The following is an 893715-nucleotide window of genomic DNA, read 5'->3' on the forward strand; positions in this document are numbered from 1 at the left end:
TCAACCGGCATGGTGCCGGAGCCGGGAGCGGCATGAGCACATCAAGCGCGATTAAGGCGTTAGAATGACGCCTCAGCTTGCGTCTAGCGAGTTCTGCCACCGGTTTCCAGCCCGAACAGCCGCCGCAGCGTAAGTTTCTCCCGATGATTTGCGTCTCATCTTCGGCTTGGCCCGCATGCTATGGTCCGGCAGGGAATCAGGGCCGCTCATGTTCCGGAATATCGTCGCATCCGCGCGCCAGCGCAGCGTTTTCGGACTCGTCCTCGCGGGCGTGGCCTCGATCGCGCTGTTCTCGATGGTGCCGCGCGCCGCCGCGGCGGCAAGCGACCATGCCATCGCCATGCATGGCGAGCCCGCTTTGCCCAAGGGCTTTGCGCATCTGCCCTATGCCGACCCTGCGGCCCCCAAGGGCGGCCGAATCATCTTCGGCCAGCAGGGCACCTTCGACAGCCTGAATCCACTGGTGGTGCTCGGCGTCGCGCCGGATGCCGTGCCGCGCTATGTCCAGCAGAGCCTGCTCTTCCGCTCGGCCGATGAGCCCTTCACCGCCTATGGCCTGCTCGCCAGCCGGGTCGAGCTCAATCCCGAGCGCACGCGCCTGCTCTTCGAGATCGATCCCCGGGCACGTTTCTCGGATGGGCAGCCGGTGACGGCAGCGGATGTCCTGTTCACCTATGAGATGCTGAAGACCAAGGGCAAGCCGTTCCACCGCTCCAGCCTCGCCAAAGTGACGAAGGCCGAAGCGCCTTCGCCAGGCACGGTCGTCTTCGAGCTCGGCGACGGCTCCAACCGCGAACTGCCGCTCATCATCGGCACCATGCCGATCTTCGCCAAGCATGCGACCGATCCGGAGAAATTCGGCGAAACCAGCTTCAAGCCGGCGCTCGGCTCCGGTCCCTACCGGGTCGAGGAGGTCAAGCCCGGCGAGATGCTGGTGCTGAAGCGCCGCAAGGATTTCTGGGCCGAAGAGCATCCCCTCACCCGAGGGCTCTTCAACGCCGACGAGATCCGCTACGATTTCTATCGTGATTCAAACGCCTTGTTCGAGGCCTTCAAGGCAGGACTTTATGACGTTCGCCTGGAAGGCGACCCGACGCGCTGGATGACCGGCTATGATGTGCCGGCGGTGCGCGACGGCCGGATCGTTCGCGATACGCTGCGCTTCGAAACGCCGAAGGGCATGACCGGGCTGGTCTTCAACACCCGCCGGCTGGCCTTCGCCGATATCCGGGTCCGCGAGGCGCTGGCGATCCTGTTCGATTTCGAATGGGCCAACCGCAACCTGTTCTACGGGGTCTATCGGCGGGCCGGCAGCTTCTTCGCCGATTCCGAGCTCTCGGCGCTCGGCGTCCCCGCAGATGAACGGGAGAAGGCGCTGCTCGCCGCCTTTCCGGGCGCCGTGCGCCAGGACATCCTGGCCGGAACCTGGGTCCCCTCGGCGACCGACGGCTCGGGCCGGGATCGCGATCAGGCACGGCGCGCGCTCGACCTGCTCGAGGCCGCCGGCTACGAATTGCGCGACGGCGAATTGCGCAAACGCGGCGACAATACCCCCTTCGGCTTCGAGATCACGGTGACCAACCGGCCGCAGGAGCGCCTCGCACTGAACTATGCCTCGTCGCTCTCCCGGCTCGGCATCGCCGTATCCGTCCGGCTGATCGACGACGTTCAGTACTGGCGCCGCCTCTCCGCCTTCGATTTCGACATGATCCAGTGGACCTGGCCGGCTTCCGCCTCGCCCGGCAATGAGCAGGTCGGGCGCTGGCATTCGGCCAATGCCGGACGCAAGGGCGCGCTGAACTATGCCGGCGTGCGCTCGCCCGCCGTCGATGCGACCCTGCAACGGCTTCTTGCCGCGACCTCGCGCGAGGACTTCGTCGCCTCGGTGCGCACGCTCGACCGGCTGCTGCTGTCGGGGTTCTATGCGGTACCGCTGTACTACCTCCCGGAAACCTGGCTGGCGCGCTCGCGCGATATTCTGCTGCCGCAGCGGCGGCCGCGCTATTTCTTCTCCAACGAGACGCTCGCCCGGGTCCCCGCGGCGCCGGCGCCGGCGAATTGAGGCCGGCGCATGCGGCCTGAACAGGATGAGATTTCCATCGCTGCTTTGGTCGAGGGCCTCGATTTCGACGAGCTGCTGAAGGCCCTCGCCGCCAAGCGAGGCTATGAGCCGGCCTTTCGCGACCCGCCGGGCCGGCGTGACTGGAGCGGCGTCGCTCCTGGGGCCTTCGGCTTTGCCGAGCTCGATGCCCGGGTCGAGCGGCTGGCAGGGCTTCTGACCCTGGCACGCCCGCAGCCGGCGGCGCGTGTCGCGATTCTCGCGCCGCTCGGACCGGAGGCGCTGATCTCGATCCTGGCCTGCCTGCGCGCCGGCTTGTCGCCGATGCCGCTACCGCCCCATGCCGACGAGGCCGCGCTTCTCGGCATGATCGAGCGATCCGGCGCGGTGATGGCGCTCGGCGTCGGCCGGATCGGCACCTTGCGGCCGCTGCTCCTGCTGCGCGACGTGGCCGCAAGGGCCTTCGGGATGCGGTTCATCGGTGGCTTCGGCACCGATGTGCCCGACGGCGTCGCGGCGCTCGACCAGCTCCTCGGCCATGGCGCGGCCCAGCCGGCCGTCGCCGCCACGGCACGCGCGGCGATCAGCGTCGTCGACGACGGCGACTTCAGTGGCCCCTTTGCGGTTCAGGAGAAGGACGTCCTCGCCAAGGCGCTGGAAATCTCGCGCGTACTGAAGCCCCTCGCCTCGTCGCGCATCATCACAACCCTGGTCGGAGCCGACCTTGCGGCGCTGGCGACCGGTCCGGGCATAGCGCTCCTGACCGGCGTCGAATTGCTGCCGCTCGGCCTGTTCATGCTCGAGGACCTGCATGCCTGCCTCGAGGGGGGCCGGATGGTCCATCTCGTCGTTCCGGCGGCGATGGAACCGGCCTTGGCCCGCTCGCGCCTGGGTGGGCACAAGGCGCTCTCCAGCGTCGTCTTCGTGCGTCGCGGCAACGAGCCCCCGGCCGCGCTCGCAATCGAGCGGCCGGATATCGCGATCGTCGATGTCATCGCGCAGGCGCCCGGAACGGTCCGGGTCTTGCGCCGCAAGACAGCCTGACCAGCCGGCCGGGGAACCGACGGGCCGGTCGCCGCTCGCGAGCATCGGCCTCTTAGCGCGGCTTCTTCACGCGAACCGGTGCCTGCTGCTCGAAAATGCTCTCTATGCCGCCTTCTTGCGTTCGGCGATGCGCGCGAGATCGGTGAGCAGCCGGCGCGTGCCCTTCAGCCGCTGCTCCGCCGTCGCGAAATCGTCGATGAAGACGACGCGCATGTCCGGGCGCACCTTGGCGAGCGAACCCTGCTTCGCGACATAGGAGACGAGCCCTTCCGGATTGGCGAACTCATTGTCGCGGAAGGCGATGATGATGCCCTTCGGCCCGGCCTCGACCTTCTCGACATTGGCACGCTTGCACAGCGCCTTGATCGCCACGATCTCGAGCAGTTGCTGCACCTCTTCCGGCAGCGGGCCGAAGCGGTCGACCAGCTCGGCACCGAAGGACTGCAATTCGGCGTCGTCGTCCATTGTCGAGAGGCGCTTGTAGAGCGTCAGCCGCAGCGTCAGATCGCTGATATAGTGCTCGGGGATCATCACCGGTGCGCCGATCTGGATCGATGGCGACCAGTGCGCATCGCTTTCGATCTCGACGCCGGCCTTGAGCGCCGCAACCGCCTCTTCCAGCATCTGCTGGTAGAGCTCGTAGCCGACCTCCTTGATATGGCCGGACTGCTCGTCGCCGAGCAGGTTGCCGGCACCCCGGATGTCGAGGTCGTGGCTGGCGAGCTGGAAGCCGGCGCCCAGCGTGTCGAGCGACTGCAGCACCTTGAGGCGCTTGTCGGCCTGGTCGGTGAGCTTGCGGTTGGCCGGCACGGTGAACAGCGCATAGGCCCGGATCTTCGAGCGGCCGACGCGGCCGCGCAGCTGGTAGAGCTGGGCGAGGCCGAACATGTCGGCGCGGTGCACGATCAGGGTGTTGGCGGTCGGGATGTCGAGCCCGGATTCGACGATCGTGGTCGAGAGCAGGATGTCGTACTGGCCCTCGTAGAAGGCGGTCATCACGTCTTCCAGCGTGCCCGCCGCCATCTGGCCATGGGCGATGCCGACCTTGCACTCCGGCACCTGCTTGTCGAGGAAGTCCTTGACCTCGGCGATGTCCTCGATCCGGGGCACGACATAGAATGAGCGCCCGCCGCGATAGCGTTCGCGCAGCAGCGCCTCGCGCACGATCAGCGGGTCGAAGGGCGTGACGAAGGTGCGCACGGCCAGCCGGTCGACCGGCGGCGTCGCGATGATCGAGAGCTCGCGCACACCGGTCATGGCGAGCTGGAGCGTGCGCGGGATCGGCGTCGCCGACAAGGTCAGCATGTGCACCTCGGCCCGCAGCTCTTTCAGCTTCTCCTTGTGGGCGACGCCGAAATGCTGCTCCTCGTCGACGATGACGAGGCCGAGATCCTTGAAGTCGACGCCCTTGCCGAGCAGTGCATGGGTACCGACCGTGATGTCCATGGTGCCGTCGGTGATACCCTGCTTCACCGCCTTGAGTTCGGCCGCCGGCACGAAGCGCGAGGCCTGGCCGACCTTGACCGGGAGCCCGGCGAAGCGCTCGGCGAAGTTGCGATAATGCTGGCGCGCCAGCAGCGTCGTCGGCACCACCACCGCGACCTGCTTGCCGGCGAGCGCGGCCGTGAAGGCGGCGCGCAGCGCGACCTCGGTCTTGCCGAAGCCGACATCGCCGCAGACCAGCCGGTCCATCGGCCGGCCGGCGGCGAGATCGTCGAGCACGGCGTCGATGGTATTCTGCTGGTCCTCGGTCTCCTCATAGGGGAAACGGGCGCAGAACTCGTCATAGAGCCCGTCCTGCGGCACGAGACGCGGCGCCTCCTTGAGGGCGCGGGCCGCGGCGATCTGGATCAGCTTGCCCGCCATCTCGCGGATGCGCTGCTTCAGCTTGGCCTTGCGCGCCTGCCAACCGCCACCGCCGAGCCGGTCGAGCACGACCTCGGTGTCCTCCGAGCCGTAGCGCGAAAGCAGCTCGATATTCTCCGCCGGCAGAAACAGCTTGGCTTCGCCGGCATAGTGGATTTCGAGGCAGTCATGCGGCGCCCCGGCCGCCGTGATCGTCTGCAAGCCGACGAAACGGCCGATGCCGTGGTCGACATGGACGACGATGTCGCCGGGCGTCAGCGAGGAGAGCTCGTTGATGAAGTCCTGCGGACGGCGCGTCTTGCGGCGCGGGCGCACCAGCCGGTCGCCGAGAATGTCCTGCTCGCCGATGACCGCGAGCCGTCCGGCCTCGAAGCCGGTCTCGAAGCCCCAGACCGCCAGCGCCGTGGTGCCGGGCTTGAGGTCGAAGGCGGCGCGCAGCGAGCCGGTCATCTGCACGGACTTCAGGCCGTGATCGGCGAGGACATGGGCGAGGCGCTCGCGCGAGCCTTCCGACCAGCCGGCGAGGATGACGCGCCGCCCATCGGCTTCCAGCGCCTTCACATGCGCGACGGCTGCGTCGAAGACGCTGCCGGAATTGTCGGCGCGCTCGGCGGCGAAGCTGCGGCCCTGCTTGCCGCCGAGATCGACGACGAGCTTGCCCTCGCTCTCGGGCAGCTGGAATGGCGTCAGCGAGGCGACACCGGCCTCGCCGACGATGCCGCGCCAATCGGCCGGCGAGAGATAGAGCGCCTCCGGCAGCAGCGGCTTGTAGGGGATCGAGCCCGGCGAAGGCTGGTCGAGCGCGCTCTTGCGGGCGTCGTAATAGTCCTTGATCAGGCTGATGCGCTCGCCGACCGCATCATCGACATGATGATCGAGAACGATCGGCACGTCCGGCAGATAGGTGAAGAGCGTGTCGAGCTTCTCGGCCAGCAGCGGCAGCCAGTGCTCGAGGCCGGCCGGGCGCCTGCCCTCGCTCACCGCCTCGTACAGCGTGTCGTCGCGCCCCGGCGTGCCGAAGGTCGCGATATAGGACTGGCGGAAGCGACGGATCGAGTCGCTCGTCATCTGCGCCTCGGACATCGGCACGAGGTCCAGGCCCCGCAATTGCCCGGTGGTGCGCTGCGTCTCCGGATCGAAGGTGCGGATCGATTCCAGCGTGTCGCCGAAGAAATCGAGCCGGATGGGTGCCGGCATGCCCGGCGGGTAGAGATCGACGATGCCGCCGCGCACGGCGAACTCGCCGGTCTCGCGCACGGTCGAGGTCCGAAGATATCCGTTGACGTCGAGCCAGCGTGCCAGCTCCTCGGTGTCGACCATGTTGCCCGGCGCCGCCGAGAAGCTCTCGGAAGCAACCTTTGAGAAGGCCGGCACGCGCTGGAGCGCGGCGTTGACGGTGGTCAGCAAGAGGCGCGGCCGCTCGCCCGACTTGGTCTTGGCGAGCCGCGACAGCGTCGTCATCCGGTGCGCGACGATGGAGGGCGCCGGCGAGACCCGGTCATAGGGCTGGCAATCCCAGGCCGGGAAGCTCATCACCTCGAGATCGGGCGCGACGAATTGCAGCGCATTCTCGATCACCTGCAGGCGCTGGCCGTCGCGGGCGACGAAGACGAGCATCGCCGTCCCTTCCGCCTTCTTGGCGCGGGCGCGCGTCAGGTCGGCGAGCACGACGGAATCGAAACCGTCCGGCACGCCGGAGAGCATCGGCTTGTCGCCGCGGCGCAGCGCATCGAGGATGCGCTCGAGCTGCGGCTTGGCGATCTGGGCGGGAGGCGGAATGCTCATCGGGACGCTTCGATTCTGACTATGGCTTGTCATTCCGGGGTGCGCCGCAGGCGCGAACCCGGACCCCACGACTGAGTGGAACATCTGGTGCGTGGTTCCTGGCCGCTCACCCAGTCGTGGGTTCCGGGTTCTTCGCTGCGCGAAGCCCCGGAATGACAATGAAGGGAGCAGGCCAAGCCCTCACACATGAATCGGCTTGGTGTGGTTGTGGAACGCCTTCAGCCGGCGGAACAGCGCGCTGTCGTAGTTCTCCGGCACCTCCGCCTCGCCGGTGATCCAGCTCAGCAGGTCGCGGTCTAGCACCTCGATCAGCCGCTCGAACTCGTCGAGCTCTGCCTCGCTCAGCCCGCCGATCTCCGCATCGGCGAAGCGGCCCATGATCAAATCGGTCTCGCGCATGCCGCGATGCCAGGCGCGGAACAGGATCTTGCGCCGGCGCGGGTCGAGATCGGCGCTGCTGCGGGTCGAGCCACTCATCGTTGTCCTCACGCTGGCGAATGCGGAATGGACCGGCCCGTCGCCGAGCCAGCCTTCGCGGGCTATATAGCGAGGGAATCCGACGAAGTCAGCGGTGCCCGCGCCGCGATCCTCGCACTCCTGACATGCTGTGAGCGGCTCCTTTGCGTCCCTCGATCCTCGATCCGCTGTTTGCCCCCGCCACCGCGCTTTCCGGCGTCGGCCCGAAGCTCGGCAAGCTGCTCGACAAGTTCCTCGGCGACGAGAGCCATGATGCCCGCGTCATCGACCTGCTTTTCCATCTGCCGAGCGGCGCCGTCGACCGCCGCCCCAGCGAGAGCATCGCCGAGGCGCCGATCGGCGAGATCGCGACCTTCGCAGCGCGGGTGAGCGAGCACCGCCCGCCGCCACCGAGCAAGGCGAAGGCGCCCTATCGCATCCTCGTCGAGGACGAGAGCGGCGACGTGACCTTGGTCTTCTTCCATGCCGATGTCCGCCATCTGCTCCAGACCCTGCCCGTCGGCGCCTACAGGCTGATCTCGGGCAAGCTCGAACTCTGGGACGGTATGCGCCAAATGGTGCATCCCGACCGGGTGCTCGATCCCAAGCTCGCCGCAACCCTGCCCTCGATCGAGCCGGTCTACCGCCTGACCGAGGGCGTCGGCGGGCGGATCATGGCCAGGATCGTCGCCGGCGCGGCCGAGCGCTGTCCGGAGCTGCCGGAATGGCAGGATGAGGGCTTTCTGGCCAAGGCCGGCTTTCCCGCCTTCCGGCCGGCCATGCAGGCGCTGCATCATCCGCCGGACCTCAGGGCGGTCGAGGGCGACACGATCGCGCGCCGGCGCGTCGGCTATGACGAATTGCTGGCGAGCCAGATCGCGCTCGCCCTCGTCCGGCGCCAGCAGAAAAAGATGGCCGGCCGCGTCACGGCGGGCGACGGCGCCCTGCGCCGGGCGATCGAAACCGCCCTGCCCTTCAGGCTCACCGACGGCCAGCGCAAGGCCGTCGCCGATATCCATGACGACATGGAAAAGCCCGAGCGCATGCTGCGCCTGCTGCAGGGCGATGTCGGCTCCGGCAAAACCGTGGTCGCGCTGATGGCGATGGCCGCGGCAGCCGAGGCAAAACGGCAATCGGTGCTGATGGCGCCGACCGAAATCCTCGCCCGCCAGCATGCCGAGCGCCTGGCGCCGCTCGCCGAAAAGGCCGGGCTGAAGCTCGCTCTGCTGACCGGCCGCGAAAAGGGCGCGGGACGCCGCCAGGTCCTGGCCGGGCTTGCCAGCGGCGAAATCGACATCGTCGTCGGCACCCATGCGCTGTTCCAGGAGGGCGTCGACTTCCACGACCTCGCGCTTGCGGTCGTCGACGAACAGCATCGTTTCGGCGTGCACCAGCGCCTGCTGCTCGGCGCCAAGGGCGAGGCGGTCGACGTGCTGGTGATGACGGCGACGCCGATCCCGCGCACGCTCGCCTTGACCTGGTTCGGCGACATGGACGTCTCGATCCTCTCGGAGAAGCCGGCGGGCCGCAAACCGATCGCCACCAAGGCGATCTCCTCCGAGCGCTATGACGAGGTGGTCGGGGCCGTCGGCCGCGCCATCGAGGCCGGTGCGCAGGTCTATTGGGTTTGCCCGCTGGTCCAGGAATCCGACACGCTCGACGTCGCGGCGGCACAGCAGCGTTTCGAGGCGCTGCAGGACGCGTTCGGCGACAAGGTCGGCCTGCTGCACGGTCAGATGCCGGGGCGCGACAAGGATGCGGCGATGGCGGCCTTCGTCGCCGGGCAAACGCGCTTGCTGGTCTCGACCACGGTGATCGAGGTCGGCGTCGACGTGCCCAATGCCTCGGTCATGGTGATCGAGCATGCCGAGCGCTTCGGCCTCGCCCAGCTCCATCAGCTCCGCGGCCGGATCGGACGGGGCTCGGCCGCCTCGACCTGCCTCCTGCTCTACAAGGGCCCGCTCGGGCCGGTCGCAGAGGCGAGGCTGACGATCATGCGCGAGACCGAGGACGGTTTTCGCATCGCCGAGGAGGATCTTCGCCTGCGCGGCGAAGGCGAGGTGCTCGGCACCAAGCAGTCGGGCTCGCCCGACTGGCGCATCGCCCGGCCCGAGGTCGATGGCGATCTGCTCGCGGCAGCCCGAGACGATGCCCGGCTGCTGATCGAGCGCGATCCCAATCTGGAGACGCCGCGCGGCCAGGCGATCAGGACCCTGCTCTATCTGTTCGAGCGCGACGTCGCGATCAGGTTGCTCCGCGCGGGCTGAGGCCGCGCTCAGCCGTGTGCGACCGGCGCTCTTTCGGCAGCTTTGGGCGGCAGGCGGGCGATCACCTTGAGCTCGAAGTCGAAGCCGGCGAGCCAGGTCACGCCGACAGCCGTCCAGGCCGGATAAGGCGGCTCGCCGATCTCCTCGGCCCGGACGGCCAGAACCGTGTCGAACTGCGTCTGCGGATCGGTGTGAAAGGAGGTGACGTCGATCACGTCGTCGAAACTGGCATCCGCCGCCGCGAGCACGGCGCGCAGATTGGCGAAGGCCCGGCGGACCTGGTCCTCGAAGACCGGTTCGGGCGAGCCGTCCTCTCGGCTCCCGACCTGTCCGGAGACGAAGAGCAGGTCGCCATGCCGGATGGCGGCGGAATATTGATGGACGTCATAGAGGGCGTGGCGGCCGGCTGGGAAAATCGCGTCGCGTTTGGGCATGTCATTGCCTCATGATCTTCGAATGAGAAATTGAATTGAGATCCCGTTGCATTTCGCTTGGCGGGCCGACGGGACCAGCGTTCAGAGGCGCGCGAGTTCGGCCTCGGTGAAGTCCGCCGCGACCGAGATCTCCTTCTGGCTGTCGAGCTCGTCGATCCGGCCGCCGAGCGCCTTCCGGATGCGGGCATAGGCGTCGGCGCCGAGCACGAGCCGCCTGGGAAGCGGTCCCTTCCGGTCGGCGAGCCCGATCATCGCCTCGGTCACCCGCTCGGGGTCACCCTTGATCACCCAGGAGCCACGAACCGCTGCCCGGGTCTGGCCGACGGGCGTCTCCTCATAGGCATCGAGGGCTTCGGCGTGGGCGAGATTACCGCCGAACTCCGTTCGGGTCGGACCGGGCTCGACCAGGGTGAGTTCGATGCCGAAGGGCGCGACCTCCAGCGCCACGGTTTCGACGAAGCCCTCGATCCCCCATTTCGTCGCGTGATAGAGACCGAGGCCGGGATAGACGATCTGCCCGCCCTCGCTCGAGAGCTGCTGGATCCGGCCACCGCCCTGTTTGCGCAGATGCGGCAGCGCCGCCTGGATCAGCGTGATCGAACCCATGAGATTGGTCGCGACGATGTCGCGGACCTGCTGGTCGCTGACCTCCTCGGCTGCGCCGACGAGACCATAGCCGGCATTGCTGACGACGATGTCGATACGACCGCGCTCTTCGAAGGCACGGTCGACCGCGGCGCGCACGGCAGCCTGGTCCCTAAGCTCGAGGGCGACGATGCCAAGTCGCTGCGGATAGCGCTCGCGCAGATCGGGCAGCGCATCCGCCCTGCGGCTGGTTCCAACGACATGATCGCCGCGCGCCAGCACCTTCTGCGCCAAGAGCCGGCCGAGCCCGGACGACACGCCGGTTATGAGCCAGGTTTTCTGCATGTTCCACATCTCCCGGTTTGACACCGGCATGAGATAGAGGCGAAGCATTGTGCGGATTAGACGCTAAAATCCGTATGGGTTGATGCCGGATAGCCAGCAATGAACCGCCCTTCGCTCAACGACCTCACGGCCTTCGTGGCCGTCGCCACCCGGCGCAGCTTCCGTCATGCGGCCGATGAGCTCGGCATGGCGCCGTCCACCTTGAGTCATGCGATGCGTGCCCTCGAGGAGCGCATGGGGGTGCGTCTGCTGAACCGCACGACGCGCAGCGTCTCGCCGACCGAGGCGGGCTTCGAGCTGCTCGGCCGGCTTCAGCCGGCTCTCGCCACCCTGGACGATGCCCTCGACAGCATCGCAACCTTCCGCGGCAGCGTGGCCGGGAAGGTCCGGATCAACGTGCCGCGGCTGGTGGCGACGCTACTGGTACGCGAGGTGCTGCCCGTGATGGCCGAGCGCTTTCCGGGCGTCATCGTCGACATCGTCGTCGAAGGGCGGCTGGTCGACATTGTATCGGCGGGGTTCGATGCCGGCGTGCGCCTTGCCGGATCGATCCACAAGGACATGGTCGCCGTGCCGCTCGGCGCCGCGATCAGCTTCATCTGCATTGCCTCACCGGCCTACCTGGAACGCTTCGGCGAGCCGGGCAGTCCGGAGGAACTGGAGAGCCATCGCTGCATCGGCCACCGGATGCCGAGCGGCAAGCTCTATCGCTGGGAGTTCGAACGGGCCGGGCAGGAGCTGACGATCGAAGTCGGCGGACCGGTCATCCTCGACGACGAGGAGCTGATGGTGGAGGCCGCGATCAATGATCTCGGCATCGCCTATGTCGCCAGCCCGGCCGCCGAGACGGCCTTGGTCGAGGGACGCCTGCGCCAGATCCTCACCGCCTGGGCGCCGGCTCCGGAAGGGGTGGCGGTCTATTACCCCGGGCATCGCGCCGTACCGCCGGCGCTGCGGGCCTTTCTCGACGTCGTCAAGACGCTGCAAAAATAGCCGGCAGCAATCCCGATCAAGCGCCGGCGCCATGCCGGCGCCATCATGGCCGCGCTTCGTGAGACCCCAATGGATCCGATCAAGAAAGCGCTCTGGTGCATCGAAAGCCGCTTTGCCGCGCCGCTCTCGCTCGACGAGATCGCCGAGGTCAGCGGCGTCTCCCGGTTCCATCTCGTACGCGCCTTCGGCGTGGCGACCGGCCGTTCGGTGATGCGCTATGTGCGCGAGCGACGGCTGACGGAGGCGGCACGCCAGCTCGCCAATGGCGCGCCCGACATCCTCTCGGTCGCGCTGGATTGGGGCTACGGCTCGCACGAGGCCTTCACCCGCGCCTTCCGCGAGCAGTTCGGCCTGACGCCGGAAGAGCTGCGGGCCCGGCGCGATCTGTCCTCGCTCACCCTCGTGGAGCCGCTACCCATGAACGCCATCTCCTCCAGCCCGCTCGGCGAGCCGCGTCTCGTCACCGGCAAGCCGTTGCTGATCGCCGGTTTCGGCGGCCATTTCTCGGTCGAGAACACCGCCGGAATCCCCCTGCTCTGGCAGAAGATCGCCCCGCATTTCGGCCATATCCCCGGACAGGTAGGGCATGTCGCCTATGGCGCGAGCCATAATTGCGACGATCAGGGCGCCTTCGACTACATCGCCGGCGCCGAGGTCTCAAGCTTTTCCGAGCTGCCCGCGGAGTTCGAGCGGCTGCGTGTGCCGGAGCAGCTCTATGCGGTGTTCGAGCATCGCGGCCACATCACCGCAATCAAGCAGAGCTTCGAGGCAATCTGGCGCGACTGGCTGCCCAAGTCCGGCCGCGAGCCCGCAATGGGGCCGACCCTGGAACGCATGGACGAACGCTTCGACGCCGCGACCGGCAATGGCGTCGTCGAGATCTGGCTCGCCCTCAAGGGCTGATCCGCCCCCCATTGCCATTGGCGCCGTTGCGTCCCAGAGCGTCGCCGGGCTGGATCATGCCGGCGGACATGATCAGCTTGGCGCCCTCCTCGACCGAGATCGCGACCTCGACCACTTCTCGCCGTGGCAGATAGAAGAAAAAGCCGGTGGTCGGATTCGGCGTGCAGGGCAGGAAGACGCCGATCTGCTCGTCGCTATCGGGCAGCTTACCGGCGATTTCGGGGGCTGCTTCCTGGGCGATGAAGACGATCGACCACATTCCCGGCTGCGGAAACTGCACCATGCCGACCTTGCGGAAGGAGGTCCCGGACTGGGAGAAGATCGTCTCGAAGACCTGCTTCACGCCCTTGTAGAGCCCGCGCACCACGGGCATCCGGTTGAGAAGCGCCTCACTGGCGCCGATCAGCGTGCGTCCCACGAGATTGGCGGCGAAGAAGCCGAGCAGGGTCAGCCCGACAAGGGCTATGACGACGCCGAAGCCGGGCACCGGAAAGCGCAGATAGGTGTCCGGCCAGAACTGCGCCGGAACCAGTGGCTTGACCCAGCCATCGACCAGATTCACGAACCACCAGGTCACCGAGGCGGTGATGGCGAGCGGTGCCGCCAGCACCAGCCCGGTCAGGAAATAGCGGCGGAGCCTGGTACCGAAGCTCGGCCGCAGCATGTCGGGATGAACGACGAGATGCGGATCGGGCGGGCGGGCTGCGGCCATCGACTGTCCTGGGCTTCGGTCGGTTCCAAGGCTTGCGGGGCTTCGAGCTTGCACCGCAATATGCGACGATAGCCTAGCAGCCGCTGCTGGCTAGCCCCTGATTCTCCGATGGCGACAAGGCGCGCGTGTCCGAGCCTTCCAGAAAGCACGGCCCCTGGCGCCGCTCCCTCTATTTCGTCGCCGGCTGGGTGCTGACCGCCGTCGGCGTGATCGGGCTCGTGCTGCCTCTGATGCCGGGCACGATCTTCCTGATCGCAGCGGCCTGGTTGTTCTCGCGCTCTTCGCCGCGCTTCGAGGCCTGGCTGCTCGGCCATCCGAAACTTGGACCACAGGTCGTGGCCTGGCGGCGGACCGGCTCGATCGCGCGCAAGACCAAGTACATCGCCTGCGGCTCGATGGCCTTGAGCTTCGCCCTGGTGGCGGCGAGCGATGCGCCGCCGGTCGCGTTGTGGGTGACCGGTGCCTGCCTGATTGCGGCAGGCACCTATGTCGCCAGCCGGCCGGAGCCGGCCGGCGATTGAATCAGGCCCGGCCCGCGCTCACTCGACGGTGACGGACTTCGCCAGATTGCGCGGCTGGTCGACGTCCTTGCCCATGAAGACGGCCGTCTGATAGGCGATCATCTGGATCGGAACGGCGTAGACGATCGGCGCGAAGAGCGGGTCCATCTCCGGCATGATGATCGTCGTCTCGGGCTCGATGCCGCATTCGGCGGCGCCCTTGGCGTCGGTGATCAGGATGATCCGCCCGCCACGCGCCGCGACTTCCTGCATGTTGGACGCCGTCTTCTCGAACAACGCGTCATGCGGGGCGATGACGATGACCGGCATCTCCTCGTCGATCAGCGCGATCGGGCCGTGCTTGAGCTCGCCCGCCGGATAACCTTCGGCGTGGATGTAGCTGATTTCCTTGAGCTTCAGCGCGCCCTCAAGCGCCAGCGGGAAGGCCGTTCCGCGTCCGAGATAGAGCACGTCGCGTGCCCGCGACAGCTTGCGTGCGAGCTTCTCGATCTCCGGCTCCAGGGTCAGGGCCTGCGCCATCAGCCCGGGCAGCGCGATCAGCTCCTGGACGTAGCGTGCCTCCTGCTCGGCCGAGAGGGTGCCGCGCTCACGGGCGGCCGCCAGTGCGAGGCCGGCGAGCGCCGTCAGCTGGCAGGTGAAGGCCTTGGTCGAGGCGACGCCGATTTCCGGCCCGGCCAGGGTCGGCGCCACGACATCGCTCTCGCGGGCGATCGTCGAGGTCGGGACGTTGACCACCGACAGGACGTGCTGCCCCTCCTGCCTTGCATAGCGCAGGCAGGCGAGCGTGTCGGCGGTCTCGCCGGACTGCGAGACGAAGAGCGAGAGCCCATTCGCCGGCAGCGGCGCCTCGCGATAACGGAACTCGGAGGCGACATCGATTTCGACCGGCAGCCGCGCCAGCTTTTCGAACCAGTACTTGGCGGTCAGGCCAGCATAATAAGCCGTTCCACAGGCCGAAACCGAAAGCCGCGACAGGGCCTTCCAGTCGAAAGGCGCGTCGAAAGGCAGCCGGGCCCGGCCATTCGCCATGTCGACGAAATGCGTCAGCGTGTGGCCGACCACTTCCGGCTGCTCATAGATCTCCTTGGCCATGAAGTGATGGTGGTTGCCCTTCTCGACCAGGAAGGCCCCGGCGGCGACGCGCTGGGCGCGGCGCTCCACCTGCGCCCCAGAGGCGTCGTAGAAGGTTGCGCCACCACGATTCAGCACCACCCAGTCGCCCTCGTCGAGATAGGCGATCAGATTGGTGAAGGGCGCCAGCGCGAGCGCATCGGAGCCGAGATACATCTCGCCGTCGCCGATGCCCACGGCCAGCGGCGAGCCCTTGCGCGCGCCGATTAGCAGATCCTCCTGCCCCTCGAACAGGAAGGCGAGCGCGAAGGCGCCGCGCAGGCGTGGCAGGCAGGCGCCGACCGCCGCGACTGGGTCCTTGCCACGGTCGAGTTCGCGGGTGACGAGATGGGCGACGACCTCGGTATCGGTCTCGGTCTCGAAGACGTGCCCGTCAGCCTGGAGCTCCGCCTTGAGCTCGCGGAAGTTCTCGATGATGCCGTTATGGACGACCGCCAGCTTGGCGGTGGCATGCGGATGGGCGTTGGTCTCGTTCGGCCGACCATGCGTCGCCCAGCGGGTATGGCCAATGCCGATCAGCCCGTCGAGCGGCTCGCTCGACAGCCGGACCTCGAGGTTCTTGAGCTTGCCCTCGGCGCGCCGACGGCTGAGCCTGCCATGCTCGAGCGTGGCGACCCCGGCCGAGTCATAGCCGCGGTATTCGAGCCGCCGCAGCGCCTCGACCACCTGCCCAGCGACAGCTTCCTTGCCGAGAATGCCTACGATTCCGCACATGCCTATGCCTCACGGGAAGTTTTCGTTGCCGTCCGCAATAATGCGCCCGGCGCCGAATGCCCAATCACGATGAATGTCGAACTGTGAACGCGACGGCGCGGAGCCGGCTAGCGCGCCGCCTTGCGGGCCTTCGCCGCTGCCCGGAAGTCCGCCGCCCAGCCTTCGCGCTCGACCTGGCGGCCGCGCGCGACGGCCAGCGCGTCCGGCGCCACGTCGCGGGTGATCACCGACCCCGAGCCGACATAGGCCCCTGCACCGATCGTCACCGGCGCGACCAGCGCCGAATTCGAGCCGACAAAGGCGCCCTCGCCGATGATCGTCTTCGACTTGAAGAAGCCGTCATAATTGCAGGTGATGGTTCCCGCGCCGATATTGGCGGCCGCGCCGATCTCCGCATCGCCGATATAGGTGAGATGGTTGACCTTGGCTCCGGCGCCGATCGTCGCCGCCTTGATCTCGACGAAGTTGCCGACCTTGGCCCCCTCGGCGAGATCGGCGCCCGGCCGCAGCCGGGCATAGGGGCCGATCGTCGCGCCTGCTCCGACGCTCGCACCTTCCAGATGCGAGAAGGCGTGGATCACCGCCCCGTCGGCAACGCTGACGCCCGGTCCGAAGACGACATTCGGCTCGATCACGACATCGCGGCCGATTCTCGTGTCATGGCTGAAGAACACGGTGTCGGGAGCGATGAGGGTCGCTCCCGACGCCATGGCCTCGAGGCGCCGGCGCTTCTGGAAATCGGCTTCGGCCCCGGCGAGCTGGGCGCGGTCGTTGACGCCCTGCACCTCGGCTTCCGGCGCGATCAGCGCGATGGTCGTCAGCCCCTGCCGGCGAGCAACTTCGACCGCATCGGTCAGGTAGTATTCGTTCTGGGCGTTGGCGTTGCCGATCGCCTCGAGGATGGCGAGAGCGCGCTTCCCATCGAGAGCCATCAGCCCGGCATTGCAGAGCCGGATGGCCCGCGTCGCCGCATCCGCATCCTTATGCTCGACGATGGCTTCGAGCTGACCGTCCCGGGTGACGAAGCGGCCATAGCCGCTCGGATCGCGGGCCTCGAAACCGAGCGCCGCAACACCGGCGCCCTGGCGCAGCGCCTGCCGCAGGCCGGCATAGGTTTCGGGCCGCACCAGAGGCGTGTCGGCGAAGGCGACGAGGACGTCGTCATGATCCTCGGCCAGGCTGGCGCGCGCCGCGAGAACCGCATGGGCCGTACCCTTGCGCTCGGCCTGAACCGCGATCCTGGCATGCGGAGCGAGCCTGCTCACCTCCGCGGCGACATCCGGGCGGTCCGGGCCGATGACGACGACGAGCGAATCCGCTCCAGCGGCGGAAACGGCCGCAAGCGCATGGCCGAGCAGCGAGCGCCCTGCCATCTCATGCAGCACCTTCGGTCGGGCCGACTTCATCCGCGTGCCCTCGCCGGCCGCAAGGATGATGGCGAGGCAGGTTCGGGCGGGCTGCATTTCCGTCATGATCTTCGAGTCTCATGCTGTCGGGAGAATAGCGGTCGACGCGGATACGTCCGAAGCCGGCCATCGGTCCGGCGCAGGCGGGTGTTGCGCGGGGAGTGGATAGCCGATCCGAGGCGGATTTGGCAAAGTCGACGGCCGAAGCGAAAGCGGAATTTCCGCAAAGCCTTGGCTGGAAGGGGCGAGCGATCCGGGGCATGGCCTTGCGAAAGCCGCGAGGCTCTTTTTTTCACCTTACAAAGTGGCGTGCGCTTTCCAGCTCGCCGCAAAATGCTCTAGAAGCGCAAAGCGGCCGGCCCGCCGACGGCGCATGTTGGAACTGATGTCGAAATCCTTGAATCGTCGTCGATTTTTGAGCGCTGCCGCGACCGGTCTCGTCGCCCAGCGCCTGGTGGCCGGCACGCCGGCACATGCCCAGTCGAGCTGGGCGGGCCTGGTGCAATCGGTCATCGCCGAAGGCCAGCGCTTCGAAGCCTCGCTCGTCGTCGAAGCGGCGCGGATGCTGTCGCGCCGCCCGATGGTGCCGCTGACTGCCACCGACCTGCCCGAGGGCTACGCCACCCTGCCCTATGATCAGTATGTCGGCATAAGGGCCCAGCCCGGCGGACTGATCTGGGCCGGCGAAAATCGCGGCTTCACGATCGAGCCGATGCATCGCGGCTATGTCTTTTCGGCGCCGGTCAGCCTGTTCGCCGTCGAGGATGACGTGGTGCGCCGCGTGGCTTTCGACCGCGGCAAGTTCGATTATGGCCGGGTCACCCCGCCCCCGGCCGGGCTCGATCTGCAATTCTCGGGATTTCGGGTCGCGACGGGACTTGAGCGCCCGTTCGAGGTCGCGACCTTCCAGGGCGCGACCTTCTTCCGCTCGCTGGCTCGCGGCCAGAATTTCGGCGCCTTGGCCCGGGCACTGATTCTGCGCCCGGGCGAAACGCGCGGCGAGGAAATCCCTTTCTTCCGCGCCTTCTGGATCGAGCGGCCAAGCCCGGCCTCCGGCGTGCTGATCATCCACGGGCTGCTCGATTCCGAAAGCGTCGCGGGCGCCGTGCGCATGACCTTGCGGCCCGGCGACATGACCTTCATCGACGTCGAGATGACGCTGTTCGCCCGCGCCAATCTCGATCATGTCGGCTTCGGCTGCACGATGGGCACCTTCTTCGCCGGCCCGCAGAGCCGGCGCACCTTCGACGATGTGCGACCGGCCGTGCACGAACTCTCCGGTGTCCAGATGCAGTCCGGCAGCGGCGAGTGGATCTACCGGCCGCTCAGCAACCCCGCCAATCTGCAGGTCTCCTCCTTCCAGGATTCGAACCCGCGGGGCTTCGGGCTGGTGCAGCGCGAGCGCGACCCCAATGCCTTCCTCGACGACGACCAGCGACTCGAGCTGCGCCCGAGCGTCTGGATGGAGCCGCTCGGGGATTGGGGCCAGGGCTCGGTCCAGCTGATCGAGATCCCGACCGATTCCGAACTCAACGACAACATCATCGCCTATTGGCGGCCGCGACAGCCGATCGCCGCTGGCAGCGAGACGACCGTGGCCTATCGCCAGGCCTGGTGCTGGCAACCGCCGGATCGGCCGGCGCTGGCGCTCGCCACCCGAACCAGGCAGGGCCGCGGCACGCAGGGCCGCCGCCGGCGCTTCATCGTCGATTTCACCGGGGAGCGGCTCGCCGATGCCGGGCTGGTCGCCGCGACGAGGGCGATCGTGACCGCCACCCCCGGCGCGGTGCATAATCTACGCCTCTGGCCTTTCCCCGAGCGGCGGACCATGCGCGTCGGCTTCGAAGTCGACCCCGGCAACGAGAATCTCTCGGAGCTTCGCCTGGTTCTCGACGCTGGCGGCCAGGCGGTATCCGAGACCTGGTTGAATCGATGGACATGGTGAGCACGCAGCACGCGACAGTGGACGAGATCGTCCGCAAGCCGGAAGGCGAGATCGCGACCTGGCCGGCGCCTTTCGAGGCGACACCGCCGGAGAACAGGCTCGACATGCCGGTGCAGTCCTTCCGTCGCTGGAAGGGGGCGGAGCGGCGCGCTCCTGCTGCGCCGTCGGCCTGGCGCACGCCCTGGCTGGCGCGCCTCTTCGTCTTCGGCGGCGCCTGGGCGCTGACGGCCTATGGCGCCTGGGAGATGTACAATGTCGTGTCAGTCAGCCGCACGACCTTCCTGCAGTATGTGCTGCTCCTGCTGTTCACCGTGAACTTCTCCTGGATCGCGCTCGCCTTCACCAGCGCGATCCTCGGCTTCGTCACCCTGCTGTTCGGCCTGCTGAAAAGCCCGCGCGCCGAGACGCTGAGCCAGAAGACCGTGGTGGTGATGCCGATCTACAACGAGTCGACGGCACGCACCTTCGCGGCATTGGCCGCGATCCGCGAATCGGTCGAGGCGACGGGGCTCGGCGAGCATTTCGACTATTTCATCGTCTCCGACACGACCAACCCGGACATCTGGGTCGCGGAGGAGCGTGCCTTCCTGGCGCTGCGCCAGCGACTGGGACCGGAGGCGCGGATCTATTACCGCCATCGGCCGAAGAACCATCACCGCAAGGCCGGCAACATCGCCGATTTCGTCACCCGCTGGGGCGGGCACTACGCCCATATGGTCGTGCTCGACGCCGACAGCCTGATGACCGGCACCTGCATCGTGCGCCTGGCGGCGGCGATGGAGGCCGATCCCGACGCCGGCATCATCCAGTCGCTGCCGCTGATCATCAACCGCAACACCTTCTTCGCGCGCCTCCAGCAGTTCGCGGCGCGCGTCTACGGGCCGGTGATCGCGACCGGACTCGCGGTCTGGTCCGGGCGCGACGGCAATTACTGGGGCCATAACGCGATCATCCGGACGAAGGCCTTCGCCGACCATTGCGGCCTGCCCGACCTGAAGGGCAAGCCGCCCTTCGGCGGCCATGTGCTCAGCCATGATTTCGTCGAAGCGGCGCTGATCCGGCGTGCCGGCTGGTCGGTCTACATGCTGCCGGATCTGACCGGTTCCTATGAGGAAAGCCCGCCCTCGCTGATCGACATCGCGACGCGCGACCGGCGCTGGTGCCAGGGCAATCTGCAGCATTCGCGCGTCATCGGCGCCAAGGGGCTGACGCTGGCGACGCGGCAGCATTTCGCCACCGGCATGATGGCCTATCTCGCCTCGCCCTTCTGGCTGATGCAGCTGGTGGTCGGCATCCTGATCGTGCTGCAGGTCAACTACGCGCGGCCCGAATACTTCACCCATGAGTTCACGCTGTTCCCGATCTGGCCGCGCTTCGATCCCGAGCGCGCGCTGAACCTGTTCGCGCTGACCATGGCGATCCTGCTGGCGCCAAAACTGTTCGGGCTGCTGCTGACGCTGTTCGACGGCAAGCTGCGGCGCGCCTGCGGCGGCGGCGTCCGCCTGACCCTTTCGGCCCTGCTCGAAGTGCTGTTCTCGGCGATCTTCGCGCCGATCATGATGGTGATCCAGTCCGGCTCGGTCTTCCAGATCCTGCTCGGCCGCGACACAGGCTGGAATCCGCAGCGCCGCGACGACGGCTCGATCCCGTTCAAGGACATCGTGCGGCGGCATCGCACGCATACCATGCTCGGCCTGATCGCCGGCCTCTCGGCCTTCATGATCGCGACCTCGCTCTTCGCCTGGATGTCGCCGACCATCGTCGGCCTCGTGCTGGCGATCCCGCTGTCCTGGGCTTCGGGCCAGCTGGCGCTCGGCCTCTGGCTGAAGCGGCACAACCTGCTCGTCACGCCCGAGGAAGGCGCGCCGCCGGCGATCGCGACGCGCGCCAACGCGCTGCAGGCCGAATTCATGAAGGCCGGCTATGACGATGCCGACGGGCTCGTGGCGCTGCATGCCGACCAGGTGCTGCGCTCGGCGCATGAGAGCATGCTGCCGCAGGTCCAGCCGCGCCGGCGCGGCGAGATCGAGCCCGAGCGGGCGGTGGCGCAAGCGAAGCTGGTCGATGCCGAGACCGTCTCGGACGCGGCGATCTGGCTGAAGCCGAAGGAGCGCATGGTCGTGCTGCACGACCGGGCCCTGCTCGGCCTGCTCGCCAGTCTGCCGGAAGGGCCGGCCCGGTAGGTCAGACCCGCGTTCAGCCCTGCTCGAAGACGATGGCGCAGCCGAGCCCGGCGCTCGGCGGCACGGCGAGGCTGCGCTCGCTGCGGCGATATCCGACACCCTGGCGCCCGAGGCTGGATTCGACCTTCGCCAGATCGGGAACCGTCACGGCAAAGCCGGCGAAACGGGGCTCCGCCCGATTCGCTGCGTCATCAGCGAGCTGCGCGTCGGAAGCCCTGGGCGTGAGTACCTCGATGCGGCCCCGCGCCAGATCGAGACGCAGGCCGCCATCGGCGGTCTCGATCGCCGCCGCACCGGAAAAGGCAGAGAGGAAATCGCGCTGCGCCAGCGGCTCGGCGGCGACCATGAAGGTCGCGGCAAGCCCGCTCGCGCCATTCTCGTGCTGCTGGAAGGCCGGGTTCCAGAAATTCTGCGGCTCGTGCTGCTGGCAGACGAAGAAGCCGCATTCGCGCGCTGCGGGATTGGCGGCGAAGGCCAGGCTGAAGGCGACGCGAACCTGCGAGCCATCAGGCCGCTTTGCCTGCCGCTCGAAGAAGAACGGCTCGAAATCGCCGATTCCCGCCTGCCTGAAGCCCGCCGCATCGGCGCGCGAATCCTGGCTTTCGAGCACGAGCATCGACATGCCCTGGCCGCACGCCAATGCGTCGCGGACGAAGGCGCCGAAGGAGAAGAGATGCTGGCCATGCGGCGGAATCGCCGTGCCGTCGCCGACGGTGATCAGTTCGAGGAAGGCGCCGGGAAACTGGACGATCCGGTTTTCCGTACCCCAGGGATGGCGGTTGCGCGCGCCGACCCGGAAGCCGAGACGGGCATAGAAATCGCCTGCCGCATCGAGATCGGCGACGCCGATGACGAGATGGTCGAGGCCGCGCGAAGGCGAAGACTGGTTCATGGCTGGCTGGGCTCGCAGAAACAGGGCGGTCGATTCGCACCATGTTAGCCCATCCTGCGCCGGGTGCGCGGGCACCGCTGGTTCGCGCGGCTTTCTAGGCCTCGATGAAATGCGGCACGAAGCGCGAGCTGTTCTTGGTGATCGGCGTCGCATCCTCGCGGATGCCGAGGCCGCAGGGCTGCGAGGCGACGAGCCAGGAACCGAGGACCGGATAGTTCCCATCGAAATTCGGCAGCATCGCCACCGCCTGCAGCACGAAGCCCTCGGCGCCATAGGGACCGTCGTCGCTGTCGCGCACCGTCCCGCCTTCGATCAGCGTCACATTGGCGCCCTCGCGCGAGTAGAGCGGCTTGCGGACATGGCTGGCGCCGAGCTCGGCGCAGCGTGGATCGCCCTCGAAATAGGCCGGCAGCAGATTGGGATGTCCCGGCGCCATCTCCCAGAGATAGGGCAGCAGTCCCTTGCTGGAGACCAGCGCCTTCCAGGGCGGCTCGACGAAGCAGCAGCGCGAGGTCGCGAGCGCGCCGGCATAGCGCTCGCGAAACAGCCATTCCCAGGGATAGAGCTTGAACAGCATCTCGATCGGCAGGCTGGCGCCATCGCAGAAGCGCCCATCGGCGAGCAGGCCGATCTCCTCGATGAAGCTGAAGCGGGCGTCGATCCCGGCCTGCGTGGCGCAGTCCATCAGGTAGTCGACCGTGCCCTTGTCCTCGGCACTGCCCTCGACGCAGGTGAAATGCATGCGCTCCGGCGCCGGCTCTCGAAGCTGGCCGAAGGCCGCGACCAGCCGCTCGTGCAGCGAGTTGAACTGGTCGCAACCGCGTGAGAGCAGGCCCCGGGCCATCGCCTGTTCGAGCCAGTCCCATTGCACCACGGCCGCCTCGAACAGCGAGGTCGGCGTGTCGGCATTGTACTCGAGCAGCTTGGCCGGCCCCTTGCCGTCATAGGCGAGGTCGAGCCGGCCGTAGAGGTTCCGGTCGCCGCGCTGCCAGCTGTCGCGAATCAGTTGCCATTGCGCTTCCGGCACGGCGAGCCGGCGCATGATCTCCTCATCGGCGATGGCGCGCTCGACGAAGGCGAAGCAGAGCTGCTCGATCGCCCCGGTCGGCGCCTCGATGTCGTCCTCGATCTGCCGGAGCGAGAAGCCATAGGCCGCGCTCTCGTCCCAATAGGTCTCACCCTCGATCGTGTGGAAGGCGAAGCCCAGGCGCTCGACCTGAGCCTGCCAGTCCGGGCGTGGCGACAGGGAAAGCCGGCGCATGGTCAGGACGAGGAGGACGAGGAATAGGAGCGTGAACTCGAGCCGAAACCGCCGCGCGAGGCGACGCTCGGCGTGCTCGCCATGCCGGTCGAGGAGATGTTGCGGGCGACCATGGCCTGGCCCGAGGTTGTCGTGTAGGCGCGTGAGCGGCTGCTGCTGCCGCCATAGTAGCCGCTGCTGGATGATGACGCGCTGCGTGCCGGCTGCTCGCATTCCGGGCGCCCTGAACCCGGCTGGCGCGTGCCTGGCGGGCAGGCGGAGCTGGTCGGCGGCAGGAGCGGCTGGGCGGCGCCACCGCCCGCCATGAACTGGCGCGCCAGCATGATGCCGGCCAACGCGGGAATTGCGACCTGGGCCCCATTCCAGACCGCGCTCTGGCAGCCGCCGCTGCCATATTCCTGCTCGCAGGCCGCCGTGCTGCCGAATTTCCTGGCCTCGCGCAGATGGTTCGCGGCGGCCTCGTTGAAGCGCTGCTCGCATTGGCTGGCGCTGAGCTGGTTGCCGGCTCGGCATTCCGCGACATTGCTGTAGATCAGCGAATCGTCGGTCTCGCCGCCGGAGAGGGACCAGTAGCTCGCAACGAGCACCACACCCACTGCGGCAAGGCCGATCTGGGTCGAGCGCTTCATCGAGACCTCCTCACTCGGTCATGCTGGCGGCGGCCAGCGTGCCGCTGATGACGGCGATCACGGCCAGCATCGCGGCCGAGGGAAGCCGATCCTCCTCGATCTTGCGCGAGAGGTCCGGGATCACGATGCGGGCAAAGCCATAGGCACCGAACTGGATCAGCATGGCGATGACCGCCCAGATGACCAGATCGGGAATGCTGCTGGCCTGCTCGATCGCCTTTTCGAGCGGCACCGAAAAGCCGACGATGTTGCCGCCGAAGGCGATTGCCGCTGAGAGATTGCCGTTGCGGATCAGCGCTATCTCGTCATGGGCGGTCAAGCGCAGATAGGCAGCGGCGAACCCGGAGATCAGCGCGAAGCCGACACAGAAATAGAGGAGGAACGCCGGCAAGCCGGCCATCGAGATCGTCATGCCGCCCCCAGCGAATACCTGCGCCCGGAGAGCTCACTATACGGCAGCCGCGCAGATGCGCCAGACTGCCGCAGGATGAATGGCAACGGCATTGCGCGCCTCGCCTTCGGAAGGAAGATGCGAAGCGCGCCTTGTGACTGTCAGAGCAGCAATTGCGCGGCCGGGGATCCCCGAACGGCCCGTCAGACCAGACGGCTTTGCACCACCGCCGCCTCGATGAAGCTGGCGAAGAGCGGATGCGGCTCGAAAGGCCGCGACTTCAGCTCGGGATGGTACTGCACGCCGATGAACCAGGGATGGTCGGCATATTCCACCGTCTCCGGCAGCAATCCGTCGGGCGAGACGCCGCTGAAGCGCAGGCCGCGCGCCTCAAGCTGCTGGCGATAGCCCATATTGACCTCGTAGCGATGGCGGTGCCGCTCCGAAATCTCGGTCGAGCCGTAGATCTTCGCAATCTTGGTGTCGGCCGACAAACGGGAGGCGTAGGCGCCGAGCCGCATCGAACCGCCGAGATCGCCGCCGGCTGTGCGCTGCTCGATCTCGTTGCCGCGCATCCATTCGGTCATCAGGCCGACGACGGGCTCGTCGGCCGGTCCGAACTCGGTCGAGTTCGCGCCCTCGATGCCGGCCAGCGAGCGGGCCGCCTCGATCACCGCCATCTGCATGCCGAAGCAGATGCCGAAATAGGGCACCTTGCGCTGCCTCGCGAAGGTCGCCGCCTTGATCTTGCCCTCGGCGCCGCGATGGCCGAAGCCGCCGGGCACCAGGATGCCGTGGACATGCTCGAGGAAGGGGGTCGGGTCCTCCTTCTCGAAGACTTCGGACTCGATCCAGTCGAGATTGACCTTGACCCGGTTGGCGATGCCGCCATGGGTCAGCGCCTCGATCAGCGACTTATAGGCATCCTTCATCCCCGTATACTTGCCGACGATGGCGATGGTGACCTCGCCTTCGGGGCTCTTCACGCGCTCGGAGATGCGCCGCCAATTGCTGAGATCGGGCTCCGCCCCGGCATCGATGCCGAACGCCGCCAGGACCTCGTTGTCGAGCCCCTCGGCGTGATAGGAGAGCGGCACGTCGTAGATCGACGCCACGTCGCGGGCCTCGATCACCGCCGTCTCGCGGACATTGCAGAACAAGGCGAGCTTGCGACGCTCCTCGCGCGGGATCTCGCGATCAGTCCGGCAGAGCAGGATATCGGGCTGGATGCCGATCGAGCGCAGCTCGGCGACCGAATGCTGGGTCGGCTTGGTCTTCAGCTCGCCGGCGGTCGGGATATAGGGCAGCAGCGTCAGGTGCAGGAAGATGCACTGGCCGCGCGGCAATTGCTGATTGGTCTGGCGGATGGCCTCGAGGAAGGGCAGGCTCTCGATGTCACCGACCGTGCCGCCGATCTCGACCAGCACGAAGTCGAAGCCTTCATTGCCGGAGAGCACGAACTCCTTGATGGCGTTGGTGACGTGCGGGATGACCTGGATGGTCGCGCCGAGATAGTCGCCCCGGCGCTCGCGCGTCAGGATGTCCATGTAGATGCGGCCGGTGGTGATGTTGTCGCCCTTGTTGCAGGGCCGGCCGGTGAAGCGCTCGTAATGCCCGAGATCGAGATCGGTCTCGGCTCCGTCATCGGTGACGAAGACTTCGCCATGCTGATACGGGCTCATCGTGCCCGGATCGACATTGAGATAGGGGTCGAGCTTACGCAGGCGGACCGTATAGCCACGTGCCTGCAGAAGGGCTGCGAGAGCCGCCGACGCCAAGCCTTTGCCGAGCGAGGACACCACGCCGCCGGTGATGAAAACATACCGCGTCATGGGAGGTCACCTTTAACGCCAAGATTGCGATTCGCTAAGCGCGCCGATGAGGGTCGGATGTGCGCTGCGTGCTTATCCACAATAGAGCAGAGCCGGCTTCCGGTCGCCCTGCCCTCAAAAGAGAAGGGCCGGTTTCCCGGCCCCTGCCCCGCCCCGATCATTGACCCGGCGCCGCCGGGGTCGGCGGCTGCGAGCCGCCGGGATTCTGCATCTGCCGCAACTGGTCGAGGACGCCGCCGGCATTGGGAGCCGAAGGTGCGCTCGGCACGGCCGGAGCCGTGGCCCCCGGAGCGGGAGCACCGTCGATGATCGAACGCTGGGTCCGGCCATGGGTCGCGAGCACGGCCAGCGTGATCGAGGTAATGAAGAACAGGCCCGCCAGGATCGCCGTCGCGCGCGTCAGCGCATTGGCCTGGCCGCGGCCGGTCATGAAGCCGCCGACGCCGCCGCCACCGCCCGAGCCCATGCCGAGGCCGCCGCCCTCCGAGCGCTGAAGCAGGACGACGCCGACGAGCGCGATCACGATGAGCAGGTGGATGACGATGATAACGTTCTGCATGGCTCACGAAATGGGTATGGCGCGCGCGATCGCCAAGAGGAGCGTATCGGCGCCGGATCCGTGTTTCGGCGCTGCCCTTAGCATGGGCAGGCGCGCCGCACCACAAGCGATTTCAAACGATCGGCCTCAGCCGCAGGCACGGGCGATCGCCAGAAAATCCTCGGCCTTGAGGCTGGCGCCGCCGACGAGCGCACCGTCGACATCGGCAACCCCCATCAGTTCGGCGGCATTCGACGGCTTGACCGAGCCGCCATAGAGCAGCCGGACGCCTGCGGCCGCGGCCTTACCCAGAATGCGGCCGAGCTCGGCCCGGATCGCCGCATGCATTTCGGCGACATCCGCCACGGTCGGGGTCAAACCCGTGCCGATCGCCCAGACCGGCTCATAGGCGACGACCAGCGTCGCGCCGGTCGAGCCTTCAGGCACCGAGCCGCGCAGCTGCTTCTTGACCACGGCGAGCGCCTTGCCGGCCTCGCGCTCTTCCTTCGTCTCGCCGACGCAGACGATCGGAACCAGCAATGCCGCCTGCGCTGCCTCCGCCTTGGCTTTCACGGTGGCGTCGCGCTCGCCATGCAAGGTACGGCGCTCGGAATGGCCGACGATGGCGAATTGCGCGCCGGCATCGGCCAGCATCGCAGCCGAGACCTCGCCGGTGAAGGCACCGCTTTCACGCAGGCTGCAATCCTGACCGCCGGTGGCGATCCGCGAGCCGATCAGCGCGGCCGTCATCGGATAAAGCAGCGTCGCCGGCGGGCAGATGGCGAGATCGACCTGGCGCCGCAGGGCGCCGTCATGGCCGCGCGCGATCCCGGCGGCGATGCCGAGATCGGCCTTCAGACCGTTCATCTTCCAGTTGCCCGCCACCAGCGGCTTGATGCTTGCCGTCACGTCCACCTCCGAATTTTCCTGCAAGGGCACTAGCAACGCCGGGATCGGTTCGCAATCACGAGCAAGAGCCGGCGATTGCCGAGGCGAGCCTCTCTACCTATAAGCGGCGCGCAAATGCGACGCCGCCGACAGGACAGGAAGATAGCAAAATGATGATGCAGGGCATCCGCAAGGCGGGGCAAAGCCTGGTCGGCAAGCTCCTCGTCGCCTTGATGTTCGGGTTCCTGATCCTGTCCTTCGCGATCTGGGGTGTCGGCGACATCTTCCAGGGCTATGGCCGCAACGCCGTCGCCACCGTCGGGAAGAGAGAGATCAGCATCGAGCAGATGCGGACGGCCTATCAGAACGAGACCCAGATGCTGACGCGTCAGCAGCGGCGCTCGATCACGCCGGAAATTGCCCGCGCGCTCGGTGTCGACCAGCGTGTCCTGTCGCGCCTGATCACCGAGGCGACGCTCGATCAGGTCGCCATCAGGATGGGGCTCGCCGTCTCCGACGACACGGTGCGCGACGTGATCTTCAACGATCCGAATCTGAAGAACGCTTCCGGCGCCTTCGACCGCAACCGCTTCAACGAATTGCTGCGGGCCATCGGCCTGACCGAGCAGGCCTTCGTGCGCGAGCAGCGCGCGGCGACGATGCGCCAGGAGCTCGCCGAGATGGTGATCGGCGGCATCTCCGCCCCCGTCGCGCTGCAGGAGCTCGGGCACCGGCTGCGCAACGAGAAGCGCGACATCGCCTATGCGGTGATCCCCGAGACCGCTGCCGGCGAGATCGCAACGCCCGCCGAGGACGTGCTCAAGCGCTTCTTCGAAGAGCGCAAGGCCGCGTTCCGCGCGCCGGAATTCCGCAACGCCAATGTACTGGCTCTGACCCCGGCCAATCTCGCCGACGCCGCCAAGGTCTCCGATGCCGACGCCAGGGCGCATTACGAGTCGGTCAAGACGCAACGCTACGGCTCGCCCGAGCGCCGCACCGTGCAGCAGATCAGCTTCCCGAGCATCGAGGAGGCTCAGGCCGCCAAGGCGAAGATCGATGGCGGCGAGACCTTCGAAGCGATCGCCACGGCCCGCAACGTCTCGGAGCAGGATCTGACGCTCGGCACCTTCACCCGCGAGGGCCTGTTCGATCCGGCCGTCCGCGACGCGGCTTTCGCCCTTGCCCAGGGGGCCGTCAGTGCGCCCGTCCAGGGCGGCTTCGGCGCGGTGCTCCTGCGGGTCAGCGAGATCGAGCCGGAGCGTCTGAAGAGCTTCGAGGAAGTCGCCGACGAGGTCCGCAACGAGGTCGCGACCAGCAAGGCCGCCGCGCAGATTTCCGATCTGCACGACAAGATCGAGGACCAGCGCGCCTCGGCTCGCCCGCTCGGCGAGATCGCCAAGGAATTCGGCCTGACCCTTCGGCCGGTCGGGCCGGTCGATGCCGGCCTGCGCAAGCCCGACGGCGCGCAGGAAGCCCCGCTGCCGGGCGGCGACGCGACGCTGACGGCGATTTTCGGCTCGGATATCGGCGTCGACAACGAGGCGCTGCGCCTGCCCAATAATGGCGGCTATGTCTGGTACGAGGTCACCAAGATCGAGCCGCCGCGCGACCGCAGCTTCGACGAGGTCAAGGCCGAGGTCGAGCGCCAGTGGCGCGCCGACGAAGTCGCCGCGAAGCTCTCGGCCAAGGCGCGCGAGCTGATCCAGCGTCTCGATGCCGGCGAGGACTTCGCTACGGTCGTCACCGCCGCCGGGCTGAATCCCGAGGCGGCGAGCGACCTCGGCCGCCAGGACCAGAGCGATGCCCTGCCCCGCAATGTCGTCTCGCTGATCTTCGGCACCCCCGTCGGCAAGAGCGCGTCCGCTGCGGCCGACGGTCAGGGACGCATCCTGTTCCAGGTGAAGGCGGCGACGGTGCCGCCCTATATGCGCACGACCGAGGAAGCCGAGAACTTCGTACGTCTGTTCACCTCGAGCCTCAGCGACGATGTGCTGATGCAATATGTCGGCAAGCTGCAGAAGGATCTCGGCGTCTCGGTCAACCAGGCCGCCTTCCGCAACGCGACCGGCGGCACGCAGAACTGAGAGTTCCAAGCATGGCGTCGGCCTTCGACCTCGAACGTTTCACCGCCGCCTACGACGCCGGCCAGCCCCAGCTCGTGACGCTGAGCCTGGTCGGCGACTGCGAAACACCCGTCGCGGCCTTCATGAAGCTGCGCCATGCCGGCAAGGGCCCGGCCTTCCTGCTCGAATCGGTCGAAGGCGGCGCCGTGCGCGGGCGCTATTCGATGATCGGGCTCGAGCCCGATCTGATCTGGCGCTGCCATCACGGCCAGGCCGCGATGTGCCGGCCGGCCCTCGGCGACGCCCTCCTGCCGGACGCCCGACCCGCCTTCGAGAGCCTGCGCTCGCTGCTGGCGGAAAGCGCGATCCCCGACCAAGACGGGTTGCCACCGATGGCGGCAGGCGTGTTCGGCTATCTCGGCTACGACATGGTGCGCCTGATGGAGCGCCTGGCCGAGCCGAAGGAAACCGGCGTCGGCGTGCCCGACGCAATCCTGATGCGGCCGACGCTGATGGTGGTGTTCGACGCCGTGCGCGACGAGATCACCGTGGTCTCACCGGTGCGGCATCAGCCGGGCGTGTCCGCCGCCATCGCGCATGAACGAGCCCAGGAACGGCTCGAAGCCGTCGTGCATGCGCTTGAATCACCGCTCCCGGCCGAAGCCGCGATAGACATCGCCGGCCTGTCCCATCCCGAGCCGGTCTCGAATACCAGCGAAGCCGAATACGAAGCGATGGTGCTGAGCGCGCAGGAATACATCCGCGCCGGCGACATCTTCCAGGTCGTGCTGTCGCAGCGCTTCGAAGCTCCCTTCGAACTGCCGCCCTTCGCGCTCTATCGGGCGCTGCGCCGGATCAATCCAGCGCCTTTCCTCTGCTATCTCGACTTCGAGGACTTCCAGATCGTCTGCTCGAGCCCCGAGATCCTGGTCCGGATGCGCGAGGGCAATGTCACCATCCGCCCGATCGCCGGCACCCGTCCGCGCGGCGCGACGAGCGAGGCCGACAACGCGCTCGCCGAGGATCTGCTCGCCGACCCCAAGGAGCGCGCCGAGCATCTGATGCTGCTCGATCTCGGCCGCAACGATGTCGGCCGGGTCGCCGAGATCGGCAGCGTGCGCGTCACCGATTCCTTCTTCATCGAGCGTTACAGCCAGGTGATGCACATCGTCTCAAACGTCGAAGGCCGCCTCGCCGCGGAGCATGATGCGCTTTCGGCACTGATCGCCGGCTTCCCGGCCGGCACCGTCTCCGGCGCCCCCAAGGTCCGGGCGATGGAGATCATCGACGAACTCGAGAAGGATCGCCGCGGCGCCTATGGCGGCTGCATCGGCTATTTCGGTGCCAATGGCGAGATGGACACCTGTATCGTGCTGCGCACCGCCGTGGTCCAGGATGGGCGCATGCAGGTCCAGGCCGGCGCCGGCATCGTCTATGATTCCAACCCGGCTTCCGAGCAGACCGAATGCGTCAACAAGGCCAAGGCGCTGTTCAAGGCTGCGGAGGAAGCCGTCCGCTTCGCCGCACGCAGCCGACGCGGACAGTGAACCGCGGCGATCCCCACCTGCGCCCGCACCGGCTTGCCATGCGGCCGCCTCACTTGCACGCCGCGATTTTGGCCGCACATAGTGGCCCAAGTCGAGGCCACGGCCCCTGATATTGTTTTTTTTCTGACTGGCCCGCACGGCAATCACAACCGGCCCTGCCCCGCTGCCAAGGAATGAAGTCAGCACGGTGGGGGCCGGCAACCGATGGAGAGAACACCATGCGTCTCGGCGCAAGCTTGATTGGCAGCGGCATCGCCCTGGCACTCCTGGCCGGAACGGCCGCCTTCGCGCAACAGGCCCAACAGAAGGTGACCGTCGCCGTCACCGCGATCGTCGAGCACCCGGCGCTCGATGCCGCTCGCGACGGCGTCAAGAAGGCGCTCGAGGAGGCCGGATACAAGGACGGCGCCAATCTCAGCTTCCGCTACGAATCCGCGCAGGGCCAGCCGGCGACGGCAGCCCAGATCGCGCAGAAATTCGCCGGCGAGAATCCGAACGTGATCGTTGCGATCGCGACGCCCTCAGCCCAGGCGATGGTCACGGCGACGCAGACGATTCCGGTGGTCTTCACCGCCGTGACCGACCCGGTCGCGGCCCAGATCGTCAAGGACCGCAAGGCGCCGGGCGGAAACGTCACCGGCATTTCCGACTTCTCGCCGCTCGAAGCCCAGTTCGACCTGATCAAGGAACTGGTGCCCGCAGCCAAGAAGATCGGCGTCGTCTTCAATCCCGGCGAAGCCAACAGCGTCGCGCTGCTCAACGCCGTGAAGGCGCTGGCACCGGCCCGCAACCTCCAGATCGTCGAGGCTTCGGCGGGCCGGACCGCCGATGTCTCCGCCGCCGCGCAGAGTCTCGTCGGCAAGGTCGACGCGCTCTATCTGCCGACCGACAACACCATCATCTCGGCGCTCGGCACGGTGCTCGCCGTCGGCACCGACAACAAGCTGCCGGTCTTCACCGGCGACACCGAGTCGGTCCAGAAGGGCTCGGTCGCCTCGATCGGCTTCGACTATTTCCAGGTCGGGCTCGAGACCGGCGCGGTCGTCGTGCGGATTCTGAAGGGCGAGAAGCCCGGCGCCATTCCGGTCAGCAATGCCAGCGGCAGCAATCTCGTGATCAACGCCAAGGCCGCCGCCGCGATGGGCGTCACGGTTCCGCCGGCGGTGCTGGCGCGCGCCAAGCAGGTCATCAACTGAGGTGAAGCGGCGGCGCACAACGCCGCCGCCAACGGCCGCCTAACTCGCCGTTTTCGACCAGAACAAGCAGGGCGACCGATGAGCCTCATCGCCACTCTGGGCGCCATAGAGATCGGACTGGTGTTCGCTCTCGTGGCGCTCGGCGTCTACATCACCTTCCGCGTGCTCGACTTTCCCGACCTGACGGTCGACGGAACCCTGCCGCTCGGCGCCGCGGTCGCGGCGGCGATGATCGCCGGCGGCGTCAATCCCGTGTTCGCGACGCTGGCGGCGATCATCGCCGGTTGCCTCGCCGGCACCGTGACCGCCTGGCTCAACATCCGCTTTGCGATCCTGCATCTGCTCGCCGGCATCCTGACGATGACGGCGCTGTTCTCGATCAATCTGCGGGTGATGGGGGTGCCGAACATCCCGCTGATGAACCGGCCGACGGTGATCGAACTCTTCACCTGGCTGAATCCGCTGATCGCCGCCACCGGCCTGCCCGGCCGCCCGACCCTCCGCGTTCTGGCCTTGCTGATCATCGTCACCGTGATCGCCGCTTTGCTCGCCCGCTTCCTGAAGACCGAGTTCGGCCTCGCCATGCGCGCCACCGGCGCCAATCCGCGCATGGCGCGGGCGCAGGGCATCCGCACCGACATGCATGTCTATGTCGGCGTCGCCCTCTCCAACGGCCTCGTCGCCTTGGCCGGCGCCCTGTTCGCGCAGACAGCCGGCTTCGCCGATGTCAGCATCGGCACCGGCACCATCATCGCCGGCCTCGCCGCCGTGATCCTCGGCGAGACGATATTCCGTAGCCGGTCCATCGTCGTGGCGATCTTCTCCTGCCTGATCGGTGCCATCGCCTATCGCCTCGCCATCGCGCTCGCGCTGAACGCCGGCTGGCTCGGCCTGCGGGCTTCCGACCTCAATCTCGTCACCGCGGTGCTGGTCGGCATCGCGCTGATGCTGCCTGGTGTCGCCAACCCGCTGCGCGGCCTGTTCAAGCGGAGCGCGCCATGATCAGCGTGCGGGATGTCCACGTCACCTTCGGACGCGGTACGCCGCTGGAGAACCGGGCGCTGCGCGGTCTCGACCTGAAGGTGGCCGATGGCGAATTCGTCACCGTCATCGGCTCGAACGGCGCCGGCAAGTCGACCTTGCTCAATGTCCTCAGCGGCGATGCCCGGGCCGAGCGCGGCACGGTCGAGGTCGACGGCATCGACGTGACGCGCTGGCCGACGCCGAAGCGCGCCGGCCTGATCGCGCGCGTCTTCCAGGACCCGATGGCCGGTACCTGCGAGCGCCTGACCATCGAGGAGAACATGGCGCTGGCGCAGGCGCGCGGCCGGGCACGCGGTCTCGGCGCCGCACTCGACACATCGCGCCGGGCGCTGTTCCGCGACAGGCTGGCGATGCTCGGCCTCGGGCTGGAGAACCGCCTCGGCGATTCGATGGGACTGCTCTCGGGCGGTCAGCGCCAGGCGGTCAGCCTGCTGATGTCGACGCTGGCGGGTACGAAGACCCTGCTGCTCGACGAGCATACCGCAGCGCTCGACCCGCGCACCGCCGCCTTCGTGCTCGACCTGACCCGCCGCATCGTCGACGAGCAGAAATTGACCGCGCTGATGGTGACCCATTCGATGCGCGACGCGCTCGACCATGGCAACCGCACGGTGATGCTGCACGAGGGCAAGGTCGTCTTCGACATCGAAGGCGAGCGCCGCAAGGCGATGGACGTGCCGGACCTGCTGCGCCTGTTCAAGCAGGTCCGCGGCGAGGAACTATCGGACGACAGCCTGCTGCTGAGCTGAGCGCTTCCGCTGATCGCCTGCGCCTGCGCTTCAAACCGTCACCTGCCTTTCCCGACATCGCTCAGTCCTGGGCGGGACCGGCTTCCAGGCTGAGAGCGAGCTTGCGCAGCAGCGCGGCAAGTTGCTCCTTCTCGGCCACGCTCAGCCCGTCGAGCAGGCGTCTTTCGAGCGCCATGTCCTCGCGGAAGGCAGCTTCGGCCTTGGCGCAGCCGGCCTTTGTGAGCTCGACGAGCAGGCTGCGCCGATCCTCCGGCGCCTCGCAGCGCCTGATCAGCCCGGCAGCTTCGAGCCGGTTGAGTCTGGCGGTCAGGCCGCCCGAGGAGATCATCAGCGTGCGGTAGAGCTCGGTCGGCGTCAGCCGCCAGGGCTCGCCCGCGCGCAACAGGGTCGAGATCACGTCGAACTCGCCGGCATCGACGCCGTGGCGCGTGAACACGGCCTCGATGGCGGGACGCAGTCGCAAGGTGATCCGCCGCGCCCGGCCGATCACCCCCATGGGCTCGGTATCGAGATCGGGCAGTTCGCGCGCCCATTGCGCGCGCAACCGATCGACATGGTCCCCTTCCCCGCCAGCCGCAGCATCCATCCCGGTCTCCCACTCCTGCCCGATCCTGTCAGCAGAACGACGGATATATCTTGACGTCAAGACATGAAGGAATTTATCTTTACATCAAGATAAATGGAGGACGCGATGCCGGAGCAGATCCCGTTCAGCCTCGCCGGACTCGACCATGTCGTGTTCCGGACTGCCGATACGCCGCGCATGCTGGCCTTCTATCGGGAGGTGCTCGGCTGCCCGCTCGAGCGCCGCCAGGACGAGCTCGGCCTGGTGCAACTGCGCGCCGGCCGCTCGCTGATCGACCTCGTCGACGTCGCCGGCCCGCTCGGCCGCACCGGCGGGGCCGCGCCGGGCCCTGAGGGCCGCAATGTCGACCATATCTGCCTGGGGATCAGGCCGTTCGACGAGGCGAGCCTGCGCGCCCATCTTGAGCGCCACGGTGTCGCCATCGTCGCGGCAGGCTCGCGCTACGGCGCCGAGGGCGAAGGCCAGGCGATCTATGTCCGGGATCCCGACGGCAACGCGATCGAGCTCAAGGGAGCCGAATGAGGCCCTGATCCGCCCAGCCACGCCTCCCTGCCGGCTCGCCATCGTTCCGGCCTCGGAACGCGGCAGGATCGGCCGGGGAATTCGAACTCGACTTGCAATCCAAGTGAAGCTTGCAATCCAAGTGAAGGGAGTTTCGCCATGTCGCAGCCAGCAGAAGCCAAACAGCCCCAAGCCCAACCCGAGACCCGCGGCGGCGTCGTCCCCTATCTCAGCGTCGACGGCGCGGTGAAGGCCTCGGAATTCTACCAGAAGGCCTTCGGAGCCGAGGAGGTCGCCCGCCAGCCGCTCGACGAGAAGGGGCGGACCATGCACATCCACCTCTACGTCAATGGCGGCTCGCTGATGCTGAGCGACCCCTATCCGGAATATGGCTATCCCTGGGAGGCGCCGAAGGGTTGCACCCTCACCCTGCGCGTCGACGATATCGACTTCTGGTGGAAGCGCGGCGTCGAGGCCGGCATGGAGGTCGTCACCCCGGTCGAGGTGATGTTCTGGGGCGACCGCTACGGCCAGTACCGCGACCCGTTCGGCTTCCTCTGGGCGCTGGTCTCGGCGGTCAAATAGCGACGAGCGGCGAGAAGCCGACGCCGCATGCCAGTTCCACCAAGCTTTCGCCGGCCGCCTTTCGCGCGCCGGGCCGGCGAAGCCATGCCCCATCGCGCCACGCCGTTCCGGAGAGAACCATGCAGTCGGAAGCCGAAATCGCAGCCAACCCGCCGGCGGCGCTCTGGATCGGCCGTGCCATGAGCGGGCTCGTCGTCGCCTTCCTGATCTTCGATGGCGGCATCAAGCTCGCACCGCTTTCGGTGGTGACCGAGACCATGCAGCAGCTCGGCTATTCCGACTCGCCCGAGCTGGCGCGCGGGCTTGGCGTGATGACGCTGGCGATCGCCCTGCTCTACGCGCTGCCGCGAACCAGCATCCTCGGCGCCATCCTGCTGACCGGCCTGCTCGGCGGCGCCATGGCGACGCATCTGCGTGCCGGCAGCCCGCTCTTCAGCCATCTCTTCTTCGGCCTCTATCTTGGCCTGATCGCCTGGGGCGGGCTGTACCTCCGGGATGTCCGGCTCCGCCGCCTGTTCCCGCTGCGCCAAGACAGCTGACGATCCGCGGATTGCGCTCCATCCTGTCGCAGGCTGACGAACGGCCGGGGCAATCTCGCTGGCAGCGCTTTCGAAAGGGCACCAGCAAAGGAGGAATGCCGCCATGTCCAGCACAACCGACGCCGACAAGCCGCAGGATGCCGCAGGCTGCACACCGGCCGTGCCGCAGAAGGAGCATGAATGGCTGCACAAGCTCGTCGGCGACTGGACCTATGAGGCCGACTGCCTGATGGGCCCGGACCAGCCGCCGATGAAATCGAACGGGATGCACAGGACGACGTCTTTCGGCGGCCTCTGGATCGTCGGCGACGGCGAGGGCAAGATGCCGGACGGCTCGCTGGCGCAGACCCGGCTCACCCTCGGCTACGACGCACTGAAGAACGTGTTCATCGGCAGCTTCATCGGCTCGATGATGTCCAACCAATGGGTCTATTCCGGCAAGCTCGACGATTCAGGCAAGATCCTCACCCTCGACACCGAAGGGCCTGATTTCAGCAATCCGACCAAGACGGCGAGGTATCAGGACATCCTCGAGATCAAGAGCGACGACCATCATACGCTCTCCTCGCGCGCCCTCGGCCCGGACGGGCAGTGGCACGGCTTCATGACCGCGCATTACCGCCGCAAGAGATAGCGCGAAGGGAGCGCACGCAGCCGGGGCCGACATCCAACGAGGGCGAGAGCCGGCCGGCTTCGCGCCCTCATGCTTGACCCGCACGCGCGTTCGGGGCCATGTGCAATCGCAATGACAACGGGTGGGGACGGCCCCGGACGGCGATGCGCATCCTGCTGATCGACAATTACGACAGCTTCACCTGGAACCTGGTCCACCTGATCGGTGGGCTCGGGGCCGAGGTCGAGGTTCGCCGCAACGACTCGCTGACGGTCGCTGAAGCGCTCTCCGGCGGGCATGGCGCGATCGTGCTCTCGCCCGGCCCCTGCACGCCGAACGAGGCCGGCATCTGCCTCGACCTCGTGCGCGAAGGCGCCGGCAAGGTGCCGCTCTTCGGCGTCTGCCTCGGCTTGCAGACGATCGGCCAGGTCTTCGGCGGCGAAATCGTGCGTGCGCCGCTGCCGATGCACGGCAAGGTCTCAACCGTGACGCATCGCGCGCGCGGCCTGTTCCACGGCATCAACGGTCAGATCGAGGCGACGCGCTATCATTCGCTGGTGGTGAAGCGTGAAACCTGCCCCGAGATTCTCTCGATCGAGGCGGAATCCGGCGACGGCATGATCATGGCGCTCTCGCATCGCGAGCTGCCGGTGCATGGCGTGCAGTTCCATCCGGAGAGCATCGCTTCGGAGCATGGCGCGACGATCCTGCGCAATTTCCTCGATCTCGCCGAACGATGGTCGGCCGCGTCCGACACCGCCGCCCTTTCCGCGACAGCCTGATCGATCGAGTTCCCATGGAAGACTTCAAGCCCTTCATCGCCAAGGTCGCGACCGGCGCCTCGCTTTCCCGCGAGGAGGCCCGCGACGCCTTCGAGACCATGCTTTCGGGCGGTGTCACCAATGCTCAGGCCGCCGCCTTCCTGATGGCGCTGCGCGTGCGCGGCGAGAGCACCGAGGAGATCGCCGGCGCGGTCAGCGCCATGCGCGCCCGCATGCTCACGGTCTCCGCGCCCGCGGATGCGATCGACATCGTCGGCACCGGCGGCGATGCGTCGGGGTCCTACAACGTCTCGACCCTGGCCTCGATCATCACCGCGGCCTGCGGCGTGCCGGTCGCCAAGCATGGCAACCGCGCGGCGTCCTCGCGCTCCGGCGCGGCGGATGTGCTGACGGCGCTCGGCGTCAAGGTCGGGCTCGAGCCGGCCGGGATCGAGCGCAGCATCCGCGATGCCGGCGTCGGCTTCATGTTCGCGCCGGCCCATCACGCCTCGATGCGCCATGTCGCGCCGGTGCGTACCGAGCTCGGCACCCGCACCATCTTCAACCTGGTCGGACCGCTCTCCAACCCGGCCGGGGTGAAGAAACAGCTCGTCGGCGCCTTCTCCGAGACCTGGCTCCAGCCGATGGTCGAGGTGCTCGCCTCGCTCGGCTCGCAATCGATCTGGGCCGTGCACGGCTCGGACGGGCTCGACGAGATCACCACCACCGGCCCGACCCGCGTCGTTGCGCTGAAGGACGGCAAGATCGAGAGCTTCTCGATTTCCCCCGAGGATGTCGGCATCGCCCGGGCCAAGCCCGAGGATCTGCGCGGCGGCGAGCCGGAGCAGAATGCCAAGGCCCTGCAGGACGTGCTCGACGGCCAGAAGAGCGCCTTCCGCGACATCGCCGCCTTCAATGCCGCAGCGGCGCTGGTCGTCGCCGGCAAGGCCGCGACGCTCGGTGACGGACTGGCACAGGCCTATCAGGCGCTCGACAGCGGCAAGGCCAAGGGCGTACTCGCCACGCTCATCGCCAGCTCGAACGCCTGAGGCGGCCATGTCGGACATTCTGAAGCGGATCGAGGCCTATAAGCGCGAAGAGATCTCGGCGGCACGCAGCGCCGTGCCACAGGCCGAGATCGAGCGCCGCGCCGCCGCCATGCCGCCGGCACGCGACTTCCTCGGCGCGCTCGAAGCCAAGCGTAAGGCCGGGCTGCCGGCGCTGATCGCCGAGATCAAGAAGGCGAGCCCGTCCAAGGGCCTGATCCGGCCGGATTTCGACCCGCCGGCGCTGGCGAAGGCCTATGCCGAAGGCGGCGCCGCCTGCCTCTCGGTGCTGACCGACACCCCCTCCTTCCAGGGCCAGCCGGAGTATCTCGCGCAGGCGCGCGAGGCTTCGGGCCTACCGGGCCTGCGCAAGGACTTCATGTTCGAGCCCTATCAGGTCTTCGAGGCGCGTAGCTGGGGCGCCGACTGCATCCTGGTGATCATGGCCTCGGTCGACGATGCCGCGGCCCGCGAGCTGACTGAAACCGCCAAGGCGCTCGGCATGGCCGTGCTGGCGGAGGTCCATGACGAAGCCGAGCTGGAACGGGCACTCAAGCTCGACACCCGCCTCGTCGGCATCAACAATCGCGATCTGCGCAGCTTCGAGGTCAGCCTCAGCGTGACCGAACGCCTGGCGCCTTTGGTCCCGGCCAACCGGCATCTCGTCGGCGAGAGCGGCATCTTCAGCCATGCCGACATCACCCGGCTGCAGGGCTGCGACGTCAACACCTTCCTGGTCGGCGAAAGCCTGATGCGCCAGCAGGATGTCGCCGGCGCGACCCGGCAGCTGCTGACCGGAAAGGGCGCGGAGGCGGCGGCGTGAGCCGGCTTTCGCATCTCGACAGCCAGGGCCAGGCCCATATGGTCGATGTCGGCGACAAGGCGGAGACTGCCCGAACCGCGATCGCCGAGGGCAGCGTCGTGATGCAGGCGGAAACGCTCGCGATCGTGCGTGCCGGCGACGCCAAGAAGGGCGACGTGCTCGGCACCGCGCGCCTCGCCGGCATCATGGCGGCCAAGCGCGCCCATGAGCTGATCCCGCTCTGCCACCCGTTGCTGCTGACCAAGATCGCGGTCGATCTCTCCATCGACGAGGCCCTGCCCGGCGTGCGCGTACGGGCCGAGGTGCGCCTCACCGGCAAGACGGGCGTCGAGATGGAAGCCCTGACCGCGGTCAGCGTCGCCTGCCTGACGGTTTACGACATGGTCAAGGCGGTCGATCGCGGCATGCGTATCGAAGCGATCCAGCTCGTCCACAAATCCGGCGGCAAGTCCGGCGTCTACGAAGTTGCGGAAGGGCAGAGATGAGCCTGACACCGGTTGCCGTCGCGCTGCGCGCGCTGCTCGACAGCGTTCCCGGAACCACCGGCACGGAAATGCTGCCGCTGGCGCGTTGCGCAGGCCGGGTTCTGGCGGCCGATATCGCGGCGCTACGCACCCAGCCGCCCTTCGCCAATTCGGCGATGGACGGCTATGCCGCCCGCGCCGATGATCTCCAGCCCGGCAAGGAATTGCGGGTGATCGGCGAATCCGCCGCCGGCCGCGGCTTTGCCGGCTCGGTCGCTCCCGGCGAGGCGGTCCGTATCTTCACCGGCGCGCCGCTGCCGGAAGGCACCGACGCCATCCTGATCCAGGAAAACGCAGAGGGTGTCGACGGCCCGGTGATCCGGGTCACCAAGGCGGCGAGCAAGGGCCAGTTCGTGCGCGCCGCCGGGCTCGATTTCGGCAGTGGCGAGGTTCTGCTCGCGGCCGGCCGCCGGCTCGACAGCGCTGCGCTCGGCCTCGCCGCCGCGATGGGGCATCCGGAGCTTCCGGTGCGTCGTAAGCCCGTGGTCGCGATTCTCGCCACCGGCGACGAGCTCGTCCTGCCGGGCGAGCCGGTCGGCCCCGACCAGATCGTCGCCTCCAACAGCTATGCGCTGGCCGCCCTGGTCGAGCAGGCCGGCGGCACGGCGCTCGATCTCGGCATCGCCCGCGACAACCATCCCGATCTCGCGGCCCGCATCGAGGCGGCGAAGGCGGCGAATGCCGATGTGCTGGTCACGCTCGGCGGCGCTTCCGTCGGCGCACATGACCTGGTCCAGGCCGCGCTCAAGGCGCAAGGCATGGATCTCGGCTTCTGGAGGATCGCGATGCGGCCGGGCAAGCCGATGATGATGGGGAGGCTCGGCCCGATGGTCGCCCTCGGCCTGCCGGGCAACCCGGTCTCCTCGATCGTCTGCGGCCACCTCTTCGTCACGCCGCTGATCGAGGCCCTGCTCGGCATGGCCGAGCCGGAGCGCGACCGCGGCGAGCCGGCGATCCTCGCCGTCGACCTGCCGGCGAATGACGAGCGCCAGGACTATCTGCGCTCGGCCTTCGTCACGGAAGCCGGCGAACGCCGGGTGAAGCCCTTTCCCAAGCAGGATTCCTCGATGCTGGCGAACCTCGCCCGGGCCGAGGCGCTGGTCATCCGGCCGGTCTTCGCCGAGCCGGCCAAGGCCGGCGATCCCTGCCGGATCATCCGGCTGCGCTGACTGGCGGGTCAGCCGCAGCGCCGATAGCGCGTGTGTCGCCGTAGGCGACTTCGTCGATCGAGATGGCCTTGAGGGGCACAGCTGGCGCGACGTTTCGGCCCGTTCATGCTGAAGTAACCGGTACGCGCTGGCGGAGGCTCGCTCGACCCGGCCGAAATGGCAGCTCCCTCGCCGGTGCGGCCGCCACGGTCGAAGCCGACATGGGCGCTCTCGGCTCCTTCCCTCAGCCATTAGCGGCCCTGTCACTCGATCGGACGCTTCTCGTCGTCAGACATCTTCCCGCCGCGGCTTCACATCGACCCGGCAGGCTCTGCCACGTCGCTGGCTTGCGGTCAGGCCACGCCCGAACGGAAAAGGCCGTGACGGTTGCCCGTCGCGGCCCTGGTAATTGCGATGCGTGGCGATCAGCGCCGGCCGATCGGTGCGTAATCGCGCTTCGGCGCGCCGGTGTAGAGCTGGCGCGGACGGCCGATGCGCTGGGACGGATCCTCGATCATCTCCTTCCACTGCGCGATCCAGCCGACGGCACGCGCCAGCGCGAACAGAGCGGTGAACATCGAGGTCGGGAAGCCCATCGCCTTGAGCGTGATGCCCGAATAGAAGTCGATGTTCGGATAGAGCTTCTTCTCGATGAAGTAGCTGTCGGAGAGAGCGATCCGCTCCAGCTCCATCGCGACGTCGAGCAGTGGATCGTCCTTGATGCCGAGCTCGTTCAACACCTCATGCGTGGTCTTCTGCATGATCTTGGCGCGCGGATCGTAGTTCTTGTAGACGCGGTGCCCGAAGCCCATCAGGCGGAACGGATCGTTCTTGTCCTTGGCCTTGGCGATGTATTTCGGGATGTTCTCGACCGTGCCGATCTCCTCGAGCATCTTGAGAGCGGCCTCGTTGGCGCCGCCATGGGCGGGGCCCCAGAGGCAGGCGATGCCGGCGGCGATGCAGGCGAAGGGATTGGCGCCCGAGGAGCCGGCGAGGCGCACGGTCGAGGTCGAGGCGTTCTGCTCATGGTCGGCGTGCAGAATGAAGATCCGGTCGAGCGCGCGCGACAGCACCGGATTGACCTTGTAGTCCTCCGCCGGCACGGCGAAGCACATCCGCAGGAAGTTCGAGCTGTAGTCGAGCGAGTTCAGCGGATACACGAAGGGCTGGCCGATCGTGTACTTGTAGGCCATCGCCGCCAGCGTCGGCATCTTGGCGATCATTCGCATCGACGCGATCATGCGCTGCTGCGGGTCCGAGATGTCGGTGGAGTCGTGATAGAAGGCCGACATCGCACCGACCGAGGCGACCAGAACCGCCATCGGATGCGCATCGCGGCGGAAGCCCTGGAAGAAGCGGGCCATCTGCTCATGCACCATGGTGTGGCGCGTGACGCGATAGTCGAAATCGGCCTTCTGGGCCGCGGTCGGCAGATCGCCATAAAGCAGCAGATAGCAGGTCTCGAGGAAGTCGCCATGCTCGGCGAGCTGCTCGATCGGGTAGCCGCGATAGAGCAGAACGCCCTCGTCGCCGTCGATATAGGTGATCTGCGACTCGCAGCTCGCGGTCGAGGTGAAGCCGGGATCGTAGGTGAACATCCCGGTCTGAGCGTAGAGCTTGCTGATGTCGATGACCGAAGGCCCGATCGATCCAGATTTGACCGGCATGTCGACGGTCTTGCCGTCGACATTCAACTGACTCGTGGTTCCGCTCATGGATGCCGATCCTTTCAGGCTCGATCTCAAATCATCTCGGCGGCCGAATGTCGTTCCGACCGATCACTGGTCATCAGGCGCCGCCCGAAGCTCCACTATGCCGGCTCCAGGGCGGGATATGAGGATGCCGCTGCGGCGAAAAAGCGTTCATCAGACTGATTTTAAAGCGTTTTTGGCCGCGGCTGCTTCCATTGGGGAGCAGCCGCCACGCCGCGTTGCTAGACCATTTCCGAGAGGCGTTCAACAGCGAGAAACATGGCGGTGGCCGTGCGATCCCGCGCTGCGGTACTGCTGCCTCCGCCATGCCGGCTCAGGCGATGTCGGAGAGCCGCGCCAGGGCTTCCTCGCGCCCCAGCACCGCCATGACGTCGAAGAGGCCGGGAGAGGTGGTGCGCCCGGTCAGCGCGGCCCGCAGCGGCTGCGCGACCTGGCCGAGCTTGACGGCACTCGCCTCGGCGAATTCCCGCACGGCCGCTTCGAGCGCCGCGGGAGCCCAGTCCGGCAGCGCCGCGAGCTTCTCTGCCAGTTTCGGCATCCGCTCCCGCGCGGCATCGTCGAGCAGCGCCGCGGCCTTGGGCTCAAGGGCCAACGGGCGCTGGGCATAGAGATAAAACGCACTGTCCAGCAGTTCGACCAAAGTCTTGGCCCGCTCCTTGAGCCCAGGCATCGCCGCCAGGAAGCGGCGTTCGAGCGCCGGGTCGAGTTCGGCGGGCAGTCCACGGGCCGGACCGATCTCGGGCAGGATCGCCTTCAGCGCTTCAAGCAGCTCGCGATCCTCCGACTGGCGCATATAGAGCCCGTTCAGGCTCTCCAGCTTGGCATAGTCGAACCGCGCCGGGGAGCGGCCGATCGAGGACAGGTTGAACAGCGAGATCATCTCCTCGGGGGAGAAGATCTCCTGGTCGCCATGGCTCCAGCCGAGACGCAGCAGATAGTTGCGCAGCGCGATCGGCAGATAGCCCATGGCGCGATAGGCGTCGACGCCGAGCGCACCGTGGCGTTTCGACAGTTTTGCGCCGTCCGGCCCATGGATCAGCGGGATGTGCGACATGCTCGGCACCTTCCAGCCCATCGCCTGATAGATCTGCGTCTGCCGTGCCGCATTGGTCAGGTGGTCGTCGCCGCGGATGATATGGGTGACGCCCATGTCGTGATCGTCGACGACCACGGCGAGCATATAGGTCGGGTTGCCGTCCGAGCGCAGCAGGACGAGATCGTCGAGATTCTCGTTCTGCCAGACGACGCGGCCCTGGACCTCGTCCTCGACCACAGTCTCGCCGGTCTGCTCGGCCTTCAGGCGAATGACCGGCTTGGCGCCGGCCGGTGCGGTCGCCGGATCGCGGTCGCGCCAGCGCCCGTCATAGCGCATCGGCCGGCCCTCGGCCTTGGCCTTCTCGCGCATCTCGTCGAGTTCCTGCGGGGTCGCATAGCAATAATAGGCCTTGCCGGCTGCGAGCATCTGCTCAGCGACCTCGCGATGCCGGGCGGCACGCTGGAACTGGTAGACGGTCTGCCCGTCCCAATCGAGACCGAGCCAGGACAGGCCGTCGAGAATCGCGGCGATGGCGGCATCGGTCGAGCGTTCGCGATCGGTATCCTCGATGCGCAGCAGCATCTTGCCACCATGGCGGCGGGCATAGAGCCAGTTGAACAGGGCGGTGCGGGCGCCACCGATATGGAGGAATCCGGTAGGCGACGGCGCAAAGCGCGTGACGACCTCATCGCTCATGAAGAAGGACTCCGACGGAACGGGCGGATGAAGGGCGAGAGCCGGCTCATGGGCGGTCTCGGCCGGGGCTGACAACCGGCGCGGTCGCTGTAACATGGCTTTGCGGCCGCCGTTAAGCGTCTTCCTGTTCCGGTGGCGAAAGGGAGGCCGATGCTTTCCGCACCGCCCGGGCGTCGCCGAAAGGCCTCCGCGCGCGCCCTCGCCTGGCGGGGTGGGGCAAGGTGGGCGTATCGGCTGTCGCTGAGCCCGGTGTGGACCCCGTCGAACTGGTACGCCCCGCTCCGCGCCATGCTCGAAACCGAGATCGAGCGGCGGCGCCTCTTCAACTGGCTTCCGGTGCCGCTCGGGCTCGGCGTCGTCCTGTATTTCCTCGCCGATCGCGAGCCGAGCCCGGCGGCGCCGCTGGCCGGCCTCGCCCTGTCCGCGCTCGCCGCGCTGCTATTGCGCCACAGGCGCCGCGCCATGCTCGTCTGTGTCGCGCTAGGCGCACTCTTTGCCGGCTTCGGCGCCGGAGCCTGGCGGGCGGCGAGCATCGCGGCACCGGCGCTCTCCCGGCTCCATGTCGGCAAGATCACCGGTTTCGTCGAGACGCTGGAGCAGCGCGAGAAGGGCGTCCGTCTGGTCGTCCTGGTCACCGCCCTGCCGGGCGTCGAACCGCAGCAGCGCCCGAGGCGCGTCCGCGTCAGCACCATCGCGACGACCTTGAAGCCCGGCGATCACATCGTGGCGACCGCGCGGCTCCTGCCGCCGCCTGGACCGGCGCGTCCCGGCGGCTATGACTTCGCCCGCGACGCCTTCTTCCGCGGCATCGGCGCGGTCGGCAGCATTGCCGGAAAGGTCGCGCTGGCACCGGCGCCTTCTCGGCCGTCGCGGCAGCTCGCCTGGAGCATCGCCATCGACCAGGCGCGCAATGCGCTGACCGAGCGCATCGCCACGATCGGCGGCGGGCAGGCGGGCGCGATGGCGGCCGCCCTGGTGACCGGCAAGCGCGGCCTGATCACCGAACCGACCAATGACGATCTGCGCGCCGCCGGCATCTACCACATCGTCTCGATCTCCGGCCTGCACATGGTTCTGGCGGCCGGCACGATCTTCTGGCTGGCACGGGCGCTGCTGGCGCTGTCGCCCGGCCTCGCCCTCTTCTGGCCGATCAAGAAGCTCGCCGCACTCGCCGCCATGTTCGGCGCCACCGCCTATTGCGTTTTCTCGGGTGCCGAGGTCGCGACGGTCCGCTCCTTGATCATGACCCTGGTGATGCTCGGCGCCATCCTGGTCGACCGGCCGGCCCTCAGCATGCGCAATCTCGCTCTCGCCGCGATCATCGTGCTGCTGCGCGAGCCCGAGGCGCTGCTCGGGCCGAGCTTCCAGATGTCTTTCGGCGCGGTCGCCGCGCTGATCGCCTTCGCCGAGCGCTGGCAGGAGCGCTCACCCGACCCGGCCGCTGCGAGCTGGCCCTGGCCCTTGCGGCCGCTCTGGCTCTCCGCAGTCGGCATCGTCGTCACCACCTTGCTGGCGACGGCGGCGACGGCACCCTTCGGCGTCTATCATTTCCAGACCTTCAACCCGTTCGGCCTGCTCGGCAACGCGCTCGCTTTGCCTTTCGTCTCGTTGATCGTCATGCCGGCCGCGGTCTTCGGCGTGCTGGCCTATCCCTTCGGGCTCGACTGGCCCGCCTGGGCCCTGATGGGCTGGGCCTCCGGCCTCGTCCTGCGGCTCGCCCACTGGGTTGCCGGGATCGAGCGCTCGACAGTGGTGCTGCCGGCCTTCGACGCCCTGGCGCTCGCCCTGTTCGCCCTGGCGCTGCTCTGGCTGACCTTGTGGACGACGGCCTTGCGCTACCTGGCGGCACTGCCGCTCTGCGCCGGTCTGGCGCTCGCCACGGACCCGACGCGGCCGGACATCCTGATCGAGCGCGACGGTTCCGGCATTCTGGTACGCGGCCCCGAAGGGCGGCTCGTCCTCGCAGGCAAGCCGAGCCGTTTCGTCCTGGCGCAATGGCTCCATGCCGACGGGGATTCCCGCTCCCCGGACGATCCGGCCTTGCGAGAAGGCGCCGCCTGCGATGCGCGCGGCTGCGTGATCCGCCTCAGGGACGGCCGCAAAGTCGCCTACACTCGCGACCGCATCGCTATCGTCGAGGATTGCCTGCGCGCCGATCTCGTCGTGACGCCGCTCCATGCCAATGGCAGCTGCACCGCCCGGCTGATCGACCGGGCTGCGCTCACGCGTGACGGGGCGACGGCGCTGGGCTCCTCGCCTGGTGGAAACTGGCGCTCCTACACCGCCGAGGACGCGACGCGCCTGCGGCCCTGGACCCGGGCCCGGCCTGCTCCCGTCGCCGCGCCTTCGTCACCGGAGCCGGGACGCGCCCCTGCCACCTCGCTACCCGCCGCTGCAACGGCGGAGCAGGCGGAGGACAGCGGGTTGCTTCAGTAGCGCCGCATCAGATTGACGAGCCGACCCTGGATCTTGACGCGATCCGGGCCGAGCACGCGGGTCTCGTAGGCCGGGTTGGCGGCCTCCAGGGCAATCGAGGAGCCGCGCTTGCGCAGGCGCTTCAGCGTCGCCTCCTCGTCATCGATCAGGGCGACGATGATGTCGCCGGTGTTGGCGGTGTCCTGCTTGCGGATGACGACGGTGTCGCCGTCGAGAATGCCGGCCTCGATCATCGAGTCGCCGCGGACCTCCAGCGCGTAGTGCTCGCCGCCGCCGAGCATGTCGGCCGGCATGGAGACGCTGTGGCTGCGATCCTGGATCGCCGAGATCGGCGTGCCAGCGGCGATTCGACCCATCACCGGGATGGAAACGGTCGTGCGTCCGTTCTCCTCAGCGGTGGCGGGGCGCGGCTTGGCGAGGTTGGCGGCTGGGGCAGGCGGAGTCTGGCCGAGCCCCCCCTGCACGATGGACGGGCTGAAACGGGCGCGCTGCCCCGGCGCACCGCCGATTCCGTCCGGCATCTTGATGACTTCGAGTGCCCGGGCGCGGTTCGGTAGCCGGCGAATGAAGCCGCGCTCCTCCAGCGCCATGATCAACCGGTGAATGCCGGATTTGGAGCGCAGATCGAGCGCATCCTTCATCTCGTCGAAGGAGGGCGGGACGCCGGATTCGCGCAGGCGTTCATGGATGAAGCGAAGCAGTTCGAACTGTTTGCGTGTCAGCATGATCTCGCCGCCCAGCCTTTCGCATCGGAATCGAAACAAAGCACGAACAACATACCTGTTCGCCATGTGTTCCGCAAGAGAGGTTCAGCACGCTCTTGCAGGGCGTGAAAGCTGTCCTTCTCCTTGCACGCGAAGCTTTGCGGAGAACAAGGCAGCAAGAAGAGACGGAGCGGCGATAGAGCTCAGGCCGGCGATTCCGGGCACGATGATGGCCGTCGCGGCAGTGGGCTTGACCGCCGCGGACTGCCGATCCGCGGCGAATTCGGCGATCCCGCGCTACGATGCCGGCTGCTGCCGCAGCAGCGCCAGCGCCGCATCGACGGCATTGGCGGCCGGGCTCGGGCCGGCGCTGCGCATCCTGTGCTCGAGCGCGGCGAAACCGTCGAGCTGGCGGTCGCGCGCCGCACCGTCGCCGATCACCGCGGTGAGAGCCAGGGCCAGCGCGTCCGGCGTCACATCGTCCTGGATGAACTCGGGAACGACGTTCTCGCCGAGAATGAGGTTCGGCAGGATGACCGTCGGCAGCTTGATCAGGCGGCGGGCCAGCGCCGCCTCCCAGCCGGCACCACGATAGGCGGCGACGGTCGGCACCTGCGCCAGGGCGAGCTCGAGCGTCACCGTTCCGGAGGCGGCGAGTGCCGCGCGCGCCTGACGGAAGGCCGCGAGCTTGGCCGCCTCCCCCGTCACGATCTCGGGTTTCACGGGCCAGCTTGCGACGATCCCGGTAATGGCTTCGACCAGACGCGGCACGGCCGGCAAGACGAAGCGTGCCCGCGGCAATGCCCGGGCGATGCGCGCGATCGTCTCGCCGAAGGCGGGCATGAGGTGGCGGATCTCGGAGCCACGGCTGCCCGGCAGGACGAGGATAAGCGGCGCCTGCGCGTCGGCCCGAACCCTGGCCTCATCCGGCCCAGGGCGCAGTTCCGCGAGCCGCTCGATCAGCGGATGCCCGACATAGACGGTGTCTGGTCCGCCGAGACGCGCAAGCGCCTCCGGCTCGAAGGGCAGGAGCGCCAGGATCCTGTCGACATGCGGGCGCATGCGCCGCGCCCGGCCCTGGCGCCAGGCCCAGACGCTCGGGCAGACCCAGTGCGCGATCGGCACGGCAGGATTGAGCCGGCGCAGCTTCTTGTCGACGCGCAGGCTGAAGTCAGGCGCGTCGATCGTCAGCATCAGATCGGGCGCGAAGGCGGCAGCAGCCTGCGCCGCGTCAGAGATGCGACGCAGCAGCAATGGCAGGCGGGCAACGACCGGGCCGAAGCCCATCACCGCGATGTCCTCCTGGGGGAAGATGCTCGCCAAGCCTTCCGCCGCCAGAACCTCGCCTCCGACGCCGCGCAGCTCGAGCGGGCGCCCTGCAAGGCGGTGGCGAAGCTGCTGCACGAAACGCGCACCGAGCGCGTCGCCAGAGGCCTCGCCAGCGACGACGAAAAGCCGGAAGGGCGGCGTGCTCAAGGCACGCCCTCGATGAAGATGCCCACGGCATCGGCGCTCGCGGCCAGACGGGCACGATCGCCGACGAGCACACCTCCGGCCTTCACCGCAATTCCGGCGAGGCCGATCTCGGCGAGCCGCGCGACGGTCTCGGGGCCGATCGCGGGCATGTCGACGCGCAGATCCTGGCCGAGCTTCGGCGCCTTGACGAGGACACCATCGCCCTTTGCCAGCTTGAGGCGCCCTGCCCTCACCAGTCCGGCGACACGCTCGAGCATGGCATCGGTTCCCTCGGCCGCCTCGACCGCGATCACGCGATGATCGGCGAGGACCGCGCCCTGGCCGATATCGAAGGGCGACAATGCCGCCAGCAGGTCGAAGCCGCGTAGCAAGGCGCTGCGGGCAATTGGTGTCGGGACGATCCGCCCGAGAGCGCCGAGCGGCGCGACGATCTCCGGGGCCATCTCCGCCGGGCTCCCGACCCGGAACCCCTGCCCCTCGAAGAAACTCACGACCCCCCGAAGCAGATGGTCATCGCCGCCCTGGAAGGCGCGCGCGAAATGCGGCAGGTATTTCAGGGTCGAGAGCTCTGGCGCCAGCGCACCGAAACTCGGTCGCGGCAACGCCCCGACCATCACGATATCGGTGACGTTGCGGCGCTTGAGCGCACCGAGCAGGCGGCCGAGCTGGCCGAGCCGGTATTCCTGCGCTTCGCAGCCGGGAAAATCGGCGATGTTCGCCGCGCCCGAAAGCGCCGCGACATAGACCTCCGCCCCAGCCGCGAGCGCGTTGCGGGCGACATGGGGCGGGTATTCGCCGCTACCGGCCAGGATGGCCAGGCGCAGCCCGGCCCGTCTACCCGCCGTTTCGGCCGAGCCCGGGGTCACCGGTCCGGTGCGTTGACGTCGTGCGGCACGCAGATCGCCCGCTCGCCGCCGCTGCGGATGAAATCGAGGATCTCGTGGATCAACGGATGCGAGGCGAACTCGCCGGCGACGTCCTCAACCCGCTCCGACAAGGTGCCCTCATCGGCAAACAGCAGGCGATAGGCGCGGCGCAGCTCATGGATCTGCTCGCGCGAGAAACCGCGACGCTTCAGGCCGACCAGGTTGAGACCGGCCAGATGGGCCGGGTTGTCGCGCACCATGCCGAAGGGGATGACGTCATGCATCACCCCGGCGCCGCCGCCGATGAAGGCATGGTCGCCGACCCGGATGAACTGATGCAGGCCGGTGCCGCCGCTGACGATGACGAAATCGCCGACCGTGACGTGCCCGGCGCACATCACATTGTTCGAGAAGATGACGTTGCTGCCGATGATCGAGTCATGGCCGACATGCGAATTGGCCAGGAAGAGGCCGCGATCGCCTATCACGGTCTTCATGCCACCGCCCTCGGTGCCGGGGTTCATCGTGACACCCTCGCGGATCACGCAATCGGCGCCGATAGTTAAGGTCGATGGCTCACCCTTGTACTTCAGATCCTGCGGCGGATGGCCGATCGAGGCGAAGGGATAGACCTTGGTGCGGGCGCCGATGCTGGTGACGCCCGCAACCGCGACATGGCTGATCAGCTCGACCCCGTCTTCGAGCGTGACCTGCGGGCCGACGGTGCAGAACGGGCCGACGATGACGCCCTCGCCCAGCCGTGCAGCGGGGTCGACGACCGACATCGGGTGGATCGTGGCACTCATGTAAAGGGACCTGTGAACTTGGGTTCGGTCGAAAGCGGCGGCGCGGATCAGACTGCGTCGCGTCTCACATCACCATGGCGGAGAGTTCGGCCTCGGCGACGAGCACACCGTCGACCTTGGCCTCGCCGCGATAGAACCAGATATTGCGCTTGCGCGCGATCTTGGTGAGGTGGAAGCGCAGGCTGTCGCCGGGAACGACGGGCTTGCGGAACTTGACCTTGTCGATCGTGGTGAAAAGCACGGTCGAGACCGCAGCCTCGTCCTCGCCGCGCGAGCTGACCACCAGCACACCTGCGGTCTGGGCCATGGCCTCGATCATCAGCACGCCCGGAAAGACGGGACGGCCGGGAAAATGGCCAGTGAACTGAGGCTCGTTGACGGTGACGTTCTTGATGCCGATGCCGGAAGCATCGCCATCCATCTCGATGACACGGTCGACCAGCAGAAAAGGATAGCGATGCGGAATGCAGGCCATGATCTTCTGGATATCGGCCACGCCGAGCGATTTCGCCGCTTCCGTCATCGTGTTACTTCTCCCCAAGCGCCTACGGGCCGTGCCCCGGTCGCTCATTCTGTGCCATGAAAGCTGCACTGCCGGAAGCCGGCCGCAGATCAATCGCTTTCGCCGCTGCCCGTCGTCTTGCCACGTTTGGCGACGAGCTGCTTGAGCAGCGCCGATTCCCGCGCCCAGCTCAAAGCCGGCTGGGCCGGATAGCCGCCATAGCGCGCGCCGCGCGGAACATCGCCCGCGACGCCACTCTGAGCCGCCACCTGCGCGCCCATGCCGACGGTCAGATGGCCGGCAAGACCGACCTGCCCGCCCAGCACGACGAAATCCTCCAGCGTGCTCGAGCCGGCGATGCCGACCTGCGAGACGATGACGCAATGGCGGCCGATGACGCAGTTGTGGCCGATCTGGACGAGGTTATCGATCTTGGTGCCTTCGCCGATCACGGTGTCGCGGCTGGCGCCACGGTCGATGCAGCTGTTGGCGCCGATCTCGACATCATCCTGGATGATGACCCGGCCAACCTGCGGCACCTTCATGTGCCCCTTCGGACTCATGGCGAAGCCGAAACCGTCCTGGCCGATCCGTGCCCCGGGATGAATGATGACGCGGTTGCCGACGAGCGCGCATTGCAGGCTGCTACCGGCACCGATGCTGCAATCCCGGCCGATCCGGACCTGCGCCCCGATCACCGCGTGAGGGCCGATGATACTGCCGGCACCGATCTCGGCACCAGGCCCGATCACGGCGCCGGGATCGACGGTGACATTGGCCTCCAGCCGCGCCGTGGCATGCACGAATGCACCCGGCGCGACTCCGGCGGCGCCGAACATCGAGCCCGGCCGCAGCGCCTGCGGATGGAAGGTCGCGAGCAGCCTGGCGAAGGCGTGATAGGGCGCCGGCGTCACCAAGGCTACGGTGCCGGCCGGCACGCGATCGGCGAAGCGCGGCGAGACGAAGCAGATCCCGGCCGAGGTGCTGGCGAGCGCCGCGACATATTTCGGGTTGTCCATATAGGCGGCATCGCTGGCGCCGGCCGTCTCGAGCGGGGCCGCCCCCTCGATGCGTCGCGCCGGGTCGGCCCCTTCGGGCAGGTTGACGCCGCAAAGCGAAGCGACCTCGTTGAAGGACAACGAGGTCGCCACGGGAAAGAAACTGGGATCTGCCATGAGATGGTCCGTCGCAGGGCGCGCGAGGCGCCCTGCCGGGGGATGTCAGAAGCGGGCGCCGCCGGAGAAGCGGAAGGCCTGCAGACGGTCGCCACCATATTTGCCGGAGATGCCGGTGATGGGGTTGGTGCCCCACTGGCCGTCATCCTTCGACAAGGCGTAGGCGTAGTCGAAGCGGATCGGACCCAGCGGCGACTGCCAGAGCAAGCTGACGCCGACCGAGGAGCGGATCACGTTCTTGTCGCGCACGCAGGCCACGTTGTTCTGATAGGCCGAGTTGGTCACGACGTTGAACTGCCGCGCCTCGGATCCGTTCGGGCAACCGAGGAAGCCCGGGTTGGTGATCCCCTTCGAGCCGCCATCATAATCGAACAGCGTACCCGCATCGGCAAAGACCGCGCCCTTCAGGCCAAGATCACGCGGCAGGCCGAAGATCGGGAACTGCACCTCGAGCGAGCCACCGAAATAGGTGGTGCCGCCGAGCGCGTTGGCCGTCGGGTCGTTGAGCACGTCGCGCGGACCGATGCCCGACGGCGCAAAGCCGCGCACCAGCGACGGACCGAGGAAGTAGTGGTCCATCATGCGCAGATTGTCGCCGGTCGCCTGGACGTGACCGCCCTGGACACGCACGATACCGACGAAGTCCTCGAGGAACTCCTTGTAGTAGCGCGCATCGGCGCTGACGCGGAGGAACTTCGAGTCGCCGCCGACACCGGCGAATTCCGGCTTGATCTCGGCCACGAAGCCGTTGCGCGGGCTCTGATAGTTGTCGAGCGAGTTATAGTTGAAGTTGAGGCCGACCAGAGAGGTCAGGGTCGTGCCGGCGGCTTCCTTCACCGCGATCGACGCTTCGCCATTGGTCAAGCAGTTATAGATGTTGTTGGCCGTCGGGCCGCTCGGCGTACCGGGCGTGATCCCGTCGATCGGATAGGTACAGTCGTTGTAGGGACGGCTGGCCGTGTTCGGAATCTTGATCTCGGTCGTATAGATCGAGTAGCGCGGCGTGATCGAGAACTCCTCCGTGATCGGGAAGGAGAAGCGCACCTGCCCGCCCGTCACACGGCTCTCGAAACGGCCGATATTGTAGTTGTCGTTGAACTTCGAGAACAGATCGAAGCCCGCCGCGATGCGGCGGCCGAGGAAATAGGGCTCGGTGAACGAGAAATCGATGCCCTGCGTCCGCTGGCCCATGGTGCCGGCGATACGGACATACTGGCCACGGCCGAGGAAGTTCGATTCCGACAGCGAGACCTCGCCGATCATGCCGTCCGAGGTCGAATAGCCGCCGGCGATCGAGAACGAGCCGGTCGCCTTGTCCTCGACGTCGATGTTGACGACCACGCGATCGGGCGCGCTGCCCGGCTCGTTGGTGATACGGACCTTGTTGAAGAAGCCGAGATTGTTGAGACGACGCTCGGCGCGGTCGATGAAGACCTTGTTGTAGGCGTCGCCTTCGCCGAGATCGAGCTCGCGGCGCACGACATAGTCGCGGGTCCGGGTGTTGCCGCGCACGTTGATCCGCTCGACATAGACGCGCGGACCTTCTTCGACGACATAGGTGATGCCGATCAGCTGGCCGTTGGCATCCCGCTCGCCACGCGGACGAACCTGGGCAAAGGCGTAACCGCGGCGCGAAACCTCGGTCGTCAGGTTGACCAGCGAACGCTCGACCGCCTCGGCATTGTAGGTATCGCCGGACGAGGTGCTGACCAGCCGCTGCAGCGCAGCCGGATCGACGTCACGCAGATGGGAATCCACCGAGACGTTGCCGACGCGGTACTGCTGCCCCTCGTCGACGGTGATGTCGATCACCCAGCCGCCCTTGGCGTCGTCGAAGCGCGCATCGTTCGCCACGATCCTGAAATCGGCATAGCCGTTCTTCAGGTAGTAGCGGCGGATCAATTCGAGGTCGGCGGCGACCCGGTCCGGATCATAAACGTCCGAAGTCTTGATGAAGCTGAGGAAATTGGATTCCGTCGAGGTCATCAGATTGCGCAGGCGCGACGACGAATACACGCCGTTGCCGGAGAAATTGATCTCCTTGATGCCGGTCTTGCCGCTCTCGACGATGGTGAAAACGACGTCCGAACGGCCGTTCGGCAGCGGCTGGATGCGGCCGGAAATGGTCGCGGAGCCATAGCCGGCACGACGGTAGACTTCCTTGAGGCGCTCGACGTCGGCGTCGATCAGCGCCTGGCTCATCGGGCCATTGGCCTTGGACTGGACCTGGCCGAGCAGGACATCGCTCTTCAGGCGACGGTTACCCTCGAAGGCGACGCGGTTGATCGAGTCGTTTTCCTGGACGGAGACGACGGTCTGCGAGCCGCGGCGGCTGACCTGAACATTGGAGAAGAGTCCGGTGGAGAGGAGATTCTGACGAATCTCCGCCGGGTTCCCGGAACCCTGCGCGGTCACGTAGGAGCGGATCGTCTCCGCATCGACGCGCCTGTTTCCTTGGACAATCACGGCCTGCGCAAACACCACGCCACCGCTTACGGCCAGCATAAAGGCCGAAAGTCCGACTGATCGAGAGAGCCGCATTCTCAAGGACCGGCTCTGAAGCGTCGACGTCATCGGGTCGCCTATTCCATTCTTGGGTCACCCACCCCCGCAAGGGGACCCCCGCGAACAACGGGAGCGAGGCGACATTGAAGACCAAACGCTTCTACAAAGTTTCCCGCGGGACGCAAACCAGCATTGTCGTTAACAAAGTGTTTTTACGCCGTTCGTTGCCGTCAGGTCACGCGCAGCCCCCGGGAAAATCGGGCCCCACGACCGGAAACGGCTAGAAAATGCCATAATCCGGCGCGGCAGCGTGGCAGGGATATCACAACCGGAAAGGTCGGATTCGGCGCGTTCCGTTAACGGCCGCCGCTCAGAGCAGCGAGCGGACGTGGACGAGGTCGTTCCAGGTCACGAACAGCATCAGCATCAGCACCAGGCCGAGGCCGACCCGGAAGCCGATCTCCTGCGCCCTTTCGCTCAAAGGCCGGCCGCGTGCGGCCTCGACCGCGTAGAACATCAGATGGCCGCCATCCAACATCGGCACCGGAAACAGGTTCATCAATCCGATCGAGACCGAGAGAATCGCGGCCAGGTTGATCAGGGCGAGCAGGCCACCGCTCGATGCGACCATTCCGGAAACCTGGGCGATCCGGATCGGTCCGGAAAGCTGGTCGGTCGACTCCTTACCCTTGATGAGCTTGGCGATGTAGTCATAGGTCCGCTCGACCACGAACCAGGTTTCGCTCACCCCGAGCCTCAGCGATTCAAGCAGAGTGAAATGCTGCGTGGTCCAGTCGCCCGGCTTCGACGAAGCCTGCACGCCGATGATGCCGAGGCGCTGCTTGCCCAAGGCCGAGGCGGTCTCGACGAGATCAGGCGTCACGGTCAGGAGCATGGTCGCCCCGTCCCGCTCGAGGGTCAGAGGCAATGACTCGCCCGGGCGGATGGAAATCAGGCGCTGCAGGTCAGCGAAGCTTTTGATCTCGCGATCGTCCACCTTCCGGATGAGGTCGCCGGCCTTGATTCCGGCGCGCTCCGCCGCTCCGCCCGGCGTGATGACATCGACGCGCGGCGCCAGCACGGGCTTGCCGAAGCTGTAGGCGGTACCGGCGAAGATCGCGATCGCCAGCAGGAAATTCGCGATCGGTCCGGCGGCGACGATCGCCGTGCGCTCGCCGACCGACTGCGCCGGGAAGGAGCGCGCGCGCTCCTCGGGGCTCATGCTGGCCACCGCCTCGCCATCCGGCGCGCTCGAGGCATCGGCATCGCCCGAGAACTTGACGTAGCCGCCGAGCGGGATCAGCGCGAAGCGCCAGCGCGTGCCATGGCGGTCATTGAAGCCGAAGAGCTCCCTCCCGAAGCCGATCGAGAAGGTCTTGACGTCGACGCCACACCAGCGACCGACCAGGAAATGGCCGAGCTCATGGACGAACACGACGATGGTCAGGACGAACAGGAAGGGCACGAGGTAGCCGAGCAGAAAGCCCCCCGCGTGCCAGACCGATCCCAGAATATCCATAAAACTCTCCCGACTTGCCGTCATTAGGTGACAGCGAAGCGGCCCTCCGACAAGAGCGCCCGCGCCCGGATTCTGGCTTCTTGGTCAATATCGAGCGCGGCGGCGACGCTCTCCGGAGCCGCGCACCGCGCACCGCCGGCGTGCTCGCAGACGGCTTCGACCAAGGCCGGAATCGCCCAGAACGGAAGCTGCCGCGCCAGAAACGCCGCCACCGCGACCTCGTTCGCAGCGTTCAGAACCGCCGGCGCGGCGCCGCCTTGCGCCAAGGCTGCCATGGCGAGAGCAAGCGCGGGAAAGCGGGCGAGATCAGGGCGTTCGAAGGCAAGCGGTGCACAGTTCGCGAGATCGAGAAAGCGATCTGCGGGCGCATGGAGCCGGTCGTCGACACCGAGACAATGGGCCGCGGCGACGCGCATGTCGGGAATGGCCATGCCGGCGCTCACCGAGCCATCGCGGAAGTTCACCAGCCCGTGCACGATCTGCTGCGGGTGGACCAGGACATCGACCTGATCGGCGCCGAGCCCGAACAGGAAGCGGGCCTCGATCAGTTCGAGCCCCTTGTTCATCATGCTGGCGGAATCGATCGTGATCTTGGCGCCCATCGCATAATTCGGATGAGCGAGCGCCTGCTCCGGGGTCGCTGCCGCGATCCGCTCGGCCGACCAGGTCCGGAAAGGCCCACCCGACGCGGTCAGGGTCATCGAGCGGACAGCCGATATCGGTTCATCGCCGAGCACCTGAAACAGGGCGTTGTGCTCGGAATCGAGCGGCAGGATCCGCGCTCCGAGCCTGGACGCCTGCGCCATCACCGCCGCGCCCGCGCAGACCAGGCTCTCCTTGTTGGCCAGCGCCACCAGGCGTCCGGGCAGAAGCGAGGCGAAGGTCGCCTCGAGGCCGGCTGCTCCCGAGATCGCGCTGACGACGATATCGCTATCGAGCGCGACCGCATCGAGCACCGCCGAGCGCCCCGCGCCATGGCGGATGCCGCTGCCGGCGAGCGCATCGCGCAGTTCCCCGGCCCGGCTCTCATCGGCGATGGCGGCGAAGCTTGCGCCGCTTTCGCGCGCGACCCGGGCAAGACCGGCGACGTCGCGGCCGGAGACCACCCCGGCAACAGCAAGACGTTCCGGATTCTCGGCGATGACCTCGCGGGCCGAACGGCCGACGGAGCCGGTCGCTCCGAGAATGGTGACGTGACGGCGCATGGCGATCAGTGCCCCAGGCGGGCCAGATAAAGCAGCATGCCCGCGAAGACCAGCACCGCCCAATAGCCGTCGAGGCGGTCGAGGAACCCACCATGACCCGGGATCAGCCGGCTCGAATCCTTGGTACCGAAGCGCCGCTTGATCGCCGATTCGAACAGGTCGCCGGCCTGGCTGACGACAGAAGCGGCCAGCGAAATCGCCAGAACGACGCCGAAGCCCAGACCGGCCGTCGCCGGCATCAAAGCCCACACCGCCATGCCTCCGGCCGTGCCGGCTAGCGCGCCGCCGAGCGCACCCGACCAGGTCTTCTTCGGACTGACGCTGGGCATCAATTTCGGGCCGCCAAGGGCCCGGCCGGTGAAATAGGCGGCGATATCGGTGAACCAGACCACGGCGAAGGTCCAGCCGATCAGGAACAGCCCGATTTCCGGCACCTGGCGCAGCGCCGGCGTCACCAGGGCAAAGCACAGCGCATAGGCGACGCCGCAGGCCTCCAGCGCACGCCGATCCTCGACGCGCGTGGTCGTGACCGCCCCGGCAAACGCCAGCACCGCCGAGACGCCCGCCAGGGCCGGATCGCTCAGCGGCGCGAAGCCGAGCGCGAAACCGGCGAGCACCACGCCGACGCCGCCGGCGATCGGATTGCGCGCACCGACGATGGCAAGCCATTCATAGGCGATCACGCCGGCGACCAGCACCCAGACGAGGCGAAAGACCGGCCCGCCCAGCAGCGTCACCGACAAGACGATGGCGGCCAGCACCAGCGCGGACAGTACGCGCAGGCGCAGCTCGGACGCGACGCCCTTCACGGTGTCGCCGGAGCGCTCACTCACGCGACCCCCACATTGCAGGCGGTCGGCTCGGTGACGCCACCGAAGCGACGTTCACGGCGGTGGAACTCGGCCACGGCCTCCTCGAGGGCCTTGCGGTCGAAATCCGGCCAGAGCACCGGGGTGAAGACGAACTCGGCATAGGCCGCCTGCCAGAGCAGAAAATTCGAGATGCGCGTCTCGCCGGACGTCCTGATCACCAGATCCGGCTCGGGCAAGCCGGCGGTGTCGAGCCTGGCGGCCAGCATGTCCTCGTCGATCGCTTGCGGGTCCAGCCGGCCGGCGGCGGCATCGGCGGCGAGCGCGCGGGCGGCGCGGGCAAGCTCGTCGCGTGAGCCGTAGTTGAAGGCGACCACCAGGGTCAGCCCCTGATTGCCGGCGGTCATGCTCTCGGCACGCTCGATCAGCAGGCGCAGATCCGGCGCGAGATCGGCCCGGCTGCCGATGATGCGGACACGTACGCCGGCCTCATGCAGCTCGGCGAGATCGTTCTCGACGAAGCGGCGAAGCAGGCCGAGCAGGAAGGACACCTCCGCCTTCGGCCTGCGCCAATTCTCGGTCGAGAACGAATAGAGGGTGAGGACCCGGATCCCGAGATCGCCGGCATTGCGGACGGTGCGCCGCAAGGCCTCGAGCCCGCGGCGGTGGCCTTCCTGCCGCGGCAGGCCACGCATCTGCGCCCAGCGCCCATTGCCGTCCATGATGATCGCGACATGGGCCGGGGCTGATTCGATGCCGGGCGATAGCGGGCGCGGGCCGTCTGACATTCCTATGCCTCTTCGGGCCGTGCCCGTCCGTCGATGATTGCCGCCCTGCGCCGAAACTCAGACCTGCAGGATTTCCTTTTCCTTCGACGCCAGCGCCTGATCGATCTCGCCGATATGCTTGTCGGTCGCCTTCTGCACCTGGTCGGACTGGCGCGTCACGTCGTCCTTGGGCAGGTGACCGTCCTTTTCGAGCTTCTTGAGCAGATCGATTCCGTCGCGGCGGACATGGCGGACGGCGATCTTGGCCTCTTCGGCATATTTATGCGCGACCTTGACCATCTCCTTGCGGCGCTGCTCGTTCAATTCAGGGATGCGGATGCGCAACACCTGTCCTTCCGTCTGCGGGTTGAGCCCGAGATCGGATTCCCGGATCGCCTTCTCCACCGCCTGGACCATACTGCGATCCCAGACCTGCACGGAAAGCAGGCGCGCCTCCGGCACGCTGACGGTGGCGAGCTGGCTCAGCGGCGTACGCGCGCCGTAAGCCTCGACCGTGATCGGATCGAGCACATTGGCCGAAGCGCGACCGGTGCGCAGCGAAGCGAGATCGCTCTTGAAGGACTGGACGGCGCCGTCCATGCGGCGGTTCAGATCGGCGAGATCGAAAGTGGTTTGGGCCATCGTCTTCAAAAACCTTGTCGAAACCCGGCAAAGGACCGAACCGGAAATGCGCGCGACCATGGCGAGCGGCTCGCACAGGGTCAAGGATTTCGTGCCTCGGCGGCATCTTGCCGGAGCAAACTGGACAGGAGCCTCGCCAAGGCCGGTACTGCACCCGCCCGCGAAGCCTTGCGGCGGCAAGCAAGCCGCCCTTTGCTTCATAGCCGATCTGGACAGCAGCGCTAGTCCATCGGCCCTTTTGTCGCGAACCACCGAGGAGCGAGCCCGTGCCCCGCCTCAGCCGCATCATCGAAACCGCGCTCTATGTCGACGACCTCGGACGCGCCCGTGACTTCTATGAAGGCAAGCTCGGCCTGGCACCGATGCTCGAGACGGGCACCTTGTGCGCCTATGACGTCGGCGGCCAAAGCGTGCTGCTGCTGTTCCTGCGCGGCCAGTCGCTCAGAACGCAATCCTCCGCCGGGGGAAGCATCCCGCCGCATGACGGGCACGGCCCCCTGCATATCTGCTTCGCTGTAGAGGTCACCGAACTCGCCCTCTGGGACGAGCGACTGCAGCAGCAGGGGATTGCGATCGAAGGGCGGATGAGCTGGGAGCGCGGTGGCAAGAGCCTCTATTTCCGCGATCCCGACGGCCATATGCTCGAGCTGGCGACGCCCGGCCTGTGGCCGAACTACTGAGGCGCGCTCGCTATATCTGCGCGATCAGGGGGTGACGTAGGTCGCCCTGCCCTCACCGCGCAGCACCGCGGCCAGCATGCCGGGCTCGGCGATCGAGAAGACGACGATGGTCAGCCCGGCATCGCGGGCGAGCGCGAAGGCGGCGGTGTCCATCACCTTCAGGTCGCGCGTGATCGCCTCGACATGGGTCAGCCGATCGAAGCGCACGGCATTCGGATCCGTCTTCGGATCGGCGGTGTAGACGCCGTCGACCTGCGTCGCCTTCAGCAGATGGCTGCAATCGAGCTCGGCCGCGCGCAGCGCCGCGCCGGTATCGGTGGTGAAATAGGGATTTCCGGTACCGCCGCCGAGAATCACGACCTTGCCATTGCTGAGATGGTCGAGCGCCCGCTTGCGCGCATAGCTCTCGCAAAGCGAGGGCATCGGCACCGCCGACATGGCGCGGGCCGGCGCGCCGGCCGTCTCGATCGCATGTTCGAGCGCGAGCGCGTTCATCACCGTACCGAGCATGCCGATCGAGTCGGCGCTGGTGCGGTCGAGGCCCTTGTTCAGCCCCTGGACGCCGCGGAAGAAATTGCCGCCGCCGACGACGATGCCGATCTCGACACCTTCGCGCGCCGCAGCCGAGATATCCGCCGCCAGCGCGGTCAGCGTCGCGCCGTCGAGGCCATTTCCGGTCGCGCCGGCCAGGGCTTCGCCCGAGAGCTTCACAAGCACGCGTTTAGGTCTCATCGGGGCTCTCCGTTTCGTGCTGCCACTCTCGGATTCGGAGCGATCTCAGCTTCTTGCAAAAAAGGCCGCGCAAGGCGCGGCCTTTCTGTTCTCTATCAACCGGGTTTTCAGCCGGCGGTGCCGCCGGCGGCGGCGACCTCGGCCGCGAAGTCCTGCTCTTCCTTCTCGATGCCCTCGCCGAGCGCGAAACGCGCGAAGCCGGTGATCTTGATCGGACCGCCGACCTTGCCCTCGGCCTCCTTGAGCGCCTGGGCGACCGACTTGGAGCCGTCATGGATATAGGCCTGCTCGAGCAGGCAGTATTCCTTGGCGTAGCTCTTCATGCCGCTCTCGACGATCTTGGCGAGGACGTGCTCGGGCTTGCCGGCGTTCTTCTCGGCCAGGATGCCCTTCTCGCGCTCCAGCACGGCGGGGTCGACCGAGGCGAGGTCGAGCGCGACCGGGTTGCTGGCGGCGATGTGCATGGCGACCTGGCGGCCGAGCGCGGCAAGATCGTCGCCCTGGCCCGAAGTTTCCAGACCGACGATGACGCCGATCTTGCCGAGACCGTCGGTGACCGCGCCATGGACATAGGAACCGATGGTGCCGGCCGAAACCGAGACCTGAGCGACACGGCGCAGCGTCATGTTCTCGCCGATGGTGGCGATGGCGTTGGCGATCGCGTCGGCGACCGTGCCGCCGCCCGGATAGTGATGGCCGGCCAGTGCCTCGACATCGCCGCCGCGCTCGAGCGCGACATCGGCGATGGTGCGGGCCAGCGCCTGGAATTCGAGGTTGCGGGCGACGAAGTCGGTCTCCGAGTTGACCTCGACCACGACGCCGCTGGTGCCGCGCACGACGACGGCGACGAGACCCTCGGCGGCAACGCGGCCGGCCTTCTTGGCGGCCTTGGACAGGCCCTTGGCGCGCAGCCAGTCGATGGCGGCTTCCATATTGCCGTCGGTGGCCGAGAGCGCGGCCTTGCAGTCCATCATGCCCGCGCCCGTCTTGTCGCGGAGTTCCTTCACCATGCCGGCGGTGATCGCAGCCATTTGCGTCGTCCTTGCTGTCTTGGCGGCGTCGCCCGATGGCGTGCCGCAATTCTGGTTCTGGTTCCGATCGGCAAACGCCGACGCTCCGTTTCCGGCCGCCGGCGCTGCTTCGGCTCTAGTCAGTGTGGAAGTGCGACGCGCCGATGACGCGCCGCCATCCCGAAAAATCAGGCGTCCGCGAGATCGCGCGCCTGGGCAACCCAGCCCTGGCTCTCGATGCGGCCGGCGAGCTTCAGATCGTGATCGACCTTGCTGACATCGGCCGGGCTCATGGCAGCGAGCTGCCAGAAGTGGAAGATGCCGCCATCATTGAGCTTCTGCACGATCTCCGGGCCCATGCCCGAGAGCTTCATGAAATCGTCCGGAGCGCCGCGCGGCGCGGTCAGCAGCTCGAAAGCCGGGGCGGCGTCGACGGCCGAATCGGCGAGAGCGGTCTCGACGATCGGAGCCTCGGCGGCGCCGAGGTCGATGCCGTGGTCGCCCGAGGCGCGCGAGATGCCGTCGATGGCCGAACGGGCGATCAGGTCGCAATAGAGCTGGATGGCGCGGCCGGCGTCGTCATTGGCCGGAACCGGGAAGGTGATGCCGTCCGGATCGGAGTTCGAATCGACGATGGCGGCGACCGGGATGCCGAGGCGCTGAGCCTCCTTGATCGCCAGCTGCTCCTTGTTGGTGTCGATCACGAAGATCATGTCGGGCGTGCCGCCCATGTCCTTGATGCCGCCGAGCGCCTTCTCGAGCTTGTCACGCTCGCGAGCCAGCATCAGGCGCTCCTTCTTGGTCAGACCGGTGCCGCTGCCGTTCAGCAGCTCGTCGACCTTGCGCAGGCGCTGGATCGAGGCCGAAATGGTCTTCCAGTTGGTCAGCATGCCGCCGAGCCAGCGGGAGTTGACATAGTACTGGGCCGAACGCTTGGCGGCGTCGGCAATGGCGTCCTGGGCCTGGCGCTTGGTGCCGACGAAAAGCACGCGACCACCACGCGCGACAGTGTCGCTGACCGCCTGGAGGGCGCGCGAGAGCATCGGCACCGACTGCGACAGGTCGAGAATGTGGATGTTGTTGCGCGTCCCGTAGATATAGGGCGACATCTTCGGGTTCCAGCGGTGAGCCTGGTGGCCGAAGTGAGCGCCGGCCTCGAGCAGCTGGCGCATGGAGAAATCGGGCAGAGCCATGGTGTCTTGTCCTTCCGGTTGAGCCTCTGGGGAGCGAATGAGCCGGCCATGGGCTGGCCGGTCACCGGAACGCCTCGGATGCCGAGGTGATGCTCCCCATGTGGAATGGCCTGCGCCTTACAGCGGACTCCGCGCAATTGCAAGGCGCAGCCAAGCCGGAACGGCTCGGTCGACATCTAAAAAGAGACAGAAACAAGGGGCTCAGCCGACCGTTTACAGGAAGCCGGACGATAAACTGAACAATAAACGCGCTCTATCAATATATTGATATTATTGATTTTATTTATAAACGGATTAAAGCTCGACAATGATCGACCGCGCCATTGTCCGCAGGCGGGCTGCCGCGCGCTCATCGGGCGGCAGCGAGAGCACCACCGGACTGCCCCGGCGGATTGCTGTTCGCTGACGCCGCGTGAACCAAGGATTCACTCGGCTAGGCTAGGGAGTCCGCAGGCAGCAGAGATGGACCTGGACGCGTGGTTCTAGACCTGAGGACGATTTATCTGGCAGGCGCGATCACCTGCACTCTCCTTGGTTTCGTGCAACTGCTCGCCTTCGCCACCGGGCGCTTCGAGCGCTGGCCGCTCTGGTGGGGCTTGAGCAATCTGCTGGTCGGAATCGGCGTGGTCGGGATCGCGCTGCGCGGCTCGCTTCCAGATCCGGTCTCGATCCCACTCGCGAATCTCACCAGCTGGACCGGCTATCTGCTGACGCTCTACAGCATCAGGGATTTCGCGAGGCGCCCGCCCCGCCTGCCAGTCTATTTCGGCGCCGTCGCGGTCGCCGGGATCCTGCTGCTGCTTTGGAGCGGGCCGGAAGGCTTTGCCAATCGCGTCATCCTGATGTCGGTACTCGCGGCCTGCTGCGACGCGGCCGTGGTGCGAGAAGGCCTCAATCTGTTGCGGCGCGAGCGGCTGATCTCCGGTGCGATCCTCGTCGGCCTGTTTGCGCCGACGGTGCCGGTCTTTGCCCTCAATGGCTATCTTGCCGCTTCCGGCCAGCTCGGCCCCGAACTCTTCACGCCCAACGCCGCACAGCCTTGGCTGGCGGTCACCGGCACCGCCTTCCTGCTGCTGCGCGGCTGTGCCCTCCTGCTGCTGGTCACCGAGCGCCATCGCAACGCTCTCGTCTCGCTCGCGCAGCAGGACGCACTGACCGGCACCCTGAATCGAAACGGGCTGGAGCATTCGATCGAGGAACTGACGGCGGAGGCAGCCAAGCGGCCGCACAGATTCGCGGTCCTGCTCATCGATATCGACCATTTCAAGCGGCTCAACGACACCCATGGCCACGCCGCAGGCGACCAGATCCTGCTGATCTTCGCCGATGCAGCGCGCAGCGAACTGCGGGCGAGCGATATTCTGGCGCGGCATGGCGGCGATGAATTCGTCGTCGTGCTCCCGCATCTGACCGCGGCCGAGGCGATCGGCGTCGCCAATCGCATCCGCGACGCCTTCGACCGGGCCCTGAAGGCCTGGGGCAAGGCCAGGGTGAAGCCGACGCTCAGCATCGGCATCGCCGAAGGAAACGCAGCGGAGAATCGCCTGCAGGCTCTGCTGGAGCAGGCCGACGAAGCGCTCTATCGCTCCAAACGCCTCGGCCGCGACCGGGCCGAGCTCCACCCGGCGACGGCTTGGCGCTGAAGGCGGAACCGCAGCTAGATCGCCGCGCGTCCGTTCGGCCGCCGTTACGGTGATCTAGCTTTTTGTTATCGCATCGGAGTTTTCCGAAAAGTGGAGTCCACTTTTCGGTCCGATGCTATAGGCGGCGATCTCCGCCATGGACGCGCGCCGGATGCCGAGTGCTGTCATTGCCGCCCAGGCGCGCGCCAGCGAGCCTTCGAGGTCGATTGCGCGGCACGCCTCCTCGACGACGATCGCTTCGAAGCCGCCTCGGACCGCATCCTGCGCCGTCCAGTTGACGCAGAAATCCGTGGCGAGCCCGGCGATGACGACACGGCCGACGCCGCGCTCGCGGAGATAGCCGGCGAGGCCGGTCGGCGTGCGGCCATCGGCCTCGACGAAACCGGAATAGCTGTCCACCGCATGGTGAAAACCCTTGCGGATCACGGCCTGTGCGGCGCTCAGTTCAAGTGCCGGATGAAAGTCGGCGCCGTCCTGCCCCTGCACACAATGATCCGGCCAGAGCACCTGCGGACCATAGGGCATCTCGACCTCCTCGAAGGGCGCGCGCCCCGGATGGCTGGAGGCAAACGAGGCGTGGCCGGCCGGGTGCCAGTCCTGGGTGAGGACGACCGTCGAGAAACGGGCGGCGAGCGCATTGATGAGCGGCACGATCTCGTCGGCCCCGGGCACTGCGAGGCTGCCGCCAGCGCAGAAATCGTTCTGGACATCGACGACGACGAGCGCCGTCCCGGCATCGATCACTGAATTCTCCCTCCGGTCGCGCGCCGTCGCGCCCTGACGGGCGGCGGGGCGCCCGATCGGCCCGCCGTCACGGCGTCGCCGACCTCGTCATCCGCGTCATACCCTTGCGGGCCGCGAACATGCGACCATAGACGTCGCCGGCGAGGTCCTGTCGATAGCAGCGCTGTTCGAGCAGCGGGTCCCAGATATGCTCCACGGTGTCGACAAGGTCGAAATCCGCAGCGAGCCGGGCTTCGAGCTGCAGCCGGTTCTTGCGGTTCTGATATTCGAGCAGCACCAGCGACGTCTTCGACAGGTCGAGATGGTCGAGGACATCGCCCTCGCCGCCCTCGATGTCGATCTTGACGATATCGGCCGAGGGCAGGCTCGCCGGATCGACCACCGCGACCTCGTAGCGCTCGACCATGGCGCCATCGACGAAGGTGTCGCCGGCATAGGAGGCGAGGCCCGATTCGCCGTCGCCGGCGAAGCGGCTGACGAAGCTTGCCGTCTTCAGGCCGCCGGGAAACAGCGCCGCATTGACCGGCCGGATGTCGCGACGCCGATCGGTGTTGCGCTTCAGGAACTCGAAGGTGCCGGGATGAGGCTCATAGGAGGTGACGACGCTGCCCGGCCAACGGGCCGTCGCCCAGAGCGCGAAGGAGCCGACATTGGCGCCGATATCGAGAATGTCGAGGCCGACCCCGTCGAAGCCCGCCTCGTATTCGCCCTCGAGCACGTCCTTGATCGCCCAATGCATGGCGTCCGGCACGGCAAGGCTCATCGGAATGCGCGCGACATACTGCTTCATCAAGTCCCCCCGGACGTCATCGTCTTCTGCAAACACTCTGAGGCAGCAGCAGGTTACGGCGCAAGCTCAAGAAACCGCTTCCGGCCATCCTCCCCCTCATCCTGAAGCGTGCGCACCGGAAACGCGTCTCGAAGGATGACCCAGCTGGTTCCTGAGCCGCCGGCCGCTCCTCAAGATGAGAGCCAGGACCGCCCCTGCTTCGTCCTGCCGTCCGTCAGCGCAATTCGACGTTGATCACGCCCGGCGCGGCGCGGACGGCATTCGCGACCTGCTGGTTGATCGGATAGCGGCCGGGCAACTCGACTTCGACCTCCTGGGCACCGTCGTCGAGGATCATCACCAGCGAGACCTTTCCGACGGCGCGGGCGCCATCGCCGCGCGACTTGATCCGCTCGGCGATCGAGCCTAGCGCCTTGTCGTCACGCAGGAAGATGCAGAGATCCTGCTTCTGGCGCGAGGCGAGATCGTCGAGCCGCTCGACATCCTCGATGCGCGGGCGCACCTCCTCGCCGTCGAGCACGGCCGAGAGCCTGATCACCAGCGCTGCGCCGGGCTCGAGCAGGTCGCGGTAACGCTGCAAGCCTTCCGAGAACAGGATCGCCTCGAACTGGCCCGTGGGATCGGAGAGCTGGACGATGCCCATCTTGTTGCCGGATTTGGTCCGCCGCTCCGACTTGTCGATCACCGAGGCCGCGACCTTGGCGATCGAGGTGCCGCTGGCGCGCACGGCGCGGGCGAAATCGGCATAGCTCTGCACCCGCAGCCGCTTCAGCACATGCTCGTAATCGTCGAGCGGGTGGCCGGAGAGAAAGAAGCCGACGGCGTCGTGCTCGCGCTGCAGGCGCTCGGCGGGAGCCCAGGGCTCGAAGGGCGGAATGCGGAAGGCTTCGGCGCTCCCGCCGCTGCCGAGCATGTCGAGCTGTCCGGCCGCCGCCTCGTCGCGAACGCGGTTCGACAGCGCAAGCATGCCGTCGACCGCGACCATCGCCTTGGCGCGCTCCGGCTCGATCTCGTCGAGCGTGCCGGCGCAGATCAGCGCCTCGATGGTGCGGCGATTGACCAGGCGGGTATCGATCCGGCGGGCGAAATCGGCCAGGTCACGGAAAGGGCCCTGCTTGGCACGCGCCGTGACGATTGATTCCACCGCGGCGCGCCCGACGCCCTTGATCGCGCCGAGCGCGTAGCGGATCGCACCATCGGCCACGTCGAAATCGACACCGGAACGGTTGATCGAGGGCCGCTCGACCTTGATGCCGAGCCGCTCCGATTCGCGACGGAATTCGGAGAGCTTGTCGGTGTTGCCGATATCGAGCGTCATCGACGCGGCCATGAACTCGACCGGGAAATTCGCCTTGAGATAGGCGGTCTGGAAGGCGACGACCGCATAGGCCGCGGCATGGCTCTTGTTGAAGCCGTAATCGGCAAACTTCGCCAGCAGGTCGAAGATCTCCGAGGCGATCTCCTTCTTGATGCCGTTGTCGATGGCGCCCTTCACGAAACGGTCGCGCTGGGCGTCCATCTCCGCCTTGATCTTCTTGCCCATGGCGCGGCGCAGCAGATCCGCCTCGCCGAGCGAATAGCCCGAGAGCGCCTGCGCCACCTGCATCACCTGCTCCTGATAGACGATGATGCCATGCGTCTCGGAGAGGTAGGGCTCCATGCCGGGGTGGAGATAGGTCGGCTCCTCCAGCCCGAGCTTCCGGCGGCAATAGGTCGGGATATTGTCCATCGGGCCGGGGCGGTAGAGCGCCACCAGCGCGATCAGATCCTCGATCCGGTCGGCCTTCATCTCGACCAGCGCCTTGCGCATGCCGACCGATTCCACCTGGAACACGCCGACGGTCTCGCCGCGCGCCAGCATGGCGTAGGTGGGCGGGTCATCGAAGGGCAGCTGCGCCAGATCGACCGCGATATTGCGCTGGGCGATGAGCTGGACGGCGATGGTCAGCGTCGTCAGCGTCTTCAGGCCGAGGAAGTCGAACTTCACCAGCCCGGCCTGCTCGACCCATTTCATGTTGAACTGGGTGACGCGCATGCCGGTGCGCGGATCAACCGACAGCGCGACGAGCTGCTCCAGCGGCCGATCGCCGATGACGACGCCGGCGGCGTGGGTCGAGGCGTGGCGGTGCAGACCCTCGAGCTTCTGCGCGATCTCGAGCAGACGGCCGACGACCGGCTCCTCGGCCGCGGCCTCCTGCAGCTTCGGCTCGCCGGCGATGGCCTCTGGCAGCGTGATCGGCTTGGCCGGGTTCTGCGGCACGAGCTTGGTCAGCTTGTCGACCTGGCCATAGGGCATTTCCAGGACGCGGCCGACGTCGCGCAGCACGCCGCGCGCCTGCAAGGTGCCGAAGGTGATGATCTGGGCGACGCGCTCCTCGCCATAGCGGTGCTTGACGTATTCGATCACCTCTTCACGCCGATACTGGCAGAAGTCGATGTCGAAGTCCGGCATCGAGACGCGATCGGGGTTGAGGAAGCGCTCGAACAGCAGGCCGAAGCGCAGCGGGTCGACGTCGGTGATGGTCAGCGCATAGGCGACCAGCGAGCCGGCACCCGAGCCACGGCCGGGGCCGACCGGAATGCCATGGTCCTTGGCCCATTTGATGAAGTCGGACACGATCAGGAAATAGCCCGGAAACTTCATCCGGGTGATGATCGACAGCTCGAAATCGAGCCGCTTGTCGTAATCCTCGGCGGTGAAGTTCGCGGCCGGCCCGTGCTTGGCCAGGCGGGCGGCAAGGCCGGCGCGGGCCTGCGCTTCGAGCTCCTCGGCCTCGTCTCGGCCCTCCTCGCCGAAGCGCGGCAGGATCGGCTTGCGGGTGCCGACGCGCCAGGAGCAGCGCCGCGCGATCTCGACCGTCGCGGCCAGCGCCTCCGGCAGATCGGCGAAGCGGCGCTTCATCTCTGCACGCGTCGCGAAGTAATGCTCGGGCGTGACGCGGCGGCGCTCATGGTCGGAGAGCAGCCGTCCGGCCGCCACCGCCAGCAGGGCGTCGTGGGCCTCGAAATCGGCCGGCTTGCCGAAATAGGGCTCGTTGGTGGCGACGATCGGCAGGTCGGCATCATAGGCGAGCCTGAGCAGCGCGGCCTCGACCGAGGGGCCGTCTTCGCGTTCATGACGCTGCAGCTCGACATAGAGCCGGTCGCCGAAGATCGCCTGCAGGCTCTGCAATCGCGCCTGCGCCTGCGCCTGCTGGCCGGCGCGCAAGGCAAGGTCGAGCGGGCCGCCCGCACCGCCCGTCAAGGCGATCAGGTTCTCCCCGGATTCGGCGAGCTGCGCGATGGTCACCACCGGCTGCCCGGCGCCGGCGGCGAGACAGGCCTGGCTCACCAGCTTCATCAGATTGCCGTAACCGGCCTCGTTCATGGCGAGCAGGACGAGATGGCCGATCACCGGCTGGACCGGCTTGCGACCGCCAGTGTCGTCATCGCCGAAATCGACGCTGAGCTGCACCCCGGCGATGGGCTGCACGCCGACGCCGGCGAGCTTCTCGGAGAACTCCAGCGCGCCGAACAGATTATTGGTGTCCGTCAGGGCCATGGCCGGCTGACCGTCGCCGGCCGCGAGCTTGGCGAGCGCACCGACCTGGATCGCACCTTCGAGCAGGGAATAGCTCGAATGGACATGGAGGTGGACGAATCCGACCTCGTCCTCAACCTGCGAATCGTTCTTCCGGTCGCTCATGATGCCCTCTCGGGCGGGTTATCGCGCAGTGCCGCTCCAGGGTCGAGACATCACATGGCCCGGACTGTGGACGCCGGAGCGGCACGACCTGGACAGTGCCGCGGCACTGCCGGCAGGTCGGGCGACATCGACCTCAAACGCTCGGGCCAGCGGCCAGCGCAGCCCAGACCCAGATCATTCCGACGAAGAGCGCGAGAGCGAAGAATTCGGCGGCACCGGCCATCAGCTTGCGAGCGATCAGCATGTCGATCTCCTGTGTTCGATCTATGTTCAGGTTAGTTCGCTTTTTGTTCTAGTCAATGCCGATGGGTTAGTTCCATCTGCTCGGCAAGTGACCGCAGTTAACAAAAGCTTACCTGCCCAGAGCGCTTGCGTCTGGCTCGAGTCCGGGCCAAGCCCGGCGCGGCGCTCACCTTCATCGGAGCGAAGGCGGCGCTCGGGATCAGGTCATGGATGCGCATCAGAAGTCGGTCTCGCGCGCAGCCACCGCGGTGGCGGGCGAGGCCCCTCAGCCGAACGGCTCCGATCAGCGACGCAGCGCCGCACTGGGCATTGCGCTGATGGCGGGCTCGATGCTGATCATCCCAAGCTCCGACGCGATCGCCAAATATCTCAGCGGCGCGCATTCGGCACCCTTCCTGAGCTGGGCCCGCTATGTCGCCGCGCTCGGCTTCCTGCTTCCGGTCGTCGCCATCGCGCAATGGCGTTCGCCGGAGCCGCTGATCGCGCCCGGGCAGCTCCTGCCGCAGATCATCCGGACCGCCTTCCTCGTCAGCGCCATGACGCTTTATTACATGGCGATCACGCATGTCCCGCTCGCCGATGCGCTCGGTGCCTATTTCGTCGCCCCGATCGTCGCCACCCTGCTCGCGACCCTGATCCTGCGCGAGCGACTCGACTGGCGCCGGCTGGCGGCCGTCGGGCTCGGCTTTGGCGGCGCGCTCCTGGTCGTCCGCCCCGGCGCCGAGACGAGCAGCGGCACGCTGATTGCCCTGGCCTCGGGCGCGCTGATGGCCTGCTATCTCGTGATGACGCGCGCCACGGCGAAGGCCTCCTCGCCGCTCTCGACCCTGACGCTGCAGCTCGCGCTCGGCATCGCCATGCTGACGCCCTTCGTGATCTTCCAATGGAGCATGCCCGATCGCGAGGGCATCATGCTGATCCTGCTCATGGGCCTGATCTCGGCCGCCAGCAATCTGATGACGATCAGCGCCTTCCGCTTCGCCCAGGTCTCGACGCTGTCGCCGCTGGTCTATCTCGAACTGGTCGGAGCGACGGCGCTGGGCCTTGTCATCTTCGGCGACTTTCCGGCGCCGGCGACCTGGGCCGGCATCGCGGTGATCGTCATCGCCGGCCTGATCGTCGTGGCGCCGCGCCGGAAAGCGCGATCGCCCTGAGTCCGGGCAAAGAGCCCTGCCTCGTACCGGTCAGCGCGCCGCGATCTGAGTTGATCCTAGTCGAGCGGCACGACCAGCCCGTCGCGAATGGTGACGCGCCGGTCCATGCGATAGGCGAGGTCGAGATTATGGGTCGCGATCAGTGCCGCGAGGCCCGAAGCGCGCGCGAGCGCCACCAGCGTGCCGAACACGTGCAGCGAGGTGTGCGGGTCGAGATTGCCTGTCGGCTCGTCGGCCAGGAGCACGCGCGGCGCATTGGCGACGGCGCGGCCGATGGCGACGCGCTGCTGCTCGCCGCCCGACAATTCGCTCGGCAGATGGTCGAGCCGGTCCCCCAGGCCCAGGAAGGTCAGGAGCTCGGTCGCCCGCTCGGAAGCCTCCTGCTTGCCGAGGCCGCGAATGCGCTGCGGCAGCACGACGTTCTCCAGCGCCGAGAACTCGGGCAGGAGATGGTGGAACTGGTAGACGAAGCCGATCTCGGTGCGTCGCAGCCGGGTCAAGCCCTTGTCGTCGAGCTGCGAGGTCGCGACGCCGCCAATGAAGACCTCGCCGGCATCGGGGCTCTCCAGCAGGCCGGCGACATGCAGCAGCGTCGACTTGCCGGTACCGCTCGGCGCGACCAGCGCGACGAGCTCGCCGGGCCAGATCGCGAAATCGGCCTTGCGCAGGATTTCCAGCGGCCCGTCGCTCTGCGGATAGAAGCGCTCGATCTGGGACAGAAAGAGCGCGGGGGTCTCGGTTGCCATGGCCTGCCCCTAGCCCATGCGCAGGGCCTGGACGGGGTCGAGCCGCGCCGCCTTCCAGGCCGGATAAAGCGTCGCCAGAAGCGACAGGACGAGCGCCATCCCGACAACGCTGGCGACTTCGCGCCAATCGATCACCGAGGGGATGTCGCTGAGGAAGCGCACGGTCGGATCCCAGAGATTGGCCCCGGTGATCCAGTTGATGGCCCCCATGATCGACTTGATGTTGTTGGCGAAGGCGACGCCGAGCAGCAATCCGCCCAGGGTCCCGACCACGCCGATCGTCGCGCCGGTGATCAGGAAAACGCGGAGCACCGTGCCGCGCGAGGCCCCCATGGTGCGCATGATCGCGATGTCCTCGGTTTTGTCCTTCACCAGCATGATCAGGCCGGAGACGATGTTCAGCGCCGCGACCAGCACGATCAGGGTCAGGATGATGAACATCACATTGCGCTCGACCTCGAGCGCGTTGAAGAAGGTCCGGTTGCGCTGGCGCCAGTCGGACAGGACCAGAGGGCGCGGAGCGTCCGCCTCGATGGCATCGCGCACCGCCTGAGTCCGGTCGGGATCGTCGATGAAGATCTCGATGACGTTCACGTCGCCGTCACGGTTGAAATAGGCTTGGCTCTCGCCGAGCGGCATGAAGACGAAGGAGGCGTCGAACTCCGACATACCGATCTCGAACACCGCCGTGACCGGGTAGGCCTTGATCCGCGGCGCCGTGCCGAAGGGTGTCGAGGCTCCGCGCGGGGTGACGATGGTGATGGTGTCGCCGGCCTGCAGGCCGAGCGAGGCCGCAAGCCGCCGACCGATGGCGACGCCGCCAGCCGTTCCGAAGCCGTCGAGCGTGCCCTGCTTGATGTTGTTGGCGACGAAGGGGATCGACTTGATGTCCTCCTCCGAGATGCCGCGTACCAGCACGCCGCCATTGCCGACCTGCGAGGAGGCGAGCGCCTGCCCCTCGACCAGCGGGATTGCGAACTTGATGCCGTGCACCTTGCGCAGGCGCTGCGCCACCGCCTCGTAGTCATCGAGCGGGCGGTCGATCGGGGTGGCGAAGATGTGGCCGTTGACGCCGACGATCTTCTCCAGCAGCTCCTTGCGGAAGCCGTTCATCACCGACATCACGATGATCAGCGTGGCAACGCCGAGCAGGATGCCGAGGAACGAGAAGCCGGCGATGACCGAGACGAAGCCTTCGCGGCGGCGCGTGCGCAGATAACGGCCGGCGAGCAGCCATTCGAAGCCGGCGAAGGGCTTCGTGCCGGTGGGCACCGCTGCGACGGGCGCCGCCTCGCTGGCCGTGCTCATCGCCACGCTCCGTTCACGCGCTTTTGCCGGGGAAGCGGGCCAGCGCCGCCTCCAGCGAGACCAGCTCGCGCTCGCCGCCGGCGCGGCGCTTGAGCTCGACCTTGCCCTCGGCGAGGGATTTCGGCCCGACGATCACCTGCCAGGGCATGCCGATCAGGTCGGCGGTCGCGAACTTGCCGCCCGGCCGCTCGTCGCGGTCGTCATAGAGCATGTCGTAGCCCTTGGCGGCGAGGCCCTTGTAGAGCTGCTCGCAGGCGGCGTCGGTCGCGGCATCGCCGGTCTTCAGGTTGAGCACCGCAATGTCGAAGGGGGCGATCTCGTCGGGCCAGACGATGCCGGCCTCGTCATGGCCGGCCTCGATCAGCGCGGCGACGAGCCGGCTCGGGCCGATGCCATAGGAGCCCATATGGACCGGGGTCTCGCGCCCGTCCGGGCCGGCGACCGTCGCGCCCATCGGCTCGGAATACTTGGTGCCGAAATAGAAGATATGGCCGACCTCGATGCCACGGGCAGAAACCTGCCTGTCGGCCGGAATGGCGCCGAAAGCCGCCTCGTCGTGCATCTCCTCGGTGGCGGCGTAGAGGCTGGTCCACTTGTCGACGACGCCCTGCAGCCCGGCGACGCTGTCGAAATCGGTGTCGACGGCCGGCGTCTCGAAGTTCAGATAGTCCTGGTGGCAGAAGACCTGGCTCTCGCCGGTCGAGGCGAGCACGATGAACTCATGGCTGAGGTCGCCGCCGATCGGGCCGGTATCGGCGCGCATCGGGATCGCCTTCAGGCCGAGGCGCGCGAAGGTGCGCAGATAGGCAGTGAACATCCGGTTGTAGGCATGGCGCGCGCCGGCCTGGTCGAGATCGAAGGAATAGGCGTCCTTCATCAGGAACTCGCGGCCGCGCATCACGCCGAAGCGCGGGCGGACCTCGTCCCGGAACTTCCACTGGATGTGGTAGAGGTTGAGCGGCAAGTCCTTGTAGGACTTGACATAGGACCGGAAGATCTCGGTGACCATCTCCTCATTGGTCGGGCCATAGAGCATCTCGCGGTCGTGCCGATCCTTGATCCGCAGCATCTCCTTGCCATAGGCGTCGTAGCGCCCGCTCTCACGCCAGAGATCGGCCGACTGGATCGTCGGCATCAGAATCTCGACGGCGCCGGCGCGATTCTGTTCCTCGCGGACCACCGCGCTGATCTTGTTGAGCACGCGCAGGCCGAGCGGCAGCCAGGAATAGATGCCGGCCGATTGCTGGCGGATCATGCCCGCACGCAGCATCAGCCGGTGGGAGACGATCTCGGCCTCCTTGGGCGTGTCGCGCAGGATCGGCAGGAAATAGCGGGAGAGGCGCATCGCAGGGCTCTTCAGGAGGAGATTGCGCCGGCTGGCGCAGCGAGTCGGCAAGGTTCCAGAAACACCATCCCGGTCGCGAAATTGCAACCCGGCGAGTGCCTTAAACGCTGGACAGCGCCCTCACCCCTCGGTGGCGAAGGCAGCCTTCAGCGCGTGTTCGACCGGCGCCGGCACGAAGGCCGAGATATCGCCGCCCATCGCAGCGATCTGGCGCACCAGGGTGGCGGTGATATGGCGGGTCAGCGGGGTCGCCGGCAGAAACACGGTCTGCAGCTCCGGCGCCATCGCCGCGTTCATGCCGACCATCTGCATCTCATAGTCCAGATCGGTGCCGTCGCGCAGGCCGCGAATGATGATGCTGGCTCCGGCCTTGCGCGCGGCGTCGACCGCGAGATCGCCGAAGGTCACGACCTCGACGCGCGCGCCGGCCGCCCGGGCCAGCGGCTCGGCGACGACACGCAGCAGCTCGGCCCGCTGCTCGACGGACAGCACCGGCTTCTTGCCGGGATGGACCCCGATCGCGAGCACGAGCCGGTCGCACAGCTTCGCCGCTGCCGCGATGACGTCGGCATGGCCGTTGGTGACGGGATCGAAGGAGCCGGTGTAGAAGGCGGTACGCATGCGCCAGCGTTAGCCAAAGCGCCGGGCGTCGACAAGCGTTCAGGCGACGCGAAGCTCCGCGATCAGCCGGTCGACGCGCCCTTCCAGCGCCTGCGCCAGCCCGGTCAGCTCATCTGCCGCAGCCAGCACCGCATCGGCCGAGCCGGCGGTGTGGCGCGAGGCGAGCGAAAGCTGGCCGGTCGCCTGACCGATCTGGACGATCTCCCGTGTCGCGGCGACGACGTCGGCGGCGATCGCATGGGTCGCCTCATGTTGGCGCAGCATGGTCTGCGCGGTACGCCGCGTCGCCTCGCTCAGCTCCTGCACCATGGCATGGATGCCGGCCATGCCGTCGACGGTCGCCGCCGTCGCCTTGTTCATGGCGTCGATCTGCAGTGCGATATCCTCGGTCGCACCGGCCGTCTGGGCCGCAAGCGACTTCACCTCGGCGGCGACGACCGCGAAGCCGCGCCCAGCCTCGCCGGCACGCGCCGCTTCGATGGTCGCGTTGAGGGCGAGCAGATTGGTCTGGCCGGCGATCGCCGAGATCAGGCCGACCACCTCCGATACCCGGGCCGCGCCGCTCGCCAGCCCGTCGACGACCTCGCTGACGTCATCGGCGTGCCGCCTCGCCTGCCCGGCCGTGACATCGGAACGACTGACCTCGCCGGACAGGCTCTCGACCGCGCCGAGCAGATCCTGGGCCGCGCGCTCGATCGAATGGACACGGGCGATCGCATTCCCGGTCGACAGCTCGGCATCGGCAGCGCCGGTCCTCGCCGCGCCGGCGCTCTCGCTGAGCTGGTTGGCGGTCGCCGCGAGCGCACCGGCCGCGGTCGCCACCGAGGTGCTGACGGTGCGCACCGATTGCTCGAGCTCGCCCGCCAGCTCACCAAGCAGACTGCGGCGATGCCGCTCGGCCTCGGCGCGGCGCGTCTCCTGTTGCGCCTCGCGCCATTGCGTCTCGCGTTGCAGGGTCTCGCGTATCGTGCCGATCGAAGCGGCGATGCCACCGATCTCATCGCGGCGCTGCGCACCCGGAATCGCCTGGTCGGTGCGGCCGGCGGCAATGCCGGCAAGCGCATCGGAGAGGCCGCCGATCGGACGCGCCACGGACCAACCGAGCAGGATCGCAAAGCCGAGCAGCGGCGCCAGGACGAGCAAGCCGGCGGTGACGATCGCACCGCGGATCTTGCCGACGACGGCGAAGGCCGCCCGCTCCGGCTCGGTCAGCCAGAGCTGCCAACGCCAGTCGCCGGCCGCGATCGAGCGCCCGGTGGCGACGAGCGCGGTTCCGTCATGACTGGTCATGCGGAGCAGCCCATCATCGCCGCGGCTGGGGAGCCGGCGTTGGTCGAGCGAATCGCTCGGGGCGGATGCTTCGAGACGGGCTGCGGGGCTCGAGCGCGTGAAGCCGTCCTCGCCGACCACATAGACGCCGATCTCGCCGCGCCCGGCGGCGTTGGCGCTGAGAACATCGTCGATCAACCCTGAATTGACGGCGATGACGAGCGTGCCGACCTGCTCGGTGGCATCGAGCTCGATATCGTAGAAGGGGGCGGCCAGGAAGGCGCGCGGCTCGCCGCCGATCAGGTCATAGGGGGCATAATCCCGCAGGATCTGCGTGCCTGCCGGCTGGTGGCGCGCCTCCTCGACCACCTGTGCAAGACCACTTCCGGCGAACTCCGGATCGCTGAGAAGCCGGCCGAACTCCGGCCCCTTGGTGGCGCTGTAGACGACCCGTCCCTTCATCGAGACAAGGTAGATGTCGGCGTAGTTGAATTGCTTCAGCGCGGCGGCATAGGTCTCGTGGATCCGGACATGGCGCCAGGAGTAGCCGTGCTGGTGGCCGTGGCCGTTCAACGCCAGACGCTCCGGCAGCGGCCGCATGCCATCGCCCTGATAATGGCTGAGAACGGCATTCAGGTCATGCGGCCCCAGTTCCAGCCATTTGCCGAGCTCGTCGAGCGCCGCCACCGTAAAGGCGCTGCGCGCCTGGACGGCCAGCTCCGAGCGCAGCAACACCAGCCGCCGTTCGATGGCGCGCGAATGGCTTTCGGCCAGCGCATGGAGCCGGGCGCGCGACGCTTCCCGGGCCCAGCTGGTGACGGCGAGATAGGCTGAAACACCGACCGTTACAGCAGCGAGGCAGGCAAGCGCGAGCATAGCGGCGGGAAGCCGTACCCTAAGGCTGTACACCGCTGTTTTCCCCGCCCGATCTAACGCTAATTGGGAGAGATACAACCTGAAGTAGGTTAACTTTACCTAAAGTCAGCAACCGGCGCGGAGGACGGCGTCGCAATACCACGGAATGGATGCGGAGACGGGGCGAGCGCCGCGAGCGCGGCGGCACTGCCGACCACCAAGGCCAGGAGGATGACGAAGACAGCCATGAGCGAAACGCGACGCCGATACGGGACGAGGAAGCCGATCTGCATGGATTGTTCTTTGCGAATCAGGGCGTTACATCGATTTCCTGGGTGCGGTAGGCGGCGGGCCCCAGCGTGGCCGGAATATGTCGAATTCGTGACTGGGCCGCCCTGCCCCATTTCTGGTTTGCATCGCCCTGGCAAGTTTGCCTAAAGCCAGCCCATGCTCACCCTCAGTGACATCACCTACCGGCTCGGCGACAGGCTGCTGCTGGACAAGGCCGGCGCGGCACTGCCGGCAGGCGCGCGCGTCGGGCTGGTCGGCCGCAACGGCACCGGCAAGACCACCCTGTTCCGCATCATCACCGGCGACCTCTCTCCGGAAGGCGGCAGCGTCAGCCTGCCACGGGGCATGCGGATCGGCGGGGTGGCGCAGGAGGCGCCGGGCGGGCCCGAGAAGCTGATCGACGTCGTCCTCGCCGCCGACACCGAGCGCGCCGCCCTGATGAAGGAGGCGCAGAGCGCGACCGACCCAATGCGCATCGCCGAGATCGAGACCCGGCTCGCCGATATCGGCGCCCATTCTGCCCCGGCCCGCGCCGCGACCGTGCTGCACGGCCTCGGCTTCGACGAGGAAGCCCAGCAGCGCCCCTGCTCGGATTTCTCGGGCGGCTGGCGCATGCGCGTCGCACTCGCCGCGGTGCTGTTCTCCGAGCCCGACCTTCTGCTGCTCGACGAGCCGACCAACTATCTCGACCTGGAAGGCACGCTCTGGCTCTACGACTATCTCGAGCGCTACCCGCATACCGTGCTGGTCGTCAGCCATGACCGCGAACTGCTCGATACCTGCGTCGACCACATCCTGCATCTCGACCAGGGCAAGCTGACGATCTATCGCGGCGGCTACAGCGCCTTCGAGAAGCTGCGCGCCGAGAAGCAGGCTCATCTCGCCAAGGCGCGCGACAAGCAGGATGCCGAGCGCAAGCATCTCCAGGCCTTCGTCGACCGTTTCAAGGCCAAGGCGACCAAGGCGCGACAGGCGCAGTCGCGCGTCAAGCGCCTCGAGAAGATGCAGGAAATCGCGGTCATCCAGGATCGCGACGTCCAGCCATTTTCTTTTCCGGAGCCGGAACGGCCGCTCTCGCCGCCGATGGTGGTGCTGGACGGCGCCAGCGCCGGCTATGGCGAGCGCAAGGTGCTGCAGCGACTCAATCTGACGCTGGCGCCGGACGATCGCATCGCCCTGCTCGGCTCGAACGGCAACGGCAAGTCGACCTTCTGCAAGCTGATCGGCGGCCGCCTCGCCCCGCTCTCCGGCGAGATGAAGCGCTCGTCGAAGCTCCAGACCGCCTATTTCGCCCAGCACCAGCTCGACGAGCTACGCATGGAGGACACGCCGGTCGGCCATATCCGCCAGCTGATGCCGGACGAGCCGGAGGCCCGGGTGCGCGCCCGCACGGCGCAGATCGGCTTCCCCGCCAGCAAGGCCGACACCCCGGTCAAGAATCTCTCCGGCGGCGAGAAGGCCCGGCTGATGCTCGGCATCGCCACCTTCGGCGGCCCGCATCTGCTCATCCTCGACGAGCCGACCAACCATCTCGACATCGACAGCCGCACCGCGCTGGTCAAGGCGATCAACGACTATCCCGGCGCCGTGATCCTGGTCAGCCATGACCGATTCCTGATCGAGGCCTGCGCCGACCGGCTCTGGCTGGTCGCAGACGGCACGGTGAAGAGCTTCGACGGCGACATGGAGGATTATCGCAGCTTCGTGCTCGGCAAGGAGAAGCAGGCGAAACGGGAGAAACCCGCTCAGGAAGCTCCCGTCCCCGGCAAGGCCGACGAGCGCAAGGGCAACGCCCAGAAGCGCGCGGCGCAAGGACCGCTGCGCCAGAAGCTCAACCTCGCCGAGGCGCGCATCGCCAAGCTCACCGGGCTGATCGAGAAGGTCGACGAGGTGCTCGGCAATGGCGCGGCCTTTGCGCGCGATCCGGACAAGGCGCTGCAGCTCTCGCGCCAGCGCGCCGAGCTCGCCGAGGCGCTCGGCGCGGCCGAAGAGGAATGGCTGTCGCTCAGCGAGGAGCTGGAGAGCGCCTGAGGCAATGCTCCGGCTGCATGGTCACTCCGGGCCAGCCGCGCCGCGGCACTTTTCCGGAATCCATCGGTGAGCCCCGGAGACCTTTGATGGTTTCCGGCATTCCGCTTCGCTCCAGCCGGAATGACCTTACGAGCCGGCCGGAGCGTGCTAGCCCTGCTGCTCGGGCTGGCCCGGCTTGACGATGCGGCTCAGGCGGTTGTCGGTGAACATGTAGATCTCACGCCCGCCGGGCTCGTTATAGAGTACCTGGACCTCGCGCTGGCCCTTGCCGCTCTCGCCGATCAGCACGTCGGTCGGCCGCTTGGCCTTCAGCCTGACCAGCTCGCATTCGGTGATGCCGGGCGCGATCTCCTTCGGCAGCGGTCGCGTCGCGGGATCGAGCGAGACGTCGGCAGCGCATTCGCCATCCGGCGTCAGCATCGCCTCCTGCGTCGAGATGCGGGCCGTGGCGCTGCTGGTACGCGTGCCGCGCTCGTCCGAGACGAAGGAAAAGCCGCCCATGTCGACGGCGCAGCCGCCCAGGCCGATGGCCAGAGCGACGATCACGGAGATTTTCACGCTTTTTTCTCCCAGCGGCCGGTCTCGTCCTGCTGCCAATAGGTCGCAGCCAGGCCCCGCGCTCGCAATTTCTTCCAGTCCTCGCGGGCGGAGGCGAGTGCCTCCGGATCGTCACCGTCGAACATCAGGATGACGCGCTCATAATCGTCCAATGCGTCGGGAATGCGGACGCCATCAACGCAAAAACGGACCTGCGCCGCATTCGGATTGCCGGCATCGGTGGTGAGCACGATCGGGTTACCGGCGGCATCCGGTTCACCTGCGGTGCCGTGCGGCAGGAAGGAATCGTCCGCATAGGTCCAGAGCCGATCGTCGAGCGCGGCCAGACGCTCGCGGCTGGAGCACTCGACCACCACCTTCCAGCCGCGCGCCAGCGAGCGCTCGAGCAGCGTCGGCAAGACCTGCTCGAGCGGACGAGACTGCAGGTGGTAGAACCAGATCTCGGCCATGATGCCGGCTTTTCCAGCAGCTTATGCGCGCGGGCTGATAATGCGAATCAAGCCTCGTAGTGGTCCGCCACCAGCCGGTCGAGCAGGCGTACGCCCCAGCCAGAGCCCCAGGAGCGGTTGATCTCGGTCGAGAGCGAACCCATGCCGGTACCCGCGATGTCGAGATGAGCCCAGGGCGTGTCGTTGACATGGCGCTGCAGGAACTGCGCCGCGGTGATCGAGCCGCCATGACGGCCAGCCGAGTTCTTCATGTCGGCGAATTTGGAATCGATCATCTTGTCGTAGGCGGCACCGAGAGGCATGCGCCAGACCGTCTCGCCGGTCGCCTTGCCGGCGACGAAAAGCCGCTCGGCCAGTTCGTCATTGTTCGAGAACAGGCCGGCATTCTCCTGTGCCAGCGCGACCAGGATCGCTCCGGTCAGCGTCGCCAGATTGACCATGAAGAGCGGCTTGAAGCGGTCCTGCGTGTACCAGAGCACGTCGGCGAGAATGAGCCGCCCCTCGGCATCGGTGTTGATGATCTCGATGGTCTGGCCGGAGAGCGACGTCACGATGTCGCCCGGGCGCTGAGCATTGCCGTCCGGCATGTTCTCGACGAGACCGATGACGCCGACCGCGTTGACCTTCGCCTTGCGGGCGGCGAGCGCGTGCATCAGCCCGGTGACGCAGGCGGCGCCGGCCATGTCGCCCTTCATGTCCTCCATGCCGCCGGCCGGCTTGATCGAGATGCCGCCGGTGTCGAAGGTCACGCCCTTGCCGATGAAGGCGACCGGCTGCTCGCCCTTGCCAGCACCGTTCCAGCGCATCACCACGACGCGGCTCTCGCGCCGCGAGCCCTGGCCGACGCCGAGCAAGGCCCGCATGCCGATCTTCTTCAGCTGCTTCTCGTCGAGAATCTCGACCTCGACGCCGAGCTTCTCGAGCCTCGCCGCGCGCTCGGCGAACTCCTCGGGGTAGAGCACGTTCGGCGGCTCGTTCACGAGATCGCGAGCCAGCTCGACGCCACCGGCGATCGCCTCGCGCGCCTTCAGCGCCTTCTTGACCGCGGAGGAGTCGGCGACACGCAGGATCGCGGTCTTCGCCTCGCTCTGCTCGGCATCGCGGCTCTTGGTCTTGTACTGATTGAAGGCGTAGCAGCGCAGCCGCAGCCCGAGGCCGATCTCGGCGATCTCGGCGGCGGAGACATCGCCTCCCGGCAGGGCGGCGATGATGTCGGCGCTGCGGCCATGGCCAAGTCTGCCGGCGATGGCTCCGCCCAGAAGGGCGAAGTCGAGCTTGTCGCGCTCGCCCTCGGGCCCGACCCCCACAAGGATCAGCCGCTCATAGCCTGCCCCCTCCGGCGCCAGGATCGTCAGGCCGGACAGCGCCTTGCCCTTGAAGCGTTCGGCCGCCGCCGCTCGGGCGATCAGGCTGCGACCGCCCTCGCCCAGCCACTCCTCCGCCGCCGGCGCAGGGATCAGCTTGTCCGAGACAAGGACGACGAGGTCCTCCCCGGCAATGGCGTTCATGGCTTTGATCTCAAGCTTCAGGCGCTGCGACATCGACGGCTCACATTGGCGGAGGGCGGGCGGAAGGGGCGGGATGAACTGGCAATGGCGCGGGAAGGCCACAAACGATTCCCGTTTGCGCCACGATCGAAGCTATACCATAGGAGCTTCGAGGCGAGCCGTCCAAGGGCAGCGCCTTCGCCCTTGTGCCCGCCTGCCCAGGATCGAACCGCGTGCGTTTTGGACTGCTCGACCGCTACATCCTCAAGATTGCCGCGGCGGCGACGGTCATTCTGCTCGTCGGCCTGACCAGCGTGATCTGGGTGACGCAGGCCCTGCGCGAAGTCGATCTCATCACCGGCAAGGGCCAGACGGTGATGATCTTCTTCACCGTGACCCTGCTCTCGCTGCCGGCATTGATCGCCGGCATCGCGCCGGTCGCGCTGTTCATGGCGACGCTCTACACGCTGAACAAGCTCAACAGCGATTCCGAGCTGATCGTGATGAACGCGACCGGCGTCGCGCCCAAGCGCCTGACCCGGCCCTTCGTCGTGCTGACGCTGGTGACGGCGGCGCTGGTCGGCTGGATGTCGCTGTCGGTGATGCCGGCCGGCTTCCGCTCGCTGCGCGACCTGATCACCCTGATCCGGGCCGATTTCGTCGCCAATGTCGTCAAGGAAGGCCAGTTCGTCGCGCTCGATTCCGGCGTAACCTTCCACTACCGCGAGCGCTCCGGACAGGCCCTGCTCGGCATCTTCATGCAGGACCGGCGCGATCCGAACCAGCCCGCCGTCTACATCGCCGAGCGCGGCCAGACGGCGGAAGCCGACGGCAACAGCTTCCTGATGCTGGAGAAGGGCACGATCCAGCGCGAGAGCCGCGACCGGAACTCGAGCTCGATCATCTCGTTCGAGCGCTACGCGCTCAATCTTTCGGCGCTGTCGGGCGATTCCGACGGCGCCGGCGGCGGCGATGGCGACAAGGTGATCTACAAGCCGCGCGAGCGGACGACCTGGGCGTTGCTGACCCAGGACCCGAACGAGCCCTATTACAAGATCCAGGAAGGCCGCTTCCGCGCCGAACTGCACAACCGCCTGTCCGCGCCGCTCTATCCGATCGCCTTCATGCTCGTCGCCTTCGCCTTTCTCGGCGAGGCACGCACCACCCGCCAGGGCCGCGCCGTCGCGATTCAGCTCGCGATTTTGCTGGTCGGAGCGATCCGGATCGGAGCCTATGCCGCCTGGACCGCCAGCGTCCGCTCCGGTTTCGCCGTCGTCCTGCTCTACCTTCTGCCACTGGTCACGATCGCGATCTCTGCGAGCATGATCGCCTTCGGCGCCCGCGCTCGGGTAGTCATGGACCGGCTGACAGAGCCGCTCGCAGCACCTTTCCTCGCCCTCTCGGCGCGCTTTCGGCGAAGCTGATGCTGTTGTTCAAGACCTTCGGGCGCTATCTCACGCAGCGCTTCTTCCGCGCCATTCTGAGCGTGTTCGGAACGTTCTTCTTCCTGATCCTGACGCTCGATTTCGTCGAGCTGATGCGTCGCGCCGGCGATTCCCCGCTTGCAACCACGCCGAGCATCATCCAGCTCGCATTGTACCGCGCCCCCTCGGTCGCCGAGCAGATCTTTCCCTTCGCCGTGCTGTTCGGCGGGATGTTCGCCCTCCTGAATCTGAGCCGCAAGCTCGAGCTCGTCGTGGCACGCTCGGTCGGCATCTCCGCCTGGCAGTTCCTGCAGCCGGCGGCGCTGGTGGCGGGGCTGGTCGGCCTGATTTCGATCGGGATCTACAATCCCGTCGCGGCAGAGCTGAAGCAGCGCGCCACCAAGCTGGAAGCTTCGCTGTTCGCGCGAACCGGGCAACTGGCCAGCGGCAAGGAGATCTGGATCCGCCAGCGCAGCCTCGACGGTCAGGCGATCATCCGCGCCGCGGCCGCATTGGAGGACGGCGTCGGCCTGGCGCAGGTCGCCTTCTTCAACTACGCCCCCGATGGCGGCTTCAGCGAACGGATCGAGGCGCGGCAGGCGGTCCTGCATAACGGCTACTGGGAGCTGACGGATGCGAGGGTCACCTCGGTCATGGAAGAGCCACAGAGCTACTCGACATACCTCGTCGCAACGAATCTGGAGCCCGAGCAGGTGCGGCAAAGTTTCACTCCACCGGACTCGGTCGGCTTCTGGTCGATGCCGACGGTGATCGAGCGGACGCGCAAGGCCGGACTCGATACGACGCGCTATGAATTGCGCTATGAATCGCTGAAGGCGCGCCCGCTACTGCTCATCGCCATGATTCTCGTAGCAGCATCCGTTTCCTTAAGATTTTTCCGATTTGGTGGTGTCACCAAACTGGTGGTAGGTGGCGTGGCGGCCGGGTTCATGCTCTATGTGGCGACACAACTATCTGAGGAGTTGGGCTCATCGGGAATCGTCAACGCCCCGGTGGCCGCATGGCTGCCCGCAATCGTGGGCAGCTTGCTCGGCGCCCTCGCCCTCCTTCATCAGGAAGATGGCTAATAGTACGGTGCCTATGGTTAATTTTGGATTGAGTTCATGGTTCCCGGCGTGAGACGCATTGCGCGCCTTGCTGCAGCGACCGCGCTGGCGACGACGCTCGCGCCGGTTTTCGCTGGACCGGACCTCGTCTGGGCGCAGGAAGCCGCCAAGCCGCAGGAGCGGATGGTCGTCGACGCGCGCGAACTCGTCTATGACAAGGACAAGAATACCGTCTCGGCCGTCGGCGACGTCCAGATTCTCTACCAGGGCCGCACCATCGAAGCGGACCGCGTCGTCTACGACCGGATCAGCAAGCGCGTCGTCGCGAACGGCAATGCCCGCATCACCGAAGCGAACGGCACCGTCATCACCGGCGACCGCTTCAACCTGACCGACGATTTCCGCGACGGCTTCATCGATTCCCTGCGCGTCGTGAACACCGACAAGACGCGCTTCTCCGCACCGCGCGCCGAGCGCACGGATGGCGAGGTCTTCGTCTTCGACAAGGGAATCTACACCGCCTGCGAGCCCTGTGCCGAAAATCCGGAAAAGCCACCCTTCTGGCAGGTTCGCGCCGCTCGGATCATCCACAAGAAATCCGAGCAGATGATCTATTACGAGGACGCCCGGCTGGAGTTCGCCGGCGTCCCGATCGCCTATATCCCCTACATGTCGGGGCCGGACGCGACGGTTAAGCGCAAGACCGGTTTCCTGTCGCCGAAATTCGTCAACACCTCGGCCCTGGGCTACGGCGTCGGCCTGCCCTATTTCATCAATCTCGCGCCGAATTACGACGTCACCCTGACGCCGACCTATCTCACCCGCCAGGGCCTGCTCGGCGAGGCGGAATGGCGCCACCGTTTCTCCAACGGCTCGTACAACATCCGCGCCGCGGGCATTTTTCAGCAGGACAAGGCTGCGTTCCTCCCGAGCCCGTTCGGCGCCGGCAACGACAAGTTCCGCGGCTCGATCGAGACATCCGGCAAGGTCTTCCTGAATCCGCGCTGGACCTTCAGCTGGGATGTCGCCGGCTCGACCGACCGATATTTCTACAAGAACTACCGGATCCGCAGCGAGAGCATCACCAGCGGCAGCTTCCTGCAGGAATCGACCTCGACGGTCGCGCTGAACGGCCAGAGCGCCAATGCCTGGTTCGACATGCGCGGCTATTATTTCCAGCCGCTGACCTATCTCGACTGGCAGAAGCAGCAGCCCATCGTGGCGCCCGCGATCGACTACAACAAGCGGCTCCACAAGCCCTCGATGATCGGCGGCGAGCTCTCCTTCACCGTCAACATCACGCATCTGTCGCGTGAAGCGGCGGCGTTCAAGCAGATCCCGAACCAGAACACCTATCTCATCAACACGCCGAAATACTCGCTGTTCGATGGCTGCGCGGTCTACCAGAAGGACAGCTGCCTGATCCGCGGCCTCGCCGGGAACATTGCGCGTGCGACGGCGGAAGTGGCTTGGCGCCGCAACTTCACCGACTCGTTTGGTCAGGTGTGGATGCCCTACGCCTCGCTCCGGGCCGATGTGTTCTCGATCAATCCGAACACGACGAGCTATACGAACTACCACGTCACCACGATCGCCGACCCCTCGGACGAGGTGTTCGGGCGCGCGATGCCGGCCGTCGGCCTGCTCTATCGCTATCCCTTCGTCGCCACGACGTCCTGGGGCACCCATATCCTCGAGCCGGTCGCCCAGGTCGTGGCCCGGCCGAACGAGACCAACAGCCTGCGCATCGCCAACGAAGATGCGCAGAGCATGGTCTTCGACGACACGAACCTGTTCGAGTGGAACAAGTTCTCCGGCTATGACCGCGTCGAGGGCGGCAGCCGCGCCAATATCGGCCTGCGTTATTCGGGCACGTTCGGCAAGGATTCCTACGCCAACCTGTTGTTCGGCCAGTCCTACCATCTCGGTGGGCGCAACTCCTACGCCACCGGCGACATGCTCAATACCGGCCTGGAATCGGGTCTCGACACGCGCCGTTCGGACTATGTCGCCCGCGCGCAGTACCAGCCGTTCAAGGGCCTGCTGCTCCAGGGCGGCGCGCGCTTCGACGAGTCGAACTGGGAAGCGCAGCGCATCGACGCCTCGGCCTCGTACTCGCACAGCATCTTCTCGACGACGCTGGGCTACAGCCGCTATGAGCCGCAGCCCGAGCTCGGGATTCCGCGGCGCCGCGAGGGCCTCAGCCTGAGCCAGTCGTTCAGCTTCGCGCAGTACTGGAGCGTCCGCGGCAGCGTGCTGTTCGACCTCGACAAGTACAAATATGACCGTGAGCGCTATCGCGACGCCTATGGGCTGCACCAGCTCTACCCGGCGTCCTATGCCGCTCCGATCTACCCGAAGACCGGACCGCTGCAGACGGCCGCGCTGTCGGCTGGCCTGAGATACCAGGATGAGTGCACGATCTTCGACGTGACCTATTCGCAATCCTATGCCGACCGGCAGGCGGGCGCGAAGAACGACACCCGGACCGTGATGTTCCGGCTGGAGCTGCGCACGCTGGGTGAGGTCAGCTACTCGCAGAATCTCGGCACGAGCAGTGCGGGCGACGGCGTCGCCAGCAACTGACGAAGCCAGCCGCGGTCTCGCTATCGCTCCGGAGGGAGGCCGCGCTTGCGCAACCATCTGCTCGCCCTGACCCAGGGCGATCCTGCCGGGGTCGGCCCGGAGCTGAGCCTGATGGCCTGGCTGTTGCGCAGGCAGCAGAGCCTGCCGGCCTTCGCCTATCTCGGCAGCGCCACCGGGCTCCAGGCCGTCGCGGATCGGCTCGGCTTGCCAGTCCCGCTCCGCAACGCCGGCTGGGACGAAGCCGAGGCGATCTTCGACGAAGCCCTGCCGGTCATCGAGATCGCGGGTGCGGGCCCTGCGACACCGGGCAAACCCGACCCGGCCAATGCAGCGGGCGTGATCGCGGCGATCGAAGCCGGGGTCGCGACCGTGAATGACGGCTGGGCCGCGGCGCTCGTCACCAATCCGATCGCCAAGAGCGTGCTCTATGCCGCGGGCTTCAGCCACCCCGGCCACACCGAATTCCTCGCCGAGCTCGCCGGGCGCGGCGGCAAGACCGTGCCGCAACCGGTGATGATGATCTGGTCGGAGGGGCTCGCGGTCGTTCCCGTGACCATCCACGTCCCGCTCGCGGCGGTGCCAGCCCTTCTCACCACCGAACTGATCGTCGCGACCGGCAGGATCGTCGCCGCCGATCTGGCTCGACGCTTCGGCATCACCCGGCCGCGGCTAGCCCTGAGCGGTCTCAATCCGCATGCTGGCGAGGGCGGTGCGCTCGGGCGCGAGGACGACGCCGTGGTCGCCCCGGCGGTCGCGGAGCTGCGTGCGCTCGGCATCGAAGCGAGCGGGCCCTACCCGGCCGATACGATGTTCCATGCACGCGCACGCGCCGGCTATGACGTCGCGCTCGCCATGTATCACGACCAGGCCCTGATCCCGATCAAGACGATCGCCTTCGACGAGGGCGTCAACGTCACGCTCGGCCTGCCCTTCATCCGGACGTCGCCGGACCATGGCACCGCCTTCGACATCGCCGGCAAGGGCATTGCCCGGCCCGACAGTCTTTGCGCGGCCCTCAAGCTCGCCGGCAGGATGGCAGAGGCCGAGAGGAAACAGCGGAAATGAGCGCGCCCGAAAGCCTCGCCCAGGACGGGCTGCCGCCGCTGCGCGAGGTGGTCGAGCGCCACGGCCTGATGGCGCAGAAGGCGCTCGGGCAGAACTTCCTGTTCGATCTCAACCTGACCGGCCGCATCGCACGCTCCGCAGGGCCGCTCTCCGCGCAGACCGTCGTCGAGATCGGCCCCGGCCCAGGCGGACTGACACGGGCCTTGCTGGCGAACGGCGCCGAGCGCGTGATCGCGATCGAGCGCGACCGGCGCTGCCTGCCGGCGCTGGCCGAGATCGCGGCACATTATCCCGGGCGTCTCGAAGTCGTCGACGGCGATGCGCTCGCCGTCAACCTGTCGGCCTTGCTGCACGGCCAGGAGGCGCGCATCGTCGCCAACCTGCCCTATAATATCGGGACCCCGCTGCTCGTCGGCTGGCTCAGCGCCGAGCCCTGGCCGTCCTGGTGGAGCTCGCTGACCCTGATGTTCCAGCGCGAGGTCGCCGAGCGCATCGTCGCGACGCCCGAGCAGCGTGCCGCCTATGGCCGCCTGGCGGTGCTCACCGGCTGGCGCTGCGAAGCGAAGATCCTGTTCGACGTGCCCAAGAGCGCCTTCGTGCCGCCGCCGAAGATCACCTCCTCGATCGTTCAGCTCATCCCGCGGCAACGGCCCGAGCCCTGCGACCGGCGCCTGCTCGAGCGCATTACGCTCGCCGCCTTCGGACAGCGTCGCAAGATGCTCAGGCAGAGCCTGAAACCGGTGTTGGCCGAGCCGACGCCGATCATCGAGGCGGCCGGGCTGTCGCCGACGGCGCGGGCCGAGGAGGTCCCGGTTTCGGGCTTCGTGCGACTGGCGAACGCGCTGGCGGAAGCGCTGTAAGCGGCAGCGGCGCAATCAGCGCTGCCACCGGCTCCTCAAGCCGTCTGTTCGTCGAGCAGTTGCTCGACGAAGCTCGCCATGCCGGTGGCGCGCGCACGCTTCAGGCGCTCAGCGACGAGGATGGCCCGCACGGATTCATAGGCGGCGCCGAGATCGTCATTGATGATGACGTAGTCGTAGACGCTCCAGCGCGCGATCTCGTCGCGGGCATTGGCGAGGCGCTTGGCGATCACCTCGGGCGCGTCCTCGGCCCGGCGCACCAGGCGCGAGCGCAGCTCGGCCATGGAAGGCGGCAGGATGAATATCGCCACGACGTCCTCGCGGGCCTTTTCGAGGATCTGCTGCGTGCCCTGGTAATCGATGTCGAAGAGCACGTCGCGGCCGGCCTTCAGGGCCTCCTCGACCGGCTTGCGCGGTGTGCCGTAGCCATTGCCGTGAACCTCGGCGGATTCGAGCAGCTCATCGCGCTGGCGCAGGCCGTCGAAGACCTCGCGCTCGATGAAGTGATAATGCACCCCCTCGATCTCGGAGGGGCGCCGCGCCCGCGTCGTCACAGACACCGAGAGGTCGAGATTGGTTTCCTTCTGCGACAGCGTGCGCGTCAGGGTCGACTTGCCGGCGCCGGACGGCGACGACAGGATCAGCATCAGGCCGCGACGGGCCGGGCGGACGAGATCGACCATCGCCATCATTCCACGTTCTGGACCTGCTCGCGCAGCTGGTCGACCGTCGTGCGCAGATCGAGGCCGATGCGCGACAGGCCGGGATCGCCGGCCTTGGCGCAGAGCGTCGAGGATTCGCGACCGAACTCCTGCGCCAGGAAATCGAGCTTGCGGCCAATCGGCCCACCCTGGGCGAGCAGTTCGCGCAGGCCGGCGACATGAGCGTGCAGCCGGTCGATCTCCTCGCGGATATCGGCTCGGACGGCGAGCAATGCCGCCTCCTGATGCAGGCGCTGCGGGTCGAGCGTATGGCTGGCCTCGATCAGGGCCGCGACCTGGCCGGCGAGCCGAGCCTTCACCGCCTCGACGCTGCGGGCCGGGTGGCTTTCGGCCTCGCCGGTCAAGCGGGCGATGGTGCCGAGATGGCCCGCAAGGACGCTCTCGAGCGCCTGCCCCTCGCCGAGCCGCGCCTGCTTGAGCGAGCCGACCAACCGGTCCAGCGCCGCCAGGACCGGCTTCTCGAGCACCGAAGCGGTATCCTCCGCCTCCTCGGCCATCTCGACGACGCCGCGAATGGCGAGCAGGCCGTCCAGCGAGGCCGGCGCCATGCCGGCCGGCAGCGGCACCCGGGCGGCGGCATCGAGCAATCCGGCGAGCGCGTCCTGGTTGATGCGCGGCCGCGCCGGGGCCGCCGCGCTGGTGATGGCGAGATTGACGTGCAGCGTACCGCGCGAAAAAGCCGCCGACATCTGCTTGCGCGCCGCCTCCGAGAACTGCTCGAAGCCCGGTGGCACGCGAACGCGGACATCAAGGCCACGGCCGTTGACGCTGCGCACCTCCCAGGCGAAGGCGTGGGTGGCGACGGTCCCGGCCTCGCGGGCGAAACCCGTCATGCTTTCGATTGCCATGGTGCGTAATTCCTGCCGCGAATGCGGCCGGACCCTAGACAGGGCTTGTCACGACGACAAGCGCGAGAAATGGAAAGCCCCGGTCAGGGCCGCAGGGCGGGTACGACCTTGGGACTGTTCAGGTCGAAGCTACGATTGAGGAGCGGGTCGCGATCGGTCCCCTCGGACGCGTCGAAGGCGCGCGCCCGCGTGCCCTCGGCGCCGCCCTGCGCCGACTGGGAGCGCGCCCCGCCCGGCGCTTCGGTGCGCGAGTCCGGCGATGGCGGCGGCTCGGCCTTGTCGATGCTCGCTTCAGGCGCCGGCTTGCCGGCCTCGCGTCGGCCGGCCTCGACCTGGCGCCAGCGCGCGACATTGCGGTTGTGCTGCTCCAAGCTCTCGGCAAAGGCGTGGCCGCCGCTGCCGTCGGCGACGAAATAGAGATCCTTGGTCCGCGAATGGTTGACCACGGCCTCGAGCGCGGCGCGGCCGGGATTGGCGATCGGCCCCGGCGGCAGGCCGTCGATCACATAGGTGTTGTAGGGCGTCGCCTGGCTGATCTCGGTGCGCAGGATGCCGCGTCCGAGCGTGCCCTTGCCACCGACCAGACCATAGACGATCGTCGGGTCGGATTGCAGCTTCATCTTGCGGTTGAGCCGGTTGATGAAGACGCCTGCGACGCGGGTGCGCTCATCGGCTCGCCCGGTCTCCTTCTCGACGATCGAGGCCAGGATGACGAGTTCCTGAGGCGTCTTGATCGGCAGATCCGCAGGGCGGCGAGCCCAGATATCGTTGAGGATGCGGCGCTGGTCGCGCGTCATCCGATCGACCATGGCCTGCCGGGTCGAGCCGCGCTGGAACTTGTAGGTGTCCGGCAGCATCGCGCCCTCGCGCGGAACCTGGATGATCTCGCCGGTGAGCAGCTCGTTGTCCTTCAGGCGGGCGATGATCTGCTCGCTGGTCAGGCCCTCGGGAATGGTCACGGAATGCTCGACCGCCTTGCCCTCGGCAATGATGTCGATGATGTCGCGCTGGCTGACGCGGGCCTTGAACAGGAATTCGCCGGCCTTGAGCTTGGTCCAGTTACCCGACAGCAGCGCGGAGAGGCGGAAAGCCCAGGGATATTCGATCAGCCCCTCGCGCTGGAGCAGCTCGGCGATCTCGGTCAGCCCGCTCTCCTTCGGAATGATCAGCACCCGATCATTGGCGAGCGGGCCCGGCGCACGGCTGCGGCTCTCGACGAAGGCGATGCCGCCACCAACCAGGCCGGCGAGTACGAGCGCTGCGGTGAACAGCCCGCTGAGCATCGCGATGAAAGGCGAACGCCGGCGGCGACGCACCTTCGGCGGCGGCGAAGGAGGCGCTACCGGCTTCAACGCCTCGTTTGGGCTCCTCGGCGCAACGCGGGGCGGCTGATTCATAGTGCTTACGCCTGATCTTCCGACATCACGAGCCGTTTTGCCGGCATGGAATCGACCTCTCGGCCGCGCCCGATAGTCTGGCAGCGCGGTCGCGACAGGCTAGCGAAAATTATGGCGAAAGCGCGCTTTCCCCGACTTAGTCGACGAAACGCCGCATCACCAGGGATGCGTTGGTGCCGCCGAAGCCGAAGGAATTGGACAGCGCGACGTCGATCTTCCGCTGCTTGGCCTTGTGCGGCACGAGATCGATCTCGGTCTCGACCGAGGGATTGTCGAGATTGATCGTCGGCGGCGCAACCTGGTCACGAATGGCCAGGATGGAGAAGATCGCCTCGATCGCCCCGGCAGCGCCGAGCAGATGGCCGGTCGCCGACTTCGTCGAGGACATTGCCGGGCGTTGCGGCGCGTTCGCGAGCAGGCGCTCGACGGCGCGCAGCTCGATCTCGTCGCCGACCTGCGTCGAGGTACCATGGGCGTTGATGTAGTCGACATCGGAAGCGCGCAGCCCGGCACGGTTCAGCGCCGCCTGCATGCAACGATATGCCCCGTCCCCGTCCTCGGACGGCGAGGTGATGTGATAGGCATCGCCCGACATGCCATAGCCGACGATCTCGGCGTAGATCCGGGCTCCGCGGGCAAGCGCGTGCTCGAGCTCTTCCAGCACGACGACGCCGGCGCCCTCGCCCATGACGAAGCCGTCACGGTCCTTGTCATAGGGCCGGGAAGCCTTTTCGGGCGTGTCGTTGAAACTGGTCGAAAGCGCACGGCAGGCACAGAAGCCGGCAATGCCGAGGCGGTTGATCGCCGATTCGGTGCCGCCGGCGACCATCACCTCGGCGTCGCCGAGCGCCACCATGCGGGCCGCATCGCCGATGGCGTGCGCTCCGGTCGAGCAGGCGGTGACGACGGCGTGATTCGGGCCCTTCAGCCCGTGCTCGATCGAGACATAGCCGGCGGCAAGGTTGCTCAACCGGCCCGGGATGAAAAAGGGCGAGAGACGGCGCGGTCCACGCTCCTTCAGCAGCAGCGAACCGTCATAGATGCCGCCAAGGCCGCCGATGCCGGAGCCGATGGCGACACCGGTACGAATCTGATCTTCGTAGGATTCCGGCTTCCAGCCCGAATCGTCCAGCGCCTGGCTGGCGGCAGCCATGGCGAAGACGATGAAGTCGTCGACCTTGCGCTGCTCCTTCGACTCCATCCAATCATCGGGATTGAAGGTGCCGGCGGAGCCATCGCCACGCGGAATGTTGCAGGCGATGCGGGCGGGGAGATCCGAAGCATCGAAGCTCGTGATCGGGCCGGCGCCGCTCTCGCCCGCGATCAGGCGGGACCAGGTCGCATCGACCCCGCAGCCAAGCGGGGTCACCATGCCAAGTCCGGTGACGACGACACGTCGCATCGGTATTCCTCGCTCGGTCAAGACGCTGGTTCGCGCGCTGGACTCTGAGCCGCTCAGGCGGACTTCGACAGGAACTTGACGGCGTCGCCGACCGTCACGATCGTCTCGGCGGCATCGTCGGGAATCTCGACGCCGAACTCTTCCTCGAACGCCATCACCAGCTCGACGGTGTCGAGGCTGTCCGCACCGAGATCCTCGATGAAGTTGGCGCCTTCGACGACCTTGTCGGCGTCGACGCCGAGGTGCTCGATCACGATCTTCTTCACGCGCTCGGCGACATCGCTCATGGGTCTATCCTCAAACCTTGAAAACACACCGCTGACAGCGACGCGTCGTTGAAATCGGTTTCCCGGCCGGCCCTCGCGCCTCCGCGGGCGCCGGTCGGGTGTTCATGGCTGCACAAACGCAACAACCGGGTTGGCGTCAAGCCCCCCGGCTGGCGATCGTCGCGCCGCCGGCTGGGTAGTTAACACACTCGTAATAGGCTGGCGAGAGTTCTCCAGAAGCATCGAAACGTTCCGGAAAACCATCGCAACCCACTCAGATCATTGCCATTCCGCCGTTGACATGGATAGTCTGGCCGGTGACGTAGCCGGCTTCGGAGCTCGCCAGATAGGCCACCGCCGCGGCGACATCGTCACCCACACCCAAACGCCCCATCGGCACGTCGGCGAGGATGCTCTCGCGCTGCTTCTCGTTCAGCACCTCGGTCATCGGCGACTCGATGAAACCGGGCGCGACGACGTTGACGGTGATGTTCCGGCTGGCCACCTCGGAGGCCAGCGACTTCGACATGCCGATCAGCCCGGCCTTCGACGCCGCGTAATTGCCCTGGCCGGGATTGCCGGAGGTGCCGACCACCGAGCCGATCGAGACGATGCGGCCATAGCGCCGGCGCATCATGCTCTTCACCGCGGCACGCGAGAGCCGGAAGGCGGCGGTCAGGTTGACCGCGAGCACCAGATCCCAGTCCTCGTCCTTCAGGCGCATGAACAGATTGTCGCGCGTGACGCCGGCATTGTTGACGAGAATGTCGAGGCCGCCGAGCTTGGCTTCGGCCGCCGGCACGAGGGCTTCGACCGAATCGCGATCGGCGAGATTGCAGGGCGCGATCTCGACGCGCTCGCCCAGTTCCTTCGCCAGGGCCTCCAGCGCCTCGACCCGGGTCCCCGACAAGGCGACGGCCGCGCCCTGCGCGTGCAGCCGCCGGGCGATGGCACCGCCGAGCCCGCCGGTGGCGCCGGTCACCAGCGCCTTCTTCCCGGTCAGATCAAGCATTCTTCCTCCTTTTCGGCATTCTGCCGTCATGTCGGCCGGCCCATGCGAGGAGCCGGCCCTCATCGTCGCAACAGTCCTAGACGCCCCGCTGGGCCTTGTAGCTCGCGACATCGTCAGGCGAGCCGATCGAAGAGGCGGCAGCCCCCGCTGCGATGCGCTTGACCAACCCGGCGAGGACCTTGCCGGAGCCGACCTCGAAGAATTGCGTCACGCCGGCCGCGGCCATGGCCTCGACGCATTCGCGCCAGCGCACCGTGCCGGTGACCTGCGCCACCAGCGAAGCGCGAATCGCGGCGGGATCGGAAAGCGGCGCCGCCCCGACATTGGCCATCACGGGCACAACCGGCGCCGCCATCGCGACCTCCGCCAGGGCGGCCTGCATCGCCTCGGCTGCCGGCTGCATCAGCGCGCAATGGAAGGGCGCCGACACCGGAAGCAGCATGGCGCGGCGCACGCCTCGCTCGCCAGCGAGCGCGATGGCACGCTCGACGGCAGCCCTGGCTCCGGAGAGCACGACCTGGCCGCCGCCATTATCATTGGCTGCCTCGCAGACCTGCCCCTCGGCGGCATCGGCAGCGATGGAACGGGCCTGATCCAGATCGACGCCGAGCAGGGCGGCCATCGCCCCCTCACCCGCCGGGACGGCCTTCTGCATCGCGTCGCCGCGAATGCGCAGCAGGCGTGCCGCATCGGAGATCGAGAAAGTGCCGGCCGCCGCCAGCGCCGAATACTCGCCGAGCGAATGCCCGGCTACGAAGGTCGCGTCGCGCGCCAGCGAGAGGCCGGCCTCGGCCTCGAGCACCCGGATCGCGGCCAGACTCACCGCCATCAGCGCGGGCTGAGCGTTGGCGGTCAGGGTGAGTTCCTCGGACGGCCCTTCCCACATCAGCGCCGAAAGCTTCTGCGCCAAAGCTGCGTCGACCTCGTCGAAAACGGCGCGGGCCACCGGAAAGGCCTCGGCAAGGCTCTTGCCCATGCCGACCGCCTGTGAACCTTGCCCTGGAAAGATGAAAGCCGTCGCCATGTCCTGCTGGTCCTGAAGATCGCGCCTGGTTAACGTTGCGCGGCGCAGTCGCACCCGGTGGGCAGCCAAGTCAAGGCTCGGACGGGCCAAAACTCGACTTGCGCGGCTATTTTGCGGTGTTTTCGGCTTGCGTAAAGCGCCATCTGCCTGTAACGAGCCCCTTGCTTGTTCGGCCGGAGGCTGAACGGATGGCGGAGCGCTCCCTTCCGGAACCGCTCCGCTCGGCTGCTCTTCCGGGCAGCCACCATCCCGTGTCTCCGCCTTCGATGAAATCCTGTCGGGCCTTATCCAGGGCTCGAAGGGCTCCGCGCCGGACGAAGCAGGTGAAAGAAGGAAGGCCACTCATGGCATTGTACGAGCATGTTCTGCTCGCGCGACAAGATGTCAGCGCGCAGCAGGTCGAGGCCCTTGTCGAACAGTTCAAGGGGATCCTCGAGGCGAATGGCGGCTCGGTCGCCAAGGTCGAGTACTGGGGCGTCAAGTCCCTCGGCTACCGCATCAAGAAGAACCGCAAGGCGCATTATTCGCTGCTGAACATCGACGCCCCGCCGGCCGCCGTGGCCGAGATGGAGCGCCAGATGCGCATCAACGAAGACGTGCTGCGCTTCATGACCATCCGCGTCGAGGCGCTCGAGGACGGCCAGTCGGTCATGCTCCAGAAGCGTGACCGTGACGAGCGCGGCGACCGTTTCGACCGTGGCGGTCCGGGCGGCGACCGTTTCGACCGCGGCCCGCGCCGCGAACGTCCGCGCCGCGAAGACGAAGCCACCGAAACCCCCGCCGGGGAGGCCTGATCCATGTCGACCGCATCTGCCGGCGCCCGCCGCCCCTTCTTCCGCCGCCGCAAGTCCTGCCCGTTCTCGGGCGAAGGCGCTCCGAAGATCGACTACAAGGACGTGCGTCTGCTCTCGCGCTACATCTCCGAGCGCGGCAAGATCGTGCCGTCGCGCATCACGGCCGTCTCGGCCAAGAAGCAGCGCGAGCTCGCCCAGGCGATCAAGCGCGCCCGCTTCCTCGGCCTGCTGCCCTACGTCATCCGCTGAGCGGCTGAACATCTCCCGGTGGCGCCTCGGCGCCACCGGTCTGCCAAACTGATGAACTACTGGTCGCCCGGCGGTGAAACCCCTCCGGGTATGTTGAGGCGAAAAGCCCTCTCACCCTGCCGCGAGCCTGTTCCGATCTGACGGAAAGCGCGCGAGAGCAGCGGGACAGCAGGACGGACATGCTACCCATCGTCGGCATCGGCGCGGGGCTGGTTTCAGCCCTTTTGTTCACAGTGGTGATCACCGGATCGCCGCTGGCGCTGCTGTTGTCCTATGTCGCGCCGCTTCCGGTCTTCATCGCCGCGCTCGGCTGGAACCATCGGGCCGGGCTGGTCGCGACGGCTTGCGGCACCGCCGCAGTCGCGGTCGTGCTGAAAGTGCCGCTCGGCCTCGCCTTCGCCATCGGCGCCGCCTTGCCGGCCTGGTGGATCGCCTATCTCGCTTTGCTGGCGCGCACCGACGGCGAGGGGTCCAGCGAGTGGTATCCGCTCGGACGGCTGCTGGTCTGGATCGCCGCGGTCGCCACGCTGGTGACGGTTGGCGGCGCCCTCGCGATCGCACCCGACTACGAGACCTATCGCAGCATCATGACGCGCGGCTTGCAGCTCGTGCTCAGCGGCGGCGAGGGCGTCGGCCCTTCCGTGCGCCTGCCGAACGGCATCGACGCCGCCGACCTCGCCGCCCGCCTCGCGGCGCTCGTACCGGCCGCCGCCGGCGCCTCCTTCGTTCCGATGATCGTCGCCAATCTCTGGCTGGCGGCGAAGGCGGTGCAGCTTTCCGGGCGGCTGCCGCGGCCCTGGCCCTTAATTCCGGCGACCCGCCTGCCCGCCAAGGCGGTCGCGGCGCTCATCGCCGGCTTCGTGGTGAGCCTGATGGGCGGCTTCGTCGGCCTGGCCGGCGCGGCCGTCACCGGCGCGCTGATCGCGGCCTTCGGCCTGGCCGGCCTGGCGGCGGTGCACGATCTCAGCCGCGGCAAGGCCTGGCGGATGCCGACCCTGTTCGCGGTCTATCTGGCGCTGCTGGTCATGCTGATCACGGTGTTCCCCTTCCTCGCGCTGCTCGGCATCGCCGACGCGCTGATCGACTTGCGCCGGCGCGGATCGTCGACGCCGCCTACCGCCTGACATCGACCTCTCGACGAAACATCAAGGAGAAGAACCATGGAAGTCATCCTGCTCGAACGCGTCGCCAAGCTCGGCCAGATGGGCGAGACCGTGCGCGTGCGCGACGGCTACGGCCGCAACTACCTGCTCGCTCGCGGCAAGGCCCTGCGCGCCACCGAAGAGAACAAGAAGCGCTTCGAGAACCAGCGCGTCGAACTCGAGACCCGCAACCTCGAGCTCAAGCACGAAGCCGATACGGTCGCCGAGTCGCTCGACGGGCATTCGGTGGTGATGCTGCGCCAGTCGGGCGAGTCCGGCGTGCTCTACGGCTCGGTTTCGACCCGCGACATCGCCGAAGCGCTGAAGAGTGACGGCTTCTCGGTCGACCGCGGCCAGATCACCCTGAACACCCCGATCAAGACCCTCGGCCTGCACAGCGTCCCGGTCGTGCTGCATCCGGAAGTCTCGGTCACCGTCACCGTCAACATCGCCCGTTCGGCCGAAGAGGCGGAGCGCCAGGTGCGCGGCGAGGACGTCACCGCCCGCGAGGCCTTCGACCTCGACGATCTCGGCCTCGAGGTCGGCGCTGCGCTGGCCGAGGCCGGCGAAGACGACGATCGCTGATCGCCTTTCCGGCCCAGTCCGGAGTCAATGGGCGCCGTGGCAACACGGCGCCCTTTTCGTTGGCGCTGTGGACAGCGGGCACGGTTTTCGGTATTCGCAATGTTCCTATTTCGTTCAGGTTCATGACCCCGCGACTCTGACTTATCCAAGGCCATGTCCAGCGCCACCGCCCTCATCGCCCGCCTCGACAACAACGAGGCGCATTTCCGCGTCCAACCTCACAATATCGAGGCCGAGCAGGCGCTGCTGGGCGCGATCCTGGTCAATAACGATGCCTTCTACCGGGTCTCCGACTTCCTGCTGCCCGAGCACTTCTTCGAGGAATTGCACCGGCGCATCTATGAGCTGATGTCGGGGCTGATTCGCGCCGGCAAGATCGCGACTCCGATCACGCTGAAGACCTATGTCGGCGAGCTCGACCTCGGCGGGATCACCGCCTCGCAATATCTGGCGCGGCTGGCGGCCGAAGCCACCACCGTCATCAACGCCCAGGACTATGGCCGCACCATCTACGACCTCGCCATCCGGCGACAGCTGATCGGTGTCGGCGAGGAACTGGTCAACGTCGCCTATGACGCGCCCGTCGACATGGCGCCGCGCGAGCAGATCGAGGATGCCGAGCGCAAGCTCTACGAATTGGCGGAAAAGGGCCGCTATGAAGGCGGCTTCCAGAAATTCGACCAGGCGATGCGGCTCGCCATCGACATGGCGGCCAGCGCCTTTCAGCGCGCCGGCGGCCTCTCCGGCATTTCCTCGGGCCTGCGCGATCTCGACCAGCGCATGGGCGGCCTGCAGCGCTCCGACCTGATCGTGCTCGCCGGGCGCCCCGCCATGGGCAAGACCTCGCTCGCCACCAACATCGCCTTCAATATCGCCAAGGCCTGGCGGGCCGAGCGCCAGGAGAACGGCGAGCTCAAATCCGTCGATGGCGGCATTGTCGGCTTCTTCTCGCTCGAAATGTCGGCCGATCAGCTCGCGACCCGCATCGTCGCCGAGCAGGCCAGCATTTCCTCCTACAAGATCAGGCAGGGCCGCCTTACCGAGGCCGAGTTCGCCAGGCTCAGCGACGTCGCGGCGCAGATCGAGAAGCTGCCGCTCTATATCGACCAGACCGGCGGTATCTCGATCGCCCAGCTGATGGCCCGCGCCCGGCGGCTGAAGCGCCAGAAGGGGCTCGACGTCCTGTTCATCGACTATCTCCAGCTCCTCGCCGGCTCCTCGAAGAACAGCCAGAACCGCGTGCAGGAGCTGACCGAGATCACCACCAGCCTGAAGGCGCTGGCCAAGGAACTCGAGGTCCCGATCGTGGCGCTCTCCCAGCTCTCACGCCAGGTCGAGAGCCGCGACGACAAGCGCCCGCAGCTCTCCGACCTGCGCGAATCCGGTTCGATCGAGCAGGACGCCGACGTGGTGATGTTCGTCTATCGCGACGAGTACTATCTGAAGGGCAAGGAGCCGCGCCCCGGCACCGAAGAGCACAACAAATGGCAGATCGAGATGGAAGCGGCCCATGGCCTGGCCGAGCTCATCATCGGCAAGCAGCGCCACGGCCCGACCGGAACCATCGCCCTGCAGTTCGACGCCGACGTGACGCGCTTCTCCGACAGGGCCGACCAGAGCCATCTCCCGGAGCGCCTTGAATGAGCCCCTTCGACACGCCGAAGAACGCCGACCACGGCGCCGCTCTGACGATCGACCTCGGGGCGCTCGTCGCCAATTGGCGCGCCCTCGGTGCGCGCGCCGGTACCGAGGCCGCTGCCGTGGTCAAGGCCGATGCCTACGGGATCGGCATCGAGCCCGCCGTGACAGCGCTTGCCGCAGCCGGTTGCCGGAATTTCTTCGTCGCGCACCTTTCCGAAGGCATCCGCGCCCGTGCAGTCGCGCGCGACGCAACGATTTATGTGCTGAACGGCCTGCCGCCCGAGAGCTGCGCGACCTATGCCGAGCACGATCTCTCGCCGGTGCTGGGCTCGCATGAGGAGCTGCTGGAATGGGCCGGCTTCCGCCAGGGCGGGGCCAGGGTCAGGCCGGCAGCACTGCATGTCGACACCGCGATGAACCGACTCGGGCTCTGGGTCGGCGAAGGGCTCGATCTCGCCCGCGAACGCTCCGGCGTCATCGCCGCGGCCGAGATCGGACTGGTGATGAGCCATTTCGCCTCCTCGGAAGATGTCGCCGACCCGGCCAATGCCCGCCAGATCGCGGCCTTCGCCGAGATCGCGGCGGCGTTTCCGGGCGTGCCGGCCTCACTCAAGAATTCGTCGGCCCATTTCCTGCCGGACTGCCCGTCCTACCAGCTCACCCGGCCGGGCTATGCGCTCTATGGCGGCAACCCGACTCCCGGCCGGCCGAACCCGATGCAGCCTGTCGTCGGGCTGGAAGCCCGCATCCTGCAGGTCCGCGAGGTCGCAGCCGGCACCCAGGTCGGCTATAACGGCCGCTGGACCGCCCAAGGCCGGCGCAGGCTCGCGACGATCAGCCTCGGCTATGCCGACGGCTATCCGCGCAATGCGAGCTGGACCGATGCTTCGCCCGGCGGCTCTGCCCTGGTCGGCGGGCTGCGCTGCCCCTTCGTGGGCACCGTCTCGATGGATTTGATCATCGTCGACGTCACGCATGCCCCGGCCGGTGCAGCGGTACGCGGCGCGCCCGTCACGCTGATCGGTGGCGAGCTCGATCTCGAAGCGGTCGGCGCCGGCGCCAAGACCATCGGCTACGAAGTCCTGACCAGCCTCGGGCGGCGCCATGCCCGGCGCTATGTCGGGCTCTAGGCCGTAATGGCCAAGCGCGGTCCGACCTATGCGTGCCAAGCCTGCGGCGCGGTCTATCATCGCTGGCAGGGCAAATGCGATGCCTGCGGCACCTGGTCGTCGCTGTCCGAGGAGGCGCAGCCCGCCCCGGTGCCCGGCGGCGGCAGGACCAGCGGCGGCGGCAGGGCACGCGGCCGCGTCTTCGCATTGGAGAGCCTGAAGGGCGAGACGCAGGATGCGCCGCGCATCGTCTCCGGCATCGGCGAGCTCGACCGCGTCGCCGGCGGTGGCTTCGTTCCGGGCTCGGTCCTGCTGATCGGCGGCGATCCCGGCATCGGCAAGTCGACGCTGCTGATGCAGGCCTGCGCCGCCATGGCGCTGACCGGGCGCCGCGTCGTCTATGTCTCCGGCGAGGAATCGACCAGCCAAGTTCGGCTGCGCGCGCAGCGCATGGGCCTCGCCGAGGCGCCGGTCGATCTCGCGGCCGAGACCAATGTCGAGGACATCATCGCGACGCTCGGCCAGGGCGAGCGCCCTGCCCTGGTGGTGATCGACTCGATCCAGACCATGTGGTCGGGCGAGGTCGAGAGCGCGCCCGGCACGGTGACGCAGGTCCGGGGCTCGGCCCAGGCGCTGATCCGCTATGCCAAGACCTCGGGCGCCTGCCTGATCCTGGTCGGCCATGTCACCAAGGACGGACAGATCGCCGGCCCGCGCGTCGTCGAGCACATGGTCGACGCGGTGCTTTCCTTCGAGGGTGAAGGCGCGCATGCCTTCCGCATCCTGCGCGGCCAGAAGAACCGTTTCGGGGCTACCGACGAGATCGGCGTCTTCGAGATGACCGGTCAGGGACTTTCCGAGGTCGGCAATCCCTCGGCCCTGTTCCTGACCGGCCGCGACCAGGGCGCGCCGGGCGCCGCCGTGCTCGCCAGCGTCGAGGGCACGAGGCCAGTGCTGGTCGAGATCCAGGCCCTGGTGGCGCCAACCGCGCTAGGCACGCCGCGGCGTGCTGTCGTGGGCTGGGAGAACAGCCGCCTCGCCATGGTCCTGGCCGTGCTGGAAACGCATGGCGGGCTGAAGCTCGGCCAGCACGACATCTATCTCAACGTCGCCGGCGGGCTGCGGGTCGCCGAGCCGGCCGCCGATCTCGCGGTCGCGGCGGCACTGGTCTCGTCGCTGACCGGCGCGGTGCTGCCGGCAGGCTCGGTCTATTTCGGCGAGATCGCACTTTCGGGCGCCATCCGCCCGGTCTCGGTTTCGGCGGCCCGGCTGCGCGAAGCCGCCAAGCTCGGCTTCGGCAGCGCGGTCATGGCCGTCGGCGGGGCCGAATCGGGCGATGGCGGCGGGCTCGGGCTCAAACGGATCAGCCATGTCGGCGAGCTCGTCGCCGAGATTGCCGCGACCGCGCCGCGTGCTCGTTCCGGTCAGCGTGCCCGGCAAGCCGAGCAATAGAACGGCCTTGATCCGGAGGCGGAGAGACGGATTCAGCGATCAGGCCGGGCGGCCTGATCCGGGCCGGTTCTCGCAGTGCAAAATGAGCCGACTGCATGGGTGACGCGCGAGGCTTGAACTTGTATAGCAAAATCCGCCTGGCCTCCCCATCTCCAGCGGGCTGGACCCGAATTTTCAGCGAAGCGGCCCTGACATGCCTGTGACCCTTCTCGATCTCGTCGTCATCGGCGTGGTTCTCGTTTCTGCTTTGCTGGCGGCCGTTCGCGGCCTTACCCGCGAGGTGCTGGCGATCGCCTCCTGGGCGGCCGCTGCGATCATCGCCTGGGTGTTCCACCCGCAGCTTCTGCCGATCGCCCAGCAGCATATCCCGAACAAGACGGTGGCGCTGGTCGTGGTGATCGCCGGCCTGTTCCTGGCGACGCTGATCATCGTCTCGCTGATCACGGCGCGGATCTCGGATTTCGTGCTCGATTCGCGCATCGGCGCGCTCGACCGTACGCTCGGCTTCGTCTTCGGCGCCGGGCGCGGCCTGCTCCTGGCCGTCGTCGGCTACCTCTTCTTCACCGCCCTGGTGCCCGAGAAGATGCAGCCGGCCTGGGCGCGCGATTCCCGCTCGAAGCCGATTCTCGAGGAGACCGGGCGCAGCCTGCTGACCATGTTGCCGCAGGACATCGACTCCGAATTCATCAAGAAGCTGCTGCAGCCCAAGACCGGCGGTGAACCGACCGAGGCGCCGGCCGAGGAGCCGCGCACCCCGCCCGCGGGCACGCCTTCGACCGATCCGCAACGTCGTACGCAGGCCCCCGGCGCGCCGGACCGTCAGGCCCTGCAGCGCGTGATCGATTCCACCGGCGCAACAGGAAGCACCGGGGCCGCCGCAGCGCGCCCCTGAGTGGAGAGCCATCCCGATGGAGCCACAGATGAGCCAGATCCGCGATTGCGAGGCTGCGTTCGACCCGAATGCCGACCGCCTGCGCGAGGAGTGCGGCGTCTTCGGCATTTTCGGACATGCCGATGCGGCAGCGCTGACCGCGCTCGGGCTGCATGCGCTGCAGCACCGCGGGCAGGAGGCGGCCGGCATCGTCTCCTTCGACGGCAAGCGCTTCCATTCCGAGCGCCGGCTCGGCCTTGTCGGCGACGCCTTCTCGGATGCCGGCGTCATCGACAAGCTCAAGGGCACGCAGGCGATCGGCCATGTGCGCTATTCGACCACCGGCGAGACCATTCTGCGCAATGTTCAGCCGCTGTTTTCCGAGCTGCATGGCGGCGGCTTCGCGGTCGCCCATAACGGCAATCTCACCAATGCGCTGACGCTGCGGCGCAATCTCGTCCGCGACGGCGCGATCTACCAGTCGACCTCGGACACCGAGGTGCTGCTGCATCTGGTGGCGCGCAGCCGCAAGACGCGTTTCATCGACCGGCTGGTCGAGGCGATCCGCCAGATCGAGGGCGCCTATGCCTTCGTCGGCATCACCAACAAGAAGCTGATCGGCGTGCGCGATCCGCTCGGCATCCGGCCGCTGGTCCTCGGTGAGCTCGACGGCTGCCCGATCCTCGCCTCCGAGACCTGCGCGCTCGACATCATCGGCGCGAAGTTCGTGCGCGAGGTCGAGAATGGCGAGGTCGTCGTCATCTCCGAGCAGGGCATCGAGAGCCACAAGCCCTTCCCGCCGGCGGCGGAACGGCCCTGCATCTTCGAATACATCTACTTCGCCAGGCCGGATTCGGTCGTGAAGGGCCAGAGCATCTATGAGCGCCGCAAGGCGATGGGCGCCCAGCTCGCCGCCGAAGCGCCGGCCGATGCCGACGTGATCGTGCCGGTGCCGGATTCCGGCGTTCCTGCCGCGCTGGGCTTCGCCCAGGCGAGCGGCATCCCGTTCGAGCTCGGCATCATCCGCAACCATTATGTCGGGCGCACCTTCATCGAGCCGACCCAGAAGGTCCGCGAGCTCGGCGTGCGCCTGAAGCACTCGGCCAATCGCAGCGTCGTGGCCGGCAAGCGCATCGTGCTCGTCGACGACTCGATCGTGCGCGGCACGACCTCGTTCAAGATCGTCAAAATGATGCGCGAGGCCGGCGCGCGCGAGGTGCATTTCCGCATCTCCTCGCCACCGATCACCCATCCCGACTATTACGGCATCGACACGCCGGATCGCGAGAAACTGCTCGCGGCGACGCATACGCTTGAGCAGATGCGCCAGTTCGTCGGCGCCGATTCGCTCGCCTTCCTCTCGGTGGACGGGCTTTATCGCGCCATGGGCCATTCCGGCCGCGATCCGGCCCAGCCCGCCTTCACCGATCACTGCTTCACCGGCGACTATCCGACCTCGCTGACCGATGTTGTCGGCGAGAGCGCCAAGCAGAAATTGTCGCTGCTGGCCGAAGCCGGCTGAACCTTCGACGGATTGCCATGACCAAGCCTTTGCAGGGGCGCGTCGCGCTCGTCACCGGAGCCTCGCGCGGGATTGGCCGCGCCGCGGCGCTCGCCTATGCCGAAGCCGGCGCCCATGTCGTGGCGCTGGCGCGTACGACCGGTGCGCTCGAGGAACTCGACGACGAGATCCGGGCGGTCGGCGGCAGCGCCACGCTGGTTCCGGCCGATCTCGCAGATGCCGGCGCGATCGAGAAGCTCGGCCCGGCCCTGCTGCAGCGCTGGGGCAAGCTCGACATCATGCTGGCCAATGCCGGCATCCTCGGCCCGCTCGCACCGCTGACCCATGCCAGCTCCAAGGAATGGGCTCAGGTCTTCGACATCAACGTCAGCGCGAACTGGCGGCTGCTGAAATCGGTCGAGCCGGCACTGCAGGCCTCCGATGCCGGCCGGGTGATCCTGCTCTCCTCGGGCGCCGCGCATAAATGCATGGCCTATTGGGGGCCGTATTCGATCTCCAAGGCCGCGGTCGAAGCGATGGCGCGCACCTATGCCAACGAGACGTCGACGTCTCCCTTGCGCGTCATGCTGGTCAATCCCGGACCGCTGCGGACGCGGATGCGGGCCCAGGCGATGCCGGGCGAGGACCCGCAGACCCTGAGGACGCCGGAGGATCTGGCGCCGCATCTCGTCAAGCTGGCCTCGCCCGACTGGACGGAGACCGGCAAGATCTTCGATTTCCCGCAGGGCAAGGTGCTGACGCCGCAGATGCCGGCGTAAGCTGCAACCGATCCCCTCTCCCCTTGCGGGAGAGGGTTAGGGTGAGGGGTTTCGCAACGCTGCTCACGCGCTCGGAACGACATCTCCCGAACCTTTCCGGTACTGAGCGACCCCTCATCCGCCTGCCGGCACCTTCTCCCACAAGGGGAGAAGGAACTAACAGCCCCGAGCATGACGCGCCCTTACGGCGCCGCCCGATACTCCTGCACCACCGCGATCAGCTCGGCCACCGTCAGGTTCGGCAGGGCCGCCATCTCGTCGAGCGAGAACCAGCCGATCTCGCTGTGCTCGTCGGTGAGGTTCTCGGCCGTCCCGCCATCCCAGGCCGACACCACATAGATGTGATGCAGCGCCGCGCCGTTCCGCTCCGGAAAATATTCGGGAGCCGAGAGCATCAGGCGATAGACCGTCGGCACGAGCCCGACCTCCTCGCGGCATTCGCGCAACAGGGCTTCGTCGAGCCCCTCGCCGGCCTCGACGCGTCCGCCGATCGCATCCCAATGATCGGCCCAGGCGCGCTTCCAAGAGGCTCGCAGACCAAGCAGCACCTTGCCGTCGGTTCTGAGGAAGAGCGCGCTGACCGTTTCGGGCGCGCCTGAGCAGGATGCGAAAACGTGGGAACCGGCTTCTCGCATCGATCCCGCTCAGTCTCGAAGCATCAGCGCTTGGCCTTGTCGTAGGGGTTCGTGCCCCCGCGCGTATGCAGGCGGATCGGTGTGCCCGGCAGCTCGAAAGCGTCGCGCAGGTTATTGACCAGATAGCGCGTATACGACACCGGCAGATGCTCGAGCTGGTTGCCGAACAGCGCGAAGGTCGGCGGGCGCGCCTTGGCCTGCGTCATGTAGCGGATCTTGATGCGGCGGCCGGCGACGGCCGGCGGCGGATGGGCCGAGAGCACACCTTCCAGCCAGCGGTTGATTCGCGCGGTCGAGACCCGGCGGTTCCAGACGCCATAGGCGCGGAAGACTGCCTGCATCAGCCTGTCGATGCCCTCGCCGGCGAGGCCGGAGAGTGGCACGATCTCGACGCCGCGAACCTGCGCCAGCAGGTGGTGGGCCTTTTCCTTCAGCTCGGCGAGCAAGCCCTGCTTGTCGGCGACGAGGTCCCATTTATTGAGGCCGATGACGACGCAGCGGCCTTCGCGCTCCGTCAGATCGACCAGGGTCAGGTCCTGCTTCTCGAAGGGAATGGTCGAGTCGAGCAGCACGACCACGACCTCGGCATAGCGGATGGCGCGCAGCGCATCGGCGACCGAGAGCTTCTCGAGCTTCTCCTCGATGCGGGCGCGCTTACGCATGCCGGCGGTGTCGAACAGCCTGACCGGACGGCCGCGCCAGTCCCAGTCGACCGAGATGGTGTCGCGGGTGATGCCGGCCTCAGGGCCGGTCAGCAGACGGTCCTGCCCGATCATCCGGTTGACCAGGGTCGACTTGCCGGCATTGGGGCGACCGATGATGGTCACGCGCAGCGGCTTGTTGGGGTCGTCGCCCTCCTCCTCGTCCTCCGCGAGGGCGGCGGGCGCATCGGCCCAGAGTTCCTCCTCGTCCTCCTCCGGCTCTTCCGCGACATAGGGCATCAGGGCCTCGAGCAGGTCGGCGGTGCCCTCGCCATGCTCGGCGGAGAATGGCACGGGGTCGCCAAGGCCGAGCGAATAGGCCTCCATGACGCCGTCCTTGCCCTTGTTTCCTTCCGCCTTGTTGGCGAGCAGGATGACGGGCTTGCCGGAGCGACGCACCAGATCGGCGAAGGGCTGGTCCATCGGCGTCAGGCCGAGCCGGGCGTCGATCATGAACAGGATGACGTCGGCCTGCTCGATCGCCGTCTCTGTCTGCGCGCGCATACGACCCGCGAGCGAGTGCTGGTCGGCCTCCTCGAGGCCGGCAGTGTCGATCACCGTGAAGCGTAGATGGCCGAGGCTGGCCTCGCCCTCGCGCCGGTCGCGCGTGACGCCCGGACGGTCGTCGACCAGCGCCAGCTTCTTGCCGACGAGCCGGTTGAACAGGGTCGACTTGCCAACATTGGGCCGGCCGACAATGGCGATGGTCGCGGTCATGATCCGTCCAGTTGGGCCGGCACCGGCCGATACGGACCGGCGCGCGGCGTCAGTTCTTGGTTTCGACGGCGCCGCCGCGAACCAGCGTAAGATAGAGCTCGACCCGCTGGCGCAAGCTCGCCGGCGTCTCGGCATCGGTCACGATGGCGTCGAACCAGCGGCCGGCGTCCTCGTAGAGATTGCCCTTGAGCGCCGCGATGCCGAGCGCTTCCCGGGCGGAATGGCGCCAGTTCCCGGCAGGCGTCGCCAGCGGTTCGAGAGCCTTGCGCAGCTCGGCATAAGGCAGGAGGTCGACCCGCAGCAGGCCGGCGCGCAGGCGGGCGAGATCGCGATAGCTCGCCTCGAGCGCGCCGTCATTGGCGAGCGCGTCGAAGGCGGTGGCGCCAGCGGCGGGATCGCGCTTGCCGACCTCGCCGGCCAGGCGGAAACGGGCGAGCTGGCGATAGCCAGCCGGTGCATTGGCGGAAAGCTCGGTCAGGATCGACTCCGCCTCGCTGCCATTGCCGTCACGGGCGGCGCGCAGGGCGGTTTCGAACTTCGCTCCGACGGCCTCCGCCTTCTGCCGTTCCTGGTGCTGCCAGAACTGCCAGCCGGCGACGCCCACGACGGCGATCACGGCAATCGCGATGAAGACGTTGCTGTACTTGCTCCAGATGGCGGCCGCCTTCTCGCGGCGAACCTCCTCGTCGATCTCGCGGAAAATATCGGACATAACGCCTCGGAAATGCTTGCTGCCCTGCCGGGTAGCACTTTCGCCGGCAGATTGCGAGCCGGATCGATATCGCCACGGCCACGGATCTGCGCAGGCCGCATGTCCGGCTCCCAGCCAGGGGCTCAGAGGGCGCCGACTGCTTGACCTGCGAGGCGGACAGGCCCTAGAGCGCGGGACGCGTCGCAGGATGATGCCGCGCAGGTGGCAGAGCAGCCGGATCTCCCAGCCCGGCGCCTCGGCCCTCGGCACATCCGAAAGCAGGATCAAAAAGCCATGAGCGCCAACGCCATCGTCACCGCCGGCGCCGATCTCGCCCAGCCGGTCCGCTTCGGCAACGCCCTGCCGCTCGCCCTGATCGCCGGCCCCTGCCAGATGGAAAGCCGCGAGCACGCATTGGAAGTCGCGCTGGCGCTCAAGGACATGGCTGCCGAGCTCGGCATCGGCCTTGTCTTCAAGACCTCCTTCGACAAGGCGAACCGGACCAGCGTCAAGGGCCAGCGCGGAATGGGACTGCAGGCCGCCCTGCCCGTCTTTGCCGAGATTCGCGAGCGCACCGGCTTGCCGGTGCTGACCGACGTGCACGAAGCCGGCCAATGCGCCGCCGTCGCCGAGGTCGTCGACATCCTGCAGATCCCCGCCTTCCTCTGCCGCCAGACCGACCTGCTCGTCGCGGCCGCCGCGACCGGCAAGATCGTCAACGTCAAGAAGGGCCAGTTCCTCGCTCCCTGGGACATGGTCAATGTCGCCGCCAAGGTGACCGAGAGCGGCAACCCGAACGTGATGCTGACCGAGCGCGGCGCCTCCTTCGGCTACAACACGCTGGTGACCGACATGCGCAGCCTGCCGATCATGGCCGAGATCGGCGCGCCGGTGATCTTCGACGCCACCCATTCGGTGCAGCAGCCCGGCGGCAAGGGCGCCTCCTCCGGCGGGCAGCGCGAATTCGTACCGGTTCTGGCGCGGGCGGCGGTCGCGGTCGGCGTCGCCGGGGTCTTCATCGAGACCCATCCCGATCCCGACAAGGCGCCGTCCGACGGGCCCAACATGGTGCCGCTGCGCGAGTTCCCCACCCTGATCCGGCAGTTGCAGGAGTTCGACCGCGTCGCCAAGCGCATCCCGCAGGTTGCGCCGGCCCATGGCTGAGGCGGCGCAGCCGCAGCCCGCCCCCGGCTCTCTCAAGGCCCTGATCCTCGTCCTCGGGGCCTGCGGCTTCGCCTCCACCTTCACCATGCGGATCCTCGATCCGCTGGTCCCGACGCTGGCGAGCGAATTCACGCACAGCGTCCCTCAGGTCGCCGCGATCGCGACCGCCTTCTCCTTCGCCTATGCCGTCGGCCAGCCCTTTCTCGGGCCGGTGGCCGATTCCTTCGGCAAGCTGCGCACCATCTCGACCTGTCTGCTCCTGCTCGCCACGCTCTCGGCAGCGGCGGCGTTCGCCTGGTCCTTCGATGCGCTAACGGTCATGCGCACCGCGGCCGGCATCGTCGCCGGCGGCGTGATTCCGGCGGCGATGGCGGCGATCGGCGACCGAGCCCCGATGGCCGAGCGCCAGGTCCAGCTCGGGCGCTTCCTCGTTTTGATGATCGTCGGCCAGATGGCGGGGGCAGCCTGCTCAGGCCTGATCGCCACGCATATCGGCTGGCGCGGCGTCTTCCTGGTCGCCGGCGCGCTCGCCGCCATCGCCGGCATCCTGGTGATGGTCGTGCTGAAGCCGCGGCCGGACGCGCAGCGCCCGAAGCTGAGTTTTTCAGGCGCGCTCGCGCGCTACGCCACCGTCTTCGCCAACCCGCAGACCAAGGTGCTCTACGGCCTCGTCATCGTCGAGGGGGCGCTGGTCTTCGGCATGCCGCCCTATGTCGCGGCGATCCTGCAGGAACGGGCGGGCGTCGGCCCCTCGCAGGCCGGCATCGTCATCGCCGGCACCGGGCTCGGCGGCATCGTCTACGGCATCCTGACGCGGATCCTGGTCGAGCGGCTCGGCCCGGCGCGGATGACCACGGTCGGCGGCGCGCTGATGGCGCTGGCCTATTGCCTGTTCGCACTGCCGATGCTGCCCTGGTGGAGCGCGATCGCCATCTTCATGCTGAGCGGCTTCGGCTTCTTCCTGATGCACGGCACCTTCCAGGCGCTGGCGACAGAGCTTGCGCCGAGCGCACGCGGCTCGGCGGTGGCACTGTTCGCCTGCGCGCTGTTCTGCGGCCATGCGCTCGGACCGCTGCTGATGGGCACGGCCCTGCATCTGTTCGGCACCAGCGGCGCGATCCTGTCCTTCGCCGCGGCGGTCGGACTGCTCGGCCTCTTGGTGCCGCGGGTTCTCTCGCTGGGCGGCAGCCGGACGTAGGCGCCACCGTCGTCCGGGACGTCGCATGGCGCGGCGCCCCGGAATGACGACCTCTCAGCGCCCGCGATAGGGCGCCACGCCTTGGTCGGGCAGCCACAAGCCTTTGGGGGGCTCGCCGGTCTGGAAGAAAACATCGATCGGGATGCCGCCGCGCGGATACCAGTAGCCGCCGATGCGGAACCATTTCGGCTGCAGCAGCTCGACCAGCGTCTTGCCGATATTGACCGTGCAGTCCTCGTGGAAGGCGCCATGATTGCGGAAGGCGCCGAGATAGAGCTTCAGCGACTTCGATTCGACCAGCCAGTCGCCGGGCAGATAGTCGATCACCAGAATGCCGAAATCGGGCTGGCCGGTGACCGGGCAGATCGAGGTGAATTCCGGGCAGGTGAAGCGGGCGAGATAATCCGTGCCGGCATGCGGATTCGGCACGCGGTCGAGGCGGGCTTCCTCCGGCGATTGCGGCAGGGCGCTGGCCTGGCCGAGCTGCAGGGTCGAGGCATCGAGGGTCATCGTCGCTCCAATCGACATCCATCCCGCCTCCTGATGGGCACGCGAACGCGCGCGGCTCAAAGGATCAGAGATGCTTCAATGAGACCGCCGGTGGGCGGCATCCGGTTCTTTTCAAGCGCGGCTTGTATCGCCGACGCCCTGCAAACGCCACCACCCCTTCCCGTCGCCCCTGCTCTTGTCTAGAAGCGCGGCATCCATCCGTTCCCGCCTCTCTCCGGAGTCCGCCATGACCGCGATCATCGACATCATCGGCCGCCAGATCCTCGATTCCCGCGGCAACCCGACGGTCGAGGTCGACGTCATCCTCGAAGACGGCTCGATGGGCCGCGCCGCGGTTCCCTCGGGCGCCTCGACCGGCGCGCATGAGGCCGTCGAGCTGCGCGACGGCGACAAGAGCCGCTATCTCGGCAAGGGCGTTCAGAAGGCGGTCGAGGCGGTCAATATGACCATCGCCGAGGCCCTCGTCGCCATGGACGCCGAGGACCAGGTCGCCATCGACGAGACGATGATCGAGCTCGACGGCACGCCCAACAAGAGCAAGCTCGGCGCCAACGCCATTCTCGGCGTCTCGCTCGCCGTCGCCAAGGCCGCCGCCGACGCCTCCGGCCTGCCGCTCTACCGCTATGTCGGCGGCACCCAGGCCCGCGTCCTGCCCGTGCCGATGATGAACATCGTCAATGGCGGCGCCCATGCCGACAACCCGATCGACTTCCAGGAATTCATGGTGATGCCGATCGGCGCACCCTCCTTCGCCGAAGGCCTGCGCATGGGCGCGGAGATCTTCCACACGTTGAAGAAGGCGCTCCACGACGCCGGCCACAACACCAATGTCGGCGACGAGGGCGGCTTCGCTCCCAACATCAAGTCGGCGGAAGCGGCGCTCGACTTCGTCATGCAGGCGGTCGAGAAGGCCGGCTACAAGCCCGGCGAGGACATCGCCCTGGCGCTCGACTGCGCCGCGACCGAGTTCTTCAAGGACGGTGCCTATGTCTATGCGGGCGAACGCAAAACCCGCGATCCCAAGGCGCAGGCCAAGTACCTCGCCAAGCTCGTCGGCAGCTATCCGATCGTCTCGATCGAGGACGGTATGGCCGAGGATGACTGGGAGGGCTGGAAGGCGCTGACCGATCTCGTCGGCGACAAGTGCCAGCTCGTCGGCGACGATCTCTTCGTCACCAACGTCACGCGCCTGTCGCAGGGCATCAAGGCGAAGACCGCCAACTCGATCCTGGTCAAGGTCAACCAGATCGGTACGCTGACCGAGACCCTGGCGGCTGTCGAGATGGCCCAGCGCGCCGGCTACACCGCGGTGATGTCGCATCGCTCGGGCGAGACCGAGGATTCCACCATCGCCGACCTCTCGGTCGCGACCAATTGCGGACAGATCAAGACCGGCTCGCTCGCCCGCTCCGACCGGACCGCGAAGTACAACCAGCTCCTGCGCATTGAGGAGGAGCTCGGCGACCAGGCGATCTATGCCGGCCGCTCCGCCCTGAAGGCGCTCGCCTGACGACTTTTTGTGCACCGCAACGCGAGCGGCGCGCACGGCCCATGCGGCAAACCCACTAACGAACACCATGCTCCGGCGCTAAGCCGGAGCATGCATCAAACAGTGCCGCTTTCCGACGCGAAGATCCGCCTTCGGCGTCGGCTGGCATTCGGCGGCATGATGCTCGCCATGCTGATCTTCGGCGCGAATTTCGTCGTCAGCCGGCATGCGGTGCTCAACGGCCTGAGTTCGCACGACATATTGGCGCTGCGCTTCGCCACCGCCGGCCTGTTGCTGCTCCCGACCTTCATCTCAGCTGGCATCACCTCCTGCGCCGGGATCGGCTGGCCACGCGGGCTCGCGCTCGCCGTGATGAGCGGCTTCCCGATGAGCTATCTGATGATGACCGGCCTGACCCTGGCGCCCGCCGCGCACGGGGCGGTCATCGGTCCCGGCACCGTAACGGTGATCGGCATCGTCGGCAGCGTCGTGCTGTTCGGCAGCAGGCTGACACGCCCGCTCGTCATCGGCGTCCTGGCAGTGCTCGTCGGCCTCGCCTGTCTCGGTATCGCCGGGACGCGCCAGACCAGCGACACGATCCTCCTCGGCGATCTCTGCTTCCTGGGTGTCGGGCTGATCTGGGGCGGCTATCCGCTCGTCGTCCAGCTCTGGCGCGTCGACGCGCTGAAGGCGACCGCCGTCGTCTCGGTCCTGTCGATGCTCTATTTGCCCTTCTATTTCCTGTTCTTCTTCCGCGGCTTCGACGTCGCTCCCTGGTGGGTTCTGGCAGCGCATGCCATCAATCAGGGCGTCCTCAACGTCATCGTCGGCCTGTGGATCTGGAGCTGGTCGGCGCCGATTCTGGGTTCGGCGGTGATCGGCCGCTTCCCGCCGATGATTCCGGTGATCGGCACGCTGCTCGCCATTCCGGTGCTCGGCGAGATCCCGAGCGGCCTGCAGATCGGCGGCATCGCCATGATCATTGCCGGGCTGTTCGTCGCCTCATGGCGCCGCACGGCGGCGCGCTAGACCCATCAGCGCCAGGTTCCAGCCGATGCTGACGCAGAGGCCGAGCGCCAGGGCCGGCCATGACCCCAGCGCCGGCGCGGCAAGGTGCACCACCGCCAGCGCCCCGCCGAAGCCGAGAAAGCCGATGGCGGAGTTGGCGATCACCGCCGCCGAGGCCGGCCCGCCGATCCGCGGTTGGAGAATGACGACCAGGCTCGAGAGCACGATCGGCATCCCGGCCATCACGCCGGACCAGGTGGGGCCGACCTGCGCGCTGACCGTGCTGGCGACGCCCGCCAGGGTAGCGACGGCCGCCGCGCGCAGCGGGATCGCGAACCAGACGCGTTTGGGCGGCACGGCGGGACGGGCCTGCCGATAGGGACCCAGCAGGTGATTGAGCAGGAGGAAAACCGGCGGTGTGAGCGCCAGAAGAACCAGGAACGGTGGCTGGCTGGCGCGAAACAGCAGGATCGCCGCCGACCAGCTCAGCAGCGCGGCCCCAAGGCTGACGACGAGGCCAAAGCGCTGCGCCAGCGGCACATAGGCGAGCAGAAAGCCGCCATTGGCGAGATTGGTCGCCATGCCGGCGAGCGCGCTCGCCGCGATGAAGGCCGGATCATGCTCCAGAGCGAGGAAGACATAGACCGGCCCCGCCGAGATCGGCAGGGTCGCGATCATCGCAGCCAGGAAAGGGCCGCTACGCTCGGCGATGACCGAGCAGCCGACGACGATGCCGGCGGCGATCGCCATCTTCAGGGCGAGCAGCGCAAGCCAGGGCTCGATCACGCCGGCTCGCCCCGCTCCCAGCCCAGCTTAGTCTCGGCGATGAAATCGCCCAGCCGGCCGGCCGCGATGGCGCCCCGGAGCCCGGCCATCAGATCCTGGTAATAGGCGAGGTTGATCCAGGTCAGCAGCATCTTGCCGAGCATCTCCTCGGCCTTGACCAGATGGTGCAGATAGGCGCGCGAATAGCTGTTCGCAGCCGGGCAGCTCGATTGCGGATCGATCGGCCTGACATCCTCGGCATGCTTGGCGTTCTTCAGGTTCATCCTGCCGAAGCGCGTGAAGATCTGGCCGTGGCGCCCGGCCCGGGTCGGCATCACGCAGTCGAACATGTCGACGCCGCGGCGTACCGCCTCGACGATGTCATCGGGCGTGCCGACGCCCATCAGATAGCGCGGCTTTTCCTGCGGCATATGCGGCTCGACCGTCTCGATCATCGCCAGCATCACCTCCTGCGGCTCGCCGACCGCGAGCCCGCCGATGGCGTAGCCCTTGAGGTCCATGGCGGCGAGTTCGCGCGCGCTCTCGACCCTCAGGGCAGGCACGTCGCCACCCTGCACGATGCCGAACAGCGCCCTGCCCGGCTGTGTGCCGAAGGCCGCCTTACAGCGCTCGGCCCAGCGCAGCGACAGCCGCATCGCCTTCTCCGCGACCTTGTGCTCGCAAGGCAGGGCGACGCATTCGTCGAGCTGCATCACGATGTCGGAACCGAGCAGGTTCTGGATCTCGACCGAGCGCTCCGGCGTCAGCACATGCTTCGAGCCGTCGATATGCGAGCGGAAGGTCACGCCCTCTTCGGTCAGCTTGCGCAGATTGGCGAGCGACATCACCTGGAAGCCGCCTGAATCGGTCAGGATCGGGTGCGGCCAGTTCATGAATTTGTGCAGGCCGCCGAGCCTGGCAACGCGTTCGGCGCCGGGGCGCAGCATCAGATGATAGGTGTTGCCGAGCACGACATCGGCGCCGAGCGCCTTGACCTGCTCGGGATACATGCCCTTGACGGTCGCGGCCGTGCCGACCGGCATGAAGGCGGGGGTGCGGATCACGCCGCGCGGCATCCGGACCTCGCCGGTGCGCGCCGCGCCGTCGCGGCCGAGCAGATGGAAGCTGAAATCTGTTGTCATTTCGCCGGCCTAGCCCAGGCCGGCGCTCTACGGAAGAGCGATTACGCCGACCGTCATTGCGAGGAGCGCAGCGACGAAGCCATCCGGAGACGGCAAAGCTCTATGAGACTGGATTGCTTCGCTACGCTCGCAATGACGCCCCAGCTCTACCGCTTGGCGAAGGCGGCAGCGTAGGCGTCCGGCTTGAAACCGAGCAGGCGACGCTCGCCGATGTCGAGCACCGGGCGCTTGATCATGGTCGGCTGCGCCAGCATCAGAGCAACGGCCTTGTCGGCATCAAGCTCCTGCTTCTCCGCCTCCGGCAGCGCCCGGAAGGTCGTGCTGGCCTTGTTGAGCACCTTCTCCCAGCCGAGTTCGCGGCACCAGGCCTCGAGGCTCGTCTTGTCGATGCCGGAGACACGGTAATCATGGAAGGCGTAGGGAATCTCATGCGCCTCGAGCCAGCTCCAGGCCTTCTTCATCGTGTCGCAGTTCCTGATGCCGTAGAGCGTAACCATCGTCGCGACTACCCCTGATTGCTGTCGGCGCGGGCGTGGCATGGCGGCCGTCCGAGATCAAGCAGGCGAGCAACGAAGCATCGGCGTGGCAGGTGCCCATATCGGGCTTCGAGTGGCGCCGACGACCAGCCATCTCTCGCGTTCCGTCATCCGATCGGCAAGGATGGCATGTATCGGGCGGGCGGAGAAACGCATGGACGCGTCATGATCGATCAACTGCGACAGGCCGCGAAGCGCGACGAGGAGCTCGATATTCCGTTCCGCTCCTGGAAGAACCATCCGGCCGCCGGGGTGGATTTCCCCGACCTCTCCATCGCAACCAGCGAAGCGGCCCGGATGCGCCCCATCGTCGATGCGCTCGCGTCGCGAATACCGGCCCATGTCGAGGTGCTCGCGGGAATCGACATTGGCGGGCTGGGGCTCGCCGGAGCGCTGGCCGATCGTAGCGGCCTCGGCTTCATCGACATTCGCAAAGTCGATTCGCTGCGCAACGAAGTGATGCGCAGCATCATGGCGAACTACGAACTCGGCGAAGGCATGGTGATCTCGAAGGGCGCCCGGCTGGCGGGCCGCCATGTCGCGATCGTCGACGACTGCCTGATCTCGGGCGGTACGGCGCTGGCGACGGCGCGGCTGATCCGCCGGCTCGGCGGCCATTGCGACACGGCACTCTTCGTCTTCGCGATCGAGGGCATGGGCGGCCGCGAGCGTCTCGCCCAAAGCGGCATCATCGCAAAGGTGCTGCGCACTGTCCCGCAAACGGCGCCGGAGGCAGCGGAGAGTGCCTGAGGAGTGCGGGCGCGCTTACCCGCCACCCAGCGGCCAGCGGGCCAGATGGTGGTGCCGGGCTTCGCCATTGACGCTGTGCACCAGCACGAAGTCGTGCACCGTCCAGCGCAGCGGCGGGATGCCGGCCTCCAGCACGATCTGCTCGTCATAGAGCATGGTCAGATGCGGATTGAACTGGCGCCTGACCGGGAGTTCGCATGCGGCCATGGCGCGCCTGAGCCCGGCCTGCAGCCAGCCCAGCGCCGGCAACCCTTCGCTGCTGGCGAGGACCAGAGGCTGCTTGCGCGCGCCCAGGCTGAAGCTCACGGCATGATCGAAGCCGACATCGAATGGCTGGCAACGAACCTGGTCGCCGACAGCCAATAGCGAGGACAGCACCTCGTCCGGCGCCGGACCGGGCGCACCGACGCCGCAGAGCGAGATATGGTAGCGGTCCCGCCCGATGATCGGTCCGCGGAGGTCGTGGGCTCTCCGAATCCCGTCGGCGATGCAGGCGATTGCCCTGGTCGCCTCGGCGGTCGGCAGGATGGCGAAGAAGTAGCGATTAGCGGGCTGGCGAAGCCGATACCTGCCCGGTTCGGCCATGAACATGTGCCTCTCCTCGGTTGCGCCCTTGCGAGAAAAAGAACATAAAGAGAACATATGTGCAAGAGCCCGACGCGTCGGGCGAGCTCGCAGCAAGGCGAGCCCTCCTGCCTGTTGCCTGCCTCAGGCCGAAGCAGCGGCACTCAGACCGGCGGCCAGCCTGAGCCAAGGCGCCAGATGGAAGACGCTCATCAGCAGGTACATCGCAGCCATGCCGTAGATCGGGCCGGCGCCCGGCATGGCCGGGCACAGGACCGTCGGCGCGCTGCTCTCGAAGACCAGCGCGAGCAGGCCCATGGTGGCGAAGGTCGGCGCCGCGGCCAAGGCCAGCCAGCCGGCTGCACCGAGGGCGACGGCACCGAGGGCACCGGAGCGGCTTTCCATGACCGCCTCAGCTCCGTTCATACTCGTCGTGGCGCCGCCACCACGGACCGTTCGCCTCGTTGCGGCCCTTGGGAGCCCGGTCGAGCCAGGGATACATGCTCCAGATGCCGTCGACGCCGCGCGCATAGGTCGAATAGGTGTGGTAGACGACGCCATCCTCGATCACGAAGGCGCTCACTCCCGGCCGCTCGCGCGTATAGCTCGCCACATCGGTGCCAGTCGTGGCGGCGAAGCGCTCAGTCACCGAGGCGCTGTCGCCTTCCAGACGCGAACGCCATAGGAAGGCCGGCTCGCGCTGGAAATTGTACTCGATCGAGCCGTCGCGCTGCTGCTGCTCGGTGAAGGAGACGTTGAAGTCGAAACTGAAGGCACCGTCCGAGGACGAGGCCCAGGGGAAGCGCCAGCCCATGCGCTGCCTGTAAGCCATGAGCTTGGCCAGCGGCGCGCGGGAGACCGCCATCAGCGTCACGTCGTGATTGGCGAGGTGCACGGCGACGCCGTCGAAGCCATCGGCGATGGCCGAGCAGGATGGACAGCCCGCCTTGTAGTCGGGCCCGAACATGAAGTGGTAGACGAGGAGCTGCGAGCGCCCCCGGAACAGCTCTGCCAGCGCGGCCGGACCCTCCTCGGTCTCGAAGCGGAATGCCTTGTCGATACGGACCCAGGGCAGTTGCTGGCGCTGGCGGGCGAGTTCGTCGCTGAGCCGCGTCAGCTCCTTTTCCTTGCCGAGCAGTGCGATGCGCGCTGCGAGCCATTCGTCGCGGGAACCGGTCGGATGCGTCGTCATCGATCTTGTCTCCTGTCGTCGCCTGTCCTGCGCCGCGGGTTTCGTGGCGGAGCGGCGTCGCCTTGTTGGTAGTCGCCGGCCGTGAGACGCTGGGAGTGACAAGTTTGGCGGGATCTGAATGGACTCGATGATCACGGCCGCGGCGCGTGCGCTGGCGGCGGGCGATCTGCTCGGCGTGCTGAACCGCGTCGCGCTGCGCGAGGACCCGCCGGCACTGGCCTTGCGCGGCATCGCCATGGCCCGGCTCGGCGACTTTGCCCGCGCCAAGGCCTTGCTGCAGAAGGCGGCACGCGGCTTCGGGCAGAGGGAAGCGGTGGCCCGCGCGCGATGCGTCGTCGCCGAAGCCGAGATCGCCCTGGTCTCGCGCGATCTCGGCTGGCCGGCGAAGGTGCTCGAGGCGGCGCAAGCGGTGCTGGAGCAACATGGCGACCGGCTGAATGCCGCCCATGCTCGGCATCTTTCGGTTCGCCGTCTCCTCCTGATCGGCCAGCTCGACCAAGCAGAGCAGGCGCTGGCCGGGATCGACCCGAGCCCGTTCCCGGCTGCCCTGCAGGCTGCGCATGCACTCGTCATTGCCGGAATCGCGATCAGGCGGCTGCGGACGCAGATCGCCCACGACGCGTTGGCGCAGGCCGAACGCGCCGCCCGCCAGTCCGGTATCGACGCCCTTATAGCCGAGGTCGAGAGCGCGGCGGCCCTGCTGCGCGCTCCGGCGGCACGGTTGATCGCACGGGGCGAAGCCAGGTTGCTCCGGCTCGAAGAGGTCGAAGCCCTGTCTGCGACGGACGCGCTGATCATCGACGCCTGCCGGAACAGCGTGCGGAGCAGGAATGCGGCGGTCTCGCTCGCGACGCGGCCGGTGCTGTTCTCGCTGGCGCGTGCCCTCGCCGAAGCCTGGCCCGGCGACGTGCCGCGCAGCGTCCTCGTCACACGGGCCTTCCGGGCAAGGCAGGTCGATGAATCGCACCGCGCCCGGCTGCGGGTCGAGATCGGGCGGCTGCGCGCCGAGCTCAGGGACTTGGCCGCGATCGATGCGACAGCCGACGGTTTCGCCATGGTTCCTCGCCACGGCGCCGAGATCGCCGTTCTCGCCCCGCCCGTCGAGGAACGGCATGCGGCGCTGCTCGCCCTGCTTTCAGATGGCGAGGCGTGGTCGAGCTCGGGCCTCGCGCTGGCACTCGCGACCAGCCCGCGCAGCGTGCAGCGCGCGCTCGAGGTGCTCACCTCGGCAGGCCGGGTCCAGTCGTTCGGGCGCGGGCCGGCGCGGCGCTGGGTGACGCCGCCCGTGCCGGGGTTCCCGACAGTGTTGTTACTCCCGGCCTCTTCGCCCGGCAGCTAGAACGGCAGGCGACAGCAAGGTCGCAAGCACCCGTTCCGGAGACGCGCCATGAAACGATCAGCAGCCGAGATCATCCGCGAATACGGCCCCTTCCCCGACATCGACGGCGTTCACGGCGTCTCCTATGACGGCCGGCATGTCTGGTTCGCGACCGACGGCAGGCTGAACGCGCTCGATCCCGAAAGCGGAGCGACTGAACGCTCGCTCGATGTCGCCGCCGATGCCGGCACGGCATTCGATGGCCGCCACCTCTTCCAGATCGCCGAGGACCGCATCCAGAAGCTCGACCCGCGGACAGGCACCGTATTGGCGACAATCCCGGCGCCGGGGGGCGGCAGTTCCGGGCTCGCCTGGGCGGAAGGGACGCTCTGGGTCGGCCAGTATCGCAACCGCAAGATCCATCAGATCGACCCGGAAACCGGCGCCATCCTGCGCAGCATCGAGTCGAACCGCTTCGTCACCGGCGTGACCTGGAGCCATGGCGAGCTCTGGCACGGCACCTGGGAGAACGACGAGAGCGAGCTCAGGCGCGTCGATCCGCGGACCGGCGCGGTGCTCGAGCGCCTCGACATGCCGGCGGGCACCGGCATCTCAGGCCTCGAGGCCGATGGCGGCGACCGCTTCTATTGCGGCGGCGGCAAGAGCGGCGTGCTCAGGGCGGTACGGCGACCGCGCTAGATGGCGACCAGGCGCGGGCATGGTCGCCCCAGCCATTATTTCCCTGCGCCCTGCCCTGTGAGGATTTCGGCACGCGCACGCTGCGGCAGACGACCGTTCAGGATGAGATGCGCCGCGAGGCCGATCAGCAGGCCCCAGAATGCTCCGCCGATGCCGAGCAGCTGGATGTTCGCGGCCGAGGCCAGGAAGGTGATCAGAGCCGCCTCGCGGGACGCGGGATCGGCCATTGCGCCGGCCAGGCTGCCGCCGATCGTGCCGAGCAAGGCAAGGCCGGCAAGCGTCGTGATGAAGGTCGCAGGAAACGCCATGAACACCGCCGCCAGCGTCACCCCGAACACCCCGACGAGGATATAGGCCACGCCGGCCGCGATCCCCGCGATCCAGCGCTTCGACGGGTCCTCATGCGCCTCCTTGCCGGTGGCGATCGCCGCCGTGATCGCCGCAACATTGAAGGCATGGGAGCCGAAAGGCGCCATCAGCAGCGAGCCGAGCCCGGTCACGGTGACGAGCGGATCGGCGCTGGTCTTGAAGCCGTCGTTCCGCAGGACCAGCATTCCCGGCATGTACTGGCCGGTCAGGGTGATCAGGAACAGCGGCAGCGCGACGCTGAGCAGCGCGTTGAGCGAAAATTCCGGCATGGTGAAGACCGGCGCCGCGAACTGAAGCCGCAAGCCGGACAGGTCCACCCTGCCCTGCAGCAGCAGGAAGACGAGGCCGAGCACGAGTATGCCGACCACGGCATAGCGCGGCGAGCAGCGCTTCAAGGCGAGATAGGCGAGGACCAGAAGGCCGACCAGCAACGGATCGACGCTCGCGCCGCCGAAGGCGCCGATGCCGAATTGCAGCAGGATTCCGGCGAGCAGCCCCGAGGCGATTCCGGGCGGGATCAGGCGGATGACCCTTTCGAACCAGCCCGACAGGCCGAGCGCGACAAAGGCTGCCGCGGAGACGATGTAGGCGCCGACCGCCTCGGCATAGGGCGTGGTCGCGAGCGCGGTGACGAGGAAGGCGGCAGCGGGCGTCGACCATGCCGTGATGATCGGCTCGCGATAGCGCCAGCTGAGGACAAGCCCGGTCACGCCGACGCCGATCGAGACCGACCAGACCCAGGAAGCGGTCAGTTCTGGGCTGAGGCCGGCGACCTTCGCTGCCTGGAAGACCAGGATGAAGGTGCCGCCATAGTTGACGATCACCGAGATCAACCCCGCGACGACGGGATGCATGAGGTCGTTGAGGCGGCTGGAGGGCGCGGAACCGGACGGCATGATCGTGACAGGTCTTCCAAGAGATGGGGCGCAGGCGCTGCGGGGCACGTTGACAACTAGCCGATCAATGGTCTGACAATCCCAACCACTTCCGAAGAGAGGCCCAGACCATTTGTTCAAGCGTTCGCAACTGGAATCGGTGAAAGCCTGGCTGGCCCATCCCGCCCATGCGGGGCTGCCGCTGCATGCCAGGATCCAGCGTGCGATCCGCCAGCTCATCCTCGACGGCACCCTCGGGCGCGGAAAGCCGCTGCCGGCCTCGCGTGCTCTGGCGCGATCGCTCGACCTGTCACGCGACACGGTCGAAGCCGCCTATGCGCAACTGCATGCCGAAGGCTTCATCGACCGCCGGGTCGGCAGCGGCAGCTTTGTGGCGGAGACGTCGGAACTCGCGCCCGGCCGCCGGCAGTGGCGGCGCGCGGCGCCCCGGCTCAGCCAGGCGCCGAACCTTAGCCGGCGCGGCGAGGCGATATTCCGCAGCGGCGGCGTGCGCGAGCTCCTGGCACCACGGCCCTTCGCGCCGGGCATACCGGAGACGCGCAGCTTTCCCCTCCGGCTCTGGGAACGCCTGGAACGGCAGGTGCTGAAGGAGGCCGGCACGGCGGCGCTGCTGCATGCCGACCCGCAAGGCGTCGAGCCGCTGCGGCGGGCGATCGCCGACTATGTGAATCTCGAACGCGGCGCCCATGCCACGCCCGACCGGGTTCTGGTCCTGACCAGCTCGCAGCAGGCGCTGGCACTGTGCGCGAGCGTGCTGCTCGACGCGGGCGAGCGCATCTTCATCGAGGACCCCGCCTATTACGGCGCGCGCAAGGCCTTCGATGCCGCCGGGCTCGATTGCGTCCCGATCCGGCTCGACCATCAGGGCCTGCTGGTCGACGAGATCATTTCCGAGCCACGCCGGGCCCGGGCCGTGTTCCTCACCCCCTCGCACCAGTTCCCGAGCGGCGCGACATTGGCGCTCGATCGCCGCCTGGCGCTGATCGAATGGGCGAACCGCCATCAGGCCTGGATCATCGAGGACGATTACGACAGCGAGTTCCACTATGCCGGCAAGCCGACCGCCTGCGTGCAGGGGCTCGATCCGCATGAGCGGACCATCTATATCGGCACCTTCACCAAATCGCTCTTTCCGGGCCTGCGGATCGGCTATGTCGTGCTGCCGCGCGAGCTCGTCGAGCCGATGACCGTGGCGCGCACGCTGCTCGACGGCCATTCCGCCCCGCTCGCCCAAATGACGCTCGCCCGCTTCATGGAAGGCGGGCATTTCGGCGCGCATGTCCGCGCCATGCGCGGCATCTATGCCGAGCGCCTCGGCCTGCTGTCCGGCCTCGTCGGCAAGCATCTTGCGGGAATCGCCGAGGCGCAGGTGCCGGCCGGCGGGCTGCAGATGCCCTGCCTGCTGAAGTCCGGCCTGCCCGAGCGTGCCGCCATCGACGCTGCACGCCATGCCGGCATCGCGCTGCTGGGATTGTCGTCCCTCTACGCCGCCGGCGACGGCAAGCCCGGCTTCCTGATGGGCTTTGCCGCCTATACGCCGAGCGAGATCGAAGAGGCGGTCGGGAAGCTGGCGACGGCGCTACAGGCGGCGAAGCGCTGATGGCCGGGCGGCCAAGGCCGCCCGGTGCGGCTCACCGGACGGTTCGACGCGCCGTCCTCATTCCCACTCGATTGTTCGGAAAAGTGCCAAACAATTGAATTTGCTCATGAAAATATTTTCCCGTCCAAGTACTACCGGCTCGGGACCCGTCAAAATTCTACGGTCTTGATTTCGTTGACGAATTTCCGCCAACCCCTGGAAGCCATCTATCGACTACTATCGGCTCTCGAGACGTCTTTCCAAGCCTGACGTTCGAAGCACAAGGGTGTCCAAAAGTACCGTCAGGCCTCCATCCAACGATAGCTGCGCGACCAGGGAAAACCGAGTCTGCATCAAACCTCCTCCAACAACGGAGGAAAAAATGACCAAGAAGCCAAGCCGCGTTCGCATCCTGACGATGTCCTATCAGGATGACGACGATAGAGACCCGACGGGATACGCCGGCCCCGCCACCGTGCTGACCGGCCTGCCACGAACGATCAGACGCCACGAACTCCGGCTGATCGTACCGCTCGCGGACAGCACCATCTACGAAATGGAAAAGCGTGGGGAATTTCCTCGCCGCTTCAATCTCACGCCGCGGTGCGTGGTGTGGGACCTGGAAGAGGTCGAGGGGTGGCTGGAGCAGCGCCGCCAGATCTATCTCGAGGGCCGGGCGAAGATCGCGCCCGGGCCAGATGTCCGGCAGCGCAAAACTAGGCCAGTGAAGGGACGGACGGCTCGCCGAGCTGAAACAGGGACCACCGCATCACACCGATGCGGTGGTCTCAATCGCCTCTACCAGGAGGTCACCGCGACGTCATTGTATGTCAGAAGAAGATACCATATTTTCTGACGCATGGATCAGCCAAGTTCCTCGACACCCGACAAGATCATGGCACGCGCCTTGGCCAGCGGGCGAGGAAGCGTGTTCACGCCCAGCGACTTCCTGGACCTCGCCGAGCGCTCTGCTGTCGATCAGGCCCTCTCTCGCCTCGCAAGGAACGGCAAGCTGCGCCGTCTGGCACGAGGCCTCTATGATCTACCCAAGCTCCATCCCAGGCTCGGGCCTCTTTCCCCGAACCCGGATGACGTCGCACGTGCATTGGCGCGGGAGACAGGATCAAAAGTGCAGACCACCGGCGCCCGCGCGGCCAATCTGCTCGGACTGACAGTCCAAGTGCCGGCTCAGAGCAACTATCTGACCGACGGGCCGTCCCGGCGCGTTGTCCTCGGGAAGCGCGTGGTCGACCTGCGTTATGCCTCGCCCAAGCATCTGATCCTGCCGGGAAGCGCGGCGGGCACCGTTGTGCAGGCTCTTCGCTATCTCGGTCCGGCGGGAGCAGATGATGTCGTTCGGATCGCCGCGCAATCATTGTCTGCGGCCGCTAAGAAGAGACTAGCAGCGTCCATCTGTCAGGCGCCAGCCTGGATGCGGCCGACGCTGCTGAAGATCGCACCGATTGCTCCTGACTAAGGCCATTCTGTGCAACCCTGAGCGCAGAGTGGATTGGACGGTTCGTTCAACCCAGGCATGTCGTGATGAGAAATGTCGCACTCGGGATCCCGAGTGCGACACGACCAGCTCTGGAAGCTACACCAGCCCCGGGCTTTCAGCGCCCTTCACCTGGTTCAACCCTTCGAGAATGGCGGAGTGGACGGCAACCGCGCGAGAATCGCCGCCGCTAAGGCCGCGCACGATCTCGCCCAACGACTGCATATCGAAATGCCGTAGCGTGGGCACCACGTCATCGGGATCGAAGCTTTCCGGCGGATTTGCGAAGAGCTTGGTCAAGGCACCGAATATCGATGCACCGTAAGTAAGGGGACGGCCCTCATAGGCTTCAGCTATGCTGGTGAGGGCAGCGGATACGATCGCCGGGCCATGTCGTCGCAACGCGGTCGCGATTGAAGAGGTGAAGGCGACCTCTCCCGCCTTCCACGCGGTGGACGAGGTGTTGCGGGCCATTCTCAATCCGGCCTCAGTCACCAGCCTCTGGATCTCGACGGCGTCCTCGTCGGCCGCAGCCAAGGCGGCATGGAAATCGTCCAGGCGATTCATCGGCTTGCGGGCACGATTAGCGACGATGAACATTCGGGCTTCATCTTCAGGGCTGTTGTAAGTGAAAAGACAGCACGGCAAATGCGGCAGGTCACCTCTTCGCACAGCCGCCGCCCAGCGGTGCTGCCCGTCTATGATCAGCTTCGATCCATCCGGACGTCGCGAGACGACGAGTGGAGCACAGAGGCGCCAATCGAAATTGGCGGCGATGCTCGCGATAAGACGGAGAGAACCTTCATTATCGATCGACCGCTGATAGGACTCGTCCACGCTTAGCTCGGTGGTATGTAGCCATTCGATGCTCGCCGGTTTTCCGAAAGGCGCTCGAAAGCCGATCTTGCGCTCGCCTCCACGCCTTCTTTCCTTTCCGGCTTTGCTCTTCGTCCCGAACTGAGCATCCTTGCCTGGACCGATCGCTGTGATCGGCAGCGCAGCCTCTGCCCCAAATCCATCGATCAGTTGCGGGACCTCGTCCGGTGAGCGAGACCAAAACTGGCCCTGGTGCTCGATAACAACATCACCTGGATGGACCCGCGCCGTGCCAACCGGTGTGGTGATGAGAAAGGTGCCGTTGGGTGCGGGCTCGCCGGATATCTGCGTCCTGACCCAATCCGGGATGGACGACCCGTCGTTGGTCCAGTTGCGGACGTCTCCGAGTTCGCAGGCAGTTTGTTGGAGTATCATTCTACATCTCCTGAAAGGCCTACGAGCACCGTGCTGGCGAGCGATCAGGGCGTGCCTCCCGAACATGCAATCTGGATGGCTTGTGACCGTCTTCGACGAAGGACGACGGTGAGAGGACAATGCTGGAATTCTCAAGCCCGATACGCTATATGACTACCTACATGGTCAGGAGCGTGACATGGATGCGATCAATCTGGCGGACGCCAAAGCCCATCTGAGCGAGCTGGTCGACCGGGTCGAAGCAGGCGATTCGATCGACATCACCCGTCGCGGCAAGCCGGTCGCGCGGCTTACCGCCGTGGCCAGACCCCGCAAACCGATCGACGCCGCGCTGCTTCAAATGCTGACGGCAGCGATGCCGCCCCAATCCCAGAGCGCCGCTGATCTTGTCCGATCGATGCGGGACGGCGACCGCTACTGATGCTCTATCTCGACACGTCGCTGATCGTCGCGGCGCTCTCCAACGAAGCGATGACGCCACGCGTTCAGGCCTGGCTAGCCGAACAGGATGCGGCGCAGCTTCTGATCAGCGACTGGACCGTCACCGAGATGTCGTCCGCGATGGCGATCAAGCTGCGGACCGGGCAGATCAGCCTCGAGCAGCGCGCGGCGGCGCTTGCCATGTTCAACAAGCTTGTCGCGGAGAGCTTCACCGTGCTGCCTGTGGCGGGTGGGCAATTTCGAGCGGCGGCGCGGTTTGCCGATCAGCATAGCTTGGGCCTTCGCGCCGGCGATGCACTGCATCTCGCTGTCGCGTCGGAGCATGGCGCCACGGTGCATACGCTCGACCGGCGGCTCGCCGATGCCGGACCGGCGCTCGGTGTGCCGGCGCAGTTGCTGGCATGATCCGGGCCTCATCCAGCTTGGCCGGCTCGCTCGGGAGCTGCCATGGCCGGTGACTGGTCCGACGAGCAGAATGATGCGATCGTCGCGGATTATTTCGCGATGCTTGGCGATGACATCGCCGGGCGGCCCTACAGCAAGGCCGAACATAGCCGCCTCCTACAGGCGGTGATTAGGCGCCCTCGCGGTTCGATTGAATACAAACATCAGAACATCAGCGCCGTGCTCAAGGGGCTCGGTGAGGATTGGATCCCAGGCTACAAGCCGGCCTTCAATTTCCAGGCCTCACTCGTCGATGCGGTGGTGCGCTGGCTCCAGCGTCATCCGGATTGGCTCGCACCAGCCGCGCGGCCGGCAATGGGGGCGTCGCCGTCAGCCCTTCGGGAGGAAGCGATGCTGTGGATCGGCCCGCCACCGACGCACAGCAATGCGCCGCCGCCCGACGAGCTCGAGCAGATGACCGCCATCGCTCGAAAATACGATGTGGCGGAGCGCGATGCCCGCAATCGCGCCCTGGGCCGCGCTGGCGAGGAGCGCGTCCTCGCCCATGAGCGAGCCAGCCTGCTAGCCGCCGGCCGGACCGACCTCGCCGAGCGCATCCGCTGGGTGTCGCATGTCGACGGTGACGGTGCGGGCTATGACATCCTGAGCTTCGACACCGACGGCCGCGATCGGCTGATCGAGGTCAAGACGACCAATGGCTGGGAGCGCACGCCGTTTCACATCACGCGCAATGAGTTGGCCGTTGCCGAGGAGCGTCGAGCCGACTGGCGGCTGGTGCGGTTATGGAATTTTGCGCGGGAGCCAAAGGCGTTCGAGTTGCGGCCGCCGCTGGAGGCACATGTGTCGCTGATGGCGACCAGCTTTCAAGCGAGTTTCTTGTAATGGGCGGTCCAGGTCTGGCCATGACCGCTGCGCCATTTGCCGAGCTAGAGCATCGGACCTGAAATCGGAATCTGTGGGATTCCCCTGAGAGCGGCTTTGTGATTCACCGTTTTTGGAGGTGGATCATGGGTCGCAGCTATTCGGACGATCTTCGCGTGCGTGTTGCCGGCTTTGTCGAGGCTGGTCATTCGCGTCGTGGGGCGGCGCGGCACTTCGGGGTGAGCGAGAGCTTCGCGGTGAAGCTGCTTCAGCGCGCGAGCCGCCTGAAGACGCTGCGCCCTGCGCGTCAGGGACGCCCGCCCGGCAGCAGGCTGGACGCGCACGGCGCCTTCCTGGTGGCGCAGGTCGAGGCCAGGCCCGACATCACCATGCCGGAACTCGCGGCCCGGCTCATGGAAGCGGCAGGGGTGAGCGCGACGCCGGCGGTGCTGTCGCGCTTCCTGTGCCGGCTGGGCTTCACATATAAAAAAAGCGCTGATGGCGTCGGAATGCGCACGCGCTGACATCGCCGAGCAGCGCACGCTCTGGATCACGCGTCGCCAGCCGCTGATGCGGCTCGAGCCTCACCGGCTCGTCTTCATCGACGAGACCGCGATCAACACCAAGATGGTCCGGTTGCGCGGCCGCAGCCTCCGCGGCGAGAGGCTGACCGCCTCGGCGCCTTTCGGGCACTGGCGAACCCAAAGCTTCATCGCCGGCCTGCGTTGCCACGGGCTGACCGCACCATGGATCGTCGACAAAGCGATGGATCGCATCGCCTTCGACCTCTACGTCGAGACCCAGCTCGCCCCGACCCTGTCGAAGGGCGATATCGTCATCCTCGACAATCTCGCCGTCCACAAGAGCGCCCACGCGGCCCGATGCCTCGCAGACAGGGGCGCCTGGTTCCTGTTCCTGCCGCCCTACAGCCCCGACCTCAATCCTATCGAGATGGCCTTCGCAAAGCTCAAGGCCCATCTCAGGCGCTCTGCGGCTAGAACCTTCGACGCTCTCTGGCAGGCCGCCGGAGACATCTGCAACCTCGTCACCCCCGGCCGAATCCAGAAACCTCTTCAGACATGCCGGATATGCATCCGATTAAACGTCCGAGGCTCTAGTCAGGTGCTCACCAAACCTGAGCGCAAACGCGCGACAAGCCAGAATCCGCGCGTTGCCACTATCGAAGCGCTGCCTCCAGCGTTTCTTTCCGCTCCTCCCAATCGGGCATCACCGTCTCAAGCAATGCACGCCATCCATCGCCATGATCGGGGTAGAACGCATGCGCTAGCTCATGGCAGATCACGTAGTCGATCAACCGCAGGCTAGCTCTCACCAAGTCTATGTTCAGTACGACACGTCCACTTGGTGTATAACTGCCCCATCTTTTCGCCATCGGACGAATGACGAGTGAGGGCCGCCTCAGTCCTTTACGAATGAACGGTTCCAAAATGATCTCGAACCGTTGCCGGAGCACCTCACGCGCTCTCAGTCGATAAAACGTCTGAAGGAGACGCCTGCAATGTGGTCGGTCGTCGGGCGCTCTGGCCGCTATAACCATGCGACCGCCGTCGATACGCACATGAGGGTCTTCGGATTTTTCGACCGAAAGCCGATATTGTCGACCCAGCAGAAGGTGCGTCTCACCCGAAATGTACCTGCTGTTGATTTCCGCCGAGAAGTGACCCTGGGTTTCCACTGAGAAGTGACCCGCCCAGATGGTGTTTGTGGTTCAGGTTGCGGTCAAGGTTTTGGCTTTCTCCCTGGCTGGTTTGTCGGGCTTTGCCGAGCTGTTCCTGAAGCGGAAGCTGTCGTTTCCGGTTTCGATGATGTGGCAGTGATGCGTTAGCCGGTCGAGCAATGCGGTGGTCATCTTGGCATCGCCGAAGACGGTGGCCCATTCGGAGAAGCTGAGATTGGTGGTGATGACGACGCTGGTGCGCTCGTAGAGCTTGCTCAGCAAGTGGAAGAGCAAGGCACCGCCCGACGCGCTGAAGGGCAGGTATCCGAGCCCGTCGAGGATGACGAGGTCGGCGTAGGCCAGCCGGCAAGCCATCTGCCCCGCCTTGCCCTGGGCCTTTTCCTGCTCGAGGGCGTTGACGAGTTCGACCGTGGAGAAGAAGCGGACCCGCTTGTGGTGGTGCTCGATGGCCTGGACGCCGAGAGCTGTGGCGACATGGGTCTTACCGGTGCCGGGCCCTCCCACCAGGACGACGTTGTCGGCGTCCCGGAGGAACTCGCAACGATGCAGTTGGCGAACGAGCGCCTCGTTGATCTCACTGCTGGCGAAGTCGAAGCCGTTGAGGTCGCGATAGGCCGGGAAGCGTGCGGCCTTGAGTTGGTAGGCCGTTGATCGGACCTCTCTTTCAGCCATCTCCGCCTTCAGGAGCTGCGACAGGATTGGCACCGCGGCCTCGAAGGCCGGCGATCCCTGCTCCGTCAGTTCGCTGACGGCCTGAGCCATGCCGTGCATCTTGAGAGTGCGCAGCATGATGGTGATGGCGCCGCTCGCAGGGTTATGACGCATGGCGCACATCCTCGGCTTGGCGCAGGGCGTCATAACGTTCGACATTGGCGCGCGGTTCGGTGGTCAGCGTGAGAACGGAAGGGGTTTCGACCGTCGGCGTCGTCAACGGCATGCCGTCGATCAGTCGGTGAAGCAGGTTGATGATGTGGGTCTTGGTCGGCACGCCGGCCTTCAGCGCCAGTTCGACCGCTGTCAGCACAGTGTGTTCGTCATGCTGCAGGACGAGAGCCAGGATTTCGACGACCTCCCGGTCGCCACCCGGGCTTTTGAGCAGATGCTGCTGCAGGGATCGGAAGGCCTGCGGCATCTCGGCAAAGGGAGCTCCGTTACGCAGTGCCCCAGGTTTGCGCTGGACGACCGCCAGATAATGTCGCCAGTCGTAGACCGTCCGGCTGAGACGATCATGCGAGCGGGTGAAGACCCGGCGATGTTCGCCGATCATCTGTCCCTCGGCGACAATGAGGATGCGATCGGGATAGACGCGCAGGCTGACCGGACGGTTCGCAAAGGACGCCGGGACGCTGTAGCGGTTGCGCTCCAGATGGACCAGGCAGGTCGGGGAGACGCGTTTGGCGTGCTCGACGAAGCCATCGAAGGGGCGTGGCATCGCCATCAGGGGCCGGATCTCTTCAGCCCAGATATCGGCAACCGTTCCTGGTTGTGCGCCGTGCGCAGTCTGCGACCACAGTTCCCGGCACCGGATCTCCAGCCAGGTGTTCAGAGCCTCCAGCGACGGGAAGTTCGGCAAAGGTTACCAGAGCCGATGGCGGGCATCCTGCACGTTCTTCTCGATCTGCCCCTTCTCCCAGCCTGAAGCCGGATTGCAGAACTCGGCCTCGAACAGGAAGTGGCTGACCATGGCCGAGAAGCGGATATTGACCTGGCGGTCCTTGCCGCGGCCGACCTTGTCAACGGCCGTTTTCATATTGTCGTAGATGCCTCGCCGCGGCACGCCGCCCAACACCCGGAAGGCGTGGTTATGGGCGTCGAACAGCATCTCATGGGTCTGAAGCGGGTAGGCTCGCAGTGTGAAGGCGCGGCTGTAGGAGAGTTTCACATGAGCCACCTGCAGCTTGGTGCGCTCGCCCGCGATGATCGATCGCCCAGTCCTCCGACCAATCGAACTGGAACGCTTCACCCGGCACAAAGGCCAGGGGGACGAAGGTGCCACGGCCGCTGGTCTGCTGCTCGCGCAGGCGGGCGGCCTTCCAGTCCCGGGCAAAGGCCGCGACCCGATTGTAGGAACCCTCATAGCCGAGCAAAATCAGATCGGCATGCAACTGGCGGACCGTGCGCTTGTGCTTGTGCGACTTGCCGCCTTCGATCCGCAGCATCGCCGAGAGCTTGTCGGCATAGGGATCGAGTTTGCTCGGCCGGTCGGGAACATGAAACCGGGGCTCGACGCTATCCGCACGCAGATACTTGCGAACCGTATTCCGCGAGAGCCCGGTGCGCCGGGAAATCTCACGGATCGAAAGATGATTCCGCCCATGCCAACGGCGGATGACACTCAGTAACTCCATGTCGATCACTCCGAAGTCCCCCGCGTATCCCGCGTGAGACGTGGTCAAAACATGGGTCACTTCTCGATGGAAAAATCCCCGCCTAACGGGTCACTTCTCGGCGGAAATCAACAGATCGCCCCGTACCGTCAAATATACCGTCAGATTTTGCTGCTACCCCCTAAGGAGAGACCGCAAAAACCAAAGAAACCTTATTAAATCAATTTGTTATAGGTAGCCGGCGACCAATTGATGATCGAAGCCCCATGATCAACGGAAGCCCCTGATTTTCCCGCCTTTTTTACGATATTCTACGCTAGAGCCGCCGATTACCGCCGTTTCCCCTACTCCCACTCGATCGTGCCGGGCGGCTTGCTCGTCACGTCGTAGACCACCCGGTTGATGCCCTTGACCTCGTTGATGATGCGGGTCGCAGTGCGGCCGAGGAAGGCCATGTCGTAGGGGTAGAAATCCGCCGTCATGCCGTCGACCGAGGTGACGGCGCGCAGGGCGCAGACATGGTCGTAGGTGCGGTAGTCGCCCATCACGCCGACGGTGCGCACCGGCAACAGCACGGCGAAAGCCTGCCAGATCACGTCGTAGAGCCCGGCCTTGCGGATCTCCTCGAGATAGATCGCATCGGCCTTGCGCAGGATGTCGAGCTTCTCCTTGGTGATCTCGCCGGGGCAGCGGATGGCGAGGCCCGGTCCCGGGAAGGGGTGGCGGCCGACGAAGGCCTCGGGCAGGCCGAGCTCGCGGCCGAGCACGCGGACCTCGTCCTTGAAGAGCTCGCGCAGCGGCTCGACGAGCTTCATCTTCATGCGCTCGGGCAGGCCGCCGACATTGTGGTGGCTCTTGATCGTCACCGAGGGGCCGCCGGAGAACGAGACGCTCTCGATCACATCGGGATAGAGCGTGCCCTGGGCGAGGAAATCGGCGCCGCCGAGCTTGGCCGCCTCGGCGTCGAAGACGTCGATGAAGAGCCGGCCGATGGTCTTGCGCTTGGCCTCCGGATCGGCGCCGCACTTGGCGAGCTCGCTGAGGAAAAGCTCTTCGGCTTCAACATGGACGAGTGGGATGTTGTAGTGATCCCTGAAGAGGCGAACGACCTCCTCGGCCTCGTTCATCCGCATCAGGCCGTGATCGACGAAGACGCAGGTCAGCTGGTCGCCGATCGCCTCGTGGATCAGCACCGCGGCAACGGCCGAGTCGACGCCACCGGAGAGCCCGCAGATCACCCGGCCCGTGCCGACCTGGTCGCGGATCTTCTTCTGCATCTCGGCGCGATAGGCCGACATGCTCCAGTCGGGCTTGCAGCCGCAGATCTCGACGACAAAGTTGCGCAGCAGCTTGCCGCCATCCGGGGTGTGCACCACCTCGGGGTGGAACATGGTCGAGTAGAAGCGCCGTCCCTCATCGCTCGCCACCGCATAGGGGGCGTTCTCGGAGGTCGCCTTGACGCTGAAACCGGCCGGGAGCTGCGTCACCCGGTCGCCATGGCTCATCCAGACCGGATAGCGGCCGCCCTCCTCCCAGATGCCCTCGAACAGCGCCGAAGGCTGGACGATCTCGACATCGGCCCGGCCGAACTCCGCGGCGTGGCCGCCCTCGACCTTGCCGCCGAGCTGATGGGCCATGGTCTGCTGGCCGTAACAGATGCCGAGGACCGGAAGGCCGGAGGAGAAGACCTCTTGCGGCGCACGCGGCGAATTCGCGTCCGGCACCGAAGCGGGGCCGCCGGAGAAGATCACGCCCTTCGGCTTCATCCGGGCGAAGGCCTCGGACGCCGACTGGAAGGGGGCGATCTCGCAATAGACGCCGATCTCGCGCACCCGGCGCGCGATCAGCTGCGTCACCTGGCTGCCGAAATCGATGATGAGGATGGAGTCGTGGATGGGGTTCTGGGGCTGAGCACTCATCGCGCTCGGTTACGCCATCGCGAGCGAGCGCGCAACGCCCAGCTGAGGCTCAGCCCGGCGCCGCGAGGCAGCTCAGATAGAAGCCGTCCGTTCCGGTCCGTGCCGGCGACAATTGCAGCCCGCTCTGCGTCGCGAAACGGGCGAGCAGGCCATAATCGACCTCGCCAGCGCTCAACAGGTCGCGCATCGGGACCAGGGTGAAGCCGGGATGACGCGCCAGGAAGGCCTCGACCGCGACATCGTTCTCCTCGGGCAGGACCGAGCAGGTGATGTAGGCGATGCGCCCGCCCGGCTTGACGAGCCCTGCGGCGCGATCCAGCACCTCGGCCTGCTCCTTGATCCGCTCGGCGAGCGCGCCCGGACGCACGCGCCATTTGGCGTCGGGATTGCGCCGCCAGGTGCCTGAGCCGGTGCAGGGCGCGTCGACGACGACGAGATCGGCGGTGCCGGAAAGATCGGAGAGCGCGTCATGGCCGCGGCTGCGCGGCACGCGCACCTCGACATTGCTCGCCCCGGAGCGCGTCAGCCGGTCATGCAGCGGCGAGAGCCGGCGGCTGTCGAGATCGGTCGCGAAGATGCGGCCCTCATTGCCCATCAGCGCCGCCAGCGCCAGCGTCTTGCCGCCGGCACCCGCACAGAGATCGATCACGGTCTCGCCCGCTCGCGCTCCAGCCAGCGCAGCGACCAGCTGCGAGCCCTCGTCCTGGATCTCGAACTCGCCGGCGAAGAAGGCGGCCTCGCTCTGCAGCGTCGGCCCGCGGCCGTCGGGACCGGGCTGGAAGCGCAGCGCATCCGGCGACCAGGCTCCCATTTCGGGCTGGAGATGAGCCAGCGCGGAGCGCAGCGCGTCCCGCCCGGTCTTGAGGCGGTTCGCCCGGATGTCGACCGGCGCCCGCTCCGCGAGCGCCTCGCCCTCGGCGACGGCATGCTCGGCGAAGGCCTCGACGAAGGAAGGCCAGAGCCATTCCGGGACATCGGCGCGGACCCAGCCTGGGGCGGCCGAGAGATCGAAGGTGGCGAGCCCCGCCACCTCGAATTCCGTCAGCGGTGCCGGAGCATGGTTCTGGCCGGTGAACAGGGCGGCGATCTCGTCCGCCCGCATCCCGCGCTGGCTGACCAGCATGCCGAGCACGAGGGCCCGCGGCGTCTCCTCGCCGAGCGCATGGGCGGAGGACGCCCGGCGCCGCAGGGCGTCATAGACCAGCGAGGCGACGGCGGCACGGTCCTTCGAGCCGGCGAAGCGGCGGGCCAGCCCCCAATCCTTCAAGGCGTCCGCGGCGGGCCGGCGGCGCTGGATCAGATCGGTCAGGACCTCGATGGCGGCGCTGATGCGGGCGGCGGGCGTCATGTCCGGCTTCCTGGGATTGTGCTTGTCGGACCGCGCGCGGTCTCGACCGATTCTGAACAAGGCTTGGAGCTCTTGACGCCGTCGTTCCACAAGCAGAAAGACGATACAATAGCTTACGTAACGCCAATCCAGCCTCGGGGCCGTCGCCGATGACCAAGTTCGCCCGCCTTGCCTTCGCCGGCCTGTTCTGCCTTTCGCTCGCCGCCTGCGCTACCCCGCAGCAGGATCTGACCCCGCCTCCGGCCAAACCGGTCGACGCCAAGACCAAGCTGGAAAGCGGCCGGCGCTGAGACGACGCCGAGATGGGCGCCGGAAACCGGTGCCCCAACAAGAAGGGCGCCGCCTTCAAAGCGCTGTCATATCGACCGAGCACGCTTGCCGCCTGATTTCGCGTCCAAGGATCGGATCGTCATGAAACCCTTGCTGCAATCGGCCTCGCTGCTGGCCACATTCGCTCTTTCTCTGGCGGCGCCCGCCGCCCTCGCCCAGGCGCCGACGCTCGACGGCAAGCCGGCGCTGATCGTCGCCCATCGCGGCGCCAGCGGCACGCTGCCCGAGCACACGCTGGAAGCCTATAAGCTCGCGATCGAACAGGGCGCCGACTTCATCGAGCCAGACCTGGTCGCGACCAGGGACGGGGTTCTGGTGGCGCGGCACGAGCCGATGCTGTCGGGCACCACCGACGTCTCGACCCGGCCGGAATTCGCCGCGCGCAAGACCATGAAGAAGGTCGACGGAGTCGAGACCAATGACTGGTTCGCCGGCGATTTCACCCTGGCCGAACTCAAGACCCTGCGCGCCAAGCAGGCCTTCGCCGATCGCGACCAGTCGCATAACGGCAAGTTCGAGATTCCGACCCTGCAGCAGGTGATCGACCTCGCCAAGGCGGAGAGCGCCCGAACCGGCCGCACCATCGGCATCTATCCGGAGACCAAGCACCCGATCTTCCACGCCGCGATCGGCCTGCCGCTCGAGGACCGGCTGCTCGATCAGCTCAAGGCCGCCGGCTGGACCGAGAAGAGCTCGCCGGTGATCATCCAGAGCTTCGAGACCGCCAATCTCAAATATCTGCGCGGCAAGACCCAGCTGCGCCTCGTCCAGCTCGTCGATGCCGACGATGTCGACAAGGATGGCGGCATCGTGCTCGCCGCGCCCTTCGACAAGCCCTATGATTTCGCCGTCACCGGCGACAAGCGGACGTTCAAGGATCTCGTCACCGCCGAAGGGCTCAAGGAGATCAGGACCTATGCCGACGGCGTCGGCCCCTGGAAGCCCTACATCCTGGCCGGCAAGCAGGTCATCGGCGAGGACGGCAAGCCGAAGGACCTGAATGGCGACGGCAAGATCGACGAGCAGGATCGCGTGCTGATCACACCGACCAATGTCGTCAAGGACGCGCACGCCGCGGGGCTCTTCGTCCACACTTGGACCTTCCGCAGCGAACCTAAGCGCCTCGCCTCGGACTTCAAGGGCGATCCGGCGGCCGAGTACAAGGCCTTCCTCGCGCTCGGCATCGACGGGCTGTTCTCCGACTTCCCGGGCACCGCCGTTAAGGCGCGCGACGCGAAGTAATCCAGCGCCCGAGCCGCCAGAAATTCGAGGCCCGCCCCGCTGCCGCGGGACGGGCCCTTTGGTTTCCGACCTGCCCCGATCCTGCCTGCCCCGACCCTGAGCGATCAGTCGCAGACGCGGGTGGTGCGCCTGACCTCGCCGCGCGGCGTCTCGCGGGTTTCCGTGATGGTGCGGCAATCGCGACCACGCTCGGCCCGCCAGTCGCGGCGGCGCTCATAGCGCTCACGCTCGCGCCAGCGCTCCTCGCGACGAATCTCGCGGTCTATGGCGCGCTCACGCTGCGTACGCGGATCGACGGAGATGCCGCCGGGGCCGATACTCACGGACTGGGCGCTGACGCCGGCGCTGCCGAGCAGCAGCCCGATGGCGATCGTGGACAAAGCGAATTTCATCGCGTTTTCCCTCTGCTTCTGTGGCGAACAACCGGAAAATCACCAGAAAGTTCCGGATTGGCCTCGAGCAGGACGCGGAACAAAAAAAGCCGGCGCGATCCGCGCCGGCCCGATAGCGCCCAGAAGGGCCCGCTCAATCGCAGATGCGGGTCGTGCGCCGAACAGGCCCGCGGCGGGTCTCCTCGACAGTGGTGATGGTGCGGCAGCGCTCGCCGCGGCGGCCGTCGCGCCAGTCGCGGCGGCGTTCCCATTCACGACGACGCTCATAGGCGTCGCGCTCGCGAGCGCGCTCTTCGCGACGGATCTCGCGTTCCCTCTCCTCGCGGCGAATTTCGCGATCGATCGCGCGTTCGCGCGGCGTGCGCGGGTCGACCGTGATGCCGCCCGGCCCGATGTTCAGGCTCTGGGCGGAGGCGCCGGCCCCGGCGAGCAGGACCGCGACAAGGGCGGGGATGATACGCTTCATGGTCGTTCTCCAATACGGCGGCAGCGGGGACACTGCCGCGAACTTGGCGCGACCATGGGCAAGATTTTTTGAACCAATCGTGAACGCTGGCCGAGGCCGTGTCCGAGATCCCGCCATAACCAAAACGGCGCCCGCCTGAGCGGACGCCATTCCAGCATGCCGACCTAAGGTCGGAAATGGCCTGCCTCAGTGCAGAATCTGGCTGAGGAAGAGTTTTGTGCGCTCGTGCTGCGGGTTCTTGAAGAACTCGTTGGGCTCGTTCATCTCGACGATCTGGCCGGCGTCCATGAAGATCACCCGGTCGGCGACCTGGCGGGCGAAGCCCATTTCGTGGGTGACGCAGAGCATGGTCATGCCCTCGTCCGCCAGCGAGACCATGGTGTCGAGCACTTCCTTGACCATTTCCGGGTCGAGCGCCGAGGTCGGCTCGTCGAACAGCATGATCTTCGGGCTCATGCAGAGCGAGCGGGCGATGGCGACGCGCTGCTGCTGGCCACCGGAAAGCTGACCGGGGTATTTGGCCGCCTGCTCGGGGATCTTGACGCGGGTGAGATAGTGCATCGCGATCTCCTCGGCGTCCTTCTTCGGCATTTTGCGCACCCAGATCGGCGCCAGCGTCAGGTTCTCCAGGATCGTCAGATGCGGAAACAGGTTGAAGTGCTGGAAGACCATGCCGACATCGCGGCGGATCTCGTCGATCTTCTTGAGATCGTTGGTGAGCTCCGTGCCGTCGACGATGATCTGGCCCTTCTGGTGTTCTTCCAGCCGGTTGATGCAGCGGATCATCGTCGACTTGCCCGAGCCGGACGGGCCGCAGATCACCAGCTTCTCGCCGCGACCGACCTTGAGGTTGATGTCGCGCAGGACATGAAACTCGCCATACCACTTGTTGACGCCGATCATCTCGACCGCCGTCGCCGTGTTCAGCGAGGTCTGCTTCAGGGCGGCGGGGCGCGCGGCGCTCGTCTTGGTCTCTGCCATGGCCATGTTCCCAGTTCTCCTCAACGCTTCTGGCCGGCGGCGAGCCGCTTCTCGACCGAGATCGAATAGCGAGACATGCCCCAACAACACAGGAAATAAAAGACCGCGGCGAAGGCATAGCCGGTCGCGCGGGTGGTCGGCGTCGCCCAGGTCGGATCGACCAGGGTCGCCTCGATGGTCCGCAGGAAGTCGAAAATGCCGACGATGGTGACCAGCGTCGTATCCTTGAACAACCCGATGAAGGTGTTGACGATGCCGGGGATCACGATGCGCAGCGCCTGCGGCAGGATGATCAGCCGCATCATGCTCCAATAGCCGAGCCCGAGCGACATCGCCCCTTCATACTGGCCCTTGGGCATCGCCTGCAGGCCACCGCGGATAACCTCCGCCATATAGGCGGCGGCGAACATGGCGACGCCGATCAGCGGCCGCAGCAGGCGGTCCGGCGAATATTCCTGCGGCACGAACAGCGGCAGCATGGTGTTGGCCATGAACAGCACCGTGATCAGCGGCACGCCGCGCACGAACTCGATGAAGATCACCGAGATGAGCTGGATGATCGGCAGCTTCGAGCGCCGCCCGAGGGCGAGCAAGATGCCGAAGGGCAGCGAGAAGACGATGCCGACCGCCGCGATCAGGAAGGTCACGGTCATGCCACCCCAGAGCCCGGTGTCGACGCGCGGCAGGCCGATCGAGCTCGCCAGCACGCCGAGCAGGCCGAAGACGACGAGCGCGAACAGGATGAGCTGCTTGGGGCCGGAGAAGCGCTTCAGCGGCGAAGCCTCCTGGACCACGGCGAGATTGGCCGAGCCGAGATAGAAGCCGACCAGTTGCGGCACGAAGGAGAGCACGACATAGATCGCCGCCAGCGCGAGCGACAGGATCATGCCGTTGCGCACCAGGCGCTCCGCCCCGGCCCCGCCGAGCAGCAGCACATAGGCCGAGATCGGCATCAGCACGAAGAAGTAGAAGAAGCCGAGCTTCTTCTTCGGCGCCTGGGTCCAGAGCATCCAGACGACACCGAGCGCGAACATCGCGAAGACGATATTCACCCGCCAGCGCTCGCTGATCGGATAGGAACCATAGATGAAGTATTGCAGGCGGTCGGCGACATAAGCCCAGCAGGCGCCGACCGGCCGGCCGACCTTGTCGGCGAGGCAGGCATCGCGATTCGCACCGGTCCAGACGGCATCGATGAAATAGAAGCGGATGAGCTCGGGCAGGCTCGTCGCGACGATGTAGACGCAGAGCAGCGTCAGCAACGTGTTGAGCGGCCCCGAGAACAGGTTGTTGCGGACCCAGGCGAGCGGGCCGGCGACGGAAAGCGGCGCCGCCTGCTGCTCGAGGGTTTCCTTGCGGACGAAGGCGTAGGGCGCCATTTCGGTGGTTGCATCGGTCATCGCAGCGCCCTCACCGTTCGACCAGCGCCATGCGCCGGTTGTAGATGTTCATGAACAGCGACGTCACCAGCGAGATCGTCAGGTAGACCGCCATGGTGATGGCGACGACCTCGACCGCCTGTCCGGTCTGGTTGAGCACCGTGCCGGTGAAGACCTGGACGAGATCGGGATAGCCGATCGCCACGGCGAGCGAAGAGTTCTTGGTCAGGTTGAGATAGTTCGAGGTCAGCGGCGGGATGATCACCCGCATGGCCTGCGGGATCACCACCAGCTTGAGCGTCGGCCCGGCCCTCAGCCCCAGCGCATTGGCGGCTTCGGTCTGGCCCTTGGACACGGCGAGGATGCCGGCACGCACCACCTCGGCGATGAAGCCCGCGGTATAGGTGGTGAGGCCCAGCAGCAGCGCGACGAATTCGGGGAAAATCTGGATGCCGCCGCGCAGGTTGAAGCCGGCGAGCTCCGGATAGACGAAGGAAACCGGGCGTCCCGTGGCGAAATAGACCGCCAGCGGCAGGAGCACGATCAGCCCGATCGCGACGAGCCCGATCGGATACTGCTTCCCGGTCGCGGCCTGCTGCTTGCGGGCCCAGTGACGGAAGACCAGCGTCGCGGCGATGCCGAGCAGGAAGGCCCAGACAATCAGGCTGCCGCCGGGGCCGAGATGCGGGTCGGGAATGTAGAGCCCGCGATTGTTGAGCAGCGCCCCAGCCGGCAGCTGGATCGACTGGCGCGGATTGGGCAGCGGCTTCAGGACCGCATTGTACCAGAAGAACAATTGCAGCAGCAGCGGCAGATTGCGGATGATCTCGACATAGACCATCGCAATCTTCGCCACGACCCAGTTGCTCGAAAGCCGGGCGACGCCGACGAAGAAGCCGAGGAAGGTCGAGAGCACGATGCCGATCGCGGCGACGAGCAGCGTGTTGAGCAGGCCGACATAGAAGGCCCTGCCATAGGTGCCGGTCGAGGCGTCATAGGGGATCAGCTTCTGGTTGACGTCGAAGCCGGAGGCGTTGTGCCAGAAGCCGAAACCCGAGGCGATCTTCTGCGCGCGCAGGTTCTCGATGGCGTTGGACGCAGCCGAATAGATCAGGAAACCGACGATGGCGAGCAAGGCCAGCTGATAGACATAGCCTCTGATCCTGGGATCGTAGAGGAGCGATGCTCTGCCCGGTCGAACCGGTTCCGTTGAAGTCGTGGACACGTCTGACGCCCTTTTTTTGGTCTGGCGGCCGAGGTCCGGAAGCGATCCCTGAAGGAACCGATCGCGGCCATTTTTATCCGGCTCACCCGAATGGAGACAAGGTGGACGGCGCGCGACCCGAGGGCGGCGCGCCGCTGAATGTCAGCTCACCGGATCGGCGGCGCGTATTGCAGGCCTCCCTTGGTCCAGAGCGCGTTCTGGCCGCGCGCGATCTTCAGGAGCGAGCCCATGCCGACATTGCGCTCGAAGCTCTCGCCGTAATTGCCGATATGCTTGACGATCCGGTAGGCCCAGTCATTGGTCAGGCCGATCGCCTCGCCGAACTTGCCCTCGGTGCCGACCAGGCGCTTGATCTCGGGATTCTCCGATTTAAGCATCTCGTCGACATTGGCCTTGGTGATGCCGAGCTCCTCGGCATTCAGCATGGCATTGTGCGTCCATTTGACGACATCGAGCCAGAGATCGTCGCCATGGCGCACCACGGGGCCGAGCGGCTCCTTGGAGATGATCTCCGGCAGCACGATGTGATCGGTGGGGGTGCTGAGCTTCAGCCGCTCGGCATAGAGGCCGGAGGCATCGGTGGTGAAGGCGTCGCAGCGGCCGGACTCGTAGGCCTTGACGGTCTCGTCATTGCTGGCGAAGGCGACGACCTCGTACTTCATCTTGTTGGTGCGGAAGAAGTCGGCGAGGTTGAGCTCGGTCGTGGTGCCCTGCTGGGTGCAGACCGAGGCGCCCTCGAGCTTCATCGCCGAGTCGACGCCCAGCTTCTTGCGCACCATGAAGCCCTGGCCGTCATAATAGTTGACGCCCGCGAAGTTCAGGCCGAGCGAGGTGTCGCGCGACATCGTCCAGGTGGTGTTGCGCGAAAGCAGATCGACCTCGCCCGATTGCAGCGCCGTGAAGCGATCCTTCGACGAGAGCGGGATGAACTTGACCTTGGCGGGATCGTTGAAGATCGCCGCCGCGATGGCGCGGCAGAGATCGACATCGAGGCCGCTCCAATTGCCCTGTGCGTCTGGCATTCCGAAGCCGGCAAGCCCGGGGCCGACACCGCAGGTCAGCACGCCCTTGCTCTTGACCTGCGCGAGCAGGCCGCCGCCCTGCGCCTGTGCAGCAGAGACTCCGATCACGCCGGCGGCGGCGATCAACGCCGCGCCCATAAATTTTTTCATCTTGTTTTCCCCTGTTTGGCGGAACGGGTTCCTGCCCGTTCTCGGTTAGCTAGCAAGTCCCGGACCAGCCTCCGGTCCGCCTGTCTCCTTTCGTCATAGCAACAAGAATTTCGTCGTAGCCGTAAGAATAGACGTCGGGACGAGCGGCTCGCACCAGCCCCGGTTCACCGGATCGGCGGCGCGTATTGCAGACCGCCATTGGTCCAGAGCGCGTTCTGGCCGCGCATCATCTTCAGGACCGAGCGGTTGCCGACCGTGCGTTCGAAGCTCTCGCCGTAATTGCCGACCTGCTTGATGATCCGGTAGGCCCAATCCTTGGTCAAGCCGAGCCCCTCACCGAACGCCCCGTCGATCCCCAGGAGACGCCGGATCTCCGGATTCTCCGATTTCAGCATCTGGTCGACATTGGCTTTGGTCACGCCGAGTTCCTCGGCGTTCAGCATGGCGAAGTGGACCCAGCGCACCAGCTTGAACCATTGCGAGTCATTGTCGCGCGTCAAAGGACCGAGGGGCTCCTTCGAGATGATCTCGAGCAGCACCATGTGATCATCCGGCGCCGACAGCTTCAGGCGCTCGGCATAGAGCGACGATGCGTCCGTGGTGAAGGCGTCGCAGCGGCCGGCATCATAGGCCTTGATCGTCTCGGCGCCGGTATCGAAGGAAACGAGCTTGTACTTCAGCTTGTTGACGCGAAAGTAGTCGGCGAGATTGAGTTCGGTCGTGGTGCCGCGCTGCGCGCAGATCGACGCACCTGACAGCTGCATCACCGAGGTCGCACCGAGCTTGCGGCGCACCATGATCGCCTGGCCGTCATAGTAATTGACGCCGACAAAGAGCAGACCGGGGGGCGTGTCGTTCGAGATCGTCCAGGTCGAATTGCGGATCAGCACATCGACCTCGCCGGCCAGCAGTGCCTTGAAGCGATCATTGGCCGAGAGCGGAATGAACTTGACCTTGGAGGCGTCGCCGAAGATGGCCGCGGCGATGGCGCGGCAGTATTCGACATCGAGCCCAGCCCAGTTGCCCTGCGCGTCGGGCGCGCCGAAGCCGATCAGGCCGGGATTTGCACCGCAGTTCAGGGCGCCACGGCTCTTGACCTGATCGAGGGTCCGGGGCGCCTGCGCATTCGCGGAGCCGAATACGCTCGCGGCGACCAGCAACGCCGCGCTGATGAGTTTCAACATGCTTTTCCCCTGTCAGGCGGAACGGGTTCGGCCCGTTCTCTGCCGGCTGGCGAATCCGAGGCCCACCCGCCCCGTGCAAACCAGCCTCTTCAAGTCTTCCCGGAAACACGAAAGGGGCGGCCGCGCGAAGCGGCCGCCCCCGTCAACTCAGCGCACCGGCGGGGCGTATTGCAGGCCGCCCTTGGTCCAGAGCGCGTTCTGACCGCGGGCGATCTTCAGCAGCGAACCCTGACCGACGTTCTTCTCGAAGCTCTCGCCGTAATTGCCGACATGCTTGATGATCCGGTAGGCCCAGTCGGGCGTCAGGCCGATGGCCTCGCCGAATTTGCCTTCGGTCCCGAGCAGGCGCTTGATCTCCGGATTCGGCGACTTCAGCATCTCGTCGACATTGGCCTTGGTCACACCGAGTTCCTCGGCATTGACCATGGCGAAGTGCACCCACTTCACCAGGTTGAACCACTGCGCGTCGTTGTTGCGCGTCGCCGGTCCGAGGGGCTCCTTGGAGATGATCTCGGGCAGGACCATGTGATCGTCCGGCGCGGTCAGCTTCAGGCGCTCGGCATAGAGGCCGGATGCGTCGGTGGTGAAGGCGTCGCAGCGCCCGGAATCATAGGCCTTGACCGTCTCGTCGGAGGTGGCGAACGCGACGACCTCGTATTTCAGATTGTTGGCGCGGAAGAAGTCGGCGAGGTTGAGCTCGGTCGTGGTGCCCTGCTGGGTGCAGACCGAGGCGCCGGAGAGCTGCAGCGCCGAAGTCACGCCGAGCTTCTTGCGCACCATGAAGCCCTGGCCGTCATAATAGTTGACGCCGGTGAAGAGCAGGCCGAGCGCGGTGTCGCGCGACATCGTCCAGGTCGAGTTGCGGACGAGAACATCGACCTCGCCCGACTGGAGCGCAGTGAAGCGATCCTTGGCCGAGAGCGGGATGAACTTGATCTTGGTCGGATCGTTGAAGATCGTGGCCGAGATCGCCCGGCAGAGATCGACGTCGAGACCGACCCAATTGCCCTGCGCATCCGGCAGACCGAAACCGGCAAGGCCGGTATTGGAGCCGCAGTTCAGGACGTTGCGGTTCTTCACCTGCGCGAGCGTCTGGGGCGCCTGCGCCTGTGCCGTCGTCGCGGCCAGCGCCAGTCCCAGCCCGGCGACCGCGGCTGCCATGAACTTCTTCATCGTCATCTCTCCCATTGATTTCCCCGTCGGCTGCTGCCGCTGGGAGCATGCCGGTTCCCTGGCATCGTCGCGACTTGGATGTCCCGTTTGATGCACCATTCTAGGGAGCGTCCGGCCTCGGTCGATTGCCAGAGCAACCCATGAGCGTCAAGCAAAGGCTCCCCCGCGCACCCGCCTCTTTTCACCTCAAACATCACATGCGAGTTTCATAGGGTGGTCAAGTGCGACCGCCCCCGATTCCTGCTTCGCGGCCCGGCCTAGATCCCATGAAAAAGCTGTCGACACTCGAATTCTCGCGTCTTCGCGAGAAGACACGCCTCGTTCTCGCCGGTCGCGATCCGGCGGATTCCTACGGCTTCGTCAACCCGCCGATCGTGCGCGGCTCCACGGTCGTCTACCCGAACATGGAGGACTTTCTCCTCCGCAAGGCGCGCTACACCTATGGCACGCAGGGCAACCCGACGATCGATGCGCTGGTGGCGGCGCTCAACACAATGGAAGGCGGCGCCGGCTCGGTGGTCTGCCCATCCGGCCTGATGGCCTGCACCCTGCCCCTGCTCGCCGTGCTCTCCTCCGGCGACCACCTGCTGGTGACGGACAGCGTCTACCGGCCGACGCGAATGTTCTGCGACAAGATGCTGTCGCGGATGGGCGTCGAGGTGACCTATTACGATCCGGCCATCGGTGCCGGGATCGCCGATCTGTTCAAGCCGAACACCAAGGCGGTCTGGACCGAGGCCCCCGGTTCGCAGACCTTCGAGATGCAGGACATCCCGGCGATCGTCGAGGCGGCGCATGCCCGCGACGTGCTGGTGCTGATGGACAACACCTGGGCGACGCCGCTCTTCTTCGACTCGCATAAATTCGGCGTCGACCTCTCGGTCCAGGCCGGCACCAAATACTATGCCGGCCATTCGGACGTGCTGATCGGGACCGTCTCGGCCCGCACGCCCGCGCTCTACAAGCGCCTGCGCGAGGCCTGGGAGACGCTCGGCGTGATCATCGCGCCCGAGGACGCCTTCCTGACGCTGCGTGGTATCCGCACCATGCAGATCCGGCTGAAGGAGCAGATGCCGGCCGGAATCGAGATGGCGAACTGGCTCGCCGCCCGCCCGGAGGTCGCGCGCGTGCTGCACCCGGCCCTGCCGAGCGATCCCGGCCACGCGATCTGGAAGCGCGATTTCACCGGCGCCTCCTCGCTGTTCGCGATCGAACTCAAGCCGGTTGCGACCAAGGCCGTCGGCGCGATGCTGGACGGGCTCTCCCTGTTCGGCATGGGCGCGTCCTGGGGCGGCTATGAAAGCCTCGTCCTGCCCTTCGACTGCACGGCCTATCGCACGGCGACCAAGCCAGGCTTCGCCGGCCCGACGATCCGTCTGCATATCGGGCTGGAAGACCTCGAGGACCTCAAGGAAGACCTCGATGCCGGCTTTGCCCGGCTGAGGGCGGCGAGTTGAAGTCCGCTGGCCTCAGGTGAAACTCCGCCGTCATTCCGGGGCGGGCCGACAGGCCTGAGCCCCGGAATAACGCCGCATCGCCGTCTGGACGCAGCCGCTCAGCCCGGGCCGGAATTGGTATCCTCGCCGCGCGCCTTGGCGCGCAGGACGAATTGCAGATTACGCAGATAGACGAACAGGCCGAAGCCCTGGCCGAGAATGAAGACCGGGTCGCGCCGATAGAGCGCATAGACCAGCAGCAGCGCGCCGCCGCCGATCGAGAACCACCAGAAGGTCATCGGCACGACCGAGCGCTGCGCCTTCTCGCTGGCAAGCCACTGCACCACGAAGCGCATGGTGAAGAGACCCTGCGCGACCACGCCGAGCAGCACCCACCAGTCGACATTGTTGACGAAGACGTCGTGGAAATAGTCACCGATCATGTTCTGCAGGTCGACGAGCATCAGCGCGCCTCCCCTCGGAGCTGCGGCACCCGCCTGCGGCGCCTGATCAGCCACCATACGCCCATCAGGTCGAGCATGCCGACCCAGAGCCGATCGAAGAAGCCGTAATTCGAGACGCCGCTGATGCGCTGACGGTCGCGCACATCGTGATGGGCGACCGCATAACCCTCGCGCACGATCAGGGCCGGCATGAAGCGGTGCAGCGCGTCGAAATAGGGCAAGGCCAGATAGGCCTCGCGGCGGAAGCATTTCAGGCCGCAGCCGGTATCCCGCGTCGCGTCCTTCAGCACGGCGCCGCGGACCTTGTTGGCGACGCGCGACTGGAAACGCTTGAAGCCGGTATCCTTGCGCCCGACCCTCTGCCCCTGGATCAGGCCGACCCCCGGGCCGGCCGCCTCGAGTTGGGCCAGCATCGCCGGCAGGAAGGAAGGATCGTTCTGGCCGTCGCCGTCGAGCGTCGCCACGATCGCGGCCCGCGCGGCCCTGACGCCGCTGCGCACCGCTGCCGACTGCCCGCAGCTCTGCGCGTGGCCAACGACACGCAGCCAGGGCCGCGTCGCCGCCAGGCCGGCGAGCACGCCGGCCGTGCCGTCGCTCGAGCCGTCATCGACATAGATCACCTCGAACAGGCCGGTCTGCGCGCAAGCGGCCTCGATGTCGCGCAGGAGCGGGGCGATATTGCCCTCCTCATTGCGGACGGGGACGACGATGCTGAGGCGCGGCAAGCCGTCAGGAGGCACGGATTCGGTCACGTAATCAGGTCTTTCTGCAGTTGCGGGCGCAAACTGCGTCAACTGGCGCAGCGGGGCAAGCGTCGATCACTCACGCACATAGACGCTGATGGAAAGGCGCTTGCCGCCATTGAGGTTGAAGCCCCGGACGGTGGTGGCAAGGCGCGGCGGCGGGTTGACGTCGGCGATGGCAGCGACGAAATCAGCTGCCGCGCGCTGCTCGACGAGCGCGACGCGACAGCCCGGCTGGCGCAGGAAAGCGGCGGCCGCGGCGCCGTCATAGCCCATGGCGAGATCGGTCCCGACCAGGAACACCAGGCTCGGCTCGCGATAGCCGACGGTGATGACCTTCGGATCGGGACAGCCCACGGCCCGGACGGCCTCGGCGAGCCGCGGCGACATCTGCAGGGAACGCAGGCTAGGCGCGGCAAGGCCGAGCACGCCAGCGCTGAGCAGAAGGCTCGCGACGACGCCGCGCCAGAGCGCGCCCTCGATCTCGCCCCGCTGGAAGGCCCGGAAGACGAGCCAGGCGACGAACAGGGCGAGCGCAAGAACGGGCAATGCCAGGAACGGCAGAGTGCGGTCGAGCGTCCAGTTGCCGTAGAGCACGACGCCGACGAGCGCGGCCGGCACCAGCACCACCAGCGCCGCGGTGAGCGTCGCGCCGCGCCGGAAACGGTCGATGCCGCCATTGATCATCGCCAGCAGCAGCAGGGCCGTGATCGCCGGATAGAGCGGCAGCACGTAATGCGGCAGCTTGGTCGGTACCGCCTCGAAGACGAGCCAGGACGGCAGTATCCAGGCGACCAGGAACAGGATCTGCGGCTCGCGGCGTCTTGCCCAGGCGAAGGGAACCGCCATGGCGGCGAACGCCGCCGCCGGCCAGTAGGTGCCGAAGAACAGCAGGAGGTAGAGCCCAGGCGGGCCCCAATGCTTCTCCTGCCCCTCACCGACCTTGCCGAGCATATCCTTGCCGACGCTCTCGGCGAAGAATTCGCCGCCACTCTTCAGCGCGATGGCGATGAACCAGGGCAGGACGGCGACCAGGCAGAGCAGCAGACCCCGGCCGGGTCGCAGCGGGGCGAACCAGCGCAGCGAGCGCTCGCGAATGCTGAGCACCAGCGCGGCCAGGCCCCAGACCATCGGCACGATCGGCCCCTTGATCAGCAAAGCAAGCGCCGTCGCGCCCCAGAAGACCAGCCAGTTGTGGCGGCTGGGCACGAAGGCGAGCGAGCGGGTCCAGTCGAGCCAGGCCCGGGCGAGCGCGCCCATCGTCGCGACGGCGCAGGCGGCGAGAACCGCATCGGTCTTGGCGATCCGCGCCTCGACGCCGAGCAGCACGGCCGCAGCCATCAGCGCCCCGCCGAGCAGAGCGAGGCGCGCGCCGACGAAGGCGAGCAGCGCCCAATAGCTCAAGAGTACGGTCGCGATCGCCCCGATCAGCGACGGCAGGCGATAGAGCCAGATCTGCGTGCGGGCCTCGGAAACGCCGAGCGCCTCGCCGGCCGCGACACTGGCCGATTGCAGCCAATAGATGCCGACCGGCTTCTTGTGCCGGGCCTCGTCCTGGAAGCGGATATCGACGAAATCGCGCGTCTCCAGCATCTGCTTGCTGGCCTGGGCGAAGCGCGGCTCGTCGCGATCGAAGGGCGGCAGCGAGGCGAAGCCCGGCAGGAAGGCTCCGAGCGAAATCAGGAGCAGCAGCAGGCAGGCCCGCCAATGGCTCGCCGAGGCGAAGCCGGCGAGCCGGTCGAGGCCAGAGCCGAACGGGATCATCGACACTCCTTGCAGCTGCGGCCTGGCCGCCGCGCCTTGCGGGATCGCAACCTGTAGCCGCCCGAACGCCGGCGGGAGATCGCGGGCCGGTCCCACAGACGAGGCGCAGCGCCATGGCCCGCCTTTCGGGCATGATCATGGCGGCGCGGCTGCCGCGCGTTTACGGCCTCGCGGCGCCAGCGGCAAGATGCTGCCGGCGAATGCACCGGCACGCCACCCCAGGCGACGCCGGGACGGCGAGCCGCTATCATGCCTTGCGCGTCGTTCAGCCGCGCCGGGTTCGGGGACAATTCCGATGCTGTGGCGCGCGTTCAAGACAGGGCTCCTCGGTCTTCTGCTCGGCCCGTTGCTCGCCACGCTGCTGGCCCTCGTCTTCCTGCTGTTCGATCCCAAATGCGGTGCCGGCGATTCGGGCGGCTGCGCCATGGGGCTCGCCGCCGTGCCGTTCGCCACCGCGCTGCCCGGCTTCGCGCTCTGCTTCGGCGGCAGGCTCGCAGTCGACCTCTGGCGCGCCCGCCCGACGATCCGTCAGCTGCGCGACTGGGGCCGGGAGGAGTAATCTCCTACCGCATTTGCGGTACGGCGGAATCGCGCCCGCGCGCATCTGCGCCCTGCCGTCCACCACCTGAACCGTTGAGCCCGCTGCGGGTGCGCGCGCAACATCGCTCTCGCGGCAGCAGCGAGGAGCCTTGTCATGAAGACCGCGATCGCCGTCCACACCGACGAGGACTACGAACGCGCCCAGCGCCGGGTGGCAGAGCTGAGCGGCGCGCCCGACAGTCCGGAAAAGGCTCGCGAACTGGAAGCCCTCGCCGAGGCCATGCTGGCATTCGAGCTGCGGCGCGACGAAGCCGTCCATTGATCGGCACGAAACCAGGGCCGCCAAGGCGCTCAGGCCGCGATGGCTCGCGGGATCAGCGCTCGGCTCCCTTGGACGGCGGCCCTACGTGATGCTGCGTTGCGCTGGAGGCCTCCGCCTCCTGATCGCGATCGCCGCCGGCCCAGCGCTCGATGGAGTGATCGACCGCAAGCAGGAGCAGCGCGACGAAAACCGCCGTCGCGACGATAGGCCAGTCACCCAGCCCGGCCGCGCAGCCCAGCGCCGCCGTGACCCAGATCGCCGCAGCGGTGGTCAGGCCACGCGGATGCAGCTCGCGATCCCGCAGGACGATGGTGCCGGCCCCGAGGAAACCGATTCCGGTGACGATGCCTTGCACGACACGGCTCGCCGCATCGGTCTGGCCGGGCTCGCTGAAGATCGAGGCGGCCGCCGCGGTCCCCAGCCCGACGAGGCCAAAGGTGCGGATTCCCGCGCTCTTCTGCTTGCGCGTCCGCTCGAAGCCGACGGCCACGCCTGCGGCCGTGCCGATGAGCAGCCTGCCGATCAATTCCATCTCGCCGATCATCGCATCTCCACGCAGTCGATGGTGGCAGCCCATCGGCGGCAGAACCGTACGGCAGCCTCCGGCGACCGCGCGAACCGCCCTGCCCGCCATCGCCCGCCGCTTCCAAAGCGGCGCGGCGAAACGAGTTGCCTTTCCAGACACTGCAACGGGAGCGCGCCCGGGAGGTTCCGCCGCCCGACGAAACCTCCGGTTCAGGCCGATACGAGGATCGATTTTGATTGGGGTCGCGGCTGGTGGCGGGAGGCGAAGGCCCGGAGACCAGCTCCCGCTCACCCATGATCTAGAGATTCCAGCGGACCGTCGCCCACCAGGAAAAGCCGGCGACGGAAATCATCCCGCCACCGACCAGAACGGCATCCAACACGTTAGCTACGCCTCTTAGGCAGGGATCGGCAGCCACTCGGGCAGTGGCATCTGGCCCCTTGGTAGAGAACGCCGGGACGGAGGTGCTTAATCTAGATCAAACGCGCCGGCGTTTCGCGGTGCCTGGTCCGCCGTCAGGCCGGACTGCCACGCTCCGCCAATGCCTCGTCGAGCACCCTGACGACATGAAGCGCCTCGCGGCCCGCGCCATCGTGAATCTGATGCCGGCAGCTCGTGCCGTCGGCGACGACGAGGTCGTCCGCTTTGGCCTTGCGCACGGCCGGCAACAGCGAAAGCTCGCCCATGGCGAAGGAGACGTCGATCGTCGCCGCGCCATAGCCAAAAGCCCCCGACATGCCGCAGCAGCTCGACTCGATCGGCCTGACCTCGAGCCCCGGCACCGCCCGCAGCGTCTTTTCGACCGCTCCCATCGCGTCGAAGGCCTTCTGGTGGCAATGGCCGTGCAGATGCGCGACGCGCCCGCCCTGGTCGCGCAGCGGCAGGCTGGTCTTGCCGGCAGCCATGTCGGCGGCGAGCAGTTCCTCGACCAGCAGCGCCGCCCTGGCCAAAGGCTCGACCTCGGCCTTCGGCAGCAGCGCCGCGAACTCGTCGCGGAAGCTCATCAGGCAGGAGGGTTCGAGCCCGACGACCCGCGCTCCCTTGGCGACGAAGGGGCCGAGCGCATCGAGCGTGCGCCGCGCCTCGGCCCGGGCCTCGTCGACCAGCCCGGCCGAAAGGAAAGTGCGCCCGCAGCAGAGCGGCCTCCCGCCATCCTTCGCCGCGACGCGGTGCAGGCGATAGCCGCCGGCAGCAAGCACGCGCTCGGCCGCCTCAAGGTTCTCGCGCTCGAAATAGCGGTTGAAGGTGTCGCCGAAGAGCACGATGTCGCGGCCATCGCCTTTGACCTCTGCCACCGTCGCTTCCTTGCCGCCCTGAGCCCAGGGCTTGCGCCAGACCGGCAAGGAGCGCCGCGCCGAAAAGCCGAGCCAGCGTTCGCTGAGCTTCGCCAGGAGCGGGATGCGGTCGCGCAGGTTCATCAGCGGCGCGAGCTTCGCGGCGAACGGCGCGTAGCGCGGCAAGAAGGCGATCAGCCGCTCCTTCAGCGGCAGGCCGTGCTTCGCGTGATAATGATGCAGGAACTCGACCTTCATCCGGGCCATGTCGACGCCGGTCGGACAGTCGCGCTTGCAGCCCTTGCAGGAGACGCAGAGATCGAGCGTCTCCTTCATCTCCGGCGAGGTGAAGGCGCCCTCGCCGAGTTGGCCGGAAATGGCGAGCCTGAGCGTATTGGCCCGGCCACGGGTGAGATGCTGCTCCTCGCGCGTCGCGCGCCAGGACGGGCACATCGTGCCGCCCGCCATCTTCCGGCAGGTACCGTTGTTGTTGCACATCTCGACGGCACCGCCGAGCCCGCCCCAGTCGGACCAGTCGAGCGCGGTCTCGATCGGCACCGGCGTGGCATAGCCCGGCGGAAAGCGCATCAGGCTGCGATCGTCCATATGGTAGGGGCGGACGATCTTGCCGGGGTTGAGCCGGTTCTCCGGATCGAAGCCGTCCTTGACCGCCTCGAAGGCGCGGGTGAGTGGTCCGCCGAACATCGGCTCGACGAAATCCGAGCGCGAGATCCCGTCGCCATGCTCGCCCGAGAACGAGCCCTTGAAGCGCCGCACGAGATCGCAGGCCTCCTCGGCAATGCCGCGCATCGCCTTCACCCCGGCTTCCGTCTTCATGTTGAGGATCGGGCGGACATGCAGACAGCCGACCGAAGCATGCGCGTACCAGGTACCGCGCGTGCCATGCCGCTCGAACAGCGCGGTGACCGCATCGGTATAGTCGGCGAGGTGCTCGAGCGGGACGGCGCAGTCCTCGATGAAGGAGACCGGCTTCCCGTCGCCCTTCATCGACATCATGATGTTGAGGCAGGCCTCGCGCACCTCCCAGACCGGCTTCTGCCGGGCCGGCTCGACGACCTCGACCACCGCATCCGGAAAACCGTGATCGGCCATGCACTGGTCGAGACGCTTCAGATCGCGCTTCAGCGCTGCGAGGTCGTCGCCGGCGAACTCGACCAGCAGCAGGCAGTTCGGCTTGCCCTTGGTGATGTCGGCGAGGGTGCGCACGAAGAGCGGGATGTCGGCGCCGAGCACCAGCACATTGTTATCGACGAGCTCGACCGCGACCGGCCCGAGCGCGACGATGTGCTGCGTCGTCTCCATGGCGGAGCGGAAATTCGGGAAATGGCAGACGCCCATGACGCGATGCCCCGGCAGGGTCGAGAGCTGCAGCGTCGCCTGCGTGGTGATGGCGAGCGTGCCTTCCGAGCCGACCAGAAGATGCGACAGATTCGGCCGCGGCACGATCAGCTCGTCGAGATTATAGCCGCCGACGCGGCGCTGCACCTTGGGGAAGATCGCCTCGATCTCGGCGCGATGGCTGTCGGCCAGCGCTAGCATCCGCGTCATCAGCTCGCGCGTCCTGACCGAAGCATTGTCGCCCACCGGCGCTTCGCCGAGCGCGAAGGCCTCGCCGTCATGGAACTGCGCCCGCAGGCCGATGACGTTGTCGACCATCTTGCCATAGCGCAGCGAGCGCGCACCGGAGGAGTTGTTGCCGGCCATGCCGCCGATCGTGCAGCGGCTCGCGGTCGAGGGCTCGACCGGGAAGAACAGCCCATCCTTCTTCACATGCGTGTTGAGCGCCTCAAGCACGATGCCGGGCGCGACCGAGACGGTGCGGCTCGCCGGATCATAGTCCCGGATCGCATTGAAGTGCCGGCTCATATCGAGGATCAGCGCATCGCCGATCGGCTGGCCGTTCTGCGAGGTGCCACCGCCGCGCGCGATCACCGGGACGCCGTGCTCGGCCGCGATCTGGAGCGCCGCGGCGATGTCGGCCTCGCTCTTCGGGAAGGCGACGCCCTGCGGGATGATCTGGTAGATCGAGGCGTCGGTGGCATAGCGCCCGCGGGTGAAGGCGTCGAAGCGTACCTCCCCTTCCAGTGCCTGCGCGAGGCGCCGCTCCAGCCCGAGATTGCGAGAGCCCTGCTTGGGCAGGGGGGCTGCGTGTGTCATCGTTCTGCTAGCCAATTCTGATGTGAGCCGTCATCCCGGCCGTAGCGAAGCGGAGCGCCGGCATCCATCGAAAATCTGGGCGCTCTGCGATTGACCCCGGAGCGGTGCGGCTTTTGCGGCCTATCCGGGATGACGGTGGTTCTTTCCGAAGGCGGCATGACTACTCGGCGGCTTCCGCCGCTTTTCCGGCGTGGCGGCCGCGCGCCGTGGCGATCAGGTCCGAAACCGGCCCCCAGAGCAGCAGGATCATGGCGAGGATGACGAGGGTCGTTACCAGGCCATTGGCGATGAAGACATGCAGGCTGCCGCCGGAGCCGAGCAGCGCCTGACGGAAAGCATCCTCCGCCCGGTCGCCGAGCACCAGCGCCAGCACCAGAGGCGCCAGTGGATAGTCGAGCTTCTTGAAGACATAGCCGACGATACCGAAGATCAGCATCAGCCAGATGTCGAAGATCGAGTTCGAGATCGTATAGGCGCCGATGGCGCAGACGATCAGGATCACCGGCGCGACGAAGGAGAAGGGCACGCGCATGATCGCCGCGAAGAGCGGCACGGTCGCGAGCACGATGATCAGCCCGGCGAGATTGCCGAGATACATCGAGGCGATCAGCCCCCAGACAAAATCCTTCTGCTCGACGAACAGCATCGGCCCGGGCTGCAGGCCCCAGACCAGCAGGCCGCCGAGCAGCACGGCGGCCGTCGCGGAGCCCGGAATGCCGAGCGCCAGCATCGGCAGGAGGGCGCTGGTGCCGGCCGCATGCGCCGCGGTTTCCGGCGCCAGAACGCCCTCGATCTCGCCCTTGCCGAAATTCTTGCCGCGCTTCGAGAAGCGCTTGGCGAGCCCGTAGCCCATGAAGGATGCGGCGATAGCGCCGCCCGGCGTCACGCCCATCCACATGCCGACCAACGAAGAGCGGATCAGCGTCGCCCAGTAGCGCGGCAGCCCGGCCCAGGTGCGCAGCACGACCATCAGGTCGATCCGCGCCTGCTTGCCCTTGAAGACCAGCCCTTCCTCGACGGTCAGCAGGATCTCGGAGACGCCGAACAGGCCGATGACGACAATCAGAAAGTCGAAGCCGCGCATCAGCTCGGTCGAGCCGAAAGTCATGCGCAGGTCGCCGGAGATCGAGTCGAGGCCGACGGCCGCGAGCAGGAAGCCGATGCAGAGCGAGGCCAGGATCTTCGCCCGATTCTCGCGGCCCATGCCGATGAAGGAGCAGAAGGTCAAAAGGAAGACGGCGAAGAACTCGGCCGGCCCGAAGCGCAGCGCGAACTGGGCGACGAGCGGCGCGACGAAGGTGATCAGGATGACGCCCGAGAGCGCCCCGATGAAGGAGGCGGTGAAGGCGGCGGTCAGTGCTTCGGCCGCCTTGCCCTGCACTGCCATTGGATAGCCGTCGAAGGTGGTCGCCACCGACCAGGCCTCGCCCGGAATGTTGAACAGGATCGAGGTGATCGCCCCGCCGAACAGGGCCCCCCAGTAGATCGAGGAGAGCAGGATGATCGCCGAGGTCGGGTCCATGCCGAAGGTCAGCGGCAGGAGGATCGCGACGCCGTTCGGACCACCCAGCCCCGGCAGCACGCCAACGACGATGCCGAGAATGACCCCGATCGCCATGAAGCCGATATTCTGCCAGGACAGCGCGATCTGAAAGCCGGTGATCAGCGAGGAGAGGTCATCCATCGGCGAAACCTCAGTAGCCGAGCATGGCTTCGAGCGGGCCCTTGGGCAGGGGCACGCGGAACTGCAGCTCGAAGATCCAGAAACAGGCGAGCGGCACGAGCAGCGCTGTGAGCGCAATGCTCCACCAGCGCGACGTCGCGATCACACCCATGAAAATCAGGATGAAGACGGCAGAGGCCACGTAGAGCCCGAGCGGCTGGATCAGCGCGACGAAGACGATGAGCGGCCCCAGCACCCGCGCCACCTGTCCCAGCTGCGCGTAGGTGACGAAAATCTTGTTTTCCGAGCGGAACGACTGGAACAGGATGAACAGCGAAGCCGCAAGGAAGAGCCAGCCGACGCGAGCCGGGAAGAAACCGTTCTGCGGACCGTTGTCCCAGCCGGCACCGCGGCCATAGGAATCCCAGAGCACGATCAGGCCGAGGCCGATCAGGATCGCGGCCGTGGCAATCTCGACCGGGCGCCGCGAGATGCCGCGTTCCGGAGCTTCGGTTTCAGCTGAACCCGACATCGATCATCTCCCGCGCGGTCATCCCGGACCAGCCGCGTGCGGCGCCGATCCGGGATCCATCGCAGGGCGCTGCCCTACGACGGATTCCGAGCTTCCACTTCGCTCCGCCCGAAATGACAGCCGAGCCAGAGCTGACGAAGCGCTTCGGTGCTGAATTGGCCTCACTTGGCCATGAAGCCGGCGTCGCCCATCAGCTTGGCGTGCTTCGCCTCGTCGGCCTTGAGGAACTGCACGAAGGCCTCGCCGTCGCGGTAGTCGGGAACCAGCGCGCTGCGCGCCAGATACTCCTTCCATTCCGGCGTCTCGGAGACCTTCTTGAACAGGCTCACATAAAAGGCCTGCTGGTCCTTGGTGACCTTGCCCGGCATGAACATGCCACGCAGCATCTGGTAGGTGACGTTCAGGCCCTGGGAGGCGCAGGTCGGAATGTCCGCCCAGGATTTACCTTCGGCGACGGGGGTCGAATAGGTCATCTTCTGGTCGGAGAAGACGCAGAGCGGCCGGGTCGCGCCGCCGCGCCAGTTCGCGACGTCCTCGGCCGGGTTGTTGGTGCTGGCGTCGATATGATTGCCGGAGAGTTGCGTCGAAGTCTGGCCGCCGCTGGTGTGGGGAATGAAGGCGAATTTGACGCCGCCGGCCTTCTCCATGGCGAAGACGATCAGGTTGTCCTCACGCTTGGATGAGGTGCCCCCGACCTTGAGTGGCGGCGAGGCCGCCTTGGCCGCGGCCATGAAGTCGCCGGCGTTCTGGTACGGCGCCTTGGCGTTGACCCAGAGCACGAAGGAGTCCTGCGCCATCATCGCGACCGGCGTGTAGTCCTGCCAGTTCAGCGGCAGCTTGGTCGCCATCGGCGTCATGAAGATGCCGCTCGAGGTGGTGATCAGCTTGTGGGCGTCACCGACCGATTTCTGGATGTCGAGCATGCCTTCGGCGCCGCCGGCGGCCGGCTTGTTGACGACGATGACCGGCTGCGAGGTCAGATTGTGCTTCTGGATGATGCCCTGCATCGTCCGCGCCATCTGGTCGGACGCTCCGCCCGCCGAGAATGGCACCACGATCTCGATCGCCTTGGTCGGCTCCCAGGCGGCCGCGGGGCCGATGCCTGCTGCCAAGATTGCGGTCGCGGCAAGCCAGTGCTGCTTCATGATCGCTCCCTCCCGATGACTGCGCTCTGACGGCGCTGTGGAGAAAACTTAGATCAAAAATTTTTGCATTCAATCCAAAATTTGCCGATCAAAAAATTGGCGACGATTTCCTGCGACAATCGCGTTTCCCGCAGACAGCAGCGCATGCATGGCGTGAAAACACCGCAACCGCACTGACGATCCCGATCAGGACGAAGCCTGCGCCGCCTTCTGTTTGTTGCGCAGATGCAGGAACAGGATCTCGGACAACTCCGCGCCGGCGCGCCGGCGCAGCGCATCGAGAATGACCTCGTGCTCACGCATCGCCTCGCCCCAGCGGTCGCGATCCTTGGCGAGATTGGCGGAATAGCGCACCCGCCGGATCCGCCCGGCCAGGCCGGCATAGGTCGCGGCCAGCATGGCATTGCCGGCGGCCGCGACAATCATCTGGTGGATCGCCTGATTGCAGTGGAAATAGCCATGCATCTCGCGACGCAGATAGAACCGATACATTTCATGATGCATGCGCTCGATTTCGGCGATTTCGGCCTCCGAAATCCGCTCACAGGCCAGGCGCCCGGCCAGTGCCTCGAGCCCACCCATGACATCGAAGAGCTCGCGGACATCCTCGGGGCTGAGCTGGCGAATGCGCGCACCGCGATTGGGCAAGAGCTCGATCAGCCCCTCGGCCGCAAGCACCTTCAGCGCCTCGCGCAACGGCGTGCGCGAGATGTTGAAACGCTCGCACAGCGCCCGCTCCGGCACGCGCGCACCATCGGCCAGGCTGCCCTCGACGATGAAGTCCCGCAGCGCGACCAGAAGCCCTTCATGCAGGGAGGCAGCAGGTTTCGTCGCCTCGTCCACCGGGGCGGTTTCGTCGCAAGAATCCGGCAATGGCACGCTCATGCGTCACCGCTAAGTCGGCCCGCACCCGCTGTCGAGCCCGATCACATAATTATCGCATACCATATCGAGATTGATCTTCAAAAAAATGAATGCAAAATGATCCGGAATGGCGTGACAGCGCCTGACCCTCTGGGAGGATAAGAAGATCATGCAAGGGCGTCATTTCCTGCACATTCCCGGCCCGAGCCCGATTCCGGACCGGATTCTGCGCGCCATCGCCATGCCGATCATCGACCATCGCAGCGCCGAATTCGCCGCGCTCGGCAAGCATGTGCTCGAAGGCAGCAAGGCGGTGTTCAAGACCAGCCAGCCGGTGGTGATCTACCCCTCTTCCGGCACCGGCGCCTGGGAAGCGGCGATCGTCAACACGCTCTCGCCCGGCGACACCGTGCTGATGGCCGAGACCGGCCATTTCGCGACCTTGTGGAAGAACATCGCGACGCGCTTCGGCATCGAGGTCGAGTTCATCCCCGGCGATTGGCGCCGCGGTGCCGACCCGGCCGCGATCGAGGCGCGGCTGGCCGAGGACAAGGCCCGCAAGATCAAGGCCGTGATGGTCGTCCATAACGAGACCTCGACCGGCGCGACCAGCCGCGTCGCCGAGATCCGCAAGGCGATCGACGCCGCCGGCCACCCCGCCCTGTTCATGGTCGACACGATCTCCTCGCTCGCCTCGGTCGACTACCGGCATGACGAATGGCAGGTCGACGTCACGGTCTCCGGCTCGCAGAAGGGGCTGATGCTGCCGCCCGGCCTCGGCTTCAACGCCGTCTCGGAGAAGGCGCTCGCGGCGTCGAAGACCAACACGCTGCCGCGCTCCTTCTGGGATTGGCAGGAGATGATCAAGATCAACGCCGGCGGCTTCTTCCCCTATACGCCAGCCACGAACCTCCTCTACGGGCTGAAGGAGGCGCTCGCCATGCTGCAGGAGGAAGGGCTGGACAATGTCTTCGCCCGGCACGAGCGCCTGGCCGGCGCCTGCCGCGCCGCGGTCGAAGCCTGGGGCCTCGAAGTGCTCTGCGAGAATCCGGCCGAGCACTCGCCCGTGCTGACGGCCGTGCTGATGCCGCCGAGCCATGATGCCGACCGCTTCCGCAAGATCGCGCTGGAAAAATACAACATCTCGCTGGGCTCCGGCCTCGGCAAGGTCGCCGGCAAGGTCTTCCGCATCGGCCATCTCGGCGAATGCAACGAGCTTGCCCTGCTCGGGGCGCTCTCCGGCGTCGAGATGGGCTTTTCGGCAGCAGGGGTGCCCTATCGCGCCGGCGGCGTCGCGGCGGCGATCGCCAATCTCGAAGGCCACGAGCCGGGCAAGAACGCATCGGTTGCGGCGGTAGCCTGAGCCCACTGGCGGCGGCCTCGCATAGCTTGGCCGCCGCAGACCACACGGGACCCGCTCGGAGCAGGATGAGCGCTCCGGGTCGCCAAGCTGGCAAGATGCAACCATTTACTAATCTTACGCGACTTGGTTGGAGGCCGTACGCGAAGACACTTCCAATGAACCGGCGCTCATTTCTCACGGCCATATTCGGCAGCGTCGCTGTCACCGCGATCGGGGCCGCAGTCGCGAGCGAGACGGCAAGGGCGTCTGAACTGCCTCTCGACACAATCGCCAACTCGACGAAGCACCTGCAGAATTCGCCCAGTATTATCGCGGACGGCATTGCCGCAGGCCGCGCCGGCGTCGCCAAGTCTGCACCGTAAGGCGCGATCGGTTTGGATGCAGCCGGCGGGTCTGCCGCTGGGTGTGCCCGGCAGAACCCGCCGGCGAGCAAAAGCAAGATCGGCCATTTGGACTCATCAGGCGAACGGGCGCGCCATCGTCCATGTGCAATACAGGACAGGGCGAGGATCGAGATCAGTCAGGCCGAGACTCGGACGCCTTGAACATCCGCCGACCAGCGCCCATCTCAGACATGCAGACAGAGTCGGAACTGTACCTGACGCAATGCTGCCCACTGGAATCCGGGACTCTGTCAACGATGACATTGTCATCAGCTCCTCCCCGGAGGAGGTGGGGAGCGATGGAAAGCATATACGAGGTCGCCGCGTTTCTCGCGAACAGCCTTGTAATTGTGAGCGCAGCTCTCGGAGCACTGCGCAGATACATCAAGGTCAGGCGGCGCCGTTAGGCGCCGCTTTTTTTCATCTCAGAGGCTTCCGGGCAGATCCAGTTGGGCAAGGCCGCCGACTTGCCTCTCCCGACGATGGGATGGATGGCGCCAGGTGGGAGAATTCTGAGACTTGCCTGCCTGTGGAGGTCCTGCCGGCAGCCGACGCAACCGGCCAGTCCGCAACGCCCGGAACCTACAAGCCCGCGGGCAAATATCCCATTCATATTTCAAGAGAAATGGCGAGTCGCCTCTGAACTTGAAGGGCCTCGTTCCGGCGATCGAGCAGCTTTACGAGCGCTACCCGACTGCGGCGCAGCTGATCTCCACCTCGGCGCCACACGTCGACTACGGGATCGTCCGCGAGATCAGCCGTCGCGTGCCGACAGTGTTCGAGGCGACCGTCTCCGTCGTTTGCGAACGCAGCGAAGGGCTACCAGCGACTAACGATTATCAGCGCTCCCTCGTCACCAGCTTCACCAGCCAACTTGTCGAGCGCGAGTTCAACGTCCACGTGTTCGATCCCGCCGGCCAGGACACCATCGGAGGCGGTTGCGGCCAACTCTGGTTCGTCCAGCAGTGAATGAGCCATCATCCAGACCTCGCCAAGCCCTCTGTTGGTCGCGGTCTCCCCGAGCGCCACGCTCCCGCCTCTCCCTCGCATGAGCACCGGAACATCGACGCGAAGGTCCTCCATGACCTCTGACGTCTCCGCGAAGGCCGCAGAGATCCGGGCGGGGTTGGAGGGCGCTGACGAGTTTGACGCGCCTGAGACGATGTCGCCGCAGGATACGGCCGACTACCCATAGGCCGTAGACTCATAAGCCCGTAGCCATAGGCGCATTGAGGCCAACTGAACCATGGCGAGGAAGTTCTCGGCCAGCTTGTCGTAGCGGGTTGCGACCCTGCGGAAGTGCTTCAGCTTGGAGAAGAAGCGCTCCATCTGGTTGCGCTGGCGGTAGATGGCCGGATCGACCGATCATTGGACCTTGCGATCTCCCCGAGCTGAGATGTGCGCCTACCCGCCGCGCAATCGGATCAGGTCGATGACGGCCCGGGCGTCATAGGCGCGATCGGCGACGAGGGCGGTGGCTGGTGGCAAGCCGTCGGTCAGAGCACCGAGCACCGCCTTTTCCGAGAGTAGACCGTGGTCGGTGGCCCGTAGCGGCTCGGCAGGTCAGGCCAGGGCGAGCCGGGTCCGAAGCACATAGAAAATGCCAGTGATCACCCGCCAATCGTCGACATACGCAACTGCGCGCGGCTTATTCGGCAACAGCGGCCCGATCAGCCGCCACTCAGACTCGCTCAGATCATAACGTCCCATCCAAGGCTCCTCTATGAAGCGTTGAATCAGCGGGCTGCCAGCGCCGCAACCTTTATAGGTTCAGGACCTAAACCGCAGCGCAGTTCTTCGGATACTCCCGACAAAGAAAATCTGCTCAAAGACAGTTGGGAAATTTGCGATCAGTCAGCAAATGATGTTCGGTAGCCCGACTCTTGAACCAGGAACCGCTGCAATGACTAAGCCGGCCTGCCCGATTTGCCACTCAACCAAGTTTGGCGATTACCGGGGGCGCCGATTTGTTCGGTGCGCGGGCTGTGGCTCGAAAGAGCGAACACGTTTCATGTATTGTGTCTTGAGAGACTTGGCGCCGCCTCCGAGCGGTTTACCTGTGGTTCATTGCGCGCCTGAACACGTCATAACGGCATTTTTGACGCAGAAATACGGCGACGACTATCAGCCAGCGGACTACGATCCGTCATTCTACCCGTGGGTCGAGAGACCAGTGAGGCAAATCGACCTGACGCGCCCTCTCGACTATTTTGAGAAGGAATCAGTTCAGGGTTTCGTTCATTCACATGTGCTCGAACATGTACCTTCCGATCTGCACAGAACGATCAAGGACATGAATGCAGCGATCGCTCCCGGCGGATTCCATACCTTTTGTGTCCCGTTTTGTTCCAAATACTACCGCGAGGACATGGACCTTTCGATGCCCCACGCCGAGCGGGAGCGTCTTTTTGGCCAGCACGACCACGTCAGATCGTTCGGCACCCTCGATGCCAAGGAGCGGCTACTCTCCTTGTTTGACGGGTTCGACCGCATGGATATGGCGGAAACCTATACTCCGGATAAGCTAGCGGCGCACGCGATCCCGCCGAACGCCGCAACATCGATGACTGCGCACACCATCTTTCACTTCGTAAAAAGACATTAGCACTGCCTTGGCAGACTCTCAGGGCCGGGCTCGGCCGCTTGACCACGGCGATGTCGCTGCCTGGACCGCCCGCCTCCTCGACGGCGCTCACGATCGAGTAGCAGAAGGCTGAAGCGTCCCTCCGGCAGCACAGGCTGGTTGCCGCTCGACGATCGCCTCGGGCTGCAGCGCGTTTTGGTGACCATCGGCGCATTTCAGGTCGCCCAGGATCGGCAGAAGGAGCGCGCCGGTGCCGGGCGTATCGTGCATCCGAAGTTCGGTGACGATGCGTGGTGGCCACCGTTAGATTCCGAGCGATCGAAGCGCGTCCCACTGTCCCCCGAACTCTTCGCAAGGTCGGGCCAAATCAAGCGCAGCCGAATCGGCAGCCTCATGCTCGTCCGCCACTGGAAGGATGGCCGCTCCCTTGGCCGACCGGCAACAAGAGCGGCCTCACCTACATGCGCCACGAGGTGAAGCGAATCATCCTCTTGGCCGGCCTGCCGGAGAATCTATCCTTCACGTCGTTCCGACACTGCGGCCTGACCGAGATCGGCGACGCGGACATGACCGATCGCGAGATCCTCGCGCAGTCGGGTCAGACCACCGCGAAGGTGCTGCCGCGCTACGTCAAGAAGATCATGCGGCAGGTGGCCAACGGAGCCCGTAAGCGCCGCGCCGCGCGAACGGATGGCGGCCAAATGTCAGAATGACCAGCAGCCTGCTTGTCAGAGTGCATCACGGAACAAACGGAGATTCCGCAATGATATCAATGGCGAGCCCGGCAGGATTCGAACCTGCGACCAGCAGCTTAGAAGGCTTTGCACTTTTGCAGGCCTAACAAGCGCCTTTCCAACTGAACCGCCCGGCTGCCGGGCAGCCTTTCAGGGGCAAGTTGGAAACACTTACGCCATTTCTCTCACGTCGACCTCGGTACCGGCGAGGTCGTAATGGCATCTCTCAACGACCTATTTGGCGGGGCCGCGCCCCTCGCCGCCAAGCCGCTTCCATGCCTTCCGCAGATTGGCCGATATCCGGCTGCGCGCTTCAAGCGCACGCCTGCGCCGCCACCGAAGAACGGGCCGCGGCGCGTCCGGGTGGTCGACTCCTTCGCCGGCGGCGGAGGGGCAAGCAATGGCATTGAGCTTGCGCTCGAGCTGCTGAAGGCGGCCGGCCTGCTGCCTGACGGGCACAGCCTCTATCCCGACTTCGCCGTGAACCACGACGAGCCGGCGCTCGCCATGCACCTGGCGAACCATCCGAAGACGATTCACCTCCCGCACAACGTCTGGAAGGTGAATATGCGCGACCTGCTGCTCACGCCGCGGGAGCTCGCTCGAGCGCAGGGCTTTCCGGACAGCTACATCCTGGCGGCGCCCTACAAGGGCAAGGTGCTCACCGAGACCGAGCAGCGCCACAAGATCGGCAATTCGGTCTGCCGGCTGCCCGCTGCCGCCTTCCTCTTTGCGAATTACCGCCCGCCGCTGGACTGGAGCGCGCCTGAGTGCCCCAGCGACGAACCGTTTTTCCTCGAAGCTGCGGAGTGAGCCATGACAATCAAGAGCCCCGCAGTCTCGGCGAAGGAGAAGGCGCGCGAGATCGTCGAGCGCGCACTGAGATACTATGCCCAGCAAGTCGGTGATGGGGCGCTTGCGAAAGCAGCTCTCGCCGCCCTTTCGACCGAGGGCGAGGCTGAGCCGGTGGCTTGGCCGAAAGACCCCGAGACGGGCCTGAACGACCTGTCCTTGCCAACCCTACTCAGGATGACACGAGCCGACGCCTCCCCGCCTTCCGCGCCTGCGGGGGTGAAGGACGCGCTTTGCTGGGCGATGGATGAGATCGACACGCTGTCGAACAAGCTCTGCCAGTTCGCCTACACGATGACGATCGACAGCCCCGAAGAGCGCCAGGACCTCAAGGAGACGCAGCATGCAGATCGATGAGAAGGCGAGGAAGATCATCGCAGAAGCGTCGATGGTCTGCCATCAGGCTGGTTATCATGACCTTGGCAACGGCCTCGACGAGATCGTGGCGCCAGCGCTCGAATCCGCCAAGCAGGGCGAGGCCGAGGGGTGGCGCGATATCGAGAGCGCGCCGAAGGATGGGACCAATATCCTGTTGGCTCACGCGCGCGCGGTGTTCGACGGCTATTGGGACGTCTACGCGAACGGCTGGGTGGACGACGTAACCGACCTCTACGAGGACAAGATCACATACCAAGCCACCCACTGGCGCCCTCTCCCCGAGCCTCCGAGCGCCATGCTCTCTGCGGGAGGGGAAGGATGAGCGAGCGCGCTAAACGACGGTGCAACAACTGTGGCTGCTGGGTCTCTGGCATGTGGGGGGGCGGCTTCCCGGAGTTCGATTGCGCGCTCGGAGAAGACGCTGAACACCGCCTCCCGTGCAAACCTGTTCGGATCAATCTGCTCGAAATGGCGCTCCGGCTAGTCCTTGTTCCCGACGCCTTCGACGAGCGGCTACGGGTAAAGCCCGATCGCATCTTTGATGTTCTGGACGCCGAGAATGAAGCCCTGCGCCAGGTCGCCGCCCTCGCTGGCCCGGTGAGCGCCGATGTGCTTGGAGGCGCCGCACCATGACCGCTAGCCCCACCCCTCCCGAGCGGATCACAGGCGTTGCCATCGTCGACACGCAGGGCCGCATCTGGGCTCTGCCGGCGCCGCGTCGGCACTGCCACATCTTCGCGCTCGCGGCATTCCTTGGCGACAGCGCCGAAGGCAACATGCGCGGCCAAGGCTTCATGACGAGCCTTAACCGGTTCGTCGAGCGAGCCGACGCTTTGGAGATCGCCAAGGTAGCCGGCCAGACGCGCCCCGGCGCCAAGCTGGGCCATCAGCTCTATTCGGAGGACCTATGGTGAGCCCCACCCCTCCCGACTTCTTTGCAGAAAGCGCAAACAAGTCCGCCACCCCTCCAGATGCACAGGTTGGCCTCCCGAGCGAGGAGGAGATCAGGCGGGTGCTGATAGCGCACTTCGTCGAGAACACCGGTTTCCAGACAGTCAACGAAGACGACACGAAGACCAGCGTCGCGGCATACTACGGCGGCCATTGGGTGGGCTTGCGGATCTATCCCATAGCCCGCGCCATCCTCGACCTCATCCGCCCAGCGTTCGAGGCGAAGGAGCGAGAATACGCGCTTGCGTCGGAAGGCCGCGCAGCCTTCGCTGCGCGCGCCCTCTCCGCCGAAGCCAAGCTCGCGCAGGCGGTGGAGGACGAGCGGGAAGCGTGCGCTGCGACGGTTGAGGACATGGCAGCCGAGCACGCGGTGTCACCCGATATCGAGCGTCATGTGATAGCGGCTCACGATTTTTCGCGAGCGGCTACCGCCATCCGCGCCCGCTCCGCCGCAGCCAGGGGAGAGAAGACGTGACCCCGTCTCAGCTATCCGTGCTTCGCCTGGTCGACTGCGCTCCGGTCCCGGTAGGTTCATGCGAGCCAGAGATGAGCGAACTCGCTAGCCTCGGATATGTCGAGCAGTTCAAGGAGCGGGTTGGGCTGGTCGACAGACCGACATGGCGCATTACGAGCGCCGGGCGGGAAGCCGCCAGAGCGCTGACCGACAACGCAGAAAAGGCCGCCGCCACCCCGAAGGATGACGGTGGCTAGAGGGGATGATGGTGATTAAAGGCTGTACATTCCAAAACTGCTCGTTCGATGGGCGAGCCTCCGGCTTGAACAAGCCGGAAATTCTAGGCGACCCCGAGAATTGCAATGTTGCGTTCCCGGCGGACTGGACCAGAGCGCAGAGGCGCGAATGGCGCATTCTGATGGATATGCCAGGTCATGAGTGGGACGGAGAATATCAGCCAACCCGCTCGATCGCAAAAAGAGCCGCCAGCCCCGATAAAGGGACCGGCGGCTGACAGCCGAGCGTTGGGCTGGGGCTCGGCTTAGTTCATCGTGGCGGGATCGCCAGCCATGGGACAATCGCCCCGACCTTTGATGCGATGAACCCGCCCAGCGTCGCCATGATGATGATCAGCCACCGGACGCCTTTCGGTTGTTGGAGCAGGTTGTGCATGGCGAGACGGCGGATGCCTCCGGCATCAGAATATGCAGGATGACAGTGGAGCGGGCCGTGCAGTACGGACTGGGTGATCTCTGCGTCCGCGCCGCCGCGAAATGGGCGACGCCGATACTTCGAGAAGGACTATCAAAAATGAGCGCTAGCCCGCGCACTGAAATACTTACTAAAGAAGAAGTTCGTTCAGCGTTATTTGATGAACTGCTTAATCGTGGACACACAAGATATTCCAAAGATGTTATTGGAATCGACTTCGGATATGGATTTTTTTCATGGATTGGAGCTCCTTGTACCAGAGTAGGAAGCTCGACGTTCGAGCTTCTTGTCAATATCGGAATTCACTCGGTGAATATCGAAAAGATGTGGATCAAACTACGAAACTCACCAGTGATAAAGTACTCCAGAAGGGTAGCGACCTATGCACTTCCGATCGACTCACTGACAAACCCAATTAAGATAGATCATATTTTTAAAGAAGATAATTACAGATCTAAATCAAAGGAAATTGTTGATTTGATTGTGGATCATGGAATCAAATTTTCTCAATCAGTAGCAAATTATGATAGCTTGCTTCCATATTTGAAAGGCAGGCTACCTATGCTCGGCGCCTATCCTGAGAGATACGCCTGCTGTCTTTATTTTCTGGGAAAACTGGCAGAAGCAAAGGATCTCGTTGAGGCAATTGACAAAAAGCACCCGCGATATTTCGGTGATTTTGCAAAGAACTTTGCTGATTTGCGGTGACAATCCAATCATTCTGGCTTGGCGCTACTGACCGTCGCCGGGGGGGTACGGTTCGCGGGCATGGGCTTGGCGATGAGACAGGAAAGCCTGCCTCGCGTCTAGCGAAAGCAGGCTCCGTTGGAAGTGGATCCAGTTTCGACCGCCGGCACCAACGAAACTCCAGCAGTTCTATGAAGGAACCGCGTCTGGCCTTTGGGGTTCATCCCACCAACAAGGGTCGAACTCCATGTCTGGACGACTTACTATCTATCGTTCGGGAGAGGGTTGGGCCGCGCGGGACGCCACGGGCGCCAAGTATGGGCACTCGCCCGATCTCTTCCAAACGATCGAGGCCGCGGAGCGGTTGGCAAGGCGGGTCGGTGCCAAGGTCGTCCTGGGTCGCGAAGCGCAGAACCATCTGCTTTCGCAGCCCGGGAAGAAGCCAATTTGACGACCCAGGTGTTGTGCGTTGCTCGACCTGGCTGAACAGGAAATTGGAGCGGCCGGAACGGTGCTGCTCGAGACTCTCCGCCCGCGCCGTGATAAGGACGAATTCCCTATCGCTGCGCACTTTTTGCAGCCGTGCAGAACAGTAGGCCCACGTTGGACATCAAAATTACGCGTGCGCCGAAAGATGGGACATGGCTTCTCACCGACCTCCTAGGCCGGGCCATGGGACGGATCTCAGAAGAGCCCGTAGGCACTTTTCAAGTCTTCCCGCTTGGTAACGCCGTTGAAACGATGGGCGGCATGCGGCTCGGGCCCTTCCTGTCGTTGGACGACGCACTCGCCGCGATCGAACGCTTCACACGGGGCTCGTGTCATAGGGCGCCGGACCAGGACGGCTAAGGCGTAGGAACCAACGTCGTCGAGAGCCGTTGGATCGAAAGCCTCAGGCTGGAGCCCGATCCAAATGTTCAAGATGCTTTTTGAGATGTCGATGCTCGCTTTCGAAGCGCAGCAGGCCATGTGGTTGCGAGGCGCGAGGCTGGCGATCGGAGGCCCCGCAGCCGACCGCGAAGCAGAGCGAATGGTCACGGAGAAAGTCGCCGCGGCACAGCAGGCGGCAGCCAAGGTAATAACCGGCACCACTCCGATCGGCGTCGTCCGCGGCTACCGGCGCAAAGTGAGAGCCAATGTCCGCCGGCTCTCAAAGCCCTAGTATGGAACAGCGGTTCTAGGCCCAGCCCTGAACACCTGCTAGATCGTCCACCGCCAGCGCCTTGGGGTGGATCGCGCCGAATGATCTGGTTCGGGTGCACGTCAAACAGCCGCTCGAGCTCGGCGATCGTCTTCTCGCCCCTCACGGCTGCAAGGGCGACCTTCGCCTTGAAGGCTGGCGCGTGGTTCCGCCGCGGTCGTTTCGACCTGGTCTCTCCTGTCGCGGCCATCATGCCGCCTTCAGGCAGACACTCCACTTATCCCGACTGTCCCGCTTTCCCGAGCCAGCTCTGTCCGCCGAGCGTGGTCGATGCTGGGATGCTAGGTGCCACCTATTGCCTAATCACCGCTGGTCGTAAGCGGAGGCGCACGTCGGACACGATCTTGGTTGCAAGGTCTGTCTCCATATCGAAGCCGTGCCTCTCCCTCAGATCGGCCTCATAGATCCCCAACCAGATGATCGCGGTCGTTTCGCTGTCTAGAAGGCGGCTTGTTATTCTGAGCTTGCCATCGCTAGCGCGGATCGTGCCTTCGAGGAGATGCCGGCGAGATTGGCTAGGGACCGCCGCAGCGGAAGTGGAAAGTGCAAAGGCCGCGGGAGCCTCGCTCCGATAAATCATTATCTCATCTTTTGAGGCAAGCTGCGTGAGGATTTCGTCGTCAAGTTCCTCCGCGAAAATCTGCGCTTCGGCCTTGCCTGTCAGGTTGACGAAGGGCTTCACGAGAAGTGAGGGAAGCGCCGGTCCCGTCGGTAAGACAGGCGGCCAGAGGGCAACCATCGCTATGACAGCTACGAAAATGCCGACCATCAACGATCCAACAGTGCCGACAAGCCAATAGCTCTTTAGCCGTTCGTTCATGCTTCGTTGCAGAATGGAAGTTGAAAGCGGCTCCGGGTTACTTTGCCCGTTCTCTTGCCACCGGAAACTGGGGACATAACCGCCCTTTGCGACACCGATTACAAGAGCGGCCGTCCTGCCCTCGAGCAAATAGTACCGCTCCAATCCACGCCGGAGGCGTCCGGCCTCAATGCGAACGACGGGATCATTCATAACGTCGAAATCTGCCTCCCGACCAAAGACTTCGACAGCGATTGTGTAGGCTTTTATTCCGCCAGATCGCCCAGCAAGTGACTCTTCAACGACATAGGTTAGAAATCGGCGTACGCGCTCGGGGACATCGAAGTCGACGCTTGCCAAAATACAACGCAATCCGTCGCGAACAACCTCTTCCGAGATCCCGATAACGGCATCGGCATTCGTCTCACTGCCCGATTTCGGTGGCCGTACCATGGGAGAATTACTCCGACAGCAGCCAGCTGTGCGCCTAAATGCGCCTCAGCGCAACCTCGATCCCACCGGTGAAGATACCGCTTAGGAAACGCTTCGCATGTCCTCGGGGCCAATAGAGGATACAGGGTAACAGGCGCACAATTTATGAATGGTGATGAGGCGCGCACCGATCATAAGCGAGCGCCGTAAACTTGGGATATCCGAGCTATGACGCCGATCCAAGAGCGCGGGCGCGCACGTCTCAAACTTCGCTTCCCTGATTGGCGAGATTGTTTTGATCTATCGTCCAGCCTGTCCTTTCTCGAGGTCTGTGAGGCGTACGAATTGGCCTGCACCGGGCTTGAGCATTGGACCAAACTCGACAACTCGTCCAATACCGCGATGGTTGCAGAGCACCGAGGGTTGGTAACGTCTTTAGCCCTCGACGCGCAGCTCTTCGCAAGCCGGGACACCAAGTCCGTGTCTCGAGGTTCTCAGACCTGACAGGCTGAAGCTCCATATTACAAGATCACCTAGCGGGCTTCCGCCACCAAAGCTGAGCGTCATGCTCGACGGTGTAACGGGCTCGACCAATCGCAAGGGCTCGCGAGATCAAGGGCGTGCGCGGCGAGGCGTCGGTCGCGACGCTCCGAGCGGAGATCGCGCGTTACAGGCGGCTGAAAGCTTAATCAGGCGTCAGTGAACGCGCGCTTGCCAAGCCATAGGCCGAGAAATGAGAACAGGCCGAGAGCCGCTCCCACCTCAACGGTTCCCAATACGAAGCTGCTAAACGCAGCAACTGCGACGCTGAAAAGTGCGATTGCCATGCCCCGCCCCTTCCAGCATCACATCAAGAAGCGCTCGTTGGCTTCTTCGTCGGAAGTCCGGGTTCGGGATCGAGGCAATCTTTCGCCACTGCTTCAGCGTACAATCTTTCTTGTTCGGCGAGCAATTTTTCGAGGGCTTTACGGCGACCGAGGTCCACCTCCAGAACAAGAAGCTCCTGGAAACGCTCGACATTTAACCTATGAATGAAATCACGCATTCCCCTACCCCATCGGCTGAAGCGACTGAGCGGGAGCGCAATTATCTCTCTGTCGTCGGAAGCCCAAAAGGTCCTAAACGACGATACTTAAAGCGTAGTACAAGGCCCCACCTCGAACAAGACAATTGGCTACGGCTGCCTTAAATCGCATGGCCCAACAAAGAATCTCGCCCAGCGTAAGCGAGGCTGGGCTCGCTATTGTCCTCGCGTTGCTGATCGTGACCGGGGTCTACGGGCGTGGCGATGAAGGAGGCGGATAGTCATGCGGCGAAATTGTCCCCATAGCCTTTAAACCTACCCCAAATGGGGGGTGCGACCCTGCATTGAGCGGGTATTCTTTCGGGAGCGGCGCCAAACAATGAGGGTGTGCCTTGGCTACCGACTCCCTGCCTCCGGAGTTCGCCTGCGACGAATGCGGCGCATCGACGATCGAGATACCAGAATGGACGAATGATCAGACCGTCCTCTGCTGCCAAGAGTGCGGGAGACAGATCGCTACGATAGGGCGCATAGTTGAGGTGCTTCAAGCGGCCTCGGTGGACAATGAGAACGAGCCGCCAGACGATCTGGTGACCGCTGCTGCCTCGGGCCCACGGCATCAGCCGCATTGAGCTGTGCGGTCGCCGTCCGGTCAAGAAGCTGTGACAGTCGATATGAAGGTTCGCGTCCAAAGTTGACGGCGAGCATGATGACGCCCTGAACTATCGAGAACAGGAGCGATCAAATGTGCGACCAATCACCTGATGACCTACTACCCGTTGGAGACCAAGATCTCACTCAAATGGGGGTTGAGTTGGTTAAGATTTTCCGCTCTCTTGAACCGCTCGACCGGCTGACACTTCTCAACGCCGCGCGCGCGCTTCGGGATGGTAACGATGGCCCAGACGCTGTCGAAAACGAAGGTTATTCCTTCAAGCCGACGTGAAGAAGAGCAATTCCTTCACGAGATCACCGATCAGCTTGTCTTGGCCCTACGAGGCGCCATCGCGATCCGCGAGCAGGACCTCGTCTTGTTCATCAAGATGGCGATCCATGAGGCAGGGCTTGCCAGGGACAGAAGGGCCGGAGCCGTCGCCTCCTGACCCGGCCGAGAAGCCCCTTACCCTCCCTTGGGGCCGTAGATCGCATAAGCGGCCCGCATACCCTCGTTGTCGCCATAGTCGAGATCGAGGTTCTCGCTTGTTTGCAACCAGTTCGCCGCGCGGCGATCGATCTCTTCCCGCGACAAAAACGGTAGCCGCAGCTTATACAGCGAGCGTTCGTAATGGAGCGCCACCGTCTGCGCCTTGCGCAGCCGCATTAGATGATCGCGCGACGCCGCGCGTTCAGCCGCGGGAGCGGCAGCGATGGCGATTCTGCGTGCTGCCGACTCTGCAAGGGACAAATCCATGGCGGAGGCAGGCGCAATATTTAGCTTATTAAGCCCGCCGGAAAATCGCGCCCACAAAGCCTCGACCTTTTTCTGCTCCTGCCAATTGCGTCGGAGAGCCTTTTTCGCCTGCGCCTTGTTATGCCTGCAGAACTGTTCGAACTTCTGCATTGCCGCTGGTGCCGTGACCATACCCGCCCCCACAACCATTGCGAGATAAACGCAACCATAAGGCGCATTATTATCTCTCGCAATGAAGGCTCGGGGGGAGAGCAAGCATAGTCGGCGACAGCACCAGGATGGCCGCGACACGCCATCCCTCCCCTCTGCCACAGGCCTTCCTGCAGCTGTCCACTCCTACCTAGTAATCAGTTTAGTCGGCTCGACTTCCTCTCGCCTGCGCTTCTTCACACGGCGGTTTGGCTGTAAAGAATTTCCATGCTGCTCTCCTGGCTCTCCCGCCGCCGCGAGTATCGAGCCTTGGTCGATGCCGAGGCGACCCACTTGGTCGAGGCCGAGGGAGGCGCGGGCTATTACACCGCCCGGCAGATGGCCAGGACGGCTCGAAGCGAAGGCAATCGGGAAGCTGACAAGCTCTGGTCTCACGTCGCTCGCAGGGTCGCCGACATGACCGGACTCCAGCCGGGCCATTCGAAGATCGGCCGCCCCGAATCCGAGTGGTAAAACCTGGCCCGTGGTCGCAGTTGTCTAGGAGCTACCGGCGCCAACAAGAGTGCCACCGCCTTCTGGCATTAGCCCCGCCGGCCCGTCCATCTTCACACCGCGCGCCACGACATCGAGCGATCCGTTAGGCAGTGGCCGCTGCAGCGCCTTCGCCTGTTCCCATGGCGCCGTCATCCAGACCTGACATTCTTCGGGCGTCGTCAGGATCACAGGCATGGCCTTCGGGTGGATCGTGCCCACCTCGGCGTTCGGCTCGGTCGTCAGGAAGGCGTAGAGGTCGATCGTCTCTTCGCCGTTCTTGATCTTCCGCACGCTGGTCCATTGCGGGAGCCAGATGCCGGCGAAGAACGCCGTCGGCCGATCCTCCCCGAAGGCGAACCAGACGTCCTGTTTCGCAGCGCTGTCGAATTCGCTGAAACTGGTCCAGGGGACGAGGCAGCGATTCTCAACGCCAAGCCAGCGCTTCCAGTGCGAGCTCGACGTGTTGCGGATGTTGGTGGTCCCGCCGTCTGGCTCCATGCGCAGGACGTGATCGAAGTCGACCTCCTTTCCCTTGGCCCGAAGCTTGTCGGCGCGCTTCGACGCAGCGTCGAGCAGAGCCTTCTTCGATGACGGCATGCCCCAGCGCGTCATGGCGAGACGGGCGCCACCCGGCTCATTGCGAACGATCGGCGCCTCGTAGTCTGGGAAAATGCCGGGCTGTGGCGCGAGATTGGTGCCACCATCGCTGAACCCGGCATAGAGCCTCCGAATGGCGTCGACGGAACGCATATGGCTGTAGCGATTACACATCATCGCCTCCGACGCGCCGGCGCCGCTGTGGCGCGCTCGGCTCGGCCGGGAGCATGTCGCCCTTCCCGCCGTCGATCAAGGTGAGCCCCGACAGACTGGGCGGCAGGTCCGGCGGGATCGTAGAGCCGAGATCCGGACAGTACCCACCGCATGGCTCGTCACGGATCATCGTGCGGCCATTGCGCTTTGCCGGCCGATGCGGGCACGTCGCATGGAACCGTGCAACCAACCTTGCAATCGTCTCGGTCGCGCCGAACCGCTCCGCGAGCCGCGCCAGCCGCGAATCCGCATAGCGTCTGCAGCGTGAGCAGCGAAACCGGACAATGATCCAGGGATAGTGCTCGAGCGTCGTCTCTGGGTGCGGCGCTTGGTCAAGGCTCGTCATCGGTCGCCACGGGTCTGGCGCCAGCCGAGAACACGCCGCGCAGAAAGCCTCGCGAGACCGAGCGATCGGCGTCAGCCAGAAGGACGTGAAAGTCGTGCAGCAGCGCCCGCAAAGCCGCGCGCTCGCTGCCGTGTTCTGCGACAAGCTCGACGATCTCCCATTCCAATTCGTCGCGCTCCGGCGCCGCCTGCGGCTCGGCTGATGACATCGTTCTCGCTCTCGCTTATGAGAACGCAAAGAGAACAAATCCTTCGTCAGGGAGTCAAGCCATGGCCAGCGTCGACGCCTTCTTTCTCCAGCCCTTCAAGACACACCGGAAGCGGCTGGTGCCAGGCCAGCGCGTGCCCGCGAAGACCAAGCATCACGCACTGCAGGATGGCGAGCGGCTGGCTCGAACTGCAGAAGGCGTGGCTGTCGTGCATGTCGTCGCCGACGACGAGACGGGCGAGGTTGCATCGATCGACGTGCTGGCCCGCTATGGGGCGATCCCCGAGGAGTTCGAGGAGCAGATCAGAGCGGCATGACGCTGGCGCTCTCTCGGTCCTATCCCGACGACCACGCCGAGGCGACGCGCGAGGGCCTTTGGAGCGTCACCTGCGAAGGCGTCTATGTCGGGTCGATCGTCCACAATAGCACGAGACCCGAGCCCGTTTGGGGCTGGTCGATCACAGTCCAGGATCCATCGCCCGGCATCGCGAAGATCGGCATGGCTGACACCCGCGAGGCCGCCATGCGCGAGTTCCGCGCGGCCTGGGACCGCTATCGCGACTGGCTCGGCGATGAGCGCTGGCAAGACTGGGTAGAGCATATGGCAATGGTCGATGCGCGGGCGAGGCTGAAGGGCTATTGAGCCCGCTCTGCCTCATCACGATTCGGACCGCCAGTCGACCGAGACGCTGATCCTGTAGGAGGCGCCCTCTTCGTCACCGGCATCGCCTTGTCAGCTGATCCGCAGTTTCTGGCAGCGAGCCTCGAAAGCTGCGAATGCCTGCTCTCCACCCACTGTGTTGAAGACCGCGTCGCGCGGCTTACTTCTCTTGCCGTGAATGACAAAACGCTCACCGCTAGCGATCTGGCGTAAAGAGGCGCCCGAAAGGCTCATCGAGGACCCCTCCAAGTTATCGCTGAAAAAAGCCCCTTCAAAGGTGCCGTCGACCTCCCAGCGCTGCGGGCGTCCATCGATCGAGGCCGGAGTTGCGGAGTCCGCTATGTTCCAATTGCGAGGCAGATCGAACACGTGCCGGAACGCGAGACCATCCTTTCTCCGTTCGCAATGAATCGCGAAACTGAAGGCGCGATCATCGGATCTGATCAAGAGATGGACCTGGGTCGGGCCCGACTGACTGAAGCGCCAGCGCGAAGGTTGGTTCGCTTGTTGCCGTGGGGGCGCCTCCGGGGCGGTTTGCGGCCTGGAAGGCGACGGCGCGGGAGCGGCTGATCCCACAGCCCGGCCATCGGGTGCCCGCAACACGCTGTCGTCGGCGTCCTCCGTCTTAACGCTGGTATCGGGAGATGCTGCTGCAGCGGCTGCTGCCGGGGAGCGGACAGCGCCGCTCCCGCCGACTGCTACAGCGACGCGCGCGGGAGGCCCGGCCAGTTCCACGGAGGCGAGCTTCTCGATGCGGCCGGCGGCGCCGCAACCCAGTGTCACGACCTTCAGGTCCTGTCCCTTGACCAGCAGCGTCGCGAAGCCTTCAGCGACGCGTGCCCGTGCCGATGCGGGGCTGATCGTGTTGAGCCAGGGCAGGTTGAGATAGCTTTCGCCGTATTTCGCGTCCTTGAAGGTCACGCCTTTCATCTGGCCGAACTCAAAATGATGGTCGACCACCCGGCCGACGCCACTGGCTTTGGAACAGCCGCTGGCCGTGGAGAGGTTCGCCATCGCGACGATCCGGCCGGTCTGATCCTTGTCAATTCGGATCTGGGCGTTTGCCGAATTTGCCGTAGAGGCGAGGAGTAAAAATCCCAGGGCGATAGTGGAGAGATGTTGGCCTTTAAGATCAGTCATCGACAGACATCCGACGAAGCAGGATAACTGATCGATGATTCAGGCATCGATCTTCACACCGATCATGAGGGTGGTCCGCGGTTTGGCGCAAGCGTCTTCTTGTTCTACCGCGAGCTTCCTGGCGGCGAGCGCTTGCGGACAGCATGCAGCCAAATTGGCCCCTATAGGTTGTAGATCCACCCCAATTGGGGGATGCGAACCTGAATTCATCGGGTATGTTTTAGGGCGCGGTGCTAAAAATGAGGGTGTGCTTTGCCCACTGCCCCCCTGCCCACGGAGTTCGCTTGCGAAGACTGCGGCGCATCGACGATCGAGATACCTGAATGGGTCGACGACCAGACCCTGTTGACCTGTCAAGTATGCGGAGCCCCAATCGGAACCATCCGATTTATCCTTGACGTTCTCCATGCGGCCTCGGTGGACAATGAGAACGAGCCGCCAGACGATCAGGTGACCGCTGCTGCCTCGGGCCCACGGCATCAGCCGCATTGATCTGTGCAGCGGCCAGGCGATGAAACGGATAAACTAACACCTGCCCAGCCCATTTCGCTACGGCGAGAAGAGCCGACGCCGCCGGCTCTTGATCATCGCGGTCATCGTGTTCGCCTTCTATGGCGTGGCGTTGTTCTCGTTTTTCGGCCGGTGAGCCAGCGCTTCTCTTGAGCAGGTCGCCCGCCTCGACGGGAAGTCAGAACAGGTCGCCCTGAGGCGACGGCTCAGGCTTCGGCTCCTCAGCCGGCGGCTCAACCGGATCAGCTAGGGTCGGATCATCGTCTGGGGCACGGTTGCTGTTGAGCCGAGTCGAGACCACCACTCCTGAAGCTCCGGCGGCGGCCGTTGCAGCAGTTCCTTGCCACCGGAGCCGTCGAGCTAGGCCTGAAAGTCCTCCTGCTTCACCATGGCCGGCATCCGGTCATGGTAGGCGCTCATCCACTTGCCGGCGTCGCGGGTGATGATGGTGCAACTGGTCACCTCCTCCCCGGCCTCAGGATTGCGCCAGCTCTCCCACAGGCCGGCGAAGCCGAGGATCTCGCCATCCGGCGCGCTGAAAAAGTGCGGGACGCGATCGGTCTTCGGCCGGTCCATTCAAAAATGCCACTGGCCGGAATCAGGCTCCAGCGTGCTTTGCGCAGCATGCGTAAGCGGCCAGCCGGCATGGTCGAAGGCGTCAAACACTGCCTCGAAAAGGATGCGTGCTTCGGCGTAGGTGAGCTCTTGAACAGCTCGTAGCGAACTGCGGCGAAGAATGCAGCCTTGTTCATGAGCGCGCTCCGAGCAAAGGAAAACCACCCGAAGGAGGCATGAAAAACCCGCCTGTGAGGCGGGTTGGGGTGACGCTATGGGGTGGTTGGTTAGGCCTTCACTGCGTAGACAATTAGATTTCGACCGCACCCAGACGCAGCAAGGCTTTCATAGATCCGGCGTCGGGCTTCGCCTTTAAGAGATAGCTCGAACTTTCGCCGCATCTCATGACATTCGCGACCAATCTTTGGCTCCGCGATGTAGTTTCGCCCCATTAGCAACAGCCAGTCGATGGGGAAGTCGCAGGTTTTTACCCGTACCTCGAACCCGCAGGCGTTCAGCAGGCGCTCCAACGCCGGGTGACTAAAGTATGAGACGTGGTCAGGGTTCGCGACCCACCATTGCCGGACACCCAAATTCGAGACAGCGGCCTCTTGGATGTCGGAAAAATCGTTAGGGGAACGGATCATCAGGACGCCTCCGGGGACCAAAAGATCGCGTATGCGTGTCAACGTATCGCGTGGATCAAGAACGTGTTCCAGGACGTTCATCAGCAACGCTGCGTCGAAAGAGCCACGGCGGCTTTCATCGACCGAGAATGAGGCGATGTCGGAGGCGATTATTGGGATACCTTGCGCCGTGGCGAACGCGCTAGCTTCCTCTGAAGGTTCGATGCCAATGGCTTCGAACCCGCCTTCAGCCAGATTTGCGACGACCTCACCAATGCCTGCGCCGATATCAACTACTCGCCTTCCGGGGGCGAGATCCGTCAGATACTGAGCGATGTCCGCATGCTCGACAGCCTTGCGCCATGCTCGGTCTTCATTGCTTTCCGCCTCCTGAACCGCCGCAAGAACCTCTTGCGGCGTCGTTCCGGTCTTAGACTTGCGTAGCGGGTCGTAATAGCGACTTTCGTAGTATTTCTTCAGATCATCGGGCTCTGGCTTCGGAAACAGCTCGAAATAGCCGAACTCATCAACCCGGCGCACGCTATCATATGACAATCTACCCTCCCTGAAGAGCTCACTTTCTAAGGAGTGAGATAGCACACTGATCTTTGCTGTAAACAGGCTACGCTATCCAGGAAACTACGGCTGAAAACGGCTGCTTATACCGAGGAAGGTTGAATCAGCCATGCCCACCAACCTTGAGAGGGCCCAATCCTCGCCGCGACACATCGGCAGGAGATCCGCGACAAATGTGTCCCTAACAGCAAGCCATTGAGTAGCCCGTAGGCTGATCCTGCATATTGCCACGCTGATGCGGCGCACGGTGATCGAGGCACTCTATCACCAGCTGAGGACATCGAAGCCGACACCTGGGCACAAGATCTTCCACTATCTGCTGCGCAAGTTGCCGGTAACGCGGCCCAATCAGGTCTGGGCGATGGACATCACCTACATCCCGGTGGCGCGGGGCTTCGTCTATCTCACGGCCGTCGACGAGGCGACGGCGCGCTTCGGCAGGCCGGATACCTTCAATACGGGCCAAGGCTCCCAGATCACCAGCCGCGAATTCACCGCCCTGCTGATCGGCGCGGGCATCAGGATCAGCATGAACGGCAAGGGCGCCTGGCGCGACAACGTCTTCGTCGAGCGCCTACGGAAATCACTCAAATACGAGGAGGTCTATGTGTGCGCCTATGCCAGCGTGTCCGACGCGCGCGTCTCGATCGGTCGATACCTGGCCTTCTACAACGGCCGGCGGCCTCACCAGAGCCTGGCACGGCAGGCGCCAGATCTGGCATACTTCACTGCGCTGCAGCTAATCCCGGTTGCGGCATAACAAGGGCCAAAATCCACTTAGCAACAGCCCTAAAACTATTCAGACAAACCGAGCCAGCTCTATCGGGCCAAAGGCAAAAATGCTAACCGCCGCGTCGAAGCAAGGGGCGAGAGGCAACTCATTCCGTCGCCGGTGCAGCCCAGCCATCGGCGCCTTCATCGGCAGCCGGCGGAGCGAGGCGCCACGGATCCGCATCTGCGCATAGATCGAGATGGTCAAGCGCCGCCTGCGCACCGCAGATCGACAATAGTTGGAATGGTACGCCGAGGTCGCGCCAGAACGGATGCACACCCGGGTCACATCGCAGCGCATCGCCCCAGCGCCGCTCCATGATCGCCTGTTCGCTACGGTAGCGGGCCTGACGGTCAGCGTTCGCACCGTCGTCGCCCCGCGACTTCGACTCATGATGACGCAAAATTAGATGCGGCGAATAGAGCGTGCGCAAGCCGCGAGCGCGCAAACGGAAGCAATAGTCAACGTCACTGAATGCGACTGGTAGGCACCGTTCGTCAAAGCCTCCGACCGCCGCGAACGTATCGGCGCGCGTCGCGAGGAACGCGCCGACGACGGCAGCAACAGAGCGGGTGACGCGCCAGCGCTGGTTCGGCCCCGGCTCGCCAACGTGGCGCAATCGCCCGTCATTGTCGACGGCTTCGCCCCAGCCAGCGACGACGCCGGCGTGCTGGATCAGATCGTCCGGGTAGATCAGTCGCGCTCCAACCGCGCCGACGCCTGGCCGACCAAGTGCGTCGGCGACGATTTCGTCCCACGAATGCGACAGCATCAGCATGTCATCATTGGCGAAGACGAGCGCTTCGACGTCCTCGCCGAGCGCCGCCGCGCCGAGATTGTTGAAACGCGACCAGTTGAACGGTTCTTCCAAGCGTAGCACGCTCACGCCTGCCCGACGTCCCAGTCGCTCGAAACTGGCCGCCGTCTCCACCTTGGCGCCTGCATGGTCAATCAGCAACAGTCGCAGAGCATGCGGGCGGCGCGCTTGGTCAATCAAACTGTCGACGAATGCTTCGAGATCCGCGCCGTTGTCGCGGCTCGGAACGACTAGGCCGATGCGGAGCGCCGCATTGCACCACCTCGCCCGAGGGGCAGCTAACGGGGTCGGTGGCGAGATCGCGGCGTCTGGATGAGCGGCGCGCAGCCAGGTCTCTGCGGCGCGCCGACGCCGCTCCGCGATCGCTTCGCCGGGGTCGGGCTGAGCGGCTAGGCGGCGCAGCAGGGGCAGTGGCAAATGCGCAAATCGTCCAACCCGCGTCAGATCCAGCCGCAACGCCGTATTCGCTTCGACATCGCCAGGCGTTAGACGTAGATCGCCCGAAGTGGGCGGCAGCAGCAGGCCCTCCCCGACCACGTCCGCCTCCAGCAGGGCGTCGAGATCGGCGGCCGAGCCGAGCCGGACCTCCTGCGGAGCGAAAACGCCGCGCCGGTCGATTGATCCGATCTCGGTGTCGAAGAAGAAGGCACGTCCAGGGTGGCGAGCAGCGGCGACCGCCAGCCACGCGAGCGCCTCCGGATGCAGAAAGCCACCTGCCGGTAGGTGAAGCCGCCAAGCGTCGACAGGCACGTCGGCGAGCGTGTCGGCGTCAACCATCTGGATGCGAGTGTCGCCATGCGCCGCGCGCGCGAGGGCATCGCGCTGCGCCGGGCGCGTGGCCGTGGCTAGGAGCCGCCAGTCGGCGAGACGCTGGCGCGACAGGCAGTCTAGCAGGGCGTGTAGGGCGGCAGGATGCCCTTCGTCGGCGTCGACGAAGATGGCGAATGGTATTGCCTCAGCGCCGGGCTGGAAAGGCGCAGTTGGCAGATCGAGCGCCGCCCGCAACAGTCCGTAGTGCTCGGCTGGGACCGCACTCCACATTTCGAGGTCCGGCAGCCGAGCAAGGGCCGCATCGATCTGTGAACGCGCCTCGCGCAACGCGGCGGTCGTCGCCTGCAGCGCGCCGAGACGGTCGAGCGAAGGTCCGATCCGGTAAACCGGATCGTCCAGCTTGATCGCGCGAGCGCGAAGGAGTTCGAGCGCCGCGCCGGCCAGATCGGGATTGATCGCGCGTGAGCGCGCGAAGGCCTCGACGCTCTCCACCATCTGCCCGGCATCGCGCAGAGCGCGACCAAGTTGGAGCAAGGCATCGGCGTCATCGGGGCGGGCGGCGAGCGCAGTGCGGTATTGCGTAACCGCACCGAGCGGATCACCGGCATCCTTCAGCATGTTGGCGAGTTGGACCCGCAAATCGACCCGGCCAGGTACCAGATCCAGCGCAGCAGCGTAGAGCGGCGCTGCGTCAACGGGCCGACTCGCGTCGCGCGCCGCATCCGCAGCGGCTGCCAGCGCATCAACGCTAACGGTAGATGGCCCGGCCTCGACAATCCTCGCGGGTCGCCGCCAGTTGCTGAAGAATTCCCGCATGCCGGCGTCTCTTACCCGCAATTTGAGCCGCCATGAAACGGCCCGCCGCCCCCGCCACGACGGTGAGCTTGAGCGGCTCACGCAGAGGCGTTAAGTGGAAAATTTATCTATGAACTCGACATTAAGCAAGCCCAGAGCCGGCGCAACATCGGATCATCACACTACCCTCGCCTGTACTTAATTATTTAGAGCACTTTTTGTACTTGTCCTCTTGAGCACCTTCACATATTTCGATGCCTGCGCCTCGCGGGCGTTCTTTGTCGCAAGGCCGGGAGACGTGGGAAGTCATGCATGTTGTGAGACCGGTTGCCGACAGCGAGAAGCTCGATGTGCTGCGCTGGCGCAACGCCACCGCCGTCCGCCGCACGATGATCACGCAGGATCCGATCTCCCTCGACGGCCATCTCGCTTGGTGGGAGCGCGTACGCGGGGATGCGTCGAAACGTGTGCTGCTCCTTTCCGAGGCCGACCGTCCGCTTGGCATAATCACCTTTTTTGATATCGTGGACGGTCCGGATGGGCGGACCGCTTGGTGGGGCTTCTATCCGACGGACTCTGCCTCCGAGGGAGGCGCCGGAGCACTGCGCTCTTGGCTGGCAATCGAGAGAGGCGCGCTAGTCTACGCCTTCGATGCGCTGCGCCTCGACGCCCTGCTGTGCGAAACTCGCGCCGACAATCTCGGCGTCCTTTCCCTGCACGATCGCCTAGGTTTCGAAACGCTCGCACCGGAGCCGTATCCCAATGCTGTTAAGCACGGGCTGATCGTAAAGCGATTGACCCGAGAGGTTTTCGATCACGGGCGCGCGGCCGGTGATGTTCCCGCCATCGGGGAGCTTCGCCTTGAACTGCACGATTTCGACGCCCCACCGGTCGAGCCCCCGGCGGTGCGGCTCGCGGTGCTTGGGTCGGCAAATTGGGACCTCGCGGCCCGCGGGCTAGTCAACGCCTTCGCCCGCTGGACGGGATGGAAGGTTGACGCCCATACCCCTCCTTTCGGGCAGGCGGCGATGGAGCTACTCGATCCCGCTTCGAAGCTGCGAAGTGTGGAGCGCGACGTCTGGATTTTCGCCGACCGTTTTGAGGATTTCGGCGACCCCTTCGCGTTGCCCGGTCAGACAGACGAACGGCTCGTGCGCGAGCGTTTTGAGCGATACGAGCGGCAGATCCGCCGCGCGCGCGCAGAAGTCGGCGGTCTTTTTCTGGTACATGACCTCGCCCCGACGCGGCCCTGGGCGCGCTCCTACGAGGAGGCGGCCAGCGGCACCGACGCAGTCTCGCGCCTTTACGCGGAGTTCAACGCGCAGCTCGCCTCACTGTGCGGCGAACTACCCGATGCGACGCTTCTGCCAATCTCGGCGCTGGTTCGCGAGATCGGTGCGCTGCGGGCAGACCCGGGAAAATATTGGCTGATGGGCCGCATTGCCTATGGGCCGGCAATGACAGAGGCCTGGGCCGACGCAGTCGTGGGGGCGGTACTTTTCCGCCGCGGCCTCACAGCACGCGCGCTGGTGCTCGATCTTGATAACACACTCTGGGGCGGCGCGATTGGCGACGAGGGCGTCAGCGGGATCAGCCTGTCCTCCGACTATCCCGGCAATGAGTTCAAGGCCGTCCAGAACGTTGCGCTTGCCCTTAAGTCGCGGGGTCTGCCGCTCACGATCTCCAGTAAGAACACCGAAGCAATCGCGATTGAGGCAATTCGCTCCCATCCGGAAATGGTTTTGCGCGAGGCCGATTTCGTCGCCAAACGCATCAACTGGGCGCCGAAATCGGGCAATATCCGCGAGATTGCGGCCGAGCTTTCGCTCGGGCTCGGCTCTCTGATGTTCGTCGACGATAATCCCGTGGAGCGTGACGAGGCGCGCCGCAATTGTCCGGGTCTGATCGTCCCGGACATGCCCGAAGACGTCGCTCTTTGGCCGGAATTCCTTCTCCGTCACCCCGCCTTGGCGGCGCTGTCCCTGACCGCCGAAGACCTCGCCCGCGCCCGCTCCTATGATATTCGCAGCCGCATCATCGCCGCTGAGCGCGAGGCGCCCTCGCGCTCAGCATTCCTGAAGGAGTTGGACCTTACCCTCGAGGTGCACGACGCAACGCCCGCGACGATGCAGCGCGTGCTCCAGCTCATTGCCAAAACGAACCAGTTCAACACCACGCAACGCCGCTACACAGAAGCCGACCTCGCCGCCAGAAAGGCTGCCGGCGGCTACACGCTGACCCTGCGTCTGAAGGACAAGTACGGCTCCGACGAGTTGATTGGCGTCGTGGTCGTGGATTTCGACATGACGGCGCGCAAGGCTATCATCGATAACTTCATCATGTCTTGCCGCGTGCTCGGACGCGGCGTCGAGGCCGGCGCACTGGCCGTTGTGGGCGAGGCGGCGTTGGCGCGTGGCTGCGTGGTCATCGATGGCACGATTATCGTGTCTGAGCGCAACGAGCCGTGTCGATCCGTTTATTTCGACAATGGTTTCGTCAGCTTGGGCGAAAACCGGTTCGAGTTCCAGCTGGCCGACGGGCCCCCGCCACGCCCTGATTGGCTGACCATTGTCGCCGACGCCTGATCATCCGAGGAAGCCCCGACCTTGTCCGATCTTATCCGACGCATCGCGCCTCTGCATGTCGACCACGTGGCCGTAACCACAGCGCATTTCGAGGACGCCGTTCGCGACTATCTCGCTGCGCCCGGTGCACGCATCGTCCGCGGCCCCGGCTACAACGACGCACAGCACGTGCGTTACGCCTTCGTGCGCCTCGACATCGGTCTCGTCGTCGAGGTACTTGGCCTACCCGAGGATGGCGGCGGCCCTATTGCCGGACACGTGGCGCGCGGAGGCGGCGCCTACCACCTGTGTTATGCTGTCGCCGACATCGATGCCTCGCTGGCGGCGGCCGAAGCCGCTGGCGCTCGCATCGTTTCCCGCCCCAAGCCCGATCCAGCGCACGATGGTCGGCCAGTAGCCTTTCTACTCGACAACACGCATGGCCTCATCGAACTTGTGGCCGCTTGGCCCGCCGATTTCGCGGTCTCCGATGATGCGAGGCCCGCGCGAGCGGAAATGCGCGGCGAGGATGCGCGCGCGAGCAGTTTCGACGACGGCCCCTTGCTCGCGGTGTTTCGCAGCATTCTCAAGACACTTTCCGACGCGGACATCCGTTCCGCGGAGCTCGGCTGCACACCGGGCTGGGATTCGCTGGCGCAACTACAGCTGGTGATGGAGGTCGAGCGGCAGCTCGATGTCCGCATTCCCATGAAGACTATCGAGAATCTCAACAGCTATCGCGAGTTTGCCGTCTTCATCGGCGGACGCAATTGAATCGGCTGCGACGCGCCGCCAAGGAGTTGAAGATGCCGAATTCTATCGCGATAGCCGGCCGCAAGATCGGCCTTGACCACCAGCCCTATGTGATCGCCGAAATGTCGGGCAATCACAATCACAGCCTCGATCGCGCGCTCGCGATCGTCGACGCGGCAGCCAAGGCCGGCGCGCATGCGCTTAAGCTGCAGACCTACACGGCCGACACGATGACGATCGACTTGGAGGACGGCCCCTTCCGAATCGACGATCCGGCCAGCCTTTGGACGGGCAAGACCCTGCACAAGCTCTACCAGGAAGCCTACACGCCCTGGGAATGGCACGCCCCGATCTTCGAGCGGTGCCGCGAGCTTGGAATGGTTGGCTTTTCCTCCGCGTTCGATCCGACATCGGTCGACTTCCTAGAGACGCTGGACGTGCCCGCCTACAAGGTCGCTTCGTTCGAGATGACCGACTTAGACCTAGTGGCGAAGGTAGCGCGTACTGGCAAACCGGTGATCATCTCGACTGGCATGGCGAACGTCGCCGAAATTGCTGAGACAGTCGATTGCGCGCGCGAAAATGGGTGCAAGGATCTAATCTTGCTCAAATGCACGAGCGCCTACCCCGCCACGGCGGCCGACGCCAACCTCGCCTCCATCCCGGCCCTGCGGCAGATGTTCGGCTGCGAGGTCGGCCTTTCCGATCACACGATGGGGACGGCGGTATCGGTCGCCGCGGTCCCGCTCGGCGCTACAGTATTTGAGAAGCATTTCACTTTGGCGCGGGCGGACGGAGGCGTCGACTCCGCTTTCTCGCTCGAGCCCGACGAGATGGAGCGCCTGGTCGCAGATACTCGTGACGCGCGCGCTGCGATCGGCCGGCCGGTGTTCGGCTCGGGCGCGTCCGAGAAAACCTCGCGTGAACATCGCCGTTCACTCTTCGTCGTGCGAGACCTCAAGGCCGGCGAGGTACTCGACGAAACCAATGTGCGTTCGATCCGGCCCGGTCTCGGCCTTCCTGTGAAGTATCGCAAAGTGCTCATCGGCGCTCGCGTGAAGAAGGACGTGAAGCGCGGCACGCCGCTTTCTTGGGATCTTCTCTAGGGCACTTGCGGCACATTGCCGCGACGACAGGGGACCTCAGATCGATGGCGAGGAGCGCGCACATGGTTGAGGAGCACGGCTGCTACTGGCTTCAACCAAAGCCCGATGCCGATGGGCTGATGAAGAAATACAATAAGAGTCGTGGCTACGATCCATTGCACAAATCTGTTCGAGCAATCTCCCTAAGAGGAGCGCATGGCCTACAGCGACTCACAAGGCTCGCGTGTCGACCCTCGACTGTCCTGTCGACTGGCTCCCTCGGATGAGACGCGACTACATATTCGCCCGTCGCTCGGCTTCGGTCGTCACAAGATGCGCAGCAAGCTCGAGACGGTGCTCGCCAGCGAAGATCGCCGCGGGGCTTCCAAGTCTCTCTCGGCTGCGGGATGCGCGCGTAATCTCGTCGCCTATGCCCGCACAATATGAAGGCGTCTTCGCGGGAGTTCGGGTCAGGCATGTCGGACAATAACGAGAGCACCGCCTCTGCGCAGCCGCGCGCCTGGCTATTCGGCGCAGACGCCCGGCTGTTGGCGCGCGCGCGTGCCTGTTTCCCAGGGCTGGATTGGCGACATCCCCCGGATAAGAACGCGCAGTCCCGCCGTTCCAGCCTATTCAGCCGTGCGGCGCCACCCGAGCCGTGGACCGCACGAGTAAGCGCGGACGACATATTCGTCGTCGCTGACGGCGCCAAGGCTCCGCCAGCGACGCTGCCCGCAATGATGGCGCTCGGACCTCCGCCCTTCGGGCGTGACGACCCCGATTTGTCGCTGCGAGTGGACGGGCTGCGGCTGCACTCCTTGCGCGGCTTTCCTGCCAGAGAGCCGGGCGTGAAGGGCCTACCGACATTCCTGCTGCGCGCCGGAGGGCAGGCGCGCTCAGGCGTTGTTGTCGTCGGCGGTCCGGCGTTGCTCACGCTGGCCCGCGATGCTTTCCCAGATTCGCCCCTAAGCGCGATCTTGCGTCCGGCGGCGACGCCCGACCAGCTGTTCGAGGCCGCTGCGGACGGGGCAGTACTGCGCGAACCCTCATGCCTTCCGGAGCTGCTCGCCGGCGCCGAGCGTGTCGTTACTGACATTCTGGAGATCGCGCTCGCTGCCCGCGCCGCCGGCGCCGAAGTAGTGGCGCAGGGCGCCGCCGAGGCGCGGTTCGAGACACTTCGCGAGGACGGCGACGGTGGTCAGATCGATACGCAGGCTTGGTACGGCTTCGTCGATCCTGACACCGGAGCATCGCTTCCGGTTGAGGCCGCGATGCAGGCCTGGCGCGTCGCTTGCGGCGCGCCGCACCGCGCCTTCCTGCTCGACAACGCCGTTCCCTTAGACACGGCACGTCTTTGTTTTCCGACGCTCGACTGGCGCGCTCCGGGCACCGACGCGCCTACGCAGTCGGACTGGATCGTAGCAGGCGACGAGGCCGCACTAGCAGGTGTCGGGACGCCTGTCGCTGGCCGCCTGACGATCGGGCTGACGCCATTTGAAGGCGTACTGCCCCATGGCGCGGTTGGGCTGAGCCTGCGATCCGTCGACGGCGCTCGTCCACCCGAATTCCGCGAGCTCGCCGGATTGCCGCGACACAGCAACGACAGCGCGAGGCGCGAGGGCGTATTCGTCGCCGGCACCGCCGCTGCCATCGTAGCGGCCCGCGCACGCTTCCCGCTGGCCCGTCTTCGCTTTGTCTTGCGCGGTGCACCGTCCTTCGCCGATCTCGTCTTGCTATCGAAATCCGGCGGCGAACCGACGGCACCGCAAGACGCGGCTGACGCTATAACTCGCGCGGCGACGGTCGTCGGCGACTCCGCAGCCTTCGTTGTCGCCGCCGCCATGCGTGGTGCGCAGGTCGAGGCCGAAGGCGAGGCGGCCATCTGGTCCGGCCGCCTCATTTTGGACGAGAGTGGGCGGATCGACGCCGACACCTGTTACGGCTTCGCCGATGTACAGACCCAACAGTCCTTGCAGCCCGATGCCGTCGCCGACGCGGCACTGGCCACGCTCGCGAGGGCGGCAGCCGATGCTCCTCCGAGCTTCGCGACACTGCGAGACGTCATGATCGGTCAACCAGGCAGGGCGATCGTGCCGTTCACGCGCCACCTCGGCGAGCACGCATGGCAGAAGCCAGGTCATCTGAAGCCGGCCGACTTTGCTGCCGTGCGCGAGGCGCTCGCGCATTGCGACATCTCGATATATGCGCGCGACGCGGCGCTGCCCGAATGGATCGCTGCCGCCGGCCGCACGCATTGGGTAGTTGATCGCGAGCCGATAGACTACCCGCTGATGCTGACAACCAGCACGGTTTTTATCCCGACCTTCCATCGCTTGCGCGTGCGGCTTGATGGCCCTGTAGCAGTCTACGCGCCCGAGGACGAAATTGCCTTCTGGAACGCAGAGGCCCGCGCGCGCCATCTCGCCTTCGGGCGCGTGATTGCGCCGAGGCTGCGCCGCTTGCAGACCGCACGGCGCCTTGCCCGCTTCAACAAGGTAGAGATAGGCCGCCGCTTCGGACCGCTCAGCGCCGAACGCGTGCTGGTGCTCGGCGAGGAGACCGAGGGCTCGAAACACTTGCAGTCGAACCCGAACAAAGTGAAGGACATCGACGTGCTGCGCCTAGCGCTGGCGGAGCGGCCGAACGCGCGCATTCTCTATGCACCACAGCGCAAGACACTGGCGAACGAGGCCTCACTGAAGGCTGTCCGCGCCCTAGGCTCGCGCGTGCATATTGTCGATCAGGCCTATTGCGTGGGCGAATTCGCGCATGTGGTAGACGAGGTGCGCACCATCGACAATCTGCAGGGTGCGCTCGCCATCGCGATCGGACTGCCGGTAATTGTTCATGGCCGCCCGCCATATGCCGGCCTCGGCGTCACGCGCGATATCGGTCCAGACGGAGCCGATCAGCCGCCGCGCCTCGCCGAGCCGCTCGATCACGACACCTTCCTTGGCTGGTACTTCGGCACCTGTCTGCTCTTCGCTGACCCGCTCGACGGTACGCCAATGAGCATCGGCACCTATCTCGACGCCTGGACGCCTTATCTCGGCGAACTGTCGGACGCGGTGGCGGGCCGGATCGTCGCGCTGGCCTGCGATCCGGGGCAGACCTCAGCTGACCGTACGCAATTTCTGCGAGCCCTTGCGGCGCACGCGAAAGACGATCACATCGCCAAGTTAGTTGACTGCATTGGCCACCCGGAGATCGTCGACGGACAGCTTGATCTGGCGTCCGACATCGCGATCGACGTCGCCCGGCGCGGCGACTGGCGCGGAGGTGTCGACCGCGTGCGCGCTATCTGGGCAAAACACAGCACGACATCGTCGAAGAAGCTGTTCGATTTGCTAGTCTCGATCCGTCGCTGCGCGCAGTCTACGGCTGACGGGCGGGCAATGCCGAATTATGTGCTGTCACAATTCCGCAATCTGTCGAGTGCGCAGGTCAAGGAGTTAGGCGACACTTTTGCGGCGGCGCATTTCTACGGCGCAGCTTTGACAATCTACGCCAGTTGCCAGGATTCGATAGACGTTCGTCGCGCCCGTGCGCGCTGCCTCGTGGCAATCGGCGATCTCGGCCCCGCGCAGGAGATACTCGACGCGCTGCGCGAGGCGAAGGCGCCAATCGAGGAGCTGGAAATCGCGCTGGCCGAGCGTCGGGGCGACGCGGACAAGGTGCTGGAGCTGCTCAAGGCGCGCGCAATGGCCGTACCCGCCGATGTCAATCGCCAACTTGCTTTAGCCAATGCCTACCGCGAGAGCGGGCGCGCCGACGAAGCGCATGCGATTTTCATGCGCCTGCTACGCAGCAAGCACGGCAGCACCGCCGCGCGAGCTCTCGGCCAGATTCACGTGTCGCGGATGGAAACGGCCGCCGCTTCGGGATTCATTGACGCGCAGTTGCGCCAGTTGCCGACAGACGCAGCCGCCTTGCGCGTTAAGGCTGATATATTGTCTTTCGAGAACGACCTGAGCGGCACCTGCGATGCGCTGTTGTCTTTGCTGAAACTGTCGCCACTCAATATCGGCGCACATACGCAACTGATGGAGCTAGAGGCGGAAATGGGCGTCGTCGAGCCCGACGGCCTCGGGCCGGGGACGCGCGCATTCCTCGCGTTTCTCGACGATATCGACCAGCCCACGGTAGAGACGCTGATGGCGCAGGGACGGGCGCGGCTGCAGCAGCATGACTTCGAAACACTAAAGCGCAATTGCCTGACGGTCATGCGCCTGTTTCCGACCGATGTCGGAGCCCACGCCTGGCATGCACACGCGCTCGCTTGGGAGCCCGGCGAGAAGTCGGCGGAAACGCTGGCGACCATCAGCGCGCAGTACGACCTGGCGCTGGCGCGAGAGCGCGACGACAACGCTTGGATGATGCTCGATTCGATTCGCAGCGCCGCCCAACTCGGCGATGTCGCGACGATCCGCAGGATGACTCGCGAGAACCGCTTCAGCCTCTATGTAGGCGATCGCGAGAAACTCGTTATCCCACGCTATTCCGCTGCCTTGGCGCTTGGCGATTTCGCCGGGGCTTTCGACGCGATGCGGTCCTTTAGCAGGACGAAGATCCTTCGCCGCCATGCTCGCCCCTTTCGACTTGCTCTCACGCTAGCCGACATAGATCCGCTACAGAAGACGCTTCTCGTTTCCGAGGGCGGCGTCGGTGATGAGATGCGCTTTTCCTTGCTCTATCCGGAAATCGCCCAGCGCTTACACGACGTTTCGATCACTGTAGACAGGCGCTTGCACACGCTCTTCGAGCGATCATTCCCCATGATCAAGCGGTTCGTTCCTCTCCCACGCTACGATCGGAAGCGGCTCAACTCCGACATACTCGAGGAAATCGACGAGTTACCAGATCGCGAGCTCGCCCCGTTCTTCAATAACGACGCCTGGCGCGTGGCGTGCGAGAGCGAGGTGGTAGCGCCAATACCGTGCCTGTTGGCCGACCTTAGGAGAACTGAATCGGACTTCAGACACGCTCACAACGTGCGCCTGAAGCCGCGCCCCGATCTCGTCGAATTCTGGCGTGATCGCCTCGCGCCCTACGCGGATCGGTTGATCGTCGGCGCGACGTGGACGAGTATGATGCGACAATATCAGCGCGTCGGCAATTATCTCACGCACGAGGAGATGGCGCCGATCTTCACGACGCCAGGCGCCGTCTTCGTCAATTGCCAGTACGAGCCCGTCAACGAGGAGTTGCGCTGGGCGCGCGAGGCGCTTGGCGTCGAGATCATCGATTTTCCCGATCTCGACAAGCGCGACGACTTTGAGGGGCTTGCCGCCCTGATCGCCAATCTCGATGTTTTCGTGGGCACCGCAACGACAACGACCGAGTTCGCCGCACTCGTCGGCTGCCCGACGATCTATGCGTCGCCGGCAAACATGAATGCGTATCGGAATCCGGGCTTCACGGATACCGATCTCTATTTCGACAACATCACGATGGTACGTCCCATTCCGGCATCTGATCGTGCTTCCATGGTACGTCGCATAGAAAAATTGCTACTGGAAGCGACCGCCGCGAAGGCATCGCAAGGAACGCCGAACTGCGATCAGGCAGACGCGTCATTGTCTATGCAAGTGTCATCGCCTGTCCGCGACGAATCACCAACCCAGGTCGCGCCGGCCGTTGCGTCACACGCGCACGGGCGCCCTGGCTCGGCCAGGCGCAGTCGGCGATGAGCGAGAGAGCCAACCATGCGTAAAGCGCTTATCGTACAAGCACGGATGAGTTCCACACGACTTCCGGGCAAAGTCATGAAGCTGCTCCAGGGCAAGACTTTCCTTGAACACTGCCTCGACCGTTGCCGGCTAGTGCCAGGGATCGACGAAGTCATTTGCGCGACAACTGATGAGGAAGATTGCGATCCGATCGTCGACTTGTGCCGCAAGCGTGATTTCCGTTGGTATCGCGGCAGCTTAACTGATGTATTGGCTCGATACCGGGGAGCGGCGCAAGAGGCACGTGCGGACGCAGTAATGCGCATTACCAGCGACTGCCCCCTCGCCGACCCGGAGATCGCGGGCGTAGTCAGCGCTAAATTCGCCGAGGGGCGGCATGATCTTGTGACCACGAACATTCCGCCAAGCTGGCCGATCGGCCTAGATGTCGAAATGGTCTCGATGGAAGCGCTGCTGCGGGCGGATCGCCAAGCGACGCTGCCGTACGAGCGTGAACATGTCACGCCCTTCGTGCGGTCACGACCTGTCCGCTACCAAATGTACAGCTTCCCCTGCCCGTTCGAAGGCATCTCGCACTGGCGTCTGACTCTCGACACCGAGCAGGACCTGCTCTTCTTCCTTGCTTTGGCAGATGCAATCGATAAGCCTGTCTCAGATCTGAATTTCTGGGAAGCAATAAAGCTCCTCAAGAAACGTCGAGACCTACTTGCCATCAACACTTTACTATAAACAGCAGTCTCTGCCGTATCTAACTAGGAATATTCTAAATGACTAACATCGCAATCAATGAATTCGACCGCAATCTCGTCGACCTGAACGGCAAGACTGTGCTGATCACCGGTGGCACGGGCTCGTTTGGCAAGCAATACACGCGCACCATCCTCGGAAATTGGGATCCGGCGCGGCTGATCATTTATTCGCGCGACGAGCTCAAGCAGTTCGAGATGCAGGGCGAGTTGCGCGCCAGCCTGCCAGAAGACAAGTTCCGCCGCCTGCGCTTCTTCATCGGCGACGTGCGCGATGGTCCGCGTCTGCGGATGGCGATGCGCGGCGTCGACTATGTCGTACATGCCGCGGCGCTGAAGCACGTGCCGATCGCCGAATACAATCCGATGGAGTGCATCAAGACTAATCTGCTCGGCGCAGAGAACGTCATCGAATCAGCGATTGCCGAGAACGTTCATAGCGTCGTCGCGTTGTCGACAGACAAGGCTTGCAACCCCGTCAATCTCTATGGCGCGACCAAGCTCGCTTCGGACAAGAGCTTCGTGGCCGCCAACAATCTCGTGGGCAAGGGCCGCACCCGTTTCGCCGTCGTGCGCTACGGCAACGTCACCGGCTCACGCGGCTCGGTCATTCCGTTCTTTCGCGCCCTCATCGCCCGCGGCGAGACGCTGCCGATAACCGATCCACGTATGACGCGTTTCTGGATCACGCTGCAGCAGGGCGTTAATTTCGTGCTGTCCAGCTTCACCATCATGCAGGGCGGCGAAATTTTCGTGCCCAAGATTCCAAGCATGAAGATTACCGATCTCGCAGTCGTGCTGGCGCCGCAATTGCAGACCAAGGTGATTGGCATTCGTCCAGGCGAGAAGCTTCACGAGATGATGATCTCCGAGGACGACGCTCACAATACCGCCGAACTCGACGACCGCTACGTGATCGAACCGGCCTTTGCCGAATATACGCGCCAGTCGCTGCTAGCCTCCGGGGTTGGCAGCCCCGTCGCCGACCGGTTCTCCTATTCGAGCGACCGCAATACGCAGTGGCTCGATGCGGACGCGATGATCGCGCTGCTGAAAGAGGCCGGGGTTTGAACGAGGCGGCGACGCGCCTTGCGCTGTTTCGCGCCGATGCAGGCCGGCGCATCGGCGCCGGTCATGTCATGCGTTCGCTGGCGCTCGCCGGCGAGTTGCGTGCGGCGGGGATCAAGAGCCTGTTCCTGTGCCGCGCCCATGACGGCCATCTTGGCACGACGATCACGGCGGCCGGGCATAGCCTGGACCTCGCCCCGGTCAATCCGGCGCTGACCGGGCACGAAAATTATGCAGGCTGGCTCGGCGGGTCGCTCGCTGACGAGATCGACTGGGCGCGCCGTTTGATCGTCACGCGCGGCGTGCGTCCTTTGCTGATCGTCGACCATTACGGCCTCGGGGCGGACTACGAACACGCGTTGCGCCAATCCTGCGCCGGAATAGTCTCCTTCGACGATCTCTGTGACCGACCGCGCGATTGCGACATCCTCGTCGACCATAACGTTGGGCACACGCCGGATCTTTTTGCAGGCCTCGCGCCCGGCGCCCTACTCCTCGTCGGTGCGGCCTATGCTCCTCTGCGGCCGGACTTCCACCGCGCCCGCCCCTCTGCATTGATGCGCCGGCGTGCGGAAGGGGCAACGCGCCGGCTCCTTGTCTCGGTCGGCGGCTTCGATCACCTCGACGTCACCTCACGCGTCCTCGCCGCGCTCGATCCGGCCGCGGGATTCGGTCTCAGCTGGGTCGAGCGAACGGATGTAGTTTTGGGCAGCGGCGCGCCGCAACTCGAGAAGGTGCGGTCCCTCGTAGAACGCGTTCCAGGCGCGCGATTGTATGTCGATGCACCGGACATGCCGGGCTTGCTCGCCGCCGCAGATCTGGCGATAGGCGGTTCCGGCGTCTCGGCAATCGAGCGCTGCGTCATGGGGCTGCCAACTCTGATCGTGGTGATGGCCGAGAATCAGGAGGGATCGGCGCGCCGCCTCGAAGGGCTCGGCGCGACCATTACCCTCGGCCACGGCGCGGAACTTGAGCCAGCCAGCATCGCTGCTGGCCTCGCTCGACTCGGCGCCGACCCGACGCTGCGTCGAGCGATGGTGGAAAGCGCCGCCGGCTTGTGTGACGGACTGGGATTGGCGCGCATCGCCGCGCCGGTAATCGCCCTCGCGCGGGGTGAACGTTCCCCGCTTCAGGAGAAAAAGACATGATGCTACCTTATGGCCGTCAGGTCATCGAAGACGACGATATTGCCGCCGTCACACGCGTATTGAAAGGCGATTACCTGACGACTGGGCCGGAGGCCCCGGCGCTGGAAGCGGAGTTTGCCGCCTATGTCAAGGCCCCATACTCCGTGGTCTGCTCCAACGGCACAGCGGCGCTTCACATCATCTGCCTCGCACTCGGTTTGAAGCCTGGCGACCAGGTGATCGTGCCATCGATCTCCTTCGTCGCCACCGCCAACGGACCGCGCTATTGCGGCGCCGACGTCATCTTCGCCGATGTAGACCCGCTCAGTGGGGCGGCGACGGCAGCGACGATCGAGGAGGCGGTTCGCCGCACCGATCCTGCACGACTGAAAGCCATCTTTGTCGTGCATTTGGGCGGCGGCGCGGTAGATCTCGAGGGGGTCGCTGCGGTTGCGCGCCAGCACGGCGTTCCGCTGATCGAGGACGCCTGCCACGCGGTCGGCACGACCTATCCGCGCGCTGACGGGAGCGAGGGGCGCGTCGGCGACTGCGAGCTGTCCACGATGGCCGCCTTCTCATTCCACCCGGTCAAGACCTTCACAACTGGTGAAGGCGGCGCTGTGACGACACGCGATCCTGCGCTGGCGAAATCACTGGCGCTGCTGCGCAATCACGGGCTGATGCGCGAGCCCTCCGACTGGGTTGATTCCTCGATCGGCCTCGACCCCGAGACGGGCACGCCCAATCCCTGGGTCTACGAACTGCAGACACTCGGCTACAACTATCGCCTCAATGACGTTCAGGCGGCGCTCGGGCGCAACCAACTCGCGAAGATGCCGCGTTTCGCCGCCACGCGTAAGGCGCTAGCGCGACGCTATCGCGAACGCTTTGCCAGCATGCCAGCGACAGTGCGCTTAGCGACCAGCTGTCTCGACGATCGCGCAGTCTTGCATTTGATGATCGGCCTGTTCGATTTCGCCACGCTTGGGCTCACCCGAGCCGGCGCGATGGCGAAGCTCCGCGAGAAGGGCGTGGGCACGCAGGTCCACTACATTCCGATCCACCGGCAGCCATACTACCGCGACCTGTCGCCCAATCTACTGCTGCGCGGCGCCGACGCCTATTATGACAAGTGCCTGTCGCTACCGCTCTACGCCTCGATGACTGAGGATGACGTCGATAGAGTGTGCGATGCAGTGATCGATTTGACCAGCTGAAGCGGAGTGCTCTGCCGTGACCAGCCCCACTGATCACTCCGCTTTATGCGACCATCCGCTCGACGGCTGGATGCGGCTGCTGACCACGGGGCAGGATCACGACGGCTTCAACGCCACGTTACTGCCGACGGAGGACGGGACACGCACGCTGCTCGTCTTCCGTAGCGCGCTGACCCATGCGGCCCGGCCCGGCGCAGAAATCAAGCTCATGGTCTCGGAGGATGAGTGCGCCTCCTTCTCGCACATGCGCTCTATCTACGCCTCGGCTGAGTGGGACACTCGCAATTTCGCCGGCGCGCCGATGGGGGCGGGCCGGCTCGGCCTCGTGGCAACGCGTTTCCGCGGAGCCGGCAAAACGCTGGAATTCGCTGCGCCGCTGTTCCTGTTCACCGACGACGACGGAGCGACTTGGCGCGCGCGCGATCTGCCCGCCCCCCCGACCAGCCCGGCGGTGAGCTTCCACGGCGACATCGTCCGCTGGCCCACCGCCGCGGGCGGCGACGATCAATGCGGTTTCGCCGCGTTCTCCTACAACCATTGGCGCAAGTCGATCGATGGCCTGTACACCCGCGACAACGGCGAAACCTGGAGCTGGCGAACCGATCTTTGCGTCAGCGACGGCCTGCTCGCCGATCATCTAACCGAATGCTGGACGGCCCCGGTCGGCCCGCAAGGTCCGTGGATCATGGCGATCCGCCCGACTACGTCGGGCCGGCGCGGCCCCCTCGTTCTGTACGTCTCGCACGACTTGAAAATGTGGGAGGGCCCACGAGACGGCGGCGTGATGCTGTCGGGCAATGCCCCGGCGTTGGTGATCGAACAAGACGAGGCGTTCCTCTACACTGTGTCCCGGCGCGGCGCCAAACGCGAGTTGCCCGTCGAGACGGGAGAATGGCGCGGCGACCGCTTGCTGCTGGCGCGCGCTCCCGCTGCGGCGCTCGCCGCCGGCGAGACGGATTTCGGCGCGCAGGGCGGCTGGCGCGACCTCGGCCCTCTCCCCGAACAGGCGGCCGGCTATATCTTCCCGCGCAAAATCCGTGGCCGCTGGTTCGCGGCCTTTAATTTCGGTGAAACTGGCAGAGTCGGCTCCAGCGAGGTTAAGCGCAGCTGGCTCGGCCTAATGACGCCCTATCGTCCCGTGCTGGTCGATGCGCCCGTGCTGCGCGCCGCGACGCCGCACGACAATCTGGTCGACAATGGCGATTTCGGCGTCTGGGCCCGCGGCGAGAGATGGGACGCGGTACGTCCGGGGCAGCCGCTCGCCGATCGGTGGCGCGCCGACCACCCGGCTGGCGATACGGTGTCAGCTGGGCGCATTGATGCACCCCATCCGGCCGGTGCGCCATGCAACTGGTTACGCAAGGCCTGCGCGGCGCCGCGCGGCACGCATGCAACGGTCCAGACCCTAGGCCCAGCCAACCTCGCCGCCGGCGCGCGCGTCACCGTCGCGCTCCGGGCGCGCGCGACCGGAGGCGGGCGGCTGGCCGGTGTGCGACTAGTGCAGGATTTCGGCGTCGGCGGCGCAGCGCCGGTTGTCGTCGCGCTCGGCGGCGTCACGGCGCTGAGCGAGCAGCCGCTGCTCTACACCTTCAGCAGCGCGCTGCCACCCGTCGACGGCATAACACTCGGCGCGGGCTCAGCGCTGCGGCTCGAACTGCTCGAGCGCGGCGCCGACGACGGCGAGGGATACGACATCGTCTACGGCGACGTGTCGCTGATCCTCTCGCCCGCAGCCGCGCTGGTGCGTCGCCCCAGCGCTGCCGACACGCGCGCCGCCTGCTGTGGGTGGTTCCGGCGCCTCGAGCTGCGCGCGTTGACGACAGGCGCCGGAGCGCGCGGCATGGCGCTGTTGCAGGCCTCGTTCGATCCGATGGCCCGCACGCCGCTGGCGCGACTGCTAGGCGTCGACGGCGTGCCGCTGGGTGACGCCTTCGCGCTTGCGCTGTCCGACAGCGAGGTGGCGTTCCTGGTCGGGCCTCGTCCGGTGGGCGAGCTCGTTGAGGCCAGGCTCGAACTCGATTCCGAATGGTGCATAACTCTGCCCACGACGACGGGGTGGCAGTGCGATCCCGCCGCACCCGATATCGCCGCTTCGGCGGAATTAGGGTTGGCTGCTCGGGCCGAGACGCTGGCTGCGTTGGGGCTGGAGTTGCCGATTGTTGAAGGACCGGGAAAAATCGCGCGGCTTCGTGAGCTGGTCGCGCTCGAGGGCGAATTGCGTGCCCTTGATCTGACGCGGCTGACGGATCGCGATGTGCAGTGGCGCCGCGTGTCTGAACGCCTCGCCCGGCTAGAGGGGATCTGATGGACCATCCTGCAAGGCGCACCTCGACACGCATCCGATCGCCTCGCACTGCGACCTTCATCGTACTCGCAGGCATGGCGGCTCTCGCCGCGCCGCAGACCACGCTCGCGCAAAGCGCGCCGAGCGCCATGACCAAAGCGATGGCGCCAGGAATCGACGGCGTCGAGCCGCTCACAGTGCTCCGGGACCGCTATTTGTTCGGCCCGATTCTCGTGCGCGGTGGCGGCGGGCGCATCCACATGCAGTTCTACCGCGGAGAGGATCATATGTGGAAAGGCCGCGCCAGCGTTGGCTACGCTTGGTCCGATGACGAGGGCGCGAGCTGGACCGTGGCGCCGGACGCGGTTTCCTCGGACAAGTCGCAGGTCTATGATCGCTTCGGCTCCTTCGGCCGCGCCCAGACGGGTAAACTCGTGACGCTGTTCTCGCGCCGGCCCGCGCCGGGCCAGAAGCCCGTCATCTACCAAACCGAGTCGGTTGACGAGGGCCGCACTTGGCGCGCTGCTCGTCCCGCCGAGGTTTCTGCGGGTGACGATGCGCCACTGAAAGCAGGCTGGCTTTACCCCTATGGCGCGATCAAGCGCGCGCCAGGCGGCGCGTTGGTCGTGATGGCCTACGCCGCCGAGGATAATTTTGTTCTTGTGAGCCGCGACCACGGCGTGAGCTGGACGCGCTATCTGGTGATCTCCTCGGCACGGCCGAACTATTCTGAAATGGGCGTGGAAGCACTGGACGAGAATCACTGGATCGCCGTCAGCCGCATCGACGGTCCCCTCAACCGGATGGCGCAGTTCGTTACGGCCGACGCTGGCCGCAGCTGGCGCCTTGAGGGTGAACTGAACCTGCCCGCGGCGAGCGACGTCAATGTCGCGCCGACCATCGACGTCTCTCCGATCGCCGGACGAAAGATGCTGCTGCTGGCCTATTGCGACCGCCGGCCGAAAGTTTGCTGGCTACGATCGGCCGTGCCCAGCGAGGTCGCAAACGATCCGCAGAAATGGGGCAAGTCGATGCTGTTCGACCAAGGCTTCTTCGGAAGGTCGGGCTACCAGAGCTTCGTCCCGAGCCGCGACGGCAGGCACCTGATCGGCGCGATCGTGCGCGAGCGCAGCGAGACGGTCTCGGAGATCATCACCTTCCGCACGCCGGATCTAACACCGCTCGGGCAGTGAATGGGCCGCTGAAGCGACCCATTCAGGCTTTCTCGGCGAGCAGCGAGATTGTCGGCAGGCTCTTTGTTGAACTAATCCCGGCGATGGTGATCTTGGCGAAGCCGGCCTCGCGCAGCAGGAAGAGCAAATCGTCCTTCTCTAGCCACAGCGCATGAGCCTCAGCGCCGCCCTGCCAGCGAACCGGCAGGCTGGCGGCGTAGTCTGCGCCGATCTGGTAGGCGCGCGCGCGCAGCAATAGGCGGTGGCCCGAAACCGTTGCCGCGACGTCGCTCTGCGGTTTGAAATGGCGGGCCTGCGTCGCGTCGGCGCCAATCACGCTCCAGTCGTAGAAATGCGTCCACAGATAGACCGCTCGCGTGCGCCGCCCTAGCCGGTCTAGGAAGGCGATCGGGTCCGTCAGATGGTAGAGCAGGCCAGAGGCCCAGATCATGTCGCAGACATCCTCGCCCGCACTGAGCCAAGCGACAGCGTCGCCAAGCGCGAAGCGCGCCTTCAGTCCGTACATCTCCTTCAGGCAGAGGCATTTGAGAAAATTGACCGAGTTCGCCTCAATCGATATGAGATTGTCGGCTCCGAGCCGCTCAAGCAGAAGTGTTTGGTAGCCCTCGAACGGGCCGAACTCGACGATGCGCTTGCCCGCCAGCCCACCCTGCAGGCGCGCCGCAGCCCAGCCCGGGCGGCGGTCGGCGAACAGGTCGGCCTCGCCACTGGCTACCCCTTCGGGCAGCTGTGCTCGCCAATGGCCGGCGAAAATGTCGGCAATGGTCTGCCGGTCCGGTGCGCGACGCTCGTAATAGGGATACAGGGCGCGCGGACTGTTCAAGGAGACGGCTCCTGCGCTGGCGCGAAGGCACGTCGCCCCTCCTCAAGTTCGGCATAGAGCGCCAGATAGCGCGCGGCCATAGTCGCAATGTCGTTTTCGACGCCCTCGCCCGCCTGCCAGGCGGCGACACGCCTGGCTTTCGTGGCGCGATCGGCCACGTCGTCGGCGAGCGCGAGCAACGCCTGATACAGCGCGTCGATATCGTTATGTGGCAGCAGCCAGCCCGCGCCGGTCGCGCGGAGCCGCTCGGCAACGGCACCGAAGTCGAAGGCGACGACCGGCAGGCCGATCGCCCACATCTCGGTCAGCGTGTGGCAGTATGTCTCCGACCAGAGCGAGAACACCGCACCAATCTGCGCGCCAATCCGCGCCGCCCGCCCGGCGAACTCGTCGCGCCGGTAGACGCCGTGGACGACGACGCCCGGAGCCTCAAGCGGCGGATGCACCTCGCCGAACAGGTGGAAGCGCAGCCGGCGGCCCTGATCCAGCGCAGCGAGTTCGGCGATGACGTCCCGCCCCTTGGCCGGCGACAGGTTGCCCGGCACGAGGATGTCGAGAACGCTTGCCGGTGCGGCGGCACGGGGCGGCTCGAATCTATCGAAGTCGCGTCCGTGCGGGATCACCTCGAAACGGCTCGCGGCGAGGGAGGGCAACGCGCCGATGAGAGTCGCCTTAGCGCTGGCGCTCGTCGTCACGAAGGCATCGCAGGCCGCCATTGCCTGTTCGAACCGCTCGCGCCAGACATGCACGAAGCGATGTTTCAGCGGCGGGGGCGCAGCGAGACGCCATAGATCGGGCGAGCAGTCGCCGGGCGTCGAGGAGCAAACGCCTCCGCACCATGTCGTCGTCTCGTCGATGAGCTTCACGGTTGGGCAGACGGCGTAGAAATCGTGGAAGGACATGAGAACCGGCAGCCCCATGGCACGGGCGACAGCCGGCAGATCGAGGCTCTGCAGCGCCAGATGGCGCACATGTACGCCCTCGATCGCATGATCGGCGAGCCAAGTCGCTAGTTGCGCGTCGTACTCGCGCGAGACGTGGCGGGCAAGGACGATCGGCTCGGCCAGCTCGCGGCGGGCGATGATCTCGTCGGCGCCGTTCGCCTCGAAATTCGGCCGCGACAAAGTCATCACTCGGGAATTACAGGTGAGTAGGAACGGCTCGCGCTGCGATCGAACTGCACGCATCAGGTCGCGATTGGTGAGCGGCATGCCGCCAGTCTCGCTCGAAACGACGTAAAGCATGCGCGGACGCGGGCGCGCCGGCGCGCTAACGAACGCGGCACGCAGTCGCCGCCGCGCTTCGGCGAAACGCGGCGAGGCGTGGAAATCAGCGACCAGCCCGGCGTAATGAGGATGACGCGCGTCGAGCGCGGCGCGACCCCGCTGCATCAACTCCGCTTTCTGTGCTCCGAAACTCGCCGAACGTTCGTGGTGAACTAGCGCGCGATCATCAACGAGATGGCGCCAGCCGCGCGCCAGGGCGCGCATGCACCAGTCGTTCTCCTCGCCGTAGCCGCGGGGAAACGCCGCTTCGTCGAACACGCCGATCGACTCGACCGCGGCACGGCGCAGATACATGCAGAAGCCGTTGCCAGTCACCACTTCCGGCCAGAACCGACCGGAGGTTTGCGCTACGAAACGTTGCAGATCCTCGAGGCGCCATCCCTCGGGGAGCGGGGTCGGTCGATCCGGCTCGGGCACGGTGAACGCGCCCGCATTGTCAGACACCGCAGTGACGCTCGCCACGTCCGGCGCACTCGCTGCCGCCTCGCGCATAAAATCGAGCCAGCGCGGGCCGACCACCGTATCCGAATTAAGCAGTACCACATCGGCCGGCGCGGAGAGAGCGATGGCGCGATTCACAGTGCGGGTGTAGCCGATATTCTTTGGATTATGCAGCACGGTGACGCCCGGGCGCCCGGCGTAGCGCGCCAGCATTGCGGCCACGGCTGGATCGGGGCTGGCGTCGTCGATCACGAGCAGACGCGCTGGCGCGCCGGTGAAAGCCAGAACCGATTCGAGGCAAGCTTGTGTCTCGACTGGAGCGCCGTAGACCGGAACGATAACGACGAGGTCCGCTGCAGGGTCGACCCGCTGCGCCGGGGCTTCACCGCGCCGCAAGGGCTCACCGTAGCGAGGCTCAAGCAGCGCGCGGGACTCGCGTAGCTGCGTATCGAAGGGACTCCCACGCAGTTCCTGATCGCCCGCGAGTACCCGCACCCGAACCGAATTATTGCCCGGCGGCAGCATGAACGAAAAGCCGCCGCCGACTATGTCAGGCGCGATCCGCTGCAAGTCGCCGCGCGGGAGGTCGGCGCGCAATCGCAGGTAGAAAACACCGTCAATCTCAACCTCGAGCGCGACCGGCCGGTTCGGCCGGCGCGGATCGAACGCCCAACCCGAAACCTGCGCTGGCCCCTTGTCCCCGATCGAGGAACGCAGCTGCGTCTCGTCCCGTGCCAGCTCGGCGAGGCGGCCGAGTTCGTCGACGGCGCCATCGAGGTTCGGGTCGAGCGCCAGCGCGGCGCGGAACGCGGCCACCGCTGAATTTTCCTGACCGGCAAGCTTCAGCGCGCGGCCGCGCTGGAGCTGGATGTCGGCGTCCTCCGGCCGCGCCTGAGCGGCCTCTTCGTAGGCACCGATGGCTTCGGCGTAACGTCCAGAATCCTTCAGCATGTTGCCGAGCTGGACACGCAGATCGACCCGACCGGGTGCCAGATCCAACGCCCGCCGGTAAGCCTGCGCCGCCTCGCCAAACCGGCCGGCGTCGCGCAACCGGTCAGCCTCCAGCGCAGCCTCCACTTCCGCCGCTCCGCCATCGCCAGCCGAGCGCTCGCGTGTCCGCAACCATCTTAACATAGTCGACCTCTTTCGGTGGACTTGGCGCGGATTGCGCGCGGCGGCAAGCAGAAAATTTCATTCCGATGAGCGGTGTAATACCCACGCCGTCATGATTGACCGAAATGGGCCCATTTTCTATTGCTGACGACTACAATGACGGAGCGCTGCACCGCAAGTCTACTCCATGCTTCATAGGCAGCGTCGAGGATATTTGCATAGGTACCGAAGGCGCGATTCGAAAGCCCGTTTGCGCGCACGTATTGCCTGGACTTACGCCGCAAAACTGGCGAGCCCCCTTCAAATGAAGGACAAGCATTTTATGGGCGAACCGCAGCACCGGGTCGGCCGCCCGAAAGCGAGGCCGGACACCAAAGCGATCTACTCCGCTATGAAGAGCACAAAGTAACACCGCATACCAGCAGTGCGCCGACCGATGCCCAAACGCCGACGGCAACGACCGTCTTCGCTGACAGCATCACTTCGCTCCCTTGATGGCGAGCCAGATTGCCGTGCAGATGCCGCCGAGCAGAACGGTGACGACCGCCTTGAGTCCGTGGCTGATCAGCGCTTCGCGCGTCTCACGCGCCGCGCGCATGGCAGAGAGATCTTTCCGGAAGGCCGGGATGTCATCGATCCCGACCTTGTCGAGGAAGCGTTGGATCCCCGCCTCGACCATATCTTCGACATCGGCCGCCTTAATAGCGTCATCACGGACTGCCCTCGCAGCTTCCAGCGCTGCGGCTGTGATTATTCGCTGGATGTCGGCAGACCACAGGACGGCATCGCCCGGGAGCATGGCTGGAGGCGTTCTATCGGGCATAAGCACAAGCTCCGGCTAGGAGGAGTGATCAGGGCTTCGCAGCGTCGACGAGCTTGGCGGCAGCCTGCAGCACGCCCGCCTTGGCCTCGACCTTCTCTGGCAGAGCAATCTCGTCGAGCCTGAAGGCCTTCACGGCATCGGCCGCGGCGCCAGCAAGATAGGAGACCGCTCTGCGCATGTCGCCGGTCGCCAGATAGATGCCCGCCGCATTCGTCAGCGCGGTCTGAAATGCGTCCCGGTGCCTGGCCTCGATGTCCAGCCGTAGTTGCGCGACGACGAACCGACCGAGCCAGCCAGCGAGTCCCAGCACGAACAGGATCACGAACTCGGTCAACAGCGGCCGGAATATCGTGAGCAGGCCTTCCTCAGCAGCGGCGGTCTGCGCCTCGGCCGAGACAGCAAGCGCCACGACGACGACGCAGGCGAACGCCAGCGCGCCCAAATAGGCGAACAGCTTCATGATGATCTCCATGGGGAGGTTGGTTAAGGCAGGCTTGACGCAGCGATGCTGCGCGATCAGCCTCAATGCGGGGCGGAGGTGCGTGGAATGTTGCGGGGCGTAACAACTTCAGACGTTTGGGGCGCCTGGATCAGGGCTGCGATCGTGGTGGGGCTGGGTGTAGTGGTCGCGCTGCCGATGCTTTGAGATCTGATCAGACCAGCCTTCCGAGCTCGTCCTTGCGGACGTCGAAGGACGGGCAGGCCTTGGCGGCATACTGGTTGTGACCAGTGATCTTGCGGATCGCCGGATAGCGCTGGATCAGCGCGCGGCAGAGGGCGAGCAGCGCAGCCTTCTGCGCAGGCGTGCGGGTGTCCTTCGGCGTCTTCCCATCGGCCCCGACGCCGCCGACATAGACGACGCCCAGCGTCCCGGAGTTGTGGCCGGCAACATGCGAGCCAACCTGCGATTCCGGCCGGCCGGGCGCGATCGTGCCGTCGAGCAGCACCACCCAGTGATAGCCGATGTCCCGCCAGCCCTGGCCGATGTGCCAGCCGCGGATGGTGTTGACGGACACCGGGCGCCCTTCCGGCGTTGCCGTGCAGTGGACGATGATCTCTTCGATGCGGCGCGTGGTCGGTTTGGGGAATGAGGGCAGCTTGACGGCGGGCGCGATCGGGGCCGGCTGGCGCTCCGCCACGGCGGCCTGCAGCGCCTTGATCGTCACGGCGTCGAGCCGGCCGGTGGCGGCAAGGCCTCTCGCGCGCTGGAAGGCCGCACAGGCAGTCTGAGACAGCCAACCCCAGACCCCGTCGTCGCCATTGCCGGACGGGCCGCCCCTACCGAGATTGTAGCCGAGCGCGATCAGCGCCCGCTGTGCGTCAGCGTTCGTCATCAGGTTGCTCCGAACAAAGAAAAACCCGCCGGTCATAGCGGGTTGGAGAGCGCTCTTGCGGTGAATGGACTTTCGCTTGCGCTGACCCCGCGTGCCTACGACAGGCGCAAGCCGGCAAGGAGACACCGTCTGGACTCGAAGGATCTGCCGCGCGAGAACTTGTTAGAAACGCGAGGGAGAGCCAATGTCTGAGCCAGTCGGGAAGTTGGGCGTCGTATTCAATCTGATTGAAGGTTCTGGCGTCACCCCGAAGGGGGATGTTTGTCTCGCATTTCGAGCATCCGATAAGCGGCTTTATCAGATCGATATCGCCCCCGGATGTGCCGCCTTGACGTTGGTAGCCTTGGGCGAGCGTCTAGGGCAGATTCGAGCCGAAGAAGTTCAACCGATCAGAATTACTCAGGCGCAGTCAGGTTACTTTAGCACCGGCGATCCGATGGTGGTGTTACGAACGGAAAGCGGAGGAGAATTTCCACTCGTTTTGCCTCCCCACGCCGTACGATCGCTCCTCGATATCCTGTCAGGATTGGTCCCAGAAAAAGAGGGCGACCTGAACTAACCCACCGCATTGAGGGATTGAAGCTGCTCTCGACGCTGATGTTTTGGTCCATTTTCATCGTCAGAACACCCGATAATGACCGGCGAGCTTGAGCGTGTGGGCTACACCACTGGTCAGGTTTCCCGCCCCGATCGGAGATGTCCCGACGCCGGCCGCGAGGCCGCGGATTTCAAGGTAGGTGTTGCCGTTTTGGGCTGTCGGGACAAGTTCGACCCGGCTGTTCCAGTTGCTGAAGGCTGAATTTGTCTCGATCAAGCCAACGACGTTCAGCGCCGTGGCTGACGCGAATGGCAGCCCACCAATGCGCAGATTGCCCGAGCCGGCCCCGATCGTAGGCGTGAATTCCAGATTGATTTCGACATAGGCCAGAGATCCGCGCAGCTCAAGACGCCCGGTCTGGACCGTATGAGCGAAAGAACTATCGCCCGGAGTTGCAAGAGACACAGTCGGCGTGAACGCCATCCGCTCCTCGAGTGACAAAATGAAATCCATATCCAGCCGGACATCATCGTCGACGAGGAAGGCGCCTGCGGTATTGTTGGATGACCGGCCAGAGATGCTAGACTTCCACGTCGCGAACGGCGTGCCCCCGTCGTTACGGCCCGTCACTTCGACGCCGTAGCCAGCATTGCTTTCAGAGACCAGCCCGGTGACCACGACACCGCGCCAGCTGGCGTTGCTTGGCGTCGCATCGTATTTCAGCCCTGCGCCGCCATTGAACCGCGTTACAACTGCGTTCAGCGTGATTTCTTCCGGCGAAGTCGAACCACCGCTTTGCACCACTACCCCAGCATCGCGCGACTTATGAGTGTCGACGCCGTTCGCAAAGACGCGCTGCGAGCGCTCAACCCAGAAGCCCAATTGACCCGAGTTGGCGAACGCATTGGCTCGGTTCATGAAACTGGTGATCTGGATGTGCTCCGAGTTCCTGATCGCGCACGCGACCTTGTTGCCATCCACATTCACCGCGGGGTTGTTGCCCCCGCCAGCAGACCAGTTCTCATAGCCTGGTGCTCCGAACCAATTGCCAGCGCCAACATCCTCGGTGTAGAGCCCGTTGATGCTGACCCGCTTAATTGCGAACGCATCGGCATCATCGCATTTGAAACCGCACCCGTAGGGTCGATAGATTTTAACATTGTTGAACGCGAGACGGTGGTTCGGGACGCTTGTCGCAGCAGCCTGCACCCCGACGCGGATACCGTGCTCCAAAACATCCGCCGCGAACCAGTTTGAGAATGAACTATCCGCGCACCCGGCCAGAACTAGCGAGTTCGCGCCAGGGGTCATGATGCCGCGGCCGAACACGTTAGGGGCGGAAGGTGCGCATCCGGTCGTGTAGCCCGCCAAAACGTGCAGATCTGTCGTGCCGTGGACGTACCCGCCCATCACGGTCTCAAGGTTTCGGATCGTGCCGATCAGCACGCCGCGGCTATCGATCACGGACCAGCCACGATCGAAGCGGAGCAAGCGCATGCGACCAATACGTGTGTTCTGACCAGTGATCAGCACCGCTCCGGAGATCAGATCCGTAGAGCCTGGTTCCGTCCGGTTGTTGTTGAGATCGACGCTCTCGACATTGATCATGCCGATGTCTGCGCCGTCCCCAACCTGCACGAGCTTGCGGATAGTATTGAGCCCGGCGACGAGCCGGACATCTAGGCGATTGACGCATGCGCCAGCCCCGAGTGCGAAGATCGGGGTCGCCCGGTCAGCGCCGACCGGCTGGAACGTCGGACGAAAGACCGCGCCATCCTCCGCTCGCAGAACAAGCCCGGCCCGCGTCGCGATCGGCGCGTTGAACTCGTAGCTCTTGGCAGGCGCCTGGATCTGCGCCTTCGTGAACGCGAACATCTCCGTGATGTCGGAGAACATTGCGGGCGTGATGGTGTCTTCTGCGTTCTCCCAGCGGCGAAGGTTGAAATTGGTCTGGAATTGGCCGGGCTGAAGCGGGCCGGTGTTGTCGACCTCAACGTGGAGTGCTGCGCCGACGCCGGCAATTTCACGGCCGCTTGTGAAAATCGACCCTAGGCTGCTCGCCACGGACGCTGAAGTTAAAGCTTGCCGTGTGGAGTAGACACTGTCCCTTATAGACCGCTCTGATGTGTCGACATACGCCCACCAGCCGCCGTTTGCGCTGTCGGACGAGCCATCTGGCAAATACCTGTCTACCGAGCGGTGTTTCGGCCCGCTCACCGGTTCCCTATCCACGCGCTTGCGGATATGTGCATCGCCGCCATCGCCGATTGGCGCATTGCCAATCTGAATGCTGCCGACGCTCGCCGGAATACTGGCTGCTTCTGCCTCAGCGGCAGTCCGAAAGTGCAGCAAACCACCGACAGCGAGGACATTCTTGATAGGCTGTCGGACATTGTCGCCGCCCGCCACGGCAACTGCGATCATCGTGTCGTAAGTAACGTCGTCATCGCCTGGGTCGATATTTGCGATGAGCATCTCCGGACCTTCGGGGCCGCGCATGTCAACCGCATCGACGATCGTGCCAGTCACCGCGCCTGCGGCGGTCTTGTACCCGACGTCCGGCTTGACACCTTCGCCGCCCGACCAATCATAGATCTCGACGACACGGCGAGAGCCATCCGATACGATCCGCTCTAAGGGATACCAGCCCGCAGCACCGCGGATCAGCCCCCTATCTGGCCAGCCCCCGGCGTTCTTCGGGCCGTAGAGCTTCTTGCCTGAGGTATCGATCCAGAAGTCACCGACACGGCCATCGGTGATCACGGGCGCGCGAGCCCCGGCCAGCACGGCGCGGCCATCGACGCCCATGCTCGGAACTTCGGTGTAGACGGGCGCAAAAGCGGCACGAGCCATATCAATCATCCTTCTGCGTGATGCCGCGCAGGACCGTCAGCGTGTGGGTGACGCTGCGCTCCCGGGCTTCGGTGGTTTTGTTGATGAGCAGGAAATCGAACTCGAAGCTTCGCGCCTGAAGGTCAGCGATCTCGGTCCAGGCGATATTCACCTCGACCCGGCGCGAGACGGGGTCGACGATGGTGACCCGACCGTTGAGCGTGCTCGCCTCGATTAGCGCCGCGTCGGCACCATCCGAACCGGTCAGCTTGATCTGCAGGTAGATATCGAAGTCGTCGGCCCGCCATTTGTCGGTGCGGCGGCCGAGCCAAAACGTTTCCCGCCAGCCCGTGCCGGCGCGGACAGAATAGCCTGCCATTGTTGCGTTCCTGATGTGGGAGTTAGAGCGTGCCGGCTGCGGTGAGATGCCAGCCGGTGCCGTCGTGGACGACGCGGCACCACGAATTGGTCGCGAGGCTTTTCAGACCGCCGACCGAGAGGTTGAAGGCGCCGGATCCGGTACGTGCGATCTCGAAAACGTCGCCGTTTTGACCCGACCCCAGCGTGATGGTGCGATCAGCCGTAAGCGTCCCTGTATGGCACTGGACCTCGGCGCTCGTGCCTGGCGTCAAGGTGAAGGCCGCGTCGGTGGTAACCGTCGCCTGCTTGCGATGCGCCTGAATATTGGTGCCGACGGCGAGCCCCAGCGTGGTCCGCATCGCGGCCGCATCAGAATCGTCCAGCAGGCTGCGGGCGGCTTCGGTCAGATCGAATGTCGCCGGCAGATGGGAGCCGGTAAAGTATAGGCCTTTGTTCGCGCCGGTGGTCAGAGCGGACAGTGCCGCCAGCAGCGTATGATAGGCTTGGACATTCGTTCCGATCGCGAGGCCGAGCGTGGCCCGCATGGTCCCGGCGTCAGGATCATCCATCAGAGTGCGCGCGAAAGCGGACGCATCGATGTTCAGCTGGCCGATGGTCCAGCTCGCGCCGACTGCCGCGTGATCGCCGGCGGCGCTGCTATCGACGTTGCAGATCAGAAAGTCGCCGGCCTCGACCGGCGCGCCAGAGGCACCACCGATTTTGCCGGCAACAGAGACTATGTAGACGTAGCCGGCATTGGCCGCCGGATAATTCGGGTTCGCCGAGCAGTCGATCGCGCCTTTGCGAACCAAGGCGTCAAAATGCTCGAAGAGGCTGTCGGCCTCCGCCTTGCTGTAGACGTCCAAATTGGCGCGGGTGGCGGCCTTGTCGGTGAAATCGGCCGACGTGAACTTCGCTGGGGCGGGGCTGGTCGTGCCGACGGGCGTAGCCTGTAGCGATGTGGCTCGCGCCTCGCCGCCGACGCGCAAACCTCCCTCAACGCGCCAAAATCCGTCGGCTGGATTGAACCCCCACTCCTTGAGCGTGTCGAACCCGCCTGCGCCATTTGTCGGCGCGATGGCAAAGCTGTCACCGTCTCCCTGCGCCCGCGCAGCCCCGCCGCCGAAGATGATGCCGCCGACCATTCTCAACAGCGCTTCGAACGTCTTTTCACCCGTGACGGTCTGTGTTGCGTCGCGAAGCATCACGTTGCCGGAGAGCCTGGCATCGCCGCCTCGGCTGCGCTGGGCTGATCGCCTATGCCGACGAGATCATGGCGCAGATGGATGCCGTCGATCGCAAAGCCATGGCGGTCTTCGCCTTCAACGACGCCGGCCTGATCGTTGCCGAGTATGCGGACTTCCTCGCGGGCTGGAACTTCGAGGATGAGATCAAGGGAGGCTGCGCCATCCCGTTTCGGGATGTCCTGCATGGCTCCCGCGACGGCATCCCATCGCCTCGCGCGGCGCGCCGTCTTCGCGGCGAGGGCTCGATCCGCCGCTACGTGAAGCTCTACTCCGATTGGGCCTGGCTGAAGGATGTGGTCGCCGGCGTGGCGCGACTACCTGTCCCAGCATCACGCGACCTGCCCGAAGCGTTCATCCACCGTGCGGAGGAGATGCAAGCTGCCCGCCGAGCGGCGCAGCGCGCTGCAGAAGAACGATTCAGGGCAGAGCACGCCGGCAAGCCCTACACCATCCTGAAGCCACAGGAGCGCCGTCGCCGGCAGTCTGTCGTGAAGAAGGCGGCCGTGATGGCAGCGGCGATGCTCGGCGCCAGCACGGTCAGCGCCTTCGCCCGCGGCGAGCCGGTTCATGTGGCCGGGCGCGATGTCGTTTTCGAATTTCGGTCAGCCTCGAGGCTCGATGTGCTCGGGCACGGCGGCGTCGATGTCGCGCTGCTGTCGAAGGAGGGCAAGCGACTCTCTCGCCTCTGCGTCTACCACGAGAAGACGCCGGCGCTCGACCAGCTCACGGCTTTTGCCCTGCGTATCGCCGCAGGCGATGAGCAGGAGATCATCAAGACTGGCAATCTGTTCGGCATCGAGGGTGCGGCAGCAGACCACCCTGCGCTGATGGAGCGGATCAGGGCGAAGGCCGAAGCGCCAGCTCCGCTTCGCGCGTGGCACCGCAACGAAGACGAGCTGTTTCGCACTCGCTGCGCGGCCTACTGCGCCGAGACATCCCCGATCTATCGCCGTGCCGTTGCCGAAGTGCTGTTCGGCCGCCGGTCCCACCATTTCGTCGGAGGGCAGGCTCGATGACGCGCTCGCCCTACCAGGACGCCTACGACCAAGTGATCCGGCTCATGGCCGAGACGCTGATGCTGCCGCCGGCGGTCGAGCCCTATCGCATGGCCGCCTGCGTCGATCGGTGGCGCGAGCAGCGGATCGCTGAGATCTGCATCAACGAGTTCGGAGACGAAGCGCGGGCTGAGGTCCGGGCGCGCCTCCAGAAGAATGCCGAGGGAGCGCAGCGTGTCGGACCGGGCGCGTTTGCTGGCGATCAGCGGGGCAATGATGTCTCGCGCTCCCTCGGCTTTCCCCTTGCCGGAGGCGCGGGGCTGGGCGGGACCGTGCTGGCTCAAACAGCTTCGATGACCGACCGCCGCGATGGCGGCTGCGTCTCTGGCAACCCTGATTCTGTTTCGGAGGAGGACGGCGCGTCGACCCGCGCCGATGCCGATCGACGGCGCTGCAATCGTGCGGCCCTCCTCCGCCCCGATACAGTGGAGGGGCGCCATGTCGCCTGATGCTCTCGCCTGCATCTTCGGTTCGGCGCCGATCCGCGATTGCGGCCGGCCGACAACCTTGGAGCCGGTACTGGCCTCTTCCTGGCCGCTGGCCGCCCTGTTCGCGACGATCGTCGGCCTCGCAGGCTACGCCTACCTGCGGTCGATCTACGGGCACGACATCGACTGGAACCAGGAGCCGGAACCCAAACCGCCGCTCCGTCCGGCTGAGGAGGCCACTCGCGACTATGGCCTTGGTGGCCAGCCATGAGCGGGCGCGCTGTCAGACCGCTGCGAATTGACGGTGATTTCGCCATCGTGCCGCTGACCCGCGGCTACGAAGCCATCATCGATGCTTCGGACGCTCACTTGGTCGAGCATACAAATTGGTCCGTGTGGGTCGGCTCGACCGTCGCCTACGCGATGACAAATACCATCAGACCTGGGGCTCGCTCTCCGGCCTACATGCATCGCGTGATCCTTGGTGCGCCCGCTGGGGTCGAAGTCGACCATCGAGACGGCAACGGGCTCGACAATCGTCGAAAGAACATCCGGCTAGCGTCTCATTCCGAGAACAACTGGAACAAGGGCACCCAGGCCAACAATAGATCTGGCCTGAAGGGAGTCTGGTTCCATGCCGCTAGCGGCAAATGGCGAGCTGCGATCCGAGCCTCAGGCCGAACAACAGACCTTGGCCTTCACTCGACCAAGGAAGACGCGCACGCCGCCTATACTCTAGCAGCCGTTCGGTTGCACGGGCCTTTTGCACGCTCAATTTGAGGAGGAATACCTTGAGAGTAGATCATGTTGTCAGCCTGAACAACCACCTCCTCGCGTCTGCCGAGAACATCGGCGAGGCCATCCGGGTCCGCGAGGAGGAGATCAAGGGCCTGCGCAAGCTGCAGGGCTTGCTTCTGACCGCGGCCGAGGTCGAAAGCCCGGCGCTCCCATCGTTCATCTCGTCGGCCGACGACGGCTTCCGGCGCGTCGCCGAAGCGGCGGAAGAGGCCGACCGTCGCAACGTCCGCCCGGTCATGCCGGCTCGCGTGGATGAGGCTGCGTGATGGACGTTCTGTCGCTCGAAGAACTGCTCGGCGGAGAGAAGCCCCGCAAGGCGCCGCCGGCGATGGCCGCCGAAGTGTTGGTCGGATACCCGCGACGTCCGGAACAAACTCGACATGTCGGGGGAGAAGCGGGTCGAGCTGCAGGAGCTGTTTGGGGCTCGCAAGACGGCGCTGGGGATCGCTTGATCATGGCGCCGCGCCCCGAGATCCTCGCCCGCTGGGACGGTCAATCGCTGAAGGCGGTGGGCTGGGCTGATCGAGATGCGATCTCCGCATTCCCGGCGGGGACCACCTTCGCGCTGCAGAAGTGGGAGGCCGGGGGCGGGCGGCGCGCGCATTCGTCAGCGTGTTCATCGAGATCGCCGCGGAGAATCTTCATCCAGTCCATGTCGGATCTGTTCGACCTCGAGGTGCCGCTCGAATGGTTCGCCGAGGCCTGGGCGAAGATCCTCCAGTGCGACCGGATCGACATCCAGATCGTCACGAAGCGCATCAGCGTGGTCGAGAAGCGCCTCGCCCCGATCGGCATCACGTCATGGCCGAAGCATGCGGGCCTCATCGTCACCGTGGTGAACCAAGCAGAATTTGATCGAGACGTGCCGCGGCTGCGCGCGATGCAGGCGAAGTTCGGCATTCCGTGGCTTGGCCTCTCCTGCGAGCCGCTTCTTGGGCCGATCGTCGGCGACTTCTCCGGACTCGACTGGATCATCGTCGGCGGCGAGAGCGGCAAGGACGCCCGCCACATGGAAGACGCCTGGGCCGAGAGCATCCAGGCTCAGTGCGCCGCGTCCGACACCGCCTTCTTCATGAAGCAGATGGGCGGCCCGGCGAAGGCGCGCATGCGGCCGATCCCGCAGCACCTGATGGTCCGCGAGATGCCGGTCCAGTGCGGAGGGCCATCTCATGGCTAACCGTCCTATCCCCTTCAGCGCGCCTATGGTCGCGGCCCTCCGCGCTGGCATGAAGACTCAGACGCGACGGGGGCTGGCACTCCCGACAAAAACTGAAGGCGGCTTCCCGATCTATGAGCGCCCCGACATGGGCGCGTGGGAGCCAACAACGGTTGGCGGCTCCGGCTCGACCCTGCGCGATGGGACGCCAGTACCAGAGAATGTCGCCATCTGGCATCGGACGACCGGCCTCTGCATGTCGATGCCGGCCCAACCGGGCGACCGCCTCTGGGTCCGCGAAAGCTATTTCCAGTTCGGCCACTGGGCGCCGGTCTCCGGCGCGAAGACGAAGGGCGGGCGGCAGAAATGGGCCTTCGTCGCTGACCGGCCGGAGATCCTGTTCGACGCGCCCGCCGAGTATCGGAAGGGCATGCACAGCGCCGCCCCCGCGACGCCCGCCTGGCACAAGCGGCTCGGCCGCTTCATGCCGCGCTCCGCCAGCAGGATGACGCTGCTCGTCACCGAGGTCCGGGTGCAGAGGCTGCAGGAGTGCAGCGAGGAGGACGCGACCGCCGAGGGGATCGTCTGTCGGAACGTCATCGTCGGCATGGCCTGCTATGGCGGCCCGCCGTGCGAGATAACAGCCGATCGCTACTTCTTCGACGGCTGCGACGATGAAGGCTTCGAGGACGCGGTCTCTGCCTATGCCGCGCTCTGGGACAGCATCAATGGCCCCGGCGCATGGGACGCCAACCCTTGGGTGGTCGCCTACTGGTTCAGCGTCGAGCGCCGGAACATCGACACGCCTGCGTGCCTCCCCGTCTGCGAGGAGGCCTGAGCCATGGCGCGCGCGCACCTCATTTCCGATCTGACGCCCGGACAGGTGGCGACGGCGCTCGGCTGGGAAAGCGCGAAGGCATTCCAGGAGAAGCTCGGCGAATATCTGAAGAGAGGGTTCCCAGCCCCGGACCCAATGACCGGCCGCTTCGATCCAGAAGCGGTCGAGAGGTGGCGCCGCGCGCGCTCGCCTCATCTCTTCCCCGAATTGACCACCGCCCCGACTGCGCGCAACGCTCAGGCGTTGGCGGCAGAGCGGAGACAGCGCAAATGGGGCACCGCGTGAAAATCCCTTATTCGCCCGTGAAGAACGGCAACCGATACTGGCAGCCGACGAAGCAGATGCAGGACAAAGGGTTCCTGCCGAAGCCGCTCGGCAAGGACGACGACCGAAGTCGGAAGGTCGCTCTCGGCCTCTATGAGCAGTGGCTGAAGGTACTCAACAACGAGGAGCCGGCGCCCGCAGCCGCCGATGCGACGCGAGAGATGGCCGAGGCCGCGCGCCGCTACCCGCCTGGCTCAATCGGCGAGTCCTTCCAGCGGTGGATCAAGACCGAGGAATGGAAGAACATGCCGCACAGCACCAGGACGAAGGTGCTGTGGCCGGCATGGTATCGCGTCCGAGACGCTTGGGGCACGGGCGACCCCGACACTATGACCTTCGAGCTCATGTCCGAATGGCGGGCCGAGCTCGTCGAGGAGCACGGCGTCGGGGTCGCGCACAAGACGATGAAGTTCTGGCGCAAGCTCTGGAAGATCATGCGCGCGCTCAAGACCGCCAAGGGCGACGACCCGTCGCTCGGCATGCGGAACAAGGCGCCGGCGCCGAGGTGGCAGACCTATACCGAGGGCGAGGCCGTCATCTTGGTGAAGCGAGCGATCCGCGCGAAGCAGCTCGAGCTCGCCTGCATGATTGCCATCACCTGGGACACCCTATTCTCCCCCGGCGATGTTCGGCTGTTGGCCGGCCGGCATGTCACCTACCGGGGCAAAACCGGCCAGCGCTCGCTGATCTTCGATCGGACAGAGGACGGGCGAATCAAGACCGGCAGGGCGGCTATCGGCACAGTCAGCCGCAGAACCCAGCGGCTATGCGAGGTCGTCTGGCGCGGCGTTGAACACCTCCCCGACGGCTACCTCTTTCGGAAGGAAGACGGGAAGCCCTTCAAGGACCACGAGCTTGCCAAAGCTTTTGCCGCGATCCGGGATGAGGGCGACAGCCGTCAGCTTAGGGACATGCGGCGCTCGGGGAGCGGCGAGGCGAACGCCAGTGGCGTGTCGAATCCCGGCCTGCTCTCAGCGAAGCTCGCCAACAGCATCCAGACATCGAATGCCCTCCACAAGACCTATGCTCCGGTCGACGTGGATGCGGTCATCGAGTTCGACAAGGCCCGTCTGGCGGGGCGTGCCAAGCGCCGCGCCGGGAACGAATAATGAAACTGAGTTGGAAAGCAGCACCCCGCTTCCAACTTTCCGAGGAGACTGAAGTGGCGAAAACCCCAGTAAAATATGGCGAGCCCGGCAGGATTCGAACCTGCGACCAGCAGCTTAGAAGGCTGCTGCTCTATCCAGCTGAGCTACGGGCCCGTAGCGATGCGACGGGCTGGCAGCCCCGCCGGAAGCGCGCGGCGTCAGTGCGTCCACTGCCCGACGCGGTTGAACTTGAAATTGTCCGAATAGGCCATCGGCCGCCGCTTCGGCTGATGCGGCTGCTCGAGCCGGTAGGGGATGCCGTTGCGCTGCGCATAGGCGACCGCCTCATCGGCGCTGTCGAACCAGAGCTTCAGCTGGCTCTTCATGTCGCTCGACGAGGTCCAGCCCATCAGCGGCTCGATCTCACGCGGGCGCTCCGGCTCGTATTCGAGGAGCCAACGGCCAGTCTTGGCCGTGCCCGATTGCATCGCCGTCCGAGCGGGGCAATAGATGCGCGCCGTCATGCTCTTCCTCGTCTTCGCCGCCTGCCGGCCGAGCCTTTTCGAGAATGGTCGGGGCACCAGGATTCGAACCTGGGACCCTCTGCTCCCAAAGCAGATGCGCTACCGGGCTGCGCTATACCCCGCCGTCTCGTAAGTGCATCTTATCACTCACAAATCGGGCGCGCCAGCCATTCCCAGAACCGGCGCGACGCGGAACGAGATAGCACCAAGGGAGACAGATGGGAACCGAAACTTCCCGCCGGGCTCCCGCAGCGGCTCCGCTGCCGCTCCACCGCGGTCCCCCACCCTTGTTGGAGCTCGCCGGCGGCACCTTCTCCTGCGCACGGAAGGCCGGAAGCCTCATCCCCCTGACCAGACATGGCGAGTTCATCGATCCCCCATTTGGGGGCTGAACGCCCGGCTGCGATCAGCCATCATCGGCACCGGCAGTCGAGGGGACCCAGATGAAGCAAAACAGGAAATCTCTATCGCGGATTCAGCAGATGCTGAGGACCAAGCGCCTCCTGGCGCAACGCAAGACCCGGAAGGCAGATGCCCGTGCCAGGCTCATACTGGTCGTCGACAATGCACGCGGCGGGCCTTTACTGTCGCCCCGCGGCTGAGGTCGCGACCTCCCGAGGACGGCCGCTCGCCTGCGGCCAGACCGCCCCCTCAGCAGCTTACGCGCCTTCCTGACGATCCGAATGGGCTCATGCGACGGTGACGAGGTCACGCGAGCGGCGCGACAACAGCTCGCAGCCCTGCGACGTCACCAGAACATTGTCGATGATGCGGGCTCCCAATCCTTCATCGCCGAGGAAGACCGGTGGCTCGACGCTGAGCACCATGCCGGCGCGCAAGACATGGCGGGCGCCACCGATCATGTGGACCGGCTCGCCCCAGCTCGGCGGGAAGCCCGGCGCCAGCCCGTATCCGGAGGTGTGCACGCGGCCATGTTCGAGCCCGGCGGCGGCGATCAGCTGTTTTGCCGCTTCATGGGGCGCCGTAGCCGGCGCACCGTCCCGGATCTCGGCGATACAGGCGTCGCAGGCCCGCCGCACGATCTCGTAGAGCTCACGCATGCGCGCCGTCGGCTGGCCGAGGCAGAACTGGCGGCCGATGGTCGCGGTATAGCGGCGCCATGTCGCGCCATATTCCACGCTGCCGAAATCACCGGACTGCAGCACCCGCTCGGTCGGGGCACCGTGGCTATAAGCCGAGCGCGCGCCCGAGACGAGATTGATCGGGCTGGCCGAAAGGCCGCTGCCGCGGGCCAGCAACGCGCCGTAGACGTCGCCGGCCACAGCCAGCTCACTGCGCCCCGGCCGCAGCCCGGCCGCGAACACCGCCATCGCCTCATCGGCGATCGCGCTCGCCCGGCGGATATAGGCGATCTCGGCCGGCGACTTCACCAGACTGAGATCATGGACGAGATCAGTCGTCTCGGCCGCCAGGCTGGAGCCGAGCAGTTCGCGCAGGCGGACATAGTGATGCGGGTGCAGATAATAGGCCGGCACTTCCATGCCGCAGCGCGCACGCAGCAGGCCAAGCTCGTCGGCAAGCCGCTCGAAGCGCGGAATCGCATCCTCGTTCTCGCCGCCGCCGAAGCTCTCGATCCGGTCGACCAGCGCCTCGTCCTGCAATTCGTTGCGCTCGCCCTCCCGCGCCATGATCGTCAGAGGGCCTGAGCCCGGCACCAGCAGGCACTGGAATTCCTGGTAGCTCTTGGCGTCCGAGCCAGTCAGCCAGCGGATCGAGACCGGGTGGAACAGGATCAGCCAGTCCAGCCCCCGCTCCGCCATCGCCCGGCCGACAGCCGCCCGGCGCGCCGCGAACTCCTCGCGCGAGAAATCATGCTTCGACATGCGCTTCCTTCCCGCCGCGCCGCCCTGCCCGCCCGGCTCAGAGTGCCGGCAAGGGCTGCATCGGGCCGCCGAGCCACTTCCGGTGCAACGCGTCGAGATCGCCGTTCAGCGTGCTCTGGAAGATCAGCGTGTCGAGCCAGCGCAGCAAAGTGTGCTCGCCCAACCGAACTGTGACATGGGCCGGCGCGCGGCGCAGCGCGAACTTGAAGTCGAACTCCTTCGCCGGATTCTTCTTCGCCAGCTCGACGACCACGACGCTGTTGGCTGCCAGCAATTGGGCGTGGCCGGAGAGATAGGCCTGGACAGCCGTCGCATTATCCTCGGTACGCATGATGTCGGCGCCGGGCGCGAGCGCGGTCAGGACGAGATCCTCGGTCGTGCCCTTGGCGACGGCGACGCGGTTGCGCCCGATATCCGCCGCCGATTTCAGGGCGAGCCCCTTGGCGCCATAGACCGCCAGCGAGGTGTCGGCATAGGGGGCGCTGTACATGACCTGGCGAGCCCGCTCGGCGGTGATCGACATCGCCGCGATGTTCATGTCGGATTTGTCGGTGAGTAGGAAGGGAATGCGGCTGGCGGCCGGCACCGGCAGCAGTTCGAGCTTAACGCCGAGCGCCTTGGCGACCAGCCTGGCCATGTCGATGTCGAAGCCCTCGAGCTCGCGATTGGCGTTCATCATGCCGAAGGGCGGAACATCGGCGAAGACGGTGATGCGCACCACGCCCTTGGACAGAATATCGGCCAGCTTGTCGGCACGTGCCTCGACGCTCGACAGCAAGCCTGCCGCAAGAAAACCCAACATCGCCACGGCCGCCTTGAACCCTGCCTTCATGATCGCTCTCCCTCTTCCGATCATTTCTTGCGATGCAGCTTTGCTTTCGTCTTGAAGGCCTCTCCTGCGTCACTCTCCGGTCTTCGCGCGAATTCGACCGACACCCGCCTCTTCGGGCGAATAAATACTAGCCCTCAACGGTCTCCGGGGTGCAAATACGCCGCGCAGCTTGCTAGTGACGTAAGGCAAAGGTAACAGCTGCATATATGCAGTCAAGCTTCGCTAATGAACTGAGTGGGAGCCGTGCATGGAGCAGCTTCACGTCGAGCCAAGCAGCCGGCCGGGGCCTTATCCCGCCCCCGCTTTGGAGAAGGGACTCGAGATCATCGAGCTGCTGGCGGCCGCCCAGAAGCCGCTTTCGACCCGCGCCATCGCCGAGAGCCTCGGCCGCTCCAAGGGTGAGATCTTCCGCATGCTGTTCGTGCTGGTCGAGCGCGGTTATCTCAACCGCGACCCGGCGACTGAGGAGCTGACGCTCAGCAACCGGCTGTTCGAGCTCGGCATGCGTACGCCGCGGGCGCGACAGCTCGTCGAGGTCGCAGCGCCGGCCATGGAAAGGCTGAGCGCGAAAACCGCGCAATCGGCCCATCTCGTCGTACTCAACGAGGGCGAGACGGTTGTGATCGCCAATGCCGCCGGGACGGGCGACATCAGCTTCACCCTGCGGCTCGGCTATCGGCGGCCGGCGGTGGAGGCGACATCGGGCCGGGTGATCCTGGCCTTCCAGGACGATGACCTGCGCCAGCGCAGTCTGAACGCCGGCCCGTCGCACGGTCGCGAGGAGGATGCGGGCCTCCTTAGGGCGATGCTCGACGAGATCGCGACCCGCGGTTTCCTGCTCGCCGAAAGCCACGACATGCCAGGCGTCACCGACATCAGCGCACCGATCCTCGACCGGCAGGGCCGCGCCGTCGCCAGCATCGTCATTCCCTATCTCAACCGACGAGGCGCCCGCACTCGGCATGAGGAGGTGCTCGCCGAGCTGCTGGCCACCTGCCGCATGATCTCGTCCGAGCTGGGCTGAGGCGGGGCCGACCGGCTCAGGGACGGAACAGCGCGTGCTCGACCTTGTCCCCGGCCTTGATGCCGAGCTTCTCGGCAACGCCGCCATTGATCTCCAGCACCGACAGCACCGGCTCGCCGGAGGGGATCGTGCGGGTCGAGAGCGGCTCGGTACGCTCGGCGATCCGCGCCACCGTGCCGTCGGCACGGATAAAGAGCATGTCGAGCGAGATGTAGGTGTTCTGCATCCACATCGCGACCGGCTCGGTACGCTTGAAATCGAAGAGCATGCCGCGATCGGCAGGCATGAACTGGCGGTGCATCAGGCCACGGGCCCGCTGCTCGGGCGTGCGCATCACCTCGACCTGAAACTCATGGCGCCCGCTGGCGCTGACGATCGTCAGCGGCTCGAGCCCGGCGGCCGGGGCAGCCTGCTGCGCCTGAGAGCGCTCCGGCAGCAGAGCAGCGAAGCAGAGCGCCAGCGCCCCGCAAATGGCCAATCGCACCCAGCGTCCCGAAGCCTGCATGATCCGTTTCCCCAAAAAGGCCACCAATGCCGCAGAGCGTTGCCGGGACGCGATGGCGAATCTGCGGCCAATGGCACGCAAGGCCGGCGCGCCGTCAAGCTTTTCGCCGGGCAGCCCCTCTTGTGTCTTTCCTTCGTCTTCGCCTTGCGGCAGTTTCAGCGCCAATTCGAAGCCGAACGAAACATTGGTTCCGGCCCGAAGCGATTTTGCCTCTCGGCCCGACAAGAGCGGCTTGGGCTCGCCTTTGCCGCGCGAGGCTCCGACATCACGCTCCAGGAGATATCGATGACCATTCTGCCCAGCCAGCGCCTCGGGCGCGCGCGCCCGCTCCCGGCGGCGGGGTTGCTGCTCCTGCTGCTGGCCGGTCCGGCCTCGGCCGAGGATTTCCAGCTGGACAATCTTCGGCTCGATCTCGGCAAGTTCGTGCTGACGATCCCGAAGCTCGACGTGAAGGGGACGTCGCTCGACCGCGCGGCCTTCCAGGCCATCTTCCAGGCGGCCCCCGGCAGCAATGAGAGCCCCGTCGCCCGGATGAGCCGCCTGACGGCAGCCGAGATCAGCGCGCCGAGCCTGGTGATGGAGCAGAGTTTCGGCCCGCAGAAGCAGATCACGACCTATCGCGACGTCCGCTTCTCCGAGATTCGCGAAGGCAGGATCGCGCGCGGCGAGGCCAAGACCGGAACGATCAAGGTCGAGGGCTCGACCTCCGGCCAGATGAACGGCGAGATCCTGCGCACGAGCTTCGAGGGGCTCGACCTCGCCCAGATCGCCCGTGTCTTCGCCGAAAAGGCGGCCCCAGGCACCGAGCCTGCGATGCAAACCCTCATCGGCCGGCTCGAGCAGGAGGGTTACACGCTCGATCTCGGCGAGCTCGGCAAGGTCTCGGGCGGCAAGGCCGCGATGCGCAACTTCAAGGGCCGCGTCGGCGCCGAGCCGATGAGCGAGTTGATGACGCGCATCGTCACGCTCGGGGAGGAATCGGAAAAGGCGGCGAAGGACCCGAACAGCAAGGAAGATCCTGCGGTCACCGAAGCGCGCGACCGGAAGCTGCTGCTGGCCATGCTCGCCCTGTTCGACTCCATCGACTATGGCAGCGGCGAGATCCGAGACCTCGTGCTGGCGGTCAAGACGCCGCCGAAGCCGGGCGCCAAGCCGGAGCCTGTCGAGATGCGCCTCGCGCGCATCGCCTTCGGCGAGGACACGCCGGAGAAGTCCGGCTTCGTGATGGAAGGCCTGAAATTCGAAGGCGGCGGCGGCAAGGGCACGATCGCCTCCGCGGGCTATTTCGGTTTCTCGCTGGAGAACACGATCAAGGAGTTGCGCAAGGCCCTGGCCGAGCCGGATTTCGACCCGAGCGTCGACGATCTGCGCCGCTTCATCCCCAAGCTCGGCACGATCCGGCTGAGCGGCATCCAGATCACCGCGCCCCAGCAGGGCAAGCGTGGAGCGGCGCCGCTGCCGCCGATCGAGGTCGGCCTCGGCACCTTCGAGCTCAGGCATGGCGAGCAGGTCAACGGCATTCCCACCAATATGGCGCTGACGCTCGACAAACTGACGATCCCGGTCGTCGAAAGCGCCTCGAATCCGTCGGCCAAGGATCTCCTGGCGATGGGCTATCGCAATCTCGACCTGTCGGCAAAGCTCGATCTCGCCTGGCAGGAAGCCAGCAAGGAATTTGCGATCCGCGCGCTCTCGCTCGGCGGCGCCGGCATGGCGAAGCTCGACGCGACAGGCACGCTCGGCAATGTCGGCAAGGAAATCTTCTCCGCCGATCTTGCCCTGGCGCAGGTGGCACTGCTCGGCGCAACGGCGAAAAATCTCGACATCAAGCTGGAAAATCTCGGGCTGGCCGAGAAACTGCTCGAGAACGAGGCCCGCAAGTCGAAGCGCAAGGTCGAGGACGTCCGGCGCGAATACGGCACCATCGCCAGCCTCGGCCTCGCCGCCATACTGGGGCCGTCGGATGGAGCGAAGTCGCTGGCCAGCGCCATCGCCCGCTTCGTCGCCAAGCCCGGCAAGCTGAGCGTCTCGGCTTCGTCCAAGGCGCCGACCGGCCTCGGCCTCGCCGACGTGATCACGCTCGCTGATCCGACCGAGATCTTCGACAAGATCGACGTGAAGGCCAATGCCGAATGAAGCTGGCGGCCATGTGCCGCCGCTCTCTCTCTCGGCCGAAGATGCGAGCTGGCGGCCAGGCCGGCTCGCAACCTGGTGGTCCGGCCTGCCGGCCGGGCCGCGCGGCTGGCTGCGCCGGCGGATCAACCCGGACAATCAGACAAGGCTGCATCTCGCCAGGCTGATCGCGCGCCGCCCCGGCCAGATCGCGGTGGGCGCCTTCACCTATGGCCGCCCGAAGGTGCGCTTTCCGGAGAGCGGCGCAAAGCTGACCATCGGGCGCTATGGCTCGATCGCCGACGGGGTCGAGATCCTGCTCGGCGGCAATCACCGCACCGACTGGGCCACGACCTACCCCTTCCCGGCCCTACCGGGCCTGTGGCCAGCCGCGTCCGCCTTCACCGGGCATGACGCGACCCGCGGCGATGTCGCGATCGGCCATGATGTCTGGCTCGGCTCGCAGGCGATGATCCTGTCGGGGGTGACGATCGGCCATGGCGCCGTCATCGCTGCCCGCGCGGTGGTGACGCGCGACGTGCCGCCCTATGCGATCGTCGCCGGGAATCCGGCGCGGATCGTGCGCCTGCGCCTGCCGGAGGTGCAGGTCGAGCAATTACTGGCGACGCGCTGGTGGGAGCTTCCGGCCGCTGAGCTGACGCCGCTGCTGCCGCTGCTGATGTCCGACCGGATCGAGGCGCTGGCCAGCGCCGTCAGGAGCGCGCGATCAGCCGGCGCTTGAGGTCGAGCGCCGGCTTCTCGACCAGGTACCAGGAGGCGGCGGCGACAGCGATCGTCACCGCCAGCCCAGGCCAGAACAGTAGGAAGGCGCCGGCGCTCGGAAACAGGGCGACGAAGCCCTGCTGCACCGGCCAGCCATAGAGATAGACGCCATAGGACAGATCGGCCGGCGGCTCACTGCGCCAGCCGGTCAAGGCCGGCGCCAGCGCCAGCACCAGCACGCCCCAGGCGGTGACGAGATAGAGCGCGGCCTTGTAGAGCGGCGTCCAGGCCAGCAGGCCGGTGAGCACCAGCGCGATGGCGAGCCCGGCGAGCGAAAGCGGAATCCGCTCGCGCCAGAGATAGATCAGGCCGCCGGTCATGAAGATCAGCGGCAGGCGCAGCGCCGTCTCCACCCCCTTCGCGCCATCGGGCGCGACGATCTCGCGCGCGATCGTGGCCACGACCAGGACGCACCAGATCGCCAGCGCCAGCCGGCGCTGCAGCAGCAATCCGGCGAGGCCGGCGACCAGCACGCCGAGATAGCACAGCGTCTCGTATTTCAGCGTCCAGACCGTCCCCATCGGAAAGGGCAGCGGATTGCCCTCGAACACGCCGGGCAAGGGCGCAGCACTCTTGAAGGTGGTCAGCGTCGCCGTGATGAAGCGCCACAGCCGGGGATCGGCGAGATAGGCGCGAAGATCGAGCGTCGTCAGCGCCGAGCCGAGCAGGAGCGAGACGACCAGGGTCGCGGCGATCAGGCCGGGCGCGATACGCAAGGTGCGGGCGACGACATAGTCGCGCCAGCCACGCTGCTCATAGCTCATCGTCACCAGGAAGCCGGAGATCGCGAAGAAGCCGTTGACGGCATGTTCGCCGAGCGTGAACCCGGTCGAGGCCGCCAGCGGCTCGTCCTCGACCCGGCCGGTCGTGACGCTCAGCGCATGCGAGACCACGACCGACAGCGCCAATAGCAGCCGCAGCAGGCCGAAATGATTGTGACGGGCCGCGAGACCGTCGGCCACCGGGACAAAGCGCAGGGGCGAACTCACGATCAAGGCTCCGCTCGCTCCAGACCCTGACGCGCCAGAGCGCTGCGACCGGCGCGGGCTGCCAGCGCTCCCGCCACCGAACCGGCATGAGCCATCATCTTGTGTCGATTCAGAATAAGACCGTAACCTGCTGTCTTGGCAGCGTTTTCCAGAATCCGCGCCAGCCCGGGCCGGGGCAGGTCATATTTGCGGGCGACGTGATATTCGGACCAGGCGAGATGCCAGCGCGCGGTGAAGCGCCGCGCCGCCGAGGGAGCGCTCGAGCGACCGCGGCCATGCCTGGCCTCGGCGCCGTCGACATGGACCAGGGCATGGCCGGCCTCGCGCAGCCGCCGGCAGAGATCGTCGTCCTCGTAGAACAGGAAGATTTCGGGATCGAAGCCGCCGAGCGCCAGGAAGGCCTCGCGGCGCAGCAAGAGGCAGGCACCGGAGAGGAAAGGCAGACAGGCATCGCCCTGAGGCAGGACGATGTCGCGAGCGCGGTTGAGATGGTCGGGCGACAGCAGCGAGCGCGGCTGCAGGAAGACCCGGCCGGAGGGCTCGATCAGGCGCGGGGCGAAAGCGACGGCATCCGGATAGGCCTCGGCAGCGGCGAGCAGGGCGGCGATCGCCCCCGCGCCGATTTCGAGGTCCGGATTGACGATCAGGATGAACGGCGTATCGGCCGCCCTGGCCCCGCGATTATTGGCGCGGCCATAGCCCTCATTGCGCGCATTGCGCAGGACCGTCGCGCCCGAGCGCTCGGCCACCGCTGCGGAATCGTCACCGCTGGCATTGTCGACGACCAGCGCCCGCACGCCCTCCCCGGCCAGCGCCGCGAGGCAGGCAGGCAACACCTCGGCGCTGTCGAAGGAAACGACGATGGCGGTGATATCGGCCGGCGAGAAACTCATGCAGCGCATGTGCGCGGTAAGCGACGCGCGGGCAAGCGGAAATCAGCGGCGCGCCCCGGAACGCAGCTCGCGCTGCAGTTGCGCGCGCTCCTCGGCTTCGCAGCGGCGCGGGGCGTTGTAGGATTTCACCGCATAGCTCGCATTGGCCGCGATAAAGCGCGCACGATCCTCCTGTCGGAAACCCGCGATGATCCGGCCACGATCGACCCCGACGCCGCAATCATAGGCGCGCGAGACCCGCGAGGCGGTGAATTCCGGCGTCCCCGGAACCGGGCCGGCACCGGCGCCGACACAGCCGGCGAGGCCGCAGGCGGCGAGCGCCGCGAGGCTCGGCTTGAGCGCGGGCATCGTGGTCAGAGCGTCTCGAAGCGGTTGGCGCGGACCGTGTTCATCTGGCCGCGCAGCGTCGCGCGCTCCTCGGCCGTGCAGGGCTCAGGCCGGATGCCCTGGTTGATCGTCTGCGCCTCGGAGATGGTGACATAGGTCGAGCGGGCACCGGCGATCTGCTCCGGCGTCGCTCCGCGGGCCCGCTCCGCCTGCAGGAAGCGGTCGAGCGTGTCGCGGCGCGCATAGCCGGCATTGCAGGCGCTGGCGCGCGAGACGATCCCGGCGAGCACGCTGGCGCGCGCAGCGCTCGGATTGGACGGCGTCGAGACGCAGGCCGAGAGAACGGGCAGCAGCAGAAGAGCCGGCGCCAGGAGGCGCCGGGCAGCCAGCGGAGTCATCGGGTCAGCCGTTCTTCTCGGGCAGGTTGAGGCGCAGATGCAGCTCGCGGAGCTGCTTCGGCGTCACGTTGGAGGGCGCGCCCATCAAGAGGTCGACGGCCTGCTGGTTCATCGGGAACAGGGCGACCTCGCGCAGATTGGTCGCGCCGGCGAGCAGCATGATGATCCGGTCGACACCGGCCGCCATGCCGCCATGCGGCGGCGCGCCGTACTGGAAGGCGCGGTACATGCCGCCGAAGCGCTCGATCACCGTCTCCTCGCCATAACCGGCGATCTCGAAGGCCTTCACCATCGCTTCCGGCCTGTGGTTGCGGATGCCGCCGGAGGCGAGCTCGAACCCGTTGCAGGCGATGTCGTACTGGAAGGCCTTGATCGAAAGCGGATCCTCCTCGCTCAGCGCCTTCAGCCCGCCTTGCGGCATCGAGAAGGGGTTGTGCGAGAAATCGACCTTCTTCTCGTCCTCGTTGTACTCGTACATCGGGAAGTCGACGATCCAAGCGAAAGCGAAGGCGTTCTCGTCGATCAGCCCGAGCTCGGAGCCGACCTTGTTGCGGGCCGAGCCGGCGAACTTGTAGAACTTGTCGGGGTTGCCGGCGGTGAAGAAGCAGGCATCGCCGCCCTTCAGCCCCATCTGGGCGATGATCGCCGCGACGCGCTCGGGGCCGATATTGTTGGCGATCGGGCCCTGCCCTTCGCCATCCTCCTTGATCATCAGATAGCCGAGGCCGGGCTGGCCCTCGCCCTGCGCCCAGGAGTTCATCCGGTCGCAGAAGGCGCGCGAGCCACCGCCCGGGGCGGGAATCGCCCAGACGCGGTTCTTCTCATCCTCGAGGATGCGCGCGAAGACCTTGAAGCCCGAGCCACGGAAATGCTCGGAGACGTCCTGCATGACCAGCGGGTTGCGCAGATCGGGCTTGTCGGAGCCGTATTTGGCGATCGCCTCGGCATAGGGGATGCGCGGCCAGTTCTTGGTGACCGTCTTGCCGCCGCCGAACTCCTCGAAGACGCCGGCGATCACCGGCTCCATGGTGCGGAACACATCCTCCTGCTCGACGAAGCTCATCTCGACGTCGAGCTGGTAGAACTCGCCCGGCAGGCGGTCGGCGCGCGGGTCCTCGTCACGGAAGCAGGGCGCGATCTGGAAGTAGCGATCGAAGCCCGCCATCATCAGGAGCTGCTTGTACTGCTGCGGCGCCTGCGGCAGCGCGTAGAAATGGCCGGGATGCAGCCGGCTCGGTACCAGGAAGTCGCGCGCGCCCTCCGGCGAGGACGCCGTCAGGATCGGCGTCTGGAACTCGGAGAAGCCGGAGTGCTTCATCTGCGTGCGCAGATAGTCGATCACCTTGCCGCGCAGGATGATGTTGTTGTGCAGCTTCTCGCGGCGCAGATCGAGGAAGCGGTATTTGAGCCGGGTATCCTCGGGATATTCGAGGTCGCCGAAGACCGGCAGCGGCAGCTCGGCGGAGGGGCCGAGCACCTCAATGCCGGTCGCGAAGACCTCGACCGAGCCGGTCGCCAGATTCGGGTTCTCAGTGCCGGCGAGGCGCGCCTTGACCTTGCCGTCGAAGCGCACGACCCATTCGGCGCGCAGATCCTCGGCCTCGCGGAAGGCGGGCGAATCCGGATCGATCACGACCTGGGTCATGCCATAATGGTCACGCAGGTCGATGAAGAGCACGCCACCATGGTCGCGGATGCGGTGGCACCAGCCGGAGAGGCGCACGGTCGAGCCGATGTCGCTCTCGCGGAGCGCGCCACAGGTATGGGAACGATAGCGGTGCAGGGTCACGGGATCAGGCTTTCCGGGCATGCGGGCGGGCCCGACGGGGCCGCGCGACGGTCTGGCCCGTAACCACACGCAGCCGGCGGCCTTGTCAAGAAGCGCGCATGCGGAGCCTGGCCCGGACGGCCCCGGCCTGTCGTTGAAACGGCCGCCCAAACCGGGATCAACCGCGGCAAAAAGCGGCGTCGCGCAGGCCCCCGAGGCGTGAAAGTCGTTTCCACTTTCGGGGAACATGCCTTAAGAGCCGCCCATGAACCTGATCACCACCACCGCGGAGCTGGCCGAGGCGTGCGCGCGCCTGGCGCAGCATCCTTTCGTCACGGTCGACACCGAGTTCCTGCGCGAGACGACCTATTATCCGAAGCTCTGCCTGATCCAGCTCGCCTCGCCGGACGAAGCGGTGCTGGTCGATCCGCTGGCGCCCGATCTCAGCCTCGAGCCTTTCCTGGCGCTGATGAGCGACCCCAAAGTGGTCAAGGTCTTCCATGCGGCCAGGCAGGACCTCGAAATCGTCTGGATGATCGGCAAGCTGATCCCGACGCCGCTCTTCGACACGCAGGTCGCCGCGATGGTCTGCGGCTATGGCGATTCCGTCGGCTACGAGCAGCTCGCCAACGACCTCGCCAAGGCGCGGATCGACAAGTCGTCGCGCTTCACCGACTGGTCGCGCCGGCCGCTCACCGACGCCCAGCTCGCCTATGCGGAATCGGACGTCACCCATCTGCGCGACATCTATCTCGCGCTCGCTGCCGATCTCGCCGAGAGCGGCCGCGAAAGCTGGGTCGCCGAGGAGATGGCGGTACTGACCTCGCCCGGCACCTATGAGGTCAAGCCGGAGAACGCCTGGCAGCGGCTCAAGGGTCGCATCCGCAAGACGAAGGAACTCTCCGCGCTGATCGAGCTCGCCGCCTGGCGCGAGCGCGAGGCCCAGCATCGCGACGTGCCGCGTCAGCGCGTATTGAAGGACGATACGCTGATGGACATCGTCCAGCGCTCGCCGCGCTCGGCCGAGGCGCTGGGAGAGCTCCGCTCCGTACCGAACGGCTTCGAGCGCTCGCGCGCCGGGGGCGAGGTGCTGGCCGCGATCGAACGGGCCCAGGCCCTCGATCCGCAGACGCTGCCGAAGCTCGAACGCGAACGCGGCCGGTCAGGCAACGGCGCCGTGCTCGACCTGCTCAAGGTCCTGCTCAAGGCGACGGCCGACGCCGAGCGCGTCGCACCGAAGATCCTCGCCTCAAGCGACGATCTCGAAGCGATCGCCTTCGACGACCAGGCGGCGGTCCCGGCCCTGCAGGGCTGGCGCCGCGAGGTCTTCGGCGAGAAGGCACTGGCACTGAAGAACGGCACGCTCGCCCTGCGGGTCGTGCGCGGGCGCGTCACCGTCGGCTGAGAACAGCCGACGCTCCCGTCAGCCGGCGGGCTGCGCAGCCTCCCGGTCTCTGCGAAACGCGGTCGGGGTCAGCGAAAAGCGCCGCCTGAAGGCGCGGGTCAGCGCGCTCTGCGACTGGTAGCCCACATCGAGGGCGATTTCGGTCAGCCCCTGATCCGAAGTCGCCAGCCTATGCCTGGCGAGGTCGAGCCTGAGATCCGCCAGAAAGGCCAGCGGCGCCTGGCCCGCCAGCGACCTGAAGCCCCTGACCAGCGTGGCGCGCGAGGTGTTGGCGGCGCGGGCGAGATCGTCGAGACTCCATGGCCGCGTCGGCTCGCGGATCATGGCGAGCACGGCACCGGCGGTTTGGCGCTGGGCGAGCAGGCCCAGAATGCCACTTCGCGCCTCGTCGCGCGCGAAGTGGATGCGCAGGACCATGATCATCAGGGCGGAGGCGAGACCGGCACCGATGGCGCGCGCGCCCGGCGCGGCCTGAACGAGTTCGTCCCGGATCGTGTGCAGGAGCCCGGCAACGCGACGCGCCGACGGGCCCTCATCGGCGCGCAGCAAGATGAAGGATGGCAGCACCGCCAGCGCGAGGCTTTCCGCACGGGGTTCAAAGGACAGCCGGCCGCAGATCAGTTCGGTATCGGGAGCGTCCGCATTCGAAGCCAGTTCGATCGCCCCGTTCGGACGGATCACCATCGGCGGCTGCGAACGCCCATCCGCCGGGGTCGTGGCTCCCCGCATCAGATGCGGATCGCCGCGCGGCAGGAGCACGACATCGCCGGCATGGAGCGAAACCGGCGCCCGGCCGGCGATGTCAAGGATGCAACTTCCTCTGGCCACGAGATGAAACGGAACCCAACCGGCCGGCGACTGATCATGCGGCGAGGCCCATTGGGCACCGAACTGGCATAGCCGCTCAAGCTCGGGGCGCACGCGCAGGAGCGGCGCAAGAGCGGAGAGCTCGTCGAACGCAGCACGGTTGGGCAAGCCATCTCCTCCCACAGGACCCTGCGCCTCTCGTCGGCGATCGCAACGCCGGCGCCGGCCCGTCAACTGATCCTGCTGCAAGCTTCGCGGGAAAGCACGCGGCGCCGGCGATTTTGATCCGCCCGGTCACGCGAATGACCCAACCGGTCGAGCAGCGGGGCAGACCTCCCCCTAGCCTTCCTGTTGTCGTCGCCTTCCCTGTTCGCCGTTCACGGCGCATCGCGGGAGACCAAGGAGCCTGCCGGTGCTTTCGTACCCACGCCCCTCACGATCTTCCTGCCTGCCGATGCCCGGTCTTCCGGCGGCAGCGGACGCAAGGCTGGTCCCCGCCGCAAAGCGGGTCGCGGGAGCAAGCGCCGCTCCCAGTCCAGTCCGCATGGCACGCCGCCGGCGAAACCAGAAAATGAAAAGGGTTGGGAGGACATGGCTGTGACACAGGATATCTCGAGCGCGCCTCGGCAAAGGGAGCCGGTTTCCCGACGGCGCTTCCTGACCGCCACGGCCGGCGTCGCGGGAGCTGCGGCGGCAGGACGAGCCTATGCCGACACGCTTGCCGACGTTCCGGCACGCGAGGTCGGAGAGCCGCTCTCGGGCAGCAGCGCGCGCTCGCAATATGTCGCGATCAGCCGCATTCCGGAGGCCGGCCCCGGAATGCGGAACGTCGACCCGACGGATGCGATCAACTCTAAGACGCCGCTGCACAAGCTGATGGGCTCCGTCACCCCGTCGGATCTGCATTATGAGCGCAGCCATGCCGGCATACCCAGCCTCGACCCGGCCAAGCACCGGTTGCTCATCCACGGCATGGCGAAGAAATCGCTGGTCCTGACCATGGACGACATCAAGGCAATGCCGTCGGTGTCGCGGATCGCCTTCCTCGAATGCACCGGCAATGGCTGGGAGAACTGGAAGTCGGCGGACCAGAACCTGACCGTGCAGAACACGCACGGCCTGATCAGCACCCATGAATGGACCGGTGTACCGCTGTCCTTCCTGATCGACCTGATCGGCAAGGAGCGCGGTTCGACCTGGATGCTGGCCGAAGGCGGTGACGCCGCCGGCGTCGCTCGCAGTATTCCGCTGACCGACGAGGTCATGGCCGAGGCGATCATCGCCTATGGCCAGAACGGCGAACCGCTGCGGCCGGCTCATGGTTTTCCGCTGCGGCTCCTGATCCCGGGCTGGGAAGGCAATCTCAGCATCAAATGGCTGCGACGCCTGAAATTCGGCGACCAGCCCTTCATGACCCGCTGGGAAACCGCCCGCTACACTCAGCTTCTGGCCAATGGCAAGGCCCGCCAGTTCCAACTGGTGCAGGAGGTCAATTCGGTCATCACCGCGCCTTCCGGGATGATGCAGATCAAGCCGGGCTACAACCGCATCACCGGCCTGGCCTGGAGCGGCTATGGCGCGATAAGCGGCGTCGAGATCAGCACGGATGGCGGCCAGTCGTGGAAGGCCGCGCAGCTCAACCATCCCGCGCTGCCAAAGGCACAGGCCCGCTTCCAAATGGATTGGGTGTGGGATGGCAAGCCCACCAAGATCGTCAGCCGGTCGACCGACGACAAAGGCAATGTCCAGCCCGATCGCAAGGCGGTGATCGAGCGGATGGGGACGAACGCGCTGTTTCACTACAACGCCCAGCAGAGCTGGAGCATCGACGAGAAAGGGATGGTGCGCAATGTCCTCGCTTAAGGCCCTGCTCGCCGGCTCGATCCTCGCCGGCTGCGTCACGGCAACCGCGTTCGCCTATGATTTCGGGCGCCCGGCCACTCCGGAAGAGATCAAGCTCTGGGACATCGATGTCAGGCCCGACGGCAAGGGTCTGCCGGCCGGCAGCGGCACTGTCCTCGATGGCAAGACGATCTACGAGGAGAACTGCGTCGCCTGCCATGGCGTCAACGGCCAGGGCGGCATCAAGGACCGTCTGGTCGGTGGCCAGGGCACGCTGACATCGGCCCGGCCGATCAAGACCGTCGGCAGCTTCTGGCCCTACTCCACCACGCTGTTCGACTATGTCCGCCGGGCCATGCCCTACCAGGCCCCCGGCACCCTCGGCGTCGACGAGACCTACGCCGTCACGGCCTATATCCTCAGCCTGAACGGACTGCTTCCGGAGACCGGCAAGCTCGACAAGGACAGCCTGCCCAAGGTGATGATGCCCAACCGCGACGGGTTCATCCCCGAGCCGGAATTCCGGACGATCACCAACTCGAAATAAGCGATGGCCGCCCGGGACCCGAGCTTGCGGGTTCCGGGTGGCCGACAACAGCCTTGGCGATGGCGTGAAGATCGCGGCGCATCCGGCCCGGTCGGACCGCGTCGCTTCTGGGCCAAAGCCTCAGCCGGCCCGCTCCAGCAGCGAGGAATCGCCATAGGAGTAGAAGCGATATTCTTCCGCGATCGCATGAGCATAGGCGCGTTTCATCACCTCGAGTCCGCAGAAGGCGGAGACGAGCATGAACAGCGTCGAGCGCGGAAGGTGGAAGTTGGTGACCAGCAGGTCGACGGCGCGGAAGCGGTAGCCCGGCGTGATGAAGATCGCGGTATCGCCGGAGAAGGGCCTTATGATCCCGTCCTCGCCGGTCGCGCTTTCGAGCAGGCGCAACGAGGTCGTGCCGACCGCGACGATGCGCCCGCCCGCGGCATGCGTGGCATTCAGGGCCGCCGCCGTCGCAGCGTCGACCGTGCCCCATTCGGCATGCATGCGGTGCTCGTCGGTATCCTCGGCCTTGACCGGCAGGAAGGTGCCGGCACCGACATGGAGCGTGACGAAGTGGCGCGAGACGCCGCGCTTATCCAGCGCCTCGAACAGTTCCGGGGTGAAGTGCAGCCCAGCCGTCGGCGCTGCGACCGCGCCTTCCTCCCGGGCATAGGTCGTCTGGTAGTCGCGGGTGTCGGCGAAATCGGTCGGGCGCTTACCGGCGATATAGGGCGGTAGCGGCAATTCGCCGAGCCTGACGATCGCCTCGTCGAGCGCCGCTCCCGAGAAAGCGAAACGTAACTCGACCTCGCCGCCCTCGCCTTTGCCGGTGATTTCGGCCTGGAGCCGGCCGAGCTCGCAAATATTGCTGGCGCTGTCGTCGCCGAAGAGGATGGTTTCGCCGATCGCGATCTTCTTGGCGGGGCGAGCGAAGGCGAGCCAGCGCTCGCTGTCGACCCGCTTGTGCAGCATGATTTCCACCCGCGCCGAGACCTCGCCGCGATAGCGGCGGCCATAGAGGCGCGAGGGGATGACGCGCGTGTCGTTGAGGACGAGCGCATCGCCCGGCCGCAGCAGGTCGACGAGGTCGCGCACGCCGCGATCCTCGAAGACGCCGCCAGCCTCGGGGCGGATGACGAGCAGACGGGCCGAATCGCGCGGATTGGCGGGTCGCAGCGCGATCCGCTCCTCCGGCAGGTCGAAGTCGAAGAGACCGACGTCCACGATGCGGCTCGCCCGCGCCGTTCAGGCTCAGGCGTCGGCCATCACCTTCATGGAGACGATCGTATCGGGATCACGCACCGGCTCGCCGCGCTTGATCTTGTCGACATTCTCCATGCCTTCCACGACCTGGCCCCAGACCGTGTACTGCTTGTCGAGGAAGCGGGCGTCGTCGAAGACGATGAAGAACTGGCTGTTGGCCGAGTTCGGGTTCTGGGCACGGGCCATCGAGCAGATGCCACGGACATGCGGCTCGGCGTTGAACTCGGCCTTCAGGTCCGGATAGCTCGAACCGCCGGTGCCGGTGCCGTGCGGGCAGCCGACCTGGGCCATGAAGCCGTCGATGACGCGATGGAAGACGATGCCGTCATAGAAGCCCTCGCGCGCGAGCAGCTTCAGGCGCTCGACATGGCCGGGCGCGAGATCGGGGCGCAGCTTGATGACCACGCGGCCCTTGGTGGTCTCCATGACGAGGGTGTTCTCGGGGTCGAGCGACATCAGACTGCTCTCTGGTTGGACGGCGCGCGGCCGTGGAAGCGGATGGTGATCGGTCGGCCTGCGATACTCCCTCCGAGGCCGGGCGACAACCTCATCGGCGTGCATTCGCGCACGGCGGCGATCAGCGAGCTGCCGAAGCGCTCGCGCAGCGCTGGCGACGCCCGGCGCGCCTCCCAGGTGACGCGCGGCTGGCCGAACAGCGTCCCGTCACGGCGCAGGCTGAAGCGCACGGTGGCGCGGCCAAAGCCGTCAGGGCCCTCTTCCGCCGCCGGCGGCTGCCAGCAGCGTCTCAGGGCCGGGCCGATCTGGTCGAGCCGGTCGAGCGTCTCGCTGCCGAGCGCGGCCGTGTCCGGCGAAACCGTGCCGATCACGTCGCGATTGCTGGCCGGAGGCGGCGGAGGCACAGCGCGGCGATAGTCTCCCTCGCCGAAGGGCCCGCCGATGCCGGGCATGTAGCGCTGGCCGGTCGGCGGTGGCAGAACCGGGTTCTGGAAGCCGGAAGGCGGAGGCAGAACCGGGTTCTGATAGCCTGAAGCCGGCGGCAGGCCGAGATCGCGCGTGTCCTGCGCCGGAACTGGCGAGCTGCCGGCGGAGGCCAGCAGCAGAAGCGCCAGAACGGGCAGGCGCGCGCGCATCGACGGTCTACTTGGCGTCGGCGAGCAGACGCATGCGGACGATCTTGTCCGGAGCGTTGACGGCGCCGTTGTTCGCGGAGCTGCCCTTCTTGATCTTACGTACGACATCCATGCCCGAGACGACCTCGCCGAACAGCGTGTACTGGCCGGTCAGGGAGCCGCAGCCCTCGAAGCAGATGAAGAACTGGGAGTTGGCGGAATCGGGGCTCTGCGAGCGGGCCATGCCGACCGAACCAACCTTGTAGGGCGTCGGCGTGAATTCGGCCGGGATGTTCGGCAAGTCGGAGCCGCCGGTGCCATTGCCCTTCGGATCGCCGGTCTGGGCCATGAAGCCGTCGATGACGCGATGGAAGACGATGCCGTCATAGAAACCGCGCTTGGTCAGCGTCTTGATCTGCGCGACATGCTTGGGCGCAAGGTCCGGACGCAGCCGGATGGTGACCTTGCCGTCCTTGGTTTCGAGCACGATCGTATTCTGCGGGTCGGGCGCCTGGGCCTGGGCGAGGCCAATGGAAGCGGAAAGCGCCAGAGCGGTGAGGATAGGGCGAAGCATGGAGCGTCTCCTGGCCGCCGGGACGCCCGGCAGCTCTACGAAACAGGCAGGTACCGGCATCCTTTGGCCGGAACAAGGCGCCAAATGCGGCGGGTGAGCACAATGTTGCACTGCACAAGATCAAACCAGAATAATTTTGCGAAAAATTGAGGCCAGCCGTGCCTAAACGGGTGACATAGCGATCTTGATCGGCTAACTCTTGGACGCTGGGCGCGCCTGATCAAGCTTCGGGCGCAGCGGGCCAGGTCTTGGGAGGAATAAACGTCCGTTTAGTATATGAGCTGCGCTTGCTGCAACCGCGCGCCGATACTGCGGTAAAAAACAAACTTCAAAGGCAAGGCTTCGGCCTTGCCTTTTGTTTTTGGTGCTTCTTCCGGCTCTCCACTTCGGCTTTCGGCCACGGCTCGAGCTCCTCGGCCCCTCCGCGCCTCAGAGATCCAGCACTGCCCAGAGATACCAGACGCCAGCGAAGATGATCGCGGCGATCACGGTCGTCGCCAGCGCTTTTTTCGCGAGCAGCGGCGCCTGCGGAGCGCCCGGATCCGTGCCGTCGCTGACCGGCCCGGCCTCGGCCTGGCTGTGCACGCCGAATGGCAGCACGGCGAACAGAACCGTCCACCAGATCACGAAATAGACCGCAAGCCCCGCCGTCAAACTCATGGCCTTGCTCCCCGGCTGTCGTCATTCGCGAGCGCGATGCAGGAAAAGGCCACGCGGGCCTCGGTCGGAACGCCGAAGCGAGCCGTATGCCGGGCCGGCAGCCCGCCCGGGAAATGCCTGACATATTCGGCGTTGCAGGCGGCATAGTCGGCGGGATCGGTGATCAGCATGGTGACCTGGACGACCCGGTCGAGCCCGCTGCCGGCCTCTTCCAGGATACGGCTGACATAAGCGAGCGCCTCGCGCACCTGCTGGGCCGGCGTCTCGCCGCGGACGACGCCGCGAGCCGGGTCATGCGGCGCCGACTGGCCGGAGACGAAGACGAGGCCGCCGGCCCGAGTCGCCAGGCTGAAGGGACGTGGCGAGCCGGCTTCCGGCTGGCCGAAGAACGTGATCGGCGAATCGTTCATGGTTCAGGCCTGCTCGAGCTCGACCAGCGTGCCGCAGAAGTCCTTGGGGTGCAGGAAGAGCACCGGCTTGCCATGGGCGCCGATACGCGGCTCGCCCGAGCCCAGAACCCGCGCGCCCTGCGCCTTCAGGCGCTCGCGAGCCGCCAGGATGTCGTCGACCTCGTAGCAGATGTGGTGGATGCCGCCATCGGCGTTGCGCTCGAGGAACTTGGCGATCGGCGAATCCGCGCCGAGCGGCTCGAGCAGTTCGATCTTGGTGTTGGGCAGCTCTACGAAGACGACGGTGACGCCATGTTCCGGCTGCGGCAGCGGCTGCGAAACGCGTGCGCCGAGCGTATCACGGTAGAGCGCCGTCGAGGCCGCGAGGTCCTTCACGGCGATGGCGACGTGGTTGAGGCGTCCGATCATGCTGGTCTCCGCGGCCGAAGGGGGAAGCTGGCGCAGAGGCGATCGCCGCCCGCGCGTCGCCGGGTTCTATCATTCGCGCGCAGGCGCCCGCTACTCGTCAGACCTCGATCACCAGGGCGTTGACCAGCGGCTTCTTGCCCCACTCCTCGTTGACGGCCGCGCGGACGCCGCGCTCGAGCACGCTGCGCACCGCCTCGGGGTCGCGGCGCTTGGCCTTCGACAGCCCCTCGATCAGGTCCTCGACCGCGTCGGCGACGATGTCGTCGAAGGGCGTGCCGTCCTTGGCGAGCAGCGGCAGACCGAGCAGCGCGATTTCAGGATCGCCGGCGAGCTCGCCCTTCTCGTCCATCGCCACCGCCACCGAAACGATGCCGGCGAAGGAAAGCTTGCGGCGCTCCACGACGGTGCGCTCCTGCGCCCCGACCAGCAGCATGCCGTCCTGATAGAGCCGGCCATGCCGGACCTCGGTGAGCTTGCGCGCGCCTTCGGCCGAGATGCCGATCACGTCGCCATTGCCGGCCCGCAGCACATGCCTGACGCCGACACCGCGGGCAAAGGTCGCGTGTTCGGAAAGATGCAGATCCTCGCCATGGGCCGGAATCGCGATCTGCGGCTTCAGCCAGCCATAGAGCCGCGCCATCTCCTCGCGCCGCGGATGGCCGGAGACATGCACGAGATGGGTGCGGTCGGTGATGATCTCGATATTGTCGCGGGCGAGCGCGTTCAGGATGTTGCCGACCGCCTTCTCATTGCCGGGAATGGTGCGGGACGAGAAGATCACACGGTCACCCGCGCCGAGCGTGATCTCGGGATGATCGTCGGAGGCAATCCGCGAGAGGGCGGCGCGCGGCTCGCCCTGGCTACCGGTCAGCAGCGCCACGACCTTGTCGCGCGGCAGGTAGCCATAGGTGTCGGCCGAACGGAAGGCCGGGATGCCTTCGAGATAGCCGCATTCGCGGGCGACATCGATCACCCGCTCCATGGCGCGGCCGACGACGACGACCTCGCGCTGGTCCGCCATAGCCGCCTCGGCGACGGCGCGCAGGCGCGCGACATTCGAGGCGAAGGTGGTGACCGCGACGCGGTTCGGCGCGGAATGCACGAGTTCCTTCAGCTTGGCGGCGACATCGGCCTCGCTCGGGCTGATACCGTCGCGCATGACATTGGTCGAATCGCAGATCAAAGCGAGCACGCCCTCCTCGCCGAGCGCGCGCAGCCGCGCCTCGTCGGTCGGCAGGCCGACCTGCGGCGTCGGATCGATCTTCCAGTCGCCGGTGTGGACGACGAGGCCGGCCGGGGTGCGAATGGCCAGAGCGTTCGATTCGGGGATCGAATGCGCGACCGGGACGAACTCGATGTCGAACGGGCCGAGCGCGATGCGGCTGCCCTGCGCCACGACATGAATCGGAACCTTGGGCGCTCCGGGCTCGGAGAGCCTGCGGGTCGCGAGCAGGCCCGCGGCGAAGCGCGTGCAGTAGACCGGCGCGCGCAGCGCCGGCCACAAGGCCGCGAGCGCGCCGATATGGTCCTCATGGGCGTGGGTGATGACGATCCCCAGCAGGTTCGCCTTGTCCTCGATGATATAGGTCAGATCGGGCAGGACGATATCGACGCCGGGCACTTCGGGGCCGGCGAAGGACAGGCCGCAATCGACCAGGATCCATTTGCGCCGCCCCTCCGGCCCGAAGCCGTAGAGCGCGGCGTTCATGCCGATCTCGCCGAGGCCTCCGAGCGGGATGAAGACGAGCTGGTCACTGGAGCGGGTCACGGGCAATCCTGACGCATATCAAGGGGCAAGGACCTCCGACCGGCAGACCGGACGGAGTGAAAGGAAACGCCGGCCCGGCACAGGCGGTAAACCCTGTGATGGCTCCGGGCCGGTGCGGCTTCGCCGCTTGTCCGGAATGACGGGCTGGACATCCTTCGAAACGAACCCCGCTCTAGCATGCCCCCGCCCCTGCCTCCATAGCGCCGGGTGCAAGGGATGGTAGGGCCGATCGTCATCCCCGGCCTTCGGCCGCCGCAGCGCCGAAATAGAGGTCGCCGGCATCGATGACCCGCAGCCCCCCGGCTGTCTCCAGTTCGAGGCGGCCGGCCGGATCGAGACCGCGGAAGCGGCCGGAAACCGGTCCGTCCGGCAGGCGCAAGGTGACGGTTTCGCCGAGGAAGGCGGCGCGCTCCAGCCAGGCGGCGCGCGTCGGCCCGAACCCACCGGGCAGGGACCAGGCCGAGAAGCGCCTATGCCAGGCTTCGGAGAGCGCAGCGAGCAGGCGCTCGACGCTCGCATCGCTCGCATGTGCCGCAAGATGGGTCGCCGCGTAGGGGGTATCGGGGGGCGAGGAGGCGAGGTTGACGCCGATCCCGATGATCACGCTGAAGCGCCCTGCCCGGCTCTCGCCCTCCAGCAGCAATCCGGCTGCCTTGGCCCGATCGATCAGGAGATCGTTCGGCCATTTCAAGGCGAGGCGCGGGGCGCCGAGCCCGGTCACCGCCGCAGCGGCATCATGCAAGGCGAGCCCGGCGACGAAGCCGAGCTGCGGCGCCAGGGCAACCTCGCAAGGCGCCACGAGCAGCAGGCTGGCGTAGAGATTGCCTGGCGGCGAGCCCCATTGCCGGCCATGCCGGCCGCGGCCGGCCTTCTGGCTGCGTGCCACGATCCAGAGCTTGCCGGGATCGCCCTGGGCGAGAACCGCGCGGGCCTCCTCCATGGTGGAGGAAACCTCGTCGCGCACGATCAGCCGATAACCGGCGGCGCGGGCAGCCTCACTCAGCATGCCGCCCTCACAGGCCGCCATGCTCGGGCCAGGCCCGAGCAGCTCTGAAACCGGCTACCCGTCCTGAAATTCCCGGGGCTGCGCTTCGCTGCGCCCGGGAATGACGAAGAGGCATCAGAACAGCGACTTCGCAGCCGCGGCAGCCGAGTTGAACAGCGGCGCCGGCAGGAAGGAAAGCGCCAGCACGAACAGGGTCGAGACCAGAAGCACGCCGCGCACGCTCAGATCGCCCTTGTCGAAGGCAGGCTTGGCGTCGTCGAAATAGATCACCTTGACGATGCGCAGATAGTAATAGGCGCCGACGACGCTGGTGACCACGCCGATGACGGCGAGCACGTAGAGCTTGGCCTCAATGGCGGCGAGGAAGACGTACCACTTCGCCCAGAAGCCGGCGAGCGGCGGAATGCCGGCGAGCGAGAACATCATCATCGAGAAGGCGAAGGCCACCCACGGATTGGTGCGCGAAAGGCCGGCGAGCTCGTCGATGTTCTCGACCGGCTTGCCGTCGCGGCGCATCATCAGGATGCAGGCGAAGGCGCCGAGCGTCGTGGCGAGATAGATCGCCATATAGGTCATCACGCCCTGGACGCCGGCAACCGTGCCGGCGGCGAGCCCGACCAGCGCATAGCCCATATTGGCGATCGAGGAATAGGCCATCAGGCGCTTGATGTTGCGCTGTCCGATCGCGGCGAAGGCACCGAGCGCCATCGAGGCGATCGAGATGAAGATGATGATCTGCTGCCAGTCATGCAGCGCACCGGGGAAGGCGCCGACGAAGATGCGGATCGTCATCGCCATCGCGGCGATCTTGGGCGCCGAGGCGAAGAAGGCGGCGACCGGGGTCGGCGCGCCCTCGTAGACATCCGGCGTCCACATATGGAACGGCACGGCCGAGATCTTGAAGGCGACGCCCGCGGCGATGAAGACGATGCCGAAGATCAGCCCGATGCCGGGATGGCCGCCCTGCACCGCGGCGGCGATGCCGGCATAGCTCACCGTGCCGGTGAAGCCGTAGACCAGCGAGGCGCCATAGAGCAGCATGCCGGAGGAGAGCGCGCCGAGGACGAAATACTTCAGGCCCGCCTCGGTCGAACGCTCGTTCTCGCGGTTGAAGGCGGCGACGACATAGAGCGCAAGCGACTGCAGCTCGAGACCGACATAGAGGCCGATCAGGTCGTTGGCCGAGATCATCATCATCATGCCGATCGTCGCCAGCACGATGAGGATCGGGAACTCGAAGCGCATCGCGCCGTCGCGGCGCAGGAAATCGGCCGAGAGCAGCACGGCGGCGCCGGCACCGATCAGGGTCAGCACCTTCATGAAGCGGGCGAAGCCATCGACGACGAAGGCGCCGTTGAAGGTCACCGCCTTGCCGTCGCCGCGCAACACCAGCACGAGCACCAGGGCGAACAGAGCGAGCGTCGCGACTTCGAGCGTGCGCGTCGAGCGCTCGCCCTGGATGGCGCCGTAGAGCACCATGACGATGGCGCCGATCGCGAGGACGATTTCCGGCAGCGCAGGGCCGAGAGCGGGCAAGGTCATCTCGATCAGCCTTATTGTACGACCAGCATGGCCGTCTTGGCGGCGGCGATGGCGGCTTGATAGTTCTTGATCAGGGCTTCGGTCGGCGCGGCGAAGGCGTCGAGGATCGTGCCGGGCGCGATGCCGTACCAGATCGTCAGCAGGACGAGCGGCACGAAGATCGCGATCTCGCGGCCGTTCAGATCCGTGATGTCCTTCAGCTCGGGCTTGACCAGCTCGCCGAACACGACCCGGCGATAGAGCCAGAGCGCATAGGCGGCCGAGAAGATCACGCCGGTGGTCGCGAAAAACGCCACCCAGGGATTGGCCTTGAAGGCGCCCATCAGCGTCAGGAACTCGCCGACGAAGCCGGCCGTGCCGGGCAGGCCGACATTGGCCATGGTGAAGATCATGAACACCACCGCATACATCGGCATGCGGTTCACCAGTCCGCCATAGGCCGCGATCTCGCGGGTGTGCATGCGGTCATAGATCACGCCGACGCAGAGGAAGAGCGCGCCCGAGACCAGCCCGTGGCTGACCATCTGGAACATCGCGCCCTGGATGCCCTGCGGCGTCAGGGTGAACAGGCCCATCGTCACGAAGCCCATATGGGCGACCGAGGAATAGGCGATCAGCTTCTTGATGTCCTCCTGCATCAGCGCCACCAGCGAGGTGTAGACGATGGCGATGACGGAGAGCGCGAAGACCAGCGGCGCGAACATCGCCGAGGCATCCGGGAACATCGGGATCGAGAAGCGGATGAAGCCGTAGCCGCCCATCTTCAGGAGGATCGCCGCCAGGATGACCGAACCCGCCGTCGGCGCCTCGACGTGCGCGTCGGGAAGCCAGGTGTGGACCGGCCACATCGGCATCTTCACCGCGAAGGAGGCGAAGAAGGCAAGCCAGAGCCAGGGCTGCATCGAGACCGGGAAATGATGCTTGAGCAGCGTCGGAATGTCGGTCGTACCGGCGTTCCAGTACATCGCCATGATGGCGAGCAGCATCAGCACCGAGCCGAGCAGCGTGTAGAGGAAGAACTTGTACGAGGCATAGACCCGGCGCTTGCCGCCCCAGATGCCGATGATCAGGAACATCGGGATCAGGCCGGCCTCGAAGAGCAGGTAGAACAGCACGAGGTCGAGCGCGACGAAGACGCCGATCATCAGCGTCTCGAGGATCAGGAACGCGACCATGTACTCGCGCACCCGCTTCTCGACCGAGGTCCAGGAGGCCAGGATGCAGAACGGCATCAGGAAGGCGGTCAGGACCACGAAGGGGAAGGAGAAGCCGTCGACGCCGAGCTTGAACTTGATCACGTCCGAGACCCAGGCATGGGTCTCGACCATCTGGAAGCCCGGATTGGCGGAGTCGAACTGGCCCCAGGCGACGAGCGCCAGCACGAAGGTCGCGACCGTCGTGATCAGCGCGGCATAGCGCGCATTCGAGCTGACCGAGGCCTCGTCGCCGCGCTGCGCCAGGATGAAGGCGGCGCCGACCAGCGGCAGGACCAGAAGCCCGGTGAGGATACCGAAACCGAACATCATCTCACCCGCGCAGGAGATACCAGGTCACCAGCCCGGCGACGCCGATCAGCATGGTGAAGGCATAGTGATAGAGATAGCCGGTCTGAAGCCGGACGACGCGATTGGTGACGTCGACCACCCGGGCCGAGATGCCATCCGGGCCCATGCCGTCGATGACGAGGCCATCGCCCTTCTTCCAGAGGAACTTCCCGAGCCACATCGACGGCTTCACGAACAGGAAGTCGTAGATCTCGTCGAAATACCACTTGTTGAGCAGGAAGCGGTAGAGCGCGGGGTTGGCGGCCGCCAGCTTGCCCGGCACGTCCGGCCGCAGCACGTACATGTAGAGCGCCAGCAGGAAGCCGACCAGCATCGCGAAGAAGGGCGACCAGACCACCCATTTCGGCACTTCGTGCATGGCGTGCAGGATATGGTTGTCCTTGCCGGTGAAGATCGCGCCCTTCCAGAAAGCGTCATAGGCGTCGCCGATGAAGGCGCTCTTGAAGGCGAAGCCGGCGGCGATCGCGCCGATCGAGAGCAGGGCGAGCGGGATCAGCATCGAGAGCGGGCTCTCATGCGGGGTATGGGCATGGTCGCCATGGCCGTGATCGTCGTGGCCGTGGGCATGATCGTCATGCTTGCCGTCGACGGCATGCGCGTGATCGTCGTGGCCATGCCCGTCATGACCGTGGCCGGCCCAGCGCGGCTTGCCCTCGAAGGTCATGAAATAGAGCCGCCAGGAGTAGAACGAGGTCATCAGGGCGGCGACGACCAGCAGGACGAAGGCATAGGAGCTGGCGAAGCCGCCATGGCCGACCGAGGCGTAGGCGCTCTCGATGATCGCGTCCTTGGAGAAATAGCCGGCGAAGTAGGGGAAGCCGGTCAGCGCCAGCGTACCGATCGTCATCGCCGCCGCGGTCAGCGGGATGTGCTTCCGCAGGCCGCCCATGAAGCGCATGTCCTGCTCATGATGCATCGCGTGGATGACCGAGCCGGCGCCCAAGAACAGCAGCGCCTTGAAGAAGGCGTGGGTGAAGAGGTGGAAGATGCCGGCCGAATAGGCACCGACGCCGAGCGCGACGAACATGTAGCCGAGCTGCGAGCAGGTCGAATAGGCGATGACGCGCTTGATGTCGTTCTGGACGAGACCGACGGTCGCGGCGAAGAAGGCGGTCGTCGCACCGATCACGACGACGACGGTCAGCGCGACCGGGGCGTATTCGAAGATCGGCGACAGGCGCGCCACCATGAAGACACCGGCGGTGACCATGGTCGCGGCATGGATCAGCGCCGAAACCGGGGTCGGGCCTTCCATCGCGTCCGGCAGCCAGGTGTGCAGCAGGAACTGCGCCGACTTGCCCATCGCGCCCATGAAGAGCAGCAGGCAGGTCAGGGTCAGGGCGTTCCACTCATAGCCGAGGAAGCGGAAGGTCTGCGAGGTCAGTTCGCCCGCCTTCGGGAAGATGGCGTCGAAGGTCACGGCGCCGAACAGCACGAAGACCAGGAAGATGCCGAGCAGGAAGCCGAAATCGCCGACGCGGTTGACGATGAAGGCCTTCATCGCCGCGGCGTTCGCGGAGGGCTTCTGGTACCAGAAGCCGATCAGCAGATAGGAGGCGAGGCCGACGCCTTCCCAGCCGAAGAACATCTGCACGAGGTTGTCGGCCGTCACCAGCATCAGCATGGCGAAGGTGAAGAGCGAGAGATAGGCGAAGAAGCGCGGCCGGTGCGGATCCTCGTGCATGTAGCCGATCGAGTAGAGGTGCACGAGCGAGGAGACGGTGTTGACGACGACCAGCATCACCACGGTCAGCGTGTCGATGCGGAAGGCCCAGTCGACGCGCAGATCGGCCGAGGCGAGCCAGGTCGCGACCTGGATGCGGGTGGTGCCGGAGCCGAAGCCGACCTGGAAGAGCGCGACCCAGGAGAGCAGCGCCGCGACCAGCAGCAGGGCGGTGGTGACGATCTCCGAAGCGCGCGCGCCGATCAGCCGGCCGAAGAGGCCGGCGATCAGGAAGCCGATCAGAGGGAGGAAGACGATCGCGTGATACATGGCAGGATGCGGGCGCTGGTGGGCGCTCAGCCTTTCATCATGTTGATGTCTTCCACCGCGATCGTGCCGCGGTTGCGGAAGTAGACGACGAGAATGGCGAGGCCGATGGCGGCTTCAGCGGCTGCGACCGTCAGCACCAGCAGTGCGAAGATCTGGCCGACGATGTCGCCGAGGAAGCTCGAGAACGCCACGAAGTTGATGTTCACCGCGAGCAGGATGAGCTCGACCGACATCAGGATGACGATGACGTTCTTGCGGTTGATGAAGATGCCGAGCACGCCCAGCGTGAACAGGATCGCGCCAACCGCGAGATAGTGGCCAAGGCCGATCATTACGCGAGCTCCTCGGGAACGCCGGCGCGCGAGGGCACCTTCTTCACGTCCATCGCGGTCGCCTTGGTGCGGGCGTTCTGCGCGACGATGTTCTGGCGCTTGACGCCGGGCCGCTCACGCAGGGTCAGCACGATGGCACCGATCATGGCGACGAGCAGGACGAGCCCCGCCGCCTGGAAATAGTAGATGTACTGGGTGTAGAGCACCTGGCCGATGGCCTCGGTGTTGCTGACATTGCTCGGGATCGCGGCGACGGGGGCACGCACGATCTGCGGGTCGATGGCCCAGGTGCCGACGACGAGCAGCAGTTCGACGGCGAAGATCAGGCCGATCAGCGCGCCGATCGGCAGATATTGCAGGAAGCCCTGGCGGAACTCGGCGAAATCGACGTCGAGCATCATCACCACGAAGAGGAAGAGCACGGCGACGGCGCCGACATAGACGACGACCAGCAGCATCGCCAGGAACTCGGCGCCGAGCAGCAGGAACAGGCCTGCCGCGTTGACGAAGGCGAGGATCAGGAACAGCACCGAATGCACGGGATTGCGCGCCGCCACCACCATCAGCCCGGAGGCGATGGTGATCCCGGAGAACAGATAGAAGAAAGCCGCTGCGGCATTCATCTTCGCCAGCCTTTCCGCCCGTCGGGGCGGCCCTCGTTTTTCGTCGCGCGCCGGGCCCTGCTTGAGTCCCGGTGCAGTTTGGAGCGTCTATAGTCAGGCCTACCCGAAGCGACAACCGCGCGCCGGGCTTTCGTCCTCAGCGATAAGGGGCGTCCATCGCGATGTTGCGCGCGATCTCGCGCTCCCACCGCGCCCCGTTCGCGAGCAGCCGGTCCTTGTCGTAGAACAGCTCCTCGCGCGTCTCGGTCGCGAACTCGAAATTCGGCCCCTCGACGATGGCATCGACCGGGCAAGCCTCCTGGCAGAAGCCGCAATAGATGCACTTGGTCATGTCGATGTCGTAACGCGTCGTGCGCCGCGTGCCGTCATTGCGGCGCGGGCCGGCCTCGATGGTGATGGCCTGGGCCGGGCAGATCGCCTCGCAGAGCTTGCAGGCGATGCAACGCTCCTCGCCGTTCGGATAGCGGCGTAGCGCGTGCTCGCCCCGGAAGCGCGGCGAGAGCTGCCCCTTCTCGAAGGGATAGTTCAGCGTCGCCTTGGGCTTGAAGAAATAGCGCATCGACAAAACGAACGCGCCGACAAACTCCTTGAGGAGCAGTCCCTTGGCGGCTTGCGCGACTGACATCGCCTCTCGTCCTCTTCATCCATTCAGCCGAACAAGGCCCGGCCGATCACGTAACCCAAGACCGGCATGCCGCCGACCATCAGAACCAGCAGGATCGCCTGGAGCAGGCGGATGCGCCGCTCGTAGTCGTCATGCTCGGCCTGCGTCTTCGAAGGATTCGTCCGGCGCAATGCCGCCGTGACGGTACCCCCGATCAGCTTGTATTCGAGCCAGCCCAGGACGAAGCCGATCAGGGCTCCGAGCGGGCCGGCCCAGTTTTCCACTACCGCACCGGGCCCCAGCCGGTGATCTGCAGCACAGCCGCGACCACGACGACCGAAGCGAGTGACAGCGGCAGGAACACCTTCCAACCCAGCCGCATCAGCTGGTCATAGCGGTAGCGCGGCACGAAGGCCTTCACCATCGCGAACATGAAGAAGACCAGGCAGACCTTGAGCGCGAACCAGAACACGCCCGGCAGCCAAGTGAACGGCGCCACCGGGAACGGCGGCAGCCAGCCCCCGAGAAACAGGATCGTGGTCATCGAGCACATGGTCATGATCGCCACGTATTCGCCGAGCATGAACAGCAGATACGGGGTCGAGGCGTATTCGACCATGAAGCCGGCGACGAGTTCCGACTCCGCCTCGGGCAGGTCGAAGGGCGGCCGGTTCGTCTCGGCCAGCGCCGAGATGAAGAAGATCACGAACATCGGGAAGAGCGGCAGCCAGTACCAGCCGAACATGCCGGCGCTGGAGTTCTGCGCCTCGACCACCGCCGAGAGGTTCAGCGAGCCGACGCAGAGCAGCACGGTGATGATCACGAAGCCGATCGAGACCTCGTAGGAGACCATCTGCGCCGCCGAGCGCAGCGCGCCCATGAACGGGTATTTCGAGTTCGAGGCCCAGCCGCCCATGATCACGCCGTAGATGCCGAGCGACGAGATCGCGAGGATGTAGAGCACGCCGACATTGATGTCGGCGATCGCCCAGCCCTCGGCGACCGGGATCACGGCCCAGGCCGCCAGGGCGAGCACGCAGGAGACCAGCGGCGCCAGCAGGAAGACGCCCTTATTGGCGCCGGCCGGGATGATCGGCTCCTTGAAGACGAACTTCAAAAGGTCCGCGAAGCTCTGGAACAGGCCGAAGGGCCCGACGACGTTCGGGCCGCGGCGCAGTTGCACCGCCGCCCAGATCTTGCGGTCGGCGAGCAGGATATAGGCGATGAAGACCAGCAGGCAGACCAGCAGCAGCAGGCTCTTGCCGGCGATGATCGCGAGGTCGAGGACGAGGTCCCAGTTCATCTGAGGCTTACTCCGCCGCCTGCCGGAGCCGGCCGGAGGCCAGCGCCGAACATTCCGCCATCACGGCCGAAGCGCGCGCGATCGGGTTGGTCGAATAGAAATCATGCACGGCCGAGACGAAGCCCGCCTTCTCGGTCGCCCCGCCGATGCCGGCGAGCTGCGAGAGGCCGGCGACATCGCCCGCCGCCACCGCGTCGACCGCCGCGAAGTGCGGGTACGCGGCATAGAGGCCCTGGCGCAGCGCGCCGAGCGAGTCGAAAGGCAGGGCCTTTCCGAGCGCGGCCGAAAGCGCGCGCAGGATCGCCCAGTCTTCCTTAGCGTCGCCCGGCGGGAAGGTGGCGCGAGCCGCCATCTGCACCCGGCCTTCGGTGTTGACGTAAGTGCCGGACTTCTCGGTGTAGGTCGCGCCCGGCAGGATCACGTCGGCGCGGTGCGCGCCCTTGTCGCCATGGCTGCCCTGGTAGATCACGAAGGCGCCGGCCGGCACCTCGATCTCGTCCGCACCGAGCAGATAGAGCACGTCGAGCGCGCCCGCCGCGGTCATGCCGGCGACGTCGAGGCCGCCCTCGCCCGGCACGAAGCCGAGATCGAGAGCACCGACGCGGGCGGCGGCGGTGTGCAGCACGCCGAAACCGTTCCAGCCTTCCTTGACCGCGCCGAGGACCTGCGCCGCCTTGGCGGCGAGCGAGAGCACGGCAGCGCCGTCGGCCCGGGAAAGAGCGCCCTGCCCGACCAGCACCAGCGGCCGCTCGCCGGCGGCCGGAGCGCGCTTGACGAGGTCGGCCAGCGTTTCGGGGCCGGCGCCGAGATGCTCATGCGCATAGGTCAGGTCGACCGGCTCGCCGATGACCGCGACCTTGAAGTCGCCGCGCAGCCAGCGCTTGCGGATGCGCGCATTGATGATCGCGGCTTCCTTGCGCGGATTGGCGCCGATGATCAGCAGCGAGGTCGCATCCTCGATCCCGGCTATGCCGCTGTTCAGGATGTAGCTGGCGCGCCCGAATGCCGGATCGAGCTTCGCGCCGTCCTGGCGGCAGTCGAGATTCTGCGAGCCGAGGCCCGAGATCAGGCTCTTGAGCGCGAACATCTCCTCGACTGCGGCAAGGTCACCCGCGATCGCGCCGATGCGCTCGGGCTTGGCCGCCTTGAGCTTGCTTGCGACCAGGGCCAATGCCTCGGTCCAGCTCGCCGGGCGTAGCGCACCGTTCTCGCGGATATAGGGCCGGTCGAGACGCTGGGTCTTCAGGCCGTCGGCGATATGGCGGGTCTTGTCGGAGATCCACTCCTCGTTCACCGCCTCGTTGATGCGCGGCAGGACGCGCATCACCTCGCGGCCACGGGAATCGACCCGGATCGCCGAGCCGACCGCGTCCATCACGTCGACGGATTCGGTCTTGGTCAGCTCCCAGGGCCGGGCCTTGTTCTGGTAGGGCCGCGAGGTCAGCGCGCCGACCGGGCAGAGGTCGACGACGTTGCCCTGCAGCTCGGAACTCATCGCCTGTTCGAGATAGGTGGTGATCTCCATGTCTTCGCCGCGACCGATCGCGCCGAGATCAGAGGCACCGGCGACCTCGGTGGTGAAGCGGACGCAGCGCGTGCACTGGATGCAGCGCGTCATCGCGGTCTTGACCAGCGGGCCGATATACTTGTCCTCGACGGCGCGCTTGTTCTCGACGAAACGCGAGGAGTCGACGCCATAGGCCATCGCCTGGTCCTGCAGGTCGCACTCGCCGCCCTGGTCGCAGATCGGGCAGTCCAGCGGGTGGTTGATGAGCAGGAACTCCATCACCCCTTCGCGCGCCTTCTTGACCATCGGCGACTTGGTCGAGACGACCGGCGGCTCGCCGTTCGGGCCGGGGCGCAGATCGCGCACGCCGATGGCGCAGGAGGCCTGCGGCTTCGGCGGCCCGCCCTTCACCTCGACCAGGCACATGCGGCAATTGCCGGCGATCGAGAGACGCTCATGGAAGCAGAAGCGCGGCACCTCGGCGCCCGCCGCCTCGCAGGCCTGGAGCACGGTGTACTCCGGGGGAACGTCGACCTCGATGCCGTCGATCAGAAGCTTGGTCATGGTCTCACTCCGCCGCCATGAGCCTGACCGGCTCACCATGCGGGTTGGCGGCATAGTCGTCGATGCGCTGCTCGATCTCGTGGCGGAAATGGTTGATCAGGCCCTGGATCGGCCAGGCGGCAGCATCGCCCAGCGCGCAGATGGTGTGGCCCTCGATCTGCTTGGAAACGTCGAGCAGCATGTCGATCTCGCGCTTCTGCGCCCTGCCCTCAGCCATGCGGCTGACGACGCGCCACATCCAGCCCGTGCCTTCGCGGCACGGCGTGCACTGGCCGCAGCTCTCATGCTTGTAGAAGTAGCTGATGCGGGCAATGGCGCGGATGATGTCGGTGGACTTGTCCATGACGATCACCGCGGCGGTGCCGAGGCCGGACTTCAGCTTGGAGAGCGAGTCGAAATCCATCGGCGTGTCGATGATCTGCTCGGCCGGCACCATGCGCACCGAAGAGCCGCCGGGGATGACCGCCTTGAGGTTGTCCCAGCCGCCGCGGATGCCGCCGCAATGGCGGTCGATCAGCTCGCGGAAGGTCAGGCCCATCGCCTCTTCGACGTTGCAGGGCTTGTTCACGTGCCCGGAGACACAGAACAGCTTGGTGCCGACATTGTTGGGCGTGCCGATCGAGGAGAACCAGCTCGCGCCGCGGCGCAGGATGGTCGGCGCAACCGCGATCGACTCGACGTTGTTGACGGTGGTCGGGCAGCCATAGAGGCCGACATTGGCCGGGAAAGGCGGCTTCAGCCGCGGCATGCCCTTCTTGCCTTCGAGGCTCTCGAGCAGCGCCGTCTCTTCACCGCAGATATAGGCGCCGGCTCCGTGATGCACATAAAGATCAAACGGATAGCCGTGCTTGTTGTTCTTGCCGAGAAGGTTGGCCGCATAGGCCTCGTCGACGGCGCGCTGCAGCGCCTCGCGCTCGCGGATATATTCGCCGCGAAGATAGATGTAGGCGGCGTGCGCGCCCATCGCGAAGGAGGCGATCAGGCAGCCCTCGATCAGCGTATGCGGATCGTTGCGCAGGATCTCGCGATCCTTGCAGGTGCCGGGCTCCGACTCGTCGGCATTGACGACGAGATAATGCGGACGCCCGTCGCTCTGCTTGGGCATGAACGACCATTTCAGGCCGGTCGGGAAGCCGGCGCCGCCGCGCCCGCGAAGGCCGGACTTCTTCATCTCGTCGATGATCCAGTCGCGGCCCTGCTCGAGCAGGAACTTGGTGCCGTCCCAGGCACCGCGCTGCATGGCGCCCTTCAGCGACAGGTCGTGCCGGCCGTAGAGGTTGGTGAAAATGCGGTCGCGATCTGCGAGCATGGTTTTCGCCTCACTTCACCGGCTTGTCGCCGAGCTTGCCGTCCGGCCGCCAGCCGGTCGCAAGCTTCTTGGCCTGGCTGATCCAGTCGTCACGGACCGGCCTGCCCTTGAATCCGGTCAGGCGCGCGTCGACCCAGGCCAGTTCGGCCGGTGTCCAGGCTGCGACCTGATCGTAATGCCAGATGCCCATCTCGTTGAGCATGACCGCCAGCTTCGGCCCGACGCCCCAGATCAGCTCGAGATCGTCGCCCTTGCCGCCGCGGGCCGCGGTCAGCAATTCGGGCTTGGTTTCGGTCGCGGCGGGAGCGGGCCTGTCGGCATCCTTGATCGCCTTGCCGGTCGCGGACGGCGTGTCCTGCGCAGCGCTCGCCGGCTGCCCCGGCTCGGACGGCTTCGGACGGGCGGGCGCGGCGGCCTCGGGGGCCGGCGCGGTCTTGGTGTCGGTCGGGCCGGCCTTGCCGGTCACGGCGGCAGCCTCGGCCTCGGCCTTCGCCTTGGCTTCGGCGGCAGCCTTCTCGCTGGCGATCTTGATCGCAGCCTCTTCGCGCTGCTTGGCGATGCGCTTCTGCCAATCGCCGGCGCCGATCACCGAGCCGTCATAGAGGGAAGCGTCCTTCAGCGTCTCGCCGCCGCCGACCGGCTCCGAGCAGGAACGGTCGATCTGCGGGCCGGGCTTGGTCGGGCGACCATGGCGCAGATCGTCGAGGAGCTTGCGGAAATTCTCGGGCGTCAGATCTTCGTAATAGTCGAAATTGATCTGCGCCATCGGGGCGTTGCAGCAGGCGCCGAGGCATTCGACCTCGAGCCAGGAGAGCTTGCCGTCCGCGGTCACAGTCGATTGCGGGCCGATGACGTCCTCGCAGACCTTCTTCAGCGCCTCGGCGCCGCGCAACGCGCAGGGCGTGGTGCCGCAGAGCTGGACGAAATGCTGGCCCACCGGCTGCAGGCTGAACATGGTGTAGAAGGTCGCGACCTCCAGCACCCGCATCGGCGCCATGCTGAGCTTGTGGGCGACCGCCTCGATCGCAGCACGCGGCAGCCAGCCATCATGCTGTTCCTGAGCCTTCCAGAGCAGCGGAATCACGGCCGAGGCCTGCCGGCCTTCCGGGTATTTGGCGATCTGCTGGTCGGCCCAGTTCTCGTTCGCCGGGGTGAAGGCGAAGGAAGCGGGCTGGACGTGATCGGGCGCAAGACGACGGACGGACATCAGCGGTCCACCTCACCAAAGACGATATCGAGGGAGCCGAGGATCGCGGAGACGTCCGCCAGCATGTGCTTGCGGCACATGAAATCCATGGCCTGGAGATGGGCGAAGCCCGGGGCCTTGATCTTGCAGCGATAGGGCTTGTTGGTGCCGTCGGAGACGAGATAGACGCCGAATTCGCCCTTGGGCGCTTCGACCGCGGCGTAGACCTCGCCCTCGGGCACCTTGTAGCCCTCGGTGTAGAGCTTGAAATGGTGGATCAGCGCTTCCATCGAGCGCTTCATCTCGCCACGCTTCGGCGGCACCATCTTGCCGTCGAGCGAGGAGACCGGCCCGCCGCCATCGGCTGCCAGCAACTTCTCGCAACACTGCTTCATGATGCGGACCGACTGGCGCATCTCTTCCATGCGGATGCAGTAGCGGTCGTAGCAGTCGCCGTTCTTGCCGACGGGGATGTCGAATTCCATCTCCTCGTAGCACTCATAGGGCTGGCTCTTGCGCAGGTCCCAGGCGGCACCGGAGCCGCGCACCATCACGCCCGAGAAACCCCATTTCCAGCAGGTCTCGAGATCGACCACGCCGATATCGACATTGCGCTGCTTGAAGATGCGGTTGTCGGTCAGCAGCCCTTCCAGATCGTCGCAGACCTTGAGGAACGGATCGCACCATTCGGCGATGTCGTGGATCAGCGAGGGCGGCAGGTCCTGGTGGACGCCGCCGGGCCGGACATAGGCCGCGTGCATGCGCGCGCCGCAGGCCCGCTCGTAGAAGATCATCAGCTTCTCGCGCTCCTCGAAGCCCCAGAGCGGCGGCGTCAGCGCGCCGACGTCCATGGCCTGCGTGGTGACGTTGAGGATATGCGAGAGGATGCGGCCGATCTCGGAATAGAGCACGCGGATGAGCTGGCCGCGGCGCGGCACGGTCACGCCCATCAGCTTCTCGACCGCGAGCGAATAGGCATGCTCCTGGTTCATCGGCGCGACATAGTCGAGCCGGTCGAAATAGGGCAGCGCCTGGAGATAGGTCTTGGCCTCGATCAGCTTCTCGGTGCCGCGATGCAGCAGGCCGATATGCGGGTCGACACGCTCGACGATCTCGCCGTCGAGTTCCAGCACCAGGCGCAGCACGCCGTGCGCCGCCGGATGCTGCGGGCCGAAATTGATCGAGAAGTTGCGGATGTTGTGCTCGCTCATGTCCGGGCGTCCTGCTCAGCCTGGAACCGCGCCATCACCTCGGCACCCGTCAGGCGGGGGCGCTCGCCGGCAAAGGCATAAAGGCCTGGCTTCTCGTCGATGAAGATCTCTTCGAGGAAGGTGAAAGGCGTCAGGTCGTCGAAGCTCTGCAGCGAGACCGCGACATGCCCCTCGCCACTGCGCAGCCGCCAGAACAGGCTCGATCCGCAGACCGAGCAGAACTGGCGCTCGCCCCAGTCGGAGGAGGGATAGCGGCCGAGACGGCTGTCGCCCTCGATCGTCACCTCGCCGCAGGGCACGGCCATGAACACGCCGCCGCTCCAGCGCCGGCACATGCCGCAATGGCAGACATCCATTTCAGGCTTGGCCGGTACGGCGCGGAAACGGATCGCGCCGCACAGACAGCCTCCCGATACGGGCGCGCTTTCAGCCATCGTCAGGCCCCCTTCGCCTTCTCGTCGCCGGGCAGGACATAGTCCGTGCCTTCCCAGGGCGAGAGGAAGTCGAAGTTGCGGAACTCCTGGTTCAGCTTCACCGGCTCGTAGACGACGCGCTTCTGCTCGTCGTCATAGCGGACCTCGACGAAGCCGGTCAGCGGGAAGTCCTTGCGCAGCGGATAGCCCTCGAAGCCGTAATCGGTGAGGATGCGGCGCAGGTCAGGATGGCCCGAGAACAGGATGCCGTAGAAATCATAGGCCTCGCGCTCATACCAGTTCGCGGCCGGGAAGACCTCGATCACGGAGGGGACCGGAGTCGCCTCGTCGGTGCGGACCTTGACGCGGACGCGGCGGTTATGCCGCGGCGAAAGCAGGTGGTAGACGACCTCGAAGCGCTGCTCGCGCCCGGGATAGTCGGCACCGGCGATGTCGGTGAAATTGACGAAGCGGAAGCGCGGATCGTCATAGAGCGTGCGCAGCACCTGGACGATGGCGCCGGTCTCGGCCTCGACGGTGAGCTCATCGAAAGCGACGAGCGCGTTCGTGACCGCGCCGGGCAGCGCCGCCTTGATCTCTTCGCCCAATGTCACGAGCGCTTCGCTCATCATCTCACCATCAGGTCATTCCGGGCGCGCGCCGCAGGCGCGATCCCGGAATCCGTGAACACAGTCAGAGCCATTCTCCGGAACACCTGTGCTCATGGGTTCCGGGCTCCTCGCTACGCTCGCCCCCGGAAAGACGCCGGGGCCGAAATTCCTTACCGCTCGATCGTGCCCGTGCGGCGAATCTTCTTCTGCAGCAACAGCACGCCGTAGAGCAGGGCTTCAGCCGTCGGCGGGCAACCCGGCACATAGATGTCGATCGGCACGATGCGGTCGCAGCCGCGCACCACCGAATAGCTGTAGTGGTAGTAGCCGCCGCCATTGGCGCAGGAGCCCATCGAGATGACGTAGCGCGGCTCCGGCATCTGGTCGTAGACCTTGCGCAAAGCCGGAGCCATCTTGTTGGTCAGCGTGCCCGCTACGATCATCACGTCGGACTGGCGCGGCGAGGCGCGCGGCGCGAAGCCGAAGCGCTCGACGTCGTAGCGCGGCATCGAGAGCTGCATCATCTCGACCGCGCAGCAGGCGAGACCGAAGGTCATCCACATCAGCGAGCCGGTGCGCGACCAGTTGATCAGGTCGTCGGTGGCGGTGACGAGGAAGCCCTTGTCGGCGAGCTCGTTGTTGATCTCGACGAAGAAGGGATCGCGCGAGCCGACGGGCTTGCCGTCGGGGCCGAGAAGGCCCTTGGGCGCGGGTGCGACGAGCGGATCGCCGCGATCGATCGCAGTCATGGCCATTAGTTCGACCTTCCGGGTTTCGACGAATCCAACAATGCCGACGGCACGGAGGCAGGCTCACGCGACACTTTGATCAATCCCACTCGAGGGCGCCCTTGCGCCACTCATAGATGAATCCGACGGTCAGCACGCCGAGGAAAATCATCATCGACCAGAAGCCGAACCAGCCGAGCCCGCCGAAGGCGACGGCCCAGGGGAACAGGAAGGCGACCTCGAGGTCGAAGATGATGAAGAGGATGGCGACGAGATAGAAGCGCACGTCGAACTTCATGCGCGCATCGTCGAAGGCGTTGAAGCCGCACTCATAGGCCGAGAGCTTTTCGGCATCCGGCTTGGAATAGGCGACTGCGAAGGGCGCGATCAGCAAAGCCAGGCCGATCACCAGCGACAGGCCGATGAAGATGGCCAGCGGCAGATAGTCGGACAGCAGGGACTGCACAGGAAGAGCTTGCATGTGACACCCCGCAAAAGCCGGCGCGCCGGCTGCGCACCCCAATCTCGCCAGTCGATTAGCCCCTGCTTTAGAATCACGCAAGGGTTTGCCGCGTCGCACAAAGCGGGCAGCGCCATGCCCGCCCCGCATGCACCAGCGTCATCACGACAGGAGCGGGAAAACCGCGCGGTTCGGCCGGATTTTTGCCCCTCCCCCGCGCAAACGCAAGCGGGCGGTTGTCGCGGCGCATCCGGTCATGGCAGATCGGCCCTAACGTCAGCGTTCCGGAGATTCCCGACGATTCGCGCGGCGCACAGCCAAAGGCAACGCAAGAGGCGGTTTTTCAGCGATGTTCAGGCCATCCGCGCAAGTTGAACCCGCCACGACATCAGCCTCGGGAATGGCGGAAACGGCATGTCGCGGCTGAGCGGCGGCGCGGGCGCGCTGGCCTTCTGCCTCATCCTCATGGCGGCACCCGCGGCGGCACAGACCGTCCGCATGCAATTGCCGCCGGAGCGTCCGTTCGACCTCGACCTGAAGCCGGGCCCGGTCGAACCCGTGGTCGTGGTTCCCGCCCCGCCGGCACCGGCCGAAGCACCGGTCCCAACGGCCGCCGCGCCGGGCCCTACCTTGGCGCAGCCCGACGACGACGAAGGGCCGGAATGGCCGCAGCGCACGCCGGGGCAGTCCGAGCAGGAGCCGGCCTTCGACCCCGAGGAGAAGCCGGAGCAGCCGGGCATCTCGACGGATCCGGGAACCTCGATCGTCTGCCTGCCGCCGGTCCTGAAGAAGATCCTCGGCAAGATCGCCGACAAATACGGGGCGGTGAAAGTGACCTCGACCTGGCGGCCGCCCTGGCGAGCCCGGCGCGGCTCCTTCCACAAGCGTTGCGAGGCCATGGATTTCCGCGTGCCGGGCGTGAGGCCGCGCGCCGTTCTGGATTTCGCCAGAAACCTGCCGGAGGTCGGCGGAAACAAGGTCTACTGGAACGGGTTGATCCATATCGACACGGGACCGCGGCGGCCCTGGTGACGCCCCGGCGATCCCGTGCGCGATGGGCTGGCGGCTGCCGTGGCCCATGTTACAGCTTGCAATGACATCGCGACCGGGGACTGCAGGGCATGACGGCATCGGGTAAAGCCAGCGGCATTCCGGCCCGGCTGGTCATCCTGTCCCTGATCGCGGTGATCGTGGTCCCCGGCCTGCTGTTCGCCGGACTGCTGCTGCAGCGCTTCGCCGGGTCGGAGAACGAACGCTACCGGCAGGAGGCCCGCGAAGTCGCCAGCGCCGCCGCCTCGATCCTCGACCGCTATCTCGGCGGCTGGCAAACCACGCTGCAGACGCTCGCGACCTCCGAGAACCTGCGCTCGCGCAATTTCGAGGCGTTCTATCGGCAGGCGACTCTGGTCAAGCATTTCGTCGGGGCCGAGATCGGGTTGCGCAGCCTCGACGGCACGCAGATCGTCAATACGCGCTTCCCGTTCGGCACCAAGCTGCCCAACTATCAGTTCGACGTCGACAGCGACGCGATCTCCCTGCGCAAGCCGGTCGTCTCCAATGTCTTCGTCGGCGCCATGACCGGCGAAACGCTGATCACGATGATCATCCCGCTGGAATTCGACGGCCGGCCGGAATTCCTGCTGCATATCAGTGGCAACACCGAGCGGCTCAACGATGTGCTGAGACCGGTCGTCCCCGCGGACTGGCTCGTCGCCGTCGGCGACCGGCGCGGGCAATACGTCACACGCTCGCAGGACCATGCCGCCTATAGCGGCAAGGCAGGCGTGCCGGCCTTCCTTGCCAAGGCGACTGGCCAGAGCGGCAATTTCGAGGGACAGAGCGCGAAGGGCGAACCTGTGCTGGTCGGCTATGTCCGCTCCGACCTCGCCGACTGGCTGATCGCCGCCAGCATCCGGCAGAGCCTGATCCGGCAACCGCTCAACACGGCCCTGCAATCGCTGATAGCCTTCGGGCTGGCGGCGCTGCTCGTCTCCTCGCTCGTGGCGCTCTGGCTATGGCGCCTCATCGGCAAGCCGCTGGCGACCCTGACCGCGGCGAGCGCACGGCTCGGCCGGTTGGACGGCCCCATCACGGCGCCAACGCGCTTGCGCGAATTTGCCGCCCTGCGTGATGCCATGTCGGATGCTTCCGAACAGATCCGTTCCGACAGCGCAGCGCTGGAGCAGCGGGTCACGGCCCGCACGCGCGAGCTGGAGGAGAGCAATGCCCGGCTCGCCGCCGAGATCGAGCAGCGCGCCCGCGTCGAAACCATGCTGGTGCAGGCGCAGAAGATGGAGGCGATCGGCAATCTGACCGGCGGCGTCGCGCACGACTTCAACAACCTGCTGCAGGTCGTCGGCGGCAATCTCCAGCTCCTCGCGCGCGAAATGCCGGGCAACGACAAGGCGCAGGCCCGGATCGAGAAGGCGATGGCCGGCGTCGCGCGCGGCTCGCATCTCGCCGCGCAGCTGCTCGCCTTCGGGCGACGCCAGCCGCTGGAGCCGAAGGTCGTCAATGTCGGGCGCCTGATCCGCGGCATGGACGACCTGCTGCGGCGCACGCTCGGCGAAGCCGTGGAGATCGAGACGGTGATCGCCGGCGGACTGTGGAACACGCTCGTCGACCCCGCCAATCTCGAAAACGCGATCCTCAACCTGGCGATCAATTCGCGCGACGCCATGGGCGGGCGCGGCCGGCTGACGGTGGAGGCCGGCAACGCCTTTCTCGACGACACCTATGCCGCCGCGCATGCCGACGTCGAGGCCGGCCAATATGTCCAGATCGCGGTCAGCGATACCGGCACCGGCATGAGTCGCGAGGTGATCGCGCAGGTCTTCGAGCCGTTCTTCTCGACCAAGCCCGAGGGCAAGGGCACCGGTCTCGGCCTCTCCATGGTCTACGGCTTCGTCAAGCAGTCGGGCGGACATGTGAAGGTCTACAGCGAGCCCGGACAAGGCACGACGATGCGGCTCTATCTGCCGCGTTCGTCCGAGGCGGAAGACATCCCCGTCGAGGTCGATACCGGCCCTGTGGTCGGCGGCAGCGAGACCATCCTCGTCGTCGAGGACGACGACGCGGTGCGCGATACGGTCATAGGACTGCTCGAAGGCCTCGGCTACCGCGTGCTAAAGGCGCCGGACGCCCAGAGCGCGCTCGCCGTCGTGGAGAGCGGCGTCGCGATCGACCTGCTCTTCACCGACGTCGTCATGCCCGGCCCGCTGAAGAGCGCCGAACTCGCGCGCAAGGCCAAGGAAAAGCTGCCCCAGCTCAGCGTGCTGTTCACGTCCGGCTATACCGAGAACTCGATCGTGCATGGCGGTCGCCTCGATGCGGGCGTCAACCTGCTGTCGAAGCCTTATGCCCGCGATGCCCTGGCCCGGAAGGTGCGGCAGGTGCTGGCGCGCGACGGCAAGATGCCCAAGCCTGCAGCGGAGCAACCGGAAGCGCAGGCCGCCCCTGCCCCGGAGCGGACGATCTATACGGTGCTGGTCTGCGAGGACGAGACGCTGATCCGGCTCGATACGGTCGACCTGCTGCAGGAGCTCGGTCACATCGCCGTCGAGGCCGAGAACGGCATGCAGGCGCTGGCGCTGCTCGCCAACCGCCCCATCGACATCCTGATGACCGATATCGGCCTGCCCGATCTGCGGGGCGACGAGCTGGCGCGCCGGGCGCGGCAGATGCGCCCGGAGCAGCCGATCGTCTTCGTCACGGGGCACAGCGAGGTGGCGGGCTTCGAAGGCGCGCCGCGCACCGTGCTGCTCAAGAAACCCTATGCCTTCGAAGCCCTGGAGCGGGCGATCGCGGCCGTGATGGCGAAGGAGACGGCGGACAGCTGATCCGCTGGTCGCTAAGCCCGGCATGGCCGACCCGGCCGGCGCGAAATGGCGCGTTCTCGCAGCCGCCGATCGTCACGGGGCGAGCAGGCAGCGCAATGGCCTGCATGACGCGCCGAGGCAGGAACGAAGATGTCAGGGATTTGCGTGGTGGGCGGTGCCCTGGCAACCACGACAAGGTGCCGCGCGAGGGCTTTTGGCGCGTGCCCCGCGAAGGCGTCTATGTCGGGTCAATCGTCTGCGACAGCACGAGGCCGGAACCTGTCTGGGGCTGGTCGATCACGGTTCAAGACCCAGCGCCGGGAAGCGCGAGGATCGGGATGGCTGGCACCCGCGAAGCCGCCCTGCGCGACTTCCGCTCGGCCTGGGACCGCTATCGCGGGTGGCATGGCGAGGCACGCAACGAGAGGCGAACACCAGCCCGATTCGGAGCCCGCATCGAACTACCCGCCTGCCGACCCGCCGCTCGCCTATTCCCATCGCGCAGGCCTGACGCCGCCAAAGCTCAGCGTCATGCCTGATGGCGTTGCCGGCTCGACCAATCGGGAGGAACGCGTGATCAAGCGAGACGAAGCTGCCGACGGAGATCGCACGGCTCAGGTCGGTGAAGCGCTGATCAGCCGTCCGTAAAGGCTCGCTTGCCGAACCAAAGCCCAAGGAAGGAGAAGAGCCCGAGAGCCGCCCCCGCCTCGACAGCGCCCATGGCGAAACTGCCGAAGACCGCAACCGCGACGCTGAAAAGTGCGATTGCCATGATCTGTCTCCCCAGCTCTCAGATTGAAGAGAACCAGGCACCGATTCATCCCCCCGGATCGGGGGCTTGGCTATCGCGAATGTCCCCTAGACTGTCGGCATGGACTGAGCGCCCCGTGAATTGTACCGCGCTCCACTCAACGTCTGCATGGACCCACGGGCGTGGCCAATGTGCAGGACCTTATCGGTTGACGAGGAGCTGGCGTGGTGGAGGTCCTGACGGGAAGGTCGGCAAGAATCCCGGCAAGAATGCCAGTCCGTCTTTTGATCCAGATGACGGCTTTTCTTGGTTTCAGCCTGACGGCGCACGCTGGGAATGCCGTCGATGTCAGGAGGATCAACACGGTCTGCATCGAGACCATCCTTAAAAGCTGCAAGGTGCTGACCGCCGGCTTCATCAACAAGGACGGTGGTGCCAGCGAGGGCGCGCCGATGCTGGCCTGGCAGACCCAAACCGGCTTCACCCCGGAGGACGGCGTGCTCGGCGGCTTCGTGCTGTTGCAGAGCGAGGCCGGCACATGGAGACGGCGCGATTCCGGCTTTGACGGCTGGCGCTTCTTTCCGCCGCGCGTCAATGAGGACGGCTTGCTGCACGTTCCCGGCTATACTGGGGGGACCGGAGCCTACAATGCTGACAGGCTCTACCGCTGGGACGGAACCGCCTGGCGCGCCGTCGACATGAAGAGCTGGCGCGCGACCATAGCCGAACACGTGCCGAGCGGTCTCCAAATCTGGAAGGGGGTCCAGTACGAATTCCGCGATCCCTGGTCGGGTCTTGTAGCACGTACCGCACTGTGGCGAAGCGATGACGCCAATTGTTGCCCTACGGGCGGTCAAGCCGAGATCGTCTTCGCCATCACCGATGATCGGCTTGTCGTTACCGAGGTGCGCCATACGGCGCCCAGGCCATGACGGCTGTAAGGTGCCTGTAAGCGCAGGGCGGTCAAATGCCTCTCACCAGGCCGGACGAAGCAGTCGCCGGCCGGCAGTGAGAGGAAACCGAGCATGACCGCCACCAACGCCTTCGACACCGCCCGCGACACCTCCATCACCCTGACCGATGACGAGCTCGACACCGTGGCCGGCGCCGGCCTCGGCCAGAAGATCCTGGGCATCGCCCTCACCACGGGCGGCGTCCTGACCACCGCGACGGGCGTCGTCACCCGCCAGTGGGGTCTCGCCAGCCGCGGCTGCAACATGCTGGTGGACGGCATCGGCCATCTCGAGGCCGCCTGAGCAGAGAAAGCAAAAGATCGGGTTGTTTGGGCTCCGGCCCCCTCCCGGGCAGAAGATGACGGGACAGAGGCTTTCCGGGCAGGCTCCATCGGTTCAACCGGTCAGGGAGCCTGCCATGGAGCTGTTCGTCGGTCTTGATGTGTCTGTTCGCACCACCAGCATCTGCGCGATGGACACCGATGGTAGGCTGATCCGGGAGAGCAGGATCGAGACCGAGCCGGAGGCGATCGCCGATCTGGGGCACATCCGGGGCGCAAAGAGCACTTCGGTTGCTTCAGCGTAGCCGTCGCATCCAAGAAAAATGAAAGGGATCAATATGATAGGGTATGGTGGGCGGTGACGGGCTCGAACCGCCGACCCTCTCGGTGTAAACGAGATGCTCTACCAACTGAGCTAACCGCCCGCAGCAGCCGTTTAATGCCTCGCCTTCCAGCCTTCAAGCCTTAGCTTGTGGGCAAGTGCCAAGCCGGGCCCACCCCGCGACGATCTGATGATTCCGAGATTCGCCGGCGACATGCGGTATCCATCCGATACAGGCCGGCCCATGACGGTGTCGGTTCCCTGCAGGCCTGCGAAATCCGGCGTTGCGGGAGGCGTGTATCGAGCCTTGCGAGGCGATTTCCACCGCCAATCAGCGAACCGACAATTTGATGACAGCTCGTGCTTGACACTTCGCGCCCGGCGCCATAATCCCAACCGCGCTGGGGCCGAGGCCATCAGCCGCCCGCGCGGGCGTAGCTCAGTTGGTTAGAGTGCCGGCCTGTCACGCCGGAGGTCGCGGGTTCGAGCCCCGTCGCCCGCGCCATATTTTCAGTACATCTTCAGCCGCCTGACAGCGCAAGCTGAAGTAAAGACCCCGCTGGAGGCCAGTGCCTTCAGCCGCCCGCGCGGGCGTAGCTCAGTTGGTTAGAGTGCCGGCCTGTCACGCCGGAGGTCGCGGGTTCGAGCCCCGTCGCCCGCGCCATTTCCCTCCCCTTCGACAATCCCATCGTATCCCCCGATCGGCGCGCCGAGCCTTCTGCCAGCATGGCGAGCGGCCGTCCACGACTACCGCGACGCGGCGGCGATCTGCTCCCGCCAGCCTGTGCCCTTGAGCCACCCTGCCCCAGCAACAAAAAAGGCCGCCGGCGGGTGCCGGCGGCCTGTATGCGTTCGTCTCAGCGCCTCAATGGGCGATCTGACCTGCCGCGGCATCGTCCTCGGCGGTCTTCGGCGTCGCCGCCTTCAGATCCTCTTCCCAGACGATCGGCTTCGGCTGGCGCACCAGCGCGTGCTGGAGCACCTGATCCATGCGCGAGACCGGAACGATCTCGAGCCCGTTCTTCACCGACTTCGGCAGGTCCACGAGGTCCTTGGCGTTGTCCTCGGGGATCAGCACCTTCTTGATGCCGCCGCGCAGCGCGGCGAGCAGCTTCTCCTTCAGGCCGCCGATCGGCAGCACCCTGCCCCGCAGCGTCACCTCGCCGGTCATGGCGATGTCACGCCGGATCGGGATGCCCGTCAGCACCGAGACGATGGCGGTGGCCATCGCGATGCCGGCCGAGGGCCCGTCCTTCGGGGTCGCCCCCTCGGGAACGTGGACGTGGATGTCGCGCCGGTCGAAGAGCGGCGGCTCGACACCGAAATCGATGGCCCGCGAGCGGACATAGGATGCCGCCGCAGAGATCGATTCCTTCATCACCTCGCGCAGATTGCCGGTGACGGTCATCCTGCCCTTGCCGGGCATCATCACGCCTTCGATGGTGAGAAGCTCACCACCGACCTCGGTCCAGGCCAGACCGGTGACGACACCGACCTGGTCCTCGGTCTCCGCTTCGCCATAGCGATAGCGCGGCGGGCCGAGATACTCCTCGAGCACCGTGGGCGTGACAGCGACCTTCTTCTTCTTCGAGAGCACGATCTCCTTCACCGCCTTGCGGACGGTGTTGGCGATCTCGCGCTCGAGATTGCGGACGCCGGCTTCACGCGTATAGCGCCGGACCAGCGTCATCAGCGCCTCGTCGTCGATCGACCATTCCTTCGACTCGAGCCCGTGCTTCTTGATCGTGCCCGGGATCAGATGGCGACGCGAGATCTCGACCTTCTCATCCTCGGTGTAACCGGCGATGCGGATGACCTCCATCCGGTCCAGCAGGGCCGGCGGAATGTTGAGCGTGTTGGCCGTGGTCACGAACATCACGTTCGACAGGTCGTAGTCGACCTCGAGATAATGGTCGTTGAAGGTCGAGTTCTGCTCGGGATCGAGCACCTCGAGCAGGGCCGCCGACGGATCGCCGCGGAAGTCCTGGCCCATCTTGTCGATCTCGTCGAGCAGGATGAGCGGATTCGAGGTCTTGGCCTTCTTCATCGACTGGATGATCTTGCCGGGCATCGAGCCGATATAGGTGCGGCGGTGACCGCGGATCTCGGCCTCGTCACGCACGCCGCCGAGCGACATGCGCACGAACTCGCGGCCGGTCGCCTTGGCGATCGACTTGCCGAGCGAGGTCTTGCCGACGCCCGGAGGGCCGACAAGGCACAGGATCGGGCCGGCGAGCCGGTTGGCGCGCTGCTGCACGGCGAGGTATTCGACGATCCGGTCCTTGACCTTGTCGAGGCCGAAATGATCGTCGTCGAGCACCTGCTGGGCCGCGGCGAGGTCCTTCTTGATCTTCGAGCGCTTCTGCCAGGGGATGCCGAGCAGCCAGTCGAGATAGTTGCGCACGACCGTCGCTTCGGCAGACATCGGCGACATCTGCCTGAGCTTCTTGACCTCGGCCAGCGCCTTGTCGCGCGCCTCCTTGGTCAGCTTGGTCTTGGCGATGCGCTCTTCCAGCTCGGCGAGCTCGTCACGGCCTTCCTCGCCGTCGCCGAGTTCCTTCTGGATCGCCTTCATCTGCTCGTTCAGGTAGTACTCGCGCTGGGTCTTCTCCATCTGGCGCTTGACGCGCGAGCGGATGCGCTTCTCGACCTGGAGAACCGACATCTCGCTTTCCATCAGCGAGAGCACCTTCTCGAGGCGGTGAGCGACGTTCATCACCTCCAGAACGGCCTGGCGGTCGACGATCTTCACGGCGAGATGCGAGGCCACGGTGTCGGCGAGCTTGGCCGGCTCGTCGATCTGCGAAACCGCGGCGACGATCTCGGGCGAGATCTTCTTGTTGAGCTTCACATAGCTCTCGAACTCGCTGACGACCGAACGGCCGAGCGCCTCGACCTCGACCTTCTTGCCGGACTCCTCTTCGAGCGCGACCGCCTCGGCCTGGTAGAAACTGTCATCGGCGCTGTAGCTCAGCGCCTTGGCGCGGCCGACGCCCTCGACCAGCACCTTGACGGTGGAATCGGGAAGCTTCAGCAGCTGCAGGACGCGGGCGAGCGTGCCGATCTGGAAGATGTCCTTGGTCTCCGGATCGTCGTCGCCAGCGTTCTTCTGGGTGGCGAGCAGGATCAGTCCGTCGTTCTTGACCACCTCCTCGAGCGCGCGAATGGACTTCTCGCGGCCGACGAAGAGCGGCACGATCATGTGCGGGAAAACGACGATGTCGCGCAGGGGCAGAACCGGGTAAGTGCCGGTGGTGCCGGGGACGAGCGGGGCGCGGGGCGTCGAGCCTGTCATGTCTTGTCCTTCAAGTTTTCGCCCGACCGACCCCCTGATGGGCGACCGAACCGGACGTTCCGCGCCGGCGCGACCATTCGCGCCAACCGCCCCTGCGACTCACGCCCTCGACAGGCACGCTGCATCGCAGGTGGACTTAAAGTGGATGCTTCCCGGCTCGCTTTCAAGCGACCCGCCAGCGCAGTCCACCGCAGCTTCCACCGCATGCCGGAACACGAAGCCGCGATGGCGGTGCGGGCGGAGGCAGTCTCGCACAGTCCTGCGAGCCAGCCCTCCAAAGCAAAACGCGCGCCAGACGGCGCGCGTTCGAAAATGGGGCAGATTAACGTTGGGTCAGGCCGAAGCCGACTTGGTCTCTTCTTCCCGGTCCGAATAGATGAACAATGGCCGCGACTTCGTTTCGACGGCCTCGGGCCCGATCACGACCTGCTCGACGCCTTCCAGCCCCGGCAGCTCGTACATGGTCTCGAGCAGGATGCCCTCCATGATCGAGCGCAGACCACGGGCGCCGGTCTTGCGCTCGATCGCCTTGCGCGCGATCAGGCTGACGGCCTCGTCGGTGAAGGTCAGCTCGGTGTCCTCCATCTCGAACAGACGCTGATACTGCTTGACCAGCGCGTTCTTCGGCTCGGTCAGGATCGTCTTGAGCGCGGCTTCGTCGAGGTCCTCGAGCGTCGCCAGCACCGGCAGGCGGCCGACGAATTCCGGGATCAGGCCGAACTTCAGCAGATCCTCGGGCTCGACCTCGCGGAAGATCGCGCCGGTACGCCGGTCGTCGGGCGCCTTCACGGTCGCGCCGAAGCCGATCGAGGTACCCTTGCCGCGGCCGGAGATGATCTTGTCCAGCCCGGCGAAGGCGCCGCCGCAGATGAACAGGATGTTGGTGGTGTCGACCTGCAGGAACTCCTGCTGCGGATGCTTGCGCCCGCCCTGCGGCGGCACGGAGGCGACGGTGCCCTCCATGATCTTGAGCAGCGCCTGCTGGACGCCCTCGCCCGAAACATCGCGAGTTATCGAGGGATTGTCCGACTTGCGGCTGATCTTGTCGATCTCGTCGATGTAGACGATGCCGCGCTGCGCCCGCTCGACATTGTAGTCGGAAGCCTGGAGCAGCTTCAGGATGATGTTCTCGACATCCTCGCCGACATAGCCGGCCTCGGTCAGCGTCGTCGCATCCGCCATGGTGAAGGGCACGTCGAGGATGCGGGCGAGCGTCTGCGCGAGCAGCGTCTTGCCCGAGCCCGTCGGCCCGATCAGCAGGATGTTGGACTTCGCCAGCTCGACGTCGTTGTGCTTCGTCGCGTGCGAAAGCCGCTTGTAATGATTGTGGACGGCGACGGAGAGCACCTTCTTGGCGTGATCCTGGCCGATGACATAGTCGTCGAGGACCTTGCGGATCTCCTTCGGCGTCGGCACCCCGTCCTTCGACTTCACCAGCGCGGACTTGGACTCCTCGCGGATGATGTCCATGCACAGCTCGACGCACTCGTCGCAGATGAACACCGTCGGGCCCGCGATCAGCTTGCGAACCTCGTGCTGGCTCTTGCCGCAGAACGAGCAGTAGAGCGTGCTCTTCGAATCGCCGCTGCTGACCTTACTCATTGTCGATCTCCATCTCGGGAGGCGAAGCCAGCCACCGAATAACGGCAAGCCGATGTCGTCTCTCCGTCATAGTAGGCGCTCAGATCACGATTATTAGGTTAACGCATCGCCATGGCGCAGGCGCCGACGAAACTGCCCCAAAACCGAACCTCTCGAGCGCCCTGCGCGCTCTTCCGATGAGCCTCATGCAAACATGAGGCCTAGTGATAGGCAATATGGCCCCTCCTGCGCGGCACGCCAAGCCTTGGCCGCGCAGGAGAGTCCGGATCGTTCAGGCGACCTCTTCCGGTCGCTTGTCGATGACCTTGTCGATCAGGCCGAAATCGCGGGCCTGCTCGGAGGTCATGAAATTGTCGCGCTCCAGCGCCGCCTCGATGTCCTCATAGGGGCGGCCGGTATGCTTGACGTAGATCTCGTTCAGGCGCCGCTTCAGGCTCTCGACCTCGCGGGCATGAATCAGGATGTCCGTCACCTGGCCCTGGAAGCCCCCGGAGGGCTGATGGACCATGATGCGGGCGTTCGGCAGGGCGAAGCGCATGTCCTTGGCGCCGGCGGTGAGCAGCAGCGAGCCCATCGAGGCGGCCTGGCCGACGCAAAGCGTCGTCACCGGGCAGCGGATGAACTGCATGGTGTCGTAGATCGACAGGCCCGAAGTGACCACGCCGCCGGGCGAGTTGATGTAGAAGGAGATTTCCTTCTTCGGGTTCTCGGCCTCGAGGAAGAGCAGCTGGGCGACGATCAGCGAGGCGGAATAATCCTCGACCGGACCCGTCAGGAAGATGATCCGCTCACGCAGCAGGCGCGAATAGATGTCGAAGGCACGCTCGCCGCGGCTCGACTGCTCGACCACCATCGGGACGAGATTGTTGTAGGTCTCGATTGGATCGCGCATCGCAGCCAGTCCTTGAAGTGCGGGGGGCGGGAATCAGCCAGTATCGGCGAAGGCCCCACATAAGCATGCCGGCCCCGCCTGAAAAGGGAAGCGCCGCCCGGCCGAAGCCGGGCGGCGCAAATCAGACGCGTGATTGCCGAAACGGGTTCAGGCCGAGGCCTCGTCGCTGGCGGCGGCCTTCTTGGCCTTCTTGGCCTTGGCCGGCTTGGCCTCGCTTTCTTCCTCGTCGTCGGCGAAGAGCTCTTCGCGGGAGACGGTCTTGTCCTCGACCTTCACCTGACCGAGCAGATGGTCGACGACCTTCTCCTCGAAGATCGGGGCGCGGATCTCGGCGAGCGCCTGCGGGTTCTTGCGGTAGAACTCCCAGACTTCCTTCTCCTGGCCCGGGAACTGGCGGGCGCGCTCGATCAGGGCCTGCGTCACTTCGTCGTCGGCGATCTGGATCTTGGCCTGCTCGCCGATCTCGGCGAGGACGAGGCCGAGACGGACCCGGCGCTCGGCGATCTTGCGATACTCGGCCCGGGCGTCCTCCTCGGTGGTGTCCTCGTCCGCGAAGGTCTTGTTGGCCTGCTTCATATCGGCCTCGACCTGGCTCCAGACGGCACCGAACTCCTGGTCGACCAGGGTCGGCGGCAGCTCGAAGGCGTATTTGGTGTCGAGCGCGTCGAGCAGGCTCTTCTTCAGCTTGCGACGCGACTGGGTGCCGAGCTCGCGGCCGAGCTGCTCGCGAATCGCGGCCTTCAGCGCATCGAGCGATTCCATGCCGAAGCCCTTGGCGAGCTCGTCGTCGATGGTGAGCTCGCCCGGCGCCTGCACGTCGTCGACGGTCACGGCGAACTCGGCCGGCTTACCGGCGAGATGCGTGGCAGTGTAGTTCTCGGGGAAGGTCACCGAAACGGTGCGGCTCTCGCCCTTCTTGGCGCCCTCGAGCTGATCCTCGAAGCCCGGGATGAACTGGCCAGAGCCGAGATCGAGCGGGATGCCCGTGCCGGTGCCGCCGTCGAAGGGCTCGCCATCGAGCGTGCCGGTGAAGGAGATCAGCAGGCGATCGCCCTTCCCCGCCACGGCATCGTCGCCCTTGCTGGAGAACGGACGATTCTGGGAGGCCATGCGCTCGAGCGCGGCATCGACATCGGCCTCGGGGATCTCGGCGACCGGCTTGACCAGCGCCACGTCCGACAGGTCGGCGAGCTCGATCTTCGGCAGCACCTCGAGGGCGACCGTGAAGGCGAGATCGCCCTTGGCCTCCATCGCGGCCTCGATCTCGTCCTTGTTCTCGGGGAACTTGATCTGCGGCTCGAAAGCGAGCTTCAGGCCGTTATCGGAGACGATCTTCTGATTGGCCTCGTTGACGGCGTTCTGCACGACATCGGCCATGACCGAGCGGCCATAGAGACGGCGCAGATGGCCGACCGGGACCTTGCCGGGGCGGAAGCCGTTGATGCGGGCCTTGCCCTGCAGGTTCTGCAGTTCGTCATCGAGCCTCGTCTTCAGGTCGGCGGCGTTCAGCACCACCTGAAATTCGCGCTTGAGGCCCTGGGACAGGGTTTCGGTCACGTTCATCGTTCTGATCCGCCAACAGCTCGTTACTTCAATGTCCAAAGCGCGACGCCGGATGACCGCCGCCGCGCTCGCGAAATCCGAATCCTGGTGCGGGCGAAGGGACTCGAACCCCCACGACTTGCGTCGGCGGAACCTAAATCCGCTGCGTCTACCAGTTCCGCCACGCCCGCCAACCCGATAGGCCGCGTGCGAGCAAACGCACCGCCGCCATCGTTGGGCCGCGGTCCTATACGCATTTCGGACGGAGTATGCAGCAAAAAAATGCGACGTTTCTGCGAAGGCGGTTGCAGAAGGGGCGCTCTCGCCAGCGTCGACGCCCCGCGCTATGTCGCTTCGTCATGAAAACGGATCATTCCATGCCCGAGATCAAGGCCCGGCCGAATCGCCGCCAGGCGCTGGCCGGGCTGACCAGCCTGGCGGCGCTCGCCGGCACGACGCCGACGCGCGCACAGGACACGACACCCGCCCCCGGGCAGCCCGCAGAGCCGGCCGCCGCCGCCGCACGCGAGGTCCGCGAGCTCACCGCCGCCCCGGGCAAGACCCGGCTGCGACCATCACCGGCGACCGAAAGCGAGATCTGGAGCTTCGACGGCAATGCGCCTGGGCCGACCCTGCGCGTCAAGCTCGGCGAGCCCCTGCGCATCCGGTTGCTGAACCGGACCGACAAGCCGCTCTCCCTGCACTGGCACGGGCTGCGCCACGACCAGACCATGGACGGCGTCGGCGGCTTCAGCCAGGAGCCCGTCGCACCGGGCGACAGCTTCGAATACCGGCTGACCCCGCGCGATCCCGGCAGCTATCTCTATCGCCCGCTGCTGCTCGGGGGATCGTCGGAGCCTGCAGGCCGCGGCCTCTCCGGACTGCTCGTCGTCGAGGAGAAGGAGCCGCCGGCCGTTGATCTCGACCTGCCCGTGCTGGTCGGCGACTGGCTGCTCGGCGACGACCACAAGCTGCTGCCCTTCCCCGCCACGGCGCAGGAAGGCGCCGCCGCCGGCCGGCTCGGCAGCTGGCTCACCGTCAACGGCAAGCCGCCGCCGGAGCGGATCGGGCTGGCGCCGGGCGCGCGCGTAAGGCTGCGCCTCGCCAATGCCTGCAATGCGCGGATCATGCGCCTGCGCTTCGACGGGCTGAAGGCCTTCGTCGTCGCCGTCGACGGGCAACCGACCGAGACCTTCGAACCGGTGCGGGCGCAACTGCCCTTCGCGCCCGGCACGCGCTACGACGTGATCTTCGACATGCTCGAGGAGAACGGCGCCAGCGCCAGCGTCACCGCGCTGATCGGTCCGGGCATGCCGCTGGTGCGCTTCGTCAGCGAGGCCGGCAAGAGCGCCGTGCAGCGCAAGGCATCCGGCCCGATAGCGGCGCTCGCGCCCAATCCGGCGCTGCCGGCTGCGGTCCGGCTGCAGAACGCCAGCCGCGCCGAGATCATCGTCGAGGGCGGCGCCAAGATCGACGCCGACAACAAGCTCAACCTCTCCGGCGTCGATCAGGCCCGGCCATGGCGCCTCAATGGCACGACCGGGGATCCGCAGGGCAAGCCGCTGCTCAGCGTCCGGCGCGGCACGCCGGTGGTGATCGGCATCACCAACAAGACCGATTTCCTGCAGCCCTTCCATGTCCACGGCCACAGCTTCCGGCTGCTGCACCCGCTCGACGATGGCTGGGAGCCCTATTTCCTCGACACGGTGCAGATCCCGGAGGGCAAGCGCCTGCACATCGCCTTCATCGCCGACAATCCGGGGCGCTGGCTGATCTCCTCGACGGTGCTGGAGCGTTTCGACCTCGGCCTCTGGACCTGGTTCGAGGTCATCTGAGCCGGAATTCGGCCCAGTCCGCGTTCAGCGCACCTCGACCTCGCGGCCGAGGAGCCGCGCAAGCTGCTTCAGACGCCCGGTGACGCGCTGGCTGGCGAGCGCGCGGAATTCCGGCGGCAGGCTCAGGATCAGGCGCCGGTCGTCACAGACGAGCCTGGTTTGCGAGAGGATGCCGGGCATGCCGGCCGACATCAGATAGGCGACGCGCAGGATCGCCGCGACGATATGCGCGCGCTCGAGAAAGCGCGGGCTGAGCAGGCGGCGAAGGCCCTCCGCCGCAGGCGCGGAGCCCTTCAGCCCAGCATAACGATAAAACGCCGTCAGCGAGAGGAAGGCACGTCCGGCATGGTCGACGCCGCTGAACGGCGCATGGGCGATGACGTTGAGGGTCTGCTCGCCGCGATAATCGGGATGGGCGCGCCAGCCGATATCGGAGAGCAGGCAGGCGGCGGTCTGGAGCCGTTTCAGAGCGGGCTCGTCGTTCGGAAAGGCGCTGTCGAGCAGGCCCTCGACCCAGGGGATCAGATCGGCGGCATGGCGCGGATCGCGGGCGCGCAGCTGGTTGTAGTCCTGGGCGCCACGCAGCAAGGCATCGATGTCCTGCTCCTTGGGCGCGAGCTGCTCATGCATCAGCCCCTCGCGAACGCCATGAGCCGAGATCACGACCTGGCGCGGGCGACCGCGCTTGATCAGCTGATCAAGGACGAGCGCACCATAGGCGAGCAGTGGCCGCCGGGCGGAAGAGATCGCCTCGATCGATTCCAGCATGGTGGCATCGGCGCGCTCGACCAGCCGCACGAACTCGCTCGCCTCGCGCGCCGGCACGGTATAGCCATGCATGACATTGAGCGGATAGCCCGACTGGCGCTGGTGCAGCGTCGCCAGCGCGCGCCAGGTGCCGCCGACCGCGAAGAAATCGCGGCCGCGCATCGCGGCGAGCTGGGGATGGCCGTCGAGATCCTCGCGCACGATCTTCTCGGCCGCCTTGATCGAGTTCTGCGAGCGGTCCATCAGCGCAAGGCCGCCGAGCGCAAGGCTGACGCCCTCCCCGACCCTGCTGCCGTCGACGGCCACGAGCTCGAGCGAACCGCCCCCGAGATCGCCGACCACGCCGTTCGGCCGGTCGAAGCCCGAGATGACGCCGAGCGCCGAGAGATAGGCCTCGCGATCGCCCGAGATCAGCTCGATCGGCTGGCCGACCGCCGCCTCGGCCCGGGCGATGAAATCCGGGCCGTTCGAAGCATAGCGCGCCGCGGCCGTGGCGATGACGCGCAATTGCGCGACATGCATCGCCTCGCAGAGGATGCGGAAGCGGACCAGCGCCGCCAGGGCCTTCTCGACGGCGGCGGCGGCGAGCATGCCGGTCGTCGCGACCTGACGACCGAGCCCCGCCATCTCCTTCTCGTTGAAAACCTGCCCCGGTGCCCGGGACAGGTTCTCATAGACGACGAGGCGGACCGAATTCGAACCGATATCGATGATCGCGACGGTGTCACCCAGACTCAAGCGACCTTGTGCCTGCTCAGGCCTTCTTGCCGGAACGGCGGGAAAGGCTGCGAGGACTTGAACTGGAGAGTGATTTTCCACGACCGGACAGGCTCGGATTCGTCATGAAATACTTGTGGGCGTTGAACGACTCTTCGGCCGATGGCGGGACAATGCGTCGCGAGCCGCCATCGGGCAAGATGGTCCAGCTCTGTTCGTTGTCGAGAAAATTCGCCAGCATGATCTGCTCGAGCAGCTGCTGGTGCACGGTGGGGTTGAGGATCGGCGTCAGCGCCTCCACCCGGCGGTCGAGGTTGCGCGGCATCAGATCGGCCGAGGAGATATAGAGCTTGGCGCGCGGCGAAGGCATGCCGTGCCCGGCACCGAAGGCGTAGACGCGGGTATGCTCGAGGAAGCGCCCGACGATCGACTTAACCCGGATGTTCTCGGAAAGTCCGGGCACGCCGGGACGCAGGCAACAGATGCCGCGCACGACGAAATCGATCTGCACGCCGGCCTGGCTGGCATCGTAGAGCGCGTCGATGATCTCGGGATCGACCAGCGAATTGCACTTGCCCCAGATCGCGCCCTTCCGGCCGGCCTTCACATGCGCGACCTCCTCGGCGATGTCGTCGAGCAGCCTTTTCTTCAGGTTCACCGGCGAGACCGCCATGCGCTCGAGCTCGGCCGGCTCGGCATAGCCGGTGATGAAATTGAAAATCCGTGCCACGTCCTGCGCCATCACCGGATCGGCGGTGAAGAAGGAGACGTCGGTGTAGATGCGCGCCGTGATCGGGTGATAGTTGCCGGTCGCGATATGGCAGTAGGTCGTGAGCTGCCCGGCCTCACGGCGCACCACCATCGAGAGCTTGGCGTGGGTCTTGAGCTCGATGAAGCCGTAGACCACCTGCACGCCGGCGCGCTCGAGATCGCGCGCCCAGCGGATATTGGCCTCCTCGTCGAAGCGGGCCTTGAGCTCGACCAATGCAGTGACCGACTTGCCGGCCTCGGCGGCTTCGGCCAGGGCCTGGACGATCGGCGAGTTCGAGGACGTTCGGTAGAGCGTCTGCTTGATCGCCACGACATTGGGATCGCGCGCCGCCTGCTGCAGGAACTGGACGACGACGTCGAAGCTCTCATAGGGGTGATGGACGATTAGGTCCTTCTGACGGATGGCCGCGAAGCAGTCGCCGCCATGCTCGCGGATCCGCTCGGGGAAGCGAGCATTATAGGGCTTGAACTTCAGGTCCGGCCGGTCGACGCCGACGAGCTGCGAAAGCTCGTTGAGGCCGATCATGCCGTCGACGATCACGATCTCGTCAGGATCGACCCGCAGCTCGCGCACGATCAGCTGGCGCAGATGGTCCGGCGTGTCGGCGTGCAGTTCGAGGCGGATCACGACGCCGCGTCGGCGCTGCTTGAGCATGCTCTCGAAGACGCGGACCAGGTCCTCCGCCTCCTCCTCGATGTCGAGATCGGAGTCGCGGATGATGCGGAAGGAGCCGGTTCCCTTGACCTCGTAGCCGGGGAAGAGCTTGCCGATGAACAGCGCGACGAGGTCCTCGAGCATGATGAAGCGCTGCACGCCCTCGCGCGCCAGATCGGGCACCTCGATGAAGCGGTCGATCTTGCCGGGGACGCGGATCAACGCGTCGAGCGCGCGCCCGTCGCTGATGCGCTCGAGCGCGAGCGCCAGGCTGAAGCCGAGATTGGGGATGAACGGGAAGGGATGGGCCGGGTCGATCGCCAGCGGCGTCAGCACGGGAAAGACATAGTGGAGGAAGCGGTCCTCGAGCCAGACTCGCTCCTGCGGGCCGATATCGGCCGCCTTCAGCAACAGGATACGGTTGTCCTGCAGGTCCTGCCTGAGCTCGACCCAACGGGTCTGCTGGTCGCGCGTCAGGTCGGAGACCGCCGCGCCCAGCGCGACGAGCTGCTCGGCCGGGCTCAAGCCGTCCTGGCTCGGCGTGACCACGCCGGCCTTGAGCTGCTCACGCAGGCCGGAGACCCGGACCATGAAGAACTCGTCGAGATTGTTCGCCGAGATCGAGAGGAAGCGCAGCTGTTCGAGCAGGGGATGATTGCGATTGGAGGCCTCCTCCATCACGCGGCGGTTGAACTGCAGCCAGGACAATTCGCGATTCATGAAGCGCTGCGGCGACCGGCGCAGCTCATGATCGACGGTAAGTGCCGTAATCTCCGGTACCGGTGTCGCTGCCCGCGAAGCCGCCGCCTCGGCCAGATCCTGGTTCATTCGCCTCGCCTTCGCCGCTGCCGCTCGTGTCACTGCCGATCCTGTAGCTGTCATCTGTGTCGGTTTGCCGTCGGCCGACCATCGGCCCACCCATCCTCAAGGCATCCTAGCGTAACGCTTCGATGACATTCGAGGCCCAGCGCCATGAGCAGGGCTCGCGACGACCCCGCTCGCAACGCCATCTCATGACGGTTGCGCATGCCGTGCGGCCCGCTGCCGCAATTGCCGCGCGAACGGCTCGGGAACCTTGCGCTCACCCCCGCTCTCCTGTTTTGGTCGCATGCGAATCCCGCATGCCGCGCCAGATATTTCCAGAGAACGATCTTGTCAGAACCCTCCGCCGCCGCCGACCATGACGACATCGTCTACCCCTCGGCCATACCCTTTGCCCTGGCGCACCTGGCCGGCCTCGGCGCGTTCTGGAGCGGCGTGACCGCGACCTCGCTCTGGCTCTGCTTCGGACTCTACTGGCTGCGCATGTTCGCGGTCACGGCAGGCTATCACCGCTACTTCTCGCATCGCTCCTACAAGACCAGCCGCATCGGCCAGTTCGTCCTCGCCTTCCTCGCGCAGTCGACGGCGCAGAAGAGCGTGATCTGGTGGGCCTCGAAGCACCGGCACCATCACCGCTTCGCCGACACCGAGCACGACGTGCACTCGCCGGTCCAGAGATCCTTCTTCTATTCGCATGTCGGCTGGATCTTCAGCCGCCAGCATCACGAGTTCGACGCTTCCACCGTCACCGACCTGACCCGGTTTCCCGAGCTTCGGCTGCTGCACCGTTTCGAGCTCGCGCCGGCGATCCTGCTCGCCCTCGCCTGCTTCGCCATCGATGGCTGGTCCGGCCTGTTCGTCGGCTTCTTCATCTCGACCGTGCTGGTCTATCACGGCACCTTCTGCATCAACTCGCTGGCGCATGTGCATGGCGACAAGCACTATGTCACCGGAGACGAGAGCCGGAACAATTGGTGGCTGGCGATCATCACCATGGGCGAAGGCTGGCACAACAACCACCATGCCTATCAGTACAGCGTGCGCCAGGGCTTTCGCTGGTGGCAGTGGGACCCGACCTATTACCTGATCCTCGGCCTGTCGAAGCTGCGCCTGGTCTGGGATCTGAAGGCGCCGCCGCAGGCCGTGGTCGACCGCTCGCAGGCCCTGCCACCGCGCGTGATCGAGCGTTCGGCCGAGCGCCTTGCAGCCTCCGTGCCGGTCGACCGCATCGTGCAGGGCCTGCGCGAGGCCTATGCCGGCACGCCGGCACTACCCGGACTGCATTTGCCGGAATTGCATCTGCCGACGCTGACCCTGCCGGAGCTGCGCGAGGCGCTCGCGACCATGCAGGCCCGTGCCGGCGAGCGGCTCTCCGCGATCCAGGCCCAGGCCCATGAGGCGATGGCGCACTGGCATGTGCCGGCGCTGCCGAGCCGCGAGGAGCTGACGGAGAAGGCGGCGGCGATGTTCGTCAAGACGCCGTCGCTCGACGCCATCGCGGCGCGTGCGCACGACATGCTGGTCGAGGCGATCCATGCCCGGCTGGTGGCGCCCCCGGCTGCCGCCAAGGCCTGAGGCCTATTCGGCGTCGAACAGGCTGGCCGCGACCTCGCTCGCCATGGCGCGGGTGACGCGGCGGCCGCGCTCCAGCGAGAGCCGGTCGATGGCGTCGACCAGGTCCCGCGCCGCGGCGAAAGAGCGCTCCATGCGCAGCGCCAGCGCCTCGATCGTGCCGGTGTCGACGATCAGCTGCCGGTCGACGAAGAGCTTGACCAGCAGCGCCCGCAGCAAAGCGTCGTCAGGCGCCGCGATCTCGGCTGCCGGCGCGAGCCGCAGGCGCGAGAGCAGGTCCGGCACGCTCAGCCCCCATTGATCCGGGGCCGTTCGCGCCGTCAGCAAGGCGAAGCCGCCGCGCGCCTTGACGGCGTTGAGCAGGTGGAAGAGCGCCCGCTCGTCGAGCCGGCCGGCATCGCAATCCTCGATGACCAGCGCCCCGCCGGAGGCCAGATGCGGCACCTTGCCCTCGTCGATTTCGCTGGCCTGCAGCGTCCAGGCATGCGCCTGCGCCGCCCAGATCGCGGCAAGATGGGTCTTGCCCGAACCCTCCGGCCCGATGAGGCGCAGCCAGGCATCCGGCCAGGCCGGCCAGCTCTCGACCAGCCCATAGGCCTGCTCATTGGACGGGCCGACGAGAAAATCCTCGACGCCGTGCCGGCTGTCGACCGGCAGGTCGAAAGCGAGCTGACGCGGCCGGCGCGGCGGCTCAGTTCCCGGCATGATTGTCCGAACCGGTGGCGACGAGCTTCTGATCGGGCCGGCCGCGATAGAGATCGCTGGCCAGATACTGACGCAGCGCAAAGCGCATCAGCACGCCGATGACGGCCGCCAGCGGCACCGCCAGCAGGAGCCCGACGAAACCGAACAGCGAACCGAAGGCGAGCAGCGCGAACATCAGCCAGACCGGATGCACGCCGATGGAGTCGCCGACCAGCTTGGGCTGGAGGATGTTGCCCTCGAAGAACTGACCGGCGGCGAAGACCGCGAGCGTCGCCAGCGGCATCGTCCAATCCGGCCAGAACTGCACGATCGCGACGCCGACCGACAGCACAAGCCCGGTCAGCGAGCCGACATAGGGGATGAAGGAGAGGAAGCCGGAGATGATGCCGATCAGGGCGCCGAAATTGACGCCGAGCAGCGAGAGACCGACCGCATAGAACAGCCCGAGCAGTACGCAGACCAGCGCCTGCCCGCGCAGGAAGCCGGCGATGGCAGTGTCCATCTCGTGCAGCAGGCCGCGGATCGTGTCGCGGTGATCGCGTGGCAGCCAGCCATCGACGGTCTCGACCATGCGGTCCCAATCGGCGAGCAGGTAGAAGGCGATGACCGGCGTCAGCACCAGCAGCGAGAAGACACCGATGATCGCGGTCCCGCCCGACCAGAGCGATTGCAGGAGCCCGCCGACCCATTTGGTCGCCTCGCCGACGAAATTGCCGAGCTGGCTCTGGGCATCCTCGGCGAGCTTGGTCCCGCCGAAGCGCTCGAGCAGCGGCGCGCCACGCTCCATGACCAGCGCCTGCAGCTTGGCGGCGACTTCAGGCAGGCGCGCGACGAGGCCGGCGAGCTGCTGACTCAGCAATGGCAGCAGCAGCACCAGCGTCATTACGAAGAACAGCAGGAAGACGCAGAGGATGACGATGGTCGCGGTCAGGCGGCGCATGCCGAGCCGCTCCAGCCTGTCCGCCAGCGGATCGAGCAGATAGGCCAGTGCCAGCGCCGCGATGAACGGCAAGAGCACGTCGCGCAACAGCAAGAGCGCCAGCACGAAGGCCGCAAGGGTGAGAGCCCAGAAGGCGAGTTGACGCTGAAGACTCATCCGCTGTCCTGAACTCGCCGTTACGCATTGTCCGCAGGGCCCGGTGGGCCGGCCGGGCCCCTAGAGAATAGGAGCGTACCGGCAAGGTTCCAAGCTCAGGCCGCCATATGGCGCAGCCAGAAGGCGAGGTAGGCCGCCATGGAACCGACCGTCAAGAGCGCGACGGTGAGCTGCGCGACCGGGATCGCAGGGCCGAGATCAAGCCCGAAGGCGCGCGAGCCCAGCATCAGCGCAGCAAAGCTGAGCTGCGCCGCCGTATTGAGCTTGCTGACGGCGAAGGGCGCGATCTCGAGCGGCCTCTCCATCAGCCAGGAGAGGATCACGGCGGTGACGATCATGATGTCGCGCGAGACGACCAGGATGACGAGCCAGGCCGGTATGGCGCCGACCATGGCGAGGGTGATGTAGATCGAGACGATCAGCGCCTTGTCGGCGACGGGGTCGAGATAGGCGCCGAGCTCGCTTGCCATGTCGAAGCGCTTGGCGATGAAACCGTCGATCGCGTCGGAAATCCCGGCCGCGACGAACAGCAGGAAGGCGGCCAGCCAGCGTTCGTTGATGATCATCACGATCACGAGGGGGACGAGGATCAGACGGCCGATGGTGATCAGGTTCGGAAGCGTCATCGCCAGGGCTCGTCGCCAGGTTCTCGAGCGGAACTACGACTGAAGGCTAATGCATGTGCGGGACAACTGCGAAACGCTTTCGCGGAAGAGGCGCTGCCGGCTTGCCAGCGGGGCCGCCCTTGCCTATCGCTCCCCGCACAGCAAGGAGCGCGGTTTCATGACCAAGACAGGCGGCAACGGGCTGACCTATGCGCAGGCGGGCGTCGATATCGATGCCGGCAATGCCATGGTCGATGCAATCAAGCCTCTGGTGCGTTCGACCCGGCGTCCGGGCGCGGATGCCGAGATCGGCGGTTTCGGCGGCCTGTTCGACCTGAAGGCGGCGGGCTTCAGCGACCCGATCCTGGTCGCGGCCAATGACGGCGTCGGCACCAAGGTGAAGATCGCGATCGAGAGCGGCCGGCATTCGACGATCGGCATCGACCTCGTCGCAATGTGCGTCAACGACCTCGTCGTGCAGGGCGCCGAGCCGCTGCTGTTCCTAGACTACTACGCCACCGGCAAGCTCGACCCGCAGGCCGGCGTCGAGATCGTGCGCGGCATCGCCGAAGGCTGCCGCCAGGCCGGCTGTGCCCTGATCGGCGGCGAGACCGCCGAGATGCCGGGCATGTATGCCGACAAGGATTACGACCTCGCCGGCTTTGCCGTCGGCGCCGCCGAGCGCGGCACGCTGCTGCCGCGCGCCGATCTGGTCGCGGGCGACGTCGTGCTCGGACTGCCCTCCTCCGGCGTGCATTCCAACGGCTTCTCGCTGGTCCGGCGCATCGTCGCGCTCTCCGGCCTCGCCTGGGAGGCGCCCGCCCCCTTCGCTCCCGAACTGACGCTGGCCGAGGCGCTGCTGACGCCGACCCGGATCTATGTGAAGCCGCTGCTGCAGGCGCTGAAGGCGGCGCCCGGCATCAAGGCGCTGGCGCACATCACCGGCGGCGGCTTCCCCGACAACATCCCGCGCGTCCTGCCCGACGATCTCGGCGTCGCGCTCGATCTGTCCGCGATCCCGGTACCGGCCGTCTTCGGCTGGCTCGCCAAGGTCGGCGGCGTCGCCGAGCGCGAGATGCTGCGCACCTTCAATTGCGGCATCGGCATGATCGTGGTCGCCTCGGCGGCAGAGGCGGATGCGGTCGTCGCCGCGTTGCGCGAGGCTGGCGAAGCTCCGGTCCGGCTCGGTGAGGTCACGCCGTCCGGTAGCGAGGGTCAGGTCACCTATCACGGGAAGCTCGGCCTGTGAGCACGACGCCGCGGCGGGTCCGCACCGCGATCCTGATCTCGGGCCGCGGCTCGAACATGGTCGCCCTGATCGAGGCGGCGCAGGCGGCCGATTTCCCGGCCGAGATCGTGCTGGTCGCGGCCAACTTGCCGGAGGCTGGCGGACTCGAGCGCGCCCGGCAGGCCGGCATCGCCACGGCATCCGTCGACCATCGCCCCTTTGGAAAGGACCGCGAGGCGTTCGAACGCAAGCTCGACGAGGTCTTGCGCGTCAACCAGATCGAACTCGTCGCGCTCGCCGGCTTCATGCGCGTGCTGACGCCCTGGTTCGTGACGCGCTGGCAGGGGCGGCTGGTCAATATCCACCCCTCCCTGCTGCCGGACTTCCGCGGCACGCATACCCATGCCCGGGCGCTGGAGGCCGGTGTCAGCGAACATGGCTGCACCGTGCATTTCGTCGTGCCCGAGCTCGACGCCGGCCCGACCATCCTGCAGGCGAAAGTCCCGGTCCTGCCCGGCGACGACGAGGCGAGCCTGTCGGCGCGGGTGCTGGAGCAGGAGCACGTCCTCTATCCGCGGGCGCTGGCGCTTGTCGCGTCGGGCGCGGCGAAGCTGGAAGACGAGGCGCAGGCCAACAGCTAGCCGACCGTCATTCGCGGGCGATGCGCAGGCTCGAGAACCTCACGACGAGACATTACGGGCCGGAGCCTCCTCCGCCCTGAGATGCTCGGGTCAAGCCCGAGCATGACGCGCTCCCCGCTGCTACTGAACGCTCGCCACCATCGCGGCCTGCTGCTCCAGCGCGCGCCGCGCCGCAACCTCCTGCTCCTCCTTCTGCCAGCGGCGGAACAGGTCGGCCCGTCTCGCCGGATAGCGCTCCTCGCGCGCCGTCAGCTCGGCGATGCGGTCGGTGCGGAAATGGCGGAAGGCCTGCCGGAGCTCGCACCAGGCGATGACCATGCGCACGCGCTCGAAGAAGGTGAGGCCGATCGGCCAGATCACCCGGCTCGACGGATTGCCGGCCTCGTCGCGATAGCTGATCTCGAGCTTGCGGCCATTGCGGATCGCGGCACGGACGGCCGCGACATCGACCTGATCGACGACCATGTCCTTGCAATAGGCCGGCGCGAACAGCGCCCCATCGAGCAGGATCGGGCGCAGATGCGCCGGCAGCACCGCCGCGACCTTCGAGACGACATCCTCGGCGGCGCGCGCCAGCGTCGGGTCGGCGCGCTCGGAGAGCCAGCGCATGCCGACCAGCACGGCCTCGATCTCATCGGGCGAGAACATCAGCGGCGGCAGGTCGAAGCCGGCATCGAGGACATAGCCGATGCCGGCCTCGCCGCGCACCGGGACGCCCTGGCGCAGCAGCGCGGCAATGTCGCGATAGACGGTGCGCACGGAGACATCGAGCTCGGAGGCCAGCGTCTCGGCGGTGACAGGGCGGCGGCGACGGCGCAGCCCCTGGATCAGATCGAGCAAACGTTCAGCGCGTTGCATGACGGGGCTTCCGCTTCGGGAAAGATGGATTAGCGTCACTCTGCCGCAGATGCCCTGACAATCATTGTCAGCAGCGTGGCAGCAGTATGGTGGCCGGCCGAGCCGGGGCAGCGCTGTTTCGAGGAGATTTCATGCTGGAACTGCACGTCTTTGGGCCCGGCTTCGGCCTGCCTGACCCCAGCCCGTTCTGTACCAAGGCCATCATCCTGATGGAGATGTCGAGGCTGCCCTATCGTCGGGTCCGCGGCAATCTGCGCAAGGCGCCGAAGGGCAAGTTCCCGGTGCTGGTCGACGAGGGCGAGGTCATCCCCGATACCAGCTTCATCCGGCTGCATCTCGAGCGCAAGCACGGCATCGATTTCGATCACGGACTCAGCGCCGAGCAGCGTGGCCTCGCCTGGGCGGTCGAGAAGATGCTGGAGGACCACCTCTACTGGCATATCGTCCAGGAACGCTGGGCCGACGCCGCGAATTTCGACCGCGGACCGCGCCACTTCTTCAGTGCCGTGCCGACGCCCCTGCGCCCGCTGGTCATCGCCATGGTCAAGCGCCAGGTTCGCCGCGACCTGCATGGCCAGGGCATCGGCCGGCACAGCGATGCCGAGCGTCTGGTCCTGGCGCGGCAGGCACTGGGCTCGCTCTCGGGCCTGCTCGGCGGCAAGCCTTACCTCACCGGGCCCGATCCTTGCGGCGGCGACGCGACGCTCGGCGCCTTCATGATCGGCGGGCTGTGCGAAACCTTCGAGTCACCGCTGCGCGCGGCGCTCATCGAGCATCCCAACCTCGTCGCCTATGCCGGCCGGATGCGCGAGCGCTATTTCAAGGTCGACGCGGAGAGCGCGCCGGCCTGACGACAGCCTGCTTCAGGGCCGCTGCAACTTGCAGCGGTCGATGAATTCATAGCCCTTGGCGCGGGCGGAATCGTTGAAGTAACCGGTCTCGCGAAAGGCCTGGATCTCGTCCTTGGTCATGGAATTGACCGTGCCCTTGGCATAGCAGCTGCAGGGCGAGTGCACCGCCTCGCGGGTCGTGTTCATCAGCCGCGACTGGGTGACGAGGCAGGCATCGAAGGCCCGCAGCTGAATCATGTAGGGCGTCAGGTTCTTGGCGGTCGGATCAGGGGGCGGCAAGGCGCTCGTGCCAGCGGCGGCGAACGCCACCTGCGCCGAAACCAGCATGGACAACCCGGCGACCCAAAAGGCCGCTCCAACCCGCCGCGTGATCATTGTCGAACCGTTCCGTCTTCGCGGCGCAGCCCGAGCGAAAGTCCCGAATCCGCTCTTGAATGACCCGCCTACGCAGCAGTGGATGGTCCACAGCACCAGCGAAAAAGCAATGACGCAAAGGTCACAGTTTGCGAATCCAGACCCTGTTGTCGTGGAAGGCGGCGCCGCCGAAAGGCGCGATCGAGTCCGCGCCGGTCAGGGTGTTGATGCCGCGGCCGCCGCGATGGGCGCCGTTCGGCCAGATCGACTCGGCGATGACGACGCCGCGTACCAGCCCGTCGAACAGCACGGCGTCGAGATGGACCTCGCCGCGGCGGTTGCCGACCAGGATGGCGTCGCCCTGGACGATGCCGAGTCCAGCCGCATCGTCGGGATGCAGCATCAGGGTCGGTCCGCCCTCCTTCTTGCGCGCGGTCGGCGTCTCGGTGAAGGACGAGTTCAGGAAGTTGCGGGCCGGGCTGGTCGCAAGCCGGAAAGGATGCTCGGCATCGGCGGCCTCGATCACGTTCCAATGGTCAGGCATGGCCGGGATCGTGGCATGCGGGCCTGCGAGGCCGGCATTGCTGTTGGGGACCTTGCTCCAGTCCGGCTTGAAGCGGAATCGGCCATCCGGCCAGCCGAAGCCCTTGAGATAATGCGCGGCCTCAAAATCTGGCTGGATGTCGTGGAATTCGCTGGCGATCAGCTCCTCGAGCGTGCCGCGCCCGGTCTGCTGCAAGGTCCAGTCGACGATCTCGCGCGGACTCAGCGAAAAGCCGCGATGCTCGGCGCCGAGGCGCTGGGCCAGGGCGCAGATCACCTCATGATTCGAGCGGCACTCGCCCGGCGGGTCGATCAGCTTGCCGCCCCACATGATGTGCTGGTGGCCGCCCCCCTGATAGAGGTCGTCATGCTCCATGAACTGCGTCGCCGGCAGCACGATGTCGGCCATGGCGGCAGTCTCGGTCATGAACTGCTCGTGCACGACGGTGAAGAGGTCGTCGCGGGCGAAGCCGCGCTTCACGAGCTCCTGCTCGGGCGCGACCGTGACCGGGTTGGTGTTCTGGATGAACAGCGCCCGGACCGGCTGGCCCTGCCGCAGCGCCGCAGCATCCCCCGTCAGGATGCGGCCGATCTGCGACTGGTCGAGCTGGCGGGTCTTCGGATCGGCCTTGTCGAGCCCCTCGATCAGGCTTTTGCGCCATTTGTAGACGCCGCTGTTCGAGTGGAAGGCGCCGCCGCCCTCATGCTGCCAGGCACCGGTGACTGCCGGCACGCAGAGCGCCGCATGCATATTGACGGCGCCGTTGCGCTGGCGCGCGAAACCATAGCCGAGCCGAAAATAGCTGCGCTTGCGCGTGCCGACGAGCTCCGCGAAGGCCTCGATCTCCGCGACCGAAAGACCGGTGATCGCCGCCGCCCATTCCGGCGTGCGCGTCGCCAGATGGCTCTCCAGCTCCTCGGGCGCATCGGTGAAGCGAGCGAGATAGTCGCGGTCGGCCAGCCCGTCGCGAAACAGCACATGCATCACGCCACAGGCGAGCGCGCCGTCCGTGCCCGGACGCAGCACGAGGCCGAGATCGGCCTGGTCGATGGTGGCGTTGCGGTAGATGTCGATCGCCACGATCTTGGCGCCGCGCTCCTTACGGGCCTTGACCGCGTGGTGCATGACGTTGACCTGGGTGTGCACCGGGTTGGTGCCCCAGATCACGACGCAGTCGGACTTGGCCATCTCGCGCGGATCGGAACCGGCGAGCCGGCCCGTGCCGGCGATGTAGCCGGTCCAGGCCGATGTGGTGCAGATCGTCGAGAACTGGCCGGAATAGCGCTTGGCATGGCGCAGGCGGTTGATGCCGTCGCGCATCACCAGCCCCATCGTACCGGCATAGTAATAGGGCCAGATCGTATCGGCGCCGAACTGCGCCTCCAGCGCGAGGAAGCGCTCGGCGACCTCGTCCAGCGCCTCGTCCCAGGAGATGCGCTCGAAGGCGCCCGAACCCTTGGGCCCGACACGCCGCAGCGGATGAAGCAGGCGGTCGGGATGGTGGATGCGCTCGGCGTAACGCGCGACCTTGGCGCAGATCACCCCGTCGGTGTAGCTCTGGCGCTTGCTGCCACGGACACGGCCGATGCTGCGGCCGTCGATGACCTCGACCTCCAGCGAACAGGCCGAAGGACAATCATGCGGACAGACGGAAGGCAGGCGCTCGACGCGGGGAAGTTCTGTCATCCCTCCTTCCTAGAACAGGTCCAGGCTCGGCGGAAGATCGTTCCCGCCAAAGCCGGCGGCGAGACGGCGCATGGTTCCGATTCGCACCGAATCGACCTCTTCTGGTAGGCAGCAACTTTCCACCCGCCCCGACGCGGCGCATCAACCTCGGGTTAAGACTAATGAATCAGATTGTCGCCGTTGGTCTGGTTTGGGGCGCCTCGGCGCCGGAGTTGTGATGATGCGTTGCGTTGCGTTCCTTGCTGGCCTTGTCGGCCTGGCTTCCGTGCTTGCGGCTCCGGCAAAGGCACAATCTCCGGAATACACCCAGTACACCTCGCCTGAATCGGCCCAGAACTGGCACCTGACGCTGGGTGCAGGCCTGCGCTACCAGCCCGACTATGTCGGCTCCAACGACTACATCTTCCGGCCGCGCGGCATCATCTCGCTCGGGCGCGGCACCAGGAGCACATGGTGGTCGGCCGAGGACGATGCGATCAGCATCGGCTTCTTTTCCGGCAAGGCCTGGCGCGTCGGCTTCTCCGGCAATCTGCTCTGGGAGCGCAAGGCCAGCACCAATGCGGCGCTGCGCATCACCGGCGTTCCCGACACCAAATTCGGCGGCGAGGGCGGCGTCTTCGCCGAATTCTACCCGACCTCCTGGCTGCGCGGCCGTGTCGATCTGCGCCGCGGCATCGTCGCGCATGACGGCGTCGTTGCCGAGGTCAAGGTCGAGGCGTTCCAGCGCATCGGCGCCTGGTCGATCGGCGCCGGCCCGCGCATGACCATTGCGAGCGCCGACTATGTCCGCACCTATTTCGGCGGCGCCTGGGCCGGCAATGGCGGCCTGCTGCAACGCTTCAACACCGGCGTCCATTCGGTCGGCGCGATCGCCCAGGCGACCTATGCCTGGAGCGACAAGCTCCAGACCACCGCCTATGTCGAGTACAAGCACCTGGTGGGCGACGCCGCCAAGGCGCCAATCGTCAAGACCTATGGCTCGCGCGACTCGATCACGGTCGGCATCTCCGCGACCTACGCCTTCGATCTCGGCTTCAATTAGCCTGATCGCCGGACATTCCGCCGTCTCGTCAGGGATGGTGGCAGAAACAGAAAGGGCGGGCCCTCGCGGACCCGCCCTTCTTGTTATCGACGCCTGAAAGGCGATCGGCTCAGCCGACGATCTCATTGCCCGAGAAGAACTGGGCGATCTCGATCGCGGCGGTCTCCGGGGCGTCCGAGCCATGGACGGTGTTTTCGCCGACCGACTCGGCGAAGAGCTTGCGGACGGTGCCCTCGGCGGCGTTGGCCGGGTTGGTGGCGCCCATCACCTCGCGATAGGCGGCGATGGCGTTCTCGCCTTCGAGGACCTGCACGACGACCGGGCCGGAGGTCATGAACTCGACGAGCTCGCCGAAGAAGGGACGCGCGCTGTGGACGGCGTAGAAGGTCTCGGCCTGGGCCTTGGTCATCTGGATGCGCTTCTGCGCGACGATGCGCAGGCCGGCCTTCTCGATGACCGCATTGACCGCGCCCGTGAGGTTGCGACGCGTCGCGTCGGGCTTGAGAATGGAAAAGGTACGCTGGACAGCCATCGTTGTAATCCTTGGGGCAAAATCGGGAGAATGCGGCGCGCTTATAGCGGCGCCCTCCCCCGGCCACAAGGCTGCGACGGCTTGGATCGCAACTGTCCCTCGAGCCCTCATCCTGAGGAGCCGCGCTCCTACGATCGCTCCTCAGGATGAGGGCTCAAAAATCGCACGCACCCGGTCGCCCGACCTGGCCTGATCCTCAGTGCCGGGTCAGGAACCTGCGCGCCTCGCGCAGCGCCTCGGCGACCTCCTCGCGGCTCATCTCCTGGGCGAGTTCGGCACGGTGGGCGGCAGCGCGGCTGCAACCCTTGGCGAGCGCGACGTTGAACCATTTCTGCGCGGCGACCAGATCGACCGGGGCCGCGCGGCCGGCGGCGTGCATCAGGCCGAGCTCGTAATAGGCCTCGGCCGAGGCTTCCATCGGGATCGCCAGCGAGGCCGGGATCGCGCTCATCTCCATGCGTGCCATGACAAACCACCCTGTTTTCACCGTGGCCCGACCCTTCCCGGGCCGCGCTTCTTGATGAGGAGGTTCGAGCCAGGCGGTAAAAGACTCCGCTAAAATTCGAGATGAATCGAAGCTCAACGACTCGTAAGCGCGCGGTTAAATCAACGCTCGATTCAGCCTTCCGCGCCGAAACAGCGAATGATTTCAACGCCATCGAAAAGTTACGCAGCGGCAGGCATTGACGGAGGATTCACCCTCTCGGCCATTCGCCAGGAGTTGGCGAGGGACGTCGCGCCATCCGGCTCGCCCTCTTGAAGCCAATCCGGGCTCGGATATAGTTTACATCTGAACCATGCAATCAACGCTGGTCACTGCCAGAGGAGGAACGTCATGAGCCTTCGCCCGTTCGCGATCGCCGCGGCACTCGCCATATTCGCCACCCCGTCCCTCGCCCAGGAGGTCACCGGCACCTGGCTGCGCGACAGTGGCGCTTCCAAGGTGCGCCTCGCCAAATGCGGCGAGGCCGTCTGCGGCACGATCTCCTGGCTCAAGGACAGCAGCGGACCGGCCAAGCTGGGCCAGCGCATCTTCTACGACATGAAGCCGTCCAGCGCCGGAAAATGGAGCGGCAGCGCCTTCAACCCCGAGGACGGCAAGACCTATTCGGGGACGATGAGCCTTTCCGGGGACACGCTGACCACGGCCGGCTGCGTCATGGGCGGGTTGATCTGCCGCTCGGTGAAATGGTCGCGGAGCAATTGACTTAAGTCCGCTTGGCCCGGTCAGCCGTCATGGTCGGGCTTGTCCCGACCATCCACGTCTTCGCTTCGCTGATCGAGCACAGTGTTCAAGGCGTGGATGCTCGCCACAAGGGCGAGCATGACGGCCGTGGGTTCAAGCGGCGTCAGCGCGCCTTCTGGCCGAACAGGATCGCCTTCTCCTCCGGCGTCGAGATGCCGGCCGAGTTGCGCAGCTCCGCACCGACGGCAAGCCCACGCTGGACGGCCGGACGCGCCAGCATCGTCTCGAGCCAGCGCGCGACATTGGGGAATTGCGCGATGTCCTGGCCCTGGCGCTCCCAGCCACGGGCCCAGCCGATGCAGGCCATGTCGGCGATCGAATAGGCGTCGCAGATGAATTCACGGCCTTCGAGGCGCCGGTTCAGCACGCCATAGAGTCGATTCGCCTCATTGGTGTAGCGCTCGATCGCGTAGGGCACCTTCTCCGGCGCGTAGATGCGGAAATGATGGGTCTGGCCGAGCATCGGCCCGAATCCGCCCATCTGCCAGAACAGCCATTCATCGACGGCGACGCGGGCACGCTCGTCGGCCGGATAGAATTTCCCGGTCTTGCGGCCGAGATATTGCAGGATCGCACCGGATTCGAAGACCGAGATCGGCGTGCCGTCCGGCCCCTGCGGATCGATGATCGCCGGCATCCGGTTGTTTGGCGAGAAGGCGAGGAATTCCGGCTTGAACTGGTCGCCCTTGCCGATGTTCACCGGCACGATTTCGTAGGGCAGCCCGCACTCCTCGAGCATGATGGTGATCTTCCAGCCATTCGGCGTCGGCCAGTAATAGAGATCGATCGGCTTGGTCTGCTCTTGCGACATGCGTTGCATCCTCGTCTGCGTTGAGGTTGGCCGGTCACTCTAGGAAGCCGGCCGCGGCTGCGTAAGCTGATCGGCCGCGCGTCCAGGGCGGGCGAGCCATGCCGTGAGGGAGCGTAGCGCCGGCCTCAGAGCTCGAGCTTGAAGCCCTCATGGCTCTGTTCGAAGCCGAGCCGCCGGTAGAAGCGGTGCGCCGCCTCGCGGGACTTGTTCGAGGTGAGCTCGACCAGCCCCACCCCGTTGCGCCGGGCGAAATCGACCGCGAAGGCGACCATGACGGCACCGATGCCGCGGCTGCGCTGAGCCGGGTCGACATGCACGCTCTCGAGCTTGGCACGTTTGCGGCCGCGATTGACCAGACCCGGGATCAGCGTCACCTGCAAGGTGCCGACCACCGCGCCGTCGAGCTCGGCGACGAAGAGCCTGTTATGCGGGCTCGCCGCGACCTCGTCGAACGCGCTGAGATAGGCAGGATGAGCCGCCTCTTCCTCGATCTCGACCTCCGTGCGCGTCTGCTTGGCTGCCCCCATCAGGATCAGGGCCGCGATGCGCGGGGCGTCGGCACGGGTCGCCGCGCGCATTGTGATCCCATGCGGGTTGGACACGTCGTTCATCGCAGTCTCCGGGGAAAAGGCCTTGGCTGGCGCGCGCTCAACCGACGAACAGCCGCCTGGCCATGATCAAGGTGTTGGGGGTGTCCTCGCGCCCGTCGAAACGGGCCTGGCGCTGCAGGAAGAAACCCATGCGCTCGTAGAAGGCGATAGCCGGCTCGTTCTGGCTTTCGACCTCGAGCCGCGCCACCGGCGCATCCGGGAAGCAGGCGAGCGCGACCTGGAGCAACGTCCGGCCGATGCCCTCGCCCTGCCTCGCCGGCAGGACGTAGAGCCGTGTCAACAGCGCCGCATGATCGGGCTCGCTGCGGGCCGAGGCCGTGCCGACGACCTCCTCGCCGATCAGCGCGACCAGGAAAACACCGCTCTCGCGCCCGAGCTGAGCGGCGAGCGCATCGAGCGAATGCCAAGCATTGGTAATCTCGGCGACACGACGCCAGCCATAGATGCCATCATAGGTCGCATGCCAGGTCTCGACCAGCAGCGCGCGCACGGCCGACAGATCGGCCGAAGTCGCGTCGCGGATGATCAAGTTCCTGGGGATCATCGCCCGGCTCGATCGCCTGGGGATCGGCGGCCTTCCCTCCCCGTCATTCCGGCCGCAGCAAAGCGGAGCGCCGGAATCCATCGTAGGGAACAGAGCCTTACGATGGATCCGGGAGCGGCGCGGCTTCGCCGCTGGTCCGGGTTGACGGAGCGCTTCAGCGTTAAATCCCCAGTTTCGCCTTCAGGATCTCGTTCAGGGCCTGCGGATTGGCCTTGCCGCCCGAGGCCTTCATCGCCTGTCCGACGAACCAGCCGAGCATGGTCGGCTTCGCCTTGACCTGCTCGACCTTGTCCGGATTGGCGGCGATGATCTCGTCGACCGCCTTCTCGATGGCGCCGGTGTCGGTGACCTGCTTCATGCCGCGGGCCTCGACGATTTCTCTGGGATCGCCACCTTCGGTCCAGAGGATCTCGAACAGGTCCTTGGCGATCTTGCCGGAGATCACGCCCTCGCCGATCAGGTCGACGAGGCCACCGAGCTGGGCAGCCGAGACCGGCGAGGTCGAGACCTCCTTGCCCTCCTTGTTGAGGCGGCCGAACAGCTCGTTGATCACCCAGTTCGCGGCGGCCTTGCCGTCGCGGCCTTTCGCCACCGCCTCGAAATAATCGGCCTGGTCGCGCTCGGCGACCAGCACCGAGGCGTCATAGGGCGAGAGCCCGTATTCGGCGATGAAGCGCGCCTTCTTGGCGTCCGGCAGCTCGGGAAGATGCTGCTTCAGATCGTCGACGAAAGCATCGTCGAATTCGAGCGGCAGCAGGTCCGGATCGGGGAAATAGCGGTAGTCGTGCGCCTCCTCCTTGGAGCGCATCGAGCGCGTCTCGCCCTTGCCGGGATCGTAGAGGCGCGTCTCCTGATCGATCGAACCGCCATCCTCGAGGATGCCGATCTGGCGGCGGGCCTCGACCTCGACCGCCTGGCCGATGAAGCGGATCGAGTTGACGTTCTTGATCTCGCAGCGCGTGCCGAAGGGCTCGCCCGGCTTGCGCACGGAGACGTTGACGTCGGCGCGCAGATTGCCCTTCTCCATGTCGCCGTCGCAGGAGCCGATATAGCGCAGGATGGTGCGCAGCTTCGAGACATAGGCCTTGGCCTCGTCGGCCGAGCGCAGATCCGGCTTGGAGACGATCTCCATCAGCGCGACGCCCGAACGGTTGAGGTCGACGAAGCTCATGGTCGGGTGCTGGTCGTGCATCGACTTGCCGGCGTCCTGCTCGAGATGCAGGCGCTCGATGCCCACCGTGATCTGCTCGGTCGGCGACAGGTCGACCGCGATCTCGCCCTCCCCGACGATCGGGTGCTTGTACTGGCTGATCTGGTAGCCCTGCGGCAGATCCGGATAGAAGTAGTTCTTGCGGTCGAAGACCGAGCGGTGGTTGATCTGCGCATTCAGGCCGAGCCCGGTGCGGACCGCCTGGCGCACGCATTCCTCGTTGATCACCGGCAGCATCCCGGGCATTGCCGCATCGACCAGGCTGACATGGGCGTTCGGCTCGCCGCCGAAGGCCGTGGAGGAGCCGGAGAACAGCTTGGCGTTGGAGGTCACCTGGGCATGGATCTCCAGGCCGATCACGACCTCCCAGTCACCGGTTGCCCCCTTGATGAGCTTCTTCGGATCGGCGGGGCGTGAATGGGCGTTCATGGCGATGTTCCGGAAACGGCGGGCGGCCGGCCCTGCCAGAAATTGACGAACCCCTCAGGTAGAGCCTTGCGCAGCCGCCAGCAAGCATCTGTTGCCGCTGCGCCCCGATGGCACCACAATCCCGGCCGCGACACGCAAGGCCGCACGAATGTCGAGTGACGTATCTTGACAATCGTCAGCACTACAGCATTTCTGCCTGACCGTCGGGAAACCGCAGCTCGCGCCGGGCCCGCATTCATTTCGGAGTCACCCATGATCCGCCGTCGCTCCCGCAGGGCGCTTTTCGTCTTGGCGGCCGCCCTCCCGGCCTTTCCGCTCGCGGCGATCGCGCAGGGTGCGCCTCCTGCGCCGCCGGTCACCGTGGCGACGCCGCTGGCCAAGCGGGTCACCAATTGGGACGAGTTCACCGGCCGCTTCGAAGCCGACGAGCAGGTCGAGGTGCGGGCACGCGTCTCGGGCTTCGTCGACAAGATCCATTTCAAGGACGGCGACATGGTGAAGGCGGGCGACCTGCTCTTCACCATCGACCAGCGGCCCTACACGCTCGCGGTCGACGCCGCGCGCGCCGAGGTCGCCCGCACCAAGGCCCAGGTCGACCTCAACCAGAACGAGGTCGAGCGCGCCGAGGCCTTGACCCAGAACCGGACGATCACCGCCCGCGACATCGACCAGCGCCGCGCCAACCTCAACGGCGCGATCGCCTCGCACCAGGCGGCCGAGGCCAATCTGAAGACGGCCGAGCTCAATCTCGAATGGACGCAGGTGCGCGCCCCGCTCGCCGGCCGGCTGTCCAACCGGCGCGTCGACGCCGGCAACCTGATCGCCGGCGGGCAGTCCGGCGCGACCCTGCTCACGACCATCGTTGCGCTCGATCCGATCAAGTTCGTCTTCGACGTCTCGGAGGCCGACTATCTGCGCTATGCCCGTCTCGCCAGCCTGCGCGGCGTCGCTCCGGAGGCGCGCGTGCGCCTCTCGGACGAGACGAGCTGGAACCGGACCGGCAAGATCGACTTCGTCGACAATACCCTGAACGCCCGTTCGGGCACGATCCGCGGCCGCGCCGTCTTCGCCAACAGCGACCGCTTCCTGACGCCTGGCGCCTTCGGGCGGTTGCGCCTCGATGCCGGCGAGGTCGACGGCCTGCTGGTACCGGATTCGGTGATCGTCTCCGACCAGGCCAACAAGATCGTGCTGACGGTCAGCGCCGACAACAAGGTCGTGCCCAAGCCCGTCACCCTCGGCCAGATCACGGACGGGCTGCGCGTGATCGTCAAGGGACTGACCGCCGGCGACAGGGTGATCGTCACCGGTCTCGCCAATCCGATGGTCCGGCCCGGCGTGACGGTGACGCCGCAGCAGACCGAGATCAAGGCGGCCGCCGCCAAGTAAGGCGCGCACGCCGCACGACGCCAGCGGACGGTATCGCCCGTCCGCCTGCCCTTCCTGGCCAGGACCAAAGCATGTTCCGCTTCGCCCATTTCTTCATCGACCGGCCGATCTTCGCGACCGTCCTTTCGGTCTTGCTGACCATCGCCGGCGCGATCACCCTGCGCACCCTGCCGATCGCGGAATATCCCGAGATCGCCCCACCGACCGTGACGATCACCGCGACCTATCCGGGCGCCTCGGCCGAGGTCGTCGCGGCTACCGTCGCGGCGCCGATCGAGCAGGAGGTCAACGGCGTCGACGACATGCTCTACATCTCGTCGCAGTCGACCGGCGACGGGCGCGTCTCGATCAACGTCGTCTTCAAGGGCGGCACCGATGTCGACCAGGCCCAGGTTCTGGTGCAGAATCGCGTCTCGGCGGCCGAGCCGCGCCTGCCGCAGGAGGTGCGCACGCTCGGCCTGCAGGTCCGCAAGGCCTCGCCGGACTTCCTGATGGTCATCCACATGCTGTCGCCGGACGGTTCGCGCGACCAGCAATACGTCTCGAACTACACCACGCTGAACGTCAAGGACGTGCTGACCCGCGTCGAGGGCGTCGGCGACGTCCAGGTCTTCGGCGCGCGCGACTATTCGATGCGCGTCTGGCTCGATCCGGCCAAGGTCGCCTCGCGCAACCTGACCGCCGGCGATGTCGTCGCGGCGATCCGCGCCGCCAATATCCAGGTCGCGGCGGGCGCGATCAACCAGCCGCCGGCGCAGTCGGACGGCGCCTTCCAGCTCTCGGTCAACACGCTCGGCCGCCTCACCACCGTCGACGAGTTCTACAATATCGTCGTCCGCTCGGATGCGGATGGCGGCACGATCCGGCTGCGCGACGTCGCCCGCGTCGAACTCGGGGCGCAGGACTATCTCTCGAACTCCTATCTCGACAACAAGGAGGCGGTCGCGATCGGCGTGTTCCAGCGTCCGGGCACCAACGCGCTCGCGGCCTCCGACGCCCTCATCAAGACGATGCAGGAGCTGTCGAAGACCTTCCCGGCCGGTGTCGAACACACCATCGTCTACAACCCGACGGAGTTCATCAGGGAGTCGGTCTCCGCCGTGGTGACGACGCTGCTCGAGGCGGTCGTGCTCGTCGTGATCGTCGTGATCCTGTTCCTGCAGACCTGGCGCGCCGCGATCATCCCGATCATCGCGATCCCGGTCTCGCTGGTCGGCACCTTCCTGGTGATGAGCGCGGTCGGCATCTCCTTCAACACGATCTCGCTGCTGGCGCTGGTGCTGGCGATCGGCATCGTGGTCGATGACGCCATCGTCGTGGTCGAGAACGTCGAGCGCTATCTGGCGCAAGGCATGAGCGCGGTGGACGCCGCGCACAAGACGATGGACGAGGTCGGCGGCGCCCTGTTCGCGATCGCACTCGTGCTCTGCGCCGTGTTCATCCCGACGGCCTTCATCACCGGCCTGCAAGGCACCTTCTACCAGCAGTTCGCGGTAACCATCGCGGCGTCGACGGCGATCTCCTGCTTCGTCTCGCTGACGCTGTCGCCGGCGCTCGCTGCAATCCTGCTGAAGCCGCACAGCCATGAGAAGCCGACCGGCGTCCTCGCGACGCTCACCGCGCCGCTGCGCTGGTTCTTCAAGTACTTCAACATGGCGTTCGACTGGCTGTCGCGCGCCTATGGCGCGGTGACCTCGCGTCTGATCCGCTTCGGCGTCATCATGCTCCTGGTCTATGCCGCCCTGATCGCGGTCGCCGGCCAGCGCCTCGCCGCCGTCCCGACCGGCCTCGTACCGCAACTCGACCGCGGCTACTTCATCGCTGTCTTCCAGCTGCCGCCGGGCTCGTCGCTGCCGCGCACCGACGCGGTCATCCGCAAGGCGACCGACATTCTGCTGTCGCGGCCCGGCGTCGCCCATGCCGTCGCCTTCGCCGGCCTCGACGGAGCGACCTTCACGCTCGCACCCAATGCCGGCGTCGCCTTCGTCACGCTCAGCGACTTCCGCGAGCGCGCCAAGGCCGGCCTGACGACGCAGGGCATCCTCAACGATCTCAGGACCCAGCTCTTCCAGGTCGGCGAGGCCTTCGCGCTGATCATCGAGCCTCCGGCGGTTCCGGGCATCGGCAGCGGTGGCGGTCTCAAGGGCTATGTTCAGGATCGCGGTGGCCGCGGCCTCACGGCGCTGGAAGCAGCGACCTGGGCCGTGGCGGGAACCGCGGGACAGACCCCTGGCATCCAGCAGCCCTTCACCCTGTTCTCGACGAGGACGCCGCAGATCTACGCGGATATCGACAGGACCAAGGCCGAAATGCTCGGCGTGCCCGTGACCCGCATCTTCGAGACGCTCTCGATCTATATGGGTTCGGCCTATGTCAACGACTTCAACCTGCTCGGCCGGACCTTCCGCGTCACGGCCCAGGCGGACAACCCGCACCGGCTCGATATCCGCGACGTCGCCAATCTGAAGACGCGCAATGCCGATGGCGAGATGGTGCCGATCGGCTCGGTCGCAACCTTCTCGGACACGACCGGCGCCTATCGCGTGCCGCGCTACAATCTCTATCCGGCGGCGGAAGTGCAGCTGTCGATGGCGCGCGGCTACTCGACCGGCCAGGGCATCGCGGCGGTGGAGAAGATCGCGAGCCAGGTCCTGCCGGCCGGCTTCGGCTTCGAATGGACCGAGATCGCGCTGCAGGAGAAGCTCGCCGGCAACACCGCGATCATCGCCTTCGGTCTCGCCGTGGTCTTCGTCTTCCTGCTGCTGGCGGCACTCTATGAGAGCTGGACCCTGCCGCTCGCCGTCATCCTGATCGTGCCGATGTGTATCCTCGCGGCGATGATCGGCGTCGGCTACAAGGATTTCGACCGCAACGTGCTGGTCGATATCGGGCTCGTGGTGCTGGTCGGTCTGGCGGCGAAGAACGCGATCCTGATCGTCGAGTTCGCCAAGCAGGCAGAGGACGAGGGGATGAGCCGGCGCGATGCCGCCATCGCCGCCGCGAGAACCCGTCTGCGGCCGATCCTGATGACCTCGCTCGCCTTCATCCTCGGCGTACTGCCGCTGACGATCTCGGTCGGCGCCGGCGCGGAGATGCGCCAGGTGCTCGGCATTGCGGTGTTCTCCGGCATGATCGGCGTCACCCTGTTCGGCCTGCTGTTCACGCCGGTCTTCTATGTGGTCGTGCGCTGGCTCGCCTCGCTCGCTCCCCAGAAGAAGAAAAAGCCGGCGACGGAAGCCACGGCGCCCCAGACCCACTGAGGCGCGAACGCAAACGAACCCCGCCCCGGCCACCCGGCCCGGGCGGGGTTTTCGTTTCCGGAGGGCGAAGCCGAGCGCCGGCTCTCAGTTCTGCAGAATCTCAGTTCTGGAGGATCTTGGAGCCCTTGATCGTCACGTCGGAACTCGCGACGGCATTGATCCTGCCGCCGGCCCGGATGTTGACGTCCTTGCCCTTGAGATCGACCGAGCCATCCTTTTTCAGGTGGAGGGAGGCCGCACCGGAATCGAGCAGCATGCCGTCGGCAGCCTCGACGCTGAGCGCCCGGCCGCTGGCGATGGCGAAATCCTTGCTGCTGTCGATGTCGATGCTGACTGCGGCCGCGACCTCGAAGGCGCGCGTCGTCAGGCTGATCTGCCTGTTGGCATTAAGGTTGAGCGCGGTCGCGGCGAAGATACCGATACCGGTACCGGCCGCCAACCTGATGCCGGCGCCGGATTGCAGCGTGTAGGCGCTGCCGACACTCGTCCTGAAGTTGCTGCCGGCGTTCAACGTCAGCTCGGCCCCGGCGCTGATCGTGCAATTGCCGCCCACGGTGATGCTCAAGCCGGTCGGCGCGCTGATCGCGACCGAGCCGCCACGGCCGACATTGATCGCCTGGAGCAAGGCCGCGAGCTGGGTTTCGAGTGCGGCCACGCGGCGCGTCAGCGCCTCCACTTCCGGTGTCGCCATCAGACTGCCTCCCCGACGATGCCCGTTCTCGACCCGCAGCCGCGGCGAGTGTATCACGGCCCCGGCCGGAGGCAGCACGCAATGACGTTACGGCAGAACGATCCATCTCCGATCCGGGACGCCTGGCAACGGCGGAAAGCAGTGCCGGAAGGAGCAGCAGAGACGTGATGCAAGGCCCCGCCCTGGTCTGGTTCCGCGAGGATCTGCGTCTCTCCGACAATCCGGCCCTGACCGCCGCTCTCGATCACGGCCCGACCCTCTGCCTCTACATCCTCGACACGTCGCCGAAGCGGCAGGCGCTCGGCGGCGCGGCGCGCTGGTGGCTGTCGCGCTCGCTTACGGCGCTTTCGGCCGCGATCACGGCGCGCGGCGGCGAGCTCCTCGTGATGCGCGGCGATCCTGCACAGATCCTGCCCCGTCTGGTTCGGGAAGCCGGCATCGGCTTCGTCGCCTGGAACCGGCGCTATGAGGCGCCCGCCATCGCGCTCGACAAGGCCCTGAAAGCCGAGCTCGCGGCGAGCGGGGTCGCGGTGGAAAGCTTCAACGCCGCCCTGCTCAACGAGCCCTGGCAGGTGAAGAGCAAGGCAGGCGGGCCGATGCAGGTCTTCACGCCCTATTGGCGCGCCGCCCGCGAGCGCGGCACGCCGCACCCACCCCTGCCGGCGCCGGAGGCCATCCGCAAGGCGGAGCTGCCGGCCTCCCTGCGCGACATGACGCTGTCGGTCGACGAGCTCGGTCTCGAGCCGGGCAAGCCCGACTGGGCCGGCGGTCTGCGCGAAAGCTGGACGCCCGGTGAGGACGGAGCCCAGGCCCGCCTGACCGATTTCCTCGACGAATGCCTCGCCGGCTACCGCACCGAACGGGACCGGCCGGACCGGCCGGCGACATCGCGGCTCTCGCCGCATCTGCGCTTTGGCGAGATCGGCCCGCGCCAGATCTGGCAGACCGTGCAGATGGCGCTCGAAACCGGCGAGACGACGGGGAGCCCGGCCGACGCCGAGAAATTCCTGTCCGAGATCGGCTGGCGCGAATTCTCCTATCACCTGCTGTTCCACAACCCCGAGCTGGCGACGCGCAACTTCAATCGACGCTTCGACGGCTTCGGCTGGGAGCAGGACATGGCCGGGCTCGCGGCCTGGCGGAAGGGACTGACCGGCTACCCGATCGTCGATGCCGGCATGCGCGAGCTCTGGCAGACCGGCTGGATGCACAACCGCGTGCGCATGGTGACCGCCTCCTTCCTGATCAAGCATTTGCTGACCGACTGGCGTGCCGGCGAAGCCTGGTTCTGGGACACGCTGGTCGACGCCGACCCGGCCAACAACGCCGCTAGCTGGCAATGGGTGGCAGGGTCCGGCGCCGACGCGGCGCCCTATTTCCGTATCTTCAACCCGGTGACCCAGGGCGAGAAGTTCGATCCCGACGGCGCCTATGTCAGACGCTTCGTGCCGGAGCTCGCGAAGCTCGACGCCAGGTTCGTCCACCGCCCCTGGAGCGCGCCGCAAGCCATTCTGCACGAGGCCGGAATCAGGCTGGGCGAGAACTATCCCCGGCCGATCGTCGATCTCGACTTCGGCCGCAGGCGCGCGCTCGCCGCGCTGGCGCAGCTCAGGGCGGACGGCGCCGCCGAGGAAGCCTGAGATTCAGCCGTCGCGATTCGTCCCGCCGGCCAGGGCCCGCGCCGCGCGGAAATAGAGCGGATAGGGCAAGAGCCGGATCAGTTTCAGCGTCCAGGCGAGGCGCCGCGGGAAGACGATCTCGAAGCCGCCTCGGGCAAGGCCGTCGGCGATACGGGCCGCCGCCGTCTGTTCGCTCATCAGCAGCGGCATCGCAAAACTGTTGCGCTTGGTCATCGGCGTGTCGACGAAGCCGGGATTGACCAGCTGCAGGCGGATGCCGAGCCGGTCGCATTCAAAGCGCAGGCTCTCGCAAAGATGGATCGCCGCAGCCTTGGAGGCGCCATAGGCACCGCTCCCCGGCATGCCGGCATAGCCGACGAGCGAGGCGTTGACGGCGATCTGGCCCTTGCCGCGATCGCTCATATTCTCGATCAGGGCCGAAACCCCGCGCACCACGCCGAACAGGTTGACGGCGAAGATGCGCTCGAAGGTCGCCGCATCCAGCGCGTCGGGCCGGTTGCCCTGGGCCGTACCGGCATTGAGGAAGGCGAGCGCGATCGGGCCGTGGACGCTCTCGATACCCTCGACGACGGCGCGCATCGCCTCGGGATCGGTGACGTCGCCGGCATGAGCGACGATGCGCCCCGGCAGGCCTGCGCCCTGCAGAGCGACCTCCTCGAGCAGTTCGAGGCGCCGGGCCGTAATCGCCACCGTCCAGCCACGCCGCGCCAGTTCGAGCGCCACCGCCGCACCGATGCCGGAACTCGCACCGGTGATCCAGGCGACGCCGTCCTTCGGCTGCATGCGTGGCATGGTCATCGAGGGGTCCCCTCACCGGTGATGAACCGGCGATCCAGCCCGGCAACCTAGTCACAGCAGCGGCGCGGCGGAAGCCCCGTCGGCGAAGAGGATCATCGATCGCAGGCATCTTTGCCGCAGCCGCCGGGCCTGCGATAAGCTGACGATCCCAGGGAGATCTACATGCCGACCGAATTGCTGTTCCGCGCCGACGCCTATCAGAGCGAAACCACGGCGACCGTTCTTTCCGTCAACGAGCGCGGCGGCATCGAGCTCGACCAGACGGTATTCTATGCCACCGGCGGTGGACAGCCGGGCGATGCCGGCCTCCTCGTCACGGCCGATGGCCGCGAGATCGCGATCGGCACCACGATCTATGATCCCGAGGACAAGAGCCGCATTCTGCATGTGCCCCTGGAGGGGCAGGCCGCTCCGGCCGTCGGCGACAAGGTCACCGCCCGGCTCGACTGGGAGCGCCGGCTGAAGCGCATGCGCATCCACACCGCACTGCACCTGCTCAGCGTCGCCCTGCCTTACCCGGTCACCGGCGGCGCCATCGGCGAAGGCGATGGCCGGCTCGATTTCGACATTCCGGAAGGCGGACTCGACAAGGCCGAGATCGACGAGAAGCTGAACGAGTTGATCGGCCGCAACGCGGCAGTGACCGAAAGCTGGATCACCGATGAGGAGCTCGACGCCAATCCCGGCCTGGTCAAGACCATGTCGGTCAAGCCGCCGCGCGGGTCCGGCCGGGTCAGGCTGGTGAGAATCGACGAAATCGACCTCCAGCCCTGCGGCGGAACGCATGTCCGCAACACCGCCGAAATCGGCAAGGTCGCGGTCACCGGCATCGAGAAAAAGGGCAAGCAGAACCGGCGCGTCCGCATCGCACTCGCCTGAAGACTTCTCTCCAAGTCACTGAAAACAGACTCCTTCGAGGAACCCCGCTCCATGGCCAGCAACGATGTCTTCGTCTCCACCCAATGGCTGGCCGAGAGGCTCGACGCGCCCGACATCGTCGTCGTCGACGGTTCCTGGTATCTGCCGGCGCTGGCGCGCGATCCCGCCGCCGAATATGCCGAGCGGCGCATCCCCGGGGCGGTCCGCTTCGATATCGACGCCGTCAAGGACACGGAATCGCCCTTGCCGCACATGCTGCCGCGTCCCGAGGCCTTTGCGGCGGCCGCCGGCGCGATGGGCATCGGCGACGGCATGCGCATCGTGGTCTATGACGGGCTCGGGTTGTTCTCGGCACCGCGCGTCCGCTGGACCTTCCGGACCTTCGGCGCCCGCGACGTGGTGATCCTCGATGGTGGCATGCCGCAATGGCTGGCCGAAGGCCGGCCGGTCGAGGAAGGCGCGCCCCGCGCCCGCCAGCCGCGCAGCTTCACGGCACGGCTCGACCATTCCGCCGTCGCCGACATGAACGACGTGGCGAAGGCGCTCGAAACCGCTTCGGCACAGGTGATCGACGCAAGACCGGCGGAGCGCTTCCGCGGCGAGGCGCCCGAGCCTCGTCCGGGTGTCCGCTCCGGCCATATGCCGGGCGCGCTCAACCTGCCCTCCTCGGCGCTGGTGGCGGACGGCAAGCTCAAGGCGCCCGATGCCCTCGCCGCTGCCTTCCGCGAGGCCGGCGTCGACCTCGACAGGCCGATGGTGACGAGCTGCGGCTCGGGCGTCTCGGCCGCGATCCTCTCGGCGGCGCTGGAGACGCTCGGCAAGCCGGCACGGGCGATCTATGACGGTTCCTGGTCGGAATGGGGCGCGAGCGACCGCCCGATCGCGACAGGACCGGCCAAGGGCTGAGCCAGGAGCGCCGCCTAGATCACCGCGCGTCGGTTCGGACGCGGCCACGGTGATCTATCTCAGTGTTACCGCATCGGAGTTTTCCGAAAAGTGGAGTCCACTTTTCGGTCCGATGCTATAGCCCGGCTAGCGCCGCTCCAGAACGGCCTCCATCGCGGCATAGCCGCGGCGGCGGGCATGATCGAGCGGCGTCGCGCCATCCCGGTCGGCAAGATCGCGGCGGGCACCGGCAGCGACGAGCGCGCGGGCGGTCTCGACATGACGCGGGCCGCCATCGCCGAGGATCACGGCCTCGATCAGCGCGGTCCAGCCGAGATTGTTGACATGGTCGAGCGGCGCGCCCGCCGCGATCAGCGCCTTCACCACCGCGTCATGGCCGAGATGCGCGGCGGCGATCAGGGCCGTGCCGGCATAGGGGCTGGTCACGGCCCGGGCGTCGCCGCCAATGGCCAGCGCGACCCGCATCGTCTCGACATCGTCGTTGACGGCCGCAATGGTGATCGCGTCATAGCGCTGGCCGTCGAGGGCTCGCGGATCGGCCCCCGCCGCGACCAGCGCGCGCATGATCTCGCGCCTGCCGGCATGAGCGGCGACATGCAGCGCCGTGCGGCCATGGCCGTCGCGGGCATCGAGCTCCGGCTTCTGCGCCAGGGCTCGCTCCAACGCCGCCATGTCGCCCTGATGTGCTGCGGCATGCAGCCCGACATAGGCGGCGATCTCGGCCTGCGACGGTGGAATCTGCGCGACTGCCGGCCGGCCGAATCCAACCGTCGCCGCCAGCCCGAAAACGGCACCGACGAGGCGAAATCCGATTGCGCGTTGCCCGAAAACCATGATCGCGGCCTCCCGTTTCCGCGATCGGCGCAAGAGGCGGCAACTTGCTCAAAAAAAGGACAGCGATTCTGCCCTTTCCCTCTTGTACCGCTCCGCGGAACGCCCTATCTCTTGTGCACCGCAGCAGAGATGCTGTGGCGCCCTCCTTGGGCGTTTCCTCCCTAGACTTCGGCCTGCGCTTCGGCGCGGGCCTTTTTCTTTTCAGGAGGCTAGCCGGGCCGATGCCGGCCGGCAATCGCTCGGGCGATTCAGACGTCAGTCGATCGCGATCATCACATCCGAGGCCTTGACCACGGCATAGGCCTTCTGGCCGACCGCGAGCTTGAGCTCGTCGACCGCGGCATTGGTGATCGCGGAGGTCACGACCGTGCCGCCGACATCGAGGCGGACATGGGCGGTCGTCGCCCCCTTGGTGATCTCGATGATGGTGCCCTTGAGCTGGTTGCGGGCGCTGATCTTCATGATCTTCTCCAGATGGAACGGCGAGCCGCGGCATGCGGACTCGACCTTTGCCGTTTAGCGCTATATTCAAACGGATATAGCGACAACAGCCAAAGCGAGGTCAGCAATGTCATTCCCCCGCCGTCAAGTCCTGGGTTTTGCGGCCTCGCTGCTGATCGGGCTCGCCGCAGCAACCTCCCAGGCACAAGCCCAGTCCAAGGAGCTGGTGATCTTCGCGGCCGCCAGCTTGAAGAACGCCCTCGACGAAGCCGCCGCCAGCTGGGTCAAGGAGAGCGGCAAGCCGGCGCCGAAGATTTCCTATGCCGCCAGCAGCGCGCTCGCCAAGCAGCTCGAACAGGGCGCTCCCGCCGACATGTTCCTTTCAGCCGATCTCGACTGGATGGACTATGTAGCCGGCAAGAAGCTGATCAAGCCCGAGACCCGCGTCAGCCTGCTCGCCAACCGGATCGCGCTGATCGCCCCCTCCGATTCGACCGCGACCGCCACGCTGGCGCCCGGCGTCGATCTCGCCGCAACGCTCGGCGCGGGCCGCCTCGCCATGGCCAATGTCGATTCCGTGCCGGCCGGAAAATACGGCAAGGCGGCGCTGGAGAAGCTCGGCGGCTGGGACAAGGTCAAGGACAAGGTCGCGCAGGCCGATAATGTCCGCGCCGCGTTGCTGCTCGTCTCCCGGGGCGAAGCGCCGCTCGGCATCGTCTACGCGACCGACGCCGCCGCCGATCCGAAGGTCAAGGTGATCGCGACCTTCCCGGAGGACAGCCACCCGCCGATCATCTACCCCGTCGCGGTGACCAAGGATTCGACCAACCCCGACGCCGCCGCCTTCCTCACCTTCCTGCGCGGCAACGGCGCCAAGGCGTCGTTCGAGAAGCAGGGCTTCACGGTACTGAACAAGCCCGCCAGCTCTTCGTGAGCGACTGGCTTTCGCCCGAGGAATGGACGGCGGTCCGGCTGAGCCTGCTCGTCGCCAGCACTGCCATGCTGGCGAGCCTGCCTTTCGGGATCGCCACCGCCTGGCTGCTGGCGCGGGGGCGCTTCTGGGGCAAGTCGCTGCTGGATGCGCTCGTTCACCTGCCGCTGATCCTGCCGCCCGTCGTCACCGGCTACCTGCTGCTGATCGGCTTCGGGCGGCGCGGCCCGATCGGGCAATGGCTTTATGACTGGTTCGGGATCGTGCTCTCCTTCCGCTGGACCGGGGCGGCGCTTGCCTGCGCCGTGATGGGCTTTCCGCTGCTGGTCCGGGCGATCCGCCTGTCGATCGAGGCCGTCGACCGCAAGCTCGAAGATGCGGCGGGGACGCTCGGCGCGAGCCCGTTCTGGGTCTTCCTGACGGTGACGCTGCCGCTCTGCCTGCCTGGCATCCTCGCCGGCATGATCCTGTGCTTCGCCAAGGCGATGGGCGAGTTCGGCGCGACCATCACCTTCGTCTCCAACATTCCCGGGGAAACGCAGACCCTGCCCTCCGCGATCTACACCTTCACCCAGGTGCCGAATGGCGATGCCGGCGCGCTGCGGCTGACGCTGATTTCGATCGCGATCTCGGTCGCGGCCCTGTTCGCCTCCGAAGTGCTGGCGCGGGTCATCGGAAAGCGGATCGCAGTCGAATGACGAACGCCATCGAGATCGCGGTCTCGCACCAGCTCGGCGCCTTCAGGCTCGCGGCCGATTTCACCTCGGACGGCCGCCTGACCGCGCTGTTCGGTCGCTCCGGCTCCGGCAAGACCTCGCTGGTCAACATCATTGCCGGGCTCATCCGCCCGGAGCGCGGCCGCATCGCCATCGACGGGCAGGTGCTGCTCGACAGCGAGCGCGGCATCTTCGTGCCCAAGCACAGGCGCCGGATCGGCTATGTCTTCCAGGAGGCGCGGCTGTTCCCACATCTCACGGTGAGGCAGAACCTGCTCTACGGCCAGTGGTTCGCACCCAAATCGGATGTCGGCAGCGACATTGGCGACGTGCTCGATCTGCTCGGCATCGGCCATCTGCTGCAGCGCCATCCCGGCAGGCTCTCGGGCGGCGAGAAGCAGCGCGTCGCCATCGGCCGCGCCTTGCTGGCCAAGCCGCGGCTCCTGCTGATGGACGAGCCCCTCGCCTCGCTCGACGAAGCGCGCAAGGCCGAGATTCTGCCCTATGTCGAGCGCCTGCGCGACGCGTTCGGCATTCCGATCGTCTATGTCTCGCATTCGGTCGCCGAGGTCGCGCGGCTGGCCTCCAATCTCGTCGTGCTCGACCAGGGCCGCGTCATCGCCAGCGGCAGCACGATCGATCTGATGTCGCGCCCCGACGTGCCGATCCTTTCGGCGGCGCCGGAAGCCGGCTCGGTCCTCGATGCGCGGATCCTGCGCCATGAGCCCGAGCACGGCCTCTCCATACTCGAGACCCAGGCCGGCCAGGTGCAGGTGCCGCATCGGGCGCAGGCTCTGGGCAGCCGGCTGCGCGTCCGGATCCTGGCCAGCGATGTGCTCGTCAGCCTGAAGCCCCTGGACGGCATCAGCGCGCTCAATGTCCTCAGCGGTACGATCGCCAAGATCGGGGCGCGCCGGAGCGGCGGCTCGGCGCTCGAGATCGGCATCGACTGTAACGGCGCCAGCCTGCTGGCGCGTCTGACGAGCAAATCGGCCGCGCATCTGGGCCTGAAGATCGGCCAGCCCGTCTACGCCGTGATCAAGAGCGTCTCGATCGACGGTCAGTGAGGACCGACGCAGCTCAGTAGAGCCGCGTCCGATAGGCCTCTTCGAGATTGGCGTCGGCCTCGGCAGCGTCGACCGCCCTGGTCTGCTCGGCGACGATGCGCCCGAGCGTCGGGAAGCTGCCGCGCTCGATCTGAGCATCCTGCGCCCAGAGCTTCGAGCGGATCAGGGCCTTGCCGCAATGGAAATAGGCCTCGTCGACCTCGACCAGCAGGCCGAGCTTCGGCGTCTTCTCCTGCACGGTCGTGGGTTCGAGCAGCGCCGTGTCGCGCGTCAGCCTCGCCCGGCCATTGACCCGCAGCGTCTCGTTGATCCCCGGCACGAAAAAGACCAGGCCGACGCCCGGCGAGCTCAACACATTGCCGAAACTGTCGACCCGGTTGTTGCCACGCCGGTCCGGGATCAGCAGCGTCTTCTCGTCGAGCACCTGGACGAAGCCCGGCCCGTCGCCGCGCGGGCTCGCATCGGCCCGACCCTCGCTGTCCGAGCTCGCCAGCACCAGGAAGGGCGAGAGCGCGATGAAGTCGCGGCAGAAATGGTCGAGCCGGTCGAGCACCTTGCGCTCGGCGATGAGATGGACCTCGCCGACCACGGCTCGCAACTCCCGTGCGTCCGCAACTTCGGTGCCAGGCTTCTCGCTCGTCGTCATCCCGCCCTCCGGCCGGTCGCGCCCCCCGGCTGCACGATCAGCCGGGGCAGGCTCCACTCGCTCCGATCTAGCATGAACGGGCGGAGCCGCCGAGGCCTCACCCCGCAGAGCCGCCCCGGCCGTTGCCATGGCGATTCAAAGCCGTGCGAAACTGATTCCGCTTCCCGGCGGAAGCCCTTGAGATGCCGCCGGAAACGTGAACAGCCGTTGCAGCCTCAGCGCTGGTCCGGCTTGGTGCGATTGGCACCCTGGCGCTCCAGCATCCAGCCGGGATATTCGCGCGGCAGGGCGCTGGCCGCGTCGAGCGCCTTGAGCTCGTCAGGCGAGAGGACGATGTCGACCGCCGCGAGATTCTCGGCGAGCTGCTCCGGCCGCTTGGCGCCGACGATCACGCTCGTCACCGCCTGCTGGTGCAGCAGCCAGGCAAGCGCGATCTGCGCGACGCTGCGCCGATGCGTCTCGGCGATGCCGCGCATCACATCGATGACGTCGTAGCCGCGCTCGCGGTCGACCGGCGGGAAGTCGAAGCTGGCCCGGCGCCCCTCGCCGCCCTGCTCGTTGCGCCGGTCGTATTTACCGGAGAGCAGACCGCCGGCGAGCGGACTCCAGACCATCAGGCCGACCTTTTCCGAGAGCAGCATCGGCACGATCTCGCGCTCCAGGTCGCGCCCGGCGATGGTGTAGTAGGATTGCAGCGAGGCGATGCGGGAGAGCTGGCGCCGCTCGCAGATGCCGAGCGCCTTGGCGACCTGCCAGGCCGCCCAGTTCGAGACCCCGACATAGCGGACATGGCCCTGGCGCACGAGGCTGTCGAGCGCCTCCAGCGTCTCCTCCATCGGGGTGACGCTGTCGAAGGCATGGATCTGGTAGAGGTCGATATGCTCAAGCTGCAGCCGCTTCAGGCTCTCCTTGACCTGCGCCATGATGTGGTAGCGGCTGGCGCCGCTGGCGTTCGGGCCCTGCCCCATACGGCTGAAGACCTTGGTCGCGATCACGACCTCGTCGCGCGCGATGCCGAGATTGCGCAGGGCCTGGCCGGTGATCTGCTCCGAGCGCCCCTCGGCATAGACATTGGCGGTATCGATGAAATTGATGCCGGCATCGAGCGCCGTCCTGACCAGCGCATCGGCCTCCTCCTGCTCGAGCCTGCCGATATGGCCCCAGAAGCCCTCGTCGCCGCCGCCGAAGGTCATGGTACCCAGGCATAGTTCGGAGACGAGCAGGCCGGTCTGGCCAAGCGTGTGATAGCGCATGACGTTCTCTTTCCATTTGAGGAAAACGCCCGGGTGGCGTCGATCGCGGCGTTTTTGGCGTCGACCGTCACCGGGCTGGCTCGAAGATAATACTGCGCGAACGCGACACAATGTCGGGGCAGCAGATCACGGCGCCGCTCGCCGTCTCGTGGCGCCGCGGCGCGAGCGCGTCGCACATGGCCATGCCGCGATTCTTGCATACAAAATGGCTTTAACATTGACGCTCCCGGCCGATGACGGGATAGTCGCGCCCCCTATAGAGCCCTTCCGGAACATCATGCCTCGTCCGACACCGTCCTCCGCGCTGGAGAATCTGCGCGTCCTCGATCTCTCCCGGGTCCGCGCCGGCCCGACCTGCGCCCGGATCTTCGCCGATTTCGGCGCCGACGTGCTCAAGATCGAAAGCCCCCCGGGCGTCGACCCGAACGAGAACATGAGCGGCGCGCGGCATGGCTACGACATGCAGAACCTGCACCGGAACAAACGCTCGCTGACGCTCAACCTGAAGAAGGAATCCGGCAAGGCGGTGCTGCGCCGGCTGATCGCCGATGCCGACCTGCTGATCGAGAATTTCCGCCCGGATGTGAAGGACCGGCTCGGCCTCGATTTCGAGACCCTGCATGCGCTCAATCCGCGCCTGATCCTGGTCTCGGTCTCGGGCTTCGGCCAGAGCGGCCCCTACAGGCTGCGTGCCGGCTTCGACCAGATCGCCCAGGGCATGGGCGGGATGATGTCGGTCACCGGCCTGCCCGGCCAGGGGCCGGTCAGGGCCGGCATCGCGGTGGCCGATTCCGCGGCGGGACTCTACGGGGCGATCGGCGCGCTGGTCGCGCTGCAGGAGCGCGCGGTCTCCGGCAAGGGCCAGTGGGTCCAGACCTCGCTGCTCGAGGCGCAGATCGCGATGATGGATTTCCAGGCTGCGCGCTTCCTGGTCGAGGGCACGGTGCCGCCGCAGGCCGGCAACGACCATCCTTACGCGACGCCGATGGGCGTCTATGCCACGCGCGACGGCCACATCAATCTCGGCGTCGGTGCCGAGGGGCACTGGCGCTCCTTCTGCGGCGTGCTCGGCCGGCCGGAGCTGGCGAGCGACCCACGCTATGACAGCGTCGAGAAGCGCTTTGCGGCGCGGCCGGAACTGCGCGTCCTGCTCGAGGAGATCATGTCCACCCAGGACAGCGCCCACTGGCTCGACGCCTGCGAGAAGGCCTCGGTGCCGGCCGGGCCGATCTATTCGGTCGACGCCATGTTCGACGATCCCCAGGTGCAGCATCTTGGCATCGCGCAGCCCGTCACCCATCCGGTTCTCGGCGACATCCGCGTCATCGGCGAGCCGGTCGGCCTGTCGCGCACCCCGGCGAGCGTGGTTTCGCCGACGCCGGATGCCGGCGAGCACAATGATGAGATCCTCGCCGAGCTCGGCTATGACGCCGCGGCGATCGCGCAACTGCGCGCCGACGGCGCGATCTGAAGAGGTTTTCCGATGACCGACGAGATTCTCTACGACGTCGCCGACGGGATCGGCACGATCACGCTGAACCGGCCGCAGGCACGCAATGCTCTGACCTTCGCCATGTATGAAGGGCTGGCAAAGATCTGCAGCGCTCCCGAGAGCCATGGCGCGCCGAAGGTGATCGTGATGACCGGCGCCGGCGAGAAGGCTTTTGCCGCCGGCACCGACATCACGCAGTTCCGCGACTTCAAGACGGCCGAGGATGCGCTCGCCTATGAGAACCGCATCGAGAAGGTGATCACGGCGATCGAGAGCTGCTCGGTGCCGACCATCGCGGCGATCTCCGGCGCCGTCACCGGTGGCGGCGCGGCGATCGCCTGCGCCTGCGACCTCAGGATCGCGACGCAATCGGCCCGCTTCGGCTTCCCGGTGGCGCGCACGCTCGGCAACTGCCTGTCGATGGCGAACTATGCAAGGCTCGCCAGCCTGCTCGGCCCGGCTCGGGTCAAGGACATCATCTTCACCGCCCGGCTGGTCGAGGCCGATGAAGGCCATCGCGTCGGCCTCTACAACGAGCTCGTCGCCGACCACGCCGCGCTGCTGGCACGCACGAAGGAGCTCGCCGAGACCATTCGCGGCCATGCGCCGCTGACGATGCGCGCCACCAAGGAAGCGCTGCGCCGGCTCACCGAAGCGGCCAGCGCCGGCGTCGACGGCGATGACCTCGTCGCTCTCTGCTACACCAGCGCCGACTTCCGCGAGGGCATGGAAGCGTTCCTCGGCAAGCGGACGCCGAACTGGCAGGGCAAGTAGCCCGCCTGAACTGTCCGCTGCCCGGTACCCGCGCCGTCAGACGCGGGTGCCGCCATCGGCCATGATCACCGACGCCGTCATGAACGAGGCCTCGTCGGAAGCGAGCCAGAGGATCGGCCAGGCGACTTCGCGCGGATCCGCCCAGCGACGCTGGATGTTGTGGTCGACCTTCTCGGTGCGAATGTCCTGCTCGCTCTTGCCCTGCGGGGCGAAGCGGCGGACATGGAAAGGCGTCAGCGTCAGGCCGGGGCAGACCGCATTGACCCGCACGCCGCGATCGGCCTCCTCGAAGGCTAGCGTCTTGGTCATCGAGATGATGCCGGCCTTGGCGACGTCGTACTGCCCCATGCCGCCGCGCGGATTGAAGGCATGGGTCGAGGAGATGTTGACGATCGCGCCCTTCCCCGCCTGCCGCAGCGCCGGCAGCGCCTCGCGGGCAAGATAGGCATAGCTCAGCAGGTTCACCGACAGGATCTTCTGCCAGGTCTCCGCCTTGGCCTCGTCGAGCGGCTCATAGGAGCGGATGCCGGCATTGTTGACCAGGATGTCGAGCCGGCCGAAGGCGGAGAGCGTCTCCGCGACGATCGCCGCCGCCGAAGCCTCCTGCCCGACATCCCGGGCGATCTCCAGGACCTCGGCGCCCGGCAGCGCGGCGCGGATCCGTGCCCCGACCTCGGCGAGCGCTGCGGCGTCGATGTCGACGAGCGCGACCTTCGCGCCCTCCTCGGCGAAGAGTTCGGCGGTCGCGGCGCCGATGCCGCCGGCCCCGCCGGTGAGGATCGCAACCTTGCCTTGAAGCCTGGGCATTCGCATCGTCCTTGAGATCGGAGGGGTCAGCCGACCAGTGTCGCTGTCGATTCGAGGGTCTCGCCACGCCGGATCACCCGCCAGATCCAGACTAGGCTGTAGATCGCCATCAGCGCGCCGGTGACCGGGATGGCCGCGTACCACCAACCCTTGTCGAGCCGCAGGAAAGGCGTGGTCTCGCCCGCCATCGCCATGAATTCGCGGCCATAGACCACGAGGACCAGGGCGAAGCAGAACATCACGGCATGGATGCCGATCTCCAGGAGTCGGCGCATCGGCACGGGCAGCAGGTCCTCGAACAGCACGACGCGATAGAGCGAGCCCTCGCGCCAGAGCGCGAGCGAGGTCAGCATCACCAGCCAGATGAAGAGCAGCTCGACGATCTCGTCATAGCCGTGGATGGTGAAGAGCGGCACGAGCCGCAGCACGATGGCGCTGCCCAGCAGCAGGAAGAGCCCGAGCAGGCAGGCGACCGCCCCGCCCTTGCAGAGAGCCCCGACCAGCCGGTCGGCGAAGCGCAGGGCGGCGATCATCGTGCGACTCCGTAGCCGAGGGCGTGCGGCAGCCAGAGCGAGATCGCCGGGACATAGGTGATCAGCATCAGCACCGCGATCAGGGCCAGCACATAGGGCCAGATCTCGCGGGTGATCTCGGCGATCGAGATCTTGGCGATGCCGGCGACGACATAGAGACACAGGCCGACAGGCGGCGTGACCAGCCCGATCATGATGTTGAGCACCAGGATCACGCCGAAATGGACGGGATCGACGCCGATCTTGGCGATGATCGGCAGCAGCACAGGATAGGCGATGATCATGATGGCGATGCCCTCGATGAACATGCCGAGGATCAACAGCACGATGTTGATGATCAGCAGGATCACCCAGGGCTCGGAGGACAGGCCGAGGAAGGCGCTGAGGATGGCGTTGGGGATCTGCTGCTGGATCAGCACCCAGCCGAAGGGCGCCGCGAGCGCGATGATGAACATCACCTGCGCGGTCTGGCGCGCCGTGTCCCAGAGGACGTCGAGCGTCGCCGCCCAGTCGAGCTCGCGATAGACGAAGCGCCCGAGGACGAAGGCATAGGCGGCAGCGACGACGGCGGCCTCGGTCGGCGTCGCGATGCCGGTGAAGATGACGAGCAGGATCACCGGCGGCAGCAGCAGCGCCGGCCCGGCCTTGGCGACGGTCCTCACGGCCACTGGCAAGGGCGGCAGTGCGTCGCCGCGCGGCAGGTTCATGTGCTTGGCCGAGACGGCGATCAGCGCCATCAGCGCCACCGCCATCAGGAGGCCGGGCACGATGCCGGCGAGGAACAGCGCCCCGACCGAGACATTGGCGAGGCTGCCATAAATGACGAAGGGGATGCTCGGCGGGATGATCGGACCGATGGTCGAGGAGACCGCGGTGATTGTCGCGGCGAAACGGCCGCTATAGCCGGCCTTGGTCATGGCCCGGTGCTCGATCACGCCCATGCCGGCGGCATCGGCCACTGCCGAGCCCGACATGCCGGCGAAGATCACGCTGCCGACGACGTTGACATGGGCGAGGCCGCCGCGGATCCGGCCGACGCAGAGCTGCGCGACGCCGAAGATGCGCTCCGTGGTGCCGCCGACATTCATCAGATTGCCGGCCAGCACGAAGAACGGGATCGCCAGCAGCGGGAACGAGGTTGTCCCCGCATAGGTGCGCTGGATGAAGATGACGAGCAAATCGGGTCCGGCGGTCGCCACCATGGTGACGATGGCGACGAGGCCGAGCGCCACCGCGATAGGCAGGCCGATCAGGATGACGAAGCAGACGCCGAGCAGAATGGCGGTGATGAGCATGGTCGGCGTCTGGTTCCCGGTCAGGCGCGAGCGGCTGCGACCAGCTTGGTCCAGCTGTTCCAGGTCTCGTCGCCCAGTGCCTTGCGGAGCTGATCGTAGGCGGGGCCCATCTTGTCGCGGAAGGGCGCGACATCCGGCCGGGTGACCGCGACGCCCGCCTTCTCCATGGCGGCGAGATTGCTCTCCTCATTGTCGCGCACGCCCTTGCGCGCGCCGGCGCCGGCCTTGGTGCCCTCCTCGCTGATGATCTTGCGCTGCTCCTCGGTGAGCTTGCCGCTCCAGACCCGCGGATTGGCACAGAACATGATCGAGGCGTAGATGTGCCGCGTCAGCGCGATATGCTTCTGCGCCTCGTAGAACTTCGCGGCGAAGGTCGTTCCGACCGGATTGTCCTGGCCGTCGACGACATTGTTGGCGAGCGCCAGATAGACCTCCTGGAAGGCGATGGTCTGGGTGCTCGCGCCGAGCGCCTCGAAGGCCGCCTTGATCGCGAGCTCGGGCGGGACGCGGATCTTCAGGCCCTGCACGTCGGCCGGCTGGTTGATCGGCCGGCGGCTGTTGGTGACGGCGCGGAAGCCCCATTCCAGATTGGCGATCCAGGTGAAGCCGGCGGCCTTGAGCTGTTCGGCGATCCAGTCGCGCCCGGTGACGTCGAGCGTCTTGTGGGCGTGCTCATAGCTGTCGAACTGATAGGGGAGGTTGATGACGCCGATCGTCTTCGACAGCGCCTCGATATTGGCTGGGTTCAGCATCATCATGTCGATGGCGCCGAGCCGGGTCTGCTGCGCCGCCTCGACCGGCGAGCCCAGGGCATTGTTCGGGAAGATCGCGATCTTGACCTGGCCATTGGTGCGCTCGGCGATGCGCTTGACCATCGCCTCGGCCTCGATGTGCACGGGGTGGCTGGTGTCGGCCGGGTGCGTCAGCCGCAATTCGACGGCTGCACGGGCCGGTCTGATCGCCGGCAGCCCGACCGTGAGCGCCGCACCGGCTCCCAGCAACGAGCGACGCGTCCACGTGATCTTCCCGACCATGGTGCTCTTCCTTCCCCGGTGATTGCAGCCGGTCGCCGGCTTCGTCCGCGGCAACCTTACGAGCCGTCTGCGCGGCCTCACCTGAAAAGTTGCATGCAAGAATGCGGGCCGTCAACCGCGTTCGGCGGCTTCGCCGCTCATGCGGTAGCTATGCCGGAGCAGGGCCGCCATGCTTCTTCACGCGTTACGCTTCGGACCGCGCGGCTTCCTGCTTGGCACGAAGCGAGGAGACCAGCCCTTCGAGCCCGTTGCGGACATGATCGCGCAGGGCCTGTCCGGCTCGGGCGGAATCGCGGACCGCGAGCGCATCCAGGATCTGCTGATGCTCCTGGATCGCGGTGCGCCAGCGCGTCGGCCAGAGATTCGAGGAAAAGCGGGCGCGATCGACCCGGAGCGCCAGCAGCTCCCAGACCCAGAGCAGGATCGAATTGCGCGAGAGCTCGACGATCCGGCGATGAAAGGCCTTGTTGGCCTCGAAATAGCCGGGAAGCTCGTCACGGGCGTGATGCAGCAGCATGCGGTAGTGAAGCATGCCGATTTCGGCGACGGCCTCGTCGCTGATGTTCCTGGCCGCGAGCTCTCCGGCCAGCCCCTCGATCGCGGTGACGACCTCGATCAGCGCGACGATCTCGTCGAGATCGAGCTCCGAGACCACGGCGGAATGATTGGGCAGAGCCCGCAGCAGCCCGTCCTGGATCAGGGTTTTGATCGCCTCGCGTACCGGCGTGCGCGAAATCGCGAGCTGTTCGCAGAGTTCGCGCTCGTTCAGCTTGGCGCCGGGCGCCAGCACGCCGGTGACGATCAGATTGCGCAGCTGGGCGACGGCATTGGCGTGCAGATGGCCCTTGCGCTTGCCGGGTTCCGGCTGCGGCAACTGGGCCAGGAGCGCCGCGAGCGGCGTGTTGTCGTCCGAAGTGACCATGAGCGCTTGTACACCGCATGCATGCTTGACTGTCAAAATTTCTTGCATGCAAGATGCCATCTATCTATCGAGAGCGCGCCCGCGGCCTCCCGCTGGCTGACCCGACCTCCGCGAGATCCTGTCATGAAGATCATCGACCTCAGCATGCCGATCGCACCGCATTTCCGCTGGCCGGTCGAGCTTTCGATCAAGGGCGACATCGCCTCTGGCGACCAGTTCCGCGTCTCGAAGATCGCCGGCCCCTGCCATGGCTTCTCGCATGTCGACGCCGCCGCGCATTTCGTCGCCGGCGCGCCGACGATCGAGGCGACGCCGCTCTCCGAAGTGGTCGGCGCCTGCCGCGTGCTCGACCTCAGCGCCCGCCCGGCGAACGCGCCGATCGAGCCGGAGCACCTCGCCGCGGCCGATCCCGGCGGCAAGGAGGGCGAGATCCTGCTGCTCGCCGCCCATTGGAACGATCGCCGCGACCATCAGGACAAGAGCTTCTGGACCGAAGCGCCCTGGCTGACGCTGGAATCGGCGCAATGGCTGGCGGCGCGCAAGCCGAGCGCCGTCGCCTTCGACTTCCCGCAGGACTACCCGATCCGCCTGCTGCTCGAAGGTAAGGAAGTGCCGAAGCCGGAGCATGTGACGCATCACGTCCTGCTCTCGCACGGCGTCACGCTGATCGAATATGTCTGCAATACCAGCCGCCTCAGCGCGCCGCGCAACCTGTTCTCGGCAGCGCCATTGCTGATCCCGAACGCCGACGGCGCGCCGGCACGCTTCTACGCCATCGAAGGCCTGACGGTCTGACGCGGCCCGCTTCAATCCCGAACTGAAAGTCCAAGACCTTGAACATCGAGAACTTCTTCGCGCTCCGGCCGGATGCCGCCGGGCGTGTCGTTTCGGCCGCCCTCGTCGGTGCGGGCGAGTTCGGCGCGAGCTTCATCGGCCAGGCCCGCCGCACGGCACATATCGCCCCGCGCGTGGTCTGCGACCTCGATCTCGGCCGCGCCCGCAAGGCCGCCCTCGCCGGCGGCTTCAATGAGAGCGACCTCGCCGACTGCCGCAATGCGGCCGAGGCGAAGAGCGCCCTCGACCGCGGCCTCGTCGCGCTGATCGACAATTCCGACCATCTCGCCAGCCTGGCCGTCGACCTGGTGGTCGAGGCGACCGGCGATCCGGAAGGCGCCGCCCGCGTCGCTCTCGCCGCGATCGAGAACGGCCGCCACTGCGTCATGGTGACCAAGGAGGCGGAGTGCATCATCGGACCGATCCTGGCGCATCGCGCCAAGGCGAAAGGGGTCGTGCACACTCCGGTCGACGGCGACCAGCCGAGCCTGCTGATCGGCCTGATCGGCTGGGCGCGCATGCTCGGCCTGCCGATCGTCGCAGCCGGCAAGTCGAGCGAGTCGGATTTCGTCTGGGATCCGGAGGCCGGCACGGTCACCGCCTGGGAAACCCCGGCCGAGGCCAAGGATTTCGCCGCGGCCTTCGGCCGCCTCGGTAGCGACCCGCTGCCGCTGCTGGCGGAGCGCGCCAAACTGCCCTTCCCGCGCGCCACCGTGCCCGATCTCTGCGAGATGGGTATCGTCGCCAACCACACCGGGCTGATGCCTGACATCGCCGAGATGCATGCGCCGATCGCGCGTACGACCGAATTGCCGAGCCTGTTCCGGCCTGCAGCCGAAGGCGGCCTGCTCTCCGGGCGTGGCAAGGTCGACATGTTCAACTGCCTGCGCCGGCCCGACGAGCTCTCCTTCGCCGGCGGCGTCTTCGTCATCGCCGAGGCGCCCGATCTGGCGACCGGCGCGCTGTTCGCCGGCAAGGGCATCCCCTGCTCGCCCGATGGCCGCTATGTGCTGGTGCACAACCCGGTCCACCTCCTCGGGGCCGAGGCGCCGATGTCTGTGCTGTCGGCTGCGCTGCTCGGCCAGTCGACCGGCGGCGCCGAGGTGCTGCCGCGGGTCGATCTCGTGGCGCGCGCCAGCCGCGACCTCGTCCCCGGCGAGACGCTGACCATGGGCTATCGCCATGTCATCGGCGGGCTCGAGCCGCTGCTCCAGCCCGCACGTCCGCTCGGAGCCGATGAGCCCGTGCCCTACTACCTGACCGCAGGCCGGCCGGTGGTGCGCCCAGTGGCACGCGGCGCGGTGCTGACCTGCGCCGACATCGCGCTCGATGAGACCACGACGCTGGTGCAGTTGCGGCGCGAGCAGGATGCGCTGTTCAAGACCGGAACGGTTTGACACAAAATTAAGGCTATGCTGTATGCTGCATACAGAATAGCCTGCCAAACGATCGCTCAAGCGACGAGAGCATCGAGGAAACATCGGGGGAGACCGCGATATGTGCCCAGTCCCGGCCTCCGACCGGCCCGGCCCGCAGTCAGGCCGCGCCCGAACAGCCTGCGGAAACTGAGCAGATGCCGATTGCCTCCCCCGAACAACGCGCCCGCTTCCTCGAGACCGGTGATGACGCGCTCCTGCCGATCATCGATCCGCATCATCATTTCTTCGATCTCGGCCGGAACCATCATCCCTGGCTGAGCGACCACATCCTGACGAATTTCCGCTATGGCGATTACGCGGCGATCCGGCGCGACTTCCTGCCGGAACACTATCGGCGCGTCGCCGCCGGCCATCTCGTCCTCGGCAGCGTGCTGATGGAAGGCGAGTGGGATTCGCGCGACCCGGTCGGCGAGATGCGCTGGACGGCGGAGGTCGCGGCAGAGCACGGCGCGCCCGACGCGGCGATCGCCCAGATCTGGCTCGACCGGGAGGATGCCGCGGCCGTGGCCGACGCCTATCGCGACATGCCGATCGTGCGCAGCGTCCGCCACAAGCCGGCCGCAGTGAGCCGCGAGGCGCATCAGGCGAGCTTCAGCGCCCCGGGTTCGATGCGGGACCCGAAATGGCGAGACGGCTATGCAAGGCTCGCCCCGGCCGGCCTGCATTTCGACCTGCAGACACCGTGGTGGCATCTCGACGAGGCGGCCGAGCTCGCGCGCGACTTCCCCGGCACCACGATCATCCTGAACCATGCCGGCCTGCCCTCGGACCGCAGCGCCGAGGGGCTCGCGGCCTGGCAGGCGGCGCTCGATCGGCTGGCGCGGCAGCCCAATGTCGTCGCCAAGATCTCCGGCATCGGCGTGCCCGGCCGGGCATGGACGCTCGACCTGCAGGCCCCGGTGATCGCGGGCGTGATCTCGGCCTTCGGCGTCGAACGCTGCGCTTTCGCCAGCAATTTCCCGGTCGACGGGCTCTGCGCCGATTTCGGCACGATCTACGACGTCTTCAAGGCGGCGACCAGGAACCGGGCACCGGCGGAGCGGTTGGCGCTGTTCCACGACAATGCCACGCGCTGGTATCGCCTGACGCCCGAAGCCACGACCGGAGCGAGCTGATGCCAATGCGCGCCATGCTGCTGAGGCTCACGGAGAACCTGCTGATTGCCGGCTTCGTCGTGATGATCGCGATGGTCTTCGGCAATGTCGTGCTGCGCTACGGTTTCAACTCCGGAATCATCATGTCGGAGGAGGTCTCCCGGATGATCTTCGTCTGGCTGACTTTCGGCGGCGCTTTCCTCGTCGCCAAGGACGGCCAGCATCTCGGCATGACCACGGTCGTCAACATGCTCGGCCGCAATGGCCGCTGGTGGTGCCGGCTCGCGGTCGAGGGGCTGTCATTGCTGTGCATGACGCTGCTGATCCTCGGCTGCTGGCAGCAGGCGGTGATCAATCTCGACAATCACGCGCCGGTCACCGGCGTGCCCATTGCCGTGGTCTATTTCGCCGGTCTCGCCGGCGGCATCGGTATCGCGGCCCTCAACCTGACTGCGCTGGCCCGCCTGCTGAGTGGCCGGATGCCGGATGACGAGCTCGTCATCGGCGCGGAATCGGAAGAGCTCAGCGCCTTCGAGGCGCAGCAAGCTGAAGAGAAGCGGCGGTGACGGTCTTCGTTTTCCTGGGCTCGCTCCTCGGCGCCATGGCGCTGGGCATGCCGATTGCTCTCGCTTTGCTCGTCTGCGGCGTCGCGCTGATGCTGCAGCTCGACACCTTCGACGCGCAGATCCTGGCACAGAACCTGGTCGGAGGCGCCGATTCCTTCCCGCTGATGGCGGTGCCTTTCTTCATGCTGGCAGGCGAGCTGATGAATGCCGGCGGTCTCTCGCGCCGCATCATCGCGCTCGCGGTGACCATCGTCGGCCATGTCCGCGGCGGGCTCGGCTATGTCGCGGTGCTGGCGGCGCTGGTGATGGCGAGCATTTCCGGCTCGGCGGTCGCCGACACCGCAGCCCTCGCCGCAATCCTGCTGCCGATGATGCGGCAGGCCGGCTACAACCTGCCGCGCGCCGCCGGGCTGATCTCGGCCGGCGGCATCATCGCGCCTGTGATCCCGCCCTCGATCGGCTTCGTCGTCTTCGGCGTCGCGGCCGGCGTCTCGATCACGCGGCTGTTCATCGCCGGTCTGGTGCCCGGCATCCTGATGGGCCTGGCGCTCGTCCTCACATGGTACATCGTCGCGCGCGACGAGCCGGCCGCGCGCACGCAGCGCGCCAGCCTGCGCGAGGTCGGCCATGCCGTTCTGGATGGGCTCTGGGCGCTCGGCCTGCCCTTCCTGATCATCGGCGGCATGCGGGCCGGGGTCTTCACCCCGACGGAGGCTGCCGTCGTGGCTGCGGTCTATGCGGCGGCGGTCGGCGGCTTCGTCTATCGCGAGCTGCATCTCAAGGATCTGCGCCCGGCCCTGCTCTCCGCGCTGAAGACCTCGGCCGCAGTGATGTTCCTCGTCGCGGCGGCGATGGTCTCGGCCTGGCTGATCACCATAGCCGACATTCCCGGCCAGGTCTCCGGCATCCTCGGCCCGCTGATCGAGTCGAAGACGCTGCTGATGCTGGCGATGATGTTCCTCGTCATCATCGTCGGCACGGCGCTCGACTTCATCCCGACCGTGCTGATCCTGACTCCGGTGCTGATGCCGATCGTCAAGCAGGCCGGCATCGACCCGGTCTATTTCGGCGTGATGTTCATCATCAACAACGCCATCGGCCTGCTGACCCCGCCGGTCGGGACGGTGCTCAACGTCGTCTGCGCCGTCGGCCGCGTGCCGATGGACAAGGTCATCCGCGGGGTGATGCCATTCCTGATCGCGCAATTCGCCGTGCTGCTGCTGCTCGTCCTCGTGCCCGAGATCGTCACCGTGCCGGCGCGATGGCTCTACGGGCGCTGAGGCGCCCGCCCCGCCTGACCACGAGACCAGACGCCACAAGACCAAACAAGGAGGACGCCATCATGACCATCACCCGCAGGACCGCCCTTGCCGGCGCCGGCGCCGGCCTCGCACTCTTCGCTATCGGCCGCCCGGCCCTGGCGCAGACCACGAAGCTGCGCTTCGCCCACCCGCATCCGGAGGCCGATAGCTGGCACAAGGCCGCCCTGCTCTTCGCCGAGCAGGTCAAGGCCAAGAGCCAGGGCCGCTACGAGGTCCAGGTCTTCGCCAATGGCGCGCTCGGCTCCGACGCGCAGACGATCAGCGCGGTGCGCGGCGGCTCGCTCGACATCTGCCTGACCGGCAACCCGTTCTTCACCGGGCTCGCGCCCAAACTCAACGTGCTCGACCTGCCCTTCCTTTTCCAGAGCCGCAAGCATGCGGCGATCGTGATGGACGGCCCGATCGGCGACGGTCTGCGCAAGGAGCTCGAGGGCTCGAACCTCAAGGCGCTCGCGACCTGGGAGATCGGCTGGCGCAACCTGACCAACAACCGCCGCCCGGTCGCGACAGCCGCCGACATCAAGGGGCTGAAGATCCGCACCACGCCGAACCCGGCCCATATCAAGGCCTTCCAGCTGCTCGGCGCAGTGCCGACGCCGATGGCCTTCACCGAGCTGTTCACGGCGCTCGAGACCGGCGCCGTCGACGGCCAGGAGAACCCGGTGACGCTGATCCTGAACGCGAAGTTCAACGAAGTGCAGAAGCATCTCTCGCTGACCCGGCACGCCTTCACCACCGGCCCCGTCGTAATGAACAAGACGAAGTTCGACGCGATGCCGGCCGATATCCAGGCGATGCTGCCCGCGATCGCGGTCGAGATCGCCGCCATTCAGCGCCAGATGAACGAGGACACCGAGGGTTCGAGCCTCGCAGCCCTCAAGAAGGCCGGCATGCAGGCGGTCGAGACGCCGGATCGCGACTCCTTCGCCAAGATCGTCACCGCCGAGGTCGAGAAGGAGTTCGTCGGTAAATACGGCAGCGAGACGCTCGACGCGATCAAGAAGGCGGCCGTCTGAAGCGAGCCCGCCAGCTAGTATTGCCGCCGCGCCCCATCCCAGGGGCGCGGCCAGAACTCTCTTCCTGAGCCCTGCCTCTCGGGAGAGCGTTCTTCCAGCCTCGCGCCGATCTTTGGAAACCGGCTTCATTGACCCGCAAGGGCCGAGCGCGAATGATCGGGAGGCGCCTCGGCTTCGGGCCAGGTGTTCGCGGGGATTGCCCGGAGCGATTTTGCGCTGCGTCAACAACGCAGAGAACACCGCGATGCTATCCTGGACCTGTCGCCGCCTGGAGACCCGCGATGTACGCCGTACTGTACCTGACGAAGCGAGGCCTGCTCCGCCTGTCGGCCTTCCTGCGCTGGACGCGGGGCGCGGATGGCGACGAGATCGAGCAGTTGCGCGGGCGCTATAGCACCGGACCGAGAAGTGGAATCCACTTTTCGGAAAACTCCGATGCGATAATAAAAAGATAGATTCCCGTGACCCGTCCGAACGGATGCGCGGCGATCCAGCGACCGTCCTGAACGGCGCTGGCGTGCCACCGCCTTCGCTTCAATGCGGCGAGCGATCCTCCGACAGCAAATGTACCTGGGCCTTGATCGGCAGATGATCGGAAGCGATCCGCGCCAGCGGTGAGTCGTGCAGCTCGACACTGGCCACCAGATCGGCCGGATAGGCGACGATACGATCGAGCGCCAGCAACGGAAAGCGCGCCGGGAAGCTCGGGATGGCGGCCTGGAGCGGACCGAATTTCGGGGCGAGCCCCTGCAGGGCCGAGCGCCGCCCGACCCGCCACTCGTTGAAATCGCCCATCAGGAACACCGGACGCCCATCGGTCGGCTTGGCGGCACCGATCAGCGTCTCGATCTGGCGCGAGCGCGAATGGCGCAGCAAGCCGAGATGGGCGCCGATAATGCGGACGTCGCCTCGCGGCAGCGAAAGGTCGACGATCAGCGCGCCGCGCGGCTCGACGCCGGGCAGCACGATCTCGCGCGTCGCCGTGACGATGCCGGGGCGGAACAGCACGACATTGCCGTGCCAGCCATGGCCGCGCCCCTGCACGGGCGCCGCGATCAGGCCCGTGCGCCGCTTCAACGCCTCGAGGTCGAGCAGGCCAGCGCGCTCGCCGAAGCGCTGGTCGGCCTCCTGCAGCGCGATGATGTCGGCGCCGATCTCGTCGATCACGTCGACGATGCGCGCCGGATCGAAGCGCCGGTCGCGGCCCACCGCCTTGTGGATGTTGTAGGACGCGATCAGGAGATCGGTGCTGCGCGGCGGCTTGCCCGAAGGCGACTTGCCGGTGCGATCGCGGCTCCAGGTCGAAATCCGCACGGGGCGCAGCCGGCGGATCCGGGCCAGGCCGCGAAACTCCGTATCCTGCATGACGTCATCGATCTCCATAGCGGGCGGCAAGCAACTGCCGTGCCGGAATCGCAGCAGGGCGGCAGGAGATCAATGCGTCAAACATGGCAAAGGTTCGGTCGCCCCGTGAAAGATTGAACGACATCGGCGATAGCTCGTTATGATGGAAGAGGCAAAGCGGCAGGCGGGAATGCACATTTTCGAGATCGCACTGATCGGGGTCGTCTGCTTCGCCCTGTGCTCGCTGCTCGCGATCTATTCCTATGGCCGCTTCGGCAGGCGTGCCCGCGGCCGGCCGACCCGGGCCCTGCCCGTCGAAGAGGCGGAAACCGCGCTCGACCGCGCCGTGGCGCCGCTGCTGCGCCAACATCCCGGCAGAAGCGGCCTTCTCCTGGTCGCCGACAACCTCCAGGCTTTCGCGGTGCGCGCCTTCGCTGCGCGCAATGCCGGTCGCAGCCTCGACCTGCAATATTACTACTGGCTCGACGACCTGACCGGCGGCCTGCTCGCCCGCGAGGTCATCGCCGCCGCCGACCGCGGCGTGCGGGTACGCCTGCTGATCGACGACATCAACACGCGCGGTGACGATGCGAGCTATCTCGGGCTCGACCGCCACCCCAATATCGAAGTCCGGCTGTTCAATCCGAGCCGCAACCGCTCCAATTCCCTGCGGCGCGGCATCGAGCTGGCGCTGCGCGCCTTCAGGGCGACGCGGCGGATGCACAACAAGGCCTGGATCGCCGATGGCCGGATCGCCATCATCGGCGGGCGTAATATCGGTGATGCCTATTTCGACGCTTCCCGCACCGCCAACTTCCACGATCTCGACATGCTTTTGGTCGGCGAGGCGGTGCCGCAGACCGAGCGGATCTTCGACGATTTCTGGAACAGCCCGATGGTGATCCCGCTCTGCTCGCTGAGCCGCTCGAAGCTGCGCCGCAAGCTCGCGAGCCAGGCCAGGCGGCCAGCGCGGCGCCTGCTTAACGCCGCGCCATTCCTGACCAATCTCGCCGAGCGGAAGGAGGCGAACGTGCTGCCCGAGGCGGGCCGCTCCCTGCTTTGGAGCGCCGATGTGGAGGTCGTCTCCGACCCCCCGGCGAAAGCCTGGGACCCACGCAGCACCGGCTGGCTGGCGGAGCACCTGCTCGCCTCTCTCTCCACCGCTCGGCACGAGCTCAACATCACCTCGCCCTATTTCATTCCGGGCAGGAAAGGGACCGCCGCCTTCGCGGCCATGGCCCGGCGTGGGATCAAGGTCTCCGTGCTCACGAATTCCCTCGCGGCGACCGATGTCGTCGCCGTCCACGGCGCCTATGCCAAATATCGCAAGCCGCTGCTCGAAAGCGGCGTCGCCCTGTACGAGCTGCGGCCCGAGATCATCCGCGACGGTCCTTCGCTGTTCGGCTCGCGCGGCGCGAGCCTGCACACCAAGGCGTTCACGGTCGATGACGCGACCGGCTTCGTCGGCTCGTTCAATTTCGACCCGCGCTCGGCTTCGCTCAACACCGAAATGGGCGTGATCTTCAAGGATCCACGGCTGGTTGCGCAGATGCGGACCATATTCCTGGCGCAGACAGCGCCGGAATGCAGCTACCAGGTCGCGCTCGAAGGCGGCCGTCTCGTCTGGAACGACCCCGCCGCGGCCGGGGCGCGCAAACTGCGCTCCGAACCGGGAGCGAGCTTTGGAAAGCGGCTGATGGCGACAGCTGTCGGCCTGCTGCCGATTGAGTCGCAGCTCTGAGCCACAAGCCCTGCCGGCACGCCCGAGCTGTTATCTTTCCGATCAGGGTGGCCGCGACGTCAACAGCCGCCGGCGAGATGTTTCCGATGGAAACAAACAGACATGATCCGGCAACATGCACGCGGCACGGCAGAAACAATCAGCGCCTATCCAGCGGCTGCACAAGAGCAGCGAGCCCGATATGGTTGGGGCATTTGAGGCATCGGCTACCGACGTGAGCACAGCGGCGCAAATCCTGATCGTCGAGGACGACCGCGAGATCAGCGCGCTCGTCGCGCGCTATCTGTCCCAGAACGGCATGCGCAGCACGATCGCGCGCGACGGCCGCGAGATGGACCGCGCCTTCCGGGAGCATCGCTTCGACCTGGTCGTGCTCGATCTCAACCTGCCCGGCGAGGACGGGCTGTCGATCTGCCGCCGGCTCCGGATGACCACTGCGATCCCGATCATCATGCTGACGGCCCGCAGCGAGGATGTCGATCGGATCATCGGCCTCGAAATGGGAGCCGACGACTATCTCGGCAAGCCATTCAATCCACGCGAGCTGCTGGCCCGCATCCGGGCGGTGATGCGCCGTCAACAGGGTGCGCAGCCCGATCCCGACGCCGCTCCCGGGGCCTTCGCCTTCAATGGCTGGACATTGAACGCGACGAAGCGCGAGCTCAGCAATCCCGACAATGTCCGCGTCGCAGTGACCGGCGCGGAGTTCGACCTGCTCCGCGCCTTCTGCGAGCGGCCGGGCCGGGTGCTCTCGCGCGACATCCTGCTCGACCTCACGCAGGGACGCTCCGCCACGCCCTTCGAGCGCAGCATCGATATCCTGATCAGCCGCCTGCGCCAGAAGATCGAGCACGATCCGCGCGAGCCGGAACTGATCAAGACCATCCGCTCGGGCGGCTATCTGTTCACACCGACCGTCGAACGGCGATGAGCCGGCTGCTGCGCCTGCCGGCCCGCATCGGAAGCCAGGTCGCGCTCCTGGTGGCCGGCGTCATCGCCGTGCTCTACCTGATCCTCGCCGTCGCGCTGTACCTGCAAGCCCCGCGCAACTGGCCGGGGCCGCCAGCCTTCGAGACCATCGCGGCAATCGTCAGGCTCGTGGCACAGACCCCGGCGGAGCAGCGCCAAAGCGTCGTCGAAGCCGCAAACGGCGCGGATAGGCGCTTCGCCTTCAGGCTGGTCGATAGCTTCACCGGGCGTTCGCCGGCTGGCGCCCTCCATCCAGAACGCGGCGGAATCGCCCAGCGCCTGGGCGACAGATTTCAGGTTGCGACGTCAACAGAACCGGATGGGCGCGGGCCGCCGGGGCAGTTCGCTTTCGGTCTGCCGGATGGAGCAGGGCTGGAGGTCACGATCGCGGCCGGCGTCATGGAGCCACCGCCGCGCCCGCTTTCGGTCCTGGTGCTCGCCACCATCGCGCTTGTCGGCCTGAATGTCGGCGCCCTCACCCTCTGGGCGTCGCGCGGCATCACGGCGCCGCTGGCGCGTTTTGCCTCGGCTGCGGAGGAATTCTCGATCGATCGCGACCCCTCGCCGCTACGGGAGGAAGGACCGGTCGAGGTCCGGACTGCGGCACGCGCCCTGAACCGGCTGAGAGACCGGATCCACGCGCTGTTCGCCGACCGCACGCGCATGCTGGCAGCGGTCAGCCACGATCTGCGGACGCCGATCACACGCATGCGGCTGCGGGTCGAGTTCATCGAGGACGACGTCCTGCGCGGCCAGTTCACCCGCGATCTCGAACATATGGATACGATGGTCCAGGGCGCGCTGTCCTATCTCCGCGATGCCAATCGTCCCGAGAAGCGTGTCGCCTTCGACCTGTCGAGCCTGCTCCAGACGATCGCCGACGAGTTCGCCGATATCGGGCACAGGGTCGGCTATGACGGCCCACGCCGGGTCGTCGCGACGGGGGACACGCAGCAGATCGAGCGCGCCGTGACCAATCTGGTCGGGAACGCCGTGCGCTATGGAACGCAAACCAGAATCCGGCTGCGCGAGGCGGCAGAAGCCCTGCTGATCGAGGTGACCGATGACGGCCCCGGCATTCCGGAAGGGGATCGGCCGCGCCTGCTCGAACCGTTCATGCGCGGCGACGCGGCGCGCGGGCGGATCGACTCCGAGGGGTTCGGGCTGGGCCTTGCGATCGCCCACTCCATCGCGGCCGCCCATGGCGGTAGCCTGACACTGCATGGCAACCTGCCGCACGGCCTCATCGCCCGGATCAGCCTGCCGCGGTAGGCAACGCTGCCCCCGGCCGCGAGCGCCTGAGCCCTTACAACTTTCAACATGCGCGAAACATTCAGCAACATTCGCGCCGGCATTTCGCCCGACCACCCCGCGACTGTCCCCCCGAACCAAATGGGACAGACATGTTCACGATCGCGCACAAACATCGCTGGCTGACCGCACTGGCCGCCCCGATCATCGGAGCCGTGTTGCTCGGCACACCCAAGGCGGAAGCACCGACAGCACCGGAACCTCACCTCGTTGCGGCACAGCACAGCCCAACCGGCAAGATCATCGATCGCCTGCCGAGCGGCGCTCCCACGACACCGCCGTTCGCCCCGCAATTCGTTCGATCGGACTGGGCCCGGGCGATAAGCCCCGCCGGAGCCATGCTCCTTGTATCCGACACGGCGACGGACGTTTCCGCCCTTGCGACAGCTGCCGTCAGCAAGCCGGCCCCGGCCACGGCCACTGCATCGGCCCGACCGCAGAAGGCTCGCATGATCCTCGCCACGCTGCCGCCCAAGCGGCCAGCCTCTCTGGTCCTCCCGCAGGGCGCAGCCGAGGTCGCGACGGCACGGGAAAAGCGCCCTTCCGTGACCTCGCAGATGATCGCCCTGGTTGGCTCGCTCGCTGCCCGGGTCAACCCGCTATGACCCTGCCGGTCCTGTTTGCCAGCCGGCCGGCATCGCCGCGCCGCGTGCTGAAGCTGGCTGCGCTGACGCTATTGGTCGCCCTCCTGCTGCTCGCCGTCACGATCGGCTGGGCCGGCCATGGCTGGCTCGCCAGCGCCGACGCGCCGCGCCCTTTCGATGGTTTCCGGCAGGTTCGCCTGAAGACCATCCAGACCCAGCTCGACCAGGTCCGCGGCCCCTATATCGTGGTCATGGGCGACTCCCATGCCGAGCGACTGTTCCTGACCAGCTTCTGTGGTCTGCCGGTCGTGAATGCCGGCCTGTCGGGCGCAGTTCTCGGCGACGTCCTCGATCTCGCCCGGAAGATCACCCCGCCGCGCAAGGCGGAAGCCGTCCTTTTATCGGTCGGAACCAACGACATCTGGGTGAAGCGCGACCCGGAAACGACGAAAGGCGAAAGCAGCTTCAGGGCGGGCCTCGAAACCCTCAAACAGCGCCTGAGCGCCGCATGGAGCGACCATCGCGCCCTGATCGCCATTCCTCCGGTCGCCAGCAAGGAAGAAGCCCTGTTTCCGCGCTCGGCGGCGACCCGCTATTCATCCTTCCTGGCCTCGTCATGCGAACCGCGGCGCTGCGTCTATGCGGATATCTTCGCCGGTGCGGAAAGCGCCGTGGAACCGCACTCCGCCTTCAGCGACGGCATCCATCTGCGTGACTACGCCAGTTTCGTCCGGGCCGGCGAACCGGAACTCTGCCGGAGCCTCGGCCTTCCCGCCGCTGAGTGAGCCGCGCGCCTGTGGGCTCATGACCGCAGCGCCGGCTCAAACCTTTGGTCGCGCCACCTTACTTACAGCTCAGCGAGGCAAGACAGCCCGGCAAATCGGCCAAAGTTTGCGCGCCGAGCATGCCCATGGTGATGGAAAGCTCGTTGCGCAGCAGGTCGAGCACCCGGCTCGCCCCGGCCTCGCCCGCGATCGCGACGCCATAGAGCGTCGCCCGTCCGATCAGCACGCCCGACGCGCCGAGCGCCAGGAAACGGGCGATGTCGGCGCCGCGCCGGACGCCGCTATCGGCCAGGATGGCGAGCCGATCGCTGACCGCATCGACGATGGCGGGCAGCACCTCGACCGGCCCCGGCGCGCAGTCGAGATTGCGGGCCCCATGGTTCGAGACGACGATTGCATCGGCGCCGTGCTCGGCCGCCTTGCGGGCATCGTCGACGCGCAGCACGCCCTTGAGCACGAGCTTGCCCTGCCACCGCTTCCGCAGCAGCGCGACATCCTCCCAGGTCACATCGGTCGCAAGCGACATCTCGTCAGAGAGCGAGACGCGGCCGAGCTGGGTCCGGAACTCGTCCGGATAATGCGCATAGGTCGGCACGCCCGACGCGATGAGCGAGCGCAACAGAACCTCGCAGGTCCAGCGCGGATGCAGCGCGAGGTCGATCCCGGCCCGCAGCGAGGGCTTGAGCGGAATGCCGAAGCCGTTGCGCAGATTGTATTCGCGATTGGGGCCGACCGCGGTGTCGACTGTCAGCACCAGAGTGCGCGCACCCGCCGCCCAGGCCCGGTCGAGCAGCGCCAAAGTGCGCTCGCGGTTCTTCCAGACATAGAGCTGGAACCAGAGTTCGGCCCCGGATTCGGCGGCGATGCGTTCGATCGAGGTGATCGACTGGGTCGAGACGCAGAACGGGATGCCGGCCGCGGCCGCCGCCCGCGCCAGGGCGATCTCGCCGTCGCGCCAGACCAGGCCGGCAACGGCCGTCGGCGCAATGACCAGCGGGCTCGGCTGTTTGCGGCCGAGCACCTCAGTCTCCTGCGTGCGCTGCGAGATATCGACAAGCACGGACGGCGCGAGCTTCACCGCATCGAGATCGCGCCGGTTGCCGCCGATCGAGTTCTCGTCCTCGGCGCCACGGTCGACATATTCGAACAGCCCACGCGGCAGGCGCCGGCGGGCCGCGCGCCGCGCATCCTCGACATTGAGGATGGCGTCCAGGCCGGTCAGGATCATCGTTCCAGTCTCGTTCCAGCGCCGGCCGCGCGCGCCTTGCGGACGACCAGTCCGGCCAGAGCGAGATCGGCCAGAGCGAAGCCGCGGAAGCAGAACATCCGGCGCCCCTGCCCGGCCGGCCCGGCACCGCGCGCCGCGATCTGGATCAGGTCGTCCTGGAAGCGGACAGTCTCGACCGGCTGGGAATTGACGTCATAGGGCGCGGTCGACTGGGCGAGGCTATCGGTCGCCAGGAAGTCGAAGGCGGGCAGTGTCTGCGGGCGCCAGCTGCGGCCGATATCGACCGCCGAAGCGAAGGACGAGGCCGGCATGCGTCCGGCATCGAGGAAGGGCTTCAGGCCGGGAGCGCCCGGAACCATCGAGATGACGATGTCGGAACGGCCGAGCAGTTCGTCCGCATCGGCGAGAATCTCGGTCGCAAGCCCGCGCCCCGCCGCGGCTTCGGCCAGACGCTCGGCCGAGGCGCGGCTGCGGCTCAGCGCCAGCACCGTCTTGAGGCCGGGATAGAGATCGCGGAAGGCGTCGAGATGGGCATGGGCCTGCAGGCCGCAGCCGACGAAACCGATGGTTAGCGGCTCGGCCGGGGCGAGATAGGACGCCGCGGCGGCCGACATCGCGGCGGTGCGGATCAGGGTGATCTCGTCGCCGTCCAGTACAGCAAGGGGCAGGCCGGTCGCATAGTCGCTGACGCAGATCAGGGCGCTGATGCCGGGTGCCGTGCTGCCCGGCGCCACCGGCGCCATCGCCACCCATTTGACGGTCGCGATCGCTTCCGGCTCGGAAGCCGCCGACATCGCCTGGAAACCATGGCCCGGGCCGAGATCGAGTGATTTCTTCGGCAGACTGCGGTTCAGCCCGGCGGCATGGTCGCGGAAGGCCTGGAGCACGGATTCGCGAACCTCGCCGGGCGAGATGCCGAGTGCACGAACCTCGCGGCGCGAAAGATAGAGCAGACCGTCGCTCATCAGCGAAACCTTCCTGCCGAGAACGGCACCGGGTCGAAGGGAGGCGCGCGGCCGTCGAGCAGCGCCGCGAGCAGGCGGGCCGAGGTCGGCGCCTGGATCAATCCCGTATGGGCATGTCCGAAGCAATGGAAGATGTCGGCACTGCCGGAGGAGACCCCGATACAGGGCAGGCCATCGGGCGTCGACGGGCGATGCCCCATCCAGCGGTCGAGCCGGCTCTCGTCGATCTCCAATTGCGGAAACATCTTGCGGGCGAAGCCGAGCAGGATCTCGGTGCGGCGCCAATCCGGCGGCGCCGAGATCGCGGCGAGCTCGACCTGGCCGGCGAGCCGGAGCCCTTTGGAGGTCGCGACCACCGCCATCAGCCCGTCGGAGGGCATCAGGCCGCAAGGGATGTCGAAACCCGGCTCAGGCAGGACGACGTGATAGCCGCGCTCCGAGATCAGCGGTACGCGGTCGCCCGCCTGCCGCGCCAGCTCGCCCGAGCCGATGCCGGCGGCGATGACGGCCTTGTCGCAGGCGACCGGGCCGGTTTCGGTCCGCACCGCCTGCAGCCGGCCGACAGCGAAATCGAAACCCGTGGCCCGGGCGGAGATGCGCGTACCGCCGCGGCGCAGGAGCAACGCCTCCAGGGCGCGGCAATAGGCGCCGGGGTCGACGACATAGGCGCCGCCATCGAGCCGGGCACCAAAACGATAGCGTGGTGCGAGCTCGGGCTGGACGAGCCGCAGCTCCTCCTCCCCGACCTCGCTGAAGGCGACGCCGAATTCGCGCCGCAGCCGCCAGACGCGCTCCTCGGCCAGGAATTCCGAGCGGTCGAGATAGACATACATGACGCCTTCGCGCCGGATCAGCTCGGGAACGCCGGCCTCCGCGGCGAGCGCGGCGTGCTCGTCGACGGCAGTCCGGCAGAGTTCGAAACGGGTGCGGGCGCAGGCCTCGACCAGATCCCAGTTGCGGCCGGCGAGCACGAAATCGCGCAGCCAGCCGGCCAGCCGTGGCAGGTCGCGCCAACGGATGACGAAGGGACCGGTCGAATCGAGCAGGAAACCCGGCACCTTGCGCCAAAGGCCGGGCAGCGAGATCGGCATGATCGCGCCGGGGTTGAGCCAGCAGCCATTGCCATAGGAGGCCGCCTGCCGGCCGCCCGGCTCCTCGGGCTCGATCAGGGTCACCCGATGGCCGGAGCTCTGGATCTCCAAAGCCGCGGCGAGGCCGACGATGCCGCCCCCGATGACGGCGACATGCGAGCCGGAAGAAGCCGTCATCGTCCTGCTTTCAGGGTTCAGCCGCGATTGTGGAAATGGCTGAGGAAGGCGCGGGTCGCCTCCTCCTTCGGGCTGTCGATGACCTCGCGTGCCGGCCCTTCCTCGACGATCACGCCGTCACGCATGAAGACGAGGCGGTCGGCGACCTCGCGGGCGAAGCCGATCTCATGGGTGACGATGATCATGGTCATGCCCTCGGCTGCGAGAGCCCGCATGACACCGAGAACCTCGCCGACGAGTTCGGGGTCGAGCGCCGAGGTCGCCTCGTCGAAGAGCATCACCGAAGGCTCCATCGCCAGCGCGCGGGCAATGGCGACGCGCTGCTTCTGGCCGCCGGAGAGCTTGTTCGGGAAGACGTCGACCTTGTCGCTGAGCCCGACCTTGTCGAGCAGCCGGCGGGCGAGCGCATCGGCCTCCGCCTTCGGCATGTTCTTCACCGAGAGCGGCCCCTCCATGACGTTCTGGAGCACCGTCATGTGCGGAAACAGGTTGAAATGCTGGAACACCATGCCGGTGTTGGAGCGGAAGCGCGCCTGCTCGCGCACGCCCGGCAGCTTGGCGCCGCCATCGAAGGCGAAGGCATCGTCGCCGATGCGGATGCGCCCGCCTTCGGGGATGACGAGCAGGTTGAGGCAACGCAGCAAGGTGGACTTGCCGGAGCCGGAGGGCCCGATCAGCGCGATGACCGCGCCGGCTTCCACCTTGAGGTTGATGTCACGCAGGACGACGAGATCGCCGAACTGTTTGCGCAGGCCCGAGATTTCGATCTTGCTGGTGGTCATCTCTGCCTCAATTGCTCTGCGACAGGCGCTTTTCGGCGCGCTTGACGATCACGGTCGCCGGCAGCAGGACGACGAAATAGATCGCGGCGATCACGCTGTAGACCTCGAGGGCGCGATAGGTCTCCATCGCGACGATCTGGCCCTGATAGAGCAGGTCCGGCACCGCCAGCACCGAGACCAGCGAGGTGTTCTTGAACTGGATGATCGACTGATTCATCAGCGGCGGGATCATCCGCTTGATCGCCTGCGGCAGGACGATGCGGCGCATCACCTTGCCGGGCGTCATGCCGAGCGCGAGCCCCGCCTCGCTCTGTCCGGCCTCGATCGAGACGATGCCGCCCCGGATGACCTCGGCATAGAAAGAGCCGCCATAGAGCGAGAGCGTCACGACGGCCGCGGTCAGCGCGTCGATCTTGATGCCCGTCAGCATCGGCAGTGCGTAATAGAACCAGAGCAGCAACACGAGCAGCGGCGTCAGCCGGAACATCTCGATATAGAGCCAGGACAGCCAGCGCAGCGTCGGCGAACGCGACAATTGCGCGAGACCGGCGACGAGCCCGACCACCAGGCCGAGAATGACGACTGCGATGGTCAGGCCGATGGTGACCGCGGTTCCGGTCAGGAACAGATCGCGATAGCCCCAGACGGCATCGAAACGCCACGTATACATGATTTTCCTCTCGCAAGCCTGCCCGGCGACCAGGCCGCAGGAACCGGTGGAACCGGAAAAGGGTCCCCGGCGCTAGGCCGGAGACCCTGTCCCACACTCAGAAGGTGACGCCCGGCGGGATGTCGTCCAGCGTCAGGTCGACCTGGGCGAGACTGTTGACCACCGCTTCGCGGATCAGGCCGAGGCCGCGCGAATAGGTGATCCAGGCCGAGGCGAAATCGCGCCAGGTCTTGTCGGTCTCGCGGCGCACGATCGCGTTCGAGGTCGAGCCGAACATCGGCTGCGGCACGATGACCTTGCCGAGTCCCGGATCGCGCTTCACGGCGCGCACGCCACCCATCCAGAAGATGCTCTGGGCGTCGACGCGACCGCTGCGGAGCGCGAGGGTCGCCTCCTCCAGCGACTTGAAGCGCACGATCTGCGCCTTCGGGCAGAGCCGGGCGGCGACATGGTCGTGCGCCGAGCCGACATCGACCGAGATCTTGATCTTGGGGTCGTTGAGATCGGCCCACATCTTCGGCTCGAAGCCGGGCCGGGCGATGACGACGAGCGCGCTGTCATAGACCGTGGAGGTGTAGTCGACCACCAGAGCGCGCTTCGGCGTCAGGTTCATGCCGAACATGATGTCGATCTTGTCGGCCTGGATATCGAGGACGGCATTGCCCCAGGTGGTCTCGACGATCTCCAGCTGCACATCCATGTCGGCGGCGAGCGCCGTGCCGATGTCGATGAACTGCCCACCCCATTTGCCGGTCGCCCGGTCCTTGAAGGTCCAGGGCTGGCCGGCGGCGACGGCGCCCATCCGGAGCTTCTTGGAGCTGAGGATGCGCTCGAAGGTGTTGGTGGTGGCAGCCTGCGCGCTGGCTTCCTTCGAAGCCAGGGTCAGCGCCGTTGCGGCAACGGCGCCGGCACCGAGCAGCCCGGCGAGATCCCTGCGTGTCGTCATGTCGTCTCTCCCGATTGGAATAGTGCTCCAAGGTCGTTGGAGCGCGATCCCGCCTGTGTCGGCGGGTAGGCCGTCCCGCGCTCCGGCAGGAGCGCTGGCGGATTTGCTTGCGGCACCCTCACCCGGCCTTCGCCGGAAGGAGGACGCCGGGATTCATCAGATTGTGCGGGTCGAACAGTGCCTTGACCTTGCCCATCAGCTCGTAGCGCAACGGGTCGGCGAGGCGTTCGAGTTCCTCGGTCAGCTTGCGGCCGACGCCGTGCTCGGCGCTGAAGGTGCCGCGGAAGCGCGCCGCCACGTCATGCACCGCCTGCTCGACTTCGAGCGCGAAGGCCTCCGTGTCCGGCAGGCTCGCCCAAAAGGCGCGCTGGAACATCAGGATGTAGTGCACATTGCCGTCGCCAAGATGGCAGACCACCTGGGTCACAGCCTGCGGATAGCGCGCGGCGGCAACCACATCGGCGGCCGCGATGAAGCCTGCGACGTCGGAGGTCCGCACGGCGACGTCGTGGACGACGCCGATGCCCTCCTTCTTGTTGGCCTCGGAGACCGAGTGGCGGACATGCCAGAACTCGTCGGCCTGCTGCTGCGAGGCGGCGACGACGGCATCGACCACCGTGCCCTTTTCCAGGCAGTCGCCGAGGACTTCTTCGAGAATGGCGCTAAGGCCGGTCGAGCCATCCTCGCTGCCGAGCTCGATCAGCACCGACCAGGCCGGAATGGCGTCGAAGGGAATGCGGATGCGCTCGACATGGCGAACCACAAGCTCGAACTGCGAGGCAGAGACCAGTTCGAAGGCCTGGATCGCGCTGCCTGCCCGATCCTGCATGGCGGCGAGAAGAGCGACCGCAGCGGCTGGATCGGCCACCGAGACCCAGGCATGGGCGGTATTCGGGCTCTGCGGGTGCAGCCGCAGCGCCGCGCCGGTGATGATGCCGAGCGTTCCTTCGGCACCGATGAACAGGTGCCGCAGCATATAGCCGGTATTGTCCTTGCGCAGGGCCGCGAGATCGTCGAGCACGCGGCCATCGGCAAGGACGACCTCCAGCCCGGCGACGAGATCGCGCATCGGCCCGTAGCGGACGACGCCGGTGCCACCGGCATTGGTCGAGATCAGCCCGCCGATCTGGGCGCTGCCCTCGCTGCCGAGATGGAGCGGGAACTGACGGCCCGCTTCCGCCGCAGCGGCATGCAGGTCGCCGAGCACGACGCCGGCATCTACGATCGCGACATTGCCGGCGCGGTCGATGGCGCGGATCTTGTTCATCCGGCGCAGCGACAGGACGATGCCCAGCCTGTCCGCGTGGCCGCTCTCCGGCACCGCGCCGAAACAGAGCCCGGTATTGCCGCCGACCGGGAAGACCGGCTGGCCCTCCTCGGCGCAGAGCCGCATCACGGCTGCGACCTCGGCCGTAGAGGCCGGGGCGACGACGCAGAGCGCCCTGCCCTTGCGCCTCTCGCGCCAATCGGTCAGCCAGGGGGCCATATCGCCGGGATCGGCGATGAGCCCCTTGTCGCCAACGATATCGCGCAGCCGATCGAGCACGATGCGGTTCCCTTCGTTCAGGCGAGGCTGACCGATTTCGCCTGTTTGGCGGCGGTCTCGAGCTTGGCGATCGTCTCGGCGCTCGGCCCCTGAAGCGGCAGGCGGACACCGCCGACCGGCATGCCGGCCAGCGCCATGTAGCGCTTCAACGGGCCGGGATTGGTCTCGACATAGATCGAATCGATGACCGGATCGATCTTGTCCTGGAGCTTCAGCGCCTCATTCAGCTTGCCCTGCTTGGCGAGCTCGAAGATCTCGATCCAGATCTTCGGATAGATCGTCGCCGAGGCCAGCACGCCGCCGCGGGCGCCGAGCGCGACATGGGTCGCGAACAGGGGCTCCTCGCCGCTGAGAATCGCGATCTTGTCGCCGGCGTATTTCACCGTGCGGATATAGTCCGGCATGTCATAGGACGAGTACTTCATGCCGATGATCGAGCCGTCCTCCGCCATCGCCTGAACCGTGTCGGCGAAGGCGGAGACGGTGGTGCGGCGCGGGATCTGGTAGAGCATGACCGGCAGGTCGAGCGAATCCCGGTAGCGCCGGAAATAGGCGCGCATGCCGTCCTGGGTGCCGGGCGCATAATAGGGGGTGACCGTCATCACCGCGGCCGCGCCCACCGCCGCGAAGTCGCGGCCGGCTTCCAGCGCATCCTCGAAGCCGGTCGAAAGCACGCCCGGGATCACCGGCTTGCCCTCGGCAGCCTCGACGCAGGTCGCGACGATGGTACGGCGCTCGTCGCGCGAGAAGGCGGGATATTCGCCGGTGCCGCCGATCGGCACGATGCCGGCTGCGCCAGCATCGAGCTGGAAGCGCACCAGCTTCTTCAGGGCCTTGACGTCGACAGACCCATCCTCGGCAAGCGGGGTGACGATGGCCGTATAGAGGCCGTTCAACTGGTCTTTCGTAAGCGTCATCAAGCGTTTCCCTTGTCTAGCCGCCAACCGGATTCAAGCCGGAGCGTGCCCGCAGACGGAGCATCCCGCTTCGGTTTGCCGGCTCGTCAGCCAAGCCAACGCTCGTCCACCATTCGACCAATGTCAACACTAAGATAGAAAAATCCACTATACGACATTTTGTGGAGCATTATGGATCAAGCGCTTTCCATGCCCTATGCTGCTCGCTATGACAGTCCGGGCGAGAGGCGTTGCGCCTCGCGGCCGCGCCAAGGAGATCAGGATGCCGGAAATCTCGTCGCTCGACCGGGACGACACGGCCCGCGGCGCAAGCCGCCCCGCCGATCACGATTCCGAAGATGCGCGGGGCCATCTCGACATTGGCGCGCGCCTGCTGAAGGTGCGCAAGCGTCGGCAGCTGACCCTGCAGGATGCGAGCCGGCTGACCGGCGTCTCGGCTTCGGCCTTCTCTAAGATCGAGCGCAACGAGCTTTCGCCGACCATCTCGACGATGCAGCGCATCGCCCAAGGGCTCGGCATCGAACTGGTCTCCCTGCTCAACGATCAGGACAACGATCCTGGCGCCTTCCGGGGCCGGCGCAGCGTGACGCGGGCCGGCGCCGGAAGCCGCCATGCGACGGTGACCTGCAACAACATGCTGCTGTGCGCCGACCTCAAGAACAAGCGCGCCACGCCGATCCTGACGACGGTGACGGCACGCTCGCCGGACGATTATCCGGCCTGGGCCAAGTCGGAGGCCGAGATCTTCGTGATGGTCCTGGAAGGGACGCTGATCGTGCACAGCGCGCTCTACGAGCCGCTCGAACTCAACAAGGGCGACTCGGTCTATTACGACGCGAGCACCGAGCACACCTGGACCTCCTCGGGGCCGACCGACGCCGTCGTGCTCTGGGTGCTGGTCGACCTCTGAGCCGGGCACTCCGCCGCTGGCGGATTGTCGAGAGCATCCGAGGTTCAGCCTGCGCCATCATGCCGGCCGAAGCACAGCGGAATGCCGGAAGCCATCGCAGGCTTCCGGCCCCTGATGATGGGTTGTGCGGCTGGGCAAGTGTGCCACCTGCCCGCAGAGGCGGCCTGACCGAGGCAAAATCGCTTCTGAAACTCTGTTTTATCTCAAAGACCTGAAGCGAATTCCTGCAACCTGGATTCCGGCTGTCGCCAACGCCGCTCGTCCCGGACGAGCGGCGCAGACCCACAGGCTCCGGCGCTTGCTGCTCAGACCGCCCGGCTGAATTGGCGCGGCGACTGGTCGAGATGCGCGTCGAAGGCCGCGGCGACCTTGCGGACGAACAGGCGCGCATCCTCGGGCAGAAGCACCCGGCTGCCGTCGAAACGGATCAGCCCGTCCCGCGACAGGTCCTCGAGCTTGGCGAGCGACGTAGCCAGGACCCCGCGGTCGACGGGATGCTGGTCGCAGACCGCATCGATGTCGACGGCGAGATCGCACATCACCCGCTCGATCAGCGCGGCGCGCAACCGATCTTCCGCGGTCAGCCGATAGCCCTTGCCCGTCGGCAGCGCGCCATCGGCGACGCGCTCGGCATAGCGCCCTATCACCACCTCGTTCTGAATGAAGCCCTGCGGCAGGCGCCCGATCGCCGAAGCGCCGAAGCCGATCAGCGCCTCGCAGCGATCCGTGGTGTAGCCCTGGAAATTGCGATGCAGCCGCCCCTGCGCCAGAGCCTGCGCCATCGCATCCGTCGGCCGGGCGAAATGGTCGAGCCCTATTCGGACATAGCCGGCGGCGACGAGCTGCTGCGCCATCGCCTCGGCCTGCTCGTGCCGCGCCCGTCCGTCGGGCAGATCCTCGACGGCGATCCGGCGCTGATGCTTCTTGAACTCCGGGACATGGGCGTAGCCGAAGATCGAGAACCGGTCCGGCCGCATGGCGAGGCACTGTTCCACTGTGTCGCGGCAGGACTGGAGCGTCTGCTTCGGCAGCCCGTAGATCAGGTCGAAACTGACCTCCTCGATGCCGGCACGACGCAGGCCCGAGACGACATTCGCGGTCTGCTCGACGCTCTGGATGCGGTTGATCGCCTTCTGCACCGCCGGATCGAAGCTCTGCACCCCGAGGCTGGCGCGATTGACGCCCGCCGCGGCGAGTGCCGCGGTCATGCCGGGCCCGAGCCGGCGCGGATCGATCTCGACGGCGATCTCCGCCTGCGGGTGAACGGCAAAATGCTGCCGCAGCAGCGCGACGAGCCCGACGAACTCCTCCGGCTCGATGATCGTCGGGGTGCCGCCGCCGAAATGGATATGGCGCACGTCGAGCGGAGCGGAACGCTGCGCCGCGACCAGAGCGATCTCGCTGCGAAGCACGGCGAGATAGTCGACGATCGGGCCGTCGCGGAGCGCGACCGTGGTGTGGCAGCCGCAATACCAGCACATCGAGCGGCAGAAGGGGACGTGCAGATAGAGCGAGGTCGTCGTTCCCGCCGGCAGTGCCTTCAGCCAGCCGGCATAGGTTGCGGCGTCGATCCCGGCGCTGAAATGCGGCGCGGTCGGATAGCTCGTGTAGCGCGGAAGCCGCTCATCCGCATAGTGCGCGCCCTGCATCGAAAAGCTCCGGAACCTCGTCTGTTTGATCGCTCTTACCCCGCGCCGCGGCGCCCTTCTTTGATCGAGTGCAAATGCAATGAAGCTCCCGGAGCCGGCGCGGATACCGGCCGGGCGATCGCATCCGGATTTGAGCCAGAACAATGTTCCGCACCGTCAGCTGGTGGATGCTGGGCTCCAAGAGGAGGAAACCATGCATCTTTCCGAACTCGCCCAGCGCTGGCGGCAGCGCCATTCCAGCTTGCGCGAACTCGATGGGCTCGGCAGCGACGGCTTGCGCGAGCTCGCCGGCGACGTCGCCCTGCAGCAGGCCGATCTCTACAATCTCGTTTCGCGCAGCCCGGCCGATGGCGCCTTGCTGCCGCGGCTTCTCGCCAGCATCGGGCTCGATGGCGATCGGGTAAGCCGGCAGCAGCCGGCGGTCATGCGCGACATGGCGCGTATCTGCGCCGGCTGTGACAGCGCGCGCCGCTGCCGCCGCGAACTCGACCGCGAGGAAGCGGAGCTCAGCTACCGGGCCTATTGCCCGAACGCCGAGACCATCGAGGCGCTGCGCCGCTAGATCGCCGCGCGTCCGTTCGGACGCGGTCACGGTGATCTATCTTGTTGTTATCGCATCGAAGTTTTCCGAAAAGCGGTTTCCACTCTTCGGTCCGATGCTATAGACGCCACGCACGGTCGGCGGTCCATTGATAGCCGCTCGTGATAGCCGCTCGATCACGGGCCAAGGCGCCGCAGCGGAGCGAAGCCTTGCCACCTCAATGGCCGCTGAAAACCAGCGTCCGGATCGGCAGGACCAGCGCCTGGATGCGCAGCAGCAGCGCATGCACCAGACCGACCGCATCGACGCCGTGGAGCATGATCTTGCGCCCGGTGGAGAGTTTTCCCGAGGCGATCAGTTCGTGATTACTCGAATAGGCATTGGCGATGCAGGTGCTGCCCGGAGTGACGCCGTCGAGCCCGTCGGCATAGAGCGGCTCCAGGAAAGCCAGAAGCGTTCCCGGCTTGGAAACCTGCTGGACGTCGACCAGGACCTCGCCGCTGCGGATTTGCCCCGCCGCAATGAAATCCTGCACATGGGTGACGACCATCGGGATGATCACCCAGGGCTTGGAGAGGCAGGTCGCTTCCGCGACCATGCCGACCTTCATGACCTGCGCCTCGATCTGCGAGAAGCCCGCCTGCAAGGTCGTTCGTCCCGCCTCGGCCGGGATCAGCACGCCGGCAGGCCGCAGCAGAGGATTGACGACATCGCCGACGCGCAGGGTGAACTGCTCGACGCGCCCGGTGACCCCGGCGCGCACCAGAGTTCGGTCGAGATCGGCCCGCGCCTGGACCAGAGCGGCCTCGGCACTCGCCCTTTCGGCCGGCAAAAGGGTCGCGATCCGCGTTTCCGCGCTCGCCTTCGAAGCGACGACCGCTGCCACAGCGGCCTCCCGCCCGGCGACCAGGTTTTCCAGCCGCTCGATCTCGCGCCGCGCGACGATGTCGTCATTGCGCCGACGCAGTTCCTGCTTGGTCTCGAGCTCGTCGAGTGCCTGCTTGTGGGCACTGCGCGCCTCGAGGATCTTACTCTCATCGGTGAGGAGATCCGCCCTGGCGACGATGATCGCGGCCTCGACCTCGGCGACCTTGTTCCTTGCGGTTTCGACCGCCGCTTCCTGCCGGCTGCTGTCGAGCCGGAAGATCGGGTCGCCCTTGGCGACATTGCCGCTGACGCCGAGATAGATCTGCGCGACGCGGCCATTGATCTCGGGCACGATCGGGACGGTCCGGAACATCACCGAAGCGCTGGTCGTCGAGGGGTGATTGTAGAAGATCACCGTGATCAGGGCGACCGTCAGGATGAAGCAGGAGACGATGCCCCAACGCAGCTCGAACCAGACCGAGTAGAAGGTGATCTCCTTGCCGAGGCGCTTACCCTGCGCGAAGCGCCTGTAGAGATAGTCCGGGACGATGGTGAGAAGCGAGCAGACCATGAGCTCAAGCATGACCCGGCTCCTTCCGGACCACGGCATCGCTCTCGGCTGCGGTGTCGACGTCGCCGGGCGGCGACGCGTCATCGCCCCCCATCTCGGACATCGGTGGCTTCACCCCGGCGATGCGCTCGAGCGCATGGGCCATTCGGCCGAACTGGCCCGAGAAATCGGGAATGTCGATCAGGGCCAAGAGCAGCCCCGCCACCCAGAACAGATGGACATGGGTGAACAGGGCGAGCAGGCCGAGCACGGCGACGATCTCGAACTGCAGCTTCTGGGATTTGTGCGCCATCCGCTCGGGCAGCGTGTGAAGACGCAGGAAGAAGAGGCCGACGGCGAGAACCGACAAAAGGAGGATGATGCCGGTGACGACCAGCAGCGTGTCGGTCTCCTCCGGCGCGGTGATGAAGCCCGGCAGAGAATGCGGTGCCAAGGGATGAAGGCCAGCGGCCATCGGAACACTCCGGTTCAAGAGCACGCCGCAACCAGCCTGCCGCACAAAATAATCGGATCACACTTGCTACATCAACAGTTTAGAGAAATCGGGTGCGACCATCCTTTCGGAAGATGCGGGAACACCTAACCTATCCAGTTGCGCGCAAACTCGGCCTCCTCATAGCCATGCGCCTTCTGCCGCTTGGGTAACTTGATCTTCTCACGCGGCATCGTTTCATAGGGAACCGAGCTGAGTATGTGCGAGATGATCGCCAGTCTCGCCTTGCGCTTGTCGTCCGAATGAACCGCATACCATGGCGCCCAGGCCGTATCGCTCGCGCGGAACATTTCATCTCTCGCCCGTGAATATTCGTACCAACGCGAATAGGACTTCAGATCCATCGGAGAGAGCTTCCAGATCTTCCTGGGGTCGTTGATGCGCTCCTCCATGCGGCGCGTCTGCTCCTCCTGGCCGACCTCGAGCCAGTATTTCAGCAGGATGGCGCCGGAATCGACGATGGCCTTCTCGACGCCCGGCACGACCTGGAGGAAGCTCTTGGCCTGCTCTTCCGTGCAGAACCCCATGACCCGCTCGACGCCGGCCCGGTTGTACCAGCTGCGGTCGAAGATCACGATCTCGCCGGCAGCGGGCAGATGCGGCAGGTAGCGCTGGACATACATCTGCGAGCGCTCGCGCTCGGTCGGCGGCGGCAGGGCGACGACACGGAAGACACGCGGGCTGACCCGCTCGGTGATCGCCTTGATGACGCCGCCCTTACCGGCGCCGTCGCGCCCTTCGAAGACGATGCAGACCTTGCCGCCGGCATGTTTCGCCCATTCCTGGAGCTTGACCAGCTCGCCATGCAGCTCGCGCAGTTCGCGCTCATACTGCTCGCGTTTCATGGGCTTGTTCGAATCTGCCTTCATCGTCGTGCTCCGGCCGCTAGGACCAGCTCAGGAAGAATGCGACATCGCCCGGCATGCCACCCGGCCAGTCGATGATCATGGCGCGCAGCTTGTACTTGGCCGGGCGCAGATGCTCCTGCCAGAATTCATAGGCTTGGCGCGGCCGGCCCGTGAGCGTGGTCGGCCAGTCGGCCTCGGCATTGTTGATCGCCCGGCCGCGATCGCTGCAAAGCGCGCTCGGGAAGCGCATGACGAGGACCTCCTTCTCGCCGCGTTCGGCGGCGGCGCGGGTCTTGTTCGCCAGGCTGTGCTTGATCTCGGCAATCTTCTCCGGCGTGACGGCGATCTCTTCCTGCAAGGTCGCGACGAGTTTCTTGCGGGCCTCCTCGGCCCTGTCCATGGCACCCAGCAGCTTCGAGGCCTTGGCCATTTCGAGCTCCGCCATATAGGACCGGAGATCATCGGCGGACATGAAGCTCTCATCGGCGAGCTTGCTGGCCTGAATGGGGCTGGTGGTCGACATCGCAGGTTCTTCCTTCGCTGACTGCGACCGCCGCGGGGGTGCCGCCCGCGGCAGTGCATGGCGGCTTCAGATCTTCTGGACGTGAATGGCCTCGGCGAAGATGAGGTCGACCATGTCGCCGCGCCGAAGCCGCTTCAGATCGTTCGCGATATCGGGATCGACCACTTTGTGTGTCCGCGGTCCCGCCGGGCCGACATAGCTGACGATGCCGGTCGCGGGATCATAACGCTCGAACTTCGCGGTCAGGGTGAGCGAACGCTCGACGAACCGGTCGGGCAGATTCTGGAAGCGCGGCTGGCTGACCTCTTCCATGTAGACGATCTCCGGCCGCGCGCCCCTCTTCGCGCGCCGGGCGCCAAGCAGCGCCCCTTCGACGCGCCGGATCTGCAGCCGGTCGCCCGGACGCAGGGCATTCAGATCGCCGAAGATCTCGGGCACCATCAACCGCCAGGCATAGTCGCCCTGACGAATGGCGACGATCCGGGTCGCCGGGTTGACGGTGACGACCTCGACATCGAGCCGCTCGACCTCGACCGCCCCGACGCCGGCAACAACCACGGTTTCACTGGTCACCGTGGGATAGGTCGCGCAGCCCGCGGCGCCGAGCGCCAGAGAGAATGCGAGAATCCAGCTTGCATGCTTCGACATCGGAACTCTCCACCCAGAAGGTCAACGCCCTGCTCTATTCACCAGACCTGCGGAACCGCCGCGCCTGGCGTTCGTGAATTGCCTGCCTGAGCTCCGCTTCGAGCCCATCGATCAGATGCCTGTACTCATCGCACCGCGCGGCGGCCCCGGGCATCTCCGAAGCTTCCCAGCGACGCAGCGCCGTCTCCGCCTCGGCGAGGTCTCCACAGATATTGCGGAAGCTCTCGCTGCCGCGCACCAGCTCCTCGATCACAGTCTTGTGTTTCGGCAGACGCCGGATGGCAGCCAGAACGCCCGTATCCATAGGATCGAGCCCCCCGCGAAAGGCCACAATTATGTGGCCGCAGAGACGGGTTGGGAGTAAATAACGGGAGGTTACGCAGAGACTGCCGCCTTGCCTTGCCTTTTCTGATCGGATTTCCGGCTCGGGGGAGCCTATTCCGTGGAGCAGCAACGGCCCTGGAATTGCGATGACGACACCGCCGCGCCGCCGGGGCCGAACCCGCCGGAGCAGGAAATCCGCGCGCAGCTCGACCGAATCCTCGCCAGCACCGAATTCAATGTCCCGGCGCGAGTGCGCCAGTTCCTGATCTATGTGGTCAACGAGACGCTCGCCGGACGGGCGGACCGGATCAAGGCCTATACGGTGGCCGTCGAGGTCTTCGGTCGGGACGCCAATTTCGACATCCAGAACGATCCCGTGGTGCGCATCGAAGCCGGCCGCCTGCGGCGTGCGCTGGAGCGCTATTACCTGCTGGCCGGAAACTCGGCTCCGGTCCTGATCGAAATCCCCAAGGGGGCCTATGTTCCCCGCTTCCACTGGCAGCCGGAGCATGAGGATGACGGGCCGCCTGGCTCGCAGCCTGCGTTCCTAAGCCGGCATGGCAGCGCCGCCGCCCCGGCATGGCGCGGGCGGTACCGGCTCGCCGGCTCGCTGCTCGCGCTGGGCATGCTCGCCGCCGTTGCCCTCGTCTGGGCTGTGGACTGGCCGCAATCCGCAGGCACCGCTGCAGCCCTGCCCACTCCGCCGGGTCCGTCCCTGACGCTCAAGCCCTTCGCCAACCTCTCCGGCCAACCGGAAGTGAACTACTACGCCGCCGGCCTCACCGATGAACTGCTGGCACAGCTCGTCCGCTTCAAGGAGCTGACCGTGCTGGTGCGCGAGGCTTCGGGAGATGCGTCGCCGGGCGACATGGCGGGCAAGGCTCCGCGCCTCACCGGCAGCCGCTATCTGCTGGAGGGTGGCATCCGCCTTTCCGACGGCAAGCTGCGGGTATCGGCGCGCGTGCGGGACGGCGAGAGTGCGGCCATCCTGTGGGCAGGAATCTATGATGCCGACCCGCGCGAAAAGACGATCGTCGATATCGAAACGACCATCGCCGCGACGGTCGCAACCACCATCGCCCAGCCCTACGGGGTGATCTTCGCCAATCCGCCCCGCCCCCGGCCGGACAAGCGCAGCCCGGACCTGCTTCCGCAGGAATGCTCCTACCGCTTCTACCATTACCGCACCGTGCTCGCCCCGATCGAACACGCGCAGGCGCGCGAATGCCTCGAGCAGGTCACGACGCGCTATCCCGAGCATGCGACCAGCTGGGCGATGCTCGCCTATCTCTATCTCGACGAGGAAAGGTACAAGCTGAACCGCAGCCCAGGCTCGCCGCCCCCTATGGCGCGGGCGCGCGCCAGCGCCGAGCGCGCGGTCCGGCTCGCTCCGGAGAATGTCCGCGCCCTGCAGGCACTGATGACGGTGCTCTTCTTCAGCGGAGAGCCCAACGAGGCGCTGCGCATCGGGCTGCAAGCGCGCGCGCTCAACCCCAACGACACCGAACTGCTCGGCGAATTCGGCGCCTGGGTCGCCCAATCCGGGAACTGGGCGCGCGGCGCAGGCATGATCGAGGAGGCGATGGCCAAGAATCCCGGCCAGCCGAACTATTATACCGGGCATCTTGCCCTCGCAGCCTATATGCAGGGCGAGAATGCGCGCGCTGTCGGCCTGATCAAGCGGGCCAACCTGCAGCAATTCCCGATCTATCACTTCGTCGCGGCACTGATCTTCGCCCGTCACGGCATGTCTCTCGAGGCGTCTCAGGCCCGCGCCGAGTTCCTGAAGCAGCGGCCTGGCTTTTTCGCCGATTTCGACAGCGAGCTCGACCGGCGCAACTTCAACGCGAGAGATCGCTCCATCCTGATCCGGGGCGCGATTCAAGCCGGTTTTCCGGTACGAACGCAGCTCTCCGCCTGGGATGAACGGTCCTCCAGCGCAGCGCCCGCCGCGGAGTCGAGCCAGGGCTTGGCTCAACGTAGCCAACCGTAACCTACTTCCCGTAGCGGCATTTGCGGCCTGCACTGCTTTACGAAGTGGCGTGCAGCGGCCAGCGGCGATGCGGCAGAAGCCGGGTTCGCCTCGGCGCTCGGGTTATCCAGCGCCCGCGCCCGACTACCGTCTCTCTACCGCCGGAGGTCCGATGCTCGCAACGATCCATCGTCAGGCGCCGCTCGCCGCGCTGCTCGCCATAGCCCTGAACGGGGGCACGGCCGCAGAAGTTCGCGCGCAGATGTCGACCGGTGCGTTCCAGGGCGCATGGATCGAACAGGGCGAGGCCTGCGCGAGCGCTTTCGCCCTGAAGGGAGGCGCGATCGTCTTCCGGCGGCCGGCGAGCGTCTTCGCCCCGGCCTTCATCGTCGCCGGCCGGCGACTGTCGACGCCGCTCGCCTCCTGCCGGATCGTCAGCGTCAGCCCGAAAGGGGAGCGCCAGATCCTGAATCTGAGCTGCACGACGAGCATCTCGGTCGGTGCAGCCCATGCCATCGTCGCGCCGGCCGAAGGCGGAATGCTGACGCGCTATTTCAGCGCCGAGGGCGGAGGCGGGACCAAATACCAACGCTGCGGCCTGGACGCGCTGAAGCCGCCCTGAGGCCGGGCGCATTCCGAAAGTGACCGGCGGAACGGCGGTCCGCCGACCAGGAGATCGGAGGAAGCCATGTCAGCTCTCGTGCACATCGTGGACGGTGACTCATCATCGCAGGCGGGGATAGACGACCTGCTGCGGGCCTGCGGCTACCGGACCAAGGCCTATGGCAGCGCCGACGAGATTCTCGGCCAGATCGCGGACGACGCGAGCACGGGCTGCATCGTCCTCGACGTACAGCTACCGGACACCGTCGTACCCGATCTGTTCGACAGGCTGAGCAAGGCCGGTTCATGTCTTCCGGTGATCTGCCTCGCGGGAGAAAGCGACGTCCGCACCGGCGTCAAGGCGATCAAGGCCGGCGCCGAGGATTTCTTCACCAAGCCGGTGGCATCGGAGGAACTGATCGTCGCGATCGACCGCGCCATCGCGCGCCATCGCCTCGCCAGCGAGCAGGAAGGCTGGAGCCGCGCCGCGCGGCAGCGACTGGGTCTGCTCACCCGGCGCGAACGCGAGGTCTTCGACCTCGTCATCCGCGGCAGGCTGAACAAGCAGGTCGCCTTCGCCCTCGGGACGACCGAGCGGACGGTGAAGGCGCATCGCCACAAGGTGATGGAGAAGCTGCAGGTCCGCTCGCTCGTCGAGCTCGTATCCTGCGCCGAGCGCCTCAGCCTGTTGCGCACCGACGATCCCTAGCCCGGCCTCTTCACCATCAGAGGGGGTCGAGCATCGTGTCGCCCGCCCACCACATGCCTGCCGGGTTGAAGGCGCCACGCGCCGCGGCGGTCGCCGGCATCCTGTTCTCCATCCTCTTGCTTTCGGCGATCCTCTTGGTGCTGCAGACGCTGCGGCTGCATCCGCGCGACCCCGGCGACTGGCTCGGCGCTCAGGCCTGGAAGGTCGAGCTTGCGCTCCACCTGATCCCTTTTGCCGGCATCGCCTTTCTCTGGTTCATGGGCGTGCTGCGCGACAGGCTGGGCGCGCAGGAACATCCGCTGTTCGCGACGGTCTTCCTCGGCAGCGGCCTGCTCTTCGTCGGCATGCTGTTCACGGCGGCAGCGGCCATCGGCGCGATCCTCACCGCACATGCGGCGCTGCCGCGCGAACTCGCCGGCTCGGCGACCTTCATCCTGGCGCGGTCCTTTTCCTATTTCCTCGTCAGCGTCTACGCGCTCAAGGTCGCCGGCGTATTCCTGCTGACCGCCTCGACCATCCTGCTGCGCACCGAGATCACCGCACGCTGGACCGCCCTCTGCGGCTATGCCGCGGCCGCCGTCCTCTTGCTCGGCAGCCATGTCGTCGACGGCGCCTTCCTGGTCTTCCCGCTCTGGGTGCTGGTCGTAAGCGGCGACATCCTGGTCCGTGAATACCGCCGTAAGGACGTCGCCTAGACTGATCCGGAGAGCCCGTCATCCGCCGGTCCCTGGCTACCGATCCTGGCCGGCGTCGGCTGTCCGGCAGAGCCGGGCTCGCGGTCGGCGAGCGCACTGACCGCATCCTCGACATCGTCGAAGATCGTCGTCGCCTCCGGCCCTTCGAAAAAGCCCGCCCGATGCAGGATCTCCCAGGGCTCCCGGTGGAGTTCGGCGAGAACCAATGTCAGGCCGAGCCCCGACAGATCCGTCCGCAGCTTCTGCAGCATGGCCACCCCGGTCGTATCGATCTGCGCGACGGCGCTGGCATCGACGAGGAACCATTTGGTGCCCGGCGGCACCGACTGCGCCGCGTTCTCGAAGCGGCCGCGCAGGAAATCGGTGTTGAAGAACAGGATGCTGCCCTGCACCAGAAAGATCACCATGCCCGGCACCGGCGCCGCCCGCTCGCTGCGATGGAGCTTGTAGAAGCCCGGCCTGCCGGCGATCCGTCCGAGTAGCGCGACGCGCGGGCGCATTTCCTTGAGCAGAACATGCAGCAAGGTGCCGGCGATCGCGATGACGACACCGCTGAGCACGCCGAGGCTGATCGCGCCCCACATGCTGATCAGGGCGAAGGCGAACTCGGTTCGGCTGACGCGCCAGATCTCGCGGAAACCGCCGAGATCGATCAGGCTGAGCGCGGCGAAAGCGAGGATCGCGCCCAGCGCCGGATTGGGCAGCAGGCGCAACGTGTCGTTGAGATAAAGCAGCAGCGCCGTCAGTGCCAAGGCCGCGACGAGCCCGGCGATCTGCGAGCGCCCGCCCGCGGAAATATTGATCGCCGTGCGCGAGTCCGAGACGGTGATCGGAAAGCCGCTGAAAAGGCCCGAGAAAATATTGCCGAAGCCGAGCCCCGTCAGCTCCCGGTCGGCATCGACGTCGAACTTGTCGCGTGCGGCGAAGCTGCGTGCTGCAACGAGGCCGGAGCTGACGCTGACGAGCCAGACCGCGGCGGCTCCCTGGAGCAGCTCTCTCATCGGCAAATGCGAGACGTCCGGAAGCTTCAGCGAGGGCATCGTGCTTGGCAGGCTGCCGATCACCTTCATGCCGTGTCCCTCGAGATCGAACAGCGCCGAGGCGACGGCAGCGAGCGCGACGACGACCAGAGGTCCGGGGATCGGCGAGCGCAGCCGCGCCAGCAGGACGAGCAGCCCGAACATCGCGGCGCCGAAGCCGAGCGAGGGCCAGTGGATCTGACCGACTTTGCGGGCGATCTCGAGCAGCGGCTGGACGAGCCCGTCGCTCTCGATGCGGACGCCGGTCAGCCGGCCGATCTGCCCGATCAGGATCGAGATCGAGATGCCGCTGATGAAGCCGATCAGGATCGGGCGTGAGAGGAAGGACGCGACGACACCGAGGCTGAGCCTGCCCGCCAGGATGCAGAGCAGGCCGACCAGCAAGGCCAGAGCCGCGGCGGCGGCGACACGATCGGCCGGATTGTCGAGCGGCATGGTCGCCAGTGCCGCGGCCAGCACCGTCATCGTCGCGGCGTCCGGGCCGACCATCAGCTTGCGGGATGGCCCGAACAGCGCGTAGCCGACCAGGGGCAGGATGCTGGCATAGAGCCCGACCTCGGCCGGCAGGCCCGCGATCGCGGGATAGGCGATGGCGCTGGGGATGGCGACGGCCGCGACGGCGAGCCCCGCCGTGACGTCGAAGCGCAAATACTCCAGCCGGTAACCCACCAGGCTCGCAGGAAACAGATCGCGGACTCTCATCGGCACGGTTCCGCGCATCGTCCGGAAAGCTCTTCCGGAGGGGCGTATCGAGCCGAAAGGCGGGAAATGCGGGCTCGAAGCATCCGAAGGCCACCACTTCTGCTACTGGCCGGGCGAGACCTTCTCCCAGCCTTCGTCGGGGTTGAAACGACCCATCCGGGCGGCGATCCGCCCGGTCCGGGGGCCGAGGTCCTTCTGATAGACCGTGCCGGCGTGGTTGAGCATGAAGCTCATCACTCCGGACCTGCCATACTCCGCCGGATAGGCCAAGATGGCGAAGCCGCCGATCATCCGCCCGCCTGCGACATAGTCGATCTGGCCGCCGGGTGCCGCCGCCCCCTGCCGGGTCAGCACCTTGAAGTAATAGCCGTGATAGGGCCGGCGTTCCTCGCCGGCCCGGTAGCCCTCGGCGGCTGCCTCGGCCGCGAGCTCGCCCAGCGGGCTCAGCTCCTCGCCGGCAGTGCTCGGCCAGTACAACCCATCGCGGGTGCCCGGCCGGCTGACGATCCGCCGGGCGTAGACGCCCGCCCCCTGCCCCATTCGATCCTTGGCGGCGTAGTCCTGCTGTGCGTCGAAGAAGGCCAGGATCGCCTGCATGGCGGCGAGTTCGTTGCGCCCGATCCGGCGGGCGGTGATTTCCCGGCCCCCGGCCTCGGAATCGAATGTCCAGCGCTCGCCGGCACGCACGATCGGGATCGGGAAGGGAAACTCGTCCTGCCCGACCAGCAAAGTGGCGGTGCCGTCCTTTTCTCTCAGCGCATGGCGGTTGTCATAGGCAACGACGAAGCGCTCCCGATCGGCCGCATCGGCGACCCGATCGCCGGAGGAGAGGATCGAGCCGGCCCGTGGCCCGAGAATGCTGCGCAAGCGCGCGCTGTCGCCGCCGCGTACCGCCTCGACCAGGGCGGCGGCGGCCGCGTCCGCCGTCTTGAAGGGCTGCTGGGCCCAGGCGGTCGCTGCCGGCGAGAGAGCGAGGGTCGCCCCCGCCATGAGCAGGAGAACGAGCCGATGGGGCGCTGGCCATGGCCTTGTCATTGAACCGATCCCGGAGGTTGAACGAACCGGCGCCGCGTATCCCTGGTCAATCCACGCCGCCGACGCTGACGAAAGAGGGGCTGGCGGAGGCTTGCCACTGGGCGAGGCTCCGGAACGGGACGCCGAGCAGACGATAATCGACCCGCAGATAGCCGTCGGCACCACGGCTCACCGCCCAGGGCGCGACGCGCAGGACCTCCTGGGCGATCACGCCGACATGGCGCTTTTCCGAGCCGCCATAGGCGAAACTGTAGAGCCCGAGGCCGTTGTCGAGGTGTCCGAGCAGCACGACGTCGTGCTTGAGCCGAATGTCGGATCGACGGCCGCCACCGCGGCCACCGCCCATGCCGCCGCGGCTCGCCCCGCCGCCCCTGTTCATGGCGGCGCCCCGGTTCATGCCACCCCCGCGGTTCACGGCAGCGCCGCGCCCCATGCCGGGGCCGCCGGCATGCATGGCCCGCGGACCGCCGCCGCCTCGGGCATGCGCCAGGCTCGCCTGCCCGCGCTGCGACTGCAGATTCGCCGCTCGGCCCTGCTGGACATTGCCGAAGGCGCTGTCGCGTCCCGGCCCGGCACGCCCTGCGCCCGCCTGGGGACGTCGAGGCTGCGTCGCGGCGCGCGCGCCCTGCCCCCGGCCATCGCCGCGGTTGCCGGCGCCGGCCCGGTCGCCCGGACCGCGGTCCGGCCGGTTGGCGACATTGGCGCGGTCGCCCGCGCGCTGCTCCGGGCGCGCAGCGCCACCGAGATCGCCGCGCTCGCCACGCGGTTGCAGAACCTGGTCGCCGCTGCGCCCGCGAAAATCCATCCGGCCTTCGCTACCGGCCCGAAGATTATTGCCGGAAAACTTCTGCTGGACGGCGTTGTTGCGATACTGGACGCCGTGACGGTGCTGGGGATTGTGCTCCCAATGCGTCACGCGGTTCCGGTCGATATTGATATTGTTGTTGCCCCAGTTGACGTTGCCGCCCCAGTAGCCGCCAGTGCTCCAGCGCCCGAGCGCATAGGCGGTTCCGAAGGCGAGCCCGGTCGCGAGCAGGCCGGTGGCGACATAGCCCGGCGCCGGGAAATAATAAGGCGGATAATCGGGATAGGGCCAGGAGCCATAGGCCACGCCCGGATCGTAATAGGGCACGTAGAGCGTGTCGGACTGCGTCGGCTCGATCTGGATGACCTGCTTGCCGCTCTCCTGCTTGACGGTGACCGTCTGCTCGGAACCGGATGAGAGCTTCTTGGCGTCATAGGCGCGCGCCCGCATCCTCTGGATGCCGTCCATGATGTCCGGCTGCTGCGCCAGGACCGCATCGCCAAGCTTCTGCGTCCAGTCGAGGTTCTTGCTCATCATCTCGAGCACGGAGGGCGTCGCGACCAGCGCCTTGACGCTGGCATCCCAGGACTGCTGCTCGGCGGCGGCCTTGAGCTTGTCGCCTTCGAGCTTCTTGTTGGCGGCGAGCCAGCGATCGGCCTGGACGATCTCGAGCGGATAGGTCGAGGCCATCAGCACCTGCGCCAGCAATGTGTCGGGATAGAGCGCGATCGGCGCGACGAGCGCCTCGAGCTGGGCGCTGCTCAGCAGTTGCGCGGCGTGGACGGCCGGCGTCGCGGCGGGGGGCGGCGCAACCGGGGCCGGCGGCGCCTGGGCGGGTTGCTGGGCGAACGGCTGGGAGGCCAGGCCACAAGCGAGGAAACAGGCCAGGGCGAACCGCATATCCATGAGCTTCTCCCTGGCGGCACGTCCACGGGATGGCAGGCGCCCGGCGTCGGGACCGATCAGACAGCCGCGCTAGTACTTCCTGACTGTCGTCCGGGGCGGCCTGCCCTGCTCGGCCTCGCGTAGCGCGCGGAAGGCCTCGACATTGTCGCGGGCCTCTCGCATCGCCTCATTCATGCGCCCGTCCTGCATCATCGCATCGCTTTCCTCCCGCGCGTCCATGACGCATCCGGCGATCTTGTTGCAGGCCTGGGCCGGCCGGCTGTCACCGGTCAGCCAGACCGCGCCGGCAAGGAGGAGAAAGGCTGCGCTGGTAACGATCCTGCTGATCATGGCGTGAACTCCGAAGCGATTGCACCATCGTCGCGCTGCGCACCGGCCGGACGAGCCGGGCGGAACACCGTGCTCGCAAGCGGGCTTCGATCGTTTCAGGTCTCCGGCGGCAGCCCGATACTAGCGAATTCGGCAGCGCAATAACCTGTCCCTAAGGACAATACGCCGAACGCACCGGTTGTGTTGAGCTTGCCGGCATCGAGTATCGGACGGTGCGGCGGCACCTTCCAACCCTGCTCCGGATATCACGGCCGGCCCAAATCACGACAGAGATGGGGCATCGAGATGGCTTCCACTACCCAGGAATCGCACTCTATCGACCATTTCTTTTCGGCGCCCTCGGGACGCCACGACCGGTGGCGGGAGCTCCACGCGACCGCCCGTGCCTGGGCCGGCGGCACTGGCGAGCGGACGGCGGTCGAGACGGCGCTCGCCGATGTCGGCGTGATAGAGGAGTTCCACGCCTTCCCGGGCATCGAACTGATGAGCGTGCTCCGCGAGAAGCTGCTCGGCGACGACAAGGCAGGGTTCCTTGCGCTGGCGAAGCGCATCTCGGTCGGGATCATCACCGGCAACTACAAGCACGACGCACGGGAGTGGCAATCGGGAGACCTCTCGCTGCCCGAGCCGGGCGATCTTCTGCCCCCGGCGCTCAGCGAACCCCAGAGCTATCGGCCTTATTTCGAGCTCCTGGCCGTGACGCCGGCGCCCGCTTCACGCTGGTCCCATATCGCCAGCGAGTTCCGCCGGCTGCGGCGGGCGGAGGACGCATTCATCTACGAGGCCATTCCGGTGGGCAGCCTCGAGGATGCGGTCTGCGCCGCCGTGGTGAACCCCGACATCGGCGCCGTAGCGATCTATGAGGGCTTCGCCTTGCGCTCGCGTCACGATGCGCCGGTGCTGCGAAGCGTGCTCGCCGCCCAGCAACCGCTGCTCGCGACCGCGGACGAAGCCGATCTGTCGCTGCGCCTCGCCGCCGGGCTGAAGGCGATCCGCCCCGAGCTCGACATCTACCTGCTGTCCGACCGACGCGTCGAGAAGCTCGCCGGCGATCCGCGCGCCGCGATGATCCGCCGGGTGATGTACCAGATCGAGGAACCGCTCGAATTGCATCTCTCGGTGCTGGAGGGGATCAAGGCGCGCTACGAGACACCGTTTTTCGACAATCTCAAGCTCTATGCGCAAAGGCCGATCGCCACCTTTCACGCGCTGCCGATCGCGCGCGGCAAATCGGTGTTCCGCTCGCCCTGGATCCGCGACATGGGCCAGTTCTACGGCATCAACCTCTTCCTCGCCGAGAGCAGCGCCACGACCGGCGGCCTCGACAGCCTGCTGGAGCCGACCGGCAACATCAAGCGGGCGCAGGAAATGGCGGCGCGCGCCTTCGGGGCCGACCACGTCTTCTTCGTCACCAACGGCACCAGCACCTCGAACAAGATGGTGCTGCAGGCCCTGGTCGCGCCCGGCGACATCGTCATCCTCGACCGCAACTGCCACAAATCGCACCATTACGGCCTCGTGCTGAGCGGCGCCCAGCCCTTCTATGTCGAGGCCTTCCCAATGGTGGAATTCTCGATGTACGGGGCCGTGCCGCTGCGCACGATCAAGAAGGCGCTGCTCGATTTGAAGGCGGAAGGCCGGCTCGACCGGGTCAAGATGGTCGACCTGACCAACTGCACCTTCGACGGCCACATCTACAACACCCGCCGGGTGATGGAGGAATGCCTGGCGATCAAGCCGGACCTGATCTTCCTCTGGGACGAGGCCTGGTTCGGCTTCGCACGCTGGTCGCCCTTCCTGCGTCCGCGCACCGGCATGGGCGCGGCCGCCGACATCGAGGCCTGGGCCCAGACGCCCGACGCCATCGCCGAGCATGAGCGCCAGCTCGCCGAGCTGGGCGCCACCCCTTCGCTCGAGAAGCTGCTCGATACCCGCCTGGTCCCCGATCCCCGGGCCATCCGCCTGCGCGTCTACCAGACCAATTCGACCCACAAATCAATGTCGGCGATCCGCCAGGGCTCGATGGTGCTGGTGCGCGACGTCGATTTCCACAGGGTCGAGGCGCAGTTCCACGAGGCCGTCTTCACCCATGCCTCGACCAGCCCCAACCAGCAGCTGATAGCCAGCCTCGATGTCGCGCGGCGGCAGATGGAGCTCGAGGGCTACGGGCTGGTGATGAACGCGATAGAGGTCGCGCTCGACATTCGCCGCGAAGTCAATTCGCATCCGGTGATCGCGAAGTATTTCAGCATCGTCGGCGCCGACGGCATGGTACCCGCCGAATACCGCCGCAGCGGCTTCGTCGACTTCCTGGCGCCCGGAACCCGTTGGGACGACCAGTTGCGCAGCATGCGCGAGGACGAGTTCTGCCTCGATCCGACCCGCATGACCCTGGTCTGCGGCACGGCCGGCTTCGACGGCACCAGCTTCAAGGGGCTGCTCGCGGCGCAATACAACATCCAGGTCAACAAGACCTCGCGCAATTCCGTGCTGCTCCAGTCCAACATCAACAACACCCGCAGCGACGTCGCCCTGCTGATCAGCGTCCTCCTGAAGATCAGCGAAGGCATCGAGACGCGCCTCAAACATGGCGGGGAGTCCGAGCGCAAGGCCTTCACCGCGAAGGTGCAGAGCCTGATGAAGGACGTGCCGGACCTGCCGAACTTCAGCCATTTCCATGAGGCCTTCCGGCAGGATGCCGGCGACACCACGCCCGAGGGCGATATCCGCTCGGCCTTCTTCGGCGCCTATCGCGAAGAGCAGTGCGAATACGTCCCGGTCGACGGCCCGGAATGCGACCGTCGGCTCAAGGACGGACCGGAGATGGTCTCGGCCAACTTCGTGATCCCCTACCCGCCGGGCTTCCCGATCCTGGTACCGGGCCAGGTCGTGACCCATGAGACGATCACCTTCATGCGCAAGCTCGATGTGAAGGAGATCCATGGCTACGAGAAGGCCAGAGGCCTGAAACTGCTCAAGGTCGACAGTCTATCGGGCAAGAAAAGCGCCAGCCACGAAACCGGGCGCAAGAAGTCGCGCACCACCTGACCGCCCCTGCCCACCTTCGATACAGGAACTGCGTCGCCAGATCAGGAGACCTCCCATGTTCGACTGGTTCGCCAGTACATTGCGCAGTTATCCGGAGATCGCGCTCTTCCTGTCGCTGGCCATCGGCTATTATGTCGGCGGCTTCGCCTATAAGGGCTTCAGCCTCGGCGCGGTGACCTCGACACTGATCGCCGCGGTCGTCATCGGCCAGCTCGGCATCACGATTTCACCCAACGTCAAATCGACCTTCTTCCTGATGTTCCTGTTTGCCGTCGGCTACGGCGTCGGACCACAATTCGTCCGCGGCATCGCCAAGGACGGCGCGCCGCAGGCGATCTTCGCGGTCGTCGTCACCGTTTTCTGTCTGGCGATCCCGGTCATCATCGCCAAGATCGCCGGCTACCATCCCGGCTACGCTGCCGGCCTCTATGCGGGCTCGCAGACCATCTCGGCCTCGATGGGGCTGGCGACCGACGCGATCAACCGCCTCGGCCTCTCGCCCGAACAGACCAAGGAGTATCTCGATGCCATGCCGGTCGCCTATGCGGTGACCTATATCTTCGGCACAGTTGGATCGGCGATGGTCCTCGCCCTGCTCGGCCCCAAGCTGCTCAATATCGACCTCGTCCAGGCCTGCAAGGACTACGAAGCGCGGCTCGGCGGCGACAAGGAAATCGGCGGCGCCGGTTCGGTCTGGCGGCGCTTCGAATTGCGTGCCTTCCGGGTCCGGGCCGGCGCCAAGGTCGCCGGCATGCGCGCGGCCGAGGCCGAGGCGCTGGTGCCCGATGCGCGCGTCTTCGTCGAGCGCATCCGCCGCGACGGCGTGATCATGGATGCGACCACCGACACCATCCTCCAGGAAGGCGACATCGTCGCCGTCGCCGGGCCGCGCGAAGTGCTCGTCAACCTGATCGGCCAGAATGCCGAAGAGGTCGAGGATCCCGAGTTGCTCGACGTGAAGGCAGAGGGCGTCGACGTCTACGTTACCAGCAAGGAGGCCGACGGCAAGACGCTGGCCGAACTCTCACGGCTGCCATCGGCCCGCGGTGTCTTCCTGCGCAGGATCGTGCGCGGCGCCACCGCGACCCACATCCCGATCCACGCCAATACCGTGATCCATCGCGGCGACATCCTGACCATCGTCGGCCGCACCCAGGACATCGCGGCCGTCGCCAAGGTCATCGGCCACCCCGACCGGCCGAGCGATGTCGCCGACGTCGCCTTCATCGGCGGCGCGATCACGCTCGGCGCGCTGATCGGTGCACTCGTCTTCAAGGTCGGCGGCGCGCCGCTGACGCTGTCGACCGCCGGCGGCGCGCTGATCTCCGGCCTGGTCTTCGGCTGGCTGCGCTCGGTACGCCCGGTCTTCGGCCGCATTCCGAGTTCGACGGTCTGGTTCATGAACTCGGTCGGCCTCAACATGTTCATCGCGGTCGTCGGAATCTCGGCCGGTCCCGGCTTCGTCAAGGGACTGCAGACGCAAGGTGTCGGCCTCTTCCTCTGGGGCGCCCTGGCAACAACGCTCCCGCTGGTCCTGGCGATGTTCGCCGGCAAGTACATCTTCCGCTTCGACCCGGCGATCCTGCTCGGCGCCTGCGCCGGAGCACGCACCACAACCGCCGCGCTCGGCATGATCTGCGAGACCGCCAAGAGCCAGGTCCCCGCCCTCGGCTACACCGTGACCTATGCGGTCGGAAACACCCTCCTGACGATCTGGGGCATGGTGATCATCATGCTGCTGACCTAGGCGGGCCAAGGAAAGCCTTCGATCTCAGCCTCTTACCGGGAGCATATCATGGATCCTGTCACGCTGCGGACCTTCGAGACGCTCAGCCCCTTCGAGATCAAGGACGAGTTGATCCGGCTCGCCAAGCTGACCGCCCAGAATTCCTCGATCGCCATGCTCAATGCCGGGCGCGGCAACCCGAACTGGGTTGCGACGACACCGCGGGAAGGCTTCTTCCTGCTCGGTCAGTTCGCGATCACCGAAAGCCGGAGGGTGATGAGCAAGCCGGCGGGTATCGGCGGCATGCCCAAGGCCGATGGAATCGCCATGCGGCTGGACGAATGGCTCGCCGCACACAAGGATTCCCCCGGCGCCACCTTCCTGCGCGACATGGTCGCCTTCGCCGTCAAGAAATTCGACTTCAAGCCCGACGCCTTCGTGCATGAGCTCGTCGACTCGATCATCGGCGACAACTACCCGGTTCCCGACCGCATGCTCGTCCACAATGAGCGCATCGTGCACGAATACCTGATGTGGGCCATGTGCGGCGAGCCGCGTCCCGCCGGCCAGTTCGACCTCTATGCCGTCGAGGGCGGCACGGCGGCGATGTGCTACATCTTCAAGTCACTGAAAGCCAACCGGCTCCTCAACCCCGGCGACACCATCGCGCTGGCGACGCCGATCTTCACCCCCTATCTCGAAATGCCGCATCTCGAGGATTACGGGCTCAATATCGTCACGGTGGCGGCCCCCCAGGAGAACCGCTTCCAGTTCACCGACGAGGAGCTGAAGAAGCTCGAGGACCCGAAGATCAAGGCCTTCTTCGTCGTCAACCCCGGCAATCCCTACGCGGTCGCCCTCAGCGAGGAGACCATCGCCAAGATCGTCAAGCTCGTTAAGACCAAGCGTCCCGATCTGATGCTGCTGACCGACGACGTCTACGGCACCTTCGTGAAGGGCTTCCGCGGCCTGCTCGGCGCCCTGCCCCACAACACGATCGGCGTCTACTCCTATTCCAAATATTTCGGCTGCACCGGCTGGCGGCTCGGTGTCATCGCGATCCACCGCGACAACATCTTCGACAAGGCGATCGCAAAGCATCCCGCGAACATCCAGACGGCGCTCGACAAGCGCTACGGTGCGCTCACCCTGAAGCCGCGCGAGATCAAGATGATCGACCGCATCGTCGCCGACAGCCGCGACGTCGCGCTCAACCACACCGCCGGCCTGTCGCTGCCGCAGCAGGTGATGATGTCGCTGTTCTCGCTGTCGGAGATGATGGACGAGGCCAAGCTCTACCAGAAGACCTGCATGGAGATCGTCCACTCGCGCGCCCAGCGCATGGTGGAGGGGCTCGGCATCGAGGTGCCAGACAACCCGCTCCATGACCGCTATTACGGCCTGGTCGACTTCGAGTTCTGGGCCAACAAATATGTCGGCTCGGAGGTGGTGGCCTATATGAAGGAGCACATCCACCCGCTCGACATCGTCTTCCGCCTGGCAGAGGACCACGGCATCGTGCTCCTGAACGGCGGCGGCTTCCATGCTCCGGACTGGTCGGTCCGCGTCTCCTTCGCCAATCTCGACGACGAGGTCTACAGCCAGATCGGCCGCGCCACCCGCGCCGTGGCACGCGGCTACCGCCAGGCCTTCGACGCCTACAACCAGGCGCTCGCAACCACGAAATCGCCAGGAGGCGCCAAGAAGGCATGACTGTGCCCGTCGTGACGTCCGCCAGTTGATCTTGCGTCCGATGCCGGTCCGCCGACGGAACGGCCCGGCTTTCCAGCGAGGCAGGAGATGGGTTTCGTTGTCGAGGGTCTGCGCAACAATCCCGAGCTCGCAGTCTTCCTGACGGTCGCGCTCGGCTTCCTGATCGGCCGGCTGAAATTCGGCAGTTTCAGTCTGGGCGTGGTCGTCGGCTGCCTGATGGCCGGCGTGCTCGTCGGGCAACTCGACATCAAGGTCCCGGCCACCGTGAAGGCGGTGTTCTTCGATCTCTTCCTGTTCACCACCGGCTACAAGGTCGGGCCGCAGTTCTTCCGTGCCCTGAAACGCGACGCCCTGCCGCAAATGGCGCTCACCGTCGTGCTCTGCGTCACCTGCCTGCTGACGGCCCTGACCTTCGCGAAGCTGCTGGACTTCGACATGGGCACGGCCGCCGGCCTGCTTGCCGGCGCCTTTTCGGAATCGACGGTGATCGGCACCGCCGGCGAGGCGATCCAGCGGCTCGACCTGCCGCAGGCGCAGCGAGACGCGCTCGTCAACAACATCCCCGTTGCCTATGCCGTCACCTATCTGGTCGGGACGGCCGTGCTGGTCTGGTTCCTGCCCAAGATCGGCCCGAAGCTGATGCGCATCGATCTCCGCGAGGCGGCGGCCATGCAATCGGCGGCGGGCGCTGCCGCCGGTCATGCGGAGGGCGTAACCTCGGCCGCGCGGCTGTTCGATGTCCGCGCCTATCGGGTCGAGAACCCGACCCTGGCCGGCAAGACCATCGGCGAACTCGAAGCCTCCACCAAGGGGGTCCGCGCCTTCGTGCTGCGGGTCCGCTCCGGCAAGGCCCTGTTCGACCATGCCTCCGACCACCGGATCCAGGCCGGCGACATCATCGCCGTGATGGCGAAATACGAAATCCACGCCGCCCGGGGCGACGTCATCGGTCCGGAGGTCAGCGACCCCGAGCTGCTCGACATCCCGCTCGAGGCGCTCGACGTCGTCCTGACCAATCGCGCGATCGACGGCCGGTCCCTGGCGGAGCTGGCGCAAGGCGCCTTCGCGCGCGGCGTCTTCATGTCCAAGCTGACGCGGGCCGGCATCGCGATGCCGATCACTCCGGCGACGAAGGTGAACCGCGGCGATATGATGTCCCTGGTCGGGCCGCTGGCGGAGGTCGAGCGGGCCGCCGCCGAACTCGGCTATCCCGACCGCCAGACCTCGGCGACAGACATGATCTTCGTCGGCCTGGGCATTTTTCTCGGCGGCCTGTTCGGCCTGCTCTCCGTGGTCGTCTGGGGCATCCCCCTGACGCTGACGGCGAGTGGCGGTGCCCTGTTCATGGGCCTGGTCTTCGGCTGGCTGCGTTCGGCCTATCCCTTCTTCGGCCGCATTCCCGAGCCGGCCATCTGGATCTTCGACACGGTCGGGCTTTGCATATTCATCGGCATTGTCGGGATCGGGGCCGGACCGAGCTTCGTCGCCGGGCTCAAGGCGACCGGAGCCAGCCTGATCGTCGTCGGCCTCGTCTCGTCGCTGCTGCCGCATATCGTCGGCATTCTCTTCGGCTACTATGTGCTGAAGATGAACCCGCTCATCGTGCTCGGCGCCTGCGCCGGCGCGGGCACCATCACAGCCGCGCTCAGGGCCGTCCAGGACGAGGCACAAAGCAGCATCCCCGCCCTCGGCTACACGGTGCCCTATGCAATCGGCAACATCCTGCTCACGGCCTGGGGGCCTATCCTTGTCGCCCTGATGGCGAGATAAAGGTCGGGCGCGCGCCTCCCGGCGACGTCAGCTCCTGCCCACGCCCTTTCCAAGGAAGCGATCCATGCACAGACCAGATGCAGACAGACGCAAGCCCACCAGGTTCATTGCAGTGAGCTGCATCATGGCCGTACTGCTCTCGCCCGCCCTGTCCGGTTGCGTATCGACCGGCGCGCCGCCCTCCTCCGAAGGGCCGCGCTACACCCAGCCGGGCATCGGCGCGCCGACACGCCAGACCGACTTCTTCGGCAACAGCGTCCTTCCCTGAAACTGCGCGCCCCTGCCGCGCGCCGAATCCACGGCGTGCAGCAGGCTTCAGTCAGGACGGGCCGCAGACCCGGCAGGTCCCGCCCCATGCACCCCGACGCCGGGCCGGCGGCCCGGCCCGCCTTGAGAGCGTGCTGTTTTCGTGCTTGCCCAAGCATTGCACCCCGCTCGTGAAGGCCTCACTGCGCTCGGCATCGTCCCCGGGCCAGCAAGGCCCTGCCGACGGGCCGGATACGCCGATGCGATAACACTGAGATAGATCACCGTGACCGCGTCCGAACGGACGCGCGGCGATCTAGCTGACGCGCAAAGCGGAGGCGCCAATCCGCGCTGGCTACCCGTGGGAACGGCCGGCTTCGGCACTCCCGGCGATAGGAGGCCTGCCGTCCGGCACGCAGAAGCCCTGGGCGCGGCCCTCGCTTATCAAGCTGCATATGGTCAGGCCGACAGCATCGCCCTCGCTCGCCCGTCCCGCGCGATAGTGATCGATCTGCTCGCGCTCCAGTTTCGCCAGTCGATCCAGCCATTCCTTGTTCGTCATGGATAGCGGCCTCCCCGATGCGGCAGGAGAGTCTAGACCTTGGGCGGCAGGCGCCCATGACGCAAATCAATTTCCGAGCGCCCCGCTTCGGAAAAATCAGGGAGCCGCATCGGCGCGGCCCAGGCGGCCTCGCCGACCGGGCTTCGAGGGTCAGAATGGCAAGCCTGCCGACGAGATTGCGCGCGCAGGCGCGGCTCAGCTTGTTCCAACCCGAACGGATCCGGCTCTACAGGGTCCGCACCCATTCCCTCAGATTGCTGAAAAACGCGTCGGCTACCGGGCCGCGGCACTGGTAGCGATCATAGAAGGTCTGGGCATCGCGTTTTGCGAAAGCGGCTTGCTGCTGAATGCTCGCGGATACGACCGCGCCGACCGTCAGCCCGTTCTCCAGCGCCGCTTCACGGCTGCCATAGCCGTGCCGCCCTTCGCCGGCCGCGAAGCCACGCAACATGTCTCCCATCATTTTTCGCTTTGCCAGTCGCTCCAGATCATAGACCGCAGCACCAATGCCGATATTTTTACATGCATTATTGAATAGAGATGCAAATTCATAAGCGTAATAGGCAGCGCTAGAAAAATCAAAAGTCGGCTTTTTGCTCACCATGATTTCGGAAAGAATATCTTTCGCCGAGAATGAATCACCAGAAAAAGAATAATTTTCTATTTCCGATTTCGCGACCGAAGCCCCACCAGCTAAAGCTTTCTTGAAACTCTCGAGGGCCTGATCATATTTCCGTTCATTGTGATACCCGATGGCGATGTTGAAGTCGGCCATCGGATAGTCGAGCGCGGACGCCTCCCGATACAGGGCATTTGCCTTGGAAAGGTCTTTGCCAGCCTCGAAGGCACGCCCGAGCTGATATTTGAAACGAGCGACCTTCGGATGCTGCTTTACTGACTTGCTGCACTCTTCGATCGCGCTTTCAAATGGCAGCTTTCCCAGCGCGACGCCTGCGCCCTTTTTTCGGGGATCGCTGGGGTGGGCTGCGAGTGCGTCGCAAGCCGTCGCCTCGACATTCTGGTCACTAAAGGATTCGGAAATGAGGTAGACGCTGCCGGCGAGCGCCACGAATGCCGCTGCCGCGACGATGCGCCTGTTCTGCATAGCCAATCCGAAGCCTCTCGACCGTCTTATACTACGGAAGCTTCCGGAAACCGCAATTGCGCCGCCACTGTTCTAGGCTCGGGACTCAATCACACCAGAAGGTGATTGCAGCTGCGATGAAGACGCCTGCCATGAAGTTGGTGGCGAGCTTGTCGTAGCGGGTCGCGATGCGGCGCCAGTCTTTCAGCCTGCACCAGAGGCGTTCGACGAGGTTGCGGTTGCGATAGGCGTTACGGTCGTAAGGGATCGGGGCCTTGCGGCTGCGCGTAGCGGGGATGACAACCTCGGCACCCTGCTGCTGGATCGCGGCACGGATGGCATTGGTGTCATAGCCGCGGTCGGCGATCAGCTTGTCGAAGCGACCGCGCGCCGCTTCGATCAGAGCTGGTGCCATCGTCATGTCGGACGTGTTGCCCGGCGAAATCAACAGGATGCGCGGCCGTCCGGCGAGATCGGTCAGTCCGTGGATCTTGCTGGTACGTCCGCCGCGCGAGGTGCCGATGCCTTGTACGAAGGCCCCCCTTTTGCGCCGGCCGCCGAGCGGTGGACCTTGATGCTGGTGGAATCGATCGCGACCGCACCCCACGCGCCGCTGTGGCCGGTCAACGCCTCGAACACCGCAAACCAGACGCCCTGTCGGCTCCAGCGGTGAAAGCGATTGTAGATGGTCGTGTAGGGGCCATACTCCGGCGGGCAATCGCGCCAGCGCGCCCCGATCCGCAGCATATGCACGATCCCCGAGATTACCCGGCGATCATCCACACGCCGGGCTCCACAGCGACCGCGCGGCAGAAACGGCTCGATCCGCTCCCACTCCGCATCGCTTAACCAAGTCAGCGACTTGCCCATCCATGCCTCCACAACAGCAGAGACTTTGAATCAGCCGAGCAAACCAACCGCAACCCGATTGAGTTCAGAGCCTAGCGCGCATCCACGCCAACGGATTTCGCAGGAGCAGCTGCGCCTGTGCGTGCCGGCGGCGATCGACGACCTGTTGCATGACAGCGACGCTGACACGCCACCGGCTTCGCCGCGCCGATCGATGCAGGTGGATGGGGGCGATCCAGGTGGCCGGTCAGTCGTGCCAGGGCAGCTCCGGCGCCCGATCAGCCATCTCAAGAAACACGGCCGCGGACGCCAGACAGGCGATGGCGAAATAGATCATGCGGCAGCTCCAGATCGCCATCCGTTTCGAGGCGATCTTGGCAGCGCTGGGTAAAGCTTCGCCTAACGCCCGGCCGGCGGTCGAACCGCAAACTCACGGCTGCACGGCCTCGCGCGCGGCGTCGATCGCGGAGGGCAAGACAACCTTTTGTTAACTCTGCGCGCCTCTGTTGAAGCCCTCAACGAAGGAGCCTCCAATGAATCGACGTTCATTTCTCACTGCCCTGTTCGGCGGCATTGCTGCTACGGCGGTCGGAACCGTGGTCGCGAGCGAGGCGGCAAAAGCGTCCCAGCTGCCGCTCGACACGGCCGCCAAGCTTGACGAGACCCCGTCGGAATTCACCCAGTATTACCGCGGCCGGCCTTATCGCGGCCCGCGTCGGCGGCGCCAGGTCTGCACCGTAACGCGGGACCGGTTCGGCCGCCGTCGGCGGGTCTGCCGCTGGGTGTACTGATAAGATCGCCCCGGCCCCGCGTGAGCGGGGCCGGGGCGCTTCACGGCAGGGTAGCCGGAGGCCTGCGCCGGGCGAACAGGTTCAGCCAAGAGCCGATCATCACGGCGCCGGGCAAGAACGGACCGGGCGCCGGGTCACTATTCCCGGAGAGCTGCCAACCGTCGCGCTCCGATCGACTTTACCCAAGCGCCGGCGTCACCCTGATGGAAGAGCACGCAAAATCCGCGGCGCGCACGCGGGTGTGGGGCCTGCTGTGGCCGGTATCGGCGGCTTCTGCCAGGTCGTGATCATCCGGCCGCTGTCGATTCAGACGGCCGTGCTGAGGCGCTGGGGGTCTGATCGGCTTGGTGGGGTGCTAGAGGAAGCGGCGCAACAGCTAGCCGGCCCGGCTGCGGATGTGCGGTCGGGCCGGAAAAACGCGTCAAACCCCGCAGTCATTCTTGAAATCCGCCCTAATTGCGGGACAGGCATTGATCAGCTGCCGGATTGCCTTCGCTGCGCCCGTCAAGGGTACGCGCTTCGTGTCGACCAGCTTGTGCAGGTCGCGGTCGCCCGCGATTTCTTTCCTGACCCCGCGCTGCTCCAACGTAGTAACAGACGTCCTGCCGCGGCTTTCAACACTGATGAAGGTACCCTCGGCAAAGAGGAGCGCCTTGCCGCGGCGGATAGTCTCGATGTATCCACAGGCATTCTCTTTCATCTCCAAGAAGCCACGCGGGTGCGGTTTGAACAGCACGCTGCCGCCGCTGACCTGCCCTTCGACGAAGATAGAACTGCGACCGGGCGTGGTGGATTGGGGCGATAAGCCGCGCGTAATCCGAAACAGCACGGTCTCGCTTCGCATCAGATCGACGCCGCGAAATGCGCAGACGAGGCCGACGCTTTCACCCCCGCTGTCGACATAGGCAGACTGCCCGAATAGCGGGTGATTGCCATAGCGCCATACCGCTGGCTCGGCAGACGGCTGCTCTCGCGGCGGCTGGTCCTGTGGGGCCGCCGGCACGCTCTGCGCGGCAGCCTGCGTCGGGGCGCCTCGCGGCGGCTCTGATGATGGCGTGTTGAGCAGCACCTCGCCATCGTCCTGCTCGGCGGCGACAACGCCCGTGCTCCTGCTGCCGACATTGGCGAGGCTGCCGTGAAACGCGGCCTCCAGTAACGCCTTCTCCTCGGAGCCGGGATTGCCGAAATATCTGCGGGAGGTCGGGTTGGCCTTGAGGAGCAAACCCCAGAGGTTGCGATTCTGGCGATCGATAATCACCGCGAGCTTGTTGTCGGCGCAGTCATGTGGCTGGCAGAGTTCCGCTACCGTCCAGCTCTTGCCCGATGCGTCCCGCATCGTCTCAGGAGCGGAGGCGACGCCCGACAGGTCGCCGACCCAAGAGTTATTGAATCCTGAGCCCTTTATCGCGTGAGACCACTTCGCCTTGATCCAAGGCTCCTTCAGCAAGTGCATAGGGTGATCTTGAGACAACGCCGGCGATGCCAAGAGCGCCATTGTCAAAGTCGCAGCCAGTCTAAGCATCATTTTGCCCCTGTCGGATCGCCCCAGCGTCACCTTGTGGCTTGGCTGCGGTCAAGGGGCTACCCGCACCGCGTCGCATCTCGCCGACTCCTGATCCGCCCCCGCCGAGAGGTCCGGCTTGATTGTTAGTGGACGGTTGGCCTGGGCGCCAGCGCGGGCGGCGTAGCAGATCCGGGTTGCGCAGCCCGCACGGCCATGGAGGGGATGAAGACCTCCGGCGCGGGAGGCTTGTAGCCGAGCGAGCCGTGTGGGCGCACGGTGTTGAAGTGCCGCCGCCAACTTTCGACGACGATCTTCGCCTCGGCGAGAGTGTAGAAGATCTCGCCATCGAGGAACTCGTCCCGGAGCCTGGCATTGAACGACTCGATGAAGCCGTTCTCCCAGGAGCTGCCAGGAGCGATGTAGGCCGTCTTGGCGCCGACCGCGCCGATCCATTCCTGCACGGCCTTGGCGACGAACTCGGGGCCATTATCTGAACGAACATGCTCCGGCACACCGCGCAGGATGAACAGGTCCGAGAGAACATCGATGACGTCGATCGCCTTCAGTCTCCGGTCGATGCGGATAGCCAGGCATTCATGGGTGAACTCGTCGATCACGTTGAGCATGCGGTATTTTCTCCCGTCATGAGTGCGGTCCTCGACAAAGTCGTAGGACCAGACGTGATTGGGCCGCTCGGCGCGAAGACGGACACAGGATCCGTCCGCGAGCCAGAGCCGGCCGCGCTTGGGTTGTCGGGCCGGAACCTTCAGCCCCTCGCGTCGCCAGATGCGCTCGACCCGCTTGTCGTTGACCACCCAGCCTGCCGTCGAGCGCAGCAGCGCGGCAATCTTGCGATAGCCGTAGCGGCCATAGCAGCGGACCAGTTCGACGATGTCGGCGATGAGTTGCTCCTCATCGTCGCGTCTGCGCGGGATCCGGCGCTGGGTCGAGCGGTGCTGCCCCAACACACGGCAGACCCTCCGATCCGATACCTTCAGAGCGAGCCTGACATGGTTGATGCACGCACGGCGACGCGCGGGGCCTACCAGTTTCCCGAAGCCGCCTCCTTCAGGATCAGCTTGTCGAGTGTCAGATCCGCGACGGCGCGGCGGAGCCGGGCGTTCTCGGCCTCAAGCTCCTTCATCCGTCTCACCTGATCCGTCTTCAGGCCGCCGAACTCACGGCGCCAGCGGTAGTAGCTCACCTCCGTCACGCCGATCGAGCGGATCGCATCGGCAACGGATTGCCCCTGCGAGACCAACACATCGACCTGGCGCAGCTTCGCGACGATCTCTTCGGGCTTGTGACGCTTCTTCGGCATTGCGGTCCTCCTGTCTGCCAAAAGACATACTTCAGGGTGGACCAATTCAACGGGGGTGGATCACTGAGCTTCGACAAGCATAACGCGTCCTCCATCGGGATGCCGCATCCGGGACGCATTATACTGCATCCGTCGCTCGTCTAAGCGCCATTGGCGGACGTTGGCTTGCCGCCTGAAAGCGGACCTACTCAGCGAAGCCCGTGACGCGAATTCGCGGCGTCCTGGACTTCGGGAAAGCCTCCTCCGGAAAGCAAAGGGGAAGCGTCCGATAGCAGGCTCTCGGCCGATCCTGGGGCGCTGTCCGCGCCGGCTAACCGGTACTCGGAGCGCAGTCCGCTCGCGTGCAGAACGCTCATTGCGGCCACCGAAGTTACAGCGTCGCGGCTGGGAACGCAGTCTGGCTTGAGGATAGACCGTAGCGTCGTTGTGAGGAGCAGCAGCCTTTGAATCGGCCTAGTTTCCCATTTTTGCCGAACGGCGCATCGGTCGGGCTGTTGGTTGTCCAGACTGGTTCAATGCCGCCGCGGTCGCGGCGAGATTGAGAATGCCGTGCCCAGTTCGCTCCTGCCAGCCCCGGGGACCATAGGGCTGAGCTGCATTGCGCCGGATGGCATCCGCAAGCCGTTCCGTTGTCAGCGTGCTGGATCGCCACTTCGTGCGCATGAGCGCAACAGCGCCCGCCACGAGACCGCATGCCGCGGAGGTGCCGGTGTTGCGGCCCGGGTAGTCGTCGCTCGCAAACTGGCTGGGCGCACATACATCCGGCTTTTCTTTCTCCATGCCATCGATACCCGGTCCCTGGCCCGAATAGCCGAGCCAGAGCCGATCGTTGCGCACAGCACCCACTGTCAACACCTCCCGCAACGCATTGGCTCCATTGATGCCGCCGGACGGGCCCGTAAAATCTGGAGAGCAGCGCGGGTTCGGGCAGAATTGGCCACAGTTGCCGGCGGCAAAGACAAGATCGGCTCCAATCCCGTTCAACAGCCGCAATGCAATCGCAATCGGGTGGGCGGGATTGTCGGCATAAGATGCCTGGCCCGGTTTCACGGTCGGATCGAAGACGCCCCAGGCATTGCAGATCACCCAGCCCTCTGCCTTCCGCCCCCCGGCGGCAATGGTACTGAACACGGAAAACAGCGCGGCTGCGACGGAACTGAGGAAGATAGGCAATCGTGTGATGCCGTCTGGGATTGCCGGGCAATCCAGCAGATTCAGCTTGGCAGAAGAGCCGGCAGCGAGCGCAACGGCCTGTGCGTTCCGCGCCACCATCTCGCCGTGAGAGGTCAGCGGGTTGCCCGGCAGTCGTACCGCGCCGCCGAAATGTGCTGGATCCTCCAGCACGGCCCAACCTTTGAAACTGCCCGCCGGAAGGAGGCCCAACCGCAAGCCGGTGTCCACGAAGACGATGTTGACTTGCTCGGGCCCCGGCAATCCAGCCGCAGCCAGCAACGTCGGGTTGGCCCGGATTGTCCTGAGTGCTGTGGCGCGATCTCCCATCAATCCATCGTCGGCTTCGTCCGGGCACCAATGAGTTGAGACTGCATCCTGCGCCGGATTCACGACGAGATCCGCGCCGAGACCGACGTCAGATCCAAAATTCTCACGTGTCACATTGTTGGCAAAGGTTTCCGCGACCTTCGGTCCACCATGAACGACGATCCCGAAAACCAGAAAGTCGAGAAGTTCATCCCTGGAGATGTCGATGCCAGCAGGGGGCGGAATATTCGACGGGTAGGCAACCACGCTGAACAAGTCATCACGCCCCAAGCGCATTCTGGCGTTGAGTTGCCGATGGACTTCTTCGGAGTTCCAGCGCTTGTAAGCGTCGCGCAGTTCTTTCCAGGCGTGAACGGACAGTACCAAGCGGATTTCGTTCGGGTCGGACATCCTGAGCCCCCGATCCTGCCGCGGGCCGGCTCCCGCCTGCCAGCACTTTCAAAAGACTAGCGCTCAGGCGCTTCGAGCGCCATGATAATCGTAATTCCCCGGGGCCGGCGAACGGCGCCCCGACCGATCGGATCCAGCCGCAGGTGGGTGTGCCGATGGTGTTCGCTTCCGACCTCGACGCCAACGGAAATGTCGCCGTGCCAGCCAACGGCGGTCGTCACACGGTCGCCATCGCCTTCGCCGATGTTGTTGGCTACTCGACGCTCATGGCCGCCGATGAGGTCGGCACCTATGGGCGATGGATGGGCCTCCTGCATGGCTTGATCGAGCCCGAGACGGAACGGTGCAGAGGCCGCATCGTGGACGTGCTCGGCGACGGCGTCCTGGCCGGGTTCCAGGCCGCAAGCGATGCCGTCGCGTGGGCTCGCGCCATCCAGCACAGCGTCAGGGCCGATCTCGAGGCTGCCAGCTCGGCCGACACAGTGCCGGTTGTGCTCCGTATCGGAATCCATGTTGGCGACGTGTTCGAGAGCAACTCCCAGATTTTTGGGGATGCGGTGAATTTTGCGGCGCGGTTGCAGTCACACGCGGCGCCCGGCGGAATCGTGATCTCCGAACGCGTGTGGGATGCGCTGGACGCTTCGACTCGGGCCGATCTGCGAGATCTGGGATATGCCGATCTGAAGGGCTTCCATAAGCGCGCGCGCCTGTTTGCGATCGAAACAGAACTGGTACGGGTCACCGTTCCGATTCAGACAGGAGCCGGACTGCCCTCCCTCGCCGTACTGCCACTGCTCGATCAGGATGGGGATACGGAAGATGCTCATTTCGGAGACGGATTCGCGGAGGACGTGGGCATGTCGCTCGCCGGCCTGCACGAGCTGTTCGTCGTTTCCCCGGCATCGAGCGCCATCTTCCGCGGACGCCAGCCGGACCCTCGAGAGGTGGGCCGTGCACTGGGCGTGCGTTACGCGCTTCTCGGGAGAATGCGCCGCATCAGCGAAGGGTACGGCATCTCGGTGCAGCTCTGCGACACGCATTCGGGCGAGACGCTCTGGTGCGAGCGAGCGCGCATCGGCAGGGGCGAGATTTTCGATCTGCAGGACGAGGTGGCCCGCAAGATCGCAATCGGGCTCGCGCCACAGGTGCGCTCTGCCGAACTCCAACGCGCGATGCGCAAGTCACCGGAGAGCCTCACAGCCTATGATCGGATGCTGCGCGCCCTCTACACGATAGCGAGTGCGGATTACGACACGTTCGAGCGAGCACGCAGCTACTTGGCGGAGGCGATGGTCGAGGAGCCCGACTTCGCTCTGCCGGTCGCCTGGGCCGCACGATGGCACAGCGTGCGGATCGGACGCGGGTGGTCGCAGAATCCGGACGACGACGCATTGCAGGCGCTAGAGCTTGCAATGCGCGCCACAAGCATCGACAGGGCGAACGCATTGGCTCTCGCCACCCTGGGGCACATGAACACGATGCTGCGGCGTGACAGCGACGCTGCGCTGCTATGTTTTAGTCAGGCTCTCTCGGCCTGCCCGAACCACGCCCTCGTCTGGACGCTTTCCAGCGCGACGCTCGCCTATCTTGGCAAAGGCGAGGAGGCGGTGCGTCGCGCCGAACATGGCCTCCGGCTCTCGCCGCATGATCCGATGCGCTATTCGCAGCTCATGTTTCTGGGCATCGCGCACTACGCCAGCGGCAGCTTCGAAGAGGCTGTGCGCTGGCAACGTCGCTCGCTGGCTGAGAACCCACTGCATGGGGCGACGCTCCTGCTGCTCGCGGCGGCTTTGGCTGCGGCTGGCTCGCAAGAGGACGCCCGGCAGGTGGCTGGCCGGTTCATGGCCGTGCGCCCCGGTTTCTCGCTGGACATGTATGCACGTACGCGCCTGCCGTTTTTCGAACCCGGTCTGCGCGAGGCCTTCGCCGCACATTTGCGGCAGGCAGGCCTGCCGAACTGATAGCGAGGGCATAATCGCCTAAAATTCCTAACATGGAGGGGGAAATGGTGCGCAATGGAGCATTCGGTCCCGCCGACGGGGCTGACGGAGCCGATGGCGCGGAAGGCTTCGAGAACTTCGACGCGCTGGGAGGCGGGCGCGGCTCCGTTTTTCGCCCAATCGGTGTCGCGCCGGAAATGGAAATCAGGAAGGACGACGGCGAAACGGATTATCGCGGTCATCGCTGGCCGCCACGCCTTGGCCACGCCTGGCCCCCCAGTTTGCCGACCGATTGCTGGCCCATCGCGCCAGACGCGATCGCGCCGCGCCTGACCGATTTCACGCCCGACAACGCTTCTTTGCTCGTCCTTGCGGAATTCATGAAGTTGAAGACGCCTGCAGGACAGTTGGCCTGGACCAAGCTCATGCGGTCCAACGACATGCAGGATGACATCGGTTCTATATTCGATGTCGATGGTGACAACTGCTCGGCCGTTCAAAGGGAGTTAAAACACCTGCGACGACTTGCTCAATTCCGACCTGGCATAATGTCCGAAGCGCTAGCTCAACGCAATGGCATCATCGGATATTTCCGCGCCTTGCTGCAATTCAACCTTCAAACGCATCCTTATACGTATTATCTCACGGCCACGGCACTGCGACTTGGCCAGTTCCTTTGCATGTACTACAAGGACATGTTCAACCGCCCGCGACCTGTCCGCCTCGATCCGAGCCTGCTCGCTCCGATCGATCCTCCAGGACATCCAGCCTATCCGAGCGGGCACGCGACCCAATCTTTCCTCATTGCGAAATGCCTGGAGCAGGTGGTTCCGGTTGCGCTGGTTTCACGCCCCCCGGACGCCAGCAACCCCAAGGGCCAGCCGGGTCCGTTCTGGCTGCTGGCCGAGCGCATCGCCAAGCTCCGCGAGGTCCTCGGAGTGCACTATCCGAGCGACACCAAAGGCGGCCTTCGTCTGGCCGAAGGCGCGTTCCCGCTGATGCTCAAATGCCCACGGATCGCTGGCCAAGCAGGTGCCGACATCGACGGCGACGGCGTCCCGGACAACCAGCTCAAGGATGCTACCGGCGGGCCTTTGTCGATCGCCGGACAGCCGATCTATGATGACGGTTGGCTGGCCCTCGCGCGCCGGGAGTGGGAGCCGCGTCAGTGAGGCCGGACCTCCCGCCCGCGCCCCATGCGAAAGCGTTCGCTTAGACTGTTTCGCCGCGATTGATCGCCCAATTTCTGTGGTCGCTCCCGGCCGCTCGTGGGGCGAGCACAGCGTGCTTTGACCGCGCGAAGTTCCGACCCTCACGATTATCCTCAAGCATGAGATTTGCGAGGAAGCGGCGACAATCTCGCAGCCACCGGGCGCTTCGGCACCTGACAGCTTTCGCTCGCCATCGGCCGCGCCGCCACCCTCAAGCACCTATGTGCGGCACCTCACAGACGCGGTGCCTCCCGAGCTGCCAAAACGCCGCAACACCGCCCAAGGAAGCGGCGGACAAGCAAGGGAGCGGCATAATGTACGCGGTCAAGAGCGACTTTTTTCACGATATCGACGATCTGGCCGACATGCTGCGGCCTCGCACCAAGTCGGTGCTCGATCGGCTGGCCGGACGCATGGCGGTCGGGCAGATCGTTGGCGAGCGGTGCTTCTATGAAGTCCATGGCCCCTTCATCTCGCCTGATCAAAAGCCTGTCCGGCGCCCTCTGACGACCAGGCTGATCGAGGCTCTGTCGAAGCGGCTGCGCCGGATCGCCCTCGTGGGGCGGCTTCGCCACGCGGCAAATGCATTGTCGCGCCTCGACGACAAGATGCTGAAGGATATCGGCATCACTCGCACGGAGATCGAGTTCATCGTGCCGCGCGCCGATCCGCGGCCGTGACCACGCGCTGCACGGCGCCGTCCCGAGGTGCCGTGCCCCCCGTTCACCCAGGCCCATCCAGCAAAGCTCACGAGGAGACACGTCCAATGTCCACCACGCTTCAGGGCAAGGCCGTTCAGAAGATCGACCATGAGGCAATCAAACTCCGCCAGCATGGTGCGTGGTCGTCAGGCGACTATGCCGTCGTTGGCACGACCTTGCAGATCGTCGGCGAACGCCTGTGCGAGGCGCTTGATTTGCGCAGCGGCCAAGCCGTGCTCGATGTCGCCGCCGGAAACGGCAATGCCAGTCTCGCTGCGGCGCGCCGCTGGTGCGATGTTACCAGCACGGACTATGTCGCGGCCTTGCTCGAACGTGGCCGCGAGCGCGCCGCGGCCGAACATTTGGACATCTCCTTCCGTGAAGCCGACGCCGAAGCTCTGCCCTTCGCGGATGGCCAGTTCGACGCGGTCATGTCGACCTTCGGGGTGATGTTCACGCCTGATCAGGAGCGCGCGGCCTCGGAGCTGCTGCGGGTCTGCAGGCATGGTGGCAAGATCGGCCTGGCCAACTGGACGCCGGACGGCTTTATCGGTCATCTCTTCAAGACGATCGGACAATATGTCCCGCCGGCCCCCGAGCTGCGTTCGCCCGCGCTCTGGGGCACCGAGGAGCGCCTAGCCGAGCTATTCGGTTCAGCAGGCGCATCGGTCCAGGCGACGCGGCGCGACTTCGTCTTCCGCTATCGCTCACCGGAGCACTGGCTCCAGATCTTCAGCGACTACTATGGACCAGTCCTCAAGGTCTTTGGAGCGTTGGACCAACCAGCCAAGGCGGCGTTGACGCGTGACCTGATGGCGCTGGTCGCACAGTTCAACCGATCGGGCGATACCACGGTGGCTGTGCCGAGCAGCTATCTCGAGGTCGTCGCCACGCGAAGACTGAACTGAGTTCAGCCGCCCCGTCCACACCTGTGCTAGGGCGGCCCGCCCCTAAACCTCACGATCCTTCCGCGGCAACAGGCTTACGCCTGTTGCCGCGCCCGCTCATACTCTTCCTGCCGCCACGCGATAACGCGTGTGTCGCAGCGACGAGGCCGTTTTTTGAAACTGGGGCGCCTCATGATGATCATGGCCCCAACCAGATAGGTTACGCGCGCCCGTTTTCGCGACATGGCCAGTCCGGCATGATATAAGGGCATCAGTGCTGGTTCGGCGCTTCCCGACCTGCCCAGAACTCGGTCGGAAGGGGAACGGCCGTGCGGTTTTTGCCCTGCTCCTTGCACCTGGCTGCTCCAGCGACACGGCGCGAGACAATCGCATTGTTCGGCGCTATGGCGGCCTCGACGATCTCGGCCCGCGCGCAGCAGAAAACCACGCCGGTCATCGGCTATCTCGGCTCGGAATCGCCCGAGCCTTACGCCAGTCGCCTTACCGCCTTTGCCGAAGGCCTAGCCGAAGCCGGCTATGTCGACGGCCGCAACGTCGCGATCGATTTTCGCTGGGCTGAAGGCCAGTACGGCCGATTGCCGGCACTCGCGATGGATCTGGCTGATCGTCAGGTCACCGTCATGGTCGCGCCAGGCGGCGCGGAGGTCGCGCTCGCCGCTCGATCGGCAACCAAGACGATTCCGATCGTCTTCGAGTTGGGGGGCGACCCAGTTGCGCTGGGCTTGGTCGCCAGCCTATCCCGCCCCGGCGGAAATCTCACCGGTGTCAGCAGCCTCAGCGTCGAAGTCTCGCTCAAACGGCTGGAGTTCATGAGCGAGCTGTTTCCGACCGCCAAGACTTTCGCTGTCGCGGTCAATCCGGCAAGCCCGACCTCAGGTTCGCAATCGAGAAATCTGCAGGCGGCCGCGGGCAGCCTCGGACTGGAGTTGCATCTTCTCAAGGCCAGCAGCGAGCCGGAATTGGAGGCGCTGTTCGCAGCCGTATCCCAGATACGGCTGCCGGGCCTGATCTTCACCTCCGATCCCTATTTCGCCTACCGAAGTCGGCACCTCGCCGAGCTTGCCGTGCGGCATAAAGTGCCCGCCATTACCCAGGCGCGGGATTTCCCGAACGCTGGCGGCTTGATGAGCTATGGCGGCGACTTCCAGCAGTCGCACCGCCATACCGGGATCTATGCCGGCAGGATCATCAAGGGCGAGAAGCCTTCCGATCTGCCGGTCCAGCGGGTGACGAAGGTCGAGCTGTTCGTCAATCTGAAAGCGGCTGAGCAGCTGGGGCTGATCATGCCGCCTTCGATCTTGAGCAGCGCGGACGTGGTGATCGAATAAACCTGGCCGGAAAGCCGGCGCATGAGCTGTCATGGTGTTTCAATCGCCACCCGCTCCACGGAATTCGCTCTTCGCGAAATACTTCGTCGCGCTGTTCGCGGCAGTCGTCGTACCGCTTCTCGTCGCCGGCGGTAGCGAAGCCTGGTTTGGCCATCACGACCAGAAGGCCAGGCTGAACGAGCTTCTCAACGCGGAAGCCCGATCCTCCGCTGCGAAGATTCAGGACTTCCTGGACGGAATTCGTGATCAGTTGGCGTGGACGGTTCAGCTGCCATGGTCAGACGACACCGACGAAAGACGCAGGCTCGACGCCTTTCGCCTGTTACGTCAGGTTCCCGCCGTGGTCAGCCTGACCCTTGTCGATGCCACCGGGCGGGAGCGTGTGTTCGTTTCGCGCCTGGGGCTCAACAAGGTCGAAACCGGCGCGGACCACTCGGTCAGTCCGGCACTCAGGAAAGTCCGCCCCGGCGGCGCCTGGTACGGTCCTGTAACCTTCCATGCCGGCTCCGAGCCCTTCATGACCATTGCCGTAGCCGGGACACGTTCGGCAGTCGGCGTGGCGGTCGCCGAGGTCAATCTCAAACTGATTTGGGACGTCATCTCGGCGATCCGGATCGGTCGAACCGGGGGCGCGTTCGTCCTCGACCAGCCGGGGCGCCTCATCGCTCATCCCGATATCAGCCTGGTTCTGCGGGCCGACGAGGCTGCAATCCAGCCGCTTCAGGCACTCAGAGCGAGCATTGCTGCCCAGAGCGACCAGGCGACATCAGGACCTGATATCGGCGGCCATACGGTTCTGGCCGCCATGGCGCCGATACCCGGCCTCGACTGGAGCGTCGTCGTCAAGCAGCCGGTCGCTGAGGCCTTTGCGCCGATCTATGCGGCCCTATGGCGGACAGGCGCCTTCCTGGTCGTCGGCTCCGGCCTCGCAGCAGCCCTAGCGTACTGGCTCACACAGCGCATGATTGAGCCCATCCGGCTTCTGGAAGGCGGCGTCGCGCGGATCGGTGCCGGCCAGTTCGACCACCGGATCGATATCGCCTCCGGCGATGAGTTCGAGCGGCTCGCGACACGTTTCAACGAAATGGCGGGCGATCTGGCGCTATCGCAGGAGCGCTCGGAACGGATCAGCCGGCTCAAGCGGTTCCTCGCGCCGCAGGTCGCCGAACTGGTCGACCGATCAGGTGACGAGAGCGTGCTTGACGGCCGACGCATCGAGGTCGTCGTCGTTTTCGGCGACCTCCGGGGCTTCACCGCCTTTTCGGCCCGTGCCGAGCCTGAAATCGTGATGCCCTTCCTCAGCGAGTACTACGATGCATTGGACAGGGTGGTGATCGAACACGGAGCCACGCTGACGCATTTTTCGGGTGACGGAATGATGGTCCTGATCAATGCCCCGGTCCCCCGCCCGGACCCGGCTTTGTGCGCCATCAACATGGCGCGGGACATGCAGAAGACGGTGCAATCCCTTTTGTGCGATCGACTGGCGCTGGATCACCGTCTCGGCTTTGGGGTCGGGCTCGCGATGGGACTTGCGACGGTGGGGCGTATTGGTTCCGAAGGCCGACTCGAATACACCGCCGTTGGAAACGTTGTGAATCTCGCTGCGCGCCTGTGCGCCAGCGCGGGCGATGCCGAAATCCTGATCGATACCGTCGCCGCTCATGCTGTCGGTGAGCGCGTGCTTCTCGTTGAACTGGATGAGCGCGTGCTGAAGGGCTTCGACCAGCCCGTTCGGGTTTTCGCAGCGGGCGAAACGACAGCCCGATAGGCGCTCGAATACTTGCCATCGCCGCTAGGCCGCATCGATCTTGGCCAAGCGTCGCAGGTCCTCGATATCCTGGATCAGTAACCGCCCTCGTCCCAACGAAATGACGCCGGTGCGCTTCCAGGATTGGAGGTGGCGGTTGACCGTTTCGCGTGTCACGCCGGTGAGGGATGCCAGTTCTTCCTGCGAAGCACGGACATCCGTGCCGTAGTCGGCGGCGAGCACCAGGATACGTCGCGCAAGCCGGATTGCGGAGGGCAGGAATGTCGTCTCTTCCAGCCGGCCGATGACATCGCGCAACCGAGCGCAGAGGAGGCCAATCAACTGCAGCGCGATGGGCGGTTCGCGATTGAGCAGGCTCATGAAATCCTGCCTCGGCAGGAAGAACATGGCGGTGTCTTCCATCGCTACGGCATCAGCAGTGCGGGATTGGCCGTCGAGCAAGGTGATTTCACCGAATACATCGCCGCCGCCCAGGAGGTTGATCGTCATCTGCTGGCCGAGATCATCCACTGTCCCGATACGGATCAGCCCCCGTCGAATGGCATAAAGCCCGTCACCCGGAGCGCCCTTGAGAAACAGGACCTCCCGCGCGGCCAGATGCCGTTGCCTGCAGACTGCCGCGATCTTCTCGAGCGCGTCACCTTCGAATCCCGCAAAGAACGGATTCGCACTCAGAATACTGACGGCGCGATGAGAGGCATCGCTCATCGGAGCCCCCTGGATTTGGACCGAACGACGGCAGCTTTCGCGCTCCAGCACATCGACCAAAAGGCTGGCACGGAGCAGAAGCCAAGGCGGCAGGCCATCTCATCTGTTTGCGACCACAAGCGGCCGAGCGCAAACAGAATAGACCATGCCGAATGGCTCGGTCGGCCACAACATACTCCTGCGACCATCAGCTCTCGAGCCGCTACGCGAGACCATGTAAAGACATGCCCGCTTCCAGTGCACATGACTCGCGTAGCCTGGAAGCCTCCCCCATGACGGGCGCGGGCGCCAACAACGCGATCTCGCCAATTGTTGGAGGCTTCTCCCGTCATGTGGTGGGCTGGTCGATGAAGGCCGAAATGACAGCCGGGCTCGTGACCGATGCGCTGATGATGGCGATCTGGCGTCGGGGAAAGCCTGATGCCCTGCTGCAGCATTCGGACCAGGGCAGTCAGTATGCCAGCGAGCCGTTCCAAAAGCTCATGACCGACAACGGCGTCACCTGCTTGATGAGCCGCTCTGGCAATGTCTGGGACAATGCCGCGATGGAGAGCTTCTTCTCGTCTCTGAAGACCGAGCGGATCAGAGGCAGGGTTTACCGGACATGCGACGATGCTCGTGCCGACGTGTTCGATTACATCGAGCGCTTCTACAATGCCGTTCGCAGGCACTCGACCATCGGCTACATCAGCCCGGTCGAGTTCGAAAAGAAGGTCGGGTTAGCTTAACCGACCGTTCACAGAACCGGCAGCAGGCCAGAGTACGTCACGACGACCGGGCATAGAAAGCGCGGCGCTAATCGCTCTCCTCAACTAGCTTGTACAGATAAGAACGCGATATCCCCAGCTCTTGGGCCGTACGTTTCTTGTTACCTTGGTTACGCGTCAACGCCGCCCGAACAAGCTCAATTTCGACCTGTCCGACAGATGCTTTAAGGGTCGCTGCCTTGTCGCCATAGACCGCCATGTTCGGGGCTGCCATGCGGGGAGCAGTCGAGGACGTTCGAGTACCGCCCACAGGTGCGAATGTTTCGTCAGTAATGCGGCCATTCTCGGCGAAGACGAAGGCCCGTTCGACCTCATGCCGCAACTGCCGGACATTGCCGGGCCAGGGCTGCTCCATCAGATAGGACAGAGCACTGTCGGTGACTTCCGGAGCCGGCTGGCGATGGCGGTCCGCGACTTCCCTGATGAAATGCGCCACGAGATCGGGGATGTCGTCGACCCGGCTCCGCAGCGGCGGGATTTCGATCGTGATGGCGGAAATGCGGTAAAATAGATCGAGACGGAACCGGCCCGCGGTCACCAATTCCTGAAGGTCGTGATTGGTGGCGGTGACGAGCCTGAAATCGACATGCTGAGGCCGGTCGCTGCCGATCCGCTCGACGATGCGATCCTGCAGGACGCGCAGCAGCTTGGCCTGGACTTCCATCGGCATGTCGCCGATCTCGTCGAGAAAGATCGTCCCGCCGGCGGCCTGTTCGAACTTGCCCTTGCGGCCCTTCTTGTCGGCGCCGGTGAAGGCGCCAGGCTCGTAGCCGAACAGCTCGGATTCGACCAGCGTCGCGGGCAGTGCGGCCGCGTTGACCATGACGATCGCGGAATCGCGCCTGGCGCTCAGGCGGTGCAGGGCCTGCGCGACCAGCTCCTTGCCCGTACCGCTCTCGCCACGGATCAGGACCGGGATCTCCAGCGGCGCGACCTTGATGATCTCGTCGCGCAGGCGCCGCATCGGCGCGCTATCGCCGATCAGCATGTCGAGCCCGTAGCTGCGGTTGCGGATCGCGGCGGCCTCGCGCTTGTAGAATTCGACCTCGCGCTCGAGCATATTGATGCGCCGGCTAAGAGTCTCGACTTGCTCGGGGCCCTTGAACATGACGCGACCGACCGCCCCAATGACCTCGTCGCCGCGCTTGATCGGCGTGCGCGTGACCACGCGCTCGGCGCCGCGCATGCTCTGAATCTCGCCGACCTCCGCCTTGCCGGTCGCGACGACGCGATCGAGCCGGGTGTTCTCGATGACGTCCTTGACCGGCCGGCCATTGGCCTCACCATGCGAGAGGCCGAAGAAGCCCTCATGCACCGGCGAGATGTAGACCACCCGCGCGGCGGCGTCGACGATGGTCATCGCATCGAAAGGGTCGGTCAGCAGGTGGCCGAGGATGTCGTAGGCGAAATCGACCGAGCCGATGAAGTCGAGCACCGCCTGGCTTGACGCCCGGCTGAACAGCAGCAGGTCGCCAACGGCCACCGGCGTCTGCAGCACGACATAGGAACGCCGGTCGATGGTGAAGGGCTGAAGGCGCCGGACCCGGATTTCCGCCATCCAATCGGCATGGCCGGCCAGGCTCTTGACGCGGAGGTCTTCGCCCAGCCCCTGCGCAAACTGAATGGTACCGTGTCGATCCACGACGACGATTCCCTCGACCGTACCGCCCGCACTCGCCATTCCCGTTCCTTCGTCACAATCCCGGTGCAGTCGAGGACGACACGCCCATCGCCGCGCTGTTGCCAGGGAAGACACCGCCCCTGAAGGCAGGGGCGAAAATCCGGGCGTTCACGCGCCGTCAGTCGCCCCGTCGGGGTGGCACAGAGTTTGCCGTCCCTCCGAATATGAATTCGGAACAGCTCATGACGAATGCGCATCAAAAACACAACGCCGGAAGCTCACCCCTCGATACGCTGCCGCGCCTAGCGACCGGCAAGGGCTTCGATCTGCTCGAGGGCATAAGAATCCTCGATCTCACCACCTCCGTCGCCGGCCCCTTCGCGACGATGCTGCTCGCCGATATGGGCGCCGAGGTGATGAAGCTCGAGCGCCCCGGCCTGGGTGACGATGCGCGCGCCTGGGGCCCCCCCTTCCTGAACGGCGAGTCGCTCTGGTTCCTGAGCGTCAACCGCAACAAGAAGAGCCTGAGCTTCGACCATTCCTCGCCCGAGGGCCGCGCGGTGCTGCACGACCTCGTGCGGCAGAGCGATGTCGTGGTCGTCAACCAGCCGCCGCGCGTCGCCAGTAAGCTCGGGCTCGATGCCGCCTCTCTGCAGCAGATCCGGCCGGACCTGGTCTATGTCTCGATCACCGGGTTCGGCCTCGCCGGCGAACGGGCCGACTGGACCTGCTATGATCTGATCGCCGAAGGCTATTCCGGCGTGATGGACCTGACCGGCGAAGCCGGCGGCGAGGCCCAGAAGATCGGCACCCCGGCCGCGGACATGCTCGCCGGGCAGGATGCCGCCTTCGCCACCGTGTCGGCGCTGCTGGCACGCGCCCGCACCGGTAAGGGGCGCGTCATCGACATCGCGCTGGTTGACTCGATGACGCGGTTCCTGACCTGCCGGATCGTGCCCTATCTCGGCTCCGGCGAGGTGCCGCGTCGCTCCGGTGGGAAGGACAGCGTCATCGCCATCTACCAGACCTTCGAGACGGCAGACGAGCCGATCACCCTGGGCCTCGGCAATGATGCGATCTGGCGTCGGTTCTGGCAGGCAGTCGGTGAGCCGGCGGTCGCCGAGGATCCGGCCTATGCTTCGAATGCCGATCGCCGGGTACACCGAAGCGAAATCGTGGCGCGGATCCAGGCAGCCCTGATCGCGCATCCCCGCAGCTACTGGCTCGCGGTGCTTCGTGCAGCCCGCATCCCGTCCGGCCCGATCAACCGGGTCGACGAGGTCGCCGCCGATCCCGAAATGCGGCGCCGCGGCATGATCTATGCCATCGAAGCCGAGGGTGGGCTCGTTCCCCAGGTCGGAACCGGCATCCGCCTCGACGGCTCCGGCAATGTTCCGCGCAGTGCGCCACCAGCCCTCGGCGAACATACGCGCGAGATTCTCGACGGGTTGCTTGGCTACAACGACGACAGGATTCGGGCGCTCGCGGCCGCCGGTGTCCTCTGAAGGAGAGAGCGATGAACTACGAGACGATTCTGTACGCTGAAGACGGCCCGGTCGGCACCATCACGCTGAACCGCCCGGACGACGGCAACATGTTCAACGCGACGATGTGCCACGAGATCCGCGACTGCATCGAACAGATCCGGCGCGAAACGCGCACCCGCGTGGTCGTCATCACGGGCGCGGGCGACAAGTTTTTCTGCATTGGCGGACGCAAGGACGGCATGGAGGATTCCACGCTCTATGCCGGCACGCTGCCGACGCTGGAAATGTACGATGCGATCGACAAGCTGCAGAAGCCGGTGATCGCCAGCGTCAACGGCTATGCCGTCGGCGGCGGCAACGTGCTGCAGGTGGTCTGCGACATCACCATCGCCAAGGAGAGCGCGGTGTTCCGCCAGGTCGGCCCGATGATGGGGTCCTTCGATGCCGGCTACGGCACCTGGTATCTGGAGGACCTGGTCGGCAAGAAGAAGGCCAAGGAGATCTGGTTCCGCAATCCCAAGATCTCGGCGCAGGAAGCACTGGCGCTCGGGATGATCAACCAGGTCGTTCCTGACGACCAGCTCGCCGCGGCAACGCGCGCAATGGCTCTCGAAATCGCGGATCGCGGGCCGTTCGCGCTCGCCGCGATCAAGGGGGCGTTCCATGCGCGCCATGGCGGCGTCGCAGGCCTGGCGCGCGTGGCGCATGATCTGCTGCTGCGCTCCTATCTGACGAGCGAGGAGAGCAAGGAACTCTCGAGTTCCTTTGCCGAGCGGCGCAAACCCGATCCGGCCAAGTTCGGGAAGTAAGCGCGATGGCCCCGTTCCTCACCCTTCATCAGCCGCTCAACACCCGGCGCTTCTATGCTGAGGACCTCTGGCAGGAGGACACCTTCTATGGGCTGTTGGCGCGCCATGCCGCCGCCCGGCCGGACGCGATCGCGATCCGCGACGGCCGTCAGCAACTGAGCTGGTCGGCGCTCTGCCGCTGGGTCGACGGCGTCGCGGGGGATCTGCGCGCCTATGGGCTGGTGGCAGGCGACCGCGTTTCGATCTGGGCTTCGAACCGGATCGAGGCGATCGTCACCTTCCTCGCCTGCTCGCGCGAAGGCTTCGCCTGCAACCCCTCGCTCCATCGCACCTATACCTGCGAGGAGGTCGGTGGCCTGCTCGACCGGCTGTCGGCACGCTGCCTCGTCACCGAACCGGGCTGGGGCGCCAATCGCGACGAAGCCGATTTCGATGCGACGCTGGCCGCGATCCCTTCTCTCAAGGTCGTCTACACACCGGACAGCTTCCCGGCGCCGGCCCCGTATATGCAGCCCCCCTGCGCGGACCCGGACAAGGTCGTCTATCTCGCTTTCACCTCCGGCACGACCGGGGCGCCGAAATGCGTGATGCATTCCGACAACTCGCTGCTCGCCAATGCCCGCGACATGGTGCGCGACTGGGGGCACGGGCCGAGTACCGTGCTGCTGACGCTCTCGCCGCTGTCGCACCACATCGCCTGGGTCGCCGTCGGGCAATGGCTGGTCTCCGGCTGCCGGCTGGTCACCGACGACCCGCCAGCCGGCATGTCGCGGCTCGACTGGATCATCGAGACCGGCGCGACCTATGTCATGGGCGTGCCTACGCACGCCATGGATATCCTTGCCGAGCAGAAGCTGAAGGGCCTGCCGCGACTGGGCGATCTACAGGTCTTCTACATGGCAGGCGCGCCGATCCCGCCCAGTGTCGCGGCCGCCTTCGTCGCGCAGGGTATCCGCCCGCAGAACGTCTACGGCATGACGGAAAATTCGTCGCACCAGTACACGCATCTGCTCGACGACGCCGAAACGGTGGTTTCGAGCTGCGGCCGCGGCGGCCGGGCCTATCAGGTCAAGCTCTTCGACCCCGCCGACCAGGACCGTCCGGTCGCAGCCGGCGAGATCGGCCATATCGGCGGCAAGGGCGCGGCCCTGATGCTCGGCTATTTCGACAACCAGAGCGCGACCGAAGCCAGCTTCAACAGTGATGGCTGGTTCATGTCCGGCGATCTCGGCGTGATGGACGCCAAGGGCAACCTGCGGATCGAGGGGCGCCTCAAGGATCTGATCATCCGCGGCGGCCACAATATCTACCCGGCCCAGATCGAGGCGCTGGCGCTGCGGCATGCCCAGGTCGCCAAGGCCGCCTGCTTCCCGGTGCCCGACATGCGCCTCGGAGAGCGCGCCTGCATCGCCATCATCGGCGAGGCCGAGCCGGAGGATCTGCTGCTGCATCTCGCCGGCGAAGGCCTCTCGAAATACGACATGCCGGAGTTCTTCGTGCGTGTCGAAACCCTACCGCTGACGGCCAGCGGCAAGATCCTGAAACGCACGCTGATCGACATGGTGAAGCAGGGGGCACTGACGCCGGTCGCCGTGCGCTACCAGGCTCGCGAAAAGAGGCTGGCATGAGCGTTCAACTCTCGCAGCAGGGCGATGTCGCGATCCTCATGCTGTCGCGGCCGGAAGCGCTGAACGCGCTCTCCTTCGCCATTCTCGAAGAGATCGGTGCCGCGCTCGACAAGGTCGCCGGCATGCCGGTACGGGCGCTGATAATCACCGGCGCGGGCGAAAAGGCCTTCTGCGCCGGCGCCGACATCAAGGAGCTGCGCGGCCGCGACCTGGTTGCCCAGAAGCGTGGTGCCGAACTCGGGCAACGCGTTTTCGCCAAGCTCGACACGCTGCCGGTAGCCTCGATCGCCGCGATCAACGGCTATGCCTTCGGCGGCGGGCTCGAACTGGCGATGGCCTGCACCTTCCGCGTCGCGCTGCGCAGCGCCAAGATGGGGCTGCCGGAGATCAAGCTCGGCCTCGTCCCCGGTTATGGCGGGACGCAGCGCCTGCCGCGCCTGATCGGCCAGGCCCGCGCCCTCGACCTGATCATGACCGGGCGCAGCATCGGGGCGGAGGAGGCCCAGACGATCGGCCTTGTGAACCGACTGGTCGAGGCTCCGATCCTCGACAGCGCGCTCGCCATGGCGGCCGAATTCACCGGCTACGGCCTGCCGGCGCTCGGCTTCGCCCGCGAGGCAGTCCAGCGCGCCCTCGACCTGCCGATCTGCGAGGGTCTGAAGGTCGAGGCTGACCTGTCGACGCTCGCCTACCGGACGCAGGATGCCGAGGAAGGCATGGCCGCCTTCTCCGAAAAGCGGAAACCCGCATTCAGGGACGCCTAGCTCACCGGTCGGAAGTCTCTCCGACACAGGCGGCCGGGCGCACCTGCCCGGCCGCGCGCCGCCACCACGCGCCGGATCACGCAGTCAGGAACGCGCAGCCGATGAACGTCTTTCGCCAGCTGGAGCGACGTCGCCGCTGGAGCGAGGAGGAGAGGCTCCTTCTCGACCAGGTCGCGCGGCTTTGCGCGGAGGCGATCGCGCCGAATGCAGCGAAATGCGACCGCGAGGCGGCTTTTCCCTGGGCGAGTATCGAGGCCCTCGACCGGCTCGGGCTCAACGCTCTCTTTGTTCCGGAACGCTATGGCGGGACTGGCGGCTCCTACAGGCTCTATCTCGCCGTGGTCCGGCTGATCTCCGAGGCCTGTGCCGCGACCGGGATCACCTATGCGACCAGCTTCCACGGCATGGGGCCGGTGGTCGACCATGGCAGCGAGGCGCAGAAATCACGCTTTCTGCCGCGGATCGCGCAAGGGAGCCTCGGCGCCCTGGCGATCACCGAACCCGAGGCCGGGTCCGATGCCACCGGCATGCAGACGCGGTTTCGCCCCGATGGCGGCGACATCGTTGTCGATGGCGGCAAGATCTTCATCACCAACGGTGATGTCGCCGACCTCATCCTGCTCTTCGGCAAATGGAGCGAGATCGAGGACCCCCGCAAGGCGATCTCGGCGCTCGTTCTCGAAAAGGGCACTCCGGGCTTCGAGATCCTGCGTCTCGAGGACAAGATGGGCCATCGCGCCTCGTCGACGGCCGAGATCGCCTTCCGCGGCTGCCATGTGCCGCGCGCCAATCTCCTCGGCGAGCCCGGAGACGGTCTGCCGATCCTCCTGGCCTCGCTCAACAAGTCGCGCCCCAGCATCGCCGCGCACGCGCTCGGAATCGCTCATGCGGCCTTCAGCGACATGACGGATTACGCCAATCAGCGGCGCCAGTTCGGCAAGCGCCTCGTCGAGTTCCAGGGCAACCAGTTCACGCTGGCCGATCTCGCCACCGATCTCGCCATGGCCGAGCACTGGCTCGACCATCTCGGCGCGCTGGTCGACGAGGGTGAGACCGAATTCGGCGTCGAGGCCTCGATGGCCAAGATGCGCGCTTCCGATCTCGCCATGCGGATCGCCACCGAATGCGTCCAGTTGCATGGCGGCTACGGCTACTGCCAGGGGTATCGCGCCGAACGGCTGATGCGCGACGCCAAGATCACCCAGATCTGGGAAGGCACGAACCAGATCCATCGCCAACTCATCGGCAGGAGCTTTGCCAGGACATGACCGGAACCATTCGAACTGTCGGCGTCTGCGGTGCCGGCGGCACCATGGGCGCAGGCATCGCGATCGTCGCCGCCCGCGCCGGCTACAGGACGATTTCCTTCGACCGCTCGGCCGAGGCGCTGGCCCGCGCCCGCAAGCAGACCGAGGCGTTCTTCGCCAAATCCGTCGAAAGGCAGAAACTCTCGGCAGAGGAGCGCGACGTCATTCTCGCCAGCATGCAGTCGAGCACGGAGCTCGCCGATCTCGGCGCCTGCGACCTCGTGATCGAGGCGGTCTTCGAGGCGCTGAGCGTCAAGCAGGAGCTGCTTGGCGATCTGGACACGATCTGCCCGCCGCAAACGATCTTCGCCTCGAACACCTCGACCCTGTCGATCACCGAGATCGCCTCCGGCTGCAAGCGCCCCGACAAGGTCGTCGGCATGCATTTCTGCCTGCCGGCGCAGCTGATGAAGCTGATCGAGATGTCGCCGGGCATCCTGACCTCGGACGAGACCATGCAGGCCGCCTGGGACTTCACCGAGCGCTGTGGCCAGATCCCGGTGAAAACGCAGGACAAGCCGGGCTTCATCCTCAACGCGCTGCTTGTGCCCTTCAACAACGATGCGATCCGGGCCGTCGAGGCCGGCGTGGCCTCGCCGGCCGATATCGACCGCGCCATCAAGGCCGGTCTCGGCTACCGCATGGGGCCTCTGGAACTGATCGACCTGATTGGGCTCGACACCCAGGTCCGGCTCTCGGAGGCCTTCTATCCGATCACGCTCGATCAGCGCGCCGCCGCTCCGCCGCTGCTGCGGCGCATGACCTCGGCCGGGCTCCTGGGACGCAAGGCCGGCCGCGGCTTCTTCACCTATGACGGCAACGCGATGTTTGGAGCCTGAACCGATGCGCTATGCAATCCAGCAGGCCGGCGAGAGCCGGTCCTTCCCGGCAGGCGATGCCTTCCTGGCCAACGCCGTGGCGCCCGAAGCCGCCGAGGTGATGATCCATCTGGGCACGCCGCTCCGCGCCGATGATGCCAGGGCTGCGATCCTGCTCGAACTCGGCGAGGAATGCCTCGGCGTCCACACCGGCGAGACGCTGGGCGGCGAAGGCAGCAATATCCTCGGCTTCTGCCGCTACCGCAACGGGGCGGACACGCCCTCCGATCTGGTCGAGATCGTCCGTCAGAAGGCGACACCGGAAACTGCGATCGCCGCGGCCAGGGCGGTGTTCGAGAGCGCCGGACTGCAGGTCGCGATCTGCGACGATCAGGCCGGCCGGATCATCGACCGCCTCGTCCGCCCGAAATACAACGCCGCCCTGAGGTTCCTCGACGAGGGGCTGGCGACGCAGCAGGACATGGACCTGACCTGTCGGCTCGGCCTGGGCTATCGCGACGGGCCGATCGAACGCGTCGTGCGTGGCGGGCTGGCGGAGCATTACGACATCAGCAAGGCTCTTTTCGAGATCTATGGAAGCCAGGGCTATGCGCCGGCGCGCCGGGCCACGGTGGCGGCACGGCGCCGGGGTCCGGCTTCGAACGCTTGAACGCGCTTGTCCGGGAAGGACAGGCGCGGCGCAGGCCGGTGTCTGCGCCGCGGTCACATCCCGGGCCGTGTCGTTCTCGCGATCATTCTTGGCCCGCCCGGCGCCCCCGCGACGGCGCCGGCAGCAGGGAGCTTCCCTGAAAAGGGCTTTGCAGGGCGCTGGCATGCACCTTGCCATACCTGAGCGCCGGTGAAGTCCGATTCACCGGCGGGTTCAAGCACAATAACTCGGCATGGGAGTATTCTATGAAACGCCGCGATTTCCTCTTCACTGTTCCTCTGCTTGCCGCCCTGACGGCGGCACCCGCCCTTGCACAGGACATCCAGGATCGGACGATCAAATTCGGCTATTTCGTCAACGCCGAGTCGCCGGTCGGCCATGGCGTCCGCAAGTTCGCCGAGATCGTCGCGGCGAAGTCGGGTGGCAAGCTCAAGGTCCGCGAATTCCCCGCCGCGCAGCTCGGCAATGAGAACCAGCAGCAGTCGGCCCTCATCGCCGGGACGCAGGAGATGGCGGCGCCCGGTTCGCCGCAGCTCGTCGGCGCCGTGAAGGAATTCGGGCTTCTCGACTTCCCCTACATCGTCAGCACCCTGCCGCAGGCCGATGCGCTTCTCGACGGTCCGTTCGGCCAGAGCCTGCTCAAGACCCTGCCCGCCAAGGGCATCGTCGGCCTGGGCTATTTCGAGAACGGCTTCCGCCATGTGACGAACAGCAAGCGCCCGGTGAAGGGGCTCGCCGACCTCGACGGCCTGAAGATCCGCGTCCAGCTCAACCCGGTCTTCATCGACACCTTCCGGGCCTTCAAGACCAACCCGGTGCCGCTCGGCTTCGGCGAGCTCTACACGGCGCTCGAGACCAAGGCAGTCGATGCGCAGGAGAACCCGCTGCCGAACATCGTCACGACCAAGTTCTACGAGGTACAGAAGTATCTCAGCCTGACCGGTCACGTCTACGGCAACAACATCATCCTGATGAGCAAGAAATTCTGGGACAAGCTCTCTGCTACCGAGCAGAAGATCATCTCGGAAGCGATGACGGAGGCGATTGCCTATCAGCGCAAGATCAGCCGCGAGCAGCTCGCCAAGGGGCTCGACGATCTGAAGGCTGCGGGCATGCAGATCGACGACGTCGCGCAGTCCGAGAAGGACAAGATGCGCGAGATCAGCAAGCCGATCACCGAGAAGTTCATGACCCAGTACGACGCGGAGACCGTGAAGCTCTTCAAGGCGGAGCTCGAGCGTATCCAGAAGCTGTAAGCCGCGGCGTTTTCGACAGGTTGTCCAACCGTTCCTGCACTTCGTCGAGGGCGACGAGGTGCAGGAAGCGGCGGGCTTTTGCGCCTTGTCGCTCGCGCAGCGGGACCGAGAGGGTCACCCATGAGTAGACTGATTGACGCTTACTTCTATTTCCTGAAGTGCCTGATTGCGCTGTTTCTGCTCGGGATGGTCATCCTCGTTTTCGGAAACGTAGCACTTCGTTACCTGTTCAATTCCGGCATCATCGTTTCCGAGGAATTGTCGCGCTGGCTGTTCGTCTGGCTGATTTTCCTCGGATCCTGCGTCGCGATGCGCGAGCACGGCCATCTCGGCGTCGACATGCTGGTGAAGCGGCTGCCGCCGACCGCGAAGCGCGCATGCGTCGCCTTCACCCAGCTCGCCATGCTCTACATCACCTATCTGATCACGATCGGGAGCTGGAAAGAGGTCCTGATCAACTGGGACGTCGTCGCGCCGGCATCGGGCCTGTCGCTCGGCTACTTCTACAGCTCCGGCGTCGTCTTCGGCGTAACCACCGGCCTCGTGCTGGCGACCGATCTCTACTGGACCCTGAGCGGTGCGATCCCCGACGACCGGCTTGGCCTGGTCAGGGAGAGCGAGGAGATCGAGACACTGCATTCCGTACCGGCAGAAGGCAACGACCGGCACCCGGGCACACCGCAAAGAGCTGGGAGCTAGTCGCATGACGGTATTGGTCTTCACCGGGTCGCTGCTGGGGAGCATGGCTCTCGGCATGCCGATCGCCTATGCCCTGCTCGTCTGCGGCGTGGCGCTGATGGTCTATATGGACATCTTCGATGCCCAGATCATCACGCAGAACCTGATCAACGGCGCCGATTCCTTCCCGCTGATGGCGGTCCCCTTCTTCATGCTCGCCGGCGAGATCATGAATGCCGGCGGGCTGGCGAAGCGCATCGTCGCCTTCGCGCTGACGCTGGTCGGCCATATCAAGGGCGGCCTCGGCTACGTCACCATCCTGACCTCCTGCATGCTGGCCTCGCTATCGGGCTCGGCGGTGGCTGACGCGGCGGCGCTCGGCGCCCTGCTCGTGCCGATGATGGTGCAGGCCGGTCACGACAAGGCGCGGGCCGCGGGCCTGGTCTCGGCCGGCGCCGTCATCGCGCCGGTGCTGCCGCCTTCGATCGGATTCGTGATCTTCGGCGTGGCAGGCGGCGTCTCGATCTCGAAGCTGTTCCTCGCCGGCATCGTCCCCGGCATCCTGATGGGCGTCAGCCTGTGCGTCGCCTGGTGGCTTTATGCCCGCCGGGAAGACACCAACCGCCTCGCCAGGCGCTCCACCAAGGAGGTCATGGTCGCCTTCAAAGACGGTTTCTGGGCCCTGATGCTGCCGTTCATCATCATCTTCGGCCTGCGCTTCGGCATGTTCACCCCGACCGAGGCCGCTGTCGTCGTGGCGGTTTATTCTCTGTTCGTGGCGACGGTGGTGTATGGCGAACTGAAGCTCTCCGACCTGCCGGCGCTCTTCGTCCGTTCGGCGCTGACGACCGCGGTGGTGATGCTGCTGGTGGCCGCGGCCCTGGTCTCGTCCTGGCTGATCACGGTTTCGGAGATCTCGACTCAGATCATCGACCTGGTCGAACCACTGATCGATCATCCGACCCTGCTGCTGATCGCGATGATGCTGCTGGTCGTGATCGTCGGCACGGCGCTGGACATGACCCCGACGATCCTGATCCTGACGCCGGTGCTGATGCCGATCGTCAAGCAGGCCGGCATCGACCCGGTCTATTTCGGCGTGCTCTTCATCATGAACTGCGCCATAGGCCTGATCACTCCGCCGGTCGGAACCGTGCTCAACGTGGTCTGCGGCGTCTCCAACATCACCATGGAGCAGGTGGTGAAGGGCGTCTGGCCATTCATGGTGGCGCAACTCGCCGTGCTGTTCCTGCTGGTGCTGTTCCCGATCCTCGTGACCGGACCCGCACGCTGGCTCGGCGGCTACTGACCGGGCCCGGGGAGGAAGCGCACCGGCGCTGCACCTACCCCGTGGCAGTCTCGGGAACGCGGGACACAAAAAAGGAGCGCGCCGGTCGCGGCGCGCTCCTTTCTCTTTGGCCGAAGCGGTTCAGGCGATGCGTTCGAACGCCATGGCGACACCCTGCCCGACGCCCACGCACATGGTCGCGAGGCCGTAGCGCCCCTGGCCGTGCTCGAGCTCGCGCACGACATCCATGGCGATGCGGGTGCCGGACATGCCGAGCGGATGGCCGAGCGCGATGCCGCCGCCATGCGGATTGACGTGCGGCGCATCGTCAGACAGCCCGAGCTGCCGCAGGCAGGCCAGCACCTGGCTGGCGAAAGCCTCGTTGATCTCGACGGCGTCGAAGGCGCCGATCCCGAGCCCAGTCCGGTCCATCAGCTTGCGCACCGCCGGCACCGGGCCGATGCCCATGATCCGCGGCGGGACGCCGGCAGAAGCCGTGCCGAGGATGCGGGCGCGCGCGACCAGGCCGTATTTCTCGACCGCGGCAGCGGAGGCCAGGATCATCGCCGCCGCGCCGTCATTGACGCCGGAAGCGTTGCCAGCCGTCACCGTGCCGCCCGGACGAACCACCGGCTTCAGTTTCGCCAGCGCCTCGATGGTCGTCTCGCGCAGGTGCTCGTCGAGGGCGAACGCCGTGTCCTGTCCCTTCGCCGCCGGCACCGTGACGGGGACGATATGGGTGGCGAGCATGCCGTTCGCCTGGGCGACTGCTGCCCGCTGCTGCGAACGCAAGGCGAATGCGTCCTGAGCATCGCGCGTGATCCCGAACTCGTCGGCGACATTCTCGGCGGTCTCCGGCATGGAATCGACACCGTACTGGGCCTTCATCAGCGGATTGATGAAGCGCCAGCCAATGGTCGTGTCCTGCAATTGGGCGCTGCGCTGGAAGACCTGTTCGCTCTTGCCCATCACGAAGGGGGCGCGGCTCATCGATTCGACGCCGCCGGCGATGACGAGGTCCATCTCCCCGGCCCGGATGGCGCGGGCAGCGATGCCGACCGCATCGAGGCCGGAAGCGCAGAGCCGGTTGACCGTGACCGCCGCCTGATGCTCGGGCAGGCCGGCGAGCAGCGCCGCCATGCGCGCCACGTTGCGATTATCCTCGCCGGCCTGGTTGGCGCAGCCGAACACGACTTCGTCGACCGCCTCCCGGATGCTGGGCTGGCGCTCGAGCAGAGCCCTTAGCGGCACGGCGGCGAGATCGTCGGCCCTCACCCGCGCGAGCGCGCCGCCATAGCGCCCGATCGGCGTGCGCACGGCGTCGCAGACAAAAACATCAGCCATCATGGTCTCCTGAAGGAATCGTGGACGTCTCGCGCCAGGCCCGCGGCGCGAGCCTGGCGAAGCCCGGCACCTGCCGGGTTGCGCTCAGAGGCCGAGGGTCCCGCCACCATCGACGACCAACTCGGCCATCGTGATGTGGCGGGCCTCGTCGGAGAGCAGGAAGGCGACCGAATTGGCCACGTCCTCGGGCGTCGCGACGCGGTTCAGCGGGATGCCGAGGCGGAAGCTGGCGGCGCTGCCGTCCAGCACCTCGGAGCCGAAGGCCATCGCCCCGGCCATTCGGCGCACCATGGCGGTGTCGGTGGAGCCCGGCGCCACGGTGTTGACCCGAATGCCGTTGCGCGCGAGCTCGAGGCCGAACACCCGCATCATCTGGCTGAGCGCCGCCTTGGAGGCGCAGTAGGCGCCCTGCGCCATCCGCGGCATGCGGCCGGACGTCGAGGAGATCGAGACTATTGAGCCCTTGCCTGTCGTCAGCATGCGGCGCGCCACCCACTGGGTCATCAAGAAGCTGCCGCGGACATTGACTGCGAAAGTCGTGTCGAACTCGTCGAGCGAGACATCGACCAGCTTGCGGATGTGCTGCACGCCGGCGACGTTCACCAGCCCGTCGATCGCGGCGAGATCGCCGAGTTCGCGGTCGAGCCTGTCCTGCAGATCCGGGGCGCCGAGGTCCGCCGTGATGCGCCTGACCCGCTCGGGAACGCTGCCCGCAGCGGGCGGAAAGGCGCGGTCGATCAGAACGAGGTTCGCGCCGCCGCGATGGAGCCTGCGCCAGACCGCTTCGCCGATGCCGCCTGCGGCGCCGGTGACGATGTATTGTCCGGAAATCTTCTGTTCGGTCACGAGACCCCCCTGTGGCTGGGCATGGCCATGCCGGATAGCGGCGCGAGAAAGCGGGCCCGGCCTGCGCCGGAGCCAGGAGCGATATGGTAGGAGCGGAGGTGCTAGGAGGCCGCTGTAGCGGCATTCACCCGGTCGAGCAGGCGCAGCATGCCGTCGAGACCTGCGAAATAGGAATCGATCCCGAAGCCGCAGACATAGCCCTTGGCCGCAGCCGCGGTGACGGTGTTGAGGCCGCCGGTGATCGAGGCCTTGGTGATGTGGACCTCGACATAGGGCAGGGGCACGGCCATCAGGCAGTCGCGCAGCGCGAAGCCGCAATACTGGAACCCGGCCGGGTTCATCATCAGTCCGTCGAAGCCCTCGCCGGTCGCTCGATAAATCCGGTCGATCGCCTCGCCTTCGTGGTTGGTGTAGAAAATCTCGAGCTCAACGCCGATGTCGCGGCAATGCGCCTGGAGCGCCGCATCGAGTTCCTGCGCCGTGGTCGTGCCGTAGATTTCCGGCTGGCGCTTGCCGAGATAGCACATATTGGCGCCCTGGATGAGCAGGAGCTTTCTCTTCACGGTCCGCGGCATGTTCTCTTCCATCGCAAGGTGAGGCAGTAGCGGGCCGATCGGATCAATCGGCCTGATGTCCTGCGCAGCCCCGCCGCTATGCGGCGTTTCGGCGTACGCGAAAAGCACCGCAACCATCGTGCCAGCGAGCCCGTGGCGCGGGAATGCCAGCGGGCAAGCAGCGCACTGCCCAGCGCCGCGCTTTGCCTGTATCCGCAAAGGACACAGATGCGGCGAATGTCGTCAGCGAGGACATGTCGGCCGGGATTTCGATGGTCCGGGCCGCATCAATCATCGACTGGCGAGCCGGCATGGTCCTTGCCCTGTTGCCGGCCATGTAGGCGGGACCTGCAACGGCCTGCCGGGCCAAGGCCCGCCGGCAGCAGCACTCCCCGCACGATGCGGCAACAGGCCAGGAGGTTGTTTTGAAAGCGGTAGTGGTAAGCAGGAACGCGCCGTTCGAGGAGATCGAGATCGGCCAGTTGCCGGATCCGGTGCCCGGGCCGGGCGAAGTCGTGGTCGATGTCGCCGCCGCCGAAGCGAACTATCCCGATATCCTGGCGATCGAGGGGCGCTATCAGATCAAGCCGCCACTGCCGTTCTCACCCGGCAAATCGGCCGCCGGTCGCATTTCCGCCGTCGGCGAAGGCGTCAGCACCTTCAAGACCGGCGACTTCGTCTCCGTGCAGGTCGAGTACGGCGCCTATGCCGAGAAGCTGCGCGTTGCCGCCGCTCACTGCTTCCACGCCCCCGCTGGCATCCCGGCCGAGAAGGCGGCGGCGCTCGGGCTGGTCTACCAGACCGCCTGGTTTGCGCTGAAGGATCGCGCTTCCTTCAGGCCGGGCGAGATCGTGCTCGTGCTCGGCGCCTCCGGCGGTGTCGGCGTCGCCAGCGTGCAGCTCGCCAAGGCGCTCGGCGCAAGGATGGTGATCGCCGGGGTTCTCGGTGCCGAGAATGCGAAGGTCGCGCGCGAAGCCGGCGCCGACCATGTCATCGAGCTGGGCGACCCGGAGCTGCGCGAGAGCCTGCGCCGCCAGGTCGGTGAGTTCACCAGCGGGCATGGTGTCGATGTGGTGATCGATCCCGTCGGCGGCGACGCAAATGCCGCCGCCCTGCGCGCCATGGCCTGGTGCGGGCGCCTGGTGGTGATCGGCTTCGCCAGCGGAACCATCCCGCTGATCAAGGCCAATTACCTACTGGTCAAGAACATCGCCGTCAGCGGCCTGCAATGGTCCGATTATCGCGACCGCACGCCGGAGCGCATGCAGGAAGCCCAGCGCGAGATCTTCGAGCTCTATGTGAACGGCAAGATCGATCCGATGATCAGCCGGGAGCTGCCGCTGGCCGAGTTCAAGGAGGCGCTGCGTTCGCTGCGAGACGGCAAGGCCCAGGGCAAGATCATTCTCGCGGTTCGGCCCTCGTGAGCGCGCTGCCGCAAACCTGTATCGTCGCGGTCGTCGGTGCCGGCGCGATGGGCGCCGGCATCGCCCAGATCGCCGCCTCCGCCGGCCACCGGGTCCTGCTGCTCGACAACGCGGCCGGCGCCGCGGAGCGGGCGCGCAATCGCATCGGCGACGACCTCGCCCGCCTGGTCGACAGAAAGCGCCTCTCCGAAGCCTCCCGCTCGGCCTGCCTGGCGAACATCGTGCCGGTCAGCGAGCTTTCCGAATTCGCGGCAGCCGGGCTAGTGGTCGAGGCGATCATCGAGGACCTCGCGGCAAAGCAGGCACTGTTTCGCAAGCTCGAGGCGATCGTCGGCGAGGACACGATCCTGGCGACGAACACATCGTCGATCTCTGTGACCGCCATCGCCGCCGGGCTGGCAAGGCCCTCGCGCGTCGCCGGTTTCCATTTCTTCAATCCGGCCCCGGTCATGAAGCTGGTCGAGGTGGTACGGGCGGCCCAGTCCGACCCTGCGGTGATCGCAACCCTCGTCGCCACTGCGACGCTCTGGGGCAAGGTCGCCATCGTCGCGCGGTCGACGCCCGGCTTCGTCGTCAACCGCGTTGCCCGGCCCTATTACGGCGAGGCGCTGCGGCTGCTCGAGGAGGAGGCCACGACGCCTGCCGAGCTCGACGCCATCCTCACCCAGGGCGGCGGCTTCCGGATGGGCCCCTGCGCCCTGATGGACCTGATCGGCCATGACGTGAACTATGCGGTGACGCGTTCGGTCTTCGAGGCCTTCTCCTATGACCCGCGCTATCGCCCCTCGACGCTTCAGAAGGAAATGGTCGAGGCCGGCTGGCTCGGGCGCAAGAGCGGCAAGGGCTTCTTCGACTATGGCGCGGCGCCGGCTCCAGCCGCCGCAGCCGCAGTCGGCGGCGAAGATACCGAGTCGCTGCCGGCCCTCGACGGTGCTCAATTTGCATGTGCCGGCGTGCGGATCGCGCGCAGCGACGGCCGCACCGCCGCGGATCGCGCGCTCGCCGAGGGGCGCCCGGTCGCCCTCTACGACGTGACCTCCGATCCCCGGACGAGCCGGGTCGCGCTCGCGCTTTCGCCCGATGTCCCGGAAGCGGCCCGTGCGGCGATCGGCGCTTTCATCGGCGGCGGCGTGCGTCAGATCAGCCTCATCGCGGATCGGCCGGGCATGATCGTGCTGCGGACGGTCGCCATGCTGGCCAACGAGGCCTTCGAGGCCGCACTGGTCGGCGTCGCCTCGCTCGAGGAGATCGATGCGGCGATGGTCAATGGGGCGAACTATCCGATCGGCCCCGCCGCCTGGGCGCGAAGGATCGGCCTCGGCTCGATCCTGGCGACGCTCGACGCCATCGAGGCGGCGACCGGCGACCCGCGCTATCGCGCTTCGCTCGGCCTGCGGCTGGCGGTGGCGCGCCAGCAGCTCCTCGAGCGCGCCGCAGCCTAGGCGAAGAACGCCTTCCCATCGCGGGACGGGCGCCACCGCGTGCCCGCCCTTCCTTCAAGCAAGGAAAGCCAGAGTTTCATGCCGCTCGATCCAAGCCGTTTTCTGGGCCGCCGCTATCCGGACAGGGAATTCTCCTACACCGAGCGCGACACGATGCTCTACGCGCTGAGCGTCGGCATGGCCCAGGACCCGACCGACCGGCGCGAGCTCGCCTTCGTCTGCGGACCGGAACCGCGGGTCCTGCCCTCCCAGGCGACGGTGATCGCCTGGGACTACAGCTTCATCGAAGGCAGCGGCATCGACGAGGTGATGATCCTGCACGGCGCCCAATCCGTGGAGATCCACAACCCGCTGCCGCCGGCCGCGACGATCGTCTCGGAATTTCGCATAAGCGATCTGTTCGACAAGGGGCCTGGCAAGGGCGCGGTGATCGTCGCCGAGATCAGGATCCGCGAAAAGCATTCCGGCACCCCGCTCTGCACCAATCTCTGGACCTCCTACGCCCGCGGCGAAGGTGGGTTCGGCGGCGAAAAGGGCCCGAGCGCGCCGAAGGCGAACTATCCGGATCGCGCCCCCGATGCGATGATCGACACCCCGACCAATAGGAACCAGCCGCTGTTCTACCGGCTGCTCGGTGACGTCAATCCGCATCATTTCGACCCGGATTTCGCCAGGGCCGCCGGGTTCGAGCGCCCGATCCTGCACGGCAATTGCACCTTCGGCATCGCCTGCCGGTCGGTGGTGATCGCCACCTGCGACCACCGGCCGGAAAGGCTGAGCCGGATCAGCTGCCAGTTCAGGGCTCCGGGCCTGCCGGGCGACACCGTCCGGACAGAAATCTGGCGCGAGGGCGGGAATGTGATCTTCCGGGCCTTCTCGCTAGAGAGCGGCGCCGAGCTCATCGGCAACGGGCTCGCCAGCATCGGTAACGCAGCCGTCTGAGCAGGCTTCGTCGCCATCCGTTCATCCCCTCACCCATCCGAGCGGGCACAGCGCTGGAGCGCCCTGCCCGGTCCGGTCACATAACAGGAGCATATCGTGTCGAAAGTGGCGCTCGTCACAGGCGGGACCCGCGGGATTGGCGCTGCCATCGCGCGTGGCCTGAAGGAAGCCGGCTACACTGTGGCGGCAAGTTTCGTCGGCAATACCGCAGCGGCCGAGGAGTTCCGCGAGGAGACCGGAATCCCAGTGTTCCGCTGGGACGTCAGCAGCTCCGAGGAATGCCGTCGCGGCGTCGACGAGGTGACGCAGGCGCTGGGGCCGATCGAGGTCCTGGTCAACAATGCCGGCATCACCCGCGACCGTGCCTTCCGCAAGATGTCAGACGAGGACTGGCATGTGGTGATGAACACCAACCTGCACTCGGCGTTCTACATGACGCGAACGGTCATCGAGGGGATGCGCGAGCGGCAATATGGCCGGATCATCAATATCTCCTCGATCAACGGTCAGCGGGGCCGCTACGGGCAGGTCAACTACTCGACGGCGAAGGCCGCCCTTTACGGCCTGACCAAGGCGCTCGCCATGGAATATGCCCGGCGCGGCATCACCGTGAACGCCATCGCTCCCGGCCATATCGACACCGAGATCGTCCGGTCCTCCAGCCCGGAACTGGTCGCGAGCCTGCTCGCCGAGATCCCGGTCGGCCGCCTCGGCACACCGGAGGACATCGCCCGCTGCGTCTGCTTCCTGGCATCCGAGCAGGCCGATTTCATCACGGGGTCGACGATCACCGCCAATGGCGGAACCTATCTGATCTGACCTGCCGCGGGACCCGAGGTTCCGGCCGGTGGACGGCCGCCGGTCGAAGAAGGAACGAGACATGCTGCTCGATGGAAAAACCGCGGTCGTGACCGGCTGCGGCGGCGGACTCGGCCTGGCCATCGCCAGGACGCTGGCGAGCCATGGCGCCCGTATCGTCGCCATGGACCGCAGCCCTGAACGCGCGAACGAGGCCGCGAGGGGACTGCTGGCGAGCACGGAGCGCCAAGCCATCTCGATCGCTGTCGACGTCTCCTCGGCAGCGGCGGTCGCCGAGGCGTTCGCAAAGCTGGACCGGCATGAAGCCCGGATCGATATCCTGGTCAATTGCGCCGGCATTCGCGAGGTCTCCAGGATCTACGATCTCGACCCCGTCGAATGGGAGCGCGTCATCGCCGTCAATCTGAGCGGGCCGTTCTATGTCACCCGCGAAGCCGCGCTGAGAATGCGCAAGACCGGCGGCGGATCGATCGTCAATGTCGCATCCGTCGCCGGCATCATGGGCCTGACGCATCGGCCGGCCTATACGGCGAGCAAGCATGGGCTGGTCGGCCTGACCCGGAACCTGGCGCGCGATCTGGCAGGCGACGGCATCCGCGTCAACGCCGTCGCGCCGGGGACCATCCGCACCCCGATGACCGAAGGCTTCTTCGACAATGAGAGCTTCCGCCAGGGGCTCAGGGAAGTCGTGCCGCTCGGCGACAAGGGCACTTCCGAGGACGTCGCCAATGCCGTGCTGTTTCTCGCCTCGCCGTTGGCCGGTTTCGTCAACGGCGTCGTCCTGCCCGTCGATGGCGGCTGGAGCGCCGAGAAGGGCTACACCCTCGGAAGCGGAGACACCGGCTATACCTCCGCCGCAGCAAAAACCTCGTCATGACCGCCCCACTCATCGTTCTTCGATCATGGGCGCAGTTTGACCGACCAACCGGATTGTCCGAACCCGGACATGCTAAGCGTCAGCCAAAGGCCCGCCCGGTCACGAGACGCCGATTTTCAAATGCCTCAAATGGGATGGGCCGGAAGCGGAAGTCAGGCCATCGCAGGAGTAACGTCCGTCTTCGGGATGCCCTCGAACTTCGGCTTATGTGAAGGGTTTCGGATGCCGGCCCGAGCGCGCGGGTTGGGCTCGGGCTGAGGGCCGGCGTTCGAAAGCCTCCAGGGGAAGAAGCAGCGGCCCGGGGCCATGCGCTATGGAGATTTCGCTGCACGGCCTGGTCTGCGGGATCGTGCGAGACGCGCGTCGGCGGTGCGATGCTCCGACCGAGATGCCCGGGAGCCGGCGTTTGGCTTCGCATGGGACGGATGCGGGCCCGCCGTGATCCCCATTTCCGCCACCGGGCCGAACGGTCTCGCCCGCTCTCTGGCTAAGAGCGGCGGTGGTCCGTCTGGATGTCGCGACAGCGCCATCATCATGATGTGTCGATCCTGACAGCGAAGATGGCGCGCGGGGCCGAGCCCGAGGCGAAGCGCTCGACGAGGATCATGCACCCGCCGCAGCATGGGCATGGTGGCCGCGGCTCATCGACCTGATCGGATTATTCGGCCTGAACCGAGACCTGGGCCCTGACGATCTTGTCCGGCCGCTGCGATGACCTGCTGGATGCGGGCGATGGCGTTGGCGCGCCGACCGGAGGCAAGAAGTCCGTAGTGGCGGATGCGCTGGACCCCGTCGGGCAGAACATGGAGCAGGAAGAGGCGGATGAACTCGTGGGGCGTCAGCGTCATGGTCTTGCGCCAGGTCTTGCCGGCCGAGCGGGCGCGATAGTCCTTCCAGCGGAACGTGAGCCCGTGCCTATTCATGGCGACGAGGCGGCTGTTGGCGATAGCGACACGGTGGGTGTAGCAGGCGAGATAGGTCAGCACGGCCTCGGGTCCGCCGAAGGGCCGCTTGGCGTAGGTGTCGCGGCCGCGCACGCAGACCGTGACGATATGCAATGGCGCAACGTCGCGAGCTGCAGGCATGCAGCCGCGTTCATGATCATCGATCATGTGAGATAGGCTCCAATTTTCAGAGGAAAGCGCCGCGGACTGAGACCGGGGCGTCAGAAAGCATGCATTGCGACTGAGGCTATACGGACCGCATAGCCATAACAGACCAGGTCATTCGACCTCGATGAAATAGCGGCCAGCATCCTTGTCGAGCCATTGGAAGCTCGACGTGTAGCCGAGTTGGCCTTGATTGGTCAGAACTGTGTGCTGGCACTTGCCCTGGAGCACCAGCTTGGAGAACTCATCGGTCAGGTGACGATAGACGGGCATCTCGGCATAAGATGTGCCATCGAGCACCTCGATAGCCTCGAACCCGCCACGCCGGGCGGCTGGACTGTTGTTGAGGGCCTCACGCACGGCGCGCTTCATGAAGCTGCTATCGTAGATTGGAAATCCATCCTCGGCGAGTTCTGGACGGCCTGTCTTTCCTTCAACTTGATGCAGCCCGTTCCAGCCGAGCAGGACGAGGCCGATAATCGTAACGAAGGCCTTACGGCTCATTGCCATCGTGCCTTGGCCGATGGTGCCGATCGGGCCGCTCCAGACCAACGCAAGGAACAGGACACAGAGCCCGGCGCCGAGCCAGAACTCGACGCTGAGCAGCAGGAGCGCGATTACCCATAGGGCGAACGCTATCCAGAATCGTCGATACCAAGGCAATTTGCCGGGTTGCAAAGCGGAAGCGGGCGAAGCCGTCTCAGTCATGTCTCATCTCCACTATTGGACCATAAACGCTGTAGTCAAAAACGCATCAAGACGGCGTTTTGCCCGTGTGAAGAAAACGCGTGAAAGCCCCTTACGAAAGGTCGTCGCCGAGAATGTCCGGCGGCTGCGGCAGCTGCGCGAAATGAGCCAGGAGGAGCTGGCGGAGCGGGCCGCACTCCATCGGACCAATGTCAGCAAGCTCGAACGCGAGCTACATGCGATCTCGATCGACAATCTCTATTGGATCGCAAAGGCGCTGGGCGTGGCGCCGGAAGAGCTGCTGCGCGATCCGGGGGCGAGACCGCCGGCCTAGCGCCGTGTCTACAGCAGCCGAATTAGCTTGCGCTGGGCGTCGCTGTCGCCGTCGATGTAGCGCTGCGTCGTCTCGATCGAGCGATGGCCGGCAAGCAATTGCACATCGCGCAGCGAGGCTCCGGCCTTATGTACCTTGCGAGCCGCCGTGGTGACGAAGGTCCGTCGTCCTGAATGTGACGAGCAGCCTTCCAGGCCGACCTCACGATAGAACGCGGTGAACCAGTTGACGATGCTGTTTGCCCGCATCGCTGCGCCGCGAAACGACCGGATCACCGGCTGATCGGGCGCGCCGCCTCCAGCCGGCAGCGACCGCCGAAGCCCGACCAACGCCAGCCGCAGGTCGCGATGGAGCGGAATCCGGCGGCCGCCGGCATATTTGCTGATCGCCGCTTCCAGGCAAATCAGATCGCCGATGCGGCCATCGGCACGCAGCACCATGCCCCAGCGCAGCTTGGCGATCTCGCCTGCCCGCAGGCCAGCATAGACCGACAACAATACAATCGTCTGGTCACGCTCTGGCCAAGCCGACAAGCGCGCCCGCGCCATCGCCCTGCCCAACATAGCAGCCGACGGCGTCTTAGCTTGACGCCCAAGCATGACAATTTCCAAGGGAAGAATGCTGCGCGATTCTAGATGGTGCAAAATAATAATATATCAGTATTAAAAAATGTCATTACTTACATAATTGCAGCAACAGACCGTGCAACCTGCCTGATTTGTGCAGAAATTACACCAAGTCAATTATTACATTATAAATTAGCCTCAACGGGCGCATAAGCCAGCGTCTACTTCAATTCGCCTGCTCGCGCACTAAAGGCAGCCGCAGAGCGCGCTGGCCGAATCGCCTGCCCCGTCGAACGCGAGTTCGGAGCAAAAAGAATCAGACCTGCGAACGGAGATCAAGTTTGTGGGTCAACTCGCATGCCGCGCGCGCAGGCAAAGAAAAACCCTTGCAAAACAAGGGCTTAAATAATGAAATGGCGGACAGGGAGGGATTTGAACCCCCGATACCCGTGAAGGTATGCCGCATTTCGAGTGCGGTGCATTCAACCACTCTGCCACCTGTCCGCGGTGCTCAAGTCGAAGCGGGGTGCTTGTTACACACGAGTCCCGCGCTGCACAAGCCCGTTCATGCAGAACTCGACAGCTCTTCGCTCGAGCGCCCCGCACCCTCCGTCGAACGCGGAGTTTTCCTTGACGCAAGCGCCCTCCGCGCCTAGAGAGCCTCATCCGGCGTGGGGAAACCCGCGCCTGATCTCTTTTGGCCGAAGCCTCGTCAGGTTCGAGATCGAACCGGCAGCGACAGGCCCAAGGAGCGAACCCAAAACGCAACGACTGCCAAAAAGCCGCCCCGCATGCGCTCCCTTCGCGGATCCATGACAGGGCGGGGCCGAACATGGAGAACAATGATGTTCGCAGTCATCAAGACCGGCGGCAAGCAATTCCGCGTCGCCACCAATGACCGCATCACGATCGCCAAGCTCGAGGGCAACCCGGGCGACACCGTCGCCTTCGGCTCCGTGCTGATGCTGACCGATGGCGAGAAGTCGACGATCGGCGCGCCCTTCCTGGGCGACATCACCGTCGCCGGCGAGATCGTCGAGCAGACCCGCGGCGAGAAGGTCATCGCCTTCAAGAAGCGCCGCCGCCAGAATTCGAAGCGCAAGCGCGGCTTCCGCGCCGAGCTGACCGTGGTGCGCATCACCGAGATCCTCACCGGTGGCAAGAAGCCGGAGATGAAGAAGGGCGAAGCCGCCCCCGTCGCGCTCAAGGCCGGCAGCGAAGCCGTCAAGGGCAAGTCGACCAAGGCCGCCAAGGCCGAGGGCCTCGACGCCTCGAACCTCTCGCTGATCTCGGGCGTCGGCCCGACCATCGAGAAGAAGCTGCGCGCCGCCGGCATCACCTCGTGGAACGACATCGCGTCGTGGACCGAGGCCGACATCGCCAAGTGGGACGAGGAGCTCAAGCTGCGCGGCCGCGCCACCCGCGAAGAGTGGGTCGAGCAGGCCAAGGAGCTGCTCGCCGGCAAGCCGCCGCGGGCCAAGGCCGACCAGGCCGAGCTTGCCTCGGGTGAGGACTACTGACCCCGGCTGTCAGCCTCGCAAGAGCTTCGTTTCCGAAACGGGTGGCATTTGCCGCCGATTCGGGTTACATGGACTGAAGAGTTTTCAAGGTAGGGCGTTATGGCTCACAAAAAAGCAGGCGGCTCGTCGCGCAATGGTCGCGACTCCGAAAGCAAGCGTCTCGGCGTGAAGCGCTTCGGCGACCAGGCGGTCGTGGCCGGCAACATCATCGTGCGTCAGCGCGGCACCAAATTCCATCCCGGCGTGAACGTTGGCCTTGGCAAGGATCATACCCTTTTTGCCACGGCGAACGGCCGCGTCCGATTCACGACGAAACTCGGCCGAGCTTTCGTCAACGTAGTCCCGGCCCAAGAGGCCGCAGAATAAACGGCGGATAGGGAACTCTCTCGATCCGTCGGTTCCATCGAACCGGACGATCGAGAAGGGGCAAAAACCCGTCACGGGTTTCCCGAAGGTCAGCGAACCGGGGGAGATGGGACCAAAGCCCATCTCCCCTTTCTCGTTGCGCCGACGGAGAGACCTGATGTTCCCCGAACTGACAAGAGACGACGTCTTCCGGCTCGAGACGCGGCGCCTGTGGCTGCGCTGGCCGCGGGTGGCCGATGCTGCCGCGATCCTGCGGCTCGCCGGCGCCAAGGCCGTGGCCGAAATGACGGCCTCGATCCCGCACCCCTACCCGTCCGGAGCGGCCGAGCCCTTCATCTTTGCTATGCGCAAGGGCAACGCGCTCGGCGAGCATCTGGTGCTGGCGATCACGCCGCGCGATCGGCCCAATGAGCTGATCGGGATGATCGGCGCGCACCCGCAGGCCAGCGGGCGCCCCTTCATCGGCTACTGGCTCGGCACGCCGCACTGGAACAAGGGCTACGCGACCGAGGCCGTGCAGGCCCTGATCGATACGCTGTTCTCTCTGGTCGAGATCGAGGCTGTCGAGGCCGACAGCCGCGTCATCAACCCGGCCTCGCGCCGGGTCCTGGAGAAGAGCGGCTTCCGCCAGGAGGGCTCCTTCCTGAAGTCTCTGCCGGCGCGCGGCGGTCTCTTCCCCTGCGAGCAGTTCCGGCTCGACCGCTCGACCTGGGCCGCCCTGAAGAGCTGGAGCTCTTCAGGCTGGGCTCCGGCCCAGCAGCGGCAGCAGCAGGAGCAGAGCTCGAACCGCAGCGAAGAGCCCTGCATGGCCTGAGCCCCGGCGGGTTCGCAATCGGGCGAACCCGCGCCGCCGGCATTGCTTCGGCGGACACATACGATTAGCTAGCCGCCATGAAATTCCTCGACCAAGCCAAGATCTATGTGAAGGCCGGCAATGGCGGCGCCGGCTGCGTCTCGTTCCGGCGCGAGAAGTTCATCGAGTTCGGCGGGCCCAATGGCGGCGACGGCGGGCGCGGTGGCGACGTCATCGTCGAATGCGTGCAGGGCCTGAACACGCTGATCGACTTCCGCTTCCAGCAGCATTTCAAGGCCAAGACCGGCGAGCACGGCATGGGCAAGGACCGCCATGGCGCCAATGGCGCGCCGGTCGTGCTCAAGGTCCCGCCGGGCACGCAGATCCTCGACGAGGATGGCGAGACGCTGATCGCCGACCTCACCGAGCCGGGCCAGCGCTTCGTGCTGTGCAAGGGCGGCAATGGCGGCTTCGGCAACGCCTATTTCAAGACTGCGACCAACCAGGCGCCGCGCCACGCCAATCCCGGGCTCGACGGCGAAGAGCGCTGGGTCTGGTTCAGGCTGAAGCTGATCGCCGATGCCGGGCTGGTCGGTCTGCCCAATGCCGGCAAGTCGACCTTTCTGGCAACCGTCACCGCGGCCAAGCCGAAGATCGCCGACTACCCGTTCACGACGCTGCATCCCGGCCTCGGCGTGGTCAGGATCGACGGACGCGAGATGGTGCTCGCCGACATCCCAGGGCTGATCGAGGGCGCACATGAAGGCCATGGCCTCGGCGACCGCTTCCTCGGCCATGTCGAGCGCTGCCGGGTGCTGCTGCATCTGGTCGAGGGCACCAGCGAACATGCCGGCAAGGCCTACAAGACCGTGCGCAACGAACTCGCCGCCTATGGCGAGGGCCTGGCCGAGAAGCCGGAGATCGTCGCCCTCTCCAAGGTCGACGCGCTGACGCCCGAAATGCTGAAAGAGCAGCTCGCTCGTCTGAAGCGCGCCTGCAAGCGCACGCCGATCGCGCTCTCGGCCGCATCCGGCGAAGGCGTGGAAGCTGCGCTGCGTGCCGTGCTGGCCGTCGTCGAAGGCGCGCGTGCCGAGGAGGAGCGCGAGCGTGCTCCGGCGCAGGAAACCGGCTGGCATCCCTGATGAGCGTCCAGAGCACGTCCACGCTTCCCTGAAGAGCGGACGTGCTCTGTTTTGCTTCCTTCCATCGCTTTTCCCAGCGACCAGGTGGGCGCTGCGCTCGAAGCGTTTCCGGCTCGCTCGACCTGCCGCGGGACGCATCGAAGACCATGTCCTTGCCTGGACACCGGACTGGCGCGAAGATCGCGCGCGACTGCTCGGCGCGAAGCCCGGAGGGCTTCTTGCCGCCAGCCGCCCTTGCGCTTCAACTCGGCCTCCCCGCCAATCGATCCGGTTCCGCCATGCTGACCAAATCGACGCTCCTCGCACTGCTGTCGACGCTGGTTCTGACAGGGCCGGCCTTCGCCCAGACGCAGCGCCCGGCGCAGTCCGCCCCGGGCGCGGTCTCCCAGCCCGACAATACCACGGCGACCTATGGCGACTGGCTGTTGCGCTGCCAGCAGGGCGTCGGCACCCGCGTCTGCGAGATCGTCCAGACCATCGAGCAACAGGGGCAGCGCGGGCCGATCGCCCTCGTCGCTCTCGGCCGCCCGGTCAAATCCGAACCCTATAAGCTCGTCGTCCAGGTGCCTCCGAACCTGACGCTCGGCAACAATGCCGGCGTCCGGGTGAGCGCCGGCGAGAAAGAGGATGCACTCGCCGTGTTCCAGCGCTGCACGCCCGGCGGCTGCTTCGGCGAGGCGCAACTCAGCGACGATGCCTTCAGGCGCTGGCGCGCGCTCAGCGACGCCGGACAGCTGCGCTATCAGGACGCCGCCAAGCGCGAGGTGACATTGCCGATCTCCTTCCGCGGTTTCACGGCCGCCGCCGACGCGCTGCTTCGCGAGCAGCCCTGACGGCGATCAATGCCCGCCGGAGAGGCGGGCATCGCGCAAGGTGGTGAGCGCCACCGCCATGCAGAAGATCATGCCGGCGACCGCGATCAGCGCGACCGCATGGAAGCCGGTCATGAAGGCCGCGCGCGCCGCCTCGAGCAGATGCGCGGACTGTTCCGGCGCAAGCCGCTCCGCGGCGGCGAGCGCACCGCCGAGCGTCGCACGCGCCGGCGCCAGCGTCGCATTGTCGACGCCCGCGACCGAGAGCCCGGCCATGTTCTGACGATAGAGCGCCGCGCCGAGGCTGCCGAAGACGGCGACGCCGAGCGCGCCGCCCAGTTCGATGCTGGTCTCCGACATGGCGGAGGCGGCCCCTGCCCGCTCCTGCGGCGCCGAACCGACCACGATCCCGGTCGTCAGCGCGACCACGGGCGTGAACCCGATCGAGAACACGATCGAGGAGGCGACGATCTGAACGAGCGTCGGCGCGAAGGCGAGCCAGGCAAAGCCGAGGCCCGAGAGCACCATGCCACCCGCCATCAGCGTCGCCGGCCTGAAGCGGATGGACAGCGGCGTGACCGCGAACGAGGCGAGCGTGAAGGCGACGGCCGAGGGCAGCGACCAGATGCCCGCTTCCAGCGGCGTCAGCCCGGCGACGAGCTGGAGATACTGCGCCATGAAGATGAAGCTGCCGAACATGACCATGATGCCGGCGAGGTTGATCGCCAGCGCCGCGCGGAAGGCGGCAATCCCGAACAGGGCGAGGTCGACCATTGGGTCTGCGAGGCGCTTCTGCCGGCGCGTGAACACCACGCCGAACCAGAGCCCGGCAACGATGCAACCGGCGGCATAAACCGAGAGCCCGAACTCGGCCCAGTGCTTGATCCCGTAGATTGCCGGGAGAATCGCCGCCAGCGAGAGCAAGGCACTCGGCAGATCGAGGCGTCCGGCCTGAGGCGCCTTGTATTCCGGCAGCAGGATCGGACCGATCACCAGCAGCACCAGCATCGGCGGCACCGCGATCAGAAAGACCGAGCCCCACCAGAAATACTCGATCAGCGCGCCGCCGATCAGCGGGCCGATCACGGCGCCGGCCGAGAAGCTCGCGATCCACATCGAGATGGCGAAGGTGCGCTCGGTCTCGTCCTCGAACATCACTGCGATCAGCGACAGCGTCGAGGGCGCCAGCGTCGCCCCGGCGATGCCGAGCAGGGCCCGCATCACGATCAGCATCTCTGTGCTGGTCGAGAAGGCGGCGACGGTGGACGCCAGGCCGAAGGCGGCCGCCCCGATCAGCAAGAGCTTGCGCCGGCCGATCCGGTCGCCGAGCGTTCCCATGGTCATCAGGAAGCCGGCGACCATGAAGCCGTAGATATCGATGATCCAGAGCATCTGCCCTGCCGATGGCTTCAGCTCGCGTATCAGGGTCGGCACCGCGAGGTTCAGCACCGTCAGGTCCATCGAGTAGATCATGCAAGGCACGGCAATGGCGATCAGGCCGAGCCATTCGCGGCGCGTGGCCTTGCGCGCCGGCGCAGCGTCTGTGGTCGAAGTCGTCACGTGGAAGTCGCTTTTCAGTTCTTTTGGAGCCGAACCTTGCCAGCCGAATGCGGCAGGTCCTGTCAGCAGCGCCAGCGCGGGCGCCCGATGCGGGAGCCGACTCTCAGTCCTCGGCGAATTGCAGCCGATAGAGACGCGCATAGGCGCCTTCCCGTGCGATCAGCGCATCATGGCTGCCGGTCTCGATGACGCGGCCCTCGTCGAGCACGACGATCCGGTCGGCATCGCGCACGGTCGAGAGCCGATGCGCGATGACGAGGGTGGTACGCCCCTTCATCAGCTGCGTCAGCGCCTGCTGGACCACGCGCTCGGACTGGGTGTCGAGCGCGCTCGTCGCTTCGTCGAGCAACAGGATCGGCGCGTCCTTGAGGATAGCGCGAGCAATGGCGAGGCGCTGGCGCTCGCCGCCCGAGAGACGCGAGCCGCGCTCCCCGACCCGGGAATCATAGCCCTCAGGCATCGCCATGATGAAGTCGTGGGCAGCCGCCGCCTTCGCCGCAGCGATGATGTCCGCCTCGCTCGCGCCGCGCCGGCCGAAGCCGATATTGGCGCGCACGGTATCGTCGAACAGCACGACATCCTGGCTGACCACGCCGATCTGGGCGCGCAGGCTCGCCAGCGTGACGTCGCGCAGATCCTGACCGTCGATCTCGACACGGCCCTCGTTCGGATCGTAGAGGCGCGGCACCAGCGCCAGCATGGTCGACTTGCCGGAGCCGGAGCGGCCGACCAGCGCGGTGGTCTTGCCCGCCTCGGCCACGAGATCGATGCCTTCGAGCCCGCGCGCATCGTCGCGATAGCGGAAGCGCAGGTCGCGGAAGGCGACTTCGCCGCCGGCGATGGCGAGCGGCTTCGCATCCGGGCGCTCGGCGACCAGGGGCTTCTCGTCGATCAGCGCGTAATAGCGCTTCAACGAGGCGCCCGCCTCCTGCACGATGGCGTTGAGATTGCCGAGAGAGCGCATCGGCTGGGCGGCCAGCAGCAGGGCCGAGACATAGCCGGTGAAGTCGCCGACGGTCGAACCGCCCGAGGTGATGCGCACGCCGATGGCGGCGAGCACGCCGGCGACGGCGAGGCCGCCACCGACCTCGAGCAGCGGGTCGAGCCGGCCGCGCGCATTGGCGGCCTTCATCTTCAGGGCGCGGATCGCCTCGAAGGCGCCGGCGGCGCGGTGCTTCAGATAGGGCTCGAGCGAATCGGTCTTGGCGACGCGCGCGCCCTGCAGGCTCTCGGTCACCAGACTGGCCATCAGCCCGGTCTGCTCCTGCTGGGAGGCCGCCATGCGACGCAGCTTCTTGCCGATCCGGCCGATCGGGCTCGCCACCACCGGCGCGACCAGCAGCACGACCAGCGTCATCTTCCAATCGATCCAGAGCATGGCGCCGACCAGCGCTATCGCGGTCACCACATCGCGGATGGCGATATTGATGATCCGGGTCAGCGCCTCCTTGATGAAGGTGAAGTCGGTGGTGAAGCGCTGGGTCAGCGAGGCCGGATTCTCGCGCTGCAGCTGCGCCAGATCGGCGTCGATCAGATGCGCATAGAGCGCGCTCTGCATGTCGGCCTCGACGCGGCTGACGACGCTGTTGGTCAGCACGGTCTGGGCCAGCAGGGAGAAGCCCTTGATCGCGGTTACGATGACCACGACGATCGCGACCGCGTTGACGACGCCGATCTCGAGGCCGATCGACTTCGAGACCAGCCGCTCGGCCCGGCGCACGAAGCCGGTCGATTCGGCGGTCAGCGGGTCGGCGAAGGCGTCGAAGGCCGCCTTGATCAGGAGCGGATAGAAGCTCGTCGTCGCCGCGATGACGACGACGAGCCCGAGAATCATCGCGATCTGCGGCAGGTAAGACCTGATCCGCTCGCGCCAGACCCGGGCGAAGAGCGCGAGGGTATCGTCGGTGACCTTGCCAATCTTCATGCGGCGCGGCCTATCATGGCCGCCATGCGAGCGCCACTGCCGGTCTTGCTCGCGACACGATGCTGACGTCCGATAGCCGGATTGATTCACCAGCCAAAGGGAACTCATGCCTCTCGCCCCGCCGGCCCAGCCCGGACAATCCTTCGCCGAGATCGACACCCCCGCCCTGATCCTCGATCTCGACGCCTTCGAGAGGAACCTCGTGACCATGGCCGCCTTCGCGGAGGCTGCCGGCGTGCGCTTGAGACCACATGCCAAGACCCATAAGAGCCCCGAGATCGCACTGCGCCAGATCGCCCATGGCGCGGTCGGGCAATGCTGCCAGAAGGTCGGCGAGGCCGAAATCCTGGTCGCCGGCGGGGTGACCGACGTGCTGGTCACCAACGAGATCGTCGGCGCCGCCAAGCTCGACCGGCTGGCCAGGCTCGCCCGCGAGGCCCGGATCGGGCTCTGCGTCGACCATATCGACGGGGTGCGCGAGGCCTCGGAGGCGGCCGCCCGCCATGATATCGTGCTCGACGTCCTGGTCGAGCTCGATATCGGCTCGCGCCGCTGCGGCGTCGCGCCCGGCGAGGCGGCGGTGCGCCTCGCCGAAGCGGTGGCCCGCAGCAACACGCTGCGGCTTTCGGGCGTGCAGGCCTATCATGGCAGCGCCCAGCACATGCGCTCGATCGACGAACGCCGCGAGGCGATCGAGCGCGCCGGGCTGCTGACCCGCAACGTCGTCGAGAGGATCCGGCAGGTCGGCCTGCCCTGCGAGATCGTCAGCGGCGCCGGCACCGGCACTTTCGACCTGGAAGGTCGCTCCGGCATCTGGAACGAGTTGCAGGCCGGCTCCTACATCTTCATGGACGCCGACTACGCTCGCAACCGCAATGCCGACGGCACGCCCTTCCAGACCTTCGAACATGCGCTGTTCATCCTCGCCGGCGTGATGAGCAAGCCGGTGCCGGACCGTGCCATCGTCGATGCCGGGCACAAGACCGCGGCCATCGATTCCGGCATGCCGACGGCCTTCCGGCGCGATGGCGTGATCTACACCAAGCCGTCCGACGAGCACGGCGTGCTCACCGGAGACCCCGTCGCCCTGCCGCATCGCGGCGACCGGCTGTTGCTCGTGCCCGGCCATTGCGACCCGACGGTCAACCTGCACGACTGGTATGTCTGCGTCCGCGGCCTGCATGGGCCCGATGCCCATGTCGAGGCGGTCTGGCCGGTGGCGGCACGCGGCGCCCTCACCTGAGCGCGTGCTGGCCCAGCTCGCCCTGCGTGCGCTGACACCGGCCCTACCGCTGGCACGTCGCTTCGGCCTGCTCCAGGAAAGCGTCGCACTCTGGTCGCGAGGCCTGCGCCAGCGCAAGGCCTGGGCCGAGCATCATGCCCGCTGTCGCAGGCTGGTCGCGGAAGTCGCCGCCGAGCTGCCGCAACACCGGAAGGCCGTGATCCTCGGTTCCGGCTTCCTGCGCGACATCCCGCTGAACGCGCTCTGCCAGGGCTTCGACGAGGTCGTGCTGGTCGACATCGTGCATCTGCCGCCGGTGCGCCTGCGGCTGCTGCCGCGCCGGAATGTCCGTCTCCTGACCAGCGACCTCACCGGCGCCATGGCCTGGCTCGCCGGCGAGGCCGAAGGCCGGGCCGATCCGCTCGCCGGACTGATCGCCGATGAAGCGGTGGACCTCGTCGTCTCGGCCAATCTGCTCTCGCAGCTCGCCTGACCGGTCGCCGACTGGCTCGAGGATCACCCCGCACGCGCCGCCGCGCTGCCGTCCGATATGCCGGCCCGTTGCATCGCCTGGCATCTCGACGATCTCTCTCGCTTCAAGGGCCATGTCTGCCTGATCAGCGATGTCGAAATGGTCGAGCGCGAACGCGACGGCGCGATCCATGACCGGCTCGACCTGACCTATGGCGTCAAGCTGCCGCCAGAGGACGAAAGCTGGCTCTGGCCGGTTGCGCCATTCGGCGAGGCAGAACGGGACCGGGAGTTCGTGCACAAGGTCTGCGCCTGGCGGGACTTCCAAGGAAGCCGGTCGCCGCGTCTCGCATCGGGCGAGAACTGACGACCTAGTCCGAGCTCGGGCTAAACGCCTCTTTTATTGCAAATGCATCTCAATGACAAGTAATTGAAATTACTTATCAATTGACTTTGAAAGCGTTGTTTCCTAGGGCATTGCCATCGGGGAGTAGCGGCGCGCTGGGGGCGCGCGATCGTGTCAACACGCTCGCAGCGAGGACTGCGTGGCGCGATCAGCCGGACCAGTCCGGCCAAGCGAGACCGTGACGGTGACGCCTTGCGGACAAGGCCCGAAATCCGTCCGGTCCCCAGTCCGCGCATGAGAACAGCAATGTCACCCGTTTCCATCGCCGTCCTCGCCGTCGGCATGTCGGTCGACGCCCTTCTGGCGTCCATTGGTCGGGGCGCCGCGGCGCAACGTCCCCGCTTCGCCGAAGCGCTGCGCACCGGCGCCATCTTCGGTATGGTCGAGGCGATCACGCCATTGCTCGGCTGGGGCGCCGGATTGGCCGCAAGCCGCTACATTGCGGCCATCGATCACTGGATCGCCTTCGTGCTGCTCGGGATCGTCGGCGGCCGGATGATCCTGCACTCGCTCCTCCCCGCAACGGAACGCGCGGCGGTGGCGCGCGGCAACTCGCTCTGGACAGTCATGGCGACGGCGATCGGCACCAGCATCGATGCGATGGCGGTCGGCGTGTCGCTCGCCTTCCTGGACGTGAACATCATCGTCGTCGCCTTGGCGGTCGGCTTTGCGACCTTCCTTATGTCGACGGGCGGCATGATGGCCGGCAACCTGATCGGCGTCCGATTCGGCCGCTGGGCCGAACGGATCGGCGGCATGGCCCTGGTCGGCCTCGGCATCTCCATCCTGATCAGCCATCTCTCGGCAGGCTGACGAGGCACGGGGCCGTTTCCCTATAGCATCGGACCGAAAAGGGGAATCCACTTTTCGGAAAATTCCGATGCGGTAACAATGAGATAGATCCCCGTAACCGCGTCCGAACGGACGCGCGGCGATCTAGCGGTTGAGCCTGACCGAGCCGCTGATCGACAGATCGTAGCCGCCGAACTCCCTGGCGCGCGCCGCCATGTCCGGCCCACGCATCCAGCCGAGAAGCTTCTGCGCTTGCGGCTCGAAATAGCTGCGGCGGCGCATGACGAGATCGACATGCTCCCAGACAAGCGGCAGGAATTCGAGGCCGAAGGCCATGGCGACGGCGCGTGCCGCGATGCCGCAATCGGCACGGCCGGTCCGGATCGCCAGAGCGAGATCCTGGCCGGTGGCGCATATGCCCTCCGCCGCAACCATCCTGCCCGAGCCGACGCCAGCCCGCTCCAGCAGGCTCTGCAGCAGCAATTGCGCGCCGGCGCCGCGCTGGCGCTGGGCGAAGCGCGCGCCTTTGGCGATGGCGCTGGCGAGACCGTCCAGCCCCAACGGATTGCCCGGTGCCAACAGCAGACCCTGCTCGCGCCGGGCGAAATTGATCACCACCGCGTCGTGCAGCATGCCTTCGGCACGGATGGCGACGAGGTTGGCGGCCTCGTCATCGGGGGTGGCATGAAGATGCAACGCCGCGATCGCGACCTCGTTGCGCAGCAGGCGGTCGAGCCCGGCCTGTGAGCCCTCGGCCAGCAGCGCCAATCCGCAGCCCGATTCCCGAATGGCGAGTTCGAGCAGCGAATCCTGGCTGCCGCCGACGATCGGTGGTGGCGGTGCCGGCTCCAGCCCTTCCGGGCGTGCCAGACCCGCCTCCAGCCAGCGGTCGAGGCCGGCGCGCGGAAACAGCCATTTGCCGGAAACCTTGGTGCAAGGCACCGCGCCCTGCGCCACCAGCTCATAGAGCTTGCGCTCCTTGAGCCGGACATAGGCGGCCGCCTCCTCGGTGGTCAGCCAGGACTGATCCTGCATTCAGATGTTCCTGCCTGCACAGGCTACGAGATTGGCTTTTGGTCGCATTGAACTCTACCAATTGCAAATGCTTGCAATCGGATGCGGGCATTGGCGGGAGTGCGGTGTGGAGGTCAGCGCAGTATTCCAGGCGGCTTTTGCGCTGGTCGTCGGGCTCGATCCCGACTTCCTCGGCATTGTCGGCCTGTCGCTGCGGGTGACGCTGACGGCGGTCGCTGTCGCGGCGCTGATCGGCCTGCCGCTCGGCGCGGCGCTGGCGCTGGCGCGCTTCCCCGGCCGCTCGGCGATCATCGTCTGCCTGAACGCGCTGATGGGGCTGCCGCCGGTGGTCGCCGGGCTCGCCGTCTTCCTGATGCTGTCGCGCTCCGGGCCGCTCGGGCCGCTCGGCCTCTTGTTCACGCCGACAGCGATGATCATCGCGCAGGTCATCCTGGTGCTGCCGATCGTGATCGCGCTGACCCGGCAGGTGATCGAGGACCTTTGGGGCGAATATCGCGACCATCTGCGCTCGGTCGGCCTCGAAGGCATGCGGGCGATCCCGACCCTGCTCTTCGACGGGCGCTTCTCGCTGGCGACCGCCCTGCTCGCCGGCTTCGGCCGGGCCAGCGCCGAGGTCGGCGCCGTGCTGATCGTCGGCGGCAACATCGCCGGGTACACCCGCACCATGACCACGGCGATCACGCTCGAAACCTCGAAGGGCGACCTGCCGCTGGCGCTCGGCCTCGGCATCGTCCTGCTCTCGCTGACGCTCGCCATCAATGCCGTCGCCTTCGGCGCCAGCCGGATCGGCGCACGCTATGCGGGATAGGCGCCATGCTTGACGCGACCTCGATCCTGCCGCTCACCGTCGACGCCGTCTCCTTCTCCGGCGGCGGCAGGCAGTTGCTGGAGCCGAACAGCTTCGTCATCCCTGCCGGCGGCCTGACGGTGGTGCTCGGCCCCAACGGCGCCGGCAAGTCGCTGACCCTTCGCCTCTGCCACGGCCTGCTGAATCCGAGCCGCGGCACGGTGCGCTGGGCGGACGCGCCGGGCGGCCAGCACGCCGCCAGAAGGCAGGCCAAGCGCCATGCCATGGTGTTCCAGAAGCCGATCATGCTGCGCCGCTCGGTCGAGGCCAATATCGCCCATGCGCTGGCGGCTTCCGGCACGGCAGGCGCCGAGCGCAAGGTCCGCACACAACAGGCGCTCGCCCGCTTCGGCCTGGCGGAGCGGGCGGCACAGCCGGCGCGCCTGCTCTCCGGTGGCGAACAACAGCGCCTCGCCATCGCCCGCGCCTGGGCGCTGCGGCCGGAACTGCTCTTCCTCGACGAGCCGACCTCGCAGCTCGACCCCGCCGCGACCCGCCAGATCGAGGACCTGCTCACCGTCCTCGTCGCCGAGGGCATCACGGTGATGATGTCGACCCATGATCTCGGTCAGGCCCGCCGCCTCGCCGACCGGGTGCTGTTCCTGCATCGCGGCCGCCTCGTCGAGGACGCGGCTGCCGCAAGCTTCTTCGCCGGCCCGCAGTCGGCCGAGGCGCGTGCCTTCCTGGCAGGAGAGCTGCTGTGGTGAAGCCGCGCACCGCCCGTCACAGCCACGGCCCTCATCCCGAGGAGCGGTGGCGGACAGATCTCGAAGCATGCTCCGCAGCGCGCCGAGCTATCCTTCGAGGCGCCGCGGAGCTTGCATCGGCCGGCCGAAAACCGGGCCGGGGAAGGCTCCGCAGGACGAGGTCTGAAGGAACATGTCCGACAGAAACCAAGGGGATGAAACAATGTCATTGATCCAGCGCCGCTCCCTCATCGCCGCCGGGCTCTTCCTCGGCCTTGCCGGCCATGCCCTCGCCCAGGCTCCCGCCGCCGCGCCACCGGCCGCGACAGCGCCGGCCGGAACCCGCTTCATCACCGTGGCGTCGACGACCTCGACCCAGGATTCCGGGCTGTTCGGCCATATCCTGCCGATCTTCAAGGCGAAGACCGGTATCGAGGTCCGCGTCATCTCGCAGGGCACCGGCCAGGCCCTCGACACAGGCAGGCGCGGCGATGCCGATGTCGTCTTCGTCCACGCCAAGGCGCAGGAGCTGAAATTCGTCGAAGAAGGCTTTTCCACCGAGCGACGCCCGGTGATGTACAATGACTTCGTGCTGATCGGGCCGAAATCCGACCCGGCCGGCGTCGCCGGCAGCAAGGACATCGTCGCCGCCCTGAAGAAGATCCAGGAGAAGGGTGCCCCGTTCGTCTCGCGCGGCGACAAGTCCGGCACCCATTCCGCCGAGCTCAATCTCTGGAAGGCCGCCGGCATCGACATCGTCGCGCAGAAGGGCCCGTGGTATCGCGAGATCGGCCAGGGCATGGGCGCCGCCCTCAACACCTCCGGCGCAATGGGCGCCTATGTGCTCTCCGACCGCGCCACCTGGATCTCGTTCAAGAACCGCGGCGACCTCGTGATCTCGGTCGAGGGCGACAAGCGCTTGTTCAACCAGTACGGCGTGATGTCGGTCAGCCTCGCCAAGCATCCGCACGTCAAGTTCAACGACGGCAAGCTCTTCGCCGACTGGCTGACCAGCCCGGAAGGCCAGAAGGCGATCGCCGACTACAAGATCGACGGCCAGCAGCTCTTCTTCCCCAACGCCGGGCAGGCCGGGGCGTGAGACGGTGCGCCGCCTCGCCCTCGCCGGTGTTGTCTGCCTGATGGCCGGGATCGCAACCGCACAGGAACCGGTGCTGCTCCACGCAGCCGGCAGCCTGCGCGGCGCCCTGACCGAGGTCGCGCAGGCCTTCGAGGCGCAGACGAAGCTCGCCGTGAAGCCCGTCTACGGGGCTTCCGGCCTGCTGCATGACCGCATCGCCAAGGGCGAGGCGGCGGAGGTCTTCGCCTCCGCCAATATGGAGCATCCGCAGGCCCTGGCGCGGACAAACCGTGCCGGGCCGGTCGTGCTCTTCGCCCGCAACGAGCTCTGCGCCTTCGTCCGGCCGGATCTGTCGGCAACCAGCGAGACCCTGCTCGAGCGCCTGCTCGATCCCAGGGTGAAGCTCGGGACCTCGACGCCGCGCGCCGACCCGTCCGGCGACTATGCTTTCGCCGTCTTCGCCCGCGCGGAGGCGGTGAAGCCCGGCGCCCGGGCCACGCTCGAGGCCAAGGCCCTGCAACTCACCGGCAGCGCGACCAGCGTGCCGGCGCCGGCAGGCGTCAATGTCTACGGCCACAAGATCGCCAGCGGCGAGGCCGATATCTTCCTGGCCTATTGCACTAACGCCCAGCCCTTGGCGCAGGAGCAGCCGAGAATCCGGCTCGTCCACCTGCCGCCTGCGCTCGCGGTCGGCGCCGATTACGGGCTGACGGTGCTGAACGGCGCCTCGCCAAACGGCTACCGGCTCGCCATGTTCATCCTGTCGCCGGCAGGGCAGACGATCCTGGCGAAACACGGTTTCTCGGCGCCCGGACTGCCGCGTGGCGAACCTTGAACGAAACAGGACGGCGGGCATGGATTGGCAAGCGACGCGGCCGGGCGAGACCGAAGCCCCCCTGCCCGAGCGAAGCGATGCGCATCTCGTCTTCATCGGCCGCATCCGCACGCCTTTCGCGACGCGCGACCAGTGCCCGCGCCGCGGCAGCCAGGATGGGCCGCTCTGCCGGATCGAGCTCGATCCGGCCTTTCGCCCGGCGCTGCTCGGCATCGAGGCCTTCGACGAGCTCGACATCCTCTACTGGATGCACGAAGCGCGGCGCGATCTGCTGACGCAGACGCCGCGTGGCGGTGCCGTCTCCGGCACCTTCGCCTTGCGCTCGCCGGTGCGGCCGAACCCGATCGCCCTGTCGCGGGTGAAGCTGGAGGGCGTCGAGGACGGCGTCCTGCTCGTGCGCGGGCTCGACTGCCTCGACGGCACGCCGCTGGTCGACATCAAGCCCTGGCGCTGCCCGCATTCGTCCGCCCGGGTGGAGAAAAGCCATGCTGGGCCCTGACAGGCGCGCCCTGCTGGCAGGCGTCGCAGCCGTGCTGGCGGCGCCGCGCCTCGCCCACGCCGCGACCGTTCGCGACGGCGCCGGGCGCGAGGTGCCGGTTCCCGGCAAGGTCGAGCGCCTCTTCCCGGCCGGCCCGCCGGCGGCGATCCAGATCTACACGCTCGCGCCCGAATTGCTGCTCGGCTGGCCGCGCGCCAATCGGCCGGAGGAGCGCGAATTCCTCCTGCCGGGCATTGGCGACCGGCCCGAGATCGGCCGGATCACCGGGCGCGGCAACAGTGCCAATCTCGAGGCGGTGCTGCAGCTCAAGCCGGACCTGATCATCGATTCAGGCTCGACCGGCCGGACCTATGTCGAGCTGGCCGAGCGGGTACAGTCGCAGACCGGCATCCCCTATGCGCTGCTGGACGGGCGTTTCGCTCAGATCCCCGCGAGCTATCGCATCCTCGGCCGTCTCACTGGCCGCTCCGAGCGGGCCGAGACGCTGGCGCGCTGGTGCGAGGAGACGATGGCGACGATAAGCGGGCGCATCGCTGCAATCCCGGCCGAGCAGCGGCCGCGCGTCTACTATGCCCGCGGCCCGCGCGGGCTGGAGACCGGGCTCGGCGGCTCGATCAATGTCGAGACGCTCGGCTTCGTCGGCGCCCGCAATGTCGCGGCAGATCAGCAGGGCAGCGGCCTCGCCCAGGTTTCGCTGGAACAGGTGCTGGCCTGGAACCCCGACGTGATCGTGACGATCGACCTTGCCTTCGCCGAGAGCGTGCGCAGCGATCCGAGCTGGGCCGGGGTCAGAGCGGTACGCGAAGGCCGTGTGCATCTCTCGCCGAAACTGCCCTTCGGCTGGGTCGACTTCCCGCCCTCGGTCAACCGGATGATCGGCCTCTGGTGGCTGGCGAAGCTGCTCTATCCCGCACAGTTCCCGGAAGATATCCGCAAGCTCGCCCGCGATTTCCACAGCCTGTTCTACCAGGTGACGCCGAGCGAGGCGCAGCTCGACCGCGTGCTCGCGGGGCGGGGGTAACCCCTTGGCCTCGTCTCCCCTGCGCGGCAACCTGATCGCCCTCGGACTGCTCGGGCTCGCCGTGATCGGCGCTTTCGCGCTCGGCCGGTTTCCGGTCGGCCCGGGCGATATCATCGGCTCGATCTGGGCATGGCTTTCGGGCAGACCATCCGATCTGCCGCCGCAGGTCGAGACCGTGATCTGGAACATTCGCGGCCCACGCGTCCTCGCGGCGATCCTGTGCGGCGCGGCGCTCGCCGTCGCCGGCGCCGCCTTCCAGGGCCTGTTTCGCAACCCGCTCGTCTCCCCGGACATCCTCGGCGCCTCCTCCGGCGCGGCGCTGGGTGCGGTCATCGGCATCTATCTCTCGCTCGGCCTGCTGGCGATCCAGCTCGCCGCCTTCGTCGGCGGGCTCGTCGCCGTCGGCGCGGTTTATGCGGTCGGCTCGACGATCAGGCGCGGCGATCCGGTGCTGGTGCTGGTACTGACCGGCGTCGTCGTCGGCTCGCTACTCGGGGCCGGAATCGGGCTGATCAAATACTGGGCCGACCCCTACAACCAGCTGCCGGCGATCACCTTCTGGCTGCTCGGCAGCCTCGCGGGCACCGCCAGGCCCGATCTCCTGCCTTTGCTCGGCCCGGTCCTGGTCGGCACCGGCGTGCTGCTCGCCTTGCGCTGGCGGATGAACGTGATGTCCCTTCCGGAGGAGGAGGCCCGCGCCCTCGGCCTAGCCACCGGTCCCTTGCGCATCGCCATCGTCGCCGCGGCGACGCTGGTGACGGCTGCCAGCGTCGCGGCCGCAGGCATCATCGGCTGGGTCGGCCTCGTCGTGCCGCATCTGGCGCGCTTCCTGGTCGGGCCGGATTTCAGCCGGTTGCTGCCGACGGCGGCGATCCTCGGAGCCGGCTATCTCCTCGCCATCGATACGCTCGCCCGCACCGCCGCGCCGGTCGAGACCCCGCTCGGCATCCTCACCGCCGTGATCGGGACGCCCTTCTTCATCTGGCTGCTGGCCTCGGCACGCGGGGGCTGGTCGTGAGCCTCGCAGCCAGCGCCCTCGCCTATGGCTATCGCGAGCGCGAGATCGGCCGCGACATCGAACTTGCCCTGAAGGCCGGCGAGGTGATGGCCCTGCTCGGCCCGAACGGCCATGGCAAGACCACACTGCTCAAGACCCTGCTCGGCCTGCTGCCTGCCCGCGGCGGCGGCCTCAGCCTCGACGGCCAGCCGCTGGCCGCGCTCGGTATCGGCGCGCGAGCGCGGGCGCTCGGCTATGTGCCGCAGGCCCATGCCGGCACCTTCGCCTTCACCGTCGCCGAGATCGTCCTGATGGGCCGCACGGCTCATGCCGGGCTCTTCGCGGCCCCCTCCGCGCATGACCGCGCGGTCGCACGCGCCATGCTGGAACGGCTCGGGATCGCGGCGCTGGCAAAGCGGCCTTACACCGAGATCTCCGGCGGCGAGCGGCAACTCGCGCTCGTCGCCCGCGCTCTGGCGCAGGAACCGCGCTACATCATTCTCGACGAGCCGACCGCCAGCCTCGATTTCGGCAACCAAGGCAAGGTGATGGCCCAGATCCGGCGCCTCGCGGCGGAAGGGCTCGGCGTGCTGTTCACGACGCACGACCCGAACCAGGCACTGCGCTATGCCGACCGGGTAATGCTGCTGCGCGACGGGCGGGCCTTGGCGAGCGGGCCCGCAGCCGCCCTGCTGACACCGGATAATCTCGTCGCGCTCTACGGCAGCGCGGTCGAGACTGTGCGCGATGCCGATGGCCGGCTCGCCTTCCTGCCGGGCTGACACCGGACCGACACAACATCTGGTCAGAATCTCCCGATCCTGTTTACCTAACGGCAGACAAGACCATGCGAGCTTGCGGCCATCTGCCAGGCCCGCCGCGCCTCCTAGCCGCGAATTTTCGGCCTTTTCAATGTTCTGGAGCGACTGGATGAAGCGTTTCCTGGGAGCCACCTTTCTGCGCGGCCTTGCGCTCGCCGGCGCGTTGACCGTCAGCGGCGTGCAGGCGCAGGAGCCGAGCCAAGCAACGATCGAAGCGCTGTTGCCGGAGCTGGAGAAGCAGGTCGTCGCCGGCATGAAGGCGTTTTCGGTGCCCGGCGTCGCGCTCGGCATCGTCCATGACGACAAGCTGATCTACGCCAAGGGTTTTGGTGTCAAAGCCCAGGGCAAGCCCGAAGCGGTGGGCGCGGAGACGCTGTTCCAGGTCGGCTCGACGACAAAGGCCTTTCTCGGCGTGACGCTGGCGCAGGCGGTCGATGCCGGCCGGATCGGCTGGAACGACCCGGTGATCGACCATCACCCCGCCTTCCAGCTCTCCGATCCCTGGATCACCCGCGACTTCCGCGTGCTCGACCTCGCGGCGCAGCGTTCCGGGCTGACACCTTACGTCAATGACGCTCTCGCCCTGCTCGGCTTCGACAAGGCAACGCTGATCCGCTCGATGCGCGCGGCGCCGCAGACAGGCGCCTTCCGTTCCGATTTCCGCTATCTCAACATCCCGCATATCGTCGGCGGCGAGATCGTCGCCAAGGCCAATGGCACGCCCTCCTGGTTCGCCTCTCTGAAGCGCAGCGTGCTCGACCCGCTGGGCATGGCATCGACCACGGCGAGCGCCGAGGCGATCGAGAAAGCCGCAGACCACGCGACCGGGCACCGGCTCGACGCCGCCCCCGTCGCGGTGCCGTTCCATCCCTCCTTCCCCTATGCGCACGGGCCCGCCGGGGGGCTCAACTCGAACGTGCCCGACATGGCGAAATGGCTGCGCCTGCAGCTCGGCCGCGGCATCTTCGACGGCAAGGTCGTCGTCTCGGAAGAGCATCTCGACGTAACCTGGACGCCGCGCGTCGCCATGAACGAGCGGACCAGCTATGCGGTCGGCTGGATCATCAGCGCGACGCCGCGCGGGCGGGTCATCTGGCACAATGGCGGAACCTTCGGCTTCGGCGCCCATGCGGGCTTCCTGCCCGATGCCAGGACCGGCATCGTAATCCTGACCAATCTCGAGAATAGCGGCATGGCGGACGCGTTGGGCATGTGGTTCTACGACCGCGTCCTCGGCAATCCCGTCGTCGACAATATCGCGCTCGGCGCCGCCGCCGCGAAGGCCAAGCGCGAAGCCGCGCTGAAGGAGGCCGCCGGCTTCGTCCCCGGACCCCTGGCTGCCAATGCCTCCGCCCTCGCCGGAACCTATGTCTCGCCGATCCTCGGCGAGGCGACCATCACCCTGGTCAACGGCAACCTCCAGATGAAACTGGAGGCGACCGAGGCAGTCGGCCTGCTCGAAGCGAGCCGGGACGACCCTTTCCTGTTCGCGGCGACGCTCGCACCGGTCGGCGACTTTGCCGCCCCGGTGGCGATGAGCGGCGGCGAGGCCTTCACCCGGCTGCGCTTCGAGCCCGACAACAATGGCAGGATCACGCAGCTGCGCTGGCTCAGTCCCGAGCTGCCGCATCTCTTCAGCCGAGCGCCGGCACAGTGATGCCGGCCACAGCGAGGATATCCGACATGATTCTCCGCCCTGCCCTCATTCTGAGCCTGGCCGCCTTCATCGCGGCCGCGCCGGTCGCGATCGCGGCGCCCGTCTTCGCGCCCTTGCCGGTCGGCACGCAAGCCCTGCCGGTCGAGCCGGCGCGCTCGCTGCTGAAGAACTTCCTCGACGCGCTCGGCGACGACGATGTCCACGACGACCATTACGACTGGAAGGACTACCGCAACTCGACCTCGCGCAAGGAGCGCATCCGCGACTATTACGAGATGCAGCGGCAGGACCAGAAGGCCTATTGGAAGGATCAGAAGGAGATGCAGAAGCGCGCGATCAAGGCCCAGCGCGGCTGGTGACGGAAGACGTCAGCTAGATTTGCCGCCCCCCCTACCTCTCTCGATGCGCCTGTTGCATAGTCAGCCCCAGCGCCGCGCATGACGCCTAAGGACGCAGGGGAGCGACATGAAGACCATCTATCTCGCAGGAGCCATCTTCGCCGGCAGCGCCTCGCTGGCGCTCGCCCAGCAGCTCGCGCCGAGCCCGACGCTCGACGCCGTCAAGGCGCGGGGCCATATCGAATGCGGCGTGCATCTCGGCCTGCCCGGCTTCTCCTTCGCCAATGACAAGGGCGAGTGGACGGGGCTCGACGTCGACTACTGCAAGGCGCTGGCTGCCGCCGTGCTCGGCGACGCCACCAAGGTCAAGTTCACGCCGACTTCGGTGCAGCAGCGCTGGCCGATCCTGCAATCGGGCCAGGTCGACCTGCTCTCGCGCAACTCGACCATCACCTTCTCGCGCAACGCCACGCTCGGCCTGAACTTCCAGGGCATCAACTTCTACGAAGGCCAGACCTTCATCGTCCGCAAGAAGGCGAATGTGAAGTCGGCAGAGGATCTCGACGGCGCCTCGATCTGCGTCGCCGCCGGCTCGACCGAAGAGAAGAACGCCGCCGACTGGTTCCGCGAGCGCAACCTCAAGGTCACCATCACCAACTTCCAGAAGAATGACGACGCCATCACCGCCTATGACAGCGGCCGCTGCGACGCCTATACCGCCGGCGTCGGCGCCCTCGCCGGCCAGCGCGTCAAGCTCAAGGTCCCGGACGACCACATCATCCTGACCAAGCCGATCTCGAACGACCCGCAGGGCCCGGTGACACGCTGGGGCGACGAGCGCTGGCAGCTGATCGTGCGCTGGGTGCTGAACGGGACCATCGCCGCCGAAATGCTCGGCGTGACCTCCAAGAACGTCGACGAGATGAAGGCGAACTCGAAGAACACCGAGGTCCGCCGCCTGCTCGGCGCCGAGGGCGGCTTCGGCGCGATGATGGGGCTGCCCGACGACTGGATGTACAAGGTGATCAAGCAGGTCGGAAACTATGGCGAGAGCTATGAGCGCACCGTCGGCATGGGCTCGACGCTGAAGCTCGAGCGCGGCCAGAACCAGCTCTGGACCAAGGGCGGGCTGCTGTTCACGCCGCCCTTCCAGTGAGAGCGGGACGGCGGCTGCGCCTCAGGCGCCGGAACCGCCGTCATTCCGGACAAGCGGCTTAGCCGCGCAGCTCCGGAATCCATCGTGGAGCGCCTCGCCCTGCGATGGATTCCGGCCCTTCGCTTCGCTGCGGCCGGAATGACGGCCCGCACTTTCAGCCTTCTCAGCGAGCCTGCGATCGTGAGCAAAGCCCTCGCCTTCATCAACGACAAGCGGGTGCGCGACTGGTTCTACCAGGCCGCGCTGCTGATCGGACTTGCGGCGCTGCTGATCTACTTCATCCGCAACGCCTCGCAGAACATGGTCCAGGCCGGCATCGCCTCGGGCTTCGATTTCCTCTGGCGGACCTCCGGCATCGAGGTCCCCTTCGTCATCACCAATTACACCCAGTCCGACAACATCCTCTCCCTGTTCTGGGCCGGCGTCGCCAATACGCTGCTGGTGACGGCGATCGCGCTGGTGCTCTCGACGCTGCTCGGCTTCCTGATCGGCATCGCCCGGCTCTCCTCGATCTGGCTCGTCCAGGCGATGGCCGGCGCCTATGTCGAGTTCGTCCGCAACATCCCGCTGCTGTTCTTCGTGCTGTTCTGGTATTTCGGCGTCATCGCCGCCCTGCCCGCGCCGCGCGAGAGCCTGTCGGCCTTCGGCGTCGCCTTCCTCAACAATCGCGGCCTGACCATCCCGCTGCCCGATGCCGGCGCCAACTTCCGCTACGCCTTCATCGCGATCGCCGCCTCCTGCCTGCTGCACTGGCTGTTCCTGCGCTGGGCCAGGCGTCGCAAGGAAGCGACCGGGCGCGACGCGCCAGTGCTGCGTATCGGCCTGCTGCTGCTCGTCCTCGTCCCCGTCCTCGCGCTTGCCTGGGCGACGCTGGCGACGCGCTGGGACATTCCCGTGCTGCGCGGCTTCAACTATCGCGGCGGCTTCGTCGTCATCCCGGAATTCGTCGCGCTGCTGGCGGCATTGGTCACCTATACCGCCGGCTTCATCGCCGAGATCGTGCGCGGCGGCATCCAGTCGGTGCCGCACGGCCAGATCGAGGCCTCGGCGGCGCTCGGCCTCAGGCCCGGCCCGACGCTGCGGCTCGTCACCATCCCACAGGCGCTGCGGGTGATGACGCCGCCAATGACCAACCAATATCTCAACGTGCTGAAGAACTCGTCCTTCGGCGCCGCGATCGCCTATCCCGACGTGGTCAGCCTGTTCATGGGCTCGGCACTCAACAATACCGGCCAGGCGATCGAGATCATCGCCATGACGCTCGCCGTCTATCTGGTCATCGGGCTCGCCGTCTCGGCCTTCATGAACTGGTACAATGCCCGCATCGCGCTGGTGACGCGATGAGGACCGGCGTCCCGACCATCTGGCGCGAGCGCCTGTTCGGCACGCCGGTGACGGCGGTGGTGACGCTGCTGCTCGCCGCCGCCATCGCCTGGATCGCGACCCCGATCATCCGCTGGGCGCTGATCGACGCGACATGGAACGGGCAGACGCGCAATGACTGCACCGGCACCGGCGCCTGCTGGGTCTTCGTCAAGGCCCGCTTCGGTCAGTTCATGTACGGCTTCTATCCGATCGAGGAGCGCTGGCGGCCGAATCTCGCCGGGCTCGCCTTCCTGCTCGGCGGTGGCGCCGTCGTCTTCGCGCCGCAGCGGCTGAGGCTGCGCCTCGGCCTTGCCGCGCTCGTCATCCTGCCGCTGCTCGGCGTCTGGCTGCTCGGCGGCGGATATGGCCTGAGAGCCATCGAGACGCGCGAATGGGGCGGGCTGATGCTGACCGTCTTCATCTCGATCTATGCCAGCCTGATCGCGATCCCGCTCGGCATCCTGCTGGCGCTCGGCCGGCAGTCGGAACTCAAGGTCATCCGGCTGATCGCAGTGCTGTTCATCGAGTTCTGGCGCGGCGTGCCGATCATCGCGGTGATCTTCCTCGCCTCGCTGCTGCTGCCGCTGATCATGCCCACCGGCATCGGCGTCGACCGGCTGGCGCGCGCCGTGATCGGGCTCGGCTTCTGCATCGCCGCCTATATGGCGGAAGCCGTGCGCGGCGGCTTGCAGGCCCTGCCCAAGGGCCAGCGCGAGGCCGCAACCGCTCTCGGCCTGACCTATTGGAAGGCGACCTCGTTCATCATCCTGCCGCAGGCGCTGCGGATCTCGCTGCCGGCGATCACCAACGAGTTCATCGCACTGGTGAAGAACACCACGCTGGTCCTCGTCGTTTCGATCCTCGACCTGCTCGGCATCGCCCAGGCCTCGCTCGCCGATCCGAACTGGGTCGGCATGAACATGGAGGCTTATGTGTTCTCGGGCGGTATCTACTGGCTGATCTGCTTTGCGCTGTCGCGCTGGAGCCGCAGCCTGGAGACGAAGCGGGGACGGTGAGGTCTTCGCAAGGCATGAGCCGACGAACGGGGCTCCCAGGAGAGCGGCGTCCGTCTCCGCGATCGATAAGAGATAGATTCCGAATTCTGGCGTAAATATCTGAAATCGCAAATATTTTCTGCTCTTTTGACCATATGGGGAGAGCGTCATTCCGGACAGGCTGCAAAGCCGCGCCGATCCGGAGCCCATCGTCGATCGCCGTTTCGTACGATGGATTCCGGCACTCCGCTCCGCTGCGGCCGGAATGACGGAGCGGTTCCGAAGGGACTTCTGCGACCGAGACAGCCGCTCGCCCCTTACCGCTCCTGCGGCGGCACCGCCCGTAGGCGCTGCGTCAACTCGCGGCGCTGCTCTGGCGTCCATTTCGAATGCTTGCGGGTGGTCGAGGCCGGGCGGTTGGCGAGGCCGAGCCCGATGCCGCGCAGATCGTTGACCGGGCGGATTGGACGCTGGACGAAGCCCCCGCCGCAGCTCGGGCAGACGTTCTCCAGCACCCGCTCGGCGCACTCCGCGCAGTAGGTGCATTCATAGCTGCAGATCCGCGCCTCAAGCGAGGCCGGCGGCAGGTCACGGTCGCAGAGTTCGCAGTTCGGGCGCAGTTCCAGCATCGTCGTCCTCCGGCGGGCCCGTCCGTGACGGGGACGGCGCGTCCGATTGAAACGAAAGCCGTCATCCTGGACAAGCGACGACCGACGTGGCTCAGCTCACCCCCAGCTCCACCGGCACCGAGAACGAGCGCTTCACCTGGCCGAGCGCAAAGCTCGATTCGATCGAGGCGACATTGTCGAGCCGGGTCAGCTTATCCTTCAGGAAGCGCTCATAGGCGGCGAGATCGCTGACGATGATGCGCAGGAGATAGTCGCGCTGGCCGGTCATCAGATAGCAGTCGGCGACCTCCGGCCAGCGCTGCACGGCCGCACCGAAACGGTCGAGTTCCTCCTCGCGCTGCCGCTCCAGCTTGATCGAGGCGAAGACCGAGACGGGAAGGCCGAGCTTCTCCTGGTCGATCACCGCGACATAGCCCTTGATCACCCCGGCCTCCTCGAGAAGCCTCACCCGCCTTGCGCAGGGGCTCGGGGACAGGCCGACCTGGGCGGCGAGGTCCAGAATGCTCATCCGCCCGTCGGCCTGCAGGGCCTGCACGATGCGGCGATCGATATCGTCGAGTTTAGGATTTGGCATGAATTCTCGCTCCTCGCCGCAACCTTAGCGAAATCCGCCAAGCTGAGAAGCGCGCAGCGTCGTCTTTAGCTGCTTTCGCCAGAGCGGATGTGCATGATACGCTAATCCAAGGAGCGCGCCCGATGTCCGATCCCCGCCTGCCCATTCTCGCCGAACTTGAAAAGAAGATCCTCTGGCTGGCCTCGTGGACGATCCACAACGCCAACCATCTGCGCGATAATGGCGACGGCATGAAGGTCGGCGGCCATCAGGCGTCCTCGGCCTCGCTCGCCACCATCATGACCGCGCTCTACATGGCCGCGCTGAAGCCGCAGGACCGGGTCGCGGTGAAGCCGCATGCCTCGCCGATCTTCCACGCCATCAACTATCTGATGGGGCTGCAGACCCGCGAGAAGCTCGAGAATTTCCGCGGCTACAAGGGCGCGCAGAGCTATCCCTCGCGCACCAAGGACATTGACGACGTCGATTTCTCGACCGGCTCGGTCGGCCTCGGCGTGGCACAGACGCTGTTCTCCTCGCTGACCCAGGACTATGTGAAGGCGCATGGCTGGGCGAAGGACCGCCCCGAAGGCCGCATGGTCTCGCTGATCGGCGATGCCGAGCTCGACGAGGGCAACATCTTCGAAGCCCTGATGGAGGGCTGGAAGCACGGCGTGCGCAACACCTGGTGGGTGATCGACTATAACCGCCAGTCGCTCGACGCGGTGATCCGCGAGGGCCTCTATGACCGCTTCGAGACGATGTTCCGCAATTTCGGCTGGGACGTCGTCACCCTGAAATATGGCTCGCTGCAGCAGGCCGCCTTCAAGGAGAAGGGCGGCGAGCGCCTGAAGGCCTGGATCGATTCCTGCCCGAACCAGCTCTATTCGGCCCTGACCTTCCAGGGCGGCGCTGCCTGGCGCAAGCGCCTGATGGACGATCTCGGCGACCAGGGCCCGGTGACCAAGCTGATCGAGAAGCGCTCCGATGCCGAGCTCTCGAAGCTGATGTGCAATCTCGGCGGCCACGATTTGCCCTCGATCCTCGAAGCCTTCGAGGCGATCGACCATGACCGGCCGGTCTGCTTCCTCGCCTACACGGTCAAGGGCTTCGGCCTGCCGCTCGCCGGGCACAAGGACAACCATGCCGGGCTGATGACCAAGGAGCAGATGGAAGGCTTCAAGCAGGCCAACAAGGTCCGCCCGGGCCATGAATGGGACCTGTTCGAGGGCCTCTCCCTGTCCGAGAGCGAGATCCGCGCCTTCCTCGACAAGGTGCCGTTCTTCGCCGAGGGCCGCCGCCGCTACAGCGCCCCCGCTCTGCCCGTTCCGGAGAAGCTCGAAGCCGGGATCCAGCCGGTGATGTCGACGCAGATGGGCTTCGGCAAGGTGCTCGACGAGCTCGCCAAGCTCGGCGGGCCGCTGGCCGACCGCATCGTCACCACAGCGCCCGACGTCACCGTCTCGACCAATCTCGGCCCCTGGGTCAACCGGCGCGGCCTGTTCGCGCGGGCCTCGATGGCCGACACCTTCAAGGACGAGCGCATCCCCTCGATGCAGAAATGGGAGTTCTCGCCGAAGGGCCAGCATATCGAGCTCGGCATCGCCGAGATGAACCTGTTCATCAACCTCTCGGCGCTCGGCCTGTCGCATTCGATCTTCGGCGAGCGCCTGATCCCGATCGGCACGCTCTACGACCCGTTCATCTCGCGCGGGCTCGATGCGCTGAACTATGCCTGCTACCAGGACGCCCGCTTCATGGTCGTCGCGACGCCGTCCGGCGTGACGTTGGCGCCCGAGGGCGGCGCGCACCAGTCGATCGCGACGCCGCTGATCGGCATGAGCCAGGACGGACTCTGCGCCTTCGAGCCGGCCTTCGTAGACGAGCTTGCCGTGATGATGCGCTGGTCCTTCGAATATCTGCAGAAGGATGGCGAGGGCGATCCGGACGAGCGCACCTGGCTGCGCGACGAGACCGGCGGCTCGGTCTATCTCAGGCTCTCGACCCGCCAGGTCGAGCAGCCCAAGCGCGCCATGACGCCGGAGCTGGAGCGCGACATCATCGACGGCGCCTATTGGCTGAGGAAGCCGGGCCCGAACGCCTCGGTGGTGATCGCCTATACCGGCGCGGTCGCGCCAGAGGCGATCGAGGCCGTCGGCCTGCTCGGCGAGGATCGCCGCGATGTCGGCCTGCTCGCCATCACCTCGGCCGACCGGCTGAATGCCGGCTGGCAGGCGGCGGAACGGGCGCGCCAGCGCGGCAATCATCGCGCCACCAGCCATGTCGAGCGCCTGCTCGGCGAACTCTCGCGCGATTGCGGCATCGTCTCGGTGCTGGACGGACATCCGGCGACGCTGGCCTGGCTCGGCAGCGTCCACGGCCACAAGCAGAAGGCGCTCGGCGTCGAGCATTTCGGCCAGACCGGCACGGTCGCCGACCTCTACCGCCATTTCGGCATCGACGCGAACGCGATCGTCCACGCGGCGCAGGCGGCGGCGCCCGGCCGCCCGGTCAGGTATCTGAAGGCGCTGCCGTAAGGCGCGCTTGCCTTCTCCCCTTGCGGGAGAAGGTAGCCCGAAGGGCCGGATGAGGGGTCGCGCTGCGCTCCTTCACGTCATGGTCGGGCTTGTCCCGACCATCCACGTCTTGCTTCGGGCCTTGCGGTTCAAAGACATGGATGCTCGCCACAAGGGCGAGCATGACGGAAGCGGTTCAGGCGGACGCAGTCAGCCCCGCCTCACCTTCACGCCGGCGATCAGCCAGGCCCCGGCCAGGAAAAAGCCGATCAGAACGGCGAGCCCGGCGCGCTGGCTGGCGAAGAGGCTCGTCGCCAATGCGACCAGGGTCGGCCCCATGAAGGACGTCACCTTCCCCGAGAGCGCGAACAGGCCGAAGAACTCGCCGATCCGGGCCGGCGGGGCGATGCGGGCGAGCAGGCTGCGCGAGGAGGCCTGCAAGGGCCCGGCGACGAGGCCGATCAGGAGACCCAGCCCGAGATAGACCTTCTCCGGCAGCGAGGCGAAGAGCCCGTCGCCGGGCGCCGCCGGCACCGCCTCGATGAAGAAGAAGACCTGGCCCGGCCCGAGCGAGAGAATGCCGAGACAGGCGAAGAGCAGGCAGGCGATGGCGCCGAGGATCACCGGCTTGCCGCCGAAGGCATCGTCGAGCTTGCCGCCGAGGAAAGCGCCGAGCGTGCCGGTGATGGTGAGCAGGATGCCGAAGACCCCGAGCTCGATCGTCTGCCAGCCGAACACCCCTGCCCCGTAAATGCCGCCGAAGGCGAAGAGCGCGACCAGCCCGTCCTGGTAGATCATATTGGCTAGCAGGAAACGGCCCAGGCCCGGCAGGCTCGGCAGCTCCGCCAGCGTCGCCTTCAGCCGCGCCACGCCGCCACCGGCAGCCTCGCGGAAGGATATGCCGGTGCGCGGCGAATCCGGCGTCAGTAGGAACATCGGCGTGACGAAAATCACGAACCAGAGCGCTGTCAGCGGCCCGGAGAACCGGTCCCCCTCGCGACTCGCCGCATCGAGCCCGAAGAGCGGCGAGAGGCCGACGAGCGTATTGCCAGTGTGCGGATCGGCGGCGAGCAGGCCGAGCGTAAGGGCCAGCGATACGAGCCCGCCGAGATAGCCGACGGCCCAGCCGGTGCCGGAAAGCCGCCCCAGACGCTCGGGCGGCACGAGCCGCGTCATCATCGCATTGTTGAAGGTGGTGGCGAACTCGGCGCCGATCGTCGCCATGACGAAGCCGGCGAGCGCGATCGGCACGGCCGCAGGCGAGCCGGGCTTGGCGTACCAGAGCATGCCCGAGCCGATGACGAGCAGCGCCCCGAAGCTGGCGATCCAGGGCTTTCGCGGACCGGTCCGGTCGGCGATGCCGCCGAGCAAGGGCGAGAGCAAGGCGATGCAGAGGCCGGCAAAGCCCGTCGCATAGCCCCAGAGCGCCTGCCCCTGGGCCGGATCGGAAGCGAGCGCGGCGGCGAAGAAGGGCGCGAAGACGAAGGTCGTGACGAGGGTGAAGAAGGGCTGCGCCGCCCAGTCGAAGAAGATCCAGGCGACGACCGAGCGCCGCGGCGGATAGGTGATCGCCACACGGCCATCACTGCTCGAATGATTCATCGCCGGGCTCGAAGCGTCACGCTGGGGGTTCGGTGGGAGCGAGACCGCGTCGGACCGGATCGGTAAGTCGCGGCGCGCCGGAATGGCACGGGAAGGCGGTCTATTCGTGACGGCTCACTGCAGCGTCGTGTCCGGATCGGAGCCGCCGCGGGCGAGCTCGATTTCCGTGATCGCAACGAGAACCTCGGCGCGGCTGCGCAGATCAGGTGCCTCGAGCAGGGCCTGCTTCTCGCGCGGGCCGAACGGGCACATCATCGAGAGCGCGTTGACCAGAGCCTCGTTCGGTGCCTCGTTGACGCCCTTCCAGTCGATCTTCAGCTCGTTCGCCTTGGCGAAGCTGCGCAGCGCCTTGAGCAGGCTCGCGCGGTCGACGGCCTCCTCGCCGGCCCGCGCCTGGAAATCGACCGTGAAATCGTCATAGGAAACCCGTGCCTGGCGATAGGCGGTGCTGACCGAAAGCTCCTCGAGCAATCGAAAGCGGGAAATGCCGGTCAGGGTGAGGATATAGCGGTCGTCGCCGGTCTCGGCGAACTGGGTGATGCGGCCGAGGCAACCGACCTGCAACAGCGGCGGCGCCGTCGACTGCCGGCCGTTTTCCGGCTCGGGCTGGATCAGTCCGATGACGCGATGCGTGCGGATCGCGTCGTCGACCATGGCGAGATAGCGCGGCTCGAAGATGTTGAGCGGCATCTGCCCGCGCGGCAGCAGCAGCGCGCCGCTGAGCGGAAACAGCGGGATCACCGCCGGGCAATCCTCAGGCCCGTGATAAACCGCGTTCATGCCCATCGGCGCCTGCCCATCTGCTCCTGGCCTTCCTGTTCCGGCTCTCACTTTAGGATAGAGACCGCTTTGCCGATCGGCTTGCAGAACCAGCCGATCGGCACGAGCTCTAGGCGAAGAGCGCGGTCGACAGCTTGCGCCGGCCGGCGACGCTATGCTCGTCCATCGGCCCCCAGGCCTCGAAGAACTGCAGCAGCTGCTTGCGCGCGCCATCCTCGTTCCAGCCCCGATCCGCCTTGAGAATGGCGATCAGCTGGTCGACCGCCTCCTCGCGCCTTTCGCGGGCGTTCAGCGCGAGCGCGAGGTCGAAACGGGCCTGATAATCCTTCGGGTTCGCGGCGACTTTGGCCTCGAGCTCGGCGGTGTCGCCGAGCGAGGCCGCCTGCTCGGCGAGCTCGATCGCGGCGCGCAGCGCCGTCACGGCCTGGTCCTCGGCCTTGTCGGCCGGCACCATGGCGAGGAAGCCCTTGGCGCCCTCGATGTCGCCCTCGTCGAAATGCAGCCGGGCCATGCCGGCGATCGCCGCGACATTCGCCGGCTCCACCGCCAGCACCTCGGCATAGAGTTCGCTCGCGCCGCCGGCATCGCCGGCCTCGATCGCCTCGGCGGCGGCGGCGAGCATCTCCTCGACCGGCCCCGGCCCCATTGGCCCGACGAGCTTCTCGATGAAGGCCTTGATCTGGCCCTCCGGCTGGGCGCCCATGAATCCATCGACCGGCTGGCCGCGCTGGAAGGCGATCACCGCCGGAATCGACTGAATGCCGAGCTGGCCGGGAATCGCCGGATGCTCGTCGATGTTCATCTTGACCAGCTTGACCTTGCCGCCGGCCTCGTTGATCACCTTCTCGATTACCGGTGTCAGCTGCTTGCACGGGCCGCACCAGGGCGCCCAGAAATCGACCAGCACCGGCTGGTTCATCGATTCCGCAATGACATCCTGCCGGAAGCCCTGCGTCGTCGTATCCTTGATCAGCCCGTTGGCCGGTGCCGCTTCGCCATTGACCAGCATGGGTCGTCCTTCATCTCGTCAACAAGCCGGGCGCCGCGCCGGCAGGGTCGCAGCCCCGCCTTTTAGGCTATCGCCCGGACAATCGAAACCGCCGGGCAACGCTGCCCGATCTGCGCCCCATAGATGGGGAGCTTCATCCGTTCTGTCCATTGCCCCGGCGCATCTCATGCGGCGTCCGGCGCAGGTTTTCGACCTCAGGCCTCTGGCGGCGCCGGCAGCGCGACGACCAGCGGCTCGTGGCCGCTCGCGCGCAGGAAGGCCAGCATGTCGTCGCGGGCGATGCCGAGCGTCGCCGTATTGATCAGCGGATGGAAGTTCATCGGCTCCCCCGTCATCAGGCCGGCGTCGAGAACCATGGTCACATCGCCGGCCCGGTCGTTGATCACGGCGAAGGCGGTGACGGAGCCCGGCGTGACACCGAGCTTCTCCATCAGGAGCTCGGCCGAGCCGAAGGAGAGCCTTCCGCTGGCACCGAGCGTCTCGTGCAGGCGCTTCAGGTCGATTCGCGTGCTCTCCAGCGCCGAAACCAGGAAAAGCCGGCCCTTCTTGTCCTTGAGAAAGAGATTCTTGGTGTGATGACCGCTGATCGCCCCGCGCAATTCCTTGGATTCGGCGACGGTGAAGACCGCCTCATGGTCGATCCGGGTGGTTTCGATACCGAGCTTGTCCAAGGCGGCGACGAGATCCTGAGGCGAAATTGGCGCGGTCATCATTGTCCTGAAAAACGCGAAAAAGCTGAGATTTCCTAGCCTTCCGTCTGGGCAGGAGCAAGCCTGACGCCTCATCCGCCCCTTTGCCGGGAAGCGAGTTGTGAAATTCCTGCAACAAGGCACTTGCGCTCCTCGCGGCGATGGGCAATAAGCCGCCCATCGCCGCTGCGGCGGCGATGAATGTCTCGGATGCGGGTGTAGCTCAGGGGTAGAGCACAACCTTGCCAAGGTTGGGGTCGTGGGTTCGAATCCCATCGCCCGCTCCAGACAGTCTCAAGGCTTGAGAGGCACGTAAGCGTCGGTTTTCCCGGCGCTTTTTGCTTTTTGGACCTTCGAGATTCCGGGCTATTTCCGAAGGGCTCGGAAAGCCCGTGGTTACCTCGCGGTTACAAGTACGATCCGGAGGCACGCAGGGCCACTCTGCCGCTTCCCGCTAACTCCTTACTGCTTGAAGCAATTCTCCCGATGCCACTGCAGGAAATGCGGATGCGGGCGATCGTGGGCTCGCGGCGGAGGTAGTGCTCGTCCTGTCCGGTTGATGCAGACTTTCGCTCCGGGACAATCCGTCAGCAGTGCGCCGATACCGTTGAAAAAGTCGGGGCGCGAGCGAGGTGATCACGGGCTGCAATTTGTCGGCGAGCGCCTTCTGCCCGTCATGCGGCCCTGATTTGCGGCCCGTTCGGCAGGAGCTTGGCGAGTTTCCTGAGGTTCTGGGCGGCAGCGGCGAGGTGGAACTCGTCCCTGGCTCCGTTTGGTCCGCGGAGTCGCAGCCGATCGAGCTTCAGGATGCGCTTGAGGTGTTGATTTCCGCCGAGAAGTGACCCTGGGTTTCCACTGAGAAGTGACCCGCCCAGATGGTGTTTGTGGTTCAGGTTGCGGTCAAGGTTTTGGCTTTCTCCCTGGCTGGTTTGTCGGGCTTTGCCGAGCTGTTCCTGAAGCGGAAGCTGTCGTTTCCGGTTTCGATGATGTGGCAGTGATGCGTTAGCCGGTCGAGCAATGCGGTGGTCATCTTGGCATCGCCGAAGACGGTGGCCCATTCGGAGAAGCTGAGATTGGTGGTGATGACGACGCTGGTGCGCTCGTAGAGCTTGCTCAGCAAGTGGAAGAGCAAGGCACCGCCCGACGCGCTGAAGGGCAGGTATCCGAGCCCGTCGAGGATGACGAGGTCGGCGTAGGCCAGCCGGCAAGCCATCTGCCCCGCCTTGCCCTGGGCCTTTTCCTGCTCGAGGGCGTTGACGAGTTCGACCGTGGAGAAGAAGCGGACCCGCTTGTGGTGGTGCTCGATGGCCTGGACGCCGAGAGCTGTGGCGACATGGGTCTTACCGGTGCCGGGCCCTCCCACCAGGACGACGTTGTCGGCGTCCCGGAGGAACTCGCAACGATGCAGTTGGCGAACGAGCGCCTCGTTGATCTCACTGCTGGCGAAGTCGAAGCCGTTGAGGTCGCGATAGGCCGGGAAGCGTGCGGCCTTGAGTTGGTAGGCCGTTGATCGGACCTCTCTTTCAGCCATCTCCGCCTTCAGGAGCTGCGACAGGATTGGCACCGCGGCCTCGAAGGCCGGCGATCCCTGCTCCGTCAGTTCGCTGACGGCCTGAGCCATGCCGTGCATCTTGAGAGTGCGCAGCATGATGGTGATGGCGCCGCTCGCAGGGTTATGACGCATGGCGCACATCCTCGGCTTGGCGCAGGGCGTCATAACGTTCGACATTGGCGCGCGGTTCGGTGGTCAGCGTGAGAACGGAAGGGGTTTCGACCGTCGGCGTCGTCAACGGCATGCCGTCGATCAGTCGGTGAAGCAGGTTGATGATGTGGGTCTTGGTCGGCACGCCGGCCTTCAGCGCCAGTTCGACCGCTGTCAGCACAGTGTGTTCGTCATGCTGCAGGACGAGAGCCAGGATTTCGACGACCTCCCGGTCGCCACCCGGGCTTTTGAGCAGATGCTGCTGCAGGGATCGGAAGGCCTGCGGCATCTCGGCAAAGGGAGCTCCGTTACGCAGTGCCCCAGGTTTGCGCTGGACGACCGCCAGATAATGTCGCCAGTCGTAGACCGTCCGGCTGAGACGATCATGCGAGCGGGTGAAGACCCGGCGATGTTCGCCGATCATCTGTCCCTCGGCGACAATGAGGATGCGATCGGGATAGACGCGCAGGCTGACCGGACGGTTCGCAAAGGACGCCGGGACGCTGTAGCGGTTGCGCTCCAGATGGACCAGGCAGGTCGGGGAGACGCGTTTGGCGTGCTCGACGAAGCCATCGAAGGGGCGTGGCATCGCCATCAGGGGCCGGATCTCTTCAGCCCAGATATCGGCAACCGTTCCTGGTTGTGCGCCGTGCGCAGTCTGCGACCACAGTTCCCGGCACCGGATCTCCAGCCAGGTGTTCAGAGCCTCCAGCGACGGGAAGTTCGGCAAAGGTTACCAGAGCCGATGGCGGGCATCCTGCACGTTCTTCTCGATCTGCCCCTTCTCCCAGCCTGAAGCCGGATTGCAGAACTCGGCCTCGAACAGGAAGTGGCTGACCATGGCCGAGAAGCGGATATTGACCTGGCGGTCCTTGCCGCGGCCGACCTTGTCAACGGCCGTTTTCATATTGTCGTAGATGCCTCGCCGCGGCACGCCGCCCAACACCCGGAAGGCGTGGTTATGGGCGTCGAACAGCATCTCATGGGTCTGAAGCGGGTAGGCTCGCAGTGTGAAGGCGCGGCTGTAGGAGAGTTTCACATGAGCCACCTGCAGCTTGGTGCGCTCGCCCGCGATGATCGATCGCCCAGTCCTCCGACCAATCGAACTGGAACGCTTCACCCGGCACAAAGGCCAGGGGGACGAAGGTGCCACGGCCGCTGGTCTGCTGCTCGCGCAGGCGGGCGGCCTTCCAGTCCCGGGCAAAGGCCGCGACCCGATTGTAGGAACCCTCATAGCCGAGCAAAATCAGATCGGCATGCAACTGGCGGACCGTGCGCTTGTGCTTGTGCGACTTGCCGCCTTCGATCCGCAGCATCGCCGAGAGCTTGTCGGCATAGGGATCGAGTTTGCTCGGCCGGTCGGGAACATGAAACCGGGGCTCGACGCTATCCGCACGCAGATACTTGCGAACCGTATTCCGCGAGAGCCCGGTGCGCCGGGAAATCTCACGGATCGAAAGATGATTCCGCCCATGCCAACGGCGGATGACACTCAGTAACTCCATGTCGATCACTCCGAAGTCCCCCGCGTATCCCGCGTGAGACGTGGTCAAAACATGGGTCACTTCTCGATGGAAAAATCCCCGCCTAACGGGTCACTTCTCGGCGGAAATCAACAGTCTTAGATGCCGCGCGTGCAGGCGCCCTTGAAGAAGGCGAAGGCCCGGTCATGGGCGTCGAAGACCATCTCCTGGCTCTCGCGCGGATAGGCCCGCACGAACAGCATGCGCGAGTGACAAAGCCGGACATGCGCCACCTTCACCTGGGTCGTGGCGCATTGATGACGACGATCTCGTGGCTCCAGTCGAACTGGTAGGCCTCGCCGGGCGCGAAGCTCAAAGGCACATAGGCGTCGGCTGTGACGGCGGATTGCTCGCGGCGCCAGCCTCGCGCATAGCGGCGAACGGCATCGTATTTGCCCTCGTAGCCGAGATCCCGCAGATCTTCGAAGAGCCGGATCAGCGTCAGGCGCTCGCGCGCCGGCCTGCCGTCGTTCGCCATCAGCAACCGATCCAGCTCAGGGCGCCAGGTCCCGATCTTCGGCTGCGGCTGAACCTTCCGCGCATACTCGAACGACGTCGCGCCCGAGCGCAGCACCTTCCGAACCGTGTTCCGAGAGACATGCAGCTCGCGGGCGATCTCCTTGATCGTCTTCCCGCGGATTGAAAACTCGCGCCGGATCCGCGCAATCCTATCCACGCCCTTCATCCCCCGCCCGCCCATCCGAAACCAGGACGGGCAGTCTCACCAAAACCGGCTCAAGGGGGGGTCAAAGTTGAACGCCGATCCCCCGCCTCATGGGGTCAAACTTGCACGCCGAAACACAGGGACGATCAATGGAGCCGGATTTCGCCTCACATCGTCGGTGACGAGCGGACGCGCGGCTCGTCAGTAGAATTCGACATCTGGTTCATTCGGCCGAAGGCAGCGCGCTCGTTCAACCTCGTCGATCGCTTCGTCGCGCACGCCCTCGCCGAGTTGCAAGACTTTGCCGGCGGCCGGGTCCTGACGGCTTGATGGCGGGCGCGTAGTCCGCCCGCCATTGCCGCGACCGAGGAAGTTCCGCTGTCCGACTACTTCTTCGCGACGACCGTTTTGTTGAAGGCCTCGATGATGGCGGCCCGGTTGGCGTTGATCTTGTTCCAGTCGGGCAACGCCAGGCTCTTGATCGAGCCATCCGGGCCCCAGGGCATCCGCTGCCTGGCGTTGTCCGACAGCTCGATTCCGGCCGTTGCCGGCCCGACATAGATCTTTTCAGCCATGCACTTGGCCGGCGCCTTGCCGATAGCGTAGTTCATGAATTTCTCGGCCAGTGCCTGTTTCTTGCTGTTGGCGACGAGATGCAGGCGAATATCGCCGCCAATCGCACCTTCCTTCGGCACCACGAAAGCAATCGGAAGCTTCTGGTCGCGCATCGCATAGGCGGAGCTGGCGTAATGGGCGCCTACAATCACCTCGCCGCTCTGGAAAAGATTGGTGCCGGCGCCAGCGGTATCGAAGTAAGCTGATACCTTGAGCTGCTTCAGCCTCTCGAAGGCGGGCGCAACATTGTCCACGCTGCCACCAACCAGCCCCGCAAGGTGCACAATGAACGGGACACCCATGGCGTTGGAGGGGCTCGGGAAGGTGACAGCCCCGGCGAAATCCGGCTTCCACAGATCGAGCCACGATGCCGGCGCCTGCTTGATATCACGCGTATTGTAGGCAAGCCCGAGTGAATAGAAGCCCGTGCTGACAGCAAAGGGCTTTCCGTCCGCCCCCTTGTAGACGCCTTGCGGCAGCATACCCGCTAGCGCGGGCACCTTGGCGGCGTCGATCGGCGCGACGACGCCATCGGCAGCGGCGATTTCGGACACGCCGCCATCGATCCAGACAGCATCCAGCGAAGGCGCATCCTTCTGCTGACGCAGCTTGCTCAACGTTACGCCCGAGACACCTGGTTCCGGCGTGACCTTAATCCCAGTATCCTTCGTGAAGGGGTCGATGATGCAGGCCTGCATCGCCGCACCCCACTCTCCACCATATGTAGCGACGGTGATCGAGTCCTCGGCTGCAGCGACAGTCGCAAAAGCGCCTGCAGCTACGAATGAAGCCGCGCCAACGAGCTGCTTTGCTTTGAAACGTGTCATGGTTCCTCCTCCGCCGTTCTGGCATTTTCCTCTGAGAGCGATATGAGGACTCGGCACGTTTCCAGCTTCAAATTGAAATCCACGGGTCTGAGATAACTTTTGGCTATGAATATCCGGCAGCTCGAGGCCTTCAAGACCATCATGGAGCTCGGCAGCTTCACCCGAGCGGCGGAGAAGCTCAATCTGTCGCAGCCGGCCGTCAGCAAGTTGATCTTTCTGCTCGAGCGTCGATGCGGATTTTCGCTCTTCCATCGTCAGAAGAACGGTGTGGTGCCAACCTCAGAGGGGCAGATGCTCTATTCGGAGGTGGAGCGGGTCTTTCTCAGCGTGGATTCCGTTTCCGCACGGGCGCGGGCCATCAAGCACTTCGATTATGGCGAGATCAATCTGGTCTCGTACCCATCATTGGCGGCGAGGGTCCTGCCGCCGATCCTCGGCGGCTTCCTGGCGCCCCGGCAGGGCCTGAAGATCGAGATGTCGAGCCGGAACTCCTGGCTCCTCGTGGAATCCGTCGCGACGCAGGGGTTCGACCTGGGTTTCGGCATGTTCGCGCCCGAGCGGCCCGGCGTCCGCTTCGACAAGCTCTGCTCGATGAGAGCCGTTTGTGTCCTGCCGCCGGATCATCCCTTGGCCGCTCATAAGGTGATCGAGGCGAAGGACCTGCATGGCGAGCGCTTCATCGGCATGGTGGACGAGGATCGCGCTCAGCTCGAGATTGATCGGATTTTCACCGAAAGCAGCTCCGAACGGAACATCGTCATCAAGGTCCAGCTCACCGAGGCGTGCTGCTCCTTCGCCGCGGCCGGCGTCGGCATCTCCATCGTCGATCCCCTGAGCACAGAAGGGTTCTCGCCAAGCCAGCTGGTCGTCAGACCCTTTCGCCCTGTCGTCAATTTCGACGTTTGGGTGGTGACGCCCAGCTTCCGGGAGCCGTCGCTCGCGACGACGGCGCTGATCGAACATGTTCGCGCCAATCTGACCGCCAAGATCGGGGCCATGGCGGAGGCCATTGGCGACCGATCCTAGCCGCCACGCCGGCAGGACATATCCTCGAGTTATGGCTGACCTGCCATAAGCGATTTGACCCTTACCCACCCCTCGACCTGAATGGGACGCGTCAAGACCGCGGCGATGTCGCGGACAGACAGTTCTTCGGATCGAGCGACGGATCAGGGTCAAAAAATGTCCGGCATTACGGTGCTTACGCCTACGGGCACTCTAGGCTACGGCTTCGGCGACGAGGCATTGGCGCGAGGCATGTCGCTCAAGCCATCGGTTATTGCCGTCGATGCCGGCTCGACAGATCCGGGCCCGCACTATCTCGGCTCCGGCAAGCCTCTGGTCTCGGACGTCAGCATCAAACGCGAGCTGACCGCTCTGATCCAGGCCGGGCGGAATGCCGATATTCCGGTCATCGTTGGCAGTGTCGGCGGCGCGGGATCGAGCGTTCAGGTCGACCGGACGGCCAAGCTCGTTCGCGAAATCGCCCAGGAAACCGGCCTCAAGCTCAAGCTCGCCACGATCCGTTCGGACATTCCGCTCGAACGAGCCAAGCGTGCGGTCGCCGCCGGCGAGGTGATCGATTTCGAGGCGGGCCATCCCCTGACATTGGAGGTGCTCGACGAGACCGTGACGCTCGTTGCCCAGATGGGCCATGAGCCGATCTGCGCGGCGCTCGATGCCGGCGCCGACGTGATCATCGCCGGCCGCGCCTGCGACGACTCGGTGATCGCCGCCTATCCCATCTGGAAGGGCGCCGATCCGGCTCTTGCGATCCATATGGGCAAGATCCTCGAATGCGGCGCATTCTCGGCCGAGCCCTTCGCCATGGATGTGATGCTTGGCACCATCCACGACGACAGCTTCGTGCTCGAACCCGGCAGCATTAAGCGGCGTGCCTCGGTGAAGTCGGTTTCCGCTCACTCGCTCTATGAGCGTGAGAACCCATTCAAGCAGGGGGGGCCGGGCCACGAGATCGACCTCTCGGCGTGTTCCTTCGAACAGATCGGCGACAGGCAGGTTCGCGTTACGGGCGCGAAGCTCACCGAGACCGACGATTATTACGTCAAACTGGAAGGCGCGCGTCTCGCCGGCTACCGCTCGATCTCCATCGCCGGGGTTCGCTGTCCGACGACCATAGCGGCGCTCGATGGGATTCTGGATCAGCTCAAGGCCGGGGCGCTCGACTACTTCGCGCCCTCGGCCATTTCGGTGCAGTTCCATGTCTACGGGCGCGATGGCGTGATGAAGGAACTGGAGCAGGAGCGTGCCTTGCAGCGCGAGATCGGGCTCGTGATCGAGGTCACCGCCGCGACCCAAGAGCTGGCGCATGCCGCATGCCACCAAATCAGCGGCGCGATGCTGCACCATCATTACGAAGGCATCATCAACCCCTCGGGCAATCTCGCCTTTCCTTACTCGCCGTCCGACCTCGATGTCGGCCCCGTCTACGAGTTCAGCGCCTACCATCTGATGAAGGTGGATACGCCCACCGAACTCTTCCCCGTCAGCATCGAGGACCTTTGAGATGAGCGCCCGCCCTCTGCGCGAGATCGCAGACATTGTCCGCAGCAAGAATGCCGGCCCCTATCGCATCACCTTCGACATCCTGTGCAAGGAAAAGTCGAATTTCGAGCTCATCCGGACATCGGGCGCCATCACGCCTCAGTCGGTCGCCAAGGCTTATGGCCTGTCCGTCACCGATATCTCGTCCTTCTTCGAAATCGATATGGCCAATGCCATCAAGATCACGATCAAGCGGCCGCGTGCCCAGGGTTCGGCGGGTGAAGGCGACATGTATGGCTGCCAGCAGCATGTTCCGCTTATGAACATGCTCATTCCCCTGCGTTGAAGCGACGCGCGAACAAGCTGGATTGCACATGAACAACGGCTACATCAAGGTCGAGCATCTGACGAAGCGCTATGGCGACCTCGTGGTGTTGAACGACATCTCCCTTGATGTCGCCGAGGGCGAGTTCCTGGCTCTGCTGGGCCCCAGCGGATGCGGCAAGACGACCTTGTTGCGCGCGATCGCGGGGTTCGTCGAATTCAGCGAAGGCGACATCAGGATCGACGGGCGTTCCATGAAGCGTCTGCCGCCCAATAGCAGACCGGTGAACACCGTTTTCCAGAACTATGCCCTGTTTCCGCATCTCACCGTGGCTGAGAATGTCGGCTTCGGACCGCGACGCGCCGGCAACAGCGCGGCCGAAACGGAGTCCATCGTCGAGGAATGTCTCACGACCGTCGGAATGGCTGCTTATGGGGAACGCTTCCCGTCCCAGCTTTCCGGCGGCCAGCAGCAGCGCGTGGCGCTGGCACGGGCGATCGCCAACCGTCCGAAAGTGCTCTTGCTCGACGAGCCGCTCGGCGCGCTGGATCTGAAGCTGCGCAAGCAGATGCAGATCGAGCTGAAGACGCTCCAGCAGAAGCTGGGCATCACCTTTATCTTCGTAACCCACGACCAGGAGGAAGCGCTGGTCATGGCCGATCGCATCGCCGTGATGGATGCCGGCCGCATCGCGCAGATCGGTTCCGGGCGCGACATCTACCACGCCCCGGCCGAGCGCTATGTCGCCGACTTCATCGGCGACGCCAATCTGCTGGCGGCGACCATCGCGACCGACGGCTCTCTGGTCATCGGCTCTCTTGCCATCACGGCGCGCCACGACGCGGCGGTGGGCAGCAAGGCGACCTATCTTCTCCGACCGGAAGCGATCCGTGTGGGCCATGCGGAAGCGCCCTCCACCGACCGAATCTCCCTGCCAGCCCGTGTCCAGGAGATCGTGTTCGCGGGTGGCATCGTCAGGATCTATGCCGCTTCTCGAGACGGGCAGGAAATTGTCGCGCAACAGACCACGCTCGCGGGCGAGGCACCAATCGCGGTCGGCGACGAGGTCGTGCTCTCATGGCATCGCGACAATGGCCGGGTCCTGACGAAATGAGATTGCGAACCGCTCGCTCCGGAACAGGGGAGGCCTTGCCATGAGAATTCGCAACGGCTGGGCGGCTCTCCTCGTCGGCGTGCCGCTGGCCTTCATGGCCGCATTCTTCCTCGTCCCGTTCTTCGTGGTCGTCGTGGCTAGCTTCCAGACCAAGGACGGTGCGTGGAGCCTCGCGAACTACATACGGATTCTGGGAGACAGCTACTATCCGAGCATCCTCTACATCACCTTCAAGCTGTCGCTCATCGCAACACTCGTATCCTTCGCCATCGGCTATCCGATCGCCTATTACATCGTGAACGTGGTGCGCAGCCGTATGGCGCGGCGCATCTGCTATATCCTCGTGATCATGCCGCTGTTCACGAGCAATATCGTGCGCTCGTTCGGCTGGATGATCCTTCTCGGCCGGCAAGGCCTGGTGAACACCACATTGATGACGCTCGGCCTGACCGAACGCCCTATCCCGATCCTGTTCACCGAACTCAGCATCATCATCGGCCTGACCTACATCCTCGTGCCCTTCATGGTGCTGACTGTCGCCGGCGTGCTTCAGACCATCGATAAATCGCTGGTGGAGGCTGCGCTCGATCTGGGGGCGAACCGCTTCGTCACCTTCGCGAAAGTGACGTTCCCGCTCAGCCTTCCCGGCGTCGTCGCGGGCTCACTGATCGTCTTCACCCTCGCGGTCAGCGCCTATGTCGTGCCGAGCATCATGAGCGGCGGCCGGACCGTCGTCATGGCGATGTCGATCTTCGAGCAATACGGCTCATTGTTCGACTTCAACTTCGGGGCGGCGCTTGCAGTCGGGCTGCTCGTCGTCACGCTCGTGCTGATCGCGCTCTATCTCTTCTTCATCGAAAGGCAGCCGACGGGCCGCCAGGCGGTACGCTCATGATGACGTTCCCGGAACGGATCGGTCGCTTCCTGCTTCTCGCCTTCGTGTGGGCGGGCCTGGCCTTCCTGACCATCCCGCTCGCCATCATCGTGGCCGTCTCCTTCACCGAGACAGAATACCTGACCTTCCCCCCGCAGGGCTTCACTTTGCGCTGGTACGAGCAGTTTCTCGCCGACACCTCCTATCTCGATTCGATCGGGCTCAGCGCCTCGATCGCGGTGGCCTCGACCGCGATCGCGATCCTGATCGGCATTCCGGCGGCGCTTGCGATCACACGCAGCCAGCTTCCCGGCATGAAAATCGTTAATACGATCTTCCTGGCGCCGCTTATCCTGCCGACGATCGTGATCGGAGCGGCCTTGCTCCAATATGCGAGCATGCTGGGCATTGCGCGCAGCTACACGGCGCTGCTTGTCGGCCATGTCGTCATCGTCGTCCCGTATATCCTGCGCACGGTGCTGGCATCGCTGGCCCGCTTCGATCAGACGCTCGAGGAAGCCAGCCTCGATCTCGGGGCCTCGCCGGTATCGACCTTCTTTCTGGTCACACTGCCGATCATCAAGCCAGGCCTCGTCGCCGGCGCGCTCTTTGCGCTGATCATCTCCTGGATCAACGTCGAGCTCAGCATCTTCAACGCGACGGCGGCTCTGATGCCGATACCGGTCAAGATCTTCAACTACGTGCAATACGCGATCGACCCAATGGTCGCGGCGATCTCTGCGGGCACGATCTATGTCGCGATCGTCGCCGTGGTCCTGCTCGACATCTTCGTCGGCATCGATCGGGTCGCTACCCCCTCCAAATAGCGGCCAAAGCCGCGCAAACCCTCCAGAAAGCGAGCCATCATGGAAGCGCACGCCCGAACTATGCCTGAAGGAGCCCTCTCCGATCTCAAGGTGCTCGAGCTCGGTTCGATGCTGGCCGGGCCCTTCGTCGGCTCGATGCTGGCGGATTTCGGCGCCGAGGTCGTGAAAGTGGAGAAGCCCGGAAAACCCGACGCGCTACGCGAATGGCCGCCGCACAAGGACGGCGTGGCGCTCTGGTGGAAAACCATGGCGCGCAACAAGCACACCATCACGCTCGACATCTCGCGGCCGGAAGCCCGGGAGCTCGCCCTGCGCCTGATCGGCGAAAGCGATATCGTCATCGAGAATTTCCGCCCGGGCACGCTCGAGCGCTGGGGCTTCGATCCGGCCGAACTCTCGCAGCGATTTCCGCGCATCGTCTGGGTGCGCGTCAGCGGGTGGGGGCAGACGGGTCCCAACCGGGAACAGGGTGGATATGCCACGATCGCCGAGGCCTTTTCCGGCCTCGCCTCCTTCACCGGTCACGCCGACAAAGGACCTACCGTTTCGGCTTTTCCGATGGGCGATTACCTCGCCGGCATCTTCGGTGCCTTCGGAGCGCTCGCAGCGATCCATCGGCGCGAGCGCAGCGGCCGCGGCCAGATCGTCGACGTGGCGCTCTACGAACCCCTGCTGCGCATCATCGAGTCGGTGGTCGTCCGCTACGACCAGATCGGTCAGAAGAAGCCGCTGCTCGGCAATCAGATGGAAGAGGATGTTCCGCGCAACGTCTACGCGACCGCCGATGGCGGGGCGATCGCGATCAGCTGCGGCTCACAACGCATCTATGAGGGGCTCGTCGACGCCATGGAGCGGCCGGATCTCAAGCATGATCCGCGCTTTGCGACCATGGCCGATCGCGTGACCCATCGCGACGCCATCGACGGGGAAGTCGCGGCCTGGCTGAAGACGCAGCCGACGGCGTCGGCACTTGAAAAGCTCGTGGCCAACAAGGTCGTCGCCGGCAAGATCAACGACATCGCCGATGTGCTCGGCGATGCGCATATCGCCGCCCGCGAGGCGATCCGCACACTCGTCGACGAGACGCTGGGGCCGATGCGCATGCCGGCGCCCGTCCCGAAGCTCAGCGAAACGCCCGGTGACATCCGCTGGCCGGGCCGGGATCCCGGCGCATCCAACGACGAGGTCTTCGGCGGCTGGCTCGGGCTTTCCGCCACGGAGATCGAAGCCTTGCAGCGCAATCACATCATCTGAGGCGGCCATGACGAGCAATATCGGTATCGCGGGCTACGGTCGTACCGCATATGAGAAGCGCACCACGCGCACGCTCTTTTCCTTCCTGTCCGAAGCTGGGAGCAAGGCGCTGGCCTCGGCCGGCCTGACCTTCAGGGATGTCGACGGACTGGCCATCTGCTCCTTCGAGCTGCCGCCGGACAATACCGTGACGGCAGCCGAGCAACTCGGCATCTCCGTCTCCTGGGCCTATCTCGGCACCGCCGGTAGTGCCGGCCCAGTGGCCAGCATCATCAATGCCAAGCATGCCATCGAGAGCGGCCAGGCCACCACGGTGCTCTGCATCGCCGGCGACAATTACGACGTCGGCGGCCATTTCAAGCTGATGGACAATTTCAGCCGGGGCCTACGAAACTACGGCACGCCGCTCGGCTTCGGCGGAGCGAATGGCCTGTTCGGAATCATCCAGCGCAAGCACATGGAAACCTACGGCACGCGGCGCGAGGATCTCGGTCGCATCTCCGTAGACCAGCGCCGCAGCGCGCAGCGCAATGAGCACGCGCTCTTGCGCGGCCCCATGACGATCGACGACTACATGAACGCCCGCGTCATTGCGGACCCTATCTGCCTTTATGACTGCGTGCTGCCTTGCGCCGGCGCCGAGGCCGTCGTCGTCACGACGCTTGACCGCGCCCCGGCCGGGAAGGCTGTGCGCATCCTCTCCGGTTTCGAGCGCCACAATCACCCGCCGATGGAGATCGCCCCGCTGCGCGGCGGCTGGGAGACCTTCGCGGGCAAGCTGTACGACAAGGCCGGCTTCGGCCCCGAGGACATGGATTTCGTCCAGCTCTATGACGATTATCCGATCATGGTCGCGATCCAGCTCGAGGATCTCGGCTTCTGCAAGAAGGGCGAGGTCAGCGCCTTTCTGGCCGCGAACAGCTTCTCCTGGGACGGGAGCCTGCCGCTCAATACGGGCGGCGGCCAGCTCTCCTGCGGGCAGGCCGGCATCGCGGGCGGCCTGCTCAGCGTCACCGAAGCCGTCTGCCAGCTGCGCGCGGAAGCCGGCGACCGGCAGGTCGCGAACGCCAGACGCGGTCTCGTCGCGGGCTATGGCATGGTCGGCTACGGCCATGGCCTTTCCGCCAGCAGCATTATCCTGGAGGCCGTGCAATGAGCGCCGAGATCGCCTATCCCCAACCGTATGAAGACCAGGACAACGCCCCTTTCCTGACCGGCTGGCGCGAAGGCAAGCTGCTGCTCCAGCAGAGCCGCGGCGGCGGCCCCCTGTTCTTCTACCCGCGACCGATCTGCCCCTATACCGGCTCGACGGACCTGGTTTGGCGCCAGGTATCCGGGCGCGGCAGAATCGTCTCTTTCTCGCTGATCACCCGCCCCAACCATCCTTCGTTCAACGAGGAAGTGCCGATCGTTCTAGCGGAGGTCGAGCTCGATGAGGGCGCAAGCCTCCTCGGCCGGATCATCGGCGCCGATGCGGCATCGATCGCGAGTGGCGTCAGGATCGAATTGCTGCCACCCGACGAGGCGCGTCGCTACCCGCTGCCGGCTTTCCGGCTGGCTGCTTGAGGCCTGTCGATGCTCCACCTCGATGACGATGCGGTTGCCACGGCGCTGGACTGGCCGGGGCTCGTCAGTGCGCTGCGGGCGGGCTTCCGGAACGGCGCCGAAAGCCCGCCCCGCCCGCACTACAGCGTGAAGGTGCCGGGCGAGCGGGATGCGACCCTTCTGCTGATGCCTGCCTGGACGACCGGAGGCCATATCGGCCTCAAGACCGTCACGGTCTTTCCGGACAACGGGCGTCGCGCCTTGCCGGCGGTCAGCTCCCATTATCTGCTGATGAGTGCTCGCGACGGCAGGATCGTCGCGAGCCTGGAAGCGGGGGAGCTTACATCCCGCCGGACGGCCGCAGCCTCGGCGCTCGCATCGAGCTATCTTTCACGCCCGGATGCCTGCAGCCTGCTCATCGTCGGTGCCGGTCGCATGGCTCCGAACCTCGCCCTTGCGCACGCCTCGGTGCGCCCGATCGAGAGTGTGCAGATCTGGGCCAGGGACATGGCCAAAGCCGACCGACTCGCCCGCCAGCTCGAGGGCATGGGCTTGAAAGCCGCCGCTGTATCCGCGCTAGAAACAGCGGTCTCCAACGCCGACATCATCTCCTGCGCGACGCTGAGCGAGGAGCCACTCGTACTCGGCGAATGGCTGCGACCCGGCTGCCATCTCGACCTTGTCGGTGCATTTACGCCAAGCATGCGTGAAGCCGACGACGCGGCTCTGCGGCGTGCGAGCGTCTTTGTCGATACGCATGCCGGCGCAACCACCGAAGCGGGCGAGATCGTACAGGCGCTGGCAAGCGGCGCGCTCGCAGCAGGCGATATCCGTGGCGATCTCTTCGATCTCGCCTCCGGTCGTGTCGAGAGCAGGCGCAGCAAGGAAGAGATCACGCTATTCAAATCGGTTGGGTGCTCATTGGAGGATCTCGTCGCCGCCGAACTCTGCTTCGAACGCTCCGTCGGCGCGCAAATCTGAACCGCGGCAATGCGGCCAAGGGCGAGCCAGTATCCGGGCGTGCGTTGGACGCTGGTATCGGTCTACGCGATCACCGTGCTCGCGCGCACAATGGTGATCGCGCTCATCCCGATCCTGGCTTACGAGGTGCTTGGAACGGCCCAGCGCGTCAGCGAGATGTATCTGATCGCGAGCTTGTTCGGTATCGCGGTCAGCATCGCACTGCCGCGACTTCTGCATCGCCTGGGGCGCCGGCCCCTGCTCGCCGGCGCGGCGCTCAGCGGAATTGGCTCCGCGATCGCGTTGAGTTTGAACAACCCCGGCGGGCTCGTCGCGGGGCTGATACTCCATGTTCTGATGGTGCTCACCTTCGAGAACGTCATGAGCCTCTACATCATGCAGCACATCCCCCGGCGCGGGCTCTCCGGGTTCGAACCCCTGCGCATTTTCCTCGCCGGCGCGAGCTATGGCGCGGGGCCCTGGCTTGGGATCGCATTGGCGGAGACCCTCGCTGCCGGCGTGCCCCTGGCCGTCAGCGCCGGCTGTGCCGTGGCTGCGCCGGCTCTCCTCGCAGTTTTCATGGACCGTACACGGGCCGCCACGGCGGCGCCGGCGGTGGCCGTTGCCAGAGGCGCGGATGTCCTGCACTTCTGGGCGCAGCCACGACTCCGGCTGGCCTGGCTGCTGACCACGATACGCGCCGCATGGTGGGCAATGTACGTCGTCTACGTGCCGATCTTCGCCGTCGGATATGGGCTGGGCGCCTCGTTTGGCGGCGCCCTGGTTTCGCTAGGCTCGGCCTTTCTTCTGCTGGCACCGCTGTGGGGGCGCCTTGCCCGCCGGACCGGAATTCGACCTTTGCTCCTTGCCGCCTATGGGATGTGCGGGCTGTTCACGAGCCTGGTCGCTCTGCTCGCTCCGCTGAACGCCTACGCCGCCGCCTGCGCGCTCATGGCAGCGGCTCTCGCGATGAGCGCGATCGACGGCATGGGCAATGTCACCTTCCTGCGCGCCGTCCGCACTCACCAGCGCACGAGGATGACGCCGATTTTCACGACGTATCGCGATGTCGGTCAGGTCGGAGCGGCAGGTCTTTTCGCCGTTCTGCTGATCTTCCTGCCGCTGGCCGCCGTGTTTGCCGCCGCCGGTATCACGCTCCTCGCCGGGGCAGCGCTATGCCGATACCTGCCTCGGCGCTTCTGAAACAGGAGAAGCGAATGCTCACGCAGCCATATACCCACGGGCTTTGGGCGAAGACCGCGCCGCCGGCGCCTGCGCTGACCGCGCTCGCGGAACATCTGTGCTGCGATGTCGCGATCATCGGGGCCGGCTATACCGGCCTTTCCGCCGCCCTTCATCTGGCCCAGGCTGGCGCAGACGTCATAGTGCTTGAAGCCGAGGAGATCGGCTTCGGTGGGTCGGGCCGCAATGTCGGCCTCGTAAATGCCGGGATGTGGATCATGCCGGACGATGTGGCTGAGGTGCTCGGAAAGACGTACCAGGAGCGGCTTCTGCACGAGCTGGGCGAGGCACCCAACCTCGTCTTCGAACTGATCGACCGTCACAAGATTTCGTGCGAAGCCGTCCGAAATGGCACCCTGCACTGTGCGGTCGGCGAAGCCGGTCTGAGGGAGATCAATCGACGCGGCGAGCAGTGGCTCAAACGCGGCGCCGATGTCGAGATACTTGACCGCCCTGCCACCGCGGCGAAGCTGGGAAGCTCGGCATATCGGGGCGCGCTGCTTGATCATCGGGCAGGTACGATTCAGCCGCTGGCCTATGCGAGAGGTCTGGCGAAAGCCGCTCAAGAGAATGGAGCACGTATTTTTTCGCAGACCTCGGCTTTAAGCGCTCGCGCTGCGCCCGAGCGACTGTGGCGGCTCGAAACCCCCGGCGGCTCTGTCACGGCGAACTGGATCATCGTGGCAGGTAATGCCTACATCCAAGGTCCTTGGTCCGCGCTACGACAAGAACTGGTCTCGCTCCCCTATTTCAACTGCGCCACGACACCTCTTTCCACACAGGCTCTCGAGGAAATCCTGCCGGAACGGCAGGGCGCATGGGATACGAACGCCGTTCTATCGTCGTTCCGCCTGGACGACGCAGGACGTCTGATCTTTGGAAGTGTCGGAGCACTGCGCTTCGGCGGGCAGAAGATCCACAAGGAATGGGCCCAGCGGGCAATCTCACGGATCTTTCCCCAATTGCCTTGCACCAGCATCGAATTCAGCTGGTTCGGCAGAATTGGAATGACCAAGGATCATGTCCCGCGTTTCCACAAGCTGGACCGAAACGTAATCGGTTTCCTGGGTTACAACGGACGGGGGATCGGCACAGGAACGGTGTTTGGCCGCGCACTCGCCGGTTTCATTGTCGGCAAACTCAACGAAGGGAGCTTGCCTTTGCCCGTGAGCTCTCTCAGACCCCATCCCCTGCGCCGTCTCAAAAGCACGATCTACGAGGCAGGAGCGCAACTTCTTCATTTTGGTGCTGCGCGGCTTTGACGACGAGCGTCTAAATCCGAGATGCAGCAATCCTGCAGCTGCTATCGGGTTACCTCGCGGTTGCAGTCTCACGGGTCACCGCGATTCCACCAGCGTCCGCCAGCTTCACGCCAGTCGATCCAATGTAATTTGTAGCGGAGCGATCCGCGTGAATTCCAATTGATGGCCGCGAACTCCAGTGAAATCTAAAAAAACTATAGTAAATCTCTTGCCAAAATTGGGGTCAAGGGTTCGAATCCCACGCCCACTCCAGACAGTCTTTGATTGAGAGAAGCATGCAAGCGTCTGGTTTCCCCGCACTTTTTGCTTTTCTGGGCTGGGAAGTTTCCGCACCATGTCCGAGGGGCTCCGAAAGGCCGTGGTTACACCGAGGTTACAAGTGGGCTTCGGCGCCAATCCGCCCAGCTCACTGTTTGAAGCGATTTTCCCGATGCCACTGCAGAAAATGCGGATGCGGGCAGTCATGGGTTCGCAGTGGCGGTAGTGCTCGAGCTGTCTGCCTGAGGGGCTAAACCAGGGCTGGAGCCTCGACTTCGCCGCCGACCAAACGCGTCGATGGCCGGCGCTTCCGAGTCATCGTCGTGGTCGACGGCTTCACCCGCAAAGGCAAATAGGGACAACGTCATGAGGCGCCTCTTTGCAGCGCCTTACGGAATTGCTCGTTCGTTGCTCCGAGCCTGGATCAACGAAGTCGTGACACGAACTAACGGATCGCCCCAAACACATGTTTCGGGGGACGGGGCGTGAAGGAGCAGTATGTTGGCGACGTCAACGACTATCGAAAGTATGCGCTGCTGCGGCTGCGCGGCCGGTCAGGCCTGAGGCTCGGCGTCTGCTGGATGCTGACGCCGAACGACGAGCGCAGCAACGGCAACAAGCTCGGCTATCTCGATCAACCCAGCTACGAGCGGCACGATCCCGAACTGTTCGCCCTGCTGCGGCAGGTAAAGGACGCGCCGGACGCGCAGCGGTTGATGCTGATCGAGAACAGCGAGGTCCTACCCGACACCATCTTCGTCAATACCGTCGTGCCAGACGCGCTGTTCGAGCGGCAAATGTGGTTCCGGCAGGCTGTTGTAGCCCCCCAAAAGCCCGGACATTTCTCACGATGCTGCATGGGCCGCGATGAACTCGCGGGGTGAACGATATCCGAGCGCCCGATGAGGGTGAAGCTCGTTGTAATGGGCGAACCATTCCGGCAGGGCGAGCATGACGGTTCTGGCATCCGGGACAGGATTCACCGCGACGTAATCGCGCTTGAAGGTGCGCACGAAGGCTTCGGCCATGCCGTTGCTCTGCGGGCTCTGGACCGGGGTGGTCAGCGGCTCCAGGCCGATCTCGCGGGCAAAGCGCCGGGTCGGACCAGCGGCCATTATCGGTCAGCCATTCGATGGTCTGCGGCAGGCGATTGACCTTGCCGAAGCGGTGCTCGACGGCGGTGACCATGAGGTCGCAGACATCCTCGCCCTTGATGCCCTCAGTGGTGGCGACATGGCCCATGGCGTCCCGGTCGCAGCAATCGAGCGCGAAGGCGACGCGAACCTTTTCGCCGTTGTCGCAGCCGATCTCGAAGCCGTCGGAGCACCAACGCAAATTGGAGCGCGCGACAGCGATGCGGCCGTCGTGACGGCGCTCGACCCCGCCAGCATGGCGTTCGAGCAGAAGGCCATGGACCTTCATTACCCGATAGACCCGCTTGCGGTTGGCGGGCGCACGGCCCTTGGCCATGGCTTTGCGGCGCAACCTGGCCCAGACGCGAGCATAGCCGTAGCTCGGCATGTCGTCGATGACTGCCTCAATCTCGGCCAGCAGCGCCTCTTCCGGCAGGGGCGGACGGCCTCTGCGCTGGGGAGAGCGCCCGGCCGTCCGCCGCGCCACCCGCGCGGCGAGATGCGAACGGGCCACTTCCAGCGTCGCGGCGACGGCGTTCATGGCAAACCGTCCTTGGGCAGCGACAGCGACCGCAATCTCCGTTTTTTTTTATCCTCCGCCAGTTCGAGGGCGTTCTTCAGGATTTCCACCTCAAGGGTCTTCTTGCCCAGGAGGCGCTGCCACTCGCGTATCTGCTCCTGCTGGGCCCGGAAGGCCGACGCCGGGACAACCTCCTCCTCGGCCGCCGTCGCGGTCAGCGCACCTTGCTCGGCAAGCCGCCGCCAGGTGAAAAGCTGGTTCGGCGACACCCCGCACCGACGGGCGACAAGGCTGACCGTGACGCCCGCCTCGTGCGTCTGCGCCACCATCTCCAGCTTCTCCGAAACAGACCACCGGCGACGCCGCTCGGGGCCGGTCAGAACCTCAACCTTCGGATAAGAACCAGTCATAGCCACAACATTACTCCCAACCCTTATTTCAAGGGTGAGACATGTCCGGGGAATTCGGGGACTGCTTCACAGGCGAGCAAGATCCTCGCCGATACCGACCTCATCTCCTTTGACCCCGACAACGGCATTGAGGTTGGTTCAGTCGCCAAGGGGCGACGCAATTCCTCGAAATATGTCTATCGCGACGAGTTGGCAGCGACCTACCGCTCGGGCCATTCGCTGCTGATCTATCAGCATTTCCAGCGCAAGAAGCGCGAGAGCTTCATTCGCGATGTCGCGAACGATCTCCGGCGCATTGCCGTCGACGCCGAAATCTGGGCGATCCGAACCTCGCACGTCGTGTTCATGCTGGCGATCCAGCCGCGACACCGCCCTGCCCTGTCTGCGGCCGCGCACCACGTCCGCAAAATCGCCGACCCGAGCTTCCTGCGCGCAGAACTGATCGCACCCGGAAGCCCATGATTGCGCGCGGATTTTCGGCGTGTTTCGGTGGCGATTTTTTGCCGGAGATCAGCATGAATTTCAGGGCTATCGCAGCCACCCTCGCCGCGGCCACGCTCGTTGGCTGCCAGACGCCGCAGCAGGCAGCCGAGGCGCGCACCAAGGTCGTCTGTTTCCAGGCCGGTTATGGTGAGACCTCTCCTCACCATGCGGAGTGTATGCGGACCATGCTGCCGGTTGCGCAGCAAATGGAGATGCGGCAGCGCATGGACGATATCGGCGACGGGCTGGCGCTGATCGCCGCCGAAACGCAGCGGCGCTAAAGCGGCGCTTAGCGGGTATCGCGCGAGCTCCTTCTACGGAAGGCAGCGCGGCACCACGCGAGAAAGTCCACCAGCATCGGCACGCCTGCGAGCAAGAACAACAGCAATGCGAGCGGAATGGCCGAGACGAAGCCGATATGCTTGAACCCCAGGGCGCCGACCACTCCGCCCAGCAAGAACGCCCCCAGCAACGAGGCGAGCAGACGCAGCTTGCGCCGATCAGCCAGAACCCGGCCACCGAGCAGGCCTCCCGTGCGGTTCCAGTAGAAGAGCTTTCCGAGCTCAATCCCAATGTCGGTCGCGATGCCGGTCACATGCGTCGTCCGGATCCGGGCGTGCGAAACCTTGGTGATGATCGCGTTCTGCAATCCCATGATGAAGCAGAGCAGCGGTACCGCAGCGACGACCAGGATCGGCATATAGGCCCGCATGCTGCCGATCAGGCCGAATGCGAGCAGCAGCGCCGCCTCGAGCAGCAACGGAAAGCTGTACTGGCGATAGGCGACGTGCCGGCGTCCCCAATTGATGAGGACCGCCGAGCAGGCCGCGCCGAGCACGAACGACATCAGCGCGCCGAGCCCGGCGACCGCGAGGCCGACTGCCCCCAAGGCGATATTGTCGGCCATCGCCGAGACGATACCTGACATATGCGACGTATATTGGCCGACGGCCAGGAAGCCACCGGCGTTCACGGCCCCCGCGATAAAGCAGAGAGTGAAGCCGAGCTGCGCATCGGCCGCCTCGCTTCGCTCAGCTCCCACCAGCCTGCGTAACGGGCTGATGAGGCGCAATTCAGTCGAGCTGGTTCCTCTGGCGTCGGAAGGGACGTTCATTGATATGGCGCAGCCTGCGAGCGAGCTCAAAATCGGGAGTGGCTGGCCTATATCAGGCCTCTGAGCCCCTCCGGCAACTATGGCGCGCCCTGCTTCGGCTTCAACTCGAAGAAGATTAGGGAGGTCGCGAAAACAGCAAGCTCGGGCCCGCCGCACATCGCTTCCACTGGGCATGGCCAACGACCACCCCGCGCGACCTACCCGCGCAGAGCTGCGCTCTGGTCAGATGAGTGATGCCGAGGCCAAGGCGCGCCTTGCCATCGAGCTGGAGCGCGGAAACAGTGAGTACAACCGGCAGCAGGCCACATCGGCTACATCAGTCCGGTCGAATTCGAAAAGAAGGTGGGATTAGCCTAACCGACCGTCCACAGAACCGGCAGCAGACCAGGCAGCGGCGCAAACCGATCGACTTCGGGGAAGAGCTTCTTCGCCCACAACCAAGCACCAAATCTGTTTGGGTTCACAGCGCGCTCGATGGAGGCGAGGCGCTTGCGAGCCCACTCAAGCATGCGTTTCGTCTCGGGGGCACCGATCGGCGCGGCCCAGTCGATCCAACCACTGAGGTCGCGGGCTTTGGCTCGGAGCGTCACGTTCGTCCTCGCGCTTTCGGCGCTGCCCCGCCAATCGTCGATTTTCATCAGCTCGGACCGAACGCGGACGGTCGCACTCCCGCTCACTTTTTCCGGAACCTGCTGGCTTCTGCCAGTCGAGTCGGCTCGCCGGCTGCGAACTTCGCCCCTGTGACGGGGCGAAGTCGTTCCGGTTCAGCAGCGCCGGGAAATCACGATGATCACATCATCAACGCAGCACGCGGCGCAGGCCCGAGAGCCGGTCGATCGCGACCATCACGACGATGGAAATCAGGATCAGCGAGCTGGCAAGTGCCGCGCCGACTGCGTCGTACTGAAACTTGATGTAGGAGAAGAGCTCGACCGGCAGAGGCGTCCAGCCAGCGGGCGCTAGGAAGACTGAGATAGGGAAGTCGTTCCAGGACAGGACGAAGCAGAGCACCAGGCTGGAGACCAGCCCGGTCCGGATCACCGGCAGAGTGATCGAGACCATGGTCCTGACCGGCCCCGCCCCGACATTGCGCGCGGCCTCCTCGAGCGACAGGTCGAAGTTCTGCATGCTCGCCGTCAGGATACGGACGGCGAAGGGCAGGACATGGATCGAATGCCCGATGACCAGCGCCGGAATGCCGGAGCCGAAGCCGAGCCGGGCGAAGAAGACATAGAGCGCGAGACTGAAGATCGTCGTCGGGATCAACAGCGGCGACATGATCAGCAGGTTGATCAGCGCCTTGCCGCGAAAATCGTAGCGGACCATCGCCAGCACGACCATGAAGGCGAGCGTGTTGGCGATCAGCGTCGCCGCGACGCCGAGCCAGAGGCTGACCCCCATCCCCCGCACGAAATTGTCGGAGGTCCAGGCCTGGCGGAACCATTCCAACGTAAAGCCGGAGGGCGGCAAGATAAACTCCTGCGGGTTCACCGAGACCATCAGGGTGATCAGGATTGGGAAGAACAGGAAGCCCATCGCCAGATAGGTGACGAGCCGCAGCACCAACGAGCCCAGATCGAGCCGCATCATCGCTTGGCCTCCAGCCGGTTGAGGATCAGCTTGCCGAACAGGAAGGACATGCCGGTCAAGATTGTCGCATTGGCCAGAATCATGATCACCGACAGGCTCGACGCGAAAGGCAGGTCGTTGTTGAGCAGCGCCTCGCGATAGATGACGAGGCCGATCATCTGCGTGTCGTTGGCGCCGACCATCAGCGGCACCGCGAAGGCCGAGAAATTCAGGGTGAAGACGATCACCAGACCGGCATAGAGGCCGGGTAGCGTCAGCGGGAAGCTGATGCTCCAGAAAGCGCGCCAGCGATTGGCGCCGACATTGCGCGCCGCCTCGACGAAGGAGGGGTTGATGCGCTCGATCGAGTCCAGCAGCGAGAGCACGATGTAGGGCATGCCGATGTAAACCAGCAGGATAATCACGCCCTTAAGGTCCCACATATAGCGGACCGGCTCGTCATAGACACCGATCGCGATCATCAGCGAGTTCAGGAGGCCGCCGCCGCGGAAGATGACGATCCAGCCATAGACCAGGGTGACAAGGCCGATCAGCAGCGGCGCCAGCACCATCGTCATCAGGATGCTCTTCTGCAGCCCGCGCGTCTGGGCGATGTAGAGCGCGACGGGGTAGCCGAGCAGCACCGAGATCGCGGTGGCAATGATGGCGATGCGAATCGAGAACCAGAGCGTGTTGATCAGGTACCAGGGACTGCCGAGAAAGCGGACATAATTGTCGATGGTCAGGGCGGAGACCATGTAGGCGCCGTCGACGCCTTGGTTGAAGCTGGTCCGCGCCACCCAGAGCAGCGGCATGACCACGAAGATCAGCAGCGCCACCATCGCCGGAGCGAGCAGGAGCGGAGCCGCCATCCCCTTCCTCACGGCCGGCCTCCCTCGCTGCGGATCAACCTGAAGTCGCCGGGCTCGGCACCGATGCGGACGTCGTCTCCGATCGCGGCGACGCTGCCGGCCTGATGTGTCTCGACATAGACGCTCTCGCCGCCGTCGAGCTGGACGGTGTAGCGGATCGTCGGGCCGTAGTATTCGACGAAGCTGATCCGACCGGGAAAGACGTTGGGCCCGTCCTCCCCGGGCGGATAGATCCGGATGCGCTCGGGACGCAGCAGCACCCGCACCCGCTCGCCGGCGGCGATCGAGGTCGGCGCCGCCACGAGCAAATCGAGATTACCGCGGGTGCGCACTGTCAGGACGCCGCCGGACGCCGCGATGACCGCCGCATCGAAGAAGTTGGTGGTGCCGACGAAATCGGCGACGAACTCCGACTGCGGATCGTCATAGACCTCGGCCGGGCGGGCGATGCGGGCGATCTTGCCGCGATTCATGATCACCACCCTGTCGGACATCGACAGCGCCTCTTCCTGATCATGCGTGACGTAGAGCGTCGTCATCTTCAGACGAGACTGCAATTGCTTCAGCTCGCGCCGCATCGCGACGCGCAAGGCGCGGTCGAGGTTGCTGAGCGGCTCGTCCATCAGCAGGAGCTGCGGCTCCAGCGCCAGCGCGCGGGCCAGGGCGACGCGCTGCTGCTGGCCGCCGGAGAGCTGGCGCGGCAGGCGATCCTCATAGCCGGATAGCCCGGTGACCCCGAGCGATTCCTCGATCTTGCGGGCGATGAAGGCCCGGTCGCGCTTGCGCAGCTTGAGACCGAAGGCGACGTTCTCCGCGACCGTCATATGCGGCCACAACGCATAGTTCTGGAAGACGAAGCCGACCTCGCGCTTCTCAGGCGGCAGATGGGTGACGTCCCGGCCATTGACCCGGATGGTGCCATCGCTCGCCATGATGAAGCCGGCGATCATCCGCAGTGTCGTAGTCTTGCCGCAGCCACTGGGGCCGAGCAGCGAGACGAACTCGCCATGCCCGACCTCGAAGGAGACGTCGTCGACCGCCATGACGTCGCCATAGCGCCTGCAGACGGAAGCGACCTGGATGGCTTTGTCCTGTGATGCGTTCATGTCATCCGCTTTGCCGGATAAAGGCGTCGTAGAAGCCTGGACTGGCGCGCCCGACGAGCGGGCGACGCCTTGCGAGGAGTGTGGCGCCGGCCTGCTCGCCCGGCCGGCGCTTGCGAGCGCGCTCACTTGCTCGTCATCTGGTTGAGCTGGTTCTGCCACTTGGCCTTGTTGGCCGTGATCTTCTCCTGATCGGGCAGGAATAGCCGTTTGAACTGCTCGTTCTGAACCAGCAGGTCGCGGTATTGGAAATCGCCGGGGATCGGCGCATTCTGCACGGTCGGGGCGTAGAGATTGCGCGTCGCGAAGGCGATCTGGACCTCGGGGCTCAGGACATAATCGACGAAGGCCTGCGCCTTGGCCGGGTCCTTGGCCGCCTTGGTGATGTTGATCGTGCTGATCAATGGGAAAGTGCCCTCGGCCGGGCGGGCGAACTTGACGTTCCTGGCCCCCTTTTCCAGCAACTCCTTCATGCGCCCTGTCGCCAGCATGCCGAGCCAAGCATCCTGCGTCTGGAACAGCGAGACCATCTGGCTTTCGACGTCGAGCGAGCCGATCAGGTTGCCGCTCTTCATCAGCGCCGCCATCTTGTCGAGGCCGGGCTGGATATTGTCGATGCCGCCGCCGTTCCGCTCGGCCTGCTGCACGGTCAGGCTGAGCGTCGGGATGTGCTCGAAACCGTAGATGACGACATGGTTTTTGTAGTCCGGCTTCCAGAGCTCATCCCAGCTGGTCGGCGCCGCCTTCACCTTGTCGGCGTTGTAGGCGAGCACGTAGTCGCCGACATTGACGAAGACCGTATAGGGCGAGTGGACCGCGTTCGGATATAGGTTCGCCATGTTCGGGATCTTGGCCTTGTCGAGGGCCAGCCACAGGCCTTCCTTCTCGCCGGCGATCGAGTTCAGCAGCGTGTTGGTGGCGACGTCGACCTGACCGAGCCGCGCCTTGACCAGATGGTCGGGGCTGGCGCCGACGACCCACTCGATCTTGCAGTTATGGGCTTTCTCGAAGCCGGCAGCGACCGATTCATAGGTCTTCTGATAGCTGCCGCCCCAGGTGGTGACCCTGAGCTTGCATTCCTGAGCAATCACGGGAGAGGTCAGCGTGCCGAGCGTCCCGGCGAGCAGCAAAGCCGAAATCGTCCTGTTCATCATAGTGTCCCCGATTCTTGGTTGCAGTCAGATCCGCAGCAGCCCTCTTCTGTCGGAAGGCTTGAATGGCCGGCACCGTCTGGGCGGCGCCGGAAGAGCCTGCCGCCCGCGGCGGCAGGGGCAGTCAGTGCTTCGCCTTGCGGCGGTTTCTGAGATCGGTCAGCGAGTAGCGCGAGTGGATCGCTTCCTGATCAACGCACATCTCGATCAAGGCCGGCTTGCCGGACGCCAGGCAGCGCTCGAAGGCCGGTGCGAACTCCTCGGTTCGGGTGACGCGCTCGGCATGGGCGCCATAGGCCAGCGCCAGCGCGTGGAAGTCGGGATTGACCAGCTGGGTGCCGTTGACGCGGCCCTCGAGGCGGTTTTCCTCGTGGATGCGGATCGTGCCGTACATGTTGTTGTTGAACAGCACGACGATCACCGCCGCTCCGTACTGCACGGCGGTCGCCAGCTCCTCCGAGCTCATCTGGTAGCAACCATCGCCGACGAAATCGACGACGACCCTCTCGGGATGCAGCAACTTGGCCGAGATCGCTGCCGGCAAGCTGTAACCCATCGAGCCGCTGATCGGGCCGAGCTGCGTGTGCAGCCGGTAATGGGCGAAATAGCGCTGGCTCCAGGTCGCATAGGCGCCGACGCCGTTGGTGACGATGGCGTCCTCGGGCAGGCGCTGGCGCAGCCATTTCATCAGCTGCGGCAGGTCGATCTCGCCCGGGCAAGTCCGGGGCGTGGTCTCGATCTCGAAGGTTTTGCGCAGGTCGGCCGTCCAGTCGCCGCGCGCGGCGTGGTCGACCGGCGCATGGCCAGCGAGCCGGCGGGCGAAGGCATCATTGTCGGCAAGCAGGGCGAGGTCGACCTGGAAGACCCGGTTGAGCTCGTCGAAGCTGCGGGTGACGTGGACGAACTTCTGCCTGGGCACCGGGATGTCGAAGAGCGTGAACCCTTCCATATAGCCGGCGCCGATCGTGTTCACGTCGCTGAGCGCGTCGTTGCACATGATGACGAAGTCGGCGTCCTTGACATGCGCCAACAGCGCCGGGTTCGAGCCGATGCCGATCTCGCCGACATAGCAGGGTAGGCGATGGTCGATGATGTCGCGCCGCCGGAAGGTGGTGACGACTGGGACGTTGTTGGCGAGCGCGAAGGCCTGGATGTCGTTGCGCGCCCCTTCCGTCCAGCCGGAGCCGCCGACGATCAACAGCGGCCGCTGCGCCGCCGAGAGCATGGCGAATATCCGCGCGACTGCCTCGTCCGAAGGCTCGCCGGCAGAGGCCGGGACGCTCGGCTTGCCCGGCGCGACCTCGCACTCCTCCTCGAACACATCCTCCGGCACCACCAGCACGACCGGCCCCATCCGCCCGGTCATGGCCGTCTGGTAGGCGCGCTGCACGAATTCCGGGATGCGCCTGGGATCGTCGATCTGGGCGACCCACTTCGTCATCGGCGCGAACATGGTGCGGAAGTCATAGGCCATGAAGGCCTCGCGCTCCATTAGCGCACGCTTCACCTGCCCGACGATCAGGATCATCGGCGATGAATCCTGATAGGCGGTGTGGACGGCGTTGACGGCATTCGTCGCGCCCGGGCTGCGGGTGACGAAGGCGATGCCGGGCCGGCCGGTCAGCTTGCCATAGGCCTCGGCCATCTGGGCGGCGCCGTTCTCATGGCGGCAGCTGATCGCGCGGATCTCGGGATAGCGGACGCCGAGCGCATCGAGCGCGCAGAGAAAGCTCTCGCCGGGAACGTGGTAGATGATCTCGGCGCCGTTGAGCTTCAGCTCGTCGGCGAGGATCTCGCTCCCTTTTCTCATCACCATGTTGTTAGTTCCGCTTGAGGCCATGCCGAAGGGTCATGCTGCGCATCGCCCTCACCCGATGACGAATGGGTTGGCGATCTCGTCCGCGATCGAGAGCCAGACCGCCTTGGTCTGCAGGTATTCGCGGATGCCTTCGGCGCCGTTCTCGCGGCCGATGCCGCTTTTCTTGTAGCCGCCGAAAGGCGTCGTGTAGGAGATGTCGCGATAGGTGTTGACCCAGACGCTGCCGGCCTCCAGCCGGTCCGACATCCGCATGGCGAGCTTCATGTCGCGGGTCCAGACGCCGGCGGCGAGGCCGAACTCGCTGTCGTTTGCGATCGCGACCGCCTCGTCCGCATCGTCGAAGATCAGGGTCGAGAGGATCGGCCCGAAGACCTCCTCGCGCGCGATACGCATCTCGTTGTTGACGCCGGTGAAGATCGTCGGCTCGACGAAGAAACCGCGGGCGCACTCGTCGCCATCCGGACGCTTTCCGCCGAGTAGCAACTCGGCACCGTCCTGGCGGGCGATGTCGACATAGCCGAGCACTTTCTCGAACTGCATCTTGTTGGCGATCGGTCCGACCTGAGTGCGGACATCGCGGGGATCGCCTACGCGGGCGGTCTTGGTGAAGGCCGCGAGCTTCTCGACGAACTCATCATGGATGCGGCGCTGCACGAGCAGACGCGAGCCGGCGATGCAGGTCTGGCCGGTCGCGCCGAAGATACCGCCGACCACGCCGCGCACGGCATTGTCGAGATCGGCGTCGTCGAAGACGATGTTCGGCGATTTGCCGCCGAGCTCCAGGCTGACCCGCTTCACATCCTTCGCCGCCAGCGAATAGAGATGCGCGCCGGTCGCAGTCGAGCCGGTGAAGCCGACATGGCGTGTCAGCGTATGGCTGACCAGCGGCTCGCCGACCTCCTTGCCGAAGCCGGTAACGACGTTGACGACGCCGGGCGGGAAGCCGGCTGCCTCGACGAGCTCCATCAGCTTGAGAGCGGTGGCAGAGGTGTGCTCGGCCGGCTTCAGCACCAGCGTATTGCCGGCGGCGAGCGCCGGCGCGGCCTTCAGCGATAGCAGGAGGAGCGGCGCGTTCCAGGGCACGATCGCGACGCAGACGCCAAGCGGCTCAGGCCGCGAATAGCTCAAAGCCGGCTTGTCGCAAGGGTGCACGACGCCTTCGATCTTATCGGCCAGGCCGGCATAGTAATAATACCATTTCGGGATGTAGCGGATCTGGTGCTGCATCTCGGCTAGCAGCCGGCCATTGTCGCGCACCTCGATCTCGGCGAGCAGGTCGGCATGCTCCTCGATCAGCGTGCCCAGTCGATGGATGATCTTGCCGCGCTCCGAGGGGTGCATCTTGCCCCACGGCCCCTCCTTGAAGGCGCGATGGGCCGCGCGCACGGCGCGGTCCGCATCCTCGGCCCCGCCGCGCGCGACCATCGCCCAGGGCTGCGCGGTGAAGGGATCGACCGTCTCGAAATACTGCCCGGAGGCCGGCTTCACCCATTGGCCATCAATGTACATGTCCAGCGTGCGCAGCGCGGGCGAATGCGACGTCATCAGAATCTCTCCCGTCATAGCCGGGCGCAGCGAGAACGAAGCGCTTCCTGGCTAGATTTTTATCATATCATTTTAAAGTCGATATGATATCAATAACGGATACTGATCCGATCAATCCTGAGGTGTCAAGCGCCTTCCTGTTGAAAAAATGCGCAACGCGCCCTTAAAGGCAGCAGAGATCGATACCGTTTTAAAAGCATTGTGATATCAAAGCTTCCCAAGCAGAGGACCCTTGCATGACCGAGCTGATCCAGGTCACCCAGCCGCTCTACGGGCAGATCAAGACCGCGATCGAAAAGCGGATCCGTGCTGCGGAATGGCCCGCGGACTTCCAGGTCCCGCGCGAGGAGGACCTCGCAGCCGAGTTCGGCGCCTCGGCCCTCACGGTGCGCCGCGCGCTCCGGGAATTGCAGTCCGAAGGTATGCTGGTGCGCGTCCAGGGCCGCGGCACCTTCGTCGTCGGCCCACGCATGCAATGCGCGATCTTCGAGCTCTCCGACGTTTCGGAGGAAATTTCGGCGAGCGGTGGCGTCCACACCAGCGAAGTGATGTCGCTTTGCGCGCTGGCGCCGGACAGCCCCTTTATCGGCCTGCTGGCCCTTCCGGCAGGCAGCACCGTGTTCCACTCGCGCCTGCTGCACAAGGAAGACGGCACGCCAGTCCAGATCGAGGACCGCTTCGTCAACGCCGCCGAAGCGCCCGCCTATCTCGAGCAGGACTTCACCCGGATCACGCCGCACGCCTATCTGCTGCGCATGACCGAGGTCACCTTCGTCGACAACACGATCCGCGCCATCCGGCCCGATGAGGAAAGCCGAGAAGCCCTCCAGATCGATACCAACCAGCCATGCCTGCTGCTCGACCGCCGGACCTGGCGCGGCGACGTGCCGGTGACGCGTAGCCGCTTCCTCTATCCGGGGGACCGCTATCGCCTGCGCAGCGCCCATGAAGCGACGTCGGCCCAGCCGGTCCTTTCGGCGCCGGGCGGTACCGGGCAGTTCCCAAGGCGAATCCGCTAGCGCGAGCGCGCTCCGAACCGCGACGACCTAACCCTGGCTCCGCGAAAGGCGACGCGCGGTCTCGACGACCATGGCGATCAGTTCCTCCTGCCGCTCCTGCGTGAACCGGTAGCTCGGTACGGTCACAGTGATGCTGCCGACGACCTTGCCGCGCACATCATGGGTGACGGCCGAGATCGCGCTGATCTCTTCGTCGAGCTCGCCAAAATTGAGGGCATAGCCGCGCTGGCGGGCCGTCGTCAGCTCCTGCTGCAACGCAGCAGGCTCTGTGACCGTCCGCTCGTTGAAGCGCTCCAGCGGGCCGGCACAATAGGTCTCGATCACCTCGCTCGGCTCATGGGCGAGCAGGATCTTGCCGCAGGCGGTGCAGTGGCCGGGGTCGCGCCGGCCCTGCTCGGAGAAGATCCGGACAGCGCCAGGGCCGGGAACCTGCTCGATCGTCACGGCATCGCTGCCGCCCCACATGTTGAAGCTAGCGGTCTCGCCCGATCGCGCCGCCAACTCCTCGAGGGCGGGCCGAACCAGATCCTTGATGTGCAGCTCGGCCAGCACGGGCGCGGCGAGCAGGACGAGGCCGGGCCCGAGCTTGATCCGGGCCGAGGCGGCATCGCGCTCGACCAACCGCGCCGCCACCAGGGTCGCGACCAGCCGCGAGATCGAGCTTTTGTGCAGCCCGATGCGCCGCGCGATCTCATTGATGCCGAGCGGCTCGGGCGATCCAGACAGGCATCGCAGAATGGCGATCGCATGCTCGACCGCGCCGACCGTGGCACCTCGCGCCTCGCCTGGTGACGCAACGGGATTTTCCATCAGTACACGCTCCCGCATCTCGCTTGACGAGACCCGTAAAGGCTGACAAGCTCGTATTATGCAACACTGTTGTGCATTGCGCAACACAATTTCCCCCGAGGAAGAACGGCCCCGTTCGCTCGAACCTGGCTGAGCAATTCGGGGGCGCTGGTGGGCACGCCGGTCAAGGGGGATCGCGGAGACGCGACGCCGGGCGATGAACGGGCACGACCCGGAAACCGTTCGGAAAAACGGGGAGGTTTTGATGCACAAGCTCGGAATTCTGACAGCGTCTCTTGCTGCCATGCTCAGCTTCGGTGGCGTGACCATCGAGGCGCGGGCCCAAGCACCGGCGATGAAGAAGATCACGTTCCTCACCAACTACGTCTACAACGGCCGTCACGCGCCGTTCTTCGTCGGCCGCGACAAGGGCTTCTACAAGGAGGCCGGCTTCGACATCGATATTGCACCGGCAACCGGCAGCGGCTTCGTCATCGCCGCCGTCGATGGCGGCAAGGCTGATTACGGCATGGCCGAGGTTGGCCCCGTCGTGCAGGCGGTCGCCAAGGGCGCCAAACTCAAAGCCTTCATGGTTTACACCGACGTCACCACCAGCGGCCTCGCCTCGCTGACCCCGTTCAAGACGCCGGAGTCGATCATTGGCAAGCGCATCGCCGCCTCGCAGACCGACAGTGCCCGCGTCGTGCTGCCGATCATCTTCGACGAAAAGAAGCTCGACGCCTCCAAGCTGGACTGGCAGGCCGCCGACCCCGGCGTCTATTTCTCGCTGCTGCTGAGCAACCGGACCGACCTGTTCACCGCCAGCTCCGACGGCGATATGCCGGCCCTGACCAAGGTCGCGACGGCGCAGGGCAAGACGGTCGAGTTCTCCAGCTTCGTCGACTGGGGCTACGACGTCTTCGGCTACGTCCTCGTCGCGGCCACGCCGACCCTGGAGAAGAATCTCGACGAGGCCAAGCGTTTCGCCGCTGCGACCCGCAAGGCGGTCGAATACGCCATCAAGAACCCGGAAGAGACCGCCGATATCATGGTCAAGGCCAATCCGGCGATGAATCGCGAGACCGTGCTGACGCAGTGGACCGGCGCGATCAAGTCGATGCAGACGCCCTATACCGCCGAGCACGGCTATGGCGCAGCCGAGGACAAGCGCATCCAGCGCACGATCGATCTGGTGAAGAAAGCACTGAAGCTCGACGCGACGCTGGCGCCCGATGACCTCTTCGCCATCAAGGGGAAGTAGGCCGCTCCGGCCGCCCTTCTCAGCCTGCCGCCCGCACTCCGGAAGCCTCCATGTCCACCTCTCTCGTCATCGACAACCTGTCGAAGACCTTCGGCTCAACCTTGGCTATCGACCAGGCGTCCTTCTCGGTCCCCGAGAACAGCTTCGTCTCGATCGTCGGGCCGAGCGGCTGCGGCAAGTCCACCTTGCTGCGCATCGCCGCCGGGCTGGTGCGCGCCAGCAGCGGCCGCATCAAGCTGCGCGGACAGGAGGTCACCGGCCCGATCCGCGATGTCGGCATGGTCTTCCAGTCGCCGGTGCTGCTGCCTTGGCGCACGACCCTCGGCAACATCCTCTTCGTCGCCGAGATGGGCGGGCTGCGCGCTGCAGACTATGAGGGGCGCGCCCGCGAGCTGATGGCGCTTGCCGGCCTCTCCGGCTTCGAGGACAGCCGCCCCTTCGAATTGTCCGGCGGCATGCAGCAGCGCGCTGCGATCTGCCGAGCGATGCTTCTCAAGCCGTCATTGATCCTGATGGACGAGCCCTTCGGCGCCCTCGATGTCATCACCCGCGAGCGCATGGGCTTCGCGCTTCAGACATTGTGGGAGGAGAGCCGCAACACCGTGCTCTTCGTCACCCACAGCATCACCGAGGCCGTGCTGCTCTCCGACATCGTCGTGGTCATGTCGCCGCGGCCGGGCCGCATCCATGACATCGTCGAGATTGACCTGCCGCGCTCGCGCACCACCGCGACTTTGCGCGATCCCCGCTTCGTCGCCTTCGCCGCCCGCGTGCGCGAGGGCATCGAGGCCGGCGAGACGGAGTACTGACGATGGCAGAGACCTCGGTCCTCGCGCGCCTGCGTCCGCTCCTGTTCCTGGCCGTCCTGCTGCTGGCCTGGGAGATCGGCGCGCCGCTGCTCGGCATCCCCGGCTATGTGCTGCCGCTGCCCTCCGCCATAGCTGCCCGCTTCGCCGAGACCGCCTCGCTCCAGCTGCATGGACTGTTCATGACCGGGATGACCACGCTCGTCGGCCTGGTCCTGGCGCTGGTCTTCGGCGTCCTGCTCGCGCTGGTCGTCGTCTATGTCCCGGTACTGCGCTCGATCGTGATGCCGCTGCTCGCCGCCTTCAATTCGATCCCCAAGATCGCGGTGGCGCCGCTGTTCGTGATCTGGTTCGGCCTCGGCGTCGAATCCAAGATCATCCTCGCCTTCCTGCTCGCCCTGTTCCCGATCTTCGTAAACTCGCTGACCGGCCTCGGCGAGATCGAGGCCGACGTCATCGACCTCTCGACTCTGGCCGGCGGCACGCGCTGGCGCATTTTCACCAAGGTGCGCCTGATGAACGCCGTCCCCTACATCACCGATGCGCTCAAGGTCGCCTTCCCGCTGGCGCTGGTCGGCTCGATCGTCGGCGAGTTCATCGGCGGCAACAGCGGCATCGGCCATCTCATCCTGTTCGGCCAGTTCAACATGGACACCCCGCTCGTCTTCGCGGCGCTGGTCTCGATCACCGTCTTCACCACCCTCGGCATCGGGGCGGTCTCGCTGTTCGAACGCATGGCCCTGACCTGGCGCCCCTCGCAACGCCGGCGCTGACGCGCCCGCCCCGACATCACATCCGCAAGGACACTCCGATGAGAAACTACATCGCTCGCCTGATGGAGAGAGGCGATTTGCTGGTCGTCGACAAGGAGGTCGATCCCTTCCACGAGCTCGCCGCCGTGACCCATGCCGCGCAGAAGCGCTGGGGCAAGCCGATCTTGTTCAACAAGGTCAAGGGCACCCGCTTCCCGGTCGTCACCAATGTCTACGGCTCGCGCGAGCGGCTGGCCGAGATCATCGGCATCGACGCCGCCGATTTCTGCCGGCAATGGAGCAATCTCGCCAATCTCGGCGGCAGCGTTGGCGGCCCTGCCTTCGTGCAGTCCGCGGACGAGGAGTTGATCGAGTGCAAGCTCTCCGAGCTGCCGCTGATCACCTATTCCGACCGTGACGCGGCGCCCTATTTCACCTCGGCGATGTTCATCGCCAAGGATCCCGAGACCGGCGTCGGCAACCTCTCCTATCACCGCTCAATGTTCGTCAGCGACCAGGAGCTGCGCTGCCGGCTGGCGCCGCGCCACCACCTAACGATCTATCACGAGAAGGCCGAGAAGATGGGTAGGCCCCTCGAGGCGGCTATGCTGATCGGCGCGCCCTCGACGTCGTTCCTGACCGCCGCCGCCCCCCTGCCCTATGATGTCGACGAGCTGGAGGTCGCGGCGCGCCTGAAGGGCAGCCCGATCGCGATGCGCAAATGCAGGCACATCGACCTCGAAGTGCCCGCCGACACCGAGATCGTCATCGAGGGCCGCTTCCTGCCAAACGAGCGCCGGCCCGAGGGGCCGTTCGGCGAGTTCATGGGCTACTATGTCCCCGAAGGCCCGAACGCGGTCTTCGAGGTGCTCGGCGTCACCGTCCGCAAGGACGCCGTCTTCCACTCGATCCTGTGCGGCTCGGCCGAAGAAGTGCTGACGCTGGAGCTCTCGGTCTCGGCCAATATCTACCAGCGCCTCAGCGCCGCGCTGCCGGGCATCCTCGACGTCACCTGCCAGCCCTTCGTCAACCATGCCATCGTCAAGATGGATACGCAGTTCGAAGGCCATGCCCGCCAGGTCATGCTGGCGACGATCGGCGCCGAGCCGATCTGGGCCAAGATCATCACCGTCGTCGATCCCGACGTGAACATCTACGACATGGACGACGTGATGTGGGCGACGTTGACGCGCTGCCGGCCCGACAAGGACATGCTGATCATCCCGGAGACGCCGTCCTTCTATCGCGACGAACAGAAGGACCATTGGGGCCGCCTCCTGATCGACGCGACGAAGCCGTTCCACCGCAAACCGGAATTCGAGCGCAAGAAGATCCGCCTCGCCGACCAGATCAATCTCTCCGACTGGTTCGACAACGCCTGAGGGTAGCGGGTTTCCCATGAGCGATCACGACACGCCCGCGCGCATCATCGTCGGCATCAGCGGCGCCTCCGGCGCCGTCTACGGCGTGCGGGCGCTCGAATTGCTGGCGGCAGCGGGCGTCGAGACCCATCTCGTCGTCACCCGCTCGGCCCATCTAACGCTGTCGCAGGAGCTCGGCATGAGCCCTGCGGCGCTCGCCGAGAAAGCGAGCGTCGTGCACAACATCCAGGACATTGGCGCGACGATCTCCAGCGGCTCCTTCCGCACGCTCGGCATGCTGATCGCCCCCTGCTCCGTCCGCACCATGTCGGAGATCGCGACCGGCGTGACTTCGACGCTGATCAGCCGGGCGGCCGATGTCGTGCTCAAGGAGCGCCGCAAGCTGGTGCTGATGGTCCGCGAGACCCCACTGCATCTCGGCCATCTCAGAACTATGACCAGCCTCGCCGAGATGGGCGCTATCATTATGCCGCCGGTGCCTGCTTTCTACGCCCTGCCGGAGACGATCGCCGACATGGTCGACCACAGCGTCGGCCGCGCGCTCGACCTGTTTGGCGTCGATTGCGGAGCGGTCCGCCGCTGGGCCGGCATGGCGGCCACCCGCAAGGCCGCTTCCGAATCCTGAGCACACGAGCCCCGGTCATGACACCATCCGCGCATCACCCCAGACGTCGCCCGGTGCATGGCGCGATGATTGGCGTCATCGTGCTCGACACCGGCTTCGACCGTCTGCCCGGCGACGTCGCCAACACCGCGACCTGGGATTTTCCGGTGCAGTTCCGCGTCGTACGCGGCATCACGCCGAAGGATGTGATCGAGGGCGATCCGCAGCAGGCGCTCGGGCCGTTCCTCGACGCCATAGACGATCTCGTCGCGATCGGCGCCGCCGGCATCACCACGAGTTGCGGCTTCCTTGCCGTGGTCCATCCGGAACTGCGCCGCCATTCTCCGGTGCCGATCGCGACCTCCAGCCTGATGCAGATCCCGCTCGTCTTGAACCTGCTGCCCGAGGGCAGGACCGTCGGCGTGATCGTCTCGGACCGCAAGGCGCTGCAGGACCGGCATTTCCGCAATGTCGGCGCCCCGACCGGCCTGCCGCTCGGCGAATTGCCGGTGGACGGCGTCATCCGCTCGCATATGCGCGAGAACCGGCCGCTCGCCGACCACGAAGCCCAGGAACGCGAGGTGCTGGCGGTCGTCGAGCGCATGCTCGCCGAAACTCCGACGATCGGCGCCATCGTCAGCGAATGCGCCAACCTTCCACCGCATTCGGCGGCGATCCAGCGCGCCTTCGGCTTGCCGGTCTTCGACATCGTCACCCTCGTCGACTGGCTGCATTCATCTATCCGGCCGCGGGCCTATGGCGGCGATCCGAGGCCGCGCAGATGACCTACGACCTCGTCGTGGTCGGCGGCGGGCTGATCGGCGCCGCGATCGCCTGGGGCGCGAGCCGGACCGGTGCGAGCGTCGCGCTGCTCGACGAGGGCGACGTCGCGTACCGGGCCTCGCGCGGCAATTTCGGCCTGATCTGGCTGCAGGGCAAAGGCGTCGGCAAGCCGGCCTATATGCATTGGTCGCTGCGGGCCGGCCGCCTCTGGAAGGACCTCGCAGGGGAACTCCATGCCGCGACCGGCCTCGATACCGGCTGGCGCCAGACGGGCGGCCTGCATTTCTGCTTCTCCGAAGCCGAGCTCGACAAGCGCCGCGACGTCCTCGCCCGAACCCAGGCCGATGGCGGCGAGATCACCATGCAGTTCCTCGACCGCACAGCGCTGCGCGACCTCGTGCCCGGGATCGGTCCCGAGGTCGTCGGAGCCTCCTTCTCGCCGGAAGACTCTCATGTCAGCCCGCTCTACCTGCTGCGCGCTCTGCAGCAGGCCTTGCAGGATGGCGGCGGCAGCTACCGGCCGGGCACCGCCGTCGCCGAAATCCGCCCCGAAGCCGGCGGCTTTGCTGTGGCGACGCCGGCCGGGCCGCTCCATGGCCGTCGCATCGTCCTCGCCGCCGGGCTCGGCTCCGCGCGGCTCGCGCCGCAGCTCGGCCTGTCCATGCCGGTAGAGCCCGAGCGCGGCCAGATCGTGGTGACGGAGCGCGTGCGCCCCTGCTTCCCCTATGCCGCCAACTGCCTGCGCCAGACCGCCGAGGGCTCCTTCCTGTTCGGCAGCAGCCATGAGAAGGTCGGCTTCGACGACGGCACCCAGGTTACGACCGCGGCCGATCTCTGCGCCACGGCCCTACGCGTCCTGCCCGGGCTGGAAACGGCCGGGGTGGTGCGCTTCTGGGGCTCGCTGCGGGTGATGACCCCGGACGGCCTGCCGATCTACGAGGAATCCAGCCGCTATCCCGGCGCCTTCGCCGCGACCTGCCATAGCGGCGTGACGCTCGCCAGCGTGCATGCCTTCGACATCGGCCCGGCCATCGCGGCCGGCGCCCTCCCCGCGGCGGTCGCCAGTTTCGGAAGCGGAAGGTTCGATGTTCAGGCGCATTGAACCGGACGCTGCCGAGAACGGCTTGACGCTGACCTTCGAGGGGCGGGCAATCTGCTTCCGTCCCGGCGACAGCCTGGCTGCGGCTCTGCTGGCTGCCGGCATCGGCGCGCTCCGGAAGAGCCCGGTCGACGCTTCGCCACGCGCGCCCTACTGCATGATGGGCGTCTGCTTCGAATGCCTGGTCGAGATCGACGGCCGCCAAAACCAGCAGGCCTGCCTGACGCCGGCTCAGGACGGCATGGTGGTGCGCCGCCAGATCGGCGCGAGGCAATTGCCATGAGCCAGGACTGGGATGCGATCGTGATCGGCGCCGGCCCCGCCGGCATGGCCGCCGCCGCGACCCTGGCCGAGGGCGGCGCGCGGACCCTGCTGCTCGACGAGCAGGCCGAGCCCGGCGGCCAGATCTACCGCGCCATCGAGCGCAACCGCGGCAATGCGCGGCTCTCGGCGATCCTCGGGCCCGATTATTCGCGTGGAGCGGCGCTGGTCGAGCGGCTGCGCGCCTCCGGCGCCCATCTGCGCTTCTCCAGCACGGTCTGGCGTGTCGAGGAAGGCCCGGCGGTCTGGTCGAGGACAGATGGCCAGGTCGTCCATGAGCGAGCCGAGGCCCTGGTGATCGCGACAGGCGCGATGGAGCGCCCGGTCCCGGTCGCGGGCTGGACGCTGCCCGGCGTAATGACCGTCGGCGCCCTGCAGATCCTGCTGAAGACCGGCGGCCTCGTGCCAAGCGGGAAGCTCGCCCTCGCCGGCACCGGACCGCTCTTCTATCTCTTCGCAAGACAATGCCTCGATGCAGGCGTCGAGCACCTGACCTTGCTCGACACCGCGCAAGCCCGGAACATCCCCGACGCGCTGCCACATCTGCCGCGCGCCCTCACCGGCCAGGGATGGCGCTATCTCGCCAAGGGCGTCGGCTTGCTCGCGGCGCTGACGATCGGGCGGGCACAGCTCTTCCGTGGTGTCAGTGAGATAGCGATCGAGGGCGAGGAGCGCGCCACCGCTATCCGCTTCCGCACCAGGCGAGCGCCGCACCGGCTCGCCTGCGAGCTGATCGGCCTGCATGAGGGCGTGATCCCGCAGCAGCAGCTTCCACGCTCGCTCGGCTGCAGCTTCGATTGGGACCACACCCAGTCCTGCTTCCAGCCGCGCCGCGATGCATGGGGCGCCAGCACGCTGCCCGGCATCTTCATCGCAGGCGATGCCGGCGGGGTCGTCGGGGCAGAGGCCAGTCGCCATGAGGGCGACGCGGCCGCCCTTGCGATCCTTGCGGAGCTCGGCCGGATCACTCCGATCGAGCGGGACTCCCGGCTGCGTAGCGCCCAGAAGGCTCGGGACGCTCATCTTTCGGCGCGACCGTTCCTCGACCGCCTTTACCGGCCGCGCCCGGACCTCGTCGCTCCGCCGGACCCGGTCACGGTCTGCCGCTGCGAAGCGGTTTGCGCCGGCTCGCTGCGACAGGCGGTGGCGCGCGGAGCGCTCGGCCCCAGCCAGGCGAAAGCCTTCCTGCGTGTCGGCATGGGCCCGTGCCAGGGACGTCTCTGCGGGCCGAGCGTAACCGGGCTGATCGCGCGAGAGACGGGCCGGAGCGAGGCCGAGACAGGCTATTATCGTGTCCGCGCCCCGATCAAGCCGGTCACCGTCGGCGAACTGGCAAGGGCCTCGCAACCAAATGCTGCGCGGTATGGAGACTGACATGAGCAAGCTCGACCTCGACGGCCAGCTCTGGCGCTTCGCACTGGAATTCTACGCGCTGCCCAGCGTCGCCGAGGCCTGCCTGACCTTGCAGGACGAAGCCCAGCTCGATGTGATCCAGCTGCTGGCCGCGATCTATGCCGATCTCGTCCTGCAGCAGCCACTCTCATCGCAGGATGTCGCGGAGCTCAAGCGGCAAACGGTGGAGTGGCGTGGCGCCACGGTCCTGCCGCTGCGCGACATCCGCCGCTTCCTCAAACCACCGCGGGATGGCTTTCCCGAGGAACGGCAGCTGCTGCGGGAGAAGGTCAAGGCCGCCGAGTTGCTCGCCGAACAGATCCAGCTCGCCATGACCGAGCAATGGCTGGGCCGGCGTCCGCCAGGACCGGGACTGCAGATGCGGGAGGTGCTCGGCCTCCTCCTCGTGAAGGATGATGCCGCCGGGATATCGCGGAACGAGCGAGCGCTCGATATCGCACTCTCGGCTCTGGAAACCGCGATGAATTTGGTAATTCGAAACTACGACAGCAAAGGGAATTACATCGGCGAATGATTCACAGCACCAGATGTTTGTGCAGGGTGTGCCCAGGCTTGCTGTTCTCGGGTTACATCGCGGTTGCAGTCTCACACGTCCGCGCTATCCCATGGCCGTCCAGCAGCTCCACGCCAGTCCAATCTGATGTAATTTTTAACAAATCGACTCGTTCAAACTCCAACTTATAGCCATAAACCTCAGTTAGATCTAAAAATACTATAGTAAATCACTTACCAAGATTGGGAACAAGAGCCCGAATACCTTTCATTCACTCCAAACAATATCTGATCAAGAGAAGCAAGCAAGCGTTTGATCTTCCCGCGCTTTTTGCTGTTTGAGCTCGGGTTATTCGGCGCCATTTTCGAGACGCTCCGAAAGCCCGTGATTACCTGCAGGTGGCCGCCTGGGCGTGGCTAGATGCGCCCCGCCGCGTCGAGGGGGCACAGCGCTGCGCGACGAGGTGCACGATCGCAGAAGCTCTCGATGAAACCGAAGGCCGCCAGCCGCGTTTCGCTGTGAAAGCGGAAGCGGCTCCGGTCGAACGCCTCGCATGCCAGCTTCGCAACGAATCTCCCCTACCCGGCATTGTCGCAGGCATGCTCGGCAAAGTCGGTCGAGGGCTGGCACCGGCGTCCTTGCAGCGATCGGCCGAAAGCCCGCGAGGGAGCATGAGCGGGCTCGACCGGCCCGCGCAGCGTCCTTTCGGAGCCTTTTGTCTCGAAGAGGCCGAAGAGGCGCTTCGATTCTTCCGGACCGCTCCCGGCGTTTGCCAAGACGTCCTCCGCCGGCAGGGCGGCGGAAACGAAGCGCTTTCCGGGCGGCATAGCCCGGGCATCGAGCAAGGGCGCTGCGGTCGTAACGAACAGCGCGAGGCCCTGCCCGACAGGATGATGATGGAGCGGCGCCCAGGCCGTCCGGGCCGAAATGGCCGGTTCCGGCTGGCGCGCGCCTTCTCAGTTGATCAGCGGCTTGGGCTGCGTCGTCTCCTTGTCCGGTGCGGACGCGAGGTAGAGCGCATATCCCAAGGCTATGAAGCTGAAAATGCCGAGTACCGGAAGAATCATCACATGCTCCTCTATGCGAGGTGCATTGTGCGGCTGCCCGGTAAAATGAATGGCGCCGATTTGCTTAGCATTGTCCGCATCCGCGCATTTCCCAACGGACCTGAGCCCTCACCCAGCAAAGGGCGGCACGCTCGCGACGGCCGCCGGGTTCGACCCAGCCGCGCAGGCGGCAACACGAAGACAGCCGCGGCCAATAAGACCGAATTCATATGCGCATCGTCGAGCGGCATGAACAATCCGGATCAAACGACTGAAATACAACGATAATCAGATAATCAACGCAAGCTTGGCCGCGGCGGTGCTGCCGAGCCCAGATATGCTCGGCAGCAATTCGGCAGATCCGCACATCTCGCCCGGCAGCTCCCTCCGCCAACGGTTTCCTCTCACGCTGCCGAGGCCCTCGCCTCCGGCTTCTCCCATTCCTCGCCCCAGATCATCACGGCATGGCCAGGCGAGACCTCGCGATATTGCCGGGCCGGCGGGACATAGTCGGGCGGGCGGACGGGGCTCCTGATCTCGTCGTTCGAGACCGGTCGCTTCTCGTGGCGGCGGGCGGGATCGGCGACCGGCACGGCGGCGAGCAGGCGCCTTGTATAGGGATGCTGGGGATTGCCGAATATCGCCTCGCGCGGGCCGATCTCGACGATCTCGCCGAGATACATCACCGCGACGCGGTGGCTGACCCGCTCGACCACGGCCATGTCGTGCGAGATGAAGAGATAGGCGAGCTTCATCCGCTCCTGCAGCTCGAGCATCAGGTTGATCACCTGCGCCTTCACGGAGACGTCGAGCGCCGAGACCGCCTCGTCGGCGACGACGAGCCGCGGTTCGACGGCGAGCGCACGCGCGATCGCGACGCGCTGGCGCTGGCCGCCGGAGAACTCATGCGGGAAGCGACTCGCCATATCGGGCTGGAGCCCGACGCGCTCCAGCAGATCGGCGACCTTCTCCTGCGCCTCCCGGCGATTGGCGAGCTTGTTGATCAGCAGCGGCTCTACGATCGCAGTGCCGACCGTCATGCGCGGATTCAGGCTCGCGAACGGGTCCTGGAAGATCATCTGCATGCGGGCTCGGCACTCGCGCAGCATCTTCTGGTCGAGCTTCAGCACATCCTCGCCATCGAGCAGCACTGAGCCGGAGAGCGGCTCGATCAGCCGCATCACCGAGCGCCCGGTCGTCGACTTGCCGCAACCGGATTCGCCGACCAGCGCCAGCGTCTCGCCGGAGAGCAGGCTGAAAGAGACATTCTCGACCGCATGCACCCGGCCGGTAACGCCACCGAGCAGCCCGGAACGGATCTCGAAACGCGTCGTCAGATTGGCGACTTCGAGCACCGGCCGCTCGCTCGCCGCGACGGTGTCGGCCGTCTCTTCCGGGACGTCCGAGAGGCCGGTCTTGCGATCGACCACAGGAAAGCGCATCGGCCGCTTGCGCCCTTCCATCGAGCCGAGCCGCGGCACCGCCGAGAGCAGCGCCTTGGTGTAGGGCTTCTGCGGGTTGGCGAAGATCTCCTCGGTCCGGCCGGTCTCGACCTGCTCGCCATTGTACATCACGACCGTGCGGTCGGCGATTTCGGCGACCACACCCATATCGTGGGTGATGAAGAGGACGGACATGCCCTCCTCTTCCTGCAGCAGCTTGATCAGCTCGAGGATCTGGGCCTGGATCGTCACGTCGAGCGCCGTCGTCGGCTCGTCGGCGATCAGGAGTTTCGGCTTGCAGGCGAGCGCCATCGCGATCATCACGCGCTGGCGCATGCCGCCGGAGAAGCGATGCGGGTAATCATGGAAGCGCGCCTTCGCCGCAGGAATCCGCACCTTTTCCAGCAACCTGACCACCTCGGCCTCCGCCGCGGAGCGCGACAGACCACGATGCAGCATCAGCGCCTCGGCGATCTGGAAGCCGATGGTCAGCACCGGATTCAGCGAGGTCATCGGCTCCTGGAAGATCATCGCGATCTCGTTGCCGCGCACCTCGCGCATCTTCGCCTCCGGCAGCGTCAGCAGCTCCTTGCCCGAGAGCCTGACGCTGCCTTCGATCTTGCTCGAGCCGGGCGGAGTCAGGCGCATGATCGAGAGCGCGCTCACGCTCTTGCCGGAGCCGGACTCGCCGACCAGTGCCACGGTCTCCTTCGGGGCGATGTCGAAAGTGGTGCCCCGAACCACCGAGCGCCAGGCCCCTTCAACCCGGAAGGAGGTCGTCAGGCCGGAAACGGAGAGAATGGGAGAAGTCATGTGGTCGCCTTCCGGTCGGCTTCAGATGACGCGGCGGGGATCGAGGGCGTCGCGCAGGCCGTCGCCGATGAAATTGATCGACAGAACGGTCAGGAAGATCGCCGCGCCCGGGAACATCGCCCAATGCGGCGCGACATCGAGATGGTCCTTGGCGTCGAAGAGCAGGCGCCCCCAGGTTGGGATGTCCGGGGGGAAGCCGAGGCCGAGGAAGGAGAGCGTCGATTCCGCGATGATCGCCGAGGAGACCTCGATGGTCGCGGCGACGATGACAGGGCCGATCGCATTGGGCAGGATGTGGACGAGCATCTGGCGCGTCTTCGTCGCGCCCTGCGCTCGCGCCGCCTCGACGAACTCCTTCTCGCGCAGCGAGAAGAATTGCGCCCGGACCAGCCGCGCCACCGGCATCCAGCGCAGGCCGCCGATCACGATCACGATCAGGATGAAGACGCCGCCCTCGACGCCGAACACCGCCTTGAGCTGCTCGCGAAAGAGATAGATCACCAGCAGCAGCAGCGGCAGCTGCGGCAGCGACAGGAAGAGATCCGTCACCCACATCAGGAAGGGGTCGAGCCCGCGGCGCGACATGCCGGCCAGGGCACCGACGATGACCCCGACCACGGTTGCCACCACCATGGCGGCGAGGCCGACCGCGAGCGAGATGCGCCCGCCATACATCATGCGGGCCAGCAGGTCCTGGCCGAGATCGTCGGTTCCGAAAGGATGCGCCCAGGAGGGCCCCTGCAGCTGCGCCGAGAAATCGATCTCGTTGATCGGCACGGCCCAGAGCCATGGCCCGACGACGACGCCGAGGATGAGCAGGCTGAGCACGACCGCGCTGACCATGGCGAGGCGATGGCGCCGGAAACGGCGCCAGGTCTCGCGGCCGGGCGAGAGCGCGGCGGGGCGGACGGCCGCCACCGGCTCAGCGGAAGGAGATGCGAGGGTCGAGCCAGCCATAGAGCAGGTCCGCGATCAGGTTGAAGAGGATGACGAGGCAGGCGAAGACGAAGGTGACCGCCATGATCACCGGGGTGTCGTTCGCCAGGATGGCCGTGATCAGCAGCGAGCCGATCCCGGGAATGCGGAAGATCTGCTCGGTCACGATCGCGCCGCCGAACACCGCCGGCATCTGCAGGGCGACGAGCGTCACCACCGGGATCAGCGCGTTGCGGGTGACATGGCGCAGGGTGACGGTCGTCTCGCCGAGGCCCTTGGCGCGGGCCGTGGTGACGTAGTCGAGCCGGATCACGTCGAGCACGGCCGAGCGGACATAGCGGGTATAAGACGCCGCCTGGAACAGGCCGAGCACCGCGATCGGCATGATCGCCTGTCGGAAATGCTCCCAGAACCAGCGCCAGCCCGTCGCCGAGATGTCGGATCGGTAGACGAAGGGCAGCCAGTCCAGCTTGATCGAGAACAGCAGGATGAAGAGCAGCCCGGTGAAGAAGGTCGGCAGAGAAAAGCCGACGAAGGCGAGCGTGTTGGCGATCTGGTCGAATATCGAATAGGGGCGCGTCGCCGCGTAGATGCCCACCGGGAGCGCAATCGCCAGCGCCAGCAACTGCGAGGAGCCGACGACGAAGAGCGTCACCGGAACGCGCTGCAGGATCAGCGTGTCGACATCGATGCGGCTGGCGAAGGAGAAGCCCCAATCGCCCTGGGCCATGGCCGTCAGCCAGCGGAAATACCGCACCATGACGGGGTCATCGATGCCGAACTTGGCCCGCAGCGCCATCCGCACTTCCGGCGGCACATTGGGATTGGTCGCCAGCTCCTCGAAGGGGTCGCCGGGCGCAAGGGCCAGTACGGTAAAGAGGATGACGCTGATGCCGAGCAGGCTCGGAATAGCGATCAGCAGTCGCCGGAAAAGATAGGTCGCCATCAGACAGGGTCCGTGAAACGGGCGGATCGCCGAGATGAATCGGGCTTAGCGGCGATGGCGGTTCGCCATCGCGCTGCACCGGCCCGCATGGAACGCCGCCGGAGCGGGCTGGCGGCTCGCGAAGGACTCCGCGAGCCGCCAGCCTCGGCTCAGCTGCGATACCAGGCGGCCACGTTCCAGGTGTCGACGTCCCAGCCGGAATGGTCGTGCATCAGATTGGTCGCCGAGGCGGCCATCCGGTTGCGCGAGAGCAGCGGCAGGAGGACATGCGCTTCGCAGAAGATCTCGTTGACCTTGATCAGCAGCGCCGCGCGCTTGGCAGGGTCGAGCTCCTTCTGCGCCGCCCTGTAGGCCTTGTCGGCCTCGGGGTCCGAATAGCGCGAGACGTTCCGGCCCAGCCATTTGTTCTCCTTGGTGGCGATTTCCCAGGAGGTGAGCTGGTTGAGGAAGCGTTCGGGATCGGGCTGCGGCTGCGTGGTCGTGTACATCTCCATGTCGCAATAGAGCTTGGTGTAGGTGTCGGGGTTCGCTACGTCCGAGGAGAAGAACACCGAGGCCGTCACCGATTTCAGCTCGAGATCGATGCCGGCTTTCTGGCAGGCCTGCTTGATGATCGCCTGCGTCTTCTGGCGCGGGGCGTTGATCGAGGTCTGGTAGACGTATTTGAGCTTCTTGCCGTCCTTTTCGCGGATGCCGTCGGAGCCGCGCTTGTAACCGGCCTCGTCGAGGATCTTGTTGGCCTTGTCGATGTTGAACTCGTATTTCAGCTTGGTCGACTTGAACTGCTTGGGCTCGTTGACCCAGCTCGCCGTGGCGGTGCCGCCGCGGCCATAGATGAACTTCTGGATCGAATCGCGATCGATCAGCAGGTTGATCGCCTCGCGGACCTTCGGGTCGGACAGCGTCGGGTGCTTGGTCTTGATGCTGGAGCGCTCGCCGTCGACCTCAGTCCACGGATCGGTGGTGTTGAGAATGATGAACTCGATGTCGCCGGAGGGGACGGCGCTGACCTTGCCGCGGCCGCCCGTCTCCATGCGCTTCAGGATCTCGTCTTCGACCTGCAGGTTCCAGGCATAATCGAACTCGCCGGTCTGGAGCACGGCGCGGGCCGCCGAGACGGCATCACCGCCGCCCTTGACCTCGATCGTGTCGAAATGCGGCTGGTTCTTGACGTGGTAGTCCTCGTTGCGCACGCCGGTCAGGATGTCGCCCGGCTTGAAATCGACGAATTTGTAGGGGCCGGTGCCGACCGGCTTGAGATTGCCCGGCGCCTCGCGCGACTTCGCGCCCTTGTACTCGCCGAAATGGTGCTTCGGCAGGATCTGGCCGACGACGCCGACGAAGGGATCGGCCCAGAACGGCGTCGGCTCCTTGAAGATCACCTTGACGGTGTGGTCGTCGACCTTCTCGACCTTGATGTTGCTGTAGGAGCCGGTGGTATAGGCGGCCGTCGCCGGGTCGGCGGCATATTCCCAGGTGAAGACGACATCGTCGGCGGTGAAGGGCTTGCCGTCATGCCATTTGACGCCCTGCTTCAGCTTCCAGGTCACGACCTTGCCGTCTTCGGAGAGCCCGCCATTGGCCCGGGTCGGAACCTCGGCCGCGAGCTGCGGCGTCAGATTGCCTTCCTTGTCCCAACCGGCCAGCGGCTCGAAGAAGATGCGCCCGGCGATCTGGTCCTTGGTGCCGCTGGCAAAATGCGGGTTGAGCAGTGTCGGTGCCTGCCAGAGCAGGATCTTGAGCGGCCCGCCGCCACCGGCCTTGGTCGGCTTGTAGGCGAGAGAGGCCTGCGCCATCGCGACGTCGTTCCAGGCCAGGATCTGCGACGCGAAGGGAGCTGCAACACCAACCGCAGCCAGTCGCTGAATGAATGCGCGTCGCGAAACGGAACCGTCCTTCACGCCCTCAACCAGGTCGCGCAACTTATGTTCGTCCATCACTGATCCCCTCTGCTGACATCGGTCAGTCATTCCGAAACCGAGGCTTTTTGCCTCTTTTTTAGTAGTCGGCGGCGCCAGCAAGGCATGTGCCACGAAAGGCGTCAACAGGGTGGTGACGGAAACGGGGCGCGATGGCCGGCCTGCACGCATAAAACGCAACGGCTGCGGCCTGCACGCATCCACGCCAGGCCGGGCTCGCCCGTCGCCTCCGGCCGAAACCCGATGACGGCCCGGTCAGGAGGCCGTTCGTCGGGGCGTCCCAAACCTATCAAGGCGCTGTGCCGGTTTGCTTTATTTCCTCGCTGCAAGCCCGGCGGCTTCTGGCGCCCTCTCGCCCGGCGCCGTTCCTGCCGGGGACGCGGGCGCCCGCCGGCGCATGCGCTGTCAGCTCGGCACACCGACCGCGACGCGGCCGGCGCGCACCCGATAGAGGAATCCTGCAGGCATTTGCCATGCGTGGTCAGGCCGGAGGCAGCCCTTCAGGATCTACGCAATACCCATCGTCGGTGGACGACACGATTATCTTATTACAGTAGCGACGGGTTGGCCGCGAAGCACGAATCAATTGTATTGGGCCCAATGGATTTGCTCTCGGCCGACACTCGTTCAACGCGCAGCGCCAAGTAAGTTCTCCTTAACGATTGTTAACGATGGTCAAGACATGACGGCCCGCATCAACCGTTCCGCGCGACAATGACAGGCCCCCGGCAGCTGCCGACCGGATTTTGCAACAAGCGCGCGATATCGCGCTCCCGGCAGGCGACGCTGGTGACGATGGCGGGTTTGGCGGCGCTGATCGCCGGCTGTGGCGAACAGCGGCTGAGCGATTCCGAGCTGGTGTTCTCGAGCCGCGCGGTGAATGTCGACCCGAGCCGGGCGATGATCGCGCTGCCGCCGGGCGGGCCACCGACCATTGCCGTCGCGCAGCGACATTACGACAACGCCATCGCCCAGACGATCGCGCTCGCGACGCGGGGCCGCACGCCCGGCGAGAACGCGATCCATGTGGCGTTCCTGACCGCAGCGGACGTTCCCGACAGCGAAGGAGTCGCCGGAAACCTGCTCAAGGAACCCGGGCTCGACGACCACGTGCTCGCAGCCGAGATGGAGGAGCGCCTGCCCGGCGTGGCAATGGCGACCTCGGCGCTGTTCGTGCAGAACAAATACGGCCCGTTCGGCTATGCCTACGGACGCGGCGTCGGCAACGACGCCTGCATCTATGTCTGGCAGCGCCTGATGCGCGGCGACAGCCTGTTTTTGCCGAAGACCGGAGCGGCCTCTATCCGGATCCGCATCTGCGAGCCGGGCGCGAGCGAGGCCGCGCTGCTGCGGCTGGCCTATGGCTACTCGCTGAACGCCTCGCTCGGCCGGACCGGCTGGGATCCGGTCGGCGCCTCGCCCTCACCGACGCCCAATCTGGGCGAGGCGGGCGCGCCGATCTATCCGGTGCGGCAGCCCTCCTTCGAGGATGTCCTGCCACCGCGAACCAGCGCGCCGCGCCCGGCGCGACCCATGCGCCAGAGCCCGCCGCGCGAAGCTGCGCCAGCCGAACCTGCGATTCCCGACCGGCCGATGGAAGGCTACCCGACCGTGCCACCACCACCCGTACGCTGAGCAAGAAGCGCCAAGTCACCGATGCCAACCGCGATTTACGTTTTCGTCTGGGCCGTCACGGCAGCGCTGGTCACGGCGCTCATTGCGCTGCCGATCAGCCTCCAGGCCCATCTGATCGCCAGCACCATCCTGGTCGGCGCGATGATCCTGCTGAAGCTGCTGCGCCCGCTCGGCGTCTGGCGGCTGATCGCGCTCGGCCTCGGGACGGCGATCGTGCTGCGCTATGTCTATTGGCGCGCCACCAGCACGCTGCCGCCGGTCAACCAGATCGAGGACTTCATCCCCGGCGTCATCCTCTTCATCGCCGAACTCTACAATATCGGCATGCTGTTCCTCAGCCTGTTCGTGGTGGCGATGCCGCTGCCGCGCCGCGAAACGCCGCCGATCGACCTGGAGAACGCGCCGACCGTCGACGTCTTCGTACCGTCCTACAACGAGGACGCCGATCTCTTGGCGACGACGCTCTCGGCGGCGCTCGCGATGGACTACCCGGCCGGCAAGCTTCAGGTCTATCTCCTCGACGATGGCGGCACCGACGAGAAGTGCAACTCCGACAATTTCGCCGCCGCCAATGCCGCCAAGCAGCGACGCGCGACGCTCCAGAAGCTCTGCACGGGGCTGGGGGTCACCTATCTGACGCGCGAACGCAATCTCAGCGCCAAGGCCGGGAACCTCAATAACGGCATCGCCCATTCGCAGGGCGAGCTGATCGTCGTCTTCGACGCCGACCATGCCCCGGCGCGCAGCTTCCTGACCGAGACCGTCGGCTTCTTCGCCCGCGACCCCAAGCTCTTCCTGGTCCAGACGCCGCATTTCTTCATCAATCCCGACCCGCTCGAGCGCAATCTGCGAACCTTCAAGGAAATGCCGTCGGAGAACGAGATGTTCTACGGCATCATCCAGCGCGGCCTCGACAAGTGGAACGCGTCCTTCTTCTGCGGCTCGGCCGCGGTGCTGAGCCGCAAGGCGCTGCTGACGACGAACGGTTTCTCCGGACGCTCGATCACCGAAGACGCCGAAACCGCGATCACCCTGCATGCCGCCGGGTGGAACAGCGTCTATGTCGACAAGCCGCTGATCGCCGGACTCCAGCCGGCGACCTTCGCCAGCTTCATCGGTCAGCGTTCGCGCTGGGCCCAGGGGATGATGCAGATCCTGCTCTATCACCGGCCATTGCTGAAGCGAGGCCTCTCTCTGCCGCAGCGCCTTTGCTACACGTCGACGGCCCTGTTCTGGCTATTCCCGTTCGCGCGGATGATCTTCCTGATCGCGCCGCTGTTCTATCTGTTCTTCGGACTCGAGATCTTCGTCGCGACCGGTGGCGAGTTCATCGCCTACATCGTCGGCTATATGATCGTGAACCTGATGATGCAGAACTATCTCTATGGCCGCTATCGCTGGCCATGGATCTCCGAGCTCTACGAGTTCATCCAGTCGCTGTATCTGCTGCCGGCCGTGATCTCGGTCCTGATCAACCCCAGCAAACCGACCTTCAAGGTCACCGCCAAGAACGAATCCCTCGAGACGCGCCGCGTCTCCGAGCTCGGCATGCCGTTCCTGATCATCTTCATCATCCTGGCGCTGGGCGTGGTCGCGCAGTACTGGCGGACCATCGCCGAGCCCTATAATGCCGACACGACGCTGGTCGTCGGCCTCTGGAACATCATGAACCTGCTGATGGCCGGCTGCGCGCTCGGCGTCGTCTCGGAACGGCCGGAGGGCCGCGCCGCCCGCCGTTTCGCCGTCAAACGCCGTGGCGAGATGGCGCTGAACGGCGAGAAAATACCGATGGTCACCGAGAACGCCTCGGTCGACGGCATCGCGATCCGCATCGGCGGGACGTCGATCGGCAGCAAGCCCGCGATCGGCGATCAGGCGCTGATCTCGTTCGAAACCAGCCTCGCCATGCCCAGCGGCACGCTGCCGATCCGGATCAAGCGCATCGAGCAGGAGGCAGAGGGGCTGATGCTCGGCTGCCGCTACGAGCCATCCGAACCCTTGCACAGCCGGATGATCGCCGATCTCGCCTTCTCCGATGCCGAGCGCTGGAGCCGCTTCCAGAAGGCGCGGCGCAACAATATCGGCGTCGTCCGCGGTACGACGCGCTTCCTCCGGATCGCGCTGTTCCAGACCAGCCGTGGCCTGTCCTATTTCATGGGCCTCTATCGGCTGGGCAAGGTCGCCAGCAAGCCGAGCGCAGCGGAATGACGGCGTTCCATCCGCCCCGGCTGTTGCGCGCCCTGGCCATCGCCCTGGCGACCACGACGCTTCCCGTCCTCGCCCAGCAGCCGAGCGCGCCGGGTGGTGCCCCGGCGCCGTTCATGATCGCACCGCCGGCTCCGGCCGGCGCCGCGCCGACGGCCCCTGCCCCCACGCCGATCACGCCCGCGCCGACGGCCGCTATGCCGAGCGCCGCCCTACCTTCCGCCGGGGGATTCGGCTTCAAGCCGCTCCTGCCGGCGGCACGGGTGACGCTGGAAGGCGAGGCCGACACGCGCAACTGGGCCTTCTACCTGACCCAGGACGAGGCGAACTCGGACCTCGCGCTCGACGTCGCCTTTCAAAATGCGCTCGTCGTCATGCCGGAAGCCTCGCGCCTGACGGTACGGATCAATGGCGAGCGGGTGCTCGAAACGCCGGTCGCCTCCTCGGACCGCCTGGCGCGCCTTTCGACCAATCTGCGCAAGGGCCTGCTCCGTCCTGGTCAGAACACGATCCGCTTCGAGGCGATCCAGCGTCACCGCACGGATTGCTCGGTCGCGTCGACCTATGAACTCTGGACCCGTATCGACGGTGCCGGCACCAAGCTCAACTTCCGCTCGCCGAGTGCGACGGAATTGCGCCTGCGCAGCATCGACGACCTGCCGGCGATCGGCACCGACGAGAACGGTCAGACCACCATCCGCATCGTCGCCCCGGGGGCTTCGAGCGCTGCGGCGGCGAACATGATCTTCGCGGTCTCGCAGGCCACCGCATTGCGCGGGCGCTACGGCCAGGCGGTGGTGCAGGTCTCCGAACGGGCGCCCGGCCGGGCGAGGCCGGGCACGCTGACCGTCGTCCTTGCGACGACCGCGGAACTGCCCGATCTCCTGACGCAGGTTCCCGAGGAGGCCAAGGCACGCAGCTTCGTCGGCTTCGTGTCGGACGCCCGCCTCGGCCCGTCGACTCTGCTGGTCACCGGCGCGAGCTGGCCGGACATCGAGAACGTCGTCGCGACCCTGCTCACGGCGCCCGTCTCGCGGCCGACCAATGTCAACCGACAGCTCATGGACACGTCGAGCTGGCATCTGCCGAACGCGCCCTTCCTGTCCGAGGCCCGCGCCTTGCGCTTTTCCGAGCTCGGCATCGCGAGCCAGGAATCCTCCGGCCGCCGGCTGCGCACACGCGCCGTCGTCGCCTTTCCCGGCGATTCCTACGCAAATGCCTATGGCGAGGCGACGCTCTACCTCGATGCGGCCTATGCGGCCGATGTGCTGCCCGGAGACAGCCATCTCGAGATCTTCGTCAACGGCAATGTCGCGGCGACAGTGCCCTTCAACGCGACCTCCGGCGGGCTGCTCCAGCAGTTTCCGATCACGGTGCCGCTGCGGCATTTCAGGCCGGGAATCAACGAGATCTGGCTCGAGGCGGTGACGCTGACCCATTCCGACCAGGCCTGCGGACCAGGCGCGACCTTGCCCGGCCGGAGCCGCTTCGCGCTGTTCGACACCTCGACCCTCTCCTTCCCGGACTTCGCCAAGATCGGCGTGCAGCCCAACCTCGCGGCGGTCGCCGGAACCGGCTTCCCCTATTCACTGGCGACGCGCATCCCGCTCATCCTGGGCCGCCACGACACGGCCAATTACGGTGCGGCGGCGACCTTGGTCGCGCGCATCGCCCAGCGTGCGGCCAGGCCGCTGGCCGTGGATGCCCTCGCCACCGTCGCGACCACCGACGATCAGCCGGCCCTGATCGTCGGCGCCGCCGGCCAGCTGCCGCAGGGTATTCTGCCGCGCGTCGGGGTCGCGGAAAACGTTCGCACGACCTGGCCGACACGCGCCGACACCGTGCTGATCGCGCCCGAGAACGACGCCGGGGCGATCTTCGACGCGGTCATCAACCGCTTCCAGGGTCAGAAGGTGCCGGGTCCGCAGGAGCAGGCGGAACCGACGACGGACGCACTGCGCGATCGCTGGCGCAGCTCGCTCGGCGGGCCCCTGGCCCGCTATTTCGTCGCCTTCGACCAATGGCTGCAGAGGACCTTCCATCTCTCCTTCGCCCAGTTGCGCATCCCGTCCTCCGGAGGCGGGCTCTACGAGCCGGCCGATGGCACCGATATGATCGCCGCGCAGGCCGTTGACCCGGCGAGCCGGCAGGTCTGGACCGCCTTCGTCGCGCGCCGCGAGGAAACGCTGGAAGCGACGGTCTCGCGCATCGTCACGCCCGGCAACTGGGCCAAGCTCGCCGGGCAGGTCACCGCCTTCCGCGGCAGCCAGGATGTCCACGTCGTCGAGCCGAGCCAAACCTCCATGGTGATGACACGCAGCTTCTCGCTGGCGAATATGCGCTTGGTCCTCGCCAATTGGCTGTCGAGCAATATCGGCGTTTATGCGCTGGCCCTGCTCGGCGCCTGCATCGCGCTCGGCATCTCGACCTCGCTGATGCTCGGCCGTCTGGGCCAGAAGCCATGAGACGGAACCCGATGAAAAGGCTGCTCGGAGCCGTCGCCGCAGCGATGCTCGCCTTTGCACCCGCAGCGCAGGCGACCCTGCCGCTCGAAGCCTGGGAGCTCTATCGGCAGAAATTCGTCATGCCGGACGGGCGCGTCGTCGACGACCTCAACGGCGCGATCAGCCATAGCGAGAGCCAGGGCTACGGCCTGCTGCTCGCCTGCCTCGCCGGCGACCGCACGAGCTTTGCCCGCATCCTCGCCTTCACGCGCACGGAGCTGCTGATCCGCGACGACGGGCTCGCGGCCTGGCGCTGGGACCCGAAGGCGACTCCGCGCGTCACCGACATCAACAACGCCACCGATGGCGATCTGCTGATCGCCTATGCGCTGAACTGTGCCGGTTCGGCCTGGGCGATGCCCGGCTACACCAACGCCGCCCGCCAGCTGGCCCGCAACATCGCCAAGGCCACCTTCCTGAAACGCGGCAGCGAAACCTGGCTGATGCCGGCCGTCAGCGGCTTCTCGGAGAAGGACCGAGCCGACGGACCGGTGGTCAACCCCTCCTACTGGGTCTTCGAGGCGCTGCCGGTGATGGCGCGCCTCACCGGCGACAATGGCTGGCTCAAGGTCCAGGCGACCGGGCTGAAGCTGCTCGACACGCTCGCCAAGGCGAACATGCCCGCTCCCGAATGGATGTCGGTCAAGGCCGAGCCGCGACCGGCCGACGGCTTCCCCGCGCAGTTCGGCTACAATGCCATGCGTGTCCCGCTCTATCTGCTGCGGGCCGGCCTCGGCGAACCGGGGCGCCTCGCACCATTCCGCGCGGCCTGGGCGAACGGGCCCGCCATCGTCGACGTCCGCAGCAAGCAGGCAGTCGAACAGCTCTCGGATCCCGGCTACCGGATCCTCGTAGCCGCGCTGGCCTGCGCTGCCGACGGCACCGCGATCCCGCAAGAGCTGAAATCCTTCGTGCCGACGGCCTATTACCCCTCAACCCTGCATCTGCTCACGCTGGCGATGCTGAGCGAGAGGTATCAGCGATGCATGTGAAGTCGATCCTGCTGGCTGCCGTCGCATCGGGCGCCATCTTCTACGGTCTCGGCCGCTTCGGACAAGGAGGCGAGCTGCCGCCGGCGCCCAAGCCAGGCATGCCGAGTGCGTTCGCGCTGGACCAGCCCGCGGCCGAGGGGGCCGAGATCAAGCCGGAGCTCGCCCAGGCCCCGCCGCCTGCCAATCCGCCGGCCGGGCAGCGTCAGGCCCAACCGGCTCCGCCCGTCGACGAAAGCGCGCTGCGCTATTTCGCCAGCCAGGGCGATACACGGCGCTTCGAGGCGGAGCTCGCGAGGCTGCGTGCACTCTATCCGCAGTGGAAGCCGCCGACCGACCTCAACACGCCGATCCCGGCCGGAGACCCCGAGCTCGAGCGGATGTGGAAGCTCTTTGCCGAAGGCAAGCTGAGCGAAGTCCGCGCTGCCATCGCCGGGCGCAGCACCAAGGAAACCGGCTGGAGCCCGCCGGCGGACCTCGTCCAGCAGCTCGACCAGGCCGAGGCCGCCCAGCGCCTGGTCAACGCCTCCAATGCCCGGCAGTGGGAACAGGTCATCAGGATCGGCACCGAGACGCCTGCCCTGCTCACCTGCGCCAATGTCGATGCGCTCTGGCGCGTCGCCGAAGCCTTCGTCCAGACCGAGCGCAGGGACCGGGCACGCGACGCCTATTCCTACATCCTCGCCAATTGCGAGAAGGCGGAGGAACGGCTCGGGACGATGCAGAAGGCGCTCTCGACCCTGCAGGACGAGCAGGTCAACGCCCTGATGGCGCTGGAACGGCAGAACGAATTCGCCAGCATCCGTGACGAACTGGCCCGCCGCCGCATCGGCCGGGCGGCGGAAGACCCGAAGCTCACCGTCAGCGCCGACGATCTGCGCCGGCTGGAGGTACTCGCCAACGCCGCGACGACGCCGGACGACCCGATCCTGCTCGGCTTCTACGCCCTGCACCATGGCGAGCCGGTCAAGGCGTCCGACTGGTTCCGGATGGCGCTCGCCCGCAATGGCGGCGCCAAAGCGGCGGAGGGCGCCGTACTCGCCTTCGCAGCCAACGGCAAATACCAGGAAGCCGAGGCCCTCGGTTCGCAATGGCTGGAGGCAGGCCCGGCCAACCGCAAGGCCTATCTCGACGCCCTGACGGCGTTGCTGACGCAGGAGCCGCCACCGCGCTTGGAAGCGGTCGTGCTGGAGCGGATCGTCAAGACGGTCAGCGCCGATCGTTATGCGCTCGGCGCCGCCGCGCTCGGCTGGTATGCTTACAACTCCGGCCAGACCGTGCCGGCCGAGCACTGGTTCGAAACCGCCCTGGCCTGGGATCGCGAGCATGAGCCCGCCGCCTTCGGTCTGGCGCTGGCGCGCCAGAGGTTGCGCGACGTGGCGGGCCTGCGTGCCATCGTCGGCGAATGGCGTGGGCGTTCGCAGCGCATCGCCGATATTCTGGATCCGCGCCGGCGCCACCTCTCGGCTCGCGAGGCCCCGCCGCGCGAGACCGGGATCAGGCCGGCCACGCCGGAGCCAGTTGCGGTGGAGCGCATGCCGCGGGCGCAGGCACCCGAAGCCTCCCCCCGGCCTCCGACGGCAGCGCGGCGCCTGACAACGGAACCTGCACCGGTCGATAATTACCTGCCTGCCGAACGTCCTCCCGCGCTGCGTGAGGCGGCGCGCCCGGTTCGTGGTGGCAGTTGCGGCAGCGGCGGCTCCGGTGCTGCCGCGCTGGCGCGCGGCTGGTGCTTGCTCAATCTCAAGCGCCCGGCATCGGCGATGCAGGCCTTCGAGGTGGCGATGCGCACAGGCGACGGCCAGGTGGTGGCCGATGCGGCCGCCGGCAAGGCCTATGCCGCGCTCCAGCAAGGGTTGACGAACGAAGCGACGGCCGCAGCCACCTCGGCCGCGCTGCCGCCTGCGCGCCGCCGCGAGCTCTCCGCTTTGCTCCTGTCCGAGCGCTTCTACGCGCAGTACGACGCCAAGAACTTCAACGCCGCGCTGCTCACCTTGGAGGAGCGCGCCAAATACGCCCCGGAGACCACCGACCTGATGCTGATGCGCGGCTGGTCCTATTTCAACGCCCGGCGCTACGAGGATGCGCGCCGGGTGTTTCGCGCGCTCTACAAGGTCAACCGCTCGTCACAGGCGCTCTCGGGGCTGACGGCGATCGACGACGCGACCCAGCGCAACCGGTACTGAGGCAGCCGCCCTATAGCATCGGGCCGAAAAGTGGACTCCACTTTTCGGAAAACTCCGATGCGGTAACACTGAGATAGATCACCGTGACCGCGTCCGAACGGACGCGCGGCGATCTAGGACCCGCCGCAGCCGCGGCGGGCCGTTCGCTCAGGATTTGCGCTTCGTACCATTGGCGCCGTTGCCCTCGCCGGCGAGCTCGGCGCGCGCGCGATGCATCGCCGCGCGGGCCTCTTCGTCGAGCCTGGGGAATTGCGGGTCGAGTTCCTCGAGCTTGTCGGCAATCGCGGTCGCCACCAGGAGGCGGCTGAACCATTTGTTGTCGGCCGGCACGACATACCAGGGAGCGTGCTTGGTCGCGGTTCCGGCGAGCGCCTCCTCATAGGCATTCATATAGTCCGGCCAGCGCTTGCGTTCGGCCAGGTCGCCCGCATCGAACTTCCAGTTCTTGGCCGGCTCGTCGATACGCTCGAGCAGGCGGCGGCGTTGCTCGCCCTTCGAGACATGCAGGAAGAACTTCAGGACCAGCGTGCCGTTGCGCGCAAGATGGCGCTCGAAATCGCGGATGCTGTCATAGCGATCCTTCCAGATATCCTCCTTGACCAGCGATGGCGGCAGGTTCTGCTTGGCCAGGATCTCCGGGTGGACCCGTGCGACCAGCACCTCCTCGTAATAGGAGCGGTTGAAGATGCCGATATGGCCGCGCTGCGGCAGGGCGCAGGTCGTGCGCCAGAGAAAATCATGGCGCAACTCGACGATGCTCGGCGCCTTGAACGAGGTCACCTCGCAGCCCTGCGGATTGATCCCGGACATCACATGCTCGATCATGCCGTCCTTGCCGGCGGCATCCATCGCCTGCAACACGATCAGCACCGCCCAGCGCCCCTCGGCATAGAGGCGCTCCTGCAGGGCATGCAAACGCCTGGTGCCGGCCGCCAGCAGCTCCCTGGCCTCTTCCTTGTCGATATCGAGGCCGACCGTGTCGCCCGGATCGAAGTCGGCGAGCCTGAACTTCTCGCCATTGGTCACCATGAAGCGCTTGATCAGCTCGTCCTTCAGCATCGTCATCTCCGGCGGCAAGACCGCTCCTCTCCGCCTTCAGATCGACGACGATCCATCCCCTGGCTCGAGCCTCGCGAAAGCCCGGCCGAGCTTAGAGCGATGCGCAACGGCCCGGTAGGCCTATTCGCGCTGCCCCTCCCCGGCCGCGACCGACCGCGCAATCGCGACGAAGCGCCGGAGCACCGGCGTCTCGCGATCGAGCGGCCAGGCGGCGACGAGTTCGGAGACCGTCGAGTCCAGGCCCTTCAACGGCCGGTAGACGACATTCTCCAGATTGAGCCGCGACACCGATTGCGGCACCAGCGCGACGCCGATGCCACCGGCGACCAGGCCGATCATGGTATGGAGCTGGTGGACCTCCTGCGCCACTTGCGGCTCGAAGCCGGCCCGGCGGAAGGCGGCGCGGAAACGGCCTTCGACATAGCGGCGCTTGCCGGGCGGGGTCATGATGAAGCGCTCCTCGCGCAGCGCGGTCAGCGGCACCGCCGCCGCTTGCGTCAGGCGATGCCCGGCTGGCAGCGCGACAACGTAATTCTCGCGGAACAGCGGCAGCGTGCCGAGCACGGGCTCGCTGAACATCGGCCGCAGCAGGCCGACATCGATCCGGCCGGAGCGCAGCGCTTCGACCTGCTCCCTGGTCACCATCTCCTGCAGGATCAGCGAGACCTCCGGCAGTTCGCGGCTGAGCCGCGAGACCAGCACCGGCAGGATGTTGAAGGGACAGGCCTCGACGAAGCCGATGGTCAGGCGGCCGATCTGCCCCTGTGCGGCGCGGCGCGCCCCTGCCACCGCCAGATCGAGCTGGCGCAGGATCGCCAGCGCGTCGCTCTGGAAGTTCCGACCGGCATCGGTCAGCGCAACGCGGCGCTTGGTGCGCTCGAACAATTTTACCGCCAGCGTCTCCTCCAGCTTGGCGATCTGCTGGCTGAGCGCGGGCTGGGTCACGCCGAGCCGCTCCGCCGCCCGCACGAAATGCAGCTCCTCGGCGAGGGTGACGAAAAAGCTGAGCAGCCTCTGGTCCATGAGCCGAAACTAGAGCCCAAGACTAATAAGCAAAACTAATTTCTTGATGGCTTGCGATTGGCTCAGTTTTCGAACCGATGTCGGCGCGAGCAGAAGTGCCGCGGGTGGGAGGTTTTCGGAATGAGCGTGACGCACAAGAGCGGGCTGCCCGGCCTGCTGAGCTTGTCGGCGGCGCTGGTGATCACGCCGGCCCTGTTCTCGGCTTCCGCCATGGCGCAGACCGCCTGGCCGAGCAAGACGATGCGGATCGTCGTGCCCTATCCGGCTGGCGGCAATGTCGACCTTCTCGGGCGGCTGATCGGGCCGAAGCTGAGCGAGGCGCTCGGCCAGACCATCGTCATCGACAACAAGCCCGGCGCGGCCGGCGCCATCGGCGCGACCGATGCGGCGCGCTCGGAGCCTGACGGCCATACCCTGCTGATCGGCGATATCGCGACCCATGCGATCACCCCGGCCCTGCAGGACAAGCTGCCCTACAACCCGCTCACCGATTTCGCCCCGGTGATGCGGCTGACCTCGGTCTCGCTGCTTCTGGTGATCAATCCGAAGAACCCGGCCAAGGACCTGGCGGCGCTGCTCGCCGATGCCAAGGCCAATCCGGAGAAGGTGACCTATGCTTCGGCCGGCGTCGGCACGCCGCAGCAGCTCGCCTTCGAATTGCTGAAGGAGAAGACCGGCATCAAGGCGACCCATGTGCCCTATCGCGGCTCTGCCCCGGCCATCAACGACGTGATCGCCGGCCATGTCACCGCGATGATCGACGGGACCGCCGTGCCGATGGCGCGCGAGGGTACGCTGCGCGCGCTCGCGGTGACCGGAGCGAAGCGTTCGGCGGCGATGCCTGACGTGCCGACCGTCGCCGAAGCCGGCGTGCCCGGCTATGAGTTTGCCTCCTGGCACGGTGTCTTCGTCCCGGCCGGCACGCCGCCGGCCGTGGTCGAGCGGCTGAATGCCGAGCTCAACAAGATCGTCGCCGATCCGGCGGTGCGCGAGCGCATGGCGGCGCTCAACATCGAGCTGGTCGGCGGTACGCCGGCCGCCTTCGGCGACTTCATCAAGGCCGAGACCGGCAAGATCGCGGAGCTCGTCCGCATCTCCGGCGCCAAGGCGAACTGAGCAGGGCCATGCAGCGCGTCTCCGGCGATCAGGCAGGCAATCCAGCGGCGGGAGCTGCGTACTCTCCGCCTGGCGACCGCCATGTGCTGTTCGTCACCGTCGATCAATGGCCGGCGCGACTGCTCGGCATCGCCGGCCATCCGACAGTGGAGACACCGACGCTCGACCAGATCGCCCGCACCGGCACGCGCTTCACCAACGCCTATGCCGAATGCCCGATCTGCATCCCGGCCCGGCGCTCGATGATGACGGGCACGAGCCCGCGCGGCCATGGCGACCGTGTCTTCCAGCCGGCCTTGCCGATGCCGGACGGCCTGCCGACGCTGGCGCGCTCCTTCCGCGACGCCGGCTACCAGACGGCCGCGATCGGCAAGCTCCATGTCTATCCGCAGCGCGACCGGATCGGCTTCGAGGAGGTGCTACTCGCCGAGGAAGGCCGCGGCCATCTCGGCGGCATGGACGATTACGAGCTGTTCCTGACCGACAAGGGCCAGCCCGGCCAGCAGTTCATGCACGGCATGAGCAACAACGAGTACAGCTGGCGGACCTGGCACCTGCCGGAAGAGCTGCACGTCACCAACTGGATCACCTTCGCGGCGGCGCGCACGATCAAGCGGCGCGACCCGACGCGGCCGGGTTTCTGGCACGTCTCCTATACCCATCCGCACCCGCCGATCGTGCCGCTGGCGAGCTATTTCGAACGCTATCGGGCCCGCGACATCGACGCCCCGCTGATGGCCGACTGGGCCAGGGACCCAGCGGCGCTGCCCTATGCGGTGCGCGTCGCGCATCACTACTGGGAGCAGCTTCCGCCAGCGCAGCTCGCCGACATGCGCCGCGCGGTCTATGCGCTGTGCACCCATATCGACCACCAGCTGCGGATCCTGATCGGGACGCTGCGCGAGGAAGGCCTGCTCGACGACACGATCATCCTGATCTGCGGCGATCATGGCGACATGCTCGGCGACAACGGCCTCTACGCCAAGCGGCTGATGTACGAGACCTCGGCCGGCGTGCCGATGCTGCTCTCGGGAGCGGCGGGGGACAGCCGCGTCGGAACCGGCGCCACCGATGGCCGCCTTGTCGGCCTGCAGGACATCATGCCGACCTTGCTCGATCTCTGCGGCCTGCCGATTCCGGAGAGCTGCGAGGGCCTGTCGATGGTCGGCGAGCAGCGCCGCGACATCCTCTATGGGGAATCGCTCGAGGGCGCGAAGGCGACCCGCATGGTGCATGACGGCCGCTACAAGCTGATCTGGTATCCGGCCGGCAACCATTTCCAGCTCTTCGATCTCGACAAAGACCCGCAGGAAATGGCCGATCTCGCCGGCGATCCCGGCCATGCGGACATCAGGGCACGGCTCGGCAAGGCGCTGGCGGCGAGCCTCTACGGCGAGGACGAAGCCTGGCTGCGCGATGGCGAACTCGTCGGCATGGCCGAGCCCGAACTCGTCATGGCGCCGAATCGCGGCCTCTCCGGCCAGCGCGGGCTGCATTATCCGCCGATCCCGCCGACCGACCCCGCCAAGGCGGTGGGCTCGGGCTGACACCGCCGGCGAGCCGGCGCGTCAGCCCCTCGGATAGGCCGGCGGCATCAGGCTGCGGGCGAACCAGTCAACGAAGCCGATGATGTCGAAGACGGGGCGCCCGGTCGCCCTGGCGATCGCAGCCGAATGCGGCGGCAGATTGGTGCATTCGCACAGGATCGCGCCGACATTCGGATGCTTCTCGACCAGTGCCAGCGCGGCCGCGATCACCTCCTGCTCGAGCGTCGCGAAATCGGAGAAGCCGCCCTTGGCGCCATAGACCTGTCGGAACAGGCTGTCCGGCGCCAGGCCCTCGATCGGCGTGTCCGTCCGCACGCCGACGGCGGCGAGATGGCGCGCGCTCAAGGCCTCGGGCGCGAAGGTCAGGATGCCGACCTGCTGTCCGGCCGGCAGCATCGCCTCGATCAGCGGCGCCTGCAGCAGGCTGCTGGTCGCGACCGGCACGGGGAGCGCCGCCGCCAGCTCCTTCTGCAACAGAGCGAGGAAGCCGCAGCTCGTGGTGATGCCGCGCACCCCGCAGGAAACGAGGTCGAGCGCGGCCGCGATGAAGGGCTGCAGGAAATCCCCCGGCCGGCCATGCACGATCGCGGCCGGGTCGGCACCGCGCACGACGCGGAACTGCACCGGCGTCGACCAGCTCCTGGCATTGCCGATATCACCCGGCAGCCGCCGGAAATGCGTGTCGAGCATCAGGATACCGATGCCGAGATCGCCGACAGTCCCCGCCTGTCCGCGCGATGTGTCCGTGCCGCTCGTCATGCCGCGTTCCCCGGATTCGTCAGCCCGCCCTCCTCCGCACCAGCCGCGAAGAACCAGGACAGGAAGCGGTTCCTGCTCAGCGCAGAGAACGGAATGTCCTCCTGCAAGCACAGCCCCGGCACCCCGATGGCTCCGACGCGAAGCAGGTCGAGCACCGCGGCGACATGGGCGGCGGCGGTGCGCCGCATCGCGCTGACCGTGCTGCCACCGATCTGAGCCGGCACGACCTCGCGGGTGAACCGCTCCTCGACGGAGCGCCCATCCTGGCGGGATGTCGCACCGATCGAGATCAGCAGGCGATCGTCGACGATCTCGGGCAGGGCGTTGAGGAAGAGGTTGCGCAGGAGGTCGGTCCTGGCGCGCAGTTTCAGCTCGTCGAGCAGGAAACGCATATAGTCGAGATGGCCGGGATAGCGGATCGTGCGCGAGGTCAGCCGGGCGACCCGCCCTTCCAGGCGCGCGCACAGGCTCGCCGGGATATTGCCGGAAGCGAAGTCCTCATAGTCGCGCCCGCCGAGGCGCAGGCGGCCGAGATCGCTCAGTGCCGGCAGGCTGACGCGTCTGCCATCGACCAGCGCCGTCGAGGGCTGGATGTATTCGCGCAGCAGGGCATCGACGTCCCAGGTCAGTCCGTAGCCGAGCCGGCTACCCGGCTCGCGCGGCAAGGTGCCGATGCGGACGTCGATCTCAGCCGGCCCGGCGCTCCGCGAGACCAGATCGAGCACCAGCTGCGAGACCAGCCCCGGGGAGATGCCGCATTGCGGAATGAAGCATCCTGCCGCCGAGCGGGCCTCGCTCAGCACCGCGTCAAGACCGGCGGTATCGTCGCCGAGATCAAGATAATGAATGCCGCTGCGGCGCGCGGCGGCGGCGACCATCGGCGTCGCCGCCGCCGGCAACGCCGCGACCACGGCCTGGGCCTCACCGAGGAGCCGGTCGAGCTGCGTGGCGTTGCCGGGGTCGGCCTCCACCAGCGGCAGGCCGAGCTCGTCCATGCGCCGCTGCGCCGGTTCGGTCGGATCGACCACCACGACCTCGAACTCGGCAGCCTGCTTCAGGAGCAGCGCCAGCGCCGAGCCGACGCGCCCAGCGCCGACGATGACGACCCTGAAGGGGGTTTCAGCCTGTCGCACCGGCTCAGCCATGGAAGCGCGCGAGGAACGCCTTGAGGCGCTCATTGTCGGGGCGGCGCAGGATGGTCTCGGGCAGGCCCTGCGCGACGATGCGGCCATTCTCCATGAATACGACCCGGTCGGAGACGTCGGCGGCGAAGGAGATCTCGTGGGTGACGATGACCATGGTCATGCCCTGATTGGCGAGATCGCGCACCACACCGAGCACTTCGCCGACGAGCTCTGGATCGAGCGCGCTGGTGACCTCGTCGAGCAGCAGCGCGTCAGGCTGCATGGCGAGCGCCCGGGCGATAGCGACACGCTGCTTCTGGCCGCCGGAGAGCTGGTCCGGCCGGGCGTCGCGCTTCTCAGCCAGGCCGACCTTGGCGATGTAGTCCATCGCGATCTCGACGGCCTCGGCGCGCGACTTCCGCTGCACGATCACCGGGCCCTCGATGACGTTCTCCAGCACGCTCATATGCGGGAACAGGTTGAAGTGCTGGAAGACCATGCCGACATGGCGGCGCAATTCGCCCTGCCCGAGCAGATCGCCGCTGCCGCGATGCTTCTCGCCGACACGGCGGTTGCGGAAGAGGATCTCGCCGGCGTCGGGCTTCTCCAGCATGTTCATGCAGCGGATGAAGGTCGACTTGCCCGAGCCTGACGGCCCGATGATCGAGACGACCTCGCCGGCCTTGAGGGCGAGGTCGATGCCGTGGAGTACGGTCAGCGCCCCGAAGCATTTGGTGATGCCGCGCGCCTCGAGCACGATGTCGGAGGCTGCCGGCGACGAAACCGAGGAAGACGAAGCGGGTGCGGATGAAGCGGAGGTCATGGGCGCTCTCGATCAGTTGCCGCGGCGCATGCGGTGTTCGATGTAGTCGGCGAACTTCATCATCGGGAAGAGAATGACGAAGTAGAGCACAGCGACCACCGTGTAGGATTCGAGCGGCCGATAGGTCTGGCCGTTGACGATGCTGGCCATGTAGGTCAGGTCCGCCACCGAGATCACCGAGACCAGCGAGGTGTTCTTGAACTGGGTGACCGACTGGTTGATGAAGGCCGGCATCATCCGGCGGATGGCCTGGGGCAGTATGATGCGCCGCATCACCTGCCAGCCCGACATGCCGATCGCCGCGCCGGCCTCGAACTGGCCCTTGTCGATCGAGACGATGCCGCCGCGGAAGACCTCGGCATAGAAGGCCGCCGCATAGAGCGAGAGCGTCAACAGCGCCGCCGCCCAGTTGGGCATGTCGAAGCCGAGCAGGAGCGGCAGCGCGTAGTAGATCCAGAGGAGCTGGACCAGGAGGGGCGTGCAGCGAAACAGCTCCTGGAAGCCCTGCGCGAACCAGTTCAGCGGTCCGATGCCCGAAAGCCTGGCGAAGCAGACGGCGAGACCGAGGACCAGGCCGATCGCGATCGAGCCTGCCGTGTAGACGACCGTGATCCACGCCCCCCACAGGAAGAGGTCGGAGGCCTGGATGATCGGGGCGAAGCTCCAAGTATACATGTCTTGCTAGCCTTCCTTGGAGGGCGGCCCTTACGGGCCGCCCTATGCTTCAACCACCGAAGCCGAAACCTTCAGGCATGTCGTCGAGCGTGATGCCGAACGGCGCCAGGCTGTTGACGATCCAGGTCTGGTTGTTGCCGATGCGGCGGTTGTACTCGGCCCAGGCCGAGATGAAGGCGCGCCACTTCTCGTCGCCCTTCCAGTTCAGCGCGACGACCGACGGCGTCGAGAGGACCGGGCTCGGCACCATCACCTTGCCGATGCCGTTCGCCTTCTTGGTCATCACCAGCCCGTTGAGCATGGTGTTGACGAGGCCGTCGGCCTTGCCGCTGACCACGGCGACGATCGCCTCGTCGCGCGTCTTGAAGCGCAGCATCTTGGCCTTGGGCAGGTATTGCTGGGCGATCAAATCCTGCGAGGAGCCGAGATCGACCGCGAAAGTGTATTTGGGATCGTTGAGCTCGGCCCAGCTGAGCTTGGAGAGCTCCGGCTTCGGCGAGACGATGACGAAGCTGTTGAAATAGGTCGGCGCCGAGAAGGCGACCGACATGGCGCGCTGCGGCGTCGCGGTCACCCCGAGCGCGAGGTCGACCTTGCCGCTCTGCACGTCGAGGATCGAATTCGGCCAGCTCGACTCGACCACTTCCAGCTTGACGCCGAGCGTCTTGGCGATGTCGCGCGCCATCTCGATGGCGAAACCGCGCCACTCACCGGTGCGCGGATCCTTGTTGAAATAGGGATCCTCGTTGATGATCCCGGGAATGCGCAGCACGCCGCGCGAACGCACGGATTCGATGCTGTCCTGGGCCTGAGCCGGCGACTGGAATGCCGCCAGCCCAAGGCCGACCGCAAAAATTGCGCTGATGATCTTCTTCACGACGATTATCCTCCGTTCCCTTGCCGATGATCTTCGGTCTTGCCCCGGCCTGCCGGGTTAGGGAGGAGCCTAAGGAAGGCACCTCCGCAAACAATGCGAGAGTAGGCCGCTCGCCTACCGGTTTTCTTATATGTCCCGAGCGCTTTCGAAGGCGGCCAGGCTGGCTTCGAGCGCTTTCAGGTTCTCGGGTCGCAACGGCGCCAGCGGCGCGCGCACCTCGGCCGAAATCGCGCCGCTGCGGGCCAGGGCGGTCTTGACCGGTACCGGGTTGCTCTCGATGAAGAGGTGACCGGTGACATCGAACAGGGCCTGATGGATACGGCGGGCCTCGCGCAGCTCGCCCTTGGCCCAGGCGGCGCACAGCGCCACGATCTCGCGCGGCAGCAGGTTGGAAGCGACGCTGGTGACGCCATCGGCGCCGACCGCGAGAAATGGCAGGGTCAGCCCATCATCGCCGGAATGGATGACGAAATCCTCGCCGAGCGCCCGCCGCAGCTCGGTGATCCGCTCGGTCCTGCCGCCGGCCTCCTTGATCGCGACGATATGCGGGTAGGCCTTGGCCAGGCGCGCCGCCGTCGCCGGGGCGATCTCGACGCCGGTCCGGCCGGGCACGCTGTAGAGCATGATCGGGATCTTCACCGCCTCGGCGATGGCGGCGAAATGGCTGAACAGGCCATCCTGCGAGGGCTTGTTGTAGTAGGGCGTGACGACGAGGATGCCGTCGGCGCCGAGCGCCTCCGCGCGCTTCGCCTTGGCGACGGCGAGAGTGGTCGCGTTCGAGCCGGTGCCGGCCATGATGAAGGCGCGCCCCTTGGCGGCGGCGACCGTGATGCGGATGACCTCGTCGGCCTCCGCCTCGGACAGGGTGGCCGCCTCGCCCGTGGTCCCGACTGGCACAAGCCCGGCGACGCCGGCTTCCAGCTGGGCGGCGATCAGGCGCTCGAGGGCGGGCACATCGATCGCGCCAGCGCGGAAAGGGGTGACGAGGGCGGTGAAGACGCCTGAGAGGCGCCGGCGCAGCTCTGAATCGATCATGGCTTTCTCTTCCATCTCAGTCAGTCGATGACGACCTTGGTCTCGCTCATCTCGCGCAAGGTCATGTGGATGCCCTCGCGGCCGAGCCCGCTCGACTTGATGCCGCCGAAGGGCACGTTCTCGGCGCGGAAATCCGGGCCTTCATTGATCATCACGCCGCCGACGCGCAGCTCGCGGGAGAAGCGCTTCACCAGCGCATGGTCGTTGGTGAAGACGCCGGCCTGCAGCCCGTAGGGGCTGTCGCTGACCTCGCCGATCACCTGTTCGGGATCGCTGAAACGGCGCACAGCGAGCACCGGCCCGAAGGTCTCGCTGCGCACCAGCTCGGCCTCGGCCGGAACATCGTCGAGCAGGGTCGGCGCGAACATGGTTCCACGGCGCCTGCCGCCGGCGACGACCGTCGCCCCTTGCGCGACGGCGAGCCTGACCCGCCGCTCGACCTCCGCCGCCGCGGGCTCGTCGATGAGCGTGCCCATCACGGTCGCCTCGTCGGCGGGGTCGCCGGTGCGGACATCCTCGATCAGCGCCGCGATGCGCGCGATCATCGTATCCCGGATCTCCTCATGCAAATAGAGGCGCTTCACGGCGGCGCAGCTCTGGCCGGCGATCTCGAAGCGATGCCCGATCGCGGTCTGCGCGGCGCGGTCGAGATCGGCATCCGGCATCACGATCAGCGGGTCGTTGCCGCCGAGCTCCATCAGGCAGCGCACGAGGCCCGAGGCGTTCTTGAGCGCGAGGCCGGCGGCCGGCCCGCCGGTGAAGCTCAGCAGGTCGATATCGCCGCTGGCGATCATGGCCGCGACCTCGGCGCCGCCATGGACGATGCTGAACAGGCCCTGCGGGAACCCCGCTTTGGCCGCGAGCTCGCCAAGGCGCTCGGCGGCCAACGGCGCCTTGGGCGACGGCTTGGCGACGACGGCATTGCCGGCGGCGATGGCCGGGCCGAGCTTGTGGCAGAGCAGGTTGAGCGGATAGTTGAAGGGCGTGATCGCCCCGACGACGCCGGCCGGCTCATAGGTGATCGCGGCGAGCTTGCTCGGCGCCCCCGCCACGATCGCCGTCGGCAACACCTCGCCATGCAGCACGGTGATCGCATCACCGCTCAGGCGCAGCGTGTTCTGGGCGCGGCGGACCTCGTTGCGCGCTTCGGTGATCGTCTTGCCGACCTCGGCACAGATGATCTGCGCCATCTCTTCCGCGTCCTCCGCGAGCAGTTCGGCGAGGCGATGGAGCAGGCCCTTGCGTTCGGCCGGCGTGCTGAAGCGGAAGGAGCGCCAGGCCTTGCGCGCGGCCCGCAGCGCATCGGCGACCGCAACCTCGTCGGCGACTTCGACCTTGCCGACGCTCGCCCCGGAGAAGGGGTTGAGCACGTCGACCACTGGACGGCTGCTGCTTCTGAAGGATTTTGCGAGAGTGCCATTCACGGCTCATGACTCCGTTTCGTCGGTCGAGAAATTGGCGAGGGCGGCGACCGAGACCGGCCGCAGCGGCCAACGCGGCGGATTGGCCGTCGGCAGCGCCTCGCCCCGCAGCTCCGCCAGCATGGGTCCGCAGAAGCGCCCCTGGCAGGCGCCGAGGCCGAAACGGCCCATCAGCCGGATCTCGCGGGCCGATGCGTCGGCCGGCAGCGCGGCGAAATCGGCATAGCGGCGCCCCTCGCAGCGGCAGAGCATGGTCTGCGGCGTCGGCGGCGTGGCCTTGCTACGCAGAGCCTCGGCAAGCGCGAGCTGAAAGCTCCGTGCCTTGCTCAGAACTGCTTCGAGCGGCGCAGCCGAAGCGGCGTGTCCCAAGCGCGAAAGGACCGCCGAGGCGGCACGCTGGCCATCGAGGATCGCCGCATCGGCGCCGAGAATTTCGCGCCCGTCGCCGGCGAGCAGCACGGGAACTTCCGCCCCGGGGGCCGGCAGCGGGATACCGGCGCGGTTCGGCTCCAGCCCATCATGGATCAGCAGATGGCGAGCCTGCAGCAGGCTTTCGGCGGAGCCGGCGCGGACGCGGATCGTCAGCCCCTGCCCAGTCTCGCTGACGCCCAGCACCTCGCTGCCACTGCGATAGGGCACACGCTTCAAGGCGAGCGCCGCGGCGTAGGCGGCGGCTTCGGCGAGCTGCGGCCCGGCCGTCATCAGGCGGGCCAGGGCCTTGGGCTTGTGCCAGGGCCTGCCGCGCTCCAGCACGGCGAGCGGCGGGTTGCCGGCGCGGGCGAGTTGCGCCGCGACGGCGAGCAGCAGCGGACCACTGCCGGCAACGACGATCGGACCTTCGGGCGGCCGGCCGGTCTCCTTGAGCAGGACCTGGGCGCCGCCCGCGCTCATCACGCCCGGCAGTTCCCAGCCTTCGAACGGAGCGATCTTCTCGACCGCACCGACCGCGACGATGGCGGCCCGGACAGGGCGCGCAAAAACGCGGCCGGCCATACGATCATCGAAGAGGAAGCGCCCTGCCCCATCGATGCCGAGGAAGACCGTCGAGGTCCGCAGCTCGATCCGCTCTGCCACATGTTCGAGGCGCGAGGCGAGTTCCGCCCAGTTGCGCCGGTGCCGTGCCGGCCCTCTCCAGATCTGTGGTGCACCGACTGCGGGCTGACGATGGATGGCACCGCCAAGCCGGTCGCGCTGCTCGATCAGCAGCACCCGCAGACCGGCTTCCGCCAGGGCTACGGCCGCAGCGACGCCCGCCGGCCCGCCGCCGACGACAAGGACCGGCAACTCAGTCATGGCCAGGTCAGTCTTGGCCAGATCAGTCATGGCGCAGTCCAAGGCTGGGCTGAGGGGAAAGACGCATTCCGGAACGCGCCGGCGTCAGGCAGGCCTCGACGGCCCCCTCGCCCGCGATGGCGACGATGCAGGCCTGGCAGGCGCCGATGCCGCAGAAGACGCGGCCACGCACGGCCCCCCCCTCAGGGCCGAGATCGGCGATGCCGGCGCGCAGCAGCGCCGCAGCGACGGTCTCGCCGGGCCGGAAGGAAACCGGCCGGTCGATCCAGTAGAAGCACGGGTTCATGCCAGGGCCTCGGCTCTGGAGAAGCGCTGGGGCGCGAGCATCGAGAGATCGACGCCCGGCGCCTCGCCGAGGATCATCCGGGCGGCGCTGGCGCCCATGAACGGGCCGAGGCAGATGCCATCGCCCTCGAAGCCGGTGGCGATCGTGACCCCGCCGAGATGCGGATGCGGGCCGATGATCGGCAGGCCGTCGCGCGAGGCGGTGCGGACACCGGCGAAGGTCCGCAGGACGCGGCGCTGGCGCAGCGGCGGATAGAGATCGAGCGCGTCGCGCAGGATCGCCGCGATCGTCGCGGCATCCGTGGCCTGGTCGGCGCGGTGATCCTCGCGGCTGCCGCCGATCAGGAACTGGCCGGTGACCAGCGGGTCGATGACGAGGCCGATATGGGCGTTATCCCGGACGATTCCGCGCTTGGCGGCAAGATAGGAGGCCGCCATCAGATGGCCGTCGATCGCCGGCCGGCCGACCGCGGCCCGGTCGGTCACGACCATCTGGCCCTTGCGCGGGATCAGGATGTCGCCGAGCCCGAGCAGGCCGACCGAGCCGATCCCGGCGGCGACGAGCACGGCATCGGCCGCCACCAGTTCGCCCCGAACTACGACGCCGACGGCCTGCCCGGCTCGCATAGCGATTTCGGATACGGGTGCATTGCGCCGGACTGCGACGCAGCTCCGCTGCAGCAGGCGCTGGGTGATCTCGTAGCCGAGCGCATGCCCGTCATCGGGGATTTCGAGGGCGAAGCAGACGCCGTCGCCGAGACCGGGAATGCGGTTGAGCAGCGTCGGCCGGTCGACATCGAGCACGCGCTCGCCGGCGGCAGCGAGATCGGCGCCGTGCTCGGCGACGAGCTCAGCCTCGAGTCGGGTGCGGGCAACGAGGAAAGTCGAGCGGCGATGGAACAGGCCGCGCAGCAAACCGTCGGCCTCGCAGCTTCCGTAGAAGGCGCGGGCATGGCGGGCGAGGTCCATCATCGGGCCGGGCTTCTTGCTCGCGACCGAGACCGCGCCGTCCGAAGCGCCGGTCGCGCCGGCCGCCGGTCCCGAAGCATCGAGCAGCGTGACCCGCGCCCCGGCCGCCGCCAGGAAATGCGCGGCGGCGGCGCCGACGATTCCGGCGCCGATCACGGCGACATGAAGGGAAGGAGAGCGGGCCATGCGAAGCGACGGGGGCGTCCTTGAAAGCGATGCGCGACCCTCGGTCGCTTCGCCTTCCGGGTCGATCCAAATGATCCGCCGCGACTTGCGCCATTGTTTGAAAGTGGCGGAAGGTCACCGCCTATGGCTAAGAGTGAGGCTCCCCGCCGCGGAACGAACCATGCGCGAAGCCAATCTGACGCTGATCCAGACCTTCTTCATCGTCGCACGCGACGGCTCCTATTCGGCAGCGGCGCGCAAGCTGGGGATGAGCTACCAGTCGGCCGCCAACCATGTCCGCCGGCTCGAACAGGTGCTCGAGGAGCGCCTCGTCCTCTCCGAGCAGGGCGCCAAGACGGTGACGCTGACGCCGCGCGGGCGCAGCCTCTACAAGCTGCTGCTGCCGGAGCTCGACACGGTGCTGGCGAGGCTCGACCGCACGCTCGACAAGGAGCGGCCGGTGCTGCGCATCGGCCTGCCGCAGGCGATCTTCTACTATCTGCTGCCGCCGATCCTGGCGCGCTTCCGCGAGCTCTTCCCGCAGGTCGAAATCCTCGCCTATGAGCGCGACACCTCCCTGCCCGAGATGATCAAGGATGGCAGCCTCGATCTGTGCATCACCGAACGCTATTTCGGTGACCCGAACGTGCCGCAGCATCTGGTCTGCACCTATCGGCCGGCGCTGGTCTTCCCCACCGCCTGGGGCGCGGCGCCGGCGCCGGGCGCGATCCGGGAATGGGCGCAGGGGCGCCCCTTCGTGACCTATGAGCCCGGCCAGCTGCTGCGCAACCTCGCCATCGACTATCTGCGCCCGGACGGCTCGGAGATGGAGATCGCGATCTCGACCTCCGGCAGCTCGAGCGTGAAGCGCTGCGTCGAGGCAGGGATCGGCTTCGCGATCATCCCGGCCTGGTGCCTCGACGGCAACGAGACCAGCATCGCCGGACTCGAAATCGCCGAGCTGCCGGAGATCCCGATCTATTTCGGCGAAGCGAGCTTCCTCGCCCGCAACCCTTATGTCGTGACGCTTCGCCAGCTCTGCGGCAACCTGATGCAGACGGCGTCCGGCCCGCAGCTTCCGACCGCTTGACGCCGCTTCGCGCCGATCTATGGTCGCAGCCGATCATGGTTCTCCAGGCGTCACGCCCTGGAGCTAAGAGGGAATTCGGTGAGGCGCACCGCGCCGAGGCCGAGGCTGCCCCCGCAACTGTAAGCGGCGAGCTCTCCACCCATCGTCCACTGGCGCTCGCGCGCCGGGAAGGCCGGGCGGAACCAGCATCGACCCGCGAGCCAGGAGACCTGCCCTGATCGTCGGAAAGGTCTTTCGGGCGGGGTGCTCCGGAGGGTTGCTGGCAGGCGCGGGACGAGGATCCCGCCGCTCCGTCGCAATCGCCTGCTTCCCGCCTTCATCTCGGGGAGCGATGAATCCAGATGCCCATCTCCAACAGCGCCGCCGGCGCCTTTTCCCGCGCCAGCTTGACAGGCCACGGCGCAGACCTCTATCAGTTTTGTTATAACATTACATATCAACCCACGCCACACCCGGCGGGCTCACTCCCCGGCGCCGTCCGCTCTCTCCTGCCTTCGAAGGGTCCCATGCGCGCCTTCCGCCTCCCGCTCGCCCTGGCCGCCGGCCTGTGTCTCGCCACGGCCGCACAGGCGGCACCGACGCGGTACCCGCTGACGCTGGAGAACTGCAGGGAGACCGTCACCTTCAGCCAGGCGCCAAAGCGTGTGGTCGCCGTCGGCCAGACGCAGACCGAGATCCTCTATGCGCTCGGCCTGGGCGACCGCGTCGTCGGCACCTCCGTCTGGTTCAGCCCGGTCGCCAAGCCCTATGAAGCCGTGAATGCCAAGGTGAAGCGGCTCGCCGACAATGATCCGAGCTTCGAGGCGGTCGTCGCCCAGGAACCCGATCTCGTCACCGCGATGTTCGAATGGCATATCGGGCCGAACGGCATCGTCGGGAAGCGCGACCAGTTCGCCAAGGTCAAGGTACCGACCTATGTCTCGCCGACCGATTGCGTCGGCAAGGACAATTCCGGCCCCGGCGACGGCGTGCGGACCAAGATGTTCGGCATGGAACTGGTCTACCAGAACATCCGCGAATTCGGCCAGATCTTCGACGTTTCCGACCGTGCCGAGGCCCTGGTCGCCGAGCTGAAAGCGCGCGAGGAGAAGGCGGTGCAGTCGGTCGCCGGACTGAAGGCACGGGACGTGCCCGTCGCCGTCTGGTTCTCCAGCAAGGACATCAAGGGCGACGCCTTCATCGCAGGCAAGAACGGCGTGCCGGCCTATATCCTGTCGAAGCTCGGCGCCCGCAACGTCATCACCACCAATGAGGAATGGCCGCTGGTCGGCTGGGAGAGCATCGCCGCCGCGAACCCCGCCGTGATCGTCGTCGTCAAGATGGATCGTCGGCGCTTCCCCGCCGACGATATCGATCTCAAGCTCAACTTCCTCAAGACCGACCCGGTGGCGAGCAAGCTCGATGCCGTCAAGCAGGACAGGATCGTGGTGATGGATGTCGGCGCGACGCGCGCCGGGCTCGACACCGTCGACGGCATCGAGGCGCTGGCACGCGGCATCGAGCGCTTCGGCCTGGCGCGGTGAGCCACCACCCCGTCCAGCCGAACTGGCCGGCGCGGATCGGCATCGCGTTCGCAGCGCTGGCCGCGCTGGTCTTCGCCATCGCGCTTGCGGTGACGATCGGAGAGATGCGGATTCCGTTGCCGACCGCCTTCCAGGCGCTCGGCAACGGCTTGTTTGATCTGGGCTACCCGGTCAGTGCCATCCAGCAGGGCGTGATCTTCGACTACCGGCTGAGCCGGGCGCTGCTGGCGGGGCTGTGCGGCGGGGCACTGGCGCTGTCGGGCGCTATCCTGCAGGCGCTGCTGCGCAACCCTCTGGCCGAGCCCTATATTCTCGGCATCTCGGCCGGCGCCTCGACCGGCGCGGTTGCGGTAATGATCCTCGGCTTCGGCGGGGCGGCGCTCACCGTCTCCGGCGGCGCCTTTCTCGGCTCGGTCGCGGCCCTGCTGATCGTCGCGCTGCTTGCCGCCGGCGCCGGCGGGGCGAGCGACCGCGTCATCCTCGCCGGGGTCGCCGGATCGCAACTCTTCAACGCCGCGACGGCGACGATCGTCACGACGCTCGCCAGCGCCGAGCAGGCGCGCGGCGTGATGTTCTGGCTGCTCGGCAATTTCGGCGGTGTGCGCTGGCCGGACGTCTTCGTCGCGACGCCGGTCGCGCTCGCTGGCTTCGCGATCTGCATGCTGCACGCCAAGGCGCTCGACGCCTTCGCCTTCGGCGCGGACGCCGCCGCCTCGCTCGGCGTCGCGGTAACGCGCGTGCGCATCGTCCTCTTCGCGGTGACCGCGGTGATGACCGCGACCATGGTCAGCATCGTCGGCACGATCGGCTTCGTCGGCCTCGTCATCCCGCACGCGGCCCGCTTCCTGGTCGGCCCCGGCCATGCCCGGCTGCTGCCGGTCTGCCTCGTCATCGGCGCGATCTTCATGATCCTCGCCGACATCCTCTCGCGCATCCTGGTGCCGCAGCAGATCCTGCCGATCGGCGTCGTCACCGCCCTGGTCGGCGCGCCGGCCTTCGCCATCATCCTCTATCGCGCCAGGCGGCCGGCATGACGCTTTCGGCACGTGACGTTTCCTGGGGCACCTCCGGACGGATGATCGTCGGCGGCGTGACGCTCGAAGCGGCGCCCGGCAAGATCCTCGGCCTGATCGGGCCGAACGGCTCCGGCAAGTCGAGCCTGCTGCGGCTGCTCTGCCGGCTGCGCAATGTCTCGTCCGGCGTGGTCGAGCTCGATGGCCGCGATATCGGGCAGGTATCGCGGCGCGAGCTCGCCCGCCGGCTCGCCTTCGTCGAGCAGCAGGCGACGACCGAAATCCAGCTTTCGGTCTGCGATGTCGTCCGCCTGGGCCGCACCCCGCATCGCGGCGTCCTCGCCTCCTGGAGCGCGGCCGACGAGCAGGCAGTCGACGCGGCGCTGGCGCGCGTCGGCATGAGCGAGCGGCACGAGCAGCACTGGCACACGCTCTCGGGCGGCGAGCGCCAGCGCGTGCATATCGCGCGCGCCTTGGCGCAGACGCCGAGCGAGCTCATCCTCGACGAGCCGACCAATCATCTCGACATCCAGCACCAGCTCTCGATCCTGACCCTGGTCCGCCGGCTCGGCGTGACCTGCATCGTCGCCCTGCACGATCTCAACCTCGCGGCCCTGTTCTGCGACGAGATCGCGCTCCTGCACGAAGGCGGGCTGGTCGCCTCCGGCACGCCCGAGACGGTACTGACCGAGGAGACGATCCGGCGGGTCTTCGGCGTCGCAGTCAGGATCGGCGCCACCGCTTCCGGCCGGCGCCATATCGAATACCTCGTCGATCCCGACTGCTATGGAGAGGCCGCACCATGACCGCTTCCGACGTGCAACATGCCGTGACCGGTTACTGGACTGCGCGCGCGCCGAAATTCGACGGCGTAGCCTCGCATGTCGCCCAGTCCGCAATCTGGCAGGAGGTCCTGGAAGCAGCCTTCGCCGCAAAGCAGCCGCTCGACATCGTCGATCTCGGCACCGGCACGGGCGCCTGCGCGCTGGTCGCGGCCTCGCTCGGCCATCGCGTGCGCGCCTATGACGGGGCGGAAGGCATGCTCGCCGTGGCGCGGGCCGCCGCGGAGGCACAGGGCCTCGCCGTCGAGTTCATCGCCGAGACGCTGCAGGACGCCGGCATCGCGCCGGGCTCGGCCGATATCGTGACGCTGCGCAATGTGCTGTGGACGCTGGAGCAGCCGATGGCGGCGCTGCGCAAGGCTCGCGACATCCTGCGCCCGGGCGGGCGGGTCTTGATCTCGGATGGGCTCTGGTCAGTCGCGCCGCAATACCGGTCGACCTATCCGGCCGACATTGCCGCCCGCCTGCCGCTGCATGACGGGCTGACCGAGGACAAGGCGCGGCAGATGCTGGACGAGGCCGGTTTCGGACCGGCCATCTCCTGGCAGCACCTGTTCCCGGCCTCGCCCTATCCGGGCGACGTGCCGATGTTCGTGCTCTCGGCCGTCCGGGCCTGAAAGCGCCGCGCCCCTTCCCTCAGTGGCCCGCTGCCGGCACCGGCGGCGTGCCGTGGGTGTGGAAGCTCTCGATGGTCTTCAGCCCCCAGGCCTGGCCCTTCTTCCGCTCCTCCTCCGTCCAGGTCACGGTCTGCCAGTCCGGATCGAGGATCAGGCGCGCGCCGGCATTGGCGATCTCGACGCGGTTGCCGGCAGGTTCGTAGACATAGAGGAAGAAGGTCTGCTGCACCGCGTGCTTGTGCGGGCCTGTCTCGATGTAGACGCCGTTCTCGAGGAAGATGTCGGCGGCCTCCAGTACATGCTCGCGCTGGTCGACGGCATAGGTGACGTGGTGGAAACGTCCCAGGCTGCCGGTATGGTCGCGGGTATAGGCGATGTCGTAGCTCTTGTTGTTGACGGTGAACCAGCAGCCGCCGACCTCGCCTGAATCGAGCACGATCTGCTCGGTGACGCGGCTGCCCAGCGCCTTCGGCAGGAAGTCGCGGATCGCCGCGACGTCGCGGGCGAGCAGGTTGAGATGGTCGAGCCGGCGGACCGCGCAGCCGCGGCCGTGATTGCGCTGCGGCTGGTTCTTCAGCGCCGGGCGCTCATGCGGCGGGGCGGCATATTTGTTGGTGTCGAAATAGATCTCGAAGACATGATCGTCCGGGTCGCGGAAGCGATAGGCCCGGCCATGGCCGAGATCGCCATCGACCCAGCCGATACCGCAACCCATCGCCTCGATCGCCTCGACGCGGCGCTGCAGGGCCTGCGCGCTGGTGGCGCGGTAGGCGACATGACCGATGCCGGTGGTCTTCGCCGCCGTGAGCTTCAGCGTATGGAACTCGTAATCGTCCCAGGCGCGCAGGAAGACACTGTCACCCTCGCGCCCGCTCTCGGTCAGCCCGTAGACATTGACGAAGAAATCGAGGCTCTCGGCCGGCTTGTCGGTCAAGAGCTCGACATGGGCGAGATGGGCGATGTCGAAGCAGGGTTCGCCACTCATCCCCAGACCTCCCTGGCGACTTCGAGGATGCGCGAGAGCTTGGCCCATTGCTCATCCTCGGCCAGGACATTGCCCTCCTCGGTGGAGGCGAAGCCGCATTGCGGCGACAGACAGAGCTGCTCCAGCGGAGCGTATTTCGAGGCTTCCTCGATGCGGCGCTTGAGATTGTCCTTGCTCTCGATCTCCCCGAACTTCGAGGTGACGAGGCCGAGCACGACCTGCTTGTCGCCCCTCGGCAGGAAGCGCAGCGGCTCGAAGCCGCCGGAGCGGTCGTCGTCCCACTCCATGAAATAGCCGTCGACGTCGATCTGGTTGAAGACCATGTCGGCCACCGGCTCATAGCCGCCCGAAGCGATGAAGGTCGACTTGAAGTTGCCGCGGCAGGTGTGGGTGGTGATCTGCATGTCGGCCGGCTTGGCCTTGAGCGCGGCGTTGAGCACGTCGCGGTAGATGAAGATCAGCCTGTCCGGATCGTCGCCGCGCTCGGCCAGCATCTTGCGCTGCTCGGGATCGCAGAAATAGGACAGGCTGGTGTCGTCGAGCTGGAGGTAGCGGCAGCCGGCGTCGTAGAAGGCCTTGATCGCCTTGGCGTAGGCCTTGCCGAGATCGTCGTAGTAATCCTCCATCCTGAGATAGGCGCTCGGGTCGATCGCCTTCCGCCCGCCGCGGTAGTGCAGCATGGACGGGCTCGGAATCGTCATCTTCGGCACGCGGCTGGTCACCGACGCAAGGAACTTGAAGTGGGCCAGATGCGGATGGTCGGCCGGGAAGTCGAGCTTGCCGGTGACGCGGATGCCGTGCCCCTTGGTCGCGACGCCCTTGAACTGGATCCCCGCATCGGTCTCGTAGGTCGTCACGCCGGTCAAGCCGTCGAGGAAGTCGAAATGCCAGAAGGCGCGGCGATACTCGCCGTCCGTGACCGCCTGCAGGCCGATCTCCTCCTGCTTCCTGACGAGCTTCCTGATCTCCTCGTCCTCGATCGCGGTGAGATCGGCCTGGCTGATCTCGCCGGCCGCATGCCTGGCGCGGGCGTCCTTGACCGGCGCGCTGCGCAGCAGGCTTCCGACCATGTCGCCCCGGAAAGGCGGCTTCTTCCTCTGAGTCATGACGTTTCCTCCCGGTTCTTGATGGTCATGCTGCGGCGGCGAGGCCGAGATGATGTTCGAGGCGCTCAGGCTCGGCGATGAGCGTGGCACTGCGCTCGGCCAGAACCACGCGCCCGCGTTCGAGCACGATGGCGTCGTCGGTCAATTCGAGGATTTTTCGCGCATGCTGCTCGATCACGATGGCGGAGAGCCCCTCCTCGCGGAACAGGGCCTTCAGCGCCTTGAGCAGTTCATCGACGATGATCGGGGCGAGACCCTCGGTCGGCTCGTCGAGCAGCAGGAGCTTCGGATTGAGCATCAGGGCCCGGCCGATCGCCAGCATCTGCTGCTCGCCGCCGGAAAGCTGGTTGCCGAGATTGACCTTGCGCTCCGCCAGGCGCGGGAACAGGCCAAAGACGCGGGCAGCATCCCACGGCCCCGGCAGCGCCACCGCCGTCAGGTTCTCCAGAACCGTCAGCGATTTGAAGATGTTGCGCTCCTGCGGCACCCAGCCGATGCCGGCATGGGCCCGCTGCTCGGGCGAGGCGGTGGAGAGGTCCCGCCCGGCCAGCACGATCCGCCCGCCGCGGCGTCGCGTCACGCCGATGATGCTGTTGACCAAGGTCGTCTTGCCGACGCCGTTGCGGCCGAGCAGTGCGAGCGAATGCCCTTCGGCGAGGCTGAGGTCGATGTCGAACAGCACCTGCGCCTCGCCATAGCCGGCGCTCAGCTTCTCGATCCTCAGGAGTTCAGTCGATGCTGCGTCAGACATGGGCGCTCTCACCCAGATAAGCCGCCCGCACGGCCGGATCGCGCGCCATCTCCTCCGGCGTCCCTTCCGCCAGCACGCGCCCGTTGACCAGCACGGTGATGCGCGTCGCGAAGCGGAAGACGAGGTCCATGTCGTGCTCTATCAGCAGCACCGAGACATCGTCCGGAAGCTCGGCGACCGTCTGCATCAGTTCGCGCCGTTCGGCTTCCGGCACGCCGGCCGCCGGCTCGTCGAGCAGCAGGACCGTGGGCCGCGCGGCGAAGGCGGCGGCGATCTCGATCTGGCGCTGCTTGCCATAGGGCAGCGTCGCGATGGTGCGATCCATCATATCATCGAGCCTGAAGCGGGTCAGGATCTCTGCGGTCTGCCCGACCAGTTCCGCATCGAGATCGAGCGCACGGAAAGGCCGGCTGCCGCGGCCGAGCCGCTCGGAGGTGACGAGCGCGATCATCTCCAGCGGCGTCATCGACGCGAAGAGCTGGTTGATCTGGAAAGTGCGGGCGAGGCCGCGCTTGACCCGCGCCTCGCGCGGCAGCCTGGTGATATCCTCCCCCAGCAGCGCGATGCGCCCGGAACTCGGCTTGAGCACGCCGGTGAGCTGGTTGACGAAAGTGGTCTTGCCGGCACCGTTCGGGCCGATCAGAGCGTGGCGCGCCCCCTTCTCGAGCGTGAAATCGACATGGTCCGTCGCGGTGATCCCGCCGAAATTTTTGCACAGGTCGAAGGTCTGGAGAGCGACGCTCATCGCGCCCCTCCCCGCCCGAGACGGGCGAACCAGCCAGCCACCGTCTTCACCGCGCCATGGATGATCTCGCGGCCGCCGAGCACGAACAGCACGAGGAAGAGCCCGATCCAGAACATCCAGTATTGCGGGGTGAAGCTCGAAATCGCGTCCTGCAGCAGCTTGAAGGCGATCGCGCCGACGAGGCCGCCATAGAGATAGCCGGCGCCGCCGATGATCAGCACCAACATCAGATCGGCCGAGCGATGGAAGTCGAGCACGTCGAGCGAGACGAACTGGGTGGTCTGGGCGAGCAGCGCCCCGGCCGCCCCGGCATAGGCCGCAGCCAGGGTGTAAGCCGCGGCGAGGCGCCGCCCGTTCGGGACGCCCGAGGCCGAGGCGCGCAGCGGATTGTCGCGGACCGCGCGCAAGGAAAGCCCGAAGGGCGAATGCACCACGCGCCGCGCGATCAGGAACAGCAGGAAGAGGACGCTGAGCGAATAGAGATAGGCGGTGCGGCCGAAGATATCGAACTCGAACTGGCCGAGCACCGGCTTCATCATCACGCCTTGCAGCCCGTCGGCGCCGCCGGTCAATGAACCGAAGGAGTTGGCCAGTTCGTAGAGGATCAGCGCGACGCCGAGCGTCACCATCAGCCGGGTGAGATCGCTGCCACGCAGGACCAGCGGGCTGGTGAGCAGGCCGAGCAGCCCGGCCGCCGCCATCCCCACGAAAAGGCCCGCCAGCGGATCGCCGGTCACGTATTTGGCGAAGATTCCGGCCGCATACGCGCCCATGCCGAGGAAGGCGGCATGGCCCAGCGAGACGATGCCGGCATAGCCGAGGATCAGGTCGAGCGAGAGCGCGAACAGGGCGAGGATCGTGATCTCGTTGAGCAGCAGCAGATGGCGCGGGAACAGCAGAAAGGCCGCAAAGGCGAGGAGCCAGAAGCCGATCTCGACCGGATGCCAGCGGCGGCCGGCATAGAGCGCCTGCCTGACCCTGGCTTCGAAGCTCTCGGCGCTCATGCCCGCGCCCTCGCGAACAGCCCGTGCGGCCGGGTGATCAGGAGCCCGACCATCAGCGCATAGATGATGAAGGCGCCGACCTGCGGCACGAGGTACTTGCCGACGACATCGGCAACGCCGAGCAGCATCGCGGCGAAGAACGGGCCGGTGATGCTGGAGGTGCCGCCGACCGTGACGACGATCAGGAAGTAGATCATGAACTTCAGCGGAAAGGTCGGGTCGAGCCCCATGAGCTCGACGCCGAGCGCACCCCCGAGACCGGCGAGCCCACAGCCGAGAGCGAAGGTCAGCGCGAAGAGCCGGTTGACCGGGATGCCGAGCCCGCGCGCGACCCGTGCATCGTCCACCGCCGCGCGCAGGCGGCTGCCGAAGCGGGTATGGGTGAAACCCCATTGCAGGGAGACCGCGAGCAGTCCGCAGATCGCGATGACGAAGAGCCGGTAACGGCCGATGCCGATGCCGGCGATCTCGAAGCGTCCCTGCAGCCAGGCCGGCAGGCGGATGAACTGCTGGGTCGAGCCCATCAGCCAATCGGTGCCGGCGACGGCCATGAAGACGAGGCCGATCGAGAACATCACCTGGTCGAGATGGCTCTTGGCGTACATCGGCCGGTAGATCAGGCGCTCGAGCACGATCCCGACCAGGGCCGCGGACAGGAAGGCGAGCGGCAGGCTCGCCAGGAAAGGCAGGCCGAGCCGCTGCATCGCCAGCACGGCGACATAGCCGCCGAGCATGGCGAAGGCGCCGTGGGCGAGGTTGACGAAGTTCATCAACCCCATCGTCACGGAGAGCCCGCAGCCGAGGACGAAAAGCACCATCCCATAGGCGATGCCGTCGAACAGGATGGTCAGCATGCGTTTCGTTCCGCCCGGGCCTGGCCCGCTGCCGTCACTTGCGGGCCTTCACCGGGTCCTTGACGTCCTTGATCGTCGCGAACTCGACATTCTGGAGCTCGGAGCCGACCTTCTCGGTCTTGCGGACATAGATGTTCTGGACGATGTCGCGGGTGTCCGGGTCGATCTTCACCGGCCCGCGCACGCTCTCCCAGGAAGCGCCCTTCATCGCCGCGATCAGCTTGTCGCCATTCGCGTCGCCCTTGGTCGCCTCCAGCGCCTTGGCGATCAGCGCCATGCCGTCATAGCCGCCGACCGCCATGAAGTTCGGCCGCATACCGGGATTGGCCTTCTGGAAGGCCTCGACGAAGGCCTTGTTGGCCGGGCTGTCATGCGCAGCCGAATAATGATGCGTGGTGATGGCGCCGAGCGCGACGTCGCCGATGCCCTGGAGGATGTCGTCATCGACCACGTCGCCGGGACCGATCAGCTTGATGCCGGCCTTGTCGAGGCCGCGCTCGACGAACTGCTTCATGAACTGCGCGCCGACGCCGGAGGGCACGAAGACGAAGAGCGCGTCGGGCTTGGCTTCCGAGACTCGCTGCAGGAAAGGCGCGAAGTCGGGACCGCGCAGCGGGACGCGCACGCTCTCGACCGTGCCGCCGGCCGCCCTGAACTTGTTGGCGAAGGAGGTTTCGGCATCGATGCCCGGCCCGTAATCGGTGACGACCGTGAAGACCTTCTTGATGCCGTTCGCCCAGGCCCAGTCGGCCATCGGCTCGGAGGCCTGCGGCAGGGTGAAGGAGGTGCGCGCGATATAGGGCGAGGCCTCGGTGATCGTAGCGGTCGCCGCCGCCATCACGATCTGGGGCACTTTCGCCTGCGTCGCGATCTGCGCGGTGGCCATGGCGAGCGGGGTCAGGCCGAAGCCGGCCAGCACCGAGACCTTGTCGTTGACGACGAGTTCCTGCGCGAGGCGGCGCGTCGCGTCGGCATTGCCCGCATCGTCCTTGAGGATCACTTCGAGCTTGCGCCCGCCGTGGACGGCGCCCTCCTTGGCCAGGAAGAGCTTCACCGCCGCGTCGATCTGCCGGCCGGTCGAGGCGAAGGGCCCCGTCATCGGCAGGATGAGGCCGATCTTCAGCGCCTCCTGCGCCAATGCCGCGCTGCTGACCGACGCGGCCAACGCCAAGCCGAGCACCCCTTTGAGAACAGTCCTGCGATGCGTCATGTCGTTCCTCCCCGAGAGTTCTGGCCGATCCCCGTTTTTGGGGTTGATCTTGTGCTCAGTCGTCTTCGTCGTCGCGATAGACGAGGCCCGCCTTGGCGAGGCCCTCGCGCATAGCGTACATGTCGAGGCCGAGTTCGCCAGAGGCCAGACGCCTGCGCTTCTCTTCCTCGCCGGCCTCGCGCTTGCGCCCAGCCGCCGCGACCGAAGCCGCTTCGAGCCGCGGCACCACGACAACCCCGTCATCATCGGCGACGACGACGTCGCCAGGGTTGACCAGCGCCCCGGCGCAGACCACCGGCACGTTGACGCTACCCAGAGTCGCCTTGACCGTGCCCTTGGCCGAGATCGCCCGCGACCAGACCGGAAAGCCCATCCGGGTCAGCACGCGCACATCCCTCACCCCGGCATCGATGACGAGGCCGGTGCCGCCGCGCGCCATCAGCGAGGTCGCGAGCAGGTCGCCGAACATGCCGTCGGTGTTGTCGGCCGTGCAGGCGACGACGAGGACGTCGCCGGGCTTCACCTGCTCGATCGCGACATGGATCATCCAGTTGTCGCCGGGCTGGGCCAGCACGGTGACCGCGCTCCCGGCGACCTGCGCGCCCGCATAGATCGGCCGCATATAGGGCTTCATCAGCCCGCTGCGCCCCATCGCCTCATGCGTGGTCGAGACGCCGAGTTCGGCGAGGGAGGCAATATCCGCGGCAGCGGCGCGCTTGCTCGTCCTGACGACCACGGGCTTCATGCCAGCGTCTCCAGCGCTTCCGGGAAGAGGCGCTGATAGGCCTCGCCATAGGTCATCGCCTTGCCGGAATTGCGCCCGCCCTGCATGCCGCGGTTCAGCGCGACGCGGCTGTAATATTCCCAGAGATGCTTCTGGGCGGCCAAAATCTCGAAGGCCCGACGCTTCACCTCCCAGACCTCGTCGATATTGAGGATGACATTCGGCTTGAAATTGCACTGCTCGGGCTGATGCGGCTCGAACAGGAAGAGCGGCGGCGCCGCATAGGCGCGGTTCGGATCGGGCTTGTGGCCGGCCGCCTGGGCGATGATGCGCGCCTCCTGGGCGAAGCGTGTCGCCTCCGGGTGGTCGACATTATAGGGGTCTTCGAGCGCGTGGGTCAGCACGAAGCTCGGATTGAGTTCGTGGAAGATGTCGATCGCGCGCTCCAGCATCGGCTCGGTCGTGCGCAACGGGTAGTCGCCGGCGTCCATGAACTCGATCTCGGCGCCCAAAAGCGCGGCAGCGGCTTCAGCCTCGTCGCGGCGTTGCGCCTTGACCTCCTCCATCTTCACGCCGGCCTTCTTCCAGGCGAACTGGCTCTCGCCGCGCTCGCCATAGGACAGGCAGAGGATCTTGACGCGGAAGCCGCGCCTGGCGTGCAGCGCGATGGCGCCGCCGGCCCGCCAGACGAAATCGCCGGGATGGGCGGTGACGACCAGACCTGTCTTCTGCGGGCTCGGCATCGAACGAAGATCCTCTTCTCAGAACGTCAGGAGCCCGGCCGCGGCGCCACGAAAGCCTGGCCGTCCATCAGGATCCGGGCGGTGCGCAGCAGCCCGGCCCGCTCGACCACCGGATGCTCGGGCGTACCGCCGACCGTCAGGCGCACGGTGAACTCGCCGGTCGGATGCTCGACCGAGAGCGAGCGCTCCCGCCCGGAAGGCATCACAGCGACGGAGGCGGCAGGCGTGCCGGGCAAGGCCGCGGCGGTCGCCACCGTGACCGCGGCGAAGACGCCGATCGAGGCGTGGCATTCATGCGGGATGAAGCTGCGCGTCGCGATCGAGCCGCCCGCACGCGGTGGCGCGACGAGCGCGATCTTGGGCACGACCTTGGCGGAGACATCGCCGAGATTCATCAATGGGCCGGCCGCCAGCCTGATGCGCTCGATGCGCGCCTTGAGCTCGAGATCCTTGTCGAGCTCCTCGCGCGGCTCATGGCCGGTGCGGCCGAGATCGGCAGCACGCATCACGATGACCGGCATGCCGTTGTCGATCAGCGTGGCCTCGACGCCGTCGACGATGTCGACCGCATTGCCGGTGGGCAGCAGGGCGCCGCAGACCGAGCCTTCGGTGCCGAGGAAGCTGATGTCGATCGGCGCCGAGGTGCCGGGCACGCCGTCGATCCGCGCCTCCCCGGTGACGCCCGCCTGCCCGTCGCCGGTCTGCATCACGAGATCGGCGACCGTGCCGGTGTTCAGCGTGCGGACGCGCACCGTGGTCGTAGCGCCGGTCGCCGGGACGAGGCAGCGCGCCAGGGCGAAGGGGCCGATGCCGGCGAGGATGTTGCCGCAATTCGGCGTGGTGTCGACGCTGGCGGTCTCGACCCCGACCTGGGCGAAGAGGAAATCGATGTCGCAGTCCGGCTCGGTCGAGCGCGAGACGATGGCGACCTTGCTGGTCAGCGGATGGGCACCGCCGAGTCCGTCGATCTGGCGCTTATCGGGCGAGCCCATCACCGCGAGCAGGAGAGCATCGCGCTCGGCCCTATTCGCGGGCAGGTCCTGGCTGAGGAAATAGGCGCCTTTCGACGTGCCCCCGCGGATCAGCATGCAGGGGATCGCGGTCTGCATCGGCTGTCGGCCTCCCAGCGGAATCCCGGCGCCGACGATCAGGCGCTCTGGTCGCTGCAACCATGGCGGCCGATGATTGCTTATTCAAATGACAAGAATGCAGCGTTTCATGCACAACTCTCAGCAATTCTCTCAGCCCGTCGGGTGCTCCCTTTTCAGGGCGTCGACGACCAGCGAGAGCAGTTCGCGCGCGGCGGGCTTCAGCACCACACCTTTGCGCGTGATGATCCCGAGCGTGCGCGTCACCGTCGGCGAGCGTAGCGGAATCGCCGCCAGTTCTCCGGAGGCGGCGAGATCGAGCGCCAGCTGCGGCAGGATCGTGCAGCCGAGGCCGGCGCGCACGAAGCTCACGGCGGTCGCGACACGCTGCACCTCATAGCGCCAGGCCAGCGTCTCGCGGCGCGCGCCGAGCGCATCGTCGATCAGGATGCGGTTGCCGGTCTCGGCGCTGATGCGCACCAGCGGCAGTCCCTCGAGCTGGGTCCAGCTCAGCGAGGACGCCGCCGCGAGCGGCGAGTCGCGCGGGCAGACCAGCACGAAGGGTTCCTTGACCACCGGCTTCAGCTCGAGGTCCCAGCGATTGGCGGCGACGATGGTGATGCCGAACTCGGCCTCGCCGGACTGGACCTTGTCGGCGATCTCCGAAGCGGAGTTGTCGTGCACCCTGACGCGGATACCGGGATGGCGGCGCGCGAACGCCGCGATCACATCCGGCATGCTGCACATCGCGATGGTCGGCAGGCAACCGACCTCGATGCTCTCGCTGATCTCCTCGGCGTCGAGCCGCAGCTCATCCAGGGAGGAGCCGAGTTCCTCGAAGACCCTGCGCGCCTTGGGCAGGAGGGCCGTGCCGGCCTTGGTCAGCGAAACCTGGCGCGTGGTCCGCTGCAGGAGCTGGATACCGAGCCCATCTTCCAGCTTGCGGATGCGGTGGCTCAGCGCCGTCTGCGACAGGTTGAGATGGGAGGCGGCAGCATGAAAGCTGCCGCGCTCGGCAATGCTGACGAAGGCCTGCAGGCCGAGCACGTCGATCCTCACCGCCCACCCTTCCCTGCGCGTCGCCGTTTCTGATGCAAGATTTTCATCAAACCCGCCATTGTTCAAATTTGTCTTCGTGAGCGCGCGGCGGCAGCCTGAGCGCCGGCCCGGCCTGCAGCGCCGCCCGGCTCCGCCGGTCTTCCGAAAGGCATGAACGATGAGCCAATCCGCCCTCCCACGCGCCAATCAGCCTCGGCTCTGCTTCATCGGCTTCGGCGAGGCGGGGCAGGCGCTCGCCGGCGGGCTGCGCGAGGCCGGCATCGCCGAGATCGCCGCCTTCGACATCGCCGGCGGGGAACCGCGGGTCCACGAGCCGGCGACGCGGCTCGGCGTGCGTCTGGCGGCCAGCCTCGGCGAGGCATTGGCCGGAGCGGATTTCGTCTTCTCGGCGGTGACCGCGGCATCGAGCGTCGCGGCAGCACGACAGGCGGCCAGCCATCTCGCTCCCGGCCAGCTCTTCGTCGACGTGAACTCGGTTTCGCCCGGCAGAAAACGCGAGGCGGCAGCGCTTTTCAGCGGCGACGGTGCCTATCTCGACCTTGCCATCATGGCGCCGGTCCATCCCAGGCGCCATGCCACGCCCTGTCTCGTCGCCGGCGAGGCCGGCCAGCGCTTCATCGAGAGCTTCGCCGCATTCGGCATGAAGCTGACCCTGGCAGGGCCTGAGATCGGCGCGGCGACGACCGTCAAGATGGTCCGCAGCGTCATGGTCAAGGGGCTGGAGGCGCTGAGCTATGAATGCTTCATGGCAGCGCGCCGCGCCGGCGTCCAGGACGAGATCCTGGCCTCGCTCGGAGCGAGCTATCCCGGCTTCGACTGGCCCCGGCAGGTTCCCTACAATGTCAGCCGCATGCTGCAGCACGGCGTCCGGCGCGCCGCCGAAATGCGGGAGGTCGCACTGACCTTGCGCGAACTCGGGCTCGACCCCGCCGTGACCGAGGGCGTCGTCGCCCAGCAGGAGCGGCTCGGCCGGCTCGGCCTGTGGCTCGAACCGGAGGAAGGCCTCGCCATTCTCGGCGCAGTCGATGCCGCGCTTGCGGCCGAAGAGGCTAGGACGGGCCTGGCGACCGGTGAGACATAGATTCCGCCGACGATCGCAACCCTCTGTAAAATCGATCGAAGATCGATCGGTCGAAGAGCTCTCCATCGCGCAGACATTCGGGCCGCCCGTGCCCGGCGCCCCGCTACGGGACCGGCGTCGTCGACGCGCGCAGCTGCCGCCTTGACGAATCCCGCCGCAGGCTGACTTCATCCGGCCAGAGGCATGATGTTCCGTTTCATCCACTCATCGGACCTGCATATCGGCAAGCGCTTCGGCAACATGCCGGAGGAGCTGCGCGGCCGCCTGCGCGATGCCCGCCACACCGTACTCGACCGGCTCGCCGCCCAGGCACGCGCCGCGGGCGCCGGCACGATCCTGCTGGCCGGCGACTGCTTCGACACGGAGACGCCGAGCCCGGCCATGCTGCGCCAGGCGCTCGCCGCCATGGCCGGCCATGCCGGCCTGCGCTGGGTGATGCTACCGGGCAACCATGATTCCCTGCTCGCAGACGAGCTATGGGCCGCCGCCCGCTCAGCCCTGCCGGCCAATGTCGTGCTGGCGACGGAACCGGGACCGATCCTGCTGGAGCCCGGGATCGCGCTTCTCCCCGCCCCCTGCACCACGCGCCGCCCCGGCCGCGACCTGACCGAATGGATGGACCGGGCGGCGACGCCCGAAGGCGCGCTCCGGATCGGCCTCGCCCATGGCGCGATCCAGAGCTTCTCCGAGGACGGTTCCGGCCTCGACATCATCGCGCCCGACCGCGCCTCCCGCGCCGGGCTCGACTATCTCGCGCTCGGCGACTGGCACGGCCAGATGGCGGTCAATACCCGCAGCTGGTACAGCGGCACGCCCGAGTCCGACCGTTTCAAGCATGACGAGCCCGGGCGGGCGCTGCTGGTCGCCCTGCCCGGCCCTGGCGCTCTGCCCGAGGTCGCGCCCGTCGAGACCGGCAGCTTCGCCTGGCGCAGCCTTTTCCTGGAACTGCTCTCGGGCGACGATGCGGCCGCCGCGCTCGCCGCCGAGCTTCCCGCCGGAGCGGCCCGCCGCCAGACGCTGCTGCGCGTCGTCGCCTCCGGCCGTCTGCGCCCGGCGGCGCGGATGGCGCTCGAAGCCGGCATCGCCGCCGTGGCGCCGGAGTTTGCAGATCTGCAGCTCGACAGCGAAGCGCTCGCGGCCGATTGCGAGGATACCGATCTCGACGCGATCGACCGGGCCGGCGCCCTGCGCCAGGCGGCCGAGCTGCTGCTCGCCGAGAGCCACGACGAGAACCGCCCGGAGGCCGAGCGCGAGATCGCAGGCGAGGCGCTGGTCCGGCTGTTCTCCTATTGCGACGCGATGCAGCCATGAAGCTCAAGGCGCTGCGCCTGCACAATGTCCGACGCTTCGCCGGCACCGGCGTCGCCGTCGAGGGCATAGGCGACGGCGTCAACGTGCTCTGCGCCGTCAACGAGTTCGGCAAGTCGACCTGCTTCGACGCGCTGCACGCCCTGTTCTTCCAGCCTTATAGCGGCACGCCCGGCGCGGTGCAGGCGCTGCGGCCCTATAGCGGCGGAAGCCCCTTGGTCGAGGCCGATATCGCGACGCCCGAGGGGGCATTCCGCCTGACCAAGCAGTTCTATGGCGGCAAGCGGGCGATGGTGCGCGAGCTTTCGAGCGGCCGCCTGATCGCGCAGGCCGACGAGGCGGAACGCTTCATCGGCGCTCTGGTGCAGGGCGGCACCACCGGCCCCGCCGGGCTGCTCTGGGTGCGCCAGGGCATCACCGGTATCGAGCGGCGGGCGAAGAGCGAGGAAGAGAGCGAGAAGCGGGCGCGCGAATCCGTGCTGGTCTCGGTGCAGGGCGAGGTCGAATCCCTGACCGGCGGCCGGCGCATGGCGCAGGCCGTCGCCGCCTGCGATGAGGAACTCTCGCGGCTCGTCACCGCGACGCGACGCCCAAAGGCCGGTGGCCCCTACGCCCTCGCCTTGGAGGAACGCGACCGCCTCGCCGAAACCGAGCGCAAGCTGGCGACCGAGGTCGCCGAACTACGCGCCGCGCTCGACCGGCGCCGCAGCATTCGCAGCCGGCTGGACGAACTCGAGGATCGCGACGAGGAAAATGCCCGGCGCAGCGCCCTGGCGCAGGCCGAGAAGGACCTCGCCACCGCCAAGACCCAGGGCGAGGCGCTGAAGACCGCCGAGGCGCAAGCCGCCCTGGCCCGCAGCCAGCGCGATGCCGCCAACCAGGCGCTCTCGACCTATCGGCGCAGCCTGGCACGCCTTGCCGAATTGCAGGCCCTCGAAAGCGAGGGCACGGGCAAGCGCGACGACGCCCTGGCCCGACAGCGCGCCGCCGCGGAGTTCGGCCGGGCCGCCGCTGCCGCGGTCGAGGCCGCCGAAAGCGAGGAAAGGCAGGCGCGCGACCTGCTCGCCCGGCTGGAGAAGGCCCTGCGGGCGCGCGAAGCGGCCGAGCGCCTCGCCGGCCTGCGCGAGGCCCATGCCGGCGCGGAGGCCGAGCGCGCGGCGATCGAAGCCATCGAGGCCGAGATCAGGGCGCTCGCCCTGCCCGCAGCCGGTCTGCGGCAGCTCGAAGCGCTCGAAACCGAACTCGTCGGGCTGCGCGCCGTCGTCGCCGCGCGGATGCCGCTGCTGCGCGTCGACTATCGCGACGGCGTCGCCGCGGCCGTCAGCATCGCCGGCACGGCGCTGGCTGATGGCGAAGAGAAGGCCGTGACCGGCAGCACCAGCCTGGACATCGCCGAGATCGGCAGGATCACGCTGACCCTGCCGCAGGGCCAGGACGGGCAGGCAGAGCTCGCCCAGGCCGAGGCTCGGCGGCAGAAAGCGTTGAAGGCGCTCGGCATCGCCAGCCTCGCGGAAGGCCGTCAGCGCGAAGGCAAGCTCCGCGAACTGGAGACGGCGCTGCGACTCGGCCAGCAGCGCCTTGCCCTGCTCGCACCGCAAGGCCTGGCGGCGCTGCAGGAGAGCATCGCCCGGCTGGAGGCCCAGCGCGGCGAGGCCATCGAGGTCAAGGCCGATCCGGAAGCGGCGCGCCTTGCTCTCGAAGCCGCCGAGGCCCGCGTCACCGCATCGCGCAATGCGGTGCGGGAGGCCCAGCCGCAGCGCGAGGCCGCCGACGCCGCCATCCTCGCAGCCGAGCGGTCTCTCGCGACGATCGCCTCCGAGCGTACCGGGCTCACGGCCCTGCTCGGTGCCGAGGACGGCCGCACCGCCCATGCCACCGGGCTCGAAGCCGCGTTCGCGTTGGCGGAAGCCGAGCTGGCAGCGGCCTCGGAACGCGTCGAGAACCTGCGCGCCAGCGCGATCGACCTTGCCGGTGCCGAGGCGAAGCTGCGGCGAATGCGCTCGATCGTCGACTCCACCGCGAACGAGATCGCGAAACTGCGGGAGGATGCCGCCGAGCTCAATGGCCAGATCCGCGCCCGCGCCGATGCCGCCGTCGAGGAGGCCTGGCAGGAAACCAGCGAGAAGCTGGCAGCGGCCGAGAAGCGCCGCGCCGGGCTGGAACGCGAGGTCGCCCTGCTCTCGCGCCTGCGCGACGCGCTGGAAGCGGCCCGCACCACGGCGCGCGACCATTATTTCCGCCCGGTAATGGCCGAATTGAAGCCCCTGCTCGGCCTGCTCTTCGAGGATGCCTCGGTAACCTTCGACGAGGACACCCTGCTGCCGCGCACCGTCCGCCGCAATGGCCTCGAGGAGCCGGTCGGCGTGCTCAGCGGCGGCATGCGCGAGCAGCTCGCGGTGCTTACCCGCCTCGCCTTCGCCCGGCTGCTGGCCAAGGATGGCCAGCCGGCACCGGTCATCCTCGACGACGCGCTGGTCTATTCCGACGACGACCGCATCGAGCGGATGTTCGACGCCCTGCACCGGCAGGCCAGCGACCAGCAGATCATCGTCTTCTCCTGCCGGCAGCGCGCCTTCTCCCAGCTCGGCGGCAACATCCTGCGGATGAAGCCCTGGAGCCCGGAGACATGAGGCAACGCGCACTCGGCGAGGACGTCGCCGCTCGCGGCCGGTCGTCTATCGGCTGACAGGTTCGGCCTTTCGCCTGTCTCTCGGCCGCTAGGCAGTTGAAGATAATCGGCGATTCTACCTAGCAACAAACTCGCCTGAATAGCAATTATTACGAATAAATTTCGATACTAGAGCCTCGGACGTTTAATCGGATGCATATCCGGCATGTCTGAAGAGGTTTCTGGATTCGGCCGGGGTGACGAGGTTGCAGATGTCTCCGGCGGCCTGCCAGAGAGCGTCGAAGGTTCTAGCCGCAGAGCGCCTGAGATGGGCCTTGAGCTTTGCGAAGGCCATCTCGATAGGATTGAGGTCGGGGCTGTAGGGCGGCAGGAACAGGAACCAGGCGCCCCTGTCTGCGAGGCATCGGGCCGCGTGGGCGCTCTTGTGGACGGCGAGATTGTCGAGGATGACGATATCGCCCTTCGACAGGGTCGGGGCGAGCTGGGTCTCGACGTAGAGGTCGAAGGCGATGCGATCCATCGCTTTGTCGACGATCCATGGTGCGGTCAGCCCGTGGCAACGCAGGCCGGCGATGAAGCTTTGGGTTCGCCAGTGCCCGAAAGGCGCCGAGGCGGTCAGCCTCTCGCCGCGGAGGCTGCGGCCGCGCAACCGGACCATCTTGGTGTTGATCGCGGTCTCGTCGATGAAGACGAGCCGGTGAGGCTCGAGCCGCATCAGCGGCTGGCGACGCGTGATCCAGAGCGTGCGCTGCTCGGCGATGTCAGCGCGTGCGCATTCCGACGCCATCAGCGCTTTTTTTATATGTGAAGCCCAGCCGGCACAGGAAGCGCGACAGCACCGCCGGCGTCGCGCTCACCCCTGCCGCTTCCATGAGCCGGGCCGCGAGTTCCGGCATGGTGATGTCGGGCCTGGCCTCGACCTGCGCCACCAGGAAGGCGCCGTGCGCGTCCAGCCTGCTGCCGGGCGGGCGTCCCTGACGCGCAGGGCGCAGCGTCTTCAGGCGGCTCGCGCGCTGAAGCAGCTTCACCGCGAAGCTCTCGCTCACCCCGAAGTGCCGCGCCGCCCCACGACGCGAATGACCAGCCTCGACAAAGCCGGCAACACGCACGCGAAGATCGTCCGAATAGCTGCGACCCATGATCCACCTCCAAAAACGGTGAATCACAAAGCCGCTCTCAGGGGAATCCCACAGATTCCGATTTCAGGTCCGATGCTCTAGAATAATTCAAGATCAGATTTTGTAGAACATATTTCAGATCTATATTTGAATAATTACAATCTATACATTTTTTATCTATTTGCGCTGGATCAAATTCAGTGACGAAGAGTGAATCTATAAATTCACGATAGAATTTCCGTTGACAAAATCGCTGCCTTTGTCCCAGAAAAGAAACATCTGAAATTCATGTTTACCCCGTCCCGCAACGGAGCGCCAGCCAGCGCCGCCGGCCGATGCTGCACGCCCGTTCGAGACACGCCGACGAGAGCCGACATGACCGAGAAGACCTCAGGCCCCGCCCCAGTCGCTGGCAAGCGCGCTCGCTGCGTGCACCGGCTCATGCTGGCGACGCTGCTCGCCTCGGTGTCCGGCCAGGCCTGCCTTGCCCAGTCCGCCTCGCCAGGGTCGACGATCAGCCTCGACACGATCGTCGTCGAGGGGACTGCCAACGGCGTTCCCAGCTTCGTACGCGAGCGCTTCTTCGCCACGGCCGGCGGCGCGACGTTGCTGACGGAAGACGACATCCCGCAAACTGGGAACCCGACCCTGGCGCAGGCGCTGCAGAACGCGCCGGGCGTCGTCGTCCAGCAGTTCTTCGGCGGCAACGACCAGCCGCGCATCCAGATCCGCGGTTCCGGCCTGCAGCAGAACCCGGTCGAGCGTGGCATCCTGGTCCTGCGCGACGGGCTGCCGCTCAACCGGGCCGACGGCTCCTATATCGTCGGCCTGGCCAATCCCGGCCAGGCGCAGTCGATCGAAGTCTATCGTGGCCAGACCGCACACCGGCTCGGCGCGACCGTGCTCGGCGGCGCGCTGAACTTCGTTTCCCCGACCGGCAGCAATGCACCGGGCTCGAAGGTGCAGATTTCCGGCGGCAGCTTCGGCCAGTTCAATGCCTCCGGCCAGACCGGCTTCGCCAAGGACGGCGTCGACGGGTTGCTCCAGGCCGATATCAGCCGCTCGGACGGCTATCGCACCTACAACGACTCGCAGCGCATCAGCGCGAGCGCCAATGTCGGTATTGCCCTGAGCGAGACCATCAAGACTCGCTTTTTCGTCGGCTATACCGATCTTGGCTTCGACGTTTCGGGCCCGCTGACCAAGCAGGGCCTGCGCCTCGATCCAAAACAGGTCCATGGCGGTCCGCGCGTCGTCGGCGGCGTGGCGGTCGATCCCGGCCCGAATGTGCTGCGCGACCGGCCGCGGCGCGAAGCCAAGCAGTTCTTTATCGGCAACCGCACCACTGCCGAATACGGGCCGCATCTTATCGATCTCGGCCTGGGCTATACCTATACCGACGACATGTTCCGCTTCCCGATGTCATCGGGCGTGCGCGTCACGAAGGGCGGCGATCTCACTGCGGTCGCCCGCTATGCCTACAAACCGGTCGAGAGCGCGGCGCTGCCGCTGTTCGAGACCACGGCGCAATATGTGGTCGGCTCGGCGAAACGCGAGAACTATCTGAACCAGGACGGCGTGACGGGAGCCCTGTTCGGGCAGAGCGATCTCGATGCCAGCACGCTCTCGCTCTATGCCGGGGCCAATATCCCGGTCTGGCAGAACATCACTGTCTCTCCGGCGCTCTCCTATGCCTATGCGACGCGCGACAACAGCGACACCTACCCTTACGCTCGGCGTCCGACGAACGCCTACAACCCGGCCTCGCCCTATAGATTGCTGCCCAACGGCTCGGTGCCGACGCAGAGCACGACCTATTCGCGCAGCTATGCCGGCTGGAGTCCGAGCCTCAGCGCCAGCTGGCGCCCCGACACCAACCAGATCCTCTATGCGGCGGTCTCGCGCAGCTTCGAGCCGCCGACCCATGACGATCTGCTGGCGACGGTGAACGGCACACCCAACAGCAGCCCCGGCCGCCCGAATCCGGGAGCGCCGATGGCCGCCGCCGCCGCCTTCTCGACGCCCGACCTCAAGGCGCAGACCGCGACGACTCTGGAGGGCGGCTGGCGCGGCCGCCATGGCAGCTTCTCCTGGGACGGCGTCGTCTATTACTCCTGGGTCGACAAGGAGCTGCTCAGCCTGCGCGATGCCACCGGCGCCTCGCTCGGCGCGGTCAACGCCGACAAGACCAGGCATTTCGGCGTCGAGCTCGGCCTTGGCGCGCAGATCTTCGAGCGGCTGACCGGGCGCCTCGCCTACACCTATCAGGATTTCCGCTTCGTCGACGATCCCGTGCGCGGCGACAATCGCATCGGCGGCGCGCCCCGCCACGTCATCCACGCCACGCTGCAATACCAGGCAACCGAAGCCTGGATGCTGCAGGCGGCGCTGCGCTGGAATCCGGAGAAGACCCCGGTCGACAACATGAACACGCTCTATGCCGACCCCTATGCGCTCTTCGATCTGCGCACCGAATACAAGTTCAATGAGCGGCTCACGATGTTCGGCGAGGTCACCAATCTCTTCGACAAGACCTATGCCGCCTCGACGCTGATCGTCGACCAGGCTCGTATCGATCAGGCCGCCTTTCTGCCGGGAACCGGCCGCGCCTTCTATGCCGGTCTGAAGGCGACCTTCTGAACTTTGGACCATTCAGAACGCGCGGCAGCCGGTTTGGCCCGCGCCAAGGAGGGCATCATGCTCGACCGCCGCCATTTCCTCGCCGCCGCCGCGGCCAGCCTTGCCATGCCGCATGTCGCGCGCGCAGCGGAGCCGCTGCTGCTCTGGGGGCCGCCGGCCACGCCCGGCCTGCTGCTGGTCGCTGCAGCGCGCCAAGCGGCGCTGAAGGCGCTTCCGATGCCGGTCGAGGTCAGGATCTGGCGCACGCCCGACGAGATGCGGGCGGGCCTGTCCTCCGGCACGATGAAGGCGGTGGTGATGCCGAGTTATGCCGCCGCCAATCTCCATAATCGCGGCCTCGGCCTGCGGCTGGTCAACATCCTGACCCAGGGGCTGCTCAGCGTCGTCGCGCCCGCCGGCACGGTGAAGACCCTGGCGGATCTCAAGGGCAAGCGCGTCGTCGTGCCGTTCAAGAACGACATGCCGGACTTCATCTTCCGGCGCCTGCTCGCCTTCAGCCAGATCACGCCCGACGCACTGAGCATCGACTATTCCGGCACGCCGCCCGAGGCGGTGCAGCTCCTGCTCGCCGGCCGTGCCGATGCGGCACTGCTTTCCGAGCCGGCCTCGGCCGGCGCGCTCCTGCTCGCCGGCCTGCGTGGCAAGGAGCTGGAGCGTGCCATCGACACGCGCCTAGCATGGCAGAAGGCGACCGGGGCCGCGAGCCTGCCGCAAGCGGGGCTCGCGATCAGCGATCCGCTCGGCCGTGAGCTCGGCGAGGCCGGCATCCGAACCTTGCAGCAGGGGATGGAGGCCGCGCTCGCCGCCGTGCTGGCCGATCCCTCGGCCGTCGCCTCGGACGCCGCAACGCTGTTCCAGCTGCCGGGCCCGGTGCTGGCCCGCGCCGTGCCCTTCAGCAATCTCGTCGTTCAGCCCGCCTCCGCGGCGCGCCCCGATCTGGAGAAGCTGTTCGCGGCGCTGGCCGAGGGCGATCCGCGCATCATCGGTGGAAAATTGCCGGGCGACAGCTTCTACGCCCTCTGACCACATGGCTGCCATTCTCGCCTTCCTCGGCTGGCTCGGCCGCTATCTCTGGTCGGCCTGGGCGGGTGCCGCCGGGCTGTTCTGCCTCGCCGCCGCCTGGCAGGCGGGACATGAGCTCTACGGTTCGTTCGTGCTGCCATCGCCACTGGAAACCGGGCAGGAGGTCGCCAGGTTGATCGGCGAGCCTGATTTCCGCGTCGCGGCGCTGGAGACGGCACAGCGCGCCGGCCTCGGCTTCCTGCTTTCGGTCGCGGTCGGCACGAGCGCCGGCATCGCAGCGGGCTATTCCTTTGCGGCGATGCGCTTGATGCGGCCGATCGTGACGGTGATCCTCGGCGTGCCGCCGATCGCCTGGATCGTGCTCGCCCTGATCTGGTTCGGCGCCAAGGGCGGGACTGCGGTGCTGACGGTGGTGGTCGCCTCGCTGCCGATCTCCTTCGCCGGCGGGCTGGAAGGCGTCGCGACGCGCGACCGGGCTCTCGAAGCCATGGCGAAGAGTTTTGGCGCCGGCCGTTTCATGCGGCTGCGTACGGTGACGGCGCCGCATCTCGTCTCCTATCTTTTTCCGGCCTGGACGACGACCGCCGGCTCGGCCTGGAAGGTCACGGTCATGGCGGAATTGCTCTCCAATGCCGGCGGGCTCGGGGGCGATCTCGCCAGCGCGCGGGCGCTGTTCGACATTCCGCGCGTCACCGCACTGGTGCTCGCCGTCGTCGGCTTTGCGCTCTTCACCGAATATGTGCTGATCCAGCCCTTGCGTGACCGGCTCGAGCAATGGCGCGAGGCCGGGCGGCCCTGGGGTGTGAAGCGATGAGGCTCGCACTCGAACGCATCGGCCATGCCTTTCTCGGCCGCGCAGTCTTTGAGAATCTGACGCTCCGCCTCGACGCAGGCGAGGTGCTGGCGCTGGTCGGCCCCTCCGGCTGCGGCAAGACCACGGCGCTGCAGATCGCGGCAGGGCTGGTCGATCCGCTGCGCGGACGGGTGCGGCGCGAGTATCGGCGCCATGCCGTGGTCTTCCAGGAGCCGCGCCTGCTGCCCTGGCAGCGCACGCGCGACAACATCGCCTACGGGCTCGCGGCGCGCGGAATCGGCCGCGAGGAGCGTCACGCTATTGCCGACGCACGGGCCACCGAGGTCGGTCTGCACCCGCGCGACCTCGACAAATATCCGGCCGAGCTCTCCGGTGGCATGCGCCAGCGGGCGGCGGTGGCCCGGGCGCTCGCCGTCGATCCGGAGGTGGTCTTCTTCGACGAGCCATTCACGGCGGTCGATGTCGGCCTGCGGCGCGTCTTGCAGGATCTCGTCATCACCGCCTCGGCGCGCGAAAAATTCGCGGCTCTGTTCGTCACGCACGATCTCTCGGAGGCGGCGCGGCTGGCCCACCGCATCCTCGTCATGTCCGGCCGCGACGGCAGCATTCGCGTCGACCGAACGATCGCGGGCACGCCCGGCGCGCGCGACGACCGGACGATCTTCGAGACGGTCCAGGGCTGGATGCACGAGCCCGCCTTCGCCGAGCTGTTCGACCCGGATCGGGACAGGGCATGAGCCAGCACAGCATCAACGCTGCCACGGGCGTCCGCCATCCCCTGCTCGCCGAAGGGCTCAAGCTGTTCTTCCCGCTCGCGGCCGCCCATGCCGTGCTGCTGCCGCTCGCCTGGGTCGCGCTGTTCGGCCTCGGCCTGCCCTTCGCACGGGAGGTTCCACCCGGGCAGTGGCATGCCCATGAGATGATCTTCGGCACCTATGGCGCGGCGCTCGCCGGCTTCCTCGCCTCGGCCATGCCGGAATGGACGGATACCGAGGCGCGCAGCGGCAAAGCCCTGCTGCTGCTGGCCGGGCTCTGGCTGCCGGGCAGGCTGATCGGCCTCGTCGGCGCCGATGCGCTGATCATCATCGCCGCTGCAACCGATCTTGCCTTTCTCCTGCTGCTGCTCTTCTTCGTCGCCACGCCGCTGGTCACGCGCCGCAGCACCCGCCATGGCTCCTTCGTGCTTTGGGTCGGTCTCTTCGCGCTGCTCGAACTCGCGATCCGCGCCGCCTGGCTGACCGGCGAGACGGCGCTGTCCGGGCGCCTGCTGCATGCGGCGCTCGCGGTCTTCCTGGTCTTCCTGTCGCTCGCGATTGCAAGGATCAATGTCGTGGTAGTCAACCATGCGCTCGATCCGAGCGGCGAGACGACGCCCTATCGCCCGCATCCCGGCCGCCAGAACCTGACGGCCGGCCTGGTTTCGCTCCAGCTCGCCGCGGCACTGCTCTGGCCGGATTCGGCCGTCTCGGCCTGGCTCGCTTTGGCGGCGGCCGCAGCCTTTTTCGACAGGCTGGCGGAGTGGTTCATCGGCCGCGCCGTGCTGCGGGCGGAGGTGTTGGCGCTGGCCACCGCCAATACCTATGGCGGGCTGGGTTTCCTGGCGATCGGCCTTTCCGGACTCGGCGCCCCGCTCTCGCCGACGACCGGGCTGCACCTGCTCTCGGTCGGTGCGCTCGGGCTGGCCGTGATGGCGGTCTTCGTCATCGCGGGCCTGCGCCATAGCGGCCGCGACCTCGTGCTTCCGGCCTCCGCGAAATATGCACTGGGCGCGATGGCCGCCGCCGGCCTCGTCCGGACGCTGCCGGAACTCGGCATTGGTGCCGGCCTGGCGGGACTGCACTACACCCTGGCTGCCATGCTCTGGTCGGCTGCCTTCGCGATCTGGCTGGTCGGCTTCTGGCCTATCCTCAATGCGGGGAAAGGCGAGGACAGCGGCTGCGGTTGAAGAACAACCAGGCGCGCGGCGCGACAGCCTGCAGCGTCACTCCGATTTGTTATCGCGCTTTTGATTTTTGCCTTAAATCAACCACTTAGAGAAGTGGCTGGGGGACTAGGATTCGAACCTAGACAACCAGAGTCAGAGTCTGGGGTCCTACCGTTAGACGATCCCCCAACGGGCGCGCTGTGCGTCGCGTCGGATGGCGCGGGTCTAACGAACCTCGGCGATGGTTGCAAGCCTTGTGTGACAGATTTCGACAGGCCGGCGTGAAAGATTGTACAGGCCCCGGCGCTCGCCGCCCGAACGTCCGCCAACGGCGCCAGGAGCCAAGCAGATGCAGCCAGCCTCTCGGCACCTCGCCAGAAGCTGGCGGGCAAGCGGCGCGCGCAGCCACTGCGGCACAGCGGCGGCCCGCGCGACGGGCAAGAAGGCTGGGCAAGGAAGCTGGGAATGGTTCGTGAAAGGACGCAGGAAAGCGAGCCGGAGCCCGCCGGAGCTGGCTGGCAGCCACGGGTCCAAGCAACCGGAGCAGCTGCCCGAGGCCGTGAAGCGAGGCCATGAGCCAAGGCCCCTGCCGGTCGAGCAGACGCTCCCGTGCCGTCTTTCTCTCCGGCAGCGCCCGCGCGGAGCGACCGCTGCGTCGGTCCGCCCTAAGGCTATGCGCTGCTCAGCGTGCGGCGCACCGCATCGCGCCAGCCCGCGACCAGCGCCCGGCGCGGTTCTGCCGCCAGGGTCGGCGTGAAGCGACGCTCCAGCCGCCAGCGATCGCCGAACTGGGCCGGCTCGGGCAGCAGGCCTGCGTCGAGGCCGGCGAGATAGGCAGCGCCGAGAGCCGTGGTCTCGAGCACCTCCGGACGGTCCACGGGCGCGGAAAGGATGTCGGCGAGGCGCTGCATCGTCCAATCGGAGGCGACCATGCCTCCATCGACGCGCAGCACCGTCCCTGCCCCTTCGGCCTCCGGCCAGTCGGCGCGCATCGCCTCGAGCAGGTCGAGTGTCTGGAAGCAGACCGCTTCCAGCGCCGCGCGAGCGAATTCGCGCGGGCCGGTATTGCGAGTCAGGCCGAACATGGCGCCGCGGGCCTTGGCGTCCCAATGTGGGGCGCCGAGCCCGGTGAAGGCCGGCACGAGATAGACCTGCTGGCCGGGATCGGCATTGGCGGCCAGCGGCCCGCTCTGGGAGGCCCGCTCGATGATGCCGAGTCCATCGCGCAGCCATTGCACCGCGGCGCCGGCGATGAAGATCGAGCCCTCGAGCGCATAGTGACGCTCGCCGCCGAACTGATAGGCGATGGTGGTCAAAAGCCGGCTTTGCGAAGCGACGGCCTTGGCGCCTGTGTTGAGCAGCGCGAAGCAGCCGGTGCCATAGGTCGATTTCAGCATGCCAGGCGAAAAGCAGGCCTGGCCGATGGTTGCGGCCTGCTGATCGCCGGCGATGCCGCGAATCGGAATGGCAGCGCCGAACAGATCGGGTTCGGTCTCGCCGAACAGCGCGGCGCAATCCCGCACCTCCGGCAGCAGCGAAGCGGGAATGTCGAGCAGGGCGAGCAGATCCGCGTCCCATTCGCCGCGATGGATGTCGAACAGCATGGTGCGCGAGGCGTTCGTCGCGTCAGTGGCATGGACGCGCCCGCCGGTCAGGCGCCAGAGCAGAAAGGAATCGACCGTGCCGAAGGCGAGCTCGCCGCGCTCCGCCCGTTCGCGCGCGCCAGGCACATTGTCGAGGATCCAGGCGATCTTGCTGCCCGAGAAATAGGGATCGAGGCGTAGTCCGGTGCGGGCAGCGACCAGATCGCCATGGCCTCGCGCTTCAAGCGCAGCGCAGCGCTCGGCGGTGCGCCGATCCTGCCAGACGATGGCGCGGTGGATCGCCGCGCCGGTGCGCCGGTCCCAGAGCAGCGTGGTTTCGCGCTGATTGGTGATGCCGATGGCGGCGACCTCGCCGGCCCCTGCCCCGGCCTGGGCGAGCGCCTCGCGACAAACCGCCAGCGTGCTCTCCCAGAGATCCTCCGGCTCGTGCTCGACCCAGCCGGAAGCCGGGTAGTGCTGCACGAACTCCTGCTGGGCGCTGGTCACCGGCTGCAATTGCGCATCGAACAGGATGGCGCGCGAGGAAGTGGTGCCCTGGTCGATCGCCAGGATCAGGTGCCGCGCCGCCATGCCGTCTCTCCCCTCGCCTTCGCCGCCCGGGTCCGGTGCCCCGATGCAGCCGGAGCTTTGCCGCCAAGCCGCTGTTCAGGCAAGCGCCCTTGCCGGCAGGCAATGCTTCGCCTTCGCAGGTTCTGCTTGGCAGGCGCGTCGCGCTGTTGTTACGCTGCCCGGGAATGGAAACGCTCCGGCTTCTGGCCGGGCTCCGGCGGGTCATCGCGATGACCCCGGCCGGCAAAGGATTGCAAGGTGACGGTCGAGGACCGCCAGGAATCGGACGGCCCCGCCGTGGCAGCCCGCGCTGCGACGGGGGATGGCGTCGTGGCCAGCGCCGGCGGCCGGGAGGCACCGAGCCATCCGCGCCGCCCGGCCGCGACCTATGCCGCGCTCGATCTCGGCACCAATAATTGCCGCCTGCTGATCGCGCGGCCCGCCCAGCATGGTTTTCGCGTCGTCGATGCCTTCTCGCGAATCGTGCGGCTCGGCGAAGGGCTTTCGGCGAGCGGGCGGCTCGGTGAAGGCGCGATGGAGCGCGCCGTCGAGGCGCTGAAGATCTGCAAGAGCAAGATGGACCATCGCGGCGTCACCCGCGCTCGGCTGGTCACCACCGAAGCCTGCCGGTCGGCGGCAAACGGCGTCGACTTCGTGCAGCGCGTCGGGCGCGAGGCCCAGCTCGAGCTCGAGATCGTCGACCAGCGCACCGAGGCCTCGCTCGCCGTCACCGGCTGCGCCGCGCTGGCGGCGCCCGGCGCCGATTCGGTCATCGTCTTCGACATTGGCGGCGGCTCGACCGAGATCGTCTGGCTCGGTGGCCGCGAATCCGGGCGCGATCCGGCCGCGCGAATCCGCGAATGGGCTTCGCTGCCGATCGGCGTGGTCTCGGTCGCCGAGCGCTATGGCGGCGTCGAAGTCGGGCGCGAGCTGTTCGAGCGGATGGTGACGGACTGCAGTGCCGCGCTGAAGCCGTTCGCAGACAAGGCCGCGACCGCGCGCCTGGCTGCAGGCTTCCACCTGCTCGGCACCTCCGGCACGGTCACCACCGTCGCGGGCATCCATCTGCGGCTGCCGCGCTATGATCGCCGCCAGGTCGACGGGCTCTGGATGCGCGAGGCGGACGTGCTAAGCGTGATCGACGAGCTCGTGGCGATGGATTATTCGCAGCGCCAGGCCAATGCCTGCATCGGCCGCGACCGGGCCGATCTCGTACTGGCGGGCTGCGCCATTTTCGAGGCGATCCGGCGGGCCTTTCCGAGCCCGATGGTGCGGATCGCCGATCGCGGCCTGCGCGAGGGCATACTCCTGCGCATGATGCATGAAGACCGGGCTTGGTGGCGACGCCGCCAATGAGCTAAGTGCAGGGCATGAACCCGTCCAAACCGAGCGGCGGCGCCCGCGACCTGCGCGTCAAGGTCAAGAAGCCGGCCAAGCGCAGCCATTCCTCGCAGCTCTGGCTCGAGCGGCAGCTGAACGATCCCTATGTCAAGCGCGCCCGCGAAATGGGCTATCGCTCGCGGGCGGCCTTCAAGCTCGCCGAGATGGACGAGCGCTACAAATTTCTGAAACCCGGCCAGAAGCTGCTCGATCTCGGCTGCGCGCCGGGCGGCTGGTGCCAGGTCGCCGCGGCGAAGATCGGGCTCGAGAAGGGCAAGGGCCGGATCGTCGGCATCGACCTTCTGCCGGTCGACCCGATTCCGGGGGTCGAGCTGATCCAGCTCGATTTCATGGCCGATGAGGCCCCTGCCCTGCTGACCGAGAAACTGGGCGGCAAGGCCGATGGCGTGATGTCGGACATGGCGGCCAACACCACCGGCCACAAGAAGACCGATCACCTCAAGATCATCGGCCTGGCCGAGGCGGCGCTCGAATTCGCCAATGACGTGCTGGCGCCAGGCGGATTCTTCCTGGCCAAGCTGTTCCAGGGCGGCGACAGCGCCGAACTGCTCAGCCAGCTCAAGCGCGACTTCACCAGCGTGCGCAATCTCAAGCCGGCGGCGAGCCGCGCCGATTCCTCCGAGCTCTACGTGCTCGCGACGGGTTTCCGGCGTAAGAACGAGCCAGTCTCCGAAGACTGACGAGCGCCCGGCTCAGATTGCAGCCAGCCTGCCATCGACGAGATGGATGCGCCGGCTCGCCCGCGCGGCCATGTCGGCGTCATGGGTCACGGCGATGACGGTCTTGCCGCGCTCGCGCACCAGCGCATCGAGGATCGCGAAGACCTGCTCCGAGTTCTTGCTGTCGAGGCTGCCTGTCGGCTCGTCGGCCAGCACGATCGGCGGATCGTTCGCCAGAGAACGGGCGACCGCGACCCGCTGACGCTGGCCTCCGGAAAGCTGATCGGGCCGCTTGTCGAGATGGCCGGCAAGGCCGAGCGCTTCGAGCAGTTGCGTCGAGCGCGCCCGCATCGCGGCCTTGTCGAGGCGCCCGAGCCGCCGGATCGGAATCTCGACATTCTCGCGCACGGTGAATTCCGGCAGCAGGAAGTGGAACTGGAAGACGAAGCCGAGCGTCGCCAGCCTGATCTGCGCCCGCTCGCGCTCGCCGAGCGCCGCCGTGTCGCGACCGGAAATGCGCAGCACGCCGGCGCTTGGCCGGTCGAGCAGGCCGAGCAGATAAAGCAGCGACGACTTGCCGGAGCCGGACGGGCCGGTGATCGCGACGAATTCGCCCTCGCCGATCGAAAAAGTCACGTCCTGCACCAGCGTCACCGGCACGATTCCGGGCAGGACCCGGGTCAGCCCCGCGGTCTCGATCAGCGCGCTCATGTCGCCCCCCGGATGATGTCGACCGGGTTGAGCCGCGCCGCCTGCCGCGCCGGCAGATAGCCGGCGATGGCGGCCGAGGTCAGGGCGAAGCCCGCGGCGATCAGATAGTGCCAGATGCTCCAGGCCAGGGGCAGGCGCGTGATCTCCTGTGCCACGGCTGCGCCCGAGAGCTCGAAGCGGACGAGCGAGAGCGCGAAGCAGAGCCCGAAGCCGACCGCCCAGCCGATCAGCGAGCCGCAGGCGCCGAGCGCCAGCCCCTCCAGCAGGAAAAGCCGGCGCATATCGGCCTCGGTAAACCCCAGCGATTTGAGAATGGCGATGTCGCGCGCCTTCTCATGGGTGATCGTCGAGATGATGTTGAAGATGCCGAAGCCGGCGACGAGCAGGATGGCGCCGACCACCGTGTACATGATGACATTGCGGATCACCAAAGCCTCGAGCAGCGATTCATTCGCCTCCTGCCAGGCGACGGCCTTGTAGCCGATCTGCGCCTCGGCCCGCCGTGCGACCTGTGGCGCGGCGTTGGGATCGTCGAGCTTGAGGCGGATCTCGTTGATCGCGTTCGGCCGCTCGCTCAGGATCTGGGCGTTCTTGAGCAGGACATAGCCCTCGCCCTCGTCGCGGGCGGTGGTGCCGGTGTGGAACAGGCCGACGATCTTGAAGGCGCGGCTCTGGCCGGTCGCGGAGACGACCGTCACCGTCGTGCCCAGCCCAGCTCCGAGGCGCTGCGCCAGCCGGCTGCCGACCACGATGTTGTTGCCGCCGGCGATCAGCGCGGCGAAGCTGCCCTGACGGAAATCCTTGGTCAGCGAGGATATCTGCATCTCGGCCAGCGGCTCGACGCCGATGATGCCGATGCCGACATCGCGCCCGGCATAGCGCACCACGCCCTGCGTCTTCAGGCTGAGCGCCATCTTGCCGGGCACCCAGGCGCGCAGCATCGCTGTCACTTCCGTCGGGTTCAGGATGCCGCGCCGGTCCTCCCGGGGGCGCAGTCCGGCGATGTGCAGCGCCGCGAACTCGTCCTGCGCCGGCTGGCGACGCGCGGCGCGGCGCTCGTCGGTGACGTCGACATGCGGCATGGTGTCGACGAGCTTGGCGATGAAATCATCCTCGCCGCCCTGCATCAGCGAGGCCATGGCGATCGAGAAGCCGACGCCGAGCGCGACGCCGAGCACGGCGACCAGCGTCTGCCGGCCCCGCCCCATGATATGCGTCAGCGCGAGTGTCAGGATCAGCGGCATCGCTTACTCATCCCGCAGCCGGATACGGGCGCCCTCGCCCAGCTTGTCCGGATAGGGCGCGATGACGCGCGCCTCTTCGGGCAGGCCCGACAGCACCTCGACCTCGCCGGTGCCGCGAATGCCGATCGCGAGTTCGCGACGGCGGGCGACATCCCCCTCGGCGAGCACGACGGCATTGCCCTGGACCGCGTTGACCGGCAGCAGCAGCGCGTTGCGCGCGACACGCACGATGATGTTGAGCTCGGCAGTCATGCCGATCAGCAGCGGCGTGTCGTCGGGCAGAGCGAGATAGACGCGGTAATTCTTGGCGACCGGATCGCCCTTGGGGGTGATGCTGTCGACCGTCGCCTCCAGCGTCCGTCCGGGAAAGGCATCGGCCCGGATCAGGGCGCGCTGGCCCGGCTTGACCTGCGGGATGTCCTCCTCGTTCACCTCGGCGACGATGCGCAGCGGCTTCGCTTCGCCGATCCAGAACAGCACCGTTCCGGGCTCGGCGATCTCGCCGACCTCGCCATCGCGGCGCAGGACGGTGCCGCTCATCGGCGCCCGCAGGATGTAGTTCTCCAGCCGGGCGGTCTGGCCGGCGACCAGCGCCGCCGCCTGCCCGACCTCGCTGCGGACCCGGTCGAGCGCCTGCTGGCTCATGACGTTGCGCTCGACGAGGACGGCCTGGCGCTCGTGCTCGGCAGCGGCGAGTTTGTGGCGGGCCTTGAGCTCGGCGAGGGCGGTCTCGGCGAGGACGCTGTCGAGTCTGGCCAGGACCTCGCCCTTCTCGACCCGGCGGCCCTCGCAATCGCAGCGCTCGACGATGCGCTCGCGCACGAGCGGCGTGACCTTGGCCCAGTTGCGCGGCTCGACGACGCCGGTGGCGTAGACGATATCGGCGGCATCGCCGCGCCTGGCGGTCACGGTCGCGACCGCCGCGGGCCGGCTATAGGACCAGAAGGCCGCGCCTGCCCCCGACAACACGACGAGCACGATGAGGCTGCGAACGATCTTCACGGCATTCCCCTGCGCAGGCCTCGGCGGCGAGCTGACGAAATCGGCTGCAAGGCAGGCCCGTCGACGCGTGATCGCCGTTGCATCACCCGCCGCCATAGCCGTATCATGCACCAGACCGACCGTCGGTCATTTTACCGACCGCGGGTCGGTCGTCAAGAAGACGCGAGATCGGAACCGCATGCCGCGCATCGTCAAACATCCGGAGGATCGCAGGAGCGAGCTACTCGACTGCGCGCAGGCGCTGTTCTTCGAGCATGGCTATGAGGGCACGACGATCAGCGACATCATCGCCAAGGCGGGCATTTCGAAGGGCGGCTTCTACCACCATTTCGCGTCGAAGGAGGAGTTGCTGGAGGCGCTCGCCGCCCGTCTGGCGCATGAGGCGGTCGCCAAGCTCCGCGATGTGCTCGACGACCCCAGCCTCGGCGCCCTCGCCCGCCTGAACAGCTTCCTCGCCCGCTCGCGCCAGACCAATCTGGAGGATGCGCCGAAGCTGCGGGCGGCCTTCGACGTGGTTTTCCGCCCGGAGAACATCGTGCTCTACCACCGGGTCAACGCCGCCTCGATCGCGGTGATGCTGCCGGTGCTCGCCGGCATTATCGCCGAAGGGGCGGCCGAAGGCGTGTTCGCCGTGTCGGAGCCGGAGGATACGGCCGAGACGATCCTGCACCTCGGCGCCAGCGCCCATGACGCCTGGGGACGAGCGATCGCGGTCTCTGGAACAGCGGAAGAAGAAGCGGCGATCGAAGCGCTCGAGCGGCGCTTCCAGTTTCTCGGCCTCGCGGTCAACCGGATCCTCGGCCTGCCGGACGGCAGCGTGATCTTCGTCGAGGCGGGCTTCATGCGGGCGGTGATGACGGCGCGCTGAAAGCACGCGCCGCCCCTCTCCGCCGCAGCGTCTCAGTCGAGGTTGAACTTCGCGAATTCGCGATGCTCGCCATAGATCCGGCGGACCGTGCCGGTGATCGAGCGGTAGACGATGGTCTCGGTCTCGATCACCTCGGGCCCGAAGCGCACGCCGGAGAGCATGCCGCCATCGGTGACGCCGGTGGCGCAGACGATGACGTCGCCCGAGGCCATCTCGGCCATGTCGTATTTCTTGTTCGGGTCCTTGACGCCCATGGTCGCGGCGCGCTGGCGCTTCTCCTCGGTGTCGAGGATCAGGCGGCCCTGCATCTGGCCGCCGACGCAGCGCAGCGCCGCCGCGGCGAGAACGCCCTCGGGGGCGCCGCCAATGCCGAGATAAAGGTCGATACCGGTCTTCTCCGGCTCGGTGCAGAAGATCACGCCGGCGACGTCGCCATCGGTGATCAGGCGGATCGAGGCGCCGGTCTTGCGGACTTCGGCGATCAGCTTCTCATGGCGCGGGCGGTCCATGATCAGCGTGTTGATCTCATGCGGCTTGACGCCCTTGGCCCTGGCCAGCGCGTTGATGTTGTCGGCGGCCGAGGCGTCGAGGTCGACGATGCCGGCCGGGTAGCCCGGGCCGATGGCGATCTTGTCCATGTAGACGTCGGGCGCGTAGAGCAGATGGCCGGCGCCGGCCATCGCCATCACGGCGATCGAACCGGGCATGTCCTTGGCGCAGAGCGTCGTGCCTTCCAGCGGATCGACGGCGATGTGGACCTTCGGGCCCTGCTTGTTGCCGACCTTCTCGCCGATGAAGAGCATCGGCGCCTCGTCGCGCTCGCCCTCGCCGATGACGATTTCGCCGTCGATCGGCAGGCGGTTGAGCTCGCGCCGCATCGCGTCGACGGCGGCCTGGTCGGCGGCCTTCTCGTCGCCATGGCCGCGCAGGCGGGCGGCGGCGACGGCGGCGCGCTCGGTGACGCGCACCAGTTCCATCGAGAGATAGCGCTCGATGATCTGGTCGGGCGAGATGCGAAGATCGACGGACATGGTGTTTCCTCTATTTTCGGCGGTCGGCGGCGCGGTAACCGGCAGCGGAAGCACTCCGCGACCGCCCGGCCGCCATCCTATTCGCGTTCGATGCGGATGACCTGCGGGGCTTCCGAAATATGGCCGTCGGCGCCGACCTTCTCCAGCGCGCCGCGGATCGCGCGTTCGCTGGTGGCATAGGTGATCAGAACGACCGGGACCGGCGCACCGGAGCGCCCACCGGGATCGCGCGCCGCAGCGGCCTCCGAACGGCGCTGGACGATGCTCTCGAGCGAGATGTTCGCCTCGGCCATGCGGGTCGCGATCGCGGCAGCCGCGCCCGGCCGGTCGGCGACCGCCAGACGGATGTAGTACCCGCCCTCATGGCGCTGCATCTCGGCACGAACCGGAGCCTCCAGCCGCGCGACCGGCAGGCCGAAGGGCAGGCCAGCGGTGCCGCGGGCGACATCGGCGATGTCGGCGATCACCGCCGAGGCGGTCGGGCCGCCGCCGGCACCCGGACCGACCAGCGTGATCTCGCGCACCGCATCGGCGTCGATGGTGACGGCGTTGGTGACCCCCATCACCTGCGCGATGGCAGACGACTTCGGCACCATGGTCGGGTGGACGCGCTGCTCGATGCCGGTCTTGGTGCGCTCGGCGACGCCGAGCAGCTTGATCCGGTAGCCGAGCTCGTCGGCCATTTTCAGATCGAGCGGCGTGATCGAGGAAATGCCTTCGACATGAATCGCTTCGGCGTCGATCTTCGTGCCGAAGGCGAGGCTGGTCAGGATCGCGAGCTTGTGGGCGGTGTCGAAGCCCTCGACGTCGAAGGTCGGGTCGGCCTCGGCATAGCCGAGCCGCTGGGCGTCCTTCAGGCAGGCCTCGAAGGTCAGCCCCTCCAGCTCCATGCGCGAGAGGATGTAATTGCAGGTGCCGTTGAGGATGCCGTAGAGCCGGGTGACATTATTGCCGGCCAGCGCCTCCCGCAGCGTCTTCACCACCGGAATGCCGCCGGCCGAGGACGCCTCGAAGGCCAGCGCCGCGCCCTTGCTTTCGGCGAGTTCGGCGAGCGCCACGCCATGGGCGGCAAGCAGCGCCTTGTTGGCGGTGACGACCGGCTTGCCGGCGGCGAGAGCCGCCTCGACCGCCTGCTTGGCAGGTCCCTCGGAGCCACCGATCAGCTCGACCAGACAATCGATTTCCGGCGAAGTCGCCAGCGCCACCGGATCGTCGAACCAGCTCAGGCCGGCAAGATCGATGCCGCGGTCGCGATTGCGATCGCGTGCCGAAACCGCGGTGACGCGCACCGGCCGGCCGCAGCGTGCAGCGAGCGCATTCTCCTGCCGTTTCAGGATGGTGGCGACCGCCGCACCGACGGTGCCGAGGCCGGCGATGCCGACGCGAAGGGGCCGGAAGTCAGGTGGCGGAGCGTGCATGGTCATGTCGCGCGGGGTCGCATGAGGCGTGCGGGGAGTCAACGGCGAAGGGCGATGGAATCCGCCGCGATGCGTCGGATTATGCCGATGAGGGCAGGTATTGCGATCGGACCGGACCACGCTCCGCCTCAGCCTGACGCGACGAGGCGCCCTCCTCCGCTCGCCTCCCATGCCGTTTTGCGACCGGCGGCTCGCCGAAAGCGCGCTGATAGGCCCGCGAGAAGGCAGCCGCGCTGCCATAGCCGATCCGCCGGGCGACCAGCTTGACGAGTCCCCCGCGCTCGAGTTCGCGCCGGGCCAGCACCATCCGCCAGCCGGCGAGATAAGCCATCGGGGTCGCCCCCACCACGCGCGGAAACAGGGTCATGAAGCGGGTGCGCGACATGCCGGCAATCGTCGCGAGGTCGTCGACGCGCCAGTCGCGCGCCGGCGCATCCTGCATGGCGACGAGCGCCGGAAAGAGCTGGGGGTGCGACAACCCGGCCAGCAGCCCAGGCTGGGTGGTGCCGCGGTCGATCATGTGGCGCAGCAGCAGGAGCAGCAGCAGCGTGCACAGATTGTCGAGCGCGACCTGCCGGCCGCAGCGCCGCGCCGAGGCCTCGACCGTCAACAACTCGGCAACGGCCAGCAGCGCCGGAGCCGCCTCGAAGGCGAGCTCAACCCGGCTGGGCAACGCCGCGATCAGCGGATTTTCCCGGCCGCCGAAGTCGATCCTGACCGCGGCCAGCACCTCGCCTTCGCCGTCATGAGCCCCCGGCCCATGCGGCAGGAAAACCAGCGAGCGCAAGACCTGCTCCTGCCCGGTGACCTGCCCGGTCAGGATGAGATTGGCCGCGGCGGGCGCGACCTGCTGCGCGGCGACATCGAAGGCCGCGAAGAAGCTCGACAGGCGATCCCGCCCCAGATCGGAACTTTCGATCATGCCATTTGAATTTCTCATACCCGAGAATATGAACAAGGTCGGGCAGCTGCAACAGCAACCAGGAACAGCCCATGCTCATACCCCGCCAGCCCGCTCCCGCCCTTGCCGTCGACACGCTCGCTCATGGCCGCTTCGACCTGAGCACGGCCTCGCCGGAGCGGTTCACTCTGGTCTGCTTCTATCGGGGGCTGCACTGCCCGCTCTGCGCCACCTATCTGAAGGAACTCGAGCGTCTGGTGCCGGAGTTCGCCAGCCGCGGCGTGGAGACGATCGCGATCAGCAGCGACGGCCAGAGCCGTGCCGCCGAAATGGCGGAGAAGATCGGCGCCGAAGCGCTCAGGATCGGCTACGGGCTCGCCCTGGAGACGGCGCGCGCCTGGGGGCTGTACATCTCGGCCTCTCGCGGCAAGACCTCGATCGGTATCGAAGAGCCGGCGCTGTTCTTGGAGCCCGGCGTGTTCCTGATCCGATCGGACGGGACGATCTATTATCTCTCGGTCCAGTCGATGCCGTTCGTTCGGCCGAGCTTCGCCGAGATGGTCGCAGCGCTCGATTTCGTCATCAAGAGCCACTACCCGGCACGCGGCGAGTTCACCGGCGCGGTCTGAGCTCGCCTATTCGAAGCGGCAGATCACCTCTGCCGCGAGGCGCTTCAGCTTGCCCTCGCTGAAGCCGAGATAAACGCGCAGGACCTGATTGCCGAAAGCCGTGATCTTGATGGTGCGCAACGCCTCGAGGCTGTCTCCGTGCGAGACAGTCGAATTTTCGTTGACCGGCTTCCAGAACCAGGGCTTCGGCGGGCGGATCACCGTCTCCGCGAGGATCTTCTCGGCCTCGGCCTGTCCCGTGCCGATCGGCAGATAGCGTTCGACGATCCCGGTGGCGTCACGGCCGCATTCGCGCGCCTTGGTCGCCTCCAGCAGCTCCCCGATCAGAGGCGAATCGGTTTCGGTCGCGCGACCACGCGAGAAATCATAGGTCGCGAACAGGCAGACCAATGCGAAGAGACCGAAGATGACCCCGATCACGCGGCCTTTCGAGACCATATCCCCCTGCCTCTCCTCAGCCAGCCATTCCGGCCGCTCCGGTTCCCATGTTTTCGCGATGCGGTCCAGCCCCGTCGCGCCCCGGCGCCGTTACGCCGCAGCGACATCGTCGAGACGCGGAACGTGCAGGGGGCGGCGCAACGCCGCCCCGGGGATCGATAGATCGGAGGGCGGCCGACCTCACCCGGCCTTCGGGATCTGGATGACGTTGTGCAGCGTCTGGTCGGCGGTCTTGAGGAAGCGGGCGATGTTGCGCGCCGCCTGGCGGATGCGCTGCTCGTTCTCGACGATGGCGATGCGGACGAAATCATCACCATGTTCGCCGAAGCCGATGCCCGGAGCGACCGCGACTTCGGCCTTCTCGATCAGGAGCTTCGAGAATTCCAGCGAGCCGAGATGGCGGAATTTCTCCGGGATCGGCACCCAGGCGAACATCGAGGCCTGCGGCGCGGGGAAGTCCCAGCCCGCCTTGGTGAAGCTCTCGACCAACGCGTCACGGCGCTTGCGATAGATCTCGCGCATTTCGCGGATGCAGTCGTCCGGGCCGTTCAGAGCCGCCGCGGCGGCGACCTGGATCGGCGTATAGGCGCCATAGTCGAGATAGGATTTCACGCGCGCCAGCGCGGCGAGAAGCCGCTCATTGCCCACGGCGAAGCCCATGCGCCAGCCGGCCATGGAGAAGGTCTTGGACATCGAAGTGAACTCGACGGTGACGTCGATCGCGCCGGGCACCTGCAGCATCGAGGGCGGCGGGTTGCTCTCGTCGAAATAGACCTCGGCATAGGCGAGATCCGAGAGCAGGATCAGCTCGTGCTTCTTCGCGAAGGCGACGAGATCGCGATAGAAATCCAGCGAGGCGGTATAGGCGGTCGGGTTCGCCGGATAGCAGGTGACGAGCGCGATCGGCTTCGGCACCGAATGCATCATCGCGCGCTCGAGCGCCGGGAAGAAGGCCGGCGTCGGCTCGGCCGGAACCGAGCGGATGACGCCGCCGGCCATCAGGAAGCCGAAGGCATGGATCGGATAGCTCGGATTGGGAACCAGCACGACGTCGCCCGGTCCGGTAATCGCCTGCGCCATGTTGGCGAAGCCCTCTTTCGAGCCGAGCGTGGCGACGATCTGCGTGTCCGGATTGAGCTTCACGCCGAAGCGGCGCTGATAGTAATTCGCCTGGGCACGGCGCAGGCCGGCGATGCCCTTGGAGGCGGAATAGCGGTCGGTGCGGGGCTTGCCGGCGGTCTCGACCAGCTTCTCGATGACGTGCTTCGGGGCCGGCAAATCGGGATTGCCCATGCCGAGATCGATGATGTCGACGCCCTTGGCTCGCTCGGCTGCCTTGATCTTGTTGACCTGCTCGAAAACGTAAGGCGGCAAACGCTTGATGCGGTGAAAATCGGTCATCTTGCTAAACGGTCCCTGGCCGAGCCGGCATTGAGGCGCGCCGAATGCGTCAAATCACATTCCTTGCGCCAAGATGCTCTAGCACTGCAACTTTCGGCGCGACAGGCCCAAAAACGCAAGAATCGTCGAAGCGCGACGCAAGGTCTCAGCCGCGGCACCAGCCTCCGCCGGAACGCCACGGCGAAGCTGCGCTCCAGCGTCAGCGTCACCGATACGTTCGGCTTTGCCCGAGACCTGACCGAACATTAATTTGCTCGCCAACGCCCCGACATGCGCCGGCGCCTATCTGTCGGGATGGCTGAGGCGAATCGCAGGCTGAAGATTCGCAGTGCCCGGGCCATCGTCCTGGCAGGGCCCCGCGACCTCCCGCCCCGGCATGGCGAGGCGCGACCGGCATGAGATTATCCGCAACGATGCTCGATCGGATTGGCCAACGGCTCGCCGGGTTTCTCCTGCGCGAGCGGCCGGGCCGCGAGCCTTTCACGCCATCCGATCCCGAGGAACTGCGGCGCAGCTTGCGGCCGGGAGATGTCGTGCTCGTGGCCGGCTCCAACCGGGTTTCGACGGCCATCAAATATCTGACGCATTCGACCTGGTCGCATGCCGCGCTCTATGTCGGGAACGTCCTCGGCCCGCCGAAGACCGGGGACGAGCCTCACACGCTCATCGAAGTGGTCCTCGACGCGGGCTGCCGGTCGATTCCCTTGTCCAACCTCGAACATTTTCACACGCGCATATGCCGGCCGGTCGGACTGACCGACGCCGACCGGCGCAGCCTGGTCGATTTCATGATCTCGCGACTCGGCATTCGCTACGACACGCGCAACATCATCGACCTGGCGCGCTACCTGCTGCCGACGCTGCCCGTGCCATCGCACTGGCGCCGCCGCATGATCGCACTCGGCTCGGGGGAGCCGACGCGGGCGATCTGCTCGACCTTGATTGCGGAAGCGTTCGAGCGCGTCGGCTATCCGATCCTGCCGCGCATCGAGCTCGGCCCGGCGATCCGGCGCGGCCCCGATGACTGGCGCCATCAGGAACTGCTGCACATCCGGCATTTCAGCCTCTACGCGCCCGCCGATTTCGACATCTCCCCGTATTTCCAGATCGTCAAGCCGGGGCTGGATGAGGGCTTCGACTACAAGGCTCTGACATGGGGCGACGGCCCTTGAGGCCGAATCGGCGCGACGGAACTTCCATGAGCCCCATCGCCGTCCGCCATCCTTGGACGGTGACCGGCAGGCTCGCCCGGGCTCAGTTGCTCGGCTGCGCCGCCGCCGGCGCGGGCGGCGGCGTCTTGCCCAGGCTTTGCGCCTGCACTCCGGCGGCTTCGTTGGAAATCCGCTTCGCTTCGAGCTCAGCCTCGAGCTTCTTGAATTCCTCCACGGTCTTGCGCTTGGCGTCGCGCGTGACCGCCGTGCCGACCGGCACGTATTTCGGGTCCTGCGGCCTGGTTTCGAGCACGAAGGGCTTGGGCTCGGCCGGCTTGGTGGCGAGATCGGTGAACTCCGCGACGCCGCGCGCAGCCTCACAGCCGCCGAGCAGCATGCCGAGCAGCGCAGCGGCGCAAACGACCTTCGGCGAGGTCCGGACCAGGGCTTGGGGCATTGCCGGGGCTCTCACGATTTTCCTTTGTCACTCTTATCGGTTAGGTCCTTAATGGGTCCGCAATGCGGAGTTCAACTCCCGCAGAACGCAATCGCAAGGGAGCGCTACCATGAGGCCACCGGCCGGCAGCAAGGGCAAGAGTGCGCAGGCCCAGGCCGAGCCGCCGGTGCTCGACGCGCCGACTATGCCGGATTTCGACGCGATGGCGCAGAACATGGGCAAGCTGGTCGAACAGGCCGGCAAGGTGACCGCCGCCTATCTGAAGCCGATCGAACGCGGCGAAGCCAAGACCGGCGCCGCCGACGAGGCCAGCGAGATGGTCAAGGTGCTCGGACGGGTGGCCGAGCGCTGGGTCAGCGATCCCCATAAGATCATCGAGGCCCAGGCCTCCATCACGACTGATTTCCTCAGCCTGTGGAGCGCGACGCTGAAGCGCCTGGGCGGTGAGCCGGCCGAGCCGGTGATCGAGCCGGAAAAGCGCGATGCCCGCTTCTCCGATCCCGAATGGCAGAGCCATCCGGTCTTCGATTTCGTCAAGCAGGCCTATCTGCTGTCGTCACGCTGGGCCGAGAGCATGGTCGAGCAGGCGGAGGATCTCGACCCGCACACCCGCGACAGGGCGCGCTTCTACGTCAAGCAGATCGCCGGGGCCCTCTCCCCCTCGAATTTCGTCGCGACCAATCCGGAGCTGCTGCGCGAGACCCTGGCCCAGAACGGCGAGAATCTGGTGCGCGGCATGAAGATGCTGGCCGAAGACATCGAGGCCGGCGGCGGCGAGCTCAAAATCCGGCAATCCGACACGCGCGCCTTCGAGGTCGGCGTCAACATCGCGACGACCCCCGGCAAGGTGATCTATCGGAACGACATCATCGAGCTTATCCAGTACGCGCCCGCGACGCCGAAGGTGCTGAAGCGGCCACTGCTGATCGTACCGCCCTGGATCAACAAGTTCTACATCCTCGACCTCAACCCCGAGAAGAGCTTCATCCGCTGGTGCGTCGAGCAGGGGCTGACGGTCTTCTGCATTTCCTGGGTCAACCCCGACCATCGCCATGCTCTGAAGGATTTCGAGAGCTATATGCGCGAAGGCATCTTCGCGGCGCTCGAGGCGGTCGAGCAGGCGACCGGCGAGAAGCAGGTCTCCGCGATCGGCTATTGCGTCGGCGGCACGCTGCTCGGCGTCACCCTCGCCTATATGGCGGCCATGCGAGACAAGCGCATCGCCAGCGCCACCTTCTTCACCACGCAGGTCGACTTCTCCAATGCCGGCGAGCTCTCGGTCTTCGTCGACGAGGACCAGATCCGCACTCTCGAGGAACAGATGGCCGAGCGCGGCTATCTCGATGGCGCACGCATGGCCGGCGCCTTCAACATGCTGCGGCCGAACGACCTGATCTGGTCCTATGCGGTCAACAACTACCTGAAGGGCAAGGCTCCGACCGCCTTCGACCTGCTCTACTGGAACTCGGATTCGACGCGGATGCCGGCGGCGAACCACTCCTTCTATCTGCGCAACTGCTATCTCGACAACAAGCTGACCAAGGGCGAGATGCGGATCGGCGGCAAGCTGCTCGACCTCGGCAAGGTCACCATCCCCGTCTACAATCTCGCGACGAAAGAGGACCATATCGCACCCGCGAAATCGGTCTTCATCGGCTCGCAGTCCTTCGGCGGCCCGGTCGACTACGTCATGGCCGGTTCCGGCCACATCGCCGGCGTGGTCAACCCGCCGAGCAAGGTGAAGTACCAGTTCTGGACCGGCCCCCGGCCCGAAGGCGCCTTCGAGGACTGGGCCAGGCAGGCGCAGGAGCATCCGGGCTCCTGGTGGCCGCATTGGTTCGCCTGGCTCGCGGAGCAGGCGCCCAAGCAGGTCGAGGCCCGGATCCCCGGCGACGGCAAGCTCACGCCGCTCGAAGACGCGCCGGGCAGCTATGTAAAGGTCAGGGCCTGACCCACATGCCCACTGCGGTCTGCGCGCGACCTTCGCGCCGACCCTGACCGAACGAACTAACGCTCGCGCGGGCCGGCCGAGCAAAGTGGTCTCGGCCCGCCCCTCCCGGCTCTCCCTGAACGAAAAAAGCCGGCCCGAAGGCCGGCTTTCGCGTCGCTCTCTGGCGAAGCTCAGTATTTGCGGACGACCGGGCGAACCGGAACCGTCTCGGTCGGATTGTCCCAGCGATAGGTGAGCGCGGCCGAAACGATGTGAACGTAAGGCTCGGCCTCGGCCGTGTAGGAGATCGCCCGCAAGGCCGGGTTCACGACCTGCTGGGGATGGTTGCCGGTATAGTTCACCTTGGCCTTGTTGACGTGGATATAGGTGTAGCCGACATCGACCTTCAGCTTCTCGGTGAGCTGATAGCTCGCACCAGCGCTGAGCCAGAGCCGGTCATTGTCCGAGATGAAGATCTGGCGGTTGTAGTCATTGACGGCCGAGAGCTCATAGGCGACGCCGGCGCGGAGCGTGAGGTCACGGTTGTACTTGTATTCCAGACCCGCCGAGAAGTACCAGCTGTCGTCATACTGGAAGTTCAGGCTGGTGACCGGCGCCCCGGTGAGCTGGCTGACCACCGGGATGTTGCGGAACCGGCTCCAATTGGTCCACTCGACGCCAAGATGGGCCTGCCACTGGTCGTTGATGACCTGAGAAACACCGAAGACCACGGAATCGGGCAGGTTCAGATTGGCCTTGACCGGGAAGGCGGCCGTCGGCGTCGGCCCCGCCGAGACGCGCATGGTGCCTTCCAGCGTCTGCCGGACAGAGGAGCGATAGCCCAGGCCGATCGTGGTGCCGTCGAACGGCGTCAGCGTGAGGCCGAGGCGATAGCCGAAATCGATCGTGTCGCCTTCGATGATGATCGGCGCGGCGTTCGCGGCGATGCCATTGGCCTGCTTCAGGCTGGCGTTGAACCACTGGATCTGCATGGCAGCGCCGACGGAGAGCCAGTCATTGACCTTGTAGCCCATCGTCGGCGCGACGTTGAAGGTCTGCACCTTCGCCGAACGGCCGAAGGCCTGCGCCGCATTGACCTGGTTGTCGGGCTTCGAACGCAGACCGAAGGGCGCGCCGGTGGTGAGGCCGATCCAGAACCGGTCGGTGAGCTGCCAGGCGGAATAGGAAGCGGGGATGAAGCCGCCATCGCCGCCGATATTGCCGGTTCCGAGCGGGCTGCCGCCGACTGCCTGGATCGGCACGCGACCGCGCGGGGTCAGGACCGTGGTCGTCGAGGTCGGCTGATAATCGCCGCTGGCATAGAGATAGGTGAAGTTCCACTGGCTGTGGCGGCCGGGAAACATGGTGATCGTCGCCGGGTTCCAAGCCATGGAGCCCATGCCGATGCCGCCGGCGGCGGCGCCGGCATAGGCCATGCCGAGGCCCTCGGCGCTCTGTCCGCTGCGGATCGCGAAGGAACTGGCCGACGCGGCACCAGCCGCGAGCAGTGCGGCGAGCGAAACCGTGGCAGCGGCAGTGTATCTCCGAAGGCTCGTCATCGCGGCGTCTTTCCCCAGGCTGAGGTTCTTGTTGGCACCGCCTCGGCAATGCCGGACGGAATCTGACCGCCAGCATGCCGTGAGCCCCCGCCTGCCGCAATCCCGCCGCGTTCGCCGCATTTTCGCCACGCCTCGCCCTGGCTATCGCAAGGGAAGCGCGAAAAACGGGCAGAAACAGCAGTTTTCGGGAGGCCGAATCCGAGTCGGGGCGCGGAACAGATGGTTTATATAAGAACTATTGCCGATTTTGCGTTGTGCACCGCAAAATGCGGCATTTTCTCCACCCACGGGCGATTGTTCTTTGCTGAACAGCGTTGCAAAAGCATCACAGCACCCGGCTCCCCGCCGAGCAGGCATGCCATGCGCGCGCGCGGGCTTGCGCAGCGCGCGCCGTCCGCACAGGATCGGCGCGGCACTCGGCCCTTGGCGGCCGCTCACTTTGAAACGATTGAACTAGGGGGAAACGACGTGAAATTGGTTCGTTATGGTGCGTTTGGTCAGGAGAAGCCCGGTCTGATCGACGCGGCCGGAAAGCTGCGGGACCTGTCCGCGCATGTGCCCGACATCGCGGGTGCGGCGCTGAAATCGGCCTCGCTCGGCAAGCTGAAGGGCATCGCGCCCGAATCGCTGCCGCTGGTCGAGGGCGAACCGCGAATCGGCGCCTGCGTCGGCGATGTCCGGAATTTCATCGCGGTCGGCCTCAACTTCGCCGACCATGCCGAGGAAACCGGTTCGCCGATCCCCAAGGAGCCGATCCTGTTCAACAAGGCGCCGAACTGCATCGTCGGCCCGAATGACGACGTCATCATTCCGAAGGGCTCCGAGAAGACCGACTGGGAAGTCGAGCTCGCGATCGTCATCGGCGACGGCGGCTCCTATATCGAAGAGAAGGACGCGATGGCGGCGATCGCCGGCTTCTGCGTCTGCAACGACGTCTCCGAGCGCGCCTTCCAGATCGAGCGCGGCGGCCAGTGGGCAAAGGGCAAGGGCTGCCCGACCTTCGGTCCGCTCGGCCCCTGGCTGGTCACCCCGGACGAGATCGCCGATGTGCAGAATCTCTCCATGTGGCTCGAGGTGAATGGCGAGCGCGTTCAGAACGGCTCGTCCAAGACCATGATCTTCGGCGCGGCCTATCTCGTCCACTATATCAGCCAGTTCATGCGGCTCGATCCAGGTGACGTGATCACCACCGGCACCCCGCCCGGCGTCGGCCTCGGCTTCAAGCCGCCGCGCTTCCTGAAGGGCGGCGAGACCGTGACGCTCGGCATCGAGGGGCTCGGCACGCAGAAGCAGAAGTTCAAGGCTTACGGAGCCTGATAAAAAAGCGCCGCCGGGGCTGTTCGACCCAGCCCGGGCGGCGCACGTCCCGACAACGTCTGGCGCAGCGGAGACAGTTCCGTTCGCGCCCTTGCCGAAGATCGGCATGCGGACGCGACCAGGAACAGGCTATGCGCGTCAGCCCGACGCACCTCATCCCCCATTTGGGGGGTCGTGACGAAAAAATTCACGAGCAAACCGCAGATGCAGATTTGAACTGCGAGGAAGCGGCATGAAAATGGCCCGACTCGCGCCGGGCCATTCGTCAAATCGCCGGCCGATGCCGGGCCCGGTCAGGCCTCGGGCAGACCGAGCATCAGGCGGATGTTCTGCACCGCGGCCCCGGACGCCCCCTTGCCGAGATTGTCGAGCCGCGCCACCAACACCGCCTGGCCGAGCTCGTCGTTGCCGAAGACGCGCAGTTCGAGCTTGTTGGTGTCGTTCAACGCCTGCGGCTCGAGCTTGCCATCGGCGGTAGCCGGCAGCACCGAGACGAAGCTCGAGCCGGCATAGCGGGACGACAGAGCCTCATGCAGATCGGCGGTCTTCGGCTTGCCCGGCAGTGCGCCCAGATGCAGCGGCACGCTGACCAGCATGCCCTGCCGGAAATTGCCGACCGACGGCACGAAGATCGGCCGCCGCTCCAGCCGCGAATAAAGCTGCAGCTCCGGCAGATGCTTGTGCTTCAGGCCGAGGCCGTAGAGTTCGAAATCCGGCGCCGTGCCGGCCTCATAGGCCTCGATCATCGCCTTGCCGCCACCGGAATAGCCGGAGACGGCATTCACCGTGATCGGATGGTCGGCGGGCAGCAGGCCAGCGTCGACAAGCGGGCGCAAGAGCGCGATGCCGCCGGTCGGATAGCAGCCGGGATTGGAGACGCGGTTGGCGTTGGCGACCTTCTGCGCGAAGCCGGGCTCCAGTTCGGCGAAGCCATAGGTCCAGTCCGGCGCGACGCGGTGCGCGGTCGAGGCATCGACGATTTTCGGCGCGTGGGCGCCGAGCTCGTCGGCGAGCGCGACCGATTCCTTCGCCGCATCGTCGGGCAGGCAGAGCACGACGAGGTCGACGCCGGCCATCATCTCCTTGCGGGCGGCCGGATCCTTGCGCTTTTCCGGCGCGATGCTCTTGACCACCACCTCAGGCACCGCAGCGAGGCGGTCGCGGATGCCGAGCCCGGTGGTGCCGGCCTCGCCGTCGATGAAGATGGATTTCAGGTTCTGGCTCATCGGACCCTCGCAAGGTGTCTGGCGGGCGCCGGCCGAAACTGCTTGGCCGGCTTCGGGCATAAAAAAACCGCGCTCTCTGGCGCGGTCGCGGACGTTCGGACTTCTAGCCGAGCGTCATCGCGGGCGCGCCGGGGCGGCCGTGGCGGTGCGACGTCGGATCGGGTTCTTGACCATGCGTCGCTATATGTTCGCTGGCCGGCCGGCTGTCAATGCAAAGGCCTGCGCGCCTCGCTGCCGGCCACCATGCGCGCCGCGAAGCCGAGCATGGTGGCCGGAGATTCCGCAATGATCGGAATCCCCTGCGCGGCGACGCTGCCAGGATGATTCCGGACCTTCAGAAGCCGATTCAGCGCGCGGCCTTTTTCAACGCCAGCGCCTGGACGTAGTGCTGCGCCACGGCCGCCCCCGCGATCGCAGTCGCGTCGGCATGGTCATAGGGCGGCGAGACCTCGACGATGTCCATGCCGCGGAAGTCGAGATCGCGGATCGCCCAGACCATCTGCAGCGCCTGCGCCGACGAAAGCCCGCCGGCGACCGGCGTGCCGGTGCCGGGCGCGAAAGCCGGGTCGACCGCATCGATGTCGAAGGTCAGATAGGCCGGCCCCTGCCCGACCCGCTCCTTGATCCGGGCCGCGACGCCCTCGATCCCGAGCGCATGGGCCTGATAGCCGTCGAGCACCTCGATGCCACAATCGCGCGGCGCGACGGTGCGGATGCCGACCTGGATCGAGCGCTCGACATCGATCAGATCCTCGCGCACCGCCTCGAGCACGAAGGTGCCGTGGCTGATCGCACCGACACCATCATCCCAGGTGTCCTGATGCGCGTCGAACTGCACGAGCGCCAGCTTGCCGTGCCGCGCGACATGGGCGCGCAGCAGCGGCAGGGTGATGAAATGGTCGCCGCCAAGCGTGACGAGATGGGCGCCGGTCGCGATGATCGCGGCGGCCTCGGTCTCGATCGCCCGGGCGCAACCCTGAAGGTCGCTGCGCGGCAGCATGCAATCGCCATAGTCGACGGCGGCCAGGATCTCGAACGGATCAACCCGCGACGGGTACTGGGCATCACCATCGAAGATCGCGCTGACGCGGCGCATGGCCTGCGGTCCGAAACGGGTTCCGGGGCGGTTCGAGACGGCCAGGTCGAAGGGGACGCCCCAGATCGCAAGGTCGCAGCCGGCGACGTCCTTGCTGTAGCGCCGGCGCATGAAGGAGAGCGCGCCGGCATAGGTCGGATCATGCGCCGGGCCCTTGCGGCCCCCGGTGAAAGCGTGGTCGATCGTCGGGGTTTCGGCAGGTTCGGTCATGGTCGGTTCCTGAAGAAGGCTCAGCGGCGGCCGCTCAGCCAGACATGGAGACACCAGGGCAGGATCAGGGCGAGCCCGGTGAGAACGAGGCGAAGGGTCGTCCAGGCGATCGGATGCTGCAGCGCCCGGCCGTCGAGCTCGGGCACGCCATGGATCAGGCCGAGCGCGAAGGCCGGCGCCAGGAAGACCACCAGCGCATTGAAGATCCGCCGTCCGCGCGGCAGATCGGTGCGCGCCAGCGCCAGCAGAGCCGGCACGGCGACCATGCCGAAAGCGATCAGAACGAGCAGGACGCGCATGAGCTGCCTTCTGCCGGGTGAATGAGCAGCCGCTTTAGCACGCCAGCCGTCCGGTTCCAGCCATGAACGGCCGGAAACGGGCGAACAGCCACTTCTACCCGGCTATAGCATCGGACCGAAAAGTGGACTCCACTTTCCGGAAAATTCCGATGCGATAACAAAAAGATGGATCGCCGTGACCGCGTCCGAACGGACACGCGGCGATCTAGCGCCCGCCGCCGACCCGGATGATCGAGCCGACCATGTAGGACGCCGCCTCCGAGAGCGCGAACAGCACCGCTTCGGCGATCTCCTCGGGCTGCGCGACGCGCTTCAGCGGGATCGTCGGGGCGATGCGGGCGACGCGGCCGGGATCGCCGGTCGAAACGGCGTGGATGTCCGTCTCGGTCATGCCGGGCGCCACCGCATTGACGCGGATCCCCTGCGGCGCGAGTTCCTTGGCGAGGCCGACGGTGAGGGAATCGACTGCCGCCTTCGAGGCCGCGTACCAGACATATTCGTCGGGCGAGCCGAGACCGGCGGCGATCGAGGAGATGTTGACGATCGAACGGTTCTTCGCGCCCGTATTGGCGAGCAGGGCCCGCGCCGCCTCGCGCGCCACCAGGATCGCGCCTGTGACGTTGAGATCGATGCAGGCGCGGATGACCTCCGCCTGCGCCGCGACGAGCGGGCTCGACTTGCCGGTGATCGCGGCATTGTTGACCACGGCGGTCAACGGCCCGAGCGCGGCCTTGGCCTCGGCGAAGACGCGGAGGATGTCGGCCTCCAGCGCCATGTCGCCCTGCAGCGCCACGGCCTTGGCCCCCGCCCGCTCGCAGGCAGCGACGACCTTAGCCGCCGCAGCGGCATTGCCCTGATAGTTGACGGCGACGTCATAGCCGCGCTCGGCGGCGAAACGGCAGATGGCGGCACCGATGCCGCGGCTGCCGCCGGTGACGAGAAGGACGGGACGGGGCATGGAAAGCTCCTTGGCGCGGTCTCCGGCTCGGATCCTGCGCGTCATCGTGAATGGCGGGCCATCAAAACGAAAAAGGGCGGCTCTTGCGAGCCGCCCCGATGCATGGCCGGCAGAAAGCCGGCGAGTGCCTTGCCGATCAGCGCTTCGAGAACTGGAAGCTGCGGCGAGCCTTGGCCCGGCCGAACTTCTTGCGCTCGACGACGCGCGCGTCGCGGGTCAGGAAGCCTTCCTTCTTGAGCGGGCCGCGCAGCTCAGGCTCGTAATGGGTCAGAGCCTTGGAGATGCCGTGGCGCACCGCGCCGGCCTGGCCGGAGAGGCCGCCGCCCTTGACCGTGACGACAACGTCGTACTGGGTCAGGCGATCGACGATCTGCAGCGGCTGCTGCAGGATCATCCGCAGCACCGGGCGGGCGAAATAGACTTCCTGATCACGGGTGTTGACCGTGATCTTGCCGGTACCGGGCTTCAGCCAGACGCGGGCGATGGCGTTCTTGCGCTTGCCGGTGGCATAGGCGCGGCCATGGGCATCGACCTTCTTGACGTGCACGGGAGCCTCGGGCTGGGTGCCCTTGGCGACCTGGCCGAGCTGATCGAGCGACTGCAGGACTTCGGCCATCGTCAGACCCTCGCATTCTTGCGGTTGAGCGCCGAGACGTCGAGGGCCTCAGGCGACTGGGCGGCGTGCGGATGCTCCGAACCCTTGTAGACACGCAGGTTCCCGAGGATCTGGCGGAACAGCGGGCCGCGCGGCAGCATGCGCTCGACCGCCTTCTCGACGATGCGCTCCGGGAAGCGACCCTCGAGGATGAAGCGCGCGGAGCGCTCCTTGATGCCGCCCGGATAACCGGTGTGGTGATAGTAGTTCTTCTGCTCGCGCTTGCGCCCGGTCAGAACCACCTTCTCGGCGTTGATGACGATGATGTTGTCGCCGCAGTCGACATGCGGGGTGTAGGCGGCCTTGTGCTTGCCGCGCAGACGCATCGCCACCACGGAGGCGAGACGGCCGACGACGAGCCCGGAGGCATCGATCACAACCCACTTCTTTTCGACATCGGCGGGCTTGAGCGAGATGGTCTTCATCGCGGCACCCTTCGGCTGCTTGAAAAAAGGACAAGCCGCCGGAAGGCCGGCGGCGGTGTGTGGCGGTGGATAGGCGGCAAGCCTCGCGATGTCAAGCGGCGATAACGCCGATATCAGCCAAAAAAGGCATTGTTTTCAGTGCAGTGCCGGAAACGGTATTTAGATACCGCGCTCAATGCCTCAGCGTCATGACCGAGCTTGACCGGACCATCTCTGCAACCAGCGAGATCCTGTCAGGAGATTGCCGGATCTCCGCTGCGCTCTGCCCGAGAATGACGCCAAGTCAGCGTTCGCTCGGGATCGAATAGGTGCCGGTGGCGTGGCAGACGATCTCGCTCTCGCCCTGCGAGTAGAGGGAGACCTCGCCGATCGCGAGCCGCTTGCCGAGCTTGAGGAGCCTCGCCTCGGCGATCAGCGCCGCCTGGCCGGGCTTGCGCAGGAAATTGTAGTTCAGGCTGGTGGTCACCGCGAGGGCGACCGGGCCGATCTGGGCGAGGATCGCGACATAGAGCGCGAGATCGGCCAGCGCCATCATGGTGGGGCCGGAAATCGTGCCGCCCGGCCGCAGGTGCCGCTCATGATAGTCGCAGCGCATGCGGGCGCTGAGCGGCCCGACCTCCTCGACGAAATAAGTCCGCCCGCCATAGTGGAGCTGCGGAAAGATCCGATCGAGATAGGCCTCGATCTCGGAGGCGCTCATGCGTGTCGTCATCGTGCGGAAAACCGAAAGCTGGCAGGACGCTACGCCCCTTGCAGCATGGCCGCCGCACTCCGACAATAGGCGGAACATCGAAAGGCCCATGCCATGAACGCCCATATCCGGCCCGAGGCCGCGCCGGTTCTGCTCCGCCAGGATGCCGACGGCATCGCCACGCTGACGCTGAACCGGCCGCAGGCCCGCAATCCGCTGAGCGAAGCGATGCTGACCGCGCTCGCCGAGAGCTTCACCGCCATAGCCGCCGACCGCAGCATACGCGCCGTGGTGCTGACCGCCGCCGGCCCGGTCTTCTCCGCAGGGCACGATCTCAAGGAGATGAGCGCGCGGCGCGCCGATCCAGATCGCGGCCGCGCCTATTTCGCCGACATTCTCGGGCGCTGCTCGCGGGTGATGCAGCAGATCACCGCCCTGCCCCAGCCGGTCATCGCCGCCGTCGAGGGCACGGCGACCGCGGCCGGCTGCCAGCTCGTCGCCAGTTGCGACCTCGCCGTCGCCGGCGCGGAAGCGCGCTTCAGCACGCCCGGAGTCCATATCGGCCTGTTCTGCTCGACGCCGATGGTGGCGCTGTCGCGCAACCTCTCGGCCAAGCACGCCATGGAGATGCTGCTGCTCGGCGAGATGGTCCCGGCGCAGGATGCCGCAAGGATGGGGCTGGTCAACCGCGTCGTCCCGGCCGGCCAGGCGCTGGCGGGTGCCCAGGCGCTTGCCGCGATCATCGCCTCGAAATCCGCGGCGACGGTGAAGACCGGCAAGCGCACCTTCTATGAGCAGCGCGAAATGGGGCTGAAGGCGGCCTATGACCATGCCAGCGCCGTGATGGTCGAAAACATGCTGGCGCGCGACGCCGAGGAAGGCATCGGCGCCTTCATCGAGAAACGGCCGCCAGTTTGGGAGCGATGATTGCCCTGGCGCGCGCCGGCCGGGCTTGACCCGCCTCGCCGATGACCACTATCCGCCAGCCCCCGGGCTTCGCGGGCCTTGCACCCTGTTTCGACCGAGAATGACGAGACGATGGACCACGAATCCTACGCCGACAGCCTGATCCGCGACATCCTGAAGAGCGTGAAGCGCATCGCGTTGGTCGGCGCCTCCGCCAACGAGGCGCGCCCGAGCTGGATCGTCACCAAATACCTGCTCGACCGCGGCTATGAGGTGATCCCGGTCAATCCCGGTCTCGCCGGCCAGACCCTGCTCGGCAGGGCCGTCTACGGCTCGCTCAAGGACATTCCCGGACCGGTCGACATGGTCGAGATCTTCCGCAACTCGGAAGCCGCCGGCCCGATCACCGACGAGGCGCTGACCCTCGATCCGCTGCCGAAAGTGATCTGGATGCAGCTCTCGGTGCGCAATGACGAGGCCGCCGCCCGGGCCGAGGCGAAGGGTCTCACCGTGATCATGAACCGCTGCCCGAAGATCGAATATGGCCGGCTCTCCGGCGAGATCGGCTGGCAGGGCATCAATTCGCGCATCCTCTCCTCGAAGAAGCCGGCGCTCGCCGGCAAGGGCTTCCAGAAACTGACGATCAACCGGCCGGGGACATAAGTTCATCGCGGCCGCACCGGCTTGAAGGCGGTGCACGTTGCGGCCAGCCTCCCAACTCGTCCCGGACGAGCGAGCTGGTGCTGAAGACCGGCATCAAGCTCGGCGCGTCGCGCCTGCAGCCCGCCGGCATCCGAATTGACGGCGACGAGAGCGTTCTTTAAATCGAACGACTTGTTCGAAGACAGAATTTTGCAGGGAGCACGCCATGACCGATCGCATTCCGGGTTTCAACACGCTCGCCATCCATGCCGGCGCAGCCCCCGACGCGGCGACCGGCGCGCGCGCGACGCCGATCTACCAGACCAGCAGCTTCGTCTTCGACGATGTCGACCACGCCGCCTCCCTGTTCGGTCTGCAGGCCTTCGGCAACATCTACAGCCGCATCGGCAACCCGACCAATGCCGTGCTCGAGGAGCGCGTCGCGGCGCTGGAAGGCGGCACCGCGGCGCTCGCCGTCGCCTCGGGCCATGCCGCCGAGTTCCTCTGCTTCCACGCTCTGCTGCAGCCCGGCGACGAGTTCGTCGCGGCCAGGAAGCTCTATGGCGGCTCGATCAACCAGTTCAACCACTCCTACAAGAATTTCGGCTGGAACGTGATCTGGGCCGATTCCGACGATCTCGAAGCCTTCGCCGCGGCGGTGACGCCGAAGACCAAGGCGATCTTCGTCGAGTCGATCGCCAATCCGGGCGGCGTCATCGTCGACCTCGCCGGGATCGCGGCGATCGCCAAGAAGCACAACATCCCGTTCATCGTCGACAACACGATGGCGAGCCCCTATCTCATCCGCCCCTTCGAGCACGGCGCCGACATCGTGGTGCATTCGGCGACCAAGTTCCTCGGCGGCCATGGCAACTCGATCGGCGGCCTGATCGTCGACGGCGGCTCGTTCAACTGGGTCGGCGACGAACGCTATCCGATGCTCTCCAAGCCGCGGCCGGAATATAACGGCATGGTGCTGGGCGAGACCTTCGGCAATTTCGCCTTCGCGATCGCGACGCGCGTGCTCGGCCTGCGCGACATGGGCCCGGCCCTCTCGCCCTTCAACGCCTTCATGATCCTGACCGGCATCGAGACCCTGCCGCTGCGCATGCAGCGGCATTGCGAGAACACGCTGAAGGTCGCGACGCACCTCGCCCAGCATCCGGCGGTGGAATGGGTCAACTATGCCGGCCTGCCCGCCAACAAGTACCATGCCCTCGCCCAGCGCTATTGCCCCAAGGGCGCCGGCGCGGTCTTCACCTTCGGCCTGAAGGGCGGCTATGACGCCGGCGTCAAGCTGGTCTCGAACCTCAAGCTGTTCTCGCACCTCGCCAATATCGGCGACACCCGCTCGCTGGTGATCCACCCGGCCTCGACGACGCACCGCCAGCTCAGCGACGCGCAGAAGACGGCCTCGGGCGCCGGGCCGGAGGTGGTGCGCCTCTCGATCGGCCTCGAGGATGTCGAGGACATCATCGCCGATCTGGAGCAGGCGCTCGCCTGAGCCAGGACGACGAAACCGCCTTCAGGATGGCCGGCCTCGCGCCGGCCATTTTCATTTCCGCTCACAAGGCGCGTTCAGAGTGGGACTTCCCCTGCCGCGGCAGGCCTGACAGACGGGTCAGGCGCCTTCCGGACGCAGACCCTGCTCGGTGCGGGTGACATGAACCACGCCCATCGCCAGCACGGCGAAGCCGAGCGCCTGATGGGCGAGCCCCGCCCAGAGCGGCACCACCAGCAGCAGGGTCACGATTCCCAGCGCCGACTGCGCCAGCACGAGGCCAGTGATCGCGCCGGCGCGCCTGGTGCCGCCGGAACCGGGAGCGACGCGGCGCAACGCGAACAGGTGCCAGAGGGCCAGCGCCAACAGCAGATAGGCGCCGATGCGGTGGTTGAACTGCACCAGCGCGACGTTGTCGACGAAGTTCTCCCAGAGCGGGCTGCCGGCGAACAGCGTCGAGGCCGGCGGCATCAGGGCGCCGTCCATCAGCGGCCAGGTGTTGAAGGTGAAGCCCGCCTTGGAGCCGGCGACGAGCCCGCCGAGGGCGATCTGGACGAAGAGCATCAGGAGCAGGAAGCGGGCTCCCGCCCTGCCCTGGCGCGGCTCGACCCGGCGCAACGGCGTCAGCCAGGTGGCGTAGGCGACGACGCTGGCGAAGAACAGGCCGGCGAAGGTGAGATGCAGGGTGAGCTTGACCGGGGCGACCGCGACCATGCCGGGCTCGAGGCCGGAAGCGACCATGATCCAGCCGATCGTGCCCTGCAGGCCGAGCAGCAGGCCCATGCCGAAGAGCAGCGCGACCTGCGGCCAGGGCAGCAGGCGGCGCAGCGCCACCACGAAGAAGCCGGCGAGATAGAACAGGCCGATGAAGCGGCCGAGCTGGCGGTGCCCCCATTCCCACCAGTAGATGAACTTGAAATCGGCCAGCGCCATGCCGACGTTCAGCAGCTGATATTGCGGGCTGGCACGATACTTGTCGAATTCGAGCGCCCAGGCGGCATCGGTGAGCGGCGGCAATGCGCCGGTGACCGGGCGCCATTCGGTGATCGAGAGCCCGGAACCGGTGAGGCGCGTCGCACCGCCGACGACGATCATCACGAAGACCAGGAAGGCGGTAGCCCAGAGCCAGCGGCGGATGCCGGGATGACCGGAAGCGGCAGCGGCCAGCCGGGTATGTTCGAGCGCGATCGTCACGGAAGCGGGACCTCGGGTCGCAGGTGAAAGGCCGGAATGCGCTTCACAAGCGCGGCGTCGGGTGACAGATAGTCCGGCGGGCAAGCCCGAACAACGCCCGCAATGCCGCAGCCGGAAAGCAGATCCCATGACCCAAAGCCATCGCAAGCTCGTCGGCACGGTGGTGATCCTGGTCTTTGTCTGCGTCTACGCGCTCATCGCCATGGCCCTGGCGCAGGGACGCGTCACCGAAGCCTCGAAGCCGGTGCAGACCATCGTGTATATCGTGCTCGGCCTCGCCTGGGTCCTGCCATTGCTGCCGCTGATCAAGTGGATGGAACGGAAGGACTGAGAACCCGAAGACGAAGCTAGAGGGGCTTCAGAGCGCTCAGGTTGAGAGCTGGTCCCGGGCCGAGCTTGCGTCCAGGCGAGATATCCGACTGGCCAACCACCTCCTGCAGACTGGGATAGGCAGTTTTCAGGGACCGGATGACGCCCGCCAGGGAAGCCAACTGCGCTTCCGTATAGCGCTCCCAGGCCTGCTTCTCGTCCCCACTTTCGATGAAGACACGCTCCGGCGGAACGACGTGGCCGGACCAGGTCACCCATGAGCCGTCATCCGATCGGTTCAGCCGGCCATTGTTAACCAGCTCGATTCCGATGCTGTGCTGATTGAGGCCGGTGATACCGGAATAACTGCTCGCACCCGCATGGTAGGCAACCACATCGAACGGGACCAATTGAGCCACGGCCCCATCGCGATCGATGACGACATGAACGGATGCGCGCGCCGCCTTCATCCCGGTCAGCAGCTGATCGAGTCGATCGGCTGCCGCGAAGTCCACGACAATAAAGCGCGGCCCCGGCGCCGCGAATGGTCCACCGAAGAAATCGGATGGAATCCAGCGTGACCCGACTTCGCTCGCCAACGAATTGATGCGGTGCGCGACGATCCCGAAGCCCGGCAGCGCCAGACGGGTCAGATCGACGCCATCCACAAACTTGCCCGAAACCGGGGCGACAGTCCCTTTCCCAGGTGTCGCTACCGGCAGCTGGTCCGGCCGCAGCTTCAGAATCTTGGACGCATAGGGCTCCTCTATGATGCCCACTTCAGCGTAAAACCTCAAAGATGTCTGCTGTTGCTCGACCGTTCCTTTTCCAACGACGTTCCCGATCGTCTGCTGGATGAATTTCTGCCGCTCGAGCTTTATTTCGTGCTCTTGCTTCGTGCTCTGAAGCGCCATCTCATGCTTGAGCCGGTCGTTCGCCTGCAGGGTCTGGGCCGTAGCGTTCCGGTCATTCTGACCGAGCGCGGTCCAACTGGTCACGAAATGACCGACAAGTCCGCCGACCAATGCAATCAAAGCTGCGATGACAGTCGCGTGATGTTGCGACAGCTGGAAGCTCTTTGCCTCTTCTGCCGTCCTGGAGCTCGGACGCGTATCCTGTCCATCGCGTCCGACATCTGCTGGCACATCGTTCACCGGATGACTTGCCTCCGAGGGCCGGAACGACATTACAACGCCAGAAATATTTGCTCAAAGCGTTTCTGAACCTCGGCGGACCACTCGGGCCCGACCGTAGCCCGCTTCCGTTTCAGACGACCTTGCGCCCGCGGTTCCAGAGCAGGAACGGCAGCCCCGACAGTAGCGCCTTCAACGCGGCCTCGCTTTGATGCAAGCCGTTGAGCGAGACGCGCGGCAGCGCATGCAGGTGCTCGGCATGCTCGGCGAAGAGATGGCCCGGTCGCGTCGTCACGGCGCTGGCGAAACCGGCCTCCTTCGCCAGGGCGAATTCGCGCGGGCCGGCCGAGCCGGGATCGCCGACCGGATAGGCGAAATGGCGGATCGAAAGGCCGAGCTTCTCCTCCAGCCAGGCCTTGCTCGCGACGATCTCGCGCCGCGCCACATTCTCCGGGTGCTTCGCCAACATCGGATGGCTCATCGTATGGGCACCGATCGTGACGCCGGGTGCGCCGGCGAGCGCCCGCAGCGTCTCCAGCGGCAGGCATTGGCGCTCGACCAGCGCGACCGGGTCGACGCCGGCCTGCCGCGAAAGATCAGCGATCGCGGACAATAGGCTCGCCTCCGGCCCCTTGCGCAGGCGCCAGTAGAGCTGGTCGAAGGCCTTCTGCTTCTCGGCGTCGGTGCCGGCGGGCGCACTGAAGCGGCCATCGGGCAAATCGAGCGCGACCTGCGGCAAGGCGCGGATCGCCTCCTCCAGCTCCAGCCACCAGAGCCGCGCCGTGCGCTCGGCGAAGCCCGGCGTCACGAAGAGCGTCCAGGGCACCTGATGCTTGGCCAGCACCGGCCAGGCATGATCGAGATTGTCGCGATAGCCGTCGTCGAAACTCAGGGCGACGAAGAAGCGACCGGGCCTGGGATCGGCGAGCCGTGCCGGAACCTCGTCGAGCGGGACGATGTCGTAGCCCTCGGCCCGGATCAGCCTGATGGCGCGGTCGAGGAAGCCGGACGTGATCTCGAGCAGGCGATTGGGCTGGAAACCGCCGTTCCGGGCCGGACGGACATGATGCAGCATCAGCACCGCGCCCCGCCCTTGGGCGAGCCCCCGGCCCCAGCGATCGGCGCCGGTCAGCGCGATCGCCTTGAAGGCGGCAGAAAAAGCCTTGTGACGCCAGCTCATGCGGTTTCCAGATTCTTCCGGCTCATCGACATGCCCGATTCAACCGATCGCTAACGCTGTTCGGCAATCGCAGAATGCAACGCCCGGACAGTGGCAGCTCCGTTCACAATGCCGGGTTAAGGAAGGACGTCGCGGCGAAAACAGGAGCCTGATCGCGGAATGTCTGCCCTCGCCGCAAGCGCATCGGAGCTGCCGGCCGACGCTGTCTCACAGCGGACGGGCATTCGCGGCTGGGACCGGATCTGCGTCAGCAGCGAAGTTGGCGAGATCGAGGCCGATTGGCGCCTTCTCGAAGCCACCGGCCTGACCACCCCCTATCAGGCCTATGACTGGATCCGCCCGTTCATCGAGACGGTCGGCCGCGCCAGCGCGATGAGCTTCCGCTTCGTCCGCATCTGCGATGGCGAGGGTAAAGCCCTCGCCTTGCTGCCACTGGTGATCACGCGCCGGCACGGCACCCGCTTCGCCGAGTTCATCGGCGGCAAGCACGCCAACTACCATATGGGGATCTACCGCCCGGACTTCGCCGAGGCCCTCGACGCCGACATGACGCGGCTGCTGCTGTCGGAGATCGGCGCCGCCATCGGCGGGATCGATGCCTTCGTCTTCGTCAACCAGCCGACCCATTGGCAGGGCATCCACAACCCGACCGCCAGACTCGCCGCCGGTGCGAGCCCGAGCCTCGCCTACAAGCTCGCCCTCCAGCCGAACGACTGCGACGGCACCTTGCGCCGCTCGATGAGCAAGCATGCCCGCAAGAAGCTGACCACCAAGCGCAACCGCTTCGCCGAATTCGGCCCGTCCGAACTGGTGCAGGCGCAGGACGAACCGACGATCGCGCGTGTGCTCGATGCCTTCCTGGCGCAGAAGGCAGCGCGCTTCGCACAATTGCGCCTGCCGGACCCGTTTGCCGACCCGGCGATCCGGGCATTCCTGCGCCAGGCCGCGCTCGGTTCGCCCGGCAGGCCGCCGGTGGTCGAGCTCTATTCGCTGGATCTCGACGGGCTCTCGGTCGCGACCTATGTCGGTGCCGTGCAGGGCTCGCGCTTCTCCGGAATGGCGACCTCCTTCGACCTCGACACCGCGGCCGCACGCACCAGCCCCGGCGAATTGCTGCTCGTCGAACTGATCAAGCGCAAATGCCGGGACGGTCTGACGATGTTCGACCTCGGCGTCGGCGAAGCCCGCTACAAGACGACGATCTGCGATGATCGCGACGACCTCGTCGACACCTTCCTGCCTTTGACCGGCAAAGGCCGAGCCTATGCCGGATTCAGCCGCTTCAAGCGAGCACTGAAGCGGCGAATCAAGGCCTCGCCGCTCGCATTGAAGGCGTCGCTGCGCGTGCTCGGCTGGCTCAGGCGCCGCCCCGGGAACGCGCCCGAGGACTGACGGAAGGCCGCCCTCCGTTGCTGCGTACGCCGCGGCCTCGTCAGGCCATGGCCGGCTTGACCTCGGGGCTCTTCTCCCCGAAGCGACCTTCGCCTTCGACCATCACCAGGGCGATCGGCGCCTTGGTCAGATCGGAGAGGCGATAGGCGGCCTCGACCGCGTGGCCATTGCCGACATGGCCGGCCATGACCAGAGCGGCCTGGGCCTGGGCGACGAGGGGGGCGAGCACGGCCGCCTCGTCACTCGAAGCGGCGGCGACCAGCACCCAGTCATAGGTCTCGCAGAGCGCGGCGAGCGCGACCTCGACGATATCCGGCGCCGCCAGCACTGCGGCGCGGCCGGCATAGCCGGGGCCGATCTCATGCAGCCGCGAATTCGGCTGGCGGGTGATGATGTCGGAGAACAGCGCCTCGCCGGCGAGCAACTCCGAGAAACCGGCCTGGTTGCGTGCCACATCGCTGCCGAGATCGACCAGCACGCAGCGGCAGCGCTCGGAGAGCAGGCTCGCCAGCGCCCGGGCAGAGACGTCGCCGGGAGCCGCTCCGTCGAGCACGACCACGAGCGGCGCATAGCCGGGGCGCCCGTCATCGACACGCTCGGCGAGGTCGGCGAGGCTTCGGTCGGGATCCGACAGATCGAGCTGGAGCTGGCCGACGCGACCGCCATGGGTGAGCAGGCCGGCGACGCGTGCCTGGCGCGGGTCCACGGTCTTGTCGTCACCAGGATCGGCCTGCGGCTCGCGGGCGGCGGCGGCGCCGACCCAGCCCGGCGGCTTGCGCGGCGGCTGGCGATTGCCGCTCGAGCCCGGGCCCGATCCGTTGAGCAGCTCGCGCGAGATGATCGTCGCCAGCGCGATCAAGAAGGTCGCGAGCGTCGCGACGATCATGGTCGGAATCTTCTTCGGGAAGGAGGGCTGCGTCGGCTCGACGGCGCGCGAGATGATCCGGGCATCGGCCGGAGTCGCGTTGTCGGCGTCGCGGGCCAGAGCCTCGCGATATTTCAGCATGTATTGTTCGAGCTGTTCGCGCTGGGTGCGCGCCTCGCGCTCCAGCGCCCGCAGCTGGACCTCGCTGTCATTGGCGCCGGACACCGTCTTCTTCTGGCCTTCCAAAGCGGCGGTGAAGCTCTCGACGCGCTGGCCGGCGATCTTGGCCTCGTTCTCGAGCGTCCGCACCGTGCGCTCCGCCGCGGCGCGCAATTGCCCCTCGAGATCGGCGAGCTGGGCATTCAGCTCCTTGATGCGTGGGTGCTCGGAAAGGAGATTGCGTGATTCAAGCGCGATCTGGGCGCGCAGATTGACGCGCTGCTCGATCAGCCGGCGCACCAGCTCGTTATTGGCGACGTCGGGAATCTCGAAGGTCCGGCCGCTCTTCATCGCATCGCGGACGATCGAGGCCTTGGCCTGCGCCTCGGCCTGCTGGGTGCGCGCACTGGAGAGCTGCGTCGAGAGATCGGCGAGCTGCTGGGCGGTGATGGTGGTGTTGTTGGTGCCGACGAGCAGGCCGTTGCGCGAGCGGAACTCCTCGACCTTGGCCTCTGATTCCGCCAGCTTCTTGCGCAGCGGCTCGATCGTGGTCGAGAGCCAGGACGAGGCGCTGCGGGCGGTATCCTGCTTGGCCGCGCCCTGCATCTCCAGATAGGTGCTGGCGATGATGTTGGCCGCCTTGGCGGCAAGCTCCGGGTCCTGCGAGGTGAACTCGATCGCGACGATGCGCGAACGGCCGACCGGGTAGACCAGAAGCCGGTCGTAATACTTCTCGAGCACGCGCTCTTCGGGCGAGCGATCGGCCGGGTGCGCCCCGAGGCCGAGCAGCACCCCGACCTTCTTCAGCGCCCCCAGGGCGCCGGCGCCCGAATCGAATTCGGAATTGCCGACAAGGCCGATGCGCTTGATCGCCTCGCGTGCGAGATCCCGCGACATGACGACCTGAACCTGGCTCTGAACGCCCTCGCTGTCGAACTGGGCGCCGTAATTGTCCGCAGTCGGCCCGGGGCGCGTGTAGAAGCTGTCCCCGTTCTCCAGCAGGATCCGGGCCTCGCCGGTATAGCGCGGGGGAATGATGTTGACGGCGATGAAGGAGAGCCCGAGCGCTGCCAGCGTCGGGCCGATGATCCACGCTTTCCTCGCCTTGATCGCGGCCCAGAGGGCGGCCAGGTCGAGCATGTCGCCGGAGCGGCCTTCACCGCCTGCCGGAGCAATGTCATCGCGAGTGGTCATGAGGCTTCCATTCACGCAAAACTCTCGCGTCCGAGATCAGGACGCAGCGTCAATGAGAACCGATTAAGGTTAGTGGTCGGTAAACGCCGCGCGGAACGGGCGAACTCGGCAGCGCCACCTTTCCTGAAGCGACGCAGCGCACCGACCGGGAAGCACGCCTCGCCTCGCGCACAGGCGCGCGCTCAGCAGAAGCCAGCGCCGCTCGTCCCTCGCAAGCCCGCCATGGTTAATCCGGTGCAAATTTTAACCTGCCCTTAAGCATGTCAGCCTAACCCTGAGCCCGGATTTTGGATGGGTTCAGCACGCGATGATGAGTAGACGCCCCGTCTGTCTTGCGCTGGTGGTCGCGCTTGCGGCGGCAAGTTGCGCGCCTCGCATCGTGGCGACGGAATTAGCGATCGAGAATGCCGGGCCCTATCAGCTCGCCAGCGGCGACCGGCTGCGCATCATCGTCTTCGGGCAGGACAATCTCTCCAATGTCTATGCCGTAGACGGCAGCGGCCGCATCTCGATGCCGCTGATCGGCGCGATCGACGTCAATGGCCGCACCACCGCCCAGCTCGAGCGGGCGATCGAGGCGCGTCTGCGCGCCGGTTATCTGCGCGAGCCCAGGGTCTCGGTCGAGGTCGACGCCTATCGCCCCTTCTTCGTGCTCGGCGAAGTCACGAATTCCGGCCAGTTTCCCTTCGTGAACGGCATGACGGTGCAGACCGCCGTCGCCATTGCCGGCGGCTTCACGCCGCGCGGCCAGCGCAACTTCGCGGAAGTCACCCGGATGATGGACGGACAGCTCGTCACCGGCACGGTGCCGATCACCTATGCGGTGCGCCCCGGCGACACCATCGTGATCAAGGAACGCTGGTTCTAGTCCCGGCGCGGAGCCCATCGTCATGCCTGCCGCGACCGACGCCGGCCCCTTGAAGATCCTGCATGTCTTCCGCGCTCCGCTCGGCGGTCTGTTCCGACATGTGCTCGACCTCGCGCGCGGCCAGGCCGAACGCGGCCACGAGGTCGGCATCTTCTGCGATTCGTCGACCGGAGGAGCCCGCGCCGACGAGGTCTTCGCCGAACTTGGGCCCAGGCTCTCGCTCGGCGTGACGCGCGTGCCGATGTCGCGCTATCCGAGCCTGACCGATGCCAGGGCGCAGATTTCGGCGATCGGGAGTCGGCGGCGAGCCGCACCGCAGGTCGTGCATGCGCATGGCTCGAAGGGCGGCGTCTATGCGCGGCTGCCGGCACTGCTTTCGCCCGGCCGCCGCTACATGACGGCCTATACGCCGCATGGCGGCAGCTTCAACTACAAGCCGGGCAGCACGGAACACCGCATCTATATGGGCGTCGAGCGCCTGCTCGAACCGGCGACCGACATGTTCCTCTTCGAGAGCGCCTTCATCGCCGGGCGTTTCCAGGCCTGTACCGGCCACCTGCCGCGCACCGACCATCGCATCGTCCTCAACGGGATCTCGGACGCCGAATTTGCTCCGATCGATCACGCTTCGGCGACATTCGATCTCGTTTATCTCGGAGAGCTGCGCTCGGCCAAGGGCGTCGATACGCTGATCCAGTCGCTGGAGATCCTGAAGACAAGCGGCGGGCTGAGCCCGCGCGTCCTGATCGTCGGCTCCGGGCCGGACGAGGCGCTGCTCAAGCAGATGACGGTCGATCACGGCGTCGCCGGACAATGCGTCTTCGAGCCGCCGGGACCGATCCGCGCCGCATTGGCCAAGGCCAGGGTCATGGCGATTCCCTCACGCGCCGAATCGCTGCCCTATGTGATTCTCGAGGCGGCGGCCGCGGCGCAGCCGCTGATCGCGACCGATGTCGGCGGCATCAAGGAAATCTACGGCCCGCGGCATACGCCGCGGCTGATCCCACCCAATGATCCGACGATCCTCGCCGACGCGATCAGCAGGACGCTGGCCATGCCGGAGGCGGCACGCCGCGCCGAAGCCACCGATCTCGCGAGCTATGTACGCGCGAATTTCTGCCTCGACACCATGATCGACGGTGTGCTCGACGCCTATCGCAGCACCCTCGCCAGGCGCTTCGGCTGAGCGGCGGCGGCCTTTCCGCACAGGCCTCGAAAAGCGGTTCGACTTTCGCCAGTCCTGCGATATAGGCTGATTTCTCCCTCACTGCGGCGCGCCGGCGATGGCCTGCTTTCCGCCGCACGAGAACTGGTTCGGATGGCGCGATCATGTGGCGCGACGGACGTAAGTCGGCGCGCAATGCGCGGCTCGAACGCGAATGGACTCGGCTCTTCCGCTATGCCTGCGCTCTGACGCGGGATCGCGAACGGGCCGGCGACGCCGCCCAGGAGGCGGCGCTGCGTGTCCTCAGCGCGAAGAGCGAGCCCGCAGACGACGTCGCCTATCGGCGCTGGCTCTACTGCATCCTGCGCAACCTGCTGGTCGACCAGAGCCGGCGGCACGCGCGCGAAGCAGGCAGCGAAGCGCCTGAACCGATCGACTGGCGTGTCGCCGAACGCGCGCTCAACGCCATCACGGTGCGGCAGGCGCTGGAGCAATTGCCGCTCGCGATGAAAGAGGTGGTAGTCTTGGTGGATCTCGATGGCTTCAGCTACGCGGAAGCGGCGGCGATCATCGGCGTGCCGACCGGCACGGTGATGAGCCGACTGGCTCGTGCCCGGGCCACCATGCTCGCCATCATCGGCGAGACCAATATCCGCATCCTGCCCCAGCGCCATGTCGCGGCGCGCTGATATGCCCGGCCCGGCCGATTGGGAGCGGCTCAACGCCTTCGCCGATGGCGAACTGGCGGTCGCCGATCAGCGCGAGGTCGCGGCCCTGCTCGGCGCCTCGCCTCCGGCGGCGCAGGGCCTGCGCGGCATCATCGGGCTGAAGGACCAATTGCGGGCGCTGCCGACGGACGATGCACCGCCCTTCCCGCGGGCCAAGGCGCCGCCGCAGCGACGCCAACGCAACCTTGCCGCCGCAGTGGCTCTGGCGCTCGTCGCCAGCGCAACCCTCTTCGCCCTTCGACCGACCGGAAACCCGCAGGAGGACCGCTTCCTGGCCGCGTCGCTCGCCGCCCATGAGCGCCACGCCGACATCGTCCCGGTCGAGGGCGTGATGCAGGCTTCCTCCGACCCGATCGCGAGCGAGCTGGCACGGCTCGGCCTAAGGCCGGCCTGGCGCAGCGCCGTCACCGCAGGTGAGGAGCATGCCGGCTTCACCGGCGCGCGTGGCTGTCGCCTGAGTCTGCACGTCGCGACGCAGCTTCAGCCCGAGCCCCCGCCGGGCGGCAGCGAGACGCCGCATGCGCTCGCCCGCTGGAACGCCGACGGCAAGAGCTATCTCCTGATCGCGACGGGCATGCCGGCGGCGCGCTTCGCCATCATGGCCGGCTTCCTGAGGGACCTGACGGTACGCCCTGGCCCCGGTATCGAGCCGCTGCGCACCGCACTGCGCCAGGACTGGAGCGCCGCGCCATCCTGCCTCGCCTGAGGCGACTTCTCAAAAAGACGGCGCAGCATGGAATGATTCCAGCCGCTCGAACGTCTCATCCTCCAGTGGCGCCTTTTGGTGATGCGCCTCAAGGAGGAAACTGATGGCGAAGGCTGAACGCTCCCTGGCCGAACTTTATCGCGACGATCCCGAGCGGGCCGATGCGCAGGCCTTCGGCCGGCGCACCGACGCCTCGCGCCGCGGCTTCCTGGGCGGTGCCGGCCTGGCGGCCATGGGTGCGGCCGTCGGCGGCGCGATCCCGTTCTCGGCCAATATGCCGGCCGGCCTGATCCCGGCCGCGATGGCGCAGGGCACCGCGGCTCCGGCCGGCGCACCACCGTCCGCAGCGCCGAAGGGCCCGCAGATCCTCGACTTTCCGGGCAAGGCCAAGGGCCTCGTCGTGCTCGGCGACCGTCCGCTCGTCGCCGAAACGCCCGAGCACCTGCTCGACGACGACACCACGCCGACCGAGAAGTTCTACATCCGCAACAACGGCCAGACGCCGGAAGGCTTCACCGAAGGCGATGCCTGGGAATTCAGCATCGACGGCGAGGTCAACACCCCGCTCAAGATGAAGCTCGGCGAGCTCAAGCAGAAATTCGCCGCCAAGACCTACCGCATGGTGCTTGAATGCGGCGGCAATGGCCGCTCCTTCTTCCAGCCGACCGCCCGCGGCAACCAGTGGACCAATGGCGGCGCCGGCTGCGCCGAATGGACCGGAGCCTCGCTCGCCGAGGTCCTGAAGAGTGCCGGGCTGAAGTCGAGCGCGGTCCACACCGGCAATTACGGCGCCGACCAGCACCTTTCGGGCGATCCGAGCAAGGACGTGCTCTCGCGCGGCGTGCCGATCGAGGCGGCGCTGGAGCAGCATGCGCTGCTGGTCTGGGCGATGAACGGCCAGCCGCTCAGCAACATCCATGGCGGGCCGCTGCGGGTCATCGTTCCCGGCTTCCCGGCCTCGGTCTCGCATAAATGGCTGAAGCGGATCGCGATCCGCGACAAGGTCCATGACGGCCAGGGCATGGGCGGAACCTCCTATTCGGTCGCGATCAAGCCGATGATCCCCGGCGGCAAGACCGACGAATCCAATATGCGCACCATGACCTCGATGCCGGTGCGCGGCATCATCACCAACCCGGCCAACGGCACGCGCCTTCCGGCCGGTACCCGCAAGCTCGCTTTGCGCGGCGCCGCCTGGGACGGGCATGACGGTGTCTCCCGCGTCGATGTCTCGATCGATTTCGGCGCGACCTGGCAGCAGGCCAAGGCTGCCGAGCCGCGCAACCGCTTCGACTGGCGCCGCTGGACGACCGAGGTCGAGCTGCCCTCCGACGGCTATTACGAGCTCTGGGTCAGGGCGACCGACGGCAAGGGCCGCGCCCAACCGCACATCGCCGGCGGCTGGAACCCGCAGGGCTACGGCGCGAACCCGATGCACCGGGTCGCGGTGCTGGTCGGATGAGCCTGATGAATGCGTATCTGCGCCGCGCCGGGCTCACGCTCGGCGCGGTCATGCTGCTCGGCGCCTCGCTGGCGCTGGCCCAGGCGCCCGCTCCCGCCGAGGAGACGCCCGAAATGTTCCCGGACGCGCCGCATCGCGAGGAAGCGTTCTACGCCTGCGTCGCCTGCCATAATTTCAAGCTGGTCGCGGCCCAGGGCATGACCCGCGACAAATGGAACGAGACGCTCGCCTGGATGGTCAGCAAGCACAATATGCAGCCCCTGGCGGACGAGGACCGCAAGAAGGTGCTCGACTATCTCGAGGCGAGCTTCCCTCCCAAGGCCCCCGCCCAGCGCGGCGGCTGGACGAACCCGTTCCTGCAGTGAGGGGCGGGATCAGGCCAGCTTGAGCGCCGCCACCCCGGCGACCACCAGCGCGATGCCGAGCCAGCCGGCCGGGCGGATAGCCTGGCCGAAGGCGAGCGCACCGACCACGGCCGTCACCACCAGACCTGCGCCGCCCCAGGCGGCGTAGGCGACAGAGAGATCCATGCCGCGGATCGCCTGGGCCAGCGCCCCGAAGGCGCCGATGACCAGGATGACGCCAAAACCACCGATCAGGCGGCGCTTCAGCCCATCCGAGAGCTTGAGCAGGGCCGTGCCGAGAACCTCGAGCACGACTGCGAGCAGGAGCCAGAGCACGGCCAGCCCCTGCGGCGAAAAGAGGGCACTCATGCGAGCCTCCTCTTTTCCTCCTCTTCATGGCCGGCACCTTCATGGCCGACCCCGCGCTCGAGCAGCACGATGCCGCCGACGATCATGGCGAGCGCCGCAAGGCGCCCCGGCGTCAGATGCTCGGCGAACATGACATGGCCGATCACGGCGATGCCGACGATGCCGAGCCCTTCCCAGACCGCATAGGCGACCGCCATCGGGATGACGCGCAGCGCCAGGCTGAGGAGGGCGAAGGAAAGGCCGATCAGCACAAGCGGCAGAAAGGCCAGGAAGAGTGGCGCTGAAACGAAGACCTTCAGCGCCGACGTAGCGAGAATCTCGACGGCGACCGCCGCGAGCAGAACAATCCAGTGAAAAGACACAGGTCACACAATTGGCGCGAGCCCAAGGCGCCGGCGACGCGGGTGCGACGTCGACGGGGTGCGCATCGTTGGCGTTTTAAAGACGAAACAAGAGAGTATAAGGAACTCTTCGGTTCTCACCGAAGGTCAGCACAGCATCACGCCCATCTCCCGTTAGACCGGGGGCGGAAGCCAGAAAATATGTGCTTCTCAGTCGCTCATCGCAGCTCTAAATGCCTGAAATTGTGCTTTCTGTCAACGCTGACGCGACTTCCAGCGATCTCATGCGTGTTTTCACAGCCGTTCGTATACCATCGAAACACGGGCTATCACCCTGAAGACCCAAGCGAAAATCCAACTGCGCCGGAGCGTGTGCCGAACCTCGTGGCCGCAGGCCTCGCAGGTGCCGAAAACGCTCCGGCCTCCACTCAAATCGCTTCAGCTTTCGCAGCGGCGGGTTAAACCTTCCGAGAGCAATTTGCGCTAGTCGACTGCCGATGCCCGAGCCTTTGGCGCGAGCAGGCGGAGAGGATGGACGAGATGGGCGCTTTCGACGTTCGCGACCTGATCAAGGCGGATTCGGCCGGCCCCGCGCAGGACGGCTCGCCCGCTTCCGGCTCGACCCGCGCCTTCCACCCGCTGGCCGAGCGGATCGCCGCCATGCCGGTCAAACGCACGCTGTCGCCGGTGCTGATCGAGGGGCTCGTCCGGCTCGCCGACCTGCTCGTCGTCGCCGGCACCGGGGGCCTGATCTTCTGGCTCTATGCCGCCGGCCGCGTCGACAGCGCCCTGCCCTACCAGCTCAGCATCCCGCTGATGGCCATCGGCACTCTCGCCGTCTTCCAGGCGCTGCATCTCTATCATGTCGGCGCGCTGCGCAATTTCGTCAGCATGGCGGTGCGGGTGACCGCCGGCTGGACCATGCTGTTCCTACTGGCGCTGGCGGTGTTCTTCTTCCTCAAGATCGGCGACCAGGTCTCGCGCGTCTGGCTGGCCGGCTTCTATGCCGGTGGCCTGGCGCTGCTGCTGGCCGAGCGGCTGGCGGCCTCGCTGATCGTGCTGCGCCTGACCCGTCTCGGCCGGCTGGAGCGGCGTACCGCGATCGTCGGAGGCGGCCCGGCCGGCGAGGAACTGATCAAGGCGCTCGAAGCACAGCGCGACACCGGCCTGCGAGTCTGCGGCGTCTTCGACGACCGCAATGACGATCGCTCGCCCGATCTCGTCGCCGGCTATCCCAAGCTCGGCACCATCGACGACCTCGTCGAATTCGCCCGCCGCACCAAGCTCGACCTCGTGATCTTCACCCTGCCGATTTCGGCGGAGGCACGGCTGTTGACCATGCTGCGCAAGCTCTGGGTCCTGCCGATCGACATCCGGCTCTCGGCCCATATGTCGAAGCTGCGCTTCCGGCCACGCTCCTACTCCTATATCGGCGCCGTCCCGGTGCTCGACGTCTTCGACCGGCCGATCGCCGACTGGGACATCGTCGTCAAATGGCTGTTCGACAAGGTCGTCGGCATGCTCGCCCTGATCCTGCTCTCGCCGCTGATGCTGGCGACGGCGATCGCGGTCAAGCTCGACTCCAAGGGCCCGATCCTGTTCCGCCAGAAGCGCTACGGCTTCAACAACGAGCTGATCGAAGTGCTGAAATTCCGCTCGCTCTATCACGAGATGAGCGATTTCGCCGCCGCCAAGCAGGTCACCAAGGATGATCCGCGCGTCACCCGTGTCGGCCGCTTCATCCGCAAGACCTCGATCGACGAGCTGCCCCAGCTCTTCAACGTCGTGTTCAAGGGCAATCTCTCGCTGGTCGGCCCGCGCCCGCATGCCATCCACGCCACCGCCTCGAACCGCGCCTATGAGCAGGTGGTCGACGGCTATTTCGCCCGCCACAAGGTCAAGCCGGGGATCACCGGCTGGGCGCAGATCAATGGCTGGCGCGGCGAGACCGACACCGAGGACAAGATCCAGCGCCGCGTCGAGCACGACCTGTACTATATCGAGAACTGGTCGGTGCTGCTCGACCTCTACATCCTGATCAAGACGCCGCTCTCGCTGCTGACCAAGAACGAGAACGCCTATTGAGCGCGCTGGCGGAAAGCGGCGAGGCCGGAGGCCGCGGCCGAGGCGGGCTGCAGATTTCCTATGCCGCAATCAAGCGCAGCACGCTCTGGCTGCTGACCGCCTCGAGTGGCTTTGCCCTGATCGAGCCCTCGCCCTACGAATTCGTCTTCCTGATCACGCTGTTCGTCTTCGCGCTGACCGGCATCCGCTTCTCGCAGAAGCTGCTGCCGCTGGCGTTGCTGCTGCTGCTCTACAATCTCGGCGGCGTCTTCTCGCTGCTACCCTGGATGGACGAGGCCCCCTCCGTCCGCTTCACCGCCGTTTCGGTCTATCTGATGCTGACGGCGATCTTCTTCGCCGCGATCATGGCCGATGACCCGCTCGGGCGCCTCGACACCCTGCGCAAGGGCTATCTCTTCTCGGCCTGGTGCGCGGGCTTTGCCGGTCTGCTCGGCTATTTCGACATCGCCGGACTCGGCAGCGTGCTCGCGCTCTACGGCCGCGCCTCGGGCACCTTCAAGGACCCGAACGTGCTCGGTCCCTTCCTGGTGCTGCCGATCGTCTACACGCTGCACGCCGTGCTCACCGGGCGGATCGGCCTGATCAAGGGCTTCCTGCTGATGAGCGTGCCGCTGCTCGCACTCTTCCTCAGCTTTTCGCGCGGCGCCTGGGCCAACCTCGTCGCCGCGACGATGATGATGACGGCGCTGGCCTTCCTGACCTCGCCGAGCAGCACGCAACGCACGCGCATCGTCTTCCTGACCCTGGTCTCGCTGGTGCTCGTCATCGTCGCGATGCTGATCGCGTTGTCCTTCGAGAACATCCGCAGCGTCTTCGAGATCCGCGCCAGCCTCGACCAGGACTACGACCAGGGCGTCACCGGCCGCTTCGGCAACCAGTTGCGCTCGATCCCGCTATTGCTCGACCTGCCCAACGGCTTCGGCCCGCTGCGCTTCCGCTGGTATTTCCCGGAAGACCCGCACAATGTCTACATCAACGCCTTCGCCTCCTATGGCTGGCTCGGCGGCGTGTCGTTCCTGGCGCTGATGGCCGCAACCTGCCTCGCCGGCTGGCGTGTCGCCCTGCGCCGCTCGCCCTGGCAGGGCCATGCGATCGTGCTCTGGTCGGTGCTGTTCGTCACGATCCTGCAGGGCCTGCAGATCGACACCGATCACTGGCGCCATTTCTACCTGATGCTCGGCCTGGTCTGGGGCCTGGCGGTGCTCAGCCCGGCGACGCCGCCACGCGGGGACTAGATCGCCGCGCGTCCGATCGGACGCGAGATGGCGATCCAACCCTTTGTTCAAACGTCGGACCCGCGCGAAGAACGGGTTCCGCTTTCCGGCCCGATGCTCCGGCGTCAGCGCTCCTTGCGGACGACCACATAGGCATAGGTCGTCACGAACTCCCAGCCGGTCCTGGCCGCGAGCCGGTTGAAGAGGTCGTCGACCTGGCGCAGCCCCGGCATCCGCTCGAAATAGCCATGGCCCCAGAAGGGCTGGACATGAATGTCGCTGAAGCCGGCGCGGTTCAGCATCGGCGCCAATCTGGAACGGCTGCCGCGGCACCAATCGTAGAAGGCCGGGAATTTCGGGTCGCCGCCACCGTCGCGCCTGGCCGGGAAAAGCGCGTGCACGATGGCGCGCGAAGCCTTCTCGGGCAGGACATGGTTGAGCGCGAAAACCGGCGCCCAGAGCGTCGGCACGAAGGCGAGGCCAATGCCGCCGGGCGCCAGCAGGGCGTGGATGTTGCGCCAGGCGCGCTCGACGTCGTCGACATGCTCGAAGACCATGCGCGAGACCATCATGTCATAGCCGCCGCGTGCGATGTCCGGCTCCGAAAGATCGCCGGCGATGTCGAAGCGGGCGGTTCGCAGGCCTTTCGGCGCCAGGGCGAGCTCGCCGGCATCAATGTCGTTGACCACCAAATCGAGGCCATAGCGCTGGGCTTCCTGCGGCGAGAACAGCGGATCACGCCCCCCACCGATCTCGCAGAGTCGCGCCAGGCCGAACTGGTGCGCCAGCGCCAGGATCGTCGCTTCATAGTGGTCCCAGGCCCAGCGCGAATGCCAGTCGGGAGCAAGCCCTGTGAAGAAGCTTTCGAGCGAGCCCCGGCCGGCCCCGGCCGCGGCACGCGCCGGATGCAGTCCGCGATCAGCCAGTGCCATCGACATGACGATGCCCTCGCATCTTCGGTTTCAAGGCCCGAACATGCGAGGACATCGGCGCGGGCGCAACCGGATGCTTAAGAAAAGGTAAAGATCCATGGTTAAGGAGCGGCGGCTCCCTGTGGAGACGCAGTGTCGTCCAGCTCTCTCCGCGCGCCTCAGGCTGCGAGCTTGACCTGATTGCGACCGGAGGCCTTCGCCGCGTACAGGGCCTCGTCCGCGCGGCGCAACAGCGCATTGAAATCCGCATCCTGCGTCCGGCAGACCGCCACGCCGACGGAGACGGTGACGGGCACGCTGAGCGCCCCGACGGCGAAGGGATCGAGCCGCACGGCAGCGCGAAGACGTTCGGCGGCGGCTTCGGCTTCGACCGAGCCAGCGCCCTCGAGCAGGACCACGAACTCCTCGCCCCCGGTCCTGGCGACGAGATCGCCATCGCGCAGCGCCGCCTTGAGCCGCCGGCCGACATGCCGGAGCGCGATGTCGCCGACCTCGTGTCCGTGCTGATCATTGACCGCCTTGAAGCGATCGATATCGATCACCGCGATCGCGAATTCCTCCCGGCGGGCACGCGCTGTCTTGAAACGCTGCGCGCCGGCCTCCGAAAGGGTGCGCCGATTCGGAAGCCCGGTCAGGTAGTCGGTCGACGCAGCGCGCTCCCATTGCCGGCGGATACGGTCCGAGCACATCAGCAGGAAGGCGGTGGTCCCGATCACCGGCAAGGTCGCCGCCAGCATCGGCGTGGCGAGGTTCATCCAGCTCGCATTGTCGGCGATGCTGAAATCAGGACCGATTCTCAGCGTGACATAATGGACCAGCCGCAGGGTCGTGAACAAAAAGACGCCCACGAAAATCCCGAGAAGCATGCGCCGGCTCAAGGCGTCGTCTCGACCGGCGCCCTGCCAGAGAATCAGGGCGCTCTTTCCCATCAGAACCAGCCAGGCTGCGGAAATGATCACGATCCGGCTCTCGGTATCCGGCTGAAAGGCGGAAAACCAGAAGACCCCGAGCGTCCCCAGAGCCGCCGGAAGCCACAGCAGGGCGCGCGGCGCGCGCTCGTAGAAGGCGCAAAGCGCCCGATAATAGGCGGTCAGCCCCAGCAGGATCAGGGCGTTCGAGAGCGTCACGGTCAAGGTCAGCGGCAGGAGCGGCTGGACGGCGAACAACGAGCAGCCGCAGGCGACGAGCAAGGTACCCGACTGCCAGTTCCGCGCAGCCGGCCGCAGCGTAACCGGCAGATCGCCATGCATGAACCCCAGCACCGTGCCATTGGCCAGCATCATCAGGGAGGCCGCGATAAAAGCAGTACTGGAGTCCATGTCGAATATCGCTCCTGGACCGCGCTGTCCCGTGCCTCGAAGGGCAGCGTCTTCCAGCATCCCCTGTATCAAGCCATTCTTTCCGAGACCTTGCCGGCTCGCCTCGACATCTCGTCCTTCCCCTTGAGCAGATCGGTGGCAGAGAAGGCGACGCGTCCGCATCCGCCGTCGCTTGGCGGAGAAACCCACCATGCCGCACCGGCGCGGCGCTTCGTCCCAACGAAGATTTGCCTGCCATGCCCATCTGGTGCGTTGCATCGCGGCGGCAGCGCCTCTATAAGCCGACGCGTCGGAGCGTAGCGCAGCCCGGTTAGCGCACTTGTCTGGGGGACAAGGGGTCGGAGGTTCGAATCCTCTCGCTCCGACCATATTACCGGCCGAAGTACCGGCTGGTTCGAAAGCGGCGCCGTCAGGCGCCGTTGTCGTTTGTGGGATCGATCGGGTATTCCTGCCGCCAGAGCCCGCCAAACCGCTGGGACATAGCGAGCCGAACAGTCTGTGGCGCGGCTCCCCTGACGGAACTCCCGTCCCACGACGCCTTCGTCCTGCAATCCGGGCACGCTGCCCGGCCGCCAGCCCTTCCCACCCCTGCCGCTCCTGCCGCCTCGCCCGCTGCCGAGCCACGACTTCCGTCGCCGACACGGAGATTGACGCAAGCCATTGAGCGTACTAGATTTTTCTAGAACTCTCTGACCGTGCGACCCCATAAGCGTGGCAGGAGGTTTCGTTTCGAGCGCCTTGCGGAGCTTCAGAGCCGGATTGCTGGGGGTCGCATCCAGCTGCTCAGATCGACCAGATTCGACAAGGCCGGCCGACTCCGGAGCAGTTCGGCCGCTGCACCTGCATCAGAGGCACGGACCATGAGCCAAGACAGAACCCGCCGGCCGAGCGATCCGCGCAAACTCGCCGAGGCGCTGTTCAAGCCGGCGCCGCCCAAGGCGCCGACGCCAAAGCCGGCGGCACTGCCAGGCACGCGCGAAATGGTGACGCTGCGGATCGAACGCGCGGTGCTCGAACATTTTCAGAGCGCGGGGCCGGGCTGGCAGGACCGGATCAATGCGGTGCTGCGCGAGGCTGCCGGCATCGGCGGCAGCGAGGGGCTGACGCCGGAGGAACTCAACTCCTCGAATGACGGCTGAACATCGGGCGCACGCCGCCGCCGGCGCGTGCCCTGCCGAGACGCGTTTGCGCCTGAATCCCCGCCTCCTGGCAAGCACCGCCGCACGGTCGTTCGGCAGGCCTTTCGGCGCGCGGCGCATTCAGGCGCCATTCAGCGCCCTGGAACAATCATCCTCACAGAAGGTTGGCAAACCGACGGGGGCCACCAGCCGCCTCAAGTGAAGGGTTAGACATCCGATGAACCGACGCCTTCTGATCGTGGGCCTCGTTGCCGGTCTCGCCGTGGCCGCCCCCGCTCTTTCCGGCGGAGCGCTTGCCGCGCCCGACCGGTCAGAACCGGTCCGAATCGAGGAACTCGACCAGCTTCCTGCAGCCTATGCCCGGCACAACCGCGAGCACCGGATGTGGGAGATCCAGCGGAATCTGGAATGGCAGCAGCGCGCGCGGGGGCGCCACCAGGGCTATGGACCTCGCCAAGGCTATGGTTACGAACGTGGCCGCTATGGCTACGAACGCGCCCCGCGCCATTACCGCCAGCCGGGCTATGAGCGCGGCTGGGGCGGTGGCTACGGGCCGGGCTTCAACAACCCGAATTCGGGGTCGGGCTACAGCCGCTAGATGGCCGCGAGCCCTGTCGGATGCAGGCTGGCCCCATAGCGATGCGCGGGCGGCCAAGCCCGAGGCTACGAACGGAACCTGCCGGCCGCCTGCCCTCGATCAGTCGGGCTCGCGCTCTGGCGGGCGTTTGGCGATCTCGGCCGGAGTGATGCCCAGGCGCCGGCTGCGACGCACCAGCGTCCTGAGCAGGCCGGCGAAGACGATCGCCAATGGCAGCGCCATTACGGCATTGCCGTCGAAGGCCAGCCAGAGCGCCGTCGCGACCGTGGCCAGCATCGCCAAGGCGATGAACAAGGTGACCATGGCAGCAAGGTGAACCCGAGGCGGGCCAGCCGCAAGCAGGCGCCTCGCTGGTACGGCGCGGCCGGCCCGCCTTTGCCAGCAGGGCGGGAATCAATTTCACTGAGGGCCTCGTGAAAGGCCGCCAGCGATGACCCTGCCCTGCATCGTCACAGTCGCGATCACCGGCTCGCTGCCGACGAAACGCGACAACCCGGCGGTGCCAATCAGCATCGCCGAGCAGATCGAGTCGACCCAGGCCGCGTTCGAGGCCGGTGCGAGCCTCGTCCATTGCCATGTCCGCAATGAAGCGGGCCTGCCAACCTCCGATCCCGAGCGCTTCGGCCGGCTGCTCGAGGGGCTGCGCCGGCATTGCCCCGGCATGATCGTGCAGTTCTCGACCGGCGGCCGTTCCGGTGCCGGGCGCGAGCGCGGCGGCATGATCCCGCTTCGTCCCGACATGGCTTCACTCTCCACCGGCTCCTGCAATTTCCCGACGCGGGTCTACGAGAACAGCCCCGAACTTGTCGACTGGCTCGCCGCCGAGATGAAGGCCTATGGCGTCAAGCCGGAGATCGAAGCTTTCGACCTGTCGATGATCTTCAAGGCGGCTGAGATGAGCGCCGCCGGGGCGATCACGGGGCCGCTCCATGTGCAGTTCGTGATGGGCGTGAGGAACGCCATGCCGGTCGACCGAGCCGTGTTCGAGTTCTACATCGCGACCCTGAAGCGCCTGGCGCCGGATGCGACCTGGACCGGTGCCGGCATCGGCCGCGACCAGATCACGCTCAATCGCTGGTCGCTCGAACTCGGCGGCCATTGCCGGACGGGTCTGGAGGACAATGTCCGGCTCGATCGCGAGACCCTTGCTCCCTCCAACGCAGCCCTGGTGGAGAGAATCGTCGCGCTCTGCCCGGAATACGGCCGTCGCCCAGCGACCGCGGCGGAGGCACGGCAACTGCTGAGCCTGCCGCCACCAGTTAAGGAAATGCCCGCAAATGCAGGATTTCGTTAACTTGTTTTGTTCAAATGCGGTTCAGCGGGTCAACTCTATCTTTATGATGATGCCCCATCAGAGGAGGTTGTCATCATGATCCTGGATTGGCGCAACGGCCTCATGCTCGGCTTCATCGCGGCGGTGTTCGTCGCCTGCCTGTTCGGCCCCTATATGATCTCGGTCATTCTCGGCGGGCTCGGACTGATGTGCTATCTCTCGAAGCACGTGTGACCGAGCCCCCGCCGGGCAAGTCAGGCCCGGCGGCATCCCATGACAACCAGACGACACAGCCCTATCAGGCCGCCTGCACCCTGCGACCCTGCAGCCATTTCTCGACGAGACCGATATCCGCCTGCGAGAGGCCGTGCCCCGCTGGCAGGACATGATGCTCGACGTCGGCCCCTGCCCTTTCCAATGTCGCAGCAAGACCGGCGGCATTGTCCGCCGGGATGATCGGGTCGAGCCGGCCCGAGAGCAGCAGCACGGGCTTGCCTGAAAGCCTGGCCTCCGGCGCCTTGGCGAACGGCGCCATCGCCCGCAGTAGGACCGCGCCGGCGAGCGCCTCGGGGCGAAGCAGCAGCAGCGCCGCCGCAATGTTGGCGCCATTGGAGAAACCGAGCGCCATCGGCGCCGGCAAACCGTATCGCGTCCGCGCCTCGGCGATGAAATCCGCCAGTTCATGCGTGCGCCGTGTCAGATCGGCCTCGTCGAAAATCCCCTCCGAAAGCCGGCGGAAGAAGCGCGGCAAGCTGCCCTCGAGCACCCGGCCGCGCGGCGAGAGCAATGCCGCTCCCGGCAGGACGGCGCGGCCGAGCGGCAAGAGATCGTTCTCGTCGCCGCCGGTGCCGTGGAGCAGCAAAAGCGGCGACAGGCCCGGCGCGGTCGCCGGCTCGAAGCGATGGATGAAGCCAGTGGGTTCGCCCATGACAGGGTCTCCTTCGATGCTGGAACGGTAGGATCGGCGCCTCGCCAGAGGCGACGTGCGGGTCTGGTTCAGGCGAGGGTCGGCAGCAGGGCCTCGATCTCGCCGCGGCGCATCTCGTATTGCGGCGGCAGCTTGAGCTCATGGCCGAGGTGCTCCGCAGGCTCATCGGCGGCAAAGCCCGGCGCATCGGTCGCGATCTCGAACAATACGCCGCCGGGTTCGCGGAAGTAGACGGAGCGGAAATAGTTCCGGTCCCTCTGCCCGGTGGTGCGCAGGCCGAACCTGTCGGACAAGGTCTTCACCATCCGCGCCTGCTCGGCATCGTCATGCGCGCGGAACGCGACATGGTGGACCGAGCCACCGCCGAGGCGGGCAGGCAGAGAGCCGCGGCCCTCGCGCAGGTCGACGATTCCGCCGTGGACGGTGTTGGCGGCCCGCATCCGGACGATGCCGTTCTCGCGCCCGCCCTCGGCAAAGCCGAAGACCTCCGAGAGGATCGCCGCCGTCGGCCCGGTCTCGGCCAGGAGCAGGGTGACGCCGTGCAAGCCGCGGATCGCGGATGCGACAGGCACCTCGCCATTGTCCCAGGCCGGCTCGCTGTCGCTGCCGGGAACCGCGACGAGGGCAAGGCGCATGCCGTCCGGATCGCGGAAGGCGAGTACGGCTTCCCCGAACCGGCGCTCCGGCGCCTCATGCACGACGCCATGGGCGGCAAGTCGCTGCGTCCAGTAGTCGAGTGCGGTCGCGGGGATGCGGAACGCAGTCTCCTGCGTCTCGCCGACGCCGAGCCGGCCGGGCGCGACATGCTCCCAGGGGAAGAAGGTCAGGATCGTGCTGGGCGCGCCATCGGCGTCGCCGAAATAAAGGTGCCATGTCGTCGGATCGTCGAAATTGACGGTCTTCTTGACCAGGCGCAGGCCGAGGACACGGCTGTAGAAATCGAGATTGCGGCGCGCCGGGCCGGCAATGGCGGTGACATGGTGGATGCCGTTGATCTGCATTGTGGCGGTCCTTCCGGGCTGCAGAGCGCCGCCCTCATTGACGCCAAGATGGTGATCACGAGTCTCCTGGCCAGTCCGATAACATTGCGATTTCGCAATTGAATCATCGTAACATTCCAATTTGAATTGCACGACAGCAGCATGCATCTTCCTCCGCAGATCGACCGGCCTTCCCTCTCGACCTTCGGAGCACCATCATGATCGACACCCGTCTCGCCCCCTATGGCGCCCTCGGCCTGCGCGTCGCGCTCGGCCTGATGTTCATCGCCCACGCCTATCTCAAACTCGCGATCTTCACCGTGCCGGGCTTCGCCGGCTTCCTCGGCCAGCTCGGCCTGCCTGGTTTCCTGGCCTGGCCGATCATCCTCGCCGAACTCGTCGGTGGCCTCGCCATCCTGACCGGCTTCTACGGCCGCTATGTCTCGCTGGCGCTGCTGCCGGTCCTGCTCGGCGCGCTCGCCGTCCACGCCCCCAATGGCTGGCTCTTCACCGCGCCGAACGGCGGCTGGGAGTATCCGGCCTTTCTCGCCCTGACGGCCTTCGCCCATGTGCTGATCGGCGACGGCGCCCTCGCCCTGCGCTCCGGCCCGCTCCCGGGCTTGCGCCAGGCGGCCCTTGCCTGAGCCGCCGATTTCCGGCTGAACGGGCGGCGGGTTGCTGCAACCCGCCGCCCGCACCATTTTACGGGAACCCGTTCACGGGCGCCCTGCCCCCGGAGCCGACGCCTTGCCGAACCCGCCCTACACAGTCGCCTGGGACGATTTCCGACTGATCAAGGCGATCGCCGAGGCCCGCAGCCTGCCGGCGGCGGCAGAACTGATCGGGCTCAACCATTCGACGGTGTTTCGCCGCCTCGGCCAGATCGAGGAAGCGCTCGGCACGCGCCTGTTCGAGCGTCATCGCAGCGGCTATGTGACGACGCCGGCCGGCGAGGAGATGGCGGCCCTGGCGGAACGGCTCGACCATGACATCACCGGCTTCACACGCCGCCTCGCCGGGCGCGAGATCCTTCCTGCCGGCGAGTTGCGCGTCACCACCAATGATTCCCTGCTGGTCGAGCTGCTGACGCCGCTCTTCAGCGCCTTCATGCGGCAATGCCCCGACATCCGGCTCGACGTCCTGCTCGGCAACCAGGCCCTCAACCTCAGCAAGCGCGACGCCGACGTCGCCATTCGTGCCACCGACACGCCGCCGGAAAACCTCGTCGGCCGGCGTGCCGCACGGATCGGCTGGGCTCTCTATGGACGCGGCGAGGATTTCCCGGAAGGTCCGCCCGCCGAGCAGAGCAAGCTCGCGCAGGCGCGCTGGGTTTCGCTCAACGACCAGTTCGGTGCCTTCAAAGTCGTGCAATACGTACAGAAGCACATCGAGCCGGAGCGCGTCGTCTACAAGCTAAACACGGTGCTCGGCCTGGCCGAGGCCGTCGAGGCCGGGATCGGGATCGGCTTCCTGCCCTGCTTCATCGGCGACAAGCGCCCCGGGTTGAAGCGTCTCGGGCCCCCACAGGCCGGCTATGCCGCCGATCTCTGGCTCCTGACCCATCCGGATCTGCGTCAGGCTCCGCGCGTGCGGCTGTTCCTCGATTTCATGGCGAGCGAGCTCACCCGCCTGCGGCCATTGGTCGAAGGCGTGCCCGAGGCAGCGATCCAGCAGGGCGCAAACGTCCCGGCCTCACAAGAGGACTGAACGGGCCGCGGCTCACACCGCCGGAAATGCGCTGCTTCCTGTCTTTGATGTTTCCATCGAGCTGTGCTGCGCCCTAGACTGCAGCCATGGAAATCGCGATCCCACTCATCATGGGGCTGACGCTGATCTGGCTGATCGGCCGCGGCACGCCATGGAACGCCAAGCTCATGACGCTCGTGGTGACGCTCGCCGTGATCGTCGCGATCCTGCTGCTGGAGCGCAATGGCTTCTGGCCCGACGCCTTCCGGCGCTGAGGCGGGCGGGCGAAGGCCCGCCATGACCGCCCGCCGGCCCCGTCAGACTTCTTCGGCGCTCTCAGCGGTGCTCAAGGCCCCATGCAGCAGGCGCCGGCACTCCGCGAGCTCGTGCAATGTCGCCTTGAGGAAAGCCAGGTCGTCCTGGCTGGGCCATTCCGGCTGGGACGCTTGCGGCGATGAAGAGAGCAGCGCTCTTGCAGCAAAACCCGGTTCGCCGGCCGGCCGCGACTGTGACGCAGCGGCCTCACCGGCAGCCGCCATTCCGGTCGAAACCGCGGCGGGCCGCATCGCAGCACCGGGCTGCGGCGCAATCTCGGCTCCACGGCCGATCGCCTGGACATGGCGCGGCCCCTGCTCCTTGAGAATCCGCTGCAGGCCCTTGATCGTGTAGCCCTCGCCATAGAGCAGGCGGCGGATGCCCTTGAGCAGGGCGACATCGTCGGGGCGGTAATAGCGTCGGCCGCCACCGCGCTTCAGCGGCTTGATCTGGGAGAAGCGCGTCTCCCAGAAGCGCAGCACATGCTGGGGTATGTCGAGATCTTCGGCGACCTCGCTGATCGTACGGAAAGCGTCTGGGCTCTTGGTGTCCAATTCGGCCTCGGTATCGCCGTTGTGGAACTCCAGGCTCACTCCTCGTCACCCTCGCCATTCTGCCCGTTGATCCGGGCCTTCATCACGTTCGAGGGCTTGAATACCATCACGCGACGCGGCTCGATCGGAACTTCTACGCCAGTCTTGGGATTACGCCCGATTCGCTCGCCCTTGTCGCGCACGACGAAGGAGCCGAACGAAGAAAGTTTGACGTTCTCGCCACGCGCCACGGCGTCGCAGATCTCGTCGAGGACCGCTTCGACGAGCTTGGACGATTCCGTCCGCGACAGGCCGATCTTCTGATAGACCGCCTCGCACAGGTCCGCGCGCGTCACAGTTTGCCCTGCCATCAGCTCCCTCCAAAGGCGTTACCGAGCAGCCACTACCTTGTCGAAGCATCACGCACCGGAATAGCGGATGCCAGAACCGGGCGCTTCCGGACGGGCGCAGCAGCGCTCCGATCCGAGACTCGCATGCGGCTCTCAACCAAGTGTCGGCACGGGCGCGCTCTGGATGACCGCCCCCGCATTTTCGCCTTCTGCTCTAGGCGCCAAGGTCATTCCGGTCAATCCTCGCGCCGCACGCAAGGGTTGAATTCTTGATATTCACCAGCAATTTACGTCAAAAAAAAGCGATAAATCGAAACAACTTAGCTAAAAGGCCGAGAGGGCGTCACCAGCGGATCAGGGCGGAGCCCCAGGTGAAGCCGCCCCCCATCGCCTCGATCAACACGAGCTGGCCGCGCTTGATCCGCCCATCAGCATGGGCTTCGGCGAGGGCAAGCGGAATCGAGGCCGCCGAAGTGTTGCCATGCCGATCGACGGTGATGACGACCCGGTCCTCGCCGATGCCGAGCTTGTGGGCGGTGGCGTCGATGATGCGGCGATTGGCCTGATGCGGCACGAACCAGTCGATATCGTCTCCGGAAAGCCCGGTCTCCTCGAAGGTGTGGCGCACGGTCTCGGCGAGGTTGATCACCGCGTGCTTGAAGACCTCCCGGCCCTCCATGCGCAGGAACCCGACCGTCTTGGTCGAGCCGGGCCCGCCATCGACATAGAGCTTGTTCTTGTAGCGCCCGTCGGAGCGGATATGGGTGGTCAGCACGCCGCGATCGGCCAGGGTGCCTTCGCCACGCTCGGCGGTGAGCACCACGGCGCCAGCGCCATCGCCGAAGAGCACGCAGGTGGTGCGATCCTCCCAGTCGAGGATGCGCGAGAAGGTCTCGGCGCCGATGACCAGCGCCGCCTTGGCGGCACCGCTCGTCAGGAATTTGTCGGCGGTAGCGAGGCCGAAGACGAAGCCGGAGCAGACCGCCTGCAGGTCGAAGGCCGCGCCATGCGTGATGCCGAGATCGGCCTGGATCTGCGTCGCGGTCGCCGGGAAGGTGTTGTCGGGCGTCGCCGTCGCGACGATGATCAGATCGATCTCGCTGGCGTCGATACCGGCATCGGCGAGCGCCGCCTGGGCCGCCTTCAGCCCGAGCGTCGCAGTGGTTTCGCCCTCGGCCGCGACGCGACGCTCGCGAATCCCGGTTCGCTGAACGATCCACTCGTCGGTGGTGTCAACCTTCTTGGCCAGATCGGCGTTGCTGACGATCTGCGCCGGCAAATAGGAGCCGCAGCCGCGCAGGACGGATCGCAGGATGGACAAAGGAGCGTCTCTCTTCCCTATTCGCTGACGGCCGTCTGCATGCTCTTCGGGCTCGCATCCGGGCGCGAGGTCGCCGCGACCATCTCGCGCACCTTCGCCATCAGGTTCTCTCGTGCCATCTCGTAGCCCATTTCGGCGGCACTGGCGAACCCGATCGCATCCGTGCCGCCATGGCTCTTGATGACGATGCCTTCCAGGCCGAGGAAGACGCCGCCATTGACCTTGCGCGGGTCCATCTTGTCCTTGAGCGCCGAGAAGGCACCACGCGCGAAGAGATAGCCGATCTTCGACATCAGCGACCGGCTCATCGCGGCGCGCAGATATTCGCCGATCTGCCGGGCCGTGCCCTCGGCGGTCTTCAGGGCGATATTGCCGGTGAAACCTTCGGTGACGACGACGTCGACCGTGCCCTTGCCGAGATCATCGCCCTCGACGAAGCCCTGATAGTCGAGATGGGCGAGATTGGCCTCGCGCAGGATGCGGCCGGCTTCCTTGACCGCCTCGACGCCCTTGATCTCCTCGACCCCGACATTGAGCAGGCCGACACTCGGGCGATCGATGTCGAAGACGACGCGCGCCATGGCCGCGCCCATCACGGCGAGATCGACCAGATGCTGCGCATCGGCACCGATGGTCGCACCGACATCGAGCACGACGCTTTCGCCGCGCACCGTCGGCCACAGGCAGGCGATCGCCGGGCGGTCGACCTGCGGCATCGACTTCAGGCAGAATTTCGACATCGCCATCAGCGCGCCGGTGTTGCCGGCCGAGATGGTGACATCGGCCTCGCCGGTCTTGGTCGCGTCGATGGCGCGCCACATCGAGGATTTGTAGCGGCCATAGCGCAGCGCCTGGCTCGGCTTGTCGTCCATTTTCACGGAGACGTCCGTGTGGTGGAAGACGGTGGCGGCCTTGAGCTTGGGATGCGCGTCGAGCAGCGGCTCGACGATCGCCTGATCGCCGAAGATCACGAATTTGGCGTCGGGGCGGCGCTCCAGCGTGAGGGCGGCGCCGGGGATGACGATGGACGGACCGTGGTCGCCGCCCATCGCATCGAGCGCGAGTGTAACCGGACGTGTCATGAGGAGGCGATCAGTTCCAGGGGCGGCGCCCCTGGCTGGAGCGGCTCGACGCGGCCGGACAATAGCGAGTTGAACGCGAGCCGCAAGAAAAAGCGGCGACCAGGGCCGGGATCATTCCTCCCCCTTCAGGCGTGCCAGCGCCGCGAAAGGCGATTCGGGGGCAGCTTCAGGCGCAAGCTCGTCGAAGCTGGCGCCGGGCTTGCGCGGATAGGGGTCGAGCGCCAGCGCCAGGAATTCGAGGGTGATCGCGCCGAGATCGATGACGCCGTCGACGATCGGCTCCGGCGGATCTTCCTCATTGAGCAGGACTTCGATGTCGATCTCGCCTTCGCCTTGGTCGGCCCCGGCCGCGGCGGCGATCTCCGCCTCCGGCAGGAAGTCGAGCTTGACCGGCACGGTCAGCGCGACGGGAAAGGCCTCGAGCGAGACGACGCAAATCTGGTGTAAGGCCGCGCCGATCTTGCCTTCGAGCTTGACCCGATCGCCATTGCGGGACAGCGAATAGCTCGCTTTCAGCGACTCCAGCGAAGCGACGCCGAGATGGCGCGCGATCGTGGCGAAATCGGATTGCGGCGCCGCGAGCTCGAAGGTCATCGGCCGCAGCGTGATGGTCTCGACGCGAACGGGATGGCGCAGCGGCAACGCGTCCTTGCTGGCGGAACTCATTTGGACAGGCTGCTCTCGAACTTGGGAAAAATCGGATCGGCGGCGAGGATACCGTCGAGATCGAGGGTCGCCAACTGTGCCGCTACGGCACGAGCATGGCGGGCGAGCGCCTCGGCATCAGCCTGTGGCGCAATGTTCCGACTCAGCGCGACGGCGAGTGCGTCGGGCCCGGCAGTCGCCGCGAGCGCCTCCTCATAGGCGCCGACCCGGCCATAGAAGCTGCGGCCGATCTTCTTCAAGCGCTTGGGCACCGAGACATCGCCGACGCCACCCTGGCGAAAGCCGAGCTCAAGATAGCTGAAATTGGCGTCGACGAGGTCCTGGGCCACGTCCGCCGCCGGTTCGGGCAGCTCGCGCAGCCGCCGCAGGACCAGGAAGACATGAAGCGTCAGCGCCTCGAAGCGACCCTCGAAATCATCGGGCACGCCGCCTTCCAGATAGAGCGCGGGCTCGCGCGAAGCGGCGACAATACGCCCGAGCAAGGCGTTGACCGGCACCATCCGGTCGGCCCTTCTGCCGAACAGACCGAAAATCACCGCCGCCACCCCGCTGTTTGCGCTCGCCTTGCCAAAGCCATGCTCGGGCGTTACGCCAAGCATACCCCTCATGACAAGCGCGGCCTCGCTGTCGCGTGCCTGCCGTTGGACCCTCTCCGCATGACTGCTCCGACCCGCCGCACTGTCCTGATCGGCTCGCTCGCCGCCATGTTGCCGCTCGCCGCCTGCAGCGGCACCAATCTCGGCTTTCGCGTCCCGACCTCCGCCGGCCTGAACGAAGAATTCACGCGCGGCTTCGTCATGGATGACGATCTCATCGCCAAGGTCAGGCCGGGCATGGATGTGCAGACGGTGCTGACCACGCTCGGCACGCCTTCGACGACCTCGACCGTCGGCAACCGCACCTTCTACTACATCAGCCAGACCGTGCGCAGGCGCTTCCAGTTCCAGGACTTCACGGTGATCGATCAGCGCGTGCTGGTGATCTATTTCAACAAAGCCTTCAAGGTCGAGCGCATCGCCAATTACGGCCTGCAGGACGGCGTGATCTTCGACTTCATCAGCCGCACCACCCCGACCGGCGGCGAGGAGCAGAGCTTCCTGCGCAACCTGTTCCGCGGCGTCACCAAGTTCAATCCGCTCGGCTCCTGAGCGAATCTGCTCAACGGCGACATTAGAAAAGCCCTGAGGCACTGCCGCAGGGCTTTTCTGTGCTCAGCGCTCGCTCAACTCGTGGGTGGCTTGCGCCCCGGCAGTGTCATCGCAAACACGCCGATTACGACCAGCGCGAGCCCGGCCCAGGCGGTCGGGCTCAGGCGCTCGTCGAGAAAGATCACGCCGATGGCGACCCCGGTCGGCACGCGCAGATAGGCGACAGAAGTCGCCCCGACCGTGCCGAGCCGGTCGATCAGCCGGAAATAGATGATGAAGGCGAGCGCGGTCGAGAACAGCGACAAGGCCAGCAGCGCCTGGATCGAGCTGGCCGACGGCGCGAGCGTCCAAGGCCGGTCGACGAGCAGGCTGAAGGGGATCAGGATCGCAGCGCCGCAGATCAGCGAGCCCGCCGCCGGCATGATCGGATCGAGCCCCTTGAAGTTGCGGCCGAACAGCGCCGCGCCGCCATAGCAGGCCGCGGCCGCAACCAGAGCAAGCTGCGCCCAGAGCTCGCGGCCGAAACCCGACAGCGCCTCGACGCCGATGATCAGGCAGACTCCAAGCATGCCGGCGGCGACGCCGAAGAGCTTGCGCCCGGCGGCCGCCTCGGCGCGGAAGAACAGCAGGCTCAGCAGGAAAGCGAAGATCGGCGAGCCGGCGTTCAGGATCGAAGCCAGGCCGGCCTCGACGCTGGTCTCCGCCCAGGCGATCAGCGTGAAGGGCACGGCGCTGTTCAGGCAAGCCTGGATCAGGAAGCGTCGCCAGATCGCGGGATCGCGCGGCAGCGCCAGCCTACGCAGCCGGATGACGACGAGGAGAATCGTGCCGGCGATCAAGGTCCGCGCCGCGATCAGCGTCAGCGGCGGGATTGTCTCGACGCCGAGCCTGATGAAGCTGTAGGAGGCGCCCCAGAGCGTCGCCAGCGTGAGCAGCAGGACAAGATCCGTCGCATGTCCGGAACGTGCGGGAGCTGAAGCGGCTGGCGCGGTCATCGGATCCTCCTTGGTTGGGCGGACCATGACAGCTGGCAGCGCGCAGGTCGTGCGGGAACGCTACGGTCGCGACCGTAGGTTTCTGAGCCTTGGCGACCTCTCAGCGAAGCATGACAAGCACGACGATCGCCGCTGCGATCCAGAAGAACAGGCCATACCAGCCGGCCATGGTCGCCTCGAGCTGGCAGGAGCCGTCGGCAGCGCGCGCGAAGCCGAGGCAGTTGTGCCGCTGCGGCCCGGCGCGAAGGGGTTGCACGCGAACTCTTCCGAACGTCACGATCGGAACAAGCAGGCGCGCGGTCGCGTAGCCGAGAACATCCAGAAGGATACTGCCGATCAGGTCAATCAGGTCGGAGCTCCGAAATTGATTCAAGCTGCTGAGAACTTGATTCTCGTTCGCCTTTCAAACCGTTCACAACACAATGAAAAACCCCGCGGATCGCTCCGCGGGGCCAAGCCATGCTCGAGCGAGCTAGCCGCTCACGAGTGCGCCAGGATGGCGAGCAGCAGGAGCGCGATGATGTTGGTGATCTTGATCGCGGGGTTCACGGCGGGGCCCGCCGTGTCCTTGTAGGGGTCGCCGACGGTGTCGCCGGTGACGGAAGCCTTGTGCGCCTCGGAGCCCTTGAGATGGCGCACGCCGTCCTTATCGACGAAGCCGTCCTCGAAGCTCTTCTTGGCATTGTCCCAGGCGCCGCCGCCGGAGGTCATCGAGATCGCGACGAAGATGCCGGTGACGATGACGCCCATCAGCATGGCGCCAACCGCGGCGAAAGCCTGGTTCTTGCCGGCGATGGCGTTGATGACGAAGAAGGTGACAAAGGGTGCCAGCACCGGCAGGAGCGACGGCACGACCATTTCCTTGATCGCAGCCTTGGTCAGAAGGTCGACGGCACGGGCATAGTCCGGCCGTTCCGTGCCTGCCATGATGCCCGGCTTCTCCTTGAACTGCCGGCGGACCTCCTCGACCACAGAGCCGGCAGCCCGGCCGACGGCCGTCATGCCCATGCCACCGAAGAGGAAGGGGATCAGGCCACCGAGCAGCAGGCCGACGACGACGAAGGGGTTCGACAGCGAGAAATCGACGCTGACGCCCTTGAAGTACTGGAAGGTCGTCGAGCCCGCCTTGTTGGCCTCGGCCACGAAGTAGTTGAGGTCCGAGGTATAGGCGGCGAACAGCACCAGCGCGCCGAGCCCCGCCGAGCCGATCGCATAGCCCTTGGTGATCGCCTTGGTGGTGTTGCCGACCGCATCGAGCGCGTCGGTAGACTGGCGGACCTCCTTGGGCAGGCCGGCCATCTCGGCGATGCCGCCGGCATTGTCGGTGACCGGGCCGAAGGCGTCGAGCGCGACGACGACGCCGGCGAGCGCCAGCATGGCGGTGGTGGCAATGGCGATGCCGAACAGGCCGGCGAGGCCATAGGCGACGATGATGCCGGCGATGATCACGATGGTCGGCAGCGCCGTCGATTCCAGGGACACCGCAAGGCCCTGAATGACGTTGGTGCCGTGGCCGGTGACCGAGGCCTGGGCGATCGAGACCACCGGGCGCTTGCCGGTGCCGGTGTAGTATTCGGTGATGACGACGATCAGCAGCGTCACGGCGAGACCGACCAGCGAGCAGGCGAAGAGGCCGCCCGAGGTGAAGGCGACGCCCTGCCCCGTGGTGAACTGGGTGCCGAAACCGCCGAACATCACATGCGTCACCGCCGCGATCGCACCGATCGAGAGCACGCCGGCGGCGATGAAGCCCTTGTAGAGCGCGCCCATGATCGACTGGTTGGCGCCGAGCTTGACGAAGAAGGTGCCGATGATCGAGGTCACGACGCAGGCCGCGCCGATCGCCATCGGATACAGCATCATCGTGTTGAGAACCGGCTGGCCGGCGAAGAAGATCGCGGCGAGCACCATGGTCGCGACCAGGGTCACGGCATAGGTCTCGAACAGGTCGGCGGCCATGCCGGCGCAGTCGCCGACATTGTCGCCGACATTGTCGGCGATGGTCGCCGGATTGCGCGGATCGTCCTCGGGAATGCCGGCCTCGACCTTGCCGACGAGGTCGGCGCCGACATCGGCGCCCTTGGTGAAGATACCGCCGCCGAGACGGGCGAAGATCGAGATCAGCGAGGCGCCGAAGCCAAGCGCCACCAGCGAATCGATGACGACGCGGCTGGAGGGCGCGAAGCCCTTCATCGAGGTCAGGAAGCCGTAATAGACGGCGACGCCGAGCAGAGCGAGGCCGGCGACCAGCATGCCGGTGACCGCGCCGGCCTTGAAGGCGACGTCGAGCCCCTGGCCGAGCGACTGCATCGCCGCCTGGGCGGTGCGGACATTGGCGCGCACCGAGACGTTCATGCCGATGAAGCCCGCGACGCCGGAAAGCACGGCGCCGATCAGGAAGCCGATGCCGACATAGGCCCCGAGCAGCCAGGTGAGGCCGACGAAGAGCACGACGCCGACCATGGCGATGGTGACGTATTGCCGCTTGAGATAAGCCTGCGCGCCCTCTGCGACAGCGCCGGAAATCTCCTGCATGCGCTGATTGCCGGCGTCGCGTTTCATCACGTCGCTATAGGCCCAGATGCCGTAGACGATCGAAAGCGCACTCAGAAGTATGATGATGAGCAAGGCCGACATCGACTTTCCTGTCCCTGAGATCTGCATCTGGGGCAGGACGCCCCGACGGAGCCGGCTTGTCGCCGGTCTGTTGAACGCCAGGGACTGCTCTTCCGGGCTCTAGAATCGCGCCCGTAGCGCCGATCGCCAGTGTCTGCCGAATTGTTGCCAAGTTTCCGACGGAATCGCAAACCCGACCGCTGACAATTCGGCAGGCTTGTCAGGCGGCGGCGGAACGGCGACGCAGACCCTGCCAGGCGACCAGGACGAGCGCGACCGCGACCGGAGGGAAAACCAGCCAGTTGACGCTGTCCCAGCCGCCGGCGCTGAGCAGGCCGCCGGCCGAGAAGGAGGCGATGGCGACCGAGCCGAAGACCAGGAAATCGTTGGCGGCCTGGACCTTGACCCGCTCCTCCGGGCGATAGCAGTCGGTGACCAGCGCGGTCGCGCCGATGAAGCCGAAATTCCAGCCGACGCCGAGCAGGACGAGCGCGATCCAGAAATGCGCGACGCTGAGACCGCTGAGGCCGACGATAGCCGCGACGGCGGTCAGCAGCAGGCCGAGCGCGGTGATCTTCTCCTTGCCATAGCGGGCGATCAGGCGGCCGGTGAAGAAGCTCGGCCCGAACATCGAGAGCACATGCCACTGGATGCCGAGGGCGGCATCGCCGATCGAGTGGCCGCAGGCGACCATGGCGAGCGGCGCCGCGGTCATCACGAAGCTCATCAGCCCGTAGGCCACCAGCGCCGCGGTCACGGAGGCGATGAATTTAGGCTGGCGCATGATCTCGGAGAGCGGCCGGCCGCCGCCGGAGCGCTTCTCGACCACGGGCGGAGCACGCAGCAGGAGGATGACGCCGACGGCGAGCAGAGCGAGCCCGCCCTGCGCCAGGAAGCTCGCGGCGAAGGGCGCGGCCGGCGTCAGGTCGCGCGTCCAGTAGACCGATTGCGGGCCGATCACGCCGCCGACCAGTCCTCCGAGCATTACCCAGGAGATGGCGCGCGGCTTGAAGGCTTCGCTCGCCGTGTCGGCCGCGGCGAAGCGATAGCTCTGCACGAAGGAGCCGTAGACACCGCAGAGGAAGGTGCCGATGCAGAATAGCCAGAACAACCGGCTGCCGGTGCCGCTGGCGGCGATGCTGGCGCCGACGATGCCGATCAGCGCCCCGATCAGATAGCCGTTGCGGCGGCCGAGCCGGCGCATCAGCATCGCGGCCGGGATGACGCCGCAGGCGATGCCGAGCTGCATCAGGCTGACCGGTACGGTGGCGAAGGCCTGGTCGGTAACGAGCTGCGAGCCGACGATGCCACCGAGCGAGACGACGATCGCGGGGCTGGCGCCGCCGAGCGACTGGGCGCAGGCGAGGACGACCGCATTGCGCTTCGCCAGGGTGTCGTCACTCACCGGAACATGCTGGTTCATTTGCAGGCCGCCGACTTTCCGCGGCCCGGGCCGCTCTCAGAAATGAACGAAGGAGCCTCGCGCAAAGCTGCGCGGCCTGCCCGCCTCGCTATATCGCACGGTCCCTGCCTCCGCCGTGACGCGGCCGATGCGCGCAAGACCGAGCCCTGCCGCCTGCGCCGCCGCGGCAAGGGAAGGAAATTCCACCTCGGACGCCGTGCAGAGAATTTCGTAGTCGTCGCCGCCGGTCCAGGCCAGTTCCGCCAATGCGGGATCAGCCATGACGGCATTGCGGGCCGCGGCCGAGAGCGGCACCGCGTCAAGCTCGATCTCGGCGCCGACGCGCGAGGCTGCGAGCAGCTTGCCGAGGTCGCCGACGAGCCCGTCCGAGACGTCCATCGCCGCCGAGGCATGGAGCTGCAGGGCCTGGGCGAGCGCCAGGCGCGGCTGCGGATGCAGATAGCGGTCGGCCAGGAAGGCGCGGTCGGCCTCGCAGAGGCGGGCGACCCAGCCCGGCCGGTCCGGGCCATGCGCCCGCAGGCCGAGCGCGCCATCGCCGATCGTCCCCGTGACCAGCACGAGATCGCCGGGCTTGGCGCCCGAGCGCAGCACCATGCGCCCGGCAGGCACGCTGCCGAAGGCGGTGATCGAAAGCGTCAACGGGCCGGTCGTCGAGACCGTGTCCCCGCCGATCAGCGGGCAGCCCGCCTCGCCCGCGACAGCCGCGAGCCCTTGGGCGAAGGCTGCGAGCCAATCCTCGGCCCAGCCCTTGGGCAAAGCGAGCGTCAGCACGAAACCGTCGGGCCGCGCGCCCTTGGCGGCGAGATCGGAGAGGTTGACCGCCAGCGCCTTGCGCGCAATCGAGCCGGCGGGGTCGTCCGGGAAGAAGTGCACGCCGGCGACCAGCGCGTCGGCGGTGACGACGAGCTCGTAGCCCCGCGCCGGCCGCAGCAGCGCCGCATCGTCGAGAAGCCCGAGGCCGTCACGGCCGGCGATCGGGGCGAAATGCCGGGCGATCAGCTCGAATTCACCGGGTCGCGCGTCTTCTCTCGACATTGCGATCTCACTTGCCAAGTGCAGCCCTCACCCTGAGGAGCCCCGAAGCGGCGTCTCGAAGGATGCTTCAGAGGATGCCAAGGGTGCAATCTGGTTCATCCTTCGAGACGCCGCTCCTGGCGGAACGGCTCCTCAGGATGAGGGCTCGGAGGTTGCCCTCCTGCTCACGCCGCCGGGACGTCGAATTCCTCGGCGCGGAACTCGCGGGCGAGCTTGTCGAGCACGGCGTTGACCATGCCGATCTCCTCGCCCTGGTAGAAGGTGCGGGTGACCGCGACATATTCCGAAATCACGGCGCGCGCCGGCACGTCCTTGCGGAAGGCCAGCTCATACGCACCGGCGCGCAGCACCGCGCGTACCACCGCCTCGACGCGCTTCAGCGGCCAGCCCGCGGCGAGTGCATCGTCCACGGCGCGATCGACCAGACGCTGCTCGCTGACGACGCCGCCGAGCAGGTCGCGGAAGAAATTCAGCTCGGCTTTCGGCAGCTCGATCTCCTCGACCTCCTTGCCGATCCAGAAATGCTCGAACTCGGCCATGGCCTCGACCACGCCGCGCCCGCCGACCTCCATCTGGTAGAGCGCCTGCACGGCCGCCAGCCGGGCGCCGCGGCGCATCTCGGCCCGGCTCATTTCGACTCCTCCACCAGCGAGCGCTTGTAGCGCAGCACCGAGAGCGCAGCTTCAGCCGCGCCGCCGCCCTTGTCCATCTCGGAACGATTGGCACGGGCCCAGGCCTGGGCCTCGTTCTCGACGGTCAGGATGCCGTTGCCGAGCGGCAGGGCGAAGGCGACGGAGAGATCCATCAACGCGCGCGAGCTCTCGCCGGCGACGATGTCGTAATGGCCGGTCTCGCCCCGGATCACGGTGCCGAGTGCGACCACCGCCTCATAGGGATCGACAGCCTCGTCGGCGGCACGCAGGCCGATGACGATCGCAGACGGGATCTCGAGCGCGCCGGGAACGGTGACGCGATCGACGCGGCAGCCGGCTTTTTCGAGCACGGCGAGCGCGCCTTGCAGCAGTTCGTCGGCGAGGCCGTCATAGAAGCGGGCCTCGACCACGAGGACGCGTGCGCCGTCGAGCGGAGCGGCTGAGGCAGCCGATGATTGCCGGGGTCCGGCCATGCGGGAATTCCTTCTGGTATCGTCGAGGCGCCTTCGACCGGATCGAAAGCAATCAAGCCCTCGTCCTGAGGAGCCGTTTCGTCAGAAATGGCGTCTCGAAGCATGGTCCAGAGCGCACTGGACCATCCTTCGAGACGCCGCTGCGCGGCTCCTCAGGATGAGGGCTGAGGCAGGACCGGCTCTTAGCCCTGCCCGCGCGCCTCCGCAAGCCGCGCGGCATACCGCGCCATCAGATCGACCTCGACATGAACGCCGTCCCCCTGCTCGCGCTGCCCCCAGGTGGTGACACTGAAGGAATGCGGGATCAGCAGGACGGTGAACACGTCGTCCTCGACGGTGTTGACGGTCAGCGAGGTGCCGTCGAGGCAGATCGAGCCCTTGGCCGCGATGAAGCGGGCGAGGCCCTGCGGCGCGCGGATATGGAAGCGCGCCGTCGCACCCCAGGGCTCATCCGGATCGGGCGCGATGGCATCGACCTTGATGATCCTGCCGACGCCGTCGACATGGCCGGTGACCAGATGGCCGCCAAGCTCGTCGCCCATCTTCAGCGAGCGCTCGAGATTGATCGGCGTCCCGACATCCCAGTCGCCGACCAAGGTCTTGGACAGCGTCTCGGCCGCAGCCTCGACCTGGAAGACACAGCCCGGCTCGCCATCCTCGCGCGGGCTCAGGGCGGTCACGGTGAGGCAGACGCCGGCGCAGGCGATCGAGGCGCCGATCTCGATGCCCTCTGCCTCCCAGGGGCAGGACATGGCGAGCCGCTTCAGGCTCGGCCCCATCTTCCGCGCCTGGGTGACGGTGCCAATGGCGGTGACGATGCCGGTGAACATCAGGCAATCCTCGTGAAGTGCTGGAAACGGTCCTGGCCGATGATCCCGGCTTCGGCGATGGCGTACATCTTGGGATCGGCGAGCAGCGCCGCAAGGCCCGGCCGCACGGCGACGACGCCGGCTTCGCCGAGCACGATCGGCGAGGTCGAGACGATGACCTCGTCGACAAAGCCGGCCAGCGCCAGCCTTTCACCGATGGTCGGCCCGCCCTCGGAAAAGACCCGAGTGATGCCGCGTGCCGCGAGCAGCCGCAGCGCCTCGCCGAGATCGAGATGGCCGTCGGCGGCGCGTCCGACGCGCATCACCTCGACGCCGGCGGCGACGAGGCGCGCCTCGGCCTCGACCGGCGCATCCTCTGCCGCGATTGCCCAGACCGGCACCTCGCCGGCGCCGCGCACCAGCTGCGAATCCAGCGGCAGGCGCAGATTGGAATCGAGCACGACCCGGACCGGCGAACGGATCTCCAGCCCGGCGAGCCGCACGGTCAGGAGCGGATCATCGGCAAGGACGGAGCCGATACCGAGCATGATCGCGTCGTAACGGGCACGCTCGCGGTGAACCCATTCACCGGCTTCCGGACAGGAAATCCTGATGCGAGCCCGCCCTGCCCCGCCGGCGAAGCCGTCGGCGGTACGCGCCACCTTGAAGGTCACCATCGGCCGGCCCTGCGTGACGCGCAGCACATGGCCGCGATGGCTGCGCTGCGCCTGATCTTCGAGCACGCCGGTGACCACCTCCACCCCGGAACTGCGCAGGAGTGCATGGCCGAGCCCTGCGATGCGGGGATTGGGATCGGCCATGGCCGAGACGACGCGGCGCACGCCAGCGAGCAGGGTGCGCTCGACGCAAGGGGTGCCGCCGCGCAGGGTCCGGTGCGAGCAGGGCTCCAGCGTCACATAGAGCGTGCCCCCTGCCGCCGCGGAACCGGCCTGCTCGAAGGCCATCGCCTCGCCATGCGGTCGGCCGCCAGGCTGAGTGTGGCCGGCCCCGACGACGACCGGTCCCTCCGGCCCATCGCGGGTCACCACGGCCCCGACCGATGGGTTCGGCCAGGTCTGGCCGAGGCCGCGCGCACCGAGCTCCAGCGCCTGGCGCATGAAGGCGCGGTCGATCTCGTCGCGATCAGACATCGTCGCGCGGCCTGGCCCCTTCGCCGACGGGCTCGGCCTCGCCCTCCCCCTCATCGCTGCTGAGCTGGCCGAGCAGCTCCTCGAAATCTCGGGCCTCGCGGAAATTCCGGTAGACCGAGGCGAAGCGGACATAGGCGACGTCGTCGAGCGATTTCAGCCCTTCCATCACCAGCTCGCCGATGGTCGAGCTCATGATCTCCGCCTCGCCCGAACTTTCGAGCTGGCGCACGATGCCGTTGACCAGGCGCTCGATACGCTCGGGGGCCACGGCGCGCTTGCGCAAAGCGACCTCGATCGAGGTCTGCAGCTTGTCACGATCGAAGGCGGTGCGCCGGCCCGAGCGCTTGACCACGGTGAGCTCGCGCAGTTGCACCCGCTCAAAAGTGGTGAAGCGGCCACCGCAATCCGGGCAGACGCGCCGGCGCCGGATCGAGGCGTGATCGTCGGTCGGCCGCGAATCCTTCACCTGGGTGTCGAGCGAGCCGCAATAAGGACAGCGCATACCTTGGGCCTCGAGGGTTGCTTGAGGGACAATACCGTCCGCGGCCCTTCCTTGCCCCAGCCATGCCGTCGCAGGCCAGCGAAAAACGACCGGGCGGCGGCAAGGGGGCAAGCGCAATATCGCATGGCGCTATGGCCGATGAAGGGAAACGCCTCGAAAAAAAGACGCAGGGCGAGCTGCCTTCTCATGCCAAGATGGAGCCTGCGACCCGCCTGCCCTTCACCGTTTGCGCTGCCTGCCGATCCCCATCGCTCGCCAATCGGAGTTTTGCAGATGTCCAACGACACTACGGGCGACGCCTTCGGCGGCCTGGTCGTGCTGGCGTTCGACCTTCTCGACAGCGAGATCCACAGGTCTCCCGAACGTCTCGCCGAGATCCTCAAGAGCCCGGTCGTGCTGGCGACCGCCCAGAAGGGGCTCTTGAGCTTCGCGAATGCCAAACTCAAGAGCCAGACCACCCAGCTCTCGCCGGACGACATCCAGAAACTCCGCTCGATCGGCGACGATGTTCTGTCCAAGGCCGCCGACGAATACTTCAAGCAGATCAAGAAATCGTCGGCGTACAAATCCCTGGAGAAGCAGGTCGATGCCTTCAAGCAGGCGGCCGGCTCGTCAGCGCTCGGCGTCTGGGTCGATCAGCACAAAGGCGTCGTCTATGTCGTCGGCGCGGCGCTCGCGCTCGGTGCAGGCGCGGCACTGTTCGTCACCAAGCCGAACAGCGGAGCGGTGACGCTCGGCCTGCAGCAGCTGGAGAAGCTGCAGTTCGAGGTCGTCAAGCTCGGCGCGCTGAAGCTCGGCGTCGGCGGCATCGTCTTCGACCCGACGGCCGAACTCGTCGGCGCCAAGCTGACCGGCAAGCTGAAATGGGACAGGCTGAAGCTCGATCTCTCGCTTCAGGTGGTGACCAGATCTGCGGCCATCGACAAGGTGGAAGGCGAGGTCATGGTCAAATACGGCTCCTTCGACCTCACCGGCATCGTCAAGAAGGACGTCAGCAAGCCGACCGTCGATCTCAACCTCAAGCTCAGCGCGACGGAGGATCACTTCAACGTCGCGGTCGCCGCACAGGTCAAGGACGGGCAGTTCGGCGGCAGCGCCGCGGCCGGATACAAGGTCACGAAGGGGCTCGACCTCAGCGCGGAACTCAGCCGGACCGGCCGGGGCGACGCGCCCGGCGGACCGGAGAACCTGTTCATGATCAAGCTGACCGGGACGTTCCCCTAAAGATCGCCCCGGCCGGAGCCTGCTCAGTAGATCGGGAAGCGCGCCGTCAGCGCCTGCGCCTTGGCCTTCACCGCCTGCTCGACCGCGGCGTTGCCCTCTTCGCCATTCGCAGCAAGCCCGTCGAGCACCTCGGCAATCAGCTCGCCGACGCGCTGGAACTCGGCGACGCCGAAGCCGCGCGAGGTCGCCGCCGGGGTGCCCAGGCGGATGCCGGATGTGACCATCGGCTTCTCCGGATCGAAGGGGATGCCGTTCTTGTTGCAGGTGATGTGCGCGCGTCCGAGCGCGGCCTCGGCGGCCTTGCCGGTGATCTTCTTCGAGCGCAGGTCGACCAGCATCAGATGGTTGTCGGTGCCGCCGGTGACGAGATCGAAGCCCTTGCTCTTCAGCGTCTCGGCCAGCGCCTTGGCGTTGGCGACGACGGCATGGGCATAGGTCTTGAACTCGGGCTGCAGCGCCTCGTGGAAGGACACGGCCTTGGCGGCGATGACATGCATCAGCGGCCCGCCCTGCAGGCCCGGGAACACCGCCGAGTTGATCTTCTTGGCGATCGCCTCGTCATTGGTCAGCACCATGCCGCCGCGCGGGCCGCGCAGGGTCTTGTGCGTGGTGGTGGTGACGACATGAGCGTGCGGGAACGGCGAGGGATGGGCGCCGCCGGCGACGAGACCGGCGAAATGCGCGATATCGACCATGAAATAGGCGCCGACCTTGTCGGCGATCTCACGGAAGCGGGCGAAATCCCAGTGGCGGGCATAGGCCGAGCCTCCGGCGACGATGAGCTTCGGCTTGTGCTCGATCGCGAGGCACTCCATCGCGTCATAGTCGATCTGCTGGTCGACGACGCAGACGCCGTAGGGCACGACCTTGAACCACTTGCCCGACTGGTTGACCGGCGCGCCATGGGTGAGATGGCCGCCGGCGGCGAGATCGAGCCCCATGAAGGTGTCGCCGGGCTGCATCAGTGCCATGAACACGGCCTGGTTGGCCTGGCTGCCGGAGTTCGGCTGGACATTGGCGAACCCACAATCGAACAACCGGCAGGCACGCTCGATCGCCAGCTTCTCGGCGATGTCGACGAACTGGCAGCCGCCATAATAGCGCCGGCCGGGATAGCCCTCGGCATATTTGTTGGTCATCACCGAGCCCTGCGCCTCGAGCACGGCGCGCGAGACGATGTTCTCGGAGGCGATCAGCTCGATCTCGTCGCGCTGGCGACCGAGCTCGAGCTCGATGGCACGGGCGATCTCGGGATCGCGATCGGCGAGCGAAGCGGCGAAGAAGGAGTTCGAGAGATGCTTCTCGGGGGCGGCGTCACGGCTCATGGTCTGCTCCATCGACGCGCCGCCTGCGGCCGGCACGGTGCCGACCCGAGGCGCGTCCGTTTGGCTTGGTCGCGAGGCCGGCGCAACCCTTGCCCGGCGCTGGCGCGTGCTTAGACCATGCCCGGCAAAAGGGGAATGCGGTTTTGTCGCCGTAGAGGCGCAACCGGTGCGTGCCGTCGTCGCGTCAGAAGAGTCCGCTACGAGCGCCGTCGCAATTTCGCCGCCCCAGCGGCGGAACCATGGCGAAGTTCGGGCGTTGCTCATCCAGCGGCGGAGGCGACCATGGGCTTCGGACTTCTCGAAATCGCGATCGTGATGAGCTGCATCTCGATCCTCGGCTACATCATCGCCGACAATTTCGTCTGACGGCGGGATCGAACGCGCCGAAGAGAACACTGACAACAGAAAGGGCTCCCGGACAGCTGTCCGGGAGCCCTTATCAACTGGACGGCAGGAAAGACCTGCTCAGATGTCCTGCTCGCCCTGGAGGCGGGCGACCGGGACCGGGCCGAGCCCGTCCTTGTTGTAGATGTCCTCGCGGAACTGCACGCCGCCATCGGGCGTCGCCCAGGCGGTGATGTAGACCCAGTAGCAGGGTACGGGGTTGGCGATGCGGGCGTTGATGCGCTCGCCGGACTGGATCGTCTCGTCGATCTTGGCGCGATCCCAGCCGGGGGTCTCCTTCAGCAGGAAGGTGATGTAGTCGCGCACGTTCTGGACGCGGATGCAGCCCGAGGAGACGAAGCGGAAATCGTCGCCGAAAATGCCCTTGGCCGGCGTATCGTGCATGTAGACGCCATGCGGGCTGGGGATATTGATGCGCACGAAGCCGAGCGAGTTGAACTCGCCGCCCGGATCCTGGCGGAAGGTGTAGCGCGTCGCCTCGTCCGAGTTCCAGTTGACCCGCTCGGGCGCGATCTCGCCGCTCGGGCCGATGATGCGGATCCGGTTCTCGGTGAGATAGCCCGGCTGCTTGCGCATCATCGGGATCAGATCCTTGCGGATGATCGAGGCCGGCACGGTCCAGGTCGGGTTGAAATTGACCTCGGGAATCTTGGTCTGCAGCAGCGGCGACTGGCGATCGGCCTTGCCGACGCCCGCGGCGTGGCGGGTCGCGACATGGCCGTTCTCGACGGTCTCGATCGCAGCCGCCGGGATATTGGCGACGACGTAGCGGTTGCCGAGATTGCCCGACCAGGTGCGCAGCCGGACGACGTTGGTCTCGAGCTGGCGGATACGCCGCTCGATCGGCACGTTCAGCGCGTTCAGGGTGGCGCGGTTGACGCTGCCGGTGGTCGACAGGCCCATGCGTGCCTGGAAGCGGCGTACCCCGCCCTCGACATAGGAATCGAAGACATTGCTGGTTCCGACCGACGCATCGAGATCGCCGGTGATGATCAGGCGCTGGCGCAGTTGCACGACGCCCTGCCCCTTCGAGCCCACGGCGAGACGATCACCGACCTGCAGTACCGGCCAGCCGCCGCGCGCGGCGAGATCGCGATAGTTCGCGATCGCCTGCTCGGTCGCGGCGAGCGCCGCCGGGGACAGCATCGGGGTAGAGGAGCGCAGCACCACATTGCGGGCGCCCGCATCGTAGTTCTGGCGCCATTCGGCCTGCTGGGCGAAAGCCGGCAGGCTGACGCCGGCGGCGGCGCTCGAAAACAGGGCCAGCACCGTCTCGCGACGCGTCAGGCTGATATGCGGCATCGATCGTACCCCTCGGACTTCGCAGTCAACATAAAGCGGGACGAAATCCGCCCCTTCAGCACGGCCGGGCCGCGCTGGTTGCTGGGGACGATCCCCTACCACAGTTAACACGCTATGATGAGAGCGGCATTTTTGGGGCGACGTTGCGTCGCGTTCAATTGTGCTTGATCGGTGCCGGGCTATCGCCGGCAGTCGCAGCGGCGCACCCCGGCCCTCCGGCCGGGGGGATTTGCGGATCGGACGGCAGCGCGCGGCCGGCCGCGCGGCCTCAGAGCTTGTAGCGGATCTGGTCGGTCCAGAAGCGCTCGAGACGCAGCAGGGCGTTGTTCATGCGCTCGAAATCATCGGTCGCGATGCCGCCGATCTGCTCGACCGTGCGAACGTGCTTGTCATAGACGCCCTTCACCAGGTTGTGCACCTCGTGGCCCTTCTCGGTCAGGCTGATCCGCACCGAACGCCGGTCGATCCGCGAACGGGCATGGTGCAGGAAGCCGAGCTCGACCAGCTTCTTGACGTTGTAGGACACGTTCGAGCCGAGATAGTAGCCGCGGGTCCGCAACTCGCTGGCGCTGAGCTCGGCATCGCCGATATTGTAGAGCAGCAGGGCCTGGACGCTGTTGACGTCGTCGCGGTTGCGACGCTCGAATTCGTCCTTGATGACATCGAGCAGACGCCGATGCAGGCGCTCCACCAAGGTGAGCGACTCAAGATAAAGCGGCTTCACCTTGAGTTGAACTTCCTCTGACACGGCCGGAGCCGCAGTCTTTACGTTGCTTTTCATGGTATATCCCGCCTGTTGTATACCGGCCAGGATTTGTCTCCCGGTCCGCTTCTGAGAGACACCATAGGGAGGGCGGATGAAAACGAGTTTAAATATCAGGATGAATCAGGGATTTACCCATTTGGGTGAATGCGAAATGAACCGCAAATCCCTTAAGCTAAAGCGTTTCTTACCATGGCCACTCGCATTCGAGCGGCCGCGGCGCGTTCAGTCCTCCTGGTTTTCGGCCGCCCAGGTCGCGACGAAATAGGCCAGCATCAGCATGACATAGCTGCCGATCAGCACCGGCGAGAGCGGCAGCCAGCGCGGGAAGAAGAAGCCGAGCAGGAGCTGGCTCATCGCCGCCAGCAGCCAGAGCACGCCGCCCCAGGTCGCGGTCAGCCAGAGGCCGACGGCGGCTACGAGATCGAACACCGCGAAATAGACAGTGATCGCCTGGAAGGTCAGCGGACGCGCTTCGAAGGGGGGGACGGCATCGGCGCCGAGACCGAGGATCACGGCCCATTGCAGCAGCCCCTTCGCCATCCAGGCGACGGAGAGCAGGCGCAGCAGCCAGACCAGCATCGTCCGCCAGCGCCTGCCGCCGGACTTGCCCTCACCGGCAGCGCCGCCAGACTGGCTGCGCAGGACATCGCTCTCGCGCGTCAGGCTCACGCCGGGCGGCCCAGAACGAGTTCAGTTTCCCCCAGCGGCGCGAAATGGGCCTCGACAGCCGCCGGATCGAGCGCCTCGATGCTGGCCGGCTGCCAGACCGGGGCCTGATCCTTGTCGATCACCACCGCCCGGACGCCCTCATAGAAATCCTGACCATGAGCGATACGCGAGACGATTCGGAACTCCAGCGCCATGGCTCCGGCGAAATCGAGGGATGCACCGCGGCGCATCTGCTCGAAGACGATGGCGACACTGGTCGGCGATTTCGCCCTGATGGTGGCGAGCGCCTTGGTGGCGAAGGCTTCGCCTGCGGCGGCGCCCGCCTCCAGACGCGCGAGGATGCCGGCCAGCGTCGGCGCACCGAAAGCGGCGGCCATGGCCTGGCGCTCGGCGAAGAGCTTGCCGGGCGCAACCGGCTGCGCGAAGGCGGCGAGGATCTCGTCGACCGGCGCGGTTCCGGTCAGCGCCTCGGCGAGCTCGCCCATGCGGGCCGAGGCGGCGGCATGCGTCGCCAGACCTAAGGCCAGCGCATCGCCCTGGCCGACACGGTCACCGGTCAAGGCGAGGTAGACGCCGGCGGCATCCGGCAGGCGCGGCAGCGCGAAGGTCGCCCCGACATCCGGGAAGAAGCCGATGCCGACCTCGGGCATGGCGAAGAGATAGCGCTCGCCGGCGACGCGATGGCTGCCATGCAGCGAGATACCGACGCCGCCGCCCATGACGATGCCGTCGATCAGCGAGATATAGGGCTTGGGATAGGCCTTGATCCGCGCATTCAGGATGTATTCCTCGCGCCAGAAGGCGAGCATCTCGTCCTGCCGGCCGGCCTTGCCGAAATCGTGGAGGGCGCGAATGTCGCCGCCGGCGCAGAACGCCTTCTCGCCGGAGGCGGTCACGACGATGCGGGTCACCGCCGGGTCGTTCTCCCAGGCGTCGAGCGCGCGCGCAAGCTCGCGCACCATGCCATGGCTCAGCGCGTTGAGCGCCTTGGGACGGTTGAGCAGGACGAAACCCGCCGCACCGCGCCGCTCGCAGATGATCTCCTGGTCCTGCGTCATGTCCGAAATGCCATCCTGCTGTCGCTTCCGGTTCTGGAAGCCGTGGCCGGGCTTGTCAACGCGAGGCGGCGGACACCCCGCCCGGGCCTGGGCGCACGGCGCGACACGCCGGGCCGGCATGCGACGCCAGTACCTGTTTTGGAATGGTTCCGATGTGCTAAAGCAACGCTCAAGACTGCTGTCGGGCAGGTTGGAGGCGTTCATGGCATCTCGGGTTGTGCGGTCCTTTCCCGCCCCGCAAGCAAGACTGGTCGAGGCCCCGACCTCGACCTCCCTCGGCCTCACCCGCCGCATGCGCCGCAACCGCAAGGCCGACTGGTCGCGCCGCCTCGTGCGCGAGAACCTGCTGACGGTCGACGACCTGATCTGGCCGATCTTCCTGATGGATTCGCGCGAAGCGCGTTCCCCCGTCGCCTGGATGCCCGGCGTCGACCGGCTCAATATCGACGAGGCGGTGCGACAGGCGGCGGAGGCCGCGGCGCTCGGTATCCCGGCCATCGCGCCCTTTCCCTTCGTCGAGCGCGAATTGCGCGACCCGACCGGCTCGGAAGCACTGAACAGCCGCAATCTGATGTGCCGGGCGGTGAGGGCGATCAAGGCGGCGGTGCCGGAGATCGGCATCATCTGCGACGCCGCGCTCGACCCCTACACCTCGCATGGCCATGACGGCGTCATGGATGGTGAGAAGGTGCTGAACGACGCCAGCGTCCACATTCTGACGCAGCAGGCCCTCGCTTTGGCCGAGGCCGGCGCCGACGTCATCGCTCCCTCCGACATGATGGACGGGCGCGTCGCCGCGATTCGTGCCGAGCTCGACGGCGCCGGGCTCGAGGACGTCCAGATCATGGCCTATGCGGCGAAATACGCCTCGGCCTATTATGGCCCGTTCCGCGACGCGATCGGCACCAATGCCACGCTGATCGGCGACAAGCGCACCTATCAGATGGACCCGGCCAATTCCGACGAGGCGATCGCCGAGGTGGCGCTCGATCTCGAGGAAGGCGCCGACATGGTGATGATCAAGCCCGGCCTGCCCTATCTCGACGTCGTGGCGCGGGTGAAGGAGACCTTCGCGGTACCGACCTTCGCCTATCAGGTCTCCGGCGAATACGCGATGATCATGGCCGCCGCCAATAATGGCTGGCTCGACGGCGACAAGGCGATGCTGGAGAGCCTGCTCGCCTTCAAGCGCGCCGGTGCCGACGGGGTGCTGAGCTATTTCGCGCCGAAGGTCGCGCGGATGCTGAAGGAACGCGGCTGAACAAGGGCCGTCATTCTCGGGCGCGGCGAAGCGCAGACCCGAGAATCTCCTGAAAGAGATGCTCGGGTCGAGCCCGAGCATGGCGCTTTGCATGAGGCATGTTCCGCGCAGCCATGAAGCGCGTTAGCCTCAGCGTCGATGCGCGCGCTGCTCACGTCGATTCTGCTCTGCCTGGCGCTCGCCTCCTGCGGGCAGCGCTTCGACACCGACCAGCGGCGCGCCTGCCGCCTGGCGATCCCGGCGCTGAACCCGAGCGACAGCACGATCGTGATCGAGGGCAGCGGCCAGGGGCCGCGCCCCGGCATATTGCGCATCGTCTACCGGGTCGAGCGGCCCGACATGCAGCCGAGGCGACGCACCATCGACTGCATCTTCGCCGGCGAGGGCACGCCGCTGCCGCGCGGCGCGCTCGCCGGCCTCGCCTCGGACGGGCGGCCGATGACCGATGCGAGCTTCCTGCTGCTGCGGCGCTTCTACCTCGAGAACAAGGCCGATCCGCCGGTCGACCCCGAGGCGACGCCGATCGCGCACCTGCCGCTGCTGCCGCCGGGGCTCGCCTATTTCCTGCAGCAGGCGCTATCCGCCCTGCCCGCCGCCGCGGTCTATGCCCTGCTCGCCAGCGCCTATGCGCTGATCTACGGGCTGAACGGCCGCATCATCCTGACCTTCGGCGAATTCTCGGCCCTGGGCGCCGCCGCCGCCGTGGTCGGCGTCGCCGTGGTCTTCTCGCTCGCGCCTTCGACCCCGGCCTCCGGCCTCGCCATCGCCTTCCTGGTCGCCATCGCGGTCAGCGCCATACACGGCTTCGCCATGGGCCGCTTCGTGCTGCGCCATCTCGACAAGGCCAATGGCCAGCAGGTGCTGATCGCGACGATCGGCCTCGCCATCGCGCTATCCGAGTATCTGCGCCTCGCACAAGGGGTCGAACTGCGCTGGCTGCCGCCGGTGTTCAACGAGCCGCTGCCGCTGGCCCGGGCCGAGAACTTCATCGTCACGACCACGCCGGTCGGGCTCGCCATGACGGCGGGCGGGCTCGCCGCGGCGCTGGGGCTGATCCACTATCTGCGCCGCTCGGCCTATGGCCGGGCCTGGCGGGCGGTGGCGGACGATGCCCGCACCGCCGCCCTGTTCGGGGTCGATGCGCGCGCCGTGCACGACCGGGCCATCGTTATCGCTTGTGCCGCCTGTGGCGCGGCCGGCGTGATCGTCACGGTGATCTATGGCGGCATGGGTTTTTCCGGCGGCTTCACGCTCGGCCTCAAGGCGCTGGTCGCGGCCGTGCTCGGCGGCATCGGCTCGGTTCCGGGCGCCTGCCTCGGCGGGCTCGCCATCGCCGCCTTCGAGATGGCGTGGTCGACGGCGATGCCGCTCGAACAACGCGACATCGCCGTCTATAGCTTGCTCGCCGTGACGCTGATCCTGCGTCCCGGCGGCTTCTTCGGCGATGGCGCGCTATCGCCGCGCCAGGTCTGAAAAGCGCTCCGGGGGGAAAACGTGGCAGAGACCGCATTCGCCGTCAGCTTCGCCGATGTCGAGGCCGCTGCGCGCACCATCGAGGGCCATGTGCTGAGGACGCCGCTGATGCCGGCGCCGCGCCTCTCGGCCCTCACCGGGGCCGAGATCCTGGTCAAGCACGAGAACATGCAGGCCACCGCCTCGTTCAAGGAACGCGGCGCGGTCAACAAGCTGCTCAGCCTCTGCGACGAGGAGAAGCGCCGCGGCGTCATCGCGATGTCGGCCGGCAATCACGCCCAGGCGGTCGCCTATCATGCCAGGCGCTTCGGCATTCCGGCGACGATCGTGATGCCGGAGCCGACGCCGCTGGTGAAGGTCGAGAACACCCGCGCCCATGGCGCCGAGGTCGTGCTCTTCGGCGAAACATTGTTCGAGGCCGCCGAGCAGGCCCGCAAACTGGCGCAGGAGAAGGGGCTGGTCTTCGTCCACCCCTATGACGATGCCGCGGTGATGGCCGGCCAGGGCACGGTCGCGCTCGAAATGCTGCGCGAGGCACCGGATCTCGACGTCCTGCTCATCCCGATCGGCGGTGGCGGGCTGATGGCCGGCAATGCGGTCGCTGCCAAGGCGCTGAAGCCCGGCATCGAATTGATCGGCGTCGAGGCGGCGCTCTACCCCTCCTTCCACAACGCGCTGCACGCAGCCGAGCTGCCGATCGGCGGCGCGACGCTGGCCGAGGGCATCGCCGTCAAGACGGTCGGCGTGCAGACTCTGCCGATCGTCAGGGCGCTGGTCTCAGACATCGTGCTGGTCGGCGAAGACCTGATCGAGCGCGCCGTCAACGCCTATGCCTGCCTGCAGCATACGCTCGCCGAGGGCGCCGGCGCGGCCGGGCTCGCCGCCATGCTGCAGCAACCCGAGCGCTATCGCGGCCGCAAGGTCGGGCTCGTTCTCACCGGCGGCAATATCGACACGCGGCTGCTCGCCGCGATCATGGTGCGCGAGCTCGAACGCGAGCAGCGCATCGCCGCCTTCCGCCTGACCGCCAGCGACCGGCCGGGCCTGCTCGGCAAGGTCGCGAGCCTGCTCGGCGCGCTCGGCGCCAACATCCTGGAGGTCAGCCATGGCCGGCTCTTCCTCGACGTCCCGGCCAAGGGCGTGACGCTCGACGTCACCGTGGAGACCCGCGACGAGCACCATACCGCCGCGATCGAGCAGGCGCTGCGCCGGGAAGGCTTCGCGCCTCGGCGCATCTATCCACGCGGCCAGGAGCCCGGCAACTCCGGGCCATGAGGTCGCCTTGCAGTCTTCGGCATCCCACTTGCGGAACCGGGTAACCGATCAAACATTGTCGGAGCGGGCGCCAATTCCCATCAGCAGCCTGCCCGCACGGACAAGGAAGGTCGATCACCAAATGAGCCAGCCCTCTTCCTATCGCCAGCAGCCCCTCCCGCTGGAGGAGCGCCCGGTACAGGATACGCGCGGCGTGCTCGGCTCGCGGCTGTTCGCCTGGATCGGCGACGTCGTCATCCTGTTCTTCCTGACCTGGATCGTCCTCGTCCTGCTCGGCATCCTCGGCATCGTCACCTTCGGGCTGACCTGGCTCTTGATGGGCGGGGCGACCATCGGCGTCGCGCTCGGCTACGCCGCCATCACGATCGGCGGCCGCAAGCAGGCGACGTTCGGCATGCGCATGGCCGGCCTTCGGGTCGAAACCGCCTCCGGCGGACGCCCGGATGCGCTGGCAGCCGCGGTGCACGCGCTGTTCTTCTATGTCGCGGCCGGCACGGTCGCGCTCTGGTTCCTCGACATCCTCTGCGGCCTGGCCCGTTCCGACCGGCGCCTCGGTCACGATCTGCTGACCGGCCTGGTCGTGGTGCGCGCCTGAACCGCGCGGCGCTTGTTGCCGGCGTCGTGGGTGCTACACTCGCAGCACGCGATTGACGGAGCCCTTCGAACGTGACGCGCCCCCTGCGGGATGCTCCGCAATTCTATCTGACCTCGCCGACGCCCTGCCCCTATCTGCCGGGCCGCGAGGAACGCAAGGTGTTCACCCACCTTGTCGGCGGACGTGCGCGCGATCTCAACGACGTGCTCTCGCAGGGCGGCTTCCGGCGCTCGCAGAGCATCGCCTACCGCCCGGCCTGCGAGACCTGCCGGGCCTGCATCTCGGTCAGGATCGTCGTCGACGATTTCCGGCCGTCGCGCAGCTTCCGCAAGGTGCTGTCCCGCAACAGCGACCTGATCGGCGAGGCGCTGCCGCCGCAGCCGCGCTCGGAGCATTACTCGCTGTTCCGCACCTATCTCGACGTGCGCCATCCCGAAGGCGGCATGGCGACGATGTCGGCGCTCGATTTCGCCATGATGATCGAGGACACCCATGTCGAGACCAGCCTGGTCGAATATCGCCGGCGCGGGCCCGATAGCGGCTTCACCGGGCGCGGCCAGGGCGATCTCTTCGCGCTGGCGCTGACCGACCGGCTCAGCGACGGGCTCTCCATGGTCTATTCGGTCTATGATCCCGATCTCGAGCTGCGCTCGCTCGGCACCTTCATGGTGCTCGACCATGTCGAGCGCGCCCGCAAGCTCGGCCTGCCTTATGTCTATCTCGGCTATTGGGTCGATGGCTCACCGAAAATGGCCTATAAGGCGCGCTTCCTGCCGCAGGAGCGGCTGATGCCGCAGGGCTGGGAACGCGTCGGCTGATCGCCGAGCGGCACCGACGCCGGAAAGGCGGGAGCCATGTCTAGCGCCGGCCCGTGAGTATCTAAATCGTTTGAGATGCACGACCGGGCTGCAGAACGAGCACTTGCTCAGGCGGGTGGCAACGGGCGATAGCTAGCCGCGAGGGCCGCCGCCCTCTCAGGCGGCCCGTATTGGAGGAAATATGGTCGACCAGCTGACCCAGCGCCTAGAGCGCTGCTACACCGGCGTAATTCACGACATTCTTCGCGAAATGGGGCTGAAGGACTTCGTCCTGCCGTCCGAACTGCGCCCGCTTCTGCCCGGAACCAAGCTGGCGGGTCCGGCCTTTACGCTCGAGGGCAAGACCGGCGAGTTCGACGCGCATGAGACGTTGCTCGCCTGGACCGGCCTGCTCTCGCGCGCCAAGCCCGGCCATGTCTGGGTCTGCCAGCCCAACACCGAGGGCTGCGCGCTGATGGGCGAGCTCTCGGCCGAGACCCTGAAGAACAAGGGCGTGCGCGGCTGCGTCATCGACGGCCTGGCCCGCGACACCGAGTTCATGATCGACATGGGCTATCAGGTCTACTTCAAGGCCTATACGCCGCGCGACATCGTCGGCTTCTGGCAGCCCAAGGCGGTCGAAGAGCCGATCAAGATCGGCGATGTCTGGATCCGTCCGGGCGACTTCATCCTGGGCGACCGCGACGGCGTGGTCCGTATCCCCGCCGAGATCATCGAGGAAGTGCTGACCAAGTCCGAGACCGCGATCACGGCCGAGAACAAGGTCCGTACCGCAATCCTCGCCGGAACCGACCCCCAGCAGGCCTATCTGCAGTTCGGCAAGTTCTGATGAGCCACGACCCGCGCCTGATCCTGCTCGATCCCCGCGACAACGTCTTCGTCGCGCGCACCCGCCTGCCAGCCGGCGAAGCGATCGAGACCGGTGCGGGCGCGGCGACGCTCGACCGCGATGTGCCCCTGGCACACAAGGTCGCACGCCGGGCGATCGCGCCCGGCGATAAGATCCTGAAATACGGCGCGCCGATCGGCGTCGCGACGGCCGCGATCGCACCCGGCCAGCATGTCCATGTCCAGAACATGCGCAGCGACTACACGCCGACCCATCATCTCGAAGACGAGCGCGAGGCTGGAGCAACCCGATGACCGAGCTCAGGGGCTATCTGCGCAGCGATGGCCGCAAGGGCATCCGCAACGTCGTCGCGGTGGCCTATCTCGTCGAATGCGCCCATCACGTCGCGCGCGAGATCGCCCTGCCCTGGCGCGAGAACGAGGTCCACGCCATCGGCTTCCCCGGCTGCTATCCCAACGCATACGCCGAGCGGATGATGGAGCAGCTCTGCACCCATCCCAATGTCGGGGCGGTGCTGCTGATCTCGCTCGGCTGCGAGAGCTTCAACAAATATGCGCTGGAGCGCGCCGTCCGCGCGACCGGCCGCCCGGTGAAGACGATCGTCATCCAGGGCACCGGCGGAACGCGCGCCTCGATCAAGGAGGGGCGCGCCTGGGTCGAGGAGCAGCGCAGCCTGCTCGACGAGACCGAGACCGTTCCGATGGCGGTGAACGAACTGGTGATCGGCACCGTCTGCGGCGGCTCCGATGGCACCTCGGGCATCACCGGCAATCCCGCTGCCGGCCGCGCCTTCGACCAGCTGATCGCCGAGGGCGCCGCCTGCATCTTCGAGGAGACCGGCGAGCTGATCGGCTGCGAGCACATCATGGCCGCCCGCGCCATCACGCCAGAGCTCGGCGTCGAGCTGGAGAAATCCGTCGCCAAGGCGGCGCGCTATTATGCGACGCTGGGTTATGGCTCCTTCGCCGCCGGCAATGCCGAGGGCGGGCTCTCGACCATCGAAGAGAAGTCGATGGGCGCCTATGCCAAATCGGGGGCATCACCGATCTCCGGCCTGATCAAGCCGGGCGACATCCCACCCAGGGGCGGGCTCTATCTTCTCGACGTGGTACCGGATGGCGAGGTCCGCTTCGGCTTCCCCAACATCAACGACAATGCCGAGATCGCCGAGCTGATCGCCTGCGGCGCGCATTGCGTGCTGTTCGTCACCGGCCGTGGCTCGGTTGTCGGCTCGGCGATCTCGCCGGTGGTGAAGATCTGCGCCAACCCCGAGACCTATCGCCGGATGAGCGACGACATGGACGTCGATGCCGGCCGCATCCTCGAAGGACGGGCGAGCCTTGACGAGGTCGGCACCGAAATCCGCGATCTCGTCGTCTCGCTGGCGCAGGGCGCGCGGACCAAATCCGAAGAGCTCGGCCATCAGGAGTTCATCCTGACCTATAAGAGCTTCGAGCCGCTCGGCCCGGCCTGTCTGCCGGCCGCCTGAACCTCCGCCCTTGCGCGTTGCAGGCAACACATGAACGCGATGCGCGCGCACAATACTTTGCCGATCGGCTGAAATGGGTCGGTCAGCTTAAGACTAAATCAAAGAGACATGAGGCAGATTGCGGTCTTCGCTCGCAGCGTCGCGCGCTCACAATGGCCGGACCTACCCATGTTGCAGTCGCTCTCCCGCATGCCGGCGGACATGTCCTCGGACTCGCGGCGCCAGCTTCTCAATGCCGTGACCGACCTGTTCCTGCTCGACGGCGAACCCAGCGACATCTCCAAGGAGCATTACGGCGACATCGCGCTGCGCACCCTGCCGCATCTCGACAGCGAGGACCGCAAGCAATACGCCGATAGCGTCGCGGCGACGCCGAGCCTGCCGCACCAGGTCGCGGTTTCGCTGGCCGAGGACGCCGATTCCGAGGTGGCGAAGCTCGTGCTGAAGCTGTCTCCGGTCCTCACCGACACCGACCTCGCGGCCATCGCGGTGAGCCAGACCCAGGCGCATCTCAATGCAATAGCCGAACGCGCGCGCCTTTCGGAAAGCGTCACCGACATCCTGGTCGAGCGTGGTGACAATGCCGTGCTGCGCACCGTCAGCGGCAATGAAGGCGCGCAATTCTCCGAGCACGGCTTTGACCGGCTTCTCGAACGCGGGGGCGACGATGTCGCGGTCGGCGAGGCGCTGGTCCGTCGCAGCGACCTCTCGCCGCAGCGCGTCCAGCGCGTGCTGCGCATCGTCGAGCAGGTCGCCGAGCAGGGCGAACGCAGCCAGGATTCGGCCGCGCTCGCCAGGCAGGCGCGGCAACAGCGCCTCGAGGTCAAGCTTTTGCTGGCCGATCTGCGAACCAAGGTCCGCACGCTCGCCGAAGTGGTGACCATGCTGGCCGACGAGGACCGGGCCTTCCATCTCGCCCAGGTGCTGGGCGCGGCCGCGGAGATCAGCAACGAACAGGCATTGCGGGTGCTGTTGCAGCGCGACGTCAGCGGCATCGCCGTGCTGGCCCGCGCGCTCGACCTCGACCAGGAAACCTTCCGGGCAGTCCTCAGCCTGCGCGGTCGGCGGCTCTACTTCGCGGCCAAGACGCTCGAGGATGATCTGCGCGACTATACGAGGCTCGACAGTGCGACCGCCGACCGAACCATGCGCTTCCTGCGGCTGAAGACCAAAGTCGCCTGAGCCGACCCGAGCCGACGCCACAAAAGCGCGACAATCGCGCCCTCATCTGCTAGGTCATGAGCATGAGCGCGCCCGCATTCCTGGCACGAGCGAGAGGTCTTGCCCTTCTCGCCGGACTTGCGAGCCTGACCTGCGCCGGAACATCGGCCCAGGCCCAGGCCTTCCTGCCCTTCACGGGATTCGCGACCCTGCCGAGTTTCGCCTGGTCGCAACCCACCCTGGCGCCGGGCGGGGTCAAATGGGAAGGCTCCTACGCCCGCATCTCGAGCGGCTTCCAGGTCACCAGCTCGAAGCATTACGGCACCTCGGCGGGGCCGACCATCGGCCTCGAAGGCGGCAAGATGTGGCGCGACGGCGATTTCGTCTTCGGCATCGTCGGGGCGCTGGAATATGCGCCGGGCTTCGGCGGCTACAGCAATCCCGGATTCGGCCAGGCGAGCTTCACCCGCGACATCGCCGGCGCCTTCCAGATCAAGGCCGGCGTGCTCGCGACGCCGGACGTGCTGCTCTACACCAAGCTCGGCATGGCGGCCGCCAACGAGACCTATCGCTACGGCGCAACGCCGTTCTCTGCGCCCTTCTCGCGTTCCGACATCGCGGTCAGGCCGGAGGTCAGCGCCGGTGTCGAATGGGCGGTCACCGACAAGATCACGCTTGGGCTCGAAGTCGGCATGGTCGGCCCTGCGATCCGCTGAGAGATTGAATCAAGCCGCTGACGGATTGATTCCGGAGTTCCGCGCAGGCCTCTGAAATAACGTCACTTTTGGACGAGGCGAGGCCCCGCATATTCCAGGACGCTTCAAATGCTGGCCGGAGCCTCTGCCTGCAAGAGAGGCTCGGGTCTGCGCCCGAGGACAACGCTTCGACTACCCCCCGAACTTATTGCTCTTCGGGAAGCCCTTCGGCGGCAAGCGACCAGCCTCCGCCCGGTGACCGAGCCACTCCAGCAGCTCGGCCTGCGCCACCGTCCAGGTGCGTGCCGAGGTGTCGAGCCAGGTCAGCCCGTCGGCCAAAGCGAAGACCTTGGCGTCGGAGAGCCCGCCATCCTTGTAGCGCTGCAGCTTGACGCCCTTGCCCCGGCTCATCTCCGCGACCTCCGAAATCGGGAAGCAGAGCAGCTTGCGGTTCTGGCCGATGATCGCGACATGGTCGCCCTCGACCGGCACGGCGAGCATCGCCTCTACCGGCGCATCGACGTTCAGCACCTGCTTGCCCTTGCGGGTATTGGCGACGATGTCGTCGCTGGAGACCACGAAGCCGCGTCCCTCGGTCGTCGCCATCAGCAGCTTGAGCCCTGGGCGATAGGGGAAGGCGGCGACGATCTCGGCGCTCTCCTCCAGCTCGATCATCAGGCGGATAGGATCGCCGAAGCCGCGCCCGCCGGGCAGCTTCGAGGCCTCCAGGGTGAAGATCTTGCCATTGGTCGCCATCACCAGGATCTTCGCCGTGGTCTCGGTGAAGAAGGCGGTGCGCAACCCGTCATCGCCCTTGAAGGACAGGCCCGACAGATCCTGGACATGGCCCTTCAGCGCCCGGATCCAGCCCTTTTTCGAAATCACCACCGTCACCGGCTCGCGTTCGACCATGGCCTGCGTCAGGTCGATCTCGGTCGTCTCAGGCATGTCGGCGAAGCTGGTGCGGCGCTTGCCGATCGCGGTCTCGGGGCCGAACAGCTTCTTCACCTCGCGGATGTCCCAGGAGATGGTCTTCCACTGCGTCGCGTCGGAGGCGAGCAGCCCCTCGATCTGGCCCTTCTCGGCGGTGAGTTCGTCGAGTTCGGTCTTGAGCTGCATCTCCTCGAGCTTGCGCAGGGCGCGCAGCCGGGTGTCGAGGATGGCGTTAGCCTGGATCTCGGTGAGCTCGAAGACGCGCATCAGCTCGATCTTCGGCTCGTCCTCCTCCCGGATGATTTTGATCACCCGGTCGAGGTCGAGATAGACGATCAGCAGGCCGCGCAGTATCTCGAGCCGCTTCTCGATCTGGCCGAGACGAAAGCGCGAGCGGCGCAGCAGCACGTCGCGGCGATGGTCGAGCCAGGCGCGCAGCGCCTCGGCGAGACCGAGCACGCGCGGCACCAGCCCGCCGGTCAGCACGTTCATGTTCATCGGAATGCGCGATTCGAGCTCGGAGAGCCGGAACAGCGATTCCATCATCAGGGCGGCATCGACATTGCGGGCGCGCGGCTCGATGACGATGCGGATGTCCTCGGCCGACTCGTCACGCAGATCGGCGACCAGAGGCAGCTTCCGCTCGTTCAGGAGCTCGGCGATCTTCTCGATCAACCTGCCCTTCGAGACCATATAGGGGATCTCGGTGACGACGACCTGCCAGGCGCCGCGCTCCAGCTCCTCCTTCACCCAGCGGGCGCGGGTGCGGAAGGCGCCGCGCCCGGTGCTGTAGGTCTCGATCATCGAGGCCCGGCTCTCGACGATGATGCCGCCGGTCGGGAAATCCGGTCCCGGCACGAAGGTCATCAACTGCTCGGAGCTCGTCTCCGGGTGCTGGATCAGATAGAGCGCCGCGTCACAGAGCTCGGCGGCGTTGTGCGGCGGGATCGAGGTCGCCATGCCGACCGCGATGCCCTGCGAACCGTTGGCCAGCAGGTTCGGGAAGGCGGCCGGCAGCACGACCGGCTCCTCGTCCTCGCCATTATAGGTCTCGCGGAAATCGACCGCGTCCTCGTCGATACCGTCGAGCAGCAGGCGCGCGACCTCGGTCATGCGCGCTTCGGTGTAGCGGTAGGCGGCGGCGTTATCGCCGTCGATATTGCCGAAATTGCCCTGTCCGTCGACGAGCGGATAGCGCTGGGCGAAATCCTGGGCGAGGCGCACCAGCGCGTCGTAGACCGACTGGTCGCCATGCGGGTGGAACTTACCGATGACGTCGCCGACGATGCGGGCGCATTTCTTGTGGACCTGGCCGGGATCGAGCCGGAGCAGGCGCATGGCGTGCAGGATGCGGCGATGGACCGGCTTCAGCCCGTCGCGCGCATCCGGCAGAGCGCGATGCATGATGGTGGAGAGCGCATAGGCGAGATAGCGCTCCTCGAGCGCGGTCTTCAGATCGACGCGCTCGGACTCCTCCTCCGGCGGCGGCTCGACAGGCTTACCCATGGTGCACTCAACCTCGACTTTGCGGCCGCGTCCGGCCGCGAATCACTTCCCATGAAGATGCAGGGCCGCGCTGGCAACTGCAAAGTTTACCGATGAACAAGCTGCGAAAATCAGTGGATTTTTGTCGCCAGCTCCAGCAGCCGGGCCCGTTCGGGCGGTTCGGCGAGCCCGCGCGGCTCGTAAAGGTATCGCCGCAGGAAATGCCCGGTCAGCGCAAAGCCTGCCGCGATCTCGGCCGGGAGGGGCTGGTTCGCGCCCTGCCCTTCGCTGAGGAAGCGCGGCAGGGCCAGCAGGCGGTCGAGATAAGGCTCCGCAGCCTTGCGACTCACCGCCTTGCCGGACTTCGGCGAGACATGGCTGAGCTCCTCGCGCGCACCCGTCACGGCACAGCGGTTGAGCTCGAGCCCGAAGCCGAGTTCGCCCAGCATGGCGAGTTCGAAGCGCACGATCAGCGCCGGCGCGAGGCGGACCTCGTCAAGATGCTCGATCAGCACGCCGAGCCCTTCATGCAAGGCGGGATGCGGATCACGTTCCGGCAGGAGCCGCAGCAAAGCGGCGATGCTGGCGAGCCCGTAGAGGGCGACCGGTTGCGCCATCAGGCGGGCGGCGTGGGAGCTCAGGAGCTCGACCTTGTACTCGCCGAGATGCTCGTCGAGCCGCGCCCGCCAGGTCAGTGAAACCGCGTTCCCCGGCTGGAGAACGGGCTGCTGCCGGCTCGAGCGGCCACCGCGGACGAGACCGAGATGGCGACCATGGAGACGCGTCATCACCTCCAGGATCACGGCGCTCTCGCCATGCCGGCGGACGCCGATGATCGTGCCCTCGTCGCTCCATTCCATGGAGCAGAGTTATGGCGAAGGTTCCTGGCATTTCCAGTGCCTATGCACACAACGTTGTCAGCAGAAGCGCGGGATCCCCTCTCCTGGAAGGAGAGGGGTAGGGGTGAGGTGTTCGGGAGGGATATCGCGAGCTTGACCGCGGCGGCGCGGCCAGCGCTCGCGGCACTGGTCCGACGGCCTACACCTCACCCTGCCCTCTCCTTTCAGGAGAGGGTTCCCCGCGGTTCCTCGCCCAACGACTACGCCACGTACTGCGCGATCCCACCGCCGAACGACCAGTCCTCGCGCTTGACCTCGACCAGGCTGATGAAGATGTCGTCCGGCCTCAACCCCGGCTCGCGCTGGAGGTTCGCGGCGATCGCGGCATAGAGCGCCTTCTTCTGGGTGACGCCGCGGGTGTTGGCGACGGTGATCTGGACGATCACCAGACGGTCCGAGCGCTGAAAACCGAAATAGTTGGCATCGAAGACGAATTCCTCGGCCTCATGCTGGTGGACCACTGCGAACAGGTCGTTCTCAGGGACTTCGAAGGTGGCACGCAGGGCGCGATAGATTCCGTCGACGATGGCGGCGGGATGCGAGGCCGGATGGCCCCGGCGCATCGAGATTCGGATCAGGGGCATTGCAAACTCCGTCGGCAAGCGGGCGAGCCCGCGAACACCCCCAAGCTAGGCTTGTCCCATAAATCTGAAAATCGCATCATTGATGATATCAGTGATATCTATTGATGATCATATGACCACCACGCTCGATCTCGACGCCGTCAGCGCCTTCCTGCGCACGGCCGAACTCAGCAGCTTCACCCGCGCGGCCGAAGCGCTCGGCACGGCGCAGTCGCTGGTCAGCACCAGGATCAAGCGGCTGGAGGCGAGCCTCGGCCAGACCTTGCTGCAGCGTCATCCGCGGCTGGTCCGGCTCACTCCGGACGGCGAGCGCTTCCTGCCGGCCGCACGCGAACTGATGGCGGCGCATGAGCGAGCCCTTCAGGCCTTCCGGCAGCCCGCCGAACGCATCACGATCGGGATCAGCGAGCAGGCGGTCGGCGCCGACGCCCCTACCCTGCTGGCGCGGCTGGCACGGCAGGATCCGACCCTCGTCATCGGGTTGCGGATCGAGCCTTCCGCAGCGCTGGAGGCGGCCTATGAGCGCGGCGAACTCGATGTCGCGGTCATACTGCGTCTCGGCCAGGGACGGACGGGCGAAGTGCTGCGCCGCGACGTTTTCGGCTGGTTCGCAGCCCCTGCCCTGCCACGGCCCGACGGGCCGCTGCCACTGGTCAATCTCGTCGCCGAATGCCGCCTGCGGCTGCATGCCGTCGCAGCGCTGGAACGCGCCGGCCGGCCCTGGCGCGAATCCTTCATCGGCGGCGGCATGGCGGCGGTGCTCGCGGCTGTGGAAGGTGGGCTCGGCGTCTCGCCGCTCGCGGCACGGATCGCGCCACGCGGGTCGGTCGATGTCGGCGCCGCGTGGGGCCTGCCCGTTCTCGGTGCCTCCGAGGTGGTGCTACGCAGCAATGTCGTGACGCCGCGCGCCAACGCCTTCGTCAGAGAACTCGCGGCGGCGTTCCGGGCGGGGTGAACAAAACCGTATCTCGAACCATCATGCGCGCCCTTGTGGCGAGCATCCACGCCTTGAACACCGCCTTGCCCGAGGGAAGACGTGGATGGTCGGGACAAGCCCGACCATGACGGAAGCGCCTACGCCACCACCCGCTCGACCCGGCTGATCACCCGCTTCTCGCGCAGCTCGCTGACGATCGCCGAGAGGTGCTTCAGGTCCCAGACCGTCAGGTCGATGGTGACGTCGGTGAAATCCGGCGTCGGACGGACCATCTGAACCGCATCGATATTGCCGTCATGCTCGGCGATCGTCGTGGTGATCTGGGCGAGCGAGCCCGGCTCGTTGATCGAGTTGAGCTGGATGCGCGCCGGGAAGCGCTGCGGGCGCTTGTCGTCGAGGTCCCAGCGCACGTCGAGCCAGCGTTCCGGCTCGTTGTCGAAGGCGGCGAGCGAGGGCGACTGGATCGGATAGATCGTCACCGCCTCGCCCGGCGTCAGGATGCCGACGATGCGGTCGCCCGGCACAGCGCCGCCGCCCGGCGCGAAGCGCACCGGCAGGTCGCCGCCGAGGCCGCGGATCGGGATCGCATCGGCGCCGGGGCTCTCTTCCGGCAGTTTGAACTTCAGGTTCTCGCCGCCCTGGCGCAATTCGAACCAGCCCTTGCCGGCCGCACCGCCCTTGCTCTTGGCATCGAGCGCGAGGCGCTTTTCGGGCTCCAGATCCGGATAGACCGCCTTCACCACATCGCCGGAGAACATCTCGCCGCGGCCGACGGCCGCGAAGACATCGTCGACGGTACTGCGCGCAAGGCGCTTCAGCGCCGCCTTGAGCTTCTCGTCGGAAAACGCACGTTCGGCGCGCTGGAAGGCGCGTTCGAGGATCTGGCGGCCAAGCCCGGCATATTGCCGGCGCACGGCGGCGCGGGTGGCACGGCGAATGGCGGCGCGGGCCTTGCCGGTGACGGCCAGCGATTCCCAGGCGGCCGGCGGCGCCTGCCCCTCGGCACGGGTGATCTCGACCTCATCGCCGTTCTGCAATTCGGTCAGGAGCGGCGCGATCCGGCCGTTGATCCTGGCCCCGACCGCGGTGTTGCCGACATCGGTATGGACGGCATAGGCGAAGTCGATCGGCGTCGCGCCGCGCGGCAGCGCGATCAGCCGGCCCTTCGGCGTGAAGCAGAAGACCTGGTCGTGGAAGAGTTCGAGCTTGGTGTGCTCGAGGAACTCCTCGGGGTTGTCGCCCTCGGCCAGGAGATCGACGGTGCGGCGCAGCCATTGATAGGCGCGGCTCTCATCCGCCTCGCCGATCGCGCCGGCGGTACGCCCGTCCTTGTAGCGGGCATGGGCGGCGATGCCGTATTCGGCGACGCGGTCCATCTTGTCGGTGCGGATCTGCAGTTCGACGCGCTGGCGGCCGGGACCGACCACGGTGGTGTGCAGCGAACGGTAGTCGTTCTGCTTCGGCGTCGAGATGTAGTCCTTGTAGCGACCGGGAACCATCGGCCAGGTCATGTGCACGATGCCGAGGACGCGATAGCAGTCCTCGGGCTTCTCGACGATGACGCGGAAACCGAAAATGTCGGAAAGCTGCTCGAAGGAGACGGATTTGCGCTCCATCTTCTTCCAGATCGAATAGGGGCGCTTGCGCCGGCCATAGACCTGCGCCTCGATGCCGCGCTCGGCGAGCTTGGTCTTGAGATCGTTCTCGATCTCGCTGATGACGCGGCCCTCGCGCTGGGTCACCTCCTCCAGTCGCTTCGTGATGGTCTCGTGGGCTTCCGGCTTGATGTGGCGGAAGGCGAGTTCCTCGAGCTCCTCGCGCAATTCCTGCATGCCCATGCGGCCGGCGAGCGGCGCATAGATCTCGACCGTCTCCTCGGCGATGCGCAGACGCTTCTCGGGCGCCATGTAGTGCAGGGTGCGCATATTGTGCAGACGGTCGGCGAGCTTGACCAGGAGCACGCGGATATCGTCGACGATGGCGAGCAGCAGCTTGCGGAAATTCTCGCCCTGCGCCGCCTTCTTGGAGACGAGATCGAGCTTCTTGATCTTGGTCAGCCCGTCGACGAGGCGGCGGATGTCGGGACCGAAGAGGTTCTCGATCTCCTCCAGCGTCGCCTCGGTGTCCTCGACGGTGTCGTGCAGGACGGCCGCGACGATGGTGGCGTCGTCGAGCTTGAGATCGGTGAGCAGCGCCGCGACTTCCAGCGGATGGGCGAAAAAGGGATCGCCCGAGGCGCGCTTCTGCGTGCCATGCGCACGCATCGCATAGACATAGGCGCGGTTGAGGAGCTCCTCGTCCGTATTGGGATTGTAGCGCTTGACCCGGTCGACAAGCTCGTATTGCCGCATCATGCCCATGCGGGCCCCGCTCCGCCGATCGCCGTCATAGAATTCATCCAATATCTGCATAGGCCTGCCGGGCGGCAAGGCGGTATGCCGCGCATCGGGCATGAAAAAGCCCGGCAGGGCCGGGCTTTAGCAATCATCGTCAACAATTGTTCACACTGCCCGGCCTTGGCCGAGGCGCATGCGCTCAGTCCTCGTCGTCGGCGCTCTCGGTCGGCGGCACGAGCCCGTCGAGGCCGCGCAGCAGGTCCTCTTCGCTCATCCGGTCGAACTGGACTTCCGAATCGGGCGTGGCGACATGCGACTGCGAGGTCAGCAGCGGCACCGGGTCGGCCTCGGGTTCGTCGACCTCGACATGCTTCTGCAGCGAATGGATCAGATCTTCCTTGAGATCCTCGGGGGTCAGCTTCTCTTCGGCGATCTCACGCAGGGCAACGACGGGGTTCTTGTCGTTGTCGCGCGGCACCAGGATCGAGGAGCCGGAGGCGATCATGCGGGCGCGATGGCTCGCGAGCAGAACGAGCTCGAAGCGGTTCTCGACCTTGTCGATGCAATCCTCAACGGTAACGCGAGCCATCCCGCGGGCTCCTTCCAGATGTCGTCGATGCGATGGAAACGATGAAGGGCGCTCTTACAGGCAGAACGCCACAGATGCAAGGTTTTACGCCGCCCTGCCCGGGCCGCCGGCAGGCACCCATGCCCGTCACGGCACCGCGACCGACTTGAGCCACTGCCGGGCGGCCTGGACGTCGGCCCTCGCCGCGCCTTCCTCGGTGGCGAGCAGATGATAGGAATGTCCCTCGACGACCGGCCCGAACGGGTGGACGAGGACGCCGCGGGACAGCTCGTCCTCGACCAGGACCAGACTGGCGATCGCCACACCCTGGCCGGCGATCGCCGCCTGGATCGCGTGGTTCTCGTCAGTGAAGCGCAGGCCGACTTCGGCATTCACCCCCGTGATCCCGGCCGCGGCCAGCCACCGCGCCCAATCCGGCTGCCAGTCCCGGCGCTGCCACTCCGAATGAATAAGTGTGACAGCCTGCAGGTCGGCCGGCCCCTGGATGCCGAGCGCGGGGCTGCAGACGACCCCGAAACGTTCCTGGCACAAGGGTTCCGAAACGAGGCCTGTGAACGGGCCTGGGCCGTAGCGCACCGCCAGATCGGCCGTATCGCGCGACAGATCGACGGTCGCATCCGAGGCATGCAGCCTCAGCGTGATCTGCGGCCACTGCGCCTGGAAGGCGTTCAGAGCCGGAATGAGGCGGCGGGCAGTGAAGAGCGTCGTCGCGGTAACGGTCACCGCCCTGACCTCGCTCTGCGGGCCGAGATCGGCGATGGCGCGCGCGAAATCGTCGAAGCCATCCCTGAGCACCGGATAGAGCCGCTCGCCGGCCGGGGTCAGCGAGACGCGCCGGACATGCCGATGAAACAGCGAAAGGCCGAGCGTGGCTTCCAGCAAGCGAAGCTGATGGCTGACCGCGGTCGGCGACACCGCCAGCTCCTGGGCGGCCTTCTGAAAGCTCAGATGCCGTGCCGCCGCCTCGAAGGCGCGAAGCGCACCGAGCGGCGGGAGTTTCCGGATCGCGGTCATGGCTGAATTGAAATCATCTATCGGCTGAGAAATTCGCTTTTGTCTGCAATTTCTTAGAGGGATATCTGAGGAGAAGCGAGAGTTTCGCATGAGAAATTCGACTTCATGGAGCCCCCTCATGACACCGCTTCACATCCTGCAGATCGATGCCAGCGCCCGCCCCGGGCGGTCTGGAACTGATCCTCGCGGGTCGCATACCCGCCGGCTGACCGATCGCTTCGTCAATCGCTGGCGGGCTGCGCGACCGCAGGACAGCCTGACCTATCGTGATGTCGGGCAGCAGCCGCCCTCGCCCGTCAGCGGCGACTGGATCGCTGCCGCCTTCACCCGGCCCGAACGCCGAGACGGCCCGGCGCAGGCGCTGCTCGCCGAGAGCGACCTGCTGGCGGGCGAGCTTCTCCGGGCCGACCTGATCGTGATCGGTGCGCCCATGTACAATTTCGGCCTTCCGGCGCAGCTCAAGGCCTGGGTGGACAATGTCGTGCGGGTCGGCGTCACCTTCGGCTTCGACCGCAGCCGGCAAGGCGAGCCGTACTGGCCGATGCTGCCCGCCGGCAAGCGGCTGGTCATCCTCTCCTCGCGCGGCGATTACGGCTACGATGCCGGCGGGCGCCTGGAGGCCATCAATCTCGTCGAACGCAGCCTGACCGTGCCTATGGGCTATATCGGCCTCACCGAAACGCATGCGATCGCCATCGAATACGACGAGTTCGCGGACGAACGTCTGCGCGCATCGATTGCCGCGGCCGAGACCGCCATCGACGCGCTGGTCACCAAGCTCGTGCACCAGGCCGCCGCGCCGGCGGATCGGGCGCTGGAAACGGCCTGACGCATTGGCCGCGGCGCACATGCCGCCAGCGAGCGGCGGCGCCCCCCGATCTGCGGCGATCAGAGCCCGCGCATGCGGGCGACGAGCTCCTCGAGGCCGGGCTCCGGCCGGCCTGCCGTTCCCGGCCCGTGACCGGCCATGGCCGGCAGCTCCTCCGGCCGCTGGTCGAGGAAACGCATGCGCATCGTCGTCGCGACCGCCTCGCCGAAGGCGATCGCCTCGCGATTGCCGATCGAAGGCAGGAAGGCGAGCGTGCTGGCCGAGGCGTCGGCAATCGCCGCGCGGATGATCTGCTGGTCGGCGTCATTGGCGAGGCGCATGGCGAAGACCGTCGAGCATTGCGACAGGATCGTCGGATCGAGCTCGCCCGGGCGCTGCGTGACGATGCCGAGATAGGCGCCATATTTGCGACCTTCCCGCGCGATGCGGGCGATGGCGTGGCGCGTCGGCGCGAACCCCAGGCTCGGATCGTGCGGCACGTAGCGATGCGCCTCCTCGCAGAGCAGCAGGATCTCGTATCCGCCCCGGCTCGAGATTGCGAGATCGAAGGCCAACCGCGCCAGGCTCGAGGCTACCGCGTTCACCACCTCGGAAGGCAGGCCGGCGAGCTGGAAAACCGTGACCCGCCGGCCCTGATGCGGCACGCGGAAGATCTGGCCGATCACCGGCGCGATCGTCTCGATGCTGTTGGCATGGGCGAAGAGAAAACCATAGCGCGGATCGGCATGCAGCGTCTCCAGCCGCACGCGCAGCGAGCGCAGCGCAGTACGCGGATAGCGCTGCTCGTGCAGGCCGATCAGCTCGTCGATCGCAGCGAAGAGATCGACCATGCGATAGGGCACGGCGAGACCCGCCGCTCCGCCCATTTCCGCCGGGCGGCGCGCGCCCAGATCGAGCGGCCGCTTCAGCACGCTGCTGCCGAGGTCACGCGCCATGTCGTGGGCGGCGCCGCTGCGGTAACGGCTGCGCGCGACGGCGATCACCTCGCGCAGGATCTCGGCCTCCTCCTCGACCAGCGGGCGGCCGCGGAAGACGATGTCGGCGAACTCGTCGAAACGAAAGGTCCAGAACGGCAGGTCGAGCGTCTGGGCGTCGATACGGACCGAATTCTCGGGAAAGGCGTGGGCGTATTCGTTGTGCGGATCGAGGATCAGCACGCGCAGATTCGGCTTCGCCGCCACAGCCTTGCGCAGCAGCAGGGCGACCGCGCTCGACTTGCCGACACCGGTGGTGCCAAGCACGGCGAAATGGCGCGAGAGCAGGCGCTCGACGCTGACCGTCGCGGGAATCGCGCAGTCCTGCGACAAGGTTCCGATCTCTGCGCCTTCCTGGCCCCCGAGATCGTGGACGGCGGCAAGGTCGCGCGAACGAATACGGTGCGCCAGCGCGCCCAGCGGCGGATAGGTCGAGATTCCGCTCTGGAAACGGCAGCTCCCATCCGGCCGGTCGACGACCTCGCCCAGAAGCTCGACCTCGATGCCGATCGCATTCGCGCCGCTCTCCTCCCAGCCCGGATTCATCACCCGCATCTGATAGACCATGCCGACGATGCGGCTCTCGCCGAGATTGATCGAGATCAGGCGGCCGACGGCCCAAATATTGTTCGGACCGAGGGCCGGCCCGAAGACGGTGGCGGCGATGGTCGCGCGCGCGCCGGAGCACGAAACCACCCGGCCCAGCGACCGATCGGGCGACTGGCTGGCGTCGCGCCGATCCGGCGAAACGTCCGCTTCGAAATGTTTTCGGTCCGAGACGGAGTACTGCATTGCCGCAGAATAGCGCGCAGGCCTTAACAACAGATCGCTCCCCGTACAGGCGACCGGCGCGAAAATTCGCCGATGGCGCCGCGACCGATCAATAACGCTGAAGAGGCCGATCAACTCCGTTGCCTTGAGCCGGAGCCGGCCAGGGCGTAGAGGCTGGAGCAGGATCTGGGGAGCCTGACGATGCCGAAGAACCGCCTGCGCCTTGGTGTGAATGTCGACCACGTCGCCACCGTACGCAACGCCCGCGGCGGTGCCTTGCCCGATCCGGTCCGCGCCGCCCATCTTGCCATCGCCGCCGGTGCCGACGGCATCACCGCCCATCTGCGCGAAGACAGGCGCCATATCCGCGACGCCGACATGACGCGGCTCGCACGCGAACTCTCCAAGCCGCTCAATTTCGAGATGGCGGCAACCGAGGAGATGATCGGCCTCGCCGAGAAGCTGAAGCCGCATGCCGCATGCCTCGTGCCGGAGAAACGCGAGGAGCGCACCACCGAGGGCGGGCTCGACGTCGTAGGTCAGGCGGCAGCTCTCGCCCCCGCGATCGCGCGCCTCGCGGCCGCCAGCTGCCGTGTCTCGCTGTTCATCGAGCCGGACGAGGCACCGATCGCGATGGCGGCCAAGCTCGGCGCCCCAGTGGTCGAGCTCCACACCGGCACCTGGTGCCACGCCGTCGCCGATGGTCATGCCGACAAGGCCGAGGCCGAATTCCAGCGCCTCGCCAGGGGCGCCGCCTATGCCGCCTCGCTCGGCCTCGAGGTCCATGCCGGCCACGGGCTCGACTACGACACCGCGCGCAAGCTCGCGGCCGTGCCCGCCTTCGTCGAATTCAACATCGGTCACTTCCTGATCGGCGAGGCGATCTTCGTCGGCCTGGCAACCGCGCTGGCCACGATGCGCCGGGCGATGGACGAGGGCCGCGCCGCCGGATGATCGTCATGCGGGCGCAAGCGAAGCAATCCAGAGAAACGCCCTGGCTTGCTTCGTCGCTGCGCTCCTCGCAGTGACGGTGGAGTTCCCAGCGAAGTCCTCATCGGCTAAAGCCTCGGCATGATCCTCGGCATCGGCTCAGACCTCTGCGACATCCGCCGCATCGAGAATTCTCTGGCGCGTTTCGGCGAACGCTTCACGCAGCGCATCTTCACCGAAGGCGAGCAGGCGAAATCGGACCGCCGGGCGACCCGGGCGGCCTCCTATGCCCGCCGCTTCGCCGCCAAGGAGGCCTGCGCCAAGGCGCTCGGCACCGGCATCAGCCATGGCGTCTTCTGGCGCGACATGGAAGTGGTCAATCTGCCCGGCGGCCGGCCGACCATGAAACTGACCGGGGGCGCAGCGGCAAAACTCGCCGAAATGACGCCGCCGGGACATGAGATCATCGTCCATGTCTCGCTGACCGACGATCCGCCGATGGCCCAGGCCTTCGTGGTGATCGAGGCCCGATTGAAGCGGTCCTGAACCCGGCCGCCCCGTTCAGGACGGCGGCTTGCGGTCGAGCACCCCGGTCAGCAGTTGCGTGATGGCAGTGTCGCTGTAGCCGCAGAGGATACCGACGAGCAGCGCAGCATAGACATTGGTCCTGTACTCATACAGCTTCAGATCGTTGATCTCGAGCTTGATCAGTCCGGCGCTCATCAAGATGCAAAGCAGGGCGGTGATCACCCCGACGAGCGTGAAACGCAGCCATGGCGAGAGATGCGCCGTATCGAAATTGCCGAGGCTGTCGAAGCTCAGGGTCAGGTTGCGGATGAAAGCAAAGAACACGACCCCAAGGCAGATTCCGATCGCCAGGAACATGATCGTCGCCATGAAGCCGTTTGCGATGGCAAGCGGCGGAAGATGCTCCGCGTAGGCTTGCGCCACCTGTGGCAGCAGTAATTTGAGGAGCCCGGCGCCGACGACGATCAACAGGGCCGTCCGCAAAGTCGCGGTCAAATGGCGCTTGCGGATCGCCGGCCCCTCCTCGGCCACGAACTCCGCTTCGAAATGGCCGAGGGCCAGTGTCGCATTGCTGATCTGCCCCTCCTCCAGCCCGTGCTTGGCATGGCTCTCCAGCGCGGCGAAATGGTGCTTGCGCGCCTCCTCGCCCTTCACCAGCAAGCCGACCTTGCGGCAAGCGTTTTCGAGGCGGTCGAGAAATGTGCGGACATCGGGGGGCACCGGGTTTTCGAGCCAGGGCGGCGCCGAGATATGCAGATCGCCATTGGCGTCGATCGACGCCGCGAAATAGCGGATACGCAGATCCTGCTGCGAAAACGCCTCGTAGGCGGCGTTGCCACGGTCGAGATCGCCGACTTCGAGCGCAGCCTTGACCTCGTCGAGCAGGCTACTGAGATAAGCGGCGCGGCCCGGCGTCGGGGGAACCCGTACGCGAATACGGTCGAACAAGGCTCGAAACCGCTTGCTCAGCTCATCGGCCTCCGGCGACGGCGCGCCGTCCTTTGCAGCCTTCAGCAGCAGTGCCCCGCTCGTGCTGTCGATCTCGACTTCGAAGAAGACGGCCGCCATTGCCCACTCCGATTGCCCGACTATGTCAATGATCTGCTGCAGAACATCCCGAACCCGGGGCCCACTGCTGTGCAGCATGGGCCCCATAGGGGAATTTCGTCGCTAGACTGCCGTCGGCTTTTTCGGGCCGGGGACCGGCGGCCAGGGATCGATGAAAATCTTCAGGACCCGGCCGTCATCCGGATCGATGCCGATCCAGGCCTTGGAGTGCTCCTCCATTGCCGCCCCCGGCCCCGGGGATGGCGCCGGCATCGTCACCGTTTTCGCAGCTTCGTTGAAAGCTCTTTGCAGGATTTCGACATCCTCAGGCGAGCGCGCGCCCGTCGCGCCGAGGGTCGCAATTGCTTCAATCGCCTGTTGAAGCTGCACAACGCCGACCTTTGGCCGACCGTCTGACGCCCGAGACATCTCGATGCCCCCCGCAACCGACCGCCCACTCGTCGCAGGTCATGCCCTCGACATCAGGCGACGCAGGGAGACTGCACTACCTTAGCGTGCACATCAAGAATAATAGTCATTCTGCATGCAAAGAAAAACCTCGCCGCGCGGCGAGGTTTTCATCACCGCCTGCAGGAGAGAGGGGGCAGCGCGGCGCTGCCTCCTCCCACCTCGCGGGCCGCTCTGCAGAGCGGCCATCAGGCCTCGTCGTTGATCCAGCGATAGAGCACGCCGCCGAAGATGCCGCCGAGGATCGGCGCCAGCCAGAACAGCCAGAGCTGCGAGATCGCCCAGCCACCGACGAAGAGGGCCGGGCCGGTCGAGCGCGCCGGATTCACCGAGGTGTTGGTCACGGGAATGCTGACGAGATGGATCAGCACGAGCGCCAGGCCGATCGCCAGGGGCGCGAAGCCGACCGGGGCCTGCTTGCTGGTCGCGCCGAAGATCACGAAGAGGAAAACCGCCGTCATCACGAATTCCATGACGAAAGCCGAGCCGAGCCCGTATTTGCCGGGCGAGTGTTCGCCATAGCCATTGGAGGCGAAGCCCTTGGCGACGTCGAAGCCGGGCGCCCCGCTGGCGATGAAATAGAGCACCGCCGCCGCCGCGATGCCGCCGATGACCTGCGACACGATATAGCCAGGGACCTGGCTCGCCGGGAAGCGGCCACCTGCCGCCAGGCCGATGGTCACGGCCGGGTTGAAGTGCCCGCCCGAAATGTGCCCGACCGCATAGGCCATGGTCACGACGGTAAGGCCGAAGGCGAGCGCGACGCCGAGCAAACCGATGCCGACCTGCGGAAACCCGGCGGCGATCACGGCGCTGCCGCAGCCCGCGAAGGTGAGCCAGAAGGTGCCGATGACTTCGGCGGCATACTTCTTTGCACTCATGTTGATTCCCCCAAAACGTCAGTCATCGGCAAGACTGTTCTTGCGCGGCACTTTCGTCAACGCAGATCGCTTTCCTTCCCGCGCACCAAGCAAGGCGGCCATGCGCCTTCCGGAGGCTGCGCCACGCACGAGGCCGTGACGCGATGCGCGTTGTCCCTCGCCCGACATTCGGCTAGACCGCGCATTCGAACAGGTAGCCAGCGGGAGCCCCTTGTGGCCAACGACGCCGAAATCAAGAGCAAGGCCAAGGACGAAGGCGGGTTCCTGGAGACGGTCAAGGTCGTCGTCCAGGCGCTGCTGATCGCGCTGGTGATCCGCACCCTGCTGTTCCAGCCCTTCAACATCCCCTCGGGCTCGCTGATCCCGACGCTGCTGATCGGCGACTACCTGTTCGTCTCGAAATACACCTATGGCTATTCGAAGCACTCGGTGCCGTTCAGCCCGCCGCTTTTCAACGGCCGCGTCTGGGCAGCCGAGCCGAAGCGCGGCGACATCGCCGTGTTCAAGCTGCCGAGCGACAATTCGACCGACTACATCAAGCGCGTCATCGGCCTGCCGGGCGACCGGATCCAGATGATCGACGGCGTGCTGCACATCAACAGCCAGGCGGTGAAGCGCGAGCGCATTGCCGATTTCGTCACCACCGACCCGTGGGGCCGCACCACCCCGGCGATCCAGTATCGCGAGACGCTGCCCAACGGCGTCAGCCACCAGATCATCGAGCGCGAGGGCGACACCGGCACCTTCGACAACACGCCGGTCTTCCAGGTTCCGGCCGGCCACTTCTTCATGATGGGCGACAACCGCGACAACTCGCTGGATTCGCGCGATCGCAGCGTCGGCTATGTGCCTTTCGAGAATTTCGTCGGACGCGCCGAGATCATCTTCTTCTCGATCGACGAAGGCGCCTCCGCCTGGCGCCTCTGGGAATGGCCCTGGACGGTGCGCTGGAGCCGCATGTTCACGACGATCAAGTGACGAAGCCTGGTGAAACCGGCCGCAAGCTGCCGGATCTCGCGCGGCTGGAAGCACGGCTTGGCCATCGCTTCGCCGAGCGCTCCCTGCTGGAGACGGCGCTGACCCATATGAGCGCCGATCAGCGGCGGCTGGCCAGCTATCAGCGCCTCGAATTCCTCGGCGACCGGGTGCTCGGTCTCTCCATAGCCGACATGCTGTTCACCACCTTCCCGCAGGCCGAGGAAGGCGACATGTCACGTCGCCTCGCGGATCTCGTGCGCAAGGAAACCTGTGCCGAGGTCGCCACGGCCTGGGAGCTCGGCCCCAATCTGCGGCTCGGCGAAGGCGAGATTCTGGCCGGCGCCCGCAAGAACAAGGCGATCCTGGCCGATGCCTGCGAAGCCGTGATCGGCGCCGTCTTCATCGATGGCGGCTACGCGGCCGCCCGCAAGCTGGTCGAGGCCGGCTTCGGCCAGCGCCTGCTCAAGCCCGCAACGCCGCTGCGCGACGCCAAGACGGCGTTGCAGGAGTGGGCGCAGGGCCAGGGCCATCCGACGCCGACCTATGCCGAGCTCGGCCGCTCCGGGCCCGACCATGCCCCGGTGTTCCGGATCGTGGTACGGATCGGAACCCTGGTGGAAGCGGAAGCCGAGGGACGCTCGAAGCGTCTCGCCGAGCAGGCCGCCGCCGAAACGCTCCTGCGCCGGCAGGGCCTGTGGAACGAGAATGCGGAGGGCGAGCATGGCTGAGCCTCAACTGCCGACCCGATGCGGCTTCGTCGCGCTGATCGGCGCCCCCAATGCCGGCAAGTCGACGCTGCTGAACCAACTCGTCGGCGCCAAGGTCTCGATCGTCTCGCGCAAGGTGCAGACCACGCGGACCCAGGTACGGGGCATCGCGCTGTCCGGCCCGGCCCAGATCATCTTCGTCGACACGCCCGGCATCTTCGCGCCGAAGCGCCGGCTCGACCGCGCCATGGTGACCAGCGCCTGGGGCGGCGCAAGCGATGCCGACCTGATCGGCGTGCTGATCGATGTCGAGCGCTTCGACCATGAGGAGAACACCCGGCTGCTCGAGAAGCTCGCCGAGCTGAAGCAGCCGAAATTCCTGATCCTCAACAAGATCGACACGGTCGCCAAGGAGAAGCTGCTCACGATCACTGCGCAGCTCAACGAGCGCGGCAAGTTCGAGACCACCTTCATGATCGCGGCCCTGACCGGCTACGGCATCAAGGATATCCTGAGCTGGCTCGAGACGCGGCTTAAGCCTGGTCCCTGGCTCTATCCGGAAGACCAGATCTCCGATGCGCCGCTGCGCTTCCTCGCCGCCGAGATCACGCGCGAGAAGATGTTCGAGCGGCTGCATGACGAGCTGCCCTATCGCTCGACCGTCGAGACCGAAAGCTGGCAGCAGCGGCCGGACGGCTCGGTCAGGATCGAGCAGACGATCTATGTCGAGCGCGAAAGCCAGCGCAAGATCGTGCTCGGCCAGGGCGGACAGACGATCAAGGCGATCGGCCAGAAGGCTCGCGTCGAGATCGCCGAAGCGGCCGAGGCGAAGGTCCACCTGTTCCTGTTCGTCAAGGTCCGCGAAAACTGGAGCGACGATCCCGAGCGCTACCGCGAAATGGGGCTGGAATTCCCGAAGGGCTGAGGCGCACGCCCCTGCGGCGAGGATAATGACCTCGCCAGCCGGGCGCCGCGCAGGCACCGCTCCGGCGAGGTGCCACGGAATTTCCCGCCCGCGCCGGAATTTCGACCGTCAATAGACATTGTTAGACCGTCATTTTTCTCGATCCCTTTTGTCGAAGCCTATTTGAGCGGGAGTTATTGCCATGGCAGCCGAGTCACGCATCGCCCTCTTCATCGACGGCGCGAATCTCTATGCGACCTCGAAGCAGCTCGGCTTCGACATGGATTATCGCCGGCTGCTCAAGGAGTTCCAGGGCCGCGGCAACCTGATCCGCGCCTTCTACTTCACTACCCTGATCGAAAGCGAGGAATACACCTCGATCCGCCCGCTGGTCGACTGGCTCGACTATAACGGCTACCGGGTCATCACCAAGGCGGCGAAGGAGTTCACCGACGCGAGCGGGCGCCGGCGCGTCAAGGGCAATATGGACATCGAGCTGGCGATCGAGATGCTCGAGCTCGCCCCCTATCTCGACCATATCTATCTCTTCTCGGGCGATGGCGATTTCCGTCCGCTGGTCGAGGCGGTGCAACGCAAGGGCGTCAAGGTCTCGGTGGTTTCGACCATCAACACCAGCCCGCCGATGATCGCCGACGATCTGCGCCGGCAATGCGACGAGTTCGTCGAGCTCGGCAACCTCATGCAGAAGGTCGGGCGCGATCCCACCGAGCGGAGTCCGCGCGGTCCTGCCGGCCATGGCGCTCCCAGCCATCCCGGTCTCGAGCGGCGCTACGGCATCCGCCAGAGCGACGAGCCGACCGATAGCTGAGAGCCCAATAGTCGTTCGCCCTCCAAATGCCGCGGCCAGCCTCTTCCCGTCATTCCGGCCGCAGCGAAGCGGAGCGCCGTAATCCATCGTAAGGCTCTGCGCCCTACGATGGATTCCAGAGCGGCGCGGCTGCGCCGCTTGTCCGAAATGACGAGGATGGTCGGGTTAGAATACCCGCGGCGACACTATCCGCCGGTCTTCAGGATTCGCGCCTTGTCGCGGTTCCAGTCACGGGCCTTCTCGCTCTCGCGCTTGTCGTGCAGCTTCTTGCCCTTGCCAAGACCGAGCTCGACCTTGGCCCGGCCCTTCTCGTTGAAATACACCTTGAGCGGAATCACGGTGAAGCCCTCGCGCTGGATCGCGCCCATGAGCTTGTTGATCTGGCGGCGGTGCAGCAGCAGCTTCCGCGGCCGGCGAACATCGTGGTTGAAGCGGTTCGCCTCGAGATACTCCGGGATATGGGCGTTGAACAGGAAGAGCTCGTCGCCCATCGGGCCGGCATAGCTCTCGCCGATCGTCGCCCTGCCGCCGCGCAGCGACTTGATCTCGGTGCCCTGCAGGGCGATCCCGGCTTCCAGCGTCTCGGTGATCGCGTAGTTGTAGCGGGCCTTGCGATTATCGGCCGCGAGCTTGTAGCGCTCGGGATCAGGCTTGGTCATTCAGGAAACTCCGGCGTCCGGCGGCCGCGACTGGCGGCCGCCGACAGCCTCACTTAAGCATTGAGCAGCCCGGCGTGAACCATGGCGCCGCGAATGATCTCGCCAGTGGCCGGCGTCACCGGCAATAGCGGCATGCGGACCTCCTCCCCGGCCCGGCCGAGCAGCTTCAGCCCGTGCTTGGCTCCGGCAAGGCCCGGCTCCTTGAACACGGCGTCATGCAGCGGCACCAGCCGGTCCTGGAGTTTCAGCGCGCCGGCATAGTCGCCCTTCAGCGCGCAGACCATCAGCTCGGCGCAGAGCTTGGGCGCGACATTGGCGACGACCGAGATGCAGCCATGGCCACCGGCGGCCATATAGGCCAGCGCCGTCATGTCCTCGCCCGAGAGCTGGATGAAGTCCGGCCCCATGGCATGGCGCTGCTGCGAGACACGCGCGAGATTGGCGGTGGCGTCCTTGACCCCGGCGATGTTCTTCAGCTCGTAGAGCCGCTTCATGGTCTCGACCGACATGTCGACCACCGAGCGCGGCGGGATGTTGTAGATGATGATCGGGATGCCGATCGCGTCGTTCACCGCCTTGAAGTGCTGGTACAAGCCCTCCTGGGTCGGCTTGTTGTAATAGGGCGTCACCACCAGAACGCCCTGCGCGCCGGCCTTCTCGGCATGCCTGGCCAGCGAAATCGCCTCGATCGTGTTGTTGGAGCCGGCGCCGGCGATCACCGGCACCCTGCCCTTGGCCTGATCGATGACGATCTCGGTGACGCGGCCATGTTCGTCATGGCTCAGGGTCGGGCTCTCGCCGGTGGTGCCGACGGGCACGAGCCCGTGGCTGCCACTCTCGATCTGCCAGTCGACCAGCGCCCGAAGGCATGCCTCATCGATCTTGCCGTCCTTGAACGGCGTCACCAGCGCAGTGAGCGAACCGGTGAAAGGCGCATGCTTGGTCATGGGCGGTCCTGAAATCGACATAGTTGCGCGAGAAACGGGCGACAGACATAGCCTTTCAGCCGCAGTCCGCAAAGCCGGCAACCCATCAAAAATCGTGGCCGCATAGTTAGGACTTCGTAAAGCTCCCTGCGGGAGCATGGCTTACTGCTACGATCCGGCTTGCTTGGAGGGACCCCTTGATGGCGCTATCGCCGGGCCGACGGTTCTTCGGAGCTGGCCTGACGCTCATTCTGGTGGCAACCGGACCCTGCACCGCGGGTCCAGACGGCTCGCACCCCTTCCAGGAGGAGCGACTGGCGAGCGTCGACACGCGCGCAGCAGATGCCGGAAGCAGCAATGTCGATGTCGGCGTCACCGCCTCGCTCGCGCCGCAGACGGAGCCGCCCGTCTCGCCCCTCCCCCCGGCCGAAATCATCCAGCCGGAAGAGCGGGTCGACCTCGCCCCACTGAAGAAGGCGGTCGCCGCCTATCGCACCGGCAAACTCGAGGAAGGCGACGGCATCGCCCGTGGCATCGACGACAAGGCGGTGCGCGGCATGCTGGAATGGGTCGCGCTGCGCAGCCTGACCAATGTCGTGAGCTTCGAACGCATCGCCGAGTTTCTCGACGAGTTCCCGAACTATCCGGGCACCACGCCTTTCCGCCGCCGGGCCGAAGCGGCCCTGGTCACCGACCGGCGCCGGCCCGACACCATCCGGCGGTTCTTCCATGGCCGCGAGCCGATCAGCCCGGCCGGCCGCGTCGCGCTCGCCCGCGCACTGGCCGCCGAGGGACGTCAGGACGAGGCCTTCGCGCTCGCGCGCCGAACCTGGCTCGAAGATCATCTCGGCGCTGGACTTGAGAAGATCGTCCTCGACAATTTCGGCGACAAGCTGACGCCCGCCCATCACCGCCTGCGCGCCGAGCGCCATCTCTTCGCCGGGAATGGCGAAGCGGCACTGCGCAATGCCGCCCGCGTGTCGAAGGACTATGTCGCACTGGCGAAAGTCAGGCTTGCCTCGGCAAAGGCCAAGGGCCCGATCGCGCAAAAGCAGATCGAGGCCGTGCCGGCCGCCCTGAAGAAGGACATTTCCTTCGCCTTCCTGCAGGCGCAACAGGCCCGCCGCAGCGGCAAGGCGGCCGACGCGGCCAAGGCCCTGGCCGATATCCCGCGCGATCCGGCCCTGCTCGGCGATGGCGATGGCTGGTGGACGGAACGCCGGCTGGTCGCCCGCAAGCTCCTCGATGAGGGTGACGCCAAGGCCGCCTATGCGGTCGTCTCCGGCCACGGCGCCGAGGACGCCGCCGAACGCATCGACGCCGAATGGCATGCCGGCTGGATCGCATTGCGCTTCGAGAAGGATGCCGAGCGGGCGGCGAAGCATTTCGCCGAGGCTGCCAAGATCGCGGAGACGCCGATCTCGGTGGCGCGCGCCGCCTACTGGCAGGGCCGCGCAGCCGACGCGCTCGACAAGGCCGAGGCGGCACAAGCCTTCTATGCCCGTGCCGCCGAGCACCCCGTCGCCTATTACGGCCAGCTTGCCCGGGCCCGGCTCGGCCTCAACGACCTGCCGGTCCGCCGCACCATCGCGGCGCCGCTCGCGCATCTGCCCGGCTTCAAGGCAGCCATGCTGCTCTACGACATCGAAGCGCCCGACCTTGCCGGCCAGATGCTGATCGACCTGTCGCAACGCCTGCATGATACCGCTGCGCTCGAGGCGATCGCCGACATGGCGCGCCAGCGCGCCGACGCCAAGACTCTGCTCACCATCGGCAAGATCGCCCTGCAGCGCGGCTTCCCCCTCGACGAGGCGGCGTTCCCGACCTTCGGCGTGCCGGAATTCCCGACCGTCGGCGATCCGATGGAGCGGGCCATCGTCCATGCCATCGCCCGCCAGGAAAGCGCCTTCGATCCGGCGGCGGTCTCGCATGCCGGCGCGCTCGGCCTGATGCAGATGATGCCGGCGACGGCGCGCGAGACGGCTAGGCGGGCACAGCTGCCTTTCGAACTCGAGCGCCTGACCAGGGACCCGCTCTACTCGGCGCAGATGGGGGCCGCCCATCTCAACGACCTGCTCGGCGACTGGCGCGGCTCCTATATCCTGACCTTCGCCGCCTATAATGCCGGGTCTGGCAATGTGAAGAAATGGATCACCGCCTATGGCGATCCCAGGCTGCCGGAGGTCGATGCCGTCGACTGGGTCGAACGCATCCCGTTCACCGAGACGCGCAACTATGTCCAGCGCGTCATGGAGAACCTGCAGGTCTATCGCCAGCGGCTGAACCAGCGCACCGCCTACATGATCGACCAGGATCTGAAGCGCGGCGGCAAGCGCGAGTGAAGCGAACGGCACCATGGCCCTTGGCCATGGCAGGCGGGCCATGTCACAAGCAGCGTGAACGCGCCGTTCCCGTCACCTGGAAACACGTGTCATTCCGGCTGCCGCGATGCGGAGCAGTTCCGGAATGGCGCAGCTGGAAAACATGGGTCGCCATGGACGCCGATAGCGGATTCCGCTCGCTCTTCATCAGCGCCCGCGACGGGCTGAAGCTGCATGTGCGCGACTATGGCTCGCTTGCGGCCTTGTCGCTGCCCGTGGTCTGCCTGCCGGGCCTCGCCCGCACCGCCGCCGATTTCCACGAACTGGCACTGGCGCTTTCCGGCGACCCGGCGCAGCCCCGGCGGGTTCTCGCGCTCGACTATCGCGGACGCGGCCGCTCGGAATACGACCGCGACTGGCGCAATTACGAGATCCGCGTCGAGCTCGACGATCTCATGCAGGTTCTCGCCGCCACCGGCATCGAGGAAGCCGCATTCGTGGGAACCTCCCGCGGCGGGCTCCTGACCATGGCGCTCGCAGTGGCGCGCCCCGGCCTGATCAAGGGCGTGGTGTTCAACGATGTCGGCCCGGTGATCGACGCGCGCGGGCTGCTGCGCATCCGTGGCTATGTCGGCAAGCTGCCGACGCCGCGCAGCTTCGCTGAGGGGGCCGAAATCCTGAAGCGGCTCGCAGACCAGCAATTCCCGCTGTTCGGCGATGCCGAATGGGAGATCATGGCGCGGCGCACCTGGAAGCAGCGCAATGACACGCTCGTTCCCGACTATGATCCCAGGCTGCTGAAGACGCTCGAGGAGCTCGATCTCGAGGCGCCCCTGCCGGTTCTCTGGCCCTATTTCGCAGCCCTCAACCACGTCCCGGTACTGGCAATCCGCGGCGAGAACTCGGACCTCCTGGCCGAGCAGACATTGCTCGAAATGGGCCAGCGCCATCCGCATTGCGAGATCTTCACCGCGCCCGGACAGGGCCACGCCCCGCTGCTCGGCAGCCGCGACATGACCAGGCGGATCGGCCGGCTGATCGGCCGGGCGGAGAAGCACGCCGCCTGAGCCTGCCCGCTTCGCGAGCGGGCGCGGCCGTCAATCCTTGCCGCGCCGCTCCTTCTCGGCGCGCGAATGCGCCGTCTCGCCGCCGGCGGCGAGGATGCGGGCCTCGACCCGCCATTGCTCGGCGACATCGCGTCCGGGAAAACCGGTATGATGGGCGAGATAACGCAATTCCTCGCTGCCGAGCGGGGCGATCTGGTCGAAATGCCAGATGCCGAGCCGGTTCAGCTTCTCGGCGACCACCGGGCCGACCCCATCGATCAACGTCAGATCGTCGGGCTTGCCGCTGCGCGCGGCCGACAGAAGATTGCCCGGACAGATGCCCTCGAGAGCAACCCCGGACAGGGCCACCGGCTCGGCTTGATCGGCGGTTGGGGCCGCGCCGGCCAGCGCCTTGGCCTGTGCGACCCATTCCTCACGCTCGATCCGCCCGGGGAAAGCGAGATAGGCGCCGACCCATTCGACGTTCGCGGGCGTCCAGGCGGCGATCTGGCTGAAATGCCAGATGCCGAGCGCATGCAGACGCTCCTCGTTCTGCGGCCCGACGCCCTTGATCAATTTGAGATCGTCGGCGGCGCCGCCGCGCGCCGCGACATAGCCGGCCGGCCTGAGCCCGGCGATGGCCTCCTCACCGTCGAGCTTGGGCATGGGCGCTGGCTCTGGCGCGACCGCGGAGCCGGCCCGTGCCGCCATGCCCGGGGCGGGCAAGGCGCGCGCCGGTTGCGGCAGCGCCAGACGTGGCGCCGGCAGGGCGAGCGCTGCTTCGGGGACCGCCGCAGCCCGCTTGAGCAGGGAGCCGACGACGCAGCCGGCCGCATAGACCGCAACATAGAGCAGCCCGGTCTCGACCCAGAAGGCCGGCTGGTTGTTCAGCACGCGCAGCCAGACCAGCGCGGCGGCGCCGGCCCAGAGCAAGGCGACCAGCATTGCCGGACCACCGAACAGGGTTCGCAGACCATCGCGGCTGGTCAACCAGCCGAACACCAGGCCGATCGCGAAGGCTGCGACCAGGAACCAGACGAAATGGAGCGCAAGATACAGCATGGCGTGCGGCCCTATTTCGCGACGGTGAACTGAACGCGGCGGTTCTTGACCTTGGCGTCGGGGTCGCCATGGGCGACCAGCGGCCGGTCGACGCCATAGCCCTTGACCTCGAGCTGTTCGGGCTCCAGCCCGCGCCGGATGAGTTCCTCGCGCACACGGAAGGCGCGCCGGCGCGACAGATCGAGATTGTTGAAGCCGGCGCGCTCGCCGTCCATGTTGGCATGGCCCTCGACGGTGACACGCGTATCCGGGCAATGTTTCAGGATCGCCGCGGCCTCGGTCATCGCCCTTTCGGTCACCGAATCGAGCGTCACGACCGCCGTGCCCTGGCCGAACATCACGTAATAGCGCTGGGTCAGGGCATCGAGATCGTTCTGGCAGGTGCTCGGCGGATCGATGACGCAGCCGGTCTGGCGCATCCCGATCTCGGCCTTGCCGGTGAAACCTTCCGGCAAGCCGCTCGCGGCGTTGGTCTCGACCTCCGAGCGGATCAGCTCGCGGCAGGTCAGCCCCTGAACACTGACCTCGTGGTCGACGAGATCGACGGAGCCCAGATCGAGCCGAAGCAGATCCTGTACGGCGCTGCGGGCCGCGACCCCGAAGCCGGCCGGAGCCGCAGGCACGATCGTCGTCTCGTCGCGAATCTTGCCGCGCAAGGGCGAGGCCTCGATCAGCTCGGCGATCGCCTGCTTCGAGCCGGCATCCGGAAGATGGCCCGACAGCGTTCCGCCTGTCCTGTCGACCGCCGCGGAGAAGCCATAGCGGCTGAGGGTCAGCAGCGGCGCGCCGGACAATCCCAGCCCCGCGGGCAAGGACTGCGCCTTCAGTGCCTCCTGCAAGGCCGTCCAGCTCGCCAGATCGCGCGCCGCGCCGGTCACCGTGAGATTGCCGCCGGCCAGGCTGACGCTGCCGCGCTCGATCTTCTCGAGCAGTCCGAGGGCGAAGCGCGTGACGGCGTCGAAATCGGCGGCGTCGCGCAGATTGGGCTCGACACGCGTCCGGTCGGTCAGCGCGCCGCCCCGCAGAGCGGCGCGGGCGAGTTCCGCCGCAGCGGCCTGTGCGGCGGCGTTGGGTGCGATGCCCGAGAGCGCGATGCCAGCCTCTGTCTTCTCGGCACGCCATTGCAGCGGACGCGCCGGCACTGGCGCCGTCGCCGGCGGGGCGGGCGGAGCCACGACCACGGCCGGAACCGATGGCGCCGGCGTCGGTACCGGCTGCGGCCCCGGTGCAGGCGCTGGCGGCGCGAAGCTGAGATCGAGCGCCGGCGCCTCCGGCAGCGGCGGCATCACCGGTACCGGCGGTGGCGGTGGCGGTGGAGGGGCCGGCGGGCAGGAGATCGCCGCCAGGGCGACCGATTCCGGACCATCGGCCTGGGCGATGTTCAGGCGCAAGGCCTCGCAGGCGGCGAAGTCCTGCGGCCCCTCGCCGCCGATGCGGTAGCGCGTGCCGTCGATCTCGACCTTGCCGCTACGCAGGCGCGCCAGCTCGGAGAGGGCCCGGCCGACCCGCGCCAGGAAGGCCGGTGGCTCGCCGCTCGCCGGCTGGGTGCGGTCAGTGATGGCGCTGCCCTCGGGAAAGGCCCGCGCGACAAGGCCCGCGACTTCGGTCTTGACGGCTTCAGACGGATAGAAGCCCGACAGGCTAACCGCCCCAGCGGCATTTTTCTCGGCGCTCCAGACATAAGGAGAGACGACCGGCGGGTTGAGCGCGCAATCGACCCGCGAAAAGCCGGCAGGAGGGGCTGCCGCTGCGGCAGCGCGCAGCGCCAGGAAGGCTTCGGGCGACGAAGCCGTCCCCTCGACACAGAAGCGCGTATCGTCGAGCGCGACCTTGCCGGCAGAGAGCCTGCCGAGATCCGCGATCATCGCCCCGGTCAATGCCGGGAAACCCGCCGGCGCACCGAAGGCGATCTTCTGCTGGTCCTCGATCCGCAAGGCAGGTCCGAGACCGCGCGCAGCGGCGAGATTGGCTCTCGCAGTGCTCTCGTCAGGCACGAAACCCGTCAATGTCACCTTGTCGGCTTCACGGCTCGCCGACCAGCTATAGGGCTTCTGCGCGACGACCTGTGTCAGACCCCCGAGAACCCGCCGGACACCGAACTCCGCCTTCAGCTGCGCCAGCGCCTTGGCGGCGCCATCGGCGCTCGTCGCCTCGCCATCGAGATAGACGTCGCGTCCATCGACCCGGGCCGAGACCTCGCGGATCCCCGGAGCCGCGCCCGCGAGCGCACCGGCGGCTAGAGCTCGCGCCTCGACATCCTTGCGCACCGCTTCGCTCTGAATCAGGTTGGCCGAGCTCCACAGCACTGCCAGCGGAACGAACCCCCACAGCCAACCGGCCTGCCGTGCCATCCCCGATCCTCGCCCCTGCCACCGACTCGAACCGAATCCGGTCCCTCGCACCGGTGAGAATCAGGCCTCATCACACTGGCAAGTCAAGCAAGCCGGCAAGCTTCTGCCCTGGAATTCGCCCTTCCCCTCCCGGCTGGCGGCCAATGGTGCGCGAAATCCTCAAAACGAAAGAAGCCCCGGGTTTCCCCGGGGCTTCCATCATCACGATCGGAAGATCGATCAGAAGTCGCGCTGGATGCGGAAGCGGCCAGCCCAGGCGTCGTCCGCCTTCACGAGCGAACCACCGTTGGCCAGAGCAACCCGGTTGCCGAGGTTGTTCGAGGCCAGGACCGACTGGCGCATGTCGGTGCGGGTGTAGAGCACCTCGACGCCGATATCCAGACCCGAAACCGGCGACCAGATCAGGTTACCAGCAACGATGAGCTCCTTCGGATCGAGCGGACGCGAAATCTGGCCAGCGACGGCCTGATTGGTCAGCACGTAGCCGAGCTTCAGCTCAGAGTACGAAGCGATGAGCTCCGAACGCAGGGTCGGGGTCCAGAAGTGACGCAGAGCGGCAACGATCGACCAGCCGGTCGACGAGTCGACCTGACCGAGCGCGTTCACGCCGAAGTCACCAACCGCGAGCGCAGCGTTCTGAGCGGCGATGCGGCCCGAACCGAAGTTGCCACCCCAGCCGAGATAGCCGAGAGCGCCGTCAGCGTAGGCAGCCTGCAGGAACAGGAAGTCGCCAGCCGCAAGCATCGGCAGGTTGATCTTCACGCCACCCTGGATGGCCCAGCCCATCTCGTCCTTGTTGCCGACGAAGACGCCAGCGCCGTTGGCGATCGCCGGGTTGCCGGCGGCAGCGCCGCCCGGACCGAACACGGTGTTCAGGCCGGCGTTGTTGATGCTGCGCTGGGTAAGAGCAGCCGACAACTGGGCCGAACCCCAACCCTGGTCGACGCGCAGCGAGGCGACGACGTCCGGGTAGTCCTGACCGAGGTAGTTGGAAACGCCGCCGGGGCTGACGACAGCCGCTTCTCGCGAACCGGTACCCGAGACGCGATCTTCGAGCGACAGGGTGGCCGAGAAGCCCGAACCGAAGGTGGCGGTGTAGGCCAACAGGTTCAGACGCGAGTCAGCCGTACGAACGGTGGTGAAGCCGAGGTCGTTGGCGTAGAAGTCGAAGAACGACTGAGCGCGACCAGCGGTGATCGGGCCGAACTGGACGAAGGCCAGATCGAGGTTGGCGCCCGAAGCAGCGGTGCCGCCGGTGGTGCGCGGAGCGCCCGGAACGACGATGCCCTGGTTGCCGCCGATCGTGTTGTTGTACACGCCGGTGCTGTTGGTCAGCTCATAGCGGAAGAAGGTCCGCAGGGTGCCGTAAGCGGTGGCGGTACGAGCGTCGACGTTCAGACGGCCACGAGCGCGGCTGCCGTAAGCGTCGTTGCCGTCGCCATAACGCGAGCCGACAGCGTACTCAGCGCGAACACGACCGCCGATGCGGAGGCAGGTGTCGGTGCCGGGGATGTAGAAGAAGCCAGCGCCGTAAGCGGAGCAGACGCGAACGTATTCGACCGGAGCAGCCTTCCGCGAAGGAAGGTCGGCGGCCTGAGCCCCGGCAACCGCGGCGATACCGGCGGCAGAACCGAGGAGGAGGCTCTTAACGAGCTTCATTTGATAACCTCCAAAAGAGTTTCGAGACCCTCGGGCTTCGGTGACTTCGTGATCCGGACGGCCCCAGGAGACCCCACCGGTGAAACCACCTATCCCGGTCTTCCCCCCCCGTCCCTGAACCACTCAGAGGCGAAGTTGAAAAACAGCGACCGGGAATGTCCCGCCGCACAGTCACCATTACGAATGCCCGCCCCGCGATCAACCTCCATCGCACCTACCCCACAGCCAAGCGGGCGCTTTGGACCCTGGTGTTGCACGCCTGCCACGCTTTGAGCGTGGAACTTAGGGAACTGTTAACCAGCGGGGACCGGAACGACCTCATCATAGGCCGGCGCGGGCCCTTTCCGGGCCGAATCTGCGATCTCACGGGGAAGCGGTGATTCCCGGAGCGATCCGACTCAATATTCCCATTCGGCACCGACACCGACCGCGGCGCTGCCGTCGGCATTGGTTTCGGCCTGGAGCTTCAGCCGCCGAGTCAGGTCGATGCCGACCGAGACACCGCTTTCGGAAGGCTTGGCTCCCGCCTTCACGCCGAGGGTGATGTTGTCGGACAATGCGCGCGAGACGCCGACCGTCGGCCCGTCAGGGCCCATCTGAACGTCGAGATTGTCGACCCCGAGCTGGCGCCGCAGCTTCTCGAAGACGTCTTCGCCACCGGCGCCGGAAAACTGCGCCGCGGTCTGGGCGAGCTGCAAGGCCTGGAAAGGCGAGAGCGAGCCGGAGGCGCGTTCGAAGAGCAGCCGCGACAGCACCTCGTCCGGCGGCAGTTCCGGCGAGGAGCTAAAGGTGAATTCCGGCGCCGACGCCTGCCCGCTGACAATGATCCTCGCGGTGACCTCGGCAGCGCGCGTTTCGGCGACGAAATCCAGCTCCGGCATGACGTCCCCCGAAAAGGTCACGCGACCGCGGCTGAAATCGAGGCGCTGGCTCAGCACGTTCAGCCGGCCGCGCCGCAGGTCGAACCCGCCGTTCAGTACCGGATTCGCCGAGGTTCCGCCGACGCGCAGCTCACCGCCGAGCTCGGCGTCGATGCCGCGACCGCGGATGAAGACGCGTCCCGGGGCGGAAACCGTGATGTCGAGCGCGGCATCGAAGGCCGGCGCGCGGGCGCCCTTGCGCTGCGCCGCGGCCCGGGCCTTGCGCTGCGCTGCGAGCCGCTGCGCAGCCTGGCCCTTGGCGTTGACGTGCCGGATGCCATCGACGGGGCGCAGGCTCGATGGCAGCCGGTCCGGCACGGCAACCTCGATCGAGACCACGCCGATCCGCCCAGCGATTCGCGGGCGCTGCGCCAGCGGTCCGGCGAGATCGAGCCCGAGATCGGCGACCGCGGTCACCAGCCCGTTGGCGACGAGCTGAGCACGCTTGCCCTCGATGCGGATGGTTCCCGGAAAACCCGCCTCCGGATCAAGCCGGACATTGCCGCTGGCCGAGAGCGTGCCGCCGCCCGGCGTCTGGGCCGAGAAACGTTCGATGGCGAGGTCCGGCCCGCGCGCGGCGAGGCGCGCCTCGAGCCTGGTCAGCCTCACACCCTGGAGGGCATCGCTGAAGCTGCCATTGGCGAGCGTCGCATCGCCGGCAAGCTGGGGCGCGGACATTGTTCCGCTGACCCGCATGTCGATGGCGACCTGCCCGGTCAGGTTCCGGCCATCGGCGGCGAGCTGAGTATTGGCCAGCGCAGCATCGACCCGGCCCTGGATGGTGAGATCGAGGGCGCCAGCACCTCCGAGCGGCGCGCTGCCCTTTGCCGTCAAGGCGACGAAGCGGCCGGCATTGAGGCTGGCGTCGAGGCTGGTCTGGCGACCGTTCAGGGTGCCCTGCCCGGCGATCTCGATCGGCGGCAGGCCGGCCTGGCGGGTCTGCGGGGCGACCAGGCGTGCAATCTTCACCCGCCACGGGCCGGTCGGGGCTTCCGGCGTGCCCTTGATCGTTGCCTCAGCGTCGAGCGTGCCGGAGAGGTCGAGCGCCGGTGAGGCAAGCCGCGCGGCCGAGAGCGGCACGTTCTGCGCCTGGAAGCGCAGATCAAGGGTGCGTCCGGCCTCGCCGTCGAGCACGATGCGGCCAGCGTCGACGGCGAGGGCGAGATCGCGGATCGCGACGCCGCCATCGGTGGCGGTGAAGCTCGCCGGCTTGGAAAGCGCGATGCGGCGGCCGTCGCGGCTGGCGGTGAAGCTGGCCAGATCAAAGCGCAGCGGCTCGGCGACAGAGAGTCTGCCCTTGGCCGCGAGCGCAAAACCGCGGGCGGAGGCATCGAGGCTGATATCGCTGGTCTCGGCGGCGCCCTGCGAAACCAGGCGGATCGCGTTGACCGGCTCGCCGGCGATGACGGCCCGGTCGATCTGGACATTGCCGTCGATGCGCGGCTTGCGCAGGGCATCGACGACGGCGAGCGTGGCGTCGAGCTTCTCGAGCGTCAGACTCGGCGCCGACAGGCGCTGCGCATTGGCCTTGAGGTCGATGTTCTGGCCGCCATTCGGCCGGGCGAGGCGCAGATCGGCGTCGATGCGGCCACCGAGCTTGGCGAGCGCCAGGGCGGAGAGGTCGTCGAGATTGCGGGCGGCGAGCTTCAGAGTGCCTTCGGCGAGATTGGCGGCATCGAGATCGAGCACGCCATTCAGCGTGACCGAGCCGATGGCGATGTCGAGCTGCGGCAGGCTCCAGCCGCCGGGATCGCGCTTGGCGAAGCGCACCATGCCGGTCGCCGGTCTGCCTTCGACCTCTCCGGAGAGCTTGGCCTCACCGGTGAGCGCGCCTTGCAGGTCGCGCAGCACTGCATCGAGCGCCAGACGCGGCACCGGCCGGCCGAGCGCCGTGGCGTTGCTGATTCCGGCGCGCAGCGTCGCATCGAGCTTGTCGAGCGGGCCGGACAGGGTGGCGTCGAAAGCGCCCTGCCCCGACAGCCGGGCGTCGGCGCGACGCAGATCGGGAATCGCGATGTTGGCGCGCAGATCCGAGCCCTGGGCGCCGAGCGCGCCGTCCGCGGCGGCGCTGACATGGGTGCCGGCAATGCGCAGGCCGTTGACGATGACCCCACCACCCGGCAGCCGGACTTCGCCGCCGAGCGTCAGCTTGCCGGCCAGCAGGCGATCGAGCGCCGCCTGGTCGAGGCCGAGCGCCTCGGCAGAACCGTCGAGCTTCACCGCATAGCTCTTGAGATGCGGCTCGGCATCGATCGCGGCGGCGACGGTCGCCGCCCCCTTGAGCTTGCGCTCGGCCAGGCCACTGAGGCGGGACAGGTCGGGCAAGCGCGCCTGGGCCTTGCCGAGAATGCGCTTGGGGCCGAGCTGGCCGACATAATCGAGCTCGGCACCGCCGAAGGCGAGCTTCAGCGTCTCGAACGCGCCGCCGCCGCCTTCGCTGGCAGTGCCGCGCAAGGTGAAACGGACACGGTCGCCGACGAAGCGCGCGAGCGCGGCATCGGCGAGCGCAATTCCGGAGGCCTCGCCATCGGAAACCAGAACCGTCCGGGTCGCGGGATCGCCAAGCGGGCCGCTCGGCGTCGCGGTGAAGGTCAGGCCGAGCTTGCCGAGCTTGCCGGCCGGCACCGAGGCGCCCTCGGCCTGCAGGCTGGCATCGACGCGCGGCCCGGCGGCCGGCCCCTGAATCCTGGCGTCGAAGGCGAGCTTGGCGATCTCGGCGCCCGAGGCGACGGTGCGGCCCTCGGCATTGGGGCGCGCCGCCGCCGTCACCGTGAAATCGAGATTTTTGTCGGCGCCGTAGAGGCCCTTCACATCGAGCCTGGCCAGGGCCGAGACCAGCGCCAGCTCCTCGACCGCAACCGCGCCGTCATCGGCGAAGCCGACCGCGCCGTCGAGCCGGGTCGAGCCCTGGAAGACCGGTGCGACCGGCGCCGGCATCAGGCCGGCGATACGGGAATCGAGCGCGAGCAGCAGGCGGCGACCGGCGCCGCGGCGCGAAAGGTCGGCGGTGCCGTCGGCGCCGATGGTCGGCCCGGCATTGAAGGCGAGCGTTGCCTTGAAGCGGTCGAGCGGGCCGTCGCCGGAAAGGTCGAGCTTGACCGGAGGGCGATCGGGCAGGTCGGCGATGGTCGACAGCAGGCCGCCCTCCGGCTCGTCGAGCTTGACCGCCAATTGGAGCTGCGTCGTCTGCGGCACGAAACGCAGATTGACGTCGAGACTGCCGCCCATGTCGAGCCGGCGCCCGGCGAGGCGCAGATCGAGCCCCTCATTGGGCGGGCCGAGCCGCGCGGCGCCGTTGGCCGTGAGCCGTGCCGGCGCGCCGATCACGGTCGGCCCGAGCGCCAGTTCGCCGAGCTGGAAGGCCTCGATGACCACCTTCAACGGCAGTTCGGGCAAAAGAGGCCCGTCACTGGCCTGGGCGGCCGCGGCGGCCGGATCCGGCAGCGGTCTGCGCAGGATCTCGAGCTTGCCGATCTCGAGCCGGTTGACCTCGAGCCGGCGCAGCAGGAGCGCGCTTCGCGTCCAGCTCAGGCGCGCCCGGTCGAGACGAAGCCAGGGGCCGTCGCGGTCGGAGATGACGATGTCGCGGATCGTCGCGTCGGAAGACAGCGCGCCGTCGACGGCGCCGATCGAGACCTGGCTGCCATCGGTCGAGAGCGCCTTGGAGATCAGATCGGCGAGGACGCCGCGCTCGCCGGCGTTCTGGGCGAAGCCGCCGAGGCCGGAGATCAGCATGGCGCCGGCGGCGATGAGCAGTGCCGCGATGGCGCCGAGCAGCTTTGGGAAACGGAGCGCGCCCATCAGAAGGCCTGCCCGATGCTGATGTAGAGAGCGACGGGCTTGTCGCCCTTGCGCGGGTTGAGCGGGGCCGCGACGTCGACGCGGATCGGCCCGATCGGCGTATAATAGCGCAGGCCGAGCCCGGCGGCGAGTTGCAGCCGCTCCTTGAAGTTCGGCACCTGCGATTCGAAGGCCATGCCGGCGTCGAAGAAGGGCACGATACCGATCGTGTTGGTGATCTTGATGCGCGCCTCGGCCGAGGCCTCGAACAGGCTGCGCCCGCCGGTGAGGTGATCGAGCGGCCCGAGCGGCGACAATGTGCGGTAGGCGTAGCCGCGCACCGAACCGCCGCCGCCGGCATAGAAGCGCCGCGTCGCCGGGATATCGCCGAGGTCGGCACCGGCGATCGAACCGAGCCCGATCCGGCCGGCGAGCACATAGCGGCTGTCCTCGTCGAGCGAGTAATAGCCGGACAGCGAAGCCTTGCTCTGCAGGAAGGGGGCATCCGTGTCGCCGAAGGCGGCATAGGGTGCGACCGAGGCGGTGAGGCGGATGCCACGCGTCGGATCGAGCAGGCTGTCGGTGGAATCATAGCGCAGCGAGAGCGGCACGCCGGCGATCAGATAGTCGACCTGGCCGAGCACGTCGCTGGTCTGCCCGCGCTCGACCTCGAGCCCGGCCTGGACCGAGAAGCTGTCGCTGAAGCGATGGCGGATGCTGGCGGTTCCGTTGACGTAGCGGGCGGTGTAGCCGCCATAGCGGTTGGTGCCGACGCGCTCGCGTGTGCCGACCGCATCGATCAGCAGATCATTGCGGCTGCCGCCGAGCGCCGGCTTCATGAAGCCGACGGCGAAGCGTCCGCCGAGATCGGATGGCAGGAAATCGCCGAAGCGCTGGATCTTGGTGCCGTCGATGCGCGGCGCGAAGAAGAGATCGCCCTCGACGCGCAGCCGCTCAGCCCCGCCGAACAGGTTGCGATGCTCCCAATAGGTCCTCACCGCCGGGCCATCGATGGTCGAGTAACGCGCGGAGAAGCCGACCACGCGCTTGGGCCGTTCGGAGACCTCGACGAAAATCGGCAGGTTACCCCGCGCATCGAGGGCCGTGCCCTCGCGCATCCGCACCGCGCCGACGGCAGGAATCGTCGCGATCGACTTGCGGGTATCGGCGAGCTCCTTGGGCGAATAGGGATCGCCGGGCTCGAGATAGATGAAGGAGCGGACCACCGCCTCGGGGATGTCGCCGGTCTCGCCGATGCCGAACTCGCCGAATCCGGCGACCGGACCGGGATCGACGACCAGAGAGACGTCCATGATCTTGGCGGCATGGTCGACCACCGGCCGGATCTCGACGACCTTGGCGAGCGGGCGCGAATGGGCCCGCCAGTAATCGACCAGCGCCGCCTGCGCCGCGCGCAGCGACGCCGAGCTGGCCGGATCGCCCGGCTTCAGCCCCGAGACCTTGGCCGGATCGGCGATAACCGCGGTCGGATCACGCTTCTCGCCGGCTACGATGTCGACATTGCGCAGGGTGAAGAGCGGCCCGGGATTGACGGTGACGACGACAGGCGCCGGGGCACGGTTGCGAAAGCGCTCGGCCGCGGCGGCGAAGCCCGGCGGCGGCTCGCCGGCCTGGCTTACGACCGCTCCGTCGACGGCGATGCTGACCTGGGCGTTGAAATAGCCGCGCGCCCAGAGCGCATCGAGCATCGGGTCGATATCGGCACTGGCCCGGCGCGCCAGCGTATCGCCGTCGGGCGGCGCATCCTGCCTCAGGCGATAGAGGAGCGAGGCATCCTGCAGGTTGCGCGTCAGCGCGCTCGCATCGGAAGCGTCGCCGAGCTCGAAGTTCAGCTCATAGGGCAGCGTGGTGGCGCTGACGGCTGGCGGCTTCTCCTTCGAACCGAACAGTCCGAAGACGTCGAGCGAGGACAGGTCGAAGGCACGGGCCGGCGGAGTTTCGGCCACAAGCATCACGACGAAAGCGCACAAGCCCCCGCCCGCAATACCGAGCCCCCTCCTCCGTCTCGACAGCATCAAACCTCCAACGCAACGCGACTAAAATGCAGAAAATGAGTTCATTTTGTGATCCTGCCGCCAGTTGATCACAATTCAACGCTGCCGATCCGCAGCGGCAATCCGAGCACCCGCGAGGTAAACGTAGCGTTACGCTCCCGCAACGGAAGCGCTCGCGGGCATGAGTTCCCGCGAGCGCAAATCGCTTACGCCAGCGCGAAGGAGATCGCCGTGATCGGGTCGAGCCGGGCGATCACCGGGCCGAGCGTCGGCGCGAGCACGCCGCCGCAGAGACTGCCGGTGGTGATGATCTGCCCCGCCTTGAGGCCGCCGAGCGGCGTCTCGGCCGGGCGATTGGCCCAGGCCAGCGCGGTCACCAGCGGATCGCCATTGGCGTGCTCGGCCGGGCGGTCATAGAGGACATCGCCGTCGAGTTCGACCGTGCAGGTCAGCGAGCGGACATCGTCGAAGATGCTGAACGGAACCTCCGGGCCGACGAAATAGCCACCATGGCCAAGCGCATCGGCGAGCCAGAGCGGAAAGGCGACATGGGTCCAGTCGGCGATGCGGCTCTCGACGATCTCGATCCCGACCAGCGCGGCGTCGCAATGCTCGATCAGCTCGGCGCGGGTATAGGGGTTGCCCGGCCGCAGCGGCATGTCGCGCCCGAGCCGCACCGCGAGCTCGATCTCGACGCGCAGCTCGGCACCATGGGCGGAGCGATAGGTATCCCCGGACTTCAGATAGGGCCCCGGCATCGGCGCGGCGATCGGGCGGCCGCCCTCGGCGATCGAGACCTTCAAGCCGGCATCGGCATAGCCCATCGCCGTCTGGACCTTGGCCTGCACGGCGAGCGCGGCGTCGATATCGGCCGGGACCGGCAAGGTCGAGATGTCGACCAGGCTGTGGCCGCGGCGTGCGGCGGTCAGCGCCTCGGCAAGGGTGTCAATCGTCGTCGCCATCGTGCTGGGTTCCTGTCGCAGCAGCCTCGTAGGCTTCCTTGGCTACAGCATCGGTCTGCGAATGGGAATTCGTCAGGCGCCGGGGCGGCTGCCGCCAGGCGCGGGCCGGCCGCGCGCTAGAACTCACGCGACCGAAACGATCAGGAGAGATTCGATGACCAGATCAGAGAACGACCGCCGCATCGACTATGTCGAATTCGTCGTCGCCGACCTTGCGAGGGCGCGGGCCTTCTATGAGGCCGCCTTCGGCTGGACGATGACGGATTACGGCCCGCAATACTGCGCCTTCGCCGATGGACGGCTGGAAGGCGGGTTCACGACGCAGGGCACGCCGAGGCCGGGCGGACCTCTGGTCATCCTCTATGCGGACGATCTTGCCGCCACCCAGGCGTCGATCGAGGCGGCCGGCGGGCGGATCGTGCAGCCCACTTTCGACTTTCCCGGCGGCCGGCGCTTCCACTTCGCCGATCCGGACGGCTATGAGCTCGCGGTCTGGACGAAGGGCTGACGTCGCGCCGTCGTTCCCAGGCGAAACCTCTGGGTCCGCCCCTCGATCGAATTCTGAGGCGCGGACCCAGGAACCTCGTTCAGGGGAGGCTCGGGCCAAGCCCGGGCCTGACGAGGGAACTTGGCCTCACTTGCCCCAGCGCAGAGCCAGCGGATCGAGTTCGCGCGCGAGTTCGATCAGGCCCTCGCGGGTCTTCGGGTGCAGCGGCACCAGCGGATGGCGGACGGCTTCGCTCTTGATCACGCCGCCTTCCTTCATCAGCGCCTTGGTGGCGCGCAGGCCACACTGGCGGTTCTCGAAATTGATGATCGGCAGGACGTCGCGATAGAGCGCGGCGGCCTTCTTGCGGTCGCCCGCGGCATGCGCCGTGACGATCGGCTTGATCAGGTCGGGGATCATGGCCGAGGTCATCGTCCCGGTGGCGCCGGCGTCGAGATCGGCCATCAGCGTTATCGCCTCCTCGCCGTCGAACGGGCCCACGACCGCCTTGCCGCCGGCCTCGATCAGGGCACGCAGCTTGTTGGCGGTGCCGGCGATCTCGATCTTGAAATAGCAGACGAGCGGAACCGCCTTCGCCAGCCGGACCATGAAGGGCACGCTCATGTTGACGCCAGCGAGCGGCGCGTCCTGCAGGATGATCGGCAGGCCGCTGGCGTCGGCGACATGCGCGAAATGCTCGATCATGCCGTCCTCGTCGGCCTTGAGCAGGGCGCCGTGATAGGGCGGCATCATCATCAGCATCTTGGCGCCGGCATCGGCGGCGGCCTTGGCGCGCTGGGCGGCGATGCGGGTCGAGAAATGCGAGGTGGTGACGATCACCGGCACACGGCCCGCGACCTGCTCGATCGAGAGCAGCATCACCTGGTGGCGCTCCTCGTCCGTCAGCAGGAACTGCTCGGAATAGTTGGCGAGGATGCAGATGCCGTCGACGCCCTGGTCGATCATCAGATCCATGACGCGCTTGTTGCCCTCGATGTCGAGGTCGCCATTGTCGTGGAAGATCGTCGGCGCGATCGGGAAAATGCCCTTGTAGGCTTCGGTCATGGCAGGTCTCTCTGCGGCGGTGGAGCTGTCAGGCCTTGGCGGCCCGGGCGGTCGCAAGCTTGCGAATGCCGCGCCTGGCCGAGCCCAACAGCGGGAAGAGGAGGAGAGAAAGCGCGATCGCCATCAGCGACCCGACCAGCGGATTCGACCAGAAGATCGAAAGCGAGCCCTGCGAGAAGATCATCGACTGGCGGAAGGCGTCCTCCGCCTTGTCGCCGATGACCATGGCGAGAACCAGCGGCGCGATCGGATAGTCGAGCTTCTTGAAGAAGTAGCCGACCAAGCCGAAGGCCAGCGCGAGCCAGATGTCGAATTCCTTGCTGGCCACCGTATAGGCGCCGATGAAGCAGACCACGACGATGGCCGGGCCGATGATCGAGAACGGAATACGCAGGATCGAGGCGAAGAGCGGCACGGTGGCGAGCACGACGATAACGGCGACGACGTTGCCGAGATACATCGAGGCGATCAGGCCCCAGACGAAGTCGGGACGCTCGACGAACAGCATCGGGCCGGGGTTGAGGCCCCAGATCATCAACCCGCCCATCATCACCGCTGCCGTCGCCGAGCCGGGAATGCCGAGCGCCAGCATCGGCAGCATGGCGGCGGAGCCGGCGGCATGGTCCGCCGTCTCGGGCGAGATCACGCCCTCGGGCTCGCCCTTGCCGAATTTCTCGGGGTTGCGCGAGGAGCGCTTGGCCATCGCGTAGCTCATGAAGGAGGCCGCCGTCGGCCCGCCCGGCGTGATGCCCATCCAGATGCCGATGATGCTGGAACGCAGCAGCGCGAACCAGTAGCGCGGCAGCTTGAGCGCGGTCAGAAGCACGTCGCGGGGACGCACCTTGGCCTTGACACCGTCGAAGCGCAGCCCCTCCTCCATGGTCTGGAGCAGTTCGCCGAGGCCGAACAGGCCGATCACCGCGATCAGGAAGCTGACGCCGGCGAGCAGCACGTCGAACTCATAGGTCAGGCGGACATTGCCGGAGACCGAGTCCATGCCGATCGTGGCGAAGGCGAAGCCCATCGCCATCGAGACGATCGTCTTGAAGGGCGAAGCGCCGCCGAGGCCGACAAAGCTGGCGAAGGTCATGAAATAGACCGCAAAATACTCCGGCGAGGAGAATTTCAGCGCGAAGCGCGCAACCCAGCCCGAGAGCAGCGTGATCAGGATGACGCCGGCCATGGCGCCGAAGCCGGCCGAGAGGAAGGCGAAGGACAGCGCCTCGGCCGCCCTGCCCTGCTTGGCCATCGGATGGCCGTCGAAGGTGGTGGCGACGGAAGACGGCTCGCCGGGAATGTTGAACAGGACCGAGGTGGTCGAGCCGCCGAACAGCGCGCCCCAATAGAGCGAGGTCAAGAGGATGATCGCCGAGACCGGGTCCATGGTGAAGGTCAGCGGCAGCATCAGCGAGACGCCGTTCGGGGCGCCGAGCCCGGGCAGCACGCCGACGAGGATGCCGAGCAGCACGCCGGCCATCATCAGCGCGATGTGATGAGCGGTCAGCGCGACTTCGAAACCGTGGAGGAGCGAGGCGAAGTTTTCCATGGGGCGTTCCGGCTCGCGAAGGTCAGAGGCCGAGCATCGTCTCGACAGGCCCCTTGAGCAGGGAGACCTGGGCGAATTTCTCGAGGCCGAAATAGAAGAAGGCGGCGGTACCGAAGGCGGTCGCAAGCGTCGGCAACCAGCCGAAGCGCCCCTGGAAGCGCATCGCGAAGACGAGATAGAGGACCATCGCGACATACATGCCGAGCGTCACGCTGAGCACGATGAAGGCGAGCATCGGCAGGAAGAAGGAGATGACCCGCTTGGCCTGCTCCCGGTCGAGGAAGCTGTCGGCCAGCGCGGCCGATCCACCCAGCCTGCGACCGACCGTGGATACCAGCGTCCCGAGACTGGCGAGCGCGATGAGCAGGCCGCAATAGAAGGGAAAGGCGCCCGGCTGCGGACCGGAGGAATCCCAGCCGATTCCGAATTCGCGCGCGCCGTTGACGATGACCAGCCCGAAGGCGAGCGTCGCCAGGGCTGTCCCGATTTCGGCCTGGAAGCGGGTGATCATCGGCAGCCTTCCATCCCTGGTGATTTTTGCGACGGGAAGCGGGCTCGAAGGCCCGCTTCCCTCAGATCTGTCGGGCTCGACCCGGCTGCCGAAACGCCTTGGCGCCTTGGGCCAACGGGCCGCCCAGTCAGCAGCAGGTCAGTTGACGACCCAGCCTTCGTCCTTGAAGACCTTGGCGTTGGCCGCCTCGTCCTTGGCGACGAAGTCGGTCAGTTCCTTGCCCTTCATGAAGCGGGCGGTCTGCGCGGTGCGGGCGACGAACTCGGCCCATTCCGGGGTCTTGCTGACCTTCTCCATGACGTCGGCATAGAAGCCGACCGCATCGGCCGGAACCTCGGCCGGCAGCCAGACGGTACGCGGCATCTGGAAGGATTCGAGCGGCAGACCGGCTTCCTTGCAGGTCGGGATGTCGCCCCAGCCCTTGCCGTTGTGGACCGGCTCGCCCTTGGCGAGACGCACCGGCGAGAAGACGCAGAGCGGCTTGACCTGGCCGGCCTTCCACTGGCCGATATTCTCGTTCGGGTTGTTGGTGTTGGAGTCGACATGGCCGCCCGCGAGCTGGGTCGCGGCCGCGCCGCCGCCCTGGAAGGGCACATAGATCCACTTGGCGCCGGTGGCGTCCTGGATCATCGCGGTCAGCGTCTGGTCGGTGTCCTTGGACTGGCTGCCGGCCATCTTGAAGCTGCCGGGCTTGGCCTTCACCGCGTCGATATAGGCCTTGGCATCGTTATAGGGCGAATTGCCGTTGACCCAGATCAGGAACTCGTCGAGCGCCAGAGCGGCGACCGGGGTGAGATCGGAGAATTTGTAGCCGAGCTTGGCGACGTAGGGCAGCAGATAGGCGTTGTTGGTGCCGAAGACGACCTTGTGGGCATCGCCCTTGCCGCCCTTGCCATAGATGAAGGCCTCGGCGCCGCTGCCACCGCCCTTGTTGAGCACCACGATCGGCTGCTCGACCAGCTTGTGCTTGGTGATGATCGACTGAATGATGCGCGCAAAGTTGTCGGTGCCGCCGCCCGGCCCCGAGGCCACGACGAATTCGATCGGCTTGGTCGGCTGCCAGGCCTGGGCCGGCATCGCCATCGCGAAGGACGCGGCGACGAAGCTCGCCGCGATCGTGAACTTCTTCATGCTGTTCTCTCCCTTGCTTCAACTGATCGGGCGGCTCTTATGTGGCCGCCCTGCCGGAATTGCCTCAGGCCGCGGTCTTGCGCGCCGCCCTTCCCTCGCTCGCCATCTTGATGGCCAGCGACAATGCCGCCCGGCAAGCGCCGAGATTGGCGATGCCCTTGCCGGCGATCTCATAGGCCGTGCCATGGGCCGGCGTGCAGATCGGGAACGGGAACCCGCCGATCAGGGTGACGCCGCGATCGAAGCCCATCAGCTTCATCGCGATCTGCCCCTGGTCGTGATACATGGTCAGGACGGCGTCGAAATCGCCATTCTTGGCGCGCAGGAACACCGTATCGGACGGGAACGGCCCCTCGACCGTGTAGCCCTTGGCCTGCGCCGTCTTCACCGCCGGCTCGATCGTGTCGATCTCGTCGCGGCCGAAATTGCCGCCGTCGCCGGCATGCGGATTGATGCCAGCAACCGCGATGCGCGGCGGATTGAAGCCGGCGGCGCGCAGATTCTTGTCGGCGAGGTCGAGCGCCCGCAGGATGCGCTCCTGGGTGATGTTCTTCGCGACCTCCGACAGCGGGATATGCGAGGTGACCCGGCAGTTCCAGAGCTTGTCGAGCACGTTGAACTCGCTCGCCGGGCCTTCGAAGGCGATCGCATCGCGCACGAAGCGAATCTCGTCGTCATAGCCCGGATAGGCGAAGCGCATCGCCGCCTTGTTGAAGGGCGTGAAGAACACCGCATCGGCCTTGCCGGCAGCGGCGAGCTGCAAGGCCCGGCGGAAATTATCGGTCGCCGCCTTGCCGCCGGCGAGCGTCGCCTTGCCGCGCTGGAGATCGGCCGGATCATGGTTGGCGAGATCGACGAAGACCGGCTTGCCGGCATCGGCCGGCAGCGCGTCGCCTTCCTTGACGACATGCAGATCGGGCGTCAGCCCGGCATCGGCAGCGCCGAGCTGGAAAAGGCGGAAATCACCGAAAACCACATAGTGCGCGGCGGAGCGCAGATCGGGCTCGGCGAGAATGCGCGCAGTGAGCTCGGGGCTGATGCCGGACGGATCGCCCATGGCGACTGCAATAACCGGCAGGGCGTTCTTCGCCTCAGTTTCCAAGGAATCCTCCCGTAATCCGGTCATAGGCCGGCAATCTGGCATGGGCCTAACATGCGCCCAATGGCTAGGCAAGTATTCTGTATGCAGCATAATCAATGTGACATAAGATGCGTCTGGAAAGGTACCTCCGACCGGGCGCCCCTCTGTCCGGAAGCTGGCGTTTCCACAAGTTTCCATGACCTGGGCGCCGCAGGACCGGCCATGCCGAGCGGAGGCCGCGTTGACATGGCGAAAACGCCATGCGGTACAGGACGATTGAGAAGGAGCGTCGATGACGAGCGGAGTCGGGACGTTGAGCGAAGCGTCGGAAGCCTATCCGCGCATTCAGCGCCGGACCTTGCACGACGAGGTGCTCGAGCGCATGCGCGACATGATCATCGAGGGCACCCTCGCGCCGGGGCAGCGCATCAATGAGGGGCTGATCGGGGCACAGCTCGGCGTTTCGCGCACACCGCTGCGCGAGGCGATCAAGACGCTGGCCAGCGAAGGCCTGGTCGAGATTCAGCCGGCCAAGGGCGCGATCGTTCGCAAATTCAGCTCGACCGATATGCGCAACATCCTCGAAGTGCTGAAGAATCTCGAGCAGCTCGGCGGACGCACGGCCTGCGAGAACGCCTCGGACGAGACGATCGCGGCGATCCGGGCTCTGCACGATGCGATGATGGAACAATATCGCGTCCGGAACCGGCTCGAATATTTCAAGCTCAACCAGGCGATCCATTCCGCGATCGTGGCCGCGTCCGGCAATGACGTGCTGATGGAAATGCACGGCACCCTCCAGGCCCGGATCAAGCGGCTGCGCTTCATCGGCAATGAGGGTCCGGACAAATGGGCCGGAGCCGTCGCCGAGCACGAGGCGATGATCGAGGCGCTGGAAAAGCGCGACGCCGAGGCGCTGACCGAGGTCATCCGCCTGCATATGGACTCGACGCGGCTGCGGGTCTGGGACGTCCTCTGAGCCCGCGCCCGGCTTCCTTCCCGGTCCCGGAGCCGAGCCCTCTGGCCCGATGCCTTAACATCGGCACTCACAGCAGCGAGATCGGACTTCAGGCGACAGCCGGGCCGGCAGCACCGCGCAGGGCGAAGCCGCTCCGCCAGAGGATGTGGCCTGCTCAGTCTGCGCCGGAGGTCAGCGCGCCTTGACAGTCCTTTCGCCCTCGCCTCCGCTGGCAGCAGGAAGGCGAGCGGGAGGAAGCGCGGGCCATGCTGACGCTGCGCCAGATCGAGGTGATCCGGGCCATCATGATCACCGGCACGATCGCCGGCGCGGCGAAACTGCTCAACGTCTCGGCCCCCGGCATCAGCCGGCTGATGAAGCACACCGAGCGGACCTTTCGCCTCAAGCTGTTCGAGCGCCGGCACGGGCGCTATGTGCCGACGCCTGAGGCCAACGACATCTTCGAGCAGATCAACGGCGTCTACCAGAAGGTCGACGACCTCCACTACACCCTGGCGCGGATCGAGCGCGGCGACGGCGTCGAGCTACGGCTCGGCTCGGTGCCCAGCATCTGCAACGTCATGGTGCCACGGGCGATCGAACGCCTGAAGCGCAAGCATCCGGACCTGCGCATCGAGATCAACATCCTCAAGATCGAGGAAGCGCTCGACTATCTCCTGCTCGGCAAGGGCGAGATCGCGGCGATGAGCTACCGGCTCGACCATCCGGGCCTCGACTTCATCCCGCTGGCGATGGGCGAACTGTTCTGCATCGTGCCTGAAAGCCATGCGCTCGCCGGGCGCGCCAGCGTCTCGGCCAGCGAGATCGTCGCGCACCCGCTGATCGGCATCGACCCGAACGACCCTTACGGCCGGATCATGAGCGAGATCTTCGTGCGCAGCGGGCTCAGCTTCGAAATGGCGATCAAGGCGCGCTTCGGCACCACCGTCTGCGCGCTGGTCAAGGCCGGGCTCGGCATCGCGATCATCGACCAGTTCACCGTCGCGCATGGCGCTATGCCGGGGATCGCGGCGATCCCGATCAAGGAACCGACCCAGTTCCAGACCTATGTCGCGATCAAGAAGGACAAGGCCCCGTCCCTCTATGCCGAGAGCTTCGTCAAGCTGCTGCGCGAGGAGATGAATGCGGTGGTGGTGCCGCAAGGGCAAGGCGAGACCTCGTCTCCGCCCAAAAGATAACATCGAGTTAGGTAGATGCGATGGATTGGTTATCGCGTTAGGGCGCTCGTTCAGCTTATCTTTCGTCAGCGCGCAGCCTGCCAAGACGGGCGCGCCGGGAAGGGACGGACATGCCGGCAAGCGTCAACGCCAGGAAAGCCAAGCGGGTCCTGCTCGGGCTGATCGGCTATCCGATCGCCCATTCGGCGACGCCGGCGATGCAGGAGGCGGCGGCGCGCGCCGCCGGCTTCGAGGCGCATTACCACCTGATCGAGGTCGAAGGTGCGCAACGCGACGACCTCGCCGCCATGCTCGAGGGCGTGCGCCGGCTCGGCTTCTCCGGCATCAACGTCACCTACCCCTACAAGGAGGCGGTCGTGCCGCTGCTCGACGCGCTTGCGCCGGAGGCCGCGGCGATGGGGGCGGTCAACACCATCACCGTCGCCGATGGCCGGCTCACCGGGCACAACACCGATGCCAGCGGCTTCGCCACGGCCTATCGCAAGCTCGGCCGGAACGACGGCGACAGGCCGGTCGCGATCATCGGCGCCGGCGGTGTCGGCAAGGCGATCGCCTTCGCGCTGGCCGGCAGCGGCGTCGGGGCCTTGCGGCTCTACGACATCGACCGCGGCAAATGCGAGGCCCTAGCGCAGATGCTCGCCGGCCGCGCCCGAATCGAGATCGCGGCCAGTGCGGCTGCGGCCGCGGAGGGCGCCGCCGGCATCGTCAACGGCACGCCGCTCGGCATGGCGCCGAACCGCGAAATGCCGCTGCCGGCCGGCGTTCTACGAGCATCGCAATGGGTGGCCGATTCCGTCTACCATCCGCTCTGGACACCGCTCATGAAGGCTGCGCAAAGCATTGGCGCGACGGTGATGAGCGGGCGCGAGCTCGCCATCCACCAAGCACTCGACGCCTTCGCGCTGTTCACCGGCGCCGAAGCGTCGGAAAGCGCGATGAGCCGCGCGTTCGACGCAGCGATGGCGGAGCGCGCCGGCGAGCATGCGGCATAAGAAGACGGCCCGGGACGACCGGGGCGACAAGAAACGAAGCTATCGGAGGAGATACAGATCATGAAGTCGCATTGGATCATCGCCGCTGCGCTCAGCGCCGGCATCGCCCTGCCCGCCTCGGCGCAGGACAAGGTCAAGCTGATCAACGTCGTCGAGCTCTCGGGCGCGGGCGCCACGGCCGGCACCAATTTCAAGAACGGCATCGACCTCGCCGTCGCCGAGATCAACGCCAAGGGCGGTCTGCTCGGCAAGCAGATCGAAATCATCCACTACGATACCCAGACCAATCCGGGGAACACCCGCGCCGCCGTGCAGCGCGCCATCGACGAGGGCACCTATGCCGTGCTCGGCCCGGTCTTCTCCGGCCCGATCGGCGCCTCCATGCAGATCGCCCAGCGCGCCGAGATCGCCCAGATCGTCGGCGGCGAGGCCGCCGGCCTGACCAAGCAGGGCAACCAGTATCTGTTCCGGACCTCGCTCAGCCAGGCGGCGGCGATGCCGAAGATCGCCAAATATCTCAAGGACACCGTCAAGGCCGGCTCGGTCGCCGTGGTCTGGGTCAACAACGACTTCGGCAAGGGCGGCCGCGACGCGATCATCCCCGAACTCGAGAAGGCCGGAATCAAGGTCGCCGCCGACGTCTCGACCGAGCAGGGCCAGGCCGATTTCTCGGCCGACGCGATCAAGATCAAGAACGCCAATGCCGACGCGGTCTTCGTCTATCTCAACGAGGAGGAGAGCGCCCGCTTCCTGCGCGCCGCCAAGCAGCAGGGCGTCAACAAGCCGATGGTCGGCGAGACGACGCTGCTCGGCGCCAAGGTGATCGAGCTCGCCGGCGAGGCCGCCAACGGCGCCAAGGGCCATGTCGGCCTGTCGATCGACGCGCCGATCCCGGCCTTCCAGGAATTCGGCAAGAAGTTCCAGGCCAAGTACAACTACGCTTCCGACCATAACGGCATGAAGGGCTATATGGGCGTCTACATGATCAAGTGGGCGACCGAGAAGCAGAAGAAATTCGACAAGAAGGGCCTCGCCGACACGCTGCGCGGCGCCACGATCAAGCCCTCGGAAGAGCCCGGCATCCTGATGGAGACCACCATCGAGAAGAACGGCGATCTCGATCGCGAGAGCTTCCTCGCCGAGGTCAAGGACGGCAAGCAGGTGATCACGGCGACGCTGCCGAAGATCAACCCGTAGGACCGGCTCTCCCTCGGCGTCATCCCGGGCGAGCAATGCTCGACCCGGGATCCGTCGAGGGGCGGCACCGCTGCATGGATCCCGGCGCTCCCCTGCGCTGCGGCCGGGATGACGCGAGCAGATCGAACGCAACGCTCAACGAACCGAGCGAGAACACCGCCATGGCCGAATTCATCGCCTATCTCATCGCCGGCGTCGCCACGGGCGCGATCTACGCCCTCGCCGCCATCGGCTTCACTCTGGTCTGGCAGACCTCGCAGACCATCAACTTCGCCCAGGGCGAGTTCGTGATGCTGCCGGCGGTGCTGGTCCTGCTGGCGATCAAGCTGTTCGGCGCGCCGATCTGGCTCGCTGCGATCATCGGCATCGCGGCCTTCATCCTGATCTTCGGCGTCGGCTTCAAGATCGCCGTGGTCGACCCGATGATCCGCCATGGCGTGCTGCCGCTCGCCATCGCCACCATGGCGCTCTCGATCATCATGAAGGAAGGCGCCAAGGACGGATTCTCGGCCGAGGCCCAGAATTTCCCCTCCTTCGTGCCGACCGACACGCTCTCGGTCTTCGGCGCGGCGATCTCGCTGCAGCACCTCGCCATCATCGCCGTCGCCTTCGCCGTGATCGGCGCGCTGCAATGGTTCGTCGGCGGCACAAGGCTCGGCCGCCAGATGCAGGCGACAGCGCAGAACCCGACCGTCGCCCGCATCCTCGGCATACCCGTCGAGCGCATGGTGCTGCTGACCTTCGTGATCAATGCGGCGCTCGCCGTGGTCGCCTCGGTGCTGATCTCGCCGATCTATCTGGCGAAGTTCTCGAATGGCGAGGTGATCGGCCTGTTCGCGTTCATCGCGGCGATCGTCGGCGGCTTCAACCAGGTGCGCGGCGCCCTGGTCGGCGGGCTGATCGTCGGCATCGTCGACAGCCTCGCGGCCGGCTACTTCTCGAGCCAGTACAAGCTCGCCGTGCCGCTCGTCCTGCTCATCATCATCATCCTGCTCAAGCCGGAAGGCCTGATGGGCCGCAGAGAGGAGCGACGTGTATGACCGCGCCCGCAAGCCGCGCCGCCGTCCAGGCCGCGCCCGCCCGTTCGGCCGCCCTCGGCGGCTTCGCCGACGGCCCCCTGATCGCCCTCGTGATCGGCGCCGTCATCCTCTGGTTCGCCCCTTCCGGCATGGGCCGCTACGGCACCTATGTGCTCTCGCTCTGGCTGGTGATGGCGATCGCCGTGATGGGCCTCAACCTGACGCTCGGCTATGCCGGCCTGAAATCGCTGGCACAGGCTGCCTTCATGGGCATCGGCGCCTATATCACCGCGCTCCTGACCACCAAGACCGGCATCTCCTGGTACGCCGCCTTCGCGATCTCCGGCATCGTCACCTTCGCGGTCGGCCTGCTGCTCGGTTTCCCGGCGCTCAGGGTCAAGGCGCATTACCTCGCCTTCGTGACGCTCGCCTTCTCGACGCTGGTCTGGCTGGTGATGCGCAACGAGCAATGGCTGACCGGCGGCGTCTTCGGGCTCTCCAACATCCCGCGGCCCTCCCTGTTCGGCTTCAAGCTCGACGGAGCGCTCGCCTTCCATCGCTTCGTGGTGGTCGTCACCTTCCTGCTCGCCGTGCTGCTCTGGTGGATGATCCGCTCGCCCTGGGGCCGGGCCTTCACGGCGCTGCGCGAGAACCCGATCCGGGCGGCGAGCCTCGGCATCGACACGCGCATGTACACGCTGCTCGCCTTCGCGATCGGCTCGGCCTATGCCGGCTTCGCCGGCGCGCTCTACGCCCCGCTGGTCGAGTTCATCGACCCCTCGCCCTTCTCGCTGTCGCAGAGTTTCTTCCTGCTGCTGATGGTGGTGGCGGGCGGCGCCGGCTATCTGCTCGGACCGTTCATCGGCGCGCTGCTCGGCGTCGTGCTGCCGGAATGGCTGCGCTTTGCCGGCTCGCTCTACCTGATCATATTCGCCGCCATCGTGATGCTGCTCCTGATCGCCTGCCCGCAAGGGATGAGCGGGCTGATCGAACGCGGCTGGGCCTGGATCACCGGCCGGAACAAGGCGGGAGGCAGCCGATGAGCCAGGTGCTCGAAGTCACCAATCTCCACAAGGCCTTCGGCGGCATCAAGGCGGTGAACGGCGTCTCCTTCTCGGTCAATGAAGGCGAGATCCTCGGCATCATCGGCCCCAATGGCTGCGGCAAGTCGACCCTGTTCAACTGCATCCTCGGCCAGCTCGAGCCGACCGAGGGCACGGTGAAGCTCGACGGGCTGGATGTCACCAATATGCGCCCCTCCGAGCTCAATCGGCTGGGCGTCAGCCGCACCTTCCAGCTGCTGCAGGTCTTCCCCGAGCTCACCGTGCGCGAGAACCTGATCCTCGCCGGACAGGAGCATCAGGGCTCGATGCTGTCGCGTTTCTTCGGCGCCCGCGATGCCGGGCTCGGCGAGGCCGCCGACCGGATGATCAGCTTCTTCAAGCTCGGTCATCTGATCGACGCCAAGGCGGGCGGACTCTCCTATGGCCAGCAGAAGCTGCTCGACGCCGCCATGGCCTTCATGGCCGGGCCGCGGCTGGTGCTGCTCGACGAGCCGGCCGGCGGCGTCAACCTGACCATGCTCGGCGACCTGAAGGAGCGCCTGCGCGCCATCAATGCCGAGCAGGGTTCGACCTTCGTGGTCATCGAGCACAACATGGACTTCGTGATGTCGCTGTGCACGCGCGTCCTCGTGCTGGCGGAGGGCAAGGTGCTGGCGGAAGGCACGCCGGCCGAGGTCAGGGCTAATCCGGCGGTTATCGAAGCCTATCTGGGGCATTGAGGAGCGATCCATGACCACCCCCATCCTCGAGCTCGACGGCGTGGTCGGCGGCTATGGCGCCATGACCATCCTCAACGGCACGACATTCAAGGTTCGCCGCGCCGCGATCACCACCGTGATCGGCCCGAACGGCGCCGGCAAATCGACGGTGTTCAAAGCGATCTTCGGCCTGCTCAAGGTACGCGAGGGCCATATCCGGCTGGATGGCAGGGACATCACCAACTGGAACCAGCGCAAGCTGCTGGAAGCCGGGATCTGCTATGTGCCGCAGGGCCGCAACATCTTCCCCGAGCTCTCCGTGCGCCACAATATCGAGCTCGGCAGCGTCGCGGCGGGCGCCGGCATCACCGATATGCCGAAGCGGCTGGAGGCGGCGCTCGACCGCTTCCCGGCGCTCCGGCGCAAGGCCGACCAGCAGGCTTCGACCCTTTCGGGTGGCGAGCAGAAGCAGCTCGAGATCGTGCGCGGCCTGCTGCTCGACCCGCAGCTCTTGCTGATCGACGAGCCCTCGATCGGGCTCTCGCCGATGATGGTGCAGGAGACCTTCGGCATCCTGAAGGACCTGCGGGCGAAGGGCGTCACCATCCTGATGGTCGAGCAGAATGCCCGCTCGGCGCTGGAAATCTCCGACGAAGGCCTCGTGCTCGAACTCGGCCAGACCAGAATGCAGGGCCCGGCCGCCGAGATCCTCGCCGATCCCCGCGTCGGCCAGCTCTTCCTCGGCGGCGCGATGACGGACGCGGCATGACGATGCCCTGGCCCTCCTCACCCCTCATCCTGAGGAGCCGCGCAGCGGCGTCTCGAAGGATGATCGCGAGGGGCACCGGAGCCACGATCTGGAGCATCCTTCAAGACGCGATCCCGATGGGATCGCTCCTCAGGATGAGGGTTTCATTTTCGACCAGCTGAGGACAGTCATGAACCCGACCTCGATCGCCACCGTCTCGATCAGCGGCGACCTCGCCGAGAAGCTGACGGCGATCGCCGCCGCCGGCTTCGACGGCATCGAGGTCTTCGAGAACGACTTCCTGAGTTTCGATGGCGGACCGCGCGATGTCGGGCGGATGGTCGCCGACCTCGGCCTGAGAATCTACGCATTCCAGCCCTTCCGCGATTTCGAGGGCATGCCGGAGCCGCTGCGAGCCCGGACCTTCGCGCGTGCCGGCCGCAAGTTCGAGGTGATGAACGAACTCGGCGCCGAGCTGATGCTGATCTGCTCGAACGTCTCGCCGCAATCCCAGGGCGGCATCGACCGGGCCGCCGCCGATTTCGCCGAACTCGGCGATCTCGCCAAAAAGCACGGCGTCAGGGTCGGCTATGAGGCGCTGGCCTGGGGCCGGCACGTCAACGACTATCGCGACGCCTGGGAGATCGTGCGCCGCGCCAATCACGAGCGCATCGGCCTGATCCTCGATTCCTTCCACACCCTGGCCCGACGCTCGCCGCTGGAGCCGATCGCCAGCATACCGGGCGATCGGATCTTCCTGGTCCAGCTCGCCGATGCGCCGAAGCTCGACATGGACGTGTTGAGCTGGAGCCGGCATTTCCGCAACTTTCCCGGCCAGGGCGACCTCGACGTCGCCGGCTTCGTCAGAGCTGTCGCGGCGACCGGCTATTCCGGTCCGCTCTCGCTGGAGATCTTCAACGACCAGTTCCGCGCGGGATCGACCAAGCGCCTCGCCACCGACGGGCTGCGTTCGCTGATCCAGCTCGGCGACAAGGTCGCCCGGCTGGAGGCGCCGGCCAGGGCCGAGATGCCAGACCGCTCGCCCTGCCTCGCTGTCGAGTTCATCGAATTCGCGCTCGACGAGGAGCCGGCCCATGAACTCGCCGCGCTCTTCACCGCTCTCGGATTCCATCAGAGCGGGACGCATCGCAGCAAGGCGGTGACGCGCTGGAGCCAGGGCGGAGTCAACCTGATCATCAATACCGAGAAAGATGGCTTCGCCCAGTCGCATGCGATCATGCATGGTCCGGGCGTCTGCGCGCTGGCGCTGCGTGTCGCCGATGTCGAGGCGACGATGGCGCGGGCGCGGGCGCTGAAGGTGCCGACATTCGAGCAGCGAGTCGGCCCCGGCGAGATGGAAATCCCGGCAATCCGCGGCGTCGGCGGCAGCCTGATCTACTTCACCGAACCGAAGGGGGAGCGCTCGCAGAGCTGGGAGAACGACTTCCTGCCGGTCGAGGACGACAGCGACCGCCCTGCCCTGCTTACCGGCGTCGACCATATCTCGCAGTCGATGGACTATGACGAGATGCTGTCCTGGCTGCTGTTCTATACCTCGCTGTTCGCGTTGGAGCGGATTCCGCAGCTCGCCATCGCCGACCCCGCCGGCCTCGTCGAGAGCCGGCCGCTGGTCAATGCGGATGGCAGCCTGCGCTTCATCCTCAACGGCTCGCAGGCGACGCGGACCCTGTCGTCGCGCTTCGTCTCGGAGCATTTCGGCTCCGGCGTCCAGCACATCGCCTTCTCGGCGCCGGACATCTTCGCGGCGGTGACGGCGATGCGCGAGGCGGGCCTATCCTTCCTCGACATTCCCGAGAACTATTACGACGATCTCGAAGCCCGCTACGACCTCGATCCCGCCTTCCTCGACCGCCTGCGCGAGCACCACATCCTCTACGACCGCGATGGCGAGGCCGAGTTCCTGCAGGTCTACACCCATGTCTTCGCGCAGCGCTTCTTCTTCGAGATCGTCGAGCGCCGCGACGGCTATTCGGGCTTCGGCGCGGTCAACGCGCCGGTTCGGCTCGCCGCCCAAGCGCGCGAGGCACGGCCGGTGACCGTGCCCCGCCCGCTGCGAGAGGATTAGATCGTCAGCACCACCTTGCCGACGACGCGGCCGCTTTCGAGCAGCTCATGGGCCTCGGCGATGCGCTCCAGCGGGAAGCGTACCGCCACATCATGGCTGAGCCAGCCCTGGCGCAGCCCCTCGCCGATCGCGGCGGCGGCCGCGTCATGCGCCGCCTCGTCCATGACATAGACGAGCACGCAGCGGATCGTCGCGTCGAGCGTGATCAGCGGCCAGAACGGCAGGGCCGGCTCCGGGATCGCGTCGGAGGCGTAGGTCGCGACCACACCCCGCGGCGCCAGCACCTGCATCGTCACCTCGAGATTGGCGCCGAAGGCCACGTCGACGACGCGATGAACGCCGCGCTCCGTGCCGGTGAAGGCGCGGATACCGGCGGGCAGGTCGTCGCTCAGGCGGTTGAGCACGAGATCGGCGCCCGCCGCCCTGGCCGAGCACGCCTGCTCCTCGCGGCTGACCGTGGCGATCACCCGCGCCCCGCCCTGCTTGGCGAACTGGATCGCATAGCGGCCGACCGCGCCGGCACCGCCGGTGACGAGGACGACCTTGCCGGCGACCGGCCCGTCGGCGAAAACGCAACGATGCGCCGTCATCGCCGGCACGCCGAGGCAGGCCCCCTCCTCGAAGGAGACGCTGTCCGGCAGCGGCTGAACCTGCCGCGCCGGCAGGGCGACATACTCCGCCGCCCCGCCGAAGGGGCGGCCGAGCGCCGCCTCGTAGAACCAGACACGCTCGCCGATGCGACTTTCCAGCTCGGGCGAGCCGACGGCAACGACCTCGCCGGCGCCGTCCTGATGCGGGATCACCAGCGGGAACGGCATCTTGTCGCGGCCGAGCCAGCCGGCACGCGCCTTCCAATCCGACGGATTGATGCCGCTGGCACGGACCCTGACCAGCAACTCGCCCGGTCCCGGCGCCGGATCGGGCCGCTCACCCAGTTGCAGGACCGCGCTCGCCGGCCCCTTGCGCTCGTACCATGCCGCTTTCATCGCCGTGCTCCTGCATAATTGCGAAAGCAGGCAAATGCCGTCATAGCTCAGATTGCACAAGTACGTACAAAAGAAGCATATACTATCATGAATGTAAGCATGAAGATCGAGATCGAGACACCGGCGACAGAAGCGGAGACAAGGCCGAGGCGGCGCCCGGCCGGTCGTACCGGCTGCGGAGTCGAGGCGACGCTCTCGGTCGTCGGCGGCGTCTGGAAGCCGGTGCTGCTCTTCCATCTGCTGCGCGGCAAGCTGCGCTTCAACGCGCTCTGCCGGCTAACGCCGCGGGCGACGCAGCGGATGATCACCTTGCAGCTGCGCGAGCTGGAAAACGACGGCGTGCTGCGCCGGATCGTCTATCCGGAAGTGCCGCCGAAGGTGGAATACGAGCTCACCGAGTTCGGCCACTCGCTCGAGCCGGTGCTGCTGAGCATGCGCGCCTGGGGCGAGGCCTTCCAGGCGCGCATGGACGGATCGGACAAGCCGCCCCGGACCTGCTGAGCCGGATTCAGGCCCGCAGCGCCTCCAGGCCCTGCCAGTCGAAGGCGATGCCGTGGCCCGGACGCGAGGGGGCGATGGCGAGCCCTTCCTCGATGCGCAGGGGCTCAGCGATGTAGCGGTCCAGCCCAAAACCGTGCGCTTCGAGGAAGGCGCCGTTGGGAGCGGCCGCCAGCAGGTGCACGGTGACATCATGCGCGCCGTGCGAGGTGACCGGCAGGTTGAAGGCCTCGGCGAGGTGGACGATCTTCTGGAAGGCGGTGACGCCGCCGCAATTGGTGACGTCAGGCTCGGGGAAGGTGACGCCGCCGGTGGCGACGAGCTGCTTGAACTCCCAGAGCGTGCGCAGATTCTCGCCGGCCGCGACCGGCAAGCCGCCCTCGCGGACGATGCGGGCGTGGCCCGCGACGTCGTCGGGGATGATCGGCTCCTCCAGCCAGGTCAGCTCATAGGGCTGGAAGGCGCGGGCGGCGCGGATCGCCTCATCGACGCTCCACTTCATGTTGGCGTCGACCATCAGCGGGAAGCCGTCGCCGAGATGGCTGCGCATCGCCGCGACGCGCTCGACATCCTCGGCGAGGCGCTTGCGGCCGACCTTCATCTTGATCGCCCGGAAACCCTTCTTCAGATTGCCGTCGGTCTGGGCCAGCAGCTTCTCCAGCGGGTAGTCGAGATCGATGCCGCCGGCATAGCAGGAGACCCGGTCGGCATTGCCGCCGAGCAGCTTCCACAGCGGCTGTCCGAGGCGCACGCCCTTGAGATCCCAGAGGGCGATATCGGCCGCCGAGAGCGCGAGCACGGTCGGGCCGCCGCGGCCGCCATAATGCTGCGCCCACCAGATCTTGTTCCAGAGATGCTCGATGCGGTCGGCATCCTCACCGATCAGCAGTTCCGGCAGTTCGCGGCGCAGGATCGCATCGATGGCGGCACCGTTGCGGCCGCATGTATAGGTGTAGCCGACACCGACCGCGCCGTCGGCATCGGTGATGCGGAGGGTGTTGAGCTCGAAGGCCAGCATCTCGCCATGCATGCTGTCGCTGACCGCGACCTCGAGCGGGATGCGGTAGAATCCCGCCTCGACCTTGCTGATGCGTGCCATGGAACCTCCCTCGATCGGCGCCCGAGACTGCGGGCGTCCTGGGGAGGAAGCCTAGGGAGGCCGCCGCCGCATCGGAAGACGCCGGCCTGCATACGGGCCGGCGCCAGGACGCGGGACAGGAGGCCGAGCCGCATCGGACCGCGCAAGCGCATCACCACCAGGCCCGGCCGCTCACCGTGACCTTCGACGACATTGGAAAGGTCTCCTCGGCTTCGAGCCGGATCTTCGCGACCTGCCCGCGCGAGGGCGGGCGAAAGGCCCGCTGGAACTCCGCCGGAAGCGGCACCGTGATCGGCTGGATCTCGGAAATCGTGCCATCCGCCTGCTTGAACCCGTCGGCGACCCGGACGGGATCACCGACCCGGACGTCGTAGAGCGTCCCGGTCTCCAGATAGACCAGCGCGTATTTGTGGCCGACATAAAGCTGCATCAGATTGTCGCCAGGCCGCAGAACATCGCCCTGAACCGCCGTTTTGGGTCCGATGATGCCATCGGCGGGCGAAGTGATGACCCCGTCATTATAACTCCGGCGCAGCTGCTCCAGGGCGGCCCTGGCCTCGCCCAGCGACAGATCGAGCTGGGCGAGCTGCTGGATCGTGCCGCGGCGCTCGGCCTCGCGCGAGACCTTCTCCTGCATGGCGGCATAGCGATCTTTCTGGACATTCGCCGCAAAGGCGTCGGAGACGAAGCCGAGCCCGGCGCGGGAGGTGTTGACCTTGCGCAATTGCTGCTCGGTCTCCTTCAGCCGTTCCTCGGCGGTCTTCATCACGGCATTGGCGACCTCGAGCTTGATCGCAAGCTCGGCCTGCCGCGCCGTGGTCTCGGCCGCCCGGGAGGTCAGCGTCGCCATCGCCTCCATGATCTGCGGCGAACTGACCAGGGCCAGGACATCGCCCTGCTTGACCATCTGCCCCGGCTGCGCCGCCATCCTGGTGACCTGGACGGAATAGGGCGAGGCGACGATGACGTGATCGGACAGGATCAGGCCTTCCGCTCGCAGCCAGAGCAGATTTCCGAACAGCACATTGCCGAGATAGGCGAAGGTCGCGATCACCGCGGCGATGTAGATGTACCGCCCGTAGTTTCGCCTGGCCTTCTGGTTGGCACGCACATCGTTGAGGAACTTGTCGGCGCGCTCATGGTCGCGCAGCTGAGTGATCATGACCTCACGACTTCCAGTGAGCCTGGTGGGAGACGCGTGACGGCGAATAGGAATCGCGTGACGAGGCGCGATAAATCCATTCCTCCCCGTAAGCGTGCAGCCGCACGCAGCGCATGAAGACGCCGTTGTAGAGCCCGAAGGTCAGGATGTAGGGCGCGATCGTCCAGACCATCCCGGCGCTGTAGCGACGGCAGATCGCGAGCGCCATCAGGAAGCCGATGGCATCCAGGACGAGGTAGATGATGGCAACCGCGATCAGGATGTTCAGGGCGCCGACGCCGAAGCACAGGAACAGCCAGCCGACATAGATCGGGAAGACCAGCGTCACGAGCCCGTTCATCACCAGCCATTCGCATTGCTCGAAAGTCTCCAGCAGCAGGAACCTGCGGCGACCGGCCCGGAACGTGTCGCGGAACTTGCGCATGCGTGTGCGCAGGGTGTCGCGATCCCAGCGGCGGCGCTGGCGCACGAGCGCGGCGACGGTCGCCGGCGTGTCGGTGAAGCACCAGGAATCCGCCGCGAACCTGATCTTCCAGCCGCTGCGGCGCAGGCGCAGCGTCAGGTCGAAATCCTCACCCGGGCCAGGGGCGAGCAGACCGACCTGATGGATCGCCTCACGGCGGAAGGCTCCGAAGGCCCCGGAGGCGCAGACGACCATGTCGATCGTATCGAGGGCGCGCTTTCCCATGCCGATGGAGACGATGTATTCGATCGCCTGATAGCCGGTGACGGCGGAATAGTCGTAATTGCGCACACCGATCGAGCCGGTAGCCGCTCCGACGCGCGGATCGGTGAAGGGCTCGATCAGTCTGGCGATCGCGTCGCGGTCATAGGAGCAGTCAGCGTCCAGATTGATGATGATGTCGCCCTTGGCGAGCGAGAAGCCGAGATTGCAGGAGGCCGACTTGCCGCTGCGGACCTGGTTGGACAGCGCGATGTCGATCTGGCCTCGAAGCCGGTATTTGTGGATGATCTCGCGCATCCCATCGGTCGAGCCGTCGTCGATGAAGATGATCTCGTCGATCTTGCGGGTCTGCTCGCTGAGTGACTTCAGGCAGCGCTCGATCGCATCGGCTTCGTTATGCCCGGCGATGACGACGCTCAGCTTCAACCCGCCGAGATAGCGCTGTTCGGCGGGCGTCGGTTCCTGCTTCCTGGCGAAGCTCGCGGCGAAGACCGCCATCCCCGACAGCGTGTAGCGCGGCACCTCCAGCAGGATCATGAACCAGAACATGGCGAGCCATGTCGCCCAGTCGAGCTGCCCGAGCATCACGAACGGGGCACCCAGATCCAACATGGTCAGGCCCGCCGGTTGAAGAGGCCCTCGATCGCGACGTCCTCTATCAGCGTGAAGCGAAAGCCGGGGTCGACCTTCAGGACGTCGCGAATCCGGGCGGAGGCCTGCTGCAGGGCACGTGCGGCATCGTGCGGTCCGGTACGCGGCATCAGGATCAGAAAGCCCTCGGCATGCTCGCGCACCGCATCGACCTCGCGCAATGCGCTGTGCAGGGCATCGCCGACGAGCTGCATGCTCTGCTCCCAGAGTCGCAGATCCCGCGCCGCGATCGCATCGCGATTGGCGAAGCTGATGTTCGCGACCTGAAAGGGCGAGCCGAACTCGCGCTGCTCCTTCCGCGTATGCTCGAGCAGCAGACGGAAGCGATCGGCTCCCGGGCCGGCCGGCAGGCCGGCACGATCTGCACCGTGGAGCAGGCGGCGCTGGCCGGCTGCGGTCAGGCTGTAGGAATACCAGGTCCGCGCCGGAACCTGATCCGGCGCGTGATGAGCGCCGCAGTCCATGCATTTGAAGCCGACCGCGGGCTTGTCGTTGATCGCCCCGCAATCGTCGCAGCGACTGATCGAGCCGGGCTTGTCGTAATCGAGGCCGATATGACGCAAGGGCCGGGCGCATTTCGGGCATTTGAAGCCGCCATGGCTGCGAAACTGCGTTTCCGGTGCCTCATGCGCGCATTGGAAATGATGGACGACCACCTCCTCGCTGATATTGGCGGAGCGACAGGAATGGCACTCCTCACGCACAGAGAGATGCGCCGAACGGCATTGCGGACAGCAGAAGAGACGGTCGAAGAAGCGGCGCGTGAGATAGCCCTTGTTGTCGAGCCCCACCGCCAGCTCCGAGACGTTCTCGAGCGGTCCGGCGACCGGGTAGCGCACCAGATCGCGCGAGCCGGGATCATGGACCGGCGCCAGCCCCTGCCCCCGCGAATAGACCCGGGCGAGCAGGAGGTCCTCGGGCGCGGCGCTGTGGCGGATGCTCACCGGCATTTCGCGCAGCCGGGCCTGGATCGCATAGGCGCGTTCCCAGGCAAATTGCTCGCCCTGCCCGGCCGCGTCGATGCATTGACGATCGTCCGGAACGAGGCTGACGATCGGCACCAGCGGATCGCCGACATGGCCGAGGATGGTGCGCAGCGCGTGATCCGGGACGGCGACCGTCAGGACCACCGCGTCGATCGGCTCTCCGCGCCCCGCGAGCTTCCAGCCCGGCGGGTAGCGGCATTCGTCGTGAAGCCTCGGGTAGGCCAGGAAATTCGCGGTCGGCGTCAGTGCAAATCCGTCGACCCCCATGAGCATGACGATACTCCATGCCGAAGGCGACGAGGCCAGCCATGCCGGGCCGGCCACCGTCCCCCTACGCGACGCGAACGAGTGCTTTCAGAAATTTGGTAACACATCTTAACCATACGAGAACGGCAAAGGCCCGCACCTTGGGAGAGCATACGGGCTACTCCGTTCTGGCTCGCCGGATGGCCACACAAATGCGCGATGCACCCGCCCCGCGCCTTTTTCGGCGCGGGAGCCTGACATCGTGGCCGCGCCGCCATAGCAGGCCGGCCGGGGCCTTGCTGCTGTCCCGGACTCGGCTCAGCCGCGCAGCATCTGCATCGGCGCCGGGTAATAGCGGAAACCTTCTCCGGCCCTGGCGAGATTGCCGAAGCCGGGCCAGGCGAAATGATAGGACATCACCGGCGTCTTGCTCTCGGCCAGCATGCCGAGCAGCTTCACCCGCGACTGAGCCGCCTGCTTGGGGTCGCTGTCATAGGCGAACTCCATCAGCGGCTTCTCCAGCAGCAGCACGGCATGGTGGGTGAGGTCGCCGAGGAAGGCGAAGGATTTTCCACCCGAGGAGACCAGGAAGATGTGATGGCCGAAGGTGTGGCCGGGCGCGGCGATGGCTTGCACGCCGGGCAGGAACTCCTGTCCGTCCTTGAAGAAGACGATGCGGTCGCGCACCGGCAGGAGATTGGCGCGCGCATGCTCGATGAAGACCTTGAGCGGCGAGCCGAGCTTGCTCTCATCGGTCCAGAAATCGAAATCGGTCTGGCTGAGATAGATCTGGGCGTTGGGGAAATGGGCCTTGCCCTCGGCCGAGCAGATGCCGCCGATATGGTCGATATGGGCATGACTGCAGACGATGGCGTCGATGTCGCCGGGGTTGATGCCGGCTTCCTGCATGCTCTTGAGCAGCCGCCCGGTGGTCGGCCCGAACGCCTTCGAGAAGCCCATGCCGGTGTCGAACATCACCAGCCGGTCGCCGAAATTGACGATCGGGATGTTCTGCTCGAGCACGACATTGTCCTTGGGGAGGAAATTCGTCTCCAGCATCTTGTAGACCTCCTCCTTGGAGACGCCGGCGAAGTTGCTGCCGGGATCGCCGAGCGGCAGCGGCCCGTCCGAGACGACGCTGACCTCGGCCTGCCCCAGCGCGAAGCGGTAGAAATACGGCGCCTGGCTGCCCGCGAGCGGCGCCTTGGCCAGCACCGGCGCGGCAGCCGGCAGGCTTGCACCGACGGCGAGCGCCGCCGCTCCCGAGAAGAAGCCGCGGCGGCTGGTCGGCGATGTGATGAGCTTCGACATGGCGTTCCTCCTGGGTTGAGAGCGACGCCGGGTCTGTCCCGCTGCCCGGCCTTTGCCGCCGCGGAAGCTTGCACGCGCCCCCAGTGGACGGCCAATAAGCCTTCGCTCTAGTCTGCATAAGCGAAAGCTGCCGCCGGCAGCCCGATGGCACCGATGGGTTGGAGGGTCTGGAACGACGATGGATCTGCGCCAGTTGCGCTACTTCACGGCCATTGTCGAACAGGGCTCTTTCTCGAAGGCTGCGACCAAGCTGCGTGTGGCCCAGCCGGCCCTGAGCCAGCATCTGCGGCATATGGAGGACGAGCTCGGCGTGGCTCTTCTGCACCGCGGAACGCGCGGCGTGGTGGCGACCGAGGCCGGCGAGCGCCTGCTGGAGCGGGCCCGCACCATCCTCGCGGAGTTCGCCGGCTTGCGCGATTGCGTGCGCGGCGAGACGGTCGCGCCGGCCGGCGAGGTCCGCATCGGCCTGCCGGGGACGGTCAGCGAACAGTTCAGCGTGCCGCTGATCGAAGCGGCGAAGGAGCGTTACCCGGCGGTGCGCATCCGGATCGCCGAGGCGATGAGCGGCTTCGTGCTCGATTGGCTGCGCAAGGGCGAGGTCGATCTCGCCGTGATCTACTCGACCTCGGACCCGAAGGGCCTCGGCATCCATCACGTCCTGACCGAGGAGCTCTGCCTGTTCGCCGTGCCGGGACTGACCGCGCTCGGAACCGCGCCCGGCAAGCCGGTGACGCTGGCCGAGGCGGTGGGGCTCGACCTGATCCTGCCGGGACCGGGCCATGGCCTGCGCGACCAGATCGACGAGGCGGCGGCCGACATCAACGCCACGGTCCATGCCGCCGTCGAGATCGAATCCTATGCGCAGATCAAGCGGCTGGCAGAGCGCGGCCTCGGCTACGGCATCCTGCCGCGCATGGCAGTGAGGGCGCAGGAAAAGGCCGGCATCTTCCGGACCTGGCCGATCGAGCAGCCTTCGCTCTATCGCAAGGTCCATCTCGCCTATTCGACCGAGCGGCCGATGCCGGCGGCGGCGCGAGCCATCGGCCAGCTCTCCTGGGATATCCTGCGCGGCCTCGTCACCGACGAAAGCTGGGCCGCGACGCTGGGCGAGGACGGCGATCGGCCGGCCTTATATGGCTGATCGGCATTTCGTCTTTGACAGCCGGCAGCTTCGGCGCCCACTCTCCCGGACATCCTCAGCCCTCATCCTGAGGAGCCACGAAGCGGCGTCTCGAAGGATGCTCCAGCAGGTTCTGGAGACAACTCGTCCATCCTTCGAGACGCGATCTGCGATCGCTCCTCAGGATGAGGGCTGCGACCAACGAAGCATACGATGCGAGGATACGCCTTGAAGACCCGTGCCGCCGTCCTCCATGCCAGCCCCGTCGCCGCGCCCTATGCGCAGTCGAAGCCGCTCCGGATCGAGGAGGTCGAGCTCGCCCCGCCCGGCATGGGCGAAGTGCTGGTCAAGGTCCGGGCCGCCGGCCTCTGCCATTCCGATCTCTCGGTCATCGACGGCAACCGGCCGCGGCCGGTGCCGATGGTGCTCGGCCATGAGGCGGCCGGCGAGGTCGAAGAGGTCGGTCCCGGCGTCACCGATCTCAGGAAAGGCGACCGTGTCATCATGGTCTTCGTCCCGTCCTGCGGCCATTGCGCGCCCTGCAGCGAGGGGCGCCCTGCCCTGTGCGAACCCGGCAATGCCGCCAATGGCGTCGGCGAACTGATGGCCGGCGGGCGCCGGCTCTCGCAGAACGGCAAGCCGGTCAACCATCATGTCGGCGTCTCCGCCTTCGCCGAGCATGCGGTGATGTCGCGGCACTCGCTGGTCAAGATCGAGGCCGACATCCCGCACGAGATCGCGGCCCTGTTCGGTTGCGCCGTGCTGACCGGCGTCGGCGCCGCCGTGAACACCGCCAAGGTCCGCGCCGGCGAGACGGCTGCGGTGGTCGGCCTCGGCGGCGTCGGACTCTCCGCTTTGCTCGGCGCCGTCGCCTGCGGCGCCTCGCGCGTCATCGCCGTCGACCTCTCCGACGAGAAGCTGAAAATCGCCCGCGAACTCGGCGCCACCGACACCTTCAACGCCGGCGCGCCGGACGTGGTCGAAGCGATCCGCGCCGCCACGAAGGGCGGTGTCGACCACGGCCTCGAAATGGCCGGCTCGGTCAAGGCGCTGGAACTCGCCTACCAGATCACCCGGCGCGGCGGCACGACCACGACTGCCGGCCTCGCCAACCCCGCCCATACGATGTCGCTGGCGCCGGTGAGGCTCGTCGGGGAGGAGCGCACGCTGAAGGGGTCCTATGTCGGCTCCTGCATCCCGGTGCGCGACATTCCCCGCTTCATCGACCTCTATCAGCGCGGCCGCCTGCCGGTCGACAAGCTCTGGACCAGTTCGAGCCCGCTCGACGGCATCAATGAGGGCTTCGACGCGCTGCATGAAGGCCGGACGATCCGGCACATCATCCAGATGTGAGGCCTATTCCGCGGGCTGGTTGCCGGTCGCCGTAGCGCGAGAGGCGAGCGCGGTGACCAGAGCGGCCGTCGACATCAGAACCACCGCCAGCGCCGGGAGCGCCGCGAAGCCGGCGCGGGCATAGAGCGGCCCGAACCCGCTCGTGCCGACGAAGAGCGCGAGATAGGTCACGCCGCTGTTGAGGCCCATGATCGCGCCGCGGCGGGCCGGATCGAGCGCGGCCAGCCTGAGGATCAGCACGTTCAGCGCGGCGTGATTGGCCATGCCCCAGCCGAACATCACGGCGAGCAGTGCGGGATAGGAGCCTGCGGCCAGGCTCATCAGCAGATAGACGCCGCCGACCACCGCGAAGAACAGCGGCAGCAGCCGGGCCGGGCCGAGGCGATCGATCCAGCGGTCGAGAAAGGCGGTCGCGCCGAAGCCGAGACCGTAGCAGAGGGCGAGCAGGCCGGCGGCGCTGACGGGCAGACCCAGCGCCCGGTGCAGATGGTCGCCGACATAGGCGTAGACGCCGTAGAACGAGGCCATGAAGGCAGCGCAGGCGAGAAGCAGCGGCGCGATGCCGGGAACGCGCAGGGCCGAGAGCGGCGACGGCGCGGCGCGGCCAGTCGTGCTTCCACCGGCGGTGAGCTTGGTGGTTCCAGCGACGGCCGCGAAGCCGGCGATGACGACGATGCCGTAAACCATGCGCCAGCCGAAGAGATCGGCGATCACCGCCGAAAGCGAGACGCCCGCGACCATGCTCAACGTCCAGCCGAACAGGACGACGCCAAGCGTATCGCTCTCGCGACCGGGCGGCGACGCCAACGCGGCGAGCGTGTAGATCGCAGGAAGCGCGACGCCCGCGGCGAGCCCGGCCAGCAATTGCGCGCCGATGAAAGCCGGCAGGACCGGCGCGGCCGCACTCGCCACGAGCGCGACGAGAAAGGCGAGCAGCGCATGGCGCAGCATCCGCCCCGGCCCGAAGCGGTCGATCAGTCCGGCGAGCAGCAGGGCGCTCGCCGCCGTGCCGAGGCCGAAGGCGGCCGAGGCCGTCATCACCGCCGGCACGCCGGTCGCGAAGCTCTCGGCGACGCGCGGCGCGATCGGTCCAAGCGCCAGCGAATTCGCGCCGATCAGCCCGATGCACAGGCAGAGCGCATAGGCGGCCGCCGGAACCCGAGAGGTGATTTGATCTGCATTCGTCATTTCGGCAAATTGATCGAACTGCATTCCGGTTCAATCGGAGAATATCGAATGCTCGAAAAAACAGATGGGGTTCGGCGCGGCCGTGCTTCCGAGCGCGAACTCGATGCGATGGACCGAAAGCTGTTAGGCGTGCTCGTCGAGGATGCGACCACGAGCTATGCCGAACTCGGCGAGCGCGTCGGCCTGTCGCGGCCGGCGGCGCATGAGCGGGTGAAGCGGCTGCGCCGGTCGGGGGCGATCAGACGGGTCGCCGCGCTGATCGAGCCGGAAGCGACCGGCAAGACGCTGCTCGCCTTCATCCATGTCGACACCACCGGCTGGGGCAAGACGACAACGCTGCTGGCGATCGAGGCCCACCCCGAGGTGGAGGAGATCCATTCCGTCGCCGGCGACACCTGCATGCTGCTGAAGGTCCGCACCGAGAGCACGCACGCGCTCGAAGGCCTGCTGGCGAAGATCTACGACGTGCCCGGCGTCACCGCGACGCGCAGCTATGTCGTGCTCTCGACCTATCTGGAGCGGCCGGTCCAGCCGGGGCTCACCGCGGAGTGGCCCGGGCGGGTGAAGGAACCGCGCGCGCCGGGCGGCACAGCAAGCGGCTGAGCCGAAGGCTCAGCCGAACAGGGCCGGATTGACCACCGGGCGCGACCCGACCGGCACCTTGAGATGGTGCAGCCGGATCGGCTGGTGCAGGAGATAGCCGCGCTCGTCGCGCTCCGACAGCGTCTCGAAGCGGGCCTGCAGCTTGCCGCGCGCCGCCAGCGCCTGCGCCTCGCGCGCCGGGTCGGCCGCAATCGCGCGCGCGATGAAGGCGGCGAGATCCGGAAAAGCCTCGATCCGATCGAATTCGATCCGGCGTTGCTCGCTGACGACGCCGCGACGCAACGCCCTGACGATCGCCTCCTGGGCCGCCTGGCGGACCTCGGTCTCGTCCTCGATCAGGCGCAGCGCATCGAAGAAGGTCCCCTCCGAGAGCGGCTCGACGACGATGACGGTGCCACCTTTGCCGACGACGCGGGCCGCCTCCTCGAGCGCCGGCAGCATCTCGGGGACCGGCACGTGATGCAGGCTGTTGAGAAAGATCGCCGCATGCATGGAGGCATCGCCCCAGGGCAGATGCCGCGCGCCCGCCTTGTGAAGCTGGGCCTTCGGGACGAGCCTGCGCGCCGCCTCCAGCGCCGCCTCGTCCGGATCGACGCCAGCCATGCGGGCGCCACGTTCAGCGAGCGCGCGCAAGAGATATCCCCGGCCGCAGCCGATATCGAGAATGCGCCGGTCCTGCAGGGGCGCCAGCAGCGATTCGAGAATATCGACGGTGTCGCCTGCCGGCCGGGTGCCCATGACCATCATTGCATACGCGGCCCGGAGGCCGGCGCAAGAGCCCTTTTCGAAAGAGCGCAGTCGGGATCGCCGGAGACGGACGGGAGCGCGCCCGCCCGGCGATCCTCGCAGAGCTTAGGAACTCAGCCGTGCTTGTGCACGATGGTCTTGGTGACCGCGAACTCCTCCAGGGCCATGAAGCCCTTCTCGCGGCCATGACCGCTCTTGCCGGTGCCACCGAAGGGCAGTTCGATGCCGCCGCCGGCACCATAGCCGTTGATGAAGACCTGGCCGGCGCGGACGCGCTTGGCGACGCGCTGCTGGCGCCCGCCATTACCGGTCCAGACACCGGCGACGAGGCCATAGTCCGTGGAGTTTGCGAGCCGGACCGCATCCTCCTCATCCTCGAAGGAGAAGGCGGCGAGCACCGGCCCGAACACCTCTTCCTGCTCCAGCCGGTTGCCGCGCGGCACCTGGCCGAACAGCGTCGGCGTCACATAGAAGCCGCCATTCGGCACGCCCTGGGCGATCGCGCCCTCGGCGAGGACCGGGATACCCTGCTCGCGGGCCTGGTCGATGAAGCTCTGCACCCGGGCGCGCTGCTTGGCGTTGATCACCGGGCCGCAATCGAGGTCCATCTCCGGCGTGCCGGCGCGCAGCTTGGTGAACTCCTTGGCGACGGCGCCGATGAAGTCGTCATAGACGTTCTTCTGGACGAGCACGCGGCTGCCGGCCGAGCAGGTCTGCCCGGTGTTCTGGACGATGGCCTTGCAGACGGTCGGGATCGCGGCGTCGAAATCGGCGTCGTCGAAGATGATCTGCGGAGACTTGCCGCCGAGCTCGAGCGTGCAGGTGATGAAATTATCGGCGCAGGCCTTCTGGATGATCTGGCCGACCTGCGGCGAACCGGTGAAGGAGATGAAGCCGACGCCGGGATTGCGGCAGAGCGCCTCGCCGGCCTCATGGCCGCGGCCGGTGACGATGTTGATCGCGCCATCGGGGAAGCCGACCTCCGAGGCGAGCTCGGCCAGCCGCAGCGCGCTCTGGCAGGCATCCTCGGCCGGCTTCAGCACGACCGCATTGCCCATGGCGAGCGAAGCGGTCAGCGAGCGGCCAATCATCTGCGCCGGATAGTTCCACGGCAGGATATGGCCAGTGACGCCATAGGGCTGATGGACGACGTTGACGCTGTAGCCGTTGAGGAACGGGATGATGTGGCCGTGCACCTTGTCGGCGGCGCCGCCATAGAACTCGAAATAGCGGGCGGTCGCCTCGATATCGGCCCGCGCCTGCGCCATCGGCTTGCCGGTGTCCTGCGCCTCGATCTTGGCCAGCTCCTCGAAATGGTCCTGGACCTTCAGGGCGAGCTTGGAGATCAGCCGACCGCGCTCGGCGACGGTGAGCTTGCCCCAGGCGCCTTCATAGGCGGCCTGCGCCGCCTTCACGGCATCGTCGATGTCCTGCGCGTTGCCGCAGGCGATGCGGGTGAATTCCTCGCCGGTCGCCGGAGCGAGCACGGCCATGGTCTCGCCGGTGCGGCCGGCCACATAACGGCCGTTGATGAAATGCTGGGTCATGTAAAATCCTTCCAAGTCCTGCGAGGCGAGTCCTGTGAGGCGAGCCTCGACCTGTGGCGCCCCTTGTGAGGGATCGTCAGGGCTGGCGATAGTCGGCCGTGCGATCAGATGCCCTGCACTGGCCGCACGACGAATCGCAGCGGGCGGCATGCGGCCATCCCCTCGCCCGCTCTCTTCCACACGGCACCGAGATGCGCATGGGTCTCAATGCAGCCCGGCCGCGGCGAGCGAGCTTGCCGCCAGCGCAGCCTCGCTGACTTCGCCGCGCTCTATGGCATAGGCCTTCTCGGCGAAATTGCGCAGCAGGCTCGGATTGGATTCGGTGATCAGCAGGGCGATGTCGGGGTGGCTGTCGCGCAAGGTCCGCAGCGCCGCCGCATAGCGGTTCGCCAGCACCGGGGCGAGGCCCTGGAAGGGCTCGTCGAGCAGGATCACCCGGCTGCCGATCATCAGAGCCCGCGCCAGCGCCGCCATCTTGCCCTGGCCGCCGGAGAGACCCGCCGCCGGCCGGTGGCGCAGTTCGGCGAGCTCGGGCAGCACGGCGTAGATCCCGTCCAGCCGGCGCGCGATCTCGGCCGCCGGCAGCTTCATCACCTCGGCCGGCAGGCGGATGTTCTCCTCGATGGTGAAGGCCGGGAAAAGCCGCCGGTCCTCCGGCGCGTAGCCGATGCCGAGGCGCGGGCGCAGATGTGCCTTGACTGCGTCGAGCGGGCGCCCATCGAAGCTGATCGCGCCCTCGGTCACCTTCATGAAGCCCATGATCGCGCGCAGCAGGCTGGTCTTACCGGCACCGTTGCGGCCGATCAGCGCCACGGTCGCGCCCTCGGCCAGCGAGAGATTCGCCCGGCGCAGCACTTGCACACCCTCGATCTCGGCTGAAAGTCCCTTGATCTCCAGCATGATCAGACTCCCACTCCGATCACGGTCTCGCGCACCTCAGGATGGTTCAGGATCTCCTCGGGCGAGCCTTCGAGCGCAATCCTGCCGCCGGACCAGACGGCGACGCGGCTGGCGTAGCGGGCGACCACGTCCATATCGTGCTCGACGAAGATCGCTGTGGTGGCGCGAGCGTCGAGCGCGCGCGTCAGCGTGTCCATGACCTCGAATTTCTCGGTCGAGGAGACGCCGCTGGTCGGCTCGTCCATGAAGATCAGCTTCGGTTCGAGCGCGAGCGCCACCGCGATGTCGACGAGCTTGCGCATGCCTTCCGGGAGTTCGCGCACGATGCGGTCGCCGATCGCCTTCAGCCCGACCATGTCGAGCAGCGCCCACATCTCATCCGCCTTCGGATGGCGCTCCATGACCAGGAAAGGCGACCAGGAGCCTTCGCGGGCGGAGAGCGCCAGCAGCAGGTTGTCGATCACCGTATTGTCGAGGAAGAGCTGCGGGATCTGGAAGGAGCGGCCGATGCCGAGGCGGGTGATGGCACGCGGCGAGAGCGCGGTGATGTCCTGCCCCGCGAAGATGACGCGGCCGGATTGCGGCTTGAGATAGCCGGTGCAGAGATTGATGAAGGTGGTCTTGCCGGCGCCGTTCGGACCGATGATGGCGATGCGCTCATTGGCCGATACCCTGAGCGAGGCGCCGTTCGCCGCCTGCACGCCGCCGAAGCGCAGATTGAGGTCGCTGGCCTCGAGGATGACGCTCATCGCCCGCCCTCCTTGCGGCGCGAGCCGGTGGCGATGCCGTAGAGCCCGGCCGGCGCGAAGAAGATGATGGCGAGCAGCATGACGCCAAGCACGGCATGCCAGGTCTCGGGCGCGTAGACTGCCGCATAGCCGCGGATGATCTGGAACATCAGCGCCCCGAGGAATGGCCCGGCAACGCCGCCGATCCCGCCGAGAATGGCGATGAAGACGAACTCGCCGGAGCGCACCCAATAGGCCAGCTCCGGCGTGACATGGCCGGAGACGAGCGCGATGACCGCTCCTCCCAGACCCGCCAGCAGGCCCGAGAGCAGATAGGCTCCGAACAGCACCTTGCGCGGGGAGACGCCGAGATATTCGAGCCGCGTCTCGTTCGACTTGATCGCCTCCAGCGCCTTGCCGCCGGGCGAGGTGAGATAGCGCGCGACGAAGAGCGCGGCGACGAGGCAGAGGCCGAGCGTGATGTAGAAGATCCAGAGCTCGAACTGCTCGCGGCCGAATTCCATGCCGGCGAGCGTCGGGCGCGGCACGCGTTTGCCGTCGGCACCGCCGGTGATCGGAAAGAGCTTCTCCAGCAGCGAAAAGAACACCATGGAGATGGCGAGGTTGAGCATGCCGAAGAAGATCGCCCGGTAACGCACGATGAACAGGCCGACGATGGCGGCGAGCAGACCCGACGCCGCGGTGGCGACCGGGATCAGGATCAGCGCCTCATGGCCGAGCTTCGCGGCCGCCATGAAGGCAACGGCATAGGCGCTGAACGAGAAGAACAGGCCATGACCGAAGGAGACCTGGCCGGCGCGCAGCAGCACCATGATGCCGAGCGCCGCCAGCCCCTCGCAGAGCGCGACGGTCAGGATCACCGTCGACCAGGGCGAGAACAGCGGGAAGAGCGCGAGCGCGATGAGCAGCGCGGCGCCGAGGACGAGCTGGCGCACCATCACACCTTCCTCGTCTGCACGGTCGAGAACAGGCCCTGGGGACGGACCAGCAGCACGACCATCATGATGAGATAGGGGATCAGCACGTCGAACTCTGGCGCGAAATAGACCGCGGCGGAGCGCCCGAGGCCTATCAGCAGGGCCGCGACCGCCGCGCCCTCGATGCGTCCGAGCCCGGCGGTGGCGGCGACCGCGAAGGAGAGCACCAGCGTGCCCGCCCCGATGCCCGGCGTCAGCGAGGTCGTGGCCGAGGCGAGCGCGCCGCCAAGAGCCGCCAGAGAGGCGCCGATGATGAAGGTGATCAGGTAGACGCGAGCCGCGTCGATGCCCATCGCCGTCGCGGCCTCGCGGTCCTGCGTCACCGCGACGATGGCTCGGCCGAAACGGGTCCGGCGCAGGAAGAAGCGCAGGCCGACGAGCACGGCGAGCGCCACCAACGGCATCAGGATGAGCTGGTATTTGGTGTAGAAGATGCCGAAGACCTCGACCGTGCCGAGCCAGTTCATCGGCGCATTGGCGAAATAGGGCTGCACCCCGAACACCACCTTCTGCGCGTCCTCCAGGATCATGAAGACCGCGAAGGTGACGATCAGCTGCAGCACCTCCTCCTTGCCGTAGACCCGCCGCAACAGCACGATCTCGACGAGACCGCCGACCACGGTTCCGACCAGCGCGGCGGCGACGAGCAGGAAGGGAAAAGCGAGCCAGGCGGGCAGGCCCATCGCGCCGATGGCGAGGACGCCGGCCGCCGCGACATAGGCGCCGATCGCGTAGAACGAGCCATGGGCGACGTTGATGATGCCGAGCACGCCGAAGATCAGCGACAAGCCCACCGCGACCAGAAAGATCAGCGAGCCATAGGCCAGGCCGTCCAGCGCGGCGAGGAGAAGCATTTCAGGAGGCATGCAGACCGTTCTTCAGAAACTGATTCAAGTACTTGAGAGCCTGATTCAACCAGGCCCCGTCATTCCGGCCGCAGTGAAGCTGAACGCCGGAATCCATCGCAGGGAACTGCGCTCTACGATGGTTTCCGGGGCTGCGCGGCTAGAGCCGCTTGTCCGGAATGACGGGCGCGGCGCCGGCGTTCACTTCGCGTAGTCGAAGGTCTCGATCGACTTGTCGTTGACCAGGGCCTGGGTCGCCTTGGCGAACCAGTCGAGCGACTTCTCGCCGACCGGCGTCGTCACCAGCTTGCCGGGATAGAGCGCCATCTTGTCGTAGACCGCGAAGGGATATTCGGGCACGCGCTTGGTCGTGCCGAGCATCTGGTCCTCCAGCCCCTGATGGTCCCCGCGGATGGTGATCGTGCCGGTCAGCGACTTGAACTCCAGTCCCTCGAAGGCGGCGATGACCTGTTCCTTGCTCGGCCATTTGCCGCCGGCTGACGCCCCGGCCTTCTCATAGGCCTTGGCAAGGCCGGTCAGGGCCTGCTGCATGTGGAAGGTCGGGTAGATTGGATAGACGCCGGTCTTGTCCTTGTACTTCTTGACGAAGGCCTGCATCTCCGGCGTGTTCTTGGTCTTCGGATGCAGCCAGTAATGGTCTCCGCGGGCGCCGACGATGACGCCCTCGGGCAGCACGTTGCCGAGCCGCTCCAGTGAGCTTTCGGCCAGCGGCAGCACGAAGGTCGACTGCTTCAGGAGCCCGCGCGCCGCAGCCTGCTGGACGAAGGTGTCGAGGTCGCCGCCCCAGGAGGTCGAGAGCACGACATCCGGCCGCAGCGCCGAGAGCCGCGTGATCTCGGTCGAGAAATCAGGCGCGCCGAATTTCGGGAAGAGCTCGGCCACGACCTTCACATCGGGCTTCAGCGCCTTCAGCCCGGCCTGGAACAGAGCCCAGGATTCACGGCCCCAGGCATAGTCCTGGTTGACCACCGCGATCGACTTGAAGTCGGGCTTGGTCTTCATCAGGTAGAGCAGCGTCGCCATCATCTCGGCCCCGGCATGCCCTTGCGTGCGGACGGAGTATTTCCACTTTCCGTCCTCGAAAATGGTCTGCGTGCCGCAATCCCACATCACGTTGACGACCTTGAGGTCTTCCGCGACCGGGGCCAGCGCGTTGCAGGAGCCCGACGAGATCGCCCCCAGCATGACCTGCGCGCCCTGTTCCTGGACGACGCGGCGATATTCGGAGAGGAGCTGGTTGGTGCCGGCGCCCTCGTCGACATAGACCGGCTTCACCGGCACGCCGAGAATACCGCCCTTGGCGTTGAGCTCCTCGATCAGCAGGTCGGCCGCGTTCTTGCCGGGCACGCCGAACACCGAAGCCGGACCGGAGAGGAAGGTCGCGATGCCGACCACGAGTTCCTTCGGCTTGTCCTGTGCCAGCGCCGGCAGCGACGCCAGCACGCCGGCCAAGGCGGCACCCGCCACCGCCAGTTTCATCCTCACCATGATTTCCTCCCTGGTATCCGCGAAACGGGGCCGGCGCTCTTTTGCGGCGCCTGAACCATGGCGAAGGGGCGCATAGGCAGGCCGAGGTCACAAGTAGGATAAAGCGATGAAGCCCATAGCGATTTTCTATAGTCCCTCGCCCGACCTGCGAGCCGGCGGCGCTATGCCCCCCATCGCAAAAGATTATTTGACTTGGAGAGCACGAGGACGGCCTCTCGCGACATCTTCAGCCCTTATCCTGAGCAGCAATGCGTCAGGCTGCGTCTCGAAGGATCGAGGGCTGGTGGAACGCGTGACGGCAATAGGCGGACTAGCAGATCAAGATGACGGATGCTCTGGAAGGAATCCTGGTGGTGGCGCTGGAACAGGCGGTCGCGGCGCCGGTTGCGAGCTGCCGCCTCGCCGATGCCGGGGCACGCATCATCAAGCTCGAACGGGCGGAAGGCGATTTCTCGCGCGGCTATGACGATTACGCCGAGGGGCTGTCCTCCTATTTCGTCTGGATCAATCGCGGCAAGGAATCCTGCCGGGTCGACCTCAAGAATCCGGGCGACCTCGCTCTGGTCGAGGCCATGCTGGCGCAGGCCGACGTCTTCATCCAGAACCTCGCGCCCGGCGCCACCGGCCGACTCGGCATCGGCTCGGCCGAGTTGCGCCAACGCTACCCGAAGCTGATCACCTGCGACATTTCCGGCTATGCGCCGGGCACGCCGCACTACACCCGCAAGGCCTATGACCTCCTGATCCAGGCCGAGGCGGGCCTCTCGGCGATCACCGGCAGCGAGAGCTCGGGGCCGATGCGGATCGGCGTCTCGATCGCCGACATCGCCACCGGCAACGCCGCCTATGCCGCGATCCTGGAGGCACTGCTGCGGCGAGCCCGCACGGGCCAGGGCTCGCAGATCCAGCTCTCCCTGTTCGACACCATCGCCGATCTGATGAACGTGCCATATCTCACCCGGCGCTATGGCGGGATTGAGCCGCCGAAGCTCGGCCTCGCCCATCCCTCGATCGCCCCCTATGGCGTCTTCCGCCTGGCCGATGCCGAGGTGCTGCTGGCGGTGCAGAGCGAGCCGGAATGGCGCATCCTCGCCCGCGACGTGCTGCGCGACGACGCGCTCGCCGACGATCCGCGCTTCGCGACCAATGTGCTGCGCGTGCGCAACCGCGCCGTGCTCGACGCGGCGATCCAGGCCATTCTCGCGCCGCGCGGCTTCGCCGAGACGACGGCGGCGCTCGACAAGGCGCGCATCGCCTATGGCACGGTCTCGCATGTCGGCGACCTGATCAGCCATCCCGCCGCGACGGCGCTGCCGGTCGAGACGCCGAACGGCCCGGTCGAGGTGCTGGCGCCGCCGGCGATCGTCGACGGAGAGCGCACGCTGCTGCGGCGCGTGCCGGCGCTCGGCGAGCACGAGGCGGCGCTGCGCCAGGAATTCGCGCCCAAGACGGCACGCACGGCCTGAGTTGATCCGATGACGCAGCCCGAGCACACCGAAATCCGCGACGCCGTCGCCAGGCTCTGCGCCGATTTTCCGGGCGAGTACTGGCGCAGGCTCGACCGCGAGATGGCCTATCCCACCGAGTTCGTGACCGCGCTGACGCAGAGCGGCTTCCTCTCGGCGCTGATCCCCGAGACCTATGGCGGCGCCGGCCTCCCCCTTTCGGCCGCCGCCGTGATCATGGAGGAGATCCAGCGCCAGGGCTGCAACGGCGCGGCCTGCCATGCCCAGATGTATGTGATGGGCACGCTTCTGCGCCACGGCTCCGACGCGCAGAAGCAGCAATACCTACCCAGAATCGCCTCGGGCGAGTTGCGCCTCCAGGCCTTCGGCGTCACCGAGCCGACGAGCGGCACCGACACCACCGCGCTGCGCACCACGGCCCGACGTCAGGGCGACCACTACCTCGTCAACGGCCAGAAGATCTGGACGAGCCGGGCCGCGCAATCCGACCTGATGCTGCTGCTCGCCCGCACCACGCCGCGCGAGCAGGTCGCCAAGCGCACCGACGGGCTCTCGGTCTTCATCCTCGACATGCGCGAGGCGCTGAAGGCGGGCCTCACCATCCGGCCGATCCGAACGATGATGAACCACGCCACCACCGAGGTCTTCTTCGACAATGTGAAGGTGCCGGCGGAGAACCTGATCGGCGAGGAGGGCAAGGGCTTCCGCTACATCCTCTCGGGCATGAATGCCGAGCGCATCCTGATCGCCGCCGAATGCGTCGGCGACGCGAAATGGTTCATCGAGAAGGCCTCGGCCTACGCAAGGGAGCGGCAGGTCTTCGGCCGACCGATCGGCCAGAACCAGGGCATCCAGTTCCCGATCGCGAAGGCCTACGCCAATATGCGCGCCGCCGAGCTGATGGTGCGCGAGGCGATCCGACTCTACGAGGCCGGCGCCAATCCGGGCGCGGAAGCCAACATGGCCAAGATGCTCGCGGCCGACGCCTCCTTCGAGGCGGCCAATGCCTGCATCCAGACCCATGGCGGCTTCGGCTTCGCCGAGGAATACGATGTCGAGCGCAAATTCCGCGAGACACGGCTCTATCAGGTTGCGCCGATCTCGACCAACCTGATCCTGTCCTATCTCGCCGAGCATGTGCTCGGCATGCCGAGATCGTATTGAAGACAACGACATCGACCATCGCCCGCGGGGATCCCTCTCCTGGAAGGAGAGGGGCAGGGGTGAGGTGTTCGGACTGGAAACGTTGGCTTGAACCCAGCGGCGCGGTGAGCGCTCGCGGAACTGGTCACAGGGCCTACACCTCACCCTGCCCTCTCCTTCCAGGAGAGGGTTCCCCGCGCCCTTCCTTGCAGGGAACATCATGGACATCGACCATCTGAAATCCTGGATCGGCAGGACGGAAGAGGCTTCCGACCTCGTCACGCCGCGGCTCGTCACGAGCTACGAGGCGACGTTTTCCCCTCATCTGGCGCCCTACCCACAAGGCGAGGCGCCCCTCGCCCTGCACTGGTGTCTCGCCCCGCCGATCGCGCCAATGGCCGCGCTCGGGGAGGACGGCCACCCGGCCAAGGGCGGTTTCCTGCCGCCGATCCCCCTGCCGCGGCGGATGTGGGCCGGCGGGACGATCGAGACGATCGCCCCCCTGCACACCGGCGACGAGGTCACCCGCCGCTCGCGCATCGCCGATATCGCCTACAAGGAGGGCCGCAGCGGACCGCTCTGCTTCGTCGCCGTCGACCATGAGATTGTCACGGCGCGCGGCCTCGCCCTGCGCGAGCGCCACAACATCGTCTATCGCGAAGCCGCACAGCCCGGCGCCGGACCGGCCACGAGCATGCCGCCCGTCCCGACCGAGCCCCGCGTCGCCGATCTCGCCTGGACGGTCGAAGCCTCGCCGGTGCTGCTGTTCCGCTATTCGGCGCTGACCTTCAACGGCCACCGCATCCATTACGATGAGCCCTATGTCACCGGGGTCGAGGGCTATGCCGGGCTCGTGGTGCACGGTCCGATCCAGGCGACGCTGATCATGAACATCATCGCGACACTCTCCGGCGGCGAGCCGATCCGGCTCGACTATCGCGGGCTCGCCCCGCTGATCGCCGGCGAGCCTTTCCAGGTGAAGGCCAAGCGCCTGGCCGACGGCGCGATCACCGCCTGGACCGAAGGCGGCGACGGGCGGGTGCGGATGGAGGGCGTGAGCCGCTAACCGCAGCCTTTTCATAAGAGAGAGAACCGCCACGCGCGTGCGCCCTCTCCCGCATGGGGTAGGGGTGAGGGACCGCCACTGACTATTGGGACGAGGCGGTGCTGTTTGTGCTTTCTGTGGGTAGGGCAGGCCCTCATCCCTGCCCTTCTCCCACACGGGAGAAGGGTTCCCCGCGCTCTTCCGTCAACTGGCTCGCTGCACAGTCATCATCCCCCATGTCACGGTCCTGCCATGGTGCTAGCGTCTCTCGCAGCACCTTGCTCAGGAGCCGACGATGGACCACGCCCCCCGCTTCAGCCGCCGCGAAACGCTCAAGGCTGGAGCAGCCATCGCCGCTTCGGCGGCCCTGCCCGCCCCGCTCGCGGCGCAGGCTCCGGTGCGCCTGAAGCTCCGGCTGCTCGAAACCACCGATCTGCACGTCAATGTCGTGCCTTACGATTATTTCCGCGACGCGGCGGACGACACGGTCGGCCTCGCCAAGACGGCGAACCTGATCAAGGCGGCGCAGGCGGAAGCCAGGAACAGCCTGCTCTTCGACAATGGCGACTTCCTGCAGGGCTCCTCGCTCGGCGATTATGTCGCCTACAAGAAGGGGCTGAAGGCCGGCGAAACCCATCCGATGATCGCCGCGATGAACGCCCTGCCCTATCAGTGCGGCACGCTCGGCAATCACGAGTTCAATTACGGGCTCGACTTCCTCGAGCACGGCCTCGCCCGCGCCGAGTTCCCGATCGTCTGCGCCAATGTCGAGCGCGTCGGCGGCGGCATGCTGATCGAACCCTGGCGGATCTTCGAACAGAGCTTCGAGGACGAGGCCGGCGCCAGGCATATCCTCAACATCGCGGTGATCGGCTTCGTGCCGCCGCAGATCATGCAATGGGACAAGGCCCATCTCGAACGCAAGGTCACGGCGACCGACATCGTCGAAGCCGCGCAGAAATACCTGCCGGAGATCGCGCAAGCCCATCCGGACCTGACCATCGCGCTCTGCCATTCCGGTATCGCCGGCGGCGAGCGCAAGGGCGGCGAGGAGAACGCGGCACTGCATCTGGCGAAGCTCGACGGCATCGACGTGATCCTGACCGGGCACCAGCATCTGGTCTTCCCCGGGGCGAAGGCCTTCGACGGCATCGCCGGCGTCGACAACAGGAAGGGCTCGCTGCACGGCAAGCCGGCCTGCCAGCCCGGCTTCTGGGGCTCGCATATCGGCGTTCTCGATCTCGAGCTCGAGAAGCGCGAGGGCGGCTGGAAGATCGCCGAGTTCAAGGTCGATCCCAGGCCGATTTTCGAGCGCACCCCCGACCGCAAGATCGTGCCGAAGGCGCAGGCCGAAGCCGCCATCCTCGCCGCGGTGAAAGCCGACCATGAGGCGGCGCTGGACTATATGCGCGAGCCGGTGGGCGCGACCTCGGCGCCGATCAGCAGCTTCTTCGCCCTGGTCGCCGACGATCCTTCCGTGCAGATCGTCGCCGATGCCCAGATCGCCTATGCTAGGCCGCTGATGGCCCAGACACAATACAAGGATCTGCCGATCCTTTCCGCCGCAGCGCCCTTCAAGTCCGGCGGACGCGGCGGGCCGAGCTTCTTCACCGACATCCCGGCCGGGCCACTGGCGATCAAGAACGTCGCCGACATCTACCTCTACCCGAACACGGTACAGGTCGTGAAAGTCACGGGCGCGCAGCTGCGTGAATGGCTGGAACGCTCGGCCGGCATCTTCAACCGCGTCGACATCGCTAAATCCGAAGAACAGAAGCTGATCAATCCGGGCTTCCCGGCCTTCAATTTCGACGTGATCGACGGCGTCAGCTACCGGATCGACGTAACCCAAGCCTCGCGCTACGACCTCGACGGCAAGCTGGTGGCCCCCGAGGCAAGGCGCATCGTCGACCTCGCCTTCCAGGGGAAGCCGATCGACGAGAAGGCGCAGTTCCTCGTCGTCACCAACAACTACCGCGCCTCGGGCGGCGGCAATTTCCCGGGCACCAGGACGACCATCGTGCTGGAAGCACCGGACCTCAACCGCGACGTGATCGTCCGCCACATCATCGAAAAGAAGACGATCGACCCGACCGCCGACGGCAACTGGTCGCTCGTGCCACTGCCGGCCGGCGTCAACGTCACCTTCCCGACCTCTCCGGCGGCCGCCGGCAAGAAACCGGAAGGGCTGAAGGCGCAGGCCGTGGGCGATGCCGGCGAGGGGTTCGTGAAATATCGGCTGGGTGGATGAGACGCCACGCGGCGCGGATCATCGGTAGCTCACGACCTGTTCTTCGTCACCCAGCAGGCCGAACCACTCTGGACGCTGCGCCAAACGCCGTTCGATTTGCAACCAGCGAGCGGCGGCGTGCAGACACGCGCGACGCAGGCGGACGGGTTGTTGCCGACCTTGTTGCAGTTCTGCTCGCAGCTTCTGAACATGGCCGAGCAGGAACCGGTGGCCGGCTTGCACCCTTCCTGGGCGCGCGCCGGGCCGCCGACGCCCAGGATGAGCGCGAGGACCACGCCGGCAAAGACCGCCAATCTGGCCATATTCAACCCTCCGCAATGGCGGAGCCGATCGTGGCTGCAGCGCCCGGCAGGTCAATGATGCAGGCTCGGTACCCCGACCGCTCCGGCAAGCACCGAGGCAATGCGGCTCGCGCGTAACGCTCCACGCGCCAGCCGCCTGACCCGCACAGTGCCGTTGTGCTAACAGCCCGGCATGCTCAAGCGCTTCTTCGCCTATTACCGGCCCCATCGCGGCCTCTTCCTGCTCGATTTCTCCTGTGCCGTGATTTCGGGGCTGCTGGAACTCGGCTTCCCGATCGCGGTCAAGCTGTTCGTCGACGAGTTGCTGCCCGGCGGCGACTGGCCGCTGATCCTGCTGGCCTCGCTCGGCCTGCTGGCGATCTATCTGGTCAATACCGGGCTGATGGTGGTGGTGACCTATTGGGGCCACATGCTCGGCATCAACATCGAGACCGAGATGCGCCGCAAGGCCTTCGACCATCTGCAAAAACTCTCCTTCGGCTGGTTCGACAACCAGAAGACCGGCCATCTCGTCGGGCGCCTGACCAAGGATCTCGAGGAGATCGGCGAGGTCGCCCATCACGGCCCCGAAGATCTGTTCATCGCGGTGATGACCTTCATCGGTGCCTTCGCGCTGATGCTGATGGTCCATGTCGAGCTGGCGCTGATGACGGCGGTGATCGTGCCGCTGATGGCCTGGCTGACCAGCCGCTATGGCCGGCGGATGACCAGGACCTGGCAGAGCCTGTTCGGCCGGGTCGGCGCCTTCAACGCCCGGATCGAGGAGAATGTCGGCGGCATTCGCGTCGTCCAGGCTTTTGCCAACGAGGAGCACGAGCGCAGGCTGTTCGCAGAGGATAACCAGCTCTACCGCACCACCAAGCTCGACGCCTACCGGCTGATGGCGGCCTCGATCTCGCTTTCCTATTTCGGCATGCGGCTGACCCAGATGGCGGTGATGATCGCCGGCAGCTATTTCGTGCTGACCGGCGGCCTCAGCGCCGGCGGCTTCGTCGGCTTCCTCCTGCTGGTCAACGTGTTCTTCCGGCCGATCGAGAAGATCAATTCGGTGATCGAGACCTATCCGAAGGGGATCGCCGGCTTCCGGCGCTACACCGAATTCCTCGACACCCGGCCCGACATCGCCGATTTGCCCGGCGCCGTCACGGCCACCGGCCTCAAGGGCGACATCGCCTATGAGAAGGTGAGCTTCGGCTACACGCCGGCCCGCAAAATCCTGAACGGGATCGACCTTGCGATCCGCGCTGGCGAGACCATCGCCTTCGTCGGCCCGTCGGGCGCCGGAAAGACCACGATCTGCTCGCTGCTGCCGCGCTTCTACGACGTCACGGGTGGACGCATCACCATAGACGGCATCGACATCCGCCAGATGACGCTGGCCTCGCTGCGCGGCCAGATCGGCATCGTGCAGCAGGACGTCTTCCTGTTCGCCGGCACGCTGCGCGAGAACATCGCCTATGGCCGGCTCGGCGCCAGCGAGGCCGAGATCGAAGACGCGGCGCGCCGCGCCAGGCTCGACGAGATGATCGCACGGCTTCCCGACGGCCTCGACACGGTGATCGGCGAGCGCGGCGTCAAGCTCTCCGGCGGGCAGAAGCAGCGCCTCGCCATCGCCCGGATGTTCCTGAAGAACCCGCCGATCCTGATCCTCGACGAGGCGACCTCGGCGCTCGACACCGAGACCGAGCGGGCGATCCAGGCTTCGCTGGCCGAGCTGTCGCAGGGCCGGACCACGCTCGTCATCGCGCACCGGCTCGCGACGATCCAGGACGCCGACCGCATCATCGTGATCGACGAGAGCGGCGTCGCCGAGCAGGGCCGGCACCAAGAGCTAGTGCAACAGCCGGGCATCTACCGGCGCCTGCACGAGGCGCAGTATGGCGGGGGCGGACGCTAGCTAGCCAGCCGTCACGCCTGCTCCTTGCAAGTCGAACCAAACGACATCACTCGTCAGATTGCGCCGTGCCTTGAGGTTTAGTCTGGGACAGAACTTATCCCCAGCGCGTTTTCCGAGCTTACTATCTGTATCCGTCGCGGAGATCAGGGACGGATGCTCAGCTATCGCTCAATCCTAAGAAATACCAGCACCGGCCGGTTGCGAAGGAACGCCGTTGCGAGCCGCATCGCTGGTGAGAAGATGATGGCCGCCTTCACGCGGTTGCAAACATTAGTACTCACAGCAAAGTTCAACCCAGACCAGCCTCGCGTTCCCGCCGGAAGTTCCGACGGTGGCCAATGGAGCGGCGGCAGCGGTGATGTTCCGCGACCATAGACGGCTTGCCTCCGGGCGATGCAGTGGCGGCAATCACCAGCCGCGCACTGCGAGCGATTTGCGAAGCACAGTTCGAGCGCGACATTTTTCAGTGCCGAATGGTTGGACTGCGATCCTGTTATGATCAGGCGTATCAACGCTATGCGGCCTGCCTCGCGCGCCAGCAGATTCCGCCATTCAACTACTGAGAACAGCGATGGTCATGATGCGTAGAGGGTTGACCTACCGAAGCGACACCGGCGACCTTGCGGTTCCGGTGACGGTCCACGCTCCCCTCAAAGGCGAGCACGACTGGTCCTGTGCCTACGAGATCGGCTGGCCGGACGGGACACACCGCGGCCACGGCTACGGAATCGACGCCACGCAGGCGATGTTGCTCGCCCTGAAGGCTATCGGGGCTGACATCTACACCAGCGACTTTCACCGAGCCGGCAGACTTCGCTGGCTGGAGCAGGGCGACGGCTACGGTTTCCCTGTGCCCAGTGCCATCCGGCACCTCCTGATCGGCGGGGATGCCGAGGCCGAAGGGTAGCCCCTCAGCCCTCGACCAGCCTTCGCGCGATCACCTGCGCCTGGATCTCGGCCGCGCCCTCGAAGATGTTGAGGATGCGGGCGTCGCAGAGCACGCGGCTGACGGGATATTCCAGCGCAAAGCCGTTGCCGCCATGGATCTGCAGGGCGTTGTCGGCTGCCGCCCAGGCGACCCGGGCCCCCAGCAGCTTGGCCATGCCGGCTTCGAGGTCGCAGCGCCGCTCGGCATCCTTCTCGCGGGCGGCGAAATAGGTGAGCTGGCGCGCGATGACGAGCTCGGCCGCCATCATGGCGAGCTTGTCGGCGACGCGCGGGAAGGCGATCAGCGGCTTGCCGAACTGGATCCTCTCTTGCGCGTAGCGCAATCCCAGATCGAAGGCCGATTGCGCCACGCCGAGCGCCCGGGCCGCGGTCTGGATGCGGGCCGCCTCGAAGGTCTGCATCAGCTGCTTGAAGCCCTGCCCCTCGACGCCACCGAGGAGATTCTCGCCCTTGACCTCGAAGCCGTCGAAGGCGAGCTCATATTCCTTCATGCCGCGATAGCCGAGCACCTCGATCTCGCCGCCGGTCAGGCCCTCGACCGGGAAGGGCTCGGCGTCGCTGCCGCGCGGCTTCTCGGCGATCAGCATCGAAAGGCCGCGATAGCCCGGCGCGTCGGGATCGGTGCGGACCAGCAGCGTCATGATGTCGGCGCGGACGGGGTGGGTGATCCAGGTCTTGTTGCCGTAGACCTTCCAGACGTCACCGTCCTTCACCGCCTTGGTGCGCAGCGAGGCGAGGTCGGAGCCGGTGTTCGGCTCGGTGAAGACGGCGGTCGGCAGGATCTCGCCGGACGCGATCTTCGGCAGCCAATAGGCCTTCTGCTCGTCGGTGCCGCCGCAGAGGATTAGCTCGGCAGCGATCTCGGAGCGGGTGCCGAGCGAGCCGACGCCGATATAGCCGCGCGAAAGCTCCTCGGAGACGACGCACATCGAGACCTTGGACAGGCCCATGCCGCCGAATTCCTCGGGGATGGTCAGGCCGAAGACGCCGAGTTCGGCCATCTGCTCGACCACCGGCATCGGGATGTATTCGTTGGCGAGATGCCATTCATGGGCGTGCGGCGTGACCTGAGCCTCGCAGAAGCGGCGCATTTCGGCGCGGATCGCCTCCAGCGTCTCGTCGAGGCCGGGATCGCCGACACTGGCGAGGCCCTGGCTTTGGCTGAACAGCGAGACGAAGCGGGCGCGGTTCTCGGGCGTGTTGCCCTGGGCGATCAGCGCGTCCGCGGCGTCCGAGCAGGCCTCGGCGACAGCCTTGGCCGAGAGCCCGAGAGACGGCAGACGGACGATCTCGCCCTGGCTCATCGGAATGCCGCCGAAAATCTGGGCGGCATATTCACCCGCGCCGATCCTGATGGCGTAGTCCTCGATCGCACCATAGCGATCCTCGACCTGCAGGCGCTCGCCATAGGCTTTCAGCTCGCGCAGCGCCATGACATAGGTTGCGAGCCAGGACAGGCCGTGGGCGGCGTGCTGTTCCTGCTCCAGCTTCGCCGCGGAAATCCGGCCCTCGACCAGCACCTTCTGGCGCACCGCCGCGACGGCCTGCTCCAGCAGCGCCTCGAAGCCGGGCAGCGCGGCGCCGATCAGTTCGATGGCGGAAGCTTGCGTCGCGGTCCGGAGGACGGCGTTGGCGCTCATGGTCTCTCTCCCTTGTTGCGGCGCAGCATAAGGGAAGTCGAAGCGCTTGCGATAGTCGTGTTTCGGCAGCCAGCGCCCTACTTTCGGCTGGCGAGGACGACGCCGAGCACCGCGACCGCCATGCCGACGAGCTGGATCGGCGAGAGGGTCTCGCCGAAGAGCAGCCAGGCCTCGACCGCGACCGCCGGCGGCACGAGATAGAGGAAGGTCGCGGTGCGCGAGACCTGGCCGCGGCGGATCAGGATCAGATAGAGGCCGATCCCGCCGAGCGACAGCGCCAGCACCGACCAGGCGAGCACCAGCGTCATCGTCAGGTTCCACTCGATCCGCATCGGCTCGAGCAGGAAGGCGAAGGGCAATGTGAACAGGAAGGCGGCGGCGTATTGCACCGCCGTCACGGTGCGCAGGTCCCCGGAGACGATCCGCGCCTTCTGCCAGAACGAGCCGAAGGTGACGGCGAACATGCCGATGACGTTGACGATCACCGGAACGAGCACCGCTCGCATGACCTCGGGCTCGACGCCGACGAGCTTCGGCTCCAGCACGAGCCCGATGCCGATGAAGCCGCAGACGATGCCGGCCCAGCGCACCGGCGAGATCCGCTCGCCGACGATCAGCGGCGCGAACAGCGCCGTCAGCACCGGCTGCAACCCGGCGATCAGGCCGGAGACGCCGGCCGGCAGGCCATGGCGCACCGCCCACCAGACGCCGCCGAGATAGAGCGCGTGCAGGAGGATGCCGGCGATGGCGCAATCGATCCAGGCACGCCGCCCCTTCGGCCAGGGCGCCCCGACCGCGACGGAGAGCGCGGCAAGCGCGACGAAGGCGCAGGCGAAGCGCAGCGACAGGAAGGTCAGCGCGTCCGAATGCCGGGCCGAATAGCCGGCGACGATCCAGCCGCTCGACCAGAGGAAGACGAAGAGCACCGGCGCGAGGCGCAGGAAGAGCGGCGTGTCGAACATCAAACGACCTTTCCGAGCGCCTGATACGCTGGAAGCGCCGCCTTGTCGCGGCTATGGACGCCGCAACGGCATGTCCTCCGCGCCGTCACGGCTTGCCAGCCGCTCCGAAGCGGCCACAATCGCCACCCTGCCCTGCCGAGCCTGCCGATGTCCCTGCTCTCCGCCCCCGCCATCGCCTTCGAGCGCTTCATCGCCCATGATGGCTGGGCGATCGCCAGCCATATCGCGCTCTCGGTGCTGATGTCGCTCTTCCCCTTCCTGATCATCGTCACCGCGCTCGGCGGCCTGTTCGGCTCGCAGGAAGCGGCGGACGAGGCGGCGCAGCTCCTGCTCGAGGCCTGGCCACGCGAGATCGCCGAGCCGATCGCGCGCGAGGTCCGCTCGGTGCTGACCGCGGTGCGCAGCGACGCGCTGACGCTCGGCGCGGTTCTGGCGCTGTATTTCTCCTCCTCCGGCGTCGAGGCGCTGCGAATCGGGCTGAACCGTGCCTATGAGGCCTATGAATGGCGCTCCTGGTGGCATACCCGGTTGGAATCGATCGTCTATGTGATCGGCGGCGCCTTCTTCATGCTGGCCTTCTCGCTGCTCGTCGTGCTCGGCCCTCTGATCTGGCGCGGCGTCGTCGGCTATGTGCCGGCGCTGGCGCCGCTCGGCTTCCTGCAGGCCTTCCTGCGCCTCTCGGCGGCGACGGTGGTGATCGTGCTGGCGCTCTGCGTCGCCCACAAGGCGCTGCCGGCCCGCGCCCCGCATATCGGCGCGATGTGGCCGGGCATACTGATGACGCTCGCGGTCTGGCTGGTCGGCGGGCTCGGCTTCGGCTGGTATCTCGACTCCTTCGCCGGTGCCTATGTCACGACCTATGCCGGCCTCGCGACGGCGATGATCGCGCTGGTCTTCCTGTACTGGCTGGCGGCGATCTTTCTCTACGGGGCCGAACTCAATGCCGCGATCGCGATCGTGAGGGCGCCAAAAGCCACACCGGGCGAGGCGATCGCATCGCTCTAGACCGGGCGCACGCGCCCTTCGCCACGCAGCCGAGATTTCGGCCCTGTCGCGTTCGGCTCAGGCGCCGCCAGCGTCAGCCCTGGCCGAGCAGCGACATGCGCCGGGTGATCTCGTTCTTCTCGAGCCGGCAGGCGACGCAATAGGCGGGGTTGAAGACGTTGGCGACGTCGTAGCGCACCATCTGGCCGAGCAGATGGCTCGCCTCGACGGAATCGACGCCGAGGTCCTCGACGATCCAGCGCAGCATCTCGGTCGTGGCGAATTGCAAGGGCTGGTCGAGCGGGCGCCCGCTCGCGATGGTAACGATCTCGGTCTCGGTCTCGCAGCGCGGCCAGCGGCCCGGCGCGTTCTTGCGCAGATGCAGAGTGAACTCGATCTCGAAGCTGGTCTCGATGCCGGTGCCGACGATCTCGCCATCGCCCTGGCCGGCATGGCCGTCGCCCAGGAAGAACAGCCCGCCCTTTTCGGAGACGGGGAAGGCGATGCGCGCGCCGGGCGCGAAGCGGCGATAGTCCATATTGCCGCCATAGGGGCCGCTGGTCGCGGTCGAGATCGCCTGGCCGCCGGCCGGTGCCACGCCGAAGCAGCCGATCATCGGCGCCAGCGGGAAGCTCCAGCCGGCAATGCGCTCCGAGCCGCCGATCAGGGTGACCGTGCCCTGCCCCGCATCGATCGCCCATTCGAAGCGCTCGCTCTTCGGCAGATCGGCGACCGTCCTTGGGTCGACCACCTGCTGCGAGAGCGGCGAATAGGTCCAACCGGTGGCGCGGTTCGGCGTCATCCGGTCGATCTTCACGATGATCGCATCGCCGGGCTCCGCTCCCTCGACGGCGAATGGCCCGGTCATCGGATTGCCGCGCGGCGCCTTCTGGACACCGTCATGGTCGAAGCCGGCGGCGTCGAGCGTCGTCGTCACGATCGTGTCGCCGCTCGCGACGGTGAGAACCGGCGGCAGCGTCGCCATGACGTTGGAATAGGTGGTCGGGACGAAACGATGCAGCGCCATGGATCTCCCCTGCCGGTCATGCGGATGCTTCGGGCGCCGAGGATCGGCCGCCGAAAGCGCAAGAGCCGAATCCCTCGGGATCCGGCCCTCAAGTAACCCTAGGCGAATTCGTCACGGGGACGCCAGCAGGCCTGCGGGTCTGAGCATGGCCGGGCCCGCTCAGCCCTCCAACGCCTCGACCACGTCCTCATAGGTGCGCAGGCCGGTCCGTGGCGCGTAGACCAGCACCGCCATGTTGCCGGGCGCGTGCTCGTTCTTCCACATCTTGTGGTGGGCGAGCGGGATCTTGTCCCAGGGGAAGACCTCGGACATGCAGGGATCGATCCGCCGGTCGAGCACGAACTGGTTGGCGGCCGAAGCCTGCTTGAGATGGGCGAAATGCGAGCCCTGCACGCGCTTCTGCCGCATCCAGACATAGCGGGCGTCGAAGGTGATGTTGAAGCCGGAGGTACCGGCGCAGAACACCACCATGCCGCCGCGCTTGGCGACGAGGCAGGAGACCGGGAAGGTCGCCTCGCCGGGGTGCTCGAAGACGATGTCGACATCCTTCTTGCCGGTGATGTCCCAGATCGCCTTGCCGAACTTGCGGGCTTCCTTGGTCCACTCGACATATTCCGGCGAGTTGACCTTGGGCATCTGGCCCCAGCAATTGAAGTCCTTGCGGTTGATCACGCCCTTGGCGCCGAGGCCGAGCACATAGTCGCGCTTGGTCTCGTCGGAGATCACGCCGATCGCGTTGGCGCCGGAGGCGGCGCAGAGCTGCACGCCGAACACGCCGAGACCGCCGGAAGCGCCCCAGATCAGGACATTGTCGCCCGGCTTGATGGTGTGCGGGGCGTGGCCGAAGAGCATGCGATAGGCGGTGGCCAGCGTCAGCGTGTAGCAGGCTGCCTCCTCCCAGGAGAGGTGCTTCGGCTTCAGCATCAGCTGGCGCGACTGGACCCGGCAGAACTGGGCGAAAGAGCCGTCCGGCGTCTCATAGCCCCAGATGCGCTGGGAGGAGGAGAACATCGGGTCGCCGCCATTGCACTCCTCGTCGTCGCCATCGTCCTGGTTGCAATGGACGATGACCTCGTCGCCGACCTTCCAGCGCTTCACCTTGGAACCGACGGCCCAGACGATGCCCGAGGCATCCGACCCGGCAATGTGCAGGGAGCCCTTGTGCACGTCGAAGGGCGAGATCGGCTGGCCGAGGCCGGCCCAGATGCCGTTATAATTGACGCCGCCCGCCATCACGAGGAGCAGCACCTCCTCTTCGCCGATGGACCAGGTCGGCACGACCTCGACCTGGAAGCTCTCCTGCGGCGGACCATGGCGCTCGCGCCGGATCGCCCAGGCATACATGTTGGCCGGGACATGGCCGAGCGGCGGGAGCTCGCCGAGCTCGTAGAGCTCCTTCAACGCGGGCTTCGCGACGGGCTGCGGCTTCGACATTCGCTTTCTCCCTTGTCGCCACGCCTGCTTTCGGTGGCGTTGCCGGCGATCATGCGGCCCTATGCTGCACCGCGCCATCCTTCTTTGGAATATATTGCATCGCAAGATAGCCGGGATGACAAGCCGCCCCCATCGGGAATGCCCCGGCTTGACGCTGCGTTGTCGGTGACAGCTTACTCGGTTTCCGCAGGGAGACCCAAAATCGTGATCTGTCGCATTTCGACCATCGTCGGCCTCGCGGCCTCAGGGCTGATCTGCGGGTTCCAGCCGGCACTGGCCCTGTCGCCCGAAGCGAAGCGCATCGCGGCCAGCGAGGCGCGGTATGGCTGCGAGGGGCCGGGCGGGCGCTTCAGCGCCAAGGGCGCGATCGAGCGCGACCTGACCGGCGACGGCACGCCCGATCTCCTGATCAACCATGATGAACTGACCTGTTCGAGCAGCCTCGGGCGCAGCGGCTCCTGCGGGGCGGCTGCCTGTACCGTGAAGATCTTCGTACGCGAGGGCGAGCGCTTCAGGGAGGCGCTGGATATTCTCAGCGCCAGCGTCGAGATCGGCCCGGGCGATCCCCCGAGGATCGGCCTGTCACGTGGGCCGAACTCTCATTCATATCGCTGGAACGGCCGCAGCTTCAAATAGCGGCGCTTTGCCCGGCGCGTCCGCCGTGCCTGCCCGAACCCAACCCTATCGCGGTGGCGGAAAGCCGAACGCGATCCGAACAAGGCCGGCCTGGCTGTTCACGCCCGTTTTCGCGTAGACGGCCTTGAGCTGACCGCGCACGGTCTCGAGCCCGGTGCCGCCGCGTTCGGCGACCTGGATCGGCGTCAGGCCGGCGGCGATGCCCTCCGCGACCCGGCGCTCCGCAGGCGACAGCCCATAGCTCCGAGCCAGCCAGCCGATATCCGGAGCGTCTGCGGGGCGCGCCTCCTCCAGGATCAGCGTGGCGGCAAGCCCGGAAAAGTAGCCGGTGGCGCCCTCGGCCTCCGCCTTGACCAGCGTCAACCTGTAGGCGCCGAGATGCACGACACGGGACCGTGGACCGGTATAGCCGCGCGACAGCATCCGCTTGAGCAGTGCCGCGGACGCCTCATCCCGCAGCCGCAGGGTTCCCATGGCCGTCAGACCCACCACCGTTCCGGCTGAGAGCAGGGCCTCGGCCCGCGGAGAAGCGGCCCGCAGCCTCATGCCCTCCCCGACCACGATGACGGCGACATCCGGCGCATCCAGCAGCGAGCCCCCGAACTGCGCGAGCGCCCCGCCGGAGCGACCGGTGCGATAATAACGGAAGGCACGGGTCAGATGCGGGCTCAGCCGCGTCAGAAGATCGGCGACATGCTGGTTCTCCTCGGGATCGATGCGCGTCGTCAGGGTACTCAGCAAGAACGAGCAGGTTTCCTCGCGCCACAAGGTCACCCCAACTCCGGCCTCGATCTCGCGGCGCCGCAGGAAGTCGGCGTAGTATTCCGTCCTGACGAACGCGTCGCGGGGTACGATGCGTTCCCCGATGATGCCGGTGCCGAGCGGTGTGCGGGCGACGTTGTGCATCCACGGGTTCAGGCCGACATAGTAGGCGGCGTAGTCGCGCGCCGTGTCGGCATCGAGCCCGGCCGCCAGGGAGATGCCGCCTTCTCCCGATTTCTGGTCATGGAAGAACAGGGTCGAAACGCCGCCCGGGATCAGGGCGTTCAGCCGGTCGAGGAACTCCTGCCAGGATTTCTCGCCGAGAAGAGCGGCGTAGATCAGATCAGTCAATTCCCGCTCGGCAGGCTCGATCATCGTATCGTTCAGCATGCCGCCTGCGCGAGCGTCCCGTCTCCATTGGCGAGTCGGGGAAAAAGCGACCCCCGTAAACTTAACCCGTTCCAGCCGAGATAGGCCATACTGCTTGGCGTGGCTGGCACCGCGCGCAGCGGTGGACAGCTCTACAAGAACTTCCCTTCCGTCCCGACCCTGCGCTGTCTTGGTTATCGGAGCCTGTTACAGCGTCTTCTGAAACATCCTTCGAGACGCCCCCTCCCGACGGAACGCCCCCCTCAGGATCAGGGCTGCAAGACATCGCAAATAGGTTTTCAGGCGGGCGACGTGGAATCTGGCATGCCCGGATCGCCGGAGACGCCGCATCCGCCCGCCAAGATGGCCGCACTTGCTTCGCGTCCAAGTTGTGGCGATACCGCCATAATGGACATGATTCGAGAGCTTCACGGCACGATTGTGCTGATCTGCGCTGAAGACGGTCCGCCGCTTGCAACCGAGCGCGACGCCAACGATTTCCTCGGCGCCGCCTGGGCAGCGGAAGCCGCAATGGTGGCGATCCCCGTCGCGCGGCTCGATGCCGCCTTCTTTCGGCTCGCGACGCGTCTTGCCGGCGAGGTCGCGCAGAAATTCGTGAATTACCGCGTGCGCCTGGCCGTCATCGGCGACATCTCGGCCCATTGCGCGGGCAGCCAGGCGCTGCGCGACTTCGTGCATGAGAGCAACCAGGGCCAGGCGCTCTGGTTCGTCAAGGATATCGCGGCGCTCGACGCCCGGCTCGCGCCCTGAACGTCAAGCCGGGGCGCGCGCCGCCAGCATGTAGTTGACGTCCATATCGGCCGAGAGCGACCAGCGATCGGCGAGCGGGTTGTAGGCGACGCCCTGGTGCGAGAACGGCACGAAGCCGCCTGCCACGATCGCCGCCTCGAGTTCGTCGGGGGTGACGAATTTCTGCCAGTCATGGGTGCCGCGCGGCAGCCAGCGCAGGATGTACTCGGCGCCGACGATGGCGAGTGCCCAGGATTTCAGGGTGCGGTTCAAGGTCGCCATCACCAGGAGCCCGCCGGGCTTGGCGGCGGCACAGCAGGCGCCGACGAAGGCCTCGACATCGGCGACATGCTCGACCACCTCCATGGCGAGCACGATGTCGAAGCGCCTGCCGGAGGCGACCACGGCCTCGATCGTCTCGTCGCGATAGTCGATCGACAGCCCGGCCTTCTCGGCATGGGCCCGCGCCACGGCGATGTTGCCGGCGGCAGGATCGAGCCCCGTCACCTTGGCGCCGAGGCGCGTCAGCGGCTCCGACAGCACCCCGCCGCCACAGCCGATATCGACGATGTCGAGCCCATCCAGCGCCCCCAGCGATTTCGGATCGCGGCCATAATGCTCGCAGGCGAGATCGCGGACATAAGCGAGCCGCACCGGATTGAACTTGTGCAGCACCGCCATCGGACCCTTCGGATCCCACCAACTCTTGGCCATGGCATCGAACCGGGAGACCTCCGCCGGATCGATCGTCGAGCCTTCGCGCGCCGCTGCGCTCATCGTCTTGTTTCCTCGCTTACGCCCGTCCGGCACCGACCGCATTGACAGTTTCGGCGCTGGCCGTCATCTACACCCGCCCTTCGCCCGGCGCGAGGGGACGTTTCGTCCCGGCCTGTGCCGGGGCAGTCTCGAGAGCCTTTGGATGTCATGGCCCGTCTGGTGATGAAATTCGGCGGCACGTCCGTCGCCACCGTGGAGCGTATCAAGAACGCGGCCCGCCACGTCAAACGCGAGTTCGACGCCGGCCACGAGGTCGCCGTCGTCGTCTCGGCGATGTCGGGCAAGACCAATGAGCTGGTCGCCTGGGCGAAGGAAGCCGCGCCGAACTTCGATCCGGCCGAGTACGATGTCGTCGTCGCCTCGGGCGAGCAGGTCACCTCCGGTCTGATGGCGCTGGTGTTGCAGGAGATGGGCCTGCCGGCGCGCTCCTGGCAGGGCTGGCAGATCCCGATCTACGGCTCCGACGCGCACAGCGCGGCAAGGATCGAGAGCGTCGACGGCGCCGGCATCCTGGCCGGTTTCGACCGCAATCGCGAGATCGCCGTCTGCTCCGGCTTCCAGGGCATCAATCCGCGCAGCCATCGCATCGTCACGCTCGGCCGCGGCGGCTCGGATACCAGCGCGGTCGCGCTCGCCGCCGGCCTCAAGGCCGACCGCTGCGACATCTACACCGATGTCGACGGCGTCTACACCACCGATCCGCGCGTCGTGCCCAAGGCCCGCCGCATGGACAAGGTCTCCTTCGAGGAGATGCTGGAAATGGCCTCGCTCGGCTCCAAGGTGCTGCAGGTGCGCTCGGTCGAGATCGCCATGGTCCAGCGCGTGCCGACCTATGTCCGCTCCTCCTTCGACGACCCAGACAACCCCAATCCAGGCACCCTCATCTGCGACGAGGACGATATCGTGGAACAGCAGATCGTCACCGGCATCGCGTTCTCGCGCGACGAAGCCCAGATCACGCTCCGGCGCGTGGCCGACAAGCCCGGCGTCGCCGCGGCGATCTTCGGCCCGCTCGCCGATGCCAACATCAATGTCGACATGATCATCCAGGTCGTCTCCGACGACCAGGCGACCACCGACATCACCTTCACCGTGCCGACCGGTGATTTCGAGCGGGCCAAGGCCCTGCTCGAATCGAAGCACGAGACCATCGCCTACCAGTCGCTGCAGGGCGCGACCGAAGTGGTGAAGATCTCGGCGATCGGCGTCGGCATGAGGAGCCATGCCGGCGTCGCGGCTCGCGCCTTCCGGGCGCTGGCCGAGAAGGGCATCAACATCCGCGCGATCACCACCTCCGAGATCAAGTTCTCGGTGCTGATCGACGCGGCCTATACCGAGCTCGCGGTGCGCACGCTGCACTCGCTCTACGGGCTCGACGCCGCCTGAGCGTCGGGGCGGTCCAGCGCCCTCACCTCCAGAAGGGCGTCGCGGCCGCGAATTTCCGCCAGCTCTTCAGCAGCGCCTTCGCGGCCTCGAGCTCGTGACGGCGCTGCCAGCCGAGCACTGCGCCGGCGGCGAAATCGACCCCTGGCCGGAGCTGGCTGCCGCGCAGCGCGCCGAGCAGCGGATAGGTCGTCGCAACATCGTTGGCGACGCCGAGCGCCTCCTGCAGCCTCGTCAGCCTTGCGAGATATTTGCGCGCCGCCGACTGCCCGGCATAAAGCGGCAGAAAGAACTCGGCCGTATAGCGCAGCTTCTTCAAGGCGAGCCTGAGCTCGTGCCGGGCCTCGGGCGGCAGCCTGGCGAAATGCCGGCCGCGTCGCAGCACCTTGCGATGGCTGCGCGCGAGCACCCTGCCGGCAAAACTACCGACCGGCTCGGCGAGCACCGCCAGCGCCGCGCTTTCAATGCCGTTGCGCCAGCCGCGCCGCTCCAGCACCGCACCAAAGCCGAGCAGGAAGCGATTGACGCTCCGGCTGGCGAGCGCGGCGTGAACGGCCACATAGCTTTCGGCCTGCTGCGGCACCGCCGCCTCGCTCAAAGGCGAGAGATCGACCCCGTCCAAGCCTTCGGCGGCGATATCGGGCAGCGTTTCGGTGATGAACACATCCCAGTTGCGCGCCGGGCCGAGGACATGGGCGAGATACTTGGCCTCGGCGGCGATCGGCTCCAGGGCCGGAGGCGCCAGCTCGCGCCGGAACAGGCTGAAGGCGGTGCGCAGGCGGCGTAGCGAAACGCGCATCTGGTGCACGGCTTCCGGCGAGCCGGCTTGCATCGCCGGGCCGAGATTCGCCATGAGATGGCGGTAGCCATTGCCCAGGATCGCGGCGATGGCGGCATCGACATTGTCCTGCGCGGAAAGCGTGACGGGCTTGGCCTTCTGTGCTTGGGCCGCCGTCCCGAAAGCCAGCCGGTGCCCGCGCGCCGCCTTGCTCGCCGTCTCGATCTGCAGAGGCGCGAGCTCCAGCAGAGCAAGGCCGAACTCGTAGAGCGCCGCCGCATCGCCTGACTTCAACTCGAGCTCGACCTCGCAGAGCGGCAGGTTCTTCTCGCCGGCCTCGATCGTGCCGTGGTCGAGTGCGATCTCGATCTCGGCTCCGGCGAAATCGAGCTTCTGGATACGCCGACGCACCTTGGTGGCGAAAGCCGGCGCCAGCGAGGTCGCGGGAAGCGAGACGAGCGGCTCGCCGATCTCGGCCAGCGGCAGCAGCGTGAGGTCGAGCCGCCCCTCCGGCGACGGAACCTCCCATTCGTCACGCGCCAGCGGATTCTCGCCCGCCTTGGCCCGCTTCAGAGTCTGGATATGGCGCCGTCCGCTGCGGCGCAGGCGCAGGGACAAGCCGTGACGATCGAGCAGGCAGTCGGGCGTGTCGTAATAGGTCGCCTCGAGCCGACGGACGATGCCACGATTGCGCGCATGCCGCGCGATCAGCTCGGCATCGCCCAGGACGCTCAGCGCTTCCGCCGAGCAAGCCAGCTTGAGCTCGACCTCGCGCGGCGCGACCGCAGGCGGCGGCAGCCCCTCCGCGACGGGCTTTGCGGCATCCTGCTCCGGTGTGGCTTCCAAAGCGGCTCCCCTGCGAGACTGCGGCTGCTGACGCGGTGGTGAGACTAGCCTCGCAGTCAAGCGGCTGTCACCCCGTCCTTCCGGACAGCAGCGGCTGCGCCGAAATGCCTATGGCCAAGCGCCCGCTCGCCCTGCGAGATTGGCGGAGCTCCCGCGGACCCATCTTTCCTTCCATGCGCATTGCCGTTCTCTCGGACATCCACGCGAACCGCGAGGCGTTGCAGGCGGTGCTGGAGGCTGTCGAGCGACTTCGCCCCGATCGGCTGGTTCTGCTCGGCGATCTCGTCGGCTATGGTCCGGATCCCGGCTTCGCCGTCGAGATGGCACAGAAGCTGGCCGCGGCCGGCGCGCTCTGCGTGCTCGGCAACCATGACGAGGCGGCCGTGCACGGGCCGTCCGGCATGACGGCACATGCTCATGAGGCGGCGCTCTGGACGCGGACGCAGCTGTCTTCAGAGCAATGCGCCTTCCTCGCCGCCCTGCCGCTGACGGCGACGCTGGCAGGCGCTCTTTTCGTCCATGCCAGCGCCCGCACGCCGCAAGCCTGGCCCTATGTCACCGATGAGCGCAGCGCCGGCCAATGCCTGGCCGCCTGCGAGGCGGCGCTGATCATCTGCGGCCACACCCATCAGCCCGCGCTGTTCTACGCCAGGCCCGGACACGAGCCGGTGCGTTTCACCCCGCGCCGGAACCTCGCCGCGCCGCTCTCCGCGCTGCGGCGGCATGTCGTGGTGGTCGGCGCCGTCGGCCAGCCGCGCGATGGCGACCCGGCCGCCTGCTTTGCCCTGCTCGACACCGAGCGGGCCGAGGTGACGATGGTCCGCGTGCCCTATGACACGCAGGCCACCGCCCGAAAGATCGCCGCCGCCGGCCTGCCGGAATGGCTCGGCATGCGCCTGCAGATCGGCCGCTGAGGGAGGAACCGGATGGAGAAGCCGCAGGCCGGCACAGTGATAGACGGTTTCACGCTGACGGAAGGGCTGAAGGCCGGCGGCATGGCGACGCTCTGGCGGGCCACTCATCCGGACGAGACGGCGCCGCTGGTGCTCAAGATCCCCTTCTTCCACCCGGGCGACGACGTCTCGGCGATCCTCGGCTACGAAGCCGAGGCGCTGATCCATCGCCGGCTGGCCGGCCCGCATGTGCCGCGCTTCGTCGCCGCCGGCGATCTTGCCCGCACGCCCTATATCGCGATGGAGTTCGTCGCCGGCACGAGCCTGGCGGAGACGATGCGCCGCGCGCCGCTGCCGGCCGCCGAGACCGCGCGCATCGGCGAAGCGATCGCCGTCGCCCTCGCCGAACTCCACCGGCAAGGCGTGGTCCATCTCGATCTCAAGCCTGAGAACGTGATGATGGTCGGGAACCGGGCAGTGCTGCTCGATTTCGGACTGGCGCATCATGTCGAGCTGCCGGACCTGCTCGGCGCCGAAAGCACGATGCCGATGGGCACGGCCGCCTATATGGCGCCCGAGCAGGTGCTGGGAGACCGCTCCGACCCGGCGAGCGACCTCTTCGCGCTGGGCTGCCTGCTCTATCAGATGGCTTCGGGAGAGGAGCCTTTCGGCCGGCCGCAGAGCGTGGCCGGCATGAAGCGCCGCCTCTACCACGCCCCGAAGCCGCTCGGGAGCATCAATGCCGAGACGCCGGCCTGGCTCGAGGAGATCGTCCGGCGCTGCCTCGAGGTCGATCGCGGCCGGCGCTATGCCGATGCGAGCAAGCTCGCCTTCGACCTGCGCCATCCCGAGCAGGTCACGGTGGCACGCCGGCGCCGCGTGCGGCCGCACGGGCTCTGGCAGCGCCTCGTCGCCCTGTTCCAGAAGCGCGACGAACAGGAGATCACCGGCGCGCCGACACAGGTGCGGCGCAAGGCCGGCCCGTCGATCATCCTGACGGCGGTCGACCTTTCGGAGGGCGAAGGACCACTCGCCGGCGCGATCCTGGCCGAGACCAGCCGGCTGCTCGCGGCACGCGAGGATTCCTGGCTCGCCTGCATCACCGTGCTGCGCACCGAGATCATCGGCGAGACCAAGACTGTCGATGCCGAGGGCCGTTCGCTCTACATCAAGCGGCTGGTGGCGCTGAAGGACTGGGCAAGGCCGCTACACCTGCCGGAGGAACGCGTCAGCTATCACGTCATCGAAGCGGTCAGCGCCGCCGATGCGATCCTGCGCCATGCCGAGCGCAACGACATCGACCATATCGTCGTCGGTGCCCGCTCCTCCTCGGCCGTGCGCCGGCATCTCGGCAGCGTCTCGACCAAGGTCGTCGCCGAGGCGCTCTGCTCGGTCTCGGTGGTGCGGCTCAAGACCGGAGAGCCGGACTGAGCGACGTTGCGCGTTGACCTTCCTCGGCGCCCCCCCGAATATGCCAGCCATGTCAGCCGGCCCCGCCTCCGCTCCGCCCGAATTCGACCCCACCCGGCTCGACGCGTTCCTGCGTTCCGCTTTGCCCGACCGGGCCGCCGGCCGGCTGGAGTTGGAGCGGATCAGCGGCGGGCAGTCGAACCCGACCTTCTTCGCCTCCTATCCGGAGGCCGGCACGCGTCTCGTCCTGCGCAAGAAGCCGCCCGGCCCGCTCCTGCCCTCGGCCCATGCGGTCGAGCGCGAATACCGCATCCTGAAGGCGCTCGCCGGCTCGGCTGTGCCGGTGCCGCCGGTCTTGCTGCTGCACGAGCCGGAGGATGTCGTCGGCACGCCGTTCTATTTGATGGAGCGGCTGGAGGGCCGCGTCTTCCACGAGACCGCCCTGCCCGGCATCGCGCCGACGGATCGCCGGGCGATGTATTTCGCCATGGCCGAGACACTGGCCGCGCTGCATGGCTTCGACTGGCAAGGCGCCGGCCTCGCCGATTTCGGCAAGCCGGGCAACTACTATGCCCGCCAGCTGGCGCGCTGGGGCCGGCAATGGCGCGAAACCAAGACGCAGGACATCCCGGCGATCGACCGCGCCATCGACTGGCTCGGCGCCCATCTCGACGAGACGCCGGACACCACCATCGTCCATGGCGATTTCCGCCTAGGGAATCTGATGTTCGCGCCCACGGAGCCGAAGGTCGTCGCCGTGCTCGACTGGGAACTCTCGACGCTCGGCCACCCGCTTTCCGACGTCGCCTTCTCCTGCCTGCCCTGGCATTCGACACCGGAGATGTATGCCGGCATCGTCGGGCTCGACCGGGAGGCGCTCGGCATACCAACGCAAGCCGAATACATCGACCGCTATTGCGCCGCCGCCGGCCGGACGCAGGGACCGGGCCGCTTCCACATCGCCTTCTCGCTGTTCCGCTTCGCCGTCATCCTCGACGGCATCGCGGCGCGGGCGAAGACCGGAAACGCCGCGGCCGAGAACGCCGTCGCGGTCGGCGCGATGGCGGCGAGCTTCGCGCAGCGTGCCGCGAGCGTGATCGAGCGCAATGACGTCTAGGTTCGTTCTTGTTGTCATTCTCGGACGGAGCGAAGCGCAGACCCGAGAATCACCGGACGAGAAGGCGCTGAATGGCTCCTCTTCCGGCCTGAGATGCTCGGGTCAAGCCCGAGCATGACGCATTGGGATTGAGGAGAGCACCATGGATTTCGCTTATTCGGCCAGGGTCGAGGAGCTGCGCGCGAAGCTGCAGGACTTCATGGACGCCCATATCCAGCCGGCCGACGCCGCCTGGAAGCATGAAGTCGAGGCCGGGCGCTATCCGACCGCACTGGTCGACGGGCTGAAGGCGCGAGCGAAGGAGGCCGGGCTCTGGAACCTGTTCCTGCCGGCGCTGAAGCAAGGCGAACCGGGCACGCGGCTCAGCAATCTCGAATATGCGCCGCTGGCCGAGATCATGGGCCGGATCTTCTGGTCCTCGGAGGTGTTCAACTGCAACGCCCCCGACACCGGGAACATGGAAATCCTGCACATGTTCGCGACGCCGGAACAGCGCGAACGCTGGCTGAACCCGCTGCTCAACGGCGAGATCCGCTCCTGCGTCGGGATCACCGAGCCGGGTGTCGCTTCCTCCGACCCGACCAATCTGCAGACCACGATCATCCGCGACGGCGACGACTACGTCATCAACGGCCGCAAATGGTGGACGACCGGCGCACTGCACCCGAAGGCGAAGCTCTGCATCGTCATGGGCCTGTCCGACACGGCGCCCGACGCCGATCCCCACAAGCGCCACAGCATGATCATCGTGCCGATGGACGCGCCGGGCCTCACCGTGATGCGCAACCTGCCGCTGCTGAACCACTATTCGATCGAAGGCCATACCGAGACCGACTTCAACAATGTCCGGGTGCCGGCCGCGAACCTGCTCGGCGAGGAAGGGGCAGGCTTCGCGCTCGCTCAGGCGCGCCTCGGGCCGGGGCGCATCCACCATTGCATGCGCACCATCGGCCAATGCGAGGTCGCGCTCGAACTGATGATCGAACGCGCTCTCGACCGGAAGGCTTTCGGCCGGCATCTTTCCGACTACGCCAATGTCCAGGACTGGATCGCCGAAGGACGCATGGAGATAGATCAGGCCCGCCTGCTCTGCCTGCGCGCCGCCTGGATGATGGATAAATACGGCAACAAGGCCGCCCGCACCGAGGTCTCGGCGATCAAGGTCGTCGCGGCGCGGCTGCAGACCAAGATCGCCGACCGGGCGATGCAGGTCTTCGGAGCCGGCGGGCTCTCCAACGACACGCCGCTGGCCTTCATCTACTCCTGGGGCCGGGCGCTGCGCTTCATCGACGGGCCGGACGAGGTGCATCTGCGCACCGTGGCGCGGAGCGAGATCAAGAAGCGCAGGGAAAGCAACCGCAGCACCTTCGACGAACAGGGCGTGCTGCGGCCGCATGTGAAGACTGGCTGAACGACACCCGCACGAACTGTCGGTGTCATCCCGGGCGGCCGAAGGGCGCCCCGGGATCCATGCCTGAACCTCTCCGAGAGCGGCTCCGGCATGGATCCCGGATCTCCGCTTCGCTGCGTCCGGGATGACTCTGCGGGAGGAGGCTATCGAATCCGGAAAGCCCCTGCCCCAGAGCCGCCTCAGCGGCTGAAAATGCCGTGGAAGCGCCCGAGGAAGCTGCGCAGGCGCTCGCTTTCCGGATTGTCGAAGACCTCGGAGGGGCGGCCCTCCTGCGCGACGCGGCCCTGGTCGAGGAACAGGACGTGGTGCGAGACCTCGCGGACGAAGAGCATTTCGTGGCTGACCAGCAGCATGGTCATGCCGGACTCGGCGAGCGCCTGCATCACGCCGAGCACCTCCGCCACCAGCTCCGGGTCGAGCGCCGAGGTGACCTCGTCGAAGAGCAGGAGGCGCGGCTGCATGGCGACCGCACGAGCGATCGCGACGCGCTGCTGCTGGCCGCCCGAGAGCTGGTAGGGATAGTGGTCGCGGCGCTCGGCGAGGCCGACGCGGCCGAGCCAGTGCTCGGCGATCTCCTTCGCCTCGGCGGCACTCTTGCCCTGGACCTTGGTCAGGCCGAGCATGACGTTCTGGCCGGCGGTCAGGTGCGGGAACAGGTTGAATTGCTGGAACACCATGCCGATGCGGGCGCGCTGGGCCGAGATCTTCGTCTCGCTCAGACGCTTGCGGGTGCCGCCGACCATGCGATAGCCGATCGGGTCACCATCGAGCAGGATCTCGCCGCCATCGTGCTCTTCCAGCAGGTTGACGCAGCGCAGGAAGGTGGTCTTGCCCGAGCCGGACGCACCGATCAGCGAGACGACCTGCCCCTGTTTGACGGTGAGGTCGATCCCCTTCAGCACTTCGATCTCGCCGAAATGCTTGCGGACATTGGTGGCCTGGAGCAGGGCTGGCTCGGTCATCGGCAGTCGCATCCCGTTCGGTTCGTTCCACGCGCTTCGGAGCTGGCACCACGCGACGCCATGCTCAGTAGCGCAGATAGGAGGTCTTGCGTTCCAGCAGCGCGCCGAGCTGCGCCAGCGTGAAGTTGATGATCAGGTAGAGAACCACGGTCAGCATGTAGAACTCGACGATCATGTAGTTGCGCGCCATCTGCTGCTGGGCCGAGAGCAGCAACTCGACGACGCCGATGATCGAGAGCAGCGTCGTGCCCTTGACGATCTCGAGCCCGGTATTGACCCAGGGCGGCAGCATGCGCCGGAAGGCCTGCGGCAGGATCACGTAATACAGCCGCCTTCCGAAGGTCAGGCCGATCGCCTTGGCGGCTTCCATCTGCCCGGCCGGCACGGATTCGACCGCGCCGCGGAAGTTCTCGGCGACATGGGCGGTGGCGAAGGCGCCGAGCGCGATCACCCCGGCCCAGAAGGCAGCGACATTCACGCCGAACAGGGCGAGGCCGTAATAGGTGAACAGGATCAGCACGAGCACCGGGATGCCGCGCATCAGATCGACATAGAGCCGCGCCAGCAGCTTCAGCCACCACCAGCCATAGGAGAGCGCGACGCCCAGCAGGATGCCGCAGAAGGTCGCCATGACGATGCTCAGCGCCGAGCTCAGCAGGGTGACGCCGAGCCCGGAGAGCAGCGAGGCGCGGGCCTGCCAGGCCTCGAACCAGAAAGTGCCGGGTGCCATCGAGAAATCCATCGCCGGCTCCCTAGCGGATCGAGGCGTAGCGGCGCTCGACCTGGCGCAGCAAGATGGCGATGAGATAGGCGGTGGCGAGATAGAGCGCGCTCGCCGTCAGCCAGACCTCCATGACCCGGAAGGTGTTGGCGTTGATCTGCCTGGCGATGAAGGTCAGCTCCGGCACCGCGATCGCCGCCGCGAGCGACGTGTCCTTGAACAGCGAGATCAGGTTGTTGCTGACCGCCGGCAGAGTGATCCGGAACATCACCGGCAGCACGACATAGGCCTGGCGCTGCCAGGGCCGCAGGCCGATCGCCTTGGCCGCCTCGACATATTGCTTGGGGATGGAGGAGAGGCCGGCGCGGAAGACCTCGGACATATAGGCGCCGGCATAGAGCGAGAGCGAGAGCACGAAGCTTTCGGTCTTGTCCAGGAAGGTGATGTCGAATTCCGGCAGGCCGAAATAGAGGAAGAAGATCAGCAGCAGCAGCGGCGTGCAGCGGATGAACTCGACATAGGCCCAGACCGGCACCGAAAGCCATTTCTTGCCGGAAAGCCGGGCATAGGCCGTCAGGATGCCGATGATGCAGCCGATCGCCAGCGAGATCACCGCCAGCCAGAGCCCGAGCAGCAGGGCGTCGATCAGCTTGTCCCAGTTCCGCGCGATGACGGACCAGTCGAAATGGTAGTCGATCATGGCAGTCGCGAAGGTCCCGAAAGCGGCGGGCCGGATGTCCGGCCCGCCAGCGCCACGTTGCGCTCAGGCGAATGCGGGATCAGGCGAATTCCTGCGGGAAGCCGACCTTCGGGATCGGCAGCTCGATGCCGAACCACTTCTTGTAGGAGGCGGCGAAATAGTCGAAATCGACGCCCATCATCGCCTCCTTGTAGACGGTGTTGACCCAGTTCAGCCAGATCGGGTCACCCGGCTTGACCGCCGAGGCATAGGAGTTCGGCATCCAGCCGAAGCCGGAATCGACGAAGCGGCCGGGCGCCTGCTGCATCAGCCAGCGCATCGCCGACTGGTCCTGCATCGAGGCGTCGATGCGGCGGGCATTGAGCGCCTGCATCGCCGCGTCCGGGCTGTCGAAGGCGTCGACCTTGGCCTGCGGCAGAGCCTTGCGGATCCATTCTTCCAGGAAGACGTTCTGCATGCCGCCGACGGTGACGTCCTTGCCGGCCGCCTTCAGCTCCTCATAGTTCTTGAACTTGCCGCCCCGGGCCAGCATCAACAGGCCGACGCCCTCGCGGTAATAGGGGAAGGTGAAGTCGACCTGCTGGGCTCGGCCGGGCGTCACCGTCATCCATTGCACGACGATGTCGACCTTGTCGGTGACGAGGCTGGGGATGCGGGCATCCGAGCCCTGCAGCACGAACTCGACCTTCTCGTAATCGTCGAACAGGCCCTTGGCCAGGAGCCGGGCAAGATCGATATCCATGCCGACCAGCTTGCCGCTGGCGTCCTGGAAGTGCCAGGGCGGGTTGGTGCTGCCGGTGCCGACGATCAGCTTGCCGCGCTCCTTGATGATGTGGAGCTTGCTCTTGGCTGCGGTCTGGGCCTGCGCCGCGTTCGGTGTCAGCAAGCCGCTCGCCGCCGCGCCGATCGCCGCGCCGGCGAGGCCGAGACCGAACAGGCTGCGTCGCTCCAGGGTCAGGGCTGCCTCCTCTTTCGGGGTCGCGGCGCCGTTCGAAACGCTGTCGTCATGCATGCCCATCGCGTATCCCCTTTTCTCTTGTTCCCTGCAGGCGCAAGCTCGCGGCACGACAAGGTTTGCAAGAAATCGAGCCGCTGCAAAGCCAGATAATGCGGCTTGACGCTGAGGAATTTCCGGCCAAACTCAGGCCAGTGCGAGCGCGCGCTCGCAGAGTTCGGCTACCGCAGCCACGTCGCCGGGATCGTCGACCTCATGGGTCCGGACCGGCATCTCCTGATAGACCTTGCCGTCCTTGAAACCATGTCCCGTCACCATGCAGACGACGCGCGAGCCGGGGGGCAGATCGCCTTCCGCCAACAGACGCGGCAGCGCCGCGATCGGACTCGCCCCGGTCGGCTCGGCATAGACGCCTTCGCTGCGGGCGAGGCGCTGCATCGCCGCGCGCAATTCGTCGTCGCTGACGGCGATCGCCCGGCCGCCACTCCGGCGGACCAGCTTCAGCGTATAGGTGCCGTCGCGCTCATAGCCGATCAGCGGGTCGCTGATCCCCGAGGCGATGGTCTGCGGCATGCCCCAGGCGGCGACCTCTTCGGCGCCGGAATCGAAGGCCTGCACGATCGGCGCGCAGCCCTGCGCCTGCACGGCGATCAGCCGGGTCGTGGCGCCGGCATCGGCGATGCCTTGCCAGACACCCTTGACCAGCGGGCCGCTGCCGGTCGGCACCAGCACATGACTGGGCGCGCCGCCGAGCTGCTCGACCAGCTCGGTGCCGACGGCGGTGAGGCCGGCCACGGCATAGGGGTTGATGAAGGTGGTGGTCAGGTTGGCAAAGCCGTGCCGCTCGGCGAGAGCGAGCGCGAGATCATAGGAGCGGCTGTAATGCCCCTCGACCAGGAGCAGGAGCGCGCCATAGGCCGCGATCTGCGTCACCTTGCCGAGCGGCGTATGCGCCGGCACGATGATCACTGCCGGAATGCCGGCGCGCGCCGCATAGGCGGCGGTCGCCGCCCCGGCATTGCCCGAGGAGGCGCAGACCACCTTGCGGACGCCGAGCGCGAGCGCCCGGCCCATGGCACTGGCGACGAGACGATCCTTGAACGAGCCGGACGGGTTGCGGGTCTCGTCCTTCAGCCAGATCTCGCCCGAAAAGCCCGGCAGCGCCGCCTCGATCCGGTGGGCCCGGAGCAGCGGCGTGACGCTCTCGCCGAGCGAGACCCGCTCCGTTCCGTCATCGCCGACGGTCTCCAGAATGCCGCCGCAGGCCTTGCAGCGATAGAGCAGCACCGGCGGATAAGCCGTCGCGCAATCGACGCAGCGCAGTTCCATCGCGAGCACTCCCCAGGGCTGTCGGCCGGACGCCTCACCCCTCGCAAGGCCGCCATCGCCCCAGCCTAGACCGAAAACCGAAGCCGTGGCTGCCCCCCGATTTCTCGGGGCGGCCCCGCGTCTTCGGGGGCCTCGGCGCAGGCCGGGCGGTTGCCCGGCAAGAGCCGGGGCGGCCTCAGGGGAAGGAGTTGGGCAGGTCGCAAGCGATCACTCGGCCGCGACAGGCGGTCCGGCGAGCTGGACCGCGACCGTGCCGAACCAGCGCGTCTCGACCTCGAAGCGCAGGGGCAGCGGAAAGGCGCCGCCCTCGCGCAGCGCGATCAGGACCGAGCCCTTGAGCGGCCGCATCGCGACTTCGCGATCGTCCTCGTGCCGGAAGCCGGCGATGGTCCGGACGGTGAAGCCGCAGTTCAGCGCGCGGCCATTCAAGGAGCCCTGGCCGCTCAGTTGCACCATCGCCGACGAGGTCATGACCGCGACCGAACGGCGGCGGCCGTCATAGATCGCCGTCGAGCCGTCGCAGCTTTCCGTCTCCGCCACCTTCTTGAGCATCCCGGCGACGCCGGAGAGCGAGTCGACCGTGCCGCGGATCAGTTCGGGCGGGACGGCCTCGCGGTCCTCGTTCGACGGCTCCTGCCGCCGGATCGTCGGCGCGCCGCGCGGATAGTGCAATTCGCTGACATAGGTGCGGCCGCGCCAGGAGCCGTTGGCGCTGTAGAGCCGCGGCTCGGGACCGTTGCGGCCCCAGCGGCCTTCCACCCTGCCGGATTGCTCGGCCGCCCCGACGAGCTGAGCCGCCCGGGAGGGGCGCGTGCTGACTGCGATACGATAGCCGGCGCGATCGAGCATCGCCGTCATTTCGATCTCGCCGAGCGAGACTCCGCCCAGCACCGTGACATCGTAGCGAAGGCGCAGCTCGCGCGCCGAGGCGGCCGAGGGGGCGGCGCAAGCGAGCGCGCCGGCGATCAGGACGCCTGCCGCGACAGCCCTGACTTGTCTCGATGCGATGCCGGCTGCCCTCCCGCCGCGCTCGGGCATCAGCGCCGTCGCCGGAGAGGCTACGTAGCCTCGCAGCCGCTGCGCATCGTCGCTGTCGCATTCGCGCCCGAGCATCCGCATCATCCCGCACGAGACCGGCTGGTCCCCTTCCCTCCACGTAATCGGCCAGTGTTACAGGGCGATGGCCGAGGCGACGTGCCGTTGTAGCGCGGACGACGAGAGCCCCGCCATGCACGAAGGCGCGACGGGTTGTTGTCGCAGGTTGGGTGATGCAGGGGCTCGGTGTCGGCAGGGTCTTCAATGATAAGCCGCTGGCCTGTCTCCTTTGAGTTGCTCTATTGCGGCCTAAACGGAACACACATTGTTTTTGCGCAAGCAGAAGTGGTAGCCACGACGTAGGGGGGACCTATGGCTACGCGCAAGATTCCACTCGATGCTTTGGTAGTGAACAGGGCGAACGACCGGCATGGCGAGCTGGAGAACGAAACTGCGGCCATTGCGTGGCTGTTCAATGAACGTGAACAGCATATGCGGAGTTTGGCCAAGGATATCGTTACCACTAATCAGCTCTATGAAATGCCGCTCGTGACGCCCGAAGGTTCCAAGTTTCTCGTCTTCGACGGCAACCGGCGTGTGACCTGCCTCAAACTCCTGGAAAACCCACGTCGAGCACCTACCACTCAGCTTCAAACGTACTTTGAGGATCTTAGTCGCCAATGGGCCGGCGCACCTATTAGCAAAGTCGACTGCCAAGTTGAAACTGATCGAGACCGGGTCGACGAAATTCTCTATCGGCGGCATACGGGTGTGCAAGGCGGAGTTGGCCAGAGCATGTGGGATGACCGCATGAAGTCCATCTTCGTTGCGCGCACTGGAAAAGGCGGAGGTCTAAACGTAGCTGACGAAATCGAACGGCGTCTCCAAGAAGCAAATATGCTACCCACGCGTCGCAAGATACCTCGTTCAACCATGAACCGCCTTCTGTCAGCGGAGCCATTTCGCAATCGCCTCGGCTTTAGTGTCAGCAGAGGGAAATTTGAGTTTACGCACGACGAGAATATCTCGATGCGAGCAATAGCTCATGTAGCCCAAGACCTTGCCGCTCGCGAGCTCGTACTGGGCGACATTTGGGATGTTGATGGTAAGCGGAGCTATCTAGACAAGCTTGAGCGCGAAGGGGTTTTGCCGTCGGCAGTTAATGCGCTCACACGTGCCGCAACGGCGCCTAAATCCAGCAAAATCCAGCTATCTCGCCCGGCGGTCGCAGCAAATCCAAGTCAAAGGGCGACCCTAATTCCGCACACTGACTATGGAATTGTTTGGCCGGGCAGACTCCAACGTCACCACCAAATCTGGGAGGAACTCCAATTTCGACTGGAACTTAAGCGGCAACCGAATGCGATCTCGGTTCTGCTAAGGGTCCTTCTAGAGATGGCGATTGAAAACTGCGTCAAACAAGGCCCGGTGCCTGTGTACGACGGGGACAAACTCGCTGCGAGGGCGTTGAAATGCGCAAATCATCTTCACGTCGGAGGTCATATTGACGACAAGCAACTCGGAATGATCAAGAAATTTCAACAGTTAGATCAACTTGTATCTGCTGACACCATGAACCGCTATGTACACTCGCCAAATTTCGCACCTTCACCAGAACATCTGGCATCGATGTGGGACAGCTTGGCTGAATTCATTGTTGCCTGCCTGCGTACTTAACTAGCGCCTAGATTTTTCGGATAACGAGGAGGGTGACACCCAAACCCTCCGTGGCAAGGACCGCGCTTTCCGTCATGGTCGGGCTTGTCCCGACCATCCACGTCTTCCCTAATGCAATGCGGTGTTCAAGACGTGGATGCTCGCCACAAGGGCGAGCATGACGAGTTGGAATAACGGCGCATACTTCACGCCGCCTCGGCGAGGTGCTCCCTCCCCTCCACCCCATGCTGCCTGAGCGGCTTGTTGCCCGACAGCTTGCGCATCAGCACGTAGAAGACCGGCGTCAGGAAGATGCCGAAGGCGGTGACGCCGATCATGCCGGCGAAGACCGCGATGCCCATGGCCTGGCGCATCTCGGCGCCCGCTCCGGTCGAGAGCACCAGCGGTACCACGCCCATGACGAAGGCGAGCGAGGTCATCAGGATCGGCCGCAGGCGCAGGCGGCTGGCCTCGATCGCGGCCTCGACCGGCGTGCGGCCCTCGAATTCGAGTTCGCGCGCGAATTCGACGATCAGGATGGCGTTCTTGGCCGATAGTCCGACCAGGACGACGAGGCCGATCTGGGTGAAGACGTTGTTGTCGCCGCCGCTCCACCAGACGCCGGCCAGCGCCGCGAGCAGGCCCATCGGGATGATCAGGAGGATCGCGACCGGCAGGGTCAGGCTCTCATACTGCGCCGCCAGCACCAGGAAGACGAGCAGGATCGCGACCGGGAAGACCAGGATGGCGGAATTGCCGGCCAGGATCTCCTGATAGGTCAGCTCGGTCCATTCGAAGGCGAAACCCTTGGGCAGGGTCTCGGCGGCGATGCGGGTGACGGCGTCCTGCGCCTGGCCCGAGGAGTAGCCCGGGGCCGGGCCGGCATTGATGTCGGCGCTGAGGAAGCCGTTATAGCGCATCGCCCGTTCGGGGCCGGCATCGGTGCGCACATTGAGCACGGCCGAGAGCGGCACCATCTCGCCCGAGTTCGCGCGGACCTTGAGCTTGCCGATATCCTCCTGATAGGCGCGGAAGGGCGCATCGGCCTGGACGCGCACGGTGTAGGTGCGGCCGAACTTGTTGAAGTCGTTCACATAGGACGATCCCAGATAGATCTGCAGGGTCTCGAAGACATCGGTGACGGGGACGCCGAGCTGGCGCGCCTTGGTGCGGTCGATATCGGCATAGAGCTGCGGCACGCTGACCTGGAAGCTCGAGAACATGCCGGCGAGCTCGGGCGCCGCGGCGGCCCTGGCCATGAAGGCCTTGGTCGCCTCGTCGAGCGCCTTGTAGCCGAGGCCGGCGCGGTCCTCGATCTGCAGCTTGAAGCCACCGATGGTGCCGAGGCCCTGGACGGGCGGCGGCGGGAACATCGCGATGAACGCCTCCTTGATGCCGGCAAACTCCTTGTTGAGCTGCATGGCGATGGCGTTGCCCGAGAGCGACGGGTCCTTGCGCTGGTCGAAGGGCTTCAGGCCGACGAAGACGATGCCGGCGTTCGACGAGTTGGTGAAGCCGTTGATCGACAGGCCGGGGAAGGAGATCGCGTTCTCGACGCCGGGATGCTTCAGCGCGATCTCGTCCATCTTGCGGATGACGTCCTCGGTACGGTCGAGCGTCGCCGCGTCGGGGAGCTGGGCGAAGCCGACGAGGTACTGCTTGTCCTGGCCCGGCACGAAGCCACTGGGAACGGCGCGGAAGAGCACGCCGGTCAACGCGACGAGGCCGACATAGATCACGATCATCAGCGTCTTGCGGCCGAGGATGCGGGTGACGCCGCGGCCATAGGCCTCGGAGGAACGGTTGAAGAAGCGATTGAAGCCGCGGAAGAACCAGCCGAACAGCTTGTCCATGAAGCGGGTCAGCGCGTCCTTGGGGGCGTCGTGCCCGCGCAGGAGCAGCGCGGCGAGCGCCGGCGAGAGGGTCAGCGAGTTGATCGCCGAGATCACCGTCGAGATCGCGATGGTGAGTGCGAACTGGCGGTAGAACTGGCCGGTCAGGCCCGAGATGAAGGCGAGCGGCACGAAGACAGCGACGAGGACGAGCGCGATCGCGATGATCGGGCCTGAGACCTCGCGCATCGCCTTATAGGTCGCCTGGCGCGGCGAAAGCCCGTTCTCGATATTGCGCTCGACATTCTCGACCACGACGATGGCGTCGTCGACGACGATGCCGATCGCCAGGACGAGGCCGAACAGCGAGAGCGCGTTGATCGAGAAGCCGAAGAGATACATCACCGCGAAGGTGCCGACGACCGAGACCGGCACGGCGGCGAGCGGGATGATCGAGGCGCGCCAGGTCTGCAGGAAGACGATGACGACCAGCACGACCAGCGCCACCGCCTCGAGCAGCGTGGTGATCACCGCCTTGATCGAGGCGCGGACGAACTGGGTGGTGTCGTAGACGATCGAGTAGTCGACGCCTTCCGGCATGTTCTGCTTGATCTCGCGCATCGTCGCCTGGACCTGGTCGGCGATGGCGATGGCGTTCGAGTTCGGCGCCTGGAAGACCGGCACGGCGACGGCCGACTTGCCATTGAGCAGCGAGCGCAGCGCGTATTCGGCGGCACCGAGCTCGATGCGCGTGACGTCCTTCAGGCGCACGACGGCGCCGCTCGGGGCGGTCTTGACGATGATCTCGCCGAACTCCTCCTCGCTGGCGAGGCGGCCTTGGACGTTGACCGAGAGCTGCAGATCGAGCCCCGGCCCGCTCGGCGAGGCGCCGATGACGCCGGCCGCGGCCTGGACGTTCTGGGCGCGGATCTCGCGGACGATGTCGGAGGGCGAGAGCCCGTGCTCGGCGACCTTCTGCGGGTCGAGCCAGACGCGCATCGAATAATCGCCCGAACCGAAGAGCTGGACCTGGCCGACGCCGTCGATGCGCGCCAGCCGGTCCTTGACGTTGAGGACGGCGTAATTGCGCAGATAGGTCATGTCGTAGCGGCCGTTCGGCGAGGTGATGTGCACCACCATCGTCAGGTCGGGCGAGCTCTTGATGGTGGTGACGCCGAGCCGGCGCACCTCCTCCGGCAGGCGTGGCTCCGCCTGGGAGACGCGGTTCTGGACCAGCTGCTGGGCCTTGTCCGGGTCGGTGCCGAGGCGGAAGGTGACGTTCAGCGTCATCACGCCGTCGGTCGTCGCCTGGCTCGACATGTACAGCATGCCCTCGACGCCGTTGATCTGCTCCTCGATCGGCGTCGCCACGGTCTCGGCGATGACGCGCGGATTGGCGCCGGGATACTGGGCCCGCACCACCACGGTCGGCGGCACGACCTCGGGATATTCCGAGATCGGCAGCACGCGCAGCGAGAGCAGGCCGGCGATCAGGATGAGGACGGAGAGGACGCCGGCGAAGATCGGCCGGTCGATGAAGAACTTCGAGAGGTTCATGGGGGTGCCCCTTCAAGGCGGCTTCCCCGCCGGTCCCGAAGCGGCCGGCGGGGCGGAAAACGGGGAGTATCGCTCCACCCGTCATGCTCGCCCTTGTGGCGAGCATCCACGTCTTGGGCACCGCGCTCGATCGGCGAGGCGAAGACGTGGATGGTCGGGACAAGCCCGACCGTGACGGCGGAGCCTCAGCGTTGCGCGAGCTCGGTCCTGGGCTTCTTCAATTCGGAGCGCTCGGCCATCGGCACCTGCTCGGGGGCAACGCTCGCGCCGGGCCGGATGCGCTGCAGGCCGTTGACGACGATCTGCTCGCCGGCTTCGAGCCCGCTGGTGACGATGCGCAGGCCTTCGGCCGCGGCGCCGAGCGTGACCTCGCGCCAGGCCGCCTTGTGATCCTTGCCGACCACGAAGACGAACTTCTTGTTCTGGTCGGTGCCGACGGCGCGCTCGTTGATCACCAGCGCCGGCTCGCTCCTGGCCTGACCCATGCGCAGGCGCACGAACTGGCCCGGCAGCAGCGCGCCATCGGCATTGTCGAAGATCGCCCGAACGCGGACCGTGCCGGTCGCCGCGTCGACGCCGTTGTCGACGAAGTTGAGATGGCCGGAGACCGGTGCGGCCTCGTTGACCGCGGTCGTCATCTGCACCGGGATGCGCTTGAGGTCGCGGGCCTTGCCGGGCTCGACCGGCAAGGTCGCCAGTGCCCTGAGGAGCGAGCCTTCATCGGCATTGAAGCCGGCATAGACCGGATCGACCGAGACCAGGGTGGTCAGCAGCGGCGCATTGGCGCCGGCGGCGACGAGGTTACCGACGGTGACCTCTAGCCGGCCGATGCGGCCGCCGATCGGGGCGCGGATCTGGGTGTAGTCGAGGTTGAGCCGCGCCGATTGCAAAGCGGCGCGGGCGGCGCGCTCGTTTGCCTGCGCCTCGCGCAGCGCGTTCAGCCGCGTGTCGAGATCGCGCTGCGAGACGTTCTGCGACGACATCAGCTTCTGGCCGCGCTCATGCTCGTTGGCCGCGAGGGCGACACGGGCTTCGGCGGCGAGAAGCTGCGCCTGCGCGCGCTCGAACTCGGCCTGGTACGGCGCCTGGTCGATGCTGACGAGCAGGTCACCCTGCTTGACCAGCGCGCCCTGGGCGAAATGCACCTGCTCGACGACGCCGGAGACGCGCGAACGGATCTCGACGCGCTCGATCGCCTCGAGCCGGCCGGAGAACTCGGCCCAGCTGACGAGATCGCGCTGCTCGACGAGGGCGACGGACACCGGAGTCGGCGGCGGCGCGGCCGGCGCAGTATCGCCCTGTGCCTTGTCGGAGCCGTTGACGGCGATGGCGAGCGCCGCGAGCGAGACGCCGGCGGCCAAGGCGGTGCCCAACAGGGCGTGACGGATCGTTCCCAGAATCATGGGTCATTCCTTCCTGGAGCTGAAATTCGAAAGTCGGGGGTGGCAGTGCCGCCTAGCGAGGCGCGGTCATCGAGAAGAACTCGCTTACATTCTGACAGGCCGAACAGAGGCAGGAACCGTCCCGCGGCGCCTCGGCGAAAGCCTCCGGCCAATGGCTGGGCCCGCCGAGGACGTGCACCGTCGCCTCGCCGCCGGCTGCCCGCAGGCGAAGCCCGTAACTGACGCTTTCGTCGCGCAAGAGGTCGTCCTCGGCGCTGACGATCAGCGCCGGTGGCAGCCCGGACAGGCGCGAGGCGTTGGCCGGTGTCGCATAGGGATGCGCGGCCTTTTCGGGCGAGCCGAGATAGGCGTGCCAGCCATCGGCCCAGCGGCAACCGACCGGCCCGGCCTCGGCATGGCGGAAGGAATAGGTGCCGAGGCAGGCGTCGAGCATCGGCGAGAACAGGATCTGGCCGGCGAGCGGCGGCCCGTGCCGGTCGCGCGCCATCATGGCAAGGGCAGCGGCGAGGTTGCCGCCGGCCTCCTCGCCCGCCACATAGAGCGGCGCCCGCTTGCCGACCCAGCGCGCCTTGTCCCGGGCGATCGTCTCGAGCGCCGCATAGGCGATCTCGAGCGCCAGTGGGAAGCGGGCTTCCGGCGCCAGCGGATAAGGCAACGAGATCACGATCGCGCCGGCCTCGGCCAGCGTCGTCGCGACCGCCTCGCCGGAAGCGAGCGAGCCGCTGTCGAAGGTGCCGCCATGCAGGTGCAGGACGAGGCCGGCATTGTCCGGCACCGAGGCCGGCGCATAGAGCCGCCCGGACAAGGTCTGGGACCCGGCCTTGACGGCCTGTTCGCGCCAGAAGACGGCGCGGCGATAGCGGCTTTGCGGGAGCGACGGAGCGAGCATGACTGACGACTGACGAATATTGCGATCCGTCAGCATTTAGGAGATAGTGCGCACGCAATAAACCGCCGATCCGCTCCCACATTGTTTCTGTATGGAAACAATCCCCGGATCAGCCAGGAGGCCCGGATGGACCAGCTCAACGCCATGCGCGCCTTCGTGCGCGTCGTCGAGGTCGGCACCTTCACCCGTGCGGCGGAGCTGCTCGACCTGCCCAAGCCAACCGTGACCAAGCTGATCCAGCAGCTCGAAGGCCATTTGCGGGCGCAGCTGCTCAACCGCACGACACGGCGCGTCACCGTCACCATGGACGGCGCCGCCTATTACGAGCGGGCGCAGCGCGTGCTCGGCGAGATCGACGAGCTCGATGCCAGCATGGCGTCGTCACAGGCGCGGCCGAGCGGACGCCTGCGCCTCGACGTCGCCGCGCCCCTGGCGATCGAGGTGATCCTGCCCGCCCTGCCCGGCTTCCTGACGCGCTATCCGGAAATCCAGATCGATATCGGCCTCGGCGACCGCCCTGCCGATCTGATCGGAGAGAATCTCGATCTCGCCGTGCGTGCCGGCGAGATTCAGGACCAGAGCCTGATCGCCCGGCGCGTCGGCGAGATGCTGCTCGTCACCTGCGCGACGCCGGCCTACCTCGCCCGGCACGGCACGCCGCAGCATCCGCGCGACCTCGAAACCGGCCATAAGGTGATCGGCTATCGCGCCGCCGGGACCAGCCGGCCCCTGCCCTTCACCTTCGCGACGAAAAAGGAGACGATCGAGGTGCGCGGCGACCATGTCGTCTCGCTCAACGAGGGCACCGGCTATCTCGCCGCCGGACTCGCAGGGCTCGGCGTGATGCAGGTGCCGACCTTCATGGCGCAGGAGCACATCGCCGCCGGGCGGCTGGTGCCGCTGCTGACCGGCTGGTGCACCTCGCCCAAGCCGCTGCACATCGTCTACCCGCCGAATCGGCACCTCTCGAACAAGGTGCGGGTCTTCGTCGACTGGCTCGCAGAACTCTTCGCCCAGGACGACCTGATCCAGCGCCGCTCCACCCTGCCCGGCTCCTGCGGCGAGGCGGCCTGAGCCCAGCGCGGGGTTTCTTCGACCTCGGAATGCGCTAACCAGAGGCGCCGCCGCATGCGGTGCCCGAAGCGAGGTCTGTCCCCATGTCACGCAGCGTCCGCGACCAGCTCGAAGCCATTCTCGGAAGGATCGGCGACGGCGCCCCCGTCTTCACCCGGCTCCTGGCCGGGACGGCCCGCGCCGAGGCCGACGCCGCCGATGCACGCAGCGCAGCCGGGCTCAGCCTGAGCCCGCTCGACGGCACGATCGTCTCGATCAAGGATCTGTTCGACGTACGCGGCGAGACCACCTGGGCCGGCTCCAGCCTGCTCAAGGGCGCCGCTCCCGCGGCGCAGGATGCGCCGATCGTCGCAAGGCTGCGCCAGGCCGGCGCGGTAATCATCGGCAAGACCAATATGAGCGAGTTCGCCTTCTCCGGGGTCGGGCTCAACGGCACCTTCGGCACGCCCGGCAATGCGCTGGACGCGGCCCGTATTCCCGGCGGCTCCTCCTCGGGCGGCGCCGTCTCGGTGGCGCAGGGCTCGTCGGAGCTGACCGTCGGCACCGATACCGGCGGCTCCTGTCGGATTCCGGCGGCGCTGAACGGCATCGTCGGGATGAAGCCGAGCCATGGCTCGGTTCCGGACGAAGGCTGCTTCCCGCTTGCGCCGAGCCTCGACGTGATCGGCCCGCTGGCGAAGGACGTCGCGGGCTGCGCAAGGCTGCTTTCGGTGCTGGCCAGCCGTCCCTTCGCGCTCGCCGAGGGTCTCAACCCCAGCCGCTTCCGCATCGGCGTCGCCCGCGGCGGCTTCCTCGCCGAAGCTTCCCCCTCGGTGGTCAAGGCCTATGAGGCGGCGATCGAGCGGGTCGAGCGCCTCGGCGTCGCGCTCGAGCCGGTCGATCTCGACGGGGTCTGGCAGGAGATGATGGCGACCTTCTCGGTACCGCTGGTCGCCGTCGAGGCCGCCGCCGTGCATCGCGACGCCATCGCCACCAAGCCGGACGCCTTCGACCGGCGCGTCGCGGCACGCATCTCGCTCGGCACCGCCTACAAGGCCGCCGACTATATTGTGGGCATGCAGACCCGTCGCAGGCTGATCGCCAAGCTCGCCGCCGCTCTCGACGGGCTCGACGGTTTCCTCGCCCCGACCGTGCCGATCGAGGCGCCGACGATCGCCGCGCTGGAGGCCAGCGACGACGCCTTCTTCACCGCCAACCGGCTGATGCTGCGCAACGCCGCCTTCGGCAACCTGTTCGATCTGTGCTCGATCTCGCTGCCGATGCCGCTGGGCGACAAGCTCTCGGGCGGGCTGATGCTGAGCGCGGTCGCGGGGCAGGATCAGCGCCTGCTCAACCTCGCGAAGCTGATCGAGCCGGCTGCCGCCGGGCACTGAAACACCTGTGCCGCGCGCTCCGCGCCAGTTCGGGGCGGGACGCACGGCACGGCAGGAAACAAGCGATGCCCGGACAACATCCGGGCCGCCGCTCAGTGACTGGCGAAAACGGTGCGCGAGCCGTCCTTGGCGATCAGCCAGGTGTCATAGCGATCCGCCTTGACGCCGGGGACTTCCATGCCGGGCGAACCGACCGGCATCTCCGGGACGGCGAGGCCGCGGGCCTGCGGCCGCTCGCGCAGCAGGCGGCGGACATCGGCGGCGGGCACATGCCCTTCGACGAAATAGCCGTCGACCACGGCCGTGTGGCAGGATTCGGCGGCATCCGGCACGCCGAACTCGCGCTTGCGAACCGCCAACTCCTCGGTCATCACCACCTTGGTCTCGAAGCCCGCCTTCTTCATGTGGTCGACCCAGGCGCCGCAGCAGCCGCAGGAGGCGCTGCGATAGACGGTGACGACCGGAGCGGCCTCCTGGGCCGCGAGCGGCAGCGACGCGGAACAGACAAGAGCTCCGGCGATCAGGCCACGACGCGTAAGCATTCCAACTCTCCTTCTGGCGGGCGAAGCCGCAGCCCTCATTCCGGCTGCTTCTCCTGCGTCCTTTCGCGAACGCATACCCCCTTGATGCAAGTGACGATGACGAGCTTGTGCGCCGAGCCGAAGCAATTGGCACGATAGCTCGTCACCCCGTCCCGGTCGAACAGCGTCTCGAGCCGGAAACGGGGGCAACCGGCCTCGAGCAGTACGGCTTGCAGGTTGCCGTCGCTGCCGAAGCCTGCCTGCGGCGCACCCAGGACGCACACCGCGGCCAGGCAGGCCGGCCGGGTGAGCGCCAGGGCGCGCCGAGGGCTCATTTCTGGATCTTTGTGACCGTAATCTGACCGTTCACCCGCTCGGCCGTGAACTTGATCTTGTCGCCGGCCTTGACGGTCTTGAGCATTTCGGGATCGCCGGCCCGGAACACCATCGTCATCGCGTCCATGTCGAGGTTCTTGATCGGGCCATGGTCGACGGTGAGCTTGCCCTGGGCAGGGTCGACCTTCTTGACAGTGCCGGTGACGAGCGGCGCGTTCTGGGCGAGCGCCGGTGCGACGAGCAAGGTGGCGAGAGCAAAGCTGGAAATGGTCATACGCAAGGGAGAACTCCTGTCTTCGTAGGGGGCGCGGTTCACTTGACGATGATCTTGCCGGTCATGCCGGCTTCGCGGTGACCGGGGATCAGGCAGGAGAAATCGAACTCACCGGCCTTGGTGAACTGCCAGAGGATTTCGCCGTTCTTCTTCGGGGCAAGGCGCTTGGCGTTCGGGTCGTCATGTTCCATGTCGGGATTTTTCTGCATCTCGATGGCGTGCTTGAGGTTTTCCTCCAGCGTCGCCACCACCAGCTCATGGTCGAGCTCGCCCTTGTTGCGCAGCTGGAAGCGGACCTGCTCGCCGCGGCGCACCTCGATCCGGTCCGGAATGAACAGCATCTTGCCGTCGCGCTCGGTCATCGAGACCTGGACGATGCGCGCCTTCTTCTTCGGATCGCCCGGCTTGCCATAGGCGGTCTCGTCGCCATGCCCGTGGCCGGCGCCCCCGGGACCGGCAAAGGCCGCCGTCGACAGGGCGAGCGCCGCGGCCGCACCCAGGACGATGGATCTGATCTGCGTCTTCATCGGCGTGCTCCGTTCGCGATTGCGCCTCAATGATGGGAATGTCCGCCGGACTTGGCCCGGGGAAGCGGCTTGCCGTCCGGACCGAGCCTCGGCTTGCGGGGATCCCTGGCACGCCAGTCGACCGAGGGCGCGCCACTGTCGGGCCCCTCCGTGCGCGGCGCCTCGGCGAGCTTCGGCCCCTTGTATTCGTAGGCGACGGTGCCTTCGGGGTGCTTGAACCAGCCCGGGTCCTTGTAGTCGTTCTTCGCCCGGCCCTCGCGGACCTTCAGCACCGAGAACATGCCGCCCATCTCGACCGGCCCGAACTGCGCGAAGCCGGTCATCATCGGCAAGGTATTGGCCGGCAGCGGCATCTCCATGGCGCCCATCTCGCCCATACCGGTCGAGCCCATCGGCATGTAGCCCGGCGCGATCCTGGCGATGCGCTTGGCAAGGTCCTTCTTGCTGACGCCGATATAGTTCTTCACCGAATGCCCCATGGCATTCATGGTGTGATGCGATTTGTGGCAGTGGATCGCCCAGTCGCCGAGCTCGTCGGCGACGAAGTCGAAGGCGCGCATCTGGCCGACGGCGACGTCGATCGAGACCTCGTCCCAGGCCGCTGCCGGGTCGACCCAGCCGCCATCCGTGCACGAGACCTTGAATTCGTAGCCATGCAGATGGATCGGGTGATTGGTCATGGTCAGATTGCCGAAGCGGATCCGGACCTTGTCGTTCTTGCCCACGACGAAGGGGTCGATGCCCGGAAAGACACGGCTGTTCCAGCACCACATGTTGAAGTCGGTCATCTCGGCGACCCGCGGCACATAGGAGCCGGGTTCGATGTCGAAGGCGTTGAGCAGGAAGACGAAGTCGCGGTCGACGCGGCGGAAGGCCGGGTCCCTGGGATGGACGACGAAGAAGCCCATCATACCCATCGCCATCTGGACCATCTCGTCGGAATGGGGATGGTACATATAGGTGCCGGAGCGACGCAGCTCGAACTCGTAGACGAAAGTCTTGCCTGAGGGGATGTGCGGCTGCGTCAGCCCGCCGACGCCATCCATGCCGTTCGGCAGGCGCTGGCCGTGCCAGTGGATCGTGGTGCTCTCCGGCAGCCTGTTGGTGACGAAGATGCGGACCTTGTCGCCCTCGACCGCCTCGATGGTCGGCCCCGGCGACTGGCCGTTATAGCCCCAGAGATAGGCCTTCATGCCGGGAGCGAGCTCACGCTCGACCGGCTCGGCGACGAGGTGGAACTCCTTCCAGTCGCCGTTCATGCGCCAGGGCAAGGTCCAGCCGTTCAGCGTCGCGACCGGCTGGTAGTCCGGCCCCGTGGTCGGGACGAGCGGCGCCTGAGTCGTCGCCTCCTTCATGGTCGGCGCCTCCGGCACCGAGGCGAAGGCGGTGCGACCGGAGACCGCGCCGGCCGCGGCGACGACGAGGCCGGAGGTGCCGATGAAGCCTCTGCGTGAGATGGTCATGCTGTCGTTCCCCGCTCGCTAATGGCCGCCGCCGGCCTCGCCGCCGGACGCGGCAGCGACGGTGGCCCCGTCCCCGCCCGCCCCGCCGCCGATGACGACATGCTTGAGGTCGGTATGGGCGATCCAGAAATCCCGCCGCGCATTGATGGCCGCGACGTTCGAGAGGATGCGGGCGCGCGCATCGGTGATGAGCTGCGTCACGTCGATCAGCATGCCATTATAGTGCAGCAGCGACTCGTCCTGGATGATCTTGCGCAACGGCAGGACATTGTTCTGGTACTGGCGGGCAATGTCGTAGGTGGCGCGATAGCCGACATAGGCTTCGCGCGCCTCGGAGCGGATGTTGACCGCCTTCTCCGCCAGCTTGTTAGCGGCTTGCATGTAGGTCTGCTCGGCCTGCACCACCTTGGACTGGCCGAAATCGAAGATCGGAATCTCGATCTCCAGTTCGACGGTGCGGCTGCGGCTGGTCTCGCGCTCGACTTCGCCGGCATGTGACAGGCTGCGGCCACGGTCATAGGTGCGGCGGCCGAGCAGATCGATGTCGTTGACGAAGCGCGTCGCATTGGTCAGGCCGAGCGCCCCGGCGAGCGCATCGAGATCGGCGCGGGCGACCTTGAGATCGATGCGCTTGCGCAGCGCCTCGGATTCGATCGCCTTGACGCTCTGCAGCCGCGGCAACGGGGCGAGCATACCGGGCAGCTTGAACTTGAGTTCGTCGCCCCAGAGGCCAAGCTGGCGCACCAGCCGCTCGCGTTCCTGGCGCTGCACGAGCCGCGCCTGGGCGAGCTGGGCTCCGAGCTCGGCATCAAAGGCGAATTCGCGGGCCTGGTCGAGCTTGTTGACGCCGCCGGATTCGCCGAGGCGCTTGAACAATTCGGCAGCCGCGTCGCTCGAGCCCTTGGCCTGCTCGATGAAGCCGACCTGGGCATTGGCCGCGACGGCGCGGTGATATTGCCGGCGCGTGTCGGCAGCGAGCTTCAGCACCGTCTCGGCGGTACGCAATTGCGCGGCCTGGAAGCGCTCGCGGGCGATCTCGGCCCGCGCCGGCAGCGTCACCAGTGCGAAGATGCTGCCGGCGATCTGCCGCTCGATCTCGAGAGCGAAGCGCCCCGAGCGGCTGGAGATGCCGAGTGTCGGATTGGGCGGCAGGCTGGCAGCGACCATCTGTGCCTCGGCGATGCCGAGCTCGTTGAACGCGGCCTGCAGGCCACGATTGTTGAGCAGGGCGACCTGGACGGCGGCATCGGCACTGAGCGGCTGCTTCAAAAGCTGGTCGACGCGCGCCTTGGCGCTGATCGCCCCGGTCGCATCAGTGATCTTGACGACATCCTTGTTGAGCTCGGCGAAGGCGACGTCACGGGCGACGCCGGTCCCGGCATCGGGCGAGAATGAGGCGCAGCCTCCGAGAAGGACGGCGAGCGCGACCGGCAGGCCGCGGCGGCCATGGAGGGACAGGTTCCGCTGCTTCACGATCACTGCCCCTTCGGCGCCACTTGGCGGTTGAGATCCTGCCAGCCCCTGGGCTCGGCCGGGCGCAGCGCCCTGGCGCCGGAGACGGCGACATAGGACGGTGCCGGCACGGCGACGCTCGGGTCGGCCGGGTGGCGGCCGGCGAGCGGATAGGCCGGGCTGCAGCCCGCCGCCAATGCGGCGAGCGCCAGGACGGCCGCGACATTGCGCGTCCGAAAGGAACGTCGGAAAGGATGCGGTGGAGGCTCGGTCGGCATCGCTCGCTGGCTTCGCAGAGGTGAATCGGCTGACGAAGCGAAATTAGCGAAACGGCCTCCGGAGCGGTGTTACATATTGTTTCAGCGGCCGGAACGGGCCGAAACCCCGGCCTGCGGCAGCCGGACGCGCGCCCGCAGACCGCCCTCGGGCCGGTTCTGCAAGGTGACGTCGCCGCCATGGCCGCGCAGCGCGCTGCGTGCGATCGTCAGGCCGAGACCGACGCCGCCAGTCTCGCGGCTGCGCGAGGTTTCGAGGCGCACGAAGGGCATGAAGACCCGCTCGAGGTCCGTCTCCGGCAGACCTGGACCGTCATCGTCGATCAGGATCTCCGCTCCGCCGGCGTCCTGCGCCAGGCTGATCCGGACCGGGCCGCCATAGCGCGCGGCATTGTGGACGAGATTGGTCAGAGCCCGCTTAAGCAAGAGGCGCCGGCCACGCCAGCGCAGCTTGCCCGGCCCTTCCAGCACGACGTCGTGGCCGGCATCGAGCGCATCGTCCTTGATCGTCTCCAGCAGGGCGGCGAGATCGAAATCGCGCAGTGGCTCCTCGCTGCGCTCGCCGCGCAGGAAGGTCAGGCTGGCATCGAGCATCGCCTCCATCTCGTCGAGATCGGCATCGATCGCCGGCGGCAGCGCCTCGTCCCGCGCGCCCTTCGCCTCGCGCAGCTCCTGCGCCCGCAGCCGCAGCCGGGTCAGCGGCGTCTTCAGATCATGCGAGATCGCAGCGAGCGTCTGGGTACGCTCGTCGATCAGACGCTTGATGCGGTTTTGCATGTCGTTGAAGGCACTGGCGAGCTCGCGCACCTCGGCCGGCCCCTTGACCGGCAATTGCGGTGCCTCCGCCCCGACATAGGCGCGGCGCGCGGCATCGGCGAACATGCGCAGCGGCCTTGTCAGCCAGCGCACCATCAGGATCGCGACGAGGATGACGCCGAGCCCCATCAGGCTCGTCGACCAGACGATGCCGTGCATGCTGCCATGCGGGCCGCTGAGCTTGGTCACGCTGAAATTGACCCAGCCCTCGTCAGGCGCCCTGATCGAGAGCTGGAACTGATGGGGGTCGATGCCGCCATCCGGCAGGCGCGGCGCCGAGAGGATCAGGCGCTCCTGGGCGAGTTCCGGCGCAAGTTCGAGCAGCCTGCCCCGCAGGGGCTCGAACTCGGGTCCGGCGCTGGCCCCGGCGCCTCCGGCAGTGAGCTCCGTCGCGCTCCAATGGACTTCGATCGGGCCGCCCGAAAGCGAATGCGCGATCGTCTCGCGCTCCTCGACCGGCAATGCCAGCACGGCGCGCTTGATGGTGACGAGCCGCTCGGCAAGGCGGCTTTCGTTGGCGAGATCGACCTCGGAACGCAGCCCGACCTGATAGCTCCACAGGCTGAGCAGGTGGAAAAGACCCAGCCCCAGCAGCAACACGACGATGGTGCGCGACTGGATCGTATCCGCGGCGCGCCAATTCATCGACGCTCGACCTCCGGCAGGAACATGTAGCCGGTGCCGCGCACGGTCTTGATCATGGCATCGCCGCCAGCCTCGATCTTCTTGCGCAGGCGGCTGATCTGCACGTCGACGACGCGGTCGAAGCCGGTGGCGACGCGGTTCTTGGCGATGTCGAGCAGCGCCTCCCGCGACAGCGCCTTGCCCGGTGCCTCGACGAAGGCGCGCAGCATGTCGAACTCGCCGGTGCTGAGATCGACGACGCTGCCTTGCGGATCGACCAGTTCGCGGCGGACGATGTCGAGGGTCCAACCGGAGAAGCCATAGCTGCGCACCGCGGCAGCACCGGGCTGGCTGACCGCCCGCCGGGCCCGCCGGATCAGGGCGTTGATCCGTGCGACCAGCTCGCCGGGGCTGAACGGCTTGGCGAGATAATCGTCGGCGCCGAGATCGAGGCCCGAGATGCGGTCGTTTTCCTCGCCGCGCGCCGTCAACATGATCACCGGGACGGCGGAACTGCGACGCAGCTCGCTGCAGAGCTCGAAGCCGGAGGCTCCGGGCAGCATGACGTCGAGCACGATCAGATCGACCGGCGCCCCCTTCAGGCTTTCGGTCATCTCACGGCCGTCGGCGGCGGCGCTGACGCGGTAGCCATTGGCCCGGAGCAGGCGGCTGACCAGGAAACGGATCTGCGGATCGTCATCGACGACGAGGATATGGGCCTCTGGCGAGCCGAGCGGCGCGGGGCTCGCGGCAGTGTCGTTCACGGCATGCTGGTCCCTGGTCGTTCGTGGCAAAGGCTTCTTCTAGATCACCGCGCATCGGTTCGGACGCAGTCACGGTGATCTATCTTTTTGTTATCGCATCGGAGTTTTCCGAAAAGTGGATCCCGCTTTTCGGTCCGATGCTATAGCGCGGCCGGCCTCGATACGATCGTGACAAATTGTTTCGGCGCCCTGCCCCGCGCCCGTCTCATCTTGTTGGCCGTCGAGTCGAGCCCGTCGCGGCGGAATTTGCAAGGAGCCGGACAGCGAAGAGGCCGCGCAAGCCGGAGCGATGGCCCAGGGCGGCCTCAGCCCGCGGTGATCTCGACATGGTTCCGGTGGAAGATCCGGCTTGCCGCTCGGGAAACCCGCCTGTACGTTCTTGTATGCAAGATGCGAAGTCTCGAGGTTCGCTCGATCGAACCGCCGCAAGAGACGCGCCTAGGGAATATGCACTCACCTTCGTGGTGCGGGCGGATTGATTGCTTCGTGGGCCGATGGCGCACGCGCAGGGAGGATGCATGGTCGCAGGCAACCGCTTGGCGGGGGCGCTGACTTTCGTCGCGCCTTTGGCTTTCCTGGTCGTCATCTGGGCGATCGTCGTTCCCGTATTCGAGGTCAGGCCGCAGATCTTCCCGAGCGTTTCCTCCGTCTTCGCCGCCGGTATCGCCGGCCTGCGTGACGGCACCCTGCTCACCCATGTCGCGACCAGCCTGGCGCGCGTCGCTATCGGCACCGTGCTGGCGATCATCGTCGCGGTGCCGCTCGGTATACTCATGGGAATCAGCAAGGGCGTCTCGGCCTTCCTGACGCCGCTGCTGCGCTTCTTCTCGGTGCTTGCCGGCATCGCCTGGATCCCGATCGCGACGCTCTGGTTCGGCTATGGTTTCGGCGCCATCGTCTTCGTCATCTTCAACGCCGTCTTCTTCGTCGTCGTCTACAACACACTGCTCGGGGTCTCGACGATCCCGATGCCGATCCGCAATGCGGCAGCGTCGCTCGGGGCGGGCCGGCTCGCCATGCTGAGCGACGTGCTGCTGCCCGGCGCCCTGCCGAACATCGTAACCGGCATCCGCACCGGGCTCGGCTTTGCCTGGCGCGGCCTGATCGCGGCCGAGATGATCGCGACGAATGTCGGCCTCGGCTACATGCTGTTCGTCGCCCGTGACTTCTACCAGACCGAGGTGATCATCCTCGGCATGATCGTGATCGGCACGCTCTGGCTGCTGATCGACCGGTTGATCCTCGCTCCCCTGGAACTCGCGACGATCGAACGCTGGGGCCTGGTGCGCGCATGAACGCCGCCCTCGTCCTCTGGAGCTGGTGGGTCCGCACCTCCGCCAAATGGCCGGTTCTGCAGACGCTCGCCCCCTTCGTTCCGGTCGTCGCGCTCTGGTGGGGCGTCGCCGCCTGGGGACCGTTCCCGCCGGCCTTCTTCCCGTCGCCAATGGATGTCGTGCGCGCCTTCGGCGCCCTGGTCTACAAAGGCATCCTGCCGGAATATCTCGGCGACAGCGTCGCCCGGCTCGCCGCGGGCGCGGCCGTCGGCATCGCGCTCGGCATCCCGCTCGGCCTGCTGATCGGCCTGAGCCGGCGCGCCTACACCGCCCTCTGGCCGATCCTGCTGTTCTTCCAGGCGATCGGCGACATCGCCTGGCTGCCGATCCTGATCATCTGGTTCGGCTTCGGTATGACGACGATGACGATCATCATCGTCTACACCGTGCTCTTCCCGGTGGTGCTCAACACCGTGCTCGGCGTACGCTCGGTGCGGATCGAGCTCTACCGGGCCGCCCAGAGCCTCGGCGCGACGCCGTCGCGGGTGCTGACCGAGGTGGTGATCCCCGGCGCGCTGCCGAACATCATCACCGGCCTGCGCAACGGGCTCGGCTATGGCTGGCGCGCGCTGATCGCCGCGGAGATGATCGTCGGCACCAGCGGCATCGGCTTCATGATGTTCGATGCACGCCGGGCCGGCTCCGTGGTCGAAATCGTGCTGGGCATGATCGTGCTCGGCATCCTCTGGTACATTGTCGACGCCTGGGTGCTGGCTCCGATCGAGCGGGCGACGGGGCGTCGCTGGGGACTGGTGACACAGTGAAATCGCTCAGCCTGAAATCGCTCTCCAAGACCTATTTCGACCTCTATGCCGGCTCGCAGCACACGGCGCTGCACGACATCTCGCTCGATGTGCCGGCCGGCGAATTCGTCTCGATCGTCGGCCCGTCCGGCTGCGGCAAGTCGACCATCCTCAATATGGTCGCCGGCTTCATCCCGCAATCGGGCGGCGAGATCCTGGTCGGCGGCGAGCCGGTCAAGGGGCCGGGCGCCGACCGCGGGGTGGTGTTCCAGTCCTTTGCCCTCTTCCCCTGGAAGACGGTGCTGGAGAATGTCGGCTTCGGGCCGAAGATGCGCGGCATCGCCAAGGCCGAGCGCGACGAGATCGCGCGCGAATATCTCGACCTGGTCGGGCTGGCTCATGCCGCCGACCGTTATCCGAACGAGCTCTCCGGCGGGATGCAGCAGCGCGTCGGCGTGGTCCGGGCGCTGGCCAACAAGCCGGACATCCTCCTGATGGACGAGCCTTTCGCCAGCGTCGACGCCCAGACCCGCATGACCCTGCAGGAGGAGCTCACCCGGATCTGGGAGGAGCGCCGCCCGACGGTGATCTTCATCACCCATGACGTGCCCGAGGCCGTCTTCCTGGCGAACCGCGTCGTCGTCCTGTCGAAGGGCCATATCCTCGAACAGGTCGAGATCCCGCTGGCGCGACCGCGCGTCTGGGACCAGCTGGTCGAGGATGACGACTTCAAGGAGCTTTCCAACAAGGTCCTGGCGCTGGTGAGGGCGGCATGAAGCTCGCCCGCGCCGCGCTCTCATCGAGACGGGGCCGCATCCTGCTCGGCCTCTTGGCCGCGTGGCTCGCCTGGCAGGCCTGGCTCGTGCTCCACGCCCCGTCCAAGGTCGCGGGCGGCTTCCCCGAGCGTCAGCGCGTCAACGCGCTGATCACCCTGCCTTTCGTGCCCGAGCGCTTCCACATCCTGATCTTCCAGCGCTTCGGACGCGTCTCGGGCACCGACGGCAACAGCGTCGAGGTCAGGAATATCGACAAGAACCAACTCAACGCCATCGCCCGCTACTACTGGGTGAGCAGAATTGAGCCCTTGCAACCGGGAGGATAGAGCATGATCACACGCAGGACTATGCTAGCTGGAGCCGCGGTCATCGCCGCGCCGGCTGTCGTCAGGGCGCAGCAACTGGTCAAGATGAAGGCCGGCATGGTCACCGGCATCGACCAGCTCGGCCTGCCGATCGCGCTGGAGCGCGGCTTTTTCGAGAAATGGGGTCTCGATGTCGATATCGCCCGGCCCTATGCGACCGGCGTCGACGCGCTGAACGCGCTTCAAGCCGGCGAGAGCGAGATCGTCCAGGTCGGCGTGCCGATGATCGGCGCCGTCGTGCGCGGCATGGATCTGGTGGCGCTCGGCAACTATAGCGGCAACGCCCACCGCGGCGGTTCTGACGCCACCATGGCGCTGGTCGCCCGCGCCGATTCCGGCATCACCAAGGGCAACCTCGCCTCCCTCAAGGGCAAGAAGATCGCGGCCTCCTTCGGCACGATCAACCATCTCTACATCCTCGCTTTGATCGAGAAGGGCGGGTTGACGCCGGCCGACGTCACGCTGGTCAACACGCCGCCGCCGGACATGACGGTCGCGCTCCTTGCCAAGGGGATCGACGCCTTCGTCGGCTGGGACCCCTGGCCGATCATCGCGCTCAAGGACGTGCCGGGCGCGGTCGAGATCATTCGCGGCGGCGACGTCATCGCCTATGTCGGCTTCAATGTCGGCATGCGGCCCTGGGTCGCCGCGAACGGGCCGAAGATCGAGAAGTTCCTGGCGGCGGTCTCCGAGGCCGACCAGTGGATGCGCAAGAACCCGAAGCTCGCGGCACAGGTCGGTACGCGCTGGATCCCCGGCCTCAAGCAGGAGATCGCCGAGGCGGCGATGGAGTTCAACATTCAGCAGGCCGACAGGCGCCTCTCGGCCAATAACTACCGGGCGATGTGGGCGGCGCTCGACCGGCTGAACCGGCTCGGCTTCCTGAAGTCGACCTTCGACGTCAACAAGCACATCGAGCCCAAGCACATCCTCAAGGTGATGCAGGAGCACCCTGCACTGTTCAACGACCTGCCGCCGATCCCGGCGGATGTCGCGATCGGCCCAGGCTACGAATTCAAGCCCTGACCTATCGCGATTGGCGGGCGGCGGCAACCGAGTGCCGCCGTCGCCGGCGCATCTCCGCGCCTAGCCGATCCGCGGAGATGCCCATCCCGACGCGGATCCTGCGAAAGGTCGGTGCAGCTGCAAGCAGGCAGCGCCCTGGCCCAGCGCCCTTCAATACGCGACCGATCCGACCGAGCCTGTTCCGAAGACCTGCCGAAGCGCCTGCGACAGGGTCCTGACGCGCGCCGGGGTATAGCGCGCATAGAGCGCGGCATTCGCGCGCCCGAGCGCATGCTCGCCGCTGAAGCTCCCGCCATAGCTGGATACGACGAGATCGTTGACCCGGTCCTTGACCCTGGCGATTTCGCCGGCATCGGGAGAACCCGGATGCACGAGATTGAAATGCATGCCGCCATCGGCGATGTGGCCGAAATCGCAGATCGCGAGCTCGGGGAACTCCGCCCCCAGCACGCCGGCCACTTCCCGCCGGAAGGCGACGAGATCCGATCGGCGCAAGGAGAGGTCGAAGCCGATGACGTGTCCCGAGGCCCGCAAGCCCTCGGACAGGGAATGGCGCAGGGCCCAGAGTTCCTCGCCGCGCCCCATCAGCGCATCGGCCAAAAGCGGCTCCTCCTGCTCGAAGAGTTCGCCCAGGACCTGCTCCAGCACGGTTTCGAGGCTCGCCTCGCCCTCGCGGGCTGGCCATGACCGGGTCAGCTCGACGAGGATCGCATAGGGCGGGATCTCGCCGCGTGCGAAGGGATTGCGCAGTTGCGCGACATGGCCGAGCGCACGCGCCATCGCATTGCGCGACATGCCCTCCAGCGCGCTGAGATATTCGCCGCAGCCGCGCTCGACCAGCCCGAGCAAATGGGGAATGGCGTCGTCGCTGGCGGGAACGAGCAGCGCCGTCGCCGCTTGCAGCGGGCGGCGCTGCACATCGAGAACAGCCCTGGTGACGATGCCGAGGGCGCCACAGCTGCCGATGAACAGCTGCTTGAGATCGAGCCTCGAATTGTCCTTGCGCAGGCCGCTGCGCAGATCGAGGACCGTGCCCTCGGCGTCGGGCAGCACGACCTCGAGCCCCAGCACCTGCCGGCGCATCGCGCCGTAGCGCAGATAGCGTGCTCCGCCGGTGTTGGTGGCGATCATGCCGCCGATCATCGGATCGGCGCCCAGATCGATCGGCAGGAACAGCTCATGTTCGGCGAGCAGGCCGTTGAGCTGCGAGAGACGAACGCCGGCCTCGACCTCGACGGTGCGGTTGGTCGGATCGACGACCGGCCGGCGGTTGAGCCGGTCGAGACTGAGCACGAGCTGCGTCCCGGAGATGTCCGGCGTCGCCGCGCCGACAAGCCCGGTATTGCCTCCCTGCGGCACGAGCGTAAGCCCATGCGCGACGGCATAGGCGACGACCGCCGAAACCTCGGCTGTCGTCGCCGGGCGGACCACCGCGGCGGCGCGCCCCTCGTCATAGCGCGCCCCGATCTCGTAGCTGGCCTTGTCCGCCGGATCGACGAGCAGATGGCGGTCGCCGACAAGCGCGGCGAGCGCGTCGAGATGTGGCCTGTCGATCATGGTCGCTCCGCGTCGCCGGGAGATCCGGCTCAGGCCTGATGCGCGGTGCTGCCAAGAATGGCCTCGATGCAGCGTGCATCATGAAGCAGGCGCGCATCCTCCTTGACGCAGCCGACGACCTGGAAGCCCAGCGGCAGCCCGGACGGGCCACGCGCCGCCGGCAGCGTGATCGAGGGGTTGTGGAGCAGCGACCAGATGCGGATGAAGGCGGAGCTTCCCGTGCTCGTCGCCTCGGGCGCCTCGCCGAGCGTCGAGGGCATGACGATGACGTCGACATCGCCGGCGACATCGTAATAGGCGCGCCGGCAGCGATCCGCGGCATCGAGCGCCTGCGCGTAGTCTGCCGCGGTATAGCTCTCGCCCAGTTCGAGATACTCGATCAGCTCGCGGTCGCATTTCTCGGCATGATTGCGCTTGATGTCGGCGTATTCGCGGGCGAGATCATAGGCCATGATCACGTCCTGCGCTTCGCCGATGCCATCGAAGACCGCCGGCATGGCGAGCGTCCTGACGGTCGCACCCGCGGCCTCCAGCTTGCGCAGATGGCCTTCGAAGATCGCCAGGGCAGCAGGATCGGCCTGATCGAAATCCTTGGTGCGCCAGACGCCGACGCGGAGGTCGCGCCGCAGCGTGGCAGTGGTGTCGAAGCGCGGATCGCCGGTGAAACCCTTCATGAACAGGGTCGCGTCCTCGACCGAGCGGCAGATCGGCCCGATCACGTCGAGCGGACGCGAATAGGTCCTGATCCCGACATAGGGAATCGCATCGAGCGTCGGCTTGAAGCCGACGGCGCCGCAGAAGGCGGATGGGCGCAGGATCGAGCCGGCCGTCTGCGTGCCGATCGACAGCGGCGCCATGAAGTCCGCGACCGCCGCGCCCGAGCCGGCCGAGGAGGCGGCGGGCGTACGCGTCAGGTCATGCGGGTTGCGCGCCGGCCCCGGCAGCATGATGGCGTGGCGCGACACGGTGTTCTTGCCGAGCACGTTGAAGCCGAGATTGCGCGCCATCGTCACGACCGGCGCGTCCAGCTTCGGCTGGCGCCCCGGGAAGATCTCGGGATCGCCGAGCTCGGTCGGCATGTCGGCGGTGTCGATCGTGTCCTTGAGGCCGAGGGGAACGCCGTCGAACGGCTTGCTGCGGCCGTTGCGATCGAGCAGGCGGGCGCGCTCGATCGCCGCCTCGGCCCCGACATGGACCCAGGCCCGGACACCGGAATTACGCTCCTCGATGCGCTCGAGGCAGGCGCGGGCCCAGGCCTCGCAGGTCAGGCTGCCCTGCTCCAGGGCGCGCAGGCCCTCGGCGACGGTGAGCATGGCCGTGGCGCTTGCAGCCGGCCGTCGCGGCGCGACGGGACGGGTGCCGACAGTCATATCGTTCATTGGGCGTGTCCTGTTCTAGATCTGCGCGTGGGAGCCAGGAGAGCCGGCGCCATGGCCCCGGCCGATGTAGACGTCACCCATCTCCTCGTTGGCGAGCAGATTGGCGCCGGTGTCGGTCAGGACGATGCGCCCTGAATCGAGGATGTAGCCCCGGTCGCTGAAGGCGAGCGCCTGCCGGGCGCGCTGCTCGACCATCAGCACGGCGACGCCGGCCTGGGGCAGCTTGCGCACTTCGGCGAAGACCTGGTCCGTCAGGGCCGGTGACAGCGCCGCCGAAGGCTCGTCGAGCAGGATCAACCGGGGGGACGACATCAGGGCGCGGGCGAAGGCGAGCTGCTGGCGTTCGCCGCCCGACAGATTCTCGGCATAGGTGCCACGCCGCCCGGCGAGGGCCGGAAAGAGCTCGAACATCTCGCGGATGCGCTGCGGCTTGCCGGTGACGTGCTCGACGACCTGGAGATTCTCCAGCACCGTCAACGTGCCGAAGACGTTGCGGACCTGCGGGACATAGGAGATTCCGACGCGGATGCGATCCTCGATCGCCAGCCGCATCAGGTCGATGCCGTTGAAGTTCATCTCCCCCGAGAGGCGCGGGAGGAGACCCATCGCCGCCTTGATCAGGGTCGACTTGCCGGCACCGTTGGTGCCGGCGATGGTGACGATCTCGCGCTCGGCCACCACCATGTCGATGCCGCTGATGATATCGACATCGCCATAGCCGCCGGAGAGCCCGGCGATCCTGAGCAGACTCATATCACCCCTCCCATATAGGCTTCGCGGACGCCGGCATCGGCGAGCACCGCCTCGGGCGTTCCGCTGGCGATCACCTGGCCGCGGTCCATCGCGTAGAGACGCGGCACCAGCCGCGCGAGTTCGGCGAGATTGTGCTCGATGATCAGCACGGCGATGCCGCGCCGGTTCAATTCGACGATGCGCTCGCAGAGCTGGCCGATCAGCACGGGATTCACCCCGGCGAACGGCTCGTCGAGCATGATGCAGCTCGGCTCGAGCATCAGCAGTCGCCCGATTTCCAGGAGCTTCTTCTGGCCGCCGGAAAGCTTGCCGGCGAGCTCGTCGGTGACGCGGGCGAGATTGAGGAAGGCGAGGACTTCACGCACGCGCTGCGCCAGCCTCTCCTCCTCCTCGCGGATCGCGCCCCGGGCGAAGAGCAGGTTTGCGAGCTTCTCGCCGCGCTGGTCGCGCGCCGCCACCATCATGTTGTCGAAGACGGTCATCTGGCTGAACTCGCGCGGCACCTGGAAGGTGCGCGCCAGCCCGCGCCGGACCCGCTGGTGAACTGCGAGCTCGGTGATGTCCTCGCCACGGAAGACCACGCTGCCGGACCCGGCCGGGATATAGCCGGTGGCCACGGAGAACAGCGTGCTCTTGCCGGCACCGTTGGTGCCGATCAGCCCGACGAGCTCTCCCTCGCCGACTTCGAGGGAAACCGAGCTCAGCGCCTTGAAGCCACCGAAACGCGCGGTGATGTCGGTCACGGAGAGGAGGGCCATCAGTGCTTCCTCTCAGCGGATTTGCCGAACAGGCCCTGGGGCCGGTAGAGCACGACGCAGATCAGGGCCATGCCGATGATCCAGATGCGGACGCTCGCGAGCTGGACCTCGGAAATCCCGGTGAAGATGTCGCGCAGGAAGCGCGAGCCTTCCAGGAAGCCGACCAGCAGCACCGTCCCCATGACGACGCCGCGCAGCGAGCCGACCCCGCCCAGCACGATCGCGATCCAGATGTAGAAGGTGATCAGCGGGACGTATTGCTCGGGGCTGATGAAGGTCAGGTAGTGGGCCTGGAGGCCGCCGGCGAGCCCGGCGATGCCGGCACCGATCATCAGCGAGCGGGTCTTGAACTGGGCCGGGTTCTTGCCCAGTGCGCGCACCGCCACCTCATTGTCGCGGATCGCCTCGATGACGCGGCCGAACGGGCTCTTGATGATCTGGTGGATCGCGAAGAACACCGCGATGCAGACCACGACCAGCAGCAACAGGATGCACAGGTCGATATAGCGCGGCTCGACCCAGCCGGCGAACAGGCGCGGAATGCCGGGCAAGCCATGCATGCCGCGCGTCAGCCACTCCTCGGTCTGCAGCGTCATGCGTACCGCTTCGGAGAAGCCCAGCGTGACAATGGCGAGGTAGTCGCCCCCCAGACGCAAGGCGATGATGCCGATCGGATAGGCCGCCAGCGCCGCCAGCAGCGCCGCCGCCGCCAGGGAGACCGGCACCGGCACGCCCTTCAGCGCGAGCAGCGCGGAGGCATAGGAGCCGATGGCGAAGAAGCCGACATGGCCGAAATTGACGAGCCCGGTGAAGCCGTATTGGAGCGCCAGGCCGCTGGCCATCAGCAGGTAGACCAGCACGCTGATGGCGATGGCGATGAAATAGCCTTCCATGACATCACCTCGCAGCGATGGGACGGCCGAGCATGCCCTGCGGACGCAGGAGCAGCACGACGAGAAGAATGAAAAAGGCGAGGACGATCTTGTAGGCGGGGCCGACATAGAGGCTCGCGACTTCCTGCGCGATGCTGAAGGTCACGATCCCGAGCACCGCCCCGACCGGGCTGCCGATGCCCCCGAGAATGACGCCGGCGAACATCGGCATCAGCAGTTCCCAGCCCAGTTCCGGCAGCACCACGGCCTTGATGCCGAGCAGGGCGCCGCCCAGGCCGCAGAAGGCCCCGGCGATGGTCCACAGGAAGATCATCACGCGGCGGGCACGGATGCCGCTGGCGGCGGCGAGCTCGGCGCTGTCGGCGATGGCGCGCATGCGCCGGCCGGTCGGCGTCAGATACATGATGAAGAAGACGACGAAGAGCGCGGTCAGCGCCGCGCCGACGATGTAGAGGTCCGTCGGCAGGATGCGCAGGCCGCCGAAGTTCCAGGCCCGGACGAGCGGAACGTCGATGACATACTGATCCTGGCCGGCGAAGAAGGTGATCGTGCTGCGGACAGCGAAGGCCACTCCGATGGACGCGATCAGGCGCGAGACATGGGAGCGCTCCGAGAGCGCCCGGAAGACCCAGAAATACATCAGCAGCGAGATGGCGGCGGTCGCCGTCATCGCCGCCAGCACCGCGGCCACGATCGAGCCGCCCAGCACGAGCTGGGAGGCCATGGTGGTGTAGGCGCCGAGGGTCATGTAGTCGCCGGTGGCGGCGTTCGGAAAGCGAGCGATGCCGAACACAAGCGTGATCGCGAGTGCCGGCAGCGCCAGAAGCATTCCGATCACGACGCCGTTGATCACGGCATTGGCGATCGAGATCAAGTCCATCGGAGAGCTTTCCTATGCCGGCAGCTTGCCGGGGATGGTCTCCTTCAGGACGAGCTTGCCGTCCCGAATGTCGGAGACCCCGAAATCGGGAACGGTCTCGCCGTGCTTGCCGAAGTCGAGACGGGACGAGGCGCCTTCATAGTCGACCTTCTCGCCCTTCCTCAGCAGGTCGCGCCCCTCGGCGAAGCCATTGACCCTTGTCCCGCCGACGCCGGTGACGCTGCGGATCTTGCCGTTGACCCCGGCGACATCGGCCTGCGGCCCGGCAGCCTCGAGCGCCAGCGCCAGCGTGATCACCATGTCGTAGCTCTGCGCGGCGAAGATGTCCGGCTCGCGCTTGGCCACCTTCCTGAACGCGGCCGCGAAGCGCTTATAGGCCTCGTGCTTGTCGGCTGCGACGTTGGAGATCGAGATCAGGCCCTCGGTCGCCTCCTTGCCGAGTGCCTTGACGAGGTCTTCGTTGGCCGTCCAGCCGGGCATGATGAACTTGCAGTCCTGCCCGGTCTGGAACCATTCCTTCAGGATGATGGTGGCGTCGGGGCGGTAGGCGCTCAGCGAGATCACGTCGGGCTTGGTGGCGAGAACGCGCGCCAGTTCGGTCCGGTAGCTGCTCTGGTTGGGCTCGTAGATCACGAAGGCCTCGACCTTGCCGCCGCCGCTCTCCCAGGCGTTCTTGAAGTAGTTGGCCTGGCCGACAAAGGTCGAGTTGTTGAAGGCCATCACCGCCGGGCGCTTGAAGCCGCGCTGACGGGCGACCTCGGCGAAGGCGTTGCCGAAGATCGCGTTGGAGGCCTGGAACATCCAGGCGAGCCCCTTCTTGTTCTCGGTCAACATCTCCGGCGCGCCGCAGGTGTTCATGGTGATCACATTGGCGTCGTTGGTGATCGGCATGGTCGCCAAGCCGACCGAGGACGGCCAGATGCCGACCACCGCCTCGACCTTGTTGATCTCGACCAGCTTCTTCACGGCGAGCACGGCAGCTTCCGGCTTGGTCTGGTCGTCCTCGGCGAAGAGCTGGAACTTGCGCCCGGCGGCGCCGCCGGCCTCGTTGACCTCGTTGACCGCGATTTTGATCGCCTCGAGCATGTAGGGGCCGTAGGGGCCGCCGATCCCGGTGATCGAATTCAGCGCTCCGAGGCGGAACACTTTCTCCTGCGCCAACACCGGGGCCTGCAGGGCCCCCAATGTCGCCGCGGCCGTTCCGGAAATCAGGAAGCCGCGCCGCGATAGGTCGTATGGCTGTCTCATCGTCGTTCCCTTGTGGTTGGTTGTTCCGGCTCGTTTTTGTTATTGGGGGCCGTAGCGGCCCCGGATACCGCCTTATTGAACGGCGCCGCGTGCCCTCAGGCTCGCGATCTGGTCTTCCGGCACCCCGAAATTGCGCAGCACGAGATCGGTGTCCTCGCCGAGCAGCGGTGCAGCCTTGCGGATCGCACCGGGGGTCTTCGAGAACTTCGTCGGGATGCCGATCATCTTCATGGCACCGAGCTTGGGATGCTCGATCTGCTCGACCATGCCCCGCGCAAGATAATGCGGATCGTTCATCGCATCGCCGAAATCGTTGATCGGGCCACAAGGCACGCTCGCCGCCTCGCAGCGCGCGATCCAGGTCGCGGCGTCGGCCGAGGCGAAAGCCTCCTCGAGCAGCGGTTCGAGCGCCTCGATATTCGTCATCCGGTCCATGTTGGTGAGGAAGCGCGGATCGTCGATGAGATCCGGCTGGCCGATCACGTCGCGGCAGAGCTTCTCCCAGGTGCGCTGGTTGGCTGCACCGATGACGATGAAGCCGTCGCCCGTGCGCAGCGCCTGATACGGCGCCGAAACGCGATGGCGGCTGCCGGTCGGCTGGGCGACGGTGCCTTCGGCGAAATAAGCCGCCGCCTCCCAGACGAACCAGGGCAGGCCGCATTCGGCGAGCGAGATGTCGATCTGCTGGCCCTCACCGCTGCGGATCTGGTGGACATAGGCCGCCATGATCGAATAGGCGGCGGTCAGGCCGGCGCCGACATCATAGATCGCGATGCCGGATTTGAGCGGACGGCCGCCAGGCTCGCCTGTCATGCTCATGATGCCGGTCAGCCCCTGTGCGACCAGATCGAATCCCCCCTTGCGGGAATACGGCCCGGTCTGGCCATAGCCGGAGATCGAGCAGTAGATCAGGCGCGGATTGATGGCGCTCAGCGTCTCGTAGTCGACGCCGAGCGACTTGGTCACGCCGACGCGATAGTTCTCGACGACGACGTCGGCCCAGCGGACCATGTCGTAGAGGATCTCGCGGGTCTCGGGATCCTTGAGGTTGAGCGAGACGCCCTGCTTGTTCCGGTTGATGTGGGCAAAGCAGCTGGACTCGCCGTTCACATAGGGTCCCATTTCGCGGGAATCATCGCCGGTGACCGGCTTCTCGACCTTGATCACCTCGGCGCCGAGATCCGCCAGCACCATGGTGCAGTAGGGCCCCGCCATGATCTGGGAGAGGTCGAGGACCTTCATTCCCGAGAGCGGGGGAAGACGATTGCTCATAGTGTTCGAACCTGTGTTCTCTGAGGTCATGGCTCAGCGTCCGACGAAGACCGGCTTCAGCTTGCGGGCGAAGGCGTCGCGACCAAGCCGATAATCCTCGGTGTCGAAGCAGGCATAGGCCTCGTCCTTCTCCGCCTCGCTCAGCGGCTCGCTCAGCCGCAGTCGCTGTATGAATTTCTTGTGCCAACGGTTGACGAGCGGGGCAGCGGCCGCGATCCGCGAGGCTGCGGCGAAGGCCTCGTCGGCGATATCGGCATCATCGGCGAGCCGTGCCACCAGCCCCTTGGCCAACGCTTCCTCGGCCCCGAACACCCGCCCCTCGATCAGCATTTCGAGCGCGGCCGCATGGCCGATCACGGCGGCGATGTCGGCCAGTTCGCGATAATCGAGCGTCAGGCCGATCCGGTTGATCGGCACGCCGAAGCGTGCCGATCGGGCGGCGATGCGGACATCGCACATCGCCGCGATCTCCAGGCCGCCCCCGACACAGACGCCCTCGATGCAGGCGACGGTCGGATGGCGCAGGTCCTTCAGCCGATCGGTCATCTCGAGCGTGAAATCGGCGTATTCGCGCGCCTGCTGGCGCCCGTCGCGATCCTCGCCGAAGCCGCCGATATCGCTGCCGGCGCAGAAATGCCCGCCTGCCCCGCGCACGACGACGCAACGCACCCCGTCATCCGCCTCCAGCTCGGCGAAGGCCGCCCCGAAGGCGCGGTACATCTCCATGGTGAAGGCGTTCCGCTTGGCGGGGCGGTTGATCAGAACCGTCACTACGCCCTGGTCGTCGCGGCTGAGATCGATGCTCATGACGCGGTTTCCAGCAGCAGCTCGGTGCCGCGCAGCACCGGCTGTCCGTCGAGCTCGAGCGTGGCATCGGTGAGGATGGTGTCGTAATGGGCAGCAGCCTTCACGGTGCCGCCGATATAGGCGCTGGTCCCGAGCGCGAGCTGGATCGAGCCATAGACGCTTTCATCGGAGAGCATGGTGCCGTCGAGGACGCATTTCGGGTTCATGCCGACGCCGAGCTCGCCGAGATTGTAGACCAGCGGGTCGTTGAAGCTCGCCAGCAGATCGCGGAACTGGCGCGCTTCCGCACCACCCTCGATCGCAACCGCCATGCCCTTTTCCATGTGGATCCGGACGGGCTCGCTGCCGATCAGCGAGACGCCCGGAATGCTGGCATTGACGACGATCACACCGTCGGCCGTGCCTTCGACCGGGGCCAGGCTGGCCTCGAGGCAGTAGCCCGCGGAAATATCGACCGTGTTCGCGAAGCCGTGCAGCGCCCGCCCGCGCCTGCCGGCGATGCTCATGGTCACGTCGGTGCCGGCGGGGCTGGTGACCCGCGCCGTCGAGGCGGCCGTGAAAGCCGCAGCCAGCGCCTCGATCTCCGGGCGAAGGCCGACGAAATCAGCCTCCCAGCCCTCGGCCATGAAGAAATCGGACTGATGCGATTCCGGCAGCACGATCACGCCCGTGCCGGCGCGCGTCGCTTCCTGACGTGCCTGGGTATGGGCGATGTTGGCGCGCGTCAGCCCGATGACCAGATCGGCCGCCTTCATCGCCTCCGCGGCGATGGTCGAGAGCTGGCGGCCATGGCGGGCCGAGCCCTCCACCTGCATGAGATGGATGGCCGCGCCGACCTCGGACAGGGCGATCGCCAGCGGCTCGACATTATGGTCGGTGTAGAGATCGTAGAGAACAAGAACCTGGCTGTCCGGCCCGGCGGAGCCGAGCAGTTGCACGACCTTGCGGGCGTTGGCGAGTTTGAGCAGCGTGTTCATGGAAACCTCAGGCGCTCCTGGCGAGCGGCTTGTGGCGCGCCTCGACGAGCGCGATCGCCTCGCCCAGAATATCGAGACCGCGTTCGAGCTGATCATGTTCGAGCGAGAGCGGGCCGAGGAAGCGGATCACATTGCCGTGGAAGCCCGCCTTCACCAGGATCAGCCCCCGGCGATAGGCGGCATCGACGATCTCGGCCGCGATGTCGCCGGCCGGCTCCTGTGAGCGCCGGTCGCGCACGATCTCGATGGCGCGCATCGCTCCCAGCCCGCGGGCATCGCCGACGACGGCGTATTGCTGAGCCCAGGCGGCGAACCGTTGCTCGACGATGGCCCCGATGCGGCGCGCCTTCTCGCGATAGTCATCGCGCTCCATCACCGCGATGGTCGCGAGCGCAGCCGCGCAGGACAGCGGGTTTCCGCCATAGGTGCCGCCGAGACCGCCGACCTTCGGCACGTCCATCAGATCGGCGCGGCCCACCAGCGCGGCGATCGGCATGCCGCCGCCCATCGATTTGGCGAGGGTATAGAGATCGGCCTCGACGCCTGAATGCTGGGTCGCGAACCATTCTCCGGTCCGGCAGAAGCCGGACTGGATCTCGTCCGCGATCAGGACGATGCCATGGCGGGTGCAGTATTCGCGCAGCTTGCGGAGGAAGGAGGCCGGGGCGACGTGGAAGCCGCCCTCGCCCTGGATCGGCTCGATCACCACCGCCGCAACCGCTTCCGGCGAGACTTCCATCTCGATCTGGCGGGTGAATTCGGCGAAGGCGACGTCGGCGCAAGCCTCCTCGCTCTGCTGGGGCGAGCGGTAGAGGACCGGGAACGGCGCGCGATAAATTTCCGAGGCGAACGGCCCGAAGCCGCTCTTGTAGCCCGGCGCCTTCGCCGTCAGCGACAGCGCCATATAGGTGCGACCGTGGAAGGCCCCCTCGAAGGCCACCACCGCCTGGCGTCCGGTGGCGCTGCGCGCGACCTTGATCGCGTTCTCGATCGCCTCGGCGCCGGTCGTCTGCAGCATGACCTTCTTCGGCCAGGTGCCAGGCACCAGCGAGATCAGCTTCTCGGCCAGCTCGATGTAGCCGGGATACATGACGATGTTGAAGCAGGTGTGCAGGAAGCGGTCGGCCTGCGCCTTCACGGCGGCGACCACCTCGGGATGGGCATGGCCGACATTAAGCGTGCCGATGCCGCCGGCGAAATCCAAGAACGCGTTGCCATCGACATCGTTGAGCCCGGCGCCCGACGCCGTGGCGGCGAAGACCGGCGGCCCATTGGCAACGCCGCGAGCCACCGCCGCATTGCGCCGCGCCAGTAGCGCACTCCCCTCCCGGCCGGGAACTTCCAGTTCTCGCTCGAGCGCCATGATGCCGTCTCCGCCTTCGTTCAGGTGGAGGCAACCTAGCTCTGTACATTTTCGTGTGTCAACTATGATGCAATCGATTGTACAATATTTTGTCGACACGATTGATCTGACTGCCGCTTCCCTCTATTCCGGTGTCAGCAGAATTTGGGATCGCAGCAATGCCGAGGCAGAAGAGACAGCCCACGACGGTCGAGGCCGCCATCGTCGACATGCGCCGGAAAATCTCCTCGCGGGCGCTGAGCCCGGGGAGTCGCCTTCCCGAAGAGGACCTCGCCCAGGCCTACGACCTGCCGCGCGCCAAGGCGCGCGAGGTGCTCGCGACGCTCGAAGACCGCAACCTGATCACGCGCGAGCCCAACAAGGGCGCGGTGGTGAGCGCGGTCGACATGGAAACGACCTACCGGCTCTACGAGGTCCGGGAAGCGCTCGACGGGCTGGCGGTCCGGCTCGCGACGCTGAACACCAAGCCGTCCGACTGGGACGATGTCAGCGAGCTCTTCGGCCCATCCTTCGAGGAAAGCCTCAAGGCCGGCGACATCGACCGGCATGTCGAGGCGATCGAGACCTTCCGGGCCCGGATCACCGCCGCCGCGCGCAACCCCGTGCTGAGCGACCTGCTCGAGCGGGTCTATGACCGCACACGCGTCACCATCCGGCGCGTCGCCTTGCTGCCCGGCCGGGCCGCGATGGGCATCACGCAATACCGGGCCGTGCTCGAGGCGATCATCCGCGGAGATGCGGACGCGGCCGAACAACGCATACGCGAGCTCAACCGCAGCGCCCGTGACTATATCGAGCGCTACAAGGACTATGTGCTCTAGATCGCCGCGCGTCCGTTCGGACGCGGTTACGGCGATCTATCTCATTGTTGTCGCATCGGAGTTTTCCGAAAAGTGGATCCCACTTTTCGGTCCGATGCTATAGGACCGCCCGGCGCCCGCGCCCGGCGGAGCCTCAGGGGGTTATCGCGACCTTGAGCACGCCGTCGCGCTGGTGCGAGAACAGATCATAGGCGTCCTTGATCCGCTCCAACGGGAAGCGATGCGTCACCAGCGGCGCGAGATCGACCCGGCCTGACGCGACGACGTCGACAAGGCGGCGCATCCGCTCCTTGCCGCCCGGGCACAGCGTTGTGACGATGCGATGATCCCCGAGCCCCGCGGCAAAAGCGCCGAGCGGGATGGTGAGATCGCCCGAATAGACGCCGAGCGAGGACAGCGTTCCGCCCGGGCGCAGCACGCGCAGGGCGGCGGCGAAAGTCTCCTGCCGTCCGAGCGCCTCGATCGCGACGTCGACGCCCCGCCCCTCGGTCAGCCGCATGATCTCCTCGACGGGATCGACCTGCGAAAAATCGACGATTTCGTCGGCGCCGAGCCGACGCGCCACGGCCTGCCGCTCCGGTATGCTCTCCACGGCGATGATGCGCGTCGCGCCCATCAGGCGTGCGCCGGCGGTGGCGCACAGGCCGATCGGCCCTTGGGCGAAGACGGCGACGCAGTCGCCGATCCTGACACCGCCGCGCTCGGCGCCGGAAAATCCGGTCGACATGATGTCCGGACACATCAGGACCTGCTCGTCGGTCAACACCGAGGGGACAGGCGCGAGATTGACCATCGCGTCCGGCACGAGGAGATACTCGGCCTGAGCACCGTCGATGGTGTTGCCGAAGCGCCAGCCGCCCATGGCCTTGAAGCCGTGGCGCTCACCTGGCCCATCCTGCGAGGAACAGCCGCACAGGCAGGCGGCACTGTGACCGGACGGCGTGATCGCGCCGGCGATCACGCGCTGCCCCTCCTGAAAGCCCCGCACCTCCGAGCCGAGCTTCTCGATCACGCCCACTGGCTCATGGCCGACCGTAAGGCCGCGCGCCACCGGATACTCGCCCTTGAGGATATGGATGTCAGTGCCACAGATCGTCGTCGTGGTGACGCGCAGCAGCGCATCGAGCGGCCCGACATCCGGAATCGGCTTGTCTTCGAGCTCGATGCGGCCGGGCTCCGCGAACACGGCCGCGCACATCATCCTGGATCGGGCAGGCCGCCCCCCGTTCGTCCCTGGCTGCGATGCCGAGCGCTCTGACGACATGATCATCCTCCGAAGCCACAGCTGGATGCCCCGACGATAGCCTGTCCGAAATGCCGCCCCTTGCCTTTGATTCAACGCAAGCCGTCACTCTCCATCCGCTGCTTGACGAGGATCAATGCACCGCACACCTTTCCGGCGCGGACTGGCCCGAGAGGCGCGTCCCTATCGATGCGGAGGCGAGCATGACCAACGCCACAGAAACTCCGGCAACAGTCGTCGCGGCGCCCGCGAATCACGGTGCCGCCTATCGGGACATCGCCGTCCATCTCGACGGCTCGCCGGAAGACGAATTTCGCCTGGCGCATGCGGAGGCGCTGATCGGGCAGCAATCCGCGCGCATCACCGGCGTCTTCACCAATCCCCTGCCCGACCCGGCGCTGTTCGCCGGCGATTTCGGCGTCACCGCCATCGGGCAACTGGTGGAAGCCGCCACCGAGGAGGGCAACACCGGCGAGAAGCGATTGCGGCAAAGGCTGGCGCGCCTCCGCCCGGCTCACGAGTTGCGCCGCGTGGAGGCTTTCCCGGGCACCCTGGAACGCGCCGTCGCCAGCGAAGCGCGCTGGAACGATCTGTTTCTCGCGACATGCCCACGGGACGAGGACACGACGCGCTGGCGATCCTTGATCGAGACCGTCATGTTCGACGGCGGCAGGGGGCTCTACCTGCTCCCGCCGAAGGTCGCGCCGCGCTCCGCGCTCCGAACCGTCCTGATCGCCTGGACCGATACAAGGCAGAGCGCCCGCGCAGTGGCCGAGGCCATGCCGCTGATCGCCCGGGCGACCCAGGTCCAAATCGTCACCGTCGCGGAGGAAGCGCATGGCCGGATGGGCGGCGCCGAGATCCTGGCCGACATCACCGCCCATCTCGCCCGCCACGGCGTCGCGGCGACCGCAGCAGCGCTGAGCACTCAGGCGCTCGTTTCGGATGCCATTCTCGGCGAGGCGGAGAGGATTTCCGCGGATCTGATCGTGGCCGGCGCCTATGGTCATTCCCGCTTCCGCGAATGGATCCTCGGCGGGGTGACCGAGGAGCTGCTGGCGAACGCGAGCGTTCCGCTGCTTTTCGCCCATTGATCGCAGGCGCGGCCCGTCAGATCTAGCGGGAGACAGCGATGGATGCTGCCGACCAGGACAGCGCCGGCCCCGTGAGCGAGTTCGCGCTGCGCGTCCGGGACCTGCGCGTCGTCCTGGACGACAAGACCATTCTGGACGGGCTCGACCTCGACATAAGGCGAGGCGAAATCCTCGGCGTCATCGGCGCGTCCGGCTCAGGAAAATCGGTCCTGGCGCGCACGATTCTCGGATTGCTGCCCAAGGCGGGCGGCGTCATCGAAATGTTCGGCCAGGATCTCGACGCCATCACCCAGGAGCAAAGGCGCGCGCTCGAGCAGCGCTGCGGCGTGATGTTCCAGCATGGTGCGCTGTTTTCTTCTCTGACCATCGCGGAGAACATCCAGCTGCCGATGCGCGAGCTGCTGCATCTGTCGCCGGCCCTGATGACCGAGATGGCGATGCTGAAGCTCGAGATGGTGGGACTTCCGGGCGACGCGGCGGAAAAGTACCCCGCCCAGCTTTCGGGCGGCATGACCAAGCGCGCCGCATTGGCGCGGGCCCTCGCGCTCGATCCCGAAGTGCTGTTCCTCGACGAGCCGACCTCCGGCCTCGACCCGATCGCGGCCGATTCCTTCGACCAGCTCCTGCTGACCCTGAAGGCGAGCCTGAACCTGACCGTGATGATGATCACGCATGATCTGAGCAGCCTGCATGCGACCTGCGACAGGATCGCGGCCATCGCGCGCGGCAAGGTGATCGCGGTCGGCACGCTGCGCGACCTGCTCGCCCATGACGATCCCTGGCTCAGAGGCTATTTCGCCGGCGAGCGGGGGCGGACGATCTTCGCGAACGAGCTCCCGGCGCGCGCCGATCGAACCAATGCGGAACCGGGATCGGGATAGCCTGCGCGCGCCCCTTGCGAACGCGGAATGCCGGGGCAGCAGCTCGGGTCAGGCCTCAACGCCGCCCTTCCGGACGATCGATACGCAAGCGCTGGAAAGTGATGGCGGCGCGATTCATCACCTCGGATCGCTCCGCCATCAGTTTCCAGAGCAAGATGAGCGAAAAAGAGACCTATTCTCGAACAATGGAGCCTCTCACGATTTTCGTATATGCGCTTCTTGAGTGAAAATGCCGATAGTTTTGCTCAAATCCCATCTGGAAGATGGAATCAACTCGGGACCATTCAAGGCTTGATCCTTGCAACCCTTCGAATGGACTGCGGCGGCAATCCGAATACGCGCAGAAACGCCCGTCGCATTCGCTCTGCATCGCCGAAACCGACGATCTCAGCTATTCTTTCAATTGGTTCGCTGCTGCTCTCGAGGTGGCCACGGGCGAGATCAGCACGCATGCGCTCGACGGCTGAGGCTGGGGTCGTCCCCGTCTCCGAGCGAAACGAGCGGCCGAACTGTCGCAGACTCATTCCCGCAACATCCGCCAGCATCTCGACCGTAATCGGTTCCGAGATGTTCTCGCGCGCGAAAGCGAGTGCGGCCGCAATGCGACCGTTCTGCGTTTGGATCTGCCCAGAAGCTGCAAATTGCGACTGTCCGCCGAGCCGCCGATGGTAAACCACCAGATGTTGCGCAACGCTCTGCGCGGTTGAGAAGCCGCAGTCCTGCTCGATCATCGCCAGAGCCAGATCAATGCCGGCGGTGATGCCGGCCGAGGTCCATACCGTTCCATCTCTACAGTAGATCCTATCCGGCTCGACATGAATTCCTGGATAGTCTCGCTGGAGACGCGCCGCGTATTTCCAATGCGTCGTCGCACGACGCCCTTCCAGCAATCCCGCCGCCGCCAGCGTGAAAGCACCGGTGCAGACACTGGCAACGCGCTCGCAGAGAGATGCGGCTTCGGCGAACATGTTTGAGGCGGCACAGGGCGGAACGACCTCGGGCATTGATCCAGCGACCATCAAGGTATGGATCGGCTGCCCATCAAACCGCTGGGTCGCAACATCGATTCCGAGACTGCTGCGAACAGGCCCGCCTTCGAGCGAGACCGGCAGGACGCGATAGGCCGGACTACCTGTTTTGGAGGTGGCGCATTCGAAGGCGCTCGAAGGTCCAGCGAGGTCGAGCATCTGGAACCCAGGGGTCAAGAACATGCCGATTGCGATCATGGCCGAAAACGAGGGAAATATGTCATTTGCGACAGGATCATGACTTCCTACGCTGTAAAGGCAAGGAGATACCCATGACCTATCCTGATACCCCCATATGCCTCGCCGCGATGGAACTTGCTCGCGACCATTCCCCTGCATTTCTGTTCAATCATGTGAGGCGAACCTACGCGTTCGCTCAGGAGGCAGCCGCAGCACAAGGAACAAACTATGATGAAGAAGTTCTATTCATAGGTTCGATGCTGCACGATCTCGGGCTGGTCGATGCGTTCATCGCCAATGACCGGTTCGAGATTGACGGTGCTGACGCTGCGGCCGATTTCTTGTCGAAGAAGGGTTATCCTGACAGAAAGATCGCAGTGATCTGGGACGCGATTGCGTTACATACGACACTCAACATTCCGCAGCGCAAACAACCGGAAGTCGCGCTTCTTCAAATCGGAGCAGGGATCGACATCGGGGCCTTCCCGCGAACACTTCTGTCACCTGAAGCAGTAGAGGCTATTCTCGCCGAATACCCGCGTCTGGGCTTCAAGAAGGCGATGCTGAGCGCAATGGGAGCAATTGTGCGCCGCAAGCCGATGACGGGTGTCCTCAATCTGATGGGGGAGATTGGCCGCGAGCAGGAGCACCTTCACATTCCCGGTTTCTGCGATGTGGTCGCGCATGCCAATTTCACAGAATAGGAAACCCGAAAACTCGGGTCTGTGAGCGCGGCAGGAGCCGATAAGCTTCCGCTGCCGCACTTAATTCCAGGGCCAGAGGCAATTCCGGCAATTTCAGGAAACAACTGATCCATCAGTGCGCAGTGCTCTTATATCCCCAGGCCTTCGCAGGCGAGGGGCGACGCCTGTGCACAGGCACGAATGGGGCACACGACACATTGCGGCCCCCTGCACGCCTCGCCCAGTTCCGGAGCCTCCTTCCGACCACTTCCCGCGGTCGGCCGCGTGCCATTCGCGGACGACCGCTAGGTGTTTGATCCCGGATTTTGATGGTGCAGTCTTTTCGCAGAGTTGGAAGGATGCGCTATGGGCCAGGTTCACCACGGGAGCGCCGCGACAACAGCGACGGCCCGTCGGCCGAAGGAGACAACAGCAACGGCAATGACGGCGGAAGCCGAAACACCGCAGGGCCTAGCGGCAAAAGCGAGAGCGTCCACGACGGAATCGATTCGACCGCTGCGGGCTATACGGGCGGCACCGCTATAGCGCTCGGCGGCTTGGCTGTGCGAGGGGCGGTGGCGCTCGGACGCGCAGCTGCGGCGGCCCGGGCGGCTGATGCTGCGACGCGCGCGGGCAGCCGGGCTGGTGCTATGATGGGGGGACAGGTTCTAAACACCGAAGAAGCGGAGGAGATGAGCGAAGAGACGGTCGCTGCAGCGCCGCCAACTGAACGGCCTGAAGCTGCACCGCCCGATCCTGAGGACCCGTTGGATCGAGAGAAGCTGGGCATCCCTTCGAATTGGACAGCTAAAAAACAAAGAGCGGCGTTCATTACGCCGATCCCACGAACCCAGATCGGCACGTCCGCACTTCGCGTGCGAGTACGAATCCAGAAGCCCCCCCGGGCAACAGAGAGACAACGTCAAAGCGCATAATAAAGGCGGTTTTCGTGATGCAGTGGGCGCTAAAGTTGGCTTAAAAACCTACGAGTCGCATATCGACGTTAAAGATTTTAACTTTTATAGGATCTTTGGAAATGAACAATCTTGAACAGACGCCAGAAGAAGAGTTGTTGGAGGCCTTATCTAACCTCACGGATGAATCAACTTTATCTGATGACTGGTTTGTTAAAAGATTTCCGATCGAAGATTCATTTTTGGATATTTTTGATGCCCCGCATATTGATTGGGGAAAAATCGCTCCAAAATCAAAACTGAGCCATCAATACATAGATTTATTCAGCGTTATGAGTAGATTGTATGGAGATGAATTTCGGAAAATTGAATATAATGGTCATATTTCAGTCGAAGCCGTAAGGAAAGATGGTTCATGGAGAAAGATACCTAAATTAGCGCGCGCTTTAAAATTGTGTATCGAGGCTGAACTGGCGGAGAGGATTAAGAATAAGTTCTAAACCATACGGATCTGCTCCCGCCGAGATATCCAAGGTGGTTATTCGTGGAGGGCTGGCCTCGGCGCCAGCACTGGCGGGCTGGTCGGCTTGTTTTGCGCAGCCCCCCCCGCGGGGGGCATGGCGGGAAGAAGACATCCCCTTCAAAGCGTACGCCAGGCCAGGATTTGGACGGAGTGGCGCCCACGATCAATGCGGAAAACAGCCTTTCGCCGCAGCGACCAGCCATCCTTATGCCGGTATATTCCAGTCAGTGCGATCGTTGCGCGGCTGGAGGTCAACAAGCCCTGCCAGGAACCGGAAGCCACATTACCGGCACCCGTTCGTCATTGAGCGATGCCGGCGGCGTTCTCCGGCACGATGTGGTCGAGGAGCTCGCGCTCGGACAGCGACGGGTTGATGCCTCGCGAGCCTGAGAACGTGGTCAGGAAACGACTTTGCTCATTGGCCGAGCGGCCTGTGGTGCGGCTCTCGATCGGGAAGAGTTGAGACGAATCCGCGACGGCTATGCGCCGTCTGCGCAACTCCGCTACCGCTGCCATGACCGTCTCGACTGTGCTGATGTCGGTGCTGGCGGCCTGAAGCGCGAGTTTAATCAGCTCCGCCGGTGCGCTGTTTACATCGACCTTGCCTTCCTCAAAACTCAGTTGGAAGCTGAGCGAGCCGGCCGGTGCATCGGCGCTACGCGCTATACTGTCGGGATCGCCGGTCCCGGACAGGATAACCTTTTCCAACTGCTTGCGCATTGCGCCATCGAGCACGAGGCGAGCCGAGGCCTGTCGCACCTCGATCGCAGCGTCACTCGCAGCCGTGAAGCCGATCGACTGGACCGCGACGACGGCGCCTGACAGGGCCACGAGAAGTGCCAGCACCAGCAAGATCGCGAAGCCCGCTTCCTCTATGCGTCCGCTGACGAACCCGATCATCGCGTTCCGCCAGAATCGGAACTCTCCCACCGAGAAACTGAACACATTGCCTCGCGGCTGCGAGCACCACGAAGCCCTCCTCCGCATGCCCGACAATCGTCTGAACGTCTCGCCGATTCGGAAATCCGCAGCCGTGATGAGCGATTTTAAGCGCACCACGTGTTTCTAACGCGCTCAGCCGGGCCCCACAATGGACTTGGTCCCGGAGAGCCCCGCAACACATTGAAATGACCACGCTTTTGAAGGATCGGGTACAGGACGCCAGCTTTTCGCGGCCACACGTCTCCGCCGGGCGAGCCGCACGGCCTCTATCCCCCTCCCCGGCTGAGCATCCCTGGCGCATATCGCGCCTGAGCGAGTAAAATCGATAGAAATGACGCAGCTAGGCGCTCAAACGGGCAGCCTTTTCAGCGTTTTGGCTTTTGTAGGTAATTTTGTGAGTCGCGTGAGGCTGCCTGAAAAATACCGACTTAAACTCAATGCTTTATAGGAAAAAATGGCGGAGACGGAGGGATTCTCCACCGTTTTTCCCCTAAATGCCTCTCGATCAACACATTTCTCGCGCGGCCAGCGCAATTCGTGTGACAGGCCCGTGTACCTTTATCTGCAATCTCGTTCCTTGGACAGGCGGGGTCAAGTCTGAGCGGCTGATCGATAATCCAAAGCTTGGCAGGAGCGGCGAATGCTCAAGAGAAAGGCCTATGGAACTTTCTACAACCGAATGCTGGTTTCCCGCTGCATCAGTGTGCCATCGAGTCTGGCGGACGGAGCAAAAGCAGTCGGCTTGAGAGATCGCTAATCCAGCTTCACAGCCAAAAAGGTACCGTGAGGCGCATTCTCGATCACGAATGGCTGATGCAGTTCCGCAACTTGATCCTGCACGGGTGCGTTGTGGTCGAATGATGACGCCCCGACCCGCCACGATCCAACCCCTTGGTCGAAGAACAAAGATCCTGCCCCGGCAGTCGTGACGATCCGCAGCTCGCGCCGATGCTGGATTTTCTCCTCGTGATGCACTCTTACGAGTGGGGAGGCGGTGGTGAGCAGGCTTTCCAGCACCAGATCGCGGATAGAGAAGTCCTTCCAATCGGCGGCGAGGCCTCCGCCGCGTCGGGACGGGTTCTGGCGCTGTGCCACAGTCACGACCTCCACGCGGGTGGTCATGATGGCGAACGCCCGCATGACCTCTGTAACCAACCGTACCGTCAGCGGGCTTGAAACGTACTTGTCAGTGTAGGTGATCGAGACACACGCCGCGGACAGGACGCGATCGAGCTCCGACGAGCCCGATTTTATCAGCGCCTTGAGGCGCTCGCCGAAGCCCTCCGCCTGTCCGTCGAGCTCGTCGGACACATCGAATACCTTCTCGCGGGCTCCCTCGTGAAGGAGGGTCTCGGGCTGTATCGCGTCGGCGAAGTCGATGGGGGCGATCGTCCCTCTCACTACTGGAGCACCAGGTGCCGCGGCGACCACGTCGACTGCGCCATCCGGATTCCGTAAGCTTTCACCTCCACTGTACCAGGCAACCGCTTTGCCGGCGGCAAGGACCATTCCTGTCAGAGTCTTGCCGGAGGGTCTCGGAACCAGATCCGCGCCGACGCGCTGCGACCAGAACACGATGTTTCGTCGGGTCACCGGATCGGCCGCCCTCAACGCTTGTTCGTCGACGACGAGGTGTACATTGCGCCCGCGCTTGCTCCACCGTTCGAGGGCGCGGCCGGCAGGCCATGTCACGAAGTCCCAATTGGTCGGATCCGCGTCCAGCCAGACCCAAAGCTGAGACCTGGGGTCGTTTTCCATCGCCTTTGAAAAGGCCTCCGTCAGCGGAGACGTCTCGTAGACAGTAGTCGGGCCGAAAACTGCATACCGCGTCGGTAAAGTCAGCCTTCGAACGACTTCGTCGAGCAGCTCGAACGCCGCTTTCCGGTCCGTGTCGTCGGCAGCGTGTTGGCTGTCGGCCGCGAGAACGCAGCGAGGGCACGCATGGAGCGCGTCGACATCTCCACACCGGCCCTTTGATCGACAATCCAAGAGATCTCGTGCGGTCCTCAAAAGGCCGACGGGATCTCTTGCTAGCTCCGCCGAGAACCCCGCACCGCCGCTGGCTCGATCGAACACCACCGCACTCCAATTCGGGGCGTCCGCAGGGTGCGCGGCCTCTGGAGCAGCAAAGCCCATCTCGTCGGCATCTACACCAATTCGCCGCCCGATCGCCTCTCGTAGGGCGAGTGCGATGGTGAGGGCCGTAGCCTGTGTGGCGCACCCGAACAGTTGCAGCTCGGCGACGTCGGTCCGGATTTCATGGCCGAGATCCATGTGCCTCACCGTCCCGAATGGATTGATCTCGGGCGCTCCGGTGCATGTGATGTCGTCGGCCGCACGCGGCCCGCCACGCAACGGCCGGTGCCGCAAGAGCCCGGAGGTTCCATCGCGGGACGTTTCTGGTTCAGACCTCCCGCAGTGCAGGCAAATCTCGAACCCCAGATGATTGGGGCCGGGATTGAACCAGAAGACCAATCCGTCGGGGCCGATGCGCAAGCGACCCACGTCCGGATCGGGAAGGGAGCGCCATTCGGTAGCTCGCGTGGACACCCAAGGGGCAACCGGAGGCGGAGCACCGACCTCGCTGGCGTCGTCATGCACCTCGTACTTGATGTCGACGGCGAAACCGGCCGGAGCCAGATAGCTTCGGACCTGGAACTCGGAGCCGCTACAGACCGGGCATGGACCCTGCGTGGCCGCCTGGGGGGCGGACAAGAGCGCCCCGCAGGTCCTGCACGCTCGTGTGACTCTGAGGCTTTGAACCTCTCGAACGCCTGCCTGGTCGGCGGGGCGCTTCCAATTCAGCGTGACGCCGTCCGACTTGCGCACCACGCCGTCGATCACGATGCTGCGTCCGGGCGCGTACTCGAAAATTGCGATGTCGCGTTGGCGAGATGGGAAGTTTCGCGAAGTGAAGCGGTTGTCTTCCTCGGCGTCCCGACGCCGCTTCTCCTTGCCCGTTTCCGTGATGAACGCGACGACGTCGCTCGGAAAGCCGTGAGATGGCAGGAACCCCTTCCCGGACAGCTCGCCCAATAGATAGGCGTCCCTGAGGCGCCGACGCTGGAACTCCCGGTTGCGCCCTGCCGCCACGTCGGTCGTGGCCTTGTCATCGTTGAGCGCATCCCACTCGGCCTCCAGCCCAAGACGCACCCGCTCGACGGCGTCTCGCGCTCGCTCGAAGACCTCGACATCGACCTGGATCGGAGTTCCTCGGAGCAGAGCCAGCAAGCGGTGGCGCAGGTCGGCGTCGTCGGCTGCCTGGTCCAGCCACGTCAAGAAGCGTTGGTAGGGAGCTGGCCGGGCGGTCGGATCCGGATCGATGCCCAACGAGAAGAAGACGCCGTTGGTGAGCTTGTGGAGTTCGGAATTCTCGCCTTTGAGAAATATCGAGAGGAGCAGGGCGTGGGCGTGACGCCTAGCGATCGTCGGGCTTTCCAAGCTGACCTTCGGGGCGGAAACCTCGCGCTTTAGGAAAGCATCGGGCGCGGCGAATGCCATGCGATCCAACGGCCGGTCCTTGCAGAGGGTCAGACCCAGGGCGATGGGCTGACCGCCGCGGCCCGCTCGGCCGATGCGTTGGCGATAGTTCGCGATGGCAGGCGGGGCATTCGTATTGAGCACGGCTTCGATCGTGCCGATATCGACGCCCATCTCCATGGTCGTCGAGCATCCGAGCACGTTGATGCGGCCCTTCTTGAATTCGGTCTCGTATCCGCGCAGCACGAAGCTCGGTTGCTGGGCCGAGTGTTCGGCGGTTCTCAGCCACGGCGTGAAGCGTGCCGCGCGATCCTGTTGGTCGCTCCAGGCTCCGATGTCCCGAAGCCGCGAGACGCGTTCGTCTGACTTCAGCCATGCATCCACCGTCGTCTCGTCGACTCTGCGCCCCTCTGCATCGTGGCCGCGACGGAACGCCAAGACAGGGAGGTCGTAGGACGAGGTGCGCGGGTGCGCTTCAAGCGGGGGATTGTAGGGGCTAAGTCCCCGGAAGGTCGTATCGACCAACCGTCGCGTGGTTGGGCAGAACCATGCCTTGTCCACGGGGGCGAGCGCCAGCGAATCCAATTTCAGGCGATACCCGCCATCGACCGCCCGCATGGAGGGAAACAGCACTCTCCAGACGTCCTCGCAAAGATCCGCAACCTCGGCCCGTGTCGCGGCGTCGTCGAGGTTCAACGACAGGGCTTGGGTCAGCATCCTGACGACGCGACTGGGTCGCCTGGCATAGGGATTGGGCCAGACGCGAGTGCGGTCCGGCAGGACGAGATTCGGTTCCCAGCGGACCGCCGCTATATGCGACTGGCGCCTGTCGATCCATCGGCGCCATTTGTAGAAATCGAAGTCCAGGATGACGTTGGTGCGCAGAAAGTGCGTCACGAACAATCGGACCAGGTCCTGCCAGTCTTCTACGGTAAGACCGAGCCTGACTGCCGACGCCGGAAGATGTGGCGTTTGTCCGTCGACGCCGGGTACGACCAGTCGAGCCAAACCCAACGTCTCGACGCTATTCGCGCGGACGGGGCGCCGCATGATCTCTCGGTAGAGCAGGAATTCCGCAAGTCGCTCCGGATCATCGAACTCCTGGTCTCGGTCGCTCCAAAGCTGGCCTAGGAAGTCCTGCACGGTGGTCTCGGCGGCGAGAGTGCGAACGACCTCGCGCCATGGCTTTGCCGGTGCCGGGCCGGCGTCCTTCTCGCGGCGCTCGCGCATCATGGCCACGACGTCGGCCATTTCCGGACCCATGCGCTCAAGTTTTGCGATCTGAGCGTCGGTCTTTTCTAAGGCGGCGAAATCCGGGCTCGGGCGGTCCTGCAACAAGTGATAGAGGTAACTGCGGACGTACCCGCGCTCGGAAGCGACCTGAATGGTCGCTGCATGGCGTGCAGTGCCCTGGCGCGCATCCGTAAAGGTGATCAATTGCCGCCCCGAGAGTGGCAAGGGGACGGGGCCAGGTGGACTGGGCGTCATCCCGCCTACCAAGCCGGGGGTGATCTGAGACATCAGGTAGGGCGCGCCGGCCACGAGCGACCGGAGAGCCGGACGGGTACCGGCAGAAGGTGGTTGCACGACGCCGCAACATGGGCACCCGTTCAGCCCGTTGCTGGCCTCGAAGCGCAGACCCTCCGCTCCGAGGCCGTCTTGGATGGCCCCCGTGCGCCGATCCAGAATCAACATTCGGGAGGAACGGCCTCTGTCGGCGCCCAGGTATCGTCGTCGGAGGTCGGGAGGGCTGATGGTCTCGACGAGCTCGTCTTCGCTCTCTTCGCCGAACGTTTCGTCACGATCGAGCGTCTGCTCGAATTCGTCGCTTCTGATTACGCCCGACCACGGTCCTACGGCGCGGCCGTCAGGCGTCTCCTCGGCCTTGAGGGCGCCGTCCCCGCATTGGGTGCAGTACGCCCACTCAAGCACCATGGCCGCGCAGTGGGGACAATGCTCCCGAGGATCGACAAAGACCGCGCCGAACCTCCAGTCCGCCGCGGCTCCGACGGCGGGCGGGCGTCCCGGGCATGTAGGGTCGACGCACGCCCACATGCCGACGAGGGTTCGGTGGAAGAGGTGTATTCGGACGGGTAGTATCGAATTGGCATCCGCACGAACCGCGGCATCGTCGGCGTTGGGATCGCGCGCGGTGGCGGCTGCCACCAGGACGTCGACGGGGTCTGCCTCCGGCCCGGCGATGAGTTCCGATTGCTCTCGCCAGCCGCGCCACGACATGCTGTCACCACCCAACAGGCGCGTCCGCACGGCTCGCATCGCGGCGGACCGAGCAAAGCTCGCTCCCGCTTCGGAAGGCGCAGCCCCGATTAGGGCGCCCATGTCGACAGGACGATGCGCGATATCGGAAGGGCCAGGGGGCAGTGGTGCTCTCCGTCCACGCACGACGTGCACGTTCTCTTCGGGAGCCCCCGACAGGTCGCGGAGAAACGTCTTGAGCTCGCTGACGTCGTCTCCGCCAATCGTCGCCGACGTGGCCACCCAGCGGACCTGATCGGGTCTGCGCCCGAATGCCATCGCGACCCGACGGAGCAGAAGGGCGACCTCCGCAGCCTGCGCGCCAACGTAGCTATGGGCCTCGTCGAGGACGACGAAATCCAACGTGTTTTTAGATCGCGCGAGGATGGGAGCGTCCTGCTGACGGATCAGCATGTACTCCAGCATCGTCACGTTCGTGACGAGCACGGGCGGGGGCGATGCGCGCAGCGTCGCCCTGTCGGCGACCTTCCAGGGCTCTGCCCGGCCGGTCAGGCTTCGAGCGGAGGGCGGCGTATCGCCGTTGTAGAGGCAGTATCGAAACATGCCTCCAAACGGCTTGAACCACTTGGAGAGGCGTTCCTCCTGGCTGGAGATCAGCGCATTCAACGGATAGAGCATCAGCGCTCGCACGCCTTCGAGACGTGTCGTGCCGCCGGAGGATGCCCTAACCAACCTGTCGAGGATGGGCGCCAGGAAGCATTCGGTTTTTCCGCTACCGGTGCCGCTCGTCACGATCACCGACCGAGGCTTCTCGTTGCAGAGCTCGCGCCAGGCATCAACCTGGTGGTCGTATGGGGCATAGGCGACTTGCCGGAGTACTTCCGTGGTACGGTCGTGCAACAGGCCGGGAGGCAGGCCAGCCCATCCGCCATCCCTTTGGCGCCACGGGAACGCTCCCTCAAGAAACGGCTCAGCTAGGACGGACCCAGGCTCGCCGGCCGCCCCTCCAAGCGTGGCCGTCAACTGCGCCTTGAGGTCTACCGAGTTCAGTCGCGCCATTCCGACGATCGCCTCCGCGGCATCGCGAGGGAGGATGCGCAGCAAACGCGCGAGTTCGATCATCTACCCCCCTCCAGGACGGGCGTCTGTGCCTCGATGAGCAGCGCCGCGCGAAACGCGTCCTCGAAATACTCCCGATCCCATGTCCAGGCCGCTCGGCAAGCGGCCGTGATCTTGATATCGGGCACGAGGCGACCCGCGGCTGATCGTGCCGCGACGATGGGCGCGGCCAATACCTCCGCGAAACGTTGGTCGTAACCGAACCTCCTACAGAGTTCGGCTTGAACGCCCGCCAGGTCAGAAAGGCGGGGCAACGGCACGATCTCGTCGTCCAGGCGACGCGTGACGAGGCTCTGCGCGATGGACGCGAGGTCGTCGCGTTGCGGGCGCCGACTCAAGGAATATGGGATGTCGGTGGTCGCCAAGCCGCGGAGCTCGTGCAGGCTCAGGCGCGCATGGGTCGATAAGATGGGCAACGCGTCGACGATCTGACCAAGCCCGCGCGAGACGGCTGCCGCAGCGGTTCGCGAAGGATCATCGATCTCCGCGGCCGTGAACTGGTCGCGAAGAGCGGCATGGGCAGTGCCGAAGGCGGACTGCCACATCGATATCTCGGTCAAGCACCACATGAACGGCAGACTGCCCTGAAGGTCCAGGACGGCGTAGCGCTCCTCCGGCGTCCGGCAGGTCGCCAGCACTGCGGGAGCCAGGCGGAAGGATCGTGAAAGAACCCGCAACGCGTCGACGGCAACGTATGGCGACTCGATCGACTTCGCCGCCGAACAGAGGTCGATCAACCAGCGCAGCTCCTCTCGATTTGCCGAGGCGGGACTTGCGCTCAACTGCATGCCCCCCTGGTCGACCGCCTTCGCTAGGGCGAGAACAGATGCGATCTGGTCGGATTGCATGGAAATGGTCTTTGTATCTGGCAGGACGGCAGGCCGCAGGATCGCTCCGTCCGGCGTAGTGCCCGTCAGCAGCCATGGTCCGGGCGCAAGATCGCGCCGAAGTGCGTCGGCGAGACTTCCGGGGTCGTTCTCGACCAGATTCGCCAGGCATCCTGCCGACGGTGCCTGAAGGCTCACCGCTCGGCGACGCGGAGTGTTCCTATTGGCCAACACGGCGAAAACCGAATCTGGACGGACAGCTTGGAGTGCTTGGCTCGTTTCCCATCTGCGCACTTCCGCGAACCAATCCCCGCGATTGGCCCAGGACAACCTGACGCTGGCATCGAGGCTGTCGAACGCGCCGAGGAGCTCCTCGAGAACCTGCTCGAACGCGGCGAGCGGCATCGATCCAGACACTCTGCGAACGATTTGTATCGGCGTCGCGCTTGGAGCGCGCCCTTCGAAAATGATTTCATTAGCGTCGTGCGACAACAGCCGGAAGCCTCTTAGGCGAGACAGCGTCAGGCAGGCGCGCGGCGGCGCTTCGGTGCCATCTTCCGTTAAGAGCATCGGCAGCGCTAAAGGGTCGTCCATCGACAGATCAAGCGACGTCTCCCAAGTAAGCGTCATGCGCAACGGGCTTCCGGGCGGAAGATGGTCTACCTGGACCGCTACGCCGCTCGCAGTGGCAACCGTGGCAAGAGGGGAGCGGTCCACAAACGCCTTGACGTTCGCGCCTGCCAATCCGTCGGCGTGAAATCGCCGCGCCGAGCGGTCGCGATGAAGTCGAAGCCCGCCGGGCGCTACGGCTGCCCGGCTCATGATAGAAATCTTTCCTTCCTTCCTCACCGCCAGATAAACCGACCCGACGGGTGACGTGTGGGAGATGCTTTGCCAGCCGCCTCTGCCGACCGGCTTCCAGCACACGTCGGATGCGCGAACCGAGATCATTCTTCCGTCGCGGTCGATCCAGGTGGTAGGAGGGCCCCTGAAGATCGGCTCCTTGACGTTGGGGACCTGCGGGCCGATCAGCACCAAGCGATCCGCGCTTTCGACGCTGGCCTTCGTCCTCCAAACAAGCGCCACGCCATCGACCGACAACCGCGCTACACCGCTGAAAGCCATCAGGCGGCGTCCGTCTCGCACCCGTTGGGCGAGGTAGAAATGCTCACCTTCTACCGATACCTCGGCCGCTCCTCGATCACTCAATGCGAGGACCAGCCAGGGCCGCGTGGTCGAAACCGGGGACTCGCCCAGAACGTCCAAGCTCCTGGCTCGGAGAGGATCGTCCGTATCCGCCAACATCAGCGAGATCACCGGGCCGACGAGCGGTTCGCCCCCTAAGGGCACGAACTCCGCTACCTGTCGAACGCCAGCCTCGACGGCCAGCCTGACTTCCTGGTGAAGATCCAATGGCGGCGCGTATCGGGCCACGAGCGGACGCAAGTTCCACCGCTCGCCACCGATCTCGTCGGGCTCCCGCTCCAATGCGGCGATAGGCGACGTCCATCGAGCCGCTTCTCCGCGAGGGTACACCCGCGCACGCGAATAATCCGCGAGCCCGGCCAGAAGGTGGGGCGGAGCTCGCGCTTCGTCGATTTCGCCGTCCAGGCGCAACTCGGCTCGACCAGTCCACACGTCGTCCGAAAGAACGTATCCTCGGTGCACCCTCAGCGCCGCGTCCTGGCCCTGTCGCGCAACCACCAATTCCTCGACGAGGTGGCGGAAGTGGCCGTCCCTAACGTCGAACGGCAGGGTGTCACGCCAAGACGGCTCATCGAGATCGAGAGCGGTAACCGCGTCGCCTGGAGTTCTCGAAACCTTTTTTCGAAGCCTTATGATGGCCTCGCAGAGCTTCACGACAGAGGGGAACAAGACCTGGGCAAGGGTTTCCGGCGCCCGCCAGGCTTCCGCGGCCACCGCGTCGTAGGTGTTCAGGCCGCGCTCTGCCGTAAGTATCGCCCGGCGGAGCCAGGTTCCCAACCGTCCTTTGGCAACGTCCGCTGCCGGAAAGCCGCTTTCCTGGACGATTGTCGCGAGCAGAGAACGGCGAGGCGGGATCGGACGCCGCCATGAACGCAAGCCCGTCTCGACCCAGTCCCTGACCTCCGCATATCGCACGTCGGCCCGAGCTGCCGTGGGATGATAGCTGATCCCTATCCTTCCAAGCGGCGTTACCCAATCCCAGCCGCCGCCGTCGCGCTCGCGCCTGAACCACTCCGCCAAATACATGACGAGCAGCGCGCCGCCCGCTGGGTCGCGAAGCGCCTTCGCCCCTTGAGCGCGAAGAAGCTCCCGCACTCCTTCGAACTCACTCGCTTCAAATCGATATGCGTATAGAGGCGAGCCGTCCGGCGTGGACATGTGCCGCGACAACAATAGCGCCTGTCGTGCCCCATTCAGGGTCAATAGAGGCTGGATCATATGATTCCCCCTCCAAATTAAGGCACATGCACGATTGCCTTGTGAAGGCCTGAGCCCTCATCAGCTTCCTCAAGTCCGGCGGAGATTTTCGAAAGAGACGAGCCGGCATCGCTATGCTTCGCGCATATCAGCCGAGCAAATTTACTAGCTGAAGCTGTTGTGAGTAGGCGCTTTTGGCCGATAGAGCGCCAGTATGCTGAGGTTGAATGAAAGCGGTGACCGAATAGCTTAGGGCGGCAAGCAAACTCATTGAGCCAAAATGGCTATTATAGTGGAGGGCCTGCCGGCCGGCTGTTGTACCCAACCACACAAGAGGTCGCGGCGGCTAAGCCTAAGGGCCTGCGTGAAGTCACGCAGGAAACGCGTTGCCGAGCCCCTTGCACCAGGCCGGAGTGGGCTCACGGACCACCAACCCAGCGATGATCAAGGATTTCCGCCATTCGTTCTGTCGAATGCCAAACTCGGTGTTGAAGCTCGGAAACGTATTTCCACTAGAATGACGCAATATGATTCGTTCCGCGGGAGCCGAAATGCACGGTCCGGCCATATTGGTCAGAACACTGTCGAAGGCCGATCGGCGCGATCGGTTCGGGAACGATTGGCAGTACCATTCCCGCAGCGATCATCATTCCAAGGTCGCCTGCTGGGGCATCGTCTTCGACCTTTTGAGGTCGAGCCCGTTGCTTCGGCGCCATGTCGAAGCGGGTGTCGTGCATTTCGGAATCAATCACGAAATGCGGGATTTCGTGCACGACCGGAAGAAGAACCTCGATCTCGTCCTCTGCACGGCTTCGTCCGCGCCGGCCAAAGCCCAGAAAACGCTCGCCGCGATGGCGGCCGATTACGGCGTCGTCCTGAGCGACACTGAGAAGGCGGAGCTCGAAAAACTACCCGCTCTCGGCCGTGCGCCGGTCGGCTCGGTGCTGATGGCGCTGGAAGCGAAGGCTTGCATGACCGCACATCAGCGCGCCTTGCCGAGGCTCTACGACGAGCTCAACTCGTCGCATCTGACCGTTCATGGTGCGACAGATCAGGCCATCGCGGCCGGCTTCGCCATGGTCAATATCGCTTCGCGCTATCTCAGCCCTGACCTCAACAAGAAGAATCGCGCGACCGATCCTGAGTGGAGCGAACACAAGCAGTCGCGCGATGCCGAGCTCGCCGTCGACAAGATCCGCCAGTTGCCGAAGCGCTCGAAGACCGGCGACACCGGCTACGACGCACTCGCGATCGTGGTGATTGACTGCGTCAACGACGGCTCTCCGGTCGGGCTCGTATCGTCACCGCCGGCGCCGCAGCCCGGCGACATCTACCATTACGCTTCGATGATCGACCGGCTCGCCCACATCTACGCGACGCGGTTCAAGGATCTCGGATAACCGTAGGGCCAGCTTGGCCGGCTTTGCGACTTCGCATTCCCAGATCGTCATCACTCTGAAGCCCATCGCGCGCAGGGCCCGAATGGACCGCGCGTCGCGGGCGCGATTAGCGGTAAACTTCGCCTTCCAGAATGCGACGTTGGACTTCGGAACCGTAGCACGCAGGCAATTGGAGTGGTGGTGCCAGTAGCAGCCCTGGACGAAGATCGCCCATCTTCGCTTACGGTTGGCGAAATCCGGCGAGCCTGGCAGGCTGCGTACGTTCAGGCGGTAGGCGTGTCCCAGGCTTCGCAGAATGCCAGCGACAGTGAGTTCGGCGCTCGTCCCCTTCTGCCGCACGCGCGCCATCAACGCGCTGCGGCGTGGATCGCGCGGCTCGGGCTGGCCTGTCATTCCGCCGCGAGCAGCGTGGCGGTTCGGGCTCGGCTGGAAGGCGACGTCACTCCGTCCTCGACGCGCGCGAGATGAGCACGGACGGCTTCGAGGAAGCCCGGCACGAAACGCAGCGATGCGCGCTGCGTGCGAGACAGGAAGCCGCGTGTCGCGCGCGCCGAGAGCGGCTTGCCTTCGAACTTGAGGAACTCAGCCAGAGGCGGTCGATCGGTCCAGACCGGAAAGCTGCCGATCTCTACGGCCCACCGCCGATCGCCATCATAGCGCGCAGCCTTCGGCCAGCGGGCGCCGTCTTCCAAGGCGCGATCGCGTGACCGCTCGTGAACGCCTGGTTCGGCGAGGCGCGTGCCGAGCCAGCGCGCCACAGGCTGCGTGACGGCGTTGCCGACGAGAGACCAGCGGATCGAGGCGCGGGCCACCTCTTCGGCGGGCTTGGTCCAGTCGGGTGCGAAACCCTGCAAGCGTTCGGCGTCGCGGATGTCCGGCGTCACGAGCTCGCCGCCGGGAAGCAGGATCGCCGGCGGGGACGCGATTCCGACGGTGGAGCCGTTCTTGAGCGTCGGGACCGCATCAGGCGCCCAACCGAGACCGCGCACGCCCTCGGTCCAATAGAAGCCATGCGCCTGCCGATCGAGGCTGGTCGCGTTCGTCGGCGGCACGACATCGTCGGCGAACAGGACGCCGGAGGGGTCCTGTTCGGTCAACGTGGCGACGAAGAGCACGCGCTCCCGGCGTTGCGGCACCATACTCAGCGAATTCACGACGCGATAGGACCAGCGATAGCCGCGCTCCTCGAAGGCTTCGACGAGCGTCTGCAGCGCTCGACCCTTGTCGAGGTGCAGCATGAAACTCACGTTCTCGAGCACGACCCACGGCACCGGCCGGCGATCCAGCAGACGAAAAACATGACCGACCAGGCCCGAACGCGTGCCGCCGATACCAGCGGTCAATCCGGCCTGCGACAAATCCTGACAGGGAAAGCCACCGACAAGCAGATCGGTATCGGCCGGAAGGTCGGCGAGCTCGGCCACATCGCCGGCAATCGGCACATCGGGGAAATGCCTAGTGAGAACAGCGCGCGCCGGACTCCAGACCTCACAGAGCAATCGCGATTGATGCCCGGCCGCCGCCAAACCCTGCTCGAGCCCGCCGATTCCGGCGAACAATCCGGCGACCTTCATCGAATACACCCGCTCCGTTCGCCATTCGTCGTCGAATCGAAAACGACCCGCCCGTCCATGACCATATCATCTGTCAGACGATAATTCGTTCTCTCAATGTTCACAACTGCCACGGCGCGGATTGGTTGAGGTCGGAGTGGACGCATTAGCCTGAGAAAAAGTCGGAGACCTATGCCGCCCACGATGAGGCGGCGTCAGATCCAAACGATCTCGACAGAAACGTGCTAGGGGAGCGCCCGCTCGCGGGAGAATTGTGGAAACGTGTGGTACGTCAGCGTTTGCCGAGCTGCGCTCGCTGTCTGCCCTCTCATCGCCTTACCTGTCGCCTGCTGAGAGCGACCGTGTCCGGTGCGTGGACTAACAACCGACATCCCGTGGACTAAGGGAAAATCCAGTATTGATCCGCCCCCGCCGAGAGGTCCGGCTTGATTGTTAGTGGACGGTTGGCCTGGGCGCCAGCGCGGGCGGCGTAGCAGATCCGGGTTGCGCAGCCCGCACGGCCATGGAGGGGATGAAGACCTCCGGCGCGGGAGGCTTGTAGCCGAGCGAGCCGTGTGGGCGCACGGTGTTGAAGTGCCGCCGCCAACTTTCGACGACGATCTTCGCCTCGGCGAGAGTGTAGAAGATCTCGCCATCGAGGAACTCGTCCCGGAGCCTGGCATTGAACGACTCGATGAAGCCGTTCTCCCAGGAGCTGCCAGGAGCGATGTAGGCCGTCTTGGCGCCGACCGCGCCGATCCATTCCTGCACGGCCTTGGCGACGAACTCGGGGCCATTATCTGAACGAACATGCTCCGGCACACCGCGCAGGATGAACAGGTCCGAGAGAACATCGATGACGTCGATCGCCTTCAGTCTCCGGTCGATGCGGATAGCCAGGCATTCATGGGTGAACTCGTCGATCACGTTGAGCATGCGGTATTTTCTCCCGTCATGAGTGCGGTCCTCGACAAAGTCGTAGGACCAGACGTGATTGGGCCGCTCGGCGCGAAGACGGACACAGGATCCGTCCGCGAGCCAGAGCCGGCCGCGCTTGGGTTGTCGGGCCGGAACCTTCAGCCCCTCGCGTCGCCAGATGCGCTCGACCCGCTTGTCGTTGACCACCCAGCCTGCCGTCGAGCGCAGCAGCGCGGCAATCTTGCGATAGCCGTAGCGGCCATAGCAGCGGACCAGTTCGACGATGTCGGCGATGAGTTGCTCCTCATCGTCGCGTCTGCGCGGGATCCGGCGCTGGGTCGAGCGGTGCTGCCCCAACACACGGCAGACCCTCCGATCCGATACCTTCAGAGCGAGCCTGACATGGTTGATGCACGCACGGCGACGCGCGGGGCCTACCAGTTTCCCGAAGCCGCCTCCTTCAGGATCAGCTTGTCGAGTGTCAGATCCGCGACGGCGCGGCGGAGCCGGGCGTTCTCGGCCTCAAGCTCCTTCATCCGTCTCACCTGATCCGTCTTCAGGCCGCCGAACTCACGGCGCCAGCGGTAGTAGCTCACCTCCGTCACGCCGATCGAGCGGATCGCATCGGCAACGGATTGCCCCTGCGAGACCAACACATCGACCTGGCGCAGCTTCGCGACGATCTCTTCGGGCTTGTGACGCTTCTTCGGCATTGCGGTCCTCCTGTCTGCCAAAAGACATACTTCAGGGTGGACCAATTCAACGGGGGTGGATCAGCAACAGAGATGTTGAATTCGCGAAGCCAGTCGGCAGGGTCAACGGTCGAGAAACCAAGGGACTTCTTTACGCTGCCGACCAACTCGCGGAACACAACTCAACCTTCACCAACTCGATGGCAAAGATTCTGACACGCGAAGATTAGTCAATCAAGACATAAAGCCTAAACATCGGCAAATAGTCCTATATTCTTCTTGCCGTGGCCCGTTTTGGTTATGGCAGAGGCCGCAAGGGTGGCGGAGGCCCGTGGTTTGCAGTCGCAATGAAACTAGTGATGCAGGGATAGGGGTCTACATTCGAATTCCAAACTTGGTTGGCATTTCGGAATTGCGGAAGAGACGTCCAAGCCAAATTTCGAAGGAATACGAACTGATCTTCGATTATCTTTCGACTTGCGGTCCCTGAATGCCAAGCCGAAAGGATCGATTCCAGAATATTAAGATAGTCTATAGCAACCGATCTGATGTGCGCCAAATATTGGCCCTCGATTTTTATGATATTTCCATTCGTTATTGTTGAAATGTCAAAATAGGAAAATTTAGGCTCCAAAGATGCGTTTACTAGATTAATATTATCTGGTGTATTTGAGACATGAAACGACGTCATTTCGACGAGAAATTGACATTCCTGTGATGATAGATTCCTGACAAAATTACGAACGGACGACGTTTCACTCTTCTGACTTCGCGCCCAAACAAACATCATCTCTGTAGCGAGTTGGCGCCTAGAGCGTTCGTGGTCGTTTTTTAGCTGAGATAGAATGAGATAAGCACTGATGAGCGCTACTACGCAGGTAGCCCACTCAGCCAGATTCCCTAACTGCAAGACAGACTCCTTCGGCGAGCTAACGATAGAAGATATTCAATCATCGGCCCGAAGCGTCGAAAAGCTTAACTTTTCGATAGGTAGACTAAAATTCACTCTGTCGAGAGCGTCGCTCAGCACCGTTAGCGAGGCTTCGTGCTCGTATCCCGCGCCGGCCGAGCGATCGTCCTGCCCGGCAATCTCATCACGGACCGACTTGGGGACGCCGGCCAGCTTGAGCGCTGTCTTCAAGGTGTGCCGGAATGAGTGGAACACCTTGTTCTGATCGTGGATGCCGACCTTGGGCAGATAGGTGCGATTGAACCAACGCGAGATGAACTGGCTATAGGGCTGGTTGACCGCGCGCTTCTTCCCCTCTGCGCTCTGCATCATGGCTTGCCCATCCCGGAACCACTCGGGGAATAAGCGATCGGCGCCGTTCTTCCGCAGATGCGCAATCCGATCCTGCAAGCCGAGCGCGAGCAGCGTGCGATGCACCGGGACAAGCCGACGCGATTGCTTGTTCTTCGTCTTTTCCTCCACCGCGAACGCCAGCACGCCGCGAACCTCGCTGATGCTGTCTAGGCGAAGCTGGGCGATCTCCGACGCCCGCATGCCGCTGTAAAGCGCAATGAGCAGCGCCCAACGCTTTTCCGTTAGCCTCGGCGACGGATCGAACAGCGGCGCGGCGAATATCTTCTGAAGATCGGCCTCGCGGAAATAGTCGCGGTCGTCGTCAGGGTCGCGGTTGCTCTGATCGACGCGCACGCCCTTCGCCGGGTTGTCGGGAATGACGCTATTGTTGACGCACCACGTCAGGAGCGCGCTCAGCCGCGACAGCCACTTGTCATTGATGGTTGTGGCGTTGAGCGTCGGGAAGGGCTCTTTACGGGCCTTGTTCAGCCGGATCGCATCGGGGAGCGTCTTGTCGGGGAAGCGCTTCGTATAGTTCGCAGGGGTTTCGAGCAGGGCGTTCTTGTAGGCCAGCACGTCCTGCCGGGTGATCCGATAGGCCGGCTTCGCCTCACCTAGGAACTCCTCGAACATGCGCACGGCGACTTCGTATTCGTAGACCGTGCCGGGCTTGCCCTGCTTCTCGATCATCATCGCCGACAGGACGACAGAGAGGGCCTTCGCGCTGTCCGGGCCGATGATGCGGACGCGCAGAGGGTCAGCGGTAGTCGAGGGCAGTTCCGTCGCCGGGATCAGCATGGGGTGCTTCGGCGGTGCGTCCGCTTTGCCACGGTCGCGGCGGTTCTGGTTCTCGATCGTCTCGGCTTTGATGCCGGCAAGCATGCGGGCAAGGCTTCGCCATTCGTCGGTGCCCTTGGCGGGAATAGGGTTCCCTTCGTCGGCGAACTCGTCAACGGCCCATTGGATCAGCGCGGCAAGCTCATCATCCTCGGCCCCTCCCCGCCCCGCCCGCTTGAGGGCGTAATAGTAGGTCGGACGGAAGAAAGCCTCGGACGCCGGGTCGTTCAGATGCAGGCTGCGCGCCGTCTCATCCCGCTCAAGCTCCCGGCCGTAATGCGCCAGGGCCATCTGCCTGACGCTCATGGGACGGCGCCGAGACGGTGCGGCAGGGTTGAGCGCTGCGAGCCGGTCGCGAGCTTCGTCCAGTTCCATGTGTGCGCGGTGCAATGCTGAAGGGAGTAAACGAATCGCCACTGTCCTGTCAGCGCCGAGCGGCTCCCTTATCTCGTTCTTGCCAAGGATCGGCCGCAGCGGGACCGGCACGACGAGTCTGGAATAGTAGCGGCCATCGCGCGGCAGAAGCCCCCTGATTTTTCCCGCCATAACGCCCTCTGCCAGAGCCAATTTGTAACATGATTTGTAGCAGAAATATGGGAAACGGCGTTGGCAAACAACGCTTTTTCAGGTCGATCAAGGGCTTAGAAGAAAATGGCGGAGACGGAGGGATTCGAACCCTCGATACCCTTATGGGGTATGCTCATTTAGCAAACGAGTGCCTTCAGCCTCTCGGCCACGTCTCCGTTGAAAGGCTCTATGCCCGATCCCATGCCGCTTTGACAAGCGACCTCTGCGAACAAGTTCTGGAAAAGAGCCGGGGCCGCCGCATGTACCGCTTCAGCCCCTCGCCTCGTCGAGCGCGTCGACGAAGGCCAGCGCCTCCGGCAGCGTCGCGAAGACCGGGCAAGGCAGCCGCTCATCCTCGGCCTCGGTCAGCCCGAAGCGCACGGCATAGCCCTCGGCTTCGCAGCGGATCGCGATCGGACGCGGCGGCTTCAGGGCGCGATCGGCGCGCTTGGCGGCAGGGTTTTGCATCACATCAGATCCTTGCAGGAACTGCCGCCACTAACAGCCCCGCAAATGAACGCTCGCCGAACGGCGCGTGCAGGAAGAGGACAGCAAGCACCAGACATCTGCCGAACCGGCATGCGGGGCGCAGGCGTGATTCGTGCCCCTATCCTCGGCACAGGCTTCGCAGGCCATGGGCAGGTGGTACGGGCGCGGGCCTGCGCCGACAGAACGGTCAGCGATATCGGAACGCCTGATCCCCGGCACAGAGGCCGCTGGCCTTCGAACCGACGAGCCTGACGAAGCTCCAGCCCTTCAAAGACCGGCGGCGGCGATCGACGCCGCCTCCACTGGCCTGTGCGGGGGAAAGCCCCCCCTCACCGAGCCGATCATTTCGGAACGCCGTGGATTACAAAGAGCGCCCGCATGAACTCGTCCGGCGCGGTATTGCCGAAACTGCGCGTATAGATTCGGCGCACCGCATGACTGCGATAGAGATCGGCGAGAGCCCCGTCGACGAGCAGGCGAAGCCTTCCATCGCCACGAGGAATGGCCAGGGCATAGGTTTCAAACGTGTAATATTGCTCTTCGAGCTTCAATATCGACTGATTTTTGCTGGCTCTCAGATAATGCGAGAGTATGCCGCGATCACCGAAATAGGAATCCAACGTCTTGTCGACGATCGCCCGGACCCCGTCCTCATGCGACTTCATCGGCACAATTTTCGCCTCGATGTCGAATTTATACAGAACCGCCTTGAGCGCCTCCTCGTTCGTCGATCCCTGCAGGACGCCGATCCGCTTCCCCTCGAAATCTGCAAGATGCCCGGGGCCCGTGTTCCGATAAAGTAAACCGGCCCCATCGATGAAGGTCGGTATCGAAAAATCGACAAATTCCCGCCTCGCCATCGTCACCGAAGTCGAATCGCAGAGAATATCGACCTTGCCGTCCCTGACCGTCTCGAGACGACTGGCAGCGGCAACCTCCACGAATTCGATCTTCAAATTCGCGGCGCCGGTCGATTTCTTTATGACCTCGGAAATCTCACGGCAAAGATCGACGACATAGCCTGACGGCGAACCATCTCCCGACCGATATGAGTATGGTGGCGCATCGGCCCGGAACCCAAGTCGCAGCGCCCCGGTCTTCTGGATTCGCGACAGCGTGTCCGTCGCCAAGGCGCCAGTCGAAACCACGAGGCCCAGGAGCCCGACAAACCCAGCCCGAATCATCGATCCCATCCCCCCGAATGCTCTGAGATTTGGGAGGTCAATTGGCAGATGGCCTCGCGATACGCCAGCCCTGCGACGCTCACCTGCCGCCACGGACCGGCAGGCAGGCGTTCGCGCATCGGGCTCGCCGCCGACGACAGCGATCCGGGCATGCCTTCAGGCGAACGCCCATGGGCTGCAGCGGCCTTACGGACGGCAGGGCTGACCTTCATGAGCGTGCTCCAGGCAAAGAAAAACCGCCCGGCTAGGGGCGAGAGACTCCACAAAAGGCCGCAAGAAATAGAAGGTCTCTTGATGAGAGGTAGATAAGTGCGGAAAATCGCTGCGTCATGTCTATCCAGGAGGGGTCAAATGGGCGCTGCTCCCGAAATAAGTCAGGCTAAGCCGCCTACCTGTAACGTATGCGGCGGTCTCACCTTCCAGCCTTTCCGCAGAAGAATAACTGCACGCTGCGCGGACTGCGGCTCGATGGAGCGCACGAGGCTGCTGAAGATAATATTGGATCAGGAAGACTTTCTGAAACGAGGTCAAACGGTCTTCCATGCGGCGCCAGAACCTGGCATCGGACGGTTCATTAAGGGGGTAGTCGGTGACGGTTACGAGGCTTACGATCTCAACCCACGCATGTTCCCTGCTGACCTTGAAGTCAGAGATTTCGACCTGATAACCGATACACCCGGGCTGCCGTCAGAGAAATACGATATTGTCCTCCATAGTCATGTTATGGAGCATTTGCCTTGTGATATTGTCTCAGTAATGTGGCATCTGCATAGATCGCTCAAACCGGATGGAAAACACATCTTTTGCGTACCAATCTTGCCCGGATATTATGCGTCTGATTTCGGCGACCTAACCCCCATTCAACGAAATGAGAGGTTCAGCCAGTTCGACCATGTTCGACGCTTCGGCGCACTCGACTTTGACAAGATTCTTGGGATGGCATTTAACCTTCGACGCTTCGATATTAGCCCCGCCATCAAAGAAAAATTTGAATCGTACGCGATACCGGCCAATTCAGCATCCAAATTGGACAGCAACACGTTTTTCATCCTTGGCAAGGAAGACCTCAAATTAAGATGAGGCACACCGAGAACCGTCTGGCGATTGAGACGAGCTAGGAATACCAATAATGGCCGGCGAGCTTCAGCGTGTGAGCGCTAACGCTCGTCGGTTGCCAGCGCCAATCGGAGAAGCGCCCACGCCAGCGGCTAGAGCGTCGGATTTGACATCGGAATCTGTGGGACTCCCTTGAGGGCGGCTTTGTGATTCACCGTTTTTGGAGGTGGATCATGGTCGCAGCTATTCGTCTGATCTTCGCGAACGGGCTGCCGGCTTCGTCGAGCACTGTTACGCGCGATCGCCTGCCGAGAGCTGAAGACCAAGCGCTGGGTAGGGGCCGATGCCGAGCTTCTTCTGCTTGCCGTCGAATCGATAGGCGAGCTTCCAGTACTTACCATCTGCCGGCGTCACCCAGAGCTGCAAACCGCCGCCATCGGACAGCTTCATGACCTGTGCGCCGGGTTTGGCAGACCGCACTTTGATGTCTGTCAATCCCGCCATTGTTGGCCTCTCCGAATACGGTTGTTGGCCCTCTCGGAGAGACGTGGCCAACATCCATGTTGGCTGTCAATGGAAGGGCATGGGCGCCCTAAGGCGCGAGGAGGCCCGGAACCACCGAGTTATCGGGGCTTTTGGAGGGCTATGGAAAGCGATGGCGGGAAAAATGGTGCCCAGAGCTGGAATCGAACCAGCGACACTGCGATTTTCAGTCGCATGCTCTACCAACTGAGCTATCTGGGCATCCGGCGAAGCGCGCTGCGCCTCGGTTGGTGCGAGGGGATATAGAGGGACTGGGCCGGGCTGTCCAGCCGGCAAATCGCGACAGTGGAAAAATCCGCCGGGGGCCGGCGAGACACCAGGCGCCGCCAGCCGCGGCGCGCCTCACTCCTCCGCGTCGCGCGGCCGCGGCTGCTCGGCGAGATCTTCGACCGGCTCGCCGGGAATCACATAGCTGCCCTTCAGCCAGCGGCCGAGATCGATGTCGGCGCAGCGGGCCGAGCAGAACGGCTTGAAGCGCTGCACCGCCGGCTTGCCGCAGATCGGGCAAGGCCGGCCACCCGGCGAAGCCGGCTTGGAAGGCTCTTCAGGCACCATATTGCAAGGTCACTCCACCATCGACGACCAGTTCGAGCCCGGTGACATAGCGTGCCTCGTCGCTGGCGAGGAAGAGCGCGGCCCAGGCAACGTCCCAACCCTCGCCCATATGGCCCATCGGAACCTGCGAATCACGCTTGGCCCACATCGCCGCGACATCGCCCTTGGCATAGGACTGCGCCAGCCCGGCCGAATGCTCGACCATCGGCGTCTTCATCAGCCCGGGCAGTACTGCGTTCACGCGGATCTTCTCGCGGGCATATTGCGCCGCCGTGGTGCGGGTGAGCTGGTTCATCGCCGCCTTGCTGGCCCCATAGCTGGCATAGGGGACGCCGGTATGGCGGATCGAGGCGATCGAGGAGATGTTGACGATCGAGCCGCCCTGCCCGCTCTCGGCGAACTGGCGCTGCATCACCGGGACGACATGCTTCATCGCCAGGAAGCAGCCGGTCAGGTTGACGTTGAAGACCCGCTCCCAGGTTTCGAGCGGCAGATCGACGACGCCGCCGACCTCGGCGATGCCAACATTGTTGTCGAGCACGTCGATGCGGCCATAAGCCTTGAGCGTCGCCTCGACGAGCGCCGCCAGATCCTCCGGCCGGGTGACGTCGGTGCGGATCGCGAAGGCCTCGCCGCCCTCGCCACGGATGATCTCGGCCGTCTCCTGCGCCGCGTCGAGATTGCGGTCGGCACAGACCACGCGCGCACCCTCGCGGGCGAACACGGTCGCGGTCGCCTTGCCATTGCCCCAGCCGGGGCCGATCGAGCCGGCGCCGGCGACGATCGCGACCTTGCCCTTCAGGCGTTCGCCCATCTCGTTTCCTCCATCATCATTGTTCTGATTCAGGCGGCGTTGAGCCAGCCCAGGCGAATCGGAAAGCCCTCGCCGCCGAGCAGGTTGACCGTCTCGTGCAGCGGCAGGCCGACGACGCCGGTATAGGAGCCGACCAGCTTGACCACGAAGGAGCCAGCAATGCCCTGGATCGCATAGGCGCCGGCCTTGCCACGCCATTCGCCCGAGGCGAGGTAGTTCTCCAGATCATCATTGGAGAGCCGCTTGAAACGCAGCCGCGTCTCGACGATGCGCTCCCGGATCGCGCCCGACGGCGTCACCAGCGCGACGCCGGTATAGACCCGGTGCGCCCGGCCGGAGAGCAGCCGCAGGCAGGCCGCGGCCTCGTCGACGACCTCGGCCTTGGGCAGGATGCGACGGCCGACCGCGACGACCGTATCGGCGGCAATCACATAGGCGCCTGCGAGATCGGGGCGGCTCTTCAGCGCGGCATGGCCGGCCTCGGCCTTGGCCCGGGCCAGCCGTCGCGCCAGATCGCGCGGGCGCTCGCCCTTGAGCGGCGTTTCGTCGAGATCAGAGGGCAGCAACGCATCGGGCTTGAGGCCGGCCTGTTCGAGCAAGGCGAGGCGGCGCGGCGAGGCCGAAGCCAGCACCAGCTGCGGCCGCGAACCGGCCGGTTTCGAGGAGGCGAAAAGGTTCAACGCGGTCTAGCTCGCTCCGGATCCGGCCATGCAAGGCCCTCTCGATGGCTTTAGAACAATTTGGCGAAAGGGGGAATGCGGCGGCAGACTGATGCGCTGAACGCAACACGAGGGCCAATGCCAAACCGGTTTCATGCGAGTAACGCATATTTTACGGCCCCCGCCGCATTGCACAACGGATGCGGCACTGCCAAATTCGCCGGCTCGCGGCTCTGGCAGCCGCGCCAGCGCAGGCCCAGCGCTCGGTTCTCGCGGAGATATTCGGACATGGCGACATCGAAGAGGCGCTCGCACGCGGGCCAGGCGGAAACGCAGGCGCAGACGATCGTCTCGAAGATGATCACCATGCAGGCCGATGCCGGGCTGACGATCGCCATGCGGCTGCCCATCCTGCTGCAGGGCGCCCTCGGTGACGCCAGGGGCCAGCGCGAGGCGAGCAAAGCCGTGGTCGAGAAGGTCTCGGCCGTAATGGAGAGCAGCTTCGCCATCGGCCATGCTGCGACCCTGTTCTGGCTGAACATGGCGGTGACGCCGCTGACCCCACGCGGGCTCGGCGAAGCCGCGGCCAAGGCCGCGCACAACACGCTCGAGCCGTTCTCGAAGCGCACCCGCGCCAATGCCAGCCGGCTGTCGGGTCGGCGCGGCTGAGAGCGAGCGGAAACTAGCGTTCCGGCGTCTCGGACTGATCCGCCATTGCAACCGGTATCGCCGCCTCGGCAACCGGCTGCGGATTCGCGGCATGCTCGCGCTCGAGCTTGCGATAGCGCGCGACGCTGAGCGGAATCAGCCCGAGATAGGCGACGACGATCAGCGTCAGCATCTCAAAGGGATAGGCGAAGAGCAGGCCGGCGACGACCACGACCGCGACGAAGATCGGCAGAACCTGATCGCGCGGGACGCGGGTGCCGAGCGTCTTGCCGGCATAGCAGGGGATGCGCGAGATCGTCAGGAAGGCGATGAACAGAATGTAGAGGCCGACGAAGGGCGCGCCGTAATCCTGCACCGGCACGCCGATGAAATGGAGGTAGAGCGGCAGCATGGCGGTGATCGCACCGGCCGGGGCCGGCATGCCGACGAAGAAGTTCTTCTGCCATTCCGGGCGGTTGGGATCGTCGATCATGACGTTGAAGCGGGCGAGCCTGAGCGCCATGGCGCAGGCCAGCGTCAGCACCGCGATCCAGCCGAAGGACTTCAGGTCGTGCAGGACGAATATCCACAGCACATAGCCGGTGGCGACGCCGAAATTGACGAAATCGGAGAGCGAATCGAGCTCGGCGCCGAAGCGCGAAGTGCCCTTGAGCATGCGCGCCAGCCGTCCGTCGACGCCGTCGAGCGCCGCCGCGATCAGGATGCAGATCGTCGCCGTCTCGAGCTTGCCCTCGACCACCAGCCGCATTGCGGTGAGGCCCAGGCAGAGCGCCAGCAGGGTGATGACGTTCGGCGCCAGGAGCCGGAACGGAATCGGCTTGAAGCGCGCGCGCTTGGTCTCGACGCGCTCGGGTTCGAAAGGGGGGAAGAGATCGCTCATGCCAGCCGGAATACGCGGTTTTAAGGTGAGAGGAAATGGGCAAGCGCGGGATCCCCTCTCCCGGATGGAAGAGGAGTAGGGGCGAGAAACCGCCGCTGATAGTTGGAGCGAGGCGGCCGCCGCTACGCCTTTTGCGGATGGGGCAGGCCCTCATCCCTGCCCTTCTCCCACACGGGAGAAGGGTTCTCCCGCGCCCTTCCTCGAAACTCAGATCGCCCGGAACACCCTGTCCGTGTCGTTGCCCGAGAAATCGGCCAGCACGGTCTCGCCGGAGATCATGGTCTGGCCCTCGCTGACCAGCGGGGTTACGCCCTGCGGCAGATACACGTCGACGCGCGAGCCGAAGCGGATCAGGCCGAAGCGCTCGCCTGGGGCGAGCTCGTCGCCCTCCTTGACGAAGGGCACGATGCGGCGGGCGACGAGACCGGCGATCTGGACGACGCCGACAATGCCGGCCTTGGTCTGGATAGCCAGCGCGTTGCGCTCATTGTCCTCGCTCGCCTTGTCGAGCTCGGCATTGAGGAAAAGGCCCGGCGTATAGACCATCTTGGCGATCCGGCCCGCGACCGGGCTGCGGTTCACATGGCAGTCGAAGACGTTCATGAACACCGAGATGCGGGTCATCGGCTCGGCCGGCAGCTCGAGCTCGGGCGGCGGCAGGGCCGTGCCGATCTGGCTGACGCGGCCATCGGCCGGCGAGACCACCAGCCCCTCCCGCTGCGGCACGATGCGCACGGGATCGCGGAAGAAATAGCAGATCCACAGGGTGATCAGCGTGCCGAGCCAGCCGAAGGGCGCCCAAAGCTGGCCGAGCACCAGCGTCGCGACGGCGCCGATAGCGATGAAGATATAGCCTTCCTTGTGGATCGGCACGATCAGCTTGCGGACGGAATCGACGAGCGACATGGGTGGCATCCTGTTGGTCTTGCTGGCGCACCGCGCCGTCATGGCCTGTGCCTGCGCCGCCAGATCATGGCCGCTGGGCGAAGGAGGCTGTTTAGGGGCTTGCGAGCCGCGGGGAAAGAGGCATCGCTGACGCGGGCGGGATGGCGCCTCAGCCGGCGGCCTTCGCCGCCGCCCTGCCGGCGATCCGCCCCGAGAAGATGCAGCCGCCGAGGAAGGTCCCTTCCAGGGCGCGATAGCCATGCAACCCGCCGCCGCCGAAGCCGGCCGCCTCACCGGCAGCGTAGAGACCGGGCACCGGCGCTCCGTCTCCTCCGAGCACGCGGGAAGACAGATCGGTCATCAATCCGCCGAGGGATTTGCGCGTCAGGATGTTGAGCCGGACGGCGACGAGCGGACCGTGGGCAGGGTCGAGGATGCGGTGGGGCTTTGCCGTCCGGATCAGCCGGTCGCCGAGATAAGCGCGCGCGCCGCGCAGCGCCGTGACCTGGAGATCCTTGCCATAGGGGTTGTCGGCATCGCGGTCGCGGGCCTCGATCTGGGCGCGCAGATGGGCTTCGTCGATCAGCCCGGCGCCGCCGAGCGCGTTCATCCGGGCGACAAGGCGGGAGAAATCGGTCTCGACGATGAAGTCCTCGCCCTTGTCGAGGAAAGCCTGGACCGGCGACGGCATCCCGGCCCTCGCCCGCTGGATCACCTGACGCCAGCTCCTGCCGGTGAGGTCGGGATTCTGCTCGGAGCCGGAGAGCGCGAATTCCTTGGCGACGATGCTGCGGCTCGCGACGAACCAGGAATGGTCGAAGCCGGTGCGGCGCAGATGCTCGAGCGTGCCGAGCGTGTCGAAGCCGGGAAAGAGCGGCACAGGCAGGCGGTTGCCGCGCGCATCGAACCAGAGCGAGGACGGGCCGGGCAGGATGCGGATCGCATGGGCCGGCCAGATCGGCGCCCAGTTGGCGATGCCTTCGACATAGTGCCACATCCGGTCGCCATTGATCAGGCGGCCGCCGGCGCCTTCCGCCACGGCGAGCATGGCGCCGTCGACATGGGCCGGCACGCCCGAGAGCATCCGGGCCGGCGGCTCGCCGAGGCGGGCCGGCCAATTGCGCCGAACGAGCGCATGATTCGCGCCGATGCCGCCGGAGGCGACAACCACGGCCTGGGCCCTGATCGCGAAACTCCCCGTCACCGTGCGGGCGCTCGCCTGCCCGCGCTCGGCCGCGCTCTCCTCGAGAATCTCGCCCGCGACGCCGTCGACCGTGCCGGCACTGCGGGGCAGGCCAGTGACGCGGTGGCGGAAGCGCAAGCTTATCAGCCCCCTCGCCTCGCCTTCGGCGACGCGGCGCAGGAAGGGTTCGAGCACGCCGGGGCCCGTCCCCCAGGTGACATGGAAGCGCGGCACCGAATTGCCATGCCCGGTCGCGAGATAGCCGCCGCGCTCGGCCCAGCCGACGACCGGGAACCAGCGCATGCCCTGCCGGTGCAGCCAGCTACGCTTCTCGCCGGCGGCAAAATCGAGATAGGCTTCGGCCCAGGCTTTCGGCCAATGGTCCTCCTCGCGGTCGAAGCCGGCCGAGCCGAACCAGTCCTGCCGGGCAAGGTCGAGCGAATCCCGGATGCGCAGCCGGCGCTGCTCGGGCGAATCGATCAGGAACAGCCCGCCGAAGGACCAGTGCGCCTGGCCGCCGAGCGAGGCCTGCGGTTCCTGCTCAACGATGACGGTCCTGCGGCCGGCATCGGCGAGTTCGGCGGCAGCGACGAGGCCGGCGAGCCCGGCACCGACGATCACGACATCGGCGTCCTCGGCCATTTTTCCCCCTCGCCCACCCACGGCTTTCGCGCTTGCGCCGAGCTTGCCGAGAATTCGCGATGCCGCAAGGGCTGCAGGCAGCCGGCGGTACGGAGACGGGAAGCATTCCGGCGCTTTGGCCGCGCACGCGCCGGGCCGACGCGGGAGTCGGCAGCTATGGCCGCCCCCGATCAAGCGACCGGGCGCGGCCGGGAAAAATCCGCCACTAATCGATCTTCACGCCGACCTTGGCGACAATGCCCTGCCAGAGCTTGAGATCCTGCTTCAGCAGCGCGGCCAGCTCCTCCGGCGTGCTGGTGGCCGGATTGACGCCCATCGCAGTCAAAGCCGCGCGTTCCTTCGGGTCATCGAGGATCTTGGTGATCTCCCGGTGCAACCGCGCGACGATCTCCGGCGGCGTGCCGCGGACGGCGAACAGCCCGACCCAGAGCTCGGAGCCGTAGCCGGGAACCGTTTCGGCGGCGATCGTGGCCGACGACATCGACGCCTGGGGCGAAGCCGACGAACGATTCCACCGCGCCCTGATGCGGCTTTCGGGAAACCGCAAGCTGCACGAAGTCAGCTGTCAGATGCGCGACTTCGTCCTGCGGGCTCACCGCGTCGCCCTGCGCCTGCAGACACCGGACTACCGCACCGCATCGACGGCCAATCATGCAGAGCTGATCGAGGCCCTTCTCGCCCCCGAGCACGCGTTCGCGACAGACGCCCATTACAATCAGCGGCTTCGCGACGAGGAGGCTCTCGTCGGCGTCGTCGAGAAGTACCGGATCAACAGCCTCTAGATCGAGCGCCCGGCCGCGAGCGCAGGATTTCAGACCGCGCGGGCCGCCGGCCGGTCATCGCGGAAACGCCTTGCGGCGAGCACGGTCAGCGCAAGGAAGAGCGCCAGTACGATGCCCTGGACGATGGCGAAGGGCGGCTCGGCCTGCGTCGGCGCCATGGCGTTCAACGCCGGCACTTTGAGGAAGAGCTGGGCGATCAGCACGAAGATCAGCAGGTAGAAGGAGAGCATGGCGGAGATGGCGTAGGTCCGCCTCCAGGCGCCTTCCAGGCCGCGGACATAGAGCGCGATGGCGGCGGCTGCGAGCAACGCCAGCGAAATCGCCCCGACGATGTGCGAGGGCAGGACGCCGCTGAACGGAAACAGGAAGCCGGTGGCGCTGGTCGCGATCGCCATCCACAGGAAGATCCCGTTCCAGGACCGGCTGAGCTGGCCTTTCAGCAATGCCGCCGCCGCCGGAAAGCCGGCCACGATGGCGATCAGGCTGAGCCAGGTGTGGAAGCCGACCAGCGTCGTCGGGTCGAGCGCGAACATTGCAGGCCCCCTCATTACGCAAGGGCAGTCTGCGCCCGCGCCTCGTAGGTGCCAAGCCGCAATTTCGAGCAGCCGGCCGCACGCCGGCAGGGCCGCCCCGGCCCGGCCGGGACGGCGCAGGCTTCAGTCCGTCAGGCTGACGCGGACGCTCTCGCCCTCCTCGGCGGTGGCGCGCTGCAGCGTCGCCTTGGCCTCGTCGACCTGACGCTGGCGGTTCCAGAGCGCGGCGTAGACACCATCGGCCGCGAGCAGTTCGCGGTGATGGCCGCGCTCGACGATCTGCCCCTTGTCGAGCACGATGATCTCGTCGGCATTGATCACGGTCGAGAGCCGATGCGCGATCACCAGCGTGGTGCGGCCCTGGCTGACCCGGTCGAGCGCGTCCTGGATCTCCTTCTCGGTGAAGGAATCGAGCGCCGAGGTCGCCTCGTCGAGCACCAGCACCGGCGGTCCCTTCAGGATGGTGCGGGCGATGGCGACGCGCTGCTTCTCGCCGCCGGAGAGCTTGAGGCCGCGCTCGCCGACCGAGGTGGCATAGCCCTCGGGCAGCGTCCTGATGAAGCGGTCGATCTGGGCGAGGCGGGCCGCCTCCTCGATCTCGGCTTGCGTCGCCTCGGGCCGGCCATAACGCAGATTGTACTCGATGGTGTCGTTGAACAGCACGGTGTCCTGCGGGACCATGCCGATCGCCGCCCGCAACGAGACCTGCTGGACGTCGGCAATCGGCTGCCCGTCGATCAGGATGCGGCCCTTCTGCGGCTCGTAGAAGCGGAAGAGCAGCCGCGAGATCGTCGACTTGCCGGCGCCGGACGGGCCGACAATGGCGATGGTGCGGCCGGCCGGGACCGAGAAGGAGACGCCGCGCAGGATCGGCCGCTCCGGCACATAGGCGAAATGCACGTCCTCGAAGGTGACGGTCCCGGCCCGAATGGCGAGCGGCGGCGCACCCGGCTTGTCCTGGATCTCCGGATCGCGACCGATCAAGGCGAACATCTGCCCGATATCGAGCGTCGCCTGCTTGATCTCGCGATAGACCGTGCCCATGAAGTTCAGCGGGATATAGAGTTGGATCAGCATGGCGTTGATCAGCACGAAATCGCCGACCGTGTTGGTCCCGGCCTGGAAGCCGCGCACGCACATCACCATCGAGACGGTCAGGCCGGCCGCGAAGATCGCGGCCTGGCCGAAATTGAGCCAGGCGAGCGAGGTATAGGCCTTGATCGAATTGCGCTCATAGCGCGCCATCGAGACATCGTAGCGCGCCGTCTCGCGCGCCTCGGCGCCGAAATACTTCACCGTCTCGTAGTTGAGCAGCGAGTCGATCGCCTTGGCGTTGGCGTCGGTGTCGGATTCGTTCATCTGGGCGCGGATGGCGATACGCCATTCGGTGGCCTTGATGGTGTAGGCCATGTAGCCGACGACCATGGCGACGAGCACGACGACATAACGCCAGTCGAATAGCCAGAGCAGCACGGCGATGATCAGCGTGACCTCGATGATCACGGGCACGAGCTGGTTGAGGCCGAGGCGCACCATCTCCTCGATGCCGTTGCGGCCGCGCTCCAGCACGCGGGTGAGCCCGCCGGTCTTGCGCTCGAGATGGAAGCGCAGCGAGAGATGATGGAGATGGCCGAAGGTCTGCAGCGCCAGCGTCCTGACCGCATGCATGAAGACCGGCGCGAAGATCGCATCGCGCAACTGCACGAAGGCCGCCGCACCGACCCTTGCCAGCCCGTAGATCACCGTCAGCGCCAGCGGCGCGCCGACCAGCCAGGGCAGCCAGGCTTCGAGCGTCGTCGGCGTCCCCGCGAGCGCGTCCGTCGCCCATTTGAAGGTGAAGGGCACGCCCATCAGCACGAGGCGGCCGACGACCAGCAGCGCGAAGGCGAGAACAACGCGCCGGCGCAGATCGGCCCGATCGGGCGGCCAGAGATAGGGCCAGAGCGCTCCGAAGGTCGCGAGGAAACCGGAGCCCGGCTGGAGTACGGCCGAACGTGCAAAGTTCGCCAGTGGCGGCGCGGCAGGCGGAGACATTGTCATTCTTCCAAATTGAAGCGCCGATATAGGCTAGTTTTCTCGCGATTACAGGGGCCTGCGGAGCATGGCCGCCGGCCGAAAGCGCGCGGCGCTCAGGCCAGCGGCCCGGTATTGGCCCAGACGATGTCGGCCGGGCGGCTCGCATCCTGCACCAGCCGCGCATTCGGCAAGTCGTTCCCCTCCACCCAGGCCCGAGCCGCCTCCGGCGCCCGGCCATGCCCCGCCCAGCGCGCGAGCAGCCTGCGCTCCAGCTCTTCGAGCGGCACTGCGAGGAAGATCGTCAGGTCGAAGAGCGGTGCCAGGCGATTCCAGGGCGCACGGTCCAGCAGAAGGTAATTGCCCTCCACCAGGACGATGCGGGTCCGGGCGGGGACCAGCGCCGCCCCGGCGCGGGCGAGTTCGAGCGCTCGGTCGAAGAGCGGCACGGCGACAGCCGCCTCGCCCGACCGAAGCCGCCGCAGACAGGTTTCGAGCCCCTCATAGTCGAAGGTCTCCGGGGCGCCCTTGCGTTGCGCCAATCCGAGTTCGGCGAGGACGGCATTGTCGAAATGGAAGCCGTCCATCGGCACGACGGCCGTCTCCGGCAGCAACTGCGCGAGCCGGCCGGCAATTTCCGACTTGCCGGCAGCGGGCGGGCCGGCCAGCGCAACCAGGATGCGACCGCTCCCCTCCGCCCGTCCGGCGATCAAAGCCGCGATGCGCGCAATCTCACTCATCGCCATGCCATCCCGCTATCCCTCTCGCCTCGGCCGCCCCCGGCCACAGGCGATGCCTTGTTCTGGCGCCGATGGGGCCTTGTTCTCGTCGCAAGGGCAATGCCAGATTGCCAGGCCTGCCAAGGCTGAGATCGAGGACGAACGCCCATGAACCTTCGCCATGTCTTGAACCTGCGCCAAATCCTGCCTGTCGCCGGCGCGCTTGCACTTCTGCCCACCCTGCCCGCGCTCGCGCAATCAGCCCGCCCGCCGGCGCAGATCAAGATCACGAACGCCCGCAGCGTTCCGCTCGATTCGCTGGAGATCACGACGACGGGCGAGCAGGCCCGGCTCGTGGCCAAGCTCACCAAGCCGCTCGCGCCCGGCAAGAGCGTCTCGCTGAAGCTCAACAAGCCCTCGGGCTGCAGCTATTACCTGCTCGGCAAGTTCAGCGACGACGTCGAGAGCGACAATGACGGCGTCGATCTCTGCAAGGAAAGATCGCTGCGCCTGACGGATTGACCAGCAGGCCGAGATCATCGCCGACGGCCCGGGCTTGCGGACCGCGGCCGGCCCTCGAAGCGCCAAGGCTCGCTGGCAAGCGCGGGCCTTCGCGACGCCCCGGGAGGTACGCTGCAGTGACTGCCGGCGCGAGGTTTTGCGCCGCTCCGGCGTTCCGTCCGGGCGGCCTTGCCGGTTCCGCACCCCGATAGGTCGCCCTCCGCTTGCCGCCGCCAGGGCTTTCGCGCGCAGCTTCCCCGGTTGAAGGACGAGACCGGATCATCTACCCCGAGGCCGGGCGCGGCAGGATGGCCGTCAGGGCGGTTTCCGGGGCCAGCAATACGCGATGACGACAGAGCGTTTCGACACTGTCATCCTGGGCGCAGGTGCGGCCGGCATGATGTGCGCGATCCACGCCGCGGTGCGCGGCGGACGCGTCCTGATCCTCGATCATGCCAAGGCCCCCGGCGAGAAGATCCGCATTTCCGGCGGCGGCCGCTGCAACTTCACCAATATCGGCACGAGCGCGCGGAACTTCCTGTCGGGCAATCCGCATTTCGCAAAATCCGCGCTGAGCCGCTACACGCAGCATGATTTCGTCGCGCTCGTCGAGAAGCACGGCATCGCCTATCACGAGAAGACGCTCGGGCAGCTCTTCTGCGACCATTCCGCCAAGGACATCATCGCGATGCTGACCGGCGAGATGGCGCGCGCCGGCTGCGAACTGCGCCTCGGAACGACGCTGGAAAGCCTGGAGCGCAGCACTGACGGCTTTGCGCTCAGGCTCGGCGGCGATGGCGCCGGGGCGATCCGCTGCCGGCATTTCGTCGTGGCGTCCGGCGGAAAATCCATCCCGAAAATGGGCGCATCCGGTCTCGGCTACCAGATCGCCGGCCAGTTCGGCCTGGCGCTGACGGAGACGCGCCCGGCATTGGTGCCGCTGACCTTCGGCGAAGAGGTTCTCGCCGGCTTCCTCGAGCTTGCCGGCCTCGCCGCCGATGCGCGGGTCTCCTGCGGCAAGACCGGGTTCGACGAGGCGCTGCTGTTCACCCATCGCGGCCTGTCCGGCCCCGCCATCCTGCAGATCTCCTCCTATTGGCGCGAAAAGCAGCCGATCAGCATCGCCTTCCTGCCGACACAGGACGTCTTCGCCATGCTGCGCGCCTCCAGACAGGAAAACGGCCGCAGGAGCATCGCCAATGCGCTCGGCGAGATCCTGCCGAAGCGCCTCGCCTCCTATCTCGCGGAGAACCATGGCTGGGCCGGCCCGATCGGCGATGTCAGCGACAAGAAGCTCGCGGCGGTCGCCTCCACCATCCAGGGCTGGGAGGTCATGCCGATCGGATCGGAAGGCTACCGGACTGCGGAGGTGACGCTCGGCGGCGTCGACACCACCGGGCTCAACTCGCGGACGATGGAGGCCAAGGCCGTCGATGGGCTCTACTTCATCGGCGAAGTGGTCGACGTCACCGGCTGGCTCGGCGGCTACAATTTCCAATGGGCCTGGTCGTCCGGCTGGGCGGCAGGGACCGCCATCGCCGAACGATCCGGCTGAGTTCACCAGAGCGCGTCCATCGCAACGGCGGGTGGCACCAATCCTCCCACCCCCAACAGACCCCAACAGACGCTACGCCGTCGCGCCCTCGCGCATCAGCTTGTAGACGATCGAGTCGGTCAGCGCCTGGAACGAGGCGTCGATGATGTTGGCGCTGACCCCGACCGTGGTCCAGCGCTCGCCGTTCTCGTCCGCCGATTCGATCAGCACGCGGGTTACGGCGTCCGTACCCCCCTGGAAAATCCGGACCTTGTAGTCGACGAGGCGCAAGCCCTCGATCAGTGACTGGTAGCGGCCGAGATCCTTGCGCAGCGCGATGTCGAGCGCGTTGACTGGGCCGGAATCGCCCTCCGCCGCCGAGATCAGCACCTCATCGCCGACCTTCACCTTGACGACCGCTTCCGAGAAGGTGACGAGCTCGCCGAGCGCATTGTGCCGGCGCTCGACATTCACCGCGAAGCGCTCGACCCCGAAGAACTCCGGGACTTCGCCGAGGATGCGGCGCACAAGCAAATAGAAGGAGGCATCGGCCCCCTCGAAGGCATAGCCCTGCGCCTCCTTGTCCTTCAGCTCCTCGAGCACACGCGAAAGCCGCGGGTCGTCGCGAGCGATCGTGACGCCGACGCGTTCGAGTTCAGCCAGCAGGTTGGACTTGCCGCCCTGGTTGGAGACCAGGACCTTGCGGCTGTTGCCGACCGCTTCCGGCGCGACATGCTCATAGGTGCGCGGGTCCTTCAGCACGGCCGAGGCGTGGATACCGGCCTTGGTGGCGAAGGCGGACGAGCCGACGAAGGGCGCGTGGCGGTTCGGGGCGCGGTTCAGCATCTCGTCGAGCGCCCGCGAGACATGGGTGAGCTCGCCGAGGCGCTCATCCGCGACGCCGATCGAAAAGCGCTCGCGATAGCGCTCCTTCAGCTTCAGCGTGCCGATCAGGGTCACGAGATTGGCGTTGCCGCAACGCTCGCCGAGCCCGTTCAGCGTGCCCTGGATCTGGCGGGCGCCGGCCTCGACGGCCGCCAGCGAGTTGGCGACGGCACAGCCGCAATCGTCATGGGCGTGGATGCCGAGGCTTTCACCCGGCACGACCTTCGCCACCGCGGCGACGATGGCGCCGACCTCGTCCGGCAGGGTGCCGCCATTGGTGTCGCAGAGCACGACCCAGCGGGCCCCGGCCTCATAGGCGGTGCGGGCGCAGGCCAGCGCATAGTCGGGATTGGCCTTGTAGCCGTCGAAGAAGTGCTCGCAGTCGAGCATCACCTCGCGCCCGGCCGCCTTGGCGGCCGCAACACTCTCGGCGATGCCGGCGAGGTTCTCCTCCAGCGGAATCTCGAGCGCGACATGGACATGGTAGTCCCAGCTCTTGGCGACGAATACGATCGCGTCGGCCTTCGCCTCGAGCAGCGCGGCGATGCCGGGATCGTTGGCGGCCGAACGCCCGGCCCGCTTGGTCATGCCGAAGGCCGCGAACTTCGCCTGCCGCGTCGGCTTCTGCTCGAAGAAGGCGGTGTCGAGCGGGTTCGCGCCAGGATAGCCGCCCTCGACATAATCGATGCCGAGCTTGTCGAGCATCACCGCGATCACGCGCTTGTCGTCGAGCGAGAAGTCGACGCCGGTTGTCTGGGCGCCGTCGCGCAGCGTCGTGTCGAAAAGATGGACGCGGGCGCTCATCGCCGGGCTCTCAGGCGATAGCGCAGCAGCTTCGGCATCACCATGGCGAGCATGACGAGCTTCATCGCGATCGAAAGCGAGCCGGCGGGGCGAATGCGGGGCGGGTTCATGCGCTTCTTCCTTCTTCTTGGTTCAATGATGTGTCCGGCCGCGTTGCCTCAGCGATCTCCGGCTCGTGAATCGTGGCGCCATCGAGATCGTGCCAGAGCGTGTCCCTGACCTCGTCGGGGCGCAGCAGGATGTCGGCATTCCAGAAGCGGCGGACGCGAAATCCCTGAGCAATCAGCCAGACGTCGCGAGCCGCGTCATAGGCGCTTTCGGCGTGCTGACCACCATCGACCTCAACGATCAATCGCTTGGCCGGGCAGACGAAATCGACGATGTAGCGTCCGATCTGCACCTGCCGACGGAACTTGAAGCCGCTGAATCGGCGGTCCCGCAGCAGATGCCAGAGTTTCCGCTCCGTCTCCGTCGGCTCCCTGCGCATGGTCCGCGCGCGCTTCGTCAAGGTCTCCCGTGAAGCAGGCGCACGCTCCCCTTCTCCCCCTGCGGGAGAAGGTGGCCGCGCAGCGGCCGGATGAGGGGTCGCGCTGCCCTCTCCGGCCTGCACCTCTCGGGGCCAGCGATCAGCGTCGCGAGACCCCTCACCCCAACCCTCTCCCGCAGGGGGAGAGGGAGTGCGGGCGCGGTTCACCGCTTCGCCTCCCAGGTGGTCACCGGCTCGCCGGTCGCGGGATCCTTGCCGTCCTTGAGGGCGATGCCCATGGCGGCGAGCTCGTCGCGGATGCTGTCGGATTCGGCGAAATTCTTGGCGCGGCGGGCGTCGAGACGGGCGGCGATCAAGCCGTCCACCTTCGCACGCAGCGCGGGATCGATCGTGCTGGCGGCGACCGCGGGGAGCGCGATGCCGAGCAGATCGAGGCTCGCCTTCAGGCCCCCAAAGTCCCCGGCCTTGCGCAAGGCGTGCAACTCGGCGAGCACCTGGGAGGTGTTGAGATCGTCCGACAGGGCGTCGAGCACGGCAGGGGAGACCTCGCCGGCCGCGCTGTCGCCGACAGCCGCAGCCCAGTCGAGAAGCGTCTTCTCCGCCTCCTCCAGCGCCTTCACCGTCCAGTCGATCGGCTGGCGGTAATGGGTACGCAGCATGGCGAGGCGCAGCATTTCGCCCGGCCAGGTGCGGCCGCCAAATTTCTCCGTCGCCAGAAGCTCGTTGATGGTGACGAAGTTGCCGAGGCTCTTCGACATCTTCTCGCCTTCGACCTGCAGGAAGCCGTTATGCATCCAGTAGTTCGCCATCAGCGGCGCGCCGCCCTCCCCGCCGAAGGCGCAGCAGGACTGCGCCAGCTCGTTCTCGTGATGCGGGAAGACGAGGTCGATGCCGCCGCCATGGATGTCGAAGACGTTCTTCGCGGGATCGTCGCAGGAGAGGCCGCCGCCGAAGGGCTCGAGCAGCGCTTTCATCGACATGGCCGAGCATTCGATGTGCCAGCCGGGACGGCCCGGCGTCGCGATGCCGGCCGGCGACGGCCAGCCGGGATCGATGCCCTCGCGGCTCGGCTTCCAGAGCACGAAGTCCATCGGGTCGCGCTTGTAGGGTGCGACATCGACGCGGGCGCCGGAGATCATCTCGTCGAGCGAGCGGCGGGCGAGCGAGCCATAGCGCGGCGCCTGCTTCATCCCGGCGACCGCCGGGACGTGGAAGAGCACATGCTCCTCGGCGACATAGGCGACGCCGCGGGCGATCAGCCGCTCGATGATCGCCTTCATCTCCTCGATATGGCCGGTGGCGCGCGGCTCGTCGTCGGGCCGCAAATTGCCGAGCGCATCGACATCGGCGTGGAACTGCGCTGTCGTCGTCTCAGTGACCTTGGCGATCGCCTGGTTCAGCGGCAGGTCGGGATAATCGCGCGCGGCGCGCGCATTGATCTTGTCGTCGACGTCGGTGAGGTTGCGGGCATAGCGCACATGGGCTTCGCCATAGAGATGCCGCAGCAGCCGGTAGAGCACGTCGAAGACGATGACCGGCCGGGCATTGCCGATATGGGCGTAGTCATAGACCGTCGGGCCGCAGACATACATGCGGACATTTGCCGGATCGACCGGGGCAAAAGCCTCCTTGGTCCGCGTCAGCGTATTGTAGAGCCTGAGATTGGGCTGCATCGATCCGGTATCCTGACGAAAAGGCGACAAAGAAGGCGTATCCAGGCCGCTGGCCGGGGCGCTGTCTGTCTTTTCGTTGGGACGAGGACGTGAGCAGCCGGCCAGCGAAAGCTAGCGGCAAATAATGCAGATAATGGCGAGGGCTCGCGTCATCATGCTCGTGAATGCCTGCGGCGTGCGCTTACGTCAAGTGGCAGCGCTGCAACGCTCCTGCGCCGAAGTGCCGCTCGCAGCCCCCTGTCCAGCGATTCCGGCTCTGGCTGCCGCAATCCCGCCACAAGCGCCCTCCCCTTGTGCGCCGCAACAAAGCTGACCGCACTTCACCGTATTTTAAGCATTCGGAACCAAGCTGTGATGTCGAAGGTTCAGAGCTCGTCGAAGCTCAGGGAAAATATCATGCGCCGCGCAGTGGCTCTGGTCGGTTTGTTCGGCATCATCGGAGCTGGGCTCTCGCTCGCCGTGGTTCCCACCTCCGGCACCGTCGCCGCCCCCAAGCCCGAGCGTACCTATCTGATCCCCGCCAGCGACGGCTATGGCGTCGCCGACTGCATCGCCAGCAAGGCCGAATGCGGCCAGATCGTCGCCAATGCCTGGTGCGAGGCGCAGGGCCACCGTATCGCCAAGGCCTACGGCGTCGCCTCGGCCGAGGATTTCACCGGTGCGGTCAGGGCCTCGACCCAAAGCGAGACCGAGCGGCCGCTCGTCATCACCTGCGGGCACTGACCCCTCCGGGCGAGTTTTCCCCAGAGCGAGGCAAGCGCTAACCTGAGCGGCCGCGGATCGACCCGGCCCGTAGCAGGGAGCGTCGGCCATGCTTCATTCAGCACTGACCCATCCGGGACTCGTCGCCGGCTTCATTCTGGCGAGCCTCCTGCCCGCCCAGGCCTTCGAGGGTCGCTACCGTACGCCGGCCAACAGCATGACGATCCGCCCGACGGGTTCTGGCCTGTTCAAGGTCGATGCCGAGATATCAAGCAGTCGCTGCGTCGGCGTGATCTCCGCACGCGGCCGCCTTCAGGGCGACCGGCTCGTCGCCGAAGCGAAAGAGGATGGCGAGGTCTGCCGGCTGGAAATCCGCCGCAAGGGCCGCGGCATCGAGGTGTCCGAAAGCGGCCAGTGCTCGCTCTTCCACGGCGCCAATTGCAACTATGTCGGCACCTACACGCCGCGTTAGAGGTCGCTCCGCGCCCAAACCAGCCTCAGCGCACCCATTCCGCGCATTTGGCGATCTCGCCATTGCCGCCCCAGGGCATGATCGGCACGCTCGAGGTCGAGTTCTGCGGCGAGCCGTCGATCAGCTTGTCGGTGTAGACCATATAGATCAGCACGTTGCGCTTGACGTCGCAGCCGCGCACGATCTGCATCTTCTTCCAGATCAACGAGCGGCGCTCTCGGAAGACGACATCGCCCTGCGAGAATTTTTCCTTGAACTTGATCGGGCCGATCTGGCGGCAGGAGAGCGAGACGTCCGAAACCTCCTCGGCGACGCCGAACATGCCGGAGACACCGCCCTTCTCGGGCACGGTGTAGTGGCAGGCGACGCCCTCGACCACGGGATCGTCGACGCCGTAGACGGCCAGCTTGTCGTCCGGGGTCATCATCTTCCAGACCGTCGACTTGCGGAAAATCAGGTCCTCCTGGGCCTGGGCCGGGGCAAGCGCCGCGCTTCCGAGGGCGAACGCGGCCAGCACGGATAGGACATGACGACGAAAGCGCATTCACAATTCTCCCGACTCTGCATCGCCCGAAGGCCGACAGGATATGGGATGGCCCGGGGTTTCGCGCCAGTGCAACCGTGTCCGGCCGGCTCGCGCAGGCGCGGCTTTCAGACCGCCAGCGGCTTGAAGGCGAGATAGGCGGCGACGATCGCTCCGACCACGCCGAGCGCGAACAGCACGAGCTTGATGCGCGTGAAGCCGCTCGCGAAGGCGACCGTACCCTCCTCGACCCTCGGATAGCGGTCGAGCAGACGGGCGACGGCGAGGTTCTCGGCAATGTCGCAGAGCCCGCCGAAGAGCCAGCCACCACCACACAGAGCCGCCACCCACCAGGGATAGCCGCGCATCGACAGGCCTGCGATGAGGACGCCGCCGACGATCGCATAGGTCAGGGCGACCGCCGCATCGGCCGGCAGAAGCTTGTAACGATAGGCGGCGCGGAGCCGCTCGCCATAGGCGGCGAAGAGCTTTTCGACATCGTCCTTGCTGAAGCCGTCCCAGTCGCTCTCCAAAGCGCGGGCGACACCGATCCTGCGGGCCCAGAGCCCGACCAGCCAGAACAGCAGCATCACCAGCGCCGGCCCCCAGAAGAAGAAGGCGAGCGGGATCAGCGTCGGGTAGAAGGGCGCGAGATCGTCCATCTGGCGGCAGGCTCCGGAATCCGTGGTCCGCGCCGACGTTATCGTGCTTGCCGTGCCAGCGCCACGGCCTCGCGCAGCAGGGCGAGGTCGCCGAGCTGGTTGGCGAGGATCAGCACCAGCCGCGCATTCAGCGCGGCGCTCTCCCGTTCGTCGAGATCGCGATGCGCCTCGGCCAGCAGGCGATAGGCGGCATCGGGATCGGCGAAGCGGGCTTCGCGCGCAAGAGCGACGGGCTCGGTCATGAAGCGCGACCCTCCAGCCTTTCGATGGCGATGGCGATTTCGGCCGGGCTTGCGGCATGGAACCGGGCCGCGACATGGCCGTCCGGCCGCAGGAGGACGGCATCGCCGGGTGCGAGCGCATAGCGCCGCCTGAGGATATCGCTCGTATCCGCAGCCGGCTCGACCGCTACCACTCCCGGCGTGGCGAGGCGCGAGGCCCCCTCGCCGATGATCACGGGCCTGCCCGACCGCAGCGCCTCGCTCAGCCAGGCAGCGCCCCCTGCCCGACCGGACAGCGGCGCATCGAGGAACGGGGCTCCCGGCGGCAGGCCTCCCTCCCAATCGGAATCCGGCGTCGAGAGCGGCGAATCCGCATAGGCACTCGGCAAGGAGAGCCGGCCGGAATTGACGAAACGCTGGGCGAAGGGAGCGAGCGGCGCCAGCGACAGGGCGGCAGCGCGCAGCAGACGCTCGCCGGGCGAGCGCGGCGCGATGAAATCGGTCGCACGCGTCGAGTTCAGGATGTTCTCGTCGGCGGCCGCGCCTCGCTCGCTGTCATAGCTTTCGAGCAGCGAAACCGGGCTTCTGCCCTGCAGGACGAGCGCCAGCTTCCAGCCGAGATTGTCGGCGTCCTGGATGCCGGAATTGGCGCCGCGCGCACCGAAAGGCGAGACCTGATGGGCGGCGTCGCCGGCGAAGATCACGCGCCCGTGCAGGAAACGGTCGAGCCGGCGGCACTGAAAGCGATAGACCGAGACCCATTCCAAGGCGAATTCGGCATGGCCGAGCATGCGCTCGATCCGGGGGCGTACGATCTCCGGGCGCTTCTCATGCTCGGGATCGGCATCGGGGCTGAGTTGCAGGTCGATGCGCCAGACATCGTCCGGCTGCTTGTGCAGCAAGGCCGACTGGCCGGAATGGAAAGGCGGATCGAACCAGAACCAGCGCTCGGTCGGGAACGGCGCCTGCATCTTCACATCGGCGATCAGGAAGCGGTCCTCGAAGGCCTCGCCACGAAACTCCAGGCCGAGCATGTCGCGGCTCGGCGAGCGGGCGCCGTCACAGGCGATCAGCCAGTCGGCGTGAAGCGTGTACTCGCCCTCAGGCGTCGCGATGCCGAGCGCGACTCCGTCCTCGCGGTTGGCGAGCCCGGCGAGGCGATTGCTCCAGCGCAGATCGACCAGCGGCTCGGCGAGCACGGCGTCGACCAGCGCCGCTTCGACATGGAATTGCTGGAGGTTGATGAAGGCGGGCTGCTTGTGGCCGCCCTCGGGCAGGAGGTCGAACTCGTAGAGCCCGGCCTCGCCGCGGAAGACCTTGCCCTTCTGCCAGGTGACGCCCTTCTCGACCATCGCCTGCGCGAGGCCGAGCCTGTCGAAGATCTCGAGCGTGCGCTTGGCGAAGCAGATCGCGCGCGAACCCTCGCCGATCCGGTCGGCATCATCGATCAGTACGACCGGCACGGCGCGGCGCGCGAGGTCGAGCGCCAGGGTCAGCCCGACCGGGCCCGCCCCCACCACGACCACCGGGCGCTTCACCGGCATGGCCGCGTCCTGGTCAGGACTGCGGCGATAGGCGAATTGGCGGAAGGGCTGCATCGGCCCCTCGCGCCCTAGCCCCGCAGGTCCAGCCACATCTGGCGGTCGCGCTCGTCGGTCCAGATCCGCGGGTGATCGAGGCCGCCGGCCTCGTCATAGGCGCGGGTGACGTTGAAGGGCAGGCAGTGCTCGAAGATCACCCAGTCGCCATAGGCCGGCTTCAAGGCCTCGTGCACGCGTTCGAAGGTCTCACGCAGCGAGCGGCCGGCCGCGACATGGTCCCTGACCGCCTCGAAGAGATCGGAGAGGAAGGCGCGGGTGCCCTTGATGCCGTCCGCCACCATCGCCCGGTTGGTCAGGGCGGCACCGCGGCCCGGCACCATGGCGGCCGGCGCGAAGCTCGCCAGCGCATCGAGCGTCGCCGGCCAGTCGGTGAAATGCGCATCGCCGCAATAGGGCGTCGCGCCGTATTCGACGAGGTCGCCGGCGAAGATCACATTGGTGTCCGGCATCCAGGCGACGATGTCGCCGGCGGTATGGCCACGCCCGAGCTTCATCAGGCGGACCTCGCGCGAGCCCAGCCAGATCGAGGCGTTGTGCGAGAAGGTCGTGGTCGGCCAGGTCAGGCCAGGGCGGATCGAGTCGGCGCCCTGGAAGAGCCGCGGGAAGCGGCCGATCTCGCTCGCCTTATCCTCCTCGCCGCGCTCGACGATCATCGCTCGCGCCGCATCCGAGCAGACGATCTCGCGGGCGCCATAAGCCGGCGCGCCGAGCACGCGGACCGCGTGGTAATGCGAGAGCACGACATGGCTGACCGGCTTGTCGGTGACCTCGCGCACTTTCGCGATGACGCGCTCGGCCATGGCCGGCGTCGCCTGCGCGTCGAAGACGAGCACGCTGTCGTCGCCGACGACGATGCCGCTATTGGGGTCGCCCTCGGCTGTATAGGCGTAGACCCCCTTGCCGATCTCGTCGAAGGAGACGGTCTTCTCGCCGAGATCGGCGGTGGAGGCGAAAGCGGGGGAGGACATCGTCAGAACCTTTCAGACTTATTCTGGTGCGCGTTGCGCTCGTTCGAAATCACCTCGTCATCCCGGACCAGCCGTGAAGCGGCGCTGATCCGGGATCCATCATAAGGCTCCGACTCCCTCCGATGAATCCCGGGACAAGCCCGGGATGACAAAGCGGTTCCGGAGCCAGTCGTCATGCGAGCTCTTGAAATGACGGAGCCGCCTCAGCGCACATAGGGCATGATTTCCTGCTCGATGGCGCCGAAGATCGAATGGCCGGAAGCGTTCTTCATCTCGATCCGGACGCTGTCGCCGAAGCGCAGGAAGGGCGTCCTGGCCGCACCCTCGCGGATGGTCTCGACCATGCGCTGCTCGGCGATGCAGGCATAGCCCAGCCCGCCCTCGGCGATAGGCCTGCCCGGCCCGCCATCGGCGTCGCGGTTGGAGACCGTGCCGGAACCGACGACGCTGCCGGCGACCAGCGGGCGGGTCTTGGCGGCATGGGCGATCAGCACGCCGAAATCGAAGGTCATGTCGACCCCGGCCTGCGGCTTGCCGAAGGGCTTGCCGTTGATCTGGGCGAGCAATGGCAGATGGAGCTTTCCGTCCTTCCAGGCGGAACCGAGTTCCTCCGGTGTCACCGCGACGGGCGAGCAGGCCGAGGATGGCTTGGACTGCAGGAACCCAAACCCCTTCGCGAGTTCGGCCGGGATCAGGTTGCGCAGGCTGACATCGTTGACGAGCATGACGAGGCGGATCAGTCCACGCGCCTCCTCGGGGCTCACGCCCATCGGCACGTCGCCGGTGATGACCGCGATCTCGGCCTCGAGGTCGATGCCGTAATCCTCGCTGGCGATCCGAATCGGCTGGCGCGGGCCGAGGAACGAATCGGAGCCGCCCTGATACATCAGCGGATCGGTCCAGAAGCTCGCGGGCATCTCAGCTCCCCGCGCCTTCCGGACGAGCTCGACATGGTTCACATAGGCCGAGCCATCGACCCATTGATAGGCGCGCGGCAGCGGCGAGGCGCAATCGTGCTCGTGGAAGCGGAAGGACGGCACCGAGCCATGCTCCAGTCCCTCGGCGAGGTCGGAAAGGCGCGGCGCGCAGCGCGCCCAGTCGTCCAGCGCGCCCTGTAGCGTCGCCACCACCGGGAAGGCATCAGTGGCGCGCGTCAGGTCGTTCGAGACGACGACGAGACGGCCGTCTCGGCCATGCGTGAGCGATGCAAGCTTCATCTCTTTTCATTCCTCCCCGGACACGCCATGAAGAGCGCAACGAGCTTTCGGGAGGAGACCATATGGAACGCCGCACGTTTTTGAAAACTGGGGCGCTCGCCGCCGCTGCGACCTCGATCGCGATGCCGGCGATCGCCCAGTCGATGCCCGAAGTGAAATGGCGGCTGACCTCGAGCTTCCCCAAGCAGCTCGACACGATCTTCGGCACCGCCCAGCAGTTCGCCAAGTTCATGTCGGACGCCACCGACGGCCGCTTCCAGGTCCAGACCTTCTCGGCCGGCGAGATCGTCCCCGGCCTGCAGGCGCTCGATGCGGTCAGCTCCGGCACGGTCGAATGCGCCCATACTCCGACCTATTTCTACATCGGCAAGGAGCCGGCCTTCGGCCTCGGCACCGGCATCCCCTTCGGCCTGAACGCCCGCCAGCAGCATAGCTGGTGGTATTTCGGCGGCGGCGAGCAGATCATCAACGAGGCCCTGGCCAAGTTCAACGCCTACGCGATCCCCTGCGGCAATTCCGGCTGCCAGATGGGCGGCTTCTTCCGCAAGGAGCTGAAGACGGTCGACGACCTCAAGGGGCTCAAATTCCGCATCGGCGGGATGGGCGGCTCGGTGCTCGCCAAGCTCGGCGTGGTGCCGACCCAGATCGCCCCCGGCGACGTCTACCCTGCGCTGGAGCGCGGCACGATCGATGCCGCCGAATTCGTCGGCCCCTATGACGACGAGAAGCTCGGCTTCGTGAAGGTCGCGCCCTATTACTACTATCCCGGCTGGTGGGAGGGCGGCGCCATGCTGCACCTCGTCATGAACCAGGAGCAGTGGAACAAGCTGCCCAAGCACTACCAGGCCATGGTCTACCATGCCTGCGAGGCGGCCAATAACTGGATGCTGGCGAAATACGACGCCGTGAACCCGGGCGGCCTGCGCCGGCTGGTCGGCCAGGGCGCGCAGCTCCGGGCCTTCCCGCAGCCGATCATGGAAGCCTCGCTCAAGGCGGCCGAAGAGTACTACGCCGAGACCTCGGCCAAGAGCGAGCTGTTCAAGAAGGGCTATGAGTCGATGGTCGCCTTCCGCGGCGAGAACCTGCTCTGGTGGCAGGTCGCGGAGCTCTCCTACGACGCCTTCATGAACCGGCTGAAGTCGCGCTGAGGCGCAACGCTTCTCCAACTCGTCATGCTCGCCCTTGTGGCGAGCATCCACGTCTTGGACACCGCTTTCGGCGAGGGAAAACGTAGATGGTCGGGACAGGCCCGACCATGACGAAAAAAACGCCGCTGAGAATTCCGGGCCCTTCGCTGCGCGAAGGGCCGGAGTGACAGCGGAGCTCACCAGGCCTCGCGCTTCTTCGGATCAAAGCGCTTGTTCAGCCCGCTCCAGCAATCGGCATAGTTCTCCTGCAGCTCCGGCAGGCCGGCGGCATAGCCGGTGACGCGCTGTGCGAAGCGCGTCTCGAACATGAAGGCCATGGTACCGGTGAGCTTGACCGGCTTGAGCTCGACCGTGCTCGCATGCTCGAAGGCCTGGGTGTCGGGCCCGTGCGGCAGCATCATGTTGTGCAGGCTGAAGCCGCCCGGCGTGAAGCCCTCGGGCTTGGCGTCGTAGACGCCGTAGATCAGCCCCATGAATTCCGACATGATGTTGCGGTGGTACCAGGGCGGCCGGAAGGTGTTCTCCGCCACCATCCAGCGCTCGGGGAAGATCACGAAGTCGATATTGGCGGTGCCGGGCGTCTCCGAGGGCGCGGTCAGCACGGTGAAGATCGACGGGTCGGGATGGTCGAAGGAGATCGCGCCGACCGGCGAATAATGCCGCAGATCGTATTTGTAGGGCGCGTAATTGCCGTGCCAGGCGACGACGTCGAGCGGCGACTGGCCGAGCTCCGTCGAGAAGATCTCGCCGCCCCATTTGGCGTAGAGGGTCGAGGGCTCCTCGATATCCTCATAGGCCGCGACCGGGGTCAGGAAGTCGCGGGGATTGGCGAGGCAGTTGGCGCCGATCGGGCCGCGATCCGGCAGGGTGAAGCCGCCGCCGTAATTCTCGCAGACATACGCGCGCGCCGGCCCGTCGATCAGCTCGCAGCGGAAGACGACGCCGCGCGGGATGACGCAGATCTCGCCGGGCTCGATCTCGATGATGCCGAACTCGGTGAAGAAGCGCAGGCGGCCCTCCTGTGCGACGACCAGGAGCTCGCCATCGGCGCAGAACAGGTATTCGCGCTCCATCGAGGCGGTGACGAAGACCATGTGCGCGGCCATGCCGGCCTGGGCGTCGCCGTCGCCGGCGGTGGTCAGGGTGCGCAGGCCGGTGAGGAAGGTCAGCTTCTCCTGCGGAAGTGGGATCGGGCTCCAGCGCAACGGGCCCAGAGAAGGCTTGGTCTCGTCGCGGCAGGGCGCGGTGCGGACCAGCCCCTTGTCGACGAGCGTCCAGCGGCCGCCATGCTTGACGCTCGGTCGGATGCGGTAGAGCCAGGAACGCTCATTGGTCGAGCGTGGGGCGGTGAAGGGCGAGCCGGAGAGCTGCTCGGCATAGAGCCCGTAAGCCGCCTTCTGCGGCGAGTTGCGGCCGATCGGCAGCGCCCCCGGCAGGCTCTCGGTCTCGAAGGAATTGCCGAAGCCCGACATGTAGCGCAGGCCGTTCTGGACCTGTTGGCCGATCGCCGAGAGCGACGTCGTCTGGACGTTCATGGCTGCTTCCTCCCTGGGCCGTCGGCACCTTTTGCAGCGGCACCGGTCCGACAATGATCGCGCTTCAGGCAGGGGATGTGGAAATGGCGCACGGCTTCTGCGAAAACCGGCTTCCATCCGCTCCATGCCCGCTGCCCGTCCGCCGCTGGTTAGTTGCAAGTGAAACTAATGTCAATGAAACCGACCATGGCAGAGGGCGAGCACGCCCTGCATCTCGAGCAGTTCGTACCCTACCGCATCAATGTGGCGGCGGTGTTCGCGAGCCGGGCGCTGGCGCGGATCTATGGCGAGAAATTCGGTATCGGCATCCCGGAATGGCGGGTGATCGCCCAGCTCGGCGAATTCGGACGGATGACCTCGCGCGACATCGGCGAACTCTCGCAAATGCACAAGACCAAGGTCTCGCGTGCCGTCTCCGGGCTCGACCAGCGCGGCCTCGTGGCGCGCAGCGAGAACCGGGCCGACCGGCGCGAATCCTTCGTCTCGCTCACTGCCGCCGGGGCGCGGGTCTACGCCCAGATCGTGCCGCTGGCGCTCGCCTTCGAGCAGCGCTGGACCGAGGGCATCGCGCCGGACGAGCTGCGGACCTTCGAGCGCGTGCTTGCGGTGCTGACCGAGCGCGGGCGGCTTCTGGCCGGCACCTATCACGAGGAAGGCGCCTGATCGCCCAAAAAGGCAGAGGCTCATTCCGCAGCAGGGGCGGCCACGAGCCCGCCGCCTAAAAATACTTGGCGAGGTTCCGCCTGATCCGTGCCAGCGGCGGCTCGCCGGCGGGCGGCGGGACGAAGGCGGTGCCGGTGATGGTCTCGAAGGCCTTCACATAGACCGCGGTGGTCTGCGCGATCAGCTCGTCGGGGATCGGCGGCAAGTCCTCCTTGTAGGGATCGCAGCGCGCCACCACCCAGTTGCGCACGAAATCCTTGTCGAAGCTCTCGGGCTTCTCGCCGGCGGCGAAGCGCGCCGGATAGCTGCCGGCGAACCAGTAGCGGCTCGAATCCGGGGTATGGATTTCGTCCGCCAGCAGGATGTTGCCGTCCTTGTCGGTGCCGAACTCGTATTTGGTGTCGGCCAGGATCAGGCCGCGTTCGGCGGCCAGCTTCTGCCCCCGGGCGAAAAGCGCCAGCGCATATTCCGATACCGTGTCCCATTGCTTCCTGGTCAGAAGACCACTGTCGACGATCCCCTGCGCGGTGAGCGGCTCGTCATGGCCGCCGTCGAAAGCCTTGCTGGTCGGGGTGATGATCGCCTCCGGCAGCTTCTCGTTGTCCCGCATGCCATCGGGGAAACGCATGCCGTAGATCTCGCGCCTGCCCTCCTTGTAGAGCGTCAGCACCGAGGTGCCGGTGGTGCCGGCGAGATAGCCGCGCACGATCACCTCGACCGGGAGGATATCGAGCCGCTTGCCGACCACGACATTGGGATCGGGATATTCGAGCACGTGGTTGGTACAGATGTCGGCGGTGTTCTCGAACCAGAAGCGGGCGACCTGCGTCAGCACCTGCCCTTTCAGCGGGATCGCGGCGATAGCGCGGTCGAAAGCGCTGAGCCGGTCGGTCGAGATCAGGATGCGCCGGCCGTCAGGCAGGTCGTAGTTCTCGCGGACCTTGCCGCGATAATAGTTCGGCAGTTCCGGGATGAACGCCTCGTCGAGCGCTTGATGGAGGGGCATGGTTCGCTTCGCCTGATCGAGGAATGCGCGGGACGACGGTCCGCGCTGCCTTCGCTTCTAGTCGTTTGGCAGGCCCCGCACCACCACGCCCTTTGCCTCGCGGGTGGGGCCTCGGACTGCCCTCTCCTGAAGGACGAGCGGTGGCACAGGCGATTGTCGACATCCCGCAAATATGCCATCTCGGCCTTCGTCTGGCATGCAGATGCGAATCTGCATGGCTAAGGCTCCATAGTTCCGTCGCCTTTGTGACATGTGCTCGAACACTGCGCGCCACCAGCGGCGCCCGATGGCCAACAAGGGTTCAGACGCGTCCTCCGATGATCTTCGCTACGCTCCGACGTCTCCTCGCCCCGGCTCTGGCGCTCGCCGCGCTGACCGGTGCGGCCGTCGCGCAATCGCCCGCCTGCAACAACTGGCGTGCCGAACTGGCGAGCCTGCAGGGACAGCGGGGCGGCGATCCCCGCGCCGCACAGGCGGCGCAGCGCGTCGCGTCGCAGATCGCCCGACTCTCCGGGCAATACCGTTCGATGGGGTGTGACCGCGGCGGCTTCCTGTTCTTCGGCGAGCAGACGCCGCCGCAATGCGGTGGCATCCGGGCTCAGCTCGGCCAGCTCGAGGCCCAGTACGGCGCCTTGCAGCGGCAGGCGCAGAACGGTGGCATCGAGCAGCGCCGCGCCCAGCTCGCCGCCCTCATCGACAATAACTGCCGCGAGCAGCGCCGCGGCTTCTTCGAGACGATCTTCGGCATCGAGCCGCGCCGCGGCGAGATCGACTCCACCATGCCCGAGCTCGATCCCGATCCGCTGGACCCCGGCGAAAGCCAGCCGCGCCAGGGGGGCCCCTACAGCGTCTGCGTCCGCACCTGCGACGGCTATTTCTTTCCGCTCGCCAACAGCCCCGGCGGCCGCGAAGGCCAGGACGAGATGTGCCAGGCGCTCTGCCCCGGCACCGAGACGCTCGCCTTCGGCATGAGCAATGGCGGCGACATCCAGAACGCGGTCTCGCGCAGCACCGGCACGCCCTATGCCTCGCTGCCGAACGCCCTGAAATATACCCGCAGCTTCGACGCGACCTGCACCTGCCGGGCCCCCGGCCAGAGCTGGGCTCAGGCCCTGCAGGACGCCGAGAGCCTGATCGAGCAGCGCAAGGGCGACATCATCGTCACCGAGCAGCGCTCGCTGGAGATGTCGCGACCGAAGCCGGAGGCACCGGCGCGCGGCAAGAAGGGCGCCGCCAATGCACCGGAGGCCAAGCCGGCGCCCGCGGCGCCTGCCCCGACCGTGCTCCAGGCCGCCCCCGGCGACGAGCCGACAGCGGACGCCAATGTGCCGACGGCGAGCACCGAATCCGCCGGCGTCGGCCCGCAGCGGATCGACAGCGAGAAGACGGTGCAGCAGGGCGACGGGCTGAAGCGCGAGAGCAAGAGCGTCACCGGCGAGCGCCGCACGGTGCGGATCGTCGCGCCGAACCTCGCGCCCAATCTCGGCGTCGGCGCGACCGCCCGGCCCTGATCAGGCCGTAAGCTTCGCTGTCAGCTCTTCATAGCTGTCGAAGATCAGATCAGGTCCCCGCGCCCGCAGCGACGCTGCCGTATTGTAGCCGAAGGTCACCGCGCCAGCCGCAATGCCGGCACGCCGCGCCGCATCGATGTCGCGGATCTCGTCGCCGATCGAGATCGTGCGCTGGCTGAGAGCCCCGGCCTTCGCGATGACCGCCTTGAACTTGGCGCTCTTGCCCCAGAGCGACGCACCACAGTCGAAATGGCTCACATGGCTCGCCGCCGGGCCGAGCATGCCGCGAATAGCTTCCTCGCCGTTGGAGCTCACGATCGCGATCGTCACGCCGCTGGCCGCCAGGCTCGCGAGCATCGGTTCGACGCCCGGAAAGAGCGGCACCGCATCCCCCGCCTCGGCGCTCAGCCGGCGCATATGCACCGCGATAACCGGCAGCTTCCACAAGGGCACGCCGAGGCGAGCCATGATCTCGCGTGATTCGAGTGCGCGAAGCGCGTCGGCCTCGCCTTCCGCGACCTCGCGAAAGCCGAACTGGCGCGCCGTCTGGTTGAGCACCGAGCAGAACCACGGAAAGCTGTCGGCCAACGTCCCGTCATAATCGAAGATCGCAAGGGAAAAGGCGGGCATCGCGGCGACCGGTCTGGGGCTGGCTGATCGGGACGGATCATTGGGGCCGGGTGCTTTGCCGCAAGGTCATGCAGGCGTCAACGCAGGCGGGCCGCTATCATCCGCAACATGCTGCGTGGGCAGAGCAGTCCTGCACGATCTTCATCGCGCAGGCGGAACGTCTGGCGAGCTTGCGCGTTTATGACCCGCGCCTGAGCGATCCGCTCGCTCGGACCGGACTGAGCGCGGAGCAAGGCCATGTCGGAACCGGCAATCACCGCTGATGGCGGCATGGATCTCGCGGACACCGGCAGGCGCCTCAAGGCGATCTTCATCGGCTCGGTCGGCAATCTCGTCGAATGGTATGATTTCTACGCCTACACCGCCTTCGCGCTATACTTCGCGCCGCACTTCTTCCCGTCCAGCGATCCAGTGGTGCAGCAGCTCAACGCTGCCACCCTCTTCGCCGCCGGCTTCATCGTCCGCCCGCTCGGCGGCTGGCTCTTCGGGCATCTCGCCGACCGCTATGGCCGCCGGCTCTCGTTGACGCTCTCGGTGGTGATGATGTGCTTCGGCTCGCTGATCATCGCGGTGACGCCGACCTATGCCAGCATCGGCTTCGCAGCACCGGTTATGCTGGCGCTGGCGCGGGTGATAGAGGGCCTCAGCCTCGGCGGCGAGTACGGGGCGAGCGCCACCTATCTCACCGAGATCGCCCATCCCGAGCATCGCGGCTTTTATTCGAGTTTCCAGTACGTGACACTGATCGGCGGCCAGCTCACCGCCATCCTGGTGTTGCTGCTCCTGCAGAACGTCTTCCTGACGCATGAACAGCTGGTGGCATGGGGCTGGCGCATTCCCTTCGTGATCGGCGCCCTGCTCGCGATCACCGCGATGTTCATGCGCCGGCACATGCACGAGACCGAAGCCTTCGTCGAAGCCAAGAAGGCCGGGCCGAAGAAGGAGAGCTCGCTGCGCGGCCTCACGCGCTATCCCCGCGAGGTCGCGATCGTGGTCGGGCTCACCGCCGGCGGCACCGCCGCCTTCTACACCTTCACCACCTATATGCAGACCTTCGTGAAGCAGACGGTCGGCCTCTCCGACATCACCACCACCTATGTCATCGCGGGATCGCTGATCTTCGCGCTGATCCTGCAGCCGCTCTATGGCTGGATCTCCGACCGGATCGGCCGCAAGCCGCTGCTGGTGTTCTTCGGCCTCGCCGGCGCGCTTCTGACCGTGCCGATCCTGACGACCCTCTCGCACACCAAGTCGCCCTGGACCGCCTTCCTGCTGATCGCCGGCGCCTGGGTCTTCGTCGCCGGCTATACCTCGATCAACGCGGTGGTGAAGGCCGAATTGTTCCCGACCTCGATCCGGGCGACCGGCGTCGCCCTGCCCTATGCGGTGACGGTCTCGATCTTCGGCGGCACGGCACCCGCCATCGCCCTGTTCTTCAAGCAGCAGGGCCATGAGCAATGGTTCTACTACTATCTCGCCGGCATGATCTTCATCTCGCTCCTTGTCTATTCGACCATGCGCGACACCAAGCATGAATCGGCGATGCACCGGCATGATTGAGAGAGGGCACGTATTGTCCCGCACATGTATGGCTGGACCGCCGCGACGTGGCAGCGCTTATCGCCGATGTGGACATTAGATCGCCGCGCGTCCGTTCGGACGCGGCCACATGATCTATCTCAGTATTATAGCACCGGACCGAACGACCGGCGAAGACCGGAGCGGCGTCGGCATCGGGTCGACAGCGGTCGTTATCGGTCGCTTGGAAGTCCGCTTGCCGATTCAAATCATGCCGGGCTGTTCGGTGTTGCTTGCCCAATGCCTCCAACCTGAGAAAAGCCCGCCGCTGATTGGCGGCGGGCCTCTACGGTGATGGTCAGAACCTCGCTGCCATCCGGGGCTGCTTCGTCAGCCCCGGATGGCAGCGAGATCGCACCTTGCTATCTGCTGCTTTCGACCACACGGCAGCTATCGCCCCCGTGCCCGCGGCAAAAGTTGAGAGCGGCCTTGCGCGCTTCGGCGATGTCCGCCTTGCCATACGCATAGCCGCAACCCTTGGTCTTGCCCTTGGCGAAAGCCTTCGAGCCTTTGGATCCAGCGTAGACTTCGTAGCCCTTGATGCACCCTGCGCCCATGCCGGCCGGCTGAGCCAGCGCGGGTGCTGCAATTATCAGAAGCGCAATCACACTCGACGGTCGAAGTAGTTTCATAGTAGCCCCCCCGGCTCCTCATTGGTCATTGTCGGCCAGAGTTCATTATCTGACGTAAGCGTGGATACAAGAGGTGCAAAGAAAGTGGTGGCTCTCGCTAGGATAGCCCAGATAACCAGATCGGCATCGGGGAGCCTCAAATCGAAACTCTGGCAACGATGGTTCCCCTCGCGAATCCAGCCGTCGCAAGAGATGGCTTGCCGGATGCGCCAGCGGAAAACCTCTGTGTCGGCCTTGGCCCAACCGGCTCCCGGAACAGCCGATCCAAGTGCACGACCGGTAGCGCGAGCTGCTGCCCTAATGCGCGAAACAAAGTCGCTTTTCCGCGACCAGCGTTCCCCGGGGTCAGGATCCGTCGCATCGGCACCCGTCTAGCAGTTGCCGATGCCATCGCGCACTGCCTCGACACGTCAGCACCGGGCCGACTTCAGTCCTTCAGCGAGCTCCAGAAGTAATTCCGCGCTCAGGCCGCCTCGCCGGCCAGCCGCTTCAGCGCCTTGTCGCGCCCGATCAGCGGCAGCAGGGCCGCAAGCTCGGGGCCGTGATCGAGCCCGGTCAGCGCCTGGCGCAGCGGCATGAACAGCGCCTTGCCCTTGGCCCCGGTCGCGGCGGCGACCGCCTGCGTCCAGCTCTTCCAGGTCGTCTGATCGAAGGGCCCTGCCGGCAGCAACGCCGCGGCAGCTGCGGCGAAGGCGGGGTCGGCGATCTCGGACGTAATCGGACCCTCGACCACCTGCCACCACCCAGCGGCATCGCTCAGCCGCGCGAGATTGCCGCGCACCGCCAGCCAGAACGGCTCGGTCGCGGGAATGTCGAGCGCCGCCAGCCGATCGGCGACGGCGGCGAACCCGAAATGATGCAGCGTCCTCGCCGAGAGCGCCTCGAGCTCGTGCTCGTCGAATTTCGCCGGGGCGCGCGAGACATGGGCGAACTCGACCAGCCCGGCGAGCTCGTCGAGGCTCGCCACGGGTCGTACCGCATCGGAGGTGCCGGTCAGCACCGCCAGCGCCGCAACCGCGAGCGGCTCGACGCCGGCCTCGCGCAAGCCCCTGAGCGAGAGATGGCCGAGGCGCTTGGAGAGCCCCTCGCCGCTCGCCGTGGTCAAGAGATTGTGATGGCCGAAGATCGGCAGCGCGCCGCCGAGCGCCTGGATGATCTGGATCTGCACCGCCGTGTTGGTGACGTGGTCCTCGCCGCGGATGACATGGGTGATGCCCATGTCGACATCGTCGACCACCGAGGGCAGCGTGTAGGGATAGGTGCCGTCCTCGCGGACCAGAACCGGATCGGAAAGCGAGGCGCAGTCGACATGCGAGGGGCCGCGGACCAGATCGTTCCAGCCGACCTCTTCCCAATCCAGCAGGAAGCGCCAATGCGGCTTGCGGCCCTCGGCCTCCAGCGCCGCCCGCTCGGCCGCCGTCAGCTTCAGCGCGGCGCGGTCATAGACCGGCGGCAAACCGCGCGCGAGCTGGCGCTTGCGCTTGCGGTCGAGTTCGTCGGCGCTCTCATAGCAGGGATAGAGCCGGCCGGCGGCGCGCAGGCGCTCGGCCGCCTCGTCATAGAGGGCGAGCCGCTCCGACTGCTTGATGCTGGCATCGGGGATCACGCCGAGCCAGGCGAGATCCTCAGGGATCGCCGCGGCGAATTCGGGCTTCGAGCGTACCCTGTCGGTGTCGTCATAGCGCAGCAGGAAGCGCCCGCCATGACGCATGGCGAAGAGCCAGTTGAACATGATGGAGCGGGCGTTGCCGATGTGGAGATAGCCGGTCGGCGACGGCGCGGTGCGAACGAAAGGTACGGTCATGGCCGGCGCTTGTCGCGCGGGACGGGCGCGAGAGCAAGGGCATCGCCGTTTCGTGCTGCCGGGGCTGTCGACAGGCGCCCTGATTGACGCAAGGTTAGCGACGAAGGGCGGCGGGCTGTCTGAGCGAGGAGGTGAGGATGAGCATCACGGCTTCGGTCGGGCTCGGCGGCAAGAACACCGTTCCCGATACCCGTCTGATCCAGGCAATGATCAATCCGCATGCGGCGGCGCTTGGCATCGCGCCGCTCGAGGTCGACGGTGATTGCGGACCGCTGACCCGCGGCGGCATCAGGCGCTACCAGCAGGTCTTCCTCAAGATCGCGAACCCGGATTCGCGGGTCGACCCTGGCGGCAAGCCCTTCCTGCACATGGCCAGCAATCCGGCGCCGGCCGGCGTCGTGGTCAGCGCGATGCGCCTGCCGGTGAAGCTCAAGCCGGGCGATTTCCTGCAGGTTCCGGTGGTGATGGATCCGGCCGACGGCACGGTCCAGGACGCCTATACCGCCTTCGAATACGAGATCTTCGACAAGGGCGCCCGCCTGGTCGGGACGGACTACGCCTTCGGCGTGCCGAACGAGATCGAGGTCTGGCCGAGCGCCCAGGTCAGGATCGGCGTGCCCCTGGATGCGGGCCTGCTCGCGCATGAGCAGTTCCATTACGATGTCGGCTTCGTCGTCTGCCGGGCGCTGGCGTACCAGCTTACCATCGCCCGCGCCCCGACGATCGCCGGGCTGGTCACCCAGCTCAACAGCCTCGTCGAGTTGCACATCAAGCGCCGCGTCAAGCTGATCCAGCGCCGCTACGACATCGACACCCAGCACGGGCAGAACGCCAAGTACCAGCGCATCTGGCTCGACCGCATGACCGCCTGCATCGCCAATCCCGCGGCCAACCAGATCGGCGGCTTCTGGCTGTAGGGAGCGCTTCCAGGCTAGGCGGCATCGGCGCAGGACGGCACGTCGCCATTCCGCCTGCGCGGGGCGTGTCCTGTTGCGCCGCAATGCGGGAGCGCGCTAGTTTGCGCCCATTCGATCGGACCCGGTGAAACTCCGGGTGGCTCTTCCGGCCGCCAATCCGCCGGACCACGCAAATGACTAGCTGACCGGCCCGCCTTACGGCGGGGCGCTGACGTCTCTTGCGGATTTTCCTCATGTCCAAGCATTCCACCTATCGCAGGCAATGGTTTTCCAATGTCCGTGGCGACGTGCTGTCCGGCATCGTCGTCGCGCTCGCACTCATCCCCGAAGCGATCGGCTTTTCCGTCATCGCCGGCGTCGACCCCAAGGTCGGCCTCTATGCCTCTTTCGCCATCGCCTGCGTCTCTGCCTTCCTCGGCGGCCGGCCGGGCATGATCTCTGCCGCGACGGCCGCCACAGCCGTGCTGATGGTGACGCTCGTCAAGGAGCACGGGCTGCAATACCTCTTTGCCGCAACCATTCTGATGGGCGTGCTGCAACTCGCAGCCGGCGCATTGAAGCTCGGACGCCTGATGAACTTCGTCTCGCGCTCGGTGATCACGGGCTTCGTCAACGCGCTCGCGATCCTGATCTTCATGGCTCAGTTGCCCGAGCTGATCGGCGTGCCCTCGCTGACCTACGCGATGATCGCAGCCGGCCTCGCGATCATCTACCTGTTCCCCTATCTGACGAAGGCGATCCCCTCGCCGCTGGTCGCGATCGGGGTGCTGACGCTGGTCGCGTGGTGGGCCGGACTCGATCTGCGCCGCGTCGGCGATCTCGGCGAACTGCCCTCGACGCTGCCGGTGCTCACGCTGCCGCAGGTGCCGCTAACCTTCGAGACGCTGCGGATCATCTTCCCCTATTCGCTCGCTCTTGCGGCCGTCGGCCTGCTCGAATCCCTCCTCACCGCCCAGATCGTCGACGACATGACGGAGACGCAGAGCAACAAGAACCGCGAATGCTACGGCCAGGGCGCGAGCAACATCGCCTCCGCGTTGATCGGCGGCATGGGAGGCTGTGCGATGATCGGCCAGTCGGTGATCAATGTGCGTTCGGGCGGGCGCGGCCGGCTCTCGACCTTCGTCGCCGGCGCTTTCCTGCTGTTCCTGATCCTCGTGCTCGACGATCTCGTCCGGATCATCCCGATGGCGGCGCTGGTCGCGGTGATGATCATGGTCTCGATCGGCACCTTCTCATGGCGCTCGATCCTCGACCTCGGGCGCAATCCGCTGCCATCCTCCATCGTCATGCTCGCGACCGTCATCACCACGGTGGCAACGCACGATCTCGCCAAGGGCGTGATCGTCGGCGTGCTGCTCTCGGGTGTGTTCTTCGCCGGCAAGGTCGCCCGGCTGGTCCAGGTCGAGAAGCGCGGCGACGAGGCCGAGCCAACCTATTTGGTCCGCGGCCAGATCTTCTTCGCTTCGAGCGAGAGCTTCCTGCGCGGCTTCGCTTTCGACGACGCGCCCGGCCGCGTGACGATCGACGTCAGCCAGGCTCATTTCTGGGACATCACGGCGATCGGCGCGCTCGACAAGGCTGTGCTGCGGTTCCGCGGCGCCGGCGCCGAGGTCACCGTGATCGGCCTCAACGAAGCCAGCGCCACGCTGGTCGAGCGCTTCGGCGAGCACCACAAGGCCGAGGGGGCAAAGCCGGCCCCCGCCCACTGAGGCGGCACGGCCTCATGCGATCCGGTCAGGCCCCGGGGTAACCGCGCAGCACTCCCACTGCGCCGGAGCGATCAGAAATCGAAGCTCTCGCCGCCTGCCTTGCCGACGCCCTTGACCAGCGTCGCATCGGGCTTGTGTGCGCCGTTGCCGGGGTCGCGGAAGCCGTTGACGATCGGATAGCGCCGGTCGCGGCCGAAATTCTTGCGGGTGACCTTGACGCCCGGCGCCGCCTGCCGGCGCTTGTACTCGGCGAGATAGAGCAGGCGCTCGACCTTCTTCACCGTCTCGAGATCGTGACCGCGGGCGACGATGTCGGAAAGCCGCATCTCGTGCTCGATCAGGCAGGCGAGAATGTCGTCGAGGACGTCATAGGGCGGCAGCGAGTCCTGGTCCTTCTGGTTCTCGCGCAGCTCGGCGCTCGGTGGCTTGACGATGATGTTCTCGGGGATGACCTCGCCATCCGGCCCGAGCGCGCCGACCGGCTTCCAGCGGTTGCGCAGCGCGGACAGGCGGAAGACCTCGGTCTTGTAGAGATCCTTGATCGGGTTGTAGCCGCCGTTCATGTCGCCATAGAGCGTGGCGTAGCCGCAGGACATTTCCGACTTGTTGCCGGTCGTCACCACCATCGGCCCGAACTTGTTGGAGATCGACATCAGCAGCGTGCCGCGCACCCGGCTCTGCAGGTTCTCCTCGGTGAGGCCGCGATTGGTGCCGGCGAAGAGCCCGGCCAGCGCCCGCTCGAAGCCCTCGACCGGCTCGGCGATCGGTACGATCTCGTAGGCGACGCCGAGCGCCTCGGCGCAGGCCTTGGCGTCGTCCAGGCTCTCCTGCGAGGTGAAGCGATAGGGCATCATCACGCAGCGCACGCGCTCCGCACCGAGCGCGTCGACCGCCATCGCCGCGCAGATCGCGGAATCGATGCCCCCGGAGAGGCCGAGCACGACGCCGGGGAAGCGGTTCTTCTCGACATAGTCGCGCAGCCCAAGGACGCAGGCCGAATAATCGGCCTCGTCGCCGCTCTCCACGGCCGTGACCTCGCCTTGCAGGCAGTGCCAGCCCTCGGGCCCGCGCTCCCATTGCGTCACGACCAGCGCCTCGCGGAAGGCCGGAAGCTGGTGGGCGAAGCTGCGGTCGGCGTTGAGGACGAAGGAGGAGCCTTCGAAGACCAGCTCGTCCTGGCCGCCGAGCTGGTTGAGATAGACCATCGGCAGACCGCTCTCGACGACGCGGGCGACGGCGACGTTGAGCCGTTCCTCGATGACGCCACGACGGAAGGGCGAGCCGTTCGGCACCAGCAGGATCTCGCCGCCGGTCTCGGCGATGCACTCGACGACCTCGTCGCCCCAGATGTCCTCGCAGACCGGGATACCCAGGCGGATCCTGTCCCGGAACACCACCGGACCCGGCAAGGGACCGGGCTCGAACACCCGCTTCTCGTCGAAGACGCCGTAATTGGGCAGGTCGACCTTGAAGCGCACCGACTGGATCAGCCCGCCATCGAGCAGGGCATAGGCGTTGTAGAGCTTGCCGTCCTCGAGCCAGGGCAGGCCGAGGAGCAAGGCTGGACCGCCATCGGCGGTCTCGCGCGCCAATTCCTCGCAGGCCTTGCGGCAGGCGTCCTGGAAGGCCGGCTTCAGCACCAGATCCTCTGGCGGATAGGCCGAGAGGAAGAGTTCCGAGAACATCACCAGCTCGGCGCCGAGCCTCGCCGCCTCGCGCCTGGCGGCGCGGACCTTCTCGGCATTGCCGGCGACATCGCCGACGGTCGGGTTGAGCTGGGCCAGGGCCAGGCGGAGCGTGTTCGCGGTCATGATCCGGATTTAGCTTGCGGGCGTGAGAGCGGCAACGGCAGCGCGTGCGTGCCGGTCTGCGTTTGCGCGTTGTCCCCTGTCCCTCCTCGCAGGTTCTCCCGGACGGCGATCAGCTCAAGGTCGAGCGAAAATCGGCGGAGTAGCGCAATTCGCGCATCGGGCGGACGAGCCGGGTGGTCTCGTCATAGATCGGATGCGCCTTGAAAGCCTGAAGCGCCGCCTCGTCGGCGAACTCGCCATAGACGACGATGTCGATGTCGTTGCCGTAGGGGTCGATCTTGCCGTTGGCGACGACCTCGAAGGCGAGCGAATGCGGGATCTCGCCGAGGCGGCGCAGCGCATGGAGGATCGTCTCGCGCTGCGCGGGGTCCTTCGCCGTGAAGAACACGATGTGACGTAGCATTGTCTCGTTCCCGAACTCGCTGGACCGGCCGCGCCGGCTTTCCGGCGGACTGTTAGCGGCCGGCCTGCCGAGTCGTCGATGCGGCCTGAGGACTCAGCGCGCCATCGGCCAGGAATGCCGCATCATTAACCCGGTATTAGGGTTAATCGGGCATGAATCATCGCCGAGCCTGCCGCACTCTCTGTCGGCGGCTGTTCGGAGAGTCATCGATGCGTGCTGCATCTATCGCCGCCCTCACCCCGGTCGTCGCGATGGCCTGTGCGCTCACGCTGCCGCAGGCGGCGCAGGGCGCCGACTATCTCAGGGGCTCGCAGATCGAACAGCCGATCGAGGCGCCCTCCTTCGGTGCCGGCGCTTTCGACTGGTCGGGCTTCTATTTCGGCGGCTTCGCCGGCCAGAGCGAAACCGAATTCGAACCGGGGCCCGGTCTGCCGGACCTCGCCCGCTCCGCTTTCCGCAACACGGCGCTCGGCCAGGCCGTCGATATGGGCCAGTTCGTCGTCGACCAGGGAGCGCGGCGCGACAGCGGCACCAATTTCGGCGGCTTCCTCGGCTACAATTACCTGTTCGGCGATGTCGTGCTCGGACTCGAGGCGGACTATACGCGCGCGGACCAGGGCTATGGCTTCCGCGACTTCATCGCGCGCCGCACCACCGCCGGCGGCCAGACACTCGACTGGTCGATGGACACCAAGCTCGGGGCGCGGCTGCACGACTATGCAACGGCACGCCTGCGCATGGGCTACGCCTATGGGCGGATCATGCCCTTCGCCACCATCGGTGCCGCCTTCGGCCGCTTCGACGCCTATTCGACGATCGATGCGACGGCCGCGATCGTCACCAACGCCAACACCGCGACCGAGACATCACGCATGGCGGCAGGCTATCCGCTGCGCGTCGGCGTCGCCCGCAAGAACATCTGGGGCTTCGGCATGGCGTTCGGCGCCGGTGTCGACTGGGCCGTGACCGACAATCTCCTCCTGCGCGCCGAATACCAGTATATCGGCTTCGGCGAGGTCGAGGGCACGAGTACGACGGTCAACACCGGACGCATCGCGGCCGCCCTGAAATTCTGACGCAACCTACGGATCGCAAAAAAGGGCCGCAGCTCAGCTGCGGCCCTCTTGCTTTGTACGCGTGCCCCGCAGGCCGATGGCGGCCTATTCGGCCGCCTCGACCTCGGGACGAGCCCGTCCGGAACGCTCGCGCTTGACCAGTTCGGCGACGAGGAAGGCCATCTCCAGCGCCTGCTCCGCGTTGAGGCGCGGATCGCAGAAGGTGTGATAGCGATCGTTCAGATCGGCGTCGGTCATGCCGCGGGCGCCGCCCGTGCATTCGGTGACGTTCTTGCCGGTCATCTCCAGATGCAGGCCGCCGGCGTAGGTGCCCTCGGCCTGATGGACGGCGAAGAAGTTCTTCACCTCGGAGAGGATCAGGTCGAAGGGCCGGGTCTTGTAGCCGCTCGCCGCCTTGACGGTGTTGCCGTGCATCGGATCGCAGGACCAGACGACATTGCGCCCCTCCCGCTTGGTGGCGCGCACCAGGGCCGGCAGATGGTCGAAGACCTTGTCGGCGCCGAAACGGGCGATCAGCGTCAGGCGGCCGGGCTGGTTCTGCGGATCGAGCGCGTCGATCAGCTTGAGCAGCTCGTCCGGCTTCAGCGACGGCCCGCATTTCAGGCCGATCGGATTGCGGATGCCGCGGAAGAACTCGACATGGGCATGGTCGAGCTGGCGCGTGCGGTCGCCGATCCAGAGCATATGGCCGGAGGTGTCGTACCATTCGCCGGTGGTCGAGTCGGTGCGGGTCATCGCCTGCTCATAACCGAGCAGCAGCGCCTCATGGCTGGTGTAGAACTCGGTCGAGCGCATCTCGGGATGCGTTTCCGGGTCGATGCCGATGGCGCGCATGAAGTCGAGCGCCTCGGTGATGCGCTGCGCGACCTCGTCATAGCGGCCCGACTGGGGGCTGTCCTTGACGAAGCCGAGCATCCAGCGATGCGCGTTGTCGAGATTGGCGTAGCCGCCGGACGCGAAGGCACGGATCAGGTTCAGCGTCGCCGCCGACTGGCGATAGGCCTCGAGCTGACGGCGCGGATCCGGAATCCGGGCCTCGGCCGTGAACTCGTTCTCGTTGATGATGTCGCCCTTGTAGCTCGGCAGCTCAACGCCGCCGATCGTCTCGGTCGGGGCCGAACGCGGCTTGGCGAACTGGCCGGCGATGCGCCCGACCTTCACCACCGGCGAACCGCCGGCGAAGGTCAGCACCACCGCCATCTGCAGGAAGAGGCGGAAGAAATCGCGGATGTTGTCGGCCGAATGCTCGGCGAAGCTCTCGGCGCAGTCACCGCCCTGGAGAAGGAAGGCCTCGCCGGCCGCGACCTTGCTCAACGCCCGTTTGAGCTTGCGCGCCTCGCCTGCAAAAACGAGCGGCGGAAAGCCGGCGAGCTGCTGCTCAACCGCCTTCAAGGCTGCCTGGTCCGGATATTCCGGCATCTGCTGGACGGGCTTTGCCCTCCAGCTCTCGGGCGTCCACCGCTCGGACATCATAGTGCTCCTGATTTCACAAATCGCGCCTGCGTTAACCTCTTTTGAAGCGCGAAGGCCGGCCTATACACCCCAAGACCGCCGCTGACCACCGCTACGGCAACGAGCAAGCCAGAACTTCAGCGCCCGGCACGCGAAAAACCGCGTCCCGGCGATCGCTTGGCGCCTTCGGCCACGATCGCGGTCGGACCTGCGGGCCATGACCTCAATCCGCCCACGGACCGCCTGCGGCGGCGCCGGGCCAGACAAGGACGATCCGCCCATGCCCAAGCGCAGCGTTTCCTCGGACCGCGTCTACAAGAGCCGGCTGCCCTTCGCCCAGGCCACGATCGCCGGCGACTTCATGTTCGTCTGCTGCGTCGGCGCGGATCTGCAGGGGAAATACGCCATCGGCGATGCAAGGCGCCAGACCCAGCAATGCATCGACAACATCAAGGCCCTGCTCGAAGAGGCCGGCGCGAGCCTGAAAGACGTGGTCAAGTGCACCGTCTATGTCACCGACCGCGCCTATTGGGAGCCGATGAACGAGGTCTATTTCGCGAATTTCGTCGAGGAGCCACCGCACCGGGTCTCCTGCATCGTCAACGGGCTGGGCTCGCCCGACTGCCTCGTCGAGATCGACGCCACCGCCTATCTCGGCAAGGCAGGCTGAGCGCGAGGCCCGGCGCGCCGCGTAGGCTCAGCCGTCGCGCGCTTCCTTGAGCAGCCAGTCGCGAAACAGGCGGATCTTGCGGGCGTTGCGGCGCCTGGTCGGATAGGTCAGCCAGTAGTCCTGCCCGTCGCGCAGCATCACGTCGAAAGGCTGGACCAGCACACCCTGGTTCAGCTCCCGCCGAAAGAAGGCCGGCTGCGCCATCACCGCGCCGTTCCCGGCCAGCGCAGCCGTGACCTCGAACTGTTGCACGACGAGATCGATCCGCGCTTCACCAGCCTGGTCCGCAGAAGCCCCAGCCGCAGCGAACCAGCTGGCCCAGGATTTCGGGCAACCGAAGCGCGGCACCGCCAGCAGATCCGATGGCTGCGCCGCGCCACCGAGATGCCGGAACAGCCTCGGGCCGCAGAGCGGGGTGTATTCATTGGTCATCAGCCAGTGCGCCTCCAGCCCCGGCCATTGCCCGCTGCCGCGCCGGATGACGACGTCACAATCGTCGACCTCCGGTTGGCGCTGGCTCACTTGAGGAACCAGCCGGATGGCGAGACTGGGATTGGCGCACTGGAACAGGCCGAGCCGTGGAGCCAGCCAGTTCGCGGCGATCGTCGGCAGCGCCTGTACCGAAAGCACGCCTTCGGCCGTCTCGGTGACGGCGGCGAAGGCGCCGCGCAGGCCGTCGAACGCATCGGTCACCGAAACGCCCAGCCTTTCCCCGGTCTCGGTGAGGACGACGCCGCGCGGCCGGCGCCGGAACAGCGGCGCGCCGAGCCGCTCCTCCAGGAGCTTGATCTGATAGCTCACCGCAGCCTGCGTCATGCCGAGCTCGGCTGCGGCCAGGGTGAAGCTGCCATGCCGCACCGCCGCCTCGAAGGCCCGCACGGCACTGAGCGGCGGCAGGCCGATCGCCAGATCAGACATCAGCTGCCCTTATGCGTCAGAGGTGAAATCCGGTTTGTCCGCGGCGCCCTCGATCGGCATTCCCTAGCGAAAGATCGACTTTCCCGGGAGCCGAACGATGACGGCCAAAACTAGCAGAAAAAACGGATATGTCAGCCTTATGCCGCCCCTGAAGCTGCGCTGGCTCCGCTTCCTGGGGCGAACACAGGGAAACAAGGTCACGCTGGACGCACGCCTCGACCCGGAAGGGCTGAGCGCTCACATGAGCCGCGACATCGGCCTGAACGACGCAAGCCTGCTTTATGACAGCAGGCGCTTGGACCGCGAGCCGTGAGGCCACGCGCGAACCGCCGAAGCGCTCATCGCGAGGCGCAAGCAAAGCGCGCGTCGTGAACGAGCGGGCTTTTGGACGGTTTCGCGCGCCCTCAGAGCGCGCTCTTGCGGGCCGTGCGCATGGTGACGAGTTCCTCCGCGGCGCTCGGATGCAGAGCGATGGTGCGGTCGAAATCGGCCTTGGTCGCGCCCATGGTCACGGCGATGGCGACGGCCTGGATGATCTCCCCCGCATCATGGCCGAGGATGTGGACGCCCAGCATCCTGTCGGTCTTCGCATCGACCACGAGCTTCATGTAGATGCGTTCCTGACGGCCCGAAATCGTCGCCTTCATCGGCCGGAAACCGGCCTCGAAGACGCGCAGTTCATGACCGGCAGCGACCGCCTGCTGCTCGGTGATGCCGACGGTGCCGATCTCCGGCGTGGTGAAGACCGCCGAGGCGACGATGCTGTGATCGGTCGTCCAGGGCTTGCCGCCGAAGGTCGAGTCGGCGAAGGCGTGGCCCTCGCGGATCGCGACCGGGGTCAGGTTGATCCGGTTGGTAACGTCGCCCACCGCATGGATCGAGGGCACGCTCGACGCCGAACCCTCGTCGACCAGGACCTGCCCGATCGGTCCGAGCTTGACGCCCGCCGCCTCGAGCCCGAGCCCGGTCGTATTGGGCCGGCGGCCGGTGGCGACCAGAACGACATCGGCATCGATAGGCTCGCCACCGGCGCAATGGGCGCGGCGCGTGCCGTCGGCCAGCAACTCGATGCGGTCGATGGTGCAGCCGAGCCTGAAGGTGATGCCGGCATGGGCGAGCGCCTCGCGCAGGCGGGTACGGATATCCTCGTCGAAGCCGCGCAGCACGTTGTCGCCACGATGCAGCACGGTGACGGCGACGCCGAGCCGCGCGAACAGGCTGGCGAATTCGAGCGCGATATAGCCGCCGCCGACGACCAGAAGGCGGCGGGGCAGTTCCGGCAGATGGAAGATCTCATTGGAGGAGATCCCGTATTCGCCGCCCGGGATCGGCGGGTCGAAGGCCGGGTAACCGCCGGTGGCGACGAGGATATGGCGGGCCCGGACGGGCTTGCCGCTGCGCTGCAGCCTTACGGTGTGCGCGCCCTCGACGACGGCACGCTCCTCGTGGATCTGGACCAGCGCCGCTTCCAGCCCCTTGCGATAGAGCCCGGAGAGCCGGCCGACCTCGTTGGCGACGGCATCACGCAGGGTCGGCCAGTCGAATTCCGGCCTGCCGAGCTTCCAGCCGAAGCCGGCGGCATCCTCGAACTCGTCGGCGAAGCGGCTGGCATAGACGAAAAGCTTCTTCGGCACGCAGCCGCGGATCACGCAGGTACCGCCGATACGGTCCTCCTCGGCGATCGCCACGCTGGCGCCGTGGCCGGCGGCGATGCGGGCGGCACGGGTCCCACCCGAGCCGGCACCGATGACGAAGAGGTCGACGTCGAACGTGCTCATGTCCTGTCCTCGAGATTTCGCATGTCTATGGGAGCGGCGGCGAACAGCAGCGCCGCAAGGGTCAGAACGGCGATCCACCAGCCCTGCCAGGCGCCATGCGCGACCACGACGATCGCGAAGCAGCCGGCGAAGAAGGCGGCAGGCATCGCCGACCGCGGCGGCGGCAGCCGTCTCAAGCGAGCGAGCAGCAGCAAACCGGCCGCCGAAAGCAAGGCGGCTCCGACGAGGCCGGTATCGACCCAGGCCTGCAAGGGGGCGCTATGGGGATGGCCGATCGCCAGCATCGCCCGGCGCGGAGGCGAAATGGTCTGCGCGACCGGATCCTGGTCCAATGTCGCGGCGGCGTTGAAGCCGTAGCCGCGCAACGGCCGCAGCATCGCCGCCTCGCCGAAGGTCTCCCAGATGTCGATCCGGACCTCGTGTGAAGGCTGGAGATGGCTGCGCAGGGAGGCCGGCAGCTGCGCCTCCAGCGTCGGCCCGATCGCCGGGGCGAGCGCCATGGTGGCCAGGAAGGCGGCCGCCGTCGCGGCCAGCATCAGCCGCGGCGCTGCGGCGAAGACGATCCCGGCCACGACCATCACGACGAGGCCGAGCTTGGCCGCCTCGCTGTCGGAAGCGAAGACCAGGGTCGCGACGACGAGGCCGAGCAGGCAGGCCAGGACGCGGTCGCGCCTTGCCCCTTCGCGCCAGAGGCGGTCGATCACCGGAACCGCCAGGACGAGGCAGGTGAGCGCGGCGCGGTTGAAGTAGAAGCTCTCCTGGCGCCGGTCGAGGGCCAGCCATTTGCGCAGCGCGAACTCGGTGGCGAACTCGTAATAGAGCAGGCAGGACGCCAGGATCACCGTGACAGCGAGCACGCGCATGAAGCGCCGGGAGGGATGGAAGGCGCCGCTCGCCACGATCGTCAGCCCGGCGAGCAGCGGCAGCACGAATTCGCCCCACATCCGCAGGCCGGCCGCCGGGCGATGGCTCCAGCCCGTGCTGACCAGGGCCCAGAGCGCGAAGCCCAGCAACAGAACCCCGATCGGCGCGCGCAGCAACGGCGCAACGCCACGCCACAGCCCACCGACGCCGCCTCGCGTCAGCCCCGCCACAAGAAAAGCAAGCGCCGCCAAGCCGAGAAACAGCGGCGCGGAGCGCGTCGCGGCCCACATGGCGAGAGGAAGCGCGGCGAGCAGACCATGGCCGACCGCGGCGGCGGCTCCGGCAAGGGGGGTGCCCGTCGCCACGAGAGAAGCAGATCGAGACATCGGCGTGCTCTTACGCCATCGCGCCGGCGCGCAACAGGGGCGTCCGGCAACGTCGTGAAAGACCTTGACTTGGGATTGATCAATCAGGCGCAATTGACCGACCGGGCGACGCGATGTCACAGGCAGGCGCCTACAACATTTTGCGCGGAACGGCCGCGCGCGGGAGGTAGAACATGCTGACAGCCATTCTGAAGCGCGGCGCCGTCACGGCGGTCGCGCTCGCCGGCCTGACCACGGCCGCCTTCGCCCAGCTCGAACTGAAGATCATGGCTCCCGCCGCGCCCGGCGGCGGCTGGGACGGCACTGCCCGCTCGATGCAGCAGGCGCTGACCGCCGCCGGCATTGCCAAGAGTGTCCAGGTGACCAATGTCACCGGCGCCGGCGGCACGATCGGCCTCGCCCAGCTGATCGGCGCCAAGGGCGACGGCAATCAGCTGATGGTCAACGGCTTCGTCATGGTCGGTGCGATCCTGCTCAACAAGTCGCCGGTCAACCTGACCCAGGCCACGCCGATCGCGCGGCTGACCGCCGAGGCGCTGGTCATCGTCGTTCCCGCCGACTCGCCGATCAAGACCGCCAAGGATCTCGCCGAGCGCGTCAAGGCCGACCCGGCCAAGGTGACCTGGGCCGGCGGCTCGGCCGGCGGCGCCGACCACATCCTCGCCGCGCTGTTCACCGACGCGGCGGGCGGCGACGCCAAGAAGATCAACTACATCCCGTTCTCGGGTGGCGGCGAGGCGCTGGCCGCCATGCTCGGCGGCCGGGTCACGGCCGGCATCTCCGGCTATGGCGAGTTCGAAGGCCAGATCAAGGCCGGCAAGCTGCGCGTGATCGGCGTCAGCGCGAGCAAGCGCCTCGACAATGCCCCCGATGCGCCGACCCTGAAGGAAGGCGGCGTCGATGTCGAGCTGCTGAACTGGCGTTCGGTCGTGGCGCCTCCCGGCCTGACCGACGCGCAGAAGGCGACGCTGTCCGGCGCCATCGACAAGATGGCGAAGTCGAAGGAATGGGCCGAGATCCTCAAGGCCCGCGGCTGGGACGACGCCTATCTCGCCAGCGCCGAGTTCGACGCCTTCCTGAAGGCCGAGACCGTGCGCGTCGAGAAGGTGATGCGTGATGTCGGCCTGGTGAAGTAAGCCGGTTCTGTTCGACCGGCGGGCGGCAGCGCCGCCCGCCCTTTCCTGCTCCCGCTCGACGGCAAGCCCATGTCCCGCACAATCGACCGCCCTGCCCTCGTCGTCGGGCTGCTCCTGCTGGCCGCGGCGGCGATCGTCGCCTTCGACGCCTCGCGCCAGACGATCACCTCGAATTACGGCGTCGGCCCGACCGCCATGCCCTATGTCGTCTGCGCCGGGCTCGTCGTGCTCGGCCTCGCGCATCTCGTCGTGGCCTTCAAGGAAGGGCTGCCGAAGCCGGAGGTGGCCGATGTGCGGGCGCTGCTCTGGATCGGCGGCGGGCTCGCGGGGCTGATCGCCTGCATCGCGCTGGGCGGCGGGTTCATCGTCGCCACCGCGATCCTGTTTTCCTGCACGGCACGCGGCTTCGGCCGCGACGCGTTGCCGGCCGACATCGCGATCGGCCTCGTGCTCGGCAGCGCGATCTATCTGCTCTTCCTCAAGCTCCTGACCCTGTCGCTGCCGGCCGGGCCGCTCGAACGGCTGCTGGGCTGAAAGGCGCATCCGATGGACACCCTGCTCTCCCTCGCCAACGGCTTCTCCGTCGCCTTCGAGCCCTCCAAGCTGCTGTTCTGCCTGATCGGCGTGTTCCTCGGCACCGCCGTCGGCGTGCTGCCCGGCATCGGGCCGGCGCTGACGGTCGCCCTCTTGCTGCCGGTGACCTTCAAGCTCGATCCGGCCGGCTCGCTGATCATGTTCGCCGGCATCTATTACGGCGGCATGTATGGCGGCTCGACGACCGCGATCCTGCTCAACGCACCCGGCGAGAGCGCCTCGCTGGCGACAGCGCTCGAAGGCTCGAAGATGGCCAAGGCCGGGCGCGGCGGGCCGGCGCTCGCCACCGCCGCCATCGGCTCCTTCGTCGCCGGGCTGATCGCCACGATCGGCCTTGCCTTCCTCGCGCCCTGGCTGGTCGAGCTCGCGATCAAGTTCGGGCCCTGGGATTATTTCGCGCTGATGATCGTCGCCTTCGTCACGGTCTCGGCGACCTTCGGCGACTCGCCGCTGCGCGGCTTGACCAGCCTGTTCCTCGGCATGTTGCTCGGGCTCGTCGGCATCGACAAGCTGACCGGACAGGCGCGCCTGACCTTCGGCGTTCCGGAACTGCTCAACGGCATCGAGGTGACGACGCTCGCTGTCGGCCTGTTCGCGGTCGGCGAGGCCTTCTACGTCGCCTCCAAGCGCTGGCGCGAGCCTGAGGAGATCATCCCGATCAAGGGCTCGCTCTGGATGACGAAGCAGGACTGGAAGCGCTCCTGGGCGCCCTGGCTGCGCGGCACCGCCTACGGTTTCCCGATCGGGGCGCTGCCGGCCGGCGGCGCTGAGGTGCCGACCTTCCTGTCCTATTCGACCGAGAAGAAGCTCTGCAAATATCCCGAGGAGTTCGGCAAGGGCGCGATCGAGGGCGTCGCCGGGCCTGAGGCCGCCAACAACGCCTCGGCCGCCGGCACGCTCGTGCCACTGCTGACGCTCGGCCTGCCGACTTCGGCGACCGCCGCGATCATGTTGGCCGGCTTCCAGCAATATGGGCTCAACCCCGGGCCATTGCTCTTCGCCGAGAAGCCGGACCTGGTCTGGGGCCTGATCGCCTCGCTCTTCGTCGCCAACGTCATGCTGGTGATCCTGAACCTGCCGCTGATCGGGCTCTGGGTCCGGCTGCTGGCGGTGCCGCAGCCCTGGCTCTATGCCGGCATCCTGGTCTTCGCGACCATGGGCACGCTCGCGGTCAATCCCTCCCCGGTCGAGCTCGGCATGCTCTTCCTCTTCGGCTATCTCGGCTATCTGATGCGCCGCTACGACTATCCGGTGGCACCGATGGTGGTCGGCCTGATCCTCGGGCCGATGGCGGAAGCGCAATTGCGACGCGCCTTGCAGATCAGCCTCGGCGACCCGATGATCCTGCTCGAAAATCCGGGCTCGGCGACATTGCTCGGCATCGCCTTCATCGCGCTCGTCGCTCCCTTCGTGATGAAGGGGCTGAACCGGTTCAAGGCGGCGGAGGATTAGGCACCCCGGCCCTGCCGCCGGCACTTGCGAAACCAACAAAAAACCGCCGGTGCTGCCACCGGCGGTTTTGTTTCTGCAACGATGCTGGTTCGCTCAGAGCTGGTGGCCGCGCTTGCGCATCTCGGCATAGAAGCGGTCATAGAGCAGGTTGCTGGTCGCCACGCTCCAGGGCTGCAGCAGGGTATAGATCTCGTCGATGACCTCGGGCCGGAACGAGTTGTAGCGCTGGCCGACCGGCGAGTTGAAGAAGGCCGCGACCTCCTTGAGATCGGCCTCGGTCATCTTGCCGGCGAAAGCGCGCGCCGAGGTGTCGACGATCTCGCCGCGCTTGGCTTCGGCATCGTCCTTGAGGCTGGCAAGGACGTCTTCGATGTCCTTCTTCAGCTCGGGGCGGGTCGTGCCGACGCTCTGGCGGACGCCGGCGACGAACTCAGTGTAGATCGAATCGAAGGACTGGGCGAGCCCCGACGAGACGACGACCTCGCGAGCTGCCTTGAGATGCTCGGGGCTCGGCCCCTGCTGCGCCGAGGCAGGCGCGGCAAACAGCGCCAGCGAAAGGATCGCGCCGGCAAGGCTGTGACGGATCATGCAGGTTTCCCCTTTGTCGAAGCGCGCGCGATCAGACGCGCCGCATGCGGCGGTGCACGGACCGACACACCAGTGGCCGCTCTTAGAACATGTCCAGCCAAAGTGGAAACCACTTTTGCTGGACATGTTCGCTGCCCGGGCATTGCCGGGAAAACGGGCGCGAACGTGGCGACGAGCGGCTTCAGCCGCGCTGCGCCGCGATGTCCCCAAGTATCTGCACGCCCTCGGGCCGCGCGATGAAAGCCGCCGTCGCCAGGCCGATGAACAGGCCGCTCTCGACCACGCCCGGCACCTGATTGAGCAAAGCCGCAAGCCGCTCGGGATCGGCGATGCTGCCGAGATGGGCGTCGAGAATGAAATGGCCGCCATCGGTCAGGAGGGTCGTCCCGTCCGGCCGCTTGCGCAGCACGAGCTCGCCATTCGCGCCCGAAGCGGCGATGGCCGCCGCGACTGCCTGCCTGGTCGCCTCGAGCCCGAAGGGCACGATCTCGATCGGCAGCGGAAAGCGTCCGAGGGTTCCGACCAGCTTGCCGGCATCGGCGATCACCACCATGCGCCTCGAGGCCGCCGCGACGATCTTCTCGCGCAGCAGGGCGGCGCCGCCGCCCTTGATGAGCCGGAGCTCGGCATCGACCTCATCGGCGCCGTCGATGGTCAGGTCGAGTTCCGGCGTCAGATCGAGGGTCGACATCGGAATGCCGAGGCTCTCGGCCTGCGCCTGGGTCGCTTCCGAGGTCGCGACGCAGATGACCTGCAGGCCCTGCGCGACCCTGGCGCCGAGGCCGTCGACGAAGAGCTTCGCAGTCGAGCCGGTGCCGAGGCCGAGCCGCATGCCGGGCGCGACCAGCGCGAGGGCCGCGTCGGCCGCCGCCTTCTTCAGAGCGTCGCTCACGCGCCGAGCCCTCCCATCAGCATGTACTTGATCTCGACGAACTCATCGATGCCGTGCAGCGAGCCCTCGCGGCCGAGGCCGGATTCCTTGACGCCGCCGAAGGGGGCGACCTCGGTGCCGAGCATCGCCGAATTGATGCCGACCATGCCGTATTCGAGCTCCTCGGCGACGCGGAAGGCGCGGCCGAGATCCCGGGTGTAGAAATAGGCGGCCAGGCCGAAGGGCGTGTCGTTGGCGAGCGCGACGACCTCGTCCTCGTTCTTGAAGCTGTAGACCGGTGCGACCGGGCCGAAGGTCTCCTCGCGCGTCACCAGCATCCTGGTGGTCACGCCCGACAGCACGGTCGGCTCGTAGAAGCTGCGGCCGAGCGCATGGCGCTTGCCGCCGGTCACGACCCTGGCCCCGCCCGCCACCGCGTCGGCGACGTGGCGCTCGACCTTCTCGACCGCGCGCGCATTGATCAGCGGCCCCTGGACGACGCCGACCTCGACGCCGTTGCCGACCTTCATCTTGGCGACCTCGCCGGCGAACTTCGCCACGAACGCGTCATGGATGCCCTCCTGCACGAAGAGCCGGTTGGTGCAGACGCAGGTCTGGCCCATATTGCGGAACTTGGCGGCGAGCGCGCCGGCCACCGCCGCATCGAGATCGGCATCGTCGAAGACGATGAAGGGCGCATTGCCGCCAAGCTCGAGCCCGACCTTCTTCACGGTCGAGGCCGCCTGCTGCATCAGGAGCTTGCCGACCGGGGTCGAGCCGGTGAAGCCGATGAAGCGCACCGCCGGATGGGAGGTCATCACGCCGCCGATCGCCACAGCATCACCGGTTACGACGTTGATCACGCCCTTGGGGAAGCCGGCGCGCTCGGCGAGCTCGACCAGTGCCAGCGCAGTCAGCGGGGTGTCCGGCGCCGGCTTGACCACGAAGGTGCAGCCCGCCGCGAGGCCGGGCGCGCATTTGCGGGTGATCATCGCCGCCGGGAAGTTCCAGGGCGTGATCGCAGCGCAGACGCCGACCGGCTGCTTCTGCACGATGATCCGCGAATTCGGGAAGGGCGAGGGAATCGTCTCGCCATAGATGCGCTTGGCTTCCTCGGCGTAGAACTCGACGAAGGAGGCGGCATAGGCGACCTCGCCGCGCGCCTCGGACAGGGGCTTGCCCTGCTCGGCCGTCATGATCTGCGCCAGATCCTCCTGGTTCGCCATGATCAGCTCGAACCATTTGCGCAGGATCGCCGAACGCCCCTTGGCCGACTTCTTCGCCCAGGGCTTGAAGGCGCGTGCCGCAGCCTCGACCGCGGCGGTCGTCTCATCGGCGCCGAAGCGCGGCACTTTCGCGAGAACCTCGCCGGTCGCCGGATTGTCGACGACATCGGCGCCTTCGCCGATCCAGGCACCGTCGACATAGCACTGCGAGCGAAGGAGCGACGGGTCGTTGAGCTTGAGCATGGCAGGCCTCGGACATTGCGGAGGGAATGCCCGGCGCTCTAGCATGCGGGCACCGGGCTTGCCGACAGCAAAACGGCCGCATCAGACGCATGGGTGCCCGGCAGAAGCCGTCCAGCCGGGCCGAAATGCCCGCTATTTCGCCTGCGGCGTGCAGACCACCTTGTCGTCGAAGACGTAGCAGATGCTCATCTCGCCGGTTCGGACGTTCGCCCGGAAAATGCCGCCTTCGCGCTCATGCCGCGAGGGCACGAGAACATAGTCGCTCGGCGGCTGAGGGCCCGCCCCCTCGCCGGCCGGGAAGCAGGCGGTGACGCCGATCCCGCCCTCCTTCAGCTGGAACTGGCAGGCGCCGACCTCGCCGGTCGCCTTGTCGACCCGGTAGACGCGGTTGAGATCGGTCTGCGGCGCCGGGGCGAACTCGAAGGGGGCGGCGAAGGCGGGAGCCGCCAGAAACGCCGCCGCGCAGCAGGCGAGCGGGAGCGCTCGGCCAAGCCTGCGCTTCGGATTTTCCGAGATATTCGACACCACTGCGACCCTTCCGACGATTCGCCCGCAGACTATCATGCTGGCCAGCCGGGATGAGCCTGCCAATTTGCCGGGCACGCCAATGTGAGCAGAAGAGGCCCGGTGTCGGCCTGCCCTTGCCAAGCCGCAGCCGAAGGCCTTTAAGCCGAGCAACGCAGCCACAGAGATCGCCATGTCCCTGCCTCCCATCGTCGTTTTCGACCTCGACGGCACGCTCGCCGAAACCGCCCCCGACATCATGCGCACGCTCAACGTCATCCTCGAACGCGAGGGATTGCCGGCGCTGCCCGTCGAGCGGGCCCGCGAACTGGTCGGCGCCGGGGCGCGCGCCTTGCTCGAGCGCGGCTTCAAGGTCAGCGGCCGCCCGCTCGGACCAGAGAAGCTCGAAGTGCTGTTCGAGGATTTCCTCTCGATCTACGCCGAGGCGGTCGCGCCCAACAGCTTCCTGCATGACGGCGTCATCGGCGCGCTCGACACGCTCGCCGCGGAAGGCTTCGTCTTCGGCGTCTGCACCAACAAGCCGATCCTGCACACGCGGCTGATCCTCGACCATTTTGCGATCACCGACCGTTTCGCCGCGATCGCCGGGCGCGACAGCTTCCCCTTCTTCAAGCCCGATCCGCGCCATCTCACGCAGACCGTGGCCCAGGCCGGCGCCGACCCCGCCCGGGCGGTGATGATCGGCGATTCCCGCACCGACATCGACACCGCCCGGGCCGCCGGGCTGCCGGTGATCTGCGTACCCTTCGGCTATACCGACGTGCCGATCGAGAGCCTCGGCCCCGACCGCGTGATCCAGCATTTCGACGCGCTGCCCGACGCCGTGCGCCAGGTGCTCAGCTAATCTCCCACCCCGGCACGTCCGATGGCGCGGCCACTGTCGGAAACCGACTGCTAACCATCTGGATTGGCTGAGGAATGCTCGCTCTAGACGCCCTCGGGGCGCTCGGGCAGGATCCCGGGCGCTACGGGGGATGCGTCTAAAATGAGAATTGCCTTTGTCCTGGTCGCGGCCGCCCTGGCCGGCTGCGCGAGCGCGCAGGCGACACGCACCTCACAGAACACGCTCCAGATCGATGCCGGCGCGGCGCCCGAATGCGGCGCGCAGGGCGCCGCCCGCGTGGCTGCCAAAAGCGCGGCGATCGAGACGCTGCGCGCCGGCTATGACCGCTACATCATCACCGGCGGTCAATCGCAGAACAATGTCTCGACGACGCGCATGCCGGGGCGCTTCCAGACGACCGGCGCCATGTCCGGCGGCGTCTATCGCACGACGACGACCTATGTGCCGGGGCCGACGGTCACGACCGGCTCGCATGACCGGTCGCTGAGCGTCGTCATGTTCCGGGAGGGCGAACCCGGCGCCGAGGAGGCCGTCGACGCCCGCGAGGCCCTCGGTCCCGAATGGCAGGATCTCGTCAAGAGCGGCATTCGGAGCTGTCTCTAGGCCCAGCTGGGTCGCCGCGCGTCCGTTCGGACGCGGTCACGGCGATCTATCTCTTTGTTATCGCATTGGGGTTTCCCGAAAAGTGGATCCCACTTTTCGGTCCAATACTATAGCAGCCGGAATCCAGCCGCGATCTCCCATCAGCCTGTAGCGCCGCTATCGCTGCACGGCGGGATCGCCATGCGACAGCGCGCTGCAGAAGTGCTGCTGCGGGCCTTCGGGCCAGACGCTCTCGTCGTCGAACGCCCGGCCCTCACCCTGCTCCCAATCGTGAAGCGCCTGCTCCAGCGCCTGCATCTCGCGATGCTCCGGACTTCCCTCGGGAAAGCCCGACAGTTCCTGAAGGCGGTGCATTGCCCGCTCGAATTGTGGGTAGCCCTTGATCCGCGTGGCCATCGCCAAGCCTCCTTGCGCAAGTCTCCGTGCGCCAAGCCCCTGCTTGTCAGGAGATCTACGCCGGGCGGCGAAATCGGTTCCGAACGCAGTTGACCTTTCCTGTGTCCCGTCACGATGGTGAACGCACCACTTCCCCGATTTCGTCATGGGGCGACGAGGCCTATGCATGCCAGCGATGGATGAGTTCACCGACGCCGTGGCGATGCTCTACGAAGCAGCCGCGGTGCCCGAGGTCTGGCCCGACGCGATAGCAAGACTGGCGGAGATCGCCGGCTGTACGGGAGGGCTGCTGTTCGCCCACACGGACCAAGGCACAAATTGGGTCGCCAGCAAGACATTCGCGCCGGTTTTCGAGCGCTTCCTGGCACAGGGCTGGATGGAGCGGAACGCCCGCATGGCCGGTCTGCTGGCGCATGGAGGCTCCGGCTTCGTGACCGACCTCGATCTCTTCAGCCCCGAGGAGTTGGAACAGGTTCCGCTCTACACCGACTTCATGCGCCCCGAAGGCTATGGCTGGGGCACTGCAACGCATGTGCGCGCCGCTTCCGGCGAGAACATCGTCTTCACCCTGGAACGGAAGTTCGAACTCGGCCCGGTTGCGCGGCGCGAGGTCGAGATCCTCGACGGCATCCGTCCGCATCTGGCGCGGGCGGCGGTCCTTGCCAGCAAGCTCCAGATGCAGCGGGCGCAGGCCAGCCTTGCTGCCTTCGAACAGGCCGGATCGCCGGCAGCGCTGATCGACGGGGCCGGCAGGGTGACGGCGGCCAATCCACGCTTCGAAAGGCTGCTCGGCCAGATCATTATCCGAGCGCGCGACAAGATCGCGCTCGACGACACCCGCGCCAATGCGCTGCTGCAGAAAGCGCTGTCGGAGCTGGGGCAGGACCACCTCGGCGACACGCGCTCGATCGCCGTTCCACGCCGGGACGACCGGGCCGCCTTCATCCTCCACGTGCTGCCGATCCGACGCCAGGCCCGCGACATCTTCGCGCGGGCGCAGGCGATGCTCGTCGTCACGAGCTCGGACCGGCGCCTGAGGATCGAGACTTCACTGCTTTGCGAACTCTACGATCTGACGCGCGCAGAGGCTAACGTGGCGAGGAAGCTTCTCGAAGGTCTTTCCGTCGACGAGATCGCCACCGCGCACCAGGTGGGACGGGAGACGATCCGCTCGCAGCTCAAGCGTGTCCTGTCGAAGACCGGCTCGCAATCGCAAGCGGACTTCATCCGCCGGCTGGCGCCCCTGGCGTTATGAGACCCGCAGAGCAGAACCCGAGCGCCGATCATCGCCGACCCGGCCGGCGCGAATCGGGTTCGGATGTGCTCTTCCGCACGGCCGCGACGCTGCCGGCTCCGGTCCCGCACCCGGTCTGGACGATCATGAAAACCTGAGTCAGAACGCGTCTTGCCGATCGAATCGTTATATGCATCATCGTATTTGCCTAAAAATACGGCATATTCTCCGAGAGGTACTGCCTTGATCGTTCAGTCCGGAGACAGAAAGTTCGCTTGTGACGGCTGTGGCGCCGCCATCCTCGATATCCCGGAATGGACTGACGATCGGACCTTGCTCAGCTGCCAGGGATGCGGAAAACCGGTCGGAACGATCAGGCACATTCTCGGCGTGCTTCAGGCGGCCCTGGTGGACAATGAGAACGAGCCTGCCGATGCGGAGCAAGGCGAGAATATCCGCCGGCCGTGATCCCTGGGTCTGACGATCTTTATGACCTGACGGTCGACCGGTGTTCCGGAAGCCTCTGGCGTAAAATGGCGCTCGACGCCGCCCCTTTATGAGGACCGGAGCGCGGCTCTCCATATTGGCCAACGGCGCTGCCAAAAGGCCGGATATGTTTTTGCAGGCTGCTCAGACCAGCTGACACGAGCCTCTTGCGGACGAGGCGGGCCATACGTTTCTCCCACCCGAGCGATGCACTTTCATGGCGGAGACGTCGATGAGCACCTCAGTCGGCGAATGCCGCTGCCAACTGGCACTTCTCGCCTTCGCCCGGCTGCTCGGCAAGGACGGCCAGCCGGCCCCGGTCATCCTGGCCGACGTGCTGGTCTACTCCGACGACTACCGCATCGAGCGGCATGTTCGATGCCCTGCGCCGGCAGGCCAGCGACCAGCAGATCATCTTCTTCTCCTGCCGCCAGCGCGCCTTCTCGCAGCGCGGCGGCAGATGCTGCGGATGACGCCCTGGAGCCAGACGGCTGACGCCTCACGCATCGACAAACTTGGAACTCATATAAACTACTGATTTATTTTACTTTTTGTCTCACGCCCGGTATCACGACGCGATCTCCCGAGGTCGCGATGCCATCTGGTCCCGTTCCCGCACATTCGTCAGGCGAAATGCTGAAGCTGTTCTCGGGCAGCCTCTCGCTCTCTGCCGGAACGTTCTTCATCGCCGAAGGAGAAAGCGTCACCGGTCCGATGCGGCCCGGACTCAAGGTCGGCGTGATGCTGGACGGGCGCCAGATGCTGGAGCTCGACGACCGGCCGCCGGTGATGATCGAAGGCCCGGCACTGCTCGTGGCCGCCAATGGCGGCGAGCACATCCAGCAACGCACCGGCTTGGCGGGCGGAGCGGTGCGCTGCGCGCTGATGCAATTCGAGCTCGACTTCGTGGCGCAGGAATTCGGCGCCGAACTCTCCCGGCTGCTGCTGGTCTCGGGACCCGACGATCCCGGGCTCTGGGTCCACCCGGCGAGCGCCGAACTGCGTTCTCTGGCCCTCCAGATGGCCGAATGCCGCGTCGCCGCTTCGCTGCGCAGCTTCTATCTCGCCGGCAAGGCGCTGGAGCTTGGAGCACTCGCCCTCAACGAGATCATCGGCGAGCGGCCGGTGCGGCCGGCGAAGCTCGATGCGCGCACCCGTGACCAGATCCAGGCCGTGCGCGAGATCCTGGAGGAGTCGGTGCAGAATCCGCCGAGCCTCTCGGAGCTGGCGCGCCGCACCGGCCTTAATCCGAGCAAGCTGACCTCGGCCTTCCGCGCCCAGTTCGGCACCAGCGTCTTCGGCTACCTCCAAGAATATCGGCTGCAGCAGGCCCACGCCATGATCGCCAGCGGCGAGGCCAGCGTCGCCGTCGCCGCCTTCCGCGTCGGCTACAGTCCGGCGCATTTCTCGAGCGCCTTCCGCAAGCGTTTCGGCATTCCGCCGAGTGCGTTGCGTTGATCGCGACTGGTCCAGTGCAGGCTATTCTCTCGTTGAAGCAGTTCGAAACTGCAGCGAAAGAATTACTGCCGCGATCGAAAGCCGACTTCGTTGCCCCCGGGGCGCCGTTCCTGAAACAACCCGCCTGGGTAGTCCACCGCGAGGTGGTGGGGCAAAGGTCGGGTTCATGAACTTCATCATCGGCAATCGCGCTGTGGCCAAGGCCTCGGTCGCGCTCGCGGCAATCATCGTCGGCTGGTCGGACTCGGGGCACGCTCAGAGCGAGCCCGCGATCGGCCTCGACACGATCGAGGTGCAGGGCGAGCGGGCGAACGGGCCGGTCGACGGCTATGTCGCGCGGCGCAGCGCGACCGCGACCAAGACAGACACGCCGCTGATCGAGACGCCGCAATCGATCACGGTCGTGCCGCGTGCCCAAATGGACGACCAGGGCGTGCAGAGCGTCAGTCAGGCGCTCCGCTACAGCGCAAGCGTTCTGGGCGAAACCCGACTCTCCTCAGGGCGTTACGACAGCGTCTTCATCCGCGGTTTCGGCGGCGCCGGCAGCGGCGCCGGCTTCATCAACAATCTCGACGGCCTGCGCCTGCAGCGCGGCGTCAACTTCCTCGTGCCGATCGCCGAGCCCTGGGGGCTGGAGCGCGTCGAGGTCCTGCGCGGGCCATCCTCCGTCACCTTCGGCCAGGTCAAGCCCGGCGGCCTGATCAACATGGTCAGCAAGCGCCCGCAGGAGCAGGCGCATGGCGAGGTCCAGCTGGTGCTCGGCAGCTATGATCGCCGCCAGCTCGCCTTCGACATCGGCGGGCCGGTAGCGCCTGACAAGACGATCCTCTATCGCCTCGTCGGGCTCGGACGCGCCGCCGACACGCAGGTCGACTTCACAAAAGAGGAGCGGCTCTACATCGCGCCCTCGCTGACCTTCCAGCCGAATGCGGCGACGAGCCTGACGCTGCTGACCTCGTTCCAGCGCGACCCCGAGACCGGCTTCTACGGCTTCATTCCGTCCGTCGGCACCGCGTTGCCGAACCGGAACGGCCGCATCCGCAGCAATCTCTTCCCGGGCGAGCCAAATTATGAGGGCTATAGCCGCAACGCGCTCAACCTCGGCTACGCCTTCGAGCATCGCTTCAACGACGTCTTCACCTTCCGCCAGAACCTGCGCTACAGCGACCTCGAATCGCGCAACCGGACGGTCGCTGTCGCCTCGCTCGCAGCCAACCAGCGCACGCTCAACCGGCGCGTCACCGCCTCGAACGAAACGGCCCAGACCTTCGGGGTCGACAACCAGCTCCAGGCCGATTTCCGGACCGGGCCGCTGACGCACAAGCTCCTGTTCGGTGTCGACGGTTACTGGGCCGACGGCACGGCCTTCACCGGTGCCGGCGGCACGGTGCAGCCGCTCGATGCCTTCTTCCCGGTCTATGGCCGCCGGCCCTTTGCGGTCCCCGCCACCCCCGGCACGACGCAGCTCTCCGAGCAGTACGGCGTCTATCTGCAGGACCAGATCAAGCTCGACCGGCTCTCGCTGCTGGTCGGCGGCCGCTTCGACCGCGCCATGGCCCGGACGCGTGCCATGACCAACGGCGCCCTGACCAAGCAGGACGACACCGCCAATACCGGGCGCGTCGCGCTGATGTACAATTTCGACAACGGCTTTGCGCCTTATGCGAGCTACTCGACCTCATTCGAGCCGGTGGCTGGAACGAGCTTCGGCGGCAGCCCGTTCAAGCCGACAGAAGGCGAGCAGTTCGAAGTCGGCCTGAAATACGAGCCGCCCGGCTACAACGCCTTCTTCCAGGCGGCGCTCTACGACCTGACGCAGACCAATGTGCCGACCGCCGATCTGAACAATGTCGGCTTCCAGATCCAGACCGGCGAAATCCGGGCCCGCGGCTTCGAATTCGAGGCGCGCGCCACAGTTCTGGAGAATCTCGATCTCGTCGCCGCCTATGCCTATACCGACGCCGAGGTGACCAAGAGCAACGGTGCCGATCTCGGCAAGCGGCCGCCCGTCGTGCCGCGCCACATGGCCTCGCTCTGGGCGCACTACACTTTCAGGACCGGCCTGTTCTCCGGTCTCGGGCTCGGCGCCGGCGTGCGCTATGTCGGCAAGGGTGCGGGCGACCCCGGCAACACCTTCTTCACCGACGACTACGCCTTGGTCGATGCGGCGATCAGCTATGATCTCAGCGCCGCCAATGCCGCGATGAAGGGCTGGAAGGTTCAGGTCAACGCCCAGAACCTGTTCGACAAGGAGTATGTCGCCGGCTGCTACGGCGCCGTGCAGTGCTCCTTCGGCCTGCGCCGGACGGTGCTGGCGACGCTGTCCTATCGCTGGTGAGGACGGACGGCGTGCGCACGACATCCGCCAGCAACAGGCCGGGCGAGTTCTCGCCCGGCGTCGCGGTCGCGCTGCCGCATGCGCGCCAGTTCGATATCCGCTCGGCGCAGGGCCAGCCCTATCGCCTGCTGGTCGCAGTGCCTCCCGAGGCGCCACCTGCCGCTGGCTTTCCGGTCCTGGTGCTGGTCGATGGCGACGCGCTGTTCGCGACGGCGCTGACCGCCGCCCGCCTGCAGGGGGGCCGGCCCGAGGTGAGCGGCGTTTGCCCGGCGGTGATCGTCGGGATCGGCTATCCCGGCGCAGCCCCGTTCGATGCCGAGCGGCGGCGGCAGGACCTGCTGCCGGACGGTGGCGGTGCCGACCGGTTCCTCGACCTGATCGAGACGCAGTTGCTCCCGATGGTGGCAGATCTCGCGCCGATCGACCGGGCACGACTCGCGCTCGCCGGCCATTCCTTCGGCGGGCTTTTCACCCTGCACGCCCTGTTCAACAGACCGGGGCTGTTCCGCAGCCTCGTCGCGGGCAGCCCTTCGATCTGGTGGAACGAGCGCGCCATCCTCGCCACGCGGGCGCAGTTCCTGCGCAGCCCGGCGCCGATCATGCGGCCAAGGCTGCTGATCACCGTCGGTGGCGAAGAACAGAAGACCGATCCGCTCCGCTTCCCCGAACGCGCGACCCGCCTCGAGAAGGCCCGCATGCTCGACAATGCCGCCGAGATGGCAAGCAGCCTCGCCGCCTCCGGTCACCTCGACTGCGAGCATGTCGTCTTCGCCGGCGAGAACCATGTTTCCGTCATTCCCGCCATGCTCTCGCGCGCCGTGGCCTTCACGCTCGCCGAGGCACCCGTTCAGGGGGATAGCGCCCGATGATCGTCCGGCTGAAGCGGATCGCGACGAAGCTGATCCCAATTCTTCTTGCCCTTGGAATACTCGCCGTCCCGGCGGCGGCCGAGCCGGTCACCGTCACCGACCTCGCCGGACGTATGGTGACGCTGCCAGGGCCGGCGAAGCGAATCGTGCTGGCCCAGGGGCGCCAGCTCAACGGGCTCGGCCTCCTGCATCCCGACCCGATCAGCCTGCTCGCCGGCTGGGGCAGCGACCATAAGCGCCAGAACCCCGACGCCTATGCCCGCTACGCCGCCAAGTTCCCGGCGATCGAGACCGTGCCGACGGTCGGCGATGGCGGTACGCAGGACGGCTTCTCATTCGAGAAAGCCGTCTCGCTGGCGCCGGACCTCGTGATCCTCAGCCAATCGCTCGCCGGAACGCGGCGCGGCCAGGGCGATCTCGTCGCGCGTTTCGAGGCGGCCGGCATCACGGTCGCCGTGGTCGACTTCTACCTGCAGCCGCTGCGCGACACGGTGCCGAGCCTGCGCGTGCTCGGCAAGCTGATCGGCCGCGAGGAGCAGGCCGAGGCCTATATCCGCTTCTACGAGGCGCGGCGCGCCGTGCTCGCCAGCCGCGTACGCGATGCCGAACGGCCGAGCGTCTTCATGCATGCGCATGCCGGCGGCTTCGACTGCTGCCAGTCGCCCGGCAAAGGCACTTTCGACGAGTTCATCACGCTGGCCGGCGGCCGCAACATCGCAGCTTCCATCCTGCCCGGCGCGACCGGCCAGATCAGCCTCGAGCAATTGCTGGCCGCCGACCCTGCGATCTATGTCGCGACGGGCGGCGTGCATCTCGCCCGGCGCGGCGGCCTCGTGCTCGGGCTCGGCATTTCGCCGGAGGAAGGCCTGCGCAGCTTCGCCACCCTACTCGCCAGCCCTGGCATCAGCGCGCTCAGTGCCGTGCGCAACGGCCGGGCCTATGGGCTTTGGCAGCTCTTCAACGACACCCCGCTGCACATCGTGGCGATCGAGGCGCTGGCGAAGTGGATCCATCCCGAGCGCTTCGCCGATCTCGACCCGCAGGCGACGCTGAAAGAGATCTCGACGCGGTTCTCGGCGATCCCGCTCGAGGGCACGCTCTGGATCGACGAGACCGCCAGAGGCCGGCGCTGAAAAGCCAGCGGCGCACGAGCAGAAAGGCTTTCCGATCATGACGGTTCTTTGCGCCGAGGCGCGTTTCAGCCTCGCCGACCCGGCCGCGCTGCTGCGCGCGCTCTGCGAGCATCTCGTCGAGCACCATGCAACGGTGAGCGAGCGGGAGGGCGCGACACTGATCGTGCTCGACGGCAGTAAGGCTGTGCTGCGTCTGGCGAAGCAGGAACTCCTGGCGCGCGTCGAGGCACCGAACCTCGCCGGACTGCAGGCAATGAAGCTCGCGATCGCGAGCCATGTCGTCGAGCTCGCGCCTGCCGGCAGCGCGCCCGCCATCGGTTGGCAAGGTGATGGCAGCGGTCCCTCGCTCCTGCCCGATTTCAGGGTGTTGACCGTCACCGACACCGAAACGCTGACCCCGCATATGCGCCGCATCCGCTTCCACGGCGAGGATCTGGCGCGCTTCGACACGCTGGAAGCGCTGCATGTGCGCCTGTTCATCCCGCCGGCGGGCCTTGCCGAGCCGGTCTGGCCGATGCTGAGCGAGGACGGGCTGATCACCCAGCCTCCGGCCGAGCAGCGCCCGGCCGTCCGCAAATACACGATCCGCGAGATCGACGTCGCCGCGGGCACGCTCGCCATAGACTTCGTTCTGCACGGCGATACGGGTCCCGGCTCGGCCTTTGCCGAGCGCGCCCGGACCGGCGACCGGATCGGCATGGCCGGCCCCGGCGGGCGCGGACTGCGCGATGCCGAGCGCTACCTCTTCCTCGCCGACGAGACCGGCCTGCCGGCCGTTGCTCGCATGCTGGCGAACCTGCCCGGCGCTGCGCGAGGGCTCGCTATGATCGAAGTCGCAGACGCGCAGGAGGAGCAGGTGCTGCAGGCCCCGGCCGGCGTCACGGTGCGCTGGCTGCATCGCGACCAGGCTGAGAGCGATGCCGCTCCACAGTTGCTGGCGGCATTCGAGGCGCTCGACTGGGAGCAGGACGGTCCCAGCCTCTATGTCTGGGCCGCGATGGAACACGAGGCGTTCCGGCAGCTGCGTAGCGCGACGCGCCAGCGTTTGCGCCCGGACCTCGACCAGCACCTGATCGTCAGCTACTGGCGCAACGGCCTCTCCGAGGAGCAGCACGCCCTCGAGAAAAAGGCCGCCGCCCGCGCCGGCTGAAGGGCCGCGCCGGCGGAAGACTTGCGACACCAGTCACTCGTGCCTTCGATAGCGGCGAGAGCAGGACCACGGCCGAACAAGCGAGGCATTGCCCCGAATCGACTCCCGATCAGGTGATAGCGGGCCGTGGGCAGATCGCACGGGCTGTGCGGCAGCTATCGGCGCAGCATCCCGGGCTCGCCCCGTGAGCGCGACCGCGCGTCCGGCTCAACGCTTATCGAATGGGGTCTTGCCGGATCGCGCCGGTATTGCGGGGCGAGCGCCAAGGCGACTGCCGCGCCGACAGGGTCCGCGAAACGCAGGGATAGGCCTCTCGTCAGGACTCAGATACTGCTGCCCTCCGTAACGTCACATGGGGCGCCGCGCGAAATATGGAAGCGTTGATCAGGGCAATACTGGGCAACCTCGTCCCGATTCTATTCGTCCTTTCGTTCGTCGTTGCCGCCTTCGCAGGCAAGCCGGCGCGATATGAGGCCCGGCTGCTCGACTGGCTGCTGCTTCTGTTTCTGGGGATTGGCAGCACGTGGTCCGGCATCTTCCACGTTTTCTTTCCCGGCATCGCTTCTGCTTCGATCGGCTGGGCACCAAGCCCCTTCGAGACCGAAATCGGCATTGCCGACATCGCAATGGGTGTCATGGCCTTCGTGGCGTCCTGGCGAACCTTGGATTTCAAGGCCGCCGTCATCGTCTACGTGGTGATATTCCACCTGGGCGTGACGATCGTGCACGTCCACGACGCCGTGGTGGGCGGCAATGTCGCAGCCAACAACTTTGGCCTCCTGCTGATCAGCACGATCGTGAGTGCTTTCCTCCTGCCCTGGCTCTATTTCAGGGTGCGGCGAAGCGCGTAAAGTCCTTGCAGGCCCTGAAAGGGGTTGAGACTAGGTTCAGCGAATTGGAGTTCGAATGCATCGGCGCCTGTTTATGACGGTCCTCCTCGGGGGCGGCCTTGCGGTGGCAACAAACCGATCGGCAGCCGGCGAGTTGCCGGCGGATATTGCAAAGACGCTCGACGAGATGCCGGCCGAGTTCATGCAGGGCCCGCCGCAGCCGAGGCAACCCGGATCTCCGCCGGCCCTCGGATCGCAAGGCCCGACGCGGCGCGTCCACAGCTGGCGAGCACGCAGACGCCGCCCTTTGCCTCCTCCGCCCCGGCATCGGCGTAGATCCACAACGCCGAACTGACTTTACCAGGCCACCGCCTGTCTTCTTTTCTGCCGTCATCAGGCGCCGGTTCGGACAGCGCGCCTGATGCGCTCGTCGCTTTGTTTTTCAGGGGTAGGCAGCGGAAAATTCTTTCCGCCACTCATCGATGACAACGCACCCCACTGGAGATCGCGGCGATCAGAGACTGCTTTCGATCTGAGCGCAGTCTCACAGAGAAAGGCCCTGCCCCGTGCGAGCGAGACCGAGATGGTCGAAGCGCTGCTCAAATTGCTTCGCATGCGATCACCGCCGGAAAAACTCAACCGGCTCGGCCAAGGTGGCGCAGAGTTCTTGCTCCGGCGCGAAGTTAAATATAACCGCATCCTATGAACGCAAAATTTTTTACAACATTGGATCTGCCGAAATCCCAGCAACTTGATGCTTGGCGCGGCTGGTTTGATTTATTCGATGTTCAATCTGATGCGTCCATCGGGGGCTTTAAGGCAACCAGCGAGACTTGGAATTTTGGCAAATTCAGCCTGAGCCGGGTCAAGGCTCCGAGATTGCTGGCCTCCCGCACAGCTAAACATATTCGTCGCGACTCGATAGATCACTGGAACATTGCCATCGGCCGGAAACGAACGCTCGCTGATGCGGGAGGGAATCGTTCGATTGACGTGCCGGCCGGCGTGCCGTTCGCCGCATCGTTGGGCCGTGAAATCATCAGCTTCCGCGATGAAGACGAGCGCCTGCAGCTTTACCTGCCGCGCGATGCCTTTCCTGATTTGACCCCTGCTTTCGAGGCTGCCGAAGGCCGGCCTCTGACCGACCAGATGGGGGTACTTCTGGCGGAGTTCATCGAGCTTCTGGGTCGCTCCGCACCGGAGATTCCCGAAACCCATGCGCCCGCTCTGCAAACCGCGATTCACGCAATGCTGCTGGCGTGTATCGCGCCATCACAAGACAATAACATTCTCGGTGCAGCCCCCATCGCCATGACGAAAAAGGCGATTATCCGCCGCATTATAGATCAGAATCTGCACCGCAGTGACCTGGCTCCGGAACTCCTCTGTCGCAAGGCCGCCATGTCTCGCTCGCAGCTTTACCGATTGTTCGAGAATGAAGGAGGCGTGAAGGCCTATATCCAGCGCGAGCGTTTGAGGCGGTGTTTTGACGAACTCACCATCAACTCCAACTCGCGATCGATACTATCGATCGGGGAAGAGTTCGGCTTCGCGGACGCGTCCAGTTTCAGCCGTGCCTTCAAACGAGAATTCGGCTTGACGCCATCGGAGGCCAGGCACGCCAACCTTTCGGATGCCCCCTTTCGGCCGACCCATATTGGGCGGGCCAACACAGAGACGAGCTGCCTGACCGATATCCTTCGGCAAACGGCGTGGCCCTGAGGCTTTCTCTGTTGAGGCTTTCTCCGTTGTCTCAACAGAGAAAGCCTGCCCCCGCATGAGCGAGACCGGGCCAGGTTCAACAGGCAGGCACGTGCATTGACCCCAGCGACCGCTACCGACTGCTTACAGGACTCGAGGTTCGACGGTGTGGCCCTGGCCATCCGCGCCCGCTCCGTCGAGACCAGGGGAGAGACGTAGATGGCGACGCGAAATCGTGGACGCGCACGCCAACCGCCACGCGCCTCAAATTGACACTCAAAGACCTCGGTATATCATCATATCCATCAACATACCGGGGAGGATTTCATGTCTATAAAGCTTGCCGCGACTATTGCCGTGTCATTTTTTCTGTCCTTTACCGCGACAACCGCAAATGCCCAGAAAGCAAAAACTGCTCCAGCCGCCGAGGCAGGAATAGACAAGCAATGCTTAAATACTAAAAATAAACGCGGCTGCACGTGCGCCATAGAAACAGGCGGAACCATAGTAAACGGCCGATGGACGTACTACAATTCCCGCACCTATGGCGATTGCATGATGAAAAAGGGCTGGCTTTAACCCCTTATCTTTCCAAGCGGTCATTCGCCCCAACACCTTCGCCTTCCCACGACGATCATCACCCTTTCCCGCTCCGACCAAGACGGCCACCCCGAGGTGACCCGCGTGGGCTTCTGGCGCGTGACCTGCGAAGGACAAGGCATGCGACGACGATCGCCAGCGAAGCGCAGGCGTTCAGGGCGGTTGCCATCGTGACGGCGTCCGACAGGCTGGACCAGTCGCGCGAAGAGGACGTGGCTGCATTTCAGAAGCGCTACAGCTCCCGGCCGAACGCGCCTATCCCGCAGCTTGCCCACAAAGGGGAGCGGGTCGGCACGGTCAAGAAGACCATCAAGCGAATCGCGGCCAATGCGGCGTGTCTGAACTGACGCAGCGCTCGATTTCGTTCTTTCATGGCGACGCGAGGCCGCAAGACGTGCCCGCTAGTGTCACGGGAGCGCCGCTCGCTTTGGCTTGGGCCCACGGTCAACGAGGGCTCGCTGACGACCGAGCACTGTGGGGCATTCGACGTCGGTGCGTTCAAAGACATCGTGCTCGCGACCGATTTCGTGCTGACAGAGCTTCAGAAGCTGACCGCAAGGCCGCAATTTGCTGTTGAAGCGCGCTTAAACACAGGGGGTACGCGCCGTCCTGGCGCGACGCCATCCACCGAAAAGCCTTGTCCGGCAGTGGTTTGGATGGTGGGCGGCACAGGGATCGAACCTGTGACCCCTCCCGTGTGAAGGGAGTGCTCTACCGCTGAGCTAGCCGCCCGGAGCGCGCTTCTCCTAGGGCTCATCGGCGGCGGCGTCAAGAATGGCGTCGCAGTCATCGGCGACGAGCCGGGGACAACCGCGAGAGGCCGCCTGCCGGAGACGGACCGGCGGACGACACCACTACGGTACGGCCAGGATTTCGCGTGGGTTCCGCGCCGCGACACCGCCGCATGAGCGCGGAAGGCGGTCCAGGCCGGCCGCAGGTCGCAGCCGACGCTCGTCGAATTGGGATCGCTTCGCGCCGATCCGCATATGGCGCACGCGATTCGGACGATGCGCGGCTCCGCGCCGTCTTCGACCCTCATCCGGCAATGCCCCTCCCGCTCGCTCGAATGGGGCTGCGGGCGAAAGGCAGACACGCTCGACATCCGACAGCTTCCTGCCCGCATCGCACCAGGGCCAGAGCCCGGAAGCTGCGCCCGATGGCCGGCGACGCGGCCGGACCAGCCGCGAATCGCCTTTTTGCGCGGCTGCTTGCGAAAGCCGGCCAAATTGCGCCAAGGCGATGGCAGCGTGGAGGCCTGTTGCGCTGCCGCAACGGGAACGCCGAAAGCTCGAAAGGTCTCGCCGATGTGATCTTCTGTCGATTGCGCAAAAGCCGCGTTGCTGCCAAAAATTTGGGAAATTATTGACGTTTTTCCGTCACCGTTTTCCCATGCGTCACCGCTCTTTCCCGTCCGAGGCCACAATGACCCGTCTTTCCAACCTGGCTCTGCTCGCCGGCGTGTGCCTTTCGGCGAGCGCGACCGTCGCCGTCGCCGAGATCGATCCGCTGACCCGCCAGCCGCTGACGCAATATGTCGACCCGGCCAAGGCCCAGGCGACAGCCATTCCGCGCGAGATCGTTTCCTATTCCACCAATCAGCGCCCCGGCACGATCGTCATCAACACTGCCGAGCGCCGCCTCTATTACGTGCTGCCCGATGGCAAGGCCGTCCGCTACGGCGTCGGCGTCGGCCGCCCCGGCTTCGATTGGGCCGGCGTGCAGACCGTCTCGCGCAAGACCGAGTGGCCGACCTGGACCCCGCCGGCCCAGATGCTGAAGCGCCGCCCCGACCTGCCGCGCTTCATGCCGGGCGGCCCGGAGAACCCGATGGGCGCCCGCGCGCTCTATCTCGGCTCGACGCTCTACCGCATCCACGGCTCGAACGAGCCGGAGACGATCGGCCAGGCCGTGTCCTCAGGCTGCATCCGCATGCTGAACGACGATGTGATCGACCTCTACGAGCGCGCCAGGGTCGGCACCCGGGTCGTCGTCGCCCGCTGAGCCGCGCCGCTATCCGATTTCGGGAAGGCCGGCCTCGCGCCGGCCTTTTTCGTTGCGGCCTGCGACAACGTGATCATGTCCACCAGCGCGGCCATGGGTATCGCGCTCGAAGCAGACCAGAGAGCTGCCTCGACGGACCATTGACGACGGGGATGAAGAAGGATGGCCGTTCCGCAGGACAAGGAGGCCTTGCTCGGCCTGATCGACGCCAGCTTCGAAAAACTGGCTGCCGCGCTGGCGAGCATTCCCGAAGCGCTGGCCCGCGAACGCAGCCTGCCAGGGCACGCCAAAGACACGCAGATGAGCCCCTGCGACCTCGTCGCCTATCTCGTCGGCTGGAACGAGCTCGTGCTGAAATGGCTGGAACGGGATACGGCCGGGCACCCCATCGACTTCCCGGAAACCGGCTTCAAATGGAACGAGCTCGGCAAGCTCGCGCAGAAATTCTACCGCGACCATGAAGACGTCGCGTTTCCGCAGCTTCTCCAACGCCTCGATGCTGCGAAAGGGGCGATCGTCGCCGCGATCGCAAGCCGCGACAACGCCACTCTCTATGAACGCCCCTGGTATGGGACATGGACGATGGGGCGGATGATCCAGTTCAACACCGCCTCGCCCTATGCCAATGCGCGCAGTCGCCTGAGATCCTGGCTGAAGGCGAAGAACTTGCCGATACGCGGCTGATCAGCCGTCCTGTCCGGCGTGACCGCCGCCGAAACGCATTCTATCCCCGCTTCACGCGCTCCCGCGAGAGCCCCTTCGCAGCCAGCTCGTCGAGATAGGCTCGCAGCTTCGCCTCGCCGTCGCGGCCGAGCTCGCGCAGATAGTCCCAGCCATAGATGCCGGTGTCGTGCATGTCGTCGAAGGTCAGGCGCACGGCATAATGACCGACCGGCTCGACCTTGAGGATCTCGACCTCGCGCTTGCCGGGCACGGTCTGCTTCTGGGTCGGGCCATGGCCCTGGACCTCGGCCGAGGGGCTCTCGACGCGCAGCAGCTCGGCGGCAAGCTCGTAGTGCTCCCCGTCCTCGAAGGAGACATGCAGGGTCCGCCGGTCCTTGGACAGGCGTATTTCGGTCGGCCAGGTGGACATCTTCGCTCTTCACCAAGGTGATGTGGCATTTGCAGCTATTGACGCCGGCCGTGCCGGTGCCAATCTCTGTCCTTGTTATAGTGATGCGGCTGCCACCACGCACGTGCGAGCAGCGCTTGGTGGAAACGCTGGCGAGACGAAACCAGAGTGCTGATCAATTCCCATATGCCGCTGACGCGTGCGCCGCTGGTCGACCCGTTCGGCCGCGACATCTCCTATCTGCGCATCTCGGTGACGGATCGCTGCGATTTCCGCTGCGTCTATTGCATGTCCGAGGACATGGCCTTCCTGCCGAAGCGCGACCTCTTGACGCTGGAGGAGATCGACCGGGTCGCCACAGCCTTCGTCTCGCGCGGCACGCGGAAACTGCGCATCACCGGCGGCGAGCCGCTGGTCCGGCGCGACATCATGAACCTGTTCCGCTCGCTCTCGCGCCATCTGGCCTCGGGCGCGCTCGACGAGCTGACGCTGACCACCAATGGCTCGCAGCTTTCCCGCTATGCGCAGGAGCTGGCGGATTGCGGGGTGCGCCGGGTCAACGTCTCGCTCGATACGCTCGATCCGGAGAAATTCCGCAAGATCACGCGCTGGGGCGACCTTTCCAAGGTACTGGCGGGGATCGAGGCGGCGCGGGCGGCGGGATTGCGCGTCAAGATCAACGCGGTCGCGCTGAAGGACGTCAACGAGGACGAGATCGAGGGGCTTATGCGATGGGCCCACGGGCTCGGCATGGATCTGACCCTGATCGAGGTGATGCCGCTCGGCGAGATCGAGCCGGCTCGGCTCGACCAGTTCCTGCCGCTCTCGGTGGTCCGCGCCCGGCTGATGGACCGCTACACGCTGACCGACGATCCCTACCGGACCGGCGGGCCGGCCCGCTATGTCAGGGTCGCCGAGACCGGCGGCCTCGTCGGCTTCATCACGCCGATGACGCATAATTTCTGCGAGAGCTGCAACCGCGTGCGCCTGACCTGCACCGGCACGCTCTATATGTGCCTCGGCCAGGAGGACGCCGCCGATCTGCGCAGCCCTATCCGCGCCTCCAGCGACGACGCCCTGCTCTACCGGGCGATGGAAGAGGCGATCTCGCGCAAGCCCAAGGGCCACGACTTCGTCATCGACCGGCGCCGTCCGCGCGCGGCGGTCGGCCGGCATATGAGCGTGACCGGGGGCTGAGGGACGCGTGGCTCTCAGCGAGCCCGCAATCCGCGCACGATATTCGCCGCCCGCCTGAGAGCGGTCACGGCCGCGCCGACCGCGATCAGCCAGAGCGCGATCACCAACACCTCGCCCTGTCCGCGCCATAGCGGCTCGAGCAGCGAGAGGAGCGCCGCGGCGGTGATCGTCGCCATGCGGTGCTGCTTCGCCATCGGGCCGGAGAAGTCGGCCGGCAGCCCGCAATTGCGCCCGAGCTCGCGGGTATAGGCCGTCAGCACGGCAAATGCGGCGGCGGCCCAGCCCAGAGCCGGCAGGCCGATCCCGTAGCCGACGCCGGTGAGGATCAGGATATCGGCGACCCGATCCGGAAACTCGTTCCAGAACGGGCCGTCTGCCTCCTGCTTGCCGCCCTCGATCGCGACCATGCCGTCGAAGAGATTGCAGAGCAGCCTGAGCTGGCAGAACAAGGCCGCAGCAAGCAGCAGAGCGGCGCGCGGCCCGGAGACCGCGCTTCCCGCAAGCCAGAAGGCGGCGCCGGCGACGGCCGCCATCGCCATGCTCGCCATTGAGATCTGGTTCGGCGTGATGCCGCTGGCACTGAGCCGACGCGCAATGCCCCGGGCCCAGCCGGTGTCGCGGCTCGCGAGCGGGCGTCGATCGCTATCCTGCGCCATGGTCCATCGCCTTCCTGCCCCGCCACAGCGAGAGATTGTAGAGCGCCGCATAGCTGGTCGCGACCGTCAGCGGGACGGCGATCGTCCTGGCGATCTCTGGCGTGCCGCCGATCATGTGGATGGCGGTCAGCAGGCTGGCCGAAACGAGACCGGCGATCAGGGGCGGCGCCAGAAGCGCGGTCAATCCGGTGAAACGGCTGGCGAGATACTCGATGCCCCGTTTCAGCAGCAGGGTGATGAGCGCCGACAATGTGCCCTGGATCAGCCCGGCGAGGAGCGGCGCCGGCATCGGATGGGCTCGGTTGGCGAATGCCGCCCAGCTCCCCATGGCGAGGAAGGCGAAACCGACATGGACGATGCTGCTTCGCATCAGGCGCGCGAGCGGCGGGCTCACGTCGCCGACCAGCCATAGCGAACGAGATGGAAGAAGATCGGGGCGGAGAACACCACCGAATCGAGCCGGTCGAGGAAACCGCCATGGCCGGCGATCAGATGGCCCCAATCCTTGATGCCGCGATCACGCTTGATCGCCGACATCACCAGCCCGCCGAAAAAGCCCATCAGCACGATGGCCAGCGCCAGGAACGCCGCCTGCAGCGGCGTGAACGGCGTCATCCAGGACAAGGCGGCACCGACCGCCGTCGCGCTGAGCGCGCCGCCGACGAAGCCCTCGACCGTCTTGGACGGCGACAGCCTCGGCGCGATCTTGGTGCGGCCGAGCAGCTTGCCCCAGACGTATTGGAGCACGTCGCTCATCTGCACGACGATGACGAGGAAGGCGATCAGCAGGACATTGCGCCCCTGAAAACCGGGAATATCGAGGCTGAGCAGCGCCGGTACATGCGAGATGCAGAAAACGGAGATCATCAGTGCCCACTGCACCTCGGCGATCCGCACGAGAAAATGCTCGGTGTCGCCGCGCAGCGAGGCGAGGATCGGCATCAGCAGGAAGGCGTAGACGGGGATGAAGATCGAGTAGAGCCCGTACCAGTCGATCCAGATCAGATAATACTGCACCGGCAGCACGATGAAGAAGCCGGCCGCCAGCGCCCAATGGTCGGCGCGTCGCGTGTCGGTCAGCGTGATGAATTCGCGCAGAGCCGCAAAGGAGCAGAAGGCGAAGAGCAGCGTGACGCCGGTCTTGCCGCCGATCAGCGCCAGGCCCATCAGCACGATCATGATCCACCAGGCGCGGATGCGATCGTTCAGGTTCTCGACCACGGCGTTCGAACCGTCGGGCGACAGCCGGCGCTGCAGCACATAGCCGATCGTGGAGGCCACGATCAGGACGCCGAGCAGGCCAGCCAGAACGGCGAGAAGATCGGGATGCGGCATCGTCATGACGCGTTCGCCTTCGGTGACAAAGCGAGCAGCGCGGCCTCAGCCCTCGCCAGGAAATCCTGCTTCGTCTCGCCCTCGGCGACGGACAGGGCCGCGCCGAAGGTGACGGTGCAGACCAGTGGGACCGGCACGAACTCGCCCTTGGGCATGACGCGGTTGAGATTGTCGATCCAGACCGGCACGAGCGCCACGTTCGGGCGCGCCTGCGCCAGATGGAACAAACCGCTCTTGAACGGCAGCAGCGGCGCCTCCGTGGTGTTGCGCGTGCCTTCCGGGAAGACGATGAGCGAGGCGCCGGCATCGAGCGCGTCGCTCATCTGGACGATCGGATCGCTCGTTCGGGTGGTGGGGTCGCGGTCGATCAGGACGGCGTTGAAGACATCGCGGCCGATGAAGCGCCGCAGGCCACTCTTCAGCCAGTAATCGCTGCCGGCGACCGGCCGGGTCGCGAAGCGCAGGCGGCGCGGCAGCACGGTCCAGATCAGGACGAAATCGCCGTGGCTGGCATGGTTGGCGAAATAGACCCGCTGCTCGTCGGTCGGTGCGATGCCGTCCCAGCGCCCGCGGACCGCCGTGATGAAGCGGGCGAAGAACAGAATGAACGCACCAGCAAGGCCGGCTCCGATTTCGCGCATTCCCCCCACCCGATTGCCAGCCCTGCGATGACGTAGCGTTCATAGCGAACGCTGTCGACATTGCGGGGATCTGAGGCGATTTCGAGGACTGCCACCGCATACAGCTGGGCCGCACTCTCCATGTGTGCCTCGCCGACCTGCGCGCTCCGCTCCACCCGCTGCAGACGGCGCCCTGCTCTACCGGAAGATGGAGAAGGCAATCTCGCGCAAGCCCAAAGGCCACCCGTTTCGAAAGTCCCGAAGTTGAATTAGGCTGCAGCATCGACGGGGGCGGCCGAGCGGATGCCCCCGGGCTGGAATCCAGTTATGATGAGCGTCGGCCTGACCTGGGTCATAAACTTCGCCGGCGTTCGCCCATCTTGCCTGCACGAAGACAGTCGATGGAGGTGGATATGAAGCTCCCGATCACATTGGCGGCGCTGGCGATCGCATTCGTCGGCACGAGCACCGAAGAGGCCGGCGCGGTCGTCTACTGCACCTATATCGGTTATCCCGTCGGCTGTGTCGCCAGGCCCGGCGTGGCTCTGGCACCACGGCCGGTGGCGCGCGCCGTCGCGACGCCCGGCGTCGGCGCCCCGGGCGTCGGCGTGAGGCCGGGGACCCCGATGAACCGCGGCGGACCAGTCAATCGGGCCGGCAGGCGCTGAAGGCTTCTGCTCCACGGCAGCCGCCGAGCAGCGCCTCCTCTTCGCTCTGTTAAGGACGGGCCACGACCATTCCGGCCGGGCCGCGCCGAAGAGGCGCGGGCTCGCCCAAGGATCTGATCAAGGGACAGATCGATGGACAGGAAGGCGCCGGAAACCGGCCAGGCGTTCCCGGTCTCGACCATCATCGACACGGCGATCCGGGTCGGGCTCGTGGCTATCCTGGCCTATGCCGGCGCCCGCATCGTCCTGCCCTTCGTCTTTCTGCTGATCTGGTCGGCGATCCTGTCCGTGATGCTCTATCCGCTGCATCGCCGCCTGGCGCCGCGGCTCGGCAACCGATGGTCGGCCCTGCTGATCGGCGTGCTCGGCGTCACGCTGTTGCTGGGGCCGACGGCGCTCATGGTAACGTCCCTGGCGACCTGGCTCTACTCGCTGATCTCGAGCCTGCAGGGCCAGGACCTGAGCTTTCCGCCGGCACCGCTCTGGCTCGAAGGCGTACCGGTGATCGGCGCGAAACTGGCGGAAAACTGGACGCTCATCGCCGCCAATCTGCCAGCTGTCCTGGCGAAATACGGGCACCTGCTGACGGGCCCGCTCGCCTGGCTGGGCTCGTTCGCGGGCCGGCTGGTGATCGGCGAATTGTCGTTCATCGTTTCATTCGCGATCGCCGCCGTCCTCCTCGCCTATGGCCTGGATGCCGCTGCCCTGGTCCGGCGCGTGCTGCTGCGCGTCACGGGAAGCCAGGAGCGGACGGAGCGATTGGCCAACCTGACCGCGGCGACGATCCGCGGCGTCGGTCTCGGCGTGGTCGGCGTCGCCCTGGTCCAGTCGTTTCTGCTGGGGCTCGGCTTCTTCGCGATCGGGCTGCAGGCCGCCGGCCCGCTGACGCTCGTCGCCTTGTTGCTCGGCATCATCCAGATTCCGCTGATCCTGCTGACGCTGCCGGTCGTCGCCTATGTCTTCTTCACCGAACCGACGCAGCCGGCGGTGATCTTCCTGATCTGGAACATCGTGGCCGGGCTCAGCGACAACGTTCTCAGGCCACTATTGCTCGGCCGGGGGCTGGAAGTCCCGATGCCGATCATCCTGTTCGGTGTGATCGGGGGCATGATCGCCGAGGGGCTTCTCGGCCTGTTCGTCGGCCCCGTCCTCCTCGCCGTCAGCTATGTGCTGCTGCTGGAATGGCTGGAGCAGCGCCCGGGCTGACCCGCCATCCGGCCTGGGCCGAACCGCCCCGCACCCTCTCCTTTCGCGCCATTGCCGCTTGCCGTCCGCTCCTTGTGCACTAGTATACATGCCAAGGTCGCAGCAAAAATGGACCGAGACAGAGGGAACGGGACATGGCCAATCCGACACGACGCAGTGTGATCGCCGGCGCCTCCAGCCTAGCCGCCCTGCATGCGGGCGGCGCCTTCGCCCAAGGCGCGATGCCTTCGAGCCCGGTGATGCTCAACATCATCGACGTCGCCGGCAATCTGCAGCTGACGCAGATCTCGATCGAGAAATTCGCCAAGGACAATCCGAAGCTGATCTCGCGGCTGAATTTTTCGCGAGCCCCCTCGCCGGAACTGCCGGCCAAGCTCAAGGCGCAGCAGGACGCCAACCGCGTCGACATCGACATGGTGTTGACCGGGCCGGGCGCGATGTCGGACGGGATCCAGCAGGGGCTATGGGTCGACGTCTGGAAGGCGCATACCGCGAGCCTGCCCAAGGCCGAGGATGTCTATCACGAGCAGGCGCTGATGATGCAGCGCAATTTCGGCCAGAACGAAGGCGTCGCCGTGGTCTATTCGCCGTCCGGGCCGCTGTTCGAATATATGCCCGACAAGCTCAAGACAGTGCCGAAGACGGCCGAGGAGTTCCTCGCCTATGTGAAGCAGAACCCGAACCGCTTCACCTATGCCCGCCCGCTCAATTCCGGCCCCGGCTGGACCTTCCTGCAGGGCATGCCCTACATCCTCGGCGACAGCGACCCGAGCGACCCGATGAACGGCTGGGCCAAGAGCTGGGCCTATCTCAAGGAACTCGGCACGGCGATCGACTACTATCCGACCGGCACCGCGGCGACGATGAAGGAGCTCGGCGACGGCACGCGCGACTGCATCGTCTCGACGCTGGGCTGGGACATCAATCCGCGTGCGCTGGGCATCGTGCCGAAGGGGGCCAAGGTCTTCACCATCGCTAACACGCACTGGATTCCGGACACCCAGTTCATGTGCATCCCGAAAGGCGTGGCGGCGGCCAAGATCCCGGTCATCCTGGCTCTGATGTCGCATCTGCTGAAGCCGGAATCGCAGGCGGCGACCTATGACAAGGGCTATTTCTATCCCGGCCCTGCGATCAAGGGCGTGACCCTCGCCATGGCGCCGCAGGAGAGCCAGGACGTGCTGAAGGAGTTCGGCCGGCCCGAATATGACGGGCTGATCGCCAGCCTGCCGACCCGCCCGCCATTGACGCCGGAACGCCTGGTCGCCGCCTTCCGGCGCTGGGACCAGGAGATCGGCGCCGGGCGCGCACCGAAGTGAGAGGCGGCGAATGCGCTTCGCCGCCATAGGCCTCGACCATCGCCATATCTACCATATGGTCGGTGGCCTGCTGGACGCCGGCGCGGACTGCGCCGGCTTCGACCCTGCGACCAGCGATCCGCGCGTGCTCGCCGGCTTCCGCGAGCGCTTCCCGCAGCTCGCGGAGGCGCGAGCTGACGAGCTGCTCGACGATCCGACGATAGAGCTGGTCGTCTGTGCCGGCATCCCCTCCGAGCGCGGGCCGCTCGCGATCAGGGCGATGCGCTCCGGCAAGGACGTGATGGTCGACAAGCCGGGCGTCACCTCCTTCGAGCAACTCGCGGCGGTCGAGCACGCCGTCGCCGAAACGGGCCGGATCTTCTCGGTCTGCTTCTCCGAGCGCTTCATCGTCCCTTCGACGATCGTCGCCGGCAAATTGATCGCCGATGGCGCGATCGGACGGATCGTCCAGACCCTGGGCCTCGGCCCGCACCGGCTCAACCGGGCGATCAGGCCGGACTGGTTCTTCGACAAGCAGTATTTCGGCGGCATCCTGACCGACATCGCCTCGCACCAGATCGACCAGTTCCTGCATTTCACCGGCTCGCAGGATGCCGAAATCGTCGCCTCCGGCGTTGGCCATTTCGGCGCGCCCGACCTGCCGGATTTCGAGGATTTCGGCGAGGTGCTGCTGCGCAGCGACCGGGCTAGCGGCTATATTCGCGTCGACTGGTTCACTGCCGACGGGCTGCCGACCTGGGGCGACGGACGGCTCACCATCCTCGGCACCGAGGGCACGATCGAGCTGCGCAAATATCTCGACATCGCCGGCCGGCCGGGCACCGACCATCTCTTTCTGGTCGACAAGGCCGGCACCCGCCATATCGACGCCTCCGGCGAGCCTCTGACCTATTTCCGCGACCTCATCGCGGATGTCGCAAATCGCAGCGAGCGGGCGGTCACGCAAAGACATGTCTTCACGGTCTGCCGGCTCGCCCTGCATGCGCAGGACCGGGCCGTACGCTTGCCGATCGGAGGAACCGAAGCGAAATGACACGCAAGATCGGCGTCGCCGTCATCGGGTTGGGGCCGGCCGCCCTGCCCCATTCGCGCAGCCTCCTCGACCTGGCGGAGCGGGTCGATGTCCGGCATGTCGTCAGCCGCTCGCAGCAGCGGTTGGACGCCTACCGCCAGCAATTCCCCTTTCCGGGCACGACCGAAATCGAGGCGGCGCTCGCCGACCCCGCCGTCGAAGCGGTGCTCGTGCTCACACCCCCTTCCAGCCATCTCGCGGTTTCGGAGCGCTGCCTTGCGGCCGGCAAGCATGTGCTGGTCGAGAAGCCGCTCGAGCTGACGGCCGCGCGGGGCCGGGAACTTGTCGCGGCGGCGAGGCAGGCCGGCAAGGTGCTGGGAGTCGTGCTGCAGCACCGTTTCCGGCCTGCGAGCCAGCGCCTGAAGGCGGCGCTCGACGCTGGCGAGCTCGACGAGGTCGAGGCCGCGCTGCTGCAGGTGCCGTGGTGGCGGCCGCAATCCTATTACGACGAGCCGGGTCGCGGCACGCTCGCTCGCGACGGAGGCGGCGTGCTGCTGACACAGGCGATCCACTCGCTCGACCTGTTCCGCTCGCTGGTCGGCGTCTCCCGCGTCGTCGCCGCCCAGATCCGCACCACCGGGCTGCACAGGATGGAGACCGAGGACTATGTCGGCGCGCTGCTGGAAACCGCCAATGGCGCCCCGGCGACGCTGGTCACCACCACCGCGGCCTATCCCGGCCATCCCGAGCGCATCGAGATCATCGGGCGCAAGGGCCATGCGGCGCTGGTCGGCGGACGGCTCGAGCTCTCCTTCCTCGACGGACGCCGCGAGACCGTGGAGGCAGAGGGCAGCACCGGCTCCGGGGCCAACATCATGGACTTCCCGCATGATGCGCACCGGGCGGTGATCGCGGACTTCCTCGATGCGATCGAAAGCGAGGACGAGCCCGTCGTCACCGGCGAGGAAGCGCTGGCCTCCCAGCGGCTGATCGACGCGATCCTGCTGGCGGGCCGGCGCTGAAACCGGCTCCCGCCGCGCAGCGAGGCCTCACATCCGATAAGCCATGCGCACAGCGCCCCAATGGCGGCCATTGATGCGCAGCGGCGCATCGACCTCGCGCATCAGCTGCATGCCGGCGCTTCCCATGTCGCGATGATAGGACTGGACCAGGAAGGGCCTGGTCGAGCGGGCCGCCATGATGCCGGCGCGGTCGTCGAAAATGCGCCGGTCGCGGCTATAGGCGGGGTCCCAGCCGCGGTCGCCGGGGCGCTGCGGCTGCGAGTATTGCGGGTGATGTACCGGGATATAGCCGTTGCGGTCGATCGCGACGGCAAAAACCAGACGGGTATCGCTCTTCAACGCTTCGGCCAGCACCGGTGGCAGGATCTTTTGCAGGACCGGCAGGGCACGGTTGCGGAACTGCGGCGGCTCCGTATCGGGCAGAGACTGATAGTCGGTATCGAAGAGATCGTCCTCAGCAAGCTGACGCCGGCCGAGCGCATCCTCGAAGGCGAGCGCGACCTGGCGCGAGAACAGCTGCGCTCTTTCGATCAGCGGACGATAGCCGTCCTCGACCTCGGCCAGGCGCAGGCGCAGCGCCGCCGAGCCCTGACCGTCATCGTCCTCGAAGGCGACATGCAATCCAAGATCGCTGCGCGCCTTGACCCGGCATGCGAGCGCCGGCAGGCCATCGATGGTGATCTCGCCCAGCGCACCCAGAGGCAGGCGCAGCTCTTCGGCGCAGGCGAGCAGCGTGCCGCCGAAGCCGAGATCGATGGTCTGCAAGGCGTGGCTCTGACCCGCAACCGCCAGAACGGCAGGAAGCTCGGTCGGAAACCGGTCATGCCGGCGCCGGTCGGCGAACAGGGTCTGACGCAAGGTCGGAACGAAGCGCTCCAGCAGGCCGTCGGCCTGGCGCGCCCCCTCTGACAGCGCCCTGCGCGCGCCGGCGCTCTCGTCCGCCGCGGCCAGCGCGACCCGGTCGACATCGCTGACGCGCTGCTGGACCGTCTCGATGAAACGGGCCGTGACCTCGGCCGAGCGCGAGAGCTCCGCCGCCGCAGCGGCTTGTTCCTGCGAGGCCTCGCCGATCGTCGCCATCACCGGATTGACGTCGCCGACCAGACGGAAGGCGTCGCTGACGAAGGAGGCCGAGCCCTGCGCATTCAGGTGCAGCCGGTCGACCCGGCCGCGAATATCCTCGACGGCGTCGCGGACTTCGAGCGAGAGCGACTTGACCTCCTGCGCCACCACGCCGAAGCCCCGGCCGGCCTCTCCGGCGCGCGCCGCCTCGATCGTGGCGTTGAGGGCGAGCAGATTGGTCTGGCGGGCGATGTCGGCGATCGCATCGACGATCGAGCGGATCTCGCTGGTCGCCAACGCCAGGTCGCTCATCATCCGAGCCGCCTCGGCGGCGCGGGTCGCGGCGCTGTCGAGCATGTCCCTGGCGCCCAGCATCGAAGCCCCGACCCGCTCGGCCGCCTCGGAAACCTGCAGGGTGGCGCTGGCAAGCGCCGAGGAATTCGTGCTGGCGGTGAAAGTCACATCGCGCAGCTCGGCCATGCCGCCATGAATCTCACGCGAACGCGCTTCGGAGCGGGCGGAAAACTCCTCGGCCCGGTCGAGCCCGTCATTCAACCGGCGCATCGCGGCGACGACGTCGTTCTCGAGTTCGTTGATGGCTTCGCCGATAGGCGGCTCGGGCTGCGCTTCCGGCAGTTCCGGCGCGACCACAGGCTCGGCCAGCGCCACCGCCCCAGTGGCCGGCATGGCAGGGCCGCCGCGGCCCAACAGACGCCGAACTGAGCGAGCAAGCATAGGCCGTTCCCGTAAAAAGGCGCATACCGGCCCAGTTTGCAGCAAACAGCGTTAACAAATCCTCTGCTGGTCCCCCCTGCACCGCGCAATGGCCTCGGGCAGCGCGGCGAGGATGAGCCCACCGCGCATATGCGCGCGGCGGGCATGGACCGGGACTGGCCAGCCGGACTAGATTAAGCCCGTTTTCCGGCCACGACCGGCCCGCTGCCGAGGATGATGACAGCAATGACTGCGCCCCATTACGACGTGATCGTCGCAGGCGTCGGCGCCATGGGATCGGCCACCTGCTGGCATCTGGCCAAGCGCGGATTGCGGGTGCTGGGGCTCGAGCGCTTCGACCTCGGCCACGCCATGGGTTCCTCGCACGGGCTGACCCGGATCATCCGCCTCGCTTATTTCGAGGGCTCACATTATGTGCCGATCGTGCGCCGGGCGCACCAGCTCTGGCGCGAGACCGGCGAGGCCGCGGGGCTGAAGCTGCTGCATGTCACCGGCTCGCTCGATCTGGCGCCGGAAGGGGCCGGCCCCGTCGAATCCTCGCTGCAATCCTGCCTCGACCACGGCCTGGAGCATGAGGTGCTGGGCCATGACGAGATCGCCAGGCGCTTCCCGGCTTTCCAGCTCCCCGCCGGGCACCAGGCGCTCTGGCAGCCCGATGGCGGTTTCGTCGCCTCGGAGAAGGCGATCTTCGCCCATGTCGGCCTCGCCCAGTCGAAAAGTGCGGAGATCCGCACCGGCGAGCCGATGCTCGACTGGCGCCCGACCGCCGATGGCGGCGTGGTCGTGCGTACCGAGCGCGGCAGCTATTCGGCCGGTCGGCTGGTGATCACCTCGGGCGGCTGGATCGCCGACGCGGTCCCCGCCTTGGCAACGCGCGTCAGAACCGTGCGCCAGGCCATCGGCTGGTTCACCACGCGCCGGCCCGAACTGTTCCGCGAGGGCGTCTTCCCCGTCTTCATCCTCACCGTCGAGGAAGGCAATTTCTACGGCTTCCCGCTCTATGAGCATCCCGGCTTCAAGCTCGGCGGGCCGCATTTCGGGCGCGAGCCGATGGATCCGCGCGACCCCGACCGGACGCCGAGCGCCACTCAGTTGCGCCTGATCCGCGAATGCCTGGCGCGCTATCTGCCCGACGCGGCCGGCGATCCCCTCACCGTGAAGGGCTGTGTCTATACGGTCTCGCCCGATGAGGGCTTCGTGATTGACGCCGTGCCGGGCGTGCCGCAAGCCGTCTTCGCCTCGGCCTGCTCCGGCCATGGCTTCAAGTTCGCCAGTGCCATCGGCGAGATCCTCGCCGATCTCAGCACCGGCACCCCGACGCCCTTCGATCTTTCCCCCTTCGCGCTCGCCCGCTTCGACGCCTGAGCCCATCTCGCCCGACTGGAGCTTGCCTTGGCTACCGCCGCCCAGAATCGCAGCGGCATCCTCGCCATCGCGGCGCGGATGCCGCGGCAAACACCGGAAGGCGGCAAGCCGCGATGAGCCCGAAGCGCCCGACCCTGCTGATCCTGGTCGCGATCTCGACGCTGCAGCCGATCGCCCTCAACATGGTCGCGCCGGCGACACCGGCGCTGGCGCGGGCCTTTTCGGCCAGCTACGCCACGATCCAGCTGACCCTGACGCTGTTCCTCGTCGCCGTCGCCGCGACGCAGCTCGTCGTCGGCCCGCTCTCCGACCGGTTCGGCCGGCGCCCCTGCGTGCTTGCAGGTATCGTCGCCTTCATCGCCGGCTCGGCACTCGGGGCGCTCGCCGAGACCACCGAGGCGCTGCTCTTCTCGCGGGTGCTGGAAGGCGCGGGCGCCGGCACCACCTTCGCTCTCGCCCGCGCCATCATCCGCGACACGTCGAGCCGCGACGAGGCGGCCGGGCAGATCGCCTCGGTGACGATGGTGATGGTCGTCGCCCCCATGCTCGCCCCTTATGTCGGCGGCCATATCGAGACCTGGTTCGGCTGGCGGATGATCTTCTGGACGATGACCGCGGCCGGGGTGGCGGTACTGGCGCTGACCACGCTGCGCCTGCCCGAAACCGCGCCGGACGTCGGCGTCAGCACCTCGCTGCTCGGCGTTTTCCGGGCCTTCCCGGCGCTCGCCGCCGATCGCGGCTTCATCATCGACGTCGTCGCGCTGGCGATGACCTCGGCCTCCTTCTTCGCCTTCATCGCCGCCGCCCCCTTCATTGTCGTCGAGACGATGGGGCGCGGCTCCGACGTCTATGGCGCCTATTTCATCCTGAACGCCCTCGGCTACATGATCGGCAATTTCGCGATGTCGCGCCTCGCGATCCGGGTCGGCACGGCGCGGATGGTGCGGATCGGGCTGGCGATCTCCTTCGTCGCGCTGAGCGCCGCCTTCGCGATCTCGCTGTCGGCGCATTGGACGCCGCTCACCCTGTTCCTGCCGCTTGCCCTGAACGCCATCGGCAACGGTTTGACAATACCCGGCGCGACGGCTTCCGCGCTCTCGGCCAGGCCCGAACTCGCAGGCTCGGCAGCCGGTCTGATGGGTGCCGTTCAGCTCGGTTCCGGCGCGCTGGCAACGATCGTGATCAGCGCGGCAGTCATCGTCTGGCCGCAGGCCCTGATGGCGATGATGTGGCTGATGCTTGCGGTGGCGCTGCTCGCGCTGCGCTTCGGACGCTGATCCACAGCGCGCCTCAGACATAATCTTGCGCGCCATGTAGCATTGGTATAACCGCCCTTCTTGCGGCGCATAATGCTGCCATAATCGCCAGATGCCAGGGAGGCCTGCAGTGGAAGGACCACTCGCTTTCAGCCGCATGATCGACAAGATCAATCGCGAGATCGGAAAGAAGGTCGCCTGGCTGATCCTGCTCGCCGTCATCGTCGCCACCGTCAACGCCATCGTCCGCAAGCTCTTCAGCGTCTCCTCCAATGCCTGGCTCGAGCTGCAATGGGTGCTGTTCGGTGCGGTCTTCCTGCTCTGCGCCTCCTGGACGCTGCAGGTGAAGGAGCATATCCGCATCGACATCGTGAACAGCATGCTGCCCAAGCGCGTCCAGCAATGGATCGACCTGGTCGGCCATGTGCTCTTCCTGATGCCGTTCGCCCTGCTCATCGTCTACCATTCGGTGCCGTTCTTCCTGCGCTCCTATGCGATCAACGAGCAGTCGCTTTCGGCCGGCGGCCTGCCGCAATGGCCGGCCAAGGGCCTGGTCGTGGTCGGCTTCGTGATGCTCGTCTTCCAGGGCGTCTCGGAGATCATCAAGCAGGTCGCGATCATGCGCGGAAAGCTCGACGACGACGACAGCTCGCGCGGCCATGCGGCCGCCGCCGAGGCCGAGGCCCAGCGCCTGCTCGACCAGGCGAAGGCCGAAGGCCTCGCCCCGTGAGCCCAGCAGCAGATTCCCGGAACGCTTCCATGACCCTCGCCCGCTCCGCCCGCGCCTGCGCGCTGCTGCTCGCGCTCAGCGCCGCCGCCTTCTTCAGCCTGCATACCGGCGAGGCCCAGGCCGCCGGCTTCGGCGACTTCATCCGCGAGAACATGGCGCCGGTGATGTTCGCCGCGCTCGTCGTCTTCCTGCTGCTCGGCTACCCCGTCGCCTTCGCGCTCGCCGCCAACGGCCTGCTCTTCGCCCTGGTCGGCATCGAGCTCGGCATGTTCCAGGAGAACTTCCTGCAGGCCCTGCCGGAGCGCATCTACGGCACGATGAACAACGACGTGCTGCTCGCCATCCCGTTCTTCACCTTCATGGGGCTGGTGCTGGAGCGCTCGGGCATGGCCGAGGACCTGCTCGACACCATCGGCCAGCTCTTCGGGCCGATCCGCGGCGGCCTCGCCTATGCGGTGATCTTCGTCGGCGCCCTGCTCGCCGCCACCACCGGCGTCGTCGCCGCCTCGGTGATCTCGATGGGCCTGATCTCGCTGCCGATCATGCTGCGCTACGGCTATGACCGGCGCCTCGCCACCGGCGTCATCGCCGCGTCGGGCACGCTCGCCCAGATCATCCCGCCCTCGCTGGTCCTGATCGTGCTCGCCGACCAGCTCGGCCGCTCGGTCGGCGACATGTACGAAGGCGCCTTCGTGCCCGGCCTCGTGCTCTCGGCGATGTATGCCGGCTATGTCTTCCTGATCACCATCGTCTATCCCAAGCGCGCGCCCGGCCTGCCGCCGGAGGCCCAGACCCTGCGCGATGCCGACGGCAAGACCAGGCGCTTCTCGCTGCTGGTGGTGACGCTGATCTGCTTCGCCGTCGCCTATGCCTATATGAAGCTCTTCACCAAGCTCAATGCCGGTGCCGACTTCGTCATCCTGACCATGTCGATCATGGTCGCGGTCGCCTTCGTGATCGCCCTCGCCAACAAGATCCTGAAGCTCAACCTGCTCTCACGCATGACCGAGCAGGTGATCTTCGTGATGGTGCCGCCGCTGGCGCTGATCTTCCTCGTGCTCGGCACCATCTTCATCGGCCTCGCCACCCCGACCGAGGGCGGCGCCATGGGCGCGGCCGGCGCGATCCTGCTCGCCTGGGGCAAGAAGCGCATGACCTTCGACCTGCTGCGCCAGGCGACGGAGTCGACCGCCAAGCTCTCGGCCTTCGTGCTCTTCATCCTGGTCGGCGCGCGGGTGTTCTCGCTGACCTTCTACGGCGTCAACGGCCATCTCTGGGTCGAGCACCTGCTCGTCGGCCTGCCCGGCGGCGCCACCGGATTCCTGATCGTCGTCAACGTGATGGTCTTCCTGCTCGCCTTCTTCCTCGACTTCTTCGAGCTCGCCTTCATCATCGTGCCGCTGCTCGGACCGGCCGCCGACAAGCTCGGCATCGACCTGATCTGGTTCGGCGTCATCCTCGGCGTCAACATGCAGACCTCGTTCATGCATCCGCCCTTCGGCTTCGCCCTGTTCTTCCTGCGCTCGGTCGCGCCCAAGGAACGCTACAAGGACAAGGTCACCGGCAAGATGATGGAGCCGGTCACAACCGGACAGATCTACTGGGGAGCCGTACCCTTCGTCGTCATCCAGTGCATCATGGTCGCCCTCGTCGTCTTCTTCCCGCAAATGGTCATGCACTACAAATCTTCCGCAGTGCAGCTCGACCAGCAGCAGATCAACAAACAGTTCGACTCAATCCAGATACCAGGACTGGGCGGTGGCGGACCGGGCGGACTGCCGGGGCTGGACCTCAACGCGCCGCCGACGCTCAACCTGCAATAGCGCTGCGGCAGCGACCGCGATCAAGAAAGCCCCGGATCATGGTGATCCGGGGCTTTCTTGCATTCGGGACACACTGCCTCAGGCCGGAAACGGCGCAGAGAAGGGCTGTCGCCTACCAGCGCTGCCAATTGCCTTCATTGAGATTGTTGTCGCGCCGGACGCGACCGCTGATCACCGCGCGCATCTCACCAACCGGAGACGGGCTGCGCGCCTCGCCATAGAGCATCGCCTCGGCGTTCGAACCGAAGCTCCCGCGCGAGCTGCCATTCTGCGAACTCTTGCCGAACTCGACACGAACGCCACCGCCCACCCTGACGCAGGCCGAGGAGCCCTCGAGGCGGACGAAGCCCGGCCCATATTCAGGACAGGGCCGCGCCGTGGCCGCCGGCGCAGGGCGCGCCGCAGCCGGCTTGCTCTTCGCTGGTCCTCGTCCGGGGATGGGCTCGCCGATCGACTGGGCTGCGACGAAGCCCGGCAAGGCGCAGAGGGCGAAGACCGTTGTGAACAGGAGTTTCATCTGCGTCCGGACACCAGGGCGATTGCGGGAGTGTAACGCTGAAAACAAGGCCCTGCTAGGGCAAGCCAGCCGCTGAAACCAGCGAAAACCCCAGCCTTGCGGCCGGGGCTCGTCGCTGGTCGTATGACCGCCTTTCGGCCCGCGGCGGCCGAACCGGCTTTGGCTTCAGAGATGATTAGCGGCGCGCGCCCTGATCAGGAAATTGTCATAGGTGTATTCAGCGATCTGGAACCAGAGATACTGATCCCCGCGGAAGGCCGACATTGCCTCATAGAGCTTCTTGAAGTCGGGGTTCTTGGCGCTCGCCTCGGCATAGACCTCCTTGGAGGCCTTGAGGCAGGCCTCGAGGATCTCCTGCGAGAAAGGCCGCAGCTGCGCGCCGCCGCCGACCAGCCGCTTCAGCGCAGCCGGATTGCGGGCATCGTATTTCGCCTGCATGTCGACATTGGCGAGGCCGGCAGCGGTCGCCAGGATCGATTTGTAGGTCTTGGGCAAGGCTTCCCATTTTGCCGTGTTGATGAAGAAGTGCAGGGCTGCGCCGCCTTCCCACCAGCCGGGATAGTAGTAATAGGGCGCGACCTTGTTGAAGCCGAGCTTCTCGTCATCGGCCGGGCCGACCCATTCGGCGGCGTCGATCGTGCCCTTCTCCAGCGCCGGGTAGATGTCGCCGCCGCCGATCTGCTGCGGCACGACGCCGAGCTTGGAGACGACCTGCCCGGCGAAGCCGCCGATGCGCATCTTCAGGCCTTGCAGGTCGGCGACCGTCTTGATCTCCTTGCGGAACCAGCCGCCCATCTGGCAGCCGGTATTGCCGCCGGGAAGCGCGTAGATGTTGTGCTTCTTGTAGAACTCGTTGAGCAAATCCATGCCGCCACCATGGTAGAACCAGGCGTTTTGCTGGCGCGAATTCAGGCCGAAAGGCACCGCGGTGCCGAAGGCGAAGGTCGGATCCTTGCCGACATAGTAATAGGACGCCGTATGGCACATCTCGACGGTGCTGTTGGTGACGGCATCGGCCGCCTGCAGCGCCGGAACGATCTCGCCGGCGGCGAAGACCTGGATCTGAAACTTTCCGTCGGTCGCTTCCGAGACGGCCTTCGAGAGGACCTCCGACGCCCCGAAGATCGTATCAAGCGACTTCGGAAAGGACGAGGTGATCCGCCATTTCACCTCGGGCATGGACTGCGCGATCGCTGGTGCGGCAATGGCGCTGGCGGCGGCGCCGGCACCGGCGGCCTTCAGGAATAGACGACGCTTCATGTGGCTGGCTCCTCCCAGAGCGCTGGAGGCGCGCCGGTGTTTCCGGTTCGCGCGCGGCCCCAGAAAAGCGGCGCCGGAACGAAAGCGCAAGAAAAAAGCATATCGACCATGCAAATTTCGCATGGCGTACGACTTTAGTCCGATCGCGCCGCCGACATCGGCGCGGATGGCGCGCTTCCGGGAACCGCACATGAAAAAGCCCGGCCAAAGGCCGGGCTTTCGCAATTTCAACAGGCGCAGCGAGCGAGCACCCGCCCGCCCGAGGGCTCAGCGGGCGCGCGAACGGACCTGGAAGATGTCGAAGGTCAGCTCGGCCACCTGCCACCAGAGATACTGGTCGTTGCGGAAGGCCTGCATCGCGTCAATGGCCTTCTTGAACTCGGGGTTCTTGGCCGAAATCTCGGAATAGAGCTCGTTCGAGGCCTTCAGGCAGGCCTCGAGGATCTCCTGCGAGAACGGACGCAGCTGCGCGCCAGCACCGACCAGGCGCTTCAGCGCGGCCGGGTTCTGAACGTCGTATTTCGAGATCATCGAGTTGGTGGCATAGGCGCAGGCCGCGTTCAGCGCCGCCTGGTAGTTCTTCGGCAGCGAGGCCCACTTCTCGGTGTTGATGAAGGCGTGGACCGCCGGGCCGCCCTCCCAGAACCCCGGATAGTAGTAGTACGGAGCCACCTTGGCGAAGCCGAGCTTCTCATCGTCATAGGGACCGACCCATTCGGCGCCGTCGATCGTGCCCTTCTCGAGCGCCGGATAGATGTCGCCGCCGGCGAGCTGCTGCGGCACGACGCCGAGCTTGGCCATGACCTGGCCGGCAATGCCGGCGATGCGCATCTTCAGGCCCTGAAGATCGGCCGCGGTCTTGATCTCCTTGCGGAACCAGCCACCCATCTGGGCTCCGGTCGCGCCGCACTGGATAGCGTGAACATTGTACTTCTTGAAGAACTCGTTGAAGAGCTCGCCACCGCCGCCATGCGAGAGCCAGGCGTTCTGCATGCGGGTGTTGAGGCCGAACGGCACCGAGGACGGGATCGCGAAGGTCGGATCCTTGCCGACATAGTAGTAGGCGACGGTGTGGCACATCTCGACGGTGTTGTTCGAGACGGCGTCCAGCGCCTGCAGGCCGGGGACGATTTCGCCGGCGGCAAAGACCTGGATCTGGAACTTACCGTCGGTCAGCTCCGAAACCATCTTCGCCAGCGTCTCGCCGCCGCCATAGATGGTGTCGAGCGACTTCGGGAAGCTCGACGTCAGACGCCATTTCACTTCAGGATTGGACAGGGCGATCGCCGGCATGGCGATGGCGGACGCGGCAGCACCGGCGGTGGCGGCCTGGATGAACTGACGACGCTTCATTATGGGCATCTCCTCGGTAGGACCATTATCACCGCGCCGCCGTGAGTCGGCACCGCTGCTTGAGACATTGGACTGGCGATCAGGATGTGATGCAGTGGCGACATGAGCCTGGCGCCCGGTTGATCCGCGATCGCCATCATCGGCTTCAAATCTAAACCTGCACGGTTTGTGGGCAGCGCTCCCCGATCGTTGCAGGACCGGAACCCAGGCCGGGGATGCTCGACAAATGCGTCCCTGGCATGGCACGGCTGCATCACAAGCGCATGATCCAATCCCGGAACGCAGTCAACCTCGCCCTTTGGCGAATCCGCCCGCAGCGAAGAGAGCGCATCATGAATCAGGATCGGCTGGCGAAACTGAGGGCCCGCTATGCTGGGGCCAGTGGCGCCGATATCCATGATCCCCGCTTCGCGGAGGTCGCCGCCGGCCAGTTCAAGGGCGATCGGCGCAAATGGCCCTTCTCCGACGTCGCGACCTTCGTCAACGCACCTTACCGGCCCGATGCGCTGTCGCAGCCCGATCTCGGCGGCCTCGACGTCGCGATCATCGGCCTGCCGATGGATCTCGGCGTGACCAACCGGGCGGGCACCCGGCTCGGGCCGCGCGCCGTCAGGGCGGTCGAGCGGATCGGGCCGATGGATCATAGCCTCGGCACGGCGCCGCTCGGCATGCTGAAAGTCGCCGATATCGGCGACGTGCCGTTCCGCTCGCGCTATTCGCTCGAAAGCTGCCACGAGGATATCGAGGCCACCTTCAAGACGATCGTGAAGGCCGGCGTCTCGACGCTCGCGGTCGGCGGCGACCATTCGATCACCTATCCGATCCTGAAGGCCGTCGGCGAGAAGCGCCCGGTCGGCATGGTGCATATCGATGCCCATTGCGACACGTCAGGACCCTATGAGGGCTCGAAATTCCACCATGGCGGGCCGTTCCGTCAGGCGGTGCTCGACGGCGTGCTCGATCCGGAGCGGGTGATCCAGGTCGGCATCCGCGGCGGCGCCGAATATCTCTGGGAGTTCTCCTACGAGTCCGGCATGACCGTGATCCATGCCGACGAGGTCGACCGGATGGGGGTCGACGCCGTGATCGCCAAGGCGCTCGCGGTGATCGGCGACGGGCCGACCTATGTCTCCTTCGACGTCGATTCGCTCGACCCCGCCTTCGCCCCCGGCACCGGCACGCCCGAGGTCGGCGGCCTGACGCCGCGTGAGGCGCTCGCCATCCTGCGCGGACTGAAGGGGCGCGATATCGTCGCCGCCGACGTGGTCGAGGTCGCGCCGCAATACGACGCGACGAGCAACACCGCGCAATGCGCGGCGCAGGTCTTGTTCACCGAGCTCTGCCTGATCGCCGAGGCACGCGCCGCCGGCAAGGGCCGGCTCTGACAGAGCGGCCCATCTGCCAGCGCGCAACCGGCATCGCTCGGCCCGCTGCGGTTCGTGGCGGTTAGTCCAGCGATCCTGCCAGGTTGGTCGGCAACGGAGCTCGCCATGCCAAGGAGGCATGGCGAGCCCGCCTTGGCGCTCGCGCCATGCAAATGACTTGCGTTGAAGGCAACGCGGCGGCAGTATGCTGCGATGCAGCACGCGTGACGTGCCGCACCAACGACATCCCATTTTCGGACGAGATACATGCCCCCCGCCAGCACGGGCGACGCCGCCATGCGTCCGCTCGCCGAACCGGCACGACGCACCGGCCTGATCCTGTTCGCCCTCGCTCTGGGCGGCTTTGCCATCGGCACCGCCGAATTCGCGGTGATGAGCCTGCTGCCCTATTTCTCGGCCGGGCTCGGCATCGACGAGCCGACCGCCGGACATGTGATCAGCGCCTATGCGCTCGGCGTCGTCGCCGGTGCGCCGGTGATCGCGGTGCTCGCGGCCCGGGTGGCGCGGCGGACGCTGCTGATCGCCCTGATGGCGGCCTTCGCCATCGCCAACGGTCTCAGTGCGCTCGCCCCCTCCTATGGCTGGATGTTGCTGTTCCGCTTTCTCAGCGGTCTGCCGCATGGCGCCTATTTCGGCGTCGCCGCGCTGGTCGCAGCCTCGCTGGTACCGGCGAACCAACGGGCGCAATCAGTCGCGCGGGTCATGCTCGGCCTGACCATCGCGACCATCCTCGGCGTGCCATTCGCGAATTTCCTGGGCCAGACACTGGGCTGGCGCTGGGGTTTCGGCATCGTCGCCGTGCTGGCTCTCGCGACCGCCGTCATGGTCGCCGCCTTCGCGCCAAAGGACGTACCACAGACCGGCGCGAGCCCCTTGCGCGAACTCGAGGCGCTGCGGAGCCGGCAGGTCTGGCTGACGCTGGCGATCGGCGCCGTCGGCTTCGGGGGGATGTTCGCGGTCTACACCTATGTCGCCTCGACCTTGATGGAGGTGACCGGCGTCTCGGCAGCGACGGTGCCGGCGGTCCTCGCGATCTTCGGGCTCGGCCTGACGGCCGGCACGCTCGTCGCCGCTTGGGCGGCGGACCGGGCGCTGATGCCCGCGATCGGCGCGATCCTGTTGTGGAGCGCGGCCTCGCTGGCGCTGTTTCCGCTGGCGGCGGGGAACATCTGGGCCGTATCGGTGGTGGTCTTCATGATCGGCTGCGGCGGCGGCCTCGGCGCCGCCCTGCAGACACGGCTGATGGACGTCGCCGGAGAGGCGCAGACGCTCGCCGCCGCTCTGAACCACAGCGCCTTCAACACCGCCAACGCGCTCGGCCCCTGGCTCGGCGGCATGGCGATCGCGGCCGGCTATGGCTGGACCTCTACGGGCTGGGTCGGTACGGGCCTGGCGCTCGGCGGCTTTGCCATCTTCATGGTGGCCTTGTGGGACATGCGGGCAAGCGGCAGCGCCCCCCTGCCCGCTCCGGCCGAATAGCGAGCGCCCCCGGCTCAGCCCGGCAGCGGCGCAGCGACTAGGCGCATCGCCGCCGGAATTGCCGCGCGGCCCGCGTCGAGCTGGTCCGTCAGCACATAATACCAGTTGAAGCCGACATAGAGCCCAAGCCGCATCTCGACTTCATCCAGGCCGATCTCACCACGCGCCACCGCCGCCGCGAACAGGGCGCGGACATCGCACAGACGCTCCGGCAGGAATTTGTCGCGCAAGGCGGCAAGCGCCGCGGCATCGTTCTGGGCTTCCGCGACCAGAGCACGAAACGTCCGGCCGGACGGCGTGTCACGCCAGAAATCCCAGAGCGCGGCGGTATAGAGGGCAAGATCATCCGCCAGGCTACCGGTCGCCGCGGCCTTCACCATCGCCTTCTCGGCGGCGTAGACCTCGATCAGCAGTTCGGCCTTGTTCTTCCACCAGCGATAGATCGTCGGCTTTCCGGCTCCGGCCCGCCGGGACACGGCGTCGATCGAGAAGCCGGCATAGCCCTCCTCCGCGAGAACCGCCCGCGCCGCCGCGAGAATCGCCGCCTGCGATGCCGGGTTGCGGCGCGCGCCGATAGAGGCACGGCGCGGCGCCGAGCGGTCAGTCGCGTTCATTCTTGTCCCACTGCTTCCACCAACCACGCGTGGTGCCTCCTTGCGCCGGCTCCGGCGGCCAGCCTTCGCTCACCAGGCCAGCGCCGCCCCTTGATATCGAAACGATCCGTATCTATCAATCCAATCGAAACGATACGTTTCGTTATGGAGACTGATATGTCCCTTCCATCCTCGGCCTCAGCCTTGCTAGCCCGCCTGCGATTTCTCGCAACGCTGATGCTCGGCGCCTATCTCCTGATCAATCTGCTGCTGTCGGCGCTCGCGCCGCTGACATCCGGCTGGTCGACCTGGTCGGTCACCGCCCTCGCCGTCCCGCCAATGGTTCTCGGAATGGTCTATCTCGTCATCCCGATCGCGCGTCGCCAGGGCTGAAGCGCCACCGCTCCGAGGCCGCAGGCGCGGCGCGGCCGCGATCGAATCGGGCGCACTGGCCGCCAGCCCGGCAGCCGGTGCTCCCAGCCTTTTTCTCCTTCCACTGGAGGAAACGCCTGCGCCCTGAGGCGCTCCAAGAACAGGCCGAAGCGCCGCAGCGCCGGATTTGCTTCGGCAACGCGCTGGCCAGCCGCGGACGAATTGCGCTTTCGTCGCAAGATCCGACAAGCGCCAAAGGCGAGAAAATCCGCAAATAATCGAGCCAAAGCAAAGCCTTGCAGTGCATTTTTCTTGTGCCGGAAGGCTCAGAAAAGCTGCAAGGCGCCCCTTGCGGGCAAGGCCCGTGATCGCACAATCTGCGCGCACAAGCCGGAACGGGAGCTCGAAACGCCCTGCCTGGCGAACCCAAAGGGGAGGCACCATGAAAGGTTTCGTTCGCTTCATCGCCGCCGCAGCGCTCACCGCCATCGGCGCCACCGGTGCCCTGGCGCAGGCCAAGGAATGGAAAGAGGTCAGGATCGGCACGGAAGGCGCCTATCCGCCCTACAACAACCTCAACGCCAAGAAGGAGCTCGAGGGCTTCGAGATCGATTACGGCAACCTGCTCTGCGAGAAGATGAAGGTGAAGTGCACCTGGATCGTGCAGGACTGGGACGGAATCATCCCGGCGCTGCAGGCCAACAAATACGACATCATCATCGCCGGCATGAACGCCACCGATGAGCGCAGGAAGCAGGTCGACTTCACCTCGCCCTACAGCAAGACCCCGATCTGGATGGTCGGCCCGAAGGCGACGACTTCCACCGACATCTCCCCCGCCGCCCTCAAGGGCAAGGCGATCGGCGCGCAGGGCTCGACGATCCACGCGAATTTCCTCGAGAAATTCTACAAGGACTCGACCGCGCGGCTCTATCCGACCCAGGAAGAGGCCAATCTCGACCTGCTGAACGGCCGCCTCGACTACATCGTCGCCGACGCGCTGGCGCTGGCCGACTTCCTCAAGGGCCAGGGCAAGGATTGCTGCAAGCTCATCGCCGAAGTGAAGCGCGACGACGCGATCCACGGCGCAGGCGTCGCCGGTGCGGTGCGCAAGTCCGATACCGCCCTCAAGGCAATGTTCGACAAGGCGATCGCCGAGACGATCGCCGACGGCTCGCAGAAGAAGCTCGAAGACAAGTGGTTCAAGTTCAACTGACCCTTGGCTGAGGCCTGCCCGCCGGCCGCACCAGGCCGGCGGGAACCACTCCCTCACGCGCCGGCTCTCCCATGCTCGACAAATTCGCCCTGCTCGGCTTCGGCCCCGGCGGCTGGGGATGGGCCCTGCTGCAGGGCGCCGCCATCACCATCTCGATCGCCCTCGCCACCCTGCCCTTCGGATTGGCGCTCGGCCTGATCGTCGCGCTCTGCAAGCGCTCGGAGAGTATCGTCCTGCGTGCCTTCGCCACGGTCTACACCACGGTGTTCCGCGGCGTGCCCGAGCTGCTGACGCTCTACATCATCTATTTCGGCATCCAGATCGTGGTGCAGAAAATCTGGTCGGGCTTCTCGATCCCGCCCTTCGTCGCCGGCATGGTGGCGCTCGGCATGGTGCTCGCCGCCTTCTCCAGCGAGGTCTGGGTCGGCGCGCTGAACTCGATCCAGAAGGGCCAGCGCGAGGCCGCCGCCGCGCTCGGCCTGTCCAAGCCGCAGGCCTTCCGCCTGGTCGTCTTCCCGCAGCTGATCCGCGTCGCCCTGCCCGGCCTCGGCAACAACTGGATGGTGCTGCTGAAGGAGACCTCGCTGGTCTCGGTGATCACGCTGCCCGACATCATGTTCATCACGACGCGCGCCAATGTCGTGACCAAGGAACCCTTCCTGTTCTTCGGCGCGGCGATGCTGATCTATTTCGGTTTCTCGCTGATCTCCGCCTGGGGCATCGGCAGGATGGAGAAGCGCACCAATCGCGGCTATGCCGCCTTCGGCGGGACGACGCGATGAACTGGTGCGAATATCCCGGCTATTTCGTCGGCTCCGAGGTCTTCCAGAACTATGGCTGCCGCATGTTCGGCGGCCTCTGGGTCACCTTGCAGCTCGTGGTGATTTCGGTCGCGGTCGGCTTCGCGATGGCCGTCGGTCTCGCCGTCGCCCGGCTCTACGGCCCGCGCTGGGCGCAGGTCGCGATCAACGGCTACACTACCTTCTTCCGCGGGACGCCGCTGCTCTGCCAGCTCTTCCTGGTCTATTACGGTTTCGGCCAGTTCCGCCTGTTCTGGCAGGATATCGGGCTCTGGTGGTTCTTCCGCGAGCCGTTCTATTGCGCGGTCTTCACCTTCACGATCAACACCGCCGCCTACCAGGCCGAGATCCTGCGCGGCGCGATCCAGTCGATCCCGCGCGGCCAGTTCGAGGGCGCGCTGGCGCTCGGCCTGCATCGCTGGTCGAGCCTGCGCCATGTCATCCTGCCGCAGGCGATGATCCTGGCGCTACGCCCGCTCGGCAACGAGCTGATCGTGATGATCAAGGCGAGCGCCATCGCCTCGCTGGTGACGCTGTTCGACCTGATGGGCGCGACGCGGCTCGCCTTCGCGCGCTCCTTCGACCTGTCGATCTATCTCTACGCAGCCCTGATCTATCTCGCTTTGACCGAGCTGATCCGCAGGGTCTGGGACCGGCTGGAACTCAGGCTGACCAAGCATCTGGCGATGCGGTAGGGCACCGTCTCTTCAGCCCTGCCTCGCGGCCGAAGCACTCCCAGAAATTGACAATCTTTGCCAAAGATTGTCATGCTCTATGCAGCGGAGATCGACATGGCCACGATGAACATATCCCTGCCCGCTGCGATGAAGGAATGGGCGGAGGCGCAGACCGAAACCGGCCGCTACGCCAATACGAGCGACTATGTGCGCGACCTGATCCGCCGGGATCAGGAGCGCAACGACAAGATCGCAGCCATGCAGCATTTCGTCGACGACGGCTTGAAAAGCGGCGTCGGCACGCGATCGAGCGAGGCCCTCTTCACAGCCGCCGTGAAGCGTGCCGCACTGCCGTCCGGCGATGACTGATGGGCTTTCGCCTGACCCAGGCGGCGGAAGACGACATCATCGGCATCGCCGAACAAGGCGTGCGTCTATTCGGCCCGATCCAGGCCCGGCGCTATCATGACGAGCTGTTCGCGCTGTTTGGCGTGCTCTCCGCCTATCCCCGCCTCGTACGCGAGCGCCTGGAACTGTCGCCACCGATGCGCATCTATCCGTTCAAAGCGCATATCGTCGTCTATCGCATCGAAGCGGGCGGCGACGTCCTGATCGTCCGCATCCGCCACGCCCATGAAGATTGGGGCGAGGCATAGGTCACGAGCCGCGCTCAGGCCGGCAGGGTCAGGATCAGCGGGCCGTTGGCGGTCGCGACCACGGTGTGCTCGAACTGGACGGTCGGGGCGCGCGGCTCTGAATAGAGGGTCCAGCGGTCGTCGCCCTCATTCTCGGCCCAGTCGGCGCCCAGCGACAGGAACGGCTCGACCGTGAAGACCAGCCCTTTCTGCATGACACGGCGCTCGGAGCGCTCCGGCCAGGTCGCGATCTCCTTCGGCTCCTCGTGAAGCGAGCGACCGATGCCGTGGCTGGCGAGGTTGCGGACCAGGCTGTAGCCGTTCTTCTGTGCGAAACGGCCGACGGCCTGACCGATTCCAGCCAACGGCTTGCCGGCGCCGACCTGGCCGAGCCCGGCCCAGAGCGCCCGCTTGCCGTCGCGGCAGAGTCGCTCGATCCGGCGGTCGACGGGCGGCACGGTGAAGGAAGCGCCGGTATCGGAGAAATAGCCGCCCTTCTCGGCGGAGACGTCGATGTTGACGAGGTCGCCGGCGACGATGCGGCGCTGCCCGGGGATGCCGTGAGCCACTTCCTCGTTGATGCTGATGCAGGTCGCGCCGGGGAAGCCGTAGACGGTCTCGGGCGCCGAGCGCGCGCCATGCCGTTCGAGCATCTCGCGGCCGATCGCGTCGAGCTCGGCGGTCGTCATGCCAGGCTCGAGCGCCTTGCCCATCGCTGCAAGCGTCTCGGCGACGATGCGACCGATCTCGCGCAGCGCCTGCAGTTCGTCATCATTGCTGATCGTCATGCACGGTTCCCTGCCGGATTTCCGGCGGGCGGGCAAGGCATCGGGAGCGCAGCTCCGGATGTCGTGAGCGCAGACGTGCGTTTAGGGACAGGCGGCCTTGGCACCGAGCCGCCTTCCCAGGGTCGCGCCCGCGCGCTAAACGCGCTTGGAAGGCAGAGCATCTCCGCGCTTCTTTGAAACGCACAAATGCTCTAGTGCCTTGTTCTGTCGCATTTTCTTCACGCGAACCGGTCCCCACTTCGCTCGAAAATGCTCTAACGAACCGGAATGGAGCAGTCCCATGGCCAAAGTCGCTTTCCTCGGTCTCGGCGTGATGGGCTATCCCATGGCCGGCCATCTCAAGGCCAAGGGCCATGAGGTCACCGTCTACAACCGCTCCCCCGCCAAGGCGCAGGCCTGGGTCGCGCAGCATGGCGGTGCTTCGGCGCCGACGCCGGCCGATGCCGCCAAAGGCCAGGAGATCGTCTTCTGCTGCGTCGGCAATGACGACGATCTGCGCTCTGTGACGACCGGTGAAGGCGGCGCCTTCGCCGCCATGGGCAAGGGCACGGTCTTCGTCGACCACACCACCGCCTCGGCGAATGTGGCGCGCGAACTCGATGCCGCGGCGAGCGCCGCTGGCTTCGGCTTCATCGACGCGCCGGTCTCGGGCGGGCAGGCCGGCGCCGAGAACGGCGTGCTGACCGTGATGTGCGGCGGCGACCAGGCGACCTATGCCCGCGTCGAGCCGGTGATCGCGAGCTTCGCCCGGATGTGCAAGCTGATGGGCCCGGCCGGTGCGGGCCAGCTCACCAAGATGGTCAACCAGATCTGCATCGCCGGCCTCGTCCAGGGTCTGTCGGAAGGCGTCCATTTCGCCAAGCGCGCCGGGCTCGATGTCGAAGCGATGCTCGAGGTGATCTCGAAGGGCGCCGCCGGCTCCTGGCAGATGGAGAACCGCGGCAAGACCATGAACGCCGGCAAGTTCGATTTCGGCTTCGCGGTCGACTGGATGCGCAAGGACCTCGGCATCGTGCTCGACGAAGCCCGCCGCAACGAGGCGACGCTGCCGGTCACAGCGCTGGTCGACCAGTTCTACGCCGACGTCCAGAAGCTCGGCGGCGGCCGCTGGGACACCTCCAGCCTGCTGAAGCGCCTGGAGAAGTAAGGGCGCCCTGCCCTTCCCGCATCGTCATTCCGGACAAGTCGCGTAGCGACGCAGCTCCGGAATGACAGCTCACAGCGGCATCAGATTATCCCGCCAGCCGCGCCACTTCGGCGCGCAGGACCGGCAGAAGATCGGCCTCGAACCACGGGTTCTTCCTCAGCCAGCCATTATTGCGCCAGGAAGGATGCGGCAGCGGCAGGATGCGCGGACGCCGCTCCTGCCCGAGGATGGCGCGCCAATCGGCGACGGTCGCGGTCAGATCGGCCGCCGCCTTCGGACCGAGATGCCAGGCCTGCGCATAGCGGCCGATCACCAGCACGAGTTCGACCTCGGACAGGCCGGCGAGCACGCGTGCCCGCCAGGCCGGCGCGCATTCGCGCCGCGGCGGCAGATCGCCGCCCTTGCCGTCCAGACCCGGAAAACAGAATCCCATCGGCACGATCGCAACGCGCGTGCCGTCATAGAAGCGCTCCTTGTCGAGGCCGAGCCAGTCGCGCAGCCGGTCGCCCGAGCGATCGGTGAAGGGCCGTCCGCTGGCATGGACACGGGTCCCCGGCGCCTGGCTGGCGATCAGCAGCCTTGCGCTCGCCGTCGCCTGGATGACCGGCCGCGGCTCATGCGGCAATCGCGGCGGATAAAGCGGCGCATCGCGACAGAGGCGGCAGGCCCGCAGCTCGGCGAGGACGGCGTCGAGGGGTTCGGGCGCCGCTCGTTCCCGCGGCATCATCGGCCGGCCAGCCAAGTCGCCCCGCCCAGCCGGCGCGAAATCAGCCCGTCACAATTCCAGGCCGGAAGCTTCTCGGTATGGCGGTGCGGATCGCCCGGCTCGATGGTGGCGACGCCGTTGATGCGGCCCTCGCGCTGGGTCCGCAGCACATAGAGCTGACCGCTGCGCTCCACCGTGAAGCAATAGGTCCGACGCGTCTCGTGCGGGCCGTAATAATAGCAGACCGCCTCCTGCGTCGTGGTCCAACAGGCATCGCGGTTGAGGACGTGCCGGTTATGGCCGGTGGCCCGACCGTCCTTGTGGTGGAACTCGCTGAACGGGCGGCCATTATTGTAGCGGCCACTCACCGTGTTGCCCTCGAAGAGCAGGCGGATCTCCTCGCCGGACAGGCGCTCTGCGGCGGAGGCGGGCATGGCCAGCGCGGCGAGCGCGATCAGCGCAGCGGCGCGGCGGCGCGCCATTCGGGTCACCGCGCAGCCAGCAGGCGACGCGACATCGGCACGGCCGGTGCGCGCGAGATCAAACCATCGCAATACCAGGGCTGGCCGCCATCATTGTGATTGCGCGGATTGGCGAGTTCGACGGCGGCGACCGCATTGATCCGGCCATTCTCGAGATTGCGCAGCACATAGAGCCGCTGGTTCATCTCGACGGTGAAGCAGTGGATGGTGCGGTCGCTCGGCGGGCCGTAATAATAGCAGACGGCATCCTCCTTGATGATCCAGCAGGCATCGCGGTTCTGCTGCCAGCCATTATGGCCGAGCGCCCGGCCATCCGGGTCGTGATACTCGGTGAAGAAGCCGCCACCGGTATAGCGGCCGCTCACCGTGTTGCCGGTGAAAGCCTGCCTGATCTGTTCGCCGGTCAATCTTTCGGTCGCCAGCGCCGGCAAAGCGAAGAGCAGTGCAAGCAGGACTGTGACACCGCGCACCCTTCAGGCCTTCCAGCTCGGGCGGGCGGAAAGTTCGCCATGCCAGCGCCGGATATTGGCAAGATCCTCGGACAGCGGAATGCGCGACGGCTTCATGAAATCGACCGCGATGCCGGCGGTGATGTCGGCGACGCTCAGCTCGTCGCCGCAGACGAAGCGATTTGCGGCCAGCTGGAGATCGAGCAGCATCAGCTGGTCGTCGATCATCTCGCGATTGGCCTGCGCCCATTCCGGCACCTGGTCCTCCAGCTCGGCCATGGAGGGATGACTGTGCCGAAACACGGCGGCGACGCTGGAGAACAGGCCGAGTTCGACCCTGCGGTTCCACATCTCGATCAGCGCACCCTGCTTCGGGTCGCGGCCGAACAGGGCAGGCGTCGGATGCAGCCCTTCGATGTAGCGGCAGATCGCCATGGTCTCGGCCAAGGCGGTGCCATCGTCCAGAACCAGCACCGGCAGGCGCTGGGACGGGTTGATGCGGGTGAACTCCGGCGTCTTGTGCTCCTTGCGGCCGATGTCGACCGGGACCAGATCAGGCAGCGGCACGCCCTTCTCGGCGAAAAAGATGCGGACGCGCCGCGGATTGGGCGCTCGCCCGCCATCATAGAGCTTCATCGCCACCCTCACAGCATTCTGGCTTCCAGCCGCATTCAGGGCGCCGAGCGCGCCCTGTCAAGACAAAGCCGGACAACAGGGCGCGAGCATGGCCGAGCGGCCCTGGCCCCGCCGGCCCGGCCTTACGGAACCAGCGCGCCCGCCGATCGCGGGCGCTTCCGGAAAGCCCGGCGATGCCTATAGCGCCGGCGCGAGCAGCAGGAGCGCGACCGGCACCGTCAACGCCGCCAGCACCGTTTGCAGGGCGCAGATTCCGGCCATCAGCGGCGCATCGCCGCCGAGCTGCCGCGCCATGACATAGGAAGAGGAGGCCGTCGGCAGGGCATGGAACAGGATCGCGATCAGCGCCGCCTGGCCGCCCAGTCCGAAGGCCTTGAGGACCAGGAAGGTCACGAGCGGCATGAGCACGAATTTCGCGAAGGAGGCGGCGAGCGCCGGACGCAGCCCTCGGCCGAGGGCCCCCCAGTCGAGCGCCGCCCCGACGCAGAGCAGGCCGAGCGGCAGCGAAGCCTGGCCGAGCGCCTTCAGGAAACCCTCGATGCCCGGCGGCAGGCCGAGCCCGGCGGCCTGAATGGCGATGCCGATCAGGCAGGACATCAGCAGGGGATTGAGCGCGAGGCCGCGCAGCACACCGCGCAGGCTCGGCTGGGCCACGCCCCAGCGCGCGAAAACCAGCACGCAGAGCAGATTCACCGTCGGAACGATCGCGGCATTGGCGACGGCAGCCAGCGAAAGGGCGGGAGCGCCGAGCAGGCTGACCGCGGCGCTGAGACCGACATAGTTGTTGAAGCGGATGCCACCCTGGAAGACGGAGGTGAAGGCCGCGTCGCTCGAAGCCAGCCAGGGCTTGGCCAGCACCAGCAGCGCCGAGACGGCGATGATCGGGATCACCAGCGCGATGGCGAGAGCGCCGACCGGAACACCGCGCAGATCCGCCATCGACAGCGCATGGATAAACAATGCGGGCAGAAGCACATAATAGCAGAGCCGTTCCGCCTGCGGCCAGAAGCTGTCGGGCAGGAAGCGCCGGCGGTGCATCAGGTGGCCGAGCGCGATCAGCAGGGCGATCGGCGCGAGCGCAAGAAGGATGGCGCCGATCATCGGCCTGCTCCGACTGACCTTCGGGGAGAGAAAGACCGTCTTCTAGAGCCAAGCCGGGCGCGAAGACATTCCCCATGACAGCCCGCTGTCATGCGCCGGCCACATGCCTCGCTGCCGGCGTCAGCGGCGCAGAGGCCGGAGAGGGCATCAGCTCCACCCCGCCATCGCGCAATTTCGGTCCGGTTCCGAGAGAATGCGGCACGGGCTAGCGTGGATGGCTCTGGCGCCATTCCGAAGGCCGCTGGAAAGTCAGGGCCCAGAGACCGCGACCGGCGGCCCTCGCCTCCTCCTCCTCGGCCCGGTAGTCGCCATAGGCGAGCGCCTGGCCGTTGCGGACGAGCGCGGCGTTGATCTCGGCCTCGCCCTGGCGGCAGCGGGCGAGGCCGCGGCCATAGCGGTCCGGCCGCGAGATGGTGCAGGTGACATTGCCGCGCGCCAGCATGTCGGCGAGCACACGGCGCGCCTGTCGCCCACAGGCGACATCGCGGCCGCTCCTATCGCGGCAGGTCTGGCGGTATTCGGGCGCGTCTATGCCCTCGAGCCGCAGTTCCTCACCAGCGAGTCTGAGGGAATCGCCGTCGATCGCCTCGGCTGCACCGGTCAGGATTTTGGCAGTCCCCAGCCGATATTGCAGAACCGCGCCGGCCACCGCCAAAAGGCCGATGAAGCCGAGCGCCACGACGAGATCGACCGCGCGACCGACGCGCCGCCAGCCAAACGGGCCATGACCATTCGTCCTGATTCCGAAACGAGACATCAGCACTAGCTTAACGATTTCCTGCCCATCATGGCGAGCCGGTGCCGCAAGGTGCGCCACGGGCCAGGAGCCGCTTTTCTCGGGTATGCCGGAACTCACCGTCGAACAGGTCCAACGCGGTCGCGGACCCGACCCGTCGGCGCTGGCGCGCCGCAAGCTGATCAGCCGCGAGGTGCGATCGGCCCGCGAGCGGCTGACCTCGACGACCGGCCTCGACCGTGCTTTCGACTACGAGCTCGTCCGGCTCTTCGCCCAGTACCGGCTGAACGGCACGGCGGGCACATTGGTGCTAGCGCTGCTCGTCGGCGCAGCGGCCTGCGCCTGGGTGCCGCTCTTCAGGGTCTCCGCCTGGTTCGCCTTCGTGGCGATCGCCTGCGTGCTGATGTTCGTGCTCTGCCGGCGTTTCCTGGCCGAGCCCTCGGCAGAGGCGCGGATCAGCTTCTGGCGCAAGACCATGCCGCTGGCCGAGATGCTGCACGGCGTCTCCTGGGCGCTGCTGCCGGTCCTGTTCATCGGGGTCGAGGCGCCGGGCGCGCGCTTCTTCCTGACGACGACGCTGCTGATCGTCAGCGCGATCACGGTGATGCTCTCCGCCACCATGCCGATGGCGGTCTATGCCGGGCTGGTCCCGGTCACCGGCGCCCTGGTGCTGTTCTTCTCCGGCCGCTCCGACATCGACAGCCTCACCATGCTGATGATGGCAGCCTGCGCCCAGCTCTTCTTCATCTTCCTCGCCAACCGGCTCTACTCGACCTCGGTCGCGACCATCGAATTCCGGGCCGAGAAGGACGCGCTGATCGCGGAGCTCGGTACCGCCAAGGCCAATTCCGACGAGGCACGGCGCAAGGCCGAGGAGGCCAACCTCGCCAAATCGCGTTTCCTGGCGACGATGAGCCATGAGCTGCGCACCCCGCTCAACGCCATTCTCGGCTTCTCCGAGGTGATGAAGAACGAGGTTTTCGGCGAGCACGCCAATAGCGCCTATAAGGAATATTCCGGCGACATCCACGGCTCCGGCCAGCATCTGCTCAACCTGATCAACGAAATTCTCGACCTCTCGCGCATCGAGGCCGGCAAGTACGAACTCAACGAGGAGGCTCTCAGCCTCGCCGGCATCGTCGACGACTGCGCGCACATGCTGAATCTGCGGGCCAAGGCGAAGAGCCAGACCATCCGCCAGGCGGTCGAGCCCGATTTGCCGAAGATCTGGGCGGATGAGCGTGCCATCCGGCAGGTCGTGCTCAACATCCTCACCAACGCCATAAAGTTCACGCCGCAGGGCGGCGAGATCTCGGTCAAGGTCGGCTGGACCGCGACCGGCGGGCAATATGTCTCCGTGAGCGACACCGGCCCCGGCATCCCCGAGGACGAAATTCCGGTGGTGCTGCAGAGCTTCGGCCGCGGCTCGCTCGCGATCAAGACGGCTGAACAGGGCTCCGGCCTCGGCCTGCCGATCGTCAAGGGCCTGATCGACCTCCACAATGGCGGCTTCAGCCTGAAATCGAGGCCGCGCGCCGGTACCGAGGTAACGATCACCTTGCCGGCCGAGCGCGTGATGGACGCATTGCCGGCGCTGCCCGAGCCCGGCGCACGCACGGCGGCCTGAACGGGCAATCGCGCCTTCCGGCGGCGAACGGGGGCACCCGGGCTTCAGGCAAGCCGCTCAGGAACGGAGCCGGGGCGCAGACCGAGAGCGGGTTGCGCGCCGGCCGGCCTTTCGCTCCGCTATTCGCCCTTCTGCGAGACCTGCGCTTGCGTGAAGGTCGCCATGCCGGAATGGACGCCGGCGGCGGCCTTGACGAGACCGGCGGCCAGCGCCGCGCCCGTGCCCTCGCCGAGCCGCATGTCGAGCGCCAGCAGCGGCTGCTTGCCGATCCGGACCAGCGCCTGCGCATGCGCGCCCTCGGCCGAGAGATGGCCGGCGAGGCAATGGTCGAGCGCCGACGGATCGAGCGCATGCAGGATCGCGGCGGCGGCAGTCACGACATAGCCGTCGAGGATCACCGGAATGCGCTGCAGCCTGGCGGCGAGGATCGTGCCGCAGATCGCCGCGATCTCGCGCCCGCCGAGGCGGCGCAGCACCTCCAGGGGATCGCCGAGATGGGCGGCGTGCAGCTCCAGCCCGGCCTCGACGGCCGCGACCTTGCGCTGCAGCCCGTCATCGTCCACCCCGGTGCCGCGGCCGCACCATTCGGCAGCGCTACCGCCATAGAGCGCGGCGAAGATCGCCGCGGCCGAGGTCGTGTTGCCGATCCCCATCTCGCCGAGCGCCAGCAGGTCGGTGCCGCCGGCGAGCGCTTCCATGCCGAAGGCCATGGTGGCGACGCAGGCCCGCTCGTCGAGCGCATCCTCCTGGGTGAAGTCGCCGGTCGGCAGATCGAGGGCGAGATCGAAGACCTTGAAGCCGAGATCATAGGCCGCGCAGATCTGGTTGATCGCGGCACCGCCGGCGGCGAAATTCTCCAGCATCTGGCGCGTCACCGATTGCGGATAGGCCGAGACACCCTGGGCGACGACGCCGTGATTGCCGGCGAAGACGCAGACCAGCGGCCGGTCGACCCGCGGCGGCGCCTTGCCCTGCCAGGCGGCGAGCCATTCGGCGATCTCCTCGAGCCGGCCGAGGCTGCCGATGGGCTTGGTCAGATCCTTGTCGCGGGCGCGTACGCTGTCGGCCGCGGCCATGTCGGGGCCGGGCATGCCGGCAATGAGCTGACGGATATCGTCGAAAGGCAGGCCGGAGGAAGACATCGCGTCTCGTCTTTTCGCAAACTTTTGGAATCCGGCGGCTGAGCCATCGCCGCCTGCTTGCCGCTGCTGCTATAGGCTGAGGCGAACGAAGACAATCTGGGATATCGACGCGGAATGGCCGAAGCCGAAAGCGAGAATGCGCCTGCCGCGCCGCCGACCTGGCCGGGCTGGCTCGCCGCGACGGCCGCCTGCATCCGCTTCTATTCGCGCCTGCCGGTGCCGGAGATGCCGGGCGAGAGCGCCCATGCGACGCCGGATTTCCGGCTGCTGCCACGGGCCCTACCCCTCGCCGCCCTGCTGATCGCGCTGCCTGCGGCGCTCGTCACGCTCGCGACCGGCCTCGCCGGGCTCGACGACCTCGTCGTCGCATCCCTCGGCGTCGCCGTGCTGGTCTTCACCACCGGCGCCTTCCATGAGGACGGGCTGGGCGACAGCGCCGACGGGCTGTTCGGCGGCTGGACGCCCGAGCGCCGGCTCGAAATCATGAAGGATAGCCGCATCGGCAGCTATGGCACGCTGGCGATCGGGCTCGCGCTGCTGCTGCGCGTCTCCGCACTGGCGGCGATCCTCGACGGCGCAGGCGCCTTCGCCGCAGCGGCCGCCATTCTCGGGGCCGCCGCCTGGTCGCGTGTGGAGGGTATCCGCGTCGTCGCGACACTGCCGCCGGCACGAACCGACGGGGCCTCGGCGGCGGTCGGCACGCCGGAACGCGCGGTGCTGCCCTTCGCCTACGGCCTCTCCGCCGGCATCGGGCTTCTGCTCGGGCTCGCCGGCGCGCTGCCGCCCGCAGGCCTCGTCATCGGCATCGGGCTTTCGGCGCTGGCGAGCGGCTGGCTGATGCGCACCGCAAAGCGGCTGATCGGCGGGCAGACAGGCGACATCGCCGGGGCCTGCCAGCAATTATCCGAGATCGCGATCTATCTCGGCATCGCTCTCGCTCTCGGCTGGAGCGGGCCATGAGCGCCGTATCGAGCCCCTGCATCCGCATCTGCGTGATCGACCCGGCGAGCAAGCTCTGCGAGGGCTGCGGACGTACGCTTCAGGAGATCGCGCAATGGTCCCGCCTCTCCGAAGCGGAGCGTCTGGCGATCATGGCGCTATTGAATGAGCGGCTGAAGGCGCGGCCCGAACGGCCTCAGCCGTCATTGCGGGCGGAAGCGAAGCAATGACGGCGGCGTCTCACCTCGCTGCGAGACGGCGAAGTTCCTCGCCGCTCAGCCTGAAGAAGACCTTCTCCGGCTGGGGCGAAGCACCGAGGCTTTCATAGAAGTCCAGCAGGCGGACATCGTCGCGCGCCGCCGTCCAGTCGACACGGCCAAAGCCGCGCGTCAGGGCGAGACGCGCCAGTTCGGCCATCAGGCGGCGCCCTGCGCCGAGGCCCCGCGCGGCCTGCGCGACATAGAGCTCCTTCAGGAAGAAGCCGGCCCGCAGGCCGGGCCCGGGATAGATCGCCGCGAAGGCGGCGAAACCGACGAGCGCATCTCCGTCTGTCGCGACCAGGAGCTCGGCTCCGGCCGGGCGGCCCGCAAGCCCAGCACGGATCTCGGCATCAGACGGACATGGCACGCGATAATGCGCCTGCATCTCGGCCATCAGGCGGGCGAGCGCCGGATGATCGGCTTCGATGCCGGCGCGGATCGAGAGCACGGTTCTTCGCCTGCTCAGAAGACCAGCGACCAGAAGAAGCGGGCGCAGACCACCAGCAGGAAAATGCCGAAGGCGACTTCGAGCTTGCGCTTCGACAGCCGGTGCGCCAGGCGCGCGCCGATCGGCGCCGTCCAGATCGAGGTCGGGATGAAGAGCAGGAAGCCGATGAAGGAGACATAGCCGAGCGAGAGCGGCGGCAGGAGGTCCATTTTCGGCCAGCCGGCATAGATGTAGCCGAGCGCGCCGGGGATCGAGATCAGCACGCCGAGCCCGGAGGAGGTCGCGACCGCCTGGTGGATCGGGCGGCCGTAGAAGGTCATGAACAGGCTGGAAAGCTGCCCCCCGCCGATCCCCATCAGGGCCGAGAGCACGCCGATGATCAGCCCGTAAATCCGCATCAGGAAGGGCCCGGGCATGTCGTCGCCGAGCTTCCAGCGGTCGGAGGCGAAGAGCAGGCGCATGGCGCTGGCGAAGGCGACCGCGACGAAGACCGCCTTGAACACGTCCGGCGGAGCGTAGCGCGCGATCAGACTGCCGAAGCCGACGCCGAAGATCACGGGCAGCGCCCAGATCCGCAGAATTGAGGTATCGACGAGGCCCTTGGCAAAGTGCGCACGGTAGGAGCGGATCGAGGTCGGGATGATCACGGCCAGCGAGGTGCCGACGACGAGGGGCATGCGCACCTCCTCGGGAACGCCGATGACCCGGAAGACCTCGTACAGCACCGGCACGATCACCGCGCCGCCGCCGACGCCGAAAAGGCCCGCAAGCAGGCCGGTGACGGCGCCGGCCGCGACCAGAGAGACCGCGAGGAAGATCAGGTCGTTCAGGGGAATGCCGGCGATCATAGCGCTTCCGATCCGGGAAAGTTCGGGCTGCTCTTAGGGATTTGCCGAAAAAGGGCAAGGTTGGCAGGGCAGAGCCGTCATGCGCCGGGGCGCTTTTTCTCGTCGAAGGATCCGGCTCAGTCCCGGACGCCTTCGCGGCCGGCGATCGCCATGCAGGTCGCAGTCAGCATGGCGCAGAGCCGGCGCGCCCCGCCCGAGATCGCGAAGACCTCGGCGGTGGCGAGGGTCAGGGTGCGCCCGGCCTTCACCACCTTGCCGAGCGCCCGCAATTCATCGCCTGTCGCGGGTGCAAGCAGGTTGATCTTGAACTCGGCGGTGAGGATGCCGGCGCCTTCCGGCATGGCGGTGAGCGCGGCATAGCCGGCGGCGCTGTCGGCGATGGTCGAGACCGCGCCAGCATGGACGAAGCCGTGCTGCTGGCAAAGATGGGCCGAGACCGGCAGGGCGATCTCGACCTCGCCGGGCGCGACGCGGACGAGCCGGGCGCCCAGCGTCGTCATGAAGGCCTGCTTGGCGAAACTGGTCTCGATCCTCGCGACCAGCGCGGAACCGACAGCGGAAGGTGCACCCGTCATCGGGAAGGTCTCGTTCATTCGGCAGCGATCGCGGAAGGCGCCTCGCGCTCGACATGGGCGATGGCGGCGCGCAGATCGGCGAGGCCGGCACCGGCGCCGACGCAATGCTCGGCGAGATGGCGGCGGAACAGGCGCGAACCGCGCCGGCCGGGGAAAAGCCCGACCAGATGGCGGGTAAAGGCGTGCAGGCGCCCACCCCGCTCGAGATGCGTGGCGATGAACGGCTCCAGCGCCTCCAGCATCTCGAAGGCGTCGGCGACCGGCGCTGTCTCGCCGAACAGCAGCGGATCGACGGAAAGCAGCACTTCCGGGTTCTGATACGCCTCGCGGCCGAGCATCACGCCATCGACATGGGCAAGATGCGGCAGCCATTCTGCGGGCGCGCGGATGCCGCCATTGAGGGCGACCGGTAGATCGGGATTGGCGCGTTTCAGGCGATAGGCCCGCTCATAGTCGAGCGGCGGAATCTCGCGGTTCTCCTTGGGCGAAAGCCCCTGCAGCCAGGCCTTGCGGGCGTGCACGATCAGGGCATCGACGCCCGCGGCGCGGACCGTGGCGGTCAGAGCGTCGAGCGCGACCTCCGGGTCCTGATCGTCGACGCCGATGCGGCACTTCACCGTGACGGGAATGGGAACGACCGCCTTCATCGCCGCGACGCAATCGCCGACCAGTTCGGGCTCGCGCATCAGGCAGGCGCCGAAAGCTCCGCCCTGGACACGGTCCGAGGGGCAGCCGCAATTCAGGTTGATCTCGTCATAGCCGAAATCGGCGCCGATCTTCGCCGCCTCGGCCAGCAGAGCCGGATCATTGCCGCCGAGCTGCAAGGCGACCGGGTGCTCGAAGGTGTCGTAGCCGATCAGCCGCTGCCGGTCGCCGCGGATCACAGCCTGCGCCGTCACCATCTCAGTATACAGCAGGGCACGACGCGACATCAGGCGATGGACCACCCTGCAATACCGGTCGGTCCAGTCCATCATGGGTGCAACACTGAAACGCCAAGCGCTTGAGAAGGCTTGATTTTCCTTATGCATCAATATCTTGCACCCATTCCTAACGTGTCAGCCCGTGTCAGCCTTTTGCGGGCTATTGCAGGGTTTTTCCGGCATCGGTACAACTCTTGTAGTACTTGGCAAGGGCATGTTGTACCGATGGGATCCATTCTAGCACGCAAGCGCGCTGACGGGACGGTTGGCTATCTAGCACAGATCGTCCGTAAGCGCGGCAAGGAGTTCCTGCATCGCGAGACCAAGACATTCGACAAGAAGCGGGAGGCCGCCGCATGGCTACGCTTTCGCGAGGCAGAGCTGGACAAGCCCGGCGCCCTTGATGAGCTAAAGAAACCCAGCGCCACGCTCGCCGACGCGATCGACAAGTACACCTCGGAGTCGAAGAAGGAGGCCGGCAAGACCAAGGCTCAGGTCCTGCGCTCGATCAAGGAATACGACATCGCGGACATGGACGCGCCGACGATCAAGAGCGAGCACATCGTCGCCTTCGCGCAAGAGCTTCTTGCTGGCGGACGCCAGCCGCAGACGGTCGGCAACTATATGAGCCACCTGTCGTCGATCTTCAGAATCGCGCGCCCAGCCTGGGGGATTAAACTCGATCAACAGGCGATGAAGGACGCGCACGTTGTACTGCGCGACCTCGGCGTGACGGCGAAGAGCAAACAGAGGGACAGGCGCCCTACCCTCGCCGAACTTGACCTGCTGATGCAGCACTTCACCGACGTCCGTAAGCGCCGGCCAAAGTCGAACCCGATGGCCCGGATCATCGCCTTCGCCATCTTCAGCACGCGGCGCCAGGAAGAGATCACGACTCTTGCATGGGCCGACTTGGACGAGGCCCACAATCGAATCCTCGTCCGCGATATGAAGCACCCGGGCCAGAAGGTCGGGAACGACGTCTGGGTGGAACTCGTGCCCGAAGCGTTGGCGATCATGCGAGCCATGCCTAGGTCAGGCGAGCGCATCTTTCCCTACAGCACCGATGCGATCTGCATGGCGTTCTCACGCGCCTGCAAATTCCTTGGCATCGTAGATCTCCACTTCCACGACTTGAGGCACGAAGGCGTGTCGCGGCTATTTGAGATGGGTCGAACGATCCCGCAGGCGGCATCGGTGTCGGGCCATCGCAGCTGGCAGTCACTGCAGCGGTACAGCCACATCAGAGAGAGCGGCGACAAGTTCGCCGACTGGCCATGGCTCAAACGCTGCTGTCAGGAGATGTCAGGATAGACCGGGGCAGCGCCTGAAAGGGCTTGACAAATAACCATGTTTTGGTCTATATTGTTTGATGCGGTTACACGCTTCGCGCTATTTTCTATATGTGTCAATCTAGCATTTAATAAGGGGCTGTCAAGTGGCAAAATTCGATACCAAGGCCGCGGCGGATTATATCGGAAAATCAGCTAGTTGGCTGAACAAGACGCGCATGACCGGCACGGGGCCAGTGTATCTGAAGATCGGCGGCAACGTCCGCTATGAGCGAACCGACCTTGACGCCTTTCTGGCCGAGGCACGCCGGACTGCAGTCTATGCTCACGCCAACGACAACGCCCGCGCTCAGAGGGCTGCGGCGTGATGGGGCGGGAGCAACAGGAGAAGGGGCTGGCGGCTGCCAAGGAACGCCTCTTGGCTACGCAGGGTGTCGTTGCGAAAGCCATGCGGTCGGCTGACGACCGGGCACGCAGCGACCACACTATCCCGATCCACTTGGTCGCTATCGAGGACAGGCTTCGCGCCGCAGATGAGGCTCAGGTTTCCGCGCTCGTCGAGAGCGTCCGCGAAGTCGGAATCTTGAATCCGATCACGGTGTACAAGCGCAAGGTAATCCATGACCACTTGGCGAGAGATGGCTACGGACTGGTCGCTGGGCTGCACCGCCTGGCGGCGGCTAAGCGGCTCGGCCTGGAGGACATTCCCGCGCACATCGTCACGCTGACCGATCTGCAGCGTCAGATTGCCGAATGTGATGAAAACCTCTGCGGGCCGAAGCTGACGGCATCGGAGCGGGCGCGGTTCACGTCTCGACGTAAGCAGGCGTACGAGGCGCTGCACCCAGAAACGCGGCAAGGTGTGGCCGGCGGCAAAGCACGGCAAGGGGCAGCAACCGCCAAGCTGTCGTTTGCTGCCGACACCGCTAAGCGCACCGGTCAGTCAGAACGCTCAGTACAGCGTGATGCCGCCCGAGCAGAAGATCTCGGGGATGATCTGCTCCAACAGGCCAAGGGCACGTCGCTGGACAATGGCGCTGCGCTTGATGCCTTAACCGGTCTGCCAAAGCCGGACCGGCAAGCCGTGGTTGATCGGGCAGCCAAAGGCGAGAAGGTCACGGCCAGCGAGGTTGAACGGCTCAAACGGCAACTCGCTAAGGCCAAGGAACAAGCCGCCGACGACAACTCCCGGCTGGCCTTCGCTCAGGATGTTGCCCGCACGGCAGAAGAACAACGGGACAAGGCGCAGAACGAAGCCTTGTTCCTGCGCGCCGATAAGGAGCGGTTAGAGCAGGACGTTGCAGAGCTAAGAGAAGAGCAGGCGCCGCGAGCCCCGGCGTTGGATGCGTTGCATGTTGGCGGCGCCGTGCCCGCCGGCTTCGCATGTAGCGGAAAGAGCGGCCAGGACTTCTGGATCGCTTGGGCAGATATGAGTGGCGAGGAGCGTGACGAGTACTTGTCGAGAGCGCCCCGCGTCACGGCCGTCGACCGCGCCCTCGCGGCCTATGACGCTCTGAGCCCCGAGGAGCGCCTGCAGTTCCACGAGCAGCGACCAGACCCGACCGAGCCGTTCGTGCCGATAGCCAGCCTCGCGGTGAAGGTGCCGCAGGCGAGCTAATACCTGCCGCCACGGCGGGCATTTCACCTGTAACCAATGCAAAATCCCTTGGGAGGGAATTTGAACATCATCTCTTACTGGCCTGCCCCCGTGGGCGGCCGAACAAAAGCTCATTTCGACATCGAGATAATGGAGGGCTTGCGCATCTGCGGGCTCAAGCTCGTGGTGAACGAGCAGGGGCAGTACCGGACCATCGCGCCGCAGCTCGGGACGCGCCGAACGGTGACGATGCTGCCGGAAGTCGCCACTCAGATCACCGGCGCTGCAGTCGCCCGCATGAAGGGGCTGCAGCCTAATGAC

835 protein-coding genes, 13 tRNA genes, 14 pseudogenes, 1 riboswitch and 1 other annotated feature (2 of these 864 cut by a window edge) are annotated in these 893715 nt (G+C 66.4%); of the genes and pseudogenes, 402 read left to right on the forward strand and 460 right to left on the reverse strand.

Features of this window, described 5'->3' with window-relative positions; translation table 11 throughout:
• Positions 1-208 precede the first annotated feature (208 nt).
• Together AC3RCC_RS15660 and AC3RCC_RS15665 are read left to right on the forward strand one after the other, a co-directional pair.
• The gene (locus AC3RCC_RS15660) at positions 209-2062 is read left to right on the forward strand and encodes an extracellular solute-binding protein (RefSeq protein ID WP_492255844.1); all 1854 of its coding nucleotides are present in this window, start codon (positions 209-211) and stop codon (positions 2060-2062) included.
• 9 nt (positions 2063-2071) lie between these two features.
• A complete protein-coding gene (locus AC3RCC_RS15665; protein WP_492255845.1) occupies positions 2072-3103 on the forward strand; it encodes an AMP-binding protein in 1032 nt (343 codons plus the stop codon).
• 102 nt (positions 3104-3205) lie between these two features.
• On the opposite strand, the gene mfd is transcribed toward AC3RCC_RS15665, so the two are convergent.
• Both mfd and AC3RCC_RS15675 read right to left on the reverse strand, forming a co-directional pair.
• Positions 3206-6754, reverse strand: coding sequence for a transcription-repair coupling factor (mfd, locus tag AC3RCC_RS15670; protein WP_492255846.1), 3549 nt, complete (start codon positions 6752-6754; stop codon positions 3206-3208).
• A 180-nt stretch (positions 6755-6934) separates the two neighbouring features.
• On the reverse strand, positions 6935-7231 hold the full coding sequence (locus AC3RCC_RS15675; RefSeq protein ID WP_291641733.1) for an FAD assembly factor SdhE: 297 nt from the start codon (positions 7229-7231) through the stop codon (positions 6935-6937).
• Between the two features lie 143 nt (positions 7232-7374).
• On the opposite strand from AC3RCC_RS15675, the gene recG reads away from it, so the two are divergent.
• On the forward strand, positions 7375-9477 hold the full coding sequence (gene recG / locus AC3RCC_RS15680) for an ATP-dependent DNA helicase RecG (RefSeq protein WP_492255847.1): 2103 nt from the start codon (positions 7375-7377) through the stop codon (positions 9475-9477).
• Between the two features lie 8 nt (positions 9478-9485).
• Here recG and AC3RCC_RS15685 read toward each other — a convergent pair whose 3' ends face one another.
• Complete coding sequence (locus tag AC3RCC_RS15685) at positions 9486-9911, reverse strand: RidA family protein (RefSeq protein WP_492255848.1); 426 nt, start codon at positions 9909-9911, stop codon at positions 9486-9488.
• Positions 9912-9992: 81 nt separating this feature from the next.
• The gene (locus AC3RCC_RS15690) at positions 9993-10841 is read right to left on the reverse strand and encodes an SDR family oxidoreductase (protein WP_492255849.1); all 849 of its coding nucleotides are present in this window, start codon (positions 10839-10841) and stop codon (positions 9993-9995) included.
• A 99-nt stretch (positions 10842-10940) separates the two neighbouring features.
• Between AC3RCC_RS15690 and AC3RCC_RS15695 the strand changes: the two genes are divergently transcribed.
• Both AC3RCC_RS15695 and AC3RCC_RS15700 read left to right on the forward strand, forming a co-directional pair.
• Positions 10941-11834 (forward strand): LysR family transcriptional regulator, encoded by an 894-nt coding sequence (locus AC3RCC_RS15695; RefSeq protein ID WP_492255850.1) that lies wholly within the window; start codon positions 10941-10943, stop codon positions 11832-11834.
• Between the two features lie 69 nt (positions 11835-11903).
• A complete protein-coding gene (locus tag AC3RCC_RS15700) occupies positions 11904-12737 on the forward strand; it encodes an AraC family transcriptional regulator (protein WP_291641728.1) in 834 nt (277 codons plus the stop codon).
• On the opposite strand, the gene AC3RCC_RS15705 is transcribed toward AC3RCC_RS15700, so the two are convergent.
• A complete protein-coding gene (locus AC3RCC_RS15705; protein WP_291641727.1) occupies positions 12727-13449 on the reverse strand; it encodes a DUF502 domain-containing protein in 723 nt (240 codons plus the stop codon). The genes AC3RCC_RS15700 and AC3RCC_RS15705 overlap by 11 nt on opposite strands.
• 125 nt (positions 13450-13574) lie before the next feature.
• Between AC3RCC_RS15705 and AC3RCC_RS15710 the strand changes: the two genes are divergently transcribed.
• Entirely contained in the window at positions 13575-13970 is a 396-nt protein-coding gene (locus AC3RCC_RS15710) for a YbaN family protein (protein WP_492255851.1), read from the forward strand.
• A gap of 18 nt (positions 13971-13988) precedes the next feature.
• On the opposite strand, the gene glmS is transcribed toward AC3RCC_RS15710, so the two are convergent.
• Together glmS and glmU are read right to left on the reverse strand one after the other, a co-directional pair.
• A complete protein-coding gene (gene glmS / locus AC3RCC_RS15715) occupies positions 13989-15815 on the reverse strand; it encodes a glutamine--fructose-6-phosphate transaminase (isomerizing) (RefSeq protein WP_452116269.1) in 1827 nt (608 codons plus the stop codon).
• 107 nt (positions 15816-15922) lie between these two features.
• Positions 15923-17278, reverse strand: coding sequence for a bifunctional UDP-N-acetylglucosamine diphosphorylase/glucosamine-1-phosphate N-acetyltransferase GlmU (gene glmU / locus AC3RCC_RS15720; RefSeq protein WP_465247556.1), 1356 nt, complete (start codon positions 17276-17278; stop codon positions 15923-15925).
• A gap of 358 nt (positions 17279-17636) precedes the next feature.
• Here glmU and AC3RCC_RS15725 point away from each other — a divergent pair, with 358 nt between their 5' ends.
• Together AC3RCC_RS15725 and mdoH are read left to right on the forward strand one after the other, a co-directional pair.
• Positions 17637-19166, forward strand: coding sequence for an OpgD/OpgG family glucan biosynthesis protein (locus AC3RCC_RS15725; RefSeq protein WP_492255852.1), 1530 nt, complete (start codon positions 17637-17639; stop codon positions 19164-19166).
• Between the two features lie 104 nt (positions 19167-19270).
• Positions 19271-21349: a glucans biosynthesis glucosyltransferase MdoH gene (gene mdoH, locus AC3RCC_RS15730; RefSeq protein WP_492258791.1), complete on the forward strand. Its 2079-nt coding sequence runs from the start codon at positions 19271-19273 to the stop codon at positions 21347-21349.
• Between the two features lie 13 nt (positions 21350-21362).
• Here mdoH and AC3RCC_RS15735 read toward each other — a convergent pair whose 3' ends face one another.
• From AC3RCC_RS15735 to tpiA, 7 genes are all read right to left on the reverse strand, one after another.
• Positions 21363-22316 carry a VOC family protein gene (locus AC3RCC_RS15735; RefSeq protein ID WP_492255853.1) on the reverse strand — a complete coding sequence of 318 codons (954 nt, stop codon included), beginning with the start codon at positions 22314-22316 and terminating at the stop codon, positions 21363-21365.
• 19 nt (positions 22317-22335) lie between these two features.
• Positions 22336-23502 carry a glutathionylspermidine synthase family protein gene (locus AC3RCC_RS15740; protein ID WP_492255854.1) on the reverse strand — a complete coding sequence of 389 codons (1167 nt, stop codon included), beginning with the start codon at positions 23500-23502 and terminating at the stop codon, positions 22336-22338.
• Positions 23503-23504: 2 nt separating this feature from the next.
• Positions 23505-24131: a DUF1190 domain-containing protein gene (locus AC3RCC_RS15745; protein ID WP_452116274.1), complete on the reverse strand. Its 627-nt coding sequence runs from the start codon at positions 24129-24131 to the stop codon at positions 23505-23507.
• 10 nt (positions 24132-24141) lie between these two features.
• Positions 24142-24543 carry a DUF350 domain-containing protein gene (locus AC3RCC_RS15750; RefSeq protein ID WP_291640482.1) on the reverse strand — a complete coding sequence of 134 codons (402 nt, stop codon included), beginning with the start codon at positions 24541-24543 and terminating at the stop codon, positions 24142-24144.
• A gap of 182 nt (positions 24544-24725) precedes the next feature.
• Positions 24726-26354: a CTP synthase gene (pyrG, locus tag AC3RCC_RS15755; protein ID WP_492255855.1), complete on the reverse strand. Its 1629-nt coding sequence runs from the start codon at positions 26352-26354 to the stop codon at positions 24726-24728.
• Between the two features lie 157 nt (positions 26355-26511).
• On the reverse strand, positions 26512-26913 hold the full coding sequence (secG, locus tag AC3RCC_RS15760; RefSeq protein WP_291640486.1) for a preprotein translocase subunit SecG: 402 nt from the start codon (positions 26911-26913) through the stop codon (positions 26512-26514).
• Between the two features lie 126 nt (positions 26914-27039).
• Entirely contained in the window at positions 27040-27801 is a 762-nt protein-coding gene (gene tpiA / locus AC3RCC_RS15765; RefSeq protein WP_492255856.1) for a triose-phosphate isomerase, read from the reverse strand.
• A gap of 149 nt (positions 27802-27950) precedes the next feature.
• Between tpiA and AC3RCC_RS15770 the strand changes: the two genes are divergently transcribed.
• The 5 genes from AC3RCC_RS15770 to AC3RCC_RS15790 all read left to right on the forward strand — a co-directional run bounded on the left by AC3RCC_RS15770 (position 27951) and on the right by AC3RCC_RS15790 (position 34379).
• Positions 27951-29864 carry a SurA N-terminal domain-containing protein gene (locus AC3RCC_RS15770; protein WP_492255857.1) on the forward strand — a complete coding sequence of 638 codons (1914 nt, stop codon included), beginning with the start codon at positions 27951-27953 and terminating at the stop codon, positions 29862-29864.
• An 11-nt stretch (positions 29865-29875) separates the two neighbouring features.
• Positions 29876-31390 (forward strand): anthranilate synthase component I, encoded by a 1515-nt coding sequence (gene trpE, locus AC3RCC_RS15775; RefSeq protein ID WP_492255858.1) that lies wholly within the window; start codon positions 29876-29878, stop codon positions 31388-31390.
• Positions 31391-31608: 218 nt separating this feature from the next.
• Positions 31609-32586: an ABC transporter substrate-binding protein gene (locus AC3RCC_RS15780; RefSeq protein WP_291640494.1), complete on the forward strand. Its 978-nt coding sequence runs from the start codon at positions 31609-31611 to the stop codon at positions 32584-32586.
• Positions 32587-32664: 78 nt separating this feature from the next.
• Positions 32665-33588, forward strand: a complete 924-nt coding sequence (locus AC3RCC_RS15785; RefSeq protein WP_492255859.1) for an ABC transporter permease — start codon at positions 32665-32667, stop codon at positions 33586-33588.
• A complete protein-coding gene (locus AC3RCC_RS15790) occupies positions 33585-34379 on the forward strand; it encodes an ABC transporter ATP-binding protein (RefSeq protein ID WP_492255860.1) in 795 nt (264 codons plus the stop codon). The genes AC3RCC_RS15785 and AC3RCC_RS15790 overlap by 4 nt, the downstream gene beginning before the upstream one ends.
• Positions 34380-34440: 61 nt before the next feature.
• Here AC3RCC_RS15790 and AC3RCC_RS15795 read toward each other — a convergent pair whose 3' ends face one another.
• Positions 34441-34965, reverse strand: a complete 525-nt coding sequence (locus AC3RCC_RS15795) for a MarR family winged helix-turn-helix transcriptional regulator (protein WP_492255861.1) — start codon at positions 34963-34965, stop codon at positions 34441-34443.
• A gap of 105 nt (positions 34966-35070) precedes the next feature.
• Between AC3RCC_RS15795 and AC3RCC_RS15800 the strand changes: the two genes are divergently transcribed.
• The 9 genes from AC3RCC_RS15800 (at position 35071) to AC3RCC_RS15840 (ending at position 41526) form a co-directional block, all read left to right on the forward strand.
• Positions 35071-35487, forward strand: a complete 417-nt coding sequence (locus AC3RCC_RS15800) for a VOC family protein (RefSeq protein ID WP_492255862.1) — start codon at positions 35071-35073, stop codon at positions 35485-35487.
• Between the two features lie 138 nt (positions 35488-35625).
• Positions 35626-36051: a VOC family protein gene (locus tag AC3RCC_RS15805; protein WP_291640505.1), complete on the forward strand. Its 426-nt coding sequence runs from the start codon at positions 35626-35628 to the stop codon at positions 36049-36051.
• Between the two features lie 119 nt (positions 36052-36170).
• Entirely contained in the window at positions 36171-36590 is a 420-nt protein-coding gene (locus AC3RCC_RS15810; RefSeq protein WP_291640507.1) for a DoxX family protein, read from the forward strand.
• A gap of 103 nt (positions 36591-36693) precedes the next feature.
• Complete coding sequence (locus tag AC3RCC_RS15815; RefSeq protein WP_492255863.1) at positions 36694-37224, forward strand: DUF1579 domain-containing protein; 531 nt, start codon at positions 36694-36696, stop codon at positions 37222-37224.
• Between the two features lie 143 nt (positions 37225-37367).
• A complete protein-coding gene (locus AC3RCC_RS15820) occupies positions 37368-37985 on the forward strand; it encodes an anthranilate synthase component II (protein WP_492255864.1) in 618 nt (205 codons plus the stop codon).
• 14 nt (positions 37986-37999) lie between these two features.
• The gene (trpD, locus tag AC3RCC_RS15825; protein WP_492255865.1) at positions 38000-39013 is read left to right on the forward strand and encodes an anthranilate phosphoribosyltransferase; all 1014 of its coding nucleotides are present in this window, start codon (positions 38000-38002) and stop codon (positions 39011-39013) included.
• Between the two features lie 7 nt (positions 39014-39020).
• Positions 39021-39833 carry an indole-3-glycerol phosphate synthase TrpC gene (gene trpC, locus AC3RCC_RS15830; protein WP_492255866.1) on the forward strand — a complete coding sequence of 271 codons (813 nt, stop codon included), beginning with the start codon at positions 39021-39023 and terminating at the stop codon, positions 39831-39833.
• The gene (gene moaC, locus AC3RCC_RS15835; protein ID WP_291645362.1) at positions 39830-40318 is read left to right on the forward strand and encodes a cyclic pyranopterin monophosphate synthase MoaC; all 489 of its coding nucleotides are present in this window, start codon (positions 39830-39832) and stop codon (positions 40316-40318) included. Before trpC ends, moaC begins: the two co-directional genes overlap by 4 nt.
• Entirely contained in the window at positions 40315-41526 is a 1212-nt protein-coding gene (locus AC3RCC_RS15840; RefSeq protein WP_492255867.1) for a molybdopterin molybdotransferase MoeA, read from the forward strand. The genes moaC and AC3RCC_RS15840 overlap by 4 nt, the downstream gene beginning before the upstream one ends.
• A gap of 404 nt (positions 41527-41930) precedes the next feature.
• Here the strand turns inward: AC3RCC_RS15840 and gltA are convergent, their stop codons facing one another.
• Both gltA and gltX (AC3RCC_RS15850) read right to left on the reverse strand, forming a co-directional pair.
• Positions 41931-43220 carry a citrate synthase gene (gltA, locus tag AC3RCC_RS15845; RefSeq protein WP_291640521.1) on the reverse strand — a complete coding sequence of 430 codons (1290 nt, stop codon included), beginning with the start codon at positions 43218-43220 and terminating at the stop codon, positions 41931-41933.
• Positions 43221-43530: 310 nt separating this feature from the next.
• Positions 43531-44949, reverse strand: a complete 1419-nt coding sequence (gltX, locus tag AC3RCC_RS15850; protein ID WP_291645360.1) for a glutamate--tRNA ligase — start codon at positions 44947-44949, stop codon at positions 43531-43533.
• A 249-nt stretch (positions 44950-45198) separates the two neighbouring features.
• Between gltX (AC3RCC_RS15850) and AC3RCC_RS15855 the strand changes: the two genes are divergently transcribed.
• On the forward strand, positions 45199-47385 hold the full coding sequence (locus tag AC3RCC_RS15855; RefSeq protein WP_492255868.1) for a ComEC/Rec2 family competence protein: 2187 nt from the start codon (positions 45199-45201) through the stop codon (positions 47383-47385).
• Here the strand turns inward: AC3RCC_RS15855 and lexA are convergent.
• From lexA to frr, 12 genes are all read right to left on the reverse strand, one after another.
• A complete protein-coding gene (gene lexA, locus AC3RCC_RS15860; RefSeq protein WP_291640527.1) occupies positions 47379-48110 on the reverse strand; it encodes a transcriptional repressor LexA in 732 nt (243 codons plus the stop codon). The genes AC3RCC_RS15855 and lexA overlap by 7 nt on opposite strands.
• A gap of 276 nt (positions 48111-48386) precedes the next feature.
• Positions 48387-49565: a lipid-A-disaccharide synthase gene (gene lpxB, locus AC3RCC_RS15865; protein ID WP_492255869.1), complete on the reverse strand. Its 1179-nt coding sequence runs from the start codon at positions 49563-49565 to the stop codon at positions 48387-48389.
• Positions 49562-50431 carry an LpxI family protein gene (locus tag AC3RCC_RS15870; RefSeq protein ID WP_492255870.1) on the reverse strand — a complete coding sequence of 290 codons (870 nt, stop codon included), beginning with the start codon at positions 50429-50431 and terminating at the stop codon, positions 49562-49564. Before AC3RCC_RS15870 ends, lpxB begins: the two co-directional genes overlap by 4 nt.
• Positions 50428-51237: an acyl-ACP--UDP-N-acetylglucosamine O-acyltransferase gene (gene lpxA / locus AC3RCC_RS15875; protein WP_291640533.1), complete on the reverse strand. Its 810-nt coding sequence runs from the start codon at positions 51235-51237 to the stop codon at positions 50428-50430. The genes AC3RCC_RS15870 and lpxA overlap by 4 nt, the downstream gene beginning before the upstream one ends.
• Positions 51238-51301: 64 nt before the next feature.
• Entirely contained in the window at positions 51302-51760 is a 459-nt protein-coding gene (fabZ, locus tag AC3RCC_RS15880) for a 3-hydroxyacyl-ACP dehydratase FabZ (RefSeq protein ID WP_291640535.1), read from the reverse strand.
• 89 nt (positions 51761-51849) lie between these two features.
• Positions 51850-52914: a UDP-3-O-(3-hydroxymyristoyl)glucosamine N-acyltransferase gene (lpxD, locus tag AC3RCC_RS15885; RefSeq protein ID WP_291645355.1), complete on the reverse strand. Its 1065-nt coding sequence runs from the start codon at positions 52912-52914 to the stop codon at positions 51850-51852.
• Positions 52915-52959: 45 nt separating this feature from the next.
• The gene (gene bamA / locus AC3RCC_RS15890) at positions 52960-55488 is read right to left on the reverse strand and encodes an outer membrane protein assembly factor BamA (RefSeq protein WP_492255871.1); all 2529 of its coding nucleotides are present in this window, start codon (positions 55486-55488) and stop codon (positions 52960-52962) included.
• Positions 55489-55789: 301 nt separating this feature from the next.
• Entirely contained in the window at positions 55790-56938 is a 1149-nt protein-coding gene (rseP, locus tag AC3RCC_RS15895) for an RIP metalloprotease RseP (RefSeq protein WP_492255872.1), read from the reverse strand.
• 23 nt (positions 56939-56961) lie between these two features.
• Positions 56962-58143, reverse strand: a complete 1182-nt coding sequence (dxr, locus tag AC3RCC_RS15900; RefSeq protein WP_492258792.1) for a 1-deoxy-D-xylulose-5-phosphate reductoisomerase — start codon at positions 58141-58143, stop codon at positions 56962-56964.
• Between the two features lie 5 nt (positions 58144-58148).
• Complete coding sequence (locus AC3RCC_RS15905) at positions 58149-58976, reverse strand: phosphatidate cytidylyltransferase (RefSeq protein WP_492255873.1); 828 nt, start codon at positions 58974-58976, stop codon at positions 58149-58151.
• The gene (locus tag AC3RCC_RS15910; RefSeq protein WP_492255874.1) at positions 58973-59740 is read right to left on the reverse strand and encodes an isoprenyl transferase; all 768 of its coding nucleotides are present in this window, start codon (positions 59738-59740) and stop codon (positions 58973-58975) included. The genes AC3RCC_RS15905 and AC3RCC_RS15910 overlap by 4 nt, the downstream gene beginning before the upstream one ends.
• Positions 59741-59797: 57 nt before the next feature.
• Positions 59798-60361, reverse strand: coding sequence for a ribosome recycling factor (frr, locus tag AC3RCC_RS15915; protein ID WP_291642002.1), 564 nt, complete (start codon positions 60359-60361; stop codon positions 59798-59800).
• Between the two features lie 266 nt (positions 60362-60627).
• Here frr and AC3RCC_RS15920 point away from each other — a divergent pair, with 266 nt between their 5' ends.
• Positions 60628-61041, forward strand: a complete 414-nt coding sequence (locus AC3RCC_RS15920; RefSeq protein WP_492255875.1) for a VOC family protein — start codon at positions 60628-60630, stop codon at positions 61039-61041.
• Between the two features lie 24 nt (positions 61042-61065).
• Here AC3RCC_RS15920 and pyrH read toward each other — a convergent pair whose 3' ends face one another.
• The 3 genes from pyrH to AC3RCC_RS15935 form a co-directional block, all read right to left on the reverse strand.
• Complete coding sequence (pyrH, locus tag AC3RCC_RS15925; RefSeq protein ID WP_291641997.1) at positions 61066-61773, reverse strand: UMP kinase; 708 nt, start codon at positions 61771-61773, stop codon at positions 61066-61068.
• 107 nt (positions 61774-61880) lie between these two features.
• Entirely contained in the window at positions 61881-62804 is a 924-nt protein-coding gene (gene tsf / locus AC3RCC_RS15930; protein ID WP_492255876.1) for a translation elongation factor Ts, read from the reverse strand.
• 167 nt (positions 62805-62971) lie between these two features.
• On the reverse strand, positions 62972-63976 hold the full coding sequence (locus tag AC3RCC_RS15935) for a 30S ribosomal protein S2 (protein ID WP_291641993.1): 1005 nt from the start codon (positions 63974-63976) through the stop codon (positions 62972-62974).
• 476 nt (positions 63977-64452) lie between these two features.
• Here AC3RCC_RS15935 and AC3RCC_RS15940 point away from each other — a divergent pair, with 476 nt between their 5' ends.
• Positions 64453-65619 carry a GGDEF domain-containing protein gene (locus AC3RCC_RS15940; protein ID WP_492255877.1) on the forward strand — a complete coding sequence of 389 codons (1167 nt, stop codon included), beginning with the start codon at positions 64453-64455 and terminating at the stop codon, positions 65617-65619.
• Between the two features lie 54 nt (positions 65620-65673).
• Here the strand turns inward: AC3RCC_RS15940 and pncA are convergent, their stop codons facing one another.
• The 3 genes from pncA to dnaE all read right to left on the reverse strand — a co-directional run bounded on the left by pncA (position 65674) and on the right by dnaE (position 70838).
• Complete coding sequence (pncA, locus tag AC3RCC_RS15945; protein ID WP_492255878.1) at positions 65674-66363, reverse strand: bifunctional nicotinamidase/pyrazinamidase; 690 nt, start codon at positions 66361-66363, stop codon at positions 65674-65676.
• A 67-nt stretch (positions 66364-66430) separates the two neighbouring features.
• Entirely contained in the window at positions 66431-67153 is a 723-nt protein-coding gene (locus tag AC3RCC_RS15950) for an FkbM family methyltransferase (RefSeq protein ID WP_291641987.1), read from the reverse strand.
• A 214-nt stretch (positions 67154-67367) separates the two neighbouring features.
• A complete protein-coding gene (gene dnaE, locus AC3RCC_RS15955; RefSeq protein ID WP_492255879.1) occupies positions 67368-70838 on the reverse strand; it encodes a DNA polymerase III subunit alpha in 3471 nt (1156 codons plus the stop codon).
• A 449-nt stretch (positions 70839-71287) separates the two neighbouring features.
• Here dnaE and AC3RCC_RS15960 point away from each other — a divergent pair, with 449 nt between their 5' ends.
• The gene (locus tag AC3RCC_RS15960) at positions 71288-72235 is read left to right on the forward strand and encodes a DMT family transporter (RefSeq protein WP_492255880.1); all 948 of its coding nucleotides are present in this window, start codon (positions 71288-71290) and stop codon (positions 72233-72235) included.
• A gap of 56 nt (positions 72236-72291) precedes the next feature.
• Here AC3RCC_RS15960 and AC3RCC_RS15965 read toward each other — a convergent pair whose 3' ends face one another.
• From AC3RCC_RS15965 to AC3RCC_RS15990, 6 genes are all read right to left on the reverse strand, one after another.
• Entirely contained in the window at positions 72292-72981 is a 690-nt protein-coding gene (locus tag AC3RCC_RS15965) for an ABC transporter ATP-binding protein (RefSeq protein WP_291641981.1), read from the reverse strand.
• Between the two features lie 9 nt (positions 72982-72990).
• Positions 72991-74289, reverse strand: a complete 1299-nt coding sequence (locus AC3RCC_RS15970; RefSeq protein ID WP_291641979.1) for a lipoprotein-releasing ABC transporter permease subunit — start codon at positions 74287-74289, stop codon at positions 72991-72993.
• A 13-nt stretch (positions 74290-74302) separates the two neighbouring features.
• The gene (gene proS, locus AC3RCC_RS15975; RefSeq protein ID WP_492255881.1) at positions 74303-75634 is read right to left on the reverse strand and encodes a proline--tRNA ligase; all 1332 of its coding nucleotides are present in this window, start codon (positions 75632-75634) and stop codon (positions 74303-74305) included.
• Between the two features lie 120 nt (positions 75635-75754).
• Positions 75755-76255 carry a pantetheine-phosphate adenylyltransferase gene (coaD, locus tag AC3RCC_RS15980; RefSeq protein ID WP_291640092.1) on the reverse strand — a complete coding sequence of 167 codons (501 nt, stop codon included), beginning with the start codon at positions 76253-76255 and terminating at the stop codon, positions 75755-75757.
• A 39-nt stretch (positions 76256-76294) separates the two neighbouring features.
• Entirely contained in the window at positions 76295-78400 is a 2106-nt protein-coding gene (locus AC3RCC_RS15985) for a methyl-accepting chemotaxis protein (RefSeq protein ID WP_492255882.1), read from the reverse strand.
• A gap of 95 nt (positions 78401-78495) precedes the next feature.
• Positions 78496-78672, reverse strand: a complete 177-nt coding sequence (locus tag AC3RCC_RS15990; protein ID WP_291640088.1) for a hypothetical protein — start codon at positions 78670-78672, stop codon at positions 78496-78498.
• A 154-nt stretch (positions 78673-78826) separates the two neighbouring features.
• On the opposite strand from AC3RCC_RS15990, the gene AC3RCC_RS15995 reads away from it, so the two are divergent.
• Entirely contained in the window at positions 78827-80701 is a 1875-nt protein-coding gene (locus AC3RCC_RS15995) for an ABC-F family ATP-binding cassette domain-containing protein (RefSeq protein WP_291640086.1), read from the forward strand.
• Between the two features lie 147 nt (positions 80702-80848).
• Here AC3RCC_RS15995 and AC3RCC_RS16000 read toward each other — a convergent pair whose 3' ends face one another.
• Genes AC3RCC_RS16000 through AC3RCC_RS16010 form a run of 3 tightly spaced genes read right to left on the reverse strand, consistent with a single transcriptional unit; the run spans position 80849 to position 83249 of the window.
• The gene (locus AC3RCC_RS16000) at positions 80849-81259 is read right to left on the reverse strand and encodes a hypothetical protein (RefSeq protein ID WP_291640084.1); all 411 of its coding nucleotides are present in this window, start codon (positions 81257-81259) and stop codon (positions 80849-80851) included.
• On the reverse strand, positions 81256-81708 hold the full coding sequence (locus tag AC3RCC_RS16005) for a DNA polymerase III subunit chi (protein WP_291640082.1): 453 nt from the start codon (positions 81706-81708) through the stop codon (positions 81256-81258). Before AC3RCC_RS16005 ends, AC3RCC_RS16000 begins: the two co-directional genes overlap by 4 nt.
• Before the next feature lie 47 nt (positions 81709-81755).
• A complete protein-coding gene (locus tag AC3RCC_RS16010) occupies positions 81756-83249 on the reverse strand; it encodes a leucyl aminopeptidase (protein WP_492255883.1) in 1494 nt (497 codons plus the stop codon).
• Between the two features lie 179 nt (positions 83250-83428).
• On the opposite strand from AC3RCC_RS16010, the gene lptF reads away from it, so the two are divergent.
• The 5 genes from lptF to rsmA are packed head-to-tail and all read left to right on the forward strand — an operon-like array spanning position 83429 to position 90197.
• On the forward strand, positions 83429-84619 hold the full coding sequence (gene lptF, locus AC3RCC_RS16015) for an LPS export ABC transporter permease LptF (RefSeq protein ID WP_291645337.1): 1191 nt from the start codon (positions 83429-83431) through the stop codon (positions 84617-84619).
• The gene (gene lptG, locus AC3RCC_RS16020; protein ID WP_291640076.1) at positions 84619-85707 is read left to right on the forward strand and encodes an LPS export ABC transporter permease LptG; all 1089 of its coding nucleotides are present in this window, start codon (positions 84619-84621) and stop codon (positions 85705-85707) included. The genes lptF and lptG overlap by 1 nt, the downstream gene beginning before the upstream one ends.
• A gap of 48 nt (positions 85708-85755) precedes the next feature.
• Positions 85756-88272 (forward strand): LPS-assembly protein LptD, encoded by a 2517-nt coding sequence (locus AC3RCC_RS16025; protein WP_291640074.1) that lies wholly within the window; start codon positions 85756-85758, stop codon positions 88270-88272.
• Positions 88273-88317: 45 nt separating this feature from the next.
• Positions 88318-89337, forward strand: a complete 1020-nt coding sequence (gene pdxA, locus AC3RCC_RS16030; RefSeq protein ID WP_492255884.1) for a 4-hydroxythreonine-4-phosphate dehydrogenase PdxA — start codon at positions 88318-88320, stop codon at positions 89335-89337.
• Positions 89334-90197, forward strand: coding sequence for a 16S rRNA (adenine(1518)-N(6)/adenine(1519)-N(6))-dimethyltransferase RsmA (gene rsmA, locus AC3RCC_RS16035; RefSeq protein ID WP_492255885.1), 864 nt, complete (start codon positions 89334-89336; stop codon positions 90195-90197). Before pdxA ends, rsmA begins: the two co-directional genes overlap by 4 nt.
• 35 nt (positions 90198-90232) lie before the next feature.
• On the opposite strand, the gene gmk is transcribed toward rsmA, so the two are convergent.
• The 7 genes from gmk to fabD all read right to left on the reverse strand — a co-directional run bounded on the left by gmk (position 90233) and on the right by fabD (position 96868).
• Positions 90233-90886 (reverse strand): guanylate kinase, encoded by a 654-nt coding sequence (gene gmk, locus AC3RCC_RS16040; protein WP_452116317.1) that lies wholly within the window; start codon positions 90884-90886, stop codon positions 90233-90235.
• Positions 90886-91767 carry a YicC/YloC family endoribonuclease gene (locus AC3RCC_RS16045; RefSeq protein WP_492255886.1) on the reverse strand — a complete coding sequence of 294 codons (882 nt, stop codon included), beginning with the start codon at positions 91765-91767 and terminating at the stop codon, positions 90886-90888. The genes gmk and AC3RCC_RS16045 overlap by 1 nt, the downstream gene beginning before the upstream one ends.
• Before the next feature lie 83 nt (positions 91768-91850).
• Positions 91851-93164 (reverse strand): endolytic transglycosylase MltG, encoded by a 1314-nt coding sequence (gene mltG / locus AC3RCC_RS16050; protein WP_492255887.1) that lies wholly within the window; start codon positions 93162-93164, stop codon positions 91851-91853.
• A gap of 136 nt (positions 93165-93300) precedes the next feature.
• A complete protein-coding gene (gene fabF / locus AC3RCC_RS16055; protein ID WP_452116320.1) occupies positions 93301-94566 on the reverse strand; it encodes a beta-ketoacyl-ACP synthase II in 1266 nt (421 codons plus the stop codon).
• A 53-nt stretch (positions 94567-94619) separates the two neighbouring features.
• A complete protein-coding gene (locus AC3RCC_RS16060; RefSeq protein WP_066468900.1) occupies positions 94620-94853 on the reverse strand; it encodes an acyl carrier protein in 234 nt (77 codons plus the stop codon).
• 253 nt (positions 94854-95106) lie between these two features.
• Positions 95107-95844, reverse strand: a complete 738-nt coding sequence (gene fabG / locus AC3RCC_RS16065) for a 3-oxoacyl-[acyl-carrier-protein] reductase (protein WP_291640057.1) — start codon at positions 95842-95844, stop codon at positions 95107-95109.
• Positions 95845-95920: 76 nt separating this feature from the next.
• Entirely contained in the window at positions 95921-96868 is a 948-nt protein-coding gene (gene fabD, locus AC3RCC_RS16070) for an ACP S-malonyltransferase (protein ID WP_492255888.1), read from the reverse strand.
• A 344-nt stretch (positions 96869-97212) separates the two neighbouring features.
• On the opposite strand from fabD, the gene rpsF reads away from it, so the two are divergent.
• The 10 genes from rpsF (at position 97213) to AC3RCC_RS16120 (ending at position 106991) form a co-directional block, all read left to right on the forward strand.
• Entirely contained in the window at positions 97213-97662 is a 450-nt protein-coding gene (gene rpsF / locus AC3RCC_RS16075) for a 30S ribosomal protein S6 (protein ID WP_291640053.1), read from the forward strand.
• Positions 97663-97665: 3 nt separating this feature from the next.
• A complete protein-coding gene (gene rpsR / locus AC3RCC_RS16080) occupies positions 97666-97911 on the forward strand; it encodes a 30S ribosomal protein S18 (protein WP_038367644.1) in 246 nt (81 codons plus the stop codon).
• A gap of 179 nt (positions 97912-98090) precedes the next feature.
• Entirely contained in the window at positions 98091-99035 is a 945-nt protein-coding gene (locus AC3RCC_RS16085) for a DUF2232 domain-containing protein (protein WP_492255889.1), read from the forward strand.
• A gap of 36 nt (positions 99036-99071) precedes the next feature.
• Positions 99072-99638, forward strand: coding sequence for a 50S ribosomal protein L9 (gene rplI, locus AC3RCC_RS16090; RefSeq protein WP_291640049.1), 567 nt, complete (start codon positions 99072-99074; stop codon positions 99636-99638).
• A gap of 153 nt (positions 99639-99791) precedes the next feature.
• Positions 99792-101282, forward strand: coding sequence for a replicative DNA helicase (locus AC3RCC_RS16095; RefSeq protein ID WP_291640047.1), 1491 nt, complete (start codon positions 99792-99794; stop codon positions 101280-101282).
• Positions 101279-102409: an alanine racemase gene (gene alr, locus AC3RCC_RS16100; RefSeq protein ID WP_492255890.1), complete on the forward strand. Its 1131-nt coding sequence runs from the start codon at positions 101279-101281 to the stop codon at positions 102407-102409. Before AC3RCC_RS16095 ends, alr begins: the two co-directional genes overlap by 4 nt.
• A gap of 6 nt (positions 102410-102415) precedes the next feature.
• Positions 102416-103840, forward strand: a complete 1425-nt coding sequence (gene radA / locus AC3RCC_RS16105) for a DNA repair protein RadA (RefSeq protein WP_492255891.1) — start codon at positions 102416-102418, stop codon at positions 103838-103840.
• Positions 103841-104033: 193 nt separating this feature from the next.
• Positions 104034-104732 carry a CvpA family protein gene (locus AC3RCC_RS16110; protein ID WP_291640040.1) on the forward strand — a complete coding sequence of 233 codons (699 nt, stop codon included), beginning with the start codon at positions 104034-104036 and terminating at the stop codon, positions 104730-104732.
• A gap of 28 nt (positions 104733-104760) precedes the next feature.
• Positions 104761-106233 (forward strand): amidophosphoribosyltransferase, encoded by a 1473-nt coding sequence (gene purF, locus AC3RCC_RS16115; RefSeq protein WP_291640038.1) that lies wholly within the window; start codon positions 104761-104763, stop codon positions 106231-106233.
• A 17-nt stretch (positions 106234-106250) separates the two neighbouring features.
• A complete protein-coding gene (locus AC3RCC_RS16120; RefSeq protein ID WP_492255892.1) occupies positions 106251-106991 on the forward strand; it encodes an SDR family NAD(P)-dependent oxidoreductase in 741 nt (246 codons plus the stop codon).
• A 182-nt stretch (positions 106992-107173) separates the two neighbouring features.
• On the opposite strand, the gene AC3RCC_RS16125 is transcribed toward AC3RCC_RS16120, so the two are convergent.
• The 3 genes from AC3RCC_RS16125 to AC3RCC_RS16135 form a co-directional block, all read right to left on the reverse strand.
• Positions 107174-107539, reverse strand: coding sequence for an NUDIX hydrolase (locus AC3RCC_RS16125; RefSeq protein WP_492255893.1), 366 nt, complete (start codon positions 107537-107539; stop codon positions 107174-107176).
• Between the two features lie 110 nt (positions 107540-107649).
• Complete coding sequence (gene der, locus AC3RCC_RS16130; protein ID WP_465247531.1) at positions 107650-109044, reverse strand: ribosome biogenesis GTPase Der; 1395 nt, start codon at positions 109042-109044, stop codon at positions 107650-107652.
• Positions 109045-109093: 49 nt separating this feature from the next.
• Positions 109094-109756, reverse strand: coding sequence for a tetratricopeptide repeat protein (locus tag AC3RCC_RS16135; RefSeq protein WP_492255894.1), 663 nt, complete (start codon positions 109754-109756; stop codon positions 109094-109096).
• Between the two features lie 273 nt (positions 109757-110029).
• Here AC3RCC_RS16135 and kdsA point away from each other — a divergent pair, with 273 nt between their 5' ends.
• Both kdsA and AC3RCC_RS16145 read left to right on the forward strand, forming a co-directional pair.
• Positions 110030-110899 carry a 3-deoxy-8-phosphooctulonate synthase gene (kdsA, locus tag AC3RCC_RS16140; RefSeq protein ID WP_291640028.1) on the forward strand — a complete coding sequence of 290 codons (870 nt, stop codon included), beginning with the start codon at positions 110030-110032 and terminating at the stop codon, positions 110897-110899.
• Entirely contained in the window at positions 110892-112097 is a 1206-nt protein-coding gene (locus tag AC3RCC_RS16145; RefSeq protein WP_492255895.1) for an MFS transporter, read from the forward strand. The genes kdsA and AC3RCC_RS16145 overlap by 8 nt, the downstream gene beginning before the upstream one ends.
• 54 nt (positions 112098-112151) lie before the next feature.
• On the opposite strand, the gene queF is transcribed toward AC3RCC_RS16145, so the two are convergent.
• Positions 112152-112607 (reverse strand): preQ(1) synthase, encoded by a 456-nt coding sequence (gene queF, locus AC3RCC_RS16150; RefSeq protein WP_066468859.1) that lies wholly within the window; start codon positions 112605-112607, stop codon positions 112152-112154.
• Positions 112608-112833: 226 nt separating this feature from the next.
• On the opposite strand from queF, the gene eno reads away from it, so the two are divergent.
• Positions 112834-114117 carry a phosphopyruvate hydratase gene (gene eno, locus AC3RCC_RS16155; RefSeq protein ID WP_492255896.1) on the forward strand — a complete coding sequence of 428 codons (1284 nt, stop codon included), beginning with the start codon at positions 112834-112836 and terminating at the stop codon, positions 114115-114117.
• 90 nt (positions 114118-114207) lie between these two features.
• Positions 114208-115125 carry a DMT family transporter gene (locus AC3RCC_RS16160; protein WP_291633078.1) on the forward strand — a complete coding sequence of 306 codons (918 nt, stop codon included), beginning with the start codon at positions 114208-114210 and terminating at the stop codon, positions 115123-115125.
• On the opposite strand, the gene AC3RCC_RS16165 is transcribed toward AC3RCC_RS16160, so the two are convergent.
• The 3 genes from AC3RCC_RS16165 to AC3RCC_RS16175 all read right to left on the reverse strand — a co-directional run bounded on the left by AC3RCC_RS16165 (position 115099) and on the right by AC3RCC_RS16175 (position 117508).
• On the reverse strand, positions 115099-115890 hold the full coding sequence (locus AC3RCC_RS16165) for a hypothetical protein (protein ID WP_492255897.1): 792 nt from the start codon (positions 115888-115890) through the stop codon (positions 115099-115101). The two genes, AC3RCC_RS16160 and AC3RCC_RS16165, sit on opposite strands and share 27 nt — an antisense overlap.
• Positions 115887-117011, reverse strand: coding sequence for a tRNA guanosine(34) transglycosylase Tgt (tgt, locus tag AC3RCC_RS16170; protein WP_291645319.1), 1125 nt, complete (start codon positions 117009-117011; stop codon positions 115887-115889). The genes AC3RCC_RS16165 and tgt overlap by 4 nt, the downstream gene beginning before the upstream one ends.
• A gap of 146 nt (positions 117012-117157) precedes the next feature.
• Positions 117158-117508 (reverse strand): ArsC family reductase, encoded by a 351-nt coding sequence (locus AC3RCC_RS16175; RefSeq protein WP_291645318.1) that lies wholly within the window; start codon positions 117506-117508, stop codon positions 117158-117160.
• Positions 117509-117712: 204 nt separating this feature from the next.
• On the opposite strand from AC3RCC_RS16175, the gene AC3RCC_RS16180 reads away from it, so the two are divergent.
• Entirely contained in the window at positions 117713-118297 is a 585-nt protein-coding gene (locus AC3RCC_RS16180) for a phosphoribosyltransferase family protein (RefSeq protein WP_492255898.1), read from the forward strand.
• Between the two features lie 15 nt (positions 118298-118312).
• On the opposite strand, the gene AC3RCC_RS16185 is transcribed toward AC3RCC_RS16180, so the two are convergent.
• The 3 genes from AC3RCC_RS16185 to AC3RCC_RS16195 all read right to left on the reverse strand — a co-directional run bounded on the left by AC3RCC_RS16185 (position 118313) and on the right by AC3RCC_RS16195 (position 120053).
• Positions 118313-118888: a 2'-5' RNA ligase family protein gene (locus AC3RCC_RS16185; protein ID WP_492255899.1), complete on the reverse strand. Its 576-nt coding sequence runs from the start codon at positions 118886-118888 to the stop codon at positions 118313-118315.
• A 117-nt stretch (positions 118889-119005) separates the two neighbouring features.
• Positions 119006-119266: a hypothetical protein gene (locus AC3RCC_RS16190; protein ID WP_492255900.1), complete on the reverse strand. Its 261-nt coding sequence runs from the start codon at positions 119264-119266 to the stop codon at positions 119006-119008.
• 7 nt (positions 119267-119273) lie between these two features.
• Positions 119274-120053: a DUF899 domain-containing protein gene (locus AC3RCC_RS16195; protein WP_492255901.1), complete on the reverse strand. Its 780-nt coding sequence runs from the start codon at positions 120051-120053 to the stop codon at positions 119274-119276.
• A gap of 118 nt (positions 120054-120171) precedes the next feature.
• Here AC3RCC_RS16195 and AC3RCC_RS16200 point away from each other — a divergent pair, with 118 nt between their 5' ends.
• Together AC3RCC_RS16200 and AC3RCC_RS16205 are read left to right on the forward strand one after the other, a co-directional pair.
• The gene (locus tag AC3RCC_RS16200; protein ID WP_492255902.1) at positions 120172-121392 is read left to right on the forward strand and encodes a helix-turn-helix domain-containing protein; all 1221 of its coding nucleotides are present in this window, start codon (positions 120172-120174) and stop codon (positions 121390-121392) included.
• Positions 121393-121440: 48 nt separating this feature from the next.
• Complete coding sequence (locus AC3RCC_RS16205; protein WP_492255903.1) at positions 121441-122070, forward strand: Vgb family protein; 630 nt, start codon at positions 121441-121443, stop codon at positions 122068-122070.
• 35 nt (positions 122071-122105) lie between these two features.
• Here AC3RCC_RS16205 and AC3RCC_RS16210 read toward each other — a convergent pair whose 3' ends face one another.
• Complete coding sequence (locus tag AC3RCC_RS16210) at positions 122106-123335, reverse strand: benzoate/H(+) symporter BenE family transporter (RefSeq protein WP_492255904.1); 1230 nt, start codon at positions 123333-123335, stop codon at positions 122106-122108.
• A gap of 112 nt (positions 123336-123447) precedes the next feature.
• Here AC3RCC_RS16210 and pdxR point away from each other — a divergent pair, with 112 nt between their 5' ends.
• The 3 genes from pdxR (at position 123448) to AC3RCC_RS16225 (ending at position 126391) form a co-directional block, all read left to right on the forward strand.
• Entirely contained in the window at positions 123448-124935 is a 1488-nt protein-coding gene (pdxR, locus tag AC3RCC_RS16215; protein WP_492255905.1) for a MocR-like pyridoxine biosynthesis transcription factor PdxR, read from the forward strand.
• Between the two features lie 361 nt (positions 124936-125296).
• Complete coding sequence (locus AC3RCC_RS16220; protein WP_492255906.1) at positions 125297-125770, forward strand: helix-turn-helix transcriptional regulator; 474 nt, start codon at positions 125297-125299, stop codon at positions 125768-125770.
• Positions 125771-125809: 39 nt separating this feature from the next.
• Positions 125810-126391 carry a DUF6088 family protein gene (locus AC3RCC_RS16225; protein WP_492255907.1) on the forward strand — a complete coding sequence of 194 codons (582 nt, stop codon included), beginning with the start codon at positions 125810-125812 and terminating at the stop codon, positions 126389-126391.
• A gap of 117 nt (positions 126392-126508) precedes the next feature.
• Here AC3RCC_RS16225 and AC3RCC_RS16230 read toward each other — a convergent pair whose 3' ends face one another.
• On the reverse strand, positions 126509-127660 hold the full coding sequence (locus AC3RCC_RS16230) for a DUF6551 family protein (RefSeq protein ID WP_492255908.1): 1152 nt from the start codon (positions 127658-127660) through the stop codon (positions 126509-126511).
• A gap of 178 nt (positions 127661-127838) precedes the next feature.
• On the opposite strand from AC3RCC_RS16230, the gene AC3RCC_RS16235 reads away from it, so the two are divergent.
• The 4 genes and pseudogenes from AC3RCC_RS16235 (at position 127839) to AC3RCC_RS16250 (ending at position 130469) form a co-directional block, all read left to right on the forward strand.
• Positions 127839-128081: a type II toxin-antitoxin system Phd/YefM family antitoxin gene (locus AC3RCC_RS16235; protein WP_492255909.1), complete on the forward strand. Its 243-nt coding sequence runs from the start codon at positions 127839-127841 to the stop codon at positions 128079-128081.
• On the forward strand, positions 128081-128506 hold the full coding sequence (locus AC3RCC_RS16240) for a type II toxin-antitoxin system VapC family toxin (RefSeq protein ID WP_492255910.1): 426 nt from the start codon (positions 128081-128083) through the stop codon (positions 128504-128506). Before AC3RCC_RS16235 ends, AC3RCC_RS16240 begins: the two co-directional genes overlap by 1 nt.
• A gap of 42 nt (positions 128507-128548) precedes the next feature.
• Positions 128549-129388 (forward strand): protein NO VEIN domain-containing protein, encoded by an 840-nt coding sequence (locus AC3RCC_RS16245; RefSeq protein WP_492255911.1) that lies wholly within the window; start codon positions 128549-128551, stop codon positions 129386-129388.
• A gap of 125 nt (positions 129389-129513) precedes the next feature.
• Positions 129514-130469 (forward strand): annotated as a pseudogene (locus AC3RCC_RS16250) (IS630 family transposase).
• 75 nt (positions 130470-130544) lie between these two features.
• Here AC3RCC_RS16250 and AC3RCC_RS16255 read toward each other — a convergent pair.
• From AC3RCC_RS16255 to AC3RCC_RS16275, 5 genes and pseudogenes are all read right to left on the reverse strand, one after another.
• On the reverse strand, positions 130545-131063 hold the full coding sequence (locus AC3RCC_RS16255) for a M48 family metallopeptidase (protein WP_492255912.1): 519 nt from the start codon (positions 131061-131063) through the stop codon (positions 130545-130547).
• 33 nt (positions 131064-131096) lie between these two features.
• Positions 131097-131891, reverse strand: coding sequence for an IS21-like element helper ATPase IstB (gene istB / locus AC3RCC_RS16260; RefSeq protein WP_492258793.1), 795 nt, complete (start codon positions 131889-131891; stop codon positions 131097-131099).
• Positions 131881-133414: pseudogene (gene istA / locus AC3RCC_RS16265) on the reverse strand (IS21 family transposase). Before istA (AC3RCC_RS16265) ends, istB (AC3RCC_RS16260) begins: the two are co-directional and overlap by 11 nt.
• 323 nt (positions 133415-133737) lie before the next feature.
• The gene (guaA, locus tag AC3RCC_RS16270; RefSeq protein WP_492255913.1) at positions 133738-135312 is read right to left on the reverse strand and encodes a glutamine-hydrolyzing GMP synthase; all 1575 of its coding nucleotides are present in this window, start codon (positions 135310-135312) and stop codon (positions 133738-133740) included.
• 49 nt (positions 135313-135361) lie between these two features.
• The gene (locus AC3RCC_RS16275) at positions 135362-136660 is read right to left on the reverse strand and encodes an RsmB/NOP family class I SAM-dependent RNA methyltransferase (protein WP_492255914.1); all 1299 of its coding nucleotides are present in this window, start codon (positions 136658-136660) and stop codon (positions 135362-135364) included.
• A 149-nt stretch (positions 136661-136809) separates the two neighbouring features.
• Between AC3RCC_RS16275 and AC3RCC_RS16280 the strand changes: the two genes are divergently transcribed.
• Positions 136810-136950, forward strand: coding sequence for a hypothetical protein (locus AC3RCC_RS16280; protein WP_452116344.1), 141 nt, complete (start codon positions 136810-136812; stop codon positions 136948-136950).
• Between the two features lie 121 nt (positions 136951-137071).
• Positions 137072-138232 (forward strand): glycerophosphodiester phosphodiesterase, encoded by a 1161-nt coding sequence (locus AC3RCC_RS16285; protein ID WP_291637411.1) that lies wholly within the window; start codon positions 137072-137074, stop codon positions 138230-138232.
• A 104-nt stretch (positions 138233-138336) separates the two neighbouring features.
• Here AC3RCC_RS16285 and AC3RCC_RS16290 read toward each other — a convergent pair whose 3' ends face one another.
• The 8 genes from AC3RCC_RS16290 to AC3RCC_RS16325 all read right to left on the reverse strand — a co-directional run bounded on the left by AC3RCC_RS16290 (position 138337) and on the right by AC3RCC_RS16325 (position 146204).
• The gene (locus AC3RCC_RS16290; RefSeq protein WP_492255915.1) at positions 138337-138624 is read right to left on the reverse strand and encodes a hypothetical protein; all 288 of its coding nucleotides are present in this window, start codon (positions 138622-138624) and stop codon (positions 138337-138339) included.
• A gap of 133 nt (positions 138625-138757) precedes the next feature.
• Positions 138758-139090: a hypothetical protein gene (locus AC3RCC_RS16295; protein WP_452116347.1), complete on the reverse strand. Its 333-nt coding sequence runs from the start codon at positions 139088-139090 to the stop codon at positions 138758-138760.
• A gap of 186 nt (positions 139091-139276) precedes the next feature.
• Positions 139277-140071: an amino acid ABC transporter ATP-binding protein gene (locus AC3RCC_RS16300; protein WP_452116506.1), complete on the reverse strand. Its 795-nt coding sequence runs from the start codon at positions 140069-140071 to the stop codon at positions 139277-139279.
• Between the two features lie 20 nt (positions 140072-140091).
• The gene (locus AC3RCC_RS16305) at positions 140092-141471 is read right to left on the reverse strand and encodes an amino acid ABC transporter permease (RefSeq protein ID WP_492255916.1); all 1380 of its coding nucleotides are present in this window, start codon (positions 141469-141471) and stop codon (positions 140092-140094) included.
• A gap of 10 nt (positions 141472-141481) precedes the next feature.
• The gene (locus AC3RCC_RS16310) at positions 141482-142675 is read right to left on the reverse strand and encodes an amino acid ABC transporter permease (protein ID WP_291637404.1); all 1194 of its coding nucleotides are present in this window, start codon (positions 142673-142675) and stop codon (positions 141482-141484) included.
• A 146-nt stretch (positions 142676-142821) separates the two neighbouring features.
• A complete protein-coding gene (locus AC3RCC_RS16315; RefSeq protein ID WP_291637403.1) occupies positions 142822-143847 on the reverse strand; it encodes an amino acid ABC transporter substrate-binding protein in 1026 nt (341 codons plus the stop codon).
• Positions 143848-144011: 164 nt separating this feature from the next.
• Positions 144012-145031, reverse strand: a complete 1020-nt coding sequence (locus tag AC3RCC_RS16320) for an amino acid ABC transporter substrate-binding protein (protein WP_452116350.1) — start codon at positions 145029-145031, stop codon at positions 144012-144014.
• A 147-nt stretch (positions 145032-145178) separates the two neighbouring features.
• Positions 145179-146204 (reverse strand): amino acid ABC transporter substrate-binding protein, encoded by a 1026-nt coding sequence (locus AC3RCC_RS16325; protein ID WP_291637401.1) that lies wholly within the window; start codon positions 146202-146204, stop codon positions 145179-145181.
• Positions 146205-146470: 266 nt separating this feature from the next.
• Here AC3RCC_RS16325 and metC point away from each other — a divergent pair, with 266 nt between their 5' ends.
• Positions 146471-147661, forward strand: coding sequence for a cystathionine beta-lyase (gene metC / locus AC3RCC_RS16330; protein WP_492255917.1), 1191 nt, complete (start codon positions 146471-146473; stop codon positions 147659-147661).
• 98 nt (positions 147662-147759) lie between these two features.
• Here metC and AC3RCC_RS16335 read toward each other — a convergent pair whose 3' ends face one another.
• The 3 genes from AC3RCC_RS16335 to AC3RCC_RS16345 all read right to left on the reverse strand — a co-directional run bounded on the left by AC3RCC_RS16335 (position 147760) and on the right by AC3RCC_RS16345 (position 150611).
• Positions 147760-148104 carry a lipid-A-disaccharide synthase N-terminal domain-containing protein gene (locus tag AC3RCC_RS16335; protein WP_291637398.1) on the reverse strand — a complete coding sequence of 115 codons (345 nt, stop codon included), beginning with the start codon at positions 148102-148104 and terminating at the stop codon, positions 147760-147762.
• The gene (locus AC3RCC_RS16340) at positions 148104-148856 is read right to left on the reverse strand and encodes a glycosyltransferase family 2 protein (RefSeq protein WP_291637396.1); all 753 of its coding nucleotides are present in this window, start codon (positions 148854-148856) and stop codon (positions 148104-148106) included. Before AC3RCC_RS16340 ends, AC3RCC_RS16335 begins: the two co-directional genes overlap by 1 nt.
• A gap of 66 nt (positions 148857-148922) precedes the next feature.
• Positions 148923-150611, reverse strand: coding sequence for an ArnT family glycosyltransferase (locus AC3RCC_RS16345; RefSeq protein ID WP_492255918.1), 1689 nt, complete (start codon positions 150609-150611; stop codon positions 148923-148925).
• Between the two features lie 295 nt (positions 150612-150906).
• Between AC3RCC_RS16345 and AC3RCC_RS16350 the strand changes: the two genes are divergently transcribed.
• Both AC3RCC_RS16350 and AC3RCC_RS16355 read left to right on the forward strand, forming a co-directional pair.
• Entirely contained in the window at positions 150907-151170 is a 264-nt protein-coding gene (locus tag AC3RCC_RS16350) for a hypothetical protein (RefSeq protein WP_291637392.1), read from the forward strand.
• 135 nt (positions 151171-151305) lie between these two features.
• A complete protein-coding gene (locus AC3RCC_RS16355) occupies positions 151306-151473 on the forward strand; it encodes a hypothetical protein (protein WP_291637390.1) in 168 nt (55 codons plus the stop codon).
• Positions 151474-151525: 52 nt separating this feature from the next.
• Here the strand turns inward: AC3RCC_RS16355 and AC3RCC_RS16360 are convergent, their stop codons facing one another.
• From AC3RCC_RS16360 to AC3RCC_RS16385, 6 genes are all read right to left on the reverse strand, one after another.
• Complete coding sequence (locus AC3RCC_RS16360) at positions 151526-152017, reverse strand: MgtC/SapB family protein (protein WP_291637389.1); 492 nt, start codon at positions 152015-152017, stop codon at positions 151526-151528.
• Positions 152018-152514: 497 nt separating this feature from the next.
• Entirely contained in the window at positions 152515-155451 is a 2937-nt protein-coding gene (locus tag AC3RCC_RS16365; protein WP_492255919.1) for an FAD-binding and (Fe-S)-binding domain-containing protein, read from the reverse strand.
• Between the two features lie 160 nt (positions 155452-155611).
• Positions 155612-157135: a tripartite tricarboxylate transporter permease gene (locus tag AC3RCC_RS16370; protein ID WP_452116355.1), complete on the reverse strand. Its 1524-nt coding sequence runs from the start codon at positions 157133-157135 to the stop codon at positions 155612-155614.
• A 10-nt stretch (positions 157136-157145) separates the two neighbouring features.
• On the reverse strand, positions 157146-157646 hold the full coding sequence (locus tag AC3RCC_RS16375) for a tripartite tricarboxylate transporter TctB family protein (protein ID WP_452116356.1): 501 nt from the start codon (positions 157644-157646) through the stop codon (positions 157146-157148).
• A 161-nt stretch (positions 157647-157807) separates the two neighbouring features.
• Positions 157808-158791: a Bug family tripartite tricarboxylate transporter substrate binding protein gene (locus AC3RCC_RS16380; RefSeq protein WP_492255920.1), complete on the reverse strand. Its 984-nt coding sequence runs from the start codon at positions 158789-158791 to the stop codon at positions 157808-157810.
• Between the two features lie 186 nt (positions 158792-158977).
• On the reverse strand, positions 158978-159676 hold the full coding sequence (locus AC3RCC_RS16385; RefSeq protein ID WP_492255921.1) for a GntR family transcriptional regulator: 699 nt from the start codon (positions 159674-159676) through the stop codon (positions 158978-158980).
• Between the two features lie 148 nt (positions 159677-159824).
• On the opposite strand from AC3RCC_RS16385, the gene AC3RCC_RS16390 reads away from it, so the two are divergent.
• Together AC3RCC_RS16390 and AC3RCC_RS16395 are read left to right on the forward strand one after the other, a co-directional pair.
• On the forward strand, positions 159825-161018 hold the full coding sequence (locus AC3RCC_RS16390; protein WP_291645293.1) for a pyridoxal-phosphate-dependent aminotransferase family protein: 1194 nt from the start codon (positions 159825-159827) through the stop codon (positions 161016-161018).
• Positions 161019-162046: 1028 nt separating this feature from the next.
• Positions 162047-162370 (forward strand): hypothetical protein, encoded by a 324-nt coding sequence (locus AC3RCC_RS16395; protein WP_492255922.1) that lies wholly within the window; start codon positions 162047-162049, stop codon positions 162368-162370.
• Positions 162371-162586: 216 nt separating this feature from the next.
• On the opposite strand, the pseudogene AC3RCC_RS16400 reads toward AC3RCC_RS16395, so the two are convergent.
• Positions 162587-163111, reverse strand: a pseudogene (locus tag AC3RCC_RS16400) (transposase).
• Positions 163112-163304: 193 nt separating this feature from the next.
• Here AC3RCC_RS16400 and AC3RCC_RS16405 point away from each other — a divergent pair.
• Complete coding sequence (locus AC3RCC_RS16405) at positions 163305-164006, forward strand: class I SAM-dependent methyltransferase (RefSeq protein WP_492255923.1); 702 nt, start codon at positions 163305-163307, stop codon at positions 164004-164006.
• 87 nt (positions 164007-164093) lie between these two features.
• Here AC3RCC_RS16405 and AC3RCC_RS16410 read toward each other — a convergent pair whose 3' ends face one another.
• Positions 164094-164255, reverse strand: a complete 162-nt coding sequence (locus AC3RCC_RS16410; RefSeq protein WP_492255924.1) for a hypothetical protein — start codon at positions 164253-164255, stop codon at positions 164094-164096.
• A 191-nt stretch (positions 164256-164446) separates the two neighbouring features.
• On the opposite strand from AC3RCC_RS16410, the gene AC3RCC_RS16415 reads away from it, so the two are divergent.
• The 10 genes from AC3RCC_RS16415 (at position 164447) to AC3RCC_RS16460 (ending at position 169914) form a co-directional block, all read left to right on the forward strand.
• Positions 164447-164698, forward strand: coding sequence for a hypothetical protein (locus AC3RCC_RS16415; protein WP_492255925.1), 252 nt, complete (start codon positions 164447-164449; stop codon positions 164696-164698).
• Between the two features lie 237 nt (positions 164699-164935).
• Positions 164936-165532 (forward strand): DNA cytosine methyltransferase, encoded by a 597-nt coding sequence (locus AC3RCC_RS16420; protein WP_492255926.1) that lies wholly within the window; start codon positions 164936-164938, stop codon positions 165530-165532.
• Between the two features lie 3 nt (positions 165533-165535).
• Positions 165536-165928, forward strand: a complete 393-nt coding sequence (locus tag AC3RCC_RS16425) for a hypothetical protein (protein WP_492255927.1) — start codon at positions 165536-165538, stop codon at positions 165926-165928.
• A complete protein-coding gene (locus AC3RCC_RS16430; RefSeq protein WP_492255928.1) occupies positions 165915-166271 on the forward strand; it encodes a DUF551 domain-containing protein in 357 nt (118 codons plus the stop codon). Before AC3RCC_RS16425 ends, AC3RCC_RS16430 begins: the two co-directional genes overlap by 14 nt.
• The gene (locus tag AC3RCC_RS16435) at positions 166268-166582 is read left to right on the forward strand and encodes a hypothetical protein (RefSeq protein ID WP_492255929.1); all 315 of its coding nucleotides are present in this window, start codon (positions 166268-166270) and stop codon (positions 166580-166582) included. The genes AC3RCC_RS16430 and AC3RCC_RS16435 overlap by 4 nt, the downstream gene beginning before the upstream one ends.
• Positions 166579-166863: a Y16D family protein gene (locus tag AC3RCC_RS16440; protein ID WP_492255930.1), complete on the forward strand. Its 285-nt coding sequence runs from the start codon at positions 166579-166581 to the stop codon at positions 166861-166863. Before AC3RCC_RS16435 ends, AC3RCC_RS16440 begins: the two co-directional genes overlap by 4 nt.
• Positions 166857-167375: a hypothetical protein gene (locus AC3RCC_RS16445; RefSeq protein WP_492255931.1), complete on the forward strand. Its 519-nt coding sequence runs from the start codon at positions 166857-166859 to the stop codon at positions 167373-167375. Before AC3RCC_RS16440 ends, AC3RCC_RS16445 begins: the two co-directional genes overlap by 7 nt.
• A 71-nt stretch (positions 167376-167446) precedes the next feature.
• On the forward strand, positions 167447-167611 hold the full coding sequence (locus AC3RCC_RS16450) for a hypothetical protein (protein WP_492255932.1): 165 nt from the start codon (positions 167447-167449) through the stop codon (positions 167609-167611).
• A 472-nt stretch (positions 167612-168083) separates the two neighbouring features.
• Positions 168084-168773 carry a hypothetical protein gene (locus AC3RCC_RS16455; protein WP_492255933.1) on the forward strand — a complete coding sequence of 230 codons (690 nt, stop codon included), beginning with the start codon at positions 168084-168086 and terminating at the stop codon, positions 168771-168773.
• Positions 168774-169665: 892 nt separating this feature from the next.
• Entirely contained in the window at positions 169666-169914 is a 249-nt protein-coding gene (locus AC3RCC_RS16460) for a hypothetical protein (protein WP_492255934.1), read from the forward strand.
• 82 nt (positions 169915-169996) lie between these two features.
• Here AC3RCC_RS16460 and AC3RCC_RS16465 read toward each other — a convergent pair.
• From AC3RCC_RS16465 to AC3RCC_RS16475, 3 genes and pseudogenes are all read right to left on the reverse strand, one after another.
• Positions 169997-170143: pseudogene (locus AC3RCC_RS16465) on the reverse strand (transposase); the annotation flags it as partial.
• Between the two features lie 102 nt (positions 170144-170245).
• Positions 170246-171205: a hypothetical protein gene (locus tag AC3RCC_RS16470; RefSeq protein WP_492255935.1), complete on the reverse strand. Its 960-nt coding sequence runs from the start codon at positions 171203-171205 to the stop codon at positions 170246-170248.
• An 829-nt stretch (positions 171206-172034) separates the two neighbouring features.
• Entirely contained in the window at positions 172035-172229 is a 195-nt protein-coding gene (locus AC3RCC_RS16475; RefSeq protein WP_492255936.1) for a hypothetical protein, read from the reverse strand.
• An 875-nt stretch (positions 172230-173104) separates the two neighbouring features.
• Here AC3RCC_RS16475 and AC3RCC_RS16480 point away from each other — a divergent pair.
• Positions 173105-173311 (forward strand): hypothetical protein, encoded by a 207-nt coding sequence (locus AC3RCC_RS16480; RefSeq protein ID WP_492255937.1) that lies wholly within the window; start codon positions 173105-173107, stop codon positions 173309-173311.
• Between the two features lie 17 nt (positions 173312-173328).
• Here the strand turns inward: AC3RCC_RS16480 and AC3RCC_RS16485 are convergent, their stop codons facing one another.
• Entirely contained in the window at positions 173329-173769 is a 441-nt protein-coding gene (locus AC3RCC_RS16485; RefSeq protein WP_492255938.1) for a hypothetical protein, read from the reverse strand.
• 267 nt (positions 173770-174036) lie between these two features.
• On the opposite strand from AC3RCC_RS16485, the gene AC3RCC_RS16490 reads away from it, so the two are divergent.
• The gene (locus AC3RCC_RS16490; protein WP_492255939.1) at positions 174037-174282 is read left to right on the forward strand and encodes a hypothetical protein; all 246 of its coding nucleotides are present in this window, start codon (positions 174037-174039) and stop codon (positions 174280-174282) included.
• 24 nt (positions 174283-174306) lie between these two features.
• Here the strand turns inward: AC3RCC_RS16490 and AC3RCC_RS16495 are convergent, their stop codons facing one another.
• Together AC3RCC_RS16495 and AC3RCC_RS16500 are read right to left on the reverse strand one after the other, a co-directional pair.
• Positions 174307-175074, reverse strand: a complete 768-nt coding sequence (locus AC3RCC_RS16495) for an SOS response-associated peptidase (protein WP_492255940.1) — start codon at positions 175072-175074, stop codon at positions 174307-174309.
• 371 nt (positions 175075-175445) lie between these two features.
• Positions 175446-175667 (reverse strand): hypothetical protein, encoded by a 222-nt coding sequence (locus AC3RCC_RS16500; protein WP_291647199.1) that lies wholly within the window; start codon positions 175665-175667, stop codon positions 175446-175448.
• Between the two features lie 61 nt (positions 175668-175728).
• Here AC3RCC_RS16500 and AC3RCC_RS16505 point away from each other — a divergent pair, with 61 nt between their 5' ends.
• Complete coding sequence (locus tag AC3RCC_RS16505; protein WP_492255941.1) at positions 175729-175983, forward strand: hypothetical protein; 255 nt, start codon at positions 175729-175731, stop codon at positions 175981-175983.
• Complete coding sequence (locus AC3RCC_RS16510) at positions 175980-176309, forward strand: hypothetical protein (RefSeq protein WP_492255942.1); 330 nt, start codon at positions 175980-175982, stop codon at positions 176307-176309. Before AC3RCC_RS16505 ends, AC3RCC_RS16510 begins: the two co-directional genes overlap by 4 nt.
• A gap of 90 nt (positions 176310-176399) precedes the next feature.
• On the opposite strand, the gene AC3RCC_RS16515 is transcribed toward AC3RCC_RS16510, so the two are convergent.
• The 3 genes from AC3RCC_RS16515 to AC3RCC_RS16525 form a co-directional block, all read right to left on the reverse strand.
• On the reverse strand, positions 176400-177467 hold the full coding sequence (locus tag AC3RCC_RS16515; protein ID WP_492255943.1) for a hypothetical protein: 1068 nt from the start codon (positions 177465-177467) through the stop codon (positions 176400-176402).
• Positions 177468-178337: 870 nt separating this feature from the next.
• Positions 178338-178553, reverse strand: coding sequence for an SOS response-associated peptidase family protein (locus AC3RCC_RS16520; protein WP_492255944.1), 216 nt, complete (start codon positions 178551-178553; stop codon positions 178338-178340).
• A 266-nt stretch (positions 178554-178819) separates the two neighbouring features.
• Positions 178820-179713 (reverse strand): class I SAM-dependent methyltransferase, encoded by an 894-nt coding sequence (locus tag AC3RCC_RS16525; protein WP_492255945.1) that lies wholly within the window; start codon positions 179711-179713, stop codon positions 178820-178822.
• Between the two features lie 238 nt (positions 179714-179951).
• Here AC3RCC_RS16525 and AC3RCC_RS16530 point away from each other — a divergent pair.
• Positions 179952-180494, forward strand: a pseudogene (locus AC3RCC_RS16530) (transposase); the annotation flags it as partial.
• A gap of 118 nt (positions 180495-180612) precedes the next feature.
• On the opposite strand, the gene AC3RCC_RS16535 reads toward AC3RCC_RS16530, so the two are convergent.
• Positions 180613-182910: a glycosyltransferase gene (locus AC3RCC_RS16535; protein WP_492255946.1), complete on the reverse strand. Its 2298-nt coding sequence runs from the start codon at positions 182908-182910 to the stop codon at positions 180613-180615.
• A gap of 287 nt (positions 182911-183197) precedes the next feature.
• Between AC3RCC_RS16535 and AC3RCC_RS16540 the strand changes: the two genes are divergently transcribed.
• The 10 genes from AC3RCC_RS16540 to AC3RCC_RS16585 all read left to right on the forward strand — a co-directional run bounded on the left by AC3RCC_RS16540 (position 183198) and on the right by AC3RCC_RS16585 (position 200616).
• Positions 183198-185474, forward strand: a complete 2277-nt coding sequence (locus AC3RCC_RS16540) for an HAD-IIIC family phosphatase (protein ID WP_492255947.1) — start codon at positions 183198-183200, stop codon at positions 185472-185474.
• A 21-nt stretch (positions 185475-185495) separates the two neighbouring features.
• Positions 185496-186227: a VOC family protein gene (locus AC3RCC_RS16545; RefSeq protein ID WP_492255948.1), complete on the forward strand. Its 732-nt coding sequence runs from the start codon at positions 185496-185498 to the stop codon at positions 186225-186227.
• 32 nt (positions 186228-186259) lie between these two features.
• Positions 186260-187312 (forward strand): pseudaminic acid synthase, encoded by a 1053-nt coding sequence (gene pseI / locus AC3RCC_RS16550; RefSeq protein ID WP_492255949.1) that lies wholly within the window; start codon positions 186260-186262, stop codon positions 187310-187312.
• A 455-nt stretch (positions 187313-187767) separates the two neighbouring features.
• A complete protein-coding gene (locus tag AC3RCC_RS16555; protein ID WP_492255950.1) occupies positions 187768-192981 on the forward strand; it encodes a hypothetical protein in 5214 nt (1737 codons plus the stop codon).
• Positions 192982-192996: 15 nt separating this feature from the next.
• A complete protein-coding gene (locus AC3RCC_RS16560) occupies positions 192997-193710 on the forward strand; it encodes a cytidylyltransferase domain-containing protein (RefSeq protein ID WP_492255951.1) in 714 nt (237 codons plus the stop codon).
• 38 nt (positions 193711-193748) lie between these two features.
• Positions 193749-194798 (forward strand): UDP-N-acetylglucosamine 4,6-dehydratase (inverting), encoded by a 1050-nt coding sequence (gene pseB / locus AC3RCC_RS16565; protein ID WP_492255952.1) that lies wholly within the window; start codon positions 193749-193751, stop codon positions 194796-194798.
• A complete protein-coding gene (gene pseG / locus AC3RCC_RS16570; RefSeq protein ID WP_492255953.1) occupies positions 194795-195943 on the forward strand; it encodes a UDP-2,4-diacetamido-2,4,6-trideoxy-beta-L-altropyranose hydrolase in 1149 nt (382 codons plus the stop codon). Before pseB ends, pseG begins: the two co-directional genes overlap by 4 nt.
• Positions 195940-197139: a UDP-4-amino-4,6-dideoxy-N-acetyl-beta-L-altrosamine transaminase gene (pseC, locus tag AC3RCC_RS16575; protein WP_492255954.1), complete on the forward strand. Its 1200-nt coding sequence runs from the start codon at positions 195940-195942 to the stop codon at positions 197137-197139. Before pseG ends, pseC begins: the two co-directional genes overlap by 4 nt.
• 16 nt (positions 197140-197155) lie before the next feature.
• Entirely contained in the window at positions 197156-199444 is a 2289-nt protein-coding gene (locus tag AC3RCC_RS16580) for a sialidase family protein (protein WP_492255955.1), read from the forward strand.
• Positions 199444-200616, forward strand: a complete 1173-nt coding sequence (locus AC3RCC_RS16585) for a sialidase family protein (RefSeq protein ID WP_492255956.1) — start codon at positions 199444-199446, stop codon at positions 200614-200616. Before AC3RCC_RS16580 ends, AC3RCC_RS16585 begins: the two co-directional genes overlap by 1 nt.
• Positions 200617-200638: 22 nt before the next feature.
• On the opposite strand, the gene AC3RCC_RS16590 is transcribed toward AC3RCC_RS16585, so the two are convergent.
• The 5 genes from AC3RCC_RS16590 to AC3RCC_RS16610 form a co-directional block, all read right to left on the reverse strand.
• Positions 200639-201439, reverse strand: coding sequence for a class I SAM-dependent methyltransferase (locus AC3RCC_RS16590; protein WP_492255957.1), 801 nt, complete (start codon positions 201437-201439; stop codon positions 200639-200641).
• Positions 201436-204243, reverse strand: coding sequence for a glycosyltransferase (locus AC3RCC_RS16595; RefSeq protein WP_492255958.1), 2808 nt, complete (start codon positions 204241-204243; stop codon positions 201436-201438). The genes AC3RCC_RS16590 and AC3RCC_RS16595 overlap by 4 nt, the downstream gene beginning before the upstream one ends.
• Positions 204244-204757: 514 nt before the next feature.
• A complete protein-coding gene (locus tag AC3RCC_RS16600) occupies positions 204758-205078 on the reverse strand; it encodes a hypothetical protein (RefSeq protein ID WP_492255959.1) in 321 nt (106 codons plus the stop codon).
• Between the two features lie 52 nt (positions 205079-205130).
• Positions 205131-205562, reverse strand: a complete 432-nt coding sequence (locus AC3RCC_RS16605; RefSeq protein WP_492255960.1) for a hypothetical protein — start codon at positions 205560-205562, stop codon at positions 205131-205133.
• A 193-nt stretch (positions 205563-205755) separates the two neighbouring features.
• A complete protein-coding gene (locus AC3RCC_RS16610; protein WP_492255961.1) occupies positions 205756-206436 on the reverse strand; it encodes an N-acetylmuramoyl-L-alanine amidase in 681 nt (226 codons plus the stop codon).
• Positions 206437-206620: 184 nt separating this feature from the next.
• Here AC3RCC_RS16610 and AC3RCC_RS16615 point away from each other — a divergent pair, with 184 nt between their 5' ends.
• The gene (locus AC3RCC_RS16615; protein ID WP_492255962.1) at positions 206621-206995 is read left to right on the forward strand and encodes a hypothetical protein; all 375 of its coding nucleotides are present in this window, start codon (positions 206621-206623) and stop codon (positions 206993-206995) included.
• 60 nt (positions 206996-207055) lie between these two features.
• Here the strand turns inward: AC3RCC_RS16615 and AC3RCC_RS16620 are convergent, their stop codons facing one another.
• Genes AC3RCC_RS16620 through AC3RCC_RS16630 form a run of 3 tightly spaced genes read right to left on the reverse strand, consistent with a single transcriptional unit; the run spans position 207056 to position 211371 of the window.
• Entirely contained in the window at positions 207056-209827 is a 2772-nt protein-coding gene (locus tag AC3RCC_RS16620; protein WP_492255963.1) for a hypothetical protein, read from the reverse strand.
• A 1-nt stretch (position 209828) separates the two neighbouring features.
• The gene (locus AC3RCC_RS16625; protein WP_492255964.1) at positions 209829-210185 is read right to left on the reverse strand and encodes a hypothetical protein; all 357 of its coding nucleotides are present in this window, start codon (positions 210183-210185) and stop codon (positions 209829-209831) included.
• A gap of 22 nt (positions 210186-210207) precedes the next feature.
• The gene (locus AC3RCC_RS16630; protein WP_492255965.1) at positions 210208-211371 is read right to left on the reverse strand and encodes a hypothetical protein; all 1164 of its coding nucleotides are present in this window, start codon (positions 211369-211371) and stop codon (positions 210208-210210) included.
• Between the two features lie 68 nt (positions 211372-211439).
• Between AC3RCC_RS16630 and AC3RCC_RS16635 the strand changes: the two genes are divergently transcribed.
• From AC3RCC_RS16635 to AC3RCC_RS16675, 9 genes are read left to right on the forward strand one after another with little or no spacing between them, the layout of a single operon-like run.
• A complete protein-coding gene (locus AC3RCC_RS16635) occupies positions 211440-212429 on the forward strand; it encodes a hypothetical protein (protein WP_492255966.1) in 990 nt (329 codons plus the stop codon).
• Positions 212426-212917 carry a hypothetical protein gene (locus tag AC3RCC_RS16640; RefSeq protein WP_492255967.1) on the forward strand — a complete coding sequence of 164 codons (492 nt, stop codon included), beginning with the start codon at positions 212426-212428 and terminating at the stop codon, positions 212915-212917. Before AC3RCC_RS16635 ends, AC3RCC_RS16640 begins: the two co-directional genes overlap by 4 nt.
• Positions 212907-213167: a hypothetical protein gene (locus tag AC3RCC_RS16645; protein ID WP_492255968.1), complete on the forward strand. Its 261-nt coding sequence runs from the start codon at positions 212907-212909 to the stop codon at positions 213165-213167. The genes AC3RCC_RS16640 and AC3RCC_RS16645 overlap by 11 nt, the downstream gene beginning before the upstream one ends.
• Positions 213164-213676: an HNH endonuclease gene (locus AC3RCC_RS16650; RefSeq protein WP_492255969.1), complete on the forward strand. Its 513-nt coding sequence runs from the start codon at positions 213164-213166 to the stop codon at positions 213674-213676. The genes AC3RCC_RS16645 and AC3RCC_RS16650 overlap by 4 nt, the downstream gene beginning before the upstream one ends.
• A complete protein-coding gene (locus AC3RCC_RS16655) occupies positions 213673-213960 on the forward strand; it encodes a hypothetical protein (RefSeq protein WP_492255970.1) in 288 nt (95 codons plus the stop codon). Before AC3RCC_RS16650 ends, AC3RCC_RS16655 begins: the two co-directional genes overlap by 4 nt.
• Complete coding sequence (locus tag AC3RCC_RS16660; protein WP_492255971.1) at positions 213960-214871, forward strand: DUF5131 family protein; 912 nt, start codon at positions 213960-213962, stop codon at positions 214869-214871. Before AC3RCC_RS16655 ends, AC3RCC_RS16660 begins: the two co-directional genes overlap by 1 nt.
• Positions 214872-214896: 25 nt before the next feature.
• The gene (locus AC3RCC_RS16665) at positions 214897-215688 is read left to right on the forward strand and encodes a hypothetical protein (protein ID WP_492255972.1); all 792 of its coding nucleotides are present in this window, start codon (positions 214897-214899) and stop codon (positions 215686-215688) included.
• 3 nt (positions 215689-215691) lie between these two features.
• Positions 215692-215973: a hypothetical protein gene (locus AC3RCC_RS16670; protein WP_492255973.1), complete on the forward strand. Its 282-nt coding sequence runs from the start codon at positions 215692-215694 to the stop codon at positions 215971-215973.
• Positions 215958-217121, forward strand: coding sequence for a hypothetical protein (locus AC3RCC_RS16675; RefSeq protein ID WP_492255974.1), 1164 nt, complete (start codon positions 215958-215960; stop codon positions 217119-217121). Before AC3RCC_RS16670 ends, AC3RCC_RS16675 begins: the two co-directional genes overlap by 16 nt.
• Positions 217122-217197: 76 nt before the next feature.
• On the opposite strand, the gene AC3RCC_RS16680 is transcribed toward AC3RCC_RS16675, so the two are convergent.
• The 5 genes from AC3RCC_RS16680 to AC3RCC_RS16700 all read right to left on the reverse strand — a co-directional run bounded on the left by AC3RCC_RS16680 (position 217198) and on the right by AC3RCC_RS16700 (position 220300).
• Positions 217198-217274, reverse strand: a tRNA-Arg gene (locus tag AC3RCC_RS16680).
• A 44-nt stretch (positions 217275-217318) separates the two neighbouring features.
• Positions 217319-217624: an ETC complex I subunit gene (locus AC3RCC_RS16685; protein WP_291637366.1), complete on the reverse strand. Its 306-nt coding sequence runs from the start codon at positions 217622-217624 to the stop codon at positions 217319-217321.
• Positions 217625-217669: 45 nt separating this feature from the next.
• Positions 217670-217746: transfer RNA gene (locus AC3RCC_RS16690), tRNA-Pro, on the reverse strand.
• Between the two features lie 567 nt (positions 217747-218313).
• Complete coding sequence (locus AC3RCC_RS16695) at positions 218314-219468, reverse strand: M24 family metallopeptidase (protein WP_492255975.1); 1155 nt, start codon at positions 219466-219468, stop codon at positions 218314-218316.
• A 37-nt stretch (positions 219469-219505) separates the two neighbouring features.
• A complete protein-coding gene (locus AC3RCC_RS16700) occupies positions 219506-220300 on the reverse strand; it encodes a transporter substrate-binding domain-containing protein (RefSeq protein WP_291637362.1) in 795 nt (264 codons plus the stop codon).
• A 247-nt stretch (positions 220301-220547) separates the two neighbouring features.
• Here AC3RCC_RS16700 and AC3RCC_RS16705 point away from each other — a divergent pair, with 247 nt between their 5' ends.
• Positions 220548-221324 (forward strand): IclR family transcriptional regulator, encoded by a 777-nt coding sequence (locus tag AC3RCC_RS16705; RefSeq protein ID WP_291637360.1) that lies wholly within the window; start codon positions 220548-220550, stop codon positions 221322-221324.
• A gap of 16 nt (positions 221325-221340) precedes the next feature.
• Here the strand turns inward: AC3RCC_RS16705 and AC3RCC_RS16710 are convergent, their stop codons facing one another.
• Positions 221341-221829 (reverse strand): DUF192 domain-containing protein, encoded by a 489-nt coding sequence (locus tag AC3RCC_RS16710; protein WP_291637443.1) that lies wholly within the window; start codon positions 221827-221829, stop codon positions 221341-221343.
• 285 nt (positions 221830-222114) lie between these two features.
• Between AC3RCC_RS16710 and AC3RCC_RS16715 the strand changes: the two genes are divergently transcribed.
• Positions 222115-223965, forward strand: coding sequence for an aq_1923 C-terminal domain (locus AC3RCC_RS16715; protein ID WP_492255976.1), 1851 nt, complete (start codon positions 222115-222117; stop codon positions 223963-223965).
• Complete coding sequence (locus AC3RCC_RS16720) at positions 223955-224683, forward strand: CatB-related O-acetyltransferase (protein WP_492255977.1); 729 nt, start codon at positions 223955-223957, stop codon at positions 224681-224683. Before AC3RCC_RS16715 ends, AC3RCC_RS16720 begins: the two co-directional genes overlap by 11 nt.
• Here the strand turns inward: AC3RCC_RS16720 and AC3RCC_RS16725 are convergent.
• Genes AC3RCC_RS16725 through aspS form a run of 5 tightly spaced genes read right to left on the reverse strand, consistent with a single transcriptional unit; the run spans position 224655 to position 229114 of the window.
• The gene (locus tag AC3RCC_RS16725; protein ID WP_492255978.1) at positions 224655-225713 is read right to left on the reverse strand and encodes an acyltransferase family protein; all 1059 of its coding nucleotides are present in this window, start codon (positions 225711-225713) and stop codon (positions 224655-224657) included. The genes AC3RCC_RS16720 and AC3RCC_RS16725 overlap by 29 nt on opposite strands.
• A 2-nt stretch (positions 225714-225715) precedes the next feature.
• On the reverse strand, positions 225716-226606 hold the full coding sequence (locus AC3RCC_RS16730) for a glycosyltransferase family 2 protein (protein ID WP_492255979.1): 891 nt from the start codon (positions 226604-226606) through the stop codon (positions 225716-225718).
• Positions 226607-226648: 42 nt separating this feature from the next.
• The gene (locus AC3RCC_RS16735) at positions 226649-226954 is read right to left on the reverse strand and encodes a hypothetical protein (protein WP_291647165.1); all 306 of its coding nucleotides are present in this window, start codon (positions 226952-226954) and stop codon (positions 226649-226651) included.
• A 5-nt stretch (positions 226955-226959) separates the two neighbouring features.
• On the reverse strand, positions 226960-227331 hold the full coding sequence (locus tag AC3RCC_RS16740; protein ID WP_291637348.1) for a hypothetical protein: 372 nt from the start codon (positions 227329-227331) through the stop codon (positions 226960-226962).
• Positions 227332-227335: 4 nt separating this feature from the next.
• Positions 227336-229114: an aspartate--tRNA ligase gene (aspS, locus tag AC3RCC_RS16745; RefSeq protein ID WP_291637441.1), complete on the reverse strand. Its 1779-nt coding sequence runs from the start codon at positions 229112-229114 to the stop codon at positions 227336-227338.
• A 250-nt stretch (positions 229115-229364) separates the two neighbouring features.
• On the opposite strand from aspS, the gene rnd reads away from it, so the two are divergent.
• Positions 229365-230504, forward strand: coding sequence for a ribonuclease D (rnd, locus tag AC3RCC_RS16750; RefSeq protein ID WP_492255980.1), 1140 nt, complete (start codon positions 229365-229367; stop codon positions 230502-230504).
• Positions 230505-230522: 18 nt separating this feature from the next.
• On the opposite strand, the gene AC3RCC_RS16755 is transcribed toward rnd, so the two are convergent.
• Complete coding sequence (locus AC3RCC_RS16755) at positions 230523-231560, reverse strand: AraC family transcriptional regulator (protein ID WP_492255981.1); 1038 nt, start codon at positions 231558-231560, stop codon at positions 230523-230525.
• Between the two features lie 342 nt (positions 231561-231902).
• Between AC3RCC_RS16755 and soxC the strand changes: the two genes are divergently transcribed.
• Complete coding sequence (gene soxC, locus AC3RCC_RS16760; RefSeq protein WP_492255982.1) at positions 231903-233174, forward strand: sulfite dehydrogenase; 1272 nt, start codon at positions 231903-231905, stop codon at positions 233172-233174.
• A complete protein-coding gene (locus tag AC3RCC_RS16765; RefSeq protein WP_492255983.1) occupies positions 233161-233700 on the forward strand; it encodes a c-type cytochrome in 540 nt (179 codons plus the stop codon). The genes soxC and AC3RCC_RS16765 overlap by 14 nt, the downstream gene beginning before the upstream one ends.
• A 120-nt stretch (positions 233701-233820) precedes the next feature.
• Here the strand turns inward: AC3RCC_RS16765 and queA are convergent, their stop codons facing one another.
• From queA to AC3RCC_RS16895, 26 genes are all read right to left on the reverse strand, one after another.
• A complete protein-coding gene (gene queA, locus AC3RCC_RS16770; RefSeq protein ID WP_291637338.1) occupies positions 233821-234906 on the reverse strand; it encodes a tRNA preQ1(34) S-adenosylmethionine ribosyltransferase-isomerase QueA in 1086 nt (361 codons plus the stop codon).
• A 27-nt stretch (positions 234907-234933) separates the two neighbouring features.
• A complete protein-coding gene (locus AC3RCC_RS16775) occupies positions 234934-235401 on the reverse strand; it encodes a peptidylprolyl isomerase (RefSeq protein WP_066475452.1) in 468 nt (155 codons plus the stop codon).
• Positions 235401-236036: a UCP034077 family protein gene (locus tag AC3RCC_RS16780; protein WP_291637334.1), complete on the reverse strand. Its 636-nt coding sequence runs from the start codon at positions 236034-236036 to the stop codon at positions 235401-235403. Before AC3RCC_RS16780 ends, AC3RCC_RS16775 begins: the two co-directional genes overlap by 1 nt.
• Positions 236037-236043: 7 nt before the next feature.
• The gene (locus AC3RCC_RS16785; RefSeq protein WP_291637332.1) at positions 236044-236589 is read right to left on the reverse strand and encodes a peptidylprolyl isomerase; all 546 of its coding nucleotides are present in this window, start codon (positions 236587-236589) and stop codon (positions 236044-236046) included.
• A gap of 269 nt (positions 236590-236858) precedes the next feature.
• Positions 236859-236990, reverse strand: coding sequence for a hypothetical protein (locus AC3RCC_RS16790; RefSeq protein ID WP_291637330.1), 132 nt, complete (start codon positions 236988-236990; stop codon positions 236859-236861).
• A 28-nt stretch (positions 236991-237018) separates the two neighbouring features.
• Positions 237019-237249, reverse strand: a complete 231-nt coding sequence (locus AC3RCC_RS16795) for a DUF1467 family protein (RefSeq protein WP_291637328.1) — start codon at positions 237247-237249, stop codon at positions 237019-237021.
• Positions 237246-237659 carry a RidA family protein gene (locus tag AC3RCC_RS16800; protein WP_291637326.1) on the reverse strand — a complete coding sequence of 138 codons (414 nt, stop codon included), beginning with the start codon at positions 237657-237659 and terminating at the stop codon, positions 237246-237248. Before AC3RCC_RS16800 ends, AC3RCC_RS16795 begins: the two co-directional genes overlap by 4 nt.
• A gap of 3 nt (positions 237660-237662) precedes the next feature.
• Positions 237663-238067 carry a methylmalonyl-CoA epimerase gene (gene mce, locus AC3RCC_RS16805; protein WP_291647158.1) on the reverse strand — a complete coding sequence of 135 codons (405 nt, stop codon included), beginning with the start codon at positions 238065-238067 and terminating at the stop codon, positions 237663-237665.
• A gap of 97 nt (positions 238068-238164) precedes the next feature.
• Positions 238165-239835 carry a ribonuclease J gene (locus tag AC3RCC_RS16810; RefSeq protein WP_492255984.1) on the reverse strand — a complete coding sequence of 557 codons (1671 nt, stop codon included), beginning with the start codon at positions 239833-239835 and terminating at the stop codon, positions 238165-238167.
• A 232-nt stretch (positions 239836-240067) separates the two neighbouring features.
• Positions 240068-240841, reverse strand: coding sequence for a biotin--[acetyl-CoA-carboxylase] ligase (locus AC3RCC_RS16815; RefSeq protein ID WP_492255985.1), 774 nt, complete (start codon positions 240839-240841; stop codon positions 240068-240070).
• A gap of 114 nt (positions 240842-240955) precedes the next feature.
• On the reverse strand, positions 240956-242383 hold the full coding sequence (gene nuoN / locus AC3RCC_RS16820) for an NADH-quinone oxidoreductase subunit NuoN (protein WP_492255986.1): 1428 nt from the start codon (positions 242381-242383) through the stop codon (positions 240956-240958).
• A gap of 11 nt (positions 242384-242394) precedes the next feature.
• Entirely contained in the window at positions 242395-243906 is a 1512-nt protein-coding gene (locus AC3RCC_RS16825) for an NADH-quinone oxidoreductase subunit M (RefSeq protein WP_291637318.1), read from the reverse strand.
• 4 nt (positions 243907-243910) lie between these two features.
• Entirely contained in the window at positions 243911-245941 is a 2031-nt protein-coding gene (gene nuoL, locus AC3RCC_RS16830; RefSeq protein ID WP_492255987.1) for an NADH-quinone oxidoreductase subunit L, read from the reverse strand.
• A gap of 26 nt (positions 245942-245967) precedes the next feature.
• On the reverse strand, positions 245968-246273 hold the full coding sequence (nuoK, locus tag AC3RCC_RS16835) for an NADH-quinone oxidoreductase subunit NuoK (protein WP_066475432.1): 306 nt from the start codon (positions 246271-246273) through the stop codon (positions 245968-245970).
• Positions 246273-246896, reverse strand: a complete 624-nt coding sequence (locus tag AC3RCC_RS16840) for an NADH-quinone oxidoreductase subunit J (protein WP_291639550.1) — start codon at positions 246894-246896, stop codon at positions 246273-246275. The genes nuoK and AC3RCC_RS16840 overlap by 1 nt, the downstream gene beginning before the upstream one ends.
• Positions 246897-247032: 136 nt before the next feature.
• Positions 247033-247521, reverse strand: coding sequence for an NADH-quinone oxidoreductase subunit NuoI (nuoI, locus tag AC3RCC_RS16845; RefSeq protein ID WP_291639552.1), 489 nt, complete (start codon positions 247519-247521; stop codon positions 247033-247035).
• 23 nt (positions 247522-247544) lie between these two features.
• On the reverse strand, positions 247545-247784 hold the full coding sequence (locus AC3RCC_RS16850; protein ID WP_291639554.1) for a hypothetical protein: 240 nt from the start codon (positions 247782-247784) through the stop codon (positions 247545-247547).
• Positions 247784-248803, reverse strand: coding sequence for an NADH-quinone oxidoreductase subunit NuoH (nuoH, locus tag AC3RCC_RS16855; protein WP_066475422.1), 1020 nt, complete (start codon positions 248801-248803; stop codon positions 247784-247786). Before nuoH ends, AC3RCC_RS16850 begins: the two co-directional genes overlap by 1 nt.
• 7 nt (positions 248804-248810) lie before the next feature.
• Positions 248811-250874 carry an NADH-quinone oxidoreductase subunit NuoG gene (gene nuoG / locus AC3RCC_RS16860; protein ID WP_492255988.1) on the reverse strand — a complete coding sequence of 688 codons (2064 nt, stop codon included), beginning with the start codon at positions 250872-250874 and terminating at the stop codon, positions 248811-248813.
• Positions 250875-250878: 4 nt separating this feature from the next.
• On the reverse strand, positions 250879-252183 hold the full coding sequence (gene nuoF / locus AC3RCC_RS16865) for an NADH-quinone oxidoreductase subunit NuoF (RefSeq protein ID WP_291639559.1): 1305 nt from the start codon (positions 252181-252183) through the stop codon (positions 250879-250881).
• 10 nt (positions 252184-252193) lie between these two features.
• Complete coding sequence (gene nuoE / locus AC3RCC_RS16870; RefSeq protein ID WP_492255989.1) at positions 252194-253390, reverse strand: NADH-quinone oxidoreductase subunit NuoE; 1197 nt, start codon at positions 253388-253390, stop codon at positions 252194-252196.
• Positions 253390-254580, reverse strand: a complete 1191-nt coding sequence (locus AC3RCC_RS16875) for an NADH-quinone oxidoreductase subunit D (RefSeq protein WP_066475416.1) — start codon at positions 254578-254580, stop codon at positions 253390-253392. The genes nuoE and AC3RCC_RS16875 overlap by 1 nt, the downstream gene beginning before the upstream one ends.
• The gene (locus AC3RCC_RS16880) at positions 254577-255014 is read right to left on the reverse strand and encodes a GFA family protein (protein ID WP_492255990.1); all 438 of its coding nucleotides are present in this window, start codon (positions 255012-255014) and stop codon (positions 254577-254579) included. Before AC3RCC_RS16880 ends, AC3RCC_RS16875 begins: the two co-directional genes overlap by 4 nt.
• 2 nt (positions 255015-255016) lie before the next feature.
• Entirely contained in the window at positions 255017-255622 is a 606-nt protein-coding gene (locus AC3RCC_RS16885; RefSeq protein ID WP_492255991.1) for an NADH-quinone oxidoreductase subunit C, read from the reverse strand.
• A gap of 152 nt (positions 255623-255774) precedes the next feature.
• Entirely contained in the window at positions 255775-256353 is a 579-nt protein-coding gene (locus tag AC3RCC_RS16890; RefSeq protein ID WP_157089718.1) for a NuoB/complex I 20 kDa subunit family protein, read from the reverse strand.
• A 79-nt stretch (positions 256354-256432) separates the two neighbouring features.
• Entirely contained in the window at positions 256433-256798 is a 366-nt protein-coding gene (locus AC3RCC_RS16895; RefSeq protein ID WP_291639623.1) for an NADH-quinone oxidoreductase subunit A, read from the reverse strand.
• A 408-nt stretch (positions 256799-257206) separates the two neighbouring features.
• Here AC3RCC_RS16895 and AC3RCC_RS16900 point away from each other — a divergent pair, with 408 nt between their 5' ends.
• Both AC3RCC_RS16900 and AC3RCC_RS16905 read left to right on the forward strand, forming a co-directional pair.
• Complete coding sequence (locus AC3RCC_RS16900; protein ID WP_291639570.1) at positions 257207-257824, forward strand: YcbK family protein; 618 nt, start codon at positions 257207-257209, stop codon at positions 257822-257824.
• A gap of 89 nt (positions 257825-257913) precedes the next feature.
• Entirely contained in the window at positions 257914-260631 is a 2718-nt protein-coding gene (locus tag AC3RCC_RS16905) for a response regulator (RefSeq protein ID WP_492255992.1), read from the forward strand.
• Between the two features lie 613 nt (positions 260632-261244).
• On the opposite strand, the gene AC3RCC_RS16910 is transcribed toward AC3RCC_RS16905, so the two are convergent.
• Entirely contained in the window at positions 261245-261382 is a 138-nt protein-coding gene (locus tag AC3RCC_RS16910; RefSeq protein ID WP_291639574.1) for a hypothetical protein, read from the reverse strand.
• Positions 261383-261585: 203 nt separating this feature from the next.
• Here AC3RCC_RS16910 and AC3RCC_RS16915 point away from each other — a divergent pair, with 203 nt between their 5' ends.
• From AC3RCC_RS16915 to AC3RCC_RS16925, 3 genes are all read left to right on the forward strand, one after another.
• Entirely contained in the window at positions 261586-262293 is a 708-nt protein-coding gene (locus tag AC3RCC_RS16915; protein WP_492255993.1) for a hypothetical protein, read from the forward strand.
• Between the two features lie 93 nt (positions 262294-262386).
• The gene (locus tag AC3RCC_RS16920; protein ID WP_492255994.1) at positions 262387-262617 is read left to right on the forward strand and encodes a hypothetical protein; all 231 of its coding nucleotides are present in this window, start codon (positions 262387-262389) and stop codon (positions 262615-262617) included.
• A 115-nt stretch (positions 262618-262732) separates the two neighbouring features.
• Positions 262733-262900 (forward strand): hypothetical protein, encoded by a 168-nt coding sequence (locus tag AC3RCC_RS16925; protein ID WP_492255995.1) that lies wholly within the window; start codon positions 262733-262735, stop codon positions 262898-262900.
• A gap of 44 nt (positions 262901-262944) precedes the next feature.
• On the opposite strand, the gene AC3RCC_RS16930 is transcribed toward AC3RCC_RS16925, so the two are convergent.
• Positions 262945-263020: transfer RNA gene (locus tag AC3RCC_RS16930), tRNA-Val, on the reverse strand.
• A 325-nt stretch (positions 263021-263345) separates the two neighbouring features.
• On the opposite strand from AC3RCC_RS16930, the gene AC3RCC_RS16935 reads away from it, so the two are divergent.
• Both AC3RCC_RS16935 and AC3RCC_RS16940 read left to right on the forward strand, forming a co-directional pair.
• A tRNA-Asp gene (locus AC3RCC_RS16935) sits at positions 263346-263422 on the forward strand.
• An 82-nt stretch (positions 263423-263504) separates the two neighbouring features.
• Positions 263505-263581: transfer RNA gene (locus tag AC3RCC_RS16940), tRNA-Asp, on the forward strand.
• Between the two features lie 201 nt (positions 263582-263782).
• Here the strand turns inward: AC3RCC_RS16940 and lon are convergent.
• The 5 genes from lon to AC3RCC_RS16965 form a co-directional block, all read right to left on the reverse strand.
• Positions 263783-266212, reverse strand: a complete 2430-nt coding sequence (gene lon / locus AC3RCC_RS16945; protein ID WP_492255996.1) for an endopeptidase La — start codon at positions 266210-266212, stop codon at positions 263783-263785.
• 333 nt (positions 266213-266545) lie between these two features.
• Positions 266546-267814 (reverse strand): ATP-dependent Clp protease ATP-binding subunit ClpX, encoded by a 1269-nt coding sequence (gene clpX, locus AC3RCC_RS16950; protein ID WP_291639583.1) that lies wholly within the window; start codon positions 267812-267814, stop codon positions 266546-266548.
• A gap of 271 nt (positions 267815-268085) precedes the next feature.
• Positions 268086-268706 carry an ATP-dependent Clp protease proteolytic subunit gene (locus AC3RCC_RS16955; RefSeq protein ID WP_291639585.1) on the reverse strand — a complete coding sequence of 207 codons (621 nt, stop codon included), beginning with the start codon at positions 268704-268706 and terminating at the stop codon, positions 268086-268088.
• A gap of 147 nt (positions 268707-268853) precedes the next feature.
• Complete coding sequence (tig, locus tag AC3RCC_RS16960; protein WP_492255997.1) at positions 268854-270269, reverse strand: trigger factor; 1416 nt, start codon at positions 270267-270269, stop codon at positions 268854-268856.
• Between the two features lie 85 nt (positions 270270-270354).
• Positions 270355-270439, reverse strand: a tRNA-Leu gene (locus AC3RCC_RS16965).
• A 186-nt stretch (positions 270440-270625) separates the two neighbouring features.
• On the opposite strand from AC3RCC_RS16965, the gene AC3RCC_RS16970 reads away from it, so the two are divergent.
• A complete protein-coding gene (locus AC3RCC_RS16970) occupies positions 270626-272083 on the forward strand; it encodes a multicopper oxidase family protein (protein ID WP_492255998.1) in 1458 nt (485 codons plus the stop codon).
• A gap of 24 nt (positions 272084-272107) precedes the next feature.
• Here the strand turns inward: AC3RCC_RS16970 and ppx are convergent, their stop codons facing one another.
• Both ppx and AC3RCC_RS16980 read right to left on the reverse strand, forming a co-directional pair.
• Positions 272108-273589: an exopolyphosphatase gene (gene ppx / locus AC3RCC_RS16975; RefSeq protein ID WP_492255999.1), complete on the reverse strand. Its 1482-nt coding sequence runs from the start codon at positions 273587-273589 to the stop codon at positions 272108-272110.
• 16 nt (positions 273590-273605) lie between these two features.
• Complete coding sequence (locus AC3RCC_RS16980) at positions 273606-275876, reverse strand: RNA degradosome polyphosphate kinase (RefSeq protein ID WP_291639593.1); 2271 nt, start codon at positions 275874-275876, stop codon at positions 273606-273608.
• 270 nt (positions 275877-276146) lie between these two features.
• On the opposite strand from AC3RCC_RS16980, the gene AC3RCC_RS16985 reads away from it, so the two are divergent.
• Positions 276147-277391 carry an acyl-CoA desaturase gene (locus AC3RCC_RS16985; protein ID WP_492256000.1) on the forward strand — a complete coding sequence of 415 codons (1245 nt, stop codon included), beginning with the start codon at positions 276147-276149 and terminating at the stop codon, positions 277389-277391.
• Between the two features lie 3 nt (positions 277392-277394).
• Here the strand turns inward: AC3RCC_RS16985 and AC3RCC_RS16990 are convergent, their stop codons facing one another.
• From AC3RCC_RS16990 to AC3RCC_RS17000, 3 genes are all read right to left on the reverse strand, one after another.
• Entirely contained in the window at positions 277395-278093 is a 699-nt protein-coding gene (locus AC3RCC_RS16990) for a P-loop NTPase family protein (RefSeq protein ID WP_492256001.1), read from the reverse strand.
• Positions 278080-279189 (reverse strand): AI-2E family transporter, encoded by a 1110-nt coding sequence (locus AC3RCC_RS16995; RefSeq protein WP_492256002.1) that lies wholly within the window; start codon positions 279187-279189, stop codon positions 278080-278082. Before AC3RCC_RS16995 ends, AC3RCC_RS16990 begins: the two co-directional genes overlap by 14 nt.
• Before the next feature lie 95 nt (positions 279190-279284).
• A complete protein-coding gene (locus tag AC3RCC_RS17000) occupies positions 279285-279815 on the reverse strand; it encodes a CDP-alcohol phosphatidyltransferase family protein (protein ID WP_291639601.1) in 531 nt (176 codons plus the stop codon).
• Positions 279816-279972: 157 nt separating this feature from the next.
• Here AC3RCC_RS17000 and purM point away from each other — a divergent pair, with 157 nt between their 5' ends.
• Entirely contained in the window at positions 279973-281043 is a 1071-nt protein-coding gene (gene purM / locus AC3RCC_RS17005; RefSeq protein ID WP_291639603.1) for a phosphoribosylformylglycinamidine cyclo-ligase, read from the forward strand.
• A gap of 56 nt (positions 281044-281099) precedes the next feature.
• Positions 281100-281663 (forward strand): phosphoribosylglycinamide formyltransferase, encoded by a 564-nt coding sequence (gene purN, locus AC3RCC_RS17010; RefSeq protein ID WP_492258794.1) that lies wholly within the window; start codon positions 281100-281102, stop codon positions 281661-281663.
• A gap of 120 nt (positions 281664-281783) precedes the next feature.
• Here the strand turns inward: purN and AC3RCC_RS17015 are convergent, their stop codons facing one another.
• Positions 281784-282521: a helix-turn-helix transcriptional regulator gene (locus tag AC3RCC_RS17015; RefSeq protein WP_291639607.1), complete on the reverse strand. Its 738-nt coding sequence runs from the start codon at positions 282519-282521 to the stop codon at positions 281784-281786.
• A 131-nt stretch (positions 282522-282652) separates the two neighbouring features.
• On the opposite strand from AC3RCC_RS17015, the gene AC3RCC_RS17020 reads away from it, so the two are divergent.
• On the forward strand, positions 282653-283372 hold the full coding sequence (locus AC3RCC_RS17020) for a glutathione S-transferase family protein (RefSeq protein WP_291639609.1): 720 nt from the start codon (positions 282653-282655) through the stop codon (positions 283370-283372).
• Between the two features lie 12 nt (positions 283373-283384).
• Here AC3RCC_RS17020 and AC3RCC_RS17025 read toward each other — a convergent pair whose 3' ends face one another.
• Together AC3RCC_RS17025 and AC3RCC_RS17030 are read right to left on the reverse strand one after the other, a co-directional pair.
• Positions 283385-283699, reverse strand: coding sequence for a hypothetical protein (locus AC3RCC_RS17025; protein WP_492256003.1), 315 nt, complete (start codon positions 283697-283699; stop codon positions 283385-283387).
• A 169-nt stretch (positions 283700-283868) separates the two neighbouring features.
• On the reverse strand, positions 283869-285956 hold the full coding sequence (locus AC3RCC_RS17030) for a molybdopterin-containing oxidoreductase family protein (RefSeq protein WP_492256004.1): 2088 nt from the start codon (positions 285954-285956) through the stop codon (positions 283869-283871).
• 220 nt (positions 285957-286176) lie between these two features.
• Here AC3RCC_RS17030 and AC3RCC_RS17035 point away from each other — a divergent pair, with 220 nt between their 5' ends.
• On the forward strand, positions 286177-286998 hold the full coding sequence (locus AC3RCC_RS17035; RefSeq protein ID WP_291639615.1) for a MipA/OmpV family protein: 822 nt from the start codon (positions 286177-286179) through the stop codon (positions 286996-286998).
• A 109-nt stretch (positions 286999-287107) separates the two neighbouring features.
• Here AC3RCC_RS17035 and ndk read toward each other — a convergent pair whose 3' ends face one another.
• Both ndk and AC3RCC_RS17045 read right to left on the reverse strand, forming a co-directional pair.
• A complete protein-coding gene (ndk, locus tag AC3RCC_RS17040; RefSeq protein WP_291639617.1) occupies positions 287108-287530 on the reverse strand; it encodes a nucleoside-diphosphate kinase in 423 nt (140 codons plus the stop codon).
• A gap of 196 nt (positions 287531-287726) precedes the next feature.
• Positions 287727-287996, reverse strand: a complete 270-nt coding sequence (locus tag AC3RCC_RS17045; protein WP_291639619.1) for a sel1 repeat family protein — start codon at positions 287994-287996, stop codon at positions 287727-287729.
• 369 nt (positions 287997-288365) lie between these two features.
• Here AC3RCC_RS17045 and AC3RCC_RS17050 point away from each other — a divergent pair, with 369 nt between their 5' ends.
• A complete protein-coding gene (locus tag AC3RCC_RS17050) occupies positions 288366-288737 on the forward strand; it encodes a DUF2147 domain-containing protein (protein WP_492256005.1) in 372 nt (123 codons plus the stop codon).
• 142 nt (positions 288738-288879) lie between these two features.
• Here the strand turns inward: AC3RCC_RS17050 and AC3RCC_RS17055 are convergent, their stop codons facing one another.
• The 4 genes from AC3RCC_RS17055 to gatB form a co-directional block, all read right to left on the reverse strand.
• Positions 288880-289587, reverse strand: coding sequence for a glutathione S-transferase N-terminal domain-containing protein (locus AC3RCC_RS17055; protein WP_492256006.1), 708 nt, complete (start codon positions 289585-289587; stop codon positions 288880-288882).
• A 125-nt stretch (positions 289588-289712) separates the two neighbouring features.
• The gene (locus AC3RCC_RS17060) at positions 289713-290198 is read right to left on the reverse strand and encodes a GNAT family N-acetyltransferase (RefSeq protein ID WP_291637718.1); all 486 of its coding nucleotides are present in this window, start codon (positions 290196-290198) and stop codon (positions 289713-289715) included.
• Between the two features lie 37 nt (positions 290199-290235).
• Positions 290236-290742, reverse strand: a complete 507-nt coding sequence (locus AC3RCC_RS17065; RefSeq protein ID WP_492256007.1) for a GNAT family N-acetyltransferase — start codon at positions 290740-290742, stop codon at positions 290236-290238.
• 160 nt (positions 290743-290902) lie between these two features.
• Positions 290903-292381, reverse strand: coding sequence for an Asp-tRNA(Asn)/Glu-tRNA(Gln) amidotransferase subunit GatB (gatB, locus tag AC3RCC_RS17070; protein WP_291637722.1), 1479 nt, complete (start codon positions 292379-292381; stop codon positions 290903-290905).
• Between the two features lie 252 nt (positions 292382-292633).
• Between gatB and AC3RCC_RS17075 the strand changes: the two genes are divergently transcribed.
• Complete coding sequence (locus AC3RCC_RS17075; protein WP_291637724.1) at positions 292634-293770, forward strand: efflux RND transporter periplasmic adaptor subunit; 1137 nt, start codon at positions 292634-292636, stop codon at positions 293768-293770.
• Between the two features lie 71 nt (positions 293771-293841).
• A complete protein-coding gene (locus AC3RCC_RS17080) occupies positions 293842-297030 on the forward strand; it encodes an efflux RND transporter permease subunit (RefSeq protein ID WP_492256008.1) in 3189 nt (1062 codons plus the stop codon).
• A 100-nt stretch (positions 297031-297130) separates the two neighbouring features.
• Here the strand turns inward: AC3RCC_RS17080 and AC3RCC_RS17085 are convergent, their stop codons facing one another.
• The gene (locus AC3RCC_RS17085; protein ID WP_291637728.1) at positions 297131-297721 is read right to left on the reverse strand and encodes a DUF2345 domain-containing protein; all 591 of its coding nucleotides are present in this window, start codon (positions 297719-297721) and stop codon (positions 297131-297133) included.
• Between the two features lie 167 nt (positions 297722-297888).
• Between AC3RCC_RS17085 and AC3RCC_RS17090 the strand changes: the two genes are divergently transcribed.
• Positions 297889-299361, forward strand: a complete 1473-nt coding sequence (locus AC3RCC_RS17090; RefSeq protein WP_492258795.1) for a cryptochrome/photolyase family protein — start codon at positions 297889-297891, stop codon at positions 299359-299361.
• A gap of 3 nt (positions 299362-299364) precedes the next feature.
• Here AC3RCC_RS17090 and AC3RCC_RS17095 read toward each other — a convergent pair whose 3' ends face one another.
• Positions 299365-300159, reverse strand: a complete 795-nt coding sequence (locus AC3RCC_RS17095) for an SDR family NAD(P)-dependent oxidoreductase (protein WP_291637730.1) — start codon at positions 300157-300159, stop codon at positions 299365-299367.
• Between the two features lie 162 nt (positions 300160-300321).
• On the opposite strand from AC3RCC_RS17095, the gene AC3RCC_RS17100 reads away from it, so the two are divergent.
• Positions 300322-301038: an alanyl-tRNA editing protein gene (locus AC3RCC_RS17100; RefSeq protein WP_291637732.1), complete on the forward strand. Its 717-nt coding sequence runs from the start codon at positions 300322-300324 to the stop codon at positions 301036-301038.
• Between the two features lie 51 nt (positions 301039-301089).
• On the forward strand, positions 301090-301944 hold the full coding sequence (gene sseA, locus AC3RCC_RS17105; protein WP_291637734.1) for a 3-mercaptopyruvate sulfurtransferase: 855 nt from the start codon (positions 301090-301092) through the stop codon (positions 301942-301944).
• Positions 301945-302070: 126 nt separating this feature from the next.
• On the opposite strand, the gene AC3RCC_RS17110 is transcribed toward sseA, so the two are convergent.
• A complete protein-coding gene (locus AC3RCC_RS17110; protein ID WP_492256009.1) occupies positions 302071-302778 on the reverse strand; it encodes an ankyrin repeat domain-containing protein in 708 nt (235 codons plus the stop codon).
• Positions 302779-303033: 255 nt separating this feature from the next.
• Positions 303034-303240, reverse strand: a complete 207-nt coding sequence (locus tag AC3RCC_RS17115) for a TOBE domain-containing protein (protein WP_291637738.1) — start codon at positions 303238-303240, stop codon at positions 303034-303036.
• 106 nt (positions 303241-303346) lie between these two features.
• Here AC3RCC_RS17115 and modA point away from each other — a divergent pair, with 106 nt between their 5' ends.
• The 3 genes from modA to modC are packed head-to-tail and all read left to right on the forward strand — an operon-like array spanning position 303347 to position 305933.
• Complete coding sequence (modA, locus tag AC3RCC_RS17120; RefSeq protein ID WP_492256010.1) at positions 303347-304153, forward strand: molybdate ABC transporter substrate-binding protein; 807 nt, start codon at positions 303347-303349, stop codon at positions 304151-304153.
• Positions 304150-304848 carry a molybdate ABC transporter permease subunit gene (gene modB, locus AC3RCC_RS17125; RefSeq protein ID WP_291637742.1) on the forward strand — a complete coding sequence of 233 codons (699 nt, stop codon included), beginning with the start codon at positions 304150-304152 and terminating at the stop codon, positions 304846-304848. The genes modA and modB overlap by 4 nt, the downstream gene beginning before the upstream one ends.
• Positions 304845-305933: a molybdenum ABC transporter ATP-binding protein gene (gene modC / locus AC3RCC_RS17130; protein WP_492256011.1), complete on the forward strand. Its 1089-nt coding sequence runs from the start codon at positions 304845-304847 to the stop codon at positions 305931-305933. The genes modB and modC overlap by 4 nt, the downstream gene beginning before the upstream one ends.
• Positions 305934-305946: 13 nt before the next feature.
• On the opposite strand, the gene AC3RCC_RS17135 is transcribed toward modC, so the two are convergent.
• Together AC3RCC_RS17135 and AC3RCC_RS17140 are read right to left on the reverse strand one after the other, a co-directional pair.
• Positions 305947-306579 carry a pyridoxamine 5'-phosphate oxidase family protein gene (locus AC3RCC_RS17135; protein WP_291647116.1) on the reverse strand — a complete coding sequence of 211 codons (633 nt, stop codon included), beginning with the start codon at positions 306577-306579 and terminating at the stop codon, positions 305947-305949.
• Positions 306580-306794: 215 nt separating this feature from the next.
• Positions 306795-307832 carry an aldo/keto reductase gene (locus AC3RCC_RS17140; protein WP_492256012.1) on the reverse strand — a complete coding sequence of 346 codons (1038 nt, stop codon included), beginning with the start codon at positions 307830-307832 and terminating at the stop codon, positions 306795-306797.
• 277 nt (positions 307833-308109) lie between these two features.
• Between AC3RCC_RS17140 and AC3RCC_RS17145 the strand changes: the two genes are divergently transcribed.
• Together AC3RCC_RS17145 and AC3RCC_RS17150 are read left to right on the forward strand one after the other, a co-directional pair.
• On the forward strand, positions 308110-309303 hold the full coding sequence (locus AC3RCC_RS17145) for a CaiB/BaiF CoA transferase family protein (protein WP_291637750.1): 1194 nt from the start codon (positions 308110-308112) through the stop codon (positions 309301-309303).
• Between the two features lie 12 nt (positions 309304-309315).
• A complete protein-coding gene (locus tag AC3RCC_RS17150) occupies positions 309316-310098 on the forward strand; it encodes an enoyl-CoA hydratase/isomerase family protein (RefSeq protein ID WP_492256013.1) in 783 nt (260 codons plus the stop codon).
• 36 nt (positions 310099-310134) lie between these two features.
• Here AC3RCC_RS17150 and AC3RCC_RS17155 read toward each other — a convergent pair whose 3' ends face one another.
• From AC3RCC_RS17155 to AC3RCC_RS17175, 5 genes are all read right to left on the reverse strand, one after another.
• Complete coding sequence (locus AC3RCC_RS17155; protein WP_492256014.1) at positions 310135-310905, reverse strand: SDR family NAD(P)-dependent oxidoreductase; 771 nt, start codon at positions 310903-310905, stop codon at positions 310135-310137.
• Positions 310906-310931: 26 nt separating this feature from the next.
• Positions 310932-311438: a TRAP transporter small permease gene (locus tag AC3RCC_RS17160; RefSeq protein ID WP_291637756.1), complete on the reverse strand. Its 507-nt coding sequence runs from the start codon at positions 311436-311438 to the stop codon at positions 310932-310934.
• A complete protein-coding gene (locus tag AC3RCC_RS17165) occupies positions 311435-312733 on the reverse strand; it encodes a TRAP transporter large permease (RefSeq protein WP_291637758.1) in 1299 nt (432 codons plus the stop codon). The genes AC3RCC_RS17160 and AC3RCC_RS17165 overlap by 4 nt, the downstream gene beginning before the upstream one ends.
• Positions 312734-312753: 20 nt before the next feature.
• Positions 312754-313767: a TRAP transporter substrate-binding protein gene (locus AC3RCC_RS17170; protein WP_492256015.1), complete on the reverse strand. Its 1014-nt coding sequence runs from the start codon at positions 313765-313767 to the stop codon at positions 312754-312756.
• Between the two features lie 184 nt (positions 313768-313951).
• Complete coding sequence (locus AC3RCC_RS17175; RefSeq protein WP_492256016.1) at positions 313952-314689, reverse strand: GntR family transcriptional regulator; 738 nt, start codon at positions 314687-314689, stop codon at positions 313952-313954.
• A gap of 123 nt (positions 314690-314812) precedes the next feature.
• Here AC3RCC_RS17175 and AC3RCC_RS17180 point away from each other — a divergent pair, with 123 nt between their 5' ends.
• The 7 genes from AC3RCC_RS17180 (at position 314813) to AC3RCC_RS17210 (ending at position 321415) form a co-directional block, all read left to right on the forward strand.
• Positions 314813-315484 (forward strand): cyclase family protein, encoded by a 672-nt coding sequence (locus AC3RCC_RS17180; RefSeq protein ID WP_492256017.1) that lies wholly within the window; start codon positions 314813-314815, stop codon positions 315482-315484.
• Between the two features lie 38 nt (positions 315485-315522).
• Complete coding sequence (locus AC3RCC_RS17185; protein WP_492256018.1) at positions 315523-316920, forward strand: NAD(P)H-dependent oxidoreductase; 1398 nt, start codon at positions 315523-315525, stop codon at positions 316918-316920.
• A gap of 176 nt (positions 316921-317096) precedes the next feature.
• Positions 317097-318077: an amidohydrolase family protein gene (locus tag AC3RCC_RS17190; RefSeq protein WP_492256019.1), complete on the forward strand. Its 981-nt coding sequence runs from the start codon at positions 317097-317099 to the stop codon at positions 318075-318077.
• Entirely contained in the window at positions 318077-318622 is a 546-nt protein-coding gene (locus tag AC3RCC_RS17195) for a TRAP transporter small permease (RefSeq protein ID WP_492256020.1), read from the forward strand. Before AC3RCC_RS17190 ends, AC3RCC_RS17195 begins: the two co-directional genes overlap by 1 nt.
• Positions 318619-319902 carry a TRAP transporter large permease subunit gene (locus AC3RCC_RS17200; RefSeq protein WP_291637771.1) on the forward strand — a complete coding sequence of 428 codons (1284 nt, stop codon included), beginning with the start codon at positions 318619-318621 and terminating at the stop codon, positions 319900-319902. The genes AC3RCC_RS17195 and AC3RCC_RS17200 overlap by 4 nt, the downstream gene beginning before the upstream one ends.
• 62 nt (positions 319903-319964) lie before the next feature.
• Entirely contained in the window at positions 319965-320960 is a 996-nt protein-coding gene (locus AC3RCC_RS17205) for a TRAP transporter substrate-binding protein (RefSeq protein ID WP_291637773.1), read from the forward strand.
• 281 nt (positions 320961-321241) lie between these two features.
• Positions 321242-321415 (forward strand): hypothetical protein, encoded by a 174-nt coding sequence (locus AC3RCC_RS17210; RefSeq protein ID WP_291637775.1) that lies wholly within the window; start codon positions 321242-321244, stop codon positions 321413-321415.
• A 79-nt stretch (positions 321416-321494) separates the two neighbouring features.
• Here AC3RCC_RS17210 and AC3RCC_RS17215 read toward each other — a convergent pair whose 3' ends face one another.
• Entirely contained in the window at positions 321495-322325 is an 831-nt protein-coding gene (locus tag AC3RCC_RS17215; protein WP_291637777.1) for an endonuclease/exonuclease/phosphatase family protein, read from the reverse strand.
• Positions 322326-322494: 169 nt separating this feature from the next.
• Here AC3RCC_RS17215 and AC3RCC_RS17220 point away from each other — a divergent pair, with 169 nt between their 5' ends.
• The 5 genes from AC3RCC_RS17220 (at position 322495) to AC3RCC_RS17240 (ending at position 327694) form a co-directional block, all read left to right on the forward strand.
• Positions 322495-324045 carry a phospholipase D family protein gene (locus AC3RCC_RS17220; RefSeq protein WP_492256021.1) on the forward strand — a complete coding sequence of 517 codons (1551 nt, stop codon included), beginning with the start codon at positions 322495-322497 and terminating at the stop codon, positions 324043-324045.
• Positions 324046-324226: 181 nt separating this feature from the next.
• Positions 324227-324976: a response regulator gene (locus tag AC3RCC_RS17225; RefSeq protein ID WP_492256022.1), complete on the forward strand. Its 750-nt coding sequence runs from the start codon at positions 324227-324229 to the stop codon at positions 324974-324976.
• Positions 324973-326286 carry an ATP-binding protein gene (locus AC3RCC_RS17230; protein ID WP_492256023.1) on the forward strand — a complete coding sequence of 438 codons (1314 nt, stop codon included), beginning with the start codon at positions 324973-324975 and terminating at the stop codon, positions 326284-326286. The genes AC3RCC_RS17225 and AC3RCC_RS17230 overlap by 4 nt, the downstream gene beginning before the upstream one ends.
• A 131-nt stretch (positions 326287-326417) precedes the next feature.
• Positions 326418-326930: a hypothetical protein gene (locus AC3RCC_RS17235; protein WP_492256024.1), complete on the forward strand. Its 513-nt coding sequence runs from the start codon at positions 326418-326420 to the stop codon at positions 326928-326930.
• A complete protein-coding gene (locus AC3RCC_RS17240) occupies positions 326927-327694 on the forward strand; it encodes an SGNH/GDSL hydrolase family protein (RefSeq protein ID WP_492256025.1) in 768 nt (255 codons plus the stop codon). Before AC3RCC_RS17235 ends, AC3RCC_RS17240 begins: the two co-directional genes overlap by 4 nt.
• A gap of 58 nt (positions 327695-327752) precedes the next feature.
• Here AC3RCC_RS17240 and AC3RCC_RS17245 read toward each other — a convergent pair whose 3' ends face one another.
• From AC3RCC_RS17245 to dapA (AC3RCC_RS17280), 8 genes are all read right to left on the reverse strand, one after another.
• Positions 327753-328922, reverse strand: coding sequence for an alpha-hydroxy acid oxidase (locus AC3RCC_RS17245; protein WP_492256026.1), 1170 nt, complete (start codon positions 328920-328922; stop codon positions 327753-327755).
• Positions 328919-329887 carry an ornithine cyclodeaminase family protein gene (locus tag AC3RCC_RS17250; protein ID WP_492256027.1) on the reverse strand — a complete coding sequence of 323 codons (969 nt, stop codon included), beginning with the start codon at positions 329885-329887 and terminating at the stop codon, positions 328919-328921. The genes AC3RCC_RS17245 and AC3RCC_RS17250 overlap by 4 nt, the downstream gene beginning before the upstream one ends.
• Positions 329887-331155: an NAD(P)/FAD-dependent oxidoreductase gene (locus tag AC3RCC_RS17255; protein WP_492256028.1), complete on the reverse strand. Its 1269-nt coding sequence runs from the start codon at positions 331153-331155 to the stop codon at positions 329887-329889. The genes AC3RCC_RS17250 and AC3RCC_RS17255 overlap by 1 nt, the downstream gene beginning before the upstream one ends.
• Before the next feature lie 17 nt (positions 331156-331172).
• Entirely contained in the window at positions 331173-331937 is a 765-nt protein-coding gene (locus AC3RCC_RS17260) for an amino acid ABC transporter ATP-binding protein (RefSeq protein WP_291637795.1), read from the reverse strand.
• Between the two features lie 7 nt (positions 331938-331944).
• Positions 331945-332607 carry an amino acid ABC transporter permease gene (locus tag AC3RCC_RS17265; RefSeq protein ID WP_291637797.1) on the reverse strand — a complete coding sequence of 221 codons (663 nt, stop codon included), beginning with the start codon at positions 332605-332607 and terminating at the stop codon, positions 331945-331947.
• A gap of 97 nt (positions 332608-332704) precedes the next feature.
• Positions 332705-333553, reverse strand: coding sequence for a transporter substrate-binding domain-containing protein (locus tag AC3RCC_RS17270; RefSeq protein ID WP_291637799.1), 849 nt, complete (start codon positions 333551-333553; stop codon positions 332705-332707).
• A 118-nt stretch (positions 333554-333671) separates the two neighbouring features.
• Positions 333672-335099: an FAD-binding oxidoreductase gene (locus AC3RCC_RS17275; protein ID WP_492256029.1), complete on the reverse strand. Its 1428-nt coding sequence runs from the start codon at positions 335097-335099 to the stop codon at positions 333672-333674.
• A gap of 17 nt (positions 335100-335116) precedes the next feature.
• Positions 335117-336016, reverse strand: a complete 900-nt coding sequence (gene dapA / locus AC3RCC_RS17280) for a 4-hydroxy-tetrahydrodipicolinate synthase (protein ID WP_291637803.1) — start codon at positions 336014-336016, stop codon at positions 335117-335119.
• A gap of 262 nt (positions 336017-336278) precedes the next feature.
• Here dapA (AC3RCC_RS17280) and AC3RCC_RS17285 point away from each other — a divergent pair, with 262 nt between their 5' ends.
• Positions 336279-336926, forward strand: a complete 648-nt coding sequence (locus AC3RCC_RS17285; RefSeq protein ID WP_452116435.1) for a helix-turn-helix domain-containing protein — start codon at positions 336279-336281, stop codon at positions 336924-336926.
• A gap of 305 nt (positions 336927-337231) precedes the next feature.
• Here AC3RCC_RS17285 and hemN read toward each other — a convergent pair whose 3' ends face one another.
• The gene (hemN, locus tag AC3RCC_RS17290) at positions 337232-338575 is read right to left on the reverse strand and encodes an oxygen-independent coproporphyrinogen III oxidase (protein ID WP_492256030.1); all 1344 of its coding nucleotides are present in this window, start codon (positions 338573-338575) and stop codon (positions 337232-337234) included.
• Between the two features lie 193 nt (positions 338576-338768).
• Here hemN and AC3RCC_RS17295 point away from each other — a divergent pair, with 193 nt between their 5' ends.
• Positions 338769-339137 carry a DUF6455 family protein gene (locus AC3RCC_RS17295; RefSeq protein ID WP_492256031.1) on the forward strand — a complete coding sequence of 123 codons (369 nt, stop codon included), beginning with the start codon at positions 338769-338771 and terminating at the stop codon, positions 339135-339137.
• A 196-nt stretch (positions 339138-339333) separates the two neighbouring features.
• Here AC3RCC_RS17295 and AC3RCC_RS17300 read toward each other — a convergent pair whose 3' ends face one another.
• From AC3RCC_RS17300 to AC3RCC_RS17325, 6 genes are all read right to left on the reverse strand, one after another.
• Positions 339334-340566: an HlyD family secretion protein gene (locus tag AC3RCC_RS17300; protein WP_492256032.1), complete on the reverse strand. Its 1233-nt coding sequence runs from the start codon at positions 340564-340566 to the stop codon at positions 339334-339336.
• The gene (locus AC3RCC_RS17305; RefSeq protein ID WP_492256033.1) at positions 340559-341008 is read right to left on the reverse strand and encodes a hypothetical protein; all 450 of its coding nucleotides are present in this window, start codon (positions 341006-341008) and stop codon (positions 340559-340561) included. Before AC3RCC_RS17305 ends, AC3RCC_RS17300 begins: the two co-directional genes overlap by 8 nt.
• A gap of 125 nt (positions 341009-341133) precedes the next feature.
• Positions 341134-341892 (reverse strand): polyphosphate kinase 2, encoded by a 759-nt coding sequence (gene ppk2 / locus AC3RCC_RS17310; protein WP_492256034.1) that lies wholly within the window; start codon positions 341890-341892, stop codon positions 341134-341136.
• A gap of 40 nt (positions 341893-341932) precedes the next feature.
• Positions 341933-342418 (reverse strand): hypothetical protein, encoded by a 486-nt coding sequence (locus tag AC3RCC_RS17315; RefSeq protein WP_492256035.1) that lies wholly within the window; start codon positions 342416-342418, stop codon positions 341933-341935.
• Between the two features lie 66 nt (positions 342419-342484).
• Positions 342485-343066 (reverse strand): hypothetical protein, encoded by a 582-nt coding sequence (locus AC3RCC_RS17320; RefSeq protein ID WP_492256036.1) that lies wholly within the window; start codon positions 343064-343066, stop codon positions 342485-342487.
• A 34-nt stretch (positions 343067-343100) separates the two neighbouring features.
• Positions 343101-343370 carry a hypothetical protein gene (locus AC3RCC_RS17325; RefSeq protein WP_291637821.1) on the reverse strand — a complete coding sequence of 90 codons (270 nt, stop codon included), beginning with the start codon at positions 343368-343370 and terminating at the stop codon, positions 343101-343103.
• A 138-nt stretch (positions 343371-343508) separates the two neighbouring features.
• On the opposite strand from AC3RCC_RS17325, the gene AC3RCC_RS17330 reads away from it, so the two are divergent.
• From AC3RCC_RS17330 to AC3RCC_RS17345, 4 genes are all read left to right on the forward strand, one after another.
• Positions 343509-345383, forward strand: coding sequence for an adenylate cyclase (locus AC3RCC_RS17330; RefSeq protein ID WP_492256037.1), 1875 nt, complete (start codon positions 343509-343511; stop codon positions 345381-345383).
• A 67-nt stretch (positions 345384-345450) separates the two neighbouring features.
• Positions 345451-345984 (forward strand): hypothetical protein, encoded by a 534-nt coding sequence (locus tag AC3RCC_RS17335; RefSeq protein WP_492256038.1) that lies wholly within the window; start codon positions 345451-345453, stop codon positions 345982-345984.
• 66 nt (positions 345985-346050) lie between these two features.
• On the forward strand, positions 346051-346674 hold the full coding sequence (locus AC3RCC_RS17340) for a response regulator transcription factor (RefSeq protein ID WP_492256039.1): 624 nt from the start codon (positions 346051-346053) through the stop codon (positions 346672-346674).
• Positions 346675-346709: 35 nt separating this feature from the next.
• Positions 346710-347369, forward strand: a complete 660-nt coding sequence (locus AC3RCC_RS17345) for a hypothetical protein (protein ID WP_492256040.1) — start codon at positions 346710-346712, stop codon at positions 347367-347369.
• On the opposite strand, the gene AC3RCC_RS17350 is transcribed toward AC3RCC_RS17345, so the two are convergent.
• The 4 genes from AC3RCC_RS17350 to AC3RCC_RS17365 form a co-directional block, all read right to left on the reverse strand.
• A complete protein-coding gene (locus tag AC3RCC_RS17350; protein WP_492256041.1) occupies positions 347366-349111 on the reverse strand; it encodes a SulP family inorganic anion transporter in 1746 nt (581 codons plus the stop codon). The two genes, AC3RCC_RS17345 and AC3RCC_RS17350, sit on opposite strands and share 4 nt — an antisense overlap.
• 102 nt (positions 349112-349213) lie before the next feature.
• Positions 349214-350146: a DUF2950 domain-containing protein gene (locus AC3RCC_RS17355; RefSeq protein WP_492256042.1), complete on the reverse strand. Its 933-nt coding sequence runs from the start codon at positions 350144-350146 to the stop codon at positions 349214-349216.
• Between the two features lie 46 nt (positions 350147-350192).
• Positions 350193-351857, reverse strand: a complete 1665-nt coding sequence (locus AC3RCC_RS17360; RefSeq protein ID WP_492256043.1) for a DUF3300 domain-containing protein — start codon at positions 351855-351857, stop codon at positions 350193-350195.
• A gap of 69 nt (positions 351858-351926) precedes the next feature.
• Positions 351927-352187 (reverse strand): hypothetical protein, encoded by a 261-nt coding sequence (locus tag AC3RCC_RS17365; RefSeq protein WP_492256044.1) that lies wholly within the window; start codon positions 352185-352187, stop codon positions 351927-351929.
• Between the two features lie 285 nt (positions 352188-352472).
• On the opposite strand from AC3RCC_RS17365, the gene AC3RCC_RS17370 reads away from it, so the two are divergent.
• The 5 genes from AC3RCC_RS17370 (at position 352473) to AC3RCC_RS17390 (ending at position 360712) form a co-directional block, all read left to right on the forward strand.
• Positions 352473-355235, forward strand: coding sequence for a decarboxylase (locus AC3RCC_RS17370; RefSeq protein ID WP_492256045.1), 2763 nt, complete (start codon positions 352473-352475; stop codon positions 355233-355235).
• A gap of 55 nt (positions 355236-355290) precedes the next feature.
• On the forward strand, positions 355291-356982 hold the full coding sequence (aspT, locus tag AC3RCC_RS17375) for an aspartate-alanine antiporter (RefSeq protein ID WP_291640380.1): 1692 nt from the start codon (positions 355291-355293) through the stop codon (positions 356980-356982).
• Between the two features lie 48 nt (positions 356983-357030).
• Positions 357031-358674 (forward strand): bifunctional aspartate transaminase/aspartate 4-decarboxylase, encoded by a 1644-nt coding sequence (locus tag AC3RCC_RS17380; RefSeq protein WP_492256046.1) that lies wholly within the window; start codon positions 357031-357033, stop codon positions 358672-358674.
• A gap of 87 nt (positions 358675-358761) precedes the next feature.
• Positions 358762-360444 (forward strand): aspartate-alanine antiporter, encoded by a 1683-nt coding sequence (gene aspT / locus AC3RCC_RS17385; protein WP_492256047.1) that lies wholly within the window; start codon positions 358762-358764, stop codon positions 360442-360444.
• Positions 360445-360568: 124 nt separating this feature from the next.
• The gene (locus AC3RCC_RS17390; protein WP_291640386.1) at positions 360569-360712 is read left to right on the forward strand and encodes a hypothetical protein; all 144 of its coding nucleotides are present in this window, start codon (positions 360569-360571) and stop codon (positions 360710-360712) included.
• Between the two features lie 333 nt (positions 360713-361045).
• Here AC3RCC_RS17390 and AC3RCC_RS17395 read toward each other — a convergent pair whose 3' ends face one another.
• The 3 genes from AC3RCC_RS17395 to AC3RCC_RS17405 form a co-directional block, all read right to left on the reverse strand.
• The gene (locus AC3RCC_RS17395; RefSeq protein ID WP_291640388.1) at positions 361046-361252 is read right to left on the reverse strand and encodes a death domain-containing protein; all 207 of its coding nucleotides are present in this window, start codon (positions 361250-361252) and stop codon (positions 361046-361048) included.
• 226 nt (positions 361253-361478) lie between these two features.
• Positions 361479-362363 carry a hypothetical protein gene (locus AC3RCC_RS17400; protein WP_492256048.1) on the reverse strand — a complete coding sequence of 295 codons (885 nt, stop codon included), beginning with the start codon at positions 362361-362363 and terminating at the stop codon, positions 361479-361481.
• A 79-nt stretch (positions 362364-362442) separates the two neighbouring features.
• A protein-coding gene (locus AC3RCC_RS17405; RefSeq protein ID WP_492256049.1) for an IS5 family transposase occupies positions 362443-363206 on the reverse strand; the annotation gives its coding sequence in 2 pieces (ribosomal slippage) (positions 362443-362870 and positions 362870-363206; 765 coding nt in all).
• 512 nt (positions 363207-363718) lie between these two features.
• Between AC3RCC_RS17405 and AC3RCC_RS17410 the strand changes: the two genes are divergently transcribed.
• Entirely contained in the window at positions 363719-363976 is a 258-nt protein-coding gene (locus AC3RCC_RS17410; RefSeq protein ID WP_291640391.1) for a hypothetical protein, read from the forward strand.
• A gap of 421 nt (positions 363977-364397) precedes the next feature.
• On the opposite strand, the gene AC3RCC_RS17415 is transcribed toward AC3RCC_RS17410, so the two are convergent.
• The 3 genes from AC3RCC_RS17415 to AC3RCC_RS17425 all read right to left on the reverse strand — a co-directional run bounded on the left by AC3RCC_RS17415 (position 364398) and on the right by AC3RCC_RS17425 (position 368691).
• Complete coding sequence (locus AC3RCC_RS17415) at positions 364398-365429, reverse strand: Ivy family c-type lysozyme inhibitor (RefSeq protein WP_492256050.1); 1032 nt, start codon at positions 365427-365429, stop codon at positions 364398-364400.
• 194 nt (positions 365430-365623) lie between these two features.
• A protein-coding gene (locus AC3RCC_RS17420; RefSeq protein ID WP_492258796.1) for an IS3 family transposase occupies positions 365624-366801 on the reverse strand; the annotation gives its coding sequence in 2 pieces (ribosomal slippage) (positions 365624-366537 and positions 366537-366801; 1179 coding nt in all).
• A gap of 453 nt (positions 366802-367254) precedes the next feature.
• Positions 367255-368691: a S8 family serine peptidase gene (locus AC3RCC_RS17425; protein WP_492256051.1), complete on the reverse strand. Its 1437-nt coding sequence runs from the start codon at positions 368689-368691 to the stop codon at positions 367255-367257.
• Positions 368692-368846: 155 nt separating this feature from the next.
• On the opposite strand from AC3RCC_RS17425, the gene AC3RCC_RS17430 reads away from it, so the two are divergent.
• From AC3RCC_RS17430 to AC3RCC_RS17455, 6 genes are all read left to right on the forward strand, one after another.
• The gene (locus AC3RCC_RS17430) at positions 368847-370652 is read left to right on the forward strand and encodes an adenylate/guanylate cyclase domain-containing protein (protein ID WP_492256052.1); all 1806 of its coding nucleotides are present in this window, start codon (positions 368847-368849) and stop codon (positions 370650-370652) included.
• Between the two features lie 44 nt (positions 370653-370696).
• Complete coding sequence (locus tag AC3RCC_RS17435) at positions 370697-371803, forward strand: phosphatase PAP2 family protein (RefSeq protein ID WP_492256053.1); 1107 nt, start codon at positions 370697-370699, stop codon at positions 371801-371803.
• A gap of 353 nt (positions 371804-372156) precedes the next feature.
• Entirely contained in the window at positions 372157-372522 is a 366-nt protein-coding gene (locus tag AC3RCC_RS17440) for a DUF1127 domain-containing protein (protein WP_492256054.1), read from the forward strand.
• A gap of 86 nt (positions 372523-372608) precedes the next feature.
• Positions 372609-373451 carry a class I SAM-dependent methyltransferase gene (locus AC3RCC_RS17445; RefSeq protein WP_492256055.1) on the forward strand — a complete coding sequence of 281 codons (843 nt, stop codon included), beginning with the start codon at positions 372609-372611 and terminating at the stop codon, positions 373449-373451.
• Between the two features lie 383 nt (positions 373452-373834).
• A complete protein-coding gene (locus AC3RCC_RS17450; RefSeq protein ID WP_492258797.1) occupies positions 373835-374779 on the forward strand; it encodes an ABC transporter substrate-binding protein in 945 nt (314 codons plus the stop codon).
• Positions 374780-374810: 31 nt separating this feature from the next.
• On the forward strand, positions 374811-376550 hold the full coding sequence (locus AC3RCC_RS17455; protein ID WP_492256056.1) for a cache domain-containing protein: 1740 nt from the start codon (positions 374811-374813) through the stop codon (positions 376548-376550).
• A gap of 24 nt (positions 376551-376574) precedes the next feature.
• Here AC3RCC_RS17455 and AC3RCC_RS17460 read toward each other — a convergent pair whose 3' ends face one another.
• Entirely contained in the window at positions 376575-377258 is a 684-nt protein-coding gene (locus AC3RCC_RS17460; RefSeq protein WP_291640411.1) for a Crp/Fnr family transcriptional regulator, read from the reverse strand.
• Between the two features lie 317 nt (positions 377259-377575).
• Between AC3RCC_RS17460 and AC3RCC_RS17465 the strand changes: the two are divergent.
• Positions 377576-377986 (forward strand): annotated as a pseudogene (locus tag AC3RCC_RS17465) (IS3 family transposase); the annotation flags it as partial.
• A 67-nt stretch (positions 377987-378053) separates the two neighbouring features.
• Here the strand turns inward: AC3RCC_RS17465 and AC3RCC_RS17470 are convergent.
• Positions 378054-379706: a sigma-54 interaction domain-containing protein gene (locus AC3RCC_RS17470; RefSeq protein WP_492256057.1), complete on the reverse strand. Its 1653-nt coding sequence runs from the start codon at positions 379704-379706 to the stop codon at positions 378054-378056.
• Positions 379707-379888: 182 nt separating this feature from the next.
• Between AC3RCC_RS17470 and AC3RCC_RS17475 the strand changes: the two genes are divergently transcribed.
• The 10 genes from AC3RCC_RS17475 (at position 379889) to AC3RCC_RS17520 (ending at position 390372) form a co-directional block, all read left to right on the forward strand.
• Positions 379889-381151: a CaiB/BaiF CoA transferase family protein gene (locus tag AC3RCC_RS17475; protein ID WP_492256058.1), complete on the forward strand. Its 1263-nt coding sequence runs from the start codon at positions 379889-379891 to the stop codon at positions 381149-381151.
• 11 nt (positions 381152-381162) lie between these two features.
• The gene (locus tag AC3RCC_RS17480; RefSeq protein ID WP_291640419.1) at positions 381163-381942 is read left to right on the forward strand and encodes an enoyl-CoA hydratase-related protein; all 780 of its coding nucleotides are present in this window, start codon (positions 381163-381165) and stop codon (positions 381940-381942) included.
• A gap of 5 nt (positions 381943-381947) precedes the next feature.
• The gene (locus AC3RCC_RS17485; protein WP_492256059.1) at positions 381948-383570 is read left to right on the forward strand and encodes a class I adenylate-forming enzyme family protein; all 1623 of its coding nucleotides are present in this window, start codon (positions 381948-381950) and stop codon (positions 383568-383570) included.
• Positions 383567-384334 (forward strand): enoyl-CoA hydratase/isomerase family protein, encoded by a 768-nt coding sequence (locus tag AC3RCC_RS17490; protein ID WP_291650591.1) that lies wholly within the window; start codon positions 383567-383569, stop codon positions 384332-384334. The genes AC3RCC_RS17485 and AC3RCC_RS17490 overlap by 4 nt, the downstream gene beginning before the upstream one ends.
• A 101-nt stretch (positions 384335-384435) precedes the next feature.
• Positions 384436-385602 (forward strand): acyl-CoA dehydrogenase family protein, encoded by a 1167-nt coding sequence (locus tag AC3RCC_RS17495; protein WP_492256060.1) that lies wholly within the window; start codon positions 384436-384438, stop codon positions 385600-385602.
• Entirely contained in the window at positions 385599-386480 is an 882-nt protein-coding gene (locus tag AC3RCC_RS17500; protein WP_291650595.1) for a 3-hydroxyacyl-CoA dehydrogenase family protein, read from the forward strand. The genes AC3RCC_RS17495 and AC3RCC_RS17500 overlap by 4 nt, the downstream gene beginning before the upstream one ends.
• A 4-nt stretch (positions 386481-386484) precedes the next feature.
• Positions 386485-387129: a 3-hydroxyacyl-CoA dehydrogenase family protein gene (locus AC3RCC_RS17505; RefSeq protein WP_291640427.1), complete on the forward strand. Its 645-nt coding sequence runs from the start codon at positions 386485-386487 to the stop codon at positions 387127-387129.
• 245 nt (positions 387130-387374) lie between these two features.
• The gene (locus AC3RCC_RS17510) at positions 387375-388385 is read left to right on the forward strand and encodes a TRAP transporter substrate-binding protein (protein ID WP_492256061.1); all 1011 of its coding nucleotides are present in this window, start codon (positions 387375-387377) and stop codon (positions 388383-388385) included.
• Between the two features lie 120 nt (positions 388386-388505).
• Positions 388506-389084, forward strand: a complete 579-nt coding sequence (locus tag AC3RCC_RS17515) for a TRAP transporter small permease (RefSeq protein ID WP_492256062.1) — start codon at positions 388506-388508, stop codon at positions 389082-389084.
• A 4-nt stretch (positions 389085-389088) separates the two neighbouring features.
• The gene (locus AC3RCC_RS17520) at positions 389089-390372 is read left to right on the forward strand and encodes a TRAP transporter large permease subunit (RefSeq protein WP_492256063.1); all 1284 of its coding nucleotides are present in this window, start codon (positions 389089-389091) and stop codon (positions 390370-390372) included.
• 120 nt (positions 390373-390492) lie between these two features.
• Here the strand turns inward: AC3RCC_RS17520 and pcaF are convergent, their stop codons facing one another.
• From pcaF to AC3RCC_RS17535, 3 genes are all read right to left on the reverse strand, one after another.
• A complete protein-coding gene (gene pcaF / locus AC3RCC_RS17525; protein WP_492256064.1) occupies positions 390493-391695 on the reverse strand; it encodes a 3-oxoadipyl-CoA thiolase in 1203 nt (400 codons plus the stop codon).
• An 84-nt stretch (positions 391696-391779) separates the two neighbouring features.
• Positions 391780-392541, reverse strand: a complete 762-nt coding sequence (locus tag AC3RCC_RS17530; RefSeq protein ID WP_492256065.1) for an SDR family oxidoreductase — start codon at positions 392539-392541, stop codon at positions 391780-391782.
• A 101-nt stretch (positions 392542-392642) separates the two neighbouring features.
• Positions 392643-393116, reverse strand: a complete 474-nt coding sequence (locus AC3RCC_RS17535) for a type II 3-dehydroquinate dehydratase (RefSeq protein ID WP_492256066.1) — start codon at positions 393114-393116, stop codon at positions 392643-392645.
• 416 nt (positions 393117-393532) lie between these two features.
• Here AC3RCC_RS17535 and AC3RCC_RS17540 point away from each other — a divergent pair, with 416 nt between their 5' ends.
• The 5 genes from AC3RCC_RS17540 (at position 393533) to AC3RCC_RS17560 (ending at position 398599) form a co-directional block, all read left to right on the forward strand.
• Complete coding sequence (locus tag AC3RCC_RS17540; protein ID WP_492256067.1) at positions 393533-394519, forward strand: NADPH:quinone oxidoreductase family protein; 987 nt, start codon at positions 393533-393535, stop codon at positions 394517-394519.
• The gene (locus AC3RCC_RS17545) at positions 394516-395961 is read left to right on the forward strand and encodes a 3-hydroxyacyl-CoA dehydrogenase (protein WP_492256068.1); all 1446 of its coding nucleotides are present in this window, start codon (positions 394516-394518) and stop codon (positions 395959-395961) included. Before AC3RCC_RS17540 ends, AC3RCC_RS17545 begins: the two co-directional genes overlap by 4 nt.
• A gap of 78 nt (positions 395962-396039) precedes the next feature.
• On the forward strand, positions 396040-396903 hold the full coding sequence (locus tag AC3RCC_RS17550; RefSeq protein WP_492256069.1) for a MaoC/PaaZ C-terminal domain-containing protein: 864 nt from the start codon (positions 396040-396042) through the stop codon (positions 396901-396903).
• A 96-nt stretch (positions 396904-396999) separates the two neighbouring features.
• Entirely contained in the window at positions 397000-397722 is a 723-nt protein-coding gene (phbB, locus tag AC3RCC_RS17555; protein WP_291638847.1) for an acetoacetyl-CoA reductase, read from the forward strand.
• Between the two features lie 61 nt (positions 397723-397783).
• The gene (locus AC3RCC_RS17560) at positions 397784-398599 is read left to right on the forward strand and encodes an SDR family NAD(P)-dependent oxidoreductase (RefSeq protein WP_291638848.1); all 816 of its coding nucleotides are present in this window, start codon (positions 397784-397786) and stop codon (positions 398597-398599) included.
• Between the two features lie 532 nt (positions 398600-399131).
• Here AC3RCC_RS17560 and AC3RCC_RS17565 read toward each other — a convergent pair.
• Positions 399132-399618 (reverse strand): annotated as a pseudogene (locus tag AC3RCC_RS17565) (transposase); the annotation flags it as partial.
• Positions 399619-399822: 204 nt separating this feature from the next.
• Positions 399823-400416, reverse strand: coding sequence for a hypothetical protein (locus tag AC3RCC_RS17570; protein WP_492256070.1), 594 nt, complete (start codon positions 400414-400416; stop codon positions 399823-399825).
• Here AC3RCC_RS17570 and AC3RCC_RS17575 point away from each other — a divergent pair.
• The gene (locus AC3RCC_RS17575; RefSeq protein ID WP_492256071.1) at positions 400415-400729 is read left to right on the forward strand and encodes a helix-turn-helix domain-containing protein; all 315 of its coding nucleotides are present in this window, start codon (positions 400415-400417) and stop codon (positions 400727-400729) included. The two genes, AC3RCC_RS17570 and AC3RCC_RS17575, sit on opposite strands and share 2 nt — an antisense overlap.
• An 8-nt stretch (positions 400730-400737) precedes the next feature.
• Here AC3RCC_RS17575 and AC3RCC_RS17580 read toward each other — a convergent pair whose 3' ends face one another.
• Positions 400738-401328, reverse strand: coding sequence for a tyrosine-type recombinase/integrase (locus AC3RCC_RS17580; protein ID WP_492256072.1), 591 nt, complete (start codon positions 401326-401328; stop codon positions 400738-400740).
• 381 nt (positions 401329-401709) lie between these two features.
• Positions 401710-401799 (reverse strand) — tRNA-Ser (locus tag AC3RCC_RS17585).
• 341 nt (positions 401800-402140) lie between these two features.
• Between AC3RCC_RS17585 and rplU the strand changes: the two genes are divergently transcribed.
• The 5 genes from rplU (at position 402141) to AC3RCC_RS17610 (ending at position 405949) form a co-directional block, all read left to right on the forward strand.
• The gene (gene rplU, locus AC3RCC_RS17590) at positions 402141-402815 is read left to right on the forward strand and encodes a 50S ribosomal protein L21 (protein WP_291638851.1); all 675 of its coding nucleotides are present in this window, start codon (positions 402141-402143) and stop codon (positions 402813-402815) included.
• Positions 402816-402914: 99 nt separating this feature from the next.
• A complete protein-coding gene (gene rpmA / locus AC3RCC_RS17595; protein WP_291638852.1) occupies positions 402915-403181 on the forward strand; it encodes a 50S ribosomal protein L27 in 267 nt (88 codons plus the stop codon).
• A gap of 157 nt (positions 403182-403338) precedes the next feature.
• Complete coding sequence (locus tag AC3RCC_RS17600) at positions 403339-403995, forward strand: GNAT family N-acetyltransferase (RefSeq protein WP_291647073.1); 657 nt, start codon at positions 403339-403341, stop codon at positions 403993-403995.
• Between the two features lie 77 nt (positions 403996-404072).
• The gene (obgE, locus tag AC3RCC_RS17605; RefSeq protein ID WP_291647072.1) at positions 404073-405116 is read left to right on the forward strand and encodes a GTPase ObgE; all 1044 of its coding nucleotides are present in this window, start codon (positions 404073-404075) and stop codon (positions 405114-405116) included.
• Between the two features lie 278 nt (positions 405117-405394).
• A complete protein-coding gene (locus AC3RCC_RS17610) occupies positions 405395-405949 on the forward strand; it encodes an invasion associated locus B family protein (RefSeq protein ID WP_492256073.1) in 555 nt (184 codons plus the stop codon).
• 6 nt (positions 405950-405955) lie between these two features.
• On the opposite strand, the gene AC3RCC_RS17615 is transcribed toward AC3RCC_RS17610, so the two are convergent.
• A complete protein-coding gene (locus AC3RCC_RS17615) occupies positions 405956-407488 on the reverse strand; it encodes an MFS transporter (RefSeq protein WP_492256074.1) in 1533 nt (510 codons plus the stop codon).
• A 103-nt stretch (positions 407489-407591) separates the two neighbouring features.
• Positions 407592-409412: an ABC transporter ATP-binding protein gene (locus AC3RCC_RS17620; RefSeq protein ID WP_492256075.1), complete on the reverse strand. Its 1821-nt coding sequence runs from the start codon at positions 409410-409412 to the stop codon at positions 407592-407594.
• Between the two features lie 106 nt (positions 409413-409518).
• On the opposite strand from AC3RCC_RS17620, the gene AC3RCC_RS17625 reads away from it, so the two are divergent.
• The 4 genes from AC3RCC_RS17625 to AC3RCC_RS17640 all read left to right on the forward strand — a co-directional run bounded on the left by AC3RCC_RS17625 (position 409519) and on the right by AC3RCC_RS17640 (position 412324).
• On the forward strand, positions 409519-410655 hold the full coding sequence (locus AC3RCC_RS17625; protein ID WP_492256076.1) for a DSD1 family PLP-dependent enzyme: 1137 nt from the start codon (positions 409519-409521) through the stop codon (positions 410653-410655).
• A 4-nt stretch (positions 410656-410659) separates the two neighbouring features.
• Positions 410660-411127 carry a hypothetical protein gene (locus tag AC3RCC_RS17630; RefSeq protein WP_492256077.1) on the forward strand — a complete coding sequence of 156 codons (468 nt, stop codon included), beginning with the start codon at positions 410660-410662 and terminating at the stop codon, positions 411125-411127.
• Between the two features lie 57 nt (positions 411128-411184).
• Positions 411185-411472, forward strand: a complete 288-nt coding sequence (locus AC3RCC_RS17635) for a hypothetical protein (RefSeq protein WP_492256078.1) — start codon at positions 411185-411187, stop codon at positions 411470-411472.
• Between the two features lie 285 nt (positions 411473-411757).
• Complete coding sequence (locus tag AC3RCC_RS17640; RefSeq protein ID WP_291638860.1) at positions 411758-412324, forward strand: manganese efflux pump MntP; 567 nt, start codon at positions 411758-411760, stop codon at positions 412322-412324.
• A gap of 123 nt (positions 412325-412447) precedes the next feature.
• Here the strand turns inward: AC3RCC_RS17640 and AC3RCC_RS17645 are convergent, their stop codons facing one another.
• A complete protein-coding gene (locus AC3RCC_RS17645; RefSeq protein ID WP_291638861.1) occupies positions 412448-413338 on the reverse strand; it encodes a substrate-binding domain-containing protein in 891 nt (296 codons plus the stop codon).
• Between the two features lie 106 nt (positions 413339-413444).
• Between AC3RCC_RS17645 and AC3RCC_RS17650 the strand changes: the two genes are divergently transcribed.
• The 13 genes from AC3RCC_RS17650 to AC3RCC_RS17710 all read left to right on the forward strand — a co-directional run bounded on the left by AC3RCC_RS17650 (position 413445) and on the right by AC3RCC_RS17710 (position 425654).
• Positions 413445-414146 carry an ABC transporter permease gene (locus AC3RCC_RS17650; protein WP_465247205.1) on the forward strand — a complete coding sequence of 234 codons (702 nt, stop codon included), beginning with the start codon at positions 413445-413447 and terminating at the stop codon, positions 414144-414146.
• A gap of 5 nt (positions 414147-414151) precedes the next feature.
• Complete coding sequence (locus AC3RCC_RS17655) at positions 414152-414892, forward strand: ATP-binding cassette domain-containing protein (protein ID WP_492256079.1); 741 nt, start codon at positions 414152-414154, stop codon at positions 414890-414892.
• A 202-nt stretch (positions 414893-415094) separates the two neighbouring features.
• Entirely contained in the window at positions 415095-415970 is an 876-nt protein-coding gene (locus AC3RCC_RS17660) for an ABC transporter substrate-binding protein (protein WP_492256080.1), read from the forward strand.
• A 4-nt stretch (positions 415971-415974) separates the two neighbouring features.
• Positions 415975-416784: a molybdate ABC transporter substrate-binding protein gene (locus AC3RCC_RS17665; protein WP_492256081.1), complete on the forward strand. Its 810-nt coding sequence runs from the start codon at positions 415975-415977 to the stop codon at positions 416782-416784.
• Positions 416785-416803: 19 nt separating this feature from the next.
• Positions 416804-417283, forward strand: a complete 480-nt coding sequence (tsaA, locus tag AC3RCC_RS17670; RefSeq protein ID WP_291647063.1) for a tRNA (N6-threonylcarbamoyladenosine(37)-N6)-methyltransferase TrmO — start codon at positions 416804-416806, stop codon at positions 417281-417283.
• Positions 417270-418304, forward strand: a complete 1035-nt coding sequence (locus AC3RCC_RS17675; RefSeq protein ID WP_492256082.1) for an iron ABC transporter substrate-binding protein — start codon at positions 417270-417272, stop codon at positions 418302-418304. Before tsaA ends, AC3RCC_RS17675 begins: the two co-directional genes overlap by 14 nt.
• A gap of 4 nt (positions 418305-418308) precedes the next feature.
• A complete protein-coding gene (locus AC3RCC_RS17680; protein WP_291638866.1) occupies positions 418309-419322 on the forward strand; it encodes a FecCD family ABC transporter permease in 1014 nt (337 codons plus the stop codon).
• Complete coding sequence (locus AC3RCC_RS17685) at positions 419319-420083, forward strand: ABC transporter ATP-binding protein (RefSeq protein ID WP_492256083.1); 765 nt, start codon at positions 419319-419321, stop codon at positions 420081-420083. The genes AC3RCC_RS17680 and AC3RCC_RS17685 overlap by 4 nt, the downstream gene beginning before the upstream one ends.
• Before the next feature lie 148 nt (positions 420084-420231).
• Positions 420232-421779, forward strand: a complete 1548-nt coding sequence (locus AC3RCC_RS17690; protein ID WP_492256084.1) for a serine hydrolase — start codon at positions 420232-420234, stop codon at positions 421777-421779.
• Between the two features lie 26 nt (positions 421780-421805).
• Positions 421806-422138 carry a hypothetical protein gene (locus AC3RCC_RS17695; RefSeq protein WP_291638869.1) on the forward strand — a complete coding sequence of 111 codons (333 nt, stop codon included), beginning with the start codon at positions 421806-421808 and terminating at the stop codon, positions 422136-422138.
• Positions 422139-422244: 106 nt separating this feature from the next.
• Entirely contained in the window at positions 422245-423273 is a 1029-nt protein-coding gene (locus AC3RCC_RS17700) for an amino acid ABC transporter substrate-binding protein (RefSeq protein WP_492256085.1), read from the forward strand.
• Between the two features lie 180 nt (positions 423274-423453).
• Positions 423454-424617, forward strand: a complete 1164-nt coding sequence (locus AC3RCC_RS17705) for an amino acid ABC transporter permease (RefSeq protein ID WP_492256086.1) — start codon at positions 423454-423456, stop codon at positions 424615-424617.
• Positions 424614-425654: an amino acid ABC transporter permease gene (locus AC3RCC_RS17710; RefSeq protein WP_492256087.1), complete on the forward strand. Its 1041-nt coding sequence runs from the start codon at positions 424614-424616 to the stop codon at positions 425652-425654. The genes AC3RCC_RS17705 and AC3RCC_RS17710 overlap by 4 nt, the downstream gene beginning before the upstream one ends.
• A gap of 296 nt (positions 425655-425950) precedes the next feature.
• Here AC3RCC_RS17710 and AC3RCC_RS17715 read toward each other — a convergent pair whose 3' ends face one another.
• Positions 425951-426262, reverse strand: a complete 312-nt coding sequence (locus AC3RCC_RS17715; RefSeq protein ID WP_291638873.1) for a DUF1272 domain-containing protein — start codon at positions 426260-426262, stop codon at positions 425951-425953.
• 91 nt (positions 426263-426353) lie between these two features.
• Complete coding sequence (locus AC3RCC_RS17720; protein WP_291638874.1) at positions 426354-426836, reverse strand: Lrp/AsnC family transcriptional regulator; 483 nt, start codon at positions 426834-426836, stop codon at positions 426354-426356.
• Positions 426837-426958: 122 nt separating this feature from the next.
• On the opposite strand from AC3RCC_RS17720, the gene AC3RCC_RS17725 reads away from it, so the two are divergent.
• Positions 426959-429352: a thiamine pyrophosphate-binding protein gene (locus AC3RCC_RS17725; protein WP_452116481.1), complete on the forward strand. Its 2394-nt coding sequence runs from the start codon at positions 426959-426961 to the stop codon at positions 429350-429352.
• A 189-nt stretch (positions 429353-429541) separates the two neighbouring features.
• On the opposite strand, the gene AC3RCC_RS17730 is transcribed toward AC3RCC_RS17725, so the two are convergent.
• The 4 genes from AC3RCC_RS17730 to AC3RCC_RS17745 all read right to left on the reverse strand — a co-directional run bounded on the left by AC3RCC_RS17730 (position 429542) and on the right by AC3RCC_RS17745 (position 433432).
• Positions 429542-430933, reverse strand: coding sequence for an MFS transporter (locus AC3RCC_RS17730; RefSeq protein ID WP_366825471.1), 1392 nt, complete (start codon positions 430931-430933; stop codon positions 429542-429544).
• 114 nt (positions 430934-431047) lie between these two features.
• Positions 431048-431719 (reverse strand): LON peptidase substrate-binding domain-containing protein, encoded by a 672-nt coding sequence (locus AC3RCC_RS17735; RefSeq protein ID WP_291638877.1) that lies wholly within the window; start codon positions 431717-431719, stop codon positions 431048-431050.
• Positions 431720-431822: 103 nt separating this feature from the next.
• Positions 431823-432722, reverse strand: a complete 900-nt coding sequence (gene trxA / locus AC3RCC_RS17740) for a thioredoxin (RefSeq protein ID WP_291638878.1) — start codon at positions 432720-432722, stop codon at positions 431823-431825.
• A gap of 194 nt (positions 432723-432916) precedes the next feature.
• Entirely contained in the window at positions 432917-433432 is a 516-nt protein-coding gene (locus tag AC3RCC_RS17745; RefSeq protein ID WP_492256088.1) for a prolyl-tRNA synthetase associated domain-containing protein, read from the reverse strand.
• A gap of 191 nt (positions 433433-433623) precedes the next feature.
• On the opposite strand from AC3RCC_RS17745, the gene AC3RCC_RS17750 reads away from it, so the two are divergent.
• A tRNA-Gly gene (locus AC3RCC_RS17750) sits at positions 433624-433698 on the forward strand.
• Between the two features lie 175 nt (positions 433699-433873).
• Here the strand turns inward: AC3RCC_RS17750 and AC3RCC_RS17755 are convergent.
• The 6 genes and pseudogenes from AC3RCC_RS17755 to AC3RCC_RS17780 form a co-directional block, all read right to left on the reverse strand.
• Positions 433874-433978 (reverse strand): annotated as a pseudogene (locus tag AC3RCC_RS17755) (HNH endonuclease); the annotation flags it as partial.
• 107 nt (positions 433979-434085) lie between these two features.
• A pseudogene (locus tag AC3RCC_RS17760) lies at positions 434086-434232 on the reverse strand (IS5/IS1182 family transposase); the annotation flags it as partial.
• Positions 434233-434300: 68 nt separating this feature from the next.
• The gene (gene istB, locus AC3RCC_RS17765; protein ID WP_492258793.1) at positions 434301-435095 is read right to left on the reverse strand and encodes an IS21-like element helper ATPase IstB; all 795 of its coding nucleotides are present in this window, start codon (positions 435093-435095) and stop codon (positions 434301-434303) included.
• Positions 435085-436618, reverse strand: a pseudogene (gene istA, locus AC3RCC_RS17770) (IS21 family transposase). Before istA (AC3RCC_RS17770) ends, istB (AC3RCC_RS17765) begins: the two are co-directional and overlap by 11 nt.
• Before the next feature lie 119 nt (positions 436619-436737).
• A pseudogene (istA, locus tag AC3RCC_RS17775) lies at positions 436738-437321 on the reverse strand (IS21 family transposase); the annotation flags it as partial.
• A 365-nt stretch (positions 437322-437686) separates the two neighbouring features.
• Positions 437687-438742, reverse strand: a complete 1056-nt coding sequence (locus AC3RCC_RS17780; RefSeq protein ID WP_291636955.1) for an ABC transporter substrate-binding protein — start codon at positions 438740-438742, stop codon at positions 437687-437689.
• Between the two features lie 105 nt (positions 438743-438847).
• Between AC3RCC_RS17780 and AC3RCC_RS17785 the strand changes: the two genes are divergently transcribed.
• The 13 genes from AC3RCC_RS17785 (at position 438848) to AC3RCC_RS17845 (ending at position 451792) form a co-directional block, all read left to right on the forward strand.
• Complete coding sequence (locus AC3RCC_RS17785) at positions 438848-439768, forward strand: LysR family transcriptional regulator (protein ID WP_291637073.1); 921 nt, start codon at positions 438848-438850, stop codon at positions 439766-439768.
• A gap of 231 nt (positions 439769-439999) precedes the next feature.
• Positions 440000-441268: an acyclic terpene utilization AtuA family protein gene (locus AC3RCC_RS17790; RefSeq protein ID WP_492256089.1), complete on the forward strand. Its 1269-nt coding sequence runs from the start codon at positions 440000-440002 to the stop codon at positions 441266-441268.
• A gap of 1 nt (position 441269) precedes the next feature.
• Positions 441270-441593 carry a DUF4387 domain-containing protein gene (locus tag AC3RCC_RS17795; RefSeq protein ID WP_291636959.1) on the forward strand — a complete coding sequence of 108 codons (324 nt, stop codon included), beginning with the start codon at positions 441270-441272 and terminating at the stop codon, positions 441591-441593.
• 28 nt (positions 441594-441621) lie between these two features.
• Entirely contained in the window at positions 441622-442686 is a 1065-nt protein-coding gene (locus AC3RCC_RS17800; RefSeq protein WP_492256090.1) for an ABC transporter ATP-binding protein, read from the forward strand.
• 40 nt (positions 442687-442726) lie between these two features.
• Positions 442727-443581 (forward strand): ABC transporter permease, encoded by an 855-nt coding sequence (locus AC3RCC_RS17805; protein WP_492256091.1) that lies wholly within the window; start codon positions 442727-442729, stop codon positions 443579-443581.
• Positions 443578-444387: an ABC transporter permease gene (locus tag AC3RCC_RS17810; protein WP_291636965.1), complete on the forward strand. Its 810-nt coding sequence runs from the start codon at positions 443578-443580 to the stop codon at positions 444385-444387. Before AC3RCC_RS17805 ends, AC3RCC_RS17810 begins: the two co-directional genes overlap by 4 nt.
• A 60-nt stretch (positions 444388-444447) precedes the next feature.
• Entirely contained in the window at positions 444448-445641 is a 1194-nt protein-coding gene (locus AC3RCC_RS17815) for a CaiB/BaiF CoA transferase family protein (protein ID WP_492256092.1), read from the forward strand.
• 7 nt (positions 445642-445648) lie between these two features.
• Positions 445649-446797 (forward strand): thiolase family protein, encoded by a 1149-nt coding sequence (locus tag AC3RCC_RS17820; RefSeq protein ID WP_492256093.1) that lies wholly within the window; start codon positions 445649-445651, stop codon positions 446795-446797.
• Complete coding sequence (locus AC3RCC_RS17825) at positions 446794-447207, forward strand: Zn-ribbon domain-containing OB-fold protein (RefSeq protein ID WP_492256094.1); 414 nt, start codon at positions 446794-446796, stop codon at positions 447205-447207. The genes AC3RCC_RS17820 and AC3RCC_RS17825 overlap by 4 nt, the downstream gene beginning before the upstream one ends.
• A 9-nt stretch (positions 447208-447216) precedes the next feature.
• Positions 447217-448167 carry a bifunctional Delta(1)-pyrroline-2-carboxylate/Delta(1)-piperideine-2-carboxylate reductase gene (lhpI, locus tag AC3RCC_RS17830; protein ID WP_492256095.1) on the forward strand — a complete coding sequence of 317 codons (951 nt, stop codon included), beginning with the start codon at positions 447217-447219 and terminating at the stop codon, positions 448165-448167.
• 39 nt (positions 448168-448206) lie between these two features.
• Positions 448207-449349 carry an MFS transporter gene (locus AC3RCC_RS17835; protein WP_492256096.1) on the forward strand — a complete coding sequence of 381 codons (1143 nt, stop codon included), beginning with the start codon at positions 448207-448209 and terminating at the stop codon, positions 449347-449349.
• 14 nt (positions 449350-449363) lie between these two features.
• Complete coding sequence (locus tag AC3RCC_RS17840) at positions 449364-450650, forward strand: NAD(P)/FAD-dependent oxidoreductase (RefSeq protein WP_492256097.1); 1287 nt, start codon at positions 449364-449366, stop codon at positions 450648-450650.
• A gap of 743 nt (positions 450651-451393) precedes the next feature.
• Positions 451394-451792 carry a hypothetical protein gene (locus AC3RCC_RS17845; protein WP_492256098.1) on the forward strand — a complete coding sequence of 133 codons (399 nt, stop codon included), beginning with the start codon at positions 451394-451396 and terminating at the stop codon, positions 451790-451792.
• Here AC3RCC_RS17845 and AC3RCC_RS17850 read toward each other — a convergent pair.
• A pseudogene (locus AC3RCC_RS17850) lies at positions 451754-452971 on the reverse strand (IS3 family transposase). The gene AC3RCC_RS17845 and the pseudogene AC3RCC_RS17850 overlap by 39 nt on opposite strands.
• Between AC3RCC_RS17850 and AC3RCC_RS17855 the strand changes: the two are divergent.
• Together AC3RCC_RS17855 and AC3RCC_RS17860 are read left to right on the forward strand one after the other, a co-directional pair.
• Complete coding sequence (locus tag AC3RCC_RS17855) at positions 452873-453433, forward strand: hypothetical protein (protein ID WP_492258846.1); 561 nt, start codon at positions 452873-452875, stop codon at positions 453431-453433. The pseudogene AC3RCC_RS17850 and the gene AC3RCC_RS17855 sit on opposite strands and share 99 nt — an antisense overlap.
• Entirely contained in the window at positions 453430-453735 is a 306-nt protein-coding gene (locus AC3RCC_RS17860) for a hypothetical protein (RefSeq protein ID WP_492256099.1), read from the forward strand. Before AC3RCC_RS17855 ends, AC3RCC_RS17860 begins: the two co-directional genes overlap by 4 nt.
• A gap of 65 nt (positions 453736-453800) precedes the next feature.
• On the opposite strand, the pseudogene AC3RCC_RS17865 reads toward AC3RCC_RS17860, so the two are convergent.
• The 8 genes and pseudogenes from AC3RCC_RS17865 to AC3RCC_RS17900 form a co-directional block, all read right to left on the reverse strand.
• Positions 453801-454568 (reverse strand): annotated as a pseudogene (locus AC3RCC_RS17865) (YoaK family protein); the annotation flags it as partial.
• Between the two features lie 353 nt (positions 454569-454921).
• Positions 454922-455206, reverse strand: coding sequence for a hypothetical protein (locus AC3RCC_RS17870; RefSeq protein WP_492256100.1), 285 nt, complete (start codon positions 455204-455206; stop codon positions 454922-454924).
• A gap of 160 nt (positions 455207-455366) precedes the next feature.
• On the reverse strand, positions 455367-456158 hold the full coding sequence (locus AC3RCC_RS17875) for an ABC transporter permease (protein WP_492256101.1): 792 nt from the start codon (positions 456156-456158) through the stop codon (positions 455367-455369).
• The gene (locus AC3RCC_RS17880; RefSeq protein WP_291636981.1) at positions 456155-457009 is read right to left on the reverse strand and encodes an ABC transporter permease; all 855 of its coding nucleotides are present in this window, start codon (positions 457007-457009) and stop codon (positions 456155-456157) included. Before AC3RCC_RS17880 ends, AC3RCC_RS17875 begins: the two co-directional genes overlap by 4 nt.
• Positions 457010-457017: 8 nt before the next feature.
• The gene (locus AC3RCC_RS17885) at positions 457018-458115 is read right to left on the reverse strand and encodes an ABC transporter ATP-binding protein (RefSeq protein ID WP_492256102.1); all 1098 of its coding nucleotides are present in this window, start codon (positions 458113-458115) and stop codon (positions 457018-457020) included.
• A 122-nt stretch (positions 458116-458237) separates the two neighbouring features.
• Positions 458238-459263: an extracellular solute-binding protein gene (locus AC3RCC_RS17890; protein WP_492256103.1), complete on the reverse strand. Its 1026-nt coding sequence runs from the start codon at positions 459261-459263 to the stop codon at positions 458238-458240.
• 124 nt (positions 459264-459387) lie between these two features.
• The gene (locus tag AC3RCC_RS17895; RefSeq protein ID WP_291636987.1) at positions 459388-461079 is read right to left on the reverse strand and encodes a thiamine pyrophosphate-binding protein; all 1692 of its coding nucleotides are present in this window, start codon (positions 461077-461079) and stop codon (positions 459388-459390) included.
• A gap of 51 nt (positions 461080-461130) precedes the next feature.
• On the reverse strand, positions 461131-462627 hold the full coding sequence (locus tag AC3RCC_RS17900; protein ID WP_492256104.1) for an aldehyde dehydrogenase: 1497 nt from the start codon (positions 462625-462627) through the stop codon (positions 461131-461133).
• Between the two features lie 236 nt (positions 462628-462863).
• On the opposite strand from AC3RCC_RS17900, the gene hutC reads away from it, so the two are divergent.
• Positions 462864-463646: a histidine utilization transcriptional repressor HutC gene (gene hutC / locus AC3RCC_RS17905; RefSeq protein ID WP_291636991.1), complete on the forward strand. Its 783-nt coding sequence runs from the start codon at positions 462864-462866 to the stop codon at positions 463644-463646.
• Positions 463647-463673: 27 nt separating this feature from the next.
• On the opposite strand, the gene AC3RCC_RS17910 is transcribed toward hutC, so the two are convergent.
• Positions 463674-464456 carry an IclR family transcriptional regulator gene (locus AC3RCC_RS17910; protein ID WP_492256105.1) on the reverse strand — a complete coding sequence of 261 codons (783 nt, stop codon included), beginning with the start codon at positions 464454-464456 and terminating at the stop codon, positions 463674-463676.
• Positions 464457-464700: 244 nt separating this feature from the next.
• Here AC3RCC_RS17910 and AC3RCC_RS17915 point away from each other — a divergent pair, with 244 nt between their 5' ends.
• The 11 genes from AC3RCC_RS17915 to AC3RCC_RS17965 all read left to right on the forward strand — a co-directional run bounded on the left by AC3RCC_RS17915 (position 464701) and on the right by AC3RCC_RS17965 (position 474683).
• On the forward strand, positions 464701-465696 hold the full coding sequence (locus AC3RCC_RS17915; protein ID WP_492256106.1) for an ABC transporter substrate-binding protein: 996 nt from the start codon (positions 464701-464703) through the stop codon (positions 465694-465696).
• A 50-nt stretch (positions 465697-465746) separates the two neighbouring features.
• Positions 465747-466505: an ABC transporter ATP-binding protein gene (locus AC3RCC_RS17920; protein ID WP_291636996.1), complete on the forward strand. Its 759-nt coding sequence runs from the start codon at positions 465747-465749 to the stop codon at positions 466503-466505.
• A gap of 2 nt (positions 466506-466507) precedes the next feature.
• Positions 466508-467275 (forward strand): ABC transporter permease, encoded by a 768-nt coding sequence (locus AC3RCC_RS17925; RefSeq protein WP_291636997.1) that lies wholly within the window; start codon positions 466508-466510, stop codon positions 467273-467275.
• Between the two features lie 38 nt (positions 467276-467313).
• Positions 467314-468636: a UbiD family decarboxylase gene (locus AC3RCC_RS17930; protein WP_492256107.1), complete on the forward strand. Its 1323-nt coding sequence runs from the start codon at positions 467314-467316 to the stop codon at positions 468634-468636.
• Between the two features lie 16 nt (positions 468637-468652).
• Positions 468653-469261: a UbiX family flavin prenyltransferase gene (locus tag AC3RCC_RS17935; protein ID WP_291636999.1), complete on the forward strand. Its 609-nt coding sequence runs from the start codon at positions 468653-468655 to the stop codon at positions 469259-469261.
• A gap of 17 nt (positions 469262-469278) precedes the next feature.
• Positions 469279-470025, forward strand: coding sequence for an aspartate/glutamate racemase family protein (locus AC3RCC_RS17940; protein WP_492256108.1), 747 nt, complete (start codon positions 469279-469281; stop codon positions 470023-470025).
• Positions 470022-471125, forward strand: coding sequence for an NAD(P)/FAD-dependent oxidoreductase (locus tag AC3RCC_RS17945; protein ID WP_492256109.1), 1104 nt, complete (start codon positions 470022-470024; stop codon positions 471123-471125). Before AC3RCC_RS17940 ends, AC3RCC_RS17945 begins: the two co-directional genes overlap by 4 nt.
• Positions 471109-471405, forward strand: coding sequence for a (2Fe-2S)-binding protein (locus AC3RCC_RS17950; RefSeq protein WP_492256110.1), 297 nt, complete (start codon positions 471109-471111; stop codon positions 471403-471405). The genes AC3RCC_RS17945 and AC3RCC_RS17950 overlap by 17 nt, the downstream gene beginning before the upstream one ends.
• Positions 471402-472817: an FAD/NAD(P)-dependent oxidoreductase gene (locus AC3RCC_RS17955; protein ID WP_492256111.1), complete on the forward strand. Its 1416-nt coding sequence runs from the start codon at positions 471402-471404 to the stop codon at positions 472815-472817. Before AC3RCC_RS17950 ends, AC3RCC_RS17955 begins: the two co-directional genes overlap by 4 nt.
• Before the next feature lies 1 nt (position 472818).
• On the forward strand, positions 472819-473370 hold the full coding sequence (locus tag AC3RCC_RS17960) for a TIGR02444 family protein (protein WP_492256112.1): 552 nt from the start codon (positions 472819-472821) through the stop codon (positions 473368-473370).
• A gap of 650 nt (positions 473371-474020) precedes the next feature.
• Positions 474021-474683, forward strand: coding sequence for a hypothetical protein (locus AC3RCC_RS17965; protein WP_492256113.1), 663 nt, complete (start codon positions 474021-474023; stop codon positions 474681-474683).
• A gap of 116 nt (positions 474684-474799) precedes the next feature.
• On the opposite strand, the gene AC3RCC_RS17970 is transcribed toward AC3RCC_RS17965, so the two are convergent.
• From AC3RCC_RS17970 to AC3RCC_RS17985, 4 genes are all read right to left on the reverse strand, one after another.
• Positions 474800-476650: an ABC transporter ATP-binding protein gene (locus tag AC3RCC_RS17970; protein WP_492256114.1), complete on the reverse strand. Its 1851-nt coding sequence runs from the start codon at positions 476648-476650 to the stop codon at positions 474800-474802.
• Positions 476651-476671: 21 nt separating this feature from the next.
• The gene (locus AC3RCC_RS17975) at positions 476672-477607 is read right to left on the reverse strand and encodes an ABC transporter permease (RefSeq protein WP_291637011.1); all 936 of its coding nucleotides are present in this window, start codon (positions 477605-477607) and stop codon (positions 476672-476674) included.
• Positions 477573-478532: an ABC transporter permease gene (locus tag AC3RCC_RS17980; RefSeq protein ID WP_291637013.1), complete on the reverse strand. Its 960-nt coding sequence runs from the start codon at positions 478530-478532 to the stop codon at positions 477573-477575. Before AC3RCC_RS17980 ends, AC3RCC_RS17975 begins: the two co-directional genes overlap by 35 nt.
• Positions 478533-478681: 149 nt before the next feature.
• On the reverse strand, positions 478682-480469 hold the full coding sequence (locus AC3RCC_RS17985) for a peptide ABC transporter substrate-binding protein (RefSeq protein WP_492256115.1): 1788 nt from the start codon (positions 480467-480469) through the stop codon (positions 478682-478684).
• A 777-nt stretch (positions 480470-481246) separates the two neighbouring features.
• Between AC3RCC_RS17985 and bcsN the strand changes: the two genes are divergently transcribed.
• From bcsN to AC3RCC_RS18010, 5 genes are read left to right on the forward strand one after another with little or no spacing between them, the layout of a single operon-like run.
• Positions 481247-482086, forward strand: coding sequence for a cellulose biosynthesis protein BcsN (bcsN, locus tag AC3RCC_RS17990; RefSeq protein ID WP_291637075.1), 840 nt, complete (start codon positions 481247-481249; stop codon positions 482084-482086).
• A gap of 21 nt (positions 482087-482107) precedes the next feature.
• A complete protein-coding gene (bcsA, locus tag AC3RCC_RS17995) occupies positions 482108-484294 on the forward strand; it encodes a UDP-forming cellulose synthase catalytic subunit (protein WP_492256116.1) in 2187 nt (728 codons plus the stop codon).
• Entirely contained in the window at positions 484291-486756 is a 2466-nt protein-coding gene (locus AC3RCC_RS18000; protein ID WP_492256117.1) for a cellulose biosynthesis cyclic di-GMP-binding regulatory protein BcsB, read from the forward strand. Before bcsA ends, AC3RCC_RS18000 begins: the two co-directional genes overlap by 4 nt.
• An 11-nt stretch (positions 486757-486767) precedes the next feature.
• Complete coding sequence (locus AC3RCC_RS18005) at positions 486768-487787, forward strand: family 8 glycosyl hydrolase (RefSeq protein WP_492256118.1); 1020 nt, start codon at positions 486768-486770, stop codon at positions 487785-487787.
• A complete protein-coding gene (locus tag AC3RCC_RS18010) occupies positions 487778-489970 on the forward strand; it encodes a hypothetical protein (RefSeq protein ID WP_492256119.1) in 2193 nt (730 codons plus the stop codon). The genes AC3RCC_RS18005 and AC3RCC_RS18010 overlap by 10 nt, the downstream gene beginning before the upstream one ends.
• 147 nt (positions 489971-490117) lie before the next feature.
• Here AC3RCC_RS18010 and AC3RCC_RS18015 read toward each other — a convergent pair whose 3' ends face one another.
• Positions 490118-491029: a polyphosphate kinase 2 family protein gene (locus AC3RCC_RS18015; RefSeq protein WP_291637024.1), complete on the reverse strand. Its 912-nt coding sequence runs from the start codon at positions 491027-491029 to the stop codon at positions 490118-490120.
• Positions 491030-491149: 120 nt separating this feature from the next.
• Positions 491150-492052: a LysR family transcriptional regulator gene (locus AC3RCC_RS18020; RefSeq protein ID WP_492256120.1), complete on the reverse strand. Its 903-nt coding sequence runs from the start codon at positions 492050-492052 to the stop codon at positions 491150-491152.
• Positions 492053-492172: 120 nt separating this feature from the next.
• Between AC3RCC_RS18020 and AC3RCC_RS18025 the strand changes: the two genes are divergently transcribed.
• Positions 492173-493168 (forward strand): Bug family tripartite tricarboxylate transporter substrate binding protein, encoded by a 996-nt coding sequence (locus tag AC3RCC_RS18025; protein ID WP_492256121.1) that lies wholly within the window; start codon positions 492173-492175, stop codon positions 493166-493168.
• A gap of 8 nt (positions 493169-493176) precedes the next feature.
• Positions 493177-494715, forward strand: coding sequence for a sulfatase-like hydrolase/transferase (locus AC3RCC_RS18030; protein ID WP_492256122.1), 1539 nt, complete (start codon positions 493177-493179; stop codon positions 494713-494715).
• A gap of 21 nt (positions 494716-494736) precedes the next feature.
• Here AC3RCC_RS18030 and AC3RCC_RS18035 read toward each other — a convergent pair whose 3' ends face one another.
• From AC3RCC_RS18035 to AC3RCC_RS18080, 10 genes are all read right to left on the reverse strand, one after another.
• On the reverse strand, positions 494737-495474 hold the full coding sequence (locus AC3RCC_RS18035) for an aspartate/glutamate racemase family protein (protein WP_492256123.1): 738 nt from the start codon (positions 495472-495474) through the stop codon (positions 494737-494739).
• Positions 495471-496619, reverse strand: a complete 1149-nt coding sequence (locus AC3RCC_RS18040) for a saccharopine dehydrogenase family protein (protein WP_492256124.1) — start codon at positions 496617-496619, stop codon at positions 495471-495473. Before AC3RCC_RS18040 ends, AC3RCC_RS18035 begins: the two co-directional genes overlap by 4 nt.
• The gene (locus AC3RCC_RS18045) at positions 496612-497421 is read right to left on the reverse strand and encodes an amino acid ABC transporter ATP-binding protein (RefSeq protein WP_291637035.1); all 810 of its coding nucleotides are present in this window, start codon (positions 497419-497421) and stop codon (positions 496612-496614) included. The genes AC3RCC_RS18040 and AC3RCC_RS18045 overlap by 8 nt, the downstream gene beginning before the upstream one ends.
• 12 nt (positions 497422-497433) lie before the next feature.
• Positions 497434-498096 (reverse strand): amino acid ABC transporter permease, encoded by a 663-nt coding sequence (locus AC3RCC_RS18050; protein WP_291637037.1) that lies wholly within the window; start codon positions 498094-498096, stop codon positions 497434-497436.
• Positions 498097-498145: 49 nt separating this feature from the next.
• Entirely contained in the window at positions 498146-498973 is an 828-nt protein-coding gene (locus tag AC3RCC_RS18055; protein WP_291637039.1) for a transporter substrate-binding domain-containing protein, read from the reverse strand.
• Between the two features lie 126 nt (positions 498974-499099).
• Positions 499100-500008, reverse strand: coding sequence for a 4-hydroxy-tetrahydrodipicolinate synthase (gene dapA, locus AC3RCC_RS18060; protein WP_492256125.1), 909 nt, complete (start codon positions 500006-500008; stop codon positions 499100-499102).
• A gap of 20 nt (positions 500009-500028) precedes the next feature.
• Positions 500029-501432 (reverse strand): aldehyde dehydrogenase family protein, encoded by a 1404-nt coding sequence (locus tag AC3RCC_RS18065; RefSeq protein WP_492256126.1) that lies wholly within the window; start codon positions 501430-501432, stop codon positions 500029-500031.
• 3 nt (positions 501433-501435) lie between these two features.
• Positions 501436-502722: an FAD-dependent oxidoreductase gene (locus AC3RCC_RS18070; protein WP_492256127.1), complete on the reverse strand. Its 1287-nt coding sequence runs from the start codon at positions 502720-502722 to the stop codon at positions 501436-501438.
• Positions 502723-502744: 22 nt separating this feature from the next.
• Positions 502745-503008, reverse strand: a complete 264-nt coding sequence (locus AC3RCC_RS18075; protein ID WP_492256128.1) for a 2Fe-2S iron-sulfur cluster-binding protein — start codon at positions 503006-503008, stop codon at positions 502745-502747.
• Positions 503005-504162, reverse strand: a complete 1158-nt coding sequence (locus AC3RCC_RS18080) for an NAD(P)/FAD-dependent oxidoreductase (protein WP_492256129.1) — start codon at positions 504160-504162, stop codon at positions 503005-503007. The genes AC3RCC_RS18075 and AC3RCC_RS18080 overlap by 4 nt, the downstream gene beginning before the upstream one ends.
• A gap of 160 nt (positions 504163-504322) precedes the next feature.
• Between AC3RCC_RS18080 and AC3RCC_RS18085 the strand changes: the two genes are divergently transcribed.
• The 5 genes from AC3RCC_RS18085 to AC3RCC_RS18105 all read left to right on the forward strand — a co-directional run bounded on the left by AC3RCC_RS18085 (position 504323) and on the right by AC3RCC_RS18105 (position 509226).
• Positions 504323-505231: a LysR family transcriptional regulator gene (locus AC3RCC_RS18085; protein WP_492256130.1), complete on the forward strand. Its 909-nt coding sequence runs from the start codon at positions 504323-504325 to the stop codon at positions 505229-505231.
• 19 nt (positions 505232-505250) lie between these two features.
• Positions 505251-505462, forward strand: a riboswitch (cobalamin riboswitch).
• A gap of 275 nt (positions 505463-505737) precedes the next feature.
• Positions 505738-506754, forward strand: coding sequence for an ABC transporter substrate-binding protein (locus AC3RCC_RS18090; protein ID WP_492256131.1), 1017 nt, complete (start codon positions 505738-505740; stop codon positions 506752-506754).
• Positions 506751-507788, forward strand: a complete 1038-nt coding sequence (locus AC3RCC_RS18095; RefSeq protein ID WP_492256132.1) for a FecCD family ABC transporter permease — start codon at positions 506751-506753, stop codon at positions 507786-507788. Before AC3RCC_RS18090 ends, AC3RCC_RS18095 begins: the two co-directional genes overlap by 4 nt.
• Entirely contained in the window at positions 507785-508573 is a 789-nt protein-coding gene (locus AC3RCC_RS18100) for an ABC transporter ATP-binding protein (protein WP_492256133.1), read from the forward strand. Before AC3RCC_RS18095 ends, AC3RCC_RS18100 begins: the two co-directional genes overlap by 4 nt.
• Complete coding sequence (locus AC3RCC_RS18105) at positions 508570-509226, forward strand: class I SAM-dependent methyltransferase (protein WP_492256134.1); 657 nt, start codon at positions 508570-508572, stop codon at positions 509224-509226. Before AC3RCC_RS18100 ends, AC3RCC_RS18105 begins: the two co-directional genes overlap by 4 nt.
• A 19-nt stretch (positions 509227-509245) precedes the next feature.
• Here AC3RCC_RS18105 and AC3RCC_RS18110 read toward each other — a convergent pair whose 3' ends face one another.
• The 11 genes from AC3RCC_RS18110 to AC3RCC_RS18160 all read right to left on the reverse strand — a co-directional run bounded on the left by AC3RCC_RS18110 (position 509246) and on the right by AC3RCC_RS18160 (position 519495).
• Positions 509246-510211, reverse strand: a complete 966-nt coding sequence (locus AC3RCC_RS18110; protein ID WP_492256135.1) for a catechol 2,3-dioxygenase — start codon at positions 510209-510211, stop codon at positions 509246-509248.
• Positions 510208-511317 carry a 5-methyltetrahydropteroyltriglutamate--homocysteine S-methyltransferase gene (locus AC3RCC_RS18115; RefSeq protein WP_492256136.1) on the reverse strand — a complete coding sequence of 370 codons (1110 nt, stop codon included), beginning with the start codon at positions 511315-511317 and terminating at the stop codon, positions 510208-510210. Before AC3RCC_RS18115 ends, AC3RCC_RS18110 begins: the two co-directional genes overlap by 4 nt.
• Before the next feature lie 25 nt (positions 511318-511342).
• A complete protein-coding gene (locus AC3RCC_RS18120; RefSeq protein ID WP_492256137.1) occupies positions 511343-512068 on the reverse strand; it encodes an ABC transporter ATP-binding protein in 726 nt (241 codons plus the stop codon).
• Positions 512061-512813, reverse strand: a complete 753-nt coding sequence (locus tag AC3RCC_RS18125; RefSeq protein ID WP_492256138.1) for an ABC transporter ATP-binding protein — start codon at positions 512811-512813, stop codon at positions 512061-512063. Before AC3RCC_RS18125 ends, AC3RCC_RS18120 begins: the two co-directional genes overlap by 8 nt.
• Positions 512810-513817 carry a branched-chain amino acid ABC transporter permease gene (locus tag AC3RCC_RS18130; protein WP_492256139.1) on the reverse strand — a complete coding sequence of 336 codons (1008 nt, stop codon included), beginning with the start codon at positions 513815-513817 and terminating at the stop codon, positions 512810-512812. The genes AC3RCC_RS18125 and AC3RCC_RS18130 overlap by 4 nt, the downstream gene beginning before the upstream one ends.
• Positions 513814-514671: a branched-chain amino acid ABC transporter permease gene (locus AC3RCC_RS18135; RefSeq protein WP_492256140.1), complete on the reverse strand. Its 858-nt coding sequence runs from the start codon at positions 514669-514671 to the stop codon at positions 513814-513816. Before AC3RCC_RS18135 ends, AC3RCC_RS18130 begins: the two co-directional genes overlap by 4 nt.
• A 34-nt stretch (positions 514672-514705) precedes the next feature.
• The gene (locus AC3RCC_RS18140; protein WP_492256141.1) at positions 514706-515881 is read right to left on the reverse strand and encodes an ABC transporter substrate-binding protein; all 1176 of its coding nucleotides are present in this window, start codon (positions 515879-515881) and stop codon (positions 514706-514708) included.
• Between the two features lie 55 nt (positions 515882-515936).
• On the reverse strand, positions 515937-516626 hold the full coding sequence (locus AC3RCC_RS18145; RefSeq protein ID WP_492256142.1) for a 4-carboxy-4-hydroxy-2-oxoadipate aldolase/oxaloacetate decarboxylase: 690 nt from the start codon (positions 516624-516626) through the stop codon (positions 515937-515939).
• On the reverse strand, positions 516623-517348 hold the full coding sequence (locus AC3RCC_RS18150) for a PIG-L deacetylase family protein (RefSeq protein ID WP_291642014.1): 726 nt from the start codon (positions 517346-517348) through the stop codon (positions 516623-516625). The genes AC3RCC_RS18145 and AC3RCC_RS18150 overlap by 4 nt, the downstream gene beginning before the upstream one ends.
• 26 nt (positions 517349-517374) lie before the next feature.
• A complete protein-coding gene (locus tag AC3RCC_RS18155; RefSeq protein ID WP_492256143.1) occupies positions 517375-518457 on the reverse strand; it encodes a 4-oxalomesaconate tautomerase in 1083 nt (360 codons plus the stop codon).
• 132 nt (positions 518458-518589) lie between these two features.
• Positions 518590-519495: a LysR substrate-binding domain-containing protein gene (locus AC3RCC_RS18160; protein ID WP_492256144.1), complete on the reverse strand. Its 906-nt coding sequence runs from the start codon at positions 519493-519495 to the stop codon at positions 518590-518592.
• A 157-nt stretch (positions 519496-519652) separates the two neighbouring features.
• Here AC3RCC_RS18160 and AC3RCC_RS18165 point away from each other — a divergent pair, with 157 nt between their 5' ends.
• From AC3RCC_RS18165 to AC3RCC_RS18175, 3 genes are all read left to right on the forward strand, one after another.
• Entirely contained in the window at positions 519653-520576 is a 924-nt protein-coding gene (locus tag AC3RCC_RS18165) for an NAD(P)-dependent oxidoreductase (protein WP_492256145.1), read from the forward strand.
• 186 nt (positions 520577-520762) lie between these two features.
• Positions 520763-521887 (forward strand): metallophosphoesterase family protein, encoded by a 1125-nt coding sequence (locus tag AC3RCC_RS18170; protein ID WP_492256146.1) that lies wholly within the window; start codon positions 520763-520765, stop codon positions 521885-521887.
• Positions 521884-524514 carry an AAA family ATPase gene (locus AC3RCC_RS18175; RefSeq protein ID WP_492256147.1) on the forward strand — a complete coding sequence of 877 codons (2631 nt, stop codon included), beginning with the start codon at positions 521884-521886 and terminating at the stop codon, positions 524512-524514. Before AC3RCC_RS18170 ends, AC3RCC_RS18175 begins: the two co-directional genes overlap by 4 nt.
• Before the next feature lie 183 nt (positions 524515-524697).
• On the opposite strand, the gene AC3RCC_RS18180 is transcribed toward AC3RCC_RS18175, so the two are convergent.
• Positions 524698-525652 (reverse strand): IS630 family transposase gene (locus AC3RCC_RS18180; protein ID WP_492256148.1). Its coding sequence is split into 2 segments (ribosomal slippage): positions 524698-525303 and positions 525305-525652, totalling 954 coding nucleotides; the frame shifts between segments, so codons are not numbered across the junction.
• 354 nt (positions 525653-526006) lie between these two features.
• On the opposite strand from AC3RCC_RS18180, the gene AC3RCC_RS18185 reads away from it, so the two are divergent.
• The 5 genes from AC3RCC_RS18185 to AC3RCC_RS18205 are packed head-to-tail and all read left to right on the forward strand — an operon-like array spanning position 526007 to position 532053.
• Positions 526007-528271 carry a TonB-dependent receptor family protein gene (locus AC3RCC_RS18185; RefSeq protein WP_492256149.1) on the forward strand — a complete coding sequence of 755 codons (2265 nt, stop codon included), beginning with the start codon at positions 526007-526009 and terminating at the stop codon, positions 528269-528271.
• A gap of 57 nt (positions 528272-528328) precedes the next feature.
• Positions 528329-529294: an ABC transporter substrate-binding protein gene (locus tag AC3RCC_RS18190; RefSeq protein ID WP_492256150.1), complete on the forward strand. Its 966-nt coding sequence runs from the start codon at positions 528329-528331 to the stop codon at positions 529292-529294.
• A gap of 4 nt (positions 529295-529298) precedes the next feature.
• Positions 529299-530108, forward strand: a complete 810-nt coding sequence (locus AC3RCC_RS18195; RefSeq protein ID WP_452118034.1) for an ABC transporter permease — start codon at positions 529299-529301, stop codon at positions 530106-530108.
• The gene (locus AC3RCC_RS18200) at positions 530105-530845 is read left to right on the forward strand and encodes an ABC transporter ATP-binding protein (RefSeq protein ID WP_492256151.1); all 741 of its coding nucleotides are present in this window, start codon (positions 530105-530107) and stop codon (positions 530843-530845) included. The genes AC3RCC_RS18195 and AC3RCC_RS18200 overlap by 4 nt, the downstream gene beginning before the upstream one ends.
• Complete coding sequence (locus AC3RCC_RS18205) at positions 530842-532053, forward strand: NnrS family protein (protein WP_492256152.1); 1212 nt, start codon at positions 530842-530844, stop codon at positions 532051-532053. Before AC3RCC_RS18200 ends, AC3RCC_RS18205 begins: the two co-directional genes overlap by 4 nt.
• Before the next feature lie 94 nt (positions 532054-532147).
• On the opposite strand, the gene AC3RCC_RS18210 is transcribed toward AC3RCC_RS18205, so the two are convergent.
• Positions 532148-532221 (reverse strand) — tRNA-Gln (locus AC3RCC_RS18210).
• A 482-nt stretch (positions 532222-532703) separates the two neighbouring features.
• Entirely contained in the window at positions 532704-534206 is a 1503-nt protein-coding gene (gene glpK / locus AC3RCC_RS18215; protein ID WP_492256153.1) for a glycerol kinase GlpK, read from the reverse strand.
• Positions 534207-534443: 237 nt separating this feature from the next.
• On the opposite strand from glpK, the gene AC3RCC_RS18220 reads away from it, so the two are divergent.
• Together AC3RCC_RS18220 and AC3RCC_RS18225 are read left to right on the forward strand one after the other, a co-directional pair.
• Positions 534444-535541: a Ppx/GppA phosphatase family protein gene (locus tag AC3RCC_RS18220; protein WP_465247251.1), complete on the forward strand. Its 1098-nt coding sequence runs from the start codon at positions 534444-534446 to the stop codon at positions 535539-535541.
• Between the two features lie 14 nt (positions 535542-535555).
• Complete coding sequence (locus AC3RCC_RS18225; RefSeq protein WP_291636391.1) at positions 535556-536266, forward strand: RlmE family RNA methyltransferase; 711 nt, start codon at positions 535556-535558, stop codon at positions 536264-536266.
• A 12-nt stretch (positions 536267-536278) separates the two neighbouring features.
• On the opposite strand, the gene AC3RCC_RS18230 is transcribed toward AC3RCC_RS18225, so the two are convergent.
• From AC3RCC_RS18230 to AC3RCC_RS18240, 3 genes are read right to left on the reverse strand one after another with little or no spacing between them, the layout of a single operon-like run.
• On the reverse strand, positions 536279-536956 hold the full coding sequence (locus tag AC3RCC_RS18230; protein WP_492256154.1) for an ABC transporter ATP-binding protein: 678 nt from the start codon (positions 536954-536956) through the stop codon (positions 536279-536281).
• On the reverse strand, positions 536953-538200 hold the full coding sequence (locus tag AC3RCC_RS18235) for an ABC transporter permease (protein ID WP_492256155.1): 1248 nt from the start codon (positions 538198-538200) through the stop codon (positions 536953-536955). The genes AC3RCC_RS18230 and AC3RCC_RS18235 overlap by 4 nt, the downstream gene beginning before the upstream one ends.
• 3 nt (positions 538201-538203) lie before the next feature.
• Complete coding sequence (locus AC3RCC_RS18240; RefSeq protein WP_492256156.1) at positions 538204-539202, reverse strand: efflux RND transporter periplasmic adaptor subunit; 999 nt, start codon at positions 539200-539202, stop codon at positions 538204-538206.
• A 178-nt stretch (positions 539203-539380) separates the two neighbouring features.
• On the opposite strand from AC3RCC_RS18240, the gene AC3RCC_RS18245 reads away from it, so the two are divergent.
• Positions 539381-540070 (forward strand): TetR/AcrR family transcriptional regulator, encoded by a 690-nt coding sequence (locus AC3RCC_RS18245; protein WP_492256157.1) that lies wholly within the window; start codon positions 539381-539383, stop codon positions 540068-540070.
• 32 nt (positions 540071-540102) lie between these two features.
• On the opposite strand, the gene glpX is transcribed toward AC3RCC_RS18245, so the two are convergent.
• From glpX to AC3RCC_RS18260, 3 genes are all read right to left on the reverse strand, one after another.
• Complete coding sequence (glpX, locus tag AC3RCC_RS18250) at positions 540103-541101, reverse strand: class II fructose-bisphosphatase (protein ID WP_291636401.1); 999 nt, start codon at positions 541099-541101, stop codon at positions 540103-540105.
• Between the two features lie 77 nt (positions 541102-541178).
• On the reverse strand, positions 541179-542519 hold the full coding sequence (locus AC3RCC_RS18255) for a homoserine dehydrogenase (protein ID WP_492258798.1): 1341 nt from the start codon (positions 542517-542519) through the stop codon (positions 541179-541181).
• A 79-nt stretch (positions 542520-542598) separates the two neighbouring features.
• Entirely contained in the window at positions 542599-543441 is an 843-nt protein-coding gene (locus AC3RCC_RS18260) for a helix-turn-helix transcriptional regulator (protein ID WP_492256158.1), read from the reverse strand.
• 71 nt (positions 543442-543512) lie between these two features.
• On the opposite strand from AC3RCC_RS18260, the gene AC3RCC_RS18265 reads away from it, so the two are divergent.
• Positions 543513-544049, forward strand: a complete 537-nt coding sequence (locus tag AC3RCC_RS18265; RefSeq protein ID WP_492256159.1) for a peroxiredoxin-like family protein — start codon at positions 543513-543515, stop codon at positions 544047-544049.
• Positions 544050-544055: 6 nt separating this feature from the next.
• On the opposite strand, the gene AC3RCC_RS18270 is transcribed toward AC3RCC_RS18265, so the two are convergent.
• Positions 544056-544487 carry a hypothetical protein gene (locus AC3RCC_RS18270; protein WP_492256160.1) on the reverse strand — a complete coding sequence of 144 codons (432 nt, stop codon included), beginning with the start codon at positions 544485-544487 and terminating at the stop codon, positions 544056-544058.
• A 180-nt stretch (positions 544488-544667) separates the two neighbouring features.
• Positions 544668-545888, reverse strand: coding sequence for an LL-diaminopimelate aminotransferase (locus AC3RCC_RS18275; RefSeq protein WP_291636408.1), 1221 nt, complete (start codon positions 545886-545888; stop codon positions 544668-544670).
• A gap of 413 nt (positions 545889-546301) precedes the next feature.
• Here AC3RCC_RS18275 and AC3RCC_RS18280 point away from each other — a divergent pair, with 413 nt between their 5' ends.
• Positions 546302-547060, forward strand: a complete 759-nt coding sequence (locus AC3RCC_RS18280) for a C40 family peptidase (protein ID WP_492256161.1) — start codon at positions 546302-546304, stop codon at positions 547058-547060.
• An 82-nt stretch (positions 547061-547142) separates the two neighbouring features.
• Here the strand turns inward: AC3RCC_RS18280 and AC3RCC_RS18285 are convergent, their stop codons facing one another.
• Complete coding sequence (locus tag AC3RCC_RS18285) at positions 547143-547496, reverse strand: hypothetical protein (RefSeq protein ID WP_291636412.1); 354 nt, start codon at positions 547494-547496, stop codon at positions 547143-547145.
• 184 nt (positions 547497-547680) lie between these two features.
• On the opposite strand from AC3RCC_RS18285, the gene phaC reads away from it, so the two are divergent.
• The gene (gene phaC / locus AC3RCC_RS18290) at positions 547681-549447 is read left to right on the forward strand and encodes a class I poly(R)-hydroxyalkanoic acid synthase (protein ID WP_492258799.1); all 1767 of its coding nucleotides are present in this window, start codon (positions 547681-547683) and stop codon (positions 549445-549447) included.
• Positions 549448-549617: 170 nt separating this feature from the next.
• Here phaC and AC3RCC_RS18295 read toward each other — a convergent pair whose 3' ends face one another.
• On the reverse strand, positions 549618-550985 hold the full coding sequence (locus tag AC3RCC_RS18295; RefSeq protein WP_291649860.1) for an OmpP1/FadL family transporter: 1368 nt from the start codon (positions 550983-550985) through the stop codon (positions 549618-549620).
• A 468-nt stretch (positions 550986-551453) separates the two neighbouring features.
• Here AC3RCC_RS18295 and AC3RCC_RS18300 point away from each other — a divergent pair, with 468 nt between their 5' ends.
• Positions 551454-552302, forward strand: coding sequence for a fumarylacetoacetate hydrolase family protein (locus tag AC3RCC_RS18300; protein WP_291636416.1), 849 nt, complete (start codon positions 551454-551456; stop codon positions 552300-552302).
• A gap of 293 nt (positions 552303-552595) precedes the next feature.
• Here AC3RCC_RS18300 and argC read toward each other — a convergent pair whose 3' ends face one another.
• The 7 genes from argC to AC3RCC_RS18335 all read right to left on the reverse strand — a co-directional run bounded on the left by argC (position 552596) and on the right by AC3RCC_RS18335 (position 557871).
• Positions 552596-553528, reverse strand: coding sequence for an N-acetyl-gamma-glutamyl-phosphate reductase (argC, locus tag AC3RCC_RS18305; RefSeq protein WP_492256162.1), 933 nt, complete (start codon positions 553526-553528; stop codon positions 552596-552598).
• Positions 553529-553874: 346 nt separating this feature from the next.
• A complete protein-coding gene (gene speB, locus AC3RCC_RS18310; protein ID WP_492256163.1) occupies positions 553875-554834 on the reverse strand; it encodes an agmatinase in 960 nt (319 codons plus the stop codon).
• Positions 554835-554854: 20 nt separating this feature from the next.
• A complete protein-coding gene (locus AC3RCC_RS18315; RefSeq protein WP_492256164.1) occupies positions 554855-555133 on the reverse strand; it encodes a hypothetical protein in 279 nt (92 codons plus the stop codon).
• Between the two features lie 205 nt (positions 555134-555338).
• Positions 555339-556091 (reverse strand): SDR family oxidoreductase, encoded by a 753-nt coding sequence (locus AC3RCC_RS18320; RefSeq protein ID WP_492256165.1) that lies wholly within the window; start codon positions 556089-556091, stop codon positions 555339-555341.
• 136 nt (positions 556092-556227) lie between these two features.
• Positions 556228-556707: a 30S ribosomal protein S9 gene (gene rpsI, locus AC3RCC_RS18325; RefSeq protein WP_291636425.1), complete on the reverse strand. Its 480-nt coding sequence runs from the start codon at positions 556705-556707 to the stop codon at positions 556228-556230.
• A gap of 2 nt (positions 556708-556709) precedes the next feature.
• Positions 556710-557171 (reverse strand): 50S ribosomal protein L13, encoded by a 462-nt coding sequence (rplM, locus tag AC3RCC_RS18330; protein WP_066474843.1) that lies wholly within the window; start codon positions 557169-557171, stop codon positions 556710-556712.
• Between the two features lie 283 nt (positions 557172-557454).
• Positions 557455-557871 (reverse strand): PaaI family thioesterase, encoded by a 417-nt coding sequence (locus AC3RCC_RS18335; protein WP_291636431.1) that lies wholly within the window; start codon positions 557869-557871, stop codon positions 557455-557457.
• A 105-nt stretch (positions 557872-557976) separates the two neighbouring features.
• Here AC3RCC_RS18335 and AC3RCC_RS18340 point away from each other — a divergent pair, with 105 nt between their 5' ends.
• The 3 genes from AC3RCC_RS18340 (at position 557977) to AC3RCC_RS18350 (ending at position 560914) form a co-directional block, all read left to right on the forward strand.
• Complete coding sequence (locus AC3RCC_RS18340) at positions 557977-558789, forward strand: enoyl-CoA hydratase (protein WP_492256166.1); 813 nt, start codon at positions 557977-557979, stop codon at positions 558787-558789.
• A gap of 111 nt (positions 558790-558900) precedes the next feature.
• Complete coding sequence (locus AC3RCC_RS18345) at positions 558901-559431, forward strand: CoA-binding protein (RefSeq protein WP_452118062.1); 531 nt, start codon at positions 558901-558903, stop codon at positions 559429-559431.
• Positions 559432-559636: 205 nt separating this feature from the next.
• The gene (locus tag AC3RCC_RS18350; protein ID WP_291636437.1) at positions 559637-560914 is read left to right on the forward strand and encodes an O-acetylhomoserine aminocarboxypropyltransferase; all 1278 of its coding nucleotides are present in this window, start codon (positions 559637-559639) and stop codon (positions 560912-560914) included.
• 117 nt (positions 560915-561031) lie between these two features.
• On the opposite strand, the gene AC3RCC_RS18355 is transcribed toward AC3RCC_RS18350, so the two are convergent.
• Positions 561032-562105, reverse strand: coding sequence for a COX15/CtaA family protein (locus AC3RCC_RS18355; RefSeq protein WP_492256167.1), 1074 nt, complete (start codon positions 562103-562105; stop codon positions 561032-561034).
• Positions 562106-562232: 127 nt separating this feature from the next.
• Here AC3RCC_RS18355 and AC3RCC_RS18360 point away from each other — a divergent pair, with 127 nt between their 5' ends.
• Positions 562233-562436 (forward strand): DUF2842 domain-containing protein, encoded by a 204-nt coding sequence (locus AC3RCC_RS18360; protein ID WP_291636440.1) that lies wholly within the window; start codon positions 562233-562235, stop codon positions 562434-562436.
• Between the two features lie 16 nt (positions 562437-562452).
• Here the strand turns inward: AC3RCC_RS18360 and AC3RCC_RS18365 are convergent, their stop codons facing one another.
• Together AC3RCC_RS18365 and AC3RCC_RS18370 are read right to left on the reverse strand one after the other, a co-directional pair.
• Positions 562453-563568: an N-acetylmuramoyl-L-alanine amidase gene (locus AC3RCC_RS18365; protein ID WP_492256168.1), complete on the reverse strand. Its 1116-nt coding sequence runs from the start codon at positions 563566-563568 to the stop codon at positions 562453-562455.
• A 112-nt stretch (positions 563569-563680) separates the two neighbouring features.
• Positions 563681-564727, reverse strand: coding sequence for a polysaccharide deacetylase family protein (locus AC3RCC_RS18370; protein WP_492256169.1), 1047 nt, complete (start codon positions 564725-564727; stop codon positions 563681-563683).
• A 159-nt stretch (positions 564728-564886) separates the two neighbouring features.
• Here AC3RCC_RS18370 and AC3RCC_RS18375 point away from each other — a divergent pair, with 159 nt between their 5' ends.
• Positions 564887-566119, forward strand: a complete 1233-nt coding sequence (locus AC3RCC_RS18375; protein WP_492256170.1) for a GNAT family N-acetyltransferase — start codon at positions 564887-564889, stop codon at positions 566117-566119.
• Positions 566120-566159: 40 nt separating this feature from the next.
• Here AC3RCC_RS18375 and AC3RCC_RS18380 read toward each other — a convergent pair whose 3' ends face one another.
• Positions 566160-568337, reverse strand: coding sequence for a GumC family protein (locus tag AC3RCC_RS18380; RefSeq protein WP_291636448.1), 2178 nt, complete (start codon positions 568335-568337; stop codon positions 566160-566162).
• A 310-nt stretch (positions 568338-568647) separates the two neighbouring features.
• On the opposite strand from AC3RCC_RS18380, the gene AC3RCC_RS18385 reads away from it, so the two are divergent.
• From AC3RCC_RS18385 to AC3RCC_RS18410, 6 genes are all read left to right on the forward strand, one after another.
• A complete protein-coding gene (locus AC3RCC_RS18385; protein WP_291636450.1) occupies positions 568648-569205 on the forward strand; it encodes a polysaccharide biosynthesis/export family protein in 558 nt (185 codons plus the stop codon).
• A 22-nt stretch (positions 569206-569227) separates the two neighbouring features.
• A complete protein-coding gene (locus tag AC3RCC_RS18390; RefSeq protein WP_492256171.1) occupies positions 569228-570391 on the forward strand; it encodes a glycosyltransferase in 1164 nt (387 codons plus the stop codon).
• 143 nt (positions 570392-570534) lie between these two features.
• Positions 570535-571059: an RNA polymerase sigma factor gene (locus tag AC3RCC_RS18395; RefSeq protein WP_492256172.1), complete on the forward strand. Its 525-nt coding sequence runs from the start codon at positions 570535-570537 to the stop codon at positions 571057-571059.
• A gap of 1 nt (position 571060) precedes the next feature.
• The gene (locus AC3RCC_RS18400; RefSeq protein ID WP_492256173.1) at positions 571061-571804 is read left to right on the forward strand and encodes an anti-sigma factor; all 744 of its coding nucleotides are present in this window, start codon (positions 571061-571063) and stop codon (positions 571802-571804) included.
• Between the two features lie 103 nt (positions 571805-571907).
• Positions 571908-573266: a sulfite oxidase gene (locus tag AC3RCC_RS18405; protein ID WP_492256174.1), complete on the forward strand. Its 1359-nt coding sequence runs from the start codon at positions 571908-571910 to the stop codon at positions 573264-573266.
• Positions 573267-573271: 5 nt separating this feature from the next.
• Positions 573272-573631: a hypothetical protein gene (locus tag AC3RCC_RS18410; protein WP_291649892.1), complete on the forward strand. Its 360-nt coding sequence runs from the start codon at positions 573272-573274 to the stop codon at positions 573629-573631.
• A 9-nt stretch (positions 573632-573640) separates the two neighbouring features.
• Here the strand turns inward: AC3RCC_RS18410 and AC3RCC_RS18415 are convergent, their stop codons facing one another.
• Both AC3RCC_RS18415 and AC3RCC_RS18420 read right to left on the reverse strand, forming a co-directional pair.
• Positions 573641-573979, reverse strand: coding sequence for an SMR family transporter (locus AC3RCC_RS18415; protein ID WP_291636462.1), 339 nt, complete (start codon positions 573977-573979; stop codon positions 573641-573643).
• Complete coding sequence (locus tag AC3RCC_RS18420) at positions 573976-574341, reverse strand: DMT family transporter (protein WP_291636464.1); 366 nt, start codon at positions 574339-574341, stop codon at positions 573976-573978. The genes AC3RCC_RS18415 and AC3RCC_RS18420 overlap by 4 nt, the downstream gene beginning before the upstream one ends.
• A gap of 519 nt (positions 574342-574860) precedes the next feature.
• On the opposite strand from AC3RCC_RS18420, the gene AC3RCC_RS18425 reads away from it, so the two are divergent.
• Positions 574861-576405: an undecaprenyl-phosphate glucose phosphotransferase gene (locus AC3RCC_RS18425; RefSeq protein WP_492256175.1), complete on the forward strand. Its 1545-nt coding sequence runs from the start codon at positions 574861-574863 to the stop codon at positions 576403-576405.
• The gene (locus tag AC3RCC_RS18430) at positions 576402-577640 is read left to right on the forward strand and encodes an O-antigen ligase family protein (RefSeq protein ID WP_291636468.1); all 1239 of its coding nucleotides are present in this window, start codon (positions 576402-576404) and stop codon (positions 577638-577640) included. The genes AC3RCC_RS18425 and AC3RCC_RS18430 overlap by 4 nt, the downstream gene beginning before the upstream one ends.
• A 104-nt stretch (positions 577641-577744) precedes the next feature.
• Here the strand turns inward: AC3RCC_RS18430 and AC3RCC_RS18435 are convergent, their stop codons facing one another.
• Both AC3RCC_RS18435 and AC3RCC_RS18440 read right to left on the reverse strand, forming a co-directional pair.
• Positions 577745-578557 carry a class I SAM-dependent methyltransferase gene (locus tag AC3RCC_RS18435; protein WP_492256176.1) on the reverse strand — a complete coding sequence of 271 codons (813 nt, stop codon included), beginning with the start codon at positions 578555-578557 and terminating at the stop codon, positions 577745-577747.
• A 152-nt stretch (positions 578558-578709) separates the two neighbouring features.
• Complete coding sequence (locus AC3RCC_RS18440; protein WP_492256177.1) at positions 578710-579870, reverse strand: GGDEF domain-containing protein; 1161 nt, start codon at positions 579868-579870, stop codon at positions 578710-578712.
• A gap of 290 nt (positions 579871-580160) precedes the next feature.
• Here AC3RCC_RS18440 and AC3RCC_RS18445 point away from each other — a divergent pair.
• The 3 genes from AC3RCC_RS18445 to AC3RCC_RS18455 all read left to right on the forward strand — a co-directional run bounded on the left by AC3RCC_RS18445 (position 580161) and on the right by AC3RCC_RS18455 (position 581607).
• Positions 580161-580238: transfer RNA gene (locus AC3RCC_RS18445), tRNA-Pro, on the forward strand.
• A gap of 492 nt (positions 580239-580730) precedes the next feature.
• On the forward strand, positions 580731-581009 hold the full coding sequence (locus AC3RCC_RS18450) for a BrnA antitoxin family protein (protein WP_291636474.1): 279 nt from the start codon (positions 580731-580733) through the stop codon (positions 581007-581009).
• Between the two features lie 217 nt (positions 581010-581226).
• Positions 581227-581607, forward strand: coding sequence for a hypothetical protein (locus AC3RCC_RS18455; RefSeq protein ID WP_492256178.1), 381 nt, complete (start codon positions 581227-581229; stop codon positions 581605-581607).
• A 99-nt stretch (positions 581608-581706) separates the two neighbouring features.
• On the opposite strand, the gene AC3RCC_RS18460 is transcribed toward AC3RCC_RS18455, so the two are convergent.
• On the reverse strand, positions 581707-581910 hold the full coding sequence (locus tag AC3RCC_RS18460; RefSeq protein WP_291636478.1) for a hypothetical protein: 204 nt from the start codon (positions 581908-581910) through the stop codon (positions 581707-581709).
• Positions 581911-582037: 127 nt separating this feature from the next.
• On the opposite strand from AC3RCC_RS18460, the gene AC3RCC_RS18465 reads away from it, so the two are divergent.
• Both AC3RCC_RS18465 and AC3RCC_RS18470 read left to right on the forward strand, forming a co-directional pair.
• Positions 582038-582901 (forward strand): 3-oxoadipate:acetyl-CoA acetyltransferase, encoded by an 864-nt coding sequence (locus tag AC3RCC_RS18465; RefSeq protein ID WP_492256179.1) that lies wholly within the window; start codon positions 582038-582040, stop codon positions 582899-582901.
• Positions 582902-582976: 75 nt separating this feature from the next.
• Entirely contained in the window at positions 582977-583114 is a 138-nt protein-coding gene (locus AC3RCC_RS18470) for a hypothetical protein (protein ID WP_291636482.1), read from the forward strand.
• A 64-nt stretch (positions 583115-583178) separates the two neighbouring features.
• Here the strand turns inward: AC3RCC_RS18470 and AC3RCC_RS18475 are convergent, their stop codons facing one another.
• Positions 583179-583808, reverse strand: coding sequence for an alpha/beta hydrolase (locus tag AC3RCC_RS18475; RefSeq protein ID WP_492256180.1), 630 nt, complete (start codon positions 583806-583808; stop codon positions 583179-583181).
• A gap of 68 nt (positions 583809-583876) precedes the next feature.
• Entirely contained in the window at positions 583877-584809 is a 933-nt protein-coding gene (locus AC3RCC_RS18480) for a ring-cleaving dioxygenase (protein ID WP_492256181.1), read from the reverse strand.
• A 197-nt stretch (positions 584810-585006) separates the two neighbouring features.
• On the opposite strand from AC3RCC_RS18480, the gene AC3RCC_RS18485 reads away from it, so the two are divergent.
• The 3 genes from AC3RCC_RS18485 (at position 585007) to AC3RCC_RS18495 (ending at position 586749) form a co-directional block, all read left to right on the forward strand.
• Complete coding sequence (locus AC3RCC_RS18485; protein WP_291636488.1) at positions 585007-585432, forward strand: DoxX family protein; 426 nt, start codon at positions 585007-585009, stop codon at positions 585430-585432.
• Positions 585433-585535: 103 nt separating this feature from the next.
• Positions 585536-586495, forward strand: a complete 960-nt coding sequence (locus tag AC3RCC_RS18490) for a LysR family transcriptional regulator (protein WP_492256182.1) — start codon at positions 585536-585538, stop codon at positions 586493-586495.
• A gap of 86 nt (positions 586496-586581) precedes the next feature.
• Positions 586582-586749, forward strand: a complete 168-nt coding sequence (locus AC3RCC_RS18495) for a hypothetical protein (protein ID WP_291636492.1) — start codon at positions 586582-586584, stop codon at positions 586747-586749.
• A gap of 42 nt (positions 586750-586791) precedes the next feature.
• On the opposite strand, the gene AC3RCC_RS18500 is transcribed toward AC3RCC_RS18495, so the two are convergent.
• The 6 genes from AC3RCC_RS18500 to AC3RCC_RS18525 all read right to left on the reverse strand — a co-directional run bounded on the left by AC3RCC_RS18500 (position 586792) and on the right by AC3RCC_RS18525 (position 591277).
• Positions 586792-587376: a MerR family transcriptional regulator gene (locus tag AC3RCC_RS18500; RefSeq protein ID WP_465247488.1), complete on the reverse strand. Its 585-nt coding sequence runs from the start codon at positions 587374-587376 to the stop codon at positions 586792-586794.
• Between the two features lie 2 nt (positions 587377-587378).
• The gene (locus AC3RCC_RS18505; RefSeq protein ID WP_291636494.1) at positions 587379-587693 is read right to left on the reverse strand and encodes an integration host factor subunit alpha; all 315 of its coding nucleotides are present in this window, start codon (positions 587691-587693) and stop codon (positions 587379-587381) included.
• Positions 587694-588015: 322 nt separating this feature from the next.
• The gene (locus tag AC3RCC_RS18510; protein ID WP_452118091.1) at positions 588016-588993 is read right to left on the reverse strand and encodes a beta-ketoacyl-ACP synthase III; all 978 of its coding nucleotides are present in this window, start codon (positions 588991-588993) and stop codon (positions 588016-588018) included.
• A 17-nt stretch (positions 588994-589010) separates the two neighbouring features.
• On the reverse strand, positions 589011-590075 hold the full coding sequence (plsX, locus tag AC3RCC_RS18515; protein ID WP_291636498.1) for a phosphate acyltransferase PlsX: 1065 nt from the start codon (positions 590073-590075) through the stop codon (positions 589011-589013).
• A gap of 111 nt (positions 590076-590186) precedes the next feature.
• Entirely contained in the window at positions 590187-590741 is a 555-nt protein-coding gene (locus AC3RCC_RS18520; protein ID WP_492256183.1) for a YceD family protein, read from the reverse strand.
• A complete protein-coding gene (locus AC3RCC_RS18525; protein ID WP_492258800.1) occupies positions 590738-591277 on the reverse strand; it encodes a ubiquinol-cytochrome C chaperone family protein in 540 nt (179 codons plus the stop codon). Before AC3RCC_RS18525 ends, AC3RCC_RS18520 begins: the two co-directional genes overlap by 4 nt.
• A 120-nt stretch (positions 591278-591397) precedes the next feature.
• Here AC3RCC_RS18525 and AC3RCC_RS18530 point away from each other — a divergent pair, with 120 nt between their 5' ends.
• A complete protein-coding gene (locus AC3RCC_RS18530; protein ID WP_291636504.1) occupies positions 591398-591889 on the forward strand; it encodes an outer membrane protein assembly factor BamE in 492 nt (163 codons plus the stop codon).
• Between the two features lie 74 nt (positions 591890-591963).
• Here AC3RCC_RS18530 and AC3RCC_RS18535 read toward each other — a convergent pair whose 3' ends face one another.
• The 10 genes from AC3RCC_RS18535 to nrdR all read right to left on the reverse strand — a co-directional run bounded on the left by AC3RCC_RS18535 (position 591964) and on the right by nrdR (position 601546).
• Entirely contained in the window at positions 591964-592884 is a 921-nt protein-coding gene (locus AC3RCC_RS18535) for a DMT family transporter (RefSeq protein ID WP_492256184.1), read from the reverse strand.
• 100 nt (positions 592885-592984) lie between these two features.
• On the reverse strand, positions 592985-593140 hold the full coding sequence (locus AC3RCC_RS18540; protein WP_492256185.1) for a hypothetical protein: 156 nt from the start codon (positions 593138-593140) through the stop codon (positions 592985-592987).
• Positions 593141-593364: 224 nt separating this feature from the next.
• Positions 593365-595521, reverse strand: coding sequence for a sodium-translocating pyrophosphatase (locus AC3RCC_RS18545; protein WP_492256186.1), 2157 nt, complete (start codon positions 595519-595521; stop codon positions 593365-593367).
• A gap of 199 nt (positions 595522-595720) precedes the next feature.
• Complete coding sequence (locus AC3RCC_RS18550; RefSeq protein WP_492256187.1) at positions 595721-596923, reverse strand: MFS transporter; 1203 nt, start codon at positions 596921-596923, stop codon at positions 595721-595723.
• A gap of 36 nt (positions 596924-596959) precedes the next feature.
• Complete coding sequence (gene thiL, locus AC3RCC_RS18555) at positions 596960-597958, reverse strand: thiamine-phosphate kinase (protein WP_492256188.1); 999 nt, start codon at positions 597956-597958, stop codon at positions 596960-596962.
• Positions 597959-598122: 164 nt separating this feature from the next.
• The gene (gene nusB, locus AC3RCC_RS18560) at positions 598123-598590 is read right to left on the reverse strand and encodes a transcription antitermination factor NusB (RefSeq protein WP_291640106.1); all 468 of its coding nucleotides are present in this window, start codon (positions 598588-598590) and stop codon (positions 598123-598125) included.
• The gene (gene ribH, locus AC3RCC_RS18565; protein WP_291640108.1) at positions 598587-599084 is read right to left on the reverse strand and encodes a 6,7-dimethyl-8-ribityllumazine synthase; all 498 of its coding nucleotides are present in this window, start codon (positions 599082-599084) and stop codon (positions 598587-598589) included. The genes nusB and ribH overlap by 4 nt, the downstream gene beginning before the upstream one ends.
• A 182-nt stretch (positions 599085-599266) precedes the next feature.
• Positions 599267-599914: a riboflavin synthase gene (locus tag AC3RCC_RS18570; protein WP_492256189.1), complete on the reverse strand. Its 648-nt coding sequence runs from the start codon at positions 599912-599914 to the stop codon at positions 599267-599269.
• Complete coding sequence (gene ribD / locus AC3RCC_RS18575; RefSeq protein WP_492256190.1) at positions 599914-601044, reverse strand: bifunctional diaminohydroxyphosphoribosylaminopyrimidine deaminase/5-amino-6-(5-phosphoribosylamino)uracil reductase RibD; 1131 nt, start codon at positions 601042-601044, stop codon at positions 599914-599916. The genes AC3RCC_RS18570 and ribD overlap by 1 nt, the downstream gene beginning before the upstream one ends.
• Positions 601037-601546 (reverse strand): transcriptional regulator NrdR, encoded by a 510-nt coding sequence (nrdR, locus tag AC3RCC_RS18580; protein WP_291640114.1) that lies wholly within the window; start codon positions 601544-601546, stop codon positions 601037-601039. Before nrdR ends, ribD begins: the two co-directional genes overlap by 8 nt.
• A 273-nt stretch (positions 601547-601819) precedes the next feature.
• Here nrdR and AC3RCC_RS18585 point away from each other — a divergent pair, with 273 nt between their 5' ends.
• On the forward strand, positions 601820-602770 hold the full coding sequence (locus tag AC3RCC_RS18585) for a hypothetical protein (RefSeq protein ID WP_291647888.1): 951 nt from the start codon (positions 601820-601822) through the stop codon (positions 602768-602770).
• A 23-nt stretch (positions 602771-602793) separates the two neighbouring features.
• Here AC3RCC_RS18585 and glyA read toward each other — a convergent pair whose 3' ends face one another.
• The 5 genes from glyA to AC3RCC_RS18610 all read right to left on the reverse strand — a co-directional run bounded on the left by glyA (position 602794) and on the right by AC3RCC_RS18610 (position 608295).
• The gene (gene glyA, locus AC3RCC_RS18590; RefSeq protein WP_492256191.1) at positions 602794-604095 is read right to left on the reverse strand and encodes a serine hydroxymethyltransferase; all 1302 of its coding nucleotides are present in this window, start codon (positions 604093-604095) and stop codon (positions 602794-602796) included.
• Positions 604096-604560: 465 nt separating this feature from the next.
• The gene (locus tag AC3RCC_RS18595; RefSeq protein WP_452118103.1) at positions 604561-605802 is read right to left on the reverse strand and encodes a L,D-transpeptidase family protein; all 1242 of its coding nucleotides are present in this window, start codon (positions 605800-605802) and stop codon (positions 604561-604563) included.
• Positions 605803-606070: 268 nt separating this feature from the next.
• Entirely contained in the window at positions 606071-606583 is a 513-nt protein-coding gene (gene ldtR / locus AC3RCC_RS18600; protein ID WP_066474464.1) for a transcriptional regulator LdtR, read from the reverse strand.
• Positions 606584-606790: 207 nt separating this feature from the next.
• Positions 606791-607237: a DUF6163 family protein gene (locus tag AC3RCC_RS18605; RefSeq protein ID WP_291647884.1), complete on the reverse strand. Its 447-nt coding sequence runs from the start codon at positions 607235-607237 to the stop codon at positions 606791-606793.
• On the reverse strand, positions 607234-608295 hold the full coding sequence (locus AC3RCC_RS18610) for an enoyl-CoA hydratase/isomerase family protein (RefSeq protein WP_492256192.1): 1062 nt from the start codon (positions 608293-608295) through the stop codon (positions 607234-607236). Before AC3RCC_RS18610 ends, AC3RCC_RS18605 begins: the two co-directional genes overlap by 4 nt.
• Before the next feature lie 202 nt (positions 608296-608497).
• On the opposite strand from AC3RCC_RS18610, the gene hemB reads away from it, so the two are divergent.
• From hemB to AC3RCC_RS18660, 10 genes are all read left to right on the forward strand, one after another.
• Positions 608498-609556 carry a porphobilinogen synthase gene (hemB, locus tag AC3RCC_RS18615; protein WP_465247219.1) on the forward strand — a complete coding sequence of 353 codons (1059 nt, stop codon included), beginning with the start codon at positions 608498-608500 and terminating at the stop codon, positions 609554-609556.
• Between the two features lie 138 nt (positions 609557-609694).
• Positions 609695-611029 (forward strand): branched-chain amino acid ABC transporter permease, encoded by a 1335-nt coding sequence (locus AC3RCC_RS18620; RefSeq protein ID WP_492256193.1) that lies wholly within the window; start codon positions 609695-609697, stop codon positions 611027-611029.
• 21 nt (positions 611030-611050) lie between these two features.
• On the forward strand, positions 611051-612304 hold the full coding sequence (locus AC3RCC_RS18625) for a threonine ammonia-lyase (protein WP_492256194.1): 1254 nt from the start codon (positions 611051-611053) through the stop codon (positions 612302-612304).
• A 121-nt stretch (positions 612305-612425) separates the two neighbouring features.
• Complete coding sequence (locus AC3RCC_RS18630; RefSeq protein ID WP_291640132.1) at positions 612426-612899, forward strand: RDD family protein; 474 nt, start codon at positions 612426-612428, stop codon at positions 612897-612899.
• A gap of 71 nt (positions 612900-612970) precedes the next feature.
• Positions 612971-613717, forward strand: coding sequence for an arginyltransferase (locus AC3RCC_RS18635; RefSeq protein WP_291640134.1), 747 nt, complete (start codon positions 612971-612973; stop codon positions 613715-613717).
• 181 nt (positions 613718-613898) lie between these two features.
• Positions 613899-614546 (forward strand): RraA family protein, encoded by a 648-nt coding sequence (locus AC3RCC_RS18640; protein WP_492256195.1) that lies wholly within the window; start codon positions 613899-613901, stop codon positions 614544-614546.
• Positions 614546-614860 carry a UxaA family hydrolase gene (locus AC3RCC_RS18645; protein ID WP_291640137.1) on the forward strand — a complete coding sequence of 105 codons (315 nt, stop codon included), beginning with the start codon at positions 614546-614548 and terminating at the stop codon, positions 614858-614860. Before AC3RCC_RS18640 ends, AC3RCC_RS18645 begins: the two co-directional genes overlap by 1 nt.
• Entirely contained in the window at positions 614857-616056 is a 1200-nt protein-coding gene (locus tag AC3RCC_RS18650; RefSeq protein WP_492256196.1) for a UxaA family hydrolase, read from the forward strand. The genes AC3RCC_RS18645 and AC3RCC_RS18650 overlap by 4 nt, the downstream gene beginning before the upstream one ends.
• Positions 616057-616224: 168 nt before the next feature.
• Positions 616225-617238 carry a DUF2336 domain-containing protein gene (locus tag AC3RCC_RS18655; protein ID WP_291647867.1) on the forward strand — a complete coding sequence of 338 codons (1014 nt, stop codon included), beginning with the start codon at positions 616225-616227 and terminating at the stop codon, positions 617236-617238.
• Positions 617239-617300: 62 nt separating this feature from the next.
• Complete coding sequence (locus AC3RCC_RS18660) at positions 617301-617933, forward strand: outer membrane protein (protein WP_492256197.1); 633 nt, start codon at positions 617301-617303, stop codon at positions 617931-617933.
• A 171-nt stretch (positions 617934-618104) separates the two neighbouring features.
• On the opposite strand, the gene parC is transcribed toward AC3RCC_RS18660, so the two are convergent.
• The 3 genes from parC to AC3RCC_RS18675 form a co-directional block, all read right to left on the reverse strand.
• Complete coding sequence (gene parC, locus AC3RCC_RS18665) at positions 618105-620351, reverse strand: DNA topoisomerase IV subunit A (protein WP_492256198.1); 2247 nt, start codon at positions 620349-620351, stop codon at positions 618105-618107.
• A 110-nt stretch (positions 620352-620461) separates the two neighbouring features.
• On the reverse strand, positions 620462-621190 hold the full coding sequence (recO, locus tag AC3RCC_RS18670; RefSeq protein WP_492256199.1) for a DNA repair protein RecO: 729 nt from the start codon (positions 621188-621190) through the stop codon (positions 620462-620464).
• A gap of 239 nt (positions 621191-621429) precedes the next feature.
• Positions 621430-621813, reverse strand: coding sequence for a tautomerase family protein (locus tag AC3RCC_RS18675; protein ID WP_291640152.1), 384 nt, complete (start codon positions 621811-621813; stop codon positions 621430-621432).
• A gap of 112 nt (positions 621814-621925) precedes the next feature.
• On the opposite strand from AC3RCC_RS18675, the gene AC3RCC_RS18680 reads away from it, so the two are divergent.
• On the forward strand, positions 621926-622768 hold the full coding sequence (locus AC3RCC_RS18680; protein ID WP_492256200.1) for a LysR family transcriptional regulator: 843 nt from the start codon (positions 621926-621928) through the stop codon (positions 622766-622768).
• A gap of 119 nt (positions 622769-622887) precedes the next feature.
• Here AC3RCC_RS18680 and AC3RCC_RS18685 read toward each other — a convergent pair whose 3' ends face one another.
• From AC3RCC_RS18685 to AC3RCC_RS18695, 3 genes are all read right to left on the reverse strand, one after another.
• Positions 622888-625104, reverse strand: a complete 2217-nt coding sequence (locus AC3RCC_RS18685; protein ID WP_291640172.1) for a RelA/SpoT family protein — start codon at positions 625102-625104, stop codon at positions 622888-622890.
• 181 nt (positions 625105-625285) lie between these two features.
• Positions 625286-625675, reverse strand: a complete 390-nt coding sequence (gene rpoZ / locus AC3RCC_RS18690; protein WP_291640156.1) for a DNA-directed RNA polymerase subunit omega — start codon at positions 625673-625675, stop codon at positions 625286-625288.
• Positions 625676-625801: 126 nt separating this feature from the next.
• Positions 625802-626809: a LysR substrate-binding domain-containing protein gene (locus AC3RCC_RS18695; RefSeq protein ID WP_492256201.1), complete on the reverse strand. Its 1008-nt coding sequence runs from the start codon at positions 626807-626809 to the stop codon at positions 625802-625804.
• On the opposite strand from AC3RCC_RS18695, the gene AC3RCC_RS18700 reads away from it, so the two are divergent.
• Positions 626808-627518: an FMN-dependent NADH-azoreductase gene (locus AC3RCC_RS18700; protein ID WP_492256202.1), complete on the forward strand. Its 711-nt coding sequence runs from the start codon at positions 626808-626810 to the stop codon at positions 627516-627518. The two genes, AC3RCC_RS18695 and AC3RCC_RS18700, sit on opposite strands and share 2 nt — an antisense overlap.
• Positions 627519-627577: 59 nt before the next feature.
• Here AC3RCC_RS18700 and AC3RCC_RS18705 read toward each other — a convergent pair whose 3' ends face one another.
• Positions 627578-629284: an ATP-binding protein gene (locus tag AC3RCC_RS18705; RefSeq protein WP_492256203.1), complete on the reverse strand. Its 1707-nt coding sequence runs from the start codon at positions 629282-629284 to the stop codon at positions 627578-627580.
• 180 nt (positions 629285-629464) lie between these two features.
• Here AC3RCC_RS18705 and AC3RCC_RS18710 point away from each other — a divergent pair, with 180 nt between their 5' ends.
• Together AC3RCC_RS18710 and acpS are read left to right on the forward strand one after the other, a co-directional pair.
• Positions 629465-630217, forward strand: a complete 753-nt coding sequence (locus AC3RCC_RS18710) for a pyridoxine 5'-phosphate synthase (protein WP_492256204.1) — start codon at positions 629465-629467, stop codon at positions 630215-630217.
• A gap of 117 nt (positions 630218-630334) precedes the next feature.
• Complete coding sequence (gene acpS / locus AC3RCC_RS18715; RefSeq protein WP_492256205.1) at positions 630335-630739, forward strand: holo-ACP synthase; 405 nt, start codon at positions 630335-630337, stop codon at positions 630737-630739.
• Positions 630740-630754: 15 nt separating this feature from the next.
• Here acpS and AC3RCC_RS18720 read toward each other — a convergent pair whose 3' ends face one another.
• From AC3RCC_RS18720 to aqpZ, 3 genes are all read right to left on the reverse strand, one after another.
• Positions 630755-631876 (reverse strand): hypothetical protein, encoded by a 1122-nt coding sequence (locus tag AC3RCC_RS18720; RefSeq protein ID WP_492256206.1) that lies wholly within the window; start codon positions 631874-631876, stop codon positions 630755-630757.
• 15 nt (positions 631877-631891) lie between these two features.
• Complete coding sequence (locus tag AC3RCC_RS18725; RefSeq protein WP_492256207.1) at positions 631892-632158, reverse strand: hypothetical protein; 267 nt, start codon at positions 632156-632158, stop codon at positions 631892-631894.
• Positions 632159-632424: 266 nt separating this feature from the next.
• Positions 632425-633117 carry an aquaporin Z gene (gene aqpZ, locus AC3RCC_RS18730; RefSeq protein WP_291639539.1) on the reverse strand — a complete coding sequence of 231 codons (693 nt, stop codon included), beginning with the start codon at positions 633115-633117 and terminating at the stop codon, positions 632425-632427.
• Between the two features lie 213 nt (positions 633118-633330).
• Between aqpZ and lepB the strand changes: the two genes are divergently transcribed.
• The 4 genes from lepB to AC3RCC_RS18750 all read left to right on the forward strand — a co-directional run bounded on the left by lepB (position 633331) and on the right by AC3RCC_RS18750 (position 636535).
• On the forward strand, positions 633331-634095 hold the full coding sequence (lepB, locus tag AC3RCC_RS18735) for a signal peptidase I (protein WP_492256208.1): 765 nt from the start codon (positions 633331-633333) through the stop codon (positions 634093-634095).
• On the forward strand, positions 634047-634823 hold the full coding sequence (rnc, locus tag AC3RCC_RS18740) for a ribonuclease III (RefSeq protein ID WP_465247218.1): 777 nt from the start codon (positions 634047-634049) through the stop codon (positions 634821-634823). The genes lepB and rnc overlap by 49 nt, the downstream gene beginning before the upstream one ends.
• Positions 634816-635727, forward strand: coding sequence for a GTPase Era (gene era, locus AC3RCC_RS18745; protein WP_291639534.1), 912 nt, complete (start codon positions 634816-634818; stop codon positions 635725-635727). Before rnc ends, era begins: the two co-directional genes overlap by 8 nt.
• A gap of 181 nt (positions 635728-635908) precedes the next feature.
• A complete protein-coding gene (locus AC3RCC_RS18750) occupies positions 635909-636535 on the forward strand; it encodes a LabA-like NYN domain-containing protein (protein ID WP_291639532.1) in 627 nt (208 codons plus the stop codon).
• Between the two features lie 185 nt (positions 636536-636720).
• Here the strand turns inward: AC3RCC_RS18750 and smpB are convergent, their stop codons facing one another.
• Positions 636721-637194: an SsrA-binding protein SmpB gene (smpB, locus tag AC3RCC_RS18755; protein ID WP_291639530.1), complete on the reverse strand. Its 474-nt coding sequence runs from the start codon at positions 637192-637194 to the stop codon at positions 636721-636723.
• A 53-nt stretch (positions 637195-637247) separates the two neighbouring features.
• Complete coding sequence (gene dapA, locus AC3RCC_RS18760) at positions 637248-638141, reverse strand: 4-hydroxy-tetrahydrodipicolinate synthase (protein WP_291639528.1); 894 nt, start codon at positions 638139-638141, stop codon at positions 637248-637250.
• 233 nt (positions 638142-638374) lie between these two features.
• Here dapA (AC3RCC_RS18760) and AC3RCC_RS18765 point away from each other — a divergent pair, with 233 nt between their 5' ends.
• The gene (locus AC3RCC_RS18765) at positions 638375-640462 is read left to right on the forward strand and encodes a lytic transglycosylase domain-containing protein (RefSeq protein ID WP_492256209.1); all 2088 of its coding nucleotides are present in this window, start codon (positions 638375-638377) and stop codon (positions 640460-640462) included.
• A 152-nt stretch (positions 640463-640614) separates the two neighbouring features.
• On the forward strand, positions 640615-641508 hold the full coding sequence (locus tag AC3RCC_RS18770) for an alpha/beta fold hydrolase (RefSeq protein WP_291639524.1): 894 nt from the start codon (positions 640615-640617) through the stop codon (positions 641506-641508).
• A gap of 30 nt (positions 641509-641538) precedes the next feature.
• Here the strand turns inward: AC3RCC_RS18770 and AC3RCC_RS18775 are convergent, their stop codons facing one another.
• The 6 genes from AC3RCC_RS18775 to AC3RCC_RS18800 form a co-directional block, all read right to left on the reverse strand.
• Entirely contained in the window at positions 641539-642549 is a 1011-nt protein-coding gene (locus AC3RCC_RS18775) for a helix-hairpin-helix domain-containing protein (RefSeq protein ID WP_492256210.1), read from the reverse strand.
• An 11-nt stretch (positions 642550-642560) separates the two neighbouring features.
• A complete protein-coding gene (locus tag AC3RCC_RS18780) occupies positions 642561-644900 on the reverse strand; it encodes an OmpA family protein (protein WP_492256211.1) in 2340 nt (779 codons plus the stop codon).
• A 219-nt stretch (positions 644901-645119) separates the two neighbouring features.
• On the reverse strand, positions 645120-646559 hold the full coding sequence (locus AC3RCC_RS18785) for a porin (RefSeq protein WP_291639518.1): 1440 nt from the start codon (positions 646557-646559) through the stop codon (positions 645120-645122).
• Positions 646560-646957: 398 nt separating this feature from the next.
• A complete protein-coding gene (locus tag AC3RCC_RS18790; protein ID WP_492256212.1) occupies positions 646958-651280 on the reverse strand; it encodes a translocation/assembly module TamB domain-containing protein in 4323 nt (1440 codons plus the stop codon).
• The gene (locus AC3RCC_RS18795; RefSeq protein ID WP_492258801.1) at positions 651280-653232 is read right to left on the reverse strand and encodes an autotransporter assembly complex protein TamA; all 1953 of its coding nucleotides are present in this window, start codon (positions 653230-653232) and stop codon (positions 651280-651282) included. Before AC3RCC_RS18795 ends, AC3RCC_RS18790 begins: the two co-directional genes overlap by 1 nt.
• Positions 653233-653480: 248 nt before the next feature.
• Entirely contained in the window at positions 653481-654236 is a 756-nt protein-coding gene (locus AC3RCC_RS18800; RefSeq protein WP_492256213.1) for a fumarylacetoacetate hydrolase family protein, read from the reverse strand.
• A gap of 154 nt (positions 654237-654390) precedes the next feature.
• On the opposite strand from AC3RCC_RS18800, the gene AC3RCC_RS18805 reads away from it, so the two are divergent.
• Entirely contained in the window at positions 654391-654744 is a 354-nt protein-coding gene (locus tag AC3RCC_RS18805; protein ID WP_492256214.1) for a VOC family protein, read from the forward strand.
• Positions 654745-654870: 126 nt separating this feature from the next.
• On the opposite strand, the gene AC3RCC_RS18810 is transcribed toward AC3RCC_RS18805, so the two are convergent.
• The 5 genes from AC3RCC_RS18810 to AC3RCC_RS18830 form a co-directional block, all read right to left on the reverse strand.
• Positions 654871-655788 carry a dihydrodipicolinate synthase family protein gene (locus tag AC3RCC_RS18810; protein ID WP_492256215.1) on the reverse strand — a complete coding sequence of 306 codons (918 nt, stop codon included), beginning with the start codon at positions 655786-655788 and terminating at the stop codon, positions 654871-654873.
• Positions 655789-655816: 28 nt separating this feature from the next.
• The gene (locus tag AC3RCC_RS18815) at positions 655817-657334 is read right to left on the reverse strand and encodes a tripartite tricarboxylate transporter permease (protein WP_492256216.1); all 1518 of its coding nucleotides are present in this window, start codon (positions 657332-657334) and stop codon (positions 655817-655819) included.
• A 22-nt stretch (positions 657335-657356) separates the two neighbouring features.
• Positions 657357-657845 (reverse strand): tripartite tricarboxylate transporter TctB family protein, encoded by a 489-nt coding sequence (locus AC3RCC_RS18820; protein ID WP_291639507.1) that lies wholly within the window; start codon positions 657843-657845, stop codon positions 657357-657359.
• 138 nt (positions 657846-657983) lie between these two features.
• Positions 657984-658976, reverse strand: coding sequence for a Bug family tripartite tricarboxylate transporter substrate binding protein (locus AC3RCC_RS18825; RefSeq protein ID WP_291639505.1), 993 nt, complete (start codon positions 658974-658976; stop codon positions 657984-657986).
• Positions 658977-659040: 64 nt separating this feature from the next.
• Positions 659041-660033, reverse strand: a complete 993-nt coding sequence (locus AC3RCC_RS18830) for a 4-hydroxythreonine-4-phosphate dehydrogenase PdxA (protein ID WP_492258802.1) — start codon at positions 660031-660033, stop codon at positions 659041-659043.
• Between the two features lie 316 nt (positions 660034-660349).
• On the opposite strand from AC3RCC_RS18830, the gene AC3RCC_RS18835 reads away from it, so the two are divergent.
• The 9 genes from AC3RCC_RS18835 (at position 660350) to AC3RCC_RS18875 (ending at position 670018) form a co-directional block, all read left to right on the forward strand.
• Positions 660350-661036: a GntR family transcriptional regulator gene (locus AC3RCC_RS18835; protein ID WP_291639503.1), complete on the forward strand. Its 687-nt coding sequence runs from the start codon at positions 660350-660352 to the stop codon at positions 661034-661036.
• 245 nt (positions 661037-661281) lie between these two features.
• A complete protein-coding gene (locus AC3RCC_RS18840) occupies positions 661282-662214 on the forward strand; it encodes a LysR family transcriptional regulator (RefSeq protein ID WP_492256217.1) in 933 nt (310 codons plus the stop codon).
• A 110-nt stretch (positions 662215-662324) separates the two neighbouring features.
• Positions 662325-663206, forward strand: coding sequence for a shikimate dehydrogenase (locus AC3RCC_RS18845; protein ID WP_492256218.1), 882 nt, complete (start codon positions 662325-662327; stop codon positions 663204-663206).
• A 60-nt stretch (positions 663207-663266) separates the two neighbouring features.
• Complete coding sequence (locus tag AC3RCC_RS18850) at positions 663267-664403, forward strand: ABC transporter substrate-binding protein (RefSeq protein WP_291639497.1); 1137 nt, start codon at positions 663267-663269, stop codon at positions 664401-664403.
• Positions 664404-664564: 161 nt separating this feature from the next.
• Positions 664565-665443, forward strand: a complete 879-nt coding sequence (locus AC3RCC_RS18855; RefSeq protein ID WP_492256219.1) for a branched-chain amino acid ABC transporter permease — start codon at positions 664565-664567, stop codon at positions 665441-665443.
• A complete protein-coding gene (locus tag AC3RCC_RS18860) occupies positions 665440-666465 on the forward strand; it encodes a branched-chain amino acid ABC transporter permease (protein ID WP_316020030.1) in 1026 nt (341 codons plus the stop codon). The genes AC3RCC_RS18855 and AC3RCC_RS18860 overlap by 4 nt, the downstream gene beginning before the upstream one ends.
• Entirely contained in the window at positions 666462-667205 is a 744-nt protein-coding gene (locus AC3RCC_RS18865) for an ABC transporter ATP-binding protein (RefSeq protein WP_291639491.1), read from the forward strand. The genes AC3RCC_RS18860 and AC3RCC_RS18865 overlap by 4 nt, the downstream gene beginning before the upstream one ends.
• Before the next feature lie 10 nt (positions 667206-667215).
• The gene (locus AC3RCC_RS18870) at positions 667216-667953 is read left to right on the forward strand and encodes an ABC transporter ATP-binding protein (RefSeq protein WP_492256220.1); all 738 of its coding nucleotides are present in this window, start codon (positions 667216-667218) and stop codon (positions 667951-667953) included.
• Between the two features lie 169 nt (positions 667954-668122).
• On the forward strand, positions 668123-670018 hold the full coding sequence (locus AC3RCC_RS18875; RefSeq protein WP_492256221.1) for a bifunctional sugar phosphate isomerase/epimerase/4-hydroxyphenylpyruvate dioxygenase family protein: 1896 nt from the start codon (positions 668123-668125) through the stop codon (positions 670016-670018).
• Here the strand turns inward: AC3RCC_RS18875 and AC3RCC_RS18880 are convergent.
• On the reverse strand, positions 670015-671004 hold the full coding sequence (locus AC3RCC_RS18880; protein WP_492256222.1) for an NADPH:quinone reductase: 990 nt from the start codon (positions 671002-671004) through the stop codon (positions 670015-670017). The genes AC3RCC_RS18875 and AC3RCC_RS18880 overlap by 4 nt on opposite strands.
• Before the next feature lie 99 nt (positions 671005-671103).
• Here AC3RCC_RS18880 and AC3RCC_RS18885 point away from each other — a divergent pair, with 99 nt between their 5' ends.
• A complete protein-coding gene (locus AC3RCC_RS18885) occupies positions 671104-671505 on the forward strand; it encodes a winged helix-turn-helix transcriptional regulator (protein ID WP_492256223.1) in 402 nt (133 codons plus the stop codon).
• A 7-nt stretch (positions 671506-671512) separates the two neighbouring features.
• Here AC3RCC_RS18885 and AC3RCC_RS18890 read toward each other — a convergent pair whose 3' ends face one another.
• The 5 genes from AC3RCC_RS18890 to AC3RCC_RS18910 form a co-directional block, all read right to left on the reverse strand.
• Positions 671513-672601 carry a mandelate racemase/muconate lactonizing enzyme family protein gene (locus AC3RCC_RS18890; RefSeq protein ID WP_291647809.1) on the reverse strand — a complete coding sequence of 363 codons (1089 nt, stop codon included), beginning with the start codon at positions 672599-672601 and terminating at the stop codon, positions 671513-671515.
• 151 nt (positions 672602-672752) lie between these two features.
• Positions 672753-673763, reverse strand: a complete 1011-nt coding sequence (locus AC3RCC_RS18895) for an HlyD family secretion protein (protein WP_291647807.1) — start codon at positions 673761-673763, stop codon at positions 672753-672755.
• A 4-nt stretch (positions 673764-673767) separates the two neighbouring features.
• Positions 673768-675060 (reverse strand): glycosyltransferase family 2 protein, encoded by a 1293-nt coding sequence (locus AC3RCC_RS18900; protein ID WP_492256224.1) that lies wholly within the window; start codon positions 675058-675060, stop codon positions 673768-673770.
• A 2-nt stretch (positions 675061-675062) separates the two neighbouring features.
• A complete protein-coding gene (locus AC3RCC_RS18905) occupies positions 675063-676358 on the reverse strand; it encodes a TackOD1 domain-containing metal-binding protein (protein WP_492256225.1) in 1296 nt (431 codons plus the stop codon).
• A 291-nt stretch (positions 676359-676649) separates the two neighbouring features.
• Complete coding sequence (locus AC3RCC_RS18910; RefSeq protein WP_492258803.1) at positions 676650-677630, reverse strand: MBL fold metallo-hydrolase; 981 nt, start codon at positions 677628-677630, stop codon at positions 676650-676652.
• 190 nt (positions 677631-677820) lie between these two features.
• On the opposite strand from AC3RCC_RS18910, the gene AC3RCC_RS18915 reads away from it, so the two are divergent.
• Together AC3RCC_RS18915 and AC3RCC_RS18920 are read left to right on the forward strand one after the other, a co-directional pair.
• A complete protein-coding gene (locus AC3RCC_RS18915; RefSeq protein WP_291638292.1) occupies positions 677821-678783 on the forward strand; it encodes a LysR family transcriptional regulator in 963 nt (320 codons plus the stop codon).
• A gap of 207 nt (positions 678784-678990) precedes the next feature.
• Positions 678991-680115, forward strand: coding sequence for a zinc-dependent alcohol dehydrogenase family protein (locus AC3RCC_RS18920; protein WP_291638291.1), 1125 nt, complete (start codon positions 678991-678993; stop codon positions 680113-680115).
• Between the two features lie 3 nt (positions 680116-680118).
• Here the strand turns inward: AC3RCC_RS18920 and AC3RCC_RS18925 are convergent, their stop codons facing one another.
• Positions 680119-681303 (reverse strand): MFS transporter, encoded by a 1185-nt coding sequence (locus AC3RCC_RS18925; RefSeq protein ID WP_492256226.1) that lies wholly within the window; start codon positions 681301-681303, stop codon positions 680119-680121.
• A 48-nt stretch (positions 681304-681351) separates the two neighbouring features.
• On the opposite strand from AC3RCC_RS18925, the gene AC3RCC_RS18930 reads away from it, so the two are divergent.
• Positions 681352-681906 carry an Lrp/AsnC family transcriptional regulator gene (locus AC3RCC_RS18930; RefSeq protein ID WP_492256227.1) on the forward strand — a complete coding sequence of 185 codons (555 nt, stop codon included), beginning with the start codon at positions 681352-681354 and terminating at the stop codon, positions 681904-681906.
• 9 nt (positions 681907-681915) lie between these two features.
• Here AC3RCC_RS18930 and AC3RCC_RS18935 read toward each other — a convergent pair whose 3' ends face one another.
• The 7 genes from AC3RCC_RS18935 to AC3RCC_RS18965 all read right to left on the reverse strand — a co-directional run bounded on the left by AC3RCC_RS18935 (position 681916) and on the right by AC3RCC_RS18965 (position 689180).
• Positions 681916-682644: a class I SAM-dependent methyltransferase gene (locus tag AC3RCC_RS18935; protein ID WP_492256228.1), complete on the reverse strand. Its 729-nt coding sequence runs from the start codon at positions 682642-682644 to the stop codon at positions 681916-681918.
• 122 nt (positions 682645-682766) lie between these two features.
• Positions 682767-684200: an aldehyde dehydrogenase family protein gene (locus tag AC3RCC_RS18940; protein WP_492256229.1), complete on the reverse strand. Its 1434-nt coding sequence runs from the start codon at positions 684198-684200 to the stop codon at positions 682767-682769.
• A gap of 204 nt (positions 684201-684404) precedes the next feature.
• Entirely contained in the window at positions 684405-685100 is a 696-nt protein-coding gene (locus AC3RCC_RS18945) for an ABC transporter ATP-binding protein (RefSeq protein ID WP_492256230.1), read from the reverse strand.
• A 2-nt stretch (positions 685101-685102) separates the two neighbouring features.
• Positions 685103-685849: an ABC transporter ATP-binding protein gene (locus tag AC3RCC_RS18950; protein WP_452118152.1), complete on the reverse strand. Its 747-nt coding sequence runs from the start codon at positions 685847-685849 to the stop codon at positions 685103-685105.
• Positions 685846-686787 (reverse strand): branched-chain amino acid ABC transporter permease, encoded by a 942-nt coding sequence (locus AC3RCC_RS18955; RefSeq protein ID WP_492256231.1) that lies wholly within the window; start codon positions 686785-686787, stop codon positions 685846-685848. Before AC3RCC_RS18955 ends, AC3RCC_RS18950 begins: the two co-directional genes overlap by 4 nt.
• The gene (locus AC3RCC_RS18960) at positions 686787-687692 is read right to left on the reverse strand and encodes a branched-chain amino acid ABC transporter permease (protein ID WP_291638283.1); all 906 of its coding nucleotides are present in this window, start codon (positions 687690-687692) and stop codon (positions 686787-686789) included. Before AC3RCC_RS18960 ends, AC3RCC_RS18955 begins: the two co-directional genes overlap by 1 nt.
• Positions 687693-687872: 180 nt before the next feature.
• Positions 687873-689180, reverse strand: coding sequence for an ABC transporter substrate-binding protein (locus AC3RCC_RS18965; protein WP_291638282.1), 1308 nt, complete (start codon positions 689178-689180; stop codon positions 687873-687875).
• A 323-nt stretch (positions 689181-689503) separates the two neighbouring features.
• On the opposite strand from AC3RCC_RS18965, the gene AC3RCC_RS18970 reads away from it, so the two are divergent.
• The 4 genes from AC3RCC_RS18970 to AC3RCC_RS18985 all read left to right on the forward strand — a co-directional run bounded on the left by AC3RCC_RS18970 (position 689504) and on the right by AC3RCC_RS18985 (position 695085).
• Complete coding sequence (locus tag AC3RCC_RS18970) at positions 689504-690646, forward strand: CaiB/BaiF CoA transferase family protein (protein ID WP_492256232.1); 1143 nt, start codon at positions 689504-689506, stop codon at positions 690644-690646.
• A gap of 9 nt (positions 690647-690655) precedes the next feature.
• Positions 690656-691810 (forward strand): acyl-CoA dehydrogenase family protein, encoded by a 1155-nt coding sequence (locus AC3RCC_RS18975; RefSeq protein ID WP_492256233.1) that lies wholly within the window; start codon positions 690656-690658, stop codon positions 691808-691810.
• A gap of 199 nt (positions 691811-692009) precedes the next feature.
• Positions 692010-692855, forward strand: a complete 846-nt coding sequence (locus AC3RCC_RS18980) for an HTD2 family dehydratase (RefSeq protein ID WP_492256234.1) — start codon at positions 692010-692012, stop codon at positions 692853-692855.
• A gap of 274 nt (positions 692856-693129) precedes the next feature.
• Positions 693130-695085, forward strand: a complete 1956-nt coding sequence (locus AC3RCC_RS18985) for a bifunctional 2',3'-cyclic-nucleotide 2'-phosphodiesterase/3'-nucleotidase (RefSeq protein ID WP_492256235.1) — start codon at positions 693130-693132, stop codon at positions 695083-695085.
• Positions 695086-695114: 29 nt separating this feature from the next.
• On the opposite strand, the gene AC3RCC_RS18990 is transcribed toward AC3RCC_RS18985, so the two are convergent.
• Positions 695115-695387, reverse strand: coding sequence for a hypothetical protein (locus tag AC3RCC_RS18990; RefSeq protein ID WP_291638277.1), 273 nt, complete (start codon positions 695385-695387; stop codon positions 695115-695117).
• A gap of 172 nt (positions 695388-695559) precedes the next feature.
• On the opposite strand from AC3RCC_RS18990, the gene AC3RCC_RS18995 reads away from it, so the two are divergent.
• Positions 695560-697284: an ABC transporter ATP-binding protein gene (locus AC3RCC_RS18995; protein WP_492256236.1), complete on the forward strand. Its 1725-nt coding sequence runs from the start codon at positions 695560-695562 to the stop codon at positions 697282-697284.
• A 571-nt stretch (positions 697285-697855) separates the two neighbouring features.
• Complete coding sequence (locus tag AC3RCC_RS19000; RefSeq protein WP_291638274.1) at positions 697856-698191, forward strand: DUF6968 family protein; 336 nt, start codon at positions 697856-697858, stop codon at positions 698189-698191.
• Between the two features lie 4 nt (positions 698192-698195).
• Here the strand turns inward: AC3RCC_RS19000 and AC3RCC_RS19005 are convergent, their stop codons facing one another.
• Together AC3RCC_RS19005 and AC3RCC_RS19010 are read right to left on the reverse strand one after the other, a co-directional pair.
• Entirely contained in the window at positions 698196-699872 is a 1677-nt protein-coding gene (locus AC3RCC_RS19005; protein WP_492256237.1) for an acyl-CoA dehydrogenase family protein, read from the reverse strand.
• A 77-nt stretch (positions 699873-699949) separates the two neighbouring features.
• Positions 699950-700834 (reverse strand): DMT family transporter, encoded by an 885-nt coding sequence (locus AC3RCC_RS19010; RefSeq protein ID WP_492256238.1) that lies wholly within the window; start codon positions 700832-700834, stop codon positions 699950-699952.
• A gap of 147 nt (positions 700835-700981) precedes the next feature.
• On the opposite strand from AC3RCC_RS19010, the gene AC3RCC_RS19015 reads away from it, so the two are divergent.
• A complete protein-coding gene (locus tag AC3RCC_RS19015) occupies positions 700982-701839 on the forward strand; it encodes a YihY/virulence factor BrkB family protein (protein WP_291638271.1) in 858 nt (285 codons plus the stop codon).
• Positions 701840-701912: 73 nt separating this feature from the next.
• Here AC3RCC_RS19015 and AC3RCC_RS19020 read toward each other — a convergent pair whose 3' ends face one another.
• The gene (locus AC3RCC_RS19020; protein WP_492256239.1) at positions 701913-702845 is read right to left on the reverse strand and encodes an acetamidase/formamidase family protein; all 933 of its coding nucleotides are present in this window, start codon (positions 702843-702845) and stop codon (positions 701913-701915) included.
• Between the two features lie 159 nt (positions 702846-703004).
• Entirely contained in the window at positions 703005-704279 is a 1275-nt protein-coding gene (ccrA, locus tag AC3RCC_RS19025; protein WP_291638269.1) for a crotonyl-CoA carboxylase/reductase, read from the reverse strand.
• Between the two features lie 12 nt (positions 704280-704291).
• On the opposite strand from ccrA, the gene AC3RCC_RS19030 reads away from it, so the two are divergent.
• On the forward strand, positions 704292-704915 hold the full coding sequence (locus AC3RCC_RS19030; RefSeq protein WP_492256240.1) for a hypothetical protein: 624 nt from the start codon (positions 704292-704294) through the stop codon (positions 704913-704915).
• A gap of 45 nt (positions 704916-704960) precedes the next feature.
• Here the strand turns inward: AC3RCC_RS19030 and AC3RCC_RS19035 are convergent, their stop codons facing one another.
• Complete coding sequence (locus AC3RCC_RS19035) at positions 704961-706067, reverse strand: helix-turn-helix transcriptional regulator (RefSeq protein ID WP_492256241.1); 1107 nt, start codon at positions 706065-706067, stop codon at positions 704961-704963.
• A 303-nt stretch (positions 706068-706370) separates the two neighbouring features.
• Here AC3RCC_RS19035 and AC3RCC_RS19040 point away from each other — a divergent pair, with 303 nt between their 5' ends.
• Complete coding sequence (locus AC3RCC_RS19040) at positions 706371-706817, forward strand: DUF4180 domain-containing protein (RefSeq protein WP_492256242.1); 447 nt, start codon at positions 706371-706373, stop codon at positions 706815-706817.
• A 3-nt stretch (positions 706818-706820) separates the two neighbouring features.
• Here AC3RCC_RS19040 and ubiG read toward each other — a convergent pair whose 3' ends face one another.
• On the reverse strand, positions 706821-707573 hold the full coding sequence (gene ubiG, locus AC3RCC_RS19045; protein WP_492256243.1) for a bifunctional 2-polyprenyl-6-hydroxyphenol methylase/3-demethylubiquinol 3-O-methyltransferase UbiG: 753 nt from the start codon (positions 707571-707573) through the stop codon (positions 706821-706823).
• 147 nt (positions 707574-707720) lie between these two features.
• Between ubiG and AC3RCC_RS19050 the strand changes: the two genes are divergently transcribed.
• A complete protein-coding gene (locus AC3RCC_RS19050; protein WP_291638264.1) occupies positions 707721-708959 on the forward strand; it encodes an aspartate kinase in 1239 nt (412 codons plus the stop codon).
• A 22-nt stretch (positions 708960-708981) separates the two neighbouring features.
• Here AC3RCC_RS19050 and AC3RCC_RS19055 read toward each other — a convergent pair whose 3' ends face one another.
• Positions 708982-710580 (reverse strand): CYTH and CHAD domain-containing protein, encoded by a 1599-nt coding sequence (locus AC3RCC_RS19055; protein WP_492256244.1) that lies wholly within the window; start codon positions 710578-710580, stop codon positions 708982-708984.
• 173 nt (positions 710581-710753) lie between these two features.
• Here AC3RCC_RS19055 and AC3RCC_RS19060 point away from each other — a divergent pair, with 173 nt between their 5' ends.
• The 4 genes from AC3RCC_RS19060 to AC3RCC_RS19075 all read left to right on the forward strand — a co-directional run bounded on the left by AC3RCC_RS19060 (position 710754) and on the right by AC3RCC_RS19075 (position 715411).
• Positions 710754-711494 (forward strand): metallophosphoesterase family protein, encoded by a 741-nt coding sequence (locus AC3RCC_RS19060; protein WP_492256245.1) that lies wholly within the window; start codon positions 710754-710756, stop codon positions 711492-711494.
• A 12-nt stretch (positions 711495-711506) separates the two neighbouring features.
• A complete protein-coding gene (locus AC3RCC_RS19065; RefSeq protein WP_452118171.1) occupies positions 711507-712904 on the forward strand; it encodes a bifunctional serine/threonine-protein kinase/universal stress protein in 1398 nt (465 codons plus the stop codon).
• 49 nt (positions 712905-712953) lie between these two features.
• The gene (locus tag AC3RCC_RS19070) at positions 712954-714000 is read left to right on the forward strand and encodes a phosphotransferase family protein (protein WP_492256246.1); all 1047 of its coding nucleotides are present in this window, start codon (positions 712954-712956) and stop codon (positions 713998-714000) included.
• A 142-nt stretch (positions 714001-714142) separates the two neighbouring features.
• Positions 714143-715411 (forward strand): acyl-CoA dehydrogenase family protein, encoded by a 1269-nt coding sequence (locus AC3RCC_RS19075; protein ID WP_492256247.1) that lies wholly within the window; start codon positions 714143-714145, stop codon positions 715409-715411.
• A 179-nt stretch (positions 715412-715590) separates the two neighbouring features.
• Here AC3RCC_RS19075 and AC3RCC_RS19080 read toward each other — a convergent pair whose 3' ends face one another.
• The 6 genes from AC3RCC_RS19080 to AC3RCC_RS19105 all read right to left on the reverse strand — a co-directional run bounded on the left by AC3RCC_RS19080 (position 715591) and on the right by AC3RCC_RS19105 (position 721191).
• Positions 715591-716373 (reverse strand): amino acid ABC transporter ATP-binding protein, encoded by a 783-nt coding sequence (locus AC3RCC_RS19080; protein WP_291638258.1) that lies wholly within the window; start codon positions 716371-716373, stop codon positions 715591-715593.
• A 64-nt stretch (positions 716374-716437) separates the two neighbouring features.
• Positions 716438-717115 carry an amino acid ABC transporter permease gene (locus AC3RCC_RS19085; RefSeq protein WP_492256248.1) on the reverse strand — a complete coding sequence of 226 codons (678 nt, stop codon included), beginning with the start codon at positions 717113-717115 and terminating at the stop codon, positions 716438-716440.
• 10 nt (positions 717116-717125) lie between these two features.
• Positions 717126-717791 (reverse strand): amino acid ABC transporter permease, encoded by a 666-nt coding sequence (locus AC3RCC_RS19090; protein WP_291638294.1) that lies wholly within the window; start codon positions 717789-717791, stop codon positions 717126-717128.
• An 82-nt stretch (positions 717792-717873) separates the two neighbouring features.
• Positions 717874-718806, reverse strand: a complete 933-nt coding sequence (locus AC3RCC_RS19095) for a transporter substrate-binding domain-containing protein (RefSeq protein WP_291638256.1) — start codon at positions 718804-718806, stop codon at positions 717874-717876.
• Positions 718807-718935: 129 nt separating this feature from the next.
• Positions 718936-720078 carry a threonine synthase gene (gene thrC / locus AC3RCC_RS19100; RefSeq protein ID WP_492256249.1) on the reverse strand — a complete coding sequence of 381 codons (1143 nt, stop codon included), beginning with the start codon at positions 720076-720078 and terminating at the stop codon, positions 718936-718938.
• 207 nt (positions 720079-720285) lie between these two features.
• The gene (locus AC3RCC_RS19105) at positions 720286-721191 is read right to left on the reverse strand and encodes a DUF3108 domain-containing protein (protein ID WP_492256250.1); all 906 of its coding nucleotides are present in this window, start codon (positions 721189-721191) and stop codon (positions 720286-720288) included.
• Positions 721192-721485: 294 nt separating this feature from the next.
• Here AC3RCC_RS19105 and AC3RCC_RS19110 point away from each other — a divergent pair, with 294 nt between their 5' ends.
• Positions 721486-722790 (forward strand): hypothetical protein, encoded by a 1305-nt coding sequence (locus AC3RCC_RS19110; protein WP_492256251.1) that lies wholly within the window; start codon positions 721486-721488, stop codon positions 722788-722790.
• Positions 722791-722975: 185 nt separating this feature from the next.
• Here AC3RCC_RS19110 and AC3RCC_RS19115 read toward each other — a convergent pair whose 3' ends face one another.
• The 3 genes from AC3RCC_RS19115 to AC3RCC_RS19125 all read right to left on the reverse strand — a co-directional run bounded on the left by AC3RCC_RS19115 (position 722976) and on the right by AC3RCC_RS19125 (position 728450).
• Positions 722976-726158, reverse strand: coding sequence for an efflux RND transporter permease subunit (locus tag AC3RCC_RS19115; RefSeq protein ID WP_492256252.1), 3183 nt, complete (start codon positions 726156-726158; stop codon positions 722976-722978).
• Positions 726159-726343: 185 nt separating this feature from the next.
• A complete protein-coding gene (locus AC3RCC_RS19120; protein WP_492256253.1) occupies positions 726344-727561 on the reverse strand; it encodes an efflux RND transporter periplasmic adaptor subunit in 1218 nt (405 codons plus the stop codon).
• A 52-nt stretch (positions 727562-727613) separates the two neighbouring features.
• A complete protein-coding gene (locus AC3RCC_RS19125) occupies positions 727614-728450 on the reverse strand; it encodes an alpha/beta hydrolase fold domain-containing protein (RefSeq protein ID WP_492256254.1) in 837 nt (278 codons plus the stop codon).
• A gap of 126 nt (positions 728451-728576) precedes the next feature.
• Between AC3RCC_RS19125 and AC3RCC_RS19130 the strand changes: the two genes are divergently transcribed.
• The gene (locus AC3RCC_RS19130) at positions 728577-729524 is read left to right on the forward strand and encodes a LysR family transcriptional regulator (protein WP_492256255.1); all 948 of its coding nucleotides are present in this window, start codon (positions 728577-728579) and stop codon (positions 729522-729524) included.
• Positions 729525-729607: 83 nt separating this feature from the next.
• Complete coding sequence (locus tag AC3RCC_RS19135) at positions 729608-730897, forward strand: amidase (RefSeq protein WP_492256256.1); 1290 nt, start codon at positions 729608-729610, stop codon at positions 730895-730897.
• 92 nt (positions 730898-730989) lie between these two features.
• Here the strand turns inward: AC3RCC_RS19135 and AC3RCC_RS19140 are convergent, their stop codons facing one another.
• The 9 genes from AC3RCC_RS19140 to AC3RCC_RS19180 form a co-directional block, all read right to left on the reverse strand.
• Positions 730990-731439 carry a DUF411 domain-containing protein gene (locus AC3RCC_RS19140; RefSeq protein ID WP_492256257.1) on the reverse strand — a complete coding sequence of 150 codons (450 nt, stop codon included), beginning with the start codon at positions 731437-731439 and terminating at the stop codon, positions 730990-730992.
• 35 nt (positions 731440-731474) lie between these two features.
• On the reverse strand, positions 731475-731753 hold the full coding sequence (locus AC3RCC_RS19145; protein WP_492256258.1) for a hypothetical protein: 279 nt from the start codon (positions 731751-731753) through the stop codon (positions 731475-731477).
• Positions 731750-732028, reverse strand: coding sequence for a copper-binding protein (locus AC3RCC_RS19150; protein ID WP_492258804.1), 279 nt, complete (start codon positions 732026-732028; stop codon positions 731750-731752). Before AC3RCC_RS19150 ends, AC3RCC_RS19145 begins: the two co-directional genes overlap by 4 nt.
• 38 nt (positions 732029-732066) lie before the next feature.
• Positions 732067-732555 (reverse strand): cupredoxin domain-containing protein, encoded by a 489-nt coding sequence (locus tag AC3RCC_RS19155; RefSeq protein WP_492256259.1) that lies wholly within the window; start codon positions 732553-732555, stop codon positions 732067-732069.
• Positions 732556-732581: 26 nt separating this feature from the next.
• Positions 732582-734018 (reverse strand): multicopper oxidase family protein, encoded by a 1437-nt coding sequence (locus tag AC3RCC_RS19160; RefSeq protein WP_492256260.1) that lies wholly within the window; start codon positions 734016-734018, stop codon positions 732582-732584.
• An 18-nt stretch (positions 734019-734036) separates the two neighbouring features.
• Complete coding sequence (locus tag AC3RCC_RS19165; RefSeq protein ID WP_492256261.1) at positions 734037-735491, reverse strand: TolC family protein; 1455 nt, start codon at positions 735489-735491, stop codon at positions 734037-734039.
• A 2-nt stretch (positions 735492-735493) separates the two neighbouring features.
• Positions 735494-735748: a hypothetical protein gene (locus AC3RCC_RS19170; protein ID WP_492256262.1), complete on the reverse strand. Its 255-nt coding sequence runs from the start codon at positions 735746-735748 to the stop codon at positions 735494-735496.
• Between the two features lie 81 nt (positions 735749-735829).
• The gene (locus AC3RCC_RS19175) at positions 735830-737206 is read right to left on the reverse strand and encodes an ATP-binding protein (protein WP_492256263.1); all 1377 of its coding nucleotides are present in this window, start codon (positions 737204-737206) and stop codon (positions 735830-735832) included.
• Positions 737203-737949, reverse strand: a complete 747-nt coding sequence (locus tag AC3RCC_RS19180; RefSeq protein ID WP_492256264.1) for a response regulator transcription factor — start codon at positions 737947-737949, stop codon at positions 737203-737205. Before AC3RCC_RS19180 ends, AC3RCC_RS19175 begins: the two co-directional genes overlap by 4 nt.
• 518 nt (positions 737950-738467) lie before the next feature.
• On the opposite strand from AC3RCC_RS19180, the gene AC3RCC_RS19185 reads away from it, so the two are divergent.
• Genes AC3RCC_RS19185 through AC3RCC_RS19205 form a run of 5 tightly spaced genes read left to right on the forward strand, consistent with a single transcriptional unit; the run spans position 738468 to position 742193 of the window.
• Positions 738468-739244, forward strand: coding sequence for an ABC transporter permease (locus tag AC3RCC_RS19185; RefSeq protein ID WP_492256265.1), 777 nt, complete (start codon positions 738468-738470; stop codon positions 739242-739244).
• Positions 739241-740047 (forward strand): ABC transporter permease, encoded by an 807-nt coding sequence (locus AC3RCC_RS19190; protein ID WP_291636646.1) that lies wholly within the window; start codon positions 739241-739243, stop codon positions 740045-740047. The genes AC3RCC_RS19185 and AC3RCC_RS19190 overlap by 4 nt, the downstream gene beginning before the upstream one ends.
• The gene (locus AC3RCC_RS19195) at positions 740044-740802 is read left to right on the forward strand and encodes an ABC transporter ATP-binding protein (RefSeq protein ID WP_452118192.1); all 759 of its coding nucleotides are present in this window, start codon (positions 740044-740046) and stop codon (positions 740800-740802) included. The genes AC3RCC_RS19190 and AC3RCC_RS19195 overlap by 4 nt, the downstream gene beginning before the upstream one ends.
• Positions 740799-741128 carry a hypothetical protein gene (locus tag AC3RCC_RS19200; RefSeq protein ID WP_291650476.1) on the forward strand — a complete coding sequence of 110 codons (330 nt, stop codon included), beginning with the start codon at positions 740799-740801 and terminating at the stop codon, positions 741126-741128. The genes AC3RCC_RS19195 and AC3RCC_RS19200 overlap by 4 nt, the downstream gene beginning before the upstream one ends.
• Before the next feature lie 3 nt (positions 741129-741131).
• A complete protein-coding gene (locus tag AC3RCC_RS19205; protein WP_492256266.1) occupies positions 741132-742193 on the forward strand; it encodes an ABC transporter substrate-binding protein in 1062 nt (353 codons plus the stop codon).
• A 150-nt stretch (positions 742194-742343) separates the two neighbouring features.
• Here AC3RCC_RS19205 and AC3RCC_RS19210 read toward each other — a convergent pair whose 3' ends face one another.
• The 11 genes from AC3RCC_RS19210 to gabT all read right to left on the reverse strand — a co-directional run bounded on the left by AC3RCC_RS19210 (position 742344) and on the right by gabT (position 754080).
• Positions 742344-743750, reverse strand: coding sequence for an FAD-binding oxidoreductase (locus AC3RCC_RS19210; RefSeq protein WP_492256267.1), 1407 nt, complete (start codon positions 743748-743750; stop codon positions 742344-742346).
• A 29-nt stretch (positions 743751-743779) separates the two neighbouring features.
• A complete protein-coding gene (locus tag AC3RCC_RS19215) occupies positions 743780-745129 on the reverse strand; it encodes an amidase (RefSeq protein WP_492256268.1) in 1350 nt (449 codons plus the stop codon).
• Positions 745130-745144: 15 nt separating this feature from the next.
• Positions 745145-745882: an ABC transporter ATP-binding protein gene (locus AC3RCC_RS19220; protein ID WP_452118197.1), complete on the reverse strand. Its 738-nt coding sequence runs from the start codon at positions 745880-745882 to the stop codon at positions 745145-745147.
• A complete protein-coding gene (locus AC3RCC_RS19225; protein ID WP_291636639.1) occupies positions 745879-746640 on the reverse strand; it encodes an ABC transporter ATP-binding protein in 762 nt (253 codons plus the stop codon). Before AC3RCC_RS19225 ends, AC3RCC_RS19220 begins: the two co-directional genes overlap by 4 nt.
• Positions 746640-747533 carry a branched-chain amino acid ABC transporter permease gene (locus AC3RCC_RS19230; protein WP_291636638.1) on the reverse strand — a complete coding sequence of 298 codons (894 nt, stop codon included), beginning with the start codon at positions 747531-747533 and terminating at the stop codon, positions 746640-746642. The genes AC3RCC_RS19225 and AC3RCC_RS19230 overlap by 1 nt, the downstream gene beginning before the upstream one ends.
• Before the next feature lie 4 nt (positions 747534-747537).
• Positions 747538-748413, reverse strand: coding sequence for a branched-chain amino acid ABC transporter permease (locus tag AC3RCC_RS19235; protein WP_291636637.1), 876 nt, complete (start codon positions 748411-748413; stop codon positions 747538-747540).
• A gap of 12 nt (positions 748414-748425) precedes the next feature.
• Positions 748426-749661, reverse strand: a complete 1236-nt coding sequence (locus AC3RCC_RS19240) for an ABC transporter substrate-binding protein (RefSeq protein ID WP_291650464.1) — start codon at positions 749659-749661, stop codon at positions 748426-748428.
• 72 nt (positions 749662-749733) lie between these two features.
• Positions 749734-750933, reverse strand: coding sequence for a CaiB/BaiF CoA transferase family protein (locus tag AC3RCC_RS19245; RefSeq protein WP_492256269.1), 1200 nt, complete (start codon positions 750931-750933; stop codon positions 749734-749736).
• Between the two features lie 33 nt (positions 750934-750966).
• Positions 750967-751740: an enoyl-CoA hydratase/isomerase family protein gene (locus AC3RCC_RS19250; RefSeq protein WP_492256270.1), complete on the reverse strand. Its 774-nt coding sequence runs from the start codon at positions 751738-751740 to the stop codon at positions 750967-750969.
• Positions 751737-752717, reverse strand: a complete 981-nt coding sequence (locus AC3RCC_RS19255) for an aminopeptidase (RefSeq protein WP_291636633.1) — start codon at positions 752715-752717, stop codon at positions 751737-751739. Before AC3RCC_RS19255 ends, AC3RCC_RS19250 begins: the two co-directional genes overlap by 4 nt.
• Positions 752718-752724: 7 nt before the next feature.
• Positions 752725-754080, reverse strand: coding sequence for a 4-aminobutyrate--2-oxoglutarate transaminase (gene gabT / locus AC3RCC_RS19260; protein ID WP_492256271.1), 1356 nt, complete (start codon positions 754078-754080; stop codon positions 752725-752727).
• A 158-nt stretch (positions 754081-754238) separates the two neighbouring features.
• Here gabT and AC3RCC_RS19265 point away from each other — a divergent pair, with 158 nt between their 5' ends.
• On the forward strand, positions 754239-754901 hold the full coding sequence (locus tag AC3RCC_RS19265; RefSeq protein ID WP_291636631.1) for a GntR family transcriptional regulator: 663 nt from the start codon (positions 754239-754241) through the stop codon (positions 754899-754901).
• A gap of 133 nt (positions 754902-755034) precedes the next feature.
• On the opposite strand, the gene AC3RCC_RS19270 is transcribed toward AC3RCC_RS19265, so the two are convergent.
• Positions 755035-756099 (reverse strand): NAD(P)-dependent alcohol dehydrogenase, encoded by a 1065-nt coding sequence (locus AC3RCC_RS19270; RefSeq protein ID WP_492256272.1) that lies wholly within the window; start codon positions 756097-756099, stop codon positions 755035-755037.
• A 116-nt stretch (positions 756100-756215) separates the two neighbouring features.
• On the opposite strand from AC3RCC_RS19270, the gene AC3RCC_RS19275 reads away from it, so the two are divergent.
• Complete coding sequence (locus AC3RCC_RS19275) at positions 756216-757238, forward strand: universal stress protein (RefSeq protein WP_492256273.1); 1023 nt, start codon at positions 756216-756218, stop codon at positions 757236-757238.
• Between the two features lie 38 nt (positions 757239-757276).
• Complete coding sequence (locus tag AC3RCC_RS19280) at positions 757277-758119, forward strand: ABC transporter ATP-binding protein (RefSeq protein ID WP_492256274.1); 843 nt, start codon at positions 757277-757279, stop codon at positions 758117-758119.
• A 284-nt stretch (positions 758120-758403) separates the two neighbouring features.
• Here AC3RCC_RS19280 and AC3RCC_RS19285 read toward each other — a convergent pair whose 3' ends face one another.
• On the reverse strand, positions 758404-759345 hold the full coding sequence (locus AC3RCC_RS19285) for a GlxA family transcriptional regulator (protein ID WP_492256275.1): 942 nt from the start codon (positions 759343-759345) through the stop codon (positions 758404-758406).
• Between the two features lie 74 nt (positions 759346-759419).
• On the opposite strand from AC3RCC_RS19285, the gene AC3RCC_RS19290 reads away from it, so the two are divergent.
• Together AC3RCC_RS19290 and AC3RCC_RS19295 are read left to right on the forward strand one after the other, a co-directional pair.
• Entirely contained in the window at positions 759420-760031 is a 612-nt protein-coding gene (locus AC3RCC_RS19290) for an HD domain-containing protein (protein ID WP_492256276.1), read from the forward strand.
• 1015 nt (positions 760032-761046) lie between these two features.
• Positions 761047-761424 carry a hypothetical protein gene (locus tag AC3RCC_RS19295; RefSeq protein ID WP_492256277.1) on the forward strand — a complete coding sequence of 126 codons (378 nt, stop codon included), beginning with the start codon at positions 761047-761049 and terminating at the stop codon, positions 761422-761424.
• 323 nt (positions 761425-761747) lie between these two features.
• Here AC3RCC_RS19295 and AC3RCC_RS19300 read toward each other — a convergent pair whose 3' ends face one another.
• From AC3RCC_RS19300 to AC3RCC_RS19310, 3 genes are all read right to left on the reverse strand, one after another.
• Positions 761748-762347 (reverse strand): hypothetical protein, encoded by a 600-nt coding sequence (locus AC3RCC_RS19300; protein ID WP_492256278.1) that lies wholly within the window; start codon positions 762345-762347, stop codon positions 761748-761750.
• A gap of 795 nt (positions 762348-763142) precedes the next feature.
• A complete protein-coding gene (locus AC3RCC_RS19305; RefSeq protein ID WP_492256279.1) occupies positions 763143-769208 on the reverse strand; it encodes a DEAD/DEAH box helicase in 6066 nt (2021 codons plus the stop codon).
• Positions 769205-772456 (reverse strand): STY4851/ECs_5259 family protein, encoded by a 3252-nt coding sequence (locus AC3RCC_RS19310; RefSeq protein ID WP_492256280.1) that lies wholly within the window; start codon positions 772454-772456, stop codon positions 769205-769207. The genes AC3RCC_RS19305 and AC3RCC_RS19310 overlap by 4 nt, the downstream gene beginning before the upstream one ends.
• 530 nt (positions 772457-772986) lie before the next feature.
• Here AC3RCC_RS19310 and AC3RCC_RS19315 point away from each other — a divergent pair.
• Positions 772987-773835 (forward strand): hypothetical protein, encoded by an 849-nt coding sequence (locus AC3RCC_RS19315; RefSeq protein ID WP_492256281.1) that lies wholly within the window; start codon positions 772987-772989, stop codon positions 773833-773835.
• Here the strand turns inward: AC3RCC_RS19315 and AC3RCC_RS19320 are convergent.
• From AC3RCC_RS19320 to AC3RCC_RS19350, 7 genes are all read right to left on the reverse strand, one after another.
• The gene (locus AC3RCC_RS19320) at positions 773737-774228 is read right to left on the reverse strand and encodes a very short patch repair endonuclease (RefSeq protein WP_492256282.1); all 492 of its coding nucleotides are present in this window, start codon (positions 774226-774228) and stop codon (positions 773737-773739) included. The two genes, AC3RCC_RS19315 and AC3RCC_RS19320, sit on opposite strands and share 99 nt — an antisense overlap.
• Entirely contained in the window at positions 774225-775409 is a 1185-nt protein-coding gene (locus AC3RCC_RS19325) for a DNA cytosine methyltransferase (RefSeq protein WP_492256283.1), read from the reverse strand. Before AC3RCC_RS19325 ends, AC3RCC_RS19320 begins: the two co-directional genes overlap by 4 nt.
• Before the next feature lie 432 nt (positions 775410-775841).
• A protein-coding gene (locus tag AC3RCC_RS19330) for an IS3 family transposase (protein WP_492258796.1) occupies positions 775842-777019 on the reverse strand; the annotation gives its coding sequence in 2 pieces (ribosomal slippage) (positions 775842-776755 and positions 776755-777019; 1179 coding nt in all).
• 925 nt (positions 777020-777944) lie between these two features.
• On the reverse strand, positions 777945-779684 hold the full coding sequence (locus AC3RCC_RS19335) for a tyrosine-type recombinase/integrase (RefSeq protein ID WP_492256284.1): 1740 nt from the start codon (positions 779682-779684) through the stop codon (positions 777945-777947).
• 106 nt (positions 779685-779790) lie between these two features.
• A tRNA-Ser gene (locus tag AC3RCC_RS19340) sits at positions 779791-779881 on the reverse strand.
• 94 nt (positions 779882-779975) lie between these two features.
• A complete protein-coding gene (locus tag AC3RCC_RS19345; protein WP_492256285.1) occupies positions 779976-780173 on the reverse strand; it encodes a hypothetical protein in 198 nt (65 codons plus the stop codon).
• Between the two features lie 362 nt (positions 780174-780535).
• Positions 780536-781387: an amino acid ABC transporter substrate-binding protein gene (locus AC3RCC_RS19350; RefSeq protein ID WP_492256286.1), complete on the reverse strand. Its 852-nt coding sequence runs from the start codon at positions 781385-781387 to the stop codon at positions 780536-780538.
• Between the two features lie 342 nt (positions 781388-781729).
• Here AC3RCC_RS19350 and AC3RCC_RS19355 point away from each other — a divergent pair, with 342 nt between their 5' ends.
• Positions 781730-782458, forward strand: coding sequence for a class I SAM-dependent methyltransferase (locus AC3RCC_RS19355; protein WP_492256287.1), 729 nt, complete (start codon positions 781730-781732; stop codon positions 782456-782458).
• Between the two features lie 267 nt (positions 782459-782725).
• Here the strand turns inward: AC3RCC_RS19355 and AC3RCC_RS19360 are convergent, their stop codons facing one another.
• The 5 genes from AC3RCC_RS19360 to AC3RCC_RS19380 form a co-directional block, all read right to left on the reverse strand.
• On the reverse strand, positions 782726-782938 hold the full coding sequence (locus tag AC3RCC_RS19360) for an Arm DNA-binding domain-containing protein (RefSeq protein ID WP_291636588.1): 213 nt from the start codon (positions 782936-782938) through the stop codon (positions 782726-782728).
• A gap of 164 nt (positions 782939-783102) precedes the next feature.
• Positions 783103-783178: transfer RNA gene (locus AC3RCC_RS19365), tRNA-Phe, on the reverse strand.
• A 141-nt stretch (positions 783179-783319) separates the two neighbouring features.
• Complete coding sequence (gene yacG, locus AC3RCC_RS19370) at positions 783320-783532, reverse strand: DNA gyrase inhibitor YacG (RefSeq protein ID WP_291650193.1); 213 nt, start codon at positions 783530-783532, stop codon at positions 783320-783322.
• Positions 783522-784346 (reverse strand): SDR family NAD(P)-dependent oxidoreductase, encoded by an 825-nt coding sequence (locus tag AC3RCC_RS19375; protein ID WP_492256288.1) that lies wholly within the window; start codon positions 784344-784346, stop codon positions 783522-783524. The genes yacG and AC3RCC_RS19375 overlap by 11 nt, the downstream gene beginning before the upstream one ends.
• Before the next feature lie 29 nt (positions 784347-784375).
• Positions 784376-785026, reverse strand: a complete 651-nt coding sequence (locus AC3RCC_RS19380) for a Maf-like protein (RefSeq protein WP_492256289.1) — start codon at positions 785024-785026, stop codon at positions 784376-784378.
• A gap of 267 nt (positions 785027-785293) precedes the next feature.
• On the opposite strand from AC3RCC_RS19380, the gene AC3RCC_RS19385 reads away from it, so the two are divergent.
• Positions 785294-785674, forward strand: coding sequence for a hypothetical protein (locus AC3RCC_RS19385; RefSeq protein WP_492256290.1), 381 nt, complete (start codon positions 785294-785296; stop codon positions 785672-785674).
• 13 nt (positions 785675-785687) lie between these two features.
• Here AC3RCC_RS19385 and AC3RCC_RS19390 read toward each other — a convergent pair whose 3' ends face one another.
• The 4 genes from AC3RCC_RS19390 to AC3RCC_RS19405 form a co-directional block, all read right to left on the reverse strand.
• Entirely contained in the window at positions 785688-786554 is an 867-nt protein-coding gene (locus AC3RCC_RS19390) for a CDP-alcohol phosphatidyltransferase family protein (protein WP_291636579.1), read from the reverse strand.
• A gap of 207 nt (positions 786555-786761) precedes the next feature.
• Positions 786762-787460, reverse strand: coding sequence for a phosphatidylserine decarboxylase (locus tag AC3RCC_RS19395; RefSeq protein ID WP_492256291.1), 699 nt, complete (start codon positions 787458-787460; stop codon positions 786762-786764).
• Positions 787461-787608: 148 nt separating this feature from the next.
• Positions 787609-789264 (reverse strand): FAD-binding dehydrogenase, encoded by a 1656-nt coding sequence (locus tag AC3RCC_RS19400; RefSeq protein WP_492256292.1) that lies wholly within the window; start codon positions 789262-789264, stop codon positions 787609-787611.
• A gap of 205 nt (positions 789265-789469) precedes the next feature.
• The gene (locus AC3RCC_RS19405; protein ID WP_492256293.1) at positions 789470-789745 is read right to left on the reverse strand and encodes a tripartite tricarboxylate transporter substrate-binding protein; all 276 of its coding nucleotides are present in this window, start codon (positions 789743-789745) and stop codon (positions 789470-789472) included.
• Here AC3RCC_RS19405 and AC3RCC_RS19410 point away from each other — a divergent pair.
• Positions 789732-790046: an FCD domain-containing protein gene (locus tag AC3RCC_RS19410; protein WP_492256294.1), complete on the forward strand. Its 315-nt coding sequence runs from the start codon at positions 789732-789734 to the stop codon at positions 790044-790046. The two genes, AC3RCC_RS19405 and AC3RCC_RS19410, sit on opposite strands and share 14 nt — an antisense overlap.
• A gap of 29 nt (positions 790047-790075) precedes the next feature.
• Here the strand turns inward: AC3RCC_RS19410 and AC3RCC_RS19415 are convergent, their stop codons facing one another.
• The 3 genes from AC3RCC_RS19415 to AC3RCC_RS19425 all read right to left on the reverse strand — a co-directional run bounded on the left by AC3RCC_RS19415 (position 790076) and on the right by AC3RCC_RS19425 (position 793332).
• Positions 790076-790579, reverse strand: coding sequence for a hypothetical protein (locus tag AC3RCC_RS19415; protein ID WP_291650173.1), 504 nt, complete (start codon positions 790577-790579; stop codon positions 790076-790078).
• 123 nt (positions 790580-790702) lie between these two features.
• Positions 790703-792613, reverse strand: coding sequence for an ABCB family ABC transporter ATP-binding protein/permease (locus AC3RCC_RS19420; RefSeq protein ID WP_492256295.1), 1911 nt, complete (start codon positions 792611-792613; stop codon positions 790703-790705).
• Between the two features lie 95 nt (positions 792614-792708).
• Positions 792709-793332: a nucleoside triphosphate hydrolase gene (locus AC3RCC_RS19425; protein ID WP_492256296.1), complete on the reverse strand. Its 624-nt coding sequence runs from the start codon at positions 793330-793332 to the stop codon at positions 792709-792711.
• Positions 793333-793479: 147 nt separating this feature from the next.
• On the opposite strand from AC3RCC_RS19425, the gene AC3RCC_RS19430 reads away from it, so the two are divergent.
• Positions 793480-793833 (forward strand): hypothetical protein, encoded by a 354-nt coding sequence (locus AC3RCC_RS19430; protein WP_452119195.1) that lies wholly within the window; start codon positions 793480-793482, stop codon positions 793831-793833.
• A gap of 325 nt (positions 793834-794158) precedes the next feature.
• Positions 794159-795367 carry a BaiN/RdsA family NAD(P)/FAD-dependent oxidoreductase gene (locus tag AC3RCC_RS19435; RefSeq protein WP_492256297.1) on the forward strand — a complete coding sequence of 403 codons (1209 nt, stop codon included), beginning with the start codon at positions 794159-794161 and terminating at the stop codon, positions 795365-795367.
• 72 nt (positions 795368-795439) lie between these two features.
• Here AC3RCC_RS19435 and cimA read toward each other — a convergent pair whose 3' ends face one another.
• The 3 genes from cimA to cysS all read right to left on the reverse strand — a co-directional run bounded on the left by cimA (position 795440) and on the right by cysS (position 799195).
• A complete protein-coding gene (gene cimA / locus AC3RCC_RS19440) occupies positions 795440-797035 on the reverse strand; it encodes a citramalate synthase (RefSeq protein WP_492256298.1) in 1596 nt (531 codons plus the stop codon).
• A 106-nt stretch (positions 797036-797141) separates the two neighbouring features.
• Positions 797142-797543: an endonuclease domain-containing protein gene (locus AC3RCC_RS19445; RefSeq protein ID WP_492256299.1), complete on the reverse strand. Its 402-nt coding sequence runs from the start codon at positions 797541-797543 to the stop codon at positions 797142-797144.
• 182 nt (positions 797544-797725) lie between these two features.
• A complete protein-coding gene (gene cysS, locus AC3RCC_RS19450) occupies positions 797726-799195 on the reverse strand; it encodes a cysteine--tRNA ligase (RefSeq protein WP_492256300.1) in 1470 nt (489 codons plus the stop codon).
• Positions 799196-799591: 396 nt separating this feature from the next.
• Here cysS and AC3RCC_RS19455 point away from each other — a divergent pair, with 396 nt between their 5' ends.
• Together AC3RCC_RS19455 and AC3RCC_RS19460 are read left to right on the forward strand one after the other, a co-directional pair.
• Positions 799592-799918 (forward strand): hypothetical protein, encoded by a 327-nt coding sequence (locus AC3RCC_RS19455; protein WP_291636552.1) that lies wholly within the window; start codon positions 799592-799594, stop codon positions 799916-799918.
• Positions 799919-800006: 88 nt separating this feature from the next.
• Positions 800007-800369 carry a hypothetical protein gene (locus AC3RCC_RS19460; RefSeq protein WP_492256301.1) on the forward strand — a complete coding sequence of 121 codons (363 nt, stop codon included), beginning with the start codon at positions 800007-800009 and terminating at the stop codon, positions 800367-800369.
• A gap of 25 nt (positions 800370-800394) precedes the next feature.
• On the opposite strand, the gene AC3RCC_RS19465 is transcribed toward AC3RCC_RS19460, so the two are convergent.
• The 6 genes from AC3RCC_RS19465 to AC3RCC_RS19490 all read right to left on the reverse strand — a co-directional run bounded on the left by AC3RCC_RS19465 (position 800395) and on the right by AC3RCC_RS19490 (position 805561).
• Positions 800395-800913, reverse strand: coding sequence for a CreA family protein (locus AC3RCC_RS19465; protein WP_492256302.1), 519 nt, complete (start codon positions 800911-800913; stop codon positions 800395-800397).
• 107 nt (positions 800914-801020) lie between these two features.
• On the reverse strand, positions 801021-801554 hold the full coding sequence (locus AC3RCC_RS19470; protein ID WP_291636546.1) for a DUF885 domain-containing protein: 534 nt from the start codon (positions 801552-801554) through the stop codon (positions 801021-801023).
• Between the two features lie 38 nt (positions 801555-801592).
• Positions 801593-801796 (reverse strand): DUF2783 domain-containing protein, encoded by a 204-nt coding sequence (locus tag AC3RCC_RS19475; protein ID WP_291636544.1) that lies wholly within the window; start codon positions 801794-801796, stop codon positions 801593-801595.
• Positions 801793-803373 (reverse strand): FAD-dependent oxidoreductase, encoded by a 1581-nt coding sequence (locus tag AC3RCC_RS19480; protein ID WP_492256303.1) that lies wholly within the window; start codon positions 803371-803373, stop codon positions 801793-801795. The genes AC3RCC_RS19475 and AC3RCC_RS19480 overlap by 4 nt, the downstream gene beginning before the upstream one ends.
• A gap of 14 nt (positions 803374-803387) precedes the next feature.
• Positions 803388-804344, reverse strand: a complete 957-nt coding sequence (locus AC3RCC_RS19485; RefSeq protein ID WP_291636540.1) for an MBL fold metallo-hydrolase — start codon at positions 804342-804344, stop codon at positions 803388-803390.
• A gap of 203 nt (positions 804345-804547) precedes the next feature.
• Positions 804548-805561 (reverse strand): fumarylacetoacetate hydrolase family protein, encoded by a 1014-nt coding sequence (locus tag AC3RCC_RS19490; protein WP_492256304.1) that lies wholly within the window; start codon positions 805559-805561, stop codon positions 804548-804550.
• A gap of 62 nt (positions 805562-805623) precedes the next feature.
• Here AC3RCC_RS19490 and AC3RCC_RS19495 point away from each other — a divergent pair, with 62 nt between their 5' ends.
• The gene (locus AC3RCC_RS19495) at positions 805624-806709 is read left to right on the forward strand and encodes a TRAP transporter substrate-binding protein (RefSeq protein WP_291650156.1); all 1086 of its coding nucleotides are present in this window, start codon (positions 805624-805626) and stop codon (positions 806707-806709) included.
• Positions 806710-806885: 176 nt separating this feature from the next.
• Here AC3RCC_RS19495 and hmgA read toward each other — a convergent pair whose 3' ends face one another.
• Complete coding sequence (gene hmgA / locus AC3RCC_RS19500; protein WP_492256305.1) at positions 806886-808244, reverse strand: homogentisate 1,2-dioxygenase; 1359 nt, start codon at positions 808242-808244, stop codon at positions 806886-806888.
• A 186-nt stretch (positions 808245-808430) separates the two neighbouring features.
• Here hmgA and AC3RCC_RS19505 point away from each other — a divergent pair, with 186 nt between their 5' ends.
• Positions 808431-808907, forward strand: coding sequence for a MarR family winged helix-turn-helix transcriptional regulator (locus AC3RCC_RS19505; protein WP_291636531.1), 477 nt, complete (start codon positions 808431-808433; stop codon positions 808905-808907).
• Positions 808908-808962: 55 nt separating this feature from the next.
• On the opposite strand, the gene AC3RCC_RS19510 is transcribed toward AC3RCC_RS19505, so the two are convergent.
• Complete coding sequence (locus AC3RCC_RS19510) at positions 808963-809913, reverse strand: phosphoribosylaminoimidazolesuccinocarboxamide synthase (protein ID WP_492256306.1); 951 nt, start codon at positions 809911-809913, stop codon at positions 808963-808965.
• Positions 809914-810230: 317 nt separating this feature from the next.
• On the opposite strand from AC3RCC_RS19510, the gene AC3RCC_RS19515 reads away from it, so the two are divergent.
• Positions 810231-811424, forward strand: coding sequence for a DUF2865 domain-containing protein (locus AC3RCC_RS19515; protein WP_291636527.1), 1194 nt, complete (start codon positions 810231-810233; stop codon positions 811422-811424).
• Here the strand turns inward: AC3RCC_RS19515 and AC3RCC_RS19520 are convergent, their stop codons facing one another.
• Positions 811425-812054, reverse strand: coding sequence for an HAD hydrolase-like protein (locus AC3RCC_RS19520; protein WP_492256307.1), 630 nt, complete (start codon positions 812052-812054; stop codon positions 811425-811427).
• Positions 812055-812291: 237 nt separating this feature from the next.
• Here AC3RCC_RS19520 and AC3RCC_RS19525 point away from each other — a divergent pair, with 237 nt between their 5' ends.
• On the forward strand, positions 812292-813614 hold the full coding sequence (locus AC3RCC_RS19525) for an MFS transporter (protein ID WP_291636523.1): 1323 nt from the start codon (positions 812292-812294) through the stop codon (positions 813612-813614).
• 380 nt (positions 813615-813994) lie between these two features.
• On the opposite strand, the gene AC3RCC_RS19530 is transcribed toward AC3RCC_RS19525, so the two are convergent.
• Both AC3RCC_RS19530 and gltX (AC3RCC_RS19535) read right to left on the reverse strand, forming a co-directional pair.
• Positions 813995-814264, reverse strand: a complete 270-nt coding sequence (locus tag AC3RCC_RS19530) for a hypothetical protein (protein WP_452119179.1) — start codon at positions 814262-814264, stop codon at positions 813995-813997.
• Positions 814265-814727: 463 nt separating this feature from the next.
• Positions 814728-816068, reverse strand: coding sequence for a glutamate--tRNA ligase (gene gltX / locus AC3RCC_RS19535; RefSeq protein WP_492256308.1), 1341 nt, complete (start codon positions 816066-816068; stop codon positions 814728-814730).
• Positions 816069-816205: 137 nt separating this feature from the next.
• Here gltX (AC3RCC_RS19535) and AC3RCC_RS19540 point away from each other — a divergent pair, with 137 nt between their 5' ends.
• Both AC3RCC_RS19540 and AC3RCC_RS19545 read left to right on the forward strand, forming a co-directional pair.
• Positions 816206-816985 (forward strand): peptidoglycan-binding domain-containing protein, encoded by a 780-nt coding sequence (locus AC3RCC_RS19540; RefSeq protein ID WP_492256309.1) that lies wholly within the window; start codon positions 816206-816208, stop codon positions 816983-816985.
• A gap of 114 nt (positions 816986-817099) precedes the next feature.
• Positions 817100-817155 (forward strand) — a sequence feature (sul1 is cis-regulatory element that is thought to sense ions involved in sulfur or methionine metabolism; They are found in Alphaproteobacteria).
• Positions 817156-817218: 63 nt separating this feature from the next.
• Positions 817219-818697: a SulP family inorganic anion transporter gene (locus tag AC3RCC_RS19545; protein ID WP_492256310.1), complete on the forward strand. Its 1479-nt coding sequence runs from the start codon at positions 817219-817221 to the stop codon at positions 818695-818697.
• 71 nt (positions 818698-818768) lie between these two features.
• Here AC3RCC_RS19545 and AC3RCC_RS19550 read toward each other — a convergent pair whose 3' ends face one another.
• Positions 818769-820508 carry an NAD+ synthase gene (locus AC3RCC_RS19550; protein ID WP_291642754.1) on the reverse strand — a complete coding sequence of 580 codons (1740 nt, stop codon included), beginning with the start codon at positions 820506-820508 and terminating at the stop codon, positions 818769-818771.
• A 109-nt stretch (positions 820509-820617) separates the two neighbouring features.
• Positions 820618-820911: a Dabb family protein gene (locus AC3RCC_RS19555; RefSeq protein WP_291642752.1), complete on the reverse strand. Its 294-nt coding sequence runs from the start codon at positions 820909-820911 to the stop codon at positions 820618-820620.
• A 209-nt stretch (positions 820912-821120) separates the two neighbouring features.
• On the opposite strand from AC3RCC_RS19555, the gene AC3RCC_RS19560 reads away from it, so the two are divergent.
• Complete coding sequence (locus AC3RCC_RS19560; protein ID WP_291642750.1) at positions 821121-821987, forward strand: outer membrane protein; 867 nt, start codon at positions 821121-821123, stop codon at positions 821985-821987.
• 84 nt (positions 821988-822071) lie between these two features.
• Here AC3RCC_RS19560 and AC3RCC_RS19565 read toward each other — a convergent pair whose 3' ends face one another.
• The gene (locus tag AC3RCC_RS19565; RefSeq protein WP_291650341.1) at positions 822072-823457 is read right to left on the reverse strand and encodes a class II 3-deoxy-7-phosphoheptulonate synthase; all 1386 of its coding nucleotides are present in this window, start codon (positions 823455-823457) and stop codon (positions 822072-822074) included.
• 262 nt (positions 823458-823719) lie between these two features.
• Between AC3RCC_RS19565 and AC3RCC_RS19570 the strand changes: the two genes are divergently transcribed.
• The gene (locus AC3RCC_RS19570) at positions 823720-824109 is read left to right on the forward strand and encodes a RidA family protein (RefSeq protein WP_492256311.1); all 390 of its coding nucleotides are present in this window, start codon (positions 823720-823722) and stop codon (positions 824107-824109) included.
• A 27-nt stretch (positions 824110-824136) separates the two neighbouring features.
• On the opposite strand, the gene AC3RCC_RS19575 is transcribed toward AC3RCC_RS19570, so the two are convergent.
• On the reverse strand, positions 824137-825027 hold the full coding sequence (locus AC3RCC_RS19575; protein ID WP_492256312.1) for a LysR family transcriptional regulator: 891 nt from the start codon (positions 825025-825027) through the stop codon (positions 824137-824139).
• Positions 825028-825124: 97 nt separating this feature from the next.
• Between AC3RCC_RS19575 and AC3RCC_RS19580 the strand changes: the two genes are divergently transcribed.
• The gene (locus tag AC3RCC_RS19580) at positions 825125-825340 is read left to right on the forward strand and encodes a hypothetical protein (RefSeq protein WP_492256313.1); all 216 of its coding nucleotides are present in this window, start codon (positions 825125-825127) and stop codon (positions 825338-825340) included.
• Positions 825341-825431: 91 nt separating this feature from the next.
• Here the strand turns inward: AC3RCC_RS19580 and gor are convergent, their stop codons facing one another.
• Positions 825432-826805 carry a glutathione-disulfide reductase gene (gene gor, locus AC3RCC_RS19585; protein WP_492256314.1) on the reverse strand — a complete coding sequence of 458 codons (1374 nt, stop codon included), beginning with the start codon at positions 826803-826805 and terminating at the stop codon, positions 825432-825434.
• Positions 826802-828055, reverse strand: a complete 1254-nt coding sequence (locus AC3RCC_RS19590; protein ID WP_492256315.1) for an O-antigen ligase family protein — start codon at positions 828053-828055, stop codon at positions 826802-826804. The genes gor and AC3RCC_RS19590 overlap by 4 nt, the downstream gene beginning before the upstream one ends.
• 173 nt (positions 828056-828228) lie before the next feature.
• Between AC3RCC_RS19590 and AC3RCC_RS19595 the strand changes: the two genes are divergently transcribed.
• From AC3RCC_RS19595 to AC3RCC_RS19605, 3 genes are all read left to right on the forward strand, one after another.
• The gene (locus AC3RCC_RS19595) at positions 828229-829191 is read left to right on the forward strand and encodes a Bug family tripartite tricarboxylate transporter substrate binding protein (RefSeq protein WP_291642741.1); all 963 of its coding nucleotides are present in this window, start codon (positions 828229-828231) and stop codon (positions 829189-829191) included.
• Between the two features lie 69 nt (positions 829192-829260).
• On the forward strand, positions 829261-829725 hold the full coding sequence (locus AC3RCC_RS19600) for a tripartite tricarboxylate transporter TctB family protein (protein WP_291642743.1): 465 nt from the start codon (positions 829261-829263) through the stop codon (positions 829723-829725).
• A gap of 12 nt (positions 829726-829737) precedes the next feature.
• On the forward strand, positions 829738-831237 hold the full coding sequence (locus AC3RCC_RS19605) for a tripartite tricarboxylate transporter permease (RefSeq protein ID WP_291650353.1): 1500 nt from the start codon (positions 829738-829740) through the stop codon (positions 831235-831237).
• A gap of 93 nt (positions 831238-831330) precedes the next feature.
• Here the strand turns inward: AC3RCC_RS19605 and AC3RCC_RS19610 are convergent, their stop codons facing one another.
• From AC3RCC_RS19610 to AC3RCC_RS19625, 4 genes are all read right to left on the reverse strand, one after another.
• Positions 831331-831825, reverse strand: a complete 495-nt coding sequence (locus AC3RCC_RS19610; protein ID WP_452119167.1) for a DUF2059 domain-containing protein — start codon at positions 831823-831825, stop codon at positions 831331-831333.
• 181 nt (positions 831826-832006) lie between these two features.
• Positions 832007-832657, reverse strand: a complete 651-nt coding sequence (gene rpiA / locus AC3RCC_RS19615; RefSeq protein ID WP_492258805.1) for a ribose-5-phosphate isomerase RpiA — start codon at positions 832655-832657, stop codon at positions 832007-832009.
• A gap of 56 nt (positions 832658-832713) precedes the next feature.
• On the reverse strand, positions 832714-834165 hold the full coding sequence (locus AC3RCC_RS19620; protein ID WP_492256316.1) for an NAD-dependent succinate-semialdehyde dehydrogenase: 1452 nt from the start codon (positions 834163-834165) through the stop codon (positions 832714-832716).
• A 132-nt stretch (positions 834166-834297) separates the two neighbouring features.
• On the reverse strand, positions 834298-834615 hold the full coding sequence (locus AC3RCC_RS19625) for a hypothetical protein (protein ID WP_291640667.1): 318 nt from the start codon (positions 834613-834615) through the stop codon (positions 834298-834300).
• Between the two features lie 247 nt (positions 834616-834862).
• Between AC3RCC_RS19625 and AC3RCC_RS19630 the strand changes: the two genes are divergently transcribed.
• The gene (locus AC3RCC_RS19630; protein ID WP_291640663.1) at positions 834863-835534 is read left to right on the forward strand and encodes an HAD family hydrolase; all 672 of its coding nucleotides are present in this window, start codon (positions 834863-834865) and stop codon (positions 835532-835534) included.
• Positions 835535-835675: 141 nt separating this feature from the next.
• On the forward strand, positions 835676-836137 hold the full coding sequence (locus tag AC3RCC_RS19635; RefSeq protein ID WP_291650363.1) for a hypothetical protein: 462 nt from the start codon (positions 835676-835678) through the stop codon (positions 836135-836137).
• Between the two features lie 156 nt (positions 836138-836293).
• Here the strand turns inward: AC3RCC_RS19635 and AC3RCC_RS19640 are convergent, their stop codons facing one another.
• Positions 836294-836533, reverse strand: a complete 240-nt coding sequence (locus AC3RCC_RS19640) for a hypothetical protein (protein ID WP_291640659.1) — start codon at positions 836531-836533, stop codon at positions 836294-836296.
• A 166-nt stretch (positions 836534-836699) separates the two neighbouring features.
• On the opposite strand from AC3RCC_RS19640, the gene AC3RCC_RS19645 reads away from it, so the two are divergent.
• The 13 genes and pseudogenes from AC3RCC_RS19645 (at position 836700) to AC3RCC_RS19705 (ending at position 848679) form a co-directional block, all read left to right on the forward strand.
• Complete coding sequence (locus AC3RCC_RS19645; RefSeq protein ID WP_492256317.1) at positions 836700-837788, forward strand: helix-turn-helix transcriptional regulator; 1089 nt, start codon at positions 836700-836702, stop codon at positions 837786-837788.
• 222 nt (positions 837789-838010) lie between these two features.
• Positions 838011-838235 carry a hypothetical protein gene (locus AC3RCC_RS19650; protein ID WP_492256318.1) on the forward strand — a complete coding sequence of 75 codons (225 nt, stop codon included), beginning with the start codon at positions 838011-838013 and terminating at the stop codon, positions 838233-838235.
• 283 nt (positions 838236-838518) lie between these two features.
• Positions 838519-838791 (forward strand): annotated as a pseudogene (locus tag AC3RCC_RS19655) (hypothetical protein); the annotation flags it as partial.
• A 95-nt stretch (positions 838792-838886) separates the two neighbouring features.
• Complete coding sequence (locus AC3RCC_RS19660; RefSeq protein WP_492256319.1) at positions 838887-839711, forward strand: helix-turn-helix transcriptional regulator; 825 nt, start codon at positions 838887-838889, stop codon at positions 839709-839711.
• Positions 839712-839877: 166 nt separating this feature from the next.
• Positions 839878-842049, forward strand: coding sequence for a TonB-dependent siderophore receptor (locus AC3RCC_RS19665; protein WP_492256320.1), 2172 nt, complete (start codon positions 839878-839880; stop codon positions 842047-842049).
• Between the two features lie 11 nt (positions 842050-842060).
• A complete protein-coding gene (locus tag AC3RCC_RS19670; RefSeq protein WP_492256321.1) occupies positions 842061-842918 on the forward strand; it encodes an alpha/beta hydrolase in 858 nt (285 codons plus the stop codon).
• Complete coding sequence (locus AC3RCC_RS19675; protein ID WP_492256322.1) at positions 842915-844051, forward strand: ABC transporter substrate-binding protein; 1137 nt, start codon at positions 842915-842917, stop codon at positions 844049-844051. The genes AC3RCC_RS19670 and AC3RCC_RS19675 overlap by 4 nt, the downstream gene beginning before the upstream one ends.
• 37 nt (positions 844052-844088) lie before the next feature.
• Positions 844089-845201 carry a DUF2218 domain-containing protein gene (locus tag AC3RCC_RS19680; RefSeq protein ID WP_492256323.1) on the forward strand — a complete coding sequence of 371 codons (1113 nt, stop codon included), beginning with the start codon at positions 844089-844091 and terminating at the stop codon, positions 845199-845201.
• A gap of 371 nt (positions 845202-845572) precedes the next feature.
• Positions 845573-846052 carry a DUF6790 family protein gene (locus AC3RCC_RS19685; protein ID WP_291640642.1) on the forward strand — a complete coding sequence of 160 codons (480 nt, stop codon included), beginning with the start codon at positions 845573-845575 and terminating at the stop codon, positions 846050-846052.
• Between the two features lie 562 nt (positions 846053-846614).
• On the forward strand, positions 846615-846737 hold the full coding sequence (locus AC3RCC_RS19690) for a hypothetical protein (protein WP_492256324.1): 123 nt from the start codon (positions 846615-846617) through the stop codon (positions 846735-846737).
• Positions 846734-847753 (forward strand): helix-turn-helix domain-containing protein, encoded by a 1020-nt coding sequence (locus AC3RCC_RS19695; protein WP_492256325.1) that lies wholly within the window; start codon positions 846734-846736, stop codon positions 847751-847753. The genes AC3RCC_RS19690 and AC3RCC_RS19695 overlap by 4 nt, the downstream gene beginning before the upstream one ends.
• Before the next feature lie 306 nt (positions 847754-848059).
• Positions 848060-848311 carry a hypothetical protein gene (locus AC3RCC_RS19700; protein ID WP_291640638.1) on the forward strand — a complete coding sequence of 84 codons (252 nt, stop codon included), beginning with the start codon at positions 848060-848062 and terminating at the stop codon, positions 848309-848311.
• 191 nt (positions 848312-848502) lie between these two features.
• Positions 848503-848679 carry a hypothetical protein gene (locus tag AC3RCC_RS19705; protein ID WP_492256326.1) on the forward strand — a complete coding sequence of 59 codons (177 nt, stop codon included), beginning with the start codon at positions 848503-848505 and terminating at the stop codon, positions 848677-848679.
• Positions 848680-848989: 310 nt separating this feature from the next.
• On the opposite strand, the gene AC3RCC_RS19710 is transcribed toward AC3RCC_RS19705, so the two are convergent.
• A tRNA-Val gene (locus AC3RCC_RS19710) sits at positions 848990-849064 on the reverse strand.
• Between the two features lie 690 nt (positions 849065-849754).
• Here AC3RCC_RS19710 and AC3RCC_RS19715 point away from each other — a divergent pair.
• Together AC3RCC_RS19715 and AC3RCC_RS19720 are read left to right on the forward strand one after the other, a co-directional pair.
• Complete coding sequence (locus tag AC3RCC_RS19715; protein WP_291640635.1) at positions 849755-850333, forward strand: L,D-transpeptidase; 579 nt, start codon at positions 849755-849757, stop codon at positions 850331-850333.
• A 162-nt stretch (positions 850334-850495) separates the two neighbouring features.
• Entirely contained in the window at positions 850496-851017 is a 522-nt protein-coding gene (locus tag AC3RCC_RS19720) for a ClbS/DfsB family four-helix bundle protein (protein WP_492256327.1), read from the forward strand.
• Positions 851018-851057: 40 nt separating this feature from the next.
• Here the strand turns inward: AC3RCC_RS19720 and AC3RCC_RS19725 are convergent, their stop codons facing one another.
• Positions 851058-851426, reverse strand: coding sequence for a gamma-butyrobetaine hydroxylase family protein (locus AC3RCC_RS19725; RefSeq protein ID WP_291640631.1), 369 nt, complete (start codon positions 851424-851426; stop codon positions 851058-851060).
• Between the two features lie 165 nt (positions 851427-851591).
• On the opposite strand from AC3RCC_RS19725, the gene moaA reads away from it, so the two are divergent.
• On the forward strand, positions 851592-852602 hold the full coding sequence (gene moaA / locus AC3RCC_RS19730) for a GTP 3',8-cyclase MoaA (protein ID WP_492258806.1): 1011 nt from the start codon (positions 851592-851594) through the stop codon (positions 852600-852602).
• A 14-nt stretch (positions 852603-852616) separates the two neighbouring features.
• Here moaA and AC3RCC_RS19735 read toward each other — a convergent pair whose 3' ends face one another.
• From AC3RCC_RS19735 to AC3RCC_RS19750, 4 genes are read right to left on the reverse strand one after another with little or no spacing between them, the layout of a single operon-like run.
• The gene (locus tag AC3RCC_RS19735) at positions 852617-853258 is read right to left on the reverse strand and encodes a CDP-alcohol phosphatidyltransferase family protein (protein WP_492256328.1); all 642 of its coding nucleotides are present in this window, start codon (positions 853256-853258) and stop codon (positions 852617-852619) included.
• On the reverse strand, positions 853245-853628 hold the full coding sequence (locus AC3RCC_RS19740) for a hypothetical protein (protein ID WP_492258807.1): 384 nt from the start codon (positions 853626-853628) through the stop codon (positions 853245-853247). Before AC3RCC_RS19740 ends, AC3RCC_RS19735 begins: the two co-directional genes overlap by 14 nt.
• A gap of 20 nt (positions 853629-853648) precedes the next feature.
• Positions 853649-854599 (reverse strand): phosphatidate cytidylyltransferase, encoded by a 951-nt coding sequence (locus tag AC3RCC_RS19745; protein WP_291640625.1) that lies wholly within the window; start codon positions 854597-854599, stop codon positions 853649-853651.
• Complete coding sequence (locus tag AC3RCC_RS19750) at positions 854596-855234, reverse strand: lysophospholipid acyltransferase family protein (protein ID WP_492256329.1); 639 nt, start codon at positions 855232-855234, stop codon at positions 854596-854598. Before AC3RCC_RS19750 ends, AC3RCC_RS19745 begins: the two co-directional genes overlap by 4 nt.
• Before the next feature lie 392 nt (positions 855235-855626).
• On the opposite strand from AC3RCC_RS19750, the gene AC3RCC_RS19755 reads away from it, so the two are divergent.
• From AC3RCC_RS19755 to AC3RCC_RS19775, 5 genes are all read left to right on the forward strand, one after another.
• A complete protein-coding gene (locus tag AC3RCC_RS19755; RefSeq protein WP_291640621.1) occupies positions 855627-855881 on the forward strand; it encodes a hypothetical protein in 255 nt (84 codons plus the stop codon).
• Between the two features lie 132 nt (positions 855882-856013).
• The gene (locus tag AC3RCC_RS19760) at positions 856014-857087 is read left to right on the forward strand and encodes an AI-2E family transporter (RefSeq protein WP_492256330.1); all 1074 of its coding nucleotides are present in this window, start codon (positions 856014-856016) and stop codon (positions 857085-857087) included.
• A 134-nt stretch (positions 857088-857221) separates the two neighbouring features.
• Positions 857222-858406 carry an ABC transporter substrate-binding protein gene (locus AC3RCC_RS19765; RefSeq protein ID WP_291640617.1) on the forward strand — a complete coding sequence of 395 codons (1185 nt, stop codon included), beginning with the start codon at positions 857222-857224 and terminating at the stop codon, positions 858404-858406.
• 10 nt (positions 858407-858416) lie between these two features.
• Positions 858417-859439, forward strand: coding sequence for a Gfo/Idh/MocA family protein (locus tag AC3RCC_RS19770; protein WP_492256331.1), 1023 nt, complete (start codon positions 858417-858419; stop codon positions 859437-859439).
• Positions 859436-860440: a Gfo/Idh/MocA family protein gene (locus tag AC3RCC_RS19775; RefSeq protein WP_492256332.1), complete on the forward strand. Its 1005-nt coding sequence runs from the start codon at positions 859436-859438 to the stop codon at positions 860438-860440. Before AC3RCC_RS19770 ends, AC3RCC_RS19775 begins: the two co-directional genes overlap by 4 nt.
• A 27-nt stretch (positions 860441-860467) precedes the next feature.
• Here the strand turns inward: AC3RCC_RS19775 and AC3RCC_RS19780 are convergent, their stop codons facing one another.
• On the reverse strand, positions 860468-862189 hold the full coding sequence (locus tag AC3RCC_RS19780) for a methyl-accepting chemotaxis protein (RefSeq protein WP_492256333.1): 1722 nt from the start codon (positions 862187-862189) through the stop codon (positions 860468-860470).
• 273 nt (positions 862190-862462) lie between these two features.
• Between AC3RCC_RS19780 and solA the strand changes: the two genes are divergently transcribed.
• From solA to AC3RCC_RS19800, 4 genes are all read left to right on the forward strand, one after another.
• The gene (gene solA / locus AC3RCC_RS19785) at positions 862463-863602 is read left to right on the forward strand and encodes an N-methyl-L-tryptophan oxidase (protein WP_492256334.1); all 1140 of its coding nucleotides are present in this window, start codon (positions 862463-862465) and stop codon (positions 863600-863602) included.
• Positions 863603-863715: 113 nt separating this feature from the next.
• Positions 863716-864879, forward strand: coding sequence for a multidrug effflux MFS transporter (locus AC3RCC_RS19790; protein ID WP_492256335.1), 1164 nt, complete (start codon positions 863716-863718; stop codon positions 864877-864879).
• A gap of 109 nt (positions 864880-864988) precedes the next feature.
• Positions 864989-865588 carry a TRAP transporter small permease subunit gene (locus tag AC3RCC_RS19795; protein ID WP_492256336.1) on the forward strand — a complete coding sequence of 200 codons (600 nt, stop codon included), beginning with the start codon at positions 864989-864991 and terminating at the stop codon, positions 865586-865588.
• A 152-nt stretch (positions 865589-865740) separates the two neighbouring features.
• On the forward strand, positions 865741-867411 hold the full coding sequence (locus tag AC3RCC_RS19800; RefSeq protein WP_492258808.1) for a TRAP transporter large permease: 1671 nt from the start codon (positions 865741-865743) through the stop codon (positions 867409-867411).
• Between the two features lie 112 nt (positions 867412-867523).
• On the opposite strand, the gene AC3RCC_RS19805 is transcribed toward AC3RCC_RS19800, so the two are convergent.
• The 3 genes from AC3RCC_RS19805 to AC3RCC_RS19815 all read right to left on the reverse strand — a co-directional run bounded on the left by AC3RCC_RS19805 (position 867524) and on the right by AC3RCC_RS19815 (position 870541).
• Positions 867524-867928, reverse strand: a complete 405-nt coding sequence (locus tag AC3RCC_RS19805; RefSeq protein WP_291635032.1) for a porin — start codon at positions 867926-867928, stop codon at positions 867524-867526.
• A 165-nt stretch (positions 867929-868093) separates the two neighbouring features.
• Positions 868094-869188 (reverse strand): TRAP transporter substrate-binding protein, encoded by a 1095-nt coding sequence (locus tag AC3RCC_RS19810; protein WP_291635031.1) that lies wholly within the window; start codon positions 869186-869188, stop codon positions 868094-868096.
• Between the two features lie 267 nt (positions 869189-869455).
• Positions 869456-870541 carry a TRAP transporter substrate-binding protein gene (locus tag AC3RCC_RS19815; protein WP_492256337.1) on the reverse strand — a complete coding sequence of 362 codons (1086 nt, stop codon included), beginning with the start codon at positions 870539-870541 and terminating at the stop codon, positions 869456-869458.
• 332 nt (positions 870542-870873) lie between these two features.
• Here AC3RCC_RS19815 and speB (AC3RCC_RS19820) point away from each other — a divergent pair, with 332 nt between their 5' ends.
• Both speB (AC3RCC_RS19820) and AC3RCC_RS19825 read left to right on the forward strand, forming a co-directional pair.
• Positions 870874-871926, forward strand: coding sequence for an agmatinase (gene speB, locus AC3RCC_RS19820; protein WP_492256338.1), 1053 nt, complete (start codon positions 870874-870876; stop codon positions 871924-871926).
• A gap of 246 nt (positions 871927-872172) precedes the next feature.
• Entirely contained in the window at positions 872173-873405 is a 1233-nt protein-coding gene (locus tag AC3RCC_RS19825; protein WP_492256339.1) for an MFS transporter, read from the forward strand.
• Between the two features lie 14 nt (positions 873406-873419).
• Here the strand turns inward: AC3RCC_RS19825 and AC3RCC_RS19830 are convergent, their stop codons facing one another.
• Positions 873420-874019: a TetR/AcrR family transcriptional regulator gene (locus AC3RCC_RS19830; protein WP_452119568.1), complete on the reverse strand. Its 600-nt coding sequence runs from the start codon at positions 874017-874019 to the stop codon at positions 873420-873422.
• A gap of 156 nt (positions 874020-874175) precedes the next feature.
• Between AC3RCC_RS19830 and AC3RCC_RS19835 the strand changes: the two genes are divergently transcribed.
• From AC3RCC_RS19835 to AC3RCC_RS19860, 6 genes are all read left to right on the forward strand, one after another.
• Positions 874176-874391: a hypothetical protein gene (locus AC3RCC_RS19835; RefSeq protein WP_492256340.1), complete on the forward strand. Its 216-nt coding sequence runs from the start codon at positions 874176-874178 to the stop codon at positions 874389-874391.
• A 421-nt stretch (positions 874392-874812) separates the two neighbouring features.
• Positions 874813-875586 carry a transporter substrate-binding domain-containing protein gene (locus tag AC3RCC_RS19840; RefSeq protein WP_291635021.1) on the forward strand — a complete coding sequence of 258 codons (774 nt, stop codon included), beginning with the start codon at positions 874813-874815 and terminating at the stop codon, positions 875584-875586.
• Between the two features lie 71 nt (positions 875587-875657).
• The gene (locus AC3RCC_RS19845; protein WP_291635019.1) at positions 875658-876368 is read left to right on the forward strand and encodes an ABC transporter permease; all 711 of its coding nucleotides are present in this window, start codon (positions 875658-875660) and stop codon (positions 876366-876368) included.
• Positions 876365-877081, forward strand: coding sequence for an ABC transporter permease (locus AC3RCC_RS19850; RefSeq protein ID WP_291648772.1), 717 nt, complete (start codon positions 876365-876367; stop codon positions 877079-877081). The genes AC3RCC_RS19845 and AC3RCC_RS19850 overlap by 4 nt, the downstream gene beginning before the upstream one ends.
• A 96-nt stretch (positions 877082-877177) precedes the next feature.
• Entirely contained in the window at positions 877178-877432 is a 255-nt protein-coding gene (locus tag AC3RCC_RS19855; RefSeq protein WP_291635016.1) for a type II toxin-antitoxin system ParD family antitoxin, read from the forward strand.
• Positions 877432-877719: a type II toxin-antitoxin system RelE/ParE family toxin gene (locus AC3RCC_RS19860; protein ID WP_492256341.1), complete on the forward strand. Its 288-nt coding sequence runs from the start codon at positions 877432-877434 to the stop codon at positions 877717-877719. The genes AC3RCC_RS19855 and AC3RCC_RS19860 overlap by 1 nt, the downstream gene beginning before the upstream one ends.
• Before the next feature lie 14 nt (positions 877720-877733).
• Here AC3RCC_RS19860 and map read toward each other — a convergent pair whose 3' ends face one another.
• Positions 877734-878486 carry a type I methionyl aminopeptidase gene (gene map, locus AC3RCC_RS19865; RefSeq protein ID WP_492256342.1) on the reverse strand — a complete coding sequence of 251 codons (753 nt, stop codon included), beginning with the start codon at positions 878484-878486 and terminating at the stop codon, positions 877734-877736.
• Between the two features lie 280 nt (positions 878487-878766).
• Here map and AC3RCC_RS19870 point away from each other — a divergent pair, with 280 nt between their 5' ends.
• Positions 878767-879633 carry an NAD(P)-dependent oxidoreductase gene (locus tag AC3RCC_RS19870; RefSeq protein ID WP_291635009.1) on the forward strand — a complete coding sequence of 289 codons (867 nt, stop codon included), beginning with the start codon at positions 878767-878769 and terminating at the stop codon, positions 879631-879633.
• A gap of 85 nt (positions 879634-879718) precedes the next feature.
• Here the strand turns inward: AC3RCC_RS19870 and AC3RCC_RS19875 are convergent, their stop codons facing one another.
• From AC3RCC_RS19875 to AC3RCC_RS19900, 6 genes are all read right to left on the reverse strand, one after another.
• Positions 879719-880357 (reverse strand): uracil-DNA glycosylase family protein, encoded by a 639-nt coding sequence (locus tag AC3RCC_RS19875; protein WP_291648768.1) that lies wholly within the window; start codon positions 880355-880357, stop codon positions 879719-879721.
• Complete coding sequence (locus AC3RCC_RS19880; protein ID WP_291635005.1) at positions 880357-880821, reverse strand: hypothetical protein; 465 nt, start codon at positions 880819-880821, stop codon at positions 880357-880359. The genes AC3RCC_RS19875 and AC3RCC_RS19880 overlap by 1 nt, the downstream gene beginning before the upstream one ends.
• A 5-nt stretch (positions 880822-880826) precedes the next feature.
• Positions 880827-881291: a hypothetical protein gene (locus tag AC3RCC_RS19885; protein ID WP_291635003.1), complete on the reverse strand. Its 465-nt coding sequence runs from the start codon at positions 881289-881291 to the stop codon at positions 880827-880829.
• Positions 881292-881294: 3 nt separating this feature from the next.
• The gene (locus tag AC3RCC_RS19890) at positions 881295-881906 is read right to left on the reverse strand and encodes a glutathione S-transferase family protein (protein ID WP_291648765.1); all 612 of its coding nucleotides are present in this window, start codon (positions 881904-881906) and stop codon (positions 881295-881297) included.
• A gap of 177 nt (positions 881907-882083) precedes the next feature.
• Positions 882084-883007, reverse strand: a complete 924-nt coding sequence (locus AC3RCC_RS19895) for an AEC family transporter (RefSeq protein ID WP_492256343.1) — start codon at positions 883005-883007, stop codon at positions 882084-882086.
• 205 nt (positions 883008-883212) lie between these two features.
• Positions 883213-883764, reverse strand: coding sequence for a thermonuclease family protein (locus AC3RCC_RS19900; RefSeq protein WP_291634997.1), 552 nt, complete (start codon positions 883762-883764; stop codon positions 883213-883215).
• 85 nt (positions 883765-883849) lie between these two features.
• On the opposite strand from AC3RCC_RS19900, the gene AC3RCC_RS19905 reads away from it, so the two are divergent.
• Positions 883850-885370: a sensor histidine kinase gene (locus tag AC3RCC_RS19905; protein ID WP_291634995.1), complete on the forward strand. Its 1521-nt coding sequence runs from the start codon at positions 883850-883852 to the stop codon at positions 885368-885370.
• 119 nt (positions 885371-885489) lie between these two features.
• Here the strand turns inward: AC3RCC_RS19905 and cobT are convergent, their stop codons facing one another.
• Entirely contained in the window at positions 885490-886512 is a 1023-nt protein-coding gene (cobT, locus tag AC3RCC_RS19910) for a nicotinate-nucleotide--dimethylbenzimidazole phosphoribosyltransferase (RefSeq protein WP_492256344.1), read from the reverse strand.
• Between the two features lie 114 nt (positions 886513-886626).
• Between cobT and AC3RCC_RS19915 the strand changes: the two genes are divergently transcribed.
• Positions 886627-887472, forward strand: a complete 846-nt coding sequence (locus AC3RCC_RS19915; RefSeq protein ID WP_492256345.1) for an adenosylcobinamide-GDP ribazoletransferase — start codon at positions 886627-886629, stop codon at positions 887470-887472.
• Positions 887469-887681 (forward strand): DUF1289 domain-containing protein, encoded by a 213-nt coding sequence (locus AC3RCC_RS19920; protein ID WP_291648756.1) that lies wholly within the window; start codon positions 887469-887471, stop codon positions 887679-887681. The genes AC3RCC_RS19915 and AC3RCC_RS19920 overlap by 4 nt, the downstream gene beginning before the upstream one ends.
• Before the next feature lie 10 nt (positions 887682-887691).
• Here the strand turns inward: AC3RCC_RS19920 and AC3RCC_RS19925 are convergent, their stop codons facing one another.
• The 4 genes from AC3RCC_RS19925 to dusA all read right to left on the reverse strand — a co-directional run bounded on the left by AC3RCC_RS19925 (position 887692) and on the right by dusA (position 890613).
• Positions 887692-888096 carry a GNAT family N-acetyltransferase gene (locus AC3RCC_RS19925; RefSeq protein ID WP_492258809.1) on the reverse strand — a complete coding sequence of 135 codons (405 nt, stop codon included), beginning with the start codon at positions 888094-888096 and terminating at the stop codon, positions 887692-887694.
• A 77-nt stretch (positions 888097-888173) separates the two neighbouring features.
• Complete coding sequence (locus AC3RCC_RS19930; protein ID WP_291634986.1) at positions 888174-889007, reverse strand: sulfite exporter TauE/SafE family protein; 834 nt, start codon at positions 889005-889007, stop codon at positions 888174-888176.
• A 116-nt stretch (positions 889008-889123) separates the two neighbouring features.
• Complete coding sequence (locus AC3RCC_RS19935; protein ID WP_291634984.1) at positions 889124-889582, reverse strand: PaaI family thioesterase; 459 nt, start codon at positions 889580-889582, stop codon at positions 889124-889126.
• Positions 889583-889596: 14 nt separating this feature from the next.
• The gene (gene dusA / locus AC3RCC_RS19940) at positions 889597-890613 is read right to left on the reverse strand and encodes a tRNA dihydrouridine(20/20a) synthase DusA (RefSeq protein ID WP_492256346.1); all 1017 of its coding nucleotides are present in this window, start codon (positions 890611-890613) and stop codon (positions 889597-889599) included.
• A gap of 117 nt (positions 890614-890730) precedes the next feature.
• Between dusA and AC3RCC_RS19945 the strand changes: the two genes are divergently transcribed.
• A complete protein-coding gene (locus tag AC3RCC_RS19945) occupies positions 890731-891819 on the forward strand; it encodes a site-specific integrase (protein ID WP_492256347.1) in 1089 nt (362 codons plus the stop codon).
• A gap of 124 nt (positions 891820-891943) precedes the next feature.
• A complete protein-coding gene (locus AC3RCC_RS19950) occupies positions 891944-892165 on the forward strand; it encodes a hypothetical protein (RefSeq protein ID WP_492256348.1) in 222 nt (73 codons plus the stop codon).
• Between the two features lie 50 nt (positions 892166-892215).
• On the forward strand, positions 892216-893415 hold the full coding sequence (locus AC3RCC_RS19955; RefSeq protein WP_492256349.1) for a ParB/RepB/Spo0J family partition protein: 1200 nt from the start codon (positions 892216-892218) through the stop codon (positions 893413-893415).
• Positions 893416-893475: 60 nt separating this feature from the next.
• A protein-coding gene (locus AC3RCC_RS19960) for a hypothetical protein (RefSeq protein ID WP_492256350.1) crosses the window boundary here: on the forward strand, positions 893476-893715 show its 5' portion. 9 nt of this gene lie beyond the right edge of the window; the window shows 240 of its 249 coding nt (coding positions 1-240); the start codon lies at positions 893476-893478; its stop codon lies beyond the right edge, outside the window.
• A protein-coding gene (locus AC3RCC_RS19965) for a tape measure protein (protein ID WP_492256351.1) crosses the window boundary here: on the forward strand, positions 893711-893715 show its 5' end (the start). 2323 nt of this gene lie beyond the right edge of the window; only the first 5 of its 2328 coding nucleotides appear in the window; the start codon lies at positions 893711-893713; its stop codon lies beyond the right edge, outside the window. The genes AC3RCC_RS19960 and AC3RCC_RS19965 overlap by 14 nt, the downstream gene beginning before the upstream one ends.

The organism is Allobosea sp. GW823-FHT01F03 (assembly GCF_058798075.1).

Excerpts from the sequence above, each read along its gene's own strand:
- AC3RCC_RS15660 (WP_492255844.1), top strand. The coding sequence starts at position 209 with ATGTTCCGGAATATCGTCGCATCCGCGCGCCAGCGCAGCGTTTTCGGA.
- AC3RCC_RS15665 (WP_492255845.1), top strand. The coding sequence starts at position 2,072 with ATGCGGCCTGAACAGGATGAGATTTCCATCGCTGCTTTGGTCGAGGGC.
- mfd (WP_492255846.1), bottom strand. The coding sequence starts at position 6,754 with ATGAGCATTCCGCCTCCCGCCCAGATCGCCAAGCCGCAGCTCGAGCGC.
- AC3RCC_RS15675 (WP_291641733.1), bottom strand. The coding sequence starts at position 7,231 with ATGAGTGGCTCGACCCGCAGCAGCGCCGATCTCGACCCGCGCCGGCGC.
- AC3RCC_RS15685 (WP_492255848.1), bottom strand. The coding sequence starts at position 9,911 with ATGCCCAAACGCGACGCGATTTTCCCAGCCGGCCGCCACGCCCTCTAT.
- AC3RCC_RS15690 (WP_492255849.1), bottom strand. The coding sequence starts at position 10,841 with ATGCAGAAAACCTGGCTCATAACCGGCGTGTCGTCCGGGCTCGGCCGG.
- AC3RCC_RS15695 (WP_492255850.1), top strand. The coding sequence starts at position 10,941 with ATGAACCGCCCTTCGCTCAACGACCTCACGGCCTTCGTGGCCGTCGCC.
- AC3RCC_RS15700 (WP_291641728.1), top strand. The coding sequence starts at position 11,904 with ATGGATCCGATCAAGAAAGCGCTCTGGTGCATCGAAAGCCGCTTTGCC.
- AC3RCC_RS15705 (WP_291641727.1), bottom strand. The coding sequence starts at position 13,449 with ATGGCCGCAGCCCGCCCGCCCGATCCGCATCTCGTCGTTCATCCCGAC.
- glmS (WP_452116269.1), bottom strand. The coding sequence starts at position 15,815 with ATGTGCGGAATCGTAGGCATTCTCGGCAAGGAAGCTGTCGCTGGGCAG.
- glmU (WP_465247556.1), bottom strand. The coding sequence starts at position 17,278 with ATGCAGCCCGCCCGAACCTGCCTCGCCATCATCCTTGCGGCCGGCGAG.
- mdoH (WP_492258791.1), top strand. The coding sequence starts at position 19,271 with ATGCCGGTGCAGTCCTTCCGTCGCTGGAAGGGGGCGGAGCGGCGCGCT.
- AC3RCC_RS15740 (WP_492255854.1), bottom strand. The coding sequence starts at position 23,502 with ATGCGCCGGCTTTCCCTGTCGCCACGCCCGGACTGGCAGGCTCAGGTC.
- AC3RCC_RS15745 (WP_452116274.1), bottom strand. The coding sequence starts at position 24,131 with ATGAAGCGCTCGACCCAGATCGGCCTTGCCGCAGTGGGTGTGGTGCTC.
- AC3RCC_RS15750 (WP_291640482.1), bottom strand. The coding sequence starts at position 24,543 with ATGACGATCTCGATGGCCGGCTTGCCGGCGTTCCTCCTCTATTTCTGT.
- pyrG (WP_492255855.1), bottom strand. The coding sequence starts at position 26,354 with ATGACGCGGTATGTTTTCATCACCGGCGGCGTGGTGTCCTCGCTCGGC.
- secG (WP_291640486.1), bottom strand. The coding sequence starts at position 26,913 with ATGCAGAACGTTATCATCGTCATCCACCTGCTCATCGTGATCGCGCTC.
- AC3RCC_RS15770 (WP_492255857.1), top strand. The coding sequence starts at position 27,951 with ATGATGATGCAGGGCATCCGCAAGGCGGGGCAAAGCCTGGTCGGCAAG.
- trpE (WP_492255858.1), top strand. The coding sequence starts at position 29,876 with ATGGCGTCGGCCTTCGACCTCGAACGTTTCACCGCCGCCTACGACGCC.
- AC3RCC_RS15780 (WP_291640494.1), top strand. The coding sequence starts at position 31,609 with ATGCGTCTCGGCGCAAGCTTGATTGGCAGCGGCATCGCCCTGGCACTC.
- AC3RCC_RS15785 (WP_492255859.1), top strand. The coding sequence starts at position 32,665 with ATGAGCCTCATCGCCACTCTGGGCGCCATAGAGATCGGACTGGTGTTC.
- AC3RCC_RS15790 (WP_492255860.1), top strand. The coding sequence starts at position 33,585 with ATGATCAGCGTGCGGGATGTCCACGTCACCTTCGGACGCGGTACGCCG.
- AC3RCC_RS15795 (WP_492255861.1), bottom strand. The coding sequence starts at position 34,965 with ATGGATGCTGCGGCTGGCGGGGAAGGGGACCATGTCGATCGGTTGCGC.
- AC3RCC_RS15800 (WP_492255862.1), top strand. The coding sequence starts at position 35,071 with ATGCCGGAGCAGATCCCGTTCAGCCTCGCCGGACTCGACCATGTCGTG.
- AC3RCC_RS15805 (WP_291640505.1), top strand. The coding sequence starts at position 35,626 with ATGTCGCAGCCAGCAGAAGCCAAACAGCCCCAAGCCCAACCCGAGACC.
- AC3RCC_RS15810 (WP_291640507.1), top strand. The coding sequence starts at position 36,171 with ATGCAGTCGGAAGCCGAAATCGCAGCCAACCCGCCGGCGGCGCTCTGG.
- AC3RCC_RS15815 (WP_492255863.1), top strand. The coding sequence starts at position 36,694 with ATGTCCAGCACAACCGACGCCGACAAGCCGCAGGATGCCGCAGGCTGC.
- AC3RCC_RS15820 (WP_492255864.1), top strand. The coding sequence starts at position 37,368 with ATGCGCATCCTGCTGATCGACAATTACGACAGCTTCACCTGGAACCTG.
- trpD (WP_492255865.1), top strand. The coding sequence starts at position 38,000 with ATGGAAGACTTCAAGCCCTTCATCGCCAAGGTCGCGACCGGCGCCTCG.
- trpC (WP_492255866.1), top strand. The coding sequence starts at position 39,021 with ATGTCGGACATTCTGAAGCGGATCGAGGCCTATAAGCGCGAAGAGATC.
- AC3RCC_RS15840 (WP_492255867.1), top strand. The coding sequence starts at position 40,315 with ATGAGCCTGACACCGGTTGCCGTCGCGCTGCGCGCGCTGCTCGACAGC.
- gltA (WP_291640521.1), bottom strand. The coding sequence starts at position 43,220 with ATGAGCGGAACCACGAGTCAGTTGAATGTCGACGGCAAGACCGTCGAC.
- gltX (WP_291645360.1), bottom strand. The coding sequence starts at position 44,949 with ATGAGCGATGAGGTCGTCACGCGCTTTGCGCCGTCGCCTACCGGATTC.
- lexA (WP_291640527.1), bottom strand. The coding sequence starts at position 48,110 with ATGCTGACACGCAAACAGTTCGAACTGCTTCGCTTCATCCATGAACGC.
- lpxA (WP_291640533.1), bottom strand. The coding sequence starts at position 51,237 with ATGAGTGCCACGATCCACCCGATGTCGGTCGTCGACCCCGCTGCACGG.
- fabZ (WP_291640535.1), bottom strand. The coding sequence starts at position 51,760 with ATGACGGAAGCGGCGAAATCGCTCGGCGTGGCCGATATCCAGAAGATC.
- lpxD (WP_291645355.1), bottom strand. The coding sequence starts at position 52,914 with ATGGCAGATCCCAGTTTCTTTCCCGTGGCGACCTCGTTGTCCTTCAAC.
- bamA (WP_492255871.1), bottom strand. The coding sequence starts at position 55,488 with ATGACGTCGACGCTTCAGAGCCGGTCCTTGAGAATGCGGCTCTCTCGA.
- rseP (WP_492255872.1), bottom strand. The coding sequence starts at position 56,938 with ATGGATATTCTGGGATCGGTCTGGCACGCGGGGGGCTTTCTGCTCGGC.
- dxr (WP_492258792.1), bottom strand. The coding sequence starts at position 58,143 with ATGCGCCGTCACGTCACCATTCTCGGAGCGACCGGCTCCGTCGGCCGT.
- AC3RCC_RS15910 (WP_492255874.1), bottom strand. The coding sequence starts at position 59,740 with ATGTCAGACGGCCCGCGCCCGCTATCGCCCGGCATCGAATCAGCCCCG.
- frr (WP_291642002.1), bottom strand. The coding sequence starts at position 60,361 with ATGGCCCAAACCACTTTCGATCTCGCCGATCTGAACCGCCGCATGGAC.
- pyrH (WP_291641997.1), bottom strand. The coding sequence starts at position 61,773 with ATGAGACCTAAACGCGTGCTTGTGAAGCTCTCGGGCGAAGCCCTGGCC.
- tsf (WP_492255876.1), bottom strand. The coding sequence starts at position 62,804 with ATGGCTGCGATCACCGCCGGCATGGTGAAGGAACTCCGCGACAAGACG.
- AC3RCC_RS15935 (WP_291641993.1), bottom strand. The coding sequence starts at position 63,976 with ATGGCTCTGCCCGATTTCTCCATGCGCCAGCTGCTCGAGGCCGGCGCT.
- AC3RCC_RS15950 (WP_291641987.1), bottom strand. The coding sequence starts at position 67,153 with ATGAAGCAGTATGTCGCGCGCATTCCGATGAGCCTTGCCGTGCCGGAC.
- dnaE (WP_492255879.1), bottom strand. The coding sequence starts at position 70,838 with ATGAGCGACCGGAAGAACGATTCGCAGGTTGAGGACGAGGTCGGATTC.
- AC3RCC_RS15960 (WP_492255880.1), top strand. The coding sequence starts at position 71,288 with ATGGATGCGCATCAGAAGTCGGTCTCGCGCGCAGCCACCGCGGTGGCG.
- AC3RCC_RS15965 (WP_291641981.1), bottom strand. The coding sequence starts at position 72,981 with ATGGCAACCGAGACCCCCGCGCTCTTTCTGTCCCAGATCGAGCGCTTC.
- AC3RCC_RS15970 (WP_291641979.1), bottom strand. The coding sequence starts at position 74,289 with ATGAGCACGGCCAGCGAGGCGGCGCCCGTCGCAGCGGTGCCCACCGGC.
- proS (WP_492255881.1), bottom strand. The coding sequence starts at position 75,634 with ATGCGCCTCTCCCGCTATTTCCTGCCGATCCTGCGCGACACGCCCAAG.
- coaD (WP_291640092.1), bottom strand. The coding sequence starts at position 76,255 with ATGCGTACCGCCTTCTACACCGGCTCCTTCGATCCCGTCACCAACGGC.
- AC3RCC_RS15985 (WP_492255882.1), bottom strand. The coding sequence starts at position 78,400 with ATGCTCGCGCTTGCCTGCCTCGCTGCTGTAACGGTCGGTGTTTCAGCC.
- AC3RCC_RS15990 (WP_291640088.1), bottom strand. The coding sequence starts at position 78,672 with ATGCAGATCGGCTTCCTCGTCCCGTATCGGCGTCGCGTTTCGCTCATG.
- AC3RCC_RS15995 (WP_291640086.1), top strand. The coding sequence starts at position 78,827 with ATGCTCACCCTCAGTGACATCACCTACCGGCTCGGCGACAGGCTGCTG.
- AC3RCC_RS16005 (WP_291640082.1), bottom strand. The coding sequence starts at position 81,708 with ATGGCCGAGATCTGGTTCTACCACCTGCAGTCTCGTCCGCTCGAGCAG.
- AC3RCC_RS16010 (WP_492255883.1), bottom strand. The coding sequence starts at position 83,249 with ATGTCGCAGCGCCTGAAGCTTGAGATCAAAGCCATGAACGCCATTGCC.
- lptG (WP_291640076.1), top strand. The coding sequence starts at position 84,619 with ATGCTGTTGTTCAAGACCTTCGGGCGCTATCTCACGCAGCGCTTCTTC.
- rsmA (WP_492255885.1), top strand. The coding sequence starts at position 89,334 with ATGAGCGCGCCCGAAAGCCTCGCCCAGGACGGGCTGCCGCCGCTGCGC.
- gmk (WP_452116317.1), bottom strand. The coding sequence starts at position 90,886 with ATGGCGATGGTCGATCTCGTCCGCCCGGCCCGTCGCGGCCTGATGCTG.
- AC3RCC_RS16045 (WP_492255886.1), bottom strand. The coding sequence starts at position 91,767 with ATGGCAATCGAAAGCATGACGGGTTTCGCCCGCGAGGCCGGGACCGTC.
- mltG (WP_492255887.1), bottom strand. The coding sequence starts at position 93,164 with ATGAATCAGCCGCCCCGCGTTGCGCCGAGGAGCCCAAACGAGGCGTTG.
- fabF (WP_452116320.1), bottom strand. The coding sequence starts at position 94,566 with ATGCGACGTGTCGTCGTCACCGGACTTGGCATGGTGACCCCGCTTGGC.
- AC3RCC_RS16060 (WP_066468900.1), bottom strand. The coding sequence starts at position 94,853 with ATGAGCGATGTCGCCGAGCGCGTGAAGAAGATCGTGATCGAGCACCTC.
- fabG (WP_291640057.1), bottom strand. The coding sequence starts at position 95,844 with ATGCTTGATCTGACCGGGAAGAAGGCGCTGGTGACCGGCGCCACCGGC.
- fabD (WP_492255888.1), bottom strand. The coding sequence starts at position 96,868 with ATGGCGACGGCTTTCATCTTTCCAGGGCAAGGTTCACAGGCGGTCGGC.
- rpsF (WP_291640053.1), top strand. The coding sequence starts at position 97,213 with ATGGCATTGTACGAGCATGTTCTGCTCGCGCGACAAGATGTCAGCGCG.
- rpsR (WP_038367644.1), top strand. The coding sequence starts at position 97,666 with ATGTCGACCGCATCTGCCGGCGCCCGCCGCCCCTTCTTCCGCCGCCGC.
- AC3RCC_RS16085 (WP_492255889.1), top strand. The coding sequence starts at position 98,091 with ATGCTACCCATCGTCGGCATCGGCGCGGGGCTGGTTTCAGCCCTTTTG.
- rplI (WP_291640049.1), top strand. The coding sequence starts at position 99,072 with ATGGAAGTCATCCTGCTCGAACGCGTCGCCAAGCTCGGCCAGATGGGC.
- AC3RCC_RS16095 (WP_291640047.1), top strand. The coding sequence starts at position 99,792 with ATGTCCAGCGCCACCGCCCTCATCGCCCGCCTCGACAACAACGAGGCG.
- alr (WP_492255890.1), top strand. The coding sequence starts at position 101,279 with ATGAGCCCCTTCGACACGCCGAAGAACGCCGACCACGGCGCCGCTCTG.
- radA (WP_492255891.1), top strand. The coding sequence starts at position 102,416 with ATGGCCAAGCGCGGTCCGACCTATGCGTGCCAAGCCTGCGGCGCGGTC.
- AC3RCC_RS16110 (WP_291640040.1), top strand. The coding sequence starts at position 104,034 with ATGCCTGTGACCCTTCTCGATCTCGTCGTCATCGGCGTGGTTCTCGTT.
- purF (WP_291640038.1), top strand. The coding sequence starts at position 104,761 with ATGAGCCAGATCCGCGATTGCGAGGCTGCGTTCGACCCGAATGCCGAC.
- AC3RCC_RS16120 (WP_492255892.1), top strand. The coding sequence starts at position 106,251 with ATGACCAAGCCTTTGCAGGGGCGCGTCGCGCTCGTCACCGGAGCCTCG.
- der (WP_465247531.1), bottom strand. The coding sequence starts at position 109,044 with ATGACCGCGACCATCGCCATTGTCGGCCGGCCCAATGTTGGCAAGTCG.
- AC3RCC_RS16135 (WP_492255894.1), bottom strand. The coding sequence starts at position 109,756 with ATGTCCGATATTTTCCGCGAGATCGACGAGGAGGTTCGCCGCGAGAAG.
- kdsA (WP_291640028.1), top strand. The coding sequence starts at position 110,030 with ATGAGCGCCAACGCCATCGTCACCGCCGGCGCCGATCTCGCCCAGCCG.
- AC3RCC_RS16145 (WP_492255895.1), top strand. The coding sequence starts at position 110,892 with ATGGCTGAGGCGGCGCAGCCGCAGCCCGCCCCCGGCTCTCTCAAGGCC.
- queF (WP_066468859.1), bottom strand. The coding sequence starts at position 112,607 with ATGACCCTCGATGCCTCGACCCTGCAGCTCGGCCAGGCCAGCGCCCTG.
- eno (WP_492255896.1), top strand. The coding sequence starts at position 112,834 with ATGACCGCGATCATCGACATCATCGGCCGCCAGATCCTCGATTCCCGC.
- AC3RCC_RS16160 (WP_291633078.1), top strand. The coding sequence starts at position 114,208 with ATGCATCAAACAGTGCCGCTTTCCGACGCGAAGATCCGCCTTCGGCGT.
- tgt (WP_291645319.1), bottom strand. The coding sequence starts at position 117,011 with ATGACAACAGATTTCAGCTTCCATCTGCTCGGCCGCGACGGCGCGGCG.
- AC3RCC_RS16175 (WP_291645318.1), bottom strand. The coding sequence starts at position 117,508 with ATGGTTACGCTCTACGGCATCAGGAACTGCGACACGATGAAGAAGGCC.
- AC3RCC_RS16180 (WP_492255898.1), top strand. The coding sequence starts at position 117,713 with ATGATCGATCAACTGCGACAGGCCGCGAAGCGCGACGAGGAGCTCGAT.
- AC3RCC_RS16185 (WP_492255899.1), bottom strand. The coding sequence starts at position 118,888 with ATGTTCATGGCCGAACCGGGCAGGTATCGGCTTCGCCAGCCCGCTAAT.
- AC3RCC_RS16190 (WP_492255900.1), bottom strand. The coding sequence starts at position 119,266 with ATGGAAAGCCGCTCCGGTGCCCTCGGTGCCGTCGCCCTCGGTGCAGCC.
- AC3RCC_RS16195 (WP_492255901.1), bottom strand. The coding sequence starts at position 120,053 with ATGACGACGCATCCGACCGGTTCCCGCGACGAATGGCTCGCAGCGCGC.
- AC3RCC_RS16200 (WP_492255902.1), top strand. The coding sequence starts at position 120,172 with ATGGACTCGATGATCACGGCCGCGGCGCGTGCGCTGGCGGCGGGCGAT.
- AC3RCC_RS16205 (WP_492255903.1), top strand. The coding sequence starts at position 121,441 with ATGAAACGATCAGCAGCCGAGATCATCCGCGAATACGGCCCCTTCCCC.
- AC3RCC_RS16210 (WP_492255904.1), bottom strand. The coding sequence starts at position 123,335 with ATGCCGTCCGGTTCCGCGCCCTCCAGCCGCCTCAACGACCTCATGCAT.
- AC3RCC_RS16220 (WP_492255906.1), top strand. The coding sequence starts at position 125,297 with ATGACCAAGAAGCCAAGCCGCGTTCGCATCCTGACGATGTCCTATCAG.
- AC3RCC_RS16225 (WP_492255907.1), top strand. The coding sequence starts at position 125,810 with ATGGCACGCGCCTTGGCCAGCGGGCGAGGAAGCGTGTTCACGCCCAGC.
- AC3RCC_RS16230 (WP_492255908.1), bottom strand. The coding sequence starts at position 127,660 with ATGATACTCCAACAAACTGCCTGCGAACTCGGAGACGTCCGCAACTGG.
- AC3RCC_RS16235 (WP_492255909.1), top strand. The coding sequence starts at position 127,839 with ATGGATGCGATCAATCTGGCGGACGCCAAAGCCCATCTGAGCGAGCTG.
- AC3RCC_RS16240 (WP_492255910.1), top strand. The coding sequence starts at position 128,081 with ATGCTCTATCTCGACACGTCGCTGATCGTCGCGGCGCTCTCCAACGAA.
- AC3RCC_RS16245 (WP_492255911.1), top strand. The coding sequence starts at position 128,549 with ATGGCCGGTGACTGGTCCGACGAGCAGAATGATGCGATCGTCGCGGAT.
- istB (WP_492258793.1), bottom strand. The coding sequence starts at position 131,891 with ATGCGTCATAACCCTGCGAGCGGCGCCATCACCATCATGCTGCGCACT.
- guaA (WP_492255913.1), bottom strand. The coding sequence starts at position 135,312 with ATGAGTGCTCAGCCCCAGAACCCCATCCACGACTCCATCCTCATCATC.
- AC3RCC_RS16275 (WP_492255914.1), bottom strand. The coding sequence starts at position 136,660 with ATGACGCCCGCCGCCCGCATCAGCGCCGCCATCGAGGTCCTGACCGAT.
- AC3RCC_RS16280 (WP_452116344.1), top strand. The coding sequence starts at position 136,810 with ATGACCAAGTTCGCCCGCCTTGCCTTCGCCGGCCTGTTCTGCCTTTCG.
- AC3RCC_RS16285 (WP_291637411.1), top strand. The coding sequence starts at position 137,072 with ATGAAACCCTTGCTGCAATCGGCCTCGCTGCTGGCCACATTCGCTCTT.
- AC3RCC_RS16290 (WP_492255915.1), bottom strand. The coding sequence starts at position 138,624 with ATGAAATTCGCTTTGTCCACGATCGCCATCGGGCTGCTGCTCGGCAGC.
- AC3RCC_RS16295 (WP_452116347.1), bottom strand. The coding sequence starts at position 139,090 with ATGAAGCGTATCATCCCCGCCCTTGTCGCGGTCCTGCTCGCCGGGGCC.
- AC3RCC_RS16300 (WP_452116506.1), bottom strand. The coding sequence starts at position 140,071 with ATGGCAGAGACCAAGACGAGCGCCGCGCGCCCCGCCGCCCTGAAGCAG.
- AC3RCC_RS16305 (WP_492255916.1), bottom strand. The coding sequence starts at position 141,471 with ATGACCGATGCAACCACCGAAATGGCGCCCTACGCCTTCGTCCGCAAG.
- AC3RCC_RS16315 (WP_291637403.1), bottom strand. The coding sequence starts at position 143,847 with ATGAAAAAATTTATGGGCGCGGCGTTGATCGCCGCCGCCGGCGTGATC.
- AC3RCC_RS16320 (WP_452116350.1), bottom strand. The coding sequence starts at position 145,031 with ATGTTGAAACTCATCAGCGCGGCGTTGCTGGTCGCCGCGAGCGTATTC.
- AC3RCC_RS16325 (WP_291637401.1), bottom strand. The coding sequence starts at position 146,204 with ATGAAGAAGTTCATGGCAGCCGCGGTCGCCGGGCTGGGACTGGCGCTG.
- metC (WP_492255917.1), top strand. The coding sequence starts at position 146,471 with ATGAAAAAGCTGTCGACACTCGAATTCTCGCGTCTTCGCGAGAAGACA.
- AC3RCC_RS16335 (WP_291637398.1), bottom strand. The coding sequence starts at position 148,104 with ATGCTCGTCGACCTGCAGAACATGATCGGTGACTATTTCCACGACGTC.
- AC3RCC_RS16345 (WP_492255918.1), bottom strand. The coding sequence starts at position 150,611 with ATGATCCCGTTCGGCTCTGGCCTCGACCGGCTCGCCGGCTTCGCCTCG.
- AC3RCC_RS16350 (WP_291637392.1), top strand. The coding sequence starts at position 150,907 with ATGCTGTGGCGCGCGTTCAAGACAGGGCTCCTCGGTCTTCTGCTCGGC.
- AC3RCC_RS16355 (WP_291637390.1), top strand. The coding sequence starts at position 151,306 with ATGAAGACCGCGATCGCCGTCCACACCGACGAGGACTACGAACGCGCC.
- AC3RCC_RS16360 (WP_291637389.1), bottom strand. The coding sequence starts at position 152,017 with ATGATCGGCGAGATGGAATTGATCGGCAGGCTGCTCATCGGCACGGCC.
- AC3RCC_RS16365 (WP_492255919.1), bottom strand. The coding sequence starts at position 155,451 with ATGACACACGCAGCCCCCCTGCCCAAGCAGGGCTCTCGCAATCTCGGG.
- AC3RCC_RS16370 (WP_452116355.1), bottom strand. The coding sequence starts at position 157,135 with ATGGATGACCTCTCCTCGCTGATCACCGGCTTTCAGATCGCGCTGTCC.
- AC3RCC_RS16375 (WP_452116356.1), bottom strand. The coding sequence starts at position 157,646 with ATGTCGGGTTCAGCTGAAACCGAAGCTCCGGAACGCGGCATCTCGCGG.
- AC3RCC_RS16380 (WP_492255920.1), bottom strand. The coding sequence starts at position 158,791 with ATGAAGCAGCACTGGCTTGCCGCGACCGCAATCTTGGCAGCAGGCATC.
- AC3RCC_RS16385 (WP_492255921.1), bottom strand. The coding sequence starts at position 159,676 with ATGAGCGTGCCATTGCCGGATTCTTGCGACGAAACCGCCCCGGTGGAC.
- AC3RCC_RS16390 (WP_291645293.1), top strand. The coding sequence starts at position 159,825 with ATGCAAGGGCGTCATTTCCTGCACATTCCCGGCCCGAGCCCGATTCCG.
- AC3RCC_RS16405 (WP_492255923.1), top strand. The coding sequence starts at position 163,305 with ATGACTAAGCCGGCCTGCCCGATTTGCCACTCAACCAAGTTTGGCGAT.
- AC3RCC_RS16410 (WP_492255924.1), bottom strand. The coding sequence starts at position 164,255 with ATGCACGATACGCCCGGCACCGGCGCGCTCCTTCTGCCGATCCTGGGC.
- AC3RCC_RS16415 (WP_492255925.1), top strand. The coding sequence starts at position 164,447 with ATGCGCCACGAGGTGAAGCGAATCATCCTCTTGGCCGGCCTGCCGGAG.
- AC3RCC_RS16420 (WP_492255926.1), top strand. The coding sequence starts at position 164,936 with ATGGCATCTCTCAACGACCTATTTGGCGGGGCCGCGCCCCTCGCCGCC.
- AC3RCC_RS16425 (WP_492255927.1), top strand. The coding sequence starts at position 165,536 with ATGACAATCAAGAGCCCCGCAGTCTCGGCGAAGGAGAAGGCGCGCGAG.
- AC3RCC_RS16430 (WP_492255928.1), top strand. The coding sequence starts at position 165,915 with ATGCAGATCGATGAGAAGGCGAGGAAGATCATCGCAGAAGCGTCGATG.
- AC3RCC_RS16435 (WP_492255929.1), top strand. The coding sequence starts at position 166,268 with ATGAGCGAGCGCGCTAAACGACGGTGCAACAACTGTGGCTGCTGGGTC.
- AC3RCC_RS16440 (WP_492255930.1), top strand. The coding sequence starts at position 166,579 with ATGACCGCTAGCCCCACCCCTCCCGAGCGGATCACAGGCGTTGCCATC.
- AC3RCC_RS16445 (WP_492255931.1), top strand. The coding sequence starts at position 166,857 with ATGGTGAGCCCCACCCCTCCCGACTTCTTTGCAGAAAGCGCAAACAAG.
- AC3RCC_RS16450 (WP_492255932.1), top strand. The coding sequence starts at position 167,447 with ATGAGCGAACTCGCTAGCCTCGGATATGTCGAGCAGTTCAAGGAGCGG.
- AC3RCC_RS16460 (WP_492255934.1), top strand. The coding sequence starts at position 169,666 with ATGTTCAAGATGCTTTTTGAGATGTCGATGCTCGCTTTCGAAGCGCAG.
- AC3RCC_RS16470 (WP_492255935.1), bottom strand. The coding sequence starts at position 171,205 with ATGGTACGGCCACCGAAATCGGGCAGTGAGACGAATGCCGATGCCGTT.
- AC3RCC_RS16475 (WP_492255936.1), bottom strand. The coding sequence starts at position 172,229 with ATGCGTGATTTCATTCATAGGTTAAATGTCGAGCGTTTCCAGGAGCTT.
- AC3RCC_RS16480 (WP_492255937.1), top strand. The coding sequence starts at position 173,105 with ATGGCCCAGACGCTGTCGAAAACGAAGGTTATTCCTTCAAGCCGACGT.
- AC3RCC_RS16485 (WP_492255938.1), bottom strand. The coding sequence starts at position 173,769 with ATGCAGAAGTTCGAACAGTTCTGCAGGCATAACAAGGCGCAGGCGAAA.
- AC3RCC_RS16490 (WP_492255939.1), top strand. The coding sequence starts at position 174,037 with ATGCTGCTCTCCTGGCTCTCCCGCCGCCGCGAGTATCGAGCCTTGGTC.
- AC3RCC_RS16495 (WP_492255940.1), bottom strand. The coding sequence starts at position 175,074 with ATGTGTAATCGCTACAGCCATATGCGTTCCGTCGACGCCATTCGGAGG.
- AC3RCC_RS16500 (WP_291647199.1), bottom strand. The coding sequence starts at position 175,667 with ATGTCATCAGCCGAGCCGCAGGCGGCGCCGGAGCGCGACGAATTGGAA.
- AC3RCC_RS16505 (WP_492255941.1), top strand. The coding sequence starts at position 175,729 with ATGGCCAGCGTCGACGCCTTCTTTCTCCAGCCCTTCAAGACACACCGG.
- AC3RCC_RS16510 (WP_492255942.1), top strand. The coding sequence starts at position 175,980 with ATGACGCTGGCGCTCTCTCGGTCCTATCCCGACGACCACGCCGAGGCG.
- AC3RCC_RS16515 (WP_492255943.1), bottom strand. The coding sequence starts at position 177,467 with ATGACTGATCTTAAAGGCCAACATCTCTCCACTATCGCCCTGGGATTT.
- AC3RCC_RS16520 (WP_492255944.1), bottom strand. The coding sequence starts at position 178,553 with ATGGACCGGCCGAAGACCGATCGCGTCCCGCACTTTTTCAGCGCGCCG.
- AC3RCC_RS16535 (WP_492255946.1), bottom strand. The coding sequence starts at position 182,910 with ATGCGGGAATTCTTCAGCAACTGGCGGCGACCCGCGAGGATTGTCGAG.
- AC3RCC_RS16540 (WP_492255947.1), top strand. The coding sequence starts at position 183,198 with ATGCATGTTGTGAGACCGGTTGCCGACAGCGAGAAGCTCGATGTGCTG.
- pseI (WP_492255949.1), top strand. The coding sequence starts at position 186,260 with ATGCCGAATTCTATCGCGATAGCCGGCCGCAAGATCGGCCTTGACCAC.
- AC3RCC_RS16555 (WP_492255950.1), top strand. The coding sequence starts at position 187,768 with ATGTCGGACAATAACGAGAGCACCGCCTCTGCGCAGCCGCGCGCCTGG.
- AC3RCC_RS16560 (WP_492255951.1), top strand. The coding sequence starts at position 192,997 with ATGCGTAAAGCGCTTATCGTACAAGCACGGATGAGTTCCACACGACTT.
- pseB (WP_492255952.1), top strand. The coding sequence starts at position 193,749 with ATGACTAACATCGCAATCAATGAATTCGACCGCAATCTCGTCGACCTG.
- pseC (WP_492255954.1), top strand. The coding sequence starts at position 195,940 with ATGATGCTACCTTATGGCCGTCAGGTCATCGAAGACGACGATATTGCC.
- AC3RCC_RS16585 (WP_492255956.1), top strand. The coding sequence starts at position 199,444 with ATGGACCATCCTGCAAGGCGCACCTCGACACGCATCCGATCGCCTCGC.
- AC3RCC_RS16600 (WP_492255959.1), bottom strand. The coding sequence starts at position 205,078 with ATGCTCCCGGGCGATGCCGTCCTGTGGTCTGCCGACATCCAGCGAATA.
- AC3RCC_RS16605 (WP_492255960.1), bottom strand. The coding sequence starts at position 205,562 with ATGAAGCTGTTCGCCTATTTGGGCGCGCTGGCGTTCGCCTGCGTCGTC.
- AC3RCC_RS16610 (WP_492255961.1), bottom strand. The coding sequence starts at position 206,436 with ATGACGAACGCTGACGCACAGCGGGCGCTGATCGCGCTCGGCTACAAT.
- AC3RCC_RS16615 (WP_492255962.1), top strand. The coding sequence starts at position 206,621 with ATGTCTGAGCCAGTCGGGAAGTTGGGCGTCGTATTCAATCTGATTGAA.
- AC3RCC_RS16620 (WP_492255963.1), bottom strand. The coding sequence starts at position 209,827 with ATGGCTCGTGCCGCTTTTGCGCCCGTCTACACCGAAGTTCCGAGCATG.
- AC3RCC_RS16625 (WP_492255964.1), bottom strand. The coding sequence starts at position 210,185 with ATGGCAGGCTATTCTGTCCGCGCCGGCACGGGCTGGCGGGAAACGTTT.
- AC3RCC_RS16630 (WP_492255965.1), bottom strand. The coding sequence starts at position 211,371 with ATGCTTCGCGACGCAACACAGACCGTCACGGGTGAAAAGACGTTCGAA.
- AC3RCC_RS16635 (WP_492255966.1), top strand. The coding sequence starts at position 211,440 with ATGGCGCAGATGGATGCCGTCGATCGCAAAGCCATGGCGGTCTTCGCC.
- AC3RCC_RS16640 (WP_492255967.1), top strand. The coding sequence starts at position 212,426 with ATGACGCGCTCGCCCTACCAGGACGCCTACGACCAAGTGATCCGGCTC.
- AC3RCC_RS16645 (WP_492255968.1), top strand. The coding sequence starts at position 212,907 with ATGTCGCCTGATGCTCTCGCCTGCATCTTCGGTTCGGCGCCGATCCGC.
- AC3RCC_RS16650 (WP_492255969.1), top strand. The coding sequence starts at position 213,164 with ATGAGCGGGCGCGCTGTCAGACCGCTGCGAATTGACGGTGATTTCGCC.
- AC3RCC_RS16660 (WP_492255971.1), top strand. The coding sequence starts at position 213,960 with ATGGACGTTCTGTCGCTCGAAGAACTGCTCGGCGGAGAGAAGCCCCGC.
- AC3RCC_RS16665 (WP_492255972.1), top strand. The coding sequence starts at position 214,897 with ATGGTCGCGGCCCTCCGCGCTGGCATGAAGACTCAGACGCGACGGGGG.
- AC3RCC_RS16670 (WP_492255973.1), top strand. The coding sequence starts at position 215,692 with ATGGCGCGCGCGCACCTCATTTCCGATCTGACGCCCGGACAGGTGGCG.
- AC3RCC_RS16675 (WP_492255974.1), top strand. The coding sequence starts at position 215,958 with ATGGGGCACCGCGTGAAAATCCCTTATTCGCCCGTGAAGAACGGCAAC.
- AC3RCC_RS16685 (WP_291637366.1), bottom strand. The coding sequence starts at position 217,624 with ATGACGGCGCGCATCTATTGCCCCGCTCGGACGGCGATGCAATCGGGC.
- AC3RCC_RS16695 (WP_492255975.1), bottom strand. The coding sequence starts at position 219,468 with ATGTCGAAGCATGATTTCTCGCGCGAGGAGTTCGCGGCGCGCCGGGCG.
- AC3RCC_RS16700 (WP_291637362.1), bottom strand. The coding sequence starts at position 220,300 with ATGAAGGCAGGGTTCAAGGCGGCCGTGGCGATGTTGGGTTTTCTTGCG.
- AC3RCC_RS16705 (WP_291637360.1), top strand. The coding sequence starts at position 220,548 with ATGGAGCAGCTTCACGTCGAGCCAAGCAGCCGGCCGGGGCCTTATCCC.
- AC3RCC_RS16710 (WP_291637443.1), bottom strand. The coding sequence starts at position 221,829 with ATGCAGGCTTCGGGACGCTGGGTGCGATTGGCCATTTGCGGGGCGCTG.
- AC3RCC_RS16715 (WP_492255976.1), top strand. The coding sequence starts at position 222,115 with ATGACCATTCTGCCCAGCCAGCGCCTCGGGCGCGCGCGCCCGCTCCCG.
- AC3RCC_RS16720 (WP_492255977.1), top strand. The coding sequence starts at position 223,955 with ATGCCGAATGAAGCTGGCGGCCATGTGCCGCCGCTCTCTCTCTCGGCC.
- AC3RCC_RS16730 (WP_492255979.1), bottom strand. The coding sequence starts at position 226,606 with ATGAGTTTCTCGCCGGCCGATATCACCGCCATCGTCGTTTCCTTCGAC.
- AC3RCC_RS16735 (WP_291647165.1), bottom strand. The coding sequence starts at position 226,954 with ATGCCCGCGCTCAAGCCGAGCCTCGCGGCGCTCGCCGCCTGCGGCCTC.
- AC3RCC_RS16740 (WP_291637348.1), bottom strand. The coding sequence starts at position 227,331 with ATGACTCCGCTGGCTGCCCGGCGCCTCCTGGCGCCGGCTCTTCTGCTG.
- rnd (WP_492255980.1), top strand. The coding sequence starts at position 229,365 with ATGAACCTGATCACCACCACCGCGGAGCTGGCCGAGGCGTGCGCGCGC.
- soxC (WP_492255982.1), top strand. The coding sequence starts at position 231,903 with ATGGCTGTGACACAGGATATCTCGAGCGCGCCTCGGCAAAGGGAGCCG.
- AC3RCC_RS16765 (WP_492255983.1), top strand. The coding sequence starts at position 233,161 with ATGTCCTCGCTTAAGGCCCTGCTCGCCGGCTCGATCCTCGCCGGCTGC.
- AC3RCC_RS16775 (WP_066475452.1), bottom strand. The coding sequence starts at position 235,401 with ATGTCGCTCGACCCCGAGAACACCCTCGTCATGGAGACCACCAAGGGC.
- AC3RCC_RS16780 (WP_291637334.1), bottom strand. The coding sequence starts at position 236,036 with ATGCGCGCGCGCCTGCCCGTTCTGGCGCTTCTGCTGCTGGCCTCCGCC.
- AC3RCC_RS16785 (WP_291637332.1), bottom strand. The coding sequence starts at position 236,589 with ATGCTTCGCCCTATCCTCACCGCTCTGGCGCTTTCCGCTTCCATTGGC.
- AC3RCC_RS16795 (WP_291637328.1), bottom strand. The coding sequence starts at position 237,249 with ATGAGTTTGACGGCGGGGCTTGCGGTCTATTTCGTGATCTGGTGGACG.
- AC3RCC_RS16800 (WP_291637326.1), bottom strand. The coding sequence starts at position 237,659 with ATGAACGATTCGCCGATCACGTTCTTCGGCCAGCCGGAAGCCGGCTCG.
- mce (WP_291647158.1), bottom strand. The coding sequence starts at position 238,067 with ATGATCGGACGCCTCAACCACGTCGCCATCGCCGTGAAGGACCTCGCG.
- AC3RCC_RS16815 (WP_492255985.1), bottom strand. The coding sequence starts at position 240,841 with ATGCTGAGTGAGGCTGCCCGCGCCGCCGGTTATCGGCTGATCGTGCGC.
- nuoN (WP_492255986.1), bottom strand. The coding sequence starts at position 242,383 with ATGACCTTGCCCGCTCTCGGCCCTGCGCTGCCGGAAATCGTCCTCGCG.
- AC3RCC_RS16825 (WP_291637318.1), bottom strand. The coding sequence starts at position 243,906 with ATGTTCGGTTTCGGTATCCTCACCGGGCTTCTGGTCCTGCCGCTGGTC.
- nuoL (WP_492255987.1), bottom strand. The coding sequence starts at position 245,941 with ATGTATCACGCGATCGTCTTCCTCCCTCTGATCGGCTTCCTGATCGCC.
- nuoK (WP_066475432.1), bottom strand. The coding sequence starts at position 246,273 with ATGATCGGCCTTGGCCACTATCTCGCGGTTGGCGCGATCCTGTTCACG.
- AC3RCC_RS16840 (WP_291639550.1), bottom strand. The coding sequence starts at position 246,896 with ATGAATGCCGCAGCGGCTTTCTTCTATCTGTTCTCCGGGATCACCATC.
- nuoI (WP_291639552.1), bottom strand. The coding sequence starts at position 247,521 with ATGTCAGTCGCGCAAGCCGCCAAGGGACTGCTCCTCAAGGAGTTTGTC.
- nuoH (WP_066475422.1), bottom strand. The coding sequence starts at position 248,803 with ATGAACTGGGACCTCGTCCTCGACCTCGCGATCATCGCCGGCAAGAGC.
- nuoG (WP_492255988.1), bottom strand. The coding sequence starts at position 250,874 with ATGACCAAGCTTCTGATCGACGGCATCGAGGTCGACGTTCCCCCGGAG.
- nuoF (WP_291639559.1), bottom strand. The coding sequence starts at position 252,183 with ATGCTCGCAGATCGCGACCGCATTTTCACCAACCTCTACGGCCGGCAC.
- nuoE (WP_492255989.1), bottom strand. The coding sequence starts at position 253,390 with ATGTCCGTCCGTCGTCTTGCGCCCGATCACGTCCAGCCCGCTTCCTTC.
- AC3RCC_RS16875 (WP_066475416.1), bottom strand. The coding sequence starts at position 254,580 with ATGAGCGAGCACAACATCCGCAACTTCTCGATCAATTTCGGCCCGCAG.
- AC3RCC_RS16880 (WP_492255990.1), bottom strand. The coding sequence starts at position 255,014 with ATGGCTGAAAGCGCGCCCGTATCGGGAGGCTGTCTGTGCGGCGCGATC.
- AC3RCC_RS16885 (WP_492255991.1), bottom strand. The coding sequence starts at position 255,622 with ATGAGCGAAGCGCTCGTGACATTGGGCGAAGAGATCAAGGCGGCGCTG.
- AC3RCC_RS16890 (WP_157089718.1), bottom strand. The coding sequence starts at position 256,353 with ATGACTGCGATCGATCGCGGCGATCCGCTCGTCGCACCCGCGCCCAAG.
- AC3RCC_RS16900 (WP_291639570.1), top strand. The coding sequence starts at position 257,207 with ATGTCGCGGCTGAGCGGCGGCGCGGGCGCGCTGGCCTTCTGCCTCATC.
- AC3RCC_RS16905 (WP_492255992.1), top strand. The coding sequence starts at position 257,914 with ATGACGGCATCGGGTAAAGCCAGCGGCATTCCGGCCCGGCTGGTCATC.
- AC3RCC_RS16910 (WP_291639574.1), bottom strand. The coding sequence starts at position 261,382 with ATGGCAATCGCACTTTTCAGCGTCGCGGTTGCGGTCTTCGGCAGTTTC.
- AC3RCC_RS16920 (WP_492255994.1), top strand. The coding sequence starts at position 262,387 with ATGACCGCCACCAACGCCTTCGACACCGCCCGCGACACCTCCATCACC.
- AC3RCC_RS16925 (WP_492255995.1), top strand. The coding sequence starts at position 262,733 with ATGGAGCTGTTCGTCGGTCTTGATGTGTCTGTTCGCACCACCAGCATC.
- lon (WP_492255996.1), bottom strand. The coding sequence starts at position 266,212 with ATGACAGGCTCGACGCCCCGCGCCCCGCTCGTCCCCGGCACCACCGGC.
- clpX (WP_291639583.1), bottom strand. The coding sequence starts at position 267,814 with ATGAGTAAGGTCAGCAGCGGCGATTCGAAGAGCACGCTCTACTGCTCG.
- AC3RCC_RS16955 (WP_291639585.1), bottom strand. The coding sequence starts at position 268,706 with ATGCGCGATCCAATCGAGACCTACAACAATCTCGTCCCGATGGTGGTC.
- tig (WP_492255997.1), bottom strand. The coding sequence starts at position 270,269 with ATGAACGTGACCGAAACCCTGTCCCAGGGCCTCAAGCGCGAATTTCAG.
- AC3RCC_RS16970 (WP_492255998.1), top strand. The coding sequence starts at position 270,626 with ATGCCCGAGATCAAGGCCCGGCCGAATCGCCGCCAGGCGCTGGCCGGG.
- AC3RCC_RS16980 (WP_291639593.1), bottom strand. The coding sequence starts at position 275,876 with ATGACAGCTACAGGATCGGCAGTGACACGAGCGGCAGCGGCGAAGGCG.
- AC3RCC_RS16990 (WP_492256001.1), bottom strand. The coding sequence starts at position 278,093 with ATGCCGGGAACTGAGCCGCCGCGCCGGCCGCGTCAGCTCGCTTTCGAC.
- AC3RCC_RS16995 (WP_492256002.1), bottom strand. The coding sequence starts at position 279,189 with ATGAGTCTTCAGCGTCAACTCGCCTTCTGGGCTCTCACCCTTGCGGCC.
- AC3RCC_RS17000 (WP_291639601.1), bottom strand. The coding sequence starts at position 279,815 with ATGACGCTTCCGAACCTGATCACCATCGGCCGTCTGATCCTCGTCCCC.
- purM (WP_291639603.1), top strand. The coding sequence starts at position 279,973 with ATGACCAAGACAGGCGGCAACGGGCTGACCTATGCGCAGGCGGGCGTC.
- purN (WP_492258794.1), top strand. The coding sequence starts at position 281,100 with ATGGTCGCCCTGATCGAGGCGGCGCAGGCGGCCGATTTCCCGGCCGAG.
- AC3RCC_RS17015 (WP_291639607.1), bottom strand. The coding sequence starts at position 282,521 with ATGCAACGCGCTGAACGTTTGCTCGATCTGATCCAGGGGCTGCGCCGT.
- AC3RCC_RS17020 (WP_291639609.1), top strand. The coding sequence starts at position 282,653 with ATGCTGGAACTGCACGTCTTTGGGCCCGGCTTCGGCCTGCCTGACCCC.
- AC3RCC_RS17025 (WP_492256003.1), bottom strand. The coding sequence starts at position 283,699 with ATGCTGGTTTCGGCGCAGGTGGCGTTCGCCGCCGCTGGCACGAGCGCC.
- AC3RCC_RS17030 (WP_492256004.1), bottom strand. The coding sequence starts at position 285,956 with ATGACAGAACTTCCCCGCGTCGAGCGCCTGCCTTCCGTCTGTCCGCAT.
- AC3RCC_RS17035 (WP_291639615.1), top strand. The coding sequence starts at position 286,177 with ATGCGTTGCGTTGCGTTCCTTGCTGGCCTTGTCGGCCTGGCTTCCGTG.
- ndk (WP_291639617.1), bottom strand. The coding sequence starts at position 287,530 with ATGGCTGTCCAGCGTACCTTTTCCATTCTCAAGCCCGACGCGACGCGT.
- AC3RCC_RS17045 (WP_291639619.1), bottom strand. The coding sequence starts at position 287,996 with ATGGCACGCATGGAGATGAGCGCGATCCCGGCCTCGCTGGCGATCCCG.
- AC3RCC_RS17050 (WP_492256005.1), top strand. The coding sequence starts at position 288,366 with ATGAGCCTTCGCCCGTTCGCGATCGCCGCGGCACTCGCCATATTCGCC.
- AC3RCC_RS17055 (WP_492256006.1), bottom strand. The coding sequence starts at position 289,587 with ATGTCGCAAGAGCAGACCAAGCCGATCGATCTCTATTACTGGCCGACG.
- AC3RCC_RS17060 (WP_291637718.1), bottom strand. The coding sequence starts at position 290,198 with ATGAACGACGTGTCCAACCCGCATGGGATCACAATGCGCGCGGCGACC.
- AC3RCC_RS17065 (WP_492256007.1), bottom strand. The coding sequence starts at position 290,742 with ATGATCCCCAGGAACTTGATCATCCGCGACGCGACTTCGGCCGATCTG.
- gatB (WP_291637722.1), bottom strand. The coding sequence starts at position 292,381 with ATGAACGCCCATTCACGCCCCGCCGATCCGAAGAAGCTCATCAAGGGG.
- AC3RCC_RS17075 (WP_291637724.1), top strand. The coding sequence starts at position 292,634 with ATGATCCGCCGTCGCTCCCGCAGGGCGCTTTTCGTCTTGGCGGCCGCC.
- AC3RCC_RS17080 (WP_492256008.1), top strand. The coding sequence starts at position 293,842 with ATGTTCCGCTTCGCCCATTTCTTCATCGACCGGCCGATCTTCGCGACC.
- AC3RCC_RS17085 (WP_291637728.1), bottom strand. The coding sequence starts at position 297,721 with ATGGCGACACCGGAAGTGGAGGCGCTGACGCGCCGCGTGGCCGCACTC.
- AC3RCC_RS17090 (WP_492258795.1), top strand. The coding sequence starts at position 297,889 with ATGCAAGGCCCCGCCCTGGTCTGGTTCCGCGAGGATCTGCGTCTCTCC.
- AC3RCC_RS17095 (WP_291637730.1), bottom strand. The coding sequence starts at position 300,159 with ATGACCATGCCACGCATGCAGCCGAAGGACGGCGTCGCCTGGATCACC.
- AC3RCC_RS17100 (WP_291637732.1), top strand. The coding sequence starts at position 300,322 with ATGCCGACCGAATTGCTGTTCCGCGCCGACGCCTATCAGAGCGAAACC.
- sseA (WP_291637734.1), top strand. The coding sequence starts at position 301,090 with ATGGCCAGCAACGATGTCTTCGTCTCCACCCAATGGCTGGCCGAGAGG.
- AC3RCC_RS17110 (WP_492256009.1), bottom strand. The coding sequence starts at position 302,778 with ATGGTTTTCGGGCAACGCGCAATCGGATTTCGCCTCGTCGGTGCCGTT.
- AC3RCC_RS17115 (WP_291637738.1), bottom strand. The coding sequence starts at position 303,240 with ATGAAGATCAGCGCCCGCAACCAGCTCAAGGGCACCATCATCGAGATC.
- modA (WP_492256010.1), top strand. The coding sequence starts at position 303,347 with ATGTCATTCCCCCGCCGTCAAGTCCTGGGTTTTGCGGCCTCGCTGCTG.
- modC (WP_492256011.1), top strand. The coding sequence starts at position 304,845 with ATGACGAACGCCATCGAGATCGCGGTCTCGCACCAGCTCGGCGCCTTC.
- AC3RCC_RS17135 (WP_291647116.1), bottom strand. The coding sequence starts at position 306,579 with ATGACGACGAGCGAGAAGCCTGGCACCGAAGTTGCGGACGCACGGGAG.
- AC3RCC_RS17140 (WP_492256012.1), bottom strand. The coding sequence starts at position 307,832 with ATGCGCTATCACACGCTTGGCCAGACCGGCCTGCTCGTCTCCGAACTA.
- AC3RCC_RS17145 (WP_291637750.1), top strand. The coding sequence starts at position 308,110 with ATGCCTCGTCCGACACCGTCCTCCGCGCTGGAGAATCTGCGCGTCCTC.
- AC3RCC_RS17150 (WP_492256013.1), top strand. The coding sequence starts at position 309,316 with ATGACCGACGAGATTCTCTACGACGTCGCCGACGGGATCGGCACGATC.
- AC3RCC_RS17155 (WP_492256014.1), bottom strand. The coding sequence starts at position 310,905 with ATGCCCAGGCTTCAAGGCAAGGTTGCGATCCTCACCGGCGGGGCCGGC.
- AC3RCC_RS17160 (WP_291637756.1), bottom strand. The coding sequence starts at position 311,438 with ATGATCGCCGCCCTGCGCTTCGCCGACCGGCTGGTCGGGGCTCTCTGC.
- AC3RCC_RS17165 (WP_291637758.1), bottom strand. The coding sequence starts at position 312,733 with ATGCTCATCACCGCCATTCTGCTCGGCGTCTGCTTCGTCATCCTGATC.
- AC3RCC_RS17170 (WP_492256015.1), bottom strand. The coding sequence starts at position 313,767 with ATGGTCGGGAAGATCACGTGGACGCGTCGCTCGTTGCTGGGAGCCGGT.
- AC3RCC_RS17175 (WP_492256016.1), bottom strand. The coding sequence starts at position 314,689 with ATGGTCACTTCGGACGACAACACGCCGCTCGCGGCGCTCCTGGCCCAG.
- AC3RCC_RS17180 (WP_492256017.1), top strand. The coding sequence starts at position 314,813 with ATGAAGATCATCGACCTCAGCATGCCGATCGCACCGCATTTCCGCTGG.
- AC3RCC_RS17190 (WP_492256019.1), top strand. The coding sequence starts at position 317,097 with ATGCCGATTGCCTCCCCCGAACAACGCGCCCGCTTCCTCGAGACCGGT.
- AC3RCC_RS17195 (WP_492256020.1), top strand. The coding sequence starts at position 318,077 with ATGCCAATGCGCGCCATGCTGCTGAGGCTCACGGAGAACCTGCTGATT.
- AC3RCC_RS17205 (WP_291637773.1), top strand. The coding sequence starts at position 319,965 with ATGACCATCACCCGCAGGACCGCCCTTGCCGGCGCCGGCGCCGGCCTC.
- AC3RCC_RS17210 (WP_291637775.1), top strand. The coding sequence starts at position 321,242 with ATGTACGCCGTACTGTACCTGACGAAGCGAGGCCTGCTCCGCCTGTCG.
- AC3RCC_RS17215 (WP_291637777.1), bottom strand. The coding sequence starts at position 322,325 with ATGCAGGATACGGAGTTTCGCGGCCTGGCCCGGATCCGCCGGCTGCGC.
- AC3RCC_RS17220 (WP_492256021.1), top strand. The coding sequence starts at position 322,495 with ATGCACATTTTCGAGATCGCACTGATCGGGGTCGTCTGCTTCGCCCTG.
- AC3RCC_RS17225 (WP_492256022.1), top strand. The coding sequence starts at position 324,227 with ATGGTTGGGGCATTTGAGGCATCGGCTACCGACGTGAGCACAGCGGCG.
- AC3RCC_RS17230 (WP_492256023.1), top strand. The coding sequence starts at position 324,973 with ATGAGCCGGCTGCTGCGCCTGCCGGCCCGCATCGGAAGCCAGGTCGCG.
- AC3RCC_RS17235 (WP_492256024.1), top strand. The coding sequence starts at position 326,418 with ATGTTCACGATCGCGCACAAACATCGCTGGCTGACCGCACTGGCCGCC.
- AC3RCC_RS17240 (WP_492256025.1), top strand. The coding sequence starts at position 326,927 with ATGACCCTGCCGGTCCTGTTTGCCAGCCGGCCGGCATCGCCGCGCCGC.
- AC3RCC_RS17245 (WP_492256026.1), bottom strand. The coding sequence starts at position 328,922 with ATGATCCTGACCGGCCTGGACGCCATCCTCAATGTCGAGGATGCGCGG.
- AC3RCC_RS17250 (WP_492256027.1), bottom strand. The coding sequence starts at position 329,887 with ATGAGCGACGGTCTGCTCTATCTTTCGCGCCGCGAGGTTCGTGCACTC.
- AC3RCC_RS17255 (WP_492256028.1), bottom strand. The coding sequence starts at position 331,155 with ATGACGGCTTCTTCCGGCTCGCATGTCGCCGTCATCGGGGGCGGCATC.
- AC3RCC_RS17260 (WP_291637795.1), bottom strand. The coding sequence starts at position 331,937 with ATGACCACCAGCAAGATCGAAATCTCGGGCCTGCGCAAACAGTTCGGC.
- AC3RCC_RS17265 (WP_291637797.1), bottom strand. The coding sequence starts at position 332,607 with ATGTATACGTGGCGTTTCGATGCCGTCTGGGGCTATCGCGATCTGTTC.
- AC3RCC_RS17270 (WP_291637799.1), bottom strand. The coding sequence starts at position 333,553 with ATGACGACACGCAGGGATCTCGCCGGGCTGCTCGGTGCCGGCGCCGTT.
- dapA (WP_291637803.1), bottom strand. The coding sequence starts at position 336,016 with ATGACGCTTACGAAAGACCAGTTGAACGGCCTCTATACGGCCATCGTC.
- AC3RCC_RS17285 (WP_452116435.1), top strand. The coding sequence starts at position 336,279 with ATGCCGGAAATCTCGTCGCTCGACCGGGACGACACGGCCCGCGGCGCA.
- hemN (WP_492256030.1), bottom strand. The coding sequence starts at position 338,575 with ATGCAGGGCGCGCACTATGCGGATGAGCGGCTTCCGCGCTACACGAGC.
- AC3RCC_RS17295 (WP_492256031.1), top strand. The coding sequence starts at position 338,769 with ATGCATCTTTCCGAACTCGCCCAGCGCTGGCGGCAGCGCCATTCCAGC.
- AC3RCC_RS17300 (WP_492256032.1), bottom strand. The coding sequence starts at position 340,566 with ATGCTTGAGCTCATGGTCTGCTCGCTTCTCACCATCGTCCCGGACTAT.
- AC3RCC_RS17305 (WP_492256033.1), bottom strand. The coding sequence starts at position 341,008 with ATGGCCGCTGGCCTTCATCCCTTGGCACCGCATTCTCTGCCGGGCTTC.
- ppk2 (WP_492256034.1), bottom strand. The coding sequence starts at position 341,892 with ATGAAACGCGAGCAGTATGAGCGCGAACTGCGCGAGCTGCATGGCGAG.
- AC3RCC_RS17315 (WP_492256035.1), bottom strand. The coding sequence starts at position 342,418 with ATGTCGACCACCAGCCCCATTCAGGCCAGCAAGCTCGCCGATGAGAGC.
- AC3RCC_RS17320 (WP_492256036.1), bottom strand. The coding sequence starts at position 343,066 with ATGTCGAAGCATGCAAGCTGGATTCTCGCATTCTCTCTGGCGCTCGGC.
- AC3RCC_RS17325 (WP_291637821.1), bottom strand. The coding sequence starts at position 343,370 with ATGGATACGGGCGTTCTGGCTGCCATCCGGCGTCTGCCGAAACACAAG.
- AC3RCC_RS17335 (WP_492256038.1), top strand. The coding sequence starts at position 345,451 with ATGCGGCAGAAGCCGGGTTCGCCTCGGCGCTCGGGTTATCCAGCGCCC.
- AC3RCC_RS17340 (WP_492256039.1), top strand. The coding sequence starts at position 346,051 with ATGTCAGCTCTCGTGCACATCGTGGACGGTGACTCATCATCGCAGGCG.
- AC3RCC_RS17350 (WP_492256041.1), bottom strand. The coding sequence starts at position 349,111 with ATGAGAGTCCGCGATCTGTTTCCTGCGAGCCTGGTGGGTTACCGGCTG.
- AC3RCC_RS17355 (WP_492256042.1), bottom strand. The coding sequence starts at position 350,146 with ATGACAAGGCCATGGCCAGCGCCCCATCGGCTCGTTCTCCTGCTCATG.
- AC3RCC_RS17360 (WP_492256043.1), bottom strand. The coding sequence starts at position 351,857 with ATGGATATGCGGTTCGCCCTGGCCTGTTTCCTCGCTTGTGGCCTGGCC.
- AC3RCC_RS17365 (WP_492256044.1), bottom strand. The coding sequence starts at position 352,187 with ATGATCAGCAGGATCGTTACCAGCGCAGCCTTTCTCCTCCTTGCCGGC.
- AC3RCC_RS17370 (WP_492256045.1), top strand. The coding sequence starts at position 352,473 with ATGGCTTCCACTACCCAGGAATCGCACTCTATCGACCATTTCTTTTCG.
- aspT (WP_291640380.1), top strand. The coding sequence starts at position 355,291 with ATGTTCGACTGGTTCGCCAGTACATTGCGCAGTTATCCGGAGATCGCG.
- AC3RCC_RS17380 (WP_492256046.1), top strand. The coding sequence starts at position 357,031 with ATGGATCCTGTCACGCTGCGGACCTTCGAGACGCTCAGCCCCTTCGAG.
- aspT (WP_492256047.1), top strand. The coding sequence starts at position 358,762 with ATGGGTTTCGTTGTCGAGGGTCTGCGCAACAATCCCGAGCTCGCAGTC.
- AC3RCC_RS17390 (WP_291640386.1), top strand. The coding sequence starts at position 360,569 with ATGGCCGTACTGCTCTCGCCCGCCCTGTCCGGTTGCGTATCGACCGGC.
- AC3RCC_RS17395 (WP_291640388.1), bottom strand. The coding sequence starts at position 361,252 with ATGACGAACAAGGAATGGCTGGATCGACTGGCGAAACTGGAGCGCGAG.
- AC3RCC_RS17410 (WP_291640391.1), top strand. The coding sequence starts at position 363,719 with ATGAATCGACGTTCATTTCTCACTGCCCTGTTCGGCGGCATTGCTGCT.
- AC3RCC_RS17415 (WP_492256050.1), bottom strand. The coding sequence starts at position 365,429 with ATGCACTTGCTGAAGGAGCCTTGGATCAAGGCGAAGTGGTCTCACGCG.
- AC3RCC_RS17425 (WP_492256051.1), bottom strand. The coding sequence starts at position 368,691 with ATGTCCGACCCGAACGAAATCCGCTTGGTACTGTCCGTTCACGCCTGG.
- AC3RCC_RS17430 (WP_492256052.1), top strand. The coding sequence starts at position 368,847 with ATGGTGTTCGCTTCCGACCTCGACGCCAACGGAAATGTCGCCGTGCCA.
- AC3RCC_RS17435 (WP_492256053.1), top strand. The coding sequence starts at position 370,697 with ATGGTGCGCAATGGAGCATTCGGTCCCGCCGACGGGGCTGACGGAGCC.
- AC3RCC_RS17440 (WP_492256054.1), top strand. The coding sequence starts at position 372,157 with ATGTACGCGGTCAAGAGCGACTTTTTTCACGATATCGACGATCTGGCC.
- AC3RCC_RS17445 (WP_492256055.1), top strand. The coding sequence starts at position 372,609 with ATGTCCACCACGCTTCAGGGCAAGGCCGTTCAGAAGATCGACCATGAG.
- AC3RCC_RS17450 (WP_492258797.1), top strand. The coding sequence starts at position 373,835 with ATGGCGGCCTCGACGATCTCGGCCCGCGCGCAGCAGAAAACCACGCCG.
- AC3RCC_RS17455 (WP_492256056.1), top strand. The coding sequence starts at position 374,811 with ATGGTGTTTCAATCGCCACCCGCTCCACGGAATTCGCTCTTCGCGAAA.
- AC3RCC_RS17460 (WP_291640411.1), bottom strand. The coding sequence starts at position 377,258 with ATGAGCGATGCCTCTCATCGCGCCGTCAGTATTCTGAGTGCGAATCCG.
- AC3RCC_RS17470 (WP_492256057.1), bottom strand. The coding sequence starts at position 379,706 with ATGGCGAGTGCGGGCGGTACGGTCGAGGGAATCGTCGTCGTGGATCGA.
- AC3RCC_RS17475 (WP_492256058.1), top strand. The coding sequence starts at position 379,889 with ATGACGAATGCGCATCAAAAACACAACGCCGGAAGCTCACCCCTCGAT.
- AC3RCC_RS17480 (WP_291640419.1), top strand. The coding sequence starts at position 381,163 with ATGAACTACGAGACGATTCTGTACGCTGAAGACGGCCCGGTCGGCACC.
- AC3RCC_RS17485 (WP_492256059.1), top strand. The coding sequence starts at position 381,948 with ATGGCCCCGTTCCTCACCCTTCATCAGCCGCTCAACACCCGGCGCTTC.
- AC3RCC_RS17490 (WP_291650591.1), top strand. The coding sequence starts at position 383,567 with ATGAGCGTTCAACTCTCGCAGCAGGGCGATGTCGCGATCCTCATGCTG.
- AC3RCC_RS17495 (WP_492256060.1), top strand. The coding sequence starts at position 384,436 with ATGAACGTCTTTCGCCAGCTGGAGCGACGTCGCCGCTGGAGCGAGGAG.
- AC3RCC_RS17500 (WP_291650595.1), top strand. The coding sequence starts at position 385,599 with ATGACCGGAACCATTCGAACTGTCGGCGTCTGCGGTGCCGGCGGCACC.
- AC3RCC_RS17505 (WP_291640427.1), top strand. The coding sequence starts at position 386,485 with ATGCGCTATGCAATCCAGCAGGCCGGCGAGAGCCGGTCCTTCCCGGCA.
- AC3RCC_RS17510 (WP_492256061.1), top strand. The coding sequence starts at position 387,375 with ATGAAACGCCGCGATTTCCTCTTCACTGTTCCTCTGCTTGCCGCCCTG.
- AC3RCC_RS17515 (WP_492256062.1), top strand. The coding sequence starts at position 388,506 with ATGAGTAGACTGATTGACGCTTACTTCTATTTCCTGAAGTGCCTGATT.
- AC3RCC_RS17520 (WP_492256063.1), top strand. The coding sequence starts at position 389,089 with ATGACGGTATTGGTCTTCACCGGGTCGCTGCTGGGGAGCATGGCTCTC.
- pcaF (WP_492256064.1), bottom strand. The coding sequence starts at position 391,695 with ATGGCTGATGTTTTTGTCTGCGACGCCGTGCGCACGCCGATCGGGCGC.
- AC3RCC_RS17535 (WP_492256066.1), bottom strand. The coding sequence starts at position 393,116 with ATGCCGCGGACCGTGAAGAGAAAGCTCCTGCTCATCCAGGGCGCCAAT.
- AC3RCC_RS17550 (WP_492256069.1), top strand. The coding sequence starts at position 396,040 with ATGCCGCTCGATCCAAGCCGTTTTCTGGGCCGCCGCTATCCGGACAGG.
- AC3RCC_RS17560 (WP_291638848.1), top strand. The coding sequence starts at position 397,784 with ATGCTGCTCGATGGAAAAACCGCGGTCGTGACCGGCTGCGGCGGCGGA.
- AC3RCC_RS17575 (WP_492256071.1), top strand. The coding sequence starts at position 400,415 with ATGTCTCATCTCCACTATTGGACCATAAACGCTGTAGTCAAAAACGCA.
- AC3RCC_RS17570 (WP_492256070.1), bottom strand. The coding sequence starts at position 400,416 with ATGACTGAGACGGCTTCGCCCGCTTCCGCTTTGCAACCCGGCAAATTG.
- AC3RCC_RS17580 (WP_492256072.1), bottom strand. The coding sequence starts at position 401,328 with ATGCTTGGGCGTCAAGCTAAGACGCCGTCGGCTGCTATGTTGGGCAGG.
- rplU (WP_291638851.1), top strand. The coding sequence starts at position 402,141 with ATGTTCGCAGTCATCAAGACCGGCGGCAAGCAATTCCGCGTCGCCACC.
- rpmA (WP_291638852.1), top strand. The coding sequence starts at position 402,915 with ATGGCTCACAAAAAAGCAGGCGGCTCGTCGCGCAATGGTCGCGACTCC.
- AC3RCC_RS17600 (WP_291647073.1), top strand. The coding sequence starts at position 403,339 with ATGTTCCCCGAACTGACAAGAGACGACGTCTTCCGGCTCGAGACGCGG.
- obgE (WP_291647072.1), top strand. The coding sequence starts at position 404,073 with ATGAAATTCCTCGACCAAGCCAAGATCTATGTGAAGGCCGGCAATGGC.
- AC3RCC_RS17610 (WP_492256073.1), top strand. The coding sequence starts at position 405,395 with ATGCTGACCAAATCGACGCTCCTCGCACTGCTGTCGACGCTGGTTCTG.
- AC3RCC_RS17620 (WP_492256075.1), bottom strand. The coding sequence starts at position 409,412 with ATGAAGATTGGCAAGGTCACCGACGATACCCTCGCGCTCTTCGCCCGG.
- AC3RCC_RS17625 (WP_492256076.1), top strand. The coding sequence starts at position 409,519 with ATGCCTCTCGCCCCGCCGGCCCAGCCCGGACAATCCTTCGCCGAGATC.
- AC3RCC_RS17635 (WP_492256078.1), top strand. The coding sequence starts at position 411,185 with ATGCCGGCCCGTTGCATCGCCTGGCATCTCGACGATCTCTCTCGCTTC.
- AC3RCC_RS17640 (WP_291638860.1), top strand. The coding sequence starts at position 411,758 with ATGTCACCCGTTTCCATCGCCGTCCTCGCCGTCGGCATGTCGGTCGAC.
- AC3RCC_RS17645 (WP_291638861.1), bottom strand. The coding sequence starts at position 413,338 with ATGCAGGATCAGTCCTGGCTGACCACCGAGGAGGCGGCCGCCTATGTC.
- AC3RCC_RS17655 (WP_492256079.1), top strand. The coding sequence starts at position 414,152 with ATGCTTGACGCGACCTCGATCCTGCCGCTCACCGTCGACGCCGTCTCC.
- AC3RCC_RS17660 (WP_492256080.1), top strand. The coding sequence starts at position 415,095 with ATGTCATTGATCCAGCGCCGCTCCCTCATCGCCGCCGGGCTCTTCCTC.
- tsaA (WP_291647063.1), top strand. The coding sequence starts at position 416,804 with ATGGATTGGCAAGCGACGCGGCCGGGCGAGACCGAAGCCCCCCTGCCC.
- AC3RCC_RS17675 (WP_492256082.1), top strand. The coding sequence starts at position 417,270 with ATGCTGGGCCCTGACAGGCGCGCCCTGCTGGCAGGCGTCGCAGCCGTG.
- AC3RCC_RS17690 (WP_492256084.1), top strand. The coding sequence starts at position 420,232 with ATGAAGCGTTTCCTGGGAGCCACCTTTCTGCGCGGCCTTGCGCTCGCC.
- AC3RCC_RS17695 (WP_291638869.1), top strand. The coding sequence starts at position 421,806 with ATGATTCTCCGCCCTGCCCTCATTCTGAGCCTGGCCGCCTTCATCGCG.
- AC3RCC_RS17700 (WP_492256085.1), top strand. The coding sequence starts at position 422,245 with ATGAAGACCATCTATCTCGCAGGAGCCATCTTCGCCGGCAGCGCCTCG.
- AC3RCC_RS17710 (WP_492256087.1), top strand. The coding sequence starts at position 424,614 with ATGAGGACCGGCGTCCCGACCATCTGGCGCGAGCGCCTGTTCGGCACG.
- AC3RCC_RS17715 (WP_291638873.1), bottom strand. The coding sequence starts at position 426,262 with ATGCTGGAACTGCGCCCGAACTGCGAACTCTGCGACCGTGACCTGCCG.
- AC3RCC_RS17720 (WP_291638874.1), bottom strand. The coding sequence starts at position 426,836 with ATGCCAAATCCTAAACTCGACGATATCGATCGCCGCATCGTGCAGGCC.
- AC3RCC_RS17725 (WP_452116481.1), top strand. The coding sequence starts at position 426,959 with ATGTCCGATCCCCGCCTGCCCATTCTCGCCGAACTTGAAAAGAAGATC.
- AC3RCC_RS17730 (WP_366825471.1), bottom strand. The coding sequence starts at position 430,933 with ATGAATCATTCGAGCAGTGATGGCCGTGTGGCGATCACCTATCCGCCG.
- AC3RCC_RS17735 (WP_291638877.1), bottom strand. The coding sequence starts at position 431,719 with ATGGGCATGAACGCGGTTTATCACGGGCCTGAGGATTGCCCGGCGGTG.
- trxA (WP_291638878.1), bottom strand. The coding sequence starts at position 432,722 with ATGCTGGTCAATGGCGAAGCGGCACCGGCCAACGGGCTGATCAAGGAT.
- AC3RCC_RS17745 (WP_492256088.1), bottom strand. The coding sequence starts at position 433,432 with ATGACCGCGCCAATTTCGCCTCAGGATCTCGTCGCCGCCTTGGACAAG.
- istB (WP_492258793.1), bottom strand. The coding sequence starts at position 435,095 with ATGCGTCATAACCCTGCGAGCGGCGCCATCACCATCATGCTGCGCACT.
- AC3RCC_RS17780 (WP_291636955.1), bottom strand. The coding sequence starts at position 438,742 with ATGACACGTTTCAAAGCAAAGCAGCTCGTTGGCGCGGCTTCATTCGTA.
- AC3RCC_RS17785 (WP_291637073.1), top strand. The coding sequence starts at position 438,848 with ATGAATATCCGGCAGCTCGAGGCCTTCAAGACCATCATGGAGCTCGGC.
- AC3RCC_RS17790 (WP_492256089.1), top strand. The coding sequence starts at position 440,000 with ATGTCGCTCAAGCCATCGGTTATTGCCGTCGATGCCGGCTCGACAGAT.
- AC3RCC_RS17795 (WP_291636959.1), top strand. The coding sequence starts at position 441,270 with ATGAGCGCCCGCCCTCTGCGCGAGATCGCAGACATTGTCCGCAGCAAG.
- AC3RCC_RS17800 (WP_492256090.1), top strand. The coding sequence starts at position 441,622 with ATGAACAACGGCTACATCAAGGTCGAGCATCTGACGAAGCGCTATGGC.
- AC3RCC_RS17805 (WP_492256091.1), top strand. The coding sequence starts at position 442,727 with ATGAGAATTCGCAACGGCTGGGCGGCTCTCCTCGTCGGCGTGCCGCTG.
- AC3RCC_RS17810 (WP_291636965.1), top strand. The coding sequence starts at position 443,578 with ATGATGACGTTCCCGGAACGGATCGGTCGCTTCCTGCTTCTCGCCTTC.
- AC3RCC_RS17815 (WP_492256092.1), top strand. The coding sequence starts at position 444,448 with ATGCCTGAAGGAGCCCTCTCCGATCTCAAGGTGCTCGAGCTCGGTTCG.
- AC3RCC_RS17820 (WP_492256093.1), top strand. The coding sequence starts at position 445,649 with ATGACGAGCAATATCGGTATCGCGGGCTACGGTCGTACCGCATATGAG.
- AC3RCC_RS17825 (WP_492256094.1), top strand. The coding sequence starts at position 446,794 with ATGAGCGCCGAGATCGCCTATCCCCAACCGTATGAAGACCAGGACAAC.
- lhpI (WP_492256095.1), top strand. The coding sequence starts at position 447,217 with ATGCTCCACCTCGATGACGATGCGGTTGCCACGGCGCTGGACTGGCCG.
- AC3RCC_RS17840 (WP_492256097.1), top strand. The coding sequence starts at position 449,364 with ATGCTCACGCAGCCATATACCCACGGGCTTTGGGCGAAGACCGCGCCG.
- AC3RCC_RS17860 (WP_492256099.1), top strand. The coding sequence starts at position 453,430 with ATGATTGCGCGCGGATTTTCGGCGTGTTTCGGTGGCGATTTTTTGCCG.
- AC3RCC_RS17870 (WP_492256100.1), bottom strand. The coding sequence starts at position 455,206 with ATGAAAATCGACGATTGGCGGGGCAGCGCCGAAAGCGCGAGGACGAAC.
- AC3RCC_RS17875 (WP_492256101.1), bottom strand. The coding sequence starts at position 456,158 with ATGATGCGGCTCGATCTGGGCTCGTTGGTGCTGCGGCTCGTCACCTAT.
- AC3RCC_RS17880 (WP_291636981.1), bottom strand. The coding sequence starts at position 457,009 with ATGGCGGCTCCGCTCCTGCTCGCTCCGGCGATGGTGGCGCTGCTGATC.
- AC3RCC_RS17885 (WP_492256102.1), bottom strand. The coding sequence starts at position 458,115 with ATGAACGCATCACAGGACAAAGCCATCCAGGTCGCTTCCGTCTGCAGG.
- AC3RCC_RS17890 (WP_492256103.1), bottom strand. The coding sequence starts at position 459,263 with ATGAACAGGACGATTTCGGCTTTGCTGCTCGCCGGGACGCTCGGCACG.
- AC3RCC_RS17895 (WP_291636987.1), bottom strand. The coding sequence starts at position 461,079 with ATGGTGATGAGAAAAGGGAGCGAGATCCTCGCCGACGAGCTGAAGCTC.
- AC3RCC_RS17900 (WP_492256104.1), bottom strand. The coding sequence starts at position 462,627 with ATGACGTCGCATTCGCCCGCGCTGCGCACGCTGGACATGTACATTGAT.
- hutC (WP_291636991.1), top strand. The coding sequence starts at position 462,864 with ATGACCGAGCTGATCCAGGTCACCCAGCCGCTCTACGGGCAGATCAAG.
- AC3RCC_RS17910 (WP_492256105.1), bottom strand. The coding sequence starts at position 464,456 with ATGGAAAATCCCGTTGCGTCACCAGGCGAGGCGCGAGGTGCCACGGTC.
- AC3RCC_RS17915 (WP_492256106.1), top strand. The coding sequence starts at position 464,701 with ATGCACAAGCTCGGAATTCTGACAGCGTCTCTTGCTGCCATGCTCAGC.
- AC3RCC_RS17920 (WP_291636996.1), top strand. The coding sequence starts at position 465,747 with ATGTCCACCTCTCTCGTCATCGACAACCTGTCGAAGACCTTCGGCTCA.
- AC3RCC_RS17925 (WP_291636997.1), top strand. The coding sequence starts at position 466,508 with ATGGCAGAGACCTCGGTCCTCGCGCGCCTGCGTCCGCTCCTGTTCCTG.
- AC3RCC_RS17930 (WP_492256107.1), top strand. The coding sequence starts at position 467,314 with ATGAGAAACTACATCGCTCGCCTGATGGAGAGAGGCGATTTGCTGGTC.
- AC3RCC_RS17935 (WP_291636999.1), top strand. The coding sequence starts at position 468,653 with ATGAGCGATCACGACACGCCCGCGCGCATCATCGTCGGCATCAGCGGC.
- AC3RCC_RS17940 (WP_492256108.1), top strand. The coding sequence starts at position 469,279 with ATGACACCATCCGCGCATCACCCCAGACGTCGCCCGGTGCATGGCGCG.
- AC3RCC_RS17945 (WP_492256109.1), top strand. The coding sequence starts at position 470,022 with ATGACCTACGACCTCGTCGTGGTCGGCGGCGGGCTGATCGGCGCCGCG.
- AC3RCC_RS17950 (WP_492256110.1), top strand. The coding sequence starts at position 471,109 with ATGTTCAGGCGCATTGAACCGGACGCTGCCGAGAACGGCTTGACGCTG.
- AC3RCC_RS17955 (WP_492256111.1), top strand. The coding sequence starts at position 471,402 with ATGAGCCAGGACTGGGATGCGATCGTGATCGGCGCCGGCCCCGCCGGC.
- AC3RCC_RS17960 (WP_492256112.1), top strand. The coding sequence starts at position 472,819 with ATGAGCAAGCTCGACCTCGACGGCCAGCTCTGGCGCTTCGCACTGGAA.
- AC3RCC_RS17965 (WP_492256113.1), top strand. The coding sequence starts at position 474,021 with ATGAGCGGGCTCGACCGGCCCGCGCAGCGTCCTTTCGGAGCCTTTTGT.
- AC3RCC_RS17970 (WP_492256114.1), bottom strand. The coding sequence starts at position 476,650 with ATGACTTCTCCCATTCTCTCCGTTTCCGGCCTGACGACCTCCTTCCGG.
- AC3RCC_RS17975 (WP_291637011.1), bottom strand. The coding sequence starts at position 477,607 with ATGGCTGGCTCGACCCTCGCATCTCCTTCCGCTGAGCCGGTGGCGGCC.
- AC3RCC_RS17980 (WP_291637013.1), bottom strand. The coding sequence starts at position 478,532 with ATGGCGACCTATCTTTTCCGGCGACTGCTGATCGCTATTCCGAGCCTG.
- AC3RCC_RS17985 (WP_492256115.1), bottom strand. The coding sequence starts at position 480,469 with ATGGACGAACATAAGTTGCGCGACCTGGTTGAGGGCGTGAAGGACGGT.
- bcsN (WP_291637075.1), top strand. The coding sequence starts at position 481,247 with ATGGCGGGTTTGGCGGCGCTGATCGCCGGCTGTGGCGAACAGCGGCTG.
- bcsA (WP_492256116.1), top strand. The coding sequence starts at position 482,108 with ATGCCAACCGCGATTTACGTTTTCGTCTGGGCCGTCACGGCAGCGCTG.
- AC3RCC_RS18000 (WP_492256117.1), top strand. The coding sequence starts at position 484,291 with ATGACGGCGTTCCATCCGCCCCGGCTGTTGCGCGCCCTGGCCATCGCC.
- AC3RCC_RS18005 (WP_492256118.1), top strand. The coding sequence starts at position 486,768 with ATGAAAAGGCTGCTCGGAGCCGTCGCCGCAGCGATGCTCGCCTTTGCA.
- AC3RCC_RS18010 (WP_492256119.1), top strand. The coding sequence starts at position 487,778 with ATGCATGTGAAGTCGATCCTGCTGGCTGCCGTCGCATCGGGCGCCATC.
- AC3RCC_RS18015 (WP_291637024.1), bottom strand. The coding sequence starts at position 491,029 with ATGCTGAAGGACGAGCTGATCAAGCGCTTCATGGTGACCAATGGCGAG.
- AC3RCC_RS18020 (WP_492256120.1), bottom strand. The coding sequence starts at position 492,052 with ATGGACCAGAGGCTGCTCAGCTTTTTCGTCACCCTCGCCGAGGAGCTG.
- AC3RCC_RS18025 (WP_492256121.1), top strand. The coding sequence starts at position 492,173 with ATGAGCGTGACGCACAAGAGCGGGCTGCCCGGCCTGCTGAGCTTGTCG.
- AC3RCC_RS18030 (WP_492256122.1), top strand. The coding sequence starts at position 493,177 with ATGCAGCGCGTCTCCGGCGATCAGGCAGGCAATCCAGCGGCGGGAGCT.
- AC3RCC_RS18035 (WP_492256123.1), bottom strand. The coding sequence starts at position 495,474 with ATGACGAGCGGCACGGACACATCGCGCGGACAGGCGGGGACTGTCGGC.
- AC3RCC_RS18040 (WP_492256124.1), bottom strand. The coding sequence starts at position 496,619 with ATGGCTGAGCCGGTGCGACAGGCTGAAACCCCCTTCAGGGTCGTCATC.
- AC3RCC_RS18045 (WP_291637035.1), bottom strand. The coding sequence starts at position 497,421 with ATGACCTCCGCTTCATCCGCACCCGCTTCGTCTTCCTCGGTTTCGTCG.
- AC3RCC_RS18050 (WP_291637037.1), bottom strand. The coding sequence starts at position 498,096 with ATGTATACTTGGAGCTTCGCCCCGATCATCCAGGCCTCCGACCTCTTC.
- dapA (WP_492256125.1), bottom strand. The coding sequence starts at position 500,008 with ATGATCGATTCAGAGCTGCGCCGGCGCCTCTCAGGCGTCTTCACCGCC.
- AC3RCC_RS18070 (WP_492256127.1), bottom strand. The coding sequence starts at position 502,722 with ATGACTGAGTTGCCGGTCCTTGTCGTCGGCGGCGGGCCGGCGGGCGTC.
- AC3RCC_RS18075 (WP_492256128.1), bottom strand. The coding sequence starts at position 503,008 with ATGAACCCGTGCTTCTACTGGATCGACCGGCCGGTTTCCTTCCGGCCC.
- AC3RCC_RS18080 (WP_492256129.1), bottom strand. The coding sequence starts at position 504,162 with ATGGCCCGCTCTCCTTCCCTTCATGTCGCCGTGATCGGCGCCGGAATC.
- AC3RCC_RS18085 (WP_492256130.1), top strand. The coding sequence starts at position 504,323 with ATGCGCGAAGCCAATCTGACGCTGATCCAGACCTTCTTCATCGTCGCA.
- AC3RCC_RS18090 (WP_492256131.1), top strand. The coding sequence starts at position 505,738 with ATGCGCGCCTTCCGCCTCCCGCTCGCCCTGGCCGCCGGCCTGTGTCTC.
- AC3RCC_RS18100 (WP_492256133.1), top strand. The coding sequence starts at position 507,785 with ATGACGCTTTCGGCACGTGACGTTTCCTGGGGCACCTCCGGACGGATG.
- AC3RCC_RS18105 (WP_492256134.1), top strand. The coding sequence starts at position 508,570 with ATGACCGCTTCCGACGTGCAACATGCCGTGACCGGTTACTGGACTGCG.
- AC3RCC_RS18110 (WP_492256135.1), bottom strand. The coding sequence starts at position 510,211 with ATGAGTGGCGAACCCTGCTTCGACATCGCCCATCTCGCCCATGTCGAG.
- AC3RCC_RS18115 (WP_492256136.1), bottom strand. The coding sequence starts at position 511,317 with ATGACTCAGAGGAAGAAGCCGCCTTTCCGGGGCGACATGGTCGGAAGC.
- AC3RCC_RS18120 (WP_492256137.1), bottom strand. The coding sequence starts at position 512,068 with ATGTCTGACGCAGCATCGACTGAACTCCTGAGGATCGAGAAGCTGAGC.
- AC3RCC_RS18125 (WP_492256138.1), bottom strand. The coding sequence starts at position 512,813 with ATGAGCGTCGCTCTCCAGACCTTCGACCTGTGCAAAAATTTCGGCGGG.
- AC3RCC_RS18130 (WP_492256139.1), bottom strand. The coding sequence starts at position 513,817 with ATGAGCGCCGAGAGCTTCGAAGCCAGGGTCAGGCAGGCGCTCTATGCC.
- AC3RCC_RS18135 (WP_492256140.1), bottom strand. The coding sequence starts at position 514,671 with ATGCTGACCATCCTGTTCGACGGCATCGCCTATGGGATGGTGCTTTTC.
- AC3RCC_RS18140 (WP_492256141.1), bottom strand. The coding sequence starts at position 515,881 with ATGACGCATCGCAGGACTGTTCTCAAAGGGGTGCTCGGCTTGGCGTTG.
- AC3RCC_RS18145 (WP_492256142.1), bottom strand. The coding sequence starts at position 516,626 with ATGAAGCCCGTGGTCGTCAGGACGAGCAAGCGCGCCGCTGCCGCGGAT.
- AC3RCC_RS18150 (WP_291642014.1), bottom strand. The coding sequence starts at position 517,348 with ATGCCGAGCCCGCAGAAGACAGGTCTGGTCGTCACCGCCCATCCCGGC.
- AC3RCC_RS18155 (WP_492256143.1), bottom strand. The coding sequence starts at position 518,457 with ATGCAGACCGCGATCCCCTGCATGCTGATCCGCGGGGGCACGTCGAAA.
- AC3RCC_RS18165 (WP_492256145.1), top strand. The coding sequence starts at position 519,653 with ATGAGCCAATCCGCCCTCCCACGCGCCAATCAGCCTCGGCTCTGCTTC.
- AC3RCC_RS18170 (WP_492256146.1), top strand. The coding sequence starts at position 520,763 with ATGTTCCGTTTCATCCACTCATCGGACCTGCATATCGGCAAGCGCTTC.
- AC3RCC_RS18175 (WP_492256147.1), top strand. The coding sequence starts at position 521,884 with ATGAAGCTCAAGGCGCTGCGCCTGCACAATGTCCGACGCTTCGCCGGC.
- AC3RCC_RS18185 (WP_492256149.1), top strand. The coding sequence starts at position 526,007 with ATGACCGAGAAGACCTCAGGCCCCGCCCCAGTCGCTGGCAAGCGCGCT.
- AC3RCC_RS18190 (WP_492256150.1), top strand. The coding sequence starts at position 528,329 with ATGCTCGACCGCCGCCATTTCCTCGCCGCCGCCGCGGCCAGCCTTGCC.
- AC3RCC_RS18195 (WP_452118034.1), top strand. The coding sequence starts at position 529,299 with ATGGCTGCCATTCTCGCCTTCCTCGGCTGGCTCGGCCGCTATCTCTGG.
- AC3RCC_RS18200 (WP_492256151.1), top strand. The coding sequence starts at position 530,105 with ATGAGGCTCGCACTCGAACGCATCGGCCATGCCTTTCTCGGCCGCGCA.
- AC3RCC_RS18205 (WP_492256152.1), top strand. The coding sequence starts at position 530,842 with ATGAGCCAGCACAGCATCAACGCTGCCACGGGCGTCCGCCATCCCCTG.
- glpK (WP_492256153.1), bottom strand. The coding sequence starts at position 534,206 with ATGGCGGCGCGGCACCTGATCCTGGCGATCGACCAGGGCACCACTTCC.
- AC3RCC_RS18225 (WP_291636391.1), top strand. The coding sequence starts at position 535,556 with ATGAACCCGTCCAAACCGAGCGGCGGCGCCCGCGACCTGCGCGTCAAG.
- AC3RCC_RS18230 (WP_492256154.1), bottom strand. The coding sequence starts at position 536,956 with ATGAGCGCGCTGATCGAGACCGCGGGGCTGACCCGGGTCCTGCCCGGA.
- AC3RCC_RS18235 (WP_492256155.1), bottom strand. The coding sequence starts at position 538,200 with ATGCCGCTGATCCTGACACTCGCGCTGACGCATATCATGGGGCGGGGC.
- AC3RCC_RS18245 (WP_492256157.1), top strand. The coding sequence starts at position 539,381 with ATGCCGCGCATCGTCAAACATCCGGAGGATCGCAGGAGCGAGCTACTC.
- glpX (WP_291636401.1), bottom strand. The coding sequence starts at position 541,101 with ATGTCCGTCGATCTTCGCATCTCGCCCGACCAGATCATCGAGCGCTAT.
- AC3RCC_RS18255 (WP_492258798.1), bottom strand. The coding sequence starts at position 542,519 with ATGCACGCTCCGCCACCTGACTTCCGGCCCCTTCGCGTCGGCATCGCC.
- AC3RCC_RS18260 (WP_492256158.1), bottom strand. The coding sequence starts at position 543,441 with ATGATCGAAAGTTCCGATCTGGGGCGGGATCGCCTGTCGAGCTTCTTC.
- AC3RCC_RS18265 (WP_492256159.1), top strand. The coding sequence starts at position 543,513 with ATGCTCATACCCCGCCAGCCCGCTCCCGCCCTTGCCGTCGACACGCTC.
- AC3RCC_RS18270 (WP_492256160.1), bottom strand. The coding sequence starts at position 544,487 with ATGGTCTCGAAAGGCCGCGTGATCGGGGTCATCTTCGGTCTCTTCGCA.
- AC3RCC_RS18275 (WP_291636408.1), bottom strand. The coding sequence starts at position 545,888 with ATGACCGATTTTCACCGCATCAAGCGTTTGCCGCCTTACGTTTTCGAG.
- AC3RCC_RS18280 (WP_492256161.1), top strand. The coding sequence starts at position 546,302 with ATGCTCGATCGGATTGGCCAACGGCTCGCCGGGTTTCTCCTGCGCGAG.
- AC3RCC_RS18285 (WP_291636412.1), bottom strand. The coding sequence starts at position 547,496 with ATGCCCCAAGCCCTGGTCCGGACCTCGCCGAAGGTCGTTTGCGCCGCT.
- phaC (WP_492258799.1), top strand. The coding sequence starts at position 547,681 with ATGCCGGATTTCGACGCGATGGCGCAGAACATGGGCAAGCTGGTCGAA.
- AC3RCC_RS18295 (WP_291649860.1), bottom strand. The coding sequence starts at position 550,985 with ATGACGAGCCTTCGGAGATACACTGCCGCTGCCACGGTTTCGCTCGCC.
- argC (WP_492256162.1), bottom strand. The coding sequence starts at position 553,528 with ATGAGCCAGAACCTGAAATCCATCTTCATCGACGGCGAGGCCGGCACC.
- speB (WP_492256163.1), bottom strand. The coding sequence starts at position 554,834 with ATGACCGAACCTGCCGAAACCCCGACGATCGACCACGCTTTCACCGGG.
- AC3RCC_RS18315 (WP_492256164.1), bottom strand. The coding sequence starts at position 555,133 with ATGCGCGTCCTGCTCGTTCTGATCGCTTTCGGCATGGTCGCCGTGCCG.
- AC3RCC_RS18320 (WP_492256165.1), bottom strand. The coding sequence starts at position 556,091 with ATGCCCCGTCCCGTCCTTCTCGTCACCGGCGGCAGCCGCGGCATCGGT.
- rpsI (WP_291636425.1), bottom strand. The coding sequence starts at position 556,707 with ATGGCCGAAGTCCTGCAGTCGCTCGATCAGCTCGGCCAGGTCGCCAAG.
- rplM (WP_066474843.1), bottom strand. The coding sequence starts at position 557,171 with ATGAAGACCATCTCGCTCAAGCCCGCCGATGTCGAAAAGAAGTGGGTT.
- AC3RCC_RS18335 (WP_291636431.1), bottom strand. The coding sequence starts at position 557,871 with ATGAGCGCCTCCGAGATCGAGGCCTATCTCGATCGGATCTTTCCGCAG.
- AC3RCC_RS18340 (WP_492256166.1), top strand. The coding sequence starts at position 557,977 with ATGAACGCCCATATCCGGCCCGAGGCCGCGCCGGTTCTGCTCCGCCAG.
- AC3RCC_RS18345 (WP_452118062.1), top strand. The coding sequence starts at position 558,901 with ATGGACCACGAATCCTACGCCGACAGCCTGATCCGCGACATCCTGAAG.
- AC3RCC_RS18350 (WP_291636437.1), top strand. The coding sequence starts at position 559,637 with ATGACCGATCGCATTCCGGGTTTCAACACGCTCGCCATCCATGCCGGC.
- AC3RCC_RS18360 (WP_291636440.1), top strand. The coding sequence starts at position 562,233 with ATGACCCAAAGCCATCGCAAGCTCGTCGGCACGGTGGTGATCCTGGTC.
- AC3RCC_RS18370 (WP_492256169.1), bottom strand. The coding sequence starts at position 564,727 with ATGAGCTGGCGTCACAAGGCTTTTTCTGCCGCCTTCAAGGCGATCGCG.
- AC3RCC_RS18375 (WP_492256170.1), top strand. The coding sequence starts at position 564,887 with ATGTCTGCCCTCGCCGCAAGCGCATCGGAGCTGCCGGCCGACGCTGTC.
- AC3RCC_RS18380 (WP_291636448.1), bottom strand. The coding sequence starts at position 568,337 with ATGACCACTCGCGATGACATTGCTCCGGCAGGCGGTGAAGGCCGCTCC.
- AC3RCC_RS18385 (WP_291636450.1), top strand. The coding sequence starts at position 568,648 with ATGAGTAGACGCCCCGTCTGTCTTGCGCTGGTGGTCGCGCTTGCGGCG.
- AC3RCC_RS18390 (WP_492256171.1), top strand. The coding sequence starts at position 569,228 with ATGCCTGCCGCGACCGACGCCGGCCCCTTGAAGATCCTGCATGTCTTC.
- AC3RCC_RS18395 (WP_492256172.1), top strand. The coding sequence starts at position 570,535 with ATGTGGCGCGACGGACGTAAGTCGGCGCGCAATGCGCGGCTCGAACGC.
- AC3RCC_RS18400 (WP_492256173.1), top strand. The coding sequence starts at position 571,061 with ATGCCCGGCCCGGCCGATTGGGAGCGGCTCAACGCCTTCGCCGATGGC.
- AC3RCC_RS18405 (WP_492256174.1), top strand. The coding sequence starts at position 571,908 with ATGGCGAAGGCTGAACGCTCCCTGGCCGAACTTTATCGCGACGATCCC.
- AC3RCC_RS18410 (WP_291649892.1), top strand. The coding sequence starts at position 573,272 with ATGAATGCGTATCTGCGCCGCGCCGGGCTCACGCTCGGCGCGGTCATG.
- AC3RCC_RS18415 (WP_291636462.1), bottom strand. The coding sequence starts at position 573,979 with ATGAGTGCCCTCTTTTCGCCGCAGGGGCTGGCCGTGCTCTGGCTCCTG.
- AC3RCC_RS18425 (WP_492256175.1), top strand. The coding sequence starts at position 574,861 with ATGGGCGCTTTCGACGTTCGCGACCTGATCAAGGCGGATTCGGCCGGC.
- AC3RCC_RS18435 (WP_492256176.1), bottom strand. The coding sequence starts at position 578,557 with ATGTCGATGGCACTGGCTGATCGCGGACTGCATCCGGCGCGTGCCGCG.
- AC3RCC_RS18440 (WP_492256177.1), bottom strand. The coding sequence starts at position 579,870 with ATGGACTCCAGTACTGCTTTTATCGCGGCCTCCCTGATGATGCTGGCC.
- AC3RCC_RS18450 (WP_291636474.1), top strand. The coding sequence starts at position 580,731 with ATGAGCCAAGACAGAACCCGCCGGCCGAGCGATCCGCGCAAACTCGCC.
- AC3RCC_RS18455 (WP_492256178.1), top strand. The coding sequence starts at position 581,227 with ATGAACCGACGCCTTCTGATCGTGGGCCTCGTTGCCGGTCTCGCCGTG.
- AC3RCC_RS18460 (WP_291636478.1), bottom strand. The coding sequence starts at position 581,910 with ATGGTCACCTTGTTCATCGCCTTGGCGATGCTGGCCACGGTCGCGACG.
- AC3RCC_RS18465 (WP_492256179.1), top strand. The coding sequence starts at position 582,038 with ATGACCCTGCCCTGCATCGTCACAGTCGCGATCACCGGCTCGCTGCCG.
- AC3RCC_RS18470 (WP_291636482.1), top strand. The coding sequence starts at position 582,977 with ATGATCCTGGATTGGCGCAACGGCCTCATGCTCGGCTTCATCGCGGCG.
- AC3RCC_RS18475 (WP_492256180.1), bottom strand. The coding sequence starts at position 583,808 with ATGGGCGAACCCACTGGCTTCATCCATCGCTTCGAGCCGGCGACCGCG.
- AC3RCC_RS18480 (WP_492256181.1), bottom strand. The coding sequence starts at position 584,809 with ATGCAGATCAACGGCATCCACCATGTCACCGCCATTGCCGGCCCGGCG.
- AC3RCC_RS18485 (WP_291636488.1), top strand. The coding sequence starts at position 585,007 with ATGATCGACACCCGTCTCGCCCCCTATGGCGCCCTCGGCCTGCGCGTC.
- AC3RCC_RS18495 (WP_291636492.1), top strand. The coding sequence starts at position 586,582 with ATGGAAATCGCGATCCCACTCATCATGGGGCTGACGCTGATCTGGCTG.
- AC3RCC_RS18505 (WP_291636494.1), bottom strand. The coding sequence starts at position 587,693 with ATGGCAGGGCAAACTGTGACGCGCGCGGACCTGTGCGAGGCGGTCTAT.
- plsX (WP_291636498.1), bottom strand. The coding sequence starts at position 590,075 with ATGACACGTCCGGTTACACTCGCGCTCGATGCGATGGGCGGCGACCAC.
- AC3RCC_RS18520 (WP_492256183.1), bottom strand. The coding sequence starts at position 590,741 with ATGAGTTCCGCCAGCAAGGACGCGTTGCCGCTGCGCCATCCCGTTCGC.
- AC3RCC_RS18530 (WP_291636504.1), top strand. The coding sequence starts at position 591,398 with ATGACTGCTCCGACCCGCCGCACTGTCCTGATCGGCTCGCTCGCCGCC.
- AC3RCC_RS18535 (WP_492256184.1), bottom strand. The coding sequence starts at position 592,884 with ATGACCGCGCCAGCCGCTTCAGCTCCCGCACGTTCCGGACATGCGACG.
- AC3RCC_RS18545 (WP_492256186.1), bottom strand. The coding sequence starts at position 595,521 with ATGTCGGCCTTGCTCATCATCATACTTCTGAGTGCGCTTTCGATCGTC.
- AC3RCC_RS18550 (WP_492256187.1), bottom strand. The coding sequence starts at position 596,923 with ATGAACCAGCATGTTCCGGTGAGTGACGACACCCTGGCGAAGCGCAAT.
- thiL (WP_492256188.1), bottom strand. The coding sequence starts at position 597,958 with ATGTCGAGAGAAGACGCGCGACCCGGTGAATTCGAGCTGATCGCCCGG.
- nusB (WP_291640106.1), bottom strand. The coding sequence starts at position 598,590 with ATGAGCCGGGCCGAGATGCGCCGCGGCGCCCGGCTGGCGGCCGTGCAG.
- ribH (WP_291640108.1), bottom strand. The coding sequence starts at position 599,084 with ATGGCCGGACCCCGGCAATCATCGGCTGCCTCAGCCGCTCCGCTCGAC.
- AC3RCC_RS18570 (WP_492256189.1), bottom strand. The coding sequence starts at position 599,914 with ATGTTCACCGGCATCGTCACCGCCATTGGCACCGTCACCCAGGCGCGG.
- ribD (WP_492256190.1), bottom strand. The coding sequence starts at position 601,044 with ATGTCTGATCGCGACGAGATCGACCGCGCCTTCATGCGCCAGGCGCTG.
- nrdR (WP_291640114.1), bottom strand. The coding sequence starts at position 601,546 with ATGCGCTGTCCTTATTGCGGCTCGCTCGACACCCAGGTGAAGGATTCG.
- AC3RCC_RS18585 (WP_291647888.1), top strand. The coding sequence starts at position 601,820 with ATGTCCAACGACACTACGGGCGACGCCTTCGGCGGCCTGGTCGTGCTG.
- glyA (WP_492256191.1), bottom strand. The coding sequence starts at position 604,095 with ATGAGCCGTGACGCCGCCCCCGAGAAGCATCTCTCGAACTCCTTCTTC.
- AC3RCC_RS18595 (WP_452118103.1), bottom strand. The coding sequence starts at position 605,802 with ATGCCGCATATCAGCCTGACGCGTCGCGAGACGGTGCTGGCCCTGTTT.
- ldtR (WP_066474464.1), bottom strand. The coding sequence starts at position 606,583 with ATGAAAAGCAACGTAAAGACTGCGGCTCCGGCCGTGTCAGAGGAAGTT.
- AC3RCC_RS18610 (WP_492256192.1), bottom strand. The coding sequence starts at position 608,295 with ATGACGCAGGACCAGGAGATCATCTGCGAGCGGCGCGGTGCGGCGGGT.
- hemB (WP_465247219.1), top strand. The coding sequence starts at position 608,498 with ATGGCATCTCGGGTTGTGCGGTCCTTTCCCGCCCCGCAAGCAAGACTG.
- AC3RCC_RS18620 (WP_492256193.1), top strand. The coding sequence starts at position 609,695 with ATGCGCGCGCTGCTCACGTCGATTCTGCTCTGCCTGGCGCTCGCCTCC.
- AC3RCC_RS18630 (WP_291640132.1), top strand. The coding sequence starts at position 612,426 with ATGAGCCAGCCCTCTTCCTATCGCCAGCAGCCCCTCCCGCTGGAGGAG.
- AC3RCC_RS18640 (WP_492256195.1), top strand. The coding sequence starts at position 613,899 with ATGGTCGACCAGCTGACCCAGCGCCTAGAGCGCTGCTACACCGGCGTA.
- AC3RCC_RS18645 (WP_291640137.1), top strand. The coding sequence starts at position 614,546 with ATGAGCCACGACCCGCGCCTGATCCTGCTCGATCCCCGCGACAACGTC.
- AC3RCC_RS18650 (WP_492256196.1), top strand. The coding sequence starts at position 614,857 with ATGACCGAGCTCAGGGGCTATCTGCGCAGCGATGGCCGCAAGGGCATC.
- AC3RCC_RS18655 (WP_291647867.1), top strand. The coding sequence starts at position 616,225 with ATGTTGCAGTCGCTCTCCCGCATGCCGGCGGACATGTCCTCGGACTCG.
- AC3RCC_RS18660 (WP_492256197.1), top strand. The coding sequence starts at position 617,301 with ATGAGCGCGCCCGCATTCCTGGCACGAGCGAGAGGTCTTGCCCTTCTC.
- parC (WP_492256198.1), bottom strand. The coding sequence starts at position 620,351 with ATGGGTAAGCCTGTCGAGCCGCCGCCGGAGGAGGAGTCCGAGCGCGTC.
- recO (WP_492256199.1), bottom strand. The coding sequence starts at position 621,190 with ATGGAATGGAGCGACGAGGGCACGATCATCGGCGTCCGCCGGCATGGC.
- AC3RCC_RS18675 (WP_291640152.1), bottom strand. The coding sequence starts at position 621,813 with ATGCCCCTGATCCGAATCTCGATGCGCCGGGGCCATCCGGCCTCGCAT.
- AC3RCC_RS18680 (WP_492256200.1), top strand. The coding sequence starts at position 621,926 with ATGACCACCACGCTCGATCTCGACGCCGTCAGCGCCTTCCTGCGCACG.
- AC3RCC_RS18685 (WP_291640172.1), bottom strand. The coding sequence starts at position 625,104 with ATGATGCGGCAATACGAGCTTGTCGACCGGGTCAAGCGCTACAATCCC.
- rpoZ (WP_291640156.1), bottom strand. The coding sequence starts at position 625,675 with ATGGCTCGCGTTACCGTTGAGGATTGCATCGACAAGGTCGAGAACCGC.
- AC3RCC_RS18700 (WP_492256202.1), top strand. The coding sequence starts at position 626,808 with ATGACACCGCTTCACATCCTGCAGATCGATGCCAGCGCCCGCCCCGGG.
- AC3RCC_RS18695 (WP_492256201.1), bottom strand. The coding sequence starts at position 626,809 with ATGAGGGGGCTCCATGAAGTCGAATTTCTCATGCGAAACTCTCGCTTC.
- AC3RCC_RS18705 (WP_492256203.1), bottom strand. The coding sequence starts at position 629,284 with ATGCAGTACTCCGTCTCGGACCGAAAACATTTCGAAGCGGACGTTTCG.
- AC3RCC_RS18710 (WP_492256204.1), top strand. The coding sequence starts at position 629,465 with ATGCCGAAGAACCGCCTGCGCCTTGGTGTGAATGTCGACCACGTCGCC.
- acpS (WP_492256205.1), top strand. The coding sequence starts at position 630,335 with ATGATCCTCGGCATCGGCTCAGACCTCTGCGACATCCGCCGCATCGAG.
- AC3RCC_RS18720 (WP_492256206.1), bottom strand. The coding sequence starts at position 631,876 with ATGGGGCCCATGCTGCACAGCAGTGGGCCCCGGGTTCGGGATGTTCTG.
- aqpZ (WP_291639539.1), bottom strand. The coding sequence starts at position 633,117 with ATGAGTGCAAAGAAGTATGCCGCCGAAGTCATCGGCACCTTCTGGCTC.
- rnc (WP_465247218.1), top strand. The coding sequence starts at position 634,047 with ATGGCCCTGGACGGTGCGCTGGAGCCGCATGTTCACGACGATCAAGTG.
- era (WP_291639534.1), top strand. The coding sequence starts at position 634,816 with ATGGCTGAGCCTCAACTGCCGACCCGATGCGGCTTCGTCGCGCTGATC.
- AC3RCC_RS18750 (WP_291639532.1), top strand. The coding sequence starts at position 635,909 with ATGGCAGCCGAGTCACGCATCGCCCTCTTCATCGACGGCGCGAATCTC.
- smpB (WP_291639530.1), bottom strand. The coding sequence starts at position 637,194 with ATGACCAAGCCTGATCCCGAGCGCTACAAGCTCGCGGCCGATAATCGC.
- dapA (WP_291639528.1), bottom strand. The coding sequence starts at position 638,141 with ATGACCAAGCATGCGCCTTTCACCGGTTCGCTCACTGCGCTGGTGACG.
- AC3RCC_RS18770 (WP_291639524.1), top strand. The coding sequence starts at position 640,615 with ATGGACGCCGATAGCGGATTCCGCTCGCTCTTCATCAGCGCCCGCGAC.
- AC3RCC_RS18775 (WP_492256210.1), bottom strand. The coding sequence starts at position 642,549 with ATGCTGTATCTTGCGCTCCATTTCGTCTGGTTCCTGGTCGCAGCCTTC.
- AC3RCC_RS18780 (WP_492256211.1), bottom strand. The coding sequence starts at position 644,900 with ATGGCACGGCAGGCCGGTTGGCTGTGGGGGTTCGTTCCGCTGGCAGTG.
- AC3RCC_RS18785 (WP_291639518.1), bottom strand. The coding sequence starts at position 646,559 with ATGAAGCTCGTTAAGAGCCTCCTCCTCGGTTCTGCCGCCGGTATCGCC.
- AC3RCC_RS18790 (WP_492256212.1), bottom strand. The coding sequence starts at position 651,280 with ATGGGCGCGCTCCGTTTCCCAAAGCTGCTCGGCGCCATCGCGGCACTG.
- AC3RCC_RS18795 (WP_492258801.1), bottom strand. The coding sequence starts at position 653,232 with ATGCTTGTGGCCGAAACTCCGCCGGCCCGTGCCTTCGACCTGTCCTCG.
- AC3RCC_RS18800 (WP_492256213.1), bottom strand. The coding sequence starts at position 654,236 with ATGGCGACGACGATTGACACCCTTGCCGAGGCGCTGACCGCCGCACGC.
- AC3RCC_RS18805 (WP_492256214.1), top strand. The coding sequence starts at position 654,391 with ATGACCAGATCAGAGAACGACCGCCGCATCGACTATGTCGAATTCGTC.
- AC3RCC_RS18810 (WP_492256215.1), bottom strand. The coding sequence starts at position 655,788 with ATGACCGAAGCCTACAAGGGCATTTTCCCGATCGCGCCGACGATCTTC.
- AC3RCC_RS18815 (WP_492256216.1), bottom strand. The coding sequence starts at position 657,334 with ATGGAAAACTTCGCCTCGCTCCTCCACGGTTTCGAAGTCGCGCTGACC.
- AC3RCC_RS18820 (WP_291639507.1), bottom strand. The coding sequence starts at position 657,845 with ATGATCACCCGCTTCCAGGCCGAAATCGGGACAGCCCTGGCGACGCTC.
- AC3RCC_RS18825 (WP_291639505.1), bottom strand. The coding sequence starts at position 658,976 with ATGAAGAAGTTCACGATCGCGGCGAGCTTCGTCGCCGCGTCCTTCGCG.
- AC3RCC_RS18830 (WP_492258802.1), bottom strand. The coding sequence starts at position 660,033 with ATGGGCGATCCGTCCGGCATCAGCCCCGAGCTCACTGCGCGCATTCTC.
- AC3RCC_RS18835 (WP_291639503.1), top strand. The coding sequence starts at position 660,350 with ATGACGAGCGGAGTCGGGACGTTGAGCGAAGCGTCGGAAGCCTATCCG.
- AC3RCC_RS18840 (WP_492256217.1), top strand. The coding sequence starts at position 661,282 with ATGCTGACGCTGCGCCAGATCGAGGTGATCCGGGCCATCATGATCACC.
- AC3RCC_RS18845 (WP_492256218.1), top strand. The coding sequence starts at position 662,325 with ATGCCGGCAAGCGTCAACGCCAGGAAAGCCAAGCGGGTCCTGCTCGGG.
- AC3RCC_RS18850 (WP_291639497.1), top strand. The coding sequence starts at position 663,267 with ATGAAGTCGCATTGGATCATCGCCGCTGCGCTCAGCGCCGGCATCGCC.
- AC3RCC_RS18855 (WP_492256219.1), top strand. The coding sequence starts at position 664,565 with ATGGCCGAATTCATCGCCTATCTCATCGCCGGCGTCGCCACGGGCGCG.
- AC3RCC_RS18860 (WP_316020030.1), top strand. The coding sequence starts at position 665,440 with ATGACCGCGCCCGCAAGCCGCGCCGCCGTCCAGGCCGCGCCCGCCCGT.
- AC3RCC_RS18865 (WP_291639491.1), top strand. The coding sequence starts at position 666,462 with ATGAGCCAGGTGCTCGAAGTCACCAATCTCCACAAGGCCTTCGGCGGC.
- AC3RCC_RS18870 (WP_492256220.1), top strand. The coding sequence starts at position 667,216 with ATGACCACCCCCATCCTCGAGCTCGACGGCGTGGTCGGCGGCTATGGC.
- AC3RCC_RS18875 (WP_492256221.1), top strand. The coding sequence starts at position 668,123 with ATGAACCCGACCTCGATCGCCACCGTCTCGATCAGCGGCGACCTCGCC.
- AC3RCC_RS18880 (WP_492256222.1), bottom strand. The coding sequence starts at position 671,004 with ATGAAAGCGGCATGGTACGAGCGCAAGGGGCCGGCGAGCGCGGTCCTG.
- AC3RCC_RS18885 (WP_492256223.1), top strand. The coding sequence starts at position 671,104 with ATGAAGATCGAGATCGAGACACCGGCGACAGAAGCGGAGACAAGGCCG.
- AC3RCC_RS18890 (WP_291647809.1), bottom strand. The coding sequence starts at position 672,601 with ATGGCACGCATCAGCAAGGTCGAGGCGGGATTCTACCGCATCCCGCTC.
- AC3RCC_RS18895 (WP_291647807.1), bottom strand. The coding sequence starts at position 673,763 with ATGATCACTCAGCTGCGCGACCATGAGCGCGCCGACAAGTTCCTCAAC.
- AC3RCC_RS18900 (WP_492256224.1), bottom strand. The coding sequence starts at position 675,060 with ATGTTGGATCTGGGTGCCCCGTTCGTGATGCTCGGGCAGCTCGACTGG.
- AC3RCC_RS18905 (WP_492256225.1), bottom strand. The coding sequence starts at position 676,358 with ATGCTCATGGGGGTCGACGGATTTGCACTGACGCCGACCGCGAATTTC.
- AC3RCC_RS18915 (WP_291638292.1), top strand. The coding sequence starts at position 677,821 with ATGGATCTGCGCCAGTTGCGCTACTTCACGGCCATTGTCGAACAGGGC.
- AC3RCC_RS18925 (WP_492256226.1), bottom strand. The coding sequence starts at position 681,303 with ATGACGAATGCAGATCAAATCACCTCTCGGGTTCCGGCGGCCGCCTAT.
- AC3RCC_RS18930 (WP_492256227.1), top strand. The coding sequence starts at position 681,352 with ATGCTCGAAAAAACAGATGGGGTTCGGCGCGGCCGTGCTTCCGAGCGC.
- AC3RCC_RS18935 (WP_492256228.1), bottom strand. The coding sequence starts at position 682,644 with ATGGGCACCCGGCCGGCAGGCGACACCGTCGATATTCTCGAATCGCTG.
- AC3RCC_RS18940 (WP_492256229.1), bottom strand. The coding sequence starts at position 684,200 with ATGACCCAGCATTTCATCAACGGCCGTTATGTGGCCGGCCGCACCGGC.
- AC3RCC_RS18945 (WP_492256230.1), bottom strand. The coding sequence starts at position 685,100 with ATGCTGGAGATCAAGGGACTTTCAGCCGAGATCGAGGGTGTGCAAGTG.
- AC3RCC_RS18950 (WP_452118152.1), bottom strand. The coding sequence starts at position 685,849 with ATGAGCGTCATCCTCGAGGCCAGCGACCTCAATCTGCGCTTCGGCGGC.
- AC3RCC_RS18955 (WP_492256231.1), bottom strand. The coding sequence starts at position 686,787 with ATGGTGCGCCAGCTCGTCCTCGGCGCCGCGCTGCTCATCGCGCTCGCG.
- AC3RCC_RS18960 (WP_291638283.1), bottom strand. The coding sequence starts at position 687,692 with ATGCCTCCTGAAATGCTTCTCCTCGCCGCGCTGGACGGCCTGGCCTAT.
- AC3RCC_RS18965 (WP_291638282.1), bottom strand. The coding sequence starts at position 689,180 with ATGGTGAGGATGAAACTGGCGGTGGCGGGTGCCGCCTTGGCCGGCGTG.
- AC3RCC_RS18970 (WP_492256232.1), top strand. The coding sequence starts at position 689,504 with ATGACGGATGCTCTGGAAGGAATCCTGGTGGTGGCGCTGGAACAGGCG.
- AC3RCC_RS18975 (WP_492256233.1), top strand. The coding sequence starts at position 690,656 with ATGACGCAGCCCGAGCACACCGAAATCCGCGACGCCGTCGCCAGGCTC.
- AC3RCC_RS18980 (WP_492256234.1), top strand. The coding sequence starts at position 692,010 with ATGGACATCGACCATCTGAAATCCTGGATCGGCAGGACGGAAGAGGCT.
- AC3RCC_RS18985 (WP_492256235.1), top strand. The coding sequence starts at position 693,130 with ATGGACCACGCCCCCCGCTTCAGCCGCCGCGAAACGCTCAAGGCTGGA.
- AC3RCC_RS18990 (WP_291638277.1), bottom strand. The coding sequence starts at position 695,387 with ATGGCCAGATTGGCGGTCTTTGCCGGCGTGGTCCTCGCGCTCATCCTG.
- AC3RCC_RS18995 (WP_492256236.1), top strand. The coding sequence starts at position 695,560 with ATGCTCAAGCGCTTCTTCGCCTATTACCGGCCCCATCGCGGCCTCTTC.
- AC3RCC_RS19000 (WP_291638274.1), top strand. The coding sequence starts at position 697,856 with ATGGTCATGATGCGTAGAGGGTTGACCTACCGAAGCGACACCGGCGAC.
- AC3RCC_RS19005 (WP_492256237.1), bottom strand. The coding sequence starts at position 699,872 with ATGAGCGCCAACGCCGTCCTCCGGACCGCGACGCAAGCTTCCGCCATC.
- AC3RCC_RS19010 (WP_492256238.1), bottom strand. The coding sequence starts at position 700,834 with ATGTTCGACACGCCGCTCTTCCTGCGCCTCGCGCCGGTGCTCTTCGTC.
- AC3RCC_RS19015 (WP_291638271.1), top strand. The coding sequence starts at position 700,982 with ATGTCCCTGCTCTCCGCCCCCGCCATCGCCTTCGAGCGCTTCATCGCC.
- AC3RCC_RS19020 (WP_492256239.1), bottom strand. The coding sequence starts at position 702,845 with ATGGCGCTGCATCGTTTCGTCCCGACCACCTATTCCAACGTCATGGCG.
- ccrA (WP_291638269.1), bottom strand. The coding sequence starts at position 704,279 with ATGTCGAAGCCGCAGCCCGTCGCGAAGCCCGCGTTGAAGGAGCTCTAC.
- AC3RCC_RS19035 (WP_492256241.1), bottom strand. The coding sequence starts at position 706,067 with ATGCTGAACGATACGATGATCGAGCCTGCCGAGCGGGAATTGACTGAT.
- AC3RCC_RS19040 (WP_492256242.1), top strand. The coding sequence starts at position 706,371 with ATGCCCGGATCGCCGGAGACGCCGCATCCGCCCGCCAAGATGGCCGCA.
- ubiG (WP_492256243.1), bottom strand. The coding sequence starts at position 707,573 with ATGAGCGCAGCGGCGCGCGAAGGCTCGACGATCGATCCGGCGGAGGTC.
- AC3RCC_RS19050 (WP_291638264.1), top strand. The coding sequence starts at position 707,721 with ATGGCCCGTCTGGTGATGAAATTCGGCGGCACGTCCGTCGCCACCGTG.
- AC3RCC_RS19060 (WP_492256245.1), top strand. The coding sequence starts at position 710,754 with ATGCGCATTGCCGTTCTCTCGGACATCCACGCGAACCGCGAGGCGTTG.
- AC3RCC_RS19065 (WP_452118171.1), top strand. The coding sequence starts at position 711,507 with ATGGAGAAGCCGCAGGCCGGCACAGTGATAGACGGTTTCACGCTGACG.
- AC3RCC_RS19070 (WP_492256246.1), top strand. The coding sequence starts at position 712,954 with ATGTCAGCCGGCCCCGCCTCCGCTCCGCCCGAATTCGACCCCACCCGG.
- AC3RCC_RS19075 (WP_492256247.1), top strand. The coding sequence starts at position 714,143 with ATGGATTTCGCTTATTCGGCCAGGGTCGAGGAGCTGCGCGCGAAGCTG.
- AC3RCC_RS19080 (WP_291638258.1), bottom strand. The coding sequence starts at position 716,373 with ATGACCGAGCCAGCCCTGCTCCAGGCCACCAATGTCCGCAAGCATTTC.
- AC3RCC_RS19085 (WP_492256248.1), bottom strand. The coding sequence starts at position 717,115 with ATGGATTTCTCGATGGCACCCGGCACTTTCTGGTTCGAGGCCTGGCAG.
- AC3RCC_RS19095 (WP_291638256.1), bottom strand. The coding sequence starts at position 718,806 with ATGCATGACGACAGCGTTTCGAACGGCGCCGCGACCCCGAAAGAGGAG.
- thrC (WP_492256249.1), bottom strand. The coding sequence starts at position 720,078 with ATGGAACTGCGCTGCGTCGATTGCGCGACGGCTTATCCGCCGGTGCTG.
- AC3RCC_RS19105 (WP_492256250.1), bottom strand. The coding sequence starts at position 721,191 with ATGCTCGGGCGCGAATGCGACAGCGACGATGCGCAGCGGCTGCGAGGC.
- AC3RCC_RS19110 (WP_492256251.1), top strand. The coding sequence starts at position 721,486 with ATGGCTACGCGCAAGATTCCACTCGATGCTTTGGTAGTGAACAGGGCG.
- AC3RCC_RS19115 (WP_492256252.1), bottom strand. The coding sequence starts at position 726,158 with ATGAACCTCTCGAAGTTCTTCATCGACCGGCCGATCTTCGCCGGCGTC.
- AC3RCC_RS19120 (WP_492256253.1), bottom strand. The coding sequence starts at position 727,561 with ATGATTCTGGGAACGATCCGTCACGCCCTGTTGGGCACCGCCTTGGCC.
- AC3RCC_RS19125 (WP_492256254.1), bottom strand. The coding sequence starts at position 728,450 with ATGCTCGCTCCGTCGCTCCCGCAAAGCCGCTATCGCCGCGCCGTCTTC.
- AC3RCC_RS19130 (WP_492256255.1), top strand. The coding sequence starts at position 728,577 with ATGGACCAGCTCAACGCCATGCGCGCCTTCGTGCGCGTCGTCGAGGTC.
- AC3RCC_RS19135 (WP_492256256.1), top strand. The coding sequence starts at position 729,608 with ATGTCACGCAGCGTCCGCGACCAGCTCGAAGCCATTCTCGGAAGGATC.
- AC3RCC_RS19140 (WP_492256257.1), bottom strand. The coding sequence starts at position 731,439 with ATGCTTACGCGTCGTGGCCTGATCGCCGGAGCTCTTGTCTGTTCCGCG.
- AC3RCC_RS19145 (WP_492256258.1), bottom strand. The coding sequence starts at position 731,753 with ATGAGCCCTCGGCGCGCCCTGGCGCTCACCCGGCCGGCCTGCCTGGCC.
- AC3RCC_RS19150 (WP_492258804.1), bottom strand. The coding sequence starts at position 732,028 with ATGACCATTTCCAGCTTTGCTCTCGCCACCTTGCTCGTCGCACCGGCG.
- AC3RCC_RS19155 (WP_492256259.1), bottom strand. The coding sequence starts at position 732,555 with ATGAAGACGCAGATCAGATCCATCGTCCTGGGTGCGGCCGCGGCGCTC.
- AC3RCC_RS19160 (WP_492256260.1), bottom strand. The coding sequence starts at position 734,018 with ATGACCATCTCACGCAGAGGCTTCATCGGCACCTCCGGCCTCGTCGTC.
- AC3RCC_RS19170 (WP_492256262.1), bottom strand. The coding sequence starts at position 735,748 with ATGCCGACCGAGCCTCCACCGCATCCTTTCCGACGTTCCTTTCGGACG.
- AC3RCC_RS19175 (WP_492256263.1), bottom strand. The coding sequence starts at position 737,206 with ATGAATTGGCGCGCCGCGGATACGATCCAGTCGCGCACCATCGTCGTG.
- AC3RCC_RS19185 (WP_492256265.1), top strand. The coding sequence starts at position 738,468 with ATGGTCGCAGGCAACCGCTTGGCGGGGGCGCTGACTTTCGTCGCGCCT.
- AC3RCC_RS19190 (WP_291636646.1), top strand. The coding sequence starts at position 739,241 with ATGAACGCCGCCCTCGTCCTCTGGAGCTGGTGGGTCCGCACCTCCGCC.
- AC3RCC_RS19200 (WP_291650476.1), top strand. The coding sequence starts at position 740,799 with ATGAAGCTCGCCCGCGCCGCGCTCTCATCGAGACGGGGCCGCATCCTG.
- AC3RCC_RS19205 (WP_492256266.1), top strand. The coding sequence starts at position 741,132 with ATGATCACACGCAGGACTATGCTAGCTGGAGCCGCGGTCATCGCCGCG.
- AC3RCC_RS19210 (WP_492256267.1), bottom strand. The coding sequence starts at position 743,750 with ATGATCGACAGGCCACATCTCGACGCGCTCGCCGCGCTTGTCGGCGAC.
- AC3RCC_RS19215 (WP_492256268.1), bottom strand. The coding sequence starts at position 745,129 with ATGAACGATATGACTGTCGGCACCCGTCCCGTCGCGCCGCGACGGCCG.
- AC3RCC_RS19220 (WP_452118197.1), bottom strand. The coding sequence starts at position 745,882 with ATGAGTCTGCTCAGGATCGCCGGGCTCTCCGGCGGCTATGGCGATGTC.
- AC3RCC_RS19225 (WP_291636639.1), bottom strand. The coding sequence starts at position 746,640 with ATGGCCCTCCTCTCCGTGACCGACATCACCGCGCGTTTCGGTGGCTTC.
- AC3RCC_RS19230 (WP_291636638.1), bottom strand. The coding sequence starts at position 747,533 with ATGGAAGGCTATTTCATCGCCATCGCCATCAGCGTGCTGGTCTACCTG.
- AC3RCC_RS19235 (WP_291636637.1), bottom strand. The coding sequence starts at position 748,413 with ATGGACTTGATCTCGATCGCCAATGCCGTGATCAACGGCGTCGTGATC.
- AC3RCC_RS19240 (WP_291650464.1), bottom strand. The coding sequence starts at position 749,661 with ATGAGACAGCCATACGACCTATCGCGGCGCGGCTTCCTGATTTCCGGA.
- AC3RCC_RS19245 (WP_492256269.1), bottom strand. The coding sequence starts at position 750,933 with ATGAGCAATCGTCTTCCCCCGCTCTCGGGAATGAAGGTCCTCGACCTC.
- AC3RCC_RS19250 (WP_492256270.1), bottom strand. The coding sequence starts at position 751,740 with ATGAGCATCGATCTCAGCCGCGACGACCAGGGCGTAGTGACGGTTCTG.
- AC3RCC_RS19255 (WP_291636633.1), bottom strand. The coding sequence starts at position 752,717 with ATGAACACGCTGCTCAAACTCGCCAACGCCCGCAAGGTCGTGCAACTG.
- gabT (WP_492256271.1), bottom strand. The coding sequence starts at position 754,080 with ATGGCGCTCGAGCGAGAACTGGAAGTTCCCGGCCGGGAGGGGAGTGCG.
- AC3RCC_RS19265 (WP_291636631.1), top strand. The coding sequence starts at position 754,239 with ATGCCGAGGCAGAAGAGACAGCCCACGACGGTCGAGGCCGCCATCGTC.
- AC3RCC_RS19270 (WP_492256272.1), bottom strand. The coding sequence starts at position 756,099 with ATGTGCGCGGCCGTGTTCGCGGAGCCCGGCCGCATCGAGCTCGAAGAC.
- AC3RCC_RS19275 (WP_492256273.1), top strand. The coding sequence starts at position 756,216 with ATGCCGCCCCTTGCCTTTGATTCAACGCAAGCCGTCACTCTCCATCCG.
- AC3RCC_RS19280 (WP_492256274.1), top strand. The coding sequence starts at position 757,277 with ATGGATGCTGCCGACCAGGACAGCGCCGGCCCCGTGAGCGAGTTCGCG.
- AC3RCC_RS19285 (WP_492256275.1), bottom strand. The coding sequence starts at position 759,345 with ATGATCGCAATCGGCATGTTCTTGACCCCTGGGTTCCAGATGCTCGAC.
- AC3RCC_RS19290 (WP_492256276.1), top strand. The coding sequence starts at position 759,420 with ATGACCTATCCTGATACCCCCATATGCCTCGCCGCGATGGAACTTGCT.
- AC3RCC_RS19295 (WP_492256277.1), top strand. The coding sequence starts at position 761,047 with ATGAACAATCTTGAACAGACGCCAGAAGAAGAGTTGTTGGAGGCCTTA.
- AC3RCC_RS19300 (WP_492256278.1), bottom strand. The coding sequence starts at position 762,347 with ATGATCGGGTTCGTCAGCGGACGCATAGAGGAAGCGGGCTTCGCGATC.
- AC3RCC_RS19305 (WP_492256279.1), bottom strand. The coding sequence starts at position 769,208 with ATGATCGAACTCGCGCGTTTGCTGCGCATCCTCCCTCGCGATGCCGCG.
- AC3RCC_RS19310 (WP_492256280.1), bottom strand. The coding sequence starts at position 772,456 with ATGATCCAGCCTCTATTGACCCTGAATGGGGCACGACAGGCGCTATTG.
- AC3RCC_RS19315 (WP_492256281.1), top strand. The coding sequence starts at position 772,987 with ATGCACGGTCCGGCCATATTGGTCAGAACACTGTCGAAGGCCGATCGG.
- AC3RCC_RS19320 (WP_492256282.1), bottom strand. The coding sequence starts at position 774,228 with ATGACAGGCCAGCCCGAGCCGCGCGATCCACGCCGCAGCGCGTTGATG.
- AC3RCC_RS19325 (WP_492256283.1), bottom strand. The coding sequence starts at position 775,409 with ATGAAGGTCGCCGGATTGTTCGCCGGAATCGGCGGGCTCGAGCAGGGT.
- AC3RCC_RS19335 (WP_492256284.1), bottom strand. The coding sequence starts at position 779,684 with ATGGCGGGAAAAATCAGGGGGCTTCTGCCGCGCGATGGCCGCTACTAT.
- AC3RCC_RS19345 (WP_492256285.1), bottom strand. The coding sequence starts at position 780,173 with ATGCAAAACCCTGCCGCCAAGCGCGCCGATCGCGCCCTGAAGCCGCCG.
- AC3RCC_RS19350 (WP_492256286.1), bottom strand. The coding sequence starts at position 781,387 with ATGGGATCGATGATTCGGGCTGGGTTTGTCGGGCTCCTGGGCCTCGTG.
- AC3RCC_RS19355 (WP_492256287.1), top strand. The coding sequence starts at position 781,730 with ATGGGCGCTGCTCCCGAAATAAGTCAGGCTAAGCCGCCTACCTGTAAC.
- AC3RCC_RS19360 (WP_291636588.1), bottom strand. The coding sequence starts at position 782,938 with ATGGCGGGATTGACAGACATCAAAGTGCGGTCTGCCAAACCCGGCGCA.
- yacG (WP_291650193.1), bottom strand. The coding sequence starts at position 783,532 with ATGGTGCCTGAAGAGCCTTCCAAGCCGGCTTCGCCGGGTGGCCGGCCT.
- AC3RCC_RS19375 (WP_492256288.1), bottom strand. The coding sequence starts at position 784,346 with ATGGGCGAACGCCTGAAGGGCAAGGTCGCGATCGTCGCCGGCGCCGGC.
- AC3RCC_RS19385 (WP_492256290.1), top strand. The coding sequence starts at position 785,294 with ATGGCGACATCGAAGAGGCGCTCGCACGCGGGCCAGGCGGAAACGCAG.
- AC3RCC_RS19390 (WP_291636579.1), bottom strand. The coding sequence starts at position 786,554 with ATGAGCGATCTCTTCCCCCCTTTCGAACCCGAGCGCGTCGAGACCAAG.
- AC3RCC_RS19395 (WP_492256291.1), bottom strand. The coding sequence starts at position 787,460 with ATGTCGCTCGTCGATTCCGTCCGCAAGCTGATCGTGCCGATCCACAAG.
- AC3RCC_RS19400 (WP_492256292.1), bottom strand. The coding sequence starts at position 789,264 with ATGGCCGAGGACGCCGATGTCGTGATCGTCGGTGCCGGGCTCGCCGGC.
- AC3RCC_RS19405 (WP_492256293.1), bottom strand. The coding sequence starts at position 789,745 with ATGTCGTCGGCCACGATCGCCGCCGAAACGGTTCCCGGCTACGGCTCC.
- AC3RCC_RS19415 (WP_291650173.1), bottom strand. The coding sequence starts at position 790,579 with ATGTTCGCGCTCGACCCGACGACGCTGGTCGGCTTCCACACCTGGCTC.
- AC3RCC_RS19420 (WP_492256295.1), bottom strand. The coding sequence starts at position 792,613 with ATGTCTCCGCCTGCCGCGCCGCCACTGGCGAACTTTGCACGTTCGGCC.
- AC3RCC_RS19425 (WP_492256296.1), bottom strand. The coding sequence starts at position 793,332 with ATGAGTGAGATTGCGCGCATCGCGGCTTTGATCGCCGGACGGGCGGAG.
- AC3RCC_RS19430 (WP_452119195.1), top strand. The coding sequence starts at position 793,480 with ATGAACCTTCGCCATGTCTTGAACCTGCGCCAAATCCTGCCTGTCGCC.
- AC3RCC_RS19435 (WP_492256297.1), top strand. The coding sequence starts at position 794,159 with ATGACGACAGAGCGTTTCGACACTGTCATCCTGGGCGCAGGTGCGGCC.
- cimA (WP_492256298.1), bottom strand. The coding sequence starts at position 797,035 with ATGAGCGCCCGCGTCCATCTTTTCGACACGACGCTGCGCGACGGCGCC.
- cysS (WP_492256300.1), bottom strand. The coding sequence starts at position 799,195 with ATGCAGCCCAATCTCAGGCTCTACAATACGCTGACGCGGACCAAGGAG.
- AC3RCC_RS19455 (WP_291636552.1), top strand. The coding sequence starts at position 799,592 with ATGCGCCGCGCAGTGGCTCTGGTCGGTTTGTTCGGCATCATCGGAGCT.
- AC3RCC_RS19460 (WP_492256301.1), top strand. The coding sequence starts at position 800,007 with ATGCTTCATTCAGCACTGACCCATCCGGGACTCGTCGCCGGCTTCATT.
- AC3RCC_RS19465 (WP_492256302.1), bottom strand. The coding sequence starts at position 800,913 with ATGCGCTTTCGTCGTCATGTCCTATCCGTGCTGGCCGCGTTCGCCCTC.
- AC3RCC_RS19470 (WP_291636546.1), bottom strand. The coding sequence starts at position 801,554 with ATGGACGATCTCGCGCCCTTCTACCCGACGCTGATCCCGCTCGCCTTC.
- AC3RCC_RS19475 (WP_291636544.1), bottom strand. The coding sequence starts at position 801,796 with ATGACCGAGCCCGTCGCTCTTGCGCGCGAAGCCCGCTTCGCCGATCCC.
- AC3RCC_RS19480 (WP_492256303.1), bottom strand. The coding sequence starts at position 803,373 with ATGCAGCCCTTCCGCCAATTCGCCTATCGCCGCAGTCCTGACCAGGAC.
- AC3RCC_RS19485 (WP_291636540.1), bottom strand. The coding sequence starts at position 804,344 with ATGTCCTCCCCCGCTTTCGCCTCCACCGCCGATCTCGGCGAGAAGACC.
- AC3RCC_RS19490 (WP_492256304.1), bottom strand. The coding sequence starts at position 805,561 with ATGAAGCTTGCATCGCTCACGCATGGCCGAGACGGCCGTCTCGTCGTC.
- AC3RCC_RS19495 (WP_291650156.1), top strand. The coding sequence starts at position 805,624 with ATGGAACGCCGCACGTTTTTGAAAACTGGGGCGCTCGCCGCCGCTGCG.
- hmgA (WP_492256305.1), bottom strand. The coding sequence starts at position 808,244 with ATGAACGTCCAGACGACGTCGCTCTCGGCGATCGGCCAACAGGTCCAG.
- AC3RCC_RS19505 (WP_291636531.1), top strand. The coding sequence starts at position 808,431 with ATGGCAGAGGGCGAGCACGCCCTGCATCTCGAGCAGTTCGTACCCTAC.
- AC3RCC_RS19510 (WP_492256306.1), bottom strand. The coding sequence starts at position 809,913 with ATGCCCCTCCATCAAGCGCTCGACGAGGCGTTCATCCCGGAACTGCCG.
- AC3RCC_RS19515 (WP_291636527.1), top strand. The coding sequence starts at position 810,231 with ATGATCTTCGCTACGCTCCGACGTCTCCTCGCCCCGGCTCTGGCGCTC.
- AC3RCC_RS19520 (WP_492256307.1), bottom strand. The coding sequence starts at position 812,054 with ATGCCCGCCTTTTCCCTTGCGATCTTCGATTATGACGGGACGTTGGCC.
- AC3RCC_RS19525 (WP_291636523.1), top strand. The coding sequence starts at position 812,292 with ATGTCGGAACCGGCAATCACCGCTGATGGCGGCATGGATCTCGCGGAC.
- AC3RCC_RS19530 (WP_452119179.1), bottom strand. The coding sequence starts at position 814,264 with ATGAAACTACTTCGACCGTCGAGTGTGATTGCGCTTCTGATAATTGCA.
- gltX (WP_492256308.1), bottom strand. The coding sequence starts at position 816,068 with ATGACCGTACCTTTCGTTCGCACCGCGCCGTCGCCGACCGGCTATCTC.
- AC3RCC_RS19540 (WP_492256309.1), top strand. The coding sequence starts at position 816,206 with ATGAGCATCACGGCTTCGGTCGGGCTCGGCGGCAAGAACACCGTTCCC.
- AC3RCC_RS19545 (WP_492256310.1), top strand. The coding sequence starts at position 817,219 with ATGTCCAAGCATTCCACCTATCGCAGGCAATGGTTTTCCAATGTCCGT.
- AC3RCC_RS19550 (WP_291642754.1), bottom strand. The coding sequence starts at position 820,508 with ATGACCGCGAACACGCTCCGCCTGGCCCTGGCCCAGCTCAACCCGACC.
- AC3RCC_RS19555 (WP_291642752.1), bottom strand. The coding sequence starts at position 820,911 with ATGCTACGTCACATCGTGTTCTTCACGGCGAAGGACCCCGCGCAGCGC.
- AC3RCC_RS19560 (WP_291642750.1), top strand. The coding sequence starts at position 821,121 with ATGCGTGCTGCATCTATCGCCGCCCTCACCCCGGTCGTCGCGATGGCC.
- AC3RCC_RS19565 (WP_291650341.1), bottom strand. The coding sequence starts at position 823,457 with ATGTCCGAGCGGTGGACGCCCGAGAGCTGGAGGGCAAAGCCCGTCCAG.
- AC3RCC_RS19570 (WP_492256311.1), top strand. The coding sequence starts at position 823,720 with ATGCCCAAGCGCAGCGTTTCCTCGGACCGCGTCTACAAGAGCCGGCTG.
- AC3RCC_RS19575 (WP_492256312.1), bottom strand. The coding sequence starts at position 825,027 with ATGTCTGATCTGGCGATCGGCCTGCCGCCGCTCAGTGCCGTGCGGGCC.
- AC3RCC_RS19580 (WP_492256313.1), top strand. The coding sequence starts at position 825,125 with ATGACGGCCAAAACTAGCAGAAAAAACGGATATGTCAGCCTTATGCCG.
- gor (WP_492256314.1), bottom strand. The coding sequence starts at position 826,805 with ATGAGCACGTTCGACGTCGACCTCTTCGTCATCGGTGCCGGCTCGGGT.
- AC3RCC_RS19590 (WP_492256315.1), bottom strand. The coding sequence starts at position 828,055 with ATGTCTCGATCTGCTTCTCTCGTGGCGACGGGCACCCCCCTTGCCGGA.
- AC3RCC_RS19595 (WP_291642741.1), top strand. The coding sequence starts at position 828,229 with ATGCTGACAGCCATTCTGAAGCGCGGCGCCGTCACGGCGGTCGCGCTC.
- AC3RCC_RS19600 (WP_291642743.1), top strand. The coding sequence starts at position 829,261 with ATGTCCCGCACAATCGACCGCCCTGCCCTCGTCGTCGGGCTGCTCCTG.
- AC3RCC_RS19605 (WP_291650353.1), top strand. The coding sequence starts at position 829,738 with ATGGACACCCTGCTCTCCCTCGCCAACGGCTTCTCCGTCGCCTTCGAG.
- AC3RCC_RS19610 (WP_452119167.1), bottom strand. The coding sequence starts at position 831,825 with ATGATCCGTCACAGCCTTGCCGGCGCGATCCTTTCGCTGGCGCTGTTT.
- rpiA (WP_492258805.1), bottom strand. The coding sequence starts at position 832,657 with ATGCGGCTCGGCCTCGGCACCGGCTCGACTGCGAAGCTCTTCGTCGAC.
- AC3RCC_RS19620 (WP_492256316.1), bottom strand. The coding sequence starts at position 834,165 with ATGCTCAAGCTCAACGACCCGTCGCTCCTTCGCTCGCAGTGCTATGTC.
- AC3RCC_RS19630 (WP_291640663.1), top strand. The coding sequence starts at position 834,863 with ATGTCCCTGCCTCCCATCGTCGTTTTCGACCTCGACGGCACGCTCGCC.
- AC3RCC_RS19635 (WP_291650363.1), top strand. The coding sequence starts at position 835,676 with ATGAGAATTGCCTTTGTCCTGGTCGCGGCCGCCCTGGCCGGCTGCGCG.
- AC3RCC_RS19640 (WP_291640659.1), bottom strand. The coding sequence starts at position 836,533 with ATGGCCACGCGGATCAAGGGCTACCCACAATTCGAGCGGGCAATGCAC.
- AC3RCC_RS19645 (WP_492256317.1), top strand. The coding sequence starts at position 836,700 with ATGCCAGCGATGGATGAGTTCACCGACGCCGTGGCGATGCTCTACGAA.
- AC3RCC_RS19660 (WP_492256319.1), top strand. The coding sequence starts at position 838,887 with ATGCTGAAGCTGTTCTCGGGCAGCCTCTCGCTCTCTGCCGGAACGTTC.
- AC3RCC_RS19665 (WP_492256320.1), top strand. The coding sequence starts at position 839,878 with ATGAACTTCATCATCGGCAATCGCGCTGTGGCCAAGGCCTCGGTCGCG.
- AC3RCC_RS19675 (WP_492256322.1), top strand. The coding sequence starts at position 842,915 with ATGATCGTCCGGCTGAAGCGGATCGCGACGAAGCTGATCCCAATTCTT.
- AC3RCC_RS19680 (WP_492256323.1), top strand. The coding sequence starts at position 844,089 with ATGACGGTTCTTTGCGCCGAGGCGCGTTTCAGCCTCGCCGACCCGGCC.
- AC3RCC_RS19685 (WP_291640642.1), top strand. The coding sequence starts at position 845,573 with ATGGAAGCGTTGATCAGGGCAATACTGGGCAACCTCGTCCCGATTCTA.
- AC3RCC_RS19690 (WP_492256324.1), top strand. The coding sequence starts at position 846,615 with ATGGTCGAAGCGCTGCTCAAATTGCTTCGCATGCGATCACCGCCGGAA.
- AC3RCC_RS19695 (WP_492256325.1), top strand. The coding sequence starts at position 846,734 with ATGAACGCAAAATTTTTTACAACATTGGATCTGCCGAAATCCCAGCAA.
- AC3RCC_RS19700 (WP_291640638.1), top strand. The coding sequence starts at position 848,060 with ATGTCTATAAAGCTTGCCGCGACTATTGCCGTGTCATTTTTTCTGTCC.
- AC3RCC_RS19715 (WP_291640635.1), top strand. The coding sequence starts at position 849,755 with ATGACCCGTCTTTCCAACCTGGCTCTGCTCGCCGGCGTGTGCCTTTCG.
- AC3RCC_RS19720 (WP_492256327.1), top strand. The coding sequence starts at position 850,496 with ATGGCCGTTCCGCAGGACAAGGAGGCCTTGCTCGGCCTGATCGACGCC.
- AC3RCC_RS19725 (WP_291640631.1), bottom strand. The coding sequence starts at position 851,426 with ATGTCCACCTGGCCGACCGAAATACGCCTGTCCAAGGACCGGCGGACC.
- moaA (WP_492258806.1), top strand. The coding sequence starts at position 851,592 with ATGCCGCTGACGCGTGCGCCGCTGGTCGACCCGTTCGGCCGCGACATC.
- AC3RCC_RS19735 (WP_492256328.1), bottom strand. The coding sequence starts at position 853,258 with ATGGCGCAGGATAGCGATCGACGCCCGCTCGCGAGCCGCGACACCGGC.
- AC3RCC_RS19740 (WP_492258807.1), bottom strand. The coding sequence starts at position 853,628 with ATGCGAAGCAGCATCGTCCATGTCGGTTTCGCCTTCCTCGCCATGGGG.
- AC3RCC_RS19745 (WP_291640625.1), bottom strand. The coding sequence starts at position 854,599 with ATGACGATGCCGCATCCCGATCTTCTCGCCGTTCTGGCTGGCCTGCTC.
- AC3RCC_RS19750 (WP_492256329.1), bottom strand. The coding sequence starts at position 855,234 with ATGCGCGAAATCGGAGCCGGCCTTGCTGGTGCGTTCATTCTGTTCTTC.
- AC3RCC_RS19755 (WP_291640621.1), top strand. The coding sequence starts at position 855,627 with ATGAAGCTCCCGATCACATTGGCGGCGCTGGCGATCGCATTCGTCGGC.
- AC3RCC_RS19760 (WP_492256330.1), top strand. The coding sequence starts at position 856,014 with ATGGACAGGAAGGCGCCGGAAACCGGCCAGGCGTTCCCGGTCTCGACC.
- AC3RCC_RS19765 (WP_291640617.1), top strand. The coding sequence starts at position 857,222 with ATGGCCAATCCGACACGACGCAGTGTGATCGCCGGCGCCTCCAGCCTA.
- AC3RCC_RS19770 (WP_492256331.1), top strand. The coding sequence starts at position 858,417 with ATGCGCTTCGCCGCCATAGGCCTCGACCATCGCCATATCTACCATATG.
- AC3RCC_RS19775 (WP_492256332.1), top strand. The coding sequence starts at position 859,436 with ATGACACGCAAGATCGGCGTCGCCGTCATCGGGTTGGGGCCGGCCGCC.
- AC3RCC_RS19780 (WP_492256333.1), bottom strand. The coding sequence starts at position 862,189 with ATGCCGGCCACTGGGGCGGTGGCGCTGGCCGAGCCTGTGGTCGCGCCG.
- solA (WP_492256334.1), top strand. The coding sequence starts at position 862,463 with ATGACTGCGCCCCATTACGACGTGATCGTCGCAGGCGTCGGCGCCATG.
- AC3RCC_RS19790 (WP_492256335.1), top strand. The coding sequence starts at position 863,716 with ATGAGCCCGAAGCGCCCGACCCTGCTGATCCTGGTCGCGATCTCGACG.
- AC3RCC_RS19800 (WP_492258808.1), top strand. The coding sequence starts at position 865,741 with ATGGCGCCGGTGATGTTCGCCGCGCTCGTCGTCTTCCTGCTGCTCGGC.
- AC3RCC_RS19805 (WP_291635032.1), bottom strand. The coding sequence starts at position 867,928 with ATGAAACTCCTGTTCACAACGGTCTTCGCCCTCTGCGCCTTGCCGGGC.
- AC3RCC_RS19810 (WP_291635031.1), bottom strand. The coding sequence starts at position 869,188 with ATGAAGCGTCGTCTATTCCTGAAGGCCGCCGGTGCCGGCGCCGCCGCC.
- AC3RCC_RS19815 (WP_492256337.1), bottom strand. The coding sequence starts at position 870,541 with ATGAAGCGTCGTCAGTTCATCCAGGCCGCCACCGCCGGTGCTGCCGCG.
- speB (WP_492256338.1), top strand. The coding sequence starts at position 870,874 with ATGAATCAGGATCGGCTGGCGAAACTGAGGGCCCGCTATGCTGGGGCC.
- AC3RCC_RS19825 (WP_492256339.1), top strand. The coding sequence starts at position 872,173 with ATGCCCCCCGCCAGCACGGGCGACGCCGCCATGCGTCCGCTCGCCGAA.
- AC3RCC_RS19830 (WP_452119568.1), bottom strand. The coding sequence starts at position 874,019 with ATGAACGCGACTGACCGCTCGGCGCCGCGCCGTGCCTCTATCGGCGCG.
- AC3RCC_RS19835 (WP_492256340.1), top strand. The coding sequence starts at position 874,176 with ATGTCCCTTCCATCCTCGGCCTCAGCCTTGCTAGCCCGCCTGCGATTT.
- AC3RCC_RS19840 (WP_291635021.1), top strand. The coding sequence starts at position 874,813 with ATGAAAGGTTTCGTTCGCTTCATCGCCGCCGCAGCGCTCACCGCCATC.
- AC3RCC_RS19845 (WP_291635019.1), top strand. The coding sequence starts at position 875,658 with ATGCTCGACAAATTCGCCCTGCTCGGCTTCGGCCCCGGCGGCTGGGGA.
- AC3RCC_RS19850 (WP_291648772.1), top strand. The coding sequence starts at position 876,365 with ATGAACTGGTGCGAATATCCCGGCTATTTCGTCGGCTCCGAGGTCTTC.
- AC3RCC_RS19855 (WP_291635016.1), top strand. The coding sequence starts at position 877,178 with ATGGCCACGATGAACATATCCCTGCCCGCTGCGATGAAGGAATGGGCG.
- AC3RCC_RS19860 (WP_492256341.1), top strand. The coding sequence starts at position 877,432 with ATGGGCTTTCGCCTGACCCAGGCGGCGGAAGACGACATCATCGGCATC.
- map (WP_492256342.1), bottom strand. The coding sequence starts at position 878,486 with ATGACGATCAGCAATGATGACGAACTGCAGGCGCTGCGCGAGATCGGT.
- AC3RCC_RS19870 (WP_291635009.1), top strand. The coding sequence starts at position 878,767 with ATGGCCAAAGTCGCTTTCCTCGGTCTCGGCGTGATGGGCTATCCCATG.
- AC3RCC_RS19875 (WP_291648768.1), bottom strand. The coding sequence starts at position 880,357 with ATGCCGCGGGAACGAGCGGCGCCCGAACCCCTCGACGCCGTCCTCGCC.
- AC3RCC_RS19880 (WP_291635005.1), bottom strand. The coding sequence starts at position 880,821 with ATGGCGCGCCGCCGCGCCGCTGCGCTGATCGCGCTCGCCGCGCTGGCC.
- AC3RCC_RS19890 (WP_291648765.1), bottom strand. The coding sequence starts at position 881,906 with ATGAAGCTCTATGATGGCGGGCGAGCGCCCAATCCGCGGCGCGTCCGC.
- AC3RCC_RS19895 (WP_492256343.1), bottom strand. The coding sequence starts at position 883,007 with ATGATCGGCGCCATCCTTCTTGCGCTCGCGCCGATCGCCCTGCTGATC.
- AC3RCC_RS19900 (WP_291634997.1), bottom strand. The coding sequence starts at position 883,764 with ATGTCTCGTTTCGGAATCAGGACGAATGGTCATGGCCCGTTTGGCTGG.
- AC3RCC_RS19905 (WP_291634995.1), top strand. The coding sequence starts at position 883,850 with ATGCCGGAACTCACCGTCGAACAGGTCCAACGCGGTCGCGGACCCGAC.
- cobT (WP_492256344.1), bottom strand. The coding sequence starts at position 886,512 with ATGTCTTCCTCCGGCCTGCCTTTCGACGATATCCGTCAGCTCATTGCC.
- AC3RCC_RS19915 (WP_492256345.1), top strand. The coding sequence starts at position 886,627 with ATGGCCGAAGCCGAAAGCGAGAATGCGCCTGCCGCGCCGCCGACCTGG.
- AC3RCC_RS19920 (WP_291648756.1), top strand. The coding sequence starts at position 887,469 with ATGAGCGCCGTATCGAGCCCCTGCATCCGCATCTGCGTGATCGACCCG.
- AC3RCC_RS19925 (WP_492258809.1), bottom strand. The coding sequence starts at position 888,096 with ATGCAGGCGCATTATCGCGTGCCATGTCCGTCTGATGCCGAGATCCGT.
- AC3RCC_RS19930 (WP_291634986.1), bottom strand. The coding sequence starts at position 889,007 with ATGATCGCCGGCATTCCCCTGAACGACCTGATCTTCCTCGCGGTCTCT.
- AC3RCC_RS19935 (WP_291634984.1), bottom strand. The coding sequence starts at position 889,582 with ATGACGGGTGCACCTTCCGCTGTCGGTTCCGCGCTGGTCGCGAGGATC.
- dusA (WP_492256346.1), bottom strand. The coding sequence starts at position 890,613 with ATGCATAAGGAAAATCAAGCCTTCTCAAGCGCTTGGCGTTTCAGTGTT.
- AC3RCC_RS19945 (WP_492256347.1), top strand. The coding sequence starts at position 890,731 with ATGGGATCCATTCTAGCACGCAAGCGCGCTGACGGGACGGTTGGCTAT.